Annotated in this window: 876 protein-coding genes, 30 tRNA genes, 3 rRNA genes, 11 pseudogenes, 1 CRISPR repeat array and 1 riboswitch (1 of these 922 only partly in view); of the genes and pseudogenes, 429 read left to right on the top strand and 491 right to left on the bottom strand. The window is 34.3% G+C overall.

Annotated elements, in window-relative coordinates:
• From dapF to fliY, 28 genes are all read left to right on the top strand, one after another.
• A protein-coding gene (dapF, locus tag JYK00_RS04560) for a diaminopimelate epimerase (RefSeq protein WP_207567501.1) crosses the window boundary here: on the top strand, positions 1–653 show its 3' portion. Its footprint begins 76 nt before the window's first position; 653 of the gene's 729 nt are visible here — the last part of the coding sequence; its start codon lies off the left edge, out of view; its stop codon occupies positions 651–653.
• A complete protein-coding gene (dapA, locus tag JYK00_RS04555) occupies positions 646–1,530 on the top strand; it encodes a 4-hydroxy-tetrahydrodipicolinate synthase (protein ID WP_207567500.1) in 885 nt (294 codons plus the stop codon). The genes dapF and dapA overlap by 8 nt, the downstream gene beginning before the upstream one ends.
• The gene (locus JYK00_RS04550; RefSeq protein ID WP_207567499.1) at positions 1,527–2,174 is read left to right on the top strand and encodes a 4-hydroxy-tetrahydrodipicolinate reductase; all 648 of its coding nucleotides are present in this window, start codon (positions 1,527–1,529) and stop codon (positions 2,172–2,174) included. Before dapA ends, JYK00_RS04550 begins: the two co-directional genes overlap by 4 nt.
• A 3-nt stretch (positions 2,175–2,177) precedes the next feature.
• A complete protein-coding gene (dapD, locus tag JYK00_RS04545) occupies positions 2,178–2,882 on the top strand; it encodes a 2,3,4,5-tetrahydropyridine-2,6-dicarboxylate N-acetyltransferase (protein ID WP_207567498.1) in 705 nt (234 codons plus the stop codon).
• Between the two features lie 4 nt (positions 2,883–2,886).
• A complete protein-coding gene (locus JYK00_RS04540; protein WP_207567497.1) occupies positions 2,887–4,089 on the top strand; it encodes an aspartate kinase in 1,203 nt (400 codons plus the stop codon).
• 4 nt (positions 4,090–4,093) lie between these two features.
• Positions 4,094–5,251: an aspartate aminotransferase family protein gene (locus JYK00_RS04535; RefSeq protein WP_228288210.1), complete on the top strand. Its 1,158-nt coding sequence runs from the start codon at positions 4,094–4,096 to the stop codon at positions 5,249–5,251.
• Positions 5,252–5,282: 31 nt separating this feature from the next.
• A complete protein-coding gene (locus JYK00_RS04530) occupies positions 5,283–6,419 on the top strand; it encodes a DegT/DnrJ/EryC1/StrS family aminotransferase (protein WP_207567495.1) in 1,137 nt (378 codons plus the stop codon).
• Positions 6,420–6,429: 10 nt separating this feature from the next.
• Positions 6,430–7,899 carry an apolipoprotein N-acyltransferase gene (lnt, locus tag JYK00_RS04525; protein ID WP_207567494.1) on the top strand — a complete coding sequence of 490 codons (1,470 nt, stop codon included), beginning with the start codon at positions 6,430–6,432 and terminating at the stop codon, positions 7,897–7,899.
• Between the two features lie 13 nt (positions 7,900–7,912).
• Entirely contained in the window at positions 7,913–9,202 is a 1,290-nt protein-coding gene (locus JYK00_RS04520; protein ID WP_207567493.1) for a nicotinate phosphoribosyltransferase, read from the top strand.
• Between the two features lie 160 nt (positions 9,203–9,362).
• Positions 9,363–10,676 (top strand): glycine cleavage system aminomethyltransferase GcvT, encoded by a 1,314-nt coding sequence (gene gcvT / locus JYK00_RS04515; protein WP_207567492.1) that lies wholly within the window; start codon positions 9,363–9,365, stop codon positions 10,674–10,676.
• 19 nt (positions 10,677–10,695) lie between these two features.
• Positions 10,696–12,015: an aminomethyl-transferring glycine dehydrogenase subunit GcvPA gene (gene gcvPA, locus JYK00_RS04510; protein WP_207567491.1), complete on the top strand. Its 1,320-nt coding sequence runs from the start codon at positions 10,696–10,698 to the stop codon at positions 12,013–12,015.
• 22 nt (positions 12,016–12,037) lie between these two features.
• Positions 12,038–13,486 (top strand): aminomethyl-transferring glycine dehydrogenase subunit GcvPB, encoded by a 1,449-nt coding sequence (gene gcvPB, locus JYK00_RS04505; protein WP_207567490.1) that lies wholly within the window; start codon positions 12,038–12,040, stop codon positions 13,484–13,486.
• 12 nt (positions 13,487–13,498) lie between these two features.
• Positions 13,499–14,569 carry an iron-containing alcohol dehydrogenase family protein gene (locus tag JYK00_RS04500; protein WP_207567629.1) on the top strand — a complete coding sequence of 357 codons (1,071 nt, stop codon included), beginning with the start codon at positions 13,499–13,501 and terminating at the stop codon, positions 14,567–14,569.
• 3 nt (positions 14,570–14,572) lie between these two features.
• Entirely contained in the window at positions 14,573–15,739 is a 1,167-nt protein-coding gene (locus JYK00_RS04495) for a class I SAM-dependent rRNA methyltransferase (protein ID WP_207567489.1), read from the top strand.
• A 19-nt stretch (positions 15,740–15,758) separates the two neighbouring features.
• On the top strand, positions 15,759–17,432 hold the full coding sequence (locus tag JYK00_RS04490; protein WP_207567488.1) for an outer membrane protein assembly factor BamB family protein: 1,674 nt from the start codon (positions 15,759–15,761) through the stop codon (positions 17,430–17,432).
• A 24-nt stretch (positions 17,433–17,456) separates the two neighbouring features.
• The gene (locus JYK00_RS04485; protein WP_207567487.1) at positions 17,457–18,686 is read left to right on the top strand and encodes a M20 family metallo-hydrolase; all 1,230 of its coding nucleotides are present in this window, start codon (positions 17,457–17,459) and stop codon (positions 18,684–18,686) included.
• A gap of 20 nt (positions 18,687–18,706) precedes the next feature.
• Positions 18,707–20,356: a urocanate hydratase gene (hutU, locus tag JYK00_RS04480; RefSeq protein ID WP_207567486.1), complete on the top strand. Its 1,650-nt coding sequence runs from the start codon at positions 18,707–18,709 to the stop codon at positions 20,354–20,356.
• A gap of 72 nt (positions 20,357–20,428) precedes the next feature.
• The gene (fusA, locus tag JYK00_RS04475) at positions 20,429–22,486 is read left to right on the top strand and encodes an elongation factor G (protein WP_207567485.1); all 2,058 of its coding nucleotides are present in this window, start codon (positions 20,429–20,431) and stop codon (positions 22,484–22,486) included.
• A gap of 123 nt (positions 22,487–22,609) precedes the next feature.
• Complete coding sequence (locus JYK00_RS04470) at positions 22,610–23,551, top strand: hypothetical protein (RefSeq protein ID WP_207567484.1); 942 nt, start codon at positions 22,610–22,612, stop codon at positions 23,549–23,551.
• Positions 23,548–25,992 carry a flagellar hook-length control protein FliK gene (locus JYK00_RS04465; RefSeq protein ID WP_207567483.1) on the top strand — a complete coding sequence of 815 codons (2,445 nt, stop codon included), beginning with the start codon at positions 23,548–23,550 and terminating at the stop codon, positions 25,990–25,992. Before JYK00_RS04470 ends, JYK00_RS04465 begins: the two co-directional genes overlap by 4 nt.
• Positions 25,967–26,632, top strand: a complete 666-nt coding sequence (locus tag JYK00_RS04460) for a flagellar hook assembly protein FlgD (RefSeq protein ID WP_207567482.1) — start codon at positions 25,967–25,969, stop codon at positions 26,630–26,632. Before JYK00_RS04465 ends, JYK00_RS04460 begins: the two co-directional genes overlap by 26 nt.
• A gap of 5 nt (positions 26,633–26,637) precedes the next feature.
• Positions 26,638–28,761, top strand: a complete 2,124-nt coding sequence (locus JYK00_RS04455; protein ID WP_207567481.1) for a flagellar hook-basal body complex protein — start codon at positions 26,638–26,640, stop codon at positions 28,759–28,761.
• A gap of 30 nt (positions 28,762–28,791) precedes the next feature.
• Positions 28,792–29,004, top strand: coding sequence for a flagellar FlbD family protein (locus tag JYK00_RS04450; RefSeq protein ID WP_207567628.1), 213 nt, complete (start codon positions 28,792–28,794; stop codon positions 29,002–29,004).
• Positions 29,004–29,792, top strand: a complete 789-nt coding sequence (locus tag JYK00_RS04445) for a motility protein A (protein ID WP_207567480.1) — start codon at positions 29,004–29,006, stop codon at positions 29,790–29,792. Before JYK00_RS04450 ends, JYK00_RS04445 begins: the two co-directional genes overlap by 1 nt.
• Complete coding sequence (locus JYK00_RS04440; protein WP_207567479.1) at positions 29,793–30,662, top strand: flagellar motor protein MotB; 870 nt, start codon at positions 29,793–29,795, stop codon at positions 30,660–30,662.
• A 25-nt stretch (positions 30,663–30,687) separates the two neighbouring features.
• The gene (locus JYK00_RS04435; RefSeq protein WP_207567478.1) at positions 30,688–31,212 is read left to right on the top strand and encodes a flagellar basal body-associated FliL family protein; all 525 of its coding nucleotides are present in this window, start codon (positions 30,688–30,690) and stop codon (positions 31,210–31,212) included.
• Positions 31,213–31,230: 18 nt separating this feature from the next.
• Entirely contained in the window at positions 31,231–32,220 is a 990-nt protein-coding gene (fliM, locus tag JYK00_RS04430) for a flagellar motor switch protein FliM (protein WP_207567477.1), read from the top strand.
• A 1-nt stretch (position 32,221) separates the two neighbouring features.
• Positions 32,222–33,313 (top strand): flagellar motor switch phosphatase FliY, encoded by a 1,092-nt coding sequence (gene fliY, locus JYK00_RS04425; protein ID WP_207567476.1) that lies wholly within the window; start codon positions 32,222–32,224, stop codon positions 33,311–33,313.
• Between the two features lie 7 nt (positions 33,314–33,320).
• Here fliY and JYK00_RS04420 read toward each other — a convergent pair whose 3' ends face one another.
• The 9 genes from JYK00_RS04420 to JYK00_RS04380 form a co-directional block, all read right to left on the bottom strand.
• Positions 33,321–34,355, bottom strand: coding sequence for an AAA family ATPase (locus JYK00_RS04420; RefSeq protein WP_207567475.1), 1,035 nt, complete (start codon positions 34,353–34,355; stop codon positions 33,321–33,323).
• Positions 34,303–34,845 carry an SMC-Scp complex subunit ScpB gene (gene scpB, locus JYK00_RS04415; RefSeq protein ID WP_207567474.1) on the bottom strand — a complete coding sequence of 181 codons (543 nt, stop codon included), beginning with the start codon at positions 34,843–34,845 and terminating at the stop codon, positions 34,303–34,305. The genes JYK00_RS04420 and scpB overlap by 53 nt, the downstream gene beginning before the upstream one ends.
• Positions 34,817–35,503 (bottom strand): segregation and condensation protein A, encoded by a 687-nt coding sequence (locus JYK00_RS04410; RefSeq protein ID WP_207567473.1) that lies wholly within the window; start codon positions 35,501–35,503, stop codon positions 34,817–34,819. Before JYK00_RS04410 ends, scpB begins: the two co-directional genes overlap by 29 nt.
• Positions 35,504–35,517: 14 nt before the next feature.
• Positions 35,518–36,123, bottom strand: a complete 606-nt coding sequence (locus JYK00_RS04405; protein ID WP_207567472.1) for a CBS domain-containing protein — start codon at positions 36,121–36,123, stop codon at positions 35,518–35,520.
• Positions 36,124–36,149: 26 nt separating this feature from the next.
• Positions 36,150–37,088 (bottom strand): hypothetical protein, encoded by a 939-nt coding sequence (locus tag JYK00_RS04400; protein WP_207567471.1) that lies wholly within the window; start codon positions 37,086–37,088, stop codon positions 36,150–36,152.
• 10 nt (positions 37,089–37,098) lie between these two features.
• Complete coding sequence (gene coaBC, locus JYK00_RS04395; protein WP_207567470.1) at positions 37,099–38,253, bottom strand: bifunctional phosphopantothenoylcysteine decarboxylase/phosphopantothenate--cysteine ligase CoaBC; 1,155 nt, start codon at positions 38,251–38,253, stop codon at positions 37,099–37,101.
• A gap of 16 nt (positions 38,254–38,269) precedes the next feature.
• On the bottom strand, positions 38,270–39,052 hold the full coding sequence (gene panB, locus JYK00_RS04390) for a 3-methyl-2-oxobutanoate hydroxymethyltransferase (protein WP_207567469.1): 783 nt from the start codon (positions 39,050–39,052) through the stop codon (positions 38,270–38,272).
• Positions 39,053–39,123: 71 nt separating this feature from the next.
• Positions 39,124–39,996 carry a methylenetetrahydrofolate reductase gene (locus JYK00_RS04385; protein ID WP_207567468.1) on the bottom strand — a complete coding sequence of 291 codons (873 nt, stop codon included), beginning with the start codon at positions 39,994–39,996 and terminating at the stop codon, positions 39,124–39,126.
• Positions 39,997–40,157: 161 nt separating this feature from the next.
• Positions 40,158–40,892, bottom strand: a complete 735-nt coding sequence (locus JYK00_RS04380) for an MBL fold metallo-hydrolase (protein WP_207567467.1) — start codon at positions 40,890–40,892, stop codon at positions 40,158–40,160.
• A 63-nt stretch (positions 40,893–40,955) separates the two neighbouring features.
• On the opposite strand from JYK00_RS04380, the gene JYK00_RS04375 reads away from it, so the two are divergent.
• On the top strand, positions 40,956–41,942 hold the full coding sequence (locus tag JYK00_RS04375; RefSeq protein WP_207567466.1) for a polysaccharide pyruvyl transferase family protein: 987 nt from the start codon (positions 40,956–40,958) through the stop codon (positions 41,940–41,942).
• On the opposite strand, the gene JYK00_RS04370 is transcribed toward JYK00_RS04375, so the two are convergent.
• The 7 genes from JYK00_RS04370 to JYK00_RS04340 are packed head-to-tail and all read right to left on the bottom strand — an operon-like array spanning position 41,939 to position 47,415.
• Entirely contained in the window at positions 41,939–42,712 is a 774-nt protein-coding gene (locus JYK00_RS04370; RefSeq protein WP_207567465.1) for an ABC transporter ATP-binding protein, read from the bottom strand. The two genes, JYK00_RS04375 and JYK00_RS04370, sit on opposite strands and share 4 nt — an antisense overlap.
• A 13-nt stretch (positions 42,713–42,725) precedes the next feature.
• Entirely contained in the window at positions 42,726–43,259 is a 534-nt protein-coding gene (locus JYK00_RS04365; RefSeq protein WP_207567464.1) for a transglycosylase SLT domain-containing protein, read from the bottom strand.
• 12 nt (positions 43,260–43,271) lie between these two features.
• On the bottom strand, positions 43,272–43,625 hold the full coding sequence (locus tag JYK00_RS04360; RefSeq protein WP_228288209.1) for a divergent PAP2 family protein: 354 nt from the start codon (positions 43,623–43,625) through the stop codon (positions 43,272–43,274).
• A 14-nt stretch (positions 43,626–43,639) separates the two neighbouring features.
• Positions 43,640–44,041 carry an ATP-binding protein gene (locus JYK00_RS04355; RefSeq protein ID WP_207567463.1) on the bottom strand — a complete coding sequence of 134 codons (402 nt, stop codon included), beginning with the start codon at positions 44,039–44,041 and terminating at the stop codon, positions 43,640–43,642.
• Between the two features lie 4 nt (positions 44,042–44,045).
• The gene (locus JYK00_RS04350) at positions 44,046–44,843 is read right to left on the bottom strand and encodes an epoxyqueuosine reductase QueH (RefSeq protein ID WP_207567462.1); all 798 of its coding nucleotides are present in this window, start codon (positions 44,841–44,843) and stop codon (positions 44,046–44,048) included.
• On the bottom strand, positions 44,843–45,292 hold the full coding sequence (dtd, locus tag JYK00_RS04345; RefSeq protein ID WP_207567461.1) for a D-aminoacyl-tRNA deacylase: 450 nt from the start codon (positions 45,290–45,292) through the stop codon (positions 44,843–44,845). Before dtd ends, JYK00_RS04350 begins: the two co-directional genes overlap by 1 nt.
• Positions 45,289–47,415 carry a RelA/SpoT family protein gene (locus tag JYK00_RS04340; protein ID WP_207567460.1) on the bottom strand — a complete coding sequence of 709 codons (2,127 nt, stop codon included), beginning with the start codon at positions 47,413–47,415 and terminating at the stop codon, positions 45,289–45,291. Before JYK00_RS04340 ends, dtd begins: the two co-directional genes overlap by 4 nt.
• A 526-nt stretch (positions 47,416–47,941) precedes the next feature.
• On the opposite strand from JYK00_RS04340, the gene JYK00_RS04335 reads away from it, so the two are divergent.
• Positions 47,942–48,018 (top strand) — tRNA-Pro (locus JYK00_RS04335).
• 30 nt (positions 48,019–48,048) lie between these two features.
• Here JYK00_RS04335 and JYK00_RS09815 read toward each other — a convergent pair.
• Positions 48,049–48,174, bottom strand: a complete 126-nt coding sequence (locus JYK00_RS09815; RefSeq protein WP_266097027.1) for a hypothetical protein — start codon at positions 48,172–48,174, stop codon at positions 48,049–48,051.
• Positions 48,175–48,254: 80 nt separating this feature from the next.
• Between JYK00_RS09815 and JYK00_RS04330 the strand changes: the two genes are divergently transcribed.
• The 4 genes from JYK00_RS04330 to JYK00_RS04315 are packed head-to-tail and all read left to right on the top strand — an operon-like array spanning position 48,255 to position 51,660.
• Positions 48,255–48,788 carry a helix-turn-helix domain-containing protein gene (locus JYK00_RS04330; protein ID WP_207567459.1) on the top strand — a complete coding sequence of 178 codons (534 nt, stop codon included), beginning with the start codon at positions 48,255–48,257 and terminating at the stop codon, positions 48,786–48,788.
• Positions 48,788–49,426: a hypothetical protein gene (locus tag JYK00_RS04325; protein WP_207567458.1), complete on the top strand. Its 639-nt coding sequence runs from the start codon at positions 48,788–48,790 to the stop codon at positions 49,424–49,426. The genes JYK00_RS04330 and JYK00_RS04325 overlap by 1 nt, the downstream gene beginning before the upstream one ends.
• Entirely contained in the window at positions 49,401–50,144 is a 744-nt protein-coding gene (locus JYK00_RS04320) for an ABC transporter ATP-binding protein (RefSeq protein WP_207567457.1), read from the top strand. Before JYK00_RS04325 ends, JYK00_RS04320 begins: the two co-directional genes overlap by 26 nt.
• 13 nt (positions 50,145–50,157) lie before the next feature.
• Positions 50,158–51,660 (top strand): hypothetical protein, encoded by a 1,503-nt coding sequence (locus JYK00_RS04315; protein ID WP_207567456.1) that lies wholly within the window; start codon positions 50,158–50,160, stop codon positions 51,658–51,660.
• 77 nt (positions 51,661–51,737) lie between these two features.
• On the opposite strand, the gene JYK00_RS04310 is transcribed toward JYK00_RS04315, so the two are convergent.
• The 6 genes from JYK00_RS04310 to JYK00_RS04285 are packed head-to-tail and all read right to left on the bottom strand — an operon-like array spanning position 51,738 to position 58,329.
• Positions 51,738–52,661: an SIS domain-containing protein gene (locus tag JYK00_RS04310; RefSeq protein WP_207567455.1), complete on the bottom strand. Its 924-nt coding sequence runs from the start codon at positions 52,659–52,661 to the stop codon at positions 51,738–51,740.
• Positions 52,658–53,842 (bottom strand): carbohydrate ABC transporter permease, encoded by a 1,185-nt coding sequence (locus JYK00_RS04305; RefSeq protein ID WP_207567454.1) that lies wholly within the window; start codon positions 53,840–53,842, stop codon positions 52,658–52,660. The genes JYK00_RS04310 and JYK00_RS04305 overlap by 4 nt, the downstream gene beginning before the upstream one ends.
• A complete protein-coding gene (locus tag JYK00_RS04300) occupies positions 53,839–54,726 on the bottom strand; it encodes a carbohydrate ABC transporter permease (RefSeq protein ID WP_207567453.1) in 888 nt (295 codons plus the stop codon). The genes JYK00_RS04305 and JYK00_RS04300 overlap by 4 nt, the downstream gene beginning before the upstream one ends.
• A gap of 33 nt (positions 54,727–54,759) precedes the next feature.
• Positions 54,760–55,968, bottom strand: coding sequence for an extracellular solute-binding protein (locus JYK00_RS04295; RefSeq protein ID WP_207567452.1), 1,209 nt, complete (start codon positions 55,966–55,968; stop codon positions 54,760–54,762).
• On the bottom strand, positions 55,965–57,308 hold the full coding sequence (locus JYK00_RS04290; protein ID WP_207567451.1) for a glycoside hydrolase family 3 N-terminal domain-containing protein: 1,344 nt from the start codon (positions 57,306–57,308) through the stop codon (positions 55,965–55,967). Before JYK00_RS04290 ends, JYK00_RS04295 begins: the two co-directional genes overlap by 4 nt.
• Positions 57,301–58,329, bottom strand: coding sequence for an ROK family transcriptional regulator (locus JYK00_RS04285; RefSeq protein ID WP_207567450.1), 1,029 nt, complete (start codon positions 58,327–58,329; stop codon positions 57,301–57,303). The genes JYK00_RS04290 and JYK00_RS04285 overlap by 8 nt, the downstream gene beginning before the upstream one ends.
• Positions 58,330–58,799: 470 nt before the next feature.
• On the opposite strand from JYK00_RS04285, the gene pdo reads away from it, so the two are divergent.
• The 7 genes from pdo (at position 58,800) to glgX (ending at position 64,829) form a co-directional block, all read left to right on the top strand.
• A complete protein-coding gene (gene pdo, locus JYK00_RS04280; protein ID WP_207567449.1) occupies positions 58,800–59,465 on the top strand; it encodes a protein disulfide oxidoreductase in 666 nt (221 codons plus the stop codon).
• A 15-nt stretch (positions 59,466–59,480) separates the two neighbouring features.
• Entirely contained in the window at positions 59,481–60,431 is a 951-nt protein-coding gene (gene trxB / locus JYK00_RS04275) for a thioredoxin-disulfide reductase (protein ID WP_207567448.1), read from the top strand.
• Positions 60,432–60,449: 18 nt separating this feature from the next.
• Entirely contained in the window at positions 60,450–60,692 is a 243-nt protein-coding gene (locus JYK00_RS04270; protein WP_207567447.1) for a glutaredoxin family protein, read from the top strand.
• 163 nt (positions 60,693–60,855) lie between these two features.
• A complete protein-coding gene (locus tag JYK00_RS04265; protein WP_207567446.1) occupies positions 60,856–61,533 on the top strand; it encodes a thioredoxin family protein in 678 nt (225 codons plus the stop codon).
• Positions 61,534–61,548: 15 nt separating this feature from the next.
• Positions 61,549–62,193, top strand: coding sequence for a cytochrome c biogenesis CcdA family protein (locus tag JYK00_RS04260; protein ID WP_207567445.1), 645 nt, complete (start codon positions 61,549–61,551; stop codon positions 62,191–62,193).
• 39 nt (positions 62,194–62,232) lie between these two features.
• The gene (locus JYK00_RS04255; RefSeq protein WP_207567444.1) at positions 62,233–62,658 is read left to right on the top strand and encodes an OsmC family protein; all 426 of its coding nucleotides are present in this window, start codon (positions 62,233–62,235) and stop codon (positions 62,656–62,658) included.
• 11 nt (positions 62,659–62,669) lie between these two features.
• Positions 62,670–64,829, top strand: coding sequence for a glycogen debranching protein GlgX (gene glgX, locus JYK00_RS04250; protein WP_207567443.1), 2,160 nt, complete (start codon positions 62,670–62,672; stop codon positions 64,827–64,829).
• 22 nt (positions 64,830–64,851) lie between these two features.
• On the opposite strand, the gene JYK00_RS04245 is transcribed toward glgX, so the two are convergent.
• Genes JYK00_RS04245 through JYK00_RS04235 form a run of 3 tightly spaced genes read right to left on the bottom strand, consistent with a single transcriptional unit; the run spans position 64,852 to position 68,000 of the window.
• Complete coding sequence (locus JYK00_RS04245) at positions 64,852–65,529, bottom strand: SDR family oxidoreductase (protein WP_207567442.1); 678 nt, start codon at positions 65,527–65,529, stop codon at positions 64,852–64,854.
• 4 nt (positions 65,530–65,533) lie between these two features.
• The gene (locus JYK00_RS04240) at positions 65,534–66,745 is read right to left on the bottom strand and encodes a cyclic nucleotide-binding domain-containing protein (RefSeq protein WP_207567441.1); all 1,212 of its coding nucleotides are present in this window, start codon (positions 66,743–66,745) and stop codon (positions 65,534–65,536) included.
• Between the two features lie 19 nt (positions 66,746–66,764).
• Positions 66,765–68,000: a L,D-transpeptidase family protein gene (locus JYK00_RS04235; RefSeq protein WP_228288208.1), complete on the bottom strand. Its 1,236-nt coding sequence runs from the start codon at positions 67,998–68,000 to the stop codon at positions 66,765–66,767.
• Positions 68,001–68,200: 200 nt separating this feature from the next.
• Here JYK00_RS04235 and JYK00_RS04230 point away from each other — a divergent pair, with 200 nt between their 5' ends.
• Positions 68,201–68,701: a chromate transporter gene (locus tag JYK00_RS04230; RefSeq protein WP_207567440.1), complete on the top strand. Its 501-nt coding sequence runs from the start codon at positions 68,201–68,203 to the stop codon at positions 68,699–68,701.
• On the opposite strand, the gene JYK00_RS04225 is transcribed toward JYK00_RS04230, so the two are convergent.
• Genes JYK00_RS04225 through ord form a run of 6 tightly spaced genes read right to left on the bottom strand, consistent with a single transcriptional unit; the run spans position 68,658 to position 74,274 of the window.
• Entirely contained in the window at positions 68,658–68,975 is a 318-nt protein-coding gene (locus JYK00_RS04225; protein WP_207567439.1) for a VanZ family protein, read from the bottom strand. The genes JYK00_RS04230 and JYK00_RS04225 overlap by 44 nt on opposite strands.
• Complete coding sequence (gene oraE / locus JYK00_RS04220; RefSeq protein WP_228288207.1) at positions 68,972–71,164, bottom strand: D-ornithine 4,5-aminomutase subunit OraE; 2,193 nt, start codon at positions 71,162–71,164, stop codon at positions 68,972–68,974. Before oraE ends, JYK00_RS04225 begins: the two co-directional genes overlap by 4 nt.
• Positions 71,148–71,528, bottom strand: coding sequence for an ornithine aminomutase subunit alpha (locus JYK00_RS04215; RefSeq protein WP_207567438.1), 381 nt, complete (start codon positions 71,526–71,528; stop codon positions 71,148–71,150). The genes oraE and JYK00_RS04215 overlap by 17 nt, the downstream gene beginning before the upstream one ends.
• Position 71,529: 1 nt before the next feature.
• On the bottom strand, positions 71,530–72,948 hold the full coding sequence (gene ortB, locus JYK00_RS04210) for a 2-amino-4-oxopentanoate thiolase subunit OrtB (protein WP_207567437.1): 1,419 nt from the start codon (positions 72,946–72,948) through the stop codon (positions 71,530–71,532).
• A complete protein-coding gene (gene ortA / locus JYK00_RS04205) occupies positions 72,941–73,249 on the bottom strand; it encodes a 2-amino-4-oxopentanoate thiolase subunit OrtA (protein ID WP_207567436.1) in 309 nt (102 codons plus the stop codon). Before ortA ends, ortB begins: the two co-directional genes overlap by 8 nt.
• A 17-nt stretch (positions 73,250–73,266) precedes the next feature.
• Positions 73,267–74,274 carry a 2,4-diaminopentanoate dehydrogenase gene (gene ord, locus JYK00_RS04200; protein ID WP_207567435.1) on the bottom strand — a complete coding sequence of 336 codons (1,008 nt, stop codon included), beginning with the start codon at positions 74,272–74,274 and terminating at the stop codon, positions 73,267–73,269.
• A gap of 488 nt (positions 74,275–74,762) precedes the next feature.
• Here ord and JYK00_RS04195 point away from each other — a divergent pair, with 488 nt between their 5' ends.
• Positions 74,763–75,806 carry a hypothetical protein gene (locus JYK00_RS04195; protein ID WP_207567434.1) on the top strand — a complete coding sequence of 348 codons (1,044 nt, stop codon included), beginning with the start codon at positions 74,763–74,765 and terminating at the stop codon, positions 75,804–75,806.
• Here the strand turns inward: JYK00_RS04195 and JYK00_RS04190 are convergent.
• From JYK00_RS04190 to JYK00_RS03980, 44 genes and pseudogenes are all read right to left on the bottom strand, one after another.
• Positions 75,801–76,730 carry an RluA family pseudouridine synthase gene (locus JYK00_RS04190; protein ID WP_207567433.1) on the bottom strand — a complete coding sequence of 310 codons (930 nt, stop codon included), beginning with the start codon at positions 76,728–76,730 and terminating at the stop codon, positions 75,801–75,803. The genes JYK00_RS04195 and JYK00_RS04190 overlap by 6 nt on opposite strands.
• A 25-nt stretch (positions 76,731–76,755) precedes the next feature.
• Positions 76,756–77,148: pseudogene (gene lspA / locus JYK00_RS09780) on the bottom strand (signal peptidase II); the annotation flags it as partial.
• Positions 77,149–77,163: 15 nt separating this feature from the next.
• Positions 77,164–78,012 (bottom strand): CheR family methyltransferase, encoded by an 849-nt coding sequence (locus JYK00_RS04185; RefSeq protein WP_407701727.1) that lies wholly within the window; start codon positions 78,010–78,012, stop codon positions 77,164–77,166.
• Entirely contained in the window at positions 77,957–78,682 is a 726-nt protein-coding gene (locus JYK00_RS04180) for a hypothetical protein (RefSeq protein ID WP_207567431.1), read from the bottom strand. Before JYK00_RS04180 ends, JYK00_RS04185 begins: the two co-directional genes overlap by 56 nt.
• Positions 78,679–79,437, bottom strand: coding sequence for a YebC/PmpR family DNA-binding transcriptional regulator (locus JYK00_RS04175; RefSeq protein ID WP_207567430.1), 759 nt, complete (start codon positions 79,435–79,437; stop codon positions 78,679–78,681). Before JYK00_RS04175 ends, JYK00_RS04180 begins: the two co-directional genes overlap by 4 nt.
• A gap of 46 nt (positions 79,438–79,483) precedes the next feature.
• Complete coding sequence (gene clpP, locus JYK00_RS04170; RefSeq protein WP_207567429.1) at positions 79,484–80,098, bottom strand: ATP-dependent Clp endopeptidase proteolytic subunit ClpP; 615 nt, start codon at positions 80,096–80,098, stop codon at positions 79,484–79,486.
• A complete protein-coding gene (locus JYK00_RS04165; RefSeq protein ID WP_207567428.1) occupies positions 80,082–81,398 on the bottom strand; it encodes a trigger factor in 1,317 nt (438 codons plus the stop codon). Before JYK00_RS04165 ends, clpP begins: the two co-directional genes overlap by 17 nt.
• A gap of 50 nt (positions 81,399–81,448) precedes the next feature.
• Positions 81,449–81,832 carry a 50S ribosomal protein L17 gene (rplQ, locus tag JYK00_RS04160; RefSeq protein ID WP_207567427.1) on the bottom strand — a complete coding sequence of 128 codons (384 nt, stop codon included), beginning with the start codon at positions 81,830–81,832 and terminating at the stop codon, positions 81,449–81,451.
• Entirely contained in the window at positions 81,833–82,816 is a 984-nt protein-coding gene (locus JYK00_RS04155) for a DNA-directed RNA polymerase subunit alpha (protein ID WP_207567426.1), read from the bottom strand.
• Between the two features lie 5 nt (positions 82,817–82,821).
• Positions 82,822–83,451 (bottom strand): 30S ribosomal protein S4, encoded by a 630-nt coding sequence (gene rpsD, locus JYK00_RS04150; protein WP_207567425.1) that lies wholly within the window; start codon positions 83,449–83,451, stop codon positions 82,822–82,824.
• Positions 83,452–83,464: 13 nt separating this feature from the next.
• Positions 83,465–83,857, bottom strand: a complete 393-nt coding sequence (gene rpsK, locus JYK00_RS04145; protein ID WP_207567424.1) for a 30S ribosomal protein S11 — start codon at positions 83,855–83,857, stop codon at positions 83,465–83,467.
• A 15-nt stretch (positions 83,858–83,872) separates the two neighbouring features.
• A complete protein-coding gene (rpsM, locus tag JYK00_RS04140; RefSeq protein WP_207567423.1) occupies positions 83,873–84,241 on the bottom strand; it encodes a 30S ribosomal protein S13 in 369 nt (122 codons plus the stop codon).
• A gap of 12 nt (positions 84,242–84,253) precedes the next feature.
• On the bottom strand, positions 84,254–84,370 hold the full coding sequence (gene rpmJ, locus JYK00_RS04135) for a 50S ribosomal protein L36 (protein ID WP_207567422.1): 117 nt from the start codon (positions 84,368–84,370) through the stop codon (positions 84,254–84,256).
• A gap of 22 nt (positions 84,371–84,392) precedes the next feature.
• Positions 84,393–84,623 carry a translation initiation factor IF-1 gene (gene infA / locus JYK00_RS04130; protein ID WP_207567421.1) on the bottom strand — a complete coding sequence of 77 codons (231 nt, stop codon included), beginning with the start codon at positions 84,621–84,623 and terminating at the stop codon, positions 84,393–84,395.
• 5 nt (positions 84,624–84,628) lie between these two features.
• On the bottom strand, positions 84,629–85,387 hold the full coding sequence (map, locus tag JYK00_RS04125) for a type I methionyl aminopeptidase (protein WP_207567420.1): 759 nt from the start codon (positions 85,385–85,387) through the stop codon (positions 84,629–84,631).
• A gap of 4 nt (positions 85,388–85,391) precedes the next feature.
• Positions 85,392–86,036 carry an adenylate kinase gene (locus JYK00_RS04120; protein WP_207567419.1) on the bottom strand — a complete coding sequence of 215 codons (645 nt, stop codon included), beginning with the start codon at positions 86,034–86,036 and terminating at the stop codon, positions 85,392–85,394.
• Between the two features lie 4 nt (positions 86,037–86,040).
• On the bottom strand, positions 86,041–87,327 hold the full coding sequence (gene secY / locus JYK00_RS04115; RefSeq protein ID WP_207567418.1) for a preprotein translocase subunit SecY: 1,287 nt from the start codon (positions 87,325–87,327) through the stop codon (positions 86,041–86,043).
• A gap of 2 nt (positions 87,328–87,329) precedes the next feature.
• Positions 87,330–87,773 carry a 50S ribosomal protein L15 gene (rplO, locus tag JYK00_RS04110; RefSeq protein ID WP_207567417.1) on the bottom strand — a complete coding sequence of 148 codons (444 nt, stop codon included), beginning with the start codon at positions 87,771–87,773 and terminating at the stop codon, positions 87,330–87,332.
• Positions 87,774–87,788: 15 nt separating this feature from the next.
• Positions 87,789–87,974: a 50S ribosomal protein L30 gene (rpmD, locus tag JYK00_RS04105; RefSeq protein ID WP_207567416.1), complete on the bottom strand. Its 186-nt coding sequence runs from the start codon at positions 87,972–87,974 to the stop codon at positions 87,789–87,791.
• Between the two features lie 3 nt (positions 87,975–87,977).
• Complete coding sequence (gene rpsE, locus JYK00_RS04100; protein ID WP_207567415.1) at positions 87,978–88,508, bottom strand: 30S ribosomal protein S5; 531 nt, start codon at positions 88,506–88,508, stop codon at positions 87,978–87,980.
• A 14-nt stretch (positions 88,509–88,522) separates the two neighbouring features.
• Complete coding sequence (rplR, locus tag JYK00_RS04095) at positions 88,523–88,891, bottom strand: 50S ribosomal protein L18 (RefSeq protein ID WP_207567414.1); 369 nt, start codon at positions 88,889–88,891, stop codon at positions 88,523–88,525.
• Positions 88,892–88,906: 15 nt separating this feature from the next.
• The gene (rplF, locus tag JYK00_RS04090) at positions 88,907–89,461 is read right to left on the bottom strand and encodes a 50S ribosomal protein L6 (protein WP_207567413.1); all 555 of its coding nucleotides are present in this window, start codon (positions 89,459–89,461) and stop codon (positions 88,907–88,909) included.
• Between the two features lie 13 nt (positions 89,462–89,474).
• Entirely contained in the window at positions 89,475–89,879 is a 405-nt protein-coding gene (gene rpsH / locus JYK00_RS04085; RefSeq protein WP_207567412.1) for a 30S ribosomal protein S8, read from the bottom strand.
• 15 nt (positions 89,880–89,894) lie between these two features.
• Positions 89,895–90,080, bottom strand: a complete 186-nt coding sequence (locus JYK00_RS04080) for a type Z 30S ribosomal protein S14 (protein WP_207567411.1) — start codon at positions 90,078–90,080, stop codon at positions 89,895–89,897.
• A gap of 17 nt (positions 90,081–90,097) precedes the next feature.
• On the bottom strand, positions 90,098–90,646 hold the full coding sequence (gene rplE / locus JYK00_RS04075; RefSeq protein ID WP_207567410.1) for a 50S ribosomal protein L5: 549 nt from the start codon (positions 90,644–90,646) through the stop codon (positions 90,098–90,100).
• Positions 90,647–90,659: 13 nt separating this feature from the next.
• Complete coding sequence (gene rplX / locus JYK00_RS04070) at positions 90,660–90,980, bottom strand: 50S ribosomal protein L24 (RefSeq protein WP_207567409.1); 321 nt, start codon at positions 90,978–90,980, stop codon at positions 90,660–90,662.
• A 13-nt stretch (positions 90,981–90,993) separates the two neighbouring features.
• Complete coding sequence (gene rplN / locus JYK00_RS04065; protein WP_207567408.1) at positions 90,994–91,362, bottom strand: 50S ribosomal protein L14; 369 nt, start codon at positions 91,360–91,362, stop codon at positions 90,994–90,996.
• A complete protein-coding gene (rpsQ, locus tag JYK00_RS04060) occupies positions 91,352–91,669 on the bottom strand; it encodes a 30S ribosomal protein S17 (RefSeq protein WP_207567407.1) in 318 nt (105 codons plus the stop codon). Before rpsQ ends, rplN begins: the two co-directional genes overlap by 11 nt.
• 5 nt (positions 91,670–91,674) lie before the next feature.
• A complete protein-coding gene (rpmC, locus tag JYK00_RS04055) occupies positions 91,675–91,875 on the bottom strand; it encodes a 50S ribosomal protein L29 (protein WP_207567406.1) in 201 nt (66 codons plus the stop codon).
• Positions 91,872–92,300: a 50S ribosomal protein L16 gene (rplP, locus tag JYK00_RS04050; protein WP_207567405.1), complete on the bottom strand. Its 429-nt coding sequence runs from the start codon at positions 92,298–92,300 to the stop codon at positions 91,872–91,874. The genes rpmC and rplP overlap by 4 nt, the downstream gene beginning before the upstream one ends.
• A gap of 22 nt (positions 92,301–92,322) precedes the next feature.
• The gene (rpsC, locus tag JYK00_RS04045) at positions 92,323–92,952 is read right to left on the bottom strand and encodes a 30S ribosomal protein S3 (protein WP_207567404.1); all 630 of its coding nucleotides are present in this window, start codon (positions 92,950–92,952) and stop codon (positions 92,323–92,325) included.
• Positions 92,953–92,972: 20 nt separating this feature from the next.
• Positions 92,973–93,422 (bottom strand): 50S ribosomal protein L22, encoded by a 450-nt coding sequence (rplV, locus tag JYK00_RS04040; protein WP_207567403.1) that lies wholly within the window; start codon positions 93,420–93,422, stop codon positions 92,973–92,975.
• 14 nt (positions 93,423–93,436) lie between these two features.
• Positions 93,437–93,724 (bottom strand): 30S ribosomal protein S19, encoded by a 288-nt coding sequence (gene rpsS, locus JYK00_RS04035; protein WP_073073383.1) that lies wholly within the window; start codon positions 93,722–93,724, stop codon positions 93,437–93,439.
• 19 nt (positions 93,725–93,743) lie between these two features.
• Positions 93,744–94,568, bottom strand: coding sequence for a 50S ribosomal protein L2 (gene rplB / locus JYK00_RS04030; RefSeq protein ID WP_207567624.1), 825 nt, complete (start codon positions 94,566–94,568; stop codon positions 93,744–93,746).
• Between the two features lie 15 nt (positions 94,569–94,583).
• On the bottom strand, positions 94,584–94,889 hold the full coding sequence (gene rplW / locus JYK00_RS04025; RefSeq protein WP_207567402.1) for a 50S ribosomal protein L23: 306 nt from the start codon (positions 94,887–94,889) through the stop codon (positions 94,584–94,586).
• Positions 94,889–95,554: a 50S ribosomal protein L4 gene (gene rplD, locus JYK00_RS04020; RefSeq protein WP_207567401.1), complete on the bottom strand. Its 666-nt coding sequence runs from the start codon at positions 95,552–95,554 to the stop codon at positions 94,889–94,891. The genes rplW and rplD overlap by 1 nt, the downstream gene beginning before the upstream one ends.
• Positions 95,555–95,592: 38 nt before the next feature.
• A complete protein-coding gene (gene rplC, locus JYK00_RS04015) occupies positions 95,593–96,210 on the bottom strand; it encodes a 50S ribosomal protein L3 (RefSeq protein WP_207567400.1) in 618 nt (205 codons plus the stop codon).
• Positions 96,211–96,232: 22 nt separating this feature from the next.
• On the bottom strand, positions 96,233–96,541 hold the full coding sequence (rpsJ, locus tag JYK00_RS04010; RefSeq protein WP_207567399.1) for a 30S ribosomal protein S10: 309 nt from the start codon (positions 96,539–96,541) through the stop codon (positions 96,233–96,235).
• Positions 96,542–96,604: 63 nt separating this feature from the next.
• Positions 96,605–97,807, bottom strand: coding sequence for an elongation factor Tu (gene tuf, locus JYK00_RS04005; RefSeq protein WP_207567398.1), 1,203 nt, complete (start codon positions 97,805–97,807; stop codon positions 96,605–96,607).
• 26 nt (positions 97,808–97,833) lie between these two features.
• Entirely contained in the window at positions 97,834–99,909 is a 2,076-nt protein-coding gene (fusA, locus tag JYK00_RS04000; RefSeq protein WP_207567397.1) for an elongation factor G, read from the bottom strand.
• A gap of 23 nt (positions 99,910–99,932) precedes the next feature.
• Entirely contained in the window at positions 99,933–100,400 is a 468-nt protein-coding gene (rpsG, locus tag JYK00_RS03995; protein ID WP_207567396.1) for a 30S ribosomal protein S7, read from the bottom strand.
• Positions 100,401–100,418: 18 nt separating this feature from the next.
• Positions 100,419–100,793, bottom strand: coding sequence for a 30S ribosomal protein S12 (gene rpsL, locus JYK00_RS03990; protein WP_207567395.1), 375 nt, complete (start codon positions 100,791–100,793; stop codon positions 100,419–100,421).
• Between the two features lie 197 nt (positions 100,794–100,990).
• Positions 100,991–101,065: transfer RNA gene (locus tag JYK00_RS03985), tRNA-Gln, on the bottom strand.
• A gap of 45 nt (positions 101,066–101,110) precedes the next feature.
• A tRNA-Val gene (locus JYK00_RS03980) sits at positions 101,111–101,185 on the bottom strand.
• 514 nt (positions 101,186–101,699) lie between these two features.
• On the opposite strand from JYK00_RS03980, the gene JYK00_RS03975 reads away from it, so the two are divergent.
• Genes JYK00_RS03975 through mnmG form a run of 5 tightly spaced genes read left to right on the top strand, consistent with a single transcriptional unit; the run spans position 101,700 to position 108,325 of the window.
• Entirely contained in the window at positions 101,700–102,578 is an 879-nt protein-coding gene (locus JYK00_RS03975; protein ID WP_207567394.1) for an RluA family pseudouridine synthase, read from the top strand.
• Between the two features lie 9 nt (positions 102,579–102,587).
• A complete protein-coding gene (locus JYK00_RS03970; RefSeq protein WP_207567393.1) occupies positions 102,588–103,802 on the top strand; it encodes a hypothetical protein in 1,215 nt (404 codons plus the stop codon).
• The gene (locus JYK00_RS03965; RefSeq protein WP_207567392.1) at positions 103,768–105,018 is read left to right on the top strand and encodes a DUF5693 family protein; all 1,251 of its coding nucleotides are present in this window, start codon (positions 103,768–103,770) and stop codon (positions 105,016–105,018) included. The genes JYK00_RS03970 and JYK00_RS03965 overlap by 35 nt, the downstream gene beginning before the upstream one ends.
• Entirely contained in the window at positions 105,015–106,427 is a 1,413-nt protein-coding gene (pyk, locus tag JYK00_RS03960) for a pyruvate kinase (RefSeq protein WP_207567391.1), read from the top strand. Before JYK00_RS03965 ends, pyk begins: the two co-directional genes overlap by 4 nt.
• A gap of 23 nt (positions 106,428–106,450) precedes the next feature.
• The gene (mnmG, locus tag JYK00_RS03955; RefSeq protein ID WP_207567623.1) at positions 106,451–108,325 is read left to right on the top strand and encodes a tRNA uridine-5-carboxymethylaminomethyl(34) synthesis enzyme MnmG; all 1,875 of its coding nucleotides are present in this window, start codon (positions 106,451–106,453) and stop codon (positions 108,323–108,325) included.
• 14 nt (positions 108,326–108,339) lie between these two features.
• On the opposite strand, the gene JYK00_RS03950 is transcribed toward mnmG, so the two are convergent.
• The 11 genes from JYK00_RS03950 to JYK00_RS03900 form a co-directional block, all read right to left on the bottom strand.
• On the bottom strand, positions 108,340–109,518 hold the full coding sequence (locus JYK00_RS03950) for an MFS transporter (protein ID WP_207567390.1): 1,179 nt from the start codon (positions 109,516–109,518) through the stop codon (positions 108,340–108,342).
• 282 nt (positions 109,519–109,800) lie between these two features.
• A CRISPR array of direct repeats spans positions 109,801–110,605; the repeat unit is 30 nt; unit sequence GTTTTCATTCCTTATAGGTAGAAGCTAAAC.
• A gap of 539 nt (positions 110,606–111,144) precedes the next feature.
• Positions 111,145–111,930: a flagellar basal-body rod protein FlgG gene (flgG, locus tag JYK00_RS03945; protein ID WP_207567389.1), complete on the bottom strand. Its 786-nt coding sequence runs from the start codon at positions 111,928–111,930 to the stop codon at positions 111,145–111,147.
• 20 nt (positions 111,931–111,950) lie between these two features.
• A complete protein-coding gene (flgF, locus tag JYK00_RS03940) occupies positions 111,951–112,694 on the bottom strand; it encodes a flagellar basal-body rod protein FlgF (protein WP_207567388.1) in 744 nt (247 codons plus the stop codon).
• Between the two features lie 9 nt (positions 112,695–112,703).
• Positions 112,704–113,714: a rod shape-determining protein gene (mreB, locus tag JYK00_RS03935; protein WP_207567387.1), complete on the bottom strand. Its 1,011-nt coding sequence runs from the start codon at positions 113,712–113,714 to the stop codon at positions 112,704–112,706.
• On the bottom strand, positions 113,701–114,576 hold the full coding sequence (locus JYK00_RS03930; protein WP_407701726.1) for a DMT family transporter: 876 nt from the start codon (positions 114,574–114,576) through the stop codon (positions 113,701–113,703). Before JYK00_RS03930 ends, mreB begins: the two co-directional genes overlap by 14 nt.
• On the bottom strand, positions 114,576–115,091 hold the full coding sequence (locus JYK00_RS03925; protein WP_207567385.1) for a TIGR00725 family protein: 516 nt from the start codon (positions 115,089–115,091) through the stop codon (positions 114,576–114,578). Before JYK00_RS03925 ends, JYK00_RS03930 begins: the two co-directional genes overlap by 1 nt.
• A gap of 52 nt (positions 115,092–115,143) precedes the next feature.
• Positions 115,144–117,876, bottom strand: a complete 2,733-nt coding sequence (ileS, locus tag JYK00_RS03920; RefSeq protein WP_207567384.1) for an isoleucine--tRNA ligase — start codon at positions 117,874–117,876, stop codon at positions 115,144–115,146.
• 123 nt (positions 117,877–117,999) lie between these two features.
• Positions 118,000–118,359 carry a response regulator gene (locus tag JYK00_RS03915; protein WP_207567383.1) on the bottom strand — a complete coding sequence of 120 codons (360 nt, stop codon included), beginning with the start codon at positions 118,357–118,359 and terminating at the stop codon, positions 118,000–118,002.
• Between the two features lie 56 nt (positions 118,360–118,415).
• A complete protein-coding gene (pulA, locus tag JYK00_RS03910) occupies positions 118,416–120,947 on the bottom strand; it encodes a type I pullulanase (protein ID WP_207567382.1) in 2,532 nt (843 codons plus the stop codon).
• A gap of 38 nt (positions 120,948–120,985) precedes the next feature.
• Positions 120,986–122,995 (bottom strand): alpha-amylase family glycosyl hydrolase, encoded by a 2,010-nt coding sequence (locus JYK00_RS03905; protein ID WP_207567381.1) that lies wholly within the window; start codon positions 122,993–122,995, stop codon positions 120,986–120,988.
• A gap of 295 nt (positions 122,996–123,290) precedes the next feature.
• A complete protein-coding gene (locus tag JYK00_RS03900; protein ID WP_228288206.1) occupies positions 123,291–123,644 on the bottom strand; it encodes a desulfoferrodoxin in 354 nt (117 codons plus the stop codon).
• A gap of 71 nt (positions 123,645–123,715) precedes the next feature.
• Here JYK00_RS03900 and istA (JYK00_RS03895) point away from each other — a divergent pair, with 71 nt between their 5' ends.
• Positions 123,716–124,930, top strand: a complete 1,215-nt coding sequence (gene istA / locus JYK00_RS03895) for an IS21 family transposase (protein WP_207566283.1) — start codon at positions 123,716–123,718, stop codon at positions 124,928–124,930.
• On the top strand, positions 124,927–125,688 hold the full coding sequence (gene istB, locus JYK00_RS03890; RefSeq protein WP_207566088.1) for an IS21-like element helper ATPase IstB: 762 nt from the start codon (positions 124,927–124,929) through the stop codon (positions 125,686–125,688). The genes istA (JYK00_RS03895) and istB (JYK00_RS03890) overlap by 4 nt, the downstream gene beginning before the upstream one ends.
• Before the next feature lie 32 nt (positions 125,689–125,720).
• On the opposite strand, the gene JYK00_RS03885 is transcribed toward istB (JYK00_RS03890), so the two are convergent.
• The 9 genes from JYK00_RS03885 to JYK00_RS03845 all read right to left on the bottom strand — a co-directional run bounded on the left by JYK00_RS03885 (position 125,721) and on the right by JYK00_RS03845 (position 131,882).
• Positions 125,721–125,810: a desulfoferrodoxin FeS4 iron-binding domain-containing protein gene (locus JYK00_RS03885; protein WP_207567379.1), complete on the bottom strand. Its 90-nt coding sequence runs from the start codon at positions 125,808–125,810 to the stop codon at positions 125,721–125,723.
• A 46-nt stretch (positions 125,811–125,856) separates the two neighbouring features.
• On the bottom strand, positions 125,857–126,372 hold the full coding sequence (locus JYK00_RS03880; protein WP_228288205.1) for a ferritin: 516 nt from the start codon (positions 126,370–126,372) through the stop codon (positions 125,857–125,859).
• A gap of 40 nt (positions 126,373–126,412) precedes the next feature.
• Positions 126,413–127,051, bottom strand: coding sequence for a peroxiredoxin (locus JYK00_RS03875; RefSeq protein ID WP_207567377.1), 639 nt, complete (start codon positions 127,049–127,051; stop codon positions 126,413–126,415).
• Between the two features lie 3 nt (positions 127,052–127,054).
• On the bottom strand, positions 127,055–127,462 hold the full coding sequence (locus JYK00_RS03870) for a Fur family transcriptional regulator (protein WP_207567376.1): 408 nt from the start codon (positions 127,460–127,462) through the stop codon (positions 127,055–127,057).
• A gap of 190 nt (positions 127,463–127,652) precedes the next feature.
• Positions 127,653–128,996, bottom strand: a complete 1,344-nt coding sequence (locus JYK00_RS03865) for an NCS2 family permease (protein WP_228288204.1) — start codon at positions 128,994–128,996, stop codon at positions 127,653–127,655.
• Positions 128,997–129,037: 41 nt separating this feature from the next.
• The gene (locus tag JYK00_RS03860) at positions 129,038–129,235 is read right to left on the bottom strand and encodes a hypothetical protein (protein WP_207567374.1); all 198 of its coding nucleotides are present in this window, start codon (positions 129,233–129,235) and stop codon (positions 129,038–129,040) included.
• A 1-nt stretch (position 129,236) separates the two neighbouring features.
• Complete coding sequence (locus tag JYK00_RS03855) at positions 129,237–130,373, bottom strand: DegT/DnrJ/EryC1/StrS family aminotransferase (protein WP_207567373.1); 1,137 nt, start codon at positions 130,371–130,373, stop codon at positions 129,237–129,239.
• Positions 130,373–131,014 (bottom strand): endonuclease III domain-containing protein, encoded by a 642-nt coding sequence (locus tag JYK00_RS03850; protein WP_207567372.1) that lies wholly within the window; start codon positions 131,012–131,014, stop codon positions 130,373–130,375. Before JYK00_RS03850 ends, JYK00_RS03855 begins: the two co-directional genes overlap by 1 nt.
• Entirely contained in the window at positions 131,004–131,882 is an 879-nt protein-coding gene (locus JYK00_RS03845; RefSeq protein ID WP_207567371.1) for a bifunctional riboflavin kinase/FAD synthetase, read from the bottom strand. The genes JYK00_RS03850 and JYK00_RS03845 overlap by 11 nt, the downstream gene beginning before the upstream one ends.
• Positions 131,883–131,951: 69 nt before the next feature.
• On the opposite strand from JYK00_RS03845, the gene JYK00_RS03840 reads away from it, so the two are divergent.
• From JYK00_RS03840 to JYK00_RS03810, 7 genes are all read left to right on the top strand, one after another.
• The gene (locus tag JYK00_RS03840) at positions 131,952–133,193 is read left to right on the top strand and encodes a TM0106 family RecB-like putative nuclease (RefSeq protein WP_207567370.1); all 1,242 of its coding nucleotides are present in this window, start codon (positions 131,952–131,954) and stop codon (positions 133,191–133,193) included.
• 484 nt (positions 133,194–133,677) lie between these two features.
• The gene (gene dnaB, locus JYK00_RS03835; protein WP_207567369.1) at positions 133,678–135,021 is read left to right on the top strand and encodes a replicative DNA helicase; all 1,344 of its coding nucleotides are present in this window, start codon (positions 133,678–133,680) and stop codon (positions 135,019–135,021) included.
• Positions 135,021–135,503 carry a pantetheine-phosphate adenylyltransferase gene (gene coaD, locus JYK00_RS03830; protein ID WP_207567368.1) on the top strand — a complete coding sequence of 161 codons (483 nt, stop codon included), beginning with the start codon at positions 135,021–135,023 and terminating at the stop codon, positions 135,501–135,503. Before dnaB ends, coaD begins: the two co-directional genes overlap by 1 nt.
• 137 nt (positions 135,504–135,640) lie before the next feature.
• Positions 135,641–137,056, top strand: coding sequence for an RtcB family protein (locus JYK00_RS03825; RefSeq protein ID WP_207567367.1), 1,416 nt, complete (start codon positions 135,641–135,643; stop codon positions 137,054–137,056).
• A gap of 9 nt (positions 137,057–137,065) precedes the next feature.
• A complete protein-coding gene (locus JYK00_RS03820) occupies positions 137,066–138,418 on the top strand; it encodes an MFS transporter (RefSeq protein WP_207567366.1) in 1,353 nt (450 codons plus the stop codon).
• Positions 138,419–138,828: 410 nt separating this feature from the next.
• Positions 138,829–139,254, top strand: a complete 426-nt coding sequence (locus JYK00_RS03815; protein WP_207567365.1) for a MarR family winged helix-turn-helix transcriptional regulator — start codon at positions 138,829–138,831, stop codon at positions 139,252–139,254.
• Complete coding sequence (locus JYK00_RS03810) at positions 139,251–140,258, top strand: NAD-dependent epimerase/dehydratase family protein (RefSeq protein ID WP_207567364.1); 1,008 nt, start codon at positions 139,251–139,253, stop codon at positions 140,256–140,258. The genes JYK00_RS03815 and JYK00_RS03810 overlap by 4 nt, the downstream gene beginning before the upstream one ends.
• A gap of 33 nt (positions 140,259–140,291) precedes the next feature.
• Here the strand turns inward: JYK00_RS03810 and JYK00_RS03805 are convergent, their stop codons facing one another.
• The 20 genes and pseudogenes from JYK00_RS03805 to JYK00_RS03715 all read right to left on the bottom strand — a co-directional run bounded on the left by JYK00_RS03805 (position 140,292) and on the right by JYK00_RS03715 (position 172,680).
• Positions 140,292–143,576, bottom strand: coding sequence for an O-antigen ligase family protein (locus JYK00_RS03805; protein ID WP_207567622.1), 3,285 nt, complete (start codon positions 143,574–143,576; stop codon positions 140,292–140,294).
• Between the two features lie 52 nt (positions 143,577–143,628).
• The gene (locus JYK00_RS03800; RefSeq protein ID WP_207567363.1) at positions 143,629–144,549 is read right to left on the bottom strand and encodes a glycosyltransferase family 4 protein; all 921 of its coding nucleotides are present in this window, start codon (positions 144,547–144,549) and stop codon (positions 143,629–143,631) included.
• A gap of 69 nt (positions 144,550–144,618) precedes the next feature.
• Positions 144,619–145,200 (bottom strand): hypothetical protein, encoded by a 582-nt coding sequence (locus JYK00_RS03795; RefSeq protein WP_207567362.1) that lies wholly within the window; start codon positions 145,198–145,200, stop codon positions 144,619–144,621.
• Positions 145,201–145,213: 13 nt separating this feature from the next.
• Positions 145,214–147,922 (bottom strand): hypothetical protein, encoded by a 2,709-nt coding sequence (locus JYK00_RS03790; RefSeq protein WP_207567361.1) that lies wholly within the window; start codon positions 147,920–147,922, stop codon positions 145,214–145,216.
• Between the two features lie 121 nt (positions 147,923–148,043).
• The gene (locus tag JYK00_RS03785; protein WP_207567360.1) at positions 148,044–149,576 is read right to left on the bottom strand and encodes a hypothetical protein; all 1,533 of its coding nucleotides are present in this window, start codon (positions 149,574–149,576) and stop codon (positions 148,044–148,046) included.
• Between the two features lie 151 nt (positions 149,577–149,727).
• Positions 149,728–152,493: pseudogene (locus tag JYK00_RS03780) on the bottom strand (glucodextranase DOMON-like domain-containing protein); the annotation flags it as partial.
• A 30-nt stretch (positions 152,494–152,523) separates the two neighbouring features.
• Positions 152,524–153,300 (bottom strand): annotated as a pseudogene (locus tag JYK00_RS09920) (glycoside hydrolase family 13); the annotation flags it as partial.
• A 143-nt stretch (positions 153,301–153,443) separates the two neighbouring features.
• Positions 153,444–156,047 carry a glycosyltransferase family 2 protein gene (locus JYK00_RS03775; RefSeq protein ID WP_207567358.1) on the bottom strand — a complete coding sequence of 868 codons (2,604 nt, stop codon included), beginning with the start codon at positions 156,045–156,047 and terminating at the stop codon, positions 153,444–153,446.
• A gap of 119 nt (positions 156,048–156,166) precedes the next feature.
• Positions 156,167–157,330 (bottom strand): flagellin N-terminal helical domain-containing protein, encoded by a 1,164-nt coding sequence (locus JYK00_RS03770; RefSeq protein ID WP_207567357.1) that lies wholly within the window; start codon positions 157,328–157,330, stop codon positions 156,167–156,169.
• Positions 157,331–157,376: 46 nt separating this feature from the next.
• Positions 157,377–158,543 (bottom strand): flagellin N-terminal helical domain-containing protein, encoded by a 1,167-nt coding sequence (locus JYK00_RS03765; RefSeq protein WP_207567356.1) that lies wholly within the window; start codon positions 158,541–158,543, stop codon positions 157,377–157,379.
• A gap of 307 nt (positions 158,544–158,850) precedes the next feature.
• Positions 158,851–159,543 (bottom strand): WbqC family protein, encoded by a 693-nt coding sequence (locus JYK00_RS03760; protein WP_207567355.1) that lies wholly within the window; start codon positions 159,541–159,543, stop codon positions 158,851–158,853.
• Between the two features lie 12 nt (positions 159,544–159,555).
• Positions 159,556–160,680 carry a dTDP-4-amino-4,6-dideoxygalactose transaminase gene (rffA, locus tag JYK00_RS03755; RefSeq protein ID WP_207567354.1) on the bottom strand — a complete coding sequence of 375 codons (1,125 nt, stop codon included), beginning with the start codon at positions 160,678–160,680 and terminating at the stop codon, positions 159,556–159,558.
• The gene (rfbB, locus tag JYK00_RS03750; RefSeq protein ID WP_207567353.1) at positions 160,667–161,725 is read right to left on the bottom strand and encodes a dTDP-glucose 4,6-dehydratase; all 1,059 of its coding nucleotides are present in this window, start codon (positions 161,723–161,725) and stop codon (positions 160,667–160,669) included. Before rfbB ends, rffA begins: the two co-directional genes overlap by 14 nt.
• Positions 161,726–161,739: 14 nt before the next feature.
• Positions 161,740–162,609, bottom strand: coding sequence for a glucose-1-phosphate thymidylyltransferase RfbA (rfbA, locus tag JYK00_RS03745; RefSeq protein WP_207567352.1), 870 nt, complete (start codon positions 162,607–162,609; stop codon positions 161,740–161,742).
• A 13-nt stretch (positions 162,610–162,622) separates the two neighbouring features.
• Positions 162,623–164,497: an asparagine synthase (glutamine-hydrolyzing) gene (gene asnB / locus JYK00_RS03740; protein ID WP_207567351.1), complete on the bottom strand. Its 1,875-nt coding sequence runs from the start codon at positions 164,495–164,497 to the stop codon at positions 162,623–162,625.
• An 8-nt stretch (positions 164,498–164,505) separates the two neighbouring features.
• Positions 164,506–165,504 carry a radical SAM/SPASM domain-containing protein gene (locus tag JYK00_RS03735; RefSeq protein WP_207567350.1) on the bottom strand — a complete coding sequence of 333 codons (999 nt, stop codon included), beginning with the start codon at positions 165,502–165,504 and terminating at the stop codon, positions 164,506–164,508.
• Positions 165,505–165,514: 10 nt separating this feature from the next.
• A complete protein-coding gene (locus JYK00_RS03730; RefSeq protein ID WP_207567349.1) occupies positions 165,515–166,450 on the bottom strand; it encodes a radical SAM/SPASM domain-containing protein in 936 nt (311 codons plus the stop codon).
• A gap of 6 nt (positions 166,451–166,456) precedes the next feature.
• Complete coding sequence (locus JYK00_RS03725) at positions 166,457–169,285, bottom strand: glycosyltransferase family 4 protein (RefSeq protein WP_207567348.1); 2,829 nt, start codon at positions 169,283–169,285, stop codon at positions 166,457–166,459.
• Between the two features lies 1 nt (position 169,286).
• The gene (locus JYK00_RS03720) at positions 169,287–171,875 is read right to left on the bottom strand and encodes a sulfatase-like hydrolase/transferase (protein WP_228288221.1); all 2,589 of its coding nucleotides are present in this window, start codon (positions 171,873–171,875) and stop codon (positions 169,287–169,289) included.
• A 49-nt stretch (positions 171,876–171,924) separates the two neighbouring features.
• Complete coding sequence (locus JYK00_RS03715; RefSeq protein ID WP_207567346.1) at positions 171,925–172,680, bottom strand: N-acetyltransferase; 756 nt, start codon at positions 172,678–172,680, stop codon at positions 171,925–171,927.
• A gap of 461 nt (positions 172,681–173,141) precedes the next feature.
• Between JYK00_RS03715 and JYK00_RS03710 the strand changes: the two genes are divergently transcribed.
• From JYK00_RS03710 to JYK00_RS03690, 5 genes are all read left to right on the top strand, one after another.
• Entirely contained in the window at positions 173,142–175,409 is a 2,268-nt protein-coding gene (locus tag JYK00_RS03710; RefSeq protein ID WP_207567345.1) for an AAA family ATPase, read from the top strand.
• A 144-nt stretch (positions 175,410–175,553) separates the two neighbouring features.
• A complete protein-coding gene (locus JYK00_RS03705; protein WP_207567344.1) occupies positions 175,554–176,489 on the top strand; it encodes a hypothetical protein in 936 nt (311 codons plus the stop codon).
• Between the two features lie 4 nt (positions 176,490–176,493).
• Entirely contained in the window at positions 176,494–176,853 is a 360-nt protein-coding gene (locus JYK00_RS03700; RefSeq protein ID WP_207567343.1) for a GntR family transcriptional regulator, read from the top strand.
• The gene (locus JYK00_RS03695) at positions 176,843–177,427 is read left to right on the top strand and encodes a hypothetical protein (protein ID WP_228288203.1); all 585 of its coding nucleotides are present in this window, start codon (positions 176,843–176,845) and stop codon (positions 177,425–177,427) included. Before JYK00_RS03700 ends, JYK00_RS03695 begins: the two co-directional genes overlap by 11 nt.
• A 1-nt stretch (position 177,428) precedes the next feature.
• On the top strand, positions 177,429–178,238 hold the full coding sequence (locus JYK00_RS03690) for an ABC transporter ATP-binding protein (RefSeq protein WP_207567342.1): 810 nt from the start codon (positions 177,429–177,431) through the stop codon (positions 178,236–178,238).
• Between the two features lie 29 nt (positions 178,239–178,267).
• Here the strand turns inward: JYK00_RS03690 and hisS are convergent, their stop codons facing one another.
• From hisS to JYK00_RS03670, 4 genes are read right to left on the bottom strand one after another with little or no spacing between them, the layout of a single operon-like run.
• Complete coding sequence (gene hisS, locus JYK00_RS03685; protein ID WP_207567341.1) at positions 178,268–179,524, bottom strand: histidine--tRNA ligase; 1,257 nt, start codon at positions 179,522–179,524, stop codon at positions 178,268–178,270.
• Positions 179,509–180,216, bottom strand: coding sequence for a tetratricopeptide repeat protein (locus tag JYK00_RS03680; protein WP_228288202.1), 708 nt, complete (start codon positions 180,214–180,216; stop codon positions 179,509–179,511). Before JYK00_RS03680 ends, hisS begins: the two co-directional genes overlap by 16 nt.
• The gene (locus JYK00_RS03675; protein ID WP_207567339.1) at positions 180,197–181,018 is read right to left on the bottom strand and encodes an HAD family hydrolase; all 822 of its coding nucleotides are present in this window, start codon (positions 181,016–181,018) and stop codon (positions 180,197–180,199) included. The genes JYK00_RS03680 and JYK00_RS03675 overlap by 20 nt, the downstream gene beginning before the upstream one ends.
• A 4-nt stretch (positions 181,019–181,022) precedes the next feature.
• Positions 181,023–182,102 carry a glucose-1-phosphate thymidylyltransferase gene (locus JYK00_RS03670; RefSeq protein ID WP_207567338.1) on the bottom strand — a complete coding sequence of 360 codons (1,080 nt, stop codon included), beginning with the start codon at positions 182,100–182,102 and terminating at the stop codon, positions 181,023–181,025.
• A gap of 698 nt (positions 182,103–182,800) precedes the next feature.
• On the opposite strand from JYK00_RS03670, the gene guaA reads away from it, so the two are divergent.
• Complete coding sequence (gene guaA, locus JYK00_RS03665) at positions 182,801–184,345, top strand: glutamine-hydrolyzing GMP synthase (protein WP_207567620.1); 1,545 nt, start codon at positions 182,801–182,803, stop codon at positions 184,343–184,345.
• Positions 184,346–184,349: 4 nt separating this feature from the next.
• On the opposite strand, the gene JYK00_RS03660 is transcribed toward guaA, so the two are convergent.
• A tRNA-Pro gene (locus JYK00_RS03660) sits at positions 184,350–184,426 on the bottom strand.
• Positions 184,427–184,498: 72 nt separating this feature from the next.
• Here JYK00_RS03660 and JYK00_RS03655 point away from each other — a divergent pair.
• Positions 184,499–185,167, top strand: coding sequence for an Mpv17/PMP22 family protein (locus JYK00_RS03655; protein WP_207567337.1), 669 nt, complete (start codon positions 184,499–184,501; stop codon positions 185,165–185,167).
• Between the two features lie 535 nt (positions 185,168–185,702).
• On the opposite strand, the gene JYK00_RS03650 is transcribed toward JYK00_RS03655, so the two are convergent.
• From JYK00_RS03650 to JYK00_RS03555, 20 genes are all read right to left on the bottom strand, one after another.
• A complete protein-coding gene (locus tag JYK00_RS03650; protein WP_207567335.1) occupies positions 185,703–186,047 on the bottom strand; it encodes an NADH-quinone oxidoreductase subunit K in 345 nt (114 codons plus the stop codon).
• Positions 186,048–186,081: 34 nt separating this feature from the next.
• Positions 186,082–186,753 carry a 2-phosphosulfolactate phosphatase gene (locus tag JYK00_RS03645; RefSeq protein ID WP_207567333.1) on the bottom strand — a complete coding sequence of 224 codons (672 nt, stop codon included), beginning with the start codon at positions 186,751–186,753 and terminating at the stop codon, positions 186,082–186,084.
• Positions 186,754–186,757: 4 nt separating this feature from the next.
• Entirely contained in the window at positions 186,758–188,095 is a 1,338-nt protein-coding gene (locus JYK00_RS03640; RefSeq protein WP_207567332.1) for a proton-conducting transporter transmembrane domain-containing protein, read from the bottom strand.
• Between the two features lie 11 nt (positions 188,096–188,106).
• Positions 188,107–189,294, bottom strand: coding sequence for a 6-phosphofructokinase (locus tag JYK00_RS03635; RefSeq protein WP_207567331.1), 1,188 nt, complete (start codon positions 189,292–189,294; stop codon positions 188,107–188,109).
• A gap of 11 nt (positions 189,295–189,305) precedes the next feature.
• The gene (locus JYK00_RS03630; protein WP_207567330.1) at positions 189,306–190,475 is read right to left on the bottom strand and encodes an iron-containing alcohol dehydrogenase; all 1,170 of its coding nucleotides are present in this window, start codon (positions 190,473–190,475) and stop codon (positions 189,306–189,308) included.
• An 85-nt stretch (positions 190,476–190,560) separates the two neighbouring features.
• A tRNA-Thr gene (locus JYK00_RS03625) sits at positions 190,561–190,637 on the bottom strand.
• Positions 190,638–190,667: 30 nt separating this feature from the next.
• Positions 190,668–191,003: a DUF1292 domain-containing protein gene (locus JYK00_RS03620; RefSeq protein WP_207567329.1), complete on the bottom strand. Its 336-nt coding sequence runs from the start codon at positions 191,001–191,003 to the stop codon at positions 190,668–190,670.
• A 365-nt stretch (positions 191,004–191,368) separates the two neighbouring features.
• A complete protein-coding gene (locus JYK00_RS03615) occupies positions 191,369–192,565 on the bottom strand; it encodes a hypothetical protein (RefSeq protein ID WP_207567328.1) in 1,197 nt (398 codons plus the stop codon).
• Between the two features lie 15 nt (positions 192,566–192,580).
• A complete protein-coding gene (locus JYK00_RS03610; RefSeq protein ID WP_207567327.1) occupies positions 192,581–195,070 on the bottom strand; it encodes a hypothetical protein in 2,490 nt (829 codons plus the stop codon).
• A gap of 17 nt (positions 195,071–195,087) precedes the next feature.
• Complete coding sequence (locus tag JYK00_RS03605) at positions 195,088–196,098, bottom strand: AI-2E family transporter (RefSeq protein ID WP_207567326.1); 1,011 nt, start codon at positions 196,096–196,098, stop codon at positions 195,088–195,090.
• Entirely contained in the window at positions 196,091–197,098 is a 1,008-nt protein-coding gene (locus tag JYK00_RS03600; protein WP_207567325.1) for an asparaginase, read from the bottom strand. The genes JYK00_RS03605 and JYK00_RS03600 overlap by 8 nt, the downstream gene beginning before the upstream one ends.
• A gap of 320 nt (positions 197,099–197,418) precedes the next feature.
• Positions 197,419–198,120: a rhomboid family intramembrane serine protease gene (locus tag JYK00_RS03595; RefSeq protein ID WP_207567324.1), complete on the bottom strand. Its 702-nt coding sequence runs from the start codon at positions 198,118–198,120 to the stop codon at positions 197,419–197,421.
• Between the two features lie 145 nt (positions 198,121–198,265).
• Entirely contained in the window at positions 198,266–199,018 is a 753-nt protein-coding gene (locus JYK00_RS03590; protein ID WP_207567323.1) for a YdcF family protein, read from the bottom strand.
• Entirely contained in the window at positions 199,005–199,454 is a 450-nt protein-coding gene (locus JYK00_RS03585; RefSeq protein WP_207567322.1) for a flagellar export protein FliJ, read from the bottom strand. Before JYK00_RS03585 ends, JYK00_RS03590 begins: the two co-directional genes overlap by 14 nt.
• 13 nt (positions 199,455–199,467) lie before the next feature.
• Positions 199,468–200,703, bottom strand: coding sequence for a PAS domain-containing protein (locus JYK00_RS03580; RefSeq protein ID WP_207567321.1), 1,236 nt, complete (start codon positions 200,701–200,703; stop codon positions 199,468–199,470).
• Positions 200,700–204,137 carry a chromosome segregation protein SMC gene (gene smc, locus JYK00_RS03575; RefSeq protein WP_407701725.1) on the bottom strand — a complete coding sequence of 1,146 codons (3,438 nt, stop codon included), beginning with the start codon at positions 204,135–204,137 and terminating at the stop codon, positions 200,700–200,702. The genes JYK00_RS03580 and smc overlap by 4 nt, the downstream gene beginning before the upstream one ends.
• A 77-nt stretch (positions 204,138–204,214) precedes the next feature.
• A complete protein-coding gene (gene murC / locus JYK00_RS03570; RefSeq protein ID WP_207567319.1) occupies positions 204,215–205,519 on the bottom strand; it encodes a UDP-N-acetylmuramate--L-alanine ligase in 1,305 nt (434 codons plus the stop codon).
• The gene (locus JYK00_RS03565; protein ID WP_207567318.1) at positions 205,516–206,550 is read right to left on the bottom strand and encodes a UDP-N-acetylglucosamine--N-acetylmuramyl-(pentapeptide) pyrophosphoryl-undecaprenol N-acetylglucosamine transferase; all 1,035 of its coding nucleotides are present in this window, start codon (positions 206,548–206,550) and stop codon (positions 205,516–205,518) included. Before JYK00_RS03565 ends, murC begins: the two co-directional genes overlap by 4 nt.
• A gap of 17 nt (positions 206,551–206,567) precedes the next feature.
• Positions 206,568–207,521, bottom strand: coding sequence for a 2-hydroxyacid dehydrogenase (locus JYK00_RS03560; protein WP_207567317.1), 954 nt, complete (start codon positions 207,519–207,521; stop codon positions 206,568–206,570).
• Between the two features lie 548 nt (positions 207,522–208,069).
• Positions 208,070–209,464, bottom strand: coding sequence for an ATP-binding protein (locus JYK00_RS03555; protein ID WP_207567316.1), 1,395 nt, complete (start codon positions 209,462–209,464; stop codon positions 208,070–208,072).
• Positions 209,465–210,094: 630 nt separating this feature from the next.
• Between JYK00_RS03555 and JYK00_RS03550 the strand changes: the two genes are divergently transcribed.
• Both JYK00_RS03550 and JYK00_RS03545 read left to right on the top strand, forming a co-directional pair.
• Complete coding sequence (locus JYK00_RS03550) at positions 210,095–210,832, top strand: SagB/ThcOx family dehydrogenase (protein ID WP_207567315.1); 738 nt, start codon at positions 210,095–210,097, stop codon at positions 210,830–210,832.
• A 12-nt stretch (positions 210,833–210,844) separates the two neighbouring features.
• Positions 210,845–211,444, top strand: a complete 600-nt coding sequence (locus JYK00_RS03545) for an HD domain-containing protein (protein WP_207567314.1) — start codon at positions 210,845–210,847, stop codon at positions 211,442–211,444.
• Here JYK00_RS03545 and lysA read toward each other — a convergent pair.
• Positions 211,418–212,578 (bottom strand): diaminopimelate decarboxylase, encoded by a 1,161-nt coding sequence (gene lysA, locus JYK00_RS03540; protein ID WP_207567313.1) that lies wholly within the window; start codon positions 212,576–212,578, stop codon positions 211,418–211,420. The two genes, JYK00_RS03545 and lysA, sit on opposite strands and share 27 nt — an antisense overlap.
• Positions 212,571–213,674, bottom strand: coding sequence for a M20 family metallopeptidase (locus tag JYK00_RS03535; protein WP_207567312.1), 1,104 nt, complete (start codon positions 213,672–213,674; stop codon positions 212,571–212,573). Before JYK00_RS03535 ends, lysA begins: the two co-directional genes overlap by 8 nt.
• A gap of 327 nt (positions 213,675–214,001) precedes the next feature.
• Here JYK00_RS03535 and pheS point away from each other — a divergent pair, with 327 nt between their 5' ends.
• The 27 genes from pheS (at position 214,002) to JYK00_RS03405 (ending at position 238,832) form a co-directional block, all read left to right on the top strand.
• A complete protein-coding gene (gene pheS / locus JYK00_RS03530) occupies positions 214,002–214,979 on the top strand; it encodes a phenylalanine--tRNA ligase subunit alpha (RefSeq protein ID WP_207567311.1) in 978 nt (325 codons plus the stop codon).
• Between the two features lie 9 nt (positions 214,980–214,988).
• Positions 214,989–215,915, top strand: coding sequence for a tRNA pseudouridine(55) synthase TruB (gene truB, locus JYK00_RS03525; RefSeq protein WP_207567310.1), 927 nt, complete (start codon positions 214,989–214,991; stop codon positions 215,913–215,915).
• 12 nt (positions 215,916–215,927) lie between these two features.
• On the top strand, positions 215,928–216,113 hold the full coding sequence (locus tag JYK00_RS09775) for a hypothetical protein (RefSeq protein WP_228288201.1): 186 nt from the start codon (positions 215,928–215,930) through the stop codon (positions 216,111–216,113).
• An 85-nt stretch (positions 216,114–216,198) separates the two neighbouring features.
• Positions 216,199–217,002, top strand: a complete 804-nt coding sequence (locus JYK00_RS03520; RefSeq protein ID WP_228288200.1) for a DUF933 domain-containing protein — start codon at positions 216,199–216,201, stop codon at positions 217,000–217,002.
• Between the two features lie 17 nt (positions 217,003–217,019).
• Positions 217,020–217,256: a DUF370 domain-containing protein gene (locus tag JYK00_RS03515; RefSeq protein ID WP_207567309.1), complete on the top strand. Its 237-nt coding sequence runs from the start codon at positions 217,020–217,022 to the stop codon at positions 217,254–217,256.
• Positions 217,247–218,440 (top strand): TIGR04013 family B12-binding domain/radical SAM domain-containing protein, encoded by a 1,194-nt coding sequence (locus JYK00_RS03510; RefSeq protein WP_207567308.1) that lies wholly within the window; start codon positions 217,247–217,249, stop codon positions 218,438–218,440. The genes JYK00_RS03515 and JYK00_RS03510 overlap by 10 nt, the downstream gene beginning before the upstream one ends.
• Positions 218,415–219,230: a carbon-nitrogen hydrolase family protein gene (locus JYK00_RS03505; RefSeq protein WP_207567307.1), complete on the top strand. Its 816-nt coding sequence runs from the start codon at positions 218,415–218,417 to the stop codon at positions 219,228–219,230. Before JYK00_RS03510 ends, JYK00_RS03505 begins: the two co-directional genes overlap by 26 nt.
• On the top strand, positions 219,227–219,967 hold the full coding sequence (locus JYK00_RS03500) for a ZIP family metal transporter (protein WP_207567306.1): 741 nt from the start codon (positions 219,227–219,229) through the stop codon (positions 219,965–219,967). Before JYK00_RS03505 ends, JYK00_RS03500 begins: the two co-directional genes overlap by 4 nt.
• A gap of 18 nt (positions 219,968–219,985) precedes the next feature.
• Positions 219,986–221,095: a Gfo/Idh/MocA family protein gene (locus tag JYK00_RS03495; protein WP_207567305.1), complete on the top strand. Its 1,110-nt coding sequence runs from the start codon at positions 219,986–219,988 to the stop codon at positions 221,093–221,095.
• A complete protein-coding gene (locus JYK00_RS03490; RefSeq protein ID WP_207567304.1) occupies positions 221,092–221,856 on the top strand; it encodes a TatD family hydrolase in 765 nt (254 codons plus the stop codon). The genes JYK00_RS03495 and JYK00_RS03490 overlap by 4 nt, the downstream gene beginning before the upstream one ends.
• Positions 221,853–222,425: a Holliday junction branch migration protein RuvA gene (gene ruvA / locus JYK00_RS03485; RefSeq protein ID WP_207567303.1), complete on the top strand. Its 573-nt coding sequence runs from the start codon at positions 221,853–221,855 to the stop codon at positions 222,423–222,425. The genes JYK00_RS03490 and ruvA overlap by 4 nt, the downstream gene beginning before the upstream one ends.
• Before the next feature lie 5 nt (positions 222,426–222,430).
• Positions 222,431–222,946 (top strand): hypothetical protein, encoded by a 516-nt coding sequence (locus JYK00_RS03480; RefSeq protein ID WP_207567302.1) that lies wholly within the window; start codon positions 222,431–222,433, stop codon positions 222,944–222,946.
• Positions 222,947–222,960: 14 nt separating this feature from the next.
• Positions 222,961–223,290 carry an iron-sulfur binding hydrogenase gene (locus JYK00_RS03475; RefSeq protein ID WP_207567301.1) on the top strand — a complete coding sequence of 110 codons (330 nt, stop codon included), beginning with the start codon at positions 222,961–222,963 and terminating at the stop codon, positions 223,288–223,290.
• Between the two features lie 4 nt (positions 223,291–223,294).
• The gene (locus tag JYK00_RS03470) at positions 223,295–223,999 is read left to right on the top strand and encodes a PHP domain-containing protein (RefSeq protein WP_228288199.1); all 705 of its coding nucleotides are present in this window, start codon (positions 223,295–223,297) and stop codon (positions 223,997–223,999) included.
• Entirely contained in the window at positions 223,987–224,541 is a 555-nt protein-coding gene (locus JYK00_RS03465; protein ID WP_207567300.1) for a sensor histidine kinase, read from the top strand. The genes JYK00_RS03470 and JYK00_RS03465 overlap by 13 nt, the downstream gene beginning before the upstream one ends.
• On the top strand, positions 224,538–226,814 hold the full coding sequence (locus JYK00_RS03460; RefSeq protein WP_207567299.1) for a BamA/OMP85 family outer membrane protein: 2,277 nt from the start codon (positions 224,538–224,540) through the stop codon (positions 226,812–226,814). The genes JYK00_RS03465 and JYK00_RS03460 overlap by 4 nt, the downstream gene beginning before the upstream one ends.
• 79 nt (positions 226,815–226,893) lie before the next feature.
• On the top strand, positions 226,894–228,027 hold the full coding sequence (locus tag JYK00_RS03455) for an alanyl-tRNA editing protein (protein ID WP_207567298.1): 1,134 nt from the start codon (positions 226,894–226,896) through the stop codon (positions 228,025–228,027).
• Positions 228,028–228,033: 6 nt separating this feature from the next.
• Positions 228,034–229,248, top strand: coding sequence for a hypothetical protein (locus JYK00_RS03450; RefSeq protein ID WP_207567297.1), 1,215 nt, complete (start codon positions 228,034–228,036; stop codon positions 229,246–229,248).
• A gap of 26 nt (positions 229,249–229,274) precedes the next feature.
• A complete protein-coding gene (gatA, locus tag JYK00_RS03445) occupies positions 229,275–230,696 on the top strand; it encodes an Asp-tRNA(Asn)/Glu-tRNA(Gln) amidotransferase subunit GatA (protein WP_207567296.1) in 1,422 nt (473 codons plus the stop codon).
• On the top strand, positions 230,693–232,123 hold the full coding sequence (gene gatB / locus JYK00_RS03440; RefSeq protein ID WP_207567295.1) for an Asp-tRNA(Asn)/Glu-tRNA(Gln) amidotransferase subunit GatB: 1,431 nt from the start codon (positions 230,693–230,695) through the stop codon (positions 232,121–232,123). Before gatA ends, gatB begins: the two co-directional genes overlap by 4 nt.
• 4 nt (positions 232,124–232,127) lie before the next feature.
• Positions 232,128–232,916 (top strand): hypothetical protein, encoded by a 789-nt coding sequence (locus JYK00_RS03435; protein WP_207567294.1) that lies wholly within the window; start codon positions 232,128–232,130, stop codon positions 232,914–232,916.
• Positions 232,885–234,012 (top strand): radical SAM family heme chaperone HemW, encoded by a 1,128-nt coding sequence (gene hemW / locus JYK00_RS03430; protein ID WP_207567293.1) that lies wholly within the window; start codon positions 232,885–232,887, stop codon positions 234,010–234,012. The genes JYK00_RS03435 and hemW overlap by 32 nt, the downstream gene beginning before the upstream one ends.
• Positions 234,002–235,075 (top strand): FtsW/RodA/SpoVE family cell cycle protein, encoded by a 1,074-nt coding sequence (locus JYK00_RS03425; protein ID WP_207567292.1) that lies wholly within the window; start codon positions 234,002–234,004, stop codon positions 235,073–235,075. Before hemW ends, JYK00_RS03425 begins: the two co-directional genes overlap by 11 nt.
• A gap of 43 nt (positions 235,076–235,118) precedes the next feature.
• Positions 235,119–235,343, top strand: coding sequence for a hypothetical protein (locus JYK00_RS03420; RefSeq protein ID WP_207567693.1), 225 nt, complete (start codon positions 235,119–235,121; stop codon positions 235,341–235,343).
• A gap of 93 nt (positions 235,344–235,436) precedes the next feature.
• Positions 235,437–236,354 (top strand): AAA family ATPase, encoded by a 918-nt coding sequence (locus JYK00_RS03415; protein ID WP_207567617.1) that lies wholly within the window; start codon positions 235,437–235,439, stop codon positions 236,352–236,354.
• Positions 236,355–236,356: 2 nt separating this feature from the next.
• Positions 236,357–237,571, top strand: coding sequence for a DUF58 domain-containing protein (locus JYK00_RS03410; RefSeq protein ID WP_207567291.1), 1,215 nt, complete (start codon positions 236,357–236,359; stop codon positions 237,569–237,571).
• Positions 237,561–238,832: a hypothetical protein gene (locus JYK00_RS03405; RefSeq protein WP_207567290.1), complete on the top strand. Its 1,272-nt coding sequence runs from the start codon at positions 237,561–237,563 to the stop codon at positions 238,830–238,832. The genes JYK00_RS03410 and JYK00_RS03405 overlap by 11 nt, the downstream gene beginning before the upstream one ends.
• Positions 238,833–239,158: 326 nt before the next feature.
• On the opposite strand, the gene JYK00_RS03400 is transcribed toward JYK00_RS03405, so the two are convergent.
• Entirely contained in the window at positions 239,159–239,713 is a 555-nt protein-coding gene (locus JYK00_RS03400) for a DUF7010 family protein (RefSeq protein ID WP_207567289.1), read from the bottom strand.
• Positions 239,714–239,926: 213 nt separating this feature from the next.
• Between JYK00_RS03400 and JYK00_RS03395 the strand changes: the two genes are divergently transcribed.
• The 3 genes from JYK00_RS03395 (at position 239,927) to JYK00_RS03385 (ending at position 243,210) form a co-directional block, all read left to right on the top strand.
• Positions 239,927–241,180 (top strand): hypothetical protein, encoded by a 1,254-nt coding sequence (locus JYK00_RS03395; protein ID WP_207567288.1) that lies wholly within the window; start codon positions 239,927–239,929, stop codon positions 241,178–241,180.
• A gap of 391 nt (positions 241,181–241,571) precedes the next feature.
• A complete protein-coding gene (locus JYK00_RS03390) occupies positions 241,572–242,444 on the top strand; it encodes a CPBP family intramembrane glutamic endopeptidase (protein WP_207567287.1) in 873 nt (290 codons plus the stop codon).
• 13 nt (positions 242,445–242,457) lie between these two features.
• Positions 242,458–243,210, top strand: a complete 753-nt coding sequence (locus JYK00_RS03385; protein ID WP_207567286.1) for an SAM-dependent methyltransferase — start codon at positions 242,458–242,460, stop codon at positions 243,208–243,210.
• Positions 243,211–243,544: 334 nt separating this feature from the next.
• Here the strand turns inward: JYK00_RS03385 and galE are convergent, their stop codons facing one another.
• The 17 genes and pseudogenes from galE to JYK00_RS03300 all read right to left on the bottom strand — a co-directional run bounded on the left by galE (position 243,545) and on the right by JYK00_RS03300 (position 261,938).
• Complete coding sequence (gene galE, locus JYK00_RS03380) at positions 243,545–244,537, bottom strand: UDP-glucose 4-epimerase GalE (protein WP_207567285.1); 993 nt, start codon at positions 244,535–244,537, stop codon at positions 243,545–243,547.
• Between the two features lie 86 nt (positions 244,538–244,623).
• A complete protein-coding gene (locus tag JYK00_RS03375) occupies positions 244,624–245,607 on the bottom strand; it encodes a hypothetical protein (protein ID WP_207567284.1) in 984 nt (327 codons plus the stop codon).
• A gap of 20 nt (positions 245,608–245,627) precedes the next feature.
• Complete coding sequence (locus JYK00_RS03370) at positions 245,628–246,440, bottom strand: formyltransferase family protein (RefSeq protein WP_207567283.1); 813 nt, start codon at positions 246,438–246,440, stop codon at positions 245,628–245,630.
• Positions 246,441–246,693: 253 nt separating this feature from the next.
• A complete protein-coding gene (locus JYK00_RS03365; protein ID WP_207567282.1) occupies positions 246,694–248,163 on the bottom strand; it encodes a lipopolysaccharide biosynthesis protein in 1,470 nt (489 codons plus the stop codon).
• A 15-nt stretch (positions 248,164–248,178) separates the two neighbouring features.
• Positions 248,179–249,360: a glycosyltransferase family 2 protein gene (locus JYK00_RS03360; protein ID WP_207567281.1), complete on the bottom strand. Its 1,182-nt coding sequence runs from the start codon at positions 249,358–249,360 to the stop codon at positions 248,179–248,181.
• Between the two features lie 28 nt (positions 249,361–249,388).
• Positions 249,389–250,555, bottom strand: a complete 1,167-nt coding sequence (locus JYK00_RS03355) for a glycosyltransferase family 4 protein (RefSeq protein WP_207567280.1) — start codon at positions 250,553–250,555, stop codon at positions 249,389–249,391.
• Positions 250,552–251,754 carry a glycosyltransferase gene (locus JYK00_RS03350; RefSeq protein WP_207567279.1) on the bottom strand — a complete coding sequence of 401 codons (1,203 nt, stop codon included), beginning with the start codon at positions 251,752–251,754 and terminating at the stop codon, positions 250,552–250,554. The genes JYK00_RS03355 and JYK00_RS03350 overlap by 4 nt, the downstream gene beginning before the upstream one ends.
• Before the next feature lie 135 nt (positions 251,755–251,889).
• Positions 251,890–252,203 (bottom strand): annotated as a pseudogene (locus tag JYK00_RS03345) (transposase); the annotation flags it as partial.
• 100 nt (positions 252,204–252,303) lie between these two features.
• The gene (locus JYK00_RS03340) at positions 252,304–252,978 is read right to left on the bottom strand and encodes a YjjG family noncanonical pyrimidine nucleotidase (RefSeq protein WP_207567278.1); all 675 of its coding nucleotides are present in this window, start codon (positions 252,976–252,978) and stop codon (positions 252,304–252,306) included.
• Positions 252,979–253,011: 33 nt separating this feature from the next.
• Positions 253,012–254,148 carry a flagellar biosynthesis protein FlhB gene (flhB, locus tag JYK00_RS03335; RefSeq protein WP_207567277.1) on the bottom strand — a complete coding sequence of 379 codons (1,137 nt, stop codon included), beginning with the start codon at positions 254,146–254,148 and terminating at the stop codon, positions 253,012–253,014.
• A complete protein-coding gene (fliR, locus tag JYK00_RS03330) occupies positions 254,079–254,798 on the bottom strand; it encodes a flagellar biosynthetic protein FliR (protein WP_228288198.1) in 720 nt (239 codons plus the stop codon). Before fliR ends, flhB begins: the two co-directional genes overlap by 70 nt.
• A gap of 55 nt (positions 254,799–254,853) precedes the next feature.
• The gene (locus JYK00_RS03325) at positions 254,854–257,148 is read right to left on the bottom strand and encodes a methyl-accepting chemotaxis protein (protein WP_207567275.1); all 2,295 of its coding nucleotides are present in this window, start codon (positions 257,146–257,148) and stop codon (positions 254,854–254,856) included.
• Between the two features lie 11 nt (positions 257,149–257,159).
• The gene (locus tag JYK00_RS03320; protein ID WP_207567274.1) at positions 257,160–257,981 is read right to left on the bottom strand and encodes a purine-nucleoside phosphorylase; all 822 of its coding nucleotides are present in this window, start codon (positions 257,979–257,981) and stop codon (positions 257,160–257,162) included.
• A gap of 333 nt (positions 257,982–258,314) precedes the next feature.
• On the bottom strand, positions 258,315–258,620 hold the full coding sequence (locus JYK00_RS03315; RefSeq protein ID WP_207567273.1) for a ferritin family protein: 306 nt from the start codon (positions 258,618–258,620) through the stop codon (positions 258,315–258,317).
• A gap of 349 nt (positions 258,621–258,969) precedes the next feature.
• On the bottom strand, positions 258,970–259,557 hold the full coding sequence (locus JYK00_RS03310; protein WP_207567272.1) for a phosphate propanoyltransferase: 588 nt from the start codon (positions 259,555–259,557) through the stop codon (positions 258,970–258,972).
• On the bottom strand, positions 259,554–260,654 hold the full coding sequence (locus JYK00_RS03305; protein ID WP_207567271.1) for a GTPase: 1,101 nt from the start codon (positions 260,652–260,654) through the stop codon (positions 259,554–259,556). The genes JYK00_RS03310 and JYK00_RS03305 overlap by 4 nt, the downstream gene beginning before the upstream one ends.
• Before the next feature lie 3 nt (positions 260,655–260,657).
• Positions 260,658–261,938 carry an ArsB/NhaD family transporter gene (locus tag JYK00_RS03300; protein ID WP_228288197.1) on the bottom strand — a complete coding sequence of 427 codons (1,281 nt, stop codon included), beginning with the start codon at positions 261,936–261,938 and terminating at the stop codon, positions 260,658–260,660.
• A 480-nt stretch (positions 261,939–262,418) separates the two neighbouring features.
• On the opposite strand from JYK00_RS03300, the gene JYK00_RS03295 reads away from it, so the two are divergent.
• From JYK00_RS03295 to fliQ, 11 genes are all read left to right on the top strand, one after another.
• Positions 262,419–264,062: a diguanylate cyclase domain-containing protein gene (locus JYK00_RS03295; protein WP_207567270.1), complete on the top strand. Its 1,644-nt coding sequence runs from the start codon at positions 262,419–262,421 to the stop codon at positions 264,060–264,062.
• On the top strand, positions 264,059–264,793 hold the full coding sequence (truA, locus tag JYK00_RS03290; protein WP_207567269.1) for a tRNA pseudouridine(38-40) synthase TruA: 735 nt from the start codon (positions 264,059–264,061) through the stop codon (positions 264,791–264,793). Before JYK00_RS03295 ends, truA begins: the two co-directional genes overlap by 4 nt.
• Before the next feature lie 98 nt (positions 264,794–264,891).
• A complete protein-coding gene (locus JYK00_RS03285) occupies positions 264,892–266,046 on the top strand; it encodes a hypothetical protein (RefSeq protein ID WP_207567268.1) in 1,155 nt (384 codons plus the stop codon).
• Entirely contained in the window at positions 266,043–266,861 is an 819-nt protein-coding gene (locus JYK00_RS03280; RefSeq protein WP_207567267.1) for a TlyA family RNA methyltransferase, read from the top strand. The genes JYK00_RS03285 and JYK00_RS03280 overlap by 4 nt, the downstream gene beginning before the upstream one ends.
• Positions 266,851–268,245 (top strand): hypothetical protein, encoded by a 1,395-nt coding sequence (locus JYK00_RS03275; protein ID WP_207567266.1) that lies wholly within the window; start codon positions 266,851–266,853, stop codon positions 268,243–268,245. Before JYK00_RS03280 ends, JYK00_RS03275 begins: the two co-directional genes overlap by 11 nt.
• A gap of 17 nt (positions 268,246–268,262) precedes the next feature.
• Positions 268,263–270,275: a chemotaxis protein CheA gene (locus JYK00_RS03270; protein WP_207567265.1), complete on the top strand. Its 2,013-nt coding sequence runs from the start codon at positions 268,263–268,265 to the stop codon at positions 270,273–270,275.
• Between the two features lie 10 nt (positions 270,276–270,285).
• A complete protein-coding gene (locus JYK00_RS03265) occupies positions 270,286–270,747 on the top strand; it encodes a chemotaxis protein CheW (protein ID WP_207567264.1) in 462 nt (153 codons plus the stop codon).
• A 1-nt stretch (position 270,748) separates the two neighbouring features.
• Complete coding sequence (gene cheY, locus JYK00_RS03260; protein WP_207567263.1) at positions 270,749–271,111, top strand: chemotaxis protein CheY; 363 nt, start codon at positions 270,749–270,751, stop codon at positions 271,109–271,111.
• A gap of 78 nt (positions 271,112–271,189) precedes the next feature.
• Complete coding sequence (locus JYK00_RS03255; protein ID WP_228288196.1) at positions 271,190–271,444, top strand: flagellar biosynthetic protein FliO; 255 nt, start codon at positions 271,190–271,192, stop codon at positions 271,442–271,444.
• On the top strand, positions 271,441–272,196 hold the full coding sequence (gene fliP, locus JYK00_RS03250) for a flagellar type III secretion system pore protein FliP (protein WP_207567261.1): 756 nt from the start codon (positions 271,441–271,443) through the stop codon (positions 272,194–272,196). The genes JYK00_RS03255 and fliP overlap by 4 nt, the downstream gene beginning before the upstream one ends.
• 2 nt (positions 272,197–272,198) lie before the next feature.
• A complete protein-coding gene (fliQ, locus tag JYK00_RS03245) occupies positions 272,199–272,465 on the top strand; it encodes a flagellar biosynthesis protein FliQ (RefSeq protein WP_207567260.1) in 267 nt (88 codons plus the stop codon).
• Here the strand turns inward: fliQ and tmk are convergent.
• The 15 genes from tmk to JYK00_RS03170 all read right to left on the bottom strand — a co-directional run bounded on the left by tmk (position 272,449) and on the right by JYK00_RS03170 (position 283,642).
• Positions 272,449–273,057 (bottom strand): dTMP kinase, encoded by a 609-nt coding sequence (tmk, locus tag JYK00_RS03240; protein WP_207567615.1) that lies wholly within the window; start codon positions 273,055–273,057, stop codon positions 272,449–272,451. The two genes, fliQ and tmk, sit on opposite strands and share 17 nt — an antisense overlap.
• 79 nt (positions 273,058–273,136) lie before the next feature.
• Positions 273,137–273,913, bottom strand: coding sequence for a 30S ribosomal protein S2 (rpsB, locus tag JYK00_RS03235; protein WP_207567259.1), 777 nt, complete (start codon positions 273,911–273,913; stop codon positions 273,137–273,139).
• Between the two features lie 118 nt (positions 273,914–274,031).
• On the bottom strand, positions 274,032–274,388 hold the full coding sequence (gene rplT, locus JYK00_RS03230; protein WP_207567258.1) for a 50S ribosomal protein L20: 357 nt from the start codon (positions 274,386–274,388) through the stop codon (positions 274,032–274,034).
• Positions 274,389–274,410: 22 nt separating this feature from the next.
• Positions 274,411–274,614 carry a 50S ribosomal protein L35 gene (rpmI, locus tag JYK00_RS03225; RefSeq protein WP_207567257.1) on the bottom strand — a complete coding sequence of 68 codons (204 nt, stop codon included), beginning with the start codon at positions 274,612–274,614 and terminating at the stop codon, positions 274,411–274,413.
• A 12-nt stretch (positions 274,615–274,626) separates the two neighbouring features.
• Positions 274,627–275,124: a translation initiation factor IF-3 gene (gene infC, locus JYK00_RS03220; RefSeq protein WP_323128251.1), complete on the bottom strand. Its 498-nt coding sequence runs from the start codon at positions 275,122–275,124 to the stop codon at positions 274,627–274,629.
• A gap of 162 nt (positions 275,125–275,286) precedes the next feature.
• Positions 275,287–275,362 (bottom strand) — tRNA-Lys (locus JYK00_RS03215).
• An 11-nt stretch (positions 275,363–275,373) separates the two neighbouring features.
• Positions 275,374–275,448, bottom strand: a tRNA-Arg gene (locus JYK00_RS03210).
• A gap of 4 nt (positions 275,449–275,452) precedes the next feature.
• Positions 275,453–275,527, bottom strand: a tRNA-Glu gene (locus JYK00_RS03205).
• A 196-nt stretch (positions 275,528–275,723) separates the two neighbouring features.
• On the bottom strand, positions 275,724–276,356 hold the full coding sequence (locus JYK00_RS03200) for a redox-sensing transcriptional repressor Rex (protein ID WP_207567256.1): 633 nt from the start codon (positions 276,354–276,356) through the stop codon (positions 275,724–275,726).
• Complete coding sequence (locus JYK00_RS03195; RefSeq protein ID WP_207567255.1) at positions 276,340–278,310, bottom strand: [FeFe] hydrogenase, group A; 1,971 nt, start codon at positions 278,308–278,310, stop codon at positions 276,340–276,342. Before JYK00_RS03195 ends, JYK00_RS03200 begins: the two co-directional genes overlap by 17 nt.
• Positions 278,311–278,325: 15 nt before the next feature.
• Positions 278,326–280,206 carry an NADH-quinone oxidoreductase subunit NuoF gene (locus JYK00_RS03190; RefSeq protein WP_207567254.1) on the bottom strand — a complete coding sequence of 627 codons (1,881 nt, stop codon included), beginning with the start codon at positions 280,204–280,206 and terminating at the stop codon, positions 278,326–278,328.
• 1 nt (position 280,207) lies between these two features.
• On the bottom strand, positions 280,208–280,681 hold the full coding sequence (nuoE, locus tag JYK00_RS03185; protein ID WP_207567253.1) for an NADH-quinone oxidoreductase subunit NuoE: 474 nt from the start codon (positions 280,679–280,681) through the stop codon (positions 280,208–280,210).
• A gap of 12 nt (positions 280,682–280,693) precedes the next feature.
• Positions 280,694–281,833 (bottom strand): SpoIIE family protein phosphatase, encoded by a 1,140-nt coding sequence (locus JYK00_RS03180; RefSeq protein ID WP_207567252.1) that lies wholly within the window; start codon positions 281,831–281,833, stop codon positions 280,694–280,696.
• A 2-nt stretch (positions 281,834–281,835) separates the two neighbouring features.
• A complete protein-coding gene (locus tag JYK00_RS03175) occupies positions 281,836–283,413 on the bottom strand; it encodes a [Fe-Fe] hydrogenase large subunit C-terminal domain-containing protein (RefSeq protein ID WP_207567251.1) in 1,578 nt (525 codons plus the stop codon).
• A 1-nt stretch (position 283,414) separates the two neighbouring features.
• A complete protein-coding gene (locus JYK00_RS03170; RefSeq protein WP_207567250.1) occupies positions 283,415–283,642 on the bottom strand; it encodes an NAD(P)H-dependent oxidoreductase subunit E in 228 nt (75 codons plus the stop codon).
• Between the two features lie 542 nt (positions 283,643–284,184).
• Between JYK00_RS03170 and JYK00_RS03165 the strand changes: the two genes are divergently transcribed.
• From JYK00_RS03165 to JYK00_RS03140, 6 genes are all read left to right on the top strand, one after another.
• Entirely contained in the window at positions 284,185–284,445 is a 261-nt protein-coding gene (locus tag JYK00_RS03165) for a hypothetical protein (RefSeq protein WP_207567249.1), read from the top strand.
• Complete coding sequence (locus JYK00_RS03160; RefSeq protein ID WP_207567248.1) at positions 284,378–284,995, top strand: nucleotidyl transferase AbiEii/AbiGii toxin family protein; 618 nt, start codon at positions 284,378–284,380, stop codon at positions 284,993–284,995. The genes JYK00_RS03165 and JYK00_RS03160 overlap by 68 nt, the downstream gene beginning before the upstream one ends.
• Before the next feature lie 354 nt (positions 284,996–285,349).
• The gene (locus tag JYK00_RS03155) at positions 285,350–285,850 is read left to right on the top strand and encodes a hypothetical protein (RefSeq protein ID WP_207567247.1); all 501 of its coding nucleotides are present in this window, start codon (positions 285,350–285,352) and stop codon (positions 285,848–285,850) included.
• Positions 285,851–286,026: 176 nt separating this feature from the next.
• The gene (locus JYK00_RS03150) at positions 286,027–286,467 is read left to right on the top strand and encodes a MarR family winged helix-turn-helix transcriptional regulator (protein WP_228288195.1); all 441 of its coding nucleotides are present in this window, start codon (positions 286,027–286,029) and stop codon (positions 286,465–286,467) included.
• Positions 286,451–288,175, top strand: coding sequence for an ABC transporter ATP-binding protein (locus JYK00_RS03145; protein ID WP_207567246.1), 1,725 nt, complete (start codon positions 286,451–286,453; stop codon positions 288,173–288,175). Before JYK00_RS03150 ends, JYK00_RS03145 begins: the two co-directional genes overlap by 17 nt.
• Positions 288,172–290,016 carry an ABC transporter ATP-binding protein gene (locus JYK00_RS03140; RefSeq protein ID WP_212715427.1) on the top strand — a complete coding sequence of 615 codons (1,845 nt, stop codon included), beginning with the start codon at positions 288,172–288,174 and terminating at the stop codon, positions 290,014–290,016. The genes JYK00_RS03145 and JYK00_RS03140 overlap by 4 nt, the downstream gene beginning before the upstream one ends.
• 77 nt (positions 290,017–290,093) lie before the next feature.
• Here the strand turns inward: JYK00_RS03140 and nagA are convergent, their stop codons facing one another.
• Positions 290,094–291,158 carry an N-acetylglucosamine-6-phosphate deacetylase gene (gene nagA, locus JYK00_RS03135; protein WP_207567245.1) on the bottom strand — a complete coding sequence of 355 codons (1,065 nt, stop codon included), beginning with the start codon at positions 291,156–291,158 and terminating at the stop codon, positions 290,094–290,096.
• A gap of 89 nt (positions 291,159–291,247) precedes the next feature.
• Here nagA and JYK00_RS03130 point away from each other — a divergent pair, with 89 nt between their 5' ends.
• On the top strand, positions 291,248–292,465 hold the full coding sequence (locus tag JYK00_RS03130) for a glycosyltransferase family 4 protein (RefSeq protein ID WP_207567244.1): 1,218 nt from the start codon (positions 291,248–291,250) through the stop codon (positions 292,463–292,465).
• Here the strand turns inward: JYK00_RS03130 and JYK00_RS03125 are convergent.
• Positions 292,452–293,549, bottom strand: a complete 1,098-nt coding sequence (locus tag JYK00_RS03125; protein WP_207567611.1) for a glycosyltransferase family protein — start codon at positions 293,547–293,549, stop codon at positions 292,452–292,454. The two genes, JYK00_RS03130 and JYK00_RS03125, sit on opposite strands and share 14 nt — an antisense overlap.
• A gap of 628 nt (positions 293,550–294,177) precedes the next feature.
• Here JYK00_RS03125 and JYK00_RS03120 point away from each other — a divergent pair.
• The gene (locus JYK00_RS03120; protein ID WP_207567243.1) at positions 294,178–295,320 is read left to right on the top strand and encodes an amidohydrolase; all 1,143 of its coding nucleotides are present in this window, start codon (positions 294,178–294,180) and stop codon (positions 295,318–295,320) included.
• 203 nt (positions 295,321–295,523) lie between these two features.
• Here the strand turns inward: JYK00_RS03120 and JYK00_RS03115 are convergent, their stop codons facing one another.
• Entirely contained in the window at positions 295,524–296,918 is a 1,395-nt protein-coding gene (locus tag JYK00_RS03115) for an ATP-binding protein (RefSeq protein ID WP_207567242.1), read from the bottom strand.
• A 602-nt stretch (positions 296,919–297,520) separates the two neighbouring features.
• Here JYK00_RS03115 and JYK00_RS03110 point away from each other — a divergent pair.
• Complete coding sequence (locus JYK00_RS03110) at positions 297,521–298,858, top strand: MATE family efflux transporter (RefSeq protein WP_207567241.1); 1,338 nt, start codon at positions 297,521–297,523, stop codon at positions 298,856–298,858.
• Positions 298,859–299,086: a GNAT family N-acetyltransferase gene (locus JYK00_RS09905; protein ID WP_207567610.1), complete on the top strand. Its 228-nt coding sequence runs from the start codon at positions 298,859–298,861 to the stop codon at positions 299,084–299,086.
• 331 nt (positions 299,087–299,417) lie between these two features.
• On the opposite strand, the gene JYK00_RS03100 is transcribed toward JYK00_RS09905, so the two are convergent.
• The 28 genes from JYK00_RS03100 to JYK00_RS02965 all read right to left on the bottom strand — a co-directional run bounded on the left by JYK00_RS03100 (position 299,418) and on the right by JYK00_RS02965 (position 326,203).
• Positions 299,418–300,359: a 5'-nucleotidase, lipoprotein e(P4) family gene (locus tag JYK00_RS03100; RefSeq protein ID WP_207567240.1), complete on the bottom strand. Its 942-nt coding sequence runs from the start codon at positions 300,357–300,359 to the stop codon at positions 299,418–299,420.
• Between the two features lie 941 nt (positions 300,360–301,300).
• Complete coding sequence (locus JYK00_RS03095) at positions 301,301–301,756, bottom strand: protein-export chaperone SecB (protein WP_207567239.1); 456 nt, start codon at positions 301,754–301,756, stop codon at positions 301,301–301,303.
• Complete coding sequence (locus JYK00_RS03090; RefSeq protein ID WP_207567238.1) at positions 301,753–302,139, bottom strand: helix-turn-helix domain-containing protein; 387 nt, start codon at positions 302,137–302,139, stop codon at positions 301,753–301,755. The genes JYK00_RS03095 and JYK00_RS03090 overlap by 4 nt, the downstream gene beginning before the upstream one ends.
• Positions 302,136–302,450: a hypothetical protein gene (locus JYK00_RS03085; RefSeq protein ID WP_207567237.1), complete on the bottom strand. Its 315-nt coding sequence runs from the start codon at positions 302,448–302,450 to the stop codon at positions 302,136–302,138. The genes JYK00_RS03090 and JYK00_RS03085 overlap by 4 nt, the downstream gene beginning before the upstream one ends.
• 600 nt (positions 302,451–303,050) lie before the next feature.
• Positions 303,051–303,281 carry a type II toxin-antitoxin system HicA family toxin gene (locus JYK00_RS03080; RefSeq protein ID WP_207567236.1) on the bottom strand — a complete coding sequence of 77 codons (231 nt, stop codon included), beginning with the start codon at positions 303,279–303,281 and terminating at the stop codon, positions 303,051–303,053.
• Position 303,282: 1 nt separating this feature from the next.
• The gene (locus JYK00_RS03075) at positions 303,283–303,510 is read right to left on the bottom strand and encodes a type II toxin-antitoxin system HicB family antitoxin (RefSeq protein WP_207567235.1); all 228 of its coding nucleotides are present in this window, start codon (positions 303,508–303,510) and stop codon (positions 303,283–303,285) included.
• Positions 303,511–303,951: 441 nt separating this feature from the next.
• The gene (locus tag JYK00_RS03070; protein WP_207567234.1) at positions 303,952–304,395 is read right to left on the bottom strand and encodes a hypothetical protein; all 444 of its coding nucleotides are present in this window, start codon (positions 304,393–304,395) and stop codon (positions 303,952–303,954) included.
• Positions 304,380–304,874, bottom strand: a complete 495-nt coding sequence (locus JYK00_RS03065; RefSeq protein WP_207567233.1) for a helix-turn-helix transcriptional regulator — start codon at positions 304,872–304,874, stop codon at positions 304,380–304,382. The genes JYK00_RS03070 and JYK00_RS03065 overlap by 16 nt, the downstream gene beginning before the upstream one ends.
• Positions 304,864–305,283, bottom strand: coding sequence for a type II toxin-antitoxin system RelE/ParE family toxin (locus tag JYK00_RS03060; protein ID WP_207567232.1), 420 nt, complete (start codon positions 305,281–305,283; stop codon positions 304,864–304,866). The genes JYK00_RS03065 and JYK00_RS03060 overlap by 11 nt, the downstream gene beginning before the upstream one ends.
• Before the next feature lie 743 nt (positions 305,284–306,026).
• Entirely contained in the window at positions 306,027–307,259 is a 1,233-nt protein-coding gene (locus JYK00_RS03055; protein WP_207567231.1) for an RES domain-containing protein, read from the bottom strand.
• A 183-nt stretch (positions 307,260–307,442) separates the two neighbouring features.
• A complete protein-coding gene (locus JYK00_RS03050) occupies positions 307,443–308,303 on the bottom strand; it encodes a DUF4209 domain-containing protein (RefSeq protein ID WP_207567230.1) in 861 nt (286 codons plus the stop codon).
• A gap of 1 nt (position 308,304) precedes the next feature.
• Positions 308,305–310,173, bottom strand: a complete 1,869-nt coding sequence (locus JYK00_RS03045; protein WP_207567229.1) for a UvrD-helicase domain-containing protein — start codon at positions 310,171–310,173, stop codon at positions 308,305–308,307.
• A gap of 4 nt (positions 310,174–310,177) precedes the next feature.
• Positions 310,178–312,055 carry an AAA family ATPase gene (locus tag JYK00_RS03040; RefSeq protein WP_207567228.1) on the bottom strand — a complete coding sequence of 626 codons (1,878 nt, stop codon included), beginning with the start codon at positions 312,053–312,055 and terminating at the stop codon, positions 310,178–310,180.
• A gap of 42 nt (positions 312,056–312,097) precedes the next feature.
• Positions 312,098–312,505, bottom strand: coding sequence for a hypothetical protein (locus JYK00_RS03035; RefSeq protein ID WP_207567227.1), 408 nt, complete (start codon positions 312,503–312,505; stop codon positions 312,098–312,100).
• 141 nt (positions 312,506–312,646) lie between these two features.
• Positions 312,647–313,702, bottom strand: a complete 1,056-nt coding sequence (locus JYK00_RS03030; protein ID WP_207567226.1) for an SIR2 family protein — start codon at positions 313,700–313,702, stop codon at positions 312,647–312,649.
• A 160-nt stretch (positions 313,703–313,862) separates the two neighbouring features.
• A complete protein-coding gene (locus JYK00_RS03025; RefSeq protein WP_207567225.1) occupies positions 313,863–314,345 on the bottom strand; it encodes an SIR2 family protein in 483 nt (160 codons plus the stop codon).
• 25 nt (positions 314,346–314,370) lie between these two features.
• Complete coding sequence (locus JYK00_RS03020; protein ID WP_207567224.1) at positions 314,371–316,152, bottom strand: ATP-binding protein; 1,782 nt, start codon at positions 316,150–316,152, stop codon at positions 314,371–314,373.
• 9 nt (positions 316,153–316,161) lie between these two features.
• Complete coding sequence (locus JYK00_RS03015; RefSeq protein WP_207567223.1) at positions 316,162–317,481, bottom strand: SIR2 family protein; 1,320 nt, start codon at positions 317,479–317,481, stop codon at positions 316,162–316,164.
• 377 nt (positions 317,482–317,858) lie between these two features.
• A complete protein-coding gene (locus tag JYK00_RS03010) occupies positions 317,859–318,737 on the bottom strand; it encodes a hypothetical protein (protein WP_207567222.1) in 879 nt (292 codons plus the stop codon).
• A 393-nt stretch (positions 318,738–319,130) separates the two neighbouring features.
• Positions 319,131–319,463, bottom strand: a complete 333-nt coding sequence (locus JYK00_RS03005; protein WP_207567221.1) for a sigma factor — start codon at positions 319,461–319,463, stop codon at positions 319,131–319,133.
• 286 nt (positions 319,464–319,749) lie between these two features.
• Positions 319,750–319,938 carry a hypothetical protein gene (locus JYK00_RS03000; protein ID WP_207567220.1) on the bottom strand — a complete coding sequence of 63 codons (189 nt, stop codon included), beginning with the start codon at positions 319,936–319,938 and terminating at the stop codon, positions 319,750–319,752.
• Positions 319,939–319,951: 13 nt separating this feature from the next.
• Positions 319,952–320,164, bottom strand: a complete 213-nt coding sequence (locus tag JYK00_RS02995; RefSeq protein ID WP_207567219.1) for a DUF2922 domain-containing protein — start codon at positions 320,162–320,164, stop codon at positions 319,952–319,954.
• Positions 320,165–320,497: 333 nt separating this feature from the next.
• Entirely contained in the window at positions 320,498–320,689 is a 192-nt protein-coding gene (locus JYK00_RS02990; RefSeq protein ID WP_207567218.1) for a DUF1659 domain-containing protein, read from the bottom strand.
• Between the two features lie 358 nt (positions 320,690–321,047).
• Positions 321,048–321,215, bottom strand: coding sequence for a hypothetical protein (locus JYK00_RS02985; RefSeq protein ID WP_207567217.1), 168 nt, complete (start codon positions 321,213–321,215; stop codon positions 321,048–321,050).
• Positions 321,216–321,317: 102 nt separating this feature from the next.
• Positions 321,318–322,688, bottom strand: a complete 1,371-nt coding sequence (locus tag JYK00_RS02980; RefSeq protein WP_207567216.1) for an MATE family efflux transporter — start codon at positions 322,686–322,688, stop codon at positions 321,318–321,320.
• A 178-nt stretch (positions 322,689–322,866) separates the two neighbouring features.
• A protein-coding gene (locus JYK00_RS02975) for an IS3 family transposase (RefSeq protein WP_207567215.1) occupies positions 322,867–324,002 on the bottom strand; the annotation gives its coding sequence in 2 pieces (ribosomal slippage) (positions 322,867–323,750 and positions 323,750–324,002; 1,137 coding nt in all).
• Between the two features lie 19 nt (positions 324,003–324,021).
• Positions 324,022–325,293, bottom strand: coding sequence for a protoporphyrinogen/coproporphyrinogen oxidase (locus JYK00_RS02970; protein WP_207567214.1), 1,272 nt, complete (start codon positions 325,291–325,293; stop codon positions 324,022–324,024).
• Position 325,294: 1 nt separating this feature from the next.
• Positions 325,295–326,203: a hypothetical protein gene (locus JYK00_RS02965; RefSeq protein ID WP_207567213.1), complete on the bottom strand. Its 909-nt coding sequence runs from the start codon at positions 326,201–326,203 to the stop codon at positions 325,295–325,297.
• 219 nt (positions 326,204–326,422) lie between these two features.
• On the opposite strand from JYK00_RS02965, the gene JYK00_RS02960 reads away from it, so the two are divergent.
• Complete coding sequence (locus tag JYK00_RS02960; protein WP_207567212.1) at positions 326,423–326,647, top strand: transposase; 225 nt, start codon at positions 326,423–326,425, stop codon at positions 326,645–326,647.
• A gap of 502 nt (positions 326,648–327,149) precedes the next feature.
• Here JYK00_RS02960 and JYK00_RS02955 read toward each other — a convergent pair.
• Complete coding sequence (locus JYK00_RS02955; RefSeq protein ID WP_207567211.1) at positions 327,150–328,211, bottom strand: GDP-L-fucose synthase family protein; 1,062 nt, start codon at positions 328,209–328,211, stop codon at positions 327,150–327,152.
• 176 nt (positions 328,212–328,387) lie between these two features.
• Between JYK00_RS02955 and JYK00_RS02950 the strand changes: the two genes are divergently transcribed.
• Positions 328,388–329,293 carry a transposase gene (locus JYK00_RS02950; protein ID WP_207567210.1) on the top strand — a complete coding sequence of 302 codons (906 nt, stop codon included), beginning with the start codon at positions 328,388–328,390 and terminating at the stop codon, positions 329,291–329,293.
• 2 nt (positions 329,294–329,295) lie between these two features.
• On the opposite strand, the gene JYK00_RS09865 is transcribed toward JYK00_RS02950, so the two are convergent.
• Positions 329,296–329,556 carry a GDP-mannose 4,6-dehydratase gene (locus JYK00_RS09865; RefSeq protein WP_228288218.1) on the bottom strand — a complete coding sequence of 87 codons (261 nt, stop codon included), beginning with the start codon at positions 329,554–329,556 and terminating at the stop codon, positions 329,296–329,298.
• 11 nt (positions 329,557–329,567) lie between these two features.
• Positions 329,568–330,203: pseudogene (locus tag JYK00_RS02940) on the bottom strand (transposase); the annotation flags it as partial.
• Positions 330,204–330,241: 38 nt separating this feature from the next.
• On the opposite strand from JYK00_RS02940, the gene JYK00_RS02935 reads away from it, so the two are divergent.
• On the top strand, positions 330,242–331,474 hold the full coding sequence (locus tag JYK00_RS02935; protein ID WP_228288140.1) for an IS256 family transposase: 1,233 nt from the start codon (positions 330,242–330,244) through the stop codon (positions 331,472–331,474).
• 30 nt (positions 331,475–331,504) lie between these two features.
• Positions 331,505–332,221, top strand: a pseudogene (locus JYK00_RS02930) (IS3 family transposase); the annotation flags it as partial.
• A 93-nt stretch (positions 332,222–332,314) separates the two neighbouring features.
• Here the strand turns inward: JYK00_RS02930 and JYK00_RS02925 are convergent.
• From JYK00_RS02925 to JYK00_RS02880, 11 genes and pseudogenes are all read right to left on the bottom strand, one after another.
• A complete protein-coding gene (locus JYK00_RS02925; protein WP_407701724.1) occupies positions 332,315–332,839 on the bottom strand; it encodes a sugar transferase in 525 nt (174 codons plus the stop codon).
• Positions 332,840–333,376: 537 nt separating this feature from the next.
• Positions 333,377–334,564 (bottom strand): HAD-IIIA family hydrolase, encoded by a 1,188-nt coding sequence (locus tag JYK00_RS02920; RefSeq protein WP_207567208.1) that lies wholly within the window; start codon positions 334,562–334,564, stop codon positions 333,377–333,379.
• Positions 334,561–335,151, bottom strand: a complete 591-nt coding sequence (gene gmhA, locus JYK00_RS02915; protein ID WP_207567207.1) for a D-sedoheptulose 7-phosphate isomerase — start codon at positions 335,149–335,151, stop codon at positions 334,561–334,563. Before gmhA ends, JYK00_RS02920 begins: the two co-directional genes overlap by 4 nt.
• A gap of 8 nt (positions 335,152–335,159) precedes the next feature.
• Positions 335,160–336,164, bottom strand: coding sequence for a GHMP family kinase ATP-binding protein (locus JYK00_RS02910; protein WP_207567206.1), 1,005 nt, complete (start codon positions 336,162–336,164; stop codon positions 335,160–335,162).
• Between the two features lie 157 nt (positions 336,165–336,321).
• Positions 336,322–336,447: a sugar transferase gene (locus tag JYK00_RS09900; RefSeq protein WP_407701723.1), complete on the bottom strand. Its 126-nt coding sequence runs from the start codon at positions 336,445–336,447 to the stop codon at positions 336,322–336,324.
• On the bottom strand, positions 336,402–336,587 hold the full coding sequence (locus JYK00_RS09895; protein ID WP_407701722.1) for a sugar transferase: 186 nt from the start codon (positions 336,585–336,587) through the stop codon (positions 336,402–336,404). The genes JYK00_RS09900 and JYK00_RS09895 overlap by 46 nt, the downstream gene beginning before the upstream one ends.
• A gap of 165 nt (positions 336,588–336,752) precedes the next feature.
• Positions 336,753–337,151, bottom strand: coding sequence for a sugar transferase (locus JYK00_RS02900; protein WP_207567205.1), 399 nt, complete (start codon positions 337,149–337,151; stop codon positions 336,753–336,755).
• Positions 337,148–337,969, bottom strand: coding sequence for a GDP-L-fucose synthase family protein (locus tag JYK00_RS02895; protein ID WP_207567204.1), 822 nt, complete (start codon positions 337,967–337,969; stop codon positions 337,148–337,150). Before JYK00_RS02895 ends, JYK00_RS02900 begins: the two co-directional genes overlap by 4 nt.
• A gap of 7 nt (positions 337,970–337,976) precedes the next feature.
• On the bottom strand, positions 337,977–339,140 hold the full coding sequence (gene gmd, locus JYK00_RS02890; RefSeq protein WP_207567203.1) for a GDP-mannose 4,6-dehydratase: 1,164 nt from the start codon (positions 339,138–339,140) through the stop codon (positions 337,977–337,979).
• Between the two features lie 278 nt (positions 339,141–339,418).
• Positions 339,419–339,946, bottom strand: a pseudogene (locus JYK00_RS02885) (integrase core domain-containing protein).
• 118 nt (positions 339,947–340,064) lie between these two features.
• Complete coding sequence (locus JYK00_RS02880) at positions 340,065–341,231, bottom strand: nucleotide sugar dehydrogenase (protein WP_207567202.1); 1,167 nt, start codon at positions 341,229–341,231, stop codon at positions 340,065–340,067.
• A 238-nt stretch (positions 341,232–341,469) separates the two neighbouring features.
• On the opposite strand from JYK00_RS02880, the gene JYK00_RS02875 reads away from it, so the two are divergent.
• A complete protein-coding gene (locus JYK00_RS02875; RefSeq protein ID WP_207567201.1) occupies positions 341,470–342,630 on the top strand; it encodes an IS110 family RNA-guided transposase in 1,161 nt (386 codons plus the stop codon).
• Between the two features lie 75 nt (positions 342,631–342,705).
• Here JYK00_RS02875 and JYK00_RS02870 read toward each other — a convergent pair whose 3' ends face one another.
• The 15 genes from JYK00_RS02870 to JYK00_RS02800 all read right to left on the bottom strand — a co-directional run bounded on the left by JYK00_RS02870 (position 342,706) and on the right by JYK00_RS02800 (position 357,221).
• Positions 342,706–343,908 carry a glycosyltransferase gene (locus tag JYK00_RS02870; protein ID WP_207567200.1) on the bottom strand — a complete coding sequence of 401 codons (1,203 nt, stop codon included), beginning with the start codon at positions 343,906–343,908 and terminating at the stop codon, positions 342,706–342,708.
• Between the two features lie 286 nt (positions 343,909–344,194).
• On the bottom strand, positions 344,195–345,562 hold the full coding sequence (locus JYK00_RS02865; protein ID WP_207567199.1) for an O-antigen polymerase: 1,368 nt from the start codon (positions 345,560–345,562) through the stop codon (positions 344,195–344,197).
• Between the two features lie 169 nt (positions 345,563–345,731).
• Positions 345,732–346,856: a glycosyltransferase family protein gene (locus JYK00_RS02860; protein WP_207567198.1), complete on the bottom strand. Its 1,125-nt coding sequence runs from the start codon at positions 346,854–346,856 to the stop codon at positions 345,732–345,734.
• Positions 346,857–346,880: 24 nt separating this feature from the next.
• Positions 346,881–348,014, bottom strand: a complete 1,134-nt coding sequence (locus tag JYK00_RS02855) for a glycosyltransferase family 4 protein (protein ID WP_207567197.1) — start codon at positions 348,012–348,014, stop codon at positions 346,881–346,883.
• A 16-nt stretch (positions 348,015–348,030) separates the two neighbouring features.
• Entirely contained in the window at positions 348,031–349,095 is a 1,065-nt protein-coding gene (locus JYK00_RS02850; RefSeq protein ID WP_207567196.1) for a GDP-L-fucose synthase family protein, read from the bottom strand.
• 7 nt (positions 349,096–349,102) lie between these two features.
• Positions 349,103–350,269 (bottom strand): GDP-mannose 4,6-dehydratase, encoded by a 1,167-nt coding sequence (gene gmd, locus JYK00_RS02845; RefSeq protein ID WP_207567195.1) that lies wholly within the window; start codon positions 350,267–350,269, stop codon positions 349,103–349,105.
• Positions 350,266–351,048, bottom strand: coding sequence for a glycosyltransferase family 2 protein (locus tag JYK00_RS02840; RefSeq protein ID WP_207567194.1), 783 nt, complete (start codon positions 351,046–351,048; stop codon positions 350,266–350,268). Before JYK00_RS02840 ends, gmd (JYK00_RS02845) begins: the two co-directional genes overlap by 4 nt.
• Positions 351,045–352,295 carry an exopolysaccharide biosynthesis polyprenyl glycosylphosphotransferase gene (locus JYK00_RS02835; protein ID WP_207567193.1) on the bottom strand — a complete coding sequence of 417 codons (1,251 nt, stop codon included), beginning with the start codon at positions 352,293–352,295 and terminating at the stop codon, positions 351,045–351,047. The genes JYK00_RS02840 and JYK00_RS02835 overlap by 4 nt, the downstream gene beginning before the upstream one ends.
• Positions 352,296–352,747: 452 nt before the next feature.
• Positions 352,748–352,960, bottom strand: coding sequence for a DUF2283 domain-containing protein (locus tag JYK00_RS02830; protein ID WP_207567192.1), 213 nt, complete (start codon positions 352,958–352,960; stop codon positions 352,748–352,750).
• Positions 352,957–353,196, bottom strand: coding sequence for a DUF4258 domain-containing protein (locus JYK00_RS02825; RefSeq protein WP_207567191.1), 240 nt, complete (start codon positions 353,194–353,196; stop codon positions 352,957–352,959). Before JYK00_RS02825 ends, JYK00_RS02830 begins: the two co-directional genes overlap by 4 nt.
• A 694-nt stretch (positions 353,197–353,890) precedes the next feature.
• On the bottom strand, positions 353,891–354,295 hold the full coding sequence (locus JYK00_RS02820; RefSeq protein ID WP_207567190.1) for a putative toxin-antitoxin system toxin component, PIN family: 405 nt from the start codon (positions 354,293–354,295) through the stop codon (positions 353,891–353,893).
• Positions 354,273–354,551, bottom strand: a complete 279-nt coding sequence (locus JYK00_RS02815; protein ID WP_228288194.1) for a hypothetical protein — start codon at positions 354,549–354,551, stop codon at positions 354,273–354,275. The genes JYK00_RS02820 and JYK00_RS02815 overlap by 23 nt, the downstream gene beginning before the upstream one ends.
• A 200-nt stretch (positions 354,552–354,751) precedes the next feature.
• Positions 354,752–355,096, bottom strand: a complete 345-nt coding sequence (locus JYK00_RS02810; RefSeq protein ID WP_207567189.1) for a DUF5615 family PIN-like protein — start codon at positions 355,094–355,096, stop codon at positions 354,752–354,754.
• The gene (locus JYK00_RS02805) at positions 355,093–355,320 is read right to left on the bottom strand and encodes a DUF433 domain-containing protein (RefSeq protein WP_207567188.1); all 228 of its coding nucleotides are present in this window, start codon (positions 355,318–355,320) and stop codon (positions 355,093–355,095) included. The genes JYK00_RS02810 and JYK00_RS02805 overlap by 4 nt, the downstream gene beginning before the upstream one ends.
• Positions 355,321–355,832: 512 nt before the next feature.
• Positions 355,833–357,221, bottom strand: coding sequence for an ATP-binding protein (locus JYK00_RS02800; protein ID WP_207567187.1), 1,389 nt, complete (start codon positions 357,219–357,221; stop codon positions 355,833–355,835).
• A gap of 661 nt (positions 357,222–357,882) precedes the next feature.
• Between JYK00_RS02800 and JYK00_RS02795 the strand changes: the two genes are divergently transcribed.
• Both JYK00_RS02795 and JYK00_RS09890 read left to right on the top strand, forming a co-directional pair.
• A complete protein-coding gene (locus JYK00_RS02795; RefSeq protein ID WP_207567186.1) occupies positions 357,883–358,116 on the top strand; it encodes a DUF2281 domain-containing protein in 234 nt (77 codons plus the stop codon).
• A 103-nt stretch (positions 358,117–358,219) separates the two neighbouring features.
• A complete protein-coding gene (locus JYK00_RS09890) occupies positions 358,220–358,468 on the top strand; it encodes a PIN domain-containing protein (RefSeq protein WP_207567605.1) in 249 nt (82 codons plus the stop codon).
• A 207-nt stretch (positions 358,469–358,675) separates the two neighbouring features.
• Here JYK00_RS09890 and JYK00_RS02785 read toward each other — a convergent pair whose 3' ends face one another.
• The 3 genes from JYK00_RS02785 to JYK00_RS02775 form a co-directional block, all read right to left on the bottom strand.
• Entirely contained in the window at positions 358,676–359,839 is a 1,164-nt protein-coding gene (locus tag JYK00_RS02785) for a P-loop NTPase fold protein (RefSeq protein ID WP_207567185.1), read from the bottom strand.
• Between the two features lie 701 nt (positions 359,840–360,540).
• Positions 360,541–361,890 (bottom strand): ATP-binding protein, encoded by a 1,350-nt coding sequence (locus JYK00_RS02780; RefSeq protein ID WP_207567184.1) that lies wholly within the window; start codon positions 361,888–361,890, stop codon positions 360,541–360,543.
• A 334-nt stretch (positions 361,891–362,224) separates the two neighbouring features.
• Positions 362,225–363,448 carry an ATP-binding protein gene (locus JYK00_RS02775; RefSeq protein WP_207567183.1) on the bottom strand — a complete coding sequence of 408 codons (1,224 nt, stop codon included), beginning with the start codon at positions 363,446–363,448 and terminating at the stop codon, positions 362,225–362,227.
• Positions 363,449–363,951: 503 nt separating this feature from the next.
• Between JYK00_RS02775 and JYK00_RS02770 the strand changes: the two genes are divergently transcribed.
• Positions 363,952–365,121, top strand: coding sequence for an ATP-binding protein (locus tag JYK00_RS02770; protein WP_207567182.1), 1,170 nt, complete (start codon positions 363,952–363,954; stop codon positions 365,119–365,121).
• Between the two features lie 322 nt (positions 365,122–365,443).
• Here the strand turns inward: JYK00_RS02770 and JYK00_RS02765 are convergent, their stop codons facing one another.
• Complete coding sequence (locus JYK00_RS02765; protein ID WP_207567181.1) at positions 365,444–366,700, bottom strand: ATP-binding protein; 1,257 nt, start codon at positions 366,698–366,700, stop codon at positions 365,444–365,446.
• A 474-nt stretch (positions 366,701–367,174) separates the two neighbouring features.
• Entirely contained in the window at positions 367,175–367,402 is a 228-nt protein-coding gene (locus JYK00_RS02760) for a GIY-YIG nuclease family protein (RefSeq protein WP_207567180.1), read from the bottom strand.
• Positions 367,403–367,473: 71 nt separating this feature from the next.
• Between JYK00_RS02760 and istA (JYK00_RS02755) the strand changes: the two genes are divergently transcribed.
• Positions 367,474–368,688, top strand: a complete 1,215-nt coding sequence (istA, locus tag JYK00_RS02755) for an IS21 family transposase (protein ID WP_207566283.1) — start codon at positions 367,474–367,476, stop codon at positions 368,686–368,688.
• The gene (istB, locus tag JYK00_RS02750) at positions 368,685–369,446 is read left to right on the top strand and encodes an IS21-like element helper ATPase IstB (RefSeq protein WP_207566088.1); all 762 of its coding nucleotides are present in this window, start codon (positions 368,685–368,687) and stop codon (positions 369,444–369,446) included. Before istA (JYK00_RS02755) ends, istB (JYK00_RS02750) begins: the two co-directional genes overlap by 4 nt.
• On the opposite strand, the gene JYK00_RS02745 is transcribed toward istB (JYK00_RS02750), so the two are convergent.
• Positions 369,436–369,597 (bottom strand): GIY-YIG nuclease family protein, encoded by a 162-nt coding sequence (locus JYK00_RS02745; RefSeq protein ID WP_207567179.1) that lies wholly within the window; start codon positions 369,595–369,597, stop codon positions 369,436–369,438. The two genes, istB (JYK00_RS02750) and JYK00_RS02745, sit on opposite strands and share 11 nt — an antisense overlap.
• 608 nt (positions 369,598–370,205) lie before the next feature.
• On the opposite strand from JYK00_RS02745, the gene JYK00_RS02740 reads away from it, so the two are divergent.
• Both JYK00_RS02740 and JYK00_RS02735 read left to right on the top strand, forming a co-directional pair.
• Positions 370,206–373,403, top strand: coding sequence for a UvrD-helicase domain-containing protein (locus JYK00_RS02740; protein WP_228288193.1), 3,198 nt, complete (start codon positions 370,206–370,208; stop codon positions 373,401–373,403).
• Positions 373,400–376,579: a PD-(D/E)XK nuclease family protein gene (locus JYK00_RS02735; RefSeq protein ID WP_207567177.1), complete on the top strand. Its 3,180-nt coding sequence runs from the start codon at positions 373,400–373,402 to the stop codon at positions 376,577–376,579. Before JYK00_RS02740 ends, JYK00_RS02735 begins: the two co-directional genes overlap by 4 nt.
• 357 nt (positions 376,580–376,936) lie before the next feature.
• On the opposite strand, the gene JYK00_RS02730 is transcribed toward JYK00_RS02735, so the two are convergent.
• From JYK00_RS02730 to JYK00_RS02715, 4 genes are all read right to left on the bottom strand, one after another.
• Positions 376,937–377,302: a NifB/NifX family molybdenum-iron cluster-binding protein gene (locus JYK00_RS02730; RefSeq protein WP_207567176.1), complete on the bottom strand. Its 366-nt coding sequence runs from the start codon at positions 377,300–377,302 to the stop codon at positions 376,937–376,939.
• Between the two features lie 74 nt (positions 377,303–377,376).
• Positions 377,377–377,649 (bottom strand): DUF5320 family protein, encoded by a 273-nt coding sequence (locus JYK00_RS02725; RefSeq protein WP_207567175.1) that lies wholly within the window; start codon positions 377,647–377,649, stop codon positions 377,377–377,379.
• Between the two features lies 1 nt (position 377,650).
• On the bottom strand, positions 377,651–377,881 hold the full coding sequence (locus JYK00_RS02720) for a DUF5320 domain-containing protein (RefSeq protein ID WP_207567174.1): 231 nt from the start codon (positions 377,879–377,881) through the stop codon (positions 377,651–377,653).
• On the bottom strand, positions 377,878–378,258 hold the full coding sequence (locus JYK00_RS02715) for a PadR family transcriptional regulator (protein ID WP_207567173.1): 381 nt from the start codon (positions 378,256–378,258) through the stop codon (positions 377,878–377,880). Before JYK00_RS02715 ends, JYK00_RS02720 begins: the two co-directional genes overlap by 4 nt.
• Positions 378,259–378,690: 432 nt before the next feature.
• Here JYK00_RS02715 and JYK00_RS02710 point away from each other — a divergent pair, with 432 nt between their 5' ends.
• The gene (locus JYK00_RS02710) at positions 378,691–380,055 is read left to right on the top strand and encodes an ATP-binding protein (protein ID WP_207567172.1); all 1,365 of its coding nucleotides are present in this window, start codon (positions 378,691–378,693) and stop codon (positions 380,053–380,055) included.
• A gap of 221 nt (positions 380,056–380,276) precedes the next feature.
• Here the strand turns inward: JYK00_RS02710 and trhA are convergent, their stop codons facing one another.
• A complete protein-coding gene (trhA, locus tag JYK00_RS02705; RefSeq protein WP_207567171.1) occupies positions 380,277–380,936 on the bottom strand; it encodes a PAQR family membrane homeostasis protein TrhA in 660 nt (219 codons plus the stop codon).
• A gap of 87 nt (positions 380,937–381,023) precedes the next feature.
• Between trhA and JYK00_RS02700 the strand changes: the two genes are divergently transcribed.
• From JYK00_RS02700 to JYK00_RS02690, 3 genes are all read left to right on the top strand, one after another.
• On the top strand, positions 381,024–382,769 hold the full coding sequence (locus JYK00_RS02700) for a M3 family oligoendopeptidase (RefSeq protein ID WP_207567170.1): 1,746 nt from the start codon (positions 381,024–381,026) through the stop codon (positions 382,767–382,769).
• Between the two features lie 423 nt (positions 382,770–383,192).
• Positions 383,193–385,361, top strand: coding sequence for a GumC family protein (locus JYK00_RS02695; RefSeq protein ID WP_207567169.1), 2,169 nt, complete (start codon positions 383,193–383,195; stop codon positions 385,359–385,361).
• Positions 385,362–385,398: 37 nt separating this feature from the next.
• Entirely contained in the window at positions 385,399–386,019 is a 621-nt protein-coding gene (locus JYK00_RS02690; protein WP_207567168.1) for a CpsB/CapC family capsule biosynthesis tyrosine phosphatase, read from the top strand.
• Between the two features lie 21 nt (positions 386,020–386,040).
• On the opposite strand, the gene JYK00_RS02685 is transcribed toward JYK00_RS02690, so the two are convergent.
• Positions 386,041–387,036 carry a mannose-1-phosphate guanylyltransferase gene (locus JYK00_RS02685; protein WP_207567167.1) on the bottom strand — a complete coding sequence of 332 codons (996 nt, stop codon included), beginning with the start codon at positions 387,034–387,036 and terminating at the stop codon, positions 386,041–386,043.
• 18 nt (positions 387,037–387,054) lie between these two features.
• A complete protein-coding gene (locus tag JYK00_RS02680; protein WP_207567166.1) occupies positions 387,055–390,093 on the bottom strand; it encodes an SLBB domain-containing protein in 3,039 nt (1,012 codons plus the stop codon).
• A 606-nt stretch (positions 390,094–390,699) separates the two neighbouring features.
• Between JYK00_RS02680 and JYK00_RS02675 the strand changes: the two genes are divergently transcribed.
• Positions 390,700–391,080: a CoA-binding protein gene (locus tag JYK00_RS02675; RefSeq protein WP_207567165.1), complete on the top strand. Its 381-nt coding sequence runs from the start codon at positions 390,700–390,702 to the stop codon at positions 391,078–391,080.
• A 48-nt stretch (positions 391,081–391,128) separates the two neighbouring features.
• Entirely contained in the window at positions 391,129–392,061 is a 933-nt protein-coding gene (locus JYK00_RS02670; RefSeq protein ID WP_207567164.1) for a CBS domain-containing protein, read from the top strand.
• On the opposite strand, the gene JYK00_RS02665 is transcribed toward JYK00_RS02670, so the two are convergent.
• The 10 genes from JYK00_RS02665 to JYK00_RS02620 form a co-directional block, all read right to left on the bottom strand.
• A complete protein-coding gene (locus JYK00_RS02665) occupies positions 392,058–393,290 on the bottom strand; it encodes an HD-GYP domain-containing protein (protein ID WP_207567163.1) in 1,233 nt (410 codons plus the stop codon). The two genes, JYK00_RS02670 and JYK00_RS02665, sit on opposite strands and share 4 nt — an antisense overlap.
• A complete protein-coding gene (locus tag JYK00_RS02660) occupies positions 393,287–394,273 on the bottom strand; it encodes a sensor domain-containing diguanylate cyclase (protein ID WP_228288192.1) in 987 nt (328 codons plus the stop codon). Before JYK00_RS02660 ends, JYK00_RS02665 begins: the two co-directional genes overlap by 4 nt.
• A gap of 1 nt (position 394,274) precedes the next feature.
• On the bottom strand, positions 394,275–395,828 hold the full coding sequence (locus JYK00_RS02655) for a radical SAM protein (protein WP_207567162.1): 1,554 nt from the start codon (positions 395,826–395,828) through the stop codon (positions 394,275–394,277).
• Positions 395,806–396,525, bottom strand: a complete 720-nt coding sequence (locus tag JYK00_RS02650; RefSeq protein WP_207567161.1) for a hypothetical protein — start codon at positions 396,523–396,525, stop codon at positions 395,806–395,808. The genes JYK00_RS02655 and JYK00_RS02650 overlap by 23 nt, the downstream gene beginning before the upstream one ends.
• 32 nt (positions 396,526–396,557) lie before the next feature.
• On the bottom strand, positions 396,558–396,863 hold the full coding sequence (locus JYK00_RS02645; protein WP_207567160.1) for a hypothetical protein: 306 nt from the start codon (positions 396,861–396,863) through the stop codon (positions 396,558–396,560).
• The gene (locus JYK00_RS02640; protein WP_207567603.1) at positions 396,860–397,435 is read right to left on the bottom strand and encodes an RNA polymerase sigma factor; all 576 of its coding nucleotides are present in this window, start codon (positions 397,433–397,435) and stop codon (positions 396,860–396,862) included. The genes JYK00_RS02645 and JYK00_RS02640 overlap by 4 nt, the downstream gene beginning before the upstream one ends.
• 31 nt (positions 397,436–397,466) lie before the next feature.
• Positions 397,467–398,180, bottom strand: a complete 714-nt coding sequence (locus tag JYK00_RS02635; protein WP_266097028.1) for a DUF72 domain-containing protein — start codon at positions 398,178–398,180, stop codon at positions 397,467–397,469.
• A gap of 51 nt (positions 398,181–398,231) precedes the next feature.
• A complete protein-coding gene (locus JYK00_RS02630) occupies positions 398,232–400,145 on the bottom strand; it encodes an ATP-dependent helicase (RefSeq protein WP_207567158.1) in 1,914 nt (637 codons plus the stop codon).
• 336 nt (positions 400,146–400,481) lie between these two features.
• Positions 400,482–400,631 carry a hypothetical protein gene (locus JYK00_RS02625; protein WP_207567157.1) on the bottom strand — a complete coding sequence of 50 codons (150 nt, stop codon included), beginning with the start codon at positions 400,629–400,631 and terminating at the stop codon, positions 400,482–400,484.
• 29 nt (positions 400,632–400,660) lie between these two features.
• Positions 400,661–401,104: an SRPBCC family protein gene (locus JYK00_RS02620; protein ID WP_207567156.1), complete on the bottom strand. Its 444-nt coding sequence runs from the start codon at positions 401,102–401,104 to the stop codon at positions 400,661–400,663.
• 774 nt (positions 401,105–401,878) lie between these two features.
• Between JYK00_RS02620 and JYK00_RS02615 the strand changes: the two genes are divergently transcribed.
• Positions 401,879–403,861, top strand: a complete 1,983-nt coding sequence (locus tag JYK00_RS02615; protein WP_207567155.1) for a methyl-accepting chemotaxis protein — start codon at positions 401,879–401,881, stop codon at positions 403,859–403,861.
• 143 nt (positions 403,862–404,004) lie between these two features.
• Positions 404,005–404,919, top strand: a complete 915-nt coding sequence (locus tag JYK00_RS02610) for an alpha/beta hydrolase family protein (protein WP_207567154.1) — start codon at positions 404,005–404,007, stop codon at positions 404,917–404,919.
• Between the two features lie 31 nt (positions 404,920–404,950).
• On the opposite strand, the gene JYK00_RS02605 is transcribed toward JYK00_RS02610, so the two are convergent.
• Positions 404,951–405,742: an FTR1 family iron permease gene (locus JYK00_RS02605; RefSeq protein ID WP_207567153.1), complete on the bottom strand. Its 792-nt coding sequence runs from the start codon at positions 405,740–405,742 to the stop codon at positions 404,951–404,953.
• Positions 405,743–405,968: 226 nt separating this feature from the next.
• On the opposite strand from JYK00_RS02605, the gene pgeF reads away from it, so the two are divergent.
• Positions 405,969–406,751 carry a peptidoglycan editing factor PgeF gene (gene pgeF, locus JYK00_RS02600; RefSeq protein ID WP_207567152.1) on the top strand — a complete coding sequence of 261 codons (783 nt, stop codon included), beginning with the start codon at positions 405,969–405,971 and terminating at the stop codon, positions 406,749–406,751.
• Between the two features lie 65 nt (positions 406,752–406,816).
• Here pgeF and tsf read toward each other — a convergent pair whose 3' ends face one another.
• From tsf to JYK00_RS02585, 3 genes are all read right to left on the bottom strand, one after another.
• Entirely contained in the window at positions 406,817–407,410 is a 594-nt protein-coding gene (gene tsf / locus JYK00_RS02595) for a translation elongation factor Ts (RefSeq protein ID WP_207567151.1), read from the bottom strand.
• Between the two features lie 95 nt (positions 407,411–407,505).
• Positions 407,506–408,225, bottom strand: coding sequence for a PHP domain-containing protein (locus tag JYK00_RS02590; RefSeq protein ID WP_207567150.1), 720 nt, complete (start codon positions 408,223–408,225; stop codon positions 407,506–407,508).
• Position 408,226: 1 nt separating this feature from the next.
• Complete coding sequence (locus tag JYK00_RS02585; protein WP_207567149.1) at positions 408,227–409,798, bottom strand: CTP synthase; 1,572 nt, start codon at positions 409,796–409,798, stop codon at positions 408,227–408,229.
• Positions 409,799–410,330: 532 nt separating this feature from the next.
• On the opposite strand from JYK00_RS02585, the gene JYK00_RS02580 reads away from it, so the two are divergent.
• The 9 genes from JYK00_RS02580 to JYK00_RS02540 all read left to right on the top strand — a co-directional run bounded on the left by JYK00_RS02580 (position 410,331) and on the right by JYK00_RS02540 (position 418,076).
• Positions 410,331–410,567 carry a ribbon-helix-helix domain-containing protein gene (locus tag JYK00_RS02580; protein WP_207567148.1) on the top strand — a complete coding sequence of 79 codons (237 nt, stop codon included), beginning with the start codon at positions 410,331–410,333 and terminating at the stop codon, positions 410,565–410,567.
• Positions 410,568–410,591: 24 nt separating this feature from the next.
• The gene (gene cysC, locus JYK00_RS02575) at positions 410,592–411,194 is read left to right on the top strand and encodes an adenylyl-sulfate kinase (RefSeq protein ID WP_207567147.1); all 603 of its coding nucleotides are present in this window, start codon (positions 410,592–410,594) and stop codon (positions 411,192–411,194) included.
• Position 411,195: 1 nt separating this feature from the next.
• Positions 411,196–412,005, top strand: a complete 810-nt coding sequence (locus JYK00_RS02570; protein WP_207567146.1) for a PHP domain-containing protein — start codon at positions 411,196–411,198, stop codon at positions 412,003–412,005.
• Positions 412,002–412,205 (top strand): hypothetical protein, encoded by a 204-nt coding sequence (locus tag JYK00_RS02565; protein ID WP_207567145.1) that lies wholly within the window; start codon positions 412,002–412,004, stop codon positions 412,203–412,205. Before JYK00_RS02570 ends, JYK00_RS02565 begins: the two co-directional genes overlap by 4 nt.
• 1 nt (position 412,206) lies before the next feature.
• On the top strand, positions 412,207–413,511 hold the full coding sequence (locus tag JYK00_RS02560; RefSeq protein WP_207567144.1) for an SLC13 family permease: 1,305 nt from the start codon (positions 412,207–412,209) through the stop codon (positions 413,509–413,511).
• Positions 413,508–413,936, top strand: a complete 429-nt coding sequence (locus tag JYK00_RS02555; protein WP_207567143.1) for a hypothetical protein — start codon at positions 413,508–413,510, stop codon at positions 413,934–413,936. Before JYK00_RS02560 ends, JYK00_RS02555 begins: the two co-directional genes overlap by 4 nt.
• Positions 413,937–413,940: 4 nt before the next feature.
• Positions 413,941–415,092, top strand: coding sequence for a sulfate adenylyltransferase (gene sat / locus JYK00_RS02550; RefSeq protein WP_207567142.1), 1,152 nt, complete (start codon positions 413,941–413,943; stop codon positions 415,090–415,092).
• Between the two features lie 140 nt (positions 415,093–415,232).
• Positions 415,233–416,558, top strand: a complete 1,326-nt coding sequence (locus JYK00_RS02545; RefSeq protein WP_207567141.1) for an alkaline phosphatase family protein — start codon at positions 415,233–415,235, stop codon at positions 416,556–416,558.
• Positions 416,559–416,576: 18 nt separating this feature from the next.
• Positions 416,577–418,076, top strand: coding sequence for a flippase (locus JYK00_RS02540; protein ID WP_207567140.1), 1,500 nt, complete (start codon positions 416,577–416,579; stop codon positions 418,074–418,076).
• Positions 418,077–418,366: 290 nt separating this feature from the next.
• Here JYK00_RS02540 and JYK00_RS02535 read toward each other — a convergent pair whose 3' ends face one another.
• The 4 genes from JYK00_RS02535 to JYK00_RS02520 all read right to left on the bottom strand — a co-directional run bounded on the left by JYK00_RS02535 (position 418,367) and on the right by JYK00_RS02520 (position 422,000).
• A complete protein-coding gene (locus tag JYK00_RS02535; RefSeq protein WP_207567139.1) occupies positions 418,367–419,104 on the bottom strand; it encodes a class I SAM-dependent methyltransferase in 738 nt (245 codons plus the stop codon).
• Positions 419,105–419,298: 194 nt separating this feature from the next.
• On the bottom strand, positions 419,299–420,519 hold the full coding sequence (locus JYK00_RS02530; protein WP_207567138.1) for a M48 family metallopeptidase: 1,221 nt from the start codon (positions 420,517–420,519) through the stop codon (positions 419,299–419,301).
• Between the two features lie 43 nt (positions 420,520–420,562).
• Complete coding sequence (locus JYK00_RS02525) at positions 420,563–421,216, bottom strand: metallophosphoesterase family protein (RefSeq protein ID WP_207567137.1); 654 nt, start codon at positions 421,214–421,216, stop codon at positions 420,563–420,565.
• A 313-nt stretch (positions 421,217–421,529) separates the two neighbouring features.
• Complete coding sequence (locus JYK00_RS02520) at positions 421,530–422,000, bottom strand: RNase H family protein (protein WP_207567136.1); 471 nt, start codon at positions 421,998–422,000, stop codon at positions 421,530–421,532.
• Positions 422,001–422,325: 325 nt separating this feature from the next.
• On the opposite strand from JYK00_RS02520, the gene JYK00_RS02515 reads away from it, so the two are divergent.
• Complete coding sequence (locus tag JYK00_RS02515; protein WP_207567135.1) at positions 422,326–422,832, top strand: flavin reductase family protein; 507 nt, start codon at positions 422,326–422,328, stop codon at positions 422,830–422,832.
• Positions 422,833–423,135: 303 nt separating this feature from the next.
• Here the strand turns inward: JYK00_RS02515 and JYK00_RS02510 are convergent, their stop codons facing one another.
• Positions 423,136–424,911 (bottom strand): ABC-F family ATP-binding cassette domain-containing protein, encoded by a 1,776-nt coding sequence (locus tag JYK00_RS02510; protein ID WP_207567134.1) that lies wholly within the window; start codon positions 424,909–424,911, stop codon positions 423,136–423,138.
• A gap of 127 nt (positions 424,912–425,038) precedes the next feature.
• Between JYK00_RS02510 and JYK00_RS02505 the strand changes: the two genes are divergently transcribed.
• From JYK00_RS02505 to JYK00_RS02435, 15 genes are read left to right on the top strand one after another with little or no spacing between them, the layout of a single operon-like run.
• On the top strand, positions 425,039–425,854 hold the full coding sequence (locus tag JYK00_RS02505; protein WP_407701719.1) for an Mrp/NBP35 family ATP-binding protein: 816 nt from the start codon (positions 425,039–425,041) through the stop codon (positions 425,852–425,854).
• Positions 425,855–426,316: a YaaR family protein gene (locus JYK00_RS02500; protein WP_207567133.1), complete on the top strand. Its 462-nt coding sequence runs from the start codon at positions 425,855–425,857 to the stop codon at positions 426,314–426,316. It begins immediately after the preceding gene.
• A 9-nt stretch (positions 426,317–426,325) separates the two neighbouring features.
• Positions 426,326–427,096 carry a 5'/3'-nucleotidase SurE gene (surE, locus tag JYK00_RS02495; protein ID WP_207567132.1) on the top strand — a complete coding sequence of 257 codons (771 nt, stop codon included), beginning with the start codon at positions 426,326–426,328 and terminating at the stop codon, positions 427,094–427,096.
• The gene (def, locus tag JYK00_RS02490; protein ID WP_407701721.1) at positions 427,071–427,571 is read left to right on the top strand and encodes a peptide deformylase; all 501 of its coding nucleotides are present in this window, start codon (positions 427,071–427,073) and stop codon (positions 427,569–427,571) included. Before surE ends, def begins: the two co-directional genes overlap by 26 nt.
• Positions 427,568–429,139, top strand: coding sequence for a DEAD/DEAH box helicase (locus tag JYK00_RS02485; RefSeq protein ID WP_207567130.1), 1,572 nt, complete (start codon positions 427,568–427,570; stop codon positions 429,137–429,139). The genes def and JYK00_RS02485 overlap by 4 nt, the downstream gene beginning before the upstream one ends.
• 11 nt (positions 429,140–429,150) lie before the next feature.
• Complete coding sequence (locus JYK00_RS02480) at positions 429,151–429,636, top strand: OmpH family outer membrane protein (protein ID WP_207567129.1); 486 nt, start codon at positions 429,151–429,153, stop codon at positions 429,634–429,636.
• A gap of 7 nt (positions 429,637–429,643) precedes the next feature.
• Complete coding sequence (gene lptB / locus JYK00_RS02475; RefSeq protein WP_207567128.1) at positions 429,644–430,351, top strand: LPS export ABC transporter ATP-binding protein; 708 nt, start codon at positions 429,644–429,646, stop codon at positions 430,349–430,351.
• Between the two features lies 1 nt (position 430,352).
• On the top strand, positions 430,353–431,102 hold the full coding sequence (locus tag JYK00_RS02470; RefSeq protein ID WP_207567127.1) for an SMP-30/gluconolactonase/LRE family protein: 750 nt from the start codon (positions 430,353–430,355) through the stop codon (positions 431,100–431,102).
• Positions 431,099–431,704, top strand: a complete 606-nt coding sequence (locus JYK00_RS02465; protein ID WP_207567126.1) for a TIGR03936 family radical SAM-associated protein — start codon at positions 431,099–431,101, stop codon at positions 431,702–431,704. Before JYK00_RS02470 ends, JYK00_RS02465 begins: the two co-directional genes overlap by 4 nt.
• Complete coding sequence (locus JYK00_RS02460) at positions 431,704–432,081, top strand: response regulator (protein ID WP_207567125.1); 378 nt, start codon at positions 431,704–431,706, stop codon at positions 432,079–432,081. The genes JYK00_RS02465 and JYK00_RS02460 overlap by 1 nt, the downstream gene beginning before the upstream one ends.
• Positions 432,065–433,438, top strand: a complete 1,374-nt coding sequence (locus tag JYK00_RS02455; RefSeq protein ID WP_207567124.1) for a GAF domain-containing SpoIIE family protein phosphatase — start codon at positions 432,065–432,067, stop codon at positions 433,436–433,438. Before JYK00_RS02460 ends, JYK00_RS02455 begins: the two co-directional genes overlap by 17 nt.
• Positions 433,439–433,466: 28 nt before the next feature.
• Positions 433,467–434,024, top strand: coding sequence for an elongation factor P (gene efp, locus JYK00_RS02450; protein ID WP_207567123.1), 558 nt, complete (start codon positions 433,467–433,469; stop codon positions 434,022–434,024).
• 13 nt (positions 434,025–434,037) lie between these two features.
• Complete coding sequence (locus JYK00_RS02445) at positions 434,038–434,400, top strand: Asp23/Gls24 family envelope stress response protein (protein WP_207567122.1); 363 nt, start codon at positions 434,038–434,040, stop codon at positions 434,398–434,400.
• Entirely contained in the window at positions 434,401–434,826 is a 426-nt protein-coding gene (gene nusB, locus JYK00_RS02440; RefSeq protein WP_207567121.1) for a transcription antitermination factor NusB, read from the top strand.
• A 3-nt stretch (positions 434,827–434,829) separates the two neighbouring features.
• Positions 434,830–435,369 (top strand): hypothetical protein, encoded by a 540-nt coding sequence (locus JYK00_RS02435; protein WP_207567120.1) that lies wholly within the window; start codon positions 434,830–434,832, stop codon positions 435,367–435,369.
• Between the two features lie 56 nt (positions 435,370–435,425).
• Here JYK00_RS02435 and hflC read toward each other — a convergent pair whose 3' ends face one another.
• The 9 genes from hflC to JYK00_RS02390 all read right to left on the bottom strand — a co-directional run bounded on the left by hflC (position 435,426) and on the right by JYK00_RS02390 (position 445,751).
• The gene (hflC, locus tag JYK00_RS02430) at positions 435,426–436,271 is read right to left on the bottom strand and encodes a protease modulator HflC (protein ID WP_207567119.1); all 846 of its coding nucleotides are present in this window, start codon (positions 436,269–436,271) and stop codon (positions 435,426–435,428) included.
• Positions 436,268–437,194 carry an FtsH protease activity modulator HflK gene (hflK, locus tag JYK00_RS02425; protein ID WP_207567601.1) on the bottom strand — a complete coding sequence of 309 codons (927 nt, stop codon included), beginning with the start codon at positions 437,192–437,194 and terminating at the stop codon, positions 436,268–436,270. The genes hflC and hflK overlap by 4 nt, the downstream gene beginning before the upstream one ends.
• 55 nt (positions 437,195–437,249) lie before the next feature.
• Positions 437,250–437,603: a class II SORL domain-containing protein gene (locus JYK00_RS02420; protein ID WP_207567118.1), complete on the bottom strand. Its 354-nt coding sequence runs from the start codon at positions 437,601–437,603 to the stop codon at positions 437,250–437,252.
• 12 nt (positions 437,604–437,615) lie between these two features.
• Positions 437,616–438,122, bottom strand: coding sequence for a rubrerythrin family protein (locus JYK00_RS02415; protein WP_207567117.1), 507 nt, complete (start codon positions 438,120–438,122; stop codon positions 437,616–437,618).
• 62 nt (positions 438,123–438,184) lie between these two features.
• Positions 438,185–440,200, bottom strand: coding sequence for a glycine--tRNA ligase subunit beta (gene glyS / locus JYK00_RS02410; protein ID WP_207567116.1), 2,016 nt, complete (start codon positions 440,198–440,200; stop codon positions 438,185–438,187).
• Positions 440,193–441,050 (bottom strand): glycine--tRNA ligase subunit alpha, encoded by an 858-nt coding sequence (locus JYK00_RS02405; RefSeq protein WP_207567115.1) that lies wholly within the window; start codon positions 441,048–441,050, stop codon positions 440,193–440,195. Before JYK00_RS02405 ends, glyS begins: the two co-directional genes overlap by 8 nt.
• Before the next feature lie 16 nt (positions 441,051–441,066).
• Entirely contained in the window at positions 441,067–441,540 is a 474-nt protein-coding gene (locus tag JYK00_RS02400) for a hypothetical protein (protein ID WP_228288190.1), read from the bottom strand.
• A gap of 166 nt (positions 441,541–441,706) precedes the next feature.
• On the bottom strand, positions 441,707–442,795 hold the full coding sequence (locus JYK00_RS02395) for an FtsW/RodA/SpoVE family cell cycle protein (RefSeq protein WP_207567113.1): 1,089 nt from the start codon (positions 442,793–442,795) through the stop codon (positions 441,707–441,709).
• A 586-nt stretch (positions 442,796–443,381) separates the two neighbouring features.
• Positions 443,382–445,751, bottom strand: coding sequence for an ATP-dependent Clp protease ATP-binding subunit (locus JYK00_RS02390; RefSeq protein WP_207567112.1), 2,370 nt, complete (start codon positions 445,749–445,751; stop codon positions 443,382–443,384).
• A gap of 393 nt (positions 445,752–446,144) precedes the next feature.
• On the opposite strand from JYK00_RS02390, the gene priA reads away from it, so the two are divergent.
• On the top strand, positions 446,145–448,391 hold the full coding sequence (gene priA, locus JYK00_RS02385) for a replication restart helicase PriA (protein ID WP_207567111.1): 2,247 nt from the start codon (positions 446,145–446,147) through the stop codon (positions 448,389–448,391).
• Here the strand turns inward: priA and JYK00_RS02380 are convergent.
• The 3 genes from JYK00_RS02380 to JYK00_RS02370 form a co-directional block, all read right to left on the bottom strand.
• Positions 448,375–448,836: a chemotaxis protein CheW gene (locus tag JYK00_RS02380; protein WP_207567110.1), complete on the bottom strand. Its 462-nt coding sequence runs from the start codon at positions 448,834–448,836 to the stop codon at positions 448,375–448,377. The two genes, priA and JYK00_RS02380, sit on opposite strands and share 17 nt — an antisense overlap.
• 218 nt (positions 448,837–449,054) lie before the next feature.
• A complete protein-coding gene (locus JYK00_RS02375; protein ID WP_207567109.1) occupies positions 449,055–449,411 on the bottom strand; it encodes a HepT-like ribonuclease domain-containing protein in 357 nt (118 codons plus the stop codon).
• Positions 449,404–449,727 (bottom strand): nucleotidyltransferase family protein, encoded by a 324-nt coding sequence (locus JYK00_RS02370; protein WP_207567108.1) that lies wholly within the window; start codon positions 449,725–449,727, stop codon positions 449,404–449,406. The genes JYK00_RS02375 and JYK00_RS02370 overlap by 8 nt, the downstream gene beginning before the upstream one ends.
• 647 nt (positions 449,728–450,374) lie before the next feature.
• On the opposite strand from JYK00_RS02370, the gene JYK00_RS02365 reads away from it, so the two are divergent.
• Entirely contained in the window at positions 450,375–450,872 is a 498-nt protein-coding gene (locus JYK00_RS02365) for a dihydrofolate reductase family protein (RefSeq protein ID WP_207567107.1), read from the top strand.
• A 13-nt stretch (positions 450,873–450,885) separates the two neighbouring features.
• Here JYK00_RS02365 and JYK00_RS02360 read toward each other — a convergent pair whose 3' ends face one another.
• A complete protein-coding gene (locus JYK00_RS02360) occupies positions 450,886–451,560 on the bottom strand; it encodes a M48 family metallopeptidase (protein WP_228288189.1) in 675 nt (224 codons plus the stop codon).
• A gap of 121 nt (positions 451,561–451,681) precedes the next feature.
• Here JYK00_RS02360 and JYK00_RS02355 point away from each other — a divergent pair, with 121 nt between their 5' ends.
• The 6 genes from JYK00_RS02355 to JYK00_RS02330 are packed head-to-tail and all read left to right on the top strand — an operon-like array spanning position 451,682 to position 454,521.
• Positions 451,682–452,056 carry a Rid family detoxifying hydrolase gene (locus tag JYK00_RS02355; protein WP_207567106.1) on the top strand — a complete coding sequence of 125 codons (375 nt, stop codon included), beginning with the start codon at positions 451,682–451,684 and terminating at the stop codon, positions 452,054–452,056.
• 3 nt (positions 452,057–452,059) lie between these two features.
• Positions 452,060–452,752, top strand: a complete 693-nt coding sequence (locus JYK00_RS02350; RefSeq protein WP_207567105.1) for an endonuclease III domain-containing protein — start codon at positions 452,060–452,062, stop codon at positions 452,750–452,752.
• Positions 452,730–453,269: an NUDIX domain-containing protein gene (locus JYK00_RS02345; protein ID WP_207567104.1), complete on the top strand. Its 540-nt coding sequence runs from the start codon at positions 452,730–452,732 to the stop codon at positions 453,267–453,269. Before JYK00_RS02350 ends, JYK00_RS02345 begins: the two co-directional genes overlap by 23 nt.
• Positions 453,269–453,868 carry a hypothetical protein gene (locus JYK00_RS02340; protein ID WP_207567103.1) on the top strand — a complete coding sequence of 200 codons (600 nt, stop codon included), beginning with the start codon at positions 453,269–453,271 and terminating at the stop codon, positions 453,866–453,868. The genes JYK00_RS02345 and JYK00_RS02340 overlap by 1 nt, the downstream gene beginning before the upstream one ends.
• Before the next feature lie 28 nt (positions 453,869–453,896).
• A complete protein-coding gene (gene fliS / locus JYK00_RS02335) occupies positions 453,897–454,307 on the top strand; it encodes a flagellar export chaperone FliS (protein ID WP_207567102.1) in 411 nt (136 codons plus the stop codon).
• Positions 454,308–454,320: 13 nt separating this feature from the next.
• On the top strand, positions 454,321–454,521 hold the full coding sequence (locus JYK00_RS02330) for a hypothetical protein (RefSeq protein WP_207567101.1): 201 nt from the start codon (positions 454,321–454,323) through the stop codon (positions 454,519–454,521).
• A gap of 71 nt (positions 454,522–454,592) precedes the next feature.
• Here JYK00_RS02330 and glyA read toward each other — a convergent pair whose 3' ends face one another.
• Complete coding sequence (glyA, locus tag JYK00_RS02325) at positions 454,593–455,870, bottom strand: serine hydroxymethyltransferase (protein ID WP_207567100.1); 1,278 nt, start codon at positions 455,868–455,870, stop codon at positions 454,593–454,595.
• 798 nt (positions 455,871–456,668) lie between these two features.
• Here glyA and JYK00_RS02320 point away from each other — a divergent pair.
• The 3 genes from JYK00_RS02320 (at position 456,669) to hup (ending at position 457,968) form a co-directional block, all read left to right on the top strand.
• Positions 456,669–457,067, top strand: coding sequence for a secondary thiamine-phosphate synthase enzyme YjbQ (locus JYK00_RS02320; RefSeq protein ID WP_207567099.1), 399 nt, complete (start codon positions 456,669–456,671; stop codon positions 457,065–457,067).
• Positions 457,068–457,080: 13 nt separating this feature from the next.
• Entirely contained in the window at positions 457,081–457,554 is a 474-nt protein-coding gene (locus JYK00_RS02315; RefSeq protein WP_207567098.1) for a shikimate kinase, read from the top strand.
• A 135-nt stretch (positions 457,555–457,689) separates the two neighbouring features.
• Positions 457,690–457,968 (top strand): DNA-binding protein HU, encoded by a 279-nt coding sequence (hup, locus tag JYK00_RS02310; RefSeq protein ID WP_207567097.1) that lies wholly within the window; start codon positions 457,690–457,692, stop codon positions 457,966–457,968.
• Positions 457,969–458,009: 41 nt separating this feature from the next.
• Here the strand turns inward: hup and JYK00_RS02305 are convergent, their stop codons facing one another.
• Entirely contained in the window at positions 458,010–459,734 is a 1,725-nt protein-coding gene (locus tag JYK00_RS02305) for a phospho-sugar mutase (protein ID WP_207567096.1), read from the bottom strand.
• Between the two features lie 4 nt (positions 459,735–459,738).
• Positions 459,739–460,179: a YbhB/YbcL family Raf kinase inhibitor-like protein gene (locus tag JYK00_RS02300; protein WP_207567095.1), complete on the bottom strand. Its 441-nt coding sequence runs from the start codon at positions 460,177–460,179 to the stop codon at positions 459,739–459,741.
• A gap of 185 nt (positions 460,180–460,364) precedes the next feature.
• Between JYK00_RS02300 and JYK00_RS02295 the strand changes: the two genes are divergently transcribed.
• From JYK00_RS02295 to rplA, 13 genes are all read left to right on the top strand, one after another.
• Positions 460,365–460,441, top strand: a tRNA-Cys gene (locus JYK00_RS02295).
• A gap of 11 nt (positions 460,442–460,452) precedes the next feature.
• Positions 460,453–460,528, top strand: a tRNA-Met gene (locus JYK00_RS02290).
• Positions 460,529–460,618: 90 nt separating this feature from the next.
• On the top strand, positions 460,619–460,975 hold the full coding sequence (gene rpsF / locus JYK00_RS02285) for a 30S ribosomal protein S6 (RefSeq protein WP_207567094.1): 357 nt from the start codon (positions 460,619–460,621) through the stop codon (positions 460,973–460,975).
• Positions 460,975–461,379: a single-stranded DNA-binding protein gene (locus JYK00_RS02280; RefSeq protein ID WP_207567093.1), complete on the top strand. Its 405-nt coding sequence runs from the start codon at positions 460,975–460,977 to the stop codon at positions 461,377–461,379. Before rpsF ends, JYK00_RS02280 begins: the two co-directional genes overlap by 1 nt.
• 26 nt (positions 461,380–461,405) lie before the next feature.
• Positions 461,406–461,630 carry a 30S ribosomal protein S18 gene (rpsR, locus tag JYK00_RS02275; RefSeq protein WP_207567092.1) on the top strand — a complete coding sequence of 75 codons (225 nt, stop codon included), beginning with the start codon at positions 461,406–461,408 and terminating at the stop codon, positions 461,628–461,630.
• A 40-nt stretch (positions 461,631–461,670) separates the two neighbouring features.
• A tRNA-Thr gene (locus JYK00_RS02270) sits at positions 461,671–461,746 on the top strand.
• Positions 461,747–461,756: 10 nt separating this feature from the next.
• A tRNA-Tyr gene (locus JYK00_RS02265) sits at positions 461,757–461,843 on the top strand.
• Between the two features lie 25 nt (positions 461,844–461,868).
• Positions 461,869–462,018 carry a 50S ribosomal protein L33 gene (rpmG, locus tag JYK00_RS02260; protein ID WP_207567091.1) on the top strand — a complete coding sequence of 50 codons (150 nt, stop codon included), beginning with the start codon at positions 461,869–461,871 and terminating at the stop codon, positions 462,016–462,018.
• A gap of 14 nt (positions 462,019–462,032) precedes the next feature.
• Positions 462,033–462,108, top strand: a tRNA-Trp gene (locus tag JYK00_RS02255).
• 28 nt (positions 462,109–462,136) lie between these two features.
• The gene (gene secE / locus JYK00_RS02250) at positions 462,137–462,325 is read left to right on the top strand and encodes a preprotein translocase subunit SecE (protein ID WP_207567090.1); all 189 of its coding nucleotides are present in this window, start codon (positions 462,137–462,139) and stop codon (positions 462,323–462,325) included.
• Between the two features lie 19 nt (positions 462,326–462,344).
• Entirely contained in the window at positions 462,345–463,412 is a 1,068-nt protein-coding gene (gene nusG / locus JYK00_RS02245; protein ID WP_207567089.1) for a transcription termination/antitermination protein NusG, read from the top strand.
• Between the two features lie 58 nt (positions 463,413–463,470).
• Positions 463,471–463,896, top strand: coding sequence for a 50S ribosomal protein L11 (rplK, locus tag JYK00_RS02240; RefSeq protein WP_207567088.1), 426 nt, complete (start codon positions 463,471–463,473; stop codon positions 463,894–463,896).
• 26 nt (positions 463,897–463,922) lie between these two features.
• A complete protein-coding gene (rplA, locus tag JYK00_RS02235) occupies positions 463,923–464,621 on the top strand; it encodes a 50S ribosomal protein L1 (protein WP_207567087.1) in 699 nt (232 codons plus the stop codon).
• 393 nt (positions 464,622–465,014) lie between these two features.
• Here the strand turns inward: rplA and JYK00_RS02230 are convergent.
• From JYK00_RS02230 to JYK00_RS02215, 4 genes are all read right to left on the bottom strand, one after another.
• A tRNA-Gly gene (locus tag JYK00_RS02230) sits at positions 465,015–465,089 on the bottom strand.
• A 10-nt stretch (positions 465,090–465,099) separates the two neighbouring features.
• Positions 465,100–465,186, bottom strand: a tRNA-Leu gene (locus JYK00_RS02225).
• Between the two features lie 5 nt (positions 465,187–465,191).
• Positions 465,192–465,267 (bottom strand) — tRNA-Lys (locus tag JYK00_RS02220).
• Between the two features lie 88 nt (positions 465,268–465,355).
• Positions 465,356–466,462, bottom strand: a complete 1,107-nt coding sequence (locus JYK00_RS02215; protein ID WP_207567086.1) for a sensor domain-containing diguanylate cyclase — start codon at positions 466,460–466,462, stop codon at positions 465,356–465,358.
• 316 nt (positions 466,463–466,778) lie between these two features.
• Between JYK00_RS02215 and JYK00_RS02210 the strand changes: the two genes are divergently transcribed.
• From JYK00_RS02210 to JYK00_RS09770, 14 genes are all read left to right on the top strand, one after another.
• A complete protein-coding gene (locus JYK00_RS02210; RefSeq protein ID WP_207567085.1) occupies positions 466,779–468,005 on the top strand; it encodes a molybdopterin molybdotransferase MoeA in 1,227 nt (408 codons plus the stop codon).
• Positions 468,006–468,059: 54 nt separating this feature from the next.
• The gene (locus tag JYK00_RS02205; protein ID WP_207567084.1) at positions 468,060–468,974 is read left to right on the top strand and encodes an extracellular solute-binding protein; all 915 of its coding nucleotides are present in this window, start codon (positions 468,060–468,062) and stop codon (positions 468,972–468,974) included.
• Positions 468,961–469,578, top strand: coding sequence for an ATP-binding cassette domain-containing protein (locus JYK00_RS02200; protein WP_207567083.1), 618 nt, complete (start codon positions 468,961–468,963; stop codon positions 469,576–469,578). The genes JYK00_RS02205 and JYK00_RS02200 overlap by 14 nt, the downstream gene beginning before the upstream one ends.
• Positions 469,560–470,336: an ABC transporter permease gene (locus tag JYK00_RS02195; protein WP_207567082.1), complete on the top strand. Its 777-nt coding sequence runs from the start codon at positions 469,560–469,562 to the stop codon at positions 470,334–470,336. The genes JYK00_RS02200 and JYK00_RS02195 overlap by 19 nt, the downstream gene beginning before the upstream one ends.
• Complete coding sequence (moaA, locus tag JYK00_RS02190; RefSeq protein WP_207567081.1) at positions 470,337–471,257, top strand: GTP 3',8-cyclase MoaA; 921 nt, start codon at positions 470,337–470,339, stop codon at positions 471,255–471,257.
• 1 nt (position 471,258) lies between these two features.
• Entirely contained in the window at positions 471,259–471,762 is a 504-nt protein-coding gene (gene moaC, locus JYK00_RS02185; RefSeq protein ID WP_207567080.1) for a cyclic pyranopterin monophosphate synthase MoaC, read from the top strand.
• Positions 471,737–472,225 carry a MogA/MoaB family molybdenum cofactor biosynthesis protein gene (locus JYK00_RS02180; protein ID WP_207567079.1) on the top strand — a complete coding sequence of 163 codons (489 nt, stop codon included), beginning with the start codon at positions 471,737–471,739 and terminating at the stop codon, positions 472,223–472,225. Before moaC ends, JYK00_RS02180 begins: the two co-directional genes overlap by 26 nt.
• A 20-nt stretch (positions 472,226–472,245) precedes the next feature.
• The gene (locus JYK00_RS02175) at positions 472,246–472,704 is read left to right on the top strand and encodes an MOSC domain-containing protein (RefSeq protein ID WP_207567078.1); all 459 of its coding nucleotides are present in this window, start codon (positions 472,246–472,248) and stop codon (positions 472,702–472,704) included.
• 565 nt (positions 472,705–473,269) lie between these two features.
• Positions 473,270–474,589 carry a type I glutamate--ammonia ligase gene (gene glnA, locus JYK00_RS02170; protein WP_207567077.1) on the top strand — a complete coding sequence of 440 codons (1,320 nt, stop codon included), beginning with the start codon at positions 473,270–473,272 and terminating at the stop codon, positions 474,587–474,589.
• Positions 474,590–475,020: 431 nt separating this feature from the next.
• Positions 475,021–476,319, top strand: a complete 1,299-nt coding sequence (locus JYK00_RS02165) for an HD-GYP domain-containing protein (RefSeq protein WP_207567076.1) — start codon at positions 475,021–475,023, stop codon at positions 476,317–476,319.
• Positions 476,316–476,813 carry a DUF5317 family protein gene (locus tag JYK00_RS02160; protein ID WP_207567075.1) on the top strand — a complete coding sequence of 166 codons (498 nt, stop codon included), beginning with the start codon at positions 476,316–476,318 and terminating at the stop codon, positions 476,811–476,813. The genes JYK00_RS02165 and JYK00_RS02160 overlap by 4 nt, the downstream gene beginning before the upstream one ends.
• 187 nt (positions 476,814–477,000) lie before the next feature.
• The gene (gene tsaB / locus JYK00_RS02155; protein ID WP_207567074.1) at positions 477,001–477,663 is read left to right on the top strand and encodes a tRNA (adenosine(37)-N6)-threonylcarbamoyltransferase complex dimerization subunit type 1 TsaB; all 663 of its coding nucleotides are present in this window, start codon (positions 477,001–477,003) and stop codon (positions 477,661–477,663) included.
• 13 nt (positions 477,664–477,676) lie between these two features.
• Positions 477,677–480,115, top strand: a complete 2,439-nt coding sequence (gene mutS / locus JYK00_RS02150) for a DNA mismatch repair protein MutS (RefSeq protein ID WP_207567599.1) — start codon at positions 477,677–477,679, stop codon at positions 480,113–480,115.
• Positions 480,112–481,851, top strand: coding sequence for an HD-GYP domain-containing protein (locus JYK00_RS09770; RefSeq protein WP_228288188.1), 1,740 nt, complete (start codon positions 480,112–480,114; stop codon positions 481,849–481,851). The genes mutS and JYK00_RS09770 overlap by 4 nt, the downstream gene beginning before the upstream one ends.
• Position 481,852: 1 nt before the next feature.
• Here JYK00_RS09770 and amrA read toward each other — a convergent pair whose 3' ends face one another.
• Genes amrA through JYK00_RS02130 form a run of 3 tightly spaced genes read right to left on the bottom strand, consistent with a single transcriptional unit; the run spans position 481,853 to position 483,511 of the window.
• Positions 481,853–482,374 carry an AmmeMemoRadiSam system protein A gene (gene amrA, locus JYK00_RS02140; protein ID WP_207567597.1) on the bottom strand — a complete coding sequence of 174 codons (522 nt, stop codon included), beginning with the start codon at positions 482,372–482,374 and terminating at the stop codon, positions 481,853–481,855.
• A 5-nt stretch (positions 482,375–482,379) separates the two neighbouring features.
• Positions 482,380–482,934, bottom strand: coding sequence for a DUF6115 domain-containing protein (locus tag JYK00_RS02135; RefSeq protein WP_207567073.1), 555 nt, complete (start codon positions 482,932–482,934; stop codon positions 482,380–482,382).
• Position 482,935: 1 nt separating this feature from the next.
• Positions 482,936–483,511, bottom strand: coding sequence for a DUF4897 domain-containing protein (locus JYK00_RS02130; protein ID WP_207567072.1), 576 nt, complete (start codon positions 483,509–483,511; stop codon positions 482,936–482,938).
• Positions 483,512–484,180: 669 nt separating this feature from the next.
• Between JYK00_RS02130 and JYK00_RS02125 the strand changes: the two genes are divergently transcribed.
• The 4 genes from JYK00_RS02125 to cysK all read left to right on the top strand — a co-directional run bounded on the left by JYK00_RS02125 (position 484,181) and on the right by cysK (position 488,730).
• Positions 484,181–486,676, top strand: coding sequence for a heavy metal translocating P-type ATPase (locus JYK00_RS02125; protein WP_228288187.1), 2,496 nt, complete (start codon positions 484,181–484,183; stop codon positions 486,674–486,676).
• 13 nt (positions 486,677–486,689) lie between these two features.
• On the top strand, positions 486,690–486,986 hold the full coding sequence (locus JYK00_RS02120) for a heavy-metal-associated domain-containing protein (RefSeq protein ID WP_207567071.1): 297 nt from the start codon (positions 486,690–486,692) through the stop codon (positions 486,984–486,986).
• A 287-nt stretch (positions 486,987–487,273) separates the two neighbouring features.
• Positions 487,274–487,855, top strand: a complete 582-nt coding sequence (gene epsC, locus JYK00_RS02115) for a serine O-acetyltransferase EpsC (RefSeq protein WP_207567070.1) — start codon at positions 487,274–487,276, stop codon at positions 487,853–487,855.
• 14 nt (positions 487,856–487,869) lie between these two features.
• Complete coding sequence (gene cysK / locus JYK00_RS02110) at positions 487,870–488,730, top strand: cysteine synthase A (protein WP_207567069.1); 861 nt, start codon at positions 487,870–487,872, stop codon at positions 488,728–488,730.
• 553 nt (positions 488,731–489,283) lie between these two features.
• Here cysK and JYK00_RS02105 read toward each other — a convergent pair.
• Both JYK00_RS02105 and JYK00_RS02100 read right to left on the bottom strand, forming a co-directional pair.
• Positions 489,284–489,619, bottom strand: a complete 336-nt coding sequence (locus tag JYK00_RS02105; RefSeq protein ID WP_207567068.1) for a HepT-like ribonuclease domain-containing protein — start codon at positions 489,617–489,619, stop codon at positions 489,284–489,286.
• On the bottom strand, positions 489,609–489,920 hold the full coding sequence (locus JYK00_RS02100) for a nucleotidyltransferase family protein (RefSeq protein ID WP_207567067.1): 312 nt from the start codon (positions 489,918–489,920) through the stop codon (positions 489,609–489,611). The genes JYK00_RS02105 and JYK00_RS02100 overlap by 11 nt, the downstream gene beginning before the upstream one ends.
• A 347-nt stretch (positions 489,921–490,267) precedes the next feature.
• Between JYK00_RS02100 and JYK00_RS02095 the strand changes: the two genes are divergently transcribed.
• The 5 genes from JYK00_RS02095 to JYK00_RS02075 all read left to right on the top strand — a co-directional run bounded on the left by JYK00_RS02095 (position 490,268) and on the right by JYK00_RS02075 (position 495,598).
• A complete protein-coding gene (locus JYK00_RS02095; protein WP_207567066.1) occupies positions 490,268–491,389 on the top strand; it encodes a D-alanine--D-alanine ligase family protein in 1,122 nt (373 codons plus the stop codon).
• Entirely contained in the window at positions 491,386–492,153 is a 768-nt protein-coding gene (locus JYK00_RS02090; RefSeq protein WP_207567065.1) for an alpha/beta fold hydrolase, read from the top strand. The genes JYK00_RS02095 and JYK00_RS02090 overlap by 4 nt, the downstream gene beginning before the upstream one ends.
• Positions 492,146–493,702 carry a Mur ligase family protein gene (locus JYK00_RS02085; RefSeq protein WP_207567064.1) on the top strand — a complete coding sequence of 519 codons (1,557 nt, stop codon included), beginning with the start codon at positions 492,146–492,148 and terminating at the stop codon, positions 493,700–493,702. The genes JYK00_RS02090 and JYK00_RS02085 overlap by 8 nt, the downstream gene beginning before the upstream one ends.
• A 187-nt stretch (positions 493,703–493,889) precedes the next feature.
• A complete protein-coding gene (locus JYK00_RS02080; protein ID WP_207567063.1) occupies positions 493,890–494,150 on the top strand; it encodes a (2Fe-2S) ferredoxin domain-containing protein in 261 nt (86 codons plus the stop codon).
• Positions 494,147–495,598: a monomeric [FeFe] hydrogenase gene (locus JYK00_RS02075; RefSeq protein ID WP_207567062.1), complete on the top strand. Its 1,452-nt coding sequence runs from the start codon at positions 494,147–494,149 to the stop codon at positions 495,596–495,598. The genes JYK00_RS02080 and JYK00_RS02075 overlap by 4 nt, the downstream gene beginning before the upstream one ends.
• Positions 495,599–495,675: 77 nt before the next feature.
• Here the strand turns inward: JYK00_RS02075 and JYK00_RS02070 are convergent, their stop codons facing one another.
• The gene (locus tag JYK00_RS02070) at positions 495,676–498,195 is read right to left on the bottom strand and encodes an adenosylcobalamin-dependent ribonucleoside-diphosphate reductase (RefSeq protein ID WP_207567061.1); all 2,520 of its coding nucleotides are present in this window, start codon (positions 498,193–498,195) and stop codon (positions 495,676–495,678) included.
• 561 nt (positions 498,196–498,756) lie between these two features.
• Between JYK00_RS02070 and JYK00_RS02065 the strand changes: the two genes are divergently transcribed.
• The 5 genes from JYK00_RS02065 to rrf all read left to right on the top strand — a co-directional run bounded on the left by JYK00_RS02065 (position 498,757) and on the right by rrf (position 503,681).
• Positions 498,757–500,332, top strand: a 16S ribosomal RNA gene (locus tag JYK00_RS02065).
• A gap of 44 nt (positions 500,333–500,376) precedes the next feature.
• Positions 500,377–500,453 (top strand) — tRNA-Ile (locus JYK00_RS02060).
• 5 nt (positions 500,454–500,458) lie between these two features.
• Positions 500,459–500,534 (top strand) — tRNA-Ala (locus JYK00_RS02055).
• A 38-nt stretch (positions 500,535–500,572) separates the two neighbouring features.
• Positions 500,573–503,524, top strand: a 23S ribosomal RNA gene (locus tag JYK00_RS02050).
• 40 nt (positions 503,525–503,564) lie between these two features.
• A 5S ribosomal RNA gene (gene rrf / locus JYK00_RS02045) occupies positions 503,565–503,681 on the top strand.
• Together the 16S, 23S and 5S rRNA genes with 2 tRNA genes alongside form the textbook arrangement of a ribosomal RNA operon.
• A 55-nt stretch (positions 503,682–503,736) precedes the next feature.
• Here the strand turns inward: rrf and JYK00_RS02040 are convergent.
• Together JYK00_RS02040 and JYK00_RS09885 are read right to left on the bottom strand one after the other, a co-directional pair.
• A pseudogene (locus JYK00_RS02040) lies at positions 503,737–504,171 on the bottom strand (ATP-binding cassette domain-containing protein); the annotation flags it as partial.
• Positions 504,170–504,295 carry an ATP-binding cassette domain-containing protein gene (locus tag JYK00_RS09885; protein WP_207567059.1) on the bottom strand — a complete coding sequence of 42 codons (126 nt, stop codon included), beginning with the start codon at positions 504,293–504,295 and terminating at the stop codon, positions 504,170–504,172. The gene JYK00_RS09885 and the pseudogene JYK00_RS02040, both read right to left, overlap by 2 nt.
• A 96-nt stretch (positions 504,296–504,391) precedes the next feature.
• Here JYK00_RS09885 and JYK00_RS02030 point away from each other — a divergent pair, with 96 nt between their 5' ends.
• Positions 504,392–504,640, top strand: a complete 249-nt coding sequence (locus JYK00_RS02030) for a hypothetical protein (protein WP_207567058.1) — start codon at positions 504,392–504,394, stop codon at positions 504,638–504,640.
• Between the two features lie 49 nt (positions 504,641–504,689).
• On the opposite strand, the gene JYK00_RS02025 is transcribed toward JYK00_RS02030, so the two are convergent.
• On the bottom strand, positions 504,690–504,968 hold the full coding sequence (locus JYK00_RS02025) for a hypothetical protein (protein ID WP_207567057.1): 279 nt from the start codon (positions 504,966–504,968) through the stop codon (positions 504,690–504,692).
• A 448-nt stretch (positions 504,969–505,416) separates the two neighbouring features.
• Between JYK00_RS02025 and JYK00_RS02020 the strand changes: the two genes are divergently transcribed.
• The 6 genes from JYK00_RS02020 to JYK00_RS01995 all read left to right on the top strand — a co-directional run bounded on the left by JYK00_RS02020 (position 505,417) and on the right by JYK00_RS01995 (position 512,094).
• Positions 505,417–506,547, top strand: a complete 1,131-nt coding sequence (locus JYK00_RS02020) for an ABC transporter substrate-binding protein (RefSeq protein ID WP_207567056.1) — start codon at positions 505,417–505,419, stop codon at positions 506,545–506,547.
• Between the two features lie 46 nt (positions 506,548–506,593).
• A complete protein-coding gene (locus JYK00_RS02015) occupies positions 506,594–507,457 on the top strand; it encodes a branched-chain amino acid ABC transporter permease (RefSeq protein WP_207567055.1) in 864 nt (287 codons plus the stop codon).
• Complete coding sequence (locus JYK00_RS02010; protein ID WP_207567054.1) at positions 507,454–508,308, top strand: branched-chain amino acid ABC transporter permease; 855 nt, start codon at positions 507,454–507,456, stop codon at positions 508,306–508,308. The genes JYK00_RS02015 and JYK00_RS02010 overlap by 4 nt, the downstream gene beginning before the upstream one ends.
• 1 nt (position 508,309) lies before the next feature.
• The gene (locus JYK00_RS02005) at positions 508,310–509,062 is read left to right on the top strand and encodes an ABC transporter ATP-binding protein (RefSeq protein ID WP_207567053.1); all 753 of its coding nucleotides are present in this window, start codon (positions 508,310–508,312) and stop codon (positions 509,060–509,062) included.
• Positions 509,055–509,774: an ABC transporter ATP-binding protein gene (locus JYK00_RS02000; RefSeq protein WP_207567052.1), complete on the top strand. Its 720-nt coding sequence runs from the start codon at positions 509,055–509,057 to the stop codon at positions 509,772–509,774. The genes JYK00_RS02005 and JYK00_RS02000 overlap by 8 nt, the downstream gene beginning before the upstream one ends.
• A 166-nt stretch (positions 509,775–509,940) precedes the next feature.
• Entirely contained in the window at positions 509,941–512,094 is a 2,154-nt protein-coding gene (locus JYK00_RS01995; protein ID WP_207567051.1) for a heavy metal translocating P-type ATPase, read from the top strand.
• 64 nt (positions 512,095–512,158) lie between these two features.
• On the opposite strand, the gene JYK00_RS01990 is transcribed toward JYK00_RS01995, so the two are convergent.
• Positions 512,159–512,830: a CPBP family intramembrane glutamic endopeptidase gene (locus tag JYK00_RS01990; RefSeq protein ID WP_207567050.1), complete on the bottom strand. Its 672-nt coding sequence runs from the start codon at positions 512,828–512,830 to the stop codon at positions 512,159–512,161.
• 148 nt (positions 512,831–512,978) lie between these two features.
• Between JYK00_RS01990 and JYK00_RS01985 the strand changes: the two genes are divergently transcribed.
• The 5 genes from JYK00_RS01985 (at position 512,979) to JYK00_RS01965 (ending at position 521,867) form a co-directional block, all read left to right on the top strand.
• On the top strand, positions 512,979–515,186 hold the full coding sequence (locus tag JYK00_RS01985) for an ATP-dependent Clp protease ATP-binding subunit (protein WP_207567049.1): 2,208 nt from the start codon (positions 512,979–512,981) through the stop codon (positions 515,184–515,186).
• Between the two features lie 108 nt (positions 515,187–515,294).
• Complete coding sequence (locus tag JYK00_RS01980; protein WP_207567048.1) at positions 515,295–516,470, top strand: sugar ABC transporter substrate-binding protein; 1,176 nt, start codon at positions 515,295–515,297, stop codon at positions 516,468–516,470.
• Between the two features lie 72 nt (positions 516,471–516,542).
• Positions 516,543–518,255, top strand: a complete 1,713-nt coding sequence (locus JYK00_RS01975) for an ABC transporter permease subunit (protein ID WP_207567047.1) — start codon at positions 516,543–516,545, stop codon at positions 518,253–518,255.
• Positions 518,255–520,678, top strand: a complete 2,424-nt coding sequence (locus tag JYK00_RS01970) for a sugar ABC transporter permease (protein ID WP_207567046.1) — start codon at positions 518,255–518,257, stop codon at positions 520,676–520,678. Before JYK00_RS01975 ends, JYK00_RS01970 begins: the two co-directional genes overlap by 1 nt.
• 46 nt (positions 520,679–520,724) lie before the next feature.
• Positions 520,725–521,867, top strand: coding sequence for an alkaline phosphatase family protein (locus JYK00_RS01965; RefSeq protein ID WP_207567045.1), 1,143 nt, complete (start codon positions 520,725–520,727; stop codon positions 521,865–521,867).
• 5 nt (positions 521,868–521,872) lie between these two features.
• On the opposite strand, the gene JYK00_RS01960 is transcribed toward JYK00_RS01965, so the two are convergent.
• The 6 genes from JYK00_RS01960 to JYK00_RS01935 form a co-directional block, all read right to left on the bottom strand.
• Positions 521,873–522,718 (bottom strand): MurR/RpiR family transcriptional regulator, encoded by an 846-nt coding sequence (locus tag JYK00_RS01960; RefSeq protein WP_207567044.1) that lies wholly within the window; start codon positions 522,716–522,718, stop codon positions 521,873–521,875.
• A complete protein-coding gene (locus tag JYK00_RS01955) occupies positions 522,706–523,926 on the bottom strand; it encodes a glycosyltransferase family 2 protein (protein WP_207567043.1) in 1,221 nt (406 codons plus the stop codon). The genes JYK00_RS01960 and JYK00_RS01955 overlap by 13 nt, the downstream gene beginning before the upstream one ends.
• Positions 523,927–523,940: 14 nt before the next feature.
• The gene (locus tag JYK00_RS01950) at positions 523,941–525,236 is read right to left on the bottom strand and encodes a carbohydrate ABC transporter permease (protein WP_207567042.1); all 1,296 of its coding nucleotides are present in this window, start codon (positions 525,234–525,236) and stop codon (positions 523,941–523,943) included.
• Positions 525,230–526,096, bottom strand: a complete 867-nt coding sequence (locus JYK00_RS01945; protein WP_207567041.1) for a carbohydrate ABC transporter permease — start codon at positions 526,094–526,096, stop codon at positions 525,230–525,232. Before JYK00_RS01945 ends, JYK00_RS01950 begins: the two co-directional genes overlap by 7 nt.
• Positions 526,097–526,159: 63 nt before the next feature.
• On the bottom strand, positions 526,160–527,458 hold the full coding sequence (locus JYK00_RS01940; RefSeq protein ID WP_207567040.1) for an ABC transporter substrate-binding protein: 1,299 nt from the start codon (positions 527,456–527,458) through the stop codon (positions 526,160–526,162).
• 158 nt (positions 527,459–527,616) lie between these two features.
• The gene (locus JYK00_RS01935; protein WP_207567039.1) at positions 527,617–528,393 is read right to left on the bottom strand and encodes an alpha/beta hydrolase; all 777 of its coding nucleotides are present in this window, start codon (positions 528,391–528,393) and stop codon (positions 527,617–527,619) included.
• Positions 528,394–528,858: 465 nt separating this feature from the next.
• Between JYK00_RS01935 and folP the strand changes: the two genes are divergently transcribed.
• The 8 genes from folP to JYK00_RS01895 all read left to right on the top strand — a co-directional run bounded on the left by folP (position 528,859) and on the right by JYK00_RS01895 (position 541,562).
• Positions 528,859–529,698, top strand: coding sequence for a dihydropteroate synthase (gene folP / locus JYK00_RS01930; RefSeq protein WP_207567038.1), 840 nt, complete (start codon positions 528,859–528,861; stop codon positions 529,696–529,698).
• Between the two features lie 18 nt (positions 529,699–529,716).
• A complete protein-coding gene (locus tag JYK00_RS01925; protein ID WP_207567037.1) occupies positions 529,717–530,436 on the top strand; it encodes a pseudouridine synthase in 720 nt (239 codons plus the stop codon).
• 94 nt (positions 530,437–530,530) lie between these two features.
• Complete coding sequence (gene glpX, locus JYK00_RS01920) at positions 530,531–531,541, top strand: class II fructose-bisphosphatase (protein ID WP_266097025.1); 1,011 nt, start codon at positions 530,531–530,533, stop codon at positions 531,539–531,541.
• Positions 531,542–531,588: 47 nt separating this feature from the next.
• Entirely contained in the window at positions 531,589–531,768 is a 180-nt protein-coding gene (locus tag JYK00_RS01915) for a helix-turn-helix domain-containing protein (protein WP_207567036.1), read from the top strand.
• 215 nt (positions 531,769–531,983) lie between these two features.
• Positions 531,984–532,526: a 50S ribosomal protein L10 gene (gene rplJ / locus JYK00_RS01910; RefSeq protein WP_207567594.1), complete on the top strand. Its 543-nt coding sequence runs from the start codon at positions 531,984–531,986 to the stop codon at positions 532,524–532,526.
• Between the two features lie 19 nt (positions 532,527–532,545).
• The gene (gene rplL, locus JYK00_RS01905) at positions 532,546–532,932 is read left to right on the top strand and encodes a 50S ribosomal protein L7/L12 (RefSeq protein ID WP_207567035.1); all 387 of its coding nucleotides are present in this window, start codon (positions 532,546–532,548) and stop codon (positions 532,930–532,932) included.
• Between the two features lie 135 nt (positions 532,933–533,067).
• Positions 533,068–536,583, top strand: a complete 3,516-nt coding sequence (rpoB, locus tag JYK00_RS01900; protein ID WP_207567034.1) for a DNA-directed RNA polymerase subunit beta — start codon at positions 533,068–533,070, stop codon at positions 536,581–536,583.
• A gap of 23 nt (positions 536,584–536,606) precedes the next feature.
• Positions 536,607–541,562, top strand: coding sequence for a DNA-directed RNA polymerase subunit beta' (locus JYK00_RS01895; protein ID WP_207567033.1), 4,956 nt, complete (start codon positions 536,607–536,609; stop codon positions 541,560–541,562).
• A 37-nt stretch (positions 541,563–541,599) separates the two neighbouring features.
• Here JYK00_RS01895 and pyrE read toward each other — a convergent pair whose 3' ends face one another.
• The 6 genes from pyrE to JYK00_RS01865 are packed head-to-tail and all read right to left on the bottom strand — an operon-like array spanning position 541,600 to position 547,307.
• On the bottom strand, positions 541,600–542,160 hold the full coding sequence (gene pyrE, locus JYK00_RS01890) for an orotate phosphoribosyltransferase (protein ID WP_207567032.1): 561 nt from the start codon (positions 542,158–542,160) through the stop codon (positions 541,600–541,602).
• 4 nt (positions 542,161–542,164) lie between these two features.
• Positions 542,165–542,929 carry an orotidine-5'-phosphate decarboxylase gene (pyrF, locus tag JYK00_RS01885; protein ID WP_207567031.1) on the bottom strand — a complete coding sequence of 255 codons (765 nt, stop codon included), beginning with the start codon at positions 542,927–542,929 and terminating at the stop codon, positions 542,165–542,167.
• Positions 542,919–543,821 (bottom strand): dihydroorotate dehydrogenase, encoded by a 903-nt coding sequence (locus JYK00_RS01880; protein WP_207567030.1) that lies wholly within the window; start codon positions 543,819–543,821, stop codon positions 542,919–542,921. The genes pyrF and JYK00_RS01880 overlap by 11 nt, the downstream gene beginning before the upstream one ends.
• Positions 543,815–544,516, bottom strand: coding sequence for an iron-sulfur cluster-binding protein (locus JYK00_RS01875; protein ID WP_207567029.1), 702 nt, complete (start codon positions 544,514–544,516; stop codon positions 543,815–543,817). Before JYK00_RS01875 ends, JYK00_RS01880 begins: the two co-directional genes overlap by 7 nt.
• A 1-nt stretch (position 544,517) precedes the next feature.
• Positions 544,518–545,705 carry a dihydroorotase gene (locus JYK00_RS01870; RefSeq protein WP_207567028.1) on the bottom strand — a complete coding sequence of 396 codons (1,188 nt, stop codon included), beginning with the start codon at positions 545,703–545,705 and terminating at the stop codon, positions 544,518–544,520.
• A 9-nt stretch (positions 545,706–545,714) separates the two neighbouring features.
• Positions 545,715–547,307, bottom strand: a complete 1,593-nt coding sequence (locus tag JYK00_RS01865; protein ID WP_228288186.1) for a bifunctional aspartate carbamoyltransferase catalytic subunit/aspartate carbamoyltransferase regulatory subunit — start codon at positions 547,305–547,307, stop codon at positions 545,715–545,717.
• A gap of 375 nt (positions 547,308–547,682) precedes the next feature.
• Between JYK00_RS01865 and purE the strand changes: the two genes are divergently transcribed.
• The 10 genes from purE to purD are packed head-to-tail and all read left to right on the top strand — an operon-like array spanning position 547,683 to position 557,578.
• Complete coding sequence (purE, locus tag JYK00_RS01860) at positions 547,683–548,093, top strand: 5-(carboxyamino)imidazole ribonucleotide mutase (RefSeq protein ID WP_207567026.1); 411 nt, start codon at positions 547,683–547,685, stop codon at positions 548,091–548,093.
• The gene (purC, locus tag JYK00_RS01855) at positions 548,090–548,797 is read left to right on the top strand and encodes a phosphoribosylaminoimidazolesuccinocarboxamide synthase (protein WP_207567025.1); all 708 of its coding nucleotides are present in this window, start codon (positions 548,090–548,092) and stop codon (positions 548,795–548,797) included. Before purE ends, purC begins: the two co-directional genes overlap by 4 nt.
• Positions 548,794–549,057 carry a phosphoribosylformylglycinamidine synthase subunit PurS gene (gene purS / locus JYK00_RS01850; protein WP_207567024.1) on the top strand — a complete coding sequence of 88 codons (264 nt, stop codon included), beginning with the start codon at positions 548,794–548,796 and terminating at the stop codon, positions 549,055–549,057. The genes purC and purS overlap by 4 nt, the downstream gene beginning before the upstream one ends.
• Positions 549,050–549,721: a phosphoribosylformylglycinamidine synthase subunit PurQ gene (gene purQ / locus JYK00_RS01845; protein ID WP_207567023.1), complete on the top strand. Its 672-nt coding sequence runs from the start codon at positions 549,050–549,052 to the stop codon at positions 549,719–549,721. The genes purS and purQ overlap by 8 nt, the downstream gene beginning before the upstream one ends.
• The gene (gene purL / locus JYK00_RS01840) at positions 549,705–551,867 is read left to right on the top strand and encodes a phosphoribosylformylglycinamidine synthase subunit PurL (protein WP_207567022.1); all 2,163 of its coding nucleotides are present in this window, start codon (positions 549,705–549,707) and stop codon (positions 551,865–551,867) included. Before purQ ends, purL begins: the two co-directional genes overlap by 17 nt.
• A gap of 2 nt (positions 551,868–551,869) precedes the next feature.
• Positions 551,870–553,249, top strand: coding sequence for an amidophosphoribosyltransferase (gene purF / locus JYK00_RS01835; protein ID WP_228288185.1), 1,380 nt, complete (start codon positions 551,870–551,872; stop codon positions 553,247–553,249).
• 4 nt (positions 553,250–553,253) lie between these two features.
• The gene (gene purM, locus JYK00_RS01830; RefSeq protein ID WP_207567021.1) at positions 553,254–554,222 is read left to right on the top strand and encodes a phosphoribosylformylglycinamidine cyclo-ligase; all 969 of its coding nucleotides are present in this window, start codon (positions 553,254–553,256) and stop codon (positions 554,220–554,222) included.
• Positions 554,223–554,240: 18 nt separating this feature from the next.
• On the top strand, positions 554,241–554,816 hold the full coding sequence (gene purN / locus JYK00_RS01825) for a phosphoribosylglycinamide formyltransferase (protein ID WP_228288184.1): 576 nt from the start codon (positions 554,241–554,243) through the stop codon (positions 554,814–554,816).
• On the top strand, positions 554,813–556,315 hold the full coding sequence (gene purH / locus JYK00_RS01820; protein ID WP_207567020.1) for a bifunctional phosphoribosylaminoimidazolecarboxamide formyltransferase/IMP cyclohydrolase: 1,503 nt from the start codon (positions 554,813–554,815) through the stop codon (positions 556,313–556,315). The genes purN and purH overlap by 4 nt, the downstream gene beginning before the upstream one ends.
• A gap of 12 nt (positions 556,316–556,327) precedes the next feature.
• Entirely contained in the window at positions 556,328–557,578 is a 1,251-nt protein-coding gene (gene purD, locus JYK00_RS01815) for a phosphoribosylamine--glycine ligase (RefSeq protein WP_207567019.1), read from the top strand.
• A gap of 6 nt (positions 557,579–557,584) precedes the next feature.
• On the opposite strand, the gene JYK00_RS01810 is transcribed toward purD, so the two are convergent.
• Genes JYK00_RS01810 through JYK00_RS01785 form a run of 6 tightly spaced genes read right to left on the bottom strand, consistent with a single transcriptional unit; the run spans position 557,585 to position 562,859 of the window.
• A complete protein-coding gene (locus tag JYK00_RS01810) occupies positions 557,585–558,187 on the bottom strand; it encodes an HAD family hydrolase (RefSeq protein ID WP_207567018.1) in 603 nt (200 codons plus the stop codon).
• 27 nt (positions 558,188–558,214) lie between these two features.
• Positions 558,215–559,207, bottom strand: coding sequence for a tRNA (adenosine(37)-N6)-threonylcarbamoyltransferase complex transferase subunit TsaD (tsaD, locus tag JYK00_RS01805; protein WP_207567591.1), 993 nt, complete (start codon positions 559,205–559,207; stop codon positions 558,215–558,217).
• Entirely contained in the window at positions 559,207–560,430 is a 1,224-nt protein-coding gene (gene clpX, locus JYK00_RS01800) for an ATP-dependent Clp protease ATP-binding subunit ClpX (protein WP_207567017.1), read from the bottom strand. Before clpX ends, tsaD begins: the two co-directional genes overlap by 1 nt.
• A gap of 54 nt (positions 560,431–560,484) precedes the next feature.
• Complete coding sequence (locus JYK00_RS01795; RefSeq protein ID WP_207567016.1) at positions 560,485–561,117, bottom strand: deoxynucleoside kinase; 633 nt, start codon at positions 561,115–561,117, stop codon at positions 560,485–560,487.
• Positions 561,105–561,710, bottom strand: a complete 606-nt coding sequence (locus tag JYK00_RS01790; RefSeq protein WP_207567015.1) for a deoxynucleoside kinase — start codon at positions 561,708–561,710, stop codon at positions 561,105–561,107. The genes JYK00_RS01795 and JYK00_RS01790 overlap by 13 nt, the downstream gene beginning before the upstream one ends.
• Before the next feature lie 48 nt (positions 561,711–561,758).
• Positions 561,759–562,859: an HD-GYP domain-containing protein gene (locus JYK00_RS01785; RefSeq protein WP_207567014.1), complete on the bottom strand. Its 1,101-nt coding sequence runs from the start codon at positions 562,857–562,859 to the stop codon at positions 561,759–561,761.
• Positions 562,860–563,129: 270 nt separating this feature from the next.
• Between JYK00_RS01785 and JYK00_RS01780 the strand changes: the two genes are divergently transcribed.
• The gene (locus JYK00_RS01780; RefSeq protein ID WP_207567013.1) at positions 563,130–564,680 is read left to right on the top strand and encodes an FGGY-family carbohydrate kinase; all 1,551 of its coding nucleotides are present in this window, start codon (positions 563,130–563,132) and stop codon (positions 564,678–564,680) included.
• Positions 564,681–564,689: 9 nt separating this feature from the next.
• On the opposite strand, the gene JYK00_RS01775 is transcribed toward JYK00_RS01780, so the two are convergent.
• Complete coding sequence (locus tag JYK00_RS01775; protein ID WP_207567012.1) at positions 564,690–565,607, bottom strand: alpha/beta hydrolase family protein; 918 nt, start codon at positions 565,605–565,607, stop codon at positions 564,690–564,692.
• Between the two features lie 760 nt (positions 565,608–566,367).
• Here JYK00_RS01775 and JYK00_RS01770 point away from each other — a divergent pair.
• The 20 genes from JYK00_RS01770 to JYK00_RS01675 all read left to right on the top strand — a co-directional run bounded on the left by JYK00_RS01770 (position 566,368) and on the right by JYK00_RS01675 (position 585,446).
• Positions 566,368–566,514, top strand: coding sequence for a hypothetical protein (locus JYK00_RS01770; protein WP_207567011.1), 147 nt, complete (start codon positions 566,368–566,370; stop codon positions 566,512–566,514).
• Complete coding sequence (locus tag JYK00_RS01765) at positions 566,483–567,208, top strand: ATP-binding cassette domain-containing protein (protein ID WP_207567010.1); 726 nt, start codon at positions 566,483–566,485, stop codon at positions 567,206–567,208. The genes JYK00_RS01770 and JYK00_RS01765 overlap by 32 nt, the downstream gene beginning before the upstream one ends.
• Before the next feature lie 5 nt (positions 567,209–567,213).
• Positions 567,214–568,167, top strand: coding sequence for a 1-phosphofructokinase family hexose kinase (locus JYK00_RS01760; protein WP_207567009.1), 954 nt, complete (start codon positions 567,214–567,216; stop codon positions 568,165–568,167).
• A 2-nt stretch (positions 568,168–568,169) separates the two neighbouring features.
• Positions 568,170–568,616 carry a CBS domain-containing protein gene (locus tag JYK00_RS01755; RefSeq protein WP_207567008.1) on the top strand — a complete coding sequence of 149 codons (447 nt, stop codon included), beginning with the start codon at positions 568,170–568,172 and terminating at the stop codon, positions 568,614–568,616.
• 5 nt (positions 568,617–568,621) lie between these two features.
• Positions 568,622–569,914 (top strand): tRNA (N(6)-L-threonylcarbamoyladenosine(37)-C(2))-methylthiotransferase MtaB, encoded by a 1,293-nt coding sequence (gene mtaB, locus JYK00_RS01750; protein ID WP_207567007.1) that lies wholly within the window; start codon positions 568,622–568,624, stop codon positions 569,912–569,914.
• Complete coding sequence (locus JYK00_RS01745; protein WP_207567006.1) at positions 569,886–570,653, top strand: aminotransferase class IV; 768 nt, start codon at positions 569,886–569,888, stop codon at positions 570,651–570,653. The genes mtaB and JYK00_RS01745 overlap by 29 nt, the downstream gene beginning before the upstream one ends.
• Entirely contained in the window at positions 570,637–570,936 is a 300-nt protein-coding gene (locus JYK00_RS01740) for a DUF721 domain-containing protein (protein WP_207567005.1), read from the top strand. Before JYK00_RS01745 ends, JYK00_RS01740 begins: the two co-directional genes overlap by 17 nt.
• Positions 570,937–572,820: a DNA topoisomerase (ATP-hydrolyzing) subunit B gene (gene gyrB / locus JYK00_RS01735; RefSeq protein ID WP_207567004.1), complete on the top strand. Its 1,884-nt coding sequence runs from the start codon at positions 570,937–570,939 to the stop codon at positions 572,818–572,820.
• A 5-nt stretch (positions 572,821–572,825) separates the two neighbouring features.
• Entirely contained in the window at positions 572,826–573,761 is a 936-nt protein-coding gene (gene flgA, locus JYK00_RS01730) for a flagellar basal body P-ring formation chaperone FlgA (protein WP_207567003.1), read from the top strand.
• Entirely contained in the window at positions 573,758–574,345 is a 588-nt protein-coding gene (locus tag JYK00_RS01725) for a flagellar basal body L-ring protein FlgH (protein WP_207567002.1), read from the top strand. The genes flgA and JYK00_RS01725 overlap by 4 nt, the downstream gene beginning before the upstream one ends.
• 11 nt (positions 574,346–574,356) lie before the next feature.
• Positions 574,357–575,346: a flagellar basal body P-ring protein FlgI gene (locus JYK00_RS01720; RefSeq protein WP_207567001.1), complete on the top strand. Its 990-nt coding sequence runs from the start codon at positions 574,357–574,359 to the stop codon at positions 575,344–575,346.
• A gap of 14 nt (positions 575,347–575,360) precedes the next feature.
• Complete coding sequence (locus JYK00_RS01715; RefSeq protein ID WP_207567000.1) at positions 575,361–575,693, top strand: rod-binding protein; 333 nt, start codon at positions 575,361–575,363, stop codon at positions 575,691–575,693.
• An 804-nt stretch (positions 575,694–576,497) separates the two neighbouring features.
• On the top strand, positions 576,498–578,372 hold the full coding sequence (locus tag JYK00_RS01710) for a ribonucleoside triphosphate reductase (RefSeq protein ID WP_207566999.1): 1,875 nt from the start codon (positions 576,498–576,500) through the stop codon (positions 578,370–578,372).
• Between the two features lie 5 nt (positions 578,373–578,377).
• The gene (locus JYK00_RS01705) at positions 578,378–579,025 is read left to right on the top strand and encodes an anaerobic ribonucleoside-triphosphate reductase activating protein (RefSeq protein WP_207566998.1); all 648 of its coding nucleotides are present in this window, start codon (positions 578,378–578,380) and stop codon (positions 579,023–579,025) included.
• A gap of 107 nt (positions 579,026–579,132) precedes the next feature.
• Positions 579,133–579,308: riboswitch (cobalamin riboswitch) on the top strand.
• Positions 579,309–579,361: 53 nt separating this feature from the next.
• Positions 579,362–580,381: an ATP-grasp domain-containing protein gene (locus JYK00_RS01700; protein ID WP_207566997.1), complete on the top strand. Its 1,020-nt coding sequence runs from the start codon at positions 579,362–579,364 to the stop codon at positions 580,379–580,381.
• The gene (locus JYK00_RS01695; protein ID WP_207566996.1) at positions 580,378–581,223 is read left to right on the top strand and encodes a succinate--CoA ligase subunit alpha; all 846 of its coding nucleotides are present in this window, start codon (positions 580,378–580,380) and stop codon (positions 581,221–581,223) included. Before JYK00_RS01700 ends, JYK00_RS01695 begins: the two co-directional genes overlap by 4 nt.
• Positions 581,224–581,225: 2 nt before the next feature.
• On the top strand, positions 581,226–582,368 hold the full coding sequence (locus tag JYK00_RS01690; RefSeq protein ID WP_228288183.1) for an aspartate-alanine antiporter-like transporter: 1,143 nt from the start codon (positions 581,226–581,228) through the stop codon (positions 582,366–582,368).
• A 171-nt stretch (positions 582,369–582,539) separates the two neighbouring features.
• Complete coding sequence (locus tag JYK00_RS01685) at positions 582,540–583,103, top strand: DUF998 domain-containing protein (protein ID WP_207566994.1); 564 nt, start codon at positions 582,540–582,542, stop codon at positions 583,101–583,103.
• A 47-nt stretch (positions 583,104–583,150) separates the two neighbouring features.
• Entirely contained in the window at positions 583,151–583,903 is a 753-nt protein-coding gene (locus JYK00_RS01680) for an ABC transporter ATP-binding protein (protein WP_207566993.1), read from the top strand.
• Between the two features lie 31 nt (positions 583,904–583,934).
• Positions 583,935–585,446: a hypothetical protein gene (locus JYK00_RS01675; protein ID WP_207566992.1), complete on the top strand. Its 1,512-nt coding sequence runs from the start codon at positions 583,935–583,937 to the stop codon at positions 585,444–585,446.
• A 136-nt stretch (positions 585,447–585,582) separates the two neighbouring features.
• Here the strand turns inward: JYK00_RS01675 and JYK00_RS01670 are convergent, their stop codons facing one another.
• From JYK00_RS01670 to JYK00_RS01630, 9 genes and pseudogenes are all read right to left on the bottom strand, one after another.
• Entirely contained in the window at positions 585,583–587,595 is a 2,013-nt protein-coding gene (locus tag JYK00_RS01670; protein ID WP_207566991.1) for an LVIVD repeat-containing protein, read from the bottom strand.
• A gap of 152 nt (positions 587,596–587,747) precedes the next feature.
• The gene (locus JYK00_RS01665; RefSeq protein ID WP_323128248.1) at positions 587,748–588,479 is read right to left on the bottom strand and encodes an amino acid ABC transporter ATP-binding protein; all 732 of its coding nucleotides are present in this window, start codon (positions 588,477–588,479) and stop codon (positions 587,748–587,750) included.
• Entirely contained in the window at positions 588,476–589,126 is a 651-nt protein-coding gene (locus tag JYK00_RS01660; RefSeq protein WP_207566990.1) for an amino acid ABC transporter permease, read from the bottom strand. The genes JYK00_RS01665 and JYK00_RS01660 overlap by 4 nt, the downstream gene beginning before the upstream one ends.
• 84 nt (positions 589,127–589,210) lie before the next feature.
• On the bottom strand, positions 589,211–589,963 hold the full coding sequence (locus JYK00_RS01655; RefSeq protein WP_207566989.1) for a basic amino acid ABC transporter substrate-binding protein: 753 nt from the start codon (positions 589,961–589,963) through the stop codon (positions 589,211–589,213).
• A 30-nt stretch (positions 589,964–589,993) separates the two neighbouring features.
• Complete coding sequence (locus JYK00_RS01650) at positions 589,994–590,791, bottom strand: hypothetical protein (protein WP_207566988.1); 798 nt, start codon at positions 590,789–590,791, stop codon at positions 589,994–589,996.
• Between the two features lie 401 nt (positions 590,792–591,192).
• Positions 591,193–593,001, bottom strand: coding sequence for a glutamine--fructose-6-phosphate transaminase (isomerizing) (gene glmS, locus JYK00_RS01645; RefSeq protein ID WP_207566987.1), 1,809 nt, complete (start codon positions 592,999–593,001; stop codon positions 591,193–591,195).
• Positions 592,989–593,971 (bottom strand): annotated as a pseudogene (plsX, locus tag JYK00_RS01640) (phosphate acyltransferase PlsX). Before plsX ends, glmS begins: the two are co-directional and overlap by 13 nt.
• A complete protein-coding gene (gene rpmF, locus JYK00_RS01635; RefSeq protein ID WP_207566985.1) occupies positions 593,968–594,150 on the bottom strand; it encodes a 50S ribosomal protein L32 in 183 nt (60 codons plus the stop codon). The pseudogene plsX and the gene rpmF overlap by 4 nt, the downstream one beginning before the upstream one ends.
• Before the next feature lie 3 nt (positions 594,151–594,153).
• Positions 594,154–594,720 carry a YceD family protein gene (locus JYK00_RS01630; protein ID WP_207566984.1) on the bottom strand — a complete coding sequence of 189 codons (567 nt, stop codon included), beginning with the start codon at positions 594,718–594,720 and terminating at the stop codon, positions 594,154–594,156.
• Positions 594,721–594,787: 67 nt separating this feature from the next.
• Here JYK00_RS01630 and JYK00_RS01625 point away from each other — a divergent pair, with 67 nt between their 5' ends.
• From JYK00_RS01625 to JYK00_RS01505, 26 genes are all read left to right on the top strand, one after another.
• Positions 594,788–595,774: a lytic transglycosylase domain-containing protein gene (locus JYK00_RS01625; protein ID WP_207567589.1), complete on the top strand. Its 987-nt coding sequence runs from the start codon at positions 594,788–594,790 to the stop codon at positions 595,772–595,774.
• Positions 595,775–595,787: 13 nt separating this feature from the next.
• Complete coding sequence (locus JYK00_RS09765; RefSeq protein ID WP_266097024.1) at positions 595,788–596,354, top strand: hypothetical protein; 567 nt, start codon at positions 595,788–595,790, stop codon at positions 596,352–596,354.
• Entirely contained in the window at positions 596,296–597,393 is a 1,098-nt protein-coding gene (locus tag JYK00_RS09760; RefSeq protein WP_266097023.1) for a flagellar M-ring protein FliF C-terminal domain-containing protein, read from the top strand. Before JYK00_RS09765 ends, JYK00_RS09760 begins: the two co-directional genes overlap by 59 nt.
• A gap of 5 nt (positions 597,394–597,398) precedes the next feature.
• Positions 597,399–598,406: a flagellar motor switch protein FliG gene (gene fliG / locus JYK00_RS01615; protein ID WP_207566983.1), complete on the top strand. Its 1,008-nt coding sequence runs from the start codon at positions 597,399–597,401 to the stop codon at positions 598,404–598,406.
• A 42-nt stretch (positions 598,407–598,448) separates the two neighbouring features.
• Positions 598,449–599,015 (top strand): 3'-5' exonuclease, encoded by a 567-nt coding sequence (locus tag JYK00_RS01610; RefSeq protein WP_207566982.1) that lies wholly within the window; start codon positions 598,449–598,451, stop codon positions 599,013–599,015.
• Positions 599,015–600,247, top strand: coding sequence for a PhoH family protein (locus tag JYK00_RS01605; RefSeq protein WP_207566981.1), 1,233 nt, complete (start codon positions 599,015–599,017; stop codon positions 600,245–600,247). The genes JYK00_RS01610 and JYK00_RS01605 overlap by 1 nt, the downstream gene beginning before the upstream one ends.
• A 13-nt stretch (positions 600,248–600,260) precedes the next feature.
• Positions 600,261–600,821, top strand: coding sequence for a hypothetical protein (locus JYK00_RS01600; protein WP_207566980.1), 561 nt, complete (start codon positions 600,261–600,263; stop codon positions 600,819–600,821).
• The gene (locus tag JYK00_RS01595; RefSeq protein WP_207566979.1) at positions 600,815–603,283 is read left to right on the top strand and encodes an ATP-binding protein; all 2,469 of its coding nucleotides are present in this window, start codon (positions 600,815–600,817) and stop codon (positions 603,281–603,283) included. The genes JYK00_RS01600 and JYK00_RS01595 overlap by 7 nt, the downstream gene beginning before the upstream one ends.
• 1 nt (position 603,284) lies before the next feature.
• Positions 603,285–603,992: a UMP kinase gene (gene pyrH / locus JYK00_RS01590; protein WP_207566978.1), complete on the top strand. Its 708-nt coding sequence runs from the start codon at positions 603,285–603,287 to the stop codon at positions 603,990–603,992.
• Positions 603,992–604,768, top strand: coding sequence for a GTPase (locus tag JYK00_RS01585; protein WP_207566977.1), 777 nt, complete (start codon positions 603,992–603,994; stop codon positions 604,766–604,768). Before pyrH ends, JYK00_RS01585 begins: the two co-directional genes overlap by 1 nt.
• Positions 604,753–605,217, top strand: coding sequence for a chemotaxis protein CheX (locus JYK00_RS01580; protein WP_207566976.1), 465 nt, complete (start codon positions 604,753–604,755; stop codon positions 605,215–605,217). Before JYK00_RS01585 ends, JYK00_RS01580 begins: the two co-directional genes overlap by 16 nt.
• A complete protein-coding gene (locus JYK00_RS01575) occupies positions 605,217–605,870 on the top strand; it encodes a 5'-methylthioadenosine/S-adenosylhomocysteine nucleosidase (RefSeq protein ID WP_207566975.1) in 654 nt (217 codons plus the stop codon). The genes JYK00_RS01580 and JYK00_RS01575 overlap by 1 nt, the downstream gene beginning before the upstream one ends.
• Before the next feature lie 33 nt (positions 605,871–605,903).
• Positions 605,904–606,263, top strand: a complete 360-nt coding sequence (queD, locus tag JYK00_RS01570) for a 6-carboxytetrahydropterin synthase QueD (protein WP_207567588.1) — start codon at positions 605,904–605,906, stop codon at positions 606,261–606,263.
• A 4-nt stretch (positions 606,264–606,267) separates the two neighbouring features.
• On the top strand, positions 606,268–607,431 hold the full coding sequence (locus JYK00_RS01565) for a MalY/PatB family protein (protein WP_207566974.1): 1,164 nt from the start codon (positions 606,268–606,270) through the stop codon (positions 607,429–607,431).
• 63 nt (positions 607,432–607,494) lie between these two features.
• A complete protein-coding gene (locus JYK00_RS01560) occupies positions 607,495–609,531 on the top strand; it encodes an HD-GYP domain-containing protein (protein WP_207566973.1) in 2,037 nt (678 codons plus the stop codon).
• 60 nt (positions 609,532–609,591) lie between these two features.
• Positions 609,592–610,689 carry an ATP-binding protein gene (locus JYK00_RS01555; RefSeq protein ID WP_207566972.1) on the top strand — a complete coding sequence of 366 codons (1,098 nt, stop codon included), beginning with the start codon at positions 609,592–609,594 and terminating at the stop codon, positions 610,687–610,689.
• A gap of 42 nt (positions 610,690–610,731) precedes the next feature.
• Entirely contained in the window at positions 610,732–612,213 is a 1,482-nt protein-coding gene (locus JYK00_RS01550; protein WP_207566971.1) for a site-2 protease family protein, read from the top strand.
• Positions 612,214–612,222: 9 nt separating this feature from the next.
• Positions 612,223–613,257 (top strand): flavodoxin-dependent (E)-4-hydroxy-3-methylbut-2-enyl-diphosphate synthase, encoded by a 1,035-nt coding sequence (gene ispG / locus JYK00_RS01545; RefSeq protein ID WP_207566970.1) that lies wholly within the window; start codon positions 612,223–612,225, stop codon positions 613,255–613,257.
• Positions 613,254–613,595, top strand: a complete 342-nt coding sequence (locus tag JYK00_RS01540; RefSeq protein ID WP_207566969.1) for a hypothetical protein — start codon at positions 613,254–613,256, stop codon at positions 613,593–613,595. Before ispG ends, JYK00_RS01540 begins: the two co-directional genes overlap by 4 nt.
• A gap of 100 nt (positions 613,596–613,695) precedes the next feature.
• The gene (locus JYK00_RS01535) at positions 613,696–614,955 is read left to right on the top strand and encodes an ABC transporter substrate-binding protein (protein WP_207566968.1); all 1,260 of its coding nucleotides are present in this window, start codon (positions 613,696–613,698) and stop codon (positions 614,953–614,955) included.
• 352 nt (positions 614,956–615,307) lie between these two features.
• On the top strand, positions 615,308–616,426 hold the full coding sequence (locus JYK00_RS01530; RefSeq protein WP_207566967.1) for an ABC transporter substrate-binding protein: 1,119 nt from the start codon (positions 615,308–615,310) through the stop codon (positions 616,424–616,426).
• 64 nt (positions 616,427–616,490) lie between these two features.
• Complete coding sequence (locus JYK00_RS01525) at positions 616,491–617,405, top strand: branched-chain amino acid ABC transporter permease (protein WP_207566966.1); 915 nt, start codon at positions 616,491–616,493, stop codon at positions 617,403–617,405.
• A gap of 13 nt (positions 617,406–617,418) precedes the next feature.
• A complete protein-coding gene (locus tag JYK00_RS01520; protein WP_207566965.1) occupies positions 617,419–618,489 on the top strand; it encodes a branched-chain amino acid ABC transporter permease in 1,071 nt (356 codons plus the stop codon).
• On the top strand, positions 618,486–619,343 hold the full coding sequence (locus JYK00_RS01515) for an ABC transporter ATP-binding protein (RefSeq protein WP_207566964.1): 858 nt from the start codon (positions 618,486–618,488) through the stop codon (positions 619,341–619,343). Before JYK00_RS01520 ends, JYK00_RS01515 begins: the two co-directional genes overlap by 4 nt.
• Positions 619,333–620,058 (top strand): ABC transporter ATP-binding protein, encoded by a 726-nt coding sequence (locus JYK00_RS01510; RefSeq protein ID WP_228288182.1) that lies wholly within the window; start codon positions 619,333–619,335, stop codon positions 620,056–620,058. The genes JYK00_RS01515 and JYK00_RS01510 overlap by 11 nt, the downstream gene beginning before the upstream one ends.
• A 414-nt stretch (positions 620,059–620,472) precedes the next feature.
• A tRNA-Ser gene (locus JYK00_RS01505) sits at positions 620,473–620,560 on the top strand.
• 45 nt (positions 620,561–620,605) lie between these two features.
• Here the strand turns inward: JYK00_RS01505 and JYK00_RS01500 are convergent.
• From JYK00_RS01500 to JYK00_RS01485, 4 genes are all read right to left on the bottom strand, one after another.
• Entirely contained in the window at positions 620,606–622,696 is a 2,091-nt protein-coding gene (locus tag JYK00_RS01500) for a flagellar assembly protein T N-terminal domain-containing protein (RefSeq protein ID WP_207566963.1), read from the bottom strand.
• A gap of 20 nt (positions 622,697–622,716) precedes the next feature.
• Positions 622,717–623,931, bottom strand: a complete 1,215-nt coding sequence (locus JYK00_RS01495) for a CsgG/HfaB family protein (RefSeq protein WP_207566962.1) — start codon at positions 623,929–623,931, stop codon at positions 622,717–622,719.
• A gap of 176 nt (positions 623,932–624,107) precedes the next feature.
• A complete protein-coding gene (locus JYK00_RS01490) occupies positions 624,108–624,932 on the bottom strand; it encodes an ABC transporter permease (protein ID WP_207566961.1) in 825 nt (274 codons plus the stop codon).
• Position 624,933: 1 nt separating this feature from the next.
• Complete coding sequence (locus JYK00_RS01485) at positions 624,934–625,722, bottom strand: ABC transporter ATP-binding protein (protein WP_207566960.1); 789 nt, start codon at positions 625,720–625,722, stop codon at positions 624,934–624,936.
• 372 nt (positions 625,723–626,094) lie between these two features.
• Here JYK00_RS01485 and nadX point away from each other — a divergent pair, with 372 nt between their 5' ends.
• From nadX to nadC, 3 genes are read left to right on the top strand one after another with little or no spacing between them, the layout of a single operon-like run.
• On the top strand, positions 626,095–626,859 hold the full coding sequence (gene nadX, locus JYK00_RS01480) for an aspartate dehydrogenase (protein WP_207566959.1): 765 nt from the start codon (positions 626,095–626,097) through the stop codon (positions 626,857–626,859).
• 3 nt (positions 626,860–626,862) lie between these two features.
• Entirely contained in the window at positions 626,863–627,798 is a 936-nt protein-coding gene (gene nadA / locus JYK00_RS01475) for a quinolinate synthase NadA (RefSeq protein WP_207566958.1), read from the top strand.
• A gap of 3 nt (positions 627,799–627,801) precedes the next feature.
• Positions 627,802–628,623, top strand: a complete 822-nt coding sequence (nadC, locus tag JYK00_RS01470) for a carboxylating nicotinate-nucleotide diphosphorylase (RefSeq protein ID WP_207566957.1) — start codon at positions 627,802–627,804, stop codon at positions 628,621–628,623.
• Positions 628,624–628,701: 78 nt separating this feature from the next.
• Here nadC and JYK00_RS01465 read toward each other — a convergent pair whose 3' ends face one another.
• Positions 628,702–629,253, bottom strand: a complete 552-nt coding sequence (locus JYK00_RS01465; protein ID WP_207566956.1) for a hypothetical protein — start codon at positions 629,251–629,253, stop codon at positions 628,702–628,704.
• Positions 629,254–629,726: 473 nt separating this feature from the next.
• On the opposite strand from JYK00_RS01465, the gene JYK00_RS01460 reads away from it, so the two are divergent.
• Positions 629,727–629,924, top strand: coding sequence for a cold shock domain-containing protein (locus tag JYK00_RS01460; protein ID WP_073072070.1), 198 nt, complete (start codon positions 629,727–629,729; stop codon positions 629,922–629,924).
• A 48-nt stretch (positions 629,925–629,972) separates the two neighbouring features.
• Here the strand turns inward: JYK00_RS01460 and JYK00_RS01455 are convergent, their stop codons facing one another.
• Positions 629,973–630,251, bottom strand: a complete 279-nt coding sequence (locus JYK00_RS01455) for an FmdB family zinc ribbon protein (RefSeq protein WP_207566955.1) — start codon at positions 630,249–630,251, stop codon at positions 629,973–629,975.
• Positions 630,252–630,807: 556 nt separating this feature from the next.
• Here JYK00_RS01455 and JYK00_RS01450 point away from each other — a divergent pair.
• Together JYK00_RS01450 and JYK00_RS01445 are read left to right on the top strand one after the other, a co-directional pair.
• A complete protein-coding gene (locus JYK00_RS01450; RefSeq protein WP_207566954.1) occupies positions 630,808–631,110 on the top strand; it encodes a nucleotidyltransferase family protein in 303 nt (100 codons plus the stop codon).
• Positions 631,103–631,468, top strand: coding sequence for a HepT-like ribonuclease domain-containing protein (locus tag JYK00_RS01445; protein ID WP_207566953.1), 366 nt, complete (start codon positions 631,103–631,105; stop codon positions 631,466–631,468). The genes JYK00_RS01450 and JYK00_RS01445 overlap by 8 nt, the downstream gene beginning before the upstream one ends.
• A 473-nt stretch (positions 631,469–631,941) precedes the next feature.
• Here the strand turns inward: JYK00_RS01445 and JYK00_RS01440 are convergent, their stop codons facing one another.
• Complete coding sequence (locus tag JYK00_RS01440; protein ID WP_207566952.1) at positions 631,942–633,042, bottom strand: chloride channel protein; 1,101 nt, start codon at positions 633,040–633,042, stop codon at positions 631,942–631,944.
• A gap of 546 nt (positions 633,043–633,588) precedes the next feature.
• Here JYK00_RS01440 and JYK00_RS01435 point away from each other — a divergent pair.
• The 18 genes from JYK00_RS01435 (at position 633,589) to ftcD (ending at position 649,766) form a co-directional block, all read left to right on the top strand.
• Positions 633,589–633,891, top strand: a complete 303-nt coding sequence (locus tag JYK00_RS01435; protein ID WP_207566951.1) for a nucleotidyltransferase family protein — start codon at positions 633,589–633,591, stop codon at positions 633,889–633,891.
• Entirely contained in the window at positions 633,891–634,244 is a 354-nt protein-coding gene (locus tag JYK00_RS01430; protein ID WP_207566950.1) for a HepT-like ribonuclease domain-containing protein, read from the top strand. Before JYK00_RS01435 ends, JYK00_RS01430 begins: the two co-directional genes overlap by 1 nt.
• Before the next feature lie 696 nt (positions 634,245–634,940).
• Positions 634,941–636,866, top strand: coding sequence for a methionine--tRNA ligase (metG, locus tag JYK00_RS01425; protein ID WP_207566949.1), 1,926 nt, complete (start codon positions 634,941–634,943; stop codon positions 636,864–636,866).
• A gap of 25 nt (positions 636,867–636,891) precedes the next feature.
• Complete coding sequence (gene gyrA, locus JYK00_RS01420) at positions 636,892–639,306, top strand: DNA gyrase subunit A (RefSeq protein WP_207566948.1); 2,415 nt, start codon at positions 636,892–636,894, stop codon at positions 639,304–639,306.
• Positions 639,306–639,686: an archease gene (locus JYK00_RS01415; RefSeq protein ID WP_207567586.1), complete on the top strand. Its 381-nt coding sequence runs from the start codon at positions 639,306–639,308 to the stop codon at positions 639,684–639,686. Before gyrA ends, JYK00_RS01415 begins: the two co-directional genes overlap by 1 nt.
• Positions 639,683–640,282: a transcriptional repressor LexA gene (gene lexA / locus JYK00_RS01410; RefSeq protein ID WP_207566947.1), complete on the top strand. Its 600-nt coding sequence runs from the start codon at positions 639,683–639,685 to the stop codon at positions 640,280–640,282. Before JYK00_RS01415 ends, lexA begins: the two co-directional genes overlap by 4 nt.
• Positions 640,283–640,291: 9 nt before the next feature.
• Positions 640,292–640,630, top strand: a complete 339-nt coding sequence (locus JYK00_RS01405) for an STAS domain-containing protein (protein ID WP_207566946.1) — start codon at positions 640,292–640,294, stop codon at positions 640,628–640,630.
• A 9-nt stretch (positions 640,631–640,639) separates the two neighbouring features.
• Positions 640,640–640,969, top strand: coding sequence for an STAS domain-containing protein (locus JYK00_RS01400; RefSeq protein ID WP_207566945.1), 330 nt, complete (start codon positions 640,640–640,642; stop codon positions 640,967–640,969).
• Entirely contained in the window at positions 640,966–641,406 is a 441-nt protein-coding gene (gene rpiB / locus JYK00_RS01395) for a ribose 5-phosphate isomerase B (protein ID WP_207566944.1), read from the top strand. The genes JYK00_RS01400 and rpiB overlap by 4 nt, the downstream gene beginning before the upstream one ends.
• Before the next feature lie 7 nt (positions 641,407–641,413).
• A complete protein-coding gene (locus tag JYK00_RS01390; protein ID WP_207566943.1) occupies positions 641,414–642,364 on the top strand; it encodes a histone deacetylase family protein in 951 nt (316 codons plus the stop codon).
• Between the two features lie 14 nt (positions 642,365–642,378).
• Positions 642,379–642,816: a GatB/YqeY domain-containing protein gene (locus tag JYK00_RS01385; RefSeq protein ID WP_207566942.1), complete on the top strand. Its 438-nt coding sequence runs from the start codon at positions 642,379–642,381 to the stop codon at positions 642,814–642,816.
• Positions 642,813–643,769 carry an elongator complex protein 3 gene (locus JYK00_RS01380; RefSeq protein WP_207566941.1) on the top strand — a complete coding sequence of 319 codons (957 nt, stop codon included), beginning with the start codon at positions 642,813–642,815 and terminating at the stop codon, positions 643,767–643,769. The genes JYK00_RS01385 and JYK00_RS01380 overlap by 4 nt, the downstream gene beginning before the upstream one ends.
• Positions 643,766–644,449 carry a translation initiation factor eIF-2B alpha/beta/delta subunit family protein gene (locus JYK00_RS01375; protein WP_228288181.1) on the top strand — a complete coding sequence of 228 codons (684 nt, stop codon included), beginning with the start codon at positions 643,766–643,768 and terminating at the stop codon, positions 644,447–644,449. The genes JYK00_RS01380 and JYK00_RS01375 overlap by 4 nt, the downstream gene beginning before the upstream one ends.
• A gap of 13 nt (positions 644,450–644,462) precedes the next feature.
• Positions 644,463–645,011 (top strand): hypothetical protein, encoded by a 549-nt coding sequence (locus tag JYK00_RS01370; RefSeq protein WP_207566940.1) that lies wholly within the window; start codon positions 644,463–644,465, stop codon positions 645,009–645,011.
• A 51-nt stretch (positions 645,012–645,062) separates the two neighbouring features.
• The gene (gltX, locus tag JYK00_RS01365) at positions 645,063–646,463 is read left to right on the top strand and encodes a glutamate--tRNA ligase (protein ID WP_207566939.1); all 1,401 of its coding nucleotides are present in this window, start codon (positions 645,063–645,065) and stop codon (positions 646,461–646,463) included.
• Between the two features lie 3 nt (positions 646,464–646,466).
• Positions 646,467–648,065, top strand: a complete 1,599-nt coding sequence (locus JYK00_RS01360) for a penicillin-binding transpeptidase domain-containing protein (RefSeq protein WP_207566938.1) — start codon at positions 646,467–646,469, stop codon at positions 648,063–648,065.
• 28 nt (positions 648,066–648,093) lie between these two features.
• The gene (locus JYK00_RS01355) at positions 648,094–648,846 is read left to right on the top strand and encodes an inositol monophosphatase family protein (protein WP_207566937.1); all 753 of its coding nucleotides are present in this window, start codon (positions 648,094–648,096) and stop codon (positions 648,844–648,846) included.
• A gap of 20 nt (positions 648,847–648,866) precedes the next feature.
• Positions 648,867–649,766 (top strand): glutamate formimidoyltransferase, encoded by a 900-nt coding sequence (ftcD, locus tag JYK00_RS01350; protein ID WP_207566936.1) that lies wholly within the window; start codon positions 648,867–648,869, stop codon positions 649,764–649,766.
• 267 nt (positions 649,767–650,033) lie between these two features.
• On the opposite strand, the gene JYK00_RS01345 is transcribed toward ftcD, so the two are convergent.
• Together JYK00_RS01345 and JYK00_RS01340 are read right to left on the bottom strand one after the other, a co-directional pair.
• Complete coding sequence (locus tag JYK00_RS01345; protein ID WP_207566935.1) at positions 650,034–650,393, bottom strand: HepT-like ribonuclease domain-containing protein; 360 nt, start codon at positions 650,391–650,393, stop codon at positions 650,034–650,036.
• Positions 650,390–650,680 carry a nucleotidyltransferase family protein gene (locus tag JYK00_RS01340; protein ID WP_207566934.1) on the bottom strand — a complete coding sequence of 97 codons (291 nt, stop codon included), beginning with the start codon at positions 650,678–650,680 and terminating at the stop codon, positions 650,390–650,392. The genes JYK00_RS01345 and JYK00_RS01340 overlap by 4 nt, the downstream gene beginning before the upstream one ends.
• Positions 650,681–651,436: 756 nt before the next feature.
• Here JYK00_RS01340 and JYK00_RS01335 point away from each other — a divergent pair.
• The 4 genes from JYK00_RS01335 to JYK00_RS01320 are packed head-to-tail and all read left to right on the top strand — an operon-like array spanning position 651,437 to position 655,611.
• Positions 651,437–652,687 carry an ABC transporter substrate-binding protein gene (locus JYK00_RS01335; protein ID WP_207566933.1) on the top strand — a complete coding sequence of 417 codons (1,251 nt, stop codon included), beginning with the start codon at positions 651,437–651,439 and terminating at the stop codon, positions 652,685–652,687.
• Positions 652,688–652,741: 54 nt separating this feature from the next.
• A complete protein-coding gene (locus JYK00_RS01330; RefSeq protein WP_207566932.1) occupies positions 652,742–653,659 on the top strand; it encodes a carbohydrate ABC transporter permease in 918 nt (305 codons plus the stop codon).
• Positions 653,659–654,474 (top strand): carbohydrate ABC transporter permease, encoded by an 816-nt coding sequence (locus JYK00_RS01325; RefSeq protein WP_207566931.1) that lies wholly within the window; start codon positions 653,659–653,661, stop codon positions 654,472–654,474. The genes JYK00_RS01330 and JYK00_RS01325 overlap by 1 nt, the downstream gene beginning before the upstream one ends.
• Positions 654,475–654,480: 6 nt before the next feature.
• Positions 654,481–655,611: an ROK family transcriptional regulator gene (locus JYK00_RS01320; RefSeq protein WP_207566930.1), complete on the top strand. Its 1,131-nt coding sequence runs from the start codon at positions 654,481–654,483 to the stop codon at positions 655,609–655,611.
• 29 nt (positions 655,612–655,640) lie between these two features.
• Here the strand turns inward: JYK00_RS01320 and JYK00_RS01315 are convergent, their stop codons facing one another.
• From JYK00_RS01315 to JYK00_RS01285, 7 genes are all read right to left on the bottom strand, one after another.
• Positions 655,641–656,525 (bottom strand): glycoside hydrolase family 130 protein, encoded by an 885-nt coding sequence (locus JYK00_RS01315; protein WP_207566929.1) that lies wholly within the window; start codon positions 656,523–656,525, stop codon positions 655,641–655,643.
• Between the two features lie 14 nt (positions 656,526–656,539).
• A complete protein-coding gene (locus JYK00_RS01310) occupies positions 656,540–657,364 on the bottom strand; it encodes a carbohydrate ABC transporter permease (RefSeq protein WP_207566928.1) in 825 nt (274 codons plus the stop codon).
• The gene (locus JYK00_RS01305) at positions 657,361–658,239 is read right to left on the bottom strand and encodes a carbohydrate ABC transporter permease (RefSeq protein ID WP_207566927.1); all 879 of its coding nucleotides are present in this window, start codon (positions 658,237–658,239) and stop codon (positions 657,361–657,363) included. The genes JYK00_RS01310 and JYK00_RS01305 overlap by 4 nt, the downstream gene beginning before the upstream one ends.
• 83 nt (positions 658,240–658,322) lie before the next feature.
• Entirely contained in the window at positions 658,323–659,576 is a 1,254-nt protein-coding gene (locus JYK00_RS01300; RefSeq protein ID WP_207566926.1) for an ABC transporter substrate-binding protein, read from the bottom strand.
• A gap of 21 nt (positions 659,577–659,597) precedes the next feature.
• Positions 659,598–660,572, bottom strand: coding sequence for a LacI family DNA-binding transcriptional regulator (locus JYK00_RS01295; protein WP_207566925.1), 975 nt, complete (start codon positions 660,570–660,572; stop codon positions 659,598–659,600).
• 385 nt (positions 660,573–660,957) lie between these two features.
• Entirely contained in the window at positions 660,958–662,202 is a 1,245-nt protein-coding gene (locus JYK00_RS01290) for an ATP-binding cassette domain-containing protein (protein WP_207566924.1), read from the bottom strand.
• 24 nt (positions 662,203–662,226) lie between these two features.
• Positions 662,227–662,457 carry a 6TM ABC transporter family protein gene (locus tag JYK00_RS01285; RefSeq protein WP_207566923.1) on the bottom strand — a complete coding sequence of 77 codons (231 nt, stop codon included), beginning with the start codon at positions 662,455–662,457 and terminating at the stop codon, positions 662,227–662,229.
• Between the two features lie 1,069 nt (positions 662,458–663,526).
• Here JYK00_RS01285 and JYK00_RS01280 point away from each other — a divergent pair.
• From JYK00_RS01280 to JYK00_RS01270, 3 genes are read left to right on the top strand one after another with little or no spacing between them, the layout of a single operon-like run.
• Positions 663,527–664,036 (top strand): hypothetical protein, encoded by a 510-nt coding sequence (locus tag JYK00_RS01280; protein WP_207566922.1) that lies wholly within the window; start codon positions 663,527–663,529, stop codon positions 664,034–664,036.
• On the top strand, positions 664,030–664,314 hold the full coding sequence (locus tag JYK00_RS01275) for a hypothetical protein (RefSeq protein WP_207566921.1): 285 nt from the start codon (positions 664,030–664,032) through the stop codon (positions 664,312–664,314). Before JYK00_RS01280 ends, JYK00_RS01275 begins: the two co-directional genes overlap by 7 nt.
• A gap of 36 nt (positions 664,315–664,350) precedes the next feature.
• Positions 664,351–665,256: a transposase gene (locus JYK00_RS01270; RefSeq protein WP_207566908.1), complete on the top strand. Its 906-nt coding sequence runs from the start codon at positions 664,351–664,353 to the stop codon at positions 665,254–665,256.
• Between the two features lie 404 nt (positions 665,257–665,660).
• On the opposite strand, the gene JYK00_RS01265 is transcribed toward JYK00_RS01270, so the two are convergent.
• A complete protein-coding gene (locus tag JYK00_RS01265) occupies positions 665,661–666,293 on the bottom strand; it encodes a queuosine precursor transporter (RefSeq protein ID WP_207566920.1) in 633 nt (210 codons plus the stop codon).
• A gap of 508 nt (positions 666,294–666,801) precedes the next feature.
• Between JYK00_RS01265 and flgM the strand changes: the two genes are divergently transcribed.
• The 10 genes from flgM to JYK00_RS01215 are packed head-to-tail and all read left to right on the top strand — an operon-like array spanning position 666,802 to position 678,566.
• A complete protein-coding gene (gene flgM / locus JYK00_RS01260; protein ID WP_207566919.1) occupies positions 666,802–667,059 on the top strand; it encodes a flagellar biosynthesis anti-sigma factor FlgM in 258 nt (85 codons plus the stop codon).
• 38 nt (positions 667,060–667,097) lie between these two features.
• Entirely contained in the window at positions 667,098–667,541 is a 444-nt protein-coding gene (locus tag JYK00_RS01255) for a hypothetical protein (protein ID WP_207566918.1), read from the top strand.
• A gap of 12 nt (positions 667,542–667,553) precedes the next feature.
• A complete protein-coding gene (gene flgK / locus JYK00_RS01250) occupies positions 667,554–670,097 on the top strand; it encodes a flagellar hook-associated protein FlgK (RefSeq protein ID WP_207566917.1) in 2,544 nt (847 codons plus the stop codon).
• An 18-nt stretch (positions 670,098–670,115) separates the two neighbouring features.
• A complete protein-coding gene (flgL, locus tag JYK00_RS01245; RefSeq protein WP_207566916.1) occupies positions 670,116–671,003 on the top strand; it encodes a flagellar hook-associated protein FlgL in 888 nt (295 codons plus the stop codon).
• The gene (locus tag JYK00_RS01240; protein ID WP_207566915.1) at positions 671,000–671,650 is read left to right on the top strand and encodes a tRNA1(Val) (adenine(37)-N6)-methyltransferase; all 651 of its coding nucleotides are present in this window, start codon (positions 671,000–671,002) and stop codon (positions 671,648–671,650) included. The genes flgL and JYK00_RS01240 overlap by 4 nt, the downstream gene beginning before the upstream one ends.
• 55 nt (positions 671,651–671,705) lie before the next feature.
• The gene (locus JYK00_RS01235) at positions 671,706–673,643 is read left to right on the top strand and encodes a CHASE2 domain-containing protein (RefSeq protein ID WP_207566914.1); all 1,938 of its coding nucleotides are present in this window, start codon (positions 671,706–671,708) and stop codon (positions 673,641–673,643) included.
• Positions 673,636–674,622, top strand: a complete 987-nt coding sequence (locus JYK00_RS01230; protein WP_207566913.1) for an HD-GYP domain-containing protein — start codon at positions 673,636–673,638, stop codon at positions 674,620–674,622. Before JYK00_RS01235 ends, JYK00_RS01230 begins: the two co-directional genes overlap by 8 nt.
• Positions 674,619–675,248, top strand: coding sequence for a DUF3307 domain-containing protein (locus JYK00_RS01225; RefSeq protein ID WP_207566912.1), 630 nt, complete (start codon positions 674,619–674,621; stop codon positions 675,246–675,248). The genes JYK00_RS01230 and JYK00_RS01225 overlap by 4 nt, the downstream gene beginning before the upstream one ends.
• Positions 675,245–677,341 (top strand): FecR family protein, encoded by a 2,097-nt coding sequence (locus tag JYK00_RS01220; protein WP_207566911.1) that lies wholly within the window; start codon positions 675,245–675,247, stop codon positions 677,339–677,341. The genes JYK00_RS01225 and JYK00_RS01220 overlap by 4 nt, the downstream gene beginning before the upstream one ends.
• Before the next feature lie 4 nt (positions 677,342–677,345).
• Positions 677,346–678,566 (top strand): HD-GYP domain-containing protein, encoded by a 1,221-nt coding sequence (locus JYK00_RS01215; RefSeq protein ID WP_207566910.1) that lies wholly within the window; start codon positions 677,346–677,348, stop codon positions 678,564–678,566.
• A 32-nt stretch (positions 678,567–678,598) separates the two neighbouring features.
• Here JYK00_RS01215 and JYK00_RS01210 read toward each other — a convergent pair.
• The 14 genes from JYK00_RS01210 to JYK00_RS01145 form a co-directional block, all read right to left on the bottom strand.
• A tRNA-Gln gene (locus tag JYK00_RS01210) sits at positions 678,599–678,672 on the bottom strand.
• Positions 678,673–678,823: 151 nt separating this feature from the next.
• The gene (locus JYK00_RS01205) at positions 678,824–679,720 is read right to left on the bottom strand and encodes a transposase (protein ID WP_207566909.1); all 897 of its coding nucleotides are present in this window, start codon (positions 679,718–679,720) and stop codon (positions 678,824–678,826) included.
• A gap of 158 nt (positions 679,721–679,878) precedes the next feature.
• Positions 679,879–680,784 carry a transposase gene (locus tag JYK00_RS01200; protein WP_207566908.1) on the bottom strand — a complete coding sequence of 302 codons (906 nt, stop codon included), beginning with the start codon at positions 680,782–680,784 and terminating at the stop codon, positions 679,879–679,881.
• Positions 680,785–681,526: 742 nt separating this feature from the next.
• The gene (locus JYK00_RS01195; protein WP_207566907.1) at positions 681,527–683,521 is read right to left on the bottom strand and encodes a methyl-accepting chemotaxis protein; all 1,995 of its coding nucleotides are present in this window, start codon (positions 683,519–683,521) and stop codon (positions 681,527–681,529) included.
• Between the two features lie 31 nt (positions 683,522–683,552).
• Positions 683,553–684,353 carry a mechanosensitive ion channel family protein gene (locus JYK00_RS01190; protein WP_207566906.1) on the bottom strand — a complete coding sequence of 267 codons (801 nt, stop codon included), beginning with the start codon at positions 684,351–684,353 and terminating at the stop codon, positions 683,553–683,555.
• A gap of 76 nt (positions 684,354–684,429) precedes the next feature.
• Positions 684,430–685,425: a tryptophan--tRNA ligase gene (trpS, locus tag JYK00_RS01185; protein WP_207566905.1), complete on the bottom strand. Its 996-nt coding sequence runs from the start codon at positions 685,423–685,425 to the stop codon at positions 684,430–684,432.
• A 24-nt stretch (positions 685,426–685,449) separates the two neighbouring features.
• Positions 685,450–687,825, bottom strand: coding sequence for a Lon protease family protein (locus JYK00_RS01180; RefSeq protein ID WP_207566904.1), 2,376 nt, complete (start codon positions 687,823–687,825; stop codon positions 685,450–685,452).
• Positions 687,806–688,633, bottom strand: a complete 828-nt coding sequence (ispE, locus tag JYK00_RS01175; RefSeq protein WP_207566903.1) for a 4-(cytidine 5'-diphospho)-2-C-methyl-D-erythritol kinase — start codon at positions 688,631–688,633, stop codon at positions 687,806–687,808. The genes JYK00_RS01180 and ispE overlap by 20 nt, the downstream gene beginning before the upstream one ends.
• On the bottom strand, positions 688,588–689,178 hold the full coding sequence (locus JYK00_RS01170) for an NUDIX hydrolase (protein ID WP_207566902.1): 591 nt from the start codon (positions 689,176–689,178) through the stop codon (positions 688,588–688,590). Before JYK00_RS01170 ends, ispE begins: the two co-directional genes overlap by 46 nt.
• A 5-nt stretch (positions 689,179–689,183) precedes the next feature.
• Positions 689,184–690,551, bottom strand: a complete 1,368-nt coding sequence (locus JYK00_RS01165) for a GlmL-related ornithine degradation protein (RefSeq protein ID WP_207566901.1) — start codon at positions 690,549–690,551, stop codon at positions 689,184–689,186.
• 502 nt (positions 690,552–691,053) lie between these two features.
• Positions 691,054–691,845 (bottom strand): hypothetical protein, encoded by a 792-nt coding sequence (locus JYK00_RS01160; protein ID WP_207566900.1) that lies wholly within the window; start codon positions 691,843–691,845, stop codon positions 691,054–691,056.
• Between the two features lie 77 nt (positions 691,846–691,922).
• Positions 691,923–693,179, bottom strand: a complete 1,257-nt coding sequence (locus JYK00_RS01155) for a glycerate kinase type-2 family protein (protein ID WP_207566899.1) — start codon at positions 693,177–693,179, stop codon at positions 691,923–691,925.
• Positions 693,180–693,197: 18 nt separating this feature from the next.
• Entirely contained in the window at positions 693,198–694,535 is a 1,338-nt protein-coding gene (locus JYK00_RS01150) for a GntP family permease (protein ID WP_207566898.1), read from the bottom strand.
• 658 nt (positions 694,536–695,193) lie between these two features.
• Complete coding sequence (locus JYK00_RS01145) at positions 695,194–695,382, bottom strand: hypothetical protein (RefSeq protein WP_207566897.1); 189 nt, start codon at positions 695,380–695,382, stop codon at positions 695,194–695,196.
• A 173-nt stretch (positions 695,383–695,555) separates the two neighbouring features.
• On the opposite strand from JYK00_RS01145, the gene JYK00_RS01140 reads away from it, so the two are divergent.
• Positions 695,556–696,182 carry a 4Fe-4S binding protein gene (locus JYK00_RS01140; RefSeq protein ID WP_207566896.1) on the top strand — a complete coding sequence of 209 codons (627 nt, stop codon included), beginning with the start codon at positions 695,556–695,558 and terminating at the stop codon, positions 696,180–696,182.
• A gap of 115 nt (positions 696,183–696,297) precedes the next feature.
• Here the strand turns inward: JYK00_RS01140 and JYK00_RS01135 are convergent, their stop codons facing one another.
• From JYK00_RS01135 to cmr1, 6 genes are read right to left on the bottom strand one after another with little or no spacing between them, the layout of a single operon-like run.
• Complete coding sequence (locus JYK00_RS01135; protein WP_207566895.1) at positions 696,298–697,143, bottom strand: hypothetical protein; 846 nt, start codon at positions 697,141–697,143, stop codon at positions 696,298–696,300.
• Positions 697,143–697,520 carry a hypothetical protein gene (locus JYK00_RS01130; protein ID WP_207566894.1) on the bottom strand — a complete coding sequence of 126 codons (378 nt, stop codon included), beginning with the start codon at positions 697,518–697,520 and terminating at the stop codon, positions 697,143–697,145. Before JYK00_RS01130 ends, JYK00_RS01135 begins: the two co-directional genes overlap by 1 nt.
• Positions 697,520–698,650: an RAMP superfamily CRISPR-associated protein gene (locus JYK00_RS01125; RefSeq protein ID WP_207566893.1), complete on the bottom strand. Its 1,131-nt coding sequence runs from the start codon at positions 698,648–698,650 to the stop codon at positions 697,520–697,522. Before JYK00_RS01125 ends, JYK00_RS01130 begins: the two co-directional genes overlap by 1 nt.
• A gap of 51 nt (positions 698,651–698,701) precedes the next feature.
• Positions 698,702–702,340, bottom strand: coding sequence for a CRISPR-associated protein Csx11 (locus JYK00_RS01120; protein WP_207566892.1), 3,639 nt, complete (start codon positions 702,338–702,340; stop codon positions 698,702–698,704).
• Positions 702,328–703,605 (bottom strand): RAMP superfamily CRISPR-associated protein, encoded by a 1,278-nt coding sequence (locus JYK00_RS01115; protein ID WP_207566891.1) that lies wholly within the window; start codon positions 703,603–703,605, stop codon positions 702,328–702,330. The genes JYK00_RS01120 and JYK00_RS01115 overlap by 13 nt, the downstream gene beginning before the upstream one ends.
• On the bottom strand, positions 703,602–704,660 hold the full coding sequence (gene cmr1 / locus JYK00_RS01110) for a type III-B CRISPR module RAMP protein Cmr1 (protein WP_207566890.1): 1,059 nt from the start codon (positions 704,658–704,660) through the stop codon (positions 703,602–703,604). Before cmr1 ends, JYK00_RS01115 begins: the two co-directional genes overlap by 4 nt.
• Before the next feature lie 139 nt (positions 704,661–704,799).
• Here cmr1 and JYK00_RS09810 point away from each other — a divergent pair, with 139 nt between their 5' ends.
• On the top strand, positions 704,800–704,925 hold the full coding sequence (locus tag JYK00_RS09810; protein WP_266097022.1) for a hypothetical protein: 126 nt from the start codon (positions 704,800–704,802) through the stop codon (positions 704,923–704,925).
• Between the two features lie 441 nt (positions 704,926–705,366).
• Here the strand turns inward: JYK00_RS09810 and JYK00_RS01105 are convergent.
• Positions 705,367–705,442 (bottom strand) — tRNA-Asn (locus JYK00_RS01105).
• A gap of 541 nt (positions 705,443–705,983) precedes the next feature.
• Here JYK00_RS01105 and JYK00_RS01100 point away from each other — a divergent pair.
• Positions 705,984–706,442, top strand: coding sequence for a peroxiredoxin (locus tag JYK00_RS01100; protein ID WP_207566889.1), 459 nt, complete (start codon positions 705,984–705,986; stop codon positions 706,440–706,442).
• 121 nt (positions 706,443–706,563) lie between these two features.
• Positions 706,564–707,358 (top strand): glucosaminidase domain-containing protein, encoded by a 795-nt coding sequence (locus tag JYK00_RS01095; protein ID WP_207566888.1) that lies wholly within the window; start codon positions 706,564–706,566, stop codon positions 707,356–707,358.
• 4 nt (positions 707,359–707,362) lie between these two features.
• Here the strand turns inward: JYK00_RS01095 and JYK00_RS01090 are convergent, their stop codons facing one another.
• The 16 genes from JYK00_RS01090 to JYK00_RS01015 form a co-directional block, all read right to left on the bottom strand.
• Positions 707,363–708,673, bottom strand: coding sequence for a nucleotide sugar dehydrogenase (locus JYK00_RS01090; protein ID WP_207566887.1), 1,311 nt, complete (start codon positions 708,671–708,673; stop codon positions 707,363–707,365).
• Between the two features lie 413 nt (positions 708,674–709,086).
• Positions 709,087–709,494 carry an rRNA maturation RNase YbeY gene (ybeY, locus tag JYK00_RS01085; RefSeq protein WP_207566886.1) on the bottom strand — a complete coding sequence of 136 codons (408 nt, stop codon included), beginning with the start codon at positions 709,492–709,494 and terminating at the stop codon, positions 709,087–709,089.
• The gene (locus JYK00_RS01080) at positions 709,475–710,860 is read right to left on the bottom strand and encodes an HDIG domain-containing metalloprotein (RefSeq protein WP_207566885.1); all 1,386 of its coding nucleotides are present in this window, start codon (positions 710,858–710,860) and stop codon (positions 709,475–709,477) included. Before JYK00_RS01080 ends, ybeY begins: the two co-directional genes overlap by 20 nt.
• On the bottom strand, positions 710,857–711,777 hold the full coding sequence (locus JYK00_RS01075; protein WP_207567584.1) for a PhoH family protein: 921 nt from the start codon (positions 711,775–711,777) through the stop codon (positions 710,857–710,859). The genes JYK00_RS01080 and JYK00_RS01075 overlap by 4 nt, the downstream gene beginning before the upstream one ends.
• Before the next feature lie 48 nt (positions 711,778–711,825).
• Entirely contained in the window at positions 711,826–712,557 is a 732-nt protein-coding gene (locus tag JYK00_RS01070; RefSeq protein WP_228288180.1) for a tetratricopeptide repeat protein, read from the bottom strand.
• A 17-nt stretch (positions 712,558–712,574) separates the two neighbouring features.
• Positions 712,575–713,465, bottom strand: coding sequence for a methylmalonyl Co-A mutase-associated GTPase MeaB (gene meaB, locus JYK00_RS01065; RefSeq protein WP_228288179.1), 891 nt, complete (start codon positions 713,463–713,465; stop codon positions 712,575–712,577).
• Entirely contained in the window at positions 713,462–713,866 is a 405-nt protein-coding gene (locus JYK00_RS01060) for a cobalamin B12-binding domain-containing protein (protein WP_207566884.1), read from the bottom strand. Before JYK00_RS01060 ends, meaB begins: the two co-directional genes overlap by 4 nt.
• 11 nt (positions 713,867–713,877) lie before the next feature.
• A complete protein-coding gene (locus JYK00_RS01055) occupies positions 713,878–714,300 on the bottom strand; it encodes a biotin/lipoyl-containing protein (RefSeq protein WP_207566883.1) in 423 nt (140 codons plus the stop codon).
• Positions 714,273–714,611, bottom strand: a complete 339-nt coding sequence (locus JYK00_RS01050) for an OadG family protein (protein ID WP_228288178.1) — start codon at positions 714,609–714,611, stop codon at positions 714,273–714,275. Before JYK00_RS01050 ends, JYK00_RS01055 begins: the two co-directional genes overlap by 28 nt.
• Before the next feature lie 25 nt (positions 714,612–714,636).
• Complete coding sequence (locus JYK00_RS01045) at positions 714,637–716,175, bottom strand: acyl-CoA carboxylase subunit beta (protein WP_207566882.1); 1,539 nt, start codon at positions 716,173–716,175, stop codon at positions 714,637–714,639.
• Positions 716,176–716,200: 25 nt separating this feature from the next.
• Complete coding sequence (gene mce, locus JYK00_RS01040) at positions 716,201–716,611, bottom strand: methylmalonyl-CoA epimerase (protein ID WP_207566881.1); 411 nt, start codon at positions 716,609–716,611, stop codon at positions 716,201–716,203.
• A gap of 64 nt (positions 716,612–716,675) precedes the next feature.
• Positions 716,676–716,993 carry a Crp/Fnr family transcriptional regulator gene (locus JYK00_RS01035; RefSeq protein WP_207566880.1) on the bottom strand — a complete coding sequence of 106 codons (318 nt, stop codon included), beginning with the start codon at positions 716,991–716,993 and terminating at the stop codon, positions 716,676–716,678.
• Positions 716,980–717,708: a cyclic nucleotide-binding domain-containing protein gene (locus JYK00_RS01030; protein ID WP_207566879.1), complete on the bottom strand. Its 729-nt coding sequence runs from the start codon at positions 717,706–717,708 to the stop codon at positions 716,980–716,982. Before JYK00_RS01030 ends, JYK00_RS01035 begins: the two co-directional genes overlap by 14 nt.
• 7 nt (positions 717,709–717,715) lie before the next feature.
• Positions 717,716–720,292 (bottom strand): preprotein translocase subunit SecA, encoded by a 2,577-nt coding sequence (gene secA, locus JYK00_RS01025; protein ID WP_207566878.1) that lies wholly within the window; start codon positions 720,290–720,292, stop codon positions 717,716–717,718.
• Between the two features lie 107 nt (positions 720,293–720,399).
• Positions 720,400–721,041, bottom strand: coding sequence for a septum site-determining protein MinC (gene minC, locus JYK00_RS01020; RefSeq protein ID WP_207566877.1), 642 nt, complete (start codon positions 721,039–721,041; stop codon positions 720,400–720,402).
• 14 nt (positions 721,042–721,055) lie between these two features.
• Positions 721,056–722,108 carry an HD domain-containing protein gene (locus JYK00_RS01015; RefSeq protein WP_207566876.1) on the bottom strand — a complete coding sequence of 351 codons (1,053 nt, stop codon included), beginning with the start codon at positions 722,106–722,108 and terminating at the stop codon, positions 721,056–721,058.
• 315 nt (positions 722,109–722,423) lie between these two features.
• Here JYK00_RS01015 and JYK00_RS01010 point away from each other — a divergent pair, with 315 nt between their 5' ends.
• Genes JYK00_RS01010 through fliE form a run of 4 tightly spaced genes read left to right on the top strand, consistent with a single transcriptional unit; the run spans position 722,424 to position 724,467 of the window.
• Entirely contained in the window at positions 722,424–723,272 is an 849-nt protein-coding gene (locus tag JYK00_RS01010) for a DMT family transporter (RefSeq protein ID WP_228288177.1), read from the top strand.
• A gap of 59 nt (positions 723,273–723,331) precedes the next feature.
• Positions 723,332–723,715, top strand: a complete 384-nt coding sequence (gene flgB, locus JYK00_RS01005; RefSeq protein WP_207566875.1) for a flagellar basal body rod protein FlgB — start codon at positions 723,332–723,334, stop codon at positions 723,713–723,715.
• A 42-nt stretch (positions 723,716–723,757) separates the two neighbouring features.
• Positions 723,758–724,171, top strand: a complete 414-nt coding sequence (flgC, locus tag JYK00_RS01000) for a flagellar basal body rod protein FlgC (protein ID WP_207566874.1) — start codon at positions 723,758–723,760, stop codon at positions 724,169–724,171.
• 5 nt (positions 724,172–724,176) lie between these two features.
• Positions 724,177–724,467 carry a flagellar hook-basal body complex protein FliE gene (gene fliE / locus JYK00_RS00995; RefSeq protein WP_207566873.1) on the top strand — a complete coding sequence of 97 codons (291 nt, stop codon included), beginning with the start codon at positions 724,177–724,179 and terminating at the stop codon, positions 724,465–724,467.
• A gap of 59 nt (positions 724,468–724,526) precedes the next feature.
• Here fliE and rny read toward each other — a convergent pair whose 3' ends face one another.
• The 21 genes from rny to JYK00_RS00890 form a co-directional block, all read right to left on the bottom strand.
• Complete coding sequence (rny, locus tag JYK00_RS00990; RefSeq protein WP_207566872.1) at positions 724,527–726,059, bottom strand: ribonuclease Y; 1,533 nt, start codon at positions 726,057–726,059, stop codon at positions 724,527–724,529.
• A gap of 2 nt (positions 726,060–726,061) precedes the next feature.
• Positions 726,062–726,451, bottom strand: a complete 390-nt coding sequence (locus JYK00_RS00985; protein ID WP_207566871.1) for a regulatory protein RecX — start codon at positions 726,449–726,451, stop codon at positions 726,062–726,064.
• Positions 726,429–727,490, bottom strand: coding sequence for a recombinase RecA (gene recA, locus JYK00_RS00980; RefSeq protein WP_207566870.1), 1,062 nt, complete (start codon positions 727,488–727,490; stop codon positions 726,429–726,431). Before recA ends, JYK00_RS00985 begins: the two co-directional genes overlap by 23 nt.
• Positions 727,480–728,052 (bottom strand): RNA 2',3'-cyclic phosphodiesterase, encoded by a 573-nt coding sequence (gene thpR / locus JYK00_RS00975; protein WP_207566869.1) that lies wholly within the window; start codon positions 728,050–728,052, stop codon positions 727,480–727,482. Before thpR ends, recA begins: the two co-directional genes overlap by 11 nt.
• A gap of 4 nt (positions 728,053–728,056) precedes the next feature.
• A complete protein-coding gene (gene pgsA, locus JYK00_RS00970) occupies positions 728,057–728,581 on the bottom strand; it encodes a CDP-diacylglycerol--glycerol-3-phosphate 3-phosphatidyltransferase (RefSeq protein WP_207566868.1) in 525 nt (174 codons plus the stop codon).
• 2 nt (positions 728,582–728,583) lie between these two features.
• Entirely contained in the window at positions 728,584–729,879 is a 1,296-nt protein-coding gene (gene rimO, locus JYK00_RS00965; protein WP_207566867.1) for a 30S ribosomal protein S12 methylthiotransferase RimO, read from the bottom strand.
• Between the two features lie 10 nt (positions 729,880–729,889).
• Entirely contained in the window at positions 729,890–730,429 is a 540-nt protein-coding gene (locus tag JYK00_RS00960) for a DUF4416 family protein (protein WP_207566866.1), read from the bottom strand.
• On the bottom strand, positions 730,417–730,974 hold the full coding sequence (locus JYK00_RS00955) for a hypothetical protein (protein ID WP_207566865.1): 558 nt from the start codon (positions 730,972–730,974) through the stop codon (positions 730,417–730,419). The genes JYK00_RS00960 and JYK00_RS00955 overlap by 13 nt, the downstream gene beginning before the upstream one ends.
• A 98-nt stretch (positions 730,975–731,072) precedes the next feature.
• Entirely contained in the window at positions 731,073–733,211 is a 2,139-nt protein-coding gene (locus tag JYK00_RS00950; protein WP_207566864.1) for an efflux RND transporter permease subunit, read from the bottom strand.
• Between the two features lie 3 nt (positions 733,212–733,214).
• Positions 733,215–734,159, bottom strand: a complete 945-nt coding sequence (holA, locus tag JYK00_RS00945; RefSeq protein WP_207566863.1) for a DNA polymerase III subunit delta — start codon at positions 734,157–734,159, stop codon at positions 733,215–733,217.
• 392 nt (positions 734,160–734,551) lie between these two features.
• Positions 734,552–735,121, bottom strand: a complete 570-nt coding sequence (gene pdxT / locus JYK00_RS00940) for a pyridoxal 5'-phosphate synthase glutaminase subunit PdxT (RefSeq protein WP_207566862.1) — start codon at positions 735,119–735,121, stop codon at positions 734,552–734,554.
• Position 735,122: 1 nt separating this feature from the next.
• The gene (pdxS, locus tag JYK00_RS00935; RefSeq protein ID WP_207566861.1) at positions 735,123–736,001 is read right to left on the bottom strand and encodes a pyridoxal 5'-phosphate synthase lyase subunit PdxS; all 879 of its coding nucleotides are present in this window, start codon (positions 735,999–736,001) and stop codon (positions 735,123–735,125) included.
• Between the two features lie 25 nt (positions 736,002–736,026).
• The gene (locus JYK00_RS00930) at positions 736,027–737,706 is read right to left on the bottom strand and encodes an acyl-CoA mutase large subunit family protein (protein ID WP_207566860.1); all 1,680 of its coding nucleotides are present in this window, start codon (positions 737,704–737,706) and stop codon (positions 736,027–736,029) included.
• 37 nt (positions 737,707–737,743) lie between these two features.
• A complete protein-coding gene (locus JYK00_RS00925; protein WP_207566859.1) occupies positions 737,744–738,382 on the bottom strand; it encodes a class II aldolase/adducin family protein in 639 nt (212 codons plus the stop codon).
• Positions 738,379–738,681 carry an RNA-binding protein gene (locus tag JYK00_RS00920; RefSeq protein WP_207566858.1) on the bottom strand — a complete coding sequence of 101 codons (303 nt, stop codon included), beginning with the start codon at positions 738,679–738,681 and terminating at the stop codon, positions 738,379–738,381. Before JYK00_RS00920 ends, JYK00_RS00925 begins: the two co-directional genes overlap by 4 nt.
• Positions 738,642–739,481: a 2-amino-4-hydroxy-6-hydroxymethyldihydropteridine diphosphokinase gene (gene folK / locus JYK00_RS00915; protein ID WP_207566857.1), complete on the bottom strand. Its 840-nt coding sequence runs from the start codon at positions 739,479–739,481 to the stop codon at positions 738,642–738,644. The genes JYK00_RS00920 and folK overlap by 40 nt, the downstream gene beginning before the upstream one ends.
• Positions 739,478–740,854, bottom strand: coding sequence for a pyruvate carboxylase subunit B (locus JYK00_RS00910; protein ID WP_207566856.1), 1,377 nt, complete (start codon positions 740,852–740,854; stop codon positions 739,478–739,480). The genes folK and JYK00_RS00910 overlap by 4 nt, the downstream gene beginning before the upstream one ends.
• 11 nt (positions 740,855–740,865) lie before the next feature.
• Positions 740,866–742,920: a translation initiation factor IF-2 gene (infB, locus tag JYK00_RS00905; RefSeq protein ID WP_207566855.1), complete on the bottom strand. Its 2,055-nt coding sequence runs from the start codon at positions 742,918–742,920 to the stop codon at positions 740,866–740,868.
• 45 nt (positions 742,921–742,965) lie between these two features.
• Positions 742,966–743,184 (bottom strand): DUF3783 domain-containing protein, encoded by a 219-nt coding sequence (locus JYK00_RS00900; RefSeq protein WP_207566854.1) that lies wholly within the window; start codon positions 743,182–743,184, stop codon positions 742,966–742,968.
• Between the two features lie 286 nt (positions 743,185–743,470).
• The gene (locus JYK00_RS00895; RefSeq protein ID WP_207566853.1) at positions 743,471–745,090 is read right to left on the bottom strand and encodes a methyl-accepting chemotaxis protein; all 1,620 of its coding nucleotides are present in this window, start codon (positions 745,088–745,090) and stop codon (positions 743,471–743,473) included.
• Positions 745,091–745,189: 99 nt separating this feature from the next.
• Entirely contained in the window at positions 745,190–746,506 is a 1,317-nt protein-coding gene (locus JYK00_RS00890) for an EAL domain-containing protein (RefSeq protein WP_207566852.1), read from the bottom strand.
• A gap of 780 nt (positions 746,507–747,286) precedes the next feature.
• Here JYK00_RS00890 and JYK00_RS00885 point away from each other — a divergent pair.
• Positions 747,287–748,564, top strand: a complete 1,278-nt coding sequence (locus tag JYK00_RS00885; RefSeq protein WP_207566851.1) for an HD domain-containing phosphohydrolase — start codon at positions 747,287–747,289, stop codon at positions 748,562–748,564.
• Between the two features lie 22 nt (positions 748,565–748,586).
• Here the strand turns inward: JYK00_RS00885 and JYK00_RS00880 are convergent, their stop codons facing one another.
• Together JYK00_RS00880 and JYK00_RS00875 are read right to left on the bottom strand one after the other, a co-directional pair.
• Complete coding sequence (locus JYK00_RS00880) at positions 748,587–749,426, bottom strand: methyl-accepting chemotaxis protein (protein ID WP_207566850.1); 840 nt, start codon at positions 749,424–749,426, stop codon at positions 748,587–748,589.
• A gap of 5 nt (positions 749,427–749,431) precedes the next feature.
• Positions 749,432–750,205, bottom strand: coding sequence for an oxygen-binding di-iron domain-containing protein (locus JYK00_RS00875; protein ID WP_207566849.1), 774 nt, complete (start codon positions 750,203–750,205; stop codon positions 749,432–749,434).
• A gap of 543 nt (positions 750,206–750,748) precedes the next feature.
• On the opposite strand from JYK00_RS00875, the gene JYK00_RS00870 reads away from it, so the two are divergent.
• The 12 genes from JYK00_RS00870 (at position 750,749) to nuoF (JYK00_RS00815) (ending at position 764,942) form a co-directional block, all read left to right on the top strand.
• Positions 750,749–751,513, top strand: a complete 765-nt coding sequence (locus tag JYK00_RS00870) for an SDR family NAD(P)-dependent oxidoreductase (protein WP_207566848.1) — start codon at positions 750,749–750,751, stop codon at positions 751,511–751,513.
• Between the two features lie 13 nt (positions 751,514–751,526).
• Positions 751,527–753,806: a CehA/McbA family metallohydrolase gene (locus JYK00_RS00865; RefSeq protein WP_207566847.1), complete on the top strand. Its 2,280-nt coding sequence runs from the start codon at positions 751,527–751,529 to the stop codon at positions 753,804–753,806.
• A gap of 83 nt (positions 753,807–753,889) precedes the next feature.
• Positions 753,890–756,352, top strand: coding sequence for an ATP-dependent Clp protease ATP-binding subunit (locus JYK00_RS00860; RefSeq protein WP_207566846.1), 2,463 nt, complete (start codon positions 753,890–753,892; stop codon positions 756,350–756,352).
• A complete protein-coding gene (gene radA / locus JYK00_RS00855) occupies positions 756,345–757,670 on the top strand; it encodes a DNA repair protein RadA (protein ID WP_207566845.1) in 1,326 nt (441 codons plus the stop codon). The genes JYK00_RS00860 and radA overlap by 8 nt, the downstream gene beginning before the upstream one ends.
• 381 nt (positions 757,671–758,051) lie before the next feature.
• Positions 758,052–758,918, top strand: a complete 867-nt coding sequence (locus JYK00_RS00850) for a DegV family protein (RefSeq protein ID WP_207566844.1) — start codon at positions 758,052–758,054, stop codon at positions 758,916–758,918.
• Between the two features lie 24 nt (positions 758,919–758,942).
• A complete protein-coding gene (locus JYK00_RS00845; protein WP_207566843.1) occupies positions 758,943–759,644 on the top strand; it encodes a queuosine precursor transporter in 702 nt (233 codons plus the stop codon).
• Between the two features lie 91 nt (positions 759,645–759,735).
• Positions 759,736–759,813, top strand: a tRNA-Asp gene (locus JYK00_RS00840).
• 291 nt (positions 759,814–760,104) lie between these two features.
• The gene (locus JYK00_RS00835) at positions 760,105–760,596 is read left to right on the top strand and encodes an NADH-quinone oxidoreductase subunit NuoE family protein (protein WP_207566842.1); all 492 of its coding nucleotides are present in this window, start codon (positions 760,105–760,107) and stop codon (positions 760,594–760,596) included.
• Positions 760,596–760,973: a (2Fe-2S) ferredoxin domain-containing protein gene (locus JYK00_RS00830; RefSeq protein ID WP_207566841.1), complete on the top strand. Its 378-nt coding sequence runs from the start codon at positions 760,596–760,598 to the stop codon at positions 760,971–760,973. Before JYK00_RS00835 ends, JYK00_RS00830 begins: the two co-directional genes overlap by 1 nt.
• A 16-nt stretch (positions 760,974–760,989) precedes the next feature.
• The gene (gene nuoF, locus JYK00_RS00825; protein WP_207566840.1) at positions 760,990–762,813 is read left to right on the top strand and encodes an NADH-quinone oxidoreductase subunit NuoF; all 1,824 of its coding nucleotides are present in this window, start codon (positions 760,990–760,992) and stop codon (positions 762,811–762,813) included.
• Between the two features lie 18 nt (positions 762,814–762,831).
• Positions 762,832–763,320, top strand: a complete 489-nt coding sequence (locus JYK00_RS00820) for an NADH-quinone oxidoreductase subunit NuoE family protein (protein WP_207566839.1) — start codon at positions 762,832–762,834, stop codon at positions 763,318–763,320.
• Positions 763,317–764,942, top strand: a complete 1,626-nt coding sequence (gene nuoF / locus JYK00_RS00815) for an NADH-quinone oxidoreductase subunit NuoF (RefSeq protein ID WP_207566838.1) — start codon at positions 763,317–763,319, stop codon at positions 764,940–764,942. The genes JYK00_RS00820 and nuoF (JYK00_RS00815) overlap by 4 nt, the downstream gene beginning before the upstream one ends.
• A gap of 163 nt (positions 764,943–765,105) precedes the next feature.
• On the opposite strand, the gene JYK00_RS00810 is transcribed toward nuoF (JYK00_RS00815), so the two are convergent.
• From JYK00_RS00810 to JYK00_RS00795, 4 genes are all read right to left on the bottom strand, one after another.
• Entirely contained in the window at positions 765,106–765,471 is a 366-nt protein-coding gene (locus JYK00_RS00810; RefSeq protein ID WP_207566837.1) for a S1 RNA-binding domain-containing protein, read from the bottom strand.
• A gap of 59 nt (positions 765,472–765,530) precedes the next feature.
• Entirely contained in the window at positions 765,531–765,743 is a 213-nt protein-coding gene (gene rpmE, locus JYK00_RS00805) for a 50S ribosomal protein L31 (protein ID WP_207566836.1), read from the bottom strand.
• A 146-nt stretch (positions 765,744–765,889) separates the two neighbouring features.
• Positions 765,890–766,450, bottom strand: a complete 561-nt coding sequence (locus JYK00_RS00800; RefSeq protein WP_207566835.1) for a TetR/AcrR family transcriptional regulator — start codon at positions 766,448–766,450, stop codon at positions 765,890–765,892.
• Positions 766,451–766,526: 76 nt separating this feature from the next.
• Positions 766,527–767,975: a radical SAM protein gene (locus JYK00_RS00795; RefSeq protein ID WP_207566834.1), complete on the bottom strand. Its 1,449-nt coding sequence runs from the start codon at positions 767,973–767,975 to the stop codon at positions 766,527–766,529.
• Positions 767,976–768,143: 168 nt separating this feature from the next.
• Here JYK00_RS00795 and JYK00_RS00790 point away from each other — a divergent pair, with 168 nt between their 5' ends.
• Both JYK00_RS00790 and JYK00_RS00785 read left to right on the top strand, forming a co-directional pair.
• Positions 768,144–768,413, top strand: a complete 270-nt coding sequence (locus tag JYK00_RS00790) for a type II toxin-antitoxin system Phd/YefM family antitoxin (RefSeq protein ID WP_207566833.1) — start codon at positions 768,144–768,146, stop codon at positions 768,411–768,413.
• A gap of 19 nt (positions 768,414–768,432) precedes the next feature.
• Positions 768,433–769,539: an ABC transporter ATP-binding protein gene (locus tag JYK00_RS00785; RefSeq protein WP_207566832.1), complete on the top strand. Its 1,107-nt coding sequence runs from the start codon at positions 768,433–768,435 to the stop codon at positions 769,537–769,539.
• A 44-nt stretch (positions 769,540–769,583) separates the two neighbouring features.
• Here the strand turns inward: JYK00_RS00785 and JYK00_RS00780 are convergent, their stop codons facing one another.
• From JYK00_RS00780 to JYK00_RS00760, 5 genes are read right to left on the bottom strand one after another with little or no spacing between them, the layout of a single operon-like run.
• Complete coding sequence (locus JYK00_RS00780) at positions 769,584–770,207, bottom strand: phosphatase PAP2 family protein (protein WP_207566831.1); 624 nt, start codon at positions 770,205–770,207, stop codon at positions 769,584–769,586.
• A 1-nt stretch (position 770,208) separates the two neighbouring features.
• Complete coding sequence (locus JYK00_RS00775) at positions 770,209–771,039, bottom strand: metal ABC transporter permease (protein ID WP_207566830.1); 831 nt, start codon at positions 771,037–771,039, stop codon at positions 770,209–770,211.
• Positions 771,036–771,767, bottom strand: coding sequence for a metal ABC transporter ATP-binding protein (locus tag JYK00_RS00770; RefSeq protein WP_207566829.1), 732 nt, complete (start codon positions 771,765–771,767; stop codon positions 771,036–771,038). Before JYK00_RS00770 ends, JYK00_RS00775 begins: the two co-directional genes overlap by 4 nt.
• On the bottom strand, positions 771,757–772,563 hold the full coding sequence (locus JYK00_RS00765; protein ID WP_207566828.1) for a metal ABC transporter substrate-binding protein: 807 nt from the start codon (positions 772,561–772,563) through the stop codon (positions 771,757–771,759). The genes JYK00_RS00770 and JYK00_RS00765 overlap by 11 nt, the downstream gene beginning before the upstream one ends.
• 5 nt (positions 772,564–772,568) lie before the next feature.
• Positions 772,569–772,943, bottom strand: a complete 375-nt coding sequence (locus JYK00_RS00760) for a Fur family transcriptional regulator (protein WP_228288176.1) — start codon at positions 772,941–772,943, stop codon at positions 772,569–772,571.
• Between the two features lie 256 nt (positions 772,944–773,199).
• Between JYK00_RS00760 and JYK00_RS00755 the strand changes: the two genes are divergently transcribed.
• The 7 genes from JYK00_RS00755 (at position 773,200) to JYK00_RS00725 (ending at position 780,167) form a co-directional block, all read left to right on the top strand.
• Positions 773,200–773,871, top strand: a complete 672-nt coding sequence (locus JYK00_RS00755) for a metal-dependent hydrolase (protein ID WP_207567578.1) — start codon at positions 773,200–773,202, stop codon at positions 773,869–773,871.
• Positions 773,872–773,882: 11 nt separating this feature from the next.
• Positions 773,883–775,145: an LbetaH domain-containing protein gene (locus tag JYK00_RS00750; protein ID WP_207566827.1), complete on the top strand. Its 1,263-nt coding sequence runs from the start codon at positions 773,883–773,885 to the stop codon at positions 775,143–775,145.
• Positions 775,146–775,158: 13 nt separating this feature from the next.
• On the top strand, positions 775,159–776,364 hold the full coding sequence (locus JYK00_RS00745; protein WP_207566826.1) for an adenylosuccinate synthase: 1,206 nt from the start codon (positions 775,159–775,161) through the stop codon (positions 776,362–776,364).
• Positions 776,365–776,386: 22 nt separating this feature from the next.
• Entirely contained in the window at positions 776,387–776,719 is a 333-nt protein-coding gene (locus tag JYK00_RS00740; RefSeq protein ID WP_207566825.1) for an HIT family protein, read from the top strand.
• Positions 776,720–776,797: 78 nt separating this feature from the next.
• Positions 776,798–778,342, top strand: a complete 1,545-nt coding sequence (locus JYK00_RS00735) for a tetratricopeptide repeat protein (RefSeq protein ID WP_228288175.1) — start codon at positions 776,798–776,800, stop codon at positions 778,340–778,342.
• 131 nt (positions 778,343–778,473) lie between these two features.
• Positions 778,474–778,704 carry an acyl carrier protein gene (gene acpP / locus JYK00_RS00730; protein WP_207566824.1) on the top strand — a complete coding sequence of 77 codons (231 nt, stop codon included), beginning with the start codon at positions 778,474–778,476 and terminating at the stop codon, positions 778,702–778,704.
• A gap of 221 nt (positions 778,705–778,925) precedes the next feature.
• Positions 778,926–780,167: a Glu/Leu/Phe/Val family dehydrogenase gene (locus tag JYK00_RS00725; protein WP_207566823.1), complete on the top strand. Its 1,242-nt coding sequence runs from the start codon at positions 778,926–778,928 to the stop codon at positions 780,165–780,167.
• 71 nt (positions 780,168–780,238) lie between these two features.
• Here the strand turns inward: JYK00_RS00725 and JYK00_RS00720 are convergent, their stop codons facing one another.
• From JYK00_RS00720 to JYK00_RS00675, 10 genes are all read right to left on the bottom strand, one after another.
• Positions 780,239–781,288, bottom strand: coding sequence for a galactokinase (locus tag JYK00_RS00720; RefSeq protein WP_207567576.1), 1,050 nt, complete (start codon positions 781,286–781,288; stop codon positions 780,239–780,241).
• 3 nt (positions 781,289–781,291) lie between these two features.
• Complete coding sequence (galT, locus tag JYK00_RS00715) at positions 781,292–782,254, bottom strand: galactose-1-phosphate uridylyltransferase (protein ID WP_207566822.1); 963 nt, start codon at positions 782,252–782,254, stop codon at positions 781,292–781,294.
• Positions 782,247–783,905, bottom strand: a complete 1,659-nt coding sequence (locus tag JYK00_RS00710) for a glycoside hydrolase family 36 protein (RefSeq protein WP_207566821.1) — start codon at positions 783,903–783,905, stop codon at positions 782,247–782,249. Before JYK00_RS00710 ends, galT begins: the two co-directional genes overlap by 8 nt.
• Before the next feature lie 285 nt (positions 783,906–784,190).
• Positions 784,191–785,678, bottom strand: coding sequence for a carboxypeptidase M32 (locus JYK00_RS00705; RefSeq protein ID WP_228288173.1), 1,488 nt, complete (start codon positions 785,676–785,678; stop codon positions 784,191–784,193).
• Between the two features lie 19 nt (positions 785,679–785,697).
• Complete coding sequence (locus tag JYK00_RS00700) at positions 785,698–786,540, bottom strand: GNAT family N-acetyltransferase (protein WP_207566820.1); 843 nt, start codon at positions 786,538–786,540, stop codon at positions 785,698–785,700.
• 23 nt (positions 786,541–786,563) lie between these two features.
• A complete protein-coding gene (locus JYK00_RS00695) occupies positions 786,564–786,884 on the bottom strand; it encodes a L7Ae/L30e/S12e/Gadd45 family ribosomal protein (protein WP_207566819.1) in 321 nt (106 codons plus the stop codon).
• Positions 786,877–787,668 carry a GTP cyclohydrolase FolE2 gene (gene folE2 / locus JYK00_RS00690; RefSeq protein WP_207567574.1) on the bottom strand — a complete coding sequence of 264 codons (792 nt, stop codon included), beginning with the start codon at positions 787,666–787,668 and terminating at the stop codon, positions 786,877–786,879. The genes JYK00_RS00695 and folE2 overlap by 8 nt, the downstream gene beginning before the upstream one ends.
• Before the next feature lie 15 nt (positions 787,669–787,683).
• On the bottom strand, positions 787,684–787,902 hold the full coding sequence (locus tag JYK00_RS00685) for a hypothetical protein (protein WP_207566818.1): 219 nt from the start codon (positions 787,900–787,902) through the stop codon (positions 787,684–787,686).
• A 9-nt stretch (positions 787,903–787,911) separates the two neighbouring features.
• The gene (locus JYK00_RS00680; protein ID WP_207566817.1) at positions 787,912–789,327 is read right to left on the bottom strand and encodes a glycosyltransferase; all 1,416 of its coding nucleotides are present in this window, start codon (positions 789,325–789,327) and stop codon (positions 787,912–787,914) included.
• Entirely contained in the window at positions 789,317–790,246 is a 930-nt protein-coding gene (locus JYK00_RS00675; RefSeq protein ID WP_207566816.1) for a carbohydrate kinase family protein, read from the bottom strand. Before JYK00_RS00675 ends, JYK00_RS00680 begins: the two co-directional genes overlap by 11 nt.
• 139 nt (positions 790,247–790,385) lie before the next feature.
• Between JYK00_RS00675 and dnaN the strand changes: the two genes are divergently transcribed.
• The 5 genes and pseudogenes from dnaN (at position 790,386) to JYK00_RS00650 (ending at position 794,274) form a co-directional block, all read left to right on the top strand.
• Positions 790,386–791,489 carry a DNA polymerase III subunit beta gene (gene dnaN, locus JYK00_RS00670; protein WP_207566815.1) on the top strand — a complete coding sequence of 368 codons (1,104 nt, stop codon included), beginning with the start codon at positions 790,386–790,388 and terminating at the stop codon, positions 791,487–791,489.
• Between the two features lie 22 nt (positions 791,490–791,511).
• Positions 791,512–791,925, top strand: coding sequence for a type II secretion system protein (locus JYK00_RS00665; RefSeq protein WP_207566814.1), 414 nt, complete (start codon positions 791,512–791,514; stop codon positions 791,923–791,925).
• A complete protein-coding gene (locus JYK00_RS00660) occupies positions 791,922–792,704 on the top strand; it encodes an ABC transporter ATP-binding protein (protein ID WP_207566813.1) in 783 nt (260 codons plus the stop codon). Before JYK00_RS00665 ends, JYK00_RS00660 begins: the two co-directional genes overlap by 4 nt.
• The gene (locus JYK00_RS00655; protein WP_207566812.1) at positions 792,688–793,230 is read left to right on the top strand and encodes a GNAT family N-acetyltransferase; all 543 of its coding nucleotides are present in this window, start codon (positions 792,688–792,690) and stop codon (positions 793,228–793,230) included. The genes JYK00_RS00660 and JYK00_RS00655 overlap by 17 nt, the downstream gene beginning before the upstream one ends.
• Before the next feature lie 130 nt (positions 793,231–793,360).
• Positions 793,361–794,274 (top strand): annotated as a pseudogene (locus tag JYK00_RS00650) (IS3 family transposase).
• Positions 794,275–794,596: 322 nt separating this feature from the next.
• Here JYK00_RS00650 and JYK00_RS00645 read toward each other — a convergent pair.
• The 5 genes from JYK00_RS00645 to JYK00_RS00625 all read right to left on the bottom strand — a co-directional run bounded on the left by JYK00_RS00645 (position 794,597) and on the right by JYK00_RS00625 (position 802,800).
• On the bottom strand, positions 794,597–796,648 hold the full coding sequence (locus JYK00_RS00645; RefSeq protein WP_207566811.1) for a hypothetical protein: 2,052 nt from the start codon (positions 796,646–796,648) through the stop codon (positions 794,597–794,599).
• A gap of 66 nt (positions 796,649–796,714) precedes the next feature.
• On the bottom strand, positions 796,715–798,775 hold the full coding sequence (locus JYK00_RS00640; RefSeq protein WP_207566810.1) for a hypothetical protein: 2,061 nt from the start codon (positions 798,773–798,775) through the stop codon (positions 796,715–796,717).
• A 529-nt stretch (positions 798,776–799,304) separates the two neighbouring features.
• Positions 799,305–800,198, bottom strand: a complete 894-nt coding sequence (locus tag JYK00_RS00635) for a hypothetical protein (protein ID WP_207566809.1) — start codon at positions 800,196–800,198, stop codon at positions 799,305–799,307.
• Positions 800,199–800,215: 17 nt separating this feature from the next.
• The gene (locus JYK00_RS00630; RefSeq protein WP_207566808.1) at positions 800,216–801,184 is read right to left on the bottom strand and encodes a hypothetical protein; all 969 of its coding nucleotides are present in this window, start codon (positions 801,182–801,184) and stop codon (positions 800,216–800,218) included.
• A 986-nt stretch (positions 801,185–802,170) separates the two neighbouring features.
• Positions 802,171–802,800 carry a hypothetical protein gene (locus tag JYK00_RS00625; protein ID WP_207566807.1) on the bottom strand — a complete coding sequence of 210 codons (630 nt, stop codon included), beginning with the start codon at positions 802,798–802,800 and terminating at the stop codon, positions 802,171–802,173.
• A gap of 122 nt (positions 802,801–802,922) precedes the next feature.
• Here JYK00_RS00625 and JYK00_RS00620 point away from each other — a divergent pair.
• Positions 802,923–803,012, top strand: a tRNA-Leu gene (locus JYK00_RS00620).
• Positions 803,013–803,054: 42 nt separating this feature from the next.
• A tRNA-Met gene (locus JYK00_RS00615) sits at positions 803,055–803,131 on the top strand.
• Positions 803,132–803,416: 285 nt separating this feature from the next.
• Here the strand turns inward: JYK00_RS00615 and JYK00_RS00610 are convergent.
• On the bottom strand, positions 803,417–803,626 hold the full coding sequence (locus JYK00_RS00610; protein ID WP_207566806.1) for an amidase domain-containing protein: 210 nt from the start codon (positions 803,624–803,626) through the stop codon (positions 803,417–803,419).
• 133 nt (positions 803,627–803,759) lie between these two features.
• Here JYK00_RS00610 and JYK00_RS00605 point away from each other — a divergent pair, with 133 nt between their 5' ends.
• From JYK00_RS00605 to JYK00_RS00585, 5 genes are all read left to right on the top strand, one after another.
• The gene (locus JYK00_RS00605) at positions 803,760–805,367 is read left to right on the top strand and encodes an alpha-amylase family glycosyl hydrolase (protein WP_207566805.1); all 1,608 of its coding nucleotides are present in this window, start codon (positions 803,760–803,762) and stop codon (positions 805,365–805,367) included.
• A 138-nt stretch (positions 805,368–805,505) separates the two neighbouring features.
• Entirely contained in the window at positions 805,506–806,264 is a 759-nt protein-coding gene (locus JYK00_RS00600) for a hypothetical protein (protein WP_207566804.1), read from the top strand.
• Positions 806,265–806,338: 74 nt separating this feature from the next.
• Complete coding sequence (locus JYK00_RS00595; RefSeq protein WP_207566803.1) at positions 806,339–807,028, top strand: hypothetical protein; 690 nt, start codon at positions 806,339–806,341, stop codon at positions 807,026–807,028.
• Between the two features lie 9 nt (positions 807,029–807,037).
• Complete coding sequence (locus JYK00_RS00590) at positions 807,038–808,249, top strand: hypothetical protein (RefSeq protein ID WP_207566802.1); 1,212 nt, start codon at positions 807,038–807,040, stop codon at positions 808,247–808,249.
• A gap of 16 nt (positions 808,250–808,265) precedes the next feature.
• Entirely contained in the window at positions 808,266–810,179 is a 1,914-nt protein-coding gene (locus JYK00_RS00585; protein ID WP_207566801.1) for a glycoside hydrolase family 13, read from the top strand.
• 37 nt (positions 810,180–810,216) lie between these two features.
• On the opposite strand, the gene JYK00_RS00580 is transcribed toward JYK00_RS00585, so the two are convergent.
• Positions 810,217–811,401 carry a DNA-processing protein DprA gene (locus JYK00_RS00580; RefSeq protein WP_207566800.1) on the bottom strand — a complete coding sequence of 395 codons (1,185 nt, stop codon included), beginning with the start codon at positions 811,399–811,401 and terminating at the stop codon, positions 810,217–810,219.
• Between the two features lie 729 nt (positions 811,402–812,130).
• Here JYK00_RS00580 and disA point away from each other — a divergent pair.
• Both disA and JYK00_RS00570 read left to right on the top strand, forming a co-directional pair.
• The gene (gene disA / locus JYK00_RS00575) at positions 812,131–813,201 is read left to right on the top strand and encodes a DNA integrity scanning diadenylate cyclase DisA (protein WP_207566799.1); all 1,071 of its coding nucleotides are present in this window, start codon (positions 812,131–812,133) and stop codon (positions 813,199–813,201) included.
• Between the two features lie 38 nt (positions 813,202–813,239).
• On the top strand, positions 813,240–813,728 hold the full coding sequence (locus JYK00_RS00570) for a ferritin (RefSeq protein WP_207566798.1): 489 nt from the start codon (positions 813,240–813,242) through the stop codon (positions 813,726–813,728).
• Between the two features lie 30 nt (positions 813,729–813,758).
• On the opposite strand, the gene mfd is transcribed toward JYK00_RS00570, so the two are convergent.
• The 4 genes from mfd to JYK00_RS00550 form a co-directional block, all read right to left on the bottom strand.
• Positions 813,759–816,503, bottom strand: a complete 2,745-nt coding sequence (gene mfd, locus JYK00_RS00565; protein ID WP_207566797.1) for a transcription-repair coupling factor — start codon at positions 816,501–816,503, stop codon at positions 813,759–813,761.
• Positions 816,504–816,507: 4 nt separating this feature from the next.
• On the bottom strand, positions 816,508–817,785 hold the full coding sequence (locus tag JYK00_RS00560; protein ID WP_207566796.1) for a nucleotidyltransferase: 1,278 nt from the start codon (positions 817,783–817,785) through the stop codon (positions 816,508–816,510).
• Positions 817,785–818,246 carry a hypothetical protein gene (locus tag JYK00_RS00555; protein WP_207566795.1) on the bottom strand — a complete coding sequence of 154 codons (462 nt, stop codon included), beginning with the start codon at positions 818,244–818,246 and terminating at the stop codon, positions 817,785–817,787. The genes JYK00_RS00560 and JYK00_RS00555 overlap by 1 nt, the downstream gene beginning before the upstream one ends.
• 75 nt (positions 818,247–818,321) lie before the next feature.
• Positions 818,322–818,396 (bottom strand) — tRNA-Val (locus JYK00_RS00550).
• Positions 818,397–818,786: 390 nt separating this feature from the next.
• Between JYK00_RS00550 and JYK00_RS00545 the strand changes: the two genes are divergently transcribed.
• Positions 818,787–819,695 (top strand): L-lactate dehydrogenase, encoded by a 909-nt coding sequence (locus JYK00_RS00545; RefSeq protein ID WP_207566794.1) that lies wholly within the window; start codon positions 818,787–818,789, stop codon positions 819,693–819,695.
• 34 nt (positions 819,696–819,729) lie between these two features.
• Positions 819,730–820,563: a hypothetical protein gene (locus JYK00_RS00540; RefSeq protein WP_207566793.1), complete on the top strand. Its 834-nt coding sequence runs from the start codon at positions 819,730–819,732 to the stop codon at positions 820,561–820,563.
• A 3-nt stretch (positions 820,564–820,566) separates the two neighbouring features.
• Here the strand turns inward: JYK00_RS00540 and JYK00_RS00535 are convergent, their stop codons facing one another.
• From JYK00_RS00535 to JYK00_RS00520, 4 genes are all read right to left on the bottom strand, one after another.
• On the bottom strand, positions 820,567–821,199 hold the full coding sequence (locus JYK00_RS00535; RefSeq protein WP_207566792.1) for a TetR/AcrR family transcriptional regulator: 633 nt from the start codon (positions 821,197–821,199) through the stop codon (positions 820,567–820,569).
• Positions 821,200–821,209: 10 nt separating this feature from the next.
• Positions 821,210–822,016, bottom strand: a complete 807-nt coding sequence (locus JYK00_RS00530) for an ABC transporter permease subunit (RefSeq protein WP_207566791.1) — start codon at positions 822,014–822,016, stop codon at positions 821,210–821,212.
• A 6-nt stretch (positions 822,017–822,022) separates the two neighbouring features.
• Positions 822,023–822,904, bottom strand: a complete 882-nt coding sequence (locus JYK00_RS00525; RefSeq protein ID WP_207566790.1) for an ABC transporter ATP-binding protein — start codon at positions 822,902–822,904, stop codon at positions 822,023–822,025.
• Positions 822,905–823,003: 99 nt separating this feature from the next.
• Positions 823,004–824,161, bottom strand: coding sequence for an MFS transporter (locus tag JYK00_RS00520; protein WP_207566789.1), 1,158 nt, complete (start codon positions 824,159–824,161; stop codon positions 823,004–823,006).
• Positions 824,162–824,341: 180 nt separating this feature from the next.
• On the opposite strand from JYK00_RS00520, the gene JYK00_RS00515 reads away from it, so the two are divergent.
• From JYK00_RS00515 to JYK00_RS00505, 3 genes are read left to right on the top strand one after another with little or no spacing between them, the layout of a single operon-like run.
• Positions 824,342–824,542, top strand: a complete 201-nt coding sequence (locus JYK00_RS00515; protein WP_207566788.1) for a helix-turn-helix transcriptional regulator — start codon at positions 824,342–824,344, stop codon at positions 824,540–824,542.
• A 1-nt stretch (position 824,543) separates the two neighbouring features.
• Complete coding sequence (locus tag JYK00_RS00510) at positions 824,544–825,182, top strand: hypothetical protein (protein ID WP_207566787.1); 639 nt, start codon at positions 824,544–824,546, stop codon at positions 825,180–825,182.
• Positions 825,179–825,643 (top strand): hypothetical protein, encoded by a 465-nt coding sequence (locus tag JYK00_RS00505; protein ID WP_207566786.1) that lies wholly within the window; start codon positions 825,179–825,181, stop codon positions 825,641–825,643. The genes JYK00_RS00510 and JYK00_RS00505 overlap by 4 nt, the downstream gene beginning before the upstream one ends.
• Before the next feature lie 59 nt (positions 825,644–825,702).
• Here the strand turns inward: JYK00_RS00505 and JYK00_RS00500 are convergent, their stop codons facing one another.
• The 14 genes from JYK00_RS00500 to JYK00_RS00435 are packed head-to-tail and all read right to left on the bottom strand — an operon-like array spanning position 825,703 to position 836,686.
• Positions 825,703–826,215 carry a ferritin-like domain-containing protein gene (locus tag JYK00_RS00500; protein ID WP_207566785.1) on the bottom strand — a complete coding sequence of 171 codons (513 nt, stop codon included), beginning with the start codon at positions 826,213–826,215 and terminating at the stop codon, positions 825,703–825,705.
• Between the two features lies 1 nt (position 826,216).
• The gene (locus tag JYK00_RS00495) at positions 826,217–828,076 is read right to left on the bottom strand and encodes an FAD-dependent oxidoreductase (RefSeq protein WP_207566784.1); all 1,860 of its coding nucleotides are present in this window, start codon (positions 828,074–828,076) and stop codon (positions 826,217–826,219) included.
• A gap of 13 nt (positions 828,077–828,089) precedes the next feature.
• Positions 828,090–829,193 carry an NADH-quinone oxidoreductase subunit D gene (locus tag JYK00_RS00490; RefSeq protein ID WP_207566783.1) on the bottom strand — a complete coding sequence of 368 codons (1,104 nt, stop codon included), beginning with the start codon at positions 829,191–829,193 and terminating at the stop codon, positions 828,090–828,092.
• A complete protein-coding gene (locus JYK00_RS00485; RefSeq protein WP_207566782.1) occupies positions 829,186–829,716 on the bottom strand; it encodes an NADH-quinone oxidoreductase subunit C in 531 nt (176 codons plus the stop codon). The genes JYK00_RS00490 and JYK00_RS00485 overlap by 8 nt, the downstream gene beginning before the upstream one ends.
• The gene (locus JYK00_RS00480) at positions 829,697–830,239 is read right to left on the bottom strand and encodes a NuoB/complex I 20 kDa subunit family protein (protein WP_207566781.1); all 543 of its coding nucleotides are present in this window, start codon (positions 830,237–830,239) and stop codon (positions 829,697–829,699) included. The genes JYK00_RS00485 and JYK00_RS00480 overlap by 20 nt, the downstream gene beginning before the upstream one ends.
• Positions 830,240–830,257: 18 nt before the next feature.
• Positions 830,258–831,139: a respiratory chain complex I subunit 1 family protein gene (locus tag JYK00_RS00475; protein ID WP_207566780.1), complete on the bottom strand. Its 882-nt coding sequence runs from the start codon at positions 831,137–831,139 to the stop codon at positions 830,258–830,260.
• A gap of 3 nt (positions 831,140–831,142) precedes the next feature.
• On the bottom strand, positions 831,143–832,987 hold the full coding sequence (locus JYK00_RS00470) for a proton-conducting transporter transmembrane domain-containing protein (protein ID WP_207566779.1): 1,845 nt from the start codon (positions 832,985–832,987) through the stop codon (positions 831,143–831,145).
• Entirely contained in the window at positions 832,988–834,340 is a 1,353-nt protein-coding gene (locus JYK00_RS00465; protein WP_207566778.1) for a complex I subunit 5 family protein, read from the bottom strand.
• On the bottom strand, positions 834,337–834,678 hold the full coding sequence (locus JYK00_RS00460) for a sodium:proton antiporter (protein WP_207566777.1): 342 nt from the start codon (positions 834,676–834,678) through the stop codon (positions 834,337–834,339). Before JYK00_RS00460 ends, JYK00_RS00465 begins: the two co-directional genes overlap by 4 nt.
• A gap of 2 nt (positions 834,679–834,680) precedes the next feature.
• Positions 834,681–835,400 (bottom strand): hydrogen gas-evolving membrane-bound hydrogenase subunit E, encoded by a 720-nt coding sequence (gene mbhE / locus JYK00_RS00455; protein WP_207566776.1) that lies wholly within the window; start codon positions 835,398–835,400, stop codon positions 834,681–834,683.
• A complete protein-coding gene (locus JYK00_RS00450; RefSeq protein ID WP_207566775.1) occupies positions 835,397–835,636 on the bottom strand; it encodes a Na(+)/H(+) antiporter subunit B in 240 nt (79 codons plus the stop codon). The genes mbhE and JYK00_RS00450 overlap by 4 nt, the downstream gene beginning before the upstream one ends.
• Positions 835,633–835,953, bottom strand: a complete 321-nt coding sequence (mnhG, locus tag JYK00_RS00445; protein WP_207566774.1) for a monovalent cation/H(+) antiporter subunit G — start codon at positions 835,951–835,953, stop codon at positions 835,633–835,635. Before mnhG ends, JYK00_RS00450 begins: the two co-directional genes overlap by 4 nt.
• Entirely contained in the window at positions 835,950–836,207 is a 258-nt protein-coding gene (locus JYK00_RS00440; protein ID WP_207566773.1) for a cation:proton antiporter, read from the bottom strand. Before JYK00_RS00440 ends, mnhG begins: the two co-directional genes overlap by 4 nt.
• Positions 836,204–836,686 (bottom strand): Na+/H+ antiporter subunit E, encoded by a 483-nt coding sequence (locus JYK00_RS00435; protein WP_207566772.1) that lies wholly within the window; start codon positions 836,684–836,686, stop codon positions 836,204–836,206. Before JYK00_RS00435 ends, JYK00_RS00440 begins: the two co-directional genes overlap by 4 nt.
• A gap of 346 nt (positions 836,687–837,032) precedes the next feature.
• Between JYK00_RS00435 and JYK00_RS00430 the strand changes: the two genes are divergently transcribed.
• A complete protein-coding gene (locus JYK00_RS00430) occupies positions 837,033–837,650 on the top strand; it encodes a redox-sensing transcriptional repressor Rex (protein WP_207566771.1) in 618 nt (205 codons plus the stop codon).
• A gap of 16 nt (positions 837,651–837,666) precedes the next feature.
• Complete coding sequence (locus tag JYK00_RS00425) at positions 837,667–838,308, top strand: lactate utilization protein (protein ID WP_207566770.1); 642 nt, start codon at positions 837,667–837,669, stop codon at positions 838,306–838,308.
• Between the two features lie 54 nt (positions 838,309–838,362).
• Here JYK00_RS00425 and JYK00_RS00420 read toward each other — a convergent pair whose 3' ends face one another.
• The 9 genes from JYK00_RS00420 to JYK00_RS00380 all read right to left on the bottom strand — a co-directional run bounded on the left by JYK00_RS00420 (position 838,363) and on the right by JYK00_RS00380 (position 846,215).
• Entirely contained in the window at positions 838,363–840,174 is a 1,812-nt protein-coding gene (locus JYK00_RS00420; protein ID WP_207566769.1) for a 5'-nucleotidase C-terminal domain-containing protein, read from the bottom strand.
• Positions 840,175–840,193: 19 nt separating this feature from the next.
• On the bottom strand, positions 840,194–840,745 hold the full coding sequence (locus JYK00_RS00415) for a thymidine kinase (RefSeq protein ID WP_207566768.1): 552 nt from the start codon (positions 840,743–840,745) through the stop codon (positions 840,194–840,196).
• Between the two features lie 218 nt (positions 840,746–840,963).
• Positions 840,964–841,197: a 4Fe-4S binding protein gene (locus JYK00_RS00410; protein WP_207566767.1), complete on the bottom strand. Its 234-nt coding sequence runs from the start codon at positions 841,195–841,197 to the stop codon at positions 840,964–840,966.
• A gap of 150 nt (positions 841,198–841,347) precedes the next feature.
• A complete protein-coding gene (locus tag JYK00_RS00405; RefSeq protein ID WP_207566766.1) occupies positions 841,348–841,692 on the bottom strand; it encodes a NifB/NifX family molybdenum-iron cluster-binding protein in 345 nt (114 codons plus the stop codon).
• Between the two features lie 3 nt (positions 841,693–841,695).
• Complete coding sequence (locus tag JYK00_RS00400; protein WP_207566765.1) at positions 841,696–842,574, bottom strand: ATP-binding protein; 879 nt, start codon at positions 842,572–842,574, stop codon at positions 841,696–841,698.
• Positions 842,571–843,419: an ATP-binding protein gene (locus JYK00_RS00395; RefSeq protein WP_207566764.1), complete on the bottom strand. Its 849-nt coding sequence runs from the start codon at positions 843,417–843,419 to the stop codon at positions 842,571–842,573. Before JYK00_RS00395 ends, JYK00_RS00400 begins: the two co-directional genes overlap by 4 nt.
• 153 nt (positions 843,420–843,572) lie before the next feature.
• A complete protein-coding gene (locus tag JYK00_RS00390) occupies positions 843,573–844,916 on the bottom strand; it encodes an FAD-dependent oxidoreductase (RefSeq protein WP_207566763.1) in 1,344 nt (447 codons plus the stop codon).
• Between the two features lie 211 nt (positions 844,917–845,127).
• Positions 845,128–845,475: a PadR family transcriptional regulator gene (locus JYK00_RS00385; protein WP_207566762.1), complete on the bottom strand. Its 348-nt coding sequence runs from the start codon at positions 845,473–845,475 to the stop codon at positions 845,128–845,130.
• Positions 845,472–846,215 (bottom strand): MBL fold metallo-hydrolase, encoded by a 744-nt coding sequence (locus JYK00_RS00380; RefSeq protein ID WP_207566761.1) that lies wholly within the window; start codon positions 846,213–846,215, stop codon positions 845,472–845,474. Before JYK00_RS00380 ends, JYK00_RS00385 begins: the two co-directional genes overlap by 4 nt.
• An 875-nt stretch (positions 846,216–847,090) precedes the next feature.
• Between JYK00_RS00380 and JYK00_RS00375 the strand changes: the two genes are divergently transcribed.
• The 11 genes from JYK00_RS00375 to JYK00_RS00325 all read left to right on the top strand — a co-directional run bounded on the left by JYK00_RS00375 (position 847,091) and on the right by JYK00_RS00325 (position 855,884).
• On the top strand, positions 847,091–847,699 hold the full coding sequence (locus JYK00_RS00375; RefSeq protein WP_207566760.1) for a CPBP family intramembrane glutamic endopeptidase: 609 nt from the start codon (positions 847,091–847,093) through the stop codon (positions 847,697–847,699).
• Positions 847,700–847,708: 9 nt separating this feature from the next.
• Positions 847,709–848,320, top strand: coding sequence for a NapC/NirT family cytochrome c (locus tag JYK00_RS00370; protein WP_207566759.1), 612 nt, complete (start codon positions 847,709–847,711; stop codon positions 848,318–848,320).
• Positions 848,317–849,489 (top strand): cytochrome c biogenesis protein ResB, encoded by a 1,173-nt coding sequence (locus JYK00_RS00365; RefSeq protein WP_207566758.1) that lies wholly within the window; start codon positions 848,317–848,319, stop codon positions 849,487–849,489. The genes JYK00_RS00370 and JYK00_RS00365 overlap by 4 nt, the downstream gene beginning before the upstream one ends.
• Positions 849,490–849,501: 12 nt before the next feature.
• Positions 849,502–850,293: a cytochrome c biogenesis protein CcsA gene (ccsA, locus tag JYK00_RS00360; RefSeq protein WP_207566757.1), complete on the top strand. Its 792-nt coding sequence runs from the start codon at positions 849,502–849,504 to the stop codon at positions 850,291–850,293.
• Between the two features lie 11 nt (positions 850,294–850,304).
• Entirely contained in the window at positions 850,305–851,153 is an 849-nt protein-coding gene (locus JYK00_RS00355; RefSeq protein WP_207566756.1) for an electron transfer flavoprotein subunit beta/FixA family protein, read from the top strand.
• Positions 851,150–852,160: an electron transfer flavoprotein subunit alpha/FixB family protein gene (locus JYK00_RS00350; protein ID WP_207566755.1), complete on the top strand. Its 1,011-nt coding sequence runs from the start codon at positions 851,150–851,152 to the stop codon at positions 852,158–852,160. Before JYK00_RS00355 ends, JYK00_RS00350 begins: the two co-directional genes overlap by 4 nt.
• Positions 852,157–853,479, top strand: a complete 1,323-nt coding sequence (locus JYK00_RS00345; protein WP_207566754.1) for an NAD(P)/FAD-dependent oxidoreductase — start codon at positions 852,157–852,159, stop codon at positions 853,477–853,479. Before JYK00_RS00350 ends, JYK00_RS00345 begins: the two co-directional genes overlap by 4 nt.
• Positions 853,476–853,751, top strand: coding sequence for a ferredoxin family protein (locus tag JYK00_RS00340; RefSeq protein WP_207566753.1), 276 nt, complete (start codon positions 853,476–853,478; stop codon positions 853,749–853,751). The genes JYK00_RS00345 and JYK00_RS00340 overlap by 4 nt, the downstream gene beginning before the upstream one ends.
• A gap of 9 nt (positions 853,752–853,760) precedes the next feature.
• Positions 853,761–854,093, top strand: coding sequence for a hypothetical protein (locus JYK00_RS00335; protein WP_228288172.1), 333 nt, complete (start codon positions 853,761–853,763; stop codon positions 854,091–854,093).
• 129 nt (positions 854,094–854,222) lie between these two features.
• Entirely contained in the window at positions 854,223–854,645 is a 423-nt protein-coding gene (locus JYK00_RS00330) for a hypothetical protein (RefSeq protein ID WP_207566752.1), read from the top strand.
• 114 nt (positions 854,646–854,759) lie between these two features.
• Positions 854,760–855,884 (top strand): HD-GYP domain-containing protein, encoded by a 1,125-nt coding sequence (locus JYK00_RS00325; protein WP_228288171.1) that lies wholly within the window; start codon positions 854,760–854,762, stop codon positions 855,882–855,884.
• 31 nt (positions 855,885–855,915) lie between these two features.
• Here JYK00_RS00325 and JYK00_RS00320 read toward each other — a convergent pair whose 3' ends face one another.
• From JYK00_RS00320 to JYK00_RS00295, 6 genes are all read right to left on the bottom strand, one after another.
• A complete protein-coding gene (locus tag JYK00_RS00320) occupies positions 855,916–856,173 on the bottom strand; it encodes an SHOCT domain-containing protein (RefSeq protein ID WP_207566751.1) in 258 nt (85 codons plus the stop codon).
• A gap of 94 nt (positions 856,174–856,267) precedes the next feature.
• Entirely contained in the window at positions 856,268–857,242 is a 975-nt protein-coding gene (locus JYK00_RS00315) for an ABC transporter ATP-binding protein (protein ID WP_207566750.1), read from the bottom strand.
• Positions 857,239–858,198, bottom strand: coding sequence for an ABC transporter ATP-binding protein (locus JYK00_RS00310; RefSeq protein WP_207566749.1), 960 nt, complete (start codon positions 858,196–858,198; stop codon positions 857,239–857,241). Before JYK00_RS00310 ends, JYK00_RS00315 begins: the two co-directional genes overlap by 4 nt.
• Before the next feature lie 4 nt (positions 858,199–858,202).
• A complete protein-coding gene (locus JYK00_RS00305; protein ID WP_207567571.1) occupies positions 858,203–859,060 on the bottom strand; it encodes an ABC transporter permease in 858 nt (285 codons plus the stop codon).
• 30 nt (positions 859,061–859,090) lie between these two features.
• Entirely contained in the window at positions 859,091–860,098 is a 1,008-nt protein-coding gene (locus JYK00_RS00300) for an ABC transporter permease (RefSeq protein WP_207566748.1), read from the bottom strand.
• A gap of 72 nt (positions 860,099–860,170) precedes the next feature.
• Positions 860,171–861,673, bottom strand: coding sequence for an ABC transporter substrate-binding protein (locus JYK00_RS00295; RefSeq protein WP_207566747.1), 1,503 nt, complete (start codon positions 861,671–861,673; stop codon positions 860,171–860,173).
• A 193-nt stretch (positions 861,674–861,866) separates the two neighbouring features.
• Here JYK00_RS00295 and rlmN point away from each other — a divergent pair, with 193 nt between their 5' ends.
• The 9 genes and pseudogenes from rlmN (at position 861,867) to JYK00_RS00250 (ending at position 870,720) form a co-directional block, all read left to right on the top strand.
• Entirely contained in the window at positions 861,867–862,898 is a 1,032-nt protein-coding gene (rlmN, locus tag JYK00_RS00290) for a 23S rRNA (adenine(2503)-C(2))-methyltransferase RlmN (protein ID WP_207566746.1), read from the top strand.
• A complete protein-coding gene (locus tag JYK00_RS00285; protein WP_207566745.1) occupies positions 862,895–863,380 on the top strand; it encodes a PASTA domain-containing protein in 486 nt (161 codons plus the stop codon). The genes rlmN and JYK00_RS00285 overlap by 4 nt, the downstream gene beginning before the upstream one ends.
• A 3-nt stretch (positions 863,381–863,383) precedes the next feature.
• A complete protein-coding gene (rsgA, locus tag JYK00_RS00280) occupies positions 863,384–864,256 on the top strand; it encodes a ribosome small subunit-dependent GTPase A (RefSeq protein WP_207566744.1) in 873 nt (290 codons plus the stop codon).
• Positions 864,257–865,925, top strand: a pseudogene (locus tag JYK00_RS00275) (YgiQ family radical SAM protein).
• Between the two features lie 23 nt (positions 865,926–865,948).
• Positions 865,949–867,262 (top strand): hemolysin family protein, encoded by a 1,314-nt coding sequence (locus JYK00_RS00270; RefSeq protein ID WP_207566743.1) that lies wholly within the window; start codon positions 865,949–865,951, stop codon positions 867,260–867,262.
• On the top strand, positions 867,231–867,620 hold the full coding sequence (locus tag JYK00_RS00265; RefSeq protein ID WP_207566742.1) for a cytidine deaminase: 390 nt from the start codon (positions 867,231–867,233) through the stop codon (positions 867,618–867,620). Before JYK00_RS00270 ends, JYK00_RS00265 begins: the two co-directional genes overlap by 32 nt.
• On the top strand, positions 867,617–869,134 hold the full coding sequence (locus JYK00_RS00260; RefSeq protein WP_207566741.1) for an AAA family ATPase: 1,518 nt from the start codon (positions 867,617–867,619) through the stop codon (positions 869,132–869,134). Before JYK00_RS00265 ends, JYK00_RS00260 begins: the two co-directional genes overlap by 4 nt.
• 14 nt (positions 869,135–869,148) lie before the next feature.
• Positions 869,149–869,730 (top strand): hypothetical protein, encoded by a 582-nt coding sequence (locus tag JYK00_RS00255; protein ID WP_207566740.1) that lies wholly within the window; start codon positions 869,149–869,151, stop codon positions 869,728–869,730.
• A 15-nt stretch (positions 869,731–869,745) separates the two neighbouring features.
• Entirely contained in the window at positions 869,746–870,720 is a 975-nt protein-coding gene (locus JYK00_RS00250; RefSeq protein ID WP_207566739.1) for a phospholipase C/P1 nuclease family protein, read from the top strand.
• Here JYK00_RS00250 and ligA read toward each other — a convergent pair.
• On the bottom strand, positions 870,717–872,708 hold the full coding sequence (gene ligA, locus JYK00_RS00245) for an NAD-dependent DNA ligase LigA (protein ID WP_207566738.1): 1,992 nt from the start codon (positions 872,706–872,708) through the stop codon (positions 870,717–870,719). The genes JYK00_RS00250 and ligA overlap by 4 nt on opposite strands.
• 676 nt (positions 872,709–873,384) lie before the next feature.
• On the opposite strand from ligA, the gene JYK00_RS00240 reads away from it, so the two are divergent.
• The 11 genes from JYK00_RS00240 (at position 873,385) to JYK00_RS00195 (ending at position 885,515) form a co-directional block, all read left to right on the top strand.
• On the top strand, positions 873,385–874,689 hold the full coding sequence (locus JYK00_RS00240) for a S41 family peptidase (protein WP_207566737.1): 1,305 nt from the start codon (positions 873,385–873,387) through the stop codon (positions 874,687–874,689).
• A 29-nt stretch (positions 874,690–874,718) separates the two neighbouring features.
• A complete protein-coding gene (locus tag JYK00_RS00235; RefSeq protein ID WP_207566736.1) occupies positions 874,719–874,892 on the top strand; it encodes a hypothetical protein in 174 nt (57 codons plus the stop codon).
• Between the two features lie 53 nt (positions 874,893–874,945).
• Positions 874,946–876,256: a S41 family peptidase gene (locus tag JYK00_RS00230; RefSeq protein WP_207566735.1), complete on the top strand. Its 1,311-nt coding sequence runs from the start codon at positions 874,946–874,948 to the stop codon at positions 876,254–876,256.
• A gap of 29 nt (positions 876,257–876,285) precedes the next feature.
• Positions 876,286–876,465, top strand: coding sequence for a hypothetical protein (locus JYK00_RS00225; protein ID WP_207566734.1), 180 nt, complete (start codon positions 876,286–876,288; stop codon positions 876,463–876,465).
• Between the two features lie 1,027 nt (positions 876,466–877,492).
• The gene (locus JYK00_RS00220; protein ID WP_207566733.1) at positions 877,493–878,821 is read left to right on the top strand and encodes a radical SAM/SPASM domain-containing protein; all 1,329 of its coding nucleotides are present in this window, start codon (positions 877,493–877,495) and stop codon (positions 878,819–878,821) included.
• The gene (locus JYK00_RS00215) at positions 878,818–880,167 is read left to right on the top strand and encodes a radical SAM/SPASM domain-containing protein (RefSeq protein WP_207566732.1); all 1,350 of its coding nucleotides are present in this window, start codon (positions 878,818–878,820) and stop codon (positions 880,165–880,167) included. Before JYK00_RS00220 ends, JYK00_RS00215 begins: the two co-directional genes overlap by 4 nt.
• An 830-nt stretch (positions 880,168–880,997) precedes the next feature.
• On the top strand, positions 880,998–881,501 hold the full coding sequence (locus JYK00_RS09755; RefSeq protein ID WP_228288169.1) for a hypothetical protein: 504 nt from the start codon (positions 880,998–881,000) through the stop codon (positions 881,499–881,501).
• On the top strand, positions 881,498–882,184 hold the full coding sequence (locus tag JYK00_RS09750; RefSeq protein WP_323128258.1) for a S41 family peptidase: 687 nt from the start codon (positions 881,498–881,500) through the stop codon (positions 882,182–882,184). The genes JYK00_RS09755 and JYK00_RS09750 overlap by 4 nt, the downstream gene beginning before the upstream one ends.
• Before the next feature lie 137 nt (positions 882,185–882,321).
• Positions 882,322–883,137: an ABC transporter permease gene (locus tag JYK00_RS00205; protein WP_207566731.1), complete on the top strand. Its 816-nt coding sequence runs from the start codon at positions 882,322–882,324 to the stop codon at positions 883,135–883,137.
• A 10-nt stretch (positions 883,138–883,147) separates the two neighbouring features.
• Positions 883,148–883,849 (top strand): ABC transporter ATP-binding protein, encoded by a 702-nt coding sequence (locus JYK00_RS00200; protein ID WP_207566730.1) that lies wholly within the window; start codon positions 883,148–883,150, stop codon positions 883,847–883,849.
• A 133-nt stretch (positions 883,850–883,982) separates the two neighbouring features.
• On the top strand, positions 883,983–885,515 hold the full coding sequence (locus JYK00_RS00195; RefSeq protein WP_207566729.1) for an ATP-binding protein: 1,533 nt from the start codon (positions 883,983–883,985) through the stop codon (positions 885,513–885,515).
• A gap of 218 nt (positions 885,516–885,733) precedes the next feature.
• On the opposite strand, the gene JYK00_RS00190 is transcribed toward JYK00_RS00195, so the two are convergent.
• Genes JYK00_RS00190 through JYK00_RS00160 form a run of 7 tightly spaced genes read right to left on the bottom strand, consistent with a single transcriptional unit; the run spans position 885,734 to position 893,292 of the window.
• Positions 885,734–886,462 (bottom strand): DUF72 domain-containing protein, encoded by a 729-nt coding sequence (locus JYK00_RS00190; protein WP_207566728.1) that lies wholly within the window; start codon positions 886,460–886,462, stop codon positions 885,734–885,736.
• 5 nt (positions 886,463–886,467) lie between these two features.
• Positions 886,468–887,421: a TIGR01212 family radical SAM protein gene (locus JYK00_RS00185; RefSeq protein ID WP_207567569.1), complete on the bottom strand. Its 954-nt coding sequence runs from the start codon at positions 887,419–887,421 to the stop codon at positions 886,468–886,470.
• Positions 887,379–888,620: an amidohydrolase gene (locus tag JYK00_RS00180; RefSeq protein WP_207566727.1), complete on the bottom strand. Its 1,242-nt coding sequence runs from the start codon at positions 888,618–888,620 to the stop codon at positions 887,379–887,381. The genes JYK00_RS00185 and JYK00_RS00180 overlap by 43 nt, the downstream gene beginning before the upstream one ends.
• The gene (gene rsfS / locus JYK00_RS00175; protein ID WP_228288236.1) at positions 888,617–888,955 is read right to left on the bottom strand and encodes a ribosome silencing factor; all 339 of its coding nucleotides are present in this window, start codon (positions 888,953–888,955) and stop codon (positions 888,617–888,619) included. The genes JYK00_RS00180 and rsfS overlap by 4 nt, the downstream gene beginning before the upstream one ends.
• Before the next feature lie 13 nt (positions 888,956–888,968).
• Positions 888,969–890,273, bottom strand: coding sequence for a bifunctional folylpolyglutamate synthase/dihydrofolate synthase (locus JYK00_RS00170; protein ID WP_207566726.1), 1,305 nt, complete (start codon positions 890,271–890,273; stop codon positions 888,969–888,971).
• Between the two features lie 15 nt (positions 890,274–890,288).
• Positions 890,289–892,883, bottom strand: coding sequence for a valine--tRNA ligase (locus JYK00_RS00165; RefSeq protein ID WP_207566725.1), 2,595 nt, complete (start codon positions 892,881–892,883; stop codon positions 890,289–890,291).
• Positions 892,870–893,292 carry a GGDEF domain-containing protein gene (locus tag JYK00_RS00160; protein ID WP_207566724.1) on the bottom strand — a complete coding sequence of 141 codons (423 nt, stop codon included), beginning with the start codon at positions 893,290–893,292 and terminating at the stop codon, positions 892,870–892,872. Before JYK00_RS00160 ends, JYK00_RS00165 begins: the two co-directional genes overlap by 14 nt.
• 195 nt (positions 893,293–893,487) lie before the next feature.
• Here JYK00_RS00160 and rsxC point away from each other — a divergent pair, with 195 nt between their 5' ends.
• From rsxC to rsxA, 5 genes are read left to right on the top strand one after another with little or no spacing between them, the layout of a single operon-like run.
• Positions 893,488–894,807, top strand: a complete 1,320-nt coding sequence (gene rsxC, locus JYK00_RS00155; protein WP_207567568.1) for an electron transport complex subunit RsxC — start codon at positions 893,488–893,490, stop codon at positions 894,805–894,807.
• The gene (locus tag JYK00_RS00150; RefSeq protein WP_207566723.1) at positions 894,804–895,769 is read left to right on the top strand and encodes an RnfABCDGE type electron transport complex subunit D; all 966 of its coding nucleotides are present in this window, start codon (positions 894,804–894,806) and stop codon (positions 895,767–895,769) included. The genes rsxC and JYK00_RS00150 overlap by 4 nt, the downstream gene beginning before the upstream one ends.
• A complete protein-coding gene (locus JYK00_RS00145) occupies positions 895,766–896,437 on the top strand; it encodes an RnfABCDGE type electron transport complex subunit G (RefSeq protein WP_207566722.1) in 672 nt (223 codons plus the stop codon). Before JYK00_RS00150 ends, JYK00_RS00145 begins: the two co-directional genes overlap by 4 nt.
• The gene (gene rsxE / locus JYK00_RS00140) at positions 896,437–897,048 is read left to right on the top strand and encodes an electron transport complex subunit RsxE (RefSeq protein ID WP_207566721.1); all 612 of its coding nucleotides are present in this window, start codon (positions 896,437–896,439) and stop codon (positions 897,046–897,048) included. The genes JYK00_RS00145 and rsxE overlap by 1 nt, the downstream gene beginning before the upstream one ends.
• On the top strand, positions 897,045–897,620 hold the full coding sequence (gene rsxA / locus JYK00_RS00135) for an electron transport complex subunit RsxA (protein ID WP_207566720.1): 576 nt from the start codon (positions 897,045–897,047) through the stop codon (positions 897,618–897,620). Before rsxE ends, rsxA begins: the two co-directional genes overlap by 4 nt.
• A 53-nt stretch (positions 897,621–897,673) precedes the next feature.
• On the opposite strand, the gene JYK00_RS00130 is transcribed toward rsxA, so the two are convergent.
• Together JYK00_RS00130 and JYK00_RS00125 are read right to left on the bottom strand one after the other, a co-directional pair.
• A complete protein-coding gene (locus tag JYK00_RS00130) occupies positions 897,674–898,738 on the bottom strand; it encodes a vWA domain-containing protein (protein WP_207566719.1) in 1,065 nt (354 codons plus the stop codon).
• Positions 898,739–898,765: 27 nt separating this feature from the next.
• Positions 898,766–899,242, bottom strand: a complete 477-nt coding sequence (locus JYK00_RS00125) for a hypothetical protein (protein WP_207566718.1) — start codon at positions 899,240–899,242, stop codon at positions 898,766–898,768.
• Positions 899,243–899,715: 473 nt separating this feature from the next.
• Here JYK00_RS00125 and thiI point away from each other — a divergent pair, with 473 nt between their 5' ends.
• Genes thiI through JYK00_RS00085 form a run of 8 tightly spaced genes read left to right on the top strand, consistent with a single transcriptional unit; the run spans position 899,716 to position 911,002 of the window.
• Positions 899,716–900,909 (top strand): tRNA uracil 4-sulfurtransferase ThiI, encoded by a 1,194-nt coding sequence (gene thiI / locus JYK00_RS00120; RefSeq protein WP_228288168.1) that lies wholly within the window; start codon positions 899,716–899,718, stop codon positions 900,907–900,909.
• A 4-nt stretch (positions 900,910–900,913) separates the two neighbouring features.
• Positions 900,914–901,678, top strand: coding sequence for a lysophospholipid acyltransferase family protein (locus JYK00_RS00115; RefSeq protein WP_228288167.1), 765 nt, complete (start codon positions 900,914–900,916; stop codon positions 901,676–901,678).
• Positions 901,659–902,192 carry a bifunctional nuclease family protein gene (locus JYK00_RS00110; protein WP_207566716.1) on the top strand — a complete coding sequence of 178 codons (534 nt, stop codon included), beginning with the start codon at positions 901,659–901,661 and terminating at the stop codon, positions 902,190–902,192. The genes JYK00_RS00115 and JYK00_RS00110 overlap by 20 nt, the downstream gene beginning before the upstream one ends.
• Positions 902,193–902,218: 26 nt before the next feature.
• The gene (locus JYK00_RS00105) at positions 902,219–904,606 is read left to right on the top strand and encodes a hypothetical protein (protein WP_207566715.1); all 2,388 of its coding nucleotides are present in this window, start codon (positions 902,219–902,221) and stop codon (positions 904,604–904,606) included.
• A gap of 17 nt (positions 904,607–904,623) precedes the next feature.
• Positions 904,624–905,241, top strand: coding sequence for a hypothetical protein (locus JYK00_RS00100; RefSeq protein WP_207566714.1), 618 nt, complete (start codon positions 904,624–904,626; stop codon positions 905,239–905,241).
• Between the two features lie 22 nt (positions 905,242–905,263).
• A complete protein-coding gene (locus tag JYK00_RS00095; protein ID WP_207566713.1) occupies positions 905,264–907,660 on the top strand; it encodes a fibronectin type III domain-containing protein in 2,397 nt (798 codons plus the stop codon).
• A 5-nt stretch (positions 907,661–907,665) separates the two neighbouring features.
• Positions 907,666–909,399 carry an ABC transporter ATP-binding protein gene (locus JYK00_RS00090; RefSeq protein WP_207566712.1) on the top strand — a complete coding sequence of 578 codons (1,734 nt, stop codon included), beginning with the start codon at positions 907,666–907,668 and terminating at the stop codon, positions 909,397–909,399.
• Between the two features lie 55 nt (positions 909,400–909,454).
• The gene (locus JYK00_RS00085; protein WP_207566711.1) at positions 909,455–911,002 is read left to right on the top strand and encodes a bifunctional UDP-sugar hydrolase/5'-nucleotidase; all 1,548 of its coding nucleotides are present in this window, start codon (positions 909,455–909,457) and stop codon (positions 911,000–911,002) included.
• 60 nt (positions 911,003–911,062) lie between these two features.
• Here the strand turns inward: JYK00_RS00085 and JYK00_RS00080 are convergent, their stop codons facing one another.
• From JYK00_RS00080 to JYK00_RS00020, 13 genes are all read right to left on the bottom strand, one after another.
• Positions 911,063–911,326 carry a stage V sporulation protein S gene (locus JYK00_RS00080; RefSeq protein WP_207566710.1) on the bottom strand — a complete coding sequence of 88 codons (264 nt, stop codon included), beginning with the start codon at positions 911,324–911,326 and terminating at the stop codon, positions 911,063–911,065.
• 77 nt (positions 911,327–911,403) lie between these two features.
• Positions 911,404–911,480: transfer RNA gene (locus JYK00_RS00075), tRNA-Arg, on the bottom strand.
• A gap of 16 nt (positions 911,481–911,496) precedes the next feature.
• Positions 911,497–911,572 (bottom strand) — tRNA-His (locus JYK00_RS00070).
• Between the two features lie 38 nt (positions 911,573–911,610).
• Positions 911,611–911,687: transfer RNA gene (locus tag JYK00_RS00065), tRNA-Arg, on the bottom strand.
• Positions 911,688–911,698: 11 nt separating this feature from the next.
• A tRNA-Gly gene (locus tag JYK00_RS00060) sits at positions 911,699–911,774 on the bottom strand.
• Positions 911,775–911,778: 4 nt separating this feature from the next.
• Positions 911,779–911,855: transfer RNA gene (locus JYK00_RS00055), tRNA-Pro, on the bottom strand.
• A 197-nt stretch (positions 911,856–912,052) separates the two neighbouring features.
• Complete coding sequence (locus JYK00_RS00050; protein WP_207566709.1) at positions 912,053–912,316, bottom strand: acylphosphatase; 264 nt, start codon at positions 912,314–912,316, stop codon at positions 912,053–912,055.
• Between the two features lie 63 nt (positions 912,317–912,379).
• A complete protein-coding gene (locus JYK00_RS00045; RefSeq protein WP_207567566.1) occupies positions 912,380–912,646 on the bottom strand; it encodes a hypothetical protein in 267 nt (88 codons plus the stop codon).
• A gap of 34 nt (positions 912,647–912,680) precedes the next feature.
• Positions 912,681–913,640, bottom strand: a complete 960-nt coding sequence (locus tag JYK00_RS00040) for an ABC transporter permease (protein ID WP_207566708.1) — start codon at positions 913,638–913,640, stop codon at positions 912,681–912,683.
• Positions 913,637–914,671 carry an ABC transporter permease gene (locus JYK00_RS00035; RefSeq protein WP_207566707.1) on the bottom strand — a complete coding sequence of 345 codons (1,035 nt, stop codon included), beginning with the start codon at positions 914,669–914,671 and terminating at the stop codon, positions 913,637–913,639. The genes JYK00_RS00040 and JYK00_RS00035 overlap by 4 nt, the downstream gene beginning before the upstream one ends.
• A gap of 1 nt (position 914,672) precedes the next feature.
• The gene (locus JYK00_RS00030) at positions 914,673–916,181 is read right to left on the bottom strand and encodes an ABC transporter ATP-binding protein (RefSeq protein ID WP_207567565.1); all 1,509 of its coding nucleotides are present in this window, start codon (positions 916,179–916,181) and stop codon (positions 914,673–914,675) included.
• Between the two features lie 120 nt (positions 916,182–916,301).
• Complete coding sequence (locus JYK00_RS00025) at positions 916,302–917,399, bottom strand: BMP family lipoprotein (protein ID WP_207566706.1); 1,098 nt, start codon at positions 917,397–917,399, stop codon at positions 916,302–916,304.
• Positions 917,400–917,428: 29 nt separating this feature from the next.
• Positions 917,429–919,252, bottom strand: a complete 1,824-nt coding sequence (locus JYK00_RS00020; protein ID WP_207566705.1) for a hypothetical protein — start codon at positions 919,250–919,252, stop codon at positions 917,429–917,431.
• A gap of 238 nt (positions 919,253–919,490) precedes the next feature.
• On the opposite strand from JYK00_RS00020, the gene pruA reads away from it, so the two are divergent.
• Positions 919,491–921,065, top strand: coding sequence for an L-glutamate gamma-semialdehyde dehydrogenase (gene pruA, locus JYK00_RS00015; RefSeq protein WP_207566704.1), 1,575 nt, complete (start codon positions 919,491–919,493; stop codon positions 921,063–921,065).
• Between the two features lie 38 nt (positions 921,066–921,103).
• Here the strand turns inward: pruA and JYK00_RS00010 are convergent, their stop codons facing one another.
• The gene (locus tag JYK00_RS00010; protein ID WP_207566703.1) at positions 921,104–921,286 is read right to left on the bottom strand and encodes a ferredoxin; all 183 of its coding nucleotides are present in this window, start codon (positions 921,284–921,286) and stop codon (positions 921,104–921,106) included.
• A 40-nt stretch (positions 921,287–921,326) separates the two neighbouring features.
• Entirely contained in the window at positions 921,327–922,646 is a 1,320-nt protein-coding gene (gene dnaA, locus JYK00_RS00005; RefSeq protein ID WP_207566702.1) for a chromosomal replication initiator protein DnaA, read from the bottom strand.
• Between the last annotated feature and the right edge of the window lie 100 nt (positions 922,647–922,746).

Here is a 922,746-nt window from a genome sequence, read left to right as displayed (position 1 = left end):
ATGAGAAAACAGATTTTGTAATAAAATATGTTAAAGATAGAGACGGTGTTATTTTTGTGGAATTAACTGAAAAAGGATTATTTATGGATTATTTTAACAGAGATGGTAAAAGAGCTGCCTTCTGTGGAAATGGAGCTCGAACTTTTTTAGCCTATGTTAAAAAAACTGATTATATCAAAAAAGACCTGGAAGAAATCTGTTTTGAAACGCACGCAGGAAAAATCACAGGAAAAATTACTCCCCGTGGTATTCAGATAAAGATGCCAGAAATAACAGAATTCAAACAAGAAAATGTGGATGGGATTTCCGGTTTTTCATTAAAAGTAGGAGTCCCGCATTTTGTTGTTTTTGTCAACAACGTGAATGAAGTGGACGTAAATGATCTGGGAAAAAGCATTAGAAAAAAACTCAACAGTAACGTAAACTTTGTTCAGATTTTGAAATCAGACCAGATTAGAATCAGAACATTTGAAAGAGGAGTGGAAAAAGAAACTCTCGCCTGCGGAACTGGCGCTACAGCAAGCGCGTATGTAACAAAACACCTGTACAAATGGAAATCCAACGAAATTGAAGTATTAACAAAAGGCGGGATACTTTACGTGGCTTTTTCCGGAAATTCTATTTTTTTAGAGGGAGGTGTAGAAAATGTTTAGAGGAATTGGAACGGCTATTGTAACACCTTTTAAAAATGGAGAACTTGACATGAAAAGCTATGAAAACCTTCTAAAATTTCAAATAGAAAATGGAATAAAAGCAATAATAGTTCTTGGAACAACAGGCGAAGCTCCAAATATAGAAATGTTTGAAAGAATCAAGCTCATAGAAAAAGCTATAGAAATATGTGAAGGAAAGGCTGATGTTATAGTCGGAGCTGGAACAAATAGTTTAAATCACACCATGGAACTTGTTAAAAATGCTGAAAAAATGGGAGTTAATGGATTACTAATAGTAACCCCGTATTATAATAAACCCACTCAAAGAGGTTTGTATGAATACTATAAATATATTTCCCAACACACAGATTTAGATATTATCGTTTACAACGTTCCAGGGAGAACGGGAGTTAACATACTTCCTGAAACAGTTTACCAGATAGCTTCAGAATGCAAAAATGTAAAAGCTTTAAAAGAAGCAAATTCAAACATCAATCAAATTAATGAAGATATTAAACTTTTAAAAGAAAATCTAGAAAATTTCAAAGTATATTCTGGAAACGATGATAGCGCATTTCAACTATTGTGTACAGGCGGCGATGGGGTTATTTCAGTAGCTTCAAACGTAATACCAGCCGCGATGGTAAAGATGTTCAATGAAATTAAAGAAGGAAATATTAAGAGAGCTTTAGAAATTCATATGAAATATTTACCGTTGTTTAAAAACTTATTTATAGAAACTAACCCTATTCCTGTAAAAGCAGCGTTGTCTTTAATGGGACTTATCGATAATGAATTACGATTACCTCTGGTTCCTGCTTCTGAAAATACTATTGATATCCTTAAAAAAACTCTTAAAGGATGTGACGTAATATGAATTTTGGAGTAGTTGGATATAAAGGAAGGATGGGAACTTTAATTGTTCAAACTTTCAAAGAACATAAACACAATCCTGTTCTGTTAGTCGATAAAGAAGTTTTATTAGAAAAAGATAGACCGGAAGTAATAGTAGATTTTTCCCAACCTGAGGCGCTGGAATTAACGTTATCATTGTGTGAAAAATATAACGTACCTCTTGTGCTTGGTACAACAGCTTTAGCAAAAAATCATTTTAAAACGCTGAAAGATTTTAGCAAAAAACAACCTGTAGTTCAATCTTACAATTTTTCTATAGGAATAAACTTAATAGCAAAAATTTTAGCTGAATTTTCAAAGAACTTTGAAGAATGGGATGTAGAACTTGTAGAAATCCATCATTCACAAAAGAAAGACAAACCTTCCGGGACAGCCATTTTACTTGAAAAAGCACTGAAAAGAGAAATCCAAAAACATTCTTTACGAATAGGAGGTATTCCTGGAGAACATCTTGTAATTTTTGCAAATGAAGGGGAAACAATAACTATTTCTCACAGAGCCATCTCAAGAAAAGCTTTCGCATTAGGTGCGTTAAAAGCGGCAGAATGGGTACTAACCAGAAAAAGTGGTTTTTATACATTTAGCGATGTATTGAAGGAGGAATAAATTATGAATACTGAAAAAATCATAAACTTAATAGCAACTTCAAAAAAAAGAACCCCTGTTCGAGTTTATCTTGTTGGAAAACTAAATGAGATCAATTTTGAAAATGTTGAGTTTTTTGGAAACGAAAAATTCGGAATAGTATTTGGTGAATACGACACAGTGAAGACCCTACTTGAAGAATTCAAAGATAAGATAGAGAAAAGTAGATTAGAAATAAATATGAGAAATTCAGCCATTCCTCTTGCAGATTTAACTAAATATAATGCCAGAATTGAACCCGGTGCAGTTATTCGAGATATGGTGGAAATAGGTGATGGGGCTGTCATTATGATGGGAGCAGTAATTAATATAGGGGCAGTAATTGGTTCTGGAACAATGATCGACATGAACGCAGTAATCGGCGGAAGAGCAATAATAGGTAGAAATTGCCATATAGGAGCAGGAGCTGTAATAGCAGGAGTAATTGAGCCTCCAAGTGCAACACCTGTTATTATCGAAGATGATGTATTAATTGGAGCAAACGCCGTAATATTAGAAGGTGTCAGAGTAGGAAAAGGTAGTGTTATTGCGGCGGGTGCCGTTGTTATTGACAATGTACCGGAATATAGTGTTGCAGCAGGTGTACCTGCAAAGATTATAAAAAAAGTTGATAGAAGAACCAAACAAAAAACTCAAATAGTAGAAAGTTTAAGAAATTTAAGAGGGTGATTTAGTGGCAATAGTCGTACAAAAATACGGAGGCTCATCTGTTGCCAATGAGGAAAGGATAAAAATTGTTGCTGAAAAAATAAGAAAAAGAATCGAAAAAGGTGATAAAGTAGTTGTTGTTGTATCTGCTATGGGAAAAACCACAGACAAGCTTATTAATATGGCAAAAAACATAAGTTCTAAACCCCATCCTCGTGAAATGGATATGCTTCTCACTACAGGAGAACAAATTTCTATAGCATTGCTCTCAATTACACTAAATGAAATGGACATCCCTGCAAAATCATTTACCGCTTATCAGCTCAATATTATCACTACTAAAGATCATACAAAAGCTCGAATAAAAGATATAGATTCAACAAAAATATTGAGCGAACTAAAAAAATATCCTGTCATTATCGTGGCAGGTTTTCAAGGAATTACAGAGGAAGGTGATTTAACAACACTTGGAAGAGGTGGGTCAGATACAAGTGCTGTCGCTATAGCTGCGAAACTGGGAATCAATTGCGAAATTTTCAGTGATGTTTCAGGAATTTATACGTGTGATCCAAAAATATTTCCGGATGCTCGCAAACTATCTTATATCACGTATGATGAAATGTTAGAACTCTCATCTCTTGGCGCAAAGGTATTACACTCAAGAGCAGTGGAAATTGCCAAAAAATATGACGTCCCATTATATTGTGCTTCATCTTTTACCGAAGAGGAGGGAACCTGGGTGGTAAATAGATTGCCTGAATGGCTTGAAGAACCTGTGGTAACAGGTGTGACAATCGAAGAAAATCAAATGAAAATAACACTTTACGAGCTTCCAGAAGAGAATCAGGTGATTTCCAATATATTCAAAAAATTAGCAGATTTCAACATAAATGTCGACATGATTTCTATGTTTTCTTATGGTGGTAAGTTCCATTTATCATTTACTGTACTTGAAGATCACAAAGAAATAATTGAAAATGCATTAAGAAATGTGCTGCCAAAAACAAAAATTTCTTTCGACGGAATATACGATAAACTTTCGATAGTCGGAGTAGGTATGAAATCAAGCCCGGGGGTAGCTGGCAAATTTTTCGGCATACTCGCTGAAAGTTCCATTAAACCTGTACTTGTCACTACTTCGGAAATAAAAATCTCAGTACTTGTTCCCAGCGATGTTTCAAAAAAACTCTTGAAAAAAATAGCGGAAACATTTGAACTTGGAGGCTGATATGGTGAGTTTTATTATAAATACATATAATCGACTGCCAATTAAAATAACTAAAGCAAAAGGTATATATATATACGATGATGAAGGTAGAAAATATATAGATACTTTTTCAGGAATAGGTGTTCTTGCTTTCGGACATGGAGACTCTTTTACTAAAAAAGCAATTAGAGAAAAAATGGAAAAATTTCTGCATGTCTCAAATTTTTTTCTCGATGAGGATGCCGAATTTGTTTCACAATTTCTTGTCCAGCAAACTCATTCACCCGGGAAAGTTTACTTTGGAAACTCTGGAGCAGAAGCCAATGAAGCTGCTCTAAAAGCCATTAAAAAAGTAAAAGAAGGAATAATTATCTCTTTTGAAGAAAACTTTCATGGACGAACCTTAGGCGCATTGTCTATAACTGGTTTTCCAGGTATTAGAAAACCTTTTGAACCACTTCTCAAAGACATTATGTTTCTCCCGTTCAATGATTCGGATTATCTGGAAAAATTTTTCAAAAACAACGGTGAAAAAGTTGCTGCTGTGTTTCTGGAAACCATCCACGGAAGCGGTGGAATAAAACTTATATCTGAGGAATTTTCAAATGTTCTAATGAACCTTAAGGAAAAATATAACTTTCTACTTATTACAGATGAAGTACAATCAGGTATTGGGAGAACAGGGAAATTTTACTCATTTCAACATTTCAATCTAAAACCAGATATAATTACTGTTTCAAAAGCATTAGGCGGAGGACTCCCACTTTCTGCAACTATATTTTTAGAAAATCTTTCTAACGTTTTCCGTCCGGGAGAGCACGGTTCCACTTTTGCTCCAAATCCATTGGCTCTTGCGGCAAGTAAAGTGATTCTGAATAGAATAACACCAGATCTTCTTAAAAAGGTTAGAGAAAATGGCGAATATTTAAAACATTCCCTCATAAAACTTATGAAAAAATATAATTCCATAGTAGATGTTAGGGGAAAAGGATTAATGGCTGCTTTTGAATTAAAGAACATTGATTCAAATAAACTTCTTTTCACCGCCTTGAATAATGGATTATTGATAAATGTTTTAAAAGAAAAAATTGTAAGATTATTACCCCCTTTGAATATTACAAAAGAAGAAATAGATGAAATAATAAGTAAGTTAGATGATACTCTAAATATGTTATACTTATAATTAGAAAAACTAACATATTCGGGGGTTTTATATGAAAGTTTCTCTTTCAGGAGCGGATATAATCAAAGAAGATATTGATGAAGTAATCAAAGTTTTAAAAAGTGGAAGACTTAGTCTTGGACCATATACTGAACTTTTCGAAAACTCAATATCCAATTATGTTGGAGCAAAGTATTCTGTAGCTGTAAGCAGTGGGACTTCTGCTCTCCACTTAATCCTTAGAGCACTTAATTTTCAAAAAGATGATGTGCTGTTAGTTCCTTCTTTTACATTTATCTCTTCTGCAAATGTAGCATTATACGAAAATGGACTACCTGTTTTCATTGATATTGAAGAAGATACTGGCAACATGGACCCAGATGCTTTAGAAAACTTTTTAGCTGATACTTTTTCTGGAAAAACAAACTACAACCCCAAAAAGGTAAAATTTCTAATGGCTGTCGATATATTTGGACATCCTTTAGATTGGGAACGCATAATATCAATTTCAGAAAAGTATGGATTAACAATAATAGAAGATTCCTGCGAAGCTCTTGGAAGTGAATATAAAGGTAAAAAATGTGGAACATTTGGAAAAGCAGGAGCGTTTGCTTTTTATCCAAATAAGCAAATCACTACAGGCGAAGGTGGCATTATAGTCACAAATGACAATACCATTGTAGAGTTATGCCATGCCATGAGAAATCAGGGAAGAAGCAAAAGTTCCACATGGCTTGAACATAAAATTCTTGGATATAATTATAGAATTGATGAACTTTCAGCTGCTCTGGGCTATTCTCAAATGAAAAGAATAGAAACTATAATAAAGAAAAGACAAAAAGCTGCTAAATACTATAGCAAAATTCTGAAGTATGTAGAAACCCCTACAGTGAAAGAATACACTACCAATATGTCATGGTTTGTCTACGTTGTAAAACTACCAGAAAATACAAATAGAAATTCAGTTATGTCATATATGGAAGAACATGGAATTCAGGTTCGAAATTATTTTGCACCAGTTCATTTACAACCACTGTACAAAAAAATGGGATGGAAAGAAGGGATGCTACCTGTTACAGAACAATTATCATTAAGAACGCTCGCAATACCATTTCACAGTAATATAAGTAAAGAAGAACAGGAATACGTAGCGTATCATTTAGCAAAAGCAATAGAAATTTTTGGTTAGGGGAGATTATATGTTGCTTGTTATTCTTTCTTCGCTGTTAACTTCTCTTTCAATGCCTGGATTCTTATGGGGAGGAATAATCTGGTTTTCACTGATTCCACTATTCAAAGCCATGGAAAACAAAAAGGTATGGGTAACTACTCTATACGCTTTTTTATACTTTTTTGTTCAAACATTTATAACATTATACTGGGTAATTCCTGTACTAACTAAAAATCTTCCAGAATTTTTCGGAAGATTCAGTAGCCAAACAGGCTTTTTTATATTCCTCCTTCTTTGTATATTAGAGGCTTCTCCTTTCTTATTTTTTGGTTTCATGTACGGCTTCTTTTACAAAAGATTTAGAAAAGGTACGCTTTCTGCTTTGTTTACCGCTTCAATTTATGTAATTTCCGAATACATTAGAAGTCTGGGAGATATTGGATTTACCGGTGGAAGGTTATCTGATGCGTTATTCAAAGATATTGGACTCTTACAATTATTACCATTTTTCGGAACACTCGGCCTGACATTTGTTATAGTGTTAGTAAATTATTTCCTCTACAGTTCTCTTAAATCAGGCAAAAAATTCGTTGTTTCTTTTTTTATTACTATTGGAGCAATATACATGATAAATAATGTTATTTCAAATCTACTCCCCACCGAAATGGGCAATATTCCCATTGTTGTTGTTCAAACAAATGTAGATCAAAACGTAAAATATAATATCAGTTCTGAAGAGACTCTTAAAGACATTCAAACTCTTATTTCAACTACACCAGAGTATCTTCATATATTTCCCGAAGCAGTTTTCCCGCAGGAAGATATTCGTCATTCAAAAATAGGTCTTGCTATAGAAAAACTAAGCTTAAACAAACCATTAATCCTGGGATTCCCATCTTTTAATGGTGCTTCATATAACAGTGCCTACTTATTTGAAAAAGGAAAAATCAAAAACCGATACGATAAAATAAAACTTTTTCCATTTGTCGAAACTCTCCCATATCCAAAAATATTTAAAAAATTCAAATTTTTAAAAGGTGTTTCCTATTTTTCTCCAGGAAAATCTTTTAAGCCATTTGCTCCTGATGGTTATCCAGAAATTGGAGTCCAGATATGTTTCGAAAGTTACTTTTCAGAAATATCGAGAAAATTGGTTAAGAATGGAGCAAAAGCTATTGTAACAATAACAAATGATGGCTGGTATGATTTTAACACTGCTTTATGGCAGCACTTTGCAAAGAGCGTATTTAGAGCCGTTGAGACAAGACGATATGTGGTACAGGTATCAAACAAAGGCATTAGCGGCGTCATAGATAAATATGGAAGAATAACAAGCATACTACCAATACGAGAAGAAAAATGGAAAATTCTTTACATAAGTTCTTCGAAAAATGAAACTATTTATACAAAATTTGGTGATTGGTTTATATTAGTAGCGGGTTTTTTCGCATTGGTCATACCAGTTTCCTTTAGAAAAAGAAAACCAACTTTTAAATAAAGGAGGGTCATTCATGACACGCCTTCACCCAAAAGTTTTCAAAGTACCGATTGATAGAATAAGAATGGGTTATTACTCTGATAAATATTTCACACGGTATGTGGAAATACTAAAAAAAGATAATCGCCATCCAAGAGTATATTATCAGTTTTTTCCACGACAAAATGCTACCATTTGTGGAATAGACGAAGCATTGGCAATACTTAAATACTGCACAGGTTATTATGAAAACGAAGAAAGAGCGAGTAGCCTTTTTGAGGAAATAATCAAAATAGACAAAGCTATGCAAAGCTTTTCCGTAGAAGGAAATATAAATGAAATAGTAAATCTTACGAGAAAAAAATGGGAAATTAGAATGGAACTCAACAAGCTGTGGAAAGATAAATGGAACGAAATTAAAGTTCATGCCGCTTACGATGGTCAGGAAATTTCAGAAGGAGAACCCATATTAACTATTGAAGGCGATCCCACCTATTTTGGATATCTTGAAACTGTTTTATTGGGAGTTATAGCCCGTGCCACAAGTACTGCAACAGCAGTAAAAAAAGTTGTTAAAGCAGCGCGAGGAAAACCTGTTTTGTTTTTTAGCGCACGATTTGATCACTATTGGGTCCAAGCAACAGATGGTTATGCCGCTTTAAAAGCAGGTGCATTCGGAGTTTCTACGGATGCTAACGCAGATTATTGGGGAATTGAATCAATGGGGACTATTCCTCACGCTCTGATAGCCGCTTACAACGGAAGTACAGAAGATGCATCTATAGCTTTTGATAATTATATGCCAGAACACGTAAATAGAATCTTTCTTGTAGATTGGGATAACGATGTTATCAATACCACTTTTCGAGTAATCAAAAAATTTTACGAATACCATATGAAAAAAGAGTTTATATTAGGAAAAACAGACCCATCGCCAATAATAGGAAATGGAAAAAATAAAATATGGGGCGTTAGATTCGACACATCCGGCAGCTTACGCGACAGATCAGTAATCCCAAAAGATGAAAGCTCTTTTGGAGTTTGTCCAGAACTTGTCTGGCGAGCAAGACAGGAATTTGATAAGGTTGGACTACATAATTTGAAAATTGTCGTGTCTGGAGGATTTGACGAGAAAAAAATAGAACTTTTTGAAAAATTGGAGGTACCTGTAGATGTTTACGGTGTTGGTTCGAAATTATTGAAAAGTAAAATAGATATCACAGCAGATATTGTAGAGGTTGATGGGAAACCATGTGCAAAAGTGGGAAGACAGAAAAAAGATGCTTCCCACTTAAAAGAAGTACCGGAAAAATACTGGATCTAAAAAAGCCCTCTGGGCTTTTTTTAATTTTAAGCAAAATAATGTAAAAAAAAGCTTGGTAATATACTCTGTAATTAGTCAACTGTACTGAAAAAAAATACCACTTTAGATATAAAATCAGTAGTGGTAAAATTTTTTTAGAAAAGTCCAGGAGGTTATTACATTGTGGATAAAATTAATTGAAATTGAAGGCGAATTACAGGCAAAATTAGTTGAAAATCTTTTAAAAAATCATGGGATACCGGCTGTTTCTAAAATTTTAGAGGGGCCATTACCCAAAGCCTATTTTGGAACATCTACATTTTACGGCATTTTTGTTTTAAAAGAAGATTTAAATGCCGCAAAAGAAATTTTAGAATATATTCCAGATAAGGAGGAATCTTATATGAAGCATACAGCTTTACACGATGAACATATTAAATTAGGTGCAAAAATGGTTGAATTTGCCGGGTATCATATGCCACTCCAGTACAAAGGAATAAAAGACGAAGTCATGAGCGTTCGAGAAAATGTTGGCATGTTTGATGTATCACATATGGGTGAATTTATAGCTACAGGTGAAGACGCCGTAAAATATGCGAATTACCTTGTTACAAACGACTTTGAAAACATAGACTATGGAGACATAATTTACACAGCCATGTGTAATGAAAATGGTGGATTTGTAGACGATTTACTGGTTTACAAAATTTCAAAAGACAAAGTTATGTTTGTTGTCAATGCTGCAAATATAGAAAAAGATTTTAACTGGATGAAAAAAGTTTCGGAAAAATTCAACGTTAATCTTGAAAACCACTCCGACAAATATAGTCTTATTGCCGTACAGGGTCCAAAGGCTCAGGAAGTCCTCCAGAAAATTGTAAATATAGACCTGGAAAGTATTAATTATTACAGCTTTAAAAATACCCTTATAGAAAACGCTGAATGCATTATTTCAAGAACTGGTTATACTGGAGAAGACGGTTTTGAAATCTACTCAACTGATTCAGACGGTATTGTAAAAATCTGGAATAAATTGTTAGATCTTGGAGTCTCCCCTGCAGGCTTAGGAGCAAGAGATGTGTTAAGACTTGAAGCCTCCCTTCTTCTTTACGGAAATGATATGGATGAAACAATATCGCCGCTTGAAGCTGGGATAAAGTGGGCTGTAGATTTTGAAAAAGACTTTATGGGGAAAGAAGCACTGTTAAAACAAAAAGAAGAGGGATTAAAAAGGCGCTTAAAAGGATTTGTGCTAACAGAAAAGGGAATTGCTCGACATGGATATAAAATTTTTAAAGACGGAGAAGAGATCGGTTATGTAACAAGCGGTACATTTTCTCCAACACTCAACAAAGCAATAGGTATGGGATTGATTAAGAGCGGCTTAAAAAAAGGAGAAATTATAGAGATAGAAATTAGAAATAAACTGGTAAAAGCTGAACTGGTCAAAATGCCTTTTTACAGAGGCAGTGTAAAAAGTCGAAAAAAATCTTAAAAAAAGGACGGTGATACCAATGCACAGATACATCCCACATACTGAAGAAGAAATAAAAGAAATGCTTGAGGAAATTGGAGTTGATTCAATAGAAAAACTTTACATAAATGTTCCAAAAACAATAAATGAATATAATCTTCCAGATGGAAAAGATGAATTTACGATTCGTAGAGAATTATTAAAGCTTAGTAAGGAAAACGTGACTTTTGAGCCTGAAAATGTATTTGCAGGTGCTGGAATTTATTATCATTATATACCCACTGTTGTAAATCATCTGGCTAATGATCAAAAATTTGTCACAGCTTATACTCCATATCAAGCTGAAGTTTCCCAGGGCACATTACAGGCGCTTTTTGAATACCAAACAATGATGTGTGAACTAACCGGGATGGAGGTAGCTAATTCTTCAATGTACGATGGAGCAACTGCGCTTGCAGAAGCCATATTAACGGCCGTAAGGGTGAACAGAAAAGAAAAAATACTTTTATCAAGAGCTATAAATCCTGAGTACAAACAGGTAAGTAAAACCTATTGTAGCTCACAAAACATAAAGATAGAAGAAATAGGCTGGGAAAAAAGTGGGCAAATCAATATTGAAACTCTAAAAGAAAAAATAGATCAAAACACATCGGCAGTAGTTGTCGGGTATCCAAACTTTTTCGGAATAATAGAAGATTTGCAAAAAATCAGAGAAGCTATTCCAGAAAAAGTTCTGCTTATTGTTGTGGCAGAACCTGTGGCTTTATCTATTCTTGAAGCTCCCGGCAACCTTGGAGCCGATATTGTAGTAGGGGAAGGGCAATCGCTTGGAATAACTCCAAACTTTGGAGGACCTGGTATCGGTTTCTTCACCACGCGTGAAAAATATGTAAGAAAAATGCCAGGAAGAATTATTGGAGAAACAAAAGATATCGATGGAAAAAAAGGTTATGTAATGATTCTTCAAACAAGAGAACAGCATATTCGAAGAGGAAAAGCTACTTCCAATATATGTTCAAACCATGCATTAATGGCACTTGTAAATGCTATTTACATGTCAATAATGGGGCCTGAAGGATTAAAAGAAGTAGCTATGAGATCTTATAACAGTGCACATTATCTTGCAAAAAAATTGGAAGAGAAAGGCTACAAACTGGTTTTCAGTGCTCCATTCTTTAACGAGTTTTTATTCCATGTAGATGAAAATTATGCAGAAAAATGGGAAAACATGATAAACAAAGGTATTTTAGGGCCACTTCCTGTAGAGAAAATTTTCCCTGATTTATCTAACATGGCACTTGGCTGCACCACAGAGGTTAATACAAAAGAATCTATAGAAAAGTTATTAACTCATCTTTAATATTTTATAGGAGGGAAGAAGCATGACAATATTTGAACTTTCAAAAGAACATAGAAAAGGGTATAAATTGCCACATTATAATATAGAAACTCAGGAAATTAATATTCCCGGGCACCTTTTGAGAAAAGAAAAACCAAAAATTCCAGAAGTTACAGAAATTGATGTAGTAAGACACTATACAAACCTTGCAACTAAAAATTACGCAGTAGATGTTGGATTTTATCCGCTTGGTTCATGCACAATGAAATATAATCCGAAAATCAACGAAGATGTCTCAAATTTCGAAGGTTTTACAATGATCCATCCCCACCAACCACAAGAAACAGTTCAAGGCGCGTTAAAACTTATGTTTGAATTAAAGGAAATGCTGTGCGAAATAACTGGAATGGATGAAATGACATTACAGCCTTCTGCTGGAGCACATGGAGAATTAACCGGAATTTTAATAACCCGCGCCTATCATTTGAGCAGAGGAGATCACAAACGAAAAAAAGCTATTGTTCCAGACAGTGCTCACGGAACAAATCCAGCTTCAGCAGCTATGGCAGGTTACGATGTAATTGAAATCAAATCCGGACCTGACGGGAGAATAGATTTAAAAGCTTTAGAAGAAGCTCTGGACGATGAAGTAGCGGTATTGATGCTAACAAATCCTAACACCCTTGGCCTTTTTGAAAAAGATATTTTAAAAATAGCTGAAATGGTACATAATGCTGGAGCACTACTATATTACGATGGAGCTAATTTAAACGCTCTGCTTGGAAGAACAAGACCTGGTGATATGGGGTTTGATATTGTTCACCTCAACCTGCACAAAACATTCAGTACCCCACATGGTATGGGGGGACCTGGCAGTGGACCTGTTGGAGTCAAAAAATTCCTCTCAGAATTTCTACCAGTTCCAATTCTTACAAAAGACTCCAAAAACAATTATAAGCTTGATTATTCAAGAAAAAATTCTATAGGAACAATGCGAAGTTACTATGGGAATTTCAATGTAATGGTACGTGCATACGCCTATATAAAAAGCATGGGGAAAGATGGTTTAAAGCAGGTTGGCGAAATGGCAGTTTTAAATGCAAACTATTTAAGAAAGAAAATAGAAAAAATTATGCCAATTGCATATCCTGATGTCTGTATGCACGAATTTGTGGCTACATGCGAACAATTGACTAAAGAAACTGGTGTAAAAGCATTAGACATTGCTAAACGACTTCTCGATTATGGATTCCATGCCCCAACTATGTATTTCCCTCTCATTGTCCATGAAGATTTTATGATAGAACCCACTGAAACGGAAAGCAAAGACACTCTCGATAAATTTGCTGAAGTTCTTGAAACAATATTCAAAGAAGCCCGTGAAAAATCAGAGTTAGTAAAAAATGCACCATATACTACGCCAGTTAAAAGATTAGATGATGTTACTGCTTCCAGAAAACCTATCTTTCGTTTTAAGTTTGGGGAGGGATAAAAATTGTATTACATGCCAACAAAATTCTATTTCGAAAATGCCATAGAAAAAGGAAAAGGTGAATTGGTAGCTCTCGGAACACGCTTTCTTATAATAACAGGGCAAAGTTCCAGAAAGAATGGAAGTTTAGAAGCCGTTATTAAAGTATTTAAAGATAATCAAAAATATTTTGAAATATTTGACCAAACAGAAGAAAACCCTTCTGAACAAATGGTTAAAAAAATAATAGAAACTTACGGAAAAAACTGGGACGTAGTCGTTGGATTAGGTGGCGGAAGTCCTATGGACGCAGCCAAAGCTGTTGCCGTGCTTTGCAAAAACGAAATAGAAATAGAGGATTTGTACAACCCCGAAAAATATTCCGCAGCCCTCCCAATAGTTTGTATTCCAACAACTTCTGGAACGGGAAGTGAAGTAACTCAATACTCTGTATTAACAGTAAATGGTCAAAAAAAAGGATTCAAACACGAAACTATATTCCCAAAATTATCTTTTATAGATCCAGTATACACTTTAACTATGCCAGAAGAATTAACTCTTTCTACGGGACTTGATGCTCTTTCTCACGCTATTGAATCTGCCGTCTCAAAACGCTCTAACCCTATGTCAGAACTCTATTCTTTCAAGGCCATAGAAATTATAAAAGATACATTACCTGAACTTTTAAAGGATCTATCAAATTACGAATTACGCAAAAAGATAATGTTCGCTTCAACTCTTGCAGGTATATCTATAAGCATCACAGGAACAACAATAGCTCATGCCCTTGGTTATTCAATAACAACCGAAAAAGGTATTCGCCATGGGTTAGCTACCGCTGTATTTTTGCCATTCGAACTCCAGCAGGCTAATACGCAAACTGCCAAAAAAATTCTTGAAATGTTCGATGGAAGTTTGTTAAACTATTTCAAAAATATAGGGGTGAAAATTAGCTTCCCTGTAAGTGATAAAGAATTAGAAACCTGGACTGAACGGGTATCAAAAGCTTCTCATGTAGCAATAACCCCAGGAAACTACAACAGGGAAAAGATATATGAAGCTTATTTATGGTTAATTGAAAAATCCGGATTATATGGAGGATAATAAATGAAAGTTTTCCTGAAAAAAAATATAAAACCAAGAATTAAAAATGGACATCCCTGGATATACGACAATGAAATTGAAAAAATAGAAGGTAATGTTGAAAATGGTTCCATAGTAAATGTGTTTAACCACGAAAAATATTTTATTGGTAAGGGATACTTAAATACAAATTCCAAAATAAGGGTTCGGTTATTAACAAGAAAAAATGAAAGTATAAACAAAGATTTTATAAAAAAAAGAATTTTAGCTGCAATAAAAAGAAGAAATACATCAGAAAAAACATTTAGAGTCGTTTTTTCTGAAGCAGATAATCTTCCTGGATTGATTGTAGACAAATTTGAAAGTTATATTGTGATAGACATTACAACCCTTGGCATGGAAAAACTTAAACCGTATATACTGGAAAGCTTAATAGAAATATTTAATCCTCTTGGTATTTATGAGAAATCAGAAAGCTCCTCACGTATTAAAGAAGGATTAGAAAAAATTTCAGAATGGGTTTATGGTAGAGGGCCAGAACTTATCCCATTTCAGATAAACGATATAAAGTTTTTGGCAGATACAAAAGGACAAAAAACAGGAGCTTTTCTGGATCAAAGGTATAACGCCATGATACTGGGGAATTTCAGTAAAAACAAAATCTGTTTAGATTGTTTTTCTTACACCGGAAACTTCGCGGTACATATGCTTCGGGCTGGAGCTAAAAATGTTATTCTAATTGATTATTCAAAACGTGCATTAGAAATTGCGGATGAGATTATGAAACTAAACAAATTTGAAAATTATGAACTTATCAACGCAAATGCCTTTGATTTTCTTAAAAACCTGGATAAAAGTTCAAAAATGTTCGATGTAATTTCTGTTGATCCGCCTTCTTTTGCAAAAAGTGCTTCAAATAAACTTTCTGCATTAAAAGGATACAAAGAAATAAATTTAAGAGCAATGAGGCTCCTTAAAGACGGAGGTATTCTTGCAACTTCTTCATGCACGCAGGTGGTATCTGAACAGGAGTTTATCTCAACAATAATCGCAGCTACCAACGATTCTGGTAAAATTGCAAGAACGTTATACAGGGGAGGTCAACCTTTCGATCACCCGATAGTTCTAAATATTTTTGAAACAAATTACTTGAAATTCTTTTTGTTAGAAATAGAAAAAATCAGGTATTAAAATAAGAGGAATAAGGTTGGTGAAAAATTTGAAAATCATCAAACTTGTCTTTTTGATTTTAACAGTAGCTTCAATAGGGTTTTCACAGGTTTTCCTGCTCACTCCAGAAGGCGTTTATAAATCGTTTGAAATGATTAAAACCGGAAACTTTAACGGAATGTTTATTTACGATAACTTCGTATATCTTTTAAAAAATGATGGTGTTGTAAACTTAACAACTGGAAAAGAACTGTATCTTGAGAATCCAGAATATATTGGAAGTGGGTTCATTCTTTCACAAAACAGACTTTATCGGCTAAAAGAAAATCAGCTGGATTTTATAAGAATTTTACCAGATGATTTAAAAGATGTTTTTGCCTTCAAAGATGTCATTTTTGGTATCCAGTTAGGAAATATCGTCGCATATGAAAATGGGAAAATTATATGGTCTATGTCTCCTGAAACTGGAAAAATAGAAAAAATAAGACTGAGTAAGAATTATATGGCCATATTCTCAAATATTGACACAACTATTTTTGATTTGTCTGACCCAAGGTATCCAAAGTATGTGCAAACGTTTAGAAAATCCGACGATTATGTCTTTAACGGCTCTCATGTTCTTTACCACCAAAAAAAGGTCTATTTTTACGATAGTGAAAAAAAGCTCATTTTTTCCACAACAGTGCCTGTTGACGGAAAACTTCTTACTGACGGTGAGAATGTTTATATTGGAAAAATTATAATTACAAAAGATTTTAACATAACAAATTATCCCTTTAAAGTGCTTGGTGCTGTTGTATTAAACGAAACTCATCTTGAAATCCCTGCATTCAATGAACTCTGGTCTTTCTCAATTGATTCAGATATTACTGGACGACCCGCTGTTTACAATGGAACTGTTTATTTTGCCACCACCAATGGAATTGTTTTTGCTGTTGAAAATGGAAAAGAACTGTGGAGGTATAGACTGCCTTTCATAGTAACAGGTCATGTAACAGTAGATGGGAATAACGTATATGTCGCATCATGGGATGATAATATATATTCCCTCAGTCTATCAGGAAAGTTACTATGGAAAACCAAACTTGATTCTGATGTGACTCTTGGTTTAGCATGGGATGGCATGATGTTATACGCTTTAAGTGACAATGGAACACTTTATGAGATAAAAGATGGAAAGGTATTAAAAATTCTTAAAACTGGTAAATGGCCTCTTGCAGGGCCTTTTATCTCTCTTTCCGGAAAAATTTACGTAATAGATGGAATGGGCTATTTGTGGATAAACGATAAAAAAGACCGCTTCGTAGGAAAGATAAAAAATGTGGCGTTTATTTCTGAAAACGCAATTATTCCCGAAGAAAACACTTTTGTGCTTCTTGATGATTTCGGCAACAAATTTTACATAATGAAAAATATTCTCTATAGAAACGACAAAAAAATTTTCGAAACAGATGAAGAACTCGTTGATTTTGTTCTGGGAAAGAAAAACATTTATATACTCACCGGTTCAGGAACCTTACTTATTCTTAATAAAAAAGAATACAAAATAATTAATAAAAAAACATTTCCTGAAACAAAATTTATAATACTTGAAGGTGGTACACTTTTCCTGATAGGAAAAAAAATAACAGCTGTTCTTGTCAATGATAATCCTTTAAACTCCTGGTCAAGTATTTACGGAAACTCCTGGAACTCTTCGGCAATTCTTTTTTAATTAGACAATCAAAGGAGGGAAAATATGGAACTTAAAAATTTAATCGCAAAAAAAGTGGAAAATTTATACGATGAAATAGTGGAATCTATGAAAACATTTATCTCGATAAATTCTGTAAATCCAAGAACTGATGGTCCCGGAGAAAAAGAGGTTGCCGAATGGCTGGAATCCCTTATAAGTAACTGGGGATTTGATGAAATTAAAAGATACGATGCCCCGGATAACGCTGTTGAATATGGATTTAGACCAAACATTGTAGCACTTTATAAAGGCACTGAAGCAAAACGAACTCTGTGGATAATAACTCATATGGATAAAGTGCCTGCAGGAGACCTTTCGTTGTGGGAAACAGACCCGTTTACACCAACTGTAAAGGATGGAAAAATTTTTGGACGTGGCGCTGAAGATAACGGAGCTTCTTTAATAGCCTCCTTATATGGAATAAAAACACTTATAGAACTTGGAATAAGGCCAAAGGACAATGTAGCGTTAGCCTTCGTTTCCGACGAAGAAACTGGTTCTGAATACGGTATAAAGCACCTTTTAAGGCAAAATATATTCTCCAAAGATGATATATTCATAGTTCCTGATGCTGGAGAATCTGATGGAAGTTTTATTGAAGTTGCTGAAAAGTCAATAATGTGGCTGAAAATCACAACTTATGGTATTCAAACGCACGCGTCACGCCCACAAAAAGGTATCAACGCCCATCGTTTAGGAATGAAATTTGCAATTGAGCTCGATGAATTCTTACATAAAAAATACGACGCCAAAAATGAACTATTTGATTATCCTTATAGTTCCTTTGAACCCACCAAAAAATTAAATAATGTAGATAACGTAAATACAATACCTGGTACAGATATTATTTATTTTGACTGCAGGGTACTTCCACACTATAATATAGCGGAAATATACGATGAGATAATGATAAAAGCGGAAGAATTCTCCAAAAACCACAATGTAAAGATTGAAATTTCAAAAGAACAGTTCGAACAGGCAGCACCCCCAACTCCAGAAAATTCTGAAATAGTTGAAAAATTATGTAAAGCTTTAAAAGATATTCGAGGCATAGAACCAAAAGTTGGAGGTATAGGCGGCGGAACCTGTGCAGCTATTGTAAGAAGGGCAGGATATCATGCCGCTGTGTGGGCTTCTATTGATGAAACAGCTCACCAGCCAAATGAGTATGTAAAAATAAATAATTTGATAGAAGATACAAAAATTTTCGCTTATGTTGGAGCTAATTTTTAAATTCAGAGGGAGGGATTGAAATGGGCAGAACAATAAAAGCCCCAAGGGGAACCAAATTAACCTGTAAAAGCTGGCAAACAGAAGCGCCTATGAGAATGATAATGAATAATCTGGATCCAGAAGTGGCCAGAGATCCGGCAAATTTAGTTGTTTACGGTGGAACAGGGAGAGCTGCTCGAAACTGGCAATGCTTTGATAAAATAATTGAAACTTTAAAAGAATTAGAAATGGACGAAACACTTCTCATTCAAAGTGGTAAACCTGTAGCTGTTTTTAAAACACACGAATGGGCTCCAAGAGTTTTAATAGCAAATTCCAACCTCGTTCCAAAATGGGCAAACTGGGAATATTTTAGAGAACTGGAATCTCGAGGATTAATCATGTACGGGCAAATGACAGCAGGAAGCTGGATATACATTGGAACTCAGGGAATTTTACAGGGAACCTACGAAACATTTTATGCTGTCGCAAAAAAATATTTCGGTGGTAGTTTAAAAGGAAAATGGGTTTTAACAGCCGGCTTAGGTGAAATGGGCGGAGCTCAACCACTGGCTGTAACTTTGAATGACGGGGTTGTTTTAGCAGTAGAAATAGACAAACGCATGATTGAGCGAAGGTTAAAAACAGGTTATTTAGATACGTGGACAGACAATTTAGACGAAGCGTTAAAAATGGTACAAGAACATGTCAAAAATGGAAAACCATTGTCTATTGGACTTTTAGCAAATGCAGCAGATGTTCACCCTGAACTTGTAAAAAGAGGAATAATTCCTGACATAGTAACTGACCAGACAGCCGCACATGATCCTTTAATAGGATACATACCAGGAGGTATGAGTTACGAGGATGCTATAAAGCTTAGAAAAGAAGATCCTGAAAGGTACCTTGAACTGGTATATGAAAGTGTTGCAAAACACATAGAAGCCATACTCGATATGCAAAAGCAGGGTGCAAAGGTATTTGAATACGGTAACAACATAAGAAGGCTTGCATACGATCATGGCGTAAAAAATGCTTTCGATATTCCTGGATACGTTCCAGAGTATATTAGAGACTTATTCTCAGAAGGGAAGGGACCATTTAGATGGGTTGCACTTTCAGGAAATCCAGAAGATATATACAAAACAGATAAAAAAGTATTAGAATTGTTCCCGTATGATGATCATTTGAGAAAATGGATAGAACTCGCTCAGAAAAAAGTAAAATGGCAAGGATTACCTGCAAGAATATGCTGGTTGGGTCAGGGAGAAAGAGCAGAGTTTGGACTTGCAATAAATGAAATGGTAAGAAAAGGCGAAATAGAAGCACCTATAGTAATTGGTAGAGACCATCACGATACAGGATCAGTCGCTAGCCCTTATCGAGAGACAGAAGCCATGAAGGATGGTAGCGACGCTATAGCAGATTGGCCAATACTAAACGCTCTTTTAAACACTGCAAGTGGTGCTACATGGGTTTCATTCCATCATGGTGGAGGAGTAGGAATAGGCTACTCGTTACACGCTGGTATGGTGATAGTCGCCGACGGAACTGAACTTGCTCAAAAGAAATTAGAAAGAGTATTAACAAACGATGTTGGTCTTGGCGTAGTAAGACATGCAGATGCTGGATACAAAATTGCTATTGAAACTGCAAAAAAACATAATCTCAATATCCCGATGCTTGAATAAACCTAACTTAATTAAACACAATGATTATGGTATAATAATGAACAGTGTAAATTAAAAAACGGAGGTGGGGCAATGTCTTCTGTTGAGAAGAAAAGAACGCTTGCACTAATTGGACACAACGGTTCTGGAAAGAGTGTCCTCCTTTCGGCTATGTTATATACAGCTGGAAAATTGGACAAAATCGGTAATAAAGAAGTAGATTATGATCCTATTGAAGGTGAAAAAGGTGCCAGTATATCTTCCCATATTGCAACGTTTGATTATAACAATGCAACATACACTGCCATTGATACGCCTGGTTTTAGTGACTTTGTAGGAGAAGTCATAAATGCGCTTTTTGTTTCTGAAAACATAATATCTGTGGTAAATGCAACGGCAGGTGTTGAAATTCAAACAGAACGCACCTGGCAGATTGCAAACAGTATGAAAAAACCAATAATGGTATTTATCAATCAGATGGACAAAGAAAGAGCAAACTTTGAAACTACTCTTGAAAGTTTAAAAGAAAAATTTGAAAGAAAGTTCGTCCCAATATTTTTCCCAATAGGCAGCGAAAACGAATTTAAAGGAATTGTAGATATATTCTCTGGAAAAGCCTATATATATGAAAATGGAAAAGCTAAGGAAACGGACATCCCGTCAGACATAGCAGATAAAGTAGAAGAATTAAAATCGTCAATGATTGAAGATATTGTATCATTAGACGAAGAACTGATGGAAAGGTATTTTGCAGATGAAGAAATAAGTGCCGAAGAACTTCTTAAAACACTTAAACTCGGTTATAAATCTGGAGAAATTGTCCCGGTATTCTGCGGTTCTGGAGAAAAAAACATAGGAGTTGACATCTTCCTGAAAACAGTTGCAATTCTTGGCGTAAGCCCTGCTGAAGGGTTCCCCTACAAAGCAGCCTTAGAATCTGGCGACGAAGTAGAAGTAGCACCTGTTGAAGAAGAACCAATAGTTGGTTATACTTTTAAAGCAATAGTTGACCCATTTGTAGGAAAATTGAGTTTCATAAAAATAATCAGCGGTAAACTCACTCCTGGAGATTCTCTAATAAACGTTAATAAAGGTACAACAGAAAAAATCGGACATATTTACTTTGCAAAACTGAAAGAGACAAATGAAGTTTCAGAAGCATCCTGCGGTGACATAATTGTTATTCCAAAGCTTAAAGAAAGTTCCGTAGGAGACACACTAACTCATAAAGATAGAAAGTTAAAAATAATTTCCCCGGCATTTCCTGAACCAATGATTTCAAAGAGTATTACTCCAAAATCCAAATCCGATATCGATAAAATAAGCAACGGACTGGCAAGGTTAGCAGATTCTGATCCAACATTTAAATGGGAATTTGATCCAGAAACTTCTGAAACTGTTATATCTGGAGTAGGAAGTATTCATTTAGAAGCAATGGTAGAAAAACTAAAAAGTATCTTTGGAGTAGACGTAGAAATTGGAAAACCAAAAATAGCTTACAGAGAAACAATAACAACAAAAGCCATAGGAGAACACAAACATAAAAAACAAACTGGTGGTCACGGACAATACGGGCATGTTAAGATTGAAATTGAACCAATAGAAAGAGGAAGCGGTTTTGAATTTGTAGATAAAATAGTTGGTGGAGTTATACCCAAGAACTTTATCCCATCTGTAGAAAAAGGTATACGCGAAGCCATGAAAAAAGGATCACTTGCTGGATATCCAGTGGTTGATGTTCGTGTAACACTTTTTGACGGTTCATACCATGAAGTAGATTCTTCAGATATCTCTTTCCAGATAGCCGCCATTCAGGCATTCAGAAAAGCTACAGAACAAGCACGTCCTGTAATACTTGAACCTATAATGGAAGTAGAAGTGTTTGCTCCAGATGAAAACGCCGGTGATATTATGGGAGAAATCAGCTCAAGACGCGGTAGACCTCTGGGAATGGAACCTGCTGGAAAAGGAACCACAAAGGTTATGGCAGAGGTTCCACTCGCAGAAATGCTTGATTTTTCAGGTAGACTCTCCTCCATAACAAGTGGTAGAGGATACTTTACTATGAAGTTTCTTAAATACGACATTGTACCACCAAATGTCCAGGAAAAAATTATACAGGAAAGAAAAAGAGAATTAGAACAAGAATAATAAAAAACACAATTATCCCAAAAGCGCTGCTGCACAGCAGCGCTTTTTTTATTTTTAAGGATTTTAAAACCCTGAAATAGAAAAATATCATAGGATAAATAGAAACATAAATGGAGGTATTTCATGGCAAAAAAACCTATAATAGGAAAAATTATTGCCTTTATAATAGTAATCCTTATATTCTTAAATCTGTTTTCTATTTCTTATTTTAATTTCGAAATAAAGAGGGTTTACAATAGCGATGCAAAAATTTTTCAGTACTGGAGGAGCTATGTCTCGTATATTTTCTCAAAGATTCCTCTTTTAAATAAGTTTATAAAGTACGAACCTCTTAAGGTGTTAAAACCACAGGATTATTTTTCAACTACTCTGTCTCAATATAAAGAAAATTTCCAGAAAATATTGGAAGAAGCCAGAAACACTCTAAATGAAGCTAAAATACAGGAAGAAAAAAATCAAAAAATGTATTCGCTTTTAAAAGCAATAGAAGATGAATGGAAAGACAAAAAGATTCAGGAAGAACTCCAAAAAGTTCAAAAATTAACACAACCCAACAAAATAGATTCTCTTGTAGAAGTTTTTTCCAATGGTGATGCTCAAAAACTCATTCCTTTAATGAACAGCAATGAAATAACGCCAGAAACTCTGGCAGTAGTATTTGATAAACTTTCCCCGGAATTACGCAGTGACATGCTTCAGGCACTGGCAAGTGTAAACCCAACAAAAGCAGCCCAAACTGCTAATCTAATGGGTAGTATCACTGAAATAAAAAAAGAACTTGACGACAAAATTTCTCAATTAGAAGAAAGGATACGCAATTTATACGAGCTTGAAAAATCTATTGTATCGCTCGAAGGCTTTGATAAAAGTATAAGATATTTTATCTCTAATCTAAGCGAAAATGAACTTATTGATTTAATATTTTTCTTTAAAGACAAACCATATATAGCTTACTATATAATATCTAAAACTTCTCCACAAACAGGTTCCAGGATTCTTCAAATTATAAAAGAAAAAGATGAAAAGTTATTTGCAGAAATAATAAGCAGGAGTGGTAACCAATGACAGATCTTTTGAAAACTATCGCATTAATAAAAAACCAGAAAAATTTGAATACTAATTCCAGTCAAACTCCTCAAAAGGCTGAGGAAAAGGTCCTTTTTTCTGATATTTTAAAAGACATTAAAAGTAAAGTAAACAAAGTAAAATTATCCCGGATTATCCAGCATTCTTTTAAAGATGAGAATAACATATCTGAATCCAATAAAAACATTACGGTAAAAGATTCTAAAAGTATTAAAAAAGTTATTGAAAGTACAATAAAATCACTAAATAAGGGAACTAAAGCGCCTCATGAAACTTTTCAAAAAGAGTCTGATGAAAATACTAACAAAAAAAGTTTTAATAGTAGTGAATCTACAAAAAAGAATGATGTTAAAAATAAAAACTTTGACGCAAAAACTATACTCCTGCCTTTAAAAGAAGTAAACATTTCTTCTAAAGTAAATCAAAATAACAAACAATTACCCGAGATACATAAAGAAAACAAAGAAATTGTTATTACAAAGAAACCTGAAGAAAGTAAAACTGATCAAACACTGAAATCGAAAAAAAATAATATAAATAGCAAAAAAAGCGCCGAGAAAAATATAACATCACATCTGGCTTTAAAAGAAATCGAAGAAACTGAAAATGCTCGCAGGCTATTTCATGGCAAAAAAGTAGAAAAAAGTAAAAATGATGTTGCAGAGAAAAATAAAGCACTTTATAGAAATACTCAAAAAAACAATCAAAAAAATGATAATTTTGGACAAATTAACAATTCTATCAAAAATAGCAAAAAAACTTTGAAAAATAATCAAAATAGATATCCAGTTTCTCTTAAAAAGAACAATGTGCAAAATAACACCCCACTGAAACAGTCAGTCCCAACATCTATGACAACCAGCAAAAACATCAGGCAAGAAACAAAAACAAACGAGTTTTCTATACCACATAATATAGATTCCATTCCAGAAAACATCATAAGAAAACTCAAAACTACATCTCATATGCCAGAAAACAAACAAAATAATCCTATAAATAATCTACCCCTTCTACCTAACAAAAAAGAAGATAAACCAAAATCAACAAAGGAAAACTATAAATCTCTATTTTCTAAAAAAACTGCAGGTTCACAACAGATTTCAAAACAAAATCCCTCAAAAAAACTCTCTAATGAAAAAAGAGCTCAAACACCAATCAAAGATGGATTTACACCCAAAAGTGCTATTTTGTTAGAAAAATCTTCCACGAAAAAAGAGCAAAACATTGCTTTAACACCAGACAATCTGGAAAAATTATCCGTTAAAAAAACGAAGATGAATAAATCAAGTGTTACAAATATCCCGGAAGTTTCTGAAGTGGTAAAATCCCTCGAAAATAATGTTTCTAAAATAGCATCTATTCCAGAAACATCTAAAAATATAGTTATTCTGAATAATGTGGTTATTCAAAATAAACCTTTGAAAAGCCAAAACATCGTTGAGGCTCTTAATGTTGGTGTTAATGAAAATAGTCCAAAAAGCACAGATAACAAAACCTCTTCAAAAATCTATAGCGTTAATTCCAGTTATACAATGGCAACGAATAATTACATAAAAAATGACTTAGAAGTAATTCAAAACACTTTAGAAATAACAAAAATTGTAAATACTTCCCAAAACTTGAATGTAACAATAAAAAGCAAATCATTTTCCAGTAAGGATGAAAAAGTCGTTAAGAATTATGCATTTGAAACACGAAAAGTAATAACGAAAATTAAGGAATTAACTAATATCATTAAAAAATTTAGGAGTTTTAAAGTAGAAACGCAGAAAAATAATAATGGAAAAGTTCAAATAACCTTTTCAACTGAAATAAAACGCTCAAATAAGACTTTTTCATATTTATCAAAAAATACTAATTCAATAAAGCCAAATATAAGCGATACTTTCAAAGCACTAACAGCTAAAAAAGCATATAAACCTATAGACAACCACCAACAAGAGATACCCAATTTTGATAAAACAATTAATTTTAACGAAACAGGAAAAAATTTTACTGATAAGCTTTCACAAATACTATTAACTCATGAAAGTAAAAACATTGAGAACATCTACAACAAAATTCAGGAAATGCTCAATCAACCAAAAATTATAGAAAAAGCTAATATAAATCTGGCTCCCCCAGAACTTGGAAACATTGAAATAGAGGTTGAAAAAGAAGGCAACGAAATTCTTATCAAATTTCTGGTAGAAAATAAAGAAGCAAAAGAGCTATTAGACAAAGGAAGTTATATTTTAAGAGAAAGACTCGGGAATTTAGGCTTTGAAATAAAAGACTTTGTTATTGAAACAAAGGAAGAACAGGAATGGTATGAAGAACAAAAAGAAAAACAAGAAGAACAAAGAAATAATCAACAAAATCAAAAACGTCAAAAACAAAGGTGGGTGATAGACGATGATGAACTGGATACAAATAAATAATATTTATCCAACTGGAAACAACCAGGATAGGAAAGTAACTAAAGATCTTGACAAAGAGGCATTCCTCCAGCTTCTTATAACACAACTTAAAAACCAGGATCCCCTGGAACCTTTGAAAGATAAAGAATTTATCGCTCAAATGACTCAGTTATCCACTCTTGAACAAATTACAAACATGAGTGAATCTGTTCAAAAGTTTGTAGAAGCCAGTACATATCTTTATCAGGCTCAAGCTGCATCGATGGTCGGGAAATATGCAGTTGTAAAATCTAATGTACTGGAACTTAAAAATGGTACAAGTGATACACAAATCTTCAAGCTGGAATCTCCTTCTCACGTAATACTAAAAATATACGATGAGTCAGGAAAAGTTGTTCGCGAAGAAGATCTGGGAAAACTTGATGCCGGCCTTCAATCTTTCGTGTGGGATGGAAGAAATAACGAAGGAGTAAGCCTTCCAGACGGAACCTATACTTTCTCTTTATACGCCGTCAATCCTGATGGAACCTTAGAAGAAGTATCTGCAATGGATGGTGGAAAAGTTGATGCAGTACAGTTTAGAGATGGGAAAATATTCGTTTCTATAAATGGAAACTTATATCCTATGTCATCAATAATAGAAATTTCCGAAGAGGGGTGAAATAAATGATAAGGTCTATCTACAGTGGTGTTACCGGTCTCCAGGGATTTCAACAGGCTATTGACGTTGTAGGGAACAACATTGCTAATGTTAACACCATAGGCTTTAAAGCTTCAAGGGTAACTTATGCAACTACATTCTCTCAAATCCTGGAACTCTCAAAAAGAGCTTCCTCTTTAACTGGAGGAACCAACCCAAAACAAATAGGATACGGTGTAAAAGTCGCATCTATAGACAAAATAATGTCTCAGGGAAGTTTCCAGAACACCGGAAAAAAGACTGATCTGGCAATCCAGGGAGATGGATTCTTTATATTAAGGGATGGTACAGGAAAAACTTATTTTACAAGAGCCGGAAATTTTGATCTTGACGTTAACGGAACAATTATACAACCAACTTCAGGTTTAAAACTTCAGGGATGGATCGCAGAACCTGATCCAGAATCGGGAAAGAGATTTGTCGACACAAACAAACCTATTTCCGATATCCAGATTTCCGCAGGTCTCTCAATGGCTGCTAAAAAAACAACTTTTATGAGCTTATCAAACAATTTAGACGCAAGAGTTGGTCCGGAAAAAACCGTTATTACTTTATCAGGTTATGCTGGTAAAAATGTCGACGTAAAAATTCTTTACGACAGAGATATAGGTGGACTTCAAGAACCTTTTAGTGATTACCAGATATACCGTGCTAAAATATATAATGGCTCAGACGATACTCCCGACGGTGAAATTTATATAAAATTCGATAAATTTGGAAACGTTGTTCAATCTGGTGCTATAAAACAAACTTTATCTGTCACAGCTTCAGCAGACGGTTCTGTTACATTAAACAACATTTTACAATCAGATGGAAACTACACCTTTATAATCAGAGACAGCAACGGGAAAATTTTAGATGTTCAAACCGAAAACGTCGTTTCAGGATCTACAACTGTTCAGTCCTCGGTTATACAGAATGGGAGCAGTTACACCATAGAAATTGCCACTGATACCGCTGACGTAGCAACCACTGGTTATGAGCTTGATACCCAATCATCTCTTACTCCTGTAAGTGATGGACAATTGGATTTTACATATAATGGTTCAACCACATCTTCTGATGTAAGAATATTTGTACGCGATTCCTCTGGAAAGGTTATAGGAAGTTATTTAATAGAAGGTGGACTTTCCAATGGAAGTTCATACAGTATTTATGATAGTAACATAACCACATCTGATACGTACTCAATAGAAATTTATGAAACAGACAAAGTGAATCAGCTTGTAGTATCTGGAAGCGGAGAGCCAAGATTTTACGAAGCTGATAATCCGACTAATTTTGTTGTCACAGATTTCAATTCTCCATTCTATACAACTTCTGTACAGGTTTACGACACACTTGGTAACGCATACACACTTTATATAGATTTTGTAAAACTATCGGCAAATTATTACGACGGTAATGATACTTACAAAAATGCATGGGCCTTTAGAATCAGAAACGCCACAGGTGAAGCCATAAAATACTTAACAAATTTTGACACAGGGCAGGAAATCTCTTCTGGTACTGCAGGAGTATTAACATTCGACGAAAGCGGAAGATTCACAGGCTTATTCTCTTTCAATCCAGATACAGGAAGAGTAAATAGGGGAGAAATAATAGACGCCATAAAGTTCAACGCAAGTGAAAATGGAGATGGTGAAGTCAAAATAAAACTGAGATTAAGTGATTTAACACAATTTGCCGCCATTTCCGATGCATATGTAAATGAACAAAATGGAAACGCTCAGGGTACACTTGAGTCATTCTCAATAGCGGAAAACGGAGATATTATAGGTACTTTCAGTAATGGATTAACAGACAAACTGGGGAAAGTAGCACTGGCAATCTTCAATAATCCAGCTGGTTTACTTGAAGCAGGAAATTCTCTTTACGTAGAAAGTGCTAACAGTGGTTCTATGATCATAAGACAACCTGCATCAGGTGGGGCTGGCTCTTTAGTCGCAGGTGCTCTTGAAATGTCAAATGTGGATCTTTCTGAAGAATTTACTAAATTAATAATTGCTCAGAGAGGATTTCAGGCTAACGCAAGAGTAGTTACAACTGCAGATCAGATTCTTCAAGAAGTTGTCAATTTGAGACGATAATTATAATGTAACATTTAGGAGTTGATAGCTATTATACTGTTAACTACTTTGAGTGGTTCAACATTTTATTTGAATGCAGATTTTATTGAAAAAGTTGAAGAGCTTCCTGATACAACTATCACACTCTATAATGGAAAAAAATATATTGTAAATGAATCTGCAGAAGAAGTAATTAAAAAAATAATAGAATATAAAAAGCAGATCTTAAATATTCCACCTTTGATTGAGGAAGGTGATGGATAATGGACATAGCTGTACTTGCAGGTGTGGGTCTGGCTTTGTTTATGGTACTTTTTGGCATAATCTCAGGAGGAGGGGATTTTGCTGCTTTTATAAATATACCTTCTCTTTTTATCGTCATAGGAGGTTCAATAGGTGCTACCATCGCAGCGAACCCAAAAGACATAGGATTTAAGATAGTCCAGATAAGTCTTGAAGCTCTTAAAGAGCCAAAAATAGATTACATTAATTTGTTAAGAACGCTTGTTTCGCTTTCTGAAAAAGCAAGAAGGGAAGGTCTTCTATCTCTGGAAGAAAATATAGAACAAATTGACGATCCATTCATGAAAAAAGCTATACAACTGGTTGTTGATGGAACAGAACCGGAACTTTTGAAATCTATGCTTCAAATAGAAATAGATGTTATGAATAGCGAGATGAGTCTAAAACGTGGCCTATTTGAATCATTAGGAGCATACGCACCGGCTTTTGGTATGATTGGAACGTTAATAGGGCTTATTCAAATGCTTAAAAGTCTTAATGATCCTAATTCACTTGGACCATCAATGGCCGTTGCTCTTATTACAACCATGTATGGTTCAATAATAGCTAACGCCGCGGCTCTTCCATTAGCTGAAAAAATAGGTAAAAGAATGATAAATCTTGAAATGGAAAAAACGATGATAGTTGAAGGAGTTCTCTCGATTCAGGCAGGAGAAAACCCAAGAATTCTTGAGGAAAAGCTAAAGGCATTTTTACCGGCAAATCTCAGAGAACAATATGAAGCAGCTACTCAGGAGGCTACTGCGTAAATGGCAAATAAAAAGTGTGAATGTCCAAAAGGTGCACCAGCCTGGATGACTACATATGGAGATATGGTGACGTTGCTACTTACATTTTTTGTGTTATTGTTTGCATTTTCAAGCATAAGTCCTGGAAAATTTCAACAGGTCGCTGTAGGGCTTGCAAGTGCTCTTTCTGGAAGTCCTCCAAGTGTATTAATGGGTGGACGAAGTTTACAGGAAGAACCTCTTATCTCACAAAGACCCGGTGTTTATGAGGAAATACTAAGAATCTCAGAAGAATATAAAGGCAAAGTGACAATCGAAGAACGTGATGAAGGGACTTTAATAATTATAAGCAATCTTGACATATTTGAATCTGGAAGTGCCAGATTAACTGCGGAAGCTAAAAAGCTTTTAGAAAAATTAGGAGCAGTGATAATAGAACATACCAATAACACACTTGAAATATTTGGATATGCTAATGAACTACCACTTCCTGAAAGTTCAATTTATCAATCAAATTGGCACCTTAGCTCTGCAAGAGCTGCAAGCGTGGTTCTTTTTTTCACTACAGAACTAAAACAAAAAAGATCTCTTGAAAGAATTGCAGATATTCAACTCGGAAGATTTGATCCAGATTATTATTATAACCCTGGTAGATTCATCCCTATAGGAAAAGGTGACGTTGAAATTCAAAAAGAAATCAAAGCGCTTCGCGCAGAATACGAATATAAACTGGAAAATATGAGAAAAGATCTGGTAGCAGGTAAAATAACAAGAGAGCAATGGAACACATTAGTAGCAAAACTAACAACAGAAACAGATAATAAAATAGTAAATCTTAGAAAAAAGTATAGAAGGATAGATATATTAATAAAAAGAGAAAAAGCCATGTGATTTTTAACTTTGAGGAGGTGCCAGAATGCCAGAAGAAGAAATTCAAGAACAAGCAGGGGAGCAAAAAAAGAAAAAGGGAATAATGGGATTATTAGGCCCTATTTTGATACCTCTTGTTGTCTCATTGGGAGTAAGTCTTGGCGTTATTATGTTTCTTGGAAACAATACTACAGTTTCTCAAGCTCAACAACAGGCTCAACAAACAGCTCCAGTTGAAATCAAAGCGGTTGTTATTAGACCTGGCACATATCAGACTTTCATGTTAAAAGGCGCCAAAGAGGTAGCTGTGATAGACTCCTTATCATTTAAAGTCGGAAGCGAACAATGTAGAGCAGCAGTTGCAGAAAAAAATGATGAAATTATGGATGCTCTTATGTTAATTTTCCTGAGTAAAGAAAGAACAGAACTAAATACACCTGCAGGAATTGAGTTAATAAAGAAACAAATAAAAAATGCAGTTAATGAAATAACAGGATTTGTTGGGGAAAAAGAGAAATATGGAGTAATAGATGTGTATCTTTACATAAAGGCTATTAGCTCTGTACAATAAGAAAAGAGGTGAACTCCCTTGTCTGATGTACTCAGTCAGGAAGAAATAGATCGATTGCTTCAAGCGGTAAGCGAAGGAGAAGTAAGTTTAGAAGAAGTAAAAAAGGAAGAAGAAGCAAAGAAAATAAGAACATATGATTTTCTAAGACCAAGAAAATTTTCAAAAGAACAGGAAAGAACATTGCAGATGATCCACGAAAACTTTTCTCGTGGATTGTCCACCTACCTTTCCGGTAGATTGAGAAGTTTTGTGGCAGTTAATCTTGTTGGAATAGATCAAATGACCTATGATGAATTTTTAAAGTCAATAAAAAATCCTTCGTATATTGTCATATTCTCTGCAAGGGAGTTCACAGGAAGTGCTATAATGGATATAGGACTTGAAATATTTTATGGAATGCTTGAAATTCTTCTTGGTGGTCCAGGTGCAAATGTTTCTGAAATTTCCAGACCTCCAACAGACACGGAAACAGCTATAATGAGAAAAGAAGTCGTTAATATATTAACTACTCTCTCTCAAGCATGGTCAAATGTTCACCCATTTGTTCCTGTAATAGAGGCTATTGAAACTAATCCTCAATTTGTTCAAATTGTTGCCTCAAATGAAATGGTTCTGGTAATTACTTTTTTCATAAACATAGGCAGAATAGAAGGATATATAAATCTTTGTTGGCCGTCATCACTTATAGAACCTTTTGCAGAAAAACTTACAACCCAAAGCTGGTTTAAAACCAAACAAACACTGGCTACAGAAGAAGATATTAAATCTCTTCGTGAAAATCTCGCAAGGACCATTGTAGAACTATCAGCGGTTATTGGAAAAACACAATTGAGCTTGTGGGAAATTTTGAATCTGGAAAAAGGCGATGTAATAAGATTAAACACACATAAAAACGAACCTTTCAAGATTACACTAAATGGGAAAACTAAGTTTAAAGGATTGCCAGGAACTTTTAAAGGAAGATACGCAGTAAAAATAACGGAAGTTATCAATGAGGAGGAGATATAAAATGGGTGGAGAAGAATTCCTTTCTCAAGAAGAACTTGATGCTTTGTTAAATCAAATAAATGACTCCCAGGAAAGCCAGGAGCTCACAGACATTGAAAAAGACATGTTCGGAGAAATAGGAAATATAATAATGGGAAGTGGCGCTACCGCTCTTTCCACGCTTCTTGGAAGAAAGGTAGAGATAACAGTCCCAACTGTCGATTTAAAAAAAGTTTCAGAATTAAAAAAAGAAATAAACGGCGTTAATGCTGTAGTATCAATAAATTTCCAGGGAGTTGTTGAGGGATTAAATGCACTGGTACTCCCCCAGAATGCAGTTGCACAAATCGCCGATATAATGATGGGAGGCACAGGGGAAATAGAATCTCCTGAAGTCAATGAATTAGCATTAAGCGCTGTTTCAGAGGCTATGAATCAAATGATGGGAGCAGCTTCTACTGCTCTTTCTGATATGGTAAATGCAAAAATAGATATAACTCCTCCCACAGTAGAATTAATAGATTTTAACTCCTCGGAAGTCAAATTTCCACCAGTAGCTCAGGATGATGAAATTGTAGCAAAAGTTAATTTTACATTGAAAATCGACGGTCTTCCACCAGCTGATTTTTTCCTGACCATGCCTCCAAAATTTGTTAAAAAACTGTACGACTTAATTTTCAAACCAGGCGAGCCTCAAGAAACTCAGGCTCAACAAGTCCAGGCTCCAGGACAACCTGCTGAACAAGCTATTGCCGCCAAAACTTCAAATGTGCAAAAACAAACTGTTTCAGTTTCTCCTGTTAAATTCCAAACTTTCGAATCTGAAGGAACTTCAAAGGCCGGAGTAGAAATTCCCGAGAGGCTTCAAGCACTTCTTGATATTCCTTTAAACGTTGTGGTAGAACTTGGAAAAACAAAATTAACGTTAAAACAGGTAATGGAACTCTCAATAGGTTCCTTAATAGAACTTGATAAACTCACAGGAGAACCTGTAGACATAATTGTAAATGGTAAATTAATCGCCCGTGGCGAAGTCGTGGTAATCGATGAAAACTTTGGAGTAAGAATTACTGAAATTGTAAGTCCACAGGAAAGATTCTATACTCTTGAATAAAAATCTATCAAGCATCATAGCTTATTTTTTCAAGTAGTTTATCACATAGTTCACCTTTTATCCCTGGTTCATTAGAAAGCTCGTTCAACAGTCTGACAAGACTGAAAAAGCTGTCTTTTGGAACCTGTCGCGAAAGTTTTAGTAAATTATGCGCTATTGTATCGACCTGAGCAAACATTTCCTTTCCTGTGCTTTCGTCAATAGAGGAAAAGAAATCAACAATCCTTATTATCATGGAATTTGTTATATGAATTTTGTTATTATTAGAAGGAATTTTTCCAGCCAATAATATTTCGCGTGCTGTTGGAACAGAGGAAAATGTATTATCATAAAATGTCTTTGCTACTTCAGGCCCAAGAATACCAGATGCTATGAAATAAGCGTATTTCTCTTTTTCCTCGTCGCTCATGTTTTTTAGCACTTTCCCAAGCTTAAACCAACTCCTTGGACTGGGTTTTATATTTGCCTTTAAAGATACCGGCGAAGATGTAGCAAGAAATTCGGGATTTCCTTTTATAAATTCTTTTATTTCTTCAGGAACATCATACTTGTCCGCCCACTTAAGCCACTCATCTACATGAGGCGATATCTCAAGTATAAAAAACCTCGAGAGAAATGCAGGATCAGTTATTAAATCAACCTGATCGTAATCTTCATCTGGAGGATTCATCGAAGCGATTATCCATACCCCATCCGGCAATACATGATTATGAATTCGTCTGTCAATAAGAAGCTGCATAATAGCATTTCTAATGCTCCTATGAGAACGATTTATTTCATCAAGGAAAATTATGCAATTATCATTTTCAGGCCACCAATCTGGAGCTAAAAAGATCGTTTTTCCTTCAGATCTGGAGGGAAGACCTATTAAATCTCCTGGTTCCATTTGCGATAATACAAGAATTATTAATTCTCTTCCAGATTCTTCCGCAATTTCACGTGCTATGTCAGTCTTACCAACACCGAAATGTCCAACCAATAATGGTACTTCACCGCTCTCCATTATTTTTTTGGAAAGATACTTTGCTTCCTGAACTGTCAAAAACAACACCTCCGATATCAGATAAAATATCATCTATCATTGTTTCATCTCTAAAAGTTTCAGTTAAAGAATAGATATAACTTCTCCCCTTTTTTCGCCTTTTAACAACACCATTTGATAACAACTGTTTTAGAATCGCGTAAGAATCCTTCCCACGAAAATTATCTAATTCTGATTTAGTCATCTTCTTATTGCTTGCTAACAATAAGACTATTTCCAGTTGAGACTCTGTAAGGCTGTGTAAAGAACGTCTCTTGACCACTTTACTTAATATTTTTGCATAATCTTTTTTTGCATAGAACCTTAGAAACCCGTCTATTATTTTGAGTTCAATCCCGTGAGCCTCGTCTTTATACTTCTCTTGAATGATTCTTATTACACGGTCTAATGTGTCAAAATCACAATCTACTAGCTGTCTCACTTTCTCCATTTCTATCCCACGTGATGCAAATATTATTGCTTCAACCATTGCTATTAGCTTTTTGTCCATTTTTCACCACTCGCTTTAAAATAAATTCTTCATCAAGCAAAGCATACCCCAGACGAATAAGTTCTAATACCGCTAAAAATCTAACTATAAGTTCATATTTACTTTGAGAAACTTTCAAAATACTATAAATATCATTGTCCAGCCAATTTTCAAGAATTTCATCCATCACATTTTCTACAAGAAGTTCTTCTCGTTTTATTTCATAAACTTTTTTCTTAATTTCTATTTCATGAACCACACTCGAAATGATTTTTTTTAAACGCTTCTCATTTATTTTAGGAAATATCACCTGAACATTTACCGGGAACCTTTTAATAGTTGATGGATCAACATTTTTAACTTTTTCAACGTACTCTTTAAGTTTAGCATATTGCTCCACCTGAGTATAGAATCGTTCTTTCTTTGCTTGAAGTTCAGGATCGACATTGCTTCTCGGTAACAAACTTCTGGATTTTAATTCCATCAAATATGATGCTGTAACAATAAATTCAGAAGCTATGGACAGATTCATCCGTTTCATTCTTTCTATATAGCTTAAAAATTCATCAGCAAGCTGGGAAATAGGTATTTCCCTTATACTAATTTGCTTTTTTTTAACAAGAAAAAGTATCAAATCGAGTGGCCCTTCAAATTTTTCAAATCTGAAAATTACTTCCAATTTTTAAAACCCCTTTAAAAGCCTTCCTCCTCGATTATAGAAAGATATTTTATTTCGTATATCTCCAGAAGGCTCGCGATGCTTTCCGGATCATCACTATCGACTTTTATGGAGATTTGACGTTTACTATTCTCATCTTTAAGAGTTAAAATTGAAAGTATATTTACCTGGTTATTTGCCAGAACATCTATTATTCTCTTTAACTCTCCAGGCCTATCAGCAAGTTCAAGAATTATTCTTATCCCGGGCTCATCCATAGCGGAAAGTTCTGTAAATGCTTCCAAAATCTCCTGGACTCCAAGAACTCCTATTACTTCTGCGTTGTTGTTTACTACAGGCAATATTTGATCTCGATTTTCTATCATCATTAATGCGGCTTCTTCTACATTTGAATCTTCAACAACGTAAAAATCCGGAAAAGTTATATAATCGTCTATTTTTTCATCCATATTTGCTTCCCAGATACTACTTTTGTATAATACTCCGTCGAATTTTTCTTCCTCATCCAACGCAATACAATAATCGCAGGCATACTCTCTCATCGTATGAAGAGCATCTCCAACAGATGCACCCTTCTTAATAGTTGGAAAATGTGTAACAACCCATTTCTTTACATTCATAACACAACCTCCTTCTTCCTACAGCACTAAAATTTGTAGAACCATACCTCACCAAAATCAGCACATACAACTACTATTCCATTGGATATTTTAAAAACTGAGATTGGATATTTTCCAGTATCATAATATAACACTTTTTGACCATCGTACAACATTAATTTATTGTCTGATGCAGATAAAGCAACCAGGTATTTTTCACTTACTAAACCTAAAGTAGGTTGATACTTCAACTCTATTTCTTTATATATTTTATCACTTTTTAAAAAATATATTTTCCTGGTATATAACGATCCGACAACTAAATAGGAATCCCACATTGTTGCAAAAGAGAGATACGATGAAATCTTGTTTATCTTCCCGCCCTCCAGATTCAGGATTTTACCGCCCCTTGTATCAACCAAATAAGAATTAACAACTATAGAAGGTGTAATTAAGTCATAATTGAAAAACTTTCTATCCAGCTCAAAATCTTTCGTTTTGTCCCATAAAATTAATCCTATGGGCTTTCCTTTGTAAAAATAAAAGTAAGTGGGACTGTCTATAAAATTATAGGAATAAATAATATTCAAGTTAAAATCAAATCCAAAGATATTACCTTTAATATCGAGTATATAAACATAATTGCCTACTCTCTCACTAAATATTGGCTTTGCTTTTAATTCATAATTCTTTATTAGACTCATATTCTTCACATTGTAAAGAAGTAACTGTTTTCCCACCCCATCAATAACCATAAGAAACTCTTTATAAATATATGAAATTACAGGATAAATTCCCACATTTGATTTTACTTTATAAATTTCTCTACTTTCAAGATCAACTATAACAACTTTTCTTTCAAGTGAACTTGTTAAAACTAAATAATTATCCCATACTGTATTGCGGAAAGTATACGCCGTTCCCGTGTAGATCACTTTTTCAACTGAGACAGAAAAAGCGGAAAAAGAAATAAACAAAAAAAACATTATGCTAACTCTAATAGATAAACTCAAATATCTTTTCCGCAACTTCTTCTTTACTCCCTTCTACTTCAACAACTTGATTACGAGTAATTATAAAAGCATGACTATTGTCACTTCCCATAACTTTCGTTGCATTATTTGCTATTATCATGTCAACTTTTTTCTCTTCAAGTTTTTTTCGAGCATTTTCCACAATGTTTTCTGTTTCTGCTGCAAATCCAACAATTAATTGATGACTTTTTCTTCTGCCTATTTCTTTGAGAATATCTTTTGTTCTAACAAGTTCTAATACCATATCTCCCTGCTTTTTTATCTTATGTTTTCTTACTTCTTTTGGTTTGTAATCAGCTACTGCAGCTACCATAATAACAATATCTGTTTTCTCGAATCTCATTATCGTTTCATTAAACATCTCTTCTGCACTAACAACCTCTATAAACTCATCGACAAGGTACGGTTTTTTTAAAGAAGTTGGGCCAGAAATCAATGTTACATTTCCTCCCAACCTCTTAGCAACAGTAGCTATCGCGTATCCCATCTTTCCACTTGAATGATTTGAAATAAACCTTACAGGATCTATACTTTCCACAGTTGGACCTGCTGTAATCAGTACTTTTTTATCTTTCAATTTTTTTTTCGAAGTTAAAAACTTTACAACCTCCAATATTTTTTCATTTTCAGGATACCTTCCTTTTCCTATTTCACCACATGCTAAATGACCTACCTCCGGCTCTACTACATACCATCCTATCTTTCTAAGCTTTTCTAAATTTTCCTGAACAATGTTGTTTTCATACATTCTTGTATTCATGGTTGGTACAATAACCTTAGGAGTCTTATCTGGAACAGCAATTGCTATTGTTGATAAAAGATCGTCTGCTATTCCATTTGCTATTTTACCAATTATATTCGCTGTTGCAGGTGCAACGACAAACACACTTGCTTTTCTTGATAGCTCTGTATGAGTTATCCATCCAGAATCTACATCAAAAGTATCTGTATACACATTACAATTCCCAACCGCTGAAAAAACAGCCGGTGCTATTAAATTTTTTGCATTTTTAGTCATAATAACATTTGTTTCATAACCTTCTTTCCTGAATTTGCTAACAAGATCCACCGCTTTATAAATGGCTATGCCACTTGAAACTCCCAACAAAACATGCATGCTCTCTTCCTCCAGATTAAAATTTGTGCTCTTCAGCGGGAAAAGTTCTGTTTTTTACTTCATCTTTAAACTGTGACACCGCCTTTAGCATTTCCTCATACGCGTTCATATATCTTTTTGCAAACTTTGGTTTAAAATCAGGATTTAATCCAACAATATCGTGAAAAACTAGAACCTGTCCATCACAATAACGACCTGAGCCAATGCCTATTGTTGGAATAGAAATAGTTTCCGTTACCTCTTTTGCAACATTTTCAATTACCATCTCCAGAACTATACTGAATACACCAGTTTCTTCCAGAATAGATGCATCTTCCAGTAATCTTTCTTTTTCTTCTGTTGCTTTACCCCGAACCTTATAACCTCCTACAACATTTAGAGATTGAGGAGTAAAACCAAGATGCCCCATAACAGGAATACCTATGGATATCAATTTCCCTATAAGTTCAGAAAATTCACGCCCACCTTCCAGTTTAACTGCATTTGCACCTGCTTTCATAAATAACCCTGCATTTTTTATTCCTTCTTCTACGCTAACACCATAAGACAAAAAAGGCATATCCGCTACTATAAATGCGTTATCTGCCCCTCTTCTTACCGCTTTTACATGTATCAACATTTCTTCCATTGTAACTGGAATCGTACTATCATACCCCAAAACATTATTTCCAAGAGAATCACCTACAAGTATAATATCAATACCAGCATCCTGTAAAATACGGGCGGTAGGTGCATCATAAGCAGTAGCCATTACTATTTTTTCTTTACCTTTCATTTTAACTATTTTAGGTACATTCATAATAATCCCTCCATACCTTTACCAAACCAATTTATGTTTCCTTTCAAAGTCATTTTACCATAGCATATTAATTAAGAACAAAAATTCTTAATATATCGCGCAATTTTCTCAATTGTATCTAAATTTTTTGTTGTTGCTGTAATGTAATATCCTGACACTATCTCATAAGTAAGCTTTATAGTATTAAAAATAGCTTCTAAAGACAATTCATATAAAATGTTATCATCGTTTATATTTTTATAAAAAGAAGGGATAAAAATTCCTGGAACTGTCGAAAAATACATCATTCGCTCAACACTTTCAAGAACTATTAAAGAAAGTACAAGTTTGGTTGGCAAAAGAGTTTTTCTTGCAATATCCCAGAATCTTAAAAATATCTCTGGTTCCATGATAGGCTGTGATACAAAAAAGGAAGAGCCATTCTTTATTTTTTTATTCATTCTTTCTATTGTAACTTCCGCAGCTTTTTCATATAGACTAAACACGCCTCCAAAATAAAAATTTGCATTACCACATATTCTATTCCCAGCAAGATCTTTCCCCTCATTAAGCAATTTGACAAGCTTAAATAGTTCATAAATGCTGAGGTCATCCACACGAGTCGCAAATGGATAAGTACCAAAAGAGGGGTCATCTCCAGAAAGTATTAAAATATTATTAACCCCAAGCATATGAGCGGCAAGGAGGTCTCCTTCGATTCTTATAATATTCCTTGTAGTTCGTGTAAAATGCATTAAAATATCAATATTATTTTCACATAAAACATGGGCTGGAGCAATTGGAGAGATTTTCACTTTCCCCATAGGAAGATCTGTTATAGCTATAACATCTACTCCTCTATTAATTGCCATCTCACAAAATCTGATATATTTTTTTACAGTGACTGATCGAGGTGGTATGGTTTCTAAAATAAGAAGTTTATGTTTTTCAAACTTTTCTTTCATCTTCTCGCTCACAATCCACAAAAATCTATAACATCTTTCTACAAGTACTTCCCTGAATTTTTCATTATTTAATCCATTTCTCCAATCCTATTCGTCAAAATAAAAATACTTTTCACCTGTTTTTATTATAACATTTATTGATGGTATATTTCATTGAAAATTTAAAAAAAGTTTTCTAATCCCCACTCCAGAAGTTCTGGATGTGTTCTCATGCTGAAATTTTGATCATTTTCCAGGGAGGAAGGTAGCAACTCTCCACGAATAAGCTGTCTGAGCTTTAATATATACTCTTTCATTTTTATCACTTCATCATCTTTAGCAATCAACCCGTGACCAGGTACTATATACTTAGCTTTTGGAATTTTTTCCAGTGTTTTCAACCACAAGTCTATATTGCTATCAAACACTATCTCAGCATGAATTCCAGAAACAATGGTATCTCCTGCAACAACTACATTTTCCGATGGAATAAAAACGTAAGAAGAATCCGGTGTATGGCCAGGACCATGATATATGTAAATCTTTATTCCATCTTCATATGTCCAGTCTTCTTCAAACACAACGTCCGGGAATTTTACCTCAAAATTTTTCATTCCAATATTTTCCAGATAAGAATCATCCATCTTTTCCATAGCTTCTTTTGTTAATTTGTGCGCAACTATAGGACACTCAAAAACATGATTCCCAAATGTGTGATCAGGATGATAATGTGTGTTTATAACTAACTCTATCCTTTTCCCACTAATCTCTTTTGCAAAATCTTTTATTTTTTTTGCCTTTTCAGGAAAAAGAGTAGTATCTATTAAAATACATCCAGATTTTCCTATAACCAGCGTGCTGTTTGAAGCTATTTCATTTTCAATAACATACACATGTTCAGAAATATTTCTTATCATATCTTTTCCCCCAATGTGTTATACTTTACATTGTAATATTTCTCCAGAAGGGGTGACAAATCCTTGAAGAATTTACTCTTAATAGGATATTATGGCTTTGGTAATCTCGGAGACGAAATGATGGTAAGTACAATAAAAGATTTTTTGTTATCTCAGGGTTTTAATGTGAATATACCAGTACCTAAAGAAAAAATATTGAATCAAAAGCAATTCAATCGTTTTAATATATTAAAACTTTTCGAAAATATTTTGAAAGCTGACGCTATAATCTGCGGCGGTGGAGGTGTGCTCCAGGATAAGACCAGTTTTAAAAGCTTTTTTTACTACTATAGCATTTTTGAGTTTTCACTTCTAATGAGGAAACCAGTAATATTTTTTGGAAACAGTTTTGGACCTGTGAGAAAAAAACTCAGTATGTTACTATTAAAAAGACTCTTAAAACAAAAAAAACTTTATATTTTTGCCAGGGATCCAGTTTCTTCTAAATATGCTTCACAGCATAATTCACATACCTTTTTAGCAACAGATCCAGCCATAAGATTTTTATCAAAGTTAGATATTACTCCTTCAAAAAGAACTGATACGGCTGTTATCATTCCCAGAAAATTTAGAAGCTATATTCCCGTTCTTCTTAATTTAAAACACCTGGGATTTAAAAATATAATATTCTTACCATTTGCTCCGGAAGATGAAATTCTTGCGAAAAGGCTGGCCAATTTTTCCATAAAAGGACTAAATATGTCTTTCTCAAAGCCCGAAGAAGCTATAGAAAAAATTACAAAAGCCTCAGTTATAATCAGTGAAAGGTTTCATGGTTCACTAACCGCGGCATATTTTGATATTCCATTTATTTCTGTGAAGGATGAGAAATTTAGAAGATTCATTACACCATATTTGCCTGTTTATCCTGGATTTGCTTTTGATATTTTAGATGCTGCGAAAAAAATAGAACTCGTTCTAAATGAATCATTTTCCTTAAAAGGGAGCCTTTTAGAAGCCTGCGAAGGAATGTATACAAAGTTCGGCGAGCTTTTACATAACCTGGTTTAATAAAGAACCACTGGATAGTTATTTTTCGGATGATAAATAACTTCTACCTTAGAATTATAGAGCAATTTAAAATTCTCTGAAGTGATAACCTTATGCGGGACACCCTCTAAACAAAGTTTGCCATCCTTTAACCCATAGATGTAATCACAATACTTTGCAGCAATATTGATATTATGAAAAGCTGCAAGAACACTTTTTCCAGAATCTGTAAGTTTTTTTAATATTTCTGCTATGTGAATCGCTTGAGATATATCAAGATGGGCAGTAAGCTCATCGACTATAATTATAGGCGACCCTTGATATAGTGCTCTGGCAATTAAAACTCTTCTTTGCTCCCCACCGCTAAGAGTCGAAAAATACCGCTCTTTGAAATCTGACAATTCCACAAGCCCAAGAGCTTCTTCCAGTTTATTCTTATTTTCATAGCCTGAAAAAAAACTTCTTTTTCTATGAAGTCCTCCCATCTCTACTATTTCCCTGACTTTAAATTCAAAAGCTGGAGAAAATTCCTGCCTTACAAAAGAAATGTAACTTGCTAACTTTCTACGTGATATATGGCTGATATCATTTCCAAAAACTTCTATTGTTCCATCGTCACATTTTAATATCCTTGAAATAAGCTTTAAAATTGTGGATTTTCCCGCTCCATTAGGACCGATTATTCCCACAAAACTTCCCTTTTTAACAGAAATATTAATATTTTTTACTGAAAATGTCCCATATGAAAAATTCAAATTTTTTGTTTTTAAAACAACTGATGACAAGCTCATTATTCATACTCCCTTATCCACCTGTTTCGAAAGTAGAAGCCAACTTCAACATACTGCTGTATTTTTCAAGAATTCTTTTTGCATAAATCTCTTTATAAATCCCTCCATTATAATTCTCAACAGCTTTTGTAATACTTCCATATTTTTCGTACAAATATTTTAAATAATAAGTTCCTATTTTTATGTTCAACTTAAAATCCCACATGATTCTTATCCAACCCTCTTCTGGTTCCTTTATTCCATACTTTTTAGCAACAAAAGCAGCTGTTTGGGGTTTTATCTGCATCATTCCAAGCTCTCCGTACAAACCTATAACATTTCTAAATTCACTTTCAACAACTATTACTGATATTATCAATAAGGGATCTAAACCTGTATTCTTTGAAGCCTCAAGTACAGCTTCTTCAATTTTGTATAACATATCTTCATCTGTCTCAAGACCGTGAGCACTTCTATATTCTTTTACCATGTCTCTAAACCATTGACCAGGTAATGCGAAATTTACCGTAACCATAACTATTACTAACAACAACGTCAAATAGCGCATTGTAAAACCTCCTCAATTTGATTTAACAGGTAACAAATAAGCTACAAGCATTCCCAGAGCAAATCCAACAACAGCCTCCATCAATGTATGGCCACTATTTGGATCCACTTTTCTTCTCAAACCAACAGCATCAGCTGCCACAACAGATAAAAGAATTCCTGCTACAGCTGTAATAGGAGAATCAAAACCTGTAACTCTTCCCGTAGCCCACGCAAGCGCTGAAACTGTTGCTACATGAGCACTCGGCATTCCACCATATCTTCCAAAAACTCTCAAATCCCTGTATATAACAACTTTTATCATTTGAGCAAAAAAGAATGCCAGAGCAGCAGCAATCAAGGGCATATTTTTCAGCAATGCTAACAAAAGCTACACCTCTCTTATTTAAAACTTTTTCTCAAATATAAAAGATTGCCTTTATCAACTTCGCGAAATTCCATAACATCAAAAATCTTTTTTATAATATAAACTCCCAATCCTCCTGGTCGCACATCTTCAAGATTCCTTGATCTAACTTTTGTAGGATCAACTTTAGGACCAAAATCTCTGAGAAGAACCTCAAACACACCTGAAACTTCCCATCTACAAGTCATAACTATATAGTTCGGCTCAAATTTGTAAGTATGTTCAATTATATTGGCTATTGCTTCGTTAACTGCAAGTTCTGTGTCAAAAACATCTTGCTCACTAATTCCCTTAAAACTCAAAAAATTATGAATAACACTCCGTGCGATTCTTATATTCTCACTTTTTCCAACAAATGACAGAGTTATAGTTTCCATACCTTCACCTTTCTTTTATTACGACTTTTGTTTTAAATTTACTAAACTTATTCCAGCCCTTCTTCAGATTTAACTTTCTGCTTAATTTACTATCTACAATTACCACTCGTGGGCGAATTAAGGCTATAATCTCAGAATATTTCTCTAAAAATTCCATGTAAAACTTTTCATCTAAATAAAACTCCTCTGGATCTAATTCAATTCCATTGATTCCATAATTTTTCAACTTTTCTCTTCGCCTATTTTGAGAAGTTTCTTTTAATTTAATGGCCTCATTTAATGAATAACTACATCCACAATATTTCTGCCTGTAAATATGATTTTCACGAACATAACTTAAGGCCAAATTATATTCTCTGCCTTTTCTAAAAGTCGTCGATATATATTTTGTCCCCTGTTTCTCTTCTACTATTTTACCAATTTTATTTATTTTTTCCAACACCTTTCGAGGAGACGCTGTAAGAGTCGTGGCAAAAGATTCTTCAGATATTTTTTGAGCCACCTCTGCGGTTTTCACAAGTCTATAATATATACAAAGTTCACATCGCCTGCTGTTCTCTCCAAGATGTTCATAACCTCTAACCCAGTCAAAAAAAACATCAGGTTCATAATCACTTTCAACAATTTCTAAATTCCATTGAGTTGCTAATTTTTCCACCTCTTTATATCTTTTTACATATTCGTTTTCTGGATGAATATTTGGATTATAAAAAAATAACTTAACATCTTTTAAACTGTTACTTGCTTTTAAACGAAAAAAAGCAGGCACAAGATCTGGCGCACAACAAACGTGCAAAAGCATTAAAACACCTTCTTAGAATCAAGTAATAATGTTACCGGGCCATCGTTTATAAGAGAAACTTGCATATATTCACCAAATACCCCTGTTTCAACTTTTAATCCCATTTTCCTGATCTTATCGATAAACATTTCATACATCTTCTTAGCATAATCTGGAGGCGCCGAGTTTGAATAAGATGGTCTTCTACCACGCCTACAATCTCCGTACAACGTAAACTGTGAAACTATTAACATTTCTCCTCCAACGTCTTTTAGAGAAAGATTCATTTTGCCTTCAGAATCATCAAAAATACGTAAATTAACTATTTTTTCAGCAAGGTAATTCATATCAGAATCTGTGTCATCTTTTCCTACACCTAAAAGTACAACCAATCCTTTATTGATACTTCCAACTACCTTTCCATCGATTTCTACAGAAGCCTTCTTAACTCTCTGGATAACAGCTCTCATGTTCTTCTCACCTTCACAACCCCTGCCTTTTTTTCTATTTCTCTAATCAAACTGGTAAGTTCATTTAAAGATTTTACCATAATTGTAAAACGTACGTATACTGTATCCCATTTCTCAAGCTCAAACACTTTAACGCTGTTTACAGATATACCCTTTGAAATAAATATTGACATAAGTTCAGGAAGTCTTTCATTCTTATCCACTTCAACTTCTATTGTAGTGCTAAAATATCCTGATTCTCCTGAAACCCAATCAGCCTTAAAAACTCTATCCTCGGTAATGTTTCTGATATTTTTACATCCTAGCCTGTGAATCGTAATTCCCCGCCTGCTCGCAACACCAACTATTTCATCACCGGGCACAGGCATACAACATTTCGCAACATGAACATCTATAGTCTTCACACCATCTATTGCAACAGGATTTCGCTGCTTCTTTCTTTTTCTGCTCGATATTCTTTTCCTTTGCTCTTCCTTTTTCTCTATTAGACTTAAAAGGTCATTAAAAGTAAAAATACCTTCTCCTATTCTTATAAAAAACTCTTCACGGGTCAGGTTATGCGATTCCATAAATTTTAAAAGTTTCTCATTTTCCAATAACGCTTCTATTGAAATCCCCAACCTTTTAGCTATTCTTCTTATAACGTCTTTCCCTTCTTCTACCAATCTCTCTTTTTCCTTTTCTCTAAAAAATCGTCTTATTTTAGCCTTTGTTCTTGAGCTCTTTGCATATTTCAACCAATCCAGGCTCGGACCTTTACTGGTTTTGTTTACTAATATTTCAACAACATCACCGTTTTTCAGTTTATAATCTATTGAAACTATCTTCCCATTGACTTTTGCGCCTGCATAATGATGCCCTACTTCCGTGTGAATCGCATAGGCAAAATCTATCACTGTAGAACCAACCGGCATATGAATAATTTCACCTTTGGGTGTTAATACAAAGACTTCCTCAAGCTGCAACTCTTTTTTTAAATCACTAAGACTCGTACTCCCGTAAACCAGTTCCCTTCTCCAATCAAGAAGCTGCAAAAGCCACTTTTGTTTAACGTCAATACTTTTTTCTTTATAAATCCAGTGAGCAATTAGACCATATTCAGCTTCTCTATGCATTTCGTGATCGCGAATCTGCACCTCTAACGGTTCTCCATATTGTGTTACCACTGTGGTATGAATGGATTTGTAACCATTAGATTTTGGCGCTGCAATATAATCTTTAAACCTTCCAGGAAGTGGTACCCACATATTGTGAACCACACCTACTGCTGTATAACACGAACTTATATCCCTGACAATAGCCCTAATTCCAATTAAGTCGTAAATTTCATCGAATCTTTTTTTTCTTTCCACCATTTTTCTCCAGATACTGTAGTAATGTTTATAACGACCTTCTACTTCAGCAATAATATTGTGTTCTTTTAATGCGAGTTTTAACTGATTTACATATTCTTTAGTACGTTCTTCTCTTTCTTTCTTTTTTTCAGAAACTAACTCTTTAATCTCATAATATTCTTTTGGATGTAAAACTTTAAAAGAAAGGTCTTCTAATTCCCACTTTATAATGTGAATTCCTAATTTATGTGCTATAGGGGCGTACACTTCCAGCGTTTCTAAAGCCTTATATTTCCTTTTCTCTTCGTCTTCAACGAATCCAAGAGTTCTCATATTATGCAATCTATCAGCAAGTTTTACAAATATAACCCTAACATCTTCTGCCATGGCAAATAGCATCTTTTGAATAGTTTCACTCTTCTTTTTTTGATCAGAAAATCCTACAGGGGCATTGATCTTGCTTACTTTTGTTACACCATCAACAATCATGGCAACTGTATCGCCAAATTCCTTACGTATCACATCAAAAGTTACTTTTCCTTCGCTATCTTCTACAGAATCATGAAGCAGACCCGCTATCAAAGATATTACATCGAGCTTTAAAGTAGCAAGTATTTTTGTAACTTCCATAGGATGAGTTATAAAAGGCTCTCCAGATTTACGATAAAACCCCTCATGGGCATACTCTGCAAGATTTAAAGCCTTTTTTAATAAAACTCTTTCTTTTTCAGAAAAACTCTTCGCTGAAATCTTTTCCAATTCATCTATATACTGCTCTGTAATAATCATATTTCCACTTCCTAAAAATAAAATAATTTTGTTTATTATTTTACCACAAAATTTTTAAACCTTAAATTCTGCTAAAATTCTCACAAAGTATGAGGAACTTTTGAAAAGAAAGAATGAAAAACAATAAAATCGACAATCCAACGTTTAATGACAACATCTTTTCCTGTCATTCCAGGCGAATGTGAGGGAGATGTCATCCTGAGGAGCACAACGACAAAGGATCTTTTTTACTAACTCTCGCCAACCTCGCTAATCATAAGATTCCTCACCCTTCGGGTTCGGAATGACACAGGTGAAATCCAACCACGCTGTTTTTTGTCATCCTGAGGAGCATAGCAACGAAGGATCTTTTCCTTTATTGTCATCCCGAACGAATGTGAGGGGGATGTCATCCCGAGGAATGTAATGACGAGGGATCTTATTTTACTAATCCTCGCTAATCTTGCCAACACTCGCCAACTCTCGCCAATCTCTTCTACAAATCCTTGATTTCACACTTTCAATATGATAAAATATTTTGTGCTCTCTGGGCGTAGTTCAGTTGGCTAGAACGCCAGAATCGGGATCTGGAGGTCGTGGGTTCAAGTCCCACCGCCCAGACCATTCTTGTAAACCACTATTCCAGAATATTATTTATAAAACAGGATAATATACGATAAATGGCAGGTTTAATCCTGCCATTTTGTTTATTTGATCACTTACCTTCAAAAATGCAAATGATTCCTTATTAACTTTTTCTGTCAACATATTTCCTTCCATTTTGAAACCATCTTTTAAAGACTTGACAGAATTTTCAATTAGGATATAATTTCAATGAAATTGAAAAAAGGAGAGAAAAAATGAATGAACTTCTTAAGATAATAGCATCGCCTCAATTGTTTGAAGTTTTGTATTTTTTGAAAAACAATCCAAACCAAAATCCAAGTACAATAGCCAGAAAACTTGGATTTCACACTTTTACTGTACAAAGATATCTTGAAGTATTAGAAAAGTTTGGAATAGTATCTTCTAAAATTGAAAAAAAGATAGGCCGACCATCCAAGAAATATACTTACGTCGGCGGAACAATAACGATAGATATAAACGACATTTTAAAAATCTTCGAATTAAAATCCAAAAAATTCAGAATGAAAACGGAAGATTTAAAGTATAGCTATAACTTAAAAAAGGAGATTATAAACGGAGTAATTTACAGGGGAAAAAAAATAGAATTTTCAGAATCAGAAGGAAAGATTCTGTTTTTAATACCCCCTTCTGATAGCAGTGGTATTTCAGCAAAAGAAATTTTCGAAAGAATAAAAATGAGCGAATTTGACATTCTGTGCATAATTAAAAAACTTATAGATCTTGATTTGATAGAGGTGATCGATTAATGTTAGTTGAAATTTTCGTTTTTTTAATAATTTTTTTGACAATAAGATATTTAACATTAAAATTTCTGGGCTACACCGGAAAAAGTACCTTATTAAGAAACGATGATTTTTGGTCGGTTGCGTTAATTTTACTGATAATAGTATTATCAATTCTTTCAAAAAATATCTATATTTATTACGGAGTAATTTCCATTGGCCTGTTTTTCAACTTTTTGAACTATCTGGATTACAAAATAACGCTCAAAATGTTTTGTTTGAATATTTTAATTTTTTCCATTATGTATTTTCCAGAGTACATATGGATTTCTGGAATTTTAGTGGTGTATAAAATCTGGTTAATGAAAAAAATTCCAATATATAACTGGGTTTATATTACGCAATTCTCAGAAAAAGTTGCAGAAAGCTGCGAAAAAGGAAATTATACAAAAAAACCTATAGTCATTTTAGCAAAATTCAATAAAAATGCCATAGTACACGGAAAGGGAATAATTATAAATATCAAAAACGATAAAGCAATATTCAGAATATCGAAAAAAACCCACAAAATACTTGGTGAACCAAACTTAAATGAATTCTGCCAGAAAATTTCCGAACACATCAGGAGGTGGTTAAATGATAAAAGCGGAAAATCTAACTAAAATGTTTGGAGATTTTACAGCCGTAAGCAAAATAAACCTCTTTATCCCCAGAGGACAAATCTTTGGTTTTCTTGGACCAAACGGCGCAGGGAAAACCACAACTATCAGGATGCTAACAGGTTCTTTAAAACCCACAAGCGGAAAGATAGAGATTCTGGGATTAGATATGAGGAAAAATGAACTCGAAATAAAACGAAGGATAGGTGTTGTCCCGGATGAGCCAAAAATATATGATCATTTAAAAGGTTTTGAATACTTAGAATTTATAATGGACATTTACAGGGTAAATAACGATGAAGTAAAAAAAAGAATAAAAGAACTTTCAAATGCTTTTGGAGTAGACTATCTTGATAAACAGGTCTCAGATATGTCTCACGGTATGAAACAAAAACTAATGCTCATTAGTGTTTTAATGAGAAAGCCGGAAGTTATATTTTTAGACGAACCTACTGTTGGCTTAGACGCAAGAAGTGCCAGAATACTAAAAGAATTATTAAAAAAATATGCAAATCAAGGTATAACAATCTTTCTAACAACCCATATCCTTGAAATTGCCGAAAAAATGTGCGATGTGATAGCAATAATTGACAGGGGTGAAATAATAGCCCAAGGAGATATAGAAACGTTAAAGAAAGGAAAAGATAAATCTCTTGAAGATTTATTCCTGGAATTGACAGCTCAGGAAGAAAATATAAAAAACGCCGTAGATATACTTTAAATGAGGTGAAAATATGAAAAATTTCTGGATACTTTTAAAATATTTATCAAATCCGCACATTGTTCAAAATACCAGAAAAACAAGACGCAGAATGAAATCAAATTCTCTTAATCGTATTATAAGTTATATTTTTGGAGCAATACCAATGGGCATTTTCGTATACATTTTCTCAAAGAAAATCTTTGAAAACCTCTATGCGGTAGATCCTGTAACAGTTAAACTTTTATTCCTTTTCTGGATAACACTGCTCTCTCTTTTTTTTATAGCAGGATTTGTAGGTCTTGCTATGTACTCGCTTTCACGAAACGATGAAATAGAATTACTACTAACTATGCCGATTTCAAGAAGCGTATTAACTGCCTACCAGATATTCATGGCTACTGTTTCTCAAATATTCATCCTGATATTTTTCATATTTATCACTATTTCATACGCGATTGTTATAGGGGAAAATATATTTTTCTCAATTTTTAAAATTATTCTTCATATAACCTTTCTTATTGTTTTTTCATCCATTTTAGGTGTGTTGTTTGGTGGAAAAACCACAAAATCTTTCACGAAAAGGTTTTATATGATCATGATGCTGTTATCTGTATTCTTCTATTTTTCGATAATATCTTTAACCAACGTTTCTACATCAAACCTTCAAAACATAACCAAATTTTTTATTTTCTCTACAAAAGAATATAATTTATTAGCCTGGAGTTTTATTTCAAGAAAAACATTTTTGTTCGCTTTTCTTTCGACAATTGTCTTAAGCGTAGTGTTTGTTTTAATCTCCAATAAAACAGCGTTCGAACCAGTTCAACGAAAGCAAAAAAATAAATATTTAATAAAAGGCTCAGGCTCTATCCTGAAAGCCATAATAAAAAAAGATCTGAAAGCCGCTGCAAGATATGAAAGATTTTTATATTTTGTACTTTATCCATTAGGATTTAGCATTTTCATGATGTTTATGACAGAAAATACTTTTGCCCCTATAATGTATACAATACCCATTTTTACATTCTACATTGCTCTTGAAACAGGAATATTAACTATTTCTGAATTTTCAAAAATAGATCTTGTTTCAATTTATCCTGTTCGTTTTTCAGCATTCATGTTTCCAAAAATATTCATAACTACATCATTGAATTTTTTAATCCTTTTTGCTGTTTCTGTTGTATCAGTATTTTTGTATACTATCAAACCTATCATGTTTACCTCACTTTTGTTCTCTATATTTCTATTCTGCATGAGTGCTATCCTGGGAGCATATTTCGCAATTCGTTCGCCAAACATAAAATCCAACAATATGAATAGAATCTTCAGTATTCCAGCCACATTCCTAATCGAAGGAATTACGATGGGTCTCGCAATTGGAAGTGTTTTACCATTAAGTTTGCTTGCAAATGGTTTTGAAAAATACAAACCACTCCTGATATTAATAATGATTGGTTCAATCATTACAACTATAATTATTTCGTGGATATTTATGAGAAAACTAAAACAATTAATAATCAAAAAAGTTAGTTAATGTAATATAAAACCATAAAACACGGCTTTGAAAAGCCGTGTTTTTCATTAGAAATTAATAATCAAAAAAGTTCTGTTTTAAATTTTTACACTCTTGGTCAGATTATCTGGAACATCCGGATTAAAGCCCTCACAAATGGCTTTTCTATATGATAAGATCTGTGAAAATATCACTTTTAAAGGAGTTTCAAGTCCATAATTATATTTGAGATCTAAATCCCCATTTTCTCCTAAAAATATTACTTTTGTATACCTTTCCAGATCTTTTTTCAATTGATATTCAAACGATGTGTCTTTTGAATTAATTACTACAAGCGAATTTTCACTTATATTTGATATAGGCCCGTGTCTGTACTCAAGTGGCTCATGAAATTCGACAAACTGTTTCGCCATCTCCTGCATTTTCAAAGCCCCTTCTTTAGATATCCCGTATTCTTCATCAAAACCAAGAAAAATAAAATGGTTAAATTTTTTTAAATCCATATTTTCTAATAATATTTCCGTTTCGTATATGAGTCTTTTACTTTTCTCATGAAGATATCCATCAACATCATGCATCTTTATCAAAAAGTATAAAATAGCTACGAACGAACCTGTCATCACTATACTGTTTTCGTAAAGAAATTCAAAAACAAAAGTCTGCGCGCACACTTTTTCAAGCGAGGTATTTTTTTCACATGTTATTCCTATTGTATATATTCCTTTTTCTTTAAATTTCTCCGCTGCTTTAATAGTTTCTGTTGATTCACCTGTTCTGGAAATAAAAATAGCAACATCACATTTAGGAACATAATCAAAAGCAATAACTTTCCCACCAGTAATAACTTCAGAATCTATACCAAAATTTTCCAGAACTTTTGATGCAGTAAAAGAAAGATTGTAAGAGGAACCACATCCCACAAAAAAGTACTTTTTGGACGGCAAAAAACCAAAAGAATACTTTTCCATCTCTTTTAAAATTTCAGGAATACGTTTAATTTCAGAGTATGTATAACTCTTCATCCTTTTAAAGCCCCCTTCGTAATTCCAGATATAATATGCTTTTGGAACACCAGAAATACTATTATTACAGGTATTCCTATTATGGAAGAAGCGGCCATTAGTCTTGGCCAGTCTACCTGATTTAATTTTTGATAAAGCGCAAGTCCCACCTGAACTGTTCTCATCTCACGCGAATTTGTCATTACAAGCGGATAAAAAAGATCGTTCCACACCGCAATAAAAGTGTTTATTCCCATAACTGCGAGCGCTGGTTTCGTAAGTGGAAACACTATTTTAAACAATATCTGGAATGTATTAGCTCCATCTACATATGCGGCTTGTTCAAGCTCAACTGGCAATTGCTCTATGTATTGCTTCAGCAAAAAAATGCTAAATGGTGTTACAAGCAAAGGAACAGTTAGCGCAAAATACGTATCTATCCATCCAATTTTTTTCATAAGAATAAATATAGGAATAATTGTAATCTGAGGTGGAATCATCATAGTCATAAGTACTATTGAAAATAAAATATTTTTACCAAAAAATTCTCTCCTCGCAAACGCATATGCAACCATTGTCGAGAAAATCATATTCCCTAAAACCACAACACTTGAGACAAGAAAACTATTAAATATATACCTTCCAAACATATCTTCTTTTAATACGCTTATAAAATTTAAAAAAGCTGGAAATTTATAAACAAGTTTTACATCATCAAGGTAATGTTTCCCATCAAAACGAAAGATAATTTTAGATACATATTTTAAATTGATATACTTCATTTCGTTGTATTTTATCCTATATTTTCTCCACTCATCATTACCGGAAAAAGTTTTTACTGTACTTTTTCCAAAGGCGTCCAGTATTTCTACGGAAAAAGAACCCTTACCTTTAACCCAGAACTCTACATACTTTGCAACTCTCATGTCAAGTTTATCCGCCAATAATGTTACATCTCTTTCTACAAGTATAGACTTTGTTGACTCAGGCGACTCTTTAACAATAGAAATTTTCCCGCCGGACTTTACTTTTCTCCTCAAATAAATCATGTACTTTGTTTCAAAATCATTTATATATCTTTCCTTTATTACTCTTGTTAAATTTCCACTTGGAATAACCGCTGTGTAAAACATAGCTATCATTGGAAAAAGTGAAACAAGTAAAAGTGCAAACATAATAGTTAGAAACAATACTTTTTTCATATATTTTCACTCCTAAGAAGTTTCCCTTGAACTATAGTTACCGTTAATATTATGAAAACAAGTATATATGCTATGGCAGAGGCGTAGCCCATATCAAAGTTTCTAAATCCTACTATGTAAAGATAATGAACAATCGTTTGTGTAGAATTCATAGGTCCTCCACCTGTCATTGTAAAAATCTCTGAAAAGATCTGAAAAGATCTTATTGTATTTAAAGCTATAACAAAATACAATGTTGGTTTTAAAAGTGGAAGTGTTATTTTAAAAAAGGTCTTTATTTTATTTGCTCCATCGATCGATGCGGCTTCATATAATTGCTGAGGAATACTTTGAAGCCCCGCCAAAAATAGTATGGTATAATATCCTATGGCCGCCCAGATATCCATTATCATAATGGATAAAAGCGCTGTTTTTGTGTGAGCTAACCAGCTTGTGGAAAGTGCATTTCCCCCAAAGAATTCTATCATTTTGTTAAAAAAACCATCGGCACTATAAAGATACATCCACATTGTTGCAATAACCACCATTGATACAACAGATGGTAAGAAAAAACCAGCTTTAAACAAATCTTTTAACGGCAAGAATTTACTATTAATTAATACAGCAAGCAATAAGGAAAAAACTGTTGTAAACGGAATTGTACCTATTACAAATATTGTTGTATTTTTAAGCGATATCAAAAAAACTTCATCATTAAATGCTTTTATATAATTTTTCAATCCTACAAAGTTATATTCCGGACTCAATGCCGAATAATCTGTAAAACTCATAAAAAATGAGTATAATATAGGAAAAATTCCAAAAACAACAAAAAGTATCAAAAAAGGAGATAGAAGGAGAAAAGTTTCAAATCCGTAACGCGTTTTTCTTTTCAATCTGATCACCCCTATCCCCCTGCTGAACGCAGGGGGAATTTTTTATTCTTCATCTAATACTTTCTGAATTTTTCTGTTGTATTCAAACAAAATAGAATCAATATCTTCATTTTGAAGTATTATTTTCTCTATAGCTTCTGTAAGTAACGCCTGAACTTTTGGCCACGCCGGGATTGAAGGAACGGGTTTTGCATAGGCATTTTGCTCATAAAAGACTTTATGCATTGGATGATCTTCAAACCACGGATCTTTTCCTGCATCAACATGTGAGGGGAAAATTGCAGGCCAGATCATTGCAACTTCCATTGCAACATCCGGTCTTATAAGGAATTCTACGAGTTTTTGTGCTTCTTTTTTATGCTTTGAGTGTTTCATGATAGCCAGAACTTCTGCACCAGCAAACGATGCATGAGTCCCAAACCAGGCTGCGGGTTTCGGAATAAAAACAACATTAAACGGTGTTTCTGGATAATTAGTTTCTAAATAATCAATATCCCATGCCCCGCTCACATACATTCCAATCTTTCCCTCACCAAACGCTTTAGCAAGGTCAGCCTGCTTAGTTTTTAACGAATATTCAGAAAGAGCTTTATAAAATTCTGCTGTTTGCCTAACTCTCCAGGACGTTAAAAAAGCTCTTGCACCATCTTCTGAAATTATATCTCCACCAGTTCCCCACACAGCTGGTAAAAACCACTGCTGCCATGGACTATAGCTTTCTCCTGCTGGCATTCCAAAGCCGTAAATCTCATTTCCAAGCGCATCAATTTTCTTCGCTGCTACATATAATTCCTCCCATGTCTCAGGTGGATTCTCCGGATCAAGCCCCGCTTTTTCAAAAAGCTCTAAATTGTAAAAAAGGGCTCTTGTTCCAAGAAGCCACGGAACTGACCAGTAACTACCCTTGTAATATACTGTGTTCCAACCGATATAATTATCTCCATAGTTTTTATAAAAAACATCCATGCTTTCCAGTGCTTTCCTTTCTGCAAAATTGGCAACCCATGTGTTTCCAAGTTCCACTACATCAAGAGATTCTCCACCGGCTATTGCAGTAACTATCTTATCAAATCCATTTGCCCAGGAAAGTTGCACATATTCAACTTCAATATCAGGATTTTCTTTCTCGAATTTTTCAAGGACTTTCCTTGCATGCTCATCATTCATCATAAATCCCCAGAACGTGAGTTTTGTCTTTGAAAAACTAACAAGTGCGATCAAAACTAACAAAATCACAACAAACTTTTTCATAATGATCCCTCCCCTTTTAAAAGTTGTAATACATGATAAATTGAAATGAGTTTAGAAGAATATGGAATTATGTATTCATTTTCGACATCGAAAAACTTACGTAAAAAGATGTATATTACTCTTTTAGCCTTTACTTTTTTTATTTGGTCAACTACAAAATAGACAACTGTGTCTTGAAAATTCATCTTTTCCATCTCTTTCTCTCTATAAACCTTTGATTCTGGAAATTCTTCACGAATAATGTTTTCTAAATGTTTTAGATCTTTTTCTGAAGTATCTGCAAGACTCAGGTTTTTTGGCTGTGGAATTAAGAAAGCAGGAGTTTCAACAGGAGCACTCAGGTTATGCTCAATAGCATCTCTTGCAGCAAATGACAAGAATCTGGTAGGATAATCTTTTGTTACATACTTTTCTTTAATTTTTTCAACTTTTTTTACTTTCTCTTTCAACAATTCAACATCAAGTTCTCCATTTTCAACCATTGTCTTGAAAGTTTCAAAAAAGTGATAATGATTTTCTATATCTCCTATTAATACAATATCTCCTCCTGCTTCAAAAAATTTCTTAATAACTTCTTTTTCTGAATAACTTTTATACAACGCCTTCATTTCAAATGCATCAGAAATTACTAATCCTTTGTAGTTAAACTTTTTTCTTAAAATATCCGTCAAAAACTTTTTTGAAAGAGTTGCTATTACATCATCTACCTTAGGATATAAAACATGTGCAGTCATTATAAAATCAACATCTTCGGCTAATGATTTAAATATTTCTATATCGTCATCATTTTCTTCAAAATCATTCACAACTGGCAAAGTAAAGTGAGAATCTTCTTTAGCTTTTCCATGTCCTGGAAAATGTTTCAGTGTCGCCGCTATTTTATTTTTAGATAAACCAAGTAAAAATTCTTTAGCTTGTTTTTCAACCACTTTGTAATTAAAAGAAAATGCTCTATATCCTGTTACATGGCTGGAATATGTATAAGCAACGTCTACTACTGGTGCAAATACCATATTAAACCCATGTGCTTTAAACATATAACCAAGATACTCCCCAAAGCTACGAACATTCCCAGTCTTCCCCAATGCAAGATTTCCAGGAGAAGGAAATATATTAGGTACAGTTTCAAGCTGTCCTCCCTCATGGTCTGATGTAATAAAAAGCCGATACCCTTTATCATGTAAAGAATAAATTCTTTCCATGTTTACCTGCATCTTATAAATATCTTCCATGTTTTTAGGATATAGAATTACCCCCGCTGGATTAATTTTTTCAACTATTTGCTTATTAAACTCTTTTTGAAATCCTATAAAAAAAAGGTTACCAAATTCTCTATTCATCATTTACCACCTTTCTATAAAAATATTCCAGCCATTTATCCTCAGAAAAAATAGCATTTAAAACTTTAATAGCAGCTCCTTCAGCATTTACAAATTCTTTCATATCTTCTATCAATATTTCCATATTCCTTTCTTCTATCATATATATTTCGTTTTCTAAAAGAGTCCTTAGCATTTCTACCTGCGGAATATAGGCTATATTTCCACCTATTACAACTATCTCTGGATCAAAAACACTTGAAATTATCCCCATTTTTTTAGAAATTTCTTTAAAAAAGCTTTTCACATCAACTTTCATTCTCAAAAAATCCTCAAACAATATTTTCTTATTAAAAATACATTTATTTATTTTGTATTCTCCAGCAAAATTGTTGCTTCCATAATATGGTTTCCCATCAATTACAATTCCTACACCAAATCCTACTGGCTCATTCACATAATAAGGTATAGAAAACTGGAAATAAATAATATTCCTTTTATTCAGAGAATGACGTATAGCTCCACATAAAGAATCTTTCTCGACAAATATTGGTATTTCAGTTTTCATTACCTTTTCTACACTGAAATTTTTCAACTTTAACGCTTCCGAAAAAATGACAATGTTATTTTCAACAATACCTGGAACCGAAATCCCAATCCCAATAACTTCTGGATGTTTTTGAATTATTCTATCTACCTCTTCTATAATATTTTCTTGAGATACTCTCACATTTATTCTTTCTTTAAAAACTATTTCTGAAAAAAGATTTGTTTTTACATATTCAATCCCATCCTGTTCAATTGAAATCCCAAGAATATTTGCAAAATCTTTGTTGAAAGAATATACAATAGTCTTCCTTCCACCAAGGGCCGAAGGAGAAAGTTCATCTACTTTTACCAAAACATTTTTCCGTCTTAACTTAGAAATATTTCTTGAAACTGTCGATTTTTCTAAATTTAGAGAATCTGACAAATGTTTAGCAGTGATTGTTTTATTCCTCCAGGCAAAACTCATTACCCTCTTCAAAGATTCTGTTATCATTTTTTCCCTCCATGATAGTTGGTTGTTTCAATCAACTAACCAGATTATAACAAATTAAAGCTACGGCTTGTAAAGTTTTATTTTCAGCGTTTTTTGGACTCACAACGAAATTAAATTTATTTTCCTTCTATTTACTTTCCATATCGTATATTTATTAAACGTTTCAATACAAATGCAACTGAATACTAAATAATATTTACATAATTCTACCAAAAACTTACTATCTTTAACCTTATACCTTTCAATAAAATTCCTATACCATTACGTGATAGAGGTTCAAAAGTTTCAAAGCTATTTAAAAAATAACAAAAATATCAACGCTGACTATTTAATTATCCCTCTCTGTAATTTCTACTAAATTTGTCTGAATTGTAACATTAAGTTTAGACTAATTAGTAAAGAAATGGTGTATAATTTAGCTGTGGTTAAAAACCATAATAATAAAAAACAATTTTTACGGAGGTGTTTTTATGGCGCTTTTATCAGAAAAAGATAGGAAGTATCTTATGGAAGCATTTGAAAAAGAATTGCAGAACAAAGTCAAACTTATTTATTTTGGTGATTCCAAAGACAATTGTGAGTATTGTGAACTTGAAGAACAAATTCTTGATGAAATTTCTGAGTTATCCGGCAAAATCATTGTTGAAAAGTACAATATAAATTCAAACAAAGAGATCGCCGAAAAATATAAAATTGAAATGATTCCCGCTCTTGTTTTAACGCTTGAAGATGGAGAAGACAAAGGCATAAGATTTTACGGCATTCCATCAGGTCACGAATTTGGAACACTGGTACAGGACATTATTACATTCGGGAAAGGTGCTTCTCCTGAACTTTCACCCGCTACTATTGAAAAGTTAAAAGCGATTGATAAACCTGTTAAAATAAGTGTATTTGTAACTCCAACATGTCCTTATTGTCCAAAAGCTGTATTAACAGCACACAATTTTGCTCTTGTAAATCCCCTCATAACAGCTGAAATGATTGAAGCAAATGAATATTTTGATCTAAGTAATGAATTTGGAGTTTCTTCTGTTCCTCATATAGTCATAAACAGAAATCCAGATACATATTTTATAGGAGCTTACCCTGAGCAGCAATACCTTGAAGAAGTACTCAAGGCGATCAGTTTGTAAAAGGGGGTGAATCGTATGGTTCACTTCGATTTAGGGAATATTTCCACTGGTCCAAAAGAATATTATGACATATTAATAGTTGGTGGAGGTCCTGCAGGATTAACTGCTGCTATTTATGCAGGCCGTGCTGGGTTAAGCGCCGCTGTGTTTGAGAAAGCTCTTGAAGGTGGCGCAGTAACACAGACACATGTTGTTGAAAATTGGCCTGGTTTTATTAGAATAGAAGGTTCCGAACTTGGAGAAAAATTTGCTGAACACGCAAGAGAATTTGGGGCTGACATTATAACAGCAGAAGTTGTAAAGATTACTTACGATGAAGAATACAAATACATTCAACTTGACAACGGAACCATGGTAAAAGGTAAAGTTTTAATTTTTGCAACAGGTGCTAAGCCAAGAGAATTGGGAGTCCCTGGTGAGCAAAAATTCAAAGGTAGAGGAGTTACATATTGCGCTGCGTGTGATGGATATTTATTTTCAGGAAAAGATGTAATAGTAGTCGGTGGTGGAGACAGCGCCTGCGATGAAGCACATTTTCTTGCAAAAATGGTGAAAAGCATAACTATAGTTCAAAATCTTCCTTATCTGACAGCGGCAAAAGTTCTACAGGAAAGATTATTATCAAATAAAAATGTCAGGGTAATATACAACTCAGTAATAAAAGAAATAAGAGGTAACGAAAAAGTGGAAGAAGTAATCATTATCAACAACGACACAAAAGAAGAAAGTGTTATCAAAACTGAAGGTGTGTTCATTTATGTAGGTCTGGTACCAAAAAGTGAGTTGATAAAGGAACTTGTGGAAACTGACAATTACGGTTACATAAAGACAGACGAAAATATGGAAACTAACATACCTGGAATATATGCAGTTGGAGACGTTCGAATAAAAAATCTAAGACAAATTGTCACCGCCGCAGCGGATGGTGCAATTGCTGTTGAACATGCTGCAAAGAAATATTTTTAACAAACTGGAGGTGACAAAATGCAACATTTAAAAATTATTTTGTACACTACTCCCACGTGTCCATATTGCAAAAAAGCAAAAAAATATTTTAAACAACTTGGATTAAAGTTCAAAGAAATTGATGTCTCTAAGGATCAAAGAGGAGCAGAAAGAATGTATAAAAAGTCAGGTCAGCTTGGCGTTCCAGTAATCGAAATAGGGAATCAGGTAGTTGTTGGGTTTGATAAATCAAAAATTGATAGAATTCTTGGGATTAATTAAACAAAAGGCAGGTGGTTCCTGCCTTTTGTTCCAAAATACTGGGGGGATAAAATGATAAAACAGTTTTTAAAAAATCTACAAAAAGGTTGTCCTGTTATCCGATTAATAGAGAGGTTCAAAATGAAAAAACTTAAACTGAAAATTTTAAAAAGAGAGTGATATTGTGAAAAAAAGAATATTAACTCTTATATTTTCACTTTTATCACTCATTTCTTTTTCCTACAACTACACTTTGCATGATTTAGCAATAGCAAATAAAGTCTCCCAGATTGAAAAAAAACCACTTTTGATATATTTTGCTTCTCCAGAGTGTATATATTGCAAAAAGTTTGAGTCTGAGGTGTTGTCTAATAAAGTATTTCAGACTATTTTACGGGGAAGCTATGTCTTTGTAAAAATAACACCTGACAATAACATTACAGAATTCTTTGGAAAAGAATACACAAATCGAGAACTTTTTGCACTTTTTGGTGTAAGAGGCACTCCAACTTTTGTGTTCTGGAATAATAATCAAGTAATAACGAGTGTCCCTGGATACATGCCAGAGGATATTTTTATAAAAGCTCTACGTTATATACTTAGATTTATATACAGTAACATAAAAATTAGTTTTGAAGAATATTCAAAAGCAGCTGATGAATTCTACGGAATACCAAAAATTATAACAGTCTCAAAAGATGAAGCTGACTTTATATTGAAAAATGATAAAAATGCTGTATTTATTTCTACACTTTCTGAAAAAGACGATAAGTTTGCCCTGTATATAACTGAAGATAACCAGATCGCAAACAAATTAATTAAATCTGGAGTCATTAGAGTTTTGCTAATTAATAACAAATAACCAGGGTGTGAAAAATTGATACAACTATACAAAGATGTTAGTTTCTGGACAGCTTTAGTTCATGGGTTTATCGCTTTTTTTAGTCCATGTATTATTCCATTAATTCCCGCTTTTCTTGGGATTCTATTTACAGCCGAAAGAAAAATACTTAAAATTTTTGGCTTTTTTATAGGTTTCTCACTTCTTTTCGCTATTATCGGCATTTTTTCGGGTCAATTAGGTTTCATATTAGGTAGTTATAGTAATATAATCAACTATGTACTTGGCGGATTAATTATTCTAATGGGAATACTTTATTTATTAAAGTTACAACTAATTAGACAAGTGCAAATTGATATATGGAAATTCAAAGGCGGCGGATTTATAACAGGAATAATATTTGGTGGTTCAATTGCAATTATCTGGATCCCGTGTAGTAGCCCTGTATTGGGTTCTATACTTTCAATTGCAGCAAGCGGAAATGCTATCAAAGGAGGTTTTCTCTTATTTGTATATTCAATTGGTATATCTATTCCTTTTCTAACCATAGGAACATCCATTTCAAAAATATTAACATATAAGTTTGGAAAACCAATCTGGGAAAATTTACTAAGAATTTTAGGGGCTTTTTTCATAATATTCTCAGGAATATTAATTTTCTTTGGAAAAATAGGAGTATAATATAGAAAGGAGGGCATCCGGAAAATCCGGAGTGAAATTATGGCAAAAGCAAATTTAAAATGGTATGGTGGTATGCTGTTTTACTCTAAAACAACGTCAGGTCATGACATTGTTATCGACTCAAGTGAAAACGTTGGAGGAAAAGATGCGGGTTTAAGACCAAAGGAGCTTATTCTTTACTCTCTTATGGGGTGTACAGGGATGGACATAATATCCCTTTTAAAAAAGATGAGAGTTATTGATCAGCTTGAAAATTTCCATCTCGAAGTAGACTATGAAACGGCAAGTGAGCATCCAAAAGTCTACACGAAAATTCACTTAAAATATATATTTAAATTCAACGGGGAACCTCCAAAAGACAAAGTAGAAAAAGCTGTTGGACTTTCTCAGGAGAAATATTGCGCAGTTTCCGCAATGCTTCAAAAAGCCATACCTTCATTTACCCATGAAATCATCTACGAATAAGGTGAAACCATATGGCTGATTATCCCCTTCAATACAATAATCCTGGTTCTGAGGTCATTTTAAAAACAAAACGAGGTTATCCAAGAGTTGGCGCGACCCCGGATGATACCGGGGTTAATTTTGCTTTGTTTTCAAGAAATGCAAAAAGAGTTATTCTGGAATTGTACCAAAATTATTACGATGACACACCATCTCACAGGTTTGAGCTTGACCCTGTTTACAATAAAACAGGAGATATATGGCACATTTATATATACGGTGTAAAACATGGTCAATATTATGGATGGCGAGTGGATGGGGATTATGACCCTGAAAACGGCAAACGCTTTAATGCAAACAAATTATTGGTAGATCCGTATGCCAAAGCTGTTTCGAGCTCTTTTGACTGGGACGAGAGTTCTGTTTACGGTTATGATAAAAATTCTCCACTACTTGATTTATCTTTCTCTAAAGAAAATTCTGCCAAAAGTCCTACAAAATCAATTGTAATAGATGATTCAAAATACGACTGGGGAAATGATAAGCAACTTCACATCCCCTGGGAAGAAACAATAATCTATGAAATGCACGTAAGGCTTTTTACAATAAGTCCTACATCAAAGGTACGTTTCCCTGGAACTTTTATGGGAATATTGGAAAAGCTGGATCACCTCAAAGAACTTGGAATAACAACTATAGAGTTAATGCCTATATTTGAATTTAACGTGAACGCCAACACCAAAATAAATCCAAAAACAGGGGAAAAGCTAAAAGATATATGGGGCTATAATCCTTTATGTTTCTTCGCTGTAACAGGTAACTATTCAGTCGGTTTAAAACTCGGAGAACAGGTTTTTCTGTTTAAAGATTTCGTAAAAGAATTGCACAAAAATGGATTCGAGGTTATATTAGATGTTGTTTACAACCATACAGGAGAAGGTAACGAATTGGGACCCACTTTATCATTCAGGGGCATTGACAATGAGATCTACTACATGCTCAATCCAAACAATAAAAGATATTACTTAAACTACTCAGGTTGTGGAAATACCCTGAATTGTAACCACCCTGTTGTAAAGGAAATGATAATCGACAGTTTAAGATATTGGGCAACGGAAATGCATGTTGATGGATTTAGATTTGATCTTGCCGCCATCCTTGGAAGAACACCTGAAGGCAAATGGATAGGAGATTTATCCCTTTTAAAGGACATTTCAGAAGATCCCATTCTACACAACTTAAAATTAATAGCAGAAGGCTGGGACGCAGCTGGTGGATACTTTCTCGGTGAATTCCCTGAAGGCTGGGCTGAATGGAATGGGCAATATAGAGACGTTGTTAGAAAATTTGTTAGAGGTGATGAAGGCATTGTAACAGATCTTGCAACCAGAATCACTGGAAGCCAGGATTTATATGGAAGACGCATGCCCCATGCAAGTATTAATTTCATTACTTGCCATGATGGATTTACATTGAGAGATTTAGTATCGTACAACTTTAAACATAATGAAGAAAATGGAGAGAACAACCAAGATGGCACTGACGAAAATTTCAGCTTTAACTATGGCGTCGAAGGAGATACTGATGATCCAGAAATAATAAAAATAAGAAAACAGCAAATCAAAAACTTCGTTACAATATTAATGGTGTCTCACGGCACACCTATGATTCTTATGGGAGACGAAATGTTTCGCACACAAAAAGGAAACAACAATGCCTATTGTATAGATAACGAAACTACATGGGTGGATTGGAGCTTAAAGGAAAAACATTACGACATATTCAGATTTTTTAAAAAGATGATCGAGTTCAGAAAAAAACATCACTCCCTTAGAAGAAAACATTTCTTCACAGGCTTAGACCTTTCAGGGGATGGTATTCCAGACATAACCTGGCATGGTGTAAAACCGTTTCAGCCAGACTGGAGCTATTCTTCTCACTCAATTGCCTTTATGATAAGTGGTACAGACTTTTTATGCAAAGACGTTCCACCAGACAATGACATATACGTTATACTCAATCAATGGCGAGAACCTTTAAAATTTATTCTACCATTTATACACGAAAAAACCTGGTACAGGGTCGTCGACACTTCTAAAGACTCTCCTTATGATTTTCTTGATGAACCTGAGCAGGTAGGTTATGTTTACATAGCACAGCCACGAAGTTCTGTAATTCTTATAAGTAAATAACCAGTATATAAACGCTTATATCTTACCATTCTAATTCTTTGCCATTATACTCAAAAAATTTTCCTGTATCATTCATTGTAAGATTTTCTATAACATTAATTATTCCTTTGGCCGACTCCTCCGGAGTAAGTGGTGCTTCCATTCCACCCATATCTGTTTTTACCCACCCTGGATGAATTGAAATAACTACTATGTTATCCTTAACAAGGTATTGTGAAAGAAGTTTAGTGACCATATTAAGTGCAGCTTTTGATAAAGAATAACTATAACTAACACCACCAGTTGCATGGTTTATTGAACCTAAAATGGAGTCTATATTCACAATTTTAGCTTTCGTATATATCTTTCCTCTCCTATAAAGTTCCTGGATCAAAAATAAAGCTCCAAGGGTATTAACTTTAAAAGAGTAGATAAAATTTTCATATGGTAAATTCGGAAATTTATCTCTAAGAAGGATTCCAGCATTGTTTATAATAACGTTAATCTTATACTCTAAACGCTCAGAAAAATTTGCTATTGAATCACTATCTGAAACATCCAATTTTTTTACAACTAGTTTCTTCCCCTCTTCCATCAATAAATTCAAACTTTCGGCCCTCACATTTCTTATAGCTGCAATAACCCTATAACCTTTTTTCAACACTTCTCTTGTTAAAGCTAATCCTATCCCCCTATTAGCACCAGTAATAAGCCAATTCATAAACTCACCTTCCAACAACCCCATCTAATTTCACATTATATCCGTATTTTTTTACAATTTCTATAACATCTTCAATATTTGCTTCAGCTATATTAGAAATATCATGTATGGTTAGTCCGGCATTTTCTATTGCTTCTGATAAATGCTGCAGAACTTTTTCTATTCTTACCGTTTTTCCAATTGTAGCTCTTATTTTCAGTAATCTGTACGTTTTTTCTATTCTCTCAAGTTGCCCTTTACATAATCTCAATCCAAAATTAGGATTTTTCTTAATCTGGTTCTGTAATGTTTCTTTATCAAAAGGAATCAAATCAACGGGAGTTACCGCATAAAGTGTGGCCATTCTTTTACCCGTTTCAAATACAGCACTCTCTCCACAAAATTCCCCCGGCTTTACAAGCGAAAGAAAAATTTCTCTATCACCTGAAAATTTAACAGCTTTCACATAACCATTCACAACTAAAAATCCCTGCTTTGCCACGTCTCCTTCCAAAACCAGGATGGTTTTCGCTGGTAAATGCAGTCCTATTTTTGCAAATATATCCAGAATAAAATTCTCTTTTCCTCCTCTTATAAATTTCAACAAATAATGATAAGAAAGATTATTTTTATATTTTTCAAGGGGAAGTTTTCTAACAAGAAGCTCCATCCTGTCAGGAGAGAGCATTATACTTGCAAGAGTTTGCCATATTAAAAATTCTTTCTTTAAATCATCAGGCATCGATATTCCAAGACATTTCGAAGAAATACTAAGTGCTGATTTATAATCTTCCTCAAAAAATTTTTTCTTCATAAACAAATAGTCAGAAAATAATTTATCATTCAGGAAATAAGCGCCTGGATGTTTTCTCAAAAAAGTTCTCATTACATCTTCTCGTGTTTCACTTACTTCAAAATTTCCAGTAAGTTCTGAATCAATAATCAAAAGTCTATTGCTAATAGATCTAAGCATCAATAGAATAGTTTCTGAAATATTCTCAATATCGAGAATTTCGCAGGGCTCTATTAAAGAAATTACACTATCTTCACTAACCTTTACATCTTCACACGCACTTTTATTCAGAAGGGACCATTCACCAAACGTTGCATAATCAAAGGCTTCTTCGCTTTGCCATAATTTTACTGAAACACTTCCTTCTAAAAGTATGAATATTTCTTCTGGTTTTTCCCCCACCCTGTAAAGATATTTTCCCGCAGGAAAAGTTTCTACCCTCATAAAATTCATCCCTCTTTTTTCAATTTGCAAACTTATCCTTCAAAGAAGTTCTAAAAGCTATAAATTCTGGCAATTTTTCAAGTTCTTGTGGAAAATCCTCATAATTTTTTATTACTATCACAGGACTTCCCAGATCCACAAACGCATCCAATGCTTCTACATCTTTATTATTCATCCTTACACAACCGTGTGAAATCCTGCGGCCTATTTCCCATGGTTTTGAAGTTCCATGAATGCCGTAAGTTGGATCAGAAAACTGCAAATACCTGGTACCAAGTCCGTTTATAGGTGAACTTGGTGGGATATACTCTCCATACCAATACAAAGCTGGATCTATTCTTTTATCGTAAATCCAATAATTTCCTGGAGGCATCGCATCACTTCTTCCGATAGCAACAGGAAACACCTTTACAAGTTTGCCAGCATAGTAAACTGCCAGTCTGGAAGTTGAAAGGTTGACAACCACCGTTGTTAGACCTTCTGTAAATTGAACAATACCTATTTTTATTTTCATTCCAGGATAAATTTTATCTGGATCTTCAAGGTTATTTATTATCTGTAAATCAGCTGTTCTTACTCCATATTTAGTTGCTATTTCCCATAAATTCTCCCCGCGTTGCACTTTGTGAATTCCTTTTATTTGCACAACATAAGGAGTTGAATCTCCGCGCAGATATGTTGTATACCCTGCCAGTGTAAATAATTTATATTCTACTCTCTTTACTCTATTATTTGGAAGTTTAAAGAAAATCCGCAGTATATTAATCCCTTCTCCTCTTTTCTTATCTGTAAATAATATCTTAACCCCATCAGCCTCAAAATGCATAAGCTCTAAATCGTCAACATACGCTTTAAAAATATTCAGATTACTTTCCACAGAAACTGTCATAGAAAGATCATCTGGATTGGTCAAAACTTTTATTTTTATACCCGATTTAAAATCATTAAGGTATAATATAGGTTTAGAAACACTCCCAAAAATAATATTACCGTTAACATTTGTACCGTAAACTATTGGTATCAACCAATCAGAATTCATGTTTGGAATAGAATATAAATTATCCTTTTTGTGTTTTGCTATTTGAAAACCTGTAGGGCCATAAACATAAACTCTGGGTAGTGTTTTAGTTTCATAGTAAGGTATTACCTCCAGTGTAACTCCTGTAGAAGTTACACTTTCAATTGTTATTTTATGCGCAGAAAATGCAATTATAACACTTATTGCTATTAGCATTATAATCAGAATCCTTTTCAATATATCTACCCTCCTCGTAACTTAAAAAAATGAACCATGCTAAAATATTTACACTTTCACAATAAGGTCTATATTTTTATTATAACATCTTATGTTAAAATAATAATTGTTATCTTATAACTAAAAACATATGCTTATAACCTTGAAAATTATCCCTGATTATATCTGATTTTAGAAATTTTTATAAGGAGAGAAAAAAGTTGTTAGAGTTATTTTTAACCTTTGCAGGAATTGGGTTTCTCGCTTTTGGTGGAGGATGGTCTGTTTTAGGAATCATTCAGGATACAGTCATTCAAAAAGGATGGTTAACCAGAGTTGAATTTAAAGAAATTATCTCTGTTGCCCAAATGACACCAGGTCCTGTACTGCTAAATACAGCTACCTATGTAGGTCTTAAAATTCACGGTATTGTTGGGGCTTTATTAACCACAAGTGCCGTACTAATCTCTCCAATAATTTTTACTTCGTTGCTCTTTGTATTTAGAAATCAAATAATAAAAAATAAAAGATTAATCTCAGCTCTAAAATACGGTGTTACTTTTCTTATAATGGTAACTTTACAATCTTTGTTACTTAAAATAGATAGTACTATTTCTTTAGTAATCGCCTTTATCTCTTTTATGTTCTTTATCAAAACTAAAATGGATCCCATATACATTATTTTGTTGTCCGGAATAGTGGGAATAATCGCTCTGCAATAAGTATTCCATACGCCATTCCAAGAAAACTAAAAAGAAAATCCCAGATGCTTGATACTCTTCCAAAATACGGTTGTACTATTTCTAAAAGTCCTGGTATAACACCAAAAAGCCAGGAGTATTTGCTAAATCCAAGAAAGCCAAAAAAACCTATTGGAATATACGCTAATATATGATAAGTTTTGTCCTGGTTAGGATAGCTGTCCATTTGTAACGGAATAAAAGAGGCTATTGCCACAACCATGGCAATAGCCACAAATATTATTCTATAAATCATTTGTCTTTTTCTTTTAACTTTTTCACTATAAATGATGCTACATGCACCCCTTTCGTACCTCTTCCAAATCCTGCGTCCATACCACTTTCAATTGCTAAGTCATTGACTATTTGAGTCCCACCTGCTATCAAAAGTATTTTATCACGAATACCTTTTTCAATGGCTAATTCATGCAATCGCTTCATATTTTTTACATGAACATCATTATGTGTAATGATCATAGAAGCAAGTATAGCTTTTGCTCCTGTTTCAATTGCTGCGTCTATCATTTTCTCAGGTGGAACACTTGTTCCAAGATAAGTGTACTTTATGCCGTATTTTTCTATACCACCATGTTTTATATCAAGAATTTCTCTCAATCCAACTGAATGTTCATCATTTCCAACTGTACCAGCAACAACATGTATAGGATTGTTTTTCACAAATTCAAAAATTTCCTCTTCAGGAAGCGTTTCAGGTTTTTCAGGAAGTTCAAGTTTATCAATTTCTATTTCAAACGGAACTCTGGCCTTTATTTCTAAATAAGTTCCTTCTGATGGATGTAAAACAGTTTTACTTATTACAGCAGGTTCTTCTAAACCTAAACGCTCACATAATGTTATTGCTGCAGCTTCTGCCAGCTCTTCAGGTAGTGCAAATGTCATATCTAATTGAATCCACCCGTCGGCGAACCATTCAACTTCTGGTTTTATAACGTTTCTATTTTTCATGTCTCGGACTTTCTCAAGTCTCAAGTTTACATTATCTGTTTCATCAAGTTCATCAATAAATTGAATTTTTTCTGGATTATGCAGAGTACATCCACCTATTAAATCACATGGCTTTTCAACTTTTTCCGGTAAATTGTTATATCCAAAATGTTCACATACAGGTGCCATATAATCAGACTCTCGCGGTACCACAGTCCCGGCAGCTATTTCTCCATCCTTTTTCCTGGCAATTCCATCTCCAATTCGTTCCGGGTAATAACCATTGTCAACAAACATTCCCGCTTCTAAAGCCTCAAAGTAACCTCCCATATCTATTATTTCCTCTAACATCAAGATAGCTCTCATTTTAAGTTCTCTTACTCGCTCTCTTATTTTTTGTTCATCTATTTTTATATACTCTTTCATTCCATCAAGAGCTATAAGAGTATGCTTGGCTGTTTCAACACCACGAATTGAGTTTACATGCCATGGTACATTTCTTCCTTCGTCAGGTGTTATTGTAGATTGTAAGTCAGCAGAAGTAAGTCTTGAAATAAGTGTATTAAGCACGTGAATTCTTGTAGCATCAAAAAGATCAGATTCAATGTATCTTGTATTCATCTGGGCCCTAAACTTAAATCCGTCAAACAATTCTCGTAAAGCAACAGCATACGGCAAGTTATATCTAAATTCAGGCATCGGTGCAACAACCGGTGGAACTGTAGAGAGGGCTATATACTCTTTCTTCATTCCTGCTTTAAGAGAGTACATACAGTTTATAGCGTGCTGCACCAGAAGTTCCGGCATCACAGTCCAGGCAAGTTTTGCGGAAGCGTTCGCGTTATGCGCTCCATCAATCTGCAACATATTCGCCCACGCCATTATTTTTTTAGCAACAGCTGCATCAACAAAAGACCTTATGGGATTTATACCTCTGTAAAGCACGTTATACTGTGGGTCCTGGTGCGCTCCATTTACACCTTCTTCGGCAAATAAAACCGCTATTTCTGGACCTGCTACTCCGGATACGTAACTGTGGAAATTGATAGGTCGTCCAACCTCGTCTTCTATTAAATCTAACGCCTTCCTTGTAGCACGAAGTTGTTTCCTTGTAATTGGTATTCCTCCAACACCTTCTGGTGTTCCTTCTATAAGACCATCATAATGGGATTGACCAAGAGTTCTTATAACCATTATATGATCTGCCCCGTGCCACGCCGCCATTCTCATTCTTCTAATATCATCTTCAAACCTTCCTGAAGCAATTTCTGAAGTTATGACAACTTCAGGTTGCGGATCTATATTTCCAAAATAATGTGCAGCGGGAAGTGGCACACTATTTTTTAAATCTTCACTAACCTGATAATACTCATAATCTCCTATCTTTGTGCCTTCTTTCAATCTTTTTCTCCACGTCCATCCTCTTCTTCTTGGACGGTATTTATCCAGATCCTTTAATATTTCATCTATATCAATTGGTTTATCAGGCTTTAGCATCATTTTTCACCCCTTTGAAAATCCTGTCTACATCTTCCCAGTATTTTCCAGCAATTAGTTCTCTACCTGCGGTTAACACATCTAAGTTTTTTTCTCTGGCTATTCTCCATACTATATGACCTGCTCCTTTTCCCAGCAAACCTTTTTGAAAGATCATATCAACAAGTTTTGTTGATTCCATACTGTTAAATCCCATTCTTAAAAGCACTGATCTTTCTACAGATGGTGAAGTATGAGTTCTGGCAAGTTCGATCAATGGATCAACCACTTTTTCTACAAGGTGCCAGAAATATTCGTTTAATTCTTTATCTGACATCTTTTGAAGATGTTTACTTCTAACCTCAAAATCATCTTTACGTGGTTTCAAATCATTCACCTCCAAGTATTTCTTCTATGAAATTATTAATTTTCTCGGGAGTTGTATTTGTATCTTCCGCCATAAATTCTATTTCCTCTTTTGTAAAGTCTTTTTTTCCATATCTCTTTATAACCTCTTTTACATAACTTTTTCTTATATTATCCATATTAAGTTCTATATATGCGATTTGCGACGGATGTTGAGGTATCACTATTCTTTTCCCAGGTAAATCTTCTGCTACAGGATCTCCTCTCTTTATCTCCATCCCCATTTTTCTGGCAAATGTAAGTTGAGCAGATGGGAGTTTTCCAGCACCAGTATACTCTGTTTCATTTACAACAATAACTTTATCTTCTTCCATCTCGAGCGCTAATGCAAAAGCAGCAGCTAAAGATGTGTTACCAGCAGGTCCCCTTTGAATTCCTTCAAGCTGAGCTAACATCTCAGTTATGTAAAATACCTCTCCCTGTGTAACCAGAAGATATCTATCCATATATCTTAAAGCTCTTGCAGCATTTTTGGGAACATCCGATCTATCCGGAAAGGTAACAAAAGGTATTCCAAAACCAGTGTGTCCCGTTGTAAAATATTTCCTATTAAAATCTTTATCACTTGCCATATGAAGCCCTCGCAAATTAACACTTGCAGCTATCACCTGAGTATCAACTGCGCCAGCCTTTTTTAGACCACGGGCTGTTCCTGTTAATATTCCACCACCAGCGTGGGTAATAACAACAGCATCAGGATATCTTCCTGTTATTTCCTTTGCTTGAACTGCTATCTCATAACCCAGTGTTTCTACACCTGCAATTGCATATGGTGTATAAAGCGACGCATTAAAATACCCTGTTTCTTCAAGCAATACGAGCGTATAATAAAAAAGTTCTGGCCCAACTGTAAGCTGAACAACTTCTGCTCCATAAGCCTCACATGCTCTTGCCTTTTCAAGAATTTCTGGTTGACCTATCCATTTGCTATCATAACATTCCTGGACTATTATACATTTTAGGCCCCTTTTAGCAGCTTGTGATGCTACAGCAGCCCCATAGTTTCCACTTGTGGCTGCAATAACACCTTTATATCCAAGTTTTTGCGCGTGATAAATGCTCACAGAAGCTCTTCTATCTTTATAGCTTCCAGATGGATTTGTGGCTTCATCCTTTACAAATATTCGGGCCCCTTTACCTTTAGGAGCTATTTTCTTTATAAGTTTATTTATTTGCTTAAGCTCGACAAGTGGTGTATTCCCCACACCTGTTTCTTTCTGAATCTCTTTTACTGTTTCTATATCGTATCCCACTTCGTCCATCATTTTGTTATAATCAAATGCTATCTCGCTGCTTATAAATTTTTTATAATCTATCCCGACAGCTTTTTTCATTATTTCATTCTTTCTCGACATTACTGCATCATAAGATACATCACGCATTGTTATCACCTTCTAAAATCTTTCTAAGTTCCAATCCAACATTAATGAGTTCTGGTACTGGTTCACCAAAATTATGCTCATACACAGGATTAATTGAAACCAGAGTTCCTTTCACTATCCTGCCTGTTAATGTTCTTATCTCAACTATATCACCTTCTATTGCACTTTCATTTAACAAAAAACCTTTAACTCTCATTTCAAAAGGAACCTTTTTAGTATCATCTGGAAGTGGCGCTGTTCGCTCTTCTGGTTTTAAAATGGTCTTCTGTATTTGCACCCAATCACCTTTTCTGGCTTTCATGTAAATCACCTCTGTACTTACTTTATTGAAAGAATTGAACGCGGAACAGGTAAATCAGCCATACATTTTAGTCCTGATTGTGCTCCTATCACAATTGGAATCATATTTGTTGCTATTGCTATTGTAGCTTTACCACCTGGTATCTCCGGCTTTATCGCCAGTTTAATATCTGGATCACCGTAAATCTCTATATAATCTCCTGTTTCAACTCCTTCAAGGTGTGGATGAATTTGCTGTGGATGCTGCATTTCTATAACAACATCATTCCCTATATAAGCCTTTGCCGAATGATTACACCCCGCTACCATTCCAGGTTTTACTTCTACCACTGGCGTTTCTCTATGAACTTTTGAAATAATTGGTTTTCTTTCTTCTTCCACTCTATCTATATTCCATCCCAGCGCCCGGGCAATCATCATAATACTTTGTGGAAAACCTATGTGTCCCACTATTTTTCCACTTTTCAATCCTTCTTCAAACTCTTCAGGTGTGGTACCTACTCCTTGTGTTTCCATTACCGTTTTACCAAAAGGAGATAGGTCGTTGATTCTTCTTGCAACAATTTTATCAACCTTGTTACACACCCCTGTTAAAGAAATTATCAATGTATCAAGAACAAAACCAGGATTTACACCAGTTCCAAGTACAGTAACACCGTATCTTCGTGCGAGACTATCAATGTAAAGTGATTCTTCGGTGTGAGAATCGAATGGATAAGCCATTTCTTCTGCTATTGTTATAACGTTTGCGTGAGATTTTATAGAATATTCTATTTGAGGGAGTACTTCTTTCACAAAAGAAGATGTTGCAATCACAACAAGATCAGGATTGGTTTTTTCTATAACATCTGGCGTTTCACTTATTGTCACTCCGCAATTACCTGTTCCCAGAATTTCTCCTATGTCTTTCCCGGAAAGTGCAGGATTATTATCAATTGCTCCAACAAGTTTCATATAACCACTTTCCACTATGTTTTTCGCAATGCCTTTTCCCATAGCTCCAAGACCCCAACTCACTATTCTCATTTTATTCTTCCTCCTTTGATTAAAATTTAGAATATCCCATCTTTTATGTTATCATGTTCATCGAAACTTTTCCAACCTATTTAAATTCAATTAATTTTACGTAAAAAAGACAAATTAAAATAAACCATATTATACTCCTTTATACATAACTATGCGTAAGTATAATCATACATACACCTATTTATTCAAAAAATAGGTGAAACGCTAACCTCAACAATCTCGCCAGCACTCGCTAACTCTCGCCAAATTAAGATTCCTCACCTCCTACGCTCCTCGGAATGACAACCTTTTTTGTCATCCTGAGCGTAGCGAAGGATCTTGCTTTTTACCAACCTTGCTAACTCTCGCTAACCTCGCCAATCTCGCCAATCTTGCTAACCTCGCCAACACTCGCCAACCTCGCTAATTTGTATCCACTCTACATCTATATATCTATAATATGTTATAATCTCAACGAACCTGAAAACGTGTAGATATATGGTGGGATTATGAAAATAACAATTCATACTGAAATATTAAGAGAGGCTATAAATCACATAGACAAAATATGTGGAAGCATTGAACCTTCTGTAAGATACGTGGGATTTTCATATAATAGAGGTTATCTTACACTTTATGGAACAGATGGTTGCCTTTCTGTAAGAATCCCTGTTGGAAAAATTAATCCTACTACACTTTCTTTTAACGCTTCATTAGACATTTTAAAAGCATTTCTGCAGGATCTTTCCGGAGAAATTTCTCTTTACTCGGATGGAAATTATATCGTTTTAAAAGCTCGAAGCGAAAGTATAAAATTAAAGGTTGATACCTTTAAATTTACTTCGTTTGAAGACAGAGCAGAACATCTTGGAAGTATTCACACAGGCTCTTTTGTAAATGATTTAGATTTTGTATCTGCTCATCTTGAAGAAGGAAGTATGATAGACATATTTTTTCACGACTTCCTCAAAATGGCCGCAGAACACAACTCTATAATATGTTATACTCGCCGAGAAATGTTAAAATTCTCAAGAACCTTAGCCTGGAGCGTTCCCTACTTCTCAGTGCGTCACATTGTAAAATCATTCAAAAAATTACCTCAAAAAGAATTACATTTTGGTATGGGAATTAATCATCTTGTATTTAAATCAAAATATACGTATAACCTGTGTGGAGAAAACATTTCTGAAAACTTTACCAGATTAGATCTACTTGAAAATGAAATAAAAAATGCTTTTTTTATAGCTTCATCAAATTTAAAAATGTTAAGGCATTTTCTAAGAAGATCAATGATACTTGGAAAATATACACACGTCAAAATAGCAGGCAAAAATGATAAATTGATATTTTATTCATCAAAAAATGGTCTGGAATATAAAGGAATAATAAAAACAGCTGTGAAAAAAACTTTTTATACTGAAGTGCCCGCATATTTTTTCAGGAGTGTTTTGAATAGAATTGGAGGCGAAAATATTAAAATTGCCCTGGGAGATAAATTTTTAATAGTTACCACCAGTCAACATAAAAGATATATATTTTTGCCTTTACTATGATTCTTCTAATTTCGAAAGCGTTCTCAATACATTTTTAAAATCTTCTGGCAGTGGAGCTGTAAAAATAACTTTTTCCTTGGTGGAAGGATGATAAAACGATAATCTTAAAGCGTGTAACATTTGACGCCTTACATTGTATATTTCATCTTTTTTTCCTTTTCCGTATAATTCATCTCCAAGCAAAGGATTTCCCATATATTTCATATGAACCCTTATTTGATGAGTTCTTCCTGTCTTGGGATAAGCAAAAACAAGGGAGGCTATATTTGAAAATCTTCTGATTACTTTAAAATAAGTAACGGCTGGTTTTCCCCATTCAAGTGCTGCCATTTTTGTTCTAAGAACCGGATTTCTCGCAAGAGAAACCTCTATAGCTCCATAGTCTTTTTTAACATTCCCATGAACAACAGCAGCGTATACTTTTTCAGTAACTCTATCCTTGAACTGCTGGGAAAGACTCTGGTGAGCTTTATCGTTTTTTGCAACAACAATTACTCCGCTCGTGTCTTTATCAAGTCTGTGTACAATTCCTGGTCTGAGTTCTCCTCCTATTCCCTGTAAATCCTTACAATGAAACAATATCGCGTTAACTAAGGTTCCTGTAGTTACTGAAGGAGTAGGATGAGTTATTATTCCGGGAGCTTTGTTGATTACTATTATATCTTTATCCTCGTATATTATCGATAATGGTATATTCTCAGGAAGAATTTCCACCTTCTCCGGTTTTTCTGGAAGATTCAAGGTAATTATATCCCCAATCTTCACCCTGTAACTCGGTTTCTTCTTCCTGCCATTCACTGTTACTTCTCCATTTTTTATCGCCTTTTGAATAAATGTTCTTGAAATCCAGTCCGGCGATTTCTCCTGGACGTACCTGTCGAGTCTCCAGCTTTCTTCCCTTGATGTTACTATTAAGTTCAACATCTCCCCTCCATAAAACCGTGAAAGAAATCCCTATTCCTCCAAGAAGAATAAAAAAATCCGCAAGATTGTATATGGTAGGCCAATAAGGCATAGTTATAAAATCCACAACATATCCAAAACGTATTCTATCAACTATATTACCCAGCGAACCGCCCACAATAAAACCTATAAACATATTTGAAGTAAAAGAAAGTTTCTTAAACAACGGTACAATTGACACCAGGATAGTTACAATTAACGTTAAATATATCACTATCTCCCTTGCATTTGCCAGAAGCCCAAAAGCTATTCCTTTGTTTGTGGCATAAGTTAAATAAAAAAAACCAAAAAAAATCTTCTCTGGTTTAAAACGCCAAAATTCTGTTGCCAGATATTTTGTTATTTGATCTAAGACAAAAGATATTGTAACCCAAAACAAAAAACCACCTCTTCCTTACAACTTCTGGTAAATAAAAGGCGACACAACAGTAAGTCCTATCTGTTTGTAATTAAAAATTCTCTCTGTGCTACCTACAAACAATAACCCTCCCGAACGTAAAGACTCTGCAAATTTTTTATACAAAATCTCTTTTGCATGAAGTTCAAAATATATAACCACATTTCTACATATTATTATGTCAAAATCTTTCTCAAATGGATCCTGCAAAAGATTATGTTGTTTAAATTTCACCCTTGCCTTAACAGAAGGTTTAACCATAAATTTTCCAGAATCAAGTAATTCGAAATATTTATTTATATAAGATTGCGGTGTACTTACCAGTGATCTTTCCTCATATTTTCCAAGTCTTGCCTTATTTAAAACGCCTATATCAAGATCAGTAGCCAATACTTTTGCTCCTATGGGGGCTTTAAGTTCCTCTAAAAGTATAGCAAGAGAATACGGCTCCTCTCCAGAAGAACAACCAGCACTCCACGCTTTAAACTTATTTTTTCTTTCAGATAACAATTTGGGAAGAAATCGATCCCTTAATTCCCACCATTTTTCCGGGTTTCTAAAAAATTCTGTAACATTTATTGTCAACCTATCAAAAAATTCCTCTTTCTTCTTATTATCTTTTAAAAGTAATTCGTAATATTCCTTATACGATGATAGACTATATTTTCTAATTAACATCTCTATTCTTCTCTTGACCCGGTGTGGCTTATAACCAGTTAAATCCAGTCCAAAACTTTCTTTCACTTTCTTAATAAACCACTCGAATTCTTCAACTGGAAACTCTTTAATTTCACCAAATTGAGAACCCAAGTTTGAAAATTGCCTTTTTTTTCTGAACTCTTCCAAAGACATATAATTCACCCCATTTCAATACCGTTTCAAAAAACTCATTTGTTAAAAATAAATAATTTTCACCTGAATTTACAACAAAGCCAAATACTCCTCTTGAGGGAACTAAATACAATCCAATAGTCTCAGTTTCCACATGAAAAGCTACTTCAAAACCATATTCATCAAAATAAAAAATAATACTATCATATCCTGCTCCATAAACTGTAGCTGTTGAATTTTCTTCGTAAAAAAAGAACATTTTGTTATATTTCATGCTTACATTAAAAAAGTCATTTCCCAAAAGCAAACTAAAATATGGAGATGAAAAATATTGAAACTCATTATAAAAACCAGTAAAACCCCACTGCAAATTTAATCCTTTCTCGTAAGGATTTACAAAAGTAGAAAATGGTATATTTTTATGAAAGTACCCATATTGTACCATGTACAAATCTGAGTCCAAAGAAAAATATAATTCTGGGTTCTCAGGGTATAATAGAATAATGCCCTGTCTCCACTCTACTTCTATTTCATAAAGGAGCAGGGCATCAACTTTCCAGAAAGAAACGTTTTGACGTATACTGAATCCATAATTTTGACCAAATGGCGAAACCCAGAATAAAAATGTGTTGGAAAAAGACAAAATTACTATTAATAACGTTAGAAAAAGAAATATCCTTCTCATCCTTCAAGTTTAGCCATTATTTCCTCCATTTCTGCATCATCTATATCAAAATTAGCGTAAACTTCCTGAACATCATCATTGTCTTCCAGAATACTTATAAGCTTCAAAACTTTTTCAGCATCCGAACCTGTTATATGTACAGTATTTTTGGGAATAAATGTTATCTTGGCTTCACCTTCATAACCATTCTGGGCAAGTGTTTCTTTAACACTTGTTAAAGTATCAGGGGTGGTTAATACCTGTACAGGATCATCTTCTATAATGTCTTCCGCTCCTGCATCAATAGCAAGCATAGCAAACTCTTCAAAATCGGCTATTTTCTCCTTTGGTATTTCTATTACACCTTTTCTATCGAAAAGCCATGCAACTGACCCACTTTCCGCAAGCGATCCACCATGCTTACTTAAAAGATGTCTTAATTCCTGAGCAGTTCTATTTTTGTTATCTGTCATTGCATAAATATAAAGTGCAACTCCAGCTGGTGCATAAGCTTCGTATATTATTTCCTGGTAATCTACGCCTTCTAATTCCCCTGTTCCTTTTTTTATGGATTTTTCAATAGTATCTTTTGGCATATTAGCAGCTCTTGCTCTTTCAATTACAGCCCTTAACCTCGGGTTACTTTCAGGATCTCCTCCGCCTTCTCTTGCTGCAACTATTATTTCTCTTATTAACTTGGTAAATATTTTAGATCTTTTAGCATCCTGGGCCGCTTTTCTGTGTTTAATATTAGCCCATTTGTTATGTCCAGACATCCTTCTATACCTCCTTTAAAAACTTTACACCTCTAATTATAACATATTACCTTTTTTCGCCAGGTACTATAACTTTATCTACTATTCCATATTCTCTGGCTTCCTCTGCTGTCATAAAGAAGTCACGATCCGTGTCTTTTTCTATTTTTTCGATAGGCTGCCCTGTGTGATAGCTTAATATCTCATTTATTCTATTTTTTATTCTGAGCAATTCTTTGGCAAGTATTTCAACATCTTTTGCTGGACCTTCAGCTCCACCGAGTGGTTGATGAATCATTATTCTACTGTTGGGAAGTGCAAATCTCTTACCTTTTGCACCACCTGCAAGTAAAACAGCACCCATTGAAGCAGCCTGACCAATACATATAGTTGCAATATCACATTTTACATATTGCATTGTATCATAAACAGCGAGCCCCGCACTTACAGATCCTCCTGGAGAGTTTATATACAACTGAATATCTTTATCGGGATCTTCCGCTTCTAAAAACAATAGTTGTGCAACAACCAGATTAGCAACGTGATCATCTATTGCGCTTCCCAGAAATATTATTCTATCTTTTAAAAGTCTTGAATATATATCATAAGCTCTCTCATAACGACCTGTACTTTCCACAACCATAGGAACATATTGGTCTAAAAACTCACTGTTCTTTTTCATTTTCCTCACCTTCTTTGTTATCCTTATCCACGTCTACTACCTCTTTTTCAACTTTTTCTGCTATTACATCGAGGATTTTATCGACAAATATTGTATTTTCAACTTCTTTTCTAATATCAGCTCTTTCTTTCACCAGCACTTTTGCTCTCTCAACACTTATCCCCCAATAAGGAGCTAATATTTCCGCATAACTATCCAATTCTTCATCTGTAACCTCTTTTTTTATTTCATTTTCTTTTGCTATTTTGTCAAGTGCAAGCTCTTTTTTCAAATCATGCAAATAGTATTCTTTTAATTCTTTCAAAGCTTCTTCTTCGTTATTATATTTCTTGACAAAGTTTTCAAAGCTGTTTTCTTCCTTCATATTTGCAACTATTAATCTCACTGCATAGTCTATTGTCTTTTCAGAAATATCAAGCTCTGTAGCATCAGGTAGCAGCGAAAGAATCTGTTCTCTAATGGACTGTTTGGTTTCTGATTCGTAAATTTGCTCTCCTTCTTCTCTTAATTTATTTTTTAAAGCTTCCACTGTTTCAAGATGCATTTCAGAAAGAGTCGTTTTTACAAACTCGTCAGTAATTTCTGGAAGATTGCGATTGTATATTTCTAAAATTTCTATTTTATAATGGTAACTCAATTTTTTCCCTTCTTCAGAAACATCGAATTCTCTATCAAATTCTACAATATCGCCTTTTTTATGTCCCACAACATTCGTTACTATTGGACGTTCATCATCTTTATACAAAACATATTCGTCTTCCTTTTCTTTGATAAGCTCTTTCCCCGTGTCGTTAGATAAGATAGTAACTTTTACTTTTACAAGATCTTCATAATCAGCTTCTCCATCTTTGGGTTCTAATATTGCGTTTTCTTCCTGGAATGTTTTAAGTCTAAACTCCACGTAATTATCAAGTACCTGTTCCTTGTTTGTAACTTTCACTTTTATTTTCTCATAATCTATTGTAATTTCTGGTTTTTTGTGTAAATAAACTACAATCTTTGCTTCATCAGCGTTTACTGTACTTTCAGCTATTTCTGGAACGAGAAGTAAATTCTCCCCTTTAACTGAATTGTATATATTATCTATAAGTTTTTCAAAAACGAATATTTCATAAAACGACTTCCCAAATCTTGTTTTAAAAACTGATTTAGGAACTCTTCCTCTTCTAAATCCTTCTATAGTATATTTTTGATTTAATTCATTTGTAACTCTTCTCTCGGCTATTTCTATTTCCTGCTTGCTAAAAACATATTCTTTCGTCACAACATTTTTATCTATGCCTAACTCCTTAATATCCATCTGTGCACCTCCTTGAGATTAAAAAAGGGGGATACCCCCCTTACAATTTATTATTCCTCTTCGACAAGTTTTATCAGGGACATTTCTGCTCCATCGCCTCTTCTTGGACCTACCTTATAAATCGCAGTATATCCTCCCGGTCTTTCTAAAAATTTCGGAGCTATCTCATCCACCAATTTATTAACTAGTCTTCTATCTCCAATGGCCTTGAATATCTCTCTTCTTAAAGCAACGCTTACTTCTTTTTTATCAGCCTTTTTCGCTTTTATCGCTTTTGTCATAAGTTTTTCAAAAAATGACTGAACTGCTTTAGCTTTTGCTGTAGTTGTAAGAATACTCCCATGCTTAATTATTTCTCTTGCAAGATTTCTCAAAGTAGCTCTCCTGTGACTTCCGTATCTACCTATTCTGTGTTTTTTTACACGATGCCTCATTTATTTGTCCCCCTTTCCAAATGTGAGACCAAATTTTTCCATAAGTTTTTCTTTTACTTCATCAAGGGACTTTGATCCAAAATTCTTAATTTTCAAAAGCTCTTCTTCTCCTCTTTCAAGTAAATCACCTATTGTTTCTATTCTGTCTCGTTTCAAACAATTCAAAGCCCTTACTGAAAGATCAAGTTCTTCAATTTTCCTCTGCAAAACATCATTTTCAAAAACTACTTCTTCTGTATCTTCTTTTGAAACCTCTAAAGAAATAGGAACTTCTTCAATATCTCCCAGACTTTCTTCTACAACACTGAAATGGTCTATTATTATTCTTACCGCTTGTTTCATTGCCTCAATAGGTCTTATACTTTTCTTGGTCCATACCTCAAGAATAAGTTTGTCATAGTCTGTTTTCTTTCCAACACGAACATTTTCCATTCTCCAGTTAACTTTCAAAACAGGATTATAAACTCCATCTAATACTATCCAGCCAATTTCGGGACGTTCAACCCTTTCAGCTGCAGGGACAAACCCCTTTCCAACTGTTGCGTATATCTCTATTTCAATGTCAGCATCTTCATTAAGAGTAGCTATATGAAGATTGGGATTTGTTATTGTAACCCCCGCAGGAACTTCTATATCTTTTGCAAGTATTTCTCCTGCTCCAGCTTTTTGAATCTTCATTTTAACAGGTTCTTCAACGTATGTTTCCATTCTCAATTGCACTTTTTTCAGATTGAGCAATATTTCGATTATATCTTCCTTTACACCTTCTAATGTATCAAATTCATGATACTTCTCTGGTCGAACAAATCTCACATCTGTTATTGCAAGAGATGGTATTGAAGAAAGTAACACTCTTCTTAAAGTATTACCTATCGTTGTAGCGTATCCCTTCTCAAGAGGAGACAGTATAAACTTCGCATAGTAATGCTCTTCCCCTTCTGACATCTCTTCGAGTTTCATTTTTTTTGGCATAACAAATTCCATATACATCACCTCGAGTACAATTCGATAATTGCCTGTACATCAACTGGCAAGTCGATAACTTCTTCCAATTTTGGATGTCTTTCATAAACCCCTTTATAATTCTCATAATCAGCAGAAAGCCATGGCATTCTATTTTTATCTTTATTAAGCTCAATGGCCTGTTTAACTGGTTCTATATTTCTACTCGCTTCTTTAACTTCTATGACGTCTCCGGGTCTTACCTGGTAAGAAGGTATGCTCACCTTTTTACCGTTAACAAGCACATGACCGTGGTTAACTAATTGTCGAGCAGTATTTCTATTAACTGCAAAGCCAAGTCTATAAACTACATTATCGAGTCTTCTTTCCACTTGAAGTACAAGATTTTCACGTGTATCCCCTGATTGCCTTGCAGCTTTTTCATAATATCTTCTAAATTGTTTTTCCAGCACACCGTATATTCTCTTCATTGTTTGTTTTGCCCTGAGCTGAATTCCATACTGAGTTAACTTGTTTCTTGCTCTTCCATGATCTCCTGGAGCGTAAGGCCTTTTATCAAAAGCACATTTATCAGTAAAACATCGTTCGCCTTTCAGGTACAACTTCATTCCTTCGCGTCTGCAAAGTTTACATTGTGGACCTGTATATCTTGCCATTTATTTCCCTCCTTTAAACTCTCTTCTTTTTTGGCCTGCAACCATTAAATGGTATAGGTGTTACATCCTTTATTATCCCTATTTCAAGACCGGCTGCCTGGAAAGTTCTTATAGCTGCTTCTCTTCCAGAACCTGGTCCTTTAACAAGAATATCTACTTTTTTTATACCGAGTCTTACCGCTTCCTTTGCAACTTTATCTGCTGCAAGTTGAGCTGCATAAGGTGTACCTTTTCTTGTACCTTCAAATCCTGCTGTTCCTCCGCTACCCCAGATAATCACTTTTCCATCTGGATCTGTTAACGTCACTATTGTGTTATTATAAGTGGACTTTATGTGAATAACTCCGTGATCTATAGCTATTTTCTTTTTTCTTTTTGATGCACTTCTGCGAGTTTTCCTGGCCATTTAATTTTTCCCTCCTTACTTTTTCTTTTTAATTCTACTTGGTCTTGGGCCTTTTCTTGTTCTTGCATTTGATTTTGTTTTCTGTCCTCTTACAGGAAGCCCTAATTTGTGCCTTAATCCCCTGTAACAACCTATATCCATAAGCCTCTTAATGTTTCTCATTACTTCTGATCGAAGTTCACCTTCTACCTTATAGTTTTGTTGTATAAAACTTGCTATTCTGCTTATTTCATCTTCATTTAATTCTCTTACACGTTTATTTGGATCTATATTTGCATTTTCGCAAATTTGCTTTGCCCTTGTTTTGCCTATTCCATAAATATATGTAAGAGCTATTTCTACTTTTTTATCATTAGGAATTTCTACACCAACGATACGAGCCATTTATCTCCCTCCTTAACCTTGCTTCTGATTATGCTTGGGATTAACCTTGCAAATAACATATACTTTACCTTTTCGCTTTATTATCTTACAGTGCTCGCATCTTTTCTTTACAGAGGATTGAACCTTCATGTATAACACTCTCCTTTCAATATTATTTCTCTACTTTCTTACGATATATAATTCTTCCTTTAGTTAAATCATAAATGGTAAGTTCAACAACCACTTTGTCTCCTGGAACCAATCTTATGAAATTTTTTCGCATTTTACCGCTTATATGAGCTAAAATTTTGTATCCGTTTTCAAGTTCTACTCTAAACATAGCGTTAGGTAAAGCTTCTACAATCGTTCCTTCCATTTTAATAATATCATCCCTATTTGACAACCGTATCACCCCTTAAAACGGGTTAAAACTTCTGCGCCATCCTCGGTTACGAGAACAGTATGTTCAAAATGTGCCGCTCTTTTACCATCTCTGGTTACCACAGTCCAACCATCATCCAGGATAACTACGTGCCAGCCGCCTTCTGTAACCATTGGTTCTATTGCAAACGTCATTCCAGGTTTTATTATGGGACCCGTACCTTTTTTTCCATAATTAGGTATTTGCGGATCTTCGTGTAATTTACTTCCAACTCCATGCCCAACAAAATCTCTAACAACATTAAATCCATTTGACTCAACAAAAGATTGTATTTCATGTGAAATGTCCCCTAATCTTATTCCACCACGGATTCTGGAAATAACTCTTTCAAGAGATTTTTTTGTTACTTCTACTAATTTCATACCTATCTGATCTGTTGTTCCACCTACTACATAAGTAAAAGCCCCGTCACCATAATAACCATCATAAATCGCTCCAACATCAAGAGAAACAATATCGCCATTTTTAAATACCTTTTTCTTCAATGGAAATCCATGAATAACTTCATCATTTACAGAGACAGTAGTAATATACGGATACCCGGAGTATCCCTTAAAAGCTGGTTTACATCTATATTCTTTAAGAATCTTATCAGCAACTATTTCAAGATCCCAGGCAGACGCTCCTTCAACTACGTATTTCTCTGCTTCTTCAAGTATAGCTGCCACTGCCTGGCATGCCACTTTCATTTTCTCAATTTGATCTTTGCTCTTTAGAAAAATCATTGCTTCACCTTCTGATAATATTTAATACTTCTTTTATTACCACTTCAACACCTTCAGCACCATTTATTGTAAAAAGTTTGTTTTGATTACGATAAAATTCAATTACAGGGGCTGTGTTCTCCATATAAATTTTATATCGTCTTCTTACTACATCTTCTTTATCGTCATCTCTCTGATAAAGTTTTCCCCCGCATTCATCACAAAAATCTTTTCGTTTTGGAGGTAATGTTATTAAATTATATATTTTTCCACATTTAGAACATATTCTTCTATTGCTGATTCTTTCTACTACTACATTTTCACTAACTTCAAAATACATGGCATATTCAATTGATTTATTCAAACTCTTTAATATTTCATCAAGTGCTTTCGCCTGCGCTAACGTTCGTGGAAAACCATCCAGAATAAACCCTTTTCTGCAATCTGCTTTTGAAAGCCTGTCCTTTACTATCGCATTTGTTAAATCATCAGGGACCAATTCACCCTTATTTACTATTTCTTCTACCTTTTTCCCCAGTTCACTCCCGGAAGATATTGCCTCTCTAAACATATCTCCTGTGGATATATGAGGGATTCCGAGAAGTTCTACTAACTTTTTAGCGTAGGTCCCTTTTCCTGCTCCTGGAGGCCCGAGAAACACTATATTCATAGCCTCATCTCCTTCCAGGAAGTTTGCCTTTTTTAACAAATCCTTCGTAATTTCTCATTATAAGGTGTGCTTCCATCTGTTGTGCCACATCAAGGGCCACACCAACAGCTATCAACGCACTTGTTCCACCAAGCCAGATATTTACTCCTGTAACTCCCTGTATAACGTAAGGTATTAAAGATATTGTCACAAGGAATAAAGCCCCAACAAAAGTTATCCTGTTGAGTACTCTTGTAATATATTGCTCAGTTGGTTTTCCAGGCCTTATACCAGGAATATATCCACCATAACTTTTTATATTACTGGCAATATCTTTTGGATCAAATACAACCACACTGTAAAAGTATGTAAAGAAGAAGATTAAAATAGCGTATATTGTTATTATAAGGGGACTCGACATTCCAAATAAAGATTTAGCAGTATCTGAATTTGTAAATTGAGCTATACCTACAGGAATGGAAACTATAGCCCAGGCAAAAATTATAGGAATAACACCACTGTGATTAACCTTTATAGGAATATGAGTAGATGTCCCGCCATAGATTCTTCTGCCGACCATTCTTGAAGCGTATTGAATCGTTATCCTTCTTTCTGCCTGTTGAACATAAATAATTCCTACAACCATTAAAATCATAACACCTATAAGGAATAGCCACTCAAATATATTTAATCCTCCAAGAACTGCACGTCTAAAATAGCTCGGATACCTTGCAACAATACCCGCAAATATTAAAACACTTATACCATTTCCTATTCCTTTTTCAGTAATTCTATCGCCTATCCACAAAAGAAACATTGTTCCAGAAAGCAAAGAAACTGTTGACACAAAAGTAAAGGTCCAGAGTGGAACTGTCAAAACATTTTGAAAACCTCTTCCAAGACTAAATGAGACGACAAAAGACTGAAGAGCGCCTAATATCACTGTAAGGTTTCGTGTATAACGCTGAAATTTTTTACGACCCTCTTCTCCTTCTTTCAACATTTCTTTTAAACTTGGTATAACCGATGAAAGCAACTGAAGAATTATTGCAGCATTGATGTAAGGAGTAACACTCATTGAAAATATTGAAAATCTTCTAAATGCTCCCCCAGTAAAAACATCGTAAAAACTAAGAAGTCCACTTGCCGCTCCACTTCCAAGTTGAGTAAAGGCGGCCCCCCACGCCTTCAGATTAATACCGGGTACCGGTATATAAATCCCCAAACGAAATACTATAAGCATCAATAACGTAAATACTATACGATCTCTCAGTTCAGGAATCTTTAAAGCATTTTTCAACGCTTTCCACATTTTTATATCACCTCAACTTTTCCGCCAACAGCCTCTATCTTCCTCCTAGCGCTGGAACTGAAAGCATGAGCAATTACTGTAAGAGGTTTTGTTATCTCACCATTACCAAGAATTTTAACACCATCATTTAATTTTTTCACAACACCCAATTCTATAAGCTTCTCTGGTGTTACTTCCTCACCTGATTCAAATAACTTTTCAAGTTGCTCAACATTTACTATTGTATATACTTTTTTATTGAAATTCTTAAATCCATACTTTGGTAATCTCCTGTGAAGAGGTGTTTGTCCTCCTTCAAACCAAATTCTAACCTTGCCTGCCCCTCGAGATTTCTGACCCTTGTGTCCTTTTCCAGACGTTTTTCCTTTTCCAGAAGCTATGCCACGCCCCACACGTATTCGTTTTTTCACTGAACCTGGAGTAGGCTTAAGATCCTCTATTCTCATAACAAATTACCTCCTTTACTCATCTATTTCCTCAACTTTAACGAGGTGTCTTACTTTTCTAATCATACCTCTGATTTGAGGAACATCATCTTTTATAACTGTTGAATTTAGCTTTCTAAGTCCCAATCTCTTTACTGTGTCTTTTTGATCATATTTATAACCTATTGGACTTTTTATCAATGTTATTTTTAATTTCTTCATTCCTTAACCCTCCTTCTTCACACCATAAATTACTTCCTGGGGTGTTATATCTCTAAGCTGAGCTACTTTCTCCACTGAAAGGAGGTTCTTCAACCCATTAACCGTTGCCTGAGCAAGGACTACTGGATTTGTTGAACCACTGGTCTTTGTAAGTATATTATGAATACCAGCAAGTTCCACAACCGCACGTACAGTTCCATTTGATATTATACCAGTACCTGGTGCTGCAGGTTTTAAAAGAACTTTTGCTGCATCCTGACGCCCTAAAATTTCATGAGGTATCGTACCATTATATATTGGTACCTCAAAAACATTTCTCCTTGCGTTAGACAACGCCTTTCTTATCGCATCAGGTACTTCACGCGCTTTTCCAACACCGACACCAACTTTTCCATTTCTATTTCCAACAACTGCCAATACTCTAAAAGAAAGATTTTTTCCACCTTTTGTAACTTTCGTTGTTCTTCTTATTTCAACTATTCGTTCTTCAAATTCTTCGCCACTCTGTCTTATTTTCTGTGCAATGTCTACCATCCAATGCACCTCCCTCAAAATTCCAGGCCAGCTTCTCTGGCGCCATCTGCAAGTTCCTTCACTCTTCCATGGTAACGATAGCCGCCTCTGTCAAATACTACCTTTTTTATTCCCTTTTCCAGGGCTCGCTTCCCTATTAGCTTTCCAACTTCTCTTGCAGCTTCTTTATTCCAGGTCTTCTGCAATTGTTCGCGTAATTCTTTATCAAGAGTTGAAGCAGCTACAAGTGTATGTCCTTTTTCATCATTTATAATCTGAGCATATATGTGTTTTTCACTTTTATAAACACACAATCTTGGCCTTTCTTCTGTTCCATAAATCTTTTTCCTGATACTAAGATGTCTCTTTTTCCTTCTCCAATTCCTGTTTTCTTTTTTTATCATCTCAGTGTACCCCCTTTATGCTTTCTTTCCTTCTTTCATCCTTACAACCTCTCCAACATATCTGATACCTTTTCCTGAGTAGATATTTGGTTTTCTCCAATTTCTAATATTTGCCGCCACCTGGCCTACCCTTTGTTTATCTATTCCACTTACTATTATTTTATTAGGACTTGGTACTTCTACCTTTACATCTTTTGGTATATCCATTTCTACAGGGTGCGCATAACCAAGATTCATAACAAGTTTATTTCCCTGTAATTGTGCTCTATAACCGATCCCTACTATCTCAAGCTCTTTTTTGAAGCCCTGAGTTACGCCTATAACCATATTGTTTATAAGTCTCCAATATGTTCCCGTAAACATTTTCATTTTTTTCAAATCTGAACGTCTTTTCATCGCCGCTACATTAGGCTTCACATTCATTTCATTCTCACCAATTTCAACAGTAACATAAGGTAAAAATTCAAGCGATAACTCTCCTTTTGGTCCCTTTACAGTAATTACATTTCCCTCGATTTTTACTTCAACCCCGTTTGGGATTGTAATAGGTTTATTTGCAATTCGAGACATTAAGTACACCTCCTTACCAGATATAGGCTATTACTTCTCCACCAACGCCAAGTTGTCTCGCTTCTTTGTCTGTTACAACACCTTTGGAAGTTGTAATAATAGCTATTCCAAGACCATTCTTTACCTTTGGAAGTTTATCTTTTCCAACATATATTCTTCTTCCAGGTTTAGAAACACGTACAATACCATGAATAATTCGCTCTCTATTTCTTCTTGTACCTTTATATTTCATCTGTATCCTTAATATACCTTGCTTTCCATCTTCTATATATGTATAACCCTTTATAAAACCTTCTCTTTTCAAAATCTCAGCTATTTCTTTCTTCAAATTAGATGCTGGTATGTCTATTTGTTCTTTGAACGCAACGTTTGCATTTCTTATTCGAGTGAGCATGTCAGCTATTGGATCGCTCCACATTGTATTCCCCTCCTTTTACCATGTTGCCTTCCTAACACCCGGGAGTTTTCCCTCATTGGCCATTTTTCTAAAACAAACTCTACATATTCCAAATTCTCTGTACACAGAATGCGCTCTTCCACAAATCTTACATCTTGTGTATACACGGGTTTTATATTTCTTTGGTTTTTTCCACCTTTCCACAAGACCTTTTCTAGCCATATCGTAACCTCCTTAAATTATCTTCTAAAAGGAAATCCAAAAAGTTCTAACAATTTTCTTGCTTCTTCATCGGTCTTTGCTGTAGTAACAATTACTATGTCCATCCCTTGAACTCTTTTAACCTGATCTGGAGAAATTTCCGGGAAAACCAGTTGCTCTGTTAAGCCAAAAGAGTAATTCCCTTTTCCATCAAATGCGTTTGGGTTCAAACCTCTAAAGTCTCTTACTTTTGGAAGAACAAGATTAATGAGCTTATAAAGGAAGTTGTACATATTAACACCACGAAGAGTAACCTTTAATCCTATTGGCATACCCTTTCGAATCTTAAAGTTAGAAATACTTTTTTTAGCTTTAGTCACCACAGGTTTTTGACCGGCAATTAATGTTAATTCTTTGGCATGTACATCTATAACATCTTTATTTCTGGAACCTTCTCCTATTCCCATATTTATAACTATTTTTTCAATTTTTGGTACCTGGTGAATGTTTTTATATCCAAACTCTTTCATCATAGCAGGAACAATTTCATTTTTGTACATTTCTTTTAAAGGTACATATACTGGCATACTCTATTCCTCCTTACTTATCTATGACTTCTCCACATTTCTTACAGTACCTAACCTTAGTTCCATCTTCAAGGAACTTAAATCCTACACGAGTAGGCTTTCCACAATCAGGACACACGAGTGCAACCTTCGAAACATATATTGGAGCTTCTTTTTCTATTATTCCACCCTGTCTAAGTTGCGGGTTTGGCCTCTGATGTCTTTTGACAACATTAACACCACGTACAATCACTTTATCTTCTTTTGGTATAACAGCAATAACTTCCCCTACTTTTCCTTTATCTTTACCTGATAAAACCTGTACTGTGTCACCTTTTTTTATTTTTCTCGCCACTGCACATCACCCCTTAAAATACTTCAGGCGCTAAGGAGACTATTTTCATAAAACCTTTTTCTCTAAGTTCCTTTGCAACAGGTCCAAATACACGTGTCCCCTTAGGCTCGTTGAATTTATCCAAAACAACAGCAGCATTATCGTCAAAACGAATATAAGTTCCATCTGGCCTTCTTATTTCTTTTCTCGTCCTCACTATAACTGCTTTAACGATATCTCCTTTTTTTATGTCACCATTTGGAACAGCGTCTCTTACACTGCAAACAACTATATCACCTACTGTACCCCATTTCCTTCTGGAACCACCTAAAACTCGAATTACTCTTAAAACTTTTGCACCAGAATTGTCCGCTGCTTTGAGGTAGCTCTCATTAATTATCATCACTACTACCTCCTTCCAACTGTTCAACTACTTCTTCGTCTTCCACTGGTGTCTTTTCAGCAAATTCAGATCTCTTGACTATTTTGACTACTCTCCATCTTTTCAACTTACTGAGTGGTCTTGATTCGATTATTTCAACTGTGTCGCCAATTTTACACTCGTTTTTTTCATCGTGTGCATAATATTTTTTCGTTCTTTTAATGTATTTCCCCACCCTCGGGTGTTTTACCAATGTGTTAACTGCAACTACAATGGTTTTATCCATTTTATCACTAACGACCTCTCCAACAAGTCTCTTTCTTGGCATGATTATTACCTCCTTACTCCCAGTTCTCGTTCCCTGAGAAGTGTTTTGATTCTTGCTATATCTTTCTTTGTTTTACTAAGCTGACTGTAATCAGTTAATTGTCCCAGGGCTTTCTGGAATCTGAGATTCATAAGTGTTCTTTTCTTTTCCTCTAAAAGATTCAAAAGTTCTTCCGTGGTTAAATTTCTAAGTTCGGCGGCCTTCATACAGCTTCACCACCTATCTCATTTCTTTTTACTATCTTTGTTCTTATGGGTAACTTTGTTGCAGCATATTCAAGAGCTTCAATTGCAAGCTCTTCGCTAACTCCGCCTATCTCAAATAATATCTTTCCAGGTTTTACTACTGCAACCCAGCCTTCAACATTTCCTTTTCCTTTACCGAGTTTACTCTCAGCCGGGTGTTTTGTATATGATTTATCTGGAAAAACCCTGATCCAAAGCTTTCCTGCTCTTTTAAGCGTTCTTGTGATAGCAATTCTGCAAGCTTCTATCTGTTGTGCTGTAATCCAATGAGACTCTAAAGCCTTTAAACCATAATCTCCAAACGCCACCAATGTTCCACCTTTTGCCTTTCCTTTCATTCTACCACGATGCTGTTTTCGATATTTTACCCTTCTTGGCATTAACATGTCGTACTACCTCCTTTTGACGTCAGATATCGGCGTCACCTTTATAAATCCAAACCTTTATGCCGATTGTACCGTATTTCGTTTCAGCTCTTGCTGTACCATACTCAATTATTGACCTAAGTGTTTGAAGAGGAAGTCTTCCTTTAAGATACCATTCTGTACGAGCTATTTCCGCACCGGCGAGCCTTCCAGCTACCATAACTTTTATTCCTTTTGCACCCTTCCTCATAGCATTTGAAATAGCCCTTTTCATAACAACTTTATAAGATGCACGTTTCTCAATTCTATTTGCTATATTTTCAGCTACTAATTGTGCGTCTGCCTCAGGACTTTTTATCTCTTCTATATTTAAAATAAATCTTCTGTTAAATCTTTTTTCTAATTCCTGGCGCAAGGAAGTAATTTCTGCTCCCTTTTTACCTATTATAATACCAGGTCTTGCTGTTTTTATTATAGCAACTACTCGTTCAGAATCAGGTCTCTCTATTACTATTTCACTTATTCCTGCCTGCGCATATTTATTCTTAATAACCTTTCTTATTTCTTCGTCTTCAAGAAGATATTCCGCATAGTTTTTCTCATTGAACCAGGTTGCCTGCCAATCAGCAGTTAAACCCAACCTAAATCCTCGCGGATGAACTTTTTGACCCACCTTACCACCTCACCTTTCCATCACTTTTCTTCTTTCTTTGCTTCTTTCTCAGCTTCTCTGTCTCTAACAATCACAGTGATATGAGACATTCTTTTTTGAATTATATCAGCACTACCTCTTCCGCGTGGCCATAACCTTTTCATACGCGGCCCATCATTTACGTAACATGTATACACATAAAGATTTTCTTCCGAAAGATTGTAATTATTTACTGCGTTTGCCACAGCTGATTTTAACACATTTTTGATAATACGTGCAGCCTTTTTCGGAGAAAATTCAAGAATTGTAAACGCTTCTGAAACATTTTTCCCTTTTATGGAATTAGCCACACTTCTTGCTTTTCTTGGAGAAATCCTGACAAAACGAGCTATTGCTTTTGCCTCATAAACAGGTAATGAAGCTAATTTTTCTTTTCTCTCTCTATGAAATTTTGAACGTTTCAAACCGTTACGTTTGATAAGAGCTTGCATTGTTTCCACCCTCCTCATTTTTTAACCTGACCCTTGCTTGCCGACTTATCTGCGTGTCCTCCAAATCTACGAGTGAATGAAAATTCACCAAGTCTATGCCCTACCATGTTTTCAGTTATATATACAGGTATATGTTTTATTCCATTATATACTGCAATGGTATGACCTACCATTTCCGGTATTATCATGCTTGCTCGACTCCAGGTCTTGATTATTTTCTTTTCACCTGATTCATTTAACTGCCTGATTTTCTTGAGAAGCTTGGGATCTACGTAAGGTCCCTTCTTAGTGGACCTGCCCATTGTTGCACCTCCTTGCTAATTAACCATTTCTTCTTCTTACAATAAGTCTATCTGATGCTTTCTTACCCCTTCTTGTCTTATAACCTTTGGCAAGTTGTCCCCAAGGACTCTGTGGGTGATGACCTTTTCCTCTTCCTTCTCCACCACCATGCGGGTGATCAACGGGGTTCATAGCAACACCACGAACATGTGGTTTTCTCCCTTTCCATCTTACTCTTCCTGCTTTACCATCCACTTCATTTTTGTGATCTTCATTACCAACTACTCCAACTGTCGCGTAACATCTTACACTAACCTTCCTTAATTCTCCAGATGGCATTCTGAGAAGTGCATAACCTCCTTCTTTTGCCATCAACTGACAAGAACTACCTGCAGATCTTGCTATCTGTCCACCTTTTCCAGGAATAAATTCAACATTGTGAACAATAGTACCAACTGGTATGTTTTCAAGTGGCAGAGCATTACCCGGTTTAATTTCTGCCTCAGGTCCGCTTACAATTGTATCGCCCACATTTAAACCTTGAGGTGCGAGAATGTATCTCTTCTCTCCATCTGCATAAACAAGTAAGGCAATCCTTGCTGTTCTGTTAGGATCATATTCAATGGCCACAACACGTGCCGGTATTCCTACTTTATCTCTTTTAAAATCTATAATTCTGTATCTTCTTTTGTGACCTCCACCTCTAAATCTAACAGTAACTCTTCCAAGATTGTTCCTTCCACCTGTTTTCTTCAAACTAACCAGAAGCGACTTTTCAGGTTTTGCTTTTGTAATCTCTGAAAAATCACTTATTATCATTTGACGTCTACCAGGGCTTGTTGGTTTAAATCTCTTAAGACCCATCATTATTCACCCCTTTTAGTGTTCTCCTTCAAGTTCTTTAATCGTATATCCTTCTCTGAGTTTAACAATCGCCTTTTTCCATGATCTTGTGTATCCTTCTCTTGCCATAGCGCCTCTTCGTATATCTCTTTTGGGTTTTGGTTTTACATTTATAACATTAACTTTTTCAACTTTAACATTGAATAATTTTTCTACAGCTTCTTTAATTTGAGATTTATTCGCATCCTTGTTTACTTCAAAAACATATTGCCTATTCTCACGAGCATAGTAAGCTTTTTCGCTTACTACAGGTCTTATTATTATATCCGCATAATTTTTCATTATCCGAGCACCTCCTCAATTTTCTGGACGGTACTCTGAACGAGAACCAATTTATCATGATTGAGTATATCATATACATTCAATCCATCTATATTTACTTTTTCGCTTCCTGGATTATCAGCAATGATTACCTTTACCCCAGGAATATTTCGTCCAGAAATTTTAACATTAACATATTCATTTTCTTTTTTCGGTAAAACAAACAATATTTTACTTTCTTCAAGTCCAAGAGCTCTTATTATTTCTTTTAAATCCTTAGTCTTTGCTCTTTCCATTTTCAATTCATCAAGAACCAAAAGATTCCCCTCTTTAAACCTTACAGACAAAGCTGATTTAAGTGCCAATTTTTTCATTTTCTTATTCATGCGTTTAAAGTAAACTTTTGGTTTTGGTCCATGTGCAACACCACCATGTCTCCAGTGTGGTGCTCTTATTGAGCCCTGTCTTGCTCTACCTGTATGTTTCTGAATCCATGGCTTTCTTCCACCACCAGACACTTCTCCGCGCGTTTTGGTAGATGCTGTACCCGCTCTCGCATTGGTAAGTTGCATATCCACATAACGCCACATTACATCTGTGTTTGGTTCAATATCAAAGATTTCATCCTTTAGTTCCATCGTTCCAACTTTTTCACCTTTGATGTTCAAAACATCAAGTACTGCCATCTTCTATGCCTCCCTTTCAACAATTTCGAGGCTTGCTCTTATCCTCTTTTTGCACTTCTTATGAGGACAAGGCCGCCCCTCGCTCCTGGAACTCCTCCTTTAACCGCTATCAAATTATTCTCAACATCTATTTTAACAATTTCAGAGTTTAAAATGGTTACACGTTCGTTACCATATTGTCCTGGCATCTTTTTTCCTTTGAATATTCTTGCTGGTTCTGTGTGTTGACCTACTGAACCAAGTTCCCTATGAAATTTTGCACCATGGGATTTTGGTCCGCCGCGAAATCCCCATCTTTTCATTGCTCCAGCAAATCCTCTACCTTTTGACCAACCGGTAATATCTATTTTATCGCCTTCTTCAAAAATGTCTACTTTTATTTCCTGACCTATTTCAAAGTCTTCTGGATTTTCCACACGAAATTCTCTTAATATTTTTAATGGTTTTACTCCTGCTTTCTTAAATACCCCTTCCATTGGCTTATTAACTTTTCTTGCCTCTTCAAAACCAAGTTGTATAGCATTGTATCCATCAGTTTCCACTGTTTTCTTCTGAACAACGTAACATGGACCTGCTTTTATTACAGTAACTGGAATGGCTTTATCGTCTTTAAATATACGTGTCATTCCAACTTTTTTTCCAATTATCATTTTCATTGTAAGCACCTCCAAGTTTAAATCACAGGTTGATTTCAACGTCAACTCCAGCTGGAAGATTTATTTTCATCAGTGCATCAATAGTTTTTGGGGTTGGTTCCATTATGTCAATCAATCTTTTGTGTACTCTTTTTTCAAATTGCTCACGAGAATCTTTGTGTTTCAAGGGCGATCTCAAAACTACATAAAGCGTTCTTTCTGTTGGAAGTGGCACAGGTCCAGAAACTTTAGCATTAGTTTGCTTAACAACTTCCACTATTTTTTTTGCTGATTCATCTAACAATTTATGATCGTAAGCCTTTAACCTAATTCTTATTTTTTGTCCAGGCATCTTGTTCCCTCCCTTTTTATTTCAGAAAGAAGGGGGGAGTTTCCCCCTTCTATAGCATATTCATTACTCAACAATTGCTGTGACAACTCCTGCACCTACTGTTCTTCCACCTTCACGAATAGCAAATCTCATACCTTCTTCTATAGCAACAGGGTAGATGAGTTTAATTGTCATTTCAACATTGTCACCTGGCATGACCATTTCAACACCTGCAGGGAATTCTATAAGTTCTCCTGTAACATCTGCTGTTCTAATGTAGAATTGTGGTTTGTATCCTTTTTGGAATGGTGTGTGTCTTCCGCCTTCCTCTTTCTTTAGAACGTAAACCTGTGCTTTAAATGTTGTATGAGGAGTAATGGAACCAGGTTTAGCAAGAACCTGTCCTCTTTCTACTTCATCCTTGTCAACACCTCTTAAAAGACATCCTACATTGTCACCGGCAATACCTTCATCGAGTATTTTTCTGAACATTTCAACGCTGGTAACAACTGTTTTACTTACTTCATAGCTCATACCAATTATTTCTACTTCATCACCGGGCTTAATAACTCCACGTTCAATTCTTCCAGTAACAACTGTACCTCTTCCCGTAATGGAGAAAACGTCTTCTACTGGCATAAGGAATGGTTTGTCAACTTCTCTTTGTGGTTCCGGGAAGTAAGAATCCATTGCATCGAGAAGTTCTTTAACAGAATTATAAGCTGCATCGTTAGGATCATTTGGAGCTTCAACAGCTTTAAGAGCAGAACCTCTAATAACTGGCAAATCGTCACCAGGGAATTCATATTTGCTCAAAAGTTCTCTTACTTCCATTTCAACAAGGTCAATAAGTTCTTCATCATCAACCATATCTGTTTTGTTAATGTAAACAATCATTGCAGGAACATTAACCTGTCTTGCGAGAAGAACGTGTTCTCTTGTTTGTGGCATTGGTCCATCAGTAGCTGCAACAACAAGAATAGCACCATCCATTTGAGCTGCACCGGTAATCATGTTCTTGATGTAGTCAGCGTGGCCTGGACAGTCGATATGTGCATAATGTCTGTTATCAGTTTCATATTCAATGTGTGCAATGTTAATGGTAATACCTCTTGCTTTTTCTTCAGGAGCCTTATCGATCTGTTCGTATGGTGTATAATCGGCTCTTCCAAACAAAGACAAATACTTTGTAATAGCTGCAGTAAGTGTTGTCTTACCATGGTCAATGTGTCCTATAGTACCTACATTAAGATGGGGTTTACTTCTCACAAACTTTTCTTTTGCCATACTTCACCCTCCCTCGCACTTTGTGGTTATTTGTTTAAAATTTTTTCGGCTACTTTTTCAGGAACCTTTGCATAATGGGAAAGAACCATAGTATAATTCGCTCTTCCCTGACTTGCCGATCTCAAATCAGTAGCGTATCCAAACATCTCTGATAATGGAACAAAAGCTTTTACAACCCTCAAATGACCTCTTGTCTCTAAAGAATCAATATGTGCTCTTCTGGAATTTAAATCAGCTATAATATTTCCCATATACTCTTCTGGTGTTGTCACTTCCACTTTCATAATCGGTTCAAGTAAAACAGGTCTGGCTTTTGCCATAGCTTCTTTGAAAGCCAAACTCGCAGCTATTTTGAAAGCCATCTCTGAAGAATCAACTTCATGATAAGACCCATCTAAAAGAATAGCTTTTATGCCAACCATTGGATAACCAGCTAAATAACCTGTCTGGGCAGCTTCTTTTACTCCTTCCATTATTGCTGAAATGTATTCTTTTGGAATAACTCCACCAACTGTCTTATCCTCAAATTCAAATGTCTTTGTAAGTTCCAATGGCTCAAATCTCATAACTACGTGTCCATACTGGCCTCTTCCTCCAGTTTGTCTTATATATTTTCCTTCAGCTTCTGCAGAAGTTTCTATCGTCTCACGATAAGCAACCTGAGGCTTTCCTACTCTAACATTTGTATTGAATTCCCTTTTTAATCTATCAACTATTATCTCAAGATGGAGTTCTCCCATTCCAGCAATAATTGTTTCACCTGTTTCTCTATCCACATATGCTCTAAAGGATGGGTCCTCATCACTTAAAAGTGTAAGTGCTCTTGAAAGTTTTGCTTCATCATTTTTTGTAGCTGGTTCTATTGCAATAGATATAACAGGTTCAGGAAATTCCATCTTTTCAAGTATAACAGGTCTTTTTTCATCACATAACGTATCTCCTGTTTTGGTATCTTTTAATCCAATTGCAGCTACAATATCGCCCGCTCTTACATATTCAACATCCTCACGTTTATCCGCATGCATGAAAATTAAGCGTGAAATTCTCTCTTTTTTCCCTTTTGTTGAATTATACACATAACTTCCTTTTTCAAGTCTTCCACTGTAAACACGGAAAAATGTCAACTTTCCAACAAATGGATCCGCCTGAATCTTAAAAGCCAGAGCCGTAAATGGTTCCTTTTCATCAGGTTTAATAACTATCTCTTCTCCCTTTTCATCCCAACCTTTGATTGGTGGCACATCTAATGGAGACGGCAAATAATCAATAACCGCATCAAGTAGAGGCTGGATACCCTGGTTCATCTTAGCGGACCCACACAACACAGGTGTGGCAGTACCTGAAATTGTAGCTTTCCGCAACGCACTTTTTATTTGTTCTTCTGAAATATCTTCACCTTCAAGATACAACATCATAATATCATCATCTATTTCAGCTATTTTTTCAAGCATATCTTCACGTGCTTCTTCGGCTTTTGCTAAATATTTTTCCGGGATTTCCTCGTAAGCCATCTCTGAACCATCTTCGCTAATCCACCTAATAGCCTTCATTTTTATTAAATCTATAACACCTTCAAATGTGTCTTCTGCACCCATGGGTATTTGAATGGGAATTGGATTAGCCTTCAACCTCTCAACCATTGAATTAACTGACATTTCAAAATCTGCGCCTATCTTATCCATCTTATTCATAAACGCTATTCTGGGAACATTGTACTTGTCAGCCTGTCGCCAGACTGTTTCAGATTGCGGTTCTACTCCAGCAGCTGCGTCGAATACTGCTATCGCACCATCAAGAACCCTTAAGGCTCGCTCAACTTCTATAGTAAAATCAACGTGTCCAGGAGTATCTATTATGTTAATCCTGTTCCCTTTCCACATACACGTAGTGGCCGCAGATACTATGGTTATACCACGTTCTTTTTCCTGGACCATCCAGTCCATCGTGGCTGTACCTTCATCCACACTACCGATTACGTGCTTTCTGCCCGTATAATACAAAATCCTTTCGGTAGTTGTGGTTTTTCCAGCATCAATATGAGCCATTATACCTATATTTCTTAACTTCTTCAAGTCAACATAAACAGCTCGAACTTCCTGCATACTTTCCTCCTCAAACCTATAATTTACCACTTAAAGTGAGCAAAGGCTCTGTTGGCTTCTGCCATTCTATGTACATCTTCACGTTTTTTAATAGCGGTACCTGTGTTATTAAACGCATTAACAAGTTCTTCTCCTAATTTTTCAGCCATTGGCTTTCCTTTCCTTGATCTTGCGGCTTCAACAATCCATCTTAAAGCAAGAGAAGTTTTTCTCGGCTCCTGAACTTCAATTGGAACCTGATAAGTTGCTCCTCCAACCCTTCTTGGTCTAACTTCTACAATAGGTCTTACATTATCAACTGCTTGATGCAAAGCTTCCAGAGGATTTTTCTTTGTTTTTTCTCCGAGTATTTCCATGGCTTTATATACTATTTTTTGTGCTATTGATTTTTTCCCATCCCACATAACTCTATTTATAAGCTTTGAAACTAATACATCATTGTAAATTGGATCGGGTGGGACTTTTCTAATTTCCGCTCTTCTTCTCCTCATTTATATTTCCCTCCCAAATTATTTCTTTGGTCTTTTTGTACCATATTTACTTCTGGATTGTTTTCTTCCCTCAACACCAGCTGTATCCAATGCTCCACGAATAATTTTGTATCTTATACCAGGCAGATCTTTAACCCTTCCGCCTCTTACAAGAACTACTGAGTGTTCCTGTAAATTATGTCCAATACCAGGGATGTATGCAGTAACTTCTATTCCATTACTGAGTCTAACTCTTGCTATTTTCCTCAAAGCAGAGTTCGGTTTTTTAGGTGTCATAGTAGAAACCCTTACACAAACTCCTCTTTTTTGAGGATGCCCTTGCAAAGCAGGCGATTTCGATTTACTTTTTATAACTTTTCTACCATGCCTTACCAATTGGTTTATAGTAGGCATCTAAACCCTCCCTTCAAACTGCTCTTCACTTTTAAATTATTTTCAGCCACGCCGCAAAGAATAACATACCATTAACATTATAAACATTATAAAAAAATTTGTCTTGAAAAATACGTGAACTTTTTGTTTCGTCCACGCTTTCGTGCGTTTTAAACATTTTAAACCACAGGCAAAAAAAGAGGGCTTTATCAGCCCTCTGGCTGGGGCGGTAGGACTCGAACCTACACTGCTGGAGCCAAAGTCCAGTGTCCTGCCAGTTAGACGACGCCCCAACTTCCATGACAGGTAAAGATTTTAAAAGGGGCCATCGGCCCCTCTGGTGGGTGCGGCAGGGATTGAACCTGCGACCTCTTCCGCGTCAAGGAAGCGCTCTCCCACTGAGCTACGCACCCAAGCCGAAAATATTTTAACATATCTATTCAACTTGTCAAGGTTTATCGAAGGAAGGTCACTGTCAAGTAATTGGATATTATTTTTCGCCTTCTTCTTTCTCTTTCACTATTCCCACCAACACTCGCAAGATCCTTCGTCATCACGTTCTTCAGGACAGGCCTTGCCAATTCTTTTACCAACATAGCCAGCCTCGTTAATTATAAGATTCCTCACCCTTCGGGTTCGGAATGACATAGGTGGGTTAGATTCCTCATCGCATTCGCTCCTTGGAATGACATGGGTGGGTTAGATTCCTCGTCGTGTGCGTTCTCGGAATGACATGTATGAAGGTATTCTTTGTCACTACGTTCCCTGAAATGACTTTCTCTTTTTTTGTCATCCCGAGGAACGAAGTGACGAGGGATCTTATTTGCCAATCTCGCCTATTAATTTTAAAATATTACTCAAATTACCCTTTTAATTAATTTATAGGGTATAATATTCATGAAAGATTAAAAAAATGAGGAGGTTATCGTGAAAGTCACAGAAAAAAACTATTATTCACGTCTTGATAAATTTCTGAGAAAAACTCATGAAAACATACCATTAAATGCTATATATAAACTAATAAGAAAAGGTTTTGTCAAAGTAAATGGAAAAAGAGTTAAAACTCCGTCTTTTAAACTCGAAATAGGAGATGAAGTTGAAATATTTACCGATATATCAAAATACAATCGTAAAACAAATTACAAGCTAAGGCCTATCCCCATGGAACTCGACGTAATTTATGAAGATAGCAATCTGCTTATCATAAATAAAAAACCAGGAATTCCTATTCACCCTGGAAAAGGTGTGCATATAGCGACAATTATTGAAGGTTTGATGTATTATGGAAATCAAAATAATTTTGAACCATATTTAGTCCATAGATTAGACAAGCATACTTCTGGTGTGCTCATAGTAGCTAAAAATCCAGAAGCTGCTCGAAAAATGGGAAAGTTAATATCTAATCGTGAAGTAGAGAAAGAATATATCACATTAGTTGCTGGAAAAATTTCCAGAAGCGGTGAAATTAAATTATCTCTTGATAATTTAGAAGCAGTAACTTATTACAAACCTTTAAACTTATATGAAACAGAACTTGGCGTTTTCACAAAATTATGTGTCAAAATAAAAACTGGTCGAAAACATCAAATCCGGCGCCATTTTTCTTTAATAAATCATCCAGTCGTTGGCGATGATTTGTATGGAAAACGAAAATTAAACCATGAATTTAGAAGGTTATATGGATTAAAGCGCTATTTTCTTCATTGCAAGCGAATGGCTTTTTACTTTAACAACAAATTTATAAATATAAACACGGAAATCCCCGAAGATCTAAAAATCGTGCTAAAAAAACTGGAAAACAAATGAGGTGTTAAATTGAAATATCTAATCTTTCTATACATACTCATTTTCACTTTTTCTTTTGGAACAAACATATACTTTAATACATACAATCATACCGTATTTTTCAACGGTAAGATTTATTCTTTTCAAGGAAATGCCCAGCCATATCGTGGAAAAATTGTAAGATATTATAAAGGGATCAATATTCCCAATGTGAATCTTCCTGGTAATCTTCTTGTTTTAAAGGATGGACAAACCATAGGAACGAATGGAACAATTAAAATTCCTTCAGATTTATTTGAAACATTAAAGGACTGGTTTCTTACCAATAAAATAAATGACGTAATAATAGACAACTATCCAGTAGAAATATATTCTAACAAAATATATGTAAAAAACTTCATGTCAAAGGAAAAACTGTATGAATATTTAGAACTTTTTTTAAAAGAATTTGAACTTCCAGATCTTGAAATTTATTACGGAAAATACGATATAACTCCAGAAAAACCTTCCGTTAAAATATCCACATTCATATTTCCAGACGCTGGTTTTTACGCAGTAAGTGGTATGGACAAAGGACAATTAACTATTAAAACTTACATAAACGGAAACATTTCCGATCATATGGGGATTTTGCCATCAGGAACATATACTATTTTAGCAGTAGCCATGGACCAGCTCGGACTTGAAGCATCAAGCACTACAACTCTTTTCATTCCTGCCTCAACAATTACTTTTGTAGAAAAAACCGTGGAAATAGGAAATAATACAAAATTTGGAACAATAAATTTCATAGGAAAGAAAAATTTTTACGAAATAAGTACAATAAATTCTACTATAACAACTATCACATCAACTGACACTACACCACCTTCACTGAAAATTGTCACCAAAAGAATAACGGATAACTATTACTATATTAAAGTAATCACCTCAGATAAAACATCATTTAACACTATCGCTCTTTTAAACAGTATAAAAATAGAAAGTGGAATTCGAAAGCTCTCAACAGGTTTAAATGTTTTAATAGTGTATTCAGAGGATAGTTTTGGAAACTTTTCTTTTGCAAAAAAGGAAATACGCGCTTTGAAAAATTTGAAAAGTGCGTTCAAATTTTTTGGAGAAAAACGCTGGATCAACATAGGCGGCTTTTTATTTAAAACCCCATATATAAAATCATGGGTAAAGCCAGAAGTTAAGAGGTGGATTACTGATGAACATAAAAAAATTATACGAATTTCCCCATAAAATAACCCATCTGACTGTATTTGTTTTTACAATATTGTCGCTTTTTTTAATATTTTATAGAACACCATCTGATTTAAAAAACATGGAAACCTTAATAATATTCCAGAACGATGAAAGATTATTTTTTTACGATAATCATGAAAAATCTATACCTGAAAAAGCGCAATTCGTTGTTATAAAAGATCTCGAAAATGTAAACTTTAATGAGTTTATCAAAAAATTAGGCAATCGAAAACTTGGAATATTAGAGTTCAACATCTCGGAAAATCTGGCAAGGAAAATAGCAAAATTTATACCTAAAAACCAGATAATTTACGCACACTATATAAAACCAGAGGAACTTACAAACTATACAGAAAATAAATTGTTCAAAAGAATATGGCGAGCTGTGGTAGAAAGAAGTATAGATCTCATAATACTACCAGAAACGAAACTAACTGAAATCGCTCGAGAAAAAGCTTCCTCGTTTTTTAATATAAGTTCCCCGCATCCATATGAACAACCACTGTTTCCATACAAATTTTTTGGTATAATCCTTGGCATTTATGTACTTATATTCTTTCCATCAGCAGTTTTTGCCTTCATATTGTTTCCTCTTTCTTATACAATATACGTTTCAACAGTGAGTATAATTGGAACAGTTGTTCTTTTTTTCAGACTACAAAACAACTTCGAAAAATTTTTTGCTTATTTTTCACTTGGTATATTAACCAATCTATCACTGTATGAATTTTACTTTTTAAACAATATAGAACTCTATAGAGGGGTAAAATTATCAATTTCACTACTTCCAGCCATAATGCTATTAAAGTTTATATTGAAAAGAAAGCAGGAAATAAAAGGCGTTTTAAAAATAATAATTCCATTCTTCGCCGTTGCTGGAATTTATTATATAATAAGAAGTGGAAACAGCGACCTGGTACTAAACTTTGAACGAAACTTTCGAGAGTTTGTAGAAAATCTTTTCGTAATACGTCCAAGAACAAAAGAATTATTTTTGTATCCTTTCTTATTTGGAAGTCAATTAATATCAAAAGACAGCATATGGTTCGACATGTTTGAACTTTTAGGAACAATAGCTCTTGTATCTACATTTAACACTTTCTGCCATATTCGAGCCCCACTCTTTATAAATGGTTATAGGGAAATAATAACATTACTTATTGCCCTGTCAATATATGGAATCATATACTTTGGAAGGAGGGTAAAAACATGAGAAAAACTCGAATCGTAGCCACAATAGGACCAGCTACTGAATCAGAAGACATGTTGAAAAAACTTGTTGAACTTGGCGTAAATGTGTTTAGACTTAATTCTTCACATGATACTATAAACATACACCAAAAAAGAATTAGAAGAATGAAACAACTCAGAGAAGAAATGGGTGTGCCGTTTGCTATACTTTTAGACCTATCCGGACCAAAAATAAGAACAGGAATCCTCGAAACTGAATACGTTACTTTACAGGAAGGGAATAATCTAACACTCACTGTAGAAGATATCCCGGGGAATACAGAAAAAATTTATATTAACTATTCAAGATTACCTTTTGAAGTAAAAAAAGGCGATAAAATATTATTAAACGATGGAGCAATTGAACTTGAAGTTGTTGGAACAACAGATACCGAAATTGAAACAAAAATTCTAAGAGGTGGGAAAATAACTCATCACAGGGGAGTTAATTTACCTGGCATAGATATATCAATGCCTGCGCTTACAGAAAAAGACAAACAGTTTATAAAACTTGGTGTCGAAGAGGGTATAGATTATTTCGCTCTCTCATTTGTGAGAAAAGTATCTGATGTTCGTCTTGCAAAATCTTTAAGTAATGGTATACCTGTTATTGCAAAGATAGAAACAGCTCAAGCTCTTGATAATTTAGACTCAATTATCCAGGAAGCAGATGGTGTCATGGTTGCAAGAGGAGACCTTGGAGTTGAAATACCCCTTTCAAAAGTGCCCATAGCGCAAAAACAAATAATAGAAACAGCTAATAGATTTGCAAAACCAGTTATAACTGCAACACAGATGTTAGAAAGTATGATCAAAAACGAAACACCAACACGTGCTGAAATTTCAGATATCGCAAATGCCATTCTTGATGGAACAGACGCAGTTATGCTTTCTGCCGAAACATCTATTGGCAAAAATCCTTTAGAATCGGTAAAAGTAATGGATGAAGTGGCAAGAACAACAGAAAAATTCATGCACAGTTACGATTCGTTAGAATTAGAATGGATAAGGACATACTACATTTCAGAAAACATTTCCGATGCCATATCTCATGCCGTATATAATCTAACATACGATGTAAATGCAAAACTCATTATAACCGCAACAAGCACTGGTAACACTGCTATCAACGTGGCAAGACTGCGTCCAAAAGTCCCCATAATGGCGGCAACTCCAAATGAATCAACTTATTACAAACTAAGCCTCGTGTGGGGAATAATCCCTGTAATGATAAATCAAACCGCTTCTACAGATGAAATGATCTCTGAAGTATTGAAAAAAGCCAAAGAACTCAATCTTGCCTCAAAAGGTGATAAAGTTGTTATAACCGCTGGTATTCCGTGGGGAAGACCTGGAACAACCAACACTGTTCAAATTCAAGAAGTTTACTAATATTCAAATAGGGAGGTATAATTCTGTTTTTCAAAAGACCTGAAGATGATCAAACATTCGACGTAATAGTGGTAGGTGGCGGTCATGCTGGAATTGAAGCAGCACTTGCCACTGCAAAACTTGGTTTAAAAACATTGCTTTTAACTGGTAATCCTGATAATGTAGGCTGGGCTCCATGCAACCCTGCAGTAGGTGGACCGGCAAAAGGTATTGTTGTTAGAGAAATAGATGCTTTAGGCGGAGAAATGGCAAAAACCACAGATGATACAATGATTAATGTTAGAATGCTGAATACAGGGAAAGGTCCAGCTGTGCGTGCACTACGTGCTCAAATAGACAAATATGAATATTCACTTACAATGAAAAAGAAATTACAGCAACAGAAAAATCTTATCCTCCGATTTGGTATAGTCGAAAAATTACTTGTAAAAAACGGAAAAATTGAAGGAGTTGTAGATTCATTTGGAATAGATTATAAATCCAGAGTTGTCATTCTTACCACAGGAACATTTTTAAGAGGAAAGATATTTATAGGTAGAAGCACTATGGAAGCTGGAAGAATGGGAGACTTTCCATCAAAAGGATTAAGTCTTTCTTTAAAAGAACTTGGCTTCAAACTTGGAAGATTTAAAACAGGAACTCCTGCCAGGGTTTTAAAAAACAGCATTGATTTCTCAAAAATGACCAGACAGGATACAGATGACATTCCAAGAAATTTTTCATACTTTAGTGAACCTAAACTACTTTCAAAAAATTTCCCTTGCTGGTTAACTCACACAAATCCCTCAACACATAAAGTAATAAAAGATTACCTCATATATTCCCCATTATATGGGGAAATTAAACTCATCCAGAGCATTGGCCCAAGATATTGTCCTTCAATTGAAGATAAAATAATTAAATTTAATCGTGACAGTCATCAGGTATTTGTTGAACCTGAAGGTAAAAACAGTGAAGAATACTATTTAAACGGCCTATCTACAAGTTTACCTTATGCCGCGCAAATTCAAATGCTCAGAACAATCCCGGGTCTTGAAAATGTAGTTATTGTTCGGCCGGCATACGCCATTGAATATGATTACATAGATCCCACCCAGCTTTTCCCAACACTTGAATCCAAAATAATAGAAGGACTATACTTTGCAGGTCAAATTAATGGAACAAGTGGATACGAAGAAGCCGCAGGGCAGGGACTCATTGCGGGAATAAACGCTGCCATGAAAATTCTTGGAGGAAATCAACTTGTACTGAAACGAACGGAAAGTTACATAGGAATAATGATCGACGATCTTGTAACAAAAGGTGTTGACGAACCTTACAGACTTTTAACTTCAAGAGCTGAATATCGATTACTAATTCGCCATGACAACGCACACTTAAGACTTACAAAATATGGATACGAAGTTGGGCTAATACCAAAATGGTTCTATGAAAAAGTTATAAAACTGGAAAAAGATATAAATTACCAGCTTCAGCGATTGCAAAACGTTAAAATACCAGCTAGTGGTGAAATAAACAAAAAGCTTGAAGAACTTGGCACAACTCCTATAAAAGAAGGAACAAGACTCGCAAATTTACTAAAAAGACCTGAAATAAATTACAAAGACCTGTCCAGTTTTGATCCTGAACCAATTACGGATCGAGAGATCATAGAACAGTTAGAAATTTCGCTTAAATATGAAGGATATATAGAAAAAATGCTTGAAGATGTTAGAATTTTCGAAAAATATGAATCTGTCGATATATCCAGCATAAACTTTGATAAAGTCCCTAATTTATCAACAGAGGCACGAGAAAAACTTAAAAAAATTACCCCACGTTCTATTGGACAAGCCATGCGTATACCAGGAGTAACACCTTCTGATATAACAAATATAATAAGTTACATTAATAAATAATTGCAGGAATCAACTTAAATTTCTATTGATAATTTCCTTTTCTGTCTTTTTCTCAAATAATACAAACCTATAACACTTACCCATGACAAAACAGAAATAGTAATATAAGTAAATCTTACTCCAGCGTTATCCAGCAATTTTCCAAAAAATGGTGCAAAAATGGCAAAAGCTAAACTTCCTGCCAGACTCGCAATTGAAAGAACAGTGGCTCGAAATTTATCTTCTACTTCAAGATTTACATAAAACTTTAAGAATGGTGAAGCAGCACCTCTAAACATTTGTTGCAAAGAAAAGAATAAGATAGAAACTTTTGAAACCAAAATAACCGGCATGGTAAAAGACACGGCAAATAAAGTGCTTAAAACCAGTAAAACACGTCGTGGTCTTCTATCTTTATATTTTTTTACAAGAAACTTTGAAGAAAAAGAAGCAATTAAATTAAACCCGAAAAATATCGCCCCATAATAAAAAACATCGATATCAACAAACTCAAAATATGGTTGATACAACCAAAAACTCAACCCAAGAAACGTTCCACTGAACATAGCAAAACAAATTGCCCACAAAACTCTTTTTTTACTCCAGACAATATTAAAACTTTCCAGAATATGTTTAGAATATTTATGTTCACTTTTTTCCCTTTCAGGTTCCACAAAAAACAAAGATATAAAAGACGCAAATATTACAAATCCAAAACTAAACCACCATGGATAATATGGATTTATTTTATATAACATACTACTAAATATTGACCCCACTCCCAGAGAAAAAAACACTAAAGAATCGGTACCACCCTGAATTGTGTGAAATTCCTTCTCTTTCCCCATCTTTTTCAAACTTTCAAAAAGAAGGGCGCTATCGGCTCCTGAATAAAATGTAGCACCTATCCCAAACAATACTTCTGCTACTGCAAAAGTCCAGAAATTCCACCCAAAAATGTATAACAAAATACTTATAGCCGCAAATATTCCTGAAAAAAAGATAGAAATTTTTCTTGAAATTTTGTCTGCAATTGTCCCCGTGGGAATCTCAAAAACAATAACCGCTATTCTTGCAATCGTTTGCAGAGATAAAATTTGAAAGTAAGACAATCCTTTGTATAACATAAAAGGAACTAAAATAGGTCCAATAATAAGCAAATTTATAAATAGTTTAAAAAGTCGATAAACTCTAATATTAACAGAAATATCCATTTCCCTATCCCCTTTCTTTATAATAATTAAAATATATTGTATCATTTAATAAGAAATTGTCAAATTTTAATAAAATTATACAAACCTATTTTAATATTCTTTCTTTTATATGTTTCACTCTTTTTATCTGCCTCTTATCTTTGTTACTTTATTATTCCAAATCTCCACATTTTCATTTCCATCTAATTTATTATCAAGTCCAACAAAAAAGCGAGCTTCAAAGCTCGCTTGTTTAGTTTTCATTTCTCAATCGATATAAGGAAAAAATCGAAAAGTTGTATGGTTTTCATTCCTTATAGGTAGAAGCTAAACGGAGGTAACTCCCTTGGCAGGGGATGCAACGTGATAGTAGTTTTGTTTTCATTCCTTATAGGTAGAAGCTAAACGAGCACATCTATGTTTTCATTAAAGTTTTAGAAAAAAAAATTTAGTTTTCATTTCTTATAGGTAGAAGCTAAACGGAAAAGGAATGTATATGAGATTAATGTGTATGATCAAAAGTTTTCATTCCTTATAGGTAGAAGCTAAACCAAAAGGAGGGGATTTTATGGCAATTTTTAAGGGAGAAAAAAAGTTTTCATTCCTTATAGGTAGAAGCTAAACCTTTAAGAGATGATCCAGCTAAAAAAGTTAATAGATATGGTTTTCATTCCTTATAGGTAGAAGCTAAACGGTATGAAGCGGTCGTTGATTACGCAACAGGTAAGATTTTAGTTTTCATTCCTTATAGGTAGAAGCTAAACGAAGATTTAAGTATGAGATTAAATAGTGATTATATAAAAAGCGTTTTCATTCCTTATAGGTAGAAGCTAAACTTATCCAGAAAATAGTGAAGAATTAATAAGTAATTATCTGTTTTCATTCCTTATAGGTAGAAGCTAAACAGTTAACAGCACGTGCTGTCTGTATTGGCAGCACGTGCGTGTTTTCATTCCTTATAGGTAGAAGCTAAACCGACTTACCGATGAGGAATTCGAACTTTTGAAAACAGTTTTCATTCCTTATAGGTAGAAGCTAAACCCAAAATGATGTTTATCGCTGCAAAAACGCCATATTTGTTTTCATTCCTTATAGGTAGAAGCTAAACCCGTAAGAAATTATATAATATAAGGCTTTGCGAAAAGTTACATTCCGATTAGAAAGAAGTTAATTAAAAGTAAAGTCGTTTATTTATGCGCCTTTACGTGCGTTTTTTGTCCCGATAAAATTGGCTGTTTTTCACCATTTTTCACTCGTTTACTTAAACTTTACAATGTTAAGAAAGCGTGGTTGTTTATTCACGCTGGTTTAGATATAAAATGTTAACGGATGGTGAACGAGGGTGATATAGAGATATTTTGTTAATTTTATTATTTAAGATTCCTCGTCGCTGAACTCCTCGGAATGACATAAAAAAGAGTGTCATCCCGAGCATATGCGAGGGGGATGTCATCCTGAGGAGCGTTAGCGACGAAGGATCTTATTTTACCAACCTTGCTAACTCTTGCTAATCTCGCCAATTAAGATTCCTCACCCTTCGGGTTCGGAATGACATGGGCGGAGAGCAACCCTCGCTAACTTTTACATATGACCAAAAAAACAGGCCCCTATGGGGCCTGTTCTTACTCTATAACTTTAACGCTATAATTATCTCTTTAATCCACTGGCGGTTCTTAGCATTTCGTCCGCTGTTTGAATGGTTCTTGAATTAAGCTCGTATGCTCTCATGGCACTTATCATATCTACCATTTCTTTAACTATGTCTACGTTTGATTTTTCCACATATCCCTGAAGCAGTGAACCAAACCCATCCTGACCAGGTGTCCCCTCAATTGGCGCTCCACTTGCTGGAGTTTCCAGGAAAAGGTTATCTCCTATTGCTTTTAACCCGGATGGATTTACAAACCTGACAAGAGTTATAGTACCAATATTTTGAATGGTACCATCTTGAAGTTCGGCAGTAACTATTCCATCTGGTGATACGTTTATAGCAACAGCATTTTGAGGTATTACCATATTCGGTGAAAGCAAATGTCCATTACTTGTAATTATTCTTCCATTACCGTCTATTTTGAACTGGCCATCTCTTGTATACGCGATTCTTCCGTCTTGAAGTTGTATCTGAAAGAAACCGTCACCTGAGATCGCTAAATCCGTCGAGTTTCCTGTGTTTTCAAGATTTCCCTGTGTAAATACTCGAGTGGTCGCCGCAAGTCTTGTTCCATGGCCAACGTACAATCCTGTTGGATGAAGTGAATTTTGAGCAGTCGCTGCTCCTGCGTTTTTTGAATAATCGTATAATAGATCCTGAAATTCTGCTTTCACTTTTTTATAACCCGCAGTATCGACATTAGCTATATTATTTGAAAGAGTATCCAATTTAAATTGCTGTGCCCACATTCCCGTTGCCGCTGTATAAAGTCCGTTTATCATTCCAACACCTCCTTCATATTCTACCTGAGGGTTCCCACAGAATTAACCGATTTGTTGAGAAGTTCGTCGTGAACCACAATAGCTTTTGCAAGAACCTCATAATGTCTGGTTGCTTCTATCATTTTAACCATATTTTTTACTATGTCCACATTTGATTTTTCTACATATCCTGGCAAAATCCTAAATTGTTTTCTAATTGTTTTTGGGGAACCCGTGAAGAAGGTGTTCCCAAGCTTTTGTAGATTATCAAGTTCTACAATTGCTATTTTTACAATCCTGCCGTTATTAACAATAGTTCCATCATCTGCTATTTCAAAATCCCTATCGAGTTTTATTGGTTTTCCGTTAACGTCGAGCACATAATATCCCTCATTTGTGGTTAAATAACCTTCGTTGTTTAATATAAATTCCCCATTTCTTGTATAAAGCGTTTTATCTCCTTTTTTTACAACAAAAAAGCCTGAACCATCTATGGCCATATTTGTTGGAACGCCAGTATGCTCCAGAACTCCTTGCGAAAAGTTGGTTTTTACTTCATCAAGAACAAGGGCTTGTTCAAAACTACCTAACTTAATATACCGCATTTTTTTGTTTTCAGGTTCTGGTTTTAATGCGTATATTTCTTTATTCAGATAGGTTTTAAACGCCAGCCCATCAGATTTAAATCCAGTTGTGTTTGCATTGGATAAATTGTTTGAAAGAGTATCAAGTTTTGTTATATCCGCAAGCATCCCCATTGCCGCGAGGTACACTCCTCGATACATTTTATCACCTCAACGTTGATAAGTTATTGCCACCTCTTTTAATAATTCTTCATCATCGAGTAAAATTCCTGTACCTCGCGCAACACAGGTTAAAGGATCTTCTGCTATTCGGCACGGTACCCCTATTTCTTCGTATATGGCTTTATCAATGCCTCTTAGTAAAGCTCCTCCACCTGTTAATACTATACCTTTTTCCATAATATCAGCTGAAAGTTCTGGTGGTGTTTTTTCCAGCACGACTTTTATTCTCGCAATGAGATTGTCAATAATAGGTCTCAACATTTTATAAACACCTTGAGAGTTTATAACATCTGTTCTTGGTAATCCAGTCACAGCATCTCTTCCTTTAATAGTCATTTCGAAATCTTCAACCTCTTCATGAGCTTTTCCAATTCTAATCTTAACTTCTTCTGCTGTAGATTCTCCAATGACAAGTCCTAACAGCTTTCTTACACTTTTTATAATTATTTCATCCATCGCATTACCAGCAAGTTTTATAGAATCTCCTACAACAATTCCCCCAAGACTTATTACAGCTATATCTGTTGTCCCACCACCAATATCAATTACCATATTACCTTCTGGTTGAGTTACATCTATACCGGCACCAATCGCTGCTGCAAGTGGTTCAGAAACTACAAACACTTTTTTAGCGCCGGCATTAATTGCTGCATCAAAAACTGCCCTTTTTTCAACAGTCGTGGTTTTTGCAGGAATACCTATTACTATATCAGGTTTAAAGAAGAAACCTTTCGTAACTCGCCTTATAAAAAGTTTTAAAACTTCAGAAATTATTGTATAATCTGCTATTACCCCATCTTTCATTGGACGTACAGCAAGTATATTATCTTCCGGTGTTTTTCCAAGCATCTTTTTAGCTTCCTCACCAATAGCTATTATCTTATCAGTATTTTTCGAAATAGCAACAACAGAAGGCTCGTAAAGCACTATTCCTTTTCCTTTTTGATAAACTATAAAATTTGCTGTTCCCAGATCAATTCCAAGGTCATTCTTTCCCATATGTTTCGCTCCTTTCTTCATGCTTTTCAAATAGATAAAGACCTATCACTACTAAAAATGTCCCTAAAATTAACAACAATGTTGGAAGTCTTTTGAAAATTATAACCTCTGAAACCGCCGTAACAACAGGAATTATATAAACTGCATTAGTTGTTGTTCTATCACCAAGTGTCTCAATAGATTTGTTCCACAACACATATCCCAGAGCAGAACATAAAACTCCAAGATATAAAAGCCCAACAATACCTTTAAAGTTTACTACAATAGCCGGACTTATTGCAACTTCAAATAGAGAGAAAGGAATTAAAGTTACAACTCCCCAAAACGTGATTTCAAATATTGCCGCTATAGAAGAACTATCCTTTAACTTTACAATATGATGCGTATAAAACACCCATGAAAACGCTGCCAGAAAAGCCAGGGCATCTCCTATGGGATTAACCTTTAAATATATTCTACCATTAAGTATAACAACAAAAACTCCAATAAGAGCAATAAACGAACCTAAATAGTGAAAAATATTTGTTTTTTTCTTATAAACAAAGTGAGTAAACATCACATACCATATTGGTGCTGTGGAAACAATCATTGCAGCATTTGTTGGACTGGTGAATTTTAAAGCAATATTTTCCGCAGCAAAATATGCAGTAATTCCCCAAAAACCTGCTAAAATCTTGTGTATATTAAAAAGTTGTATTTTTCTTTTTCTGGGTACAACAAGTAACGTAACCAGAGCTACTAAAAATCTTACTAAAGCTGCGGTAAGTGGCGATATTGAACCTACAACTATCCTCGTAGCAATAAACGATAATCCCCAGAGTAATATAACTATTATTAATCCAAGATATCTTGCCACAGATATCACTCTCCGATAGTTTTTTCCAGTATTTTTAACATTTCTAAAATGCTGGTTGCTTTATATACAACCGCCAATTTTCTATTATCTAAATATTTCCCTTCTATAAGAACTTTCTGGATCCTATCTGTCCAGCCTCCTGTTCCTGACATTAAAATTACAGGTTTTCTATTAGAATACGCCCCCAATATTTCTATAGCTGTTCCTATTTCACCACCAATTGATACAACCACATCTACATTTTTAACAAGTATAAAAGAACGCATTTGAAAATCCAGGCCCGTTTGTATCTGATGTGTAACATACTTATTTCCATCCTCCTCAAAAGGAAGAATGCCCAGGCTCACACCGCCTACTTCTTTTACCCCTTTTGATACAAGTTCCATAACTCCGTCTCTTCCCCCGGTATAGACAATGTATTTTTTTCCTAATTCTTTTCCAATTTCTATACACAACTCTTTTAAAGAAAGGGAAAATAAATGCGGATTTCCAGAATATCCAATAACCGCTACTCTTTTCATTATTTCCTCCTTTCAAAAATGCGGGGATAATTCCCCGCATTTAATATTTTACTTATTTTCGCTCGCCTTTTAAGACTGATACACATCTTGGACAAATATTCGGAAATTCTTCACTCTGTCCTGTTTTCGGATGATATTTCCAGCATCGATTACATTTTTCGCCTTCGGCTTTAATAACTGACACGTTGACAAGTTCACCTTTCTGATCCCCTTTTCCAAATTCCACCTGAGAAACTATTAAAAATTCCCCAAGAATATCTTCATAATTTTCTAAAAGTTTTTGAACATCTTCGTTCAACGCTTCTATTATAACTTTAGCATCCAGCGAATGACCTATTACTCCTCTATTTCTTGCATTCTCAAGCGCTTTTAGCACATCATCTCTTATCATTAATAGAGCTTTAAAATCGCTTATTAATTCTTCGTCAATCCACTCTTCACGCACTTCTGGCCACTCTTCTATGTGGATTGTTTCGTATTTTTTGAATGGGCTCGCCTCATATGCTTCCTCACTTGTAAAAACAAGGATAGGTGCCAGCATTTTTATCAACGCTTCGAGAATGTAATACATAGCAGTTTGTGCTGATCTTCTATATATTGAATCTTTTGCCTCAACATAAAGTCTATCTTTTATAATGTCAAGATAAGTTGCACTTAATTCTACAGTACAATATTTATTAATAGCACTATAAACTTTTGAATATTCATATCTTTCATAGTAACCTGTTATTTGCTTAATAACCTGCATGAGCCTTCCAAGAGCCCATTTGTCTATGGACAAAAGTTTATCATATGGAACCAAATCTTCCTCTGAAAAGTCGCTAAGATTTCCCAATAAATATCTTAAGGTGTTTCTTATTTTTTTGTAAACTTCTACCTGCTGGTGAATTATATTTTTTCCTACTCTAATATTATCAAAAAAGTCAGTGCTTGCTATCCACAACCTCAGAATATCTGCACCATATTTATCCACTATTTCTCCTGGGTCCACAACGTTTCCCAGAGATTTACTCATTTTTCTTCCCTGCTCATCTTTTATAAACGCATGAGTAACAACAGCCTTGTATGGCGCTTCTCCGGTATATGCTACAGACATAAATATGGAACTCTGGAACCATCCCCTGTGCTGATCATCGCCCTCCAGATAAAGATCAGCAGGAAACTTTTCACCTTTTGAACGTACCACCGCTTCAAAAGAACAACCAGAATCTATCCATACATCTAATGTATCATATGTTTTTTCAAATTCATTTTTACCACATTTAGGACACTTCACACTTTCAGGTATTAATTCTTCCTCAGAAAGTTCAAACCACGCATCTGTTCCCTGGTTTTTAACTATTTCTATAAATTTATCTATAATTTCAGTATCCAGAAATACTTCTCCACAGGATTTACATTTTACAGCAGGAATTGGAGTTCCCCAGACTCTTTGCCTTGAAATAGTCCAATCTGGTCTTTCACTTACCATTGCTGTTATTCTATTTTCACCCCACTCTGGATGCCATTCCACTTTTTTTATTTCACTGAGTACTTTCTCTCTTAAATTATTGGCATCAACAGAAATAAACCATTGGGGAGTTGCTCTAAATATTACTGGATTTTTACATCTCCAGCAATGCGGATAGCTATGTTCTATTTTTGAGCTTTTTATCAAAGCTCCTGATTCTTTCAAATCTTCTATTATCACTTTATTTGCGTCCCATATTTTCATTCCTGCATATTTTCCAGCATCTTCTGTGAAAATTCCATCTTCATCTACCGGAGAAAGAACAGGAAGCCCGTACTTAATTCCTGTCAAATAATCTTCTGTACCATGACCAGGTGCAGTGTGAACACAACCTGTTCCATCCTCTAACGTTACATAGTCTGCAAGAACTACAACAGACTCTCGTTCAACAAACGGATGTTTTGCCCTTAACCCTTCCAGTTCTTTACCTTTTACCTTTTCTACCAGGATATATTCTATATCCGTCTCAGAAGCAAACTTCTGTACCAGACCCTCTGCTACAATCCATTTTTCATCGTTAACTTTTATTTTTACATAATCATAATCGGGATGAACAGCAATAGCAACATTCGCTGGAAGTGTCCACGGAGTAGTTGTCCATATCACTATGTAAGTACCTTCTTCGCCCAATACTTTGAATTTAACATATATGGACGGAGATGAATGATCATGATATTCTACTTCCGCTTCTGCAAGCGCTGTTCTACATGTTGGACACCAATAAACTGGTTTATTACCTCGATATACATTACCATTTTGAACAAGTGTCTTAAATATTTTCAATATATGTTCTTCATATTCTGGTAAAAGTGTTAAATATGGATTTTCCCAGTCGCCTCTAACTCCTAACCTTTTAAACTGTTCACGTTGAACATTTACAAAGTGTAAGGCAAATTCTCTACATTTATTCCTTATCTCCACAGGTGACATATCTTTAATCTTCTCGCCCATCTCTACACTAACTCTATGCTCAATGGGAAGTCCATGCGTATCCCATCCAGGTACGTATGGAGCTTTGAACCCTCTCATAGTTTTATAACGAATCACAATATCTTTCAAAACTTTATTCATGGCAGTTCCTATATGAATGTTTCCATTCGCATATGGAGGTCCGTCGTGTAACATAAACACCGGTCTACCCTCTCGAGCTTTTAAAGAAAGATTATAATCGTCTAATTCACGCCACTTTTTCAGAATCTCAGGCTCTTTTTTCACAAGATTTGCTCTCATCGAAAACGATGTAAACGGAAGATTTAAAGTTTCTTTATAGTCCATCAACTCACCTCCGAACTTCCCAGTTTATATTTAATATAATTATTGATAATAACTAATTGATAATAACTAATAATAAAAAAGGTGGCCCTCCCGCCACCTTATTATTGTGCGGGAGGGTATTGATTACATGTTAATTATCTTTGCTATAGTATCTTTAAGTTCTGTCAAATCTGAAGATTTTACTACATAAGCATCCGCTGCCCACGAGGCCAGGTCACTTCTATAATGCGAATAAGCCGTAAGAATTATTATCTTTACATCTTTCTTCATTTCTCGAAGTTTTCCAGCAAGTTCCAGCCCATTCATTCCTGGCATTTCTATATCCACTGTAACAAGCGCATAATCTTTTTCTCTAAATTTTTTCAACGCTTCTTCGCCGTTCGCCGCTTCATCTACATCGTAACCACTATCAACTAACTCTTCTGTGATTAGTAATCGCATATTATCTTCATCTTCAACAACAAGAATCTTTTTCTTGTCCATTGTTTCTCCCCCTTTCAAGAGAGGTAGAAAAACCCTTTTTCTAATTATATCACAAATTATTCATTCTTGTACAGAACATACGCTGAAATACCCTCAAGTGTTATTTTACCAGACACTTTCCTCAATACATTTGTTCCAGCTTCTTCACCATCTACTACTACATTCCAGATTCCTTCTGGTAAATCATATTCTACCATATTAAGATTACCATTATATATAACAAGAATTGTTTTCCAGCTGTCACCACCTGCGTTGTTATCTATCATAAATGAAACAACCCTTCTTTTTTTACTCCTTAATAATTTCACATGTTTCTTTATATCATCTGCCGTTCTTAACCTAAATGCAGGATGTGCCTTTCTAAGTGCTATAAGACCTTTATAGTAATTAAACACATCCATGTATTCATACTTTCTTTGATAATCAAGACCATTGATAGAAATTGGCGCATTATAAGAATTATCATTGAACTTTTTCGTTCTGGCAAAATCCTGACCCGCATGGATAAAAGGTATCCCCTGAGAAGTCAATATTATAGCACCTGCCAATTTCTGAGCGTTTCTTAACATTTCCTCTGTCCATTTATGTTTCGTATCACTTTGGGCTGCTAGATAATTTTTATCCCAGAGTGTATGATTGTCATGAGCCGCAACGTAATTTATTGTTTCCTCAGGATCAGAGGCAAAACTTTTATATCTGGAATCGTAATGTATACTACCAACCACACCTTTTTTAATAGCAGTTTCCTTTCCAATAGCTCCCATTAAAAATCCTCTTACCTTTGCATTAAACACTGAGCCTCTCATGGCATCTCTAAAATTATCATTAAACGCTGCTATATGAGTCCCTGCAACATCATTCTTTCCGAATCTTATAGGAGCGCCCCATCCACCCCATGGTTCACCATAAAGCAGAATAGTTGAATCAATGGAATGCACTGCCTTTTCAACTTCGAGCATTGTTTTTTTATCTATCAATCCCATTTGATCAAATCTAAATCCATCCACATGATATTCCTTAATCCAGTACAAAACGGTATCTACGATAAATTTTCTCATCATCGGTCTTTCTGAGGCAATAACGTTTCCACAACCACTTTCATTTAAATGAGCTCCTGTTTTATCAACTCTGTAAAAATAATATGGAACAGTTTGATCAAAAGGAGATAATTCGCCTACACCAAACGTATGAGGAAACACCATATCAAGTACTACCCTTATACCATTTTTATGAAGTGCCTGAACCATTTGCTTAACTTCCTTTATTCGCGTATATGGATTGAATGGATCAGTTGAATATCTCCCCTCTGGCACTGTAAAAAGATAAGGATCATAACCCCAGTTGTAACTCTTCTCAAAATCTTTACTTGCTTCATCACCTGTATAAAAATCAAACATTGGTAAAATATGCACATAATTAACTCCAAGTTCTACTAAATGCGAAAGCCCTGTTGAAACACCACCGGGGCCTTTTGTATTTTCTTCTGTAAGTCCAAGATAAGTCCCCCTATTTTTAACACCGGAATTTTCAAGACCCGTCATGTCTGCTATGTGTATTTCATAAACTATTGCGTCTTCGAGCGCTTCCATATACGGCCTTTTATCTTTACTCCAGTTAGCTGGATCAGTTTTACCAAGATCAACAACTGCACTTTTTGCCCCATTTTTATATACAGCTTTCGAATAATAATCAACTGTTTCTCTTATTTTCCCATAACTTTCAAATCTATACTTATAAAAGATTCCATCTAAATTTCCTTTTACCACAGCTTCCCATACACCTTTACCAATATAGTTCATATCAACGACTTTGTATGGCTTATCATCAGCGCCATTTTTATAAAGCAGCACTTTTGCAGTTTTTGAAACAGGAGACCAAACTCTGAATATAGTCTTTTCAGGAGTATAAATATAACCAAGTTCCCCATCATAATATAAACTATCAAGCACTTCCATCATGTAAACTGTGGCAGGTTTAAAACCATCTATATATAACACCACGTCTTTTCTAAAATCATCCTCTTCAAGAGGCTCTTTAAGGAATATTCTTATATAATTTGTTTTTGAAATATCAGTTGGATCAGCCTTTTCAATTTTCTCTACTTTTCTTTCAACACCATCAACAGTTACTTTTATTCCTGTAAAAGTTTTTGTATCAATTTGATTTGTCAAATAAGCCTCTATTATATTTTTTGCCCTTGCCTGGGCGAAAAACACTCTTGGACTTACATCTGGTTTGTTCGTATAAATTTCCTCAACGCCCTGCAAAATCCACACCTCCGCTTTACCGTCTTTTATATCTACAAACCTATCTTTGGCAACATCTTTTGCCTGCCACTCGTTAAGCCTTACTATTATTCCAACCTGCTGAAGATCCATGTCGAGTTTTACAACAGCTACCACTCCAAAATCATCTTTTTCAGTAAATTGATACGCTTTTCCTTCCATAGGCGTTGGTTTCATTGGCCATATCCACAAATTCCAGCCTTCATAATTATTATCAAATCTGTGATAATGGACCACTATAGTTGTTTCCGCAAAGCTGACAATCACCAATAATAACATCATTACCATTAAAAATTTTCTCATAAACCCAATCCCTCCTTGTTATATTTGTGTAATTTCCATCATATATTAATCCCAAGTAACAAAAATTCACCAGGATTAAGACTTAATAAAATATCGTTTGAAACTTCTATTTCTTTTTCTCCATACCTTGTCCAGAGCTTCAAATTTTTTATATGGATTGGTCTTTGAGCTGTTTTGTCAATATATATTTCAAAATCTCTTTTCCATGCAAGATCAAGATTCCCTACAATTATTATTCCTCTGTCTTCCAACCAATACGACATATTTGCCAGAAAACCATCCTGATAACTAAAATATACATACTTAAATTCTCCAGAATACAGAAAAGATTCATACCTTTTCCTGAGAGCCATAAGATTCGTCAGATAATTATAGAGCTCCTCATCATAATCGCCCCAGTGAAGAACATAGTGTTCAAAAAAAGCCAGTTTTCCGTAAAATTCATCATCAGGAGGTAGAACAGTTTTTCCCCATATTGTATTGTCTAATCCAAGATTCATTGGTTGGAGCTCTCCTATCTCCTGCCCGGAATTTATATACGGTATACCATTTGGGGAAAAATATAAAAGAAATGGCGCAAGAAACTTAAGTTTTTCACCATTTTCACGTGACTTAATTCTCGGTGTATCCGGTGTTTCACATGACGCCAAAAATGGCAACTTCAACTTTGGGCTTGTATCCTCCAACAACTTATAAAATTCTTCCCGGCGAGCAACAGCATACCAGCTATTACCGAGAATAGCGTGATAGCCTTCTTTCATTGCCTTTTCATCATTTTTCATTTCAAGTTCTTCTGCAATAAATGAAAAAGCCGGATCATAATCTTTAGCTCGTGAAATTATCATGTCCTGCAAATCGGAAGGCAAAGCATGCCCCATATCAATTCGCGCACCATCTATACCAAATCTTTTTTGATAACCTGGTATTATATCAGAAAGATACTCCCATAACTCCCTGTTTGGAACTTCTCCAGGAAATTTACTTGCTTTAATGACATCAAACAAAATATACGGTTTTTGATTTTTAGAAATGTATTTTCTTACATCTCTGGGATGATCAAGATACAACCTTAAAAAAGTAACGTCATCCCAGGTAGGTTGTGAATCGTTAATCCAGTCTGAAAATCCTGGAGGAGTTACTATTCCGAACTCTTTTATAATGTTAATCAGTATGTTTCCATTCATCTTTTTTACTCTTTCCCATTTTTCAGGATCAATTTTATCTGGTGAGTCAACAAACCTTTTGAGATGTGTTTTCACATCTTTATTATTGTAAATAACTGATAAATCGTCTTTATCCGGTATCTTAAAAGGAAGTTCTTCTATTCTTGGAGGTTTATAAAACGGTAAATCATCAACTTTGATCCAATAAAACCAGTCAGGATGTTCCCTGATAATATCAGAATCTCTGGCAGCAGTTCGTGGAATAAAATCCAGAACAATTCTTATACCCAGAACATGCGCAGCCTCAACAAGTGCTTTAAATTCATCCTCAACTGTAAATTCTTCAAGTAAAGAATCGTGATAACCCTCATCAAGCATCATTGGATTTTTCACAGCATAAGGAGAGCCTATACTTCCTTTTTTAAACAAATTACTGGGCTTGCTAATTGGAAGCATATATAAAGTATTAACACCTAATCTCTTTATATATGGAAGTAACGCTATCATCTTCAAAAAAGTCCCGGATTCTTTAAACCCGAGAATGTCACTTTCTTCAAAATTTCCAAAGCCTTTATGATTAAAAGCTGCAGTCATTCTCGGCAAAGTTCCATAAAACACTGCTTTTTTAATCCATTCCGGTGAAAATTCACCTCTAATCCTCGAAAGAGACATCGAATAATTAATTTCATCTTGTGAATTTTCTAAAATTAAACCTATCACCTTTGAAAAATAGGCATAAGGATCAACAAAATAAACTTTTTCTTTTTCCTCAAATATATCACCAAGTTTACTTTCAAATCCTCTAACCCATAACTTAGGAACTGCGTAATTTTTGTGCCCTGTTGTTCTACTTTTCAAATACTTATATATTTCTCTCAAAACCATATAAACACCTCCATGCGCATAGAAACGGTTCCAAAAATGTTTAAAAAAATTTTCTTTAAAGATTATATCACAATTTTCTCCATTGTAGATAGTAAAAATTATTGTCTCTGTCAGATAATTGTTAGCTCAGGTATTACTACATCTGTTTATTTTTACTCTTTTCCACTCAACTTTATATACATCTTCTTTATTTTCCTCTCATGACTCCTCTATCCAATTCATCTTACCCCATTAAAAAACATGGCTTCGACTGTACATCGAAGCCATGTATAGTATTTTATTAGAGTTCGCCCAATTATTTATTTACCCAAAGACCGTGAACGTTGCAATATTCTCTTGCGGATACTTTTTCTCCCCTTGGAACTTTAAATAGTGCTTCAGGCTTATCACCCGGGTTTAAATATTTTTTATATACCATTTCATCTACTATCAATTCAATCCACTCTATATAATGATTCTCTTCCATGGGATGTAAAGCATTTTCTCCAATTTTCACGTGATAACCTTCATCTATTTCTTGAATAAACGGCACATGTTTTTCTTCTGAAGTATCTGCTGTTTTTTCCTCTAACAACGTCATTGGCTGTCCACAACAAACAAGTGTCCCCTTCGCTTCATGAACTGTAAATGGTAAAATACAAATGGACAAAAAGAGGAAAATAAAAATGCACAAAAATGTACATAAATGGTATCCTTCCTTTGGGAGGAGGGATACCAAAGATGGAGAAAATCAAACAACATTTGCAAATGTTAAGGGGGATGAATTTGAAACCTAACTTTTCTGAACTAGCAAGGATATATGGGATAGATAGAAGAACTGTAAAGAAGTATTGGGAAGGTTATCAGGGAAAGCCTAAAACTAGAAACAAACCCAGTAAGCTGGATAAATATTTTGAAAAAATAGCGATGTTAATGTCAATTAAAGGAATTACAATTAGAGCGGCATATGAAAGATTGAGAGATGAAGAAGGAGATGTAATTGGAACATATTCGAACTTTAGGAAATATGTAAAAAGGAAGGGGTTGAGAGCTGAGAAGAATTCTAAAGGACATCCGAGGTTTGAAACTTTACCTGGTATTCAAGCTCAAGTGGATTGGAAAGAAAATATGAGATTACATTCAAAAAGTGGTGAAGAATTTGTAGTAAATGTATTTAATTACAAATTGGGATATTCAAGATACTGTTACTTTGAATACAGACAAAGCAAAACACAACAAGATATTTTTGAATGTTTAATCAACGCATTTAAAGCTACAGGTGGTGTTCCTCAAGAAATACTATTCGACAATATGAAATCTGTTGTAGATATTACCGAAAACGGTAGAAAAATAAACAACAAGATGAAAGCTTTTGCGAAAGATTTTGGGTTTAAAATTAAATTATGTAAGCCAAAGCACTCATATACCAAAGGGAAAGTAGAATCAGCAAATAAATTTTTAAATTGGTTATTAGCATATAATTACGCTTTTGAAAGTGAGGAAGAATTAAAGGATATAATCAGAAGGATAAATAAAAAAGTCAACACACGAATAAATCAAGCAACTAATGTTCCACCACTGTTGTTGTTTCAAAAAGAAAAGGAGTATTTATTCCCACTACCAAAAAGACATATCATTGAATCATATGTAGATTATTCTGTCAAAGTTAAAGTCCAAAAAGATTCATTGATATACTACAAAGGGAATAAATACTCCGTTCCACCAGAATACATAGGAAAAATAGTTAATTTAAAAATCAATGAGAACTACATCTATGTGTATTATATCACAGAGTTAATAGCAGTACACGAAATAACAGGTAAAAAAATTAATTATCTTAATAACCATTATATGGCATTAATGAGAAAGCATATAAAAAGCGGCGAAGAATTAAAAGAAGTATGTGAGAATAATTTAAAAAATCTGGATAAATTCTTGCAGGAGGGAAATGTATGAATGTTTATATAAAATTACAAAACAATCTGGAAGAATTGAATCTGGTAAATATGAAAAATAATCTGGATAAATATATAACCCTTATAAATAATGAAGAAAAAAGCATAGTAGAAGCATTATATGAATTAAGTGAATTAGAGTTAAAAGCAAAGAGAAAAAGAGCTATTGCTTCAATGGTAAAAGTTGCTAATTTTCCTTTTTTGAAAGGAATAGAAGATTTTGACTTTGATTTTCAACCTGGAATAAATAAACAACAAATCTTAGATTTAAAAAGCTTAAGATTTGTGGAAAATAATGAAAATATATTATTTGTAGGTACTCCAGGAGTTGGTAAAACGCATCTTGCTGTTTCATTGGGAATTGAATGTGCAAAACATAGATACTCAACATATTTTATACATTTTCAAGAATTAATAGCTCAATTGAAAAAGGCTTTAAAAGAAAATAGATTAGAAGTAAGACTAAAACATTTTGCAAAATACAAAGTATTAATAATAGATGAAATAGGATATTTACCAATAGATAAAGATGGTGCAAATATATTCTTCCAGTTAATCTCAAAAAGATATGAAAAACATTCAACGATAATAACAACCAATACACCGTTTTCAGAGTGGAGTGAAATATTTGGATCCCCTGTCCTGGCTCAAGCAATCCTGGATAGACTACTGCATCATTCCCACGTAATTTCAATTAAAGGTGAATCATATAGATTAAAGGAAAAACTCGAATTTTTCTCTAATTCTTCTAAGCAATAATACTTTTTTTGTCCATTATTATTTTCCCTTTTTTATGCATTTTTATCTTGACTTTTACAATGAACAACTTCTACAATATTCCCACAAACCTCACACCTGTAAATTTGTCCTCTCTTCGTCATAATTTATCCCTCCCCTTAAAACTATCCAAAAATCCCTTATGAAAATCTACGTATTATTATTTTGAGTTAATGGACTATAAACTCTTTGCCCTAATTCATTATCAAGCATGAATATTGCTTCTTTTCTATCACCAATCCATTCCAATTTGTTCAATATTTCATTAGCATTTTCTTCCTCTTCAACTTGTTCATCAATATACCACTGCAGGAAATTATACGTTGCTCTATCTTTAAGCTCTTCTGCAAGATCCACCAAATCATTTATACATTTAGTTATATGTTTTTCGTGTTCCAAAACCTGTTTGAAAACGTCAAGTGGCCCATCCCATTTTTCTGTTGGTTCTTTAATTGAAAACAATTTAACATTATCGCCACGGCTTAAAATATAATCAAAAATCTTCATCGCATGGTCCCTTTCTTCTTGAGCCTGAATTCTCATCCAGTTTGCAAATCCCTTTAACCCAATTTTTTCAAAATAAGCTGACATAGATAAATACAGATAAGCAGAATAAAATTCCTCATTAGTCTGTTTGTTCAAAGCCTCTATCATTCTTTCTTCCATCATCTCTTCCCCCTTTTTTCAAATTATTAGATATTACATTCTACCTTATCTTTTTATGACAGAACCACCAATCAAAACAATCATATTCTTTCAATCTCTTTTCCGCGTCTTCTGTGGTTGATGCCGGTGGAACTATCACTTCATCATTAACAAGTTCATTGTTCGGCCAATTCGCTGGTAACGCTACTCCGTTTTCATCTACTATCTGCAACCCTTTCACAATTCTTAAAATTTCATCCATATTTCTTCCAAGTTCTTGTGGGTAATAAAGAATTGTCCTGAGAATACCATCCGGATCGATTACAAATACAGCTCTAACAGTATTCGTTCCTTTGGCAGGATGAATCATTCCAAGCATTTCGGCGATTCGTCCTCGATCATCGGCAATAACAGGAAATTTGATTTCAATCCCCAACTTTTCTTTTATCCACTCAACCCATTTAATGTGAGAAAAAACCTGGTCAATACTCAATCCAACCAGTTCTGTGTTTACCTTTTTAAACTCATCATACCTTTTTTGAAACGCCACAAATTCTGTAGTACAGACAGGTGTAAAATCGGCAGGGTGGCTAAATAAAACAACCCATTTACCCTTAAAATCATCTGGGAATCTAAGGACTCCTTTAGTTGTTACAGCTTTAAATTCTGGTATCTTTTCCCCAATAAGTGGTAACGACATACTCTACTCACCTCCATTTAAACAATGTCTACATATTCCAACAATGTAATATTCAACCCTTTTCACCTTATGACCTTCAATTTCCTTAATGTTAAATAACGGTATTTCATCATGAAGATCATAAATTTTCTTACATCGTTCACAATAAAAATGATGATGTGGTTCTTCAACATAGTCATATCTAACAGATCCGGGGGTAACTATTTCAAGCAAAATACCTTCTTCTGATAAAAGATTTAAAGTGTTGTACACCGTAGCTCTGGAAATTCCCGGAACCTCTTTTTGTAGCAATCTGAAAATCTCCTCAGCCGACATGTGATTCTTATGTTTCATAACAAATTTTAAGATATGAATTCTCTGCAAAGTGGGTCTAACACCATGTTTTGTCAAAATACGCACCACTTTTTCCATATCAACACCTCTTTATACAATGTCTAAATTTATTATAAATCTAAATTTAGATTATGTCAAGATAATAGTCTTGATTAAAAAATAAAAAAGTGTTCCTTTTTACCCAAAATAAAAAAACATGGCTACGCTGGAATAACGTAGCCATGTTTTTAAAAGCCAATACTTATTAGTATCTGTTATATTATACCCATTATGCTCCTCTAAGATATATAAGATAAATTCCGAATAATATCGCAAGAACCCATGTAAACCAGTGAACTTCTTTGGCCTTTCCGCTGAATGTTTTTACAATAGGATATGTTATCAAACCAAGCGCAATACCATTTGCTATGGAATATGTTAATGGCATCATAATTAACGTTACGAAAGCTGGTATTGCATCGGTGATATCATCCCAATTGATAAGTCTTAACGTCTTAAGCATTAAAACGCCAACAAACACAAGAGCAGGTGCCGTTGCTGCACCTGGAACTGTTAATCCTAAAGGTGCAAAGAAAAGCATAAGAAGCATTAAAATTGCAACTGTAACCGCTGTTAATCCTGTTCTACCACCTTCTGCTATTCCCGTACTACTTTCTATATACGTTGTTACCGTAGAAGTTCCAAACAAAGCTCCTACCGTTGTTCCAACAGCATCTGACATGTAAGCCTTGTTAGCCCTTGGAAATTCTCCGTTTTTTATAAAACCAGCACTCTCTGCAAGGCCAGTCAATGTTCCCAATGTATCAAAAAAGTCTACAAAGAAGAATGTAAACACAACAATCCAGAAAGTTCCACTTAACAGATCAGACCATGTGAATTTTTCAAATAGTTTCAAAAAAGTGGGAGAAATATCAGGAACTTTTCCAACAATTCCCTGGTATTTCGTTACACCAAAAATTGGCAACGCTCCAATTGCTGTTGATAATAGAATGCCTATAAGTATTGAACCTGGTACTTTTAATGCAAATAATATGGAAATAATGAAAAATCCTAATATTGCCACAATAGCTGCTGGTTGAGTTAAATCACCAAGTGTTACAAACGTTGCTTTATCACTAACAACTATTCCTGCGGTTTTAAGCCCTATAAACGCAATGAAAAGACCTATACCAGCACTTGTAGCAAGTTTAATACTTGAAGGTACAGCTTTTACTACAAATCCTCGTACTCCAGTTAAAGTAAGTATAATGAAGATAATACCTTCCACAAAAACCGCAGCGAGTGCTATACGCCAGTCAATACCAAGTTTCAAACATACAGTAAATGCAAAGTATGCGTTTAACCCCATTCCAGGTGCAAGTGCAAATGGATAATTTGCCCATAGACCCATAATTAAAGTGGCTGTTGCTGCACCAAGAATAGTTGCAACCATAAAAGCTCCGAAAAATTGGGTGTAAAGATCGCTTCCAGGAGTTGCTCCAGGAATAACGTTAATCAATATGTTTGGATTTACAAATATGATGTAGGCCATCGTAAGGAAAGTAGTAATACCTGCAATGATCTCAGTACGTATGTTAGTCCCGCTTTCTTTTAGTTTAAAAAACTTCTCCACAAACATCCCTCCCCCTTAAGATGTATGAATTGTGAATTAAACTATTTTATTTTTATACGAGTTTTTCTGGTAAATTCCACCAATACACCCTCCACTATCATGTTATCAATATCCATGTGTTCAACAAGCTCCACTATCATTTCTTCTAATTCTTTTTTTTCACGGTTAAGCTCTTTTATTGTTTCTTTCACTTTAAGATACCTTTTTAAAAGTTCTTCCAATGTGTTTGTGCTTTCCATTTCATCCCTCCATTGCCTCTTTTATTTTTTCAACAATTGTTTCAATTTCGCTATACGTCAACTCAGGAAATATCGGTAGTGCAAGAGTTGTTTGCGATAATTTTTCAGAAACAGGCAAATCTCCTTTTTTGTATCCTAAATCTTTAAAACATTTTTGCAGATGAAGCGGTAATGGATAATATATACTGGTCCCTATACTATTGTTTTTTAGATGCTCTTTAACTTTTTCTCTAATTTTATTACTTTCAAATTCTATCACATATTGATGGAAAACGTGGTATCTGTAAGATTTTTCCAATATTTTCGGAAATTTAATTGGTAATTGGCGTTTTTCAAATTCTATCGCATATTTCTCCGCAATTTTTGCCCTTTTTTCCGTCCATAAATCAATGTATTTTAGCTTCACATTTAAAATGGCTGCCTGAATTTCATCGAGTCTTGAATTATAACCTATTTCATCATGTAAATATTTTTTCTTTGCACCGTGTACCCTTAGAGTTTTTGATTTTTCATATATTTCCACATTATTCGTAATGATCATTCCTCCATCACCATAAGCGCCAAGATTTTTCGTGGGAAAAAAGGACAATATGGCCGCGTCACCAACTGTACCACTTTTTTTAATTTCTCCATTTACCTCACCTTCTGATCCTATTGACTGTGCACAATCTTCAAGAACTTTTACACCATATTTTTCTTTGAGATAATTTAACCCTTCAAGATCAACCGTTTGACCAAAAAGATGGACAGGTATTATTCCAAATACAGTTTCATTTTTCAACACGTATTCCACCTGATTTAAATCAATATTATAGCTTTCAGGTTCTACATCTACAAAGACAGGTTTTCCACCATTTCTCACAATACTCGAAGCAGTAGCAAAAAAAGTGTATGGTGTGGTAATTACTTTATCACCTTTTTTTATTCCCATTGCCCTTAAAGCGATAACAAGTGCATCACTTCCATTACCAACACCAACTGCATAATTCACTTTCAAATAATCAGCTATACTTTCTTCAAGTTTCTTTACTTCAGGTCCAAGTATCACTCTTCCAGAAGCTAAGACTTTATCAACTGCAACTATTATCTCTTCTTTAATACTGGAATATTGCCTTGTTAAATCAAAAAGAGGTATCACTATCTTTTCCCTCCCTTTTCTGATTTATAATATTTACATTTTTCCTTAACAACACACAAATTACATTTTGGAGATATTGGTCTGCAGATTTTCTTTCCAAATTCTACCATTGATCCATTTAAAGGACCCCATAGCCTTTTTGGAAGAATTTTCATAAGTAAAGTTTCAGTTTCTTCTGGAGTCTTTGTACTTACCCAGCCAAGTCTGTTTGAAATTCTATGCACATGTGTATCTACGGCAAGCGCAGGAATTCCAAAGGATACGTACAAAACTATATTAGCAGTTTTCCTCCCAACACCGGGAAGGGAAATAAGTTCTTCAAGTGTATCTGGAACTTTACCTGAATACTTTTTCTTAATAATTTTAGATATTTCTACTATTCTTTTCGCTTTCTGCTTATAAAGGCCTGCTGGCTTTATAAGTTCATACAATTGTTGAGGAGATGTATTCGCTATTTTGTCTACACTATCATAAACAGAAAATAACTTTTCACTTGCAATCTCAGTGTTTTCATCTTTACTACGCTGACTGAGAACAGTTGTTATAAGTACTCTGTATGGATCAGTTATGCTATGATTACGTGGGAAAGATTTTATAATTTTTTCTGCAACTAAAACTATTTCCTGTTCTTTAATTTTCATTTCTTTCCTCCAGAAAAGCTATAATTTTTCGCGCTTTTTTTACATCTTTTCTTATCTGAGAGGTAAGTTCATTGATGTTCTCAAAATTTTCTTCTGACCTTAAAAACTGCAACAGCTCTATATGAATCTCTCTGCCGTACAAATTACCCTGAAAATCCAATATGTATACTTCATATTTTATATCTTCGGTTTGTTCCACAGTAGGTCGGTACCCGATATTCATCAAGCCGTAATATCTTTCAGGTATATAAACCCTGCATAAATAGACCCCTGGCTTTGGAGTAATCAGAGCTTTATCACGCTTAATATTTGCTGTGGGAAATCCCAATTTTCTTCCTATCTGTTTATCTTTGTAAACCTTTCCATGCATACTGTATGGCCTGCCTAAAAGTTCATTCGCTTTTCTTATTTGTCCTTCAAGTATCAGATTCCTTATTAAAGTACTGCTGATACGTTCACCGTTTGCCAATAAATTGTTTACTACTTTAAGCTCTATTCCAGACTTTTCGCATTGTTTTTTTAGATAATTTATGTCACCACGGGCATTTTTTCCAAATCTGAAATCTTCACCTACCACTATAGCTGCAGTATTTCTGGAAATCTCTTTAAAAAATTCATCTGCAGTTACGTCCTTTATATTCATAAGATCAAGCGTATAGACTGCACCGTACATTTCAAGGTGCATTAACCGTTCTTCTAAAGTTATCAAAAGTCCAGGAAAGCTTCCCACATAATATTCCATAGGGTAAATTATGGTATATATTTCAACTTTTGAATCATATTTTTCAGAAAGCTTCTTAACCTCTTCTAAAATTTTTATATGTCCCTTGTGCACTCCATCAAAGACTCCAACAGTAACAACTCTCATGATTGTGTCCCCTTCTGAAATATTCAAATATACGATATAATTATAACATGTCATTAGAGGTGGTTGCTTATGCTAATTAATGTTTCCAGTATAAAAACTATATTAACATGTCCAAGAAAATTCTGGATAGATAATCATCAAACAGGCACAAAAGACTGCGCTGAAGAAGATGTCACCAGAACAATTCTAAGATATGGTGGTTCAACAAAATCTGCAAAATTATGTACAGGTGTTTTTGGAATAAAATTGTGTTCATGCGGATTGGAACTTTTTTCAGACTCAAAAAACATAAAGCTAATTTCCCATCGCAGAGGAAAAAAACTTTACACTTATCATTATTACGAAGCTGCCCTTCATGGGTATATTTATAATACAGAAGCTAACTCAACTGGAAAGAAACTGAGAATTATCTTCAAAAGTCCCCACTACGAAATAGAATTATCATGGCAGCTTTATTTAGATAAAGCTTTAAATTTAATGAGCGAAATATCAAAAATGGACGAACCTTTTCCTGTGTTAAACCATGAATGTCGTTTTTGTATTTATGCAGAAGAATGTAAAGCAATTCTCGTAAAAAAAGGTGAACTCTCTGTACTAAGAGGATTAGGAAAAAACGCTATTGAAAAATTACATAGTAATGGTATTGAAAAACTTTCAGATATTATTGAGAGAAAAGGTCTTTTAAAAGAATTAGTGGGTGAAACCAGAGGAGAGAAAATTTACCTGCTGGCAAAAGCGTTTATGCAAGAAAAAATTTACCAGATTAAACCTATTCCAGACTTACCAGATGGTATTTTCTTAGATATTGAAAGTTATCCTCCAAAACAATTTCATTACCTGTTTGGTGTTCTTCTGAAAAATAAATACATTCCATTTATGGCAACTACTCCAGACAATGAGAAAAAAACATTCCTAAAACTCATCAAATTCCTCGAAAAAAATGAAGGACCGATATACCACTACCACACTTATGAACCAAATCAAATCAAATCACTCTTAAAAAAATTCAAAATGAATTCAAATATCACAAGAAGATTTGTTGATATATACGAAATAGTCTCGCAACATCTTGCAATTCCAACAATTTCATACTCATTAAAAAGCCTTGCAAAATATTTCGGTTTCCACTGGAGAACAGATCTTAATGGTATGAAAGTTGTTACAAAATTTGAAGAATTTTTGAAAACAAAAAACAAGAAAATTATAGAAGAAATTCTGACTTACAACGAAGACGATGTACGAGCCACAAAACTACTCTGGGAGGTTTTAAAATCAAAGAGGGAAAGGAGGATATCATCCAAAGAAGATTAGTAACGAAGAGGATGTTATCACAAGAAATGAGATGACAAATGAAATGTCATCCCGAGGAATGAAATGACGAGGGATCTTATTCCTTTACTAACTCTTGCAAGATTCTTCGTCGTTTCATTCCTCAGAATGACAGAGAAACAAGATTCCTCGTCGCGTGCGCTCCTCGGAATGACATAGGCGAGGCTAACCTCGCTAATCTCGCTAACCCTTGCTAAATGTAAGATTCCTCACCCTTCGGGTTCGGAATGACATGAATGGAAAGCCAACTTCGCTAAACGATAGACTGGCATGATAGGAAATAAGAAAAAAGTTTACCAAAAATTTTTAAATAGTACTATTGAGTTTTAACAATTGTTGTGTTATTTTCTTAATTGAGCAGCGACCCCCCTATCCCCCCTTGGAACATTAGTTTCCAAGTGAATAGCCCCAGCAGTAGCTGGGGCATTATTATTGTGCTATAATCTTTTTGAAGGAGGTTTAAGAAATGAAAACCCCACCTCATAGTATCGAAGCAGAACAGGCTGTAATAGGAAGTATTTTAATCGATCCAGAAGCAATAGAGTCTGTTATCTCTATTTTAAACTTTTCAGACTTTTATGATTCCAAAAATAGAGAAATATTTAAAGTAATAGAGGAGTTATATGATGAAAGTGCTCCAATAGATGTTATTACAATCTGTGATAGATTAAGAACAAAAGGGATTTTAGAACAAATAGGCGGAGAGATTTACGTAGCTCAGCTCGCTGATGAAGTACCTACTGCTGCTCATGTAGAAATGTACGCCCAGATAGTCAGAGATAAATCAATTTTACGAGCGCTTATAACAGCAGCCTCGCGTGTTGTTGAAGATGCACTATCAGACAATGAAGTTGACGAAATTCTTGATAACGCCGAAAGAGTAATCTTTGAGATAGCCGAGTCAAAGACCACAAAAACGTATCAGCCTATGAATGATATACTTCATGGAGTATTTGAAAATCTTGAAAAGTTACGAGCACACTCAAAATCTGCAGGTATGTCACTTATAACAGGTCTTCCCACCGGATATAAATTGTTAGATGAACTAACTTCTGGGTTTCACAAATCTGATCTTATCATTGTTGCAGCAAGGCCAAGTGTTGGAAAAACGGCGTTTGCTTTGAATATAGCAAGAAATATGGCTATAAAAGGCGATATCCCTGTCGGAATTTTTAGTCTTGAAATGAGCAAAGAACAGCTTGCACAAAGATTACTTGGCATGGAAGCGTTTATACAATTGCAAAAAATTAGAAAAGGTTTTCTGAGCGATGAAGAATGGCAAAGACTATTAACTGCTACAAGTAGGTTATATAAAGCAAATATAATAGTCGATGATGAGGCAAATCTTGACCCACGTTCTTTACGAGCCAAAGCAAGAAGAATGAAAAAAGAATACGGTGTACAGGCCATATTTGTAGATTATTTACAGCTCATGACAACAAGATCTTTTAGAGAAAACAGACAACAGGAAATTTCAGAAATTTCCAGATCCTTAAAACTTCTTGCAAGGGAATTAGATGTCTCTATAATCGCTCTGTCTCAACTTTCCAGAGCTGTTGAACAAAGAGAGGACAAACGCCCAAGACTCAGTGATCTCAGGGAATCAGGATCCATTGAACAGGATGCTGACATGGTTCTGTTTTTGTATAGAGAAGAGTATTATAAAAAAGAAAAAACCTCAGATCCTCACGAAACAGAAATAATCATAGGAAAGCAAAGGAATGGACCAATTGGTACTGTAAAGCTTTTATTTGATCCGCAATACACCGCTTTCTTTGACTTAGACATATCTCACGAGGTGATAGAATAATGAAAGCAATCTATCCAGGTTCTTTTGACCCTATTACTTATGGACATATTGATATAGTTGAACGAGCAGCAAGAATTTTTTCGGAAATATACGTGGTTGTTATGGAAAATAAAAGAAAAAAATACATGTTTTCACTCGAAGAAAGAATAGACATGATAGAAAACTGTACGAAACATATTCACAACGTCAGGATAGACTTTTTCAAAGGTCTTCTTATTGATTACGTAAAAGACAAAGAAATAGATGTTGTTATAAGAGGGTTAAGAGCCGTTACTGACTTTGAATACGAACTTCAAATGGCCATGGCAAACAAAGAAATGTGCCCTCATGCGGACACTATATTTCTTATGACAGATAAAAAGTTTTCTTTTATATCTTCAAGCCTTGTAAAGGAAGTCGCGTATTTTGGTGGAGATATTTCAAGGTGGGTTCCAGAATACGTCGAAAAAAAACTAATACAAAAAATTAATAATCTAAAATAAAGTCCTTACCTAAAAAAGAAAGCTTGCCTTTTAAACATCTTTGTTACTGATGTTAGAATCGTTTAATAGCTTAATATAAATTCCTTCGTAATTCATAGTATCTCTTCAATAAAATTTATTTTCTTTAAAATAAGGAGATGAATACTTTGAAGAAAATCTCCGATTATATATGGAAAATTCCAAAAAAAGAAAAAATGAAAGTTGATGCCTATATTTTTACAGACGAGGAAGGCCTAAAATTAAATAGTGAGGCACTTGAGCAAATTAAAAACGTTGCCTCGCTCCCCGGAATAGTTAAAGCTGCTTATGGGATGCCAGATATCCACTGGGGGTATGGTTTCCCAATAGGTGGAGTTGCAGCTTTCGACTCTGAAAATGGAATAATCAGTCCCGGGGGAGTTGGATTTGATATAAACTGCGGTGTTAGACTGCTCACCACTACAATAAAATTTGATGAAAACAAAAGCAGAATAAGACAACTTATAGAAAAAATATATAACTACGTTCCTGTAGGTGTGGGTTCAACAAGTTCAAAAAAATATAATAAAAAAGATTTCAAAAAAATAGTAGAACAGGGCGCAGTTGCTGTAATAGAAATGGGATTCGGTTTACAAGAAGACATAGAATACATAGAGGACAACGGAAAAATTATGCCCGCAAGTTTCCAGGATATATCTCCTAAAGCTTTTGAACGTGGCCGAGAAGAACTTGGAACGCTTGGTTCAGGCAACCATTTTTTAGAAATTCAGCTGGTTGAAAGGATATACAATCGCAAAATTGCAGGTCTTTTTGACCTTTTTGAAGGACAACTTGTCATAATGATTCATACAGGAAGTCGCGGATTTGGTCATCAAATCGCAACAGATTATATACAACTTATGCGCACACACTTAAAAAAACATAATGCAAACCTACCTGACAAGCAATTAATTAATGCTCCTTTCAAAAGCGAATTAGGCCAAAAATATTATTCTGCAATGAATTGCGCGGCAAACTATGCATTTGCAAACAGACAGATAATAACTCATTATATTAGAAAAGCTGTCCGCGAAATATTCAATATTGACATAAAAGTTTTTTATGATATAACACATAATATAGCAAAATTGGAAAGCCACAACATAAATGGAGTCGAAAAAAAAGTGATTGTCCATAGAAAGGGAGCTACGCGAGCCTTCGGACCTGGAAGACCTGAAATACCAAAAAAATATGTTGATGCTGGACAGCCAGTTATAATTCCAGGAGATATGGGAACAGCTTCTTACATTCTGGTTGGTACCAAAAAGGCTGAAGAATATGCTTTTTCTTCAACAGCCCATGGGGCTGGTAGAACCCTTGGAAGAAGACAGGCTATGAGAACTTTAGATCTGGCAAAAGTGCTAAAAAATTTAGAAAAGAAGAATATAATAATAATCAGTAAAAACAAAAAAACAATAATTCAAGAAGCACCTGATGCCTACAAAGACATTGACAAAATTGCAAGTATAGTTGATGAACTTGGGATTTCAAAGCGCGTAGCAAGACTAATCCCCCTGGCGGTGATAAAAGGATGATAAAAAAGGATGAAAAAAGCTGAAAAATTTATCATCTTAGAAGGTATTTTCTCCAACTTCTATTTTGTGCTCACTCAGGGCGTAGTTTTTACATCACTCGCTATCTATTTTGGGCTAAACGAAGTCTTATTAGGAATAACAAGCGCCTTTCCTATGATTTTTCAACTTTTTCAGCTCTTAACTCCCCCTATAATAGAAAAATTTAAATACAGGAAAAAACTTCTTCTGTTTTTCAATTCCTTTAAACTCTTGTGGTTTGTTATACTTTTAGAGTTATTTTTTGATATAAAATCAGTTTTTACTTTAATAATAGTTTTCGCTATCACACAGGCTTTTTCATCACTTGCTGGTAATACGTGGACTTCTTTGGTAACAGATTTAATAAAGCCAGAAATAAGAGGAAGATACTTTGGCATAAGAAGTGTTTTTGTTTCATTTTCAACACTGCTTTTATTCTACCTCTATTCAGCAATAATAGACAATGTTGCTGAGCCAAAAAATTATCTTTTAGTCATATTTACAACATTAATTGGAATAATATTAGGCTTAATAAGCCTTGTTCCTGTTGAAGATCCACCTGTCAAAGTGCTTGGAACATTTACGGAAATAAGGAAAATTTTTTCAGAAAGAAATTTTATCAAGCTCTCTTTAGCCAATATGTACTGGAATTTCGCCTTGCTTTTAGCTGCTCCATTTTTTTCATACCATCAACTTAAAAACCTTAAAATTCCTATGACTTATATAAGTTATGCAACAATTGCAATGACGCTTTTATCCATGGTGTTTTATTTTGTCTGGGGAAAAATAAGTGATAAATTTGGCCATAAAACAGTTTTAATCAGCGGAATATCTTTCGTAGCAATTTCACCAGCTGTATGGATTTTAATGAACGAAAATCACTGGCCTTTTGGACTCGCAATTGATGCCCTTATATCTGGAATAGGTTGGGCTGCTATAAACTTGACATTTTTAACACTTCCCATGGAAGTAGCCAAAAGTTCTTCTCCTATATATTTTGCTGTTTTCGCATCTTTTGGTGGAATTGGCGGATTGATAGGTTCCATATTCGGAGGATATCTGGCGTTCTACTTTAACAAACTCAACTTTTACATAAATGGTTACCACCTTTTCGGACTCCAGATATTCTTTTTGATAGAAAGTTTTCTTAGGCTCCTTGCTATTCCAATATTTGCCAGAATACGTACTCAAAAATACATTTCTCCTATAACATTTATGTTCAGTGCCCTTAACACAATCGCAAGACGTCCCACTCAAAGAATATACGAGCAGGCAAAATTATCAAGGCCAAGCTATATAAAGAAAATCGTCCCCGACAACAAACGTATTCAAAGATGGTGGTAGGAAAAACTCTTTCTCTAATCTCGCCAACACTCGCTAATCATAAGATTCCTCGTCACTGCGTTCCTCGGAATGACATAAGGTGGGGATGTCAACTTCGTTACTTTCATGTCATCCCCCCCTCCCTTCCTGTCATCCCGAGGAATGTAATGACGAGGGATCTTATTCTTTTACTTAACATTTGTTAATCAAGATTCCTCGTCGCTTTCGCTCCTCGGAATGACAAGGGAAGGGGGATTCCTCACTTTCCTGCTCCTCGGAATGACATGGGCAAGGGCCACCTCAGGTAATTATCTTTAAAATCCTTTAATATTTTCGTGTTTTCTTGCTTTTTCTAATTTCATTTGTTGAGAAAAATAGTTTATAATATAAATAGTTTAATAAATAAACTATTTTTAAAAGGGGAAACTAATATGGAAAAAAGTGAAGTTTTTAAAGTTATTTTTTCATTAGTTGTAAATTTTGTCAATTTAATACCAAAAGATAAAGAATTCGGTGAGATGACTACAAACGAATTTTACTTATTCTTATTTATAAATTTTCATAATCCTGTGACAATGAAAGAATGCTCCCAAAAACTCAGGCTTTCAAAAAGTACCATAACAGTTTTAATAGATAAACTTGAAAACAAGGGAATTATCCTAAGAGAACGTTCAAATACTGATAGAAGAAAAATTTATCTTGTACCGACTAAAAAAGGAAAAAGATTATTCTCCAGAATTTCAGGGTATTTCTCTTCAATAATAGATACTGTAACAGCAAAAATTCCTAAAGACAAAATAGAAATTATAAACAAAGGGTTTGAATATTTCATAAAAAGTCTGGAAGTGGAAAAATGATATTTATAACGGGGGGCTCAGGGCATTTAGGTAACGTTCTTATCAGAAAGTTACGCGCACTAGGCGAAAAAATAGTTACTTTAGTTCATCCCAATGATAAATGCACCAGTCTTGAAGAACTTGATGTTAAAATTTTAAAATGCGATATTAGAAACTGTGATAAACTGGATAGCATTATAAAAGAAAGTGATGTTGTAATACATCTTGCAGCTATTATTTCCATTCTTCCCTGGAGAAAAAAGTTAGTTTATTCAATAAATGTAAACGGTACAAAAAATATTCTAAAACTTGTTCAAAAACACAACAAAAAGCTTATTTATGTTAGTTCAGTTCACGCTTTCTCCGAACCAGAACCATATTCTATTATCGACGAATCAACAACAATTGATCCCAAACTCACTTCTGGAGTATATGGTAAATCAAAAGCAACAGCTGCACTGGAAGTTATGAACGCAGCAAAGTCGGGTGTTGATGTTGTGACGATTTGCCCAACAGGTATAATTGGACCTTTTGACTTCAAACCTTCAAATATGGGAATTTTCTTTCTAAATTATTTAAAAGGAAAACTAAAATACATAATAGATGGAAGTTTTGATTTTGTCGATGTCCGCGACGTAGCTACTGGAATTATTAGCTCCATTGAAAAAGGGAAAAAAGGTCAATTTTACATCCTGGGAAATAAAACAATCAGCCTTTTAGAATTAATAAAAACTCTGAATAAGATTTCCGGCTTAACTACTATACCAGAGATTGTTAGCACGAAAATCGCATATTTTTTCTCATATCTGGCAATATTCTACGGACTTTTAACAAATTCAAAACCGTTATTCACTCCTTACTCTATTCACACTCTGACCAGAAATTATATCTTTTCCCACAGCAAAGCTCAAAAGGAACTATCCTACAATCCAAGGCCTTTCGAGCTTACACTTTCCGATACATTAAAATGGTTTAAAGAATATTTTATTACAAAAAAATATACACTTCTTCATATAAACAGCTAAATTTATGCATTATAACTCAATCTTTGAAATGCATTACTTATTTGAGACTATTTTATCAAGATAGTTCAATATATCTTCTTTGTTGTTCAACGGTGTCCCATCTTCCATTACAATTTCACTCCAGTCTTTTATTACACCCTCCCACATATTATCTGTCATCTCTTGATATGTACTTTTTAAATTTTTTGCCATATAATTCAAATCGTTCAAAATAAGCTGATAATGTGCTACAAATCTCTTATAACGTTCATAAACATTGATATTAGGCGTTGGATATATAATGCTTTTTAATGCGTTCTTTATTTCCAGCAACGTACTTGTTGGAAATCCCATCTTTTGAAGCTCTTTTATAAACTGGTTCATTTTTTCAACCGCTATCGAAGACCATATTCCTGCTTTTCTTGTGTCATACCATTTTGTAAATTGCTCATTTACAAGTTTTTTCATATAATCTGTTTCTATTGCCAAAAAGTTATAATTAACAAAACTATTAAAAATATCCATTACAACCGTTTCGAATTTTTTTGTTACAAAATTAATTGCCGCCGATGGAGCCCCCGTTTCCTTCAAAATTTTTTCAAGGTTTTCTTCCAGCTTTGATTTTCTTTTTTCCACTTCTTTTCTTGCAAATGTTAAATACTTTTCTATATTCTTCTCAGCATTTTCATATGAGTTCTTATACATTTTTTTCAACTTTTGAAGAGCGTAAATTGTTTCCTGAAATTGTCCAGCTTTATAATACGCAAAAGCACTTGCATGCAAAAAGTCAAGTACGCCATCTGGGACACCCCATATTCCCTTTAAATTCATGTACTTTACCGCTTTTATCTCTTGAAGAGCTAACCAGTTAAGAAAATCTCTTACAACCAGGAGGGTTGGAGGCTGAAGCTTTACTGTCATCCCTGCAAAAAATCTGTATATATCTTCCCCGACACTTGCTTTTGCTAAATCAGGATTTTTCCAATCTGGAAATCTATTCCAGCCTCCGGGCATGTTATATATAGTTAACTTCGCATAGTCCACGTAGGAATCAAACGAGCTTACAGCTATTTTCTTTACATAATTTATAAGTTCCGTATTTGTTGATGGAATTATACTCAAAAGTTGCTTTGAAAAATTATGAAGTGTATGATATCTCATGGCAAGAGCCTTATACGTGTTTCTCTCATTAAAGGTTTTAAGGGACGTTTCGTATAAACCTATAGAATCAATTACCGCCTGCATTGAAGCAAAATCAAATTTTGAAATAATAGCTGGATTATTTTTTATGAAAGGAACAATTTTTTCCAGCCATTTATGCTTATACTCTGGAAAAATCACTTTTTGATAATCATCAAACTCCTGCCTGAAAATTTGTTCATAACGTTCTGGAAGAGCAACTTTTAACTCTGAAATTCTTGGATTTTGAGCAACAAGCGAAGCTAAATAAAAATAAGATTTTCCATAAGTGTGGTTCAAACTCACACTTTTTACAAGATTCTCTTTTGCAAGTTTATAATAGTTATCAGCTATACCCGGTAATTTCTTTCTTTGAGCCTCTATCTGATTAAGTTCGCTTAGTATTTTAGATCTTATCTTATTTATCTCAGAAAGTCTTTGGTTTTCTATATCCACATCGTTAAAGGATAGTCCCTTTCTCTGGTACTCCTGCCTTTTTAAGGTCTTCCAATTTTCGGGCTTTAAGTATTCAAATCGTCCAGATAAATTCTCCAATTCTTTTAGCTGGTTTCGAAGCTGGGTTATATATGAATTTGCCTTTGGAAGTTCTTCGAGAACTTTCACATAGGTAAGATATGCACTATTACCCTTTTTGAAATAAACTTCCGATATGAAATGATTCCACCTAAGGTATGTGGAAGAGTACGTTATTATAAGCAACAGCATTCCTATAATAATCCCAAAAATACCTTTGATTTCTTTATGACTTTTTCTTGTAAAATAAGGACCTATAGCGACACTTGCAAAAAAGGTAGCTGCAAGTGCATTAGGTAAAAGATGCCCTGGAAAACTGAAAAAACTCTGAATAGCAAAACCAACAATCGCTACAGATAAAGAAAGAAAGAGCAAAATCTCATCTCTATCTTTTAATTTTCCAGGAATACTGAAAAAATAATAAACCAACACTGTTAAAACCCCTAAAATAAGTAGTAAACCTGCTATACCAGTTTCTCCCAACACCTGAAAATAATCGTTATGAGCACGTTTAAAATTATTCCATCCATAGTAAAGCTCTGGGTGTTTTTCTAAATATTCCCCCATCTTTGATATGGAAAGCAATTGATATGTCCCGATTCCACTACCAAATATTTTGTGATCTTCCCAGAGTTCTAAAGAAGTAAACCATGATAGTTTTCTCTCATCTATACTTGATACCGATGCCATTGCACTAAAACGCGAGGTCATATTAACTTTTCCTTTTCCTGTAAAAACATTTGGAGTGTTGTACACAACAACGGCAATAACAACAAAAGTGAGTATAGTAACAAGTAGTATTTTTTCAAAATTTTCCACTTTTTTTGCCATTATTTCTTTTTCCGCTTTTAAGCTTTCAAAAGCACTATCCTTTTTCTTCCCTATTTTAACCCATACAAAATAGAACACAACGTAAAGGATACTCATAATTATAATAGCCAGATATTCAGACCTCGTCTGTGAAACTATAACAGCCACAACACCTACGATAAAAGCAAAAGCTGCAGTTATCTTTAACAAAACAATTTTCCATAACGAATTAATTTTTCCAAAACCAGGATCAAAACTTAAAATAAAGTAAAGCGCAACAGGCAGAAGCATGTCAATATAATTTGCTGTAAAAATCACATTTCCCACTGTGGCTTTTATTGAAGCCCTTTCAAATGGACTCCCAACTTTTCCAAGAAAAACATCGTATCCTGTGTAAAAATTTATAAGCGCATCAACACTAACAAATAATCCCGTTATTAAAAAAGTAAACAGTAATGAGTTGATTCTTCTTTTATCTTTGTACACAGTACTAAAATACACAGCAAGAACAGCGTTAAACAAAACATATAAGCCTATATCAAAAGACCGTCTGAAATAATATGGATTATCCCTTAGGACATTAAAACTTGAAATAATAGAAACAATAGCAAAACCTATCCACAAAACATGCGCAGGTGTTAAATATAAAGAGATTTTCTTTTCCTTGATCCACTTAAAAACTAACATTGTAAACAGAACAGATATTGCTAAAGTTAATATTGCATATTTTGGAACACTAAATTCATAGGTATATTTCTGACTCGTGAAAAGTGCCACAAGAACTATCGTAATGTGCATCAATATATCCTGGAACATCTGCAATTTGAACCCCTCCCTGAATTTTTCTTTTAAAATTATAACATTATAATTATTCATATTTTAACAACTTTAAATGAAGAACAAGAAATATGGTAATAACAAGGTAAAATAAAAACGCAGAAATCCTTAAAGAGCTGTTTATATAAAAAAGAAAACCTGTTAGCACGTAAGTACTGGAAATTATAAGCATAATGAAAAATGTTTTCCTTTTGTTTTTTAATCTTAAATACACTTTGTCATAAATATGAGCTCTATCCCCACTAAATGGCGACTTTCCATTCAATAATCTTCTAAAGAAACCAGCTGCAAGATCCAGAAAAAACGGAGTTAAGATAATCACAGCCGAAAGCAAAGAAACTGTCCCTGCTCTTGAAGATGATAGAAAAGCAGCTGAAAGAACACCACCTACTATATAGCTGCCCATATCCCCCATAAAAATCCTTGCAGGAGGGAAGTTGTACATTAAATAAGCTACCAACGCTCCTATTAAAGCCAGAAGTAATTGCTTATCATAATTACTCGTAACTATAAAGATCAAACCAGCACTTCCTATAACAGAAACGCCTGAACAAACTCCATCCATTCCATCCATCATATTTACCGCATTTATTATCACAGCTACAAAAAACGCACCGAGGAATAAATACAACGACACTCCTACATATTTATATGCTAATAGCCCACCAGCTATAAATTCAATGATTAATCTTATTTTAGGTGAAACACCCTTTAAATCATCATAAAGTCCTAAAAAAGCTAAAAGTGTTATGGAAGATTTAACAACAATATCAAAAGGACTTATAAGCATCAAAGCAAAATATATTCCCATACCACCAAGATATGGAACTCCCTTTTCATGTGTTTTTAAAATACCGTCTGGTTTATCCACTATACCATATTTTCTTGCTATTTTACCTGCTATTGGAATAGACACAACTGCTACTGCAAAACTCAAAACTATAAAAAGCACCGTCAAACCTCCCTGTTTCTCTGCAAAATTGATTATATCATAAAAAATGGGGCCAGAAGGCCCCAAAACTTAATATATTCTCACTATCTCTGGTTCATTCTTTACGTCTAATTTTACCGCAACACTTCCTATAGGCTTTTCTTCTTCTTTAAGCTTAGCTATACCTATTAAATAACCTCCAACTATTACATCATGTCCATTTGCCACATCTTTATATATTTTTCCAGATGTCATACCAAATCGATTCTTCAACCAGATATTTAAAGTATCTTTTGCTATGTTTCTGGCATAAAGTATAAGATTTCCATTGAGTTGTTTGTGCAATTCCACTTTATTACTCACATCTGGAATATAACTCAACGTAATTAAAACCCTTCCATCTACCATGGCTGCCTTATAGTTAAATATTTCTGTTTGTAAATCAACATTATTTATTACTTTTATCTCATCTTTTATGTAAACTCTTCCCGTCTTCTCATCCAGAAGCAATTTGCTGCCATTCAGTGTTCCTTCTATATAAATTTTATTACCCTCGGGATCAATTACAGAAACATCCGTATATTTTACAAAAGCTCGTTGAAAAATTCCACATCCAGAAAAAATAAACAAGAGTATTAAAAGAAAACTAACTGCTATTAGTTTAACCTTCATATTACTCACCTCCTTAGTTACCAGTATATTCCAAAGCCGTTGAAGGAGCAGTCCAGCCAAACATCATTAACATAACCGCAAGATCAAACGCGTCTATTTTTCCATCAGGGTCAGCTACACCCGGATCGTAATCGTCATCTGTTGGATACGGACCATTAAAAGTTGGAGCTCGGGGATATATATCATAAATTTCACTATAATTTGGAGAGCCTTCGCTTGTGCCGAGTGCCAGCATAAACGCATTGTAATCATTAACATCAACATCTCCGTCAAGATCAAAATCACCCACAATACTTAAGAATTTATTTGATATAAATCTTGTCTTGGTAATAATTTCAGTTGACACATTACTAATCGTCTTAAGCTGAACAAATCCAGATACATCAAAATATTGTGTATAACCTGTGTTGGTAAGAAAGTATATCTCTTTAGGTTCAGTAAAATCAAGTTCTGCAGTAATTGTCGCAACTCTTGTAGATCCAGAAATTGGATTTCCAGAATCCAATGTTATATCTATATTATCACTTGAAATATCTCTTAACACTTCTACTTCACTGAAATTTATGTTAGGATTTATTTCTATATTGACAATTGTAGAAAATTTTACTACACTGCTTGGAAATGTGATATTCAAATTAAACAAAACAGCATCTGTGGCAGCATCCAGAAGTATATAAGCTTTCGTTGATCTATACCCATAACGTGGGGTTACAAATGTCACTGTACCAGTTAAAGGCGTATAGTAAATTTCAATATACGCAGGTCCGGTTTTATTTAAAGTAATTTTATCTTCAGCGCCGTAAACTTCGCTTTTATATCCCTGAACCTCGTCTGGATCCCATTGATAAACAAACCATTTATACGGGAATAAGTCATCTCCTACAGATGTTGGTGGATTTGTCGCATCTATTTCAAAAGTTCCCGTTTCGTTTGGATCATTATACTTATAAAGTATATTTTTTAATTCCGTGGCATATCCATCGGGGGTTTTATATTTTATAAATACCGCATAAGTTGCATCAGTCCATACTTTAACAACTTTATCATTGTAACCAAAGGTTATTGTAGCTTCGTTACTCCCGTTTGGACCTTCAAGCCCCACAGTCGCGCTGTCAAAACTGTTGAAAGCGAAAGTCGCGTCAATTGTGGGGGCGCCTATACCATTTCCGACCTTATCAAAGACAAAGTTAGAGCTAAATAACAATGTCAGTGCAGTTGGACTTGAGAATTTCAGGAAAAGTTTATCAAGCCCTGCACGTCCAGAAGGAATAGCATCACTTCCATATGGATTTGTTTTGTATTCAATATATCCAGAAAGTGTTGTAGCATCACCCAGCGCAAGAACGGTAGCATCATAAAGCAGTCCATATTTTCCTGAGTCATTTGGATCATATATAGTCTTTGAAATTTCTCTACCATTAATTCCCTCATACGCTTTTATTGTTATATAACTATAAAATGTTATCGCTTCATCATCTATAAAACCCGTTCTATAAGCGTTCTGACCTGCCATCGCCCAATCTCCGTATGGTCCTCGAGCATCCACCCTGTAAGCGTATACATTTCCTTTGTTATCAACAAATGCGAATATGTATCTATCTTCACTTATGCCTGCCTCTGCGACAATGGCAGGTGCACTCTGAATTGGCACAGCAGCTTTTAAGTCTTTTTCCCAGACAGGTCCTGAAATTTCTTTTGTATCATAATCAAATGTGTATATTTGCGCCTTTCCTTCGGTTGAACCAACGGATACCAAAAGGACCAAAATATATGCCCTGTTTTCTGTTGATTTTTTGAATATAAGCGGTGTTGTAGAAAATCTCATATTTGAACCCACATTGTACGACGCATAATATGTTAAATCTCTATCAAAAACTTCTATATAACCACCATCATTAAAAACATACACATAACCATTACCATCTACCAATACTCCAGAGGTCGTAACAGAAGACTTTAAATCAACAGATTTCACTTCTCCAGCAGTTCCCGCAGGTGGTATTTTATACAACTTTCCATTAACACTTGCAACATATATATACTTTTCTGAATATGCCATCGGGGTAAAGAATTTATCTGATATAGCTATAGTTGATTTTGTACCAAAATTGTATGAGCCATCAAGGGCTACTCTGTAAAAAGTACCATTAGAATCGATAACAAAAATTGCATCTTTTGATGGAGATAGTATAACAGGAGCTTTCACAGAAACACCTGAATTAAGTGTTGTCGTTGATGGCAGAGAAAAGTTTGTCCCGTCAAACATATAATGGTATAACATTCCATTTGCATCAGCAAAATATATGTGATAGTTTCCACCTGTTTCAAAAACAACAGGCGCGCCATAAACTCCCGTTGTAAGATCAGTAGAAGCAGATGTGCTAAAACCTGTTCCATATCTAACCACAAGTTTGTTATCAGCATTACTTCCCCATTCCCATGAAACATAAAAGAGCGCACCGTTTACATACACAGGATATGACATAATATTCTTTAATTGAGGATTTGCTCCTATCTTTGTTGTTTTCCCAAGCTTGTTGATTATCCACAAATAACCCCCTTTTGTAACTGCATAGATATCTCCCGTATTTCTCATCACAATTCCAGCGCCACCATCTTCATTCAAATTTATGCTTTCCTGAACCCATAAATTAGTAATACTAACAGACGCGAATAAAAGAGCCCCGGAAATTAGAAACATCAACAATAGCACTTTTTTCATATCATCACCCCTTTCTTTAAACGTGTTAATCCTTCCACTTTACCTTCTATACGCATAATCATTTCTAAAAAGATTTTATTAATTTTGCTTACATACATCGCCCCCTTTCACATTTTTCCTGTTAAAATCCAACATTTAAGATATAATTTTGTGACTTTTCAAGCTCATTGTAACTTTTGTCCTTTACACCAGACACTGCTATGTTATAGTAACCTATCCCCAGAACACTTGAACCGGTAAATGTCGCTTCTTTTCCATCAGCGCTGTATTCGCTCAGTGCAAGTTCAATTACATCGTAATAATAATCAAAGTTATCTTCTCTTATGTAAAGCAATGGTGTTGAATCTTTCAAAATTCCCCCTTCGTCGTAAACTTTTACTGTGAATTTAGTTGGTCCAGGTACTACCCACACAGAGTCTCCCGAAAGAAGAGATTTCCCATTTGCCGATATATCCTTTATTTCCGGGGGATCGTTATCCACAACATTTATCCATCTTTCGTTTAACCCCGCTCTGCCATCAGTTGATTCTGCATAAATCGATATATAATGGGGCCCTTCTTTAATCGTCCATTCTGTAAAACGCTGAGGAGCACTTCCTTCGTACCGGGCTATTTCTGTACCATCTACAAAAAACACTATTTTGCTAAATTCTATACCCTCTTCCAGAGGAATCATTGAAATAATAGCAGTGTGTCCCGGTATAAGAATATCTTCCTGAGGACTGATCGCCACTTCAAAAGTTAATGTTGTGTCTCCAACAATTATCCTTTTTCCTATTACCGTTTCTCTGTCCAGCCAATCTTTTACCCTTGCTATTACAGAATGCTGCCCTGTTGAGAGCATACCCAGAGATATGGGAATTCCTGATATACTTTTAGTCCCGGATGTAAACGTTGCTTCAGCTACAATATTTCCATCTAACTCTACTCTATAGCTTTGCAAAGACACATCATCGTTCGCTCGAAGAGTCACTATAACATTTGTATTGGGAGGATACGAGAAGTTTGTTTGAAGTTGAACATCAGGCGCCATTGTATCGTAAGGATTCACATTAAACACAACTGTAGTAGCGTCCTGTTTGCCATACATATTATCGACCAGAAGAAATAATTCCTTTAGCTCTGGTGTATCAAACTTTCCAAGAGGTATGTATAAATTTCCAGGGGATGCTTCTATTGAAATAGCTTTCTCCCCAAAAGTTTTCACAGAAACTTTATTATTATCGCTTTTCACAGCTATGTGAAGAATCACTTCTTTAGTTGTATCTATTTCTTTGGGAAGTACATCCCAGGAGAGTATACTCGGTGTTGAATCATCTATAACGAGTATTGTCGCTGTTGCTTCGTAACTTTTTCCATCTGCAAGAGAAAAAGCTTTTGCTACAGCAACAAATTCACCAGTGTGTTCAGGTGTCCATATAACATTTGTTGGAATTTTAGAAAAACTTATCACCGTTCCATCAATTTCGAGTGTCCCGTTAGTTAAACCTATTAACGACTCACTTAGCACAGAAATTTTTGTAGTTTTTCCAATAGTTGCTACCTTTGGAACTGTGATATAAAGTTTTCCGTTTGAATACACTTGTTTTGATACACATGAAATCAAAAGAAAAGGAACGATTATCAACAAAATATAAAATTGAACTTTTTTCACAGGTTACACCTCCAGCATTAACGCGCTGTTTCATTCAATATATTTCTTTATATAACCTGAAAAATCCTGAGAATACCAGGGGAACTTAAAACAAAAAATGGGCGCAGTAAATGCGCCCATTTTTAATTTCGTGTTTTATACTCTTAATTTCTTATTTAATTTTAACAGGAAGAACTGTTGCATATTCCACACCTGATTTATACGAAGAAAGAATCTCTTTTTGATTGTACCCATCAGGTACAAGAATATCTACAACATATGGCGCCATATCTTTTGAATCTGATGGATAACCACCCAGACTCCATTGCCCGGGGTCTGGCGTTACTGGTCGATAATTATCTGGACCGTAACCATCCTGACTACCAACAAGTATGTATGCATAAATCCCATTCTGAATATCAAGATATTTCTTATATATTATTACATTTATCACTTTCTCCCCGGCATCAGCTTCTACTCTTACAGCGTCAGATATTTCATTATTATCGGCTGTTGCAAAAAATTGTCCATAACCTGGCCATCCAGCTGCTTTTATAAAATAATCCCAGGGATGCGTCTTATCAAACTTAACTCTTGCCCCTTCATTATATGTATCAGTTCTTCCACCAGGTTTTGTATCAAGATAAATATTTATAAGTTGATGCGAGAATCCCTTCGGTGCACCCCACGGATTTGTCATTTCTACAAATTTAATCTGAAATACAAATGCTTCATCATTTTCAAGAACCACTACATCCGTCATATCAAACAAACCTTTGAAAGGTTTAAATGCTTGATCTTTTGGATATACATAAGTACCCGGGCCATACTCATCACCTTCTGGATCTTTGAACCTTGCTATCACATCTCCTGAAACTGCTGCTGGAATCATAACATTTATTGGTCCAGAATTTGGTGCATAATCAGCATCCTTTTTGTTGACTGCTACCACAACTGCGAGATTAAACTCCTGACCTGATTTTACATTTATTACATCATAAGGAATTTCAAACTCCACTACATCGTTAACATCTCCTGCTATTTTTGCGCTTGAGAGAACCCATTTATCAGTTCCAGAAGCTTTGTAAAAACTGACTCTTTTTCGTTTTTCCCATGTTTTAAAATTAATAGTGAATCTATAACTCAGGGCAAATCCTAAAGGAGTATATCCATTAGCTGAGTACTGGGTTTTAGCGTTGAACTTTTTGGCCTGTGGACTGTCTGCATAAATCTCCACTTTAACATCTTTTCCAAGATAGTCTGTAGCTTTTTTGCCAAGTTTTATCGCAACATATACTCCTTTTTCACTTCTTCCAACATAAACTTTTTGCAATATGTTCTCATCTAATGAATCATCAAACAGGGCCCCTGTTTTTTCCGCTGCATCAAGGATTCCATCTATTTTATAACTTATCTTTTTTATAACTCCTTTTGAAGCAGAAGCGGGTTTCTTATTTGGTATAAACAAATAACTTGGAATATCAGATTCTTTATATCCAGCAAGTTCATACATTTTTACCAAGAGTTGTTTAAATTGTTGATCAAACAGTACTTCGTTATTACCAGCATCTTGATCCGCTCCATACCACCAGAACCAATCACTTCCTTCAGCAGCGTATAGGACATGCCTTGCGAGGCTATTTTTTAAAAGATCAGGAATCGCTTTTAAAAGAACTTCTCTCGCATCTTTTAATCTATCCCAGGCTTCATTTTCTTCTTTTTCACCAATCCATGTGTCAAGAGATCCACCAACCCACGAACCTTTTGCAAGAAGTGGTAACTCTTCTTTTACTCCATACTTCTCTATATACTGAGAAGGTGTAACAAGCTCAATTAAAGGATCATTTGAAAGTGTTTCGTAAAGAAGTCTTCTAAAATCATTTCCATTATTTGGATAATGCTCCCATGCATTTTCTCCGTCAAGTGCAACAGTTATTACAAGTTCTCCGGATTTATTAAGTTTCTGATACTCGTGAAGCGTACTAACAAAATCATTTACCGCATCTTCTGCTCTCATTTGCGAATACTTGAATCCTATTCTATCCGAAAGGTCAGTATCTCTAAAAAATACTATTAACTCACCACTTTGAGTTTTAACCTTGTACGGTTTCATAATGTTTTCAATATCTCCTATATCAATTCCAGATTTTTGGAGAATCTGCTTATCAGTAACAATCCATTTCACACCTTGAGAACTTATAAGTTCAGCTACATCCTGAGATACCGCCTGCTCCGAAGGCCACATACCAGCCGGTCTTTTCCCAAAAATGTCTTCAAAATACGACAGGCCTTCTGAAATTTGTCCAAGCGCATCATCTTTCCAACCCATATCCACAAGCAAGGGTAATATTGGATGATAAAAAGGACTTGTCGTAATTTCTATTTTTCCATCTTTCCAGAGTTTTTTATACTTTGCTATAATTTCTCCCAGGAGTTTTTTATGATATGATATAACATATTCAAGATCATCACGCGTATAATGCCTTTTACCAAGCATTTCCGATAATCTTTTATCTGCTTTTATATAATCAATATTTATCCAGTACAGGTTCCAGCAAACTTTCAAATCAAGAAAATCTTGCTCTGTAAAACTTTCACCTGAAACCTTTTTCTCCATAAGTTCTTTATATCGAGGATGTGCATTTACAAATTGAGGATTGATATCAAAAAAGTGATCAAGGATAAATTTTTTCTCCAATTTTGTAAGTTCACTCTCAGGTTTTAAAGATAATCTTTGATATTCATCTACTGCCCCTTTTAAATAGTCCTGTACCTGAAGAAGTAAACTCGGAACAAAATTAAATGTGACACTCCCTTTTGTTAAGTATTTGTCCACAAGATCAGCCATATATGGATAATCGTTTACCCCATGTGCTCTGACCCATGGCATCATGTAATTATCTGAACCTGGAATCTTGTAAAGAGGCTGATGATTGTGCCATATAAGTATAACTTTCAAAGGAGGATTCTCTGACGTTTCTGGTAATTTCTCAGAAGAATCCGCGGAAATAGTCCTGAGTCCTGCTTTCAACTCACCATTCTGCTTAAACACCTCAAAAACTCCGTTTTTACCTCCAAAACCATCATCGGTAAATGCGGGAGCATTTGGGTCAGTTATCCATTCAGAACCGTTTACAACAAATTTATATTGATATATTCCTGGATCAAGTTCAAGAACTGCTTCCCACCAGCCATCTCCTATATCGTAACACTCGTTGGCATCCATATTCCAATCGTTAAAAGAACCTGCGACAGTTACGTATTCAGCATCCGGTGCGTAAAATCTTATAACGACGTACCCTTCTTCATCTACATACAATTTACTTTTATCAAATTTTTCATTAATTTCATAGTTTGATTTATCCACCTTCTGCGCCTGTTCACCAACTACTAAAAGCTTCCCACCTTTTTCTACTAAGGTGAATATCCCATTTTTGCCACCAAAACCATCATCTGTATAACCTGGCGCTTCTGGATCTTCTTTCCAATTTGTTCCATTAATAACATATTTATATTGATAAGTACCTGGTTTCAGTTCCAGCTCTGCTCTCCAAACACCATCTACAAATTTCATCGCAAGTCCTTTAGGGTTCCAATTGTTAAAAGTTCCTGCAAGATATACTACACTTGCATTTGCAGCTTCTGGATCAGAAAATGTAAAAACAACCTTTCCATTTTCCACAAATACCGCTGAAAAGTAAGCAACTGATATCAAAAGCAACATTAAAACAAACAACTTTTTCATAAAAAACACCTCCTATTGGAATTATTTCCACAAATATTCTACCATTTTAACCGATGAATTTTTTATAACCAAAATGGAAAATTCCAAAGGAGGTGCAAATAAATTACTTATTCTGATAAACGTTTTAAGATATTGTACAATTTCTACCTTTCAAATATTATTCCTCTCAAATTTTTATTAAAAATTTTCAATTTCTTAATTTCATATCCAAATCTTTTTATTTCTTTCACCATCTGGTTTGTTGTTCTTAATATTCTAAATTCAGGATTATACCAGACAATATCTTCCCTATTATCCATTACAGGTACAAAAAACAATATAGCCCCCTTCTTAGCATTTTTAATAAGCCTTGAAAGTTCGTGTTCATAATGTACTTCTTTAAATACTAAGATATTTTTCGAATCTTTTTTTAAATCTACACCTATATCTTCAAAAATCCAGTCGTTTTCTATTTCTCCCACTAAGTTGATATCCGTCACGTCCATTTCTAAAATGAGTTCCAGAATATTTTCTATCTCAACATCATAAGGAGTTGTTTTATATGTTTTTTTAGCTCTTTCTTTATAAATATTAAGAGCTTCATCACTTGGATAAGGATATGAATAGTAAAACTTTTCACATTTTTTCCACATTCTTATAGGATTTATTACCCCTAACCCGGAGATTTTTTCTGAAATATTCCCAACCCAGACAATTCTGTCGTCTCTTTTCATAAATGAGTAAGTGACATTTGGATAAAACGCGTTATATTCATATTTTCCAAGAGATATGTCGCCTAATATAGAATTCTCTTCACAGGCTTTTATGTGTAATTCGAAGGCCTTCCTATACTCGTTTGGTTTTTTCTCATATATTTTAGAAAGTCTATAATAAAAGAATGGAAAGTCTTCTTTATTTTCAATTTTTTTAAGAAGTTTTTCTGCTATTTTTTCGTTATCACTACTGGTAGCAGATATATATTTTGCAAAATCGGTATTTGAAATAAAGTGCAGATATTTTAATTCCTCTTTCGGGTATATTTTTGTAATATCAAACAAAAACTCTTTCCTTTTTCCAAAGTATTTTTTCAACTCATCAAATGTACCCTCAATTTCAGAATCAAGTTTAGTTTTCAAATCATCAATAACAGGTTTTACAAATTCTGCTAATTCTGAACTTTCTTCTATGGCTTTTTTATAATAATTAATTGCGCCGTTGAAATTTCCAAGTTTTAAATATGTATCAGCAATTAACGCATTTGCTACTCCTTTTAACTCGCTACTTTCAAATTTTCTAACACTACTTAAAAACTTCAACAAATCCACAGGTTCTCCCTGGTAATATTCAAAATAAAAAAGAAGCGCCGGAATTCCATAATTTTTTATCACTTCTTCTGGTGAATTACCAAATGCATATTCGATAAGATAATCTTCTTCCTGCCTCTCCAGCTTTTTAACAACCAACTTTTCAAAATCACTTTTTGCAAACTTTGAAAGCAATTCCGGCGAAAGTGAAATCCCATTTTCTAAATATTTATATACAACATTCCATATATTTAAATGAACATTATGCTCGTACATGTAATTAAGTATCTTTTCAAAATCAGGTTTTATCCTTTTCAAAATCTCATCCTGGTCAACTTTTGTTATTTCAGTCAATAAAATTCTTGTTAATTTTTTTATGTCTTCTCCTGTTTCTTCTATATATTCAAAGATTTTTTCTAAATGGTATTTAAACTTTTCAAGCCTATTTTTATTTAAGTACCCTTTTGCCAGAACAGTATGAACCCCTGCTTTAAACTTAAATCCGGTAATTGTCCATTCAAATTTTTCTGGATGTTCCTCAGCAAATTTCACCTTTTTGAGAAAAGTCTCCCCGTATTCTATTTGGGCATCTATATCGTTCCTTTTTTCTGCCACTCCTATTAATCCATAATATGGATCCGGAAAATCTGGAGTTGCTTTTAAAGCCATTTTAAACAATCTTTCTGCCAGATTGTATAAACCTGCATTAAGACAATCAAAGCCAAACAAATACAAAAATTCTAATCCAATTCCAGGAATTTCCCTCAATTGTTCTATCGCATTTAATGTTTTCCATCCTACTTCAATTTTCCTGTGCTTGTATTTTGACAAAGTTTCTGTCTTATAAAGTTGAACCAGATAATATATTCTTTCTATTGCATCTATATCTTTGCTTTCTAAAAATTTGATTATAAGCTCTCGAGTTCGATTATACTTTTTCTCTCTTAACTCACGTGTCCATATATATCCATAATGGTATATTATAAAAGGGGCCTGAACAACTTTTCCTTTATGTTTAGCCTGATTATGTACAATATTTTCGTATTTTACCGTTCCATTTCGGAAGACTCTCGGTGTTGAGGCTACTTCTGTTTTTTTAAGATCCCAATCAAGGTAACTTAACGTGGGTAAATATACTGTATTTACATTTTCAGGCAAATTTTTAAGAAATTCTCTTATCCCTTTAAAATCAGCCTTTACCTCCTCATCTGCATCATAAATCAGCACCCACTCACATGTGGGGAATTTCAACGAATAATTACGCGCATCTGAAAAATTCCCGGTCCATTCATAAAAATACAACTTATCCGTATACTCTTTAACTATTTCAGGAGTTTTATCTGTAGAACCAGTATCAACGACTATTATTTCATCTACTATATCTTTGATACTTTCAAGTGCCCTTCTTATGTTATGTTCCTCATCTTTCACAATCATTGCAACAGATAGAAGACAGTTCCTCATGTTATCACCTCATGATTTTTTACTAAAGCTTTCTTATTATTATTTCTTTAAACAAAACATCAACTCCTAAAACAAAAGCGGGCTTAACGCCCGCCTTTTCATTAAAACCACCACAAAAATTATCTTAACAATTGAAGTACATTTTGAGGTTGAGCATTTGCCTGTGCAAGCATTCCCATACTGCTCTGCAGCAATATCTGTTGCTTGGTGAATTCCATCATCTCTTTCGCCATGTCCGCATCTCTTACACGGCTTTCTGCTGCTGTTAAGTTTTCTGATGCCACTCCAAGGTTTGCTATTGTGTGTTCCAATCTATTTTGAATAGCTCCCAACGATGCCCTTTGTGAACTTACTTTGTGTATCGCTGCGTCTATCACCATTATTGCCCTTTCAGCAGCATCCTGCGATGTCACGTCAAGTGAGGTTGTCGTTATTCCCAACGCTCCTGCACTCATGTCGTCTATCCCTGCCACCATGTTGTGCCCTTCGTTCGCTCCTATCTGGAAGATTAGTTGATTCGCTGTTGTGTTAATAGCCTCAACTCTGACAACACCACTGTCTACAATCTCACCACTTGGAAGTGCTCCACCAAAATCAGCAAAATTAACGTCAAATACAGAGGTATCCCATGTAATACTTATACCACCTATTGTTGCAGAACCTCCTGAATATGTCGTTGTAACACTATTTGTTCCTCCTGCGGTAATTAATGTCACCTTAACCTCAAGTGTTGTATCTGTATTAAATTGACCGACTTCTACAACGTATGTACCCTCAGTTACTGTAGTTGCAGCAGAAGAAGCGCTTACATTTATGTTTCCGCCAGTAACAACTTTTACATCTTCAGTTGATCTAAAGCTTTCAAGCTTACCATCAAGCAATTTCTTTGTGTTAAACTCTGTTGTTCTTGCTATCCTGTCTATTTCTTCCCTTAATTGATCAAGCTCTGCCTGTATCTGGTTCCTGTCTACATCTGTGTTTGTATCACTCGATGCTTGCACCGCAAGTTCCCTCATCCTCTGTAATATGGAGTGTACCTCTGTCAATGCTCCTTCTGCTGTCTGTATCAATGATATAGCATCCTGTGAGTTCTTTATCGCCATGTTTAAACCTTTAATCTGACCTCTCATCTTTTCACTGATTGCCAATCCTGCTGCGTCGTCTCCTGCCCTGTTTATCCTCAAACCTGAGGAAAGTCTTTCCAATGTCTTGCTCATCGCTGTGTTTGTAGCTCCTATGTTCCTCCATGCGTTCAACGCACTGATGTTGTGATTAATCCTCATATCATCACCTCCGTGTGTTATTTCTATGCGGCTTCCTTACCGCTTATTATCTTAATAATTGAAGTACATTTTGAGGTTGAGCATTTGCCTGTGCAAGCATTCCCATACTGCTCTGCAGCAATATCTGTTGCTTGGTGAATTCCATCATCTCTTTCGCCATGTCCGCATCTCTTACACGGCTTTCTGCTGCTGTTAAGTTTTCTGATGCCACTCCAAGGTTTGCTATTGTGTGTTCCAATCTATTTTGAATAGCTCCCAACGATGCCCTTTGTGAACTTACTTTGTGTATCGCTGCGTCTATCACCATTATTGCCCTTTCAGCAGCATCCTGCGATGTCACGTCAAGTGAGGTTGTCGTTATTCCCAACGCTCCTGCACTCATGTCGTCTATCCCTGCCACCATGTTGTGCCCTTCGTTCGCTCCTATCTGGAAGATTAGTTGATTCGCCGATGTGTTTATTGCTTCAATTCTTGCAACTGCTGCATCTACCACTTCATCCTGTGGCAATGCTCCACCAAAATCTGAAATATTCAAATTAGTCCAGGAGAATGTTATACTGGCTGTTGACCAGGAACTAGCACCATTGTTCGCAATAAGTGTCAGCTGAGTGACACCATTTGCATCTGCACGAGATATTTTTATATCAAGTTCACTGGTTTCTGCCCCGGTAAATTGCCCTATCTCGATAATATAACTTCCTTCTGCTGTAGTCGCATTCCCTGTACCTGAAATTTGCAAATTAATATTACCGCCAGTAACAACTTTTGCGTCAACGCTTGATCTAAAGCTTTCAAGCTTACCATCAAGCAATTTCTTTGTGTTAAACTCTGTTGTTCTTGCTATCCTGTCTATTTCTTCCCTTAATTGATCAAGCTCTGCCTGTATCTGGTTCCTGTCTACATCTGTGTTTGTATCACTCGATGCTTGCACCGCAAGTTCCCTCATCCTCTGTAATATGGAGTGTACCTCTGTCAATGCTCCTTCTGCTGTCTGTATCAATGATATAGCATCCTGTGAGTTCTTTATCGCCATGTTTAAACCTTTAATCTGACCTCTCATCTTTTCACTGATTGCCAATCCTGCTGCGTCGTCTCCTGCCCTGTTTATCCTCAAACCTGAGGAAAGTCTTTCCAATGTCTTGCTCATCGCTGTGTTTGTAGCTCCTATGTTCCTCCATGCGTTCAACGCACTGATGTTGTGATTAATCCTCATATCATCACCTCCGTGTGAAATATTTCATCCTTGAATCCAGAGCGCTCTGGTAATTCCGTATAAATTATCGGCATATTTAGAAGTTTTTTTAGCACAACAAATAAGTTATAAGCTTTACAAGAGAACTAATACTTTCTAAATTTAGACATAATCAACAGATCGTGATATTTCCCTTCTCTAAAAATCTCTTTTTTCAAAACTCCTCCCAATTCATATCCTCTTTTTTTATACATTTCCACAGCTTTTTCATTAAATGCTACCCCCCACTTTTAACTTTCTAATATTCAATTCTTCAAAAACAAATACATTATTCAAGAAATATATAATTCTTCGCATTTTTTCCACAATTAAATATTACATCAAGTACTGTAACTTCATGCAAAAAATTCCCATAAAGTTGTGGATAAACAGGATATTTATAATTCATAAATTCCACTTTTATTTCATTTTTTGCAAACAACTCTAAATCAAGATAATCTTTAGCGGCTGGTCCTGATAAATATTCTTTTCCTCCTAATGCTTTTATTATATTTATTAAACGTAAATTTTTGTCAGCATTTTGAATTTCAAGTTCAGACGCTTTAACAAATTCTGTCTTTTTTATCCCAAGTACTTCACATATAACTCTTGTAGTATAAATATTTAACTCTGAAAGATAAACCCATTGTTGTTTTACATAAAAATCCTCCAGCATCCACTTAAAGTCCTTAAAGTACGGCGCTTTTGAATAATTTGCTATAAACGAATTATAATGTTTCCTCTGCCAGTTAACTTTATCTGATACCATTACATCTTTAATCAACTGCTTTATACTATTATTTTTCACAGGTACCACTATTAGCTGCTTTCCATTGGGTGTTTTTATATAATTCCTATTCCGCCAATCGTGCTTGGTATATTGAACATTATCAAGAAATACGAAAATATCCACTCTATTTATCATATCAAAAACGCCTTTCCAGGGCAAATAATTAGGTTGAAGAATTGCTATCCTGCTCATAATCTCACTTTCTTATCTAAAAAATTTTTTTATCATAGTCACAATATAATTCAACTCAGATTCAGTAATAGTATTGTATAAAGGTAATCTTAAAATCCTGGAAGCTATACTTTCCGTCACTGGCAGGGAAACTTCTCCATAGTTTTTTCTATAATATGTAGATAGATGCAGTGGTATATAATGAAAGATAGCGTTAACTTTGTTCGATTTTAAGTAATTTCTAATCTTTTCACGCAATTTTTCCGTGGGAAACAGTACATAAAAAATATGATAATTTGTCTCAACATTTTCGGGGATTATGGGTAGTCTTAAAACACCTCTATTTTCTAAATCTTTTAGCTCTTCATAATAATATAACCAGGCACTTTTCCTCCTGTTTTGTATATGATCAATATTTTCAAACTGGGCCCACAAAATTGCTGCGTTTATCTCAGAAGGAATATAGCTTGAACCAATATCAACCCACGTGTATTTATCAACTTCTCCCCTGAAAAATTTTGATCTATCAGTTCCTTTCTCTCTAATTATTTCTGCCCTTTCTACAAACTTTTTATCATTTATAAGAAGGGCTCCGCCTTCACCCATTGTAAAATTTTTAGTTTCGTGGAAACTATATGTTCCAAAATGCCCAATAGTACCTAAAAATTTATCTTTATATTTTGCCCCAATTCCCTGAGCAGCATCTTCTATTACATATAAATTTTTTTCTTTTGCGATTTCCATAATAACATCCATTTCTGCTCCAACCCCAGCATAATGAACAGGAACAATTGCTTTAGTTCTGGAAGTTATTTTCTCTCTTATTAATTTTTCATCAATATTAAGAGTATCTTCTCTTATGTCTACAAATACTGGTCTTGCTCCTCGAATTACAAAGGCATTTGCTGTGGATACAAAAGTAAATGAAGGCATTATCACTTCATCACCAGGCCTTATATCAATTAAAAAAGCGCTCATTTCCAGAGCATGCGTACACGATGTGGTTAAAAATGCTTTCTTTGCTTTAAATCTTTCCTCTATGAACCTTTCACAATTTCTGGTATATTTCCCTCCACCAGCTATCTTCAAACTGTCATAAGCATCCTTTATATACTCTAATTCTTTCCCTACAAGGACCTGTTTGTTAGAAGGTATCATAGAACGCCCCCTTAAATCTCTTTGTCTTACTCATAACTTTTTTCATCCAATCCAGGTGATTTAAATACCATTCCACTGTCATCTCTATTCCTTTATCAAACATTATTTGCGGTTCCCAGCCAAGTTCTTTCTGTATTTTAGTAGGATCTATTCCATATCTTCTATCATGTCCTGGTCTATCTTTTACATGTCTTATCAACCGTTCATTTATCTTTTCATCTCCAGTTTTTTCTCTTAAGATTTCTATTATCTTTTTGACAATATATATGTTCTCTTTTTCATTATGCCCGCCTATGTTATATATTTCTCCCACTTTTCCTTTTTCAAAAACTACATCCACCGCTCGACAATGATCTTTTACAAAAATCCAATCCCTTATTTGTTTTCCATCTCCATAAACAGGTAGTTCTTTGTGACTTAAAGCGTTCCATATCATTAACGGTATCAGTTTTTCTGGGAATTGATACGGTCCATAATTATTTGAACATCTTGTTATATTTACTGGCATTTTGTATGTGTCATAATAGACTTTTACTATTAAATCAGCGCTTGCTTTACTTGCAGAATATGGACTGTGGGGATCAAGAGGTGTTTTTTCTGTAAAGTATCCCTTTGGTCCAAGTGAACCATATACTTCATCTGTTGATATTTGTAAGAATTTTTTTCCTCTTAGCCATTTTCCTTCCTTAAACCAGTGTTTTTTTGCTACATCAAGTAATGTCTGTGTACCAAGTACGTTTGTTTTCAAAAATATTTGTGGATCACTTATTGATCTATCCACATGACTCTCTGCCGCAAAATTTATCACTCCATCTACATCGTATTCCTCGAATACGCATTCAAGAAGTTCCTTGTTATTTATATCTCCTTTTATGAATTTGAATCTCTTCTTTTGTTCTTCAGTTAAATTCTCCAGATTGTCCAGATTACCTGCGTATGTAAGTTTATCCAGGCCTATTATTTTTCTATCCTTATACCTTTCAAGATAGTAATATACAAAATTACTTCCTATAAACCCAGCACAACCTGTAACAAGTATAGTCATGTTATCTCACCACTTCAAATTTCATACGCTATTTTTGACAAATATTTCCCATAATCTGTGTTTTTCATTTCATTTGCTAATTTTAAAAGCTGATTTTTACTGATATACCCCTGACGATATGCTATTTCTTCAATACATGCCACATACAAACCCTGCCTTTTTTGAATAGCTGAAATAAAATTACTTGCTTCAAGTAATCCTTCAGGTGTTCCAGTATCAAGCCAGGCTATACCACGGCCAAGAATTTTAACTTTCAATTTTCCAGCTTTTAAATATTCTTTATTCAAATCTGTTATTTCAAGCTCTCCCCTTTCAGAGGGCTTTAAATTCCGTGCAAATTCCACAACAGTTTGATCATAAAAATACAGGCCAGGAATTGCATAATTAGATTTTGGCTTTTCAGGTTTTTCTTCTATTGAAAGAACGTTCCCTCTATCATCAAATTCAACAACTCCAAACTGTTTCGGATTATTAACATAGTATCCAAAAATTACTGCTCCTTCATTCAGTTGTGAAGCATCTCGCAGTATTTGAACTAATCCCTGCCCATAAAATACATTGTCCCCAAGAATCAAACAAACTCTATTATCCTTAATAAAATTCTCACCTATTAAAAAAGCTTCTGCTATACCTTTTGGATATTCCTGAACAACATAAGATATTTCTATTCCAATGCGTGAACCATTCCCTAAAAGCTTTTCATATAACTCTATATGTTGTGGCGACGAAATTATAAGTATTTCCCTTATACCAATTAACATAAGCACAGAAAGTGGGTAATATATCATCGGTTTATCATATATGGGTAACAACTGTTTTGAAATTACCTTTGTCATTGGATAAAGTCTTGTGCCAAATCCCCCGGATAAAATTATTCCTTTCATATCCTATCACCCTCTAACCAAAATATACATCCCACCACACTTGAAACCCAATTAGTGTCCATATCTTTGAGGCAAGCACATAATCGTTTTCTTTTTTGCCATAATAATTATCCAGTATTCTTTCTACATAGCCCGGATTAAGCATCCCATGTTTTTTTAACTTTTCGGAATTTAAAAGTTCATAAACATAATCTTTCATATACAATTTTAGCCAATAATAATTTGGAAGTACAAATCCCTCTTTTTTTCTATTAGTAACTTCTTCCGGCAAAAATTCTTGAACAGCGTCCTTTAAAAACTTTTTCACCACACCTTTATTTATTTTCCAGGTTCCAGGTAATCTACTTACAAATTCTACCAAACGGTAATCTAAAAATGGACTTCTTACCTCTACAGAATGTGCCATAGACAAAAAATCCACAAAAGCTAACACCTGGTCGGGAAATATGGTTTTTAACTCATATTCAAGTATTCTATTTAATGGATCACCTGCCGTTAAATCGTTAAATTCTTTTTTTATTAATTCAAAAGTATTAAAATTACCATTATTTTCATAAAAACTTCTTTCCAAAAGTTCATTCTTTTTTTCAAAATCATCAAAAACAAATAAAACGTATCTCATTCTCATAAGATCTCCATTAGTTTTCTCAAATATTTCTCTAAGAAACTTCAGATTTTCATCAAAAGGTTTAAGTGTTTCAAGTTCTTCAACTGTAAGACTTTTTTTTCCTTTTAACTTTGCGTAATTTATTAAAGGTTGAGCCAACCGGTGTGTTAAATAACTTCCAAAAAGTTCATCGGCACCATCGCCAGAGAGAGCCACCTTAACATGCCTGGAAACAAGTTTATTAAGAAAATATGGAGATATCGTTCCAGCAAAAGGAGCATCAAAAGCTTTTATTACTTTAGAAAAATCATTAATCAACTCATTTGCATCCATAATATACTCATAATGATGTGTTCTAAAAATTTCCGAAACAAATTTTGAAAACTTGAGATCCTCAAATTTCCCGGATGGTGCATTTGAATATCCAAGTGCAAATGTTTTTAAAGAATCAAGATATCTTGAAGCTATCGATACAACACTACTTGAATCTACACCACCACTAAGATACGCTCCCACTTCCACATCGCTACTATTAAGTCTAATTTTAACTGCATCTATAAATAGTTCTCTAAATTCTTCCAGTGCTTCTTCATAACTTTTAAAATTATGCTCCTTAAAATTTAACTCCCAGTATTTATGAAGAGCCACTTTTTTAGTTCTAAAATCATATTCCAGAATAGAAGCCGGTCTTAAAGCAAATATGCTTTTGAAAGGAGTCATTGGAGAAGGCACATGTCTGAAACTTAAATAATGATATAAAGCCTCAAAATCTGGTTCTTTACGAACTTCTGGATGCTTCAATATAGATTTTATTTCGGAAGCAAAAATAATTTCTTCATTTATTAAACTATAATATAACGGTTTTTGTCCAAGCCTATCTCGAATAAGATACAACTTTTCTTTCTCCGAATCCCATAGTGCAATCGAAAACATGCCATTTAGTCTTTCAGGAAATTTTATTCCATATTCTTCGTATAAATGCACTATAACCTCTGAATCAGAGTGATCAGACACAAAACGATGCCCTTTTCTTATAAGCTCTTTTCGCAATTCTTTGTAATTATATATCTCTCCATTAAATACCGCATGAATTTTTCCTGTTTCATTTTTCACAGGTTGTTTCCCTGTTTCCAGATCAAGTATACTCAGTCTTCTAAAACCTAATTTTATTTTTTTATCAACAAAATAACCATTCTCATCTGGTCCCCTATGCTGTAGAACGCTCGTCATAGGTTCTATAGCATCATGTGGGTTCCGAGTATAACCGCATATCCCGCACACCTATCCATTCACCTCTGATCTTCAATTTTTTTCTTTCTATTTTCTTCAGCTATCTCAACCAATTTGTAAAAATTATATGTCCATGTTCTATATTTTCTGTCAGTACATGTTCTGCACAGTTCTATTTCGTTCATTCGACCTTCTAAATGAAGTTTTCTAAGTTTTTGAAATTCCTCGCCTTTCCATATCTCTTTTATACTTTTTTCATGCACGTTACCAAGATGTGTACTAAAAGCTATGTCATATCCGCACATACTCACATTACCATATGTATCTATATTTAGCCTTTCAAAAAGCCATGGACATGGTGCCTCATCTGGAAGATACGGTAGAGGATCCTGAGATTTTTCTGGATTCAAAAATCCCCAGGTTAAATATTTTCTCAGCTGAACATGATCAACTTTGTCTCTCCAAAATTTTTCTACCTCATCTATATCCACACCTTCTTGATTGATTGCACTAACAATAATCTTTGTAGAACTTTTCATCTCATTTCGCATTTTCACAAAATTTGCCACATTTTCCAGCAGAATTTCCCAGCTTAATCCTTTCCTTACACTCTCGTATGTCTTTTTATCTGCCGCATCCACACTGATTTCTATCATATCAACATTGGCTTTTAACAATCTATACGATTTTTCTTTATCAAGTAAAGATCCATTCGTTATGATTGATACCCTTGCACCTACTTTTTTTGCATACTCTGCAAGCTCAACCGCTTTCGGATGTATAAGTGGTTCTCCTCCACCTGTAAATCTTATGTATGCCCCGTATTCTCCACATTGATCTGCTATAATCTTAAAAGTATCTTCCCGAATATACAGTGCCTTTTCATATGAATTTCTTATCTCTGAATTTGTATAAGGACATGAAGGACACTTAGCATTACATACATAAGTTATACTCAAGACAACCATCATTGGAAATTCCTGCGCTTCTTTTCTTATACCATAACGATTTAAAGTGTGAACATAAAAATCAGTATACATTTTCTTTATTTTTTTCATACTATCACTCCTATGATATATATTCTGCGTAACCAGACTGCCAATCCTTACATTTTTTACACATTTCCGGAAGAATTTCCCACATTCCCTTCAGATGCACTTTCCTGAAATCTTTTAGCGCAGTGTTCCACACCTCTTTCAAACTTTTCTCGTTTATGTTTCCCATCTTTGTTTGACAATCAAGATCTATTGCACACAAACAAACAGACCCATCATGAGCTATATTCATAGTATTTAATCCCCAAAAACACGGGAGTCTTTTTTCAAATTCCTTCAAATTTTTCGCCTCTATTCTTCCTGCCCAGCTAACCTTGGGTCGAATTTTAACATTTACCCCTTTACCCCGCCAAAATTCTATAAATTTTTCTACCTCAGAAGAATTTTCTTCCATCTCAACAAATTGGACAAAAAGCCTTTGCCCGTCTCTTCCATAACGTTGTAAAGCTTTTTTATACAACAAAACTCCTTCCACAACACTATCGAAGTCCCCACCTACACGCAGCTTTTCATATGTCTCTTTATAATAAGCATCTATTCCTACATATAAAGCATCCAGACCAGCTTTCACAAGACGATCTGCCCAATTATTAAGAGGCAACAATACCCCATTACTATTCAACACAACATCTTTTAACCCTTTTTCCTTTGCATACTTAATCCTTTCATCAAGGTCTTTAAGAAGTAATCCTTCTCCAAAATATGTTATCCAAACCCTCGCATCTGGTCTCTCTTCGGCTATCTCATCTATTATTTTTTTGTACAATTCCCATTCCATAAATCCAGGTTTCCTGACCATATCTTTATGGGAACACATGGAACAACGTAAATTACAAAATGATACATTATCAATTAAAATGATACCTGGAAATTTCTCGTTAACTTCTCTTCTTATTCGTTCATCTACACGTTCTTTCACTGCCTCAAAATCGTATTTAAATCTTGACATTACTTATCACCTCCTGAAATTATTAATTATAAACTTTTCAAAATTGGTAATAAAGAACTCATAAGTCATTTTTTCTTTTGGAATTCTTCTACTATTTTGTAAACTATCTTTGAAACCTTTATCTGTTATTAGTTTATAAGCCATTTCGTAGAACTTATTTACATTATTTTCTCCCTCTCTGTATTCTGGAAAGTAATTTTCTGCATTTTCATAATAAATGATCGGAAGATACAAAGAACGACAATGTATATTTATCTTATTTTTACACCTGGAATAGAAACTTATAATTGGTAATCCAGCGTAATATGCTTCCTTAAAAGAAATACCACCTCCATTGGGAAATGAATTTATATAGTAATCAGCACTTTTTAAAAAACTTCTTCCATTTAAATCAGGTCCATGAAGTATTATTTTTTTATTTTTTAAATAAAAGTCTGGCACATATTTTCCCACACTTTTTTTATCAGGACCTATAAAAATAAATCGTAAATCTTTCTGGATATTTTCAAGTAATTCTAAAACTACTTTCCAGAATTCCTTGTTCATATATTTTATCGCCCGTCCTACTGAAATTACTACCTCGCTATTCCTCGGTAGTCCATAAAAACTTTTAACGTCACGAGAATTTTCTATAATTTCTCTATCAACAGCATTAATAAATTCAAATAATTTTGTCTTTTTCAAACCTCCATTTAACAAATGTTCTTTCTCTTTTTCTTCCAGCATTAAAAAATCTATTTTATCCAAAAAATACTTTTCTAAATCCTGCAACATCCACTGTCCAATTACAGGTACAATTTTTCTAATAGCAGGATACATAAACATCATCAACGGTATCAAATAAAATGACTGAATAATTACTACATCCATTTTTTCCTCTTTAATATATGTAAGTATTTCGTTTGCTCTTTGAATAAGATTTTTACTTGATGGGATGTAATACTTAATGTTATATTCTTGCAACATATTTTTAGCAATCCTGGAATTTTGAAAAAAGTTTTCAGGCAAAACACTTATAAAATGATATTCAAAGTGAAGATCTTTACTGGCTACCACTGCTTCGAATATATGCCTAAAAATTACCTGAAAATAATCCAAACCATTTAACAAAAAACCTACTTTAATTTTCGAATTTGCTTTTAATAAGTTGCTTTTTCTGTGACTTTTATCGCTGATGTTTTCAAATACTTTTTTTCCTTCTTTATGAAAATATTCTGGTATAACATCTGAAATGTATGAAAACCTATCGTAATTTCTCATATTTCTATACAAAGAATAAGAATAATATTCCATCTTAAAATCCACAGGGAAACGACTCTTTACAATAAAATCTTCCAGAAATTTTACATAGTCTTTTTCAGAAATCTGTGATAAATAATTTAGATGTTTATCAACTTCATCCAAATTGTTTAAGTCTGGTTCCTTTTTTATTTCTGAAATTTTCAAATTGACTGTTTTTTTCAACTTACTAATTAACTTCCTAACCTGAGTTATTTGATTATCCAGCAACCATCCTTTCTTCCGAACAAAATTTCTATAATATTCTGAATCATATTCCTTACTGGCTATTATTTTGCATGCCTTATCTATATCGTTAAATATCCAACGCTGTTCATAAAGTTCTTTCGCTCCATAAAAATTATGAATCACAGGTTTTATGCCACGTGCCATTGCTTCCATAATATTGTACGGATGACCTTCATGAATGCTTGTAGAAAGCAAATAATTTTTATCTTCCCACCATTCCTCCATATTATCAACCCATCCATAAAATATCACGTTATTTTCTAACCCCATTTCTTTCACCATATAATCTAAATAAAGATCAAGCACCAATTCTTGAAAATCACCGGCTATATGTAGTTTGTATCTTTTGTCTATGGCTATTAATTTTTTCATAATTTGGAGTGCTAGCTGTATGTTTTTCCTGCTATTAATATATGCTGCAAAAGCAATATTATACCCTTTATTTCTCTTTTTAAACGACACTGTACTTAAATCTATCCCATTATAAATTACTTCTATCTGTGTTTTCTTTCCAATTTCGGGATGATATTTTCTTATAACTTCTTTCATAGAATGAGACACCAATACCAGGGTAGATATGTTGTTCCATCTAATCATTTCAGGAAATTCTCTAAAAGCTTCATACCTATGTAATCTTACAATTGCAGGCTTCCCTTCAATTCCAGAATAATTGCTTCCAATAATTGCTACTTCATTTGCCCATTCAAACCACACTATATCTGCCCAATCTATTGCTCTATAGACTTCTTCATTCTCTGTAACTAAAAACTTCTTTACCCAGTATTCATCGCTTATGCCGTATATTATACCGTTTAAAAAATGTCCCAATCCTTTTTGGCATACAAATGCCACTCTCGTTTTCTTTTTGGACTCTTCTATCTTCTTTTTTAAGTAGCTCATTTTTTCTTTCACTTGAAAAACTAAATTTTCCGGAACATTTTCCAGGACTCTTTTAAGGTATTCTATAGCTTTTTCAAAATGTCCTTCAAAAATATATAAATCACATAGCATATCGTTAATTTCCCAATTATGAGGATCGAGACTAAGGTATTTTAGTGCTATGTCTTCCAACTTATCCCACTTTTTTATTTCGTGGTAAATATGGGCAAGATTAAAAAGTGCATCTAAATTTTTCGGTTCTATTTTAATTGCTTTTTTCAAAGCAGCTATTGCACGATTCTTTTCTCCCAGATTGTAATATGCCAGGGATAAAGCTACGTAATCACTTGCTGTCCTGGACTTTAACTTTGAAAATGCTTCGATTACTCTTTTAAAGTCTCCGTTTCTTAAATACCCAGTTATATCCATGCTAATTTCCTCTCCCTGATTTAAATTTTAAGATTTTTTTTATTTCTTTAATTTGTTTCTTTAACGAATACCTTTCAACAAAACTCCTGTATTCCGCGGAATTATAATCACCTGAGATTATAAATTGAACTGCCTCATCTATCGTATCGAAAAGTAAATTTTCAGGATATAACCTTTCTGCTCCATAAAAACTGTGAATTACCGGCTTTATACCCCTTGCCATTGCCTCTATTATGGCAAAGCCAAAACTTTCAAACACACTTGTAGAAAGTAGATAATTTTTATCTTTCCACCATTCTTCCATATCATCTATCCATCCATAAAATATCACATTTCTTTCTAATCTCATTCTCTTAACCATGTGCTTTAAATAAAGTTCGTAACGCCTTTCCTGAAAATCTCCAGCCACATGTATTTTGTAACGCTCATCAACTTCTGTTAATTTCTTAATTATTTGGATTATCATTTCAGGATTTTTTTTGTGATTTATATGAGCAACCCACGCTATATCATATCCTTTTTCTTTTTTTTCAAAAGAGACGTTATCCAGATCTATTCCATTATAAACAACTTCCCAATTAACTTTTTCTAAAATTCTCGGAAATGATCTTTCAAAAATTTCCTTAATATGAGGAGCTACAAAAATTATCTTATTAACATTGTTCCAGTTTATTTTCACAGGATACGTTGTAAATAACTCATAACTATGCAGTCTTACAAATACTGATTTGCCAACAATTTTTGGATAATTAGTACCGATGATAGCCACTTCATTTGCCCATTCAAACCATATTATATCTGCCCAATCTATCGCCGAATATATCTCTTTTGAATTATTAACTCTATATTTTTTCACCCAATATTCACTACTTAAACTTTTCACTATATCATCCAAAAAACTATCTAACCCCTTCGCGCATATAAATGCTAATTTCGGTTTATTCTCTACTTCCTTTTCTTTTGATTTTAAAAAATGTATTTTTTCACCTATCTCAGGTAATATTTCCTTTGGAGCAAAGTTCAAAGCTCTCTGAAGATATTCTATTGCTTTTTCAAAATGTCCTTCAAATGCATAAACATCGCACAACATATCGTTAATCTGCCAGTTGTTCGGATCAATTTCAAAATATCTTTTAGCAACATCGTATAATTTGCTCCATTTTCGCATTTCATGATAAATCTGCGAAAGGTTAAAAAGAGCATCGAGGTTGCCAGGATTAATGGTAAGAGCTCTTTTTAAAGCAGTAATAGCTTCATTCCTTTTTTTAAGATTGTAATATGCAAGAGATAAAATTACATAATCTTTATCGGTCTTTGGCGCAACCTTCTTAAAAAACTCTACTACTTTACCATAATTTTCTCCTTTCAACTCCGATAGTAAAAACCCTTCGCCCCTGTTACCTTCATTTTCCTTTTTGAATTCCTTCTTGTTTGAAAGCTTATTTCCAACTATAACTTTTAAACGATTTTTAAGTTCATTTTTAAGAATTTCTTTGACATAATTTTTTATTTTCTCTGGAACACTTTCGGGTTTGAGTTCATATGGATCTTTTTGTAAATCAAAAAACGTCTCTTTTGTATCAAGCATCATATATTTCCATTCTAAAGTTCTTACACAATAATTCCTTACACCTCTCATAGCTGGATCATGCCGTGGAGAGTTTTTCTGCCTGAAACTTTCTGCATAAATAAAATCTCTTTTTTTCTTTACAAAATTTAATCCCTGCCACTCTTTTGGTTTCTCAAAGCCCAGAGTATCTACTAATGTAACCGGTAAATCTATTAAAGAAATCAGATTATTTTTTACACTTTTAAACTGCTCTCTCAATTTTTCTATATTTGTCGCAATCATAAACGGAACGTGCAAAATTTCATCGTATAATTTTGGTAAATGGTCAATATTGCCATGTTCCATTAACTCTTCTCCATGGTCAGATGTTAGTATCAAAATATATTTTTCAGCATGCTTTCCAACAAAATCCATAATCTCAGATATTCCAACTTTCAAATGTTTTAACACTTCTGCCCTTAAATTCTTGTAATCTGATAATTCTCTGCTATCAAATTCTAATTTTTTACTCTTTTTTTGATACACCTTCAAGGCTATTCGCCTATATTCTTCACTCAAATATTTAAAATGATCCCATCTTCCATGTAAATCCATAAAATGTAACCACGAAAATATTTTCTCACTTTTTACTTCATCAATCCATTTAAAAAAGTCACTCAATATATCATTGTAAGATGGTATATATGTACTTAGACCTGTCATAGTGTTTTGCTTAAATCTATCTTTAAAAAAATCAAAACCAACATCATAACCATTAACATCAGAGCAGTACACATTGCCTCCATTATGTCCAAACGTTGCATATCCATTAGATTTTAATACCTCTGCAAGTTTTGGAACGGAAGGTCGATATACAGCAGGATAACACGAAGCAAAAATCCCCGGAAATACAAATGGAGTACTCGTTCCTGTTGCAAAAACATTTTTAAAATCTATAAACCCTCCATCATTTTCGAGCAAAAATATTTTATCATCGTATCTCATAGTATCTATTGTTATTAGCACTAACGCTTCTTTCACTTGTTTCAAATAAATACCTCCTCATTAGCCTTACTTTAATTCTTTGCAATTATCGTTTTTCGTAATAAATTTGATTTATTAAAAGCTGCTCTTCAGGGACATCTTTTAACACCCTGGCAGGAACGCCCGCCACTATTTTTTTAGCAGGAACATTTTTCGTAACAACTGCTCCCGCGGCAACAAGCGCATCTTCCTCGATGATTATTCCCGGTAAAATAGTCGCGTTTGCTCCTATTCTTGCACCTTTTTTTACTACGGGTCCACCAAAATACTTTTTTCTCTCTTCTGTTCTACCCAGATAATTATCGTTTGTAAACGTTACTTCAGGAGCTATAAAACAATAATCTTCAATCGTAGAAATAGCAGTTATATACGCTTCTGTTTCGATTTTTACATATTTTCCTATATTTGTCTTATTTTCAACAGTAACGCCCCTTCCTATTATAGTTTTTTCGCCTATTACCACATCTTCTCTTATACTTGCAAGGTCCCCTACAAATACGTAGTCTGATAAAACTGCCCCTTTATAAATCACACAATTTGCACCTATTGTCACATAGTTCCCTATTTTTAACGGCTCAAGCTCTCTTTTCTCTGTTGTGGCAGAGGTTAACGCTTTAAAAGGTTCTTTCCCAAGCACAGTATTATCTGAAATAATACAATTTTTCCCTATTACACTTCCTTCCCTGATAACCACATTATGTCCTATAACAACGTTATCTCCTATAAAAACGTTATCCTCTATAATAACATTGTGGCCAAATTTCACATTTTTTCCTATTGTTGCATTTTTTGAAATATACATTCTTTGCCTCCTCTCATTAACTTTTCTCTCATTTATATTATTTCATTCATTTATTATAAAATCCTATGTGTGTGTAAAAAATAGAAAAACTGGAATTACAAACATACACTAAAATTGCTAAATTAAGATCCTTCGCACTATGTATTCAGAATGACATGGTTGGGGGATAATTTTTGCAAGATCCTTCGCACTCCGTGCTCAGGACAAGCCTTGCTAACCTCGCCAAGCTCGCTAACACTCGCTAATTAAGATTCCTCGTCGCATGCGCTCCTCGGAATGACAGAGTGGAGGATTCTTCACCTTCTTGCTCCTCGGAATGACACAGATGGGAGGCTAACTTCGTTAATCCGCGTTAGATCTTTCGTACTTTGTGTTCGGGGCAAGCCTTGCTAACAGTATTATGAGAACTATGGTAAAATTTATATTTGAATCTTAGACTCATTAGTATTTGGGGGTTAATTATGCCTCAAAACCTTCAAAGAAAATTCGTATTTACAAAAGAGCAAAAATACATATTTGATGAACTAAAACAATTTACTTCTAATAATCTGAACTTTTTAATAATCCAGGGAAGTGCAGGTTCTGGAAAAACTTTTCTTATTTCAAACTATGTGAAATATCTTGAACAAATGGGAATTAAATTTGTATTACTAGCTCCAACGGGCAGAGCTGCCAGAATACTGAGCGAAAAAACAAACAACGAGGCTAAAACAATCCACAAAGAAATATATAATTTGTTGCATACAGACTTAATATTTGATGAATCAGAAACTCACAAAAAAGATGTTGAAATAAATGAAATTAAAACATATTTTGCATTAAAACTTTCATCAGACAGTAATACCATATTTATAATAGACGAAAGTTCTATGATACATGACAACAAAAATTCTGACATCTCTGACAACGATTTAATATTTGGAAGTGGAAAATTACTTTCTGATTTAGTCGAATATGTCAAAAATGGTGAAAGTAACAAAATAATATTTGTGGGTGATGAGTACCAGCTTCCGCCTGTTGGTTCTTCTCAATCACCCGCTCTTGACAAAGAATATATAGAAAAAAAGTTTAATTTAAAAGGTAAAAAACTATATCTTACAAAAGTAGTAAGACAAAAGGATGATAGTACTGTTTTAAAAAACGCTAACATTATCAAAAGCAGTATTGAAAATAATGAACTTAATCACTTAGAGCTTGTATATTCAAATGATTTTGTAAAAGTTGACAACCTAATTGAACATTTTGACATAAGTAATATACATTCAAATATCATTCTCTGCTCTAAAAACGAAAAAGCTTTAAGATACAATTATTTTATTAGAGAAAAAATGAATTTTTCAAATAAACTGGAAATCGGTGAAATATTATTAAACGTAAAAAATACGTATTACAATGACAAAGTCATTTTTAACGGCGAGTTTCTCAAAGTCGTGAAAATACTAAATTATGAAGTAATTCCTCAAATACCTATAAACAAAGAAAAATATATTAAATTAGAATTTTACGATGTTAAATTGAAAAATCTTTCGTCAAATGAATACCTTACTCGAAAAATATTGGCAAACTCCTTAGATTCAAAAACAACTGGCATAGAACCTAAGATAAAAAAAGCACTGTATACTCTTGTCATAAGTAAAATTCCAGAGAATAAAAGAAAATCAAAAGAGTACATATTAGAGGTATTAAGAAACGACCCTTACTATAATTCCTTACATGTTAAATATGGATATGCAATAACAACACATAAGGCGCAGGGTGGAGAATGGGAAAATGTATTTATAGATCCGGAATATTACAGTTCAACATTCAGTAAAGAATATTTCCAGTGGTTATATACTTCTATCACCCGCTCACGAAAAAAAATATTCATTACAGAACTTCCATTTGAAAAAAAGTTTTTCTCAAAGTTAAAATTAGAAAATAAAAACAATTTTTCTATAAAAGATAACATAAATATGTCCGTAGAATATGGCTCTAATAATCTACATTTTCCAGATCATTTTTTAAGAAACTTATTTGAAAGATTTAAACGATTTTTAGAACCGCATAATTTCAAGATATGTAAAGTTCAACATTTTAACTATCAGGAGGTTTATTTTATAAAAAAACTGAAAAATTATCTGAAAATTCAAATATTCTACAATAAACAATTTATACCAACATATCTAAAAATTTTAGAAGCAACAAACGAAATAATAGCAAAAGAATTTTTGAGTATATTTAATAAAAAATCGGAAAGTATCAACGCTTTTGAAGCTGAATCTTCCCACATTGAAAATGCAAAATGTGTGAAAATATACATTGATGGAAGTTATGAGAACAGGCTGAAAAAATTTGGCGCTGGAATTGTTGTGATAAGAAATCAAAATGTAGAAAAATACTGGAAAGTTTGCTCCAAAAGTGATTATTTAAAGCACAGAAATGTGGCAGGTGAAATTCTTGCGGCCCTATTAGCCTTTGAATACGCAAGGCAGGAAAAATTGAACTGTATAGAAATAAACTATGACTATACCGGGATAGAAAAGTGGGCATTGAGTTTATGGAGAGCAAAAACTAATTTAACAAAACTATATAAAAAGCAATATGAATACTACTCAAAATTTTTCAAAATAAAATTCACCAAAGTTAAAGCGCACTCTAATGACAAATTAAATGAGTTAGCTGATATTCTCGCAAAAAAAGCTATCCTTGAAAACAGCAGCCACATTAAATACGATATAAACATATAATCCTATGTACCGTCAATCTTTCCCAAAGTTTTTTCTAAATTAATATTTGTTAGAACTTTTGACTTTTATTTTCATTTTTTTCTTGACACATTTAAGTATTAGTGTTATAGTTGTGTAGAACACTATCACACCGGAGGTGATGTTATGAAAATACATAAAAAGTATCCGGTTTTATTTAAATTACTTATAGCCGGAACACTGGGAATTCTCGGGTGGTTTGCACCGTTTTGGCCACTTAAGATTATTCTTGGAATCTTTGGAACCATTTTTTTTGCATTAATTCTTCCAAAAGGTAAAATTGGATTTATCATATTAAGTTTTATAATTTTCATTCCTTCTCTTAGTATAACAAGTTTTTTAAATTCAAAATTTATCTTCACTTTTCCCTTTTTCAATTTTTACAGCTACAATAATTCAAACAATTCCAGGACAATAGAGCCTTCTGCCTCTATAGAAACTTCTAAAAGTGTGGAAATCCGTCTAAATGGTGGAGTTATTGTATACCTGGAAGAAGGTAATTCTATCAGATATCCTGCTCAATTAAATGCTCAAATATCAGAAACAAATACAAAATTCACAGGTGGTGAAAGAAATAAAACATATATTTTCTATATAGGTACGGATTATTTAAAATTCTTAAATGTTAACTCAACGGGAATTGTTATTTATGGTAAAAATACAACTATGTTAGAAAGACTTGATGTTAATGGAACAGGTATAAAAATAAACGGAGATATAAACTCGAGGGATTTTGATATAGATGGAACTGGTATTGTTTTAAACGGTAATTTCTCTGGAACTTATATGAACGTAGATGGAACTGGCATCTCAATAAATGGAAAGTACAACGTAGAAACCATAGATATCGACGGAACAGGTATAAAGTTAAATGTGACTATTAAAAATTCTTACGATATAGAAATTTCAGGTACCGCTGTCTCCGGGGTACTGGAATATGCTCCCTCAAATGATTCATTTAAAAGAAGCCTGAGCGTCCATGGAACCTCTGGAAGTATCACTATAAAAAATTCTAAAGGTATTGATATCAAGGTGAGGGGCCCAAAAGTGATCTTGAGGTGATATTATGTTAAAAAAAGTAGACAAACACAACGGAATTCCTGCATACATACAAATTATAAATATGATAAAGGCAGAAATCATTAAAGGTGAATTTCAACCTGGTTCTCAACTTCCGCCTGTGCGAAAACTTCAGGATGTATTTGATGTCAACATAAATACTGTACTTAAAGCGTTAGAGCGTTTAAAAAATGAAGGAATACTTGAAGCAGAACATGGAATTGGTTTTTTTGTTAGTAAAAAAATTCCAATATCTGTTGATGTAATGAAAAAGATTAAAGAATGTGTAAAAAAGCTAAAAGAAACACATATTGATCTTCAAACTATACTTGTACTTTTTGAGGAGGTGTGGAAAAATGAAAATTAGTTTGTCAAGAATGGAAATATATTATGAAAAAGAATTGAAAGAAAAACTTGGAAGCTGGTTTATCTTTCTTCTACTCCTTTTTATTCCAAATTACACAACCAGAATGTTTTTTACCTTTTTTCTCATAATAAATATGCTCCCCTCTGATGTAAAGCATAAAAAAGACAGACTGCTTTATTATCTCCCGTTTGCAAAAGGAGAAATATTCATATATTCTTTCCTCTTTCTGATATTTGCAGTGTCAGTCACGCATTTCATTTCATATTTATTTGTAACTAGTAGTTTTACAACTAATATGATAATCCTTCTCAAATCTATAAATTTCTCATCAGCCATCTTTGCAATATCAATGCTTTCAGTTTCTTTTGGCCTTGACAATGTAGGTATTCCTATTTTGTTCATAATAGCAGACTTAATAATTGGAGATCTTGGATCAACTCAAATCGGCCCAAGTTTTAATCCATATGCACTTATAAGCCCAACTCATCAGGGAAACATATTCTTATCTTTGTTGCTTTCCATACTACTTGTCTGGTTAGCCTACAAGTCTTACGTAAAAAGGAGCGTGAATTAATATGTTACGTATAGAATCTTTGAAAAAAAGTTTCAACGGAAAATTCGTGTTGACAGACGTAAATTTCACAATAAAAAGGGGAGAAATTCTCGCTCTTGTGGGACCAAATGGTGCAGGAAAAACAACAACTATCAACTGCATAACGGGAGTTTTTCCTAAGGATGGTGGAAAGATTTACTTTGAAGATGAAGAATTTACAGAAATACATAAAGAAAAGATTGCTGTTGTTCCTGAAGATAGGGTAGTTTTTCCAAAACTCAACGGAAAAGACTATTACAAATTATGGTCTACATTATACTCTTCATGGAATGAAAAAGTCTTTGAACGATTTATTGCAAAATATAATTTCAATCTGTCACAGCGAATTGAAACTTATTCCATAGGTATGAAAACACTTTTTTTAGTTGGATTAGCTGTTTCAAGCGGTGCAGAAATTTTACTTCTTGATGAGCCAACTCAACACCTTGATCCTACTATCAGAATCGAAATAATGAAAATTATCCGCGATTATGCAGAGACTGGAAAATCTGTTTTAGTTTCTTCGCACGAAATCTTTGAACTTGAAGAATATGCAGACAATATTGCAATAATAAAAGAAGGCAGAGTAATTTTCACAGACAGTATTGACCATGCAAAAGAGACGCACAAAATACTGTCTTCTGGAGAAGAACTAACAGATGGAACCATAATAGGCCTTGTCAAAAATGAACTTCTTGTAAAAACAGATATAGAAATAGGAAGATATCCAAAGCTAAGCGAAATCGTTATAGGATATCTTACTGGTAAACAAAGTTCTAATATTTTTGAATAAACTAATCCCCGCTGTATAGCGGGGATGTTTCAGTCTTGAAGCCATTCTTTAGCTGTACCTACAATGAAAGTTCTTTCTATTTCTACCTGATCACCTGTTTCAAGATTTCTCAATATCACAACATCTCTTTCCAGCTCATTTTCTCCTACAATAATGCAAAGCTTGCACTTCAATCGTGCCGCATGTTTAAGCTGTGCGCTCAGTCCTCTTTCCATTGTATTAAAGACCACTGAAATTTCATTTTTTCTCAATTCTTCCGCTATTTTTATCGCTTCAATCTTTGCTTCATGCCCAAGGTGTGCAATAAACACCTCATTGTTTCTCCATTCTTCCACAGGAACATTCTCTTTTTTTAACGCGATTATCAACCTTTCAATTCCCATAGCAAATCCTAATGATGGAGTTTTTGGCCCTCCTATTTCCTCAATCAATTTATCGTATCTTCCACCACCGCCTATAGCGCTTTGAGCTCCAAGTCTGCTATGATGAATTTCAAACACAATCCCATTATAATAGTCAAGTCCTCTCACAAGGTTAAAATTCTCTTCATACGCAACCTCAAGAGTTTCTAAAAGCTTTTTTGTTTCTTCGTAATGACTCTTACATTCCGTACAAAGATAATCTTTCATCTTTGGAGCGTTCTCTGCATAAGAAGAATCCACTTTACAGTCAAGCAACCTCAAAATGTTTGTCTCATAACGTCTTTTACAATCATCACAAACTTTATCAAGGATATTTGAATAATACTCTTTTAAAGCCTCTTTATATTTTGGCCTGCATTTTTCACATCCTATAGAATTAATAACTATTTTATAATCCACAAGCCCCAGTTTTCTCAAAAAATTATCAGCAAGCATTATAGCCTCTGCGTCTCCTAAAGGAGAAGAAGAACCTAAAAGCTCGATTCCAAACTGATGAAATTGCCTTTGCCTCCCGGATTGTGGTCTTTCATACCTAAACATAGGTCCTATGTAAAAAAGGCGTCTGGGTAACCCTGATGCTATCATTGAATTTTCCACAAATGCTCGAATAGTAGGTGCGGTTCCTTCAGGTCTTAATGTTAGACTCCTTCCACCTTTATCTTCAAATGTGTACATTTCCTTTTGTACAATATCTGTTTCCTCTCCCACACTTCTAACAAACAATTCTGTTCGCTCAAAAATAGGTGTTCTAATTTCTTCATAGCCATAAATTCTTGAAACCTCTCTTGCCGTGTTTTCTATGAAATACCAATATTTTATCTCTTCACCGTAAATATCCTCTGTTCCTTTTATTTTTCTGTACACCTTTTTTCCACCTCCAGAATTCTTTTAGTAGCTTCCTCTCTTCCCTCTATGTTTATGTATTTCCAGTTTTTTTCACCTTCAACTTCTAAAGCTTTTTTATACATTTCTAAAGCTTTCTCATACTTTCCTAACTTTTCATAGTATTTTCCAAGTTCAACATATGTGTACACATGCTTTGGATTTAAACTTAAGGCTTTTTTTAAATGATATCCCGCTTTATTAAGGTCCCCAAAAGGTGTCTCAAGATTCAACACACCGTATAAAAGGTGTGTAAGATACTGGTTATCTCCATATTCCACCGCTTTTTCAGCATGATAAAAAATTTTATTTGCATACACAAGCGCAAGAAAAACGTTTCTTTGTACATAATGAGATAAAACCATCGCCACTACATAATGGGTTTTCCAATAAGAAGGTGCTTTCTCCAGGAGATATTTTGCATATTCATGTGCTAATTTTTGATATTTCTTCACGTTTCCATTTCCCCATACGTAAATTTCAGTGTAAGCGAATGCTATCTCACACTGAAAATCAAGAGATACACTTTTAAAATCAAGAGATTCGAGTATCTCCAGAACTTTTTTCTGATCCCTCTCTCCAACGGCCATTTTTAAATCATTTAGTGAATATCCAAAAGCAGTCATAGAAATAAAGAGCCAGAGTAAAAATAGATTAAAATAAAACTTCTTCAATTGCGTAACCAACTCCTCCATTGTTGTTGGAAAGAGTTATAAATTTTCCATACTTTTTAACTTCCTCAGGAGCATTTTCCATAACTACGGGAAACCCCACTCTTTTCAACAATCCTATATCGTTAAAATTATCACCAAAAAACATACACTCATCTGGTGCTATTTTAAAATATTTTAATAAAAATTCAAAAGCAGCCTCTTTTGATGCTCCTCTACCAAAAAATTCAAAAAATGCCCAGCCATCCACAACGTTATTCTTTACACTACTAAACTCATTACCATACTTTTGATGAACTTCCTTAATCACCTGATTAATGTCTTTTTCATTTCCCATGAGTACAACTTCTGCAACTGTGTCTCCAGTGATATAATCCATGACATCTTTCACGAAATTTAACCTCCAATGGTTCTGCTCAAGATATTTTTTGTATCCTCCTTCATGTTTTATATCCATATACATATCTTTCTCTTCCAGAAAATCTGAAAACAAAATATAATCCAGATTTAATCTTCTGGCTTTAGTAATAATTTCCCGCGCTATTTGAGATGGAAGAGGCGACTCATAAAGTATTTTGTTTTCAAAAGGCATATAAATAAATGCACCATTCTGGAGTATTACGGGAACATCCAATCCAAGTTCATCAATATACGGTTTTGCTGAAAAATAATTTCTCCCTGTTGCGATACTTACATGGATTCCTTTTTTCATTGCTTCCCTAAGTGCGAAAATGTTTCTTTCAGGAACATGTTTTTCATCGTTTAGTAAAGTCCCATCAAGGTCAACAAGAATTAACTTAATCACAAAATCACCTCACAATTTCGATTTTTCCCATGTCACCTATAACAAATCTTATTGCCTTTGGTTTTTGTAAATTCTCAACTATTTCGACATTTTTTCCAACAAGTGAAGAATCAACTGGATACGGTATGTTTAAAAGTTTCACCTGATCCATTATTATACTATTTTGTAATTCACAACTTTCAATAACAACATTATCCCCTATGGAAGTGTATGGACCTATATACGAATCTTTTATAATACAGTTTTCACCAATAACTACAGGACCACGTATAATTGCATTTACAACTTTAGAATTTGCACCCAGACTAACTCTTCCCTGAATAACAGAAGAGTCATCAACTTCCCCTTCTATAGAGAGAGTCATATGATTATCATCAAGAATTTTCCTGTTAGCCTCCAGAAGATCTTCTGGTTTTCCCGTGTCCTTCCACCATCCATAAATCACATGTCCTTTTACCCTTCTCCCTTTTTCTATAAGATATCCTATAGCATCTGTTATTTCAAGTTCACCACGCCAGGAAGGTTTTATATTCTCTATTCCTTCAAAAATAGATTTTCTAAATAAATATAATCCTATAATTGCAAGATTAGAAGGAGGGGTTTTCGGCTTTTCAACGACTTTCACAATTTTCCCGTCTTTTATAATTGCGATTCCAAACCTTGAAGGATCTTTAACAGGAGACAACAAAATAGAAGCCTGTATATCCTTATCTCCTTTAAACTCTTCTATAAACGGTTCTATATTATCCAGTATAAGATTGTCACCCAGATACATTAAAAAATCTTCCTCACCTATAAAATCTTTAGCTACCCAGACAGCGTGAGCAAGCCCTTTAGGTTCTTTTTGAAGAATATATTCTATTTTCAAACCATATTTTGAACCATCTTCTATTACCTCTTTAAAACTATTTATGTTCTCCGGATTTACAATCAATCCTACTTCGTTTATTCCCGCCTTCTTTATTTTCTCAAGGCTATAATAAATTACCGGTTTGTTTGCTATAGGTATAAGATGCTTCGCAGTGGTAAAAGTTAAAGGTCTTAACCTTGTACCTTTTCCTGCACATAAGATAATAGCTTTCACTATATCACCCCTTACTAAAATTAAACTTTTTTACAAAGCTAATTATAACATGCTGTATTTTCACATGAAAAAATCTTTTTTATTCAAAAAATAAAATTAAAATCCTACATTGTCATTTTCCAGGCCAAATTTGAAAAATCCGTATATAATTAAATAATTCCATTATCTATTTCCATTAAATCATCATTTCCTCTTCTTTTGCTAACCGCCAACCATCGCAAGATCCTTCGTCGTTTCAATCCTGGCGTTTTACTCCTCAGGAAAAGCCTGCCAACCTCGCTAACCTCGCCAACTCTTGCTAAATACAAGATTCCTCACCCTTCGGGTTCGGAATGACATAAATGCGGGAACAACTCTCGCTAATTCTTGCAAGATTTTTCGCACTCCGTGCTCAGGACAGGCCTTGTTAACCCTCGCCAATTATAAGATTCCTCGCCTTCTACGCTCCTCGGAATGACACAGAGGAGGAACTGAACGAACGTAAGGGGAATGTCATCCTGAGGAACGAAGTGACGAAGGATCTTATTCTTTTTACCAACCTCGCTAATCTTGCTAATCTCGCTAACCCTCGCCAATACTCGTAAGAACTTTTGTGCCTTGTAATAAAGTCAAGCCTTGTCAGATAAAACAACAATTGTTATAATAGTGTAAAATTTCAAGCCTTTTTAAATGACAGGAGGTGCATCACATTGAATAGCCTGGAAACAATCGTTATCCTGGACTATGGTTCACAATATACTCAGCTTATAGTAAGACGCGTTAGAGAGATTGGATATTATGCAGAATTATTACCATGGGATGCTTCAAAAGAAGAACTGAATAACCTAAATCCGAAAGCTATTATTCTATCCGGCGGTCCATATAGTGTTTATTCAGATAAAGCCCCCACCATACCCGAACACATTTTTAAATTAAACGTTCCAATTTTAGGGATTTGTTATGGACTCCAGGCAATTGTACATTATTTTGGGGGAATAGTAGAAAAATCTCGAAAAAGAGAATTTGGACATTCCATCTTAAAAATCTCCAGAAACGATCCTATTTTCCAGAATTTACCCGATTCTTTTAACGTCTGGATGAGTCACTCTGATAGAGTAGAAAAATTGCCTGAAAATTTTGTGGAAATTGCTACAAGTGAAAACTCTCCGTTCGCGGTTATTAAAAATATAGAAGGAAATATCTACGGCGTCCAATTTCACCCGGAAGTATCCCACACAGAATATGGTAAAGAAATTCTTAAGAACTTTATAGCAAATGTAGCAGGTATGGAACAAAACTGGAAAATGGAAAATTTCGTATCAAAAAAAATCGAGGAAATAAAAAACCTGGTAAAAAATGATAAAGTACTTCTTGGATTGTCTGGAGGAGTTGATTCCTCTGTAGTGGCATTACTTCTTTACAAAGCTATTGGTAAAAACTTAATACCAGTCTTTGTAAATACAGGCCTTCTAAGAAAAAATGAAGAAACTGAAGTAATTTATAATTTCAAAAAAATTGGAATAGACATTGTAAATGTCGATGCTAAAGAACAATTTCTTACTGCTTTAAAAGGAATAGAGGATCCAGAAGAAAAACGAAAAAAAATAGGCCATTTATTTATAGATGTTTTTTATAACACTGCAATGGACCTGCTTAAAAAGCACGGAAACATCAAATATCTTGCACAGGGTACTCTTTATCCTGACATCATAGAAAGCAAAGTTAGCGAAAGAAAAACCGCCGTTAAAATTAAAACACACCATAATGTTGGAGGACTTCCGGAAAAACTTCCTTTCAAGATTATAGAACCTCTTAGATATCTTTTCAAAGACGAAGTAAGAAAAATAGGTGAAATACTCGGGCTTCCAGAAGAAATTTTAAATCGTCATCCATTTCCAGGCCCGGGACTTGCTGTAAGAATCATTGGAGAAGTAACACCTGAGTCGGTAAAAATACTTCAGGAAGCAGATCACATTTTTATGGAAGAGCTAAAAAGAAACAATTTGTACGACAAGGTCTGGCAGGCTTTTGCTGTATTACTTCCAATTAAAACTGTAGGTGTTATGGGAGACTATAGAACATATGAAAACGTTGTAGCCCTTCGTTCGGTTAACAGCGAAGATGGTATGACAGCAGACTGGTCAAAACTCCCATATGAATTTCTAAACCATGTGGCGAAAAGAATTGTGAACGAAGTAGAAGGTGTAAATCGAGTAGTCTATGATATAACCACTAAACCTCCTGCAACAATAGAGTGGGAATAAAAAATGGTCGGGGTGACTGGACTTGAACCAGCGACCTCTTGCGCCCCATGCAAGCGCGCTAGCCAACTGCGCTACACCCCGACTTCACCAATAAATTATATTATATAGCTAAAACTGTGTCAAGAATAAAAAAATATACAGTGAGGTGAAGTTATGAAAAAAGGAGACTTTTTAGTAATAGGATTTTTTATAGCACTCATATCTTTGTTCAATTACAAACCATTTCACGAAACTTTTTTATTCTACAGTAGAACTCACCCATACTTTATGGGATTTATAAAAGTTTCAATACTCGCAACCATAGGCGAATTAATTTCACTGAGAATTCAAAAAGGAAAATATACACTTCCTGCTGGATTATCATATAAATTTATCATATGGGGATTTCTGGGAATAACTTTTGTGGCAGTTTTTGAAATATTTTCCACAGGGACATATTCTTTAATGGAAAAAAAACTGCTTCCATCATCATCCGTTGTAACAATAAACAATATTTTACGTTCATTTTTTACCAGCACACTTATGAATCTTATTTTTGCACCTACATTCATGGCCTTTCATAGAATTACTGACACGTTTATCGAACTTGGCAATGGAAAAATTAAAAATATTTTTTCGTTAAAGCTTTCATACGTTATAAGTAAAATCAACTGGCAGGAATTTGTAAATTTCATAATCCTTAAAACAATTCCTTTATTCTGGATACCCGCCCATACAATAACATTTTTATTACCAGTTGAATATAGAGTACTAATGGCCGCAATATTATCAATAGTTTTAGGAATACTTCTGTCATTTAGAAAGAAACTTAAAACTAATTAATTTGAAGTTATACGTATCTTGCTAACTTTCTCAATTCTTGCCAACCTTACACGACAAAAGAAACGTTATTCTGGAAAACATTAATGATGAAAAGAATGTTGTCCTGAGGAACAAGGTGACATAAAAGTTCCCATCCCGAGGAATGAAATGACGAGGGGGATGTCATCCTGAGGAGCGCAGCGACGAAGGATCTTATTCTTTCCTAACTCTCGCCAATTATAAGATTCCTCACCCTTCGGGTTCGGAATGACAGGGATGGGTTGGATTCCTCGCCTTCTACGTTCCTCGGAATGAGACAGAAGGGGATTTCTCGCTTTCTTCCTCGTCAGAATGATATGTATGGAGGGTATTCCCCGTCACTATACTCCCTGGAATGACTTTCTTTTTTTGTCATCCCGAGGAATAAAATGACGAGGGATCTTTCTTTTTTGTCATCCTGAGCGCAGCGAAGGATCTTATTCTTTTTCCCAACTCTCGCAAGATCCTTCGTCGTTTCACTCCTCAGGACAGGCCTTGCCAATTCTCGCCAATCTCGCTAATCCCTCATTTTTTCAATTTTCGAAAGATCTGTTTTCCTTTTTGTCTCCACAATAATCATGCTAAGAGCAAGAAGGAGTGATAAAGTAGCAAAGCCTATTACAATCGAGGTAATTATAACAGCCTGAGGAAAAGGATCCGCATAATTCTGGATGCCTTTTCTAATGATAGGATAGTTATCACCATATCTTGAAGAAATAATGATGAAAAGCATCACGACACCTGTGTTCATTATATCAAGAGCTATTATTTTGGAAAGGATGTGTTTTCGAAACAATAATCCATATATAGAAAAAATTACAATAGTTATCGGCGCAGCAAATTCTAAAAATTCCAGCAACATTCCAACCTCCAATTACACTACATGAAATTTAAAGCTAACGTTTAATAAACACATCTTCTCTCAAAACCGGTAATACACTATAAATATCCACCTGAGAGCAAAAAGCGACATCTTTTTCATATCCCAATCCAATCAATCTTCTGGCGTGAGTTCCACGAAATTTTATTTCCTTTCTCCTTCCAAAAAATTCCAGAGCAACAAGAGCACTATCGTGAAAATCTCTCCTTCCTATACGATTCAATTTTTCTAAAATAGCTCCCGCAAGTAAAGTATCTTCATAAGAAACCTCTCTTTTGTTTCCTGCACACCATAAGATTATATTTTCTACATTACGTATATATTCAACGATCTCTGTCAAATTCAAAAACGCACCAGCAATAATATTTTTAGAATACTTCATGGCTTTTTTTATAAGCCGCGTTCCATTACTGGTTGTAAGTACTATTTTACTTCCTGCCACATCAAAATATTCTAAAGGGGAATTCCCCTTATCAAAACTTTGTAGCTTTACTGCTGATCTTTCCCCACCAATTATGTACCCTTCTTTTTTCATCTTCACAGCTTCTCTAATCGATGAAACCGGTTTGATAAGTAATGCTCCATTCGCAAGCGCTGTTACTATTACAGAAGTCGCTCTTAAAACATCCAGTACAACTATTACATCAGAACTAAAACCTTTTTCTGGCCCAAATAAAACTGAGATCATTTTATCATCCCTTTAAAAAATATTGCAGTAGTCCAAAAAAACCCACACTAAAAACAGACAACGTAAGAACCATTTCAGTTGAAAACGAAATATGAAAATTTACCCTTGAAAAAAGAATTTCCCCTAAAAAAAGCCCTAAAACAATCGTCCATACGTTTCCAAAGGAGGAGTAATAAAATACCCCCAAGAAAAGTGGTATAATACCTGAAAAAAATAAAACCATTTTCTGAAAATCAACTTTATCACTTACTTTCAAATTTACTGGCAAAATTTTTCCAATATAAAGACTGGTTAAAAAAGAAACAATTAGTGACCACATGGGAAGATTTTTAAAAAGCATTTCTTTGACGCCACCACCTAAGGTCAGGGGCATTCCTGATATTGATAAACCAGAAATAAGAATTGGTATGAAAACCAGAAGTTCAACTTTTTCACTTTTTCCCGGATTCTTTGGGACATATTTTGAACTTAAAAAAAGTGTAGACTTTGCAATAGCATGGACAAAGACAAAAAACGGGGTGTATTCTAAAAAAAATAACATTAATCCCACTTGAGAAACTGAACTATAAGCAAGTACTTTCTTATAATCATTTACAATAAGAGCCATTATCACCCCAAAAACGAAAGTTAATACGCCTATTAATCGAACGTCAGCTGAATCGCTTAACCTTACAAGAGCGTAGATTGACGCATAAGAATAAATTCCTGCCAGCAACGCAGAAATTTCAGACTCAGTTTCCGAGTAAACATCTGGAAGCCATAATCCAAAGAGAAACAAACCTGATTTTATAAACAAGGCTCCCTGTATAAGGTATTTCGCAACTCCTGTCAAAACTACCATTTCTATGTCAAACGTACCGCCTTTATAATATGAAATGCCAACACCTATAAGGTACAAATTCATTGCAAAAGTGCTTACAAAAATATATTTTAATCCAATTAATTTATGAACGAACTTTTGGCCTGAAAGAATCAATAAAACTATTAACAACGTTATTGTCTCAAGGAGTACATAGATATTAAAAAGGTCATATGAGACAAAGAGGAAATTTAACACTACATGGGTAAGGGAAATAAAGAAATTTTTGTGGTAATTTGACGCTTCATAATTTTTTAAAAGCATTAAACTCACTATAAAGGTAACCATAACATTTGTTAATATAAAATAAAAGGAAACATTATCGTTTACAATATGTATGCCCCCATACCCTATCAGATAGCCATCAAACTTAAAAAAAAGACCAGAAATAGAAAATATAGTGATAAGCAAAGGGAGATATTTTACTTTTTTCAATATATAGAAAATAAAAGAAATAGAAAGACTAATTAAATTAATTAACACAAACAAAACTTCTATAGTTCTTCAACCTCCCTAAAAATGGTGTACACAGGCAATCCATTTCTGAACGTTGGAAATATTTCACCTTCTACCAGTGGTTTGACATACTCGAAAAATTTTTCAGTAACACTAAATTCGTTATGAAATTCATCTGGAAGATATTTTGTTTGATCAGCCACTTTGTTAAGTCCTACTGTTTCGTATTCTACTTTATATGGTTCGTTACTTTTTCTTTCTATTGTAACCATCACTCCTGATACACCTGAAACAGCTAATTTAACAGCTGTTCTTCCAACCATCTCAGCTTCTTCCACATCTGTTTTGCTCGCAATGTGCCTACCGCTTCTTTGGAGATAATCTGGGATTGCAACATGTGTTTTTAAGGAAAGTTCTGAGCGTATCATTCCAGCTATCGTAAACCCAACTCCACCAAGCTGTCTATTACCAAAGCTATCAGTAAAACCCATATCTGAAACAAAAAAACCGTCTGGATATCTTATCCCTTCGGAAACAGCTATGGAACAATATCCTTTACGCCTGATTGTCTCATCAACCTTATTCAAAAACTTTTCTTTGTCAAATGGTACTTCAGGAAGTAAAATAATATCTGCTCCAATTCCATTAAGCCATCCAAGACCAGCTGCTGCTGCTAACCATCCTGCATGTCTTCCCATTATCTCCATCACAAATACTCTGGTTGAATCTACATACATACTTCTTAAATCAAGTGTTGCTTCCATAACTGCTGTCGCAATATATTTAGCAGCTGAACCATAACCTGGACAATGATCTGTGTACGGCAAATCGTTATCTATGGTTTTTGGAACGCCAATAACCTTTAATGGAAATCCCCGTTTCTTTGCTTCTTCATGAAGTTTCCAGGCAGTATTCATAGAATCATTACCACCATTATAAAAGAAGTATTCTATTTCATATTTCTCGAAAATTTCAAAAAGCCTACTTATATCTTCCTGAGATTTCAACTTCTTTCTACATGATCCAAAAGCAGCGGATGGTGTGGTTTTCAACCCCTCAAGTTCCCTGTCTGTAACGTTTAAAATCTTCTCTCTTAAAACTCCTGAAATTCCATGAATTCCCACAAATATCTCCAGACCAGCTTTCTTGGCCTCATCAAGCACTCCATAAGCAGATGCATTAATTACACTTGTAACTCCTCCAGATTGAGCGTACAAAACCTTCATGAAATGCCCTCCTATTCATACGCTATTTCATAAATTTTTCTTATATCCTCCTTTTCAAGTTTCACTAGCTCACCAAAAGGAGCGTGTTTACACGCTATTTCTGTTAGATTGTCTATATCAGAGTAATCAAAATTAAGTTCTTTCAACGTAATAGGAGCCCCTATTTTCTTATACCAGTTTCTTAAAGAACGAATCGCCTTTTTTGCGACTTCCTCTGTGTTATCATCTTTTATTCCAAATATATTCTCTCCGAATTTTGCAAACTTTTCTACATTCTTTGTAAAAACATATTCCATCCATGCTGGAAAAACCACAGCAAGGCCGGCACCATGCGCGACTTCTGGGTTCAGCGCACTTATAGCATGCTCAAGTTCATGCGAGGCCCAATCGCCACCTTTATGTCCAAGTCCTGAAATGCCATTAAGTGCAAGAGTTGTAGAAAGCGCAAAGTTAGCTCGAGCTTCATAATCTTTTGGATTTTCAAGAAGCTTTTCAGTGGTTTCAATCAAAGTTAATATTATACCTTCATCTATTCTATCTGTAAGTTCTGTATTCTCAGCTCCATCAAAATAGTATTCCATAACATGGCTAATTGCATCAACTGCACCGTTAACTATCTGATGCTCCGGCAAACTAAATTGTACTTCTGGATCAACTATAGAAACCTTAGGATATACAACGATTGAACCAAATGCAAATTTTTCTGTGGTTCTCTCATTAGTTAGTACAGTATTCCCATTCATTTCGGTGCCAGTCGCAGAAAGCGTAAGTACAGTGTATAGAGGCAAAGCCTTTTTGGGTCTAACTTTTTCCAGATAAAAGTCCCAGACATTTCCTTCATAATAATATCCCGCAGCCACTGCCTTAGCACTATCTATGACACTTCCTCCACCAACTGCAAGTATGGCCTCTACAGATTCTTTTTTAGCAACCTCTATTGCTTCTTCAACTTTTGAAAGAACAGGATTAGGCCTAACACCCCAGACTTCCACTTTTTCTATATCGTTTTCTATAAGTGATCTTACAACCCTTTCATAAACCCCGTTTTTCTTTATAGAACCACCGCCTGCTAGAAATAACACTTTCTTTATTTTTCCCTTTTTCAAATATTCACCTATCTTATCAATAGTATTTTTTCCAAAAACAAGCTTTGTAGGATTATAAAACACAAAATTTCTCATGAAACCACCCCCAATCAAGTTTTCATCAATATTATAGCACAAAAGGGCCTTATCTAAGGCCCTTTTCAATACTTTTGATTTAATCTGGAGCAGGCGGTGGGACTCGAACCCACACCCTCCTCCTTACCAAGGAGGCGCTCCACCTCTTGCAGCTACGCCTGCTAACCAGCTATTATTGTAGCAAATGAATTTTTAATTGTCAACATTTTCAGAGTCATCTTCGACAATTTCTTCTGATGTCATATCTTCCCAGATCTTAATAACTTCATTAAACTCATTTTCATCTTCAATAGAATCAAGATAAACATTACCTTCTTCATCTGTCGCCTTTTTAAAAAGATACAAATCTCCGAAATCCTTAATCTCTTCATTCTCTACAAAAATTTCTTCACATACCCAATAATTTTGCGTTTCCTTCTCAAGCTCAGCAAGAAGAACAAAATGATGCTCGTTGCCAGCTTCATCAAAGAGAGTAAACGCTTCAAGATGCTCTTCCTCATGATGATGTTCATGTTCGTGATCGTGCATAATCTCTCAACACTCCTTCTAATTAAAAATTCTCAAACATAGTATATCATACATATCTCCAATTGTATATATCTAAAAAATATTAGTCTCTGTCAGGTAATGAAACACCATTTTATTTTTCATTCCCTTTTACCAACCTCGCTAATTCCCGCAAGATCCTTTGCACTCCGTGCTCAGGACAGGTCTTGTCAATCTCGCCATTTTCTTATCATTCCAGGCAAAGCGAGTCTTATTTTTTTTACTAATTCTCGCTAATCTCGCCAATCTTGCTAATCCTGCCAGCTCAAGATTTCTCGTCACTGCGTTCCTCGAAATGACAAGGTTGGGGGCTAATTCTTGCCAATCTTGCCAACTCTCGCCAATTTTTATATCCCCATGCCAAAATTTACCTTTATTCCATACCCTGGACGTGTACCAGGTCCTGGCACAAGATCATCTGCTATCATGGTTCCTGAAATATCAAGGAACATGAAATGCATATCGAGCATTGCACCTATTGTATGAATATATCCTGGCAAAATATTTCCCACTTCAAGAGAATAATATGCTTTTAACAATGCCAGGTCAAGCATCACAAACGATTTAACATTCCATATTCCATCTATTCTATATCTTCCAAGGAATCCTACTTTAAATCCCGAACCAAAGATTAAATAGGACGTAATTTCAGGTTGCCTTTCGACTACTAAAGAAGTTGCAGTTTTTACAAAATCAGTTATAAGTGTATTTGCAGTGGAAGAAGTTGTTATATCAGTTCCATTACCTGTATAAGTAAAATTTACATATGCATTTACCTCAGCGTTATAATCTATTTCTGGAACTTTTAAAGGAAAATTCTTGAGAGCTATTCCGAAATTTTTACCAGCATATCCTATATTCAAACCTAATCCAAGAGATTTTTTACTTGCTGTAGAAAGTGCTTTAACGCTAAGACCATATTGATCCAGCAAAATCGCTGAATAAATACTTATATTTGCATCCAGTAATAATTGAGCCTCAGCAGGAGATGCTGATGAAGTATACATAAAATCTAAAAGAGTATTCTCTTTATCTACATAAAGTATTGGTAAATAAAGAACGGGGCCTATGAAAAAATCCCCAAAGTGAATATTTATGCCAAGATCAAGGTATGCTTCTGAAAATAAAAAATTAGAATCTGTGGCAGCATAAGTTTTAGAAATATTGATGTTGTCTTTTATAAAGCTTGTAACTTCATCTGGCAAAGCAAAAAGTAAATCAGTATTTAAAGTTAAATAAGAAGAAACTCCCAGTTTCCAGATTTTAAATACACTGTACAATCCCGCATCTGCTCGAAAAGCTACTTTCACCTGTCTTACTTCATTTAAATCTACTACTCCTTCATTAAGAAGCGCATTCAAACCTTCCAGGGAAAAAAGTTTTTGGTTCATCGTAAAATCTCCATACCCACTCATTCCCATTAACCAGAAATCCTTAAAGACAATCCCTGGATTTCCAAATACTCCAAATGGTGAGTATGGAAGAGCAAAAACACTTAAATAAACTAATATCAAAATCACGCTTATTATTATTTTTCTAACCATGTTAACACCTCCTCTTTAAAATGTTACCTGCGTAGCTACAGTAAGATCCACTGATATATACGGTGCTACGTCTATGCACCCATCCGCATTTAAACTCACTTTTTCACCAGCTGGTAAAATTATCGAATAATATGTATTATCACTTGCCAGTGAATTTATTTGTTCCTTATTTAAATTCAAAGCAGGAGTTGCAGTACCAATATTAAAGTTTATACCACCTATGTTGAATACAGTTTTCAATCCAGTGGTATTTTTCCAGTATGCAAACGTTAAAGTGGCAGAATCTATAATTTCCGCCAGCCCTTTCAAATCCAAAAGATCCACATAACCATCTGCAACAACAGTATTTACATTAGGGGTTCCTTCGAATGCAAATATAAGACTGGTATCAACACCAAATTCAGAATCTTTACTTAAAATCCCCTGTGAAGTTTCTATTGAAATTGAGAGGGTTAATAACGCACCATCCTTTAACACTTGTTTTATAATTTCTGAAATATCCGTAGAACCACCTATAGAAATAGATACAGGCGTTCCGCTTATATCAAGTGTAATGGTAGCTTCAATAGTAGTATTTGTAGATTTAAATGTCACAGGTGCACTAAACGCCAGATCCATATTTTTCAAAAATTCTAAATCCTGCCCAAGATTTGAAAAGTCAAATAATGTGATAGGATCACCAAATGTATATTTTTGACCTTTCAGGTCTACTTTATCCACTTCGAAAATAGGCATGGTTATCGTAACATCCACTCCATAATCTTTTCCTTTCTCTATATTTGAAAGAACCAGATCCCCAGAAGCTTCTATTGAAAAATCTATACTGTTTAATGTAGAAAAATCTATAGTTTTAACATCATTTGTTATAGAAGATTCTCCTGTTCCACTAATAACAATTGTCTTATCTTCCAGAATATTAGAGGTGGCACTTATTGTTAAATTCGATATCCCTGTAGCAACATAAGACACATTTATCACAATTGTCGCATCCAGTGAATTGACAAATTGAGCTAAATCAGAAACATCAATATTCACATTTTGAGCAGCACTTGCAAGAAGTGTTGGTGATACAACTACTTTCTCAATAGCAAAATCATTGGAAAGATGACCGGTGTAATCTATTTTGGAAACACCATTATCTACAGATGCAGATATCTGATTTAAAGTCAACGTCGCTGGCAATTCTATACCCGCAGCGTCAATTGAAAGAACGTTTCCAGAAATCTGGACATTTCTTGTAATTGTGCCATCAGTAAGCGTTCCTGTTGCTTCATTTATCGTTATTCCCAGAAATTCCACATTAAAAGTTCCGGTACCTATTTTTGTCATATCAACGTTATCCGGTAAAGGAATAAAAAGAGCCGTGTCAACAGGATAGTTTTTAATACTCTCAATATTGATGTCGGGTACTATCTCATAAGTTATAGGAGTTTTTAAATCTATATCGACAGGTGTCCCTTTTAACGTAATAGTTCCAGTTACATCTAATCCATTACTTACTGTTATTATTTTACTTGAATCAAACACAACAGGATCTCCAGATGCTACTGTCGCTCCACCTGATGTAACCTCAATGTTTTTTACAACTTTGAGATTGGTAGCATCAACTGTAAAATTAGTGACAAATATTCCAGACAGTGTTATTTGCCAGTTTTCCGGGCTTATATCTATATGAGTGTCCGGGATGTTTATAGTAACAGGATACTTGTCCATATCTATACCTTTTGCTTCATCTATTACCACATTTTTCAAAGTTATTGACACTCTCACAGTACCTGCTCCAGCTCCGGTAATCGTGGCGTTAATACCAACCATATCACCATCGTAAAAATACATGTCATTTATCTCTCCAGGTTTAATTGAAGGAACCGTTCCAAGCACAAGTTCTATCTCAGAAACATCGACATTCCCATCTACCACCGAAGTACTTATTTCAAGTATTGCGCTAACCACATGAATCCAGGTAAAATCAAAGCTAAGAGTTCCAAGATCAATATATACAGAGGTCCCTGCAACCACAGGAACATCGACAGAATTTACTATTTCTATGTCCCCAATATTTGCTGATTTAGCTGCTATGTCCCCACTAATCGGACTAAATCCTGGTAAAGAAATACTTCCATTTAATGTTGTAATATTCGAAAATATTTCATCAGTATTAATTTGAAAACTCAAGGTCTGAGAAAAACCATTTATAGAATTTTTTATCTGGTTTTCTATATCACCAAGTAAACTTACCGGGGATATTACAACCGAAGTTCCGTAAGACAGAGTTAAAGGATTTCTATTAACAACCTGAAAGCCACTTTGCTGCGCATCTTCTATCATTGGATTAACAAGATTTTCCATAGAAATTTTCATTGTAGTTATTGGGAATTCTATATGTTTTGTGTATTTAACTCCAACTTTTGAAGGAAGTTTCCCGGGAATTTTTAAACCACAGGACCAGAATACAGCAAGAATCAAAACAATCACAACCATAAACAGAAACTTTCGAATTTTCATATATATCACCTCCTGATTTATCTTTCAAATTCTGGCTTAACAAATTCTTCCCAGAAAGCAGCCACAAAAATTAACAACGGAACAGCGAAAAACGCCCCAACAAGCCCGAAAATTTGATTAACAACAATTATTGAGACAATCATCAAAACTGGATTCACATTAAGATGTAACTTCATAACATTAACAAATATTATGAACAATCCAAGGTGTATCATAACCACAAAAACATTCATCAGGATAAAACCTTTCAACCCCAGAGTTAAAGAAAATAAAAACACAGGAATATATTCAAAAAACACTCCAACTATTGGTATCAAATTTGTCACTCCAGCCCAGAAAGAAAGAATTATAGCACTATCTGGAAAATATACAGAGGAAACAAGATAAAAGGCCAGAGCTGTTATTACTGCGTTTATGACTATTACATCTACAAAACTTGACAAAGCTAAATAAAGTTTTTCCATAAAGTCGGATAATATTTTGCGAGTCCTTCTGGGAAATAGGTTGGGCAACGATTTTTTAAGCCAACCAGAGTACAGAAGAATATAAATGGTAAGAATAATGGTATAGAACATGGTAGTAAAAAATGTCGGGGTTCCTTTAGCAACTGTATCCAGAACAAAATTCATAAGCTCATTAAGCTTTGGTTTCACCCATGCCATCACGCTGTTTACACTTTCCAAAAGCTCAGGATTGTTACTAAAATATTCTGCCCATGCCTGACTATCAAATACCTTATTTAAAGTGGTAACAAAGTTTCCTATTTGCTTTGTTGCCGCTGGAACTGTTAATATTATACCATAAACTATTATAAAAAAATATATTAGAATGGCTATTATAATTGAAATCTTTCCCTTTATCTTGAAAAAATTCAGAAATTTAGCAATTAAAGACACTATTAAAGTAGATATTAGTGTGAAAATGAAAACATTTAAAATAGTATCAAATAAAAGAAAAAGAACAAACATTAACACCGCATAACCTGCTACATAAACAGCAGCAAGTTTTCGGTTACTTAGTCTAACCATGCTCTATAGTCCTCCTCTTAATCGTTCTTTCAAAATATGTTCTAATCTCCTCTATATCAGTTGTTTTTCCCATTACAATCATAAGTTTTATTTTCGCTTTCTGGCCAATAGGATGTTCACTCATTATAGCCCCCATTTTCCTCAAATCAGCTCCTCCACCTTTATATGCATATACTGGATAGACTCTTCCTTTAAAACATCTCGAAGTAATAACTACAGGAATCCCCATTTTTATAACCTCCCCAACAGCATCAGCTACATCTGGCGGAACATTTCCTCGTCCAAAGCCTTCAAGTACTATTCCCCGATATCCCATTTGCGCTGCTGCTTTTAAAACTGAGCCATTATCACCTGTAAACGTTTTTATAAGCGCAACCTTTTCCTCTATTTTATCTGTTAGTATTCTTTCTCTTGTAAGAGATTTTCTGTTAAAAATCACTACATCCTCATCGACAATACCAAGCGGGCCATATCCTGGAGAGTCAAAAGTTGCTACGTTACTTGTGTATGTTTTGGTAACTTCTCTTGCAGCGTGTATTTCATCATTAAGGCAGACCATTACACCCATCCCATACGCTTGCGGTGACAGAACTGTTCTAACCGAAGAAAGAACATTCCTTGGCCCATCTGTGCCAAGTTCACCTATGTTTCTCATAGCCGCTGTACATACCACAGGTTTCTCACTCTTCAACGTAAGATCAAGAAAGTAAGAAGTTTCTTCAAGAGTGTCTGTTCCATGAGTTACCACAACTCCTGCAACTTCTTCATCTTCTAAAATTTCATCCACCAATTTTGAAAGGCGCCACATGTCAGCCGGGGTCATATGAGGACTGGGTATATTTGCAAACTCATACAATTCTATTTTATCAAGTCCTGGTATATCTCTTAATTCCGGGATTTCACTTATGAGAATGTTACCTTTATCGTATGGAACAACTCCTTCTCGCTCTTTCACCATGGCAATAGTTCCACCTGTTGTTACAATAACCACTTTTCCCATTCCTATTCCTCCCTCACTAAAATAACAGTCCCATAGATTCTTCAATTCTTTTCATTTCAAACTCATCTAACAAACTTTATATTTTTTATCTTACTAACTCTCGCCAACCTCGCCAACACTCGCTAATCATAAGATTCCTCGTCACTGCGTTCCTCGGAATGACAAGGTTGGGGGCTAATTCTTGCAAGATCCTTCGCACTCCGTGCTCAGGACAAGCCTTGCTAACCTCACTGTCTTTTTGTCATCCTGAGGAGCGCCAGCGTCGAAGGATCTTCTTTTTCACTAACCTCGCTAATCTTGCCAACTCTCGCCAATCCTGGTCACCAATAGTATCTTTTTCTAACCATTCTGCCTATTACCATTCCGTAAATAAATCCCCCAACATGTGCCCAATAAGCCACACCGCTTCCTGTTATATTGGAAAAAGTTCCATTAAGAACCTGAAATAGAAACCAGAAAAATAAATACACAATCGCAGGAATTTCAATTAAAAAAGGTATAAACCATATCACAAGCGTCACAATCTTTGAATAATAAAACTGAACAAAATAAGCCCCCATAACAGCAGACACTGCCCCAGAAGCACCTATCATTGGATAAGGAGAATAAAGATTAAAAAGTGTGTAAAAAAACATCGCAAAAATTCCACCGGAAAGATAAAAAAGAAAATATTTAAAATGTCCCATACGATCCTCTATATTATCTCCAAAAATCCATAAAAACCACATATTACCTATTATATGTGACCATCCACCATGAATAAACATATGTGAAATTAGCGGCACAAGGGATCCAGAAGTAATGGAAGGTTCAATAGCTCTCCAATAGGCCATTAATTTTAAAGAAGGTGCTATCTTCCACGTATATCTGAGAGGTATTACACCGTAATTATAAAAAAACAGATCAAGTTGATATCCCCTGAGAGATAATTCATACAAAAAAACGAGAACATTTACCACTATTATAGCGTAAGTTATATACGGTTTCTTTCTACTTGGGATTGTATCATACAACGGAAACATTCTTTAACCTCCCAGATAGCAAAAAATTATGGATTACCTTTAATCCTTATCATGAGTATATACCATATTTTTGAAAGAATATAAACGCACACAAGAAAAACCGCAAGAACAAACCACATAACAAAACCTTTTCTTTTTCTCAATTTCATCCTCCCACTATTCCCAAGGAATATGCAACAAGTCCGATCCATTCATGAGTTATAAGTGAAAATGAATAAAAAGCCTGAGAACTTGGAAGAAAATCCAGATAATTTCCCCTAAAATCTATGGGAAAATCACAAACAACTGGTAATAATCTTTTATCTTTTAACGCTTTTGAAAATTGCATTAAACTTCTTTTCATGTGCAAAAAAGAAGTCACTAAATATATTGTATCAAAATTTTTAAGGTAATCTTCGGAAAATTTCGCATTTTCAAAAGTGTTACGTGCCTTGTCCTCAACTATTATCTTATCGGCTGGTACTCCAAACTTTATTAACTGTTCTTTCATAACATGACTTTCTGGTATACCTTTACTTATAACACCACCTGTAACCAAAATCGGAGCGTTGGTTTCCCGATAAATTTCATACCCTTTCACTATTCTTTTTAAGGTATGCGCTCCTACTTCTATTTCATTATCGTAAGAGATAATCCCTCCCCCTAAAATAACTATAATTGAACCTTCCAAAGAATCATATTGTCGATATTCTTTATAATCAACATAATCGATTTTTAGTGTTTTCGAAACTAAATAAACAAAAAACGATGTAGATGTCAAATAAAAAAGAACTACCAATAAAAGAAAAAAGCGCCGAATTCGGCGTTTTTTTATGTTTATTAAATATAAAGTTAGAAACAACAAGATTATAAGTCCAGGAAATTGAAAAAACGCCCCCAAAGCTTTATATATAACCATTTGTTCCTTCCCCTCTTTCTCTAAAAAATTTCTTTTCAGCTATTTCATCTATAATTCTTATTTCTTTACGATTTAATTCAGTAACATATTCCATTGTTTTTCTTTCTTTCAATTTTTCCAGACTTAATCTTTGCTTCCTTTTTTCTAAATACTCATCAAGTATTTCCTGCTCTTTTTTTTCCATTTCATAAAACTTATTCCACAGACTATTCAAATAATTTTCCCCCTGAGAAATTATGGCAATTTTAAACTGTAACTCCTGCCCTGTTGTTTCAGCAGAAGATATTTCTTCTTTTATTTTATAAATGTATTGTTGGGTCTTCTCTATATTTTCAAAAATTGCACTTTTTTCCTGCCTTATTCTGAAAAGTTCATTTTTCAAAAGTTCTTCCTCTTTTGATGCCAGATCAAGTAACTTTTGGAGTCTAAAACGCATATCATCTTTCCCTTCAACTACCTTTTTTCAAAAAAGTGGTTAACAAATCTACGTAATACCCAAGTAATTTTTTGCTTTCTTCTGAGAAATGTATTCCATTAAAATTATCAATGGAAATATTGCCAATAATCTGGTTATCCAGATGAAATACTCCTATAAGAGGAATAAAACTTTCACTAAACATTCCATAGTTCCCAAGTATCTCCGAGAGTTCGCTCTTTTTAACAAACTCATAAGCTCTTTCAATTTCAAAAACTTTGTATCCTTCTTCTATCATTTCCGTTATTTTCTGCCCATAGGCCGTTTTCTCAGCGGCAAACTTCAGCTGTGTTGCTCCGGGATATCCAATCTCAGCTATGCAATCATAAGTGTTTTCAGAATACAACCATACACTCCCCTTTTCAGCTTCTGGAATAATTTCAACTATTTTTTCAAGTGCTTTTTGCATGAAATCCTGCAAACTTCCTTTGTTGTTCCATTCTACAACTGTTTCTACCATTTTTTCAAGTGCTCTATAATAGTTTTGTTTCTTTGATTCTATTTCTATTTTCTGCAACGCTACCTCTATCTTTGGAACCAGAATAGGCGCCAGTTGATTCATTATTTTTAATCTCAAAGGACTACTTTTAAAAACTATTTTGTAATTTTCTATTGGAACTACAAGCCATTTTTCACCATCTACTGAAAATTCTTTAATACCTTCTTTTGACTTTGCCCTTTCACATACTTTTTCTGGAAGATAAGTTTTTAAAACATCTTCGCCTTTTATCAAAGCCCATGGCCCAATATTTGTTGTTTCATAAACTTTATCAAAAAAATATTCGATAAGTATATCCTTATCTTCTGGAACTTCTTCAAAAGCCTCATTCAACAAAGTTGAGAGTTTAACATTAGTTTTTAACAATATCTCTCCAATATGCTTATCGGTAATGTCAAAGGCCACGCCTGCAACTCCATACGTTCCATCACCAAGCCTTATAGGAATTTTTATTACCCTATAATGTTTTGACCCAATGTCTGTTTCGTAAGTAAAAGGTTTTTTACTTCGCACAATACTTTTGTCCTGTTTTTCATATTCTCCGTCTCCAAATATTTCAGAAATAGTTTTTCCTATAACTTTCCTGTCATCAAGCCCAAACACTTTCTTCCACTCTTTGTTAACCCACACCAATCTAAATTTGTTATCTTTTATAAAAGCAGGTGCTGGTAACCTTTCGAAAAATTGTTGAAGAAAGAATAGATGCCTCATACTACCTCCTCCATTCTCACAGGAACTATGGTAGATACACCGTCCACCATGGTAACTCCATGAAGAACATCCGCCGCTTCCATAACTATTTTATTATGCGTTACAATTATAAATTGCGCTCTTGAATTTTCAAGAAGTCTTCTAAATTTTTCAGCATTGTACTCATCTAATGGAGCGTCAACCTCATCCAGGACATAAAACGCACTTGGCTGAGCTTCAAGAAGAGCCATTAATAACGCAAGCCCTACCAACGCTTTTTCTCCACCGGATAAAAGCTGCAGTTTTTGTGCTCGTCGACCGGCTTTTGTAATAACTATTTCCACTCCTGAATCCAGAACATTGGCTTCATCAGTTAAGCGCATAATTCCTGTCCCGCCGTAAAACAACTGCTCTACATATCTTTTAAACGCACCATTTACAACATTAAAAGTTCCCATAAAAACTTTTCGGGCTTCCTCATCTGTTTTTTCTATAAGATCTATAAGTTTTTTTCGGGCACTTTCAAGATCTTCTTTCTGCAAATACAAATCATTATACTCTTTCTCAACTCTTTTATATTCTTCTTCAGCTTCTAAATCAACAGAACCTAAATACTTTATTTTGTTTTCCAGTTCTTCTATTTGCGTTTTTAACTCATCAAGTTCATTTTCCTTAACTATTATCTCATTTCTGAATTCTTCTGGAATACCGCTTATTTTTATTTCTTTTTCCTGAATTTTCAAATCTATTTTATGTAATTTTTCTCTAACCTTCTCTACTTTGTTTCTTAGCTCTTCCATTTTTTCTTCCAACTTTTTTACTTCCTGAAATTTTTGTTCTTTTCCACTTTTTCTATATTTCATACTTTCAAACAATTCTTCAGTTTCACGTTTTAAAGCCTCTATTTCTTTTTCATTCTCCTGAAGAATTTGTTTTAAATTTTCCATTTCAGATTCTACATTACCTTTTTCACGCAAAAGTTCTCCCAATTCAGTTTCAATTTCTTTATACCTAAGATGAATTCTTTTTATTTCAGAGTCATACTGAATCCGCCGCTCCATTAGATTTGTTAAATCCATTTTAACATCTGTTATCCGTGAGTTTAGCTCGTCCAACTTTTCCTTTTCTTCAAGAATTTCCTTACTATAATCATCCAGCATAGATTTTAAACTATTGATTTTTCCCATATACTCTTTTATACTCTTTTCAATTATATCATACCTTGCATTTATTCCCTCAAACTTTTGAGTATATTCTACTTTTAACTTCTCAAGAGATTCAACTTCTTTTAATATTTCATCACGAGTTTTTACCAATTCCTGTAGCATTCTTTTGCTGGAAGCACTCTGACTATTTAAATTTATCAATTCTTTACTCACAACTTCTGAATAGTTCCTTAATTCTTCTATTTCTTTCTTAATGTTTTCAAAAGTTTCCTGTAATTTTTCCTCTTTATTTAATAGACGATTCAATTCCTCTTCCAGTTTTTGTATTTTTTGCTTCCTCGAAAGCAAGGAATAGTTACTGGAACTCTTCCCACCGGTCATTGAACCTTTAACACTTACTATTTCTCCATCAAGAGTAGCTATCCTTCCCCAAATTTTCCTTTCCTTCTTTACAAAAATAGCAGTATCAATATCTTTGACAACAATATCACCACCAAAAAGATAACCTGGAAGCTTTTCAAGTCCCTTTTTATCTCTGTTAATCTTTATAAGTTCTCTGGCCATACCTATAACGCCTTGAGTATCCTTTGTAAAGTCAAAATGTTGATTCTGCCCGGGTTCCTCTATCAAGTCGAGAGGAATAAGTGTTAATCGTCCTATTTTTGTTCTTTTTGCAAATTCTATTATTTTTTTGGCATGTTCTGCTGTATCGACAACTATATGCTGAAGAACTCCTCCTAACAATGCTTCAATTGCCTCTGTATACTGTGGCTCTACTTCGATAATATTTGCTACAACATCTACTATTCCTTCAAATTTTTCCTTATTTTCGAAAACTTTTTTTACAGCGTGTGAAAATCCCTGATAATCATCTATTTGCTTTTGCAAAATCTGGACTTCTGAACTAATTTCTCTCTTCCTATGAAACAACTCTTCCAATTCTTCTTTTATATTTTCTCGTTCACTGGTTAATTTTTCCATATTATTTTTTATTTCGTTCAGTTCATCTAATAATTTCTTTGCGCTTTCATCAAATTTTGAAACGCTTTTTGAAAGTTCTTCTATCTCATCTTCAAGGTCCTCTAAACGTGTTTTTTTAGAAATAAATTGTTCAGTTATCATCTTTAATCTTTTTTCCAGATCCACCTGGAGATCTGCCAGATGTTGTTTTTCTGTTTGAATCTTATGCAACTGTTTTTCATAGCCATCGTATTCCTGTTTCTTCTTTAACAATTCCATCTCTCTTTGAGAATAATTTGACATTAAAGCTTCTCTCTTTTCTTCAAGCTCCAAAAGTACTTTTTCCTTTTCTTCTATTTCTTTGTTCAAAGATTTTTCTATCATCAAAACTTCTTCTTCACGTGTTTTAAGACGCCTGGTCTCCTCTTTAAAACTGTCTATTTTTGTTACAATCTCCACATAATTGCTCTCGTACCTGTTTAATTTTTGAGTAAAAGTTTCCCTTAATTCTAAAAGTTGCATCTGTCTTTTTTTGTGATCTTCAAGAAGCCCCGTAAAACTTTCCATTTCTTTATCTATTTCATTAAATTCTTCCCGAAGTACAGACCATTTACTTTCAATACCTGCTAACTCTTTTAAAGTTGCTTTCAGGTTCCCTTTAAGCTCTTCTCTTTGCTCGCTAAGACTATCCAACAGCCGCTTTTCGTGAGTATAAACTCCACTAAAATATCGGGCCTTTACCTGGCTAAGTTTTTCACTATATTCTTTATATCTTTCAGCTTTTTTAGCTTTTAAATATAAAGACTTTTTGTTTTTTTCAACCTCAAAGAGTATATCCTTTATTCTCTCAAGATTTGCTTCTGTAGCTGCAAGCCTTGTTAAAGCTTCTTTTTTTCTGTCACGATACACAGCCGTCCCCGCTGCTTCTTCAATTAATTTTCTCAAGTCTTCTGCACTGGAAGTAACTATCTTATCTATCTGTCCCTGACTTATAATTGAATACATTCCCTTTTCTGTACTATTTATGAAATTTTTTATATCTTTTAATCGTACCTGATCACCGTTCAGAAAATAACCACTTTTACCATTTCTCGTAATTTCTCTGGCAATTCTTACTATTTCACCGTTCAAAGAAAATGTAAGTTCAACAAACGCATTTTGTGATGGCCTTGTTTTTTCACTACCGGAAAATATTACATCACTTCTTTCTTCAGCCCGTAATTCTTTCATTGATTGTTCGCCAAAAACCCATCGTAGGGCATCCACAATGTTCGACTTTCCCGAACCGTTTGGTCCAACAATAACAGATATTCTTGGCGATATAGGAATTCTTGTAGGGTGTGCAAAAGATTTAAAACCTTTCAGATAAATTTCTTGAAGTTTTAAGCTCAGCGCAATCCCCCCTGCTACTTATTAACAGTTTCTTTCAATTTATTTCTAAATCTATTCGAAACCTCAACTATATCTCCTGCTCCAACAAAAAGATATACAGCAGGTTTCGGTTCTATAAGTTCTAAAATTTCATCCTTTTCAGAAACAAAATGGGAATTGGAAATTAATTTAGCAATATTTTCAGCGCTTATCCCATCTTCCTTTTCGAAAGCCCCGTATACTTCTGTAACATAAACCTCATCTGCCACTGAAAGCACCTCTGCAAAAGCTTTCCAATCTCTTTTTAATCGAGTATACCTGTGGGGCTGAAATACTACAACTATTCGTCGATTTTTATACACCGCTCTGACAGTGTTTAAAAGATTTTTAACCTCAATAGGTGTGTGTGAGTAATCATCAATAACTGTAATTTTGCCATCATCAAAAGAAATTTCAAACCTTCTATCAGGTAGTCTATAATCCTCAAACAGGTACAATACATCTTCCATGGAATATCCTAATTTATACAAAAGTGCAATAACTGCCAAAGCGTTAACAGCATTATGCGTTCCAGGCACCGATAAAAGAAACTTTTTTTCTCCCTGAGGAGTTGAAATATTTACTTTTTGCTTATTCCCATCCGGATTGATTGATATAACTTTGAAAACTCCTCTGTTAATTCCAAAACTGATATCTCCCTTTATTATTTCCTCGTCTGCATTGGTCACACATATTTCAGAGTTTTTCCTGGCCTCTTCAAATGAAGACAAATAATGTTTATAACTTTTATAATTTTCTATATGATCTCCTCTGATATTTGTGATTATTAAATACTCAGATTTATATTTTTCAAACCCTGGTTGACTTTCATCAAGTTCAAATACGCATTTTTGCCCTCCTTTGCGATAATTACCATGTTCCAGCTCTGAATGCACTGAACCAAGAAAAACCGTAGGGTCTTCTTCTAATTTTATTAATGCATGTGCTAACATAGAAGTTGTTGTTGTCTTACCATCAGTACCGGTAACACCAAACTTTGTATATTTTTTAATTATCCTCACATGATGTTCCATTCGCGAAATTATATCTATTTTCCTTTTCCGAGCTTCAAATAATTCAGGATTTTCTTCAGAAATTGCAGGAGTAACAACTACCAGATCTGCATCCCAGACGTTTTTCTCATTATGCGAATTATATACAACTATACCTTTGCTTTTTAAATATTGTACCCTTTCAGAATTGTATAAATCAGTACCTGTTACGTAATTCCCTGTAAAATGTTCATGTAAAGCCTGAGCGCTCATGCCAATTCCGCCAATTCCCAGAAAATGAACTTTCACACTCTTTTCACCTCTCTTATAATTTCACGAGCTATAACTTCTGCTGGATTTATCTTCCTTTTTACATTTCTTTTATTCAAATTCACACATTCTCTTACCTTTTCCAATATCTTTTCAAAAGAGAACTCTGATTCTTTCACAACAATTCCCAATCCTTCTTTTTCTATCTGTCTGGCATTTTCAAGTTGATGAGATTCTGTAGAACCTTCCCATGGAATGATTACTGAAGGAAGATCAAAATACAACAGCTCACTTATAGTAGTTGCACCACCTCGGGCAATAACGCAAGACGCTACGTTATAATAATCTACCATATTATCAATATAATTCAAAACCTTTAAATTGCCATTCTTACACGGGACTTTCTTACCCCCGGAAGATAAAATTATGTATGAATTTTTCAGTTCCTTTGCCAGTTTGCATGCCACTTCATTTAAAAATTCACTCCCACCACTACCACCTATTATTAAAATCACAGGTTTATCATAACTCAACTTCTTACCCATTGAAGAAATTCTTATAGGATTTCCCGTAACCATTAATTTATCTCTTAGCTTTTTCGGAAAATAGTCTCTGGAGTCTTTAAAAGATAAAAATATCTTTGAGGCGTATTTTGACAACTTCAAATTGCTTAATCCGGGAACAACATTTTGCTCCTGGACAAACAAAGGTATTTTTAGTTTATGAGCCGCTATTCCCACAGGATAACTAACATAACCTCCAGTAACTATTACAAAATCAGGTTTGTAACCCCTGAGAACTTTTAAAACCTTTTGTTTACTCTTTAAAATCTTAAATAACCTTGCGACATTTTCATAAGTCGTCAACGGCCTCTTTAATCCCTGTACATCCAGAGATTCCAGGCTGTATTCAGGATGAATTTTCGGGATAATTCTTTCTTCAAGTTTCCCTTTCACTGAAAAATACAACACTTCAACATCAACAAATTTTTCTAAATGCTCCAGAATGGAAATAGCAGGATACAGGTGCCCGCCAGTAACACCTCCAGCAACTGCAACTCTAAGTTTCAAAAATTACACCTCGCCCTTTACCAAACAAGATTTTCAGGTTTCTGCCCATTTAAAGCAGCTATGATATTCTCTGCAACCATTACAGACATTTTTTCACGCGTTTCGTATGTAGCAGATCCAATATGAGGAAGCAAAACCACATTATCCAATTTTTCAAGACCTGGGGTTAACAAAGGTTCATTTTCATAAACATCAAACCCCGCACCTGCTATTCTTTCAGCCTTCAGCATTTCATAAAGAGCCTGCTCATCAACAACAGGACCCCTTGCTGTATTTACAATTATTGCTGTTGGTTTTAAAAGTTCTAACTTCTCCCTGCTAAGCAAGTGATGCGTCTCTCTGGTAAGTGGGACATTTATAGAAACAATATCTGCTTCTTTTAAAAGCGTTTCTAAATCGGTATATCTTGCATTATAAATATTTTCCACTTCCTCTGGTAATCTTCTCCGATTATGATATATTATTTTCATGCCAAAACCAAGTGCCCTTCTGGCAACCGCCTGACCTATTCTTCCCATTCCTATTATTCCGAGCACTTTTCCATGTATTTCATAACCTAAAAATAATTGTGGTTTCCATCCAGCAAACTTTCCTTCCCTTACAAACTTATCCGCGGGTATTATTTTTCTTGCCACACTCAAAATAAGAGCCCACGCTATATCTGCGGTTGCTTCTGTTAAAACTCCCGGTGTGTTTGTTACATATATTCCTTTTGCTTTTGCATACTCAACATCTATATTATTGTAACCAACAGCGTAATTAGCTATTATTTTCAGATTCTTTCCCGCATCGATAAATTCTCTGTCCACAGGATCTCTAAGCTGGGTAATTACTGCATCTGCATCTGCGACACGTCTCATCATTTCTTCCTTTGTTAAAAAATCAGGGCCATTATGAACATCCAGATCATATTTTTCTTCAAGCATTTTAATACCCGCTTCTGGTATTCTATAGGTCACAAAAATTTTCATATCTCCCTTCCTCCTTTTAATATAAAAATTACCTTTCTTTGTTAAATTATAACACTTTCACAAAAATCATCGAGAATTCATTTAAAAAAAATCTCTGCCTTCTGCTTTTTGTCATCCCGAGGAATGAAATGACGAGGAGGATGTCATCCTGAGGAGCACCAGCGACGAAGGATCTTATTCTTTTTACCAACTTCGCCAATCTCGCTAATCTTGCCAACCTTGCCAACTCTCGCTAATTAAGATTCCTCACCCTTCGGGTTCGGAATGACATAGGTGGTGGATTCCTCGTCGCATCTGCTCCTTGGAATGACACAAAGGAGAAATTCCTAACTTTTCCTTTTTCGTCATCCCGAGGAACGAAGTGACGAGGAATCTTTCTTACCAATTCTCGCCAATCTCGCCAACTTCGCAAGATCCTTTGCACTCCATGCTCAGGACAAGCCTTGCTAACCTCGCCAGTTATAAGATTCCTCGCCTTCTACGCTCCTCGAAATGACATTTTTTTGTCATCCTGAGCGTAGCGAAGGATCTTGTTTTTTACCAACCTGCTAACTCTCACCAACTTCGCCAACACTCGCCAATTCTTGCCAACCCTTCTCTTTACTAAATTCAATAAAATGAATTTTTTCATCTATTTCAAAAAGGCTCTTTTCAAACCCTCTTTTTGAAACCAAAATAAAATAATCCACATCCAATTGTAGCTTTTCTATTTTACTCTTCAGATTATAGAAATCTTTCACATTCATTTTTTTATTTCGCCATTTTATTTCAGCAGCATACAGCTTCCCTTTTTTATCTCTACCCAACATATCTATTTCAACATCTCTTTTCCAATAATTTCCCGCCTCAAGCAGTTCAAAACGTTTTTTAAGGTAATTTATACTCTGCTTTTCAAATTCAAACGAAACATATTGGGACAAATCTTTTTCTATCAATTTCAAGACACCTTTATACTCATTTAAATCTATACTTTCTTTGTAAGGGAAGATATATCTATACCAGAACCTAAACATCTGGTCTTCAATGACATATAAAAAATTTTTTGTTCTATGTGGATTTTTTAGAAGTGCAGGAGTAATTCTTTTAACCAATTTTAAGGTAATAAGTGATTTTAAATACGGTTGTAGTTTTCGTGAATCATTTTCTCCTATAAATGATGTGATTTCATTTAATTTGTTTTTCCCACTTGCAAGGGCTTCAAGTATAGACTGATAAACCGCAGGTTCTCTTAACTCTTGATACAAAATGAAATAAGGTTCTTCTTTCAACGGCGCACCGATTTTTAAAAACAAATTTTCAATATTTGCATACAAGTTTATATTTCCATCCCATAGAGTTAAATAATAAGGTATGCCTCCTATTATTGAATAAGTTTCAATCAATTGGTGAAAATCATATTCCGGTATAAAGAGCTTTAAATGTTCAAATGGGATAGGATTTAATTTTAAATTCCCAGTTTTTCTTCCATATAATGGATTTTTATAACTTAATATCCCTTCCATAAAACTTATACTTGAACCGCAAAGAATAAGTTTGAACTTAGAATCATCGAACTCATCTATTAAAACCTGCAAAACCGAGATTATTTCATCGTTTTTTTCTGCAAGATATTGAAATTCATCGAGAATAATAACTATACTTTCTTTTCTGGAAAAATTAAATAAAATTCTAAATGCATCCTCCCAGTTTTCAAACTTTATATTCCCTAAATTAAAAAAATCACCAACACTTCTGGAAAAATTATTTAACTGTTCAGCTTTTGATATCTTCCTGGCAGTGTAAAACAAAGTTTTTTTATTCTTTGAAACTTCTTTTAACAAGGCACTTTTTCCAACACGTCTTCTACCATACAATATGAAAACTTCCTTTTTGTGAGAGTTAAGTATTTTATTAAGAAGTTCTTTTTCTTCGAATCTATTTACAAAAATAATACCACCACCCATCTGGTATAATTATACTAATCACAATTATACTAATCCTGTTTAGTATAATTATATCATAAAAACAACCAACCTTAGTATAACAAAAAGATACCGTACTAAGGTGCGATAGCGACAAAGGACCTTATTCTTTTTACCAATCTCGCTAACTCTCGCCAACACCCGCTAATCTCGCTAAATACAAGATTCCTCACCCTTCGGGTTCGGAATGACAACCTTTTCCTGTCATCCCGAGGAACGAAGTGACAAGGGATCTTTTTTACCAACCCTCGCTAATCTTGCCAACTTCGCAAGATCCTTTGCACTCCGTGCTTAGGACAAGCCTTGCTAATCTCGCCAGTTATAAGATTCCTCGTCGCGTGCGCTCCTCGGAATGACATTTTTTGTCATCCTGAGCGTAGCGAAGGATCTTGTTTTTTACCAACCTTGCTAACTCTCGCCAACCTCGCCAACACTCGCTAACTATAAGATTCCTCACCTTTCGGGTTCGGAATGACAATCCCTTTCTTTGTCATCCCGAGGAATGTAATGACGAGGGATCTTATTTTTTGTTACCAACCTCGCTAACTCTCGCTTTTATCATGATAATATGCTAAAATTTTTGTATGCGAACAAAAAAAAGGGGGGACTTTTATGAAGACAAGAGACTTTTTAAAATCAAACTGGAAAATTCTTAAAACCGTAACAACTGATCAGAGAAAAGGAATACCACATCCTCCAATTGAAAAACCTTATCCAGAAAACTCGAAATTAATTGATTTACCAGAACCTGAAACATTAAAATTCGGAAATGTTCCTTTGAAAAATATTATTGAAAAGAGAAGAAGCAGAAGAAAATTTATTAAAACCCCATTAAATCTTGAAGAGCTTTCCTATCTTCTCTGGTTAACTCAAGGTGTAAAAGAAATAATAAGAAACGGAATCGCTACTTTTAGAAACGTCCCTTCTGCTGGTGCGCGTCACCCGTTTGAAACATATCTTGTAGTATTCAATATTGAAAACCTCAACAAGGGAATTTACAGATATATTCCTCTAAAACACAAGCTAATTCTTCTAAAAGAAGGTGATTTTTCAAACAATGTAATTGAAGCGACCCTCAATCAAAAGTTTGTTGGAGAATCTGCTGTTGTATTTGTATGGACGGCAATACCATATAGAACTGAATGGCGATATGCCCAGGAATCCTACAAAGCAATTGCTCTTGATGCAGGGCATGTTTGTCAGAACCTGTATTTAGCAGCAGAATCCATTAATAGCGGCACATGTGCTATAGGCGCATACGATCAGGAGCTCATGGATAAATTAATCGGAGTAGATGGAAATGAAGAATTTGTAATATATCTTGCACCTGTAGGAAAAATAAATGAATAATGGGTGAGAAGAATGGTATATCTAAAAGAAAAATGGAACATCATCAAAGAATTTGTAGAAAAGGAATTGGGAAAAAACGGTGAACATGGATTGGATCACATTTTAAGGGTTGTTCAATACTGCAAATATATCGGAAAAAGCGAAGGAGCTAATCTTGATATTCTTATTCCTGCAGCTTATCTTCACGACATTGCTCGTCCCATGGAAATTGAAACCCCATTAATAGATCACGCAGAAGAAGGAGCCAAAATTGCCGAAAAATTCCTCGAAAGTATAAATTATCCTTATATAGAAAATATTACTTACGCTATAAAAGTCCATCGCTATCGTAAAAATCTGACTCCAGAAACTCTTGAAGCGAAAATTTTACAGGACGCTGACAGGATAGATGCACTTGGTGCGATAGGAATCTACAGGGTAATATCTCATTCTGCAAAAACTAATCATAGTCTTGAACATATTTTGAAACATTTTGAAGAAAAAATTCTGAATCTTTACTCCAGACTATACACAAAAACAGCAAAACTAATAGCTTACGACAAACATAAGATGATAGTCAAATATGTTGAATTTTTAAAAGAAGAACTAAAATTTGTAGAGGTCAACTATTGACTCTCTTTTTCTTATTAATTCATAACTGCCATCTTTTTTCACTAAAATTTCAGCGGGACGTAGTGTTCCATTGTAATTGTTTGCCATAGAATAACCGTATGCCCCCACGTTGTAAACAACAAATATGTCACCTGGTGCTGGTCTTGGTAGAGTAATCTCTTTAACTATAAAATCACCTGTTTCACACAAAGGGCCAACAACATCTGCTATTATCTTTTTCGTACTTTTAGATACTACATTTTCCACTTTGTGAAATGCTCCGTATAATGAAGGCCTTATAAGATGATTCATCCCTGTATCAACAACAATAAAATTTTTATACTCTGTTTCTTTAATACGAACAACTTTTGTTAAAAGAACACCAGCAGGTGCGAAAATAAACCTTCCCACTTCGTTTAAAACCAATTCAAAATTCTGAAGCAATGGTATTATTACTTTTCGGTACTTTTCTAAATCCAATTCTTTTTCTTCCTCTTTATAACGTACTCCCCATCCACCACCTATGTTAATTTTTTTTATTTCATATTTTTTTGCAAGATTGATTGTTTTTTCTATCGCTTCTTTAAATGGCGCAACCTCCAATATTTGCGAACCTATATGTATGTGAAAGCCAGATATTTTTCCTCTGTATTTACTTAAAAGTGCTTCTGCCTGTTGAAACGACATACCAAATTTGTGTATTTTCAAACCAGTGGAAATATAAGGATGTGTTTTCGGATCAACATCTGGATTGACGCGCAAAAAAAGTTCCATATTCGTCTCTGAATTTTTCCAGAGCTCTTCAAATTCTTCTACTGAATCCACATTCACGTATCCTATGTGTTGTTCTTCCATATATTTTTGTTGTTCTTTTGTTTTACCGTTTCCATTCCATATAATCTTTTCTGGAGAAATTCCCGCAAGTTTACACGCATATAACTCTCCCTCTCCCAGTACATCTGCTCCAAAACCAATATTTGAAAGTATAGAAAGAAGATGTGGGTTGTTATTCGCCTTAACCGCAACAGTTGGCAAAAACTTAACCCCTTCGAATGTCTTTAAAACTCTCAAAGCCCTTTCCTCAAGTACAGATTCAAAATAAACATAAACTGGTGTACCATATTCATTAGCTATTTCTTTTAAGAGCTCATTCATTCTCCATCAGCTCCTTCAAAAAGTTGTACATAAGTTCAGCAAGAGGTTTTATCACATCATCCTCCGGTAAAAATTCCGGGTTATGCAAACCTTTTCTCTCTCCTTTTGAAACTCCTGCCCAAAACAATAATGATGGATATTTTAAGGAAAAATATCCAAAATCCTCTCCTGTGAATTTCATATTACATTCTACAAAATGAAAATTATTTCTTTTACACACGCTTTTTAACTTATTTAATAAAGACTCATCGACAACTACCTGTGGATAAACACTTCCCCTGGAAATAGAAAAGTCTCCGGAATATTTTTTTGAAATTTGTGACGCTATTTTTGAAATCTCAGATATAACCTCTTCAGTTATATTCAAAGAAGGACTTCTAATACTCCCCATTATAACTGTTTCTCTGGCAACTATATTTCTAACATCGCCACCTGAAATTTTGCCAAATCCAACAAGAACATCCTCCTGAAAATTTTTGTTGTAATGAACACTCAAAAATTCTGAGGCCATTCTCAGAGAATCAATACCCTCGCTGTAAAAAGCAATATGTGCTGGTTTACCTACAAATGTGATATCAATTTCTGTTGCAGAAGCAAACAACGTACCAGCGCGCGATGCTATTGTGCCGAATTCGTACTCATCTGTAACGTGCAAGGCTACAGCATATTTTACAGGTAATTCATCAAGCTCTTCAAGAACATACTTTGCTCCTCCACCTGTTTCTTCTGCAGGTTGAAAAACAAATACAAAATTCTCATCTATATTGGAATTAATAATCTTTTTAATAAGCTCATACTCAACTGCCATATGAACATCATGTCCACAGGCATGCATATTACCATTTTTAGATGCAAACTTCCAATTGGTTTTTTCCACAATAGGAAGCCCATCCATATCCGCCCTGTAGAGAATAAACGGACCAGTTGGCTTATTCTTATAAATAGCCATAACCCCTGTCTCGGCTATTTTATACACTGTCAATTTTTCACATTGCATCTCTTTAAGTGCGTTAATCAAAATCCTTTGAGTTTCATATTCATGAAAAGCTATTTCTGGCGTTTGATGTAATAAATGCCTGAGCTCTATAGAATCCATATTAATTACCTCCCTACAACAAATCTGTAACTTCACTAACCTTATTAACCCTCGCAGGATCTTTCGCACTTCGTGCTCAGAACAAGCCTTGCCAACCTCACTAATTTATAAGATTCTTCGCGCTACGCGCTCAGAATGACAGAAATAATGAGGCCAACCCTCGCTGTTCTTTGTCATCCTGAGGAGTGGGAAGGCGAAGGATCTTTCCCTTACTGTCATTCCGAACGCATGTGAGGAATCTTTTTCTCAAACTCTCGCTAATCTTAATAATAACACATCTATGTTATAATTAAAATTAGTTTTTAAGAAACCTCTGGAGGTGTTTATATGGATGAAATCACAAAAATAGTCCAACAGGCTCTTGAAGAAATTCAAAACTGTGAAAACTCCTCGGAACTTAATAGTGTCAGGGTAAAATATCTTGGAAAAAAAGGAATAGTTACCTCTCTTATGAAAAAACTTAAAGAGCTGGCTCCTGAAGAACGGCCAATCTTTGGTGCTGCCGTAAATAAAGCAAAAAATGAGTTACTGAAAAAAATAAATGAAAAATTAGACGAATTATCTCAAAGGGAAAAAGAAAAGAAATATGCAGCCATGGCAGTAGATGTAACTTTACCCGGGGCCCGAAAAGATATTGGACATTTTCATATTCTAACTCAAATTCAAAAAGAACTGGAAGATATCTTCATTTCCATGGGATTTTCGGTGGTAGAAGGGCCAGAAGTTGAAGATACATGGCATAACTTTGACGCGCTTAACACTCCAGAGTGGCATCCAGCCCGGGATGTTCAGGATTCTTTTTATTTCACGGATAAAATTTTACTCCGTACCCATACTTCACCTGTCCAGATTAGAACTATGCTCAACACGCAACCTCCTATAGCTATAATATCTCCGGGGCGTGTTTATAGAAGAGATTATGATGCCACACATCTCCCCATGTTCACACAAATGGAGGGACTATTTGTAGATAAAAATGTAACAGTAAAGCATCTGAAATATTGTCTCGAAGAAATGGTTACAAGAGTTTTTGGAAAAGATGCAAAAATAAGGCTTAAACCAAGTTTTTTCCCGTTTACTGAACCGAGTTTCGAAGTAGATGTATGGTTTGGAAACGACTGGCTGGAAATTTTAGGAGCTGGCATGGTAGATCCGAATGTGTTCAAAAGCGTGGGATACGATCCGGAAATATGGTCTGGTTTTGCATTTGGTCTTGGATTGGAAAGAATAGCCATGGTAAAGTATGGAATAAAAGACATTAGAGACTTTATTAGAAATGATGTAAAATTCTTAGAAAACTATTAAGGTGATGCTGTGAGAGGCATATTGAATGTTTATAAGCCAAAAGGTGTGACATCTCATGATGTAGTTGATGAAATAAGGAGAAAATTATCAATAAAACGCGTGGGTCACGCAGGTACACTTGACCCTTTTGCCGAAGGAGTTTTAATCATAGGGGTAGGAGATGCTACTCGAATACTCGAGTACTTAAAAGTTCTGGAAAAAAAATACTATGTAAAAGCTATTCTTGGTGTTATTACAGAAACATTTGACATTACCGGTGAAGTAGTAGAAAATAAAAATTGCGATATAACATCACAGGAACTTAAAGATGCTATTCTGTCATTTAAGGGAAAATATTTGCAGGTTCCCCCGGCATATTCTGCAAAAAAATACAAAGGGAAAAAATTGTATCAGTTTGCCAGGCAAGGGAATATAATTTCGCTTCCACCAAAAGAAGTTGAAATCTTTGATATATCGAATATCAAAATTGAGTTACCTTATTTTTCATTTAAAGTAACTACCTCACCTGGAACGTACATAAGAAGTCTCTGTATGGATATAGGGTACAAAGTCGGGTGTGGAGCAACAAGTGTTGAACTTGTAAGATTAGCTGTTGGCGAATATGAAATTCAAAATTCAATAAATCCTTATGAAAATGATTCTCAAAGGATTAAAAAAGCTCTTATTCCAATAGAAGAAGCGATAACTCTACCAAAGGTTGAGGTTTATGGAGAATACGTTGAAAATATATTTAACGGCGTTCAACCACGTCTGGAGTTCATCAAAGAAATAATCTCGCCATTTCGAAAAGGTGAAGATGTTGCTATATACTGGCAGGGGAAAATAATAGCTATAGCAACAGCGGAAAGAAATTCAAAATTTTTCAAAACGCTTTACAACCAGGAACGTTTTGGAGAAAGAGTCTTTACTTTAAAAAAGGTTTTCAAAAATCTGTAAGGAGGAGAAAATTTGAAAGTTGGAATCATTGGACTTCCCATGGTTGGAAAAACAACAGTTTTTTCATTGCTAACAGGATTACAGGTAGATCCATATTCTCCTGCACACCAAAAAGGTGTAGCAAAAGTTTATGATAAAAGGGTAAAAGTGTTATCGGAGATGTATCAACCAAAAAAAGACTATCTACGCAACACTTGAGTTTTATGACACCCCATCTTTAAACCCTGACGACCAAAAAAGTCGCTCTCAGGTTTTTAACGTTGTTCAAAATGCAGAAGCATTGTTGCTGGTCCTGAGGGCATTTGAAAATGAAAGCGTTCCATACCCTGAAAAAGGAGATACTCCCTTTTCACAATTAAAACTAACTCTGGATGAATTTATATTCAGAGATCTTGAAGTTGTTACAAACCGGATAGAAAAACTTGAAAATGCTAAAAGAAAATTGGATAACAAAGAAGAAAATGAATTAAAAATTCTAAAAATAATGAGGGAAATATTAGAAAATGAAAAATTCCTTTCCCAGCATAGAGAAGAATTTTCTGAAGATCAAATAAAACTTGTCTCAAGTTTTTCCCTGGTAACACTCAAACCCATAGTGGTAGCTGTGAATTTAGACGAAAATCAGTTTACAAATGATAATTACCCATCAAAAGATGATGTATTGAAACTCTGTAAAAACTATAACTTCGCTTATCTGCAGCTTTGTGGGCAATTAGAAAAAGAGATAAGCGAACTTCCCGAAGAGGAACGCTTAGAATTTTTAAAAGAACTTGGTATAGAAGAAACAGGAATCGAACGTTTATCCAAAACTATGTATAATCAGCTTGGATTAATATCATTTTTCACTGTTGGAAAAGATGAAGTAAGAGCGTGGACTTTGAGAAAGGGAAGTTCAGCAGTTGATGCAGCAGGAGTAATTCATACAGATTTAGCCCGTGGATTTATAAAAGCAGAAATAATGAAATATGAAGATCTGGTAAAATTTGGAAGTGAAAAAGAAGTAAAAGAAAAGGGACTCATGAAACTCGTTGGAAAAGATTATATCGTACAGGATGGTGATATAATTACTGTGCGATTCAACGTATAATACGAGGAGGTAAAAACATGAAACAGGTTGTAAAAATCAACAATAATGTATTTGTACCAAGAAACAGAATAATAGCGGTACTCCCTGTTTCTTCCGCTGTAGCAAGAAAAATAAGAGGCATGAACAAACTGGGAGGCACTATAGTTAATATGACTTATGGAAAAGAGGCAAAAAGTATTTTAATTATGGATAGCGGGCATGTTTTTGTACTAGCAGAAACACTTGAAGAGGTTGACGAGGCGCTGTGGAAATAAAGCGAATTGTTTTCCGTTCCACACAAACAAATAGATACAGTATTACCGCCCTTGTTGCATCTATTTACAACAACAAATCTGATATAGAGCTTATTGAAGTTCGAGCTCTGGAAGATGTCCTGAACATAGATTCCAGAAATACTGTTGTACTTTATTCTTTTATGAGTTTTGATTGGCCCTACGTAAAAAAAGAAGCAAAAATTTTAAAAGAAAAGGGATACACACTTATAGCCGGCGGACCACATGTAACAGCTCTTCCTGAACAGGTATTAAATGCAGGTTTTGACTTCGTGTTTATCGGGGATGGGGAAGAAAATATATTAAAATTTTTACATAAAGAGTATCCTGAAAATAATATTTACGACGGTGTAAAAAACAGAATCATCCTTGACAGATATCCACCTTTTTGTCCGGAAAAAAATCTTTATATGCCTATTGAAATATCAAGAGGATGTCCTTTTGATTGCGGATATTGTCAAACACCCAGACTCGCGGGTAAAGTTGTAAGACATAGATCTGTTGAGCAAATAATCGAATATACAAAAATAGGAGTTAAAAATGGCAGAAAAATTGCAAGATTTATCTCTCCCAATTCTTTTGGTTATGGAAGTAAAAATGGTGTTACCCCACAACCTCATATAGTTGACGAACTCTTATACAATCTTAAAAAAGTTGGAGTAGAAGAAATTTATTTTGGAACATTTCCTTCTGATGTAAGACCTGAAAGCATCAATAAAGAAATTTTAAAAGTTATAAAGAAATATGTCAATAATAAATACATAGTAATAGGCGCTCAAAGTGGAAGTGATAGAGTCCTCAAACTTATCAGAAGGGGACATTCAACGGAACAAATTGAGTATGCCCTTGAACTATTAAAAAGATACGATTTTATTCCAAGAGTAGACTTTATTTTTGGATTTCCATTTGAAACACACGAAGATATACAAAAGACTTTTGAATTTATTAAAAAAATCGTTGAAAAGTATAAAGCTAAAGTTCATGCACATACTTTTATGCCACTACCTGGTACTCCACTTTCAAACATTGGTCCAGGCATATTAAAAAAAGAACATTACAAATTTTTGGGATATTTAACTTCGCAGGGATATTTAGATGGCTACTGGATGAAGCAGGAAGAACTTTCAAGGAGGGTAGCCAGTGTTAATAACATCAGCTCAGTTTGAACCAGTTCCTGGAAAATTTAAAGAAAACTTTGAAAAACATATAGAATTTATAGAAAAAGCGGGAAGCATAGGTGCTGATATAATACTTTTTCCCGAACTCTCTTTAAGTGGATATACTTACAACCCCGAAATCCTTGAGAACTCAATAGATTTTTTCAAAAAAATAAAAGAAGATCTTTTAAAACTTTCTCGAAAATACAATATAGCTATAATAGGCGGAATCCCAAGAAAAATACAGGGTAAGCTCAGAAACTCTGTTTTTGTTTTCAGGAAAAAGAAAGAAATTTTATTTTACGACAAAACCCACCTTTTTCGTAAAGAAAAGGAAGTCTTTGAATCAGGAGAACACTTCCTGCTATTCAGATTCTCAGGAGTAAATTTTGGAATTTTTATATGCTATGAAGTTGGATTTCCTGAAATTGCAAGAATACTCGCTTTAAATGGCGCAGAAGTATTTCTGGTTCCTTTTGCCTTTGGAAAAGAACGTGCACACATTTATGATATAGCCACGCGCTCTCGAGCTCTTGAAAACGGAGCTTTTTTAGTAACCTCATCAACAGCCGGAAAAGGGATAATGGATTATATTGGAAAATCAAGACTCATCAACCCAAGGGGAGACATAGTTGTCGAAGCAGTTCAAAAAGAAGAGTTAATAGCCTCAGAAATCGATGTTCAACAGCTGCATCATTACCGTTTTATAGAATCTGGTGATTCTCACGCTTATTTTTTGAATAGAAGAGAAGAATTATACCAGACAACGAAAGTTATGAAAAAGGGGAAATTGTTATGAATAATTTCTGGTTTGGAGTGTTTTTAAGTTCAGCTGCGGGGCTTGCTACTTCTCTGGGTGCAATACCTTTTTTAATCTTTAAAAAACACATAAACGAAAAATTCATTGATGCTTTGCTGGGAATGGCGGCGGGCATTATGCTCGCAGCCAGTGCTTTTAGTCTTATAGCACCTGCAATAGAAATGGGCGGATTAATAAGATTTCTAATAGGTTTTTTTCTGGGAGCTGTTCTCGTCGATCTAATGGACAAATACTCGCCACATGAGCATTTTCTAAAAGGCCATGAGGGAATGGATATAAAAAGATTAAGCAAGATATGGTTATTTGTAATAGCTATTACCATTCATAACCTTCCAGAAGGTATGGCTGTAGGTGTAAGTGCCTTTTCTGATCAGGCTTATAACATAGCATTTGCAATAGGTGCTCAAAACATTCCTGAAGGGGCAGCGGTGGCAGCCGCGCTGATAAACACCGGATATAAACCTATGACTGCTTTTCTTATATCATTTTTAACAGGTGTCGTGGAAATATTAGGTGGAATTCTGGGAGCAGGTATAGTTTCAATAAGCCAGGCTATACTCCCATACATGATGGCATTTGCTGGAGGAGCTATGATTTTCATTATAAGTGATGAAGTGATACCAGAAACGCATCTGAGAGGAAATGAACGTCTGTCAACTTATTTCCTCGTCATAGGTTTTTTTATAATGTCAGCTCTCGATGTAATTTTAGGATAACAATGAAGGAGGAATGATATGCAAAAACTCAGACTTGCACTTATAGGATGTGGGAGAATTGGTACAAAGAAACATATCGAAGCACTTATAAAAAATCACGATATTATTGAAACTGTAGCCGTTTGCGATATAATAAAGGACAAAGCTGAAAATTGCGCGAATATTTTCGAAAAAAGCACAGGAAGAAAGCCAGAAGTAGTTACGGACTATAAAAAAATTCTTTTAAGAGAAGATATTGATGCAGTAGCAATAGCAACCGAAAGCGGTTTTCACTATGAAATTTCAATGGAAAGTCTAATCTCAAATAAGCATGTTCTCGTTGAAAAACCCATGGCACTATCCACACTTCATATGGAAGAAATGATAACAACTGCTAAAAGTAAAAATCTAAAACTCGCCGTATGTTTTCAAAACAGATTTAATCCTCCCATTCAGGAATTAAGAAAAAAAATAGATTCTAACGCATTTGGAAAAATAAATTACGGAGTTGCAACCATTAGGTGGAATAGAAACGAAAACTATTACAAACAAGCCCCCTGGCGTGGCACATGGAACCAGGATGGCGGAGCATTAATGAATCAGTGTACACATAATATCGACCTTCTTCAATGGATGCTTGGAGGAGAAATAGATGAAATTTATGGCCACATAGAAAATTTTATTCATCCTCAAATAGAAACTGAAGATTTTGGAGTAGCCATAATAAAATTTAAAAACGGTACAGTTGGTATACTGGAGGGCACGACATCTATTTTCCCAAAAAATCTTCATGAAAAATTATCAATTTTCGGGGAAAAAGGAACTGTAATTATTGGAGGACTTGCTGTTAATCGCATAGAAACCTGGAAATTCGAAAACGAAGCAGATCATCCTTTTATGAATCTGCCTGACCCGGATACAGTTTATGGTTACGGGCACGTTCCTTTATACAAAGATTTTTACGAAGCAATAGAAAAAGATAGAAAACCATATATATCCGGTGAAGACGGGAAAAAAGCTGTTGAAATAGTGCTGGCCATCTACAAATCTGCTATTGAAAGAAAACCAGTAAAATTCCCTGTTTCTTTTTCAACTTACGATATGCAAAAATTTTTTGAAATGAAAAATATTCAGGGAGTGAGCAGATGAGACTCGTAGACACTCATGCACATATTCATATGCCGCATTTTGACAATGATCGTGAGACCATTATTCAAAAATTTGAAAATGATAATATGGAATTTATCATAAACGTTGGAACTGATCTTGATGATAGCCGGATCTGTGTGGAACTTGCGAATAAATATAAAAAAATATTTGCCTCTGTTGGAGTCCACCCACATGACAGTAAAGATACAGATAATGAATATCTAAATCGCTTAAAAAAGCTTGCTGTTATGCCAAAAGTTGTTGCCATAGGAGAAATAGGATTAGATTATTACCGTAACTTTTCCCCAAAAGAAATCCAGCAAAAAGTATTTGCAGAGCAACTCTTACTTGCAAAAGAGTTGAACCTTCCAATAATAGTGCATATCAGGGAAGCTTTTGAGGATGCCTATAATATCCTGGAAACTATTGGCATCCCGGAAAAGGGGGGCGTTGTACATTCTTTTAGTGGAAATACCAGCTGGGCTATAAAGTTCCTTAAACTCGGACTTTTGATAGGAATAAGTGGACCTGTAACTTACAGGAGAAACCACTCTCTTCGAGAAACAGTCCAAAAAATAGGAGAAAACAATATACTTCCAGAAACAGATTGCCCATATTTACCCCCACAGCCTGTTCGTGGGAAACGAAATGAACCAGTCTATGTAAAATACATTTTCAACCAGATAAATGATATAATAGGTAGAGATGTTTCTGAAATCCTCATTCAAAATGCCGTTGAATTATTCGGGGTGAATATATGATTTATGCAGTAAAAGGGTTGCTGTACTCCGTTTTAGACGGTAAGGCTTATGTTGATGTAGGAAATTTTATTCTCGAAATAGTTGTTGGAAACACAGTAGAACTATCTGGTTTAACAGGAAGTGAAATCAAGTTTTATACAAAACTTATAATATCAGAAGATAATATAACACTTTATGGATTTGGGGAGGAAAAAAAATTAAGACTTTTTGAAAAACTCATAAGCGTTTCAAAATTAGGTCCAAAAACTGCTTTGAAAATCTTATCAACAAATAACGTAGAAGAAATAGTTGCAAAAATAATAAATGAAGACGCAAAGGGATTATCACAACTTCCAGGAATCGGAAAGAAGACTGCAGAACGTATTATAATGGAGCTCAAAGATAATTTAGCTGAATTTAACGTTTCTTTTAGTGAAAAAGACAAAAAAATGCAGGAGGCAATTGAAGCACTTACTACACTTGGTTTTTCTCCTAATCAATCTCGGAAGGCTGTAAATAGTGTAGCAGAAACGAACGACTCCTTAGATGAAATTATTAAAAAAGCGTTAAAACATTTAACCAGGAGTTGAGCACCATGGTTGAAGGCATTTCAGCCATCTCTAACCCCACTCTTGGTTACAAACTTGATCCAGGAGAACCCGGACTTTCCAACAGCGCTCCTGCAAGCAGGAGTGTTTTAAGGGTACTTACACAGGAATTAAGTAATTATTATGCATTTCAAAGAGAAGCATTGAGACAGGGCGGTTTCATTATATCTGGTGGAATATCTCTCGATTTCAGAAAAAGGGGATCTTTTCTTGCAGCTGTCGCGGGAAAAACAAAAGTCTGGATGTACATACCTAAATCAAATCCATGGGAAAAGCCAGAAGATACTAAAACAAACGACGAAGGCTCACAGGATGTAAGTAAAACAGATATTTCTGAAAAAATCAGAGAGTTACGTTTGAAATTGCAAACTACAAAAGATCCTGTTGAGATAGAAAAAATCGAAAGAGAAATACTCCTCCTTGAAATGGCCATGAACGCGTTGATGCTTGGAATGAATTTACCAAAATTTTTAATAGGCACACTATTTGATCAAATAGCATGAAAGGACGTGATACTGTGAATTTAAAAGATATTGTAGCATCACTTGATGCAGAAATTGTTTTTTTAAGTAATGATTGTGAAATAATTCACGCATACACCGGGGATTTATTGAGCCTTGTTATGAAAAATGCAAAAAACGATTCCATATGGATCACTGTGCAAAACCACGTCAATATAATAGCCGTCGCCTCTTTAGTTGGAATCAGAGCTATTATACTCTGTGATGATCTTAACTTCCCTTCTGAAACTGTGGAAAAGGCAAAAAGTGAAGGAATTTCTCTAATAAAATCCAGGGATAATGCCTTTGTAGTTTCAGGAAAAATATATCAGCTGGGCATAAGGTAATATAATGCAATACAAGTGCGATTTACATGTTCACAGTTGTTTATCACCATGTGCCGATATAAGTATGGTGCCCTCTGAGCTTGCCAAACTTTCAGCAGAAATCACCGCTATTACTGATCATAATTCAGGTGGAAATGTCGAAGCCTTTTCAAAAAAATTCTCCGCCGAAAGAAAACTTATAGTACCTGGTATTGAAATACAAACAATAGAAGACGTCCATATTCTGGGATATTTCCCTGATATAAACCAGCTAAAAAAAGTTACAGAAATAGTGTACCAGAATCTTCCAGAAATTAATTATGACCCCGAAAAATTTGGTTACCAGATATATACAGATGAAAATGATAAATTTACTGCCCTTGAGAACCTTCCCCTTGGTTTTCCAATTTCTCTCTCCCTTGAAAGTGTTATAGAAATTATCTTAAAACATCATGGAGTTCCTGTTTATGCACATATAAACAGAAAATTTGGTGTAATGTATCAACTTGGTTTAATTCCAGACCATCCTGTAAACATTGCAGAAGCTACAACAATAGAAGAGCTTGGCTTTATAAGAAAAAAAGGCCTCATTGCATTATCATCTTCTGATGCACATTTTCTTAACCAGTTAAACACGAGGTATAGTATAATAGAATGTGAAAAGTTATCTTTAAACTCTTTTTTTAACGCTTTAGTCAGGGGAAAGGTGAAAACTATATGGGACTTATAACACTCTCTGACCATGTACATGACATAGTCGAAAATTCCATAAAAGCGGGAGCTACCAATATAAAACTTATAATAAATGAAACCAGAGATAAATTCGAATTTTGTGTAGAAGATAATGGACCAGGTATCCCTGAAGAAATCTTAACCAGGATATTCGATCCATTTTATACTACAAGGTCTAAAAAAATAAGAAAGGTCGGTCTGGGGCTTCCTTTTTTAAAACAGGCAACGGAAATGACCGGTGGCTTTGTGAATTTAACAAGTAAAAAAGGTGTGGGAACAACAATAAAGGCTCTATTTTTTAAATCACACATAGATTGTCAACCTGTGGGAAATTTAGTGGATACTATCTTTGCACTTTTACTGAATCAAGAAATAAATTGGTACATCAAAAGATGTTTTGAAAACGATTGTTATGAAATTGACTCCAGTACAATAGAAAAACACCTTGGAAAAATAAACACCCCTTCAAAAATGAAATTATTAGGAGATTTTTTAAAAGAATTAGAAAAAATGCTAAAAGATGGGGAGGATAACATATGAAAAAATTATTTCTAATCATTGGATTCATTTTAACACTTTCTCTTTATGTTCAGGGTGAAGTATTGAACTCCGTAACTTTTGAAGGTCTTAAAACTGTTCCAAAGGCAGAGTTAGAAAGTTATTATGAAGATTACATAAACCTTGATATTAACGACTATGCTATCGAAGATATCGTATCAAAAGTAAGGGCAACTGGCTATTTTTCCTCAGTTGAGTATACAAAAATAGCTTCTGGAAATAATATTGACCTGGTAATAAAAGTTTCGGAAAATTCCCCTATAGAAAGTATAAATTTAAACATAAACGGCGCAGGACTTATTGACAGAGAAACAATTGAAGCTTCCATTACCCTTGAAGAAAACAAGGCGTTTAGTTTTGTTCAATTCAAAAAAAGTATTGAAAACATAAGTGAACTTTATAAAGAACAGGGATATATTGTTAGTAACGTATTTTCAAAAAACAAAGACGAATCATTTGTATACATCAGTGGTAAAATTAACGGAAAAAACATAACTTTTAGCGTAACAGAATACGCACTGTATGATGTGGAATTTTCTGGAAATATAAAAGGTTTAGAAGAAGAATTTCAAAAAATCAATAATGAAATAAAAGTAAAAAGGTATAAAAATTATCTTTCTAAAGGACCAATATTACGCTTCTTTGATGACGAAAAATCCTACTACCCAAAAGCCTCAGATTTGCAAACGATTTTTCAACAACTCAGCAACTATGTGTATTTTTCCCCATACACAAATATACAATTTCTAACCGTTGACAGTGAAAAACCTGCAAAAATTTTAAAAATACTGGTTGTACAAAACACCATTGTAAGAAGCCCTACATACGTTGAAAAGATAGAAATTACAGGAAACAGCATTTATACCTTCGACGATATAAGTTCAACTCCGTCTGCAACATATACAAATGCTCAACTGTTAAAAATTTTACAAAAAGTAAAAGATAAATACAATAAAGGCACCTATTTTGTTAACCTTTCCGCTGATGTCAGGGAAAATGTGTTTCTAATCAACGTTGTGGAAATGAAATTTGGCAAAGTAACTGTTTCAGGAAACACAAGAACAAAACTATACACTTTTGATGACCTGATAAAAATAAAATCGGGCGATTTTGCAAACAAAAAGGCACTGCAGGAAACATATATTGAAATTTACAAATTACAATACTTTGATAATATAGACTTTGATATAACTCCAGAAGGTACAAACACATTAAATACAACACTTATACTAACCGAAAAAGAGAAAAAATTCAATTTTCTTGGCGGAGGTACATGGGGACCTGTTGAGGGAAAACCGTGGTACGAAGGATTCGCAGCTCAAGTACAGATAAGCGCTATTAATCCTGTAGGCTTTGGACAAACTATAAGTTCTTCTATAAACCTTGGAGTTAATTCAAAAAATATAAGTCTTGAATACGGAATAAGAAAACCAAACAATTTACCACTGAAACTCTCTGGTAAAATTTCCTATAATCTTTCCTCAACAACAGATTCAACAACGGTGTACATTCTATCAGAGGACTCCACAAAAACAACCGAAACATCAACAAATCTTACAAAAATTTCAGGGAGTATTTCCCTTAGCACTTTAAAAATTAACAATAATACTTTTTCATTTGGTGCTGGTGTTTCTTTAAAGAATTACGAAACTACCGTTTCAACAACAACGTCAGGTTCTACAGAAACATTAACAAACACCACAACTTCAAAATATACAAGCGCATATGCAATTTTTGGGTATGCGTATGAAAACCTCGACGATCTTATAATACCCACAAAAGGATTTTATTTCTCCTCACTTGTCCAAAAATACTTTAGAATAGATGGAGATGCTCCCGTTGCATGGAAATTACAGGAAGATGTAAGCCTCCACGTTCCAATAAAAGATACCAATTTCAGTTTAGCGGGAAGAATTTATGGAGCACAAATCTTTCAGGATTCTGGTGAAAATCTTGTTAATTATCTATCCGGACTAAATGGAATAAGAGGATTGGAACTCTCTGGAAAAATGGTTGCATTAGCAAGTTTTGAAATACGTTATGTTGATAAAGAATCTCAAACACCTTATTACATAGCAGCCTTTGCCGATACAGGTACAGCTGGAGAGTCTTATTTGACTGCCCCATGGAAATGGACCGGAGGAATAGAACTTGGCTTGCAGGTTCCAATGTTTGGCCTCATACGTGTAGGTGAAGCATATTTATTTGAACAAAATAAATGGAACTTTTTCTTCTTAATGGGAAAAACATTCTAATTATTCAATCAGAATGCTTTTGATTTTCTTTTTTAACAGGGGTTTGTGATAAAATCGTGTAGAGAAAGGGGTTGACTATTTGGAAAGTTATGTAAACATACTAAAAGTAGAAAAAAAGAACAACTCATTTCTGGCATTTTCAAAAGACTCTGTTTTTTATCCCGATGGGAAAGGTGGACAGCTTGGAGACAGGGGCATGATTGGCCCTGCAAAAGTCTTAAAAGTTTTTCAAAAGGAAGATTTCTATGTTTGTGAAATTGACAAACCAATTGCCCCGGGAAAACATCAGGTTGTAATAGATATTAGAAGGCAAAAATTCATCGCTCAGCATCATACTGGACAACATATATTATCTGCTTCATTAATAGAAATAGCAGACATTCCTACTGTGAGTTTTCACATGGGTGAAGATTACTCTACAATAGATTTAGACATTCCTTTTATTGTAGATTCCGTTTTAAAAGAGGTTGAAGATAAAAGCAACGAACTAATTCAGGCATGTATTCCAGTAGAGATTCTTACATTAAATAAAGAAGATGCAAACAAACTTCCTTTAAGAAAGAGAATAAGTGAAAAGGTAAAAGAACCCATAAGAATTGTAAAAATTGACAACTTTGATTATTCCCCCTGCGGAGGTTATCATGTAAAAAATACAGGAGAAATAGGATTGATAAAAATCCTTAAAACTGAAAAGGTCAAAGGAAATTTAACAAGGTTATATTTTGTGGCAGGCAACAAAGCACTTGAATATTTTTACGAATATAACAGGATACTCAGGAAACTCTCACAGACCTTAACTTCATCAATATCGGAACTTATCCCAAGAACAGAAAAATTATTATCTGATGTAAAAACACTTTCAGCAAAAATAGATGCCCTTTCTGAAGAAATTGCAAAAACAATTGCTAAAGATCTCGCACCTTATTCCAGTGAGAACATCTTTTTTTGTGAAACAAATGAAACCGTAGCACGTTTCATCCCAAAACATTTCGGAAAAAAAGATTCTTTACTTATAATCTTTGATGGAAACAAATATCATTTTACATCAACAAACACTAAAATGTTTAAATGTGGAAAGATCATCAGAAACATTGTGGAAAATTTTGGTGGAAAAGGTGGAGGGAACGATTTCAAAGGCACTTATATTTTTTCAAAAACCATTCACGCAAATCATTTAATCGATTTTATTAAAGAACATACTATCCGGAGGTGAACTATTATGTTAAAAAAAATCATTCTTGGAATATTAATAATTTCTACCCTCATTTTCTCAAACGCTCTTGACTTTCTTCCACAAAACTATGAATTTGTTTTTTACACACCAGACATAGAGAAGCTCTACAATGCCTTTAAATCAACCAACGCAGGTGATGTGCTTGCAAACCAGCTTGGTTTAGAAAGTATGATAATAAGCATGATTCAACAACAACTCATGGCTCAAAATTATTCGTTAGACGATATTGACATTTTTAAAGAATTACTTATCGCCGGTAATAAAGACAACATCGTTTTTGTCATTGGTCCATCAAAAAATCCAGACAAAATAAAAGAAATATACGAAAATTTCACTGGGAACAGTTATCCAGAAGAAATCAATGTGATAAATGGATACTTTGTTTTTGGAAATAATTATGGAGGGGGAACTCCACCGGCAAACTTTACTGACTACCTCTCAAAAGGCTATCTGGGAGTAACCTATGTAAATATTGAAAGTGATCCTTATAAATTTAATGGTTCTGGATATATAACCTCCAATGCCGCTGAAAAAACTCTTATTTTCCATCAGGAAATAACACCGCTAAATGATGAATCAGCATCGCTTGTGGAAGAAATAAATGCCTCAAAAGGCAAAAATATAATCGCCGATCCAAATGTCGGTGGTGATTTCTTGATCTTTATAAATAGAAAACTTCCAGAGTTTCTTTACTCCCTCATAGATAGTGTAAGCATTGCTACAAAAGATGAACTTAACATAAAATCCATAGAGGAATTTGACGGAACTGCGTATCTATCCGCTGATTTTAGCCAGATAATTATAAATTCATTAAGCAATGAATTTGAAGGCCCTTACGACGTCTATGGAGTAATGTATTACCAGAACCCATCATGGGATTTATTAAGCGATGAAATATCTGATTTTGTAACCATAAATGGTGAAAAATATGGTATTATCGCAACTGAGCAGGGAACACCTATAGCCTACATAAGAATGGACAACGAAAAAATTGTATTTTACGGAAAGAATCCCGGCGAATATATTACGCCTGACAAAACATTCTTAAGTGAAAATTACGATCCAAAATATATAACAGGTCTATTCTGGAATTTATCACCTACGATATTTAATCTTTTAGGCGTTGAAACAGATTCCTACATAAAGTTCACAACTTACATAGAGGACAAAAAAATAGTTCAACATTCCGTAATGAAATAATTCAACCTTTTCTGGAGGTGTTTTAGTTGGCAAGCAGCAATGAATATAGAAAACTTTCTATAAAAGATGCTCTAAAAGCAAAAAAATCCTTTGTAAAAGATGCTATTGAAACTATCAACGAGCTGGATAAAAACATAAAGGCGTTTATAACTGTAAACGAAAACGCTCAGGACGTTCCAGGAAACTTTTCTGGAATTCCATTGGCTATCAAAGATAACATTGTAGTAAAAGAGATGAAAACCACCTGTGGTTCAAAAATACTTGAAACATTTGTTTCTCCTTATGATGCAACTGTTGTTGAAAAACTCAAAAAAGCAGGTTTTTCAATTGTTGGAAAAACAAATCTGGACGAATTTGCAATGGGTACAAGTACAGAATATTCCGCTTTTTATACAACCAGAAATCCCTGGGATTTAGATCGTGTAGCTGGGGGGAGCAGCGGGGGGTCTGCGGCCGCTGTTGCCAGCGGAGAAGTGGTGGCAGCACTGGGTAGCGATACAGGAGGTTCTATCAGGCAACCGGCCGCATTTTGCGGCGTAGTGGGATTTAAACCCACATACGGACTGGTTTCAAGATATGGATTGATTGCTTTTGCTTCATCGCTTGATCAAATCGGTCCTATAACAAAAACTGTAGAGGACGCTGCTCTTTTAACACAAATAATTTCCGGAAAGGACCCGCGTGATGCTACAACTGTTGAAAAACAAATAGACTTTTCAAAATACATTGGCAAAAATTTTAAAAACATTTGCGTTGCATACCCGGAAGAGGTTTTTGCCGAAGGAATAGATAATGAAATTGCCAGAAAATTTGAAGAATTTATCAAATTTCTGGAATCTCTTGAAATCTCTGTTAAAAAGATCAATTTTCCCGAGTTAAAATATGCTGTAGCAACATACTATATAATTGCCCCCGCAGAGGTAAGCTCAAACCTTTCAAGATTTGATGGCATACGATATGGCTTAAGAGAAGAAAAGGAAGGATTGTTAGAGACTTATCTGGAAACCAGAAAAAACGGATTTGGACCAGAGGTTATTAGAAGAATAATGATAGGAACATTTACACTCAGCGCAGCTTATTATGATGCATACTTTGAACGTGCACAAAAAGTTAGACGTAAAATTTCCAGTAAAATAAATGAAATTTTATCGAATTACGATTTTCTGATAACTCCTACCTCACCTATTACAGCTTTTAAAATTGGCGAAATAAAAGACCCTCTCGTTTACTATATGATGGATATTTTCACTATTCCAGCAAATCTCGCAGGTTTGCCAGCAATAAGTATTCCGTTCGGTTTTTCTAATAATCTGCCAGTTGGAATGCAGATTATTGGAAAGCGCTTTGATGATGCGAAAGTTCTTGGATTTGCTGATTTTATTGAGCAGACATCTCCTTACAATACAAACGGAAGATTTCCTACACCGTTAGAGGAGGAAGAAAAATGAGCTACAAACCTGTTATAGGACTTGAAATACACGTACAATTAAACACTAAAACTAAAGCTTTTTGTTCCTGTTCTTCCAATGTTTTTGAATTAGAACCAAACACAGCTATATGTCCTGTCTGTACAGGTCAACCAGGCGCTCTTCCAGTACCCTCTCTTGAAATGTTTGAATATGGAGTGCTTCTTGCAACGGCACTCAACTGTGATATTCACGAATATTCAAGATTTGATAGAAAAAATTATTTTTACCCGGATCTTCCAAAAGGTTACCAGATTACCCAATTTTTCTACCCGCTTGCCACAAATGGATACATGGAAATTAATGGAAAAAGAATACGAATAAGAAGAATCCATCTTGAAGAAGATGCTGGAAAATTATTGCATTCATCTGAAACAATAACCGAAGCTTCACATTCACTTGTTGATATGAATAGATGCGGTATTCCACTTGCAGAAATAGTTACCGAACCAGACATTGAATCTCCTCAGGAAGCAAGGGAATTTCTTGAAAAGCTGCGACAGCTTCTAAGATATATTGGTGTAAGTACCGGTGATATGGAAAAAGGCGCTCTTCGCTGTGATGCCAATATATCTGTAGTTAACACAAAAAACAAGAACCAGAGTAACAAAGTGGAAGTCAAAAATATGAACTCCTTTAAATTCGTAGAAAAAGCTTTAGAATACGAATACGACAGGATAGTAAAATTAATGGAAAAAGGAGAGGAAGTTCCTCGAGAAACGCGCGGCTGGGATTTATCCAGAAAAATCACTATTTCTATGAGAAGCAAAGAAGAAGCAAATGACTATAGATATTTCCCAGAACCAGACATTCCACCAGTTATACTCTCAGAGGAGTTCATTATGCAAGTCAAAGAAAAACTACCGGAACTTCCTGCTGAGAAATTACAGCGTTTTAAGACACAGTATTCTCTGGGAGATTATGAAGCAACCATTTTGACATCATCTCGTCAGCTCGCTGATTACTACGAAAACTGTGTAAAACAAACTCAGGATAGTAGGGAAACTGCAAACTGGATTATAACAGAACTTTTAAGATACATAACTCCCGAAGATGACTTTGGCTCTTTGAAAATTAAACCAGAACATTTCGCAGACTTATTTGCGTTAATAAAAAAAGGGGAAATCTCCAGAAACATAGCTAAAAATGTGTTTGAGCAGGTCATAAAAACTGGAGAAGCTCCTTCAAAAATAGTAGAAAATCAAGGCCTAAAAATGGTTAGTGATGAAACTCTTATAAAAACAATTTTAGAAAAAATGATAGCTGAAAATCCTGATAAAGTGGAAGCGTACAAAAATGGCAAAACTGGTCTTCTGGGATTCTTTGTAGGTGGAGTTATGAAAGAAACAAAGGGAAAAGCTGATCCAAAAGTTGTAAATAAAATTGCAAAAAAATTACTCGAGGGCTGAGAACATGAAGATTAAGATGCTAATAATTATAATTACCACTTTGATAGTAACCGTAGTATTGGGTGGTTCTTTTAGATTCTTTGATAACACAGTTATGTTATATCATGCCCCATTTGGCATGATTTTTAATGAAGATAGTTACTTTGGAATAGGTATAGGATACTCTACCAGCAAGTTTAGTTATACAGAAGCTCAAATAGGATTCTTGAAAATAAAAAAAATCTCTGAAAAATTTTTCCTTGATACAGCTATATTCGTTGGAAACATCTTTGGTGGATACGTCTCCATCGCTTATGAAAACATAAATCTTCCCATTTCTTCTCAGAATATAGAGGTATTTGTTTCAAACAATTTTTCCTTTTTTTCCAGATCTTCAAGAACTTTTTATACAATAGGTCCTCTGGTTTTAAACACTGAAAGCTTTTCTTTCAGGAAAGATCAGACCTTTTCTTACTCATTTTCCAGATATTTCCTCAAATATGGAACATATTCAGGCTACTACATAAGCATAAACAACTCTCACATGATTGGGTATTTATATCCATTAGATCGTTCTCTTGAAGAAGGGGTACTCATAGGAATTGGAACCAGAGATTTTTCCCAATTACTGATCAATGGTGGTATTAGAAAATTTTTCAAACTAAACGAGTTTAGAGGATTCTCTTATATTTATTCATATTATGATAACAGCAACAATTCTTTTAATTTCTTCGGAGGCATCAAATTTCTTGCTCCTTTGAAAGGGGATCTAATAATAGATAATGGCAAAGTCTCTTTCAGAATTAGTTGGTGATAAAAAAAAGATATCTTTATATATCCACGTTCCATTCTGTAAGCAAAAATGCTTATATTGTGATTTTGTAAGTTACACTTACGGAAGTGTAGAGAATTACTTTGAAGCATTAGTTCATGAATTGATGCTTTACAATAATGTTCTTAAGCGCGGTATAAAAACACTGTATTTTGGAGGAGGAACACCAAGCTTTGTAAATGAGCATTATATAGAAAAAATAGTCAAACACCTCAGCCAATATCTTTTCCTTGAAGAATTCACAATAGAAGTGAACCCTGATTCGTTCGATAAAGAAAAAGCAAAAATCTACAAAGAAATTGGTGTCAATAGAATTAGTCTTGGACTGCAATCACTCGATGACATTGTTTTAAAAAAAGCCGGAAGGATACATACCGCAGATCAGGCAATTAAAGCTTACGAGCTTGCAAATCAGTATTACGAAGTAGTTAACGTGGATTTTATCCTCGGCCTCCCTGGAGAAAGCTGGAGTAGCATAGAAAGAACCGTGGAATTTGTAGAAAAATATAAACCCGAGCATTTATCAATTTATATATTAGAACTGCACGAAAATACTCCATTAGTAAAAACATACAAAAAATTGAAAAATGAAACTTATGACTATCACGACGCTCTTCTGGAATTTTTAGAATCTGTGGGGTACGAACGATACGAAATATCAAACTTCTCTTTAAACAAAAACTATTGCAAACATAATCTGGTTTACTGGGCAAACCTTGATTACATTGGGGTTGGTCTATCTGCTGGAGGTCATGTCGAAAGAATTAGATATAACAATGTTTCAAGCTTTCAAAAATACTATGAGAAAATTAGAAAAAATGAAAAGCCTGTAGAATACTTCTCAAAAAATAATTCCGAAAAAGAAACTCTCGAAAGTATTTTTATGATGCTTAGAACAAAGTGGGGAATTGACAGAAGTTTATTACCGGATCTTCCAAAGTTAGAAACATTGTTAAAGTTTTTATCATCGCAATTTGAATTTTTCGATGGAAATAAACTTTCAAAAAACGGCATGGATCAATCAAATGCTTTTTTTGGTGAGCTTTTGAAGCTCTGGGAGGAATTCTATGAGGCATAATATGACAATTATGTTATTCACAATTTTGATATTATTCTCTATAGGTTCTATCGCATTATACAGTTTAAGTTTTGCCAGAGAATATTATTTATCCATGAACTCAAATGTTTTTACAAAATATATTACTTACATTATTTTAGGAACTTTTGCTTTACTCATCTTTATTTACTTTACCCCCAAAAATCTTGAAAAATATTACATGTTATTTTACATTTTATCCGTAGTTCTTTTGATTTTCCCGTTATTTTTTCGACCGATTAACGGCGCAAGAAGGTGGATAATATTTGGAGAAAGCACTTTTCAATCTTCAGAACTTTCAAAAATTTTCCTGCTCCTTTTTTACGCAACTTATATTAAAAAAAATTCCCAGAAAATGTCTTCGTTTTCTCATGGCCTGATAATACCTTTGCTTTTATTAATACCTCATATTTCCTTGCTAATCGCTGAACCTGATTTAAGTACATCTGTTCTTATATTTCTTACTATATTATCTCTTCTTTACTTTGGTGGAGCAAAATTACTTGGGATCTTAAGCATCCTTGGTTCTATGGGAGGTCTTGCAATATTTTCTATAAAATACGGTTTCCTTCACTCGTACCAATTATCCAGACTAAAAAATTTCTTAGAAGGACAGATTTCATGGCAACTTCAAACTGCGTTAAATGCTATTAAAAGTGGTGGAATAATTGGATCAGGACCAGCACTTGGTACACTTTACATTAAAGTTCCTGCTGCTGAATCTGATTTTATTCTGGCAATTGTTGGTGAGACACTCGGATACATTGGCATATTTGTGTTAATCTCAAGCTATATAGTTCTTGCCTTCTCACTCATCAGAGTTTCAGGGGAAATAAAGAACGATATCCTTCGATACTTTACATGGGGGTATGCAACATTAATGTTATTTCATGTGGTCTTTAACGTAGGAGTTGTAAGCGGCGTTTTTCCTGTAACGGGAATACCTCTGCCATTTGTAAGTTCTGGTGGAAGTGCTCTTTTGTCTTTTTTAAGCGGACTTGGTATAATTATCTCAGGAATACTAAATTATCAACAAGAAATTTAACATTAAACCCATTTTTGACGTTAAAAGAATGGGAGGTGATAATTTGAGAGTAAACGGTATAAATAACATGAATTATTATCCAATAAGACAAACATCAGCTGCTACACCTGCTAACCAGTCCCCACAGAGCAATCAAACAGTAATGAGTAAAGAACAGATGGCCCAATTATTGAGCTTCATGACTTATCAGCAAAACAAAATGAATTTAAAGCTTGTACGTATAGCAGGTGAACTATTTGCTGGAAAAAGTATTGACCAAATAGTTTGAGTTTCTACAAAAGTTTACAAAGTAATTGCGGGGACCATCCCCGCAATTACTTTAAAAAATAATAAAATTAATATTAGGAGGACTAATATGAGCATTTTCAATAAAATAAAAGAGAATATAGAAAAAGTCATCAAAGGAAAGGAAGAAAAAATAAAAATATTACTAACTGCGCTACTTGCACAAGGGCACGTTCTCATTGAAGACGTTCCAGGTGTTGGAAAAACCATGCTTGCTAAAGCTATAGCTAAAACATTTGATTTAAAATTCAAAAGGATTCAATTTACTCCTGACTTACTTCCAACAGATTTAACAGGCCTTTATATTTATAATAAAAATTCCGACAATTTTACTTTCAAACCAGGTCCAATATTTACTGATGTGCTGCTTGCAGATGAAATAAATAGAGCCACCCCCAGAACTCAATCAGCTTTACTTGAAGCTATGGAAGAAAAACAGGTTACCATAGATGGTAAATCACATAAACTCTCAAATCTCTTTTTCACAATAGCCACACAAAATCCTATAGAGTCTGAAGGAACATTTCCTCTTCCAGAGGCACAACTCGATCGCTTTATAATAAAACTGTCTATGGGATACCCGGATTTTAACAACGAAATAGAAATGTTAAAGTCTCAGGAACAAACACACCCTATAGAGCAACTAAAACCCATCATCAATTCCGAAGAGCTTAACCTACATATAAAAAATACAAAGTTAATTACAATCAGCGATTCTATTTTTAAATATATTGTTAGAATAACAGAAGCAACACGAAATCATCCATCAGTTGAAATAGGCGCAAGCCCAAGAGCTTCTATTGCCTTAATGAAAATGGCACGCGCTTTTGCTTATCTGGATTCACGAGATTTTGTACTTCCCGATGATGTAAAAACAGTAGCACCCTTTGTATTAACTCATAGGCTCATATTAACTATTGAAGCAAAAATAAAAAGAGAAAAGAAAAGTGATATTATAGAAGAAATTCTTGATACAGTAAAGGTTGTTGAGTAAAATTGGAGATAAAAAATGAAAAACTCTTACTCATCAGTATAGTAATTCTTATTATAAATTTTTTCTTCATAAACAGCTATATTTTAGCTGTGGATATTTTGATCCTGATAGAATGGTTTTATTTTTTAAGCACGATAAACGCTTTCAAAAAAATAAAGTTAACACTTTCTTTTAAAAAATCCCGTACCCTTATAAATCAACCCGTTGAAATTATCATAAAATTTGAAAACACATCAAAAAAAGTTTACGCAGATCTCTCCATTCCAGAAATTGGAAAAAACATTCCTCAAATTGAAATAAACAGGGACCTAACAGAAATAAAAATAATTCATTCTTATCACACTCGAGGAAAAAAGATCATAAAATACGCTTTTTTGAGTGTAAAACATCCTTTTTTCAAAATATTAAAAAAATATGAATTCAACGCCCAGATTCTTGTTTTTCCTGATTTAGAATATTCCATCTTTAACAAAGAACTACTTCGCGAACTGATTCCAAATAAACTTAGCAAAATAAAACTTTTAGAGGATCCATCTTACATCACTGGTATAAGAGAATACAGAAATGATCCTCTAAATAAAATCCACTGGAAATTATCAGCAAAACACAGAAACCTACTTGTGAAAAATTACGATTATACATCACAGGGACGCCTTTATATCACTTTACTTTTAAATCTTCACACTGAAATTTTCTCAAGAAACGCCTGGAAACCAATACTTTCAAAATATGTCGAAGATACAATTCGGGGAACAGCAGGAATAATAAAACATACACTTGACAACAAAATCCCCGTAAAACTCCTTATAGACTCGAAAAATGGTATTCTAAAATCTTCATCAGGAGACTGGGTTGACCATTTTGAATTACTCGCACAATCGTATGGTTCAATCAAAACATTCCACGAAAAAATTTATACCATTACAGAAAAAGAAATACAATTTAACGATACATTCTTATTAATAACAATGTATCTAACATTAAAAGATCTCCCACATTTAATGAAAATACGACAAAAGTGCTCTAAAGTACTTGTCTTTGTCATGCCTTTTGGATATCGTCAGAGAAACTCCAAAAAGTTTAAATCTTACTTAAGTATTCCAACCGACATTATGGAAATAGAAAAGCAAATGGCTATTTTACGAGAAAATCATATATATGTACAGGTGTGGGAAGAAAATCTCGCATTCCAGGAGGGAATAGAACTTGTTCCTTAAAATAATAAATTCATTAATAATCATACTATTTTCATTGTCTTTCTGGAAAGTTAATTTAACAACAATTATAATAACATCTCTATTGATACTCTTACTCTTTTATAAAAAAAGAACATTTCCTTACATCATTATTGTTGGAATCACCTCCGTATTATTTAAAAATCCCATTCCAGCGTTATTATCTTTTGGATATGCAATTTTAAAAGATAAAAAACTTGATTTTCTTATTCTCATATCATATTTAATTGCTATTTCATTTTTTCCAGATGACTCGAATATAATATACGCATTAATAATTATTCTGATTTATTCACTTAAAGAAAAAAAACTTGCATATCTTTTTGTAATCATTGCTCTAATTACACCCATCTCTCTAAAGCCATATGAATCTATTAAAAATACTCATCCAGTATCTACCAGGCAAGAAGTAAATTTTGAATCCTCAACACAATCTTTGCAAAATCAGGCCATAAATTCAGAACCAAAAAATTTTCAACAAAATCAGCAAACTACCCAGAAAACAGACTTAGAAATCAAAACAGGTAACTCGGACATTATCTTCTACATATTCACATTAATTAGTGGAGTTGTAACACTATTAGTGCTTTTCAAAGGAATAGTAAAACCTTCAAAAAGTGTATTATTATATATATTTCTCATAACTTCTTTTATATCGATCCTGTTTTTAATATACATTCCTAAAATATCCAAAAATTTACCTTATCAGCAAAATCATCAACAGGAACTTACAGAAAGTAATTCCTTAACTGACAATCCATTCCCTCCCGAACATAAATCAAATCAAACTTATGATTCAAATACTCGCTCCCTTTATATAAACCTTACATGGGTATTCAAAATAATCATACCCGCGTTATTTGCAATAATCGCTATTTACACAGGGGTCAAATTATTATATTATTCAGATATAGAAAAAGAAATTGTCCAAAAAAATGCAGAAGAAAAAATGAAAGTCTGGCAAAGTAAAGATTCTCTTGAGGAATTACTGCAACTTAAAGGAGTGGAGCTTGTCAGAAGAGCTTATATTTACCTGCGGGCAAAAGTATTTAAAAATTTTCAGCACCTTACTCCAATAGAACTTGCAAGAGTCATTCAAACTCCTGACCTTGACTATATAACCAGGTTATTTATAAACCTCGAATATGCCAGGAAAGCAATAAAAATAAATTCAGAAGAGTTCAAAAATAAACTTTTAGCCATTGTAAATCAAAAATCTATATCTTCTCGTTCCCCGGAATGATTTAAAAATGAATCTTCCATCCCGAGTAAACGTGAGGGAAATGTCATCCTGGGCGTAGCGAAGGATTTTACTCTTTACCAATTCCGCCAACACTCGCTAACTTCGCCGTTTTTTGTCATTCCGAACGTATGTGAGGGGGATGTCATCCCGAGGAATGTAATGACGAGGGATCTTATTTCACCAATCTCGCCACCTCGCAAGATCCTTCGTCGTTTCACTCCTCAGGACAGGCCTTGCCAACTCTCGCTAATTATAAGATTCCTCGTCGCGTGCGCTCCTCGGAATGACACAGGCAGGGACTAATCTCGCCAACCTCACCGATTTTGTTAACTCTTACTAATTCTTTCCTTTCTCATATAATCCTTATACAAAAGTACTACAAGTATAACCAGAAAAGATATCATAAACAGGGGAATAATCCACAAAGTTTCAACATCTGTTCTAAGTCCAATAAGCAAAATTGACACCGACATAAAAATTGACATTATCATATAAACCTTAGTATTGTAATACCAACCGTAAGGAAAAAGATGCGCACTTGTTATTATTCCAAGAAAAATAATCATTTCTTCAGGTCTTCTTATCATCGCCCAAACTACTATTGGATAATACACAAGCTGGGCTATATTCAAATAAAATCCTAAAATAGAGAGAGGATTACTATCAACTTTCCACTGCGCTTTGAAAAGTTTGGAAAAAGCCATAGCAAGAGGAAATAACAACGCCGTTGACCATAAAATTAAAGAATTTTTCGTCTCAAGTGTAAATTTTGAAACCAATATCATAAGCATAACAGCCCACACCACAACAGCTGATGACAAAAACGCCACACCGTTTTTACATTTTACGGATAATTCTTCTTTAAGCTCTTTCAAATTCATACAACAGCCCCCTTCTGAGTATTTGTTATATATTTCACTACCCGCAATAAATATTACGTAAATTTTAACATGATCTTATTTTACTGTCAATCGATGAATCTTGTTGGAATGTTCCATAGTAAACTAACACTATATGCTTAGGTGTTGATATAATATCATTATTAAATTTTGTTGTATGTCTAAATATATTAAATACACTAAGGAGGTTGTTTCATGAATTTGAAAAACAAAAAGAGTATCATTAAAACACTTAAAACTGTATATGAAAAAATAAATAGTGGCAAACTCTCTCAATACTGGGAAAATTTTTCTCCACTTCCAATAGCTTTTTATAACGATTCTCACGTATACATCATAGGACTTGATAAACCACCTGAAAATTTTGAAGAAGAACAGGGTGTGTTCGTAGGACCATGGAATGAACGTTTTGTTGGTAATACCGCTATCAATTATAACGGAAAGTATATAGGTATCTGGGATTTATCAACCGTTGAAGAATTTGAAACATTTGCTTTTTTTTATTCAAAAATAGTCCATGAGATTTTCCATGGTTTTCAATTTTTAAACAATGATAAAAGATTCGCCAATGAATTCCTTGCCTTTCAATATCCATACACACCAGAAAACATTTCTTTAAGAATCCTTGAGAGAAAATATCTTCTAAAGGCCGTTTTTGAAAATAATAAGAAATTAAAAATGGAAAATCTGCAAAAATTTGTTATTTACAGAGAAAAAAGACGGGAACTAATAGGCAGTTTCTTAGACTATGAACTCGGATTAGAGAGCATGGAAGGAACAGCTATGTATGTAGAATACAGGGGGTTACTCGACGAAAGTAATTTACCAAAAGATTTCATAATCGCATTATTTGGCCAAAATTTAGCAAAAGTTAAAGATTTAAGCAATTTTAGAGCAAGTTGTTATTCTTCTGGTATGTATATTTCCCTGATTCTTGATTACATAACACCAGATTGGAAAACAAATTACACTACTTCACAAAAATACCTTTATAATTTTCTTCTTGACAACATAAACTTTCCAATTAAACATAAAGATTTACATGTAGATGAACAAACAAAAGAGTTAGCACAAAGACTTATAGAAAAGTATCGAAATTCTATTAATAAAGCTTTTGAAACTTTTGAAAAAAATAGTGGCCATAAAATCATTTTAGAAGGAAATTTCAACCTGGCAGGATTCGACCCTATGAACATTATAAAACAAGGCAACAAACTTTTGCATAAAAACTTTTTAAAAGTCAAGTTGAAAGGAAAAGAACTATTTATAAAAGGACCTGTTATGTCTGAACTGGAAAATGAAATCTGGCAATACAAAAAAATTATTTTCTTTTCAAACAAGAAGCCAGAAATAACAAGCGAAAAAAATATCATGATCGAGGAGCTTGGTAACATTCAAGGAAATCTAATTAAAACCAAAAATGAAGTCATTATAAAACTAAATACTTGAGACATATACATAACCCTGTCCTCTTACGTAAAATGATATTTAAAAAAATCTTCCTTTATTATCATTCTGAACAAATGTGAGGAGGATGTCATCTTGAGAAGCGGGAAGGCAAAGGATCTTATTTTACTAACTCTCGCATGATCTTTCCTCGTTTCACTCCTCAGGACAGGCCTTGCCAACCTCGCTAATTCTCGCTAATTAAAAGATTCCTCACCCTTCGGGTTCGGAATGACATGAGTGGGGTAAGATTCCTCGTCGCGTGCGCTCCTCGGAATGACACCCTTTTTCGTGTCATCCCGAGGAATGTAATGACAAGGGATCTTATTTCACTAACCTTGCCAACTCTCGCCAAATATATGTTATAATCATAAAAAATCATAAGGAGTATTCTATGTTAAATTCTCTGCAAAAATCAAATAAAGTAACTATTAAAATTTATGAAAATTCAAATCCCTGGATATTCTTCATCCTTACGCTGAGCATTTCGTGGTTTTTCTGGATGTGGATTATATTATCAGGCTGGAACGTCTGGAAAGTTCCGGGAATAATATTTGGAGCTTTAGGATTATTTGGTCCAACATTTGCAGAAATTTTTCTTATTTCTAAAAGTAACAATAAAGAACGCTGGAAAGACTACTGGCACCGCGTGTTCTCTTTCAAACAGATTGGAAAAAAATGGTTTTTGATAATTATAATAATCTTCCCTTTAATACATGCCATTATTACTCTGGCAAGTCTCATCACAGGAACACACCTGCCTTCATTTGAAACTGCTAAAAATTTAATATCAAATCCCTGGAAAATTCTGCCGTTCGCCATATTTGTTTTGCTTTTTGGGCCAATCCCTGAAGAACTGGGCTGGCGCGGTTATGCTTTAGATGGATTGCAAACAAAATACAATGCACTTGTCTCGAGCTTTATTTTAGGAACTGTGTGGTCTTTCTGGCATATCCCGCTCTTTTTTATAAAAGGCACCTTCCAGTATGAACAGCTAAAATTCGGTACATTAGATTTCTGGTTATACATACTCGGACCAATTATTATTTCTATTCTCTTTACATGGATTTACAATAATACCAACCGTAGTACATTGTCCGCTATACTTTTCCACTTTACTATTAACTTTACAGGCGAACTTATCCCATTAACCGAACGTGGAAGAATTTATAGTCTTATATTAATAACATTACTATCAATAGTAATAGTTATCACTATGGATCCAAAAACATTGGCAGAAAAAGCGATCAAAATCAGTGAAATATGAAGGAGGATTTAAGATGGCAAAAAATTTAACAAATATTCTATACAATGAGAAATTCCCTTTGTCCAATAAATATAATCCTGAATGGATTCTTGAAAATTCAATGGGCCCCAATGTTTTATGGTTAACTGAATGGCTTTGCAAAAAAATAGATCTAAAACCCAACATGAGAGTTCTTGATCTGGGAAGTGGAAAAGCAATCTCAAGCATATTTCTTGCTAAAGAGTTTGGAGTAAAAGTATGGTCATACGACCTCTGGATTAACCCCACGGACAACTGGAAAAGAATTATAGAAGAAGGTGTTAAAGATATGGTATTCCCAATCCAGGGCGATGCAAGAAACATGCCTTTTGCTGAGAACTTTTTTGATGCAATTATCTGCATTGATTCGTACATCTATTTTGGAACAGACGATTTGTACTTAAATTATTTACAAAAATTTCTTTCTCCAGGAGGAATTATTGGAATAGTTGTCCCGGGGTTAATGAAAGATTTTGAGAATGGCATACCAGAACATTTAAAAAATTTCTGGGGACAGGATTGCTGGAGCTGGCATACAGTTGACTGGTGGAAAAAGTTATGGGATAGAACTGGCTTAGTAGAAATAAAAGTAGCCGACACAATGCCAGACGGATGTAATTTGTATGTTCAATGGAAAGAGGCCCAGGACTTCACGGGCAAAAATCCGTGGCCTGAAGATACAGCTATTTTAAAAAAAGATGCAGGAGAATATGTGGGATTCATCAGGCTCGTTGCAAAAAAACTTTAAAAAATTAATTTTTAATTTCTCACCTTATTAAAAATATTCTCATTTTTTACCAGCTCCACTAATTACAAGATTCCTCGTCACTGCGTTTCTCGAAATAACAATCCTTTTCCCTGTCATTCCGAGCAAAGCGAGGAATCTTGTTTTTTTTCCCAAATCTCGCATGATCCTTCCTCGTTTCACTCCTCAGGACAGGCCTTGCCAACCTCGCTAACTCTCGCTAATTATAAGATTCCTCACCCTTCGGGTTCGGAATGACAAAAAAAGGAGGTCATCCCGAGGAATGTAATGACAAGGGATCTTATTTCACTAACCTTGCCAACTCTCGCCAACCTCGCTAACCTCGCCAATATTGCCAACTTTCGCCAATCCTGCTATGCCATTTCCAGGCAGTTAATATTATCTCATCCAGAGAATATTTTGTTTTCCATCCAAGTATTTCTTTTGCTTTTGTACTGTCTGCTACTAAGTACGCAGGATCTCCCGGTCTTCTATCTGCTTCGACTACTCTAAAATCTTTTTTTGTAACTTTTTTAACTGTCTCTATAACTTCACGAACAGAATATCCTTCACCACTCCCCAGATTAAAATAATTCGTCTCTCCGCCATCAAGTAAATACTCCAAGCCTCTTACATGAGCCTCTGCTAAGTCATTTACATGAACAAAATCTCTTATACACGTCCCATCTTTTGTATTATAATCTGTTCCAAATATTTTTATACTATCTCTTTTGCCAAGAGCTGCATCTAAAATTAACGGAATCAAATGTGTTTCTGGTTGGTGTGCCTCACCTATCTCTCCATCTGGATCAGCCCCTGCTGCATTAAAATACCTAAAACAAATGCTATTTAAACCGTACGCTTTATCATAATCCTCAAGAATATGCTCTACCATTAATTTACTTTTTCCATACGGATTTATTGGCATTTTTCTGTCATCTTCTTTTATTGGAATCTTTTCAGGAATTCCATAAACGGCTGCAGTGGATGAAAAGATAAATTTGTTTACATTATTTTGCCTCATAGCTTCTAACAATTTTAATGTATTTCCCACATTATTTTCATAATACTTCTGGGGATCAACAACTGATTCAGCTACTTCTATAAAAGCACAGAAATGCATAACAGCATCAATTTTATAATGTTTAAATATATTATCCAGAAGTCTTACATCCCCTATATCTCCTGGTATAAATTCTCCCCACTTTGCAAATTCCCTATAACCACGAGAAAGATTATCATAAACAACAACTTCGTAACCTTTTTTATAAAGTATTTTACACACATGCGAACCTATATACCCCGCCCCACCTGCAACTAATATGGCCACATTTGTTCCTCCCTTCAATATTTCTTTCAATTTTATCCTTTAGACAACTCTCGCCAAGCTCTCGCTAACCTCGCTACTAACCCCTTTCATTTAAATCGTTTTAAAGCAGCTCCTAACATATCCCCCGCAGAATTTTTACCAGAATCATACAACTCCTGATATATCTTTAAATACCTATTTGAATTAAATTGTTTCAAATCATAACTTAACTTTTTGTCCAATACTATAGAATTGTAAAACTGCGCAAGACATTCATACGCCATATAAAACTCCTGAAATTTTTTTATCTCGGTTTGAGCCGGTTCTTCATGATTGGAAATAAACTTTTTTATTATAGGAAGACCAAAATCTATCAATATATGCGTACCAACTTCGTGACTTACAAAATCAATAAGCCATCCTAAATCTGTAGCATAATAAAAGACATTCCTATCATAACCAAGAGAATTTGCATTTGGTCCTCCTTCTATTGAAGAAACAAGAACTATCTGATACTTATCGAATTTAAAATTAAGTTTTGTTATATTTTCCCAGCGCTCTATAAGATTCAGCATTTCAAGTTCTCGATTTATAATTTCTGCTTTCTCTTGAAGTTTTTTACTTTCATCTGGCCAAACCAATGACTCATATGCGGAAAAATTTTTTACATAAATTAATCCCATTTTTTCTATAAACTTTGCCTTGTTCTTTATTTTCTCAAACCATATGGAATCAATTTCAGGAAACCAATATTTTCTCTTTTCTATATGAACTTCATACTCTTTCAAAAAATCATTTTTACTATCTTCTCTCAAACCTCTAACTAACAATTTGAAATACTTTTCTAATTTTTCCTTAGAATCCAGATTAAGGTATGCCGGAAAAAAGATTAACGGATCAACAAGTTCGGAAGCAGCTCCATTTTGAAAAGTCAAAAATTCTCTGTTTTCTTTAAGAAATTTTAAGTCTTCTGAATCTATAGTGCTAACATACTTTTTAGTATAATCGTTTTGAAAATTCACACCGGATACTGTTAGAACATGAAATATATAGTTTACACCTTTTTCTACTGTTGCAACTACCCTTTTCAAAAACACCACCCTTTCTAACGCTATTCTACGCTGTATCTCTCTAACTTTATATACAATTTGTTTCTATATTTTATATAAATCACATCTCCTTCTTTAATTAAATTTTCTTTCTTTCCTTCAAAAATAACAAATGAAAGCTTTTTAATCCTAAAGATTTTACCTTTGTATTCCAAAATTGCTCCATTATACGTTTCTTGAGAACGCACTTTATTGTAAATAACTGACGGAGAGTCGGTAGATAAATCTATATAAAAATCCTCTTTTTTTACTCTTCTATAATACTTTCCTCCACTTATCTTTTTTGATTCTTTTTTCCCGGATAAAAACAAGCTTAGATCCGATAACAAATCTTTTATATGTTCCATCAAACTCAAATATAAATCTTTTGTGTTCATCCAATAATAATATGGCACCTTAATCTGAGATATTATTTCTCCCTCATCTATTTTCTCACTAATTTTGTGCAATGTTATTCCCACAATTCTTTCATTGAGTACTGTTTGCCAGTATAGGGGATTCCTTCCCCTATAGTCCGGTAAATAGCTTGGATGAATGTTGTATATTTCTTTTTCCTGATTTATTTTGTCCACCGGTATAATAATTCCAAAATTTCCCATAATAAAAATATTTATTTTCAACTTATTTATAATTTTCACAACGTCTTCTTTAGAACTGACAAAAAATATAGGCAATGCTCTTGCCAATGAATAAGTAAAAATTTTTTTATTCCTCATTTTACTTTCACTGATTATCCCTTTTAAAGAAAAACCTTCATGACAATAAATATAATCTGCGATAATATCGTCATTTCCTATGTATATTACGTCTATCATGGAACTCCTCCTGAAAACTTTTACAAGCGCACTAACAACAAAAAAATCACATTTTATTTAATTGACTTACAAAATCATTATATCACAAAAGATTTATAACAATAGTATTATAAAGGGTTTAAACACAGAAAGTAATAATATACTTATAATGCTTCCCATGAGAGTTAAACAAAAAAAGAGTAGCGTGTTAAAATAAGGACATGAATGTAGAATAAAGGTTATTTTTACAGCAATTTCTTGACACAACTGAGCTTTATAATTTGTTTGATTTATTTGGGAAGTTTATTTTTTTCCTATTGAAAACACGTTTCAAGTAATATACTACTATGGATTTTAATTCCTCTGCAAGAAAAAAAGACTCAGTTCTATATATTACAATGACTACAACTAACGATATACTAGAAACTATGTAAGGAACAAATGAATGAGATATGAAAGTGTGCAGAAAAGAACTTATAATAAATAAAACTAAACCTACAAACATTTTCGTAAAGTTATAATTTACATTATACAAATTCGTAGACACAATTGCCTCTATTGTAAAAACAATAATAAAAGAAGTTCCTGTTGAAATTGCAGCGCCCTTTGCCCCAAGAATAGGAATTAAAATGTAATTTCCCAATATGTTGTATACAGCTGCAATACCATCACTTATTATAAACCAATAAGTTTTTTTATAAAAATCAATTCCTCGAGCCACAATTGAAGCTAAAGTGAGCATTAAAGGAGATAAAAGTAAGAAAGGGGCAATTTGAGCAGCTGGCCTGTAAGTCTTTGCAAGCAGTAAAAATACCACATCCTTAAATGTTAAAAGCAAGAATAAAAGTGCTAACATCGTAAAAACCATAAAATTGAAAATTCTTAAAAAAAATCCCTTGTCTTCTGGATTTTCTTCATATCTTTTATATGCAATTGGATACCAAATTGTGGAAAAACCAGAAACGATAATAGTCGACACAGAAATCAGCTTAAATGCAGCAGAATAAAGACCAACAGTCTTAAAATCTGAAAAAATCCTCAACATAAATCTATCAGTCCAATTAACTAAAAACCACACAATTCCTGAGAAAATAAAAGGGTAACTATATTTTAAAGACTCCATTATCAACGTTTTATTGATCTTAATTGGAAACCAAACACTTATAGAAGTATAAATTCCTATTAATATTGTTAACAGTTTTGATGCTATTGTAGCGTATAGAATTGAATAGACGTCACGCGATACCAAAAACGAGTAAGACACTATAACAAAAACTTGTATTAAACTCTGCAGAATTTGAAGAACAGAGTATGTTAATCCTTTCATCTGCATTCTCAAAGTTATAAAAGTATATTGCTCAAAAATGGACAATAGAGCTGTAACTATAAATATTATATCAATCTTTATATCATAAAAATTCACTAAAAAGACAGACAAATCCTCTTTAAATAAAAACAATATTATTATTGACGATACCGCAAAAATCATCAAAGGAACTATCAAACTGCTCCAAAGCAAAGTATTTTTATCTATGCCTTTTCTTGGATAAAAACGCATATAAGCCATGTGACTGCCAAGCATAACTACTGTAAGGAAAATAGAATTCGCTGCTAAAAACAGACTGCTTCTTCCAAAGATAGAAGGTTCAATAAGCCATGTTATTATAGGGGTTGTGAAAAAACTTATTAAAGCTCTTATCCATATACCTATGGAGAATTTTAGATAACTTGAAAGTACACTCATAATGTAAATCACCGTTTAATACACGATTATCTCTGGATAAATTGCAAGAAATTTCAAAATAATTTTAAGCTTTTTTAAATTGTGACTTCGCGTTGCCACTGTAAAGTATCCTTTTTTTCCACTGTCCAAAAGTAATTTATATATTTGAGGTATGGAGTTAGACTTCAATCTTTTGTAAAAGATTTTTGCATCTTTCCCCAAAAACAAAGGATTATCTATTTTATCAACATTAATTATCTCATTAGAATAAATCTTATAAAAGTTCAATATAGATTCATAGAACTCTTGTGTAATGCTATCACATTTACACATTTTCACGATTTTGCTCAAATAACCATATATTTGATTTTTATACTTACTACTAGTTGGAAAAATTTTCGCAGACGAAAATTTGAAAGGATTGTAATGCAACTTAAATTTACTTAATGCCCTGTATATGAAACGTTCAAAGTTGTACCCCATTATTCTTGGTTTAAAAAATCGTGATAGTTGTACTATTGTCCTTAGAGTCCCATTTATAGCTACGAACTTTCCTATATCGGAATGTATGTAATTTTCTTCAAAAACTCTATACATATACCATGGTTCATTGATATGATATATTTTTCCGGCTTCAACCTGAGTCTGCTTAAATACTATCCAGTATGGCATATTCCATACTATGTAGTTATTCACAACATTCTTAAAAAAGAAATTCTTTGAAACGAAAAAAACATCAGACAAAATGTTTGATGCGTAAACTAAATATTTCTGAAAAGCTATTTTTGACTGTTGCTCTGTAAAAGCTCCTATAGTTTTGATGTGTCCAGTTTGATTCCCTTTTGCATCAATCTTTATCAAATCAGCATTAATACCGTCTGCTTTTTTCTCCTCCAATATTTGAATATTTCTAATAAACGCTTTGCTATCTGTTAACCTATCATCTGAATGTATCAATGTCACATAATTCCCTTGTACATATCTAGAACCATTCAGTAAGGCATTCAACTGACCTTTATTCTCCTGAACAATATAAATTATTCTGGGATCATTTAGGAGATTATTCTTTACTATTTTATCTGTATCATCTGTGGAACCATCATTAATAATAATCAATTGAACATCTACTTTTTCCTGTGAAAGAACGTCGTTAACTACTTGTAAAATATATTTACCATCGTTGTAAGTTGGCATTAGTACTGACACCTTTGGCTTCATAAATTATCTCCTTTCTATTTTGTAAAAACTAAATTCTGAAAATTTTTTTATAGACCTCTAAAAACTTCTCAGCATGCTCCTCTGGTGAATGATGACTAATAACATATCCCCTTGCATTTCTTCTTATCTCTTCTAGTTCATGGTAATGATTTATCACATACTCAATTTTCTCAGCAATAGCTTCAGGCGATTTTTGAGGAATCAGAAAACCGTTAATCCCATCTTTTATTACTTCTTTCATTCCTCCTATGTTTGTGCATATAACAATTTTCCCAGTAGACATTCCTTCGAGCATAGATAGAGATGTTGCTTCTTCAACATCATTTGATGTTATAGATGGAATTAAAACAATATCAGAAGCTTTGTAATATTTCACTATTTCATTATGAGAAAGCCTTGTAATTATCACGTTTGAAAATTTTGAGAGACGTGATCTAAGTTCATTTTCTAAAAGTCCTCTACCAGAAAAAATGAAAAACAACTGCTTTCCAACGAGTGAAGCATTAATTATCTTTACAGCCTCAGCAGCATATTGAACACCGTTTTTTGGAACAAATCTCCGCGGAATTAAGACAATATATTTATCGGTTTCAAGTCCCAAATATCGTCTTAAACGCTTTTTTTCACTTTCATTAACAGGGGAAAAATTATCGATATCTACAGCGTTATAAATAACGGTTATTTTTTTCTTATCAACCCCTAATTCTTTGACAAGATAATTTTTTATCCTTGTATCTACAGCTATAATATGTTTTGCTTTTTCAACACCTATCTTTTCGTATTTTACAGCAAAATTGAATATTTTTTCTTTGGTGTTTTCTGAAAAGTTTGAATAATCCAGTAACTCCCTTGGAAAATATCCATGTATAGTTAAAACAATTTTCCTGTGATTTATTGCAGAAGCCGAAAGTGTATCGTGGGGATTCACAATATCAAAATTAGAGTAATCCTGTTTTTTGTAAAAGTCTCTAATAATTTCTATTGAAGATATTATTCTTTCTCTTTTACTGTAAACAGCTAAAGCACTTTTAAATATCATAAGTAGCTTTCGCTTTAAAGATGACATTTGATAATATTTTGTCTCTACATTTACTCCAAGCTTCCTGAGAGATTTTTCGAGGAGTAATAAATGTACATGTTTACCTCCAATGTTATTGATATACGGATTATCTGCCGACGCCATAAGAATTATCATTCAATCCCTCCAACAACTTCCTCGTATACTTCAACTTCTTTCTCAACGATTTTTTTCCAAGTAAACTCTTTTGCCCTTTTAATTATGTCTCCTTTATTATACCCATTTCTTAGAACTTCCACTACTTTATTTGCAAACCTTTTTTCAAAATTATCTCCTTCTTTAACAACATATTTTTCAAATCCTATCGCTTCAGGTATTCCACCATTGTTACTTCCTACAACCGCTGTGCCACATGCTTGTGCTTCTATCACAACTGCTCCAAAACCTTCATTACGACTAGGAAGTATCATTACATCCATTGCATTCATCCATTTTGATACTTCTTTTTGAGGAACTTTTCCTGTAAATATAATATCTAAATCTTTTGTTTGTTTTTCAAGCCGATTTCTTAATTTACCATCTCCTACTAATATAAACATAGCATTTCCTATTTCTTTTGATATGTTATGAAATATATTAGGGAATTTATCAGCTCTTTTAATTTTTGTAAGATTACCTACAAATCCGACATATTTACAACCATCTTTGTATATTCCAAGTTCTCTTCTAATCTTTTCTTTATCCATTGGATAAAACATATTTGGATCATAACCGTTAGGGATAACTACTGCATTTTTCCCAGAATATCCATAAGATTTTGCTTTTTCAAGAAGTGCATTAGAGACAAAGATTACTTTTGATGCATTTTCCATTACACTTATATAATCTTTTTTTCTTTTTATCATAAGTATGTTTACATCGCTCCCATGAGCTGTTATTAAATAAGGCACTTTCAGATTTTCAGAAATCTTTTGTGCAATAATTCCTGCAGGTACATTATACATTCCATGGGCATGGATTAAATCATAGTTAGTATCCACTAAGTTTCCAAGAATTTTTAGTGAAGCAATATATATGTGCTTTTTATAATAATTTTTTAAAATTTTCTGCATAATCGCATTCACTAAAGAGCGGGTAATGTTAACGTACTTGTAAGTTATACCTTCATAAGCAAATTCTTCATTACAAGATAAAAATTCCTTTTTTAAAATCTTTCTTAAGGTTTTAAGAAGCTTTGAATCGCAATATATTGGAGTCATGATTACATCAAAATTACTAATTATATTCGAAATTATCTTAAGTCTTTTATGTACAAATATTCCTCTAACAAAGTTTTCAATTATCGGTGATAAATTTGTGATATATAAAACTTTCATATTATCACACTCCTGAACGGCAAATTACTTTTAGTTCTAAACAAAGTTCTTTTTTATTATGTAGTTATGTAATGCTACCTAAAAAACTAGACAAAAAATCAAGCGATTTTGTATAGACTTACGAATTCTTCGAATTCCTCCTTCAAGGAACAATACTACTATTTCCCGCCTCCTGGATATACTACTGTTTTTTTTAATGTCTCAATGACGATAGTCTGTTTTCCAATTACTTTTTCAAGTTCTTCAATTTTTTCTTCAAGTTGCTTTACTTTAGATTTTTTCCCATTTTCTAAACCCTCTTTGGCACCTTCTAAAAACCTATCTCGCCATTTGTAATATTGAGCTTGAGAAATACCATGTTCTCTACAGATTTGTGAAACATTCTTTTCTCGACGAAGTCCTTCCAGAATTATTGCCATCTTTTCTTCAGTTGAAAATTTCTTTGCTATTGACTGCACCCTCTTATCTTTATTCTAACATTCTACTCTTTTTTTGTTCAACTTTCATGGGGAGCAGTGTAAAATTTCATGCTAACCGTTTTTCTAAAATCTACACCAAAAAAGCAATCAGCTCTTCAAAATTTGAAAATTTCTTTACTTTATGATCATATTCTTTATCTGGATCAAATAATATAAAATCTACTCCAGCATTTTGAGCACCTACCAGATCTGTTTCCGGGTTATCACCTATGTATACTGATTTGTTTAACGGAACTCCCGAAAGTTTCGCCGCACAATAGAAAATTTCTGGAGCTGGTTTTGGTTTTCCAGCCTTTTCAGATGTCAAAACAAATTCAAAAAATCTATCAAGTCTTGCTATTTTTGATCTCTTTTTTTGCACCTTTTCCACGCCATTTGTAATAACAGCCATGCGTTGTTTATTCTTTATCAACTTTTCAAGGAAGTTTTCTGCGCCTTCCACAAAAAAAGCTGTTTCAGATAGTTGATCAATGTAATATTCCGCTACTTGAGCGTAATCTTTAAGTGTTTTTCCTATTGTTTCGAAAAATTCCCTGAATCTTTCCACTACTATAACTTCTTTGGGATAATTTTTTTCAGAAAAAAGTTTCCACCATTTTTTATTTATTTCCCTGTAAATTTCTGTGTATTCTTCCCTGTAAGGAATTTTTACATACTCCATAGTTTTAATCAGAGCAAACCTTTCTGATTTATTAAAATCAAGAATAGTATTGTCAAGATCAAAATATACCATTTCATATTTCATGCAATTTCCTCCTCAAGTTCATGTATTTTAAATTCACGTAGTTTCTTTCAAACTATATACATAAGCAAGAACTTCCGCAACTGCTCGATAAAGCTTTTTAGGTATCTCTTCTCCTACTTCCACAGAAAAATAAAGTTCTCTTGCCAGCTTTGGATTTCTCATAATTGGAACCCTGTTTTCCCGTGCTATTTGCTTAATTCTTTCTGCCAGCTTATCAGCCCCTTTGGCAACAACTACAGGAGCGCTCATTTCTTCATTATCATACTTTATTGCGACTGCAAAGTGAGTCGGATTTGTTACAACCACTGTTGCTTCTGGTACTTCCTGCATCATTCTATGCATAGCATATTGCATCATTATCTGGCGCTGACGTTTCTTAATTTCAGGATTTCCCTCAACTTCTTTAAACTCTTCCTTAACTTCTTGTTTTGTCATCCTGATGTTTTTCTCATACTCATACCTCGAGAAAAAATAATCTGCGAAAGCTATGGCAAGCAATGCTATACCACACTTTGTAAGCATTTCAAATGTTATATTCCATATAAGCAATGCTCCTTCATCTACAGACATATTGGGTGTTAAAAGTAAATCATTCCATCTACTTTTAACTACGAGATATCCCACATATCCAACAATGATAAGCTTGAATATAGATTTTAACAACTCAAACAAAGATCTCATGGAAAACATTCGTTTTAATCCACTTATAGGATTTATTTTTGAAAGATCAAATTTCAACGCTTTGAAAGTAAACAAAAATCTGGTCTGCAAAAAACCTGTAAAAACACCTACTGCAAGGATCATTGCTACAAACAGAACAACATTAATCGCTAATTTCTGAAAAGCTATCCACGTATATATCCCAAGATCACTAATATTTATTGTATCGTATGAGGGAAGTTGTGCAAAAAATACAAACGCTTCTTTTAACGAATATATCATTCCTTTTCCAACAAACCACATTGCCATTATTCCTGCAAGTAACGCAAGTCCAGATGTAAATTCTCGCGAGACAGGAACCTGACCTTCTTCTCTGGCCTTCTGACGCTTTCTTGGCGTAGCCTTTTCTGTTTTATCAGGATCAGCAAATAACTGAATATTTATTTTGAAAGCAATTGCATAATCACTCTTTCCAGTACATTCGAGAGTTTCCCTGCAGTTTCCGCCCATATTGGTATCAACCCTAAGAATATTATAAAAACAAGAACTGCTTTTATAGGTATCCCTACCATAAAAACATTCATTTGTGGAACCAGACGAGAGAGTAATCCAAGGAGCATATTAACAACAAACATGTACCCTATTACAGGAATACTTATTTTTAATGCAACAACAAACATATCAACAAAGCCAGATATCAGAAAATTAGTAAAAGAAAAATCAAGTTCTGGAAGAAACAAGGGAAATTTCTCTATCGAATCAAGTATACCACTATAAACTATAAGATGACCATTTAACGATATAAATACAAAAAGAGCCAACAAATAAACAAGTTGGCCAAGTATTGGAGTTTCTTCCATAGTTGGATCCATAGCAGTAGCAAGTCCAAATCCCGATTCTATTCCTATCAATTCTCCTGCTATTGAAAATGCACCCAATATAAAAAATGCAAACATTCCTATAGCTAAACCAATAAGGAAGTTATTTAAAACAGAAAGGACTACAAGAATAATGGGAGTATCAAGCGGAATAGCTTTAGTTTGCGGTAGTGCAATATATGATAAAAATAAAACCAAAGCCGCCCGCACTTCCACAGGAATAAGTCTCCCGGAAAGTAAGGGCGTAACGAGAAACATACCACTTAGCCGACTTATTAACATACCCCAATTTAAAAATTGTGTTTCAACAAAAGTCACAATATCCATAGTATTAATATTACACTATTTTAAACCATTTAGCAATGTCGCTTAACTCTTTTGAAATTCTTTCTATATCTGTGACTACTTTCTTTAAACTCTCAGAGAATTTCTGAAGATTTTTAAATTCACTTTCCACGCTTCCCATTTCGGAAACAAGACCTTCTACTGTTTCAGTAGCGTTTTCAGATGCTTCTATCATATCTTCAAAGGCACTTCGTGTTTTCTCAAGTGTTTGAGAGACCACCTTTGTTTCGCGTCCCACATTTTGTACATTATCTATTATACTTTCAAAATTTGAAATAAAAACCTTCTTGGCATTCGATAACTTCTCAAAATTTCTTTGTGAATTACTGTAAACCTCTTTTAATTCTTCAAGATTTGTCGTATACTCTACCATATCCTCAACAAGATTTTTTGAGACATTGTTAATCTCAACAGATAATTTCATAACTTCATCAGCAACAACGGCAAACCCTTTGCCAGCCTCTCCAGCCCTTGCCGCCTCAATAGCCGCATTTAAAGCTAACAAATTTGTCTGACTTGCAATACTCTGGATTTTTGCCATTTCTTCTTTCATATCCTTAAATCTTTCAATGGTTTCCCTGACATACTCGCTAAATCTTTCAAATATTTCAAGAGAGTTACTTATGCTTTCGCTCATCTCTTCTATAAGTTTAGAATTGTTCAAAACAGAACTTTCAGTTTCCCGAATGTTTTCAATCAAACTCTCAAGATTCTTCGTCACTTCTTCCGTAGCATATTCGGCATTTCTGGTACTATCCTTTACCTGATTAAAATTATTTACAAGCTCAGAAGCCCTATTTCTAAATTTTGAAAGAGTCATTGAAAAGTCATCTGAAACCTCCACTAAAAGCTCACTTAAAGACGTCAAATCGTTAACTTCCCCGTCAAGATTTTTCGAATCTTCTAATAACCTCTTTGCAAATTCTTCAAATTTCTTCGAAAGAATCTTTATAGAATCTATCATCACCTGAAACTCACCAGAAGCTTTTATGTTTTCTGTATCCACAAAAACACCTTCCGAAAGCTTTTCTATTATTGTTTTGGAAAATTCTATTTGTGAACTCAAATTACGGGTAAAGATAATAACAGCAATAATAGCAACGGCCAATATAATTCCCGTAACCATGATATTGATCCTTACAAGTTGAGAACTGTCAAGGCTCAACTCAATAGCGACTTTGGGACTCTCAAATGAAGGAAGTTGCAAAGGCTTCGGCTCTGGAATATTCACACTGACATTAACTTTTTCAAATGGAACAGCAACTTCCACAATTCCTATTCTTTCGCCTGAATATACAAAATCATCTCTTTGAATAAGGTAATCTTTACCCAGAATCCTTACAATATTATTTTTCAACTTTTCCAGAGAACGTCCTACCACCCTTTTTCCAGAGTTATCAACTTTTGTAGTGACAACTGATAAATTATTGGAGTATATGGTAATTTCAGCATTAGATATAGATTTAACATAATCCAAGAACTTATTATCAATCTTGTCAACCATTATTACAAAGCCATTTACCGTATTCCCAAGCTGAGGATGCATCACAGCAATAGCAGAAATTAAGAAAAAACTATCTTTTGCTGGAAAAATAAAAGAAACAGGATACACTGATGTACCTGATATCATTTTAGAAAGTTCATTGGAAAGCTTTTCAAGATAAGGAGGCTTTTTATAAAATTTCGCATTAGCGCCAGAGCCAGTAGATTTAGCATATTCTATAACATATTTCCCATTTGATAGTTTGACATTAGGTTTGCTTTTTATTTTTGGAGGTTTTGTATCGACAATCCATAATCCCGCGTAATCTAAATTCAATTTTTCTACATAAGGAAACATCAAAGACTTTCTCTCGGTAAGAGACAAATTTCTTTCATTTGCAGCATTTACATTCTCGTCCGCTGCTGCAGCTACCTGTGCAACATTTATAACCAAATTTGCTCTTTGTTTTATAAGATTAATCACTGTTTCATGTGTAGATTTCGCCTGCTTTAAAATGGCCTTGTAATACACCTCATCAAAAGTTTGTTGTAATTTTTTTTCCTGTTCTTTAATCAACATTTTTACCTCATCTGAAAAGGTCTCTGCCTGTTTTTCCAGATTGGTTTTAAAACTTGCTATATAGCTATCGTAAGTATTTTTTACATAATCTACCTTGCTCTGTATTCCCTTTTGCATAGAAAAAAGCTGTGTATCCACTATTTTCAGGTTTATATATGTTATAAACAGTAGTGGAATCGTTACCAAAATTATTGCCAGAACAAATAGTTTAGTTCGAAAGGACATATAATCCCCCCTTATAATTCCCTGACAAACTCAGAAATTATTTGAGCTATTAATTTTCCTGTTTTCTCTGCTACTTCGAGCACTTCCTCTGCAGTCAATGGTTTAAGGTCGTCATGAACCGCCTTATCAGTAATTGCGGAAATTCCCAGAACCTTTATTCCTCCATGATTTGCCACAATTACTTCAGGTACTGTGGACATACCAACGGCATCTGCTCCCATCCATCTTAACATCTTTAACTCAGCGGGAGTTTCAAAATTTGGTCCTGAAACTGCAACATAAACTCCTTCATAGAAAGATATTCCTAACTTTTTAGCAACATTTATAGCTTTTTGTCTCAACTCTTTGTCATACGCATTAGACATATCTGGAAATCTTGGACCCCATTCCTCTACATTTGGTCCTATCAATGGATTGTTTCCCATCATATTTATATGATCAGTTATAAACATAGGCCTTCCTATCTCAAAATCAGGATTCATACCACCCGCAGCATTTGTGACAATAAGTATTTCCACTCCTAAAAGCTGCATAACTCTTACTGGAAAAGCAACATCTTTCATATCATAACCTTCATAATAATGAAATCTCCCATTCATAAGCATTACGTCTTTCCCGTTAAATTCTCCAAAAATTAATTCTCCTCTATGACCAGGAGCAGTGGATACTGGAAATTCAGGAATCTCTTTATAAGGAATAACAATCGGATTTTCCACTTCCTCTGCTATTCCATGCAATCCCGAACCTAAAACAATAGCTATTTTAGGAAGCTTAGTTAATCTGCTTTTTATGTATTCTGCCGCAGTTTCTACTCTTTTTACATAATTTTCCATCTCTCTCTAACCTCCTCTTTTTATTAATAAAAATATAATTTTTCACATGACACAGCTGGGAAGTTAACCACCGCCCACGACAAGATTCCTCGTCGCTTACGCTCCTCGTTTCTTTTGTCATTCCAAATGTATGTGATAAATCTGTTTGTTACTAACTCTCGCTAATCTTGCTAATCTCGCCAACTCTCGCTAATTATAAGATTCCTCACCCTTCGGGTTCGGAATGACATAAGCGGTGGATTCCTCGTCGCATGCTCTCCTCGAAATGACATAAAAGGAGAATATCCTCCCAAACGCATGCAAGGGATCCTTTTACCAACCTCGCCAATCTCGCTAATCTTGCAACTTCTTTATCTCTTCTTCTACTTCTTGGGCACCCTCTTCATAAAACTTTTCTTCTTCAGGGTCAAGTTCTTTCAAAAGCCTTAAAAATTCTCCAGCATGAACCTTTTCTTCATTTGCTATATCATAAAGAACTTCACGAGCTAACTCATTGTCTATTGATTCTGCAAGTTGCGTATACATCTGAACAGCTTCATATTCTGCTGCTATCATGAAACGAATTGCCCTGATTAATTCTTCCTTTGAAAGCTTTTTGTTTTCTTTTAACCCGGAAAAAGGGTTTGAAAATTCTGGCATATTTTCACCTCCTGATTTCACACACTGATTATTTTATCATAAACAACAAATAAAGAACAACTGTTCTTTACATAAGGTCTCTGTCAAGTAATTGTATACTATTTTTTGTCTTTTCCATTCTTTTTCTCCAACTCTCGTAAGCTCCTTCGCACTTCGTGCTCAGGACAGGCCTTGCCAATCTTGCCAACCTCGCCAACTCTCGCTAATCTCGCTAACCTCGCTAAATAAAAGATTCCTCACCCTTCGGGTTCGGAATGACATGGGTGGAAGGTCAACCTCGCCAATGCCGCTTTTACTAAAAAAAATGTGACTCTTGCCAGGCAAGAGTCACATCCTTACAATAATTTTATTACTCTTCAAGAATGTAAACTAAATCTCCCGTTTTTAAAAGTGCTGCATTTGCTTCATCGGTATCTACATGAAATTCGAGCGCATACTTTTTACTAACTCTTACAAGAACATCATCAAAGACTAATCTTCTTCCTGCTTTTTCAACTACAACTTTAACAATTTGTTTGTCTTCTACTCCATAATTTTTCGCATCATCTGGATGCATGTGAATATGTCTCTTCGCAATAATAACACCTTTTTCTTTTATAACACTTCCTTTTGGACCAACAATAACAATTCCAGGAGTTCCTTCAAGGTCTCCGGAATCTCTTACAGGTGGCATAACTCCAAGTTTAAAAGCATCTGTTAACGAAATTTCTACCTGCGTCTCTTTTCTTTCTGGTCCTAATACTCTAACCTTTTCAATAGCACCTTTTGGACCAACAATAACAACAGTCTCCTGGCAAGCAAATTGACCAGGTTGTCCTAAATCCTTGATGGGTGTGAGCTTATAATCTTTACCAAATAAAGTTTCAACATCTTCCCGTGAAAGATGCACGTGTCTGTTACTAACTCCAGCAATTATACCTGGTTCCTTCTTTTTCACCTGTTTTTTCCTCCTTTCCTTTTTGGATTTATTAATTTATCTCTAATATGAATCGAAATATTTTCCGGTACCTTAACAATCATTGTAAAAGGACCTCTTTTTACATTTATCCAGGCAAGCCCCGAGATTACAAGCTCTTTTTCCTCATCTAAATTTATTCTTTGTTCTTTCCAGCGCATGCCATCTAAATTGGTTTTCTTACATGGCGGTACTAAAACTTCCCCGTTTCTTTCCAATATTAGTTTGTTGGTTTTTTCACTTTTTGTCAAATGGAATTTCACCCCCGCAGGCGCAAAAATCTGGAATATTGGAAGTTTTTCTGTATTATATTCGACTCTCAAGCAACAATAGGCACTAACAAGTATTGATTGCGACGCATTTATTTTATAGGTTTTCCTTGATAACTCTCGTGTTGCAAGAATTTTTGCCTGGCATTCAGGAGATAGCATATCAAGTACCCGATCATTTGTTATGATACCTGGAGTATCATAAAAATATGTTCTGGATCCCTTTATCTTTCTTTTTACTATTCCAAGAGTTGTACCTGGAAACGGTGAAATAGTAGGTGAATCTTCACAAAAGCGAGAAATCAACGAAGATTTTCCCACATTTGCTACCCCTAATACAACTATATCATCGTTCAAAGAAACAAGAAATTTTTCAAGTTTTCTCAATCCAAAACCGTTTTTGCTGCTCGTTAAGAATATTTTATCGTTTGAAACATTTAGCCTTTTCTTCAACCAATTTTGCACCTCACCGGCACATACACTCTTTGGAAGTAAATCAAACTTTGTCACGGCGTAAAATACGTTTTTGTGTGAAATTTTTTCCATAATTTCTTCTCTGTAAGTTCCTTCAAAATCAGAAATATCTATTATATAAAGAAAGTTCTGGAATTTCTTCAAAACAGTACTTAACTGCTCCATAAAAAAATTTTCATTTACAGGGGTTATTAACTTTCCGTAATGTTTTATCTTATAGCATCGCTGGCACAATATCTCTTCTTCCAAAGCTTTCTCCATTATCTCTAAAGGTACATAGCCAGGCCTTTCTGGATTAACATGTTGAAGTTCCACACCACAACCTTTACATTTCACAATTTAGCCTCCTCGTGTAACGACCAACAGAGAATAAACAAACCCTAATAGAGAAGTTATCAAATATGGTTTCCATGCCCACTTCATATACTCTCCAAAGCTGAAATCTCTTCCAATTTGTTTAGATAAAAGGTTCATTCCCACAATATTTTGAACTGCCCCCAACGGCGTCAGATTTGTTGCTAAATTGGCACTCACTCCATATACCCACCAGAGTTTACTGCTGAATCCTGAATTTACAAGTAATCTGATCATCGGTGCTATTATGAGAGTACCTGGAACGGCACTTAACCATGGAATCGCAAAAGATACAAACCAGAAAATAACAAAACTGTACAAAATTTTACTATGCCCAAATGTAGTGAAAATATTCGCAAGTGATTGGGTTACTCCAACCTCTTCAAGGGCGTATGATAAAATATAAAGTCCCGCGTAAAAGAATAAAGTATCCCAATCAATCTCATGAGAAATATCTGCAAAATCCTTTTTGTGGTATAACATAATAACTATCGCTCCTAAAAGCGCGATAAACGATAATTCAACATTTAAGATGCTATGTAAAGCGAAAAATATTATTACACCTACAAAAACTGTAACGGAAAATTTCATGGATTTTCTATCTATAATAGCACTTCTTTCATCCACTGTAGAAAGTTGTTCAAGCTTCTTCAAAACATTCTCATCAACTTTCATATACCTTTTAAAAAGGATTATTACAACGACAAAAGATATAATACTTATCAATCCCATATTTACTATAAAATCGTTAAAACTTAACCCACTAACAGAGCCCAAAACTAAATTTAAAGGACTCCCAATCAAAGTGGACATACCACCTATATTATCTATAACTATTGTAAGCATAAGAAATGGAATAGGGTTTAATCCAAGCGTATCTGTTATAAGAAATATCATAGGTGCTATGAGGATAATTGTGACAAGATTATCTAAAAAAGCAGAAGCAATTGCCACTAGAACCATAAGTCCCGTTATTGTCCAGAAAAAGTGTTTCCCTCCTATTTTCACTATTTTTATAGCCAAAAATTGAAATACACCTGTTTTTCTTAAAAACTCCACTATTATCATCATCCCCGCAAGTAAACCCAATGTATTCAAGTCAACAACTTTGCTTATATTATAAGGTTCAAGACCTTCCACCAATTTCAAAACAGCTACCAATAAAGACAATCCAAATATTATAGGTGCTTTGTGCTTTTTCCCAAATATAATAAAGTAATAAGCAATACCAACTATTACAATTGCTAAAATCTTCTCTATTGCCACAAATTTCACCTCCTCGATAATTATACAACCATAAAAAAGTATCCGTAGTTAAATTAAATATAAAATTATGTGTTAACTTGATTTCATCAGTGACGTGAGCTGTTACAAATCAGTGTCATTCACTGTTTAATGATTTGCCTCCCTAACCTCGCCAACCTCGCCAACCTTGCTAACCTCGCTAATTATAAGATTCCTCACCCTTCGGGTTCGGAATGACATGGGCGGTGGATTCCTCGTCGCTTTCGCTCCTCGGAATGACACAGAGGAGGAATTCCTTGCTTTCTCGCTCCTTAGAATAATATTCTCCTTCTTTTGTCATTCCGAACGAATGTGAGGGGATGTCATCCTGAGGAGCACCAGCGACGAAGGATCTTATTTCGCCAACCTCGCCAAATTTTGTTACAATTAAACCTGTGAATTTTGTAATAAAAATGGTAAAATATTTATCAGTCTAACATCTTAAATGAGGGGAGATTTTATTTGAAGAAAAAAGATTTTTTTGTTTCCTTATTCTTATATACTTTAGGTTTTTTCATTATCTTTAGTTCAGGTCGTTTTATATTTTCAACAAACTGGCTTTTTTTAATATTACTGGGAATAGGAACGTATCTCTTCCACAGAATGGAATTAAAACTCGGAAAATATTCGTTCGCAAGCGACATATTAATTACCATACCTTTCCTGCTTTTTGTTTCACCTGAAACAGCTACTTTGTTTTCGGCTGCTTTCTGGTTCATATTTTCGAAAAGAAATCGCTTTATTCGAAGCGCCTTCTCTTTCTTTCTTTACAGCGTAGGAACTTTTTTCTATTATTTAATACCTGTTGATTATTTACGAATTCCAGCGTTTGCAATAACTTTTTTAATAGCTAATATCTTACTTGATTCTCTATATTTCGGAAAAGAGTTCTTCCTAAACCTTGTGAATCCACTTTTTTATAGTTCTATACTAATAATTCTTTCGTCGTTGATTATCTCAAATATTTACCTTTTTTCAGAAATAACCTTTCCTTACATTCTAATGGTGTTTTTCACGTATTCCTTTTTGCTTTTTTTAATTATAAGTTTTGTAAAAAACTATAACTTAGTTTTACTTGAAAGAATAGAAAGCTATAAACTGCGAAGTATAAACAATAACCTTTACAAAATACCTGATTTAGTTTACAGAACAAATGATACAGAATTTGATGAGAATATTGAAAAACTTTTAAAACTTTTCTGTGAAATATCTGGTTTTGAAAGAGCTTTACTTAGTGTATTTGACAAATCAGCTGAACGTGTGATAAGAGTTTCTCAACATGGACTTACAGTAGAGGAATGGAATTTTGTAAAAAGTGGTAATCCAGAATTATCCACTATAAAACGTTTTTTTCAGGAAAGATTTCGAAAAGAGGGAGTTTACTTTATCCCTGAAGGTTCTTTGAGTCTTGAAAATTTTTCATATTATGTGTTTGCTAAATATCCAACATTTGATATTGAAAACAGCTGGAAAAGAGGGGACATTTTACTGGTTCCCATCTATACAGAATTAGGTGAAATGGTAGGTTATATTAGTTACGATAAACCATCAAGTGGGTTGCGACCTACAGAGCACGAGCTAAAACTCCTCGGTTTTCTTTCGTGGTTCATGTATGAACTTCTCAAAAAAACGCCGTATTCTCGTTACTGGCTCACAAGCCAGAATTCGTATCTAAAAAAATTATCTTATCCTGAATTTGTAAGACTTGCCGAAAATATTATAAGAGAAACAAAAGACATAGTTGTAGCTATTATAGATATTGATCAGCTGGATAAATTTAATTTTACAAATGGCCCAGAATACGGCGAAGTGATTGTAAACTCTCTGGAAAATTATTTAAAAGACAAATTTGGAAAGTTTTCTATATCATACAAAATAGGAGGCGGTCAGTTTATCTCCGTGTTCTTCAATGTAAACAAGCTTAAAGTAATAATGTATTTTTCAAGAATGCTTGAAGAAATTCATGAAATTTATCCCGAACTTTCATTAAGTATAGGTATTTCAACATCAGAAAAATATAAAGATTTAAACAGGCTTTTAAAAGACGCCAAGAAGGCACTGCATGTGGCCAAAAAAGCTGGTGGTGGGAGGATTATGTCTCTATGAAAAGATTCGCCATAGAATTCGCATACGATGGAACAAACTTTTTTGGTTATCAGGGACAACCCAGCGTACGAACTGTACAGGGAGAACTTGAAAATGCTCTGGAACGCATTTTCAAAGTGAGAATATACACACAAGCTGCTGGTAGAACAGACGCAGGAGTTCATGCAGTTGGGCAGGTCGCTGCGTTTAACTGTCCAATTGAAAGACTCACCCCCGTTGATATAAAAAATGCACTCAACGCAAACCTACCAGCTGATATTTATATTAAAAGAGCCTGGGAAGTTTCCAAAGATTTTAACCCAAGATTTGCAGCCAAAAAGAGAATCTATCACTATTACATAAGCACAAAAAATAAAAACATCTTTCTGAGAAATTATATGTGGCATTTTCCATACAAATTAAATATTCAAAAAATGCGAGAAGGTGCGATTTTTCTGGAGGGCGAGCACGATTTTTCATCATTCCAGAAGGGAGATGATAAAAAAAATCCCATTAGAACTATCTTCAAAGTAAGAATTTTGGAACCCAAAAATGGAGTTATACTAATAAGAGTAGAGGGAATTTCATATTTAAGACGCATGGTAAGAAACATTGTTGGAACCCTTATAAAAGTTGGATTGGAACACTGGAGTCCCGAAAAAGTTAAGGAGGTGCTGGAGGCACGTTCAAGGGAAAAAGCCGCAGGCACTGCGCCGCCGCATGGGTTATACTTATACAAAGTGTTATTTTAGCATCAATTGCAAATTTTGTTACAATAGAAGCAAGTGGTGTACTATTTTATTTAGGACCTGAACTAACTTCAGAAGCCAGTTCAGTAATAAAGGCGTGGATGAAACAGCCTGTTCTAACTCTTCTTTACGAGGGCCCTGAAGAATACAAACAATCCATTGAAAATTTCTTTTTTGAAAGAGGCTATCTATTAGGTGTTGGCACACCTGTTTATGTGTATATTGCACACGATAAAAACCTATACGCCTGGAAAGTAACTTATCAAGAAAAAGCCATAGACAATTTTTCTAATCTGTCTTCAAATATTTCTTTACTTTTTGATGAGTTAAAGAATATTTTTGAGAAAAAAACAACGCCAGAGTATTCTATTATTTATGATCCAATTACAAATAGTATAAATATTCAAAAAGGAAAAAACAAACCTTATATAGTAGAACATAAGCGTAATGTTTATCCCCTTATTATAAATGGTCAAACAAAAAATCTTAGAGAAGGCTTTGTAACTGTTGAAGGTATGACAGTTTATTTAGGAAAACCCATGGAAATAACATATTCGGAGAATTTCTTTAAAGATATATATGGAATATTCGGAAAGTATAAGTTTGATGGTACTAAAGTTTTTGAAGATCACTTAAATAGTTATTTTACTTATCCTGAGACTCCTTACTACATAGACAGTGAAAAGGTAATATCCATGCACTATAAATATGAAAAAGGAAAATTACAACAAAACCAGATACCGATAATCGATGTATATAAAAACTATGTTTTTTATTCAGATGGAACGTTAGAAAACATTGACAAACTGTGGCAATACAAATTTCATTACACCCCGGTTGATTGGTTTTTTTCCGAAAACCTTTTGTTGGTTAGTTTTATAAATAATAATGTCATTCTGTTTGATTTATCACGCAGAAGAATACTTTTTGAGAAGTTTTTTAAAGATGTCTGGGGAGTAGGACTTACTAAAGATTCCATTTTTATAGCCTCAGATAATAGTCTAATAGAGCTGGACATTAAAAAATTTAGAACAAAAAACACTTACGAGATAATCAAGGGACAGGATTTTGTAATATACAACGACTTAAAATTTGTGTATGGAAATGTTTTAAAACCAAGATATAAAGGAATATACAAAATAAAAGACACGTACTATTACATGGATAAAAAAATCAAAGATTATATATTATCGTACATCTGGAATGGCAATTTCTATATAGTTACTAAAGAAGGAACATGGAGGTTCAACAAATGAAAGAAAAAGATAAAGAAAGACTGGATATCCTTTTATTTGAAAGAGGTCTGGCGGAAAGTAGAGAAAAAGCAAAAAGGTTAATAATGGGTGGTAAAGTTATAGTCGATAATCAGCTCGTTGATAAACCAGGAAAGTTAGTTTCAAGAAATTCTAACATTAGATTGAAGTCTCAGGAAAAATACGTAAGCAGAGGAGGATATAAATTAGAAGGTGCGTGGAAGGTTTTTAAATTTGACATAAAAGGAAAAACTGTTTGCGATATTGGTGCCTCTACAGGCGGATTTACAGACTTTTTACTTCAAAAAGGCGCAAAGAAAATTTTTTGTATCGATGTTGGATATGGGCAACTTCACTGGAAAATCAGAAACGATCCCAGAGTGGTTGTGCTTGAAAGAACAAATGCAAGATATATTACCTCTAAACATTTAGGAGAAAAAGTAGATCTGGTAGTTTGTGATGTTTCATTTATTTCTATTAAAAAAATTCTCCCTGTAATAAAGAATATATTAAAAGACAACGGAACAGCTGTAATATTAATTAAACCTCAATTTGAGGCGGGAAAAGAAAACGTAGGAAAGGGAGGAATAGTTAAATCAAAAAATGTCCAAAAAAAGGTAATTAATGATATAATAAATAAATCAAAAGAAGAAGGTTTATGCCCTATAGATTTAACCTTTTCACCAATAAAGGGAAGCGAAGGAAATATTGAGTTTTTTCTAAAACTAAATTTAACACCTTTATGTAACACTCGTATAGAAAATATGGTAGACTATATAGTAGAAACCGCATGGGAGGTACTTGGCGTTGAAAAATAAAGTGGCACTCTTTTTGATAATTTTATTTTCATCAATTGTCATTGGAAATATACTAAATTTTATACCGTATAATTATGACCTTTTTCTTCATTTCAAGAATAATGGCAGATGGTATAACAAATTGAAAGATGTACCTTTTTTTGAATTTGTTTTAAAAGAAGAAGGGTTATCTTTTGAAAACTATTTTCTTAGCTCCGCTGAAAGAATTGAAAAAGAATATGGTTATGAAAAAGAAGTGTTATTGACATCTATAGCAAGTGACATTGTCTTTGCCGCAAAAGGCGTAACATTAACTCTTGATGAAATGGTATCTTTCGACATAAATTATTATCTTGATATATTAAAAGTGTTAACTCGAGATTCTATTGTTGTTTTTGAAACAGATAAAGGTGTGTTGTTCATAAATTATCTTGCAAGACTTCTTGGACTTGAGATAAAACAAGAACAGGAAGTTTACATATTAAGTGAAAGTTTATATTCAAAAGTTGTTGAAAATTACGTTGTAATAGCAGGAAGCAAGCAGGCATTAGATTATTGTATAAACGTTTACAAAACTCCTGAACTTCAAATGAAAGAAAAAATTTCTAACATAATTAATAATGTAGAGCAAGGTGATTACTGGATAACAGGTTATTCCAAAGGAGATGCAATAAAAATCGAAATGGGATTATCAAAAGAAAATGATGAAAAAACGGAATACGTTATTTTAACCGGAACTGTGGAAAATTCTGTTTTTAAGTTGAACATTTCTCAAAAAATGGAAACGGAAAGACCTCCAACGAAAACAGAAGATCTAATGGAAACAATACCAGTTTTAGGAAATTATTTTGCCGGTATTAGCGTTAAAGAAAGCATGGACGTTGTTCAAATATTCAGCGATTGGGTTTCAGGATATGGAGACGAGTTGTATAAATTTTATGATATTGCAAATACTGTACTTAAAAACGCAACTTCGACTTTTTACATAGTTGGAGATTTGAGTGAATCAACAGAAGTTTCCGTAGCTTTTCTTTTTAAACTATCAGACGGGTTAGATAACATTGACAGTGTCATTAAAAAGTACGCGGGCTATTATGATGACAAAACAGGGCAGTGGATTATTCCAATTTCTGAAAACTCAAATCTATACTTTTACAAATTCGAGAAATTTTTTGTTGTTAGTAACATATCTAAAGAAATTTACGCTAAGAAAAGCTCTAATAAACGATTGATGAATATTCCAGCATACAATTATCTTGATAAAAAAAGGAACTATTTATTAAAAGTCTTCATAGATATAGGCGATATTGTAAAAAAATTCCTGGGAATAAATCTCAACTCGAAACTTATATTCTGGCAAGAACGAGACGGATACTTTGTAAATTACTATATTGAAGTAATGTAAACCCTGGAGGTGATTATATGAGTCAATTTGACGAATATTTAAGTGTATTTATTGATGAAGGTCGCGAATATGTTCAACAGTTAAATGATGCACTTCTTGATTTAGAGAAAAATCCAGAAGATATGGAATATGTTAACATAGCATTTAGAGCCCTTCATACATTAAAAGGCATGGCTGGAACAATGGGATTTGAGAAAATGGCAAAGCTGTGCCATAGAATGGAAAATTTCCTGGATGCTGTTCGCTCAGGAAAAGTAAAGATAGATTCAGATAAATTTGACTATCTTTTCTCAGGATTAGACTTTATTGAAAAAATGATCGCAAATATTGCCGAAAGCGGATCAGAGGATATTGAAGAAGATATCAGTACATTAGTAGAATCTTTTGAAAAAATGGCTTCAGGTGAAACTCTGGAAGAAATTCCTGAAGCTACCAGCGAAAAAGAAAATAATGGCGAGAAAAAAGCTGGAGAAATAATTTACGAAACAGATGACGTCTTAATTCATGTAGTATCTGAGGCGCGCAAAAAAGGTTTTGAACTATATTATATAAAAGTTATGCTGGAAGAGGGCACCCAGTTAAAATCTGCAAGAATGTACATGGTTTTTCACTCAATAGAAGAGCTCGGTGGAGAAATTATTAAAAGTATCCCAAGTGTTGAGGATATAGAAAGTGAAAAATTCGACAGAGAAGTTGAACTTTACGTAATAGCAAAAGTAGAACCATCAAAATTACAGGAAAAGCTTGTTTCTATCTCTGAAATAGAAAAAGTAATAGTAAAACCCGTAGAAATTAAACGAAAACAAACTAACGAATCCCAGAGCAAAACCAATGAAAATAACAAGGAAGTAAAAAATGGTGCAAAAGCTAAAGAAAAAGTTAAAGTAACCCAGACTGTAAGGGTAGACATAGAAAAACTTGATACCCTTATGAATTTAATGGGAGAACTTGTAATCGCCAGAAGTAGAATTATTGATATTCTAAAAAAATACAACATAAAAGAAGTTGACGAGTCACTTGCTCAACTCAGCAGAATTACTCTTGATCTTCAAAATATTGTTATGAAAGTAAGGATGGTACCAATAGCATACGTCTTCAACCGTTTTCCACGTATGGTCAGAGACATTTCAAAAAATCTTGGAAAAGAAATAAACTTTATCTTACAGGGTGAGGAAACAGAGCTTGACAGGACCTTCGTAGAAGAAATAGGCGATCCTCTCGTTCATCTTATAAGAAATGCTATAGATCACGGTATAGAGACAAAAGAAGAACGTATAGCCAAAGGGAAACCACCAGTTGGAACTCTTAAATTATCTGCACGCCATGAAGGAAATAATGTGATTATAGAAGTAGAGGACGACGGTCGTGGATTGGACAGAGAAAAAATACTTAGAAAAGCTATAGAAAGAGGTCTGGTGGATGAGTCAAAAGCACTCTCTCTATCAGATGAAAAAATATACGAATTCCTATTTATGCCTGGATTTTCAACAAAAGAAGAAGTAAGTGAACTATCTGGTCGTGGTGTTGGGATGGATGTTGTCAGAAACACCATAGAATCTTTGAATGGAAACGTCTCAATAGAATCAAAAAAAGATGTAGGAACAAAAGTTATTATCAAACTTCCTCTTACCCTTGCAATTATTCAGGCATTACTTGTAAAAGTCAATAAATATATTTACGCTGTACCAATTTCTGTAATAGACAGTACGTTAATAATTACACCAGACGAGATACAGATGGTTCAAAATAAAGAAGTAATAGTCAGACGTGGTGAAGTAATTCCTATTATAAGGTTATGGGAAGCGTTGAACATTGAACACGAACACAATTTAGAAGAAATGAACGTGGTTGTTATAAAAACCAGTAATCGAAAATATGGGATAGCTGTTGATACATTAATAGGTCAGGAGGACATAGTTATAAAATCCCTTGGAAAACTCTTTACTGATGTAAAAGAATTTAGTGGTGGTGCCACCCTTGGTGATGGAAGTATCGCTCTCATACTTGACACCGCCAATATAGTTGAGTGAGGTGATATAAATGAGTGAAGAAGTTGTAAGAGACTTTGAAGTTTTAAGTTTCAATTTATGTAATCAAGAAATGTCCTTCGACGTTGATTTCGTTGAAATAGTAATAGATAGAGAGGAAATAACACCGGTACCTAAAGCAAAAGAAGTGATAGAAGGGGTTATTAACCTTAGAGGACGAATAATACCTGTTGTTAATCTTCCAAAAATACTCGGTGGAATTTGTAACGATACATCGACCGAGGAATATAAAAAAATAATAATCACAAAAATATCTGATGTGGAAATTGGTTTTCTTGTAGAGCAGGTAAAAGGTGTTTTGAGAACTTCTACAGAAGAAATAGACAAAGCATTTGGGAAAATGGATACCTATGGAAAAAAAGCTAAAGGACTGATTAAAAAAGGTCAGAGACTTGTGGTATATTTAGACTTAGAAGAAATACTAAATGAAATAATAGGTATAGAGGAGGTATAGTATGGGAAAGAAAATATTAGTTGTTGATGATACCGCTTTCATGAGAATGATGTTGAAAGACATAATTACAAAGGCAGGTCATGAAGTTGTTGGAGAAGCAACCAACGGAAAAGAAGCAGTTGAAAAATACAAAGAACTAAAACCAGACATAGTTACCATGGATATAACAATGCCTGAAATGAACGGAATCGATGCTATAAAAGAAATTAAAAAGATAGACCCTGATGCAACTATCATTGTATGTAGTGCTATGGGTCAACAGGCTATGGTTATAGAAGCTATTCAGGCGGGGGCCAAAGACTTTATAGTTAAACCATTCCAGAACTCAAGAGTAGTTGAAGCTATTCAAAAAGTTTCAAAATAGGAGGGGAAATTCATAAGCTCTTTAGTTGGCTTTGTAGTAGCAGTTACTATTTTTTTAATAGTAATGTCGGTAACATACTTGATAGTAAAAAGAAAATTCCCCCAGACTTCTGGGGGTCGTTTTGTTTCTATAATTGAACGTAAATACATAACTAAAAACAGCTGCGTTGCTGTTGTTCGAATAGGCGATGATTACTATGCTTTATTAATAACAGAAAATGGTGGAAACATTATCAAAAAATTTGATACCGTTGAATCCGGTGAATTAGAAGAGGTTCATAGTTTTCGGTCCGAATTTTTTAAAAAACTCACCAAAAAAGGTGAGAAAAAATGAAAAAATGGTTGACAATATCGCTCTTAATATTATCCGTAATAATATTTTCCCAAAACGAAATACCCCTTCCTGGAATAAGTTTACAGGTATCTCCACCCCAACAACCTCGAGATTTAGTTAACACATTAGAACTACTAATTTTACTAACTGTTTTAGCCCTTGCTCCAAGTATTCTCATATTATTCACATCATTCACCCGGATTATCATAGTGTTCTCCTTTTTAAGAAATGCTCTTGGTACACGTCAAACTCCACCAAATCAGATATTGATAGGACTTGCACTATTTTTAACTTTTTTTATAATGCAACCTGTCTGGAATGATATCTACTCCAATGCCTTAACTCCATACATGGAAGGAAAAATAACCTATGAGGAGCTATTTTCAAGGTCAATGGATCGTTTACGAATATTTATGATCACAGAACTTCAGATACATCACAACGAAGATAATGTATATATGCTCGCCGAAGAAGTTGGGCAGAAAATAAATTCAATAGATGAAACACCAAACTCTATATTAATCCCGGCTTTTGTCATTGGTGAACTTGAAATAGGTTTCAAAATGGGAATATTACTTTACGTTCCATTCATAGTTATGGACATGGTCGTTGCAAGTATATTACTATCATTGGGAATGATTATGATACCGCCTGTACTTGTCTCACTGCCATTTAAAATTTTATTGTTCGTACTTGTTAACGGCTGGGATATGGTTGTGGGAAGTCTTATTAAAAGTTTCGGAGGTGGTTAATTTTGACTATAGAAGTTTTTATTGACGTAATGAAAATGGCTATTCAAACATTACTTACTGTGATAATTCCACCTTTGCTTATAAGTCTTTTAGTGGGACTATTAATAAGTATATTCCAGGCTGCCACGCAAATAAACGAGCAAACTCTAACATTTGCCCCGCGTATTATTGTACTATTTCTGACATTATTATTTTTAGGCGGGTGGATGCTTGAAAAAATTATTGACCTTGCCAGGAATATTCTTGAAAAGTTTATGGGGATGGTTTAAAACTTTTATAAAGATTTACAATCTCATTGTGAATCTCTTCAATAGACTTTGTACCATCTAATATATAAAAATTTTCCCTTTTATTAGCCATGCTAAGATAAGCTTCCCTCACTACTCTTAGATAATTTTCCCCTTCTCTTTCTATCCTATCTTTACTCTTGCTTTCAATCCTTCTTAACGCCTCTTTTACGGGAATATCTATATAAAAAACTATGTCTGGAAATATATTATCTGTAGCAAAAGCATTCAACTTTTCTACAACAACCTCCCCTAAATTTCTTCCTGCGCCCTGATAAGCTATGCTGGAATCTGCAAATCTGTCTGCAAGAACATAATAACCTTTTTCAAGAGAAGGCTTTATAATTTCCTCTATCAATTGAGCCCTTGAAGCCAAAAACAACAAAAGCTCACTTCTTGAATTAATACGCATTTCTTTATCTAAAAGTATTCGTCGAACCTTTTCACCAAGTATTGTTCCGCCAGGCTCCCTTACCTTTATACATTCAAAGCCCGATTTTACTAAATAATCGTAAAACAAATCTAATTGCGTGCTTTTTCCACAACCGTCTATTCCTTCAAATGCTATAAACACTTTTATCGCTCCTTTTATATTTAAATCAATAAAAATCAATAAAGCCCCCTTTAGGGGGCTTTAAACTAACCACATCTTATTACATTTCTTCCCCTTCTTCAACATCTTCTATCTCAAACAGTTCCTCTTCTCCCTCTTTCTTTTCCTCTTCACCTTCAACTTCTCCATATGCTAATCCTTCTCTTCCTTCAAGATAAGCATCAGCTATTTTTGAAGTTATCAAATGAATTGCGCGGATAGCATCATCATTTCCCGGAATAATGTAATCAATTTCGTCTGGATCACAATTTGTATCAACTATTGATACTGTTGGTATTTTCAAAAGATTTGCTTCATAAATTGCATTCCTTTCTTTTCTTGGATCAACTATATAAATAACATCTGGTATCCTATCCATGTTCTTTAATCCACCAAGATTTTTTCTCAATTTTTCAAGGATCCTCTTTAACCTGCTTTGCTCCTTTTTCGATAGGTTGTCAAACCCACCATTTGCTTCCATTTCTTCAAGCTCAATAAGCTTATCGATTCTCTGTCTAATAGTTTTAAAATTAGTTAAAAGTCCACCAAGCCATCTGTGGTTAACATAAAAAGCTCCACATCTTTCTGCTTCCTGCTTTATCACCTGTTGGGCCTGTTTCTTCGTTCCCACAAAAAGAATTGTTCCACCCTCGGCTGCTTTTTCCTTTATAAAATCATATGCTTCGTCTAAAAGTTTAAGAGTTTTTTGCAAGTCAATAATATAAATACCTTTTCTGGAACCAAAAATATAGGGTTTCATCTTTGGATTCCATCTTTGAGTTCTATGACCAAAATGTACTCCCGCTTCCAAAAGTTGTTTCATAGTTACCACTGGCACTCTCTAACACCTCCCATTTGGTTTCGAACCTCCACTCCTTTCAGCTCCAGACCGACCTACTCAAAACCCCGTTTCCTGTAGGCACCGAGGCCTGGAATCCAGGAGTGTGAGTTCTGGTTTACTTGCCAATAGCCTCTTTCGCTAAATTAACATACTCTTTGAATGCCTCAGGATCATTCACAGCAATTTCAGCAAGCATCTTCCTGTTAATTGCCACACCTGCCAGTTTTAAACCGTGAATAAGCTCGTTATATTTTAAACCTTCATTTCTTGCAGCGATATTTATTCTTGTAATCCACAACTTTCTGAAATTTCTTTTTTTCAATTTTCTTCCAACATAAGCGTGTCTTTTTGCTTTTACATACGCCTGTTTTGCGAGTCTGTACCTTCTGCTTAACGCTCCTCTATAACCTTTTGCAGCTTTCAAAAATTTCTTCCTCTTTTTCCTGGCATGAACTGCATTCTTTACTCTCATTTCTGATTCCTCCTTTCAGCTCTTATCTTTTCCCTAACATTCTTAAAACTCTTTCTTTGTCACTGGAAGCAACCTCTGTTTCCAATCGAAGTGCCCTTAAAGTTGAACGTCTTTTCTTTCCTGTCTTGTGCCATGCATAAGCATGCCTTCTCATAATTTTCCCATTTTTCGTAATTTTAAATCTTTTTGCTGCAGTTTTGTGGGTCTTCATCTTGTTTTTGGCCATCGTTTTCCCTCCTTAACTTTTAGGTTTTAGCATCATCCACATATCTCGTCCTTCAAGTTTGGGTGGTTTTTCTACACTTGCAATATCTTGAAGATCATTTATAACACGTTTCAATATTTCCTCTCCTTTGTCTGCAAAAGCCAGTTCCCTTCCCCTGAACATTATAACCACACGAACTTTGTTTCCACTTTCCAGAAATCGCTTTATATGCTTTACCTTTGTCTGATAATCATGCTCATCAATTTTTATTCTAAATTTCATCTGCTTTACTTCTATAATCTTCTGGTTTTTCTTGGCTTTTTTCTCACGTTTGGCAAGTTCATATTTATACTTTCCATAATCCATCATCTTCGCAACAGGTGGTTTCGCATTTGGAGCAACCAATATCAAATCTAATTTCTTAGAGTACGCCAGCTCCAGAGCTTCATCCGTTGGCATTATACCAATCTGCTTTCCATTAGAATCAACCACACGAACCTCCGGGGCTCTAATTTCCTCATTCTTAACTATCCTATCGATATCTTTCGCCTCCCAACAAAAATTTTAGGCGAGCAAGCGCCCGCCTATATTATACTTTCAACAAACAATTGTTCACTTAATTCCACCAACCCTTTCGCCTCTCTGGCTCAGGGTGGGAAGCCGGGCGCTTCCTCTTCTCAATTTATAAAACCCTGGTGGGCCGTGTGGGACTCGAACCCACAGCCCCCTGATTAAGAGTCAGGTGCTCTACCTGTTGAGCTAACGGCCCAGTTTTACTTGTGGTGCCCCAGGGAGGAGTCGAACCTCCATTTGCGGATTAGGAATCCGCCGTTCTATCCGTTGAACTACTGGGGCATACTGGCAGCCCCACGGGGAATCGAACCCCGACCTTCGGACTGAGAATCCGATGGACTAGCCGTTATCCTATGGGGCCACAAATGATAAAATACCATAGTAAATGATACCATAAAATTACGCTATGTCAATAGAGAACAATGCTGAATCAAATTTTTAAATACAAATTTAATTAGAAATTGTAAAACGTTTTCAAAAATAATCTTTCCAGAAATACAACTGACCCCCCGAAAATTCGGGGGATGAAAATGGGATGGTGGCCATACTGGGAATTTTTACTTTTTATCCAAAATGTGCTTTATTGTAAGAATTCCCGAACTAATGTCCTGATTCTCAACAATAACTGTTTCCGGTACATCAATAGGGACTGGCGCAAAGTTCCATATAGCTTTGATTCCTACGCCAACGAGCAAATTCGCGGCTTCCTGTGCGCTTTCTTCTGGAACACAAATAACTCCTATTTTGACTTTAAATCTCTTGACAACCCTTTCAATAGCCGATAAAGGGAGAACTGCGAGTTCTCCCACAAAACTTCCTATCTTTTTGGGGTCATTGTCAAATATCGCAACAACCTTAACGCCTAACTTTTCAAATCCAGAATATTTTGCAAGAGCACTTCCAAGGTTTCCTGCCCCGATTATTATAATGTTCTCTAATACTTCTTTACCAAACAAAAGACCAAGTTCTTTTATAAGAGAAGGCACGTGATAACCAACTTTTGGCTTTCCAGTGATATTGACATAAGTAAAATCCTTTCTCACCTGCTCTGGTTTAATATTAAATTTTTCTGCAAGCTCCTCAGAGGAAATGTATTCTGCCTCTAACTGTAAAAAATATGTATAGTATCTTTTGAGACGTTCCAAAGTTGGCTTCGGCACGTGGATAAAGCTCTTATTTGTTTTTGACATTCTCTTCTAACACCTCTTTTATTTTTTGGATATTTGCCTCGCTTATTATTCTATCATTGACCACCACATTTGGTGCTTTTCCACAATTTTCTACACAGAATGTGCCCTTTATTTCAATATTCTTTGCCCATTTTTCTTTGTTAGTCAAGTCAATTAACTCTGAAAGAATTTCATATGAACCTTTAGAGTAACAAGAAGTTCCCAAACAAATTTTTACTGTAGTTTTTTCAGACTCATCAATCGGCAGAGGTAAAATCTCAATGTCACCGTTATTAATTCTTTTTCTGTTTTTATATATCGTATGCAATGTTTCATGCGCTTCATGACTTAAAGGATGCTTTAAATATTTCTCATATAAGGATAACATGTGGTAATTTTCCGTCGGTGAAATTAAACCGTCTATTCCCACAACTTCTTTTAATATTTCAGCACGTTTCATTCTAACCTCTTTATTGTTTGGATACGGTTGGCCTCCACCACCAACACAACCAAAGTCACACGCCATAACTTCTACTATATCTACATCTAATTCTCCATTTTTAATTTTTCCTATAACTTTTTTTACATTTCCTAATCCAAATACAATCAGTCCTCTTACAGTGTTACCATCTTTCATTTTTGCTATTGTAAGATTTATACCCTTTTCCATCACATTGGTTTGTACATCCTGGATACCGAGTTCATCTTCAAGCACTCTAAGCACACTTGCAAAAACCCCACCAGTTTTTCCAAAGCTTAATCCCGCTTGTGAAGAAAGACCATATGGTCTATCGAAAGGAAGCGGGGAGACATTTTTCAAATCAAAGCCACTTGACCTTATAATTTCAGATAATTCCCTTGTAGTTATAACAATATCAACTTCTCCTTCCAATTCTTCTCTCTCTGCTTCAAATTTTTTCGCTGTACAGGGCATAATAGATACAAGGCAAATATCTTCAGGCGCTACTCCTATCTCTTTCGCATAATGCTTTTTGATTATACTTCCAAGAACTTGTTGAGGAGATTTTACGGTAGAAAGATTATCTAAAAATTCCGGGTAGTGGTGCTCAGCAAATTTTACCCATCCAGGACAACAGGAGGTAAATTGAGGCAATTTTTCGCCCTTTTCTAACCTTTGTTTAAATTCATATGCCTCTTCATATGCAACCAAATCAGCTGCAAAAGAAACATCAAATACCTTTTTAAAACCAATAGATTTTAAAAAATTAACTATTCTTCCTGCAACAACAAGATCATTTTCCAAACCTAACTCTTCCTGTATTGATGCTCTAACTGCCGGTGCCATCATTGCAATCATATATTTCCCTTCTTTCATTGCCTTGTACACTTTTTCTATGTCGTTTCTAAATGTAAGCGCACCAGTTGGACAGTGAGTCACACACTGACCGCAAAGCACACAGTTTGTATTTACAAGCTTTTCACCAAATGCTGGCATTACTTGAGCTTCAAATCCTCTAAATGCAAAATCTATTGCGCCTATAGATTGAACTTCTTCACAAACTCTTACACAATCTCCACAGAGAATACATTTTGAATTATCCCTTATTATAACCGAAGAATAATCAATTATATTTGACTTATCTATATTATCAAACCTAACCTTCCTGATTCCAAACTCCTCTGCATACCTTTGAAGTTTACAATTCCCACTTCTATCACATGTAGTGCAGTCTCTATTATGTGATGCAAGTAAAAGTTCCAGGATTCCTCTTCGCATTTCATATATTTCAGGTGTATGTGTTTTCACGTTCATTCCTTCATAAGGTTTAATCGAACAAGAAGTTGTTATCTGTCCATCCACTTCAACAAGACACATCCTACAGGCTCCATAAATGGAAGTTTCAGAAAGATAACACAAATTTGGTATTTCTATTCCTATTTCCTTTAATGCTTCCAGAAGGTTTCTTGCATTCTCATTAATAATGGTTTCTTTACCATTTACAATTATTTTCACTTCAATCGCCTCCTGTTATACCAATTCTATTGCATTAAACTTACACTTTTCAAAACAAATTCCACATTTAACACATTCCCCCTGGTCAATAACGTATGGCTTACCCCTTTCACCGCTTATCGCATTTTGTGGACATGCCCTTGCACACAAGCTACAGCTCTTACATAGTTCAGGATTTATAACGTACTTTCTCAAAGCAGTACACGTTCCCCCTGGACATTTACCGTTAATGTGTTCTATATATTCATCTCTAAAGTGCTTTAAAGTACTTAAAATCGGATTTGGGGCAGTTTTTCCAAGGCCACAAAGAGAAGCAGTCTTTATTATATTTGCTAAGTATTCTAAATTTTCCAGATCTTCTTCTGTGGCTTTACCTTGTGTAAACTTTTCTAATATCTGGTACGATTGCATGGTACCCTCTCTACATGGAACACATTTCCCACATGATTCCCTTTTTGTAAAATCCAGGAAAAAGCGCGCAACTTCGACCATACAACTATTCTCAGTTATAGCAACTATACCTCCGGAACCTACCATGGCATCAACGGATTTCAACGTGTCGTAATCAAGAGGCAAATCGAAGTATTTTTCTGGTAAACAAGCCCCTGAAGGTCCCCCAATTTGTATTGCCTTTAATTTCCTACCATCAGCTGTACCACCACATATATTTTCAAGAACATATCTTATAGTTGTTCCAAATGGAATTTCTATTATACCCGTAAGTTTAAGTGGCCCCGTTACAGAAAACATTTTCGTTCCAGGCGATTTTTCCACACCGTTTTGTCTGTATTTTTCAACACCATCCCTTATTATCTTTGGAACATTTGCATACGTTTCAACATTATTTATCAAAGTTGGATATCCCCATAAACCTTTCTGCGCCGGGAAAGGAGGCCTTGGTCGCGGAACTCCTCTTCTTCCTTCTATCGAAGCAAGAAGTGCAGTTTCTTCACCACATACAAAAGCACCTGCACCTTCTTTCACCTCTAAATCAAACGAAAAGCCCGTTCCTAAAATATTTTCGCCTAAAAGTCCGTAAGCTTTGGCATCTTCTATTGCTTTATTAAACATCTCAACTGCAATGGGATATTCTGCACGAATGTAGGCGTAGCCCTTTTGAGCACCAACTGTGTATGCGGCAATTATCATACCTTCAAGCACAGAATGAGGATCCCTTTCAAGCAAAGTTCTATTCATAAATGCTCCTGGGTCACCTTCATCAGCGTTACAAACGACAAATTTCTTATCTCCTCTGGAATTATAAGTAAATTCCCATTTTAAACCTGTTGGAAAACCACCTCCGCCTCTTCCACGAAGGCCTGAAGCCTTTATTGTCTCAATTACATCTTCTCTTTTCATTGAAAATAAAACTTTTAAAAGTGACTTATATCCTCCCCGTCCCATGTAATCTTCTATTTTTTCACATTCACTTGTTCCAATTCCTTCCATTACATAGAACGTCTGATTTTTAAAAAAGGTAGCATCTTCAAGCCTCATAACTTTCTTTCCTGTTACAGGATCAGTTAATAAAAGTCTTTCTATTACTTCCCCTTTCTTAATGGTTTTTTCCACAATTTCTTCTACATCATCCAATGTAACATGGTGATACGTAATACCTTCTGGTGTTATTTTCACAAGTGGTCCGAGCGAACAAAGTCCGCAGCAACCAGTTTTCTTAACCAATGAATGGTCTGTATCGTCATCAACAGTTTCAACTTCTACATTTAATCCTTTTTCCTTAATCATTTCTATAAACTTTTTGTATACTTTTCTTGAACCATTTGCTGTACAACCTGTTCCCACACACACATATATCTTTTGCTCCTTTAATCTTTCTTCTCTTAATTTTTGCTGTTTTTCAATATAGTCAAATGCTTCACTTATTGTTTTAAACATATTATCTCTCATCTCCTTCTTTAAGATTTCTCAATATTTCTTTCGTCTTCTCAGGGGTTAACTTCCCGTACACCTCTCCGTTTATAACCATTGCTGGTGCAAGGGCACACGCTCCCAGACAACCCACTTTATCCAAACTAAATTTCAAATCCTGTGTTACCTCTCCAGGTTTTATTTCCAATTCTTCTTCAATTGCCTTTACAAGACTCATAGAACCTTCCATATGGCAAGCTGTACCGTCACATATGAGTACTGTGTATTCACCTTTTGGTTTCAAAGAAAACTGAGCATAGAAGGTTGCAACTCCAAATATCTTCGCAGGAGGTATATCAAGTGAAACCGCTATATAGTTAACTACTTCCTTGGGAATATATCTGTATTCTTTCTGAACATCAAGTAGTATCTTAATGAGATTCTTCCTTTCATAATCATGCTTTTTCAAAATCTCTTCAACTTTATCAAACGTTCTTTCCACTAAAGTCACCTCCTAAAAATACTCAATATTAATAATTTTTTCCTTTTTTTCAAGTATTTTGGCAATATCATGAATAAGCCTGAATTTCAACGAAATATCATGAGCAAAAAGAGGGTTTTGATGAGCTGGATTAATTGCTCGTCCAACAAGAAAATTTATTATGTCTGCCCATTCAAGCAGGTTAATTAATTTCTTTGCACCAAGTCCCAGCTCTTGTATTTGATTTTCATAAAACCTGAACACCTGAGTAAGCGTAATAATTCCTTCTGTAACAAGTTCAACTCCATCCATATAACCTACAGGAGGTGAATTTTTAGAAATATTCCTTATATCTATGTCTATCTTCTTTCCTGTTATTTTCTCAACAATTTTTCCGGTTGTACCACCGCATATTACCTTTTTCCCCCGCGAATTTAAAAGCTTATTAACTACCAATTCATCGTTTTTTTCATCCTCAGGTGGTCCCACCATTATCGTCAGAATCCTTTTTTCCCTTATCTTTAATCCTGCAATTAACGCGTCATCACCCTTGGTGTTTTTATCCAATTTTTTTGCAATATTGATCATATGATTTACTATATTCTTATGCTCTATTTTGTTTTTTAAAAGGTTGGAAAGTTCAAACTTTATGTTTTTTTCTCCAAATCCAAAAGGAAAGTTCTCCGTTCCCATACCCGCCTGGGAAATGCCATCAGTCATTAAAAAGATTGAATCTCCCACATCAATTTCAATTTCACTGACATAAAGCTTTTTATTATTTACTTTTCTTTCTATTTTCTTTAATGGAATCAAATTCTCATTTTTAAAATAAAAAATTAAAGGAAATTCATATTCAAAAATAGTACATCTTTTACTTTTATAATCCACAAGGCAGGTTGCAAGAGTAGAATAGCTAATTTTTCTAACTTTACAAGTTGGCAGTGTTGTCAAAATTGATTCAAAAACTTCTTCTATTGGAACATTGTTAAAAACCATAGTACTTGCCATCGTTGATGTTAGTGTAGACAATATATTTGCCTTTACCCCGCTTCCAAGTCCATCTGAAACACTCACAACACACTTTTCTTCGTTTTTTCTTATCTTAATCGAATCGCCACATACCCATTCGCCTTTTTTACTTTTGGAAGCGTAATGCACCTCGCAAGTAATCATTTCTAATCCTCCATAAATTTCTTAAATTCCATAAAATGTGATTTTGTTTCAGCAATAGATTCACCCAAAAGCCCCGATATTTCCTGCGCAAGAAGCATCTGTTTATTTAAAACCTCTTCAATCTTCTCGATAGTTTGTCTTTTTAACTTTCTTATCTTTTCCTCCTGTTCCAGTTGCTTAGTTATATCAGTCAAAATAAACACTTCACCGCTATCTTCTGGTAAAAGAAATCTTTTTGTTATAAATTTATATACCTTTCCCTGTATTTCAATCCCTTTAAGTTCGTTATCTTTTAGCTCTTTAATAATCTCCCATACTTTTTTATTCGACAAACTCATAAACCTTAATCTTGCAACTTTGTTTTTGTATGTAATTTGATTATTTTGCGAAATAACAATTAAATTCGGAGTTTCCTCCACAACCATATTACTCACGCTTGATACCTTTTCTATAAGATAAGTTATGCACATTTCCTTCTCAGCTTTCCCTGCTAAAACAGCTACAGCTTTTTCCCTGCAGGTGTCGTAACCACACGCGCTACAATTTAATTCCTTTGATCTATCAGTCTTTCCCATGGAAAAAAGGACTTTTTCTATTTCTTCATCCGAATAATTTTGCTTAATCTGTTTATTTTCAAATTCCCTATGCAAATCTATCTCTAATTCAAGTTCCTTGACACTTTTTGGAAGTTTTTTAATGCTATTTATCAACTTTACTTTCTTTTCGAGTATGCTAATATCTTTTCTTGTAGCTGGTCCTTCAATACACCCTCCCACACACGCGGACATTTCTACAAAATACTTGCTATCAAAACCCTGGAACTTATCAAGAAATTTTTTTATATTATCAATTCCCTCTATTGATATATAGCTTTCAAAGTTTTCTGAAACAGTTTTAATTATTCCACCAGAAACAGGATAATACCTCGCATAATGTGGATAAGGTTCATCGGGAAACCCTTCACAATCTAACACTTCTTCCTCTAAAAATTCTTCAAGCTCTTCAAATGTCAAAACAAGATCAAAGTGTTTTTCCAATTCCCTTTTTTTTGCTATACAGGGACCTATAAATACTTTTGGAATATCTCCAAATAATTTCTCAAAAAGTATTGAATGAGCAACCGCGGGAGAAACCACCGGCGCTAAAAACTGCCTTTTTTCTGGATAATATTTTTCAAAAAGTTCAACTACAACAGGGCATGATGTTGTAATAACAGGATGAGGCATTTTTGCATATTCATCAGACACATATTCAGCGCCAAGAGATGTTTCGCTTACAATAGCACCGCTCTTTTTTAAAAATCCTATAACTTTGAAAGGTTCATCAAAATGAGAGAAAAAAGATGGAGCAATTGAAACCACAAACTTGCCTCCAAAAAACTTTGAAAGTTCAGAAACATCCCTCACATAGCTTTTTGCATTCTGAGGACAAATCTCAATACATTTTCCACATAATATACATTCATCATCAATAACCGTTGATGTGTTATCAGAAAACGAAATTGATTTGACTGGACAATTTCTAAGACATTTATAACAATATTTACAATTCGCTTCGTTTGAGAAAATATATTTTTCCATCCTACTCCCCTTCTTTTATGAATTTTTTCACAATGTTCTTAACATTCTCAGGGGTTACATTTGAAAACAGCTTCCCATCAATTTCTATGTTTATTCCTCTTTCGCACTTCCCAAAACAAAGCGAGCCTAAAAGCTTTAAATCTTTAATACCCAACTCTTTAACTTTTTCTACTACCTGGTAAGAACCTTTTAAATGACACGAACTTCCCATACATATCCTGATAACCACACTCTCACCTATCGTGAAATAATTAACGTTATTTTTTTCACAATTATTTTAACGCGAAATTTTCGGGTTGTCAATATTAATAAAGCCCTGGATCTCTATCAAGAAATCGGAATGACAACATCTTTCCCTGTCATCCCGAGGAATGTAATGACGAGGGATCTTTTCCTTATTGTCATCCCGAACGAATGTGAGGGAGATGTCATCCTGAGGAACGAAGTGACGAAGTTTTTTTCCTTACTGTCATTCCGAGCGAAGCGAGGAATCTTGTTTTACCAACCTCGCCAATCTCGCTAATCTCTCAAGATCCTTCGCACTTTGTGCTCAGGACAGGTCTTGCCAACACTCGCCAATTAAGATTCCTCACCCTTCGGGTTCGGAATGACAAAAAAAAGAGGTCATCCTGAGGAACGAAGTGACGAAGGATCTTTTCCTTATTGTCATTCCGAGCGAAGCGAGGAATCTTGTTTTTTACCAACCTCGCTAACCTCGCTAATATGCCAACTCTCGCTGAATTATGATATAATCATTGTGAGGTGATGAATATGAATTACAAATGGGATGGATGTAGTGGAGAAGAAACTATAATCAGAAAAATGCTATTAGGTGATATAGATGAAATCAGAATACTTTTAAGAGATATAGGTAAAAAAAAATTAAAAGAAATATTCCTGAGAAATAATCATAGATTTTATAAAGAGAACAAGACATTCTGGCAGTTGATTCTGGAGGTTACTGATGAAGAATTTAAAAGAAAAGCAAAGGAAAACTTTAGAAATACTTCTATCCTTAGACATTTTATCTGACTTTTATCTTGCCGGTGGTACATCGTTGCTCATAAAATATGATCACAGACCTTCCGAAGATTTTGATTTTTTTCTCTTTCCTGAAAAAAGTTTCAAATTGGATATTTATGAAAAAAGCTTACAAAAATATCATCTTGAAAACTTCAAAATTATTTATAAAGATAACGGAACTTTGCTGTTTACTTTGAATGGTGTAAAAGTTTCTTTATTTCATTATCCTTATTCTCTTTTAGAAAAGCCAGGAAAGATTGATGGAGTTTTTATAGCCAGTGATAAAGATATAGCTTGCATGAAAGCCAGTGCTATAAGCAGTAAAGGTTTAAAGAAAGACTTTTTTGATTTATGGATCTTGATTCAAATTCATAACTGGGAACTAAAAGATTTAATAAATATGCTCAAAACAAAATATAAAGAATACAATACTTCTATTTTTGTTAAGTCTTTAACATATTTTGAGGATGCCGAGAAAAATAAAGACTTTCAAATAATCGAAACAAATTGGGATAAGATTAAAAAATTTTTTAGAGACTTTGTAAAGAGCCTTTATTAACATCTAATCGGTCCACGAAAAAAGCTTTCCTATTTTTAGATGCAAAAGCACCAATCTAACCAGCTCTCGCTTGCCCAACCAATCTCGTTAAATACAAGATTCCTCACCCTTCGGGTTCGGAATGACATGGGTGGAAGGTCAACCTCACCAACCTTCGCTAATCTTGCTAATCTCGCCAACTCTCGCTACTTTTTCTGTCATCCCAAGGAACGAAGTGACGAAGGATTTTTTCTTTATTGTCATTCCGAGCAAAGCGAGGAATCTTTTTTTACCAACCTCGCCAATCTTGCCAACTCTCGTCAATTTTGCTTTTTAAATATAAATTTGATATACTAATACTCAGGAGGTGAGAGTATGAAAAGATTTGTAGGTATAGTTATTTTATTATTGGCGTCTATCTCTGTGTTCCCTTTTTTTATAGGCACAGAGGTTCTAACAATGCCTGATCTCCCATTTTACGAATACCCTATGCCAGTAGCTGAGATTTTTGGACGTGTTGATTTTGGAATGATATATTTCATGCTCCCTGTAGGCAGTATTAACGAGGATGGTTCTGTATTCATAGTACAGAACATCGATATGGAATATTTAAAAAGATTCCTTGGAGCAGGAATAGCCTTAAAACCAAAGTTTTCAGAAAATCTTTACATGAGAATAGCAACTGATGCTCCTATCGTTGAATGGATAAGAACTCAGCAATTTGATCGTATAGACCTGAAAATAGGAATCGGGTTAAAACTTGGAATATTAAACGCAGAAGCTGGTGTAGTAGGAAGACTCAAAAAATTACCAGACAACACCATAGGTATGAAAATGGGTGATTTATACTTCGCAGCGCTGGGATTGAGTTTTTAGTTTTAGGTATAGCTAAGATAATCTCTCAAAATTCGACAACAAATTATACTGCAATTAAGGTAAAATAAGGTTTTAAACTTTGCCCCATATCCGGGGCAATTTTTATTGACAAAAAAATAATTTGATGTAAAATTGTTTTACGTCAAACTATTTTAAAGGGAGGTTCGATAGATAATATGAATTTTTCTCAAATATTTGTTTTGCTCACAGAACTTGAGAAAATTAAATTTCAGATTCTGCGAAATGAGATGAAAAATTACGGCGTTCATCCTGGACAGATTCCTTTATTGTTTATTGTTAATAAAAACCCTGGAATTTCCCAGACTGAAATATCTGAAAAAATACATGTTAACCCTTCAACAGTTGCTATTATGATACGAAGAATGGAAAAACATGGATTAATTCAGAGAAAAAGGTCCGAAAAGGACAGGAGAGAATTTCAAGTGTTTTTGACTGAAAAATCAAAAGAGCTAATTACAAAGATTTATGAAAAAATGAAGGACTTTGAGGAAGTAAGTTTAAAGAATTTTTCGAAAGAGGAGATAGAAAACTTTGAAGCACTGTTGAAAAAGATGATCATTAACCTGGAGGCGATAAAAAATGATGAAAATTTTTAAGTATTTAAAAAAGTATACTTTTTTGATAATTATTGCCATCACATTTGTCGTGTTTCAAGGACTTACTAATCTATATCTTCCAGATTTAATGTCTGATATAGTGAATTCGGGAGTTGTTCGTGGCAATGTTGATTATATAGTAAATGTTGGACTGAAAATGCTACTCGTCACATTATTAAATGTCGCTGCCGCTATTATTTCAACTTATTTTGCTGCAAAAGTCGCTATGTTACTTGGCAAAGATTTAAGAAGCATGGTTTTTACGAGAGTAATGAATTTCTCACTTCATGAGATAGATAAATTCGGGACATCAACCCTTATTACCAGAAACACAAACGATATAACACAGATTCAAACAGTGATATTTATGATTTTAAGATTAGTGTCTTTGGCGCCTGTAATATCCATTGGCGGTACAATAATGGCAGTTTCTAAAAGTCCCAAACTTTCAACGGTTTTGCTTGTGGCTATACCGGTAATGAGCTTGGCAGTGTATTTAATTGCGAAATATACTATGCCGCTATTTAGATCCATGCAGAAAAAGCTGGACACTTTAAACAGAATTTTAAGAGAGAATCTTACAGGTGTGAGAGTTATTAGAGCATTTGCCAAAACGAAATACGAGAAAAAACGGTTTGAGAATGCAAATGAAGATTTAACTCAAACAGCATTGAAAGTTAATAGGATTTTTGCTCTTGTTTTCCCACTAATTATGTTAATTATGAATTTTACAATAATCTTTTTGATATGGTACGGGGCAGTCGAGGTAGATAAAAGTGCTTTACAAGTGGGAGATATAATGGCTGTTATGCAATATGTTCTTCAAATAATGTTTTCGTTTATCATGATTTCTATGATCTTTATATTCTTACCCAGAGCATCAGCATCAGCTGAAAGGGTTTATGAGGTAATCAACTCTAAAACAAGTATTAAAGACCCCGAAAAGCCAATGAAGCCGTTAGGAAATGGAAAAATAGAATTTAAAAACGTTACTTTTTATTATGAACAAGCAAAAGAACCAGCTTTAAAAGATATTTCTTTTGAATCAAAGCCTGGAGAATTTATAGGGATAATTGGAAGTTCTGGTTCGGGAAAAAGTACACTTGCTAATTTACTGTTAAGGTTTTACGACGTTACTGATGGGGAAATATTGATTGATGGAGTTGATATAAGAAAATTATCTCAAAAAGAACTTCGAGAAATGATTTCGTTAGTCCCTTCAAGGCCTGTGATTTTTTCTGGAACAATTGAAGAAAATGTAAGAATTGGAAAAAAAGATGCCACGGAAGAGGAGATTGTAGAAGCTTTGAAAATAGCTCAAGCCTGGGAGTTTGTTTCGAAGTTACCAGAGGGAATAAAGACTCATGTTTCTCAAGGAGGAACCAATTTATCCGGAGGACAGAAGCAAAGACTTGCAATAGCAAGAGGAATTATTGGAAGGAAAAATATTTATATCTTCGACGATAGCTTTTCTGCCCTCGATTTCAAAACAGATTCCAAAGTTAGAATGGCGTTGAGAGAGAAATTAAAAAATTCAACAGTTTTTGTTATTTCGTTGCGAGCGGCAACAATTATGAATTCTGACAAAATAATAGTTTTAGATAAGGGTCAAATTGTTGGATTGGGAACTCATAAACAGTTAATGAAAACCTCAGAAGTGTATAGAGAAATTGTTTTTTCACAGCTATCGAAGGAGGAGATAGCGTGAATGGAAATAAATCAACAAAAAGACTGCATGGACCTCGTGGACCCCTTGGTGGTGTCGTGGAAAAACCTAAAAATTTCAGAAAATCCTTTATAAGACTAATGAAATATTTAAAACCATATATTATTCCTTTACTTATTGTTTTTGCACTTGCAATCACTGGAACTATTTTAAATATCAAAGCACCAAAGATTTTAGGACAGGCTATAACCAAGATTTTTCAAGGATTTCTTGCAAAAAAAATATTTCCTAAGGCCAAAATAGACTTAGATGGTGTATTAAGTATCCTGATTAAAGTTAGTATCTTGTACGGGCTGTATTCTTTGTTCATGTACATACAGCGATATATAATGGCGGGTATTTCTCAGAAAGTTGTAAAAAAATTAAGAACGGATATAATGGAAAAGTTAAATAAATTACCTTTAAAATTCTATGACTCTAAAACACATGGTGAAATTTTAAGTAGAGTTACAAATGATGTTGATTTAATCAGTAATACTTTAAACCAGAGTTTAACTCAGTTTGTTACTTCAATAGTTAGTATTGTCGGAGTTACGATAATGATGCTTACTATAAGTCCTCTTCTAACGTTAGTAACACTGGTGATCTTACCCTTGAGTGCTGGAATCATTGGATTCATAATAAAAAAATCCCAGAAGTATTTTAAAATGCAACAAAAATCAATAGGTGATGTAAACGGGCATGTGGAAGAAATGTTTGGAGGGCTTGTAGTTGTTAAAGCATATAATAAAGAAGAAGAAAGCATAAAAGCATTTGAGAAGTATAATGAAGAGTTATATAACGCGGCGTGGAGAGCCCAGTTTGTCTCAGGAATCACCATGCCTTTGATGAGATTTGTAAGTAATTTAGGTTATGTAATAGTTGCTGTTGTTGGCGGAATTATGGTAACCAGGAGAACCATTGCACTTGGAGATGTTCAGGCATTTATACAATATTCAAATCAGTTTTCTCAACCAATCGCTCAAATCGGAAGTATTTTAAATATGATTCAGTCTACTGTTGCTGCGGCGGAAAGGGTTTTTGAAATTCTGGATGAAGAGGAAGAAATCCCTGATTCCAGGGACGCTGTAGAATTAAAAGAAGTAAGAGGAGATGTAAGTTTTGAACACGTTTACTTTAGTTACAGCCCTGATAAAAAATTGATGGAAGATTTGAATATAGATGTAAAAAGCGGACAAACAATCGCGATAGTTGGTCCAACAGGCGCAGGTAAAACAACCCTTGTGAATCTGTTGATGCGTTTTTATGAAATTCAAGGTGGAAGAATTACTATTGATGGAATTGATATTAGAAAAATTAAAAGAGATAACTTACGTAAAACTTTTGGAATGGTCCTACAAGATACATGGCTGTTCAATGGAACAGTTAAAGAAAATATAGCATACGGCAAAGAAGGCGCAACTGACGAAGAAATCATTGAAGCGGCCAAAAAAGCGCACGCACATCACTTTATTATGGCACTACCTGGAGGTTACGATGCGGTAATTAATGAAGAGGCTTCAAATATTTCTCAAGGTGAAAAGCAGTTAATTACCATTGCAAGAGCTTTTGTTGCAGATCCAGACATATTAATTTTAGATGAAGCAACAAGTAATGTTGATACCTTAACGGAAAAACTTATTCAAAAAGCTATGAAAAAGTTAATGCACAGCAGAACGAATTTCGTTATAGCTCACAGATTATCTACTATTGTTGATGCTGATTTGATTTTGGTAATGAATGAAGGTCAAATTATTGAAAAAGGAACCCATAAAGAGTTAATGGAGAAAAACGGTTTTTATGCTGATCTTTATAAAAGCCAATTTCTGGGGGCATTTGTTTAGATAATTATTTAACCCGGCTCCTATGTTGTACATGGGCCGGGTTATCTTAATTTTGTTGGATTTTTTATTGAGTGATTTTATAACACAGTGTCAACTATTTCCAGATTTTCATTGAGAAGTACAAACCTTGCTAAAAAACCTTCTTTTATCCTTCCGGCATTTTTTATTCCAAGATTTACTAATGCGTTGTAAGAGCTAACTTTTGAAAGCTCTTTGAGACTGCATTTTGTATATTTATAAAAATTTCTCACACCGTCTAAAAATCGCAAAACACTTCCAGCAAGTGTCCCTGTTTTAAGCTTTGCCATTCCATCTTTTACAGTTACTTCAAGTCCACCTAAATTATATTTACCATTGTTTAATCCTGTTGCCACAATACTATCTGTTACAAGAATTATATTTTCAGCTCCTTTGATTTTATAAACAAACTTCACAAAATCCGGGGATGTGTGGATTCCATCACATATCATTTCAACTTTGAAATCAAAAAACAGGCCAGCACCAGTTCCTCCTAACTCTCTATGATGTATACCCCTTAAAGCATTGGGAAAATGGGTTATTCTATCAATTCCCATTTCAAACGCTAACTTCATTTCGGAAAATGTAGCATTCGAATGCCCTATGGAAATTTTTATATTGTATTTCTTTGCAAATTTGACCAACTCTCTAAATCCTGAAATCTCAGGCGCTGCGGTTATGATTTTCACATAATCTTTGACTAAATCCGGCAAATTATGGTTAAATCCACAAATATATTCAGGATTTTGCGCGCCGGCTTTCTCTTTATTAATAAAAGGACCTTCAAGATGTAAACCTGCAAGTGACGGACAATTTGCTTTTGAAAAATTTTTTATAACTTTCTCAAGCATTTTAAAGTCTGAAGAAACAGTCGTTGGAAAAAGATACGTTACACCATCTTCTAAAGCAAAATCTGCCCACCTTTCAAAATCTGCTGGTAAAGCTGACATAGCATCTATTCCCTTAAGACCATGTGTATGCGTATCTGCAAAACCAGGCATCAGTATATATTTCCACGTACAACTCCTTTTTTTCACATTTGTAATCAATCCATTTTCGCATTCAACACTTCCCGTAAATTCGCCATCTACTGGATCAACAATAAGAACATTTTCAAAAAGCATTTTTCCCAGCTCCTTACTATTTTCAATATCCCTGTTATAATAATACTATAAAAATACACCATATTTTCAGAACATCTGGAGGTCAAAAGATGAACATAGCTATCTTAAATCATTACGCCAGCACACCAGATCAAAGCAGCGGAGAAATAAGACATTTTGAACTTGCAAAAAGATTTGCAAAAGATGGAAACCAAATACACATTTACATAGGAGATTATTCCCATCTTGTTGGTGATTATTGGCATAACATAAAAGGAATGTTATTTGAAGAAGAAAGCGTTAAATTCAAGGTGATAAAAACAAGAAAATATACAAAAAATTCTCTGAAAAGATTTTTATCTTCGTACGATTACTACAAAAACGGAAAAAAAATTATAACCAATGAAAAGTACGACGTTATAATCGCCTCTTCTCCTCATCCATTTACCTGGAGTCTTGCTTATTACTACAGCAAAAAATTAAAAACACCCTTTTACATTGAAATAAGAGATGTCTGGCCAGATGATCTTGTTTCACTTGGAAGTTTGTCTTACTCTCACCCTATTGCAAAAGTTTTTGATTACATGTGCAAAAAATATTATCCAGAAGCAGCAGGGATAATTTCATTAATTCCTGACTTATCTTTCCATTTTAAAAGGTTAAATACTAAAGTAAAAAATTACATATACATTCCAAATGGCATTGATACAAAATTTTTTGAAAAAATTATAAAATGTCAATCAGTCGACAAAATTATACAAAACATCCCAAAAAACACAATAAAGATAGCCTTTATTGGTTCTATGGTTGAACACAACGGTGTCAAAGAAACAATTGAATTGATAATTAATGTAGCACCGGAACTTTCTAAAAATTTCTCTTTTATTTTTGTTGGCCCTGGGCAAGAAGATTACATAAATTCTCTAAAATCCTTGGCAAAAAATTCGAGAAATATATTTTTCTTTGAACCTATCCCAAAAAAGTGTGTCCCACACCTTATGCAAAATGTAGATGTCTTACTTTTTACATTATCTGAAAATCAAATGAATTCTCCAGCTATAAGTTCTTTTAAATTACTGGATTATATGGCATCAGGAAAACCTATTTTGAGTGTTGACATTGAAGGACTATTATTTAAAAAAACAAACGGAGCCATATTTTTTAAAAATGGTAATCAAAAAAGCTTTGAAAAGGCTCTTAGCAAGCTACTAAAAACAAATCTAAACGAAATTGGAAAAAGAAACAAAGAATTCATTCAAAAGAAAAGAAATTGGGATAGATTGTATAATGAATTATCTAATTTCATTAGAAATACTATAAATCAATGACAAACTCCACAAAGCGACTTTCCTTTTTTTCATCCCATACAAAGTAACTTTTGTATCTATTAATATTTTCAATGAGTTTTTGATAATTTTCATACCCATCCAATATTTTTTGAACACTACCATCAACATCCCCAGGATCAATTACTATTCCCAATCCTTTTTCTTCAACATCTTTTACCATAGAAACAAAACTTTTTTTAACAATAACAGGAGTTCCAGCAGCTATAGAATCAAAATATTTATGCGGTAGAGCAAACAAATCGTTTTTATAACGCTCATTTTCTATAGTTTTATAAGAAATAAGAGAAAACATACACTTTGAAAGCTCGTCCATCATTTCTTCATAAGGCAAGAAACTTGTGTATTTATGGGGAACATCTGAGAAACTTATATCATCCATTCCTATGATTTTAAAACTAAAGCCATGATTGATAAGTTTTTTAATAATTTCCTTTTCCTGCGTAATATCTCTTTTCACTTTACCAACAAAACATATTTCCTTTCTTTTATATTCGGATTTAACCTTTATATCTGCATAATTTGGAACTATCAAATAATTCTTTTTCAAAGAAAGTGTATTATAAATATCTTCCATTGCCTCTTTTGAAACAAAAACATGACCGTCAGAGTAAAATAATTGCTTTTTGAAAATTCTCCACAGGATACTCTCTTTCACTATCTTCACAAAACCCCTAAGCTCTGCCAAAAAATTTTGCGGATGGTATTCATGAATGTCATATATAACCTTCTTACCCCGTTTTTTTGCTATTTTAAAAGGCTCAACAGGCATACTTGCAAGAAAATGATGCATATACAGAATATCATATTCATAGAAACTTATCATTCTGAGTATTTGCTTATCCAATGTCCTTCTGTTAACCAACTTTTTTAAAGGATTAGCTTTTACATCTTCTTCGGAATAAACAGGTACATATTGAATATTTCCTTCGCTTTTGCTCTTCTCAAAGAAATTATCCGTCCAATATTGATAGATCACCTTTGCTTTTTTAGATAACGCCTTAACAGTTCGAAAAACCCTTTTATCACCTTTTGGATGCATGTAACCTATAACCAATATGGTAATCATTTTGTTATCCCCCTAAAGTATGTAAAATTATCTAAAAGCTTCCATTTTATTTTAACACGTAACAATTTTTTATTGAAAAACAATAAAAAATCATCATATCGAAACTTCTATTAACTCTCACTAATTTTGCTAATCCTCATTAAATTCAAAATTCCTCACCCTTCAGGTTCAGAATGGCAACCCTTTTCCTGTCGAAAGTGACGAGGAATCTTTCCCTTTTGTCATTCCGAGCGAAGCGAGGAATCTTGTTTTTTTACTAATCCTCGCTAATCTTGCCAAACTCGCTAAATTCAAGATTCCTCACCCTTCGGGTTCGGAATGACATGAGTGGGGTAAGACTCCTCGCCTTCTCGCTCCTCGGAATGACACCCCTTTTCCTGTCATCCCGAGGAATATTCCTCTCTTGTCATCCCGAGGAACGAAGTGACGAGGGATCTTATTCCTATTCCAAACACACGCGAGAAAGCTGTCATCCTGAGGAGCGCCAGCGACGAAGGATCTTATTTTACTAACCCTCGCTAACCTCGCCAACTCTCGCCAATCTTGCCACCATTACTAATATTGGTTAGTTTAACGAATTATATGTTATAATAAAATTATCACAAAGTGTTGGGAGGGTGAGAAAATGGTACTTTTAAAAGGTGGACATATATTTCCAATAACAAAAAAAGCGTTTATTGGTGATATTCTTATTGAAAACGGAAAAATAAAAAAAATAGGTGAAAATATTGACGATTCAAACGCTGAAGTAGTGGACGTAAAAGGAAAATTTATTTTTCCAGGCTTTGTGGATGCACACTCTCATATAGGCCTTTTTGAAGAAGGTGTTGGAGAATTTTATTACCAGGATGGAAATGAATACACTGATCCTGTAACAGCTCATGTGAGAGCTATCGACGCTTTCTATCCAGGAGATTCAGCTATTAAAAGAGCTCTTTCTGGTGGTGTTACAACTGTTATGGTAGTTCCAGGAAGCGCTAATCCTATAGGTGGGCAGGGAGCCATCTTAAAATTCAAATCAAATATTGTAGATGAAATGATACTAAAAGAACCCGCGGGTTTGAAAATGGCTTTTGGAGAAAATCCCAAACGCGTTTATGGACAAAAAGGTAAACTCCCTTCCACGAGATTAGGTGTAGCCGCGGTAATAAGAGAGTATTTCTCAAAGGTTAAAGATTATATGAGAAGACGTGAGGCAGATCCTGACAAAACACCTATAGATTTTTCATTAGAAATAGGTGTTAAAGTTTTAAAGAAAGAAATCCCAGCTCGCTGTCACGCTCACAGAGCAGACGATATAGTAACGGCTATAAGAATAGCAGAAGAATTTGGTTTTGAACTTGTTATAGAACACGCAACAGAAGCCTACAAAATAGCTGATTTTATTAAACAAAAGAATATTCCTGTTGTTCTTGGCCCATTGTTTGGGTTTAGAACCAAGCTGGAACTTGTTGATCTAACTTTTGAAGCCATAAAGATTATAAACGAGAAAGGTATACTTGCATCACTCATGTGTGATCACCCCGTAATTCACCTTGAACATACCAATATTCAAGCAGCTACCGCTTTAAGATATGGTGCAAATGAAGAAGACCTTTTGAAAATGATTACCATAAACGCAGCTAAAATACTCAAAATAGACGATAAAGTAGGCTCACTGGAAGAAGGAAAAGACGCAGACATAGTCATATGGAACACCCATCCATTTGACTTTAAAGCAAAAGCAGAAAAAGTCTACATTGAAGGCGAATTAGTTTACGAATCATAAGCTTATATCGTATAAAAATCAAAAGCCGGTGTAAATCACCGGCTTTTTTCTAACCTCGCCAATCCTTGCCAACATCGCTAAATCCAAGATTCCTCACCCTTCGGATTCAGAATGACATGAGTGGAGGTAAGATTCCTCATCACTAACGCTCCTCGGAATGACATGGGTGGAGAGCTAACTCTCGCCAATTAATTTCTCTATTTTCAAGAAAAATCAATTAAGTCGTTTAAACTAAATAGTAATATATTCTTACTGGCTTTTGCAAAATTAACAACCTCATCTGTAAAACCATTTTTTGAAAAATATACATAAAACTTGTTTTTAAAATCAAACAAAGCACTTTTAGCAATTAATTTCTCTATAACAGACATATCAACAATCCCATCTTTCCACTTACATTCTCCAAAAATAATACTTTCCTTATCATAAGCAACTATATCTATCTCTTCTTCCTGTTTCTTTATAGGATTATTCCCCCACCATTTTCCTATTTTTTCAAAAACAAATGGCAATTTCTCCTTTCCATTTATTCTTTTTAAATATTCAAATGCTATATTCTCAAACACAAGTCCTAAATAATCATTTATAAATGGTTTAATCTTTTTTTCCAACACATTATCTATTAATCTTTGTTCAATTAATTCTCTGTTTTTAAAGATAAATCTATACCAAAATCTAAAGAAATTATCTTTGATTTTGAAAACACTGCTTCTTCCAGTTTTCCCTATTGGTTCTGGTTTAACTTTTTCAACTATTTTTAAATTAATCAGCACTGTTATATATTTCGAAACTTTGGCATTATCAACCCTTATTTTGGTAGCAATTTCGTTCAATTTCGTTCTTCCCGTCGCAATTGCCTCTAAAATAGAATTGTATACCATTGGTTCTCTTAATTCTTCACGCAACAAAAATCTCGGTTCTTCATATAAATAAGACGATTTACTTAAAATTCTCTGTTTTACGTTTTCAAATACATCTAATTTTCCGTTAAAACTTACCAGATATTGAGGTGTTCCTCCTAAAATTCCATAAGTAATAACTTGTTCTTCCAAATTATATTCTGGGAAAAAGCTTCGACTATCAAAAAAATCAAATGGAGCAATTTCAAACTGTGCTGTTCTTCTCCCATACAATGGACTTTCATGACCCAATACCTCTTTTTCCATAAAACTTACATATGAACCACAAACAATCAAAAACAACTTAGTATTTTTCAAATGGTGATCTATCAATTTTTGCAAAATAGATGGTATACTTTTATTGGAATTTACAAGATATTGAAATTCATCAATTACTACTACCAATCTTTCTTTTTTTGACCTTTCACCCAAAAAATAAAACGCCTCTTCCCATGATTGAAAACCTCTCAAGCCATTTAAATGAAAATACGAAAAAACTTCTTTTGAAAATTTCTCCAAAGCTATACTGTCTACAGATTCATCAGCTACAAAAAAAATACAGGGTTTTTCTTTGCAAAATTCTAAAAGCAAAGTAGTTTTTCCAACTCGTCTTCGACCGTACACAACAACAAATTGAAATTCATTATCTTTATACAACTTATTCAAACTTTCCAGTTCATTTTCCCTACCTACAAACATATTATCACCTCATATATACTCATTAATAGCTAACTTATAAGTAAGTAACTCGTAAGTTAGTAATATTATACCACAAAATAAAACCTCAAACAAAACAGAAAAAAGCTTTTTGTAAACTCGCTAAATACAAGATTCCTCACCCTTCGGGTTCGGAATGACATGAGTGGGGGTAAGATTCCTCACCCTTCGGATTCGGAATGACATAAAAAGAGAGTGTCATCCCGAGCGTATGCGAGGGATCTTATTCTTTATTCTTCATTTTTTGTCATTCCGAGCGAATGTGAGGAGGATGTCATCCTGAGGAGCGCCAGCGACGAAGGATCTTATTCCTTATTGTCATTCCGAACGAACGTGAGGAATCTTGTTTTTTTACCAACTCTCGCTAACCTCGCCAATCTTGTTAATTATAAGATTCTTCGCCCTACGGGCTCAGAATGACAAAAAAGAATGTCATCCCGAGGAATATTTCTCTCCTGTCATCCCGAGGAACAAAGTGACGAGGGATCTTTTTTACTAACTCTCGCTAATCTTTGTGGTATCCTATTTTTTATGATAAAATTAGTTTCAAATGCGAACTGTTTGAAGTTATGGAGGTAATTATTGTGGGAATATATCGAAAAATCTTTAAAATAGCATTACCCATAGCTTTTCAGCAATTTCTTTTTACAAGTGTAAACTTTGTTGACACGGTCATGATAGGAAAATTAGGAGAAATTCCTATTGCCGCTGTTGGACTTTCAAACCAGTTTTTCTTTTTGTATAATCTTGTTTTGTTCGGACTTGTATCTGGAGGTGCAATATTTTTTGCCCAATTCTGGGGAAAGAAAGATGAAGATGGTTTAGCAAGAGCATCTGCACTTACCGTTATTTCTGCTCTTGGATTTTCTTTCGTATTCTTTGGATTGAGTTTTTTTGCTCCACAATTTGTAATGAGGTTTTATTCACCTGATCCAGAAGTTATATCATCTGGCATCAGTTATTTAAAAATAGTAGCGTTTTCCTATCCTGTGTTTGCAATAACCATGGTTTTCTCTTTTGCTCTTCGAAGTGTGGAAAAGGCGATTATTCCTATGTACACGTCTATTGTTGAGCTATCTGCAAACGTCTTTTTCAATTACGTACTCATATTTGGAAAACTCGGATTTCCAAGATTAGAAGTGATTGGAGCTGCGTGGGGAACACTTATAGCAAGAATTATAGGCCTTACTTCACTCCTGATAATTATTGAAATAAGAAGATTACCAGGACGATTCAACATATCGCACGTAAGGAAAATAAACAAAAATTTCATAAAACGATATTTTCATTACACACTTCCTACAGTTGGGAACGAATTTGCATGGTCTTTTGGAATGACAATGTACTCTGTTGTGTACGCGCACATGAGCACTCAGGTTATAGCTGCAAGAAATATCATGGGAACAATCGAAGGTTTTGCATTTTCATTCACCTTTTCAGTAGCTTCCGCCGCATCAGTCATAGTCGGTAACATTCTCGGGGCATCTCAATACGAAAAAGCATATGAAATATCCAAAAAAATTTTGAAACTTGCAGAACTTGTAGCGGTAATTGCCGGAACAATTACAGTTATCGTTACCTTATATGCTGTTAACCTTTTCGACGTATCAAACGATATCAAAAACCTGGTTAGAATTACTATGACAATATCAATGGGATTCATTCCCATTAAAGTTTTTAACGGTGTAAATATCGTAGGATTCCTCAGAGCTGGTGGTGATACAAGATTCTCATTCGCTCTTGAAGCTTCCACTTTGTGGCTTTTAGGAGTTCCACTTGCCGTTCTTTCAGGTCTGGTATTAAAATTGAATTTCCCGCTGGTGTATTTATTTACAATGTCAGACGAATTAACAAAAGCAGCAATATTACTCTGGAGATATAAAAGTAAAAAGTGGATAAAAAATGTAGTAGAAGGTATATAAATCAACCCCCACGCGCTATCTGCTTTAATTGATGAAATAATAATCTCAAAACCTTATAGAAATAGAGGAATAGGTAAAAAATTAATAGAGGCAGTTATTAAAGAATGTAAAAAAATAGGATGCTGCGAAATAGAAGTAAGCACAGAAAAGTCAAACATCAATGCCAAAAATTTTTATAAAAGTTTAGGATTTGCCGAAAAAGGTGTACTATTTGAAATAGATTTGTAAGACATAAAAGTTGGGAAGATTCTCCTTATTTTGTCATCCCCCCCTTTCCTGTCATCCCGAGGAACACAGTGACAAGGGATCTTTCTTCTCTGTCATCCTGAGGAGCGCCAGCGACGAAGGATCTTATTTTACCAACCTCGCTAATCTCGCCAACACTCGCCAAAATAAGATTCCTCACCCTATGGGCTCAGAATGACATAAATGGGGAGAAACCTCGCCAACCTCGCTAATACAAGATTCTTCGTTGTTTCACTCCTCAAAATGACAAAAAAAGAGAGGGATTTTATCCCTCTCTTTATCTGGTATATCACTAATTATAGTATTTATCATTTTATTCTTCTTTTTCCCATCTTATCAGATGCTCTTTCCTAACCTTATTCTTTTCTTCAGGACTTAAGCCCCAATTTCCATTGTAAACTGCTCCTTCCCAATCGCCATAAATTGGATTTGGCAGCACAATGAACTTTGTTCCCCATTTTTCTTTCATTTGCTCAACAAGCGCATTTCTTTCGTCTACTCCTTTGTGTCTAAAAACTGATGTAAAGTCATTTAAATTGTCTCCCATCAAAAGAACAATTTTATAATCTTTTGCAACAAGTTGTCTTCTTGGCTCTTTATCAGAAGTTGTAGTTCTTAACAAAACATGTTTTTCATCGGCAAATGGGAATCCAAACTTTTTCAAATTATCAATAGTCGCTTGTTTTACCTTCTCTTTTCTGTTAGAAATATAGAATACCTCTCCACCTTTTTCTGCAACATATTTGAGAAATTCTACTGCTCCTGGTAATGGTTTTGCTTCCCGTGCTTCGCACCATTCTGTCCATCCATAAGGATATGCGTATTCTGTTCCTATGTGTCCAGCATCGTATGGACTATTGTTTAATACTGTTTCATCAATATCAACGATTACAGCACGCGTTTTCGTTTCATCTGGATAGTTCTTAAGATCTGCATCAAAGAGCATCTTCGCAAAATTGAAGGCCTGATACGCCAACGCTCTCATTTCACCAGAAGTTTGATACCAGAGAGTAGCCATTACAAGCTGCTCATTCAGATCTTTTTGAGTGTATGCTGGTTTAAGTCTGAGCTTTTGACCAACAACAATCAAATCAGGATTTTCAATATTGTTATATTTAACAAGTTCTTCAACACTAAGGCCCGTTTCATTTGCTATCTTACTTAAAGTATCCCCAGCCTTTACAACATAAAAGTCAGCTGCAAAAATCGCAATAGAAACAAACAATACCGCAAACACAACTAACAACTTTTTCATACTTAACCCCTCCCTGTTTAAATCTGGCAACTTAATTATACTACTAAAAATTGACAAAATTGTTAAAAACTTAGGAGCATGCTTTCCCAAATCTTACCTCACTAACCTCGCCAACACTCGCCAAAATAAGATTCTTCACCCTATGGGCTCAGAATGACATAAATGGGGAGAAACCTCGCTAATCTCGCTAATACAAGATCCTTCGTCGTTTCACTCCTCAGGACAGGCCTTGCTAACCTTGCTGTTTTTTGTCATTCCGAACGAACGTGAGGAATCTTGTTTTTTTACTAACCTCGCCAACTCTCGCTAATCTCGCCAATTTCTCACATCTGTCGAAGGCTGTCGAAATTTGTCGAGCTTGTCGACGGTGTCGAGGTTATAAACTTAAGGATCTTACTCCCTGTCATTCCGAGCAAAGCGAGGAATCTTATTTTTTTTACTAATCTCGCCAATCTCGCTAATTATAAGATTCCTCACCCTTCGGGTTCGGAATGACATGAGTGGGGGTAAGATTCCTCGTCACATGCGCTCCTCGGAATGACACGGAGGGGGAAATTCCTCGCCTTCTCGCTCTCAGGAATGATCCCTTTTTCTTGTCATCCCGAGGAATGTAATGACGAGGGATCTTATTCCTTGCCGTTCCGAACGCACGTGAGGAATCTATTCCTTATTCTTCATTTTTTGTCATTCCGTGCGAATGTGAGGGGGATGTCATCCTGAGAAGTGCCAGCGACGAAGGATCTTATTTTACCAACACTCGCTAACCTCGCCAACCTCGCTAACCTCGCCAATATTGTTATTTTAAGATTCTTCGTCGTTTCACTCCTCAGAATGACAAAGAAAAGAAAGATTCTTCGCCCTACGGGCTCAGAATGACAAAAAAGGGGAATGTCATCCCGAGGAATGTAATGACGAGGGATCTTATTTCTTTACTGACCTCGCTAATCTCCCTTTTTAATATTCCCTTCTTTGAAACGTTTTTCATACGTTTTCAAAAGATTTATTAATGGCAACACAATAGGTTTGTTCCCTGTCTGCGAAGTAAAAGAAATAATCACACTTCTTGAAATCATTATCAAGTTTGCAAATCCACTTGTGGAGCAAAGCTTCAAAAATTCCTCTTCATTTATTTCCGTAGAAGCGCTAAAAAGTCCAGATATTGAACACTTTACTTTTACAGGAACAGTTCTACCGCTTTTCCCTTTTATCTGTATATCTAAATCTAATCGACTTAAATATTTATTACTCTTATCTTCTAATACAGGTTTTCCAATTTTAGTATTAATCAATACTTCATAATTAATGTTTTTAATTTCTTTAAATGATGCGTTGATATATTCAAACTTTGTAATCCTGTAATCCAAAAATTCAAGAATACTTTTTTGAGCTTTCATCATGATACTCTTTCCCACACTTTTTCTATGGAATCTACATAATATCTTTCAAAGTTACTTTCTTTGTCATTAATCACAATATTATATTTCTCATATCCCTTGCTCTTATCGGTTATCTCAATTTCCGCATCTAAAGCTTTCAACACTTTGAAAAGAAACTTAAGAGTTGGATTAGAACTGAAGTTCTCGAACCTTGAAATCGCACTTTGTTTTGTTCCAAGTTTTTTTGCCAATTCTTTTTGTGAAATTCTTTTTTCTACTCTTAACTTCACTATCTGAGAAACTATCTTTATAAGAAAATTTTCATATTCTTCATCTTCATCAAAGGCTCTCAATTCAAATTTGTCTAATTCATCATTTTCAATTAACTCTTTTAATTTTCTCATTTCCAACCAACCTCCTTTATTAATCTTTCTAATTTGTTTTGTGCAGCTTTTAATCTTTTGGGTTCTTTTTCAGTCTTATACTCTGCATCAAGAATCATTATCCTTTCATTATCTGGAAATATTGTAAAATAAACTCTAAACACACCTTCTTTACTCTGCTTTGGTATACGTAATTCATAAAAATTGTCTCCTAATCTTACAATCGTCTTATTTTTATGACTCAAGCACTGCTCTTCTTCTAAAATTGTGTATACAATGTCTGCACCTATTTTGTCCAGTTGAAAAAGTTTGGCTTTTAATTTTCTATACATATTCTTATTTATTTTTTTCTATCAGCGTTTTCAATCTTCTTGTAGCAGAGGATTCATCATCTGGAAAGTATCTTATATACCCCATAACTCCTCCTTATTATATAACATATGTGTTATATTCAAAATATTCAAATTATTATAATTAAACATAATTAAAACCAATTATTACATTATAATATGCGGTTTCTTTCAAAACGATACATTTAACATTTTGATGCTACAAAAACCATCTTTTCTCAAAAAAATCGTCTCACCAAAAAAACATATAATTTCGTTATCAAAATTCATCAATCCAAGCGTAATATTATAGTTACATAACAGATGGATTATATCATACTCAATTACAAAAACGAAAACCACAGGGTTTCCTGTGGCTTTTGTTTGTTTTAATTTTTTTCTTTTCTTTAAGCTTACTAACATTCGCTTTCTTGTCATCTTGAGGAACGTCAGTGACGAAGGAGCTTTTCCTTATTGTCATTCCGAGTAAAGCTAAGGGAATGTCATCCCGAGGAACAAAGTGACGAGGGATCTTATTTTTTTGTCATTCCGAGCAAAGCGAGGAATCTTGTTTTTAATGACATACAGGCAGCGATAGGAATGCTACTTACTAAGTAATTTCAAAAATTCTTTTTCAGTTAATCCCATGTCTCGTATTATGCTTTTCAACAGCTTGGGATGTAAAATCTTTCCGGAGTGAAATGGAACCGTTACACGCTTTCCTTCTGAATTCTTGTAAATTCGGTGACTACCACTTGAACGTACAAGTATAAACCCATGACTTTCAAGAATTGGGATTATTTCTCTTGCTGTTAGTCGTGGTAGCCTGGGCATATCATACCTCAACTACTGTCAAAGAAACACTCTCTGCTCTCGGGATTTCTTCACCGCTTGCCAATCTATCTTCAATGTGCAAAGTTATAGCATCTTTTATGCTCTCAACTGCTTCTTCATAAGTATTTCCCTGAGTATAGCATCCCTGAAGTTCAGGGCAGTATGCAAAATATCCATTCTCATCTTTCTCAATCACAACGGTAAATTTATACTTTGTATGTTTCTCCATACTCTCACCTCAGAATCATTATATCACATACCTATCTGCTGAGTGTAATTTCTAACTTTTTGTCTCTGTCAAAAAGATGGATGTCTCTTTAAACTTGATCCCTCACATCCTTTGCTCCCAGGAATGACAACCCTTTCTCCTGTCATCCTGAAGAGCAGGAAGACGAAGGATCTTTTCCCTATTGTCATTCCGAACGAACGTGAGGGGGATGTCATCCTGAGGAGCGCCAGCGACGAAGGATCTTATTTTACCAATCTCGCTAATCTTACTAACCTCGCTAACTCTCGCTAAATACAAGATTCCTCGTCGCATACGCTCCTCGGAATGACACACGCGGGGACTAACCTCGCCAATCTTGCTAACCTCGCTAATCTCGCCAATCTCGCCAATCTCGCTAATTATAAGATTCCTCACCCTTCGGGTTCGGAATGAAACAACTATCTATTTCAAAAAAGGTAAAATGATTGGTCTAATTCCTACTCGTGCAAGATTTGTATAAAAAATTTCCCTGATAAATGGCCATGTTATTTTTACAAGTTGCTTACCAATGAAAAATTCTTTAAGAGCATTGTCCGAAAAAATTTCATCTATCGAATCTTTACTAATCTGAAGATTCACAACCAGGTCTATTTCATCTTTAAATATTATCTTTTCTTTTTCAGATATAACTATCTCATACCCCATAATCGCTCTACCTTTTGCAACATCTATTTCTGTATTATCTTTTTTAACACTTACTCTAACATCAAAATTTCCTGGTGTAGGTTTATGCATATCATCATAAAAAGTGTACCGATCAGATTTAACCCAGATATCTTCCAATTCAAGACCTTTCAAAAATTCAGAATACTTTTTTAACTGCTCCTTAGTTAACTTAGCAGGCATAATTCATCCTCCAATTCAGGTATCTTCTCATCAATGTATCCTTCTATTTCAGGTTGTGAAACTTTTTCACTTAATTCATAACTTCTTATGCGCTCCAGAAGCATCTTAAGTGATACTTCTATTATTTGTTCTTTGGGTTTATTATATCTTTTCAATAATGTCTCTAAAACCTTTTTTGATTCATCCGTCAGTTTTATAACATCATTCCCTTTAGCAGTTATAAATAAGTCTCCTCCAAGTGCAGAGACAATTTTAAACATCATTTTATAACTTAAATTTTGCTTTCCTCTTTCTATTCTGGAAATATTAGTCCTTGAAGTGCCTAAAATATTTGCTAAATCTTCTTGACTTAAGTTTTTTTTATATCTCATTTCAATTATTTCATGAATGAAGTTAATTAAAGGTTTCCTTTCATTATAAAGTCTTTTTAGTTCCTCATTTTTCTCAAAAAGTATCTTTTTCACTTCTTCATGTCTCATTTCTTTCTCTCCTCCTTATAAATCGTTTCAATCGTTTTTCGGCGTCGTTTATCTCTTTTTGTTGCTCATTTTTTCCTTTTTTAAAATGCCCTGATAATAGCACAATGATTTTATGTTGTTTTACAACCCCGAAATAAATACGAATCACTTTTCTAAGCTTTTTGGATCTTGCACGATACTCATAAAGACGCCCGCTGGAAGATTCTAATTTTTTGATTATCTCTTGCTCAAACATTTCTGATGGAATACCTTTTCCCTCGTCAATTTTATCGGCAAAATTAGTTAAAAAATCAATTACGATAGCTTTATCATTTTCTGCAATAGTTTCTAAAAACTCCAGAACATAATTTTTTCCGTTGTCTTCATCAAAATAATATAGTTTATAACTTTTCCAATAAAACTGTCCCATCTTCTTACCACCTTATTGTATCATATATGATACACCGGAGTCAAATTTTAAATGGATTGATTATATCCAGATATAATAAGGGGATCTTATTTTTTGTCATTCCGAACGCATGTGAGGAATCTTGTTTTTTTGTTATCACTTTTTTGTCATTCTGAACGCGCAAGCATGAAGAATCTTATTATCCTTTCGAAAAACATGTCATCCTGAGAAATGCAGCAACCAAAGTTCTTGTTCCTTTACCAACCTCGCTAACTCTCGCCAATTTCGCTAATCTTGCTAATTTAAGATTCCTCGTCGCTGCGCTCCTCGGAATGACAAAAAGAACAAGGTTCTTTGCACTCCGTGCTCAGAATGACTAAAAAAGAATGTCATCCCGAGGAACGAAGTGACGAGGGATCTTATTTTTTTGTCATCCCGAACGCATGTGAGGGGGGTGTCATCCTGAGGAGCAGGAAGGCGAAGGATCTTTTCCCTATTGTCATTCCGAACGAATGTGAGGAATCTTATTTTTTTACTAACCTCGCCAATCTCGCCAACACTCGCCAATTATAAGATTCCTCGTCGCATGTGCTCCTCGGAATGACATGGAAGGAGTATTCTTTGCCGTTTCGCTCCTTGGAATGACTCTTTTCTTTTCCTGTAATTCCGAGGAATGTAATTACGGAACGTTATTTTTTACTAACCTTTTTGTTTGGTTTTGCTTCAGTTTTCTTAATTAAATCCACCATGAAGTATTTACTTCCTTATTTTTCACTAACAACCTGGACAAGTTCATAATCATGACTAATACTTTTTATTACGCAATTGTATAAATATTTCAAACACAAATAATTTTCAAAACACTCTATTTCACTATTTTTAGGTCCAAAAAATAAAACATAATTATAATGACCTCTGTTTAAAGAACTTTCATATTTTATTCCCTTATAACCAAGTTTTCTAATATATTCAGATAATACCTGTGTTGGTACATATTCTATGTCTGTATTATCATCTGGTTTCATTGGTTTGCTAATTTCTTCAGAAAATTTGTATACAAAGTAGTTCATAAGCATTCTTGTGTCGTGATCATAATTTTCACAAAATATGCTTTTTATAGGATTTCCAGTTAAATCTAATATTTCTATATTCCTTTTTAATTCAAATTCACCAACAATAACTTTGTCTAAAAATTGCGGATTAATTTCTTTGATACAGGTTTCTTCATCCCCAGATAAATACATATAAGATATACCAGTAGGACTAAATCTATTGTTTTTAGTTTTCTCTACTGGTGCTGGACCAATATCATCTGGCTTTTTCAAACTTTCTAAAGAATCATTATAAATCCTAGCTCTGAACAACCTTTCACCTTTTAAAAGATTAATACGTAGCTTACTAAATATAATTTTAAGTTTTTCCAATAACTTTTCTCTCTTTTTATCTTTATCCATATCAAAAAACCTATATCTATACTTAGTAACTTTCTTAAACTCATCCCACGAATTATATAGTTTTTTCTTTTTATCTTTTGCTTTGTCTGAATAATATAACTCATCTTTTAACATCCAGTTTGGAGTTTCAATATCAGAATACAAGTCATTGTCTCCCCTGATCATTTCACGAAAATTTGGTTTAATAGAATCCATTAACCTTTGTAAAAACTCTTTTGCTTTAGGTTCACTTAATTCATCTGAAAATATACTTTCGTCATAATACAAAATATCAAATATCGATTTTCCTGAATCTTTACCTGTAACAGGATCTGCATATCTTTTTTCCTCTGGATGCCAGAACGCTTCATTTTCAACTATATCATATGCTTTCCTAAAACCATATATAATAAACTCAGCAACTAACTCAAAATCAGCAACAGAAACTTCAGATCTGCCACATACATCGCAAGTTCCTTCAAAACCTTTTTCTTTTACAAACTTTTTAATATATTCATCTTTAAAACATTCTGCACAACAATACTTGCTTTTTTTTAAATTCATCTTTTCACCTCTAAACTTAAATATAATCTGTAGTTAGTATCTAAAAATTAAATTTAAGGCTTAGCACTTTTCTTCTTTTGAAATTCTAATAGATTAGAAAATACACGTCAATTAAAAGAAATTTTTATATTTTAGACATTCAACTCGTTGTTTCTAAAACTTTTTTAGCAAAGAAAAGTACGATTATTCTCTAAGCAACGCAAGACATATTAAAACATGAAACACTCTATCAGCAACCACTTGATTAAAACTTTGTAAATCACTTATACCATGACACACATCATTGCGAATATTCCAACCTCTGACATCAGTAAATAAAGCCTTTAGATATAAACACATATCTTCACTCAATACAGCTATTATTTTCTCATCGCTCAATAAACCATATAATGTTTTATAATTAAATCCATTAAAACGATTTTGAGTTAAAATAGGTACTCCTATTATTTGGGCTAAATTTCTAACTAATGCCTCAATTTGCGGAACTAAAATGTGTATAGCAACTAAATAATCATTATTTAAATATGTTCCTATTCCCCTAATAAAAAACTCTTTTCTTTCATCTTCAAAAATTGGAGAATTATAAAGATATTCCACAACAGTTTCAGTATTCAAATTAAATTTATTCTTTAAAGTAATTACCGTTTCATGTAAGAGAAAAGAGTTAATTTGCATATTCTGCGGAATTTGAAATATTGAATGTCCATCAATATCCTCTCGTATAGGATCTACAGTTGCAATAATTCGTCCTTTATGATCTATAATTTCTCGAGGAATTAAAAAAGAAAGTGGATATTTTTTTAATATATCTTTTAACAATTCCAATGTTTCATCTTTCCTGGGGATAAAATACATGGCAATTTTCTCCAAAGCAGCTTCTAATTCTCCTTCAACTACTTTATCGATAGCTTTTTTAAATTTTTCTGAAGAAATCTTAATTGATATTTCTATTTCTGAAAGTTCTGATAATATTTCCTGGTTTAATTCTTTGATTTTAATTAAGACTTTCTTTGCTTCATTCTTTAAATAGTAAAATAGTTCCAACCTACAGTTCTATTATTTCACAATTATCAATTTTCTCTTTATAATTTTCAATAGTATTCTTATGTACAGCAATACAAAGTAATTTTTTAGGCCGACTTATACCTACATAAACTACTCTTAATGTTTTTTCTAAAATATCTTTACTACTACTACTTTTTTTATTATTGAACAAGTACTCTAATATCCTTTCGATGTCAGTTTTTTTCTTAAAAAAAGTTTCTAAATACAGTGTAGCAGTATGTGTCTCACCTTTTACACCGTGAACTGTATCAATAAACACTTTTATGTCATCCCTGGTATATTTATTTTCATTTTTCTTTACAGACATCAATTTTTTCATGTGCTCTTTAAGTATCTCTCTAAAATTCTTAACTTCTAAAATACCAAGTTGCTTAAAAAGTCCTCTATTGATAAAGTTATAAATCTCTTCAACTATATTCTCGGTAGTATCCTTGTATCTAAAATACCAATTTATACAATTTTTTCTTAATTGAGTATAAAAATCATTATAGTTTTCTTCTAGAAAATATATTACGTTTTTTTTGCTAATATCATTGAAAATATTACTATTGTCTTTTAAAAAATCCATAATGCTATTTATTATGGCATCAAATAAGTTTACAACTTTGTTACTTTTCATAGAAGCATATGTGCTTTTTTCAAATTCAGAATAATATGATCTTATTGTTAACCCTTTATCATTATCAGTACTTTTCCTCCAACCAATTGCTTTAAAAATTTTCCCTTCGCTTTCCAAGTCATACGTTTTTATTAAATCGACAAATTTATCAAGGACTTTATCAATACTGTTATCATCAAAAATAATAATGTGTGGTTTAAAAGAATCAATTTTATCATTTCCTGTTATTTCAAACCCGCTTTTTGTTTTTAAATTATTTACAAAAAATGCTATATTTTTACCGAATCTTTTACTTGATGATATATACATTGGCTTTTCTTTTACTTTCCATTCTATACCTCCACTGTCATCCTCATCATTAAAAATAGCTTGATTTGGATCTCCAAATCTTTGGATCGTAACTTTCGTATCATCAAAAATTCTATTTAAAATATCTATTTGATACTTTCTGGTATCTTGCATTTCATCAATAAAAACGTATTTAAATCTATTTAAGAAATAATCTTTTAAGATTGGAAATTTATCTATGTATGCATTTGCAAAAGAATAAGCTAATTCGTATTTTAAAATTCCATTTTCTTTTATTAGTTTTTTCCACAAAAGCTCTTTTGTTTGCTCATATGTGGGGGTTTCCTTACCTGGATTTCTCTTTTTAAAAATTTTTAATTCTATATTTCCGTCTCCTTTTACTTTAATTTTTACTTTTACTAATGCTTTTATTTTTTCATTCCATTTACTTCCAAATCTTTTTTCTAAACTCACATGCAAACTCTTATATTCTTTTGAATTAAAAAGTTTTTCTATTGCTTTTTTATACATCATGTCATCTATAGCTCTTAAATTCTTTTTAAACATATACTTATACATAGGTATTGCTAAAAATTTATCCACAAACTTTTGAATAGTTCCAAAAAAATTAGGATAATCAAATAATATTTTACTTTTCTCTCCTAGTTTATTTTTAATTTCGTTAATAGCAACATTTGTATGAGTCAGTACGCAAATACCTTTTCTATCAGGAAGTGGTATTCTATTTAATAGTATTATTAATTTTGCCAACAAAACTGTTGTTTTACCACTTCCAGGTGCAGCTACTATATCAATAGATCTATCAAAACATTTTATTATTTTCTTTTCTTCCTTTCCAAAATATCCACCCTGTGGAAACAGTATTTTTTCAACATTATCTATTTCTTCATCACTAACAATTATAATTTCCCTATTAGTCATACATCTATTCACCCTCAGTTTCTGTAACAAAATTTATAGCATCAACAATGTACTTTATATAAGGATCTTTTCTAATAATTTCCTCAACTTCATTTATATTTTCTAATAAATCCCTTGCAAGATATTGAGCTACAACTGCTTTTGAAGCCTGTGATTTTAGAAAAGGTTCATAAATTTTACAAGCAATTTTCTCATCGTTATATCTTTTCTTTCTCCATTCTTCGATCTCTTTTCTAGCTTCACCTAAAAACTTTTCGAATTCTCCTTCAAAATTATCGTTATTTTTTATCTTTTTAGCAATTTTTACAGCCGCATATAATCTATCTTTTATTCCACTTAATCCTAAATCATATTCAAGTGTCCAATTATTTGTAAACGTTTTTATTATTCCACTTTCATCATATTTCTCCTTCTTTTTCTGTCTAGCTTCTTCCCTTTGTTTATTTATATCTATTTCATTTCCGCCTTCATTGTCTATTCCACTTCCTTTTAACTCGTAATAACATTCAGGCTTTACATCAAGGTCTGTTATAATTGCAACTTTTACTCCTATGCCTCCTCCTTCTTTTCTTAAAAATATTTTTGAGTATCTTAAAAAAGCAAGATTACCAACGTTAACAATAGAAACTCCATACTTATCCAATGGTTTATTTATTATCTCTGCAATAGCGGGAACTAAAAGATTTTCAGCAATTCCTTCAACCATTATAACCCCTTTAGCAAAAAATAAATTTGCTTTTGTTGCATCAAGAAATCTTTCAAGAAATTCATAATCTCCCTTTCCAAGTTTTGTATAATTACTTCCCATGGGATAACACTGATTATTGGAACATATGATCAATCTTTCAAGATTAACAACTGAGGCCAAAGTTATACTATGTGTCGTTAAAATATACTGACTTTTTTCATTGCTTTGCTGTTGCAAATACTTTATAAGTCTTAATTGTGCCTGTGGATGTAAATGGGCTTCAATTTCCTCTATTAAAATAATCTTTGAAACTTCACTCTTTCTGGATAGTAATAATTCCATTGCTATATATAATTGATTTAAAGAACCCAATCCTGTTTTACTTTCCTCAAGACTCAATCCCAATTTAGACAATATAGAATATAAATCTCCTCCTGAGATATTAACTTTAGCTTTATAATTCTTGTTTTTATAATCTATTCCCATAAAACTTTCCAGAGTATCGTTGATAAATTCCGTAACTTCTTTTGCTCCTTTTTCTCCTTTTTCTATATTAAATTCCTTATTTTCTTCTAAAATCTCTGCTTCAAAGTAGTCTTCTATGAGTCGATTAGTTTTGTCCATATATCTTTCTAAAACATGCTTTTTTTCGTCATTCTTAAAAAACAAATCATAGCTCTTCAATATTTGATAAAATCTGGATCTATATCCAGGTGTCAATTCATTTTCTGCATCTCTTAATGGTTTAAGATATGTTGTTCTTAATAAATCTCTAGCTTCAAAACTAATATCAAGATACTCTTCACCAGCAGTAATTTTTGCTGTAATTTTATTATCTTTCATTTTTGCTATAAGTCTAACTTTTAATTGTGGAGCATTATCTTCATCAAAGGTAATCCATTCTAAAAATTTTCCACCTTCATCTTCTGTTAGGTCTTTAAATATGCATTCTATTTTGAACTCTTTTTTTATCGAATCTTTATAAAAATCTCTTTCATCAATCCAAACTCTTTCATAACTTTGTGTTCCTAAAACCAATTTTATTGCATCAATTATTGTAGTTTTACCACTATCATTTTCCCCAACAATCAGGTTTAGGCCTTTTTTAAAATCTATAGACACTTTTGGAGGTCCATCTAATTTTGCATAACCAAACTTTCTAAAGTTCCATATGTTCAACTTAGCTAAATACATAAAATCAGCTCCTTGTTTATCAAAAAGTTTTATCATATTTTTTCATTTTGCTGTTTTTTTGTACTTGATAGAAACTCTAATTTTAAATTGATTTAAACATTTTTTATAATATTTCTTCCCCTTTGGAGAACCCTCGTATCCTTGACACAATTCTAACGTTTCCAACTCTGTTAATTTTTCTTTGACCATATCACGTAATATTTTTCCTATTGAAAATCCTCCGTTATAACAAAGCGGATTACTACAATCAATATACTCTCCAGGGAAGTTTTGCTTTGTATAAGTGTGTTTATAATTCCACTTATTAATTTTTCGACCTGATTCTTCAACACTTATCACTATATCTTCTATTTCTGGGAATGCTTCTTCAAAACTTACTTTTTTACCAAATACATGCTTACTTTCTCTGAAAACATCAGAAGCTTTTAATCTTTTTCTATGATTTGACATTTTTTCACCTCTAATTTTGTAGAAGTATATCCGTTACTTATTGCCATTCCAACACAAATTCTCAATTTTTATTCAAACTTTCCTCTTTTTGTTCATTTGTATTTCACCCTCTATACTAATGAACACTCTAATCTTTAAAAACTAATTCATTTTTCTCTCAATTTCTTTTATCAAATCCTCAAGATTTTCAAAACTTTGAGGATTTATAAAAATTGGCGTTTTGTTCTCCCAATGTTTTTGAATTTTATGTATATTTTCTTTATCAATTATTATTAGGTTTCTTTCTCTAATTTCATTGTTCTTTATAAACAATTCTTTTATTATTTTTTCAATATGTGGATCATTTTTTAAAGACTGTCCCCATATTATTAAATTTTTTGCTTTTGTTAATTCTCTTTCAAAAGATTTAAAATACACACTCAAAACTGAAAAATTCTTTATCTGTTTTTCCTTTAAACCCGGAGCATTAAAAATTAAAATCGGAGAAAGCATATCCTTATTCTTTCTGTAAAAATACCAACCCTCTTTTTTTATTTTTATAAAATCTCCCTGATATGAAAAAAATTTATATGAACCGTGTAAATGCAAAAGTTTAGACTCATTCTCATCTCTAAAATAATTATTAAAATCAAAAGCATTATAGTAATAATCACCATAACCAAACATATCACGCAATTTTATTTTATTTTCACTTATTTCATCTTTGTCATATGCAAATATTATTTCAGCAATACCATCGTAATTGGTTGTATAAATAGAAATTTTATTCTCTTCAATAAATTTATAGAAGTTATATTCGGTATGATTATGATAAAAATTCGCAATTTGTTTGTATATACCACTCTCTTCAATTTCAACAAACTTTTCAACAATATTTAAAAGTTTATCGTTAATCTTGTTAAAAAATTCAGTTTTGATTTTTTCCAAACATTTTTCTAAATTCTTGTTATTTATAAGTGGCAAGAGTCCTAATAAACTTATAGATTTATGGATAATATCTATGATGTTTTCATCGGATAAACTTTCGTATTCATCCATATTTTTTATTTCCGAAAAAAATTGTGCAAATTCTTCCCAAAGATTTATAATTTTATTAATTTCATTTTTTAAATTTTTATCCTCTATAAAATCTCGTATACTGTAATTAAATCCATTTCCAAGTAAGAATACATTTTCAATTTTCCCATTTTTTTCCATTATTAACTCCTCCATAAGAATATAGTTATTGCATCTAATTTTCTCCTGTTCACAAATAAAATACAAGGATCAAGCCTTTCTCTTTACTTTAATACTTGCTCTTTATTCTCCAAAGCGTGTCTCTCAGAAGTTTCATTATTTCTCTTTTGAAGAATAAGAATCAACAATTTGCTATATTACTTTTAATATTTTGTAAAAAGTTTTTCCATTTTGAATATTTTAAAGCATAAGGAAAATCCTGGTCCTTTTTCAATACTTGATATTGTAACTTTTTATAGCTACCTTCCAAAGCTTTTTCAATAAGACTATCGTAATTTGTAGTAATTATATGTGCTGGTTTTACTTCAAACAATAACTCATGTAACTTGCCAGGATTTACATGTTCTGGAAATAGCTCAATAAGAATATTATTTAATTCCTTTCGTCCATATTTATCTTCAAAAATTTGAGCAATACGTAAATAATCCTTATTTTTGTTAAAATCAATATTCAATCCTTCTTTAAGTTTATCGATTAACATTTCCCAATCAGGGAAAACTTCAGGAAGGTTTGAATAATATCTTGAAATTTCCAATCCAACAAAAATAACAAGGTTATTATCTTTGTTTTCTACATATAATTGTTCAAGGATATAGTTTGACAATGTTTCCCCCTCAGACTTTTTAATTTTACATGGGAACATCAGAATCTGGTTTAACTCTTGGTTCATGAATTTTCATAGGCAATATAAGTGGTATATTTACACTACTTATAATAGCCTCCCCTTCATTTAAATAAGGAAGCAGTCCCATAATCGTCCCACTTTTTTCAAGTACATTCTTTACCCTTTCTATATCATTTGAATTAGTCAAATTATGAATTATAAAAGTCCCAAATTGGCTCAACACCCCTTCTGGTATATCACCTGGTCGCTGAGTAATGATACATAAAAATACTCCTTTCTTTCTTGATTCTTTTGCAAGTATCTCAAAAGAGTTTAATCTGTACTTTCTCATTTCGTTTTCTTTCTCTTTTTTTAAAAAATTATGTGCTTCATCAACAAAAACAAAAACACTACCATCTTTTATCCCATTCTTCCTTGCAAGTTCCAAAATTTTTCTACCAATAAGTTCTACAACAAGCTCTTTCATGTTAAACTCTGTAATAACCTCTTCAAGATTTATAACCAGTACTTTTTTTTCTTGGTTTACAACAAAATTTTCAATATATTTCAAAACATCTCTTGCTTCTGCACTTTCTCCTACAAATAATTTTTCAAATATCTCTTGATTAGTAATGTTATTCAATCTCAGAATCATTGGTAAACATTGTCCATATGTTTTTTCGTCGTAATCTCCAAATAAATTATTATTTTGCTTATTTGTTTCCCATATGCACTCTTCTTTTATTTGGTGAGAAAGAAGAAAAATATTAACGCAATTTAAGTTATTCTCAGAAACCTCTTTATTAAATTTTAATAATAACGTTTCATAGTCTTCTCTATTTTTTCCCTTCTTTTTTAAAAGTCCTTTTTTATCTTCGCCTATAAAACTGTTAATAATCCTAATAATTTCTTCAGAAATACCATATTGTTCTGAATTATCTTTTGCAGCATTTGCTATCTTTACCAATTTTAAACTCCTTACTGCTTCGTTTAACTTTGGTAGTTGTATTCCTTCGGATGGAGTCAGCATCAGATATAAGTCTTCTAATTGCATCTTGTGATAATCAATTATTGAATCTATTCCTAATCTAAATATATCGGCATCATAATCTTTTTTTATTTCTTCAGAATCAAAAGCATTAGTATATTCACCTGTAGGATCTATCAATATGATTTTTTTGTTCTCAGCAATCAATAAATCTATCAATTTTGCAGCAGTCCAACTTTTCCCACTACCCGTTGTTCCAACGATTGCACAATGTCTTGAAAAAATTTGTTTTGTGGTTAATTTAATGTTCACATCTTTTTTTCCTAAAACATTTCCTAAACAAAATTTTATTTTTTCTTTTTCTGATATCCTTGTATTTTCCTCATTTAAATTTTCCAAAAAAGATTTAACAACATCCCCTTTCGCAAGAAAAACCCTCGCACCTATATTTGGAAAATCTGTTGAGATTCTTTTTAGTTTTTTTGTCAAGTAATCAAAAGCCATTAAAAGAGAGATTTTTATTCTGGGATTAAGTGCTGTTTCTTTGTTGAGTTCAAAACTTGTACTAGTAATTTCTTTTCTTTCTTTTTCCAAAAATTCAATTTCAAAAATTTGTCCAAGAAACCCATAGTTATCTCCTTCTATTAAAACATACGAATTTAAAAGACCCCCATGATAATCTTCCCCATTATAATGATAACGTGTAAGCTGATAATAATGAGGAGTATTTAAAAGAGCATAATTTTGTGTCACTTTTGAAATATAACCCAAAAGTAATCCTTCATCAAATATTTCTGTATGAGCTTTTAAATGTCCCATAACCCCACCTCAAAATTCGTTTTCCCTTTCATAATTACCGTATAATAAGTCTACAAATTCGGAAAAACTTTTTTCAACCAACAAAATTCTGGATAGTATTGTTTCATTAAAATTCTGGATAAATTTATATTCAACCCGTAATTCGTCAAGTTTTTTATTGTAATTTTCAGGTTCCTTGGAACTTTCCACCTCGCCACTTTTCGAGCTTTCATTTTGACCTTCCCCAAAAATACTTATATCAACCATCACCATTTTTAAACTATTATTCAGTTTTAAAGCATTAATTATCGCATTGTTAATATGTTCATCACCAAAACTAAAACCAATAACAATCAAAACTGTATTCTTTTTCTTTAATTCTGAAATAAATCTTGAATACAACTCAAAATGTGGAGATGAAAATGTTTGTTCAAATTTTGTAGTAGCTGGATATATCATAACAAATTGTACTTCTTCTCCATCCACACCTGATTGTATTTTTCCATTCTTAACGACTTTGAATCTCAATTTTTTAATTTTTTTGTCCTTATCTCTAACCCAATCAATTGAACCATGTAATTTATAAAGATGAATTACTTTATCAGCAAGAATAGGTTCAGCTAATTTTCTAACATTATCTCTTACTACAAAATCATAGTCAAAATAAGAATCATCAAAATATCTAGGTTCTGCATAACTAAATCCATCAATCAATATTATTTTCTCGTCTGAGGCAGCCTGTTCAAACAAGGTATCATAATTTGTGGTAAAAATTTTTAATCGTTCATTTTTCTTACTTCTCAAACTTAAAATTTTACTTAAAAACTCTCCATGCTTAAAATAATTCCTATGGTATTCTAACTCACATTCTTCCTTTATCTTTTGCCTTACTTGCTTGATGAAATTTTTAAGTTTTTCAACAACTTGTTCATTTCCTAATGCCTCATTAACCTTAATATATTCATCTGCTAAACTCAGTTTCTCTTCTAATCTATAGCAACTTACGCACTCCTTATTTTCCTCATCATACTTTCCTGGACAATCTTTTGGAAAAAATATTTTTTCAAGATTACAATTATCTAATTTTTTCTTACCAATTTGACAAACTGTACTAATATACAATTCTTTCATGGTTTTGCCGCTTTTAACATCGCTTAATCTTTTGGCGTATTTTTTAGAAATTATTGAACAACCAGCACCAGCTAAAATTACTAAATTATCTTCTGTTTTAAATATAAATTCGTTCAATTTATTAGAACTATCCTCTTCATTCTTCAAAGAAATAAACTCTTTTTTGGCTTGATTATAATAGAAAATACTTTCAGTTGATTTTAAGGTATCAAAACCCACTATTTCCATCTCCTTTGGCTTTGGATCAATATCTGCTAATTTAAAATATTCTGTAATTGGATATCTATAAATAGCTATAAATTTCTACGTCATCTTCCAAAACAGTAGCTCTGCTTCGTAACCTTCGCCTGTCCCAAAATATGGGATTCCAAACATTTAGAAAAATCTTATCTTGCGTAATTATCTTTAACATATTTTTGAATCCAATATTCCCTATCACTTGAATGGTATCTATAAACTTTTTCACATTTTTCACATTTTATGATTGCTCCCATCTTTATCACCTACGTTTTATGAATTTATTTTTCAAAGTTTGATTATGCATAATACGGGAACATGTAAGATTTTGCTTGTTAAGGAGACAATGAAGCCAATACTCAAAACAACTTTCTCTGTCCAAAAATTCTTGGTTTTCTTTTAAAGAAAAAACTTTCAATTGGAATTCTTTCATAATACGTTCTTTTAGGAAAAAAAGAAATATCAAAATTTTTGTTATATGCTTTTCTATCAGAAATCTGTTGGATAATGTTCTTCAATTTTAAAACCATTTTATTTCTAGCTTCTAACTTTTTAGAGCTTGCTTCTTCATAATCAAAAGCAAAAGAAACTACACCTAATATCAAGTCAATAAATTCTATTAAATACGAATATTTTTTATAAACCTTTTCTTCCGTTGGATCAGAATTAACAAATGCTATTTCCATATCCTCTATTAGTAAAGTTTTATCTTCTTTAAAAGCTTTCTTTAGTTGATTTTTAAAATACGGTTGTTCGGTTTCAAGTACTCCTTCTGCATCATGGAACACTTTTCGTATCTCATATCTTTGAACCTTATTTTTAAAGAAATGACTCCATGAACTTTTTATTATTGTTCTAAAAAAACGACTGTAAGAATTATAATATTTATCCATCTCTTTGTTTGCTCCAAAACGATAAGGATCTAATTTCTGACTATCTATTCCTAAAATATTTATAAGAAACGGCGTCTCAGAATGAGAAGAGAAACTATCACAAAGAAAATCTAACCATTTCATAGCTACTTTGTATCTTCCTCCATTAACTTTTATTTCTTTATATTTCATTTCTTTAATTTTTTCATCATTCTGAGTATTCATTAAAAAATCTATTATTTCATCTTCAAAACGTTCTTTTACAATCAACATTCCTATATAATTCCATTTATTTTTTACTTTCTTTTTTTCATCAACAAATATTTTTACAAAAACATTTGAATTTTCACTCAAATCAAAAAGCAAAGAAATCACTCCTTTTTAAATACACATTTTATAAAATTGGCCTAATCAAAAACTTGGACCTTTATCATAAAAATTCATCAATCTAAGCGTAATACTATAGTCACATAACAAACAAATTATATCACATTCAATTACAAAAAAACAAAAAAAAACCACAGGGTTTCCTGTGGCGTTTGTTTGTTTAATTATTCTTCTTTTCTTTAACTTTTCGCAAATCTTGCCAATTATAAGATTCCTCACCCTTTGGGTTCGGAATGACATGAAGAAAGGGCCAACCTCGCTAACTCTCGCTAAATACAAGATTCCTCGTCGCATGCGCTCCTCGGAATGACAAAAAGGACAAGATTCCTCACCCTTGGGGTTCGGAATGACATGTGTGGAAGGCCAACCTCGCTAAACAACATATTCCCCCTGTATTTCTCTGAAAGCGTCTTTATTTTCATCATCGCCTGAAACATATTCCATCTTCAAAGGCGTAAAAGGAGCATTTCCACAATATGGTGGTTTTCTATTATACTTAACAATTGATATCAACTTATTTCTTACAAAAGCCAATGCAAACTTTCTTTCATCCCCTCTTCCATCAAACTTCCTTATTGCATGAAGCAGAATATACCATATTGTTTGCTTTAAATCTTCATACGATTCACATTTATAACCATACCTTTTATAATACCTTCCCGCAATCATTTCAACATCTCTTTTATAATCATCATATACACTCATTCAATAACCCCCCAGCAAAATAATTTAAAAACAACAAAACACACCTAATATACATTAGTATACCATACAAACCTAAAAAAACAGGAGGGAAACTCCCCCCTGTTTCATAAAAAGACACAATACACCCTTTTTTCATAACACCTTCTAACCTTGCTAATTAAAAGATTCCTCACCCTTCAGGTTCGGAATGACAAAGGTAGAAAAGGTCATCCCGAGGAATATCCCTCTCCTGTCATCCCGAGGAACGAAGTGACGAGGGATCTTGTTTTTCGCCAATCTTGCCAGCTTAATACATCACCCTTGCGAGATAATCTATCGCAGGGGATAAAAACGCATAAATCATTTCTCTTGGTAAATTTATATTCAATTCATCAAAAATCTCATCAACCAATTCTATTACCTCTTTCTTCTTATTCTCCCCATCCCCCGGTCTTTCCACAAGCTCCATAAAAAGTTTAACTATATCCCACAGCATACTATTCACCTACTCACTGAATCAAATCGATAACAACATTTGTATTTGTTTCAACAATACGTGCTTCATCAAAAACATACCCTGCTGGAACAAGCCCATTGTCTATCAAAGCCTGTGCATCCTGTTCTAACTCAGTTGTGTTTATATTTTCCACAGGATCAGGAAGATTAACCCTTAACGTTGTCCCTTCAGTTGTATTCCTGTAAACCAAACTAAGCCTCTTCATCCATATCCCTCCTTAAATTTTTCATTATCAATCAATACGCACTAACCCTCGCCAACACTCGCTAACTCTCGCCAACCTCGCCAATTACAAGATTCCTCACCCTTCGGGTTCGGAATGACAAAGGTAGAAAAGGTCATCCCGAGGAATATCCCTCTCCTGTCATCCCGAGGAATGTAATGACGAGGGATCTTTTTCCTTATTGTCATCCCGAACGCATGTGAGGGATCTTATTTTTTGTCATTCCAAGCAAAGCGGTGGGGATGTCATCCTGAGGAGCGTCAGCGACGAAGGATCTTATTCCTTTACTAACTCTCGCCAACCTCGCTAATTTTGCTAAATCACCTGCTCATAACTTACCAATTGAACACTATCTAAACTATAATTTGTATACTTTTCAAGTATCTGCACAATCGCATTTGCTTTTGCAACATCAACAACATCTTCAACACTTAACGTTTGTCTTTTAAAAACAGGTTCTCCATTTTCATCCACACCAGTAAGCCACTTAATAGCAACCTTTTTCATCTTCATCCCTCCAAAAAAATTTTTTCTGCACGCTGCCGGCTGCGTACATATAAATATATCTACGTAACATTCACGTTTTAACCATAATGTATACATATGTATAGATATTGTTACACAGAAAACTATTCCAGGGAAGCTAAAAACACAGGAAGCATCTACAAAACGGCAGGAAAACACCGAAGCAACACATCTGTAACAAAATAAAACCAAATAAAACATAAATGAAACATAACAAGGATTTTGTTTTTTTGTTATCACTTTTTTGTTATTCTGAACGCGCAAGCGTGAAGAATCTTATTATCCTTTAAAACATGTCATCCTGAGGAACGAAGTGACGAAGGATCTTATTCCTTAATTTTTAATAAAAGGATATAGGGGTTGGAAACACTATTTCCTGAGCACATTTTAATGCATACGAATCAGTCATTCCTGAAATATAATCCACTACTATTTGTAATGAAGAAGTTCCTTCATTCTTATATAATTTTTCCCTGCGTTTCAAATAATTCCTAAATCTTATATTCAAAGGTATTAACTCACTATTATATTTCTCAAAATTCCATATAATTTTGCTATTTTTTATTAAAATGTTTACAATCTTTGATTTATTACTATTATTTTATTATGACTACTCTCTTGAGATTAAAATTCTAAATAGCTTGACAAATTCCTTTTTAAAGAAAATCATAGTAAGTATAAAAGTCCATATGCCTAAAAAAACAAATCCATATAACAATGGAAGCTTTATTGTACTAAATAGAAAACCACTTACAAATAATAAGATATAAAATATTTCTCTCCAATTAGTTTCCAATCCTTCAAAATCTTTTGAAGAATAAAAAAACCAAATATAAAAAGCTAACGTTGTTGCTATTGCAATTGTAAAATTTGATTTATTTAAAATAACTGCTAAAACATTTAAAACAAACGATACTACAGCCATTTTTATAACCGTATAAAAATATTTTCGTTCTTGCTTATTGGCTTTATAAAGATTAATATAGAGAGCATTTATAACTGCTATTGCCGGTAATCCCGCAAACAAAACTGATATAACTAATAGTGAGTAAGTGTATTTTTTCAACCACATATTTATAATAAAGGAAAATGCATAATATCCCAAAGAAGAAAATGAACTAATAATTATTAAATATTTTTTTATTTCCTTAACAATTCCGGGAGTATAGCCTCTTGAAAAAGCAGGATACAAAGATATCGCCACAGATGATATTAACAAATTTATTATATTCATCATTGAAATCGCAAAAGAATAATAAGCAAAATCTTTTGTAGTTAGTAAAAACTTTACAAACCATCTATCCATTGAATAAAATAACATTGCAAATAAGTTTCCAAGCATTATGAATAGTCCAGTTTTAAAAATAGGTATAACATCTACCTCTTCTTTTTTTCTTGTCCACAAAAGTTTTCTAAATTCAATATCAAAAATAATAAATATTATGTAACTTATTATTAAATTGACAAAAATAAAAAGCAAATAACTATCTTTTTTTATGAAAAAAATTATTATAAGATTCGACAAACACAAAAGAATTGAATATAATATCCCAATTTTGGAATAAGAATCTAATTCACCTGTAGCTTGAAATATAAATCTAAAGAAAATTCGAAAATTATTTGGAATTATTGCAATTGACAATGTGATAATAATTACATTTTTACTTAAAATCCCAAAAATCAAAACAAAAACTGAAATTAATATTTGGAATTTTAATAAAAAAACATACTCAAAACTTATTTGTTTTTTATTAATTTTACTAATAGATTCTCCACCATATTTTATATAAATTCCATCTAAAAATCCAAAACTCAAGATGCCTAAATATCCTATATATAATCCATAAGTTTTAAACAAAGCATAATTGTCAATATTTAAAAATGCAGGAATCAAAAAACCGTTAATCATACCAGTAATAAGATTAAAAAAATTTATAATTAAAACTATCAATATATTTTTTTTAATTCTTTCATAATTCACTTAACCACCTGCTTTGTAGCACATTTTTTCAATAATATAACTAATCTTCAAAATTCAGTTCTATAAGGGATTCAAAATCCCATTGTTCTTTCAACATGTTGACTTATTCTTTGAAAAAATTTTTCTTGTTTTTTTGTAGATAAATTATATAATGCACCCCGAAAAATTGGACAAAAAATCAAGCAGATTTGTATAGACTTACGAATTCTTCGAATTCCTCCTTTGAATCTTTGTATCCTAAAGCACTGTGAGGATATTCTTCGTTATAGAACTTTTCAAATGACCTGGTTTTCTCACAGAGTTCTTCGTAATTTGGATTATCTAATACCCATGCTACTTCTTCTTTGTACGTCCTAAAATACCTTTCCGTATTGGCATTACCTTTTGGATTGTTGTAGCTTGTAAATATCTGTTTTATCCCCAGTACAGTACATTCTTTCAGAAATTTCGTACTTGTTGGTTGACTTCCATTGTCACTTACTAGTATTATTCCTTTACCTCTTACTCCTTCTGGATATCCCTTATTTATAGCTTTGTCTAACGCTTTTAACCTTTTAGTTGTTCTACACCTAAGACTTATTTCACTTCCAAGGAGTTCTCTTGTATACCAATCGATCACTGCTATGTAATACGCCCATCCTCCATCTCTTGTGTATACCTTTGTCATGTCTATCCCTAACACTTCCCTTGGCCTTGTTGGCTTTATCTTTTTTTGTTTGGTTCTACAAGCTTTTTTGTGTTTAACTTTGAAAAGTAATCCATTTTCTTTCATTATTCTATATACCTTCTTTTGGTTGAGCTTGTTTCCATTTTTTCTTAACATCGCCCAGATTCTGCGGTATCCCCAGTATGGATGTTCTTTTTTGAGCTTGTTTATTTCTTTAAGTATTTTTTCATCATCTTCTTTTCGTCTGCTCTTTCTTTGGCTGTATCCCTTTGGTTTGTAATAATATGTACTTCTATTGATTTTCAAATACCTTAAAGCTTCTGATACATTAAATCCTTTTTCAAGAAGAAGTGTTACTATTTCCCGCCTCCTGGATATACTACTGTTTTTTTTAATGTCTCAATGACGATGGTCTGTTTTCCAATTACTTTTTCAAGTTCTTCAATTTTTTCTTCAAGCTGTTTTACTTTAGATTTTTTGCCATTTTCTAAACCCTCTTTGGCACCTTCTAAAAACCTATCTCGCCATTTGTAATACTGAGCTTGAGAAATACCATGTTCTCTACAGATTTGTGAAACACTCTTTTCTCGTCTAAGTCCTTCCAAAATTATTGCCATCTTTTCTTCTGTTGAGAGTTTCTTTGCCATTGACTGCACCCCCTTATCTTTATTCTAACATTCTACTTTTTTTTTGTTCAACTTTCATGGGGAGCAGTATATTTCTATTTATCCTTTCAACTAATTCCATGGCTTTTTCTATACAAACATCCATATTGTAATATTCCCATTCCCCAAACCGACCTATAGAAAAAATACCTATTTTTTGGAAATACTCTTTAATCATTTCCTTACTTTTTTTATAGTTGTGATCAAAAACCACATAAGCGTGATCAGAAACATGATAATCAAGAGGTTCTAACAAATAATCAAATTTTCTGCCTTCTGATACCATTTCTTCGTAGCTACGTTCACCAATGCTCTCTGTAATTGTATAGTTTTGCATAGGTTGAAAAAAATTTCCTATATGTATATGTCTATGAAAAATAGTATCAGGTGCTGGATAGTAAGTCCAAGTGAATTTTATGGGTTTTGTTTTCCATAAAACAGTTGTAACTTTGTTATATTTAAGTTTCCTAGCATAATCTTTAATTTTAACAGGAACATTTTTTACAATAAATGGAAGCATATTTAATGGTACTGTGCTAATAACTATATCATATTCATATTGATTGTTAACAATCCATTTATTATTTCTTTTTTCAATAGAAAAAACTTCAAAATTATTAATCACTTTCAAATCTTTCGCTAAAGCTTCAATAAAGGTATTTTGACTATTCGTATTTGGGTAATAAAATACATTGTGTGGCATAATGTCACGTTTTACTCCAATTAAAGATTCAAAAAAATCTCTCTTATTAGGAATAGGCAACTTATCTTTAACCCATAAATAATCCATTTTTTCTGGAGCCATATTCCATATTTTTCTATTATACGGTATAAAATATTCGTGGGCTAACGTTTTTCCAAATTTTTGTTCAAACCATTCCGCTAAATTCTGAGGATTTTGAAACTTTGCTTCAAAAAAATCCTTAGTAATATTAAAAGCAAGATCTTTATCGAAGGTCGCAATTTCTTTAACAGAAAACTCAATAGGATATGATATATAATGACCTCTAAAATATATTTTAGAAATTCTTTTAACTATGTGCCAGTTTTCTTTCGGTAAAACTTTATTAAAAATAAAATCTAAAACTTTTTGATTCTTAGAATTTAAGCAATGCCCTCCAACTAAATGATAAGCAACTCCATTTACATCTTTTACATATGCAATTCCTCCAATATGATTTTTTTTCTCATAGATTGTAACATCATGATCATTAGATAAAAGTTTCCCTACACTTAATCCTGTTATTCCAGCTCCTATAATACAAATTTTCATTTCACTCACCTCTTAAAATTCTTTTTAAATAACTCTTAAATTTCTTTGGAATAATAGCTGATAAAGCACTCCAAATTTCATACAAAAGAATATCGCAACAAAATTTTAAGTAATGACTAAATTTGTTCCTAGTAATTTTAAACTTTAAATGACAATATGTTAAGTTAAAATATTTTCTACTAATCTTATGTTCATTTAAAAATCTATTAAAAATTGCTGAATTACGTTTGTGGCTGTTGCTTAAAAATTGTTGTGATTCTTGAGTAAGTTTTCTATCATTTTCAATCTTATAAACTCTAGCTTCTTCAAAAATATTTATCATATTACATTTATGGTTTAACTCATTCAAAGATATTAAAAAATGTTCGAATATTCCATAATCATAAAACTTATAGTTAGAGATTGATTCAACAACTAATTCATTAGTTAAAAATACATTGTCAAAATAAATCAAATCAAATCCTTTTGATAGTTTCACTTTTTTATTGGTCTTTTTATGAAAATCTTCAATTGAAGGAAATATTACATGTGGGTGAGAAGTACCCAAAAGATTTTTCTTGTAATTTTTTATAATAGTTTCAAAAAAATTATTAGTAAATATAATATCGGCAGTACTCCAAAGTATTATAAAATTTTCTTCATTAGCTAAAGCATATTTTATTCCATTCATAAGGACTTGGCTCAAAGAATATTTGTAATGACCTGCTTTGTCATGAAAGAAAGCTGACTTAAACATATATTTTTCGACTTCCTGTTGAACTTTTTTCTCTCCAAAAAGAGTTACAACAAGTTCAAAATTTTTATAATTTTGATTTTCAATACTTCTTAAAAATTGCCGTTGTATTTCATCATTTTCGGTTCCATTGAAATCTCTAAAAGTAGTACACAAAAATATTTTTATATTACTCATTGTTCACCTCCTCGTGTATAATGTAGTAGAGAAATTTGCAAATCAATCCAACTCTGAGTTATCATATAACTAAAGTAATTCAGTTCCCCCCTGCACGTAAGTGCTTGGCTAAGTCTGACTAACTTTGGTATGAAGGTTGAATTGTTACTCGGTGAATAAGCTTTGAGCTCCTACATAGCGCGAGACTCTTTTGCCTTCATACCCAGAGTTGGATTTTATTTGAAAGGTAATAAGTATTTACGTTATTATCTCTACCAGGCAGCTTCAAGTGCTATTAGATTCGATCCTGTGCTTAGAGATTACTACAAATCCAAACGAAATGAAGGTAAAGCTCACAAAGCTGCTGTTGTACTTACTACAAGAAAACTTGTAAGAAGTATTTACTATATGCTTAAAAACAACGTCCCTTACAAACCTTTTGAAACAACCCATGTGTCAAACTAATCTTTCAATGACCTTTTGTGCCTTTTGTTACAATTTTGCCTTTTTCTCTTTTTGCTCTTGACTTATTACCGGTGACTAACCTAAATAAAAACTATATTCACCCCTTTAATAATCCTATATTATCTTCTTAGAAACTTCTTAATTATTTTAACCCTATAATAATTATTCAACATTTTTATCTTAAAAATAATTTAAAAATCTTATAATATAGGTTATTTTTTAACCACAATTAAAATGCTCTCACCTTTTTTAGTAAATTCTTAATTTACTGCTTTTTTTAATTATATTTTCTTTCATATTTTTGAATAGAGTAAATATAACCTGTTTCTAGTGTTAGATAATATTAGTATTTCCATAAATTTCTTATTTACCAAAAAATTGAAATCTCATTTCATTTAAATATTTAAAAATCTCTGACAAATCCCTTGTGCTTATCACATTTTAACATTTCAATACATTTTTTAACATACGAATCCCCCCATATATAAATACTTAAGTTTTTTTACCCATTCATATATTTTTTTATGCCAGATTTTAATTCTATTTTATATCTCCACCCCAGTTTATTCAACCTTGTTACATCCAATAACTTCCTTGGTGTACCATCGGGTTTACTTGTATCCCATTTTATTTTTCCTTTGTATCCCACTATTTCTTTTATCATTTCTACCAAATCTTTTATCTTTACATCTTCTCCTGTTCCTATGTTTACAAAGTAGTCTGGTGATATTTTTTTCATTTTTTCTGCTTCAACTTCATTCATTAAATATATACAAGCATCAGCTAGATCATCCACATACATAAATTCTCTATATACTTCTCCTGTCCCCCATACTGTTATTGATTCTTTAGTTATTCCTACTTTTTCTAATACCTTTTCTATTGTCTTTGGATCTTCTTTATTTATTTCTTTATCAAGTCCAAATCCTATTGGATACTTTTCTACATCTTTTATTATATCTTCATATCTTTCTTCCATCAATAATTTTCCTAAATGAAATTTTCTCAAAAGTGCGGGCAATACATGAGATGTTTCAAGATTAAAATTATCATTAGGTCCATAAAGGTTTGTTGGCATTACGCTTATAAAGTTTGTGCCGTATTGCTCGTTAAAATACCTTACCATTTTTATTGCAGAGATTTTTGCTATCGCATAGGGTTCATTTGTTGGTTCAAGTTCTCCTGTAAGTAGATATTCTTCTTTCATTGGTTGTGGTGCATATTTTGGATATATACATGATGAACCAAGATTTAGAAGTTTTTTTACACCGTATCTATACGATGCTTCTATTACATTTCCAGCTATCATTATGTTTTGGTATATAAATTCTGCTTTGTATGTGTTATTTGCAAGTATTCCTCCAACCTTTGCCGCTGCTAAAAATACATATTCTGGCCTTTCTTTTTCAAAAAATTCTCTTGTTGCTTTTTGGTCTGTAAGGTCAAGTTCTTTATGTGTTTTTGTTATTATATTTGTATATCCAAGCTCTTTTAATTTTCTAACAATAGCTGAACCAACAAGCCCTCTGTGCCCCGCTACGTATATCTTTGAATCTTTTTCCATTTTATGATCACCCTTCTTTTATTATTTCATTTCTGTGTTTTTCTTTTATTGCAAGCATCAAGTCATATTTTACCATTTTTTGTATTAATTCGTCAAAGGTTACTTGGGTCTGTTTCAAAAATAGGAAGGAAAAGGTATAGAAAAAAAGCAAGGGAGATGTTATAATCTCCCTTGCTATGAGAAGAAAAAACATAAAGAAGATATTCAAACTTATCCAAAAATTCTACAAAAATATTTTACCACAACTTCCCCAAAAATCTACCAATAGGGGGAGGCCTAGGAAATATTCAGATGTATTAATACTTTCATTAGCAGTTCTTAAAGAACTGTTGGGACTTTCATTCAGAGAGACATTAGAAATAGGTACAATTTACTTTAACAAAGTTCCATCACTCAGGGACTTTCATTACAGGGTTCTTCAATTAGAAGAGATTATAAAACATCTTATAAACTTCATACACGACACACTCCAGTGTGAGATAGAGAGTATTATAGTAGACGGTACAGGAATAGGGTTTAAGAAACATACTACCTTGAACTGGATGAGAGGCACATATGTACGACAGATAAAGAACCACGTTAGATGTGAAGTAGTGTTAACAAAAGGAAAATACAAACTTTTTCAGTATGTGGAAGTGGGAAAAGCTTATTCAAGTGAAATAAAACTTCTAAAAAAACTATTGAAAAAGATAGAACTCAAGGGAAAGAAATTCATAGCAGACAAGCTGTACGATGTTAAATGGTTGAGGGAGTATCTGAAAAAAAGAGGAATAAAAGAGGTAATAAAAATAAGAAAAGGAGCAATAGGCAGGAAAGAAGTAGATTATGAAGAATACAAAGAAAGGAACGAAATAGAAGGACTATTTGGAAACATAAAAACAAAGCTTGGGGGATATGTATACGCCTACAGAGATGACATGGCAAGGATACAGGCACTAATAAAGTTTTTATTGTACAACCTGTATGTGGCATATATTTTTCTTTTTACAAAGCTATGTATTGATATTACAAATTTCATAGGAAATCATATAAAAATATACAAATTTTATATAATTCCATGTAAAATTAGAAAAAACGCATAAATTCACATGAAATTCATAAAAAAATTGTATATTTCAAGTTCATTTTTCTTATTCTTATACGATTTTTGAAACAGGGCCAAGGTTACTTCTGGTTTCCAGCCAAGTTTTTCCCTTGCTTTGCTTGCATCTCCTAAGAGTATATCTACTTCTGTGGGTCTGAAGTATTTTGGATCTACTTCTACTACTGTTTTTCCTTTTTTTAGGTGCTGAAGATTTAGTTTAAAGTTTTCTAAATCCGGGTGGTGTAATGCTCCCCGAAAAATTGGACAAAAAATTAAGCAATTTTGTATAGACTTACGAATTCTTCGAATTCCTCCTTTGAATCTTTGTATCCTAAAGCACTGTGAGGATATTCTTCGTTATAGAACTTTTCAAATGACCTGGTTTTCTCACAGAGTTCTTCGTAATTTGGATTATCTAATACCCATGCTACTTCTTCTTTGTACGTCCTAAAATACCTTTCCGTATTGGCATTACCTTTTGGATTGTTGTAGCTTGTAAATATCTGTTTTATCCCCAGTACAGTACATTCTTTCAGAAATTTCGTACTTGTTGGTTGACTTCCATTGTCACTTACTAGTATTATTCCTTTACCTCTTACTCCTTCTGGATATCCCTTATTTATAGCTTTGTCTAACGCTTTTAACCTTTTAGTTGTTCTACACCTAAGACTTATTTCACTTCCAAGGAGTTCTCTTGTATACCAATCGATCACTGCTATGTAATACGCCCATCCTCCATCTCTTGTGTATACCTTTGTCATGTCTATCCCTAACACTTCCCTTGGCCTTGTTGGCTTTATCTTTTTTTGTTTGGTTCTACAAGCTTTTTTGTGTTTAACTTTGAAAAGTAATCCATTTTCTTTCATTATTCTATATACCTTCTTTTGGTTGAGCTTGTTTCCATTTTTGGGAGTATAATAAAAAATGTGTCTAGGGGGTGAAAGGGATGGGAATTGATAAAGAGATGTACGAGAAAGCCAAGGAGTATGCAATAAACAAAATGATAGAAAAGTACTGTAAAAATAGTGACGAACAGACAAAAATAGCGCTCAAAGAGTTCTGTGAAGCGTTTCTTGAATCATTCATGCTGGGTGAAAGGGATATCTTTCTTCAGAATCATGTGCAAGACAAAGGCAACGGATTTTACACACGGACAGTTAATTCTGCGGGGATATCGTACAGTCTCAACATTCCACGAACAAGAAGCGGGCAATTCAGGTCTTCTATTCTTCCAGAACGCTGGAAACGGAACACAACTGAATACACACAATTTGTCATGGCATTAGTTTTGAATGGTTATTCTCCCACACAAATCATGGATGTACTTGAAACACTAAAACTTCCGTACACAAAGGAAGAACTGACAAAGATTCGGGAACAACTTATGGAGAGGTTAAAGGATTTCAAGACGAGACAACTTCCAACATCAGCATTTGCATTGGTGGTGGATGCATACAGATGTCAGGTAAAGAAAGATGGAAGGGTAAGAGATGCGAGTGTATATATTGTACTTGGAATAGACATGGAAGGAAAAAAAGATATATACGGATTTTACGTTCACTTTGGTCCTGAAAATAAATTCGACTGGATGCGTGTGTTTGATGATTTGGTGAGCAGGGGATTGAAAAGGGTAATGGTGTTGGTGAGTGACAACTTTCCAGGTATGAATGACGCGGTGAAACTTGCATATCCAGAAGCTGATCATCAGCTGTGCTGGGTACATCTGAAAAGAAACGTGAACAAGCATATGAACAAAGAAGATGCCAAACAGTTTAAAAAAGAACTGAAACAAATAAAGGTTCAACCCGATTACGACACAGGGCTTGAACAGCTTAAAAAGCTGTGTGAAAGCTACAAAGAAAAATACCCGATCTTCATGAAAAAACTGTTGAATGATGCAGAAAAGTATGTGGTGTTTTTGAAATATCCCGATGAGGTGAGAAGTTACATATACACAACAAACGCAGCGGAAAGTTTCAACAGTATGTTGGAAAAAGAAAGACACAGGAAAGGAGAATACTTCCAATCGGTGGAGGTGTTAGAATTGAATGTGTTTTTAATACGGGAGAGATTAAAAGAAAAAAATTGGAAAAATTCTATACCCAAAATCAAAGGTGTGGAGTACGAGCTTTTGCAACTTTTCAATCTCAGGTACGCTAACCAGACACAATTTTTTTGACTAGTCTCCCATTTACACAAAGACAAGGAACTTAAAGAAAATATTAAAGAGATATATCTCAAATACAATGGCATTTACGGATATCGTCGTATAACAATTGTACTAAAGAGAGAAGGAAAGAATGTAAACCACAAAAAAGTATACAGACTAATGAAAGAAATGAGACTTTGTGCAAAGATACGAAAGAAAAGTTATTTGAGTAAAGCAACAAAGGGAGCGTTGCACATAGAGGAAAACATACTTAGAAGAAACTTTAGAAGCAAAAGTCCATGGGAAAAGTTTGTAAGCGATATAACAGAAATTAAAACAAAAGATGGGAAATTGTATTTGATGGTGATTCAAGACCTATACAACAACGAGATAGTAGAATATGGGATTAGCGAAAGTAATAACATAGAGTTAGTAAACAAAGTGATTGGTAAATGGTTAAAAAGTGGAAGATACAAAAAAGGTAGCATATTTCACACAGACAGAGGATTTCAATTTACACATATATTGACAGCAAAGAAATTAAAAAAATATGGCATAATCCAAAGCATGTCGAGAAAAGGAATACCGCAAGACAATGGACCAGTAGAAAGCTTCTTTAGTCATTTTAAAGAAGAATTGGTAAAAATATATGCGAAAAAGACAAAAGAAGAATATAAGAAATTGATATCAGAGTACATAAGATTTTACAATGAAGAGAGATATCAAAGGAGATTAAAAAACATGGCTCCGGTGGAGTACCGAAGCCATGCTGTTTGAAAAATTAATTAATTGCTTTTTTTATTTGTCCCACTTCCGGGGGTAAGTCCACATTATAGGTGACTGTTATTATACTTACTTTTAAAGTTTTATTCACTTCGCTCCCCTCTTCCAGAATACAGCTTCTATTGTTTGAAGTATTATTTTTAAATCCAGAAGGATGTTTCTGTTTTTTACATACCATAGATCATAGCTTAATTTCTTTTTTATCTCTTCTGTATTGGATGCGTATTTATACATTATTTGTGCCCAGCCGGTAAGACTTGGTTTTACATGGTGTCTTTGTGAATAAAATGCTATTTCTTTTTCAAATTGTCTGGCAAAGGGTATTTGCTCTGGCCTTGGTCCAACGATGCTCATATCACCTTTTAAGATGTTTATAAATTGCAATGATTCGTCTATTCTAAGCGGTCTGATTATCCTGCCAATTTTTAATATTCTATCCTGTTCTTGATCTGCAAATTTTGCTTTATCTTTTTTTTGTTTTTTCATGCTTCGAAATTTTATAAGTGTAAAGTGTTTGTTGTTTTTCCCAACCCTCAACTGCTTAAAAACAATTGGTCTTCCATCTTCTAAGTATATTGCAATTGCTGTTATTAGCATGAAAGGTGAAAATATTTTATTAATGATTCAAACGGTTCATGAAAAACATACAAAACTCTAGTATTGTATTTGTCTTTCAGTATTCTTGCTAGTTTATGATTAATTGTAGAAGGATTATAAAATAATATCACATCGCATCTTGGAATTGAAGTAAAATTAAACCATTGAATATCAAAATTGTTTATTTCATTATTTGAAACAATATTCTTATATTTTTTGTCTAAAAGCAAAATAACGTTACCCCCCATTATAACCAAATAGGTTTGAATAAGCAATCATATGAGACAAATGAGCAGGTGAAAAATGCAAAGATGCTATACATATATTCATTTTGTGCCTCCTTTTCAATTCTTTATTAAAATTTTAATATTTAAAATTTTAAAAATTTAAACAACTCTATCAGATGATTATTATTGTTTTTTAACTTTTACAGTCATTTATATTATGCATCATTTTTTGATATCCAAATAATAGATATTTGCAAATATCTTATTATTTTTTAAAGCCTCTATCAATCAATTTCTTATGTAGTTTGTTAATTTCTTATCCTCATTATGAATTATTAATAATATAACTTTTCAAACCAAAAAGCTTTATCTTGTCAACTTTTGCATTATCTCCTATCATAATCGAATTTTTCAAATCTATTCTAAAATCTTCAGTTGCTTTCAATATCATACCTGGGTTCGGTTTTCTTAACAAGGAAATTTTTCTATATTCATTAATTATTCCTTCAGGATGATATGGACAATAATAATAAGCATTAATTTTAACACCTAATTTATTCAAATATTCTATTATATACTCTGTAGTCATAATTGAATCTTTTTCAGTAAATTTTCCCTTTGCTACACCAGCTTGATTTGTAACGATTATAATTAACTTTCCCTCATTCTCGGCTTTTTTCATCAATTCAATAGCTTCTTTCTTGAAAACCAAATTAGTTCCATATATATAACCATCATCTTCAATAATGGTACCATCTCTATCAATAAACAAAGCTGGCTTTCTTTCTTCTCTTAATATCTCCGGTATTAACTTTTGAGCATTTCGATAATCCTTAGGAATACCTATATCAACAAATTCCCCCCCCATAGGTAATCCATAAAGTTTTCTATCCTTTACCAAAAAAGGAAATATGGCATTCTCTAATGAAACATTTTTACCTTTATAATCATTATAATATTTTTTTAAGGCTTTTTTCCTGAAATAATATATACCCCCATTAATATAACCATCTATATAATTTTCTGGTAATTTCCCTTTCTCTATAAATTTAACTACTTTATAATCGTCATTTATTTCTACAAATCCATATCTTGAAACATTATTCGAATATTTAAGAACAATCAAAGATTCAACATTTCTAAAATACAAGAAATCCAACAAGATCTCATATTGAATATCAAAAAATGTATCTCCATTAATTAAAATAAATTCATCATCTAATTTTTCCCATGCATTAAATATTGCTCCGGCAGTTCCTAAAAGTTTCTCTTCTCTAACATAATCTATTTTTACTCCAAATTTTTTTCCATTATGAAAGTAATTCTTAATTACTTCGCTTTTGTAACCTGTCAAAAAAAGAAACCTTTTAAACCCGTTTTCTTTTAACAAAGATACCAAATATTCCAAAAAAGGTTTCCCGCAAATGGGAGCCATGGGTTTTGGAATATCTTTTACAGCACTTCTAAGTCTTGTACCAAGTCCTCCCGTAAGGATAACAATCTGAGAAATCATTTAATCACCTCATTAAAGATGGCACTTTCTACAATCCCACATATTATATGACCTATAGTTATATGTGATTCTTGGATTCTGGGAGTGTCTTCAGAAGGAACGTTTATTAGAACATCAGCATAATCCTTCATTTTACCACCATTTTTCCCCGTAAAAGCAATAACATTCATTCCTATATTTTTTGCATATTTAAAAGCTTCAATTACATTTTTCGAGTTTCCACTAGTGCTTATTCCTACAATTACATCCCCTTTTTCGCTTATACCTTGAAGCTGTCTTACGAATACTTTTTCATAACCAAAATCATTTCCAATAGCTGTTAAAACAGAGGTATTAACAGTTAAAGAAAATGCAGGTAACGGAGGCCTGTTAAAATAAAATTTCCCCATCAATTCTGCGGCTAAATGTTGAGCATCTGCTGCACTACCACCATTTCCACAAAATATTACTTTCTTGCCATTTTTAAGCGCTCTTACTATTAACTCTGCAGAATTTTCGATTTTTTTAATTAATTCTTTATCTGATAATATTTTACTTTTCACTTCAATACTTTCTTTTAGTTTTTTTACTACTAAATTACTACCCATAGATATCACTACCTTTCAACCTTCCAAGTTACTAATCCTAAATCTTCAAACGAATAATTTATAATTTGAACTCCTTCATTTTTTAAAGCATTAATAACATCATATTTTCTGTCAATATCTGTAAAGAAAAACATAAAACCTCCTCCACCAGCTCCAGATATCTTTCCACCTAACGCTCCAGCTTTTTTAGCAGCATCATATATCTCATCAATTTTTTCATTTGTTATTCCTTCAGCCATTTTCTTTTTATATTCCCAAGCTTTATCTAACAATAATCCAAACTTTCCAAGCTTTCCAACAACCAAAGCATTTTTCATTTCAACAGCCAATTTTTTTATCTCATGCATTGCTTTAATCGATTCATTTTTTCTTTTTTTTACATTAGAAATTTGCTTTTCTAAAATTTTTGATGAATTATGACTTCCCCCGATATATGCAACTACTAAGCTATGATTCAATTCGTGAACAATTTTCTCCCTAAGTTTTAGAGGATTAACAATTGTTTTAGAATCATAAAATTCCATAAAATTAAATCCACCAAATGCAGCCGCATACTGATCCTGTCTTCCTCCTTTTATTCCTAATTCTATTCTTTCAATATGGAACGCAAGCTCTGCTACATCATAAGGAGTCAAGGGTAAATTTAACCATTCTTTAAAAGCTCCTATAAGTGCTACACAAACTGCAGAAGAAGAACCCAACCCTGAACCTGGGGGTGCATCATTTTGAATTTTTATTTCAAATCCAGTTGGAACTTCATAATGTTTTTTTACATAATTTATTACGCCTTTTATTAAATCCAACTGTCCATCATATGCTAAAAAAGCATCAATATCATATTTTAACGTTTTTTCATAATCTATACTTTTTATAACCACTTCTTTAGAATTTAAAGATCTTAGAGTTACTGTTGCATATCTGTTGATTGTTGCATTTATAACATATCCCCCATATAAATCACAATAGGGTGATACATCTGTACCACCTCCGCCAAAACTAATTCTTAAAGGCACTCGTGAACGAACAAACACTTTATTCACCTCTTTCTAGATTTTCAAAAGCTTTGTATTTAATCCAAAATCCAAGTATATAATATCAAGAAAAGATTATCAAAATGTTTCTTGATCTACACACTATTTTTCAAGATTTATTATAAAAATCAATTTTTAATCACAGCGCCCCTCTCTTAAACAACATAACTTCTAGCGTTTGAACTATAACTTTTAAATCAATAAATACACTTTTGTTTTTTACATACCAAAGATCACACTCAAGCTTTTTAGCAGTTTCATCAATATTTGAAGTGTATTTAACATAATTTGTGCCCAACCAGTAATCCCGGGTTTTGTAAGATGTCTGTATTTATAACCAATAATATATTTTTCAAACTCTTCAACAAACTTTTCTTGCTTTGGTCTCGGCCTTACTACACTAATATCACCTTTAATGACGTTATAAAACTATGGAAGTTTATCAAACTTTGGCTTTCTAATTACATCACTAATTCCGTTTTGCTCTTGAGGAGCAAATATGTTTTATTTTTTCACGTTTCGAAACTTATTAATAATTATAGGTTACCGTTATTATAGAAATTAATAGTTTCACTTCGCTCCCCTCTTCCAGAACACAGCTTCTATTGTTTGAAGTATTATTTTTAAATCCAGAAGGATGTTTCTGTTTTTTACATACCATAGATCATAGCTTAATTTCTTTTTTATCTCTTCTGTATTGGATGCGTATTTATACATTATTTGTGCCCAGCCGGTAAGGCCTGGTTTTACATGGTGCCTTTGTGAATAAAATGCTATTTCTTTTTCAAATTGTCTGGCAAAGGGTATTTGCTCTGGCCTTGGTCCAACGATGCTCATATCACCTTTTAAGATGTTTATAAATTGCAATGATTCGTCTATTCTAAGCGGTCTGATTATCCTACCAATTTTTAATATTCTATCCTGCTCTTGATCTGCAAATTTTGCTTTATCTTTTTTTTGTTTTTTCATGCTTCAACTTCATTCATTAAATATATACAAGCATCAGCTAGATCATCCACATACATAAATTCTCTATATACTTCTCCTGTCCCCCATACTGTTATTGATTCTTTAGTTATTCCTACTTTTTCTAATACCTTTTCTATTGTCTTTGGATCTTCTTTATTTATTTCTTTATCAAGTCCAAATCCTATTGGATACTTTTCTACATCTTTTATTATATCTTCATATCTTTCTTCCATCAATAATTTTCCTAAATGAAATTTTCTCAAAAGTGCGGGCAATACATGAGATGTTTCAAGATTAAAATTATCATTAGGTCCATAAAGGTTTGTTGGCATTACGCTTATAAAGTTTGTGCCGTATTGCTCGTTAAAATACCTTACCATTTTTATTGCAGAGATTTTTGCTATCGCATAGGGTTCATTTGTTGGTTCAAGTTCTCCTGTAAGTAGATATTCTTCTTTCATTGGTTGTGGTGCATATTTTGGATATATACATGATGAACCAAGATTTAGAAGTTTTTTTACACCGTATCTATACGATGCTTCTATTACATTTCCAGCTATCATTATGTTTTGGTATATAAATTCTGCTTTGTATGTGTTATTTGCAAGTATTCCTCCAACCTTTGCCGCTGCTAAAAATACATATTCTGGCCTTTCTTTTTCAAAAAATTCTCTTGTTGCTTTTTGGTCTGTAAGGTCAAGTTCTTTATGTGTTTTTGTTATTATATTTGTATATCCAAGCTCTTTTAATTTTCTAACAATAGCTGAACCAACAAGCCCTCTGTGCCCCGCTACGTATATCTTTGAATCTTTTTCCATTTTATGATCACCCTTCTTTTATTATTTCATTTCTGTGTTTTTCTTTTATTGCAAGCATCAAGTCATATTTTACCATTTTTTGTATTAATTCGTCAAAGGTTACTTCTGGTTTCCAGCCAAGTTTTTCCCTTGCTTTGCTTGCATCTCCTAAGAGTATATCTACTTCTGTGGGTCTGAAGTATTTTGGATCTACTTCTACTACTGTTTTTCCTTTTTTTAGGTGCTGAAGATTCAATTTAAAGTTTTCTAAATCCGGGTGGCTTTGTTTTACTTTTTCTACAAAGTCTATTAATTTGTCTTTTTCTATGTTTTTAATTATTCCTTTTTCATTTATATCTTTTCCTTCCCATTCAAGTTTTATTCCCAGGTTTTCAAATGTTTTTTCGCAGAATTCTCTTACAGAATGTGTTTCACCTGTTGCAAGGATATAATCATCTGGCTCTTGCTGCTGAAGCATAAGCCACATTCCTTTTACATAATCTTTTGCATATCCCCAATCTCTTTTTGCATTTAGATTTCCAAGGTATAATTTTTCTTGTGTTCCCAATAAGATCCTTGTCGCTGCTCGTGTTATTTTTCTTGTTACAAATGTTTCGCCTCTTCTTTCTGATTCATGGTTGAATAATATTCCATTACAGGTAAACATATTGTACGCTTCTCTGTAGTTTATTGTTATCCAATATGCGTATAATTTTGCAGCTGCGTATGGACTTCGTGGATAGAATGGTGTTGTTTCTTTTTGGGGGATTTCCTGCACCTTTCCAAAGAGCTCACTTGTAGATGCCTGGTAGAATTTTACTTTCTTTTCTAAGCCGAGAAGCCTTATTGCTTCAAGTAGTCTTAACGTTCCCAATGCATCTGAGTTTGCTGTGTATTCTGGTATTTCAAATGATACTTTTACATGACTTTGCGCAGCAAGGTTGTATATTTCATCTGGTTGGATTTGTTGAATAAAGTTTACAAGCATTGTTGAATCTGTCATGTCTCCGTAATGCAAGAATAATCTTGCCCCCTCTTCATGTGGATCTTTATATAAATGGTCTATTCTTCTTGTGTTAAATGTTGATGATCTTCTAATCAATCCGTGTACTTCATATCCTTTTTCTAAAAGTAGTTCCGCTAAATATGAGCCGTCCTGGCCTGTGATACCAGTGATTAGGGCTTTTTTCATAATTATTTCCTCCCCGATATACAATTTGATTCTGTTAACCAAAAGTATTCATATATTACATTTAAAAAAGGAAACCATTCCCTCCAACATATTCCAGCAGAGAAGGTTATTTGAAATGTTCCGATTGCTCAAAAACCATGGAAATCAGAAAAATACGTCGCTCTTTTGTTGTCTTCAAACGCAGTTATTGTCACTCTTTTTCCAGGGTCATTCTCTATCTTCCTCATCGCGTTCCTTTTTCTGTTCAATATAATGCACCCAAAAAACTGGACAAAAAATCAAGCAATTTTGTATAGACTTACGAATTCTTCGAATTCCTCCTTTGAATCTTTGTATCCTAAAGCACTATGGGGATATTCTTCGTTATAGAACTTTTCAAACGCCCTGGTTTTCTCACAGAGTTCTTCGTAACTTGGATTATCTAATACCCATGCTACTTCTTTTTTGTACATTCTAAAATACCTTTCCGTATTAGCATTACCTTTTGGATTGTTGTAGTCTATATAATATTACCCATCCTCCATCTTTTGTGTATGCCTTTGTCATGTCTATACCTAACACTTCCCCTGGCCTTGTTGGCTTTATCTTTTTTTGTATGGTTCTACAAGCTTTTTTGTGCTTAACTTTGAAAAGTAATCCATTTTCTTTCACCTGTTCTATATACCTTCTTTTGGTTGAGCTTGTTTCCTGTAATACTAAGCCTGTAAAATACCATGTTCTCTACAGATTTGAGAAACACTCTTTTCACGTCTAAGTCCTTCCAGAATTATTGCCATCTTTTCTTCAGTTGAAAGTTTCTTTGCCATATATCTTGCCCCCTTTGTCTTTATTCTAACATTCTACTCTTTTTTTGTTCAACTTTCATGGGGAGCAGTATATTCTATTTTACAGGATACAGAGTCTTTTTTGCTTTTACAGTGCTGATTAATCCCTCTCAAACAAATCTCTTGTGTAGACTTTTTCTTTTACATCTTCAATCTCTTTAAACATTCTATTCGCAAGTATAATATCCACACTTTCTTTAAATACATTTATATCTTTTTCAACCTTCAAACCCATAAATGTATCTTCTTTTAACACGGGTTCATATATTATTATTTCTACACCCTTTTGTTTTAGCAATTTTATCACATCTAATATAGCAGAGTGTCTGAAGTTATCTGAATCTTTTTTCATAATTAATCTATATACACCTATAACTTTTGGATTTTTCTTTATTACCATATCTGCTATGTGCTTTTTTCTTATTTGATTTGCTTCTACGATTGCTTTTATCAATGTATGCGGAACGTCTTTATAACTTGCAAGTAATTGTTTGGTGTCTTTTGGTAAACAATAACCCCCATATCCAAATGAAGGATTATTATAATAATTTCCTATCCTTGGATCAAGGCATACTCCTTCAATTATTTGCTTTGTATCAAGACCTTTAATTTCTGCGAATGTGTCAAGTTCATTAAAGAATGCCACTCTCATTGCAAGAAACGTATTTGCAAATAATTTTATTGCTTCAGCTTCTGTTGAATTTGTAAAAAGCACAGGAACGTCTTTTTTTATAGCACCTTCAACGAGTATATCAGCAAATTTCTTAGCTCTTTCAGACTTTTCACCAACTATTATACGGGAAGGATACAAATTATCATATAAAGCTTTACCCTCGCGTAAAAATTCGGGAGAAAAAATTATATTATCTGTTTTAAATTTCTTCTTTGCCTCTTCTGTAAATCCAACTGGTATTGTGGATTTGATTATAATAACAGCAGCTGGATTTATTTTTAATACATCTTCTATAACTTTTTCAACTGATGAAGTATCAAAATATTTTCTATTATGATCATAGTCTGTTGGTGTTGCAATAATCACGTAATCCGCCTCTTTATATGCTTCGTTTTTATCTAAAGTTGCCTTTAGATTTAACTTTTTATTTGCAAAGAAATTTTCAATTTCCTTGTCTTTTATTGGACTTATTCTTTTATTTATCATTTCTACTTTTTCTGGAATTATATCTAATATAACAACTTCATGATTTTGGGAAATCATTGTTGCAAGTGATAATCCCACATATCCTGCCCCTGTTACTGTTATTTTCATTATGTCACCCCTCGTGTATAATGTAGTAGAGAAATTTGCAAATCAATCCAACTCTGAGTTATCATATAACTAAAGTAATTCAGTCCCTCCTTGCACGTAAGTGCCTGGTTTAGTCTGACTAACTTTGGTATGAAGGTTGAATTGTTACTCGGTGAATGAGCTTTGAGCTCCTACATAGTGCGAGAGTCTTTTGCCTTCATACCCAGAGTTGGATTTTATTTGAAAGGATGTGTTTTTTATGTCTTTTGTTGGTATTGATATTTCCAAAGACTTTTTTTCTTTCTTTTTTGATAACTCCTTAAAAGGCATCCTTCCAAACTCTATCGATGGTTATGAATCTCTTGTTTCTTTATTTCCCGATAAGTCTACTTCTTTTGTCCTTGAATCTACTGGTGTTTATTCTAAGAATCTTTTTGGTTTTCTTTTCTCTCATGGTTTTAAGAATCTTTTTTATGTCTCTCCATTTGATGTTTCCAAAACCAGAAAGATTCTTAATCTTCCTAAAACCGACAAACTGGATGCTATCCTTATTCAAAAAGTTGCTCTAAAGTTTCCTGAAAAACTCGTTCCTTTTCTTCCAAATGAGTCTTTTTTTATTTCTCTTAAAGAACTTACCAGGTTTAGATTTTATCTTTCTTCTCAGCTTGTTAAAGAAAAAACTTATCTTGCTAATCTTATTTCTTCTTATTTCCCCGGTCTTTCTTCTAATCTTAATTTGTCCAATACTTTACTCAATATCTTATCCGATTATTCTGCTGAGGATATTGTTAATATGTCCATTGATGAATTGTTCGATATTGTCTCTTCTCTTTCCAAAAAAAGACTTAATATTGACTTTACTAAAAAACTTAAAAGTATTATCTCTAAGGTTTATCGCTCTACTTTAAATGATTTTAATACCGCTAATTTTACTATTTCTCTAACCTTTGACAGAGTTAAACTCTTAAAAAGTCAGATTAAATCCATTGATAAACAGCTTAAGTTTTATTTTGATAGACTCAATACTACTCTCCATACTATCCCAGGTATATCTGTTGTCCTTGCTGTTTCTATTATTTCAGAGATAGTTGATATTAATCGCTTTAAATCCCATTCTAAGTTAGCCTCATACGCTGGCCTTCGCTGGGATTTAAACGATTCTGGTAAAGTGGTTAATAACCACAAGTCACTCTCTAAGAAAGGTAATAAGTATTTACGTTATTATCTCTACCAGGCAGCTTCAAGTGCTATTAGATTCGATCCTGTGCTTAGAGATTACTACAAATCCAAACGAAATGAAGGTAAAGCTCACAAAGCTGCTGTTGTACTTACTGCTAGAAAACTTGTAAGAAGTATCTACTATATGCTTAAAAACAACGTCCCTTACAAACCTTTTGAAACAACCCATGTGTCAAACTAATCTTTCAATGACCTTTTGTACCTTTTGTTACAATTTTGCTTTTTTCTCTTTTTGCTCTTGACTTATTACCGGTGACTAATAAGATATTTTTTCAAAGTGCTCATAATTTTCATCGATAAATTTGTCATTCATAAAATATTTGTGAATAAATTTTGGAGAAGAATCATAGTAATACTCTATACTCTCTTTTGCAACATTTTCATACGAAAGGAGTTTACTCATTTTCATCGAAGCTTTTTTCATCTTATTTAGAAATTCTTTGTTTTCAATTAATAATTTGATTTTTTCGTATATTTCTTTAACTGAGTTGCTGTATAAATACAAACCATTTCCATCTATAAAATGAGCTGTTGTGCCATAATACCGTAATATAAGTGGTGTTTCAGTGGCTATTGCGTCTTCTATTAATGTTGTATGTTGTGTATTCCATATAGCAATATCAGCTAACTTTAAAACTTCCAAAGTTTTTTTTCTATCAAGCCATCCTAAATATTTAACATTTTTTGTTTTTACCATCTTTTTCTCAAAGTCTTTGTCAAATATTTTCCCAAATATTATTAACTTAACATTTTCACCTTCTATAATTTTAAAAGCATCAAGTATCTTATCCATTCTTTTTCTTTTAGTAATTTTGCCCCCTGTAACAATAATTAGATCATTTTTATCAAAACCATATTTTTTCCTTAACTCAAACATATTTTCCTTAGGAACATTTTTTGTATCAGCTCCAATGGGCAAAAACCTAATCTTATCTATTGGTGCAGATAAATATTTTATTGGGAACAAACATCTCAATGGAGTTACACCGAAAATTAGATCTATATGTTTATAACATTTTTTTAATAAAATTTTCCAAAACAATAATAATTTCCAAGTGACACTTCCGTGCGAGATGTTAATATCTGCATGATTATCAACCGCTAAAAAAACTCCCGGATGTGCTTTCTTATATTTAACTACAGTAAAAATTGATAGAGAAGTCAATCCATGATGGAAAATATAATCAGGTTTTTCTTTTTCAATGGTTTTGTATAGTCCATGAAGAAAAACATATCTTTTTTTAAATTTTCCTTTTACAGGAAGTCGGATTATTTTAACACCATTTTCATAATATTCTTTCACACCTACTATTCTTTTTTCAGGTGGTACAAACGCTGACATTCTATCTGAAGTTATATGGACCACTTCATGCCCCAATAATTTTTGGTAATAAGGCAAAATATTCTCTTGATAGCCATATCCATCATTATAAAATCGTGATATATGTAATATTTTCATACAGTATTTTCCTCCTAATTAAAATTCAATTTGATAATCAAATGTTCATTTGCAAACTCTGTCGTTACTCTTTTAAGCTTTCTCACTTTAAACGTTGCAAGTTTCTTTCTTCCCTTACCCTAAGTGTTCCTGTTGTTCAAAAACTATGGAAATCAGAAAAATTTATTACATTTCCATTGTCTTCAGGTGCAGACATTGCGATACTTCTTAAAGAATCCATTAATCTCCCTCATATCATTTTGTCTTATTTCTTTTCAGTATTCCAAGTTAGAAAGCATCTAACATCTCAGTCCGATTTTTCATAGGATAGTAGTATAAGTTTTTTTGTGAATAGTTTTTGCAGTTTAATAATTAAAAATGGTATAGAAATAGTAGCAAGACTATAACCTACAAAATAAGCTAAGCACGAAATAAAATCTCCTCTAAATAAGAATAATACATAAAAATCTATAAACAGGGAATATAAAATCAAATAGTTATTATTAGTTTTTTTCAAATATGAAGATGTTTTTGAAAGGAAATTTAAAAACATAGCATACAAAAATAATCCAAAGATGGATAAATCAAAAAAGGCTTCTGAATAAACAGGATTAGAAATTTGTCTTTGAAATCCACCATAATTACTAATTATATAATCTCCAATGATTCCACCTGTTCCTTCTCCTTTTTTCTTATAAATACTTCTAGGGACAAAAAATAATAAACTTGTTAATGTCTGTTTTCCCCATTTATAACCAAATTTGTCAATATATTCAAATGTAAATTGAGCATTTATCCAAGAATCGTAATCCAATGATGTGATGTTCCTTTCAAAGTTTGTAAGATAGTTTAAAGTTATATCAAAAAACCTTGATGGTTCTTCAACTATTTTTGCGAAGTTGAAATATAAATGAGTAAATACTTTGACTGTGGGGTAGAGAAAAAGTAGTGATAAAAATAAAAAAATAAAAAAATATATCAAAGTTTTTTTGGTAATCACGAAATTTTTCTTCAATAAAATAAAGTAGAAAAACCACGATAAATAAATACTACCTAACACCCCTCTTTTTTCATTAAAAGGATTTTTAAAAATAAAAGCAATGGCGAAAGTTAACAAAAAAAACAAAATAGTTTTCAAAGAATTATTTTTGAATTTCAATTTTGAAAATGCTATTAAAAATGGAATAATTCCTACAAAGAAGAGAAATTTTTTTATGATAAGTTGAATAGCCCTAACGTTATTGTCAGGAACTAATGCAATATTTCCTTCTGCTATTATCAAAACATCTATTAAGTAATTTCTCATAAAGTAAATCAAAAACATAGAAATAAGGATAAAATAAGGAAGAAGTTTATTTAAATTCACATTTGTTGTTGTAAATCGAAGATAATTAACAATTTTATTAGCAATTATAGATGCGAGGTTATATTTTTTGCTTTTATCAATAAACATATAAACTATAAGAAATAAGGTCGACATTAATACATTTATAAACGCATATTTGTATATGAAAATAAGATTGTTAGGAAATTTTTTATAGTAAATTTGAAAAATTGGAGCAATATACAGATAGACCATATAATATGTAAATAAACAAAGATTAAATAGAGAACCTTTCTTCAAAACATGATAGTTGAAAAAGAGAATTAAAACAATATAAAGTTGTAAGAACATTAAAAACATTCCAAAATAATTCTCTATGATTAAGAGCAAAGGCAGAAAACAGAAAAAAAATGTTATTATAATCACTAAATTTATACTTAAACCTACTTTATAAAGCTTTATTATATCACTTCCCTTTGTTTAATGAAATTTAAATTTCTACTTTTCAATACAATTCAATTTAATTCAATTTAATTTTTTCTAACTCGTTTTTAACATCAAGGTAGAAATTATTGTAACTATAACCTTGTGCATATTCACTATTTTTTTTGAATATTTTTATTAATTCATCAGAAGTTAACCTTTTTGTTTTTTCAATTACTTCCTTAATCCCGTCAACTGAAAGATCTTTGATGAGGTAGCCATAATCCTCAATTTCATCAAAAGCTGCATATTTACTTACTAAAGGAATCATACCTAATCTCATCATATTCAAAACACTTCCTGGAACTCCTCCTTCACTTGCTGATGGTAAAATAATAAAAGATGTCTCTAAAGATATTTCATATAACTTTTTTGAGTGAATTTTCAGTGAACCGTGAAAATAAATATTACTTGTATAAAAAAGTTCCTTTTCAAAGATTTTTTGAAAATCGGGCTCTACTGGACCAACAACATGTAATTTATATTCATCATTTTTTGAAAAATAATCTAAAACTAAATCCAATCCCTTTAAAATTGCTCCCTTCCCACCAAACCACAAAAAAACTTTATCATTGAATTTTTCTTTTTTTAACTTCTCATTATATTTTAAAAAATCAAATGTTCCTTGTCTAACCAACCTTATTTTACTTCTCAAATTACTTGGATACGTTTCTATTGTATATTTTGAACCTATTTGAAAAATGTAATCTGCTATTTCTGCCGAATTATGTTCTGGAACCATTCTAACATATTTTAAATTAGCTTTCTTTTTTTTATTCACTTCATCTGTTCTTGAAATTATCATTTTATTTTGATGTTTATAATATGCACCAGTTGCAAAATATATCTTTATTGAATCGGGATAGTAATTAGACAATCTCAAAAAATTTGGTTCTATTCCAAAAACTATTTTTACTTGTTCTTTGTCAAGATTAATTTTAAGATTAGTTTTATTATATTGTATTCCATAATAATTAAAATTAAATCTTTTAAAACATTCAAATAAAACCAATGCTCCATATCGATTCTGGTGTGCTAACATGTATCTTTTTATTTTTTTTAAATAAAAAGGTAAAGTCAAATATGAAACTAAAACCCATGGATAATTTTTTTTATAAATTTTTTTATAGGTTCCAAAAGCGTTAGAAATAATACTCTTCAAATCTTTCACTCCTTTGAATTAATGCTACATGGTTATTAATCTAAATAAATCAAGATACCTTCTTGTAACTGTTGTTAATTCATATTCGCTGAAGTGTTGTTTTAACTTTAAATTCGTATTTTTCACAACTAAAATCTGATCAATCCATTGTTCAACACTATAAGGATCATCAACATAATATGCTTTCCCTTGAGTTACCTCATACAACGATGCTTTTTTTGTAGTAATAGTAGGAACACCTAACTCTATGGCTTCCACCGGAGGCGCTCCAAACCCTTCAAAAATACTCGGAAATAAAAATATAAATGAATTTTTATATAGAGAATTTCTTTCCATATTACTTATGTATCCTGTGAAGATTATATTTTCTTTTAAATCTAAATTTTTAATCAATTTATTTAATTCCTTTTTTCCTTTTGTACTTATTCCACTTATTAATAATTTCTGAGGTAAATATTTATATTTATTTTTAATTTCTTTCATAATGTATAGTAATACTTTCGTATTTTTATGAGGTAATAATGAAGAAATAGTGTAAAAATATTTCTTTGATTCAATACTGTATCTTTTAGATAATACCTCAAAATCTTCAAATTCATCTAAATTTGAAATAGGAATATATATAACTTCTATTTTTTTCTGGTCTTTACTTTTTAAATTAAATTTGCTAATTAAATCGTTTTTTACGAAATTTGAAATTGTCACTATTTTATCGGATGTGTACAAAGCGTTAAGCCAAGAAATTTTCATCCACATAACATATTTGTTAGAAAAATACTCAGGATAATGCAAAGCTTGCAAATCGTGTATTACTGTAACATATTTAATTTTTTTGGATGTTAAAAAAGGTTTGCTATATACAGGAATAAACATAACATCTATTTTTTTACTTTTTGCATATCGATCTAAATTAAAATTTTCCCAAACAATTCTATTTAGCACCTTTTCATTATTTATATTACAAGTAACCTCATAAAACTTTTCATTATTAAAATATTTTGCGAATGTATACTTATTGTTTTTTGACAAAAATAAATAAAATTTAAATTCATCATCAGAATATTTCAAAAAACCATCTAATAAATTTCTAATATAAGATTCAGTTCCACCGACTTTACCAGGTCTAAGCCATAACAAATCTATACCCACCCTAATCATTTCGTACACCTCTACTCTAAATGTTATTTACTAACATTTTTATTCCCATTTCCAAAGATATTTTATATCTCCACCCCAGTTTATTCAACCTTGTTACATCCAATAACTTCCTTGGTGTACCATCGGGTTTACTTGTATCCCATTTTATTTTTCCTTTGTATCCCACTATTTCTTTTATCATTTCTACCAAATCTTTTATCTTTACATCTTCTCCTGTTCCTATGTTTACAAAGTAGTCTGGTGATATTTTTTTCATTTTTTCTGCTTCAACTTCATTCATTAAATATATACAAGCATCAGCTAGATCATCCACATACATAAATTCTCTATATACTTCTCCTGTCCCCCATACTGTTATTGATTCTTTAGTTATTCCTACTTTTTCTAATACCTTTTCTATTGTCTTTGGATCTTCTTTATTTATTTCTTTATCAAGTCCAAATCCTATTGGATACTTTTCTACATCTTTTATTATATCTTCATATCTTTCTTCCATCAATAATTTTCCTAAATGAAATTTTCTCAAAAGTGCGGGCAATACATGAGATGTTTCAAGATTAAAATTATCATTAGGTCCATAAAGGTTTGTTGGCATTACGCTTATAAAGTTTGTGCCGTATTGCTCGTTAAAATACCTTACCATTTTTATTGCAGAGATTTTTGCTATCGCATAGGGTTCATTTGTTGGTTCAAGTTCTCCTGTAAGTAGATATTCTTCTTTCATTGGTTGTGGTGCATATTTTGGATATATACATGATGAACCAAGATTTAGAAGTTTTTTTACACCGTATCTATACGATGCTTCTATTACATTTCCAGCTATCATTATGTTTTGGTATATAAATTCTGCTTTGTATGTGTTATTTGCAAGTATTCCTCCAACCTTTGCCGCTGCTAAAAATACATATTCTGGCCTTTCTTTTTCAAAAAATTCTCTTGTTGCTTTTTGGTCTGTAAGGTCAAGTTCTTTATGTGTTTTTGTTATTATATTTGTATATCCAAGCTCTTTTAATTTTCTAACAATAGCTGAACCAACAAGCCCTCTGTGCCCCGCTACGTATATCTTTGAATCTTTTTCCATTTTATGATCACCCTTCTTTTATTATTTCATTTCTGTGTTTTTCTTTTATTGCAAGCATCAAGTCATATTTTACCATTTTTTGTATTAATTCGTCAAAGGTTACTTCTGGTTTCCAGCCAAGTTTTTCCCTTGCTTTGCTTGCATCTCCTAAGAGTATATCTACTTCTGTGGGTCTGAAGTATTTTGGATCTACTTCTACTACTGTTTTTCCTTTTTTTAGGTGCTGAAGATTCAATTTAAAGTTTTCTAAATCCGGGTGGCTTTGTTTTACTTTTTCTACAAAGTCTATTAATTTGTCTTTTTCTATGTTTTTAATTATTCCTTTTTCATTTATATCTTTTCCTTCCCATTCAAGTTTTATTCCCAGGTTTTCAAATGTTTTTTCGCAGAATTCTCTTACAGAATGTGTTTCACCTGTTGCAAGGATATAATCATCTGGCTCTTGCTGCTGAAGCATAAGCCACATTCCTTTTACATAATCTTTTGCATATCCCCAATCTCTTTTTGCATTTAGATTTCCAAGGTATAATTTTTCTTGTGTTCCCAATAAGATCCTTGTCGCTGCTCGTGTTATTTTTCTTGTTACAAATGTTTCGCCTCTTCTTTCTGATTCATGGTTGAATAATATTCCATTACAGGTAAACATATTGTACGCTTCTCTGTAGTTTATTGTTATCCAATATGCGTATAATTTTGCAGCTGCGTATGGACTTCGTGGATAGAATGGTGTTGTTTCTTTTTGGGGGATTTCCTGCACCTTTCCAAAGAGCTCACTTGTAGATGCCTGGTAGAATTTTACTTTCTTTTCTAAGCCGAGAAGCCTTATTGCTTCAAGTAGTCTTAACGTTCCCAATGCATCTGAGTTTGCTGTGTATTCTGGTATTTCAAATGATACTTTTACATGACTTTGCGCAGCAAGGTTGTATATTTCATCTGGTTGGATTTGTTGAATAAAGTTTACAAGCATTGTTGAATCTGTCATGTCTCCGTAATGCAAGAATAATCTTGCCCCCTCTTCATGTGGATCTTTATATAAATGGTCTATTCTTCTTGTGTTAAATGTTGATGATCTTCTAATCAATCCGTGTACTTCATATCCTTTTTCTAAAAGTAGTTCCGCTAAATATGAGCCGTCCTGGCCTGTGATACCGGTAATTAGGGCTTTTTTCTTCAACTCTTTAAACCTCCTATCATTTGTGCAACTCGTTTAAAAAGTCTCATTACTAAAAAAAAACTAAAAGGAATTTTCACAAAATTATTTCTCTTCAAGGTATCAAAAATTTCTTTATTACCTTTTAGCATATTCTTGAAGCTTTTAGTGCTTGTTCCACCCCATCTCATGGCAACAATTACTCTATTTATATGTTGAATGTTAACATCACTTCTCATAACAATTCTAAGCATAAAATCGTAATCAGACGCTATTTTATATTTCGTATCAAACTTGCCAACTTTATTTAGTACGGTTTTTCTTACGAACAAAGCAGGGTGTGGTATTTGCCATCCCGTTGCTATTTTATTTTTCCTAAATTCGCCACTTTTCCAGTATCTAATAATCTTTTTAATATTTTTTCTTGAAACGTAGATCACATTTCCATAAGCTACATCTAACTTGCTGTTAATGAAAGTTGAAACAACATCAGAAATTACGTATTTATCTACGTAAAAATCGTCAGAATTCAAAAAAGCAATTATATCACCTGTTGCTAAATCTATGCCTTTGTTCATTGCATCATATATACCGTCGTCCTTCTCACTTATGTATTTTGTTATAACTCCTCGTCTATAATACTGTTGTATAATGTCCTGAGTGCCGTCTTTCGAATCACCATCTACAATTATATACTCTATATTTTCATAAGTTTGAGCTCTTACACTTTCAATAGCATCAACTAAAAACTCTGCAGCATTATAGGTGACTGTTATTATACTTACTTTTAAAGTTTTATTCACTTCGCTCCCCTCTTCCAGAACACAGCTTCTATTGTTTGAAGTATTATTTTTAAATCCAGGAGGATGTTTCTGTTTTTTACATACCATAGGTCATAGCTTAATTTCTTTTTTATCTCTTCTGTATTGGATGCGTATTTATACATTATTTGTGCCCAGCCGGTAAGGCCTGGTTTTACATGGTGCCTTTGTGAATAAAATGCTATTTCTTTTTCAAATTGTCTGGCAAAGGGTATTTGCTCTGGTCTTGGTCCAACGATGCTCATATCACCTTTTAAGATGTTTATAAATTGTAATGATTCGTCTATTCTAAGCGGTCTGATTATCCTGCCAATTTTTAATATTCTATCCTGTTCTTGATCTGCAAATTTTGCTTTATCTTTTTTTTGTTTTTTCATGCTTCGAAATTTTATAAGTGTAAAGTGTTTATTGTTTTTCCCAACCCTCAACTGCTTAAAAACAACTGGTCTTCCATCTTCTATTAATATTGCAATTGCTGTTATTAGCATGAAAGGAGAAAATATTATTAAGCCTATTATTGATACAAAGAAGTCAAGTATTCTTTTTGCTGGTGATTCTTTTGTATTTTGAAATGCTATTTCATAGTATTCTTTGAATTTTAATGCAACTTTTATTGGTATTCTTTTTAACGTGTGTTCAACAAGGTTTGGGAGATATTCTATTTCAAATTTTTCTTTTAGTTCGTTTATTTCTGCTTCCACATGTTTTTCAAGTTCCTGGTCAGCAACAAGGAGCGCGTCGTATTGGTTAATTTTTTGTGTTAATAATGCTGGCGTTGGGTTTAGAAATTCTGCAAATTTAAGTTTTCCCTGTGATTTTTCTTCGATTTCTTTTAGTATGTCTTTTAGTTCTTCTTTTTTTCCTATTACAAGGTATTTCTTCTGGGGTATGTTTTTCATTAAAATAGAAAACTCTATTTTATGTAATACAGGGATTACTATAATCAGGATAAAAGCGTTGTATATGAAAAACCAGCGGTTTAATACGCTTTCAAATATTGGATAGAAAACCAAGATTCCAATGAAGCCTATTATGATTCCTGCAAAGGTTCTTATTAGTTGTTCGTTGTATTCTTTTAGATAATCTGGATCGTATACTCTGAAAGCGTATATTCCCAACCATATTATAAACGAAAGAAAGGCTCCTGTAAATATGGTAGAGGTTATGAAATGATTTAAAAGGAATATCAAGAAAATATCAATGAAGGAGATTATTTTTATGATTTTCATGCTCATCCTCCAGGTGAAAATTAATTCTATTTTACATATATTATAACATATGTTGGCGAGAGTTAGCAAGGTTGGCGAGGGTTGGTGAGGGTTGGTGAGGGTTGGGGAAAAGATTAAGATTCCTCACGTACGTTCGGAATGACAATAAGGAAAAAGATCCTTCGTCGCTGGCGCTCCTCAGGATGACAAAAAAGAAAGATCCCTCGTCACTTCGTTCCTCGGGATGACAAGAGAAGAAAATTCCTCGGGATGACAAACAAAAGAAGAATATTCCTCAGGATGACAGGAGAGGAATAGTCCTCGGGATGACAGGAAAGAAGGACGGGATGACAATAAAAAAGTGGGATTTTGGGATGACCGGGAAAAGAAGATATGTTCATAATAACAAGAAATAATGTTTGAAATGCTAAGATAGATATTTAAAACAATCAATAGGTGAGCGGCAGATCTATTTATGTTTCTACCAATACTTTTGGAAGTGCTCTAATAAATATTTCATCTATGTCTACTTTGTCAGAAGCGTGAAGTATTTCTATTGCTACTATATTTCCCTGAGCGTCATAATCTACTATTATGTTTTCATTTATTTCATCCGAATCTACTATTTTATTTTCGTTAAGTCTTATATAAAGAGCATCAACTTCTTTTGAATACCTGATTTTCATTCTTTTTTACCTCCTTTCCAGTATTTTGTTACCCTGGAAGTATAATACACCGTAATTATTAAGTTATTTTCGGTGATAACTCTCATAAGTTTGTTTCCTATAAGTTTATGGTAAATGGTCCTTCCATACTTTCCCGTCACTATTTCATCGGGATTCTTTAATATCTCTTCAACTAATTTTTTGGATATTCCTCTGCTTTTGAGATTTTCAAGAGCATGCTCGGTCCACTTTAACACTAAATTTCACCTCGAGTGAATTATACCATATTTAGCGAGGTTGGCGAGGTTAGTAAAAGAATAAGATTCCTCGCTTCGCTCGGAATGACAATAAGGAAAAAGATCCCTCACATTCGTTCGGGATGACACTCTCTCTTTATGTCATTCCGAGGAGTGTTAGCGACGAGGAATCTTGTAATTGGCGAGGGTTGGCAAGATTGGCGAGGTTAGTAAAAAAAATAAGATTCCTCACATTCGTTCGGAATGACAATAAGGAATAAGATCCCTCGTCACTTCGTTCCTCGGGATGACACTCTCTCTTTATGTCATTCCGAGGAGTGTTAGCGACGAGGAATCTTGTAATTGGCGAGGGTTGGCAAGATTAGCGAGATTGGCGAGGTTAGTAAAAGAATAAGATTCCTCGCTTCGCTCGGAATGACAATAGGGAAAAAGATCCCTCGTCACTTTGTTCCTCGGGATGACAAGAGAAGAATATTCCTCAGGATGACCTTTTTTTCCTTTGTCATTCCGAACCCGAAGGGTGAGGAATCTTACCCTTTCTGTCATTCCGAGGAGCGTAGAAGGCGAGGAATCTTGTATTTGGCAAAAGTTGGCAAGGCCTGTCCTGAGGAGTGAAACGACGAAGGATCTTGCGAAAGTTGGTAAAAAGTGATACTCTTTCGTTTCACGAATGAACGGTCTTGCAAGAGTTTACTCAAATTTTCTTATAAATTTTGATAAATTCATCAGGTGTGAATATTTTAATATTTTTGAGGCTCTTGAAGTGTTTTGTGTTTCCGGTTATTATTGGGATATTCAGATAATATGCCACTTCAATAAAAGGAAGATCCCCGGAGTCTGTTAATTTAATTGGGAGTGAAGGTGGTGATACAAGTATAGATACAGACTTTAGGTAAGAAATAAAGTCATTAATGAGATCTTTTGGAAAAGAAAATTTGTCCCTTAGAAGAACTTCGTTGTATTCGCTAATTATTCTACTATCGGCACAAATTGTAAATTCCCCCGAGAGAATTAAATTTAAAATTTTCGCGGGAGTACTATTGGGTTTTATTAAACCTGAAACAATTACGTTAGTATCAACGACTACTTTTGTTTTCATTTCTAACTTCCTTTACTACCTGGTTGATTTCTTCGTCAGAAATTTTATCTAATCTTTTTTGCTTCGAAATAAGGCGAATTTTTTCAACAGCAATCATTGCTTTTGCTTGTTTTAATGCAAGTAGAGTATTTTCTGGATCACCATCAATGCGGGTAACCACAGCAACAGGTTTTCCATTTACAGTTATAATAGTTTCCTCATCTTTCCACAAGATCGCAGGGTTAGATCGTAATTCTTTACTATTTACATAACGCACAATATCGCCCCCTAAATATCCTACTATATATCATACCATATAATAGCATGCTTGGCAAGGCCTGTCCTGAGAAACGTTAGTGCCAAAGAATTTCGCAAGATTAGCAAGAGATTCTCCCTCTGTGTCATTCCAAACCCGAAGGGTGAGGAATCTTATGATTAGCGAGGTTGGCGAGGTTAGTAAAAGAATAAGGGACTTATTTAATACATTTTTCTGATCTTATATCCTTTTTCAGTAATAACTATGAATTTATTTGTCAATTCTTTTTGTTCTTTAAGTACTTTTTTTAGAAGTTCTTGAGACTTTAGTATATCATTTACCCTTAAAAGAATAATACCTGGTATTTTTTCTCCAAATCGAAATACTAATTCTCCAAAGTCTTTGTCTGAAGTTACAAGTATTGCCAGATGTTCTGCTGTTAGTTTCATGACCTCATCGTCTGTTGCGCCTTTGCAAATGTTTCTGATACTTTCAACGTTATATCCAAGGTTTTTAAGGAAGGTTTCTATGCTTTTTGGAATGTTTTCATCTGTTATGAATTTCAAATAAAAACCTCCTCGCCTTCGAGGACTTTTTCAGCGTATAGTACTGCTGCTCTTATATCAGCTTTTTCCAGACCGTATTCGTTGCAGATTTTTTCGAATTCCCAGCCATTTGCTATATGTTTTAATATTAATTCAACTGGTATTCTTGTTCCTTTTATAATCGGTTTTCCTCCAAGTACGTCTCTCCTTGTTTCTATTCTTTCAAGTAGTTTTTCTTTCGACATTAAAACACCTCCAGGCATATAAATCTTCTATTTCCCTCATATTATAGCATAAGGTCAGTAAGAGTGTGTCCCATGTTATTTCACCACCCTTTTTTGTCATTCTAAGCGCAAGGGGCGAAGAATCCCCCTCCTGTGTCATTCCGAGGAGCGTAGAAGGCGAGGAATCTTGTATTTGGCAAAAGTTGGCAAGATTGGCGAGGTTAGTAAAAAAAACAAGATTCCTCACTTCGTTCGGAATGACAAAAAATGAAGAATAAGGAATAAGATTCCTCACTTCGTTCGGAATGACAATAAGGAATAAGATCCCTCGTCACTTCGTTCCTCAGGATGACAAAAGAGGAATATTCCTCGGGATGACAAGAGAAGAATATTCCTCAGGATGACATCCTTTTTTTTGTCATTCTGAGCACTGAGTGCGAAGAATCTTAATTGACGAGGTTGGCATCCCCGAAATGTGTCATTCCGAGGAGCGGATGCGACGAGGAATCTTGTATTTAGCGAGATTAGCGAGGTTAGATAAGTAATAGAAATGTTTCAATAGGGATGGCTATGATGTTTTCTGCTCTGAATGTTGTGTTTTTAGTTACTAAAATGCCTTTTCCAAATACTTTTTTCATTGTAAAAAAGTCTGAGGGAGAGATTTTGGTTTGATATTTAATTTCTATTGGTATAACTTTTCCATTTTGTTTTATAAGAAAATCTATTTCTTTGCCTTTTTGAGAATACCAGAAATATGGTCCTGAATAGAGAACCAGGCCGCTGGAAAAGTCTTTTGAGAATTTCAATAAATGGGTAAAAACAATTTGTTCAATTTGTGTTGGAACTTGTATTTGATGACCTGTTATATGTTCAATGACTCTGGTGATTATTGCGTCAACCGGGTATATTTTCTTTTGCTTTTTTGGTTTTATTGAATTTTTTGAAAAGTCATAGAAGAATAGTGTGCCAATGAGGAAGTTCATGCCGAGTAATTGTATATAATCTTCTATAGTATTTTTGGAGTTGATTCCTTCGATACTATTTGCAAGTGAATTCCACGAGAATCTCTGACCTATTAATTTTGGGATTTCAAATAGTAATTGGTTCATTATAAATCTTGATCTTTTAAATCTTTCTATATCTCCGTATAAATAGTCGCTGTATGTTTTTAATGTTTCTATTGTTATTAATCCGTTCTCAAGGTAATCGTTAATAACTTTGGGGAAGCCTCCTGAATTTAGATATGCGGTAAATTCATTTTTATACATTGAAAGTTGAAGTACTATTTTTCTTAGGTCTTTTTCACTGGCAGAAAATAAATCTTTAAATTGGTATTGTATATTTACTTTGTGTCTTTGCTCTACAAATTCTCTGAATGTTACAGGAAGATAGATAATGTCAAAGCCCGCCTGTCTTCTTCCGGGAAGTCTTTCTATTGAATTTTTTAAATCATAAGAGGAGGAACCTGTTAAAACAACGAAAGCGTTTTTTAGAAGCCCCGTGTCATAAAGATGTTTTATAGCAAATTGCCAGCTTTTAACACTTGAAATTTCGTCAAAAAAAATGTAAGTTTTATTATCTGCTGTTTTACCAAAGCTTTCAGCAAAATCAAAATAATCAAGTGCTAATCTTAATAGTCCTTCGGCATCTTTTACCATATCAAGTGAGGCATAAAAAATGTTTATGGGATTTTTCCCGGAGTCTATAAGCTTCTTTATTAACAATTTTAAAATAGTTGTTTTGCCTATTTGCCTGGGGCCTCTAAGCACGTAAATTCCTTCTTTGAATTTTTCAAGTTTTTCCATGAATGCGGGGACGTGTTTAAAACTGCTTTTTACAAAACTTTTTATATGCATATCAAAGTGTATTGAATTTTTATCTTTCCACCATGGATTTTGCCGTTGAATAAATGAAAAATCCACAATAACACCTCCGAAAATTCACTGACAGTGTTTATTATAACATATTTGTCATGATGGTGACTAAATAAGGCCCAATTTAGTCAACAAGATTCCTCGCGTACGTTCGGAATGACAATAAGGAATAAGATCCCTCGTCACTTCGTTCCTCGGGATGACAAAAGAGGAATATTCCTCGGGATGACATCCTTTTTTTGTCATTCTGAGCACGGAGTGCGAAGAATCTTAATTGACGAGGTTGGCATCCCCGAAATGTGTCATTCCGAGGAGTGTTAGCGACGAGGAATCTTGTTTCTCTGTCATTCTGAGGAGTGAAACGACGAAGAATCTTATAATTGGCGAGAGTTAGCGAGAGTTGGCGAGGTTAGTAAAAAATAAGATTCCTCACGTACGTTCGGAATGACAATAAGGAATAAGATTCCTCGCTTCGCTCGGAATGACAATAGGGAAAAGATCCTTCGTCGCTACGCTCCTCAGGATGACAAAAAAGGAGAAAGGGGATGGCAAGAGAGGAATATTCCTCAGGATGACAAAAGAGGAATATTTCTCGGGATGACATCCCTCTTCTTGATGGTGTTTCTCAGGATGACTATGAGGATGGTATTATGGTACAATATTTTTGAGGAAAATAGTAAAAGAGCCATATTTAAAGGTGGTGAAGTTAATGGATTTAATAGAAAAGATAAATCGGCTTTCTACAATGGAAAGAAAAGAAGTAGAAGATTTTGTTGACTTTCTTCTTGCAAAAGAAAGAAAACGAAAGAATTCACTTAAAAAAATCAGAGGCATAATCGCAGGTAAAATCAGTGATTTTAACGCGGTTGAACTTCAACATAAAGTGCTGGAATGGGGGACAGGTGGTGAAAGGATATCTCCTGGACACAAACATTCTAATTGAATATATGACAAATGGAACACATGCTGAAGATATAGAGAAATTTTTAAAAGAGATTCCCTGCGAAAAATTGTTTATAAGTTTGTTCACGATTTATTCTATTTGAATAATTTTCAGTCGTTATAATCTTGAAAGGGAATTTCGTGTTTTTATCGATGTTATAAAAGAATTTAATATTGTTGAAGTTGGCCTGGATGACCTTCCAAAGCTTTTTGAGATTTCAAAACATTATAATCTTGATTTCGATGATTCTTACCAATATTATCTGGCAAAAAGCTTAGAACTTAAAATTGTCAGTTACGATGCTGATTTTGATAAGACTACACTGGGAAGAATCATGCCAGGTAAAAGTTAGCGAGAGTTAGCGAGATTGGCGAGGTTAGTAAAAAAAATAAGATTCCTCGCTTCGCTCGGAATGACAATAGGGAAAAGATCCTTCGCCTTCACACTCCTCAGGATGATATCCCCATCACATTCGTTCGGGATGACAGGGAATGTAGTTGGCAGAGATTGGTTGTGACATATGTGACAATTGTCTACAACGTGTGACAGTTGTGACTGTTTAGTTAGATATGATATAAAGTATCTTACCGGAAACTTTTAATTTTCCGTTTCTTTCGAGTATTAATCCATTTTCTTTTAATCGATTTATATAGGTGTATGCTGTTTGTCTTTTTATCCCCTCTTTTTCTAATTTTTTTACCAGCTCGTTCCTGCTCCCGCTGTATTTTGCTATTACATTTAGTACTTTTTCCTGAATTTCGGTTAAATCCAGTGAGCTTTCAAAATATTTTTTAGTAATTTTTTTAAGAGTTTCGGTAGCAGATTTGCCCGTTATTCTTTCCAGGTCAAGATTATCCAGAACAATTTGTTGAGAGATCCATAGAGCGTCTCTTGGATTACCATCGCTGTATTTTGCTATTTCATATAACGTATCGCTGTCGAAAAAATCGGGGTATTTTTCTAATCTTTTCATAATCATTTCTTGAATTTGCCTGTCGCTCAAAGGTTCTAAAAAGAGAACGTCTTTTAAAATGTTTTCTAAATTTCCAGATTCGTTCCATCTTAGTCTATCTTTTGTATATTCCCGGTATATTGCAAATGGAAGAGATAATATTACTACCAGGTTGTTTTTGTCGAATATACTTTTGAGTGAATCCAGAATCATTAGTACTTCTTCTTTTTTTTCTTTGTCAAGTTCGTCTATAATCAGTACTATTCTTTTATACTTTTTAAGTAATAGATTAAGGATGCTGTCTAACAAATCGTAAGCTTGATAGATATTAAACTTTTTTATACGAGTTGTGCTTTTAGAAAAATTTCCGCTGACAATAACGCCGCCACCTGCTCCCACAGAATTGGTTATATTTCTTTCTTCGATAACAAATTCTATTGATTCTTTAGCGATTTTCGAGAGCTCTGGTTTTTCGTATTTTTCTACCTCTTTGGCAAGTTTATATAACATATCACCGATTATTACTTCTTTGTTTTCTTTTTCCGTAAGTTTCAGGTAAATTCTTTTTCCTTCACCGGGATCAAGAAAGTTTAATAATGTTGTTTTTCCAACACCAGTTTCACCACATACACCATATACACCTAAAGGCTGAAAAGAGCATATTGTATTGAGAAAATTTATTTCTTCTTTTCTATCAACAAGTAAATTTCTGGATGATAAAGGGGCGTCAAAAAGAGCCTGGAGAATTTCTTTTATTTTACTCTTTTTCACAGTTTCACCACCTGTGATAGATTTGATGTTCGATTTTATTATACCACGTTGTGTGACTTGTGTGACAATTGTCTATACTGTGTGACAGCTGTGACATGTGCTTCATTTGGAAGGTTGGCCCCTTCCTACGTCATTCCGAGGAGCGCATGCGACGAGGAATCTTGTTTCTCTGTCATTCTGAGGAGTGAAACGACGAAGAATCTTATAATTGGCGGAGTTAGCAAGATTGGCGAGGTTAGCGAGGTTAGTAAAAAAAATAAGATTCCTCACATGCGTTCGGAATGACAATAAGGAATAAGATCCCTCGTCACTTCGTTCCTCGGGATGACAAAAAAGGAGAAAGGGGATGACAAAAGAGGAATATTCCTCGGGATGACATCCTTTTTTTGTCATTCTGAGCACGGAGTGCGAAGAATCTTAATTGACGAGATTGGCATCCCCGAAATGTGTCATTCCGAGGAGCGTTAGCGACGAGGAATCTTGTTTCTCTGTCATTCTGAGGAGTGAAACGACGAAGAATCTTATAATTGGCGAGAGTTAGCAAGATTGGCGAGGGTTGGGGAAAAGATTAAGATTCCTCACGTTCGTTCGGAATGACAATAAGGAATAAGATCCCTCACATTCGTTCGGGATGACACTCTCTTTTTATGTCATTCCGAGGAGCGTAGAAGGCGAGGAATCTTGTATTTAGCGAGGGTTGATTAGTGAATTATATTGTCTAATGTTATAAGTTTTACATCATCACTTTCTTTTAATCCTTCAAATCCGTTTTTTGAGAATAGGTAGTAGATGATTTTTACCGGTTCATATTCGAGGTCTTTTAGAAGGTAAGGTATTTTTCTTTTTAAACTGTTCAAAATCTTTCCATCTATTTTCTTGTTTGTCCATTTGCATTCTCCAACATATAAGGTATTATCTTTAACACCAACAATGTCTATCTCATTTCCAGCTCCCCACCATCTTCCAGCTTTTTCAATACCAGTATGTTTTTCAAAATATTGTTTTGAAATTTTTTCAAAGGTAAAAGAAACATGCTGTGAAAGGGTTGTTTTTATTTTTTCAAGAAGTTTGCTGCCAAGGCCTCGATATATCATTTCCTGGTGGGGATAAATGTAGCGGAAATAAAATCTCAGGTATTCATCATTAATGTAATAAAACGCTTTTTTCTTAGCTTTTTTTAATGAAAATGGTTGTTCTTTTTTTATAAGCTCAAGTTCAAGGAGCCTTGAAAGGTAGGTACCTATGCTTTTATATTCCATGCCACTTTCGTTTGCTATTTCATTTGGGGTTGTTTTTCCGTTTGCTATGGCGGTTAATATGGAAAAGTAATTTGATGGGTCTTTTTTAAACTCTTCAAGAGTCAGGAATTTCCCCTCTTCTACAAGAAATTCTCCCGGAGTTAATATTTTTTCTTTTAAAGCATCAAAAAAGTTGGTGTATTTTGAAAATTCAAGAAGATACAGGGGGACACCGTCTGTAACGCTGTAAGCAAGAACATAATCTTGCTTCGAATCGAAATTAAAAAATTTCACAGAATCTTCAAAATTCATTGGTAATATTTTGTATTGGCCTGTTCTGCGACCGTATATTGGGCTGTTTTGTGAAAGTGCTATTTTTTCTATCATTCCACTGTATGAACCACACAGAATAAACTTTACGTCTTTTTTTGAAAAATTTTTGTCCCACCATCTTTGAAATATGGATAGAAAAGAATCGTCTTTATATGGAATATATTGAAATTCATCAATAACAACGGTATTGATTTTTCTGGTGTTGATTGCCATGTCTAAAAAGGAAAAGAATTCTTCCCATGAGTTAATTTTCAAACTTTCAGGAAGATTTATAAGTTCTTTTATTTCGTTCAAGAATCTGTTCATTAGTGGAACGCTCCCTGAAAGATCAGCGGTGAAGAAAAGACCGTTTTTAATCACATGTTCAAGAAGGAAAGTTTTACCAACGCGTCTTCTACCATAAATTATTAACAATTCAGACCTTTTGCTGGAAAGTTTTCTTCTGAGAAAATTTTTTTCTTTATCCCTATTAATAAACATGTTATCACCTCAAATGAATTATATCATAATTTACTAAAGATATATTTACTAAATTTATCTTTAGAAAAAGTAAGATTGGCGAGGTTAGTAAAAGAAGATCCTTCGCCTTCACACTCCTCAGGATGACATCCCCCTCACGTACGTTCGGAATGACAATAAGGAATAAGATCCCTCGTCACTTCGTTCCTCGGGATGACAAAAGAAAAATATTCCTCGGGATGACACTCTCTTTTTACGTCATTCTGAAAAGCAAAAAAGCGAGGAATCCCCCGCCAGTGTCATTCCGAGGAGCGTACGCGACGAGGAATCTTATAATTAGCGAGGTTAGCGAGGGTTAGTACAAGAATCCTATAAGGTAGAGTGGTATTATATTACCAAAACCTATTTCAATATTATCTCGAAGTATGTATGCGTTTTCCAGATTAGATATCTGTTTTTTTCCTTTGCTTTTTCCACCTATTTCAAAAATATATTCTTTTTTATTATCTTCTACCAGGAAATCACCCGATGGTGGAATATATAATTTTTTACTTTCTAATTGTGATACAAAGAAGGATTCTCTTATGTTGCCAGGTTTCGGGTTTCTGATCCATCTTTCTTTCATGATGGCATAGTAGAAATTTGGGGAAAGGAAAAATATTTTGGCATTTTTTATTGAACGTAGTGACGCTCTTTTTGTTCGAATGATTCTTAAAATATCTGCTTTTTGAAGAAGTTCAAACAGTTCGTAAACTGTTTCTTTTGATACTCCCAATTCTTTAGTAATTGAAGAAACACTGAAAGTTGGTATATTAGAATCTGCAATAAAAGCAATTAATTTTTTCAATGGTAATATTGTTTCGCTTTTTAAAATTTTAAGGGAGGGGATATCTTCGTATATTACCTTATCAAGGATGTTTCGAGTTAGTGAGTGATAGTCTTCTTCTTTAAGTCCAATAAAGAAAGGGAAACAGCCAAAGCGAAGGAAGTTTTTAAAATGTAATAGTATGTTTTTTACTTTTTTGGTTAATTTACTGGCAAAATAAACATGATTATTTAATAGATCTTCCAGTGTTATTTTTTCAAACTTTTCTTCTGTTATTATTTCTAAGTATTCTCTGAAAGAAAGGGGGTGTAAATTATAAACCAGAGTTCTTCTTGAAAGATCTCCTTTCTGGGTGGATATTTCAAGTTTAGAACTACCTAAAATTATCAATTTTTTATCAGGATAAGCATCGCAGATAGCTTTTATTTGCAGAGACCAGTCGGGGTATTTATGAACTTCGTCAATAATTAAAGATTCGCCTCCATACTTAAAATATTCCATTGCTATATCATATAAGCCTTCCCGAAGAACAAGAGGATTATCTGCAGAAATGTACAGCATCTTATCCGGACGATTAATATTTTCTATATAGTATTGGAGTACCATGGTGGTTTTTCCTGTTCCACGGGCTCCCATTATTGTGATTACATTATAATCCCAATTGATTTTTTTATATAAATATCTTTTGAATTTTAGTGGTACTTTTTTAGCTATATTTGTTTGAATGCCAACAAGCTCAGGTATGATATCCATGTTTTCCACTCCTTTCTTGTTCCATTTATATTTTACCATTTTTTGACTACTGTATTGTTCTTTTTCTTTATAAAATGACTGTTACAGTAGCCAAATTAACAGGAGTTGGCGAGGCTAGTAAAAAAAACAAGATCCCTCACATTCGTTCGGGATGACAATAAGGAATAAGATCCCTCGTGACTTCGTTCCTCGGGATGACAAAAGAAGAATATTCCTCGGGATGACACTCTTTTTTTATGTCATTCTGAGAAGCAGAAAAGCGAGGAATCCCCCACCAGTGTCATTCCGAGGAGCGTAGAAGGCGAGGAATCTTGTATTTAGTGAGTGTTGGCAAGATTGGCGAGGGTTAGTAGAAAAAAGTTTTATAGTTTTGATACGAAACGAATATTGTCTAAAATCGTTTTAATATAAAACTATATTTGGGTTTATTTTTGTTATTCGTTTTGTGTTAAAACTAATATATGGTATAATCGTTTTAAATCGAAACGAAGGGTGGGTTATTAATGGATGTGATTGAGATAATTGAAAGATTAGAAACAAGGAAGGAAAGGATGGTAAGTGCCCTTCCAGAAAGGAAAAGATTGTATTTTGAAAAGTTAGAAAGAATGGATAGTGAAAGAGGAATCCTGTTATATGGTCCAAGAGGTGTTGGAAAAACGACGTATTTGCTATTTAGTGCAAAAAGATATAATTTTTTCTATGTTTCAGGTGATGATCCGCTGCTTTCCCAGATTTCACTATATAATCTTGGAGAGAGGGTTTTTCTGGAAGGATTTAGTGGATTGATAATTGATGAAGTGCATTTCTTGAATAATTGGAGTATCCAGGTAAAATCTTTGTATGATTCTTTTCCAGACAAGAAAATCTGGATAAGTGATAGTAGTAGCATTATTTTGAGAAAGGGAATTGCTGATCTTTCAAGAAGATTTATAAAGGTTAGAATGCCTTTGTTATCGTTTAGGGAATATATTTATCTTGCAACTGGAAAAAAGATAGACAAGATAAACTCTCCTTTTGCTTTTGATAGAGAATATATAATTTCTTTGGCAAAAGACATAGAAGTTTTAAAACTATTTAAAGAGTACTCTTCGTCTGGTACGCGGCCGTTTTTTTTAGAAGGGAATTTTTCTGAAAAGATGAAAAATGTACTGGAAAAGACGTTGTATAATGATATTCCATATTTTTTGGAGTCAGTTAGAGATAATCACCTTCGGTTAATGAACGCAATTATTAGTTATTTGCTTTATTCAAAAATTCCCACTATTAATATTGATTCAATGTGTAAGGAATGGGGTGTTGGAAAGCCAAAACTATATGAGCTTATGCGTGTTATGGAAGAATCAGAATTGATCAATATTGTTCATAAGGAAAGAGATTTTAAAGTAAACTCAAAAGGAGATAAGATTTTTCTTTCAGATCCATCATATTATTACATATACGAAGGGGAAATAGGAAACTTTAGAGAAGCGTTTGTTGTTTTTGCGTTAAGAGAAAAAGGCAAAGTATATTCGATGAAAAATGAAAAAGACGGAGATTTTATTTTTGACGGCATGAAAATTGAAGTTGGAGGAAAAAGTAAAAAGCAAAAGAATTCTGAGTTTGTTATAAGGGATGATCTGGATTTGCCTATTAGAAATAAAATACCATTGTGGGTACTTGGACTTTTGTGGTGAGGCATTTAGTTAGCGAGGTTGGCGAGAGTTGGGAAAAAACAAGATTCCTCACGTACGTTCGGAATGACAATAAGGAATAAGATCCCTCGTCACTTCGTTCCTCGGGATGACAAAAGAGGAATATTCCTCGGGATGACACTCTTTTTTTATGTCATTCTGAGAAGCAGAAAAGCGAGGAATCCCCCACCAGTGTCATTCCGAGGAGCGTAGAAGGCGAGGAATCTTGTATTTAGTGAGTGTTGGCAAGATTATCGAGTTTGATGACAGTGAGAATAGTAATGTGATAAGGAGCTGCGTATGTATTAATGTGCAGGTATAATTATTAAAAATAATTAGAAATGATTTGCTTAATTTCATAAAAAGGAATTATCTTGATTTTTGTTTTGTGTAACACATTTTCGTGTTTGGATGTTAGGTTTATAACTATTGCTTCTTGCGGTTGATATTTCTGGATAAAACTTCTCATTGCTCTTGTAATTTCAAATTTTTTAAGTTTCTTATATTCTACTTCCACAGGAAGGAGATTTAAGCCTTTTCTTAAAATGAAATCTACCTCTGCTTTGTCTTTTGTTCGCCAATAGTGAATAGAAAAGTCATATTGTTTTGATAAATTATACAATTCAAGATATACAAAATTTTGAAATAGAAAACTATAGTCTCTTACATTTCCAAATTCTCCTGAAGCGTAATTTTTTAGACCCAGATCTTTGAAATAGCAAATTGGTGATTTGGTTAGTTCTTTTGATTTGTTTGTAAAAAAAGGCCGTATTGTATCGATAATGTATGTTTTTTGAAGATACCACAGATATTCTTTTAATGTTTTTGTAGATATACCGGCTTCTGATGAAAGATCTGAAAAGTTGAGTATTTTTCCTGTTAAGTGGGATAATATTCTTACTAATAGATTAAATTCACTGGTTTTGGCAATTCTTAAAAAGCTTGTTATGTCTTTTTCAATGTAACTTTGAAAAATTTCCTTTATTATCTCATTTTTTTCTTTCAGGCTTGTTTCAAGTATAACTCGAGGATAACCACCAAAATTCATGTACTCTTCTATGAAAGATAAAGTTTTATTTTTTTCTAAATCGAAAAAGTTATTCAATTTGTTTTCGTATTTGTAATTTGTTTTGTAATTTACGAATTCTTCAAAAGTTACAGTTGGGAGTTCAAATATTCTTTTTCTTCCTGCGAGCGATTCGTGAATTTTTTCTTTAAGTTCAATGCTTCCAGAACCTGATACAATGAATTTATACGATAAGTTCATATCATATATTCCTTTTAAAAATGAACCTGCGTTTTCTTTTCTTTGAATTTCATCGATAAATACATAACCTTTAGAATTTCCTATTTCTAACTCGATTTTTTTCAATAGATCTGCCTGGGATTTAAAATATTTCATATCTTCTTCTATGTCAAGATTTAAGAATAATGTTTTTTCTCCTTTTGATATAAGTTCTTTTTCAATAATTTTCATCAATGTGGTTTTTCCACTTTGTCTTGGACCGGTAATAATGGTGATTTCAGGTTTATTTAAATGGTTTTTGATTTTTTCAAGTACGTTTCTTTTTATAAGGTTCATGTTTTCACCTCATGTGAAGAATACTTTATTTAAATTATAACACGAAAATTTGGGAAATATACTTCCTTTTTAGTACGAGTTTTTTGGAAGCACATTTTGCTATTAGACCGATGATTTGGCGAGGTTGGCGAGGTTGACCTTCCACCCATGTCATTCCGAACCCGAAGTGTGAGGAATCTTACCCTTTCTGTCATTCCGAGGAGCGCATGCGACGAGGAATCTTGATTTAGCGAGGTTGGCGAGATTGGCAAGATCAGTAAAAAATAAGATTCCTCGCTTCGCTCGGAATGACAGTAAAGAATAAGATCCTTCGTCGCTACGCTCCTCAGGATGACAAAAAAGAAAGATCCCTCGTCACTTCGTTCCTCGGGATGACAAAAGAAGAATATTCCTCGGGATGACAGAAAAGGAGTCTTCAGGATGACGTTCCCCTTTTTTGTCATTCTGAGCCCGTAGGGCGAAGAATCTTGTAAATTATAATCTGTAACTTAAATCTTTCCATTCAGGATTCATAGACTCAACCAGCTTATTTTTCTTTTCCCTTCTCCAACCTTTTATTTCTTTTTCTCGCTCAATGCATAATTTTATGTCTTCATACATTTCAAAATAAACTAACTTATCCACATTGTATTTTTTTGTGAAACCTTCTACAAGCTTTTCTTTGTGTTCAGAAACTGTAAATGGTAAAATACAAATGGACAAAAAGAGGAAAATAAAAATGCACAAAAATGTACATAAATGGTATCCTTCCTTTGGGAGGAGGGATACCAAAGATGGAGAAAATCAAACAACATTTGCAAATGTTAAGGGGGATGAATTTGAAACCTAACTTTTCTGAACTAGCAAGGATATATGGGATAGATAGAAGAACTGTAAAGAAGTATTGGGAAGGTTATCAGGGAAAGCCTAAAACTAGAAACAAACCCAGTAAGCTGGATAAATATTTTGAAAAAATAGCGATGTTAATGTCAATTAAAGGAATTACAATTAGAGCGGCATATGAAAGATTGAGAGATGAAGAAGGAGATGTAATTGGAACATATTCGAACTTTAGGAAATATGTAAAAAGGAAGGGGTTGAGAGCTGAGAAGAATTCTAAAGGACATCCGAGGTTTGAAACTTTACCTGGTATTCAAGCTCAAGTGGATTGGAAAGAAAATATGAGATTACATTCAAAAAGTGGTGAAGAATTTGTAGTAAATGTATTTAATTACAAATTGGGATATTCAAGATACTGTTACTTTGAATACAGACAAAGCAAAACACAACAAGATATTTTTGAATGTTTAATCAACGCATTTAAAGCTACAGGTGGTGTTCCTCAAGAAATACTATTCGACAATATGAAATCTGTTGTAGATATTACCGAAAACGGTAGAAAAATAAACAACAAGATGAAAGCTTTTGCGAAAGATTTTGGGTTTAAAATTAAATTATGTAAGCCAAAGCACTCATATACCAAAGGGAAAGTAGAATCAGCAAATAAATTTTTAAATTGGTTATTAGCATATAATTACGCTTTTGAAAGTGAGGAAGAATTAAAGGATATAATCAGAAGGATAAATAAAAAAGTCAACACACGAATAAATCAAGCAACTAATGTTCCACCACTGTTGTTGTTTCAAAAAGAAAAGGAGTATTTATTCCCACTACCAAAAAGACATATCATTGAATCATATGTAGATTATTCTGTCAAAGTTAAAGTCCAAAAAGATTCATTGATATACTACAAAGGGAATAAATACTCCGTTCCACCAGAATACATAGGAAAAATAGTTAATTTAAAAATCAATGAGAACTACATCTATGTGTATTATATCACAGAGTTAATAGCAGTACACGAAATAACAGGTAAAAAAATTAATTATCTTAATAACCATTATATGGCATTAATGAGAAAGCATATAAAAAGCGGCGAAGAATTAAAAGAAGTATGTGAGAATAATTTAAAAAATCTGGATAAATTCTTGCAGGAGGGAAATGTATGAATGTTTATATAAAATTACAAAACAATCTGGAAGAATTGAATCTGGTAAATATGAAAAATAATCTGGATAAATATATAACCCTTATAAATAATGAAGAAAAAAGCATAGTAGAAGCATTATATGAATTAAGTGAATTAGAGTTAAAAGCAAAGAGAAAAAGAGCTATTGCTTCAATGGTAAAAGTTGCTAATTTTCCTTTTTTGAAAGGAATAGAAGATTTTGACTTTGATTTTCAACCTGGAATAAATAAACAACAAATCTTAGATTTAAAAAGCTTAAGATTTGTGGAAAATAATGAAAATATATTATTTGTAGGTACTCCAGGAGTTGGTAAAACGCATCTTGCTGTTTCATTGGGAATTGAATGTGCAAAACATAGATACTCAACATATTTTATACATTTTCAAGAATTAATAGCTCAATTGAAAAAGGCTTTAAAAGAAAATAGATTAGAAGTAAGACTAAAACATTTTGCAAAATACAAAGTATTAATAATAGATGAAATAGGATATTTACCAATAGATAAAGATGGTGCAAATATATTCTTCCAGTTAATCTCAAAAAGATATGAAAAACATTCAACGATAATAACAACCAATACACCGTTTTCAGAGTGGAGTGAAATATTTGGATCCCCTGTCCTGGCTCAAGCAATCCTGGATAGACTACTGCATCATTCCCACGTAATTTCAATTAAAGGTGAATCATATAGATTAAAGGAAAAACTCGAATTTTTCTCTAATTCTTCTAAGCAATAATACTTTTTTTGTCCATTATTATTTTCCCTTTTTTATGCATTTTTATCTTGACTTTTACAGAAACTCTTCTTTGAAGATTATTTGTTATTCCTATATACATAACTTTGTTATTCCAATTTGTAAGAATGTAAAGAAAATATTTTTTATCCATAGTTTCATTCTAACATATCAAAACCTTCATTTTGAAATATAGTTACTTAAAAATATAGTTGATAAAAAACAAGATCCCTCACATTCGTTCGGGATGACACTCTTTTTTTATGTCATTCCGAGGAGCGTCGGCGACGAGGAATCTTATAATTAGCAAGGTTGGCGAGATTGGCGAGGTTGGTAAAAAAATAAGATTCCTCGCTTCGCTCGGAATGACCGTAAAGAATAAGATCCTTCGTCGCTACGCTCCTCAGGATGGCAAAAAAGAAAGATCCCTCGTCACTTCGTTCCTCGGGATGACAGAAAAAGTAGCGAGGGTTGGCAAGATTAGCAAGATTGGTAAAAGATAAGATTCCTCGCTTTGCTCGGAATGACAATAGAAACAAGATCCCTCACATTCGTTCGGAATGACACTCTTTTTTTATGTCATTCCGAGGAGCGGATGCGACGAGGAATCTTGATTGACTTTCAAAAGGAGACGATCCCTCACATCCGTTCGGGATGACAGGAAAAAGGGGAGAGGATGACAAAAAATAGCGAGAGTTGGCGGTGGATGGGAAAAGATAGTATAATTATGTTGACTTTTTAATATGTTTTTGAGGTGAGATGGTGGAAGGACAGGATGTATTGTCTATTATACGAAAAAATCCCAATATGAATTATTTTATTTCAGCTTCTGCAGGCACTGGTAAAACTTACACTATTACTCAGTATTATATTTCTATACTGGAATTTTACGAGAAAAAGAATTATCCAGAAATAGTTGATGAGATAGTTGCGGTTACTTTTACCAGGAAAGCAGCAGGGGAAATGAAGGAGAGAATAACAAAAAGTATTAAAGAAAAAATAGACAAAAGATCCGGCAATGTCAAGTACTGGAGAAATGTTCAAACAGCGATGTCCCGGGCCATTATTTCTACTATAGATAGTTTTTGTCAGAGAATATTAAGGGAAGAAAATTTAAAAGTGGGAATAGATCCCAATTTTACGATAATAAGCGATGTAAAAGCCGCTAAGTTGATAGACAAGGCTGTTTATTTGACACTAAAGTATACTTTTGAAATTTATGACAATGGAAATGTGGAAGTAACAACAAGACTATCTTCTTATCGAAGACAAAAAGTAAAAGAACTTCTCGATGAACTTTTGCTCTATAAAAATGGTATTAAAGTGTTGTTTGAACGAATGAAAAGTGTTGGAATAATAGAAGAATTACTCCGGGAAACACTTGTCAACTGGAGAACCGAAATTAAAATGGCCACAATAAGCAGCGCTATTGAAGACATAGCAAAAGACGCTTCTGAAGCTTTAAAGGCTTTTAGAATAATGGTTTTAATAGCAAAAGAAATATACGAGGGAAATACCATAGATAATTTCGAGTTTGACTTTAAAGCTATTCTTGAAAAGACCATAGAAATTTTCGACGATGATGAAATTAACGAAAAATACAAAAATCGCTATAAATACATTATAGTTGACGAATTTCAGGACACAAATTATTTGCAAAAGGAGCTTTTTGATAAATTACACAGCGATAATAATTATATATTTTACGTTGGAGATAGAAAACAGTCGATTTACAGGTTCCGTGGAGCTGATGTTTCTGTTTTTATAAGAACACAGCAGGAATTTGAACAGAAAGAAAAAGAAGGTAAAAATTACAAAGTTCTCGCTTTAAAAGATAATTACAGATCCCATCCCGAATTAGTTTCGTTTTTCAACACAATTTCCCGCGAAACTCTTTTCAATAAAAATATTATTACATCGGAAAATAATGATGATGTATTTTTTTATGAAGTATTTAAAACTATCGAACCTTCTTTATACGAAAAACTGTGGTTTAGTGAAAAATTGGACAATTCAAATGCAAAATTAATCTGCGAAAAAGACAAAATCCCGGGTATTTTTCAGGAAAAAGGTAGCAGAATAAAATATATACTAATAAACCAGGAGAAGCTAAATAAAGAAAAGAGGATAAAAGCTGAAGCAGAAGCTGCTGCTTTTGTTATAAATTCTCTGGTTGGAAAAGAATTGAAAATGAAAAAAAGATCAGGAGAAAAAATTGAATACGAAGTTACAACAATAAAATATGGAGATTTTGCAATTTTACGTTCAAGAATAGCAAACGTGGAAGAAGTTTATCAAGAAGTATTTAGAAATCACGGGATTCCTCTTTACATTGTGGGCGGAAAAAATTTTTACAACAGACTTGAAATAAAAGCTGTGTTAAGCGCGTTATACGCCGTTCAAAATCCGAATAATAATTTCTATTTTACACAGTTTTTCTTTTCTCCATTAGTAATGGGGGATTTTAAATCTTACGATAAAATTGTGTCTTCAAAAAAAGATAAAAAAGATTATTTATTTCAGGTTGCCAAACAAATAAGTGGTGAATTAAATGAAAATATCCAGAAGGCTTTAAAAATACTGGAAAAATATGCAGAATTAAAATATTATATACGTCCAACAGAGGTGTTGAAAGGACTTATTAAGGATTTGAATTATTTTGAAAAACTTACATATTTCAAGGATTACAAAAATGCGATTTTAAACGTGAAAAAACTTCTTTTAGAAGCATCGAATTTTGATCAAATAGCGTCTTCTTTTTCAGAGCTTGTTAGACTTATAAAGCGTTTAAATGAAAGTGTAGAAGCGGAAGCTTCTCTTGAAGATGAAACATCCGACAGTGTAAAATTAATGTCCATCCATGCTTCAAAGGGTTTGGAGTTTAAAATAGTCCTGTTAGGTGATTTGTTTAGCGAAAAACGCAGGTCAACGAATAAGGAAAATCTGCAATTTACCCATCCAGATAGTAGTGGAAAAAGATATTATGTACTCAAAAAATTCATAAACGAATTTAAAGATGATTTTCCAGCAGAAAAGCAAGAAAAGTTTCAGGAAGCGCTTAAGGAATTTTACATAAACGATGTTTATGACGCCACTGAAGCAAGGCGAAAGCTGTATGTAGCTATAACCAGAGCTTCTGAAATGTTCATCCCTATATTGTTTGCAAAAGATCCAGGAGAACCACCAAAGTCTTATTTCGCTAATATTAAAGAATTATCCAGTTATGGTGTTATAAATGTAAATCCAGAAGATATCAAGATCAATTCTGAAAATATTCCTGCTGAAACTATATTTTCTGAAAAAATTCCCCCTGAAAATCTAAGCGATTTTAGAAAAAAAGCTTACAGAATGTACATATCACCAACAAGTATTTACAATTTTCTTCCTTTTAAAGAAATCAAAGAAAAAGAGTTATCAACGGAATTTCTGGAAGAACCTGACTATATGTTAAATTTCCAGAAGTTGTTTTTAGAAGAAACATTTGAAGGCAGTGATATCCACAAAAAACTGGCATCTGTTAATAAACTTTCACAGCTTAAATATCTTGAAGAAATAGGCATACTAAAAATTAAACTTTCAGAAAATCAAATCCTGGCAAAACTTTTTGAAACAAGTGAGGAAATTTTCTCTGAGTGGAGACTTGTAAAACATGTAAATTACGAAGGCAAAGATTATATGTTGTTTGGAATACCGGATAAAGTTTTTAAAATTAACGGCGATTTCATTGTCGTCGATTTTAAGCATTCCGAGTTTCCTGGAAAAGGAAAAGCAAAGCAACTTCAAAAATATGATTTCCAGTTAAAATTCTATATGTATCTTTTAAAAGATTTCGGGAAGGTAAAAGAAGGATACATAATTAGTACAAGAACAGGTGAAACAATAAAAATAATGCCCCCAGAAGATAGTTTTGAAAATACAATATTTGAATTATTGAAACTTTCAGAGAAGGTGGAACAGTGAAAAAAGCTATAGTAATAGAGCTGAGCAAGAATCATTTTGATGAAATAGCCAGTAGAATCACCGATATTTACATACCCAAGCCTTTTTCTTCTCTTTTTATAGGCCCAACAGGCTTTTATGTAAGACAAATAGCTGATAAAATAGCGCGGAAAATCAATAAAACATTAAACAGAGATGCCTTCAGGGTTATAAATCAATATGTTACTGAAACACTGGTAAGAAATAATTTCGATGCAATAGTACTTGATCGAGAATTTTTTAAAGTTTTTATTGCAGGTGAAATAGAAGAACTTATAAAAAGATACGAAAAAAAACGCGATGATTATTATGACTTTTTAAAAGTCGTCTCCCGTTCAAGTGGAGTGATAGACTACATCCTTGAAATATTTGAAAAGGCCTGGGAATTAAAAAATTCCACCGAGGATAATTTATCATACCAATACCAGGAAATTCAGGAGATCCTATTACAGGAAAACTTTCTCTCCCGCCTTGTTAACGAGCTTCTTGATGAAATAAATGATATTTTTAAAAGCAGCACAAAACTTTACGACCCAATAACTGTTTATAAATGGTATATTGAAAATGCACACTATGTTGAAAAAAAGAAAGAAAACTTAATTATAAGTGGCTTTTTTGATTTAACTCCTTTATTGAAAGACGTGTTAAAAAAGATGTTTGAACTAAGTGAAAATGTTTATTTTTATGTATGGGATAAAGTTGAAGATCGCGCTTTTGAGGAAATTGACAAAATATATTCTTTTTTAGAAGAAAATGGTTTTGAATTTGAAAATGTTAAAACTCGCTCAAAAAGGAAGTTAATAGACATAGTTAAAGGTATAAAGGTATATTATTACAAAGATCCAACTGCAGAAATCAAACTTATCTCTGGAGAAATTAAAAAACTTCTAATAGAAGAAAAAGCAGCACCTGGCGATATTGCCGTAATTGCTCCCACATCTCAAATTATGCTGCAGATTGCCGAAGAATTCAAAGAGATGCTTGTTCCCTATCGTTTAGCTGGAATTATAAAGCTTTCAGACAGTAAAATTGTCAAAATGCTTCTACAGCCTTTGAAAACAATTTACGGAGGATATGATACAGAAGATTTGCTTGCAATAATTGAATCCCCCTTTATAAAAGATAGAGTTATTACAATGGATCAAATTGAAAAACTGTTTAAGGAATTTGGATTTTACGCTCTTGACCTTAAACCATCTGATTACAAAAATTGGACTAAAATAAATGAATATTACATCAAACCTATTAACAGGAAGATAGAAGAACTTTCTAAAGTAATAGATGATGATACGTACGAGGATCGTCAAAAGAAAATAGAAGAATACACACATTTCAGGTATATTGTTGAAAAAACATTTAAAATGCTTTTTGATATACAAAACAATTTGAAAAAAAAGGATTTCATTACGTGGTTTAAAAAATTTATCAAAAATCAGGTTTCACAGCTTGAACTTTTCAAAAATAGCGTCTACAAAGAATATTTAAAAGAAGACAGTCTTGTAAAAGAGCTTAACGCCCTTGGAAAATTTGTTGAAGTGATTGAGAAAGTTGAAAACAATACAGGGCAACTTTTTAAAAATCAAAGGGTAAAATGGGAAACAATGTATAAAATACTGACTAATATTGTAAATATCGAAACTTTCAAAACTACCAACAGATATTCAAATGCGGTTGAGATTTTAGATATTCAAACAGCAAGGTTTGTTAAAAAGAAATACAAGTTTTTTATCCATTTTACAGATGGTTATTATCCCTCGCTCAATGTTAATCCATTAATCCTACAGGCAACAAAAGATCCAAAGCAAATCAAAAAATTCAATGAAACATTAGAACGCAGAAATATTATTTTATCCTTTTCCTTTGCAGAAAATATTATCGTTTCCGCTCCACTTTCAACATTGACAGGTGAGCCTTTGCTAATTTCTCAATATATAAAAGAATTTTTTAAGAAAGAAGGAGAATTTTATCAATTAAATGGTATATTACCCGATGCACAAAATATCTATTCTTTGCAGGATAAAGAAATATTCGAACACTTAATAAAAAATCACTCCCGACGTCTCACAACAAATATTTCAAACTGGATTGGTAATTTTGATGAAAATACCCTGCTCAGTCACAGTAAAATTTCAGATTTTGTAGATTGCCCTTTCTTATTCTATTTAAAAGTAATTGCTAATGTTAAACCGCTTTTTGAAGAAAAGTATTATCTTTACAAAGGAATTTTATATCATAGAGTTCTTGAAAAACTATTTAGAGAAAATACTTTTACGCATGAAACAGAAATAAATGAGAATAAAATAAGAAAAATTGTTGAAAAAGAATATGAAGAAATATTTATTGACGAAATGAGCAGGTATTCCATTCCAAAGAACCTTTTAATTGAAGAATTTACAGATAACCTATATAGCTTTTTAAAAGAGCATTTATCTGAAAAAGGTTACGTGCAAATAGCAGGAAAATATAGCCTCCACAAAAAGAAAACTTTAAAAACAGAAGCAAAATATAGAAAAAGCATAGCATTAAACAAAAAACAGTATAACTTTGAAGTAAGAATAGATAGAATAGATGAGATAGGAGAAAATTTTATGATTTTCGAAGGAAAAAATGCAAAAGAAATAAGCAAGGCGCTTACCAAATCAAATAAAAAGGCGTACGCATTAATAGATTACAAGAATTCTTTAAGCAGGATAATAGCAGAGCAACTTTTAATATATGATCTTGTTGTAAGAAAAGGTGGTTTTTCGAATGAAAATAGTTATGACTCGTTTCTGATATTTTTCGGTATTGAAAGAAAAAATAACAAAAAAAGCTTTTTCATAAAACATCAGGTAACTGAAACTGAGAATGGAACAATAGAAGAGTTAATAATACCAGGAGCAGGTAAATCTAAAAGCTATTTTGTTCTACCGTATAAGTTCTTTCTGAACTGGCTTGAATTTGTTATTGAAAATATTTCTTCAGGATACTTTGTTCCAATTGCTGTTGAAAAAAAATTAAATAGATTTCTAACATACGCTGCCAGAATAAGTGAAAAAAATCTTGCAGAGAGCGGTGAAAATAAAGAAAAGAAGTGCATAAATTATCATCAAAGTTGTTACTTCGCAGATATATGTAATAGCTTTGAAATATATGAAAATGTACGTCTTTTAAAATAAAAAAAAGGAAGAACACATGTGAGGGGGATGTCATCCTGAGGAGTGGGAAGGCGAAGGATCTTATTTTACCAACCTCGCTAACTCTCGCTAAATATAAGATTCCTCACCCTTCGGGTTCGGAATGACATGGGCGATGGATTCCTCGTCGCGTGCGCTCCTCGGAATGGCACGGAGGGGGAATTCCTCGCCTCCCCGCTCCCAGGAATGGCGTTCTCCTTTTTTATCATCCCGAGGAATATTCCTCTCTTGTCATCCCGAGGAACGAAGTGACGAGGGATCTTATTCCTATTGTCATTCCGAGTAAAGCGAGGAATCTTGTTTTTTTACTAACCTCGCCAACCTCGTTAATTTCGCCAATCAATGACTATGAAATTTTTCTTTTACTCTATAATCAGTGTCTTTCAATATACCTTTTAAATAGGAATTGATCACTTCTTCCACTGTTCCACTTGCTCCTCTTATAACATTTATTTCAAAGCGTTTCAAAAATTCTACAGCGCGTGCTCCAATTCCCCTTACTATTAAAACTGAAACTTTTTTACTGGAAATATATTCCGGTATGGCTCCAGGTTCATGTTCCTCATAAGGATTTCGCTCTACTAATATTTCTTTTACACTTCCATTCTCTATTTCAACAAAAGCAAAAAATGGAGCATGACCAAAATGTTCAGAAATTCTCGAATCTTTACCTTTATTTTCAACAACAGGTATCGCGATAATCATTTTTTTCGCTCCTTTCTTAATATCTTTCTTGCTACTAAAAACCCACACACCAAATTAGTGTGTGGGTAAAATTATCACCATCTACCGCGTCTGTTAAATCCTCCAAATCCTCTGCTCCAGCCAAAAAATCCTCTACCAAATCCATAACCTCTATTCCAACCAAAAAACCTTCCTCTGCCAAATCCTCTACCGAATCCTCCACCAAATCCATAACCTCTGCCAACACCGTATCCCGGAGCATGTAGATTAAACAATCTTAAACTCCTTTTTGGCGCTGCACCGCAATAACCTCTACCCCAGCCTATTGGACCAGTTCCCAATGGGCCTGTACCATCAAATCCTGGCATATCACTCACCTCCTTCTTGAAGGTATCTATTTAACATGTTTAATCTTTCTTCAACGAAATCCAGTTCACTTTTCAGATAATCTCGGTAATCCAAAAGCATATCCCTCTCATTTTCAATAAAATATTTTTCCTCTTCCGGTGTTGGAGCATAACCATAAGCTCTACCATACCCTGCTCCCCAGTTTCTACCAAATCCGAAACATCTACCAAAGCCTCTCCCGTAACCTCTCATTTTTCCGCCTCCTTATTTTTACTTAACCTTTCATATTCTTCCAAAAATTTGCTAAATAGTTTTGAAAGTTCTTTTATCTCTTTTGCCATTTCTTTTAAAAACATCTCCCCTATTGATGTTATTCTATAAACTTTTCTTATTGGACCTTCTCCTTCTTGAAGAGAATAAGTTATAAAGCCATTCATTTCCATTTTTCTTAACATACGATATATAACTCCTGGATCATGTTGAAATCTGTAAAAGTTGAGTTCGTTAAGCCGCTGGATGATTTCGTAACCATGACCTGGTTTTTCTTTTAAAAGAAGCAAAAGCATTGCTGCTAAAACCCCACCCTGACCAAATCCTCTTCTTCCTCCTCTTCCAAAACCTCCCGGCATTTTTTTACCTCCTATCTATATTCGCATTCCTTCAATACTAATTATATATCACTATTGATAAAATGTCAATAGTGGCAAAAGATAATAGCGAGATTGGCGAGAGTTGGCGAGGGTTAGCGAGGTTAGTAAAAAAACAAGATTCCTCGCTTCGCTCGGAATGACAATAGGAATAAGATCCCTCGTCACTTCGTTCCTCGGGATGACTTTCTTTTTTTGTCATTCCGAACCCGAAGGGTGAGGAATCTTGTAATTAGCAAGATTGGCAAGATTAGCGAGGTTAGTAAAATAAGATCCTTCGCTGCACTCAGGATGACAAAAAAGAAAAGAGCCTTCGTCACTGGTACTTTTCAGATTGACAAATTATAATATGTTTGCTAACATTATTATGGATAACATTATGTTATACATCATATATAATCAGGGGGAGATATTATGAAGTTTTACAATCGAAAAAAAGAATTAAGTTTTTTGAATGAAATCAAATCAAGAAAGAATGAAAATATTTTTGTTGTTATCTACGGTCGAAGAAGAATAGGAAAAACTACTTTGGTAAGAAAGGCTTTCGAAAACGAAGAAAATGTTTTCTATTATTTCGTAGAGGTTTTGAACCAGAATAATTTGCTTGAAAAAATAAGTCTATCTTTTTCAAAAGCTGTTTTTAAAGATTGGTATGACTTGTTTATGGAACTCTTTGAAAAGTTTGAATATGTTATATTTGATGAATTTCAAAATTTTTATAAAGTGTCTCCTTCTATTCTTTATTCGCTTCAAAAAGCATGGGACGAAATAAAATTTAGAAATTATAATACCAAATTAATTGTTTTAGGTTCGTATGTGGGACTTATGAAAAAGATATTTTACGACAGCAAGATGCCACTTTTTGGCAGGAAAGATTATTTAATGAATCTTCAGGAGTTTTCATTGAACGAGTCAATAAAGATGCTGATAGAGTTTGGTTATTCATCCGAAGAAGCATTTGAAATTTATTCAATAGTTGGAGGGATTCCAAATTATCTTTTATTTTTTAAGGAAAAAAAATCTTTAGATAATCTCATTTTTGAACTGTTTTTGAAAGATTATGCGCCACTGAAAAACGAAGGAGAAAATATTTTGGCGCTGGAATTTGGTAGCGAGCATAGAAGTTATTTTTCAATATTGGAAGCACTTGCAGGGGCACCAAAAAGTATTTCTGAAATTTCTGATATTTCAAAGGTTGAAAAAACATCTTTACCACGTTTTTTAAAAGAGCTCAAAGAAGAGTATGGAATTGTAAAGGGTGAAGAACCCCTATTGTCTCAGAAAAAAAGAATGAAAAAATACAAAATAAATGACTTCTTTTTTGATTTCTATTTTACCTTTATTAGAAAAAATTTATCTACAATAGAATTTACTCCCGAAAAAGCATTTGAAATTGTCTGGAAAGCACTTCCACAGTATTTTGGATTGAAATTTGAACAAATTTGTACAAAATTTCTAATGGAAAAATCAGAATTTTTAGGATTTATACCAGAAAGAATTGGAAAAACATGGGGGAAAATACCTGGGGAGAAAAATAAATCTTTTGATATTGACCTTGTTGCATATGACATGGAAAATATAGTGTTTGGTGAATGTAAATGGACAAATAAAAAAGTAGGTATAGAAGAATATAATAAACTTGTAGTAAGAAGTAGTTATGTAAAAAGTGGAAATAGAAAAAAGAGATACATAATTTTTTCAAAATCCGGTTTTAAAAAAGAGTTATTTAAAATTAAAGACCTGCTTTTATTAACCCCAGAGAATATGGTGAAACAATAATATTGGCAAATTAGCAAGTGTTGGCGAGATTGGCAAGAGTTAGCGAGATTAGCGAGAGTTAGCGAGGTTAGTAAAAAAACAAGATTCCTCGCTTCACTCGGAATGACAATAGGAATAAGATCCCTCGTCACTTCGTTCCTCGGGATGACACTCTTTTTTTGTCATTCCGAACCCGAAGGGTGAGGAATCTTGATTTAGCGAGTGTTGGTATAGCAGTTTTTTCAAACGTAAAAAAACACAGCAAAAAAATGCGAAATGCTACCGAGTAACACAATAACATGCCATATTGCATGGTGATATGGTATTTTTCTCCATATGTAAAATATTGTTCCAATTGTATAGAAAATTCCACCAATAACAAGCCAATAAACTCCTTTTTCTGGCAAATTAGAAACAAGCGGTTTCATAGCAAAAACAACCAGCCATCCCATTAAAATGTAAAGCAATGTGGAAGTTATACGCAATTGTTTAACAAAAAAGACTTTAAATACTATACCTAAAATTGCCAGTGTCCAGACAATTCCAAATAGAATCCATCCAATAGTTCCTCTCAAAGTTACCAGGGTAAAAGGTGTATATGTTCCAGCAATTAATATGAAGATACTGGCATGGTCAAATATTTCGAAAATATTTTTAACTTTTTTGTGCGTTATTGAATGGTACAGCGTGGAAAAAAGATAAAGAACAAACAATGAAAAACCGTATATTGAAGTGCTAACAATTTTCCAGACATTTCCTTCAATACTTGAAAACACCACTAAAAGAACTATAGCTACCAGGCTTAAAAGAGCACCTATTCCATGTGTTATGGCATTAACTATTTCCTCTTTTGGTGAATATTTTTCTTCGTTTTTTAAATCAAATTTTCTTAATTTAAACACGTTTTACACCCCTTTAAATGCAAGTTTAAATATGATATGATTTAATTATAGCATTAAAATTGCATTAATAGTAGGGGGGATAAAATCATGAAATGGGATCTTGGTGTTTTTTACAAAAATGCGAAGGACCCAGAAATATTGGAAGAGTTAAAAAGGAATCTCGAAAATATGAGAGAACTTGCTGAAAAGTATGAAAACAGATTAAACGAACGGATCCTTGCAGAAGAGTTCGAAAATTTCCTGAGAAATCAAGAAAAGATTTTAGAAAGAACCTTAAAAGTTGTACAATTTGCAGGACTGTATTTTTCTGAAAATACTCAAAATCCTGAAGCACAAAAGCTTTTAAACATATCGCATCAATACTTTTCTCAAATGGAAGAAGTAATGGCATCGTTGAAAAGTGCTGTTGCAAAACTTTCCGATGAAAAATTAACAAAGTTATCTGAAGAAATTCCACAATATTCTTATTTTTTCGAAAAAATTAAAGACGAGAAAAAACATATTCTGTCAAAAGATGCTGAACAAATTTTAGCAGCTACAAGTATATCAAGAAGAGACGCTTTAGCTGAACTGTATGAGAAAATAGTTTCATCTTATACATTTGAAATAGAGATAGATGGAGAAAAAAAGGTTCTAAACGATAGTCAAATGAGAGCTCTTAGAAAATCCCCAGATGGAAAGCTCAGAAAAGAAGCTATGAGACTGTTATTTAAAAAATATGAAGAGGATAAAATTCCTCTGAATGGTCTTTATAATATCGTTGTAAAAGACTATGACACAGAAGCTCGACTTAGAAAATTTCCTAAACCAATTTCAATGAGAAACCTCGCCAATAGCGTAACAGATGAAAGTGTAAATAAACTAATTGAAGTAACCACTGAAAATACTGAAATTGTTCACAAATATTACAAATGGAAAGCAAAAAAGATGGAAGAAAAATTAACTTTAGCAGATATTTATGCTCCAATAACTAATGATGTTAAAAAATATAGCTTTGATGATGCAAAAGAAATAGTGATAGAGGCTTATTATGAGTTTAACGAGCAGGCTGGAAAAATTATTAAAAGCTTTTTTGATGAAAATAGAATTCATTCTGACATAGTTCACGGTAAAGCTGGTGGTGCTTTTTGTTCTTATTACACCCCCAAAATTAAACCTTTTATACTTATGAATTTTAATGGAAATATAAGTGATGTAATGACACTTGCACATGAACTTGGTCATGGATTACATGGAACACTTTCTGCGAAACAAACATTGTTGAATTATCATACTCCATTAACTATGGCAGAGCTCGCCTCAGTTTTCGGTGAATTTTTAGTATTCGACAAACTTAAATCACAATTGACCGGTAAAGAAAAAATTTCTCTTATTGCTTCAACAATAGAAGAAACATTTGCCACAATGTTCCGACAAAATATGTTTGCACGCTTTGAAATTCAAGCCCATGAAAATATTTCAAAAAACGGTTTTGCAACGTGGGAAGAACTTTCCGAATTTTATAAAAAAGAGTTGAAAGTTATGTTCGGAAATAGTGTCGAAATACCACCTGAATACCATTTTGAATGGGCCACTATTCCACATTTATATCATACACCCTTTTATGTTTATGCATATAATTTTGCAAATTGTATTGCAATAGCAATTTACCAGAAGTATCTTGAAGAGGGAAAAAGGTTCGTTCCAAAGTATATTGAACTTTTGGAAAGTGGTGGAAAAGACAAACCAGAAAGACTTCTTAAAAAAGTCGGAATAGACCTTGGCAACGAAAATTTCTGGCAGAAAGCTTTTGATTATTTAAAATCGATGGTAGATGAGATTAGCGAGGGTTAGCGAGAGTTGGCTCTTCCCCATGTCATTCCGAGGAGCGCATGCGACGAGGAATCTTGTAACTGGCGAGGTTGGCAAGATTGACGAGGTTGGTAAAAAATAAGATCCCTCGTCATTACATTCCTCGGGATGACCTTTTCTTTCTTTGTCATTCCGAACCCGAAGGGTGAGGAATCTTATAATTAGCGAGGTTGGCGAGGATTAGTAAAAAAATAAGATTCCTCGCTCCGCTCGGAATGACAGGAGAAAGGATTGTCATTCCGAGGAGCGCATGCGACGAGGAATCTTATAACTGGCGAGGTTGGCGAGGCTTGGTAAGATTGATGAAAAGAAAAAACGCTGTTTCACAAAGCTTGATTACAAGCCTTTTTTCTGGTAAAATTACTATGATTTTCTTAACTTAAAAAACGAGATGGGGGTATAAAAGTGGAACCAGAAATTTATGAAAATGAACTTACTCTGGAAGATATATTTCATATATTTAGAAAGCGTTTCTGGTGGATGTTTCTAACATTTGCAGCTACTGTTAGTCTTACTATATTATACTTATTTTTGGCCACTCCTATTTATGAAGCGGAAGTTACATTAAAAATTGAGTCTTCTCAAGGAAGTTCTATAGGTGGATTATTTTCAGCTCAATTACCTTATGGTGGAAGTTCTGAAATTTCAACGGAAATTGAGCTTATAAAAAGTCGAACAAACCTGGAAAAAATAGTAAAAGATTTAAATTTATTGGAATATTTTAAAAATACCCTAAAGGATCCAAAAGATGTTGAAAACTTAGATGTCCATTCGATAATAAAAATACTTGACGAAATGATAGATGTTTCTCCTGTAAAAGACACAAATATTGTAAGAATCTCTGTCCAGAGTGATGATCCAGTACTGGCAAAGAATATAGCTAATAAACTTGCAGAAGCTTACAATGAGCTTTTAAGAACGTTATCGAAAAATGAGTTTACTATTAGACGAAAATTCATTGAAGAACAAATTCCTAAGGTAGAAAAAGAACTAAAAGATGCAGAAGAACGAATAAGAAAATTTAAAGAGGATAACAGAGTTTTTCTTCTTGATGAGGAAGCAAAATATATTCTCCAATTTTTACTTGAATATGATGGGCAGATAAATTCTTATAATCTTCAAATTCAGGAAAATAGCGCAAAGATAAACGCACTTAACGAGCTGTTAAAAAAGGTGGATATGAAAATCATTTCTTCAGAAACTATTTCATCAAATCCTATAGTAGAACAATTAAAATCAAAATTGGTTGAGTACAAAGTTGAGTTATCGGGACTTCTTCACAGTTATTCGGAAACTGATCCAAAAGTGCTTGAAATAAAAGAAAAAATAGCTGAAACTGAAAAATTGTTAAAAGAACAGGTAGCTCAAGTTGTATCTTCCCAGATAAAAACTCTGAATCCAACATACCAGGATTTATACATGCAACTCATAACTACACAATCTCAACAGGAAGTTTTAAATGCTACTATACTCTCTTTAAAAAAACTCAGGGATAGTTACCAGGAAAAATTATCAAGGCTCCCTCTTTTAGAGCAAAAGTTGTTAGAATTATCAAGAGATTTAAAGGTTAAAGAAAATCTTTATACACTACTGCTGGAAAAACTTGAAGAGACCCGTATAGCAGAAGCCGGGGTTATAGGAACTGCAAAACTTATAGATAAAGCAATAGTTCCCAAAGAACCTATTAAACCAAACAAAAAACTTACCGCTGCTATAGGCGGTGTTCTTGGAATTTTTCTCGGAATTCTCATGGCTTTTATTGTAGAGTATCTTGATAAAAGTGTTAGAGATGAAGATGAAATTAAAAGAATTTCAAGAAATCAAACTATCCTTGGAAGGATTCCAACATTTGAAATAAAAAGTGACCTTAAAACTCCTGAATTAGTTGTTTTAAATTCTCCTATCTCACCTGCTGCAGAATCTATAAAATTAACTTCCACAAATATATCATTCTCAGAAACCCCTCCACCAAATGTAATATCGATCACAAGTTCTGGTCCTGGAGAAGGAAAAACATTAAACGCTGTAAACCTTGCTATATCGTACGCTCAGAATGGCTTTAAAACATTATTAATGGACATGGATATGAGAAGACCACGTATGGAAAAGGCGTTAGGTCTTGAAAGATTTAACATAGGAGTTGTCAACTATATTTTAAAAGATATTCCACTTGAAAGAATTAAACAAAAATACATTGAAAATCTTGATGTTATACCGGTTGGTCCATTACCTCCAAACCCAACTGCACTGCTTACTTCTAATAAATTTGTAGAAATGATGAATATATTAAAAGATGAATATGATAAAATAATAGTTGATCTACCACCAATACTTGCAGCAGCAGACGCTTTGATAGTAACAAGACATACTGATGGACTTGTCCTGGTCGTTAGAGCTGGTAAAACTCTTAAACATTCTTTAAAGATTGCTCTTGAAAATATCTTAACTTCAGGGAGTAAGCTATTGGGAATTATCATTAACGACATAAATGAAAAGAATTCAGGAAACTATTATTATTACTATTATTATCATGACGGAGAGAAAAAAAGAAAAAGAAGGAAAAAAGAACAATAACAATAGTGTAAAATAAAATCAGAAAGGAGGGATATATTTGTTCGATATTCATAATCATCTCTTACCGGGGGTAGATGACGGGGTTAAAAATTTCGATGAAAGTATAAAGTTTTTAGAGACTTTTAAGAAAAATGGTATAACTACTGTTTTCTTTACCCCGCATCTTAATCATCCGTCAGTAAAAACCAACGTAGCAAAGATTAAAGAGAATTATGAAAAGATAAAAATCCATTGTGAAGAATTTGGAATTAAAAGTTTTTTGGGAAGCGAGATATATTTGACTCCAGATGTAAAAGAATTTATACCAATAAAGGATTATTTTTTACTCGTTGAACTACCTACTGATATTTACCCTGTCTACTTACTTGATAAACTTTTTGATCTTCAACTGGAAGGTTATGAAATAATACTCGCTCACGTGGAAAGATATAAATGGCTTGAAGGAAATGGTTTATTAGTGGACAGATTAAAGCATATGAATGTTTATTTCCAGGTTAATTTAGAAGCACTTAACGGAAGCAATTATTTTTTAAAAAGAGATTTAGTTGATTTTATAGCCACAGACTTTCATGGGGAAAAAAGATCTTCTATTGATTTTTCACTTTTTAGAAAATATAATGATATTATAGAAAAGGGTAAAAGCATATTAAAATTATAAAAGACTATAATCAACTTCATTTTAAATTTCCTTCATCTTTTTCACCGCTTCCCTTATTTTCTGTACACCTTCATCTGTAGATACCAATATTCCATGCTCAGATTCCACAACAACAATATTTTTCATTCCTATGACAACAACAGGCTTTGTTGATTTTACAAATACATTTTCACAATCCAACGCCACTACAGAATCACTACTTTTAACTTTTAACTCCTTCAAAGATAACCAGTTTCCAACGTCTGACCAGACAAAATTTGAAGGAATAGTGTATATTCTGTCAGCTTTTTCCATCAAAGCATAATCGATACTGATAGAAGGCACCCTCTTATATATTTCCTCAATATTTTTATTACCTTCAAAAGGTTCAATAACTTCTGGTGAATGTTTTTTCATCTGATCAATAAAATATTTCTTTTTCCACATAAACATTCCACTATTCCAGAAATAATTTCCTTTTTCAAGGTATTTTTTCGCTGTTTCAAAGTCAGGTTTTTCTTTGAATTTTCTAACTGGTACCACGTTAGATTTTTCATTTTTCACATATTTACTTTCTACTTCAATGTATCCATAACCTGTTTCCGGTCTTGTGGGAAATATTCCAAATGTAACTATTCCCTCATTTTTTTCCAGAAAAACAGATGCTCTATCAACCTTTTCCCAGAACGTTTCAACATCTGGAATGTAATGATCAGCTGGAACAATAAATATTATTTCATTATCATCTTCTACACACAAAGTACCAAGCACGCATGCAGGTGCTGTATTTTTCTTCTCAGGTTCTCCCAGGATATTTCCTGACGGTATTTCCGGTAACTCTTCTTTTGTTTTGTTAATATATCTGGCATTTGTTACAACATAAATATCCTTCGGTTTTAATCTGTAAGCAAGCCTTTCAAATGTCTCTCGAATCAAACTCTTTTTCCCAAACAACTTTAAAAATTGCTTGGGAAGTGAATCTGTTGAAAGTGGCCAGAATCTTTCACCAACCCCACCAGCAAGAATTATAGCTTTCATATCATTCCTCCTGAATTATTACTTGAACAATCCACTAATATTGTTGTAGAGATTTATTAAAGCAGTTATCGTTGGAACCCACTCTAACGCCGTTTTAAATGGATCATTTGGTACAAATATAACATCACCTGTTTCAACAATTGGATTGTCCTTCACAACTTTACCTGAAAGAGCACCAGAAAGATTTATTTTTATAGGTGTACCCTGAGGTCCTCCTCTGTAAAGGTATATACTGGAAGGTATGGCTTTCGTTGTAAATGCACCAGCTTTGAGAATAGCTTCTAAAACAGTTGTTCCTTCGTTAATTTCAACAAGCCCTGGTCTGTTTACTTCACCAAGTACGTACGCATAATTCTGTGGAATGTTCAATACAGTAATAACATCGCCAGGTTTTACAACTATCCCAAGAGTTTTTGAAAAGTCTGTCACATCTATTTCCTGAACATTTCCTGAACTTCTAATCATAACTTTTTTATACGATTTGTTAACATTTATCCTTGTAAGAACATCATATAACGTGGTTTCTTTCCTATCAAGGTATATTGATTGTGGTTTACCAGAGGCGTCTATAACGTAAACATAATTCTTATAATCTTTATTAAATACAACTACGCTTCCTCTTTCAAGTTGTATGTTTTTCCTCTCATCCCATGTATAAATCGTTTCTGTACTACCGTTTAATATCATTATTTCTTTACTAATTCCTTCTGGAATACCTCCTATTTTCCCAATAAGTGTTTTCATATCAAATGTTTCTCCATAATTAAAACGTACTACACGATTCTGAATACCTTCCCCAAAAACGTAAACATAATTTGGCTCACGCTGAGTAACGTAAACAAAGTCGTTATCCTGAAGGTCAAAATTAATTTCGCCTTTGTAAACTTTTTCAGCATCAAATTCATATGTTTTATCTTTTCTAAATACGTACACTTTTTCAGAAGTGTAATAACTTGTTTTATCTAATATAAGTCCTCCCAATTTTCCAAACAAATTCTTAAGATCAGCCGTTTCGTAATAATCAAATTTGACATTACCCGTGTTTTTAACATAGCCCATAACCGTTACATTTATTGGGCGCTTTAACGAAATATTTAATACGCTACCGTTTTCTATGTCTACATCTGTGTCATATGGTATTACTTTACCGTTAAGCGTTATTTTTTCTATTTTCCTGTAATCATTAATTCCGGATTTTGCAAGTATTCGCTGGAGAGATATAGGCTCGTCATACTCAAACCTTATGTATTTTGCCACGTCACCTGTGAGATAAACTGCTCTTGTTACCGCTGATTTTATAATCACAGTGTCATTTTTCATAAGTGTTTCATTCACTTTTCCTGAAATCAGATCCTGTATACCATATTTCTTTGTACTTCCTTTTCTCACAAGTAAAACACTTTCAATTAATTCCGGTTTAGAAATACCAAGACTTTTTATAAGATATCCAAGAGTTCTTGGATCCTTATAGCTTATTTTTATCTTTCCATTTTTTGCTGGTCCAATTACTGTAACACTGAAAGGTTCGTAAAGTATTTGAACAATGTCCGCCTTTGAAAGTAAATAATCCTTATTTCCGTAAAGTACCTCTTTTACAGGAATTCTTACATTGTTATTTATAAGCGCTATTCCCTCATTTTCAATTTCCTCATCTGGAAGGCCCACTTTTGAAAGCAAAATTTTTAAACTATGTTTCTCATCTGGCTCAAATATTATTTTCCCTTTTCTATTTGAAAATCCCTGAATATAAACATAAAATTCTGGATATTTTTTTATTTCAACAGTATCTCCATCCAATAGCTGATAATCTACTTCATCAAATTTTGAAAGGTCTACAGTTATATCAGTTGAATCTCTTATTATTTTTATACTTTTTATCCATTTCATTTGCTCCGTTGATATACCACCAATTTTCGAAATAAGTGTTTTAAACGTACGTGGCTCCTTTGGTAAAAATTCAATAATCCCTTTTGCTATGTCCCCTGTCACATAAACTCTAAACTTCTGATAAGATACAACTTCTACAATTGCACCACGTTTAAGTGGAACAGTATTATCCTCAAAAAGAATGGTGTTTGAATATATCTTTTCCTGCCCGTTTTGCGTAACTTTTATATCTTTTACCCATTCTTCCATATTTTTTTGAATTCCACCAGCTTTTGCCAGTAATAACTTAAGAGTTATAGGTTCATCTGATGAAAAAGTTTTATACCCAGGGTTGTTAACCAGACCTATTATATAGGCATATTTTTCACGCCTTTTAGGAATATAGAGCCTTGCCCCTGGCTTTAAATTGTAATCCTCTTCGCCGCTTATAACTTTTTCTAAATTTATAGAAAGCATTTTGTTGTTAATAAACAATTTTGCATTTTCAAGTTCGGCAATTTCTTTATCAAGTGGTCCAATATAACTTAAAAGAACGCTCAGCGTCAAACCTTCCTGGTAATTTGCAGTGTATGTATAAACACCGTTAACCTGTATATTTTTATCAACAGTCATAGGCGGAAGAAATATTATATCATTTTCTTTTAACTCTACGTCTTTTGAAAAATCCCCCTGATAGAAAAACGGCCAGAGATTTAATTTTGTTATGTTTCCATTACGGTTTATAACAACATTTCCAAAATCAATAGCATCGAAGAGATCTACATTAGATTCAGAATCACCAGAATTAGATGGACCTACACCAAGCTGAGCAAGTAATTTTGTAAGAGTTATTCCAGGAGTTTGAGAAATATCAGCAACTTTGTTAATAGCTCCTTGAATATAAACATACATTGGAGCGTATTGTTCTACCCACACATTTATAAAAGCATCCCTCACAATTTTTTGTGCATATGGTTCAAGGAGTTTTGCAACTTCTTCTGGAGTTTTACCTTCAACATATATATTACCCGCAAATGGATATGGGATGGTACCATCAAGCGAGACTTTTACAGTCCTGCTAAGCTGCGGCTGATTAAAAACCTCTATTGAAATAACATCGCCAACCCTCAGTTTGTAAGCAAACACAAAAAAAGATAACATTATCAATATAAAAAGAAAAAATCTTCTCATGTAAACTACCTCCTAAAGTCCTATTTCTCTTTAATTAACCATTTAATTAACCATCCAAGATTATACCATAAATTGGCAAGGTTAGCGAGTGTTAGCGAGAGATTCTCCCCCTGTGTCATTCCGAACCCAAAGGGTGAGGAATCTTGTGTTTGGTGAGGGTTGACGAGATTGGCGAGGTTAGCAAGATTAGCGAGATTGGCGAGAGTTAGAAAAAACAAGATCCTTCGTCGCTGACGTTCCTCAGGATGACATCCCCCTCGTCATTACATTCCTCGGGATGACATCCCCCTCGTTTTGCTCGGAATAACAATAAGGAATAAGATCCTTCGCCTTCACGCTTTTCAGAATGACAAAAAGGAAAATCAGAATGACTGAGAAATGGGTTGTCATTCCGAAGAACAAGAAAGCGAGGAATTCCCCCACCAGTGTCATTCCGAGGAGCGTGAAGGCGAGGAATCTTATAATTAGCAAGAGTTAGCGAGTATTGGCGAGAGTTAGTAAAAGAAAATAAAAACAAAAAAGATGTAGACCTTACCAAATGTTACAGAAATAATTACCAGAAAATGATATAATTTATGTGTTTATGGAAATAAGGAGGTGCTGGATGTGGATTTAAAAAAGATTAAAAAAATAGCAATTGTTGGTGCCACAATAAACAGAGAAAAATTTGGAAATATTGTTTTGAGAGATTTATTAAAGAAAGGATTTGAAGTTATTCCTGTTACTCCAAAATACGATGAAGTAGAAGGATTAAAAGTTATTAAGACAATTGAGAATTTACCAAAAGATACTGATCTATTGGTTTTTATTGTGCCACCTCATATAGGACTTGAAAATACAAAATTAGCGATTAAGTCTGGATTTAAAAGATTATGGTATCAACCAGGGGCATTTTCTGAAGAAATTGAAAAATTTTTGAAAGATTATGAGATAGAATATATTGCAGGAAAATGTATAATGGTGGAAACAGGAGGGGTTAGTGTTTAATAACTAAAGTGAAATAAAATCTACTTTTGTATACATAGGGAGGAATTTATGGACGTTTTAGAAAAAGTTCAAAAGATATTTGCACACATGAAAGTGTCAGAATTTATGAACCAGGATGTGATTTATGTACTTCCAAACAGATCAATAGCACAGGTCAGAGAAATTTTAAGACTCAAAAGAATTTCCGGGCTACCTGTTGTTAATGGCGATAAAAAAGTTATTGGAATTATCAGTATTGAAGATATCATAAAGTGTATAGAGGCTCGAAGGCTAAATGAAAAAGTCGAAGATCATATGAGTAGACGGGTCATTACAATAGATGTCAACGAAACGTTAAGTGATGTTATGAAATATTTTGAGAAATATGGATACGGCCGCTTTCCGGTAATAGATTCCAATGGAAAGTTAGTTGGAATTATAACAAAAAATGATATTTTAAAAGCTGTTGCGTTAAAGTTAGGTTTGTTATATTTGCACGATGAAAGACGCAGAGAAGCACTTGAAAAAGATTTTGATAAATCTTTAATAACCGGGCAAAATATCGACAAATCTGGAGCAAATTTCTATTTTCTTATTGATTATTACGATGTAAATTCAATAGGAATTGGCGCAGCTCAACTAAAGAAGTTCCTGAAGAACAACAATATAGATGAACAATTAATAAGAAGAATAGCAATTAGTGTATACGAAGCTGAAGCTAATGTTGTAATTCATAGCGGAAGTACTGGTGAAATCTTTTGCTTTCTCAAAGACGATTCAATTGTTGTCCGGGTTGAAGACAAAGGAAGAGGAATTGAGAATTTAGAACTTGCTATGAAAGAAGGCTATTCAACTGCTCCTGATCATGTTCGAGAGCTTGGTTTTGGTGCAGGAATGGGATTACCTAATATAAAAAGATATTCAGATAAAATGGTGGTTCTCTCGGAAAGAGGTAAAGGTGTAATCCTTGAAATGATTTTTTTCAAAAAATCAAATAGCTAATGAATAAGTCCCTGAACAAATAAATTAATATTCTTTTGAAATTCTGTTACATATTCGAGCGAGCTAAAATCTTCTTTTGTTTTTAATGTTTCATTTAATATTTCTACACTTTCTTTAGATAACAACCCTTTCTCAGAGGCTTTAACAACCATTTCAAACGCCTTTTCCATGGTAAATGCTTCTCGATAAGGTCTTTCTTCAAGGAAGGCAGAAAAATAATCTGCTGTTTGCATAATCTCATCTTCCAATGTCATTTCTTCTTTTGTAAGTTTCCACGGATACCCTTTGCCATTAAGCCTTTCTTGATGACGAACTGCTGGCCAAAACCAGGGGTGCTGTGAATAATCTAAAAGTATAAGATAACTATAATACACATGTTTTTTCATAATTTCCATTTCTTCACGTGTAAGTTTTCCTTTTTTTTCAAGAATTCCAATAGGTGTGGTAATTTTTCCTATATCATGAAAAAGTCCAGCTATAAAAAAATTTTTTTCATCTAATTTTGCTATTTCAGCCATTCGTGAAGCAACTTTTGCAACACGCCAGGAATGCTCCTTTGTAAAACGGCTTTTGGCATCAACTATAAACGATGCGATTACTCCTATTTCAATTAGTTGCTCATTATTTAACCCTCCAGATTCTTCGGAAATGATTAGTTCATTTCTCACTATTCCTTTTCTTATATCTTCAAGCGTCCAGAGAATATACTCCCTTTTTATAAGATCTATTGCTATGTCAAATATATTTTTAAAAAATCGATTTTGAATAGAGACAAGCGGATAAAAAATATCTTCAAATCCTACTTCCTTATTTATAAAATGATATTTCGATATCTCTTCAGAAATAGAAATAATATTGGCATATACATCTTCTTCTAAATTTTCATTTAAAAACTTTGGGAGTGCATGATGTTTTAAAACTATGTCTGCAATATCTGAAAAAATATTCGATTGCCCAAAAATAAAACTCCCAACGACAGTGTGAATCCTTACCATTTCATTAAGGCTTGGTACATCGTGATGTATAAGAAAACTTGTATTTATGTCATCTAACACCACACTCTGATGTGGAGCGAGCACACCAATATCATGAAGATATCCTGTTTTAAATGCAAATGAACTGTCAAGTCCTAATTCTTTAGCAATTTCCGACGCCAGAAACGCTACCTGTAATGAATGAACACCTAAATTTGGAACTAACTTTAAAAGTTTATACAAGATACTTATCATTTTATTTCACCTTTGTCCTCGTACATCCTTAAATCAGCAACATGCAAAATTTCCCATAAATCCTCTCCGTCATCTGGATAAATCGCATAACCACAGGAAATATTCAAAAAAATTTCAAGACCCTCAATATTTATTTTATACCCTGAAACTGCTTTTTTTACTCTATTTATAAGATCTCTTATTACATTTTCATTTACCGTCTTTGTAACAATAACAAACTCATCTCCACCATAACGAACAATTTCATCAGATGATTTTAAAACATTACGTATTCTTCTTGCAATAATTTTTAAAACTTCATCACCTATTCGATGACCATACGTATCATTTATTTGCTTAAACTTGTTCAAATCACAGAATACAAATGTCAGTTTTTCATTTTCCTGGTTGCACAAAGACTCAAGATATTGTCTGTTTCTCAACCCTGTGAGTGGATCTTTACTTGAATCTTCAATTATTTCACGAAGCACATGAAAATCTATGCTGTACTTTCGAAAGTTTTTTACAAAACTTTCCAGAAATAATCTTTCTTTCAATTTCAACTTTTTATATCTAAAAAAATCAAAATTTAAAACACCAAAAAGCTGATTATTAATGTAGAGTGGTACACCTGTCCACGCTCTTATTTTTTTATAAGGAAACCATATTCTTTCCCTTTCCAGATTTTTAACATGAATGAGTTCTCCTTTTCTTATAACTTTCATGTACATCGGATTTTCCAGCCGTTTTAATTTTTCATTTATTTCCTCTACTTCAAATCTTTCATACACGTGCGATAAGGCTATAAAACTTGGTTCATTACTTTCATCACGCGCTATTACAGACCATCCATCATACTGGAAATGTGGTCGTATTTTTTTCATAAGTTCGTGGAAAAATTTTTCTATATTTCCATTTTCATGCTTTATGACCTTTATCGAAGATTCTAAAAGAATATTCGAAGTAAGTAAATCAATATGTTCTTTTAAATAATTTAAGAACAAATTACCCCCCCAACAATGTATTGACTAAACTTTCTGGAGCTTTTGCCTTAATCGTTTCTGCTGTTTTTCTTCCAATACCTGGAATAGCCATTAACTCGTCCATTGTTGCTTCTGAAATTTTTATATCCGCCCTTATTCCTGTCAGCGATCTTGGACCATACCCCACCACCAAAATGTCGCGTTTTTTATCTAAATGCGCTGGTATCCCCACAAGGATAGGATACGTTCCAAGTGGTCTTGCAAATGTCAATTTTCCCTCGTGATATTCAGGTATTACATTCTTTATTCTTGTTCCAATTGGAAACACTCTTTTAATCATTTCAATATCTATTTTGTTTCTAATTAAATATTTGTAATGCTTGAAAAGTCTGTGATCAAACTTTATTTTTTTTCTTTTTGAATAAAACCATAACGGTGTTTCAGGAACCACTATCACCTGTCTGAGATTTATTCTCCTGATTAAAATGTTATCACAAAGATAGTTATTCAACTTTTCATATAATATTTCATAAGAACGCTTTTTTTCTCCTGGTAATCCAAATATAAAATTTAATCCTGGCAAAAGTTTTGGAATCCCATTTCTGGTTCTAACTTTACCAATTTCATTTACAATTTTTATAGCAAAATCTATTTCCTCTACTGTACCATCTATATTGTTTCTTTTTCTTACATATGGATCAAAAGACTCAACACCAAATGATAATACATCACCTTCAGTATTATATTTAACAATGGTTTCAAGTGCATTTACTATCTCAGGATAATTTCTTGCTATAAAAGCAGGATTGGCGTTATCTGTATGCAAAACCTCTAACTGTGGTGCAACATTTCTTATACTATTATACAACTCGTATATTAAGTTATTGTTAACTTTACCAGAATTTTTTTCCATACCATAAGCCAATATGTTCGCGCTTCGTCCCAATCTAAAAGCTTTTACACCAGCTTTGTACAATGCTTCTATTTCGTCTACTATATCTTTTAGAGGTCTTGAAGAAAAACCTTTGTGTAATATTGGTTCACTACAGAAAGTACAGTAGTTTTTTCTTTCACATCCAAGTGAAACTTCTATCTCGCAGATAATATCAGGAAAACGAGGATGGTATTTTACAATTCTTGCACCTTCTACTGCGACAGTTCTTTTAATTTCGTAATTATTTGTTTCAAATGCATATTCAATAAAATCTTCAACAAATTCATCTGCTCCAATGTTTTTTAAAACTTCTCTGCTGTTTTGTAATACAGCTCCTGTAAGTATTCTGAATGGTTTTTTATTTTTTGAAAATATTTTCTCTATCTCTTTTAACGTGATGGGTGTGCCTCCAATGTATCTTCCTGGAACAGTTACTCCACTGATAATAACCAATACATCATATTCATTAAAACTATCCCATTGCTCTTTTTTTCTCACCTCATCTATTGTAGTGTATCTAACATCAAAATCTTTTAAAAATAAAGTTCCCGCTATATAGCGGGGATAGGTACTTACATATGGTGGAACTCCAAGTACAGCAGGCTCATCTACATATCCATCAATTATTATCGCCGAGCGCATTTTCTATTTCCTTCCATGTTTTTCCAGAAGCTTTCTTGATTGTTAAATAGTATTCATCTATTTTGTAATCTCCAGATTTATCAGAAATTTCTAAAATAGCTTCTTCTCCTTCTTTATCAACAGCTTTCACTATTAATTTGTTATTTATGTAACTTACCGAAAACCACAGAAAAACATTAAAAATTTTATACATTCTTTCAGGTATATAACTTTTTTCAATTAATACGTACCTCTCCAATATTTCATCAAATGTAAACACGCTGGGGACATAGGTATATTGCATTTCAGTGGAAACATCTTTAAATTTTCTTATGATTTTGTAGATTTTCCCATTAAGAGTTTGCACTTTAATTGAAAATGCATTTTCTACAATTGTTATTTCCCCATCCATGTTTAGACCTAATTTATGCTCTGAAGCGTATTTTTTAAATATGTCTTCAAGATCTTTAATTGGAGGACATTTCAATAGTTTATTGGTAGTACCTATATAGTAATTATTTCCAAGTTTTACCCAGGTTATCTTTTTGGGACCTTTTACAATTACTATTTTGTCACCATCTTTGTAATAAATTTCTTCGTATCTGAATGTCTGAAAATTTTTACCGTATTCTAATATAAATCTAAAAGCATGATAGGTTTCCGGGAAAATAATGCTCACAAAAATTATAATGTACACTATTCCAAGAGTTTTTTTCATAAGTGGTTCACCTCAATCTGTCTCGACTCAATCTAAAACCCATCACTTACAAGGCTTATATTATATATAGGCTCAAATTTTTTAGGAATCTGTTGTTCTATATTGCTGGAAGAATATAATACTTCTGAATTTTTGTTTTTCAAAGAAATTAAATCAACAAGCATAAATGTCGCTGCAGTTGTAACAAGAAGTGCTATAACAAAAGTTTTAAAAAAGTTGTTTTTTCTTTTTCGAGATATCTCTTTTATAATCTTATCTTCCAATAATGTACCTGGCTTGTAGCAAGTTCGACTGTTAATCGCTTTTAACACCTTAAAATACAACTCTTCATCTTTCATAACAATCCTGCCTCCTTGATCGCTTTCTTCAGATGAGCTCTTGCGTTATGCAATCTGCTTTTTACAGTACCTTCTGGAATATTCAAAATGTTGGCTATTTCAGAATAAGACAGCTCGTCTATATCTCTAAGTTTTATTAATATACGTTCCTGCTCTGGAAGTTTTTCGAGTATTTCAAGTATTTTTTCGTACAAAATTTCCAATTCCACTTCTCTCTGGACATCTTTATTAAAATCTTCGATTTGTATCTCTTTATTCTCATCACCTGAACTTTCAACGCTGAAAGTCTTTTCGTTTTTCTTTTTATATTTTTCATACAAAGAATTGCACACATTTATTGTAATTCGGTATATCCACGTTGATAGGCTCGAGTGGCCTTTGAATTTTTTTATTCCCTTGTATATTCTTAACATCACTTCTTGAATTACATCGTCCACATCATCTGTATTAAAATAGGTTCTTGCAAGTGAACCAATTTTAGGGGCGTATTCTCTGTAAAGTTTTCTATATGCCCATTCTTTACCACTTTTTAGCGCTTCAATAAATTCTGTATAACTTGTCCTGTCATTTATTTGACTATGTTGGGCTTTCTTATGTTCTTTTCTATTCAAAAAAGCCAATTTTTTCACCACCAGATAAATTCCTGAAAAGTAAAGCGTTTTTTAAAGCGTTCCCTCTGTAACAGTTATTAAAGTAAACAAAGATATCTCCGTGAAAGGTTTTAATTTTTTTTAGTATAAGTTCTAATTCTTCTTTTGTATAAAAATAATCATAACGCTTTTTCGCATTTTCTTCAAACCATTTCATGTTTTTTCCGTGGAGGCGAACATAAAGGATCTTGTTCGCTTTTATTTCGAAAGGATACATTCCAGGTATTTTTGGAAGATCCACTGTGACTATTTCAGTATCTTCTAAATTGTTTTTCCACATGCTCCATGAATTGTGCCTGAATTCAACAAAAAGTTTCGGAATTTTATCAGCCAAAAGCATTAAAAATCTTACATTTTCTTTTGTAAGTTTAAACGAAAATGGAAATTGGGCCAAGTATCCGACAATTCGACGCTCTTCTAAAAGTATTTTGGTAGCTTCGAGAAATTTTTCAACATGCTCTATATTTTTTTCGTGAGTTATTCCCCCAAACAACTTTACAGCAAATACAAAATTTTGAGGTGTTTTACGAGCAAAATTTACAATTGAACGGTAAGATGGCATCCTGTAAAAAGTGTAGTTGAGTTCAACTGTTGGAAATCCATATTTCAAACAATAAAAGCTTAGCATCTCTGAATTTTTTATATCCCGAGGATAAACTTCCCCTATCCAATCGCCAAACGAAAAACCACTTGTTCCAACGAATATTTTTCCCAGAAATTATCGCCTCACTTTGTATTCAATGTGTTCAACAAGATGAAATGGAATTTTGTCGATGAAACTTTTCCCGCACCTTAAAATGTAGTCGTTTCCATATAAAATTCTTGATGATCCTCCAGCGCTGTAAATTATATACAGATAATCTTTTGCGCGGGTAATAGCTACGTAAAATAAACGTTCTTCCTCATCGATATTCCCATCTCTAAGTGACATTATGTGGGGAAAATCTCCGGGATTTACACTTATTATGAAAACAACTTTCCACTCCAGACCTTTTGCCTGGTGCACCGTGGTTAGAGTAACTTTTTCGTCGTATTCGAGTTGTTCAAGGTTACTATTTGTTATTTCAAATGACTCGCTTACAAGTACATCCGTGAGAAATTCTTCGGTACTTCTGTAAAAGCTTGCCATTTCAATTAGTCTTTCCAGATCCTCTTTTCTTTCTCTATAGTTATCATAGGTATACTCGAGGTGTTCGTTGTAGAATATTTCATAAAATTTCTTTATTCGATCACCTGGATTTTCCAGTTTTAGAGAATCCTGGTATATTTTTTTCAATTTTGAAAAGTCATCGCTTTTTTCTTTGATTTGTGTGAGTGTCTGGTAAGGTGTTTCTGAGCCTATAATTTTGTTGCTTATTCTATTGGCTTTTATTTTTCCTATTCCGTTTAGTAACTTTAATACTCTGAGCCAGGAAACTTTTTCTTTAGGATTGACAGTAGTTTTTAGAAATGCAAGTACATCTTTGACGTGTGCTGTTTCTGTAAAACGTAGTCCTGAGAATATCCTAAATGGAATACCAAGTTTTGAAAGAGCCAGTTGAAGTTCTAAGGAGTGGGAGTGAGCTCTGTAGAGTACAGCGATTTCGTTTAAGTTAATCCCTTCAGTATGGAAATTCAAGATTTCATTTGCAACAAAATCTGCTTCGTCGTAATGGTCAAAAACTTCAACTAAGAATGGTTTTATACCTGTTTTTCTGATTGCTTTGAGTTTTTTTGGAACAGATTTTGCCGGGAGCATTTCGTTTATGAAATTAACCAGTTCCTGTGAGCTTCTGTAATTGGTTTGAATTTTGAAAATTCTGGCATTTTTTTGAAATTCAACAACGTTTTCAAATCGTGCACCTCTAAAGGAGTAAATACTTTGTGCATCATCACCAACTACCATGAGATTGCCGTGAGTTTCAGATAAAAGCTCTGCTATTTTGTATTGGACAATGTTAGTGTCCTGAAATTCGTCAACTAAAATCCATTTCAGTTTTGTAGATTCTCGCTTTCGGATATACGAGTCTGTTGAAAGGATATGCAGAGTGTTTATTAAAAGGTCATCGTAATCAAGTGCATTTTGTTCGTTTTTTTCTGCAGAGTATTTTATTAGTATCTGTTCTATGATGTGTTCGGCTTCTAAAAATTTTGGGTTGAGTTTTGCGATTGATTCTCGGAGCGAGCATAAGGTGTTGTTCATGTAAGAATTTATTGTCAGGAGTTGTTTGGCTGATGGAATGTGTTTTCGTTCAGATTTGGGAACAATTTCACTTCTTGCGCTTTCCATAATGTCTTTTGCGTCTTCACTGTCAAGAATGGTGAAGTTTGGATTTATGTTGATTGTTTTTCCATATTTTCTCAGGAATATGTTGCATATGTGGTGAAATGTACCGGCAGTTATTCCGTCTAAGGTTGAGTGTGAAACATTTTTTGCGCGTTGGATCATTTCACGCGCAGCCGCTTTTGTAAAGGTTACAAGCATTATTTCGTGAGGTTTTATTCCGCTTCTTATGAGATATGCTATTTTGTACGTAATTACACGTGTTTTGCCGCTTCCCGGGCCTGCGATTACAAGAACCTTTCCAGTGGAGTTTATTACCGCCTCTTGTTGTTCGGAGTCAAGAAGGTCTAAGAATTTTTCCGGTGTCAAATTTTCACCCTTTCCTCTTTGCGCTGGATATATTATACCGCAATCTTTTTATCTTATATAGTAATAATAATATATATGCCGTTTCTACTGGTTAGTTATGTTATCACTCTATTTTTATAAGATTTTATAAGTTCTTATATGATAGCCATTTATAAAGTTTCACTCGAAATTTTCAAAATTTACCAAAGTAGTGGTAAGTTTAAAAATTGCTATTGGTAATTTGTAGTAAAAAGCTTTTTTATTTTTTCTTCTGGTGGTTAGTTGTTAGCATAAGCTGTTGTTATCAGGAGTTTTACATCTAAAAATAAATTTTGAATTAACTGTTCCGGTAAAAAGTTAAGATAAATTTTCTAACCGCTGGTAAGTAAGTATATATCTTGTTGTACTAACTATCCATTTTCCATATATAGTATGTAATTCTTTCCAGTTTGTTTTTAAGATGTTTATAAATAACGATATTTTGTGGATGTAACTTACCATCACCATTATATAGTGTAAATCCGAAAGTGAATTAATTAGATTAATATTATTTTCTTTTCAAGGTATACCTTTGCAAGGAGAAGCATTTGCCCCCAGCCATAGGCACATCCATATCTTATTTGAAGTTCATCGATGGTTTTTACCAATGTGTGGTCTACAATGGTTACCCATGTTTCTTCATTTTCGTTTTCCTGAAATTTTATCTCAACTCGTGAGCGAAATCCATCTTCATATTCATACCACCAGAACTCCCAGAGTCTGTGAGGAATTAGTGCGATGGTTAAGCCGTTGTCAGTTACTTCTTCGCCGTTTGTTATTCGTTTCCATCGAAAATGAATTTTTCCGCCATTTTTTAGTTCCATTTTCATTCCATCAGTAAACCATGGGTCCCATCCATTTTCATTCACAAAAAGTTTCCACACTCTTTCTACGGGAGCGTTGAAATGTTCTGTAAATTCCATGGGAGGAATTTCAAGCATTTTTTCACCTGCTTTTTATTTTTTTTTGTTTTATAATCGATTAAAATGATAACACATAATTGGCGAGAGTTAGCGAGATTAGCAAGGTTGGCGAGGGATAGTAAAAAGAATAAGATCCTTCGTCACTTCGTTCCTCAGGATGACATCCCCCTCACATACGTTCGGAATGACAAAAAAACAGCGAGGTTGGTAAAAAAAATAAGATCCCTCGCGTGCGTTCGGGATGACACACTCTTTTTATGTCATTCCGAGGAGCGTGAAGGCGAGGAATCCCTCTCCTGTGTCATTCCGAGGAGCGAATGCGACGAGGAATCTTGTTAGCAAGGTTGGCGAGATTAGCGAGATTGGTGATATAAGATCCCTCGTCATTTCATTCCTCGGGATGACAGTAAGGAAAAGATCCTTCGTCGCTGCGCTCCTCAGGATGACTCCCTTTTTTGTCATTCCGAACCCGAAGGGTGAGGAATCTTGTATTTGGCAAGTGTTAGCGAGGTTAGCGAGAGTTAGCGAGGTTGGGAAAAAGAATAGAATAAGATCCTTCGCTACGCTCAGGATGACATCCCCCTCGTTATTTTATTCCTCGGGATGACAATAAAGAATAAGATTTTTTTATCTGGAAGATACTTTATAATGATAAGATAACAAAACACAAAAAATGATGGTATAATTTGCGTATAAAGAAAATAACCTGGAAAGCTGTGAAATATTAGAGGATGTTATTTTTTTAACTTGTGGTATAATCGTTTAAACGGAAAAATTTTTGGAGGTGACAGCATGAAACTCCAAGCTAAGTTGATACTTTCTCTGGTATTAGTTGGCATATTAGCGACGTTTATAAGTGTTTTTACAGCATCTTTTATAGCATTTAAACATTTAAAAGGTGCTGCAGGAGAAATAAATAGCCTGGTTCTTGATTCCATTAGTAAAGATATAGAGGTAACTATTTCGGAAAAAATAGATCCATTGTATAAATATGGAACAGGAGGTTCACTATCGCCATATTTAATGAATGTTACCTCAGAGCTTGGAAGAAAGCAACTTGGATGGGGAGTAAGAAACGCAGAGTCTGCTATGAAAAAGGTAGGTTATGTGGGTGTTTATCTTATTCTTAAAGATGGATCTGTGTTTAGCTCAAAAGGAGAGATAGAAGCAGAAGTTCCACACAGTGTAAATGATGTTTTAGAAGGTGTGAAAGAATATACTCTCGAGGTTCCATTTGTGTTTAATGGAGAAAATACCATAGCGATAATAACTCCTGTAAAAGACTTTGCAGGAAATATTGTAGCAGCACTTGTTGGTTTTTATCCTCAAACGCTTTTACAGGACGCGATAAAAGGTTTAAAAATAGGAGAAAATGGATATATAGTGATCCTCCACAAAACTTTAGTGGTGGCACACCCGGATGAAAGTTATGTGAATAAGTTGGATATAGCAAAAGAAAAAGGTCTGGAAAGTGTTGCAGAAGCCCTGAAAAAGAGCAAAGGAAATGTTGAATATACGTTCAATGGTGAAAAGGAATTTGCAAGTTTTGTAGAAGTAGATGATTTGCCTATAAAAATAATGGCGATAATACCGTACGGTGAAGTGATAGGAAAAGCTGTGATGATAATAAACACAGGGATATTGGTGGGAGTGTTAATAGCGATTGGTGCAGGTGTGTTAGCCTATTTTGTCTCAAAGTCTATAGCAAAACCGATAATAGAGATAAGCAATATAGCCAGAAAAGTTGCAGAGAATGATTTAACAGTTGAACTCAAAGAGAAAAAGGGAAAAGATGAGATAACGCAGTTAAATAACGCGTTTAAAATGCTAATAGATAGTTTTAAAAGAACAGTAGGAGAAGTAATGAAATTAGGAGCGCAGGTTTCATCTGTATCGCAATTGATGGATGAGCTTGTAGAGGAATCAAACAAAGCATCGGCAGAAGCAGCTGAAACAGTAAGAACGGCTACAATGCAAATTCAGGATGTTGCAGCAGCTACTGAAGAGGCTAACAGCGGAATGGAAGAAATAGCAAGTGGCGCGCAGAATATAGCAAATTACTCTGAGAATTTAGCTGGTGGCGCGGAAGATATGAAAGGAAGAGCTGAAGAATCTTCCAAGAAAATGGAAGAGCTTCGGGAAGTTATAAGATTAATAAGCAAAACTATGGGAGAATCGCTGGAATCTGTAAAGGAAATGGAAAAATCATCAAACCAGATAGGAGAAATAGTGGAGACTATTACAAATATTGCAGAACAAACAAACCTTTTGGCGCTAAACGCAGCTATAGAGGCCGCGAGAGCCGGAGAAGCCGGTAGAGGATTCGCTGTAGTCGCGGATGAAATTCGAAAATTAGCAGAGGAAAGTAGAGGAGCTACTCAAAAGATAGCTGAAATTCTCGAAGGCATAAGAGGTCAGGCAAAAGTGGTGGCAAAAACTACAGAAGATGTAAATGAAAAGGTGGAAAAATCCGTTGATTCTGTTGATGAAGTGTCAAAGTCTATGGGACAGCTTCTTAATAAAATAGAAGAAATTTCAGTAATGACAAATGACCTTGCTGCTACTGCTGAAGAACAAAGTGGCGCTGCAGAAGAAGTGAGTGCAGCGATAGACAGAGTAACGGGTAATGTGGTAGAAGTTGAAGAGAAAATAAAAGAAATGGCAAGTCAGGTGGAAAAACAGGCTACTCAAATAGGAGATGTAAAGAAATATTCTGATGAATTAACAGATGCTGTGGAAGAGTTGAACAATTATCTGAGGTCATTTAAGATGTAAAATAATTCTTTTTGTGAATAATTCTTGTTTCTTAAACGTTCGGGTGGGTACATCCCGAACGTTTTTTATTTGCTTAAAAATGTAATATATTATAGTATCTTTCGTGATAAAATATACATAGACCCCCCAAAGGAGGGATAGCGGTGATTTTTGTAAAAGATTACGATGTGACTCCAAAAATTATTGAAAGAACAAATTCAAAAGTGGTGCTTTTTTCGAATTATCCGTGTGATTATAAAGAGTCAGAAAGGCTTTTTCTCTACATATATGAACCTGAGAAATGGAATGGAAAAACGCTTCTTTTTGTTCATGGACTTGGCACGAGAAATTTGAAGTATTTAAAGTGGTTTCCGAAAGAATTTGCTAAATTGGGTTACGTTGCTGCGCTTATGATTTTACCGTATCATTTTGAAAGAACACCAGCTGGTTACAAAAGTGGTCAGTTATTCCTTTCAACAACGGATAATTTTACCCTCAGAGCACGCTTCGAGCATGCAGTAGTTGATACACTTACTTCTTTAAATTATTTAAAAAGCGTTTTTGGGGGCAAATTATATTTGATGGGGTTTAGTTTTGGAGGTATGGTTTCAACAATTGCATCTGCTTTTGATAAAGAAATAAAAGGGTTATCTTTATGCGTTACAGGAGGGAATTTTTATCATATTACATGGAAAAGTTTTATAACGAGAGTTTTAAGAGTTCAGTATGAAAAAAATAAAGAATGTAATCCGCAGAAATGTGCGGATTACCACGATGAGAAATTCTGGAAGTTTATTTCAAAATTAAAAAAACCAGATATAGAAAAAGATACAGCCCCCATAGCCTGTTATGAATATGATCCAATTGTATTTGCAAAATTTGTAAAAGTACCAACAATAATGTTTCGAGCAATTTTTGACGTTTTTATACCAAAAGATGCAACGCTGGAACTTTATGAGAAATTAAACGCAACACATAAAGAAATTTATAAGCTTTTCAGTGGACACCTATCTTCATACATATTTAGAAAACGCATTTTAAGACTTACGGATAATTTTTTCAAAGAGCATAATTTATAGTTCTTAATTCTGTAGTATTGAGTTATAACAATTATTTTTTGGTTTTTAAGTTCATCATTAAAGCGGGAATTAGGTACGTCCAGTATACGATAATTTCTATTAAAGATGGGTTTCCATTGTATCCGAAAAGTCCTTTCAATATTCCACCAAGGAAACCTTTTTCGTTAATAAATCCGTTTATATCGTAAACATGTTCTACGAAAACAGGTATAAATCCCGCTTCTTGAAGCTCATGAACACCGTATGCAATAAGGCCAGCTGCGAAAAATATTAAAAGGGTGTTTGTGAATGTAAAAAAAGTTTTTAAGTTCATTTTCAAAACGCCTTTGAAAAGTAAGTAAGCAAGAACAATAGCAGTTATAATTCCAAGACTTGAAGGAAATAGCGCACCGGTTTCAGAACTTACCATAGCAGATTCTAAAAAGACAACAGTTTCTATACCTTCTCTTAATACTGCAACTGATATAAGTAAAATAAGTTGGAGACCGAGGGTTTTTGAAAATTTTATATCTTCCAGTTTTTGTTTTAATTCTTCTTCGATATTTTTGTTTTTGTTTATCCACAGTATGACAGTAGTTAATAGAAAAGCTCCAAATAGAGTGATGATACCTTCATAAATTTCTTTGTTTCTTTCTTCAAACCCGCTTCCTATTACTTGGAAAAGGAAGGCTCCTAAAATACTTCCAATTATTCCCAGTAAAACACCTATCCAGACGTTTTTACGAAGGTTTAATAGGGAAACTTTATGCAAATATCCAAGGACTATACCAACAATAAGTGCTGCTTCTAAAGTTTCGCGAAATGTTATAAGAAATGCTGACATGATAAAACCTCCTTTGAATTATATACATCTGATATTGAGACTCAATTGCAATAATAATTATAACAGTTTTTTTCTTTTTTTCAAGTGTGATTGTGATAATTTATACAAAGTATGCAGGTATATAGATTAGAAATAAGTACTATTAGGAAAATTTTGAGAAATTTTTCATAATTTTTAATGCTATGATAGAATTTTTAGTAGATAAAAAAGGAATGGGAGGAAGATTTTGAATAAATTCAGAGTTAACCAGCTAAGAGGTATTCGTTATCTTACAATTCCATTGTTTGAACAATTTAGAAATTTGAGACACTTTATAACGATACGTGCAGATGCAAACAAAGAAACATTAGATTTCAATATAAATTCACCAGAAAATTTCGAAAGTGTTATCAGAAGCTATATAAAAGTTTCTGAGGCTTTAGATATTGACTTATCACGGTTGGTAGTTGCAAAGCAAATTCATGGGGATAGAGTAGTGTTTGTGGATGAAAGAGATCTGTCATTAGATTTTTGGAGACGAAAGTTAGAAAACACAGATGCAATGATAACGAATAAGAAGAATATAATTTTGCTAACCTTGTTTGCAGATTGCGTTCCAATAATGGTATATGATCCTGTAAAACACGCTATTGGATTGGCGCATTCTGGATGGAAAGGAACATTGCTTGAAATTGGTGTGAAAACTATAAAAAGTATGGAAAAATATTTTGGATCAAAGCCAGAGAATTTGTGTGTGGTTCTTGGACCTTCAATTGGTCCGGAAAGTTTTGAGGTTGGCATTGATGTAGCAAGAAAATTTCGCACTAAATTTGGAGAAGAAGTTGTGAAAAATAAAGGGAAAAGAATTTTCGTTGATTTATGGAAATCTATTGAATTATCGTTATCTAAAATAGGAGTTAAGAATATAGAGATAACAGGTATAGATACTTATTCTGCAACATCCCTTTTCTTTTCGTATAGAAAAGAAAAAACAAATAAAAGATTTGCTGTTTTTATGGAGTTACTTTAATTTTATTGAAAACAACAAAAAAGCTCCACCAGATTGTAGGTGGAGCTTTTTTGCAAAGAAAATTATTACTCACCAACAGTGTACTTAATAAACCTTGAAACTCTGATATTTTCACCTATCTTTGCAATTGCTTCTTTAATAAGCTCTTCCACAGTTTTTTCTTCGTCAAAAGCAAATTTTTGTTCGTATAAACAATTTTCTTCAAAGAATTTGTTTAACTTACCTTCAATGATTTTTTCAATAACGTGTTCTGGTTTTCCAGAATCTTTAAGTTGATCTTTGTAGATTTCTTTTTCCTTTTCTATAACTTCTTGAGGAACATCTTCGCGTCTTACCCATCTTGGGGACATAGCTGCTATATGCATTGCGATTTTGCTGCCAAGTTCCTGGAATTCATCTGTTCTTGCAACGAAGTCTGTTTCACAGTTGAGCTCAACAAGAACACCGATTTTTTTATTGAAATGCACGTATGAAGCAATTATACCGTCGCCTGTTGCACGAGAAGCTTTTTTTGCAGCTTTTGCGATACCTTTTTTCCTTAAAATTTCAATGGCCTTTTCCATATCACCATTTGCTTCTTCAAGAGCTTTTTTACAATCGAGCATGCCAGCTCCTGTTCTATCTCTTAATTCTTTAACCTGTTTAGCGTTAATAGCCATCTTTTTTCCTTCCTCCTTTTTTAATTTTTCAAATTGTATCTTAATTTTACATAATTTTCTTTAAGATCTTTTCAACTCTGAGTTTCAATTCGACTTTAAATATCTATTTTTATCATATTCCATTCAGAGTTCAATGTACTAACATATTTAAAGCCTATTTCTTTTAACAAATCAAGAGCGGATTTTACGTTTCTTCCTATGTTTTCGATCTTATGCGCATCTGAACCAATTGTTATAAATTCTCCTCCTGAATTTTTGTATATTTTTAATATATCTATGGACGGATTTGGCTCTCCATATTTTAACATACTTTCTGTATTAACTTCAATACCCTTTCCATTTAAAATAATTTCTTTAAATATGTCTTCTATTAAAGGGAACAATTTTTTTGAAAATGCTTCATAATTTTCATGATATCTTCTTGGAAAGTCGAGGTGACCTAAAACGTGGTAGCTATCGAATTTTTTGATTATAGAAAAAAGGTTTTCAAGGTACTTTTTGTATTCTTTCTGGTTTACAGGTGTATCGAAATTATGGTATGACAGTATAACAAAATCAAATTGCTTTAAGTCGATATCTATTTCTTTTTTTCCATCCCAGCCAAATTCCACTCCCACGGGAAGGCAATGTTTTTCCATAGTTTTTCTATATTCGTTAACGTCAAATTTCGTATCATGAAGGCTATTTGATAATTCGTAGTGATCAGTTATTATTATACTCTCAATACCGCGGCTGCGTGCCGTTTTTATAATTTGCTCAACAGAAGCTTTTGAATCTGGTGAAAAATTACTGTGAATGTGATAATCCATGAGCATATTATTTTCCTCCTGCTACTTTAACGAACCAGTTAAAAATGGGATGAGGGTTTCCAACTCTTGTTTTGTATTCGGGATGGTATTGTATTCCAACAAAGAACGGATGGTTTTCCAGTTCTATCGCTTCTACAAAATCTGATTTAGCTGAGATTATAAGTTTGTTTCCAGGTTCTCCAGGTTTTTTAAATAGATTTTTGAATTTTTCAGAGTCAACTTCATATCTATGACGGTGTCTTTCGTAGACGAGATTTTTACCATTGTAAATTCTTTCAAGTAATGTGTTTTTTTCTATTAGCGTTTTTTGAGCGCCAAGGCGCATTGTTCCTCCAAGATGCAATATCTTTTTTTGTTCTTCCATCATGTTCACTATGGGGTGAGGGGTTTCCGGGTCAAATTCTGTAGAGTTTGCTTTTGTTAAACCACCTACATTTCTTGCAAACTCTATAACCATAAGTTGCATTCCAAGACATATTCCAAGAATAGGTTTTTTGTTTTCCCTTGCATATTTTATAGCTTTTATTTTCCCTTCGATTCCTCGTCGACCAAATCCTCCCGGGATAATTAAAGCGTCAAACTGTTCAAGATAATATTTTATTTGCTCATCTGCCATTTCTTCAAGTTCCTGAGCATCTATTACCACAGGTTTTTGAACGCCGGAAAGATATATAGATTCTATTATGCTTTTGTATGCATCATCTGTTCCGAGATATTTACCAACAATTCCGATTTTCAGTGGCTGGAATGATTTTGGATAATTCCAGGAAAACTTGTCGATGATTTTTAATCCAAGTTTTTCTCCTACTAAGTTATGAATACCAAGGGAATGAAGGACATTTGGAACCTCGTAAACGTTTGGAACGTCTGGCAAGTTTATAACCATGTTTCTTGACACTCCACTAAAGAGTGCAACTTTGTAAAGACTATTCGCATCTATTGGAGTTTCAGTCCTGACAACTACAGTATCTGGATGAATCCCTATTCTTCTTAACAGCTGTACTGATTGTTGAGTGGGTTTTGTCTTAAATTCATTGGTTGTCCTTAAATAAGGGACGTAAGTTACGTGAACAAACAAGAAATTTTCTCTTCCCACTTCAAAAGCTAATTCTCGGACAGCTTCCAGGAAAACTTCTCCCTCTATATCACCTACTGTGCCACCTATTTCAATAACAAGAACTTCTCCCTTCATGGAGGTTATACGCTCTTTAATTTCTGAAGTAACATGTGGAACAATTTGGACGGTGGAGCCTAAATACTTGCCTTCGCGTTCGCGCTGGATAACGGAAGAATATATCTGGCCAGCAGTTATGTTGTTGCGACGTGAGACGTTAATTCCAAGAAATCTTTCATAATGTCCAAGGTCAAGATCAGCTTCATACCCATCTTCGGTGACAAAAACTTCACCGTGTTGATTTGGGTTCATTGTGCCTGCATCTACGTTTAAATATGGGTCTATTTTTAAAATGTTTACATCTATTCCACTGTCTTTTAAAAGGCGCGCTAAAGAGGCTGAAAAGATTCCTTTACCAATTCCGCTTAACACACCACCTGTTACCACTACAAATTTTTGAGGCATTTTTCTCCCTCCCAAGGATTACTAAGGATATTTTACTATCTCTATTTATAATTCATGTTGCTTTAAAGTTAAATAAATAATAAGTTCGTTATTATTGGCGAGATTGGCGAGGTTAGCAAGATTAGCAAGAGTTAGCGAGAGTTAGTAAAAAAATAAGATCCCTCGTCATTACATTCCTCGGGATGACATCCCCTTCGTCGCTGACGCTTCTCAGGATGACTTCCTTTTTTGTCATTCCGAGGAGCGGGAAGGCGAGAAATCCACCTCCTTTGTCATTCCGAGGAGCGTATGCGACGAGGAATCTTATAATTAGCGAGGTTGGCGAGAGTTAGCGAGATTGGCGAGGCCTGTCCTGAGGAGGGAAACGACGAAGGATCTTGCGAGAATTAGTAAAAAAATAAAAAGCAAAAGAGTTGGGGCTCATTGCCTGGCAAAAATGGAGGGATTTTTAAATTACCTGTACGTGAAATTATGGTATAATGTACTACGATAAGAGTCTTATAAGAGTACAATAAGAGTGCAGGTGATTGATTTGAGAGAAAAGGTTACTATCAAAATTCCAAAACTTTTGTATGAAAGAATAAAAAAAATAATTGAAGACACGAGCTACGGTAGTGTTACTGAGTTCATTGTAGATGTACTACGAGATTTAGTAACGCTTGATGTAGAGCAGCATGAAAAAACAGATGAACTTGGTTTTGAAAAACTCACAAAAGAAGAAATAATAGCTTTGAAAAAAAGATTAAAAGATCTTGGGTATTTTGATTAGAAATCAAGGAGGTGTGTTTTAAAGGTGGAACCAAAATCCAAACATATTTACTGGCATGAAGGAAAGGTATCTAAAGAAGAAAGGGAAAAGCTTTTAAAACAAAAGGGAGTTTTACTCTGGTTTACAGGGCTTTCCGGTTCTGGAAAATCTACTATTGCTCGAGAAGTTGAGTGGAGACTTCATGATATGGGAAAGCTGGCATATGTTTTAGATGGCGATAATATAAGACATGGGCTTAACAGTGATCTTGGCTTTTCTCCTGAAGATAGAAAGGAAAATATTCGAAGAATAGGAGAAGTTGCAAAATTATTCGTTGATGCTGGAGTTATTACAATGACTGCTTTTATTTCTCCATATAAAGTTGATAGGGAAAGAGCGCGGAAGCTATTAAAAGATGGAGAGTTTATTGAAATATTTGTAAAATGCCCAATAGAGGTTCTTATTGAAAGAGACCCAAAAGGGTTGTATAAAAAGGCACTTTCTGGAGAAATAAAAGAATTTACAGGAATCAGCGCACCTTATGAGGAACCTGAAAATCCTGAAATATTGATAGAAACAGATAAAGAAAGTCTGGAAGAGTCAGTGGAAAAAGTGATGAATTATCTTAAAGAAAAGGGGATAATATAGCGTGTTTGTAGATATGCATGTGCATACTACAGTCTCAGATGGGACATACTCTCCTGAAGAAATCGTTGAACTTGCTCTGGAGAAACAGATCGAGTTTTTGTCTATAACAGATCATGACACTATTGACGGTGTAAAAAATGTAAATGTAAGAAATTTAAAGTTTGTTCCCGGTGTAGAAATAAGCGCGGAATTTCCAGGGACACTTCATATTCTTGGCTATAATGTTGATCCAGATAATGAACAATTGAACAGGGTATTAAGACAGCTTCAACAATATAGGTCAAAAAGAAACGAATTAATGGTGGAGAAGATGAACAAATATGGTTTTGATATAACAATGGATGAACTGAGGGAGATAGCAGGGGAAGATCTTATAGGGAGGCCTCACTTTGCTCAGCTTTTTTTAAAAAAAGGTTATGTAACATCTTACCAGGAAGCGTTTGACAAATATCTAAAAAAAGGTGCGTTGTTTTACATAGATAAAAAGCGATTGAATCCAGACAAAGCAATAGAGCTAATTGTACAGGCTGGTGGGGTAGCTGTACTTGCTCATCCGTATCAAACTCACCTTGATGATGAGGAACTGGAAAATTTATTAAAAAAGCTAATTTCTTATGGTCTTAGAGGCATTGAGGTGTATTATTCAGAGCATTCACAAAAACAGATTGAGCAATATAAAAATCTTGCAAAGAGATTTGATCTTTTAATAACAGCAGGAAGTGATTTTCATGGCAACAATAAAGATATACAACTTGGAATGGAAGTACCTTTGGAAGATATCAATCCATTTTTTGAGGAGGTGGGTATATGAAACAGGTGAACATTCCTGACGAACTTTACAAAAAAATAGAAGAGAATCTTGAGGAATTTGGCTTTAATAGTGTCGATGAATACGTAGTTTTTGTTCTTGAAGAAGTATTGAAAAGCGATGAACAGGAAGAACAGGTTTTCAGCGAAGAAGAGGAAGAAATAATAAAAAAGAGGCTGAGGGACTTAGGGTATTTAGATTAATATGAAACGAAAGATAATATTTGGAATTTCTCTGATCGTTTTTTTACTTCCCTATTTCCTATCACCTCCAGCTGGTTTGACTATTCAGGGCTTTAAAGCCCTGAGTGTTTTTGCTATCAGTCTCTTCTGGTGGATAACAAATGTTGTCCCTTTGATGATAACAAGTCTTTTTGCCATTGTTGCTTTTCCATTAATGGGCCTTGCAAGTTCTAAAGAAGTTTATAGTTATTTTGGCAATACTGCTGTATTTTTTCTTATTGGGTCATTTATACTGGCGTCGGCTTTTAAACGCTCAGGACTGAGCAAAAAGATAGCTTTTTCAATGATAAAACTTTCGAAAAGTTCTAAAGCTCTGGTATTATTTGTTCAGTATACAGCTATGTTTCTTTCCTTTCTTATGTCCGGCCATGCGGTTGTGGCAATATTGATACCTATCGTTCTGGAGGTAAGAAGCAGTGAAAAACTTCTAAAACCGCTTATTTTTTCTGTAATGTGGGGAGCAATAATTGGGAGTAATGCGACGTTACTTGGAGGGGCAAGAGGGCCTCTTGCTATTGCTCTTTTACAGGCGTGGAACGGACAAAGTATTTCATTTTCAAAATGGAGTATCGCTTCTTTGCCAATTGTTGTTACAACCTCCATAGCATCAAGTATTTTACTTTTTAAAATAACACCTTATGAAAAGTTGGAAATTCACGTGGAAGAAATCTCTACTACAAAACGACAAATTCAGGTTGGAATGATTATGGCAGCTTCGATATTTTTTTGGTTTTCATATGGCGAAAAATTTGGGATAGCTAATATATCACTTGCTGCGGTTATAATTTTGTTTATGTTGAAGCTAATTAAATGGAAAGAAGTGGAAGAGGATGTGAATTGGGGAATTATATTAATGTATGGTGGGGCTATAGTGCTGGGAAAGATGCTCCAGCAAACAGGAGTTGCTTCATGGTTTGTAGAGTATATAAAAAATATGCCGGGAGGTTTATTTCTTGTACTTCTCAGCATAAGTGCTTTGGTATTGACAGAAACGATGAGCAATTCAGCGGTTGTTGTAATGCTTATGCAGATAGCACTTCCTGCCGCTACTCGTATGGGTATAGACCCACGTCTTGCAACACTTGCTGTTACGATTCCCGCAGGATTTGCATTCATGCTGCCAATGAGTTCGCCATCGGTGGCAATAGCGCTTTCAACGGGGCGGATAGACTTACGCGATACCATAAAATATGGGATTTTATTGGAAGTAGTTGCTGTAGTTTCTATAATACTTTTTGGCACAGTAGTCTGGAAGGTGATAATATGACGCTTCTTGTTCCAATAGATTTCAAAGAAAACAAAAAAGTGCTTTTAAAGGTAGCTAAAAAGGAAAGCGAAGTTTTTTTACTTGAGATAATAGATGAGCAAATAGTGGAACTTGCTGCAGAAATTGCTGTGGAAAAAGGATGGCTTGGGGATAAAACAATAGAGGAAATAGCAAATTTTTTAAAAAAGCAATATGAACAAATGGCGGATAAATTTGTAAATGATGCGGAAAAATTTTTGAAAGAAAAAGGGATAAATGTTAGATCAAAAAAAGTAAAAGGCAAATTTATAAATGTGCTTGATGATATCAAAGGAGATAAATACATTTTTGTTTACAAAAGAGGTTACAATCCTTACTGGCAAATATTAAAGCCGGTTATATACACCTGGTGTAAAGATAAAAAATGCGAAATAAAAGGAGGGTAAAGAAATGATAGAACCACATGGAGGAAAACTTGTAAACAGAATAGCAACAGGAGAAAAGCGCGAAGAACTTCTGAAAAGAGTCAAAGAAATGAAAAAGTTGCAGGTATCCTACTGGGACGTATCTGAACTTGAGAATATTGCCACAGGTCTTTTTAGTCCTCTTGAAGGATTTATGACAAAAGCAGATTATGATAACGTTCTTGAAAATATGCGTCTAAGCAATGGAATAGTATGGTCTATACCTATTGTGCTTTCGGTAGATAAAGATATAGCAAATCAATTTAAAGAAGGAGAAGATATAGCAATATATTACGAGGGAGAAATATATGCTGTACTTCACCTCGAAGAGAGGTTTGAAAGAAGAAAGAAAGAAGAAGCAAAAAAGGTTTATAAAACAGATGAAGATGCACATCCAGGTGTTGCGTTTTTATACAGCCAGGGAGATGTAGCACTTGGAGGAAAGATAACACTTCTCAACAGGATAAAACATGAAAAGTTTAATGAATACAGATATGATCCAGTGCAAACCAGAAAAATTTTTGAAGAAAAAGGCTGGAAAACAATTGTTGCATTTCAGACACGAAATCCCATTCACAGAGCTCACGAATATCTTCAGAAAACAGCACTTGAAATGGTAGATGGATTGTTTATTAACCCTCTTGTTGGAAAAACAAAAAAAGGAGATATTCCTGCGGAAGTGAGAATGCATTCATATGAAGTAATCCTTGAGCATTATTACCCAAAAAGCAGGGTATTTTTGGGAGTTTTCCCTGTTAACATGAGGTATGCAGGTCCAAGAGAAGCGATATTTCATGCAATATGCAGGAAAAATTATGGATGTACCCACTTTATTGTTGGAAGAGATCATGCAGGTGTTGGTAATTATTATGGAACGTATGAAGCTCAGGAAATATTTGATCAATTTAAACCAGAAGAGATAGGAATAGTACCGTTGAAATTTGAACACGCTTTTTATTGTAAAAAATGCGGTAATATGGCAACGAGTAAAACCTGTCCACACGATAAAGAAAATCATGTATTCCTGAGCGGTACAAAGGTAAGAGAAATGTTATCAAATGGTGAAATGCCCCCTGCAGAGTTTACAAGACCGGAAGTGGCAAGGCTTCTTATGGAATTTTATCAGGGGGAGAAGTGAGAAAATAGCGAGTGTTGGCGAGAGTTAGTAAAAAATAAGATCCTTCGCCTTCCCGCTTCTCAGGATGACATCCCCCTCACATTTGTTCGGAATGACAAAAAGGATTATTGAAAAATTGGTGTGAAAAGGAGGCTTTGAACATGTCAAAAAAAGTAGCTGTTATAGGACTGGATTGTGCTGATCCCGTATTAATGTTTGAAGAATTCTGGGATGAGCTTTACAATATACAAAAAATAGCAAAAAGTTACGGACCTTTAAGATCAACGATTCCTCCAATAACTGTACCTGCCTGGATGTCAATGGTTACGTCAAAAGATCCAGGGGAACTTGGAATATATGGTTTCAGGAATCGCAAAGATTACTCGTACGATTCTGTTACATTTGCAAATTCGAGGATGATAAAAGATGAAACAATCTGGGATACCCTTTCAAAGAAAGGTTATAAAAGTATAGTATTAAGTGTTCCACTTACATACCCTCCAAAAAAGCTTAACGGAAATCTCGTAACAAGTTTTCTTACACCGGGTACCGATGTGGATTTTACTTATCCAAAAGAATTGAAAAAAGAAATAAAAAATTGGGTTGGGGAATATATGTTTGATGTTGAAAATTTTAGAACTAACGACAAGGATAGACTTTTAAAAGATATATACAAGATGACAGAAAAACGATTTGAGGTAGCAAAGCATCTTGTAACAGAAAAAGAATGGGATTTCTTTATGATGGTTGAGATAGGTGTGGATAGAATGCATCATGCATTTTGGGCACATCATGATAGCACCCACTTTAAACATGATCCAGATAGCCCATACAAAAGTGCTATAAGAGATTATTATAAATATATTGACAAAAAAATAGGGGAATTAGTGTCACTCTTCCCCGATGACACTGTTATAATAATTACTTCAGATCACGGGATTCAAAAAATGGATGGAGGAATAGCAATTAATGATTGGCTCATTGAAAAAGGCTATCTTGTCCTTAAAGAAAGGCCTGAGAAACCAACCAGAATAGGGAAACTTATATCTGATGGAATGATAGATTGGTCTAAGACAAAAGCCTGGGGAATGGGAGGATATTACGGTAGGTTGTTTATTAACGTTGAAGGAAGAGAACCAAATGGTATAGTAAAGAAAGAGGAATATGAAAGTTTTAGAGATCAGCTGATAAAAGAACTGGAAAATATCACAGATGAACAGGGGAATAATATAGGAACCAGAGTGTTTAAGCCTGAAGAAGTTTATAAAGAAGTAAGAAACATTGCCCCTGATTTGATAATATATTTTGGTAATTTAAAGTGGCGTTCAATGGGAACAGTTGGAAATGAAAGTATCTGGCTTCATGAGAATGATACAGGGCCAGATGATGCCAATCACGCAGTAGATGGGATTGTAATTTCTTCAGAAGGTGATGTGCCAGGAGAAATATATGATATAAGAAACTTTGTGTTAAATTATTTTTTGTAAAATTCGGAGGTGCAGTGTTTGACCGAAAAATACAATAGGTATGTAAAGACTGTTACAAAACAAGCGGGATTAGTGTTTAGTAGTAGAGTTTTAGGCTTTATTTTTGGTTTTGCCCTGCAAACACTGTTTGCGAGGCTTCTTGGTGCTGACAAATATGGGCTATATTCTCTTGGTCTTACAGTTGCAAATGTTGGAGTAATGGTGGCCGTTTTTGGTATGGGCTCAGGTCAGACCAGGTTTCTTGGGGAATACCTTGGAAAAAATAATATTTCAAATGCGAAAGGTGTAATATTTGCGTCTTTTCAAATTACAGGTATATTGTCCATAATACTTTCAATTGCTCTGGTTATATTTAGAAGATTTGTAGCAATCAATATATTTCACGATGAAAGACTTATATCTATTTTGCCGTGGTTTTCTGTAATCTTATTGTTTTATTCTTTTTTAAATCTTTTTTCAGGCACTTTTCAAGGGTTAAAAAGACCTTCTGTCTTTTTCTTTTATAAAGAAGTTGTTGAAAGGATAATAAGAATAGGTTTTTTCCTGATATTTTACTTTTTAGGGTATAAACTTGCAGGTGCTATAGCTTCAACTGTAATTTCAACGATAGTAATATTGGTTCTTTTATTTCTGAGTTTTAAAAAATACGCACCATTTTTGTTTAATCGTGAAATAAAGCCTCGTGTTGAAAGAAAGAAACTTTTGAAATATTCTTCAAACATGTTATTTGTAAGTTTTACGTATTTTCTTATGGGTCAGGTGAATAAATTAATTCTGGGAATGTATTTAAATTCAAAAAGCGTTGGATTATATACTGTGTCTGATACTGTCGCTCAATTAACCGTATTTTTCCTTATGGCTTTTAATTCGATATTTTCCTCTATGATTTCTGAGCTTTATCATACAGGAGATAAGAAAACACTTTCGAAATTATATTCTGATATAACAAGATGGATTATATCTTTAACGCTTCCCATAACTATCTGGATAATAATATATTCTGAGAGTATTCTGAAGATATTTGGAAAAGAATTTTCAGGAGCAAAATATGTGCTCATATTTCTTGCGCTTGGTCAGTTTGTAAATGCTGCGGTAGGTTCCAATGGGTTAATGCTTTCAATGACAAAATATCAGCGATACGAGATGATAAACGGTGTTTTTATTGCGAGTTTGAACATAGGATTGAATATATGGCTGGTTCCAAAGTATGGAATAATAGGTTCTGCGATAGGTGGAATGGTTGCAATTTCGACAGTTAATATAGTTAAGTCAATAGAAGTTTATATTGCACTTAAAATGCTGCCCTACAACTTGAAATATATAAAACCAGCGATTGCTGGGTTTATAACAACGTTTGTTGTGCTTATATTGAGATATTTTATAACGAGTTTAGTAGGGACGCTATTGGTTCCTGGTATAGCTTTTGTAACAATGCTTGGAGTTTTAACGTTGCTTGGCTTATATCCCGAGGATAAAGAGATAGTGAAAACTGTACTGAAAAAGTTTTTTTCAAAATAAACGTTGAAATAGCGAGATTGGCATCCCCTCCTGTGTCATTCCGAGGAGCGGAAGCGACGAGGAATCTTACCCCACTCATGTCATTCCGAACCCGAAGGGTGAAGAATTTTGTATTTGGCAAGGGTTAGGGGAAACAAGATCCCTCGCATACGCTCGGGATGACAAAAAACAGCGAGGTTGGTATCCCCGAAATGTGTCATTCCGAGGAGCGTAGCGACGAGGAATCTTGTAATTGGCGAGGTTAGTAGAAAAACAATTTAAACGTGCAATTTGAATCATAAAATGTATTGTTATTGTTTCTCAGCTATTATTATGATTCTTGGAGAAGTGGCTGTGAATTTTTCTTTTTCCCAGTTTCCATAAACTTCCAGTAATTTAAAACCTGCGCTTAAAAGTAACTCATTTATTTCAGTTAGATTGTAAATTCGTATTTCATATGTAAATTCTCGTTTTTGATTATCCCGGATTATTAATCGTCTCACCTTTAATCGGCCATTTAAAGGATTAAATTTTGGAAAGTCTATCATTAAGTCATTATCTACTTCAAGAACAGATTCTTTAAAAAGAGTTGCTCTTGAGTCTCTGTTTGGTATATCAAAAAGAAGTTTTCCGCCGTGTTTAAGAGTTCGATGGACGTTTTTCAAGATAGTTTTATTTTCTTCATCGCTAAAATATCCAAAGGAAGTGAAAAGAAGAAGTGCTATATCAAAATCTTCCTTAAAGTTGAGATTTCTCATATCTTTTTTAAGGAAAGAGACATTTGTTTTTTGTCTTTTTGCTTCTTTTCTGGCAATGGCTAAAAAATCTTCCATTATATCAACTCCTGTTACGTCAAAGCCCCTTTTTGAAAGTTCAATAGAATGTCTCCCATGTCCGCATGCTATGTCTATAATTTTTTGTGAAGGTTTTGGGGCTAATAAAGAAATAATATTGTCAACTTCTTTTTTGGTGCGTTCTTCTGTGAGAAATTTGGAATAAAAATGCATATAATCGTCAACCTTGAAAACGTCTGATATGTTGAATCCCATGGTGTCCCTCCTAACTTTTACATTCGGAAGTTTCTTTACTTTCTTGCTTTTTGAAATTGCTAACCTCACTAACTCTCGCTAACCCTCGCCAATTACAAGATTCCTCACCCTTCGGGTTCGGAATGACATGAGTGGGGGTAAGATTCCTCGCCTTCACGCTCCTCGGAATGACATGGGAGGGGATGCCCCTCTCACTAATCTTGCCTGAGTTTTTTTAATCGTTCTTCTGGAGAAGGATGACTATAGTACCAGATTTTATAAATTGGCAAGGGTGTTACGTTAAGCAGATTTTCTTTTACAAGTCTTTTTAGAGCAGAAATTAAGTGTTCTGGAGTACCAAGCAGCTTAGCTGAAAAGCTATCTGCATCGTATTCAAACTTTCTTTGGAAATAGTTGATTATAGGAGTTGCAAAGTATAAAATAGATGCTATAAAAAGAAACGCGTATGTGAATGTAGCGTACACACTGTTTACACCGAATATGTTGTTGTTTTGCAAAAAATTGTAGACTAAATTTGTGAGATAAAACATGAAAGTATAAAAAATTGAAAAGGAAATTAACAGTTTGGGTATATGTTTTTTGACATTGTGACCTAATTCATGAGCTATTACTGCAAGAATTTCTTCAGGTGAATAATTCAGGATAGTATCGAACAGTACTAATCGTCGCGATTTTCCTATTCCTGTCAGATAAGCGTCTTGTTTTCTGGTTCTTTTTGATGCGTCCATAATGAATATTTTTGAAACTTTAAAATTTGCTTTTTCCAATAGTTTGTTTATCTTTTTTCTCAGATTTTCATCATCAAGCGGTGTGAATTTATTAAAAAGTGGAGCAAAAAATATGGGATATGCCCACGAAATAAATAATTGAAACGCTATGAAAGCCAGAGAAACTTTCCACCACCAGTTCTGTTCCAGGTTTAAGAACCAGATTAGCAAGGAAATAAGAGGAGCGAAGAAAATAATTGTAATAATAATATTTCTAATTATATCTAAAACAAAAGTTTTTCCGCTCATTGTATTGAAGCCGTATTTATTTTCTATAACAAATATTGAATACGCTTTTATTGGAAGAGTTATTAAGGAATGAATTATCCAGTATATACCAAAAAACAATAAAGATTGAAGAATTAGAGAATCTGTGAGATTTGAAACGAATTTTTCAAAATAAGGAAATCCCCATATTATAAACCATAGGTTGATGAAAAGATTAATGTATATTTTTATTATTTTTACTCTGGTTGTATCTTTAAGATATTTTTTAGATTTTTCAAAATCTTCAGGAGAAATTTTGTCAGACAGTATATCTGGAATTTTAGAAACTTTTGTTGAATAGAATACATTCCACACATTCAATACGGAGTCCCATAGATATTCTAAAATTATGACAAATAAAAATAAATAATAAAAAGACATGCAAAAGCACCTCCAACAAGTAGTATTTGTTTTCTTAAAAAGTTTATAATTCGTAAGTTTCTACGTTTAAATTTTCATCTATTTCAATAATATAAAATTTGAGAAAAGTTTCAAAAGCGCAGTTTATAAATGTTACATCGTTTATTTTAATGTCTCCGAAAGATTCGTGGATGTGACCGAAGCAGTGTACAAGCGGGTTTTCTTTGAACACAAAATCCCTGATAGCTTTGCTGCCAAAGTTTCTCCGCCGTGCCTCATCGAGTATCTTAAATGGTGGGGCGTGTGTGATAAATATGAAGGGCTTTTTGACGGTCAATTTTTGAAGTTGTTCTTCAATAAGGTCATCTGAGAGCTCCCTCCAGGTATTAAATGGAGTTAAAGGGACTTTGTCATAAGATATAATAGAAATACCATTTTCAATCTCGAGGGGGTCATTCAAAAGTCTTTTTCCTTCATAATGAATTTTATCATCGTTACCTAAAATGAAATAACCATTTATTTCTTCTGCTAATGGTAGAAAAATATTGTAAAACCATTCCTGCTGAACTTCCTTTAAAGACTTATCTTCGTCAACAAATTTTGGAAGAAGGTCTCCACAAAATATAAAATAGTCAAAACAATTTTTAATAGCTCTTAACTTTTTTACAGCAAGCTCAGAGCCGTGAATATCTGATGTTAAAAGTATTTTTATCTTCATTTTTTAATCCCCCCACCTTTTACTTTAGATATGTTAATAATTATAACAAAACAATTGGAATAAGCAAAGGATTGGCGAGGGATAGTAAAAAGACAAGATTCCTCACATACGTTCGGAATGACAATAAGGAATAAGATCCCTCGTCACTTTGTTCCTCGGGATGACAGGGAAAGAGGTTGTCATTCCGAACCCGAAGGGTGAGGAATCTTGTATTTAGCGAGGTTGGTAAAAAAGATCCTTCGTCGCTAGCGCTCCTCAGGATGACATCCCCCTCGTCATTGCATTCCTCGGGATGACATCCCCATCGCTTTGCTTATTTATTACTATTTTTTACCAAATTGTCGTTTTTCATCAATTTTGGAATGATGTTTTTTTCAATATACTCTTGCATATGCTCCCGGGATAATTTATCAACAAGATTGTTATACTTATCATCTTTATGAGCCGTTACTTTTTTGAATGATATGTTTGTGTCTTCTCGCATTTTTGATAGAGTTTTTATATAAGCGTTTATGATAGGATTTTTTGTTCTCCTGTATTTTGAAGCAAACATAGGGAGTTCGTTATAGTCATGGTAAATTACGACATTCTTTATATTATTTTTTGCGCAATATTTTAATGCCTCGATTGTTCCTATTATTTCAGAAATAACTGAGTTCCCTTTTTTTAAATATCTGGCTCCTTTTTTGATTTTTAATATGTTCTCTTCATCATCTACCAGGCAAAAAGCGTAACTTGCTACTTTAAATAAATCAGAATAAGAGCCATCAACATATAACTTCATAAAATCCCCCCATTCTTATTTCGATGTTTATGTATATTTAATTAACCTGAGTTTTCTTTATGTATAAAATATTATAACAAAGAATTAGCCTCTTTTTTAAATAAACTATGAAAAAATTAAAACTATACATTGTAGATTTTTAAAGATTACAGGAAGATAAAGAGTTACATTTATATATACGAAAAGTACAAAATGGTTTTGACAAAATTTTTGGGACTTGAGAGAAAGTAAGTGAAAAATGCTTTGGTTTTAAAGTTACTAAAATGATAAAATATAATGTTAAGTCACTAACACAAATATAGTTATATAAGGAGGGGGAATGTATATGAATGAAAAAGCGCTTTATAAAATTTTTTATGGAATGTATATAGTATCTTCTTTTGATGGAGAAAAATTAAATGGACAAATTGCAAACACTGTTTTTCAGCTGACAGCAGAGCCACCTTTGCTTGGCGTAAGTATTAATAAAGAGAATCTCACGCACATGCTTATAGAAAAAAGTGGAATTTTTACTGTTTCAGTTTTAGCTAAAGAAGCTCCCATGAAATTCATAGGGTTATTTGGGTTTAGATCAGGTCGTGATATAGATAAATTTAAAGAAGTTAGTTATAAAATTGGTTTAACGGGCGCTCCAATAGTGCTTGATAATACCGTAGCTTACATGGAAGCTAAAGTAGTTAATAAAGTTGATTGTGGAACACACACGATTTTTATAGGTGAAGTAACAGAAGCCGATATTTTGGCTGATAAAGATCCAATGACTTATGCTTATTACAGAGAAGTGAAAAACGGGAAATCCCCAAAAACTGCTCCTACGTATATGAAAGATTAGCAAGATTAGCAAGGTTAGCGAGGTTAGTAAAAAAAATAAGATTCCTCACGTACGTTCGGAATGACAATAAGGAATAAGATCCCTCGTTACTTCGTTCCTCGGGATGACATCCTTTTTTTGTCATTCTGAGAATCAGAAAAGCGAGGAATCACCCACCAGTGTCATTCCGAGGAGCGTACGCGACGAGGAATCTTGTAATTGGCGAGATTAGCGAGATTAGTAAAAAACAAGATTCCTTCTGATGTCGTTCCGAGGAGCACATGCAACGAAGAATCTTAATTTGATAGTAGTCGATGATATCAACTATGATGATAGTGTAATGTTTTCATATAAATTTTGAAGGGATTTAAGTTTCTCTTCTAAAGTTTCTATAGTTTCTAATATTTCAAGTATTTTTAATTCCAGGGTTTCTTTTTCCCGGGTCAATTCCATTGCTTTCTGGTAATTTGACCCTACAGTGTCTAATAATTTTATCGTTTTCGAGAGTTTTTGAGAAAGTTCTTCTTCTTCTTTTTTTAATTTTTCAATTGTTTGCATAGTTTTTTTTATCTGGTTTTTTACTTTTTTCCTTTCCTCAAAATTGTTTTCTTTGTTTTTTGTAGGATTTTTGGTTTTTAAATTAGTGTAGGATGTATCATAATTTTCTAAGTTTTTAAGTTCGACGAGTTTTTTGTCTTTTATAGCGAAAAATCTATTGCATACGTTTTTGATAAGTTCCTCATCGTGAGAAACTAACATTATGGAACCCTTATATTCTTTTAAGGCTTTTTCTAAAATTTCAACAGTTTCAAGATCCATGTGATTAGTTGGCTCATCAAGTATAAGAAGATTAGGCTTTTTTAGAAGAATTTTTGCAAGCGCGAGTATTTGTTTTTCTCCACCACTTAATTCATTCACCATTTTAAAGACGTCTTCTCCACGAAAACCAAAGCGTCCAATGTAAGCTCTTACAGTGTGCTCTGGTTCCATAGGCATTTCATCGGAAATTTCTTCAAAAACAGTGTTTCTGTTATTTAAGTTTTCAACAAACTGATCTAAAAACGCGAAGGTAACATTATGGCCAAAAGAAACCTTTCCCCTGTCTGTTATTTTTCCAATAATGAGTTTAAGAATAGTGGTTTTTCCGCTTCCATTTGGCCCAAGAATGGCAACTTTGTCTTTTTCATACATTGTAAAAGAGACATCATTTATAATATTTTTAAATCCTAATTTACTGGCTTCTAAGATAATGTATCCTGTAGGTTCAGGTTGGGGAATCTTTACTTTTTTTGATGATTTTTCGTCAGTTAAAAGTGTTATGTTTTCAAGTTCATCCAGCATTTTTTGAAGTCTTTTTTCTTTGCTTTTTGCCTGTTTGAGAGATTTTTCTCGTCCCCACCTTCTGTATCTTTCAATTATAGTTTTTAAACGCTCAATTTCCCGGGTCCTGTTTTTCAATTCTCTTTCTTGATGTTCTAACAATCTTTTTCGTTCTTCTAAGTATTTATCAAACGGCATACGAAAGTCCCAGATCTTTTCGTTATTTATTTCCAGAAATCTTGTGCAGGTATCTCTCAAAAAGCTTCTATCATGAGAAATTATAATGTAACCTCCATTAAAATTTGAAAGAAGTTTTTTTAAATAATGAATCCCCGCTATGTCAAGAAAATTTGTTGGTTCATCTAAGAGGATGAAATCAGGGGTTTCTAAAAAAAGTCTTCCAAGATGCAATCGTGTCTTTTCTCCCCCACTGAATGACTCTATGCTTCTGTTCCAATCATGCTCTTCAAACCCGAGCCCCTTTAAAATGCTTCTTACCATTCTTTCTTTTTCGGGGGTGTCTGCTTTTTTCATATAATATTCGTAAGGAGTATCGGCGTCAAATGTTCTGAATTGATCAAGATAGACTATGTTTCCAGAGGTAGAAATTTGCCCCTCATAATCTTCAAAAAGCTGGCCAATGGCTTTTAGTAAGGTAGTCTTCCCTGAACCATTTTTTCCTATTAATCCCACTCTATCTTTGTCCTGAATAGTCAGATTAACATTTTTAAACAGCAATTTTCCAGGAAAATTTATTGTTAGGTTTACTATGGATATCATCTTTATGCACCCCTTAAGGTTTTTAACGTAACAGATTATACCATAACGCAACATCTCATGTTAACTTAGGCTGTACTATATCTATGATATAATGTTAATAAAGAATGTTCTTTTTGGAGGTGTAAAAATGGCGAATCCACAATTTAATTTGCAAAACGATTTAAACAAAGTTAAGGAAAAGATGGGAAAAATAAAACATAAAATAGCAGTGTTGAGTGGTAAAGGAGGAGTCGGTAAGACAACTGTTGCGGTGAATCTTGCAACAGCTCTTGCAGAAAGCGGATATAAAGTAGGGTTACTTGACCTTGACATGCACGGCCCGAATATTGTTAGAATGCTTGGAAGTAAAAATCCAACAGTAGATGGAGAAGAAATTGTTCCAGCAGAAGTCTTGCATAACTTGAAGGCATTGTCTATAGGTATGCTTGTCGAAGAGGGCAAGGCAGTTATATGGAGAGGTCCTTTGAAACATTCAGCAATTAAGCAATTTTTGGGAGATACAAAATGGGGGGAGCTTGACTATCTTGTTTTTGATTTACCACCTGGAACGGGAGACGAAGCTTTGAGTTTATTTCAAATGATAGGGAAACTTGATGGGGTGGTTATGGTTACGACACCTCAAAAAATATCGCTGGATGATGTAAGAAGGGCTGTTTCTTTTGTCCAGACAATGGGACAGAAGCTTATAGGAATAGTAGAAAATATGTCATACGTAAAATGTTCTAAATGCGACGAAATAATAGAAGTTTTTGGTAGTGGAGGCGGAGAAATTTTAGCTAAAGAGTATAATGTTCCGTTACTCGGTAAAGTACCACTTGATCCCAAGGCTGCAAAGTATGCAGACGAAGGAAAACCGATAACTCTTTATTTAAGGGAAACAGAAATAGAACAGGTATTTAGAGACATAGCTGAGCAGGTTGCAAAAATAGTAGAGGTGAAATAATTGAGGATAGAACCACCAGGTGATCCCAAGATAAAAAGTGGTGCTATTAAAAAGAAAAAAACGTCAAAGAAAAAGAAGGTATCTTTTGAGGGAGAAGTAAAAGGATTTTTTGATGTTTTAATGGATGTAGAGGAAGAGGTAATAAACAAAGAAATAGAGCGAGTTGTTCAGGAAATACTGGACGCTGGAAATGATTTTGTGAGATCACCAACGCCTGATTCTTTAAAGAAATATAAGGAGAAAATAAAGGAGTTTTTAAAATTAATAGAGAAAAAGCTGTATAAATTGGGTGGAAAGATGGACTATTCTACGAATAGTCCACGTCTTCATATAATTGTAGAAAAAGTTGATCAGAAATTGAAAGATTTAGCAGATAAATTAATGACAGCGGAATCTGGTACAATAAATTTTGCTGCAAGAGTGGAAGAAATCAACGGATTAATCCTTGATTTGTATAAATGAGGTGGAAATGTGAAAATTTTGGTTACAAATGATGACGGAGTAACCGCTCAGGGAATATTATGTCTTGCAAGATATCTTAGCAGGGAACATACTGTGACAGTGGTTGCGCCTGAAACTGAGCAGAGCGCTGTAGGTCATGCTATTACCATAAGGTTTCCGTTGTGGCTTAGAAAGCTTGATATAAATGAGCCTTTTGAAATATATGCAGTTTCAGGAACTCCGGCAGATTGTGTGAAAATGGGGATGGATGTTGTGCTTGGCTCTCCTCCTGATCTGGTGGTGAGTGGTGTAAACAGAGGAAAAAATCTGGGTACAGATGTGATTTATTCGGGAACAGTGAGCGGTGCGTTAGAAGGTGCTATAGCGGGGATTCCTTCTATAGCTATTTCAAGTTCTGATTTTAAAAACCCGATGTACGAGACCGCAGCAAAGTTTTTGTTGAAATTTTTGAAAGAATTCGATGTAAAGACTATTCCAAGATTTACCGCGCTAAACATTAATGTTCCATCAGTTTCATATGAGGAGTTAAAGGGCTGGAGGCTCACCAGACAGAGCAAAAGAATGTATGAAGATTACTTTGAAAAGCGTGTGGATCCTGTGGGAAGAGATTATTACTGGATGATGGGGAATGTGATAGAAAATGATCCTGATCCATTAGCAGATTACAAAGCGTTGAAGGAAGGCTATGTTTCTGTAACCCCCATAAGCGTTTTCATGACAAATGAGAAATATTTAAAGTATCTGGAGGAAGTATATCATGAAAGTAAGACTTCTCGGTGATCCTATTCTTAGAAAAAAGGCAAAGCCGGTAACAAATTTTGAGCAAATAAAAGAAATAAAAGAAGAGATGTTAAAAATAATGTATCTGGAGGACGGAGTTGGGTTGGCGGCGCCCCAGATAGGGTTATCTCTGCGCTTTTTTTTGATGGATTATGGAGAGGGGCCAAAAGTAATAGTAAATCCTCAAATTTTTGAACATTCTGAAGATACAGAGGAAGGAGAGGAAGGTTGTCTTAGCGTACCTGGAATTTTTGCCGATGTGAGAAGATATAAGTGGGTAAAGTTAAGATATCAAGATGAAAATGGAAGCTACCATGAGGAGTTGTTTGAAGGTTATGCGGCGCGTATAATACAACATGAGACGGACCATCTCGATGGAATTTTATTTATAGATAGATTACCATCTGATGTGAAAAAACAACTTGCTCTTGAGCTTCGAAAAATTATGCGAAAAAGACTGGAGGAGACGAAGTGAATTTTGAAGAGTTTAATTTGAGTGACAGTGTGTTGAGTGCAATTTACAAAAAAGGTTTTGAGAAACCAACCTATGTTCAGGAGAAAGTGATACCCTTAATGCTTTCGAAAAAAGGAAATATAATAGCCCAATCGAAAACGGGTACAGGGAAGACTGCTTCATTTGGCATACCACTAATCGAACTTTTGAAACCAAAAAAGTATGTTCAGGCTTTAATATTAACTCCAACAAGAGAACTGAGTCTTCAAGTAGCGGAGGAGATTAGTAGCTTGAAGGGAAAGAAGCGATTGAAAATTTTTCCAGTATATGGCGGTCAGTCAATAAATTATCAGATTCAGCATTTAAAGCGCGGAGTTGATGTAGTTGTAGGAACACCTGGTAGAATTCTTGATCATATCAATAGAAAAACTCTGGATATTTCAAAAGTTGAATATTTTGTTCTTGATGAGGCTGATGAGATGCTGAATATGGGGTTTATAGACGATGTTGAAAGGATAATGGAGAACGCTTCAGATGATAAAAAGATACTTTTGTTTTCTGCAACAATGCCTTCAAGGATAATTTCACTTGCAAAAAAATATATGGGAACATATGAATTTGTGAAGGCGACTGATAACCAGCTTACGGTAAATCTTACGGAACAAATATATATAGAAGTTTATGAAAGTGAAAAATTTGAGGTTCTTTGCAGGGTAATAGATGCAACTGAAGAATTTTATGGTCTGGTGTTCTGTAGAACAAAGTTAGAAGTTGATGAAGTGTCAAACAGGTTGATAGAAAGGGGCTATGATGCAGAAGCTCTTCATGGAGATTTTTCCCAGTATCAACGAGAGAGAGTTTTAAAAAAATTTAGAACACGTAAAGTGAATATACTCATTGCAACGGATGTAGCAGCAAGGGGAATAGATATAGGTGGGCTTTCTCATGTGATTAATTATTCTATTCCGTTAAATCCAGAGTATTATGTTCATCGAATAGGAAGAACAGGAAGAGCGGGAAAGGAAGGGGTTGCTATAACTTTTGTTACACCAAAGGAGTACAGAGAATTATTCAGAATAAAGAAATTTTCCAACGCCAGAATAAAAAAAGGAGAAATACCAACGATAGAAGAAGTTTTGTCGGCGAAGTTAAATAAAATCAAAAAGTTTATTTCTAATCGTAATGAAGTGAAAGATAACAAAGTGTACAAAAAACTAACAAAAGAATTATTAAGTGAGTATTCAACAGAAGAAGTGGTAGAGGGCTTATTAAAATATATTTTAAGAGGTTCTATTTCTGAAATTTTTCAGGATTTATCTCAAAACAGGAAATTTAGCGAGAAAGTACGATTATTCATCGCTCGAGGAAAAAATAGCGGGATGGATAAAGCAAAATTAGTCAGGTTTATTTCTGAAAGAGCGGGGATAAATGATAAAATAATTCGTGATGTCCAGCTTTACGACAAATTTTCTTTTATAACAGTTCCGTATAGAGAAGCTGAAATTATACTGGAAGCTTTTAAAGTTAGAGGGCGTCGTTCGATTGTTTCAAAAGCAAGAGAGAAATCAAAAAGCAAATTTATAAATTAGGAGGTGCTCTCATGAAAAAATGGATTCCATTGATTATTGCGTTATCTCTATTAGCTTCTGTTATTGTAATTTCTGCCGGGGATACGACACAAGGTCCAAAACTTGCATACATTGACTCATCCAAGGTTATTCAATCTTATGATAAGTGGCTTGAAGTGCAGTCAAAATATCAGGAAGATGTTCAGTTTTATACTAAAAAGTTGAATGAACTCGCAAATGAAATAAAAGAATTGAAAGCAAAAGGTGCTTCTCAGGATATTATTAATTCTAAGATGCAAGAATATGCTCAAAAGCAACAGCAGTACAACAAAATGTTAAATGATGAGTATCAAAAGAAATTTGCGGAAATAGAACAGGAAATACTCTCCAAAATAGCAGAGTATGCGGAAATAATGGGATATGATTTTGTGTTTAATAGTAAATCAATGGCATATGGAAGTACCAAATACGATATCACAGCTCAATTTATTGAATATTTAAAAACAATAGGTCAGTAAGGTTTTTATGAAACTTTATTGTGAAAAAATAGTAAAGAAATTTGGTAGAAAGAAAGTTTTGAAAGGTGCAAGTTTAAATGTTCAAAATGGGGAAGTAGTTGGGTTGCTGGGTCCTAATGGCTCAGGAAAAACTACTCTTTTCAATATTATTCTTGGGGTTGTTGTGCCAAACTCGGGGAAAGTTTATCTTGGGGATAAAGATATAACAAAAGTTCCTATTCATAAACGTTCGTTAATGGGGATAACCTATCTTCAGCAGGAAACATCTGTTTTTAGAGAATTAAAGGTGGATGAGAATTTAAAGCTGGTATTGGAATTTCATTCTCAGAAAAATAGGATAAATGGAAGAACGAATAAACTTCTTGAAGAGTTTGGAATAGCGCTTTTAAAAAATCAAAAGGCGTCTGATTTATCTGGCGGAGAAAAAAGGCGTTTGGAGCTTGCACGTATGATGACTCTCTCGCCACGTTTTCTTTTACTTGACGAACCATTTGTTGGTATAGACCCAAAAACAGTTAAAGAAATACAGGGGATGATATTAAATTTAAAAGAACGTGGCCTTGGAATAATTGTAACTGATCATAGCGTTGAAGCTTTGATACCGGTTGTGGATAGGTTGTATGTAATACACAAGGGGGAAATAATTTCAGAGGGAGAACCGGAGAAGGTGCTGAAAGATGAGGTGGTGAAAGAAGTATACCTGGGGGGAGAATGAAATGAAAATAGTTATGAGCATTCTTTTTTCAATATTTGGTTTGTTTGTTCCTGAAAGTATATGGGTAACTCAGGAGGGATATTATATCTCTCAAATGGGAAAATTGTACACAGCTGATGGAAGTGTATTGTACCAGTCAAGAATGGGGAACTATGTTATAGAAAATCTGGTGGATCCTCGAGGAATTTATGTAGAAAACGAGACACTGTGGATAGCAGACAAAGATAGATTAATAGAATATAGTTTGAAAAGCCACACTTATAAGATATACACGCCAGTAACAGGTAGTGCAAAGTATTTAAATGACGTGGTGAAGTATAATGGTGAAATGTATGTATCAGATACATATGGGGACACAATTTATATTTTAAGGGAAAATGAATTGTATCCGGTGCTGAGTATAGCTTATCCAAATGGCCTGAGTACAGATGGAGAATATCTATATATCGTTTCTTTTACAGATCCAGCAAGTTTATTTGTTAGTGATGGAAATAAAGTGGTGAAAAAAATGGTTTTGAAAGGAATATCATATGGAGATGGATTGGCTTACGATAGGAAAAACGATCTTTTTTTTGTAAGTGGATATGAATCTGGGAATATTGGAGTGTTTACCAGGGATGGACGTTTTTTATACGAATTTTCTGGACTTGGAAAGCCTGCTGATTTGTTTTTTGACGAAAAAAATGAGATACTTTACGTACCAGATATGGAAAATGGGAAACTTACTGCTTTGAAGGTGGAAATAAAGTGAGTAGAATATTTATAATGAGATTTAAGAAGCTGGGATTATTCAGATATGTTTCGGCTCTGGACACCATTCGTAGTATAGAAAGAGCTTTGCGGCGTTCTGGGTTAAAAATGGAATTTACTCAGGGATTTCATCCCATGCCAAAAATTTCTTACGTTGATCCTGTTCCCACAGGTATTGTGGATAAGGCTCTGTATTTAAAAGTTTTTTTTGAAGAAGATTACGATACTAATTTTGTATTAGAAAAAATCAGGAAAGTATGCCTGAGAGAAATTTGCGTATTTGAAATTTTTGATAAAAATTATGATTTTAATGAAATAGATGGTTATAGTTACAAAGTTATAATAAAAAAGCCCTTTAGTTATGATCCTGATTATGTTGTAGAAAAGAAAACAAAGAGAGGTATGAGATACTTTACATTAAAGGAAACATTGGAAAATCTTCGAATAGTTGGTTTAAAGGATTATGTTGTGTTAAACTATTATCTTAGGAAGAAGAATTTGTTTAATCCACATAGTATTTCCGAGAGTGTTTATATAGCGATGAGGGAAGAAGCACTTATTGGCGAAAAAAGGTTTTCTGAAGTTTTGAGAGGGGTGTCTTAATGAAAGCCAGAATTCTCGTTATCGATGATTCAGAAGTATTACGGAAGATAACTACTTTTAACCTGAGAAAAGCAGGATTTGAAGTTTTTGAAGCAGTCGATGGAATAGATGGGTTAGAAAAAATGCGAGATGTAAAGCCAGATTTAATAATCCTTGATATAATGATGCCGCGTCTTGATGGATTTGGAGTGCTTAAACAAAAACAAAAAGAGGAGGATTTGAAAGAAATCCCTGTAATAATTTTAACAGCTAAAGGTGGGGCTGAAGATGAAAGAATTGCAAAATCACTTGGAGCTTCTATTGTGATGACAAAGCCCTTCAGTCCAACTTTACTTATAGAAGAAGTAAGAAGGTTGATAGATGATGCAGGAGCTTAAGAAAATTTACAAAATGTTATGTGAAATTTCAAAAAGTAAAGAGCAAGAAGCAGCTACGAAAGAAGAGCTCTTAAAGCTCATTGAAGAGGAAATAGTCAGGATAAAAGAAGAGCACATAGCGTATAAACAGGAAATAGAGACTTCAACCCTGCTTATTGAAAGTCAACTTGAGGAAATTTCAAGGACTTATGAAGAGATTTCCACGCTTTTTGAAGTAAGTAAAATTGTTTCGAGTAATTTAAATGTACTTGATATGCTGAATCCCATCCTGCGTACTTTGAAAAAAGCGATAAAGTTTAAGTGTGGAGTAATTTATATATCTTATGAAAAAGCTTTTGAGAAAATAGGAAATTGTGAAAATGTGACAGAAGATTATCTTGTTGAACTGTACAATGAAAATCCGTTAAACGTTGTATACTACGATGAAAGTGAAATTTACTCAGAAAGTTTTTTGCTTGTTCCTATATCAGGTGGGGAAGAGAAAAAATGGGGATTTATTGCGTTAATTGGAAAGGAAACGGGAGGAATTCTGACAGCCGGGGATAGAAAAATAATCGAATCTACTGCGCAGCAAATAGCAAGCAGTATTGAAAGATATTTTTCCATGAAAGAAGAGATTGAAAGGCAAAGGTTTAATCAACAACTCGATATTGCGAGAAATATACAGATTAACTTTTTCCCAAAAAAGTTTCCGCATAACAAAAAGTATGAGAGTTACGGCGAAAGTATTCCTGCGGTTCACGTTGGAGGAGATTATTTTGATGTATTTGAAACTGAAAAAGGAGAGCTATTTGGCATCCTTGCAGACGTGTCAGGAAAAGGACTGCCCGCCGCTCTTATAATGTCTTCTCTTCGAAGCGCTTTTAAATCTCTGGTTCAAAGCTCATCTGCGTGTTTAAAAGACATATTTTTCAGATTGAATAATACAATGTTTGAAGACATAGGAGAGGATAGATTTGTTACTACTGTGGCGTTTAAATTAAACGGAGAAGGAGTTTTAGAAGTAATTAACGCAGGCCACGACCCATTATATATTGTGGACGATAGTGGAATGGAGAAGGTATGTTCTTCCGGTACACCGCTTGGAATGTTTGAAAATGTGATGTATGAGGTAGAAACTGTAAAGTTGACACAGGAATCTCTTATATTTGCATATACCGATGGAATAGTGGAGGCAAGAAATATTTCAGGAGAAGAGTACGGCTTTGAAAGGCTTGAAAGGATTTTAAAACGAAGTATTTATCTGAACGCAAAATCAGTTGTTGATGTGGTGGAAAAAGATGTATTTTCCTTTTCTCAGGGGGCTCCGCAACATGATGATATTACATTGCTTGCAGTGAAATATAAAATAGTCTAATTGTCTAAGAAAACAGGGAGGTGTTTTTGTGATAGATGTTGGTTCGCTGAGCAAAGGAATGTATATTGTTTACGGAGGAGAAATTTATCGAATAGTTGATGTGAATAAACATTTCAGGGCACGAGGTTCAGGATTAATACGAACAAAATTGAAAAATGTTTCAACAGGATTAATAAGAGAAGTAAATTTTAATAGTGGTGAAAAGGTCGAAGAGGCGCAAATAACCTTTAGAAAAGCTGAATATCTTTACAATGATGGCTCATCTTATTATTTTATGGATAACGAAACATTTGAGCAGTACGGAATACCAGAGGATGAAATAGGTGATGATAAATATTATCTTGTTGAGAATACAGAAATAGATTTAATAATGCACGATGGGAAACCTATAGGCATTCAGCTTCCAACGAGCGTGGTTTTAGAAGTTACTGAGACTGAACCAGGATTTAAAGGTGATACAGTTTCGGGCGGAGGAAAACCTGCTATACTCGAAACAGGCTTAAAGATAACAGTCCCCTTTTTTGTAGAAGTGGGAGACAAAGTTAGAGTGGATACAAGAACAGGGGATTATATTGAAAGAGCCTAAGGAGGTGGCAATTATGGAATTTGAACAGGGGAGTATAAATATTAGTGATGATGTTTTAAAAGAAATAGCATTCAGAAGTTTTCTTGAAGTACTGGAAATTACTCCCGATGATAAGGAATCTAAAAGGTTAAAGAAAAGTGTAGAAATTGAAAGAACGCCTGAAGATGGTGTGATTGTTTATGTAAAAACAAGCGCTCCTTACGGGAAAAGTATAGTGGAGTTTGGAAGAAAAATTATGAAGAACATTAGCGAAAACATTCAAAGGATGACAGAGTTACAAGTTGTAGCTGTTAATGTTACAATAACAGATGTTACAGAGACATTTGAAGAATTAAATAAAGAAGCCGAAGAAACAGAAGGTGAGGAGGGGCAGTAATTGGCAACAAGACGCCGTAAGATGCGTGAATACATATTTAAGACATTGTTCCAGTGGGATTTTCGAGGAGATGATTTAGAAGAAATAGCAAAAGAAGAGCTTTTGTATATAAGAGATAAAAAACTTAGAATACAGGCTTTTGAATATGTTAAAGAAATGAAAAAAGTGATCGGTGAAATAGATAAAATAATAGGTAAATATCTTGAAAATTGGTCTTTGGAAAGGCTTTCTGCAGTGGATAGGAATATTTTAAGACTGGGGACTTATGAATTGCTTTATGTGAAAGATGTTCCCATTGAGGTTACACTTGATGAGATGATAGAACTTGGAAAGACGTTTGGAACAGAAAATAGCGGTAAATTTGTAAACGGTGTTCTGGATAAAATTGCCAAGGGGGAAGCACCAAAAGAAAAGTTTGAACTTTAAGTTTTGAGTAGATTTTGGGGGGATAGGGGGGAAAATATATCTTTTGTAGAACTTATTATTTGCATAGTTATCTTTGCAGAAATAATTTTTGGAGCATATATGTTATTAGACGCGACAATGAGTTTCTATAGTTATATAAAGGCAGATTACAACGATTTTTTAAAAACATTTCACATAGTAAATTATATAAGATACGATTATTATAACAGAGGAGTATCAGAAATTTCTGTTTTAAATAGTAAGAAAATATCGTTTCAGGAGATTTTGAATAAAACTTTTGAGGTTAAGAGGGTTACGTATCAGGCGATTACTTTTTATGATACAAAAGAAAAGAAAGAAAAAACAATATTAAAGCGAATGGTATCAAAGGATTACAGTAACAAAGGTGTTAATTACTTTGACCCGATTACTGGAAAAATCACCTTTTCCAAAGATGGCTCTTCGTGTGTAATAAAAACTTCCATTGGAGAGTTTTCTTTTCCTGTAAATATTCCCAGCCGTGAAATAATACTTGGTATTTCCGTGAAACCTATCGAAAATTAAGAGTAATTTGAATGATCAAAATAAATATAAAAAGCCCCGCTAAGGGGCTTTTTAAACTATTTACTGAAATATTTCAGAATTTCCATGTCTCCCAGAATAACGGTCCCGTTTTTGAAAATGTCGTTATATGAACTTAAACTACGCCAGAATTCGAAAAATTCAGGATCCTGTTGATATGCTTCAGCGTATATTCTTGTGGAACTTGCCTCTCCTATACCTTTCAGCTGTTCAGCTTTGCTTTGAGCTTCAGCAAGAATCACTGTTGCTTTTTTATCAGCCTCTGCTCTGATTTTTTGAGCTTCTTTTTGACCTTCAGCGCGAATTTGAGCTGCTATACTGTACCTTTCCGCTTTCATTCTTTCGTACACTGCTCTGATGTTTTCATTTGGAAGATCAGCGTGTTTTACTCTAACGTCAACGACTTCTATTCCAAAATCTTTTAAATCTTCGCGCGAGAGTTTTGTAACTTCACGTAAAAATTCTTCACGCCTGTCAGAGATAATTTCGTCAAAGGTATGCTTTGCAAAAACATTTCTTATGTGTGAGTAGACTATATCGTCTATTCTGGATTCAGCGAGCGCTTTGGTTCTCATAGTTTCAATAAATTTCTGAGGATTTGCTATTTTCCAGAGCGCGTATGTGTCTATAATGAGAGTCTTTTTGTCTTCTGTAATTATTTTTTCAGGTTCTATATCGTATAGCAGTATTCGCTTTTCAAATTTTTTTACATTGTCAATAAAAGGAGTTTTGAAATGAATGCCAGCCTCTGAATAAGTATTTATGATTTCTCCAAATCTTAAAACTACCGCCTGCTCCGTCTGGTCAATGATAAAAATAGAGAGAGATAAAATGATCAACGCTATTACAATTATTACAATTGTTGTTATTAATTTACCACTCATTGTGAACCACCACCAATAAATTGGTTTAAGTCTATTAGTTTTAATGTTCCAGATTTATCCAGTATAAATACTTTTTTTATGTCTGACAATACTTCTTGAATTTTTTCGATTTTCAACCTTGTTTTTGTTATTTCAGGAGCTAATCTGTATTCTTTTAAAACACTTAAAAATCTCCGGGTTTCTCCTTCTGCTTCCAGGACTTTTTGTTTGGCATAAGCTTCTGCTTCTCTTAATATTTGTTCAGCCTGTCCTTCCGCCTTTGGAACTATATCGTTTGCGTATTTTAAAGCTTCGTTTACGAACCTTTCTTTGTCCTGCTTGGCGTTATTTACATCATCAAAAGCGGCCACCACATCATCAGGAGGAGCAACTTCCTGCAAATACACATTCGTTATTGATATACCTGCATCATAAGAATCCAGTATTTCCTGGAGAACCTGCGCAGTTTCCTGGGCGATTTTGTCTCTTTCTATTGTTAAAACATCATCGATTTTTCTCACGGCAACTCTTTCGCGAAGTACCGATTCAGCGGTGAATCTTACAATGTCTTTTCCGCTGATGATATTAAATGCAAACTTTACAGGGTCTTTGACTTTATATTGTACAGCAGCTTCTACACTAATTATATTACCGTCTCCAGTAAGCATAAGAGCTTCAGAAGGTACGGACCTATAAGTTACTTTTCCGTAAGTAGTAACTGTTCTGAAACCAATTTCTTCTTTTCTTACACTCTGGATATCAACTATTACCCGGGATTGTATGGGGTATGGCAAATGAAAGTGGATACCTGGTCCTGTTGTGTATGAGTACTTTCCAAAAGTTTTTATAAGTGCAACTTCAGATGGGCCAACCTGATATACACCTGTACTTAGAAATATAACAACAATGATAGCAATAACTATCAAAACAATAAACTTGCGAATCAAAATATCACCTCCAAAAAAATAAGGCGCCAGGTGGCGCCGATCATCTGGCAAATTATTCTACGGAAATTTCTAAGTCATTTTCCCAGAGTCCATGAATGTTGCAGTAAGATAATGCTATTAATCTGCAGCTTTTTTCAAGTTTAATTTTTGTTTTTACAAACGGTTCAGAAAGTTCAGGAACGAACTCAAATCTTCCAATGTGCTGTATGAAATTTGCGCCTTCAGGTATTGCGTAAAGGTCTATCCAGGCAATATGATGTTCTATAGTATTTGGATGAGGTATTTCTTTTCCCACAGAAACTTCTACTTCAAACCATTCATTGGCTTTAACCTTTTCAGGAGCGACTATGACGGGAACATGTTTTTCACCCTTAAAATCACCTGATTTGATAAAATTTCCCAGCATTTTGTCATCCCCTTAAAATTCCACGAACTTTTCCTTTGGAGCATTACATACGGGGCATGTTTCTGGTATTTCATCTTCAGCAGTGTAACCGCATATAGAACAAATATAGATTTTTTCCGCAGAATAATCTTCACCTTTTTCAACAAGTTCTTTGGCTTTTTTGTACATTTCAGCGTGAATTTTCTCGGCTTCCATAGCAAAATGGGTTGTTCTTACAGCGTCTTTTTCATCCTGGAATTCTGCTGCATTTTTATAAACAGGGTACATTTCTTCGACTTCAAATGTTTCCCCGTCAATACATTGTTGCACATTCTCGGCCATTTCCTCGGATAATTTTGCAAGCGCTTTGAAATGATTTCTTGCGTGGACAAATTCGGCATATGCGATAGCTTTAAATAAATTTGCTAATTTTTTTAGTCCTTTTTTTTCAGCTTCTTCTGCAAAGATGGAGTATTTCATATGAGCCATTGATTCACCTGCAAAAGCGGCTTCTAAAAATTGTTTTGTCATATCTCTCATTTTATCACCCTCCCCCTTTAAACGTTAGCTATACATTTGTCGACATTATATATTATACCACGCTATTGTAATTTTTTTTCAATTTTTGTTAAATCACCTACTGACATAAAAAGTTTATCCAGGTTTTTCAGAAATCCCAATCTATTCATTCTCAAATCGTCCTGTTTTGTCATCACAAATACATTGTCAAAATAATTATCTATGAATGGTCTTAATTCAATAAGCCTTTGTAGAGCTTCTCTATAATTGAGTTCTTCAATGGCGCCTAAAACTTTTGGTTTTACTTCAATGTATTTGTTAAATAACTCTTTTTCGGCTTTTTCAAGAAATTTATCCCCGTCAAAATCATAAGAATCGTACTTTTGAGATATGTTGTGCACTCTTTCAAATCCGACGAGAAGATGCTGGAAATCTTCTCGAGAAGAGATCTCATTCAACGCTTCAGCGATTAATTTACCGTGAAGTGGTTTTTTCCAGAATTTTCGTACAGCTCTTGCTATATCATATCTTGTTGAAGCGTGGTAGAGTTCATAGCGGGTAATTAGAAATTCTATTAAAGATTCTGGAATCTCCTTTCCTAAAAGGTTTGCGATTTCGCCAATAATATTTTCTAAATTGATATCCCAGTTAAACTTTGTAATTATTCTGAAGACAGTGTCCACTTTTTTTCTGAGGCCAAAAGGATCTTTTGAACCAGATGGAATATTACCAACTATGAAGCTCCCGACTACAGTATCGAGCCTATCTGCTATAGCTACTATAGCACCGGTTATTGTTTCTGGATAATCTGTGTAATGTTCTTCAATACCAATGGCAACAGATGGATCTTCTTTATCTTTTAAAGCATAAATTCTTCCCATAACGCCCTGAAGTTCTGGAAATTCGTAAACAACGTTTGAAGCAATATCGGCTTTGCAAAGCTCTGCTGTTCTTATTACTCTTTTTTTGGTGGAGAAATCAAGCTTTATTTCTTCGCATATGTGCGAGGAAATAGTTTTAATTCGATTTACTTTGTCCATGAGAGTTCCAAGATCTTTCTGAAATACTATTTGTGTTAGTTTTTGTGCAAAAGTTTCAAGAGGCAATTTCATATCTTTTTCGTAATAATATTTTGCATCTTCAAGCCTTGCATTTATTACTTTTTCATAACCGTTTTTAACAATGTTCAGGTTTCCAGATGGAGAATCTGAAAAAGAAACAAATGAATTTGTGATTTTTTCACGCCTATACACGGTGAACGATCTCTGATGGTGTTTTATAGTTACTGTAATGAGTTCCTCTGGAAGGTCAAGATATTGTTTTGAAAAATTGCCGGAGATTATAGTCGGATACTCTGTTAAATAAACAATTTCTTCTATTAGTTCTTCATCTTTTTCAATTTTGAGGTTGTGTTCATTTTCGAAAGAGTCTATCTGAGATAAAACAAAATCTTTTCTTTCTTTTATAAAAGGAATAACTTTTAGTTCTTTCATTTTATTTATGTAATCATTTACAGAATTTATTTTAACAGGGGCTTCTTTAACGAATCTATGTCCGTATGAAATATCTGATGATTTAATGTCAAATATTTCAATATTAAGAGGTGTGCCGTTGTAAAGAGATAGTATCCAGTGAGGAATTCTTACAAAAGAATATTTACCATTTCCCCATTTCATGGGTTTTCTGAAATTCATTTTCATAATTATTTCGGGAAGTCTATTGCTAATTATTTCCATAGCTGTTTTTCCAGGAACTTTTTTTCTTATGTATACATAATTGTTTTTTATTTCAATATCATCTAAACTAACACCGTTGGATTTTAAAAATCCTTCAAGAGCTTTTGTGGGAACGTTATTTTCATCGTAGGCTACTTTTAACGAGGGTCCACGTTTTTCGATAATTTTATCCTCTTGCTTTTCCTGAAGTCCGATTATGAAAAATCCAAATCTTCTTGGGGCGGCGAAAGTTTCGAATTTATCATATGATAAGGCTTCCTCTTCAAGAAGTTTTTGAATCTTTTCTTTAAGCTGGGATACTATATTTTCGAATTCTGTTGAAGGTAATTCTTCAACACCTATTTCAAAGAGGTATTCAGCCATTTTGTTCACCTGCCTCTTTTTTAACAAATTTTTTAGCACATCTTGTAGCCATTGAACGTATGTCTTTTATATAACTCTGCCTTTGAGTTACGCTTATGGCATTTCGCGCATCTAAAAGATTAAAAATATGAGAGCATTTAACAAGGTGTTCGTATGCCGGGAAAATGAGTTCATGGTTTATTAATTCTTCAAATTCTTCTCTATAGATGTCATATAGTTGAAAAAGTTTCTTTGTATCAGCTTTTTCAAAATTGTAAATTGAGAACTGTCTTTCATTTTCCAGGAACAATTCGCCGTATTTTACATCCTGGTTCCACATTACTTCAAAAACGTTATCAACTCCCTGTAGATACATTGCTATTCTTTCGAGTCCATAAGTTATTTCTAAAGGTATTTCTTTTAAAGATATTCCACCAACTTGCTGAAAGTAGGTGAACTGAGTAATTTCCATTCCATCCAGCCAGACTTCCCAGCCAATTCCCCAGGCGCCCAGAGTAGGGGATTCCCAGTTATCTTCAACAAATCTTATATCGTGTTCTCCGGGATTTATTCCAAGTACTTCCAATGATTCTAAGTAAAGTTTTTGAGAGTCTTCTGGATGAGGCTTTATTATTACCTGGTACTGGAGAAAACGCTGCATTCTATTGGGATTTTCCCCGTATCTTCCATCTGTTGGACGTCTACTTGGTTGGACAAAAGCCACTTTCCACGGTCTTTTTCTCAACGTTCCAAAAAATGTTGATACGTGAAACGTTCCAGCGCCCATTTCCATGTCATATGGAAGGTCAATAAAACACCCTTTTGAAGACCAGAATTCGTCTAACTTTTTTATGAGATCTTGTAGGTACATATTTTTCCTCCTTTCGCTATTTACCGGGGACATAGAGATTGAATTTTTTCCTTATATTTGTAATTTTGTACTCGTTTATAAAAACTACTTTTGTTGGATGATATTTCACACCCACCCCAAAAACCAGCATGTAAACTTTGCCTGGTTTGCCAACAACTATATCTGAATCAGCAGATATTTTAATGTCGTAATCTGTTTTAATGCGGGGTTCTTTAAAATAATAAAACTTGTATTTGGACAGTCCAGGTTTTATTTCCCGTGAGAAATAAGTAGTGTCTCCTTTTTTGATAGTTACCCAGCTTGGCTCATCTCCTATAACAAATAGCATAAAATACCCGGTATCAGGTGTATCTTCCAGGTTGCTTAGAACATATTCAAGATCTACTCCGAGATTTCTTAAGTAATTTGTAGAAAGAATGTATTTATCTATAAGAGAATTTGGTCCAAGTTTAACTTTTAAATCTTTTAGATCAGTTTCGAAGCTGTTCAATGTTTTTTCCACGTAGGATTTCAATGCGTTGTATTTATTCAAAATGTCACGGTACCTTATAAAATTGCCAATCGATAAAACTACCGTGACAATGAAAATTGTTATCAGAGAGAAAAGAATAAAAATTGGAAGCAAATCCAGGTTTTTTCGCCGCTTTGTCACCAATTTACGTTCGCCTCCTTTTTAATTTGTCGGAGAGGGCCTGGGCTTTTAGCAAAAATCCTATCATAACTCCAAATATAAAAGTAGATGATCCCCCGTAACTAAAAAAAGGCAACGGAATTCCAGTTACAGGGGTGATTCCAATGTTCATTCCTATATTTTCAAATATGTGAAACATAAATGTAGCAGATATTCCTACAGATACAAATTTCCAGAAAGCATTTTTATAATATGTCTGATATAACAACACCCGAAATATTATTATTCCAAAAGCTATTATTATCAAAATAGTTCCAAGAAAGCCAAATTGTTCAGCAAAAGCAGAGAAAACAAAGTCTGTTTCTATTTTTGGCACAAACATGCCGTTGACAGATGGTGAAACAAGAAATCCACGGCCAAAAATACCGCCAGAGCCCACAGCATTTTGTGCCATTATCACATTGTATGCCGCTCCCTGTGCATAATGTTCTGGATTTATGAACGATAGAATTCGTGCTTTTTGATAATCTTCAAGGAAAAAAGAATATATAATAGGAGCTGAACCCGCACCAATTCCTACTATAGAAAGGGGATAAATGATTTTGATTTTGGAAAATAGAACCATTATGAACCAGACAAATAAATGTAAGATTGACATTCCAAGATCTGGCTCCTTAATAATTAATGCTATTGGTATTAAAGTGAGTACTAAAGAAATAAAGAATTCTTTTGTTTTAGCATTTGTTAATAGATAAGCCAGTATTAAAATTAATGCCAATTTTGACAATTCAGACGGTTGAAAAGAAATAAGATAAAATTTAAACCATCTTTTTGCTCCTCCAATATAACTTCCCCACAACAAAACAGCTGTTAAAGAAAAAATAGATAATATATAAAGAGGGATTATTATCTTTTTTATAAAATTTTCTTTTAAAAAATAAACAACAAACATTCCAAGAATCGCGAGCACGTTCCAGATTAGTTGTTTTATAAAAATTGAAAAATGTTCAGAAGCTCTTGCGATGCTCCACAAATTTAAAAGTCCCAGGGCCATTATTAATATAGTGGGGAGAAATATAAAAAAATCAAAAAAATTATTTTCTTTGACTTTCATTCTGTGTTATGCACCGCCCTCAAATGTAAAATTTGTTTTTCAGGTGTATTATATCATATATTTATATTGGCGAGTGTTAGCTTCCCCACTCATGTCATTCCGAGGGGCAAAAAGGCGAGGAATCGCCCGTCCATGTCATTCCGAACCCGAAGGGTGAGGACTCACCCCTCAATGTCATTCCGAGGAGCGTATGCGACGAGGAATCTTGTATTTAGCGAGATTGGCGGGATTAGCGAGAGTTAGCGAGGTTGGTAAAATAAGATCCCTCGTCACTTCGTTCCTCGGGATGACATTCTCCTCACGTTCGTTCGAAATGACAATAAGGAATAAGATCCCTCGCATACGCTCGGGATGACAGGAGAGGAATATTCCTCGGGATGACCTTTTCTTCCTTTGTCATTCCGAACCCGAAGGGTGAGGACTCAACCTTCCATGTCATTCCGAGGAGCGTATGCGACGAGGAATCTTATATTTAGCGAGAGTTAGCGAGATTAGCGAGATTGGCGAGGGTTGGTGGAAAGGGAATAAAAAACAAAAAGCGGGCTATTTTTCAACAAGCCCGCTTTGAGGAAAAATCTTTTTTTGATTAATTTACCGGTAGTGCTTTAAGTTTTGCGATTGTTATTTTTCCTTCGTTTTCGTCCACCTGTATTACTTCGTTTTCTTTTAACTCTCCAGCTATTATCATTTTGGATAAAGGAGTTTCCAGTTCTCTTTCTATCAATCTTCTTAATGGTCTTGCGCCAAATGCTGGATCGTATCCTTTTTTTGCTAACAGTTCTTTTGCTTTATTGCTAAGCTGGATTTTTATATTTTTATCTTCGAGACGTTTTTCGAGTTGTTTGACAAGTTTTTCGACGATTTGTTTCATATGTTCATTTGTGAGCGGTTTGAATATTACCACATGATCTATTCTATTTATAAATTCCGGTCTAAAGTAATGTTTTAATTCTTCTCTTACGGATTCTTCGATTTTTTCGAACGATAATCCTGCTTCAAGTTTTCTTAATATCTTATCACTTGCAAGGTTACTTGTCATAATGATAATAGTGTTTCTGAAATCAACGGTATTTCCTTTTCCATCTGTTAATCTTCCATCGTCAAAGACCTGGAGTAATACGTTGAATATTTCGGGATGTGCTTTTTCCACTTCATCAAGTAGTATTACACTGTATGGTTTTCTTCTTACCTGTTCTGTTAACTGCCCTCCTTCGTCGTATCCAACATATCCTGGAGGAGCGCCTATTAGTCTTGCAACTGAGTGCTTTTCCATATATTCACTCATATCTATGCGTATTAAAGAATTTTCTGAACCAAATAAAAGTTCTGCTATAGTTTTTGCGAGTTCTGTTTTTCCTACACCACTTGGTCCAAGGAATAAAAATGTTCCAATTGGTCTGTTGGGATCTTTAATACCTGCACGAGCTTTTCTTATAGCATCTGCGACTACTTTTACTGCTTCTTCCTGATCAACCATTCTACGATGAACAAGTTGTTCAAAATTTAGCAATTTTTCTTTTTCTGACTCCATCATCTTAGTTGCAGGAATTCCAGTCCAGGATTCTACAACCTTTGCCACGGTGTCCGCTGTTACTGTATCACTACCGTATTTTTTTTCTAATTCCTCGTACTGTTTTTGAAGAGTAAACATTTGCTGTTTCATTTCAGCTGCTTCCTTATATTGAGAGTTTATTGTGAGTTCATCTATTTTTTCGCCGAGAGCATTTATTTTTTCTTTTAGTTCAGAAAGCCTGGGATCAGTGTTTTTAAGTCGGATTTTAGCGGCGGCTTCATCGATAAGGTCAATTGCTTTGTCTGGCAAAAATCTATCCTGAATGTATTTAGAAGAAAGTTTTGCAGCAGCTTCAAGCGCTTCATCAGATATTTTAATATTGTGATGACTTTCGTAGGTTTCTTTTAAACCTTTTAAAATTTCTATAGTTTCTTCAACACTTGGCTCTTTTACCATAACAGGCTGAAATCTTCTTGCAAGAGCTTTGTCTTTTTCTATATGTTTTCTATACTCATCTAATGTGGTGGCTCCTATACAATGCAATTCTCCACGTGCTAAAGCTGGTTTTAACATATTAGAAGCGTCCATCGCTCCTTCTGCAGCTCCTGCGCCTACAATTGTGTGTAGTTCGTCTATGAAAAGAATTACATTGTCTTTCATTTTCCTTATTTCATCTATGACTTTTTTTAATCTTTCTTCGAATTCTCCTCTGTATTTACTTCCTGCTAACATTTTTCCAAGATCAAGCATAAGTACTTTTTTGTTTTTCAATGCATCTGGAACATTTCCCGATATTATTTTTTGAGCCAGCCCTTCAACTATAGCAGTTTTTCCGACACCTGGATCGCCAACTAAGACGGGGTTGTTTTTTGTTTTTCTTACTAATATTTCAATTACCCTTTGTAACTCTTCGTTTCTGCCTATGACAGGGGATAATTTTCCTTCTTTCGCTAATTTTGTTAGATCTACGGTATATTTATTGAGAATGTTTTCTTCGCTGTTTAATTCCCCACTTTCGACAAGTTCTTTTACTGCTTTTAAAAGATTTTCATATGTTATTCCAGCCTTTCCAAGAACACTTGCAGCTTGTAATGTTCCATCTTTTAAGAGGGCCAATACAAAATGAATAGGGGAAACTTTGTTGTTTCCTAATAATTTAGCCTCTTTTCGGGCTAAATCCAGAACACGAGACAATTCATTTGAAATATAAACCTGGGATCCAGAACCATAGTAAACGCCATATTGCGATTCGATTAACTCCTCCAGACTATTGAGAATTTCTTCAGTATTTACATTTAGTTGTTGAAAAATTTTTGATACATCTTCTTCCTGCATTACTTCGTATAACACGTGTTCAGGTTTGAGCAAATTCTGCCTTTTGTGAGTTAATTGTTCAGCTGCTTGCTGAAGAATGTCGTTCATCCTTTCATCTAAAAACCTCATTTTTTCACCTCCGGATATTATTTTTTTATTTATCACTCATATATTTAGACTGCTAAAATTATTTACAGTTCAGTGTCGTTTGTATCTAAAATATTACTAAGAGTATAAATTTTTATCAAGGATCTTGTTTTTACCAACCTCGCTAACTCTTGCTAATTACAAGATTCCTCACCCTTCGGGTTCGGAATGACAAAGGAAGAAAAGATCATCCCGAACACATGTGAGGGGGATCTTATTTTACCAGCCTCGCTAATCTCGCTAACACTCGCTAACCCTCGCCAACTTCTCCAACTCTCGCCAACTTATTTTTTTAACAAAAGAATGTTAAAATTTAAGGTGATTATTTAGAGATAAATAAAAGCAAAAAAATCAAGAAAATGTGAGGTGGCGTTTTTGGTTTATAAGGTAGCTGTTTCAAATTTGAATTTAAATAAAACGTTTTTGTATTCATCGCAGATAAAACTGGAAATAGGTGAGCGTGTTCTGATAGATTTTAACGGAAATAGAAGAGTTGGGTATATTGTTCAGGAGAGCAATGAAAAAGGCGCAGTTAAATCTATCATTGAAAGAATAGATGGAAAGAGTTTTCTGGAAAAATGGCGTGTGAAGATTCTTTTAGGGGTTTCAAATTTCTTTGGTGCGCCTGTTGGAAAACTTTTTGATCTATGTTTTCCCAAAGGTTTAGATGATTATTTCGTAACTTATGTAAAGTCCCGGAGTCCTTTTCTTGGCTTTGATAACCTGTCGGTAGAGAGCTTTATTAGCAAATATGGAAAAAATAAGCTTAATGAATTTATAAAACAGGGAATAGTTGAAATAGTAAAAGATTTTACGGTTCGTACTCCACGTCCTAAAAAGGAACTTTTTGTAAAACTTATTTCCAATCTGGAAGAACTGGCATATAAACGTTTAACAAAAAAACAACTCATGGTTGTTAATTATCTTCTTTCTACCAAAGTAGTATCCTATGAAGAATTGAAGGCTGAACTGAATATTAATTTAGACGTAGTTTATCAATTGAAAAGAAAAGGAATTGTTGAAATTTTCGAAGAAAGAATAGAGCAGTTTGAGAAAATACAGCTCACAAACTTACAAAAAGAAGTAGTAAATGAAATAATAAATAATCCGGGGATGCATTTATTAATGGGAGTAACTGGAAGCGGGAAAACAGAAGTTTATATAGAGGTTATGAAACATTATTTGAAAATGGGTAAAGTTCTTTATTTAGTCCCTGAAACATCTTTGATAGAACAGACTTCCATTAGAATAAAGACCAAAATTCCTGATGCCAAACTTGGAGTTTACCACAGCTATCTTACTAAAGCTAAAAGAGTAGAAACCTGGATAAAAGCAGTAAAGGGAGATCTGGATATTTTACTTGGTACAAGGAGTGCTGTTTTTGTTCCTTTGAAAGATATTTCTCTGGTAATAGTGGATGAATTTCACGATGAAAGTTATTACCAGGACTCAAATATTACTTATGATACTATTAAGATTCTTGAAGAGTTTCCAGTTCCCGTAATTTTTGGAAGTGCAACACCTCGCATAGAACATTATTATAAAGCGAAAAAGGGGATATACTATTTTCATAGATTAACAGAGAGGTTTGGTACTACTCTTCCAACAGTAGAAATAATCAATATGAAAATCGAAGACAAAGTTTCGCCATATCTTTCGAAAAAAGTATTAGATGAGATCGCAGAAGTTGTAAAAAAGAACGAAGAAGTAATGGTATTCGTCAGAAGAAAAGGTTTTTCACGAATAGTGTGTCAGAATTGTGGATATTTTGTAAAATGCCCTAATTGTGAAACTTCATTGACCTACTATAAATCAAAAGGCATCTTAAAATGTCACATTTGTGGTTATGAACAATCTACAATCTCAGCGTGCCCTTCGTGTGGTTCTATTATGCTACTTGAAAAAGGTACCGGTACGGAAAGAATGGAGAAAGAGTTAGTCAAACATTTTCCAGGTAGACAGATAGCAAGAGCTGATACTGATCTCATATTCAAACCAAAACTTTTTGAAAAATTACTAAAGAAACTGATCTTGGGAGAAATTGATATTCTTGTTGGTACGAAAATGATAACTAAAGGATTGGACATTCCCAAAGTATCTTTAACTGTTGTTGCAGACATAGATGCAATTGCCACAATACCGGATTATAATTCAGAGCTCAGAGCGTTTCAACTCCTGGTTCAGGTTACAGGACGTTCAGGAAGAAAAGCCCCTGGAAAGGCTGTGATTCAAACCTATTATCCAGAAAGTGATATACTGAAATATGCGATTAACCAGGATGTGGAGTCTTTTTATGAAATTGAAATAAAAAAAAGGAGAGCACTAAACTACCCTCCATTTTCAAACATAGTCCATATAATAACTTCTTCGCAAAATCAGGCTCTTGGTTATGAAACGGCAAAAAAGATAGTTGAAGAATTAAAAAAATCGTACAACGATCCCATTATTGGACCAACGGAATATCTTATACCAAAGATAAGAAATAATTATTTATATCATTTTATAGTTAAAACTTCCAATCCTCAAAAAGTTATCAATAATATAGAACAGTTAAAAAACAAATACCCAACTAAACTTTTTCTAAGGGTAAATCCCCCATCAATTCTTACTTATTTACATTGACAAGTTGTTCCAGAGCAATTTTTTCGCTCTTCAATAAAATCTTTTCAACATCAAGAACAAGTACCATCCTATTTTCAAGTTTGGCGATTCCTAAAAGATATTCAGAAGATGTATTTCCATATTCGGGAGCCTGTTCAATTTGCTCTTCTGTCAAGGTTATGACTTCTTTTACGTCATCTACAAGAAAGCCCAATTTCTTTTCGTCTGAAAAACGAATAACTATTATCTTTGTTTTTTCCTTGTCTTCAAAATCAGGCAGGGAAAACTTTTTTCTGAGATTTATAACAGGGACGACTTCTCCCATGAGATTTATTATTCCTTCTACAAAGTCTGCTGCGTTAGGAAGTTTTGTTGTTTTTTCATATTCTTTTACACGATCAACTTTCATTATATCTACTGCAAATTCTTCAGATTCAAGCATGAACGTAAGAACTTTTAGTTCCATAGGATCACCTCCTGTTAATTCTATACAACCTGTAGTAATTATTTTACCATATTATACTCAAGTATTTTTAGTTTATGTAAAATTGGCGAGATTGGCGAGTGTGCTCCTTTCCTATGTCATTCCGAACCCGAAGGGTGAGGAATCTTGATTTAACGAGTGTTAGCGAGGTTGGCATTTTCAAAACATGTCATTCCGAGGGGCGCATGCGAGGAGGAATCTTATTTTCCTATTTCTTCTAACTCTTTTAAAATTTTAAAAATTTTTCTTTTTAGTAAAGGAATCTCATTTTGAACTACAACCCAGACTATTTCCAGCTTTATACCAAAGTAAAAGTGGATTAGTTTATCTCGCATTCCGGCAATTTTTTTCCAGTCTATTTCTGTGTATTTGTTTTTTAATTTAGTTGAAACATTTTTTGCAGCTTCTCCGATTATTTCTATATTTCTTATAACAGCATCCTGTTTTTCATAGTTTTTTTGAAAATAGTCGTAGTTCAAATTGTTAACATATCTTTCAATTCTCCTACACGCTTCAAGTATATCGAGTAAGAATTCTCTGTCGCCTCTTTTAGACATATATAATACTCCTCTTTATTTCTTCTTTTATATAAGGAATTCTTATGGTTTCAACACCATCTTTTGTTATTATGTCAACTTTTCTACCAATGATAGATTCAAGATATTCGGATAGTTCATAATACTTATCGAAAGTTATTTTATTAATATCGAATTCAATATAAATGTCAACATCACTTTCCAATTTTTCTTCACCTCTGACAAAAGAACCGTAAACACCTATCTTTTTAACAGCAAATTTCTGTATAAGTTCTTGTTTATGTTCTCTAAGAATATTGAGTATCGTTGTAAGATTTGTGTTTTTTACAACGCTCATTTTTTCTACCTCCGAAAAAAACATAACGCTTCACTTTTTAGGAAGCACAATTACAATATGCGGTCTTAATAACTTACATTTTTATTATAACATTTTATTGGCGAGAGTTAGCAAGGCCTGTCCTGAGGAGTGAAACGACGAAGGATCTTGCGAGATTGGCTCCCCCACTCATGTCATTCCGAGGAGCAGGAGCGAGGAGGAATCCACCGCCCATGTCATTCCGAACCCGAAGGGTGAGGAATCTTAATTTAGCGAGGGTTAGCGAAAGTTAGCGAGGTTGGTGAGATTAGTAAAGGAATAAGATCCTTCGTCACTTCGTTCCTCAGGATGACAAAAAAGGAGAACATCATTCCAAGAAGTATAAAAACGACGAATCCCCCTTTCATGTCATTCCGAGGAGCGCATGCGACGAGGAATCTTATAATCGGCGAGAGTTGGTAGCGAGAAACAAAAAATAAGATTCCTCACATGCGTTCGGAATGACATAAAACAGCGAGGTTGGTGAGTGTTGATAAGGCCTGTCCTGAGCACGGAGTGCGAAGGATCTTGCGAGAATTAGTATCAAAAATATTTATCACCTGATTTATATATGTAGGGTGTAAATGGTATAATGAATTATACTGATGCTATAAGGCAGGTGGGATGGGATGAAACTTTTCGTTGTATTGGTTATGGATATATTTGGTGGGATAGCCAGAGTAGAGAACGATCCAATAGATTGGAGTTCTAAAGAAGATAAAGAACATTTTAAGGAGATAACAATGGAAGCTGGTACTATTATAATGGGAAGAAAGACTTTTGAAAGCATAGGAAGGCCTCTTCCTGGAAGATTAAATGTGGTTTTGACAACTAAAAATTACGAAGATTATGATAATGTGATTTTTTTGAAAGGCTCACCGGAGGATATTATTCAACAATTGGAAGAAAGGGAAATAAGAACAGCAGCAATTATAGGAGGAGCGAAGGTAGTAAAAGAGTTCTTTCCATATGTGGATACGATATACATTACTATAGAACCGCTGATTTTAGAAAATTCTTTAAAACTGGATTTACCTATTACCAGGAAGCTAAAATTGGAATCCATAGCTGTTTTAAATGAAAGAGGGGCATTGCTTTTGAAATATCAGGTGAAGAAAGACAAATAAGCTGTACTTTGTTTTACAAAGTTAGCATGTATTTATGCTCTTTTAACCATAAATGATATTTTTTATAGTCAGGCATTAGCTGTTCAACTTTTTTCCAGAAATTTTTTGAGTGATTTTTTTCTATGAGATGGACAAGTTCATGAATAATTACATAGTCTATTACAGCTATTGGAGCCATAATAAGATACCATGAGAAGTTTAGATTTCCTTTTGAAGAGCAAGAGCCCCACCGTTTCTTTGCATTTGTGATGTTTATTTTGTTGTACTTGAAATTGTGTTTTTGAGAATAGTATTCCACCCTTTCTGGAATTAATTTTTTTGCCTGGTATTTATACCATGCACTGAAAATGTTTTTCGCATCTGTTAAAACGTTTTGTGAGAGAAGAAAGGCATTGTCAAATTTTAAAGGAACGTTTTGGCCGGTTACGATTTTTAATGGATAAAATTTTCCAAGGTATAAAAATTTTTCTCCTTCCACAAATTGTTTAGGAGCAGGTATAGCTGTTTTAACTTCTTCTATTTTCTTTTCTATCCATTTTTTATGTCTGGAAATTATATGAAAAATTTCACAGTTTTTCATTTTGCGAGGGGCTCTAACAATTAGAGTAGCTCTTTCGGTGATTTGCAAAGCTACACTTTTTCTGTTTGTTCTTATGATTTTTTCGATTTTTATATTTTCTATATTCATGTAAACCTCCACATAAGGATTTGTGAGTTTTAAAATATTATAACAAAAGATATATATGATTTTGTAGGTAATGCTATAATATGAATGAATGCGAATAATCTAAAATGGGAGGGAATATTATATGCAGATGCTTTCACCAAAGAGTGCACCAAAGGCTATTGGACCGTATTCTATAGCAGTGAAAAGCAATGGGTTTATATTTATATCCGGACAACTTCCAGTCGATATTGAAACAGGAGAATTAATCAAAGGGGATATAAAAAAGGCTACTTCAGTGATACTTAAAAACGTAAAAAACATTCTTGAAGAGGTGGGAAGTTCTCTTGAAAAAGTTGTAAAAGTTAATGTATATATGAAAGATATTTCTAAATTTTCTGAATTCAATGAAATTTACGGAAAATTTTTTGAGTCTCACAAACCTGCAAGAGCTGTGGTACAGGTTTCTGGTCTTCCAAAAGATTCAGATATTGAGATAGAGTTTATAGCGGAGGAATAGGATGTGGAAGGCCTTGAAAATTTATACTATATTCTTAAGGATATATATGGAGAACTGGGGAAATGGTGGCCAGGAAGTTCTGAGGAGATATTTGTTACAGCGATTCTAACTCAAAATACAAATTGGAAGAATGTTGAAAAGGCATTAGAAAATATTTATCAGATGATAACTGCCGATGGAAGTTTGCTGAAAAAACTAAATAGTTTAAACGAAGAAAAAATAGCAGAACTTATTAAACCAGCAGGTTTTTATAATTTAAAAGCGATGCGTTTGAAGAACCTGCTTTCATATTTATCTCGATATGATTTTAATATTGAAATATTAAAGAAAAAACGGAATGTTTATGTTATTAGAGAAGAATTGTTAAATATAAATGGTATAGGAAAAGAAACAGCCGATTCTATAATTCTTTATGCGCTTGAAAAACCTATTTTTGTGATTGATAGTTATACCAGACGTCTTGTAAATAGAATGTATGATAAGAATTATAAAAAATATGATGAACTTCAAAATATGTTTCTTTCAAAATACCCGGCGGATGTCAAACTTTACCAGGAACTTCACGGTCTTATTGTTGAGCATTCAAAAAAATTTTGCAGAAAAAATCCTCGCTGTAAAGAATGTCCTGTGAAGGATTGTTATTTTCGTGTGCGGTGTATAGGAGGTCAAGAAAATGGTAGAAAAGTCGATAAATAGTGAGGAGATATTTAAAGGTGTGCTTTTACATGTGAAAAGAGATGAGGTTTTGCTTGAAAATGGCGTGAAAAGTGTTCGAGAGTATGTTCTTCATCCAGGAGCAGTGGCGGTTGTACCTGTTACAGAGGATAACAGAATAGTATTTGTGAAGCAATATCGTTACCCCATAAAACAGGTATTGTTAGAGATTCCTGCCGGCAAATTTGACTCTCCTGAAGAAAACCCCTTAGATTGTGCAAAAAGAGAATTGAAAGAAGAGACAGGATTTACCGCATCTAATTATACCTATATGGGATACATTTATACCACCCCGGGTTTCTCAAATGAGATTATTCATCTTTATCTGGCTACGGGACTTACAAAAGGAAATATGAAAACAGATGAGGATGAAATTATAGAGATTGAAATTAAGGATTTTGAAGAAGCTGTGCAGAAATGTATAACTGGTGAAATTACAGACGCAAAGACTATAATAGGAGTAATGAAGGCTTATCACATGTTGAGGAGTGAAAAATGATGGTTAAACTTATTGTCAATGGAAATTTGCAGGAATTTGATGCGAGCGCATATAAAAATTTTGGGGAATTATTGGATGCTGTATCAAAAGAACAGTCTGGAAAAGTATTAAAAGAGCTTTCAATAAATGGCAAAATGATACCAATTAGTCGTGTAGATGAATTGCGAGGAGCGGTTATAGATGAAAATATAGAAATTGAAATGAATTTCGCTTCTCTGCAGGAGTTTTTTGTTTCCACACTTTCCGACGTCGTTGATTATATAGATAATATTCTTTCTTTGCTGGATGAAGTTTCAAAAGAAGTCATGCTCGGAAATAGAGAAGGATTTGATAACATAAATAACCTCGCCGAAGGAATCTCTGCTATGGAAAATCTGAGAACAAATGCTATAAAATTAACGGGACTGACTCCCGCAGATTTTGAGAATAATATAGAAGAAGTGGAAGTTATGAATATACTAAGTGAATTTGTTAAAGCTCTTGAGACTAAGGATTTGATAGAACTTTCCGATTTACTTCAGAATAAGATTCCAATAGTTTTGAAATATTACAGAGGATATTTTAAAAACGTTTTAAATTCTATTGAAATGAATAATTGAGAAGTGTGTTTGAAGGGAAGGTGAAAAGATGGATTATACAGAACAAATGGTAAGAACTGCAAGCCCTGCAAAACTTATAGAACTTCTTTACGTTAGAGCTATAGAGTTATTAGAGCAGGCTGGTAAATCTATCGATGAGAGGAATTTTGTTGAAGCAAATGAAGCTATTACAAAGTGTCAGGATATAATTACAGAATTAAATCTTTCTCTTGATATGCAAAAAGGTGGAGAGATAGCCCAGAACTTACGTGCGCTTTACAATTATATGTTCAGAGTGCTTGTTGATGCCAATGTGAAAAAAGATAAAAAATTACTGGAAGAGGTGCGCTCACTTGTATCAGAGCTTTTGGAAGTGTGGCGTGAAGCTATGAAAAAGATAGGAAACACAGCTAACCAGCTTCCTGATCCAAATAGGCCAAGACTCAATGTGAGTTTGTAAAGGAGTAGGCTTTATGAAAATAGTATCAAATATTTTTTTCATATCAGCTGTAGTATTGTTAATTGGCGCCATCATATTTTTTGAAGTGGGTTTGCGATCTATGAGAAAACGTAATTTAAAAAAGCAAATAGCAAGTAATAAACTGGGATGGAGATTGTTATTTCTTACAGGAGTTTCCTTTGCACTGTCTGCGTTGTTTGCCTATTTTGCGTAAATAGAAATATGGAGAATATAGGGAATATAAAGAAAATGGCTCCTGAAATCCAGGAGCCATTTTGATAATTATTAACTCAGGGTTATTTTTCCCTCATACAACGGGAATTTTTTACAGAGATTCAGGACTTGAGCGGAAACTTTTTCTATGACTGATTCGTCGACATTTCCTTCCTCGTCTTTTACATTTTTAAGAACAGTTACGATCAATTCTGCAATTTCCTCCATTTCTGCTTCTTTCATTCCTCTTGTAGTAAGAGCGGGAGTTCCGAGTCTTATTCCACTTGCTATGAATGGAGAACGTGTTTCATTTGGAATAGTATTTTTGTTTACTGTAATGTGGCATTTTCCAAGAGCAATTTCAGCAGCCTTTCCTGTAACATTTATAGGAGTTAAATCAACAAGCATTAAGTGTGTATCTGTACCACCAGATACTATTCTTAGTCCGCGCTTTTCAAGTTCTTTTGCAAGTGTTTTAGCGTTTTTAACCACCTGCTTTTGATACTCTTTAAATTCTTCTGTGAGAGCTTCCTTGAAACAAACAGCTTTGGCGGCTATTACATGCATGAGTGGTCCGCCTTGAATTCCAGGGAATATACTTTTATTAATGGCTTTGTATAAGTCTTTATCGTTTGTAAGAATCATACCGCCTCTTGGACCTCTTAGAGTTTTATGAGTTGTACTTGTAACTATGTGGGCATATTCTGCAGGATTAGGATAGATTCCAGCAGCCACGAGCCCTGCAAAATGGGCCATGTCAACAACAAGATAGGCGCCTACTTCGTCTGCTATTTCTCTGAACTTTTTAAAATCAATTATTCGAGAATAAGCACTTCCACCTGCAACTATTATTTTTGGTTTGTGAGTTAAGGCAATATCACGTACCTGGTCATAATTAATCACTTCTGTTTCAGGATCAACACCATATGGAACGACTTTATAAATTCTTCCTGAAAAATTGACTTCTGCACCATGGGTGAGATGTCCTCCGTGGCTAAGTGACATTCCCATAAGTGTGGCACCTGTTTCGGCTATGGCGAAATAGGCCCCCATATTTGCCTGTGAACCTGAATGTGGTTGTACATTTGCGTATTTTACGTTGAAAAGTTGTTTAGCTCTATCTCTTGCTAATTTTTCGGCAACGTCCACCCATTCACAGCCACCGTAATATCTTCTTCCTGGATATCCTTCTGCGTATTTGTTGGTAAGTAAACTTCCCATGGCTTCTATTACCGCTAAAGATGCGAAATTTTCTGAGGCGATAAGTTCTAAACCGTATTCCTGTCTTTCCCATTCTTTCAGGATAACTTCGTATATTTCAGGATCTGTGTTTTTTACATGTTTCCACATTTTTTATGCCCTCCTTTCAAGGTTGTATAAGCTAACATCAATTTTAACATTTATACTTTAATCAAAAAAGTGTTTTGTGAACATGATTATATTAACGTGGAGTAGATATCCGAAAAATATTTGAACTTTTCTTAACGATTCGAGTTTTTGCGTGAAATTATACTTAGTTGGCAAGGTTGGCGAGATTGGCGAGTGTTAGTAAAAAAACAAGATTCCTCACATGCGTTCGGAATGACAATAAGGAAAAGATCCCTCGTCACTTCGTTCCTCGGGATGACATTCTTTTTTTGTCATTCTGAGCACGGAGTGCGAAGAATCTTGTAATTAGCAAGGCCTGTCCTGAGGAGTGAAACGACGAAGGATCTCGCGAGAGTTGGCGAGGTTAGCCTCCTCTTCATGTCATTCCGAACCCGAAGGGTGAGGTATCCCCCACTCTGTCATTCCGAATCCGAAGGGTGAGGAATCTTGATTTAGCGAGGATTGGCTCTCCACTCATGTCATTCCGAGGAGCGGGAGCGACGAGGAATCTTATAACCGGCGAGAGTTAGCGAGAGTTGGCAAGATTAGCGAGGTTGGTAAAAGATCAAGATTCCTCGCTCTGCTCGGAATGACAATGGAAAAGATCCTTCGTCTTCACGCTCCTCGGGATGACATCCTCCTCACGTTCGTTCGGAATGACAATAGGGAATAAGATCCCTTAATTAGTAACGTAATAATTCTGCTTAATTGTGTTATAATTCTATAAAAAAGGTAAGAAATTTATGCTTCACATAGGTTTTATGATTTAGGGGGGATTTTGTGGTTTACACTTTGGAAGTTAATACCACTGCCAGAAACCAGTTTGTTGATATAACAGCTGATATAGAACGTTTAATAAGAGAAGCGGGAATTAATTCAGGAATATGTATAATTTTTGTTCCACATACCACCGCAGGTATAACTATTAATGAAAATGCAGATCCTTCAGTAAAGAGAGATTTAGAAAACACTTTAAAAAAGATTGTACCTCCAAACTGGGGTTATACGCATCTTGAGGGAAATTCCGACTCTCATGTAAAATCTTCGCTAATAGGTCCAAGTATAAGTTTAATAGTAGAAAACGGACAATTACTGCTTGGAACGTGGCAGGGGATCTATTTTTGTGAGTTTGATGGACCAAGGCGAAGAAAAGTATATGTAAAAATATTAAAGGGATAATGGGGGGATAAAATTGCCGTTGTATGTTACAGGACTTCCAGGCTCTGGAAAGTCGGCTGTGGGAGAGATTTTAAAAGGAGATTTTGGCTATGATGTAATAGATTTTGATGATCTTATTTCAGTGGAACTTCAAAAAGGATTCAACAGAGTTCTTAGAGATAACGGTTTTGTGGAACTTCAGCACGTTGAGGGACGTTTATTAAAGCGATTCAAAAAGTTTGACAAAAAGATAGTTGTTTGTCTGGGTGTTGTTTCCAACATAAGTCTGTTTGAAGGAAAAATAGTATATATAAAAATTTCCAAAGATAAATTTATTCAGAGAATAAAAAAGGTATCTCAAAAAATAAAAGATATGGAAAAGATATACGAAAATGTTCACAAAGTATTTTCTCAACACGCTGATCTGGTAATTTCTTCTGAAAATAAGACAAAATTCGAAATAGCAAGGATTATCGACGATTTTTATCGACGAGAGTTTAATAAGTAAAAAAATCTTCAAATATTTCTTTGTTTCATTATAAATCACTCAAAACGTTTATATATGCGCTTCTTGCAATACTTGGTTAAAAAATGCTATATTATAAGCGTATTTGATATCACTTTTTAAAAGGGAGGGAAAGATATGAGTAAAAAGGAACTTGTTAATGCAGTGGCTGAAAAGGTAACGGGGTTAAAGAAGAAAGATATTAAAGTAGTTGTAGATGCTGTTTTTGAAGCTATTTCTGAGGCACTTGCTAAGGGGGAGAAAGTTCAGCTTGTAGATTTTGGTACATTTGAAGTAAGAAAAGCAGCTGCAAGAACTGGTGTAAATCCAAGAACAAGAGAGAAAATTAAAATTCCTGCAAGAAAGGTTCCAAAGTTTAAACCAGGTAAGGCATTGAAGGAAAAAGTAAACAAATAATTAATTGAAAGAAAAAAGCGTGCCTTTTAAGGCACGCTTTTTTATTCTCCTATAGTTTTTTTAAAGGCTTTTTCTATTTCGCTTAATTTTCTTGTAGAATTTTCTCTGCTGTGGTCGAAAGAGTAGATGTATACTTTCAACTTTGGTTCTGTACCAGAAGGTCTTACCGCATACCAGGAACCATCTTCAAGGAAGAACCTCAATACGTTTGAAGCTGGTATATGCTTTTGATTTACTTTTCCTATTTCATTTCCGTTAGCATTGTAAATTATGCCTGTTAAATAATCTATGTATTTTGTTAGTTTGAGGCCAGAAATTTCTTTTGGGAAATTTTCTCTGTAAATTTTCATGATGTTTTTAATCTTTTCCATACCTTCTAATCCTTCATAAATAAGAGAGAAATTATTTTCAAGATAATAACCATATTTTTCGTATAAGTCATTTAAAACATCTATAAGTGTTTTTCCCTGTTTTTTGTAAAAAGCAGCTGCCTCAGCTAAAATCATGGAGGAAATTACACCATCTTTATCGCGCACAAAATTACCAGTGACAAATCCAATACTTTCTTCATAACCAAATTCAAATTGATGGCCTTCTTTTTCTAATCTATTTTCAAGTCCACAGATGTTTTTGAACCCTGTGAGAGTTTCAAAAGTTTCTACTCCAAATTCTTTTGCAATCTGTTTTCCAAGTTCTCCGGTAACTATTGATTTTATAATTATGCTTTTATCAGAGAGTAAACCTCGTTTTTTTCTTTCGCTGAGCAGATAGTTGATTAAGATTGCACCAGTTTGGTTTCCGTTTAGGCTTATATATTCGTTATTGTGTTTTACCATTACGGCCAATCTGTCACAATCTGGATCTGTTGCAAGGATTATATCTGCATCGACGTTTTTAGCAAGTTCGAGGGATAATTTAAATGCCTTAATGTCTTCAGGGTTTGGATATCCTACAGTTTTGAAATCAGGATCAGGTAATTCCTGCTCCTTTACTACAAATACATTTTTAAATCCACGTTCTTTCAAGATGTGACGAACGGGGATATTTCCCGTGCCGTTAAGAGGTGTGTAGACAATTTTAATTTCTTTATCTATGTTGTCATTGTTGAGTGATAGATTTAAAACTTTTTCGTAATAGGCGCTATCGATTTCTTTGCCTACTATCTTGATTAGACCCTCTTTAATGGCTTCATCAAAATTTTTTCTTTTGATTAAGCCAAAGTTTTTAATCTTTTTTATGTTTTCCTGAATGGGAGTTGCTATATCATCAAGGATTTGAGAGCCTTCTTCCCAGTAAACCTTGTAGCCATTATATTCAGGCGGGTTGTGGCTTGCAGTGATTACAATTCCAGCTGTAGCTTTAAGATATCTTACTGCAAACGAAAGTTCAGGTGTTGGGCGTATATCTTCAAATAGATAAACTTTTATGTTGTTGCCTGCGAGTACTTCTGCTGCTGTTCTGGCAAATTCCTTTGAATAATGCCTGACATCAAAAGCGATTACCACACCTCTACTTGCATAATTTTCGCCTTTGCTATTTATAAGTTCGGCTAACCCTTGAGTGGCTTTTGATACAGTGTAGATATTCATCCGATTTGTTCCTGCTCCTATTTTTCCTCTCAACCCTGCTGTGCCAAATTCAAGTTCTTTGTAGAATCGCTCCTTAATCTCTTCTTCGTTGTTTTTGATAACTTTTAATTCGTTTTTTGTGTTTTCATCAATAGCAGGATCATTTAACCAGCTTTTATATTTTTCTAAAAAATTCACCTGATCACCTCCTATAAATGCCCACAATTTTAGCACTATCAATTATATGTCCGTTCATAGCTTTTTCAAGTTCTTTTTTTCCAGAAGATGCTGGAATTTTTAGAACAGTGTTTAAAGCATAAATTTTAAAATGATAATGGTGAACTCCATGTCCTCTGGGGGGACACGGTCCGTTGTAAGCGTTGTTTCCAAAATCGTTTTTTCCCTGTATTCCTCCAAGAAAGTTTTCCGGTATTTTGATAGCATCAGTATTTGGTGTTATATTCCAAACTACCCAGTGAACAAATGTTCCAAAAGGAGCATCTGGATCATCGACAATTATGGCTAATGATTTAGTATTAGATGGAATATCCTCAATTTTTAACTCGGGATTTACGTCAACTCCTTCGCAGGTGTATCGTTTTGGGATTTTATCCCCGTTTTTAAAAATAGTCTGAACAGTCATTTTATCATCCCCTCAAAGTTACGTTTATACAGAAAGATTATACCAGAAAGTTAGAAATAAATAATGCAGGTCCATTCCAGAATTAAATAGAAGTTTCTTAATTTTACTATAAAATGAAAATAATAAGAACTTTTATATTTTATTATTGACACTTAAATAGCTTTGTGCTAAAATTGCAATCGCGAGGCGACGTAGCCAAGTGGTCTAAGGCGGGGGTCTGCAAAATCCCTATTCGTGGGTTCAAATCCCACCGTCGCCTCCAAAAGGTTAAGTGGGCTCGTAGCTCAGTTGGCAGAGCGTCCGGCTCATAACCGGATGGTCGGGGGTTCGATTCCTCCCGAGCCCACCAAGAAGGGAGCGAATGCTCCCTTTTATTCTGAATTATCCCGTTCCACTGAAAAGCAGTGGGACCGGAAAAGTCCGAGGGAGGAGGTGTGTTATGAGGATCTATGAAACCATGTTTATAGTAAAACCAGATTTACCGGAAGAAGAAAGAGAAAACATAGCCAATGGTGTGGTAGACTTTTTAACAAACAAGTTGGGTGTTCAGGTGGATAAGCTGGAAAGGTTAGGTGTGAAAAAGACCGCATACCCATTGAAGAAATATACAGAGGCAGATTACTCGGTTGTATATTTTAGAGGAGAAGAAGTAGATTTGACGGAATTTGAAACATATTTTAGAGTAAGACCTGAATTCTTGAGATGGCAGACGTTTAGAAGAGAGGATCTTGAGAAGAAGGAGAAAAAACAGCTTAAGAAAGAAGAAGATAATCAACCTGTTGAGAAGGTGGAATAATGAATTATAATAAGGTCGTCCTTGTAGGGCGACTGACGAGGGATCCAGAGGTTCGTCAAACGTTGAATGGTACTTTGGTGGCAACGTTTACTTTAGCCGTAAGCAGGCCGAATCGTTCCGGATTTGAAGGTAACGATAATACAGATTTTATAAGAATAGTGACTTTTAGCAAATTGGCAGAATTTGTTCAAAGTTATTTAACAAAAGGTCGCTTAATATTGGTTGAGGGGAAGTTAAGAATTAATAGATGGCAGGGAAATGATGGTCAATATAGAACTACTCCTGAGATATGGGCTGATCAGGTAGTATTTATGGATAAAAAGAATGCAGCAGTTGAAGATACAGAAATGGTGGAATATGACGAACTTTTTGAGGATACTGAGAATGATGAACCACCATTTTGATCTTTGAAAAAGGAGGGAAATAATAAATGGCATACAGAAGAAGGAAAAAGGTAAGAGTTTGTAAACTTTGCCAATCTAAAGTTGATTATGTTGATTATAAAGATGTTAAGTTACTTAGAGAGTTTTTAACCGAGAAGGGAAAAATTATTCCAAGACGTATCACTGGAAATTGCGCAAAACATCAAAGAATGGTGAAGATTGCTATAAAAAGAGCAAGGCAAATGGCATTACTTCCATATGTAAAGTATTGACACGTTCTTTGACATAGGTTATAATAATTATCGCGTGCGAGCCAGCGTAGCTCAATTGGTAGAGCGATTGATTTGTAATCAATAGGTTGAGGGTTCGAGTCCCTCCGCTGGCTCCAAAGTAGAGGTGGTGAGGTGCCCGAGTGGCCAAAGGGGGCGGACTGTAAATCCGCTGGCAGAATGCCTTCGAAGGTTCGAATCCTTCCCTCACCACCAGATTTTTTTATCGGGAGGGAAAAACGTGAGAATACAGGTTGCTCTTAAATGTGGTGAATGTGGAACAAAAAATTATTATACGACTCGCGAAAAAAATAAAAAGCAAAAATTGCAGCTTAGAAAATACTGTCCTAAATGCAATAAACATACTCAGCACGTAGAGACAAAGGCATAATAATCTTTTTTTGCAGGGGCGTAGCTCAACTGGTAGAGCACCGGTCTCCAAAATCGGGTGTTGCGGGTTCAAGTCCTGCCGCCCCTGCCAGAATTTTTTTATTATGGGGGAGATTTAAATGGAAAAATTGAGGAAGTTTTTTAGAGAAGTAAGGGCAGAAGTTAAGAAGACTCACTGGCCAAATCGAAAAGAGCTCTGGGGAGCCACAGGAGTTGTTTTGTTGATCCTGGCATTTACGGGAGTTTATTTCTTTGTACTGGATCTTATCTTCTCAGGAACACTTGGAGCGATTTTGAAGCTTTTCTAATTCTTTTTGAGGTGGTAAAATGAGAAAAAGATGGTATATTTTGCAAACACTGGCCGGATATGAGGCCGCCGCTAAAGAAAACCTTGAGGCAAAGGTTAAAGCTCAAGGTGTGGAACATTTGATTAGCAGAGTTCTTTTGCCGGAAGAGACCATAATAGATGCCTCTTCGAAATCTATTGAGAGGCATATAGTTTCGTCTAATGCAAAATTATATGTGGTAAATGGAAAAGAGGTTAAAAAAGGAGAGCTGTTAGCGGAAGAACCAGCAGTAAGAGTTAGAAGAGACGGAAAAATAGTTGAAGTTAGAAATGCAAAGAAAATAGTTATTGAAACAGCTGATAAAAAATTTACTAAAACATATGTAATTCCCCAGAAAAGTAAACCGATTACAGGTTTAAAAATTGGTGGCTATGTAAGGCAGGGGATGCCCCTTACAGAAGATGAAGAAATAATATGCGAACTTGATGGAAAAATAGTTTACACAGAAAGAATGAAAAGAGTTGTGGTAAAAAACAAAATAGGCGAGGAAGATGTTTACGCTCTTCCATATGAAACAGTTAACACAGAATTGGTAAAAAAAGGAACCAATGTAAAGGTTGGACAGGTTCTTGCAGAGCCAAAAAAAGTTCTTTCAAAAAGTTCTGGACGTGTTGAAGTGATAGATTTTCCTGCAAAGAAAGAAATACGGATTTTAAAAGTAAAAAGCCGAAAGTTATTTCCAGGATATATTTTTGTGGAAATGATTATGAATGACGAGTTATGGCATTTTGTGCGAACAGTTCCTGGAATAATAGACTTTGTGTCTTCTGGTGGAAGGCCCCTTCCTATTAAAGATAGCGAAGCTCAGGTTGTTTTAAGGTTATCTGGAGAAGAAGAATATGAAGCCAAGAAACCGAAACAATTGAAAGTGGAATTTGATTTTGAAGTAGGAGATGTTGTAAAGATTGTTTCAGGACCATTTGAAGGATTCGTTGGTAATGTAAAGGAGATCAACCCAGAACACAGTGAACTGAAAGTTATGGTTACAATATTTGGTAGGGAAACACCTGTAACGGTTCATACATCCGAAGTGGAAAGAATAGATTAATCTTGTAAATACGTGGGAGGGAGCATCCCTATAACCACAAAAAGGAGGTAGAGTATACATGGCAAAGAAGGTAGTTGCAGAGGTCAGGTTGCAACTGGAAGCCGGAAAGGCTACGCCAGCGCCACCAGTAGGTCCAGCATTAGGTCAGCGTGGCGTAAATTTGATGGAATTTTGTAAAAAGTTTAACGCGGCAACTGCGGATAAAGCAGGAATGCTTATTCCAGTTATAGTAACTGTTTATGAAGACAGATCTTTCACTTTTGTGACCAAGACACCACCAGCTTCATTTTTGCTAAAAAGAGCTGCAAAAGTTAATTCTGGTTCACAGGAGCCAAAGAGAAAAATAGTTGGTAAAGTGACACGAGATCAGTTAAAAGAAATAGCGGAAATAAAAAAAGAAGATTTAAATGCAAATGATATTGAAGCGGCTATAAAGATAATTGAAGGAACTGCAAAAAGTATGGGTTTAGAGGTAGTAGATTAATAATACTTTAGGAAGGAGGAGGCAGAATGCCGAAGCACTCCAGAAGGTATAATGAGGTAAGAAAATTGGTGGATAGAACAAAATTTTATAATTTAGATGAAGCAATTGAACTTGCAAAAAAGGTAGCAACTGCTAAGTTTGATGAAACTGTGGAACTTCATATTAAAACCAATATAGATTATAGAAAATCAGAACAGCAAATTAGAAGTACAGTATCTCTTCCACACGGAACAGGAAAGCAGATACGCGTTTTGGTTTTCGCAAAAGGTGAAAAAGCCGAAGAAGCCAAGGCAGCGGGGGCAGATTACGTTGGAGCAGAAGATATGGTTGAAAAAATTCAAAAAGAAAACTTTCTCGATTTTGATGTAGCAATAGCAACGCCGGACATGATGAGAGTAATAGGAAGACTTGGTAAAATACTTGGACCTCGAGGGTTAATGCCTAATCCAAAAGCGGGAACTGTTACTGAAAATGTTGGGGAAGCTGTTAAAGAGTTCAAAAAGGGTAGAATGGAAGTACGAACAGACAAAACTGGAAACTTGCACTTGCCAGTAGGAAAAGTATCTTTTGATGATGGAAAGTTGAAAGAAAATATAAAATCAGCTTACGAGCAAATATTGGCGTTAAAACCTGCCGGAGTAAAGGGAAACTTTATAAAAAAAGTTGTATTATCTTCAACAATGGGACCAGGTATAAAAATTGATCCTGCTACTATAACAGAATAAAAAAATTAATGATCAAAAAACAGCCTTGCTTTTATTGGCAAGGCTGTTTTTTTAGAAATTGGTGAGGCCTGTCTCATCGCCCATGTCATTCTAAGGAGCAAGAAGGCGAGGAATCCACCGTCCATGTCATTCCGAATCCGAAGGGTGAGGAATCTTATAATTGGCGAGAGTTGGCGAGAGTTAGTAAAAAAACAAGATTCCTCACATACGTTTGGAATGACAATAAGGAAAAGATCCTTCGTCACTTCGTCCCTCAGGATGACATCCTCCTTACATATGTTCGTAATGACATGGAAAGAGGTTATCATTCTGGAGAACAAAGAAAGGAATTTGTAAAAAAAAAGAGGCTTTAAAAGCCTCTTTTAGATTCATCGTTTCGATATTAATATGTTTTGGAGCGGGCGACGGGATTTGAACCCGCGACCTCCTGCTTGGCAAGCAGGCGCTCTACCACTGAGCTACACCCGCATTTTTCCCTTGGTGCGAGAGGTGGGACTTGAACCCACACGGACTTAAGTCCACTGGATTCTAAGTCCAGCGCGTCTGCCAATTCCGCCACTCTCGCTCCTCTGGTGACCCGGGCGGGATTCGAACCCGCGGCCCCCTGATTAAAAGTCAGGTGCTCTACCTGCTGAGCTACCAGGTCATCCAGGCTTTCAAGAGCCGATAAAAATAATAACATATCAAAAGTCCTGTGTCAAGCATTTTATTGCGAATTGAAAGTAAATAATACATTAACGTTGTCTTTTATCCATATACATTTTTTTATCAGCTAAATCAATTAATTCTTTTATAGAAGTAGTCTTGCTATTTAAGACATATCCAATGGCAGCGGAAACTCTAAATGAGCTCATATCTATTGTTATAGGAATTTCTATGATTTTTTTTATCCTTGTGACAATGCTTTTTATTATTTCTTCATCATCTATATCTTTTAGTATAACAACAAATTCATCTCCGCCGTATCTAAAGATTAAATCTTCCTTTTTAATAACCCTTTTAAGTCTTTCAGCAATTATTTTTAACGTTTTATCACCTAATTCATGACCATATTTATCGTTTATCTTTTTAAAATCATTTAAATCAATAAATAAAACAGCTGATTGGCCAGCTATGTTTTTAAAATTTTCAAGAGCCCTTCTGTTTAATGTTTCAGTTAATATGTCAAGATTTGCATCCAGAATCAATTGTTTTATATGAAGCACGTGGGTTACTATATTTGAAAGTTCTGTCGCAAGAACTTCCGCTAAAGACAAATGGAAACTGTTCAATCTTTTCCTGTGAGACCAGTCGATGTTTAAAATACCCATTACAGAGTTTTTGAATACTATTGGAATTCCAATCCAGGTTGATATTTTAGCTGAAAGCTTTTCAGAATCAACCCATCTGGAAAATTTGTGAACATTCTGGAGCGCGTATATTTTTTTGGTATCCAATATTTTTTTTAGGTTATCTGGTTTCTTTTCATTTAATTCCCTGGCAAGTTTTTCTAACTCAAATTTGTCGTATTTTTTACACCATACATAAAAGCTCCATTCCTTATTTTCCGGGGTTAGCAAAAACGACCAGCCGCTTGCTTTATAAACGGAAGATATTTTTTCAAAGATCTTTTTTAATATTTCTTCCTCCGGGTAATTTTCGTTGAGTAATTTGAAAACCATTCTCAAAAGTCTTATGCTTATCCCATTTCTAAGCACATTTTTTGAGTTAGGAGGAAGAAATATTTTTGATTTTTCTTCAAAACGCGCAATGTATATCAGGGATCTTCCGTGAAATACGGTCATCAAAATAAAGATGAAAACAAAACTTGTTAATAAACTTGTAAGTATAATAGTAAGCATTTGAAGAACCCCACTTGTATTTTGATGGTTTATTTCAAAAAAACTTTTAAAGGTTACATGAGAACCGTAGTAGTAACAATAATTATAACACTTTTGTAGAGGAATTAATGTTTGGTATATGATATACTCTTATACCGTGCAAAAAACACCGTGTTTGTGTTTGTTTTATGATTTTTACAGATAAAGGTTCTTTATTTTTAATAAACTTTGATAATTGAACTTCTTCTATGGTTTTTATTATATTTTAACATAGACTATAATTTTAACAAATACTGTAACTTTTTAATGATAGAATTTGTTGGTGAGGTGATTTTTTGTGGGAAAGTTTATGAATTTTGCCAGGCGTGAGGAAATTTATGAAAAGTATATAAACTTGTTTAAACCAGAAAAAAATTTCGAAATTCCAGTTGATTCTGCTATGGGATACGTAAGTTTTGAAAAAATTTTTGTGAGAGAAAATTTACCCGGTTTTGATAAATCCACAGTGGATGGATATGCGCTTATAGCTGAAGATACTTCCGGAGCATCTCGGGAATTTCCTAAAACGTTTAAGATAACTGGTAAAGTAGAAATGGGAAAGGGCTATGAAAATGTTGTAAGAAGCAAAGAAGCTGTGTGGGTACCTACGGGAGGTGTTATTCCTTCAGGAGCAAATGCTGTAGTAATGGTTGAGGATACAATGGTTGAAGGGGAATTCCTGAAAGTTTTTAAACAATTACATCCGTGGGAAAATGTTATAAAAAAGGATTCAGGAATGAGAAAGGGAGAGGTTTTGGTAAATCGTGGAGAGAGAATAACTTTTGGAAAAATAGATGCGTTACTTGCAAATGGGATAACAAAAATAATGGTTTATAAAAAACCATCGGTTGGGATAATTTCTACGGGCAGTGAGGTTGTTGAGCCTGATGCTCAAAAAAGTTTTTTTGAAGTCAGAGATGGCAACACTTATACACTAAAGGCTTATCTTAAACATCTTGGATACGAAGTAGAAAGAGTGGCACATGTTAAAGATGAATATGAAAAGTTCCTGAGAATAGTAAAGGAAGCGCTGGAAAAATACGATGTAGTTGTTACTTCAGGGGGGAGCTCTGTTGGCAAAAAAGATTTTACCAGGGAAGTTTTCTCAGAAGTTGGAGAAGTATATTTTCATGGAGCGTGGATAAAACCAGGTAAACCGACTGTTTTTGCAAAAGTTGGTGAAAAAGCGCTTATAGGACTTCCAGGTAAACCTGTATCTTTTATGGTCAGTGCCTATCTTTTTTTGCTGCCGCTTTTAAAAAGATTAGAAGGAGATACAATGTGGAAGCCAAAGGTATGTGCATACGTTGTTTCTGAGGATAGTTTAAAAGCTGCCCATGGACGTGAGACATTTATCCCAGTAAAAATATTCGACAATTTTGAGAATAAAATACTATACGCAAAACCTTTTCCTGATGAATCTGGATTGGTAAAACCATTGTTAAATGCCGATGGGATTATAAGGATTCCTTTGGAAAAAGAAAAAGTTGAGAAGGGTGAAGTTTGTGAGTTTTATATGTTTTAAAATAGAACTTTGTTGTCAGTATTAATATGAAAATTTGAGAGGAAGTGGTGTAAGATGAGACGAATATTAATAATAATTATGTTTGTGTTATTTTCATTGTATGTTTTTTCAGACATTCTCATATTTTATGCATCTTCTCTTACACCACCTTTGAAAGAAATAGCAAAAAAATACGAAGAAAAATATGGAGAAAAAGTTTTGCTGGAACCATCTGCGAGTATAGTAGTTGCTCGTAAAATAACGGAGCTTGGTAGAAGAGCAGATATAGCTCTATTTGCAGACAAAAATTTGTTTTTTAAAATGGTTTATCCAGAATTAACTGACTGGCAAATAGTTTTTGCTTCAAATTCTATAGTTCTGGCTTATACAAAAAATTCCAGGTATAGTGAAAAAATAAATTCTTCGAATTTTTTTGAGATTTTGCTTGGTGATAAAGATGTCCGATTCGGGTATCCTGATCCCAGAATTGCTCCTCTTGGTTACAGAACACATTTTCTTTTTCAATTGGCTGAGAGATATTATAATGTTCCCGGACTGTATGAGAAATTTAAAGAGGCAAAGAATATATATCTCTCGAGAAAATCCATAGATTCGTTATCACTTCTTGAAGTTGGAGAGCTTGATTATGTTTTTGAGTACCGGTCAGTTGCAAAAGTACATAATTTAAAATATGTGGAGTTTCCTGAAGAGATAAATTTAAGCTCACCAGAATTTGAAGATAGTTATGAAAAAACTGTTATAAGCATTAATAATAAAGTTATAATGGGTTCTACTATAGCGTACACTGTCTGGATACCTAAAAGTTCAAAAAACAAGGAAGGGGCAATAAGATTTCTTGGATTTTTTTTGAGCGAGGGACTTAAAATACTTGAAAAAGATGGCTTTATCCTTATTAAACCTTATATTGAAGGTAATGAAGAGAAAGTTCCAGAAAAAATAAAGGCGATGATAGAAAATGCTGGAAGTTAAGGATTTGTATGTAAAACTACCTGAGTTTGAACTTTACGTTGAAAAGTTTGTGGTTCATCCCGGTGAAGAGGTTTACATAGTTGGTAAAACGGGTTCCGGGAAGACAACGTTTTTTGAAACGCTGGTAGGTTTTCACAAACCTGTGAGCGGTAAAATTTTTTTATATGGCAATGATATTACACACATTCCGCCTGAAAAAAGAGGTATTGGTATGGTGTATCAGCATTTGCATTTGTTCCCACACATGAATGTAAAAGAAAATATTTTCTTTGCATCTATGGATAAAGATTTTACACTGTATTTGATAAAGCGGCTCGAGTTAGAGAATTTTCTTGAAAGAGATGTAAAAACACTTTCAGGAGGAGAAAAGCAAAGAGTTGCTATTGCAAGATGCCTGGCCACAAAACCAAAATTGCTTTTACTTGACGAGCCTTTTTCCCACATTGATTCTATCAGTGAAAAGCGTATAAAAGCTGTGATAAATGAATATATGAAACTTGAAAATATACCGGTTGTTCATGTGACTCACAAGCTAAATAATATTACCGGTAAACGTCTCTATGATATGAGAGAGGGGAAGCTGGAATGTTCAAATGTTGCGTGATATTATTTTCAGTTATTTTAATTATAATTGTTGTTTTTCCAATATTAAACATTTTTCTGAATCTGGATTTTGGAAATTTTTTTGATACATTATTGGGAGAAGAATTTTTGAAAGCGGTTTTGGTTACGTTTTCTGCTTCTGTAATTTCCGTTGGGATGATTTTAATTCTTGGGATTCCTTTTTCATATATGATTGCGAGGTATGATTTTCCATTTAAGACATTAATAGAAGCACTTGTGGATCTTCCACAGTCTATTCCAAATACAGCGGCGGGGATCGCACTTCTTCTCGCTCTTGGTCGTACCTCTGCTACTGGAAGGTTTTTAGAAAACATGGGATTAAAATTCTCAGCGTCATTTTTGGGAGTAACTGTGGCTATTTTTTATGTTAGTTTCAGTATTTTTGTTAGTACTGTAAAAGAGGGTTTCAGAGAATTAGATATCAGATATGAGAAAGTTGCACGTTCCTTAGGGAAAGGAGAGTTTGAAACGTTTTTTAAAGTATCAATTCCCATGGTAAAAAAGGAAATAATAGCAGGTACTGTACAAATGTGGGCCCGGGGGATATCGACGTTTGGGGCTGTGGCTATAATAGCTTATAATCCGAAAACTTTATCTGTGCTTGCTTATGACAAATTTTTAACGGAAGGTGTAAAAGAATCTCTCAGCGTTGTGGCAGGTATATTTTTAGTTTTTGGTAGTGTGTTTTTATTGTTGAGAACACTTGAAAATCGGTGGAAATCTGAGGAGATGAGATAGTTGAGGGATCAATATAATAGAGAGATACGCTATGCAAGAATTTCAATAACCAATAGATGTAATTACAGATGTACATATTGTTATCTTGATAATGTGAGAAAAGAAGAAATGACTTTAAACGAATATGAAAAATTATTTGAAGCTTTAAAAAGCATTGGAATAAGAAAAGTTAGAATAACTGGTGGAGAACCAACTGTGAGAAAAGATGTAATAGATATTGTAAAGCTCGCAAGTAGTAACTTTAAGGAAGTTAACATGACTACCAACGGGCATTTTGTCAAAGAATTAGCTTCCAGGTTAAAAAAGGCGGGATTAAGTGGGTTAAATATCAGCCTTGATACTCTTAATGAAAGATTATTTGAAAGAATAACGGGAGTAGATGGTTTGAAAAATGTTCTGGAAGGAATTGAGGAAGCGTTGATAGTGGGACTAAAAGTGAAACTGAATACAGTTTTGACTGTTGATACAAAAAACGAAATTTTCGAATTGATAAATTTTGCAGAAAGACTGGGAGTTCCTATCAGATTTATTGAGCTTATGCCTTTTGGTAATTTCACGGAGGATTTAAGGATTAAGGAAGAAGAAATTTTCAAGTTGCTGGAAACCCGCTATGGGAAATTGCACCCTACAAAGTTAAAACCTGGCGAAGGTCCCGCTAAGTATTATAAAATAGGAAAAACTTATGTAGGCTTTATCTCGGCTTTCAGTCGAGACATATGTAGCACCTGTAATAAAATACGCATAAGTTTTGACGGCAAGCTAATACCATGCCTGGGTAAAAACATAAAGTATGATATAAGGAATTTGTTACATAATAAAGAAAAGCTTGAGGAAAAAATACGCAAAGCTATATTTTTCAAACCAAAACACCACAACTTTGAGGAATTGAAAACAAAAGGTTTGAATGAAATGGGGGGATAGAATGGAGTTTTCCCATATAGATAAAGATGGAAAGGCAAAAATGGTTAATGTTGGTGGCAAAGCAGATACAAAGCGAACAGCAGTTGCATATGGTAAGGTAACAATGAGAAAGGAAACGTTAAATGCCATTATAAATGATGAAATACCAAAGGGTGATGTTTTTACGGTAGCAAAAGTAGCAGGTATTATGGCAGCTAAAAACACTTCCAGTATTATTCCTATGTGTCATAACATATTTTTAACAGGTGTTGATATTAATTTTGAATCAAAAATAGAAAAAGAAAAAGGTATTGTGGAGATTTTTGCCAGGGTTAATACAATTGGTAAAACAGGTGCTGAAATGGAAGCACTGACAGCTGTTAGTGTGGCGGCACTTACGCTTTACGATATGTGCAAATCAGTGGATAAAATGATTACTATTGAAAATATTTATTTAATGGAAAAATTCGGGGGGAAAAGTGGACATTGGAGGAGAGAAGATGAGAGTTTACATAATAACTCTTAGTGATAAAGGTTATGAAGGAAATAGAAGAGATAAGAGCGGAGAAAGATTGAAAGAGCTTTGCAGTAACCATGGCTGGGAAATAGTTGGCTATAGAATACTTCCAGATGATAAAGTGATGATAGAACAAACATTGATGAAAATAACGGATGATAATCTCGCAGATATAATATTTACAACAGGTGGAACAGGAGTTTCCCCAAGAGATGTAACTCCTGAGGCTACTTTAGCGGTTATAGAAAAAAGGCTTCATGGTATAGAAATTGCTATGATGGTGGAAAGCCTTAAAAAAACCCCCCGGGCGATTATATCACGTGCAGTTGCAGGTATAAGAAAAGAGACAGTAATTATTAATTTTCCAGGAAGTGTGAAAGCAGTGGAAGAAAACTTTAAGGCAATAGAACAGGCAATAGAACATCTTGTTGAAAAGTTACAGGGAAATGATGAAGATTGTGGCAGAAGATAAGTAAAGGGAGGAGTTTTTCAGTGAAAAAGATTATAGGTAAAATTGTATCCTTGAATATATCAGAGAAAAGGGGAACTATAAAAAAGCCAGTTGAGCAGGTAGAGTTGATAGAAAATTTTGGAATTAGAGGAGATGCCCATGCGGGAAATTGGTTGCGACAGGTTTCCATGCTTGCTGTAGAGAGTATAGAAAAAATGAGAAAAAAAGGGATAGATATAGAATACGGCGAATTTGCAGAAAATATAACAATAGAAGCTGAGAAGATATATAAGTGGAAATTAGGAGCAAAGATAAAAATAAAAGAAGCTGTGCTTGAAGTCACTCAGATTGGAAAACAATGCCATGATTTTTGCGATATAAAAAAACGTGTAGGAACATGTGTTATGCCTCTTGAAGGGGTGTTTTTAAAAGTTATTAAAGGTGGGATTATAAGCGTGGGAGATGTGGTGGAGATAATTAGCGAGGTTAACGAAAGTTAGTGAGTGATTGGCGAGAGTTAGCGGGTGTTAGCGAGAGTGGCTCCCCACTCATGTCATTCCGAGAAGCGTATGCAACGAGAAATCCATCGTCCATGTCATTCCGAACCCGAAGGGTGAGGAATCTTAATTTAGCGAGAGTTAGCGAGTGTTGGTAAAAAAACAAGATCCTTCGTCGCTGTGCTCCTCAGGATGACAAAAAAACAATGAGGGATAGCATCTACGAAATGTGTCATTCCGAGGAGCGTATGCGACGAGGAATCTTGTAACTGGCAGATTGGCGAGAGTTAGCGAATGTTTTAGCAAGGTTTGTCCTGAGCACGAAGTGCGAAGGATCTTGCGAAGTTAGTAAAAGAAAAGGTCATATTCCTCCAATTTTTTGCTTCGTTCAAAATTATAATAATGGAAATTAGTGAGTATTACTTTTTTACGTTGACATGGCTAAAAAGTGTGATATTATTTAGATATAATATATGAGTTGTAGTTAATGTAATTTTTTGTTGTTTTGCTTTTATTTTTGACTAATTGCTCGTAAAATCTACAGATATTAATTGAAAGGGGGGATTTTATGGAGATTGAAAGAATTTTTGAAATTGTTGAGGAGGAAAACATAAGATTTATACGCCTGCAGTTTACAGACATTAACGGTAGTTTGAAAAATGTAGAAATCCCTGTGAATGATTTAAAGCGTGCATTTGAAAAAGGAATTATGTTTGATGGCTCGTCTATTGAAGGGTTTGTAAGGATTAATGAATCTGATATGTACCTCCGCCCGGATCCCTCTACTTTCGCTATCCTTCCCTGGACTCTTGAAGGTCAAAAAAGTGCAAGACTTATATGTGATATATACAGGCCTAATGGAGAACCTTTTGAGGGTGATCCCCGGTATAGGTTGAAGCTTGTTATGGAAGAAGCTTCCGGACTTGGATTTGTTCCACATGCAGGACCTGAAGTAGAGTTCTTTTTGTTGCCAAAAAAGAATGGAAAAGTAAGTTATGAGTTTTTAGATGAAGGTGGTTATTTTGATCTTCTGCCAGTAGACATTGCCGAGCATCTTAGAAGTGAAGTTGCTGTTATGATCGAGGAAATGGGGATTGACGTTGAAGCTACTCATCATGAAGTTGCTCCTTCTCAACACGAGGTCGACTTCAGATACGCAGATGCATTAAATTCTGCAGACGCTGTGCAAACAGTTAAATTGGTTATAAAAACTCTTGCTATAAAAAATAATTTACATGCAACTTTTATGCCAAAACCATTTTTTGGAGTTAATGGAAGTGGAATGCACGTTCATTTGAGCCTGCTTTCTAAGGATGGAAGTTCCAATGGATTTTATGATGAAAAAACCGGTGATATCTCTGAAAATATGAGATACTTTGTAGGTGGTGTATTAAAACATGCCAGAGCAATAACTGCCGTAACCAATCCAACAGTGAATAGTTATAAAAGACTTGTACCAGGATATGAGGCACCAGTAAATGTAGCCTGGTCTCTTGGAAATCGTTCTGCATTGATAAGAGTTCCTATGGCACGTGGTATGGGAACAAGGTTAGAGTATAGAGCTCCAGATCCATCGTGTAATCCATATTTAGCTTTTGCTGTTTTAGTAGCCGCAGGATTGGATGGAGTAAAAAATAAAATACAACCTCCAGAACCTGTTGAAAAGAATATATACAGTATGAATGAAGAAGAGAGAGAAGGATTAGGAATAACTACTCTACCAAAGACTCTCGAAGAAGCTCTAATAGAAGCAGAAAAGGATCCATTGATTAAAGAGGTGCTGGGAGATCATATATACGAAAAATTCATGGAGCTTAAGTGGAAAGAATGGAAAAGCTATTCAATATATGTGACAGAATGGGAAAGAAAAAAGTATGAAAATGTGTAATTAAGGTTAGATTTAATAAAATCCGCGGGAAAAAATCCGCGGATTTTATTTTAGGAAATGTCAGGATGTATATATAATAATTATACACAAAAGAATAAAAAAATTGGAACGTTCCATAAAAGTCTTGACGATTTATGAAAGTTTATTAAAATCAATTAATGTAGATGAATATTGTCTAAATGTTGTGTTGACAATTCTAAAACAAAGGAGGGGGAATTATGAAAAAAATCTGGAGAAAGGTAGTAGTTGTGGTTTTGATGACACTTCCATTGGTTATAGCAGCTGTGGGAAATCTTGAATTGTGGCCAATTAAGAAAGGATGATTGAAATCGGTTATTAAGTCTCAGCTTAAAAAATTTAAGTGGCTTTATGTTATAATTTATTGTAGAAATATAGAAATTAAATACGAGCATTCATAGGTGGTGTAATAATTGAAACAGTTTTCAAAGGTTTTAAAAGAATTTAGAAGCGAAAAAACTTATTCATTACTTTTGTGGACCATTTATATGGTCCTTTTTGTTTTGTATAGCCGTAAATATGGCATGGATCTTTTTGATAAGAATTTTTTAATTTTTTTGAGCTTTTTTGTGTTTTTTGAGTTGTTATCTGTTAGAATTCAATCGTTTATTGTTAAATCGGGCTTTAAAGGTGCAGAATTATATGTAACCACGGGTATGATTATTAATATAATTGCTGGAACTGCGCTTATGCCGCATCAGGCAATGCTTATCCCTTTTCTGGGTTTTTTGGTTTTAAGATTTAAGGTTCTTTTTAGTTCTGACTACTGGAATTTTTTGTTTAATGTTTCCCAGATAGGGTTAACTGCGTTTTTAAGTTCTCTGTTGTCTCATAAAATTTTTTCAGTAACACCTTCAAATAATCCGATTTATTTATCGTTTCTTTTATCGTTAGTGGCTTTTGTCTATTTTCTGGTGAATTTAAGTTTTATAGTACTCTTTTTATTGTCTATGTATGGTGAACTCAGTCGGGAAACGTTGACGTTTTTGTTTGGCGGAAGCAGGGTTTTCAACCTTCTGTCCAATTCTCTGAATACTTTCATAATTTTTCTCCTTTATAAAACTGTGGGGATTGTTGCGATTCCTCTTTCCCTTATTACCATTATTAGTATTCAGGTGGGGAATTATTATGCAGCAAGATATAGAGAGGCTAAGTTTGATTTGTTGATAGCTTTAACAAAAAGTCTGGAGGAAAAGGATCCATACACAGCAGGACATGGAGAAAGAGTAGCCGATTTGGTAGATAAACTGGCTACAAAGTGTGGTTTTTCAAAAAAGTATATTGATTGGTTGAAAAAAGCGTCACTTTTACATGATGTTGGAAAAATTGGTATACCAGATAATGTGTTAATTAAAACAGGGAAGTTGTCCAAGGAAGAATATGAAATAATGAAGGAGCATTCCAGAAAAGGGTATGAAATTCTTAAGGAGGTAAATGAATTTAAAAATACGGTAGCTGTGTGGGTTAAACACCATCACGAAAGATGGGATGGAGAAGGATATCCAGATGGTTTAAAAGGTGATGAAATACCACTTGAATCAAGAATGATTACATTAGCGGATGTTTTTGACGCACTAACAAGTGATAGACCGTACAGGGCGGCTTTAACAAAAGAACAAGCAATAGAATTTCTGAAAGAAAATTCAGGAGTAATTTTTGATCCTTCTTTAGTTGAATTGTTTTTAGAACTTCACGGGGAGGGGAAAGTGTGATTATTTATGTGTTTGTGGCAGCTTTAATAGTTTCTCTAATTACGAAACGAATAAAATACGTAGTCGAAAGAACTTATAGGTATATATACCTGTTTCCTATTCCATTTATTCTTCAATTACTTCCCTACTTTCGAGGGGTATTAATGCCCTTATCATTTGCCATGTTAATAACTCTTTTAATTCTGAATAAACATATTCCAGGATTTAAATTTATGGCAATAGGTACCCTTTTAAATTCTTTTGTAATGATGATTTTTGGATGGAAGATGCCCGCATTAAAGTCATTGGTGGAACAGATGGGATTAAGAGTAGGGGTACGCCACACAGTGGTGGATAAGTTTGATATAAAGCTTTTATTGGGAGATTGGATTCCTGTTTATCTTCCATGGAATGAAAGTTTCATTATTAGTATAGGGGATATATTTGTTTACGTTGGGATATTTATGTTTATGCTGGGGATTTCCAGTATGGAAAAAACTTCTGAAAAAATATAAAGTAGTCGTTATTAATGAAAAACCAGGATATTTTTCTATTTTAGTCGGAATCTCATGATGGATTTTCCTGCCATGTTTTTGCATTCCTTATATTTTCAAAGAATCCTTTAAGTTTCTTGTGGTAAAATAAAAACAAAGGAGTTTTAATGATTTGAAGGGAGGTAAGTGCTTTTAGCACGAATTATTTATGAATATTTTGGCGTTGGATACTTCGACTAAGCGAATATCTATAGCATACAAAAATGAAACAAATGTAGTTTCTGTAACATTTGAGGGAAAGGATAAACATGGGAGAAATATAGGAATTTTAGCAAAATATTTAAAGGAAATAGGTGTTAATTTTTCAACGCTTGATGTTATAGGAGTTGGAATAGGTCCAGGAAGTTTAACGGGGTTGAGGGTTGGAATATCTTTAGCGTTGGGATTGGCTGTGGAAAAGAAAATAGTTAGTGTACCTTCTACAAAATTGATAGCCGCAAATTTAATGTATTGTTCTAAAAATATAGTTGTTGCAAGGAAAGCACGGCAGGGGTATTTGTATGGGGCAGTTTACGATGAAAACCTTGATGAGATAATATCACCATTTATCGAAACTATAGAAGGATTTAAACGAAAAGTGAGTTTCTTGAAAGATGCTATTGTGGTTGGAGATGGCGCAGACCTTCTTTTTGAATATGAAAAGGCAGAGGAATTTCTTTCATTTCCTGACCCGTTGAGGATGTTAAACATCGTAGAAGATGAAATAAAAAATCAAAATTTTGTTGAAAAGCTGAACCCACTTTACTTGCAAAAATCTATTGCTGAGTTGAATTTTGAAAAAAGGAAGGGTGGCAGGGTTGAAAAAACCTAATAAGTTAACACCTATGATGAAACAGTATATGGATATTAAAAGAAATTATTCAGATGCAATACTTTTGTTTCGTTTAGGAGATTTTTATGAAGCATTTTTTGAAGATGCTAAAATAATTTCTAAAGTTTTGAATATAGTTCTTACCAGAAGACAGGATGCTCCAATGGCAGGGATACCTCATCATGCACTTGATAATTATTTGAAAAAGCTAATAGATAGTGGTTATAAAGTAGCAATTTGTGAGCAGATGGAAGATCCTTCACAGGCTAAAGGAATAGTACGACGGGAAGTAACACGCGTAATAACACCAGGTACACTTATAGAAGATGAGATGCTTTCCCAGGATAATAATTATCTTATGACAGTTGACAATGCAGAAGAAACATTTCAAACGGTGCTTGTGGATGTGTCAACTGGTGAGGTTTTAATAAAAACGTTTGAGAAAATAGAAGATTTAATTGACTTTGTAAAAGTTTCATCTGTATCTCAAATTTTAAGTAAACCAGAAATCGCTGAATTTATAAAAGATAAGCTTCCAAAAATATTCATTGAAAAATTGGACGACTGGTATTTTGAAGATGCAAAAGAAAAAATAAAAGAAACCTATGATGTGATTTCACTTGAACATATGGAGCTTGGAGAAGCAGTGAAAGTACTTGGTGCAACTTTAAAATATCTGGAATACACTCTAATGTCGTCGATAAAACTTTCTATGCCAAAGTTTTTAACCGAAAATAAGTGGATGATCCTTGATTCCAGAACAGTTGAAAATCTTTCACTTGTTCCTGGAGAACGCGGAAAGAATTTATACGATATATTGAATAAAACTAAAACTTCAATGGGTGCAAGAACACTAAAAAAGTGGATTTTACAACCTCTTAAAGATTTGGAAGAAATCCACTTAAGACAAAAGGCTGTTGAGGCTTTTTATGCTGACAGAATTCTTATGAATGAGGTGAGAGAATATTTAAATGGCGTTTTTGACCTTGAAAGGATTGCCACCAGACTTTCTTATAGAAAAGCTACTCCAAAAGATCTTGTTTCTTTAAAAAATACGCTCGAAATTATTCCTGAGATTATTTCTGCCTTAAAAACAAATGAAGTATTAGAGCCCATTTCCGATGAACTTAACGATTTTCCAGAATTGAGGGAGTTAATAGATAAAGCTATAAAGGATGAACCATCAGCTGCACCAGGTGATGGAAATGTAATAAAAGAAGGGTATTCTATGGAACTTGATGAGTATAGAAGTCTTTTGCTTCATTCGAAGGAAAAAATGGAGGAATTTGCGCGCCGGGAAAGAGAAAGAACCGGAATTCAAAAATTGAAGGTTGGCTACAACCAGGTTTTTGGATATTATATAGAAGTTCCAAAAGGGCAGGTGAATTTTGTTCCTGATTATTACACGCGAAGACAAACACTTGTTAATTCTGAACGTTATATAACACCTGAGCTCAAAGAATTTGAAGATAAAATTCTTTCTGCAAAAGAAAAGATCGAAGTAATTGAGAAAAAATTATTTGAAGAGTTATGTGAGAAGGTATCAGAATACTTAGATAATATAAAAAGGGTAGCAAAAATCTTATCTGAAATAGATGTATTAAGTACTTTTGCTTATGATGCACACGTTTATGGGTATGTAAAACCTGAATTTTCAAAAGATAAATTAGTGATAAAAAACGGCAGACACGCTGTTGTAGAAAGATTTTTATCAGAATTTGTTCCCAATGATACGTATATGGATAGAAATATTCGAATGTATATAATTACCGGGCCAAACATGAGTGGGAAAAGTACTTATATAAGACAGGTCGGATTAATCGCTGTTATGGCTCAGATGGGATCGTATGTCCCTGCGGAATACGCAACCCTTCCTGTTTTTGATCGGATTTTCACGAGAATGGGGGCAAGGGACGATATATCAACAGGTAAAAGTACATTTCTTGTGGAAATGAGTGAAGTTGCGTTAATTCTTTCAAAAGCAACAGAAAACAGTCTGGTTCTTCTTGATGAAGTTGGTCGCGGAACAAGTACGTTTGATGGAATAAGTATAGCATGGGCCATGAGCGAATATATATACAGCGATTTAAAATGTAAAACTATGTTTGCTACTCATTTTACTGAACTTACTGAACTGGCAGACGTATATAATGGGATAAGAAATTTAACTATAGAGGTTGAAGAAACCAGAAGTGGTGTTGTTTTTGTTCATAAAGTTGTTGAAGGAGTGGCTGACAAAAGTTATGGAGTTGAAGTAGCTGCTATAGCAGGTGTTCCGGAGGGAGTTGTAGAGCGAGCCAGAGAGATACTTGATATTATTGTGGAAAAAAGTGATCTGGAAAAGAAAATACGAATAGTTAAAGAAGGACAATTAAAAAAGATAAAGAGAAAAAGAAAAATTCCTGAGGGGCAAATTAAACTGTTTGAAATGAGAGGAGGGAATTTTGATTGAAGCTTGAAAGATTATTATGGAGAAAAATGCTATATGTGGTTATGTCTGGAATGTTAGTGCTTTTTATTGTAGCGATTGTGTTTAGTTTGCAAGCGTATAACGTGGTCAATAGAGAATTTGAGAAAAACGCAATAAACATTGTTCAATCAACGTTAAATACCCTTCAGAGGTCTCTGGGAGATATAGAAGCCAGATTTTATGAGCAACTTCAAGAAACAATGGAAAAAATACAGGCGAATAAGGAAAATGCTGATAATATAATAAGTAGATTTTTTGCATTTGAAAGCGAACGCTATAAAAGAGTTTTATTTAATTTTATTCCTTATAGTAAATTAGATAAATATATTCAGAAAAAACTTGAGAAAAGCGTTGATTATTTCATACTCAGGAAATTTGAGAGTGGTGTATTTATGAAAACAGTTTATATTCGTGTGGATGATAGAGTTTATATTTCTACGTTTTCCCAGGGAATGCAGAAAATAGCTTTGTTATTTAAGGACCTTTCGAATATAAAAAGTAAGGCGCGTTTTGTAAAAACAATAACAGTTTGTACTCATGAGTTAAAGCCCATAATACCGGGGTTGGGAGAAGTTGGCTCTAAAGATAAAGAGTATCTCATTAAAGCATTTGGGAGCAAGGAGCCGATAACAGTTAAAAATGGAAAAATTTATTCTATATATCATTCCTGGGGATACGAAACAGATATAGAAAAATTTGAGCCTGTAGGTATAATCATAAAATTAGATGTTTCTCCTTTATACTCATTTGCTTATCTGGGAATAGGTAGTTTTTTCGGTGTTCTGGGACTGGTTATATTTATAATGTTGAGGAATTCCAGGAAAGTTGCAAAAGAAGTATCTAAACCTTTCGAGCAACTTATAAAAAATATGAGGGATTTCAGAAAAACAAAAGAGTTTCAATTGGACAGAGATTTTGCAACGTGTGGTATAGAAGAAGTAAATAATTTATTGAAAGAATATAAAGAAATGGCTGAAGAAATTTCGGCATCCTTTCAGGAAATTCGTGCAATGAATGAAGATCTTGAAGAAAGTTATAGAGAGCTTGAAAAGTTAAATAACGAATTAGAGGATTCTTATTTAGAATTTAGTACTCAGCTTGCTACAATAGCAGAAGGTTATGATGAAAATACAGGCAATCATATAGAGCGAGTTGGAATTTTATCGGCTTTTATTGCGAAAAAACTCGGATTAAGTGAAGAAATGGTCTACAAAATAAGGTATTATGCACCACTTCATGATATAGGAAAGTTAATGATTCCAAAGGAAATTCTGTTAAAACCTGGGAAGTTAACTGAAGAGGAATTTGAAGAAATGAAAAAGCACACAATTTATGGTGCGGCTTTGATTGGGAACAAAGAGCGTTTTAAAATAGCAAGAAACATAGCACTTTATCATCATGAAAAGTGTGACGGTTCGGGCTATCCTTACGGATTAAAATGTGAAGAAATACCAATTGAGGCGGCCATTGTAACTCTTGTAGATGTTTACGATGCTTTACGTTCTGAAAGACCTTATAAATCAGCTTTTTCGCATGAAAAAGCTTTGAAAATATTGACAGAAGGCGACGAGAGAACAAAACCGGAGCATTTCAACCCCAAAGTTCTGGAAATTTTTATAAAGTATGAAAAAGAAGTGGAAGAAATATGGAACAATGTTTCAACAAATATTCCTTCGGTGTTGTTGCAGCGCTTGAAAGAAATAGAGAGAAATGGTTAGGTTATTCGTATCTTTCCACAGTGAATTTATATAAGGTATAGTTTTCGTCAAAAATACCAGCTTTTAATTTGGCTATTCGAATTTGCTCTTCTACTGTGTTTACACCTTCAATATCTGGCAATAAAAGCCCACGTTGCCAGCCTTTTGCAACGATAATACCAAATTTTTTTGGATCGAGTTCGTCAATTTGTTTTACCGGTTCAATTTCACTAAGAACATCAACATTGACTTTTATTGTGCCAAGTTCATCTTCTGTAACAGGTGGAAAACGCGGATCTCTTGTAGCAGATGCTATAGCATTGTTTCTAATTTCAAGAGCTAAGTTTTCTTGAGTGGCCTCATATGTACCAATACATCCTCGAAGGGCGCCGTTAAAAGTGTGAAGAGTTACAAAACAACCAGCCTTTTTTTCAAAAAGCTCTTTCGGTAACCTGTCTGGATCAGGGTCTAAAATTTTTTTGGTCTTTATGTAAGTTTCAATGACTTCAATTGCCCATCTTACATAAGGGTGTTCACCTCTCATCTTTTTCACCCCTTTGACCTACTCATAAGATCAATAATTAACCGAACTTCACCTATTCCCATGTTAAACTTTTTAGCAATATCCACTTCGGAAACTCCATTATAAAACATTTCAATTATTTGCTCTTCAATACTTTTTTCTTTTTTCGTTTCTGACGCTGGTTTTTCTGAAGCTTTTCTTTCAAATTCGTTTGTAAGATCAGCTTTAACTGCCTGGGTATCTTTTTGGGGTTCCTGAGAAATATCACCAAACTGCCGATTTTTAAAGTTTATTTCTTCCTTTAACTTTTCTATTTCCACTGATTGGAGCATGAGTTTTGAATACATATCGTTTAATTTCTCAGTTACTTTGTTTACTTCTTCTAATTTTGCGTCCAGCAATTCAATTTTTGAATCAACAAAAATTCTTACCTTTCCCATAAGGTCTAATAATCTTTCTTCTTCCTTTTTTAGCTCTTGTGAACCACTTTTCTTATAAAAAGATTCCAGTATATATATTCCCCAGGAAAAAGACAAAGCGCCTATGGTGCCGAAAAGCACCAACCATTCGAGCACACCCATCCTATTCAGCTCTCCTGTACCTTATAGTTGGAAATCTATTCAGGGCGGTTCCTTTCCAGGTAATCTTATTTTTCATGATTGAAGTTGGAGTGGGATCTATTAAAACAACAGTAGCATTTTCTGGCAGGTAAATTGCGAATTCAGAATTTTCAGCAGCGTTCAATTTAAGTGCGCCCATACCAAGTTCAAAAAAAGTACCTTTTTTTGTGACAAGATTGTTTATATATGCCACTTCTTCAATCTCTAAAATACCTGCTCGCTCATTTATGCTATTTTTGTAATCAATAACTTTTAAGGTTTTACCTATTTCTTTTGATATTTTGTTGAAATAATCTATAAAAGTATTTGAAGCGGCTAACTGATAATTTGAAATATAACTTTTCATACTTTTTTCATCTTTAAATAAAAGATTGGCTGTGGTTGTTAAAGTTGCGTTTTCAGAATAGTCTGTTTCAATTTTTGTAAAATAAGAAACAACCTGGAAAGAAGGCTTTCTGTTAAAAATTGAAATAACATCGATTATCAAAAATACAATAACAAATATCATTAGAATATAAAACAACGTTTTATTTTGCAAAGTGACTCCTCCTTTCTGAAATATTATAGCATAAAAATGTTTTTAACAATTAACATATACATTATTAGCGAGAGTTAGCGAGGATTGTAAAATAAGATCCCTCGTCATTTCATTCCTCGGGATGACAAAAAAGAGTAGCTCATTCCAAGGAGCGTAGTGACGAAGAATCCCCCACCTGTGTCATTCCGAGGAGCGGGAGCGAGGAGGAATCCACCGCCCATGTCATTCCGAACCTGAAGGGTGAGGAATCTTGATTTAACGAGTGTTAGCAAGGTTGGTGAGATTAGCAAGAGTTAGCGAGGTTGGCGAGATTGGCGAGGTTAGTAAAAAAACAAGATCCCTCACATTCGTTCGGGATGACACTCTCTTTTTATGTCATTCCGGGGAGCGAGAAGGCGAGAAATCTTACCCTCACTTATGTCATTCCGAACCCGAAGGGTGAGGAATCTTGTATTTAGCGAGGTTAGCAAGGCCTGTCCTGAAGAGTGAAACGACGAAGGATCTTGCGAGAGTTGGAACAGAATCGTCCTCTTAAATAGATATTATTTATCAGGAAATGTTATCAATTAATTTACACAGTCAAAAACAATTGTTAATTGTTAATTAACACATGGGGGTTATAATAGAAGTGTATCCCCCCATATGGGGGATAGGAAAGGAGGAGAGTGTATGCCAGAAAAGGAAATTTTAGCTGAAAAAAAAGAACAAAATACGGTAGAAAAAGAAATGAGTGTTATTGGAATGACGTGTGCATCATGTGCGCGCACCATTGAAAAAAGAGTTGCGAAACTGGAAGGAGTGGAAAAGGTTAATGTAAACTTTGCTACAGAAAAGCTTTTTTTAAAATTTGATCCGGAAAAAGTTAAAGTGGAAGATATTAAGAAAGTGGTAAAAGATGCAGGGTATGATCTGGAGTTTGAAAAATCGGCCAAGACGGTTACCATACCAATTTCAGGAATGACATGTGCTTCATGTGCGGCGAGGATAACAAAAGAGATTCAAAAACTTGAAGGTATAGAAAAAGTGGATGTGAATTTTGCCACGGAAAAAGCGCTGGTAACTTATGATCCTTCCAAAGTAAGGGTTTCAGCTATTAAAAAGGCCATAGAAAATGCAGGATATAAACCTCTTGAGATTGATGCGAAAGATCAATATGATGTAGAAAAAGAGAGAAGACAAAGAGAAATGCGAATTCTCTGGAGAAAATTTGTGGTTTCGGCCATATTCTCTGTACCGTTACTTTATATAGCTATGGGACACATTCTGGGTGTGGATTTACCAACTTTTATAAATCCAGAAATACATCCATTTAATTTTGCATTAATCCAGCTTTTGCTTACTATTCCTATAGCAATTGCAGGATACAAATTTTATACTGTAGGTTTTAAAAATCTCATAAAACGTAGTCCAAATATGGATTCTCTAATAGCTATAGGTACAGCGGCAGCGATTTTGTATGGATTGTATGGAACAGTGGCAATTTATTTTGGTAAGACAGAATATACAAACGATTTGTACTTTGAAACAGCAGGTGTTATCATAACGCTTATTTTACTTGGAAAATATCTTGAAAGTGTCACCAAAGGGAAAACCTCAGAAGCTATTAAAAAACTTATGGGATTGCAACCTAAAACAGCGTTAATTTTGCAGGATGGAGAAGAGATAGAAATCCCCGTTGATGAAGTTGAAGTTGGAGATTTGATTATAGTAAAACCAGGTGAAAAAATCCCTGTTGATGGAGTTATTATAGAGGGACGGACTTCTGTAGATGAGTCAATGTTAACAGGAGAGAGTATCCCTGTAGAAAAAAATGTTGGTGATAAGGTAATAGGAGGTTCAATAAACAAGAATGGAACCATAGTATTTAAAGCTACAAAAGTGGGTAAAGATACAGCACTTGCTCAAATAATAAAATTAGTGGAGGAAGCTCAAACCTCTAAAGCTCCTATAGCGAAATTAGCAGATGTGATTTCAGGATATTTCGTACCAACAGTAATAGTAATTGCGATAGTAGCTGCTATATTATGGTACATTACAGGTGCAAGTCCAGTATTTGCGTTAACAATATTTATCTCAGTTCTGGTTATAGCATGTCCATGTGCTCTTGGTCTGGCAACTCCTACTGCGATAATGGTAGGAACAGGTAAGGGAGCAGAGTACGGTGTCTTAATAAAGGGTGGCGAGCCGTTGGAAATGACTCATAAAATAAAAACGATAGTCTTTGATAAAACAGGTACAATTACTGAAGGTAAGCCTAAGGTTACAGATATATTCACAAAGGGTAATTATTCTAAAGATGAGCTATTAAGCATCGCAGCTTCAGCTGAAAAGGGTTCAGAACACCCACTTGGAGAAGCTATTGTAAAAGCCGCTGAAGAGAAGAATCTGGAATTGAAAAAGATAGATAAGTTTATGGCGATTCCAGGGCACGGTATAGAAGTAACCATAGAAGATATGGATATCTATCTGGGAAATTTAAAATTGATGAAAGATAAAAATATAGAAATAACATTGGTTGATGAAGCTAATAAGCTTGCTAACGAAGGTAAAACTCCTATGTATATAGCAATTAACGGAAAACTCGAAGGAATTATAGCTGTTGCTGATACTGTAAAACCATCAAGTGCAAGCGCAATAAGAAAGCTTCACAAAATGGGTATAAAGGTTGCGATGATTACAGGAGATAATAGAAGAACAGCGGAAGCTATAGCAAGACAGGTTGGTATAGATATAGTTTTAGCTGAGGTTTTACCACAGGACAAAGCAAACGAAGTTAAGAAATTACAGGAAAATGGAGAAGTTGTAGCCATGGTAGGTGATGGTATAAACGATGCTCCGGCTCTTGCACAGGCAGACGTGGGAATCGCTATAGGATCCGGTACAGATGTGGCTATTGAATCAGCAGATATAGTGCTCATGAAGAGTGATTTAGAAGATGTTGTTACAGCGATACAGTTGAGTAAGGCTACAATAAGAAATATTAAAGAGAACTTGTTCTGGGCTTTTGCATACAACACTGCCGGTATACCAATAGCTGCTGGGTTACTGTACATTTTTGGAGGACCATTATTGAATCCAATGATAGCGGCTGCAGCTATGGCATTTAGTTCGGTATCTGTGTTAATGAATGCATTAAGGCTAAAAACATTTAAACCATCAAAATGAGGGAGGTTATATTATGAAAAAGGTAGTAACTATTGAAGGGATGACATGTGAACACTGTATAATGCACGTAAAGGAAGAGTTAATGAAATTGCCAGGTGTTAAGCTTCTTGAAGTAGAAGTAGGTAAAGCGATTATAGAAGGTGAAGGTATAGAAAACAGTATGATTGAAAAAGCAGTGGAAGAAGCAGGTTATGAGGTAAAAGAAATAAAAGAAATGGAAATGGAAGGTCATGGACACTCAGGACATCATGGAGAACATTCCAAGCACGAGAAACACAAGAAACATAGCGGCGGTGGTTGCTGTCATTAATCTTTTCGGCGGGGACTTTTCCCTCGCCTTTTTTGTTGATGTGTGAGAGTAAAACTCTGGACAAAAATATAAAAATTTTCTTGGTTCACATAAATCAGGCCCATTGTTTTGTTTTAAGTTTAAGAAGCCGAATTTTTTCGGCTTCTTTTTTATTTAAATTTTATTCTAAGTAGAGATGTTTTTTATGTGTTACAATAAATTTACTTTATTTTTTGTTGCCAAAGCAAGTAAAGCGTGTTATATTTAGTTAGGATAACCTAATCACATAAAGAGGTGATTTTTATGGGGTGCGAAGTTTCCTGAGAGAATTGAGAAATTTAAAAAAGATAAGAGAAGAAGATATAAAGGAGTATTTAAAAAAAGACCCTTCTCTTGAATCAAAATGGCAGCTTTTCTTTCACGGAGGTTTTCAGGCTCTTCAATTGTACAGAATTTCCCACCTATTTTACAGGCATGACTTAAAATTTATTTCCTATTTCTTTTATTATTTATCCCGGATATTTTATTCTGTTGATATACACCCTGGGGCTATTATAGAACCTGGTGTGGTTATTGATCATGGAATAGGAACTGTTATTGGTTCTACTGTTACCATAGGAAAAGGAACATTAATCTATCATGGTGTCACACTTGGCTCGAGAAATATTCAAAAGGGTAAAAGACATCCAGATATTGGGAGGAATGTTTTAATAGGCTGTGGAGCGTCTGTTCTTGGACCAATTAAAATAGGCGATAATGTTCAAATAGGTGCAAATTCAGTGGTATTAAGCAGTGTACCTTCCAATGTTAAAGTTGCTGGAATACCAGCAAAAATTGTTGGGTGGACAAATGTACAGGAAATACCAGAATATATAGAATGGATAGTTTAAGGAGGGTTACTTTTATGATAGGAAATACACCGACAGTTTACGTGGAAAAGTTAGGGATATACGCAAAACTTGAAAGAAACAATCCTGGAGGAAGTGTGAAAGATAGGCCGGCGTATTTTATGCTAAGGGCCGCTATGAGAGATAATTTACTTTCTTCGAAGATTATTGTAGAGCCAACCAGTGGAAATACTGGAATAGCACTTGCATGGATAGGAAAAAGATACGGGCTTCGGGTGATATTAACAATGCCTGAAACAATGACAAAAGAAAGAATAGAACTTATGAAATCTTTTGGTGCAGAAGTAGTTTTAACTTCCGGAGATAAGGGAATGAAAGGAGCTATAGAGAAAGCAAAAGAAATAGTTCAAGAATTAAATGCTTTTATGCCAAACCAATTTGAAAATTTTAATAATGTATTGAGTCATGAATTTACAACAGGTCCGGAATTGTTAGCGCAGATGGCGTTTGATATTGATGCGTTTGTTGCTGGTGTTGGAACTGGTGGTACGATAAGCGGTGTGGGGCATGTTTTGAAAAAATTTTTCGGTGAGAAAGTTAAAATAGTAGCTGTTGAACCTTCAAATTCTCCTGTTTTATCAGGGGGTAAACCAGGGAAACATAAAATTCAGGGAATTGGCGCAGGATTTATCCCCAAGATATTGGATATCAGTGTTATAGATGAGGTAGTTCAAGTTTCAGATGAAGAAGCTATTCAAATGATGGAATATTTATCAAAAAAAGCAGGATTTTCTGTTGGAATTTCTTCAGCTGCAAACGCAGTTGCTGCTGTGAAAATAAAAGAAAAGTATAATCTTGAAAGAGTTGTTACAATGTTTCCAGATGATAGTTTAAAATATCTTTCAATTATGTCCTGAAAAAACGGTGTGATATGATACTGCTAAGATTTTTGTATTAAAGATTACGCATGATGGGGGATTCTTATTGTCCCCCTATCTTATTATATAAAAAACAATAAGTTGTTATACATTGCTAACCTCGCTAACACTCGCCAACTCTCGCTGTTCTTTGTCGTCCTGAGCGCAGCAAAGGATCTTATTCCTTATTGTCATTCCGAACGCATGTGAGGAATCTTGTTTTTTCACCAAACTCCCAAAATCCTTCGTTGTTTCACTCCTTAGGATAGACTTTGCTAACTCTTGCCAAATAAAAGATTCCTCACCCTTCGGGTTCGGAATGACAAAAAAGGAAGTCATCCCACAATCCCTCTTTATTGTCATCCTGAGGAGCGTCAGCGACGAAGGATCTTATCCTTTCGAAAGTCAATCAAGATTCCTTGTCGCGTGTGCTCCTCGGAATGACACATTTCGGGGATACCAATCTTGCTAACCTCGCCAATCTCGCTAATTACAAGATTCTTCGTCACGTTACTCCTTGGAATGAGGAAAAATTAAACTTTTGCTGTTCTTTTTAAAAATCTTTTATAATTTTTTCTATCTTAGATTTTAAATTTGGAATGTCTTCAACAGCAGTTTTCCACACAGCTTCTAAATCAGTTTTAAAATACCCGTGGATCAAAACATCTCTCATACCAGCCATTTTTCTCCAAGGAATTTCTGGATACTTTTCCCTGAATTTATATGAGAGGTTTTTAGTTGCTTCACCTACGACTTCTATTTCCCTGATAACAGCTGACCACATCATACGATTTTTAACGAATTCATTGTACGTTTTTCCGCGTACAAAATTAAGAATAGCATCCATTGAATCAAGAATATGTTTAAGATACACTACGTCATCTTTCATTGTATACCACCACCATTGAGTTCAAAACCTTTTCTTTGATGTAATCATCCAGACCATCGAAAGTAATCAAATCTACTTTTTCTCCTATATTATCCTCTATTTCGAGTTTTATGCCTGCAATTTCAAGAAGACTTGGTTTCTTGGAAAATTCTACAAGAATATCTATGTCACTATCGTTTTTCCAATCATTTCTAACTCGAGAACCAAATATTGCTATTTTTTTTGCACCATTTTTCTTTAAAATTTCCATTATTTTTTCAAGTTTTTGCTTTTCTATATGAACCTTACTAACAGAAGTCATTGTCTCACCTCAAAAAATTTCATTAGCAAGATATTAGCCAACAACACTGATAATTTAGACTTTCTTACTAACATGTGTAATTCAGTTAGATTATATCACATAAAATACTTACAAGATTCCTCGTCGCATACGCTCCTCGGAATGACATGAATGGGAGGCTAATCTCGCCAACCTCGCTAAATAAAAGATTCCTCACCTTCGGGTTCGGAATGACACCCCTTTTCCTGTCATCCCGAGGAATGAAATGACGAGGGATCTTATTTTGCAATCCTCGCTAATTTTCCTTCTTCATTTCCAGATTTTTATTTGGTATAATTACATTGAATTTTTTATAGTGGAGGTAGTTTATGAAAAAAAATATTGCGGTGATTTTTGGCTCTCGTTCTGTAGAGCATGAAATATCTATTATAACAGCTCATCAGGTTTTATCTGCGATTGATAGAGAAAAGTACAATGTTATTCCTATTTATATTTCTAAAGATGGTCAATGGTATACGGGAAAATGTCTTGAAAAAATAGATAATTTTAAAGATACGTTAAAACTTGAAAAAAAGGCAACACCTATAAAAGCGTTGAATGGCCTGAATGGAAAACTTATTGTAAAAACACCTTTGAAAAAATTTTTAATAGATGTATGTATACTTGCAACTCATGGTACATATGGAGAAGATGGTTCTTTACAAGGTTTGTGTGAGGTCTTTAATGTTCCGTATACCGGTTCTGGAATTCTGGGTTCTACAGTGGGGATGGATAAAGTCATTTCAAAGATTGTATTGCGTAGCAACAATATACCTGTTGTTGATTTTTTACATATTACAGATCATGAGTGGAGAAAAAATAAGGATGAATTTGTAAAAAAATGTGAAGAAGAGTTAGGTTTTCCGTTGTATATAAAGCCCGCGTTGCTTGGTTCAAGTATAGGGATAAATAAAGCAAAGACCCGGGAAGAACTTTTTGAAGCAATTGAAACAGCATTGCTTTTCGGGCACAAAGTTATTGTAGAAAAAGCGGTGGAAAATGCTCGAGAAATAAACTGTGCGGTTATGGGATATAGAGAACCTATAGTTTCAGTATTTGAGGAGATTTTGAGAAAAAGAGATTTTTTCGATTACAATGAAAAATATCTTTCAAAAGGAAAAGATGGAAAATTTTCTAATCATAAAATCCCGGCTAATTTGAATAAAAAATTAGAACAAATGTTAAAGAATGTAGCTATAAGCACTTTTAAGGTGCTGGAGTGCTATGGAAATATAAGAATAGATTTTTTAGTAAAGAATGAAGAAGTTTACGTCAGTGAGGTTAATACCATTCCTGGAGCGTTTGCATATTACCTATGGCAGGCTTCTGGATTGACATTTTCTCAGGTCATAGATAACATGATTTCTATAGCTGAAAGTGTACACAAAGACAAAAACAGGAAAGTATTTTCTGTAGAAACGAATGTACTTTCCTTGAGGGTGGGAAAGTGATTATAAATTTTTCGGATGTTTCTATAAATTATGAAGAAATAGGGGAAGGAGAAAAGATAGTTTTTTTGCACGGATGGGGAGGAGATTTAAAGTCTTTTCTACCAGTTGCGCGGCAATTACCATATAAATCGTACTTGATTGACCTCCCGGGATTTGGTCAGAGCTTACCTCCGAAAATTCCATGGAGTACAAAAGAATATGCAAGGGCTATTATAAATTTTGTTGAAGCGTTGGGACTGAGTAAAGTGACTTTAGTCGGTCATTCTTTTGGGGGAAAAATAGCATTAGAGGTAGCGTTTGAGAAACCGGATTGGCTAAGTAGTTTGATTCTGGTTTCAAGTGCTGGATTGCGGTTGAAGAAAAATATAAGCAAACAGGTGCGAGAAAAAACATACAAAACTTTAAAAAATATATTATATATTTTTCCTGAAAATTATAGAAGAAGGCTTCTTGAAAAATTAAGACGGCTTTTTGGATCGCAGGATTATAAAAATGCTTCAGGCGTTATGAGAAAAATTTTAGTAAAGTCTGTGAACGATGATTTAAGTGGAAATCTTGGCTTAATAGATATTCCCACGCTTCTTCTCTGGGGGGAAAATGATACAGTAGTTCCGCCAGAAATAGGCAGTGAATTTAATAACAAAATCAAAAATTCTAAATTGGTACTCCTTAAAAATGCTGGACATTTTCCGCATTTAGAAAATATGGTAAGCTTTCTTGAGGAATTGAAAGTTTTTTTAAGTGAGGTATATAACCATGTTTAGATTTATTTTTTTGTTTTTGATTGGTTTCAGTTTTGTTTTGCGTTCTCTTTATTCTCTTCATATGCTTCAGCTTGAAGAATATTCTGGAAAAAAATTTATAAAATGGGCTATTGCGAATGTGAACAGATATTTGTCAAATGTTTTTTTGGTTATTGGAATGATTTTATTCTTTTTTGATTCTCTAATTTTTATTGCTATCTCCGCAGTGATTATTGCTATATACATTGATTTTAGAAAATTCTTTTTTAGAAAACAAAAAAAACCTCTTGTGTATACAAAACGTTTGAAAAGGTTACTGGTAGTATCTTACGTATTGTTTGGTGTACTTTTTTCAAGAGTGGTAGTTTTAAACAGTTTACTTTTAGAGTTGCCTTTTTTGGGAGTTGTTATTTTTAACTCGTTTTATTTCTGGATAATAAACGCTTTAATGCTTCCACTGGAAACAGCAATAAATAACTATTATTTGAAGGATGGTATGAGAAAGTTTAAAAGTTTAAGGCCTGTAACAGTTGCTGTTACAGGAAGTTATGGAAAAACGAGCACAAAGTATTTTATTAACCACCTTTTGGGCGAACATTATAGTACTCTTATGACACCTGAAAGTTACAACACTTCCATGGGAATAACCAGAACAATCCGTGAGAAACTGGATAAAAATCATGAAATATTTGTTGTAGAATTTGCTGAAAATGAAAAAGGAGGGTATAAGAGATTATTAAAGCTTGTAAAACCAGATATTTCTGTTATAACTTCTATAGGTATTCAGCATTTTGAGGAATTTGGAAGCATGGAAAACATTTTGAAAAATTTTGCAGAGTATGCACAATTAAAAGACTCTGGAAAAGTGTTGATAGTCAACGCAGACGATGAGAACATAATGAAGGTAGTCAAAGATATGAAAAGTAAAAAGGTAATATCAGTAGGAATAGAAAACGTTGAAGCACAATATAGAGCGGAGAATATAGATATCTATAAAAATGGTTCAAAATTCACTTTAAAAACAACAACAGGACTTTCAATGGAAGTTGAGACACCTGTCTATGGTCTGGAAAACATCAGAAACATTCTTTTAGCAATTGCAACGGCGTTTGAGTTGAAAGTTCCTGTGGATGAGGTTTTAGAAAGATTAAAGACTTTAACCTTGCCAGATCACAGGCTTCAAATTATAAGGGATGATACGGTAACCGTTATTGATGATACGTTTAATTCGAATCCGAAAGGTTCAAGAATGGCTCTTGATTATTTAAAGCTCTATAATGATAGAAGAAAAATAATAGTGACTCCTGGGTATGTGGAGCTTGGAGAGAAAGAAGATGAGGAGCATGTTAAATTAGGTAAAGAAATAGCAAAAGTAGCAGATTATGTGTTTTTGGTGGGAGAAGGTAGAACGAAAAAAATTTATGAAGGGTTAATTTTAGAAGGTTTTTCCAGAGATAAGATAAAAGTGGTAAGAAATTTAGAAGAAGTTTCTAATATTTTAAAAACATTTGTTAAACCAGGCGATGTCATACTTTTTGAAAATGATTTACCTGACACTTATGAAAGTTAACCTCTGATTATTCCCTTCCAGGCCCTGCAAACCATTTCAATCACCGATTTTTTGCAATCCGGCTAAAAAGATTAAATCCTGACTTAATTATACTTTAAGTTTTGTTGGATTGTTATATTTGAACAAAAAAGAGATATAATTGAGTTGATTGGAAAAGCGAAAGATAAACTGTGAAGGAGTGGGAGGTATGAAAAAATTAAAAATAGAAATTTGTGTAGGAAGTTGTTGCCATATGTTAGGTGCTCAGGAACTTGTAGAAACGACGAAAAATTTTCCAGAATGGCTTAAAGAAAAAATTGTTGTAGAGTTGTTTCCGTGTTTTGGCGTGTGTTGTGAAGACAAAGAATCACCCATTGTAAGAATAGAAGGCAAATATTATGAAAAAGTAACTCCTGAAGTTCTGAGAAATGTGATTGTAGGGTTACTCGAAAGAGGTGAAGAAAATTGAGAAAATTAGTTTTAAATAATATTATGAAAATAAGAAGAAAATTATATCTGGAACTTGTAAGGAGCTATAAAAATGGTAAATTGAAAGAGGTTTTACCGAGATTACCTAAAATGATAATACCTGATAATGATCATTTTTCTGATAAAATTAGAAAATTTTATGAAAGGGAAATTGTAAAGGAAAAAATAAAGTTTGCTCTTGGATTAGATTACTCTAAGGTGAAAGATATGGAATTGTACGAAATCCTTCCCTTTCTGGAAGATATAATACGTGGAGAGTCTGAGTTATTAGAAAAGGAAAAATTTGTGGAAGTTATAAGAGAAGTGTGCAGTGAATGTCCAGGAGGAAAATATTATGTTACTGATCTTTGTAGAAACTGTGTAGCTCACTCGTGTGTGAATGTGTGTCCTAAAAATGCAATATCCATAGTTAACAATAGGGCAAATATAGATTATGGTAAATGTATAAATTGTGGGCTTTGCGCCGCTGCCTGTCCATATTATGCTATTATAAAGCTTGAACGTCCCTGTGAATCTGTTTGTTTTTCTAAAGCAATTCTGTTTTCGGAAGAGGGGCACATGGAAATAGTAAAAGAGAGATGTTATCTGTGTGGAGCATGCTATGTAGCCTGTCCATTTGGTGCTATAGAAACTCCTTCGCAAATTATGCAGGTGGTTCATAAACTTCTAAACAAAGAAAAACTAATAGCAATATATGCACCATCTGCGATTACACAATTTGGAAGTAAAGTATCTCTTCAACAATTTAGAAAAGCACTGAAAAACCTGGGCTTTTCTTTTGTTTTTGAAGTTGCTGTGGGAGCGGATATGGTAGCTGAAGCTGAAGCAGAACATTTTCTCAACACAAAACAACTTATGCTAACGTCATGTTGTCCTGCATTTGTTTATTTTGTAGAGAAAAAATTCCCTGATTTTCTGGAAAATGTTTCCCCTATTTCTTCTCCCATGGTTGCTTTGGCCCAAAAGTTGAGAAAAGAGTTTCCCGATTACAAAATAGTTTTTATAGGGCCATGCATAGCCAAAAAGAAAGAGGCAGAAGATAATAATATTCCCGATTATGTCCTGACTTTCGAAGAGACAGTTGCCATTTTCGCTGCTTTTGGTATAGAGCCTATGCTTCTGGAGGAAGAGAATCTTGAAGAAGCCACTCCATACGCATGGAAATTTGCCGCAAGCGGTGGTGTGGCCGGGGCAGTTGAGTATTATATAAAAAAGTTATCAAAGGAAAGATTAAAGCAAGATCTAAATTTGTTTTCTGCGAGCGGTATAGAAGAGTGTATTAAAGGTTTTAAAGAGATGAAATCAGGAAAATTAACAATCGACATATTTGAAGGAATGGCATGTGACGGAGGCTGTATAGCAGGTCCCTGTATTCTTGTGGATCCCAGAATTTCTTTGAGCAAATTAAAAAAGGTCTTTTTTACTTAAGTACTGATTAATATTAATAAAAAGCAAGGCTCCCATATATGCCTGGGAGCCTTTTTCTAATTTAATAAGATTAACGCTTAACTGCATTTACTCCAACCGCATTTTTTACAGCTCATACAACCTTCCTGTTTAATAATAGTGTTTTTTGATAAACACGAAGGACAGTAAACATTTCCGTCGGCGTCAATGTAATATCCTTCATTCCATTCTAAATTATTTGCCATTACAAACTTTTCCACCTCTTCGGCACTTTTTGCAATACCATCAATTGTGAAAGTCTCGCTGTCTTCTATTTTTGATTCTCCCCAGAGTTCTACGAAATCCTTGATGGCCTTTTGTATTTCTAAAGCAAGGCCGTTGGAGTAAGTTCCTTTTACTTTTTTCAATTGTTCAAGAATTTCTTCTGCAGAGACACCTGCTCTTAGAGCTATTGAAGATAAACGACCTATTGCTTCTGCTAATTCTGTGCCATTTGAAAGAAAAATTTCAACGGCTTCGCCGTTATCATCGAAGGATACAGTTATATATGTTGTTCCGTTTTCTGTCTTGTACTTTCTTGTCACACTTCTTAATGTGTTTTTTCTTGGACGCGGCCTTAATTTGTGCTTTTCATCAAGGAGAAAGAACTGAACTTTTGGTGCATCTTTTGTTTTTACATGCTTTGCAGATGTAAGTACCTGGGTTTGTAAAGAACCATCTCTATATATAGTGAGACCCCTTACATTAAGTTTGAAAGCTTCAAGATAGATGTTTAACACATCTTCTTCTGTAGATGATGATGGCATGTTTATAGTTTTTGATATATTGTTATCTGTGTATCGTTGAAACGCATCTTGCATCAGAAGATGATCCATTGGTGAAATATCCATAGCGGTTACAAACACTCGTTTTATTTCATCGGGAATTATATCTATGCCTTGTAAAGAACCCTTTTCTATTAACTGATTTTTTATCTTATTTAACAACTCAATTCCTAACCTTTTTTCGAGTATTTTGTTTACATAGAATAACGCTTCTTTACTGCCATCATGTTTGTTCATATATCTAATGTATGCCAATAAAAAGTTTGGTTCAAGGCCGCTACTTGTATCTGCAATATTTGAAATGGAGCCTGTGGGGGCTATAGTTAAAACAGCTACATTTCTTTTTCCGTTTTTAGACTCTTTCATAATATTTTTGATTTCGTCATCATATTTACTCATTCCCATAGCAAATGGAATAAATTCGTCTTCTCTATAATATCGACTCTTTTCAAATAATGGAAAACTTCCCTTATCACGACCGAGTTTATTTGATTCGTCATGAGCATGAAGAGCAATAAATCCCATAAGATCAGCGGCGATTTTTCTACCGGTTTCCGAATCATAAGGAACGTTTAATTTGTAAAGTAAATCAGCGAATCCCATAATTCCAAGACCGAGTCGCCTGCTTTCTCTCACTGCCCTGGTGATTTTCTCAAGCGGAAATACACTTACATCAATTACATTATCTAAAAATCGTATGGCTAATCTTACAGTTTTTTCCAGAGCTTCCCAGTCATAGTTTCCATGTTCATCAGCAAATTTTGCAACATCGATTGAGCCAAGATTACATGCTTCGTAAGGTGCAAGCCCTATCTCTCCGCATGGATTTGTGGATATGATCTCTTTTTCAGGATATAAGGCATAGTATTTGTTCATCTCGTGCAAAAATGCAAATCCAGGATCACCGGTTTTCCAGGCGTTTTTGGTTATCTTCTCCATTAACTTTCGAACTTTTATTTTTCTGATGATTTCAAACTTTGGATGTTTTAATTCGATCTCACCGTCTTCTTCATACAGTTTCAAAAATATCTCTTTTTCAAATGGTATACCTACAGAAATGTTGAAAAACTTTAGTATTTTTTCTCCGTCGTTGTTTTCTTTTGCCGTAATGAACTCCTCAATGTCAGGATGGTTTATGTTAAGAATTCCCATAAGTGCTCCTCTTCTTCTGTATCCCTGTTCCACCACAGCTATAGCGGAGTTAAAAACGTGCATAAAAGATATAGGTCCCGATGCCTGCCCATGAGTTCCGGCCACAAAACTTCCTTTTGGACGTAATTTTGAAAAGTTACTACCAATTCCTCCACCTGCTTTAGTTATCAAGGCATATTCTTTAACAGCTTCAAAAATCCCATCGATACTATCCTCCACGGGTACAACAAAACATGCGGACAACATGTGCAAATGATTTCGTGTGTTATAAATTTCCCAGTAGTCGTTTAAGCTCATATTTTCTAACGGTTTCCAGAGCAATTCTTTTTTTACACCCATTCCAGCGTTAAATAAAGTCGGACTATTTGGAATAAAGATACGTGATTTGAGAAGTTCGTAAAATGACACTTCCCATTCTTTAATTCTGTCGAGCTTTTCTGCATCTGAAAGGTTTAACATTGCTGGATCATTCACTAATTCGGCTGTGGATATTACCCGAGCTACTCTCCGACAAACATCTGCCCATGTGTTTTCAAGGTATGTTCCGTCTAAATCTTTTACGAAATACCTTTCAGAAAGAATTTTGTAGGCGTTTTTTGAAGGCTCAACATTTTTCCACGTCTGAACCACTTCACTGTACAATTTTTATACCCCCTCTCCTTCCATCTATCTACAAACCAATGAGATATTATACCATATATTGTGTTGTGTTTATACATAAATACCATATATAGTTTGTTAAATATGCTAAAATGTTAGAATTTACATCTATAAATATCAAAAAACTCCTGGACATGTGGTGTTGTTTACGTTATCGTTGCTTACAATATTCATGTTGTTTACCATTTGTATCTTTACATGTCACATTTTATGCTGTACAATGATAATCGCTGTGCGAGCGAAAGGGTCTTGAAAAAGAAAAAAGAATAAAACCGGATGCAAAGATATAAATCAAAAAACGTCCAGGTGAAGCAGTAAACCATGTAACAAATCAGAAGCAAAAGTTAACGCATCCGTAACTTGACTCTGAAGGGCAAACGTGGTAAATTAAATATCGCGCCACGAAGGGTCAACAAAAAGAGTGAAGCAGAAGAGAAGAAGCGGAATCGATGAAGGTCAGGTAAAATGAAATCCGGGTCATTGAAATGTGGATAGCAGTCCCAAAAAAACGAGAAATCAATCAGGATGAGAATCCTTCATGTATTCATGGAGGGTTTGATCCTGGCTCAGGGTGAACGCTGGCGGCGTGCCTAACACATGCAAGTCGAGCGAAGCTGCCTCGACTGATCCCTTCGGGGTGACGTTGAGGTAGACTGAGCGGCGGACGGGTGCGTAACACGTAGGTAACCTGCCCCTCAGAGGGGGATAACTGGGGGAAACCCCAGCTAATACCCCATACGTTCCGGGAGTTTCGGCTTCCGGAAGAAAGGAGCGTTTGCTCCGCTGAGGGAGGGGCCTGCGGCCCATCAGGTAGTTGGTGAGGTAACGGCTCACCAAGCCTACGACGGGTAGCCGGTCTGAGAGGATGGCCGGCCACAAGGGCACTGAGACACGGGCCCTACTCCTACGGGAGGCAGCAGTGGGGAATTTTGGACAATGGGCGAAAGCCTGATCCAGCGACGCCGCGTGCGGGATGAAGCCCTTCGGGGTGTAAACCGCTGTGGTGGGAGACGAATAAGTCAGGGAGGAAATGCCCTGACGATGACGGTATCCCACTAGAAAGCCCCGGCTAACTACGTGCCAGCAGCCGCGGTAATACGTAGGGGGCAAGCGTTACCCGGATTCACTGGGCGTAAAGGGGGCGTAGGCGGCCGTGTAAGTCCGGTGTGAAATGCCACGGCTCAACCGTGGAACTGCGCTGGAAACTACACGGCTTGAGGACGGTAGAGGGAGACGGAACTGCTGGTGTAGGGGTGAAATCCGTAGATATCAGCAGGAACGCCGGTGGGGAAGCCGGTCTCCTGGGCCGTTCCTGACGCTGAGGCCCGAAAGCTAGGGGAGCAAACCGGATTAGATACCCGGGTAGTCCTAGCCGTAAACGATGCCCACTAGGTGTGGGGGAGTAATTCCTCCGTGCTGTAGCTAACGCGTTAAGTGGGCCGCCTGGGGAGTATGCCCGCAAGGGTGAAACTCAAAGGAATTGACGGGACCCCGCACAAGCGGTGGAGCGTGTGGTTTAATTGGACGCTAAGCCAAGAACCTTACCAGGGCTTGACATGCTGGTGGTACCAACCCGAAAGGGAAGGGACCCGCTCCTTTTGGAGCGGGAGCCAGCACAGGTGGTGCACGGTCGTCGTCAGCTCGTGCCGTGAGGTGTTGGGTTAAGTCCCGCAACGAGCGCAACCCCTGCCCTTAGTTGCCAGCGGTTCGGCCGGGCACTCTAAGGGGACCGCCGGCGACGAGCCGGAGGAAGGAGGGGATGACGTCAGATACTCGTGCCCCTTATGCCCTGGGCGACACACGCGCTACAATGGGTAGGACAGCGGGTTGCGACCCCGCGAGGGGAAGCTAATCCCTTAAACCTACCCTCAGTTCGGATTGCAGGCTGAAACCCGCCTGCATGAAGCCGGAATCGCTAGTAATCGCGGATCAGCCACGCCGCGGTGAATACGTTCCCGGGGTTTGTACACACCGCCCGTCACGCCACCCGAGTTGGCAACGCCCGAAGATGGGTATCCCAACCCGAAAGGGAGGGAACCTATTGAGGGCGAGGCTGGCGAGGGGGGCGAAGTCGTAACAAGGTAGGTGTACCGGAAGGTGCGCCTGGATCACCTCCTTTCTAAGGAGTTTCCAGGGACTGCTATCCATATTCCAGTGGCTCGGGGGCTCGTAGCTCAGCAGGTGAGAGCGCACGCCTGATAAGCGTGAGGTCGGAGGTTCGATTCCTCCCGAGCCCACCATGGGCGGGGACGTAGCTCAGCTGGGAGAGCGCCTGCTTTGCAAGCAGGAAGCCAGGGGTTCGAATCCCCTCGTCTCCACCAATGGGGAGGGTCATTGAAAATTGCATAGGGAATATAGAGGTGAAGGTACTAAGGGCACGCAGTGGATGCCTAGGCGGCAGGAGGCGATGAAGGGCGTGGCAAGCTGCGATAAGCCCGGGGGAGCTGCACGCAAGCGTTGATCCCGGGATTCCCGAATGGGGCAACCTGGGTAGCTGTAAAGCTACTCGCCTCAATGGCGCGATACCGGGGGAAGTGAAACATCTCAGTACCCCGAGGAAAAGAAATCAAACGAGATTCCCTGAGTAGAGGCGATCGAAAGGGGAAGAGCCTAAACCGGCGTGCTTGCACGTCGGGGTCGTGGGACATGGCCGGGCGTATGCCGGGAAGTTACAAATCTTCTCTCTAGCCGAATGGTCTGGGAAGGCCAGCCATAGAGGGTGATAGCCCCGTAGGCGAAAGGGAGAAGACTTCCTGGGCCATGAATCCCGAGTACCACGGGACACGTGGAATCCCGTGGGAATCAGGGGGGACCACCCTCCAAGGCTAAATACTACCTGCCGACCGATAGCGCACCCAGTACCGTGAGGGAAAGGTGAAAAGCACCCCGGAAGGGGAGTGAAAGAGACCTGAAACTGCGTGCCTACAAGAAGTCGGAGCTCTCTCTTGAGGGTGACGGCGTGCCTTTTGATTAATGAGCCTGGGAGTTGTCGTATCTGGCGAGGTTAAGCCGGGAGAGGCGAAGCCGTAGCGAAAGCGAGTCCGAATAGGGCGTTTAGTCAGATGCGGCAGACCCGAAGCCGGGTGAGCTACCCATGGCCAGGGTGAAGGTGGGGTAACACCCACTGGAGGCCCGAACCGGTGGATAGTAAAACATCCTCGGATGAGCTGTGGGTAGGAGTGAAAAGCTAACCGAACCCGGTGATAGCTGGTTCTCCCCGAAATGCATTGAGGTGCAGCCTCGAGCGGTCTGTGTTGGGGGTAGAGCACTGATAGGGCTAGGGGGGTTACCTCCAACCCCTGTCAAACTCCGAATCCCAACACACAAAGCTCGGGAGTGAGCCCGTGGGGGATAAGCTCCACGGACGAGAGGGAAACAACCCAGACCGCCGGCTAAGGGCCCGGAGAGATGGCTAAGTGTGGAAGGATGTTGTGTGTCTTAGACAACCGGGATGTTGGCTTAGAAGCAGCCATCATTTAAAGAGTGCGTAACAGCTCACCGGTCGAGACGCACAGCGCCGAAAATGTACCGGGGCTGAAGCCATCCCCCGAAGCCGCGGATCAGTCTTTGACTGGTGGTAGGGGAGCGTTCCGCTGTAGGGTGAAGGTGGACTCGCGAGAGCCACTGGACGAGGCGGAAGTGAGAATCCAGGCATGAGTACACGAGAGGAGAGTGAGAATCTCTCCCCCCGAAAGCCTAAGGTTACCTGGGGAAGGGTCGTCCGCCCAGGGTTAGTCGGGACCTAAGGGAAACCCGAAAGGGGTACCCGATGGAAAACCGGTTAATATTCCGGTACCACCTGTATACCTATAGTATGCGGGGTGACGCAGGAGGGTAGGCGCCGGGGTCAAGTGGCATGGCCCTCCAAGCGGTTAGGGCGATGATGGGTGTAGGCAAATCCGCACCCGGAGTCTGAGCCGTGAAGGGGAGGACCTTTTGGTCCAACGGCGCTGACCCCACACTGCCAAGAAAAACCTCGCTTACTGGTATGCAGGTGCCCGTTCCGCAAACCGACACAGGTAGGCGGGCTGAGAAAGCTAAGGGGAGCGGGTTAACCCTTGCCAAGGAACTCGGCAAATTGACCCCGTAACTTCGGGAGAAGGGGTACCGCGTGTAGGCTGAACCCAGGGGAAAGGGCAACCTGGAAACTGGGGGAGGCCGAGGCGGTCGCAGTGACAAGGCCCTGGCGACTGTTTACCAAAAACACAGGTCTCTGCAAACTCGTAAGAGGAAGTATAGGGACTGACGCCTGCCCAGTGCCGGAAGGTTAAGGGGAGGGGTGAGAGCCCCGAACCGAAGCCCCGGTAAACGGCGGCCGTAACTATAACGGTCCTAAGGTAGCGAAATTCCTTGTCGGGTAAGTTCCGACCTGCATGAATGGCGTAACGACTGGGGCACTGTCTCGGCAGGGGACCCGGTGAAATTTCAATCTGGGTGAAGATGCCCAGTACCCGCAGCTAGACGGAAAGACCCCGTGGAGCTTTACTACAGCCTGGTATTGGGTCTTGGTGCATCGTGTACAGGATAGGTGGGAGGCTGCGAACCCGGCTCGCCAGGGTCGGGGGAGCCGTCGGTGGGATACCACCCTCGGTGTACCGAGATTCTAACCTGCGTCTGTGAAGAGCAGGCGAGGGACAGTGCCAGGTGGGTAGTTTGACTGGGGCGGTCGCCTCCTAAAAAGTAACGGAGGCGCGCAAAGCTCGGCTCAGGTGGGTTGGAAATCCACCGTTGAGTGCAAGGGCATAAGCCGGGCTGACTGCGAGACCGACGGGTCGAGCAGAGGGGAAACCCGGTCCTAGTGACCCGGCGACTCCGTGTGGAAGGGTCGTCGATCAACGGACAAAAGTTACCCCGGGGATAACAGGCTAGTCTTGCCCGAGAGTTCACATCGACGGCAAGGATCGGCACCTCGATGTCGGCTCATCCCATCCTGGGGCTGAAGCAGGTCCCAAGGGTTAGGCTGTTCGCCTATTAAAGGGGTACGTGAGCTGGGTTCAGACCGTCGTGAGACAGGTCGGTCCCTATCTGCTGCGGGCGCAGGAGGTTTGAGGAGGGTCGCCCATTGTACGAGAGGACCTGGGTGAGGGAGCCTCTGGTGTACCAGCTGTCCTGCCAAGGGCATACGCTGGGTAGCTACGCTCCTAAGCGATAACCGCTGAAAGCATCTAAGCGGGAAGCGCGCTCCAAGATAAGACCTCCCATCCCGTTAAGGGAGTAAGGCCGGTTCGAGAAGAGGACCTTGATAGGCTGGTGGTGGAAGCACCGCAAGGTGTGGAGCCAACCGGTACTAATCGGCCGAGGCCTTCACCTCTAATATTCCCTATGCAATTTCCAGTGATTCTCCAGCTTTCCCGGGTGCCGATACCAGAGCGGGAACCACCCGGTCCCATCCCGAACCCGGCCGTTAAGCCGCTCTGGGCCGATGGTAGTAAGGGGTCCGCCCCTTGCGAGAGTAGGTAGTGCCCGGGATTATTTTTGTCTATTTGACAAAAAGGACTCCATTTACGGAGTCCTTTTTTGTTGTTAGATTTTTATTATTTCATCACTAAAGTCTAAGACAATTGGATCATGTGAAAATATTAATATAGTCTTATCTTTGAAGTTTTTGTTGATGTTTTCTATTATTATCTTTGCTGTGGAATTATCAAGAAATGCTGTTGGTTCATCCATAATAATTATTGGTGTATCTTTTAATATTCCTCTTAATATTCCCAATCTTTTTCTTTCTCCCCCGGAGAGTTTAGAAAGTTTGCAAGAAGATATATTTCTTGAAAAAAGTTTCCTGACAAATTCTTCTATTCCCAATTTTTTTGCTGTTTCAAAAATTTTTTCTTTATCTATCTTTTCATTGGCCATTTTAAGATTCTCAATGAATCCATTACTAAAAAATTTCGGTTCCTGTTCAACAACACTTATTAATCCCATTAATTCGTCAAGTGGCATTTCTTTTAGTTCTTTACCAAAATATGTATATTTCTCCTTTAGAAGGTTTGTATAGTTTAAGTATTATGTTCAATAAGGTGCTTTTTCCTCTTCCGCTCTTTCCCATTATCGAAATTATTTTATTTTTTGGAATTTTCAAGTTTAGTCCTTCAAAGATTTTGTTTTCACCTATTTCAATGTGAAGGTTTTCTATCTCAATTGAGTAGGATAATTCGGTGGTTTATGGACCTTTTTAATGCTTTCTATTTTCCATTCTTCTGGCCAATTTAAAATTTCACGAACTCTTTTAAGTGACACAAGAGAAGGTTCAATTTGTGATGCAAAATTTGACATGAAATTCACGAAAGTGACCAACCAGCTTATGTATTGTGTGAAGGCGATTAATGTACCTACTGTGACTGTTCCACGAAATATTAGCCAGCCTCCAATAAAAAGTATACCAATTTCAGCAGCCAGGGTTATTGCATATGTGAATTCTCCTTGAAATTTCAGGTTTAATATATAGAATGAAAATTCCCTATCAAAATAATGTTTTAATGCATTTGAAAATCGTTAAAACGAATGGCATATCCCTTGGTATAAAGTAATAGAACCTGTGTTATCTCAATTACAAGAAAAAGTGCAATAAACTTTACGAATAGTTCCACATTACCAGTTGTTAATGAATCTATTACCTTTTTAAAAAAGAATGGAAGAACAGCACTTATGAAGAAGAAAGCTAATTGCAACGCAAAAGAAATATTCCACAAGAAACGATATGTGAATACGTACTTTTTCCAGAACCACATAATTTCGTGGAATTTTTCTTTCATTTGTTTTCATTCCAATTTTAATTTGTAAATTCATAAATAGCTCATTAAGTGTAATTAAAAAGTTATAAAATAAATTTAATGTCAAATTAGATTAGATATTTATTGGAATATGTGAAAAAAGCAACATTCAAATTTACATTTTTACTTTATCAAATGTTTTTATATCTTTCAAATATTGAAAAATTTTCATTATTTGCTTTTTTTAAGAAGGAAATATTGTTAATTTTTTCTAATTTTCATAATAATGTAATAATTTGCAAAACAATTATAAAAGTATTTATGGTTAGTAAAAAGTCAGGATTTCTCATGTTTTTTTGGAATAACAGAAGAGAAGATTTTCAGATTTTTTGTTTTATTTTTATTTGTTAATGTTTTGTTGTCAAGTTAGCTATTGAATTACGTAGATATGATATAATTAACATGATTTTAAATAGGGGAGGTGCTGCTCATGCGAAGAGTTGTTGTTTTTCTTATGTTGATTGCAGTAATATTTGCATTTTCTGCCATTAAAATTGGAATTTATGTTCCTTTAACAGGTTTTGCTGCAGCTGATGGTGAGAGTGCTCTTCATGGTGCTATGCTTGCTGTAGATTATATTAACAACCATGGTGGAGTATTAGGCGAAAAAGTAGAGCTTGTTTATTATGATGATGGTGCAAAAGCTGATCAGAGTGTTAGTATAGCCTATAAATTAATTCAGAAAGATAAAGTAGTGGTTGCCATTAGTGGATCATATAGTGGTGCTACAAAAGCTGCTGCCGGGATATACCAGCAGTTGGGAATTCCTATGATATCAGCTTATGCAGTTCATCCTCAAATAACGAAAACAGGTGATTTTATATTCAGAGTTGGAACACTGGCTACTGTGCAGGGAAGAGCAGGAGCGTATCTTGCTGTTAAAAAATTAGGTGCTAAAAAGATTGCGGTATTAACTATAGACAATGATTTTGGAGTTTCTTTATCAAATGCTTTCAAAGAAGAAGCGGAGAAGTTAGGCGCGAAAATAATTTTTGAAGCAAAATATCCTCTGGGCGAGACTGATTTTAAACCGATTCTTTTGAAATTAAGAAAGAATTTACCAGATACAATATATGCAACGGCGTATTTTAGTGAGGCCGCGCGTCTGGTTACGCAAGCAAGGCAGTTAGGAATATTTGTACCAATTATAGGTCAGGAAGGGTATGATTCACCACAATTTCCAAAGCTCACTGAGCAAAAAGCAGCTAATGGTGTAGTTATTACTACAGACCTTGACCGTGATAGTGAAAAGGAAATAGTAAAATGGTTTATATCTAAATATTATGAGGAATACAAGATAGACGCTGATATGGTTGCAGCTTCTGCTTTTGATGCGGTAATGATAGCTGCAGAGGCTATCAAATTAGCCGGAAGTACAGATCCAGTAAAAATAAAAGAGGCTTTGAAGAGTATTAAAAGTTTTGAAAATTCTGTGACAGGTTTTAAAGGATTTGCTGAAAATAGAGAAGCTATACGTACAGTAACCTGTCAGATTTATCTCGGTAATAGATTCCATAGATTCTGGGAGATTTCTGATCCTGAAATTGTAATGCCAAAATAAGTTTTTAAGGCGGGCGCTATTCCCGCCTTTTTTAGGGGGGATCCTTTTGTTTTTGCAGAATTTTTTAAATTCTCTTATTCTTGGGAGTATATATGTTTTGATAGCTATTGGGTTGACTATTATTTACGGCGTTCTCAAGATTTTACATATTGCCCACGCGGGGGTTTACGCACTTGGTGCTTTACTTTTTCTGTATTTTTACAACATCGGGATGAGTTTTGCTTTTTCTATTGTTTTGTCATTAATAATTTCCGGGTTTAGTGGAGCGTTTATATATAAGTTTCTTTATAAAAGAGTTCTTAAAGAAAGTAGAATAGTTCCATTGATAATCAGTATAGGACTTTTTGTTGCATTACAGGATTTTTTTCGACTTGTCTGGGGGCCTTATAAAAGGTCTATAGATGTTTTTTTACCTATTCCCGATATAATTACTGAGAATGTTTATTTGAGTCAGCGTCAATTGTTTGTATTGATTTTAACGGGTGTTACTCTATTAGGGCTTTATCTTTTAGTTGTGAAAACAAGATTTGGTAAAGCGTTAAGAGCATGTGCTGATGACATTATGCTTACTGAAAGTTTTGGTATAAACACTGAAAAAGTGATTTTTTACGGCTTTTTTCTCGGTTCTGTATTAGCTGCTTTAGGGGGAATTCTTGTTGGGTTGTATGAAAATAGTGTATATCCGACTATGGGGGAAATCCCTTCATATAAGGCTTTTGTTGTTATAGTTCTTGGAGGTTTTGGAAGTATTAGAGGAGCTATTATAGCAGGATTTTTACTGGCTATTGTTGAGACATTTATAGTATATTATTTTGGCTTTTTACTTCCAAGAGATGCTATTGCTTTTTTAGCCATGATAGCAATTTTGATGTTTAAACCCGAAGGATTATTTGGGAGGGCAGGTAAATGAGTATAGATTATTTAATGACATTAGTCGTATACAGTTCCGTCAATATAATATTGGCTTCCAGCTTGAATGTTTTAGTTGGATTTGCAGGGCAGGTATCCCTGGGTCATGCGGCTTTTTTTGGGATAGGGGCTTATACTTCGGCCATATTTACTGTTAAGTTTGGCTGGAGTTACTGGTGGGCTCTTCCTATGGCTGTGTTGTTAGGAGGGATAATAGGTTTTTTGTTAGGACTTCCAGCTTTGAGAGTGAAAGAAGATTTTCTCGTACTTGCAACTATAGGAATTAATTTTGTTGTTGTTGCCATATTTAATTATATACCTTTTTTCGGAGGGCCGTACGGTATTGTAGGACTTCCAAGGCCTGGCTTTGGGAATTACAGATTCAATACGTTTACGTATGCTTTTTATTCGTTTATTGTTTGTGTTGCAGTTTTAATTTTTATTCGTTATATTTCAAAAGTATATGTAAAAATGGGGTTTGATGCATTGCGAGAAAATGAATCAGCTGCAGAGTCAATAGGAGTAAGTACTGCGCGATATAAAATTTATGCTTTTTCTATAGCAGGCGCTCTGGCAGGACTTGCAGGTAATTTATGGGCGCATTATATGGGGGTTATTTTTCCAGATAATTTTTCTTTTGGCGTTTCCATAGGGATAATTACTATGGTAGTTATAGGTGGAATAGGAACCATAATAGGTCCTGTTATAGGAGCAATAATTATAACACTTCTCCCTGAAATGTTAAGAGTCATAGAGAATTTTAGGATGCTTGTGTATGGAATCATTATAATTTTGACAATGATGTATTTACCAGATGGCCTTGTAAGTTTGTTTAAAAAGAGGAGTGTATAATATGAAAGTTCTTGAAATAAAAAATATAGTAAAAAGGTTTGGTGGATTAGTTGCTTTAAATGCCGTGAGTTTTTCTATAAAGAAAGGAGAAATTCATGCGCTTATAGGACCAAATGGCGCCGGGAAAACAACGTTATTTAATATAATAAATGGTTTTTTAAAGCCTGATAATGGAGAAATTATTTATAAAGGACGTAACATTGTTGGATTTCGACCAAACAGGATAGCAAAACTTGGTATAGGAAGAACTTTTCAGATTGTAAGGGTTTTTGGGCATTTAACGGCGCTTGAAAATGTATTGGCAGGATTTGGTATAAATGTTTATGATAATTTCAGAGCATTTTTTGAAAAACCAGTAAATGAAAATTACATAAAAAAAGCGAGAGAGTTGCTGGATATGTGTGACCTGTCTGAGTATTACAAAGTAAAAGCCAGTTTGCTTCCGCTGGGACTACAGCGTAAGCTGGAAATCGCCAGAGCTCTTGCTTTAAATCCAGAAATCCTTCTGCTTGATGAGCCGGCATCCGGGTTAAATGATCTGGAAACAGAGGAGCTGTCAAACATGATAAAGATGTTAAATAAAAAGGGAATTACTATACTGTTTGTAGAACATAACACTCATTTTACTGTAAAAACAGCACATTGGATAACAGTACTTGATTATGGTGTGAAGATAGCTGAAGGAATTCCTGAGGAGGTAGTTAAAGACGAAAGAGTTATAGAAGCTTATCTGGGGAGTGGTTCTATTGGATAACAGGAACATAATTTTAGAGGTTAAAGGCATTACAATTAAGTATGATAATATTTTAGCAGTTGATAAGGCATCGTTATATGTAAAAAATAATGAGATAGTGGCACTTATAGGAGCAAACGGTGCAGGAAAATCTTCAATACTTAACTCAATTATGGGCTTTATTAAACCTGAAGAAGGAAAAATTGTATTTGGCAGTAAAGACATTACAATATTTCCCGCATGGAAAAGAGCTAAATTGGGATTGGGCATTGTCCCTGAAGGCGGGAGAATTTTTTCTAATTTAACAGTTTTTGAAAATTTTGAAATAGCGGGTATTCATTATTCAAAGAAAAGTTTTGAGGAAAAATTAAGATTTATCTTTGAAATTTTTCCGCGACTTGAGGAGCGAAAAAAACAATTAGCTTCAACTCTTTCAGGGGGAGAAAAGCAAATGCTGGCAATAGGTAGATTGTTGATGTTCTCTCCAAAATTGTTACTTCTTGATGAGATATCTTTAGGACTTATGCCAAAATTGGTTGACGAAATATTTGAAGTTGTTCAAAAACTTAAAAAACTGGGTTTTACAATATTATTATCTGAACAAAATACAAAAAAAGCGCTTCAGGTATCTGATAGGGCGTACGTGGTTCAAAACGGCAAAATAGTTTTAAGTGGTTTCAGTAAAGAGTTAATTAACAACGAAAAAGTCCGAAGAGCATACTTAGGTTTATAGATGATGGGTGTTATATTAAAGTTTATTTAATAAAAATCAAACAGCTGTTAACACGGATAGGTCTTATAGTATAATATTTATTGTGAATAGTATAGGTGAGAGTTTTTGATAAAATTTAATGGAATCTGGTATAATAAAAACTCACAAAGAAAGGGAGGTGATTAAAGTGAGTGAAAAGAAAGATATGAACCATTCTAAAAACGCTCATGATATGAACAGTCATTCTCATCATTCAGAATCTGAACATCAGGCTTACGAGAAACACGAACATACAGAACACACAGAGCATATGAAACATACAGAGCATAAGGAGCATGAGCATATGGAGCATAAACACGAGGGACATGAGCACATGAATCATGGGCATGGGGATCATCATGAACACATGGTGAAAGATTTTAGAAAACGTTTCTGGATTTCTCTTATATTTACAGGTCCTGTTTTACTTTTGTCACCGCTAATACAAAGTTTGCTGGGAATTTCTGAGGCTTTAAGCTTTCCGGGGGATTTATACGTTCTTTTAGGTTTGTCAACGTTTATCTATTTTTACGGTGGTTATCCATTTTTGAAAGGTTTTTACGATGAAATGAGGACCAGAAGGCCTGGTATGATGACGCTTATTGCTATGGCAATAAGCACAGCGTATTTGTATAGTCTTATGGTGGTTCTTGGCTTAGAGGGGAAGGTATTTTTCTGGGAACTTGCAACCTTAATAGATATTATGTTACTTGGACACTGGGTTGAAATGAAATCTATTATGGGAGCATCCAGGGCCCTTGAAAAGCTTGCAGAATTGATGCCTTCTGAGGCTCATAAAGTGATGCCAGATGGAAAAATCGTGGATGTTTCTTTGAAAGAATTGGTGCCAGGGGATATAGTTCTTGTAAGACCTGGTGAAAAAATACCGGCTGATGGAAAAGTAATCGAAGGAGAAACTTCAGTAAATGAATCCATGTTAACAGGTGAAAGTAAGCCTGTTTATAAAAAAACAGGTAATATAGTAATAGGTGGTTCCATTAATGGAGAGGGTTCAATAAAAGTAAAAGTTGAAAAAACTGGAGAAGATTCATTCTTATCTCAGGTGATAAATTTAGTTAAGGAAGCGCAGGAGAGCAAGTCAAAGACTCAGGATTTGGCAAACAAAGCAGCGGTCTGGCTTACAATAATAGCTCTTTCAGCTGGAGCGATAACTTTCTTTGTGTGGGTGTTTTTATTGGGAAAAGATGTGGCTTTCGCATTGGAAAGAACAGTTACTGTTATGGTTATAGCATGTCCTCATGCTCTTGGACTGGCCATACCACTGGTAGTTGCTGTTTCAACAGCACTTTCCGCAAAGAATGGGTTGCTTATACGTGATAGAACAGCTTTTGAAAAAGCAAGAAACCTTCAAGCTATAATTTTTGATAAAACTGGGACTCTAACTGAAGGAAAGTTTGGTGTTACTAATATAGTGCCACTTTCGGAAGATTTTTCCAAAGAAGATGTTCTCAAATACGCAGCCGCTATTGAAATGCATTCAGAACATCCTATAGCAAAAGCTATTGCAGCAGCTTCTAAGGAACATATGAAGGTAGAAGAATTTAAAGCAATTCCCGGAAAAGGAGCGGAAGGAAAAATAGATGGAAAACACGTTATGGTAGTTAGCCCAGGCTTTTTAAGAGAGAACGGTATAAAGGTGAATAATGAGGAAGTATCCAGAATGCTTTCTGAAGGAAAAACGGTTGTTTATGTGTTAGTAGAAAAAGAAGTTAAAGGAGCCATAGGATTAGCAGATATCATACGTTCAGAATCAAAAGAAGCTATAGCGAAATTGAAAGAAATGGGCATAAAATGTATGATGCTTACAGGTGATAACAAACAGGTTGCTGAATGGGTTTCAAGAGAAGTGGGGCTTGACGAGTATTTTGCTGAGGTACTGCCACATGAAAAATCCCAGAAAGTTAAAGAGATTCAGGCTCGCGGTCTTGCAGTGGCAATGGTTGGTGATGGAGTTAACGATGCACCGGCCCTTGTTCAGGCAGATGTAGGAATTGCTATTGGTGCAGGAACGGATGTTGCAGTGGAATCGGCAGACATTGTTCTTGTAAGGAGCGATCCAAGAGATGTTGTGGCGATCATTGCACTTGCAAAGGCAACATACAAGAAAATGGTTCAGAATCTTGCGTGGGCAACTGGTTACAATACGTTTGCTATACCTCTTGCTGCTGGAGTTTTATACAGTGTAGGAATTCTTCTTAGTCCAGCGATGGGAGCAGTTCTTATGTCCTTGAGCACCGTTATAGTTGCGATTAATGCAACGTTGTTAAAATATGAAAAATGACAAGTTTTTTTGAAGGTAAGCACGGAGTGATGTGTAACTCCTCACTCCGTGCTTATTTTTTGGATTAACGTGATTTTGCTTTATCTAAAGCTGTTATATTAAACCCGTCGATTAAATTATGAATTATTATGGGATAAATTAGACTTCTGGAGATTTGAAAACTGTATCCAAGGATTAAAGCCGCAACAAAGCGTACAGGTATCATACTCAGAAAAACTTTTAAACTTTCCGCTTTGTTTACAGTATTTAAGTAATGAATAAAAGTAAATATTATACTGGCTAAAATGGTAGAAAAGTTAAATATAAACAGGTTGCCGTGAATTATTGTACTTAAATTACCCTGAAGAAAACCTCTGTATAATGTCTCTTCAACAGGTCCAACTAATATCCCCATGTAAATAATTTTCCACTTTGAATCAGGGAGAAGGTAGCTTATTTCTTTGAATGTTTCTTTAGCTGTTTTTGACGTAAAGAAAGCCGATATTACAGCTGCTGGTAGCCCTATGAGGAAAATGCTTATAAGTCCCTCTTTAAGATTTCCTATTGTGAATCCTGCATCTTTTAAAGAAAGATTTGAAAATTTTATGAATATAAACGTGAGTAGAATGTTAATAGGTGCTAATATAGTGTGTAATTTGAAAATATCAAATTTTATTTTTTTAATAAATTGATTTGCGATTTTTTGAATTATGTACCAGTGCAATAATAAGATTATTATGATTCCTATTAATTTCATGGAGCTACCTCCTTATGTTTTGTCAAAGTGAGATGTATGATTTTGTTAAAACAAAAAAATTTTAACACATGTCGAAGAAAGCAGTTCAAATATGTTAAAATATTGGTGAAAAAAACTTGTTACAATAAGATTCTCAGGAGGGGTTTTTGTGTTTGATATGAACGAGTATACCGAAAATGGTCAAAGAATTTTGATGGCAGTTACTGATATATTATCAAGATACAAACAAAATCAGTTATCCTCCGAACATCTGTTATTAGCTATTCTTGAGGATGAAAAAAATGCTGCAAAGGATATTTTATCGTATTTGAAAATAGATATAGGGGAACTAAAAAAAGAAATTGAAACGTTTATTTCGCGGTATGGAGTGAAAGCATCTGCACCATCGGGACAGATTTTTATTACTCCCGAGGCAAGGCATGTTCTTGAGGAAGCCAAGAAAGAAGCAAAAAGAATGGGAGATGAGAAAGTTGGAAGTGATCACTTACTACTTGCGATGACTTTACTTCCAGAGAGTATGACTTACCGAATTCTTTCTCGTTACGGTGTTACTCAGGATAAAGTATATCAGGCTATAAGAGAACTCAGGACTTCCGGGGCACTGTCAGAGGATGAAAATGTAGATATACTGGTACGATTTACTGAGGATCTGACAGAACTGGCAAAACGTGGAAAACTTTTGCCGGTTGTTGGAAGAGACAAAGAAATATTTAGAATTATGGAAATATTGGGAAGAAAATTAAAAAATAATCCAGTAGTGATAGGAGATCCCGGTGTTGGAAAAACAGCAATTGTTGAAGGGTTAGCGCAAAGAATAGTGAAAGAAGAAGTTCCTGATTTTTTGAAAAATAAAAAGATATTAAAACTTGATATTGCAAGAGTTGTTGCCGGGACAAAATTTCGCGGAGAATTTGAAGAAAGATTGAAGAAGATAGTTGACGTAGTAAAAAAGAAACCGGATGTAATACTTTTTATTGATGAAATACATACAGTAGTTGGAGCGGGAGCTTCTGAAGGTTCTGTGGATGCTGCAAATATTTTAAAACCTGAACTTGCCCGGGGGGACTTAAGATGTATAGGCGCTACAACAGTTGAAGAGTATAGAAAATATATAGAAAGAGATAAAGCTCTTGAAAGAAGATTTCAACCTGTAATAGTTGAAGAACCAACAATTGATGAAACAATAAAAATATTACATGGTTTAAAATCGCTTTTCGAGGAATTTCACGGTGTAAAAATTGAAGATAAATCTCTGGAAGTAGCGGCCAGATTTTCAGCAAGGTATATTACAGAGAGATTCTTACCGGATAAAGCTGTTGATCTTGTGGATGAGTCTGCTTCAAGAATAAAAATTCTTGGAAGAGAAGTAGTAACACCTGAAGATGTTGCAAAAACAGTTGAGATGTGGACAGGAATTCCCATTGGCAAAATAATGGGCGCAGAAAAAGAAAAATTAAAAAATCTTGAGAAGTTGATTCATGAGAAGTTTATTGATCAGGAAGAAGCTGTAAGGGTGGTAGCAAGTGCTATTCGAATGTCGCGAACAGGTATCAAGAATACCAAGAGACCTGCAGGTGTTTTTTTGTTTATAGGTCCTACAGGTGTGGGAAAAACAGAGCTGGCTAAAAGATTAGCAGATATTCTCTTTGGTTCTGAAAATAGCCTTATAAGAATAGATATGTCAGAGTATATGGAGAAACATTCTGTTTCCAGGTTAATAGGTGCACCTCCAGGATATGTTGGTTATGAAGAAGGTGGGCAGCTCACAGAATCCGTAAGGAGGAGACCTTACAGTGTGGTTTTGCTCGATGAAATTGAGAAAGCAAATTCCGAAATTTTTAATGTGTTATTACAGGTATTCGAGGATGGTAGACTTACTGATGGTAAAGGTAATACTGTTGATTTTAGAAATACCATTATAATAATGACAAGTAATCTTGGAAGTGAATCTATCATAGAGACCATTGAAAAAGGAAACGAGGAGGAACTTGCAATTGTTGCAGAAAGAGCTATAAAATCAAAACTAAAGCCAGAATTTTTGAACAGGTTAGATGCAATAGTAATATTCAAAACTTTAAAAGAAGAACATATAGTTAAAATTGTTGATATTTATGAGAAGGAACTTAACGATAAACTTGGAGATCAAGGTATAACAGTGGTTCTTGACGATAGTGCAAAACTTTATCTTGCAAAACATGGTTATATTGCTTCAATGGGAGCAAGGCCATTACGAAGGTTGTTCGAAAATACAATAGAATTTACAGTTTCAAATTTGATAATCAACGATGAACTTAAAGAAGGAAATGTGGTAAAATTTACTGCTAACGAAAATGGAATTTCGTATGAGATAGGTTAATTTGGAAACTGTTCCAGTAATGTTGTAAAAAATATACTTTTTTGGTGTAAAATAACTATCGTGGCAGATTACATGTGTAGCATCACATTTTATGAAGGAGGGATAGATATGAGGAAGTGGCTTGTTGTTATTACAGCTATTTTGATGATGTTAAGTGTGTTTGCAGTAAAACTCACCATATGGACTTCTGAAGCGCAAGTTGATATCCTTACAAAATTAGCAGATGAATTTAAGGCAAGTTATGGTATTGACGTAGAGGTTGTTCAGGTGAATTTTGGCGACATAAAGTCCAAATTTCTTACAGCGGCTCCTGCCGGTGAAGGCGCAGATATAATTGTTGGTGCTCATGACTGGGTTGGGGAGCTTGTAGCAAATGGATTACTTGAACCAATTCCAATTTTGCCAGATAAAGACAAGTATTTACCAGTGCCATTGAAAGCATTTACGTTTAACGGTAAACTTTATGGAGTACCATATGCGATTGATGGTCCAGCTCTTATTTACAACAAGGATTATGTGGAAGAACCACCAAAGACATTTGATGAACTTATTGATCTTGCAAAGCAAATTAATGAGGAATATGAAGGAGAAGTTCGTGGTTTTGTTTATGACTACAAGAATTTCTATTTCAGCAGTTATGCATTCTTTGGATATGGCGGATATGTGTTTGGAGAAAAAGGCGGAAAAGTCAATGTAAAAGATATTGGACTTGCAAATGAGGGAGCAGTTAAAGGATTAAATCTTATAAAGAGACTTGTAGATGAGGGATTACTTGAGTCTGGAGATAATTACAATGTGATGGACGGGCTTTTCAAGGACGGTCAAGCAGCCATGATTATAAATGGACCATGGGCAGTTCCTGGATGGCGTGAAGCAGGCGTTGATTTCGCCGTTGCTCCAATTCCACAACTTGAACCTGGAGTTGATCCAAAGCCATTTATTACCGCACAGGGATTTATGATTAACGCGAAAAGTCCTAACAAACTTTATGCTATAGAATTTTTGACCAAATTTATTGCTACAAAAGATGTAATGTTCAGAATTTACCAGGCAGATCCAAGAATTCCTTCTCGAAGTGATGTTCTTGCGCTGGTTGATGACAAAGTTACAAAAGATTTTGCTGACTTCCTTGGTACATATGGATTACCAATGCCAAACGTTCCAGAAATGGCTGGTGTTTGGGGAGCCATGGGAGACGCACTTGCAAAGGCCCTTGACCAGGGAATTCCTGTTGAACAGGCACTTAAAGAAGCTGTTGATACAATTCTTGCAGGGATTAAATAAAATTTTATTAATTTTGTATAGCGGGGGGCATTTTACCCCCCGCTTTTCATAACTGACCTGGGAGGAGATGAGATGAAACATTTCTGGAAGATAATTGGCTGGCTTTGTCTGGGATTGTTTAATATTTTCTCAGTCTGGGGAGCTTTTTTCCTGTTTGGGAAAGGATTCTACGAGCTTTCTGTAACGTTTTTTGTGCTAATTGTGTTAATAGATTATTTTATACTTAATAAAAAATCATATCCTTACAGATATATGATACCGGCGGTAATATTGCTTTTTATTCTGGTTCTTTATCCGATAACTTTTACTATAAAAACGGCATTTACAAATTATGGTACAGGTCACATAATGACCCGACAGGAGGTAATTGATAGATTACTAACTGATCCTGTGTATACGTACGTTCCTGAAAATGCTAAAGAGTACAGATATGAGATATTTATCAGGTATGATGGAATAAAACCAACGAATGATTACAAAGTATTGCTAACCTCTCAAAATGGAGAAAAATATATTATGGGTGAGATAAAAGTAGTAAGAATGCAGGCGGGAAAAATGCTTTTGGGAGAGGCTCAAATGGTGCCTCTTGATAGAGCGGGGTTAAATATTATAAAAGAAGACGGAAATATCATAGCTATTGTTGAAGATGGAAAAACTTATCGTTATTTTTATTCCCCTTATGATCCAGAAACGCGGGTTAATGAAATATTTTTTAAGTCGCAAGTTGGATTCCCTGTGCTAAGTAAAGTAGAAATTGTAGATCCAGAGAACAATAGACTATCTCTGAGATTTTCAGAGGATGGGAGCTTAAGGTTAAGGACTGTTCGACATCTTTACAGATTATCATTGGCAGAGGTTCAAGAAAAAGGAAAAACAGTTGTTAAAACAGTTCTTTTTAATGATAAAACTAACAAACCTTTAATAGAAGAAAATGGAACTTTTTATGATTTAGATGAGAACGGGGAAAAAGTGGCTATAATGGGCTATATATCTTACATTGGTGGAAAAAATTTCTCAAGAATATTTATGGATCCCACTGTTTCGGGACCGTTTACCAAGATATTTTTGTGGAATTTTACTTATGCAGCTTTAAGCGTGCTCTTTACATTTGTAATAGGACTATCCTTTGCACTTGTCCTTAATAATAGAACACTTACTGGAAAAGCAGTTTATAGAACTTTACTTATAATTCCCTGGGCAATTCCTGCATTCATATCTGTGCTGATATGGAAAAATGGTTTTTTCAATGAGACCTATGGAATTATAAATAGATTTATCATAACGAATGTATTTAAAGGTAATCCCTTGCAATGGATGACCAATCCTTTCTGGGCCAAGGTGGCAGTTTTGGTAGTGAACACGTGGCTGGGGTTTCCGTATATGATGACAGTATCATTGGGGGCTTTACAGAGCATACCAGATGAGCTTTATGAAGCTGCATCAATTGACGGAGCGAGTAAATCGCAAAGATTCTGGAAAATAACTTTTCCTCTTTTAATGACAACAATTGCGCCTCTTCTGGTTGGAAGTTTTGCTTTTAATTTTAATAATTTTGTGAATATATACCTTTTAACTTCTGGAGGACCGGCTATTCCAAATACAAGTACACCAGCAGGTGCGACTGATATTCTTATATCGTATACGTATAAACTTGCATTTGAAGCGGGAAGAGGACAGGATTTTGGGTTTGCAAGCGCGATTTCTATTCTTATATTTTTCATAGTAGCTGGTATAAGTTTTGTAAACTTTAAAATTTCTGGTTCTTTTGAAGAGGTGAATAGATAATGGTGATAAGAGGCAAGAATTGGTTAACTCACATAATATTAATATTGCTTATTGTAGCCATTTTATTTCCTGTTGTCTGGGTTATATCAACTTCTTTGAGAAGAGATAACGCGGCGTTTTCAACAAAACTTTTTTCATCTCGAATGAGTGTTCAAAATTACAAAGATTTGCTATTTCCAGAGAAGAATATTCCGCGCCTTTTGTCTGATATTGAAGCTGTTACAACAAATGCTATGCCTTATACAAACAGGGATATTGAATTTCTTCTTTCAAAATTCGACAAAGATATACAGTTGCTAAAAGGATATGTATTAGAGACTCAACAATTAATTGAATCATCTGATAGGGAATATGAAAAAATAAAAGAGTTCATAGAAAATAACAACAAATTGATAATTGAGAAGATAAAAAGCGAAGCGGAAAATATAAAAAGAAACATTCAAGTACCTGAAACTTCGGAAGAAAAATTATATCTCGCTGTATTGTACCTTTTAGATAGTAAAAAATTGAAAGAGACAAAGTTGAGTTTAATAAAAAGAATATCATCAGACACATTGGAAAAATATAAGTCAAAATGGGAAGAAAAAATTAAAAAAGACAAAATTAAGTTAGATGCTTTGAACACGAGAGTGAAAGAGCTGGAAATAGAAATTAGTAAAGTTAGAAAAGAAATGGAAAGTTATCAGAGAGAATATTTAAATTTGATGACGATAATTCGTGAATCAATTTTACCTCAGTTTCAAAATTATTATACAACTCTGCAAATAGCTCTCGAAACCCTTGAAAGCGGGGAAAATTCAAAAGTGGGAGCAGCGGTTTTTGAATCTGATGAAATGGAAAATTTTGAAAAGTTATACAGGTATATTCTTGAAATTTCGAATTATGAAGTGGAGGACTTTTCCGAATATAATTCATTGATAACAAATCTGGTAAAGGTTTTTGAAAAAATCAATAACCTGTGGAAAGAGTATCCTTATAAGTCTACAAGCGCTTATGCTGATTTTATTTCTTTGATTAAAATGTTTAATTTAAAAGCCACTAAACAAATAAAAGAGAGTGTAAATGTTATAAAAGGCTTAAAAAAAGCTGTTGACGAATATCAGAATTTTTCAAAATCTTACGAAGCACTGAATGAAGAACTGAGTTCTGTGAAATTAGAATATGAAAAAGTTTCGTTAGAGTTTAATGAAAAGATATCGTCTCTCAATGAAGGATTTCTTTACATTTACGGAATTTTGTTGAGTGAAAATGTTAATAAATTTATTGCAAAGGTTGAAAATTATAAACTTCCAAAGGATATAACAAAGCTTTATTTTGCGTTGAAAAGCTTGAGATCATCGGCAAATGCATACTTTGTATATTTGTCAGATGCTGATTTAAAGAAAATTATAAGAGCAAGTTTGAGTAAATTAGAATGGATAAACTCGTATAGAGATTTCAATTCTAAGTACAAACGTTTTTCAAAAGATATGAAAGATTTTCTGGAAGATTTTTCAAGGTATGTGAATAGCATAGAAGCTACTGGTCCACGTGCGATTAAATCTGCTAAAGGTGGTATAAAACTAAGAATAGCGGCGCTTTCACAACTTTTCCCGAAAGTTCAAAGCGATTATCCATCTAAGATTGGTTCAACTCTTGGCCTTTCTTCAAAAGAAGCGGCGAACCTTGTGGATCAGTTCCCGCTTAATGAATTAGATAAGAGATTTAAAACTATAGATGCAAAACTTTTTAGAATTGACCAGATATGGAAGCAAAAAACGAAACACTATCTTGTTAGATGGATATTTAACAGTGTTGTTGTTGCGGGAGTAGTTGCCGTTGTTACTACTCTTGTAAACGCGCTGGCAGCATATCCATTTAGCAGAATGAGATTTAAGGGTAGAAGGTACGGTATAATGTCGCTTTTGCTTATTCAAATGTTTCCTGCGATAATGTATATGGTAGCTCTCTATGGTTTTTTGAGTTTTGTTGGAAGGTACTTAAGCTGGATGGGGCTAAATACACTGGGCGGTTTGATGTTCATTTATCTCGGTAATATAGCATTTAATATGTATTTGATAAAGGGATTTTATGATACTATACCAAGTTCTTTAGAAGAGGCAGCCATGATAGATGGGGCAACAAGGTGGCAAACATTCTGGAGAATAGTGCTACCATTAGCATCACCTATACTTGCTGTTGTAGTTATATTAACTTTTATGGGAACGTTTAATGAGTTTGTCCTGGCAAGAATCATACTCCAGGATGTTGAAAAATATACATACGCGGTTGGATTATGGACATTCTCAACAGGACCGTACGAAACTGAATGGGGTCTTTTCTCTGCAGCGGCGCTGATAGGAATGGCACCAATGGTGATTCTCTTCCTCTCCATGCAAAAATATCTTGTCGGAGGATTAACAAAGGGTTCTGTTAAAGGATAATTAAAGGGCCGCCTGTTGCGGCCTTTTTTAAAAGGGGGAAATTTTAGTGTTAAAACCTGATTATGATCTGAGTATTGTAAGTTTTGTGAACACCGTGATAAAGTTTTTAGGAGCTACACCGTTTTATGAAAGCAGGAAAATGCAGGAATTAATAGGAGATAGCCTTTCAAATATTAAAAAGGTTATAATTGTAATTATTGATAGTCTTGGATATGAGAAACTTTCGAAAATAAATAATGTATTGCAATTTGAAAGAGTTGAGAAAATTTTTAGTGTTTTTCCAACTACCACTGTGACTGCTGTTACAAGTTTGGTGACAGGATTAACCCCACAGGAGCACGGTTTAATGGGTTATATACAGTTTTTAAGAGAAATAGGAATGTTATTGAATATGATTGACTTTTCGTATCCTGGTATGTCAACATATAGTTTTGAAAGTATCGTCAAAAAAAATCTGAAAAGACTTCCAAATGTGTTTCAGCTATTAAAGAAAGAAGGTAAATATGCGGGGATTTTGACAAGTGCAAATATAGCTAATTCAGGCCTTTCTTTTTTAACACAGAAAGATGCCAGTGTTATGACGTATTATACCGTTGGTGACCTGCTTTCTGGAATTTCAAAAATTTTGAGAAAGGAGTTCAAAGGAATAGTTTTTGTGTATTACGGTCTTTTGGACGGACTTGGGCACAAAAAGGGTCCAGATAGTGAAAGTTACGAGAAAGAGTCCGAGTATATATTACGTGAGATAAAGAGAATTGTCGAAGAATTCAAGGATAAACATACGAGAGTGTTTATAACAGCTGATCACGGAATGGTGCAGACGCCGAGGGATAAAAATTCTTATCTTGGCTCTGAGTTGAGAAGATTTTTGCGTATGCCACCTACAGGGGAAATGCGGATGATGTATTTCTATACGAAATATAAAAGAGAGAAAGAGTTAATAGATTATTTGCAGGGCAACTATAAGGGGCGTTTTGAGCTTTTCAATTCAAAGGAAATGTTAAGCGATGGATATTTTGGTTATGGAAAACTTCATCCGGAAGTTTTAAACAGAATAGGTGATATTGTTCTGGTGTGTAAAGAAAATTATTCATTTACTTATCTTTACACAGGTGGAGAAGATAAACTTAAAGGGATGCATGGTTCTTTAACTGAAAAAGAATTACATGTTCCCCTTATAGTGCTTTGACATCTTTAAATTTTCTCATTTTTGTTGGTGTATCTTTTCGCTTGAAGGGTTTTGTCAGCTTTTCTTAAAATTTCTCTGGCACTTTTTTTAATTGAAAGCGCTTTATCAAAGATTATGTGTAATATAGTCATCTGGCACACGTGAGGCGAAAGAAAAGGGATACCTGTTTCATGGCCACTTGGTGGTATATATATAGTTGTATCCACGACTTCTGTGATTCTTGATTTATATCCACCCGTGATTGCTACAGTGTATGCACCAGATGATTTTGAAATCTGCATGGATTTTACAGTGTCTCTTATGTTTCCACTTGAGGATATTCCAAACACTACATCGTTTTTTCCAAAGCTAACAGCGCTTATAATCTGCATATGTGGATCTGTATAAAAACTTGCTGGAAAACCTGCCCTTGTAAATAATACTGCTCCATATTCTGCAATTACTCCGCTTGAACCCACACCAAAAAATATTATCCTTTTTGATTTAACAACTTTCTTAACAACAGCTTCTATACTTTCTTCATCAAGCATTTTGTTTAAATTTGAAAGTGTGGAAATTAGTTTTGTTATTAATTCGTTGGAACTTTCAAAAAATATATCTGACTCTGGAGCAGCGAGCTCCCGAGCCAGAGAAATCTTTAAATCCTGAAAACCTTTGAATCCAAGTTTTCTACATAATCTTGAGATAGTAGCTTCCCCTACTCCAGCAAGTACAGCAAGTTCACTTATGGAATGATGTATCGTATCATCAGGGTATTTAATTATGTATTTTGCTATTTTTTGTTCAGCAGGTTTTAATTGTGATAAAGTTGCCCGGAGTTTGTCCAGAATTCCAAGCTTTAAATTTTCCATATTTTTGTCAATTCACCTTTCCTTTCGATAAACTTTTCGAGGAGTTTTTCGATTTCTTTTTCCGCTTCTTTTTGGTTCATGTGAGTAGTTTTTATCACAAAGTCAGCGGTTTTTCCAAAATATATTGGAACGAGGATTTTAATAATTTTATCACGTAAATCAGGTTTTCTGTAGGCGTTGGAAAGTTCGAAAATTACAGAAATCCATGTATCTTCGTCTACTCTACCAGATGAAGAAGCTATTTCAAATATTTTCTCGGAAATTTCGTAAGAGAAAATACTTTCAATTTCTTCTTTGTTGTTAGTAATACCTTTTTTGCAGCTGTTTATTAAATTGTCAATATCAACATTTATAGGTTCGGGAGTTATTTCTAAAAATTCGCCATATATAGGAGAATTTTTCAGTGAACTTGTTTTTGACCAGTTATTTTTATAAGTTTCCATTAACGAAAATAATGTACCTACAACTTCTTTGAACATTTTTCCAAGCTGTTTTCCTGGATCTTTCACGTCGTGAATTTTTGCTCCAAGAGAAGCCTGATAAACAGGTAGCTTTGATTCATTTATAGCGGTTGTAGTCATCCAGATATCTATGCCAAATCTTGAGATATCCGATTCCCATATTTGCGGATCTTTATTTGTATATATTTCGATCATTTCTCTTCCTACTCCAAAATCACCACCGATTGGTTGCCTGACTTTTTGTCCGTACAAAGTACTTGTTAATGGGTAACAGATAGAGTTTGTTATAGTTCCATCGTATTTGTGCCTTATATAATATGGAGTTACGTAAGAGGTTTTGCCAGAAAGAATAGGATTTATGAGTCTCTCAATCCAGAAAGGTTGAACGCTTCTTAAATCTGAATCCAGAAAAACTACAGCTTTTGCACCAGCCTCGGCTGCTATTTCTAAGATGCTTCTCATTGCTGTACCTTTTCCAGAAATTCCCTCATAAACAAAACTATATAGGTCTACATTACCAGTATTACTTTTCAGAAACGTTTCCCGGGTTTCATCACTGGATCCTCCATCGGAGTTGATTATACAGGCTTTGTAGCCCGGGAAAAATTCTGTAAGGCCTTTTGCGGCAGTTTCTGTGACGTAGCGAATTGTTTCAGCGTTGTTGTAGCTTGGAATTCCTACAATTAAATCATAGGGGGCTTTTTCTAAAATAATTTCCAGTAATTCTTGAGGTACTGTGTAAGTCATAGTAGTTCCTCCTTTCATTCTTTTACTCCCCCTGCTGTAAATCCAGCGGTTAGATATTTTTCCATAAGACCAAATATCAATATAATAGGTACCGCAGACACAAGAGAAGCCGCCATCAACCTCCCCCACACAGAGTGAGCAGACTGACTAAATGCGTTTAACCCAAGAGGCAACGTGAAAAGTTCTTTATAAGATTTTAAATTTAGAAAAGCGGATGCAAAAAGATATTCGTTCCAGCCTATCATGAAAGCGTATATGTATACGGTAACTATTGCAGGAGCAGACAATGGGAGAACTATCCTGAAAATTGTCTCGAATCTTCCACATCCGTCTATTATAGCAGCTTCTTCTATTGAATATGGGATTGTTCTGAAATAATTTCCAAGCATGTATAAAGATACTGGTAAAGTCTGGATAACATAAACTACAATTAAATAAACACTTGCTCCAAATGGTGTTGAAAGTATGCCGAGTTTGACGGCCATCTGGTAAAGAGGAACCATTATAACAGTGCCACCAAATAAATATACAATCAGTACAGAGCGCTGTAAAACACCTCTTCCTCTAAATTTTAACCTTGAAATGGCATATCCACCAAGAATGGCAAAAAACAGGCTTAATAAAGCAGCGATTCCTGCAAACATTAGCGAATTTCGTAAATACTTTAAAAACGGAAATTCAGTAGCTTTTTCTACTAATATTCTTTCTTTTTGCTGCTCTAATTCTTTTATTTGAACATGGATTTTATCTAACTGTGAATTTATAAATTCGTCTGTAAAAGCAGAATTTACAAAATCTCTAAGATTTAAAAACATTTGCATATCACTTTCACTTAGTATTATAGCTGCATTTTCTTCTATTGTTTTTGCTTCTGGAGTATCTTTTTTCATAGCATTCAATACAAACTCTTCTCTATTTTCAAGTGCAAGACCTGCAAAATCGATTACCAATTCAATGATGTTTTTTAACTCCTTTTCTTTTTGAGGATATACTTCATTTTTTAAATAAGCTACGTATGCCTCTTTTGAACCTGATATTTTTTTTAGTCGGGCTATTTTATCATCTATAGACTTTACATTTCTTTCAAGAATTTCTTTTCCGAAAACTTCTTCCTCAGTGCTTTGAATTAACCCAAAAATTTCTGCGTAATTTCTCAGGGTTAGATTTTTAAAACTGGTTTTGTAAGGGTCATAATCTGCGTGAAGTGAAACTAAAACCATAAAATAAAATGGTATGAGGATTAAAAAGGCTATAATAATTATTCCAGAGTAGAATAAGAAGGTTTTTAATGGAGATTTTTTCTTTACCATTTTAGCACCTTCTTTACGTAGAAGATGATGAGAGTTACCATAACCACCATTAATATAGTTGCAATAGCAGCTGCTATACCAAATTCTGGAGAAGTGGTTCCTATGACTCTTTCGTATATGTATATAGGTAATGTCCCGGCGCTTTTACTCATAAGGTAAACTTCGTCGAATTTGTAAAAATTCCATATACCCCTTAAAAGTCCCACTGCTGCCATAACAAAGTATAACTCTGGAAATGTTATATTTTTAAACCTTTGCCAGGAATTAGCTCCATCTATTTCAGCTGCTTCGTAAAGTTCAGAAGGTATTGATTGTAGTTTGGAGAGGATCATAAGGTACACAAACGGAAAATTTCTCCAGATGTTAAAAACTGAGACAACTACAAAAGCGTTGTTTACGTTGTTCAAAAGATCAAGTTCAGAGGAAATCCATCCAAGTTTTCTGCCAAAGAAATCTATAAATGGTCCAAGACTTGGATCAAAAATATAATGCCACGAAGAAACAATAGAAATTAACGGTGTTATATAAGGCAAAAGAATTATTGTTCTCATTAAACTTCTTCCTTTAAATTCTTTATTCATCATAAGAGCTACAATGAGTCCAAAAAATAAGCTCCCGATTACTGTCAGCAATGTAAACGCTATAGTTATTCCAAAAGATTTCCAGAAGTCTGAGTCAGCAAGTATTTTCTTATAATTCTCAAGTCCAACAAATTTCATAGAGGTGATTCCTACATCAAAAAAAGATATGTATATATTGTACAGGACAGGGTATAAAATAAGAAGCATTAATAAAAGTACAGTTGGTATTACAAGTTTCCAGGCAAACCTCTCTTCTTTTTGACTGATCGTTAGCTTCAAAGGTTTCACCCCTTTTGATTATATAAAAGCAAAAAAGCCGGGGGAAATCCCCCAGCGTAAAATTTATTTTCCTGTAACTTTTTTCATTTCAGATTCCCAGTAATTTAAGATTTCTTCTGGAGTTTCGTTGTTGTCGAACATTCTTACAATTCCTTTTCCTATTATGAAAGCTCCGGATATTTTACCCATTTCCGGGAAAACCTTTCCATTAACATAGCCAAATTTTTCAACATTTGATAAACCATCTATAATTTCCATTATCTTTTCTTTTCCATATCTTTCGTAAATACCTTTTGGATCTTTTAAAAATTCAGGGCTTTCTACCATTTCTTTTGTTGTTGGAAGCATTCCACCGGGAGCCATATGAAGGAATTTCACATAATTTTCTGGATCAAACATGAAATTTAAAAATTTCCATGCTCCAAGCTTATTTTTTGTTTCTTTGATTATTGCAAGGGAAACTACCTGACCAAATGATGATTTTCGAGAATGTGTCATGTAGGGAGCAAACCCTGTGTTTTCAACTAATTTTGGATCAAATTTTGATACAAATTTTGTTTGAACTTCTGCGAGAGCTAAATCATCCATAATGTATGTGGAGTAGAAAAACATGGCTGTTTTTCCCTGCAAATATAATTCTCTTGCTTGCTTCCAGTATGTGTGACCAGGCGCGGAATATTTTCCAAGTTCTTTGTAGAAAGAAAGAGCTTCTTTCATTTGTGGAGAATTCACTATTATGTTTCCATTCTCATCGAAAATTCTCGCTCCATTTGACAAAGCAAAAATTGTGAAAACTTGTTCTGCGTAAGAATCTGCATTTTTAGCAAGAACTATTCCGTAAATACCTTTATCAGGATTATGGAAGTATTTTGCGGCTTTTAAAATAGCGTCCCATGTTACAGGTGGTTCCAGACCTGCTTTTTCAAACCAATCTTTTCTGTACCAGATACCCTGTACCCATCCATGGAAAGGAACTGCATAAAAACTTTCTCCATCAGGTGTTCTAACAAATCTTGCAGCCCCTTCATAAAAAGTAGCTGCTGAATTGATAAATCTTGTTGGAAGAATTGTATCAAGAAGTCCATCTGCTCCCAGACTTAATACTGTTTCTGCGCCGGCTTCAATTATATCGGGAAGAGTACCAGCGGCTTTTGCAGCAGCGAGTTTTGAGAACATTTCGTTTTCTTCAACTGCTACAACATCAACGTTGATTCCTGTTTCAATCTCAAATGTTTCAACAAGTTGATTAATAATCTTTTGCCTGTTTTCTTCAACCTGAGTGTGCCAGAATACTAATTTCCCCTGACCTAACACTACAGTGAATACTAATATCAATGAAATTATGAAGAAAAACTTTTTCATAAAACCCACCTCCGAAGGAAATAATTTTCACAACGCGATTAAATAATAACAAAACCATAAGTCAAAATAAAAGGTTTGTGACGAGTGATTATAAGCTTTTAAAAAGGATTAAACGTAATTAGCTGGATAATACTTCAAAAAGGGGAGTAAAATTCAGATCAATTTTTGAACCATTTAATCAACTCTAAAGCTACTTTTTCTTTTTCTATATCGTTTGTCATTACGTGGCCACTTTTTTTGAAAACGATTATTTTACGTTTTTCAGAGGAAACGTTGTGATAAATATAATGTGCAGCTTTCAAAGGAACTGTTTTATCATTTTCTGATGCAAGTATTAAGATATCAGATGATACTTTTTTGAGATTTTTTCGGGCAATTTTCATAAGTTTGTATAACTGTTTTCCCTGTGGAGGCCAATTATAGCTCCAATATTCTTTTGAGAGATACTCTAATTCTGGATTATCATATTTTTGTTGTGGCTGTTTTTTTGGTAACTGTTTGAGGAAAACTGAAAGTATAGGTGTTAATTTTATTCTCCAATCATTTATTATAATTGCCCCGGCTATAGTTGCAATTTTTGGAGGATGAAATATACTCGCAAGTATTAATGTAAGAAGTCCCCCCATAGAAAGTCCGGCCACATAAACTTTTTTGTATATTCCAGACAGGTCAAGATACGTATCGATTACTTTTCTGAGCCAATCTCTCCATGTGCTCCTTAAAAAATCTTCGGAAGAAGTGCCGTGACCTGGGAGGCGTGGGACAGATACGGTAAACCCTGCAGCGTTTAGTTGATGTGCAACATAGGCCATGTCTAAAGGAATTCCTGTAAACCCATGAATTAGTAATATGGCTTCTTCTGATGTTCCTTTAAGAAAAATAGGTTGTGACACAGTAGTTGCTTTAATGTTTTCAGGTAATGTTAAAAGATTCATAGATGTTTCCTCCCTGCCATTTATCGAGGTTAATTATAATTATAGCATAGTGGTATAATTGTTGGCGAGGTTGGCTTCCCCTCTCATGTCATTCCGAACCCGAAGGGTGAGGAATCTTGATTAGCGAGATTGGCGAGAGTTAGCGAGGTTGGCGAGAGTTGGTGAAAAAGATCCCTCGCATACGTTCGGGATGACAATGGAAAAGATCCTTCGTCGCTGGCGCTCCTCAGGATGACAAAAAAGGGGAAAGTCATACCTGGGAGCGAGAAGGCGCGGAATTCCCCCTTTGTGTCATTCCGAGGAACGTATGTGACGAGGAATCTTAAAATTGGCGAGGTTGGCGAGGTTAGCGAGGGTTAGCAAGATTAGCGAGGCCTGTCCTGAGGAACGAAGTGATGAAGGATCTTGCGGGAGTTGATAATTATGAAAGATTTATTAATAAATTAGACGGGGAGGAGATGTTTTATGTTATTTGAATACACAACTCCGAGAAATAAGGTTATAAAATTTGATCATACGTATGTTATGGGAATAGTAAATGTGACACCTGATTCCTTTTATCCTGGAAGTAGAGTGGATAAAGATAAATTACTTTCTACGGTGAAAGAAATGATAAATAATGGGGCAGAGATTATAGACGTTGGTGGTGAAAGTACGAGACCTGGTTCTGAAAGGGTATCACTTGATGAGGAATTGAATCGGGTGTTGCCTGCAATTGAGGCTATTAGAGAAAATTTTGATGTGCTTATTTCAATTGACACATACAAATCTGTTGTGGCAGAAGAAAGTTTAAAAATAGGAGTTGATATAGTCAATGACATTAGTGCAATGAAATTTGATGAGAATATGGTGAATGTTGTAAAAAAATACAATTGTCCGGTAATACTAATGCATATGAAAGGGACCCCCAGGAATATGCAGGAAAATCCATATTATCATGATACGGTACAGGAAATATACGATTATTTAAAAGAAAGAGTTGAATTTGCAAAATCTAATGGTATTTCTCAGATCATTGTGGACCCTGGTATAGGTTTCGGAAAAAGACTGATTGACAACTTATTGATAATTAAACACCTTTCAAAATTTAAAGAAATAGGTTACCCCGTTCTTTTAGGTGCCAGTCGTAAGTCAATGATAGGAATGATATTGGATTTACCTGTTGAGGAAAGATTGGAAGGGACTTTGGCAATAACTGCAGCAGGAGTGATTAATGGGGCAGACATTATTAGAGTCCACGATGTGAAAGAAAATGTTAGAGTTGTTAAAGTAATAGAAGCTATTATTAATGCTACCCAGGGATGAAAAGTGAGGAGATAGTAAATGCGTCTTGATAGGTTTTTATCCAATGCAGGAATTGGTTCAAGAAAAGAGGTAAAGAAGTTGATAAAGTGTGGAAGAATAAAGGTGAATAATAAAATTATAAGACATCCTGCTTATTATGTAAATGAAGAAGAAACAGTTTTTCTGGATGATGAAAGGGTAATACCTTACCATAATGTGTATATTGTTATGAATAAACCTGAAGGTTTTACGTGTAGCAAGTCAGAGTATGAACCAAACATATTTGAATTTTTGATACATCCATATTTAGATAAGCTGCATATTGCAGGAAGGCTGGATAAGGATGTAGAAGGTTTAATAATTATAACTAATGATGGACAATTTACTCATAAAGTAATTTCACCAAAATCTAAAGTGGAAAAAGAATATCACGTGGAAGTAGAAGGAATTTTGACGGACAAAATGATTAATAAAGTGGAAAAAGGAATAGTGTTGAAAAATGGAATGGTTTTTGCACCTGCAAAAATAAAGCAGTTGTCTGATGGAATGGTATCTCTTGTTATTACAGAAGGTAAATATCATGAAGTTAAATATATAATTGCGGCGATAGGACTTGTTTTAAAAAGAATGAGAAGAGTTAGAATAGGAAATTTGAGATTAGATGAATTTAATTTAAAAAAAGGGCAATGGAAAGAAATTCCCAGAAAAAAAGCGCTAAAAGCTTTAGAAGGATACGATAAATCAGTTTATAGCGAGTAATCGATTTTAAATCGATTTTATCGGAATTTACAATTAGTTTACATAAATGATATAATTTTTACGTTAATATACTTTTTTGAATGGGGGGATTTTTGTGGAAAAGATAGAAAAGGAAATAACCCTTGAACTGGTCAGAGTGACAGAAGCAGCTTCATTGATGGCAAGTAAGTTTTTGGGTAGAGGAGACAAGGAAGCAGTGGATAAAATAGCGAGTGACTCCATGCGAGGAATGCTCGACTATATAGACATGCAGGGAGTAGTTATTATAGGAGAAGGTGAGAAAGACAAAGCGCCCATGCTGTACAAAGGGGAACAGGTGGGAAACTGGGAAGATGGAACCCCGGAATTAGATATAGCAGTTGATCCTGTGGATGGAACAAGGCTTGTAGCGTATGGATTGCCAAATGCGATAAGCGTTATTGCAGCAACAGATAGAGGAAGTATTGAATACCTTCCAACGTTTTATTCCTATAAACTTGCCGTTGGTCCAGAACTTGCTGGAAAGTTAGATATTAATGCCTCAATTAGAGAAAACTTGAGAGTAGCTGCTGCTATATTGAATATAGATATCTCTGAACTTACGGTAGTTATTTTAAATAGAGATAGGCATAGGGAAATTATAAACGAAGTACGAAAGGTGGGAGCAAGAATAAAGTTAATAAGCGATGGAGATATTGCAGCGGCTATTGCTACGGCACTTCCAGATAGCTACGTTGATATTTATATAGGTATAGGAGGTTCTCCTGAAGCGATTTTAGCCGCGGCTGCTTTAAAGTCTCTTGGCGGTGAAATTCAAATAAAATTATGGCCAATTGATGAAAATGAAAGAAATCTTCTCGCAGAAAAGGGTTATGATGCAAGTAAAGTTTATAAGACAGACGATCTTATAAAAAGTGAAAATGTAATTTTTGCAGCTACAGGGATAACAGATGGAGATTTGTTAAGAGGGGTGAAATATTCTAAAAATAAGGCAATAACAGAATCAATAGTGATGAGGTCAAGATCAAAGACTTTAAGGAAGATAATATCTTATCATGATTTAAGATATAAGACTATACCCCTGAAATCCGAGGGTGAAATACGATTTTTAAACGGCCACATCTAATTAATTCATTTGATAATACATTCAATGAAAATGAAGGAGGGTTTAATATGGAAAAGGTTGAACTTGTCTTGAAAGTTTTATCAGATTCTGATAAACCGTTAAGACCTGGCGAAATAGCAGAAAAAGCGGGAATAGATAAGAAAGAAGTGAGTGAATTGATAAAACAGTTGAAAAAGGAAGGAAAAATAGAGTCTCCTAAAAGATGTTATTATGCCATAAAAAAATAGCTGGTGTTTCAAGTAAAACATTTTTTTATTAACAAATAATTTACTTTTTGATTACTTGTCATGTGGGAACATATGTGTTAAAATTTAGTCGCTGCCTGAGACGGCAGGTTTAAGAAGTGCGAGAGCCGCCTGCCCGAGGCACAAAAGGGATGTTATTCCCTTTTGCGTTTGCCTCGGTGAAGCCGAGGTTATTTTTTTTAGGAGGTGATGTGGCGTTGCTGACAAGAGCTCAAAAAGAAAAACTTGTTAAGGAATTTGCGGAAACTTTCAAAAATTCTTCCCTTATAATGTTTACAGACTATAAAGGGTTAAATGTTCAGCAAATAACGGAATTAAGAAGAAAACTCAGGGAAAAACTTGAGAGTGGAGCAAGGTATAGGGTAGTAAAAAACAGTGTGATAAGGTTCGCATTAAAAGAAGCGGGTTGGGATATTGAAGAGATTTCCCACGTGTTTGAAGGACCAACAGCTGTTTTATATGTTGAAGAAGGAGATCCAATAGAAGCTATAAAAATCGTTTACGACTTTTCAAAGAAAATGAAAGGAGTACCATCTTTCAAAGGTTTGTACCTTGATGGAAAGTATTACGGTCCAGAAGAAGTAGAAGAACTTTCCAAACTTCCATCCAAGGAACAGCTTCTTGCCATGGTTGTTGGAGGCGTTCAGGGACCAATTAGAGGTTTCGTCAATGTTCTTGCAGGCACTCTTAGGGGCTTATTATATGCTCTTAATGCTATTAAGGATAAAAAGTCTGAATAATTTTTAGGAGGTGTTAAGGATGTCATTAGAAGAAATTGTTAGCGCAATTGAAAATCTTACAGTTGCAGAACTTGCAGAACTTGTGAAAATGCTGGAAGACAAATTTGGTGTTAGCGCATCAGCTCCAGTAATGGCTATGCCCGTCGCAGGTGCAGCAGCTGGAGGAGCTGCCCAGGCAGAAGAGAAAACAGAGTTTGATGTTGTTCTCAAGAGCTTTGGTGCAAAGAAAATAAACGTTATTAAGATTGTCAGAGAAATTACAGGTCTTGGACTCAAAGAAGCAAAAGATCTTGTAGAAAAAGCTGGAACACCAGATGCTGTAATTAAGGAAGGAGTAAAGAAAGAAGAAGCAGAAGAGATCAAGAAAAAGATTGAAGAAGCTGGCGGAGAAGTAGAACTTAAATAATAGTAACATAAGTTTCTGATAGGAAAATATTTTGTATCAACCCCGTGCCAAATGTGACGCGCGGGGTTTTTTGTGATTTAATATATAATTGGCGTATTATTTACCCTCCTAAATTTTTCTAACTGAGGTGATAGGATGAAAGAACTTAAAGCTGGTAAAAGGACCCGTTTATCATTTGGTAGGGTCCATGAACCTATCCCTGTCCCAAACCTCGTGGAAATTCAGACCCGCTCTTATTCTGAATTTCTCGAGAAAGGGATTCTTCAGGTACTCAAGAAGTTTTCCCCTATAACGTCTTCAAAGACTGATACGAGAAAAGAAAAAGGATTTAGTTTAGAGTTTGTGTCGGTACGCGTTGGAGAACCTCAGAATACTGTTCAAGAGTGTAAGGAGAGATTGCTGACTTACACTGTTCCCGTTTATACAACTGTGAGAATAACTGACAACAGTACCAATGAAATGCTGGAAGAGGAAGCATTTCTTGGTTACATACCTTACATGACGTCCAAGGCAACATTCATCATAAATGGTGCTGAAAGAGTGGTTGTGAATCAGTTAGTTAGAAGCCCCGGCGTATACTTTGTAGAAGAACCGACAAAAAACCCTGGAGCAAAACCTATTTATGTAGCTCACTTTTTGCCTGTAAGAGGTGCGTGGTTTGAAATCCTGTTAAATCTTAACGATGAAACTTTTTATGCAAGAATTGATAGAAAAAGAAGGATAAACCTATTTTTGTTTTTGAAAGCTCTTGGATATACAGAAGATGTGGAGCTTCTTTCGTTATTCCCTGATTGGGTTGATGTTGAAGATGAATATTCTTTGACTCATGCGGAAGGGTTAGTGGTGCTCGAGGATGTGAAAGATAAATCTGGTGAATTAATAGCAAAAAAGGGAGATGTTCTCACCACAGGTTTGATTGAGAAACTTTCCGAATCAACTGTGGAAAGGATAAAAGTTTCCCACAGATATGCACATAACACTCTTGAAAAATTAAAACACACTTATGGAGAAGTTGATGAAAATAGAGCTTATATTGAGGTTTTTAGAAAATTAAGACCTGGAGAACTTCCAAGGATAAATGCCGCGAAATTATTCCTGAATAATCTTTATTTCAACGAGGAAAGATTTGAACTCTCAGAAGTTGGTCGTTTCAAGATGAATAATAGACTTGAAGAAGCTTACAGAAAATACCTTGTGGAAGTGGAAGGTAAAGACCCGGAAGAAGTAAAAGATATGAAATATAATGAATCAGGTAATGTTTTAACCAAGATGGATATAGTGCTTGCCGCACGAAATCTTCTTGAAATATATAAACATCCCGGGACGATGGATACAAAAGACCATCTTGGAAATAAGAGAGTTAGAACTGTTGGAGAGCTTATAAGAATAGAGTTTGAACGGGCGTTTTCCAAAGCGGTGTTTATAATTCAGGAAAAATTGGCTACTTACACATCGCTGGATAAGATTTCTGTTCAAAGCTTGATAAATGTTAGATCCATAATAGCTACTATAAATTCTTTCTTTGCTACAAATCCATTATCGCAGTTTATGGATCAAACTAATCCTCTGGCGGAACTCACTCACAAAAGAAGGCTTACAGCTGTCGGGCCTGGAGGATTGAAAAGGGAAAGGGCGAGATTTGAAGTACGTGACGTACACCATTCACATTACGGAAGAATGTGTCCTATTGAGACGCCGGAAGGTGCCAATATAGGACTTATAACTTCTCTATCTGTTTACGCTACTATAGATAAATATGGATTTTTAGTTACGCCTTATATTAAAGTTGTAAAAGGACACGTGACCGATGAAATAGTTTATTTAACGGCTGATGAGGAAGAAAATTATAAAATTGCTCCTTCGACTACACCAGTTGATGAAAACGGTATGATAATTCCGGAAAGTGTTACTGTAAGATATGAGGAAAAGGTGCTTTATGTTAACAGAGAAGATGTACAATTTCTTGATGTGGCACCTAACCAAATAGTAAGTGTTTCGACATCGCTGATACCATTTTTAGAACACGACGATGCTAATAGGGCATTGATGGGTTCTAACATGCAAAGACAGGGCGTACCATTAATAGAAACGGAAGCTCCAAGAGTAGGTACAGGTATGGAATGGCATGCGGCAAAATATTCTGGAAGTATTGTTCTGGCAGAGCATGATGGAATAGTTAAGAAAGTTGATGCGGAGAAAATAATTATCCATAGATTGGATGAAAATGGTAAGGAAATGTACGATTCTATGGGAAATCCTGTTTTTGATACTTACAGGCTCCTTAAATTCATCAGGACAAACCAGGATACGTGTATAAATCAAAGGCCTATAGTTAATGCTGGAGATTTTGTAAAAAAAGGTGATCCAATAGCAGATGGACCGGCCACAGATATGGGAGAATTAGCCCTGGGGAAAAACGTACTTGTTGCGTTTGTTCCATGGGAAGGATACAATTTTGAAGATGCTATACTTGTTAGTGAAGAGCTCCTTGAAAAGGAAACTTATACATCAATTCATATAGAAGTTTATGAAACAACAGCTCGAGATACAAGATTAGGGCCGGAAGAGATTACACCGGACATTCCAAATGTCAGCAAAGAAAAATTAAGAAATCTGGATGAAGAAGGAATAATAAGGATAGGAGCTTATGTTGGACCGCAGGATATACTTGTTGGAAAGGTTACTCCAAAAAGTGAAAGTGATACGACTCCTGAAGAAAAAATAATCCGTTCTGTGTTTGGAGAGAAAGGAAAAGAAGTAAAAGATTCTTCTTTAAGAGTACCGCACGGTGTAGAAGGTCGTGTAATAGCCGTTCACGTTTTTGATAAAGAAAAAGATGGAGACCTTGGCCCTGGTGTGAATAAACTTATAAGAGTGTATGTGGCTATCAGAAAACCTTTAGAAGTAGGAGATAAATTAGCGGGAAGACACGGAAACAAAGGTGTGGTTTCTAAGATTCTTCCAAAAGAAGATATGCCTTTCTTGCCAGATGGTACACCAGTTCAAATAGTGTTAAGTCCGCTGGGTGTTCCTTCACGTATGAATGTAGGGCAGATTCTTGAAACAAGTCTTGGATGGCTTGCTGTCCTTACCAATAGATGGTTTGCAACGCCAGTATTTGATGGAGCAAAAGAAAAAGATATATTACCAGAACTTTATAAGGTTAGAAAAAGTCTGGGCCTTGAAATGGGAGACAATAAAAAGAATCCTACAGGTAAAGTCATGCTGAGAGATGGCAGAACGGGGAAAGAGTTTGATTCTCCTATACTTGTAGGTTATATGTATGTGATGAAGCTTATCCATATAGCAAGGGATAAAATACATGCGCGTTCTACTGGTCCTTATTCTCTTATTCACCAGCAGCCTCTTGGTGGTAAGGCGCAGTTTGGTGGACAGAGATTCGGGGAAATGGAAGTTTGGGCTTTAGAAGCATATGGCGCGGCACATACACTCAACGAAATGTTAACAGTAAAAAGTGATGATATAAAAGGTAGAAATGATGTTTACAAAGCGATTTTAAAAGGAAAAAATATTCCTGAACCAGGATTGCCGGAAAGCTTTAAAGTGTTGGTCAGGGAACTTAGGGGTCTTGCCCTTGATGTTCGCGTATATGACGAACACGGCAAGGAAATTGACATAGAGAAATTATAATGTCCCCTTAAGGAGGGAAAAAGATGGGTTCAACTTTTAAGAGGAAAATTGCACAGGTAACTGTTGGTGTGGCTTCTCCAGAAGTTATTAGAAGCTGGTCAAGTGGAGAAGTGAAGAAACCAGAGACAATAAATTATAGAACTTTTAAACCTGAAAAAGATGGATTATTCTGTGAGAGAATCTTTGGACCGACAAAAGATTACGAATGTGCTTGTGGAAAATATAAAGGAAAGAAATACGAAGGAACAGTTTGTGAAAGATGTGGTGTGAGAGTTGAGTCAAAAGAAGCCCGAAGAAAGAGGATGGGGCATATAGACCTTGTAGCTCCTGTGGTTCATATATGGTATTTAAAGAGCAGCCCCAGCATATTGTCTTCTCTTCTTTCAGTACCGGCAAAGGAATTAGAAAACGTGGTTTATTATGGCGGAAAAAGAATTATTGAAAAGGTGCTTATAGTAACCGATCCAAAAAATACAGATTTTATAAAAGGTTCGCTTCTTTATCAAACAGAATACGAAATATATTCTCAGAAACTTGATTTTGAAGTTATGCCTGGTGTGATAATAAAGTCACCAAGATCACCGGTTGTTACAGATATAGATGGGGAAGTAAGAATTAGAAAAGAGAAAACTCATACAGATAGAGAGATAACATGGGTCGATGTAAGAAATATTTCCAGATCTCCTCATAGAGTTTATACAGGAATGGTTTTAAATGTGAAAAATGGCGATAAAATAGAACAGGGTGAAGAGTTGGTCTCTGAAATGAAAATAGAACCAATTTATTCTCCTTTTGATGGAACAGTGGAAATTGATGAAATTTCTGAGACTATTACAATAAAGCCACTTACAACAAGCAAAGAAATGCCACTGACATTTTCACTGCCATACGGTGTAAAGCCAACAGTCTCTGATGGTAGTAAAGTGAAAAAAGGTGATCAGTTAACCACCGGTACAATATTACCGGCAGTCATTGCCTCTGTTTCTGGAATTGTTAGCTTTGGAAAAGAGCTCAACGTTCGTCCGCGAGAAGATGGGAAGTATGAAGTGCTTGCTACAGGAAATGTATACATAGAGAATGTTGTTGAGGGAAAGAGCTATCCATTGTTTGAAGGTTCACTTGTTTATGTAGAGGATGGTCAGGAAGTTTCAAAAGGAGATATAATAGCTGATAGATTCCTTTTTGAAGATGAATATCTGACACTTGAAGAATATAAAATTTTTGAAGATCACTATCCTGCAATGTTTACCGCTGAAACAGAAGTGGAAAATGATAGACCAATAGTTGTTATTACTAAGATAGATGATGATGTTTCTCTGGAAACTGGTTTGAGCATAGGCGATATCATAACAGATGACCAATATGGAGCTTACAGGGTACTTTACGGGGAAAAAATAGAAGCTGAGTCTGGAGCAGCTGCGGTGAAGAAACTTTTACAGAATATTGATCTTGAGAAACTAAAAGTTGAAATAGAAAGTGAGTTAAAAAAGATTTCAAAAAGTAGTGGAAGGGCAAAGAAACTTCTTAGAAGATTAAAAATAGTCAAAGATTTGATAAAAAGTGGAGCACAACCCGAATGGATGGTACTCGAGGCTATCCCTGTTGTTCCACCTGACATAAGGCCAATGATTCAGGTAGAGGGTGGAAGATTTGCAACAACGGATCTTAATGACCTTTACAGAAGGGTTATCAACAGAAACAACAGATTGAAAAAATTGTATGAAATGAATTCTCCAGAAATAATTGTTAAAAACGAAAAGAGAATGCTTCAAGAAGCAGTGGACAGTCTTTTATATAACGGCAGAATGGGTAAAGCTGTTACAGATAGAAATGGCAGACCTTTAAAATCGTTAACTGATCTTGTAAAAGGGAAAAAAGGAAGATTTAGAAGAAATCTTCTTGGAAAACGTGTTGATTATTCCGGGCGAGCTGTTATTGTCGTTGGGCCACACCTTAAAATTCACGAATGTGGGTTACCGAAAAAGATGGCTATGGAATTGTTCAAACCATTTGTGCTTGCAGAGCTTATAAATCGTGATGAAGAGTCGAGTAAAACGGCAAGAAAAATGAAAAAGGCAATAATAGAAAAAGAACTTCCTCAGGCATGGGAAGTACTTGAAGAGGTAATAAAAGGACATCCAGTATTATTAAATAGGGCCCCAACGTTACACAGAATGTCTATACAGGCATTTGAACCAAAACTTATAGAAGGAAATGCTATACAACTTCACCCTCTTGTATGTCCTCCGTTCAACGCAGACTTCGATGGGGACCAGATGGCAGTGCACGTACCTCTTTCTGCAGCAGCACAGGCAGAAGCGAAGTTTCTTATGCTTTCTCGTTACAATATAATATCACCTGCTCATGGTAAACCAATTTCAATGCCTGGAAAGGATATTGTGGCAGGAGTATATTACCTGACAATGGTAGATAAAGATTACGAAACAGTGAATCCAGAAGATATTAAATGGAAATTTTCATCTATAGATGAGGCTGAGCTTGCATACGAATTTGGATATATAAAATTGCATGACCCTATACTTGTGAAAGTGGACGATAAAGTTGTTAAAACAACTTATGGAAGGTTAATATTTGCCAATATTGTTCCTGAAAAATTTAGAGATTACAATAAGACATATGGCAAAGGTGCTATAAAAGAACTTGTTTATAAAACTTTCAAAACATATGGAGTTGACAGAACAGCGGATCTTCTTGATGACATAAAAGATCTCGGATTTCACTACGCTACTGTTTCTGGATTGACTGTAAGTATAACAGATTTCTATATATCGCCTGAAAGAGAAAATATTATAAAAAACGCGCGCGAGAGGATAAAAAAGGTTGAGGCTCTTTATGAACAGGGTTTTTTGAGCGATGAAGAAAGATACAGAGAAACGATAAAAATATGGGCTAAGGCTACGGAAGAAGTTCAGGATGCGACTTTTGAGTATCTTGGAAAAGATCCGTTTAACCCAATCTTTATAATGGTAGATTCTGGAGCAAGAGGAAACAAGGACCAATTAAAACAGCTTGCTGGTATGAGAGGATTAATGGCGGATCCATCGGGAAGAACAATTGAAATTCCTATTATTTCTAACTTTAGAGATGGATTATCTGTTCTTGAATTCTTTATCAGCACCCACGGAGCTCGAAAGGGTTCAGCTGATACTGCATTAAGAACAAGCTCAGCGGGATACTTGACAAGGAGATTGGTTGATGTTGCGCAAAGTGTTGTTATTACTACAACAGATTGTGGAACATACGACGGCGTTAGAGCAACGATACTTAAAAGTAGTGATGGTTTAAGAGTAGAAAAGCTTGAGGAATTTCTGTTTGGAAGAGTTTTGGCAAAAGAGGTATACGATCCTGAAACTAACGAAGTTCTTGAAAATCCAAAGACAGGTCGCAAATATACGCGTGATACAATGCTTGACGATGATGATGCCAGGTTCCTTGGCAATTATGCAAAAAGAATACCTGTAGTAAAAAGTTATGAAATAGATTTACAACAGCCAATGATTCCAGAGAATTATGCAGAAATAGTAGAAGGATTTGTTTCAAAAGATGGAGTAAGTTATGAACAGGGTTCAGAATTAAACTGGGAAGTTATCAAGGCGGCAAAAGAAGCAGGAATCAAGGCGTTGAAAATAAAAGAATATCCTGTGGTTGGTAAAGTATCTGTTGAGGTTGTTTTGTCACCAAAAGATATGAGACAATTAGTTATAGAAGATGAATTAATAGATTCCACTACGGCTAAAATACTGGAAGAAAACAACGTAGAATCTGTTGAAGTGCGACCAGATATAATTGTGAGATCAGTCCTCACTTGTGAAGCTGAGCATGGTGTGTGTGCAAAGTGTTATGGAATGGATCTTTCCAATCACAAGATTATTAGCGTTGGTGAATCTGTAGGTATTGTTGCTGCACAGTCTATAGGAGAACCTGGAACGCAGCTTACCATGAGAACTTTCCATACTGGAGGTATAGCTACTGCAGCAGACATTACGCAGGGTCTCCCACGTGCAGAAGAATTGTTCGAGGCCAGGAAAAAGCTCAAAGAGCCAGAAGGAGTTTTCTCAGCAGTTAAAGGTTTTATAAAGGATATAGTTGAAGATGAAACAGGTCGCAAAAAGGTTTACGTTGAAGATGAAGCGGGAGACATTCACGAGTATGAGATACCGACCAAAGTTAAAGTCAGTGTGAAGAAAGGGCAAAAAGTACTGCCTGGTCAATCGCTGACAACAGGTGCTATAAGACCAAGAAAAAGTCTTGATACTCTTAGTGTAGATGCAACTGCTTTGTACCTTCTTAAAGAAATTAAAAAGGTGTATGTTGAACAGGGTGTTGATATTCATGATAAACATTTTGAAATAATAATTAGACAGATGCTTGACAAAGTTGAAATAACAGACCCTGGAGACACAGATTTCTTACCAGGTGATCTTGTAAGATTGCAAACAGTGGTAAGAATAAATAAGGAAATACTTACTGAAAATGCACATGTAGAAAATAATAAAAAGCGTGTTGTTGGTAAAGTGCTTGCAAAGCCTCTTATAGGCGAAGATGAGAATGGAGAAATAGTAGAAATTGCACCAGAAGGTGTGGAAGTAACCGAAGAAATAGTGGAAAAAGCGGTGTCGCTGGGAATAAAAGATTTAATAGTAAAAGATGGAGAAGAGGAAAAAACGATTTATCAGATACTGCCAAAAGAACCTATCAAATACAGAAGAAGACTTCTTAGAATTACAAAAGCATCATTAGAACATGTAGGCTGGTTGAGTGCTGCGAGCTTCCAGCAAACGCCGCAGGTATTGACTGAGGCAGCTATTGAAGGAGCAATTGACGATTTGCTTGGCCTTAAAGAAAACGTCATAGTAGGTCAGCTCATTCCAGCAGGAACAGGGTTAGATATGTTTGCCAATGTTCAAATAGAAGAAACACCAAGAATGGCAAAAGAAGAAAAAGAAAAAATGGCGTAAATTAAACATGGTCCCCGATGCCCGGGGACCATGTTTTTTATTTCCTGCTTCCAGGTTTCACAATGTCAAGGCCTTTTTTACATAATGGACAGTCGGTTGGTTCATACGTTTCTACGTTTATTTTAATCAGTGATTTTATGCTCAAATTTTCTATGTGGTTTTCTTTACTTCTATTTACTATACATCCTATACTTATTATCTTCGGGCTGTATTTTTTTATAGCGTTTATTACTTCCTTTGTGGATTTTCCAGTTGTAATGACATCTTCAACTATTATAACCTTTTTTCCTTCTTCTATTTGAAAGTTTCGCCGCAATTCCATTTTTCCATTTTCATTTCGTTCTGTAAAGATAAAAGGAACATTAAAACTTCTTGCTACCTCGTATCCAATTATTATTCCCCCTAAGGCAGGAGAAATTACATAGTCTGGCTTTTCGGGAAACAATTCTGCTAAGCGTTTTCCAAAGGCTTCTGCATATTCTGGGTATTTTAACGCCTGCGCACATTGAATGTATGTATTTGAGTGTAAGCCAGATGATAATAGGAAGTGCCCTTTTAATACAGCGTTGGTTTTTTTCAGAATTTCTAATACATCCATTTTTTCACTCCTTTGATTGATAATATTTATTGATAATATTGTTGAATTCGATTGTTTTTTGTCTTGGATTTTCATCAAAAATAATTGCTCTTGAAACGTTTATAAGGATATTTTTGTAGTTATTCAGGCTATCAAATAGTTCTTTTATATTGCCGCCCTGTGCACCTATTCCAGGAATTAAAAAGAGCATATTGTTAGAATTTTTTACAATTTCTGAAATATATTCGGTATTTGTAGCACCAACGACTATACCTACTTTGTCTTTGTAGACTTTGTTCAGTTCATTCATTTTTCGGGTGATTTTTAAATAAAGTTTATCTGGAATTTCAAAATCCCTGGCTCCTGTGTTTGATGTGAGAGCCAGTGCAAATACATGAGCGTTTTCATATTCCAGGTAAGGTTCTATAGTATCTATTCCCATTAAAGGATTAATTGTTATTGAATCTACTGCAAGGTGTTCAAAATAATAATAAGCGTAAGCTTTTGCTGTATTTCCTATATCACCTCGCTTGGCGTCGAGTATTACTGGAAGTTCTGTGTATTTTCTAATATAACTTATTGTTTCTTCCAGAATTTCCAGGCCTTTTGGTCCCATTTTTTCGTAAAATGCTATGTTGATTTTATAGCCACAGATGAGATCATGAGTGTTTGAAATAATCTTTTTGTTAAAGTCAAGGACATTTTCTGTTATTCTCTCAAAATCACTATCAAGACCAACCAATAGTATAGAATTATTCTTCTGTCTTGTTTTGAGATATTTATCTATCATAGAATCCCTCCAATGCGCATCCAATTGTTTTTTCATAACTATCATTTTTAAAGTAATTTTCAAGGTCATGTGCGATTTTTATAGGTATTTCAGGGTCAGCCATGACTCCTGAACCAATTGCTATCAGGTTGGCTCCAATCATTATAAATTCAAGTGCATCTTTGTAATCAAATATTCCGCCCATTCCTATAATTGGAAGATGCTTGAATTTTCTTTTTATATTGAAAATAGCGGCCAGTGCAATAGGTTTAATAGCTGGACCGCTGAAACCTCCTATTCCCCTTTTTAAAATAAGTCTTTTTTTCTTTATATCAACTTTCAACCCCTTCGAGGAATTTATTAATGAAACACCATCGACGCCTGCATCTATTGCTCTTTTTACAATTTTTTCAAGAAACAGATTGCTTCCCAGCTTTATAAATATAGGTTTTTTGGAAATCTTTTTTGCTTCTTTTACAAGTTCATAAATAGCATCACTATCATGCTCCAGATTTGTATTGTGTTTTGAAACATTTGGACAGGATAAGTTCAGCTCAAAAAATACAGCTTTTGAATCGTTTAGTCTTTCTATTAACGATAGATATTCGCTCTTAGTATCGCCACCTATACTCAGAATGATGTTTGTGTTTAGCGATTCTAAAAATGGCAGGTCTTCTTTTATGAATTTATCTATTCCAGGGTTTTGAAGACCTATTGAGTTTATAATCCCGGCTTTCACATTTACAATTCTTGGAGGAGGATTTCCTGGTCTTTCTTTTAATGTGACTGTTTTTGCGGTAAAACCACCTAACCTGTTCAAGTCTATATAATTTGATAGTTCTTTTCCGTTCCCTCCTGGACCTGAGGCGATAATAACAGGATTTTTAAACGTAAATCCTAATATATTTACCATTCTAATTCCACCTCACTCAGGTTGAAAATGGGCCCATCTTTGCAAATCATTTTTATGCCACTTTTAGTTTTTACCGGACATCCTTTACACATACCTATTCCACATCCCATTCTTTCTTCAAGAGAACCGTAAATTAGATAATCTTTGAATTTCTTTTTGGCCGCTTTTATAAAATTCGTACTTCCGCAAATTAATATAGCATCGTCTTTATTTATGAATTTTTCTACCTTTTTAAGAGGAGACATTCCTTCTACTTTATCGATATGAAGATTGTCATTTGTCAGTATTTGTTTTATTTCAGGGGTTACAAATCCATAGATTTCTTTTTTTACAAGTTCTGGATATATATTTTTGAAATGTATTAGCGGCGCTGAGCCGCAATCTCCACCGATTAATATGTACTGTCTATTTCTATCGATTTTTTCTATGAAAGGTGTTCCAAGAGGTCCACGAATCTCGATATGATCTCCTGGTTTTAGTTTTTTCATTTCAGATGTCATTTCTCCAACCACTGCTATTAAAAATACCATCTTTTTACCTTTTTGATCCATAGGTGAAAATGGTTTAGGGAACACAAAACCTTTGATATTTATCATTACAAATTGTCCCGGTTCGATTTTTAAAATATGTTCCGTTTCAACTTCCATGATTATATAATTTTCCGTTGTCTGAATTTTGGTTACTAAACTTTTCACACTATTTCCTCCCATCGTATTTTATTTCCCCGTTTACTATTGTTAAGATAACTTTGCCATGCAATTGTTTGTAAGGTAGATTTTTTCCTTTCGAAAATATTTTTCCATCCCATGTTTTATTTGTATCTACCAGTACAATATCTGCATAGTACCCCTCTTTGATATCTCCTATATTGTTTAAGTTAAATATTTTTGCAGGTTGATAGGTGACTTTTTCAATTAGTTTTTCAAGGTCTATATTGTATTTTTTGGAAATACTACAGAGTGCAGGAAAGAAGACATCTAGTCCGGAAATTCCATTTGGGGCATTTTCGTATTCTAAATTTTTTTCTTCAAAAGAATGAGGAGCATGATCACTTACTATGATGTCTATGTGCTCAAGATTTTCAATTAGCTTTTTTTGGGTTTGTATATCGGGAAGGGGAGGATTAATTTTTTTAAGGGGATCTTTTTCCCGGTTTGTCAGCAGCAGGTGATGAAATGTTACTTCACATGTTATGTTTATATTTTCTGATTTTGCGTATTTTATTAAATCAATGGTATTCGATGTGGAAATGTGTGCAATGTGAACTCGCGCTCCAGTATATTTTGAAAGTTCAACATCTCTTGCCACCATCAAAGATTCAAACAAATCGGTGTTTTTAAACCTGGTATCTTCACAGTGATTAATTATTATCCCATTGAATTTTTTAAGAATAGTTAATGATTCAAACATTATTTTGGCGTCGTATATTGGATTTCCGTCGTCTGAAAAAAATTTATAACCATTTTTTATTAACAATTTGATGTTGTTCAACTCTTTTCCTGCTCTATTTTTTGTAAGGGATGGTATGATAATTGGTCTGGCGAGGTTGTAAGCCTGTGCTCTGGTTTTTATATTGTTTGCAATTTTTAAATTATCAATTGATGGATTTGTATTTGGCATAATTCCAAGTGTTGTAACTCCACCGTGGACTGCTGCCATTAATCCTGTTTTTAGCGTTTCTTTGTATTCGTAGCCAGGTTCCCTTAGATGAGCGTGCATATCTATAATTCCAGGAATAGTTATAAGATTTGAAGCATCTATAACAATGTCAGCTTCAGGAATATTGGTTGTTATTTTTCTTATTAGATGATCTTCTATAAGAATATTGAAATAACCATTGGTTGAGTGCGAAATTACTTTTGAATTTTTGATTAACATCTTCATGTTTTTCACCTAAATATTCCATATTTCTTCAAACGTATGCGGAGTTTCGCAATATTCACATACGAGGAATCCATTTTCATCCTTCACAAATGAACCCTGTACATTTTCACCATGTACAGGATTTGTAATACAATTTTCATTCTTACATTTCAGTTCTGCAAATCCGTAAATTCTTGGAGGAAGTGTTATTCTGTATTTTTCCACAACACGTGAATCTTTAATGATATTCACAGTTGTGTTCGGTGAGATAGCAGAGAGTTTCTTAATTTCCTTTTTTGTGAGGTATTTATCTGGAAGGCTAATATAGCCTTTTAAGTCTCCGTTTTCTGAGCGGAATATCCCATCGGTGCTGTCCACATAATAAAGTTTTAGTATTTTTCTTATTTTTACTATGGTGGAATAGATTTCTTCTACATTTTTGCCTTTTGCAATATGGTCAATGACTGTTCCATTTTCAATGGGTTTAATTCCTCTTTTGCCATCTTTTTGAACACCCTTTGTTCCGTTAAGTATCGGAGCTTTTATTATAAAGTCCTCCTCTTTACCTGGAATATTTTCTCTGGAGTTTGTACTTTTATATTTTAAAGCTCCACCGAACATTGAAAGAAGTATTATTCTTGTCCAATACCCATTTATTGCCTGTTTTTCCCAGCCATTTAAAGAAAGAGAATCAAGAAAATGCGGAATGGTTGGGTGTATTTTGTGTCTGGGAAGAGGGTGATAGAATTTCGTTTCTGGTGGGAGGAGAGGAAGGAAATCTTTCTGGAAGGTAACGGCCTTTCTTAAAATAAACTCCTTTTCTAAAATATCCTCTCCCATCCGCTCTAATTGAAGCCTTGTAAAATACCAGATCTTTGAAACGTCATTTTGCTTTAAATACTCAGAAATAGATGAGAAAATTCTAACTTCAAAGCCATTTTTTTTCATTTTCTCAACATAATGGGTGGGCATAGCAATTTCTGGAGGGGCAATTAAATCTACTTTTACGTTTTTAAAAATTTTCAGTCCATTAACCTTTGAATGTACAGTTCTTCCATGAAGTAGGTCACCAATAAGGGCTATATGAATAAAGCTATTATCAAAATTGTTTTGTTCTAAGAAAGTATATTCATCGAGCAATTCCTGGGTAGGATGTTCATGTTTTCCATCTCCCGCGTTTATAAATGAAGGAGCAGGAAGGCCATTTCTATGAGCAAATTGAGAAACAGATTCTTTAAGTAATTTACATGTACCTTCGAGTTTTGACCGTACTACGAAAATAGAATAATCATTGTAACCTGTGAGCATATTGAATGTGTCTACATAGCTTTCTTTTTTGTTGAAGGAGGAGTGAGTGGAATCGAATATTGTAACGCGGGCATTTCTGTGAAATTTGGAGGCATTTATGAATGATTCTTTTGTTCTTGTGCTTGGTTCTATGAAGACAATGTAAATTCCTACGTTCTTTTTTATCATAAATTCGGATAGATCTTCTTTGTTCTTCCACTTTTGCTTTAGCCTTCTTGTTTGATGATAGAGAAACAGTTGTTCATCCACGCTTAAATCACTTATTACTGTGAGAGACCTGCTTAGAAAACTGTCTTTTTCAGCCAGATTTTCCAAAATCATCACCCCCCGAAGATTTATTCTTGAATATAATACAACTTTTCTTCTGGAAATGGCAATTAACATCAGGTAACGAAAGTAATAAAAAAAGGAAAATACTAAAAGAATAAAAAAAATCAATATGAATTTATAAAAGATTGTAAACATTTCTTTTTATTTAGAATTTAGTTACATCTAAACTTTTTGTATAAACGTGAGTCAACCTGTTTTTTTCAAATTTGCCAGGAAAAATTCTATATGTTATGATTTAGGCGTGAAATAGTATGCAAAAACACATAATAATAAGATTTTTATTAATATACACGGTTATTTGCGCGAAATTGTTATATATGCCGTGTAAATTACTTTTTTGAAAACAAGAGGAGGTGCGGTATGGCAAAAGTATTAATTATTGCTGGAAGTAAATCGGATGAAAATTTTGTTAAACAGGCTCTTGATTTATTTGATGAATGGGGAATAGAATATGAGTTCAGGATTTTTAGTGCCCATAGAAATCTGGAGGAGTTAATAGAATTTTTGAAGAATTTAGAGTCTGATTTTAAAGTTATAATTGCGGTTGCAGGCCTTGCAGCGGCTTTACCTGGTGTAGTGGCTTCCATGACTTCCCTTCCGGTGATCGGTGTTCCAAATAACGTTGGACCGCTTAATGGAATAGATGCTTTGCTTTCTATTGTACAAATGCCCAAAGGGGTACCTGTGGGTACTATGGGTATAGGTAATCATGGGATGAGAAACGCGGCTTATTTTGCAAAAAGAATTCTTGATCTGGAGGTGAGCAAATGAGCTTCCATGGTTTAAAGATGTTGTACGAAGGAAAGGCGAAAAAGATATTTGAAAAATCGAAAGATGAGGTAGTAATTTATTTTAAAGATGACGTTACAGCTTTTAATGGAGAAAAAAAGGATTCTATTTCAGGAAAAGGGAAGATTAATAAAAAGATAAGTGTATTCTTTTTCAAGATTCTTGAGGAAAAAGGTGTTCCAACACAGTTTATAAAAGACCTTGATGAAACATCTTTTGTTGCAAGAAAACTGGATATAATACCTCTTGAGGTTATCGTCAGAAATTATACAGCAGGTAGTTTTTGTAAACGATACGGGGTAAAAAAAGGAATAAAGTTAAAAGAGCCTATTGTGGAGTTTTCTTTGAAAGATGATGAACTTGGAGATCCAATGATTTGCAAAAACGTGATTCTTTCTCTTGAACTGGTTGATGGAGATATTCTGGAGAAAATTGAGCATTATGCCCGGAAGATCAATGAAATTCTTACCAGATTACTTTCACAGAGTAATATTATTTTAGTTGATTTTAAACTCGAATTTGGAGTAAAAGATGGAAATATATATTTAGCAGATGAAATATCGCCAGATACATGTAGATTCTGGGATAAAAACACAATGGAATCTCTTGACAAAGACGTTTACAGAGAAGAAACGGGAGATTTAGTTGAACGATATTCAGAATTTTTAAGGAGGATAGGCTTATGAGGTCTTTCCTTTTTGAAGCTTTAATTACATTAAAAGATGGTATTCTGGATCCTCAGGGAATAGCAACACAAAAAGTTCTGAAAAGATTGAATTATTCTGTGTATAATGTGCGATTTGGTAAATTGGTTACTTTTGAAGTCAGCGCTGAAGATCTGGAAACTGCCAAAAAAGTAGCTAAAGAGATAACATATAGAGTTTTAATAAACCCCGTTTTAGAAAATTATGAATTAAAATTGGTGAGGGAGTCGGAAAATGGTTAAAGCAGGAATAATAGTGTTTCCAGGGACTAATTGTGATAGAGATGCTGAATTTGCACTGAAAATGGCTGGATTTGAAACAGAGTATGTATGGCATGATTTTAAAAGCGTAGAAAATTATGATTTGATATTTATTCCAGGTGGATTTTCATACGGAGATTATTTAAGAGCGGGAGCTCTTGCAAGATTTTCTCCTGTGATGGGTGAAATAGAGAAATTTGTATTAAAAGAAAAAGGATTGGTGATAGGAGTTTGTAATGGATTTCAGATTTTGACAGAAGCTGGAATATTACCCGGGGCTCTTTCACGGAACAATTCTTTAAAGTTTATATGTAAAGATGTGGTAATCAGAGTAGTTAATAAGAATACACCATTTAGCAAATTTATATCTAAAGAAGAGCTTGTTATACCTATTGCACACGCTGAAGGAAATTATTATATTAGCGATTATAAAAGGTTAAAACAAAATAATCAGATAGCCTTTGAATATATCGATAACCCCAACGGTTCAATTGGAAACATAGCAGGGATATACAACGAAAAATTCAACGTTCTTGGTATGATGCCTCACCCTGAAAGAAATTCTGTAAAACTTTTAGGAAACGGCGATGGGCTGGAAATTTTACTTTCTATCAGGAGGTTCCTGGAAAATGAACGAGATGAATAAAATGAATAAGTTGTATTCGGAGCTTGGTTTAAAAGATTTTGAATATGAAAAGATAAAAGAAGATCTGGGGAGAGAGCCAGATGCTCTTGAAATATACATGTATTCAGCTCAGTGGTCAGAACACTGTGGATATAAACATTCGAAAGAATTGTTAAAACGATTGCCAAGGAATATTGAGAATGAAAATGCAGGCTATGTGAGTATAGGTGATCATGCAATAGTGTTTAAGGTGGAAAGTCACAATCATCCAAGCGCAGTTGAACCATATCAAGGAGCTGCAACTGGTATAGGAGGTATAGTTAGAGATATTTTGGCAATGGGCGCAAGGCCCATTGCTCTACTTGATTCATTAAGATTTGGGAAAGATGAAAGGTCAAAAAATATTTTTGAAGGAGTAGTAGCAGGCATAAGTGGTTATGGGAATTCTATAGGAGTTCCTACAGTTGCGGGGGAGACTTATTTTGACGAGAGCTATAACACTAATCCGCTGGTAAATGTAATGTGCGTTGGAATTTCAAGGATATCGGATCTGGCTTCTTCGAAAGCGACTTCACATGATAAATTATACGTTTATGTTGGTTCAAAAACAGGTAGGGATGGTATTCATGGGGCTTCATTTGCGTCAAAAGAATTAACCGGGGAAGATGAGAGATCATCAGTTCAGGTAGGGGACCCCTTTTCAGAAAAAAACCTCATAGAAGCTACACTGGAAATTTTGAAGTTAGATGGTGTTTTAGCCTGTCAGGATATGGGAGCAGCCGGGATTTTAAGTTCTTCCTCAGAAATGGCATTTAAAGGAAATCTTGGATGTGAATTATATATGGAGAAAGTTCCTTTAAGGGAAAAAGATATGGAACCCTGGGAGATATTACTTTCAGAATCTCAGGAACGTATGCTGTTTTTGGTTGAACCTGGTACTGAGGAAAGTGTGGAAAAAATTGCGAAAAAATATTTCCTTAGCTTTGCGGTAATTGGAAAAACCATCAAAGGGAACAATATAAAGGTTATGAAAAATGGAGAGGTCCTAACTGAATTGCCAATATCTTCTCTGGTTGATGCCCCCTCTATGTATAGAAAAACCAAGCAACCAGAATATATAACAATTATCAGAAATAAAAAGTTTGAAATAGATCTTAAACCAGAGGAAGCCTTGTTCAAAGTGCTTGGTAACTTAAATATAGTAAAAAAATCCTGGATATATGAGCAATACGATTATAAAGTTGGAACAAATACTATTATTTCTCCAGGAAATGGCGATGGAGCTTTAATATGGATTAAAGGGACTAACAAAGCTATAGGGGTTACAATTGATGGAAATCATTTATATACGTACCTGGATCCATACGAAGGAAGCAAAAACGTAGTATTTGAAGCTGCAAGGAATCTAATTTCTATTGGTGCAAAGCCGTTAGGTGCCACAGATAACATGAATTTTGGTAATCCTGAGGATGATGTAGTGATGTGGCAATTTGAACAGAGCATAGAAGGCATATCAGAAGCTTGCAGAGCGTTAAAAATACCAATAACTGGAGGAAATGTGAGTTTTTATAATGAATCTGAAAATAGTTCTATCTTTCCAACTCCTGTTATAGGAATGGTTGGGGAAGCTGATATTAATAGCATTATGGATATGAAGTTTAAAAATCCTGCGGATAAAGTGTATTTAGTGGGTAAAGTGAATATTGATAAAGACAAAATAGGGGGAAGTATATATCAAAGGATTTTGAAAGGATTTATAGGAGGAAGAATTGATACTGTAAATATAAAATTTGAATTAAAACTTCAAAATATCATTTTGAAATTGATAAAAATGAAACTGGTAAATTCTGTACACGATGTTTCTAAAGGCGGAATAGCGATAGCTGTTCTTGAATCAGCGTTGAATGGAGAGAAAGGCTTTAAGGGAATACTTGGACAAAGTCTTGAAGAATTATTTGGTGAAAATCAATCAAGATTTATTGTGTCTGTGTCCCCTGAAAAGGTAGAGCTTTTTGAGTCAACGTTGAAAAGTTCTAAAGTTCCGTTTAAATTGTTAGGTGAGGTAATGCCCCCGGATTATGGCATTGAACTTGGTTTTGGACGTCTTGATTTCAACGATTTATACACTTTGTATACAAAAACTATTGAAAAGTACATGGAGGAATAGTTATGATTATGGAATCATGCGGCATTTTCGGTGCGTTAATGTTAAACGGTGAAAATGCTGTGCCCTATGTAATAGAAGGATTAATAGCACTACAGCATAGGGGGCAGGAATCGGCTGGTATAGCGTATGTAGAAAAAGAAGAATTAAAAGTGTATAAAAAGATGGGAATGGTTACCGAGGTTTTTGGCAACGGAGTGATGAAAAAGTTCAAAAGTTTCAATGCTATTGGTCACGTAAGATATTCAACAAGAGGCAGATCAGATATTCAAAATTCTCAACCTTTCCATGTAAGATTTCGAAATGAGCATTTTGCTATAGCACATAATGGACAGATAGAAAACGCGGAAGATTTGAGAAACTATTTTGAAAAAACTGGAACTATTTTTCTAACGGAAACAGACACAGAGATTATACTACACATGTTAATTAAGAAATTGAATAAAAGAATTTCAAAATGGACTCTTGAAGATATTGCGCAGATTATTTTTGAAAACATTTTTCCTTCGTATTCCTTGTTGATTTTGTTTAAAGATAGGATGATTGCAGTAAGGGATAAGAAAGGGTATAGACCTCTTTTTTATTATGTTTCAAAAGAAGGTTATTTTGTTTCATCAGAAGATAGCGCTTTTAATTTCTTGAATGCTGCTTCTGAAAAAGTCTATGAAATAAATCCAGGAGAAGCGATAGAATTTTCTGTGCATGGTGTAAAAAAATATAGGGTACCAGACACCGAGAAAATGTTTTGCTTTTTTGAGCATATTTATTTTGCACGGCCGGATTCAAACATTTTTGGAAAAAACGTCCATTTTGTAAGAAAGAAGTTAGGAGAATTATGCGCCAGAGAAAATCCAGTTGATGCTGACATAGTAGTTCCTGTTCTTGACAGCGGTTTTTCAGCAGCTATTGGTTATTCAAAAGAAAGCAAAATTCCTATAGAAATGGGACTTATGAGAAATAGATATGTTGGAAGAACATTTATATCTCCTGATCAAAGAGAAAGGGAAATAGGTGTTAAAAGAAAACTTCCTCCAATTCCTGAGGTGATAAAAGGAAAAAAGATAGTATTAGTTGACGATTCAATTGTGCGTGGGACTACAATGAAAAAGATAGTTAAAATGCTCAAAGATTCTGGAGCAAAAGAGGTTCATGTTAGAATAGCCAGCCCAAAAGTTATAAACACATGCCGCTGGGGAGTTGATATCCCTGATAAACGTGAATTAATAGCAGCAAACTTTTCTCTTGATGAGATGGTTAAAGAGATAGAAGCGGATTCTATTGGCTATGTATCATTAAAGAGTATTAAAAGTTTTTTGATGTCAGAATATGACAATTATTGTTTTAATTGTTTTATTGAAAATATAAAGAGAGTTAATACGAGGTGAGAAAATGGAATATGTAAATTACGAAGATAGTGGGGTTAATATAAATGAAGCAAATAAAATGGTTGAGTCTATAAAAGACAAATTGAAAGAAAATGCTGGAATGTATGGGGCTGTTTTTCCCATAAAAAATATTGTAGGCGAATACAAAGAGCCTGTGCTTGTGATGAGTACAGATGGAGTAGGAACAAAAATGATACTTCTTGAAAAGAAGAAAAGGTGGGATATTGCAGCGCAGGATCTGGCAGCGATGGTATTGAATGATATTGTTTGTGTTGGTGCAAAGCCTTTGTTTTTTCTCGATTACTATGCAACAGGAAAATTGAATAGTGAAGATGGTTCTGAATTTTTAAATAATCTGGTGAAAGTGCTGGAAAGCGTAAATTGTAAGTTAATAGGTGGTGAAACAGCTGAATTGCCAGGCCTGTTAATAAATGGTAGAGTTGACGTTGCTGGTTTTGGAGTTGGGGTTGTCGAAAAAGAAGAAATGCTTGGGAAACACAAAGTTTGTGAGGGAGATATCATAATTGGCTTGAAGTCAAATGGTATTCATTCAAATGGGTTTTCTCTTGTTAGAAAGTTGCTGGAGATGGGGAAATTAAAATTTACAGAAGATCTCATAGCTCCTACAAAGTTAGTGGTAAATCAAACCCTTGCAGTTTCTAAATATATAAAGTCAGCAGCGCATATCACAGGTGGTGGGATAGTTGAAAATGTACCAAGAGTAATACCAGATGGGTTAACAGCTAACATAAAATTTACCTGGGAGATACCAGAAGTTTTTAAGGAGATTTTAAATACTGGTGTTCTATTAAAAGAAGCATTCAGAGTTTTTAATATGGGAATAGGAATGGTTTATATCCTTGATGAACGTAATTTTGATACAGTAAGGGATATTCTTAAAACATTTGGAGAAGATGTAATTTTACTTGGAAAAGTAACTTTGGGCAATGAAAAAATCAAAATTAGTTTTTAGTTAAAAGAGGTTGAAATTGTGAAAAAGAAAAAAATGGTTATTCTGGCTTCGGGAAATGGAAGTAACTTTGAAGCGATTGTTAAGGCGCTCGGTGAAAAGTACATTATAAAACTAATTTGTGATAGCAAAAATGCATATGTTTTAAAAAGAGCAGAAAAATTAAAAATAGCATACAGGTTAATAGATTATAAGAGGTATAGAACCAGAGAAGAATTTGATAAAGCAATTTTTAAGGAATTAAAAAATGAAACACCTGATTTAATAGTCCTGGCAGGTTATAAGAAAATTTTACCTTCTTACATAGTAGACTATTTTAGAAACAAAATTATTAATATTCATCCATCATTACTTCCAGCCTTTAAAGGCTTAAACGCTATAAAGCAGGCTTTTGAGTATGGGGTCAAATATACGGGAGTTACAGTGCATTATGTAAATGAAGAATTAGACGCAGGTGAGATTATTGCTCAGGAAGTTGTGAAAATAGAAAATGAAGACACACTTGAAACGCTGGAAATAAAGATACATAAATTGGAGCATAAATTATTTCCCAAAATAATAGATGAAATTTTACAATCGCAGGAGGGAGATAAATGAAAAGAGCATTAATAAGTGTGTTTGATAAATCAAATGTAGAATTTCTGGCAGCTGCACTGGTAGAAAATGATTTCGAAATAATCTCTACTGGCAATACGGCCAAGTATTTACTGAAAAAAGGAATTAACGTGATAGATATTGAAAAGATAACAAATTTTCCAGAAATTCTTGATGGAAGGGTAAAAACATTGCATCCAAAGGTTCATGGAGGAATTTTAGCAAGGGATACGATGGAAGATAAAGAAATATTGGAGAAGTTAAACATTAAAAAGATAGATCTTGTTTACGTAAATCTTTATCCATTTGAAGAAAAATTAAAAGAAGGTTTGAAAATAAAAGATCTGATCGAATATATTGATATTGGTGGCCCGACTTTGATAAGAGCAGCAGCGAAAAATTTTGAAAACACAATTGTTCTTGTGGATCCAGGCGATATTAAACTTGTTATGGAAAAAATCAAAAAAGGTTTTATTGATTATGAAACACGGTTGTATTTAGCGGCCAAGGCGTTCAACTTAACTGCGTATTATGATTCTTTAATTTCAAACTATTTTAACAGGTTGTCCAAAAATTATTTTCCAGAGTATTTTACACCCTCTTTAAAGAGAAAAAAAGAATTAAGGTACGGGGAAAATCCCCATCAAAGGGCTGTTTTCTACGAAAATTCTTTTGAAGAAGGTTTTTTTAATACATTTGAACAGTTAAATGGTAAGGAGTTATCTTATAACAATTTTAAAGATATCGATGTTGCGTGGAAGATCGTAAATGAATTTGATGATGAAATGGTGTGCTGTGCTGTAAAACATCAAACCCCGTGTGGTGTAGCAATTGGAACAAATAATCTGGAAGCTTTTAAAAAGGCGTATGAATGTGATCCAGTGTCAATATTTGGGGGAATAGTTGCGTTTAACCATAAGGTTACTGCGCAAACAGCAAGTGAAATGAAAAAGATCTTCCTGGAAGTGATCATCGCTCCTGATTTTGAAGACGAAGCTCTGGAAATACTGTCAAAAAAGAAGAATTTGAGGATCATAAAAGCTAGCAAAAAGCCAGAGGATAAGCTGGAATTTTCGACTGTAGATGGAGGGGTTCTTGTACAGGAAAGGGATGTTGAATTGTTTGAAAATTTAAAACTGGTTACCGGTGAAAAGGTCAGTGATTCCCTGATGGAAGAGTTAATATTTGCTTTCAAGGTAGTCAAGCATGCAAAGTCAAATGCAATTGTGGTGTCGAAGGATAAAGCGGCAAAAGGAATAGGTTCAGGTCAACCAAATAGGATATGGGCGGCAATCGATGCTCTTGATAGAGCAAAAGATGGGGTAGTACTTGCTTCAGATGCTTTCTTTCCATTTGACGATGTTGTAAGAAAAGCGGGCGAATATAAAATAAAGGCCATAATACAACCAGGTGGTTCTATCAGGGATAATGATTCAATAAAGGCAGCAGAAGAGCTTGGAATCGCAATGGTATTTACGGGCATGAGGCATTTTAAACATTAGGGGTGGTAAAACATGAAAGTTATGGTAATTGGCAGCGGTGGGAGAGAGCATGCTTTAGCGTGGAAGCTTGCTCAAAGCAAAAGAATAAAGAAAATATATTGTGTTCCAGGAAATGGAGGAACTGCTCTGGAGCAAAAATGCGAAAATGTTAACATATCGGATGTAAAGGATATAGCTTTATTTGCAAAGGAAAACAATGTAAAACTGACAGTTGTTGGTCCGGAAGATTATTTAGTGAATGGCATCGTTGATGAATTTAAAAAATATGATTTGAAAATAATAGGCCCGGATAAAAAAGCGGCCTCTCTTGAGGGAAGTAAAGTTTTTGCTAAAAACTTTGCAAAAAAATATGGGGTTCAAACAGCGAATTATGAGGTGTTTGATAACTATACAAAAGCTCTGGACTATTTGAAGAATGTAAAATTTCCTGTTGTAATTAAAGCAGATGGACTGGCTGCCGGGAAAGGAGTTACAATTGTCAACGATTTTTCTGAAGCTCAAGAAGCTGTAACAAATTTAATGGAAAAAGGTATATTTTCAGGCGCTGGAAAAAGAATAGTTGTAGAACAATTTTTGAAAGGTTTTGAAATGTCTGTGTTCATACTTCTGGATGGTAAAAGCTATAGAATTTTTCAGACAGCTAAAGATCATAAAAAGGCTTTAGAAGGTGAAAAAGGCGCAAATACTGGAGGAATGGGAGCTATTTCACCACATCCTGAGTTTAAAGGAGAATTGAAAAGGAAAATACAAAGGAAGATCATTGAGCCAACTATTGAAGGTATAATAAAAGAGAAATTGGAGTACACAGGTATATTGTTTATAGGATTAATGATAAAGGAAGATGAGCCTTATTTGCTGGAGTATAATGTAAGATTTGGTGATCCAGAAACTCAGGCTATACTGCCACTTCTTGAAACAGATTTACTGGAAGTGTTTGAACATGTTGAAAACAGAGAGCTGGAGAACCTCAAGTTAAAATGGAAGAACGCAGTTTCGTGCTGTGTTGTTGCAGCTTCTAAAGGTTATCCATTTAATTATGAAAAAGGATTTGAGATAAAAGTTAATGCAACGTCAGATATTTCCACGATATTTTTTGCGGGAGTGAAGTACAAAAATGGTAAGTTGTTAACCAATGGTGGAAGAGTGCTTGCTGTTGTAGAACTTGGCAAAGATATTTTAGAGGCCAGATACAGGGTCTATAATTCAATAAAAAGAGTTCATTTTAAAAATATCTATTATAGAAAAGATATTGGAAAGGTTTGAATTTTTCTATATTATCATCATATTTTTTAATTGCTTTTTAAGTTCTAAAGGATTTTCAAGATGAATGGTTGAAAAACCTAATTCGCGAGCGGTGTTTATATTTTCAATTTTATCGTCTATGAATAGAGACGTAGATGGGGTTATATTGTACTTTTCAATCAGGATCTGGTAAATCTTTTTTTCGGGTTTAACCGTTTTATGATGACTCGAGATAACCATTCCATCAAAATAATTAAAAAAGTCGTATTTCTTGTATATTGCTTCAAAGCTATTTTTACTGAAATTCGATAGTATAAAAAGCCTGTAACCTTTTTCTTTTAGTTTAGGGATAAGTTTTATGTTATCTTCAATTGGTGTGAGAAATTCTGTGACTTTTGATTTTAGATGTTCTATATAAAATTTCAAATCCGGGAACCTTTTGAGATGTAAATTCCAGAGTTCCTCTTCTGATAGAAGTCCCTTGTCCATTAAGTTCCACTCAGTGGCATTGAATATTGCCTTATTGAGTTTTTCTGCTAAATCTTCTCCGAATTTCTCTTTCATATATTTGTATGGGTACCAGTTTATCAGGACTCTTCCAAGGTCGAAAATTACCGTGTCTATGGTCATTAATTATCACTCCTCAAATTCTCTGTATCATATTGTGAGATTTGGTACAGCTTCAAGACTGATGTCGTCAAATTGTTTTTTGGATAGTTTGTAATAACCTGCCATTGCAATCATTGCCGCATTGTCTGTACAGTATTGAAGAGGAGGTATTAAAATATTGTAATTGTAAGCATTAGCAAGTTTGTTAGCTTCTTCTCTAAGTCTTTTATTTGCCGCCACACCCCCGGCAAGCACAATGGTTCTTATGCCGCTGTTTCTTGCGGCTTTAAAGGTTTTTTTCAGCAAAATTTCAACGACGGCTTCCTGAAATGATGCAGCTATGTCTTCTACAGGGATGCTTTCATTTTGAAATTCTTTTGTTTTGTACAGTACAGAAGTCTTTAGCCCTGAAAAACTAAAGTTATAATCATTGCTGTTAAGCAATGGCCTTGGGAACTTGAATCTATCTTTTTTGCCGGTTAATGCTGCTTTTTCTATTTCTGGGCCTCCGGGATAACCTAATCCAAGGATTCTTGCTACTTTGTCAAAAGCTTCTCCTGCGGCATCATCAACTGTTTTCCCCAGTACTTCTATGTTTTCATAGTCTGATACTTTCAGTATTTCTGTATGTCCCCCTGATACCATTAACACAATGAAAGGAGGTTTTAAATCGGGGTAAACTATATAATTTGCAAAAATATGACCAATTATATGATTTACACCTACAAACGGTATGTTAAGGCTTAGTGATAATCCTTTTGCAAATGACAATCCAACAAGAAGGGCCCCTATAAGTCCGGGGCCGTAAGTTACGGCAATTCCATTTAATTCATTGAGTTTAATGTTAGCTTTTGACAATGCTTCTTTAAAAACTATAGGTAAATTTGTAAGGTGATGCCTTGCTGCTATTTCTGGAACAACTCCTCCAAATTTTTTATGTATCTCTATTTGTGAAGCCACGACATTGCTTAAAATCTTCCCATCTTTTAGAACTGCTACAGAAGTTTCATCGCACGATGTTTCTATCCCAAGCACAAGCATCAAGCTGACTCCTTCATAACGAGTTCAGGCTTTTTGTGTTTTATTATACATTCTTCTGTTACTATAACCTTTTCTATGTTTTTCAAGTCTGGGAGTTCAAACATTATATCTATCATTGTTTCTTCGAAAACGCTTTTTAGTGCTCTTGCACCGGTTCCGCGCTCTAAGGCCTTTTTTGCTATCGCATAGAGTGCTTCCTGGGTCACTTCTAATTCTATGTTGTCTATTTCAAACAGCTTTTTATATTGTTTGAGAATAGCATTTTTTGGCTCTGTTAATATACGAACCATTTCATCTTCGCTGAGATCTGCAAGCGCTCCAATAACAGGGAATCTTCCAACAAACTCCGGTATAAGGCCATATTGTACTAAATCATCTGGTGTAACATGAGATAAAATTTCTCCGAGTTTAAGCTCCTTTTTACTTTTTACAGGTGCATTGAACCCAAGCGCGCTGCTCTGTATTCTTCTCTTTATAATTTCTTCTAAGCCGTCGAACGCTCCACCAACTATGAAAAGTATGTTAGAAGTGTCTATTTTTATAAATTCCTGATATGGATGTTTTCTTCCTCCCTGTGGGGGAACATTAGCAATCGTTCCTTCTACAATTTTCAATAGAGCTTGTTGAACCCCTTCGCCTGAAACATCACGGGTAATAGATGGATTAGGAGATTTTCTTGCAATTTTATCGATTTCGTCTATATATATTATTCCATACTGTGCTCTTTCTACATCGAAGTTTGTCACTTCTAAAAGTCTTAAAATGACATTTTCTACGTCTTCGCCCACATACCCTGCTTCTGTAAGAGGTGTTGCATCTGCTATAGCAAAAGGAACATCGAGGATCTTTGCAAGTGTCCTTGCAATGAGTGTTTTACCACTTCCCGTTGGGCCTATTAGAATAACGTTAGATTTCTCAACTTCCACATCATCAAAATTTATCCCTGAAAATACTCGTTTATAGTGGTTGTAAACTCCTACAGACAGTATTTTTTTGACCCTTTCCTGGCCAATAACGTATTTATCCAGTTCTGCTTTGATTTCCGAAGGCTTTGGAAGTTTTTTAATTTTTCCCTGAAATGGTTTAACTTTTCGATCGCTTTCAAGAATGTCATGAAATATTTCCACACAATCGTTGCATATATAAACGTTACCGGGTCCTGCTATGAGTTTTTCAACTCTCTCAGCTGCTCTTCCACAAAAAGAACAAAATTTCTGAGCCATTTTGTTGCCTCCTAAATTTTACTTACTATTTTTCAACATTATTTTAACATGATATCACATTGTATATGTTTCCTCTATGTTTAACATTCTTTTCACATCATTAACTATATATTCGAAATGGTCGGGCTTTTCTACAAAATCATATTTATCGCCGTCTATGATATAAATGGGGGACTCTTTGTAATTTTTGATCCATGTTTTGTATAATTTATCAAGTTGTTCCCAGTATTCTCTTGGAACATTCATTTCCATTTCTCTTCCACGCTTTCTTATTCTTTCTATTATGGTATCCACGCTTGCATCAATGTATATTAAGAGATCTGGTTTTTTTAAAAATTCAAGCATTGTATAGAATATTTGGCGATAAGTTTTATATTCTCTTTCTTCCATTTTTCCTGTGATATATAGATTTTTTGCAAAAATTTCTGCATCTTCATATATAGAGCGATCAAGAACAGAGTTTTCTCCACTTTCTATTATCTGTTTTATACTATTGAATCTGTGGAATAGAAAAAACGTTTGAAGATGGTAAGCCCATTTTTTCTGGTCCTTATAAAAGTCTTCAAGAAAGGGGTTGTCATTTACAGATTCATAGTACGGTTTGAAACCGAGAATGTTTGCGAGCATAGTTGTTAAAGTTGATTTTCCCGCGCCAACGTTTCCAGCCAATACTATCATTTTACCCATTTTTTTACCCCCATTTTTTCTTTTATTTTGATTAGTAATTTCTCAACTTCTTCTGGATTAAAGACGTTAAAATTGTCTCCATCGATGTGTATATAATCGCTACTTTTCAACAAAGAAAAGTACTCTTTGTATTTTTTGTCTACGAGTGTAAGATATTCAATATCTATTTGATTTTCAAAACTTCTGTTTCTTTTTTTTATCCGTTCCACTATTGTTGGTACACTGGTATCTATATAAATGAGTATATCGGCTTTTGGTATGTTATCTGTAAGTATATTGTAAATTTTGAAGAACTTTTCTTTTTCAGTTTCATTTTTAATTGTGATTGAAGCAAATATTTTATTTTTCAGCATGTCATAGTCAGAAATAATGAGCCCATTTTTACACTTAGAGGATAAATATTGTTTATATCGCGCAACCAGGAAAAACATTTCCGTTTGAAATCCCACGTCAAGTCCTCTGTATAAAAGTGGAAGATAAGGGTTATTTTCGAACTCTTCTAATATTAATTCGTCCGCTTTTAACGTTTCAAAAAGAACCTGGGCAAGTGTTGTTTTTCCAGAACCTATATTTCCTTCTATGTTTATTCTCAAGATTTCCCCTCCTTTTTGAGAAAAGGATACCAGGAAAGAATAAAAAATTCAACCTTTAAAAATGGTGGGGAAAAGCTGAATGGCTGCCTTTACAATGGAAGGATCAAATTGTGTGCCAGCTTTTTCATTTAGTTCATTTAGTGCAGCTTCCATGGTGAAAGCAGCTCTATAGGGTCTTTGAGACGTCATGGCATCAAAACTATCAGCTACTGCGAGAATTCTCGATTCCAATGGGATATCTTCGCCTTTTAGCTTGTCGGGATATCCCTTTCCATCCCATCGCTCATGGTGATGCTTGACAATGAAGGCTATATCTTCTAATCCATTTACACTTTTAATTAATTCATAACTTTTTTTCGCATGACTTTTTACGCTAATATACTCATTTACGGCAAGTGGAGCTTTTTTGTTGAGCACGTGCTGGGGGATAACCAACTTTCCGGTGTCATGTAGTAATCCAGCCCAGTATATTCTTCTTACGGTCTGTTTGTCAAGTTTCAAAAATTTGGCAAGTTCTGCTCCATAAAAACCGACTCTTTCCAGGTGTGTTTTGGTATAATTATCAAAGTATCCGAGAGCTTTAAGCAGTATTGAAATTATTTTCTGGTGGAAAATTCGTTCGTATTTATTGTACCTTCTTAAGATGTAAAAAGGGGCTATTATTTTTTCCAGGTTCTCAAGATCACGCAAAGACTGTTCGAAAAAAGTTTCAAAGGAAAAAAAGAAAAAGCCCATGTTATCTTTTTTAAGTTTTATAGGATAGACAATTATCTCTTTGTTTGGTAGTTTTTCGAAAAAAGGGACAGCCGCTTCAAATTCTGAATTTTTCAACCAGTTTATAAGGTCAAATTTCTGTACAACTTTTTCTGGAATTTCTGGGACTTTTGGAGAATACCATGTCTGAAAGCTTTCTTTTTCTACAAGAATTAAAATGCTTTCTGTTTCTATATCTATAGGGGTTAAAAATGCTCCTGCGTATATTATATACGGAACATTGTTTTCCAGGAATCTTAAAACATCAACTATGAATTTTTCTTCCGGTGTTTCAAGAATGGAAATGTTACCAAGAAGGTCAACAAACGACTGAAATTTTGCAAGAGATGCTTCCAATGCATCATATACATTGTATATATCTTCTTTTTTAAACATCTTTTCCTCCTTTGTAAATAGCAGGAAATGAGCGAAATTTGTAAAGTGTTAAGGTTATTAACATTCAATAAAATAATAAATTTGTTTTTGACAAAAGTTTTACTCTTTTGGTAATTTTTATTATAACATAACTGTGACAAAAATTACAAATCTTTTTTTAAAAACATAGTATGTTTAAAATTTGGAAGGGAAGTTTTACGAATCAGAAACATCAGGATAATAGATAAAACAAAAGTAATCAAAATAATATAAATAGGGAGGTATTTTTTAATGGGAGTTGCGCTTGTTATTGATTGTGGAACGCAAAGTTTAAGAGCTCTTCTTTTTGATAAAAAAGGAAAACTTTTGGATAAAGAAAAGGTTGAGTTTGAGCCGTATTTTTCATTAAAACCAGGCTGGGCGGAACAGAATGTGAATGTCTATTGGGAGGCACTCTGCAAGGCGACTAAGACATTAAAATATCGAAATCAAAAGCTTTTTGAAAAACTTTTAGGAGTTAGTGTTACTACTCAGAGAGATACAGTAGTTGTAGTTGATGAAGCTGGAAAACCGTTAAGACCGGCAATATTGTGGCTTGATCAGAGAAAAGCAAAGAATGTTGTCTCTTTAAAATTTAAAGATAAATTATTGTTTTCAGTGGTTAGGATGAAGGAAACAGTGGAAAGGATTTATAAAAAGACTCGAGCAAACTGGTTGAAAGAGAATGAACCGGAAATCTGGCGGAAAGTGCATAAATATTTACTTTTGTCAGGATATCTAATTTATAAATTAACAGGTGAATATGTAGATTCTAAAGCGTCGCAGATAGGGCATATACCTTTTGACTATAAAAAGCAGAATTGGCCGGAAAATGATAAAAGTTTTAGATGGAGAGTTTTTGGGGTTAAACGAGAAATGTTACCGAAACTTGCTGAGCCATGCACCGAAATTGGGCAAATAGGGAGAAAAATTTCTGAAGAGACGGGGATTCCTGAGGGAACTCCTGTTATTTTATCAGGTTCTGATAAAGGATGTGAAACTCTGGGTACAGGATGTGTGGATGAAAAGTGTGCAAGTTTAAGTTTTGGAACAACAGCCACAGTACAGACAACAAGCGCCCGTTATTTCGAACCAATTTTGTTCATGCCACCATATCCAGCTGTTTATCCAGGATATTATAATCCTGAGATAGAGATATTTAGAGGGTATTGGTTAATAAGCTGGTTTAAGAAAGAGTTTGGATTCATAGAAATTGAAAAAAGTAAAAAAGTTGGAATACCAGCAGAAGTACTTTTAGATCACCTGCTTGACGAGGTTCCAGCAGGATCTCACGGATTAATACTTCATCCCATGTGGACGCCAGGGCTTGATATGCCCAATGCCAGGGGAGCTATTATAGGATTTAGTGATGTACATACGCGTGCTCACATTTATAGAGCTATTATTGAGGGAATAAATTACGCTTTAAGAGACGGGCTGGAACGAATAGAAAAGAAAGGAAAAGTTAAAGTTAAAAGATTGACAGTGTCTGGAGGAGGATCGCAGAGCGATAAAATTTGTCAGATAACGGCAAATATGTTTAATTTACCAGTTTGTAAAGTGCAAACTCATGAAACTTCAGGATTAGGTGCGGCGATTTGTGTTTTTACTGGAAGAAAATATTACGCTTCAATTGAGGAAGCGGTAAAGGAAATGGTCAGGTACGTAAAAGTTTATGAACCAAATCCTGAAGAAGTTCGTGTGTACGAGAGGCTTTATTATGAAGTATATAAGAAAGTATATTCTTCTCTCAAGAGAATATACGTAAAAATAAAGGAAGTGACTCAGTGTGAAGGTGATTAAAAGGGGGATTTAATTGCTATTTAATAAGAATTTTATAGTTTCTTTTGCGATGAACTTTTTAAAAAGATACGAGGTTTTATGCCCTGCTGGTAGTGTTATCCTTTTAGCGTTAGATAAGGCTTTGTAAAGATTGTTCGAGCTATTGTACGGGATTATTTTGTCGAAAATACCGGAGAATAAAAGAACTTTTTGATTTATAAACTTTGCAAAAGAAATAGGATCATAATGGAAGCATTTTACAGGATAGGCGAAAATGTCGTCTATGGTTTTAAAGTTTTTAATCACAGTTAGTGCATTTCCACGAAGCTTAACACAATGATTTTCAGAGTGGCAGCCCATTTCGTTGCCCTGTGTCTGGTATTCTTCTCTGATTTTTTGTGTATGGGGGGAATACCAGTTAATCCAGCGCCAATCACCACCTGTGAAAGCGAGGATTCCTTTTTTTAAACGTTTATCCACAGAGAGAGCCAGTGTGGAAATCATTCCTCCAAAAGAAAATCCCATTATGTTTATTGGTAAATCAGACTTTGTTTGAATATAGTCTATAGTTTTTCTGACGTCTATAACAGCTTGATGGAATCTTCTTCTGCATTGCTCAGGTGATGCAGAAAGAAATAGTTCTCCACCTTGCCAATCTTCGGGAGCTCTTGCAAGATGATAAGGAAGTATTAAAAAGTATGTGTTTATTCCAGAATTTCTAAAATATTTTGCAAACCATGTAAGATATGGAATGTGTCCGTTTCCTATTCCGTGAAGAAAGATTAAATTTGAAGAAGCATTGGGATTTTCATATTCATAGATAACTATTTTTTGAGAATGTGGAATATCGGATTTGTATGGTGCATCAAGTATTACCAAATTAAAGTCATTTCCTCTTTTTATGGTAACACCTGTTGGCAGGTTTTGATCATATTCAAATGGTAACAAAATTTATCACCTCCAATTTTTATTATAATAGAATATTTTTATCTGGATGTAAAGTCAAGATTAGCGAGGTTGCCCCCCTACCCATGTCATTCCGAACCCGAAGGATGAGGAATCTTAATCTGGCGAGAGTTGGGAAAAAATAAGATTCCTCACGTACGTTCGGAATGACAATAAGGAAAAGATCCCTCGTCACTTTGTTCCTCGGGATGACAAAAAAGAGTAGCTCATTCCAAGGAGAGTAGTGACGAAGAATACCCTCTCCTGTGTCATTTCGAGAAGCAAAAAGGCGAGAAATTCCCCCTTCTGTGTCATTCCGAGGAGCGCACGCGACGAGGAATCTTGACTTAGCAAGGTTAGCGAGATTAGCGAGAGTTAGCGAATGTTGGGGAAAAAATAAGCTCCTTTGCCTTCCTGCTCCTCAGGATGACATCCCCCTCGTCACTTCGTTCCTCGGGATGACAAAGAACAACGAGGTTAGTGAGAGTTGACAAGGTTGATTCACGGGAAGCTGGAAAATATGAAATGATTGAAACTTTTAAAGGGTTATTTTTATATTTTTTCACCGCAGAGAATGAAATGATTTATTATCAAAGTTTATTTATTTATCGGACAGGTGGCATAAATCTGGAGCGAGGTCAACGAGAAAAATTGTTTTAATTGTAACTTTCTTTTTTGAACTGTAAATATTCCTAAAACTGTACTTAAAGTCAATTGGATAAAATTAACTATGAAGTGTCTATGGAAAGAGAGGTGGCAAGATTTGAAGAAAAAGATAAAAATACTTTCTCAGATAGATCTTATAAAACTATCCTCTTCTGGAAACACAGATGCAAAGAAAGAGCTTGAAAATAGGCTAAAGAATATGGTGGAAGATAATGGGAAAACAAAAGGAAAAAAGAATTCTTGAAGTAACTAATTTAACGGGATATGCTAATAAAATAAAACTGTTTAGTGATATCAGTTTTTATCTGGGAGTGGGTGAATCGCTAGTCTTATATGGGCCACGTGGTTCAGGAAAGTCCGCGCTTTTGAGAACATTTGTTCGTTTAAATGAAGAGGTTTATGATAATGTAAGATATGAAGGAAATGTTTTTCTGGATGGAAATGACCTTTTTGCCATAAATATAAAAGATCTCAGAAATCTGGTTTTTTATGTGGACACTAATTTTTTAGAGGCTCTTGATTATTTGAGGTTCGACGAATTGTTATCTCTGGGGCTTGGCGAAAGTGTTGATTTTGAAATAGAAGAGAACGCAGAGACATTGGATGACTTTGGGATTTTGAAAGCTCTAAGAAATGGAGAAAAAACGAGATTATCTGAGTTTTATATATTAGAGAAAATAGAGCTTTTGCTTTATTTAGCCTACCTGAAAAATTCCTTCCTTGTAATATTTGACTGTATTTTTGATCATCTTGATGACGAACATCTTCAGCATATTTCTCGAACTGTTAAGAAAAAACTACTTTCAGAGAATCGTTCTTTGATTATAGCAACCCGCTTCTTAAAAAGATTTATGCCTCTTTCCGATTTGTTTATTTTTATGAAAAATGGTAAAATTAAATACAAAGGAGAGCCGAAAGATTTTGCCAATGTGAGGTGATAAACTTGTCTGTTTTAACAGTATGTTTGAACCCTGCACTTGACAGGGAGTTTTATATTAATGATTTTTCAATAGACAAACTTCATAGATTGACACCGGAAATGTCAGAAATGACCCCTGGTGGAAAAGCCGTGAATGTAGCAGTGGATCTTTCTTATTATGGTATAAATTCTGTTGTGATGGGCTTTATAGGTGGTTATGTTGGAAATGTAGTATTATCAGAGCTGAGGAAAAAAAGTGAACTTATAACAACAAATTTTGTACATATTGAGGCAGAAACAAGAGAAAATATAGCAATAATTGATGAAAAGAATCATGCACTTACTGAAATAAATTCTTCGGGACCATGGGTTCCTCTTGAGGACTTACAGCATTTTATAAAGAGATATGAGTTAATAGCAGCAAATGCCGAAGTAATTGTAATTTCAGGTAGTGTTCCCCTTGGGATACCAAATAGTGTATACGGTGAATTAACAAAAATTGCTCAGAAACTTGGAAAAAAAGTTTTCTGGGAAGCAAGAGATCCCATTATAATGGAATCTACAAAAATAAGCGTTCCATATATTTTGAAGCCGGATATGAGAAATAAAAAAGTACTCTTAGGAAAAGAATTAGTAAGTCAAAAAGATTATATTGAGGCAGGAAAAGAGTTAGTAAGCATGGGTGTAAAAATGGCGGTAATTTCTTATGAAATAGAGTACGATATAATAGTAACTTCTGATGGAGTCTGGATAATTTCTCCTACTGTAGAGGTTGAACATTCCCATTTGCTCGGAACAGGTGATACCTACATGGCGGCAATGGTTTACAAGTTTTTGAAAGGAGAAAGTCTTCTTGAAATGGCGAAATTTGGCTATGCAGCGGCGCTGGCGAAAACAAAATATAAGGCAAAAGAGACTCCTCCATTTAAAGATATAGAAGAAGCGTTTGAACACTTCAAGATTGAGAGGGTGGAGTAGGTATGAAGGTCAGAGACTTTATGATTCGTGATATAACAGCAGTGCTACAGGATGAAAATGTTGGAAGAGTTTTGAAAATATTATCAAGGCAGGAAATTACAGGTATTCCTGTGGTAGATGAGGATTTAAGAGTAGTTGGATTTATAAGTGAGAATGATATTATTCGTGCTGCATTGCCAAGTTATTTTGCATTATTGCAAACTGCTTCTTTTATACCGGATTTGAACCAGTTTGTGAAAAACTTAAAAAAGCTTTCTTACAAGCCTGTGGCAGACATTATGAGTAAGCCAGCTATTTCTGTAAAAGAAAGCACTCCGTTATTGCACGCTGCGGATCTGATGATAAGACATACTTTGAAAGTTTTGCCGGTAATTGACGAGTCTGAAAGGTTGATAGGAGTAATCACCAGGATGAAAATTTTAGAAGCAGTTACGAAAGGAGATATGTAAATATAATGAGGGTTAGCATTTTGACATATGGTTGCAAACTCAACCAATATGAAACAGAATTAATGACGGAAAGGCTTGAGAATATAGGTTTTGTTGTTATGACGGAAGAGGTGGAATCAGATGTTTTTATTTTAAACAGTTGTGTGGTGACAAATGAAGCTACAAGAAAAATTCGTCAGGAGATTAGAAAATTGAAAAGGAAATATCCTGAATCGAAAATAATAGTGGCCGGTTGTTATTCTCAGTTATCTGCAGATGAGATTTTGAAAGAAGGTGTAGATTTAGTTGTAGGTAATGGAGAAAAAAGAAAAATAGATGAGTATATTGGTAGAACAGGAGTTTATGTTGATAAGGCGTATTGGAAAGATGGAAATGGAATAGAAGAAGAGACAATATACGCGGCAATTAGTGATAGAACAAGGGCTTTTGTTAAAGTCGAAGATGGATGCAACAATGTATGCACGTATTGTGCTATAAGGCTCGCGCGTGGTGTGAAAGTAAGGAGTAAGCCTGTAGAATTTGTAGTTACAGAAGTTCGGCGTTTAATAAAGAGAAATTATAAGGAAATAGTTATAACCGGATTAAATCTTGGTAAATACGGGCTGGAGCGTGGGTATAATTTACTGGATCTCCTTGAGGAATTGGTAAAAATTGAAGGTGATTTTCGAATAAGATTGAGTTCCATAAATCCTGAAGATATAACAGATAAGCTAATAGATTTTATAATAAACGAGATTAAGATATGCAACCATCTTCATATACCACTTCAAAGTGCAAGCGATAGAATTCTGGAGAAAATGAACAGGAATTACAGGCAGAGAAATTATATAGAAATAGTAAATAAGCTTCGAAAAAAAGATCCTATTTTTTCGATTACAACAGACATAATGGTGGGATTTCCCGGGGAGACAGAGAAGGATTTTTATGAAACCTTAAAAGTAGTGGAAGATTTGAGGTTTTCAAAAGTCCATGCCTTCAGATATTCCCCGAAAAAGGGAACCCTTGCAAGTACTTTTACAGATCAAATACCTGGAAATATTAAAAAAGAGCGCTTGATTAAACTCGAACAATTAAGCAAAAAAATGGCAAAAGAGTATAGAAAAAATCTTGTTGGCGCAAAGTTGAAAGTACTTGTTGAAGGAGCAAAGAATGGTATATATAGAGGGTATGATGAGTATTATGTGTTACACGAAATACCTAAGGGGAGTTTTGGGAATTTTGAGGATGTAATAGTGTTTTCTGTAACCGAAGAAGGAGTGGTGTCTAAAAGTGTCAGAAAACAGGTCTCAAATAGATGAGATTTTAAATGGATTGATAAACGGGATAGGTATATACGAGACTGTTAGATTGTACAATGGAAAGCCATTTGCCATTGAGGAACATTACAAAAGGTTGCTGAGTTCTCTTTCTTATGTAACTGATGAGAAATTGTCGGTTGAGGATTTTGAAAGATTTGTGTTTTCAAATGATGAAGGTGATGTTCGAGTAAAAATAATATGCGTTGTTTCCGATAGATTGCGCTGTTTTTCTAAAGAAGAAAGAATAGAAAGTGATGAAGAATTTTTTAACAAGGAAATAGTCATTGATATTTCTAATATAAGACATGCTGATCCATTGAGTATTCCACCGAATTTTAAATCACTTGGTAGACCTGATCTTTACCTCGCGCGGTTGAATAAAGGAAATTTTTACGATGTAATTCTACTTGGTAATAAAGGTCAGGTGTGTGAAGGTAGTTTTTCCAATATTTTTATAATAAAAAACAAAAAAATTATAACTCCTTCACTGGAGTCTGGTATACTCAACGGTATAACGCGAAAACATGTTCTTAAAATGTTAAGAGAATCTGGATATGAGGTTATAGAGAAGTATGTCGAGTTAAAGGAGATTATTTATGCCGATGAAGTGTTTTTAACTCACACGAGCAGAGGGATTGTACCTGTTAACAGCTTAGGAAATAAGGTAAATTTTTCTGTAGAGATGTCGAAGTATTTAACGAAAATGTTTGAGGAGTATGTAAATGCAAAGATTCAGTGAAGTTTTGAAGGAATTATCAAAGAGAAATAATTTTTTTAGAACAGTGTACATAGGTACTGTTGCAAAGAGCGAACTTTCCAGGATAATAGGCATACCTTTTTCAGAGCATTGTTTTTCTACAAAATTTTCAAAAGGTGTTCTTTATATACATTGTGATGACCAGATATATGTTACAGAAATGGTCTTTTTTAGAGAAAAGATAAAGGAAGAGTTAAACAAAAAAATAGGATTTAAAGCTATTGAAAAAATTGTTGTTAGAAGAGGCTATAAAGGAGGTTTTTGAATGGAATACAGTGCAAAGCAAATAAAGGTTTTAAAGGGATTGGAACCCGTGAGACAGCGCCCGGGGATGTATATAGGTTCTACAGGTAAAGCGGGACTTCATCATCTTATTTACGAAATAGTGGATAACAGTATTGATGAGGCGCTGCAGGGATATTGTGACAGTATAAAAATAACCATTTTTAAGGATGGGAGTGTTGAGATAGAAGATAACGGGAGAGGAATTCCTGTTGACATACATCCTGAAACAAAAAGAAGTGCACTTGAAGTTGTTATGACAACCCTGCATGCAGGAGGGAAGTTTACAAAAGATTCTTACAAAGTGAGTGGAGGTCTTCATGGGGTAGGTGCCTCAGTTGTTAACGCACTCTCAGAATGGCTTGAAGTGGAAGTTCATAGGGATGGAAAAATTTACTATCAAAAATACGAAAGAGGAGTGCCGTTGTTCGATGTGAAAATTCTTGGTGAAACTGAAAAACGTGGAACAATTGTAAGATTTAAGCCTGATGCTACTATTTTTTCAACAACAGAGTTTGACTCAGATACAATAATGATAAGGCTTCGCGATCTTGCTTTTTTAAATCCAAATGTGACCATCTTTTTTAAGGATGAACGTGACGGAACAGAGAAAACATATCATTTTACAGGTGGGCTTAAAGAATTTATAAGTTATGTAAATAAAAATGCAAGGACTCTTCACGAACCTGTTCATATTGTTGGAGAGTATAAATCTACGAAAGTGGAATTGGTTTTCCAGTATACAACATCTGATAATGAAAGAATTCTTTCATTTGTTAATAATATTCGTACAGTAGAAGGTGGAACTCATGTTACAGGATTTAAGAGCGCATTTACCAGATTAATAAATGAGCTTGGAAAAAAGATAGGTATGATAAAGAACTTCACTATCAGAGGAGAAGATATAAGAGAAGGAATGGCAGCAATAATCAGTGTTTTGATGATAGGAACTCCGGAATTTGAAGGGCAAACAAAATCGAAGTTAGGAAACGAAGAAGTTCAGGAGGCAGTTGCAAAAGTTATAAGGGAAAAACTTCTGGAATTTTTTGAAGTAAACGAGACAACACTGAAAATAATCTTACAAAAAGCACTTGAAGCAAGAAAAGCACGTGAAGCGGCAAAACATGCTCGAGAAATGGTAAAAAGAAAGAGCGTTTTTGGCAGTTCTTCTCTGCCTGGAAAACTGGCGGACTGTATCACAAAAAAGCTTGAAGAATCTGAATTGTTTATTGTTGAGGGAGATTCGGCGGGAGGATCTGCAAAGCAGGCGCGCGATAGGAATTTTCAAGCAATTCTACCTTTGCGAGGTAAAATACTTAACGTGGAAAAAAGCAGCTGGCTTAAACTCTTAAAAAATGAGCAGATTCGGGATATTATCACAGCTCTTGGAACGGGAATAGGCGATGACTTTGATGTAAAAAAATTACGTTATGGGAAGATAATAATTATGACTGACGCTGATGTTGACGGGGCTCATATAAGAACACTGCTACTTACACTTTTCTACAGGTATATGAAAGAACTTATAGATCACGAAAGAATTTATATAGCTCAACCACCTCTGTATAAAGTCTCTGTTGGAAGAACAATATATTATGTCTACAGCGATGAAGAGCTGGAAGAGTTAAAAGAAGAAATTGGGGACAAAAAATACGATATTCAAAGATATAAAGGTCTTGGAGAAATGAATCCCGAGCAGCTCTGGGAAACAACAATGGATCCGCAAAAAAGAAAGCTTTTAAAGGTAACGATAGAAGATGCAGAAGAGGCTGATGAACTGTTTGAAATGTTAATGGGAAATGATACAGAAAGCAGAAGAGAATTTATAATAAGACACGCATTACAGGTGAAGGAGATCGATGTTTAGTAAAAATGAAAAAGTTTTTTCTCTTTTTGGCTTTTTTGGGGCAAGCAATAGTTTTAGGTGCTTACATTGAATTTTTACCATTTGCTACGGTTACTACAAATGTTGTAACCGTATATGATGTGAGTGCTACTTATGTTACATTCGATGCTACAACACTGAGAAATATTATTCTGGCATATATTCCTGAAAACGGAAAAATCGACATAAGTGTAAAGTATATTTTGCAGCGATTATCGAGAGTTACTTCCGATATTGAAGCCACACCTACAGAAGGTTTTATAAGTGTTTCTTATTCGCCTGTAGTGGTTAGTGAAAGCACCTCCTCTACGCTTACCGTTGAAAAAGCCTACAAAATGGCAAAAAATTTGGTTTTATCGTCTTTGCCGGAAGGAGCTTACGCTACAATTACAAGTTCTTATGGTACTATTGTTGAGCATGACAATTATTCAATAAAACTTTTGGGAGGTGCGGTCGGGAATTTTCTTGTAAGATTTTCTTTGAAAAAATCTGGAAGAACAGTGGGATATTATAATATAAATCTTAAGGCAGAACTTTTCAGGAAAATCCCTGTAGCTGCAAGAAATATAAACTATGGAGAGCAGGTAACTGACAAAGACATAATAAGAAAGTCTGTTAACATTTTGTCGTTACACGGTACACCAGTAAATGTTTCCGAACTTCCAATGATAGCCCGAAAATCATTTAAAGAAGGCGAAGCTATATTAAAAGAATATCTGGATAAAATACCCGATGTGGTTACTGGACAGTTGTTAATAGGTATTGTAGAACTACCAGGGGTTAAGGTAACAGCGCTTTTGAGAGCTATGGAAGATGGAAATATTGGTGATGTAATAAAAGCAAGAAACGTGGATACAGGGAAATTGGTTTATGGAATAATTGTAAAAGGGCCTCTTCTCAGGGTTTTGGAGGTGTTAAAATGAGGAAAATTTTTATGATAGTTTTTATGTTAAGTTTGAGTATTTTACTGGCAAATTCTATATATAATCCTTCAGGGAAGTTTGGGCATATTATAGCATCTCCCAGAGCGTCAAAAGTGGGTGATGCTATTAACGTATTAGTTTATGAAACTCCCAGGTTTTCCACAAGCTCTGAAGTAGACTCTTTTAAAAATGTAATTCTCAATGCAATTAATAATGGAACAAAACTTTTAGGTACAGACCTTTCAGGTTTTATTCCAATTAAAGATAGCGACAGGGTAAAAACATCAAATAAAAGTCAGACAAGCGTGATAGTTGAAATAACAGCAATTGTTAAACAGGTGGACGAATATGGGAATCTATATATTGAGGGAAGAAAAAACATAAAAGTCGGGAATGAATTAAGAGAAATAGTGATAACCGGATGGGTTAGTCCCATGGTAATTTCGGCAAAAAATACAGTTGATTCATCAGATATAATGAATGCTCAAATCTGGGAAAATGGGAAAATAGTTTTTCAGGATGATCCAAACGAGGGAAGCTGGCTTGGCCTTATATTAGCAAGTATAGCTGAGCTTTTTAGATAAGGAGGAAAGCCATGAAGAGAACAGCAATTATAGGATTATTATTGATTGTTTTTCTTGCTTTTTCTACAGTTGTGAGAATAAAAGATATAGCAAAGTTCAGAGGGGCTCGTGATAATCAGCTTTTTGGTGTGGGAATAGTTGTAGGCTTGAATGGAACAGGTGATGGCGGAACATTAAATTCTCCTTTGCTTGCTAACATGTTTAAGAATTTTGGTATACCAATAACAGAAGCAGATATAAAATCAAACAACACGGCGCTGGTTATGGTGACAGCAGATATCCCCGCTTTTTATAAAGAAGGAATGAGACTTGATGTTATTGTTGCTTCTATTGGAAATGCTAAAAGTCTGGAAAACGGTGTACTTGTTCAAACTCCCTTGTACGGTGCTGATGGCAATGTATATGCAGTTGCTCAGGGTCCTGTTTCTGTTGGAGGTAGCGACGTTAAGTCGAGTATAAATCTTCAAAAACGCTTTAAGGTAACTGGATACATTCCAGGTGGGGCGTTGATTGAACGTGAAATTCCTTCTAATATAGTTGATGATAATAGTATAACCATTTTACTGATGAATCCAGATGTAACCACTTCTGCGAGGGTAGCGCTTGCTATTAATGAAAAATTTCAGTCGCGACTTGCGAAAGCAGTTGATCCATCTTCTATAAAAGTTTTGATACCAGATGCTTTTTCAGATGATTTAATTACTTTTCTTTCTATAATTGAAGAGATAGAGGTTGTGCCTGACCAACCTGCAAAAGTGGTAATAAACGAAAGAACGGGGACGGTTATATTTGGAGGCAATGTCAAAATAGCTGATTTTACATTAAGCTACGGTAATTTTGTGATAAGTATAGAAAATGGAAAGATAGATGAAAAACAGGCTACAATTTCAAATTTGATAGCGGCGTTAAAAGCGCTGGGAGCAACCCCTCAGGATATAATAGGAATAATTCAGGAGTTATACAAAGCGGGAGTAATATTTGCAGAAGTTAAAATAATGTGATCAGGGGGAATAATATGAAGGTTTTTAATAATTTCAACTTCAAAAATGCTCCAATTAGCCAGAATAGTAATGATAAGTTAAAAAAAGTTTCCGAGGAATTTGTTGCTCAATTTTTCTTCCAGGTATTTAGAAAAATGTATGACACAATTCCAAAATCACGCTTAATACCGGAAAGCTTTGGGGAAAAATGGTTTAGAGAAAATCTACTATACGAATATTCTAAAAAAGCAGCAGGCAGTGATTTGAAAATCCTTACTGATGAAGTTTATAAATCCCTCGGTGGAAAAATGTACAGCAAAAACACAGTATTAAGAAATGTTGGAAAGTATAAAGTTGAGTCAAAGTAATGTGGGTAGCAAGAGTTAGTGTTTCCTTTCTACCATTTCGAGGAACGCAGTAATGAAGAATCTTAATCTGGCGAGAGTTGGTAAAATAAGATCTCTCGTCACTTCGTTCCTTGGGATGACAGGAAAAGGGGTGTCATTCCGAACATAAAGGGCGAGGAATCTTGTATTTAGCAAGATTAGCAAGGCCTGTCCTGAGCACAAAGTGCGAAGGATCTTGCGAGATTAGCGAGGTTAGCTTTCACCCATGTCATTCCGAGGAGCGTAGCGACGAGGAATCTACCGTTCATGTCATTCCGAACCCGAAGGGTGAGGAATCTTATAATTAGTGAGATTGGCAAAATTAGCAAGATTGGTAAGAAAAAACAAGATTCCTCACATACGTTCGGAAAAGCATTCTGTTTTTATGTCATTCCGAGGAGTGCATACGACGAGGAATCTTGATTTACCGAGTATTGACGAGAGTTAGTAAAAAACAAGGTTCCCCGTTTCACTCGGAATGACAATAAGAAATAATCTCCCTCATCATTGTATTCCTCAAAATGACATCTCCTTCAGCACTTTGTTCCTCAGAATATCGAGTGGATTCGCCACCTTTTAAGGTCTTCCCAGGTTGTATATTCATGTGGTTTTTAAACATGTTAATATGAAAAAGTCCTTTAAAAAAAATTAACATTTGTCAGTATCTCTATTAAATATTTGATTTTGCAAAACTTCTATTTAATAAATTAAAATACTATATATTGTGTATAACTATACAATATGATACAATATGTTGTGGTAATTCTGAAAAGAGGGGGGAAGAAAATGCGTTTAGTTTATGATTATATTAATGATAATGATTGGAAAGTAAGAGAAAATTCAAATATGCAGTACTCTTTGCAGGGATTAAACAATCATATTTATCAGGAGGTAATAAAAAGATTCTGGCTGGAAGAAATTTACGACAGGTACAATAAAAAAATTAAAGAATATTACATAAAGGGTTTTATACATATCCATGATCTGGGGGTTTTGGCTTCATATTGTGTTGGCTGGGACCTTGAGGAGTTATTGAGAAAAGGATTTAACGGAGTTTCCGGGAAAGTTGCATCAGGCCCTGCTAAACATTTTAGAACTGCTCTGGGTCAGATTGTTAATTTTTTATACACGTTGCAGGGGGAAACTGCTGGTGCCGTTGCGTTTTCAAATTTTGATACATTACTTGCCCCTTTTATAAGGTATGATAATCTTAATTATTATGAAGTAAAACAGGCATTGCAGGAGTTTATTTTTAATATGAATGTTCCAACAAGGGTAGGTTTTCAATCTCCCTTCAGTAACATTACAATGGATTTAACGGTTCCTTCGACTCACAGAAATAAACATGTAATTATTGGCGGGGAGGAGCAAAAGGAAACGTATTCTGAGTTTCAAAAAGAAATGGACATTTTAAATAAAGCATTTGTGGAAATTATGCTTGAGGGTGATTATAATGGAAGACCTTTCTCATTTCCTATACCAACTTATAATATTACAAGAAATTTTAAATGGGATAGTGAAGTTGCGAATATGATCATCCTTATGACAATGAAATATGGAACACCATATTTTGCAAATTATATTAATTCTGATATGAAACCGGAGGATGCGAGGTCAATGTGCTGTCGTTTAAAGCTTGATAACAGGCAGGTGCTGGAGCATTTAAAGGAACTTTCGTATGGTTTTACAACGGAAAATAACGGTGAAGATGGCAATATAGTAATAAAAAGACGAGGAAGCTTGTTTGCTTCGAATCCTTTAACGGGTTCAATAGGTGTTGTTACTATTAATATTCCAAGGATAATGTTTCTTTCAAAGGGAAATGTAAATAGATTTTATAGTATATTGGACGAAGTAATGAATGTTGCAAAAGAAGCTCTGGAAATTAAAAGGATTTACATTGAAAATTGGACTAAAAAAGGGTTATATCCGTATACAAAAGTGTATCTGGATAGCGTTTATAGGTTAACAGGACAGTACTGGGCTAATCATTTCTCTACAATAGGACTTGTTGGGATGCATGAGGGTCTTGTTAATTTTGGGATCCAGGAAGGTATAGTGTCGATGAATGGGAAAAAGTTTGCTCAGGAAATTATGGATTATATGTTGGCTAAGTTAGATGAGTTCAGTAGGGAAACGGGAAATTTGTACAATTTAGAAGCATCACCTGCGGAGGGAGCAAGTTATAGACTTGCGAAATTGGATAAAAAAGAATTTGGTAGCTTAATAAAACATGCGGGAACAGACGAAAAGCCATATTATACAAATTCAGTACATCCTCCTGTGAATTATTTTGAAGATCCTTTTGATTTACTGGAGCATCAAGAAGGGTTGCAAAACAGATGGACTGGAGGGACAGTTGTACATATTTATGTTGGGGAAAAAATTACCGATCCAGAAACTTTAAAAGAATTTATCCAGTATAGTTTTGAGAATTATTCCTTACCTTATATGAGTATAACACCTACATTTTCAATTTGCCTTGAGCATGGCTATATAACCGGTGAGTATTTTAAGTGTCCATACTGTGGAAAAGAAACAGAAGTTTATTCAAGAGTTGTTGGATATTATAGACCGGTACAGAATTGGAATGATGGGAAACAGCAGGAATACTATGAAAGAATACAGTTTAAATTTGATAATGCGACTTTAAAAAGGTGAATTATATGATTCTGGCCGGTATTAGAACTTTCAGTTTTGTAGATTATCCTAGAAGAATATCTTCCGTTGTTTATACAGGCGGCTGTAATTTTAGATGTCAATGGTGTCATAATTGGAAAATAGCATATGCAAATGAATATAAAGTAATCTCTGAAGATGAGATGTTGGACAGGTTAAAATTTTTAAGGGCAAGAATAAGTGCAGTATGTATTACTGGTGGTGAGCCAACAATACATAATGATTTAATAGAGTTTGTAAAACAGGTAAAAGACATGGAATATATGATAAAAATCGATACAAATGGTACGAACCCGGATATGATTTATAAATTAATTGAACAAAATCTGATAGATTATGTGGCAGTAGACATTAAAGCTAAGCCTGAAAATTATAGCAGGTTGGTAAATGTGTATGGCCGTTACTGGGAAAGTATATCAGAAACGATAAAAATTTTGAGAACATCTAACATAGAATATGAATTTAGGATGACATATGTTCCAGGTCTTTCATCACAGGATGACATAGATTTTTTTGAAGAGTTTTTAGTTGAAGGTGAAAGGGCATATATTACTGTTGCAAACTCTACGGAAATATTCAAAATAAAAAGTAGAAGAAGTAAAAGGATGAAAATAAAAAGATTGATTTTTAGATAATGTTTATCCCGGAATATTTCACAATAGAATAATTTAGCATGGGTATAATTTTTCGAAAAGTTCTGTTAGAATAATGTATAAGTTATGGAGAGTCATAAGAAAAATTAAATACCTCCGGAATTAAAGGTGAGTAATCTTAAAAGGGAAGCCGGTGAAAATCCGGCGCGGCCCCGCCACCGTAACTGGGGACGAAACCAACAGGAGGCCACTGGGGAAACCCGGGAAGGCGTTGGGAGTAGGATGATCCAGAAGCCGGGAGACCTGCCTTTAATTCCAGGGAAGTCCCATTTTCGAGGGTGAAATGGGATGATTTTATATTTTTTAAGGAGGTGGATTATGAAAGTTCATGAGTTCGTTGGAAAAGGGATTTTGAAGGATTATGGAATTAAGGTTCCAGATTCATACCTTATTCAGAGAGAAAAAGAGGTGAAAATTCAGTTTTTACCAGCTGTTTTAAAATCTCAAGTTTTAGTTGGTGGGCGAATGAAGGCTGGAGGAGTGCTTTTTGCAAGAACAGAAGAAGAATTTTTTAAACATGTAAATACGCTATTGAACAAAAAAATAAAGGGAGAAAAACCTTACGGTGTTCTTGTTGAAGAAAGGGTAGCTGTGAGAAAAGAGTATTACATTTCTCTGGTCTTGGATAGAGAAGAAAGAGATGTGATTATTCTATTTTCTGAAAACGGAGGTATAGATATAGAAAAAAACAAGGAAAATGTAATTAAAACTGACTTTGAAACTTTCGGAAATATTATTCCAGATAAGATACAAACAGTTCTTCTAAAATTGGGGGAATTATTCAAAGAAAAAGATCTTACATTACTGGAAATAAATCCGTTGGCTGAAAATGATAAAGGTGAAATATATGCCCTTGATGTTGTGATGCATCTGGATGATAATGCGATATTTAGACAAAAATGGGCAGAAGAGTTTGTGATGAATAAATATCCATTTCATTTTGTAAGATTAAGTGGTAATATTGGAATAATAGGTTGTGGAGCGGGAATCGTTATGGCGACAATGGATGCTATAAAGCTGGCCGGTGGAGAACCAGCAGACTTTCTGGATCTCGGTGGCGGAGCAGAAAAAGACATAACCATTGAAGCGTTGAATCTATTGAAAAGTTGTGGAATAAAAAAAATAGTGCTGAACATATTTGGAGGAATCACCCGATGTGATGAAATAGCATCTGGAATAGTTAAGTTTAAAAAAGAAAATCCGGAAGTTCAACTTTACGCAAGATTGACGGGAACAAATGAGCATGAGGCAAAGAGAATATTGAGAAGAAATCATATAGGTTATTATGAGGATATGTATTCTATGATTCTGGAAGCGGTAAAGGGGGGAGACAGATGATTAATGGAAAAGAAAAAGTCTGTGTGCAGGGGATAACTGGAAAATATGGAAGATTACATACAGAAAAAATGTTAAAATATGGAACAAATATATTATGCGGCGTTTCTAAAAACAAAAAAGTTGATAATGTGTGTGGAGTGGAAGTGTTAAACAGTATGGAGGAAGCGATTGTAAAATATGATATAGATACTTCAGTTGTATTCGTGCCAGCCTTGTATGCAAAAGAAGCAGTATTTGAGGCTATAGATGCTGGCGTAAAGAAGATAGTTATAATCACAGAACATATTCCGCAACATGATATGCTTGATATATATAAAAAAGCACGAGATAATAATGTAAGAATAATAGGACCAAATTGTCCGGGGATTATTTTGCCAGGAGTTTCAAAAGTTGGAATAATGCCTGAAAATGCTTTTAAACCAGGGGATATTGCGGTAATATCAAGGAGTGGGACATTAATGTACGAAATATCAAATTATTTGTCTTTGTATTCTACGGGAATAAAAATAGGAATAGGGTTGGGAGGAGATCCTATTATAGGTACATCTTTTTCAGAAGCTTTAGATTATATAATGGAAGAAAGTATAAAAAAGGTAGTTATAATAAGCGAAGTTGGAGGTCTGGATGAAATAAAGGGAATTGAGTATATATTAAATAAGGGTTATGATGGAGAAATAAGGGTGTTTTTTGCAGGAAGGACTGCTCCACATGGAAAAAGAATGGGGCATGCAGGTGCTATAGTTGAAGGGTATAGAGGAAGTATAGAATACAAAGAGAAAAGTTTGAAAACTTTAGGTGTAAAAGTGGCAAAGAAAATACCGGAACTTGCATGGGAGGGATAAATTTGATAGTTGACAATCCCTTTTTCTTATTGTTTTTGTCAATGCTAACAGGGATTTTATTGGGAAAAATACGCGTTGGAAATTTTAAACTTGGAAATTCTGGAGCGCTGTTTAGCGGTTTAATAATAGGATGGTATATAATTACCAGAATTAATGATCAAGAGGTTGTTGACAGCTTAAACAGTACCTTTCATACTTTTTTTATTTTTTCGTTGATATTGTTTATATCTTCGGTGGGATTAATAGCCTCAAAAAATATAAAAGAAATTGTAAAAAGGTTTGGAGTTAAATTTATGATGATAGCGTTTTTCATAACATTTTTCGGATTTATTGGTACATATTTTTTATCAACGTTTTATGAGAATAAGTACAATTTTATAGGTATCTATTCTGGAGCACTTACCAGTTCTCCGGGGCTGGCGACTGCTATAGAAAGCGCCCCGGAATTTCAAACAAGTATTACCTACGGCTATTCTATAGGATACATACCGGGAGTTTTAGCTGTGATTTTTGCTATGTACTTTATTCCTGTTATCTTTAAAATAGACATAAAAAAAGAAAAAGAAAATTTACTTGCAAAATCGGTTTTTTATAAGGATGATAACACTGGTTTTGATTTTATATCGTATATGTTTGTTATTATTACAGGAATATTGGTTGGGAAAATAAATATAGGTGCTGGAATCAATTTTAATCTTGGAATAACAGGAGGGGTATTGTTATCATCTTTAATTTTAGGGGCTGCTGGTAAGCTCTGGATCTTTGATTTTAGAATGAATTACAGAGTTTTAAAAATATTTCAGGAATTTGGCTTATTAATGTTTTTAGCTTCGGTGGGATTAAAATCAGGGTACAGGACATTTACCACTTTAAATTTTAGCACGTTTATGTTGATGTTGTTTTCACTGATAATAGCTTTTGCTTCTATTTTTGTTGGTTATTTAATAGGGAGATACATATTTAAAATGAACTGGATAATATTATCAGGGGCAGTTTGTGGTGGAATGACAAGTACACCAGGATTGGGCGCCGCCATTGATGCGAATGATTCCGAAGAAGTAGTAGCTGGATATGGAGCAACGTATCCTTTTGCTTTGCTTGGAATGGTGGTATTTAATAAGGTCTTTTTGATTCTGTTAAGCTAATTGTTTGTGTAAAATTTGTTAATATTGAAAAATAAGTTGGGTGGACTTTCAAAATAAGGTTTACAGTTTCTATATTCTGATTTAAAATCTATATATAAGAAAATGTAAAGGCTGAAGAATAATTTATTTACATAACTTGAAAATTTTGAAAAATCAATATGGAGGTTAATTATGAAATCTCTGAAATTCCTGGGATTATTAAGCATAACTATGTTTTTTGTGGGGGTTTTCATATCCGTTTATTTCAATGAATGGTTCAATTTGTCACAGTATACTTTCAGCAAACTTGGAAATAGTTATTTAGCGACTTATCCCTGGATTTTTTCTTTTTTTGTGATTGTTGGTGGCGTATTTATGACGTTTTATGGATTAGTATTAATCAGAAAATCTATAGAAAAATTGAGAATAATAGGTGGCGCTTATGTACTTTTAAGCGGTATTTTTATGATACTTGTTGGGGTATTTCCAGACGGAACGAAACCACACGATTTTGTAGCTCTTATGACGTTCTTAATATTTTATGCTGGAATGATGGTTTATGGTTTCAAATCGTCTGATAAGGTATTTCAGGTTTCGTCTGTTGCAATTTTTATAACAATTATTATTGTTCTTGTCTATAACCCTTTTCCATCAACGGGATATCTGGAAATTTTTGGATTACTTTTGGTGGTGATTGACCTTATTTTAGAGTTTTTTGAAGGAAAGCTGGATAGATTATTTAAAAGTTTTTTATAGTCATTTTTTAGAATTATCAGGTTTTAGAACTCCAGGGAGGTGGATGAATGGTTAAAGCAGTGGACCTTACAAAAGAATTTGGCGGGGTAAGGGCGGTAGATGGTATAAATATTGATATTCCAGAGGGACAAATATTTGGATTTCTTGGACCAAATGGTGCGGGGAAAACTACTACTATTCGTATGCTCACAGGAACTTTAAAACCAACCAGAGGCAAAATAGAAATTCTTGGAATGGATATGAAAAAACATGAAATAGATATTAAACGCAGAATAGGTGTTGTGCCAGATGAGCCAAAGATATATACCCACTTGAAAGGTTTTGAATTTTTAGAATTCATAATGGACATTTTTGAAGTGAATAATTCTGATACAAAAAAAAGAATAGATGAGTTGTGCGCAGCTTTTAGCGTAGATTATCTCGATAAGTTTGTTTCAGATATGTCTCATGGCATGAAGCAGAAGTTAATGCTTGTCAGTGTTTTAATGCGAAAACCTGAGGTAATATTTTTGGATGAACCAACAGTGGGATTGGATGCACGGAGCGCGAAAATATTAAAAGATTTATTAAAAAAATATTCCACTCAAGGGGTAACAATTTTTCTTACCACACATATACTTGAGATAGCGGAGAAAATGTGCGATGTGATAGCAATAATCGATAAAGGTAAAATAATCGCTCAGGGTACTATGGATGAATTAAGAAAACTCACTGGTAGTGATGATAAGACACTTGAAGAGCTTTTCATAGAACTTACTGCCCAGGAAGAAGATATTAAAAGTATAGTGGATACTCTTTAATTCAATATTTATAGCATTTAGAGGTGAAAATATGAGAGAATTTTTGATACTTTTAAGATATGGAATTTTTGTTGAAAACAATATGTACGGCGGGGGAAAGGTTAAAAAGGCCAGAAAAATAAAAAGGGCAAAATTTAAAAGTAACCTTTTCTGGAGTTTTCTTGGGGCCATGAGCTTTGGTGTGATAGTATTTTTCTTTATGAAGAATACATTTAATCAAATGGTTTCTGTAAATCCTGCGCTTCCTGAGATTATGATATCTTTCTGGATGACTCTTCTTTCGTTGTTTTTCATAGTTGGTTTTGTAGGGATAGCCATGTACTCTTTTGCAAGGAACGATGAAATAGAATTATTATTAACTCTCCCTATAAGACGAAGGATACTCACTGCGTACCAGTTATTTGTTTCTACAATATCGCAAGCGTTAGTGTTATCAATTTACATTTTTATTTATCTGGCATATGCTGTTGTGGTTAAAGAAGCTATATTACTGGCATTTTTAAAGTTAATTGTTCACGTGGCTTTTCTGATTTCCATTTCTTCAGTTATAGCTATTCTTTTAGGAGGAAAAGCTTCAAAAGGATTATCACGAAAGATTTCTCTGTTGGTTTCCCTTTCAATGATTTTTATATATTTCATAATAGTCGGGGCACAGGACGTTGATATAAGTAAATATGAAAATATAATCAAATTCATTCAGTTTTCACAATCTTCCTATAACGTATTTGCCTGGAGCTTTTTAGGAGGAGTTAAAATTTTATATTCAGCTTTGCTTTCGATAGTGTTTGGCTTTCTGTTTTTTGTAATGGCTGAAAAAATGAGCTTTGAACCTGTTCAGAGGAGGAGTGCAAAGAAGAAGCATGCAATAAAAGGAAGTGGCTCTTCAATACTGGCAATTTACAAAAAGGATTTTAAGGCGGTTTTAAGATACGAGCAGTTTCTTTTCTTTATACTGTATCCTGCGGGTTTTGGTGTATTTATGGGATTAATGAATCAAAATCCATTTGTAATGTTATTTACAGTCATTCCTATAACCACATTTTATGTTGCAATGGAGTCGGGAATACTTGCTTCGCGTGAATTTCTTTGTATGGATACAGCCAGAACTTTTCCTGTTCACTTTAAGAACATGATGTTCCCTAAAATCATAATACCTGCTTTGATAAACTTTCTTATAATTCTTGTGGTTTTTGGATTTATACTGTTTAAAGTGGAATTTAGTTACATGTACCTATTATTAATTGTTGTTCCGTTTATTTTGTTTGGCATGAGCGCGATTATAGGATCATATTTTGTGGCAAAAAATCCACCCAAGATAGAAAATATTGGAAAGATTTTTGGTGTGGGAGCAACTTTTGCCATCGAAGGGATAACCATGGGAATAGCGTTTGGATGTATTTTTCCACTCATTTATATTATAGAATCTTCGAAATTGTCTTTGATGGGATTAACAATTGCCTGGATTTCTTTTGTGGGTTCAGTAGCACTTGCTATATGGGTTTCTTATTATTTTTATAAGAAATTGAAAAAGTGTTTTTATTAGATACTGAAAAGACATCAAATTTTGTTCTTTCATTGTTATAAGAAACACCCCCTCAGATAAATTTTTATCATTTGAGGGGGTGTTTTTTCATAAAAGTCTTAAGTTTAATAAGTCTAAAGAGTACTACACAAAGTGTTTAAAAGCCAGGTGCTCCAGATACTCCATAGAGATTCAACCAGGGCATATCCAGAACAAGAGATGGTGACTTTACGTTGGATACATCTAATATAACAAGACCATTACTATCATCGGCAATGTATACATACTTTTCAGATACATAGAGACTTTTTGCTTCTCCGTCTGTATCAAAACGGCTAACTTTCACAGGCTTTTTGGGATTGGATACATCCAGTATCACAAGTCCTGCACGCCCACTTGCAATGTATGCATACTTTCCAAGTATACGGACCTTTTTTGCGCCTCCATAATCATTCCAGTATCCGATTTTTACCGGATTTGCTGGATTGGACACATCTATTATTACAAGGCCATTGTCATCATCGGCAACATATGCACGCCTTTTTTCGTCGACATAGACTCCATATGACCATCCATAAGTATCATATTTTCCAATCTGGAAGGGATACGAAGGGTTAGACACATCTACTATTACAAGGCCATTATCGAAATTGGCAATATATGCGTATTTTTCATCTACATAGACCCCTAAAGCATCATATCCTGTTCTTACTTCCCCTACTTTCACCGGATTTGCTGGATTAGACACATCTATTATTACAAGGCCATTATCATCGGCAGCAACATATGCATATTTTCCGACCACGTAAACGTCCCATGCATAATCGTCAGTGCGAAAATGTCCTACTTTTTTCGGCATTTTTGGATTGGACACATCTGTTATTACAAGGCCCTCGTAACCATCAGCGATATATGCATATTTTCCAGATATGTAAACTCTTCGTGCATTCCCTTTCGTATCAAAACGACTAACTTTCACAGGTTTTTTTGGATTGGATACGTCCAGTACTAAAAGGCCGTCTAATCCATCAGCAACGTATGCGTAGTTTTTAGATATATATACATCTTTTGCACTGTAACCATTTTTTAAGGAACCGATTTTTGCGGGATTTTCAGGATTAGATATATCAACGACCAAAAGATCATCTATCTTATCAACAATGTATGCAAAATTTCCGGATATATATAAATCCAATGGTTTGCTTGATGTAACACCTTTCCTGCCCTTTAAACTACTAACTTTCACTGGATTTGCTGGATCAGACACATCAACTATTACAAAATTTTCTTTTTCATCAATAACATATGCGAAATTCCCGGTTCCCAGAACTTTTAGTGCAGTTCCGGTATCAATTATGCCAACTTTTATTGGTTTTTCTATATTAGACACATCTATTATTTCAAGACCTTTGGAGCCATTTGCAACATATGCATATTTTCCAGACACATAGATTTGACGCAAGCTGCTTCCCAGGTACTTGCCGAGTTGCCCAACTTCCACTGGATTTGCTGGATCAGAAATGTTAAATATTATAAGGCCCTTGCGGGGATTAATAACATACGCATAGTTTCCAGATACGTAAACTCCATATCCCCCATCGCGAATATCCATTTGCCCAATTTCTACTGGTTTTTCTTTATTAGACACATCTACTATTACAAGTCCCTTGTTTTTATCAGCGATGTATACATAATTTCCGGATACATAAAATCCTCTGGTGTATTTATATTCAATATCAAATTGTCCAGCCTTCTCGGGATTTTTCGGGTTAGAGACATCTATTATAATAAAATTTCCTTTATTGTTGGTAACATACGCATAATTTCCTGATAATTGGATTTTTTTAGCCTCTATATCAATGTTCAGATGCTTCGCAATTTTTGGAAATTTCGGATTGCTAATATCTATGACAAATATTCCTTCCTCCCCGCCAGCGACTACAATGATATCATTTAGCGACAAATTCGTTACAGTATCAGTTGTTTCCTGAGTATTTACAGTTTTTTCAACGCTGGAGTTTGCTTTAGTGTTCGGATTTTCTGAGGGGTTTGTGTCTGCCTTAGTAGATGCTTTTACTTTGGCGTTTCCTGTGGCGTACAGTAGAGCGGCAAAAAGTGCAAGAGCTAGAAATAAAAATAGAAAAACTTTTTTTCGAGATAAGTTACTCACAATAAGACCTCCTTTAAAATATCAAAATGATAAGGTAAAATACAACACCACTCCTACTATTCTACCATGGAGCGGCACTTTTTGTAAACAACCACTTTTTCTAACATTATGATTGTTAGATTCAGCTTTATTTTAATTTTTTGACTTCAAATTTAAAGAATATGGCGCAGGAATTCTCTGGTTCTTTGGTGCTGAGGATTATTCATTATTTTTTCAGGCGTTCCTTCTTCTACAACCACACCTTTATCGATAAAAATGATTCTATCAGCAACTTCTCTGGCAAAGCCCATCTCGTGGGTTACGACAATCATAGTCATACCTGAGCGCGCTAAGTCTTTCATTACTTCTAATACTTCTCCAACGAGTTCTGGATCAAGAGCAGATGTTGGTTCATCAAATAACATCAGAACAGGTTCCATCATAAGTGCGCGCGCAATTGCTACTCGTTGTTTTTGCCCTCCTGAAAGACTTTCGGGGTAGGAGTTTATCTTTTCAAGAAGCCCAACTCTTTTCAGAAGTTCTTTTGCTTTTTCGATAACCGTTTCTTGAGATAATTTTTTAACTTTTATAGGAGCAAGAGTCAGGTTTTCGAGAACAGACATGTGTGGGAAAAGGTTGAAGTGCTGGAAAACCATACCTATTTTTGTTCGAATTTTATTTAAATTGGTGTTATGCCTGTCTATTACTTCTCCCAGGAAAATAATTTTTCCATCTTCATATTCTTCTAAATGGTTTATACATCTAAGCAAGGTACTTTTTCCGCCGCCACTTGGTCCGATTATGACAATTGTTTCTCCGCGGTCTACTGAGAGGTTTATTCCTTTTAATACTTTTAGATGGCCGAAACTTTTTTGCAAGTTCTCTATTTTTAAAATTTCACTCACGCTACCGCCATCCTTTTTTCTACATATCTTGTGATTCTGGAAATTATAAACGTAAGAATGAAGTATATCAGGGCTACTCCAAAGTAAATAGAAAAAGTCTGGAACGTTCGTGTGATAACAAATTGCCCTCTTCTCATTAATTCTGTAACACCTATTACAGAAGCGAGTGAACTATCTTTTGTCAGTGTAATAAATTCATTTCCAAGGGCGGGTAGTATGTTTTTAAATGCCTGAGGCAGAATTATATATCTCATTGTTTGCCAGTGGGTTAATCCAAGCGAGCGAGCCGCCTCATATTGTCCCCGAGAAATAGATTGGATGCCAGCTCGCACAATTTCTGCTATGTAGGCGCCACTGTTCAATCCCAGAGCTGTTATTGCAGCTGGGTATGCGTCTAATTGTATGCCAAGTTGTGGGAGTCCAAAATAAACAATAGAAATTTGTACTAAAAGAGGCGTTCCTCTTAAAAATTCAACGTACGCAGTACATGGAATGTTTATTATTTTGAGTTTCGATAGTCTTCCCATTCCTACAAAGGTTCCTATAATTAAACCTATTAACACGGAAAAAAACGTTAATCTTAATGTATCCCAGGCTCCAAGGAGTAAAAAAGGAAAGTTTTCTACAACTGTTGTTATTCCTCCCATTTGATTTTCACCCTCTTTGAAAAAATAAGTATTTAAAAGAAAGACAGCACGTAAGTTTTACGTGCTGTCTTTAAATAAAAATAATCATTGTTGAGCTTTTTCAAACCATTTTTCTACAAGTAAATCATAAGGACTTTTGAACATTTCTGAAATCACGTTGTTTACAAAATTCAAAAGCTCAGAATTTCCTTTTTTAACTGCTATTCCGTATTTTTCACCGGTATCAATTACAGCTGAAACGACAAATTTTGGGAATTTTTTTACATAAGCCCGGGCCACAGCTTCGTCTAAAACAACAGCATCAACTCGTTTGTTTTGAAGTTCGAGGAAAGCGTCAGTAAATTTCTGGAATCTGACGACTTTTATTTCTGAAATTTCTGAAACGACTATGTCTCCAGTAGTGCCAAGTTGAACTGCTACTTTCCTTCCTTTTAAATCTTCTAATTTTACTGGCCTGAATTTCTCACCTTCTCTGACGACTATAGACTGATTTGCGTTGAAATATGGGACGGAAAAATCTACGACTTTAGCACGTTTTTCGGTAATTGTCATCCCGGCTATTATAAGATCGATTTTATTTTGCATTAAGGCGGGTATCAGGGAGTCAAATGGTAAATTCACAATTTCAAGCTTTACGCCAAGTTTGTCCGCTATACGTTGTGCAATGTCAATATCGAAACCTACTATATTGTTATTTTCATCGACATATTCAAATGGAGGAAAAGTTGGTTCTGTACCAACTAATAGCTTACCTTTTGCCTTTATTTCTGTAATTGTGGCGGAAAATACCATGGAAAAAATGATGACAGACAGTATTACCACTATCATTTTTTTCATACCCTATCCCTCCCCTGGATTTATTGTTCACTAAAAATTTAAAACCACACTGAGCTCAAATTGCTCAGGCTCGAATTGTTCGTTCAAACTTACAAAGGCCCATCCTTGCAGTATTCCAAGATCTAAACCTGCTCCGGCTTTGTAAGGAATTTCAAAATTGGAATAAACTCCATAAAATGACAGAGTTTTTCCAAAAATAACCTTCACAGAGTACAGGAGTTCTTGTTGCTCTAAGAATAGTTTTAAATCTTTAAATGTTACGTCTATACCAAACTTTTGATATCTCTCAGAGTAAAGATTTATGCGGAGTGCTGCGTTGAGAGGATCAAAGTCAGGGTTCATGTTTATTTCCCCGTTAATAATCGTAAAGAAATTGTGAGGAATGTATGAGATGTCAACTCTATTGTAGCTTCTGTAAGTTTCTTTTTGACCTGCTATTCCAAAAGCTATCGATGGAATGCCTACAAGATATATATTATCAGTTCCAAGTACAAATGGAGCAGCAACAGCTGCGTACAACGGACCAAATGTTAAAGCCATGGCACCCTCAAAATCTAAAAATTCCGGGGAATCAATAGTGGTAGATGAAAAAGTTGTAAAAGCGTGAATTCCAATTGTTATTAGTGGAAAGTCAATTCGAACAGTTCCGTCAATGCCAATAACTTCCTTCTCCAGATAAAGATCGTTGTAATAGGTTCCACTTACTTTTAGAAAATAATCTCGGGCAATAATATCAGAAGGTTGTTCTATAAGACTGCTGTTTATTGTAAAGGAAAATCCTAAGGAACCAACAAGTAATATCAAAATAAACAGCAGATGCTTTCTCATAATATATCTCCTCCCTCCTAAAAAGGTTTTGATTAAATTTAACTTCTTATGTTGAGAACGGCATTTCTTTAAATATGATTATAACATATTTTTAATATCTTTTACAAAATAGTCTTCTCCTATATTGTCAGCGAGGTTGGCCTTCCATTCATGTCATTCCGAACCCAAAGGGTGAGGAATCTTATGATTAGCGAGGTTGGCGAGAGTTAGCAAGGTTGGTAAAAAGAAAGATCCTTCGCTACGCTCAGGATGACAAAAAAGGTTGACATTCCGAGGAGCGTAGAAGGTGAGGGCTCCAACCCACCCCTGTCATTCCGAACCCGAAGGGTGAGGAATCTTATATTTAGCGAGGGTTAGCGAGATTAGCGAAAAAAGAGCCACGAAATTTCGTGGCTCTTTGATTATTCTACAGTCACACTTTTTGCAAGATTGCGAGGCTTATCTGGATCGTATCCTTTCATGTCAGCAACAAAATAAGCGAATATTTGAATAATGGGAGCAATAACCAGCGGGTACATATCTTCCGGGCTTTCTGGCACAAAAATAACATCATCAGCTATCGATGAAATTTCTTTGTTTCCTTCAGTTGTTATTGCAATAATTCTTGCCTTTCTTGCTTTTGATTCCTCTATATTACTTTTCATTTTTTCATAAAGCGAATCTTTTGGAGCTATTGCAAAAACGGGAAAAGTTGGGTCAAGAAGAGCGATAGGTCCATGTTTTAATTCGCCAGCTGGATATGCTGTTGCATTTATATAACTAATTTCCTTTAATTTCAACGCTCCTTCCAGAGCAGTTGGGTAATTTATTCCACGTCCTATGTACATAAAGTGGTTAAAGTTTTTATAATATGAAATAAGTTCTTTTAAATCTATTGTTTCAAACATTTTTCTGAAAATATCCGGGGAATTTTTCAAAAAGTTCAGGTCTTTTTCTAAATTTTCAGACCATACGTTTCTTTTCTTCAAAATACTCATTCCAAGTAAATATAATACAACTAACTGATTTATATATGTTTTTGTAGCAGCTACCCCTATTTCCGGGCCTGCATTCATGTAGATTGTAGCGTCGCTTTCCCGGGTAATTGTGGAACCAACAACGTTGGTTATTGCTATTACTTTTGCACCTTTTCTCTTTACAACTCTAACAGATTCTAATGTATCAGCGGTCTCTCCTGATTGAGAAATTGCTATAACTGCGGTATTATCGTCAATATAAACGTTTCTATACCTGAATTCTGAAGCAACGTCCACTTCTACATCTATGTTTATATGTTTTTCAAGGAAATATTTGAATACTAAAGCAGCATGATAACTTGTTCCACAGGCGACTACTTTAATTTTGTTAATAGTTTCCAGATTAAATTCTTCAATTTCTTTCAAAAATGGTCCCTCAAGTTTTATTCTCCCTACAAGCGCGCTTTCAATTGCTTCAGGTTCTTCGTATATTTCTTTTATCATAAAATGTTTATATCCACCTTTTTCTGCAGACGACTCGTCCCAGGTAATATGAATAGTTTTCCTTAATACTATATTTCCATTGACGTCTGTTATTCTAATATCATTTCCTTTCAAAATTGCAATATCACCATCTTCAAGGAATACAACATCCTTTGTGTATTTTATTATTGGGGTTATATCAGAGGCTAAAATTGTTTTGTCATTAGCCTTTCCAACAACAAGAGGGCTTCCTTTTCTTGCCGCTATGAGTGTTTCAGGATGTGCTTTGTGCATAACAGCAATAGCGTATGCACCTTTTAATTTTTTAACACTTTTGAGTACGGCAGAGTACAGATCTCCTTCATAATTTTCTTCAATAAGATGCGCAATAACTTCAGTGTCTGTATCTGATTTGATAGTGTGACCGTTTTTTATTAATATTTCACGAAGCTCAGCGTAGTTTTCTATTATTCCGTTATGAACAATGGCTATATTACCTGTACAATCAGAGTGGGGATGAGCATTTATGTCATTTGGCGCACCATGGGTTGCCCACCTTGTGTGGGCTATGCCGATGTTTGAGAACAGGTCAGGTTCAACTATTTTTCTAAGATTGCTTATTCTTCCTATAGATTTCTTTATGTTTACTTTTTCCGTGGATAAGAAAGCAACACCTGCAGAATCATAACCTCTGTATTCAAGTTTTTGAAGATCATCTATCAATTCTCCAACAGTAAACTCAGTCCCCACTATCCCTACTATTCCGCACATTTTCCAGCGCCTCCTTTATTTTTTCTGGCAGGCGATTTTTAACTCCGTTTTTTGCAACTTTTAAAGCGTTATATATTGCTATTCTGTCAGAATTTCCGTGAGCTTTTACTACCACTCCGTTAACTCCTATGAAAAACGTTCCTCCATACATTCTTGGATCTATCTTCTTTTTCAAATTCCTGAAGGTTTTGTACATAAGCAGCGCACCAATAGCTCCAAGTATATTTTTTTTGGCTTCAGATTTTATCATATTTGAAATTAATTTTGCAACACCTTCCATGGTTTTCATAGCTACATTTCCAGCAAAGCCATCGGAGACAATGACATCAACTACACCTTTATTTATGTCATTTCCCTCTATATTTCCTAAAAATTGCTCTTTAAAAATATTTTCTAAAAGGGTAAAAGCTCCTTTTTCGCGCTGGGTACCCTTATTTTGCTCGGTTCCCACATTCAATAATCCAACTGTGGGGTTTTCAATTCCCATAACTTTTGCATATTCAACAGCCATTATTCCAAATTGAGCAATGACTGAGGATTTAACATCAATATTGGCTCCTGCATCGGCAAGAATTGAAAAACCTTTCTCTGTTGGAATTGGTACTGCGAGCGTTGGACGTTCTATTCCTTTTATTCTTCCAACTACAAAAGTTGCGCACGAGAGAAGAGCACCTGTATTTCCAGCACTTACAACGCCATCCGCTTCTTTGTCTTTAACAAGCCTGCAACTTGTATACATTGTACTCTTTTTTCTTCGAAGTGCTTCCGTTGGTTTTACATCCATGGGGAGGTAATCTTCTGTTCTAACAACAGAACAATTTTCTGGAATTTCAATATCTTTAAACGCTTCGTCTATTCCAACCAGAATTAATTTTGTGTCTTTGTTGTTTCTGGCAAACGTTACAGCGCCAGCTAATATTTCAGCTGGCGCCTTGTCTCCTCCCATAACATCTACTGCTAATTTTATCATTTTGCTAATTCAAACACCTGTTTCTTTCCATAGTATCCACAGCTCAAACATACCCTGTGAGGAAGCTTGGGAGCGCCACAGTTTGGACAAACAGAAACTGGTACTGAAAAGGCTCTGTAAATTTTTGCTCTTTTATGATGTGTTCTGCTGCGAGATCTTTTTTGTTTTGGAACAGCCATAATTTATCCCTCCTCTTTTTCATTTTTATTCAACATATCTTTTAATTTTTCTAATTTTGAAAAAGCGGACTTGTTTATCGTATAGCTTTCGTTTTTTTCGCACTTGTGATCGGGGTTTTTGTTTAAGTTCACTCCACAATATGGGCAGAGCCCTCTGCAAGTCTCTTTACAGTAAAACACATCTGGCGCTGCAACAATTAGCGCTTCGATTATTCGTTCTTCGAGATCTATAGTATCACCTTTGTAGTATATCACATTTTTTAGATCTTCTATTTCGGAATTTTTAAAATTTGGTTCATTTTTTAAGTCATAAACAGCTTCTATTGTACCGTTAAGTTCCATTACAGACATTTCAAGGCATCTATCACATGGTCTTTCAACTTTTCCTCGAACGTACCCGCCAACTACTATAGTGTTATTGGTATAAACTAAAGAAACTTTAACGGAAAAAATGCCATTAATTACTTTGTAAGTCCCTGTGTGAAGCTCTATTACATCTTTTTCATAGTTTCCTTCTATTTTGAGTTTTTTGTTTGCTATGACATCTTTGACATTTATAATCCACTTCAAGATTAACACCTCTTTTAATTTTGTGGTATTATATAACTGAGTTAGATTAAGGGGGTGAGATAATTTGATGATCAGGTTGACTTTTATTTTGATACTAATTTGGTCTACCCTTTTTGCTTTTGCATTTGTACACGATCCAGTATTATACCTTACATCTTCAAGACTAAACGTGCAATTTCAATTTTACACCAACGGGGTACAATTTTCCATATATAATCCTATAGTTTACAGAATCGTATCATTTAATACATTTACGAAAAACATGCGGTATCCCAGTATAGTAAAAGGGTTAGCCTATCTTGAATCAGGCTTTAATATTCATGCTTTGTCAGGTGTTGGAGCTATGGGAATTGCTCAGTTTAAAGATATTGCGGCAAAAGATTATGGGGTGTCAAACGCCTGGAATCCATCGCAAGCTTTAAATGGGGCGGACAGAATGCTGAGATTTCTTGTGAAAGAGTACGGAAGTCTTGAAAAAGCACTTGCTATTTATAATGTTGGAGCTTCAAATTATAAAGAAAGTGCGAGCATGCGTAAGGCGGGGAAAAATTATGCACAAAAAGTATTTTCTCTGGCAAATAAAATAAGTAACAATTCATCTTTATATGATAGATATGTGCTGTATATTTCTGGAGGATATTTTGTTACTGAAGATTCGACACTTATAACAGCTGGTGTTGGGGGAATGTGGAGTATTTTAGGTACAACTGATTTTGATGTGTTTTCCGATTTTGAATTTTCAAAAGATGCTACAGGAGTTAATATTTCAGAAGTAACAATTGGTGCCGACGCTTTTGTGAGGTTAAGCCATTTTAACTCATTAGTATTTGGTTATAGATTGGGTTATAATAATTCAGTGGTGAAATCAGGGCCGGTACTTGGATATTTTCATACAAAGCCTGTGGGGTATAATTTTGGATTAAAATACGATTTCTCTGAGGGATTTGACATTTCAGCTTTTTCCATTATTGTTGGTTATGGGGCAAAAAGTTGGCGTTTAGGTGCAGGATATGATAGTTTACGAAAAAATATATTTTTTGAATTGAGATTTTGAGGTGATAAATTTTATGGATTGGTTTCGAAAATTTTTGGATAGTTTTCAGAAAATTCCTGAATTCTGGAAGAAAGCAAATCCTGTCCAGAAGATACTTATAATGGCAGTGACGTTTTCTGTTGTAATTGCAATTATAATAACTATAATATTGAATGCCCCAAAGTATGTTTTACTTATTACAGCCAACAATGAATCTGATGCGGGAGCCATAATTCAGCAACTTGAATCATTGAATATTCCATATCGTGTTGAAGCCGGAAATCGTATACTTATTCCCTCTTCGTATAATGTTTACGAGGTTCGAATGAAGATAGCGACAACCGGGGCGTTGGGCGGAACTTCGTCAGGTTTTGAAATTCTTGAGCAAACAAGCTTTGGCGCGACGAGTTTTGATAAGCAGGTGAAATATCAAATAGCGCTTCAAGGAGAGTTAGAAAGGACTATATCTACTATAAACGGTGTAAAGTATGCTCGTGTTCATCTGACGTTACCTAAAGTATACTTATTATGTTCGCGGGGATATGGCGGAACCCCGGGCCTCGGTACAGCTTGTTTTAGAACCAGGTGTAACACTTTCTAAAGAACAAATAAAAGGTATAATTTATCTTTTGACAGGTGCGGTTGAAGGATTAAAACCGGAAAATGTGAAGGTGATTGACAACTACGGTAGAGCATTAAGTGATCTTGTTAATTTAAGTGGAAGTCTTTATGCGGCAGGAACGAAAATAGAACTTAAAATGCAGCTTGAAAATTATTACAGATCAAAAATCAAACCTGCGCTTGAAAATGTTTTTGGTATAGATAGGGTAGAAGTTATTACGGATGTGAGATTAAATTGGGAGAAAACAGAAAAAACCATAACAACTTACAGTTCTCCAAGAGGCGGACTATTGAGAAGTCAGGAAAAAGAAACTGAAAAAACTGTAAATAAGCCTGCAAATGGAGGGCCAGTAGGAACAGAATCTAATGTGCCAACAACATTGTATCAATCTGTGGAAAGTAGTGAATCAACGGTTTATGAGAAGACCCATGAGATTTCAAATTATGAGCTAAATCAGATAGTTGAAAATATAGTAAATAATTCGGAAGGAGAAATAGAAGATATTTCCGTATCTGTTATAATTGATTCTTCGTCCACAGTGTTGAATTCCATGAATAAGGAAGAGGTAAAAAAAGTGGTGTCTGATATTGTGCAAAAAAGCATTCTGGCAAATTCCAGGGATGCTACACTTGCTTATTCGCTTGCATTTATACCCTTTAGCAGGGAATTGGAAGAACAGATAAATATGGAGCTGGAGAAGCAGCGATTGCAACAAAGCTTCATATATAAAATGATTCTAATATTGATAGCTACCGTTCTGATATTCTTTGGATCTTATGGAACAATTGTCCAGATACGAAAAGTTAAAGCTCGAAAACTCATAGAAGAAAGGTATAAAACCCTTGAGGAAGAGGTTAAAAGAAAGATTGAAGAAACAAGTAAAGAAGAAGCTGAGGAATTACTATCTGAAGCGCAAAAAGTTATTGAGGAACTTAAAGCATATGCCAGAAAAATTGCTGAAAAATCTCCAGAAGAGGCAGCGGCTGTTATCAGAATATGGCTTTCTGAAAGAGGGTGAATTTTATGCCTGAAAAGGGAATAGCAGGTAAAAGAAAAGCTGCAATTTTATTGGTTTTGATGGGGCCAGAAACCGCGGCTAATGTTCTGAAAAATTTAGATGATACAGAAGTGGAACAACTAACCATAGAAATAGCAAATCTTGGGAAAGTGAGTGATGAAGAAAGAGAAGCGGTTCTTCAGGAGTTTCAAAATCTTACCAAAGCAAGAGAATTACTTTTGTCCGGTGGTATTGATTATGCTAAAGAGATGTTGATAAAAGCTTTTGGTCCAGAAAGAGCTATGAAGATAATTGAAAGACTTGTTTCGAACCTCCAGGTGAAACCTTTTGAATTTATGAGACTTGCGGATCCAGTTCAGATAGTTAATTTCCTTCAATCTGAGCATCCTCAAACGATAGCTCTCGTACTGAGCTTTTTAGATCCCCCTATTGCGGCGCAAGTTTTATCTTCGCTGCCTGAAAATGTACAGACAGAGGTTGTTAAAAGAATAGCGTTGCTTGAAAGGGCATCGCCGGATGTTGTAAAAGAAATAGAGAAAAATCTTGAAAAGAAATTCTCCGGTCTGGGTGTTCAAACAATGAGTCAGGTTGGAGGAATTGACACAGCTGCTGAAATTATTAATAACATAGATAGAGCAACAGAAAGAGCCATTATGGAAAAGCTTGGATATGAATCTCCAGAACTTGCAGAGGAAATCAGGCGCAGGCTATTTGTATTTGAGGATCTTCTCAAACTTGATGATAGATCTGTACAGCTGGTGTTAAGAGAAGTTGATACACGTGATCTTGCTATAGCTTTAAAAGGCGCTTCAGAAGAACTTAAAGAAAAAATATTTAACAACATGTCAAAGAGGGCTGCACAATTACTCAAAGACGAACTTGAATTTATGGGGCCAGTGCGGGTAAAAGATGTGGAAGAGGCCCAGCAAAAAATAATAAATGTTGTAAGGCGTCTGGAAGAAGCGGGAGAGATAGTTATAGCCAGAGGTGGCGGAGAAGAATTAATTGTTTAAATTTTAGTTGGCCGAACTAAGTAATAAAATGGAGGTTTTCTTTTGTTTGACGAAACAGTTTTTTGTGTTATGGATACCGAAACTACAGGATTAAACCCATTTTATGGTGATAGAATAATAGAAGTTGCAATAGTTCCAGTTTATAAGGGAAAAATAGTTGAAGAGTGGATTTACCACTCTCTTATAAACCCGAAAATAAGAATACCTGCACTTGTTGAGAAAATTCATAAAATTTCGAATAGTGAGATAGCGAACGCTCCCGGACTCGAAAACATGGTGAATAGCATTCGCGCTTATTCCAAAGGTACAGTTTTTGTTATGCATAATGCAAATTTCGATCTATCGTTTGTTGACTTCGCAACAAAGGAAATAGGAGAATTTCCTATTTCTTTTCGATACATTGATACCCTGGAAATTTGCCAGGTTTTGTATGGCAGAAAAAGATCTCTGGAAAGCTTAATAAGGGAATTTAAGATAGGTGAAAATGTTCCACATAGAGCTCTTGAGGATGCTATTTTGACGGCTAAGGTTTTTATAAAATTGGTAGAGAAGATAGGTTATAGACATATTTCAGAATTTATTCGGAAATGGCAGGGGAGGGGGTATTAATGGTAAAGAACTTTATACTGGATACAAATGTTTTGATTCATGATCCATTGTCAATTTACTCATTCCAGGATAACAATGTTTTAATACCATTGCCAGTACTCGAAGAACTTGACAAACTTAAAAGAAATCCAGGTAATGTTGGAAAGTCTGCCAGAGACGTTATACGTGAACTTGATAAACTCCGCGAAAAGGGGAAACTTTCTGAAGGAGTAAAGCTGGACAGTGGAGGGACATTGAAAGTAATAACTCTTTCAAGAGAGGTTAAAGAGCACGTTGATTTTTTGTTTGAAAAGTATGTTGATAACTGGATATTGGTTTACACACTTCATGTAAAAAACAGTTCAAAAATTCCGACATTTTTAGTTTCCAAAGATATAAATTTGAGGGTGAAAGCCGATTCTCTTGGAATACCAACTCAGGATTATTTAAGTGATAGGTCAGAGCTTGAAACTTTAAACCCGGGATATTTTGAAACTGCCAATATAGAAAAATGTGATAGGGCATCTCTTTACCCAAATTTATATATTGATGATAGGCGGCGATATTACAGATTTGATGGGGAAAATTTTATAGAGTTGCATAAGAAGATTGAAGCGTGGGGAATAAAACCGCGAAATCGTGAGCAATTCTTTGCTATGGATGCTCTTTTAAACGATAATATAAAACTGGTATCTCTTATAGGAATTGCAGGGACGGGAAAAACTTTTATTACTCTGGCATGTGCTCTTCAGAAGGCGGTTACTGAGCAAAAATATGAAAAAATAATAGTTGCTCGACCTCTTGTAGCTATGGGGGGGAAAGAAATAGGTTACCTTCCCGGAAGTTATGAGGAAAAAATGCGTCCGTGGATGGCGCCTATTTATGATAATCTTGAGTATCTTTTCAGAATAGCCAACATGAATATGAAAGAATTTATGAAGAAAGGGATACTTGAAATAGAAGCTTTAACATATATAAGAGGACGCTCTATACCAAACCAATTAATTATAATAGATGAGGCGCAGAATCTAACCCCGCATGAAGTAAAAACAATACTTACAAGAGCGGGGGAAAATACCAAGGTAGTACTTCTGGGAGATGTTTATCAGATAGATACCCCATATTTAGATAAAAACAGTAATGGACTTATTTACGCTGCTACAAAATTTTTGAACAGTTCATTGGCTGCGCATATTGTTCTTATAAAAGGGGAGCGTTCTACTCTTGCAACAGAGGCGGCAAATTTATTGTGAGGAGGTCGTTAAAATGGAAGTTATTGTAGGAAATCTTGAACTTTTCAGTATTCCCTCCGGGATAGCTAATCTATGGAATATTATATATCAAGCTAAAATTGAGCTTTTGTCAGCTATATCACAGGAATATCCAGATTCACACTTTAAATTCTTCAATATTTTTGGAGAATATGGACTTGAAGATAAAGTTTATGAGGTTTTATCTCTTCATTTTAAAAGCTTTGAAATAATAAATGGTGAAGATTTAGAACTAAACTCTTCACCAATAAATAATATTCCAAAGATATTAGTTGATGGGGAAGAAAGAATAGTAGATGTACCAACGGTTGGTATACATTATATTGATGGGATAGAAAAAATTCCTTCCAGAGAACACGATACAGAGATATTGGTTATTAACGCTATTATAAATCAGAAAAGTTATGAAGAACTTTCGAAAGATTATATTGTGGTTTCTCTCGTTGAAAAATTTGAAACAAAGAATTTGTTTGAAGATACTTTATTAAAAAACATAGATGATGATATTCTTAAATTCCTGGTTTTAAAGGTTTTAAGGGGTGAGAACATATGTTGATTAAACGTTTAAAAATAGATGGATTTGGTAAACTAAAAAGAAGGGATTATAAGTTTAAGCCGGGAATGAATGTTATTTATGGGCCAAACGAATCTGGAAAAACGACGCTGGCGTATTTTATACTTAATGCCCTTTCTCGCCCTGGCGAAGAACTTAGAAAGTATGAACCATGGGATTATGAAAATTTTGGCGGGGAAATATTTACTGATACGGGAAATTATAAAGTGGACTTTTTTAACGGAGAATTCAACGAAATTGTGGAAAGGGATCTTTTTGAAACAGTGGCTTTTATAATGGAAGGAGAAAAGTTAACAACTACTAAGGAAAAAGATGCGTTTGTTATATCTTATATGAAGAAGAAAATGCAGAAAAACGAGTGGGGTTTAAGATTGTCCAATGCTATTGAAGCAGTGGACAAATATTCATTGAAGATACAGGAATGTATTGATAAAACTTTTGAGGAAATAAATAAACTGAATGAAGAAATATCCAGTATTAAAGAACAGGTAAAAGAATACAATGCTTTGTTTAAAGAAAAGAAAAATTTAGCAGAACAGGTTAAAGCAGCAAAGGAATTGTTGAAAAAGAAAAAAGAAGAACTTGAAATACTGAAAGAAGATTATCTAAGAGGTTTGAGGAAAGAATTAGGAGAATTAAAAATAAGAAAGGAATCTTTGCATAAGCGTTTTCAAAATTACGAATGGATCGGGGAGCTTGACAAAGAAAAAATCCTTCAGGCCAGAGAATTTTTTGAGCATGTAAAAGTGGCAGAAAGGAATATTGAAGGGTTGTCTGGACAGGTAGAAGAACTGGAAAAAAATTTGAAAGAAATAGAAGAATCTTTACAGAGTAAGTTAAAACAGCTCAATGTAGAAGATGAAAATGAACTTGACAATGTTTATTTGAGAATAAAAAATATTTCACTTTTGAAAAAGATGTATGATGAAAAAAAAGAAAGAGTGGAAAAGGCTTTCGGGGACAATCCCCTATGGAAATTGTTTTACGAGGATGAAAGTGTTGTTGAAAAATTAGAACAGGAAGCGTATGAGTACAAAAAACAGCAGGAAGTTGTTCAGGAAAAATTAGAGCAGGCGAGAAAGAAAATGATAAGCACAGAAGAAACTGTGAGATTACATAGAGATTTTAGTATATCGCTATTTTTGGCTGCGATTGTGACTTTGATTCTGGGATTCTTTTTTAAAGATTTAAATTTGTGGATGTTTGCTGGAACAGTTTTTCTTGGAATTCTTGGAATAGTAGAAACTATTTTCTGGAGAAGAAAGGAGTTAGAAAGAGAGACTATAACAAATGAAGTTGAAAGTTTGACAAGGGCAAGGGTGTCCAAACCAGAATATTTAAAATTTCTGAAAAAATACAATCTTAACGATTTAAAAGAACTACGAGAGAAATTCTATGAGTATTTACAATGGAAAGCGCAGAGCGCAGAACAGAAAAAGTTGAGTGATGATTTAAAAGAACTGGAATCTGAAATAATTAAGGAACTCAAAAACTTCAGTGTGGGTTCAGCTGCTCAGATGATAGATTCAAGTGTTGACTATCTGAATAGACTTTATTCTGAAGCACAAAAATTGTTGCTTTCAAAAGCTTCCCTGGAAAGGGAACTGAATAATATTAAGGATAAAATATTGAAGCAGAGAAAAGATAAAGAAGTTATGCAAGAGCGGTTAAATAAAATTCTGCAGGAGGTAAAACTATCTTACGACGATTTGAGAAATTATGAAGAAATTTATGAAGAATATTTGCAAATTCGCGATGAACTTGCAAAGATAGAAAGCAAAATGTCTATTCTTGAAAACCAGATAGAAAATCACATATATTCAGATGAAATTAACGAAAAGATAGTGGAAATATCTGAAATTGAACATCAGATAGTAGAAAATGAAAAACATTATTCTGCTATCTCGAACAATTTAGATAATACGCAGGTGGATTTTGATAGATTACTTTCTCTTTTGAAACAACGTGATGAACTCCAGCAAAAGTTGGCCTTTTTGAAAGTTGTTCCTTCTAATCTGTCGGGTGCAAAAAGGATATTTGAGGAAAAATTGTATGAATATGTGGAAAATTATGGAAAGAAGTTTAAGGAAGAATTTTCAAGAATTATTTCCACGGTAATTGAGAGATCTCTTCCAATTGTTATAGAAAATAATCTTTCAGTAAAACTTACAATCAATGGTGACACCGCAGAACCTGATGAAATTCTCAGTAGTGCCACTTTTGATCAAATGTTATTTGCATATAAAATAGCTCTTTATCATTCTATTTCTGAGTATAACCTTCCTTTGATAATAGACAACGCTTTCATAAGATACGATGATAAAAGATTGGAAAATACTATTAAAATTCTCAAAAAAGAGGCGAGTAAAAGACAGGTACTGTTACTTACAAGTGATAAGCGAATCCTGAATTATTTTGATGACATAATATTGCTGGAGGGATAATATGTACAAACGGGTGCTTTTAAAATTAAGTGGAGAAGTTCTCAGTGGAGAAGGAGAAAAGGGATTTAACTATGAGAGGGTAAAATATTTAATAGAAGAGTTAAAAAGTATACTGGAATATGGAACTAACGTAGGTATCGTTATAGGAGCAGGGAATTTGTTTAGAGGTCGTGAGATGGAAGAACTTTCTCCGACAATAGCTGATCAAATAGGTATGTTAGGAACGGTTATTAATGCTCTTTATTTAAAAGATATTTTTGAGAAAGAAAATGTAAAAACAGTGGTTGTTTCTCAGGTTTCCACACTACCTTCTATAAGGCCAATTCATTACGATGATATAAATCTTTATTTTGACGCGGGATACGTTGTTATTTTTGCTGGTGGAACGAGTAATCCTTTTTTTACCACGGATACAGCGGCGGCTTTGAGAGCGGTGGAAATGAAAGCGGAAATATTAATTAAAGGAACAAAGGTTTCGGGAATCTATGATAAAGATCCTAAAATATATAACGATGCGGTTTTATATGAGAAATTAACCTACGATGAAGCCATAGATAAAAATTTGAAAATAATGGACACAGAAGCTTTTTCTATTTGCAGAAGGTATTCCATGAAAATTCTGGTGATGAACTTCTTTAAAAAGAGGAATCTTCTTTATGCAATAAGAGGCGAAAATGTTGGGACGCTTGTTGTCCCGAGTGAGTTATAATGTGGTATCCGGGGCATATTGAAAAGGCCAAAAGGAAGATAAAAGAATTTGTAAAGGCAGTGGATACTGTACTTATAATTCTTGATGCAAGAGCTCCATTAGCTACAACTGCTTTTGAGATGGGAATATTTAAAAATAAGCAGTTGATATTTGTGTTAAACAAAGCAGATATAGCAAATGATAATTACACTAAAATATGGAAAAAGAAGATAGCTCATACTAACCCTGTTGTGGTTTTTCACAAAAAAATGTCGTCGAAGCAATTGAAAGATTTTGTGATTAAAAATTCAAAAAGTAAATACGGTGAAATTCGATTACTGGTTGCTGGCGTTCCAAATGTTGGCAAATCTACTATAATTAATAAGTTTTCTGAGAAAAAGAACGTGAAAACAGGAGCTATTCCAGGTATAACTCGTGGCATTCAATGGATAAACCTTGGAAGAATAAAATTATTAGATACTCCAGGCATATTATATTCTAAGTTATTTAATAAAGATATAGCAGCAAAGTTGCTTTTAATAGGTTCTATACCTTTTGAAAGTGTAAGTGATTATGAAATAGTCAAAAAAGCGTTTGAAATATTTAAAGTCGAAGCAAAAGTAGAGGAAACGTATGAAGAATTCATTGAAAAGTTTGGTGCTTCTCGTGGTTTTTTAGGCAAAGGAGGAGTATGTGATATAGAACGTTCTCAATCAACATTTTTCAAGCTTGTCTCTGAAGGAAAAATGGGAAAATTTACATACGATAAGGAGGTAAATCTATGGATGCAAAAATAATTAATTCTTTAATTAACTCTGTACATTCCACATTTAAAACAGTGCTTAAAGTAGAGCCTGAAATAATGAAACCAGAACTTGATAGGGAAATAGAGCCGAAATATCCAATAGTGACTGTTATAGGTTTTAACGGGGCAATAGAAGGAAATTTGATATACTCCTTTAGCGAAACAACAGCTATAAAAGTTGTCTCAACTATGATGGGAATGCCGTACGAAACCCTTGATGAATTAGCACTTAGTGCATTGGGAGAGCTTGGGAATATGACAAGCGGTTCTATAGCGATGAATCTTGAAAAAAACGGATATAATGTTGATATTACACCTCCAACGGTGATTACAGGAAAAGAAATAAAAGTTACCGCAGAAGGAGTGATTTTAAAACTACCACTGAATATTTTTGAAAAAGGTGATTTTGAAATCCATATGGTTTTAAGAGGTGGTAAATAGTGATTGTTCTTACAAGTGTGTTGAAGGAGGAAATTATAGGAGCTTTTAGAGAGCTTTTACCCGTTCTTGAAAACGGAGAAATTATAAAAAGGCCTTATACAAGGGGAATAATTGGTAGTAATGAAATAGTATTGGTCTATGGACTTATTGGAAAAGTAGAGGCAGCAATGCTGGCACAGGCAATAATAGATAAATTTAACCCCCGCTATTTCATTCATTGCGGAGCTGCTGGGGCTTTGAATCCGGAGCGAAAGATAGGGGACATTGTTTGTGGAAACTTGTATATAGAGCATGATGTTTATGCTCGCCAGGGTGCAAAATGTGAGATCTATGGTTCTCAAATTTTAACAGAAAAAATAGTGGATGTATATGATAAAGTCATTATAGGAACAATAGCCAGTGGAGATGTATTTGTAGAATCTGAAGATGAAAAAGCGAAAATATATGAGGTTACAAAAGCAGAGGTTGTAGATATGGATAGTAGTGCCATGGCGAAAGTATGTTATGAAAATGGAGTAGATTTTTGTGCTTTAAAAATAGTGGTTGATACAAGTGAAAAAGAAACAAGAAAAGAGTATAGATTAAACTTTAAAAAACTTGCACCATTTCCTTCAGCGATAGTCGCTGAAATGTTGGAGAAGCATTTGCTATAACCTGGAATGTATATTATTCAGGAGGAAAGAATGATGTTTTATGTTTCAAAAGAATTTTTATTTGATGCAGCTCACAATCTGATTAGTTATAAGGGGAAATGTGAAAAACTTCACGGGCACACATATAAGCTTGTTGTGACAGTTTGTGGAGAAAGAGATGATGAAGGTATACTGCTGGATTTTTTGATTTTGAAAAAAGTTGTTAAGGAGAAAGTTTTAAATATTCTTGATCATTCTTACATTAATGAAATTATTCCTCAACCAAGCGCCGAAAATATCGCAGAGTGGATATGGAAACAATTAGAAGAAGATTTGAAAGGGAAAAATTATAGACTTTACGAGGTAAAAGTTTATGAGACTCCAACCTCTTATGTAACTTACAGGAAGGATTGAGAAAGTGTTCAATTTTGATCGTATACCAGATAGAAGCGGGACAAATTCATTTAAATGGGATTGGAAGTGGAGAGGAAAATCTTCAGAAATCCTTCCTATGTGGGTAGCTGATATGGATTTTGAGGCCCCTCCTGAAGTTATAGCGGCTATAATGGATAGAGCGAAACATGGAGTATATGGCTATACATTTTATCCACAGAGTTATTTTGAATCTATTATAAACTGGTTTGACTCTATGCACGATTATAAAATAAAAAGAGAATGGATATTGACAATACCTGGTGTGGTACCTGGTATTTCTTTTGCAATACAGGCGTTTACATTGCCTGGCGATGGGATTATAGTACAACCTCCTGTTTACAGTCCATTTTATAAAGTGATTAGTGAACTTGGGCGAAAAATAATATTGAATCCTTTAAAGGAAAGAAATGGTTATTATGAAATGGACTTTGAAAATCTTTTAAATATTATAGACGATAGAACTAAAATGCTTATTTTGTGTAGCCCACATAATCCAGTTGGAAGAGTATGGAGAAAAGAAGAACTTTTAGAACTTGGAAAAATTTGTTTGAAACATAACATTTTGGTAGTTTCAGATGAAATCCACTGCGATATTGTATATTCTCCGCACAAGCATACTGTATTTTCTTCTCTTTCAAAGGAAATTTCCGACATATCCTTGGTTTTAACAGCTCCAAGCAAAACCTTTAATATAGCTGGTCTTCAAATGGGAAATGCTATAATACCGAATTTTGAGCTACGAAAACGTTATAAAGCTCTTCTAAAATCACACCATCTTGTTATGTCAAATTTGTTTGGGATAGTTGCTACTGAGGTGGCGTATAAATACGGGAAACAGTGGCTGGAAGAACTGCTGGTTTATCTCAAAGGTAATGTAGATTTTGTGCAGGCATTTTTACAAAAAAATATCCCAGAAGTCAGGCTGACTATTCCTGAAGGGACATTTCTGTTGTGGCTTGATTTTAGGCAGTTTAGAGAGGATATTAATAAAATGCTTTTAAGCAATAATTTATGGCTCAGTGATGGGAACGAATTTGGTTTTGGAGGGAAGGGATTTCAAAGAATGAATATAGCTACATCACGTGATATAATAAAAAAAGCGATGAATATTATAAAATCTACCGTTGAAAGTGTGAAAAAAGTTTAATTTTTGGAACTTGAAACAAATCAGTTTAAATCAGCTTGTTGGGTATTTCTGGGGATGATATTCATGAGGTTAGCAACCTGGGTGCAAAAAAAGATTTTAAGAAAGATTTTTATTTTGTATGTAATAGTGATAATAGGTGCAGTTGTGGGCTTTACTTTTTTTACTTTTTATGTGTCTTTAAAAAATTTAAAAGAGAAAGTTTATATTGCTGAAAATTGGTTGAATGAAGTTTTTAGCGAGTTTGTAAATGATATTAGTTTGTTTTCAGAGCTTTATTCGCATATGCCTTTTCCAGAGCAATATTTTGGAAAAATGATGGAAAATTTTACATGGGTTGACGATATTTATACATTCAGCGATGGTTATAAAAAAATAGAAAGTCATATTAGACCACTTGAAAAAGCGTTTACTTTGAGTAGCACACAGGTTGCTCTTTTGAAAGATAATAAAACGTTGGAGGTTGTAAAAAATAAGAAGCTTTTTGTAATAATTCCGCGAACAAAATCAATGGATAATACTGAAATATTTCATGAAGCACTCATTTTTGAAATTAGTCCAGAAAGATTTGTTTCAAAATTAACACAAATGATTCAGGCAAAAAATTTAGGAATATCACTGACAAAACCTGCAAAAGTATTCACAATAAGTTATCCAGGAAGATTTCATGGGTATACTTTTTATGTATCAACTAACTTTCTTAAAGATTACATAGGAGTATACATATACATTTTTCCCATTTCATTTGCTGTTTTTGTTGTATTTTATATATATTTTTCAAGGGTATATTTAAGAAAGCAATTTAAAGAGAATATAGAGAAACCTGTTAATAGTATTATGCGAGCTATAAATATTTTCGAAGAAAGACGTGATGTTGTTGAAGAAGATATTTCAGGACTTGATGAATTTTCCATAATATATTCCGAGCTTTATAATATGATGGTTTCAATTTCGGCAGGTGAACAGGAACTTGAAATGTCTCTGGATGAAATAAATTCTTTAAGAGAAAAGCTTGAGGATATTAATAACAAATTGATAGACATCTATCAAGTTTTAAGAAGCAGCGATCCCAATTTAAGAATAGAGGAGTTTTCACAAAATATTCTTGAAAAACTTGTCGATCAAATACCTGGCGCTGATGCGGGGAGTATAATTTTAAAGTTTGAGGATGGATATCATTTTACAGCGTTGGTTGGCTTTTCAGAAAATCTAAAATCTGTTGTTATAGAAAATCCAGAGCATATTGCTGCAATGAATTTAGATGGGCATGTTGGACAAAAAGAGTTTTTGGAGTTTCATAACAGGCTTCCAGAAAACGTAAAGCAAAAATTGAATATTTCTGGAACTTCAAAAATACGTTCTTCTTATTTTGTTCCAATATATGTATTGTCGGAAAAAGTGGGAGCTATATGTTTTGATTCTTTTAATAATGATACAATTGATATACCTCCGTACATAGTAGAAATTTTCAGTAGAGTGGTTGGGGGTTTTTTGTATCTTAAATCGCTTGCTGATATGAGAGAAAGTTGCCTGGAAAGTATTATTCTAACTTTTGCAGAAATGGCAGAGATGAAAGAACCTTATATGAAAGGACATTCTAAAAGAGTTGGAACAATAGCCAGATATATTGCTAAAGAAATGGGATTTGAAAAGTCAAAGTGCGACATTATCTGGCGTGCTGCAATTTTGCACGATATAGGAAAGATGGGGATTAATGAAGTCATTTTAAATAAAAAGGAACCTCTTAGCAAGAATGAATTAAAAAACATAAGAAAACATCCAGTGTATGGATATAAGTTATTGGAAAATATAAAACCTCTAATTGAAGAAGCAAAAATATTGCTTTATCATCACGAAAGATGGGATGGGAAAGGATACCCAGAAAGATTGAGAGAAGAAGAAATCCCTGTTGAGAGTAGGATAATATCAATAGCAGAAAGTTTTGATGTTATGGTTATTGACAAGCCTTATAAAAAGGCTTTATCGATTAATGAAGCTAAAGAGATATTTCAAAATGAAAAAGGTCAGTGGGATCCGGAAATAGTTAAAGTTTTTCTTAAAATAATAGATAAAGTGTATGAAGATGTTTATAAAAACGAATAAGTTAAGGGAATCAATCGTATATCTATTTTAATTAAATTCTGAAAGTTTGGAGTGATGCTTTTGGATTTTAGAAACTTGTTTTTTGAGGAATTAAGGAGAAAATTAAATGAAGCAAATGTAAAAATTGAAAAATATGTTAAAACAGAAGACGGGGAACACTTAAAAGATCTTCAGAGGATATTTCATACAATAAAAGGTGCCTCGGGTCTTGTAGGGTTTGAGAATTTTCAGGAATTTATGCACAGATTAGAGACGTTTTTTAAAGAACAATATGAAAAAAAGAAAAAGGTGACAAAAGAATATTTTGAAAGGTTATTGTATGTTATGAACGAAATTTCCAGAAAAAACGAGGATTTATCTGAAGACGAAAGTTCAGAACTTTACAAGATATTGTTAGGAGAATTGCCGTTGAAAAGCGTCCCGAAGTTTCTGGATGAACCCAGAAGAAATACTGAACATTGTGAAGAGATATTGAGATTAATTTTTAAAATAGAAAACACTATCAAAAATGGAGATAGTATGAAGGCTTTGAGCGAATTGAATGTATTGAAAAAAAGGGTGCAGGAGTCCATAGAAAAGATTAAGTATATTAATTTAAAGGATATGTTGAAAGGATTTGAAAAATGGGTATTTCAAGAGAGTATGTCTCAGGGGAAGAAAGTAAAATTGAAAATAGACTGCGGCAATGTGAAAATAAAAAGAGAAGATGCATCGAGATTGAGGGATATACTGGTTCATCTTGTGAAAAATGCTATAACGCATGGTATAGAACTTCCAGAAGAAAGGATAAAAAAAGGAAAATCACCAGAAGGAGAGATTACAATTCGTTCTTATTTGAAAGGTAACTACATTTATCTTGAAGTGATAGATGATGGTGCGGGAGTGGATGTAGAGAAAATAGAGAAAAAAATAGAAGAAGAAAAATTAGAAAACATGGATTGGAAAAGGGCTATTTTTATGCCGGGATTTTCTACAAGGGAAAAAGTTGATTTTGCTGCAGGGAGAGGGATAGGTCTTGATGCGGTAAGGACCTTTGCCTTACAAAAAAGTGGTGATGTAACGGTTGAGTCCGAAAAAGATAAGGGCAGTAAGTTTTTAGTTTTCTTCAAAACAGCAGAAAGAGACCAAACTTTTGAAAAAGTGAGTGATACAATGTAAGGATTCACATAGTTAATATAAAACAGACTGAAAAACAAGGAGGTGTTAGGTATTCTTAATTTTGTAGCTTTTATAATAGTTTTCATGGTAGTTGTAATAGTGCATGAGTTGGGACACTTTATTTTTGCAAAGCTTTTTTCTGTAAAAGTTCTTGAATTTGCGATAGGGTTTGGAAGTGCTATCTGGAAGAAAAAAATAAAAGGAACGCTTTTAAGAATAAATATAGTACCTTTTGGAGGTTATGTGAGGCTTAAGGGAGAAGATATTACAGAAGAGGGAGAAGATTCTCTGTATAGTAAACCCGCATGGCAAAGGTTGTTGATAGCATTTGCGGGGCCGCTTTTTTCCATATTAACTGCGTATGTTTTATTTATACCAATAGTAATAAATTGGGGAGTTCCTGCGGTAACTATAGATAAAATTGTTGAAGATTCCCCGGCAGAAAGAGCGGGACTTAAGAGAGGCGATGTCATTCTTGAGATTAATGGAAAAAAAGTATTTGATACAGTTGAAGTGAGTAATGTTATTTCTAAAGGGGAGACTGTAGTATTTACGATCTTGAGAAACGATGAAAAATTGAAACTAACAATTACACCGCAATTAACTCCTCCAGAATACTTCATAGTTGTCGATGATGTTAGAGGAAAAGTAGAGAAAGAAATTGTAAAAGTTAATAACTTTGATATTGATAAATACAATTTTGAAATAGGCGAATATATTACTATGAAAGATATTTCTGGCAATAAGTTATCTGGTGTGGTGAAGGCTTTCCAGTATACTCCTGAAAGATATACAGTCGGCTTTTATTATGCCGGGTTGTCACCGGAAATAGCAAAAGACGTGGAACCTTTTCAAAAAGGAGATATTCTTGTAAAAGTTGATAATATTTTAGTGAAAGATTATCTGTCACTTATAAATCTGGTAAGTGCTCTTAACCTGAAAGATAACCAGTTTGAAATACATATGTGGGGAAAAAAAATAAAAAATGTGGTTAAACCTCTTTCCGACACACTGGAAATAACCATTTTACGAAATGGTAGAGAGATTAATCTTAGTATGAAAAAAGAAGTGTTTGCTCAAAAAATTTCTACACCAGGCTTTTTCAAGACAGAGAATTATGTTTTAAAACCTAAAAATATAGTAGAATCTGTAATTCTTGCTGTTCAAAGATGTAATTCTGCAGCTTTATATATATGGAAAACATTACCCGGGATATTTTTCGGGAAAAACACTAAAGAAGTTGCCGGACCTATTGGGATAGCAGTACTTGTTGGTGAAGCTGCAAAAGCTGGCTGGGAGGTTATTTTAACAGTTGTAGCTCTTATAACTTTAAATCTGGGAATTTTCAATCTCTTTCCACTCCCTGCGCTTGACGGTGGCAGAATAATTTTTTCCTTGATAGAAATAATAACCAGGAAAAAAGTAAACAGAAAACTTGAGGCACTTATCCATACAATTGGATTTTTTGTGCTCATAGGGATAGCGTTTTATTTTATAGTACTTGATGTTTCAAGATTCTTTTAAGGAGGTACAATGAGAAAAGAGATAAAAATAGGTAGCATTAAAATAGGAGGAAATAATCCTGTAGTTATTCAATCTATGACAAATACTAATACAGAGAATATATCTGCGACATTAAAACAGATAAATGAATTAACAAATGCTGGCTGTGAAATTGTAAGGGTTTCTGTACCAACTATTAATGCGGCCAAATCATTGAAAAGTATAGTAAGAAATGTAAGAGTTCCAATAGTTGCAGATATTCATTTTGATTACAAAATAGCAATAGAAAGTATAAAAAATGGAGCGAATAAAATTCGAATAAACCCTGGAAATATAGGTGGTGAAGAAAAGGTAGTTGAAGTAATAAAAGCTGCTAAAGATTACGGAGTTCCTATCCGTGTTGGAGCAAATTCAGGTTCTATACCAAAAGATCTTCACAACCTTCCAAAAGTTGAGGCGTTGTGTGAGGCAGCTTTGAGAGAAGTAAGGCTTCTTGAAAAGCACGGTTTTGAGAATATTGTTGTATCTGTTAAAAGTTCTGATGTATATGAAACTATTGAGGCGTATGAACGCATATTCAAACTTATTCAGTATCCATTACATGTTGGGGTTACAGAAGCTGGAACTTATGATTGGGCCGTTGTAAAGTCGTCCATTGTTTTGGGGTATTTATTGATGAAGGGGATAGGTGACACTATAAGAGTTTCTGTTGCCGGAGATCCTATCGAAGAGGTTATTATAGCAAAAAGAATTTTGATTTCGCTTGGTTTAAAGGAAGGAATACAGGTTATAGCTTGCCCTACCTGCTCTCGGAGTGAATTTGATGTGGAATTTGTTGCTAAAGAAATTGAGAAAGGGATAAATATGGAGAGGAATTTGAAGATAGCTGTACTTGGTTGTGTTGTTAATGGAATAGGTGAGGGGAAAGACGCTGATATAGGTGTTGCTGGAATAAAAGATGGCGCTGTGATATTTTATCATGGGAAAATATTCAAGCAAGTAAAAATCGAGAATATTATAGGAGAAATAAAGAAACTATTACTAAATCTGGAGGATGAGAGTTGAATTATTCAAGTGCAATAGTAGCAATGGTAGTGCTGGCAATAGCAATTTCAACTGTTTATCCTACTATTTATATACAGTCAAAATTATATCAACAGGAAAAGGTAAAAGAACTTGTACAGCTGTACTCGGAAGACATTTTCTGGAATAAATTATATGGGAATGCGATAAACCTTCCTGAAAGCATGACTATAATTGATGTAAAAGATTCTACCAAGACATTTTACATTTCAGAAAATGGTGTGATAACAGCTTATGAAAGAAATGTAATGAAAATCACTTTGAAATATCTCGATAAAGAGTTTCAAGTGGAAATAATATACAATAACAGGACATATTAAGGTATTAATGTATGTAAAAATTGGCAGGGATTATGATACAATAATATGATACAGTAAAAATTGTGTCTTTATTCCATTAAATTTAAAGGAGGGTCAAGCTATGAAAAAACTTCTTGTGATTTTGATGCTTTTAGGTGTTATTCTTTCATTTGCTCAGACAAAAGTTATTTTCTGGCATGCTATGGGTGGAAGGCATGGTAAAACTCTTGAACAGATAGTAAATTCATTTAACGAAACACATCCTGATATTTATGTGGAAGCAATTTATGTGGGGAACTATGGTGCTCTCAGCCAGAAGCTTCTTGCAGGCGCACAGGCTGGAGAACTTCCAACAATTTCTCAGGCGTATTCAAACTGGACTGCCAAATTGATTCAAAGTGGTGTCGTTCAATCTCTTAATGAATTTTTGAATGATCCCAAGATAGGTCTTACAAAAGAGGAATGGGAAGATATCTTTAAACCACTTCGAGAAAATGGTATGTGGGGAGACACTGTATATGCTATACCATTTAACAAGAGTCTTTACATGCTTTACTACAACAGTGACCTGTTAACACTTTATGGAGTGGATGTACCAAAGTCTATTAACGAGCTTTATTATGCAGCTAAAATGCTCACAGAAGATATAGACGGGGATGGAAAGGTAGATCAATATGGTTTTGGTATTAGAACAACTGTTGACTTTTTCCAGATTCTTCTATCTTTGAGAGGCGGTTCTATACTGAAAAAAGTTGATGGAAGATGGGTTTCTAATATAGACAGCAAGGAAACAAGAGAAGTACTTTCCTTTGTTAAAAAGATGATAGATGATGGCATAATGTACTATCAGGGAGGATATTTAAACAATCCTTTTGGTATGCAAAAAATAGCAATGTATATTGGAACTATCGCAGGAAGACCATATGTTGCATCTTCTGTAAAAGGTAAATTTAATTGGTCCTGGGCACCAGTACCTGTCTGGAAAACACGAAAAGTTCCATTTGCTGGGACAGATATAATAATGTTCAAGTCAGCTACAGAAGAGGAAAAGAAAGCCGCATGGGAATTCATGAAATACCTTATCTCACCTGAGGTTACAGCTTTCTGGTCCATTAATACAGGTTACATACCTGTCAGAAAGAGTGCCCTTGAAACAAACATATGGAAAGAAAATGTAAAGTCAGATCCCCTTGCCGAAATTCCATTGCAACAAATTGATAATGCAGTATTTGACCCACAAATTGGAGTCTGGTATGAGATTAGAACAACAGTTGGAAATATGTTCTCAGACTTTGTAAACGGAAAAGTTGATATGGAAACAGCAATTAAAACAGCTGATGATCAAATAAAAAGGTATCTTGAAGAGGAATATGGGAAGTAATAGGTATTAAACAAGTAAATAATCTAAATACTTCAAACGGCCACTTGATCAAGTGGCCGTTTTTTTTGTGGAGAAGATTTTGACTGATTTTATGAGATTTTTGTGTCAGCATGGTATTGTGCAACGAATAATTAAAACAAGAAACTTAATATTAACAAATAATTACTCAAGGTTAAAAATTTCATTGAATAGTTACTATATGTATCAGAATAGAAATTATTTTTATAGTATTTAATTGTGATTATTAATGATTAGCAATGGTAATTATTATTTTTCTTTTAAAAACTGCTTGACATGATAGGTTTCAATGTTGTAAAATATGTGTAACTACTATTCGGGAAGGAGGGGTAATATGAAAAAGGTTGTTGTGGCGCTGCTCGTGTTAATTATTTCTTTACTGACTTTTGGGGTTATTAAGATAGGTGTTGTGCTTCCTATGACTGGTGGTATATCAGCGTTTGGGGAACTTGTATGGGAAGGTGTTCAATTAGCTCACGAAGAAATGCCCAAGGTGCTCGGAGAGGATGTAACACTTGTTCTGGTTGATAACAGAAGTGAAAAAATAGAAGCTGCCAATGCAGTTTCAAGGGCTATTGATAAAGAAGGGGTTGTAGCAATAATTGGACAGGTTGCAAGTTCCCATTCTCTTGCTGGTGGACAAATAGCGGAAACGAAAGGTGTACCAATGCTTTCGCCATCTTCTACCAATCCACTTGTTACCCAGGGCAAAAAATTTGTTTCAAGGGTCTGTTTTATAGATCCATTCCAGGGAGGAGCCCTCGCTGTTTTTGCTTCTGATCTTCTTGGAGTAAAAAAGGTGGCAGTTTTTGTTGATATTGAACAGGATTATAGTGTAGGCCTTACGAACTTCTTTATAGACAGATTTAAAAAATCTGGTGGACAGGTTAAGAAAATATATTACAAAACTGGAGATCAGGAATTTAGTGCGCAAATCACGCAAGCGCTGGCTTTTGGCGCAGATGCAATTCTCGTGACAGGATATTATCCAGAAATTGCCCTTGTAGCACAACAGGCAAAAATGCTTGGATTTACAGGATATTTCCTTGCAGGCGATGGTGCTGATGCGCCAGAACTTGTGCAAATTGGCGGAGAAGCCGTTGAAGGATTGTTCTTTACCACACATTTCCATCCAGATGCAAACGTTACTGAAAGATCCAAACGGTTTGTAAATGAGTTTGTAAGAAAATATAAAAAGAAACCATCTGCACTTGCTGCACTTGGATACGATGCTTACATGATCTTAATGGAGGCTATAAGCAGGGTAGGAAAAGCTGATCCAAAGCTTATCGCTGAGGCTGTAAGAAGCATAAAGAATTTTGAAGGTGCTACTGGTATTATTACAATCGATGAGAATGGTAATGCGTTAAAATCTGTTATTGTTGATGTTGTAAAAAATGGTGAATTTGCATTCCAGACTGTTATTCAACCTGATCAAATTCTTGGAAAATAATGTTGTTGTGTAATGTTTTCCCGTGGCGAAAGCCACGGGAATTTCTGATTCTGGAGGTGAGCTGATGCAATTAAATGCTATTCTTGTTACTCAAAATGTGTTTAACGGGATTATGGTTGGCGGATTATACGCACTTATTGCCGTTGGATATACGATGGTGTATGGAATATTGAGATTAATAAATTTTGCTCACGGCGATATTATGATGATGGGAATTTATTTTGCATTTTATGGTGTTATATTGATGAGAATGCCTACTATTTTAGGGATTGTTTTTGCGATATTGGCTACAGCATTGCTGGGTTTTGTAGTTGATAGAGTTGCTTATAAACCGTTGAGAAATGCTCCACGAATTTCAGCACTGATAACGGCTATAGGGATGTCTTTTTTTCTGGAAAGCTTTGCAGTAGTGGTTTTTGGTGCAAATTATAAATCATTTTTGCAGGTTCTTGGCAAGAATAAAGCTTTTGTTTTTAAAACATTCAAATTAGGCGGTGTAATTATTCCTCAAATAACTTTTGTTGTTATAGGAATTACAATTGTTGCCTTGCTAATTTTGTTTTATATAGTTTACAGGACAAAAATTGGTATGGCTATGAGGGCCATATCTGCAGATATACCTACAACTTCTTTGATGGGAATAAATGTTGATCTTGTTATAGGTTTTACTTTTGCCTTGGGTTCAGCATTTGCAGCTATAGCGGGTATAATGTGGGCTATGAGATATCCAAATTTCTATCCATACACAGGGTTTATGCCAGGACTTAAAGCTTTTATTGCCGCTGTGTTTGGCGGTATAGGTTCTTTACAGGGGGCTGTTTTAGGAGGTTTCTTGCTTGGAATAATTGAAGTTATGCTTATTACATTTTTCCCATCGTTAATGCAATATAGAGACGCATTTGCATTTTTGATTCTTATTATAATTTTGCTTATAAAACCTTCTGGACTTTTGGGTAAAAAGTCGATAGAAAAGGTATAAGGTGGTGATTGCAATGGATAGAACAAACAGGCTTTCAAATAAAACTGTTACAATACTGACAGTATTTTCCATTATAGGTATGGCAATATTACTCTGGGTGGCTCGGGAAACTCTTGATACTTATAGACTTAGGGTTTTAGATCTCATGGCAATTTATGCGATTATGGCTGTTAGTTTAAATTTAATAAATGGAATTACAGGAATTTTATCGCTCGGGCACGCAGGATTTATACTTATTGGGGCATATACATCATCTCTTTTAACTCTAACCCCTGCTCAAAAAGTGAGTTCTTTTATAATTCAGCCGGTAAATCCTTTTATTCAGAACCTTCATGCAAACTTTTTTGTTGCAACTATTGCGGGAGGGATTCTGGCTGCGGTTGCTGCTTTTATAATAGGATGGCCTGTTCTTAGATTATCAGGTGATTATCTTGCGATTGCATCGCTTGGATTTGCTGAAGTTATAAGAATTGTAGCTTTGAATGCGCAAAGTGTGACAAATGGTGCGCTTGGATTGAAAGGTATTCCAGCTTATACAAACACATGGTGGGCATGGGGATGGCTCCTGGTAACAGTGATTTTTATGGTGAGTCTTGTTAAAAGCTCGTATGGTCGTGCGCTGCTTGCAATAAGAGAGGATAGAATAGCTGCAGAGTCTATGGGTATAAATGTTTTTAAACATGAATTAATGAGTTTCGTTATAGGTGCTTTTTTTGCAGGAATAGCAGGAGCCTTATATGCTCACTGGCTTACAACCATAGATCCAAGAATTACCACTCTTGGACCAATTCTAACATTTTATATCTTAATAATGATAGTTCTTGGAGGGCTTGGAAGTATTTCAGGTTCCGTTGTTGGAGGAATATTGTTTGCCCTTCTTATGGAATGGCTGAGAAATCTTGAAGATCCATTCTCCATATTCGGTTTTGATTTTCCAAATGGAATAAAGGGAATGCGGTTGCTCGTTATTTCTGCAATATTCATTTCCACAATGATTTTCTGGAACAGGGGAATTTTTGGTAGAAGCGAACTTACATGGAATGGTATTTACAGCTTTTTCAAAAAGCGAGGTGGTAAGAAATGACAACAGTGTCTGAAAAAAAATTACCTATTTTAAATATTGATCATGTCACTATGGCATTTGGTGGACTCATAGCGGTTAACGATTTTGACAATAGATTATTTCCCGGGGAGCTTGTAGGATTAATAGGACCAAACGGTGCGGGGAAAACTACAGTTTTTAATGTTATTACAGGTATATATTATCCGACAAAAGGACGTATAATTTTTGATGGAATTGATATTACCCTTCTAAAACCTTATCAAATCACGCATATTGGCATTGCAAGAACATTTCAAAATATTCGGTTATTTTCTGACCTCAGTGTTCTGGACAATGTTTTAATAGCTCAACATCATACTCTTGACAATTATGATGTAGACAAAGTATTAAAAAAACATAACAAAAAGCCAAGAATAAAAGGGAGACTCTGGTTCTGGCGTTCAGTAACAAAAGTAGGTTATTTTAAGAAAGAGAATGAAATGAGAGAAAGGGCGTATTCCTTGCTGGAAAAGGTGGGATTAATTGACCTCGCTGAAGAGAAAGCGAGCGCTCTTCCATATGGACAGCAAAGAAGGCTTGAAATAGCTCGTGCCCTTGCTACTGAACCAAAATTATTGCTTCTTGATGAGCCAGCTGCGGGGATGAATCCAAAAGAATCTGAAGAACTTATGGAATTTATAAGGTATATCAGGGATAAGTTTAATTTAACAATTTTACTAATAGAGCACGATATGAAAGTGGTTATGGGGATTTGTGAGAGAATAATAGTTATGGATTATGGAAAGATAATAGCAGAGGGTAATCCTATGGAGATTAGACACAATAAAAAAGTCATAGAAGCCTACCTTGGTAAGGAGTGGGAATATGCGGAATGAAAATAATCTTATGTTAGAAATAAAGGATCTTCACGTGTATTATGGAGCGATTCATGCGGTAAAAGGGATAAATGTAAAAGTACCTAAAGGGAAAATAATAACCCTTGTAGGAGCAAATGGTGCAGGGAAAACTACAACACTTTCCTGCGTCGCTGGTCTTGTAAAGTCAAAAAGAGGGCACGTGATTTACAAAGGTAAGGATATTACAAATCTTTCCCCACATGTTATAAATATGCAAAAAATAGCTCTGGTGCCAGAAGGGAGGAGAATTTTTCCAAACCTTACTGTTTATGAAAACCTGATGATGGGAGCTTATAAAAGAAAAGATAAAGAAGGAATAAAAGAAGATTTAGAGTGGATTTTTTCGCTTTTTCCAAGGTTAAAGGAGCGGACAAATCAGCTTGGGGGAACATTATCAGGTGGAGAGCAACAGATGCTTGCTATTAGCAGGGCTTTGATGTCACGTCCAGAACTTATTATGATGGATGAGCCATCTCTTGGACTTGCTCCTGTGCTGGTGGAGGAAGTTTTTGATGTTATAAAGAAAATTAATGCTGAAGGTACTACGGTGCTTTTAGTTGAACAAAATGCCGTGGGGGCTCTTTCCATATCCGATTTTGGTTATGTACTTGAAACAGGCAACATTGTTCTTGAAGGAACAGGAAAAGAATTGCTGGAAAATGAAGATGTAAAGAAGGCATATCTTGGAATCTAAAGAGGGCAAATGCCCTCTTTTTTTAACAGCATAAAATCTCGCAAACTTCGTTAAATTAACATTCTTTGTACTACACGCTCAGAATGACAAAAAGGAAGAGACCAACTCTCGCTAATCTCGCAAGATCTTTCGCGCTTTGTGGTCAGGACAAGCCTCGCTAACTCTCGCTAATCTTGCTAATCTCGCCAACCTCGCTAATTACAAGATTCCTCACCCTTCGGGTTCGGAATGACAGGAGCGGGGGGAATCCTCGTCGCATGTGCTCCTCGGAATGACCTGAAAATAGAGTGTCATTCCGAACGAATGTGAGGGGGATCTTATTCTTTTCTAACTCTTGCCAACCTCGCTAATATCGCCAAATTAAAAATTCAGATATTGAATTAAATTTTAAGTTATGCTATTATTAAACTAAAGGGAGGCGTGTCCGAATTGGCTAAGGAGCCGGTCTCGAAAACCGGTGGGCCTCTGGCCCTTGTGGGTTCGAGTCCCACCGCCTCCGCCAGGAATACAGGATATTAGAAAAGGGAAGGTGCTTACCTTCCCTTTTTTATTTTGTTACCTCGAATATTAATTGTTGTTCCTTATGAGCTTTTAATGTTATTTTTAAATTAGGGAAACTTTTTATAATAGATACTATTTCATTTAAACTGATGGATGTTTCAATTTTGAATGTCCCTTTTTCAGTTTCTTTTAACATAAGCTGGACTTTATCAAAATGTCTGGAAAGATAATCTTTTAGCACCAGTATATACACAGGGCGTTCTACGTAAAATATCAGGGTATATTCCTTTATAAAAGATGCTTTTTCAGAAGAGGGAGAAGTTTTAAGGAGTTGAGCTATTGATTTGATAAAATCTATGTATTTTTGGCTATTTATTATCTTTGAAATAGCAGATTCTTTGGTCGCACCAGAATTAACTTCTTCGAAATTTTCACTTTTTATTATTTCTCCAGTTCGTGTGTCGATTATCTGAACGTTTGTAAACAAACGCATGGACCACAATTGATAACTTTCCACGTAAGTTTCACCGTAATGAACTTTCACGTTTATAATATATTTTGCAGCTGTAAGAAGTGCTAATTTTGCCAGAGTTTCTGGATCATAGTTTTCAGACTTTTGTTGTTCTAATATCTTTCTGGAATATTCTTTCGAAACAAGTTTTATGTTATTCTCAATAAGAATGTTCTCCATAGAAGAACTTATATATTCATAGTTGTCACCTGTTACCATTAGCAAAGCATATCCTGGGGGTTGATTCTCGATTACTTTATTAATTGCCGAGGAAAAAAGAGATTTATTGAAATTCACATTTAATATTATGTAGTAAAGTGTTTCTTTTCTCTTTTCACTGACTATTTCATAATTTATTACTCCCATTAATGCGTTTATTATTGTTTCATCTACCGGAATATTTAACAACATATTTTCATTTCCAGAAAAAACTATTCCCGCTCCTTTTTTAATAGCCTGAACTATTGCAGATTTTATAGCGTTTTCCCTCGCAGAGGCCAGGTCTTCATTTTCAATGGTAGCTACACCCTGAGAAGAAATTCTTATAATGTCTTTTGAAACTTCAGCAGAAATTCCAGGTCCTTCACGTGTTCCTGGTGCCCATGTGGCCTGTATAACTCCACCAAGACTAATAGTAACTTTTACGTTTGTATCATTTACAAGGCCACTGATTATACTCTTTCCATTTGTGAAGGTTACTAACTCCGGGAATTTTGCCCCATTTGCTTTTACAACAAAATTGAAGTTTCCTGATATACGAGGATTTAACGAAGCTTCCAGAACAATTCTCTGGCCTAAACTTACTTTTGAAGGGCCGGAAATGTTAAGGCTATAATTTTTTACATATTTTCTTGCCTTTTCCCTGTATTTTTTAATAATCTCGTCTGGTATATCAATAGACGTTTCATGAATACGATCAAGTATTTCAAGGGCTTTTAAACTACTTTTCTCATCTACAATATTCAGCTTATCTAAATTTTTAAGTTCCTGTTGTATGATGTTCCATTCATTTTTAATTTTTGCAACTATGTATGTAAGTTCAGAGAACATTTTTGGTGGAAGAATATTTTTATTATCGCTTAAAAGTTTCTCATAGCGATTTATTATGTTATAAGCTGAATAAATCATTTTTGTTCTAAGCAGTGCTTCGCCAGTTTTTATGGCAAGATATGTGTTAAAAATATTGAGCGCGATATCTTTGTCTAACAGGGCAAGAACTTTTACATAGTAATTATTTTTTTCAAAGCGCTTTTCTATAAGGTTAAAATCTACGTTTAGAAGTTCGATATTTACTTTTGTTTTTACAATATTTTCATAATTAGTTATAGCAGTTTCTTTTAACTTTTCATTACTAATCACCTGAGTTAACTCTTCTTTTAGTGTGGATTCAGCCTGAAGTTCGACATATATTTGCTCAGACAGCCTTTGAAGAGCAACTTTTTGCGCAATATTTTCTGCTTTGCCTTCATTTTCAGAAACTCCTTCACCAATTGCTCCTAAATATCCAGGAGGTATAGTAATTTGCGTTGCTTTTTTAGAATCTGATGATGATTGGAAAAACACGTCACATGAAAAAAGCAACATTATTAGTATAAAGATTGAAATTATAAAAAGAACTTTTTTCATAACCACTCACCCCTATCCTTTTAAAAAGAAAAAGCATATCCAGCTGTTATTTGCATAAAACTTGTTTGATCTATTCCAAAAATATAGGTTAGAATATATTGAGTAAATGAATCAGGAAACGTCATAGTATATAAGACTTCAGCAAAAAGTTTACTCTTTGGTTCAAAGTCGTATGAAATATGAACACCACCTGCAAGTCCGAAAGTTGGAAGGAAAGGTTCTGTCGATGTTTCACTCATATCATATAAGGAGAGCAGATGAACGCCTCCCACAACGCTTGTTTCGATTCTTCCCAATTTTAAAAGACTTTGCTTGATACCAGCAGTAATTTGCATTGGTATATAGTTTGTGAAATTGGCCATTATTATTCCTGTGTTCAAGTAAATTTTTTGTGAAGTGCTCCAACCAACCATATTTAATGAAACTTTTCCAGAGTATAGGCCTATTCCTATACTTGCTATATAAGGTGAAACTGGGTATTCTGTCGCAGGATCATACTCCTGTGGCATCGCTCCATACATGAATTTTCCCATTACTGCGTTGGTCCTTTTGTTATATCCGAGTATTTCTATAAAACCAACGTTCCCATCTTCAGTTTCTACTTTGAATATAAATCCTTTTTTAATAATTTTTGGATCAATACCTCCAAGATACACCTTTCCATTTTCTACTTTAATTACATAAGCTTCAAGTTTGAAAAATTCTCTCAAAGTTAACCATATATCATCAGCCAATATGGTTATGACGGCGTTTATGGCCTGTTCGTAAGTTTCTTCTCCAAAGAAGGTACTTTTTTCAAAACTTTTCGCGGCTAACAATTCCCCATTCTTTAAATCGTATAGTTTAAGTGATAATCTTGCGCTTCCAAGATAACCGTAACTGCTTTCGCTGTACTGTGCTGATAAACTTGTAAGTGTAAGGAGAATGGCGTATCTTGCTCCAGCTAATTTACTGGCTTGTAATGCATTTTCTGTTATGCCAAGATCACCTAAATTTCTTTCTTTGATTATCGTTTCAATGTCATTTCTCGAAAACACTTTAAAGCGTTGAAGCTCAAGAGCTTTTTCTTCAAGAATTGAGATAAGATGGTCTGCATCACTTATATTCCACCCGCCACTTACTTTAGCCGGCAGTATCACTATTCCAATTTTTTCTGAAATTGATATACCCCTTCCAGCACTAAAAATTGTTGTAAGGCTTAACAACAATATTAAAAGAAGAAATAATCTTTTCATAAGTGTCACCTCCTTGATGAAAGTATTATAGCACTTTTTATATGGGATAAACAAATTAAACTTCAAATTTATTTTTATATCACAAGATGAATGAAATTGCTTGAAATTACGTTATTAGGGTTATGTGTGTTAAATAAAAAAGGCAGCCAGATCCATGCGGCTACCTTTTTTCTGAATTATCCGTTTCTTTTTAAAAGTCCTTTTCTTTTAGCGTATGCTTCAACCTTTGAAAAAATTAAGATACCCAATGGTAAAAGAATCAATCCCATCCATGCAAGCGCTGAAAGCTGAGGTAATAACTCTTTGACTTCTTGGCCTTTTAAAATTGCCTGTCTCATTCCCTTTAAAGCATAAGTTGCAGGGGAAAAACGCCCGATTTTCTGCATCCAGGTCGGCAGAACATCTATCTCATAATACACTCCTGAAAACATAAGAAGTAAAGATTGGAAAATGTGCACCACATGAACGCCTTTCTCAGGTGAAATCAACGGTAATACAGCTGCCACGATTCCAAGTCCTATGAAAGAAAGGCTCGCGGTTACAAGAACTATACCAGCTGATGCGATGTTTGCATTTGACAGATCAAGGTCAAAGAACCATGAAACTACAAATAATATTAACCCGCTTCTCAAAATTCCATACAAGATACTAAATATACACACACTTAAAAGATGAGTAACCCGTGAAACCGGGGCCATAAATGTATATTCAATTGTTTCTTCCCATCTTTCCCACGCGACTGTTTCCGCTACTATTGCGAAGATTATGGAAAGATACCCCCACAGAATAGAACCTAAAAGCATGTATAATATTAGATAATCAATATTTACTTTTTGTCCGCCGAAACTTTCAATGCCTTTACCAATAAATCCCATGGTCACTGAGTTAGCTATTGTATATACAAAAAAGACAAGTTCCCATTTCCAATATCTTTTTATAAGGTTGAAATTTCTTTCTATAAAAGCCCAGCAAGCTCTTAGTTCTTTTATGACAAGTTCCATATTAGCTCACCTCCTGAAATTCCTCTTCAAAAGTCTCACCGGTGTAAAACATGAAAACATCTTCAAGTGTAACGTTTTTAGAATGTGGGTTTACAGAACGTTTTAACTCTTCAGGAGTTCCTATAACAATTATTTTTCCCTTGTGGATAATTGCAACTCTATCACAGAGTTTTTCAGCTTCTAACATATCATGTGTTGTTAAAAGAATAGTAGTTCCTTCTTTTCTTGCGTTTACTATAAGTTCTTGAACTTCTTTTTTTGCTCTTGGATCCAGACCTGTTGTAGGCTCATCCAAAAGCAACAATTTTGGAGATGTTAAAAACGCCCTGGCAATTGCCACTTTCTGCTGCATTCCCCTGGAAAAGTCTTCCAGAGGTTCATTTAATCTATTATGAGGTAGATTTACTTTTTGGCTTAGTTCTAATACTTTTTTAAATGCCCTTTTTCTACTTAACCCATATAATCCAGCTGCAAATAAAAGATTTTCTTTTGCAGAGAGCTTTTTAAAAAAACTTGCTTCTACTGATACGCGATTTATTATATTTCTAATTTTAAAGGCATCTTTAATTACATCGTATCCAAATACTTTTATAGTTCCCTCATCCGGAATTAATAATGTTGAAATCATTCTAATAAGCGTGGATTTTCCAGAACCGTTTGGACCTAATATTCCAAATATCTCTTTTTCGTAAACTTCGAAACTAATGCTGTCAACTGCTCTAATGAGTTCTTTTCTTTTCTTTCCCTTATTAAAATATTTACTGACTTTGTAAACTTCTAATGCTTTCATGTTAATACCCCCTCTGTTCTCAAAGTTTCATTCTGGCTAAAAAAAAAGCCGTGGCGCTTCGCCACGGCTTGCATTTTTTACGATTAAATCACAGATTGTTCGCAAACCTAACCTCCGGCGAAGCAGAGCAATAGCGTAAAGATATTCCACTTACCTGTGTTCTAAACCCAAATCTAAACATCTGCCTCGCCTCCTTTTCAAAAAAATTTTTCGGAAATTCTTGGAAATCATTATAACATGGCAACGCACACAGATAATTAAGAAATAGTTAATTTTTTGTTACTTAATTTATTCCGCGCCTTGTCCTGTTCGATTGACTGTATTTTACATTTGCTGTATAATAGTGTAAAGATTAAAAAGCGGAGGGAGATTATGCGAATATTTTTTCTGGGAGCGGGAAATTCTGCGAGTATCATTTTAGAAGAACTTCGTGGAATAATAGAGAAGGCATATTTTTATGATAAAAATCTTAACCAGATTAAAAAACTGCAGGAAAGATTTGACGCTGTTTATATTGAATACAAAGAGATAGAAGAATTAAGACAACTCAATGTTGATTATGTTGTAGAAGTTGCCTCAATAGAGGCGTTATGTGAATATGGTATAGAAATCTTAAAATCGGATAAAAACTTAATAGTGTTGAGTACAGGAGCTTTTGCAGATGAAAATTTCAGAATTTCTTTCATGAATGAATTGAAAAGTTCAAATAGTAAAGTTTACATAGCCACTGGAGCTATAGGAGGGCTTGATTTAATTGAGGCTATATATGATAAGGTATATAACATTACGTTGATAACAAAAAAAAGACCTGAAAGTTTAGGGTTGAATGTAAAGGATGAAACAGTAGTATTTGATGGAAGCTCCACAGAAGCTATTAAAGTTTTCCCCAGAAACGTTAATGTTGCTGTTACGTTATCATTAGCGGTAAGAGATTTTAATAAAGTGCAAGTGAAAATAGTGGCAGATCCATTGATAGAAAGAAACAAACATATAATCAAAATAGAATCAAAAGTTGGTAATTACAAACTCGAATTTGAAAACTATCCATCGGAAAATCCAAAAACAAGCTATTTAGCTCCTTTATCTATTGTTCGAATTATAAAAAGACAAAACATTAAATTTAAAATAGGGGGTTAAAAAATGAGACAACCAGACAACTATAAACGTTTAATAGAAGAGATTTTAACCTTAAAAAATGATAAAAACTACATGATTTTAGCTCATAATTATATAATACCAGAATTACAGGATATCTCGGATTTTACAGGGGATTCTTTACAGATTGCTAAGTGGGCCACGAAAATAAACAACGATAATATCCTGTTTTTGGGAGTGGATTTTATGGCTGAAACTTTAAAAATCTTAAATCCCGAAAAAAATATAATAGTACCGACGAAAAATTCAACCTGTCCAATGGCAAATTCATTAACACCAGAAATAATCAAAGAATATAAAGATAAATATCCAGATGCTCCCGTGGTATTGTACGTTAATAGTACAGCCGAATGCAAAGCGTTAGCAGATTATACATGCACTTCCTCAAACGCCGTTGAAATAGTTAATAAAATTGATTCTGATACCATATTATTTGGGCCTGACAAAAATCTGGGTAGGTTTGTAGCTGAAAAAACAGGAAAAAAGGTAGTGGTTATACCAGGAGAGACAGGTTATTGTTATGTACACAACAGATTTTCAGTAGAAGATGTAAAAAAAGCAAGAGAGAAATACCCAGATGCGAAGATAATGATTCATCCAGAGGCACCTGAAGAGATTCGCTCATTGTGTGACTATACGGGAAGTACAGGTCAAATGATGAAATTTCCAGAATTTGAAGAAGCAGATGAATATGTGGTTGGTACTGAGATTGGAATGATTCATAAACTTTCAAAAACTTTTAAAGATAAAAAGTTTTATCCACTAAAAGAAGATGCTATATGCAACAATATGAAGAAAAATTATTTGAAAAACGTTTACTTTTCGTTGTTAAACGAGGAACATAAAATAACACTTCCAGATTGGCTTATAGAAAAAGCAAAAATTCCAATACTAAATATGTTTAAGCTAATGGAGGTATAAAATGTGTTTGAATATGAAATACGCCTTGTAAAAAACTGGATTGAAAAGGATAGTTCATTTTTTGATATAGCATCGTACGGATTAAAAGATAGAAAAGCTTCTGGTGAGATAATTTTAAAACAAAGCAATGTAATAATTTCCGGAATAGAATTTATAAAAACGTTGTTGGATGAGTATCAGATAGAGTATGAATTTTTTGTTCATGATGGAGAACTTGTAAATAAGAATACTATAGGAATAATTTCAGGTAATGCTTACAATATATTGATTGTAGAAAGAACTATGCTTAATATATTCTCTTTAATGACTGCCATAGCAACAAAGACATACAATTTAGTTAGTAGAATTCGTGGGACAACAAAGCTTGCGGCTACAAGAAAAGTTTTTCCAGGAATAGGTAATCTGGAAAAGTTGGCTGTAATGCATGGAGGAGGAGACACTCATAGGTTTTCTCTTTCAGATTGTATAATGATAAAAGACAATCATATAAAACTATACGGCGGTGTTAAAGAAGCTATAGACGAAGTTAAGAAATACGGGTCATTCACAAAAAAAATAGAGGTAGAAATTGAAAAAGAAGAAGATGCGTTTATTGCAGCAAAATATGGAGCAGACATTGTGATGCTTGATAATTTTTCTCCTGAAAAGGCGAAATCTTTAGCATGGAAATTAAAACAAAGTTTTTCGGACTTAATTATAGAGGTTTCAGGTGGGATTAATGAGAATAATTATCTTGAGTATGTAGATGATAATATCGATGTAATTTCTATGGGGAAATTGACAACAGAAATCAGTTATATAGATTTTTCCCTTGAAATAAAATAAAAACACTGGCAAGTTTTATAAAAAGCCCGGTTTAAAAAACCGGGCTTTGCAAAATAATTAATAAATTAGATCTTAAGACTACCAACCTCTATGCATCATAAATGGAGGATGGTTATACATAAAGTACGGTCCATATGGTTCAGGGTGACATGGTGGGAAATCGTATAAATTGTTATTATAGTTTTTGTAATAGTAAAATCTTTCCATCCATTCTCTTACAAAACCTCGAATGACTTTTATGGGTATTCTGACAGTTATATTGTCTATTGTTGCTCCAAATGCGACTTTGATAGTTTCGTCATTTATAGTTATTTCTCTTATGTTCAGTTCTACTGATAATCCCGGTTTAAAGTCGAAAAATTTCCATATAGGTCTTACTATAACTTCAACATCTCCTTCTTTGGTTTCAACAGTTAGCGTTACTCTTCTTAAAGTTCCTGGTTCTATTAAGATATTTTTTATAGTGCCAACAACTGTTGCTTCATCACTTATTTTAATATTTTTTAGAGGAATATTTTGAAATTTTTGAGGAGTTTGAGGAGTATAACTTCCCATCATCTGACCATCTGCGAAAATGATTCCTGTGAAAAAAGTGAGTAAAAATACAAAAATCAAAGATGCTTTCTTCATGGTTTCACCTCCCTGTTTTTGATTTACACATAGATTATATGGAGATTAACTTAGAGTTTGCTTAGAATTTTTAAATGACTACAAAGTCTTTTGTCTTTCAGAGGAACGAAATGACGAAGGATCTTTCCCTTTTGTCATTCCGAACGAACGTGAGGGAGATGTCATCCTGAGAAGCGTCAGCGACGAAGGATCTTATTTTTTCCCAACCTCGCCAACTCTCGCTAACTCTCGCTAATCTTGCTAAATACAAGATTCCTCACCCTTCAGGTTCGGAATGACATGGGCGGTGGATTCCTTGCCTTCTGCGCTCCTCGGAATGACATAAATGTGGGGACCAACCTTGATAACCTCGCCGTTTCAAAAAAGTTTAGAGATCAATTTAAATAAATATTTGACAAAAATTCGGTATGGGTGTATACTGAATGTAACCCCGCATTGGGGATGGAAATTGATTTACGAGGAGGCGTTTTTACATGAAAGGTACAGTTAAGTGGTTTGATGCAAAGAAAGGTTATGGTTTTATTACCAAGGAGGACGGAGAAGACATATTTGTTCACTGGAGTGCTATTCAGACTGATGGTTTTAAAACATTAAAAGAAGGTCAAGAGGTAGAGTTTGATGTCCAGGAAGGCCAAAAAGGTCCACAAGCAGCAAATGTAAAACCTCTCTAATTCAAACCAGGAAATAATTAAGCCCCCCTAAAAAGGGGGGCTTTTATATTATTTAGAGTTTGCTGTAACGGAAGATTTACTTTCTTTAGAAGAATCTTTGCTACTGCTATTATTACTTGATGAATTTTTTCCACCGTTACCTATACCTGTATTTTTACTATCTGTTATGTAAAATCCACTGCCTTTAAAAACGATACCTACACGTCCTATAGCTTTTGTCATTTTACTTCCACATTCATCACAAATAATTTCAGGTGTTTCATTCATGCTATGAAGTTCTCTTTTTTCCAGGCCGCAATTTTCACAGATATATCTGTACATTGGCATGCTTTCACCTCCCGGTCCAGGTTATTTTTAACAATACTTCATGAATATTATACAGACTAATAGATTGTATATCAAGTGCTTTTAAGTTTTAGCAAGATTGGTAAGGTTGGCGAAAGTTGGCGAGGTTAGTAAAAAAAGATCCTTCGTCGCTGGCGCTCCTCAGGATGACAAAAAAGGAGAAAGTCGTTTCTGAGAGCGGGAAGGCGATGAATTCCCCCCTCTCTGTCATTCCGAGAAGCACATGTGTCAAGAAATCCCCCGCTCCCTGTCGTTCCGAGGAGCGTAGCGACGAGGAATTTTAATACCTTTTGAAAAGAGAATAAGATTCATTACATGCTTTGGAATGGCAAAAGAAAATTTGAAAAAAATGCAATACATTTGATATACTCTTTATATAAAGAAGCTTAAAAAGCCAGATTTTTTGGCATATTTAGTATAAATGATGTAAAAACCTGGGTTACTAAATGCAAATTAAAGATTATTGAGATGGTTTGGATTAAAAAATAAAAAATATATGAGTCCGTTGTTTAGTCCCCAGTGTTAAGGAGGCAGAAATATGAAAAAAGAAATGGTTATAAAATTAATAAAGGAAAATATGGATGAGATCAGGAAGTTTGGAGTAAAGAGAATAGGGATTTTTGGATCTGTTGTGAGAAATGAAGCTAATGAGAAAAGTGATATAGATTTTGTAGTTGAGTTTGAAAAAGATAGAGGAGGAATGAAAGATTTTATAGGTCTTATAGAGTATCTTGAAAATCTATTTGATAGAGAGATAGACGTCATAACACCTTCAGGTATTGAAGACATAAGAATTAAACCTGTAAAGGAAAGAATAAAGCGTGAGGTGGAGTATGTATAAAAGAGGAGACAGGGAATTTGTGTTGGATATGTTTTTATCATGTCAAAAGATTTTTCAGTATACAAAGGATTTATCTTTTGAAGATTTTAAGAAAGATAGTAAAACTATTGATGCTGTGGTAAGAAATATTGAAATATTAGGCGAAGCAGTTAAAAATATATCAAAGGAATTTAGGAATAAATATCCATATATAGGTTGGAGCATGATAGCAAAAGCAAGAGATAAAATGATTCATTTTTATTTTGGTATAGATACGTATATTTTATGGAAGATTATTAAAAAAGATATTTTTGAACTTTTCGAAAAACTGAAAAACATTATTGAAAAAGAAGGCTGGAAAGACCAGATTGAATATTAGCAGTAGCCAGTATGTTGTCTGAACTTATTTTAAATTTTTAGGTTACCTTTTTTGCTATTCCTGAGGAATCTTTTATTTGGCGAGAGTTAGCAAGGCTTGTCCTGAGCACGGAGTGCGAAGGATCTTGCGAGGTTGGTAAAATAAGATCCTTCGTCGCTGGCGCTCCTCAGGATGACAAAAAAGGAGAAAGTCGTTCCTGAGAGCGGGAAGGTGATGAATTCCCTCTCTCTGTCATTCCGAGAAGCACATATGTCAAGGAATCCCCCGCCCCCTGTCGTTCCAAGGAGCGTAGTGACGAGGAATCCCCTGCTCCTGTCATTCCGAGGAGCACACGCGACGAGGAATCCCCCGCTCCTGTCATTCCGAGGAGCACACGCGACGAGGAATCCCCCGCTCCTGTCATTCCGAGGAGCACACGCGACGAGGAATCTTTATAAGAAAATTCAAAAGTTTTTCAAAGTAAGCTATAGTTGCTATTCAAGTCTGAATCTTTTATAAATCATATAGGATACAGAAGACCCTATAACTGCCGGAATCAAAGCTTTATATCCACAGAGTTCAATCGGGAAAATAACAGCGGCAATTGGGATGTTTAACATGGAAGAAAGCATAGAAGATATACCAAGAACAGCGCCAATTTGATGTGGAAGACCAAAATTTGAGGCTATATGTCCAAGGTTTATTCCCACCGTTGTTAAAGGTGTAAAATATCCACTACTTCCCATGGATTCTATTGTGAACACTGTGGCTAAAATTTTGCCAAAAATAAAATTTATAGGATTTTCTCCAAGGATAACACGAAGTCCTAAAACTTTCGCACCAAATATAATTCCAACAGTCGAAACTAAAAGGCCAGAAAAGAAAGTCTTTTTGTACATAGTCAAATTTTCTGTGTATTTTCTATAAATCCATTTTAAAAAGTATATGCCTGTAGCTATTCCTCCAAAGATTATGGCTATCAAGAAAGATATAATAACATATTTTGTGTTAATGGAAGGAAGATCATTTATATTTACAATGCTTAAAAAGATGGGTTTATATCCTAAGGCTTTGTAATTGTAATAGCTTATGGCTGAAGCCAGCACAGCGGGCATTAGATCTTCATACGAAACCTCGTCCTTTCTAAGATATTCCACAGAAAGAAGAGCCGCTGTAAGCGGTGTACCCAGATAATATGTAAGCATTCCAGATGCAAAAGCTATTGAAAGAATTCGTTCTCTTTTCATATATACGCTTTCTGAAATACCTCTTCCTAAATAAAGAGTAGGAGATACAAGTCCTCCACTTCCTCCAAAACCTAAAGTAACAATTGTGGAAACGTATTTAAGGATAGTATCTGTTAAAGAAATTCGTGTGTTTTCATTGGCATACGCGTTAACTCCTGTACCAAGAATGATAGGAGACTTTTTTGCCAATAATCCAACTATACAAAAACCAAGTACAGGAGTAAAGATTATAAACTCTCCCAGAAAATTGTTTATAAAACGAATAAGACTCACCATCGAGCCTTCTATAAATGGAGATATAATCCCAGATGCTATACCAGCTATTATTGTAAATACAACTTCTCTCATACAAAAAATTATATCAAAAACATCGAGTTTTAATACTCTTTTTTTGTCGTTTCAACGATTTCCTTATTCTTTGTCGTTCCAAAGAGTGTATCGACGAAGAATCCTCCACCCCTGTCATTCCAATAAGAGCGCAGTGACAAGGAATCCCCCGCCTCCTGTCATTCCGAGGAGCGTAGCGACGAGGAATCTACCGCTCCTGTCATTCCGAACCCGAAGGGTGAGGAATCTTATATTTAGCGAGGTTAGCAAGGCCTGTCCTGAGCACGGAGTGCGAAGGATCTTGCGAGAGTTGGCGAGGTTGGGGAAAAAAATAAGATCCTTCGTCGCTGGCGCTCCTCAGGATGACACCTTTCTCTTTTGTCATTCCGAGGAGCGTAGAAGGCGAGGAATCTTAATACCTTTCGAAGAGAAATAGAATTCCTTAAATGCGTTTGGAATGGCAAAAGAGAATTTGAAAAAAGAGCGATGTATTTGATATACTCTTTATAAAAGAAAAGTTTGAAATAATGTCCTATGAATGGGTTAAAATAATAAAGGGTGAGAATAATGAAGGAGAATGTAAAGTCTTTAGAAGAAATTATACAGATTCTTATCCAGCACAGAGAATATCTTGAGGAAAAGTATAGAATAAAAAGCTTGAAAATCTTTGGTTCATATGCAGAAGGAAAGCAAACAGAAAAAAGTGATATAGATTTAATTGTAGATTTTTATGAAGTGCCAACACTTATTGAATTTGTGAGAATTGAGGAAGAACTAAGTAAGATACTGGGCGTGAAAGTGGACCTTCTTACAGAAAAAAGTATAAGTCCTTTTATAAAACCTTATATAAAAGAGGTCGAGGTTATATAATGAAAAAAGCAAAGCCGTATCTTGAACATATATTACAGGAATGCGAGTTTTTAATAGAAAATTCTAATGGACTTGAGTATGCTGATTTTATCAGTAACCCTGTTATGATTCGGGCTTTTATCAGAAGTCTGGAGATTATAGGAGAAGCTGTAAAGAACTTACCGCAAAGTTTTAAAGAAAAATATCCATATATTCCCTGGAGAGAAATAGCGGGTATGAGAGATAAACTAATTCATGAGTATTTTGGCGTAAATTATGAAATTGTCTGGAAAACAGTAAAAAAAGATATTTCGAACCTTAAAATTCAAATAAATAAAATATTAGAAAAACTGGGTTATAATGACCAGTTCTAATAATTCCTGATACATGATAAATGTTGTGTGGTATACCAATTAGGAAGGTAAAAAGATGGGCTCTTTGTATAAGATCCTTCGCTACGCTCAGGATGACACCTTTCCTTTTTGTCATTCCGAGGAGCGTAGAAGAGAGGAATCCCCCACCCCTGTCATTCCGAACCCGAAGGGTGAGGAATCTTTTATTTAGCGAGGTTGGCGAGATTGGCGAGATTAGCGAGAGTTAGCGAGGTTGGTAAAAAGAATAAGATCCTTCGTCACTTCGTTCCTCGGGATGACATCCCCTTCGTCACTTCGTTTCTCAGGATGACAAAAAAGGAGAAAGTCGTTCCTGAGAGCGGGAATGCGATGAATTCCCCTCTCTGTCATTCCGAGGAGCACATGTGTCAAGGAATCCCCCGTTTCCTGTCATTCCGAGGAGCGTATGCGACGAGGAATCTTGATTTTAGCAAGGGTTGGGAAAAGATAAGATTCCTCACGTGCGTTCGGAATGACAAAAGGATAAGATCCCTCGTCATTACATTCCTCAGGATGACATCCCTCTCGCTTTGCTCGAGATGACATTCCTTTCATTTTATTTCTTTTTGTGTTGTTCTTACGATTTTAACGTAATCATGCATATTTGATAAAGAATATGGAGAGGTATTGTGATATAATTAAAAAAGAAATAAATAAAAATTATCTGGAGGTGATGAAGTGAAAAAATTTTATATCACTACTCCTATTTATTATGTAAATTCTGAACCTCACATTGGAAGCGCTTATACAACAATAATAGGGGATATAATTGCGCGTTACAAAAGATTACTGGGTTACGAAGTTTTTTATTTAACTGGTACTGATGAGCATGGGCAAAAGATTCTTCAGGCAGCCCGGTCAAGTGGTAAGACACCACAGGAATTGTGTGATGAGCTTTCTGGAAAGTTTAAACAGCTCTGGAAGGATTTAAAAATAACAAATGATTTTTTTATAAGAACCACTGATGAAAAGCATATGAAAACTGTTCAACTTTTTGTGAAAAAAATGAAGGAAAATGGAGATATTTATAAAGGAGCTTATAAAGGATGGTATTGTATTCCGTGTGAAACTTACTGGAACGAAGATGAAATTGAAAAGTCTGAGGAAGGAAAGCATTTATGTCCATCCTGTGGAAGGCCTTTAAATTTTGTTGAAGAGGAAAATTATTTCTTTAAACTGTCAAAATACACAGAACCGCTTTTAAAGCATTTTAAAGAGAATCCAGACTTTGTTGAGCCTGAATTTAGAAAAAACGAAATGTTAAAAATTCTGGAGGGTGGATTAAAGGATCTCTCAATCACAAGAACGACTTTTAAATGGGGAGTTCAAATGCCCGATGACCCCGAACATGTTATATATGTCTGGGTTGATGCTTTGATAAATTATATTTCTGCTATTGGATACGGTGAAAATGAGGAAAAGTTTAAAAAGTGGTGGCCTGCGGATGTTCATTTGATTGGAAAGGAAATTAATAGGTTTCATAGTTTAATCTGGCCTGCGATGCTAATGTCTGTTGGGTTGCCTCTTCCAAAGAAGATTTTTGCTCATGGTTGGTTGACAGTGAATGGCCAGAAGATCAGTAAATCGCTTGGAAATGCTATTGATCCCAGGGAATTTGTAAAAAAATATGGTAACGATGTTGTAAGGTATTATCTTGCTCGGGACATAGTATTTGGAAAAGATGGAGATTTTTCCGAAGAGAATCTTGTACAAAGGTTAAATTCTGATCTTGCAGATGATTATGGAAATTTATTGCACAGAACTATTGCTATGGTAAAGAAACATTTTGATTCAAAGATACCAGATCCTGAGGATGAAACTGATTCGGATGTAAGGTTAAGAACATATTATTCAGAATTGTATGAAAGTTATATAAACTCCATGGATAATTATAAGCTTACAACTGCTCTGGAAGAGATCTGGAAGTTTATTGCGGAAACAAATCGCTATTTTGATGAAAATAAGCCATGGGTACTTGCAAAGGAAGGAAATAAAAAGCGTCTTGCCACTGTTCTTTACAATACTTTAGAAGCTGTGCTAAAAATAGCAGTTCTTCTGTCGCCATTTATGCCTGATTCTTCCAGTGAAGTGCTCAGAAGGTTAAATGTAACTGCTTCTTTTGATGAAGTTTTTTCTGAAAAATGGGGATTTCTTTCAGCTGGTTCTTCTGTGATTCACGGGAAACCGTTGTTTACCAAAATAGATATGAGGGCTTTCAAAAAAATAGCTGATGGGGTGAAAAAGATGGAAAAGAAATTAGAGAGCGAAAATGTTGTTGATTTGATAAGTATAAATGATTTTGCAAAAGTGGAACTTCGAGTTGCTCAGGTATTGGAAGCGGAAAAAATTCAAAAGTCTGAGAAACTTCTTAGATTAATAATTGATTTAGGAGAACTTGGCAAAAGACAGATAGTTGCAGGGATAGCAAAGTTTTATGCACCAGATCAGCTTGTAGGGAAAAAGATTATTGTCGTTGCAAATCTTAAACCTGCAAAACTTATGGGAGTTGAATCAAATGGTATGTTGCTTGCTGCAAAACGTGAAAACAAATTAGTTCTTTTAACTGTGGATCAGGATATAGAACCTGGCGCCAAAATTTCGTGATTATTTCATAATTGGAGGGAAATAAATGGAAATTTATAGATCTATAGAAGAAGAGTTGAAAGAGTCGTATCTTAGTTATTCAATGAGCGTTATTATAGGAAGGGCTATACCAGACGTACGCGACGGACTTAAACCGGTGCAAAGGCGAATTCTCTATAGTATGTACGAACTGGGTGTTACTCATAATAAACCTTTTAAGAAATCGGCTCGTATTGTGGGAGAAGTAATGGGTAAGTATCACCCACATGGAGATGCCGCTATATACGATACTCTCGTAAGACTTGCTCAGGATTGGTCAATGAGATACAAACTTGTTGAAGGACAGGGAAATTTTGGATCAGTTGATAGAGATCCTCCTGCTGCGATGAGGTATACAGAAGCCAGGCTTGATAGAATAGCTGAAGAAATGCTCGAAGATATAGACAAAGAAACAGTTAACATGCTCGATAATTTTGATGGTTCGTTAAAAGAACCTGAAGTTTTGCCTTCTAAGTTTCCAAACCTTTTAGCAAACGGTGCATCGGGTATCGCTGTTGGAATGACAACTAATATTCCTCCACATAATATAAGTGAGTTGGTTAGTGGATTTATTGCTTTGATTAAAAATCCTGAAATGAGTGTGGAGGAATTAATGAATCACGTTCCAGGGCCTGATTTTCCAACCGGTGGAGAAATTATAGGAAAAGCTGGAATAAGAGAAATGTATTTAACAGGGAAAGGAAGTTTCACCTTAAGGGGTAAAGTTAGTATAGAAGAATCTAAAAAGAAAAAGAGCATAGTAATAACTGAGATACCATACTCTGTGAGTAAATCTGATTTAATCAAAAAAATTGTGGAATATGCCGAAAGGTCTAATCTTCCAATAAAAGATATAAGAGATGAATCAGATAAAGAAGGGTTACGAATTGTTATAGAGGTTGCTCCAAATGTGAACGAGGAAATTATAATTAACAATCTTTACAAACATACGCAGCTTCAAACACAGTTCCATGCGCAATTGCTTGTCATTGACAAAGATAAAAGACCCATTTTAATGAATCTAAAAGAAATAATGTGGGCTTTTGTGCAGCACAGATTTGAAATTGTAAGGAGAAGAGCCCAGTTCTTCTATAAACAATACTCAAAAAGAGCTCACATTCTTGAAGGATTGATAAAGGCTTCTCGCTCGATTGATACTATTATTTCTGTTATAAGAAATAGTGCAGACCAGAATACAGCTATTTCTGAGCTTATCGATATGTTTGATTTTACCAAAGAGCAGGCAAAAGCTGTTGTTGATTTGCGTTTAGGTAAGTTGACAAAACTTGAACTTTCAAACCTTATTAAAGAGTATGAAGACATGATAAAGAAGATGCAAATAGAAAAGGAATTAATAGAAAGTGATACTAAAGTTTATGAAAAAATAATCGATGAATTAACAGATATAAAAGAAAAATATGGTGATGGAAGGAAGAGCATTATTCTCTCAAAAGAAGAAGTGTCCACAGAATTTGATATATTGCAACTTCTTCCAGATAAAGAAGTGGTGATTTCTTTAACCAAAAAAGGATACCTGAAAATGATGGATTTAAAAGAATTCAGGACTCAACGACGTGGAGGAAAAGGTATAACAGGTTCTTCTTTGATGCAGGATGATGCAATAATGGAAGTTATATACACGCATTTGCACGGGAAAACTTTATTCTTTACGTCTTCTGGAAAAGTTTTTGTGTTGAACAATTACGAAATTGAACAAAACTCTCGTACAAGTAAGGGGAAACAGGTTGCAAGGTATTTGAATATAGATGCAAATGAAAAGATTCTTACAATGCTTTCAGTTGACAATTTTGACGGTGAATTATTCTTTGTAACAAAGCTTGGTAAAGTTAAAAGAACAAAGCTTGCAGAGTTTAAGAATATAAACTCTCGTGGAATGAGAGCAATCAATTTTGAAGACGGTGATTCTTTAGTTTCAGTGTTAAGAATAGAAAACAATAATCAAACAGTATTTATTGCCACGAAAAATGGAATGTGTATAAGATTCAGTATTTCAGAAGTTAGGACAATGGGAAGAAGTGCGATAGGAGTCATAGGGATTCGCCTTTCAAAGGATGATGAAGTTGTGAGTTCTACTTTGTTAACAGATGAAAATAAGTACATATTGACTGTGACAAACCGGGGATATGGAAAAATGACAGAGATTTCTCATTATCGTGTGCAAAAGCGAGCAGGTACCGGGATAAGGAATATTTCAAGTCCGGAAAAAGCAGGAAATGTGGTGGGAGTATCCTGTGTAAGTGGAAAGGAAGAAATGATGATTTTTACAAAACATGGCATGAGTATAAAGATAAATATTAATAGTATAAGTGTTTTAGGACGTGTGACAAAAGGTGTAAAACTGGTTAACCTTTCAAAAGAAGATGAAATAGCAGATTTTGCTATAATAAGAGGGGAAGAGTGATGTATAAAGAAATAGAACATACCGCAGATGTTGCTTTTGAAATTATGAATGAATCATTCCTTGGAGTGTTGAAAGACATTCTGGATATTATTGTTGATTTTTATAAGCCTGAATATTTGAATTGCTCATATTATAAAAGGCAGATCTATGAAATTTCTGAAGATGAAGATGGAATATTTGATATAGTTAATGACTGGATCGCGGCTATAGATTTAGGATACTTTCCTAAAGAAGTAGATTTTGAGAATGGGAATTATGTCACTTTGTTTTGCTCATATACGGGGTTACTTGGTGAAAAGTTCAAGGCTCTAACGTATCATTCATTGAGACTTGAAAAAGATCAAAGCATGTACAGAACAAAGGTGGTGTTTGATGTATGAGGGAGTTGACTGAGCGTCAAAAAAAGGTGCTTGATTTTATTACAAATTATATTCAACAAAGGGGATATTCACCTTCTATAAGAGATATAGCAAGGCATTTTAAAATAACGCCAAGGGGTGCTCAACTGCATCTTATAGCCCTGGAAAAGAAAGGTTATATTACAAGAAACGGTAATAAATCGCGAACAATATCGCTTGTAAAGAGGCCTGAAAGTATTAGTGTCCCTGTAAAAGGGCAGATATCGGCAGGCCAGGGAATAGAAATGTTTGAGATAGTTGATGAGGAGATAGAAATTCCCATTAGAATGCTTCAGGGATATGGAGATTATTTTGCGCTGAAAGTAACAGGAGACAGCATGGTTGATGCTCATATAATAGATGGTGATTATGTTATTATAAAAAGACAGTATAAAGTGGCAAATGGGCAGATTGCAGCAGCGGTTATTGGAGATAAAGTGACTTTAAAGAGATTTTATTTAAAAGAGGACAGAGTAGAGCTTGTGCCGGAAAACGAAAATATGGGGACTATTATCTGTTCTCCAGGAGAAGTGAAAATTATTGGAAAACTTGTAGGAATCATAAGATTTTATAAGTGAGGTGATGAAATGTTTGATATTAAATTAGTAAACGATGTTCCCGTAGTAAAAATCAAAGGAGAAATTGACGTTTCAAATGCACCTCAAATGAAAGCTTACATTCACGAAAATACCATTAAAAAAGGATATAAAAATTGCGTCCTTGATTTGACAGATATGGAATATATTGACAGTTCAGGACTTGGGATATTGGTTGGGCTACTCAAAACTTTTAAGATAAATGGAGGAGAGGTCGTACTTGCGAATTTGAATTCTAATATATTGCATTTGTTAAGGATGACAAATCTTGATAGGGTTCTGAATATTAAAAATTCAGTGTCAGAGGCTATTAAGTTTTTAAACAGCTGAGGTGATTTTATGTATACTTTAAGTGAAATCGATGGAGTTTCCATAATAAAATTAAAAGGGGAACTTTCATTTAGTAATGCAAGTTCATTAAGGGCGTGGGTCAACGATGCTCTTATTTCAAAAGGCAAGACAAAAATTATTTTCGACTTTACAGGAGTTTCAAGAGTGGATAGTTTTGCTCTTGGCATTTTTTTAAGTATTTACAAAAACACAGATGGAAATATAGCCATTTTTGGAGTAAATGATATGGTATTGAGGATAATTTCGCTGACTTCACTGGATAGAATTATAAAGATATATCCTACTCTAAGCAAGGCTCTGGAGGTGTTTAAAGAATGAAATTAGCAATAGGTTCTGATCACGCGGGATACGAGCTTAAAGAAAAGCTAAAAGAATATTTAACTCAAAAGAATATAGAAATTGAAGATGTGGGGCCATATAGCACAGAAAGTGTAGATTATCCTGATTTTGCTTTAAAAGTTGCTGAACTTGTTAAAAAAGGCGAGGTAGATTATGGAATTTTAATATGTGGAACCGGGATAGGAATGTCAATTGCGGCAAATAAGGTTTCTGGAATACGCGCAGCATTATGTGTTATACCTGAAATGGGTTCTCTTGCAAGAAAGCATAATAATGCCAATGTTTTGGTTTTGCCTGGTAGATTAATAGGTTATGAATTGGCAACGTGGATTGTTAGTGAGTTTTTGAACACTTCCTTTGAAGGTGGACGTCATGAGCGGCGTGTAAACAAAATAAAAATGTTAGAGGAGAAATAGCCGTATTATGAAAGTAATTAGTGTTTTGAATAAGAGTTATAGACCAACCCTTGAAATAGATAATGGAAAAATTGTTGATAACCCTGAAGTTCCAGAGAGACTGGAACTAATAGAAAGTTTTGTAGACCAAAATTTTGAAAAACTTACGTTTAAAAAATTTCCAGAGTTTTATGTTTATCAAGTTCATCCTGAATGGTATGTGAAACACATAAAAAAACTTTCTGAAAAAGTGAGAGATAATGAATACATTCCGGAATTTTTTCTTAAAGATAGAATATTAGATTCTGGAACTCCAATAAAAAACAACACTTACTTTGCTGCTCTTGAAGCTGTGAACGCATCTCTGACTGGAGCAAATGCTTTGATAAATGGTGAAAAATATGTGTATGTTTTAACAAGACCTCCTGGCCATCATGCGACAGTAGATTTTGCGTGTGGTTATTGTTATTTTAATAACGCGGCTATAGCTGCTCAATACCTTCTAAATCTTTCAAAAACAAAGATTTGTATCTTTGATATAGATTTTCACCACGGAAATGGGACGCAGGAAATATTTTATGAAAATCCTGACGTGTTGTATATATCCATTCACGGTGATCCTGAGTATTACTTTCCATGGGTTTCCGGGTTTAAAAATGAGGTAGGAAATGGGAAAGGAAAGGGAAGCAATTATAATTTCCCGCTACCGGGAAAAGTCGAGTGGAATGAGTACAAAGAATGTTTTGAACACGCTTTAGAAATAATAACTTTAAATAATATAGAGTTCCTTATAGTATCTCTTGGATTTGATACTCACAAAGAAGATCCTGTGGGAGATTTTAATTTAGATGACGGTAGTTACAGAAAAATGGGGAATATGCTTAAAAGTTTGAATATTCCTATACTTTTTATACAGGAAGGTGGATATAATCCTGATTCAAATTATAGAGCTGCAAAAGAGCTTTTTTACAAATTTTAAGGAGGTAAAAAAACATGTTAAAAGAAAAAATTATGAGTGATTTAAAAGATGCTATGAAAAAGCGAGATGAAATAAAAGTAAGAGTTTTAAGACTTCTAAATACTGCTATAAAAAACTTTGAGGTTGAAAAAATGAAAGAAGCAGGTGATGAAGACATAAGTCAGTTAGTATTGAAAGAAATAAAAAAGCGCCAGGAATCAATACAGGCATACAAAAAAGCAGGAAGAGATGATTTAGCCATGGAAGAAGAAAATGAGTTAAAGATATTGCAAGAATATGCGCCTAAAATGATGACTGAAGAGGAAATAAGAAACTTTGTAAAACAAGTTATAGAAAAGCTGCAGGCTACTCAGAAAGATTTTGGTAAAGTGATGAAAGAAACAATGAAAGCGTTAAAAGGAAAAGCCGAAGGTTCCGTTGTAAGTAAAATAGTAAAGGAGCTTCTTTCGTGATATTACCAATATTTCTTCCAAATGCTGGTTGTAAGCATAAATGTATTTTTTGCGATCAATTTACAATGACAGGCGAAAAGATGCCAGACTTAAAAAAAATAGAGGCGCTATTAAAAAGTAATAATAATGTTTCTGAAGTTGCTTTTTATGGGGGGACCTTCACGGGTCTCCCTTTTAGGTTACAGGAAAAGTTTTTTCAAACTGTTAAAGATTTTTTTCCGGATGCCTTGCTGAGGATTTCTACAAGACCAGATGAAATATCAGAAGAAATTGTTCGTATATTAAAAAATTATAAGGTAAATGTTGTTGAGCTTGGAATACAAAGTATGTACGACGATGTTTTAAGTGCATCAGGAAGAGGCCATACTGTAGAAGATAATATAAGAGCAATTAAACAGCTTCTGGAATCAAATATTCAGGTATCAGCACATTTAATGATAGGACTTCCTGAAGATAGTTTTTACAAATCATACATGTCAATGCTTTTACTTATAAAAAACGGTGTTAAGATTTTTAGAATACATCCGACTCTGGTTTTTAAAAACACAGAATTGGAAAAGATGTTCATCGATGGAAATTATGAGCCACTTTCGTTAGAAGAAGCACTTTATACAACTTCTGAAATGTTTTTACTTTCAGTTTCTGAAAAGGTAAAAATAATTAGATTGGGATATTATGTTCCAGAGTCTCAGAAGAAGTCGATAATTGCCGGTCCATATCATCCATCTTTTGGAGATATGGTAAAAGCAGATGCAATAAAAAAAATAATAACACGATTAAATATTAAAAATGTATTTTTCGAAAAAAGGTACGAGAGCTGGTTTAATTCGTATGGGAACAAACAACTGCCACTTAAAAGTCGTAAAATAATATCCAGAGGCATTTTTTTTGAAAATCTGTCGTTTGAAGAAGCTGCTAAGCTCGCTCTTGAAAAGGGAGTTGAAAAAATATGAACAAGTTTCAGGTGTTTGCTGAATTTTCCCGGCTTAACCAGGAAGGTTCATTTGATATAGCACAATGGATTTTAAACAAAATAGAAAATTGTTCCTTTGAAAAAGCAAAAGAAATTGTAAAAGATCTGCAGCATCTCAAGCCAGAAATGGGAATTATTAGCTGGATATATTCTCTGTTAGAAAAAGAAGTTGATATAACGCATATAAAAAAAGAACTGGAAGCTTCATTGAAAAACACCATAAAAAACGCCCTTGAGATATTAAATTTTGAAGCTACTATTACCACAATAAGTAATAGTTATACACTATTTGAGTTTTTTAAAAACATAGAAAAAAAGCTGAGAATATATATACTCAAATCTGAACCAGGTGGTGAAGGGGTTGTCTTTGCTGAAAAGATAAGAGCAAGTACTTTACACGAAGTTATGTTAGTAAATGATAGTGAAATGCATATAGTAGTGGAAAAAAGCGATTATATATTGATAGGTGCAGATAGTGTTCTTGAAAATGGAAATATTATTAATAAAGTAGGTTCAAAATTATTAGCTATTGTTGCTAACTATTATAAAAAGCCGTTTTTTGTACTTGCCGATAGAACAAAATTTTTTGAAGCTAAGCCAAAAAATAGCATATTTGAAATAGTTCCAAACGGTTTAATAACAGGTATAATAACTTCTTAATAGAGGAGATAACATGAATTTTTTTAGCTGGTTCAGAAAACCTAAAAAAAAGAGCGAGAGGTATATTTTGGGAATATTAATAGTGACAAACCCTATGGAAAAACTGGAAGATACTATTATTTCCGTGTTTAAAAGGGAAAAAGTTAATGGTGCGGTTATTTTTTTATCAAAGACGAATTTTCCAGATTATCATAGAATAAAGAAAATAAGAAAAAAGTTACGAAAAACTTTAGATGATGTGGTCATATTTATAGACAAAACACCAATTTTTATTTCTCAAAACTTTTCTATTGTGGATAAGCTCGATGTAAGACAACTTCGCAAAAAACAAAAGAGTGTAAAAATACTTTTTACAAATGAACCTTACATGGCATGGCAAATTTCACAGTTGTTTCCTTATTATGGAATATCTTACGATAAGGGTTTGTTAACTGTTACTGCACCAATTCCTATAACCAGAGATTTTTCAGGATTTATTCTAAAAAAAACTGTTAATACTCCTTTTTTGGCACGTGTCAGTCTGGATTTTAATATTATTTACGAAGTTCACAATTTACGTTAAGCAGCATGTTATAATTTAAAACGAAGTCAATCGTTGAAAGGAGGATAAGTGTTGGTTAGAGTTAGGTTTGCGCCGAGTCCTACAGGGTATTTGCATGTTGGTGGAGCAAGAACTGCTCTCTTTAACTGGTTGTATGCAAAGAAAATGAAAGGTAAGTTCATATTAAGAATAGAAGATACTGATATTACTCGTTCAACTAAAGAATCAGAAAAATTAATTATGGACGCTTTAAAATGGCTGGGACTCAATTGGGACGAGGGGCCAGATTTGGGAGGACCTTATGGACCATATAGACAAAGTAAAAGAAAAGAGATATATCAAAAATATGCAAAAAAATTAATAGAGATGGGAAAGGCGTATTATGAGATATACGAACCAGGTAACACAGAGAAGCCAATTAAAAGAACAGAACAGTTCCCGGCAGAAGAAATTAAGAATGGATATTCGGTAGTTATAAAGTTTAGAGTTCCACCTGGAACAACATCTTTTCGAGACCTTTTAAAAGGTGAGATGGTGTTCGAAAATAGGTATTATGATGACTTTATTATTATTAAATCCAATGGGTATCCCACATACAATTTTGCTGTGGTTATAGACGATTATTTAATGGAAATAACTCATGTATTTAGAGGAGAAGATCATCTTTCAAATACTCCAAAACAAATAATGATTTATGATGCTTTTGGCTGGAAAATTCCTGAATTTATGCACATTCCTTTGATTCTTGGACAGGATCGTTCTCCGTTGAGCAAAAGACATGGTGCAACATCAGTTGATCATTTTAGAAAAGAAGGGACTTTAAGAGATGCTCTTTTGAATTATCTTGCTATTCTGGGATGGTCTACGGAAGAAGAAATATTTAAAGTTGCACAAAAAGTAGAAGAATTCTATCCCGAAAAAATTTCTAATAAAGGAGTTATATTTGATTACAAAAAACTGGAATGGTTGAGCGGTCAACATTTGCGAAAAAAGGACGTAGAAGAAGTTTTTAAGGAATTTGTTGAATACCTTTTGTTTATTAATGAAGATATGAATCTGGCGAGTGACGAGTATTCAAGAAATGTAATATCAATTTGTAGAGAAAAAGTTAATACATATAAACAACTTTTAGATATTTCTCGTCCGTTTTTCTGTGATGATTATGATTATGAAGAAGCTTACGTCGAAAAATTTCTAAATAAAGAATTCTCAAAAAAAGTGTTGACTACCGCTTATGAATATTTTTCACAACTTGAAGATTATTCCATAGAAAACGTAGAGAAAGTTTTACGTTCTATTGCAAAGGAGCTTGAGCTTGGAACAAAAAAAGTTTTTCAAACTATCAGGGGAGCAGTTACAGGAAAACTTGTTACTCCTGGATTATTTGAAACTATACATGTTTTAGGAAAAGAGAAAACACTTAAAAGAATTAAAAGAACTGTACATTTTATGGAAACTCTGGCTGAGGGATGATAAATGAGGATAAAGATTATTATTGTAATATTTGCTTCAATGTTTTTAGCCCTTGTTGCTGTTTTGTTTAAAATTCAGGTTTTAAATTATGATAAACACAGGGCTTTTATTGATTCACTTCAACAGCATACTAAAATAATTACTGGACTTAGGGGAACCATTTACGATAGAAATGGAGAAAAACTGGCATGGAGTAAGTACATACCTTACTTATATTACAGAGAAAATTTTTCCTTTGATGAAATAAAAAAGGTTTTGGGACAGGAAAAATTTAGAAATTTAGTAACCAGCGGGAAGGTTGCTTTAGAGCCACAGGAAGTTTTTGAATTGGAGAAACTTGGATATGAAATTTCTTATCAGGAAGAACGTTATTATAGTGGAATAGCATTTCATGTGGTGGGATATACGTCGATTGATGTAAAAGGACTTTCAGGTATTGAAAAGATATATGAAGAAAAATTGAAAGGAAAATATGGTACAGAGTTAATATTAACCACACCTTCTGGAAAAATACGTCAGAGAATTTTAAAGGTTCCTCCTGAAAATGGCGAGAGTATAACTTTAACTATAGATGCAAAGCTTCAAAGATATATAGAAAAAAATCTGGAAATCGTTAATAATCCTGGGGCAGTTATTGTTGAAAATGTGAAAACTGGTGAAATTCTGGCAATGGCGTCCTATCCCTCAATTAAAGAGTATCCAACTAATATGGATTTGTACGAGTGGAAGAAGATAATATATGATAGCAGGTATCCTTTGTTAAATAGAGCTGTAGCTGGACTGTACTCTCCCGGGTCTGCCATAAAGCCACTTATAGCTATAACATATTTGCTTGAAGAAAGTACACCTGCAACTTTAAATTGTACGGGAACTTTTAATTACGTAGGATCTTCCGGCAAAGTCCTTGGAACATATAAAGATTGGCTCCTGTCCGGTCACGGCGAAACAGATCTGATAAAAGCTATAAGAGTTTCGTGTAACGTATATTTTTACAATACGGCGTTGAAACTTGGGATAAATAAAATTGAAAGTGTGGCTAAAATTTTCAACATAGCTGGAAAGACTGGTATAGAAATAAACGAAAAACAGGGAATATTTCCTGATCCTGCCTGGAAAATGAAGAAGTACAATCAACCATGGTATCCCGGGGATACGATAATTACCGGGATAGGGCAGGGATATATTCTATTAACACCTTTGGAACTTCTGAATTTTTATGTGTCAATAGCAAACAACGGAATTATGCCACGTCCACATTTAATAAAAGGATCAAAGCCAGACTATAAGACTATAAATTTGCCTCAGAGAATATGGAAAACTATCAAGGAAGGATTAATTGAGGTAACAAGTGTTGGAGGGCCATTGTCTGAACGCGGGACTGCGTATGAAAGTTTTAAAGATTTTCCCATACCAATAGCAGGAAAAACTGGAACGGCTGAGGTTGGTGGTGGGAAGCCACCACATTCCTGGTTTGTAGGATTTGCTCCCGTTGACAATCCAGAGTATGCGGTTATTGTACTTTTTGAAAATGGTGGAAGTGGTTCGGAAAAAGCTGCGCCGTTTGCAAGAAAAATATTTGATTACTTGCTCCTTCAAAAGTAAAAACTGTTAATAAAGGAGTTGAGAAAAAATGGATAGACTTGAAATAACAATAAAAACCGTGCGAAAAATCGGATATTATTTAATGCAGTTCTGGGGTAATGTTTTATCAGTTGATGAAAAGACAAGCTTTTATGATCTTGTGACAGAGCATGATAAAAAGGCACAAGACATGATGATAAAAGCTATAAAGGACAGGTATGAAAGTGATTCAATAATAGCGGAGGAAGGAATTAATGAGTATGGAAAAAGGCTGTGGATTATAGATCCAATAGATGGAACAATAAATTTTATTCATGGACTACCTTTTTTCGCCATTTCAGTTGCATATCTTGAAAATGAAGAGCCATTATTTGGGGTAGTTCATCTTCCTGTGTTTTCTGAGACATTTATTGCTATTAAAAATGAAGGGGCCTATTTAAATAATATAAAGTTAAAAATATTACCAAAAAAATCTTTAAGCCAGACTGTTGGAAGCAGCGGGTATTCTCCGGAATTTACCGGGAGACTTATTTCTAAATTTGAAAACAAGGTCAGGCGAATAAGAATACTGGGAAGCGCTGCAATATCAGCATCCTATGTGGGCGCCGGGAAATTTGATTTTTTCATTGCACGAAAAACAAATCCGTGGGATATTGCCGCAGCTACACTTATAGTAAAAGAAGCAGGGGGAGAAGTTGTTAATTTTGATGGTGAAACACCTAATATACTCGAAAGAGGTGACTTTGTGTTTACAAATCCTGGTATTCTTGATGATGTTTTAAAGATCGTGAAAAATCTTTAAAGAAAAAGGAGGGAGAGATTATGAAGCTTATAGAAAGTGTTCCTAATTTCAGTGAAGGTCGCAGAGAAGAAGTTGTAAGGGAGATAGTGGATGAAGCATCAAAATACAGTAATATAAAAGTGCTTGATTGGTCAATGGATTATGACCACAATAGATCTGTGGTTACACTTGTTGGAGAACCAGAACCGTTAATTAATGCTTTGTTTGATATGACGAAAAAAGCCTCTGAATTAATAGATTTACGTGACCATAATGGTGAACATCCAAGGATGGGTGCAACTGATGTGATCCCTCTTATTCCTGTTATGAATACAAAGATGGATGAGTGTGTGGAATTATCAAAAATATTGGGAAAACGTATAGCTGAAGAACTCAAAATTCCAGTGTATCTTTACGAAAAATCTGCGACAAAGCCTGAGAGGGAAAATCTTTCAAACATAAGAAAAGGTCAATTTGAAGGCTTTTTTGAAAAAATAAAAAATCCAGATTGGGTGCCGGATTTTGGACCAGCAGAAGTTCATCCCACAGCTGGTGTGACAGCGGTAGGTGCCAGAGAATACTTAATAGCATTTAATGTAAACCTTGGGACAGATAGACTGGAAGTCGCCGAAAAAATAGCCAGAGCAGTGAGACATATAAGCGGTGGATTTAGGTATGTTAAAGCGCTGGGCATAGAGTTAAAAGATAAAGGAATTGTTCAGGTAACTATGAACCTTACAAACTACAAAAAGAGTCCTATATTTAGAGTTTTTGAAGTTATTAAAAGGGAAGCCCAAAGATATGGTGTTCCTGTGTTAAATTCCGAGATAGTGGGAATGGTACCTTTGAAAGCTATTGTTCAAACAATGGCATGGTATTTACAACTTGACGATTTTAAAGAAGACAGAGTTATTGAAAAGAAAATCCTGGATACTTTCTGATTATTGTAAATGAAAGTTTAAAATAGATTACAGATTAAGTTACGCTCCCGTGTTTAACCATCGGGAGCGTTTTTTTATAATTGGCAAGAGTTAGCAAGATTAGCGAGATTGGCTCTTCCCTATGTCATTCCGAGGAGCGCAGCGACGAGGAATCTTATAACTGGCGAGGTTGGCGAGTGTTAGCGAGGTTAGTGTGGTTGGCAAGACCTGTCCTGAGCACAGAGTGCGGGGGATCTTGCAAGAGTTAGTAAAAGAATAAGTTTTTTGTCATTTTGAATGTTCTTCTTTTAGTAATAAATCGTATATTTTAGCGAGTTTTGATTTTAAAAGAGGAAGGTCTTTTTTTATTATTTCCCATATAATTTCGTAATCTACGCCATGATAAAAATGTATTATTTTATCTCTGGTTTTTGCCATAGCTGGCCAGGGAATTTCTTTGAATCTATTTCTAATTGACTCAGGTAATTGCTTTGTCGCCTCACCGATTATTTCAAGTTTTCTAATTACCGCACTTGAAGTCTTATCGTCTGTTGTAAAATCTTTAAAATTCATGTTGCCTACGAATTCTTCAATTTTTGTTATGGAATCTATTATATCTTTTATGTAAAGTGAGGCTTTTCTTTTCATATTTCAATGACCTCCTTCAAAATATCGTTCCTGATTTCTTTTCTTAAAAGTTTTTTTCTTACAAGGTCAACTTTACATCCGAGAAGTTTTTCAAGTTCATCCCAGAGCTCGAAAAATTTCAAGCCTATAGGTTTTTCGATTTCAATCAGTATATCTATATCACTCTCTTCACTCTGCTCGCCTCTTACAAAAGAGCCGAAGATACCAAGGATAATCACTCCGTATTTTTCTCTTATATCTTCTCTGTGCTTTTCAAGAACATCTTTGATTTCTTTAAGGTTTTTCATTAAAAAACCTCCTTTATGTGTCTATATCTTTTTTATATGCAATGATACATTCTTTTAGCATGTCAATCATTATCATAGTAATTCCAAGATGTTGATTGTTGTAACATTTAGCTTTTAACAATTTGCAGTGTTATTATAACATTTTTGGCAAAATATGGAGAGTTTTGGTAAGAGAGATAATAAAGAAGCAAGAGTTGGTCTCCTCCTTTTTGTCATTCTGTAAAAGACAAGATCCTTCGTCGCTTCGCTCCTCAGGATGACATTCCCCTCGTCACTTCGTTCCTCGGGATGACAGGGAAAGAGGTTGTCATTCCGAACCCAAAGGGTGAGGAATCTTGTATTTAGCGAGAGTTGGCAAGATTGGCGAGGTTAGCGAGGTTGGTAAAAAACAAGATCCTTCGCCACGCTCAGGATGACAAAAAAAGAAAATGTCATTCCGAGGAGCGCAGCGACGAGGGATCTTATAAATGGCGAGGTTAGCGAGAGTTAGCGAGAGTTAGCGAGGTTAGTGTGGTTGGCAAGACCTGCCTTGAGCACGAAGTGCGAAGGATCTTGCAAGTGTTAGTGGAAACAAAAAATAATTTTTACAATTTACAACCTCAGAAATGAGGCGAACATGGAAGATTTTTTAATTTTTTGCATTATTTTTATTGATATTGCTTTCTAATTGTCTTTGGTTTTTTATATCTATTTATGTTATTTTCTTTCTGAAAAAAAATAACTGTCGTTCCATATTTTAAATAGGGAGGTGTAAGTATGAAACGGTTTATCATTGTTCTGGGTATTATGTTTATTGCCTTTGGAATGGTCTTTGCTGCAGAAAATGCTCTTGAGATATTTAGCTGGTGGACAGGCGGTGGTGAAGAAGAAGGTTTGATGGCATTGTTTAAACTCTTCAACCAGTATTATCCAGATGTAAAGATTATTAATGCGGCAGTTGCAGGTGGAGCTGGAACAAACGCAAAAGCAGTGCTTAAAACAAGAATGCTAGGGGGAAATCCTCCTGATTCATTCCAGGTTCACGCGGGTATGGAACTAACAGATACTTATGTTATTCCAGGATTAATGGAGCCAATCACAGATTTGTTAAAAGAAGTAGGTGCTTACGATAAGTTTCCAAAGGCCCTCATTGATATCGTAAGCTACAAAGGTGAAGTGTATTCTGTTCCAGTAAATGTTCACAGGGCAAATGTTGTGTTTTACAACAAAGAAATAGCTAAGAAAATAGGCATGACAAAAGAGCCAACAACATGGACTGAATTTTTGATGTACCTTGATAAGGCTCAAAAGATGGGATATGTAGGAATAGCCTTGGGAGATAAAAATAAATGGACATCACTTCATCTGTTTGAAAGCATAATGCTTGCAGAATTAGGTCCTGAAAAATACAACAAGCTCTGGAAAGGTGAAGCTTCATTTAACGATCCAGCTATAAAACGTGCGTTATCTATTATGAAAGATATTTTGAAATATGTAAACGCGGATCATTCTGCTTTGACATGGCAGGATGCAACGAGAATGGTTTTTGAAGGTAAAGCATTTTCCAATATGATGGGTGATTGGGCTGAAGGATATCTTAAAACACTTGGCTGGAAACCTGGAAAAGAGTTCGGATGGTTTGCACTTCCAGGAACACAAAATGCATTTATGCTTGTTTCCGATACATTTGGTCTTCCGAAAAATGCTCCTCACAGAGAAAATGCTATTAAATGGTTAAAATTCCTCGCTACAGTTGAAGCTCAGGATACATTTAATCCTATTAAAGGTTCAATTCCTGCAAGAGTTGATGCTGACAAAAGCAAATATGATGTTTACCTCCAATGGTCTATGAAAGATTTCTCAACAAAGGCGATTTCTCCTTCCATAATCCATGGTTCAGCTGCTCCTGAAGCCTTTGCTACAGCATTAATGGATGCAATAAACAAGTTTGTTACCGAGCAAGATGTTAATAAAACATTTAAGGAAATTCTCTGGATAGCAGAGGATAATGATTATCTTATAGACTAAAATCCTGGGTAAAGAGGGGCGGATTTCCGCCCCTTTTGTAAGGAGGGAAAAAGCTTGAAAAAGAAAAACGTTATAATTGGCATTTTTGTGATTTTACCTTCTATAATAGCAATAGCAATTTTTGTATATGGGTTTATTTCGTGGACAGTTAGAGTTTCTTTTTCAAATTGGAATAGTTTTTCGAAGTTGCTAAGAGGTGTGTATAAATTTGTCGGCTTCAGAAATTACGAGCGGTTATTTCAAGACACCAGATTTCAAACTGATCTGTGGAATACTTTATTTTTTACAATTTTCTTTTTATTTGGTGCTATTAGTTTAGGGATTTTGATGGCTATTCTTATTGACAAAGGTCTTAAAGGTTCAAAGTTTTTTCAAAATATCTTTTTATTTCCCATGGCTATTTCTTTTGTTGTTACAGGTACAGTTTGGAGCTGGATTTTTGCCCCTGGTACGTTACCAGCAAATCCACAGGGATTAAATTTACTTTTTCAAAAATTAGGACTCGATAACTTTATGTGGGGCTGGTATACAAGCACTTATTCTCTGGGAAAGTTTAACGTTGCGCTTATCGCTGTTATAATTGCTGCAGTTTGGCAGCTTGCAGGTTATACTATGGCAATGTATCTTGCAGGGTTACGAGGAATTCCAAATGACATAATAGAAGCTGCTAAAGTTGATGGAGCAAGCGAATGGAAGATATTCTGGAAGATTAAAATGCCTTTATTGAAACCTATTACTTTAAGCGCGCTTATAATATTAGGTCACATTTCTCTGAAGATATTTGATCTTGTATTTGCCATGACAGGAAGTGGACCGAACTTTGTAACAGATGTTCCGGCCATATACATGTTTGAATTAACATTTAGAAGTAACAGATACGCTATGGGTTCTGCAATTGCGATAATAATGCTTTTGTTTGTAGCTATTGTTATTATTCCTTATCTGGTTTCAAGCATGAGAGGTGAGAAATAATGAAAATTAGAGAATTTTTTACTTACTTTCTCCTGGCTGTAATTGCACTTTTTATACTGATACCAATTTATGTTCTGCTTGCTACTACGTTTAAGCCTTTAGAGGAAATAGGAATTTCTGACATGTGGAAGCTACCTGCTAATTGGTCCTTTAGTGGTTTTATAAAGGCTTTTCAGAAACTCGGCCCAAATTTAAAGAATAGTTTTTATTTAACTATTCCAGCGACAATAATATCAGCTTTTCTTGGTTCAATAAATGGGTATGTTTTTTCAAAAGTGAGATTTAAATATGCTAATTTAATTTTTACATTGATATTATTCGGTATGTTTATACCTTATCAGAGTGTCCTTTTTCCACTTATCAGGTTTCTTCAAAGTATAAAACTTTACGGAACGATTCCTGGTTTGATACTCGTCCATGTAGTTTATGGGATACCAATAACTACACTTATATTTAGAAATTATTATAGTGAGGTACCAGATGAACTTGTGGAGGCTGCGTACATGGATGGTGCAGGCTTTTTTAAGACTTACTCTAAAGTATTGTTTCCAATTTCCATTCCCGCATTTGTTGTTGTGATAATATGGCAGTTTACAAATATCTGGAATGAGTTTTTATTCGCAGTTACAGTAACAAGTAGTCCTGACAAGCAGCCAGTGACAGTAGCTTTAGTAAATCTTGCTGGAAGTCAGGTGGTAGAGTGGAATGTTCAAATGGCTGGAGCGTTGATTACTGCACTGCCTACTCTCGTTGTTTATGTGTTACTTGGAAAATACTTTATAAGAGGCCTGTTAGCAGGTTCGGTGAAAGGATGAAAGAATATGAAAAGATTGCATCATGGAAGCTTAAGAGAAAACAACAGATTGTTAGTTTTGAAAACTATTTTTGAAGCGGGTGAAGTTTCAAGAACAGAGATTTCACAGATAACAAATCTGTCTCCTACTACTGTTTCACGTATGGTGAAAGAGCTGATGGAAAGAGGTTTTGTGGTTGAGAGTAAAAAAGAGGCTTCTTCTTTAGGTCGAAGCAGGATTCTTTTGGCGCCAAATAGCAAAGCCTATAAAGTTTTACTTTTTGATGTGGGTGTTACATTTACCACTTACGCTATTGGTAAATTTGATAAATCTATAAAAATTTTAAGTAGATTCAAAACGCCAGATACTCCTGATTTATTTTTTAAAAAAGTTCATAAAATTTTGGAAACACTTCCAGAAATTGATGCTATCTCCATGTCTTTTCCAGGGATGGTAAATATGAACACGTTTGAAATTTCTTATGTTCCGTATTTAGACTGGCGAAAAGTTTCAATAAAAAAATTCCTCCGCACAGATACTCCTATTTTGATGGATAACGAGGCTAATCTGGCAGTATTTGGAGAAATACATGCAAATTCGGATATGAAAACCACTTTATCTGCTGTTTATGTTGTGATTAGAGAAGGTGTAGGAACAGGCTTGTATTTAAATGGAAAAGTTTACAGGGGACCAAGCTTTACCGCTGGAGAGGCGGGACATACCACGATCGAATTTTCTGAGAGTGAAAAGTGTAGATGCGGCAACAGAGGCTGCTGGGAAAATTATGCTTCAATTTATTGGCCTGTGCGAAAATTTGGACCTGATAAACTTGCCGGGGATACGATACTGGAAAAATTTCATACTCTTATTGAAAAACCAGAAGCAAAAAAGCTTATAAATGATTACATAAAAAATATTTCGGTAGGAATAGCAAATATTGTGAATATTTTAAATCCGGAAGTTGTTATTCTGGGAGGAGAAGCACTAAATTTTGACGATGAAACAATTAAACGCATTACCAAAGAGGTTAAACAGCGAGCCCTTTTTGAAGCAACAGAAAGTTTAAAGATTGTGCGTTCTACGTTTAAAGGTAATCCGTATTTATATGGGGCATTGCTTCTTGCAATTGAGAAAAATCTGTTTCATATAACAACCTGAACAGAAGAGGCGTAAAGCCTCTTCTGCGATTAACTTTTAGCCCACTTTTCTACTTCCTCTACATCTATTGTAGCAAGAGCTATATAATTATCTGCTCCTCCATAATAAACGTAGTATTTATCTTTGTATCGTACCATTGCATCTGAAAATACAACGTTAGGTACCCCTCCAAAAATTTCCCATTCTTCTTCTGGTTCCAGAATCGGTTCTTCTGAACGTTTTATTACCTTTGTAGGATCATTTAAATCAAGAAGTATAAAACCAAGCCTGTATATAGAACGTGCTGCCTTTTCTACTCCGTGGTATAGCAAAAGCCATCCATGTTCTGTTTTTATTGGCGGAGCTCCTGCGCCAATCTTTAAATTGTCCCATGAGTCTTTTCGAGGCTTTGCTATTGAGACATAGTTATCCCAATGTATTAAATCATCTGAAAAAGCAAGCCATATATCGGGTTCTATTCTGTGTATTAAAACATATTTTCCATTTATCTTTTCTGGAAACAATGCCGCGTCTTTGTTAGGACTTTCTGGTAAAATGGTGCCAAATCTTTCGTAAGTTATAAAATTTTTGGTACGTGCCATTGCAACTTTAATACCTGTTGGTGAATATGCAGTGTAGTTAATATAATAGTAGCCTTCAAGATACGTGATTCTTGGATCCTCTACTCCATAAAGTTCTGCCTGCGTTGACGGTGTAAATACAGGTTTTTCAAAGCGATTCCAGTTAACTCCATCGACACTCACAGCATAACCTAATCTTGAAACCATGTCTTCGCCCTGAGCTCTGTAAAGCATATGAAATAATTCTCCATCGTAAGCAACCGCAGGATTAAATACAAACCTGCTTTCCCATAAATGATTTGGGTTAGGACCAAATAAAGGATTTTTAGGGTGGCGTTGTAATTTAAGTTCCATTTCAAATACCTCCTTTACTTTAGTGATAAAGAAATTCCCTGCAAGAAATATTTCCTGAACATGAGGAATATCAACACCATGGGAATTGTTTGAATGACGGAACCCGCAAGAATTGGACCTACATAACTGCTGTATTCATGGTTGAAACTTGCCAGGAGTACAGAAAGAGGCATTTTTTCATAATCTTTCATTACTATCAACGGCCACATAAAGTTGTCCCATGTCCCTATAAAAGTGAATAGCCCTACTATGGAGGCCGTTGATCGTACAAGCGGGAACATTACTCTTGTTACAATCCAGAATGTATTGGCACCATCTATTTTTGCGGCTTCTATATAATCAGATGGTATCGATTTATAAGCCTGCGTGAACATAAATGTACCCCATGCGCTTACTATTGCAGGTAAAATAATAGCAGAATATGTATTCAAAAGCCTGAGATTTCTAATTAATACAAACAACGGTACTATAAACATAAATCCAGGGAATAGCATCTGAAACAGTATGAAATTAAATATAGTTTTTCTTCCTTTATAGTCTAATTTTGCTAATACGTAACCAAAAAACGCGGAAGTCAGAACCACTGAAAAGGTTACGGTAAAAGAAATGTATATACTATTTCCAAGGGCTCTTAAAAACGGTCTTTGCATTTTTCCGGCCATTACAAATATAAATTTATAGTGATCTAAAGTAAAACGGGTAGGCCAGAATTGTGTATATATTTCACTTGAAGGCTTGAAAGAAGAAAACAAAAGCCAGAAATAGGGATATATCCAGATAATAGCCCCTAAAAACAGGAAAAAATATATAATAAAATCTCCTATTTTTTTCTTTTTCATACTATATTCACCTCTTTTTCCACCAACCATCTAACTAACATGACACAGCCGTAACTTAACAGACCTGTTATAACAGCTAAGGATGCAGCATAAGATGGATTCATTCTTTGAAATGCTGTCGTATAAATATGCATCATAAATGTCAGTGTTCTTCTCATTGGTCCGCCACCAGTTATCATATACGGTTCGGTAAAAATTCCAAAAGTTAAATTCACAGCAAATACCAGAACAGTGGTTAAAGCTGGATTAATAAGAGGTAGCGTTATTTTCCAGAATTTTGTCCAGTTTGTAGCACCATCAAGATCAGCAGCTTCGTAAAGTGATTTTGGAATAGCATTGAGGCCGGCAAATAATATTAATCCATAATATCCAACAAATTTCCAGGTAACCATTATGGCAATTGATAATAAAGCAAGTTGTGGGTCACTGAACCAGGGAATAGTTTTTCCTATCCATTTGTATAAAAAATTATTGAGTGGACCACTTTCAGAAAACAGATTCGAAAAGAGTATTGAATATGCAACACCAGAAGAAACATTGGCTATTAAGAAACTTAAGGCGAAAAAGGTTCTAAACAGTCGTACTCTCGACAAAGCCAGAGCAAAAAGAAAGGAAAATATTAAAACCATGGGAATAAAATATATCATAAAATTTACTGTATTTAAGAATATTCTCCAGAAAATGGGATCAGAAAAAAGCCTGACAAAATTTCCAAAACCAACAGGTTTCGGTGTACCAAAAAATCTCCATCGCGTAAAAGATAAAATAACCAGCCAGACAAAAGGGTATCCCCAGAATATAGCGGCATATATTAAATATGTTGCTGAAAATCCCCATCCGATTATTCCTTCTCGCTTTTTTAACCTGGAAGCCATTGTATAACACCTCATTATTATTTAAATTTTTTAAGAATTAAAAAGAGGCCCCAAAGGTATAGGGGCCACTTATTTATTTAATATCAATAAAGAATTTTGTTTATTTCTTTTACAGTTTTTTCAACAGCTTTTTCTGGTGTTGATTTTAAATAAGAAAGTGGTTCAATAAGGTATGTTGTCATAATTTCTTGAACATCTATGGTCATAGTTGTTAAAGCGGGTGGAACGGCGTTACCCACTTCTTTCGCATAGGCTGCAAAGTATGGATCCTCATCTATGAATTTTTTGAACAGTGGATTAGTTCCAAGGTCTTCACGTGCTGGAGGCATCTTCGTTATTTCTATCCATCTTACATCATTTTTTACATTTGAGAATACCCATTTAACAAATTCAAACGCTTCTTTTTTGTATTTTGTGCTTCTGAAAATTACAAGACCTTTTGTATCGGCGAAAGTTTTTACTACATTTCCTTTGTAGTTATCTGGAACTGGAGGAGGAGTAATCCACAGGTTTTTATAAACTTCTGGATATGTGTTTTTAGCCCAGTTGATAGACCATGGTCCCATGAGACTTCCAATAGCTTTTCCATTAGCAAGAGCAAATACTTTTCCCCAATCGATCGTTGTCCATTTGTTTTTGAACATAGTATATATGAAATCAGCAACAGCTAATCCAGCTTCATTGTTGAAAGTTGCTTTACTTCCTTCAATGTATGGTTTACCATTACCTGCAGCGTAGTAATATGTTATGTAATCGAACCATCTGTCCCACCAGTTGCGTCCTTTGGTTACTACAAGGGCGTATTTTTCTGGTGGATTGGCATATTTTTTTGCAAGTTCATAAATCTCAGAATATGTTTTGGGAGGTTTGTCATAACCAAGTGATTTTAGAATATCAGCTCTCCACCACATTAAGATAGGATTAGAATAGATTGGTATAACGTAATAATGTCCGTTGAATTTCCAGCCTTCTATGATATTTCTCATTTTTCTTGCTTCAGCCAGTTCGAAAAATTCGCCGCCAAATGCCACATCAAGTGGCAAAATAGCGTTTTGTTCAGCAAGTTGTGCCGCAAATCCACTGAATATGTTTGTACAAATATCTGGAGCGTTTCCAGCGGCTATAGAAGTTAATATAGCCTCTTCTGAACTTCCAGCTGCTGGAATAGTTTTCCATTCAATTTGAATATCTGGATGAGTTGCATTCCATTCTTCAACAATAGGTTTCCAGAATTCTTCCTGTAAAGGATTTGGAGCAGTCCAGAAAACCAATTTCTTTACAGCGAATACATTTAAAATCAGTACTGATAACAGAAAAATAACTAATAGTTTCTTCATGTAACACACCTCCCGATAGTTTTAAATGGAACTTTTCCTTTTAACGAATTTGGTGAAAAGAGAAATAACAATGGGGTGGGGATCTTGTTTAACAATAAGCTCATATATCCGCTTTGCAGCAAGTGAGCCCATTTCATCTTTAAAAACTTTAACTGTGGTTAAAGGAGGGTCAAACTTTTCTGCACTTATAATGTCATCAAATCCAATAACAGATACATCTTGAGGAATGTTTAATCCGCGTTTTTTTAATTCTCGTATGACTCGCATAGCTGTTATATCATTTGATGCAAAAATAGCATCTGGTACACCATAGTTTCTTAGAATAATTCCTATCACGTCGTTCATATTGTCGTTCACATCATCATATTCGAAATATCTTGGAAACAGACCTGCTTCGGTCATTGCCATGGTGTATCCCTCGTATCTACTTCTAAAACCATAAGAGTTTAGTGGTCCGTGAACATGAACAATTTTTTTAAACCCTTTTTCAATTAAATAATTAACAGCGTAATATGCTCCATCATATCCATTACTTACTATGCAGTCAACTTTTTGGCCAGGAATATAGTGATCAAGAAGTAAAAAAGGTTTTTTCATATCTTTGTACATCTTAATCGTTTCTATTGTAGTATCTCCACCGAGTAATATGTACGCATCATGCTCTTCAGGTGCATCTAAATTTGTTTTGTAAAAGGAGAGGCCGTAGGTTGTGCCGGTCTCAATTAAAGCGGTTAAAATTACCGAGTAAAACTCAGGAGTAAAGCTCTCTCTTTCCATTTTTTGCAGTCTTTTACTTTCACAGATCCCCACCCTGAACACCTGCTTATGTCTTGCCAGAGAGGCCGCAGACAATTTTGGCTTGTAATTAAGTTTTTTAATTGCGCTCCAGACTTTCATCTTTGTTCGTTCAGATACGTATCCAGAATTATTAAGTACACGTGAAACAGTAGCTATTGAAACATTTGCTTCTTTTGCAACATCTTCAATTGTAGGCACAATCCCACTCCTTGTGAAAACGCTTACAGATTTCTTTTAAATTAATGCTACTATATAATATTTTCAAAAACCAAACATTATTTTAAAAGACTAAGAAGAATTATGCGTAATTAAATAATAATAATCAAGAAATTTTTCAATTTGCTTAATATTTTATTTATTAAGAGAACAGGTTGATTGTTAAAAACCACAGGAATAATGAAAGCGCTTACAAACCTGTCAATGCAAACAGTAGTGTCTTTTATTTCTTTTTGAATTTACAATTAAAAAGAAAACAAAGAAAGGGGGATAGTAAAAAACAGTTCCCCCTGAAAAATATATGAATTTCTGAAGAATATTTTTACCAGTTTTTTCTTAGCGTTTTCTTAAATCAGTTTGTTCCATTTTACAACTTAATTTTTTTGTCAAACAAACTATGAAGTTCTTTCTCCCCATGAAGTACCATTATTAACGTTTTAGAAGTTAATTTTTCAAATATCAACTTTATTATCTTTTCTTTACTTTGTTCATCTATATTTGCAAGTGGTACATCAAATATATACACATCTGCATTGTTTTCAAGAGCAATACCGATGGCTACTCTCTGTTTTTCACCCGCTGAAAGACTGGAAGGTAGTTTTTCTTTTAAGTTCTCTAAACCAAGTCTTTTAATTAATTCTTCATCTTTTATAAGTTCATTTATGGGGATTTCTGGAAGTTCAATTGGCATGGTTATTGATACAACATTTTTTGGTCTTAATATTTTTCCACTATCTGGTGATAAATATCCAGATAATATGTTTAAAAGAGTTGTTTTTCCAGTTCCATTTTCTCCGAAGATTAATACTTTACTTCTTGGGGTTATTTCTAAATTATCTATATTAATTACTTTGTTTCCGTTGAAAGAGAGTTTAACGTCTTTTAAAGCAACTTTATTATCCAGAGTAAAATATTCTTTTTGTTTGGTGTTTAACAAACCTTTTATTCTTTCAAGTATCTGAGAATATCTGTGAAGCTCTGGAATGGCCTGAACAATTCCAAAAAGAGATGAAACTGCTCTCCAGAACGTGTTTATTATTGCTACAAATCCACCAAAGCTCAATTTTCCAATCAAAACAAAATATCCAGATACTATAAGTGAAAGAGTATCCGCTGTATTTCGAATAACATCACCTAACATTTGACTGGATTTAACAGCTTTGAAGCTTTCAAAGCTGCTGTCTAAATACTCTTCTAAAGTTTTTCTATGTTTTAAGATCGCAAGGTCAAATATCCGATTGAAAGTTCTCATAACTTTGAAAGCTTTAAGTGCACTTGTAAGAAAACTTGTATAAATTCCTTCTTTTTCTCTTTCAAGCGAGGTTTTTTTTCTGACCTTTTGACTTATAATATTTGAAAAATACATTAAAGGTGGAATAATGATAAATAGTACTAAAGAAGCTCTCCAGGAAATAAAAAACATAGCAAGCAATAAAGCTACTTCTGATACAATCATTGAAACTATGTTTATCGTCATTCTAATCATTGGGACAACACTTTCATTAACATCTTTGTGAATAGAATTTATGAAATATCCTGCCCCTTTTCTGGTAAATTCTTTTAAGTCGTGATTAAAAGTCTTTTTTAAAAGTTCAGATTCAAGATTTAACACAACTTTGTTCTCGTATCTTTTTTTTCAGAGGCTGTTTATGTAAAACAAAAATACAAAAATCAGTCCGAGTCCAAGGTAAACTATGCTTAAAAATACAAATCTCTGAAAGTTTAATTTCAATACAGCCTCATCAAATAACCACTTTACTATTAGTGGTTGAATTAATCCTTCAAAAAAACTTAAAATACTTGAAAAGATGAGGAGTAAGACAAACTCAAATCTCTTTGTTTTTAAAAGTTCCCAGCATAATTTCATAAAAAATGCCTCCTTTTTTTAATCTTCATAGTCGGCTGTATGAAAAATTTTGCATTACTTTAAAAAAATTATTTTTGGTTGTATGTCTTTTATTTTTACAGCCAATTATGCGAAATATATATTACAATATCATTATAAAAATATGTTTATATGATGTCAAACAAAATCTATCACGTTTATTGGTCTTTATCTTTCTTTATCTTTCTTTATCTTTCTTGGCGCACGTTATGTGCTGCCGTGAATAATTATATAAAGGTTATAACGTGCATTTTTAAATATAAATATTAATTAACAATCATATATAGTAAATATTAATATTAAGATAGCACTGCTTTTTGTTTTATATAATTTACAAAAATATTATAATAATTTTTTAACTATAAAAAGATTATATCCAAAAGATAGCGAGGAAAATAGAGGTAATCTTCATAAAATTCTGGAAGACAGATAGTCATATCAAGATGCCAATCTAAAATTGCAAGTTTTACTCCTCTAAAGTCTTTCTTTTTTAATTGTTGTTATTTTTATTTTTACAGAATTCAAGGCTTTTTCTTTTGTGTTTTTTACACTACCGAAATTTTAATGATATTAATATTTGAAATATTATAAATTAAAAACATCATTATTATATAAACATTATTTTTGATGTTAGTATACTTTTTGAATCGGATTAACTGACTGATATTTTGATGTTGCTTTTATTAATCGTTTTGAATATTAGCGATGTCGCTTGTATGTGAGTTTTATTGATATAAAAAATGTTATAAAAAATGTTAATGAATTCTGGAAAATATAATAAAAAATTGTTTTTTTGAAATACAAAAAATTTTCTGAATAATTTCTATTAAAAAAGAAAAAAAACGGTGAAATGACGGTTTCTGAAAATTGCTCGAACATATAATTGAATTATACAATATTATTTGAATTACACAATATATTTTGTATAACAATATTTCTTAACATTTTTGATGTTTTTTTGCAAATACAACTCTGAAAGTGAGGATAAAAATTTATGAATAATGTTTTGAAAAACGTGTCTGTATTGTTTTGGGATTAAAACCTCAGATTTATGTGTGAAAGTACAGATTTCACAGAGCTTAAATCATGTTATGTTGTTGACTTACCTGAGTACAACGTATATTTACCTGTACAACTTGGAGAACATAAAATTATAAAGCTCAGGGAAAAGTTCGTATGTGATCCGTTCACCAAGTTAAAACAGAAGGTGAAGATCCTTAGTTTCCAAATAACGGATGAAGGGGAGAGAAACATATTTAAAACTTTTTATGTTTCGTCAATGAACACAGAAGTAGGAGTAAAAATCAAATTTAACATTAAACTTGTACCAGAAACTTTTCGCTCCTTTGTTATGGTGCTGAAAGGAAAAGACGATGATGAGGTATTGATAAGGGTGTTTGGTTTGATTGAAAAAAGCGGAGAGATGGTGTTTTATTTGAAATTTGATGGTGAGAGGATAAGAGGAGAGAAATATCTGGAACTCTATAGTTGTGGGGAAAAAGTATGGTCCGAAAGTATTGAAATCATAAAAAATACGTATGGAGGTGTTAGGGTATGGTGAGAGCGTATGCGCTAACAGCGAACGATGGAACTGGGAGAATACACGATGGATATTACAACAAAGAAATTGCAGGAAAAATAGATGAGATTAATACAAAATCCTGGCAGGCTGATAGGAAAGTGGTGCAAAGTTCGTTATTTCAAATTGGACTAGCTGGTATCATAGCCGTAGCAGGAGGTTCTCCTTCTACACTGGCAGGTAAATTTATAGTGGGAGTTGGTAGTGGAGCAGCAAGTATTACTAGGGTCTGTTTCAAAAATAGGAAGGAAAAGGTATAGAAAAAAAGCAAGGGAGATGTTATAATCTCCCTTGCTATGAGAAGAAGAAACATAAAGAAGATATTCAAACTTATCCAAAAATTCTACAAAAATATTTTACCACAACTTCCCCAAAAATCTACCAATAGGGGGAGGCCTAGGAAATATTCAGATGTATTAATACTTTCATTAGCAGTTCTTAAAGAACTGTTGGGACTTTCATTCAGAGAGACATTAGAAATAGGTACAATGTACTTTAACAAAGTTCCATCACTCAGGGACTTTCATTACAGGGTTCTTCAATTAGAAGAGATTATAAAACATCTTATAAACTTCATACACGACACACTCCAGTGTGAGATAGAGAGTATTATAGTAGACGGTACAGGAATAGGGTTTAAGAAACATACTACCTTGAACTGGATGAGAGGCACATATGTAAGACAGATAAAGAACCACGTTAGATGTGAAGTAGTGTTAACAAAAGGAAAATACAAACTTTTTCAGTATGTGGAAGTGGGAAAAGCTTATTCAAGTGAAATAAAACTTCTAAAAAAACTATTGAAAAAGATAGAACTCAAGGGAAAGAAATTCATAGCAGACAAGTTGTACGATGTTAAATGGTTGAGGGAGTATCTGAAAAAAAGAGGAATAAAAGAGGTAATAAAAATAAGAAAAAGAGCAATAGGCAGGAAAGAAGTAGATTATGAAGAATACAAAGAAAGGAACGAAATAGAAGGACTATTTGGAAACATAAAAACAAAGCTTGGGGGATATGTATACGCCTACAGAGAGGACATGGCAAGGATACAGGCACTAATAAAGTTTTTATTGTACAACCTGTATGTGGCATATATTTTTCTTTTTACAAAGCTATGTATTGATATTACAAATTTTATAGAAATTCATATAAAAATATACAAATTTTATATAATTCCATGTAAAATTAGAAAAAACGCATAAATTCACATGAAATTCATAAAAAAATTGTATATTTCAAGTTCATTTTTCTTATTCTTATACGATTTTTGAAACAGACCCTAGTAATTTCTTGACAGAACCTTTTATTCCTCGGAATGCTAAAAAGAAAAACGTTATCCTGGGTGAAGTGAAAGATATGTCACCCTAAAGATTGAAATAAGAAAGAGAATGTCATCCTGACGTGCATTAGCGACGAAAGATCTTAAGATTCTTCGTCGCACAGCTCCTCAGAATGACAATAATCGATTTGTCATGCTTCACACCTCAGAACGACAGAATGAAAAAATGGATATTTTTCTTCAAATGACATAAGAGCGTTCCATGCTGTTTCTTTTGTATCTAAGGATTTTATTCAGGAAATAGCGTAAAAAGAAATAATTAGTTCCTTATTGTTCTAATACTAAATCTCTTTTCAACCTTTTTACACTTAACGATATAATGGGGCTGTTAAGTGCTGAGAAGATTAGCTTTATTATATATTGTGAAAGTATCATATTTACTACTTCTTTCCATTCATATACCCCATAAAAAGAGACCAGTACAAAAATAAGTGAATCAACGAACTGTGTTAAGAACATAGAGATTATGTTTCTGAAATAAATGTTTTCTGTTCTGAAAACTGTTTTTGAGAAACTAAATGCCCATAAATTTACAATTTGGGCAAAATAATATGCCAGAAAACTTGCAAGGATAATACGTGGGGTTGCGTTGAAAACAGTTAAATAAGCATCATTATTTTCAAATATAGGTGATGGAGGATATAAAATCGTTATATAAGAAACGATAGCAAGTATTAATGAAGCAAGAAATCCTGTGTAAATAACTTTTTTTGCGATTCTTTCACCAAAAATTTCAAAAATGATAGTTGAAAGTGCAAAACTTAATGGATAAATTAAAACAGATAGTGTAATTACAAAAGGTCCTATGTTTATTAGCTTTCCTGCGATAATATTAGAAACAACAATAACTGATACAAAAAGTCCTGAAAGGGTTATGAGTTTTTCACTTGCCTTGTTCAACTGGTTGACCTCCTTCCTTTATTTTGCGCCAGAGATTAATTATAGCGGTTTGTAACATTTTTTCAAGGAAAATTATGTATACTTTTTGATGATAAAATGTTAAACATCATGTTTGTAACAGATTAACCAGAAACGGATGTAATTCTTGATGTAGTAAATATATCAGAAGGATTTCTCCTCTCTATTTTTGTCGAAATGATAAAGAAAGGGTGTCATTCCGATCATATATGAAGGGGATGTTATCCCAAGGAATAAAGTAACGAGGAGGATGTCATCCTGAGGAACGAAGTGACGAAGGATCTTATTCTTTTTACCAACCTCGCTAACTCTCGCTAACCTCGCCAGTTATAAGATTCCTCGCCTTCTCGCTCCTCGGAATGACATGGGTGGAAGGCCAACTCTCGCCAACCTCGCTATGATATTAGAGAGAGACCAGCTCTTGCATTTACGAAAGATTTCCTAATTTGTTATCTATTATTTCCGATAATATACATGGGAGGTGGCTTTGATGGAAATAAAAGGTATAAATGGATTTGGACAAATTCAAGGAATTAAACGCCTTAATGCAGAAAAAATAAAAAAGGGAAAGAATGATTCTGTAGAATTCAATGAATCTAAAAGAATTGTTCAGCTTTTAAAGGCTGCAAAAGAATTTCCTGAAATTAGAACAGAGTTGGTACAAAAGTTAAAAGAGGCTATTGAAAGTGGTACTTTTGAAATTAATCCAGAGAAAATAGCAGAGGCTATCGTGAGGGAGTACAAATAAAAATATTTTAGTTTACATTACATATAGAGGGTGAAAACATGGGAATAGGAGAGGTTCTGGATAAACAGGTTAAGGCAGTTGATAATATCATCGAATCTTTTAAAGGAGCACAGAGAGCGCTTATTGAAAGAGAAATTGATAAGCTTTCTTTCTACGTTGTAAAGGTAGAAGAAGCATCTCTGGAATTTGAAAAATTGGAAGAAGAAATTATAGAGCGTGCTAAGAAACATGGTTTTAATTCTGTAAAGGAATTTATTGAAAGTGAAAAAGACGAAGAAGCGTTTTTAAAATTGAGTCACCTTATTGAAAAATTGAACGCGTTAACTATTACAATGGAAAGTTTTAAGGAAATGCTTGATTTTGAAAATCGCTATTTCGAGTTTCTAAAAATGGCGTACAGGGGATGGGAGGGCACAAAAACTAACTATTCAAAAAGTGGCTATTCTGCAAAAAATTCTTCTGTTCTAAATAAAACTACCTGAGGAAGTGATAGTGTGCCAGATATTAATCTATATGGAGCTTTAAACACGGGATTATTAGGTATATATACAAGTAAACTTGCAATGAACGTAGTGGCGCATAATATTGCTAATGCCAATACTCCAGGTTTTTCGCGCCAGGCTCCAATAATTAAGACAATGCCTCCTATTCCAGTGTCAACGCTTACTCAACCATCTCTTCCACTTCAAATAGGAACAGGCTCACAGGTTAAAGATATAAAAAGAATTCGTGATGAATTTCTTGATATTCAATATCGACAGGTAAACAATAAATATAATTACTGGGACGCAGTAACTTCAAATCTTCATTTCGTTGAACAACTTTTTGCCGAACCTGGAGATTCTGGGTTGAGATATCTTTTTGATTCTTTGTGGTCTGGAATGGAAGAAATTATAACAGATCCAACCAACAGTGCAGCAAAAAGAGAACTTGTAAGTCGTGCAGAAGAATTTGTTCAAAACATAAAAGATTTGTACAACCGACTTGAACAATTAAGAGAGGACCTTGACAATGAAATAGAGCAAAGAGTTAAGCAAATAAATGCAATGCTGGAAAGATTATCTGATATAAACTCAAAAGTAAGGTTGTCAGTGGCACTGAGGACTACCCCAAATGACTTATTGGATGAAAGAGACAGAATTCTTGATGAGATTTCGAAACTTGCAGATATTTCTTACACAAAAGATGCGTCCGGGCAAATTAATTTAAGGATAGGTGATCAGATAGTTTTAACTGGCAGCGATGTAAACAAACTTAGGGTCCTCGATAGACCTTATGGAAAAGGATTTAAAGAAATATTTGTAGGAAATTCAAAAGTAGATATTTACAATGGAAGACTAAGAGCCATCTTAGACTTAAGAGACAAAACTATTGTTAAGTATATGAACCGTCTTGATGAATTTGCACTTTATTTATCAGATAAGTTTAATTTAATCCACCGTGATGGGTTCAATTCAGACGGAAGTGTTACCGGCCTTAGATTTTTCACAGAACCAGAAGCAGATGACATAAACAACGCTGTTCTATTTAGATTAGCGGGCTCAAAACGTGTAGAATCAGGACCAATAAATAATATAGTTGGAATGAGCAATAGAGCAAAAGTAGCAGATATTTCAACAAAAACATTTATTGATGAAGGCTCCATAGTCTTTTTTGATGGAAACAGTCAGACTATAGCCATAAATGTTAACGCTGGAGATACCGTGCAGGACTTTATCAATTATGTGTCCGCAGATCCAGGTGCGTGGTTTTCATATAGCATTGAGACACATGGAAACGGGGAGTACCTTCTAAAAATGACAAGTAGTGATAACCTTAGAAATACGTTGGCACTTGACTTTAACGGAAACATGTTTGAAACAATGGGATTTGATACAAAAGATGTAGACATTTTTGTGATAAATGCTAACGATTTTAATCCCCAAACTGGAACGTACACTATTGGTATAAATGGAAACACTATAAATGTTAATGTAACAGACAGTTACACGATAAATGACCTTGCAAATGACATAAACACCAATTTTGGCTCTGATGTAAATGCTTTTGTTCATGGCGGAAAATTATTGATTATTCCCACATCAAAAAACAATTTTAATTACAAAGAAATTTCTTTTCAAGATTCTGATGGATTATTTACCCAGGTAAACTTACACACAGAAACATATAAAGCTCTGGATACAAATAAAGAAACTTTAGAAAATATTCTTGGACGTTCCGATACATTTAAAATTACCATAGGTGCAACTGAAATAGAAATAGACCCCACCCAACTTACATTGAAAGATCTTGTCAAACAATTAAACGACGTAGGAACGGGTATCCTCTTTGATTTAACACCACACAACAAGCTTGTAATCAGGGGAACAGAATCAATGAATTTCAAAATAGGCAAAGTGATAAAGGGACCTGAAGCGTTCTTTGCAGCAATGGGGTTCATTGATCCGGATAGCGACCCAACAAATGATTGGGACGATGGATATGTGTTTCTTGACCCTTTCCAATCTCCTGAAGAACAAAGAGAAAAATATGCAAAAGCTGACACCTTATTCGTAGATGAAATTTTACCTAATGAACCTTATAGATTTGTAGAAAAATTTTCTGTGAACTCAACAGTAAAAGCTAATCCTGAAACAGTTGCTGTAGATTTTGGAAAGGTAGAGCCAAACACCACATGGGATGCTAAAGTCTTTTCTCCAACAGGCCAGGCAAATACAACTATTATGGAAATTTTATCTCAAATGCGCAATGATAAAATTCTTGGAAGTGGAAAAGAAAGTTTTGCGGAATTTTTAGGAGGAATAGTAGCCGAGATGGGCGTTGAAGGTGAAACAGCGACTAAAATGAAAGATAATACAGATATTCTAATGAAAGAAATAAACGGTGAGCGCGAAAGAGTTAAAGGTGTATCTCTTGACGAAGAAATGGCTAATATGATTAAATTTCAGCACGCGTTCAACGCCTCAGCAAGAGTAATGACTGCGGTGGATGAAATGATAGGAAGAGTTATTGATAGACTAGGAGTTGTGGGAAGATAGTTGGGAGGTAGATAGATTATGAGAATCACCAATGGAATGATAAATGAACGTACATTGTTTAATATTCAGCATAGTCTGTACAGAATAGGAAAGCTTCATGATAAGTTGTCTTCCGGAAAAGAGGTTCAATATCCAAGCGATGATGCTGTTGTTGCAACAAGAGCCTCAAACATCTCAAGTAGAATGAGAGAACTAAAACAGTACAAAAGGAATGTAGAACACGTTCAAAGCTTTGTAAATATATATGATACTACACTCCAGGAACTTTCATCTGTGTATCAAAGAATTCGCGAACTAATTGTAAGAGGTGCTAACGGGACAAATGATGTGGCAGAGCGGGAAAGTATTGCTCAAGAACTTGAAAAATTAAAAGAACATCTTGAAGAAATTGCAAACACAAAACTTGGTGACGAGTACATTTTCGGTGGTGCAAGATCAGATTTGCAACCTGTAAAAGAAGGTGAAATTCAAACACCAATTTCTGCAGATGTAAAAAGAAAAGTAAATGTAATGGGATATAAATTAGAATATGGTTTAACAGTACACGATGTGTTTAAATTAAAGACAGGAAAAAGTGCATTTACTGTATTAGATGATGCTATAAAAGCTTTAAGGGAAGGGAACGAACAAAAGCTGTCAAACATCACGTTAAAGGAAGTTATAACTCTGGAAAACTCAGTAATGGAACATTTTGCACGAGTAGGTGCAACATCGAGAACCCTGGAATTAGTTAATAAAAGAATCACCGATGTTAATACATTTTTAACTGAATACCTTTCAAAAGAACAGGATGCGGACTTGACAAAGGTTCTTACTGATCTATCTATGGAACAATCTGTACTTCAAGCTGCTTTGAAATCAGCTGCTCAGGTTTTACAAAAAACGCTGGTGGATTTTGTTAGATGATAAAGCTACCACCTTTTGATAAAAATTTAGGACGCAATATAAAAGTTATAGACTTTCCTGGACATAAACCGACACATGCGTCGGTTCTTTTGTTATGGTATTCAAAACCAACAAGTGATGTAAAAAATGTAGTAGAACTTGGAAGTGGCACAGGATTTGTAACATTTGGATTGAAAATATTGTACAACTTAAAAGTTACAGGGATAGAAAAAGAAAAAGAACTTGTTGAAGCAGCAAATGCAGGAATAAAAATGAACAGACTAAACAATATCAATTTTTTAAATGAAGACGTTAAAAATATTAAAAAAAGAATGTTGCCAGAACAATTTGATATGGTGATTTTTAATCCCCCATATCATTTAGGTCCAGCAAGCAACAATTATTTAAGAAAAACTGCCAGAACAGCTAATAAAGAAACTCTCAAAAACTTTGTGGAAACGGCAAGTTATCTTTTAAGAAACAGAGGAACATTTGTCACCATAATCGCTCCATACCGTTTGCCTGATTATTTTCAAACACTTCAAAAGTTTAAACTCATCCCTCAACAAATGTGTATTGCTTATGGCAAGAAAGCAGAACTCGTCTTAATCCGGGGAAGAAAAAATGGGGGAGCACACCTTGAAATAGACCAACCTGTTTTTCTGTGAAATGCAGTATATGGTATAATTTGATAAAAGAAATTTATTAAGAAGGTGCAAAACCTTGAAATCGAAAATAATTTATATTCTCTCTATTGCCTTAATAGCAGGGTATATATTGGTGTATTTTTTACAACTTCCATGGATTGAGTTTTTTGAATTAAAAATCATGGATTTAATGTATAGAATGAGGGGAAATATCGAAATTAACGCTGACGTTTTAATAGTTGGAATTGATGAGTACTCGCTAACATCGTTAGAAGCAGAAGGAGATGTATGGCCCTGGTCCAGATATCATTATGGAAAAGTCGTAAAAAAGCTATTTGAAGCAGGGGCAAAAGCTGTTGTCTTTGATGTTTCCTTTACCGAAAATGATGAAGTAAATCCAAAGTATGACACATATTTTGCAAGTATTCTGTTAAGATATAAAAATGTTATACTTGGAACATATCTTATAAATGACAAAGAAACATATGAAAGGTATAACGAAAAAATTAAAGAGAAACTCTTAAACAATACTTCTTATTTAAATTATACATACAAAATGAAAAATTTCAGAAATTTGCGGCTAATAACACCAATTAGTATATATAAAGTAAGACCACCGATATCCAAATTATCCGCAGTTGTTCCTTCTGCTACATATGAAATAGGTGAAATAGATATAGATGGTGTCGTTAGAAGCCTGCCACTTTTTATAAAAGAAGTATGGGCTCAGGAAGTTGGACTAACATCTGGATTTTTACCCCATATGGATGTAATGGCTGCCGCTTTATATTTTGGAAAAAATTTAGAAAGTTTAACTGTAGATTTCAAAACTAAAACGGTTGATTTAGATAAAAGAAAAATTAGATTTGATTCAAATGGATTATTTAGATTATTTTATTATGGAGATAGAGTTTTTAAAGAGATTCCTTTCTACGACGTTGAGACTGGAAACTTCCCAAATGAAATCTTTAAAAATAAAATCGTTTTGATTGGATACACTGCAACTGCCAAAGGTCTGTACGATTTGAGAATAACTCCCTTTTCAAACAATACACCAGGAGTCTATATACACGCCACAGCTATTCAAAACATGATCAGCGGAGATACCCTCATAAGAGCTCCCATGTGGATAAGAATAATAATTTTAATTGGTTCGTTAATTTTAGTTGATATATTTCTCATGAAAAAGAAAATTAGATGGAACATCCTGGCTTTTTTAATAGTACCTGCTATTTTACTTCTGGGATACTATCTTTTTTTGAATCAATATTATATGGACGTTTTTTATTCCATTTTTTCTTCTGTAACATTGAGTACTGTAGGATTAAGTATGAATCTTTTACGCGAAAGTAGAGAAAAAAAGAAAATGAAAGAATATTTGTACAGATATGTACCTGACACTGTAGCAGATTATCTTGTGAAAAAAGGAAAATTAGAACTTGGCGGAGAAAATCGAGAAATAGTGGTACTGTTTTCAGATGTGAAGGGATTCACATCCCTATCAGAAAAAAAGTCTGCTGAAGAAGTTGTAAAAATCCTGAATGGATACTTAACACGTATGAGTGAGGTTATAAGAAATAAATACGGCGGAACTATCGACAAGTTTGTAGGTGATGCTATTATGGCTATATTCGGTGCACCTGTTTCGTATGAAAATGATATTGAAAGGGCCTTAAAATGTGCTCTTGATATGAGAAAGGAACTTAACCGCTTCAATGAAGAAATGGGAATCAACCTTGATAGTGGCATTGGAATACATTTTGGTCCAGCAGTTGTAGGAAACATAGGAGCACCGTTTAGAATGGACTATACATCCATAGGAGATACAATAAATACCTGTTCCCGGATGGAACATCTCACAAGGGAGCTGGATGCTGACATAATAGTTTCAGATGTTATAGTAAAAAACACTAAAAATTTTGAATTTAAATATCTTGGTGAATTTTCCGTTAAAGGAAAAAGTAAACCTTTAAAACTTTATGAGTTGAAAGGAGTTAAAAAAAATAATGTTTAAGATACTAAATCATATATTTGACCAGGGTTACAGTATTACCATAAATGGTTCTGGAAAAGCTGGAAATTCTCTTATTTTAGAACTAAAAGATGAAAAGTTTCATATAAAAATTTATGATCAGATTCCGCCAGGTTATGTCGTTAACCTTCTTGCTTCAGAATTGGGAGTTTTTGATCCAGAATTTGCTTTAGAAAGTGTTACTACCATAGTAAATGTTGAAAACCTTGAAGAGTTTTTACACAATGCTCAAAAATGCTGGCAAAAATATGGCATTTTTAATGTAGAATATGAAGAGAAGGAAGATAACTTTGAAATAAAAGATAATTGCATGAACTTTCCTATAAAAAGTAGTTCATCTGGAGTACTGGGAAAATTGAAAATTTATGGTAATTTAAATACAAAATTTGTTTTAAATTTTCTAACAATTTCTGATACTATAGTCTCTATTCTGGAAGGATTAATAATAAGGCATAGAATATCAGAACTTTTAAAAAGTACTATGTCTGCTCTTGCAGAAGCCCTTGGAAGAAGAGTTGAAATTGAAAATGAAAAGAGAAAATTTATTGAAAACAATATCATAAAATTAGGCGAAAAATTTGGTTTTGATAAAGAATTAATGAGACTATGTGCTCAGGTATACGATATAGGTAAAATAGGAGTACCCGATAAAGTTTTCAAAAAGCAAACACTAACAGAAGAGGAACAAAAACTTGTTGAAAAACATGTAGACTTTGGATATGAAATATTAAACAAAATAGAAGGAATTCCTGGTGAGATTTTAGATGCTGTATTATTTCATCATGAGCGAATAGACGGAAGCGGACCTAAAAAGGTTAAAAAAGTTCCGCTAATAGCCCAGATAGTAGGACTTGTTGATGAATTGGCTAATTATCCTGAAAAAGATTTGAAAAAAGAAATCGAAAAATTAAAAGGAAAATTTTCTGACACCATATTAGAGGAGATGAAAAAATCGTTATGAGCAAATTTATTCACCTTTTTCTCGGGCATCTTGTAGGAGATTACGTTTTTCAGAATAGCTGGATAGCAAGAGGCAAATCAAAAAGATTAAATGTTTTGATAATTCATATAGGAATAATATTTCTAAGCCAACTCGTTGTAATATTAGGATTGGATTTCAATAGAAAAACTTTAATAGCTGTGTCTTTGGTTGCACTCATGCATCTTTTCATTGATTTATTTAAGTTTTATTTTAGACGTAAAAAATTCTCCAGGACAACATACTATTATATTTTCGATCAGAGTTTACATGTTCTAAGCTTATTAATAGTACTTCCCGTATTTAAACAAAGTAACTTTTTCATTCCAGACAAAATTGCAGCGGTTATTTCCGTTGCTATATTTAACGCGTATCTTCTTGGTATATTTACCCACTTCCTGAACGGGGGAGGTATTTATAAAAGAGATTTGTATGGGTATTTCTTCAGAGCCATTGCCCCGTTGTTTTACGTATTTGGTGGTTTATCTTATGGAATATATATAATAGTGTCAGGTGTGTTAGCTATTTACACATTTAAAAAACATCAGGTTTTATCCTGGACTTTGTCAGCAATTTTCACAGTAATATTACTGGAGGTGATGTTATGAAAAAGAGCATGGTATTTTTCCTCATGCTATTGAGCTTTACAGTTTTTGCCGGGTTATCAGTAATTCCTGATGCAACGCAGGTGTACATTGGTTCTGAAGTCAACATTAAAATAACTCTTTCTGATGATTCTGGAAATCCGATTGCTGGAAACGTAAACGTAGACTTCAACGTCGGTGGATTTGAAAATCCAGAGATTATATTCGAGGGGATAAACGTTGATGGTGAAGCAAATGTAAAATATCTGGCACCATTGGTTGAAGGTTCAGAGACAATTAGTTTTTCATACGCAGAAGAAATCTTCAAAGTTACACTGTACTTTGTAAAACCACAGGAAGAAGAACTTGAAACAGCAACGGCTAAAATTAAAGATTTTTCAGGAACTGTAGCATTTAAAAAAGCAAACTCAGATATATGGGAAGCTCTTACCATGGATACAATACTTTCAGAAGGCGATGAACTATTAACCATGCAAAATTCTTACGTGGAGATACAATTTCCAGATGGCAGTATATCAAAAATCCTTGAAAATTCACAGGTCTTATTTAAAGAACTCAAATTTGCTAATGGAAAAGTTGCAATCTCTATAGAACTCAAAAAAGGCGATACATACAACGTAGTCGAAAAATTTCTCGTCTCTGGATCAAAGTTCGAAATTAAAACGGGAAGTGTCACAGCAGGTGTTAGAGGTACAAGATTTGCCGTGGTTAACCGGGAAGGAGAGGCAAAAATAATGACATATGAAGGAAAAGTTTTTGCTTACTTTGCAGATGGAAAAATTCTACCAGTTCCCGCTGGATATAGCATAGGACCTGTTTTCGCTCCACCAGCGCCTGTGGAAGTTCCTGAAGAAAAATTCATAAAAACAAAACCTGAAGTAGAAAAACCACCTGTTGAAGAACCTGAAAAGAAACCTGAAGAAATCCCTGAAAAAGTTACTCAACCTCAGGCTCCAGCACAACCAGTTGCAGCAATACCACCTATGTCCATAGGACCTGTAAACAAGGATGGTCAAAACTATTTTGTATACTCAATTGCTCCTGAATTTAACATTGGACCGGTAAGTCTTGGTATAGGATTCACGGCGTATGCTACAGAAGTTGGTGGAGAATTATACTTTGGTCAACCATCCAGCACACCAAGTACTAACATAATAAACGCTTTCACGTTAAACTCAATAGGACTAAATATAGGACCTATGGCATTTAGATATGGCAACATGGCACCAATGTCTCTGGGAATGGGCTTTACAATGAGAGATTATTACAAACCTACTGCCAGGGCATTTGATCTTCAGTTAAGCTTAGGAGAAATTAACTTTTATGTACATGTGCCATACGAATTAACAAAAATCTATCCATTAGAGTTTGTACAATCAGATAGTGTATATTTTGGAGAAGTAGTATTGAATTTTGCTCTTCCTTTAATTGGAGAAACAGAGCTTGGACTTGGAGTAGTCTACGACATGGAAGCAAGCAATGTTTACACATTAAATTCTGCAACCCCTGTAGAACTTGCCGCTATTCTCTCGCTCAGGAAACCTGTTTTTGGTGATTTTAGACTCGGAGTTGAGGTTTCTGTAGAAACGGGAGAAGAGTTAACAACATTTGGAGGATTCGCAGGTTTATATGGAAAGTTATGGGTTGCCAACGTAACCGCTGGTGTTTACTATACAATGGATGGCTTTGTTCCATACATATTCAACAGAAATTACAGCACAAATAAGCTTAACAACACATTACAGGGAATGGACAATCCTGGAGGAGCAGGCTACTTAGTAGGATTTGACTTTGAAACGTCATACGCAGCTGGAAGATTTTACTTGAGCGGATTACTTTCTTCCGAATCCAGTCCAACACTTGAAGGTGAAGCAAGAGCAATTGTACCTCAAATAGGTGCATTCAGTGGTTTGTTTATTACAGCATATTATTACGATGAAACACCATTTGGAGAATTTTTAAGTCCGGATACCATATGTACTGTAAAAATAACCTACCCACTTCTTGGGGAGAACCTGACAGGCGGAATAATTTTTGAGTGGACTGGAACTGAATGGCAAAAAGGTGTAATAATTGGCGCCGACATCTGGAGGTGAATTTTTGTACGCTCCTTTCTGGATAGAAGGATATGAACATTCTCAAAAGTTAGTTGGAAGAGCGTCTGAATATGTAGTAAATATAGAAGATGTAAAATTTTACCTTCTATTTCCAGATGTAAATATCAATATTTTAAACATTGTACTTCCAGAAGCAAAAAAAGAACATCTAAAAGTTTTAACACCAAAAGAAAAAGTTCCTTTTGTTGCTGCGCAATTAAACAGCAAAATAAGGCTGTCGAGTTTGCTGAAAGCTATACAATCAAACATTTGCTCATTGGTTAAAGCAGAAGCAGCCTCCATTTTATTATTCAAAGAAGATCATCTGGAATTTATGGTTACTGTGGGAGAAGCGAGTGGAAAAATAGAAAGTATACCTGTGCCAATGGAATCTATTGCAGGCACAATATTTCTTGAAGGAAAAGTCATGATTTTCAATGATTTAGAGTCAGAAAAGAAACATTTCAAAGGTGTAGACAAAGCAGCAAAGTTTATCACAAAAAATATAGTAGGTGCTCCTATATGGGCTGGAGAAAAAAAGGTAGGTGTAATCGAGGTCCTCAATAAGGATATGGGTTTTAGCAAAGAAGATGCTGAAGTTATAGAAATCTTTGCAGGATTAATTGGAAAAAAACTCCTTAGCACCTGGGAGTACGAAAGAATGAGCAGATTATTTAAAAACATAATTTTAGCAATAACTACGGCAATAGATAAACGTGATAAATATACTCATGATCATTCAAAAAACGTTGCAGACTATTCTTTGAAAATTGGTCAGGTTTTAGGTTTATCTGAGAATGATCTGGAAAAACTTGAAATCTCAGCTATATTACATGATGTGGGGAAAATTGGAGTTCCCGATGATATTTTACTCAAATCCGGGAAGCTAACTAAAGAAGAGTTTAAAGTCATACAGTCACATACAACTATTGGAGCAGAAATTATCTCAAAAATTAAGTACACCACAAAAGAGATAATATCAGGTGCCCTGGAACACCATGAAAAATTAGATGGTTCAGGTTATCCTAACGGAAAGAGCAACGGCGAAATATCTTTATACGGAAGAATAATAGGAGTTGCTGATATATACGACGCACTTGCAACAAAAAGACCATATAAAGAGCCATGGCCTAAAGAAAAAATTTTAAAAATCTTATTCGAAGACTCAGAAAAAGGAAAGTTAGACAAAAAAGTTGTATCTGCCCTGAAAAAAGCGCTTAAATAAAAAGAGGCCCTCCAAGGGCCTCTTTATTATCCTGGCTGGGAGGGGTGGATTCGAACCACCACTGGCGGATCCAGAGTCCGCAGTCCTGCCATTAGACGACCTCCCATAGTGTCCGTATCGTATTTTATCACAACTAAATAGAAAAATCAAGAGAATTGGGGCCCTGTTTCAAAAATCGTATAAGAATAAGAAAAATGAACTTGAAATATACAATTTTTTTATGAATTTCATGTGAATTTATGTAATTTTATCTAATTTTATCTAATTTTACATGGAATTATATAAAATTTGTATATTTTTATATGATTTTCTATGAAATTTGTAATATCATTCCACAACTGTGTAAAAAGAAAAATATATGCCACATACAGGTTGTACAATAAAAACTTTATTAGTGCCTGTATCCTTGCCATGTCCTCTCTGTAGGCGTATACATATCCCCCAAGCTTTGTTTTTATGTTTCCAAATAGTCCTTCTATTTCGTTCCTTTCTTTGTATTCTTCATAATCTACTTCTTTCCTGCCTATTGCTCTTTTTCTTATTTTTATTACCTCTTTTATTCCTCTTTTTTTCAGATACTCCCTCAACCATTTAACATCGTACAACTTGTCTGCTATGAATTTCTTTCCCTTGAGTTCTATCTTTTTCAATAGTTTTTTTAGAAGTTTTATTTCACTTGAATAAGCTTTTCCCACTTCCACATACTGAAAAAGTTTGTATTTTCCTTTTGTTAACACTACTTCACATCTAACGTGGTTCTTTATCTGTCTTACATATGTGCCTCTCATCCAGTTCAAGGTAGTATGTTTCTTAAACCCTATTCCTGTACCGTCTACTATAATACTCTCTATCTCACACTGGAGTGTGTCGTGTATGAAGTTTATAAGATGTTTTATAATCTCTTCTAATTGAAGAACCCTGTAATGAAAGTCCCTGAGTGATGGAACTTTGTTAAAGTACATTGTACCTATTTCTAATGTCTCTCTGAATGAAAGTCCCAACAGTTCTTTAAGAACTGCTAATGAAAGTATTAATACATCTGAATATTTCCTAGGCCTCCCCCTATTGGTAGATTTTTGGGGAAGTTGTGGTAAAATATTTTTGTAGAATTTTTGGATAAGTTTGAATATCTTCTTTATGTTTCTTCTTCTCATAGCAAGGGAGATTATAACATCTCCCTTGCTTTTTTTCTATACCTTTCCTTCCTATTTTTGAAACAGACCCAGAGAATTGGGGCCCTGTTTCAAAAATCGTATAAGAATAAGAAAAATGAACTTGAAATATACAATTTTTTTATGAATTTCATGTGAATTTATGCGTTTTTTCTAATTTTACATGGAATTATATAAAATTTGTATATTTTTATATGAATTTCTATAAAATTTGTAATATCAATACATAGCTTTGTAAAAAGAAAAATATATGCCACATACAGGTTGTACAATAAAAACTTTATTAGTGCCTGTATCCTTGCCATGTCCTCTCTGTAGGCGTATACATATCCCCCAAGCTTTGTTTTTATGTTTCCAAATAGTCCTTCTATTTCGTTCCTTTCTTTGTATTCTTCATAATCTACTTCTTTCCTGCCTATTGCTCTTTTTCTTATTTTTATTACCTCTTTTATTCCTCTTTTTTTCAGATACTCCCTCAACCATTTAACATCGTACAACTTGTCTGCTATGAATTTCTTTCCCTTGAGTTCTATCTTTTTCAATAGTTTTTTTAGAAGTTTTATTTCACTTGAATAAGCTTTTCCCACTTCCACATACTGAAAAAGTTTGTATTTTCCTTTTGTTAACACTACTTCACATCTAACGTGGTTCTTTATCTGTCTTACATATGTGCCTCTCATCCAGTTCAAGGTAGTATGTTTCTTAAACCCTATTCCTGTACCGTCTACTATAATACTCTCTATCTCACACTGGAGTGTGTCGTGTATGAAGTTTATAAGATGTTTTATAATCTCTTCTAACTGAAGAACCCTGTAATGAAAGTCCCTGAGTGATGGAACTTTGTTAAAGTACATTGTACCTATTTCTAATGTCTCTCTGAATGAAAGTCCCAACAGTTCTTTAAGAACTGCTAATGAAAGTATTAATACATCTGAATATTTCCTAGGCCTCCCCCTATTGGTAGATTTTTGGGGAAGTTGTGGTAAAATATTTTTGTAGAATTTTTGGATAAGTTTGAATATCTTCTTTATGTTTCTTCTTCTCATAGCAAGGGAGATTATAACATCTCCCTTGCTTTTTTTCTATACCTTTTCCTTCCTATTTTTGAAACAGACCCAGAGAATTGGGCTCTGTTTCAAAAATTGAATAAAAATAAGCTTGAAATACGTAAATTCATGTGAATTTATGTAATTTTATCTAATTTTATCTAATTTTATCTAATTTTACATGGAATTATATAAAATTTGTATATTTTTATATGAATTTCTATAAAATTCGTAATATCAATACATAGCTTTGTAAAAAGAAAAATATATGCCACATACAGGTTGTACAATAAAAACTTTATTAGTGCCAATTTAAATAGCCTGACTCCTATAGAGTATAGAAGCCGGGTTAAATAAGTCTTTTTTTATTTGTTTCACTTTCGGGGGGCAGTCCATTTTTTGTTTTTTGGGATGACATGAAAAAGGTGTCATTGAGGAATCTTGTATTTAGCGAAGGTTGGCGAGATTGGTAAAAGAATAAGATTCCTCACATTCGTTCGGAATGACAAAAAACAGTGAGAGTTAGCGAGGTTGGTAAAAAACAAGATCCTTCGCTACGCTCAGGATGACAAAAAAAGAAAATGTCATTCCGAGGAGCGTGAAGGCGATGAATCTTATAATCGGCAAGGTTTGTCTTGATGAACATAGTGATAAAGGATCTTGCGAGGGTTAATTTTTGATAAATAAAACCAACCGTTTGGCAAAAGCCAAACGGTTGGTTAAAACAGAGATAGATTTGCTATTATATTTTGAACTTGTTTACTCTTTCATACAATTTGTTAGCTACTTCAGAGAGTTCTTCTCCTGCGTTGCTTACTTGTTTTGCTATTTCTTCCTGTTGTTTTACTCCTGAAACTACTACTCCCATTTTATCGGAAATGTTCATAATATTTTTGCTTGCAACATCCATTGCGCTTGCCATTTCTTCTGCTGCGGCGCTTTGTTCCTGGGCAACTGCTGCAAGATTTTCAATTAATTCAGATATGTTGGTTATTTCCCCAAGAATTCCTCTTAAATTTTTCGCTATGCCTCTTGTTTCCTGACTTGCTTCATTGACGATGTCAACCATACTATCGGTTTCTTTTCTTACTGATTCTGCACCTTCTTGAATGCTTTTTAATATGTTTGTTATATTTTCAGTAGCAGTTTTACTTTCTTCTGCTAATTTCCTAATTTCATCTGCTACAACGGCAAAGCCTCTTCCAGCTTCTCCAGCTCTTGCCGCTTCAATCGCGGCATTTAACGCTAAAAGATTCGTTTGCTCTGCTATGCTTGAAATTGTTTCAACTATTTCCCCTATATTTTTGGCGTTGGATGACAGTTCTTCCACTTTGTTTGCCATGGTGGTTGAACGTTCTTTCATGTTTTCAATTGTTTTTACTATGGTATCAATAGCTTTTTCACTCTCCTGCGCGGCACTTGCAACCTGAGAAGCTTTATCTGTTAGATTTTGAGAGGTTTTAGATACATTCTGTGCACTTGCGGCCACTTCTTCAACGCCACTTGAAGTTTGTTCAATGGCGGATGAAGTGTTTTGAACTTCATAATTTATTTCTTCTATGTTGCTAACAAATGCTTTAACCTCTTCAACCTGTTTTTCAGCCACATTGTTCAGACTTTCAGAAGTGTTTTTCAGCCTATCCATTCCGCTTCCCACTTCACCTATAAGTTCTGAAAGATTTTCAACAGCGTTGTTTAAAGCTTTTGCCATTTTTCCCAGCTCATCTTTTGAGTTCCAGTCAACTCTTGTTGTTAAATCACCTTTTCCAAGATTTTCAACAGCTATCATAACTTTCTTTATAGGTTTTACAATACCAGAGCTCAAAGATGTTCCAAAGAGAAATGCCAGGATTATAACAGCTAATGAAACGCTGAGCAGTACTATCATAATTTTTGTAGCCCTTTCATTTACCGCCGCTTTTGTGGCTACTGAAACAAAAATCCAGTTATTGCTGAGTTTTGAAAAAGCGGCAATTCTTGTTTTGCCATCATCAAGTTTATAAGAAATTGTTCCTATTTTGCTGCTGCTATTTGAGATTTTTTTAAACCAGTCAGCTTCGGCTACGCTTTTTCCTATTTTTTCTGTATCAACGTGTAACAATGTCACTCCATTTTCTGAAAGAAGATAGCTATAACCCTCGTCTCCGAATTTAGCTGAAAGTAATGTATTTGCAAGATCAGCTGCGTTAAAATCTATTGCAACAACTCCAACAACTTTCCCGTTCGAAGTCACCGTTTTTGCAACTGTCATCACTATATTTTCAGACGCAGCATCGATATATGGTTCTGTAATTATCACCTTTCCCTTATTTTCCATGGCTTTTTTATACCATGGTCTTATTCTTGGATCATATCCTTCGGGAAGATCAACTTTTGGGTATATATAAAATCTACCATCTTCTAAACCAATGTATACATACAGAGCTTCTTTGTACTGCTCTTTTGCGTTCTGGAAAGTTTTTAACATCCATACATCTTCTCCATACTTATTTTCAAATACACCAACTACATTGGCATCTGTGGATAGAAATTTTACAAGGTGAGTGTATCCCATTAAAAAGCTTTCAAAACCCTGTGTTCCACTTTCTACAATAGATACAAGAGCCTGTTCACCTAAATCTCTACCTATCTTAAATGAGTTGTATATTGAAATGTATGAGACTATTGACAAAGGTATAACAGAGGCAACAAGAACCAGCAACCATAGTTTTGCTCTTACACTTAAGTTTTTGAACATTTTTTCACCTCCTCATAAGATACGGAATTTTTTAAAGATATTTTTCATTTTTTATGTGAAGATCTATTTGTGTGTACGGTATTTCTATGTTTTCTTTATCGAAGAGATTTTTTATTCGAAAGGCAAGAGAGTTAACAGCATCAAAATAATTGGCTCTTTCCACCCAGAAATAAACAGTAAAATCTATTGAGCTTGAACCAAACCTTTTGAAAGCCACGAAATTACTAACTGTATTGTTTTTTACAACAAGAGGTTCTTCATCAAGAGCTTGTTGGAGAATTTTTACTACTTTTTCAAGATTACAATCATAAGAGACACCTATTTCCATAGTAATTCGTCTTATTGGACCTGGCCAGAACTTTGTTACTATTCCGTTCCAGACAGCTCTATTGGGAACGTAAATAAGTTTTCCATCGAATGTTTTTATTAACGAATGATTCATTTTTATTTCCTGAACAGAACCTACTATACCATTTACATCTACAACTTCTCCTTCAAACAATTTTCGCGTTGTAATAACAAGTATTCCCGAAACAAAATTCGCTAAAGGCTCTTGAAGAGCAAGCCCAACGACAATACTTGATATTCCAAGTCCGGTTATGTAAGGGAGAAGGTCTACGTTCCATATACTCAGGAGTGCAAAAATGGCAAAAACTGCTATGATAATACCTATGAAAAATTGAACAGTTTTTGGTGCTCTTAAATCTTTTCCAAAAGTTTCTAAAGTTTTTTTGAGAACTTTTAATATGTATTTGTATATAAAAAGAGAAATAATGATTGTTATAAAACTCCAGAAAATTTTATCCCAGTTATTTAAAAGCCACTCCCCCATGGTTTGCCCCCAATTAACCATCCTATTTAATTTGTATTTATATTTTATCACAAAACGATGCGATATTTCAGTTATTTTATTTTAAATATTTTGTATAATCTAATTTCATTGCATTTCTCACTAATTCCATAGTTTTTTGTGCTTCTTCTTTTGCACGTTTATTTCCCTCGCAAATAACATCTTTTACGTACTCATTGGTTAACTTATCGTATCGTTCCCAGATTGGTTCAAGAGTTGATAACATATTTTTTAGTAGGAGTTTTTTACAGTCAACACAACCAATAGAGGCTGTTGTACAACCATTTTTTACCCATTGGGCATCTTCTTTTGTTATTCCAAAAGCCTTATGATAATCCCAGACAGGGCATTTTTCAGGTGTTCCAGGGTCAGTGCGCCTTTTTCTTGCTGGATCAGTTATCATTGGCATTATCTTTTTTCTCAGTTCTTCTTTAGTGGCAATTAACGGCACTATGTTTCCATAACTTTTGCTCATTTTTCTTCCGTCGACCCCTAACAATTTTGTGATTTTTGATAGTATTGGTTCTGGTTCAGGAAACACATTTTCATATAAATAATTGAATTTTCTGGCAATTTCTCGGGTCAGTTCTATATGATATACCTGATCTTCTCCAACTGGTACCCCGTCAGCTCTGTAAATTAAAATATCTGCAGCTTGTAATATAGGATAAATCAAAAAACCCGCATTTGATAAATCTTTATCACTCAGTTGTTGCTTTAATTCTTTGTACGTGGGAACTCTCTCAAGGCGAGACACGGACACGAACATGGAGAAAAGCAAAGTAAGTTCGGCGTGCTCTTTTATTTCTGATTGTATAAAAATTATGGATTTTTCGGGGTTAATTCCAGCTGCGATATAGCTTTTTGCAATTTCAAAAGAATTTTTTGTTATCTCTTCTGTATCGTTATAGTGCGTGGTAAGTGCATGCCAATCTGCAATAAAATAAAAACATTCGTTGCCCTCTTCCTGAAGCTTTATCCAGGAATTTAATGCACCAAAAAGGTGTCCTATATGAAGTTTTCCTGTAGGTCGCATGCCGCTTAGTATTCGCAAATTAATCCCTCCCAAATACTTTTACTATTTTTTCCCTTTTTTCTTTTTTCCTTTTGAAGTGTCTTTTCCTTCAAGCTTTTCATACACTTTTCTTAGTTCTTTGGTGACATAATAATTCACACTGCCTCTTGGATATGTACCTCTGGATGACAATTTTCCCGCGGGGAGCTCAGTTAGAATTTCAAGTGCTTCATCAACAGTTTTTACTGCCCAAATATTAAATTTGCCAAGTTTTATATCTTTTAAAATTTCATCATTTAATACGAGGTTTTTTACGTTAGCTTCAGGTATTATAACGCCATGCTCACCGTTTAATCCACGATATTTACATAGTCTATAAAATCCTTCAACTTTTTCATTTACCCCACCTATTGGCTGAACAATTCCATGCTGATTTATAGAACCTGTTATAGCTATTGATTGTTTTATAGGGATTTTTGATATAGCAGAAATAATGGCTATTGTTTCGGCAAGAGAAGCACTGTCTCCTTCTACAACAGCATAAACCTGTTCAAAACTTATTGAGACTCCAAGAGAAAATGGGATTTCATTGGCATATTTACTTCCTAAATAGCCTATTAAAGTCATTACTGCTTTACTGTGAATATTTCCACTTAAATCTGATTCCCTTTGAATGTCTATTATACCAATGTTACCTACATATGATTTTGCTGTAATTTTTACAGGCAGGCCGAAAGAATAATCTCCAAGATGTGTCACAGTAAGACCGTTTACCTGTCCAACTTCTCTGCCATCTGTTTCTATCATTATTTCATATTTTCTCAAGGATTTGTCGTATTTTTCTCTTATAAGACTTACCCGATTTTCATAAGCCTCTAAAGCATTGTCTACATCTTTTTTACTGACGATTTTTGCGTTTCTTAGGGTAGCTTTATAATCTGCTTCCACCATTAGGTTAACTATCTCCCCCATTTTCATCGATAATTTTTCTCTGCTTCCTGAAAGACGCATAGAATACCAGATTATTCTCTGAAGGGCTTTATTAGAAAAGGGTTTGAGCTGGTTATTTTTGATGACGCTGGATATAAAGGAATAGTACTCTTTTACGTTTTTTTGAGTAACATCTATTTCCCAATCAAACTCTACTTTTACTTTAAATAATTTTTTAAAGTCTTCGTCATACTCGTACAATAGATAATATATCTCTGGGGTTCCAACCATTATTATTTTTAATTTTGCATCAACTGGTTCGGGTTTTAAAGATACTGTAGGGTTAAAACCGTATGCCATGTCTACGTTTTCAATCAGGATTTTTTCAGTTAAAAGTGTTTTTTTCAATTTATCCCAAACATAAGGGTATTTCAAAATTTCTTCCGCGTTTATTATTAAATATCCACCATTTGCTTTATGTATAGCACCGCCGCGAATCATAGTAAAATCTGTGTATAAAACACCTAATTTTGAAATATATTCTATTTTTCCAAAAAGATTTGGATAGGTCGGATTTTTTTCAAATATTACAGGAGCTCCTTGAACTTCAGAATTATCTACCAAAAGGTTAATATTCAACATATGCTTTATATATTCTTTTCCTTCTTCAGAGCCTTTTATCTTTTCTATATTATTTATAAAATGATCTTTGAGTTTTTCCAGATAATCAACTAGTTTTGGATAATTTTTATACTTGACTTTTAATTTTTCAAAAACCTCTTCGATTGCAAAAAGAGAAGCGTATTTATCCAGATCTTTCAGTTTTTCAGAGTAATTTGAATCTACCTTTCTAAGTTTGTGAAGTGTCCCTGAGATTAAATGATCAACCTTTTTTGCCTCTTCTTCATAATATTGCTTTTTTTCATCGGGAAGTTCCTCATATTGCTCTTTTGAAATAGGTTTTCCATCCAGTGCTGGCATGTAGATAAAGCCAGTTGGTGTTAATTTTACTATAAAACCTAATTTGAGAGCTTTTTCCTGTAAATCTTTTAAGATTTTTTCTCTTACTTCTCTGTATTCATCTTCAAGTTCTTTTTTCCTGTGCTCATATTCATCACTTTCAAAAACGCTTTTTAGCCTTACAAAAATTTCTTCGGAAATTTTTGACATTTCACGCTTTAGTTCTTTCCCATATCCAGCGGGTAATTCTATTGCTTTAGCAGAGTAAGGATTGTCGAGATCAACAACATATATTAAATCTTCCTGCTTTTTTTTATTTTTGGCAAAACTTTTTACTAATTCAAGTACAAATGACTTTCTTCCAGTTCCAGATGGCCCGACAACAAAGATATTGTAGCCTTTAGAATCTATTGAAAGTCCAAAGTTTATAGCATCCCAGGCCTTTTTTTGTCCTATAAAAGATTCGCAAGGAGTTATTTGATCAGATGTTTTTGTTTTTGGAAATGTGTTATTGGGTAATATTAATTCTTCATATTTCAGAAGTTTCATATTCTACCCCTCTCTTAACAAACTCATAATCCCCTTGAGTTAGACTTATTCCAAAAACAGCGCTTCCTGAGCCTGTTAAAGCTGCAGCAATACAATTACGCTTGAGTTTTTTTAAGTTTCCATCTATTTCTTCATAGACAGGTAAAAGTACATGCTCAAAAATGTTATATGTACATTTACTTATTTGTGAAAGATTTCTGTAAAAATAAGCTTCGTAGAGTTCATAAACTTCGCAGGTGCTTTTTTTGAAATGTTTTTCTTTCAACGTGGCGTACGCGTCTCTGGTGGAAATTCCTTCTTTGGCTACAAGAAGCCTTACCTTATAACCGCTTAGCGGTTTTAATTTTTCTATAATATGTCCCTTGCCTTTTACTATCGCGGTACCTCCATATAAGAAAAATGGGACATCGCTTCCTACAATAGCAGCAACCTTTAACAGTTGATGCTCCGGGATTTTCATTGTGTCTCCAAGAAATCTTAAAAGTGCAGCCGCATCTGCACTTCCTCCACCCAGACCGGCTTTTATAGGGATTCGTTTCTCAAGAATAATTTTTACTCCAAAATCTGGAGTTCCAAGCTGGTTTGCAAAAATATTCCAGGTTCTGTACAATATGTTATTTTCGATGTGCTCATTTGTTTCAATTTCTATTCCTTTATCTTTTTTCTCTATATAAAGAGTGTCATATAGGGAGATATTTTGAAATAGAGAAATTATATCGTGATAGCCGTCTTTTCTTCTTCCTATAACATCTAAATAAAGGTTTATTTTTGCATATGCCCTAAGTGTTTTACTACCGCTTTGCTCCATCCTTCCATCTCCTTGTTATAAATTTCCGGAGCTTCTGAAAAGATTTCAATAAATTTATCTTTCTCAACAAGTCCATAATATTCTATTTCTGCCTCGTAGCACACTCCAACGTGAACTCTGCTCACAGCGTTATCTGTTATATTTATAACTCCTATATAATTCATGTTTAAGACTTTTACGTTGACTTCTTCTGCTATCTCTCGCTGCATTCCTTTTTTGAATGCATCTATGGGATTTAAAGAGTCATCTGTATTTATGTGTCCTCCTACACCTATAGTAATTTTACCGTGAAGCCTTTTTTCACCTTGAGCGCTTGTTCGTTTGAATAAGAGATATTTATTGTTCTCTTTGAGTAAAATGTAAGGTATAACCTGTCTTATTGTTTCATCAAATTCTGCTTTTTCTCTGTCAATAAAAAAACCCGCTTCTTTTATCAATTTTAAAATTTCTACCTCTTCTACCTCAACAAGTCCAATTTTTCCGTTACAAAGTTTGATTACATCATCTGTTGGAACTACTAAAACTTTCTCATTTTCGTATGCCATAATGTCTATCCTCCTATTTTTTCTATATCCATTTTCAAAAGTTTAATTGCAGTTTCTGAATCGATTTCAGAAGCTATAACGCCTATTCCAGCGAATATATAATATTTATCTCTAAAGATTTCTACTTTATATTGAGGCAACAATTCCATAGGGTGCATTCTGGATAAATTGTTGATAGTATTCATTATTTGTTTGGCATATTTTGAGCGACTGAGAAAACCTCCTGTTCCAAACAAATATTTTACAGCAGTTAGGTCTTTACCTTCAGCTACTAATTTTCTTCCGAAAGGAGTATAAAGATGTTTTTTCTTTCCAACGTGTCTTCTGAGACCTTGCTGGAAGCAGTATAATGCAAGTTTTGAAATAAAGTATTCATCTCTTTCTGTTTTCGGGTAAGGTGAAATTCTGTTTACAAGGTTATCGTAATCTTCGAACTCTTTTTTTAGATTAGCCTCTCCAATTAGATCAATAACATTATGAGCGTTTACAAACAATCCAAGATCTCCTTCAACTGTTCGTTTAGCAACAGGTTCAGGAGAAATCATTATTTCTTGAATTTCATTACTGCCTTCAGTTACAGAATCAACATCTGTTGTGGCTCCTCCAATATCTATTGTTACAACATCACCAAACATTTTGTTAAGAAGTTCTGTGGTTTTCATAACGGCTCCTGGGGTGGGTAAAAGATTGTAATCAACAATTTCATAAATTTTTTCCATTCCAGGGGCGCGTGTTATATGCTCTGCAAAAACATTTTTAACAATGTTTCTTGTTGGTTCCACATTTAGCTCATCTATTTTGGGATACACATTTTCTGTAATAAAAACCTTTTTTCCCGCGCTGTTTAAAATATATTCAACGTGTTCGGCGGCTGCTACATTTCCAGCGTATATTATTGGAATATCGAGAGGAAGTGAAGCAAGAAGCTTTGCGTTATGAATGACTGTGTCTTTTTCTCCATAATCAACTCCTCCAGCTAAAAGAATTAATTTTGGGTTGATCTTTTTGATTTTTTCAAGATGAAACTCATCCATCTTTCCCGCTGTTACATACTTTATAACAGCACCAGCGCCAAGAGCGGCTTCTCTTGCAGCGCGAACAGTCATATCATAAACAAGTCCGTGCACAGTCATTTTTAAACCACCAGCTGCACTGCTTGTTGCAGCAAATTTTTCCCAATCAAGATTTTCAACACCAAGCTTTTTTTTCAAGCTTTTTATAGCATTTTCTATTCCTATTGTTACATCTCCCTGGTCTACAGTTGTCCAGTGCTCGCTTTGAGCAAGTATCTCTGGATTATCTCCGATTCCAGAAAAAGCGGTAACAACTGTCGTGGTTGAACCAATTTCAGCGAATATCAGATCTACTTTCACAAAATCCCTCCATCTTTTAATAAAAATCACTATTTAAATTTTATCACAAATATTAGTAAAAATGGCAGGACCTGTCCTGAGGAGTGAAACGATGAAAGAACTTGCAAAGGTGGCGAGAGTTAGCGAGAGTTAGAAAAATAAGATCCCTCGTCATTACATTCCTCGGGATGACATCCCCTTCGTCGCTTTCGCTCCTCAGGATGACATCCCCCTCGTTACTTCGTTCCTCGGGATGACATATTCTTCGCTGCGCTCAGGATGACAAAAGAAGGCAAATGTCATTCTAAGGAGCAAGAAAGCGAGAAATCAACCATCTATGTCATTCCGAGGAGCGTATGCGACGAGGAATCTTATAATTAGCGAGGCTAGCGAGGTTAGCAAGAGTTGGCGAGATTGGCAAAAAATATCCTCCGCTACGCTCAGTATGACATCTTACCTCTTTGTCATTCCGAGGAACGTAGTGACGAGGAATCTTAATTTGGTGATGTTAGCGAAAGTTAGTTTAAATAATGGAAGCAGTTTTTTTCAATCTAATCATCAATATTATAGAGACAAAAGATATAAGTGCTCTAAAAATCAGCAATATAAGAAAAACATTTTCAATATTTGGTTTAAACAATGCTGCTATGATCCACCACAATGGATTTTCATTTAAAAGGTAAGCAATTAGTATTCCTATACTATTTTTTCTTTTATGGTAAACTATTGTGAAGAGCAAACCAAAAAATACAATATCGAACAAATCAAACTTGCCAGATAAAAGGGGAGCGTTGTACAAGCCACTCCACAAAATTACGATCAGTGTTAATTTGAGTTTTAATGGAAAACTATTCATAAGTTCATAAGGGAACGCTTGCCAGAAGGAAAACGAAATAATTCCTGTTAAAGTCCATAAAATTATGGCAAAAAACAACGATTGGAACGACACATCTTCCATGTTAATCCAGGAAGGTTTTGCGGCAACTAACATGGCATTTATCCCTGCAACTTTTACCCCAATAAGCCAGGATAAAAGAATTGGTATTGAAAAAGCTTCCGCTAATAAAAAACTTGAAAACGTATTCTTCTTTCTAATTCCAAGCGTTGCAAAAAAAGTTTTATCATTTTTGTTTATCTTAATTATTGTGTATATAACGGCAAACATCATAAGCAATACTACTGAATTTAAAAGCAGTGTTCCAGAAATTGTTTTTGGTTTGAAAAATTTGTGAAAAGCGGGAACTGCAACATAGGAAATTGTGTATACCAGTATATAAAAAAATACCAAACTGTTTAGAAGTTTTTTATCTGACATTATTTCCTCCCTGCACCTGACATTTTAAACACAAAAGAGGAGCGTAATGCCCCTCTTTCAATAATACAGAAAATATTCTAATCACTGATTAATACCACAATTATATCATTTACATTTGTGCCGGTTGGACCGGTAATCAACAAATCTCCAGACGATTTTAATGCATTATATGAATCGTTATTTTCTAAATATTTTACAGGATTTACACCAGAATTTTTCATTCGCTGAACTGAGTCGCCATCAATGATTCCACCGGCAGCATCTGTTGGTCCATCTGTCCCATCTGTTCCAACCGATGCCAGAACGACATTTTTCATTCCGGCTATGTCCAGCGCAGCTGCCAGTGCAAGCTCTTGATTTCTTCCACCAACACCATTTCCTCTGACCTGCACAGTTGTTTCTCCTCCGAAAATTAGTGCTGCTGGAACACCAACTGGTCTGTTATTTTTAATAACTTCTTTCGCAATTGACATTATAAATTTTGCTGCTTCTCTTGCCTCACCTTGCAAAGTTGTGGTGAATATCATAGGATTATAGCCAAGCTCTATGGCTTTTGAAGCAGCTGCCTGGCACACTTTTTCTACATTTCCTATTATTGTATGTGTTGCATTATTTACACTTTTTGGTGTTTCTCTTAGAATAACTTGTTTTATGTTTTCATCTATGTTTATCTTATACTTTTTTAAAATTAACAGTGCGTCCTCAGAAGTTGTTGAGTCTGGATAAGCCGGGCCAGAGGCTATCATGTCAAGCCTGTCACCAAGAACATCAGATAGCACCAGAACTTTAAGCTTTGCAGGCGCTACATGTTCTGCAAATCTTCCGCCTTTTACCTGAGAGAGATGTTTTCGTACAGTGTTAAGTTCGTATATATTGGCACCTGATTTCATGAGTTTATCCGTTATTTTCATTATGTTTTCAAGAGTTACTCCTTCAGCTGGTTTTTCAAAGAGCGCTGAACCGCCACCTGATACAAGGAACAAAACAGTATCATTTTCACTTAAATTTGAAACCATTTTTAATACTTCATCAGTTGCTTTTATCGTATTTTCATCTGGTAAAGGATGGCCAGCTTCATATATAATGAATTTTTCAATATTACCCTCACTATGACCGTATTTTGTTATGACAATACCTTTTTTGATACACTTTCCAAGAACATCGGCGGTGGCTTTTGCCATCCTCCATGAAGCCTTTCCTATAGCCACAACGTAAACGTTGTTCAATTGTAAATTATTCAATTCTTCTTTTACCGCTACATCTGGCAAAACTTTTTCGATGGAATATTTTATTATTTCTGATATTTCCTGCCTCATCTTTTGTGATTTTGTCATATAAATAACCTCCTGATTTTATACAACGGCAAAACTTATTATCCACACAATTACCGCTGCAGCAAGACCTTCAAAAAGGGTTCCCAGGGTCTGCAACCTGTATCCAAGTTTAATGTCCATTCTGGAGAATTGAGTTACCACCCAGAAGTAACTATCATTTGCATGGGACACAACCATGGAACCAGCACCAATTGCTACAACTACCAATGCTTTTATCGCTGTGCTTGTAAATCCAAGCGGTTCCATAAGTGGAGCCATAAGCGATGCTGTTGTTATTATTGCAACAGTTGAAGACCCCTGGGCGGTTTTTATTCCCGCCGCTATTATAAAAGGAAGCCATATTCCAAGATTTGCCTGCGCAAGTGTATCACCAATAACCTGTGCTATACCGGAATTTTGAAGAACCTTACCAAAAGCGCCACCTGCTGCTGTTATAAGTATTATTATAGCAGAATTAATAAGACCTTCACCAACCCAACCGCTTGTTGAAAGCATTTCTTTTTTCAGCTTTTTTGGAAGGGTAAAGGCGATTAACACACCTATAAGCAGAGCAGTTATTGGATGTCCAATAAAGCCTATAATAGATCTGAAAAGGCCGTCGCCAAAAGGTCTTCCAGGAAGATCAGAAATAGATTTAAAAAGAATAAGAATTATTGGAAGAACTATAGGAGTAAAAGCTTTGAAGGAAGAAGGTGCATCTTCCATTTTCTTTTTTATATCAGCTTCGGATAGTTCTGGATCTGGATCTATTTTTATTTTCTTACCAGAATTTACAGCAAACAGCCATCCAACAATAAGTGCAGGAATGGATACAAGCAAGCCAAACAGGATAACGACTCCAAGATCTGCTCCAAGGATTCCAGCAGCGGCAATCGGACCAGGTGTAGGAGGTACCATTGTATGTGTTGCGTATAATCCTAAGCTAAGAGCTATAGCGCTTGCTGCAAGTGAAATCCCTGCACGTTTTGAAAGAGCCTTATTAAGTGGACTTAATATAACAAATCCTGAATCACAAAAAACAGGTATTGATACAATATAACCTATAATTCCCATGGCAAGTGGTACGTTCTTTTTGCCTGTAATTTTAAGAACACTTTCCGCCATGGTGTATGCCCCTCCAGATTTTTCGAGAAAGGTGCCTATGATTGTTCCTGCAACAATCACAATACCAATTGCTCCAAGTGTGCCACCAAACCCCTGCTTAATCGAATTTATAATATCCACTGGTTTCATGCCTGCAAGAAGTCCAAACGCAAACGCAGCAAACAATAATGACAGGAATGGATGAAGACGCCATTTAACGGTAGAAACAACAATGAAAAATACTGACAACAGTAACAAAATAACCAGCCACATCCCCGCAGCACCTCCCCAATATGTTTTTGCTTCACATGGTTAGTTACCATGTGATTGTTTATAACCTGATTTATTAAAAGTCCATTTAAATTTTAACACAATTATTAGTAAAAATGGCAGGGCCTGTCCTGAGCACGAAGTGCGAAGGATCTTGCGAGATTGGCGAGGTTAGCAAGATTAGCGAGAGTTGGCAAGATTAGCAAGATTGGCGAGGTTAGCGAGGTTAGCGAGAGTTGGTAAAAAACAGGATTCCTCACGTTCGTTCGGAATGACAATAAGGAATAAGATCCTTCGTCACTCCGTTCCTCAGGATGACATCCCCTTCGCTATGCTCAGGATGACAAAAAAAAGAAAATATCATTCCAAGGAACGCAGTGATGAGGAATTTCCCCACACCTGTCATTCCGAGGAACGAAGTGACGAGGAATCTTAATATTAGCAAGATTAACGAGGTTGGACTCTTCCTTTCTGTCATTCTGAGCGTTTAGCGTGAGGAATCTTGATTTAACGAAGTTGGCAAGGTTAGCACGTGTTAGTAAAATAAGATCCTTCGTCGCTGACGCTCCTCAGGATGACATGAAAGAGGTGTCATTTCGAGGAACGAAGTGACGAGGAATCTTAAAATTAACGAGGCTGGAGATAATTGTACTAAAACTTTCTAAATTTCCTTGTTTTCTATTTGCATCATTTTTTCTAATTTTATTACCCGTGATTCGAGCTGGTTGACTTTCTCTTCTAACTCTTTGTTAGTCAATTTCCCCCGCAATTTTTTAGCAACCATTTCAGGAAGATCAAGAACTTCAACCAAAAAGATTGCTGCAATAAAACCACCTATTATTCCCCACATAATTTATTACCCCCTTTTGAAATCTCATTTAAAACACAGTATAACATTAAAACATTTATTGGTCAATTGGAGCTTTTTAAAGAATAGTAATAAATGTGACAGACAGAAATATTTTAGTGTGATAAACTTGCAGGGATAAAAAATCAGAAATTTGTGGAAAGGGGGAACCGAATATGAAATTAACAAAGTTTTTAAGAACAGTTACTGAGATCCTGGCATTTTTGCTGTTTTTATTTTTATTTTTCAATGGAAAGCTCCAATCATGGATATTGATTTTTGGAGGATTGGCAATTTTATCGTTGTTTTTTGGAAGATTTTATTGTGGATGGATTTGTCCCATTCAAACAGTTTTTAGACCAGTTGGATGGATTTATAAGAAACTAAGAATAAAAAGATTTTCTACTCCGAAGTTTATGAAACATCCAGTGGTTCGTTACATAATCCTTTTGTTCTTTATTGGCTTACTCATTGCTATAAGAGTATTAAAAATAAAGATACCTTTACTTCTATTTATCCTGATAGGAGCTTTTATAATCACGTTATTTTTTAAAGAAGAATTCTGGCATAAAGTTCTTTGCCCTTACGGTGCAATTTTATCAATTGTTTCTCAACCGGCGATGTTTGGACTTGAGATTGAAGAAAGTGAATGTATAGGTTGTGGACTCTGTCAGAAGGTATGCAATGCAAATGCAATAAAAAGCCTGAACAATAAAAAGCGAAGAATTATAAATAACGAATGTTTATTATGTTTTGAATGTAAAAATGTTTGCCCTGTAAAAGTTATTTCTTATAAACATTAACTACTATAAACAACAATTAAATAACCAAATCACAAAAACTGTGAGTTATAATGAGTAAAAAACGTCCAGCAGCTGGACGTTTTTATTTTGAATTGTTTTGTTTGAAATAAAAAATTTAGATATTTTTTAAAATTTTACTACCAGGTACTGCATAATAGCCTGCATGCACAATTTTACCTTCGATGTTTTGTCTGTTGTTATCATAAAAGTCTTTTTCTATAATAATTTCAATTTTACCTTCAATCTTTACATCGGTATTGTCAATACAGAAGAAATTTAATAGTGTTATATTTTCGCTTGGAAAATCTGCATTATTTATTTTTCCTTTTTTTATTTCAGAAATAATATTGAAATCTTCTTCCATGCTTTTATATGTCTCTGTGATCTTAGTTATTTTCATCAAACCAAATCCATATCTGACATCTCCACCTACATATATTTCCATTCCTTCTATTTCTTTTTTGATATTTTCCTCTAACTTTATTAAACCAACCCATTTTAAGTTGCTATTTTTATAACCCAATTGTGTTAGTTTTTTGTAAAGTTCGGTGCTTTCAAGTTCCTTTTTGTGTCTTGGAAGAATATACTCTATTTCGTGTAGCGACTCATCCTTAGCTGACTTTGTTTCTGGTAGCACAGCTGTGGAGACAAAAGTGTCCGCAAATAAGAGTTTAAACTCCCGTTCTGGCAAATCTCCCAGATAAAATTCACCACCTGAAAAACGTGGTTTTAAAAAAGATTGATTATCAAAAGCTGGATAAAAACAGGTTATTTCTTCAAATAAATTTTTATTCTTTTCAAACGGTAGTTTTTTATTTATACAATAAGCTTTTGCAAGTGCTCCCCACACAGTCTGACCTGGTATAAAGATTCTGGTTTCTCCTAAAACTCCATAAACAGCCTTTCCCAGATGTATTGGCTGTATTTGATTTATAACCAATTTATACCATTTTTTACTCATTACTCATCACCATCTTCTAAAGCTTTTGCATGGTATCTAACCAGAATAAGAGTTTTTTCTAAGATTTCTTTAAAAAACAATAGATCCTTTAGACTTTTTGAAAGTTCTCTGAAGTATTTCTCATATTCTTCATTTTTATTCTTCCCATTTTCATCTTTAAGATTAACGGAAGTATATTTCATAAGTTCCCTGACCTCTTCTATGAAAACTTTCTCTATTCCCTTAGATTTACAATATACCCAGTAAGCATATACTCCGTTATTAGTAAGCACTCCCAGAGCTTTATCAATTTCATTTTTATATTTCTTTTTGTCTTCTTTTATCTTTTCAACGATTTTCCAAGCTACTTCATTAATTTTATACTCAAGGTTTTCCATTAAGAATCACCACCTTTGCTATCCCCTTCAGTTTCACTATCATCATTACTATCGCTTAATTCAATCTTGATTCTTCCAAAGCCTCTTGTAGTCATTCCTCCAATTCCTAAGGTTTCAAAGAAATGCTTTGAATCTTTTAACGCTTCTTCTATATCTTCTTTAGCTGGTAAATCTTTTAATTTATCGTTAATCCCATTGAACTGGGATTTATCAAATATTCTAATATTTCCATACAGCACCGTACCTCTTGGGATAGCTTCTGATGTGAAAAGCGCTCCTTCTTTTGCTGCTCCTGTAATAGGATCTATCGATACAGATGTACGCACTTCAAGGTTTGAATTTATTATTTGTGAAATTAAGTTTTCAGGAACAACAATAATGTCTTCATCTTGAAAAACGCTTTTGGATTGATCTTCGGATTGAACCAAGGAACCAAAATTTTTATTTAATAACTCACAGTCAATATTATGCTCTCTTTCTATTTCTAAATAAAGCCATCCTAAGTTGATATGCTGATTATCGACTCCATTTGCCAAAACTTTTTCTTTACCTGGACTATCTGTTTGTATACCCAGCTCTTTTAGTTTTGAAGCGGTGGTAATCCATTTAACCCCATACATTGTATGTACCGGAAACAGAAAAATGTTTAAGTCTGAAAAGAATAAAAGTCCCTGCCAGCTCAAATCCTTTTTAGAAAATCCAAAGCTTTTGCATACAATACAGTGACCACAATGGGCTTTTTGTTCAAATTGACTGTCATCGAAATTCAATTGTGGTTTATCGTCCTGCCCTGCACATTTTATTCCTATATACCTATTTCCTTCAAATAAAACCCATTTTTTCTTCTGAGAAAATATTTCTTCTATATCTTTATCTTTTCTTTTGCGCTTGCTTATCCTATATTCTTCTTTCAAAAATTCATGTAATTTTAAAGCCACATAATACCTCCAGACACCAGCCAGACTGGATCCTGGAATCTTGGGAATACGTGTTATGGGTTCTCTTACGATTGTGTTATCTACTCTGCCTATTGTATAACCACCTGTTCCTATGTACACGGGGTCCATAGTCAAAGCGAAAATTTTTAGTTCCTTTACCAAATTGTTCTTAACTTTTTGATTTTCTGACATGTTTATCACCTCGTTTAAAAAATTATTGTTTACATGCATAATAGATTTAAATTACTCTTTCAATGCTCTATGCCAAAAATCATACATATCTAAAAATAACAGCATTTTTTCTTTTACTTTTTCTGGAGAAAGTCTTTTGAGTGCTTCTGCAAAAGCATCTGAGTTTTCACATTCATCTAACTCAAATATATCGCATAACTCTTTTAGTATCTCTTTATTTGTGTTCTTGTTAAGCTCAAGTATGTTTACAAGGCCTGAAATTAACAATTTCACGATTGACTCTTTATTTTGTTCATTCCAGTCATCTAAGTATTTATATATATTGCTCACCATTGTATTGAACCTGTTTTTTGCATTTTTAAAGATTTCTCTAAATTTTAAAAATTTTTCCCAATCTGATGTATCATAAGGTCGATTTGACTTAATTGGTAAAATTCTTTTGCCTTTATAATACTCTATATCATTTCTTCTGGCATTTGAATCTAAAAATTCAAAGTCAAACGTGTTAGGAATTATGCTAACTTTACTATTATTCTTGAATTTGTCTAATGTGCTGAGCCATTTTTTCCATTTATCATCTGGTTTTATATAAAACTCGTAGTCTTTATTGTTTGAGTTGCTCCAGTAAAGAGAATAATAGTTTTCTGTGCTGTTGGCTTTTTCTTCTGAATTTGCAAAAGATAATTTTTTCTTTTGTTTAATGCAAAATTTTGAAACCGCAATCTCTTTATAAAGCTCATCTATGTTTGACGTATCTCTTCTGATTTTACGTAAAGCTTTCACGCCTATATAAAGTGGGCTTTTATAGTTTTGTACTATAACACCAACATGAAGCGGTAGCTTTCCATAAACATATTTAAATCTTTTACTATACTCTTCTTCAACTTTTTCCAATAATTTAGGAACGTATTCTGCTGGAATTGCAAACTGCCACGACACAGGTGTTGGGTCTATGATTGAAAAATATGGTTTATAGCTATAAACACTTTCTATATCAATCTCGCTTATTTTGTAATTTTTATCTGGATTGTCATATTGCTTAAATTTAAGTGAATTGCTATCTTGCTCTGGTTTAAACTCAATATTCTCCTTAACTTTTTCAGGACTTTTGAGAATCCCGGCTAATTCTTCTTGATTTTCCTGCGCATTTTTCAATAATTTTTTTACTTTTGTATTACCGAATTCATTTAAAAAGTCTCTTACGGAACTGATTAAATATAGTTTAACCCTGTCGTTCTTTGAGTCGTTCACAGGCTCAGCCCAGAACAAAATATTTTTGCATTCTAATTCTTCTCCTGTTTGTTTTATGTTACCTTTATCAATTTTTCCTTTCAGTACCAGACCTTTTCTCTCCCAAACTGGAATCTCGAGTAAGTTTATTATATTCTTTTCAATATCTTCCATAAACTCCAGTGTACTCTCCCAGATTCTTCTCAATCTTGCAGGTGAAGGGTTTTTTCGAAGAAGGAGCTGTAATATTGTTGTTGCCAGTAAATCTATATCTTCGTCTGTCAATTTATCCCATTCTATCTTTTTAGTGCTCCAGTCTATTTTTTTGCATAATGATTTGCTTTTAATAAACTCTTCCCATTTTGTACCTATAATCGAGTCAAAAAATATTTGTCTGATAAAATCATTAAAAGAATTTTTGTAATGTCCCTTTATGCTGTCTTCTGAGTATGTCTTAAGGAATCCTATAAACTCCAGCGCAGAAAAATAATCATGTAAGAGTTTTTGTATATTACTTTTTAAAGTTTTAATTTTTTCATCTTTTGCCCAATCTACCGTTTTTTTGATTACATGACCGCCACCTAAATTAATATCATCTTGAAGATTTCTTAATTTTTTCTTATTCTTATTATAATCCTTAGCAAAGAGCAGTTTATTATTTTTATCTTTAGTCAGAAAAACTGATATTTCATTATCTCTGAATTTTGTAAATGTTTTATTGATTTCTTCTAAATAACTTTCAAGCGACATCAAACATCCATACTCGCTTGAGTTTATATTTTTCAAATTTTTAATAAGAATTACAATGTTGTGTGATATAAAGTTTTTGCCTGAAATAATCTTTATAAATTCAATACAATTCTTTTTTATATCATTGTAAAGTTTGCTATCAATTTTATTAGTCAACAAACTATTCAATAAATTTCCATTCAGCCAGTCCTCTGTTTCAAATTTCAAAGTAACCAGAGCAATTCTGTTGTTTTTGTCTTTTATTTGATCAAGCCATATGGTTTCATTGTTTTTTGAACCATTTTTTAAGTTTTCCTTCCATTCTTTAACCCTTTTACTATACGTTCTTTCATAACAGGTTTCACACACTGTCGGTTTTATATTTCTTTTTTTGTCAACTTCATAAATCAACCTCTGCTGGCATACAGGACAGATGTTTATCGCATCACCTTTATTATTATCATTATTATCAGGACTGTTTGCGAAATTTATATTAAATTTAATTGTTTCAGGTTTCAAAAAATTCTCTTTTGCTTTCTGAATTAAATACCCTAAATTCATTAATCCTCTGGAGGCTTTTGTTAAAATTATTGCCGGGTAAAATTCATCATCTGTTTTTTCTTTAAAAATATTCAAAATTTTACACTTAATTTCATCTAAGTCAGAATGTAACTTTGCAAGATCTCCTTTATCTTTTCCCAAACTTTCTCCAACTATAAAATATATCCCTGTTTCATCTCTATAGATCTCATTTCCTATTGGGTATTCATATTCTAAGAGTTTTTTTATTTCATCGTCTATTTCTTTCGCTGTTTGCCTGTACCACTGAATATGCGCGGGTTTATAGCCTTTTTCAGCTAAACCAAGTTTGTCATACTGTATTCCTAATATTCTCCACTTTATCTCTGAGGGCTTTTTAAAATAATTGTGATTTTCAATATTTTTATTTTTCAGTGTTTCATCTAACACCAATTGAGCTAAAACAGCTTTAAACATAGATGCTGTCATATAAGCCTGATCCCATAGAGAAACATCATTAACCGGGAAACGACTGTCGCTGAGCAGTTCAGAATACCACGTTTTTATTTCTTTAAACACGAATTTTCTTATCTCTATCCAATCTGGTTCATTGAAATAATTTTTCTTTTTTAAAAAATCATAGAACTTCTGGTAAAAACATCCCCTTCTTTTATCATAATCTTTTTCATTCAGTTCTCTTTTAAAACTCCCAAAGGCATTTGACAACCATAAGGGTGGGGTCATCTGTACTTTAGGAGCCCCTTTATCTATACCAGAGTTTATGTTTTCACAACCTCCAAAAAATATTCTTTTCATGAATTCAGTATTCGAACTATTGCCTTTAAAAAATTCCACCCAATTTATACTTCCATTTTCATTGTCAATCTTGAAAGGAAATTTAACTTCCTGATTTTCTATAAAATCTTTTAAACCATATTTTTCTAATTCCCATTCAAAAGGAAGTTTTTTGTTCTTATCCTTATTTTTATCATTATCTTTTTCTTTTTCATAATATTTTTTGTAACTTCCAAAAGGTTTATAGCCAAAAATATCTTCAAAAGCACTTTCATGAACTTGAAAATAACGTTGTTCATCTTTTTCTCTCCAAAAACCAATGTGTGTCTTACCTAAATTAAAGAGCAAAGTGCCAATCTCTGCTTTTAATATTTCATCCTTATATTTTTCTAAATTTTTCAAATTCAACTCTGGCATTCTTTCCACCCCTCTGGAACATTTTCTATTTTCAGATCGGCATTTACACAGTATATTTTTTGTTTCAACTCAAAACTTCCCCAGCCAAGTTTTGTTTTAGCACCTATACCGTTTGTTGCAAGTTTTTCAACAGCTTCACATAAATGTTTTAAGTCTTTACATACCTCTTTTTCTATTTCTTCATTTTTTTTCAAAACTGCATCATAAGGTACGTAGATAATTTGTAAAATACCTTTTGTGCCTTCTGGTACTATTTCATAGTGAATAGGATTTTTACCTGCTCTTTTTATTCTGTCATGCGGATTTATGATTTCTAATGAGAGCCTGTCAAAGTAAATAGGATAAAATATAGCTCTTCCTTTATGAGTTTGAAATTCTATTGGCAGATTCTGTGATTTTTCAAGCTTCTCGGAAATTTTATCTTTTAAAAATTCTTCAAAGAGTTCTTTATCGCTTTTTGCTTTATTTATTGTCTCTATATCTTTTTTATCAACATCTAACCCTAATTCAAATAGTATGAATTCAACGATCTTCTTTTTAAATTCTTCAAATTTCTTACCTTTCTTTAGATAATTTTCAATACATTTAATGCTCTCAGAGCCTGTGCCAAATATTCTCAAAAAACTCTCTATCATTATTTTCCGATTGCCTGAATTTTCTTCGCTTTCAGATGGATTTTTAAATGCGTTTGCCATACTCCCTTTCAATCCCGAACCTCGGAGTATTGGAATTTTAAAATTAGTTTCTTTTAATATGGGATTCTGGATGATATAAAATTCATCATCGTCTTTAGAAAAATATGGCGCAGTTAATTCTATTTTCACCCAGATTATAAATGAGTATTTAGGAAGGCTACTTGAATATTTTTTTATTTCTGATGATTCTAAGATCCCGGAGATTTTTTTGAGCTTATTTATTGTTTTATTATCAATTTGGAGGTATTTATCTTCTTTTATAATTTTATCTTTCAGCCAACTTAGAGGAAAATCTTTAAATGTATTATTAGCTTTGTTCTTTTTTAAGTATTTAAACAAATCTACATTAAATTTTCCACCATTCACATCTTTGTCAAAGTCATGTTTCAAAAAAGGGAAATCCTTGCACAAATTATCGAATTTGTCTTTATCTATATCTTGCCCGCTTAGATATCCTTTTATTTTTTCTTCGCTTTTATATTTGAAAAAATACTTACAATATGCAATATATTCATTTAAATCTTTAACTTTCTCAGGATTAATTTCTATCAAAGATTCAAAATGTTTCATTTTGTCTCCTCCTGTAAATTTAGCAATCCGGCGATAGATAGAAATCCACCGTGATATTGCCCATTTTCTTCATAGATGTAAGGAAGTATTTTTGAGCCTTGCGGAAGATAATCTTCTCTTCCTGTTTTTCCAAAAACTTTATGTCTAAATTCTTTGTCATTTCTAAAAATTCCCCTCTTTTTAGATTTAATTTTTAATAGTTCCTTTATTACACTTTTAAAATCATTTTTTGAAAATTGATTCTCCAATATATATAATGATGTTTTTTTAGTAATTAAATTGTCAAAATTAGGACTATTGGTTATTAAATTAATGAACTTTTTGTCTTTTAACATATTATGCAAATTACTAAATTTAAACTCATATTCTCCAGAAATCTCTCTTTCGTACCATTGTCCTTTATTTTTAAATTCTACTTTTTCTATTTTTAATCTTCCATATCCAATGTTCCATTTTCCACCCCAGTATCCATATTTATCCATAAAGTTTAGTAGTGGGTAAAATATCTCATTTAAAATACTTTCATTCACTAAAAATTTAACTCTAAATTGTCCATAGAAATACGGGTTATTAAAATAAAATACTGACCATCCATTGTTGCTTCTATTTGGACATTCTTGATTTTCCTTTATATTATTTGTGCCATTTTTGTTAATACATATCTTTTTAGGGATGTTTAGCTTATTTCCAAAACAATAATTACCGATAGGTTCAATATGTTTAATTTTTATTAAACTTTCCCAATTTGTCGTCCCAAATATTATCGAAGGTAATGGAATGTTTTGGTTTAACAATCCCTTTATCTTGTCTTTGAAAGAATTTCCATTGCTACTTAGATATCCTTTGAATTTTTTACTATCAACTTCTCTTTCAAACCTACCAAGTTTAGTATCAAAATCCTCTCCACTTACAACACCGGAAAAATAGCAAATAACTTCAAACCAGAATCTTAAACTCCCTATCAAAGCAGCTGGTTTTATTTCGTCACATTTCCCCCACGCGTTTCCCGTCCAGAGCGGAGTTATTGTTCTGAATTTCACGGTTATTTCCTGCATTACATCACCATCTCCTTCTTATATCAGTTAAGTTTCAATTCCTCATAGGTGACGTGGCAGAACTCCATTTTAGAAAAAGGCGATAATGCCCATTTATAAGAACTTGATTCATTAATAAAAATAGAAAGGAGGTGAAAACGTGCTAAACCAAAGAATATTTAATGTATTTAAATTCTTCATAGATGCTGTGAAAAAGCTTTTTGTAATACATATAAAAATATCTTTTATACATATTTCAATTTATTTTAAGCACGATAAGAGATAACGTTTTCCAAAAATAAAAGAAATAAATGAAGAATTGTTTCAATTCTTTATAGGAACGGTTTAAATGTTAAAAAAGCCATATGATTAGTTACATTTTTTATCTTTTTATTACCTTTCAAGGTGCCTTTTTTAATTATACATCAGTTACTTTTCAAAACAATTAATTATTTGTTACTCAGAGATAACGCGATCTGATTTTTCTATCAAACACCATATGTTTTTATGTTTATCTCACATTGATGGATTTTTTAAGCCAAATTTCTTTTTCGCTTATTTTACATTTTTGAAAAATTTATCGAAAGAAATTTGTATAACTTTGAGCTATTTTTGATATGATTATTTTTTTAATATTAGGAGAAAATATAGTATGGAGAGAATATAATGGAGGAATTTATAATGTATCATAAAAAAACGTCCAGCATAGCTGGACGTTTCTTGCATCTGGCTCCGGCGGAGGGACTCGAACCCCCAACCTAGTGGTTAACAGCCACCCGCTCTGCCGATTGAGCTACGCCGGAACTTTTCCACATCGCCATATATTATATCATATTTCCTGAATTTTGTCAATTATCTTTTTCAATCAACTGTTTTCTTTCGATATTATGTTATCACAAATTTTTAAGTTGTCAATTGGTGAAAAAATAAGATCCTTCGCCTTCCTGCTCCTCAGGATGACAAAGAACAGCGAGGATTGGCGAGTGTTGGCAAGATTAGCGAGAGTTAGAAAAAGTTATTAAAATAAGATCCTTTGTCACTTCGTTCCTCAGGATGACGAAAAAGAAAGATCCCTCGTCATTGCATTTCTCGGGATGACAAAGAATAGCGAGTGTTAGCGAGATCGGCAAGATTTGTTCCCCCATTTATGTCATTCCGAACCCGAAGGGTTAGGAATCTTATAATTAGCAAAATTAGTAAGGCCTGTCTTGAGGAGTGAAATGGTGAAATATCTTGCAAGGTTTGTAGAAGTAATGTAAGTTTTGTTTAAAGTGATGAAAAAAGGTTATTTTAATTTTTAAGTTTAATTAAGTTATAATATATTATACACGAGGAGGTGATATGATGTTGAGGATAGGGGATACTGCCCCAGATTTTGAGCTTTACAATACAAAGCTTGAGAAAGTGAAGTTATCAAATTTTAGGGGGAAAAAGGTAGTTTTGATATTCTACCCTGGAGCTTTTACAAATGTTTGTGAAAAAGAGCTTTGTACTTTCAGGGATATACTTGCTAAAATGAATAATCTAAATGCAATTGTTTTGGGAATTAGCGCAGATTCACCATTTGCCAATAAGGCATTTGCCGAAAAGAACAGGATAGAGTTTGATTTACTTTCCGACTTTTGTGGAGTAGTGTCCAAAAAATATGGGGGAGTTCATGAAAATTTTGCAGGAATTCCATATTACACTGCTTCAAAAAGAGCGGTGTTTGTAATTGATGAAGGTGGAAAAATAATGTATTCCTGGGTTACCGAAAATCCTGCCATAGAACCCCATTATGATGAAATAAAAGCACTTTTGTAACTTTTGTTGTGAAAAACTTAAATATGTAGTCACTGTTTTTATACATATTGCTGATATACTTATTTAGGGAAACCTAAAAAAGTTTTGTGTTGGGGAAATTATGATATTCTGGAGGGAAAAGATGAAAAAGCTTTTGTTATTTAGTACTTTTTTATTGGTGGCGTTTTTTATAGTAGATATTTATTTTGTGGGAAGTTCTTTTATAATTTCAACTGATGTTTTGAAAGCTCAGATTATTCCAGATGTTGTGGAAGTTGAATTTGAATCATGGAAGGATTTAAAAAACTACTTTGATGAAATAGGTTATTATTCTTATAAGAACCCACCAAATATTATAGTTAAAAGGCTTCCTGAGGATTTGTCTGCTGCTCCAATCGCTGTTAGAAAAGAAATATTTGTAAAGGTAATGGTTCCCATAATAAGAAAGGTCAATTCTGAAATTTTGCAGGAACGTCAAAATTTGTTTTTGGCTCTGGAAAAAGGACAGAGTGATTATATAAACTACCTTATGAAAAAATATAAGGCAAAGAATGTGAAAGATTTGCTTTTGAAAGTGGATGTAATTCCCGAAGATTTAGCGTTAGCTCAAGCAGCGCTTGAGTCAGCGTGGGGAACAAGCCGTTTTGCTATTGAGGCAAATAATATTTTTGGTGAATGGACTTTTACCCCGGGTACTGGATTGGTACCTAAGGAGAGGCCTGAAAATGCAACTTATGAAATAAGAATTTTTCCTGACCTGATTTCGTCTATGGAAAGTTATGCTATGAACTTAAATAGTTTGCCTTATTATGAAACCTTTAGATTAATCCGTGCTGGAAAGAAGAAAGGCCATCCGGCAGATGGCCTTGTAAAATATTCTGAGCTTGGAACAGAATATGTAGAACTTGTAAAATTGATTATAAACAATTTGCCGTGAAGTGTTAGAGGAGTATTATTTTTTCGCGAGTTTTAACGTTTTTTAGAACATTTTTTGTATCAAAAATAAATGGGACATGATTTAATATTTTTTCATAGTCTACTCCTATTGTGTGGGCAGTGGTTATGACAACTCCGTCTATTTTTTTCAGGAAACTTTCCGTTAATTTTGAACTTTTGTAGTGTTTTCCGTTGTGAGAAAATTCGGAAACAAATGGATCAAAATAATATATTTCAGCTTTTTTCTTTTCAAGAATTTCTATAACTTTCAACGCTGGACTTTCTCTAAGATCATCTATATTACCCTTGTATGCCACACCCAATATAAGTATTTTTGAGCCGTTTATGGGCTTTTTGAAATCGTTTAGGATGTCAGAAAGTCTTTGAACAACATAATAGGGCATGTCATCGGAAATTTCGCCGGCTATTTCTACGAGCATCATGTGAAGGTCAAATTCTCTTGCTTTGTACGCTAAGTAAAAAGGATCTATTGGAATACAATGTCCTCCAATTCCAGGCCCCGGGTAAAAGGGCATAAATCCAAATGGTTTTGTGGAGGCAGCATCTATTACTTCCCATATGCTAACTCCCATTTTTTCCGCAACTTTTGTCATTTCCTGAACTAACGCTATGTTAACAAGCCTGAAAGTATTTTCCAGTATCTTTGACATTTCAGCAGCCCTTGGAGAAGACACAGGAAAAACAGGTGCATCTATTACATTTTCGTACAAAGCTCTTGCATGCTTTGTACATTCAGGAGTAACTCCTCCAACAACTTTTGGAGTGTTCCTTGTTTTGTATCTAACATTTCCTGGATCGACTCTTTCTGGACTGAAGGCAAGATAAAAGTCTTTTCCCACTTTCAAATTACTTTCAGAAAGGATGGGAAGCACAACCTCTTCAGTTGTACCTGGATAGGTTGTACTTTCAAGTATTATAAGCTGCTGTGAACGCAGTCTTTTGGAGATGTCTCTGGAAGTTTTTATTATATAAGAAAGATCAGGTTGTTTAAATTTATCAAGAGGTGTAGGAACACAAATACTTATTACATCGCAGTTTTTTAATTCATCAAAATCGGTTGTAGCAGTAAGTAATCCTTTTTCTACAAATTCTTTTAATTCGTTATCATTTACATCACCAATATAGTTTTTTCCCTGGTTTATCATATCAACTCGTTTTTGCTGAATATCAAAACCTATAACTTTGTACCCGGCTCTTGCCTTTTCAACAGCAAGAGGAAGTCCAACATATCCTAATCCCATAACGCCAATAACCGCCGATTTACTTAATATTTTTTCGTATAGCTTTTTGCCCATACTCTCACCTCTTTTATCGTTCATTCACTGAATGAATTATACCACATAAAAAATAATATTTCAACAATCAAAGAAAATCAGCAGAAATAGCAGATTGGCGAGTTTGGCGAGATTAGCGAGATTTGTTCCACTATTTATGTCATTCCGAACCCGAAGGGTGAGGAATCTTAATAATTAGCGAGTGTTGGCAAGGCCTTTCCTGAGCACGAAGTGCGAAGGTTCTTGCAAGAGTTAGTAAAAGAGTAAGATTCCTTACATGCGTTCGGAATGACAGGGATTAAGATCCTTCGTCGCTGACGCTCCTCAGGATGACATCCCCCTCGTCATTACATTCCTCAGGATGACAAAAAGAATGTTATTTCAAAGAGAGCATGCAAAGAAAAATTTTCAATTGGTAAAAGATAGAGGGAATCTTATAATAAACTTTCAAATTTTTTTAGATATTCACTTTGCTTTTGGAACATTTCCTTTTCTTTTGATGTATCATATTCATGATCGTATCCTGAGATATGAAGGGCAGCGTGGATTAATACTGTAAGAAGTTCTTTTTTAAAGCTATTGTTGTAAGTAACGGAATTTTCTTTAATTACATCTGTGCATATGTAAACTTCGGCGTAGACATCTTCTTCGCCGTATACAAAGGTGAGTACGTCTGTGGGGGATTGTATGTCTCTGTATTGTTTGTTTAGTTGAGCTATTGTATTTTTATCAACAGTTATAAGGTTAACGTTTACATCTTTTCCCAATTCTTCTTTCAATACATTTTCCATAGCTTTTAAAAGAGCGCTTTCTATATTTTCTTTACTCTCCAGGTATATCATTTATTTGCACCACCTTTTGAACCTGTTCTTTTGGATATTCAATACGTGTTCTTGTAATGTTGACTATCACTTTTATGAATTCTTCGATAATGATTTCTAAATCTTTTAGTGTTAAACCAGACTCATCAAGTTGACGTTCATTATATATTCCCGAGACTATGTTTTCTACCATTTCTTTTATTTTTTGATAATTTGCACTTTTCAAACTTTTTATTGCTGCTTCCACACTATCGGCGAGCATTATTATGCCAGCTTCTTTAAATTGAGGTTTGGGTCCTGGATATCTGAAGGCATCTTCTGAAACTTTGAAGTCTATTTTCTGCGCTTTGTAATAAAAATATTTTTGAACTCTGTTGCCATGATGTTGAGGAATAATAAATTCTATTCTCAAAGGCAATCTATATTTTCGTACTAATTCAATACCGGACTTTATATGATCTTCAAGTATTATGTGACTTAGATAAGGGCTTATATTATCATGTGGGTTCTCATCACCTGACGGAATATTTTCTGTGAAAAAGTAAGGCCTTTTCATTTTTCCAATATCGTGAAAATAGGAGGCAACACGCACAAATGTTGAATTTGCCCCGATACTTTCAGCGGCGGCCTCTGCTAAGTTTGCAACCATTATACTGTGATAATAAGTTCCAGGAGCCTGTATAGAAAGTTGCTTGAGGAGTGGATGATTAATATTGCCAAGTTCTGAGAGTCCTATGTTGGAATATATTCTTGTAGAGTATTCAATGTATGGAAGAAAACCGAATATGAAGACTGTGGAAACAAAAGGATTTATCAATGCGGCAATATAATCAATATAGTTTATGTAGTAGAACCGTATGTTTAATTGTACTATAAGGGTAACCAATCCCAGGATGCCTGTAAAGAAAGCGGAACGAGCTATTTCTATCCTTCTGTTTATATTTCGAACAATATAGTTCATAAGTAAAATTTGTGGGACCAGATATATAAAAAGATATGGATCGTGCCTGTGAATAGAAAATAAAAGTGCCTGAATGACTCCTGCTGTTATTCCCACTTCGTATGACATAAGTAGTGTTAATAGAAGTGGTGAGATTAAAAATGGTGAAAGTGTGAACCCAAACTTGTCTATCACAGGATATGTGATTATAATTCCGAAAAGAAAAAGGATGTGAAATGTATACCTAAAAACTTTTGCAAGGTGAAAGTGATATACCGATTTAAAAACTATTCCAACAATGACGTACCATATAAATATTAAAATTAAATATTCATTTATAAAAGAGTCTATTCTGAAATCATACAAATTAAGAAGCAAAACGGCAATTAAGGAAACAATTATTCCTTCATAATCGAATTTTTTTAGAAGTTCGTTTATTTTTTTCACTCTTGATCTTTACTCCTTTTTTCATAATTTTCGTATGCTCTTATAATTTTCTTTACCAGCGGATGTCGTACTACATCTGCATCTGTTAAATAAACAAATTTTATCCCTTCAATACCCTGCAGGATTTTTTGAGACATTACGAGCCCGGAATTTTCTTTGATATCAATTTGCGTAATATCACCTGTTACAACAGCTTTGGAATTAAAACCAAGTCTTGTCAGGAACATTTTCATCTGCTCGTAAGTTGTATTTTGGGCTTCATCAAGGATTATAAACGCATTATTTAAAGTCCTTCCTCTCATATACGCAAGCGGTGCGATTTCTATTATGTTACGTTCTCTGTATGAAATGAATTTTTCCATGGGAATCATATCCATGAGAGCATCGTATAGAGGTCGTAGGTATGGATCAACTTTTTCTGCAAGATCTCCTGGGAGAAATCCAAGTTTTTCACCTGCTTCTACTGCTGGTCGTGTGAGTATTATTCTGTTAACTTTACCTGTTCTAAGATAATCTACTGCCATAGCAGATGCCAGATAAGTTTTTCCTGTGCCAGCAGGACCTATTGCAAATACTACATCATTGTTTTCTATGGCTTCTATGTATTTTTTTTGTCCCTGAGTTTTAGGTTTTATTCTGCCTCTTGCAATAGTTTTGGTTACTACGTTGCTTAAAACAGGTTCATTGCTTTCAGGTTCTTTTTCTTCTATTAAATATTCAAATTCACTCCAATCTAAAAGATGACCATCCAATGTTATGCTTATCATTTCTTTTATAATACTTTCCACAGTTTCCACAGTGTTTTCGTTATCGCCTCTTATGATAATATTATTTTCACTTATTGTTATATCTACGCCAAATCGTTTTTTTAAGTATCTTGCTCTATTGTCATACTGTCCGAAAATTTCTACGATCATCAAATCCCGGGGAATTTTTATTTTTTTTATAACAGCCACTCAAACACCTCATTTCAATTCTTTTAAAATCTTCTCTGCTTCCGCTTTTGCTTCTTCGTGTTTTGCAACAAAGGCTGGATGTGGTGGACTATTTAAAACAGTTTCAAGTTCAATTTTTGCAAGGTCATATTTTTTCCATTTATTGTACAATATTCCAAGTTCCAGATGAATATTTGGATAATTTGGTAAAATTTCTAACGCTTGTTTTAAATATTTTTCTGATTTTTTGTAGCTGTTCAACGGCCATGGTACGTCTCGGTATCTCATTCCCATGGCAATTAGTGCAAGACCTTTATAAAAATTATCGTTTAAAAGTTTTATTGCTTTTTCTATGTAGTCATCAAAATCTCCCAGCATGAAGAGACTCTGGACAATTCCTTTATACTGGGCAAGTCTTCCTATAGTTGCGCCTGCAACGTAATATGCTCTACCGTTACTTTTGTCAAGTTCTATAGCCTCTTTTGCAATATCAAGTGCTTTTTGAAAAGTTTCTTCCTTTTTTGAATCATCTACTCCCCAGAGTCCGTATTCCATATAAGCTTCAGCAAGAATTGTTAGCAAATAGCTATCTTTTTTTGAACTGATTTGACTTTCAATTTCTGATATTACTTTTTCCATAAGTTGGACATTTTGTTGAGAACGAGCTTTAAAAAATTCTTTTTCTACTTTTGTTAAATCAAAAGCCAGAATCGTTGCACCCAAGATAACTGTTAAAAGAATTATAAAAAACCTTTGAATCATATTTTCCCCCTCCCCATTCAACTCTCAAACTCTTTGCACAATTTCTCTATAACATTTTTAATTATACTACTTGTGTTTGTAAAATCATATTTTTGAGATTCTATAGTCTCTCGTACCTTTCTTAATATAATTGTTTCAACGTGCTTTTTATTTCGGCGTAATGTTCTTTTTTGAAGTTCTCCACTTTTTTCGAAATTTTTTAAAAGCTCTATGATGGAAGATGTTACATCTTCTATTCCAATCCCCGTGGTGGCTACTGTGGTATAAATGGGTTTTTGTGAGTTTGAAAAAGATAGTAAAGCTTCAAGTTGAGTTTTTAGTACATTTGCACCATCTTGGTCTGCTTTATTAATAACGTAGATATCTGCTATTTCCATTATTCCGGCTTTCATAAGTTGAATTTCATCACCACTTCCTGGAGAAAGCACTAAAACAACTATGTCTGCTGCATAGACTATTTCTATTTCGCTCTGGCCTGCTCCAACAGTTTCTATAAGTATGTAATCGAATCCGAAAGAATCCATAATTTTTATTACATCGAAAATGCTTTCGTTCAATCCGCCAATATTTCCGCGGCTTGCCATGCTTCTGATGAAAACATCTGAATCGAGAAAATGGCGCTTCATTCTTATTCTATCACCAAGAAAAGCCCCACCTGTGAAGGGGCTGGATGGATCTACAGCTATTACTCCTATTTTTTTACCTTTATTTCTTAAGTTTGAAGTTATTCCACTAACAATTGTACTTTTTCCTGCTCCGGGACTTCCGGTAAAACCAATAATTTTCGCGTTTTTTGAAGGCAGGTTATCGCAAAATCTATCGTCCGGGTTTTCTTCGACGTATGTTATGAGCTTTGCAAGTGCTTTTATATCGCCATTTAACATTTTTTTTACCAAATTATCTTTCAAAATTCGACCCCCGCGAATAAATTTTTTATACTTTCTACTATTGTAGATAGTGGTGTGCCAGGTCCAAACACAGCCTTTATTCCCATTTTTTTAAGTTCTTCAGCATCATCTGATGGAATTATCCCTCCAACAAAGACGGGGATTTCTAACATATCTTTTTCTTTTAAAAGTTCAAGCATTTTTTTACAAATGCTCATATGCGCGCCGGATAATATTGAGAGTCCTATTACATCCACATCTTCCTGCATTGCGGTGGTTACTATTTGTTCAGGGGTTTGCCTTAAGCCTGTGTAGATTACTTCCATACCAGCGTCTCTTAATGCTTTGGCAACAACTTTAGCTCCTCGATCGTGGCCATCAAGCCCGGGTTTTGCTATTAATACTCTTATTTTCTTTTCCATGTTATCACTCCTTAATCAAGTTCTATGAGAACCTGACCTGTATCGACGTTATCTCCCTCTTTGACAAGAACACTTTTAACTTTTCCGCTTGCATCTGCAAGTATATCGTTTTCCATTTTCATCGCTTCAAGTATAATAACCTTGTCGCCAGAATTTACATTTTGGCCTGGTGTTACAAGAACTTTTACAATTAATCCTGACATAGGTGATTTAATGGTTTTTACACTACCAGTTGTTTTTTCCGAAACAGATGGTGTTTGAGTTTTTTCTTTAACTTCCTGCTTTTCTATAGGTTGTGATTCTACAGTTTTTTCCACTTTGGGAGTAACTTCCTGAACCTGTTTAGGAACGGGACCTTCGGAAGTTTTTCCCATTTCTTCGACTTCTACTAAATATTCTTTTCCATTTACTCGTACCTTGAACTTTCGGACCATTTTTTAACACCTCTCCACCCAGTTTTTTTCCAGTATTCCCATATGCGATTTTTATTTTCTTTTACAGGTTTTACAGAACGAATTTTAATATTTTCACCCAGCATACAATATACAGCAGCAAAAACTGCAGCTATTTCAGCTTCTTCATCAAATTTTTTCAAACCTTTCTCCCTTGAAGGGATACTTCCAGGAAGTTTCATAGCAGCTTTTTTTGAGAAATAACCAAAAAGCCAGAAAACAAAATATAGTATAAAAAATACCATGAATACAGTTACAATACCTATTGTAGTAATTATCGCTTCCTGTTGCAATTAGCTCACCTCTAACTTTTAGAAATTATAAAGGAATGTTTCCATGTTTCTTCTTTGGACGTGGTTCAACTTTTGTTTTTCCAAACTCAAGTGCCTGGGCGATCCATTTTCGAGTATCTCTTGGATCGATTACAGCGTCTACGTATCCTCTTGATGCTGCAACATACGGGTTGGCAAACATTTCTCTGTATTCGTTGATTTTTTGAATTCTCACTTCTTCAGGATTTTCTGAATTTGCAATTTCCTTTCTGAAGATTATATTAGCTGCACCTTCTGGACCCATGACAGCGATTTCTGCGGTAGGCCAGGCTGCAACAAAATCTGCGCCAAGGTGCTTACTTCCCATCGCTATGTAAGCTCCACCGTAGGCTTTTCTTAAAATTATTGTGATCAATGGAACGGTGGCTTCACTGTATGCATATAGAAGCTTTGCGCCATGTCTTATGATTCCACCGTGTTCCTGTTTTGTGCCTGGAAGGTATCCAGGGGTATCCACCAGTGTTACTATTGGGATATTAAAGGCGTCAAGAAATCTTATGAATCTTGCAGCTTTATCGGAGGAATCAATATCCAGCACGCCTGCCAGAACGTTGGGTTGATTTGCTATTATTCCAACGCTATGTCCGTTGATTCTTCCAAATCCCGTTACCATACTTTTTGCAAAATGGGCGTGTACTTCTAAAAATTCTCCATTATCAACTATTCTTTTTATAACTTCTCTAACATCGTACGCTTTTTTAGAATCTGCTGAAACTATATTTAATATACTTTCGTCCATTTCAAGTGAATCCGAATAAGTGTACGGAGCATCTTCCGCATTGTTCTGTGGAATATAAGATAGGAGTTCTTTTATAAGATTTATCGCATCTTCATCGCTATTTGCTATAAAATGTGCATTTCCACTTTTACTATTATGAACAAATGCTCCGCCTAATTCTTCTTTTGATATTTCTTCTCCTGTGACTGCTTTTATGACATTTGGTCCTGTTATAAACATCTGCGAAACTTTATCAACCATAATTACAAAATCAGTAATGGCAGGTGAATATACTGCTCCGCCAGCACAGGGGCCGGATATTAATGTTATTTGCGGTATAACACCTGATGCTAAAGTATTTCTATAGAATATTTCTCCATAACCGTAAAGCGAATCCACACCTTCCTGGATCCTGGCGCCCCCGGAATCGTTTATTCCAACAAGAGGTATACCTAATTTAAGGGCAAGATCCATAACTTTTATAATTTTTTTCGCATGCATTTCCCCAAGGGAGCCACCCATTACTGTAAAATCCTGCGAGAATGCTGCAACTGGTCTACCATTAACTTTACCTATACCTGTTACAACTCCATCTGCAGGAAGTTCTTTTTTATCCAGGCCAAAATATGTATTTCTATGCTTTACAAATTTATCTATTTCCACAAAAATTCCGTTGTCAAATAATAATTGTAATCTTTCGCGGGCGGTTAATTTTCCTGCTTTGTGTTGTTTTTCAATGAGCGCCTCGCCTCCGCCTTTTTCTATTTTTTCTTCCATTTCTTTGAGTTTTTTTATCAATTCTTCCATTTTAGAACCTCCTTTTTTGTAATTGCTACTCATGTTCACCTTCAACTAATTCTAAAAGAACACCGCCTGTTGTTTTAGGGTGCAAAAACAGCACACGAGTTCCCCCTGCACCAGTTTTAGGTTCACTTGATAGGGGTTTAAATCCCTTTTCCAGTGCAAGGCTAACAGATTCTTCTATTCCTTCCACGTTAACAGCTATATGATGAATCCCTTCTCCTTTTTTTTCAAGAAAACCTGAAATTTCAGAGTTTTCTGACATAGGCTCAAGGAGTTCAAATCTTGTCTCTCCTATTTTTACAAAATAGACTTTTATTCCTCTTTCTGGAAGTTCCTCAACATGTGTTACTTTAAGTCCCAGAAAATCTCTGTATAATTTTAGTCGTTCTTCTGCGTTTTTTACCACTATTCCTATATGATCAACTTTTTTGGTTATCACTTTTTCACCTCCATCAACGATTGTAACATCACATTGTATAGCAGGCAAATGTTTTTAAGCGCAACTAAATCCATCCTAACAATTTCATAGTTCGTTTAGTATAATATTTTAACGCTTTTTTCTCCACATCGGTTCCCGCGTAAAGTTCTTTAAATTCTTCAGGTGAAAATTGGTTTAATTTCACATCAGTTCTTGCAATAGCGTTCTCCTGGTAGTTTTCTCCAACCAGTGATTCTATTCCAAAAACGTTTCCTTCTTCTAAGATCTCTTCATGGTCTCCATATTTTACAACTACTTCCCCTTTTTTTATGAGATAAACGTGAGTGGCTTCAGTATTTTCTTCTATTATTTTTTCACCGGCTTTTATATCAAGACTTTTCATTTAGCATCACCTCTAAAATTTTGCTTAATTTTGCATAGTTCATCCAGATTATATTTCCTTCTTCTCTATATACAAGGGTTAAAAGATTTATTGCATCCATACAATGTTCTAAATCTTTTGGGTAAAAAACTAATAGTTTTTTGCACAATAGTTTCGTAAGGTATCTATCGCCCACTGTTGCATAAACTTTTTTTGCGATGTCTAAAAGTAGAGGAGCACCGTACCTGGACTCCGGAAATTTTTCTACAAAACGTTTAACATAATTTGCTTTTGTTAAGATTTTCGTTTCGTCGAGCGTTTCTATTAAAGTAAGCGCAGTTTCTTCGTCATCAGGTATTTCGCCGACACTTAAACTGAGTAAAGATTCTACATGATCTATTAGATCATCAACTGTTTCAAAATCAAGATCCAGATCTCCAAGAGTTTCTACGCTTGTTACTGATGCTTCTTTAAAAGCTTTGCGTAAATTTACAAGACGTTTTAATATTTTGTCAAATTCGGTTTTTAGATCCACTTCGATTAGTTCCACTTCATCTATAGCTGCTATATCACCATTCAAAGGGATTTCCAGTAGATATTCTGGTAAAGCGACGTAATCCCCGGGTTCTAAAGTTACGTTTCCAGAGGCTCTCATTTCCCTGACAGAACCTTTTGTAATTTTATACAGTCTTTTTGGCACCTCATTTATCGTGAATATTATTCCCTGAACTTTCATGTTCTCATCACCTTTTTACTTTTAATCTTTTGACATTTTTCTTTTTTTCACCCATTCGACGTTCCTTTCTATTAATCAAGCTAAATTCTTCGTGAACAACACTGACTTTTTCGAGATCTTTTTTCGACTCTTTTTCCGCCTTGTCATCGAGTTTCCTCAAGTTTGTAAGGTACAATATAGTTTGCTCATAGATTCTTGCCATCATTTCGTCAAACATTCTGAAGGTTTCGCGTTTGAATTCAACTATAGGATCTTTTTGACCGTAAGCTCGAAGACTAACTGCTTCTTTTACATGATCTACTTCTTCTAAATATTGCCGCCAGTTTTCATCTATTATTCGCACTGCTATAAAGCGCGCTACTTTTTCGAAGTCTTCTCCAAATTCCTGCCTTTTTGAATTAAATTTCTTTTTTAGCTCTTCTTTCAGATAATCTGAAAGCTCCTTAGTTATATCTGGGAATTTTCCATTGATATTTATCATTTTTAATGAATTTTTTATAGCTTCTACATCACAGACTCCATTCTGGCAAAATTCTGAAACTCTTCTTTCGACGAAATCTTCGATAGCCTCGCCCACATGTTCATCTAACCCGCCGGAAAGAATGTATTCTCTATAACCATAAACGGCTTTTCTCTGGGCATCCAGTACAGTATCCATCTGTAACAGATTTTTTCTTATACCAAAGTTAATACTTTCAACTTTCTTTTGTACCTGTTCTATTAATCGTGTAAGCATTGGATGATATATTGGCTCTCCCTTTTCTATTTTTACCATATCCATTATTCTGGCAATTTTTTCTCCTCCAAATATTCTTACAATATCATCTTCTACAGAAAGAAAGAATATTGATTCTCCCGGGTCTCCCTGTCGGCCTGCACGTCCTCTAAGTTGATTGTCTATTCTCCTGCTTTCATGTCTTTCTGTGCCAATTATTAGTAATCCTCCTAATTCTTTAACGCCTGGACCAAGCTTTATGTCTGTACCACGACCCGCCATGTTTGTTGCTATAGTTACTGCTCCCTTCTGGCCAGCTTTTGCTATTATTTGAGCTTCTTTTTCGTGATATTTTGCGTTTAGTACTTCGTGAGGAATTTTTTCTTTTCGCAACAATTTGCTGAGAAGTTCACTTTTTTCTATGGAAGTTGTACCAACCAGAACAGGTTGTCCTTTCTCGTAGCGTTTTTTGATTTCTTTTACAATAGCCTCATATTTTTCGTGCTGGGTTCTATATATTAAGTCATCCCTATCTATACGAATCATTGGTTTGTGTGTGGGGATAACTATTACTTCCATACCATATATCTGGATGAACTCTTCTTCCTCCGTTTTTGCTGTTCCTGTCATACCTGCAAGTTTTTCATACATTCTAAAATAATTCTGGTATGTTATTGTGGCATAGGTTATAGATTCTTCTTTTATTGGTACGCCTTCTTTTGCTTCTATTGCCTGATGTAATCCTCCGCTGTATCTTCTTCCAGGCAGGAGTCTTCCTGTAAATTCGTCTACTATTATCACTTCGCCGTTGTGTATAATATAATCAACATCTTTTTTAAATAAATGGTGAGCTTTCAAAGCATTTAAAAGAAAATACATTTTGTTTACGTGTTCTGGATCATATAGGTTATCTATCTTTAAAAGCTTTTCAACGTGTTCTATTCCTTCGTCTGTTAGTATTACCGTTTTTTTCTTTTCATCCACTTTGAAGTGCTTATCTTTTGTTAGTTTTTTTGCAAGCTGATCAAATCGTCTGTAATCAGAAGCTCTATTCTTAGCAGGGCCACTTATGATAAGTGGTGTTCGCGCTTCATCAATCAAAATACTGTCCACTTCGTCAACTATCGCATAAAAGTGGCTTCTCTGTACCTTTTCCTCTAAGTCTATGACCAGATTGTCCCTTAAATAATCAAAACCAAACTCTGTGTTGGTGCCGTAAGTTATATCGCATAAATAGGCTTCTTTTCTGGATATTTCTTTTAGCTCAATCTCAAAGGCTTCAACAGCTTTTTTTACTTTTTTCTCATCGGGCAGAAATTCATCTTTAAAGTCTTCTGGCCATACACACCAGTTTTCTTTTATAGCTTTATGGGCTAATTCCGGGTTTTTCCATATTACTTCATAAGATTTGTTTTGAGTATTTATAACACTTACCCTTAAACCAAGGGAGAGATAAATAGGCCCCATCCATTGTGCGTCTCTTCTGGCAAGATAGTCATTTACAGTTACAAGATGAACGCCTTTTCCCAGCAAAGCATTGAGAACTATTGGCATGGTAGCTGCCAGCGTTTTACCTTCTCCTGTTTTCATTTCGGCAACTTTGCCTTCGTTTAGAACCATACCACCTATTAATTGTACATCAAATGGCCTCATACCTACAGTTCTTCGTGCTATTTCTCTTACTATTGCGAACACTTCTGGCAGATATTCATCAATTTTTTTCTCAGTAATTTTACTCTTTATGCTGGAAAGTTTTTCTATCAGAGCTTTTGTGGGTTTTTCTTTTACTTTGAGATCTAATTGGTTTATTATATTTACTCTTTTCCTGTACTTTTTTAGCTTCCATTCGTTTTTGTCAAATAATTTCACTAATTGGACCTCCTTTTGGTAGTCTCTTCGCTTTTTAATTAATTTTAACACAATAATTGTAAAAAAGCTCACCTTGATGGTGAGCCTGCGAAAGGTTGAAATTTATTTTAGCTCCATATTTGATTTAAATTATCGTATTTTTCAATTTGTATCTTTCCACCTTTTACAAAAACAACAACTGGTTCTGTGAATTTTTTTGATATATTTTGTCTGATTTCTCCTATTTGAATGTAAGGACTTTGAAGTAACAGAGCAAGTACAAGAGCTGAAGCTCCTTCGTTGGTTCCTGCACGTATGATGCCCTTACATTCACCGAAAACAACTACGCTCCCACCTGCTATAATTTCAGCACCAGAATGAACGTTTCCAACTATTATTACATCCCCTGAATGTATTACATTCTGTCCAGAACGTACGTTTTTTCTTACAATTTTTGTACCAGACTTTGTGTTTCCCTGAAGGACCATGTCAACCTTTTTTCTTATGACGATCTCTTTGTTTTTTTCCTCCATATCTGTTAGAATATGTGAGACCTTTATGCCGAGACTGTCTATAACCTCTATTATTTTTGGTATATCTCCTATATGATTTTCGTAATTTTCAACCATAAGCATAATTCTATCTCCTGGTTGAAAGAAATCTTCCGTTTGTTTGAATCTTTTTCTAATTCCTTCTAAGACATTTTTTAAGTCTTTATAATCATTTATGCACAAAATAATCCCTTCACGACTCATTTTAAAGTCTATCATTATTATTCACCCCTTTATAAAACCAGAGATTCTATTTCGTCTATCCAGTCGGAAATATCCAGAGGGGACAATCGTTTTATATACGACTTAAAATTAAAAAATGACCTTTTAAAAATAGCGGTGCGATTTCCCGAGGATATTTCTGCAGCACATTCTAAAAGTGCAGCTATATAATCTGCTACTCGAACGATCCTGCCGCTTTCTTTTTCAAAAGGGTTAACAGCGTGTTCTACATAATTTTTAAGGATGACAATATCTGGATTATTTTCAATCCAATCTATGAACATTTCTTTTTCCACCAGGGCAACCAATCTGTCTAATTCCGGGGTCTTTTTCTTGGTGGGGGTTATTACATCCCCGGTAAAGGCTTCCGGTAAATCATGTAGTAACGCTTTTATTATTACTTCTTTTCGTAAGTTTTTATCAAGTTTCATGAGGGTAGCTATCAAATAAGATATAGTAACTACTACGAAAGAATGTCCCGCAACTGTTGAACGTATGTTTCTATGTATTCTATTCCAGCGAATCATGGAAATTAAGTTCAATAACACAGAAAATATTATTCTGGAAATTCTGGAAAAAAGATCAGAATTTTCTAAGTTTAGAGAACTTAGTTTTTCAGAGAGTTCTAATATAGGCTTTTCATAATCAAACAACTTTCCGTTGATTTTAGCCTCATTAAGACTTATGGTTATATCGGCATATTTGTCAATAGTAGTTGGAATTGCGTCGGTAATTTTTTCGATGAACGTTTTATCCACAACCTTGTAGAGATCTTGAAAAGCTTTTTTTCTAACAATTTTCCATACGTCTGGAGAAAATCGTTCTACTCGTTCTTTCAATTCCAACGAAATGTCAGATAAGACTAATTTAGGTAATACCCTTGATAACCGCCATTTTAGGGAATTCTCCACATCATTTTCCGTTATTTCATTTAAAACAAACGATAGAAATATTGTAGAAAAAGCATTGTCTGCTTCTGAAAATTTGATAACTGAAGGTCTATTATTCCATCTTTGAATGGTAAAAAGGTTATTTAACATAAATAAAAATTTTCCGTATCCCAATGAAATCCCTCCCGGAACTTTATTTTAATTTTAACATAAGAAAGTGTTTATCGTGAAATAAATAGACGATGTTATTTACATTATGGCAAAAAATATTGTTGCCCTGAGGAACGGGAAGGCGAAGGATCTTTTTCCTTTTTTTGTCATCCCGAGGAACGAAGTGACGAGGGATCTTATTCTTTTCTAACTCTCGCTAACCCTCGCTAATCTTGCTAATCTTGCCAACTCTCGCCAATCTATTTATAGTTATGATATAATTTTAACAGGATTTTGCTGTGAATAATGTTGTAAGTAGCAGTAGAATTTGTCCTGGAGGTGGAGTATATAAACAATAAAAAGTTTGTGGCGATTTTGAATCTGGTAGCTGTTACTTTAATATGGGGATTAACGTTTCCAGTTCAAAAACTTGTACTTCCACAAATATCGCCGTTTGTATATAATGCCATTAGATTCTGGATTGCTGCTATTATTTCTTTATTTGTATTCGGGAAAGGTAACAAATATGGAATATTACTTGGGGTGGTACTTGGAATAGCTTATGCGACACAAACGTGGGGATTGAGTTTAACAACTTCTTCAAAGAGTGGCTTTATTACTGCTTTTTATATAGTTTTAATTCCGATTTTTTCATATTTTATTGAAAAAGAAAGGGTTACAAAGTTGCAGGTGATTGGTTTTGCAATAGCAATAATTGGTGAGTATTTCCTTTCTGGTGGGATAGATAATTTTAATTTTGGAGATTTTCTTACTTTCATTTGTGCGGTTTTTTATGCTTTGCACGTTGTGCTTATTACAAAGTTTTCGAAAGTTGTTCCCGAGAAAACTTTATTAACATCTCAATTTTTTACTGTTGCAGTTTTAAATAGTATTCTTGGGATAACCGCGCCATGGATTATAAATCTGGAAATTCTTGGTGTTGCATTATTTACAGCAGTTTTTGCAACTATTTATGCACTTATTGCTCAGACAAAGTATCAAAAAGTTGTGAGCAGTAACACTTCTGCTTTAATTTTTGTTGGAGAGCCAATTTTTGCCACAGTATTTTCTATGCTTATTCTTTCAGAGAAACTGTCCAGGGGGCAAATTTTCGGTATTGTTTTAACTTCAATTGCCATACTGTTATCTATTATTCAGATAAAAACTAAAAGATATGATATAATTTGACATGGTTTTTAGGATAAAGCCTTCGAGATGTAGAAATATTCTTTCGGAGGAGGGGAAAAATGTTCAACTCGAATTTTGTTACGCTTAAAGCAGCAATGGATGTGGCATTGGCAAGACAGGAGATACATTCACAGAATATAGCTAATGCAGAGACTCCTAATTATAAAAGGAAATATATAGAATTTGAAGAATATTTTCGTGAATCTACTATGAAGTTAACACTTAAAAGAACTTCAGAAAGGCATTTGCCTCTTGCGAATAAGAAAGTAGTTCCAAAAATAAAAGTACAAAAAGATACAACTCTTACAAATGATAAAAATAATGTGGATGTAGATATTGAAATGGTAGAAATGGTTAAAAATGCATTAAAATATCAGACATTATCAAGATTGATGACTTCCAACATCGATAGATACAACGCTGTTGTTCGAGGTGTAAGATAATAAGAAAAAAGGGATTTTATAAGTAAAAGGAGAGTGTTTTGAATGAACGAGTTTAACATAATGACAATTTCAGCTACGGGGATGTCCGCTCAAAGATTAAGAATTGATATAATATCGAATAATATTGCAAATTCAGAAACAACAAGAACAGAAAATGGAGAACCATATAGAAGGAAAGTTCCAGTGTTTCAAGAATTACTGAGAACTGTCAAAGGGAAAGTCGAAAATGGAGGAGTTATAGTTAAGGAGATATATGAAGACAGGTCTCCGTTTAGAATAGTATATGATCCCACTCATCCAGACGCGGATGAAAATGGGTATGTGAAGCTTCCAAATGTGAATGTCGTTCGAGAAATGGTGGATATGATAAACGCTCAAAGAGCGTATGAAGCAAATGTTACAGCATTTAATACTACAAAGGCTATGATAACCAGTGCGCTGCAAATTGGGAGGTGATTTTTATGATAGATAAGATAAATGGGGTAGGAAATTATAATAATTTAAAACCAAATATAACAAAAAATTCCAAAGCACCTGATTTTACCAGAGTTTTGAATGATGCTCTTAAAAATGTGAATGAGCAGCAAAAAAAGGCTGAAAAAATGGCTGATGATTTTGCAACAGGAAAAATAAGTAATATTCATGAAGTAATAATTGAAGCGGAAAAAGCCTCTATTTCTTTAAGACTTACTGTTGAAGTGAGAAACAGAATTGTGGACGCATATAGGGAAATTATGAGGATGCAGTTTTAATTTAATTGGGTAATGAAAATAAATCCCGCACAGATGGTGCGGGATTTTTACTTATTTACTTACTTGGCATATGCAACACTTCGTTTTTCTCTAATTACAACTACTTTCAAAACGCCAGGGTATTGAAGTTCTTCCTCTATTTTCATTGCAATATCATGTGACAACTTTTCTGCAAGAGTGTCATCAACTTTATCAGGTTGAACTATTACTCTTACTTCTCTACCAGCCTGTATTGCATACGCATTTTCAACGTATTTAAAGCTTTTCGCTATTTCTTCTAATTTTATTAATCTCTTTATGTAGTTTTCAACGTCTTCACGTCTTGCTCCCGGTCTTGCAGCTGAAAGAGCATCTGCTGCTGCAACTATAACTGCTTCAGGGCTCATTGGTTCTTCTTCACCATGATGTGCCATTACCATGTTAATAACATCTCTTGTTTCACCGTATCTTTTCAAGATTTCAGCGCCAATAACGGTATGTGAACCTTCAACTTCATGGTCAAGAGCCTTACCTATATCATGTAATAGTGCTCCTCTTTTTGCCTTTTCTACGTTTAATCCGAGTTCGGAGGCAATTAGTCCAGCTATTAAAGCTACTTCAATCGAGTGAGAAAGGACGTTCTGACCGTAACTTGTCCTGAATTTTAACCGTCCAAGAAGTTTTATAATTTCAGGGTGTAATCCTCCGACACCTGTTACAAAGGTTGCTTCCTGTCCCGCTTCTTTGATAAGTTTTTCAACTTCTGATTTAGATTTTTCATACATTTCTTCTATTCTTGTTGGATGAATTCTTCCATCGGCTACAAGCTTTTCAACAGTTCTTCTTGCAATTTCGCGCCTTAGAGGATTAAAACAGCTAACTGTTACCATTTCCGGAGTATCATCTATTATGAGATCTACTCCTGTTACTTTTTCAAATGCTCTAATATTTCTTCCTTCTCTTCCTATGAGTCGTCCTTTCATGTCGTCATTTGGTAGCATTATAGTACTAACGGTAATTTCGCCCGCATATTCCGGGGCATATCGTTGAATAGCATCGGCTATAACCTTTTTTGCATACTTTTCTGCATCTTCTTCGTATCTCATTTTTATTTGAGAATAAACTTTGGCAATTTCATGTTCGTACCGTTCTCTTGCTTCTTGAAGAACCATTTCTCTTGCCTGTTCCTGAGTTATACCAGCAAGCTTTTGAAATTTTTCCTCAAGAACACGTTCTTTTTCAGCTATTTCTTTCTGTCTTGTTTCCAATTCTACTCTGAGATTTTCTATGTAATTTTCCTTTTTATCAAGGAGTTCTTCTCTTTTTGCGAGCATTTCTTCTCTTTTTAATAGTCTTTCTTCATTATGTCTTAATTCCTCTTCGCGAATCCTTCTTTCTTTTTCCCATTCTTCTCTTAGTTTGTGTAGTTCTTCGCGGGATTCTATTACTGCTCTTTTCTTAATTTCATTAGCTTCTTTTTCAGCTTCTTTAATTATGTGTTCTGCATCTTTTCTTGAGATGAGCAACTCATGTTCTATTTTTCTCCTGGCAATAACATATCCGAATAATAAGCCAATAACAACCCCTAAAGCAGTTAGTATATATGTTAACATAATTATTCACCTCCAAATCCTTTTCTATATAGTAATTCTCTGGCTTTTTTTGGTTCTAAACCTTTTGTAAGTTCTCTTTTAATTTCCTCAATATCAACTTCTTCCAGTATTTTTGAGATAGTATCTTCTATAATATATTCATCTACGCCAAGTTTGCGTAATTCCCACTTTATTTTGAATGGGCCGTGTTTTTTTAGTGTGAGTGCGTCATATGCAAAAAGATACGCAAATTTCTCATCATCTAAATATCCTTTTTCTTTGAGAAAAGCTATGGTTTGTTCTATCTCTTCCCTGGAATAACCCTTCTGTTTCAATCTTGTCTTGATTTCATTTTCAGATCTTGCCCTAAATTTTAAAAGTCTTAAAGCGTCATTTATTGGATTTCTTTTCATTTTTTTCAACTTCAATTATCTTTTTCTCCATATTAATTCCATGTTTTTCTTTTATTCTTTCTTCTATTTCATCAATTAGTTCCGGGTGATTTGTTAGGTATTCTATAGAATTATTTTTTCCCTGACCTAAGGAGTGCTCGGTTCCCTTTGAATCTTTGTAAGAGAACCAGCTGCCTCTTCTTTGAATGAATCCTTCATCAATTGCCAGATTAAACAATTCATATTCTCTTACGATTCCTTTTCCATATATAACATCAACTATAGCTTCTTTGAAAGGAGGAGCAACTTTATTTTTAACAAATTTGACTTTGACTTCGTTCCCTATGTGAGTCTGACCCTCTGTAATTTTTCCAATAGTCCTTACTTCTAATCTCATGGTGGAATAGAACTTTAAAGCTACACCACCTGTCGTTGTTTCGGGATTTCCGTACATTACTCCTATTTTCATCCTTGTTTGATTTATGAAAATTATAACTGCCTTCGACTTATTTATGTTTCCAGCCAATTTTCTTAAAGCCTGGGACATTAACCTCGCCTGAAGACCTACCTGCATATCCCCCATGGCACCTTCAATTTCAGCCCTTGGTACAAGAGCAGCGACTGAATCTACGACTACAAGGTCAACGGCATTACTTCTAACAAGTTCATCCACTATTTCAAGAGCCTGTTCTCCATAATCTGGTTGAGCAATCAACAGGTTTGATGTATCCACACCTAAATTTTTTGCATAAGTTGGATCAAGGGCGTGCTCGGCATCTATGAATGCTGCGACTCCACCGTTTTTTTGAGCTGAAGCAATAGCGTGGAGAGCTATTGTAGTTTTACCACTGGATTCTGGACCGTATATTTCTATTATTCGACCTCTTGGGTATCCGCCTACCCCTGAAGCTACATCAATAGCCACAGATCCACTTGGTATTACGTCTACTTTCTGGATACTTGCACCTTCACCTAAGAGCATTATAGAACCTTTACCATAAGTTTTTTCGATTTTACTTATGGCCTTTTTCAAAACTTCAAACTTTTTATTATCGCTCATTCTTCATCAAACCTCCTTCAAATTTCGACCTGTAAATCCAATTGTAAATGGGGCCTCTTGGTGTTAACGTAGAAGAGTATATTGTGAAGCTGTCTACTGCTACTAAGATTTTTGGCACTGTTATTCCTTTTAGTAAGTTTTCCCATTTTTCTGGACTCTCTTTGACTCTTCCCAGAGTTATATGAGGTACAAAATTTCCCTGGTCATCAAATGGAATTTTTAATTTTTTCAACTCAGATCTCATCTCTAAATACAACGTCTGAAGTGCTTTACTGGGCACCACTTTCAAAAAAACTACCCGTGGCCGATTGCGGAACCTAAAGTAACCAAACCCGGAAATTTCGATGGAAAATGAAGGGAAACCTGCCAATCGTTTGTTAAGATGTTCAGCCATGTTATCAATTAAAGACTCCCTGACATCCCCCAGAAAGAACAATGTAAGATGCATGTTTTCTGGTTTTACCCATGAGGCTTTGAATCCCATTCGCATGAGTTTAGATATAGTATCATTAGCAGTTTGCTTTACATCATTGTTTATATCCAAAGCTATAAAAGTACGCATTTACTCACCCCTTTAATACACTTCTGTTTTGATACACATAAATAAAACCAGATAAAATGGTAAAAAATACTACAACATATTCTAAAATAGTGTTTAGCATGTAAAAGTCTCCCAGATTTCCCATTTGTAGGAATATCCCTATCACCAGTGCCATTTGAAAAACTGTTTTGATTTTACCAAAATAATTTGCTGCAATGACTTTCCCTGTGGTTGAAGCTGTCATTCTTACAGCGCTAACAATAGTATCTCTAAATACAATGGTAACAACTATCCATCCTGGCAGGAAAGATTTTTCCACCATAATAATCATAACACTTGTAATCAAAATCTTATCACTCATTTGGTCAAACACTTTTCCAAAAGTGGTCACCTGGTTGAGTTTTCGAGCAAAATAACCATCTGCGTAATCGCTCAATGCTGCTATTAAAAAAAGAATAAAAGCAGTTTGATATTTTTCAAAGATCATGAAGGTTACAATAATACCGGTTAGAAATATACGGCCCCACGTTATAGTATTTGGTACATTCAATATTAACCCTCCTCTACTAACTCTCCTTCCAGGTCATAGACATCTGCTGCGTTGATTTTTACTGTACAAAAACCTTCCCTGTAATTTCCTTTTACAAAAATATTTCCATCAATTTCAGGTGCATCCATATATGAACGGCCAAGAAGTACTCCATCATTTTCTTCATCAAAGAGGACTTTTATTTTTCTTCCTAAGTATTTTTGGTTTTTTTCAAAAGATATTCTGGCCTGAGCTTCCATGAGTATGTCAAGCCTTTCCTGGGCAATTTCGCGGCTTACTTTTTTGTCCAGCGTATAAGATGATGCCTCTTCTTCATCTGAGTAAATAAAAGTTCCAAGTCTGTCAAATTCCATCTCATTTACAAATTCCAGAAGTTTTTCAAAATCTTCATCTGTTTCTCCTGGAAAACCTACAATTATACTTGTTCTTACGATGGCCTGTGGATATATATTTCTTATTTTGTTGATAAGTTTTTTCAGATCCTCTGACTTTTTTGTTCTATTCATCATGGTTAATATTTGATCACTTCCGTGTTGAACAGGAACATCAAAATATTTTAAAACTTTTGAGAACTGAAAAGCATCTATAATTTCATCTGTAATATGGTCAGGATGCATATACATAACTCTTATCCAGAAATCTCCTTTTATATCGTTTAAAGTTTTTAATAATTCAGGCAGCGCCTGCTTTCCGTAAATGTCTACCCCATAGCCTGTAGTATCCTGAGCGACGAGAATTATTTCCTTTTTTCCACGTTTTACTAATATTTCCACTTCTTTTTTTATATCTTCAATATTTCTGCTTTTAAAAGGGCCTTTAAAGTATGGAATGGTACAAAATGAGCATGCTCTATCACAACCATCCGCTATTTTTACATAGGCATATTGAAAACTTTCATCTACTCTATCTTCAAAGTGATAAATAGGTTCAGGTGTGGTAGATATTAATTTTTTTTCCTTTCCTATTTTTTCAGCTATTGTTTTTGGAGGTAAAATTCCATACCATCCATCTACTTCGGGGATTTCTTTTTCAAGCTCTTTGCTATATCTCTGCACCAGGCATCCTGTGACAAATACTTTATAATTTTTATCTTTCTTTTTTCGTTCAACATTTAATAAAATTTCTTCTATGGATTCTTTTTTTGCCTCAAGTATAAAGCCACATGTATCAATGATTACTGCGTTTGCTTTATTAATATTATCAACTAATTCGTATCCTAATTTTTTTAGATATCCCTTTAAATTTGAACAGTCGGCTTCATTTTTAGGACAACCGAGCATTTCTATGTAAATTTTCACGTTCTTTCCCTCACTTTATAAATTTTTTCCTTTTTGTAAGATATAGCTTTCTTATCTTTTCCAGCTCTCTTTTATATTCATCTTCTTTATAATTTGGATAGGTAAAATCATAATCTTTCCATTTTCCATTTACATACATTAATGTTGTTTCAGCGTAAATTCCTTTTCCTATGTAAATTCTATGGGGCCACATTTTAGTAGTAGCCAGGACAAATTGCATGTGGTGAACATACCCGGGATCTATATTAAATCGACGGTTTCCATTCACGGCGAACTCCTGCTCTATTTTGTTGGTTTCTAATTTGATATCAGCCAGCTGATAGGGATGTATCAATCTTTCAAAACTTACCAGTATTCCTTTCACTCCATCGCCCATTTCTTTGTTGTAGTATAAGGTGTATTTTTCAAAATCTAAAATTTCTGATTTATAATCAATAGGTCCAAAAATTTTCACAAGTCTACTTTCAATTTCAGAAAACCAGTATTCAACCTGTGAAGAGAAGAAAAACATTACAAGATTTACCAGATCTGTATGTCTTACTTTACCCATCTAACCACCACCATGTACTTTTTCATAAGAATCTTTTTTGAAGAACCATCTGTTGTTTTTAATATAGCTGGACCTTCTACTAAATATTCTCCTATTCCTAAATTTATTGTGTTTTCATAGTATTTTCCATCTACTATAACTCGTTCATTTAAAGGTGTCAAAGTGACCAATCCCGTTTTCAAAATATTGCTGAACATCAAATAGGAATAAATAAGTATGAGAATTGCAAAAAACAATAACAAATAGAAGAATATTCTAATTCCTATCCTATGATTTGTTCGAAACTTTTTGTGAGTTTCCTCTTCTAAAGCTGTCTCTTCAGTTAGTCCCTGCTCGTAAAGTTCTAATAAATCCTCTTTTATCTGGAAGTATTCTTCCAGTTTTTTCAAATGGTGTTTTATATAAATTCCCGGGCCACTAAAGTCTCCTCTTAAATATCTTTCAAGAGTAAATTTATCTATGCCAGTTTTTATAGAAATCTGTAACAAACTATCTTTGGATGTTTCCATCCTTTCTTTGAGAATATTTGATATTTTGCTCCACATTTTATCTATCTCCTAACATCTAATTATACTACAAAATAATTCTTTTTTAAGAGAAACAAAGTATATGTTTATATATCAGGATAAATGTAATTTGAAAACTATTTTGAAACTTTTGCTTCTTTTTTTCTGTCGACATATCTTAAAAGTGTTGGAAGAAGTGTTAAGCTCATAAATGAACTTGAGAGCATTGACACCCAGATGATCTCTACAAGATATGTGTGAATGATAAATGGCGAAAGAATCATTACCGTGAATCCTATTGAAAGTCCAAGAGCATTGGCTAAAATAGGTTTTGAGGTGTGCATAAAAGAAATTTCTATTGCTTTTTTTATAGAAAGACCTTTATTTTTGTTATATTCGTAATTTTCTATGAAATGTATTGCATAATCTATTCCAACTCCTATGACAATACTTCCCATAGTTGCGGTTATTATACTCAATTTTATGCCGGTGTATCCCATAAAACCGAATAAAGTAATTAGCGTTAAAGATATAGGAATAATCGAGATAAATGCTTTTTTTAAATCTTTTACTCTAAGTAGAACTATTAGAAAGACCATTCCAACAGCGAACATGAGAGATTTGACCTGTTGAGGTACTATTTTTTCATTCATTTCTTTCATTATAAGTGGAGCTCCTGTGAGTTTGAATGGTTCAGAAATTTTACTTTCAATTTTATTAAGACTGTTCCTGGAAATTTTCGTTGGAAAAACTATTAATCTACCGGCTTTTTCTTTTCTGTTTAGAAAATTTTTGTATGTATCCGGCATTAATTTCATAAGCAGTAACACCTGTCCAAGATTTGAGGGATATCCTTTTTTGTTGAATATTTTTTCATTTACTCTACTCATAACGTCGTAGAAGGATATTACTTTTTTGATTTCAGGGAGCTTTAAAAGTTCATTTTCCAGTTTCAGAACCTGATTTGCAAATATTGGCGTAACTGGATCAACTTTTGACTTAAAGAAAATGAATATAGGAGTTGCAGTGCCAAATATTTCCTGAACTGTGTTGATATTTTTTCTGACATCTGTGTATTTTTTGTAAATGTCTGTCATATAAAAGTCAGAATTTATAAAGAAAATACCAGGTAAAAACAGCAATACCAATAGAAGAGAAATTAAAACTGCTTTTTTACCCATTAAATGTACGAAGAACGTTGAAATTTTACTTTCTTTATTTTTATCATCTGAGATTTTTGTTGTGTTAATCAAAATAGGTGGTAATACAAGCCATGTTGCTATTCCAGCAAGAGCAATTCCCACACTACCATAAAGCCCCATTTCTGCTATAGCATCAGAATTTATAAGTGTTAAAGATAAGAAACCTGCAACAGTTGTAATGGTTGTTAAAATTAAAGCAACTCCGGTACTTCTCAGTGCTTCTACTAAAGCATCTCTATTATTTTTTGTTTTTCTTTCGTCCATGAAATGAGAGACAAAATGTAAGCCGTCTGCGCTTCCCATAACTATGGTGAATATAGGTACTAAGACTGTAAGTATAGATACTTCTCCTTTTAACCAGCCCAGAAATCCTAATGTCCACAGAGCACCAATTCCCGCAGGAACAATTGATAGAAATGTTGCCCACATACTTCCTAATCGCCATTTAAAAACCAAAAATATGGTAATAACTGCTATTGGAGGGAGAGTAAGCACTATCCATAGTAAATAATTCGATATTTTTTCTTCAAGATACGTGGTTCCTCCAAAATAATGGGGTATATTATTTAATAATTTAGAAATTCTTTTAACAGTGCCACGCTTATCTGGCATTATGTAAAATTGTACATAAAACTTTCCATTTTTTTTGATTATGTTATCCATATTCATCTTTTTTATAAAATCTATTGCGACTTTTGCTGTTTTTTCATCAATTTGTGTGGTATCTATTTGAGTAAGACCAAAAGGAATTTTGTCGGGAACAGGCGAAATAACACTTGCCACTCCATCGATGTTTTCAAGTTTTTTCTGGATATCTTTTATTTTCCTTAGCCCGTTGATTGTTAATGGATCAGTTTTCATTTCTATAATCACACTCATTTGATCGCTTGATGAGAAATATTTTTCAATATCATTGAGTGTGGAAACATATTTAGAATCTCTTTCCATAAACACCTTAAAATCTGGATTTAACCGTAACTTTAATAATCCAAAAAACGCGAGAATGTTGAAAATCATTATGAGAGCAATAAAAAGTTTTCTTTTGCGTTCGACAACTGACACAAATTTTTCCATTTGTTATTCCTCCTCTGAGAAATTTTTGACAAAATCTATTAATTCGACTTCAGAAATTGCTCCTGTTTTTAGCAAGCGTTCCATCTTATAAAGTGAAATAATTGTTTCTCTTATCTTTTTGTAATCGTAAATTTTTAAATGATTTATAGGGGAAATCTTTTGTGTTTTAAACTTGAAGCCCAGAAATCTTGCGACTCTGGAAGGTTGTATCTTAAGATTTCTGGAAATGGAAGTTATTTCTTTCCATGAATATTTATCTTTCAGTTCCACATTTGAAATTATATGTAAAAGGTCAATAAAATGTCTTGCAAGCGCAGCGGTAACAACTAATGGTTCGTATTCATTCAATATACTTTTTATATATCTGTATATTTCATTATTTTTTTCAGTCAGTGCAAAACAAAATTCATCTAATCTTGTAGAAGCAAGTTTATGAACCAATTTTTCCACATCATCTACAGTTATTTTCTTGTTTATTATTGATAACTTTTCAATTTCGTTATGAAGAGACAATTCGTTTGGCCCAATATATTCCCAGAGGATTTTTGGTACGTTTTCATCGTAATTCAAATTCTTGTTTTTCATAAAAGATTCTATATATAAGATCCACTTTTCTATTTCCCATGGTTTTGGTAAATTAAAACTTTTGCATTCAAAGTTTTTTAGACAATTTGAACTTTGAAGAAATATGTATACATATTCCGGTACATTGTTTAATAACTCAAGTAACAATTTTTTATCACCGGACTTCCAATTATCGTAGTCGACTATATCAATTAACCATCGCTTTGAAAATAGTCCAACGTTTTTTATGCTGTTTTCTATTATTTTCAGTTTATCTGTATCATCTGAGTATATTTTTATATATTTTGAATCTGCACTTTTATACGAATCTATAAGTAACTTTTTTTGATAGAGAGAATCTCCGGATAAAACAATAATTGGCATCTATTCCACTCCCTATTAGATTTATTAAAAATGAAACATCTAAGTGATATTCTAACATATTTTGTCTTATTTTTCATGACCCCTACTCATGTTATTCCAAGGAGTGTAAAAGCGAATAATCTATCTCCCGTATCATTCCAAGGAGCGTAAAGGCGAGAAATCCACCTCCCATGTCATTCCGAGGAGTGAAGCGACGAGGAATCTTGATTTAGCAAGAGTTAGCGAGGTTGATAAAAAAATAAGATTCCTCGCTTCGCTCGGAATGACAATAGAAACAAGATTCCTCGTCATTGCATTCCTCGGGATGAGAGAAAATCAGCGAGGTTAATTTATAATAAAAAAAACTGTGCCTGGTTAAAACCAGGCACAGTTTTGATGTCTTTAATTTGGTGTTATTGTTGTTTTACCATGTTTAAAAAGTATTCGTGAACTCTTGTATCATTTGTTAATTCTGGATGGAATGAGGCAACAAGAATATTGTCCTGTTTGAGTAATACGGGAGAATTTTCAAAAGTTGCAAGAATTTCTATATTTTCGTCGTATGAAACAACTTTTGGTGCACGGATAAATATTGCCCGAAATTTTGAGTTAAACCCTTTGATTTCTATATCAGTTTCAAAACTTTCTACCTGTCGTCCGTAAGCGTTGCGTTCAATTTTAATATTTATTGCTTTTAAAGAATCCTGTTTAAAATTGGTAACTTCGTTTGATAGCAGGATCATACCTGCACAAGTACCAAAAACAGGGAACCCAGTTTCTATTTTGGCCTTTAAAGCATCGTAAAGGTTTACCATTTTCATTATTCTAATCATAGTAGTTGATTCGCCACCTGGTATGATTAACCCATCAACTTTATCAAGTTCTTCCGGGGTTCTAACTACCATTGTCTTTATTCCCATTTTTTCGAGCATCGTTTTGTGTTCTCTAAAATCTCCCTGTATTCCCGAAACTCCTATTACCACTTCACCAGCCCCTTTCCTGCATATGCACCTCAAGCTGTTCTATTTCGAGACCTTCCATGGGCTGGCCTATGTCTTCTGAAATTTTAAGTAGCATTTCTGGATCGTTCCAGTATGTTACTGCCATAACTATTGCTTTTGCCATTTTTGCAGGATCTTTGGATTTAAATATTCCACTGCCAACAAAAACACCGTCTGCCCCTAACATCATCATTAATGCAGCATCAGCTGGTGTAGCTACACCTCCTGCAGCGAAATTAACAACGGGAAGTCTTCCAAGTTTCTTAACCTCTGCAACTAAGTTTACAGGGGCGCCTATTTCTTTTGAATAAGTAACTAATTCTTCATCTGGCATGTTCTGGACTTTTCTAATTTCGTCCATGACTGTTCGCATGTGCTTAACTGCTTCTATAACGTTTCCAGTTCCCGCTTCACCTTTGGTTCTTATCATTGCGGCGCCTTCTGCTATTCTTCTTAAAGCTTCTCCAAGATTCCTTGCACCACACACAAATGGTACTTTGAAGTCCCATTTGTTTATGTGATATTTATCATCAGCAGGAGTTAATACTTCAGATTCGTCTATGAAATCTACTCCAAGTGTTTCCAGGATCCTTGCTTCAGCTATATGTCCGATTCTTACTTTAGCCATAACAGGTATTGAAACAGCATCCATTATTTCTTTAATTTTGCTTATGCTTGCCATACGTGCAACTCCACCAGCTTTTCTTATGTCAGCTGGTACACGTTCAAGGGCCATAACTGCTACGGCACCAGCTTCTTCTGCTATTTTTGCCTGTTCAGCTGTTGTTACGTCCATAATGACTCCACCTTTGAACATTTCAGCAAATCCTTCTTTTACAAGCCATGTTCCTCTTTCAGACATGTCAAACACCTCCCTGTTTAACCTTTTAAATTATTACTGTTTCAGTGTACTCTCCAAAGACTTCGCGTAATGCGTTGCTGATTTCACCTACTGTAGCGTAAGCTTTAACCGCTTCTATAATGTAAGGCATTAAGTTTTCGTTGGTCCCTGCAACCTCTTTTACTTTTTGAAGAGTCTTCTTCACTTTTTCGTTATCACGTTTTTCTCGAAGTTTTTTCAGTTTTTGTTTTTGTTTTTCTTCAAGCTCAGGGTCAACTTTTAAAACCTTTTTTTGGTCTATTGTTTCTTCTATCTGGAATTTGTTAACTCCAACTATTACTTCTTCACCATTTTCAACGGCGAGCTGGGCTTTATATGCACTTTCGTGGATTTCTTTTTGAATATAACCCATTTCTATAGCTTTTACCATACCGCCCATTTCATCGATTTTTTGTATGTATTCTTTTGCCCTTCTTTCAATTTCGTTTGTCATAGACTCTATGGCGAAAGAACCTGCAAGTGGATCAACTGTATTTGCTACACCTGATTCATACGCTATTATTTGCTGAGTTCTTAAAGCTATCATAACTGATTCTTCTGTTGGGAGCCCGAGGGCTTCGTCGTAACTGTTGGTGTGTAATGATTGAGTTCCTCCTAAAACAGCGGCAAGCGCTTGAATTGTTACTCTTATGATATTATTAAGTGGTTGCTGAGCTGTTAAAGTGGAACCGCCTGTTTGTGTGTGGAATCTTAATCTCATAGCTGATTCTTCGGTTACGTTGAATCTTTCTTTCATTATACGTGCCCACAACCTTCGAGCGGCTCTAAATTTCGCTATTTCTTCAAGGAAATTATTGTGAGCTGCAAAGAAAAAGGATAGACGTTTTCCAAAAACGTTTGGGTCAAGTCCAGCTTTTATTGCTGTTTCTACATAAGCAATGGCGTCTGCCAGCGTGAATGCCACTTCCTGGACAGCAGTTGATCCAGCTTCTCTAATATGATATCCGCTAATACTTATAGGATTCCATTTAGGCATATTTTTCGAACAATATTCAAATATGTTTGTTATTATTCTCATTGATGGCTGAGGTGGAAAAATGTATGTACCTCTTGCTATATATTCTTTTAATATGTCGTTTTGAATGGTTCCGCTAAGTTTTTCCTGGGGGACTCCCTGTTTTTCTGCAACTGCGATATACATTGCAAGTAATATAGCAGCGGTGCTATTAATGGTCATTGATGTGCTTACTTTATCAAGAGGAATTCCATCAAACAAAACTTCCATATCTTTTAAAGAATCTATCGCTACACCAACTTTTCCCACTTCTCCTTCTGCTATAGGATCATCGGAATCGTATCCTATCTGTGTAGGGAGATCAAAAGCTACAGATAAACCCATTTGTCCCTGAGAAAGCAAATATTTGTATCTTTTATTCGACTCTTCGGCGGTTCCAAAACCTGCGTATTGTCTCATTGTCCAGAATCTTCCACGGTACATTGTGGGCTGAACTCCCCGCGTGAAAGGATACATTCCTGGAAATCCGAGGTCTTTTTCATAATCCATATCAGAAAGATCGAGGGGAGAGTATAATCTTTTTATTTCATATTCAGAAGTTGATTTAAAAAGTTTCTTTCTTTCAGGATATTTTTGAGTCAGTTTTTCAACCTTTTTTTCATATTTCTCTTCAAGTTGCTTTATTTTCTCTAAACTTTCTTTTTCAAACACAGTATTACCCCCTCAGACTTTTTGATTTACAACTAAATTATCTTACATCGCGGTTAATTTGTCTATAAGCAGATAGATACTTATTCCTGAGAATAATGGCATCTTTCTCGTTAATAAGGTTAATTTTATCCATTTTTATAGAGTATAGAAATATTTCAGCTGTTTTTTCACAAACCAGGCTTGCTGTTAAAGCCTCCCTGAGGTCAGAACCTACTGTTATAAGTCCATGGTTTCTTAAAATGACTGCGTGATTGTCTTTTAGGGCTTTTACCACATTTTCCCCCAGTTCTTTGGTGCCAGGAAGTGCGTAATCAGATACGTATATTTTTGGACCTAAAATCATTACAGCGTCTTCAACAAGAGGAGGAATATATTCTGCGACTATTGATACGACAGTCGAAAACACAGGGTGTGTGTGGACAACTGCGTTAACATCTTCTCTATGCCTGTAGATTTCCAGATGTGCTGGTAATTCAGAAGAAGGTTTAACACCTTCTATGATTTTTCCATCCATTGTAACAACACATATATCTTTTTCTTTGAGGGTATCGTACGGAATGCCAGAAGGTGTTATATAGATTTTATCTCCATTTTTTATCGATATGTTACCCCAGCTACCTTTTACAAGGTTATTCTCCATAATAAATTTTGCCGCGTATAATATCTCTTTTTTCATCCCTGACCTTTAAACCTCCCACCTTCATTTTTTAATCCATAAACACTACCATAGCCTTTAAGCGCCTGTTTGCCACGTTCTAAATTTTTTACATTGTCTTTCAAAGATTTTAATTTCTGGGATATGATTTTCTCCCGCTCCCTATCTTTTTCATATATTTTTTTTGCCATTTCTTCAGGAATTCCAGCTTTTATAATTTCAAACCGGCGTTCAAGTAAAACGTTAAGTTTTTGAAAGTCTTCCTGGTCAATACATTCATCTATTTGCTTTTCAATACTTTCAAGTTCTTTAAGGTCCAATTTTTTACCTCCTGATCTTTTTTATCTAAGTTTTCATAATAATCTTTTATTGAAATATTTGTCACCGGATGCTTATATGATGGTGCTATTTCATTCATAGGGACTATAAAAAAGTTTCTATTTTCAAAGTCATAATGTGGAATTGTTAGATTATCCAGTTCAACTACCAGATTTCCGTAAAATAAGATATCTATATCTATATTTCTTGGTCCCCATTTTATTTCACGTTTTCTTCCCATCTTTTTTTCAATGCTTAAAACAGTTTTTAGCAACTGCATTGGGGATAAATGAGTTTCAACTTCAACTACAATATTAAAGAAGTTGTCCTGTTGAGTAAATCCATAAGGTTTTGTTTCGTAAATGTTTGAAACAGTTAATATTGTTATTCCTGCATCTTTTAGTAATTCGAGTGCTTTTGTAAGATTTTCTTCTTTATTCCCAATGTTACTTCCAAGTGCTAAAAAAATTTTTCCTTCAAGTTTTTCCAGAATAACAGTGGAAAATGCGTAATCATCGTGGGATAAACTAACATGACAAAAGTTGAAACCTTCAAAATCTTTGTGCAAAACTAAATATGGTTTCCCTTCTGAATTGTTTAAAAAAGAAATATCTTTGAATGAGTGAGAACCTATGCCTTTGCCAAGAGCTTTAAAAAAAGATTCTTTTAGTGAAAAACGCCCGGCTATATATTGGGCGTTGTTTTTTCTGGCTATTTTTTCTTTCTCTGTAAGTACTCTTTTCCCTATTCTAAAATTCACTCTTGAAATCCTGGTTATATCAGTACCAATCCCTGTTATCAAATGGGGTAGCCTCCTTCAAACTCTTCGGCGATTTCCATGTCAATAAGAAGCTTTTCTTCATAACGCTCTTTTAAAAATTTCTTTCCTGTTTCACCGAGTATAACGTATATTAAAAGGTCTTCATCTGAGCTGGCAAGCAGTCCTATTGATTTTTTCGCATTTTCAAGTTCAGGTTCTATTAAATCAGCTGGTCTTACATCTATTGGTTTTTCGTCTCCTAAAATCTTTTTTTGAAGTTCTGGATCAATTGGCGCAGGTGATTTTCCGTACATTCCTTTCACATAATTTTTAACTTCATTTGTGATTTTGCTGTACCTTTCACCTGTTAGAACATTTAAAACAGCTTGGACTCCTACTATCTGACTTGTTGGTGTTACAAGCGGTGGATACCCTAAGTCTTTTCTTACAACAGGAATTTCCCTAAGAACATCCGGTAATTTGTGTAAAAGTTTTTGCTCTGTTAGTTGTTTAACAAGATTAGAATACATCCCCCCTGGAACCTGAGAAACTAATATTCTGTGATCTATACTTGTCATATTCACATCAAATTCAGAATATTTTTTTCTTACAGTTTTAAAATGCTCTACAAGAAACTCTACTTTTTTCCAGTCTATTTCTGAGATTTTCCTGTACTCTTTAGCAGAATAGTAAAAAGATTCAAACGCAGGTTGAGATGTTCCCATTGCAAATGGGGATAAAGCTGTGTCAAAATAGTCTGCACCAGCTTCTAACGCTGCAAGATAGGATAAGTTTCCAAGACCTGCGGTACAGTGGGTATGAACTTCTACTGGAACATTGAACTTATCTTTTAAGGCTTTAACAAGTTTATAACTCATTTTTGGAGTAAGTAGCCCCGCCATGTCTTTAATACATAAAGAGTGCACTCCTCTATCTATCAGTTCTTCCGCATATTTCATATAATATTCTACTGTATGTACAGGACTTATTGTGTAAGATATTGCTCCCTGAACGTGTGCCTTGTGTTTTAGTGCAACTTCAATGCTTTTTTCGAGGTTTCTTATGTCATTGAGTGCATCGAAAATTCTTATTTTATCCACACCATTTTCAATAGCTTTCTGTACAAAAAGTTCCACTGTATCATCTGCATAATGTCTATATCCAACAAGATTTTGTCCTCGAAGCAACATCTGAGTATGAGTATTTTTTAAGTTTTCTTTTATAATTCTTATCCTTTCCCACGGATCTTCGTTCAAAAACCTGACACAAACGTCAAACGTTGCACCTCCCCATACTTCCATTGCAGAAAAAGACATTTCATCCATTGCAGGGAGTGCGGGAAGCATATCAGATATCCTCATTCTGGTTGCTATTAACGATTGATGTCCGTCTCTTAGCGTTGTGTCAACAAACATTCTTACCACCCTCATTTATTTTCTGATTCTTCTTTTTCGTATGTTAATTTTCTGCTGACCTTTTTTACTACAGCAAATTCTAATTCGTCACCTTCTTTTATATCATCGAACTTTTCAAGTTTTATTCCACATTCTTGTGGTGCATCTACCCTTTTTACATCCTGTTGATAATGCTTTAATGATTCTATCTTGCCTTCAAAAACCAGTGCTCCATTTCTGTAGACTCTTACAATCCCAGAGCGTTCCACAAACCCTTCATACATCTGTACACCGGCGATGGAGCCCACCTTTTTGATTTTGAATACTTTCTTTACTTCTCCACGGCCTGTTATTTCTTCAACCTCTTCTGGTTCGAGCATTCCTTCAAGAGCCGCTTTTAAATCATCTATCAATTTGTATATTATTGTGTAAGTTTTTATTTGAATTCCCTCCGCTTCTGCCATTTTTCGGGCTTGAGTGTCAGACTTTACTCTAAATCCAAGAATTATTGCATCAGATGCGGAAGCAAGCATAACATCACTTGTGGAAATGGCTCCCACTGCCGAGTGAATAATATTAATTTTTACTTCTTCAGTTTGTAGTTTGTTTATTGCGCCTGAAAGTGCTTTTACTGAACCCAGGGTATCTGCTTTAACTATAAGTTTTAATTCTTTTTTCTCGGATTCTTCCATCATTTTCAATATTTCTTCAAGTTTCATATGACGTTTTTTACGTAACTCTCTTTGTTCAATTTCTCTGATTTTCTCTGTAATTTCTCGGGCTTTGTTTAAACTTTCAACAGAATAAATCACACTATGCGAATCGGGTAGTTCTTCAAATCCGACTATCATAACAGGAGTTGCTGGGCCAGCTTCTTTAATCCTTTTTCCTTTATCATTTACAAGAGCTTTCACTTTTCCGAGCACCTTTCCAGCTATTATATAATCGCCTACATGAAGAATACCGTCTTTAATTATGGCATTTGCTACAGGTCCGTAACCTCTATCGAGTTTTGTTTCTATTGTGATAGCTCTCACAGGTCCATCAGGAATAGCCTTTATTTCCTGCATTTCGGCGACAAGAAGAATCATTTCCAGCAATGTATCAACATTTTCACCTTTTTTTGCTGAAATGGGAACAGTTATTGTGTCTCCACCCCAGTCTTCTGGAATTAAAGATAGCTTACTTACCAATGCTTGCTTTGTTAATTCAACATTTGCATTTGGTTTATCTATTTTATTTATGGCAACTATTATAGGAACGTTGGCAGACTTTGCGTGATTGTATGCTTCTATGGTTTGGGGCATAACGCCATCGTCCGCTGCTACTACCAGAACAACTATATCAGTTGCCTGAGCACCTCTTGCACGCATTTCCGTAAATACCTCATGACCAGGCGTGTCTATAAAGGTTATTTTTTTTCCGTTAATTTCAACCTGGTATGCACCAATACTCTGCGTTATTCCTCCTTCTTCCTTTTCCACCACGCGTGTTCGTCTTATGTAGTCAAGTAATGTAGTTTTTCCGTGGTCAACATGTCCCATAATAGTAACTATCGGTGGCCTTAAAACTAAATTCTGCGAATCTTTATGCTTTGTTTCAAAATATTTTTCTATCTCTGCAAGTGGATTTTCTATTGCTTCTTCTTCTGTTTCTTCTATATCAAAGGATATTTTAATTTCATATATTTTTGCTATTTTTTTCGCAAGTTGAAGGTTTAGCGATTGACCGGGTTTTAATATTTCCCCTTTCATGAAGAAATCTTGAATAATTCTGTTTTGCGGGACATTTATCTTTTGTGCAAATTTATCTAATTTCAAATCATCTTCTGTGATTTTGACAGTTGGTTTCTTCTTTTCTACCTTTTCTTTTTCTGGTTCTTTTTTTGATTTTGTTTTTTTCGTTTCTATTTCTTCATAAGTTTCGTAATCTTCGCTATACATTTCAAGAAGTATATTTACGGTCTCTTCATCAATGTAACTCATGTGACTTTTCACTTCTATGCCTAATTCTGCAAGTTCTTGCATTAATTCTTTCGTATCCATTTCAAGTTGTCTTGCAAGTTCATATACTCTTAATCGTGCCAATTGAATCACCTCCTGCGTACCTAAAAGATTATAACATAACATATTTTATCTATTTTTATTCTTATGTTTTAGTTTTTTCATTGTTTCGTGTTCTTTATCTATTTCATTTATAAGATCTTCAAGTTTCCAGGTGATATTTATAGGTGTGGTAGTTGCAAAAATTAATTCTTTTTCTGGAAAATTTTCGCGCATTAACTTTAATATTTTTAATACCTCATCTCTGGAAAAACCATGCATTATAATGTATCGCTTCTCTTTTTCCATTTTTACCACACTCCTCTATTTCACTGTTCGAATAAATTGTAACACACTTTCGAAAATTTGTTTAGAAAGCCGTGATGGAATTTGGCGAGATTGGCAAGATTAGCGAGGCTGGTAAAAAAAAATAAGATTCCTCGCTTCGCTCGGAATGACAATAAGGAAAAAAATCCCTTGCCTTCCTGCCTCTCAGGAAGACATCCCTTTTGTTGCTTTTGTTCCTCAAAGTGATATGGAAAAAAGCGCGTACCGACCCGGGTACGCGCTGTAAAAACCTGAATAGAGAAAAGTACTATATCTGGAAATGCTCTATTCTTTCATGAAGACTTCTCATATTTTCGGAAATTGTTTGTATGGATGCTACAAGTTCTTCTGTGGCACTATTTATTTCCTGGAGGGAAGCATTTGCATTCTGAGAAGACTTAGCAGCGATATTAAGTAGGTTATTTAGTCTATCAATAGCAGAGGTCATTTCCTCGAGACCTGCGCTTTGCTCCTGAGCACTTGCCGCAACTGTTTCTACACCATTTTGAATAATTGCAATCGCTTCTTTTATCCTATTAAACACTTTTTCAACATTTTCCACGGCTCCTAATGTTTTATTTATTGCATTAGCAGTTTTATCCACAGAATCAGATGAACTTGAAACCCCTTCTTTTATTGAGTTTAGAATTTCAACAATCTGTCCTGTGGCGTTTTTACTTTCTTCGGCAAGCTTTCTTATTTCCTCAGCGACAACTGCAAATCCTTTTCCTGCCTCACCAGCTCGCGCTGCTTCTATAGCGGCGTTTAAGGCTAAAAGATTAGTTTGCTCAGAAAGACTGTTAATAACATTTACTATGGTATTTATATTTTCGGTAAATTGCAAAAGTGAGTTAAGCATTTCTTTAGTGTGTTCACTTGATGCTTTAGACTCTTTTGCTAAGTCTATAACTTCGAGAACTTCATCTGTGCTTTTGTTGGTAAGCTCAAGAACTATATTTGTTTTTTCGAGGATTTCCTGGGCTGCTTTGGCATTCGTGTCTGCAGTTGAAGAGAACTCTTCAACAGTCGCAGTAATTTCCTGAAGTGTCGCTGAATTATCCTCAGCTTCTTTGCTTAACACGTTCACAGACTCGACGATGGTTGAGAGATTTGCAGATAGCTGTTCTGAAACAGCCGAGATCTCCTGAGTGCTGGAATTTATTTCCATTGAGGCATTGTTTATAGCTATAATAGTATCCTGTAGAATTTTTCGAAGCTTTTCTACAGATTTTGCCGCTTTGCCTATTTCATCTCTACTTTTAATTTGCTCTATCTCTATGTTTAACTTTCCATGGCTAAGATTTTCGACTAAAACAGCAAGTTTTTTAAGAGGCCGTGTAAAACTTAAAGTGGTTAAGTAACCTATCAATATTGTTATACTAATTGTGGTAAAAAATATAAAGTAAATACTTTTTTTCATCTTTTGAGTTACTTTCTGGTGATTGGTTTCAAGATTTATAGTTATTCTTTTTAACAATTTAATGATTTCATTATTATAGGAAAATATTTTATCAAGTGTTGATTGTTTAACATTACTTATTTTCAAAGATCTGGTTTCAAGTATTAGCTTTGAGATTATTGCGTTTAGCTTTTTCATACTGGCGAGGTTTTCGCCATCTAAAAATTTTTCGGTAGATTTTAATTTATCAGCTATGTTTTGGAACATGTTAACAGAGTTTTGTAAGACTTTTTTGTCTCGAGCGGAAAGTCCTTTAAAGAGCTTTGTAGTAGCATCTGCTAATTCATCTTTATATGTATTTAATAAGCTGGTGCTTTTGGCAATTTGTTCAACGTTTTTGATATTTAATAATGACAATATCTCGCTTAGAGTAAATCCAATTAACATTATACAAACTATGACTGTAAGTTTTGCAGCAATGCTTTTCATGGATATCACACTCCTTTGTCTCAATTTTTTAGTCTTATAATAATATAGGTTATATTCTGGAGACTCAATAGGTTTGGGAAATATCGAGAGTTTCAATTTTTAATTAGTAATTTGTTTTCCAAATTTTTCGGTCATGAACTTGATATCAACAGGTTTAGAAGATGGTTTTGCAAAATAAAATCCCTGGTAATATCTATAACCCATATCCAATAATAGTTTTAACTGATCTTCTGTTTCTATTCCCTCTATTATTACGGCTTTATTAGAGTTTTGCATGATTGGTAATAATTCGCGCAGGAAAAAAGTATTTGGTCTGGAAAATTCTATTGCTCTGGAAAGACTTCTATCTATTTTTACTATACTTACATTTTCAGATAATATAATCTTAAAAGTTGCACCGCCTGCTCCAAAATCATCCAATGCAACCATGTAACCTTCAGAATTAAGAAATTCTATAGCGTTGAAAAAAGCTGAAAAATCTTCTATAAATGTACTTTCAGATATTTCACAAATTACCTGGTCGCCTGATATTCCATTGTTTTTGAAGTCTTTTACAACTCTATCTGCAAAAAGAAGAGCTGATGGTCCAAGATTTATACTGAGTTTGGCTTTTTTATTTTCTTTAAGTATGGTTTTAAAATTGTAAAGGTGTATTTTTCTGGTTAAATTATCTAATTCAAACTCTAAATCGTTTAAAGATGCAATTTTAAATAAAAGTGATGGATTTCTTAGTTTTGATTCTTCTGGCCCTCTTACAAGTGCTTCGTAAGCATATATCTTTTTGTCCTTGATATCAACTATTGGTTGAAAATGACTTTCTAATTTGTTTCTGTTTAATATTTCAAAAAATTCCATTGTCAGTTTGTTTAATTTTAACTTTTTTCTAACTTCTGCATTTTTTATTGCTATTTTTAGGGCATTAATTACACTTTCGTCATTGGGGGAATTAACAACTGCGTACCCTACCGAGAAGCCAAAGAAATCTTCAAAAGGATTTCGAAAAGCTTTAAAATGTTGCTTTATTTGACCAAGATAATCGTCGCTCAAAAAGAAAGAGATTATTTTTTCTTCAAAGAGTTCTATTTGCCTTTCTATGCTTTTTTCATTGGAAATATCGTGTTGAAGGACAACTATGGAAATAAAGTCTAAGGAATCTGTGACTGTGGTAACAATGGGATAGAAATAGTTTGATAACTCTTTTTGAAATCTCTCTTTAATTTTGTAAGGATCAAGGGAATGAAGAAGATAATCTATCCACGTTTCATTGCGAAGAAAGCTTTTTATAACGAGCGCTAATATTGTTGATTTTTTAAAAATTGTGTTTATGACTTTAAGTTTTTCGATATTATCCTTATTGAATAGAACATTTGTTATATTTCTTAACGCTTGCTTTTCTTCTTTGTTCCATTTCCACATGTGATACTTCTCCTCGTTTTGATATATCTTTGATAATTTTTTGTATTTTATAATTTAGCATTTTTTTTTTTTTTTTTTTTTTTTTTTTTTTTTTTTTTTTTTTTTTTTTTTTTTTTTTTTTTTTTTTTTTTTTTTTTTTTTGTTTTTTTTTTTTTTTTTTTTTTTTTTTTTTTTTTTTTTGTTTTTTTTTTTTCAATTTTTTTTTTTTTTTTTTAAACTTTTTTTTTTTTTTTTTTTTTTTTTTTTTTTTTTTTTTTTTTTTTTTTTTTTTTTTTTTTTTTTTTTTTTTTTTTTTTTTTTTTTTTTTTTTTTTTTTTTTTTTTGTAAACGTTGTGTTAACTTACCCTGTGTTTTTATTTTTGCAATTTTATCTTCAGGTGATTAGAAGATGATTATAACTTCTAAGGGCTTTAATTGTACTACATATTTTTTTAAGGTTCAAGATTTTTATATCACGATTTCTTTAACTTATTTTTTGAGATGTTTATTTCTTTATAATAATGGCGTTGTAATATATAAAAAATGGATTCTCGTTTTTAATTATTTTTCGTTTTTTCATTAACTCTTATCAACTTTTGCTAATTATAAAATTCCTCACCCTACGGGTTCGAAATGACATAAATGGGGGAACAAATCTTGCCAATCTCGCTAACCACGTCAACTCTTGCTAACCTCGCTAATATTGTATTTACGGAAGTCTTTTAGAGAAAAACATAAAGTCAATTTAGAATCGTGTTATAATGTAAATTGATATTTTATTAATAATTGAGGTGATCATTTGTGTTTTTTGATTTGAAGAATTTTATACTCCTTTATAATGAAATAGGTTACAATGAATACAAAGATTTTATTTTACATTCATTTCATGTTGCAAAATTCTCCGCGCTGATTGCAAAGGAATTAGGTTTTCAAAATTACGGTGACATTTATGTAATAGGGTTGCTTCATGATGCAGGATTTCTTACAATTAATGAGCTGTTGAACGTTATAAATCAATTGAAGAAATATAATAATCTTTCAAGGGTGGATAATCTGGAAGAAATAGGATTTCATTCAACACTTTCTTGTTATCTTTTGAAAAATACAGGATTATTCGATGAATCCTTAGCTGAAAGTGTGAAATACCATCACAGTGAGTATTCAGATAATGGATTAGAAAGGATAGTAGGGAGTATTTTAAAATTAGCTGACACTATTTCCTGGTTTTTCTTTCAAATTAAAAGTTTTGAAGATTATGCGGCTATTATTCCAGATATATGGAAAAGACTTGAAAATGAAAAAATACCAGACAATCTTAAAAATACCGCTATAAGTTTGCTTAAAGATTATAAGATAATAGATAAGCTAATTGATAACAAGCCTCATATGGAAATGTTCGGAAATTTTAACAAAAATTTATCCGCAAATGATTGTGTAAATTTGTCGAAAATAATAGCTTTTATTCAAGAAATAAGAAGTCCAACAACGAAAGATCATGTTTTTCTTGTTTCGAAAGTTTCGCAAAAGCTGGGAGAATATATACTTGGAAAAGCTGATGGTACTTTACTTAAGGTAAGTGGATATTTACATGATCTTGGGAAACTGAAAACTCCTTTGAAAATTTTGCATAAAAGGGGTACATTAACAGAGGTGGAACGCATTTTGATTCAAAAGCATGTGTTTGATACCATAGATATGCTTTTGAATTCAGGCATGGACAATTTAGCCTTTCTGGCAGGATCACATCATGAGAAACTTGATGGTTCAGGATATCCATTTGGGCTTGACGAAGAAGAACTCGATATTTACAAGCGTATAATAGTTATTGCAGATTATTATTCTGCACTTATTGAGCCAAGACCTTATAGGGAACCTTTGCATTACAAAAAAGCCCTGTCTATTTTAAAAGAAGAAATAGACAGGGGCAAACTTGATAAAAAGATTTATAATGAACTTAAAAATATTGCAGAAAGCGATTCGACTTTGCAACAGGCGCGTCATGAAGATGCTTTAGAAGACATTTTTGGTTCAAGTTTAAGTGAAATCAATTCAGTTGCAGAAAAATTTTTGATAAATTAGTATTTTAAAGCGTTCGCAAATTTTACAATTCTATGTTTTTAAGAGACTGCTGGGCAGTTATTATAGCAGAAATTACTGCAGAAACAGTGTCGAATTTTTTGGATGTTTCACCCAAAATTTTCGTGGCTTCCGATATAAGAGTTACCTCGTTTTCTAATTCGTCTTTTGCTACGGAAAGTGTTTCCTGAGTTTCCGATAAAATTTTTACATTCTCTGCCATATAATTCATAGCCTTTTCTAAGGCACTTTGAACAACTACAAATAGTTCCATTACATCTTCTATAGCTTTCAAAGCTTCTCTTACAGATTCTGCTATTTGATTAACTTTTTCTGAGATAGTATTTGAAGTTTCACGTGACTCATCGGCAAGTTTTTGAATCTCTGAAGCAACCACAGCAAAACCTTTTCCGTATTCACCTGCTCGTGCTGCTTCAATTGAAGCATTTAAAGCTAATAAATTAGTTTGTTTGGCAATTCTCTGGATAGCACCCACAAGTTTTGTAATCTCTGAAAACTGTTTCAATGCATCCGAAGTTTTTTCTACAGTTTCTGAAAAGTCCTGACTGATACTGCTAATGCTCGAACCAGTTTTTGAAAGTTCTTCATTTATTTGAGCGTTTAAGCTTTGGGCACCTTCTATGTTTTTTACCAATCTATCACTGTTATGTGTAAATCTATTCATTATTTCATTAAGACTTATGCTAAGCTCTTTAAAATCTGAGCTTACCTGACTGACTTTACTTTTTATATTTTCAATCCTTGAAATCAATACTTCATCTAATTGTTCCATAAATGAGGTTAAAAGATTTTGAGCAAAAAACGCTGATGTTATTTTACCAAGGGTTTCTCTATCTATACTCATTACTCTCAACTCCCGTAAATTTCTCCGAGTATATCAATACCACATTTTAAATTTTTGAGCCATTCTAAGAAATTATTAGCTGCTATGCCTTTCATAACTGCTCCATGTTGAGGTGCAATCATGTCAATTGGTCTCTTTGAAACTATTTCAACCCATTTTTTACAAACAATGTTTGATACCATATACCTTTTATGAAATCCTTCCATGTATTTTAAATGCTCTTTAAAGTCGTCTTCTATTATTTGTTTTCTTTTTCCTTTTGGAAAAACTGCTGCGCCTATGTCACCGCTGAAAAGGATTCTGGATGTAGGATCGTATACACTGAAGTTTCCAGGAGAATGCATAAAATGAGCCGGGATTATTTCGAACGTTGCTCCAGAGTTCCCGCTTATCTTTTGCTCGTGCCCTTTTAATCCTATTATTCTTTTTAAGTCAAAGACTCCAAAATGCGGTAAAAATCTTATCCACAGCTCAGAAATATATATCTTTGCATTTTTGGCAATGGTGAGCCACATAGAAATTCCCGATGTAACATCTGGATCCTGGTGTGTGTAAAATATCAGTTCTATGTCTTTGGGAGAAATAACTTCTGAAACATTGGCAAGTACCCTGGGGAAAACATGTGCACCGCCGGGATCTAATAAGATTCCCTTTCCTTTATTAACTATCAAATATTGGTTGGTTTGAACAATACCTTCTTCTTCTTTTTCTTCCCAACCAAGTAAATAAAACTTGTATTCACCTTTTTCAAAAAGTGTTATTGTACTAACCTGTGACATTTTTAATATACCTCCTTAATTTTGGTTAACTATCATAACATTATAACACATATTAACTATGTCCCTGTGTTAAAATTGTTACGTTAGAGTTAGCGAGGTTAGCGAGTGTTGGCGAGGGTTATTAAAAAAAACAAGATTTCTCGCTTTGCTCGGAATAACAGAGAAAGAGGTTTTCATTTCGAAGAACAAGAAAGCGAGGAATTTTCTCTACTGCGTCATTCCGAGGAGCGTATGCGACGAGGGATCTTATAACTGGCAAGGTTGGCGAGGTTAGCGAGATTAGCGAGAGTTAGTAAAAAATAAGATTCCTCGCGTACGTTCGGAATGACAAAGAGGGAAAAATCCTTCGTCACTATGCTCCTCTGGATGACAAAGAAGGAAATTGGTGATGACAAGAAAAAAGGTGTCATTCCGAACCTGAGGGGTGAGGAATCTTATAATTAGCTATGTTAGTAAAACCTGTTCCAAGAAGTGGAACGTTGAAGGAGCTTACAGGGTTAGTGAAAGAAAGTGAAAAGAAAAAAATCAGGTGGGAGGGAAAGTATGCCAAAATTGAAAGATTTTTCGTGGGCACTTGTTACAGGTGCTTCTTCTGGTATAGGCGAGGAGTTTGCTTTTCAACTTGCTCAAAAAAAGATTAATCTGATTATACATGGAAGAAATGTTGAACGTTTGGAAAAAATAAAAGAAGAATTAAGTGCTCGTGGTATAATGGTAAGATATTTTTCAGCGGATTTTTCTTCAAAAGGAGGTGTTGAGAGTTTAATTGATTTTGTGGAAAGAGAAAATATAGATGTAGATCTTTTGATAAATAATGCGGGTTTTGGTCATTACGGTGAGTTTTTATCTCATGATATTTTATTTTACAAAAAAATGATTGAAACAAACATTGTTGCATTAACAGAATTAACTTACTATTTTGCAAGTAAATTTGTTGAGAAAAGGAGAGGCGGTATTATAAACGTTGCATCTGTTGCAGGATATTTACCTCTTCCACGGTTCTCTGTTTATGCTGCCACGAAAGCTTTTGTTTACAATTTTTCAATGGCACTATGGGCAGAGTTAAGTAAATACAACGTGCACGTTTTGTGTCTTTCTCCTGGAACAACGAAAACAAGGTTTTTCGAAAGAATCAATAAAACAAATGTAAATGGGATGCCTGTGGAAAAGGTTGTTAGAACAGCTCTTGAAGCTTTTGAAAAAGATAAACCTTCTGTTATTCCAGGTTTTTTAAATAAACTTTTTGTGTTTACCGAAAGTCTAATTCCTAAGAAACACCTTACAAAATTAGTACAAAAATATTTCTGAGAGGGGGATAAAAATGGTTAAAAAGCTTTTTATTATTTTTATAGCGGTAATTTCTGTAGTTAGTTTTGCAGGTATTTATTATGGCAATTTACATGCACATACTACGTATTCTGATGGGAGCAAAACACCTGAATATGCATACAATTATGCAAAAAACTTTGTTGATGTTCAGGCAATAACCGACCATGCTTATTACTTTACACAATTGATAGATGGTAAGACAAAACCTTATCTTACTAAACTTGCTGCTGCCAGTGCTACTGTTCCCGGGGAATTCGTTGCCTTACAGGGGTTTGAATGGACATCGGGAATTGGGCATATAAATGTCTATGAGTCTACAAAATGGCTAAGTAGAGCCCAGGACGATTCATTAGAGGGTTTTTATTCATGGCTTGCTAAAAACAGGAAATTAGCTCAATTCAATCATCCTATTAAAACGTTTGGAAATTTTAGAGATTTTGAATATTTTCCAGAAGCTGATAAATATGTGAATCTTATCGAAGTTGGAAATGGAAATTGGGCTCTGGGAGATGTAATATCTCCAGAGATGTTTAAAAACTATATTCTTGCGTTGAATAATGGCTGGCATCTTGGAGCTACAGTTGGTCAGGATAATCACAAGCCAAATTGGGGAAGTGCAAACGATAGTAGGGTGGGTATAATAGCAGACACGTTAAGTTATGATGATATAATGAATGCATTATGGAATCGGCACACGTTTGGTACAGAAGACAAAAATGTAAAAATAGATTTTTCTTATAAACATTACATAATGGGTGATATAGTTTATAACCCACCTAAAAAGGTAGTTTTAAGTTTCAATTACGAAGATGAGAATGATCCTATGAGTTATTTTGCTTTAATTTCTCAAAGTGGTACAGTAGTTGAGGATTATCCTGATGTTAGTAATTATGCAACACGCATAGAAGTTGAACTCCCAGACGGTTACGAGTGGTTTTTTGTATATGTCAGGCAAAATGATTCTCAGGAAATAATAACTGCTCCCATATGGTTTCAAAATGAAAGTTCTGTGTATGTAAACAATATACGTATTAACCAGCAGAAGCTATTTGTTGGGGATGATGCAGGAATATTTTTTGATGTATATAATGTAACAGATAAGCCTGTAAAAATAAATTTAGAAGTAGTTGATAATGAAACAATTATTTCAAATAAAACTTTATCATTTGGTCCATACGAAGTAAAAAAATCTTCTGTAAAACTTTATAATTTAAGTCAGGGAATGCATAAAATAAAATTCACTATTAACGGGGTTTCTGTACAATCAATAGTTTTACTTGTTAATGAAAAAGTAGGTAAAACTGTTATGATAGATACTTTGCATGAGAATGATTATATTGATGAGTTAAAGCAATTAGCGCCTCTTATGGAAAAGAGCGGATACAATGTTATTTACCCTAAGAAAATGCTTACAAAACTTTCTAAAGTGGATATACTTATTATACCCACTCCAAAAAAAGATGGATTTGATTTTGCAAAGGATTTATTACCCCCAGAACTTAATGCTTTGAATAGCTTCAAAGGCGAAATTATTTTAATTCCCGGGAGCGATGAGGTGTACAAAAAACTATACCTTGAAAAGATAAAAGGAAATGTGAATGTTATGGATTTCGCAGAATTACCAGAATATTTTAATCTGCCAGAGGTTAAAAAGACAGACACTGTGATAATAGACGTTGGGCATTTTAACGATTATACCCAAGATAAATTGACAAAACTTGAAAACTATTTGAAGAGTAAAGGATTAAAAGTGGTTTATGTTCAAAAGCTGGAAAATTTAAAAGCAGATGTTTTAATAATTTCTAATGGTAAGGATTTTTCTGAAGTAGAAATTCAAAATATTGTAAAATTTGTGCAAAACGGCGGAAAACTTATAATTAGTGGTAAAAGTGATTTCAGAAATGGAGGAAATACTAAGGATTTAAATGAGATTTTGTCCGCTTTAAAGGCTCCATTTAAATTCAATGATGACCAGGTGATAGATGCCACAAACAATTACGGAGCGCCTTACAAAGTATTAGCAAATGATGTAAGGTTTTACAGTCCGTGTTCAATAATAGTAAGTGGTGACGCCCAGATTTTAATAGAGTCATTTACAGCGAAATCTGAAGATAAGGATGGTAATGGCGATGCTGTGCCAGTTTCACGTATTATTCTGGCTGCAAAATCAAATATAGGTAATGGAGTTGTTATAGCACTTGGAAAAGCTGTGTTTTCAGATTATGACTTTGATTATAACAAAGAATTTATTGCAAATATTTTCGATTATTAATAATTCAGGTTGATAAATACTCTTTTATAAGATATAATAGAATTGCAGGTTTTTTGTTTGCGGACAGAAAGGGTGGTGGTAATATGTTTGATAAATTTTCTGAAAGGTCCGCACAGGTTTTTGTAACTGCTCAAGAAGAAGCAAAAGAATTGGGACATTCTTATGTTGGAACAGAACATATTCTTCTGGCTATATTAAAGCTTAAAGACAATAATATTCAACCTGTACTTGAGAAACATGGCATCACTTATTCCAGAATAAGAAGTGAGATCATTTCTATAGTAGGTATGGGTATGCGTGGGTTTATAATGTCACCCCAGATGACACCACGTGCAAAAAGAGTGACTGAGCTTGCTTATGAAGAAGCGAAAGTTTTGGGTGAAGATAAAATAGATCCAGAGCATTTGCTACTTGGGATATTGCGTGAAGGCGAAGGAATTGCTGTACATATTTTGAAAAAAATAGGAGTTGACATTTCTCAATTGAGGAAGGAGTTATCAGGAACCATGGCGGAAGAAGAAAATTATAACAGTTATAATAGTCCAGAAAGTGCTATTAGTACTCCTACACGGCAACTGGATGGTTTTGGAGTTAATTTAACGGAACTGGCATTCAGAGGAGAACTTGATCCCGTGATCGGGAGAGAAGCTGAAATAGAACGTGTAATGCAAATTCTTGTAAGGCGAAAGAAGAATAATCCAGTGCTTATTGGAGATCCTGGTGTTGGAAAATCTGCCATTGTTGAAGGCCTTGCGCAGCGTATAGTTGCAGGAGAGGTACCTGAGCCTTTAAAGGGAAAAATTATTTTTTCATTAGATGTGGCTTCTCTGGTGGCTGGTACAAAATATAGAGGTGAATTTGAAAAAAGGATGAAGAAATTGCTCCAGATACTGAAAAAAGAGAAAAATATAATATTATTTATAGACGAAATTCACATGATTGTTGGTGCCGGTTCTGCTGAGGGCGCAGTGGATGCCGCAAATATTTTGAAGCCGTCGCTTGCAAGGGGAGAGGTAAAATGTATAGGTTCAACTACTCCTGATGAATACAGGCAGTACATAGAAAAAGATGCGGCTCTTGAAAGACGGTTTCAAAAAATATATGTCCAGGAACCATCTCCAGATATGACACTCAATATATTGAAAGGTCTTAAACACAAATACGAGTCTCATCACAGGGTAAAGTATACGGAAGAAGCGCTGGAAGCTGCAGTTTACCTTTCACAAAGATATATAACAGATCATTTCTTACCTGACAAAGCTATAGATGTCATAGACGAGGCGGGTGCACGTGCGAGATTAAAAGCCTTTGTGATGCCATCTGATCTTCAGCTTTTTAAGATGGAAATAGAAAACGTAAAAATTGAAAAAGAGTTAGCAGCAGCAAGCCAGGATTATGAGAAGGCAGCTATGCTTAAAGAAAAAGAAAGTGAACTTAAGAGAAAGTTTAATGAACAATACAATGAATGGAGACATGCTGTAGAACGAAGTGTTATAGTGGTGGATGTTCCTGAAATAGAGGAAGTTGTTTCAAATTGGACAGGAATTCCTCTTAAAAAGCTTGAAGAGGGAGAAAGTGAAAAACTTCTAAATTTAGAAAATGCTCTCCACGAACGGATAGTGGGGCAGGAAGAAGCGGTTAATGCTGTAGCGAAGGCTATTCGCAGGGCAAGAAGTGGTTTAAAAGATCCAAAACGGCCGGTAGGAGTTTTTCTTTTCCTTGGGCCTACTGGTGTGGGTAAAACGGAACTTGCCAAAACACTCGCAGAGTATCTTTTCGGTGATGAAAAAGCGCTTGTCAGATTTGACATGAGTGAATATATGGAGAAATTTTCAGTTTCTCGATTGATTGGAGCACCTCCAGGATATGTTGGATACGAAGAGGGAGGAACATTAACTGAAAAAATCAGAAGAAGACCATTTTCTGTTATTTTATTTGATGAGATAGAAAAGGCACATCCAGATGTTTTTAATTTGTTACTTCAAATAATGGATGATGGTAGACTTACCGATTCCCAGGGGCATGTTGTTGATTTCAGAAATTCTATAATAATAATGACAAGTAATATTGGCGGAACCCAGATAGTTAGCGGGAAGAAAACTCTTGGTTTTGTGGAACAGGCAGATAAAAACATAGAATTTAAGGAAATGAAGGAAAAAGTTTTAAACGAAGTTAAAAAAACATTCAGACCAGAATTTTTAAACAGGATAGATGAGGTAGTAGTATTCCATAAACTTACTGAAAAGCATATAGAGGAGATAATAGAAATTCTTTTGAAAGACATAAGAAAACGTCTTGAAGAAAAGGGAATAGGTCTTGAGCTTACAAAAAAAGCTAAAGGCTTTTTAGTACAGGAAGGATATGATCCCGCATTTGGAGCGAGGCCACTTAAAAGAACAATCCAGCGTTACATAGAAGATGCCTTATCTGAAGAATTGTTGCGTGGAAAATTCAAAGAAGGTGACATAATAGTTTGTAACTATTCCAACGGAAAAATTACGTTCAAAAGAAAAAAAAGTGACAGGGTTAAGGTGAAAAATGAGTAAAACAAAAATTATTTATGTTTGTGATAATTGCGGGTATGAATCTCCCAAATGGTTTGGTAAGTGCCCTGTATGTAATGAATGGAACACTGCAAAAGAGCTAAAGTTATCCAATATAAATAAAGCGGGAGAGGAAAGCTCCCGCTTCTTCTTGTTAGAGGAAATATCAGAGGTCGAGATGTTTGAACGATTGATAACCAGATACTCCGAGATAAACAATCTTTTTGGTGGGGGTGTAGTCCCTGGTCAGGTAATATTGTTAGGCGGCGAGCCTGGTGTTGGTAAAAGTACTCTTGCCCTTCAATTGTGTTACGAGCTTTCCAGGTATGGAAAAGTGGCGTACATTACCGGGGAAGAAAGTGCTATGCAAATAGCCCTTCGTGCGAAAAGACTTAAAATTGAGAACAGTGGGATATATCTTTCCACGGAGAATAACATAGAATCTGTCCTGACAAATCTGAGGAAACAAGAGCTCACCTTTGTCGTTTTTGACTCTATTCAGACTCTTTATTCTAACAAAGTTGATTCTGCTTCAGGTGGTGTTTTACAGGTCAGAACAGTTGTAGATGAGGTTCGAAAATTTTCCAAGGATACCGGTATCGCTTCACTTTTAATAGCACATGTAACAAAAGGTGGAAATATAGCCGGTCCTAAATTGGTGGAGCATATAGTGGATACTGTGATTTATTTTGAAGGGGAAAAAAGCACTGATTTAAGGGTATTGAGAGTGTTGAAAAACAGATTTGGACCAAGTGGAGAAATAGCAATATTTTCAATGAGTGAAAGCGGCTTAAAAGAATTAAAAGAGAGAATTTTTATAGAAGAAAGTCCCATGCCAGGAAATACTATAACTTCTTTGTACGAAGGTTCAAGACCTTTTCTTGTTCAAATTCAAAGTTTAGTCTCGCGTGATAAAATAGCCACCGCTCGAAGAATTAGTCATGGAATAGATGTTAGAAAAATTATAATAATGTCGGCTGTTATTTCAAAGCATTTGAATTTGCCTGTTGAATCTCATGACGTGTATGCAAATGTTTCAGGTGGTTTGAAAATAACTGATTCAGCGTGTGATCTGGCAATAGCTGCATCTATTTTGTCTTCTTTTTTAAACAAATATATAGGCAAATTTGTTATAATAGGTGAAGTTGGACTTGATGGAAGTATAAGAAATGTGCATAACATAAAGAAAAGAATAGAAAACGCCATAAGATCTGGCTATGATAAGTTTATTATTCCAAAAAAGGCAAATGTTCCAGGTTCGGAGAGCGTTATCAAATTAGGAAATTTAAAAGAATTGCTCAATTATATGATTGATTTATAATATTGGTGAAATTAGCGAGGTTAGCGGGATTGGCGAGAGTTGGCGAGGTTGGTGAAAAGGAACAAGATTCCTCACGTTCGTTCGGAATGACAATAAGGAAAAAGATCCCTCGTCTGCGCTCGGGATGACAAAGAAGGAGAATAGGGATGACAGGAAAAAGGGTGTCATTCCGAACCCGAAGGGTGAGGAATCTTATTATTAGCGAGGTTGGCAAGATTAGCGAGGTTAGCGAGAGTTAGCGAGAGTTGGCGAGGCTGGCGAGGCCTGTCCTGAGGAGTGAAACGACGAAGGATTTTGCGAGATTGGTATAGTTTACAGAAGATGTTATGGAAAATTAATTAAAATAGAATAAAAACATAACAGAATGGGAGGGAATTTATTATGGCAAAAACAAAAATAATAGTTGACAGTACCTCAGATATTCCACCCTCATGGCTCGAGAAATACGATATTGATATGGTAGCTCTTCATGTTAATTGGCCTGATGGGACAAGCGAACCAGATGATACAAGAAAATCAGAAGAGTTGAAAGATTTCTATCAAAAGCTGTCTCTTGCAGAGAAACTTCCAAAAACTTCACAACCTTCTATAAAGCAGTTTCAGGATGTGTATATGAAGGCTTTAAATGATGGTTATGATAGCATCTTGGTTTTAACGATTTCTTCGAAAATGTCTGGAACGGTTAATTCTGCAAAATTAGCAGCCAGCGAGTTTGATATACCAATTGAAGTGGTGGATACAAAGATGGCCTCTTCAGTAGTGGCTCTAATGGCCAAATATGCCAGAGAATTATCGAATGAGGGTCTAAGTGTGAAAGAAATAGCAGAAAAAGTTATGGAAAAACGATTTGGAGGAGGATTTCACGCTATATTTTTTGTTTCGGATTTTAACTTTCTGGTAAAAGGCGGAAGGGTGAACAGATTTACAGGATTTGTTGGAAGCTTACTTAAAATAAGGGTGGGAATTTATATTAATAATGAAGGAGAAATGATACCATTTGAGAAGGCAAGAGGAGCAAAAAAAGCTTATGCTATGATACTTAACAAAATGGAGGAAGAGGGCATAAAAATTGGTCAGGATATAGGATTAATAGGTGTGCATTGTGACAACATGGAAGATATAAAAGAAATGGTAAAACTTCTTGAAGAAAGGTATAACGTAAAGTATATAGATTATGCTAATACAGGAAAAGTAATATCCACTCATGTTGGAATTGGAATGGCGGGGTTTGGAATAGAAGTGTTGTAAACACAGGAAAAAGGAGGTAGTTGTGTGAGCAACGAGTTTCTCTGGGTTGTTTTAATGGTTGTGAACTTTGTGGGAATTCTTATTTTTTACAGATATGCGGGCAAAACCGGCTTGTATGTCTGGACGGCCATTGCTACGATTACTGCAAATATCCAGGTTGTAAAAACTGTTCAGCTTTTTGGGTTTGTAGCGACACTTGGTAACATTGTATATGGTACTACTTTCCTTGTGACCGATATTCTTTCAGAGAACTATGGAAAAAAGGAAGCTCGAAAGGCTGTATACATTGGCTTTGGAAGTCTTATTAGTATGACCGTTATTATGCAAATAGCAATTTTATTTAAGCCAGATGCCTCAGATTTTGCACAGCCAGCTTTAAAAACCATATTTTCTATAATGCCAAGAATTGCCATAGCGTCATTGACTGCCTATTGGCTTTCTCAGCTTCATGATATCTGGGCATATCATCTATGGAAAAATAAATTTCCTCAAACGAAATTTTTGTGGATGAGGAATAATTTTTCAACAATGGTCTCCCAATTTATAGATAGTCTGGTTTTCTGTTTCATTGCTTTCTGGAAGGTATACCCTCAAAATATATTCTGGAGTATTTTCTGGACAACATATATATTTAAATGGATTGTTGCAGCAGCGGATACACCATTTCTATATTTTGCAAAAAAGCTTCACGATAGCGGAAAGATCAATGAGCTGGTAGTTGAGTAAATCATTTTACACAAAATTAACGTTGCTTACCCCTTGACACGAAGCTATCTTTATGGCACAATATATAACGGTTTGAGTGAGATGTTGAGTCGGGGACGTGGTGAAGCCTGGTTATCATGCCGGTCTGTCACACCGGTGGCCGCGGGTTCAAATCCCGTCGTCCCCGCCAGAATCAGGAAAGGACCCGAAAGGGTCCTTTTTTGTTTTTTTATAAATTTTGTTTTTCAGGAAATTATAATTTAGAACTATAGTTTGAATTTGTTGTGAATAATTTCATTTTCATTACTTAGGTGTAATTTTCCAAAAAATGCTATATCCAACCTCTTCGTAAAATAAAAGGAAATGAGCGTTGAATATTTCAAAAATTGTTTTCAAAGAAATAACAATCTATAAGTGAAAAATAGTACTAACTGTGTTATAATACCATTGGAATGGTATAAATGTCTGGGAGGTGGCCATATTGGCGGTTTGTGAAAAGCACACGGGACTATACAAGCAACTTGATGAATACATAGAAAGTGTAAAAGATAAAAAAGGTATGTTAATTAATGTGCTTCATAGAGCACAGGAGCTTTTTGGCTGGCTTCCTCAGGAAGTACAGGACCATATCGCCAAAAAATTGAATATACCAGTCTCTACAGTTTATGGAGTTGTGACATTTTATAACTTTTTCTCAACCAAACCAAAAGGTAAACATCAAATTAAAGTATGTCTTGGTACGGCATGCTATGTAAAGGGTGCTGACCGTGTTATGGAGAGATTCCTCAATGAGCTTGGTGTGGAAGAAAGCGAAGTTACACAAAATGGATTATTTTCTGTCCATGGAGTCAGATGTCTTGGCGCATGTAGTATGGCTCCCGTTGTATTGATTGGCGAAAAAGATTTTTATGGAAAAGTTACTCCTGACATGGTACCTGAAATTTTGAAGAAATATAATAAGGAGGGGGAATAATGGGTAAAATAAAAAGTTTGGAAGAACTTATGAAAATTAAGGAGGAAGCTTTAAAAAATGTCAAAATGAGGGAAGCGGGTAAAAGAGGAAAAATAGTTGTGGCCATGGGAACTTGTGGAATCGCAGCAGGTGCGAAAGATACACTCAAAGCCGTTGTAGAAACACTTGATGAATTAAATATAGATGATATAGCTGTGGTTCAGTCAGGGTGTATGGGGCTTTGTGAGGTTGAACCAACCATTGAGGTTGCTCTTGAAGGAGAGGAGCCAATTATTTATGGACGCGTTACTCCTGAAAATGCAAAAAGAATTATAAAATCACACATCGTTGATGGAGAATTAGTAAGTGACTTAATAGTAAAAAGAGGAGAAGTTTAAAGGAGGTTGAAAAATAATGCCCCTTACTACTAATACTATTTTAATTTGTGCAGGAGGCGCCTGTGTTTCTGCCGGGGAAGAAAGTGTGAAAGATGCCCTTGAAAGAAAATTAAAAGAATATAATCTTCAGGATATAGTTAAAATTGTTGAAACGGGATGTATGGGAGCATGTAGTTTGGGACCAATTATGGTTATCTATCCTGAGGGAGTTTATTATCAAAAGTTAACACCAGAGGTTGCTGAAAAAATTGTAGAAGAACATATTTTAAAGGGTCGAATTGTAAAGTCGCATCTTTACAAAGGTGAAAAGGGGGAAGTGATACCTCAACCACAGGAAGAGGTTGCTTTCTTTTCGAGGCAGGTAAAAATAGCTACGAGAAATGTTGGCGTTATTAATCCATTAGATATAGATGAGTATATAGCAAGGGACGGATACTTTGCACTTCATAAAGCTCTTAAAGAAATGACACCAGAAGAAGTTATTCAAGTAATAAAAGACAGTGGATTAAGAGGAAGAGGTGGTGCTGGATTTCCAACGGGCCTTAAGTGGGAATTCGCAAGAAAATCGCCAGGTGATAAGAAATATATGATTTGTAATGCCGATGAAGGAGATCCAGGTGCGTTTATGGATAGATCAATTCTTGAAGGAGATCCTCATTCAATTATCGAAGCTATGACTATAGCTGGTTATGCAATTGGTGCACAAAAAGGATTTGTTTATGTTAGAGCCGAATATCCAATAGCAATAGAGCGTTTAACAGAAGCTTTGAAACAGGCAAGGGAATACGGATTTTTGGGAGAAAATATTCTGGGAACAGATTTTTCATTTGATATAGAAATTAGAATAGGAGCAGGAGCATTTGTATGTGGTGAAGAAACTGCTCTTATGCATTCTATAGAGGGTAAAAGAGGACAGCCACGAGTTAAGCCACCATTTCCTGCCCAGAAAGGACTCTGGGGAAATCCGAGTAACATAAACAACGTGGAAACACTTTCGTGTGTTCCACCAATAATTTTTCACGGTCCTCAATGGTTTAAACAATGGGGAACGGAAAAGTCTCCTGGAACAAAGGTCTTTGCATTAGCAGGCAAGGTCAAAAACACCGGTCTTGTTGAAGTTCCCATGGGAATCACACTTAGAGAGTTGATTTATGAAATAGGTGGAGGTTCCCCAACAGGTAAAAAAATTAAGGCTGTGCAAACAGGTGGTCCAAGTGGAGGAGTTATTCCTGCTGAGTATTTTGACACCCCTGTTGATTTTGAATCACTGACGAGTTTAGGTGCGATTATTGGTTCTGGTGGAATGATAGTTCTTGATGAAGATGATTGTATGGTAGATGTTGCAAAATTTTTCCTGGAATTTACGGTAGATGAATCGTGTGGTAAATGTACACCCTGTAGAGAAGGTACAAAGAAAATGTATGAAATATTAGACAAAATAACAAATGGTGAAGGAACTGAAGAAGATCTTGAAACTCTGGAACAACTTGCATACATAATAAAAGACTCATCACTTTGTGGTCTTGGACAAACTGCTCCAAATCCGGTTTTATCTACATTGAAATATTACAGGGAAGAATACCTTGCACATGTGAGAGAAGGTAAGTGTCCAGCTAAAAAGTGTAAGGAATTAATAAGTTATGTTATAGATCCAGAAAAATGTGTGGGATGTACAGCTTGTGCAAGAGTTTGTCCTGTAAGTTGTATTTCTGGTGAGGTTAGAAAGGTGCATACCATTGATCAGGAAGCCTGTATAAGATGTGGTAGCTGTATAGAAGTATGTAGATTTGGAGCTATTAGTAAGGTAACTCCAGCAGTGAGTGTGGAAGTTGAAGAATGAAAGGGGGCCAGCTGCAGTATGCTTACAAAGGAAGATGTAAAGAAAATAGTTAATGAAGCAAAAACTGAGGCACTTGAGGAACAGGATTTATTAATATATACTTTGCATAAGATTCAGGACCATTACAATGAGAATTACATTCCTCCTGAAGTAGCTGAATGGGTAGGAGAAGAATTGAATGTAACACCAGCCAAAGTTTATGAGGTACTTACATTTTACACTATGTTTTCAACAAAGCCACGTGGAAAATATGTGATCAGGGTATGTACAAGTCTTCCGTGCCATGTTGCTGGTGGAAGAGAAATAATTAATGCTCTTAAAGATGAATTGAAAATTGATTGGAATCAAACGACGAAAGATGGTTTATTTACTCTTGAAGAAACGGGTTGTTTGGGACTCTGTGGAGTTGCTCCTGTAATAATGATAAATAAAGATTTTTATGGAGATCTTACCCCCGAAAAAGTTAGAGAAATCATAAGAGAGCTTAGAAGGGGGGATTCAGAATGAAGCCAACAACTGTCCTTGTTTCTGTTGATAGTAATAGTATTCTTATCGGTGCAAAACACTTTGCGAATGTTTTAAAAGATTTGACAAGAGAGCATAATTTAGGCAGTATAGTTGATGTTCTTGAAACTGGTTCTATGGGTAATTATAATGGAGTTATTATTGCTATTCTTCCAGATGATGTTTATTATCTTGTTAAAACTGAAGAAGAGGTAAGAAGAATATTTGAAGAACATATATTAAAGGGAAGAAAGGTACATAGTCTTGCGATAGATAAAGAGAAAATTCCAAATGCGTATATTTCAGAAAAGAAAGAAGAAACTAAAATAGTAACAAGAAATATTGGGGAAATTGATCCTAAGAACATAGAAGAGTATATAGCAAGAGATGGTTATTTCGCACTTGCTAAAGCACTTAAGATGAAACCAGAGGAAATAATAGAAGAAATAAAAGAAAGTGGCTTGAGAGGACGAGGTGGAGCAGGTTTTCCAACAGGTTTGAAATGGGAATTTACGGCAAAGTCAGAAGCATCTCAAAAATATGTTGTTTGTAATGCAGATGAGGGAGAACCTGGAACTTATAAAGATAGGTTGATAATGGAAGGTGATCCTCATTCTGTTGTTGAAGCAATGATTATAGCGGGGTACGCCATAGGAGCTACCAAAGGATACATTTATATAAGAGGAGAGTATTATGGATCAGTTGAAAATATTAGAAAAGCGATAAGCGATGCCTATGAATATGGATTTTTAGGTGACAATATCCTTGGAAGTGGATTTTCGTTTGATCTTTCAATTCGTTTAGGGGCAGGAGCATACGTTTGTGGAGAAGAAACAGCACTTCTTGAATCTATAGAAGGGCATGCAGGACGTCCCAGACTTAAACCTCCATACCCACCTCAGAGTGGTCTTTTTGGGAAGCCAACAGTAATAAATAATGTTGAAACTCTGGCAAATGTTCCACAAATAATTCTCAATGGTGCTAAATGGTTTAAATCATTTGGCACGGAAAGTTCACCTGGCACGAAAGTTTTCTGTTTTGCGGGTAATATTGCAAAAAGAGGAATAGTAGAACTTCCTATGGGTGTTACTGTGAAAGAACTTGTTTATAATTATGGCGGTGGCATTGCTGGTGGAAGAAAATTAAAAATGATTCAGACTGGAGGTCTTGCTGGAACGTTTATAAAACCAGAACAGGCAGATACTCCACTTGACTATGACTCTTATAAAAATTATGGTGTGAGTCTTGGCTCAGGAGTAATTTTAGGAATTGATGATCGTTCATGTGTTGTTGATATAGCATTGAACGTTATGAGATTTTTCAGGCACGAATCCTGCGGGAAATGTACAGCCTGTCGTGAAGGTACTCGAGCAGCTGTAACTATTCTTGAAAAAATGAGCAGATTTGAAGCAACATTAAAAGATTTAGATTTATTAAAAAATATAGCAAAATTAGCTGCTGATGCCTCTTTCTGTGGACTTGGACAAAGTTTTCCAATACCATTACTTTCTTTAATTGAAAATTTTGAAGAGGAATTTATAGCACATATAGAAGAGCATCGTTGCGCGGCAGGTTTGTGTAAGAAAGTGGAGAAAAAAAAGAAAAAAAGTACAAAGGTATTTTAAAAATTTATTGAGATAAAAAATATCCCCCCCAAAAGATGAATCGAAAAATAGTGGGGGGATTTTTTGTTTCAAAATGAAAAAACCAAGGTTCCAGCAAAACGCTGGAACCTTGGTTAGTCGAACTATTACTTTTTAATTTCGATAAATCTTTTTATTATTTTTGTTATCTTCGCTTCTTTCCTCTTTTTTTATCAAGTCTTTTTCTATATTCTGACATTTTTCTATCACTATCTCTCATAAATTTTGCAAGTTTCTTTTCAAAATCGGAGTTTGATTTTTTTTGTTCTCCCTTTCCCTCCTCTTGTGAATTTTCCTTTAATGAAAGCTCCCATTTTCCATCCCTGGTTTTTCCAAGAATTTTTCCCTCGATTTCCTGTCCTATAGAAAGGTGATCTTCGACTTTCTTAACATAAGTAGGTGCAATTTTTGAAATATGAATAAATGCTTTTTCTCCATCCTCGAGTTCTACGTTTGCTCCGAATTTTAGTATTTCCACTACTTTACCTTTAACAACTTGCCCAACTTCCATATACACTAAACCTCCCTGAATTTTTAAAAATATGCGGGAGCACAATGCTCCCTGCGTAATTACTGCTCAAGGTTATATTTCTTTCTGAACTTTTCAATCCTTCCTTCAGTATCTACAATAAGTCCAGCGCCACCGCTACCCTTATAGAATGGATGACAGCTCGAACATACATCAATTCTAATATTTTCTCTTGAACTGTAAAACTTGTGTTCCGCACCACAGGCGCATTTTACAGTGATAAGTTTAACTTCTGGGTGTATACCCTTTTTCAATTTCATCACCTCACGTTTTTCTTCTTTTTATCATTGTTATTATACCATACGCAATAAATATGTAAACGTTACATTTGTGAAACAACAGAGTTTGAAGATCCTTGATTTTTAAATAGCAAAGGTTACTTTCAATTGCATTGATCACTCTACGATGTATCTTTAAGTAATACTTTAAGTAGCATTTCTTCAACGGTCTTTAAAAGACTTTTTCTTGGCATTGAATCTACGCTTGCTATCATTTCAGTTGCAGCTTTTGGATCAATTTCTTCTCTAATATAAGCCTGTTTTTTCCCTTCTCTTATGAGCGTCTCTATTTTGTCGAGGAATTGAACATATCTCATTTTTGCGGTTTGCCAGTTTTCTTCATCAAAAACTTTTGTTTTTTCTTTTCTTATAAGTTCTGAGATTGCTTTTTTACTTGTTATAAAATCTATATATTTTTTTAGAAAGTTTTTTATTTTTCTGGAATATATATTTTCGTTTTCAGTTTCGGAAAACAATTCTTTTTCTAAACTATCTATGGATGTAACCCACACTTCTTCGAATAAAATTTCTTTACTGGGAAAATAATAGTATATCAAAGATTTTCGCACACCAGCAATCTGTGCTATCTCGTCCATACTAACCGCATCATATCCTTTTTGAGAAAAAGCGACACGAGCTGCCTCAAGGATTGTTTCTCGCGTTTTCGTTGATTTCTTTCTCACAAATCAACACCACCGAATTTTTTTGTTTATGGTGATACCGAAACCAGCCGATGTATGCTGGTTTCGGATGTTATGTTTAAACATTTAATTTTTTATCCACTTTTAAAGCTTCTTCTTTATTTGCATATCTCTTCATACGTGTTTCGTAATTGTATATACCTCTGTTAACAGGATATCTTTCAACATATCCGTGCTCGTACCAGAGTTTGTCTGCATACTGTTTCCACTCTTCAGCTAATTTGTCAAGTTCTGGAGCAAGTTCATTGATAACTCTTTCGGAACCTTCATGCTGTGGAATAGCATCAAAATGTTTCACCATAGCTCTGAACATTTTTGGATTATCTATAATTGGGCACGGTCTGAAGAGATTGTTTGAGAATGGTATAGCCTTTTTGTATGCTTCAAAGAAAGGAGATTTAAATATTTCCAGCAGGCTCTTTTCTCTGATACTATCTTTTGCAAACTGCTGGAATACGCATGGTTCAACGTAACCTTTGGCGTTCACATGGAAGTATTTAGCTCCTGAAGATAAACAACCGTGCGTTAAGAAACCATGATTCCAGAAATCTGCGACAAAAGCAAATCGTCCGCTAAGTCTCATTTCTTCTGTTTTGAAGAATCTTTCATATCTTTGTTGCGGTGTAGGTACGAGATCCATGGTTGGATTCATACCAACTGGCATGAATTGATAAATCCAGACATATCCAACACCCTGTTCTTCAAGGAAGTTCCAGAAGTCATCATTCATTATAGTATCATGATTCACTTTTGTAGCTGTAACACTCGCCCCAAAAGGCACACCATATTTTCTTAATCTTTCCCAGGCGTTTAATATTGCTTTAAAGACACCTTTTCCTCTTCTCCAATCGGTGGTTTCTTCAAATCCTTCTACAGATATTGAAATAGTGGCATTTCCAAGTTCTGCTAATCTTTTAGCTTTTTCTTCTGTAATAAGGATTCCATTGGAGTAAATCATGAAATAATGTTGATCAAATTCCTCCAGGATGTCAAAAAGGTATGGCCAATAGAATGGTTCTCCGCCTGTTATAACCCAGAAAAATAGTCCAAGTTCTTCTCCCTGTTTTAAAATGCTTCTAACTTCTTCTTTGGAAAGTTCGTATTTTCTACCGTAAAGTCCTGCATAACAACCAACACATTCAATATTACAGGCATATGTAGGACTTATAACTCCGAGTTTTGGAAGAACAACTTTTTCTTTTTCCATGATTTTTTGCCTCAAAGGTTCACCGATTGCAAATTCATTAACAATTAAATTATTAATTATTTTCTCAGTACATTTTGGGTTGGATTTCTGAAAGATTTCAATCCATTTTTTTATCATGGGATGTTCCTCATCTGCCATTAATCCAAGTTTCTTTAACCCGCTTTTTGCAGGTTCTTTGCTTAAAGCACCAACAGTATAAAGAAGCTTTGCAAATGATTTTGTATCTGCTTTTCTGATAAAACCATTTATCATTTTGCCAGCTTGTCTGTAAATCATGCCTTTAATACCACCAACTGCCATGAGAGACACCTCCTACGCTTTCATAATATTTACTGACCATTCAGTCAAATTTTACATCTGAAATGTTAATTAAACGTTTCATCCTGGTAACAATACAAATGTAATGTCATTTTGATTAAAAAAATGACTATAATTATAGTCAAGAGAGAAATTGCGCAGGTGAAAATTATGAGGCAAGAGCAAATATTTTTAAGTTTGGCAGAAACAAAGGCAAAGTTTTCTAAAATAGTTGAACAGGCAGAAGGAAATGATATTGTAGTAACAAAAAATGGGAAACCTGTGGTAGTGATAATGGATTATAAAAAATATCAAAAAATTCTAAATTTTCTGGATCAGATATGGGATTTGTATCTTCTGGAAATAGGAGATCCATCTAAATTTGGGGAAATTTCAGTGAAAGATATTTTTGAAAGTATAGATAATATTTCTGAAGAATAAACTGGGAGGTGAATTTCTAATGGCTCAGGTACATCTTGAACATGTATGGAAAATATACGATGGAAAGGTTGAAGCTGTTAAGGACGCTACTTTTACCATTGAAGATAAGGAATTCGTAGTGCTTCTTGGTCCTTCAGGTTGTGGAAAAACGACAACTTTAAGGATGATTGCTGGTCTTGAGGAAATAACACGTGGAACTTTAAAAATCGACGGAAAGGTGGTTAATGATGTAGAACCTAAGGATAGAGATATTGCCATGGTTTTTCAGAATTATGCTCTTTATCCTCACATGACAGTGTTTGATAATATGGCTTTTGGTTTGAAGCTTAGAAAAGTTCCAAAAGATGAAATTAATAGAAGAGTTAGAGAAGCTGCCAAAATTTTGGGAATAGAACAACTACTTGATAGAAAGCCAAGACAACTTTCAGGTGGTCAGAGGCAAAGGGTTGCAGTTGGTAGGGCTATTGTGAGAGATCCAAAAGTGTTTTTATTCGATGAACCTCTATCAAACCTTGATGCAAAATTAAGGGTTCAAATGAGATCAGAATTAAAAAAACTTCATCATAGACTCGAAGCAACTATTGTATACGTTACACACGACCAGATTGAAGCTATGACGATGGCCGATAAAATCATAGTTATGAAAGATGGAGTTATTCAGCAAATAGGTACTCCAAATGAAATTTACAATCATCCGGCGAATATATTTGTTGCAGGATTTATAGGTAGTCCTGCTATGAATTTTGTGGAATCAACGATTATTAAAGACAACGGAGGACTTTGGATTAAATCAAAGGGATTAAAACTTAAAATTCCTGCCAAGTTTGAGGAAAAACTTACAGATTACATTGATAAAGAGGTTATTTTTGGTATAAGGCCGGAAAATATTTATGATAAAATGTTTGCAATAGCACCAAAAGAAGGAGAAAATACGGCCACTGCGAAAGTTGACGTTGTGGAACCTCTTGGAAGTGAGACAATACTCCATCTTATGGTTGGTGAAGATAAAATAATTGCAGTGGTTGATCCAAAAACAGAAGCAAAAGAAGAGCAAACAATGGATATAGTATTTGATATGAACACAATGCATATTTTTGATAAAGAAACAGAAAAGTCTATTCTTTAATAATGCAGTGACTGGCAATGTTTGTTTAATGAAAGTGCGCCTTATTAAGGCGCACTTTTAGTTTTAAAAAATGTTTTTCCAATATTGTATCCCAGTATAGCTCCAGCAATTACATCAGAAGTCCAGTGATAATCTCCCAGAACTCGAGAGATTGAAAATATGGCCGGAATTACCAGCCAGATGTTACCGTATTTTTCGGCTATTGGTGTGAATATTGCCCATGCGAGAGAGCTATGGCCTGAAGGAAAAGAATGATACGAATTTTCAAAGTTAAACGGTCTGAAGTGGAAACTTCCTTTGTTTTCGTATGGTCGTGCTCTTCCCGTTAAAAATTTAAGTAGTTGTGTAACTCCTCCGGTAAATAACGTGCTTTCTATAATTGTAAATGATAGGTATGGATCATCTAAATATGTAATTAGTGCAGTGATACCAGAGAGCATCAAAAAGTCTTTTGTGTCCATGTTGTTTATGAAATTAACTATGAAAAAGTTAGTTTCTGATGGTAAGTTATTCCTGATGGGTTCATCAACCAAAGTAAATGGTATGAACAATGCATAATCCTCTGTTATGGTTATTGACGAAATATCGTTTTTAATTTCTTCTATACTAAATGAAAAAAGAATAGAGAAGATAAAGAAAATAAAGAAAACTATTAGGATTTGTTTCATACTAATCCTTTTCCTCCTTGCTTATACGTTGTTTGAAAAAGACTGTTAATAGAAACAGTACAAAATAATTTAGAACTATAGATGGTCCTGGAGGAATGTCAAAATAGTACGCGAAAGCCATTCCAGAAATTGACATTAAAACACTAAAGATTACCGAAGCAATTATAGCATTTTTATATGAATTTCCAAGTTTTTTCGAAATTAATCCAGGGATTACAATAAGCGCACTAATAAGTATAATTCCTGTTATTTTAACAGAACTAACAACTATTATAGAAATAAGTATGAGTAATAAGATTCTTATCATTTTTGTATTAACTCCATAGAATTCTGCCATATTTTCGTCTGAAAGAAAGTACAAAATTTCGTATCTGAAATAGAATATTACAAATAAGGTAATTGTAGTTACTATGAGTAGAAACCAGATGTCGGTTATTTCAATAAATAGTATGTTTCCAAATAGGTATCCCATCACATCTTGAGTGTATTTTGTGCTTAAAGAAAGTATAATTACCCCTATAGACATAAAAACCGGTAATAACATTCCTATTGCACTATTTTCTGCGATTTTAGTTTTATTTGTTAAATATCCTATAATGAATGAAAATAATACGGCACTTGCTATTGCTGCCCATCTATAATCGTATCCTAATAATACTCCGAGCGCCAGACCTGCAAAAGCCGCATGAGCTGTTCCGTCACCTATAAATTCCATTTTTTTATAAACAACTATTGGAGAAATTAGTGCAGCTAAAAAACCTACCAATAGACTTGCCAGTATTGAATATCTGAAGAATTCATATGTGATTAGATCTTCAAAAAGATTTGTCATAATTTATGCTCCCTTTCATAATGATTTTTTCCTCTTATCCATAAATCAAAATCGGGGAATAATTCTTTAAGTTCCTCTGGGGAAATTTTTTCTGAGGGGCCATGGCAATGAAGCGTCTTATTTAGGCACATAACTGTTGTGCACTTTTCAAATACCATTCCAATATCATGTGAAATCATGATTATTGTTATATTGTGTTCCTTTCTAATTTCGTCGATAAGTGTGTAAAATTGTGCTTTACCCATTTGATCAACGCCTGCTTCCGGTTCATCAAGTATTAAAATATCAGGCTCGGAAAGCAGAGCGCGTGCAAGTGAAAGTCTTTGGAGTTCTCCACCGGACATACTGCTTACCAGCTGATTAATGTGTGAATCAAGTCCTACTCTTTTCATTAATTCAGTAGCTTTTTTATACGAAAAACTTAATTTTCTTTTGTATTTTCTATAAGCGCCCATTTGAACTAATTCTATTGCCAGTATGGGAACTTCTCTGTTGATAGTTTGAATCTGGGGAAGGTAACCTATCGTGCCATTAACTTCTACATGTCCTTTGAAATTCTTTATCTGGCCAATAATTATTTTTGCAAGCGTAGATTTACCAGCACCATTTGGGCCAATAAGTCCAACAAATTCTCCTTTGTTTATGATGAAACTTACGTTTTTTAATATTTCAACGCCGTTTACTTTGTATGAAAGATTATCAGCTTTAATAACTATATTATTTTGCATAAGAAAACGCCTCTTTTATTATTTTAAGGTTGTTTAAGAATATATCGACATAATTCTTTGCATTGTTTCCAAGAGGGTCAAGAATGTAATATTTTTTTTGAAGTTCCTTGGATATTATTTTCAAAGAACGTGTGTTCTGCTGAGCTTCACCAAAAATAGCCACTAAATTTTCTCCCTTTTTTAAAATTTCTATTATGTTTTTTATTGAAACTTCTTTACCATGTCCAGATTCTAAAGGAATACTTCTTATTCCAAACTCATTGAAAAAGTAGTAAAAACTTGGATGTTCTACAAGTACTTTGCTATCCTGAAATTTTCCAAGGAACTCGTATAACTCTTTTATAATAGCGTCAAGGTTATTTATTATAGATTTTGCCCTGTTTAGATAATAAACTTTATTTTCAGGATCTATATCGATTAATTTTTTGGTTATTCCAGGTATTATATAGTATTTGGCAAAAAAAGGATTGAGCCATATATGAGGATTGTTGTCTATTATAAACATTTCTGGAATAAATTTTGAAACATAGAATACCTTATTATTATTTTTTATATAAGGTTCAAGCTCTAATCCATTTGCTATTATCAGGTCAGATGAGTTCATCTTTTTTACATCGCTGATTTTTGGAGAATACAAATGAGGATTTGCACCAGGTTTTATTAACAAAAATATTTCCATTTTGTTCCCGGCTAAATCTTTTAAAAGTAAGTAATATGGATTTATTGTAGCTGTGATTGTGTATCCCAGAATAATCATTGAGAAAGTTATAAAAAATATTACTAAAGTTTTTTTCACGAGAACTACCTCCTTTCAGAACAATTTTTGCAAAGTCCTTTAAAGTAAAATATATGATCAAAGATTTCAAACATAAAGTTTTTTTTCACTTTGTTTTCTAACTCTTGAGCCATACACAAATCAAAAGTTTCAATTTTTCCGCATTTTAAGCAGTATAAAAAATGACGATGCTCGTTATTTGAATAATAGTATTTTGGAGTATTTCCAAAAGAAATAGATTTAACAAATTCAGCCTTCTCTAAGTAATTTAAAGCCCTGTAGATTGTTGAAAAATTTGGTTTATGTTCTACTAACCTGTAAATATCTTCAGCGTTTAGAGGTTTATCGCTTTTTTGTATTATCTTTAATACTTCTTTCCTCCATTTAGTCATTCTTTTCATACACACTTCACCCTTGTCGATAAATAATTTGCAAATAATTTGCATATTTAATTTTAATGAAAAAATATCTTAAAGTCAAGTCCTCCCTGTTCTTCCATCTATTACAAACTTTGTAAGATTCTTCGCACTTCATGCTCAGGACAGTCCTTGCCAATTTTCCCAATCTCGCTAACCTCGCCAACCTCGCCAATCTTATATGACTCATGGTATAATTTTAATGGTATACCTGTTCAATCTATTGGGGAGGTGAAAAATGATGAAATTGACGTTTTTGGGTCATGCGACGTTTTTGATAACAGGTAAAAAAAATATCATAATTGATCCGTTTATAACAGGAAATCCTTCATTCCCACAAAATTTTAAGCTGCCAGATCTTGACTATATTCTTGTGTCTCATGGCCATGGAGATCATATAGGAGATGCTGTGGAATTGGCAGACAAACATAACGCTACTGTTATTTCAAATTTTGAGATATGTTTGTATTTACAAAAAAAAGGGGTCAAAAAAGTTCACCCTATGCATATAGGAGGTAAGGCCACTTTTGATTTTGGTACTTTAAAATTAACACCTGCTCTTCACGGTTCTGGAATAATCGATGGGGAAGATATTGTTTACGGAGGAACCCCCTCTGGATTTATCATTGATGTTGGGAAAAGATTTTATCATGCTGGCGATACCGGTCTTACAAAGGATATGGAATTAATTAACAATATTGATATAGCTTTACTTCCAATAGGAGGCAATTTTGTTATGGATGTGGAAGATGCATTGAAAGCTCTTGAAATGATAAAACCAGGGATGGTAATTCCTATGCATTACAACACATGGGATGTTATAAAAGCTGATGATAGGCTTTTCAAAGAAGAATCTGAAAAGCGTGGAATAAAATGTACAATTTTAAAACCTGGAGAGTATATTGAGGTTTGAAGGAGGCTTTCATGAAAAGGATACTTTTCTCGTTTTTTGTATTGGTATTTACAATAGGTTATTCTCTCAATATTCCACGTTATATAGGGCCAGAGGATGTTGAATTTGATTTTGAAGGATTAGTTGCGTTTTTTGATGGAACAATTATTACAGATAATACAATTAGTGGTCTTGATTATTTAGATGGTGCACATACACTAAGACTTGTTGGAGAATATCAGGAGTTTATTTTTAGAGTAATTGTAGATACAAAACCTCCTACGATTACAGAATTTGTTATTCGTGATCCAGATAGTGTTTTTTTTAAAAGACCTGCTATGTTATTATCGATAGACAGTCGTGAGAATCCTATAATCGGAGAAATATCCGGAAATTTTACTCGCGGTGATCGTTTTCCAACTGTTGTATTTTCTAAAGATGATGCAGGAAATCTTGGAGGATTTTCTTATATAAGGCCAAGTGTGAGCAAAGTGACTCCTCTTGAGTCCAAAACACCTATTGGAGGAATTAATGGAAAATACATTTTGTTAACATCGAAATCTCCGTATAAAATTATAGGTAAAGTTATAATTCCCGAAGATTCTGTTTTATTCATAGAACCAGGGGTAGAAATTAAAGCTATTTCTGGAGCGTCCTTTATAACAAAGGGTAATTTGAATATTCCAGAAGGAGTAGTATTTTCTGGAAATATCGATATTGATGTTCAGGCGAAGGGAACTCTCTATATAAGTAAAAAAGAGTTCTCTGGAAAAATTACCAGTAACGTGGGAAGGCTCATATTTTTAGAAAACACTAACGTAGGCGAAGTAAAATTAAACAAAACCAATGTGGTGATAGTAAAGGATTCGGTGATAGATGATCTTGAGATAAAATACTCCTCATTTGTGGTAATCCAGGATTCTACTGTAACAAATTTGAGCATCAGAAGTACGAGGAATGTTTTAATTCAAGCAAGTTATTTGAAAAGGATAACTGTAGAAACATTTTCCAATGTTTTAGGCTATGACTTACTTATAGGACAGGCGAACATGTATGACTTTTCGAAAGTTAGTTTTATAAGGTCAAATATTGATTTTTTGCATCTATCAAAAGCTTGCAATCTTTCAACTAAAAGCGCAACAATAAATAATCTTACTCTTTCAGATTATTCTACTGCAAAGCTTTATGATTCAAATGTTGGAACGCTTAAAATGGTTCATTCTGAGATTCGTAAAAGATTTTCTAAAATAGTTAATCTTCAGAAGGATAAAAACTCGAATATAGAGGATTATTGAGAGGAGGTTGAACTTGAAAACAGCTATTGTTGGATTGCAATGGGGTGATGAAGGGAAAGGGAAAATAGTCACCTACTTTTCAAAATTTTACGATTATGTTGTTAGATACAGCGGAGGAAGTAATGCTGGACATACAGTTGAGTATGATGACAATACAAAGTTTGTACACCATCTTTTTCCTTCTATACATAAAGATTTCAACACGAAAGCTATAATATCAGGTGGCGTTGTTGTCGATATTGGTGTATTGTTAGACGAGATACGCAATCTTTCGAATGTTACTTCTATAAAAGATAAACTGTTAATTTCTGAATTGTGCCATATTGTACTTCCTGTTCATAAAAAACTTGATGAGAAGCTTGAGAAGCTTAAAAAAGGAAATGCCATAGGTACAACAAAGCGTGGAATAGGCCCAGCTTATGCAGACAGAGTTGGTAGAATTGGGGTAAGACTGAAGGATTTTAAAGATAAATCACTTTTAATGGAAAGGTTGAACTTTATTTCGAAGCTTTATAAAGAACTTTATAACATAGAGTGGACGGAATTTCAGGATTTAATTAACAGTTATGAAGAAATAGCAGATTATGTAAAACCACATTTAAAAATAATAGAGTTAATAAAAAATTCAAAAGTGTTGTTTGAAGGAACTCAAGGAATACTTCTAGATGTCGATGCTGGAACTTACCCTTACGTTACAAGTACAAATTGTAATCTTACAAATATTCCAAATTCTGTGGGATTTCCGTTGTCGTTGGAAAAACGTATAGGAGTTTTTAAAGCTTACCTTACGAGAGTGGGAAATGGTCCTTTTCCAACTGAAGTTTTTGAGAAAGAGTTGGAGGATTTAAGAAAAAGAGGGCATGAATTTGGAGCGACAACAGGAAGACCGAGACGTTGTGGGTGGCTTGATCTTGTACTTCTAAAATATGCGGTGAATGTTTCGGGGTGTAATGAATTAATAATGACGAAAGCAGATATATTGAATGGTCTGGAGAAAATCCCGGTGTGTGTTGCATATAAAAATGGAACGAAGGTCATAGATGAACTTGAAACACTTGATTTGGAGAATGTTACACCTGTTTACGAGTATCTTCCTGGATGGCAGTCGCTTGAGGATAGTAATTTTGTAAACTTTGTAAGATTTGTGGAAAAACATGTTGGAATTAATATAACTCATATTTCCACTGGTCCAAAAGTGGATCAAATAATCAAAACATAATTAAGTTATGGAGGGAGAAAATATGGATTGCGTATTTTGCAAAATAATTGAACGTAAACTTCCTTCGGAAAGAGTTTATGAAGATGAAGATTTTATTGTAATAAAAGATATACGGCCCGTAGCACCAACGCATTTATTACTTATATACAAAAAGCATGTCCCAACGATCCACGAGCTTTCTGAGGATGATGCAAGGAGATTCTGGAAAGTTTTTGACATTATTAAGAAAATAACAAAGAACGAAAATATGGATTACTACAGAATAGTTGCAAATAATGGTGCACAGGCAGGACAGGAAATTCCTCATATACATTTTCATATAATTTCTGGAAGAAAACTCGGGAAAATTGGATGAGATCTGGGAGGAGAAAGTATTAAGGCTATTGTTTATTTACCTATAAAACCTGAAATTGCAAAATCACAAAATTTACCATTGAAACTTCCAGTATTAGTGGAAGATCTTCCGCTTATTACTGAAATGGATAAAATACCTCTCAACGTAATAATTCGAGGGTTAGAAGCCCAGTATTCTGTGAGTAAGTCAGAGTACTGGGCTTCGTATTTAGTATATTTTTATTACGAAGAATTCAAAAAGTATTTGAATGAAGAAAAGTTTGAGAAGGCGAGAGTTACTCTGGAAAAAGCAAAGGGAGTTTTGTATGATTATCGTTATCATTTTTACTATGGATTATTATTTTCAAAATTGGGAGATTATGAAAACGCAGAAGTTGAGTTAAAAAGGTCAATATCTATGAATGAAACTTTTTCACTGGGTTATTATGAGCTCGGGAACATTCTATATTTAAAAAAGGATTACGATGAAGCTGTTCAATCTTATCTTAAAGCTTTTGAATTAAATAAAGATTTTGCTCTTCCGCTTCTTAAATTAGGTGACACCTATTTTGAAAGTGGGCAGCTAACTGATGCAGAAATAGCATATAAGTCTGCTCTTAAAGTTGAAAAATTGCCGGAGATATACCTGCGCTTGGGAGTTTTATATAATGAAAAAAATCAGTTTAATAAGGCTGAAAAAATGTTTAGAGAAGGCCTTTCAATAGAATACAAACCAGAAATAGCATATAATCTATCTTATACGCTTTCAAAGTTAGGAAAACATTTTCAGGCAATGCAAATCTTGAAAGAATTAGTTAAAAATTTTCCAGCGCCAGAAGTTTTTAATGAACTTGGTATAATTCAGAAAAATCTTGGTTTGTACGAAGAGGCTATAGAAAGTCTCAAAAATGCTGGTGAGCAATTCGAAGAAAATTATATAAAAGCCAGACTTTTTATCGAAGGAATTACAGATAAATTATTGATGGATTTAAAAAAGTTTGATTCAGAATATGCACATTTTCTGGAAAACGCTGTTAAAAGCAAAGAGAGTATTGAGGATAAACTTACAAGAATAGAATATCCTTTTAAGGATGAAATTTCCTTGATTTTCAATATAACAGATGATATGGGAGAGATAAATATAGAGGAGTTTATGAACATTCTTGGGATAAAAAGAGTTGGAGATAAAAGAAAAGAATACATAACTTATTTGCCATATGTATTGTCTGGTATTTACATATCAGGAGGAGATCCTATACTTATCGAAAAAAATGCTACAAAGACTTCTGTAGCACTGTATGGAGACACAGAAGGATTGCTTTTAGCAAAAGCATTAACAATGACATACATCGGCTTTTTGTTTACAAGCGAACCCTTAGATAGCATTATACAAAAAATTCTTGAACAAGTAAGCTTTATACATTATCCGTTTTACCAGGAGGTAATAAAATATCTGGAGGAAAATAGAACTTCTATGGAGGATTTTATTGATACTTTTTCAGAACCATCAACTACTTATGAGTTTATTAAATATTTCCTGGAAATCCTTAGTTATGAGCCTATTGTTGACGATATTTCTCCTATTTCATCTCTTACCTTTGGAAAAATACTGCTCTTTCTCTTGAAAGTAAACGCAAAGACATGACGCGCCTAAAACCTTGAATTTTACATGCATAACGGCATATATCTAAATTAAACGCATTTAACTTTCTTGCTTGACACTAACTGTTTATTGTGGTATTATTTACCTTGAACTTTTTCAAGGAGGTGCGTATTATGTCAGTTGAGCAAAAAATTAAGGAAATTATAGCCGAGCAGTTAGGTATTGACGTTTCAGAAGTAACTGATGAGAAGAGTTTAACAGATGATCTTGGGGCTGATTCTCTGGATATGGTGGATCTTGTTATGGCATTTGAGGACGAGTTCAATATTAAGGTAGAGGATGAGGATCTGTCAAAAATTAAAACTGTTAAGGATGTGTTGGAACTTATTTCAGCACGGGTGTGAGCTTCATATATATTTTGCTTAAAAGGCGCAGATTATCTGCGCCTTTTTTATTTGTTCAAATAAAAAATAATAATCACCAATTATTCAATACAACTGTTTAAATATAATTACAATTGCTTAGAGCTAATTATTTTAAAATAATTGCATATAGACAATCTTTTTATAATTTCTCAAATTTAGTATATTTAAGATGCCAAATTTCAACCAGGGGGGGATAGTGAATGGCAATGAATCCTTTTGAAAATTATCTCAAACAACTTGAAGGAGCTATTGAGTATGTAGATGCACCAGAAGGGGCTTTTGAGATTCTTAGAAAACCTATGAGAATCATTGAAGTTTCCATTCCTGTGCGAATGGATGATGGGTCAATAAAGGTGTTTACCGGTTGGCGTTCCCAGCACAATTTTGCACCTGGACCTACAAAAGGAGGCATAAGGTATCATCCGGATGTAACAAAAGACGAGGTTATGGCATTATCTGCCTGGATGTCAATAAAAAATGCTGTGGTTGGTATACCATATGGCGGAGGAAAGGGAGGTATTAAAGTTAACCCCAAGGAACTTTCGCAAGGGGAATTAGAAAGATTGTCAAGAGGTTATATAGATGCAATTTATAAATACATTGGTCCTGATCAGGACATTCCCGCGCCTGATGTGTACACAAATTCACAAATTATGTCCTGGATGATGGACGAATACAGTAAACTTGTAGGTTCTTACCAACCGGGAGTTATTACGGGAAAATTAAAAGTTGTAGGTGGTTCTCAGGGAAGGGGAACTGCCACTGCGCGGGGAGGTTTTTTTGTTTTAAGAGAAGCACTGAAAGTTAGGGGGGAAGATTTTAAAGGATTAACTGCTGCAGTTCAGGGGTTTGGAAATGCGGGTTCATTTGCCGCACGATTTTTAAGTGAGGTTGGTGTTAAAGTTGTAGCTGTATCAGATTCAAGAGGAGGAATTTATACAGAACACGGATTATCATACGGTGCTGTATTGGAGCACAAAAATAAAACAGGAAGTGTTATTAATTTCAATGGTACAAAAAATATTACCAATGAAGAATTACTTGAATTAGATGTAGATATACTTGTTCCAGCTGCTATTGAGAATGTGATAACCGAAAATAATGCTGAGAATATAAAAGCAAGATATATTCTTGAACTTGCCAATGGTCCTGTGACACCAGAAGCAGACAATATACTCTTCAAAAAGGGAATATTTGTTATACCTGATGTTCTTGCAAATGCTGGAGGAGTTACTGTTTCTTATTTTGAGTGGATTCAAAATAGAATGGGATATTATTGGTCTGAGAGAGAAGTTCATCAAAAGTTAGATGAGATAATGACAAGAGCGTTCCATAAAGTCTATGAAACAATGAAGGAAAAGGGCATAGATAGCAGGAAAGCTGTGTATGTAGTGGCAGTGGAAAGACTCATGGAAGCAATGAAGGCTCGAGGCTGGATTTAATTAATAAATTTTCGGGTAACAAATTTAAGGGAGCATTGTCAAAATGCTCCCTGTTTTGTAATGTTGTAATATTATTTACCGACAATTTCAACGCCGTTTGAACTTGTTATATTGAGTAGTGAAATTTTGTAAGGATATCTTGTTTCATAAACCGTTTTTAGTTTGCTAAATATTTTCGGGAAATTCTCACCTGCTAATACAAGTACGCTGCCTCCAAATCCTCCACCAATTATTCTTGCACCGGGTATTTTTTCCTGTTTTAAATATTCCACTATAAAGTCTATTTCCTCGCATGAAACTTCATAAAGTTCTTTTAGACTTTTGTGAGAATCATATAAATATTTTCCTATTTCAAGAGATTTTCCTGCTTTTAAAGCATTTATTGTTTTTAAAACTCTATCGTTTTCTTCTAATACATGTTGAACTCTTTTTTTATAGATTCCCTGCAACTTTTTAAGGTCATTAAATGTTATTTCTCTGAAATTTGCTTTTTTCAATATTTTCAGCGCTGTTTCACATTCTTCTCTTCTGCGATTATATTCGGAATTGCTGAGCTTGTGTTTAATTCCCGAGTTTATTATGTAAAATCTATATGGATTAATTTGAAGAGGTATGTATTTATAATTTTTGATCTGGGTATCTATAAATAACGCGTGGTCTTTTTTTGAAAGAGCCACAGTATATTGATCCATTATTCCACATTTTGTCCCAACAAATTCATTTTCAGCCCTATAAGCAATAAGTGCTATTTCTTTTTTTGTTAGATTTAAAGAAAATAGTTTTGAAATAGCATACGCAGTTGCTACTTCCAGAGCCGCAGAACTTGAAAGCCCTGCGCCTGCAGGTAGATCTGAAGATATAACAAATTCAACAAAATCAATTTTATACGTTTCAGATATGATGTTTAAAATACCAATTATATAATCTGCCCAGGTATTTGTGCGTGTTAATTTTTTGGTTTCAACTGTGGGTTCCATGTTTTTGGAAATAAATCTATACAAATTACTCGCCTTTACTTCAACATTTACGTACTTATTAATTGCAAATGGTAATACAAATCCTCCATTATAGTCTGTATGTTCTCCTATTATATTTACTCGTCCAGGGGCTCTAACTTTGATCATTTATTTCACCTCAACTTTAATATTCCTGAGTTCTTGTGCAGCTTCTTCTGGAATTTTGGGATTTATGAATGTCCACGTTCCAGTTTCAACACTTGCCATCCATTTAATTTTGTTTTTATCCCTTTTGGGCGGATTAAATTCTACATGAAAATGGAAGATCCGGGAAAAATCTTTTGTATTTACAGGGCTCTGGAAAAACATCATCATGTATGGAAAGGGTATGTTAAATAACCTATCATACTTCATAGTAATTATTTTCAAGGCTTTTGCTAAATCTTTTTTTTCCTGGCCAGAAAGGTACAGGAAGGAATCAACATGTCTTTTAGGATAAATATGTACTTCATATGGAAAGCGAGCATAAAATGGTACGATTGTTATCATTGTTTCATTTTCATACACTATTCTCTCTTTTTTTGATAATTCCTCTTCCAGGATTTTACATATTACGCACTTTTTGTGTTCTTCGTAACCTTTTTCAAAAGCATCTAATTTTCTGGAAATTCTGATTGGTATAAAAGGAAACGCGTAAAGTTGACCATGAGGATGTTCAAGTGATGCACCAACTTCCTGGCCTCTATTTTCAAATATAAAAATATATTTTACAAAGTTATATTGCATCAAGTCGCGAGTTCGATCTACCCACATTTCTATGAGTTTTTCTATTTGAAGTAAAGGCATTTCTGAAAGTGATGATTGGTGATTCGATGTATAAACAATTACCTCACAATTCCCTTTTGCAGGTTTCCTTTTTAAAATGGGAGATTCGGAAACTACGTTAGGTGGATTTAATTGTAATGAAGGATACTTATTGTCAAAAGATACAAGATCATAAGTACCAGGAAATTCTACCCCTCCTGGGCAAATAGGGCATTCAGTCGTTTTTGGCCTGGTAGGTCTTTTTTGAGTAAAAGCAGAAACAATAATCCATTCGTCAGTTAAAGGATTATACCTCAATTCAAGCATCTTTATCATCACCTTTTTGCTGATAATAATTGAATTTTCTTCCATCACCCTTTGTTTTTACTTGCTTTAAGAGTTTTATAGATTTTTCATCAACTGATAACTCTGATCTTTCTTTTTTAAGGTTAATTCTCAATTTAACATTTCCAATACCTGTGCCTTCTGCAAATATTTCATAAACTTCTTCCATTAATCCTTTAACAAACGCCCGGCCTCCTCTAAGCTTTAATGCGCTATCTAATAGATATCTTTCTATGGACAATGATAAATCGTCGCTTTGAATAATCATGTTGTTAAGCATACCAGAAACAAAAGCGTACGCTTTCTTTTCCCATAGATTTAATTCTGTATCTATATTTCTTAAGAGGAGACAATCTGGATCATTCCACCACCACTTACCATTCATATAATATCTTGTAATAGTGTTTCTAAGAGCATAGAAAGCGTTGGGAATAAAGGCGCCAGGGGTTTCCGGATTGTAATAAGGTGCAGTGTCTGGCCCTATCCTCATTCCATCTACCAACCCTACAGATGGAAGTAAAGGAGCGCCACATCCAAGAATAAAAGAATCTTCAACAACCTCTCTAATAAACTTGAGTCCTAAGCGATAAGCTTCTATTGGGGAAATGTTCAGGTGCCTTTTTCCAGGAATTGCTCCTGCAAAGAGAAAGTCTATTTTAAAGTATTCAAATCCTGCATCTTTTAGTCTTTTAAATATGTTTTTAAGCCACTTTGCTGCTTCTTCATTTGTTATATCAAGAGCGTATATATTTTTATTCCAGTTTCTATAAGCGAGTAATGGGCTATCATTTTCGTCTTTCACAAGCCAATCTTTATGGTTTTTAGCTAACAAAGATGTTTCAGAAACACTAAAAGGAGCGATCCAGATTCCCGGGATAAATCCATGCTTTCTAATGGTTTTTGCCATTTCTTCCAGCGGAGGGAATTTTTCGTTAGGCTGCCAGTCACCTATGTCTATTTCCCAGGAATCATCTATCTGAAAGACTTCATAAAGATATTCCTTTGCAAGTCCAAGATTTTTAAGGATATCTTCCCAAGTTAATTTTGAAAAGTACTGATACCAGCTTGACCAGCCAACAGGATTTCTTTTTGTTATTTGAAGATTGTTTTTCAGTTTCACATATTCTGCGTATACAGGTAAAAGATCATCTAAATTGCCATGGAGAATTATTAACGGTTCTAAAGGTATGAAATCTTCATAGGTTGCTTCAAAATAATCAAGATATCCAACAACTTCATGACCATCGAATAGAAAAAACGGATGTGCATATTTAGAACTTAAAAAGCCAACTACAAGTTTTTTTTCTCCGTAAAAGTAGTCACTGACAACGTTTTGTTCAAAAAGATGAGGGTTTGGATTAAATCCATAACCAAAGTTTTCTAAAATTTTTTCTGGAATTTTAAGTTTTTCACCTCTTTTCATTTTTTTTGCAGGTCCCCAGGATTGCCAGTTGTTTATGAAAAAAATTTCAGGCATTTCTGTGCGAAATATTTCAACTCTTTTAGGCTTTCCCTTTATCTCACCGCTTATAATGTAACCTTCCGGTATTTTTTTTACTTTTAATCTAATCACAAAATTTTCTGCTTCAAAAGTAATTTTTCCATCTTCAAAAGAATGTCCAAGAATTTTCATTTAATTTTCTCTCCTTTTGAAAAAGTACTTTTCGCTCTTTTTTAATTATATCATTTTGTGAATTTTAGAGATAATAATTGGCGAGATTGGCGAGAGTTAGCGAGATTAGTAAAATAAGATCCTTTGTCACTTCGTTCCTCAGGATGACATCCTCCTCACATTTGTTTGGAATGACACACTATTTTCATGTCATTCCGAGAAGCGAGAAGGCGAGGAATCTTATCCTTATAATTTTTACAAAAATAGCCCGCAACGCGGGCTATTTAATGATTAAGCCAACGTTCTTTATAGATTGTATATCATTGTGAATTTTTTAGTTATATAATTTGCGTAATATTCAGGATTTAAATCTTCACCTGTAACATTTTTAAGAAGTTCGAGAGGTTCATAGATTTTCCCTTTTGAATGAATTTTCTCGCGCAACCAGTTTAAAATGCTTTTAAAATCTCCCTGTAGTATCCTTTCGTCGAAATCGGAAATGTCTTTTGTCATAGTATGATAAAACTGTGCTGCGTATAGATTTCCCAACATATATGAAGGGAAGTAACCAAATGAACCGTGAGACCAATGAACGTCCTGTAGTACCCCATCGCTTTCTTTTTCAGGTATAACACCTATGTATTCTTTCATTTTTTCATTCCAGATAACGGGTAAATCTTTTACGGATATTTTATTGTTTATTAAAGCCTCTTCAATTTCGAATCTTAGCATTATATGAAGATTATATGTAACTTCATCAGCTTCGGTGCGAATGAACGAACGTTCAACTTTATTAATAGCTTTCCAGAATTTTTCTACGGGAACATTTTCAAATTCGGAGAAAATTTCGCAGAATGTTGGATATACAAATTTCCAGAAATTTAAGCTTCTACCAACAATATTTTCCCAGAACCTGGATTGGCTTTCGTGGATGGCCATTGATGCGCCTTCGCCAATTGGTAACTCTCTAAAATCTTCAGGAATACCCTGTTCGTAAAGTGCGTGGCCACATTCGTGTATGGTACTAAATATAGAGTTTTTCAAATCAGATCTGGAATATCTTGTTGTAATTCTCACATCAAATGCGCCAATTGTTATTGTAAAAGGATGTGCAGATACGTCTAACCTCCCAGCATTTTTATCGTAGTTTAAGAAATCAAGAATTTTTTCTGAAAACTTTTTTTGCTTTTCAATTGAAAAATCACCAGTTAAAATTTTATCGTCAGGTTTTGTTCCGTTTTCAATTTTGTCGAGAAAATTTACAAGGAATGGTTTTACATAAGATATAATCTTTTTTAATTGAGATGTTTTCAATCCAGGTTCGTATTGGTCAAGAAGTGTATCATATTTATTTTCTTTGTACCCCAGGCAATCAACTATTTTTCCTGTTAGTTCAACGATTTTTTCAAGATGTGGTTGAAAAATCGCGAAGTTGTTCTCGTTTTTTGCGATTTCCCAGAAATGCTGTGCTTTTGAAGTGGTTATTTGAAATTCTTTAAAAAGTTCAGGGGGAATTTTTTTTGCTTTTTCGTATTCTTTTTTCGCCACTCTAATGACAGCTTTATCTATGTCGCTTGATGCTTCACTTTCAGCTTTTTCAATTAAAAGGCCAGTTTTGTCTGAGGTGAAAAGTTTAAAAGCATGTCCGGCTATTTCCCCTATGATTTCTGCGCGTTTTTGAGCAGCTTTTGGTGGCATATATGTTTCAAAATCCCAGCTTAGGAGAGATACGGCGCTTTCAAATTTTGAAATTGTTTTCAGATGATTTTTTAGATTTTGCAGGTTTTTTCCCATATTTTTCCCTCCAGAGTTGTTATTGTAGTTGTTTTAACATTTCACATTGTGTTAAAACTACTTTAAATCCATTATTTAAAAGAGAATTATACAGTGGATCGTTCTCAGGGACAGCAGTTACAGAAATTAAATTACAGTTTGTACTCTTTTTCAAATATTGCACTGAAACCTTAACCATATCGTCCCAATTTTCTTTTGTCCCAATATCAACTATAAAAACGTTGCCTTCACTATTTTTGCCCCATACAAGGTATCCGTTAATTTTATTAGTGGTCAATCTAACAAAGTTATAACGTCCGTTGGATAATAATAATGTTATAGGTTCTCGTTGCCAGTTTGGTTTTCTACCGGAAAACTCCAATTCTAATGCCTGGGAATAGACGTATCTTGGTTCTACTTTGAAATAGTTGTAATCGAGTTTTTCTTCGAGAACTGGTTGGAGTACCATAAGGTGTAGATTTCGTGTTATTCTGAAACCATTTTTTTCGTAAAATCGAAAGGCCCGTTTGTCTTCCTTAATAACTTCAAGTGATAGATTTTTTATTCCGCGCCATTTCAGATGATTTATTGTATGGGCGAGAATATGAACAGCAAGTCCTGTTCCCCGTTCTTTCTCAACTACACCCATTGCATCTATTCTCCCGCGTTCTCTTCTTATGCTATTTACTATGAAACCTACGGGAGTGTCTTTTTTAAGAAAGACAAAACTGTCTTTTAAAGAGATAGAATTTTCTCTGGCATCCATCTGGAAAGATATTACATTCCAATTTACTGGTACTGTATAATCCTGGAATATCCTGTTTACAAGGTTAACAAAATCAACTATTGGAAATTCATTTAATGTTAAGATTTTTTCTTCCACGCTATCCCCCCTTTCTCTTACTGCTATTGGTTTTTTTCACGAAAAATGTTTATAATACTTGCAACCATATTTTCATCTTTTATTCCTAAGACTGCTATGTTAAGCATTCCCGTAGCTTGTGATAATCTTTCTTTTGTTGAAAGTTCAATGATTGGAACGTTGGAAATCTCGCATCTTATTTTTATATCTTTTTTAACCCTTTCACCGGCGTCGCTGGCTATTATTATCACTTTCCTTTTTAACCGCTTGTTTTTTATATAGTCCCTGATATTGTCTTTCCCGTAAACAAGCTTTTTTGCTTTTGAGGCAAAACCAAGAAGGCTTAAAATTTTTGCTTCATTCATAATGCTCCCCCTCCAGATATTTTGAATCTACACATGCGTATGCGTTATGAGCGTGAATTGATTCATAACTTTCCACTTCTATTCTAAACCACTTTATTCTTTCATCGCTTGAAAGTTTTAAAGCAATATCTCTGGCTACATCTTCGACGAATTTTGGGTTGTTGTAAGCGGTTTCGGTGATGTACTTTTCATCAGGTCTTTTTAATAAAGTAAATAACGGTACGCTTGCAGAACTTTCGCCAATTTCTATGAGATCTTCGAACCATATCAATTCTGAACTTTCTATTTCTATTTTGATTTTTGCACGTTGGTTGTGTGCATTGTACTCACTTATTTCTTTAGAACAGGGACATAACGTTTGAATAGGAATTTCAACGGAGATGAAAAAGTTACAGTTTGACTTTTCAGCAATACCTGTGAATTTACATACGTATTCCATGTAACTTTCAATTTTTGTGACAGGGGCAGCTTTTTTTAGAAAGTATGGAAATTCAATCTCGAGTTTTGCCCTCTCAGCGTTTAAAGAACTCTTTAAATCTTCCAAAATCTTTTCCACAATTTTAGGTTCCAGTTTTAAATGATATTTGTTTAAAACTTCTAAAAATCTACTCATGTGTGTTCCTCGAAAATGTTTTGGAAGATCCACAAACATATTTATTGTTCCAATTGTGTGTTGTTTTCCATTCTTTTTATCCAGGACAGTAATTGGATATCTTAGCTTTTTAATTCCCACATGTTTAAGGTTGATATTTCTTGAATCAGGTTCGTTTTGTACATCGCGCAACACACTACTTGCCTCCTATTTCCTGTTATTATTATTTAAAAGGTATTCGAGTTCTTTAATGTTGTTTTCTTTAACAAATGATTCAAAATTTGCGTTTTTATTTATATACATTTCATAAGCTTTAACAAGAACCTGGTATTGTTGTATCTGTTTTTTGGCTGCTGTCATATTGTAGAAGGTTATAAGGAAAAGAAAAGCGAAAATGGTTAAAAGCACAAGATAGAATTTTTTCATAATTTTATATCACCTCAGCTGATTTGCGAAAAAGTCTGGAATAAATGGCGTTTCAGATTCTCCGTGAATATGTTTTTCAATAGCTCTAAGATACTCTTCTGCTGTAATTTCCCACGTATACTTTTCAGAAACTCTTTTTAATCCCAATTTTTTGTATGTATCATAATTATCTAAAACGTTAAACAGTCCTTTTGAAATATCATGTGGATCATCGGGATTTATAAGCGCTCCATATGTTCCCCCATCCAATATTTCCGCGGGTCCTCCAAATCTGGTTGCGACAACTGGTAAGCCGCAGGCCATAGCTTCTATGATGGCTAATCCAAAGGGTTCATAAAGCGCAGTTAGAGCGAATATTGAATTTTGTCGTGTGGAAATCCTGTAAAGTGCGGCAAGTTCTTTTTGCGTTTTAATATTTAAAAACAATATCTGATCAAGAAAATTGTTTTTCTTTGCAAGTGTTGTTATTTCTTCAAGAATGTGTTTCTCTTCAGAGTCAACATTAATGTTTGTTATTAATGAAAAAACATCATCTATTCCACGTGTTACTATTACAATGTTGAATTTTTCTCTGAGTTTTTCAGATTCAGCAAAGGCTCTGATTAAAGCTACGTGATACTTTTTTCTATCCAACCTGCTTGACAAAATAACAAAAGGGTTGTTTCTTTTTTCAGCTGGTAATTTTGTTATTTTTGTATTTAAATATTCTTCAATTTTTTTATCTTCAGGTAATGGAGTTGTGTGAAATATACTGGTGTTAACTCCCGGGGGAATAATTTCAAACTTTTTTTCATGTTTTGTTGTGGTTTTTTTATAGGCTTTGTGCATATATTGCTCTATTTTTTCCTGGAAGGTACTCGTTACAATAAAAGACGCATATTGCATAGCTATATTTTCTGCGAGGATTCTCAGGGAAAATCTGAATTTTTTTTCTGCCTCGTCTTTGTCCATATTTAATCTGTCTCTTTTTTGTGCACCAAGCGAATGAGCAGTGAAAGAATATTTTATTCCTGTTTTAGTAAGAAACATTGTTCCGGAAATTCCGCCGTCTCCATAATGTGTGGTGACAAAATCCGGGAATGCCTTTTCTTGAGTGTAGAGTTTTATAATGCCTTTTACGTATTCTCCCAGATGATCCCATAAAAGTTCTTTATTCAGAAATTTTTTTCCTCCAAAAGGAATTCTCACAATTCTTACGTTTTCAGTTTCCGGATAGTAATCGAAATCACCTGAAAACTCAGGCCATTCTGGATCTATAATTTTTCTGGTAATAATATCGACTTTTATGTTGTGTTTTGCAATAGCTTTAGCTAATTCTTTTACATAAACAAGTTGTCCACCAAAATCTGGATGTTCGGTTAAATGACTATCTTTTGGATCAAAGTTTCCCTGTGGATTGAAAAAGGCTATTTTGTTAAGTTTCACAATACACACTCCTCATTTTTGAAATGTAATAATCAATTGATTGTAGTTTTACGTCAGAACCAACGTTTTCAAGGACATGTGCCGCTATAACACTTCCAAGCTTTGAAGAATCAAATATATTCCAGCCATTCAATAATCCGTAATAAATCCCACTCCAGAAAGCATCACCTGCACCTGTAGCATCAACAACTTTCGTTGCGGCTGACGGAATATGCCTCAATGTTTTCCCGTCGGAGACAAGAGCACCATCTTTACCAAGAGTAAGAATAACATACTTTAGGCCCAATGAGTGTAAAATTTCTATATATCTTTCATCTGGCATGGGCCCAAAAATTTCTTTCATATCATCCAGTGATGGTTTTGTAACAAATGATTTTTTAAAAATCTCGATTATTGGTTCTAAATCGATTTTTTTATCGCAGAACAGCTTTTTTCGGCAGTTTGGATCAAACCCTATTTTTATACTGGTTTCAGAAGCTTTTCTTAAAATTTTTAGAATAGTATCACAGGATTCTTTTTTTGTGAGTGGCCAACAGCTTACGTGGATCCAGGAGATATTTTCGAATAGCTTTTCATCTGGAATTTGAAGATTTGTGTCTGCCCCACGTATTGGTAAGAAGTCTGGTGTTTGACTTGTTTTAGAAACAAATACTACGGTAGTTGGTAAAACTTCATCAATCTGGATGTAAGAAGCATTGACATTGTTTTCTCTAAGTTTTTTTAGAATAAACCTGCCAAATTGGTCGTTGCCAATTCGTGAAACTAAATATGCGTTTATACCAAGTTGAATAAGATTTCTGGTTATATTTGCTGGAGAGCCACCAACATTTTTTGTGAATGTTGAAGCGTTTATAAGATTATCCACGGAATCTTTTGAGATAAAGTCAATCAGTAATTCTCCAAATAAAGCTATACTCATAAAAAACCTCCTGGAAAATCAAATTGCTTTGAACTTTTATTAACTCTTCCCAGTAATATTTTAGCACACAAAATATATTTAGCTTGAAATGTGTTAAAATATATACATAAGAAGTAAAAACATTAAGGAGGGGGATTTGATGTTAAAATTTATTGTTAAAAGATCTGATTTTGCAAAAAAATTATCTATAGCAGCCCAGGCGGTTGGGGCTAAAACAATAGATCCTATACTTCAATGCTTGTTATTTAAACCGGAAAATGGTGGGATAAATATGTATTCAACAGATATGCAAACTTTTGTAATAGCACGTGTTGAAACTGGTGAATACGAAGGTAATGATATGTTTGCTGTTGATGCGAAACTTTTAGAAGAAATTGTGAAAAATGTGGATGAAGAAGAAATTCTTTTGAATTATGATGGCGGGAAACTGCGTGTAAAGAGTGGAAAAAGTGCGTTTAGTTTAACCACTTATGCAAGCCCGGAGAAATTCCCGCCGATAGATATCGAAGAAAGTGGAGTTAATTTTGAAATAGAAACAAGTATTTTGCATGAAATGATCGATAGAGTTATTTTTTGTGCATCAACAGAAACAGCAATGCGTGCTTTGAACGGAGTGTACTGGGAAATAAAAAATGGTTATTTGAGGCTGGTTGCAAGTGATGGTTATAGACTTGCACTCTCAGAGCAAAAAATAGATATAAACGCGGAGCTGGACTTTATAATCTCTTTAAAAAGTATGAAAGAACTTGAAGGGTTGGTTTCAGGAGCTTCTGAACCAGTTTTAAAAATATCATGTGATCATAAGAAAGTTTCAGTTAAAGCAGGAGATATAACCACTATTATGAGGGTAGTAGAAGAATCTTTCCCAGATTATAAACGCGTTTTGCCACAGGCGTTTAAAACAAGGATAACATTTAATAAAAATGAATTCCTGGAAGCATTGAAGCGTACAATGATAATTTCAAAGCGAGGTAACGATAAAGTACAACTTGAAATGATAGACAACATACTTAAACTTTCCAGTATTAGCTCAGAATATGGGGAGGTAAGTGAAGAAGTTTTAATAGAAAAAGAAGGAGAAGATATGACAATCAATTTTAATCCAAGGTTCTTAAATGAAGCTGTGAAAAAGGTTGACGAAGAAGAGGTTGTTTTTAACTTTGTAGATGACCTCAGTCCTATGCAGATTAACTCAAGAGATATGGGAGGATATATGTTTATTGTTCTGCCTGTTAGGGCTTGATGTGAGATAGGAGGATATTATTATGAAAAAAGGGTTTACTTTGATAGAGTTGCTGATAGTTCTTGCTATAATCTCCGCCCTTTTAGCGGTTGCGACACCGACAGCTATGAATGCTGTGAAGAAAGCGAAAGCTACACAGGTAGCAGCGAATCTTAGAAACCTTTCGGTAGCAATTAATGAAGCCGCTTTACTTTATGCAGATACTCTGGATGCCTCTGGCAATATAGTAGAACAGCTTTATGATTTAAATTTCATAGATGTTGACCTGTCAAAAAGAGGATACGAGATAGTTGTTGTAAATGATGCGGGAAATGAGTATTATGAGATACGTTATAAGAATCAGGATGTGGAGATTACTTATGTAAAGAATATACTTCCAGATGTCAAGGAAGACTCAGGAGGGAATTATATTTATTTGAGGGTGCCGAGAATATGATTGTTTTGAAAGAGGTAGGGAAAAAATATAAAAATAACTGGGCATTAAAAAATGTTAATTTAAAAGTTAATAGCGGGGAAGTTCTGGGCATAATCGGAAAAAATGGTTGTGGAAAAACCACATTATTAAAAATTATTGCCGGTTTATTGAAGCCATCAACTGGAGTAATCAAAGGAATTACAGATGGAATATCGTACATACCTGAAAAACCTGTACTTATTCCTGAACTTTCGTTAATGGACAATATGAGATATTTTGCAAGTTTAAGAAATTCGAAAAAGGAAAGAATTTATGAAGAGCTGGAATATTTTCAGCTAACAGAACATCTTTCTAAAAGACCCACAGAACTTTCTAAAGGATTGCAACAAAGATTGTCTATGGCTATAGCATTGCTTTCAGAGCCAGATGTGTTACTTATGGATGAGCCTACGAGCGGCCTTGATGCAGAGTCAAAAAATCTTATAATGGAGAAAATAAAAAAATTAAAAAGAGAAAAGAAAACGATTTTTTATGTTACACATGATGATGAGGAAGTTGAAGCAATTTGTACCTCTATTTTGATACTTGAAAATGGGACGGTATATTTTCATGGATCAGTTGAAGAATTCTGGAAAGAGTACGAAAGATATGTTTTTGCCACTGTTAAATTGGATAACGTTAATATAACTCGTAAAGTTTCGTTAGAGGAATTGAAAGAAATTGGAGACGTAATTCATGTGCGCAGTGTTGGTATAAGAGAATTTTTAGCCGGGAGGGAAGGGGATGAGATTAGAAGGTAAAAAAATAGTTTTAAGGCCACTTGAGATCGAAGATGCTAAAAGAATTGTTGATATAATAAATGATGAAGAGGTGCGTGAGTATTTGTTTATTACGTTTCCTATAAGTAGATTTTCTGAAGAAGACTGGATAAGGAAGAATGCTTTAAGTCAGCAAAATATAACCTTTGCTATAGATGTAGAAGATATCCTCGTAGGCGTTACCGGGCTCATGAACATAAATTGGGTGCATAGATCAGCAGAATTTGGAATAGGAATATTTGATAAAAGGTATTGGAACAAAGGGTTTGGAACGGAAGCAACGAAATTGATGTTAAAATATACTTTTGAATATCTAAATTTAAATAGACTTTGTTTGAGAGTATTTGATAACAACAAAAGGGCAATAAGAGTGTATGAAAAATGTGGGTTTATACACGAGGGAAGAGAAAGGCAGGCAAGGTATTTTAAAGGGAAATATTGGGATATTTTAAGGATGAGTATACTTGCTGAAGAGTATTGGAGAACAAAAGAAAATCAAAATGGTTAGAAATCATTATTTTTGATATGGCCCTGTTTCAAAAATCGCATAAGAAAGAGAAAAATGATATACTGCTCCCCATGAAAGTTGAACAAAAAAAGAGTAGAATGTTAGAATAAAGACAAAGGGGGCGGGATATATGGCAAAGAAACTTTCAACAGAAGAAAAGATGGCAATAATTCTTGAAGGACTTCGTCGTGAAAAGAGTGTTTCACAAATCTGTAGAGAACATGGTATTTCTCAAGCTCAATATTACAAATGGCGAGATAAGTTTTTAGAAGGAGCCAAAGAAGGATTGGAAAACGGGAAAAAATCTAAAGTAAAACAGCTTGAAGAAAAAATCGAAGAACTTGAAAAAGTAATTGGAAAACAAACCATCGTCATTGAGACATTAAAAAAAACAGTAGTATATCCAGGAGGCGGGAAATAGTAACACTTCTTCTTGAAGAAGGATTTAATGTATCAGAAGCTTTAAGGTATTTGAAAATCAATAGAAGTACATATTATTACAAACCAAAGGGATACAGCCAAAGAAAGAGCAGACGAAAAGAAGAAGATGAAAAAATACTTAAAGAAATAAACAAGCTCAAAAAAGAACATCCATACTGGGGATATCGACGAATTTGGGCGATGTTAAGAAAAAATGGGAACAAGCTCAACCAAAAGAAGGTATATAGAATAATGAAAGAAAATGGATTACTTTACAAAGTTAAACACAAAAAAGCTTGTAGAACCAAACAAAAAAAGATAAAGCCAACAAGACCAAGGGAAGTATTAGGAATAGACATGACGAAGGTATACACAAGAGATGGAGGATGGGAGTATTATATAGACTACAACAATCCAAAAGGTAATGCCAATATGGAAAAGTATTTTAGAACATACAAAGAAGAAGTAGCATGGGTATTAGATAATCCAGGTTACGAAGAACTCTGTGAAAAAACCAGGGCGTTTGAAAAGTTCTATAACGAAGAATATCCTCACAGCGTAATAGGATACAAAAGTCCAAAGGAGGAATTCGAAGAAAGTATGAGTCTATACAAATCTGCTTGATTTTTTGTCCAATTTTTCGGGGAGTATTACAATATAAATTATCCGCTTTTTTGTGCGTGAAATATCAAGACTGTACGTTATATTCGCAGAATTAACTGCGCTTGCGTAAAAACTGTTACTTTTGTTCTCCACGCAATGCTAAAAAAAACGACATTACCTCCACATCCTTCAAATACTGTTTTTATTACACCCTTCATTTTTTGTAAAATTTCTTGCATATGATGTATATGTAATATCTTTTTTTACCCAGTCTTGTATTGTATTACATTACATATTTTAAACTTGTTTTTCTTCCATAATATTTTTGAAACAGGGCCTGGTTTCACTTGATTTCCAAAATATTGCTTTCTACAATTCTGCTCCATTGGTTTGCAATGATTTTTACATATTTATCCGTTTCTTTTATTCCAAGTTCGTCGAAGGATTTCTCGAAAATTTGATTTTTCATGGATGCGTAGTCTTCATATGCAAAGTAAGTTAATCTCATCTTATCAGGGCTCTTACCTGTATAGATATCAAATGACACTATTCCTCTATCGTAAGGTTTATGAAACTGGATCTTCCATTTCAAAATACCACTTTCTGCTTCTAATATTTTTACTTCTGAAAGTTTTGGATAGTCAACTCCTTTTTCATCCAAAATCTTTCCATAAGATTTTATATAGCTATAAAAATTTGTGTATACAAGAACAGAATCTTCTTGTTTTAATCTCAAAAAAATTCTCTCATCGTCTGTTCTTGTTAAGTCAACCTGAAAATTCACACTGGTTCCATCTTGCCGTTTTACAGTTAAATTACCGTTTTCCAAACTCCATTCATTAATTTCATTTGGGCTTAATCTTGACCATAAAATCCATTCCCAGCTATTAAATACATATAATTCTCCATCTGGTTGGAAAACAAGCACTGCAGGTTTTTGCGAATCATCCATGAAAGAATGGTTGTACCATATTCCAACAATATTCGCATCATTGATTGGAACACTCCAATCGAGATTGTTACCGTACTCGAAAGGAAATGTAAGATATTTTATTCTCATTCTAAATGGAAAGTCGTTGTTTCCTATATCAACAAAATCACTCCGGAATAATTTAAAAAAGTAAGTTCTTAAAACGCGCATTTTTCCATCAAAATCTACATGAATAGTCTTGTTATCTTCTGAATAATTTTTTAGCGATTTTATCAAGTAAACTTCACCTGCTCTTATGTCTTCCCAAGTATATATAGGTATATACGAATCTTTTTTGCGAATCATATTAACAAGATCTAGATCCACCTGCTCGACACTTTCTTTGTCTTTAACTCTGTACCACTTTCCGTAAAAAGATTTTGCCACACCATCTGAGTACGCAACAAGCTTTGTTACAGGAAATATCATACCTTTCAGATTATCAGCGTAGTTGAAAAAAAACCAGTTAAATTTCAATGTTATGTCTCTTTTCTCTGTTAGATCCTTTAATGTAATTTTGTATTCACCAGATTCGAAAAAAGACACTTCTTCTCCAAGGTATGATGGATTGAAATAAAAATAATAGGAATAGTCGTCTATTTTCCCACTGTTAGTTGAATTTATTTTTTTTCCATTTGGCAGTACGAGAGTTGCACAAGGAGATGTAGTATATAGATCTGTTTTTAGCTCATGATTTTTGTAGTTTATCCAGAATAAAACAACAGAGGCAACCTGTTTATCAAAAGGATTGTTTGGATTCTCATAATAATCAAGATCATCAATGTTGAAATCATAAGAGGTTCTTTCCATCCAATAAATCCCTTCCTCATCATCGAAAACGCTATTTCTGTTTACATCAGGATTCAAAAAATTTTTAAGCGTCACATCGTATCCAGCAAATTGTTTCAATTCTTCTACATTTATGTTTCCAAGGAGCTTTGCAAAATCTTCCAATGGTATAACTGAACTCAAAATCTCTCCAGAAGCAACAAGTGTTCCAAGATTTATAACAGAAGTTGCACTTTTTGTAATTGGAAAAGATGTAAGATTGCCGGACTTGTCTGCTATTATTCCAATTGGGAGGATACCCTCAGATGTTTTCTCAAATATACCCATAATATAAATGTGTCCTTTCTCAAGTGTGAACTCAAAATCAGTGGAATCTATGGTTTTGTGCCTTATCATTCTATCTCCTGAAAGGTTCACGTACACGAAATAATACTTCCCATTGAGCTCCGTTCTTTGCAAAGTAACCACATTAGACAAATCCATTTTGACAATGATTTTACCATCAAATATGGTCTCATTTTCAACACTATTTTCACCATCTTCTTCTTTTTCGAATTGTGGGGTACTACAGGATATGAGCAACCAGATAATAAACACAATACTCACGAAAAATATTATAGTTTTTCGCCCCTTCATTTTCCCACCCCTTTGTGTTTTATTTTTAACTAAATTCAAGCGGAAGTTATTACTTATTTCCTATATTCAGGGATAACACTGGCGTTTCAATAACTTCATCTCTGGTGTCAAAGAGCATGAACTTATAATAGTAGTTTCCGTCTGAATCTGGTAAACCTTGGACAAATCTACTTCTACAAAATTGCTCTTTAAGTTTGTTTCTATAGAATATGAATTTTTATTTCTCACGTTTTCTTTACTTCCCACAAAAATTACTATTTTTTTTACGAATTTTTCCCACAAATTTCTTTCGAAAATTTTCCATGAGAGTTTTATAACTTTATTCGACTCGTAAGAAATCTGTATATCATCCGGAAGAGGAAGATATGGATTATAACGAGAATAAATTAAATAACCTTCAGAGTTTGGGGATATCTTTTTTAGATAACTGTCTCTGGACAACTGAAGTTCTATGTAAGTTCTTTTAAGATTTACAAGTCCGTAATATTCTATACCATCGATTGATATTTTTATCTTGCCCGGAGCGTTTATAGTATAAATACCTATCTCTCTTTTACTATTGGGGGCTAGTTCAGAAAACGTGTAGATTGTGCCATTTTCAAAGACAAATGCTTTTCTATCCCCAGGATAGCTCAAGTTATACCATATGCCATTTATTAATTTTTCATCGTCTGGCAAATATGCAAGTAAGTTTTCATTGTAATCATGTGGAAATTTTTCTATATTGTATGGAATACTCACTGAAACGTTTAAATTTCCAATTAACCAAACTGACCAATTACATCTGTACCCCAGAACCCACACATCTTTATCCACTTTTATAAAATCTTCACCATCATCTGTTATGTCTCCGCTGTTGATGAGAACTTTAGCAGGAACAACCCCCCATGGTCTTTCATTAGGTGAATTAAGTTTGTGGAATCCCTTATTTGTGTTAATGTAAAAATAAACTCCAGGCTCTTTAATTACGAGTTTTAGGAAATCCTTTGTAGGCTTATGTCTTGATTTAACGTTATCATATGCCCACCATTCCCATTTTACTTTATCCACTCTTCCATTGCTATAAGCATATTGTTCTGCGTGAACGAGTGGTAAAGCAGAAAGATCTTTTGGATTCAAAAAAAACAAATACTGAAAATAGAAATACCTTGTTTTTCCAGTGGTGTCCACGGCTTCCAGAACGTAATCACCTTCTACACTTTCGTAGGGATTATATAAAAAGTACCATTGGAAGAATGAATAATCACTTCCGGCTTTTACCAGGCGACCAAAAATTTCTTTCTTTCCATCTTTTTTCAGTACATACAGCGTTGCTGGGGGAGTTTCATTTCGAAGAGAATTTTCATCAAAGTTACTTTCATCGTAAACCTTAAAATCTATGTTAGTATACTTCACGTTAAAAACTATTGAAGCCGACTCCACGTGTATCAACTCTTCTAAATCTTTTCTGAAAACTTCCTGATAATATTGCTTTTCAAAAAACAAGTATCCTGTTCCAACCCACCATCCGATAAAGTTAGTTTGATTGCTGTCGATTACCCCGTCATGATCGATATCAACATTTGCCAACTGTTTAAGAAACTTGCTGTAACCCTTAATAAACAATAGTGTATTTTTATCATATCCAATATTTGTTAAGTCAACTAAGTCTTTCTCGGGAACTAACTTTCCATTGTTATATTTAAGCTTACCAAGATTTATCACTTCATTTGCAGTATCCCCTATAGGAACCGAATTGAAATCTTCTCCGATTCCGATTATTCCCAGCGTTTCAATATAACCTTCTTTTTGTTTTGCAGCCAGTGCAAGCATATAAATATCATTTTTGTCGACAATAAAAGATACTTTCGATGGAGCTTCAATTTCTATAACGCCGTTTCTGTCGGATCTTACTGCTCTCCAAAACAGATAATATTTTTTTTTGTTAGATCTCATAGTTTTGATGACGTTGCTTAAATCCATCTTGATAAAACTTTTTCCTTCTGGAACATATACTTTGTTGTGTTTATCTGAAACGGTGGAATTTTTGTCAGATGTGCTGGGAAGTTTGGTGGTACCACAGGAATTTGATATTAGCAATGACACCATTAATACAACAATCCAAAAAATTTTGCAGGCTTTTCTCATGTTATCCCCCCGTCCTACTTTTTTCACCTATTGTTATTCCAAATATGCCTGTTGTGTATATAGAAGTTACTTGTTATTACTGTTATAAACAGTTCTTTCGTCTTTCGTTTTTCAACTCTTTAGTACTAATAGTTTGCATTCTTTGTGAGAAAATGATTAACCTTTTTATCTAATTCTTTTACTTTCTTTTAATGTTAAATGTTACTTTGCTATGAATTGCTCCATCTTGCTTTTTTATCTTTGGAGTGCAGTATAGATTTTATCTAGTACTTTATTCATTTGCTAACTTTTGCAACGAGAATGTTGTCTTACTATTATCCCTAAGATATGTCAATTTATTATCATAGTATTCCAGTTGATAGTGATATAAAGATGTTATATAAATTCTGTTGAACCTGAATCCAAAAAACGGTTTTGAATTTCAAACGCACATCTAAGCAAATCAATTGATTAACCTTTAATGTATAATACGTTTTACTACATTTTTGTTTTCTATTTTTTATACATTTTTATCTTGACTTATACATTTTTAAAAGACAATCATAAAATCTACATGAAGATCTTCCGGAACTTTAATAAGTTTTGTGTACGACTTGTTGCTCCAGATAAGTCTTAAAGTATACGAACCTTCTGTGAGATTTTCGAACACAACTTCTGTTGATTCAGTACCAGAGAGTTTACCCAAATAAACTTTTTTCTCTATGCCCATGCCACTTAATATGAGATATGTGTCTTTTGGTATTATATTGAACACCTGAGAAATGGGGGTAGTCACAGCGACAATAAGAGTATACTTTTTTGAGGTTTTTTCTTCTTTCTTCTGATGAGAAGATGGTGGGTTCTTTTTTCTCGGCTTTTCCTTTTCTTCTAAATATTCTATCAGTTTTTTCTTTATTTTTTTTGGTTTCTTGGTATCTATTGAGGTAAAAGCAGTTGGATAATCCTGTGTGAAGCAGTTTATAGCATAGGTGTAGTTTCTTGACGATTTCTCTGTGTTCATGATTAAATTAACCAAATGTTCAGTGTTAAATATAAGCTTGAAATTACTTGTTAAATAAAATTCTGTTCTTTTCGCGAATAACATATTGATTTTTTTATAGTAAAGTGTGTGAACCAGAGTAAAAAAGTTATTAGACGAGAGATAAAACTTACTTAACTTTATATCTTTAATATCAGGCTTTACATAAGTTATTGGTAAATTTCCGTATATTTCCGAACCTTCAACGAAAAGTGAGGTCAAAGATGCTTTAAAAGTATCAAGCATCGGAAAATTCAAAAACAAGTCCCCTGCGATAAGTACGGGTGCAGATACAACAAAAGTTTCCCCTATGTATTTTTCTGTCTCTTCACCTTTACCAAACAATAAAGTATTAAAGAGTAAGGGTATTAGGAACAACAAAAAAATTTCTTTTATTCTTTTCATACTCCCTACCTTCTTTTTTACTTTTTATAAACTATAACTATCGCTATTGCAAGATGAATGGGATAAGTTTCTGCATCGAATTCATAATTTGACCAATATTGACAAACAAGAGTGTACGTGTGAGGTTTTAATGGATCAAAAGAAATCGTCATGCGTTTTAAACGCCATTCGTCAAGCTTTTTTAACAAAATTCTTTCATCTTTGCCTTCTCGGTAGTAAATATAAAAAGGTATTTGTTTTGACATGAATGTGTAATTTTCCAAGGACTTTGAATTCTCTGAGACATTATCCTCAATCATTTTTAGTACATTGTTTCCGTCCAAATTCAAAAACATTCTTTGATAAAGCCTATCATATCTGTATACTCCATAATATCCAAATGTATAAGAATAAGAATACACTACTGATTTTTCGTTTACCGCTATGTGCATTGTTGTTTTTTCTTCGTACCATTTTCTATCACCTGGTAATGTGGTTACAGGTTTTGTCCTTGTCAAAGCTACCAAAAACGAGTTTGCTTCTGGATGCTGAAAGTCGGCAAATTTTATGTCGCTCAAAAGTGATACGTAGTCGTACCCAAGATCTGTTAAAATGTTTTCCATGACATTCAAAATGGAAAAAGTTTTTACATGTCTCTTCTCGAAATTTACATACCTGAAGTCTATTATCGCAGCTGGTGGAGTATCTTTGTGAAGAAATATTACCAGGTATCCTTTCACATCCGCATAGATGTAAACTTTCGTTTCATTTAATATACCTACGCTTTTCCAGCCAAGAATATGGTTGTCGCTGACTTCTAATATCTGTTCAACGTGCTTGCCAACTATTTCAAAGTCCGGTACTTCTTTTAGCTCTATCCATATTGCAAATCCTGCATAGTCATAAGGAAAGGCGAGCTTTTCTTTTGGAAGTGAAAGAATTCCCTGGGAAAACAGAGATATTGATAAAGTAAAAACAATCGATACAATCAAGAGTATCCTCATCATTTTCCCAACCTCCCGAAAACAGTGTGAATTAACTTAAATACTGAACACCTGACAAATTTAACCGTATTATGATAAAAATGTAGATTAAAGGGATGCAGTTGTTTAACATATTGTTGTAGCAAATATATCATCATTGTACAACAATTGTTATCATTTGTTAATAATTACAACTTAATATTATAACACTTTTAGGGTTACTTTATGAAATTACGGTTCTGTTTCAAAAATATTATGGAAGAAAAACAAGTTTAAAATATGTAATGTAATACAATACAAGACTGGGTAAAAAAAGATATTACATATACATCATATGCAAGAAATTTTACAAAAAATGAAGGGTGTAATAAAAACAGTATTTGAAGGATGTGGAGGTAATGTCGTTTTTTTTAGCATTGCGTGGAGAACAAAAGTAACAGTTTTTACGCAAGCGCAGTTAATTCTGCGAATATAACGTACAGTCTTGATATTTCACGCACAAAAAAGCGGATAATTTATATTATCTGTTCTATCTGAACGATGAGAACAGAATACAACCGAACACACACAATTTGTTATGGCATTAGTTTTAAATGGATATTCCTCTACACAAATCATGGATGTACTTGAAATATTAAAGTTTCTGCACACAAAGGAAAAACTAACAAGTATAAAAAAAACAATACGGTTTAAGATGGAACAAAAACAAATAAAGATACAGTCTATTTACGGAACAGGATTTTAACAGTTCGGGAAACAAGCTAAAGTTGCAAAAAATATCAGGGATTCATGAAAAACTTTTGGATTATGTAAAAAAAGTATGTAGCATTTCTGAAATATTTGAATGAAATGAGGAGTTATATACAACAAATGTTGTGAAGAGTATAAATAGCATGCTAAAAAATGAAAGATACAGAAAAAGACAATATTTTCAACTTATTGAAATGCTGAAGTTGAAAATGTTTTTGATACAGGAATTGTTAAAAAATGAAAAAATCTTATACCAAAAGTCAAAGGTATGTAATACGAAATTTTACGGTTTTTTTAATCTCAGGTATGTTAACAAGACACAATTTTTTTGACAAGCCTCGCTTGTCTGCTATGAATTTCTTTCTCTTGAGTTCTATCTTTTTCAATAGTTTTTTTAGAAGTTTTATTTCACTTGAATAAGCTTTTCCCACTTCCACATACTGAAAAAGTTTGTATTTTCCTTTTGTTAACACTACTTCACATCTAACGTGGTTCTTTATCTGTCGTACATATGTGCCTCTCATCCAGTTCAAGGTAGTATGTTTTGTAAACCCTATTCCTGTACCGTCTACTATAATACTCTCTATCTCACACTGAAGTGTGTTGTGTATGAAGTTTATAAGATGTTTTATAATCTCTTCTAACTGAAGAACTCTGTAATGAAAGTCCCTGAGTGATGGAACTTTGTTAAAGTAAATTGTACCTATTTCTAATGTCTCTCTGAATGAAAGTCCCAACAGTTCTTTAAGAACTGCTAATGAAAGTATTAATACATCTGAATATTTCCTAGGCCTCCCCCTATTGGTAGATTTTTGGGGAAGTTGTGGTAAAATATTTTTGTAGAATTTTTGGATAAGTTTGAATATCTTCTTTATGTTTCTTCTTCTCATAGCAAGGGAGATTATAACATCTCCCTTGCTTTTTTTCTATACCTTTCCTTCCTATTTTTGAAACAGACCCGCCTTTTGATATTGACCAGACAAAGAGTTTATGATAAAATCGTTTATGGTACGCCGGGGTGGCGGAATTGGGAGACGCAGCGGACTTAAAATCCGCTGGGGGTTACACCCCCGTGTCGGTTCGAGTCCGATCCCCGGCACCACTTGAAAAAGAATAGAGATGTGATATAATATATATTAGACGTTGCGGGGTGGAGCAGTCTGGTAGCTCGTTGGGCTCATAACCCAAAGGCCGCAGGTTCAAATCCTGCCCCCGCTACCAGAAGTGGCGGAGTAGTATATAAAAACTACTCCGCTTTTTATTTTGATTTCACTATTTTTCTCATAAGTTCATATCTTTTCCTGTCCTGAAAATTTGCAACAAAAACACTTTCATTTGAATGATGATTAAAAACAAAAAGCGGCTGGATGAACCAGCGATTTGGCTGTCATATCTCCTATTATAGGTAACGAATAAAAGCTAACAGAGGAATGATAATTTTTGGTGGTTTTCCGTATTTAGGGTGTCGCATAGGAAGTTCGTGGGCAATCCGAAGTGATACTTTATTTATTTGTTTGTTTGTTTTCCATCTACATTATCAACGGCATCCCATATCCATACTCCTTGTTCATCTTTTTTTACAAACAATGCTACATGGTCTATTACTCCATCATTTTCTAAATCGTAAAATATCAGATCACCAGGTTCAAGTTCTTGGAACGTTGTTTCTTTCGTATTATACTTAAACAAAACGTCTGCTGAGACATCAAAGGTCATTTTTTTAATTAAGGTCATTTTTTTAATTTAGGTAATTATTTATGGAACACTTTCCATAAAAGAGATAAAATGGGATTGAAAAGAGTTAAAATATAAAAACGATATTTTTTTAAAATAACAGGTGGGGATTTGTATGTCGAAGACAAAATATCTTTTTTATTTCATAATATTCTTTTTTTTATTTTTACTGCCAGGTTGTGTTTTGAATTTTGCATTTGAAAGTAATACTTCAAATGTTATTTATGAAATTTTCGTGCGTTCTTTTTATGATTCTAATGGGGATGGTATAGGCGACTTTTCAGGAATTGCAAGGAAAGTTGATTATCTTGTGGAACTTGGAATTGATGCAGTGTGGTTGATGCCTTTTAATGAAGCAATTTCTTATCATGGTTATGATGTGGTGGATTATTATACAGTTGAAAAAGATTATGGAACAATGGAAGATTTTGAAAAAATGATCGGAATTTTACATGAAAACGGAATAAAGATCATAATGGATTTAGTAATAAATCATACATCTGATAAACATCCCTGGTTTTTAGATGCTATAGAAAATTTAGATTCTTCTCCGTACTGGAATTGGTATTTTATGAGCCTTGAAGATCATTCCGGGAAAGCCAATTGGCATTACAAGTTTAACAGCAAAGGGCAAAAGGTATGGTATTTTGGTTTATTTGGACCTTCGATGCCCGATTTAAATCATGATAACCCCTATTTGAGAAACGAGATTAAAAAGATAGTTAAATTCTGGTTGAATAAAGGAATTGATGGATTTAGATTGGATGCTGCCAAGCATATTTACGGATGGACCTGGGATGATGGAATAGAGCAGAGTGCAGAATATTGGAAATGGTTCAGGAATTACGTTTTTTCCATAAAAAAAGATGCAGGTTTAGTTGGTGAAGTTTTTTCAGGGGATGCTCTACAGCTTGAAAAATTTCCAATCCCTGTGTTTAATTTTGTTTTTAGAAATATGGTTGTTTCCAATTATGAGGGTGCGGATAGTTTATTGAAAATGAGTTTAAGCTGGACAAATGGAAGAAATAATGTACCTTTCCTTGGAAATCATGACTTAAATAGGATATTAAGCGTATTCCAGGAGTATTATAAAGATTTTGATAAACCAGATGATTCTTTGAAACAATCTGCATTGTGGCATACACTCCTTTTGACAATAAGTGGAACTCCGGTTTTATATTACGGCGATGAACTTGGCACACCAGGTTTCAAATGGTTTGGCCCTGTGTATGATGAACCATTACGAGAACCTTTTCAATGGTATGCGTCTGGCACAGGCAAAGGTCAAACAAAGTGGACAAAGTGGCTGTATTCTGATAAAAAAATTTCATTTGGAAATGCAAATGTAGATGGCTGTATTTATGATGATCCATATGATGGAGTTTCTGTTGAGGAGCAAGAAAGTGAAACTTATAGTATGTTGAATTATATAAAAACTTTAATCAATTTGCGAAAAAGGTATAAGGCTTTTTCAATAGGTGATATGGAAATAATAGCTGATAAGAAAAATTTGATCGTATATAGGAGAATTTTTGAAAATGAAAAATTTCTGGTTGTTATAAATCCTTCCAGTACAAGTGCTGAATATTTTGAATTTCCAGTAGGTTCATCCCTCGTTTTTAAAGCAACCTTGCAGAATTTCACCTGGGAAGAATTACGTGAAGAAATTAGTGGAATCAAACTGGTTAATCCACGAGAAGTTATAATCATACGTTTGAAATGAAGAGTGAATTGGAACGTTCCATAATGGATTTAAAAATAATTTATTTGTTTTTGATAAAATTGCTAAGTGGAAGTAATTCCAATAGGTTTGTAATTAATTAAAATTAATTTTTCATTACTGAGGAGGGAGGTAGGTATTATGAAAAAAGGTTTACTTATTACTTTTGCGCTTTTAGCTCTTGTTTTTGTTCTTTTTGGATGTTTTAATGTTGTACCACCAGTAACACCGGGTATAGCTTTTGAGGTGCTTTTACCAGATACAACTGAAGCTACGCAAATATTTGTTGTTGGTAGTATGAATGGATGGAATAAGGCAAATCCATGGATAACTCTTAACGTTGTGGAAAAAGATGGGAAAAAGTATGCAGTTGGAGAAGTTCCGGTAGGCTCAGATATTCTTCCCGCTGCATCGGTCACAGGTGGGGCAGAATTTGAATACAAATATTTAGCGGGAAAAGATTGGGCTTATGTTGAAAAACAAGCAGATGGTTCGAATGATATTGCCAATCGTTTTATGTATGTGGACGAATTTTCAAAGATATTTATAAAGGATGCTGTATTGAACTGGGCTGGAGCAGCACCTACAGCACCTGCAACTTCAGCAATAACAGTAAAGTTTGTTGCATACGTTCCTTCAACTACGCCAGATGGTTCTATAGTACAGTTGGCTGGAAGTATGAACGGATGGAATGGGGAAGATATGACAAAAGAAGGAGATGTGTGGACTATAACAAAGCAACTGGAAGCAAATACTTATTATGAATTTAAACTCAGATTGGGGAGCGACTGGAGCTATCCTGAAGGAAATAAAGATGGAGGATACAGAGGAAACAGAGGATTGATTTTGAGTAATGATGCTACAGTTACTATAAAAGTGTTGTCCTGGGAAAATATGTGAGAAGTTTTTTGGTTTTATAAACAGGGGGACCATAATGGTCCCCTTGTTGTTGGAATTTTCTGGAGGTGATAGTTTTGAAACGGTTTTGGTTGATCTTTGTCTTATTGCCTGTATTAATTGTGTTATTTGCCGGTTGTATGAATATTTTAAATCTTACTCTTCCAGAGGGAATTTATCTTGCGGGAGACTGGAATAATTGGACTCCTACCGAGAATGATAAAATGACCTATAAAGATAATTATTATACTTTTGAACTTCCTGTAGCCTCATTAACATTTGAGCCTGGATCTTCGGGAAACATAGGGTGGTATAAACTTATTTACAAAGATTCTTCAGGTTCAAAAATATCGTCTGGAATTCCAATCTGGAAAGAAAATCTTGGAACAGCGACAAAAGTTACAATCTATGCAAGTCCTATTCTTATGAGAGATGGACTTGCAATAGGTGTTGGTGATACAGAAAAAGCATCAGGAACGTGGTATATTGCAGGGGATTTTAATGATTGGGCTCATGAAGCAATGACATTTCAGGCTGGGAAATTTGTTTACACGGTGGAATATTACATTTCAGAAAGTAAAGACCCTATAAAGTATAAAATAGCAAGAGGTACAAACTGGTTACCATATGAAGAACAGTTTGACGGGAAAAATTATAATGCAAGAGAAAAACAGGATGGAGTATTTTTACCAACTGTTTCTGGTACAGTAACCCTTGTATTTGAATATGATCCAGAGTTTAGTATTTTAACCGTTAAAAGCGAGTGAGGTGGTAATGTGAAAAAGTTTTTGCTTTTTTCGATTTTTTTGGTCTCTTTAACTGTTATGGCATCGTTTTCGCCGAGCTTTTCGTTGAAAGTTACTTTTACACTGGATTATACCAATGATTATCCGGTGATTACACCTGTTTATTATTGGACGAATGAATTCTGGATTAGTGGAAACATATTCGAAAAAGATTATGATCTATCTTTTTCTTTAAAAGACAACCAAATAAATTCTGCAAAAATAGCAATAAGTCAGTACGACTCAAAAATAACAATTTTTAAAAACCAAAAGGAGGGTTCAACTGGTGATTGGTTGTCTTTATATATTATAGATTATCCTTATGTAGATTCTGGACAGGATGGAGTGTATTTTAATTATTCGGGTTTAAATGTTGTTCTTTTTAATACGCTGGATTTACGTTATTTGCAGTTTAGAGGTTCATCTTTTAGCACTTTTTTTGGTAAAAGAGGAAGTCTCTGGGACTTTTATCTGGACTATTATTTAAAATTTTCAAATTTTAATGTTATTGGCGAAGTGGTTCAGACAGGGATTTTAAGCGATTTTTCAAATCTTTCTATTGAAAAAATGGTATTTCTTGGAGGCATTGTGGAGAAAAATTGGAATAGTGGAATAAAATATGTGTTTTTTGGGAATAATGTTGAAATGCCATATTCCCCTACAAGTTTTGAAAGTTCTCATAACCTTGATATATGGTCAAAGATGGGAAATTTTACTGTAGCTTTGAAACCACATTTTGATATAGACACAATTGTGGATGATTTTATAAAAAGAACAGAAATATTTGTTGATTTTTCTAATGACAGCATTTTTATAAATTTGTTTAAAAAGGGAATAGAATTTGACGACATTGCGAATCCAACTACATGGGGCGAATTTTCAGTAACTTTTGGAACCAATTATTCTCTTTTTGGGTTTAATGGCAAACTTTCATATACTTTTGGAAACCCTGCACATAACACTGTAAGAACAATAGGAGATGTGTATTATTTAGAGCTTTCAAAGTCAATAGGAAATATTACATTATTTACAAAGTTTCAACGTATAGTGGGTTATTATGAAACAAGAAATACGTTTTATGGAGAGTTGAAGTTTACAGGATTTTCCAGTGGAGAGTTGATAGTTAAAGTGGGGAATGACGATTTTTATAATGTCAATAATTTCAAGAAGGTAGTAAATATTGAGTTTAATACCTGGTGGTAATAGGAGGTGCTTGTGAATGAGAAAAATTATAGTGCTTTTTTCTTTATTATTTGTGCTTTTAATAAATGGTTTTTCGGCAGTTACCTATGAAAATGGATTTGTTGTATTTACGTTTCAATCTGACGGTGATGTGGTATATCTTGCAGGGAATTTTAATAATTGGAACTCCAGTGCACTTCCCATGGAAAAAATTAATGGAATCTGGACTGTAAAGTTACAATTGGAGCCGGGAACTTACCAGTACAAGTACGTTATTAATGGAACTGATTGGAAAGAAGATCCTAAAGCTCCTTCTTACGTAGATGATGGTTTTGGTGGGAAGAACGGTGCATTTATTTTAACAGAAGATGGGAAAATACTACCAGTTGAAAACGGTGTTATAGATGAATCGTCACAGAAAAAGGCGACATATGAAGTTAACAAAAATCGGGAAGACACAATATTTGTCGATGAGGAAGGGTTTGTAGTTCTTCGATACTACAACCCTGAGGCGGAATATGTAACTATAGCCGGGGATTTCAATGGTTGGGATTCTGAAGCGGCAGAGCTTTATGATATGGGAGATGGCTGGTGGGAAGCTATTCTTGAACTTGAACCGGGTATTTATGAGTATAAATTCGTTGTAAACGGGGAAGAATGGATTACAGATCCAAATGCCTTTGCATTTGTTGATGACGGATTCGGTGGGAAAAACGGAGTATTTGAAGTTGTAGAACAAGATGGAAAACTTTATGTAACTGTGCCGGGAACTTCAGGAAAAGAAGAAAAGAAAAAAGAATTGTCATTAAGCCCTGGACTTAACGTAGTTGATGGCAAAGTGTATTTTGTAGTAAAAAAGGAAGGGGTAGAAGCAGCGTATCTTGCCGGAAGTTTTAACAGCTGGAACCCAACTGATATTAAAATGAGTCTTGAAAATGGATATTGGGTAGCCTCTTTGAATTTATCGCCTGGAACATACGAGTATAAATACGTGTTCATTGTCGCGGGAAATCAGGTCTGGCAGGAAGATCCGAACGCCCCAGGATATAAACCAGACGGTTTTGGTGGCAAAAATGGGGTTTTTAAGCTGGTTAACGAGGATGGAAAACTTTCTATAGAAGAAGTTCAGGAAACATCTGGGGGGTTGCCTGTAAAAGGTGAATACACATTCGAGCATAGCTTTAAATATGACTCAAACAAAATTCTTACAGGTTCTTCTGTTTCACACGCGTTATATCTTGAATTTGTTCCTAACGAGGAAGTGGATGTAAGCATTAAATATAGTGGAGCGAATATAAATTACGGTATAGTGGATTTTAAAGGGCAAATGTATGAGTTTCTGGCACATTATAACAAGTCTGTAGATTTGCCGATGGATGGTTCAAAGTCTGGAATAATTTTAAAAGTACCTTTATCAGATTTCAATATTTACGTTGGTGCTGGCTATTCTTCAGCTTATTTACCGTATTTTGTCGGTTTTGGGTACAAAAATTTTGCAGTTTATTATGCGGATAAGTATTTCGATGTATTGAGTAAAAGTATTGTTGGTAAAATAGACTTTGAAATAGGAATTGATTTACAGACTGTCTTTGGTTATCACATTGATTCTGGAAAATACTATGCAAGCATTCAGGCTTCATCAACTAATTGGTCAATAAATTCATCTTATAATGGGGAAGATATGGAATTGAATTTTACATATAGTGGTGTGAGTCTTCACACAGAATATAATTTGCAATACCTGACATATGTTTTTGGTGGAGAGTTAGTTATTGGTGATTATTATGGGGTTGGTGTTGAATATTCAAAAACAACGCTGCTTGATAAAGTGGCATTTTATGGAAAATATTATGGAGACGATGTGGAATTTACCCTGAAAACTCGAATTGAAAATATTTCAGATATTCAAAACAATCTCTATTTTGATATTATAGGAACAGTGCGATTTTAATAAAAAGGGCACCTTGTGTGCCCTTTACTTATGAAAATTATTTTTTTATCTGTAATATTTGAGCTTGTTGAAATAATTTAATGTCTTCTGCATTTTCATTTAAAAAGTATTGATATTTTCCTTTCGACTTTACACGAGTTATTGAAGGGATTTTTTTCAAGATATTGGAAAGTTTTTGAGGGGTTATTGAATAGTTATATTTTTTAAGATTTTCTGCTATTTCAAACGCGTAAAGTTGTCTGTTTGCATTCTTAAGTATTTCAACGATAACATTTTCAATGGACTCTAACTCTGTTGATTCTTTGTCTTTTCTCCTGGAAAGTAATTCTTCTGAAACTTCTACAATGTTTCCTGTGATGTCTACCGCGGGAACTCCGGCTTTTATTAATTCTAAATTTTCATTATTTTCATCTGGTCCTGGTAATCTAACGTATATTTGATATTCGTTGTTCATTAAAATATTTAAAATACTTTCTTTTATCCCATCGTTTTTTGCAGAGTCTACTATGTAAGTTTTTTCTGCAAGGGAATGTATATATTCATTTCGTTTCACTATATCATAAACATTGTTTGCTGAATGTTTTTTAGAGAAGGCGCTTAAAATCAAAACTTTTCCTTCTTTATATTTTTTAAGATATTCTATTGGAAAGGTAAAAAAGGTAATTTCTTGATGAGGAATTACAACAACGCTTCCACCTAACTCAAGAGCACTTTCAAAGGCAAAATTATCCATAATTCCTGAGAATCCTAATACTATTGAATAGCCATTTTTTACATATTTTTTTACAATATTCCAGGTAAATTCCATGGATTCTTTACTTGCTTTTTTACTGCTCAGAATTGCCACTGCTTTTTTATTAAGTAAATCTGGATTTCCGCTGTAATATAAAATGGGAGGAAGATTTTCAAACTTTATTTTTTGCTTGAAGTTTTCGGGATAGTGTGTATCAACAACACTTAGTAAAAAAATTTCTCTGCTGTTAAATTCTTTAATTTCGATTGTAGAATCGTGAATTAGTTTTTGGGCTAATACTATTTGTTCAAAATCATTTTCACTAAAGGAGAGTTTTTCACATATGTTTTTTAATTCATGATTTTTCAGGGTTAATATCTGACTTATGCTGATTCCATTACCGAAAGCAAAGAGAATAATTTTATTAATTTTTTCATTGGTTAGTTTAGTCCGGGTTAAGGCAAATATCGCTGCAGTTTCTTTTTTCATACTTATTTCAACTCCTGCATAATATGATTTTTTCATATATTTTTAAAGGAAGTAAAGGAATTTGAAATTTGTTTTATATCTTCTTAATTATATCACTATAAAGTGAATTTTTGCAACAAATTTTTAAGAATGTATTTCAGAAGTTGGCGAGGTTAGCCCCCGCCCATGTCATTCCGAGGAGCGGGCAGGTGAGGAATCTTATAATTAGCAAGGTTGGCGAGTGTTAGCGAGATTGGCGAGAGTTAGTAAAAAAATAAGATCCTTCGTCACTTCGTTCCTCAGGATGACTTCCTTTTTTGTCATTCCGAATCCGAAGGGTGAGGAATCTTGAATTTAGCGAATGTTGGCGAGGTTGGCGAAAAAGAATAAGATTCCTTGCTTCGCTCGGAATGACAGGGATAAAAATCCTTCGCCTTCCCCTCCTCAGGATGACGTCCCCTTTGTCATTGCATTCCTCAGGATGCATCCCTTTTTGTCATTCCGAACCCGAAGGGTGAGGAATCTTAATTTAGCGAGGTTGGCAAGGTTTGTCCTGAGCACGGAGTGCGAAGGATCTTGCGAGGTTAGCGAGAGTTAGTATTTCTTTTTTGTCATTCCGAGGAGCGGGCAGGTGAGGAATCTTATAATGGTGAGAGTTGGGGTGGTTAGTAAAAAAGTTATAAAAAAGTGGATTTTTCGTGATATAATGTTAATGGAACTATTAATATAAATTAAAGGGGAAATGTGGCTATGATACCTCAAGAATTGATTTCAAAAATAAAGTTGCTTGCACCAGGAACGAAATTAAGAAAAGCTGTTGATGATATTGTACTTGCTAACTTTGGGGCGCTGATAGTATTTATTTCTGAGGAAAAAATGAAAGAATACTCCGACATAATTCAGGCAGGTTTTACACTTGATATGCAGTTTTCTCCGGAAAAACTTTATGAACTTGCAAAAATGGATGGAGCCATAATAATTAGCGATGATATTTCCAGAATACTTGGAGCGAATGTTCATCTTGTACCAGATCCAGGAATCCCAACCAGTGAAACGGGAACCCGTCATAGAACGGCTGAAAGATTCGCAAAGCAAACTGGGCAGCTGGTAATAGCGGTTTCTAAACGGCGAAATGTCATAACTCTTTACTATAAGAACTACAAATATATAATCAACGATATAAATTTCCTGATAACCAGAGTGAACCAGGCGTTGAATACTCTTGAAAAATATCGCCAGAATTTTGACAAGATGTTAATACAACTGGACATTCTTGAAATAGAAAACCGTGTAAATCTTGTGGATGTTGTTGATATTCTAAACAAAGGTATAGAGATCCTGAAAATCCAGGATGAGATAGAACCATATGTTATTGAACTTGGTGTTGAAGGAAGGCTCGCATCAATGCAACTTTCTGAAATAATAGTGGATATTGAAGATATATTAACTAATCTTGTTTTAGATTATGCAGCGGAAGAGTTTGAGGATGACAAAAGTGCTGATCGTATTATTGAAACTCTTAAAAATTATAAAGAAAGGCGCCCGATTTCAACAGCAAGATTACTTGGCTATGAAGATATAGCCAATATAAATCAGTTGAATGATTACCATGTTCAATCAAGAGGATATAGGGTATTAAGAAGCATAGCCAAAATACCTATGACCATTTCTCACAACGTGGTTAAGGCTTTTGGTAATATCTTTTCAATAAGTAACGCCGATTTTTCTGCGCTTAAAGAAGTAGAAGGAATAGGTGAAAAAAGAGCTGCAGCAATTATAGATAGTATAAATTCCATGAAATCGAGGGTTACCCAGAAGTAGTGTGATTATTAAATTTCAAACGAAAGGAGGTAGTTAAAATGCTTAACGAGAGAATTGAAAAAGCGCTTAACGAGCAAATTAAAAAAGAGTTAGCTTCATCTTATCTTTACCTTTCTATGGCTGCGTATTTTGATAGTGAAAATCTCTCTGGTTTTGCGCATTGGATGAAATTACAGGCAAAAGAAGAATTAAATCATGCGATGAAACTTTATAATTATGTTTATGAAAGAGGGGGCAAAGTTGAACTTCCAGCTCTGGAAAAACCTAAGAGTGAGTGGGCTTCTCCTCTTGCGGCTTTCGAAGATGCGTATAAGCATGAAAGGTTCATTACTGATTCAATAAACAAATTGTATGAATTATCTCTGGAAGAAAAAGATTATGCAACAGCGAGTATGTTAAAGTGGTTTATAGATGAACAGGTAGAAGAAGAAGCAAATGCAGAAAATATAGTAATAAAACTTAAAAAACTTTCGGGAATTCCACACGGTCTTTATATGCTCGACAAAGAGCTCGGTATGCGAGAATAAAAAATGATGATTTAAAAAGGGCGACTTGTTTCAGTCGCCCTTTTTGTTGTAAAGTTCAAATAAAAATTTAAGGAAGTCTTCTTCGTTGCAATATATAATATATTCTTCAGTTTTTTCATTGTATATATAAGGTAAATTAGGTTCAATTTTGGTTTTTGTTTTCAAAATAATAGCACCTTCTTTTATATTAATTTTTTCTATGTTAACTTTTGAAGCAAGAATTCTCATCCTGGTATATTTTAGCAGGTTTTCTACACTTTGAGGGAGTTCTCCAAAACGATCTTTAAGCTCTTTAGCAAGGTCGTTAATCTCTTCTATAGTTGCTGCAGATGCGATTCTTCTGTAAAGATGCATTCTTTCAACGGGGTCATAAACATAGTTATCAGGAATAACAATACTTCCTTGCATTCCTTCAAGTTCTGTATCTATTTTACTTTTTATAACTCCTCTTCTTTCATTTAACACTTCTTCAAGAATTTCAAAGTAATAATGAAAACCAATGTCGTTTATGAAACCGTGTTGTTCTAAACCGAGAATATTTCCTATACCACGTATTTCCATATCTCTTAACGCAATTTGAAAGCCACTGCCCGGCCCCATAATTTCTTTAATAGCTTTAAGACGCTCAAATGCAACCTGTGAAAGTCTTGGAGAAGGATAAAAGAAATAAGCGAAAGCCCTTTTATTGCTTCTGCCAACTCTTCCCCTTAATTGATACAGCTGAGACAATCCGTATCTATGAGCATCATCTACTATAATCGTATTTGCGTTTGGGATGTCTATTCCATTTTCTATTATAGATGTGCACACAAGAACATCAATTTTTCCGTTATAAAAATTTTCTACGGTTTTCTCCATAGTTCTTTTTGACATTTGTCCGTGTGCAATTCCTATTGAAACTTCCGGCACGATTTTAGAAAGATTTGTGGCAACGCTATCTATATCGTAAACTCTGTTATGAACATAAAGTATTTGCCCTCCTCTATTATGTTCCCTTAATATCGCCTGTCTTACAATTCTTTCATCAAAATTACTTATAAAAACTTGTATTTTTTTCCTTCCAAAAGGTGGAGTTTTTATAACCGACATGTCTTTCAGACCACTCAGTGCCATGTGTAAGGTCCGTGGAATGGGAGTAGCGCTCATTGACAGTACGTTTACGTTTATTCTTGCCTTTTTTAGCGTTTCTTTTTGTTCTACGCCAAATTTTTGTTCCTCATCAATAATAATAAGTCCTAAATCGGCGAATTTCATACTTTTTATTATCCCGTGGGTTCCTATTACAACATCAACTAATCCTCTTTCAGTATCTGTTAATACTTTTTTTCTCTGTTTTGGAGTAAGGGAACTGTCAAATAGTTCAACCCGTAATCCAAACTGACTGAATCTTTTTTTGAAATTTTCATAATGTTGTCTTGCAAGTACAGTTGTGGGCACAAGCATGACCACCTGTTTTCCGCCAATTGTTACCCTGAAAGCGGCTCTCATAGCGACTTCTGTTTTCCCATATCCAGCATCACCTGCTAATAACCTATCCATATTTTTTTCAGAAGATATGTCTTCAAGTACTTCTTCTATAGCTTTTAATTGATCTTCTGTTTCTATATGAGGGAATGTTTTTGCAAATTCTTCTTCAAGTTCAGGATCACCCAGGATTGATAATCCTTTCGTTTTATTTCTTAGCGCGTTAAGCCTTAACAGCTCCTTTACAGTTTTTTCAATCTCTTTTCTTGCTTTTCTAACCCGTTTTTTCCACGTGCTTTTCCTTAGTTTATCTAAAGTAACACTTTCTTTAGTGCCTATATATTTTTGAACCAGATCCAATCTTTCAACTGGCACATATAGAGTGGAATCTTTAAAACTTAAAATTAAATACTCTCGTTCAATATTATTTTTTGAAACTTTTCTTGTCCCGTTGAATTTTGCAATCCCATAATGTTTATGGACAACAATATCTCCAATTTTGAACTCCTCTTCAGATATAACAGGTACAGCGATTTGTTCCTCCCTTTTTGCTTTACTAACTTTTTTTGGAGCTTTTTCTGGTAATTTAAAAGAACCATCAATATGTTTCAGAATATAATGGTATTCAATGCCAGAATTGTTTACGTATTCACGTTTTAACTCCGGCGAAACAATTAGTTCCCTTATTTCTCTCTCTTTTTTTACATATTCTTTTATGACATCTTCTTTATTTGTTATAAGTAGTTTTATATCGTAATCTAATATTGTACCCCGATACTTTTTACCAATCATTGTTTCATGAACAGGTTCTCCAACGTACTCTTTTGCAGGAAGCAACAAAGCCTGTTCAAGTTTTCCCACGCTTTTCTGAGTAAAGGGATCAAATTTTCTGATTTCTTCTATTTCTTCTCCAAACAATTCAAATCTTGTTGGGACTTCATCAGGGCCTATAAAATCAATTATAGAACCCCTGATTGAAAACTGCCCGCCTTCCCTTACATTAAACACACGCTCATATCCTAAAAATGTAAAAAGTTTCTCTGGATTTTTAATATTATCCCCTGGTTTAAAGAAATATATATGTTTTTTAAACTCTTCAGGAGGCATGATATAGCGAGTTAATGCATGAAGGGTTGCTATACCTTTTAGTTTCTTTTGCAGTGCAAGGTATAAAGAATAAATTCTGTGTGATCTCACATACCATGAATTTTCCATCTCTTCGAAGGGGAAAATATCATGTGAAGGAATGTGATAATAATTTTCGAGCTGGCAGTCTTTTTCAGAAGGGACAATTATGATTGTGTTTTCCATTATTTCAACCTTCTATTATAGGTTTCCTGAAATCCATACCACTTTTACGTTGATCTTCTGATTTATAAAAGTAAGTATATATGTCACTTGACAATATGTCAAGTTCAAGCTGTCTGGTGTAAAGTTCAGGGACTATATCCCAATTTCGTTTATTTTTTTCCATATCATTTCGGACCTTTTGTAAAACCTTTTCTTTTAGTGATACTGTAGTGATTATTGGTATAAAGGTCCGTTTTTTTATTTTTGAAAGCAACACCTGTCCTTTTTTTGTAAAGCCAAGGACTCTGAGGTATTGAGGGCCATATTTATTTGAAAGCTCTGCAAATTCTTTTTCAATGTTAAGCATGGTCATCAAAATTAATCTTCTTATGCGTGAGTATGTAAATCTTTTTGCTTTTATACTTTCGATTAGACTTTGTAATGTCCCGCACTCTCTTGAGTATTTAAAGAACCTTAAATCCAACCCTTCGTTAAAGCCGTATATTTTTTCAAAATCTTCTCTTCTCATTTTTCTAAACAATGGTATAACAAAACAGGTAAGGTCTTCCAGAAACACAGGTCCACGTCCATTTGCTATTTCATTTTCTAAAATTTTTAAATTCTTTTCTGGAAGCGTCTGAGATATATCTTTCTTTTCTTTTATTAACCTTCTAATGGCTGTAGCTGATGAGAATTTTCCTTTAAAGGCTGGATCGTTGTAATTTGATCCGATTCTTTTTATAACGTGGTATTTAATTTTGCTTTTATATTTGAATATGGCTCTAATATATTCTATTCCAAGTATATCATTTGATTTTTCCAGTTTTTTGATTTCATCGCTGGAACTGGTTAGGAAATTTTTTAAGGCATATTTTCGCGCATTTGGATACGATAGTCCTTTTTTTAGTTCTTTTTTTAACAACTGTCCAAAACCTTCAGGTTGATTATGAAGAAGGAGTGCTACTTTCTCTAAGAAATTAATATCAGCACTTTCACTTCCAAAAACAATGTCTGTGACGGTGTTTGTTTTGTGTAGCACACCTATAGCACCGTAGGCAAATCCTCCCGCATCCTGTATAGCATAAATTGTTGGAAGTTCAAAGACTATATCAATTCCATGTTTTAGTGCCATTCTTGCACGTGCAAATTTGTTAATTATAGCAGGCTCACCGCGTTGACAAAAATTTCCGCTCATTACTGCAATAGTATAGTCTGGATCTATTAACTCTTTTGCTTTCTGCAAATGATATAAATGGCCATTATGCATGGGATTATATTCAACAATTATTCCTAAAACTTTCATTACTTCTCTCCACCCTTGATTTCATACCATAAAAATGTTGCGTTTATCATCTCTAATAGAAAGTTGTACAAAAACAACGCCCCAACAATATACATTGTCTCTATTCTGTTGCCAAGTTCTCCAAAAAGCTCCAATCCAAGCCAGGTTGGCCCCCTTACAGCCATCTCATACAGTTGTATTCCAAGAGAAATAGAGCTGAATATAAAAGATATCAATATCCACATAAGATAATATTCAGAATGTGTGCGAGAAATAGAATAAATTCCTATCATAATTCCTGATAAAGTTAGTGAAACAGCGGTAAATAAAAAAGTCATAGAAAAATTCATTGTTATTCCTAATAAATCTTCTATGGCAGAAGAAAAGTAAAAAAGAGATACGTATATTGATAAAGTAATTAAACCAAAAACAGTTGTGATTATTCCAAATATGAACATAAGATAAATAGTGGAATTTTTCATTATAATGCCCCCTGACGATTTTTTATGCCTAACCTTTATTTTAACATAAAAAAACAGGGCTGTTTTAGCCCTGTCTGGTGGGTGCGGCAGGGATCGAACCTGCGACCTCTTCCTCGTGAGGGAAGCGCTCTCCCACTGAGCTACGCACCCATAACCACACATAATCATATCACAAAATACGTTTCAAATCAAGGGGAATCGACTAATTAGCGAATGTTGGCGAGGTTAGCGAGATTAGTAAAATAAGATCCTTCGTCACTTCATTCCTCAGGATGACATCCCTCTTGTCATTGCATTCCTCATGATGCCCCCTTTTTTGTCATTCCGAACCCGAAGGGTGAGGAATCTTGAATTTAGCGAGGTTGACCTTCCACCTGTGTCATTCCGAGGAGCAGGCAGGCGAGGAATCTTATAACTGGCGAGATTGGCGAGAGTTGGCGAGGTTAGCGAAGTTGGCAAGATTGGTGAGAGTAGGTTTGGAAAAAAAGACTAATTAGTGTATACTAATTATGTAAAGCAAATTTAAGTGGAGGTGGAATAATGAAAATATCCATATTTGGAGCAGGTCGTGTTGGAACAAGTGTAGCTTTTTCCATATTACACAAGGCTGTAGCGGATGAAATTGTTATAGTTGATATAAATTTAGAAAAGGCTGAAGGAGAAGCCCTTGACTTGTATCATGGTACGCCGTTTTTCAAAAGATGTGATGTAAAAGCGGGAACATCGAGGGATATTAAAAATAGTGATATAGTGATAATAACAGCAGGAGCTGCGCAAAAACCTGGAGAAACAAGATTAGATTTGACGGTCAGAAATGCAAAGATTATGAAGGATATAGCTTCGCAGATTAAAGAATACGCTCCTGATTCGTTAATAATAAATATCACAAATCCCGTTGATGTTTTAACTTATCTTTTGTGGAAAGAAACAGGCTTTGAAAGTGGTAGAGTAATCGGGACCGGTACAATACTTGATACAGCAAGATTTAGATCCCTTGTTGCCAGAAATTGCGACGTATCACCTACCAGTGTTCATGCATATATAATTGGTGAGCATGGAGATTCTGAATTTGTTGTGTGGAGCAACGCGATGATAGGAGGGGTTCAACTTTCAAAGTTTTGTTCTTTTTGTGAAAAGGAAAGTTGTACATCTCTTGAAATTTTGTTTGAAGAAACAAAAAATGCAGCATATAAAATCATTCAGAAAAAGGGAGCAACTAATTACGCAATTGGTGCTGTAACCAGTACATTGGTTGAAAGCATTGTGAAAGATGAAAAACGGGTGTGGACGCCTTCTGTACTTATCGATGATATTTATATAGGATATCCCGCTGTTATAGGAAGAGATGGTGTAAAGAGGATAGTAAAAATAGATTTAGATGAAGAAGAGCAAGGATTATTTGAGCGTTCAAAAAATATTGTCAGAGAATTTGTTTCAAAAATAATATAGTAGTATAATATTAATTATGAAAGGGGTGATGAAAATGAAGAGAGTGATTTTAAGTATCATTTTTGTTGTTTTAACGGTAATGGTGTATGGAATAAAAACAGATATAATTCCTCCACATCCAGAGGGGTTTTTTATTCAGATTAATAGTTTAGGATACTCATTTGGTGAAGCAGAGATTTCAACAATACCATTGGGATGGCCTTTGGGGCTTTATAATGCAACATTCAGGTTGTTTATGGGAAATACCAATGTTATTAACCTGTACGGAATAGTATTTGATCCAGGTCTTATGTCAACTTATGCGGGCGAACCACGATACGGTTGGTTACTGCCATTCAACATAGGTGGGTATCTTCATACAAATATGAATCTTGGCAGGTTAAGTTTAAAATTACATGGAGAAGTTAATGATACAGGTATTTACGTTGCACCTGAACTTTTCTCTGCCAATTATTTTGTTATTCATGGGATCTGGCTAAAAGGCTTTGGAAGTGTAGGTTTTTATGTAAGAGATAATGTTGAGGTATTTGGTGGAGCAGAATCTGGTATTTTATTCAATATATACGTTCAACCGGAATCAACAAGTACGGACTTTCAAACTTATATCGACCAGTTGAGAAATGAGAGTTTATATTCAATGGGCAGGGTTGGATTAAGATGGTATTACGACAATTATTCGGCTGTTGAAATTGGTTATAGGTATAAATTCAAAGAAAGTCCTTTGATGTATCTGCAAGGTTTTACCCCTACTGACTGGATATATAATTTGTTTGGCTTTTTAAACTGGACGTCAGAAGGTGCTGCGACAGATATAAAGATTCCTTTTATAACAACAGACTATTATTTAACGTTTTCCGCGAGGTTTTAATAACTATGAATTATCAGGAGGCGTGGTTTTTAACACGCCTCTTTTTATTATTTCAAGGTATAATTCCCATTCTTTTAATATTTCATCTTTGTTTTTAATAAAGTCATTACTTTTTTTGAAATACTGTTTGGTGTAAGCATCGCCTAAGGCTTGTATCATGAAAATTATCAGTTGAAATAGTTTTTCTTTTGGGAGGTTGTCCTGCAAAGAGAGTTTAGAGAATCTGTGGTACAAATCAGGGATAATTTCCTGAAAAATTTCTGATGATATTTCTTGAATTTTTTGAGAGATTTTTTCAGGAAGTTCCAGGCTTGTTAGTAAAAACTTTGAAAGTATAGGTTTTTTGTAAAGTAATTCTAATTTTTTCAATCCCCACTTGTTTAAAAATTCAAAAAAATCGTAGCTGGATTTTTCCTTTGAAAATTTTTCGTATTCATTTTTTAATTCTTTTATTGCATATTTATACGTTTCAATATAGAGGTTTTCTTTATTTTTGAAATATTTGAAAATCAATCCTTTAGAAACTTTTGCATCTTTTGCAATTACATTAGTAGAAGCCAGTTCATACCCTTTTTTTGCAAATTCTTTTATTGATACGTCTAATATATTTTTAATTTTTTCACTTTTTCCACTCACAGAATTCCTCCTAAAGATAAATATCTTTTTTTCTGAAGATAACATATGAAATAGAGATTAAAATTGAGCATTCTACTATATACAAAAGTAATAATGAAAAATTTAATGAGGTCGTTTTTACTATTTTAGTTGGATCAAAATATGAGTATGGAGTGAAAAATGTTAAGAAATTTAATTTTTCTGTTAGTTTTCCAAGGACTGAGATAGAATACAAAGTAAAAGTTATACCAAGTGCAATGGCGTCTGCCCTTTGCAATTTTCGTTCAATAGTTGATATTAGAAAACTTATCAACCCTATTATAAGGTGTATAAGAAGCGGGGCCAGAGAAAGAAGCCAGAAAAGCTTAAAATCAAAAATTTCGGAAGTATTGAATATGTTGAAGAATATTAAATTTGCAATTATTATAAGACCATCGAATGTTATAATACTTAGAATCAATGTTAAGATTTTTGCTGTAATAATTTTTTCTCTTGTGACAGGTTTTGAAAGAAGAAATTCAGCAGTTTTTTCACTTTCTTCTTTAACAACAATACCTGCCCCAATTTTTGCTCCAAAAACACTGCCTATTAATATAATAATAAATTGTCCCTGGAGAGCGTAATAATGCAAAATATTGGTTATGTCAAGATTTTCCATACCAAACATTTTTAGAAAGAATTTAGGAAGAAATTTTAGTTTTGCCGCAAGAAAACTTCCTTCTTCAGAAGTCATCGATGGAAAAAATGAAGAGTACATTAATTGTAATAATACGAATGCTATTGTCCATAAAATGATGGAAGTTTTAATCTTTTTAAATTCCCATTTTAACATATTCATAATTAGTTACTCTCCTTTCGTATAGTATTTCATAAAAATTTCTTCAAGAGAGGGGTCGTTTATAGAAACATCTTTAACATCTTTTTTGGATAAAAAATTTATGAGATGGTTTATATTTCCAGAATAAATAAAAGAAACACTGTTATTTTCACGCTTTATGTTACTTACTCCAGAAAGGGATGTTATGTCAACATCTCCAGATAGTTTTACCTTTTTGTACTGTCTGGTTGTTAAATCGTCTATATTTTCCACACTGACAATCTGTCCATCTCTTATAACTGCTACTTTGAAGCATAGTTTTTGGACTTCAGAAAGTATATGTGAAGAAAAAAATACGGTAACACCATCTTTATTTTCTTCTTTTATTAAGTCGAAGAAGATATTTTGTATAAGTGGATCTAAACCGTTTGTGGGTTCGTCGTAGATTAATAGCTTTGGTTTGTGTATGAGGGATTGTATTATTGCAACTTTTTTCTTATTTCCAAGGGAGAGTTCATCGATTTTTTGCTCTAAATTTAGTGAAAATCTTTCTGCAAGCTCAATCATGCGTTTTTTAAACTGTAGTTTCGAACCTTTATAGAATGTCATTGAGTATTCAAGAAGCTCCTTAACTCTGACATTTCCATAATAGTTAACCTCTCCTGGAATATAACCTATCGTCTTTTTAATTTCAGAAGAGTCTTTGAAGCAATCTTTTCCAAATATAGTTGCTTTTCCTGAATCCGGGTACAAAAAATTTAATAAAAGTCTTATAGTTGTGGACTTTCCGGCACCGTTTGGCCCAATAAACCCAAAAATCTCTCCTTCTTCCACTGAAAAACTTAAGTTTTCTACCCCACGATTTTTCCCATAATATTTTGTAAGTTTCTTTACTTCAATAACTTTCACTGTTTTCATCTCCCTGATAGATGTTGGTGACCATGCGGTTACCTAAAATTGTAGCATAATACATTTTTAAAGTCAAATTTTATGATCAGAAAAACGAAATTAATTACTATAAAGTTTTTTGTCTCTTCCATTTATGTGTTTGTAAAATTGTAGAGTTACTAAGGCATTTGCAAGGTAGAATATGGAACTTATGAGGAAAATTACCCAGTAACCATTCAATGTACGAGTAATATTTGCAAATAGTATAGCGGCTACACCTCGCATAGCGTTGTTAACAAAGTTATTTAATCCAGAAGTGGAAGCCAGAATATTTGAGGGAAGGAAGGAAAGTATAAGTGTACTGAATATAGGATTTACCATATTCATTATTGTAAATCTTGCTATATAAATTGATGTGAAAGAAACGGGTTCTCTTATAAACGCCATTAAGAGGATTAAAATCGGAACGGAAAAATGAGAAATCAAAAGTAATTTTGCAGCCCCGAATTTTTTCCCGAGTTTATGAGAAAATGTTGCACCAAGACTTGTTCCAAATTGAGCCAGTGCAAGTACAAATCCTATAAGTGTGGCGCTCATGGAAAAGAGGTCATAGAATATAACATTCCCAAAATGAATAAACAATCCTGCGCCAAATCCTACGCTCATTGTTGAGAACAAATAATATGCGAAAACTTTCTTTTGATAACCAGTCAATTTTATTTTTATATTGCTTCTACGGGTATTTTCTTTAAGGGACCAGATGGGAACCAATGCAAAAATTCGTAATAACATAGCAAGAATCATAATACTTTTAAATCCGAATAAATCTCCCAGCATTCCTCCCAGGGCGTTACCTATTACTCCAGTAAACATTACTGTTCCGAAATTAAGGCCAAAAAATTTCGCACGATTACCATAGTGAGTATAATCAACAAGAAACACATTCGATAGGATTCTCGAGGTAACATTAAAGCCACCGTAAAGAAATGAAGTTATATACAGAGATAAAAATGAGGTGGGGAAAAGTCGCCAGATACCAAAGATAACAATAAAAATCTGGGTGAAAAGTATTACTTTTTTTCTTCCAAATTTATCTGCTAAAAAACCTATTAAAAGCCCAAGAATGGCTCCACCCCAGAGATTATACGACATTATTGTTCCAACAATTTCATTATTATATCCAAGATTTTTTAAATACAGGTTGAAAAGCACCTGGTAAATATTTCTTGTTAAGCCATTTATAAGGGTATAAAGTGTTATCATCAAAGGAGCACTCAATTTTCACACTCCCATCACGCAACATAATGGTTCGTTTAACGAAATATATTATATCATATATTTAGAAAAATTGGCAAAACCTGTTCTAAAAAACGTTAGTGAGAGAAAATTTTGAAAATTGTGTCAACTATACTTGACATTATGTCAAATATGTTTTACAATTATTTCGGAGGGGAGAAAATGAGAAATAAAATTCGGGTTTTTCGTGCAATGAAAAATATTACCCAGGAAGAGCTTGCTAAAAAAGTCGGAGTCTCAAGACAAACTATTAATTATATTGAAAAAGGAAAGTACACACCTTCTGTACTACTTGCTTTAAAAATAGCACGAGTTTTTGGGTGTAAAGTTGAAGAGTTATTTATTCTGGAGGAGGGTGATTAACATGGTGACGAATAAATTTCTATCTGTTTTTGAAATAGTTTTGATTGTAGGAGTTACCATAGTTATTTCATTAAACAGGTGGTTTTCTATTCTTTATTTTGTTCCTATATTTATAGAGGTATACAAAGATATGTTTTCAAAACGTACAGACGAGTTTGAAAGATTATTGAAGTATAAGACATCGAATATTACTTTATATGTTATGATAATGATTTCCGCATTATTTTTATTATTTAGCCTGAAAGCTACCAACGATATTTTCTATTTTTATATTTTGTTTCCTTTACTTTTAAAAAATTTGCTGTATATAGGATATATTTATCAGAGAAATAAAGTAATAAAAGTTACAGGGTATACATTGTTTGCCATTCTATCTGCGTTTACACTGTTATCTCATGGTTTTACGTTGGAAGGGCTAATGGAATTTATCTTTCTGCCTTTATTACTATTAATTTCTACATGGATTGCACTACGATTTAGATGGATCGGGAGTATATTGTTTTCTGGATGGTTTTTAGTTCTTAGCTTTTTTATTTTTAGAAATGAGTTTAATGTTGTAAAGATACTTGTTTATTCTCTGTTGGGAACACCGCTGTTGTTTCTTGGAATACAATCTTTTAGAAAGGAGGGGGAGTTATGAAAAACTTTCGACTTTTTGTCGTTGTAGTAATATTAGTATTATGTAGTGTGATTTTTGCAAATAATATCAGTTATTCTGTAGGCGTCGTAATAACGGGTACTTTTTTTCCATATGTTGAAATAGCTTATGATATCGATAATGTTCGAATCGGGATTTCACTTGGCATGTTTATGGTGAAAGATTCGGAAACAGGAGATAATGATTTCTTAGTTTCACCTGAGGTGAGTCTTTCCACGAATCTGTTTGAAAATATTTTCGCCGGTATAAATTTTCGTTCGATAGTGGTTTTTCCTCATCAAGAAAGGCAATTATATTTGATAGGAGGAGAAATAGGTTATTCCATCCCTTTGGATGGTGGAAAAATTAACTTTTCAGTATCTGGAGACATGTCGTTACCTGTAAGCGCTGCAAGTAAAACTGTTTGGCCTATTCCTTTTTTCGAGCTTGCTTACGAGTTTTAGATACATAACTCCAAAAAAGGGGAGAGGCTTACCCTCTCCCCAATGTATACAATGTTATTTTACCTTTCAAATGGATAAAAACCAAGATCCAAACTCTTTCTGGTGTATATTTCTTTTATAAGATTTTCAATAAGATTTGCATGTCCTTCTTCCCAGTTTCTTAGATGAATTAATATTTCTCTTAGTTCAAGCTGATTTATCTTTTCGGCGCTTTCAGCTGCTTTGTTGTAATATGAAACAAAATCTTTTTCTATTAGAAAAGCCATTCTGAGTATTGAAAGGTCTTTAATATCGTCTTCATAAGGTACATTGTCAAGTTTTTGACTTTTAAATCTATTCAGGAAAAAGTTTTCGTCTGTGTTTTCGAAAATATTTGTGGGAAGTTTTTCTGAACTTTCAAAAGTTTTTAGAAGCTTTCTTATGTATTCTGTGTGTTCTTTTTCCATTTCCTGTAAGTAGGAAAATACATCTTTTATTAATTTGCTTTTTAACTCTTCTTTTTTACTTCTGTAGAATTTGTAGCCTTCTATTTCAAAAAATTCAGCGAGCTTTAATATATCTTTTACGGACATATTATCCCTCCTTTTTTTGTGAGAGGTATTCATCTATTCCTCTTGCTGCCCAATATCCGTCTGCTACTCCATGAATAATATCTGGTCCATTTACAATATCGCCACCAGCAAATAACCATTTTATCGAAGTTTGCCGATACTCGTTTGTTAACAGTCTTCCCCGGATAAACTCTATTTTATTTTTAATATCTTCAGGTAAATAGGAATAGTCTGGTGCCTGACCAATTGCTTCTACTACCATTTCTCCATTTAAAAATGTTTTTTCGTTTTCATTGAATTGTGGACTGAATTTACCATTTTCATCGAATACCTGCACACATTTTTTTAATTCTACACCAATAACTTTGTCATTTTCGACCTTAACTTTAATAGGACCCCAACCGGGATAGAATTTTACTCCTTCTTCAAGACCCTCCTCTATTTCTTCCATATCCGCAGGCATTTCTTCGTAATTTCTTTCCAGCGATGTTACTTTAACATCAACTTTTCCGTATTCCTGCATCTGAAGTCTTGCAATTGATCTTGCAACGTCCATTGCGACATTTCCACCACCTATTACAACAAGACTCTTAGGGACTTTTGGTTTTGCGCCTCCGTTTCTTAAATAATCTCTAATTTCTCTTAATAATGGAAGTGCCTGAACAACATCTGGATGTTCTGTTCCAGGAATACCTGTACTTCTTCCTAAACTGAATCCTGTGGAAACAAAGACCGCATCGTACTTTTCTTTAAGCTCTTCAAATTTTATGTCTTTCCCCACAGCCACCCCAACGAAAATTTTTACACCGAGCGCCTGGATAAAAGCGATGTCTTTGTCGAGAATTTCATCTGGCAATCTGTAGGATGGAATACCATAACGCATTACTCCACCTGGTTTTCCGAGAGACTCGTAAACATCTACCTCATAGCCCATTGTTGCAAGAAAATATGCGGCAGATAATCCTGCTGGACCTGAGCCCACTATAGCGACTTTTTTATTTTTAGGAGATGGTTTGATATCGAGGATTTTTCCGTAATCTTCTTCTGGAATATTATCTACGATATATCTTTTTAACCATCTTATAGCAATTGCTTCTCCTCTGTTGTTCAGAGAACAGGCTTCTTCACATTTGTGAGTACAAACTCTTCCACAAACTCCGGAAAATGGATTTGCTCCGAAATAATTCTCTGACTCCTTACCTTTCATTAGCCACCTTAGCGCTTCGTTCAGATCATCCTTCCATATAGACTTTATATATTCAGGTATTTGCATATGTTCTGGACATCTGTCTGTACAAATGGCACACTCAACACATCTTGCAGCTTCATGCATGGCCTGTTCTTTGCTGTATCCTTTTACGTATTCTATAAACGATTTAACTCTTTCACTGCCCTGAAGCATTTCCATTTCTACTCTTTCAAGTTCTAATAAATCAGAATTTTCATCTCGAGTCCACCCTATAGGTACATTTTCTATACCGTGAATACCTTTTTCTGTTGGGATGAATATAAAATCTTCAGGATCTTTGGAAATGTGTACATATTCACGGGTCATTTTCAAAGAGCCTGTGGTACAAATATCAACACACATGGCGCAGAAAGAACAACGCCCATAATCGATTACAGGTCTCTGCGGTTTTTCTCCATACTTTTGTGGTATTTCACGGATCTCTTCCATTTTTATAGCATCAGTTGGACAGATTTTTGCGCATGTTCCACACCCTATACATTTTTCCCAATCGTTTATGTGAAATCCTCTATATCGTTCAGCTGCTTCTCTTTTTACATAAGGAACTTTTATAGTGACAGGTTTTTTAAACAAAAATTTCCACGCTTTTATGGGAGCGAAAAAATCTTTTTCAGCGGTTGTATTCTTTTTCATTAGAGTCACCTCCTCATCTATCTACTTCTGGGGAGCAAATTCCCATTGTATCAAGCCATATAGGTACATCTTCTATTCGAGTTCCTGGAAGATACTTTTCTATACCATAGAGTGTTTGTGGATATGAAGCTCCTCTGATAGTCACTCTATATGGTTTTTCGCCACCATCTGATACTATAAAGTATCCATATTCGCCCCGCGTAGCTTCAACGTGCACGTATACCTGCCCTTTTGGCACGCGAAATCTTAAAGCGTTACCTTCGCTTATAGGAACATTTACCTTGCCTTCTGGCATTTTTTCAAGTGCTTGCTTGATAATTTTTATGCTTTGAGGTATTTCAAGGAATTTTAATCTAAGCCGTGAATACGCATCACCCTCAGTAGCAACAGGAACTTCAAATTCAACTTTGTCATAGAATAGGTATGGATCTATTTTTCTTATATCATAAGGTACTCCTGTAGCTCTTATTCCTATTCCAGTTACTCCCATTTCAAGTGCAGTGTTTCTATCTAAAAGAGCAATCCCTTTTAACCTTGTATGAACTATTCTGTTTTTAAAGATGATGTTATCGTAATCGTCCAATCTTGATTCTATATATTCAAGTGTCTTAAGAATCATGTCCTGAATTTTTGGAGGCATATCTTTTCTAACTCCGCCAGGGACTATGTACATGTGATATATCCTGGCACCTGTTAAACTTTCAAAAATATCAAGAATTTTGTCTCTGTCAGCGACTCCCCAGAAAGGTCCTGTATAAAGTCCAAGGGGGCCACCAATTCCTGCAAAACTCATAAAATGATTGGCTATTCTTGCAAGTTCAAGTATAATCATTCTTATCCATTGCGCTCTTTCAGGTACCTCAACACCTGCTAATTTTTCAATTCCCATAGCATAACACATTTCGTTAATATCAGGCTCAGGAACACATATTCTTGGGACAAGTGCAAGATTTTGATACCATAATCTTCTCTCCATAAGCTTTTCAAAACCTCTGTGGAGGAAGCCTGGTACTGGTTTTGCACGAACCACAGTGTCACCTTCTACATACATATGCACACTGAAATTCCCATGCATTCCTGGATGATTTGGGCCAAAAAAGAATTTTACTTCACCCATTTATATCACCTCTTATTATCTTAGCTTCATGAATAATATCTTTCTGATACTCCCTTTCCGGGAATTTTTTCTTTGAATATTCAAGTGGATCAAAATCTTTCCTTAGCGGTGGTATATCGTCCCAATTTTCAAGAAATAAAGGTTTCATATCGTTGTTTCCGGCAAACTTAATCCCAAAAAACTCGTGAAGTTCTCTTTCATAAAATCTTGCAACAGGCCACATATGCATCACTGTAACAAATTCAGCTTTCTCTCTATCAATTTTTGTAGATACTATAAATTTTCCACCGTCATTCCACGAATATAAGATGTATATTAATTCAAATTCGTTTTTTTCCATCCAGTCTACGGCAGTTAGTAAAGAAAGGTGAAAGTACCCTTCACCTTTTAAAATAGATAAAACTGGAAGAGTATTTTCAGATTCAACTTCTATTTTTGCTTCTCGTTCATCTATTTCAATAATTTTCACGTTTTTTATTGCATTTTTCACCTTTTCCAGAGCGTTATTCATGGAACTCGTCATGTATGTCCACCTCCCCAAGTGAACGCAATTGATTTTTCTTGTACCATTCATAATTTTCTTTGTATCGTTTCCAGCCGTTTGCTTCGCCTTTTCTTATCATTTCCATTAATGTGTTGAATGCTTCGATAACCGCTTCAGGGCGTGGCATACATCCGGCAATGTAAAGATCAACTGGAATATAATAGTCTAACCTGTTTATAGTGGCGTAAGAGTCAAAATATATTCCACCGTTCAGTGTGCAGGAGCCAAAACCAATTACGTATTTTGGGTCAGGCATCTGTTCGTAAGTTTTAATAACTCTTCTTAAGGTTTTTGTACTTAAATAACCTGTTATTAGGAACAGATCTGCCTGTCGTGGTGTAGCCATAGGTCCCATTCCAAATCGTTCCATATCAAATCTTGAAGTCATTGACGGTGGAAGTTCGATTGCGCCACAACCTGTACAATAATGTAACATCCACATTGATCTACTTCTAAGCTGATCGGCTATTTTTTCCCATATGTTTCTTTCAGATGCAGACATGTTTTCACCTCCACGTTGTTAAAATACAAGGCCCAGAAGTACAAATAATACCTGAACAAATGCAAGGCCTAAAGGAACTGTCCAGTAGAATTTAACAACCTGTTCTATTCTGAATCTCGGCAGAACAGCGGAAATCATTGTTGCCAGAATCCAGACGATAGCAAATTTTAAAAGAAATGTGAAATAGTTACTCTGACCGAGGAATATATCAACGAATAATGCAACTTCTACAAATATAGAGAAGGTATGCATGAGCATTAAAAGTCCCATATATTTCGCAGAGAGCTCAACCATTGGTCCCGAGGCTATTTCAGATGGGGCAATTGGAGTATCAAAAGGTTTCTTGCCCAGCATTCCAAGCAAAGAAATAAACGCTACCAGCGTACCTATAGGCATTTTTACAAGATTCCAGGTATCTCCCTGAGCAGTCATCAATCCACTTACAGATGATGTTTTGTAGTAATACATAACTCCAGAAATTACCACAAGATATGGAATCTCATATCCCAGCATTTGAGTAAGTGCTCTTGCAACTCCAACACTTGCGTTTGGATTTCCAGAACCAACCATTCCCATAGCCATACCAAGGGCACCTACGGCGAATAAATAGGTAATAACGAATATATTGTCCAGCCCGGGAAAAGCAACAAGATTACCAATAGGGATAAATGCAAGGGTAGCTATTGTTCCGCCAAGGGCCATTAAAATTCCAAAATCAAAAATCCATCCGTGAGAAATTCCATGTTTTGAAAGTGCTTTAAAAACGTCTATAAAATTCTGATACCATGGTGGACCATATCTTCTTTGAATCCTTGCGATAACTTTTCTAGCTATACCTTCAAATGTTAATCCGAAAAAAAAGCCAGTTGCCAGGACGGCAATAACTTTAAGTACAGTCATCATTTACCACCTCACCCAGAAAAGTATGAGGATTACAACGGAAACCCAGAATACATAAGCGCCGGGGCTTGTTTTATACACCCATGCATTTACAAACTCTCCAACATTTTTAAAGAAATTTGCAAGCATTCCATACAATTTTTCAAACGATGGATGTTTATCGTAAAGTCTTTCAATGAATCTATAAAATCCTGTCGCATAATGATATAAATCGTAATTGTGTAAAAATTCTGCGCCAGTGTACTGATCGGTTAACTCTACTTTTTTCCCTTTTGGGAATATCACAAATAATATAAACGCAATAATAAATCCTGTTGTGAACATTGTAAAAACAGTCAATGTATCCCACTGACCAAGAGGTGTTTTAATAATAGTGGCGGTGTGTTCTATAGGAGTTATCCCAAGTTCTGTTTCAATAGCAGAAATCTTATCAAGGATAGGACCTGGGATGATTCCTGCAAATAATGTTAAAAAAACAAGCAATATCATCGGAATAAGCATTACCACTGGAACTTCCTTTACATCATAATGTTTTTTCTTTAGTTGCCCAAGAAATACACCTGCAAGTGGTCTGAAAACGTAAAGGAACGAACCTACACTTCCTATAAATGCTATGGCTGCAGTTACAAACATTCCTTTTCTAACAAGAACATTGAAAATCATCCATTTTGAAATGAATCCGCTTGTTGGTGGTATACCAGCAAGCGAAATAATTCCAACAAGGTATGTTACAAAAGTTAAAGGCATTCTCCAGATTAGTCCGCCCATTTCATCAATTTTCGATGTATTTGTTCTGTATATAACAGCTGCAAAGGAAAGGAAAATCATAGCGGAGGCGATTGCGTGGTTAAAAACGTGGAAAAGTCCTCCGGAAAATCCAATGGTATCTATTGTTGCAATTCCCACTAAAATATAACCACCATTGGCTATGGACGAATATGCCATCAGCATTTTCATATCATTTTGTCTTATAGCCATAAACGTTCCAAGTATTATGGAAATATTGCCAAGAATTATTAGCAAATAATTGATTGAAGGAACAGAACTATATATTGGTCTGAACAATTGCAAACTTGGGATTACCGCAAGGGCAAATACTATAATATAAGCTCCCAATTTCTCTAATTGACCAGACATAACCGCACTAAATGTGTCAGGGGCTTTTCCGAGGGTTGTTCGAAGCCATGTATGCAGTGGGAATATACCACTTTTTGCTATTCCAGCGGCTACTATAAAGGAAATTATCAGCCATTTGTATGTAACAGATGATTCGTTGATCAGATGATATGCGATTTTGTCGAATGTTAAGGTGCCATATTTATTCCAGAGAGATAAAGCGGCGTAAAGATATAAGTAACTTCCTGTTGAACTGATAGCCAGATAAGTAATGGCAGCTTTTTTTGCATCTTCTCTGCCCATAGGAACAATTAAAAGTGATCCAAGGACAGCCATTTCCCAGAAAATGTATAATGTAAGCATATCTTTTGCGAAAAAAACTCCAAGAGAACCAGCGCTTGTAAATAGATAAAAAGCGTTGAATGCAGCTGAGAAATTAACTTTTTTGTTTATCCAGGTTATGTTAAAAAATGCTACCATAGAAAGCACAATAAAACTTATTATTGCGAAATATTTTCCAAGTTCTGTAACAATTAATGTGTTTTCAAGCCCTGGAGTTATTGAAAATAGTTTAATTTGTATTCCCGTTTTTAAATTGCTGACAATGTAAAGCGAGTATGAGATTAATGCAAAGTTAAAAATTGTTCCTATTTTTTTGTTGATTCTGGTTAGAAAGTAAGAGATGATGGTACTAAAAAGTAGAGTAATTATTAAGGTAGTTAAAGATATCATTTACATCCCTCCCAACACACTGGATACATAATTGGCTGTATTTACAATTGAATCTGCGATACTTCGAGCAATATTGATATATATCTCCGGGAACAATCCAATATAAATCAGCGCAAGTGCCAGAATTAAAGTAATAAGTTTTACATTCCATGGAATAGTGACGTTACTGACGTCGTTGTTATGCCAGAGATTTATATTCCATCTAATAATGTAAACTGCTTCTATAACACCTGCAAAAAGAAAGATTGCCGGAAATAAATAATCTCCGGAAGAAAAAGAAGAAAACAGTATCATCATTTTGCTTCTAAATCCAGCAAATAGCGGGAAGCCTATAAGTGAAAAAGATGCGATACTGAATGCGATTCCTGATGTTTTATTTCTGGAAAAACCTTTTGCGGTATACGCTGCTATCAAGAAAAGTACAATTTTTGCTGTTGCATCATTTAATGCATGGAAATATGTCGCAACTAATGAATCAAAACTATTAATACTCAGAGCTGTGAGCATAATGCCGGTTTGTGCTATGGAGGAATATGCAAGAGCTCTTAGTAACTTTTTTTCTCTAAAGGCAGCAAGCTCTCCAAAAACGATTGTTAATAAACCAAGTATGTATAATATCCCCATAAATTTACCGTGTAACATTGTAATAAAAATTCGCCCTATCATATATATAAAGGTAAATGTTACACCTGTTCCAAGAATAGTTGGTGTTAATGCAGAACCAGAGGAGTAAACATCAGGTACCCAGCCGGAAAGTGGGAATAATTTTGCTTCTACACCCAATCCGATTAGCAGAAGAAGTGACACCGCTGGCAGGAAATTTTCTTTCAAATTTACTGAAATATCGGCTATATTTAGAGAACCGGTGCCGAGATACGCAAAGATTGCCCCAAGCAGGTAAAATCCACCAGCCAGACTACCTAATATTAGATACTTGTAAGCCCCATAAAAATTCTGTTTGTTTGAACCAAGTATATACGCAGCGGCAGCAGTAATTTCAAGAAACACGAATGAATTGAAAATATCTCCTGTTAATATAAGACCGCTGGTTGAAGTAAGGAGTAATAGTAACACTGTTCCAAAACCTTTATCTATGATTTGTGGTAATAATGATATTATTAAAAATATTGTGTTCAACACTATGAGTGAAAAATAACTGGCTCCATCGAGTATTAAGGTAATTCCAAAAGGAGCTTTCCAGCCTCCCATGTTACTGATGATTACAGGATTAAGTGATGTCAGGATTATTAAATTGATTATAGTTACAGGTAAAAGCAAATATTTTCCCAGACCTTTAAAAGGCACAGTAAGAAAAGCTGCTATTAGTGGGATACTTATAAGTAATGCAATCATTCTTTCGCCTCCTTTGCGGCGATTTCTTCTATATCCAGGGTTCCATATTTTTCATATGTTTTCACAAGTAAAGAAGCACCAAGTGCCAGTGTTCCTACTCCTATTACAATTGCTGTTAATACAAGAGCCTGAGGTAGTGGATCAACAAAATTTGCGGTGGGAGAGAAAGCAGAATAAATTGGAGCTTCTTTTCCTCTGATGTACCCGGTAGCTATTATGAATAGATTTATTCCTGTATCAATAATTGTTAAAGATACCAGGTATTTAAATAAATTTTTTTGTGAAAGAATACCATATATCCCTATTCCTATTAGTATCATAGAAAAGTAATATACCATTTTCATCCCTCCCTGTGCAGATCAGCAATAAGTCCTGATAACTCGGCTCCGACTTTAAAGCCAATTATTGTGTAAACTATAGGTACTATTCCTGAACTGAAAAGATTTCCCAGGGTTCCCGTTGGGAGGAAATTTATTAAGAATATCCCTGCTATAGCAATTCCAGTAAGCCCAATTATTATATAAAGACTTCCTGCGATGCTTTCAACAAACTTAGAAGTTTTTGAAAGGTCAAATTCTTCATTGGAGAGGTAAAGGAGTAAAATACCTGCTGCAATTATCGTTCCTCCTGGAAAACCACCACCCGGGGTGAGATGCCCATGGATAAATACATAAGAACCAAAGAGAAATATTATCGGGAGTAAAATACCCACAGAAACTCTCAATATGAAATTGGGTTTTTGGTTATATTTATACCTTTTTTTGCCGTGAATAATAAGGCCTATACCAAAAGCGGAAGTAAACAGTACAGTAACTTCTCCTAAGGTGTCGAAAGATCTATAATTAACAACAATAGATGTCACTACGTTAGCTGAACCGTCTTCAAGATTTGTGGATTCTTTGAACTTTACATTATCTGGTGAATCGGTTACCTTTTTGCCTATGAAAGCCTGTGAAACTCTGGAAAGTTGAGCGTTTCCGTAATCTGGTAATATAGATATGATGTTAATAAAGAATAATACTATTCCTAAAGCAATAAGTGCTGATAAAAATCTTCTCATTTTTCATCACCACCTATTCTTTTCAGTGCAAGAACTAAAACTGCGGTTGTCAAACCAGCTCCCACTGCTGCCTCTGTTATAGCTACATCCGGAGCTTTCATAGTTACAAATAGAAAAACTGATAATAGGCTCATTATAGAGAGCAGTATAAATGAATCGATAACTTTTTTTGCTTCAATAGCGAATATTCCTGCAATAACCATTAAAATACCAATGAAAATATTTACTATTGTCATTGGGTATCACCACCTTGATACTCGTCAGTTTTAGTTTTTTCACATGGTTTTACTCCTTTTAAATATGCTGCTCGCGCGAGCACAGAACTTCCAACAGGATTTGTAAGGGCAATAAATGCGATTATTATCAGCGCTTTTCCTAAGAAGCCTGGTTCTACTAATCCCACACCAAAAATAACAGAAAATGATCCAAGAGTTGTGGCTTTTGTTCCAGCCTGGAGCCTGTTATAAACATCAGGCATTCTCAGCATACCGAGACCTCCCAGAAAATAAAAGAAAGAGCCAATTCCAATTAAAATATAGCCCAATACACTCATTTTTTCCCCTCCAGATAGCGTGCAATCACTACAGTTTCCACAAAAGATAAAAGCCCATATACCAGAGCAATATCTAAGTACAATCCATTTCTAAAAACAAGCGCGAGAAAAACAATACTTCCAGTGAGCATGATATTTAATGTGTCAAGCGCCGCAACACGATCAGCACTTGAAGGTCCAATGAGGATTCTCAGAAATGAAAATAAAACGCCAAATCCTACCAGACCAAAGTATATATAATTAATCAGAGTCATTCGTATACCCCCTTCAATATGCGTTCAAACTTTCCGGCAATAAGTTCTTTTTTTTCATCTGGATCAGTTGTCTTGACATCAATCCAGTGAATGTATAAACTGTCTTTTTCCACATCAAGTGTTAATGTTCCAGGAGTTAATGTTATAGAATTGGCCAGTGCAAGCTTGGAGATATCTTTATGCAGGTTTGTTTTTATTCGTACAAATCCGGGATTGATGGGCAAAGAAGGAGATAATACTCTTCTTGCAACGTCTATATTTGCTCTGATCATCTCCAGTATGAATACCGGCAGGTAAATGAAGACGAATTTTATGATCCTTGAAATAAATTTTCCGTCAAATTTTATGGAGTAATATCGTTTCAAAATTCCTGCAATTACAAGTGACACAGCAAAACCAACTAATAGCTCAGCAAGATCAAATGAACCAGTTAGTAAGATCCAAGTGAAAAATATCACAATAAACGCTGAAAAATACATAATCTCCCTCCTTTAAAGGAATTGTGGATTAAAAATATCAAGAGTAAACTTATCGGTATTAACGCAGCAATATTATAGCATATCTTATTTGTTTTACAAATTACGATTTTGTTTCGAGAGGCGCGAAAATATTTCATGAGAAAGGTAAAATTGAATTATTTTTGTAAAAATAAAAATTCAAATCACTATTTTTATGATTAATACCTTTAAGAAAACTTATTTACTGTGCGAAATTTTTTATAAATTGAATGGTAAAAGTTGACAAAAATTGTTGTATAATATTTGTGAACAACATCACAATAAACAAAGGGAAGGGAGGAGAGTACGCGAAAGCGTACCGGAAGATATGGACAAAATTCCAAGACCGGTTATCAGAAGGTTAGGGCTTTATTATCGTTGTCTATCTAAATTGTACGAAGAAGGGGTGGATTATGTAGCATCTAGAGATATAGCTGAAAGGTTGGGTATCAAATCAAGTCAAGTTAGAAAAGATTTGTCGTATTTTGGGGAATTTGGAAAACGTGGAGTTGGGTATAATGTGGCTATGCTTATGGAAAAACTCGAGAGTATTATAGGGGTTGATAAGTATTGGAACGTTATTGTTATAGGTGCAGGTAACATAGGAAGTGCACTGGTAAATTATGAAGGATTGAAAAAAGAAAAATTTAATATAATAGGAATTTTCGATGCTGATCGGGCTAAAGTTGGAAGAAAAATAGGTAATTTAATAGTCAGGCATATTTCTGAACTAAAAGAATTTGTTAAAAAGAATATTGTAGAGATAGCTGTAATAGCTGTTCCAGAAACAGCTGCTCAGTATGTTGTTGAACAACTTGAGCAACTTGGGATAAAAGGTGTGGTAAACTTTGCACCTATTAAATTGAGAACTCATTTGTTGGTTGAGGAAGTGGACATTACTCTTACATTTAAATCCCTTGTGTTTCAAGTGGAACGTAAAATTTAAATCGAGGTGAGAAGGTATGAGAAAAGAGCTGTTTCAATGGAAATATCAAGCTCTTGCGAGTAGAGTGGCAGATAGCTTATCCAAAAAAGGTCATGAGGTGTTTATTGTACAAAGCGCCAGGGAAGCTCTGAAAAAAGTAGACGAAATAATTCCTGAAGGTGCAAGTGTAGCTGTTGGTGGTTCGTTAACCATCGGGGAAAGCGGGATATTAGAACATTTAAGGAGCGGTAAATACAAGTTTATAGATAGGTATGCAGCAAAAACCAGAGAAGAAAAAGAGAAACTTGAAAAAGAGGCGTTTTTTGCAGATTATTATCTTTGTAGTGCCAATGCAATAACAGAAGATGGGGAAATTGCTCTTTTAGATGGTAACGGTAATAGGGTTGCTGCAGTAATTTACGGACCTAAAAATGTCATATTAGTTGTTAGTGTCAATAAAATAGTAAGAAATTTGCCCGAAGCAAGAGAAAGAATACGTTATATTTCACCAATGAACTCTAAAAGACTTAACTTGAGTACTCCATGTGTTCAAACGGGAATGTGTATTGATTGCGCGTCTTATCAGCGAATTTGTAACTATTACGTTATAATAGAATCTGGCCATCGCTCGCCAGGGAGAATAAAAATTATTCTGATTCTTGAAGAATTGGGCTTGTAAAGTTAAGTGAACGAGGAAAAACAAAAGGGAGCGTTAACGCTCCCTTTTACTTAATTAAAATCCAATTGCCTCTTTTATTGGTGGAATTGTATCGATATAGTTTTTGAAATAAACAAGCCTCATACCGGTTTTTATTATGTCTGGATTTTTAATTTTATTCCATCTTGCAAGGTCTTTAATTGACACACCCAATTTTTGGGCAATTTCTCCAAGAGTTTCACCGGAGCTTACTGTATAGTAAAATTCAACAACAGTTTCCCAGTTGTTGTCAACAGTTGCTTTAACAGTTTTTCTTGACATAATGTAATCTGCCATGAGTTCAGATACTTCCATCATAACTTCTCTAACAACTGGTTTACCTTTAAACATGGTGTAACCACCGCCACCGCCGGCTCTATAGTTGTTGAGAACTATTTCATATTCCGCGTTTAAATCTATAGGTTTACCATCTATCATCAAATCAACTATTCTATTTCCCGAAGGTCTATTAAGAACTATTTTATAGGAAATTCCTTCCCACATGTCATAATTGTAATGTCTTGGTTTTGGATCAACCCAGGATTTATTTACTTTTGCGTAGTAATTTTCGTAAACAAAATAGTCTGCACTTTTTTCAAGAGCCGCTTTAATATCAGAACCTTTAACCTTAATAACTTTAAGGGTGTTTGGATAAATGTAAACAGCGTTAATATCTCTTAAAGTAATTGGACCGTCTTTCCATCCCTTTATGCTATTATTGAAAAGAGCAGTGGATGAAATCTTTGCTTTACTATAATACATTTGTACTTTGTTGACAAATTCTATAAGAGGATTGTCCTGCAGTCTTGCAAACAAGGGATCTTCTATCCAGAAATTGCCTTTTGCAAAACCAACAGGCTGATCCAGCCATACCTGAACTTTATCTTCGTAATCCTGGGCCATAGCAAGAATTTCTTTATCAGCTTCTACTCCTTTCACAGAGAGCTGTTCAACATTACTATCAGTTACAATCCATTTTCCATCTTTTTTCTCGAGTTTCAGCACAATCTTTCCAAGGTATTTCCCCCATTTGGATGGCATTGAAACTGGAACACCATTTATTTTCACAGCTATAGTCCTATGTTGATGTCCAAGTAAAAGGGCATCTATTCCAGGAACTTCCTGGAGTAGTTGATAAGCTTCATTTTCTCCTGTCAATTCTTCTGTAGGCTGACCGGTTTTCGGATCTCTTTCCAATCCCCCATGATATACAACAACGACAACGTCAACTTTTTCTTCGTTTCTTAATTTTGGTACGTATTTTTTTGCAACTTCCACAGGGTCTAAGAACTCAAGCTCTGCGATATTTTTTGGATCTTCCCAATTGGGTACAAACTTTGTTATAAGTCCTAAAATTCCAACTTTTATACCATTGTCAAGTGTAACGATATGGTAAGGTTTAAAATAAGGTTCCTGAGTTCCTTTTTTAACAATATTGGCACTTAAAACAGGAAATTGAGCTTCAGAGATAGCCTTTTTTAACACTTTCATTCCGTAATTAAATTCGTGGTTTCCAAGAGCCATTGCTGAATATCCAATTTTGTTCATTACCAACATCATGGGATCTACAGGTTTGTTGTCGATTCTTGCGTGGTAATATTCAAGGGGAGTGCCCTGAATCAAATCTCCTGAATCAAGAATAATAACATTTGAATACTGTTCTTTAATTTGCTTTACAATAGTTGCAATTTTACCAATTCCCACATCGTAAGGTTTGTTTGTAGCGTAGTTAATAGGGAATATATTCCCGTGCAAATCGGAAGTATGAAGCAATACTAATTCAATTGATTGAGCCAGAGAGATAGAAATAATAAAAATCAACAGAATAACACTGAGAACCCTTTTCATTTTTACACCTCCCAATAAATTATGTAGATTTAAGTTGTTTCAAACAGTCTCGGCAAATTGCGATGTATTTATCTTTACCTCCAACATCAATCTCCCCGCCGTCTGGAACGATTTTGTAAGAATAAGTTGCCCTATGTTCTCCGCATTTTTCGCAAACTGCTTTCTTTTTTATAACAACATCTGCTATTGCTAAGAGTCGAGCTGTAGTTTCAAATGGTTTTTCAAGATAAGACATATCAAGACCAGCGCAGTAAACATCTATTCCTTGAAAAGCAAGTTTTTTAGCAATTTCAACCAACTCTGTATCAAGAAATTGTACCTCATCAATGAAAATTGCATCAAATTCTGGTGTTATTTTTTTCATTATTTCTGAAGCTCTTGCTATTATTTCAGCTTTTACGCTAAAACCAGTATGAGTCGAAACAATGTCATGACCATATCGATTGTCAACAGCAGGTTTGAAAACCAGTGTTTTTTTCTTTCCAATATTATAGATTTCAACAAACGATAAAAGTTCTGTCGTTTTTCCAGAATACATGGGTCCGGTTATTACTGTAATTTTTCCAGTCACTAAAAAAACCCCCTTTTTATAGCGTGGTGCATGTTATATTTTATCATAAATGTGGAAAAGATTTTAAATTTGGCAAGGTCGGCAAGATTGGCGAGAGTTAGCGAGAGTTGGCTCCCTTCTGTGTCATTCCGAACCCGAAGGGTGAGGAATCTTATTTTGGCGAGGTTAGCGAGAGTTAGCAAGATTAGCAAGGTTAGTGAAGTGCCTTCTTTTGAGAATCATTTCTTAAACTGTTGTCTTATTCCTCTGCCAATACCCCTGAGTAAAGGGTTTTCATAGTTAGGGCGAATAGCATTTTGCGGACATTTTCTCATACATATCCCACATCTTGTACAAATATTATTATTAATAAATGGATAGCCATCTTCTTCAAAGTATATTGCATTTTCGACAGAACAAACATTTACACAAATCTGGCATTTTATACAATTTTCTTTTTTAATCCATGGCATAGTATTACCTCCGCGATTTTTCATTTGAAAATGTTTTTATAAGTTCAATTTCATTGAATCCGTATGCCACATAAATTTTAGAATAGCTAAAATACTATTGGCTGATTTTTGTTCTTTTGATGTTCTTGTAATAATTAACTTTATTTAGTCTTAGTTTGTCGGATTTTCTATTTTTTCAAGGGTACCGTCTTTGAGTTTTTGAATAGCATTTTTTATAGTATCTTTTTTTGATAAGTAAACTTCTATATTTGCTGCTTTGAGAACTTCGAGTGCGTTTTTTCCGACATTTTGAGTTATTAATATTTTAACTCCCTTGTTTGTAAGCAATTGGGAAACTTTTGAGCCTTTACCATGAGCCTCTGAGGAATCATTTTCAATAACTTCGATAATTTCTTCTCTATCAATATCATAGATAATAATGTACTCAGCTCTTGCGTATCTATCGTTTATCATGGAATCAAGAGTTTTACCCTCAGATGGAATCGCTATTTTCATAATTTACACCTCCTTTTTAATGACTTTTAATAGTTTTTTATAAATCTCTATTATTGCTCTTGCCGCTTTACTATTTTCATACGTAACAACGGGTCTGGTTTCAAGAATTGCTTTTTCTACTGTTTCATCAAAAGGAATTTTTCCAAGTATTTCGATTTTTTCATCTTTACAAAAGTCTTCAATTTTACCGGTTATTTCTTCGTTAATATCGTATTTATTTATCACTATTGCAAAATTTCTCTTGAAATGGTTAACAGTATCAATAATTCTTTTTAAATCGTGTATTCCTGAAGAAGTAGGTTCAGTAACAATAATTACAAAATAAGTAGCTGCAATTGACGATGTAGCTGGACATCCAACGCCTGGTGCTCCATCGATCAATATTATTTCTTTTTTTAAATTTTTCCCCTTTTCAATTGAAAGTTTTCTAACTTCAGCAACAAGTCCACCAGATGTTTCTTCACCGGGATTAAGATTTGCATGTATAATATTTTTGTTTTCAGAAACTGAATAATAAAATTCACCCGATAATGATTCAACTAATTTGATAGCCCTTTGAGGACAGGAAATGACACATGCATTACAACCTTCACAGGCATATTGATCAACTTTATAGATATTGCTAACAGTTATAATAGCCTCAAATCTACACACTTTTTTACATATTCCACATCCATCACACTTTTCAGGAACAATTATTGCTTTTTTACCTCCATAATATTCATGTTTTTCAATCACTTTTGAATTGAACATAAGATTTAGATTAGCCGCATCAACATCGCAATCGGCTAAAATTGAATTTTCAAATAGGATTCCAAGAGAAGAACTCAGGGTGGTTTTGCCTGTTCCGCCTTTTCCACTGACTATTGCTATTTGTTTCATTTAATCAACTCCTTTATGGTTTCATAAACCGAAAGGAATTTTTCCTGGAATTCTGGTAAAAACTCTGAGAATAAATTTCCTTCAGAATAGATTCTTGCAATTTGCTTTTTAAAAGGTATCTTCATTAAAATAGGTATTTTTTCTTTTTTTGCAAAGTTATCTATGATGTTTGTTCTGAAATTGTCTCTGTTGATAATAATTCCAGAAGGGATTTTCATATCTTTAATAAGTTCTACAGCTAAAGATAAATCATGTAGACCAAAAGTGGTTGGTTCGGTGACGAGAATTGCGAAATCAACATTTCTCAGCGTTTCTACGACAGGACAGGAAGTCCCTGGTTGAGAATCAATAATAACGACTTCAACTTTATTGTCGATATGTTTTTTGAGTTGTCTGATGATCTTTACCCCTGAAGGTTCACCGATCTTTAAGATTCCCATTCCAAATTTAAGGTTTTTATTTATGGTACCAATCATTACTTTACCTATATTTTTTGGTCTTTCAGTGATCGCGTTAACAGGACAAACCATTTCACATACACCGCATCCGTGGCATAAATTTTCAAATACAAGAGTTCCAGAGTTGAAGACTGAGATGGCACCAAATTGACAGTTGTTTGAACATTTTCCACATTTTATACATATTTCATTGTTAACTAATGGAAGTAGGAGTTCTACATTTTCTTCATAATCAAATGATACGTTGAAGAAGATATGGTCATTTGGTTCTTCAACATCAGCATCAAGTAATTGAACAGAAATTGTTTTAGATAGAACCCAGGCGAAATTTGTTGAAACAGTAGTTTTGCCTGTGCCTCCTTTTCCGCTTAAAATCGCTATCTTCACGTACAAACCTCCTATATGTAATTTACATATATCTGTTTTTATTATATTCTACAATTGAAAGACTGTCAAATTAAATTAGTTTTTATTCTTTAAAAATAAGCCCGCTTACAAGATTATAAAAGCGGGCTTGTTTGAAACTTTACTATTTGAATCCTATTTTGATATAAAAACGTTTTGTGCAGCTTTAATTAATGGATAAGCAGTTGGTGCTGAAGTGAGGAGAGGATGAGTTCCAATTTGAGAGATAAATAATTCTGTTATACTAACGTTATTCTGAATCGCCATTCCGACAACGTTAATAAGTTCTCCAACAGTATCTCCTCCAACAATTTCACCGCCTATTATTACGTCTGATTCTTTTGAAACAATTAATTTAACTATTTGTTTATTTGCGTTGGGAAGTGAACCGGGATGCTTATCAATTCCTTCGAAATAACCTGTTTTAACATCAAAATTATTTTTTTGCGCTTCTTCTTCGGTCAAACCAGCAGAGGCAAAGACTTTACCTCCTATTTTAGTTGAGAATATTGCAATTGTTCCCAGAAAGCTCCTAACAGTTGAGAGTCTATATAAATTTGTTCCAGCGATTCTCGCCTCAGAAGTTGCAGTTGAAGCCAGCATTATTGGAACGCTTTTTCGTGTAATGAAATCAACCTTCTGGGCACAATCTCCGATTGCAAAAATATCTGGATCATTTGTTCTCATATAACTATCTACTCTTATTGCATTGTATTTATTTAATTCTAATCCCGCACTTTTTGCTAATTCTGAGTTGGGTTGATATCCGGTAGCAAAGATTACTGCATCAGTTGATAAAATTTTGCCGTTTTCTAATACTATACCATCGACTTTTTTGTTCCCAGTTATTTCTAACACTTTTGTATTTGTTAGAACTTTTATACCTAATTTTTCAAGTTCTTTCTGAGCTAAGCTGGCTATATTACTATCAAAAGCTTTTCCTAAAATATGGGGTAATATTTCAATTATGGTGATTTCTTTACCTATATGAGCTAATTGTTCGGAAACTTCAACACCTATAAAACCAGCTCCTATTACTACTATTTTGTTTAGATTTTTAAGTTTTTCAAGCATATTATCTAAATATTCTTTATTTTTTGGAACAGTAAATACATTTTCCAGATCGTTACCTTTTATGTCTGGAACATAAGGTTTTGAACCAGTTGCCAATATTAACTTCTCGTACCGAAATTCCTTTTCAGATTTTGTGAAGATTATTTTGTTTTTCCTGTCAATTTTTGTTACTTCATCTTGTAGAAAGTCAATACCAGCTTTTTTAATAGGTTCTAATGGTATTATATTTTTTTCGGTTGTTCCTAAAAAACCAAACACATATGGTATACCACACGGAACCAGCGCATCCTTTTCTTTTCTAATCATTAAAAAACTTTTGTCAGGATAACAGCATTTTCCAGTCGTGGCTGCAACAATGCCAGCAGCACTTCCGCCAATAATAACTACATCATATATATTATTCATTTTAATCCCTCCCTTCAAGTTCTTGGCTAAATAAGAATTTCACAATTGCCAATAATCAATTTTTATTTTTATTATTGCTTTGAACCCTATTCTCAGAAAACATAGATATTTTTTTTCACAAATTAATGAATTAAAAGAGAATTATATTCAATTGGCATATATCTTCAATTTAATTATAGTATTTTTACATATAGTTGTCAAGAAAAAATCCTCATTCAAATTTCGAGACTTTTGAAACGAATTCTTCTATGATTTTTTTAACTTTTAATAATTCTTTCTTGCTGTTTTTCAATTGTTCAATACCTTTTGGGGTGATAGAATAAACTTTTTTAGATGGCCCTCGGGCATTTGAATCCCATTGTGAAGTGATGTATTTTTCATCTTCAAGTCTCGATAAAATTCTATATAAATTTCCCATTTGACCTAATCCTGTAAGTTCTATTCCATATCTGGAAAGTTTGTTTGCAATTTCATAACCATGAAGAGGAGTTTCTGCTATAATCAATAAAATAAATGGTTCAATAAACGTTTTTCTATATCTTCCTGACCCTCTTCTCATATTAACCTCCATTCATCACCAGCTTTTAATTCTATACATTTTTCATTTAATTCCTCTTTTAAAAGTTTAATTACATCACTTCCTGTGCAATGCAGTGGAAAAATTTCGAGATTGTAACTTTTAAAAAGAGCTATTATCTTTTTTATTCTTTTGCTTGAAGCACCTGACAAATGAAATCCACCAACCACAGCTTTTATTTTATAATTTTTCATGGTATATTTCAAAATATTTTCAATACCTTTGTGAGCACAGCCAGTAAAAAGAACATTATTAATAATCAAGTTTATTTCATCGTCAAATAGATCCTGTTTCCCGTTTACATTAAATTTTTTGTTGATTATTTCTTTATCGGTTGGAATAGAGTTTATGATATGAATATTGTCAATAACTGTATCCTTGTCAGTATAAACCACCTTAAAAGGAATTTTATTCCAATCGTAAGGAATTCCCGCGAATTTTTTAGCACTAAATTTTGGAATTAACGCTTTTTTGTGGATGAAGACAGTGGCATTTGTTTTATTCTGGAGGTGAAATAATCCTCCTACGTGATCATAATGACCATGAGAAATAAAAATTTTCTCAATTTTTTGAAAGTCAACGTGCAATTTCTCGCCATTTTTTATAAAAATGTCTGTTTGGCCTGTATCAAATAGAATTGTATCATTAATTAGAATTGAAAGGCCATGTTCATAAAAGAAATTTTTTCTTGAGGAATCATTGCACAAAATTTTAATTTTCAAGTTTCTATACTCCTAACGGTGATCTTTGTTGAGAAATGACACTATTCGAGGTTCAACGAAATTATACCATATTTTTTCAGGCTCTGGGCGAATAAGATTTAGTATGACTTTGCTTGGTAATAAGGTACAAATTTGGCGAGGTTAGCAAAATTAGCAAGGTTAGCGAGAGTTAGCGAGAGTTGGCTCCCTCCTGTGTCATTCCGAACCCGAAGGGTGAGGAATCTTATAATTAGCGGGGTTGGCGAGGTTAGCGAGAGTTGGATCCCTTCTGTGTCATTCCGAGCCCGAAAGGTGAGGAATCTTATAATTGGCGAGAGTTGGTGAGGTTGGTAAAAGAATAAGATCCTTCGTCACTTCGTTCCTCAGGATGACAAAAAACAGTAAGGATTGGCATCCCTGAAATATGTCATTCCGAGGAGCGTGGAGGCGAGGAATCTCGTGATATATAATTTTTGTTTCTGTTTTGGAAATTATTTAAATAAAATTTTACATCTATTTGTTTTTTTAGATTAATTTGTGGTATAATTTTTAGCGCCCTACTGTCGGGAGGGGGATTGTGAAATTTATAAAATATTTAACAGCAATAATGCCTTTCTCTTTTGTCGCCTCCATTGTTTCAGCAACAGTCGGTTTTTAAGTCTTTTCCCCAGGAGATTTTGCTTTGTACATGATTAATAGTTAACATTCTAATTTATGCGTGAGTTAATATTATAAATACCTAACTTTTCGAGCACAAAAATGGTGTCGATAGTGATTGTTCTCCTGAATCAGGTTGATAAATCCATTGAATTTTTAAGGTCAGAGAAAATCAGAGAATGTCATTATTGAAATCTTTTTTGCTACATGTATTGTATCAAAATTGTTGAGGTGATAATGTGCATAAGAAAATTCGTATCCCTGGATTCCTATCGTTATTAATTCTGGCGTATATACTCTGGTACAACGTGTTTAAATTTTCAGATTTCCTTTATGTTATGTTGATTTCTTCATTTGTGTTAGCAGTGCTTGGAGTGATTTTTGGTGCGGACATAGGGTTGAAAGTTAACAAATTAGAAGCGGTTTTGATTATTCTGGAGACTGCGCTAATGTACTTTCTTTTCTGGATACTTAGATTTATAGCTAATTTTTTCGAACCGTTGCGTGAAGGTATAGAGGATATTTATAGACTAATGGATAGATATGACTTTGTGCTTTTGATAATAGTACTTATGTTGATTGGAATTTTTGAAGAAATTTTTTGGCGAGGTTTTGTAACAAAAGCGTTAGTTGATAGTATAGACAATCCTGTTATTGCTTTAACAATTTCTTCTGCGATATATTCGTTGATTTACTTATATACTATGAATATAGTCTTAGTTATTTCTGCGTTTATAATAGGTTTAATTTTTTCTGTGACCTATTTTATTACAGGGAAAGTGACAACAACTATGTATATTCATATGCTTTGGACACCACTTATCTTTGCTATATTACCTTTAAACTGAGGTGGGATCGTGAAAGTTGTTGTTGACTTTTTTAAATTGCTTTTTGAGGTTGTAGTAGCTGGTTTCAATTTAATATTGTTGTTTTTTGATTTTGTGAGAAGACATGTCCATCTTTCTGAAAAGATTGCGATTATCTTGTTAGGTGTATTTATTTTGGGTGGAATAGGATTGGTTATTGCAATAGAGGCAACTTCAACTAATAGTTTTTGTTTGACCTGCCATCCATACTTTGAAAAGGAGTTTTATGAAACCAGTCATGGAGAGGCTGGAGTTGATTGTGCAGATTGCCATATTCCCTCCGATATTGCTGGGTTTACAAGGGCAAAGTTAGGAGGATTAAGAGAGGCGTGGATCTATTTTACTCAGGACCATCCTGAAAACAGAGAAGATTGGTATAACAATTATAAAGAGCACTGGGAAAAGATAGCCTATGAAAAAAATTTGACGGAAGAAACATGTCTGGAATGTCATGGGGAAAGTGAAGAAATACCATATATGGAAGTAGAGGCTTATGGTATAAATATACATCAACAACTAAAAGTGAAAGAAAAGGGTCTTTCTTGCTTTGATTGTCACTATAATTTTGTTCATGGAGTGCTGGAATGGGAGGATAAAAAATGAAAAAGGTTATAGAGCTTTTTAAATCATTAAAATTTGCTTTAGTGTTAATGATATCAATTTCAATCTTTGCCGCTTTAGGGACATTTATCCCACAATATCATGTATCAGAGTATTATATTTCAAAATATGGTATTACAGGATATATCATTTTATTTTTGCAGCTTGATCATTATAGTAATTCTATAATTTTTGGATTTCTTTTAACGCTTTTTTTCCTGAATACCCTGGTATGTACTTTTGTTCGAATTGTAAAAGTTTACCCTTCGTTGTTTAGAAAAAGGTTTAAAAGTGATAGTGTTGAAGAATTTGAAGGAAGTATGAAGGAATTAAAAATCAAGCTAAAAGAACAGGGGTTTAAAGCAAAGATTAAAGGAAATGAAATGTATGGAAGTAAAGCACTTCTGGGAAAGATAGGTCCAGATATAATCCATGTTGGTATTTTAATCGCTATTGTTAGTGGTTTAGTTATAGGTCTTACAACTAAAATGGAGAAATTTTATTTGAGTCCTGGTGATGAGTTTAACGTTGATGGAAAAGTGTTGGAATTAGCAGATTTTAAATTCTATACTTACGAAAATGGAATGCCAAAAGATTGGATCTCAATAGTAAGATATGATGGTAAAACTTATAGTATAGAGGTTAATAAACCTATGAATATTCAAAAAGGGAAATTATATCAATGGTCTCATAAGGTTGATTGGAATGTTAAGTTGAGATTTGAAGGGTTGGATTATGTTTATGAGGGACCAGATGATAGTAGTTTTAAAGCGGGAAATTATAGGATAAAAATAAGTAGATTTATCCCACACTTGAGAGTTTCCAATGGAAAAGTTTATAACATGAGTAATGAACCGGTAAATCCTGCTATTTTAGTTGAATATTACAATTTACTTGGAGTAAGAATTGGCAGACAGTGGGTTTTCGAAAACTTTGATTATCCCACTGATCCGAAAGACTTTCCGGTAAAAGCGTATTTGGCTGGATATAAAAAATATGAACAAACAGGTCTTTTGTATGTTAAATCACAGGGAGATTTACTAATGTTTATAGCGTTAATATTCATAGGAATAGGGTCCATGCTTTCAATAAGAAGAGATTATAATAAAGTTTATGCGGTGAGAGACAAGGACAAAATAAGAGTTTACTTTTATCAAAAAGAAAAATTGTAAGGGGGAGTTTTTGTGAAAGATACTATATTTTATTCTCTGGCTTTTGGACTGTATCTGGTTGCTTTGCTTATGGAAATAATTTCTTTGTTTTTAAAAAAGGAGAAAATTCATGCTTTGGCAATGTACACGCTTCTTTTGGCCGGTATTTTAGAAACACCGGGTTTGATTTTGCGGGGAATTCAAATGAAATTTATACCAATCACATCAACTTTTGAAGCTGTCACTTTTATTGCCTGGGTTGGAGCTTTTGTGGTTTTTTATTTTTATAAGAAATACAAAATAGATTCTCAGACGGCTTTCATATCAATCGCTGTGTTAACAACTTTCTTTGCCATATCTTCTTCTCCATTGGTTTCATCAGAAATTAACCCCCCGATACCTGCACTTCAAAGTTACTGGCTTGTTTTGCATGTTTCTTTTGCTTTTATAGGGGAAGTATTTTTCGTAGTATCTTTTGCCACAGCGTTGATATATTTATGGTCTAAAAAAGAGAAGGTCAAAAAGAAAATGGACGAGTTAACATACAAAAGCATACTCATAGGTTTTCCATTTTTTACGCTGGGAGCTTTAATTTTTGGAGCTATATGGGCTAAGTATGCGTGGGGAAGATTTTGGTCGTGGGATCCGAAAGAAACCTGGAGTCTGATCACCTGGCTTTTCTATGCCGGTTATTTGCATTCAAGATATCTTTTGAAATGGAAGGGTAAACGAAGCAGTATTATAGCTATAATTGCGTTTATGCTAATGATTTTTACATTTTTCGGAGTAAATTACATACTTTCTGGGCTACATAGTTATTCTTAGGAGGGAAAATCATGAATGTATTAGTTTGTATTAAACAAATTCCAGATACCACAAATGTTAGGATTGACAGAAAAACGAACAATCTTATTAGGGAAGGTGTTCCTGCTGTTATAAATCCAGATGATTTACACGCTCTGGAGTTAGCAGCTCATTTGAAAGAAGAAATGGGAGCTAAAACATGTGTTTTAACAATGGGACCACCTCAAGCTATCAACGCGTTAAAAGATGCGTTAATGTTTGGGATTGATGAAGCTTACTTACTTAGCGATAGAACATTTGCTGGAGCTGATACCTTAGCCACAACTTATGCTCTAAACCTGGGAATAAACAAAATCGAAGAAGATTTTGGAAGGTTTGACATCATTTTAACTGGAAAGCAGGCAGCTGATGGTGATACCGGGCAAGTAGGCCCGGGAATAGCTACAAGACGCGGTTATTCGCTGGGGGCTTACATTGAAAAAATAGAAAAAGTAACCGATGAGTATGTTATTGCTGTTAGGAGGATAGATCGAGGATATGAGAAAATCAGGATTAAATTACCGGCAGTGTTGACTATAACTCATGAATTTGCAAAACCAAGGTATGGATCACTTCCGGATTTAATTAGAGCGATTAAGTATGAGCCAAAGGTTTTGAATGCAAAAGATATAGGAGCTGATCCAAAGCTTTGTGGATTTTTTGGTTCCCCTACGCGTGTTGTAAGAACTAATGTCCCACCTGCAAGAAAAGGTGGTGATATTATTTCTAAAAATGATGAACCAAAAAAGGCAGCGGAAAGGTTACTTTTGGAATTAAAAAAATTCTCAGCAATTAGACTTGTAGAAATTTTTAATACTATTTTGGAGAGTGATGAAAAATGAAACACTCGAATATATTCGTTTTCATAGAAACTGTTAATCAAAAAGCAAAACCTGTCTCCTGGGAACTTATGGCAAAAGCCAGAGAACTTTCTGAAAAACTGGAAGGTAGCGAAGTCTGGGGAGTTCTCCTTGGGAATGAGTTAGATGAAGTTTGTAAAGAGGCTATAGCAAGGGGTGCTGACAAGGTATTGTATGTGAAAAATTCTGAACTAAACGAGTATATAAATTATAAATACCAGAAGGTATTGGTTGATATGGTTAAAAAATATAAACCAGAGATATTTTTGATAGGAGCTACGTTAGAAGGCAGAGAATTAGCAGGGATGATTGCAACAGAGTTAAAAACGGGACTTACAGCAGACTGTACCGGGTTGGACATTATCCCGGAGAAAGAACTTTTAGCTATGACAAGGCCGACATTTGGTGGTAATTTAATGGCTACTATTTTTTGCCCTGAGCATGTTCCGCAGATGGCCACTGTAAGACCTGGGGTTATGAAAGAATTGCCACCAGATTTTAAAAGGGCCGGGGAAATTATAGTTGAAGAATATCAAATGCCTGAAGTGGAAAAATTAATAGAAGTTCTGGAATCAATACCTGTAAAAAGTGGTTCGAATTTACAATATGCTCCTGTAGTTATATCAGGAGGGAATGGTGTAGGAGGGCCTGAGGGATTTAAAATGCTGAGAAAACTTGCAGATTTACTTGGAGGTGAAGTTGGAGCATCAAGAGCAGCGGTGAAAAAAGGGTGGGTACCTTATGAATATCAAGTCGGGCAAACAGGAAAAACAATAAGGCCAGTATTATACATAGCCTGTGGAATCTCTGGAGCAATCCAGCACATAGTGGGGATTAAAGAATCTGATATTATTGTAGCAATTAATAAAGATGAGAATGCACCGATATTTGAGGTTGCAGATATGGGAATTGTAGGAGATTTACACAAAGTTGTTCCAGCTTTAATTGAAATAATTGAGAATAAATTAAAGAGCGGGGCGAGAAAATGATAAGATTTGACGTTGTGGTGATTGGTGCAGGACCAGCGGGGTTGTCAGCCGCGTACAAATTGGCAAGTTCTGGAATAAAAGTTGCAGTTGTTGAAAAAGGTGAGTATCCTGGTTCGAAAAATGTAATGGGAGGAGTTTTATACTTATCTCCGCTTAAGAAGTTAATATCTGAAACAATAGTTGATGAGATGCTACAGGCTAATGTTGTAGAAAGAAACGTGATAGAACAAAACATGTGGTTTTTAAGTGATGATGGTGTGATAAAAGCGGGTCACAGAAATGAGAAGTGGAAAACCTCTCCAAATGCTTTTACGGTATTAAGAGCAAAATTTGATAACTGGTTTGCAAAAAAAGTTGAAAAAACCGGGGCTTTGATAATATCAAAAACTAAGGTGGAAGACTTTATCTGGGAGAACGACGAAATAATAGGTGTTAAAACTTCAAGACCTAAAGGGGAAATCTATTGTAAAGCTGTGGTTATTGCTGAAGGGGTAAATCCAATATTAACTCTCAAAGCTGGATTAAGGAAACGTGATATTACACCGAAAATGGCGGCAATTGCTGTGAAAGAAATAATTCCTATGTCAACAGAAAGAATCAATGACATTTTTGGTGTTGGTAATGAAAATGAAGGTGCAACAATAGAAATAATTGGTAGCTGGTCAAAGGGTATGATGGGAATAGGATTTTTATATTCAAATAAAGACTCCATATCATTAGGAGCAGGAGTTTTAATAGAAGATTTGAAGCAGAATAATAAATTTACACCTTATGAACTTTTGCAAAATTTAAAAGAACACCCGGCAATTAGTGAATTATTAGGTGAAAATAAAAATTCCGCAAACGAATATATGGCTCATTTAATTCCTGAGGGTGGTTATTATTCCATGCCAAGGCTTTATGATAATAGAATTTTGGTAGTAGGTGATGCTGGTATGATGGTAAATTCTATCCATAGAGAAGGTTCCAACCATGCTATAACTTCAGGAATGCTTGCAGGAGAAACACTTGTAGATGCGTTTGAAAAAGGTGATTTTTCACGAAAGTTTCTAAAGAAGTATTATTTAAAGCTACGTGACTCTTTCATAATTAAAGATTTGAAGAAATATAAAGATTTAACTTCAATAATGGAGAAAAATCACCAGTTTTTTGAAATTTATCCTTCACTACTTAATGATGCAGCGTATAGGTTTTTGAATGTGGATGGAACACCCAAATGGGAAATGCAAAAGGAAATATTTGAAATGTTTAGAAAGAGAAGAGGATTAATAGGTATGACAATTGATGCGCTTAAAATGTGGAAAGGTGTGAGAGGATGAGGATAGAGGATAAGTTATTTCTAAATAGATATAGGACTGATGAAGAAAATCCTCATTTGAAAATTATAAATATGGAGATATGTAAAAAATGTAAAAATAGACCGTGTATTAATTGTTGTCCGGCAGGTGTTTATGAATGGGATGGCGAAAGTATGGAAGTAAAATTCGAAGGTTGTTTGGAATGTGGTACATGTAGAATAGTTTGTCCATATCAGAATATAGAATGGAAATACCCAAAAGGGAATTATGGTATTTTGTATAAATTCGGGTGAGGTGAGATTATGAATAAAATTGACAGGAAACTTATTCCATTTGTGGAAACAGAGGGAACAATTTTGTGTTCTCACTGTAATAAAAGTTACGAAATTCCAAAAGTTCAGAAACTACATACGATTCTTGTTACAGATTGTCCGTATTGCGGAAGGCAAAATATAAATCTTATTACAAACAGTATAAACTATATAGACGAAATTCTTGAAAAAATAAAGAAATTTGAGAAAGATTTAAAAGAATTAAAGAAATCCCTTGAAATAGAAATGCAGGAATCAGGATGTATAGATAATTATCCAGAAGCCTTTTTTGAAAAGAGCAAAGGCAAGATAAAAATTGTATAAAAGGGCAATTAAACCTTGAAATATATGTTGGGATAGTCATTCATACTTGCCAGTGATCAATTTCCAGGAGACTTCAAAGGAGCATCCTGGCAGTTTTTTTAAATTATTATTGGAAAGGAGGTGTGTAAGATGAGAAAAAGGATAGGGCTTATTATTCTTTTAAGTGTTGTGCTTGCATTATTTATACCTGTGTTTGTTCAGGCAGGAGAGGATGAAAATTTTGAAGAAGAAATTCTTCATTTAGACGAGAGGGGATGTACCAGTTGTCATAAAGTAGTCGAAAGAGATGGTAAAGTGTTTGACTATACGTTGTATGCGGAGGTGCAGCGGATTGAGGATCACCCGGCTATAAAAAAGGAAAAAGTAGAAGAAGAAGGAGTGCTTTATTGTCTGGTGTGTCACGAAGATATGGGAGAGAAATCCTTTAAAAAGATTATTCATCCAATTCATTACTTCAGCGAGCATTTTGAAGGTAATTGTTTTAGCTGTCACGATATTTCAGAAAAAGGAGAATTTGTATTATTTGATGAAGTCCAGGCAGGTAAAGAATAGCATTAAAGCCCCCGAAAGGGGGCTTTAATAATTAAAAATGAAAAATGTAAGTGTTGCAAACATTTGTGAAAGTGTTATAATTTAGTTGAAAAGCATCGGGAGGTAATAAAATTAATGTTGATTATAGTTTTAACAGTGGTTACGTATTCAGTTTTTGCAACGTATCTGGCAGTAAAATTTTTTATTAAAGCAAAGACAGTTAATTTGTTTGATGATAAAATATCTCTTCTTAAAGATATGACTTCCTACCTGAGATATCTTCCTGCCAGAAATGAAGTAGCCTATTTTAGAAAACTTTTAGATGTTTCTCTGGAAATAGTCCCCTCTGCAAAAAAAGGAATTATTCTTATAAACAAGGCCGGTAAATTAAAACCTGTTGTGTCTAAGGAACTTGAATTTGATGAAATTAAAGATGTGATCGAATTAAATAAGAGTGATAGCTTTCGGGAAAGTCGAATGTTTTCAAAAGATGATTTAGGACAATTTTTAACGATTAATATAGGATTTACTGAAAATGAAAGAGGCAAGATTATTCTTTATTCACCAAAAGGAACATTTTCAAATAGAGATATAGAGGTTATGAGTATTTTTTCAAATCTTGCGGCGTCTTATATAGCGTTGAGGGAATATTTAATATCCCAGGGAAAATTTCAAAAGGATTTGTTGCTTTCAATGATAAAAATTCTTGAATATTATGATAAACATACTAAGGGTCACTCTGTGAGGGTTGCAGAGTTATCCGCAAATATAGCAGAGAAAATGGGGTTAAGCGATCAGGATATAAAAGATGCATATTGGGCAGGGCTGGTTCACGACATAGGAAAAATAGCAATACCTATAAACATTCTTAATAAAGAAGGCAGGTTAACTCAAGAAGAGTATGAAATAGTAAAAAAACATCCGATTTATGGGTTTGATTTTCTAACAACGTCATCAAATTTAAGAAAGATTGCAGAGTATGTCTATCACCACCACGAAAGATGGGATGGCAAAGGTTATCCTGCGGGACTGGAGAAAAAGATGATACCCCTAATATCTAGAATTATTGCTGTAGCAGATTCCTGGGATGCAATGACAAGCCCGAGATCATATAGAAATCCACTTCCATATAATATAGCATTGCAGGAATTAGTTTATAATATGGGCAAGCAGTTTGATCCAGCTGTGGTTAAAGCTTTTTTGAATGTTTTAGAAGAAGAAAAAGAGTTGTTTATAACAAATCAAGAACTCACGAGTTAGAATTGGAAAGAAATTGATAATTGTGAATTAGTTAATTTTTCAACAATTTTTTCATCTTCACAAATTCTTCTTCAGATATTTCTCCTCTGGCAAACCTTGATTTTAAAATTTTAAGGGCGTTATCTGAGTTACTGAAAGAAGTTTTACTAAACAGCTTGACTATAATAAGTATAGTTCCTACTATTACAACTATCCACAGCAATGCCCACAGGAGTCCAAACCACCATGTACCGTTACCAAATCCCCATGACCAGAGTCCGCATCCAGCTCCAGGCCAGTGCCACCACATAAATTCACCTCCTTCAAATATACCCCCTTATACAGGGGGCATCATAAATCATTATATCATTCTCTACAAGTTTTGTCAAAATTTAGTTGTTGAATTATTTGTATAAATGACAGGCAACTAATCGTTCGTTTACTTTCTTTAATTTTGGTTCCTCTTTTTTGCATATATCCATTACAAAAGGACACCTTGGGTGGAATCTACAGCCAGGAGGTGGGTTGATAGGATTTGGTACCTCTCCTCTGGGGATTAACTTTTCTTTTTTCTTTTTTGGATCTGGTTCAGGAACAGCGGAAATAAGGGCTTTGGTGTACGGATGAAGAGAATTTTCGTATATATCCTTGAAATTACCTATTTCTACGATTTTACCTAAATACATCACTCCAATACGGTTACATATGTATTTTGTAGTTGCAAGGTCATGTGTAATAAATAAAAAGGTGAGATTGAACTCTTTCTTTAAATCTATGAGAAGTTTTAAAAGCTGAGAACGCACTGATACGTCAAGCATGGCTATAGCTTCATCCGCAACGATGAATTTAGGGTTTAAAATTAGCGCCCTTGCTATTACTATCCTTTGTCGTTGACCGCCTGAGAGTTCGTGAGGATATCTATTGTAAAATTGTTCTGCTGGAGAAAGATTTACTCTTTCAAGCATTTCATAAACCATTTTTTTTCGCTCAAGACGTGTATTTCCAATGTTGTGTATTTCCAGGCCGTGTTTAATAGCTTCACCAACTTTCATGTAAGGATTCAAGGCGGCGAGGGGATCCTGAAAGATTATCTGGATGTTCTTTCTGAATTTTCGTAATTTTTCTTTTGAAAATTTTGTGATATCCTCACCTTCAAATAATATCTGACCGTCTGTAGGTTCTATCAGGCGAAGGATTAATCTTCCAGTTGTAGTTTTTCCACTACCAGATTCTCCCACAAGCCCAAAAGTTTCTCCCTTAAAAATGTTAAAACTTATACCATCAACTGCTTTTACATACCTTTGAGGTATTCTTAGCAAAACTTCTCCGATTGTTCTTTTTACAGGAAAATGTTTTTTCAAATTCCTGATTTCTATCATTTTTTCACCTCGCTGTATAGCCAGCATTTTACATGTGTATTGTCTACAGCAAATGTTTTTGGCTCCTGAGTCTCACATATTTCCATTTTGTATGGACATCGTGGTGCAAATCTGCAACCTCTGGGCGGTTTCAATAAGTCTGGAGGGGAACCTGGAATATAATTTAATTCAAGATCATCTATGTTGGTGTTTGGAATACTCTTCAGCAAAAGTTTTGTGTACGGATGTTTTGGTTCATAATAAATTTTTTCGTTTATTGCTTCTTCAACTATTTGACCAGCGTACATTACACAAATTTTATCAGCCATTTCAGCTACTACTCCAAGGTCGTGGGTTATCAATATCATTGACATTTCGTATTCCTGGCGTAATTCATTTAATAATTCCATAATTTGTGCCTGGACTATTACATCAAGCGATGTTGTTGGCTCATCAGCAATAACAAGAATTGGATTTAATACAAGGGCTAATGCTATCATGACTCTTTGGCGCATTCCACCACTAAATTGAAAGGAATATTCCTGCATTCTTTCTGGTTCAATACCAACTTTTTCTAAAACTTTTGCAGTTCTTTCCCTTGCTTCTTCTTCAGTTATTTCTGGTTCATGAGTTTTAAGTGTTTCATAGAATAATTTTTCTATTCGCATTATAGGGTTTAACGATGTCATAGGATCTTGAAAAATCATTCCAATCTTTTTTCCCCGGATTTCTCTCATTTTGTTTTCCGAAAAAGATATCAATTCCTCTCCTTCTATTTTCATACTTCCTCCATAAAATGTTTTTGGAGGAAGAATTTTAAGCAACCCCTGACCAAGCGTTGATTTTCCACAACCGGATTCTCCAACAAGCCCTACAGTTTCACCTTTTTTAACAGTTAGACTTATTCTGTCTACTGCTTTTACAAATCCTTTTTTGGTTCTGTAATAAATTTTCAGATCTTTTGCTTCAAAAATCATATTTTCACCTTCTCTCCCTAATCGTAGGATTCAGCAGTTCGTTTAAGCCTTCACTAAACATGGAAAAACCAAGAACAACAGTTATAATGGCAAGTCCAGGATATAGTAATCCCCACCAGGCTCTACTGAGAACAAATCTTTGACCGTTACTAAGGTCAAATCCCCAATCAGGTGTTGGAGGTGCTATTCCAAGTCCTAAGAAAGATAGTCCTGCTTCCGTCATAATAGCGTCTGCGAGGTTCATGGAAAGTACCACTACTATAGAAGGTAAAACATTTGGGAAAATATATTTTAATAAAATCTCGCGATTTTTTGCGCCCAGAGCTCTTGCGGCTTCAACATAAAGTTCACTTTTTACAGATGACACCTGGTTCCTGATGACTCTGAAATATGTTGGTGTGTAAACAACGGCTATTGATATAGAAATGTTAACGATTCCTGGCCCCAGGACCGCTGCTATTGCTATAGCAAGGATAAGTCCAGGAAAAGAATATATTGCATCCATTATTAATGTTAAAACTCTATCTAACCATCCGCCAATGTATCCAGAAATTAGTCCAAGTGGGACGCCTATACCTGCGGCGATTGCTACTGCAAGAAAAGCAATCATTAAGGCGATTCTCGCACCATAAATTACTCTACTCAAAACATCTCTTCCGAGATTGTCTGTACCAAATATAAACTGATCATTTGGGGCGCTTAAAGATCTTCCCACTCGTTGTATGGGATTGTAAGGGGCAATTTGCGGTGCAAATATTGCAAGAATTATGTAAAAGATTAATATTGTTGCACCGACAAACGTGAGCCATCCGGTACCTGTTTTGAACAGGTCACTTAGAAATTCACCTAATCTTTCACTCATAAATTTTTTTCGCACAGAATCACCCCTCTTTTAATATCTGACTCTTGGGTCCACAAGAGCATTTACAATGTCAATTATGATACTTATAATAACAACGAATAAGGCAAAGAATACGATTGTACCCTGTATTGCAGGGAAATCTCTGTATTTTATTTTTAGTACAAGATAACTACCAACCCCGGGCCACGAAAAAGTTGTTTCTGTCAGAATAGCCCCTGCTAAAAGAAGAGCAAACTGCATTCCCATTATTGTAAAAATTGGAACAAATGCGTTTCTAACAGCATGGCCATAAAGTATTACTCGTGATTTTAATCCACGAGCACGTGCTGCTTTTATAAAATCTTTTGAAAGAGTTAACACAGTATTGTTTCTTACCATACGTAAAAATATACTTGATATTACAAGTCCAAGTGTTATACCTGGAAGTAATAAATGTTCAAGAACATCTATAAATCCTTCCCAATTTCCGGTAATTAATGTGTCGAAAAGATACAAGCCTGTTTTGACGTCTATACTAACCCGCGGGGAAATTCTTCCCCCTACAGGTAACCACCTTAGATAAATGCCAAAAAGAAGCTGGAGCATTAGTCCTAACCAGAAAACCGGGACGGCATATATGAATATGGAATATACCCTTGCGCTAATATCTATGGGTCCGTCTTTCCTCCATGCAGCTTCCGCTCCCCAGAAAATACCTATTAGCAATGCAACTATAAATGAAAAGATGGTTAATTCTAAGGTTGCAGGGAATCTGTCCTTGATTTCATTCCAGACAGGTCTATTTGTAAGAGTCGAAGTTCCAAGATCTCCTTTAATTACGTTACCAAGATAATCAAAAAATTGTACTATAACAGGTTTATCCAGGCCAAGCTCATGTCTTTTGGCTTCTATCACTTCAACAGGAGCTTTCCCACCTAAAATTGCAAGTACTGGATCACCTGGAATTATACGAAGAATAAAAAAGATCATGACAAGAAGAACTAATATCATAGGAAGGGCCAGTATTATTCGGGTTATAATATAGCTTTTCAGGGACACATTATCTCCTCCTCTTTTAAAAAATCCCGCCCGCATTAACGGGCGGGACTTTATTAATAACCAGGTGAAATGTTATTTCTTTTCAAGAATGTAATATCTGAATATTTGAGTTGGTTCAAGAACGATTCCTTTGATATAATCCCATGCCTCACAGTCGGCGATTCCCTGCCATAGTGGTATGTAAGGAACATCTGAAGCGTGGAAATTTTGAACCTGTTTGTAAATCATTTCCCTTGAGAACTGATTCGTTGCTGCACGACCGGCTATCATTAGATTTTCAACAGTCTTATTTTCATAGAAACTTCCAAGTGATTTTGCACCATTTACACTCAGGAACGGCCATAAATAGTCATCTGGATCAAGATAATCAGGATACCAACCAAGCAGGAAGAGTCCCATTGTACCATTCAAGAAATATTCAACATATGTTGACCATTCTGCGTATTTAATGTTAACTTTTATCATGCCTGTTTCTTCTAAAGCTTCTTTCAGTACTTGAGCTACGTCTGCCTCAGTTGTTCCATAGTGCGATGGAGTGTACCATAAATCTATGACAAGAGGATTTGCTTTGCTGTAACCAGCTAATTTGAGAACTTCTTTTGCAGCGGCGATATCCCTTTCGGGGAAGACGTTTACATGACTCCACATTCCAGCTGGTACCATGGAATAAAGAGGTTTTGTAAGTCCTACAAAGATATCTTCCGTTATTGTTTTTCTATTAACGGCAAGGGCTATCGCCTGTCTTACAAGAGGATCATTGAACGGTTTTTGCTGCACATTAACGACAAGATATCTTATCTGAGGGCTTGGGCCAAGATAAACTTTTATTCCTGGAACGTTTTGCAAATCTAAAATATCTCTTGGATCAAGATGTCTGTAAGCGACATCAATTTCACCTGTTTCAAGAGCCAATCTAAGTTGCTGGGAATTTTCATAAAATTGGATAATAATCTTTTTGGTTTTTGGTTTTGGGCCAAAATATCTTGGATTTTCCTCAAGTACAATTCTGACGTCTCTGATCCATTCAGTAATTTTGTAGGGACCAGATGCTGAAGGAGCGAAGTCATAAAATGCATTTTCTGGAACAACTTTTGGATTCACGGGAAATGCCACAGTGTATCCAAGAACGGAAACAAACGCAGAGAATTTGTACTTTAAAGTTACTTTAAAAGTGAACTTATCAACTACTTCTGTCTTTTTTACAACGTCTGTAAGTAAAAATGCAGGATCTCCATTTAATTTCATAACTCTGTCAAAAGAAAATTTAAAAACATTTGCATCAATTTGTGTGCCATCTTCAAAGTAAGCGTCTTTTCGAATGTGGAATGTGTAAATCAGTCCATCCTCTGATACTTCCCATTTTTCAAAAAGCCATGGTTTGATATTTGCGGTTCCAATTTCATAATCTACCGGTCCTGCTAAAACATTTTGCAAAATATTACTCGAGAAGTAGTCGTAACAGTTGGCTGGATCAAGAGTCCTGATTTTGTCAGTTGTTCCTATTACAATAGCACTGCTTGCAGCGTAAGATATCACAACAAGCAAAAATAACCAGATAATAACAAATTTTTTCACAGCAACCCCTCCTTTTCCGGTTTGGTAACATTATTTTACCATAAAGTAACTCTTATATGCAATACTTAATATTAGTAACAACTATTTAGTAGAAATGCGTGTGTATAAAACGAGTGTTTTGTTTTTGTAAAGGAAATTATAACGAATAAAATTGTGTTAAAATAATTTTAGAGTAATCAAGGAGGTATGGTTTATGAAAAAAAATTTGCTAAATTTTTCATACGAGGAACTTGTAGAAGAGTTCTCAATAATGAAATTAGAAAAATATCGTGTTGATCAGGTGTTAGATTGGGTTTATAAGAAAAAAGTATTTGATTTTGACAAAATGACGAATCTTTCGAAAGAGCACAGAAAAAAGTTAGCTGAGCATTTTGTTATAGAGATTCCAGAACTTGTTGAGATGCAAATTTCAAGAATTGATAAAACTACAAAATTTTTATGGAGATTAAGTGATGGAAACACTATAGAATCTGTGGCTCTTTTTCATTCGGGAAGAGTTACTGCGTGTATATCTACTCAGGTAGGTTGTCCTGTAAAATGCTCTTTTTGTGCTACTGGACAGAGTGGATATGTTAGAAATCTTACAGCAGGAGAAATTGTAGCCCAGATTTTAGCGATAGAGTTTCATAGAAAGGTAAATGTTGGGAATGTGGTTTATATGGGAATGGGCGAACCTCTTTTGAATTTTGATGCAACTTTAAAAAGCTTAAAAATGTTGAATCATAGAAAGATGTCAGGTATAGGTATTCGAAGAATCACCGTTTCAACAGTTGGTATACCCGAAAAGATTGTGGAATTGGCAAAGTCAGGTTTGGATTTTAAATTAGCGGTATCTTTGCATGCGCCTACAGATTTCAAGCGAGATAAAATTGTACCTCTTAATAAGAAGTATAGTGTGGAAGAAATAATTTATGCGTTGAAAAAGTATCAGGAAATTACTGGTAATAGGGTTACAATAGAATATATTTTGATAAAGGAATTTAATGATTATCTGGACGACGCTGAGAAACTTTCGCAGCTTTTGAAGGGAATGTCTGTTTTTGTAAATCTTATACCGGTAAATCCAGTAAATCCAGAATTTCATCGTCCAAGTAAATGGGTGTTAGAAAGGTTTAAAAGTGTGCTTGAAAGATATAATATTGAAGCTGAGATCAGGCAAGAAAAAGGGACAGATATAAGCGCTGCCTGTGGACAATTGAGAAGGAGAATGTTGAAGAAAAGATGATAAGAATTGTTTTTTTATTTCTTGTTGGGGTTATGTTTGGGATACTGGCGTTTTTGGGTATTATATATCTTGGTGAAAAGACCGGTGATGTTTTTGTGCCGGATGTTATAGGGTTAAATATCGCTGAAGCCAAAAATAAGCTGGAAATGTATGGTTTTGTAGCGGAAATTGTTGGAAATGGAAAAGTGGTAAACACTGATCCTGGAGCAGGAGAAGTCGTGAAAAGGGGAAGAAAGATAAGAGTGTTTGGGAGTAGCCTTATAGAGAGACAATTCAAATTGCCAGATTTTTATGGTACAAATGCCCATACAGTTGTAGAAATCCTTAAATCATGGGGATTGAATGTTGAAATTGTAAAAATTAAATATCCTGGTCCAGATGGTCGTGTTCTTGCTACATATCCAGAAAAAGGTTCGGTGGTTAAAACAGGCGATAGTATTAAGCTTTTAATAGATGATGGCGACATTGACTCCGGGAGGTAAGATATGAGAAAAAAAGGAGTTGTGGTAAAGTTTCTTTCAAATATGGCACAGGTTCAGGATTATGAAACAGCAGAAATCTTTTTATGTAAACTAAGAGGGAAATTTAAGGAGCAGAAAATAAGACCAATTGTAGGAGATATCGTTGAATACAGAGTTGTGCATGGTAAAGATGGGGTTATCGAAAACATTATAAATAGACGCAATGAATTAAAAAGACCAAGGATTGCCAATGTGGATCAGGTTATAGTGGTAGTTACATTAAAAAAGCCCCAGACACCATTGAAGATTATTGATAGATATTTAGTTCTTGTGGAAAACGCCAAATTACCGCTGGTTATCGTTTTAAACAAGACGGATCTTTTAAGCGATGAAGAAATTGAATTTTTTGAATCGATATATTCCAGAATATATAAAGTATTGAAAACGAGTGCTCTCAAAGGAGACGGCTTGGACGAATTGAAAATGGTGCTAAAAGGGAAAATTTCTACAATGGCTGGAATGTCCGGGGTTGGCAAAAGTAGTCTTTTGAATGCGATAAGTCCGGGTTTGTCATTAAAGGTTAATGAGATTTCGGAAAAGTTAGAACGTGGAAAACACACAACGACAGTCATAGAATTGTTACATCTGGAATTTGGGGGATGGATAGCAGATACTCCAGGATTTGCCAGTCTCGATATTTCTGGTATAAATCCGGAAGATTTGAAAAAGCTTTTTCCTGAATTTCTTGCATATGATTCTCAATGCATGTTTGGAGATTGTGAGCATATTAACGAACCAAATTGTGCTATAAAACTTGCTGTGGAAAAAGGGACAATAACTGAAACAAGATATCAAAGTTATGTAGAGATGTTTAAAGAGCTCACGGAGGGAAAATGATTGTTTTTACCAACGACGCTTGAAGAAGTGAGAAAATTAGGCTGGAAAGGTTTAGATATTATTCTTGTAACAGGGGATGCATATGTAGATCATCCGGCTTTTGGTGTAGCGTTAATAGGACATTTTTTGGTTTCAAATGGTTATAAAGTAGGAGTAATTGCTCAACCTGATTGGAAATCTGAAAAGGATATAACAAGACTTGGCCGTCCGAGACTTTTTTTTGGAGTAACAGGTGGCAATGTTGATTCAATGGTGGCAAATTACACTGCTTCTGGTAAAAAAAGAAGAAGTGATGATTACACACCTGGTGGTATTGGGGGAAAGAGGCCTGATAGGGCTGTTATAGTTTATTCAAATCTTATTAGAAAATTTTTTAAAGGTGTTCCGATAATAATCGGAGGAATAGAAGCAAGTTTAAGAAGATTTGCTCACTATGATTGGTGGTCTAATAAGGTTAGAAAATCTATTTTACTTGATTCAAAAGCTGACTTGTTGATATATGGAATGGGAGAACTAAGTATACTGGAAGTGGCTAAAACTCTTGAAAAGTATGGAGCTGTTGAAAAATGTAGAGATATTCCAGGAGTAATGTGGTGGACTTCTTCAAAGCCCGATGGAGTAGAACTTCCTTCATTTGAAGAAGTTGCTGATGATAAAAACAAATATATTGAAATGTTTGTAAAGCAAAGTTTGTTTACAGATCCATTCAAAAATACAAAAAATTTTCCAGAAACATGATACAAGATATGTTGTACAAAATCCTCCTCAAACTCCAATTCCTCAAGATGTTTTAGACAGGCTTTATTTATTACCTTACGAACGTGAAGTTCATCCTTATTATAGCTTGCAGGGTAAAGTAAAAGCAATAGAAACTGTTAGATTTTCTGTAACAGCTGTTCGTGGCTGTTACGGTATGTGTTCATTTTGTGCTTTGACTCAACATCAAACCACGCATGTAGTATCAAGAAGTATTGAGTCAATAATTGAGGAAATCAAAATCATATCAAAACATAGAAAATTCAAGGGTACAATTTTTGATGTTGGTGGTCCAACGGCAAATATGTATGGGTCGACCTGTAAGGTGAGAAATACATATGGGCAATGTTCAAAATTCTGTTTACATCCTGGTGTTTGCAAAGGTGTAGAAGCGCATCACGAAAAATATCTCAAGCTTCTTTATGAGATAAGGAAATTACCATATGTAAAAAACGTGTTTATAGCGTCCGGCATAAGGCATGATATGATCGTTGAAGATAAAAAGTATGGGGAGCTTTTTGTAAAAGAGTTACCAAAATTTACACCAGGACAGTTGAAGTTAGCACCTGAACATTCGGATCCTAAGGTCCTTAGAATAATGAGGAAACCGTCTATAAATAAATTTTTAGAATTTAAGAGAAAATTTGAGAAAGTTGCAAATAGAAAGTATGTTGTGGCTTATTTCATAGTTGGACACCCTGGAGAAGGCTGGAAAGAGAATAATCATCTCAGAAAATTTATTAGAAAAGAGTTAGGGTATAAACCTCAACAGATTCAAATATTTACTCCAACCCCAGGAACTTTAAGTACTACCATGTTTTATACCGGGATTGACCCTTTTACAAAAGAAAAAGTATACGTTGAAAAATCTGTTAAAGTTCGTAATCAAATGAAGAGGAATGTTATGGTATAATCTAAAGTGGAGGTGGTATTTTAATGGATGATCCTTCGAGTTATTTATGGAACATCCTTTTTCTGGCGATATTGTTATATTTTTCGGCTCTTTTTTCAGCATCTGAAACAGCGTTAACTTCAGTAAGTAAGATAAAACTCAGGGAATCTTTGAGACGTGGAAATAAAAAGGAAGAGGAATCAGAAATACACCTCTTTAACAAGTTTCTAACAGTTATTCTTATAATGAACAATCTGGTTAACATTCTCGCTTCATCTATCGCAACCCTTTTGTTTGTCTCACTATTTAAGAGTGTTATTCCCGAGGGATTATCTGCTCTTGTATCTACACTTACTCTGACCTTTTTTATATTGGTTTTCGGAGAGATTACTCCTAAAATATACGCAAGACAAAATCACGAAAAGATTTTTAATCGAATGCTTCCAGTATTGTTATTTTTATCCAGGATTTTTTCACCAATTATAAGATTTTTAGTAGCTTTTTCAAATGTGGTAATTGGTTTAACTGGCGGTAAAGCTGTTAGCGAAACTCCTTTCATAACCACTGATGACATATTGATGTATGTGGAAGCTGGTAGAGAAGAAGGAACTATAAAACATGAAGAGAGTTTTATGCTTAAAAGAACTATTGAGATGGAAGTTTCTCAGGTTAAGGAAATAATGATTCCAAGAATAGATATTGTAGCAGTTGATGAATCTTCCACACTCGAAGAGATAATGGAACTTATAAAAGAAGAAGAATATTCAAGGATTCCCGTGTATAAAGATACTATTGATAACATAGTTGGTATATGTTATGCAAAGGATGTGTTGGTATTCGTAAGTGAACGAGGGACTGAAATAAAGCAGAAAGTAAAAGTGAAGGACCTTATGAGAGAACCACTTTTTGTACCGGAAACCATGAAAATATCGGATTTGTTGAAAATTTTTAAAGAGCAGAAAATTCACATGGCAATTGTTGTTGATGAATACGGAGGAACTGCGGGTCTCGTTACACTGGAGGATATTCTTGAAGAAATATTCGGTGAAATAATGGACGAATATGATCAAAACGAAGTGATTGGAATAAAGAAAATGGAAGATGGTTCTTATGTGGTTGATGCAACTGTTCCAATAAATGACCTTGAAAGAGAGCTGAACATTACATTTCCAGAGAGTGATTACGAAACACTTGCCGGGTATCTGTTAGAACTGTTACAAAGAATTCCAAGGGTAGGAGAAACTGTAAGAATAAATGGGTTTATTTTTAAAATAGTAGCAGCTTCAAAAAACAGGATAGAAAAAGTCCTTATTAAGGTGGTGAGCGATGTTGAACAAGCTGATACAGATGGCGATTGAAGCTCAGAAAAACGCATACGCGCCATATTCTAATTTTAAAGTGGGGGCAGTGTTATTGGCCAGATCCGGGAAGGTTTATACTGGCAGTAACATTGAGAATGCCTCTTATGGATTGTCTTGCTGTGCAGAGAGAATAGCTATTTTTAAAGCAGTGTCTGAAGGAGAAAAAGAATTTGATACATTGGTCATAGTAGGCAATACAGACGAGCCTATATCTCCTTGTGGAGCGTGTAGACAGGTGATGGCTGAATTTGGTGATTTCAAAGTTGTTATGGCAAACAATACTGGTAAAGTCAAGGAGACAAGAGTGAAAGAACTGTTGCCATATGCTTTTGAGAAGGAGCACCTTGGAAAATGAAAACAGCTGAAATATTTTCCTTGCATCTTCATGATTATTTATATTTTAAAGATGTAGATGTGTATTTTTCATCAGGGTTAAACGTTTTTACTGGAGAAACAGGTGCAGGGAAAAGTTTACTGCTGGATGTCATAGGTATATTACTTGGATATGGAAATACTAAAATAGATAATTACAGCGCTGAGATTGTAATACATCTCCCTGAAAGCTATCCAGATTATGAAATTGTTGAAGGGGAAAATGTGTTTTCTGTGCTGAGGAAAAATGGAAGGACTACGTTTAAAATTAACGGAAAAGTTTTTCCAAAAAATATTGTGTCAAAAGTTTTGGGGAATCACATATCTATTCACAGACAGAATTCTCACATCAAATTTTTAGAACCAAATTTTTTGCTGGGAGTACTTGATCAAATAGGTGATAACAAAACGCTTTTAAGGGATTTTAGAAAAAGATACGAGGAGTACAAAAAGATTCAGGAAATTTTAAACTCTGAAAACTTAGAAATTCTTGAAAAACGTAAAGAAGACCTTGAATATCAGATAAACGAGATAGAAGCGGTTAAACCCGACCTTCAGGAAGAATATGAATTAAACGAAAAATATCAGTCGGCATTAAATTTTCAGCAGCTTCTTGCCAATTTTAACGAAGCTTTGGAAACAGGGCAAAAAATTAATGAATACCTGTGGAATTTGAAAAAGATACTTCCAGAAAAATACACATCTTTTTTGGATACAGCACTTGATGTTGTTGTTACTCTGAATCTTGAAATTGAAAAAGAGTTAAGCGATATAGAAGAACTTGATATTACTCAAATAGAAGAAAGAATATGGGCTTATAATAACCTGAAAAGGAAATATGGCCCTACTCTTGAAGATGTTCTGGAAAACTATTCAAATATGAAAAAAGAATATGAGAATATAATGGAAAGAATCGAAGTACTTAGAAATTCAGAAAGTAAGTTAATGTCACTCGAGAAAGAATTAAAAGATCTTGGAAAAAAACTTACTGAAAAAAGAAAAAAAGCTTCCGAAAAGATCTTGAAAAAGTTCAGGAACCATTTGAAGGATTTGAGTATGACAGCAAAGGTTGATTTTATTTTCAAAAGTATAGAAATGACTGGCCATGGATTTGATAAAGTAGAATTAGTTGGACAAACAGTTAAATCACAAAAAATGCAACCCCTCAGGTCTATTGCTTCCGGTGGGGAACTTTCAAGAATCATGCTTGCACTGGAGCTATCAATCGCATCAGGAGGAGTTTTAATATTTGACGAAGTGGATACAGGTATTGGAGGAGAAACAGGGAATAAACTTGCGGAAAAATTAAAAGAAGTCTCTGAAAATTATCAGGTTATTGTTGTAACACATTTGCCTCAAGTAGCAGTTAGAGCGAACAAACATTTTGCGGTGATAAGAAATGAAGATTCGGGTGAAATTAAAGAACTTGACGAAAAAGAAAGAAAAACAGAGATAAAAAGAATGCTCGGTTCTGAGGATGTTCTTAACCACATTTAAAGGGAGAATTTATTATGAAAAAAAGAATCTGGAAAAATGTGGTAATTTTTATGTTTATCTTAACAGGTTTCTTTTTAATAGCGTGTGAAAATAAAAGCGATTATGTGCTTATAGGCAAAGAGAAATTGTATCTTCGCGCTGAAGATGAAATAATTAGCATAAACGTTTCATATTTACCGGTGCTTAGTGATATGGATACGATATATTATTTTGAGGGAATAGCTCAGACTGGTGGTGTTAATGTAGAGCATGCTTTGCTAAAAGCAAGGGTTGATGCAGCAAGGAAAATAATCGATTTTCTGGGAATTGATATTTCTACAAAAAGCGGGGAAGTAATAGCAGATTATGGTTCTGAAAGCGATATAGGAATTGAACTTGCGGCTATATTAAACCATACGCTGGAATATATTGTATGGAGAAGACCAAGGGGAACTTTTTATGAAATTCATACTATTTTAGTGCTCATGCCGAAGATCAAAAAATTTATACCTATTGCCGAGGATGAGTTTAGCAGAAAATTGTGGAAATTTTCTGGGGAATATAACATTGATTTTGAGAAAATACTGGAGAACTCATATAACCGGGATAGTGATTAAGAAAGGTGTTTTTTTATGATTAAATATTTTTTTGTTTTGTGTACTTTAACATTTCTTTCGCTTGCATTTGCATGGAGTGGTCACGAAGCGCTTACTTATTTAATTGTTCAGGATTTACCAATAAAGAATAGAATGGTAAAAATAACGGACTATTCCTATGAAGAAAATAGAATTTACAATCAAGACTATCTTGTGGTTAAGGACGTAAGTGGGGAGAGAGCTTTTTTTGACCCTTTAGGTGATGGAAAATTTCCTCCTGATCCCTCTCCAATAGATGGATTTATGCTTCCTGTATGGCAGATACTTACAATCTATTCTCCCGAACCTGACAATGGCATGGACGAAGGATTGCAGCTTGATTTTCTTCAGGGATTGATCGGTAACAGCCAGGGTGTCAGGCATATGAAGTATAATCTGGGATTTATAAATGCTTTTCAGGGAGATACATCTTTTATATATTTTGTGGAAATGTCTCGACAGGCTTTTAAGCAAGGAGATAGATACTGGGGTTATCGTTTCCTTGCAAGGGCGCTCCATTATGCAGAAGATCTATCCCAACCTTATCATAATGCTCCTGGGGAAACAGGTGAGGTTTTATGGGGTATTGTTGATGGAAACACCAGGAAAATTCTGAAGAATTTACATTTTCTTTATGATAATTATCTGGTTTATTTGATTTATTATTCAGACGATGCTGCAAGAGAAACTATACTCGGATCTAAGCCTGCATTTTTGGGAGATGAAAGACAGGTGATAAATAGTATAATGAATTTTGCCCGCTCAAAATTTGAAGTGGTTCATTTCGAGTTGAAAAAAGCATTTGGTGATTTGTTGAAAACAAATGTTGAAATGAAAGAAATTTCACAGATAGATAATAAAGGTGAACTATATATATTAAAAGGAGAAACGTTGAGTATTTTGTCTTACACAGCATCTGTTATAAAAGGATTTCTTCTTCATTTTCTAAAAGAGGTTGGTGAAATTAACTAGGTTTTCATAATTTTCATAAATTCTTCTTCGGTAAGTATTTTAACGCCAAGTTGTTTGGCTTTTTGATATTTTGAACCAGGTTTTTCACCTACAACTAAATAAGTTGTTTTTGATGATACAGATTCAGAGACCTTTCCACCAAGACTTTCAATAAGTTCTTTAATCTGGTTTCTCGTATAATTTTTCAGCGTTCCTGTAATAACAAAGGTCATACCAGAAAATTTTTCATTTTTAGTTTTAGCTATATTTTTCATTTCTACTCCTGCATTTTTCAATTTTTCAATGATTTCTCTGGTTTTTTCATTTCTAAAATAATCTACGATACTTTTAGCCAGTTCCGGACCTATTCCATCAATACTGGTAAGTTCTTCATATGAAGCATTTGAAAGTTTGTCAATATTTTCGAACTTTTCAGCGAGAATCTTAGCTGTTTTTTCGCCAACTAAAGGAATTCCTAAGCCTACGATTACTTTATGCAAGGGAGTTTTTTTAGCTTTTTCAATTTGTTTTAAAACGTTTGCAATTGTTTTTTGCCCAACCCCGCTTAGTTGTGCAAGGTCAAATGGTGTTAAGTAAAATATATCAGAGACATCATTTATCAATTTTGCATCAACGATCTTTTCTGCCATTTTTTCGCCAATCCCGGAAATATCAAACGCGGATCTTGAAACAAATATTTCAAGATGCCGTTTAAGCTTTTGCGGACAATGTGGATTCATACATCTTAAAGCAACTTCATTTTCTGTGAGTTTTCCCACATTACCTCCGCACACGGGACAGGATGTTGGTGGAATTACTTCTTTTTCTGAGCCAGTTCGTAATTCTTTGATTACACTTACAACTTGTGGTATTATTCCACCAGCTTTTTCAACAAAGACATGGTCTCCTACTTTTATGTCTTTTTCTTTTATATAATCAAAGTTGTGAAGGGAAGCTCTTTTTACTATAGTTCCTTCCAGAGTTACTGGTTCAAGTTCGGCAACAGGTGTGATAACTCCAGTGCGCCCAACCTGGTAGGTTATTGAAATAATTCGTGTTCTGGCTTGAATTGCCGGAAATTTAAATGCAATAGCCCACTTTGGAGATTTTGCGGTTGTTCCCAGACTATTTTGTTCTGCAAAGTTGTTTACTTTTACAACAACACCATCAACCCAATATCCCAGAGAATGTCGTTTTTCTGTCCATTCTTTCCAGAAGTTAATAACATCGTTGATAGTTTTGCATAGTTTTGAATGCGGATTAACTTTTAGTCCAATTTGTTTTAAAAAATTTAGTGCTTCCCATTGTGAATCTAAATTATAGTATTCTGGATGAACAATATAATATATAAAAGAATCAAGGTTTCGATTTGCTACTACTGAGGAATCCAGCTGTCTTAAAGTTCCTGCAGCGGCATTTCTTGGATTTGCAAAAGGGGGAAGTCCCTCATCTTCACGTTGCTTGTTATATCGAACAAATTCTGAGACTGGCATATAAATTTCTCCTCGTACTTCAATTGTAAGAGGTTTAAACAATCTAAGAGGAATTGACTTTATTTTCTTAACATTTTCTGTTATATCATCACCTTCTGTACCATTCCCTCTGCTTATTGCCTGCACAAGACTTCCATTTTCATATCTAAGAGCGATAGAAACTCCGTCTATCTTTAACTCACAGACGTATTCAACTTCCTTTTTTAGAAGCTTTTTTATTCTGTTATCAAAATTTACTACTTCCTCTGCGGTGTAGGTGTTGTCGAGACTTAACATAGGTATGGAGTGTGTCACTGTTTTGAATCCATCTATAACTCTTCCCCCAACTTTTTGAGTGGGAGAATCTGGGGAAGAAAATTCTGGATATTTTTTTTCTAATTTTATCAACTTTTTCATAAGTTTATCATATTCCTCATCACTTATTATTGGGTCAGCCAATACATAGTATCTATAATTATGATATTCGATTTCTTTTCTTAACTTTTCTATTTCTTCTCTTATTTTTTGTTTCTCCATAAAATCACCTCGGTAGTTTTGTTTTACTTCTAAGAAAATTATACAACATTTGACAAAATTGACGAAAGTTGGCTCCCATCACCTATGTCATTCCGAACCCGAAGGGTGAGGAATCTTGAATTTAGCGAGGTTAGCAAGGTTTGTCCTGAGCACGGAGCGCGAAAGATCTTGCGAGAGTTAGCGATATCAGTATTTTTGCCAGTATTGTTATCTATGCTAAAACATACAAAAAATCATATTAAGAAAAATTCAATCTTTAAGAACAAACAATGATCAAATAATATTGTATAGCAAAATTCTGCTTCAAAATTAGTATCCGAGTGGTTTCTGTCAAAAAAATGTAACCATTAATGAACACAAAAGCAAATATATAATATTTTTCAAAAAAGAAAGATAATTATTTATAATCCAGATAAATAAAGTTTGTAGATATTTTAAAAATATTTTAAAATTCAGTCGTATAAGAAAAATAAAAAAAGTGAGTGAAAAAAGTTAAGTATTTTATTTTACAAGTGAAATTTTACACATAGCCGGTGAAATAGCTTTGAAATTATTTTAAAAATGTTTGTGTATTAAATGATGGGAGAGGGGGAATAACAGAATCCTCTATTATTTTATACTCATATCTTCCTGAAAAGTTGAAAGAAACTTTAATAGTAAAAAGGAGAAGAAGCACATGAAAAAGAAAATACTTGTATTTTTCTTAACATTTCTATCGATACTTACGTTTTCTCAAAAGTTATTCTCAGCAGAAGAGCTCCAAACAGACTTTGATGTTTTCATAAACTATATCTTAAAGGCGGGAATTGATCCTTTTAAATTTGTTTCAGAAGAAACATTCTACTCAAAAGTAGATGAAATAAAAACCAAACTCAACAAACCTATGACAAAAGGGGAGTTTTTTAAAACCATAGCACCTATGATACATCTTTTTAGTGATGTACATTATGGTATAGTTTTCAACATAACCACAGACACACTGGTAATGCCATTTGAACCTGTTGTGGTGGGAAATAGATTGTTTGTTAAAAATTCACTGGTTGAAGATTTAAATAATAATTCAGAGGTTTTAGAAATCGATGGTAGAAAAGTTCAGGATATGATAGAAGAATTTAGAAAGTATATTCCAAGAATTATTTCGAAAAGGATAGATTTAGTATTAGGGCATATGGTTTTATTGTTGCCAGAAATTGAAGGAAAAGATACTTTTGATCTATTAATTAAAAATGGAAATATCGAAAAGCAGATACAAATAAGTGCTTTTACAAAAGTTGGAATAATAAACAAGATAAAAAAATTAAATTTAAAAATAGACAAACCTATTTCATTTGAAAGGAAAGGAAAAATAGGAATACTAAACATAAAGTCATTTTCGTTTAAATACGAGCGGCTTGAATATTACAAAGATTTTTTAAAAGAGGTGTTTAAAAATAGCAAAGATATGACAGACTTAATAATTGATTTGCGAAAAAACCCCGGGGGATATCTGGAAAATATTTATGAACTTTTTAAATATCTTACAGATAAAAAGTTAGTAACATGGGGAATTGAATACGTATATACTAACTTACCTGGAAATAAGGAAATAAAAAGAATCAGAAAAAATCATGATTTAAAGATAGAGATAATACCAGTGAAAGATAATTTTAAAGGTAAGGTATGGCTTCTGGTAGACGACACTATGGCTTCGATAGCAGTAGTTGCCACTTATTTATTTCAAAAGTTTGAACTTGGAAAAATAATAGGAGAAAAACCAAAGGAACCAGTAAATACACTTTCTGTACGTTTTAGTACTAACTATATTCTTCCCAATACAGAACTCTCATTACTGATTCCAAATGGAAAATATTATTTTGAAGAGGAACCAAAAATAGTAATAGATTATGAAAGAAAAATGACGGAAAAGGAAGAAATTGATTATCTGCTTGGAGAGAGAGACGTAGTGTTAGATTATGCTTTTGAGATCATAAGTAAAAGTTAGTAAAAAACAAACAGAAAGGGGGGAGAATGATGAAAATAAAAGTATTAAATCCCATAATTTCACCAGAAGAACTAGAATCAACAAGTGGCTGTGAAATGATCGCTCAATTGTGTGATGGAGGAAGTTGTGATGGTTTATGTGCTATGGTATGTTTTGCTTTTGATTTTCCTTTTGTATGCCCTCAAGATATTCCAGATATTTAGTTTAACCTTTAAAGTTCAAGATTGACATTAATAAAAGGAAGGTGAAACAACATATGAAAAAGAAGATAATTATACTTTTCTTAATGTTTTTATCTGTATTGACAATTTCCCAGGAATTATTTCAACCGGAAGAACTCCAGAAAGACTTTGATGTTTTCATAAACTATATCTTAAAGGCGGGAATTGATCCTTTTAAATTTGTTTCAGAAGAAACATTCTACTCAAAAGTAGATGAAATAAAAACCAAGCTCAACAAACCTATGACAAAAGGGGAGTTTTTTAAAACCATAGCACCTATGATACATCTTTTTAGTGATGTGCATTATGGTATAGTTTTCAACATAACCACAGACACACTGGTAATGCCATTTGAACCTGTTGTGGTAGGAAATAGATTGTTTGTTAAAAATTCACTGGTGAAAGAATTAGAAAACAAAGCAGAGATTTTGAAAATAGAAGGTAAAGATGTAAAAGAAATAATTAACGAACTGAAGCAATACTTACCAAAAGTTCGTTCGGATGTGATTCATGCTCAGGTATCTTTTTTATTTTCGTATTTTCCAGAGATAGAAGATAAAAATACATTTGAATTATTGCTAAAAATTAACGGCACAAAAAAATCAGTAGAAATAAATGCTATTAAATATGGGGAAAAACTAAAACAAACAAAACAACTATACCCGGATGAATGGGAAAAAAGGAAGTTTTCATTTGAAAGAAAAGGAAGCATTGGGATATTGAAAATAAGGACGTTTTCATATAGTTATAGGTCATCAGGGTATTACAAAGAGTTTTTAGAAAAAACATTCAAAGAGAATAAAGATATGTCAGATTTAATAATCGATTTGAGAGGAAATAGTGGGGGACCTTTATACAATGTTTGGGAACTTTTTAAATATTTAACATTTCACCCTTTGAAGGTACACTTAGTTGGTTACAACTGCAAAAATATACCACTAACCGACGGAAGGATAAAAAGAACTTTGGAAAAATACGAATTAAACCCCAAAATAATACCAGCAAAAGATAATTTCAAAGGAAAAATATGGCTTCTTATAAATAATAGAATAGCTTCTGGAGCTGTTATAACAACTTATTTGTTTAAAAAATTTAGTTTTGGAAAAATAATAGGAGAAAAAACTACAGAACCTGTAAACTCGCTTGGGGCATCATTAGGTAAATATATCCTTCCAAATACAAAAATATTAGTATCTATATCAGGTGGGTACTACTGGATTGAAGATAACCCGGAAATAGAAATAGATTATGGAAAAAATCTAACAGAAGAGGAAAAAATTGATTATCTGCTTGGAGAGGGAGATGTAATGTTAGACTATGCTTTTGAGATCATAAGTAAAAATTAGTGAAAAACAAACAGAAAGGGTGGAGAATGATGGAGATAAAAGTATTAAACCCTGTAATACCTCCAGATGAACCATCTCCAACTGGTGGTTGTGATATTGCTGCACAATTGTGTGATGGGGGAAGTGGACCATGTGGACCAGTTCCTCCAATATGGTGTGTTTTTGATTTACCTATTGATTGTACTCTGGACAATCCAAACGCTTCTTAATCAAAAAAGGGGTGAAAGGGTGGAATTTTTAAACGAACCAATTGTGAAAGAAAAAGTGTATCTTTCATTCTGTGATGGAGAAAAAGGACTATGCACAGGTGATGTAAAAAACTGTGATAGCTGCGTAAATGAAAGTGAGTGTAATGCTCTGTGTAGCGAAAACCATAAAAAAAGGCACTGGTGGGAATGGCTATTTCCATGGCTTTGTGAAGAGGGTAATTAGTGAGGTTGGCGAGATTGGCGAGGTTAGCGAGGGTTAGCGAGGTTGGGGAAAATAAGATCCCTCGTCATTTCATTCCTCGGGATGACATCCCCTTCGTCGCTGCGCTCCTCAGGATGACAAAAAACAGCGAGGGTTAGCGAGAGTTAGCAAGCGTTGGCGAGGTTGGCATTCTCAAAACATGTCATTCCAAGGGGGAAGACGGCGAGGAATCCGTCGCACCTGTCATTCCGAACCCGAAGGGTGAGGAATCTTATAATTAGCAAGGCTTGTCCTGATGAGTGAAACGATAAAGGGGCTTACGAGGTTAGCGAGAGTTGGTAAAAGATAAGAAGCATTGTCATTTACATTCTTTGCAATGTCTTGTCGGGGATGACGTTTCCTTCACATATGTTTGGAACGAAAAAAGAGAAGCAAAATAGAATGATGTTTTGAAGTGCCTGGATTAGATAATACATGAATATAATTATTTTAATCTCAAAAATTTTATTAATATTACTTAAAAGTAATCGAACTATACAACAGAACTTATAAGATGTTATCCTGACACGTTTTAAACTAATTTTTTTGTTGTTATTTTGGATAAGGTACATTTAAAATTTAAAAACGAAATACAAATTATAATTATAGAAATAAATAGGTTATAAATTCGTAATCATGCAAAAAGAAAAGAATGAACATTATAATTGCTGTTAAAAAAAAAAGAAACATAACAGAATTTTTTGATGTTTGCAAAATTAACTGTTAGGTTTATATAATGTATATAATTATGTTGAGTTACTAATTACAACAATAAGGGAGGTAAAGATGATAGAATACAAAGAATCAAAATACAATGTGTGGTTTGAAGAAGGTGAAAAGGTTGTATTTGTGAATTATTTAACACGCGCAATTGCGACTGTAAACAAAGACCGGGCAAAAATGATAAAAGAGATACTGGAAAATCCAAATAAAAATTGGAATGGCGAATATAAAAAGTTAAAAGAAGATTTAATCTATGGAGGATACCTTGTTAATAAGTATTTCGATGAGCTTCAACATCTAAAAATGATGAATTATATTTCAAGATATGATACAAGTTCTCCAATATTTACTATAATGCCGACACTTCAATGTAATTTTGATTGTGTCTATTGCTATGAATCAAAAGAAGGTCCATCTATGAGATATGAAATAGCAGAAAGGATAGTAGATTATTTGTGTGAAATTGCCAGGAAAAAGAGAAAAATAAGTATAGGCTGGTTTGGGGGAGAACCATTAATAAGTTTTGAAATCATAAGATATATAAACGAAAGAGTGGCAAAAGTATGTGAAGAATATAATTCTGAATTTCATTCTTCGATGTCTACAAATGGATTTTTACTTTCAGAGGATAAAGCCAGATATTTTGATGAGCTTAAAATAAGAAATGTTCAGATTACACTTGATGGTCCGCCAGAGTACCACAATAAGTACAGACCATTAAAAGGTGGAGCAGAAACATTTGATAAGATATACAACAACATGAAAAAATTATTGGAAGTAACAGAGACAACACAGATCTCTTTAAGGGTAAATGTGGGAGTTGAAAATTATGATCATATTCCACAGCTTCTTGATATGTTTGACGAGTTTCCGAAAGAAAGGATGAGAATTTATTTCAGGTGGATATTCCAGGGGGGAGAAGATAAAAATGGGTTTTATAAAAAATTGCATGAATTTAAGGGATTAAATTCTTTCAAGAAGATTTCTAAATTTTACGTTAAAGCTGCCGAAAAAGGATTTAAAGTATTTTTTCCTATACTTACGCAAAGCAGATATTGTGAATATGATAGCGTAGCAGCGACTGTGATAGGACCTGAAGGAGAAGTATATCCATGTACTGTTGCAGTAATGAAAGGCTCTGAGTTTGGAAAAGTGACAGAAAATGGGATAGAGTATGAAAAAGAAAAATACCTGTACTGGTATAAACCGGATGCTTTTGAAGATGAAGAATGTAAAAGTTGTAAAATTCTTCCTATTTGTATGGGCGGGTGCAGAAATGCAAAGATGGGTGGAAATAAGGGATGTCCTGAAGAAAAAAGAGATATGGAACATTTTGCAAAGGTCTGGTATTTTACAAAGAAGTTGGAAAAAAGCTGTGGGGTGGAAAAATGAAACTTTCAAAATATAATTTATTGATAGAAAAAGAAGATTACATAATCCTTTTTAATGTGCTTTCATATGCAATGCTTTACGTTGAACCTTCAAAAAAAGATAAAATAAAAAAGATGTTTGATAGACAAAAGGTTGATTCAGGCGATTTTGATGAAAGCGAAATAAAAACTTTAAAAAAAGGATTTTTTATTTTGGAAAATGATTTTGATGAAATTGAATATCTGAAATTTAGATTCAATGCATACAAATATAGTGATAGATATCTGAGATATACAGTAGTTATGACTGAAAAATGTAATTTTAATTGTATATATTGCTACCAGCAACAACTCCAGACAGTTATAGAAAACTCTCCTTTAGATTTAAAAGAGAAGCAATTAAAATTATTGATAGATGAAACAAAAAGAAGGTTTGAAAAGCAACGCCCAAATGTTTTAAGTGTTACTTTTTATGGTGGTGAACCATTGCTTACATTGAAAAACTTATTATTTTTAAGTGAAAATTTCAAGAAACTCTGCGAAAAATATTCCGTTGAGTATAAGCCGTTTATAGTGACAAACGGATATTTACTTACCTCAGAAATCGCGGATAGGTTACTAAATGTTGGTATAAACAGAGTTATTATAACCATAGATGGTACTGAAGAAATTCATGACAGATATAGAAAACTACTCGACGGAAAACCAACATTTTCAAAATTAATTGATAATATAGAGAAAATTCACAAAAAGATGTTTGTTCAAATAAGAATAAACATTTCAAAAGAAAGTATAAATTCAGTAAAAAAACTTATAAAGCTAATCGGGGAAAAAGGTTTAATGATAGAATTTGACTTTCAGATGGTAGAAATAGCCAGAGAAATCCCCATCCAGTTTAACGATACCCCATTAACATTAAAAGAATTTGCAAAATTAGAAGTGGAATTGTATAAAGAAATTTTAAAATATATACCTCAGTATCCATTTAATCCATTCAGACATTTAAAAATAGCAAGATGCGATGCGTTGTGCCAGAACAGTTTCGTAATTGATACCGATGGAAGTATACACAAATGCTGGGGAGAAGTTGGTAATCCAATAACTGTAGTTGGGCAATTGTCAGAAGAAGGAATAGAGCTGAATCAGAAATATGCAAAGTGGCTAACATATGAACCGTACACAGATGAAGAATGTAAAAATTGTATAGTGTTTCCTGTTTGTATGGGGGGATGCACTTTCAATGCTGTTGTAGTGGACAAACTACATGGTTCACCTATCAAAAAACCATATAGATGTATACCATTAAAATACAACTTAAAAGAAATGGTAGAACTTACCTCAGAGAAGTTAAAAACTGTCAGAGTTTAAACAAAAAGGGGTGAAAGGGTGGAATTTTTAAACGAACCAATTGTGAAAGAAAAAGTGTATCTTTCATTCTGTGATGGAGAAAAAGGACTATGCACAGGTGATGTAAAAAACTGTGATAGCTGCGTAAATGAAAGTGAGTGTAATGCTCTGTGTAGCGAAAACCATAAAAAAAGGCACTGGTGGGAATGGCTATTTCCATGGCTTTGTGAAGAGGGTAATTAGCGAGGTTGGCGAGATTGGCGAGGTTAGCGAGGGTTAGCGAGGTTGGGGAAAATAAGATCCCTCGTCATTTCATTCCTCGGGATGACATCCCCTTCGTCGCTGCGCTCCTCAGGATGACAAAAAACAGCGAGGGTTAGCGAGAGTTAGCAAGCGTTGGCGAGGTTGGCATTCTCAAAACATGTCATTCCAAGGGGGAAGACGGCGAGGAATCCGCCGCACCTGTTATTCCGAACCCGAAGGGTGAGGAATCTTATATTTAGCGGTGTTGGCGAGATTGGCGAGAGTTGGTGAGATTAGCAAGGTTAGGGAAAGGAATAAGATCCTTCGTCACCGTGTTCTTCAGGATGACATCCCAAGGAGGAAAAGAACGGCTTTGCTGGTGTTTTACCCAGGATGACATATTCTTTATTGTCATTCTGTGGAACAAAGCGACGAAGAATCTTGTAATTAGTAATGTTGGTAAGGTAAGTATTTTTTCTCATTCCGAGCGTATAATGCAAAGTATTAAAAGGGGAGAATTCTATGAAAAAGCATAAAAAAGTGCTGCTATTTGTATTTTTTTAACAAGTATTATTTTCTCATCCATAACATTTGCAGGTAAAGTTGAAGTGGCAAAGTTGCAAAGAGATTTTGATTTCTTAATTACTCTCCTAAAAGAGGCATATATCGATCCATATGGATTGGTTAAAAAACCAGAGTTTACAGAGATTGTTGAGGAGATAAGAAAAGAACTTGACAAACCTATGGATAAATTAGAGTTTTTCAAAACAGTTGCACCACTTTTCCATTATTTAAATGATTACCACTGTAGTATAGCATTTCCTTTTTCATATAATAATTTAGTTTTTCCTTTTTCACCCTATGTTATAGATGGTGATATCTATGTTGTTTTCTCTTTAGTTGATAATATACCGGTAAAAGCAAAGATTTTAAAAATAGACGGTATTCCTTCAAAAGAAATTATAAAAGAATTTGAACAATACACTTATATAAGAGAAAATACAGAGCTCAAAGAACGCTTTTTGACCAGATATCTTATTTCAATACCAACTTTCTGGAACAAAAAAAGTGTAAAAATAGAATTTGAATATAACAATTTAAGAAAAAAATAAAGGTAGATGCTATAACAAAAAGAGAAGCTTTAAAGAAAGTTCAAGAAGATAAAAGAATCTCAAGAACACTTTATGAATTTGAAAGAAGAGGAAATATAGGGATATTAAGGATATATAGTTTTAAACTTAGAGGATATCTGTTTAATGATTTCAGAGAATTTTTAAAAGAAATTTTTGAAAAAAACAAGGATATAACAGACCTAATAATAGATATAAGAGGAAATCCCGGAGGAACATTGGATAGTGTATCAGAAGTACTGGGACATTTAGTGAAAGAAAAGCTTTATGTGAAATACAAAGAACGTATAAAAAATTCTAAATACAATATAAAGGCTTTAGAAATGGCAGGGATTCGTTATGATGAAAGTACAAAAGGGAAAATTATTCAAATAAGTAGATCTTTGATAGTAAGTCCAATACCTCCTGCTTTTGAAGGAAAAGTATGGGTGCTTGTAGATAGTAGTATAGCATCTGCGGCGTTAGTTTTCACAGCTATTGTTCAAAACAATAAATTTGGAAAGGTAATAGGTGAAAAGCCTGTTTACTCAATAAATACTACCCGTGGTGGTATTATGCACTATTTACCAGCAGTAAAACTTTATGCTTATATTCCTGGTTCATATATGTATTTTCCAGAATATTATGAAATAACACCAGATTATGAAATCACAATGACAACATAAGAAAAGTTGGAATGGATAGCTGGTATTTCTGATCCAATGCTTGAAAAGGCAATAGAGTTTATTGATAATAAATAAAATTTCAATTGTTTGTTGAATTGATATTTTTCAACAGAGATTTAAATAGAGGAGGATAAAAGTTGATAAAGTTTTTCCTGAAGCTGTTTAGCTTTATAAAGCGAGACATAATTATCTGGTTTTCGTATAGAACACAGTTTATATTGGGCTTTTTAAGTGGTTTTGTGGGAATAATCCAGTTTGGTCTTATAGGTAAATTTATAGCTGGTGGAAATTATTTCCCTTTGATAGAAAAATACGGCGGGGATATTCTCGCATATTTTATTACAGGTTCTGTATTTATGTCTTATACAAATCTTGCTTTATCTACTTTTAAAACTTCAATTCAGAGAGAGCAAAATATGGGTACACTTGAGTATTTTTTGCTTTCTGAAACTCCATTCTGGCAGCTTTTCATTTTTAATTTTTTGAGCAAATTTTTATTTACAACAATAAATATAATAATTATGTTCTTTGCACTTGTGTGGTTTTTTTCTGTAGAAATAAACCCCAATATATTTTCAGCGCTTTTGGTGTTGATAGTAGTAATGCTTCCACTTTCCGGGATAGGATTACTTTCAGCTGCAATGATACTTATAACAAAAAGGGGCGATCCGATAGGCTGGATATATTTCACTCTATCAGGACTTTTCTCTGGCATATACTATCCCATAGAAATTATGCCTTTCCCTTTGAGGGGAGTATCGTATCTTCTTCCTACAACATATGGTATGGACCTTTTAAGAAAGACATTGCTAAAAGGATACGATATTATCAAAATAAAAGAAGGTTTGTTAATTATACTAACAATGGGACTAATCATTGCTCCATTAGGAATATGGTTGTTTAATACAAATTTCAACAAAGCAAGAAAAGATGGAACACTTACCTGGTATTGAGGTGGATAGTGTGCTTGTAATAAGGCAAATAAGAAAGAAGTACAAAAATGGAATAGAAGCATTAAAAGGAATAGATATAAAAATAAAAAGAGGCGAAAAGATAGCACTATTTGGTGAAAACGGTGCTGGAAAAACAACTTTATTAAAAATAATAGCGACATTTTTGATACCAGATGATGGAAAGGTTACATTAGATGGAATTGATTTATTCAAGAATCAAAAGTATGCTAAAAAAATGATAAGTATATCAACAGGCATAGAAAGAAGTTTTTACTATAGGCTGACTGTAAAACAAAACCTGGAATTTTTTGGAATACTCAATGGCTTGCTTGGAAAAGATTTGAGGCTGACTGTAGAAAAAGTGATTACGGAAACTGGATTAACAGAATATAAAAACATAAAATATATGGAATTATCAAAAGGATTGAAAAGAAGGCTGGATATAGCAAGGGCATTGATGAAAGAAGCAGAAGTATACATATTTGACGAACCAACAAGTGGTGTGGATATAAAAACAAGAAATGAAATACACAATCTTGTTGAAAAACTTGTTCAAAGAAAAAAAATAATTCTTTTTGCAACACACGAAATAGAAGAATTAAAAAAAATGGATAGAATAATAATTCTAAAAAGAGGCGAAAAGCTCGGAGAATTAAATGTTAAAGAATATACTCACCTGGAAATGGAAAATACACTTTTGAGTTATATCTAAGCAAAGTGTCAACGTGTTTTTTTCTCCAGGTGTATATAGGGTGGCATCATGAATAGCAAAAGATGAACAAATAAAGTAAGATTATTTTTTTCGTGATATAATAATTTATAAATAGTTACCTGGAGATGAGAACGTGAAGAAGTTGCCGATAGGTGTTCAAAATTTTGAAGAGTTGATAATGGAAGACTATGTTTATGTAGACAAGACAATGTATATATACAACCTGATTCAAAATGGCAAATTTTATTTTTTATCCCGTCCAAGGAGATTTGGAAAAAGTCTAACTATATCAACACTTTATTGCTTGTTTGAAGGAAAGAAAGAATTGTTTAGAAATACTTATATATATAACAAATGGAGTTTTAAGCAATTTCCAGTAATAAAAATAAGTATGCTGGATGTAATAAGTGATAGTGAAGAAGAATTAAAAGAAGGGATATTAAATATAGTGATGAATGAAGCAACAAAACATAATATAGATATAAAGTCTAAGCATTATAAATATGCATTTGACGAATTGATAGTGAAATTATCGAAAAAAGGTAAAGTAGTGATTCTTATAGATGAGTATGAAAAGCCTATACTTGACAACATAAACAATAAAGAAAAAGCAGAAAGATATAGGGAGATCCTAAGAAATTTTTATGTAACTATAAAATCAAAAGATGAATATATAAAATTTGTATTTATAACAGGAATAACGAAATTTACAAAAACAGGTGTATTTTCTGCTTTAAATAATTTAAACGATGTATCGTTAAACAAGAAATATGCGCAGATGCTAGGATATACCCAGGAAGAGTTAGAGTATTATTTCAAAGAACATATATATGAAACAGCCAGAGAACTGGGAATAAGTAAAGATGAGCTTTTGGAAAATATAAAGTCATATTATAATGGCTTTTCATTTGACGGCAAGCAATTTGTATATAATCCGTTTTCTGTTCTAAAGTTTTTTGACGAAAGAAAATTTCAAAACTATTGGTTCGAAAGTGGTTCTCCATCATTTTTGTATGAATATATAAAAGAAAAGGAGATAACGTATGAGGAACTGGTAAAATATCCTGTGAGTGAATTGGACTTTTCTTCCCGAGAAATAGAAGCTGCAAGCGCGAACATATTTTTTACCCAGGCTGGATATTTAACATTTAAAAGAACTAAAAAAATTGGATTAAAAGAAAAATATATATTGGACTATCCAAATCTTGAAGTAAAAAACAGTTTTTCAAAAATTATATTAGAAGCAAATTACCATTTAAAAAATGTAGAATTAATGGAAAATATAATATATGAGAAAATATGCAAAAATGATATAAAAGGAATAATTGAAGAAATAAAAAAAATAATTAGTTCGATACCATATAATTTGCATAAAAGAGAAGAAAGTTATTATCATTCGTTAATATACACGATAATGGCAGCTTCAGGTTTAGACGTAGTGGCAGAAGAATTAACAAATCTGGGAAGAAGTGATCTTGTTGTAAAATATGCAAATAAAGTATATATATTTGAGATAAAAATAGATAAAAATTCAAATGAAGCATTAGAGCAAATAAAAACAAAAAAATATTATGAAAAATATTCTGGAAGAGAGATTTACCTTATTGGTATTAACATTTCATCTGAATTAAGAAATATTGTGGAGTATAAAATAGAAAAGATATAAAAATAGTTGCGTGGGATGTTTGGTTTACCAATTCTTTCCTGCTTTCGTCAATTTCGCTAAATTAAGATTCCTCACCCTTCGGGTTCGGAATGACATGGGTGGTGGATTCCTCGCCGTCTTCCCCCTTGGAATGACATGTTTTGAGAATGCCAACCTCGCTAACTCTCGCTAACCATCGCTGTTTTCTGTCATCCTGAGGAAGGAAGTGACGAAGAATCTTACACTGAATAGAAGTTACTCTTTTTCAGAATTTCTATTAACATTTTTGCATCTTTTAAAGCGTAACCATTAAAATCGTTGTTGAAATAGATATAAGTTTTGCAATTAAACTCTCGAATTTTTCTTGCAAAGTCTTTTAAAAGTGTTTCACCGTATTCTGATGCGTATAATTTTGCGGGACCGTGGAGCCTTACATAGACAAAATCAGTAGTTTTTATCCATAATCCTTTATATCTTGAAGAATCGGTAATACAAAAACTTACATTGTTTTCTTTTAATAGATTGAATATGTTATCAGTAAACCAGGAAGGATGTCTAAATTCAATAGTGTGTTTTACATGTTTTGGAAGAAGGCCAATAAACTCATTTAAAAGTAACTCGTCTGCTTTTAAAGATGGGGGTAATTGCCATAATATAACTTTTAACTTTTCATTTAGAAAGTTAACTCTTTTAATGAATTTTTCTAAATGGCCTGAAATGTTTTTTAATTTTTGCTTGTGAGTAATAAATCGTGGACCCTTTATTGAAAAAGAAAAACTTTTTGGTGTTTTTCTGTACCAGCTTTTAACTATATTTTCAAAGGGAAGTCTATAAAATGTTGCGTTAACTTCCACTGTATTAAAATGGTTAGAATAGTACTTCAACCATTCACTTTTTTCGAGATTTTCCGGGTAAAAAATATTTTTCCAGTGCTCATAACTCCACCCTGATGTTCCAATATAAAGCATATAAATCACTGCTTTTTGAACTTTTCAGTTTTGGGAGTATACCAGCTTAGAAATCTTTTTCCCTGATATGTATTTTTTTCCTCAAGAGCTTTTTCTATCAAGTTTATAATCTGGATCTTCGGTTTATTCCAGTTTCCAAATATTGTGCCTTCTTTTGGTGGATCAGCAACTAATCTATGTATTACAATTTCTGGAGATAAATATTCTAAAAATCTAACAGTCCTTTCTATGTAATCTTCAAGTGTACCTATTTTGATTTTCTCTTTTTTATACATTTTTCCCAGGATTGTGTTTTCTACTATATAAAGAGAATGGATTTTTACTCCATCAACACCAAGGACAGATAAGATTTTTGCAGTTTCAATGACATCTAACATATTATCCTCTGGAAGATTCAGAATTACATGAGAAACAAGTTCAAAATCTCTGTTTTTAATTTTCATGGCAGCATTTATGTATTCAGCGAGTGTATGACCTCTGTTCATTTTCACTAATGTGTGATAATTGGCAGTTTGCAGACCCATTTCTATTGAAACTTCAATTTTATTTCTAAGCTGCTCAAGCAAATCAAGTATCTCGTCTGATACACAGTCAGGGCGTGTTGAAATGGAAATTTGAACGATATCCTTGTCTATAGCTTGATAATAAATCTCTTTGAGTACTTCTGGTGATGCGTATGTATTTGAATAATTCTGAAAATATGCTATGAATTTTTTGATTCCTCTTTTGAAATATCTTTCTTTCATTTCCGCAATTTGAGATTTAATATCAATACCTTTTATAGTAGTAAACCCACTTCCTGTTTCATCACAAAATAAACATCCAGGTTTTCCATCCTCACGATTTGGACAGGAAAACCCTGCATTTATTGGGAGTCTGTAAACTTTTTCACCGTACTTTTTTTTTAGTTCTACACTTAATTTTCTGTACCTATAACCTTCCTGTAAAAAGTCGTAAATTTTTTATAAACCTCCTCTGCGTTTACAGTTGGAAACTTACCATTTATGTATAAAAATTTTCCTTTTACCATAGTTGCATAAACTTTTGGTGTGGAATGAATTATGTGATTGATTACATTTTCTTTTGGATAAAAAGAAGGAGTGTTTAAATCCAGAACGACCAGATCAGCGTCTGCTCCCACCTTTATTTTTCCTCCAGTCAGTCCAAGAGCATTGTATCCATTTGTTGTTAGCATATTTAAAACATCTGTCACTTTCATATTTTCAGGATTATCCTTTTTCTGAAGCAGTGAGGCAAGTCTTGCCTCAAATAGTACATTCAAGCTATTATTGCTTGCTGCACCATCGGTACCGAACGTTATTTTCAGACCTTTTTCAAACATCTTTTGAATAGGAGCTATACCATTGCCAAGTTTCAAATTACTGGAAGGATTATGGGAAATATAGGTGTTAGTATTTGCAAGCAGATTTATATCGTTGTCATCAAGGTGCACGCAGTGTACGGCTAAAAAGTGGATATCAGCTAACCCTGCTTTTAGAAGTTGGTTTATAGAAAATTTTTCTTTTTCCCAGGAATTTTCCATCAAGTGCATTGTGACAACCATATTTTCCTTTTTTGCAATATCGCAAACTTTTTTTAGATATTCAATGGAGCAGGTGTATGGAGCGTGTGGACCCAGGCCTACGTAAATCCTTTCATTGTATCCATGCCATTTTTCATAAAGCTTTAAATTTTCAGCAAGTCTTCCACCATCATCTCCATTATCATCTACAAGGCCTCTGGTTAAAAGTGCTTTCATACCAAAATCTGCAACAGCTTTGGCGGTTTCTTCTTCGTACATATACATATCACAAAATGCAACTATACCATTTGCTGCCATCTCCATTTGAGATAGGAGCGTTGCCCAATATATTATTTCAGATGTGAGTTTACTCTCAAGCGGAATGATATTTTTAAAAAGCCAGTCATCGAACGATTTATCCTCAACAATGCCTCTAAATATGACCATTGCTGCGTGTGTATGCGTGTTTATAAATCCAGGCAATATTAGTTTGTCATTTAAATCGTAAAGTTCTTCATATTTGCTGGCAATAAGGTTATTTCCTATTTCTTTTATTTTTCCGTTCTCTATCCTCAGATCTAACTTTTCAAGGGTATTTTCATCGCTTTTAAAAACCAGACCATTTTTTAATATCATTTCTCAAGCACCCTTATCCTTTCAGCGTCTATCCATAGCCCTTCAAGATCATAAAATTCCCTGGCATCTTGCGTGAAAATATGGATTACTATGTCTGCCGCATCAATTAAAAGCCAATCGTACTCATCGCCTTTGTCCCAATATATAACTTCTTTTCCTATCTCTTCAAGTAATTCCAGTATAGATTCTCTTAAACTTTTCATATGAATATTACTATTAGCAGTCATTATTACAAAATAGTCTGTGGGAATGTTTGTACGGGACATATCAAGCACAATGGGATCTATTGCCTCTTTTTCAACAAGTTTTGCCCATATTTTTTCGATAATTTCTATAGTTTTCAACCAATCACCTCCGCATAACATCCCATTCTTTATCAACAAATCCTTTCTCAAGATAACTTCTTATATATCCCACTAAATAGAAGGAACCAACAATTATTTTTAAATCGCCTTCCATGGTTTTTAGCCTCTCGAAAGCGTTTATTGGATCTTCTATGTAAGATACTTTGTCATGTAATTGACGGGCTATTTCATAAGTTTCGTAAGAGTTCACCGCTCTATGGGAAGGTGGTTTTGTTATTATAATTTTATCAAATGCCGGACATAGGGTAGACAAAACAGAATTTTTATCTTTGTCGTCGAGTATTCCAATAATAGCAGTTTTCGTTTTGTCTGGAAAATAAAGTGAGAGATTTTCAACAAACTTTTCTGCAGCCTGTGGATTGTGTGAACCATCAAAAAGAAACCCTTTATACATTTCAAATCGTCCTGGTAAAAAAGCATTTTTAAAAGCGCGGGTTACAGCATCTTTGTCAAGTTTCCCATGGAAAATCTCAAACACTTTCAAAGCTATAGAAGCATTTATTGGCTGATGAGTACCATTCATTTTCACTGGAATATTTTTGATAGTTGTATCTCCGAAATAGTCGAAAGTGTTCATATTGAATTTGTAATCTTTTACTTCAAAATCAAAGTCTTTTTTGTATTCAAATATCGGGGCCTGTCTTTTTTGAGCTTCATGGTGTACAATATCTCTTGCAACAGGTGGGAGATTTCCCAGTACCACAGGAACTTTTTCTTTTATTATTCCTGCTTTTTCAAAAGCAATCTTTGCTATAGTGTTTCCCAGTATTTTAGTGTGCTCCAGTGAAACTGTAACTATTACTGAAACTTTTGGAATTATAACATTTGTAGCATCGTATCGCCCTCCCAAACCTACTTCTATGGAAGCAGCATCGACGTCCTCATCAGCGCAAATTTGGAATGAAAGTGCTGTGGTAAATTCAAAAAAACTGGGGGCATATTCTTCGCCTTTTTTATCCATTTCCTCGCAAGAAGTTTTAACTTTAAGAAAACTTTCCAGAAACCTATCTTTTGAAATGTATCCACCATTTAACGGGAACCTTTCAAAAATAGTCGATAAGTGGGGAGAAATATATCCCCCCACTTTGTATCCATGTTCTTTCATTAAATAATGTACGAAGGTTGTTACACTGCCTTTTCCATTAGACCCTGTTATATGAACGCTTTTAAATTTTTTTTCCGGGTGTCCGAGTTTTTCGACAAGTTCTTCTATTCTATACAACCCGAGTTTTATTTTGCCATACGGACGTTGCCGGTATAAATATTCGAGAGCATCTATGAAATCCATGTAAATCCCTCTTTTTTATCTGAGATTCTCTATGATTTCACTTATTTTAGTAATTTGATTTTCTATATTTTGAAGTTTTTCCCGGGCTTCTTCTATGATTTCCTCAGGGGCACCGTTCAAGAATTTTTGATTAGAGAGTTTTTTTCTAAACTTTTCAGCATCCTGTTCCAGTTTTTTTACTTTTTTGCTCAACCTTTCTATCTCAGATTGGATATTTATTAATTCGCCTAACTTTACGTAAACTTCCATTTTTTCATCTACATAAGCGCTGGCACTTTGGGCTGGTTTTTCTGCAGAGTACTCGATTTTTGAAACATTTCCCAAATGATGCAAATACGCTTCTTCTTCCTTACTAATTTCTCCCTTAATTGTTATTTCAACTTTTGTAGTCTGTGGTATGTTCATTTCAGCTCGAACATTTCGGATTCCTTTAATTATTTTCATTAATGTGTCAAATTTTCTTTCACTCACTTCATCTATGAAATTTTCATTGTATTCAGGCCAGCTGACTGTCATTACCGATTCACCCTTAACAGGTAATTTCTGCCATAATTCTTCGGTTATAAATGGCATGAATGGGTGCAATAATCTTAAACTTGTATCGAGTACTTTTACCAGCACTGTTTGCACAAGATTTTTTTCTTCACTTCTAAGTCTCTTCTTCACAGATTCTATATACCAGTCACACAATTCATCCCAGAAGAAATTATATATTTCACGAGAAGCTATGTTAAATTCATAAGATTCAAGTGCTTCTGTTACTCTTTTAATCGCTTTTTGGGTTCTTGAAAGTATCCACTTATCGGATAGTTTTAAGTTTTCTAAAGGTACTTCTTCGTAATCTTCAAGGTTCATAAGTACAAATCTTGTAGCATTCCAGATCTTGTTGGCAAATTTTTTGTAAACTTCAAAGTATTTTACATCAAGATTGATGTCTCTTCCCTGAGCTGCAAGTATGGCAAGTGTAAATCTCATTGGATCAGCACCGTATTTTTCTATAACTTCTACAGGGTCTATTCCATTTCCAAGGGACTTACTCATTTTTCGTCCATATTTATCCCGAACCAGCTGATGAATATAGACATCACTAAATGGCTTTTCATCCATGAATTCATAGCCCATCATTATCATTCTTGCGACCCAGAAGAATATAATATCAAAACCTGTAACCAGCACATTTGTGGGATAAAATCTTTTCAAATCTTCAGTTATTTCAGGCCATCCAAGAGTACTTATTGGCCATAATGCCGAAGAGAACCATGTATCAAGGACATCTTCATCTTGCTTTATATTTGTACTTCCGCACTTTTCACATTTTTCCACATTTTCTTCCACATTTATGTGTCCACAATCCTGACAGTACCACACAGGAATTCTATGTCCCCACCATAATTGTCTGCTTATACACCAATCTCTTATTTCGTACATCCAGTTTAGATATACTTTTTTCCAGCGTTCTGGATAAAACTTTATTTCATCATTTTCAACTGCTTTTATTGCTTTTTCTGCAAGGGGTTTCATACTAACGAACCATTGATCCATTAACATTGGTTCAATTACTGTGTTGCATCTATAACAATGGCCTACTGAGTGTTTTATGTTTTCTATCTTTACCAGATAACCTTCTTTTTCAAGGTCTTCCACTATCATTTCTCGAGCTTTATATCTATCAAGTCCTATGTATTTCCCACCATTTTCGTTGATTGTCATGTCTTCGTTAAATATGTTTACATATTCCAGATTATGTCTCTGGCCTATCAAATAATCATTGGGATCATGTGCCGGAGTCACTTTAAGGGCACCTGTACCAAATTTTGGATCTACGTGAACATCGCCTATTATTTTTAATTTTCTTCCTATTAACGGTAGTATTACTGTTTTACCAATATACGCTCTGTATCGTTCATCTGATGGATGAACCGCTACAGCAGTATCACCGAGCATTGTTTCGGGGCGTGTCGTTGCAATTATTATTTCTCCATTTTCTCCTTCAAATGGGTATTTTATGTAATAAAGTTTTCCGTCATGTTCTGAATACTCCACTTCTTCATCGGAAAGTACTGTTTTACACCGCGGACACCAATTGACTATATATTTTCCTTTATAAATCAGTCCTTTTTTGTAAAGTGATACAAATACTTTTCTCACAGCTTTTGAAAGTCCCTCGTCCAGAGTAAATCTTTCTCTACTCCAGTCAACGGAAGCTCCTATTAACATTATCTGATCTTTTATTGTTTTTCTGTAGGTGTTAGCCCAATCCCAGACGATCTCAACAAACTTTTCTCTGCCAAGATCTTCTCTGTGTTGCCCTTTGGCTGCAAGGAATTTTTCCACTGCTGTCTGTGTGGCTATTCCCGCATGATCTTCTCCAGGAATCCACAAAACAGAGTATCCCTGCATTCTTTTAAATCTTATGAGGATGTCCTGCAGAGTGATGTTTAAGGCATGTCCAAGGTGTAGCTTGCTGGTTATGTTTGGAGGCGGAATGACTATGGTATAAGTGTCTTCACCTTCTTTTGGAGAAAAGTAACCTTTTTCAAGCCAGAAACTGTACCATTTCGTTTCTATGTTTTTCGGGTCATATCTTATTCCTATTTCATTGAGACTCATCTGGTGCACCTCCTAACTTTTCTATTTTTATGTCAGTATTTATTTTTATCTGTTTGTTGCCAAATGATACCAATAAATAATCTAAAGATTCTTTTATTCTTGTGGCAATTTGCTCTGCCACATTTTTATTTACCCCATGTAATAATATCCAGAACTCGTTTTCGCTAACCCTGCAAACAAAATCTTTGGGAAGCCTTACACTGTGTTTTATAACAGAAGCTGCTCTTGCTATAACAAAATTGCTTTCGTTTACCTTTTCCGCCGGAAAATTAAGCACTATTTTTATAATGAAAAATTCTTCCCTGGAATCTTTGATTACATTCAGAATTTCTTTTGCAAATTCCCCGTTTGGTAACCTTGTAACGTCATCTATCCAGCTTCCGTTTAATAATTTAAGTAAATATTCCATAAAATCTCCTCCAGACCGATTTTTTTAAATTATAACATACATATAGATACATAAAAATGGCAAAGATATTGTTAATTTAAAGGCTGTCTATTAATGTTACAGTGTCTAAAAGAAGTATACCACGTTTATTGCATTTTTGGAGTATATGCTATAATTTTAGCAGTTTATGTGATATTGAAAGGAGGTGTGGTATTCTTGAAACTTGCTACTTTCAAGGGTGGAGTGCATCCACCGTATAGAAAGGAGTTGTCTAAAACTTCTGCTATAAAAGTTGCACCGTTGCCTGAAAAAGTAGTGATTTTTATGCAACAACACGCGGGGGCACCGGCAAAAGTGGTAGTAGAAGTTGGTCAGAAAGTAAAAACTGGTCAGGTTATTGGAGAACCAAATGGATTTATATCCGGATATGTTCATTCACCTGTAACGGGTACAGTAACAGATGTTAAAAAGGTATCAAATGTAATATATGGAGTTGCTGTAGAGGCTGTAACAATAGAAAGAACAGGTGAAGATGAGTGGGAACTCTTGCCACACGGAGATCCAGAGAAATTTTCTAAAGAGGAACTGCTTGATATCATAAAACAGGCTGGTATAGTTGGACTTGGTGGCGCTATGTTTCCCACGCATGTAAAACTTAACCCTCCTAAAGACAAGAAAATTGACACATTAATAATCAACGGCGCTGAGTGTGAACCTTATCTTACCATTGATCACAGAGTGATGTTGGAAAAAGCAGAAGATATTTTTGCAGGTATAGAAATTGTTAAGAAAATCCTTGAAGTGGAAAAGGTTTATATAGGAATAGAGGATAACAAGCTTGATGCTATAGAACACCTTAAAAAGATCTGGAGTGGAAAAGTGGAAGTTGTGCCTCTTAAAACAAAGTATCCACAGGGGGCTGAAAAGCAGTTAATTTATGCCATAACAAATAGAAAAGTTCCACGTGGTGGATTACCAATGGACGTTGGAGTTGTTGTGCAAAATGTCAGCACAATGATTGCTATTAAAGAAGCAGTAGTGGATGGTAAACCATTAATTGAAAGAGGTTTGACGTTGACAGGTGAAGCTATCAACACTCCAGGAAATTGGTGGGTTCGCATTGGGACTCCTATTTCGTGGTTAATTGATAATCTTGCCGGAGGTTTTAAAGAAAATATTGAAAATGTAAAAGTGTTGATGGGTGGGCCAATGATGGGAATACCTATCAATAACTTAGATACTCCAATAGTAAAAGGCAACAACGGAATTACTACACTCATTCCAAAAAAAGAGAAGAGTACTTTTTGTATCAGGTGTTCTTATTGTGTAACAGTATGTCCAATGGGATTACAACCCTACCTTCTGGACCTTCTGTCAAAGAAAAGAAAATTTGACGATGCTGTGGAGATAGGTCTTCTTGATTGTATTGAATGTGGATCCTGCTCTTATATCTGTCCTGCTAAGATAGAACATGTAAAATCTATTAAACTTGCCAAGAAAGTATACAGAGCCCTGAGAGGGGGTAGGAAAAAATGAAGCTGGTTACAGGAGCATCGCCACATTTAAGAAATGATGACACCACAACAAAGGTTATGCTGGATGTAATTATTGCTTTAATACCTGCCTTAATTGGCGCATGGTACTTTTTTGGTTTTTATGCGTTTTTCTTGAGTATTCTCGGTGCTGTTGCCGGAGAGTTAATTGAGCTTTTCATAATGAGGGGTTTGAGGAAAGATAAAACTTTTACACCAAATGGCAGTGCCGCAATTACTGGATTATTACTTGTGATGAACCTGAGTCCTGATGTTCCCTGGTGGATAATGATTATAGGTCTTGTCTTTGCTCTTGGCGTGGCGAAACATGCGTTTGGCGGACTTGGAATGAATATATTTAATCCAGCACTTGCCGGTAGGGCCTTTCTTCTGATTTCTTTTCCTGTTTACATGACTACATGGTATTCACCAACACTTAGTTTTTCAAAATGGATTGACACTCAGACAACAGCTACACCTCTTGCTTTGTTAAAAGAAGGTGGAATTTCAAATGTGAATGTCAGTTATTTTGACCTTTTTATTGGGAACAGAGCAGGTTCAATAGGGGAAACAAGTGTGTTGCTTCTTTTAATCGGCTTCATTTATCTGGTGGTTAGAAAGCGAATTAAGTTGATGATTCCTTTAACCTATATAGGTACGGTATTTCTCATGTCAAGTCTTTTCTATTTGATAAATCCTGAAAAATTTGGCTCACCTATTTTACATATTTTAGCGGGAGGATTAATCCTCGGTGCTCTGTTCATGGCAACTGATATGGTAACCAGTCCTATGACTCCAAAAGGTCAGGCTATATTTGGAGTTGGTTGTGGTGTGATGACTCTTATGATCAGGTATTTCGCAGGTTATCCTGAAGGCGTTTCTTTATCTATATTATTGATGAATTCTTTTGTACCTCTTATTGACAGGTACACTCAACCTCGCATATTTGGTGAGGTGAAACCATGAAGAACATTATAAAAACAGGTGTAACATTAATGTTATTTACATTAGTTGCAGGTGTGATTCTTGGTTTAATTTACAACCTTGCAAAACCAGCAATAGATCAGGCTGAGCTCAACAATACGTTAAAAGCCCTGGAATTTGTTTTAACACACGATGGGAAATTGCTGATAGATAAAAATATCCTGGTAAAGCAGGCCACAGAGAAGGCTAAGGAACCTGAGAAGGTTTTGTATACCTACGAGGGTGGTACAGTTATCTCTCCAGTGTTCAAGTTTGAAACTTCACAGGGAACTGTTTACGTATTAAAAGGTTATGGGATTGGATATGGTGGAAAAGTAATAACAGTTGCCTCGTTCTACAAAAACGGTGACAGGATAGATCTTCACGCAATAAAGGTTATTGAATATTCTCAAGAAACTCCTGGACTTGGTGCGAAGATTTCCGAAAACGAGTCTCAGGAAAGGTTTTACCCAATGCCTTATGAAGGTCTAAAAAATGGTGTTTTGGTAGACAAAGACGCTCGAAAAAGTTTTTTAAAACCAGAAGAAGCTAAAAAACTTGGAATAGTAAAAATAAGTGATGTAATGACAGGAGCTACTATTACTCCACGAGCGGTCGCAAGTACACTTACAGCTATGTTCAAGTACCTCTCTTCAGGGGGTGTAAAATAATGAGTAGATCGTGGAAGGAATTTTCAAAGGGTTTTGTGGCTGAAAATCCCACTTTTGTTCAGGCGCTGGGCATGTGTCCAACTCTTGCTACCACTACAAGTGCTATAAATGGTCTTGGTATGGGACTTGCCACTACTGCTGTGCTTGTTATGTCAAACCTTGTTATTTCAATATTAAGAAAGGCTGTGCCGGAAAAAATAAGAATTCCTATTTTCATAACCATTATTGCCTCTTTTGTTACAATAGTGGATCTTGTTATGCACGCTTACACATACGATTTGTGGAAAACTCTGGGATTGTTTATACCATTAATTGTTGTTAACTGTGTGATAATGGGGAGAGCAGAGGCATTTGCTTCAAAAAACAATGTCTGGTATTCGTTGCTTGATGGTCTGGGAATGGGACTTGGATTTACTGCAAGTTTAACTTTTCTTGGAAGCATTAGAGAACTTTTTGGAAATGGTTCGTTATTTGATATAACCCTCTGGGGAAAGGCTTTTAATGTATTTTTAATGATTCTTCCCCCGGGAGCGTACCTGACTCTTGGACTTCTTGCAGCGCTCTTTGCCTATATTGGAATGAAAAGAAAAGAAAGGGGGAAGGCTAAATGAACGTGTTTTTAATTCTCCTTTCTACAATGCTTGTGAATAACTATGTTTTCATGAGGTTTCTTGGGATTTGTCCATTTTTGGGTGTTTCCAAAAAAATGGACACGGCAATTGGAATGGGGCTTGCTGCCACTTTTGTTCTGGTGATGTCTTCAACGATTGCATGGTTTGTGGATCTTCTTTTAACAGCTTTAGGTCTTGGGTTCTTGCGTACAATTGCTTTCATATTGGTTATTGCCTCTTTTGTTCAATTTGTAGAGTTGTTTATGAAAAAGAACAATCCAAATCTTTACGAAGAACTTGGAATATTTCTACCGTTGATAACTACAAACTGTATAATCCTTGGTGTTGCAATAATAAATAGTATGAATACTTACACATTACTTGAAACAATTTTTAACGCGTTGGGTGCTGGGCTTGGATTTTTACTTGCGCTGATAATATTTAGTGCTATTCGAGAAAAACTTGAATTATATGATTTACCAAAATCGTTTGAAGGATTACCTATTGCCTTGATCACTGCTTCTCTTCTTTCACTTGCATTTATGGGATTCCAGGGTATGATTAAAATGTAAGAAAAAAGGAGCCTGAGCGGCTCCTTTTGTTTTTTTAAACTTTCCTGGAATTATTAGTAGTTTACATTTTCAAGTTTTGCATAACCTTTTTGTAAATCCTGTTCTATGAATACTTCTATAGTATGGGTTGCAGCTGGAGAGTCACTTTCAAATGCCACTATCCAGCTTGATGCGATATATTCGGCGATTCCAAGTGCAGTAAGATCAACATTACCGATGCTATCTGTGTATTGTAAAATTCCACCTGTTTCTACAACGATTTCCCTTGGATCATCCGGTGCACTGAAATCTGTGTTTGTGTCGGAATAAGGCCATTTTGGAACAAAAGCTCCATGTACTGTTCCATAACCTCTTATTGTATCTATTACATCTTCTTTGTCATACAGGTCTTCACCATAAGCATCCCCTGGATCAGGTTCAGATGCATAATGTGCAGTTGCGTCTGTGATCAATATCAGGATTCTTTGAGCTCCTGTACGCCATGAAGCATTCTCCCATGCATACATAAGAGCGGCGTATGGATTTTCTGGCCAATCCCCACCTCCATCTGCATAAAGTTTATCAGCGAAAGTTTTAGCTGTATCAGGATCTGTTAAATCCTGCCATACTCTGCTCACACCATCTATATAAATGTCCCTTGCAGGTGCTGCATCATCAAATGGTATTATACCAACTCTTGCATCAAGTCCTTCTCCCTTTATAGAATCTATAAATGCTATTATACTTGCCTTTACCCCTTCAATTGCATTATACATACTTCCAGTGGTATCTATTACAATTATTATATCCACAGCACTTCTTCTCTCTGATTCTTTAAAAAGAACGAAGCCTTGCGCTTTATTATCTTCAAAGAGCAGAATATCATCTTCTGTAAGCTCGGTAAGTTCTGGAACACTTATTCTTATTCTAATATAATCTGGCACTGCCAGGGGTACAAGAAATGGCATTTTATCTGTAGATAGATATATTTCAAGTCCTGCAAAATTTGCAGGATCTGGTTTTACAACCCCTGTAGGATCAGGCGGTATAATTTTCGGAAGTGTAGGAATATTTGTACAACTGAAAAGCAGGAAAACTACAATTGCAATTGATGAAGTCAAAACAATTAACTTTTTCATAAACATCCCTCCCTTCTTTACAAAAGTTTAAAAGCTTAAACCCAAACCAGCGGTTACTGCATATATTCCTGTACTCATAAAATCAAGAGTCATTGTTGTTAATACTTCCAGGGTAAACGCTATACCACTTCCTATTTTTACACCCGCTTTTACATGAAAAACTTCGTCTGAATAAAGTCCCAGTCCTCCTTCTTCTAAATCAAGTAAAAGTATCGGAGCTGCACCTGCATATATTTTCAAGTCTCTGAGTGGAATAACGAGAAGGAGATACGGGTCAAATTCAACAAGAGTTATGTCTTCAAATTCTATTTCTTCTAACTCCTCAAACGATATTGGATAGTAGACATCCAGGGAAAGTCCTATCAAACTTGCAGTAGTCCCAAATTGAACTCCTATGTAGGTTCTCTGCCTTCCACCAATTTCGGTGCCAGCCAACACTCCTAAATCTACAGCGAACATCAGTGTAGTGACTATCAATAAAATTAACAATAATAGCTTTTTCATAACTTCACCTCCCTTCCAGTGTGCTAAGATTATATCATAAATTTGAAAAATTAGATTAATTTTTTTGGATTTTTATTATTTATTATTTTCATAGTTTTAAATGAGTTAGATATAAAGACTTATTTTACCAACCTCGCCAACACCGCTATTTTTTGTCATTCCGAACGCATGTGAGGAATCTTATTTTTTACTAACTCTCGCTAATCTCGCTAATTACAAGGTTCCTCACCCTTCGGGTTCGGAATGACATGGGGGTGGATTCCTCGCCTTCTATGCTCCTCGGAATGACAATCCTTTCCTGTCATCCCGAGGAACGAAGTGACGAGAGGGATGTTATCCTGAGGAGCGCGAAGGCGATGGATCTTATTTTCACCAACACTCGCCCTTATATGTGTTCATTTTAGATCTGAAAAATGTGGTAAAATATTATAAGTAAATGGATTGTAAGAATTATTTTGATGGGAGGTAGGGATGTGGAGAAAGTTATACTTGTTAGATATTCAGAGATTGGACTGAAAGGAAAAAATCGGAGTTTTTTTGAGAAGAGGCTTATTGACAATATAATAAAGATAGCAGAAGCACCAAGAGTGAATAAACGTTATGGAAGGTTGGTTATCCGCCTTGAAAATAAAAATGAAAATGATATTCTTCCAAAGTTAAATTATGTTTTTGGAATTCAGAACGTCAGTGTAGCATATTCCGTTCCCCATGATTTTGAACAGATTAAAGAAATTTCGCTGGAGTTAGCAAGAGAAATGTTCGAAAATGGTGCCAGAACTTTTAAAGTTGAAACAAAAAAATCTTTTAAAAAATTCCCAATGGGCAGCTATAAGATTAGTGCCGAAGTTGGTTCATATATATTAAAAAATATTCCCGGGATTTCGGTGGATGTGCATAATCCTGAGTTTAAAATTGGGATTGAAATAAAGGAAGTGGAAACATTTATATTCAGTAATAAGATATCGATGTCAGGAGGATTACCTGTTGGAGTTGCCGGTAAAGGATTATTGCTTTTAAGTGGCGGAATAGATAGTCCTGTAGCCGGGTGGTATATGTTAAAGCGGGGCGTTGATGTGAATAGCATTACTTTTTTAAGTCCTCCTTACACTTCCGAAAAATCTGTAAGAAAAATATTAGATCTTGCCCAAAAACTCTCAATGTACAGCCCGGATATTTTTAAATGCTGGATAGTTCCTTTTACAGAGGTTCAAACATATATAAAAAACAATGCGCCAGATGAATATTCTCTTATTTTACAGCGACGAAGTATGATGAGAATAGCAAATAAATTAGCAAGAAAAATTAAGGCGAAAGCGTTAATAACAGGAGAAAATCTTGGCCAGGTTGCGAGTCAAACTCTTACTAATTTACACAGCATTGAAGATGCATCAAAATTACCAGTTTTAAGACCATTAATTGGTTTTGACAAAATTGAAATTATTGATAAAGCAAAGGAAATAGGTACTTATGATATTTCTATCCTCCCATACATTGATAGCTGTGTTGCGTTTGCTCCAAAAAGACCGGCAACAAAGTCTTCGTTAAAGGAGATTGAAAAAATCGAACAAAGCCTTTTAGAATTAGAGGAACTGGAAAGTATTGTTTATGAAAAAATAGAAAAATATACATTTATACATGGAATGCTTCAGAACAAAAGCGAGGGATAGTATTATGGGAACGAAAATAAAAAATTTTATAATGACTTTGTATTTTCTAATAGGTGCGGTAATCTATATTTTTATATACGGAGCAATTGTTCTGGTTGTAGGTTTTATAATCAGGTTATTCAGTAAAAAAGCAGCTAAAAGGTTTGTCATTAATCAGGTTGTAATTTTTGGGAGAATGGCGTTTAAGTTATTAGGAATTAAAGTTTACAAATTTGGAGACATTCCTCCTGTAGATGAGAATTTTCTTGTTGTAGCTAATCACCAGAGCGCACTGGATATTCCGATGATTTTGGGTTTTTGCGCACCTGTTGCTTTCATAGCAAAGAAAGAATTAGGGAAACTCCCTGGAATAAACTGGTATCTAAAATATCTGGGAAGTGTGTTAATAGACAGAGGGAATATCCGACAAACTGCGGTTGCTTTAAAAGAAGTGGTAAAAAAAATGAAGAGTGGTACTCATTTTGTTATTTTTCCAGAAGGAACACGTTCCAGAGATGGAAAAATGCTTCCTTTTAAACCAAGAAGTCTTGAACTTGCTTTTAGAAATGGGATAAAAGTGTTACCTGTTTCAATATGGGGAAATCACAAAATATTAAAAAAGAAAAGTCTGGTTGTTCATAGAACTCCGGCAGGTATAAAGATTCATGATTTAGTAGACCCCAAAGAATTTCAAAATGAGGAAGAATTTAGACTCTATGTGGAAAATGTTATAAAAAATGGGGTCAAGGAAATCGAGAGGAGGTTAGATAATGAAGAAAGCAAAGGTTAAAGCTTTGGTATTAGACAAACTCAATAATGCCCCTGTTGTACTTCTTGAAATTGAGGGGACGAGAAAAATACTTCCTATCTGGATAGGAGCGTGCGAAGCAAGTATAATTGCTATGATACTTGAACAAACAGAGTTTGCTCGACCACTCTCACATGATCTTATGTTGAATATAATTGAAACTCTGGAAGCTGTGCCGGAAAAAGTTATAATAAATAAAATAGAAGATAACACTTTTTACGCAAAGCTAATATTAAAAGATTTAACCATACCACCTGAGGAACATGCAAGTAGCTTTCTGGAATTTGATGCAAGACCATCTGACTGTATTATAATTGCATTGAAATCCAATATACCAATTTATGTAGCTTCTGAGATTGTTAACACTCAAACTATAGAACTTGAAGAATCGCATAGTAGTGACAAAGAAGACGAAGCGTTTAAAAGATTTGTTGAAAACCTTGATATAAATGAGTTTAGAAAAAGATTAAAGAAAGATTCCGAACAAGGTGAATAAAAAGAAAATACCAGTGAGGTGTCAAAATGCCTGAAGATAAGAAAGAAGAAACAACGCAGGAAAAAAAGAAAAAGATTAAAATTAGATTGGATTTTCTTAAATCATTAACAAAAATTGATTATGTTGGTGCATTTAAAAGTTTATGGAAAAGAAAATTACTTCTTATGTTTATAGTGGGATTAGTGGCACTTATAGTTTCTATTGCTTTGCTTATTTCAATTTTTACCAGGCCAAAAACAGTAGAAATTAAATCAGAGCAGGGAACAACGGTAGTTAAAAATCTCTATATTCAAATTCCTCAAGGGGCTTTTCCCTACAAAAAAGAATTTAACCTTATTCCTATAACTTCCCAGGATAATCCAGACCTTTTTGCAAGTTCTCCTTTTGTGGATACTATTTATGATGTTGTACCAACGGATGGAAAAAACGATATGGCTTATATACCTATACGTTATAGGTATTATTTTCCACAGGAATTTTATCAGGGAATTGAGTATAACAACATTGCTCTGGCATACATTCCAGAGAATAGTAACGTGTATAGAATATTCCCGGGTTCATATATAGGTCTGGATGATAAGGGATATTACGCAGAGGCTCAATCGTTCCATAGTTCTAAAATAGGAGTTGTTGTGCTTTCACCTAAAAAACAGGAGCTTGGAATCAAAGTACTTGCAGAGCAGGTATCGGAAAAACCTGTGGTGTTAATTGTCCCCGGGACAGATAAAAATTTTTCTGGTTACTTTAAATCTGAAATTAATCCGGATGTAAATTTGTGGTCTGTTATTTTCCCTGATAGAACCATTATGCTGTACAATTATCCGCTTTATCAGACGCGTTCAAAAATGTATCAGGATATGGCTAACGATTTTTTCAAAAGGACTGGTTTAAAGAGTTACATTGAATTTGAGGCAGAAAGATTAATAACTGAGTTGAAAAGATTTAAAAATTTTAAGTTCGATATTGTGGCACAAGATGTTGGTGGTTTAATAGTTTATTATGCTCTGGCACTACACCCTGAAATTCAAAACGTGAGGAAAGTAGCATACGTTTCTGTTCCTTTTTCAGGCACTAATATAGTTAATCCGGTTTACTTTTCCTCGCTTTTGTATGGAAAAAATCCAGAAGCTCTTTCCGCTGTTTATAATATTCAAAAAGATATAATTACTGCAATACAGAACCACATATTTACATTCATTGAAACTGTGAATACATATTGGAGTGATCTCATTCCCGGATCAGAATTTTTGAAAAAAATCAGTCAGTTAAATCCTCCTTCAGTAGAAAGTATTGCTTTTATGGGGACAAAACCTCCGCTCTCCATAGACGTTTCGGGTTCTTCGCTGGAAAAGTTTTATCCTGAACTTGCCAGAGGAAAAGGTGATGGTATAGTAGTAAATTCGTCTGCAAAAATAGGAAATATGCAGCTTGTTCCAATAAAAGGTTCTGTATATTCCTATTATTCAACCACAGAATTTGTTAATAAACTAAAAGAATTTTTCGCATACAAAACAACGTTGGTACCAGAATATAAAGATGATACTTATAGAGAATATATTTCAAAGACGGAAAAAGAACGTGAAGTTTATCTTTCCCGTTTAAGACCATATAGATTTGACGGAGCAAAAATTGGCAATTCTGTTGTTTTAACCCCTGATAAAACATTAGAATATCCTGGTAAGCAAATAGCTATTTTCAAATCCGTAATATATACAGCAGATAAAGATGGGTTATATGGAAATGGCACAAAATTACTTGATGGTCCTATAAATAATTTAAAGGCGTCATTTGGAGGAGTGTCATTTAGAACAACTGATAAAATCTATTTTTATAGTCCGGCTGTAAAAAAAGTCTACGATGTGGTATACGCAGGCGACTTTCTTGCAACAACAGAGGGGGTCTACACTGCTATATTTTCTGGAAACACAGTAAGTTTCTGGGATCCAAAAAATAATAAGATAAAAGAATTACGTGGGCAATATGGAAAGTTTAAGGTTGATAAAAACTATTTAATAATGTTTACTAACAAACAGATATTTATTCCAAAGCTTAATTTAACTCTTTCAGTACCGGAAACTGAAGGGAAAAGTCTTGATATAACTGACGTTATTGTCGTACGAAACGAAGTTTTTGCAATCACGAGAAATTATGGGCTTATTTTCTTTGATATTGGAACCGGGAACGGGATTTATATAGGAGAAGGCTGGATAGGAAATAAAGGAATTCATCAAATTGGAAATTATATCTTCACAATTGGTGAAAACTTTGTGACTATTGTCGACCTTGCGGAAAGAAGGGTGTTGAGAATTATAGAAAAAGTAGATGCGCAGGTTTTCAGTTCAGGTTCTGATACAGACTACCTTTATCTTGTAACAGACAGAGGAATTATAAGATATAAAATACTAAAAGATTAAAAAATGGAGGGATATAAATGTTGCATCTTTTTCTCGGGCATTTTGTTGCAGATCATGGCTTTACAAACAATAGTAAAATAAGAAATCTTCAGAATTTAAAACTCTTCCAGCATATGATCTGGTCAATTTTTGCAATTCTTGCTTTCACATTTGACACGCTGTTAAAAAGCTCCTTTACTATAACAGTTTTGGTAATTTTTATAGTCATACACCTGGTAATGGACTACGTTCGTGTAAAAGTTAAAAATAAGTTCTATTTGCATATTATAGAACTAACAGGGATTTTTACAGCTTTAATCTTTAATTTTTTGGTATCGAAATATTTTGAATTTTCTTATCTTTCAAAAGAATTTGTTTATTATCTGTTGGGAATGGCTGTTGTGTCAACGGCTGTATCTTATTTTTTTAGAAATTTTTACCCGGGAGATGAAGATTTTGAAGACCTTGAAGGTATTTCAGAAAGACTTGCGTTTTTTGTATTTTTTCTGGCTGGAAAGCCAGGACTGGCATTCCTTTCACTTGGGATAGGATTTTTATATAGAATCTGGAAAATAAAAAAATTCAGTCATGTGTGGTGGATAAGCCCCCTTTCAAGCATTATTATCACTGTATTGTGGAAACCACTTATTTTTTAATCCCTGACGGGAGGTGTTTAAATTGACTTTTTCTAAAAAAAGAAATTTAATATACTTAGTTTTTGTATTGATAACCTTTTTATCCGTTATTTTTGTTATGAAACTAACTGAAAAAACACCTCCCAGAGTTTATTTACTTTTCCCTGAAAATAATTCGTTTCTTTCGAAAAGAATGATAGAGTTTTCGTGGAACGTTGAGTCCAAAAAATCTGAAAATGTTATCTCAAAATTACTTTTTGGCGAGGCTACCCCAAATTCTATTGTTTACTCTGGAACAAATACTGTATATGAATTAAAAGGCTTAGAACCATCAAAAACATATTACTGGAAGGTAATGATAACCGATGGAAAGTCATCAAAAGAATCAGAAATTTACAAATTCACTGTAATAAACAGCCCTCCAAAAATAATTTCACAGGCAACGCCAGTAAATGAGGAAATATTGAATGAAAGAAAAGTAACTCTTGGCTGGAAAGCTGTAGATCCTGATGGCGATCAACTTTTTTTTGATTTATTTTTTGGTACTGAAACCAATCCTCAACTTTACGCGAAATCTCTCGATAAGAATAGAATTACAATAAAACTTCCAAAACCTGGAAATTATTATTGGAAAGTAATTGCCAGGGATAAGTATGGAGGAATTTCAGAGAGTCCTATCTGGAGTTTTGAAGTTGAAAATCATCCTCCTGCAAAACCTTCGGTTACCGTGATGAAAAAAGAAAACAATCTTATTATTTCCTGGAAAAAAGTAAAAGATTTAGATGGTGATCCTGTAAAATATGATCTTACGTTGTACAAAGACCAAACCAAAATTATGATTTTAAAAGATTTAAAAACAAATAGCTACACTTTAGAAAACGCATCACCTGGAGCTCTATATGGTGTAAAGTTAATTGCGAAAGATCCTTATGGGGCAAAAAATGAAAGTGATACTATTACCATTAAAATGCCAGATTTGAATCAACCACCTGAAGTTAGCCTTATATTTCCAGGGAATAGATCAATTAGTATGCCTGAGAAGGTTGTTTTGAAATGGTCCGGTGTAGATCCTGATAGTGAAGATATAAGTTATGATATTTACATCGGGAAATCTATTGATAAAATGAAACTAATTTCAAAGAACTACAAAAATAACATTTACGAACTTAGAAATTTAGAACCTTTTACAGTTTATTACTGGAAAATTGTTGCAAAGGATAATTCTGGAAACTCATCTGAGAGCAGTATAAATTCATTTTCAACAGGTCCTTATGTGAACATAAAAGTTATTTACGGACAAAAATTTTCTGATGTTGTAAATGATATGTATCTTCTGGAAGACGAAACGTTTCTGATATTAGGTACTTCTGAACAATTGAAAAAAAACAAAGTTGATGATGACTTGATTCTTTTGAAAACTGAAGGATTCCAGATTAGCTGGGTGAAAACTTTTATGCGGGATAGGAATCAGGAAGGTGTAAAAGTACTTTCTAATAAAGATTATATTTATATACTTGGAAACGATGAAATAAATAATGGTGATATGTTCGTTAAAAAGCTTGATAGAAGCGGCAATGAACTATGGACAAAATATTATGGAGGCAATGAAAAAGATACAGCTGTTGATATGATAAAAATCAGGGATGGTTTTATTGTATTGGGGAGTAGCTGGTCGGCAGATTTTATTAAAGGAGAACGCTCTGGATGGAACGATATTTTTATTATGAAAATAGATTTTGAAGGAGATGTTCAATGGATTAAAAGTTATGGCGGTAGTTCTCTTGATAATGCGGTTAAGATTCTGGATTTAAAAGATAGGTACGTAATAGTAGCTAATACAAGGTCTTCTGATTATCTTGTTCCAAAAAACTATGGAAAATTCGATGTGTGGATATTTTCTATTTCGAAAGATGGAAAATTGCTCTGGAGTAGAATTTTTGGAGGGAAAGATATAGATAAAGCTTCTGCAGCCATTGAATACAATCAGAATATAATAGTTGCGATGAAAACTTATTCCAGTGATAATGATATTGCAAAGAACTATGGAGGAAGTGATATTCTTTTAATTGAGCTCGACAAAGATGGAACTCTGGTAAAGAAATTAACAGTTGGTGGAAACGGAAATGATGTGTGTAATGAACTTCTTGCACTGGATGATGGTATAATATTAATTGGTTCCACTACATCAACCTCTGGCATTTTCTACAAAGATTTTTACAATAAAAAAGGTTTAAAAGATTATTTCGTTATGAAAATCACTAATGATAAACTCATCTGGAGTAGAGTATCTGGTGGTTTCGATAATGATACAGCTATTGTTGGAAAATTAGCCGGGAACAAATTGTATTTTACTGGTTACACATATTCAAGAGATGGAGATTTTAATTCAAATTCTGGAGAGAGTGATATATTCATGGGATACATCCTGCTTGAGAGGTGAAGGAATTGATAAAGGATTTTTTGAAAAGGCGTTGGCCTTTTTATTTAGCTGGAATAATAATGCTTATAATTGTAGATACCCTCCAGCTTCTTATCCCCAGATTTATATCAAAGGCTGTAGATACTCTCAACACAAGTACTCCTGACATTTCATTGATAGCCATTTTGTCGTGGTCTATAGTTGGCGTGGCTTTGGGTATGTTCCTTTCAAGGTTTTTTTGGAGATTTTTTATTATAGGAAGCTCACGAAAGTTTGTTTATGAAGCGAGAAATTATCTTTACAAGAAAATATTATCCCTGGATATGAGTTTTTTTGATAAAAATAGAAGTGGCGATTTAATGGCACATTTTACCAACGATATGAATAACGTTGAGCGGATGCTTGGACCCGGTATAGTTTTGATGGTAGATGCGCTCTTTATGTCCTCTATAACATTATTTTTTATGGCTACCACTGTTGGATGGCGCTTGACATTCATAGCTTTAATTCCTCTTCCATTTATAATAGTAATTTCAGCAAGCTTTGGAAAATTTATTTTTACGCGTTCCAAAACTGTTCAGGATACATTTTCTGATATGAGTGGGTTTATTGAAGAATCAATCGATGGTATTCGTATTGTAAAAACGTTTTCAATACTGCCGAAATTTGAAAAAATATTTTCAACTAAAGCTAATAACAATTTTAAGGCTAATATTTCTTTAATAAAATTGTGGGGAGTCATGTGGCCTTCTATTCATTTTATAAGCTCTCTTGCTTATTTTCTTGCCATAGTTTATGGAGGGCCAATGGTAATAAAGGGAACCGTTTCACTTGGTGCTTTCATTGCTTTTAATAGTTACATAGGTATGATTGTGTGGCCGTTAACTGCTTATGGGTGGGTAATAAACATGATACAACGAGGCCGCGCATCATATGCAAGAATTAGAAAGATATTAGAAACTCCTCCACTGGTTACTGAACCAGAAGAACCTGTAGAGATTAAAAGTATCGATTCTATTAAAATTGAAAATTTGAACTTTTCCTATCCTTTTACTGAAAGGCTTGTGCTCAAAGATGTCTCAATGGAAATAAAATCCGGTCAGCTTGTTGGCATTGTCGGCACGGTTGGAAGTGGAAAATCTACATTGGTAAAAATTATAAGTAAATTCTATCCTGTAGGCAAAGGTCATCTTTTTATAAATGGCATTGATATAAATTACATTCCATCTGATATAGTGAGAACAAAAATTTCTTATGTTCCACAAGAAACCTTTCTTTTTTCAACCAGTGTTGAAGAAAACATAGCTTTTGGTATGGAAGATTACAATGAAGAGTTAGTTGAAGCATACGCGTCGCTTTCAGCTGTTGATAAGGATATAAAACAATTTCCAGAAGGGTACAAAACAGTCGTTGGAGAAAGAGGAGTGTCACTTTCAGGTGGTCAGAAACAACGTGTGACAATAGCGCGGGCTTTAATGAGGAATGCGGATGTTTATATATTTGACGATTGTCTTTCAGCTGTTGATCCAGAAACAGAGGAAAAAATCATTTCCAGTCTGAGAAACACCATGAAAGATAAAACAATGATAATCATAACTCACAGGTTAAAAGTTTTACGCAATGCAAATATAATATACGTACTTGATGAAGGGAAAATTGTAGAAAAAGGTTCTCACGAGGAACTCCTATCAAAGGGTGGATTATATGCTCAAATGTATCGCAAACAAATGATCGAAGAGGAATTAGAAGAAACAAATTAATGTGTTCTGCTGTAAAGTCTTTATTTTATTATCTCATAATGGGGAGGTGTTTATTGTGAAAAAGGTTAAACTTTTAACTCTGGTTTTGTTGGTTATAGCTTTAACATTGTTTGGCACAAAAGTAACGATTTTTCATGTTAATGACACACATGGTCATGCATGGCCGTTTAGTGAATGGCGCAACCCTGGTATTGGTGGATATGCGGTAATAGCATCAATTATCGATGAAGAAAGAGCTTCAAACCCAAATGTCCTTTTCCTTCACGCTGGTGACTTAAATACAGGTGTTCCAGAATCTGACCTTCTCAACGCTTTTCCTGATATTTTCGCGTTTAACAGAATAGGACTTACAGCAATGGTTGTTGGTAACCACGAGTTTGATAAGCCACGTGAGGTACTCAACTATCAAATGAATATAGCAAAATTTCCATTTTTGTCAGCAAATATATACAAAAATGGAAAACCTTTCTTTACACCTTATATTATCAAAAATGTTGGAGGAGTTAAAGTCGCAATATTCGGCCTTACAACTGAAGAAACTGCTATTCTAGAACCACTTTACAGTGGAGATTTAGAATTTAAAAACGCAATTGAAGTTGCGAAAAAACTTGTTCCAGAATTGAAAAAGGAAGCAGATATCGTTGTTGCTCTTACTCATCTTGGGATGGGAATGGAACATTCTGGAAACTATACAACATCAGAGCAACTTGCAAAAGCTGTAAATGGGATCGATATTATAGTAGATGGTCATAGCCACACAAATTTAAAAGAGGCAAAAGTTGTAAACGGAACAATTATCGTACAGTCATGGGAATGGGGCAAAAAATTAGGGAAACTCGAGCTTGAAGTAGAAAATGGAAAAATTAACAACTGGTCATGGGAAGCTATTCCTGTGAATTTAAAGAACTATAAAGGTAAAGATGAAAATGGTAAATCCATTTACGAATACGTAGGCAAACCATATCCTGAAGCTGTATATGTTAAAACTCCACTTGATGTATTCAAAAAGATAGGTTCTGAAAAGCTCGATACTGTAATTGGAGAGACAAAGATTCTTCTTGATGGCGAACGCGCTCATGTACGTTCTGGAGATACCAACCTCGCACACATTATAGCAGATGCGATGATATGGAAAACAGGTGCAGATATTGCCTTCCAGAATGGAGGAGGTATTAGAGCATCAATACAGCCTGGAAAAATAACTATAAGAAATATACTTACAGTTCTTCCGTTTGGAAATACTGTGTATGTAATGAAACTCAAAGGATCAGAAATTATGAAAGTTCTTGAATATGCTGCTACAATTCCTGAAGGAAAAGGAGCTTTTCTACAGGTAGGAGGACTTACATGGAAAAGTGAAAATGGAAAAGTAACAGAAGTTTATGTAAACGGTCAACCACTGAACCTGGACAAAGTTTACGTAGTTGCTACAAATAATTATATGGCCGGTGGTGGAGATGGTTATTCTATGTTGAAAGCAAACAAATCTTCAGGTTATGATACAGGCTTTGTACTGGCAGATGTGGTTGTTGAATATATTCAAAAAGGACTTAAAGGATTAATAAAGGATTATGATGATAGTCCTCGATATGAGCGAAAATAATTGAAACAATAAAAAAAATTAAACCCCCGATGATCTCCATCGGGGGTTTTTTCTATTCTATTACTCACGTGGAAAAACGATAAATTTCAGCGCAGTTCTTGATTCATTTTCAATACTTACATCTGTAAACGCAGGTACGCATACAAGGTCAATTCCGCTTGGTGCCAGATAACCTCTCGCAATAGCAATAGCTTTAACTGCCTGGTTAACAGCACCGGCCCCTATTGCTTGAACCTCTGCCTTTCCTTTTTCTCTAATAACACCCGCAAGAGCCCCTGCAACTTTGTTTGGATTAGAGTTTGATGCAACCTTGAGTACTTCCATGGAAGATACCTCCTTTTCCCTTGTGATGAGAATAAGTTTGCTACAGCACAGTTTTGAATCTTCAAAATAGTAACAACTGGCGCGCCCGGCAGGACTTGAACCCGCAACCATCGGATCCGAAGTCCGACGCTCTATCCTGTTGAGCTACGGGCGCGTTTTTATAAAACAAATGGGGTGGCTAGTGGGATTTGAACCCACGACCACCTGATCCACAGTCAGGCGCTCTACCAACTGAGCTATAGCCACCACAAATAAAAAATATTTATATATTTCAAACTCCACTCTGGCGCGCCCGGCGGGAGTCGAACCCACAACCCTCGGATTAGAAGTCCGATGCTCTATCCTATTGAGCTACGGGCGCTTACCATTTCCTGGAGCGGGCGACGGGACTCGAACCCGCAACCCCCGGCTTGGAAGGCCGGTGCTCTACCAATTGAGCTACACCCGCCTGCTGGTCGGGGTGACTGGACTTGAACCAGCGACCTCCTGTTCCCAAGACAGGCGCGCTAGCCGACTGCGCTACACCCCGTCAACCAAAGCCGTGAATTATTATAGCACACGACTAAAAGAGTGTCAATAACCCGAAAACTAAAGAATCAAAAATTCACTTACATTTCAAAAAATATCAAAGTACCACGCAATATGACACTTTATTTTAAAAAATAACCTTGCAGCATGCAAATTAGATTTACTCTAACCAGATCAGAAAATAACAGGCAGTTATATTTAATATGTTATTTTAAATCCCGTATCAGTGTATTGTGTGTCTTCTATTTGAACGTTATCAACTCTTGCTGTTATAGGACCTTTTGAAATCTCTTTAATAAAACCACTCAAGTTTTCTTTGTCTCCACATGCAACAATTTCCACAGAACCATCTGGAAGATTTCTAACATATCCATTTATTTTTAAGCTTTTTGCTATATTATACGTCCAGTATCTAAAACCTACCCCTTGAACTATCCCGTAAACTAAAATTCGTTTGCACATATTATCCACCTTAGAGTTGTGTTAATTAAAAACCTCCCCTGTGAAAAGGGGAGGTAATATGTGTTAAAAATGAAGTCTCATAAAATCTGCTTTTACTCCGGATACTTCATTAAGTTTTTTGCAAAGCTCCTCATGCTTTTTCTCATCATCTACAAGTTCCAGAATAATAAGTCCTGAGTTTGAACAGTAGTTTGGAACACCTTCATGGAGCCCCAATCGTGTTTTGATGTAACATCCATACTCTGTTAAAAGCTCCTGAACTTTTGTTGCAGACACCTCACGATTGTCAATAAGAATGGCCATGACTGTTCTCACAGTGATATCTTTCATATCTCCCATGATCCCCCCTCCTTAAGTAAGCCTTTTATGCTTCTTTTTCATAAGGTATACCATCTGCTTTAGGCGGTCTTGATCTACCAACAAATCCCGCCACAACTATTATAGTCAGTATAAAAGGTATCATATCAAACAATGGCTTAACAGTAGCTGGAACGTGTATCAAGGAACTGCTTTGAAGTTGATTTGCAAATGCACTTGAGGCTCCAAACAGAATACTTACGAGCATTGCGCCTACAGGGTTCCATTTTCCAAGAATCATTGCAGCAAGTGCAATAAAACCTCTACCGCCTGTCATAAGTTCTCTGAAATGACCCACTTCACCTATACTAAGATATGCACCTGCTATTCCAGCAAAGACTCCACTCATTAACACCCCAAAGTATCTTATGCCATACACATTAACTCCCAGAGTATCTGCGGCTTCTGGATTTTCACCCACAGATCTCATTCTAAGTCCAAGTTTTGTCTTATAAATTAACCACCATGAAAAAACCACGCTTGCAAAAGCAATATATACCATTGGGCTCAATTCTCCTATAATTTTTCCAATGAAAGGGACCTTTGCTACACCCGGAATTTTAATTTCCTCTATTTTTCCAACAAAGTCTGTTTGTCCAGGTTTTCCAAATATTGGTTCCATCAAGAAGCCTGTAACACCCTGAGCAATGAGGATTATCGCAGTACCTAAAACCACCTGATCGCCTGCCCATTTTATACTTCCCCATGCGTGTAACCATGCCAATGCAACTCCTGATACAATGGCCATAAATACTCCGATCCACACATTTCCAGTTAACCATGTAAAAACTACAGAAGTAAATGCACCTATGAGCATTATTCCTTCAAGAGCGATATTTACTACTCCTGTTATTTCACTGTACACCCCTCCAAGAGCGGCGAATATTAACGGTGTTGATGCTGTTAAAGTTATTTTATAAAATAGGGGGTTTATAAAAACCAGAAAGATTGCTTCCAGAATTCTCATGCGTTCACCCTCTTTCTGATCATAATAGTACGTACAATTCTATCAGCGGCTACCAGGAAGATTACTATACCTTGAACGATCATTACCATGTGTTTTGGGACGCCTATAAATTGCATTTCATTACTTCCAGTTCTAAGGGCACCTATAAGAAGTGCTGCGAATATTATTCCTATTGGGTTGTTTTGACCTATCAATGCGATACTTATTCCATCAAATCCTTTACCTCCTGAAAGTTCTCCAAGGAATCTATGATGAACTCCCATTAGCTCCATTGCTCCTGCAAGTCCAGCCAGTGCACCACTTACAGCCATAGCAAGGACTACATTTTTTCCAACACTTATTCCACCGTACTCAGCAGCGTATGGATTGAATCCTACTCCTTTTATTTCATAACCAGTAACTGTTTTGTTTAAAAGTATATACATGAATATCGCTGCAACAATAGCTATAATTATTCCACTACTCATTTCTATAGCCCCTACTTTCATTAAAATCGGAAGTTGAGCAGAATCAGCTATTTCAGGACTTTTTGGTGTTCCAGAACCAACTGCAAGAGGTCCTGTAACCATGTAAGAAGCAAAATATGTTGCTATCCAGTTTAGCATTATTGTGGTAACAACTTCATGAGCACCTGTCTTTGCTTTAAGATACCCTGCAATTGCAGCGTATGCAGCACCTACACTCATTGCAATAAGCATTGTAAGTGGTATTGCAACAACCGGGGGTAATGAGCCAAAGTTTCCTGCAAACGCAGCGGCAATTAAAGCACCCATAACCATTTGACCTTCCGCACCAATGTTAAACACTCCTGCTCTGAAACCAAAACCTACCGCCAGTCCTGTCAAAATCAAAGGAGTGGTTTTTATAACAGTATCGGCTATTGCCTGCTTTGAACTAAAAGCTCCTCTCAAAAGGGCTGCGTAAGCTTCAAAAGGACTTTTACCGATAAGCACAATAATGACAGCAGAGAATAACAAAGCAATAATTACTGAAACAACAGGTACAAGAATCGACCATATCTTTTTGTTCATCTTATCCCCTCCGAACCTCTTCTAATCTATGTCCAGTCATCATCAAACCAACTTCTTCGATGGTTGTTTCTTCGGGTTTTACTTCTCCCATTATTTCTCCTTCATACATAACCAGAATTCTATCACTTAACGAGAAAATCTCCTCCAATTCCATTGAAATTAATAATACTCCAACATCCTGTGCTCTTAATCTCAAAATTTGCTTATGGATAAATTCTATAGCTCCTACATCCAGCCCTCTTGTAGGTTGTGCAACCACTATAAATTTAGGATTCATTTTTATCTCTCTACCAACTACCAGTTTTTGCTGATTTCCTCCGGAAAAGTTTCCACCTAAATGTTCGATTATCCTTGGCCTAACATCAAATTCTTCCATTAAAGCTTTTGTGTATTCAAACATTGCTTTGTGATTTAAAAATGTTCCATTGGAAAATGGTCGATTGTAATGTTGACCTAAAATGACATTATAGTAAGCTTCGAACTCTTTTATAAGTCCGTGCTTTAACCTATCTTCAGGAATATGTGCCATACCAAATTGCCTTAATTCCTTTACTGTAGCACCTGTCACATCTTCTCCATTAAAGATTATCTGCCCACTTTCAACTTTTCTAAGACCCGTTATGGCTTCCACAAGCTCTGTTTGACCATTACCGGCTACACCTGCTATACCTACTATTTCTCCTTTTCTTACAGCGAACGATATTCCTTTAACGGCTTCTAAATTTCTGTTGTCTCTAACCCTTAAATCTCTAATTTCAAATATAATATCTTTGGCTTTGTGTGGTTCTTTTTCAACCCTTAAAACAACGTCACGTCCAACCATATGACGTGCTATTTCTTTTGGATTAGTTTTGGAAGTTTCTAATTCTCCTGTAACTTTACCAAGTCTCATAACGGTTATTCTATCGCTTATTTCCATCACCTCATGCAATTTATGTGATATAAATAGAATTGTTTTACCATCAGCTTTGAGCTTTCTCATGATTTCAAAGAGTTCCTCAACTTCTTGCGGTGTTAAAACAGCCGTAGGCTCATCCAGAATTATTATATTTGCGCCTCTGTAAAGAGTTTTTATGATTTCTACACGTTGCTGCATTCCAACGGGTATATCCTCTATCTTTGCATCAACATCCACTAAGAGTCCATATTTTTCAGAAAGTTCTTTCACTTCATTTCTCGCTTTTTTCAGGTCAAAGTTTAATCCTTTTGTAGGTTCAGAGCCGAGAACTACGTTTTCAGCAACAGTTAATGTATCTACAAGCATAAAATGCTGGTGGACCATTCCTATTCCTTCACGTATTGCGTCTCTTGGACCTCGAATTTTCACTTTTTTTCCGTTTATGAAGATGTCTCCGGCGTCTGGGTGGTAAAGACCATATAATTGGTTCATAAGGGTACTTTTACCTGCTCCGTTTTCACCAACTATAGCGTGGATATCTCCTTTTTTCACTTTCAAAGTCACATGATCATTTGCTAAAACGCCAGGAAAGCGTTTGACTATGCCAACCATTTCCACCGCATACACAGTTTATTCTCCTCCTTTCCACGTTCCTCTTTGTCACTCAACTAAAGATTTCTCCTCAGTTGAATGACAAAGCAGAACGGGGGCAAATTGCCCCCTTAATATTTTTTAGAATGGGAATACTATATTTGGAACTCTGAAAGATTTAAGTGCTTCTTCTGTATTAGGAACTACAAGAATTCCCTGTTTGATTAAGTAAACAAGGTATTCAAGTTCTGCAACTGTTCTGTTGGAAATGAGCCCTTTTGTATATTTCATTGGACTGAGTCTGACACCGTTTTCTGCAAGACCGAGCGTATGAATACCTGGTGTCCATTCACCATTGTAGGCCCATATTACACCGTAATAAGATGCTGTGTCTACACCTTTCATGGCACTTGCGAGAACTACGCCAGGTGCCATGTAATCCTGATCAACATCAACGCCCATGGCAAAAAATCCGCCATTTTCAAATGCATATTCAATAATTTTTGCCATGTCTTCGCTTCCAACCAGAGATACCATCTTTTCTTTGGCTGCTTCTATAACACCGTTACCAACAGCTCCACTTGCATGGAATATAACGTCGGCTCCTTCTGCAAATTGAGCAAGAGCAAGGTCTTTACCTTTCTTTGGATCGCTGAAGCTGTTAGCGTACCCTTTGAGGATTGTGACATTTGTACCATGAAGTTCGTTGTAAACTTTTACACCAGCTTCAAAACCGTATCTAAACCTTTCCACTGGTGGAATTGGAATACCACCGATAAATCCTACTTTTCCAGTTCTTGTAGTGGCTGCAGCAACGTAACCAACCAGGAATGCTGATTCCTGTTCCTTAAAGAGGAATGATATGACATTTGGTGGAACTACATCTGTAGGTGGGGCAATGTCAATTCCAGCAAAATAAACATCCGGGAACTGTTGTGCAACTTCAAAGAGTGCGTCTGTCATCATGAATCCAACTGCATAAACTATTCCTCCATCAGGCTCTTTTTGAATTTCCTGTGCCGCTTTTGTAAGGTTTGAAATATAATCTGCCTGTTCGTAGGATTGTATAACTTTTGTTTCTATCCCTAATTCCTCTGCTGCTCTCTTTATACCAGCCCATGTACCATCATTGAAAGATTTGTCCCCAAGACCACCTGTATCAGTCACCATGATAGCTTTGAAAGCAAAAACAGAAACCATGAGTAAAGCCAATATCGCAAAAACAAACAGCTTTTTCATAAAAGCTCCCTCCTTTTCCAAAGTAATGTTTACACTCCCTTACGGGAAGGCTTTAAAATTCTAACTATTGTTAATACAACTACAGGAATTAATACGATTGGAATTGCAAAAGAGTAATTAACTTTCAATATTGGAACTCCATATTGTACCAAGAAATCCAGCGGGTTTATTAGCATTAAAATTCCTGAAATAATTGATGCCACGTACCATAAAACATCTTGTTTGAAGTTAACCGCGCTTAAAAACATAGCAATTGAAAGCGTCAAAAACGTAATTATTCCCCACTTTTCTTTTATGAAAGTAGCCGGAGCGCTTTTTGAGTCTTCAACATTTTTAATTGTTTCTTCAATTTTTGAAAGCGTGGGTTGAATTTCAGGGTAATATAATTTCTTTCCAAGTTCTTTCAAATAATCTGCTTCAAATTTTTCATCCACTATTCTTGATAATTTTTTTGAAAAACTTTTTAATGCTTTTTCTGAAGATTTATATTGCTTGTATCTTATTCCTTCCTCTATCTGATAATTTTCCAGCTCATCTTCTATGTTTTTTACATCAAATATTCTTTTTTCAAAACTAACAACGTTCATGTAATTTTCATCTTTTATTTTACCATCTAAAGCTTTGGTTCTTATTTTAAGTCTCTGAACAATATCTTCGGTTTCTCCTATGCTCGAGTTAACAATGGAAGTTAAGTTCTTTATAATATTGGAAAATTTTGAATATTGATCTTTAACAACATCTCCAAACAAAGTATCATAATAAACAGAATTATCGAAACCAGAGTTATTAGCCATAACAAGTTCTTTAATGAAAAAGGTTGGGACAAATAGAGAAATAAGAAGCAGTATTGCCATACTGAATTGCAGGTACCTGCGATTTTTAAAGAAAATATATATTGAGCTCAAAAAGGCAAAAAATGAAATTAGCCCATATAGTGCAGCGTTGCCTGTTGACAGAGAGTCGAATGCTATAAACAGATAAATTATTTCAGATATAGAAATTAACGTTAGTATCAATTCCCAGTTCTTTTTCATATAAAAGATTATCGCAAGTAATCCTCCATATACAAACCATCGTATCCACCAGAAATTTGCTGCTTTTGGGGTGATTTCCGCTATTTTTTCCGAATAATCATTTTTTAACCCCGCAATAACTTTTATTATATTTCTTTGCATTAATCCACCGTAACGTCCTATGCTTTTACCAATAATTTCTGGCTTTTTCTTTGAAAGGAGTTCAACATAACTGGAAAAAGCTTTTATAAGTTCTTCTGAACTTGTTAAGTATTTTATTTCATAATCATAGCCACCTTTATATCTTGGTTTGTAGTTAAATTCAAAATTATAATGTGGAGCATCGATGTCATAAGGAAGTTCAATATCTGCGCCAAGATGAGCAGCTAATAAATCTGTAAAATAACTTCTTGCTGCGAAAATCACTTTATTTTGATATGAATTAAAAAATTGATTAAAGTTTGGAGAGGCTTTTATAAAACTTGGTCCAAATTTTTTTCTTTCAAGGATTGCTTCCAGATAGGCAAAGAAAGCGGCTCTTGCAAATTGTTCTTCTTCGCTTGTTCCCTTAAATTTTCTGTAAATAACATTCAAATAATCTCCCACTTTTTTCGTGACGTCTGTTTTTTCAACGCTTCCAACTAATCTTATCTTGTAAAATCGATACAATGGTAACTCTCTTTCGATAATTGGTCTGATATCGTTAACGAAAGGTTCATCGAGTTTCTTTGAATAGGCTTCAAGGTAATTTAAGTAAATCGATTCGGCTTTTTGTAAATCAAGCCCAAAAATGGTTGTAACAAAAATTACCATAATGATAACACTGACAAAATGTTTCATTTAAGAAGCACCTCCGTTGTTTTTTGCTTTGTTTATTCAATCGTATTAGAAATTTTATCATAAGTTTTGAAAATTTATCACCTTGAATTATAGCACAATTTTACCTGAAAATTTGCGTTTTTTGTATTAATAGGAGTTAATGAATTGTTTTTCATTTATGACTGCAAAGTTATATAATATTTAACGGTTACTTCAACTTATTTAACTTACACTTTACCAATAAGGAGGGGGAAACTTTATGGAGGCAACAAACTTTATGATCCTAAAACCATTTGAAAATCTGAAAATTGCAGATTTTTCCAATTCTGAAACTGAATTTATGATGAAAAAAGCCCTGGAAAAAGTTGCTGTAGAATTTGGAAAGGAGTATGACATAGTTATTGGAGGGAAGGCATACAAAAGCGATAAAAAGATTAAATCGATCAACCCAAGCAAAACAGATGAAATTGTAGGATACACAAATTCAGCAACAGAAGAATTAGCTGAGTTAGCTGTGGAAAAGGCCTGGGAAGCATTTAAGACTTGGAGTAAAACACCTGCTTACAAAAGAGCTGAATTTTTGCTTAAGACGGCTGATATCCTTAGAAAAAAGAGATTTGAATTTGGTGCAACAATGATATATGAAGTTGGAAAAAACTGGGTGGAAGCAGATGCGGATTTTGCGGAAGCTGTCGATTTTCTGGAGTTTTATGCCCGTGAAATGCTCAGATACGCCTCTGAACAACCTTTAGTTCGCATACCAACAGAAAAAAATGAGTTAAGATATATACCTCTTGGAGTGGGAGCTATAATACCACCATGGAATTTTCCTCTTGCCATTCTTGTTGGAATGACCAGTGCCGCAATAGTCACCGGGAATACAGTTGTTTTGAAACCAGCAAGTGATAGCACTGTTATTGCAGCGAAATTTTTTGAAGCTTTGCAAGAAGCTGGACTACCCGATGGAGTTGTGAACTTTTTACCTGGAAGCGGTGCGCTTGCCGGAGAATATCTGGTAAAGCATCCTAAAATAAGGTTTATAAGTTTTACCGGTTCGAAAGACGTAGGGCTTAGAATAAATGAACTTGCTGCCAGGCCTCAACCAGGACAAATCTGGATCAAAAGAACCATCCTTGAAATGGGTGGGAAAGACGCGATAATTGTTGATGAAACAGCTGATCTTGATTCTGCTGCTGAGGGAATTGTGACAAGTGCGTTTGGATTTCAAGGGCAAAAATGTAGCGCCGGTAGTAGAGCCATTATAGTAAAAGATGTTTATGACAAATTAGTAGAGAAAGTTATAGAAAAAGCTGAAAAAATAAAAATGGGCGATGTGAGGTTCAGAGAAAACTGGTTAGGACCAGTCATTAATCATGGAGCTTTTGAAAAAATCAAGGCTTATATAGAGATTGGGAAAAATGAAGGCAACTTAATTTTTGGGGGTAATACAAGAGAAGAATTAGGAGGATTTTTCATAGAACCTACTATCTTTAAAGATGTGGATGGAAATGCAAGAATTGCTCAGGAAGAAATATTTGGTCCTGTTTTAGCTATTATAAAGGCTAACGATTTTGAAGAAGCGCTTCATATAGCAAATTCTACAGAATATGGACTAACAGGAGCTTTATATTCAAAGTCAAGAGATAGGATAGAAAAGGCAAAAGAGGAATTTCATGTGGGAAACCTTTATTTTAACAGAAAATGTACTGGTGCCCTGGTTGGAGTCCATCCATTTGGGGGCTTCAATATGTCAGGAACAGACAGTAAAGCGGGTGGAAGAGACTATCTTGGACTTTTCCTTCAAGCAAAAGCTATTTCGGAAAAAATTCTTTAAAAAAAGGTCGGCAGGCTGCCGACCTTTTATTTTTAAAATTATTCTTCAATAATAATTGCTGCTGTTGGACAACTATCTGCGGCGTCTTTTGCACAATCAAGATCTGTTTCTGGTTGAAGCACTTTTGCTTTCATGTTGTCATCCAATTTGAAAACATCTGGACAAAGGTTTTCACAAACACCGCAGCCAATACATGTTGCTTCATCAACTCTTACTTTCACCCTATTCACCTCCTGATATCATGATTCGTAATTCATTATATCACAGAGTCCCACCTTCTGCAAAACCTTTTATACTTTTATTAAGCCTTTTGAGATAACTTTTTATAGCTAAATTACCTTGTTTTAAAGACTCCTCTATTTGTCTTATATTCTGAACAACAGAAGAGTGGGTTTTGTTGAAAAGGCGGCCAATTTCCCGGGTTGACATACCTAAGTATTTATGAGCGTAATACATCCCTATTTTTCTTGCAAAAGATATGTTTTTCAATCGTTTTTTTGAAAGTATATCTTCTTTATTACAATCAAACATTTCTGAGACGATCTCAAGGAGTTTGTCGTTGTCTGTATTTTTAGAGCTTACTGACGGGAGCAAAGAACGAGCTATTTCCATATTAAGTTCACCAAAAAGGTTCTTATATGCGATTAGTTTTAGTATTGCTCCCTGAAGGAGTCTGGGACTATCAAATATGTCAACCACGTAGAGTAATATTTCGTCATTTATTTCTCCACCTTTAACCTCCATAATTTTTCTTGCTATTTTTATTAATGCGTCTTTAGAAGGTTTTTCTATTTTCACAACTATTCCCATTTGGAAGCGCGAGACCATTCTCGAATGAAAATCTTTCAATTCTTGAGGTGGACGATCAGAACATATTATTATTTGTTTTCCTGCTTCATGAACGGCATTAAAAGTATGGAAAAGTTCTATTTGTGCTCCAGGTTTTCCTATAAGAAACTGTATATCGTCTATTATCAATATATCGGCCTTTTTTCTATATTTCTCTCTAAACTCTTCAGTATTTCCTGCTTTTATAGCTGTTATCATTTCATTCATAAATTCTTCGCTTGTTAAATACGCTACTTTCATGTCGGGATCTGTTTCAAGAACATAATTTGCTAATGCCTGGGCAAGATGTGTTTTGCCTAATCCTACGTCGCTGTAAAGAAATATAGGATTATAAAATCCAGGTTTTTTACTGGCTTCCAAAAACACGTTGTAAGCGAATCTGTTGAAATCGCCGACTACCATGTTTTCAAAAGTGTATTTATTGTTAAGTGGTGTTAGTAAAAGTGGTCTTTTACGTATAAGAGCTCCTTCATCTTTAAAGCTATTCTGGTGCGATGTGTTAACTTCGGCATAAACTATTTCAAATGTTGAGTTTTTACCCAGTATTTCCCGAACAACCTTGGATATCACCTTTCCAAACTCTTTTTCAAGGTGATCTTTTACAAAGATATTTCCTACTTCGAACACAACATGGTTGCCGTCTATTTTTTTTACAGAAAAATCAGAAAACCAGTGTTCCCAACGCTGTCTGCTAATTTTTTCACGCAGGGCTTTTATTATCGCATCTTTCATAGGATTACACCTCATGTGGGTTTTTTCTCTACTGGGAGGGTGCAAAAGATATTATCTCATACCCTAATGTAAAAAATCAAGAAACAATTGTGTCAAAGTT

Origin of the sequence: Thermosipho ferrireducens, from assembly GCF_017358165.1 — a bacterium.
Classification (GTDB): domain Bacteria; phylum Thermotogota; class Thermotogae; order Thermotogales; family Fervidobacteriaceae; genus Thermosipho_B; species Thermosipho_B ferrireducens.
This window is presented reverse-complemented; position numbering and strand designations above follow the sequence as displayed.

Bases quoted from the DNA above. Each gene is read 5' to 3' on its own strand.
- mbhE (WP_207566776.1), bottom strand. From the start codon at position 835,400: ATGAGAAGATTTTTATCAGCACTTATTGCTTTAGGAATAGTATTATTC.
- JYK00_RS03285 (WP_207567268.1), top strand. From the start codon at position 264,892: ATGAAACAGCCTGTTCTAACTCTTCTTTACGAGGGCCCTGAAGAATAC.
- JYK00_RS02030 (WP_207567058.1), top strand. From the start codon at position 504,392: ATGCTTTCTATTTTCCATTCTTCTGGCCAATTTAAAATTTCACGAACT.
- rplD (WP_207567401.1), bottom strand. From the start codon at position 95,554: ATGGCAGTACTTGATGTTTTGAACATCAAAGGTGAAAAAGTTGGAACG.
- JYK00_RS00530 (WP_207566791.1), bottom strand. From the start codon at position 822,016: ATGAATATGTTAAAATGGGAATTTAAAAAGATTAAAACTTCCATCATT.
- JYK00_RS03155 (WP_207567247.1), top strand. From the start codon at position 285,350: ATGAAAAGATTTGTAGGTATAGTTATTTTATTATTGGCGTCTATCTCT.
- JYK00_RS01580 (WP_207566976.1), top strand. From the start codon at position 604,753: ATGGATGCAAAAATAATTAATTCTTTAATTAACTCTGTACATTCCACA.
- rpmJ (WP_207567422.1), bottom strand. From the start codon at position 84,370: ATGAAGGTTCAATCCTCTGTAAAGAAAAGATGCGAGCACTGTAAGATA.
- JYK00_RS03870 (WP_207567376.1), bottom strand. From the start codon at position 127,462: ATGGAAAAAGTGGTGCGTATTTTGACAAAACATGGTGTTAGACCCACT.
- glyA (WP_207567100.1), bottom strand. From the start codon at position 455,870: ATGTGGAAACATGTAAAAAACACAGATCCTGAAATATACGAAGTTATC.
- rplQ (WP_207567427.1), bottom strand. From the start codon at position 81,832: ATGAGGCATCGTGTAAAAAAACACAGAATAGGTAGATACGGAAGTCAC.
- JYK00_RS00465 (WP_207566778.1), bottom strand. From the start codon at position 834,340: ATGATTGCATTACTTATAAGTATCCCACTAATAGCAGCTTTTCTTACT.
- JYK00_RS02005 (WP_207567053.1), top strand. From the start codon at position 508,310: ATGAAAGTTCTTGAAATAAAAAATATAGTAAAAAGGTTTGGTGGATTA.
- rffA (WP_207567354.1), bottom strand. From the start codon at position 160,680: ATGATACCTTCTAACAAACAGGTCCTTGTAGGGAAAGAATTAGAGTAT.
- JYK00_RS02370 (WP_207567108.1), bottom strand. From the start codon at position 449,727: ATGAGCGTTGTAAAAAACACAAATCTTACAACGATACTCAATATTCTT.
- rplV (WP_207567403.1), bottom strand. From the start codon at position 93,422: ATGCAAGCTCTTATCAAACGTAACGGTTTGAAACGTTCAAAATTTCAT.
- JYK00_RS01960 (WP_207567044.1), bottom strand. From the start codon at position 522,718: ATGGAAAATTTAAAGCTTGGAATTCTGGACAAACTCCGGGCAACTTTA.
- JYK00_RS00780 (WP_207566831.1), bottom strand. From the start codon at position 770,207: ATGAAACAAATCCTAATAGTTTTCTTTATTTTCTTTATCTTCTCTATT.
- rsxA (WP_207566720.1), top strand. From the start codon at position 897,045: ATGAACGTGTTTTTAATTCTCCTTTCTACAATGCTTGTGAATAACTAT.
- JYK00_RS02565 (WP_207567145.1), top strand. From the start codon at position 412,002: ATGAAACAGGTGAACATTCCTGACGAACTTTACAAAAAAATAGAAGAG.
- JYK00_RS00285 (WP_207566745.1), top strand. From the start codon at position 862,895: ATGATAAGAATTGTTTTTTTATTTCTTGTTGGGGTTATGTTTGGGATA.
- JYK00_RS00110 (WP_207566716.1), top strand. From the start codon at position 901,659: ATGAAGAAAGCAAAGGTTAAAGCTTTGGTATTAGACAAACTCAATAAT.
- JYK00_RS01680 (WP_207566993.1), top strand. From the start codon at position 583,151: ATGGTTAAAGCAGTGGACCTTACAAAAGAATTTGGCGGGGTAAGGGCG.
- JYK00_RS01440 (WP_207566952.1), bottom strand. From the start codon at position 633,042: ATGAGAGAAGTTGTATTTACAATAATAGCTGGTATAGCATCTGGGATT.
- JYK00_RS00705 (WP_228288173.1), bottom strand. From the start codon at position 785,678: ATGGGAAAAAACCTGCAAAATCTAAAAAATCATCTGAAAACAATTTCA.
- JYK00_RS00400 (WP_207566765.1), bottom strand. From the start codon at position 842,574: ATGAAACAAATAGCAATAGTCAGTGGAAAAGGCGGAACAGGCAAAACC.
- JYK00_RS00510 (WP_207566787.1), top strand. From the start codon at position 824,544: ATGGTGACGAATAAATTTCTATCTGTTTTTGAAATAGTTTTGATTGTA.
- JYK00_RS03355 (WP_207567280.1), bottom strand. From the start codon at position 250,555: ATGATAATTCTTATGGCGTCGGCAGATAATCCGTATATCAATAACATT.
- JYK00_RS02445 (WP_207567122.1), top strand. From the start codon at position 434,038: ATGGAATTTGAACAGGGGAGTATAAATATTAGTGATGATGTTTTAAAA.
- JYK00_RS03000 (WP_207567220.1), bottom strand. From the start codon at position 319,938: ATGCTGTGGGATATAGTTAAACTTTTTATGGAGCTTGTGGAAAGACCG.
- JYK00_RS00385 (WP_207566762.1), bottom strand. From the start codon at position 845,475: ATGAGAAGAGGGTCAGGAAGATATAGAAAAACGTTTATTGAACCATTT.
- JYK00_RS01140 (WP_207566896.1), top strand. From the start codon at position 695,556: ATGAAATTAACAAAGTTTTTAAGAACAGTTACTGAGATCCTGGCATTT.
- rplO (WP_207567417.1), bottom strand. From the start codon at position 87,773: ATGAGAATAGAGGATCTTAAGCCTACTCCAGGTTCAGTGAAAAAACGA.
- JYK00_RS04190 (WP_207567433.1), bottom strand. From the start codon at position 76,730: ATGTTGAACTTAATAGTAACATCAAGGGAAGAAAGCTGGAGACTCGAC.
- JYK00_RS00330 (WP_207566752.1), top strand. From the start codon at position 854,223: ATGAGAAAAAGGATAGGGCTTATTATTCTTTTAAGTGTTGTGCTTGCA.
- JYK00_RS00860 (WP_207566846.1), top strand. From the start codon at position 753,890: ATGTTTGATAAATTTTCTGAAAGGTCCGCACAGGTTTTTGTAACTGCT.
- JYK00_RS00950 (WP_207566864.1), bottom strand. From the start codon at position 733,211: ATGGAAAAATTTGTGTCAGTTGTCGAACGCAAAAGAAAACTTTTTATT.
- JYK00_RS01375 (WP_228288181.1), top strand. From the start codon at position 643,766: ATGAACAAGTTTCAGGTGTTTGCTGAATTTTCCCGGCTTAACCAGGAA.
- JYK00_RS04155 (WP_207567426.1), bottom strand. From the start codon at position 82,816: ATGGAATTTGTTATGCCAAAAAAAATGAAACTCGAAGAGATGTCAGAA.
- ortB (WP_207567437.1), bottom strand. From the start codon at position 72,948: ATGCGTGATGTATCTTATGATGCAGTAATGTCGAGAAAGAATGAAATA.
- JYK00_RS01170 (WP_207566902.1), bottom strand. From the start codon at position 689,178: ATGGCATACGAAAATGAGAAAGTTTTAGTAGTTCCAACAGATGATGTA.
- JYK00_RS00480 (WP_207566781.1), bottom strand. From the start codon at position 830,239: ATGTCTGCATCTGAAAGAAACATATGGGAAAAAATAGCCGATCAGCTT.
- JYK00_RS03925 (WP_207567385.1), bottom strand. From the start codon at position 115,091: ATGAAAAGAGTAGCGGTTATTGGATATTCTGGAAATCCGCATTTATTT.
- JYK00_RS00315 (WP_207566750.1), bottom strand. From the start codon at position 857,242: ATGATAGAAATCAGGAATTTGAAAAAACATTTTCCTGTAAAAAGAACA.
- pdo (WP_207567449.1), top strand. From the start codon at position 58,800: ATGGCGCTTTTATCAGAAAAAGATAGGAAGTATCTTATGGAAGCATTT.
- hutU (WP_207567486.1), top strand. From the start codon at position 18,707: ATGGGCAGAACAATAAAAGCCCCAAGGGGAACCAAATTAACCTGTAAA.
- JYK00_RS03580 (WP_207567321.1), bottom strand. From the start codon at position 200,703: ATGAGGCATCTATTCTTTCTTCAACAATTTTTCGAAAGGTTACCAGCA.
- JYK00_RS01455 (WP_207566955.1), bottom strand. From the start codon at position 630,251: ATGCCAATGTACAGATATATCTGTGAAAATTGCGGCCTGGAAAAAAGA.
- JYK00_RS02530 (WP_207567138.1), bottom strand. From the start codon at position 420,519: ATGTCTTTTTATTATTTATTTTTATTTGTCATAATTTTAGAATATCTA.
- JYK00_RS02365 (WP_207567107.1), top strand. From the start codon at position 450,375: ATGAAACTTTTCGTTGTATTGGTTATGGATATATTTGGTGGGATAGCC.
- JYK00_RS03690 (WP_207567342.1), top strand. From the start codon at position 177,429: ATGTTACGTATAGAATCTTTGAAAAAAAGTTTCAACGGAAAATTCGTG.
- JYK00_RS04340 (WP_207567460.1), bottom strand. From the start codon at position 47,415: ATGATTATTACAGAGCAGTATATAGATGAATTGGAAAAGATTTCAGCG.
- JYK00_RS03080 (WP_207567236.1), bottom strand. From the start codon at position 303,281: ATGCCCAGGCTACCACGACTAACAGCAAGAGAAATAATCCCAATTCTT.
- JYK00_RS00235 (WP_207566736.1), top strand. From the start codon at position 874,719: ATGAAAATAAAAGTATTAAATCCCATAATTTCACCAGAAGAACTAGAA.
- JYK00_RS01195 (WP_207566907.1), bottom strand. From the start codon at position 683,521: ATGTTCAAAAACTTAAGTGTAAGAGCAAAACTATGGTTGCTGGTTCTT.
- JYK00_RS02655 (WP_207567162.1), bottom strand. From the start codon at position 395,828: ATGCGCTCGGCGATAATAATTGATGGATATGTAGATGAGCCTGCTGTA.
- JYK00_RS03130 (WP_207567244.1), top strand. From the start codon at position 291,248: ATGAACATAGCTATCTTAAATCATTACGCCAGCACACCAGATCAAAGC.
- JYK00_RS00270 (WP_207566743.1), top strand. From the start codon at position 865,949: ATGGATGATCCTTCGAGTTATTTATGGAACATCCTTTTTCTGGCGATA.
- JYK00_RS01320 (WP_207566930.1), top strand. From the start codon at position 654,481: ATGAAAAGATTGCATCATGGAAGCTTAAGAGAAAACAACAGATTGTTA.
- JYK00_RS03040 (WP_207567228.1), bottom strand. From the start codon at position 312,055: ATGTATTTAGCTAAGTTGAACATATGGAACTTTAGAAAGTTTGGTTAT.
- coaD (WP_207567368.1), top strand. From the start codon at position 135,021: ATGAAAGCAATCTATCCAGGTTCTTTTGACCCTATTACTTATGGACAT.
- JYK00_RS01795 (WP_207567016.1), bottom strand. From the start codon at position 561,117: ATGGGTAAAATGATAGTATTGGCTGGAAACGTTGGCGCGGGAAAATCA.
- rpsR (WP_207567092.1), top strand. From the start codon at position 461,406: ATGGCATACAGAAGAAGGAAAAAGGTAAGAGTTTGTAAACTTTGCCAA.
- JYK00_RS00425 (WP_207566770.1), top strand. From the start codon at position 837,667: ATGAGAAAAGAGCTGTTTCAATGGAAATATCAAGCTCTTGCGAGTAGA.
- JYK00_RS02590 (WP_207567150.1), bottom strand. From the start codon at position 408,225: ATGCTCATGGATTATCACATTCACAGTAATTTTTCACCAGATTCAAAA.
- JYK00_RS03790 (WP_207567361.1), bottom strand. From the start codon at position 147,922: ATGAAAAAAGTGCTATTGTTGATGTTTCTAATTTCCGGGGCTCTTTTA.
- JYK00_RS02120 (WP_207567071.1), top strand. From the start codon at position 486,690: ATGAAAAAGGTAGTAACTATTGAAGGGATGACATGTGAACACTGTATA.
- cysK (WP_207567069.1), top strand. From the start codon at position 487,870: ATGATAGGAAATACACCGACAGTTTACGTGGAAAAGTTAGGGATATAC.
- rplL (WP_207567035.1), top strand. From the start codon at position 532,546: ATGTCATTAGAAGAAATTGTTAGCGCAATTGAAAATCTTACAGTTGCA.
- flgG (WP_207567389.1), bottom strand. From the start codon at position 111,930: ATGATAAACGGACTTTATACAGCGGCAACGGGAATGTGGGCACAGCAA.
- JYK00_RS01465 (WP_207566956.1), bottom strand. From the start codon at position 629,253: ATGAAGAAAGCATCTTTGATTTTTGTATTTTTACTCACTTTTTTCACA.
- JYK00_RS04175 (WP_207567430.1), bottom strand. From the start codon at position 79,437: ATGTCTGGACATAACAAATGGGCTAATATTAAACACAGAAAAGCGGCC.
- JYK00_RS03725 (WP_207567348.1), bottom strand. From the start codon at position 169,285: ATGGATATAACTGGGTATTTAAGAAACGGAGACTTTAAAAGAGTAATC.
- JYK00_RS09765 (WP_266097024.1), top strand. From the start codon at position 595,788: ATGGATTGGTTTCGAAAATTTTTGGATAGTTTTCAGAAAATTCCTGAA.
- JYK00_RS03845 (WP_207567371.1), bottom strand. From the start codon at position 131,882: ATGAGAGTTGTTACTGTTGGAGTCTTTGATGGAGTGCACAAGGGACAT.
- JYK00_RS02560 (WP_207567144.1), top strand. From the start codon at position 412,207: ATGAAACGAAAGATAATATTTGGAATTTCTCTGATCGTTTTTTTACTT.
- JYK00_RS01810 (WP_207567018.1), bottom strand. From the start codon at position 558,187: ATGACCATAGACACGGTAATTTTCGACCTTGGAAGAGTCCTGATAAAC.
- JYK00_RS03545 (WP_207567314.1), top strand. From the start codon at position 210,845: ATGGTATATCTAAAAGAAAAATGGAACATCATCAAAGAATTTGTAGAA.
- JYK00_RS04295 (WP_207567452.1), bottom strand. From the start codon at position 55,968: ATGAAAAAGTTTGTTGTGATTTTGTTAGTTTTGATCGCACTTGTTAGT.
- queD (WP_207567588.1), top strand. From the start codon at position 605,904: ATGTTTTATGTTTCAAAAGAATTTTTATTTGATGCAGCTCACAATCTG.
- JYK00_RS02955 (WP_207567211.1), bottom strand. From the start codon at position 328,211: ATGGAAAAAGATTCAAAGATATACGTAGCGGGGCACAGAGGGCTTGTT.
- JYK00_RS09760 (WP_266097023.1), top strand. From the start codon at position 596,296: ATGGCGGAACCCCGGGCCTCGGTACAGCTTGTTTTAGAACCAGGTGTA.
- JYK00_RS00145 (WP_207566722.1), top strand. From the start codon at position 895,766: ATGAAGAACATTATAAAAACAGGTGTAACATTAATGTTATTTACATTA.
- JYK00_RS01940 (WP_207567040.1), bottom strand. From the start codon at position 527,458: ATGAAAAAGTTTTTCTTCATAATTTCATTGATATTAGTATTCACTGTA.
- JYK00_RS02215 (WP_207567086.1), bottom strand. From the start codon at position 466,462: ATGCTTACTATTATACTTACAAGTTTATTAACAAGTTTTGTTTTCATC.
- JYK00_RS02895 (WP_207567204.1), bottom strand. From the start codon at position 337,969: ATGGAAAAAGATTCAAAGATATACGTAGCGGGGCACAGAGGGCTTGTT.
- JYK00_RS00125 (WP_207566718.1), bottom strand. From the start codon at position 899,242: ATGAAAAAGCTATTATTGTTAATTTTATTGATAGTCACTACACTGATG.
- JYK00_RS00230 (WP_207566735.1), top strand. From the start codon at position 874,946: ATGAAAAAGAAGATAATTATACTTTTCTTAATGTTTTTATCTGTATTG.
- JYK00_RS00335 (WP_228288172.1), top strand. From the start codon at position 853,761: ATGAATAAAATTGACAGGAAACTTATTCCATTTGTGGAAACAGAGGGA.
- JYK00_RS01710 (WP_207566999.1), top strand. From the start codon at position 576,498: ATGCGTTTAGTTTATGATTATATTAATGATAATGATTGGAAAGTAAGA.
- ispG (WP_207566970.1), top strand. From the start codon at position 612,223: ATGAGAAAAGAGATAAAAATAGGTAGCATTAAAATAGGAGGAAATAAT.
- JYK00_RS00025 (WP_207566706.1), bottom strand. From the start codon at position 917,399: ATGAAAAAGCTGTTTGTTTTTGCGATATTGGCTTTACTCATGGTTTCT.
- JYK00_RS03480 (WP_207567302.1), top strand. From the start codon at position 222,431: ATGGTTGAAGGCATTTCAGCCATCTCTAACCCCACTCTTGGTTACAAA.
- JYK00_RS01030 (WP_207566879.1), bottom strand. From the start codon at position 717,708: ATGAAAGTTCAGGGAATAATATTCACGATAAATGAGGTGCCAAAAAGA.
- fusA (WP_207567397.1), bottom strand. From the start codon at position 99,909: ATGCAGGAAGTTCGAGCTGTTTATGTTGACTTGAAGAAGTTAAGAAAT.
- JYK00_RS03360 (WP_207567281.1), bottom strand. From the start codon at position 249,360: ATGAAGCCAAAGGTGTCAGTACTAATGCCAACTTACAACGATGGTAAA.
- JYK00_RS03385 (WP_207567286.1), top strand. From the start codon at position 242,458: ATGGCAAAAAATTTAACAAATATTCTATACAATGAGAAATTCCCTTTG.
- JYK00_RS00810 (WP_207566837.1), bottom strand. From the start codon at position 765,471: ATGGAAGTTGGGCAAGTTGTTAAAGGTAAAGTAGTGGAAATACTAAAA.
- lysA (WP_207567313.1), bottom strand. From the start codon at position 212,578: ATGAATGAGCTCTTAAAAGAAATAGCTAATGAATATGGTACACCAGTT.
- JYK00_RS02205 (WP_207567084.1), top strand. From the start codon at position 468,060: ATGAGACGAATATTAATAATAATTATGTTTGTGTTATTTTCATTGTAT.
- JYK00_RS02380 (WP_207567110.1), bottom strand. From the start codon at position 448,836: ATGGAACTAAAAGTTCTTACGTTCATGCTTGAATCTGAAGAATTTGCA.
- JYK00_RS01035 (WP_207566880.1), bottom strand. From the start codon at position 716,993: ATGAAAAGTCTTGATATAAAAGCCGGTGAAAAAATAATAGAAGAAAAT.
- rpsL (WP_207567395.1), bottom strand. From the start codon at position 100,793: ATGCCTACTATAAACCAATTGGTAAGGCATGGTAGAAAAGTTATAAAA.
- JYK00_RS01785 (WP_207567014.1), bottom strand. From the start codon at position 562,859: ATGTTTAAAAAAGAAGATATATACAATGTATATGATGCATTGGAAGCA.
- oraE (WP_228288207.1), bottom strand. From the start codon at position 71,164: ATGATGCTAAAGCCTGATAAACCAATTGATATAGATGAAATATTAAAG.
- fliS (WP_207567102.1), top strand. From the start codon at position 453,897: ATGGATTATACAGAACAAATGGTAAGAACTGCAAGCCCTGCAAAACTT.
- JYK00_RS03950 (WP_207567390.1), bottom strand. From the start codon at position 109,518: ATGGATATTTCTGTTAATATTAGAGTTTATCGACTTTTTAAACTATTT.
- JYK00_RS01090 (WP_207566887.1), bottom strand. From the start codon at position 708,673: ATGGGCAAAAAGCTATACGAAAAAATATTAAGTAAATCGGCGGTTATT.
- secY (WP_207567418.1), bottom strand. From the start codon at position 87,327: ATGTGGAAAGCGTTGAAAAATGCTTTAAAGATTCCTGAACTGAGAGAT.
- JYK00_RS00030 (WP_207567565.1), bottom strand. From the start codon at position 916,181: ATGGTTGGCATAGTCAAACGCTTTCCTGGCGTTTTAGCAAATGATCAT.
- JYK00_RS01055 (WP_207566883.1), bottom strand. From the start codon at position 714,300: ATGGTCCGAAAGTTCAAGGTACGAGTAAATGGAAAAGAATATTTAGTA.
- JYK00_RS04400 (WP_207567471.1), bottom strand. From the start codon at position 37,088: ATGTTTTTTTTGTTTATTTCTTTTTCCGCTTTTTCTGTCTCAGTTGAA.
- JYK00_RS01225 (WP_207566912.1), top strand. From the start codon at position 674,619: ATGAGCAAATTTATTCACCTTTTTCTCGGGCATCTTGTAGGAGATTAC.
- rpmI (WP_207567257.1), bottom strand. From the start codon at position 274,614: ATGGCCAAAAACAAGATGAAGACCCACAAAACTGCAGCAAAAAGATTT.
- JYK00_RS02300 (WP_207567095.1), bottom strand. From the start codon at position 460,179: ATGACTGTTCAGACTATTTTTAAAAACGGGGATAAAATCCCAAAACGA.
- JYK00_RS00850 (WP_207566844.1), top strand. From the start codon at position 758,052: ATGGCAAAAACAAAAATAATAGTTGACAGTACCTCAGATATTCCACCC.
- JYK00_RS04495 (WP_207567489.1), top strand. From the start codon at position 14,573: ATGAAAGTTTTCCTGAAAAAAAATATAAAACCAAGAATTAAAAATGGA.
- JYK00_RS00775 (WP_207566830.1), bottom strand. From the start codon at position 771,039: ATGACAAATCTTTTTGAAGATCTAATCACATATGAATTCTTCAGATAT.
- JYK00_RS04180 (WP_207567431.1), bottom strand. From the start codon at position 78,682: ATGAGAAGGATATTTCTTTTTCTAACGTTATTAATAGTAATTTTGTCT.
- pyrE (WP_207567032.1), bottom strand. From the start codon at position 542,160: ATGGATGTATTAGAAATTCTGAAAAAAACCAACGCTGTATTAAAAGGG.
- gmd (WP_207567203.1), bottom strand. From the start codon at position 339,140: ATGAAAAAAGCCCTAATCACTGGTATCACAGGCCAGGACGGCTCATAT.
- rfbA (WP_207567352.1), bottom strand. From the start codon at position 162,609: ATGAAAGGAATAATTTTATCCGGGGGATTTGGCACAAGACTTTATCCA.
- JYK00_RS00740 (WP_207566825.1), top strand. From the start codon at position 776,387: ATGGATTGCGTATTTTGCAAAATAATTGAACGTAAACTTCCTTCGGAA.
- JYK00_RS00450 (WP_207566775.1), bottom strand. From the start codon at position 835,636: ATGACAATAGTAAATATTTTCATTGGTATTTTAATGGTTATTGCAGGA.
- radA (WP_207566845.1), top strand. From the start codon at position 756,345: ATGAGTAAAACAAAAATTATTTATGTTTGTGATAATTGCGGGTATGAA.
- cheY (WP_207567263.1), top strand. From the start codon at position 270,749: ATGGGAAAGAAAATATTAGTTGTTGATGATACCGCTTTCATGAGAATG.
- JYK00_RS00485 (WP_207566782.1), bottom strand. From the start codon at position 829,716: ATGACGAGTTCCATGAATAACGCTCTGGAAAAGGTGAAAAATGCAATA.
- recA (WP_207566870.1), bottom strand. From the start codon at position 727,490: ATGAGCGATAATAAAAAGTTTGAAGTTTTGAAAAAGGCCATAAGTAAA.
- JYK00_RS04380 (WP_207567467.1), bottom strand. From the start codon at position 40,892: ATGATAAGAAATATTTCTGAACATGTGTATGTTATTGAAAATGAAATA.
- JYK00_RS01325 (WP_207566931.1), top strand. From the start codon at position 653,659: ATGAAAATTAGAGAATTTTTTACTTACTTTCTCCTGGCTGTAATTGCA.
- ispE (WP_207566903.1), bottom strand. From the start codon at position 688,633: ATGGAGCAAAGCGGTAGTAAAACACTTAGGGCATATGCAAAAATAAAC.
- JYK00_RS00910 (WP_207566856.1), bottom strand. From the start codon at position 740,854: ATGTTTGTTGACACAACGCTAAGAGACGGACATCAATCGTTAATAGCA.
- JYK00_RS01740 (WP_207567005.1), top strand. From the start codon at position 570,637: ATGCAAAGATTCAGTGAAGTTTTGAAGGAATTATCAAAGAGAAATAAT.
- JYK00_RS03190 (WP_207567254.1), bottom strand. From the start codon at position 280,206: ATGTTTAAAACAATAAGTGAAGCATTTGACTATATTGAAAAACAGCAA.
- purL (WP_207567022.1), top strand. From the start codon at position 549,705: ATGAACGAGATGAATAAAATGAATAAGTTGTATTCGGAGCTTGGTTTA.
- JYK00_RS03045 (WP_207567229.1), bottom strand. From the start codon at position 310,173: ATGACTAATAGGGAAATTATAATTGTTAGTGATGAAGAAATAGATAAT.
- mnhG (WP_207566774.1), bottom strand. From the start codon at position 835,953: ATGAGTGTATTGGGCTATATTTTAATTGGAATTGGCTCTTTCTTTTAT.
- flgA (WP_207567003.1), top strand. From the start codon at position 572,826: ATGAAAAAGTTTTTTCTCTTTTTGGCTTTTTTGGGGCAAGCAATAGTT.
- JYK00_RS01520 (WP_207566965.1), top strand. From the start codon at position 617,419: ATGGATAGAACAAACAGGCTTTCAAATAAAACTGTTACAATACTGACA.
- JYK00_RS01045 (WP_207566882.1), bottom strand. From the start codon at position 716,175: ATGGAAGAATTGATAAAAAAACTCAAAGAAATGGAAGAAAAAATAGAA.
- rplC (WP_207567400.1), bottom strand. From the start codon at position 96,210: ATGAAAATGATAATTGGAAAAAAAGTTGGAATGACACGTATATTTAAA.
- glnA (WP_207567077.1), top strand. From the start codon at position 473,270: ATGGAGATTGAAAGAATTTTTGAAATTGTTGAGGAGGAAAACATAAGA.
- JYK00_RS01435 (WP_207566951.1), top strand. From the start codon at position 633,589: ATGAAGGAGAATGTAAAGTCTTTAGAAGAAATTATACAGATTCTTATC.
- JYK00_RS00320 (WP_207566751.1), bottom strand. From the start codon at position 856,173: ATGTGGTGGCACTGGCCTGGAGCTGGATGCGGACTCTGGTCATGGGGA.
- nagA (WP_207567245.1), bottom strand. From the start codon at position 291,158: ATGCTTTTTGAAAATGTTCTTATTGTTGATCCAGTAGATGGCGAATTT.
- rpsM (WP_207567423.1), bottom strand. From the start codon at position 84,241: ATGGCTCGTATCGTTGGTGTAGAAATTCCTAATGATAAAAAAGTAGAA.
- JYK00_RS01935 (WP_207567039.1), bottom strand. From the start codon at position 528,393: ATGAATCTTTTAACATTACCTGAAAACATTAAAGCAACTACTGTGTCA.
- purE (WP_207567026.1), top strand. From the start codon at position 547,683: ATGGCAAAAGTATTAATTATTGCTGGAAGTAAATCGGATGAAAATTTT.
- JYK00_RS03180 (WP_207567252.1), bottom strand. From the start codon at position 281,833: ATGATTACTTGCGAGGTGCATTACGCTTCCAAAAGTAAAAAAGGCGAA.
- JYK00_RS02680 (WP_207567166.1), bottom strand. From the start codon at position 390,093: ATGAGAAGATTTTTTCTTTTTATATTGATAATGTTATCTTTTTTTGTG.
- JYK00_RS02105 (WP_207567068.1), bottom strand. From the start codon at position 489,619: ATGAAAGATGACGTAGTGTATCTTAAACATATTCTTGATTCAATGGAT.
- JYK00_RS04310 (WP_207567455.1), bottom strand. From the start codon at position 52,661: ATGAAGAGTTATACATACTCTGAAATTAAACGTATTCCTGAAATTTTA.
- JYK00_RS00570 (WP_207566798.1), top strand. From the start codon at position 813,240: ATGCTTAACGAGAGAATTGAAAAAGCGCTTAACGAGCAAATTAAAAAA.
- purS (WP_207567024.1), top strand. From the start codon at position 548,794: ATGAGGTCTTTCCTTTTTGAAGCTTTAATTACATTAAAAGATGGTATT.
- JYK00_RS03370 (WP_207567283.1), bottom strand. From the start codon at position 246,440: ATGATAGACGTAATATACATAGGAAATGACGATATTATCGCAGATTAT.
- JYK00_RS02765 (WP_207567181.1), bottom strand. From the start codon at position 366,700: ATGAACCTTATAAAAAGAAACGTACTTGAAAAAATCAAAAACCATTTA.
- JYK00_RS02470 (WP_207567127.1), top strand. From the start codon at position 430,353: ATGAAAATAGTTATGAGCATTCTTTTTTCAATATTTGGTTTGTTTGTT.
- JYK00_RS02770 (WP_207567182.1), top strand. From the start codon at position 363,952: ATGGATGTGATTGAGATAATTGAAAGATTAGAAACAAGGAAGGAAAGG.
- JYK00_RS01495 (WP_207566962.1), bottom strand. From the start codon at position 623,931: ATGAAAAGATTATTTCTTCTTTTAATATTGTTGTTAAGCCTTACAACA.
- JYK00_RS01345 (WP_207566935.1), bottom strand. From the start codon at position 650,393: ATGAAAAGAAAAGCCTCACTTTACATAAAAGATATAATAGATTCCATA.
- JYK00_RS02360 (WP_228288189.1), bottom strand. From the start codon at position 451,560: ATGAATATAGAAAATATAAAAATCGAAAAAATCATAAGAACAAACAGA.
- JYK00_RS00355 (WP_207566756.1), top strand. From the start codon at position 850,305: ATGAATGTATTAGTTTGTATTAAACAAATTCCAGATACCACAAATGTT.
- flgC (WP_207566874.1), top strand. From the start codon at position 723,758: ATGAACGAGTTTAACATAATGACAATTTCAGCTACGGGGATGTCCGCT.
- mtaB (WP_207567007.1), top strand. From the start codon at position 568,622: ATGAGGGTTAGCATTTTGACATATGGTTGCAAACTCAACCAATATGAA.
- JYK00_RS03775 (WP_207567358.1), bottom strand. From the start codon at position 156,047: ATGAGGAACTGTCTTCTATCTGTTGCAATGATTGTGAAAGATGAGGAA.
- flgM (WP_207566919.1), top strand. From the start codon at position 666,802: ATGGAAATAAAAGGTATAAATGGATTTGGACAAATTCAAGGAATTAAA.
- JYK00_RS03615 (WP_207567328.1), bottom strand. From the start codon at position 192,565: ATGGTTAGAAAAATAATAATAAGCGTGATTTTGATATTAGTTTATTTA.
- JYK00_RS03875 (WP_207567377.1), bottom strand. From the start codon at position 127,051: ATGTCGTTACCACTTATTGGGGAAAAGATACCAGAATTTAAAGCTGTA.
- JYK00_RS00545 (WP_207566794.1), top strand. From the start codon at position 818,787: ATGAAAATATCCATATTTGGAGCAGGTCGTGTTGGAACAAGTGTAGCT.
- ortA (WP_207567436.1), bottom strand. From the start codon at position 73,249: ATGAAAGCCAGAAAAGGTGATTGGGTGCAAATACAGAAGACCATTTTA.
- JYK00_RS01870 (WP_207567028.1), bottom strand. From the start codon at position 545,705: ATGAAGATGTTAATCAAAAATTCAAAAGTAATTTCGCACTCAACCAAT.
- galT (WP_207566822.1), bottom strand. From the start codon at position 782,254: ATGCTTGAATTGAGGTATAATCCTTTAACTGACGAATGGATTATTGTT.
- JYK00_RS01715 (WP_207567000.1), top strand. From the start codon at position 575,361: ATGAAGGTTTTTAATAATTTCAACTTCAAAAATGCTCCAATTAGCCAG.
- JYK00_RS02880 (WP_207567202.1), bottom strand. From the start codon at position 341,231: ATGAAAATAACAGTAACAGGGGCAGGATATGTGGGATTATCACTTGCA.
- JYK00_RS01685 (WP_207566994.1), top strand. From the start codon at position 582,540: ATGAAATCTCTGAAATTCCTGGGATTATTAAGCATAACTATGTTTTTT.
- JYK00_RS01950 (WP_207567042.1), bottom strand. From the start codon at position 525,236: ATGGTAAAGAAAAAATCTCCATTAAAAACCTTCTTATTCTACTCTGGA.
- JYK00_RS02340 (WP_207567103.1), top strand. From the start codon at position 453,269: ATGGTTAAACTTATTGTCAATGGAAATTTGCAGGAATTTGATGCGAGC.
- JYK00_RS03535 (WP_207567312.1), bottom strand. From the start codon at position 213,674: ATGGATTCTATAGAGCTCAGGCATTTATTACATCAAACGCCAGAAATA.
- JYK00_RS02555 (WP_207567143.1), top strand. From the start codon at position 413,508: ATGACGCTTCTTGTTCCAATAGATTTCAAAGAAAACAAAAAAGTGCTT.
- JYK00_RS03095 (WP_207567239.1), bottom strand. From the start codon at position 301,756: ATGATGAAAGCTCAAAAAAGTATTCTTGAATTTTTGGATTACAGGATT.
- JYK00_RS03065 (WP_207567233.1), bottom strand. From the start codon at position 304,874: ATGAGACATGAAGAAGTGAAAAAGATACTTTTTGAGAAAAATGAGGAA.
- purQ (WP_207567023.1), top strand. From the start codon at position 549,050: ATGGTTAAAGCAGGAATAATAGTGTTTCCAGGGACTAATTGTGATAGA.
- JYK00_RS02870 (WP_207567200.1), bottom strand. From the start codon at position 343,908: ATGAAAATATTACATATATCACGATTTTATAATGATGGATATGGCTAT.
- JYK00_RS00165 (WP_207566725.1), bottom strand. From the start codon at position 892,883: ATGAGTCTCAATGAAATAGGAATAAGATATGACCCGAAAAACATAGAA.
- pruA (WP_207566704.1), top strand. From the start codon at position 919,491: ATGGAGGCAACAAACTTTATGATCCTAAAACCATTTGAAAATCTGAAA.
- JYK00_RS00180 (WP_207566727.1), bottom strand. From the start codon at position 888,620: ATGATATTAAAAAATGGTCTGGTTTTTAAAAGCGATGAAAATACCCTT.
- JYK00_RS04440 (WP_207567479.1), top strand. From the start codon at position 29,793: ATGGCAAATAAAAAGTGTGAATGTCCAAAAGGTGCACCAGCCTGGATG.
- JYK00_RS00540 (WP_207566793.1), top strand. From the start codon at position 819,730: ATGAAGAGAGTGATTTTAAGTATCATTTTTGTTGTTTTAACGGTAATG.
- JYK00_RS00305 (WP_207567571.1), bottom strand. From the start codon at position 859,060: ATGAGTGAAAGATTAGGTGAATTTCTAAGTGACCTGTTCAAAACAGGT.
- rny (WP_207566872.1), bottom strand. From the start codon at position 726,059: ATGTTAACATATATACTAACTGCTTTAGGGGTTGTTATTGGCTTATTA.
- JYK00_RS00555 (WP_207566795.1), bottom strand. From the start codon at position 818,246: ATGAAAAATTCCACTATTTATCTTATGTTCATATTTGGAATAATCACA.
- fliY (WP_207567476.1), top strand. From the start codon at position 32,222: ATGGGTGGAGAAGAATTCCTTTCTCAAGAAGAACTTGATGCTTTGTTA.
- clpX (WP_207567017.1), bottom strand. From the start codon at position 560,430: ATGGCTCAGAAATTTTGTTCTTTTTGTGGAAGAGCAGCTGAGAGAGTT.
- JYK00_RS02525 (WP_207567137.1), bottom strand. From the start codon at position 421,216: ATGAAGATAAAAATACTTTTAACATCAGATATTCACGGCTCTGAGCTT.
- JYK00_RS03395 (WP_207567288.1), top strand. From the start codon at position 239,927: ATGAATTTGAAAAACAAAAAGAGTATCATTAAAACACTTAAAACTGTA.
- JYK00_RS02965 (WP_207567213.1), bottom strand. From the start codon at position 326,203: ATGAGTAATATAAAAATATTTTTGTGTACTACTTTTAGAGATTTCAAT.
- JYK00_RS03710 (WP_207567345.1), top strand. From the start codon at position 173,142: ATGCCTCAAAACCTTCAAAGAAAATTCGTATTTACAAAAGAGCAAAAA.
- fliP (WP_207567261.1), top strand. From the start codon at position 271,441: ATGAAAAAATGGTTGACAATATCGCTCTTAATATTATCCGTAATAATA.
- JYK00_RS01460 (WP_073072070.1), top strand. From the start codon at position 629,727: ATGAAAGGTACAGTTAAGTGGTTTGATGCAAAGAAAGGTTATGGTTTT.
- cmr1 (WP_207566890.1), bottom strand. From the start codon at position 704,660: ATGCAGGAAATAACCGTGAAATTCAGAACAATAACTCCGCTCTGGACG.
- JYK00_RS01755 (WP_207567008.1), top strand. From the start codon at position 568,170: ATGAAGGTCAGAGACTTTATGATTCGTGATATAACAGCAGTGCTACAG.
- nadX (WP_207566959.1), top strand. From the start codon at position 626,095: ATGCGAATATTTTTTCTGGGAGCGGGAAATTCTGCGAGTATCATTTTA.
- tsaD (WP_207567591.1), bottom strand. From the start codon at position 559,207: ATGCTTGTGCTTGGGATAGAAACATCGTGCGATGAAACTTCTGTAGCA.
- JYK00_RS01600 (WP_207566980.1), top strand. From the start codon at position 600,261: ATGGAAGTTATTGTAGGAAATCTTGAACTTTTCAGTATTCCCTCCGGG.
- purD (WP_207567019.1), top strand. From the start codon at position 556,328: ATGAAAGTTATGGTAATTGGCAGCGGTGGGAGAGAGCATGCTTTAGCG.
- JYK00_RS00760 (WP_228288176.1), bottom strand. From the start codon at position 772,943: ATGAAAAGAATGACTAAATGGAGGAAAGAAGTATTAAAGATAATACAA.
- JYK00_RS00785 (WP_207566832.1), top strand. From the start codon at position 768,433: ATGGCTCAGGTACATCTTGAACATGTATGGAAAATATACGATGGAAAG.
- JYK00_RS03880 (WP_228288205.1), bottom strand. From the start codon at position 126,372: ATGGAAGAAAGAATGATAGAGGCTTTGAACAAACAGACTAATGAGGAA.
- ileS (WP_207567384.1), bottom strand. From the start codon at position 117,876: ATGGACTATAAAGAAACTTTAAATCTTCCGTTTACATCGTTTTCGATG.
- JYK00_RS00080 (WP_207566710.1), bottom strand. From the start codon at position 911,326: ATGGAAGTACTCAAGGTTGCATCAAACTCTAATCCAAACAAAGTTGCA.
- JYK00_RS02505 (WP_407701719.1), top strand. From the start codon at position 425,039: ATGGCGAATCCACAATTTAATTTGCAAAACGATTTAAACAAAGTTAAG.
- JYK00_RS01155 (WP_207566899.1), bottom strand. From the start codon at position 693,179: ATGACAAAATCACAAAAGATGAGGCAGGAAATATCAGAAATAATAAAA.
- JYK00_RS03760 (WP_207567355.1), bottom strand. From the start codon at position 159,543: ATGAGCAGGATAGCAATTCTTCAACCTAATTATTTGCCCTGGAAAGGC.
- JYK00_RS00325 (WP_228288171.1), top strand. From the start codon at position 854,760: ATGTTGATTATAGTTTTAACAGTGGTTACGTATTCAGTTTTTGCAACG.
- JYK00_RS00880 (WP_207566850.1), bottom strand. From the start codon at position 749,426: ATGAGTATAGATAGAGAAACCCTTGGTAAAATAACATCAGCGTTTTTT.
- JYK00_RS01130 (WP_207566894.1), bottom strand. From the start codon at position 697,520: ATGGAAAACCTTGAGTATAAAATTAATGAAGTAGCTTGGAAAATCGTT.
- JYK00_RS01530 (WP_207566967.1), top strand. From the start codon at position 615,308: ATGAAAAAGGTTGTTGTGGCGCTGCTCGTGTTAATTATTTCTTTACTG.
- disA (WP_207566799.1), top strand. From the start codon at position 812,131: ATGATACCTCAAGAATTGATTTCAAAAATAAAGTTGCTTGCACCAGGA.
- JYK00_RS01075 (WP_207567584.1), bottom strand. From the start codon at position 711,777: ATGATCGTAGAAATTTTCGGACAGTATGACAATAGAGCAAGATACTTA.
- JYK00_RS02100 (WP_207567067.1), bottom strand. From the start codon at position 489,920: ATGACTTCTGTTAGTAAGGTTCATATAGAAAAGCAAAAACTTGAAAAA.
- ligA (WP_207566738.1), bottom strand. From the start codon at position 872,708: ATGGAGAAACAAAAAATAAGAGAAGAAATAGAAAAGTTAAGAAAAGAA.
- JYK00_RS02700 (WP_207567170.1), top strand. From the start codon at position 381,024: ATGAAATGGGATCTTGGTGTTTTTTACAAAAATGCGAAGGACCCAGAA.
- JYK00_RS00820 (WP_207566839.1), top strand. From the start codon at position 762,832: ATGCTTACAAAGGAAGATGTAAAGAAAATAGTTAATGAAGCAAAAACT.
- JYK00_RS02625 (WP_207567157.1), bottom strand. From the start codon at position 400,631: ATGGTGATGGTAAGTTACATCCACAAAATATCGTTATTTATAAACATC.
- JYK00_RS00660 (WP_207566813.1), top strand. From the start codon at position 791,922: ATGATTGTTTTGAAAGAGGTAGGGAAAAAATATAAAAATAACTGGGCA.
- JYK00_RS00490 (WP_207566783.1), bottom strand. From the start codon at position 829,193: ATGGGTGAAGTAAAATTCTTTTTTGGCCCAAATCATCCAGGAATGCAT.
- JYK00_RS01430 (WP_207566950.1), top strand. From the start codon at position 633,891: ATGAAAAAAGCAAAGCCGTATCTTGAACATATATTACAGGAATGCGAG.
- JYK00_RS02865 (WP_207567199.1), bottom strand. From the start codon at position 345,562: ATGTTCTTACAACTTTATATTGTTTTAATTCTCTTTTTCAACTATCAT.
- tuf (WP_207567398.1), bottom strand. From the start codon at position 97,807: ATGGCAAAAGAAAAGTTTGTGAGAAGTAAACCCCATCTTAATGTAGGT.
- ord (WP_207567435.1), bottom strand. From the start codon at position 74,274: ATGAGAATAGTGAGTTGGGGTCTTGGAGCTATGGGAAAAGGCATTGCG.
- JYK00_RS00870 (WP_207566848.1), top strand. From the start codon at position 750,749: ATGCCAAAATTGAAAGATTTTTCGTGGGCACTTGTTACAGGTGCTTCT.
- JYK00_RS03270 (WP_207567265.1), top strand. From the start codon at position 268,263: ATGAGTCAATTTGACGAATATTTAAGTGTATTTATTGATGAAGGTCGC.
- tsaB (WP_207567074.1), top strand. From the start codon at position 477,001: ATGAATATTTTGGCGTTGGATACTTCGACTAAGCGAATATCTATAGCA.
- JYK00_RS03495 (WP_207567305.1), top strand. From the start codon at position 219,986: ATGCAAAAACTCAGACTTGCACTTATAGGATGTGGGAGAATTGGTACA.
- rpoB (WP_207567034.1), top strand. From the start codon at position 533,068: ATGAAAGAACTTAAAGCTGGTAAAAGGACCCGTTTATCATTTGGTAGG.
- JYK00_RS03630 (WP_207567330.1), bottom strand. From the start codon at position 190,475: ATGAGAAATTTTGTGTTTTATAATCCTACAAAGCTTGTTTTTGGAAAA.
- JYK00_RS03765 (WP_207567356.1), bottom strand. From the start codon at position 158,543: ATGAGGATTAATCACAACATCAGTGCGTTGAACGCATGGAGGAACATA.
- JYK00_RS00675 (WP_207566816.1), bottom strand. From the start codon at position 790,246: ATGAGTATAGCTTTATTTGGAGAATTACTGATTGACTTTATCTCAAAA.
- JYK00_RS01915 (WP_207567036.1), top strand. From the start codon at position 531,589: ATGGAAAAGGTTGAACTTGTCTTGAAAGTTTTATCAGATTCTGATAAA.
- JYK00_RS04350 (WP_207567462.1), bottom strand. From the start codon at position 44,843: ATGCTTTTGCACGTTTGTTGTGCGCCAGATCTTGTGCCTGCTTTTTTT.
- JYK00_RS04405 (WP_207567472.1), bottom strand. From the start codon at position 36,123: ATGAATGTAAAGAAATGGGTTGTTACACATTTTCCAACTATTAAGAAG.
- JYK00_RS01335 (WP_207566933.1), top strand. From the start codon at position 651,437: ATGAAACGGTTTATCATTGTTCTGGGTATTATGTTTATTGCCTTTGGA.
- JYK00_RS03730 (WP_207567349.1), bottom strand. From the start codon at position 166,450: ATGTCAAGATTTAAATACGATTTTGAGGCAGTGAAAGAACGTGTAGAT.
- JYK00_RS03425 (WP_207567292.1), top strand. From the start codon at position 234,002: ATGAGGCATAATATGACAATTATGTTATTCACAATTTTGATATTATTC.
- ruvA (WP_207567303.1), top strand. From the start codon at position 221,853: ATGATTTATGCAGTAAAAGGGTTGCTGTACTCCGTTTTAGACGGTAAG.
- JYK00_RS02830 (WP_207567192.1), bottom strand. From the start codon at position 352,960: ATGAAAATCAGGTATTCAAAAGAAGTTGATGCTCTTTATATAAGACTT.
- pulA (WP_207567382.1), bottom strand. From the start codon at position 120,947: ATGAGAAAATTTTTAATGGTAATGATGTTATTATTGGTGATTGTCAGC.
- JYK00_RS01390 (WP_207566943.1), top strand. From the start codon at position 641,414: ATGAAAGTAATTAGTGTTTTGAATAAGAGTTATAGACCAACCCTTGAA.
- JYK00_RS01525 (WP_207566966.1), top strand. From the start codon at position 616,491: ATGCAATTAAATGCTATTCTTGTTACTCAAAATGTGTTTAACGGGATT.
- JYK00_RS04315 (WP_207567456.1), top strand. From the start codon at position 50,158: ATGAAAAATTTCTGGATACTTTTAAAATATTTATCAAATCCGCACATT.
- gatB (WP_207567295.1), top strand. From the start codon at position 230,693: ATGAGCTACAAACCTGTTATAGGACTTGAAATACACGTACAATTAAAC.
- JYK00_RS00190 (WP_207566728.1), bottom strand. From the start codon at position 886,462: ATGCTTTATATTGGAACATCAGGGTGGAGTTATGAGCACTGGAAAAAT.
- JYK00_RS03320 (WP_207567274.1), bottom strand. From the start codon at position 257,981: ATGGAAAATTATGTAAAAAGAGTAGAAACTGCGGCAGAATACATAAAA.
- JYK00_RS02780 (WP_207567184.1), bottom strand. From the start codon at position 361,890: ATGTTTATTAATAGGGATAAAGAAAAAAATTTTCTCAGAAGAAAACTT.
- JYK00_RS01535 (WP_207566968.1), top strand. From the start codon at position 613,696: ATGAAAAAACTTCTTGTGATTTTGATGCTTTTAGGTGTTATTCTTTCA.
- JYK00_RS04080 (WP_207567411.1), bottom strand. From the start codon at position 90,080: ATGGCTAGAAAAGGTCTTGTGGAAAGGTGGAAAAAACCAAAGAAATAT.
- JYK00_RS02900 (WP_207567205.1), bottom strand. From the start codon at position 337,151: ATGAAAAAACAAAAAAAAGATAAAGCAAAATTTGCAGATCAAGAGCAG.
- JYK00_RS04290 (WP_207567451.1), bottom strand. From the start codon at position 57,308: ATGAATAGAGAATTTGGTAACCTTTTTTTTATAGGATTTCAAAAAGAG.
- acpP (WP_207566824.1), top strand. From the start codon at position 778,474: ATGTCAGTTGAGCAAAAAATTAAGGAAATTATAGCCGAGCAGTTAGGT.
- JYK00_RS02605 (WP_207567153.1), bottom strand. From the start codon at position 405,742: ATGTCAGCATTTCTTATAACATTTCGCGAAACTTTAGAAGCAGCACTT.
- moaC (WP_207567080.1), top strand. From the start codon at position 471,259: ATGGAGTTTTCCCATATAGATAAAGATGGAAAGGCAAAAATGGTTAAT.
- JYK00_RS03005 (WP_207567221.1), bottom strand. From the start codon at position 319,463: ATGAGTGTATATGATGATTATAAAAGAGATGTTGAAATGATTGCGGGA.
- JYK00_RS01415 (WP_207567586.1), top strand. From the start codon at position 639,306: ATGTATAAAGAAATAGAACATACCGCAGATGTTGCTTTTGAAATTATG.
- rplF (WP_207567413.1), bottom strand. From the start codon at position 89,461: ATGTCTCGAATTGCAAATAAACCTATTACAATCCCAAACGGGGTTGAA.
- lnt (WP_207567494.1), top strand. From the start codon at position 6,430: ATGTTGCTTGTTATTCTTTCTTCGCTGTTAACTTCTCTTTCAATGCCT.
- JYK00_RS02685 (WP_207567167.1), bottom strand. From the start codon at position 387,036: ATGAAAGCTATAATTCTTGCTGGTGGGGTTGGTGAAAGATTCTGGCCA.
- JYK00_RS00405 (WP_207566766.1), bottom strand. From the start codon at position 841,692: ATGAAAATAGCGATTCCATCTGAGGGTAAAACTCTTGATTCCATGATA.
- JYK00_RS00365 (WP_207566758.1), top strand. From the start codon at position 848,317: ATGAAAAAGGTTATAGAGCTTTTTAAATCATTAAAATTTGCTTTAGTG.
- mfd (WP_207566797.1), bottom strand. From the start codon at position 816,503: ATGGAAAACACAATCATAATTGTCCCTTCTGAAAAAGACTGCCAGCTC.
- nusG (WP_207567089.1), top strand. From the start codon at position 462,345: ATGAGAAAAAGATGGTATATTTTGCAAACACTGGCCGGATATGAGGCC.
- JYK00_RS00895 (WP_207566853.1), bottom strand. From the start codon at position 745,090: ATGAAAAGCATTGCTGCAAAACTTACAGTCATAGTTTGTATAATGTTA.
- JYK00_RS04460 (WP_207567482.1), top strand. From the start codon at position 25,967: ATGATGAACTGGATACAAATAAATAATATTTATCCAACTGGAAACAAC.
- JYK00_RS00955 (WP_207566865.1), bottom strand. From the start codon at position 730,974: ATGTGGAGCAAAATATCAAATATTCTCAAAGAAAGGATGGAAACATCC.
- JYK00_RS03825 (WP_207567367.1), top strand. From the start codon at position 135,641: ATGAATACTTTGAAGAAAATCTCCGATTATATATGGAAAATTCCAAAA.
- JYK00_RS01385 (WP_207566942.1), top strand. From the start codon at position 642,379: ATGTTAAAAGAAAAAATTATGAGTGATTTAAAAGATGCTATGAAAAAG.
- JYK00_RS01300 (WP_207566926.1), bottom strand. From the start codon at position 659,576: ATGAAGAAACTATTAGTTATTTTTCTGTTATCAGTACTGATTTTAAAT.
- pheS (WP_207567311.1), top strand. From the start codon at position 214,002: ATGGATGAAATCACAAAAATAGTCCAACAGGCTCTTGAAGAAATTCAA.
- JYK00_RS00755 (WP_207567578.1), top strand. From the start codon at position 773,200: ATGAAATTGACGTTTTTGGGTCATGCGACGTTTTTGATAACAGGTAAA.
- JYK00_RS00340 (WP_207566753.1), top strand. From the start codon at position 853,476: ATGAGGATAGAGGATAAGTTATTTCTAAATAGATATAGGACTGATGAA.
- JYK00_RS02995 (WP_207567219.1), bottom strand. From the start codon at position 320,164: ATGAAGAGGCTTAGTTTGGTTTACAGGAATACAACTGAAGGGACAACG.
- pyk (WP_207567391.1), top strand. From the start codon at position 105,015: ATGAGAAAAACTCGAATCGTAGCCACAATAGGACCAGCTACTGAATCA.
- JYK00_RS01700 (WP_207566997.1), top strand. From the start codon at position 579,362: ATGAAAGTTCATGAGTTCGTTGGAAAAGGGATTTTGAAGGATTATGGA.
- JYK00_RS00830 (WP_207566841.1), top strand. From the start codon at position 760,596: ATGGGTAAAATAAAAAGTTTGGAAGAACTTATGAAAATTAAGGAGGAA.
- JYK00_RS00130 (WP_207566719.1), bottom strand. From the start codon at position 898,738: ATGAAAAAGTTAATTGTTTTGACTTCATCAATTGCAATTGTAGTTTTC.
- rpsK (WP_207567424.1), bottom strand. From the start codon at position 83,857: ATGGCCAGGAAAACTCGCAGAAGTGCATCAAAAAGAAAAAAGAAAATA.
- JYK00_RS02535 (WP_207567139.1), bottom strand. From the start codon at position 419,104: ATGGGATTCAACATATCAGACGTTTTCAAGGTTGACGATTATATGCAT.
- istA (WP_207566283.1), top strand. From the start codon at position 367,474: ATGGAGAAAATCAAACAACATTTGCAAATGTTAAGGGGGATGAATTTG.
- JYK00_RS02510 (WP_207567134.1), bottom strand. From the start codon at position 424,911: ATGATATCCATAGTAAACCTAACAATAAATTTTCCTGGAAAATTGCTG.
- dtd (WP_207567461.1), bottom strand. From the start codon at position 45,292: ATGAGAGCTGTTATCCAGAGAGTTAAGAAGGCTTCTGTAGAAATCGAT.
- dnaA (WP_207566702.1), bottom strand. From the start codon at position 922,646: ATGAAAGATGCGATAATAAAAGCCCTGCGTGAAAAAATTAGCAGACAG.
- JYK00_RS01160 (WP_207566900.1), bottom strand. From the start codon at position 691,845: ATGTCAGATAAAAAACTTCTAAACAGTTTGGTATTTTTTTATATACTG.
- JYK00_RS01145 (WP_207566897.1), bottom strand. From the start codon at position 695,382: ATGTGGGGAATAATAGGTGGTTTTATTGCAGCAATCTTTTTGGTTGAA.
- JYK00_RS03035 (WP_207567227.1), bottom strand. From the start codon at position 312,505: ATGTCAAATCATAGAAAAAGATTAAAAGCTTCTGATGTTTTCAGAGAA.
- JYK00_RS03620 (WP_207567329.1), bottom strand. From the start codon at position 191,003: ATGCACGATCACGAACATGAACATCATCATGAGGAAGAGCATCTTGAA.
- JYK00_RS00655 (WP_207566812.1), top strand. From the start codon at position 792,688: ATGAGATTAGAAGGTAAAAAAATAGTTTTAAGGCCACTTGAGATCGAA.
- JYK00_RS00865 (WP_207566847.1), top strand. From the start codon at position 751,527: ATGGTTAAAAAGCTTTTTATTATTTTTATAGCGGTAATTTCTGTAGTT.
- JYK00_RS03815 (WP_207567365.1), top strand. From the start codon at position 138,829: ATGGAAAAAAGTGAAGTTTTTAAAGTTATTTTTTCATTAGTTGTAAAT.
- nuoF (WP_207566840.1), top strand. From the start codon at position 760,990: ATGCCCCTTACTACTAATACTATTTTAATTTGTGCAGGAGGCGCCTGT.
- JYK00_RS02855 (WP_207567197.1), bottom strand. From the start codon at position 348,014: ATGATTAGGGTGGGTATAGATTTGTTATGGCTTAGACCTGGTAAAGTC.
- JYK00_RS03490 (WP_207567304.1), top strand. From the start codon at position 221,092: ATGAGACTCGTAGACACTCATGCACATATTCATATGCCGCATTTTGAC.
- JYK00_RS03700 (WP_207567343.1), top strand. From the start codon at position 176,494: ATGTTAAAAAAAGTAGACAAACACAACGGAATTCCTGCATACATACAA.
- JYK00_RS04520 (WP_207567493.1), top strand. From the start codon at position 7,913: ATGACACGCCTTCACCCAAAAGTTTTCAAAGTACCGATTGATAGAATA.
- rlmN (WP_207566746.1), top strand. From the start codon at position 861,867: ATGAAAAAAAATTTGCTAAATTTTTCATACGAGGAACTTGTAGAAGAG.
- JYK00_RS03150 (WP_228288195.1), top strand. From the start codon at position 286,027: ATGAATTTTTCTCAAATATTTGTTTTGCTCACAGAACTTGAGAAAATT.
- JYK00_RS00435 (WP_207566772.1), bottom strand. From the start codon at position 836,686: ATGTATTTTTCAGCGTTTATTGTGATATTTTTCACTTGGATCTTACTA.
- JYK00_RS00255 (WP_207566740.1), top strand. From the start codon at position 869,149: ATGAAAAAAAGAATCTGGAAAAATGTGGTAATTTTTATGTTTATCTTA.
- JYK00_RS03390 (WP_207567287.1), top strand. From the start codon at position 241,572: ATGTTAAATTCTCTGCAAAAATCAAATAAAGTAACTATTAAAATTTAT.
- JYK00_RS03850 (WP_207567372.1), bottom strand. From the start codon at position 131,014: ATGAAAATTAAAGAACAGGAAATAGTTTTAGTTGCAGAAAAAATTATA.
- JYK00_RS00390 (WP_207566763.1), bottom strand. From the start codon at position 844,916: ATGAATAATATATATGATGTAGTTATTATTGGCGGAAGTGCTGCTGGC.
- hemW (WP_207567293.1), top strand. From the start codon at position 232,885: ATGGCAAAGTCTCTTTCAGAATTAGTTGGTGATAAAAAAAAGATATCT.
- JYK00_RS01605 (WP_207566981.1), top strand. From the start codon at position 599,015: ATGGTAAAGAACTTTATACTGGATACAAATGTTTTGATTCATGATCCA.
- JYK00_RS00050 (WP_207566709.1), bottom strand. From the start codon at position 912,316: ATGTGCAAACGAATTTTAGTTTACGGGATAGTTCAAGGGGTAGGTTTT.
- JYK00_RS01445 (WP_207566953.1), top strand. From the start codon at position 631,103: ATGTATAAAAGAGGAGACAGGGAATTTGTGTTGGATATGTTTTTATCA.
- JYK00_RS01490 (WP_207566961.1), bottom strand. From the start codon at position 624,932: ATGGAACTTGTCATAAAAGAACTAAGAGCTTGCTGGGCTTTTATAGAA.
- JYK00_RS04285 (WP_207567450.1), bottom strand. From the start codon at position 58,329: ATGATAACAGAATCTTTGAAGAGGGTAATGAGTTTTGCCTGGAGGAAT.
- JYK00_RS01485 (WP_207566960.1), bottom strand. From the start codon at position 625,722: ATGAAAGCATTAGAAGTTTACAAAGTCAGTAAATATTTTAATAAGGGA.
- JYK00_RS02020 (WP_207567056.1), top strand. From the start codon at position 505,417: ATGCGAAGAGTTGTTGTTTTTCTTATGTTGATTGCAGTAATATTTGCA.
- JYK00_RS03650 (WP_207567335.1), bottom strand. From the start codon at position 186,047: ATGTTGCTGGAATTTTTAGAATTTGCTGCGCCGATAACTATTGTAATT.
- JYK00_RS04500 (WP_207567629.1), top strand. From the start codon at position 13,499: ATGCCAACAAAATTCTATTTCGAAAATGCCATAGAAAAAGGAAAAGGT.
- fusA (WP_207567485.1), top strand. From the start codon at position 20,429: ATGTCTTCTGTTGAGAAGAAAAGAACGCTTGCACTAATTGGACACAAC.
- JYK00_RS04255 (WP_207567444.1), top strand. From the start codon at position 62,233: ATGGCAAAAGCAAATTTAAAATGGTATGGTGGTATGCTGTTTTACTCT.
- JYK00_RS02460 (WP_207567125.1), top strand. From the start codon at position 431,704: ATGAAAGCCAGAATTCTCGTTATCGATGATTCAGAAGTATTACGGAAG.
- JYK00_RS02730 (WP_207567176.1), bottom strand. From the start codon at position 377,302: ATGATTATCGCGATACCTGTTGTTGAAAATAAAGGTAAAGATTCGAGA.
- hflC (WP_207567119.1), bottom strand. From the start codon at position 436,271: ATGAGTGGTAAATTAATAACAACAATTGTAATAATTGTAATAGCGTTG.
- JYK00_RS00020 (WP_207566705.1), bottom strand. From the start codon at position 919,252: ATGAAACATTTTGTCAGTGTTATCATTATGGTAATTTTTGTTACAACC.
- JYK00_RS03860 (WP_207567374.1), bottom strand. From the start codon at position 129,235: ATGGAAAGCACAAACACATTGGAAGAACTTTTAAAAAGGTATCTTAAA.
- fliG (WP_207566983.1), top strand. From the start codon at position 597,399: ATGCCTGAAAAGGGAATAGCAGGTAAAAGAAAAGCTGCAATTTTATTG.
- mreB (WP_207567387.1), bottom strand. From the start codon at position 113,714: ATGGGAAAGAATGACCTTGGAATTGATCTGGGAACAGCAAATTTTATA.
- dapA (WP_207567500.1), top strand. From the start codon at position 646: ATGTTTAGAGGAATTGGAACGGCTATTGTAACACCTTTTAAAAATGGA.
- JYK00_RS01990 (WP_207567050.1), bottom strand. From the start codon at position 512,830: ATGAAATTAATAGGAATCATAATAATCTTATTATTGCACTGGTACATA.
- JYK00_RS02085 (WP_207567064.1), top strand. From the start codon at position 492,146: ATGTTTAGATTTATTTTTTTGTTTTTGATTGGTTTCAGTTTTGTTTTG.
- JYK00_RS02805 (WP_207567188.1), bottom strand. From the start codon at position 355,320: ATGTCGAAAGAAAAACTACTTGAAAGAATAGAAACAAGGAGAGACGTA.
- JYK00_RS01980 (WP_207567048.1), top strand. From the start codon at position 515,295: ATGAGGAAGTGGCTTGTTGTTATTACAGCTATTTTGATGATGTTAAGT.
- JYK00_RS02195 (WP_207567082.1), top strand. From the start codon at position 469,560: ATGTTCAAATGTTGCGTGATATTATTTTCAGTTATTTTAATTATAATT.
- JYK00_RS02795 (WP_207567186.1), top strand. From the start codon at position 357,883: ATGGATTTAATAGAAAAGATAAATCGGCTTTCTACAATGGAAAGAAAA.
- JYK00_RS00750 (WP_207566827.1), top strand. From the start codon at position 773,883: ATGAAAAGGATACTTTTCTCGTTTTTTGTATTGGTATTTACAATAGGT.
- JYK00_RS01100 (WP_207566889.1), top strand. From the start codon at position 705,984: ATGTTGAGGATAGGGGATACTGCCCCAGATTTTGAGCTTTACAATACA.
- JYK00_RS01725 (WP_207567002.1), top strand. From the start codon at position 573,758: ATGAGGAAAATTTTTATGATAGTTTTTATGTTAAGTTTGAGTATTTTA.
- JYK00_RS00265 (WP_207566742.1), top strand. From the start codon at position 867,231: ATGTTGAACAAGCTGATACAGATGGCGATTGAAGCTCAGAAAAACGCA.
- JYK00_RS02095 (WP_207567066.1), top strand. From the start codon at position 490,268: ATGAAAAAAAATATTGCGGTGATTTTTGGCTCTCGTTCTGTAGAGCAT.
- JYK00_RS02715 (WP_207567173.1), bottom strand. From the start codon at position 378,258: ATGCCGGGAGGTTTTGGAAGAGGAGGAAGAAGAGGATTTGGTCAGGGT.
- JYK00_RS04530 (WP_207567495.1), top strand. From the start codon at position 5,283: ATGAAAGTTTCTCTTTCAGGAGCGGATATAATCAAAGAAGATATTGAT.
- rplA (WP_207567087.1), top strand. From the start codon at position 463,923: ATGCCGAAGCACTCCAGAAGGTATAATGAGGTAAGAAAATTGGTGGAT.
- JYK00_RS03120 (WP_207567243.1), top strand. From the start codon at position 294,178: ATGGTACTTTTAAAAGGTGGACATATATTTCCAATAACAAAAAAAGCG.
- JYK00_RS04120 (WP_207567419.1), bottom strand. From the start codon at position 86,036: ATGAATATAGTGTTTCTCGGGCCTCCAGGAGCAGGAAAAGGGACCTAC.
- JYK00_RS00685 (WP_207566818.1), bottom strand. From the start codon at position 787,902: ATGAAAAAATTCTATCTTGTGCTTTTAACCATTTTCGCTTTTCTTTTC.
- JYK00_RS02920 (WP_207567208.1), bottom strand. From the start codon at position 334,564: ATGATTTCTCAGATTGTTATCCTTACGGGAGGACTTGGTACAAGACTT.
- JYK00_RS02010 (WP_207567054.1), top strand. From the start codon at position 507,454: ATGAGTATAGATTATTTAATGACATTAGTCGTATACAGTTCCGTCAAT.
- JYK00_RS03075 (WP_207567235.1), bottom strand. From the start codon at position 303,510: ATGGAGAAACATACAAAGTATAAATTTACCGTTGTGATTGAGAAAGAT.
- coaBC (WP_207567470.1), bottom strand. From the start codon at position 38,253: ATGCATGTTTTGTTGGGAGTTTCAAGTGGCATAGCCATTTATAAAGCG.
- JYK00_RS03515 (WP_207567309.1), top strand. From the start codon at position 217,020: ATGAAACAGGTTGTAAAAATCAACAATAATGTATTTGTACCAAGAAAC.
- JYK00_RS02745 (WP_207567179.1), bottom strand. From the start codon at position 369,597: ATGGATAAAAAATATTTTCTTTACATTCTTACAAATTGGAATAACAAA.
- JYK00_RS03500 (WP_207567306.1), top strand. From the start codon at position 219,227: ATGAATAATTTCTGGTTTGGAGTGTTTTTAAGTTCAGCTGCGGGGCTT.
- gcvPA (WP_207567491.1), top strand. From the start codon at position 10,696: ATGCACAGATACATCCCACATACTGAAGAAGAAATAAAAGAAATGCTT.
- JYK00_RS01925 (WP_207567037.1), top strand. From the start codon at position 529,717: ATGCGTCTTGATAGGTTTTTATCCAATGCAGGAATTGGTTCAAGAAAA.
- JYK00_RS03060 (WP_207567232.1), bottom strand. From the start codon at position 305,283: ATGGGACAGTTTTATTGGAAAAGTTATAAACTATATTATTTTGATGAA.
- JYK00_RS01655 (WP_207566989.1), bottom strand. From the start codon at position 589,963: ATGAAAAAAATGATAGTGGTAATACTGTCTGTCATCATTTTTTCCATG.
- JYK00_RS01230 (WP_207566913.1), top strand. From the start codon at position 673,636: ATGTTTAAGATACTAAATCATATATTTGACCAGGGTTACAGTATTACC.
- JYK00_RS00790 (WP_207566833.1), top strand. From the start codon at position 768,144: ATGAGGCAAGAGCAAATATTTTTAAGTTTGGCAGAAACAAAGGCAAAG.
- istB (WP_207566088.1), top strand. From the start codon at position 124,927: ATGAATGTTTATATAAAATTACAAAACAATCTGGAAGAATTGAATCTG.
- JYK00_RS00045 (WP_207567566.1), bottom strand. From the start codon at position 912,646: ATGAAAGATATCACTGTGAGAACAGTCATGGCCATTCTTATTGACAAT.
- JYK00_RS02455 (WP_207567124.1), top strand. From the start codon at position 432,065: ATGATGCAGGAGCTTAAGAAAATTTACAAAATGTTATGTGAAATTTCA.
- rpsF (WP_207567094.1), top strand. From the start codon at position 460,619: ATGAGGATCTATGAAACCATGTTTATAGTAAAACCAGATTTACCGGAA.
- JYK00_RS00770 (WP_207566829.1), bottom strand. From the start codon at position 771,767: ATGCAAAATAATATAGTTATTAAAGCTGATAATCTTTCATACAAAGTA.
- JYK00_RS01125 (WP_207566893.1), bottom strand. From the start codon at position 698,650: ATGTCAGAAAATCAAAAAGTTAAGAACAATTTGGTAAAGGAACTAAAA.
- JYK00_RS00635 (WP_207566809.1), bottom strand. From the start codon at position 800,198: ATGAAAAGAATAAAAGAAATTTTTTTGTTGTTCCTAATACCCTTACTC.
- JYK00_RS03810 (WP_207567364.1), top strand. From the start codon at position 139,251: ATGATATTTATAACGGGGGGCTCAGGGCATTTAGGTAACGTTCTTATC.
- JYK00_RS02345 (WP_207567104.1), top strand. From the start codon at position 452,730: ATGGTAGAAAAGTCGATAAATAGTGAGGAGATATTTAAAGGTGTGCTT.
- tsf (WP_207567151.1), bottom strand. From the start codon at position 407,410: ATGGCTATTAACGCTAAACAGGTTAAAGAATTAAGAGATAGAACAGGA.
- JYK00_RS03735 (WP_207567350.1), bottom strand. From the start codon at position 165,504: ATGAAAAAAATAAAGAAAATGTATACTGATTTTTATGTTCACACTTTA.
- JYK00_RS00345 (WP_207566754.1), top strand. From the start codon at position 852,157: ATGATAAGATTTGACGTTGTGGTGATTGGTGCAGGACCAGCGGGGTTG.
- purH (WP_207567020.1), top strand. From the start codon at position 554,813: ATGAAAAGAGCATTAATAAGTGTGTTTGATAAATCAAATGTAGAATTT.
- JYK00_RS02135 (WP_207567073.1), bottom strand. From the start codon at position 482,934: ATGGGTGTGCTCGAATGGTTGGTGCTTTTCGGCACCATAGGCGCTTTG.
- JYK00_RS02970 (WP_207567214.1), bottom strand. From the start codon at position 325,293: ATGAAAATTTGTATTATAGGAGCTGGAATAACAGGATTAAGTGTAGGG.
- JYK00_RS02645 (WP_207567160.1), bottom strand. From the start codon at position 396,863: ATGAAAGATGAAGAGTTGTATTTTAAGGTGTTAAAAGCGATTAACAGT.
- glyS (WP_207567116.1), bottom strand. From the start codon at position 440,200: ATGGCTGAATACCTCTTTGAAATAGGTGTTGAAGAATTACCTTCAACA.
- JYK00_RS01240 (WP_207566915.1), top strand. From the start codon at position 671,000: ATGATAAAGCTACCACCTTTTGATAAAAATTTAGGACGCAATATAAAA.
- JYK00_RS03365 (WP_207567282.1), bottom strand. From the start codon at position 248,163: ATGAGTGTACTTTCAAGTTATCTAAAATTCTCCATAGGTATATGGATA.
- JYK00_RS03550 (WP_207567315.1), top strand. From the start codon at position 210,095: ATGAAGACAAGAGACTTTTTAAAATCAAACTGGAAAATTCTTAAAACC.
- JYK00_RS01310 (WP_207566928.1), bottom strand. From the start codon at position 657,364: ATGAAAAAGAAAAAAATAGGAGATTTTATTATATATTTTTTCCTGTTT.
- JYK00_RS02720 (WP_207567174.1), bottom strand. From the start codon at position 377,881: ATGAGAGGTTACGGGAGAGGCTTTGGTAGATGTTTCGGATTTGGTAGA.
- JYK00_RS00430 (WP_207566771.1), top strand. From the start codon at position 837,033: ATGGACAAAATTCCAAGACCGGTTATCAGAAGGTTAGGGCTTTATTAT.
- JYK00_RS09815 (WP_266097027.1), bottom strand. From the start codon at position 48,174: ATGGAAGGAAATATGTTGACAGAAAAAGTTAATAAGGAATCATTTGCA.
- JYK00_RS04330 (WP_207567459.1), top strand. From the start codon at position 48,255: ATGAATGAACTTCTTAAGATAATAGCATCGCCTCAATTGTTTGAAGTT.
- JYK00_RS01120 (WP_207566892.1), bottom strand. From the start codon at position 702,340: ATGCCAGAGTTGAATTTGAAAAATTTAGAAAAATATAAGGATGAAATA.
- JYK00_RS04240 (WP_207567441.1), bottom strand. From the start codon at position 66,745: ATGAGGGTAGAAACTTTTCCTGCGGGAAAATATCTTTACAGGGTGGGG.
- ybeY (WP_207566886.1), bottom strand. From the start codon at position 709,494: ATGATATACCTGGAGAGTAAAGAAAATATAGAAAGCGCTCTTTTAAAA.
- JYK00_RS03340 (WP_207567278.1), bottom strand. From the start codon at position 252,978: ATGAAATATGAAATGGTATATTTTGATCTTGACAATACTATTCTTGAT.
- gyrA (WP_207566948.1), top strand. From the start codon at position 636,892: ATGGAAATTTATAGATCTATAGAAGAAGAGTTGAAAGAGTCGTATCTT.
- JYK00_RS02520 (WP_207567136.1), bottom strand. From the start codon at position 422,000: ATGAAGTTATATGTTGATGGCTCTTATTCTGATTTATTTAAAGTAGCA.
- JYK00_RS04245 (WP_207567442.1), bottom strand. From the start codon at position 65,529: ATGAATTGGCTTATTACTGGTGCTAATAGGGGGATAGGATTAGCTTTA.
- JYK00_RS02665 (WP_207567163.1), bottom strand. From the start codon at position 393,290: ATGATAAGTATCTTGTATAAACTTTTAAAGTTAGTTCCAAATTTAGGT.
- JYK00_RS03915 (WP_207567383.1), bottom strand. From the start codon at position 118,359: ATGGACAAGAAAAAGATTCTTGTTGTTGAAGATGAAGATAATATGCGA.
- JYK00_RS03595 (WP_207567324.1), bottom strand. From the start codon at position 198,120: ATGTTTCCGTTGTATGATACAATCCCAAGTAGAAAGAAACCGTATATA.
- JYK00_RS00310 (WP_207566749.1), bottom strand. From the start codon at position 858,198: ATGATTTTTGAAGCAAAAGATCTGAAAATTTATTACAGAACCAAAAAA.
- flhB (WP_207567277.1), bottom strand. From the start codon at position 254,148: ATGGGCGGAAACTGCAGGGAAACTCTCGAATGTACTGGAAAGAGTGAT.
- JYK00_RS00605 (WP_207566805.1), top strand. From the start codon at position 803,760: ATGTCGAAGACAAAATATCTTTTTTATTTCATAATATTCTTTTTTTTA.
- rpsE (WP_207567415.1), bottom strand. From the start codon at position 88,508: ATGGTAGACATTGCACAGAAAATAAGACAGAGTGGCGAAGAATTTGAA.
- JYK00_RS03820 (WP_207567366.1), top strand. From the start codon at position 137,066: ATGAAAAAAGCTGAAAAATTTATCATCTTAGAAGGTATTTTCTCCAAC.
- JYK00_RS00150 (WP_207566723.1), top strand. From the start codon at position 894,804: ATGAAGCTGGTTACAGGAGCATCGCCACATTTAAGAAATGATGACACC.
- JYK00_RS00240 (WP_207566737.1), top strand. From the start codon at position 873,385: ATGAAAAAGAAAATACTTGTATTTTTCTTAACATTTCTATCGATACTT.
- JYK00_RS00645 (WP_207566811.1), bottom strand. From the start codon at position 796,648: ATGAAGGGGCGAAAAACTATAATATTTTTCGTGAGTATTGTGTTTATT.
- pyrH (WP_207566978.1), top strand. From the start codon at position 603,285: ATGTACAAACGGGTGCTTTTAAAATTAAGTGGAGAAGTTCTCAGTGGA.
- JYK00_RS03200 (WP_207567256.1), bottom strand. From the start codon at position 276,356: ATGTCAAAAACAAATAAGAGCTTTATCCACGTGCCGAAGCCAACTTTG.
- JYK00_RS04470 (WP_207567484.1), top strand. From the start codon at position 22,610: ATGGCAAAAAAACCTATAATAGGAAAAATTATTGCCTTTATAATAGTA.
- JYK00_RS01695 (WP_207566996.1), top strand. From the start codon at position 580,378: ATGATTAATGGAAAAGAAAAAGTCTGTGTGCAGGGGATAACTGGAAAA.
- JYK00_RS01585 (WP_207566977.1), top strand. From the start codon at position 603,992: ATGTGGTATCCGGGGCATATTGAAAAGGCCAAAAGGAAGATAAAAGAA.
- JYK00_RS00695 (WP_207566819.1), bottom strand. From the start codon at position 786,884: ATGAATGAAGCAAAAATTTTAAGCCTTCTTGGTTTTGCCTCAAAAGCA.
- JYK00_RS02875 (WP_207567201.1), top strand. From the start codon at position 341,470: ATGTCTTTTGTTGGTATTGATATTTCCAAAGACTTTTTTTCTTTCTTT.
- rplW (WP_207567402.1), bottom strand. From the start codon at position 94,889: ATGAAAAATTATGCGGATATAATAATAAGACCTGTAGTAAGCGAAAAA.
- JYK00_RS03460 (WP_207567299.1), top strand. From the start codon at position 224,538: ATGAAAAAATTATTTCTAATCATTGGATTCATTTTAACACTTTCTCTT.
- JYK00_RS03840 (WP_207567370.1), top strand. From the start codon at position 131,952: ATGCTAATTAATGTTTCCAGTATAAAAACTATATTAACATGTCCAAGA.
- JYK00_RS00625 (WP_207566807.1), bottom strand. From the start codon at position 802,800: ATGAGAAGAAGAAACATAAAGAAGATATTCAAACTTATCCAAAAATTC.
- gyrB (WP_207567004.1), top strand. From the start codon at position 570,937: ATGGAATACAGTGCAAAGCAAATAAAGGTTTTAAAGGGATTGGAACCC.
- JYK00_RS03175 (WP_207567251.1), bottom strand. From the start codon at position 283,413: ATGGAAAAATATATTTTCTCAAACGAAGCGAATTGTAAATATTGTTAT.
- nuoF (WP_207566838.1), top strand. From the start codon at position 763,317: ATGAAGCCAACAACTGTCCTTGTTTCTGTTGATAGTAATAGTATTCTT.
- JYK00_RS03610 (WP_207567327.1), bottom strand. From the start codon at position 195,070: ATGAAAATTCGAAAGTTTCTGTTTATGGTTGTGATTGTTTTGATTCTT.
- JYK00_RS01405 (WP_207566946.1), top strand. From the start codon at position 640,292: ATGTTTGATATTAAATTAGTAAACGATGTTCCCGTAGTAAAAATCAAA.
- amrA (WP_207567597.1), bottom strand. From the start codon at position 482,374: ATGAGAGGTGAACACCCTTATGTAAGATGGGCAATTGAAGTCATTGAA.
- JYK00_RS03280 (WP_207567267.1), top strand. From the start codon at position 266,043: ATGAAAGAAAAAGATAAAGAAAGACTGGATATCCTTTTATTTGAAAGA.
- mutS (WP_207567599.1), top strand. From the start codon at position 477,677: ATGATGAAACAGTATATGGATATTAAAAGAAATTATTCAGATGCAATA.
- JYK00_RS03655 (WP_207567337.1), top strand. From the start codon at position 184,499: ATGAAAAAAGGAGACTTTTTAGTAATAGGATTTTTTATAGCACTCATA.
- JYK00_RS00440 (WP_207566773.1), bottom strand. From the start codon at position 836,207: ATGACTCTGATTAATTATATATACTTTGGTCTGGTAGGATTTGGCGTT.
- JYK00_RS03560 (WP_207567317.1), bottom strand. From the start codon at position 207,521: ATGAAAATTTTTGTGACCTATAGAATACCAGAAGCGGGTATTAAAATG.
- JYK00_RS00460 (WP_207566777.1), bottom strand. From the start codon at position 834,678: ATGGTATATTACTTTTCTATGATACTAATAGGAATAGGGATATATGGT.
- JYK00_RS03555 (WP_207567316.1), bottom strand. From the start codon at position 209,464: ATGGGTGGTGGTATTATTTTTGTAAATAGATTCGAAGAAAAAGAACTT.
- JYK00_RS00515 (WP_207566788.1), top strand. From the start codon at position 824,342: ATGAGAAATAAAATTCGGGTTTTTCGTGCAATGAAAAATATTACCCAG.
- JYK00_RS00350 (WP_207566755.1), top strand. From the start codon at position 851,150: ATGAAACACTCGAATATATTCGTTTTCATAGAAACTGTTAATCAAAAA.
- JYK00_RS01765 (WP_207567010.1), top strand. From the start codon at position 566,483: ATGGGAAAACAAAAGGAAAAAAGAATTCTTGAAGTAACTAATTTAACG.
- JYK00_RS00890 (WP_207566852.1), bottom strand. From the start codon at position 746,506: ATGTGGAAATGGAACAAAGAAGAAAAGCAAGCGTTAAGAAATATAACA.
- JYK00_RS03100 (WP_207567240.1), bottom strand. From the start codon at position 300,359: ATGAAAAAGTTGTTAGTTGTGTTTGCGGTATTGTTTGTTTCTATTGCG.
- JYK00_RS01780 (WP_207567013.1), top strand. From the start codon at position 563,130: ATGGGAGTTGCGCTTGTTATTGATTGTGGAACGCAAAGTTTAAGAGCT.
- JYK00_RS00420 (WP_207566769.1), bottom strand. From the start codon at position 840,174: ATGAAAAGGGTTCTCAGTGTTATTCTGTTGATTTTTATTATTTCTATC.
- ftcD (WP_207566936.1), top strand. From the start codon at position 648,867: ATGAAGCTTATAGAAAGTGTTCCTAATTTCAGTGAAGGTCGCAGAGAA.
- JYK00_RS03020 (WP_207567224.1), bottom strand. From the start codon at position 316,152: ATGGGACATTTAAAAGCTCATACAGAAATATTTGATGAAGGATTACTT.
- JYK00_RS00580 (WP_207566800.1), bottom strand. From the start codon at position 811,401: ATGAAAAAAGAAACTGCAGCGATATTTGCCTTAACCCGGACTAAACTA.
- JYK00_RS04370 (WP_207567465.1), bottom strand. From the start codon at position 42,712: ATGAGCTTGTCATCAGTTGTTTTAAAAACAAAAAATTTGAATTTTTCA.
- JYK00_RS00035 (WP_207566707.1), bottom strand. From the start codon at position 914,671: ATGAACAAAAAGATATGGTCGATTCTTGTACCTGTTGTTTCAGTAATT.
- lexA (WP_207566947.1), top strand. From the start codon at position 639,683: ATGAGGGAGTTGACTGAGCGTCAAAAAAAGGTGCTTGATTTTATTACA.
- rpsD (WP_207567425.1), bottom strand. From the start codon at position 83,451: ATGGCAAGATATACAGGTCCACAATGTAAACTTTGCAGACGCGAAGGA.
- JYK00_RS02390 (WP_207567112.1), bottom strand. From the start codon at position 445,751: ATGAGGTTTTTAGATGAAAGGATGAACGACATTCTTCAGCAAGCAGCT.
- JYK00_RS02180 (WP_207567079.1), top strand. From the start codon at position 471,737: ATGAGAGTTTACATAATAACTCTTAGTGATAAAGGTTATGAAGGAAAT.
- rpmD (WP_207567416.1), bottom strand. From the start codon at position 87,974: ATGAAGAAATTAAAAATAACATTGATAAAAAGTCCAATAGGTTATAAA.
- JYK00_RS02650 (WP_207567161.1), bottom strand. From the start codon at position 396,525: ATGAAAAAAACTCTTGGAATAGTGTACATTATAATTTTTGTGAGCATT.
- JYK00_RS00260 (WP_207566741.1), top strand. From the start codon at position 867,617: ATGAAAACAGCTGAAATATTTTCCTTGCATCTTCATGATTATTTATAT.
- JYK00_RS01340 (WP_207566934.1), bottom strand. From the start codon at position 650,680: ATGAAAAACCTTAAAGAAATCAAAGATGTTCTTGAAAAGCACAGAGAA.
- rplB (WP_207567624.1), bottom strand. From the start codon at position 94,568: ATGGGTCTTAAGAGATTTAAACCAACAAGCCCTGGTAGACGTCAAATG.
- JYK00_RS04195 (WP_207567434.1), top strand. From the start codon at position 74,763: ATGAAAATAACAATTCATACTGAAATATTAAGAGAGGCTATAAATCAC.
- JYK00_RS00100 (WP_207566714.1), top strand. From the start codon at position 904,624: ATGTTGCATCTTTTTCTCGGGCATTTTGTTGCAGATCATGGCTTTACA.
- JYK00_RS04550 (WP_207567499.1), top strand. From the start codon at position 1,527: ATGAATTTTGGAGTAGTTGGATATAAAGGAAGGATGGGAACTTTAATT.
- JYK00_RS00225 (WP_207566734.1), top strand. From the start codon at position 876,286: ATGGAGATAAAAGTATTAAACCCTGTAATACCTCCAGATGAACCATCT.
- rpsS (WP_073073383.1), bottom strand. From the start codon at position 93,724: ATGGGCAGGTCCACTAAGAAGGGACCTTACGTAGATCCCAAGCTTCTC.
- JYK00_RS01280 (WP_207566922.1), top strand. From the start codon at position 663,527: ATGTGTGAAAGTACAGATTTCACAGAGCTTAAATCATGTTATGTTGTT.
- JYK00_RS00640 (WP_207566810.1), bottom strand. From the start codon at position 798,775: ATGAGAAAAGCCTGCAAAATTTTTTGGATTGTTGTATTAATGGTGTCA.
- JYK00_RS00495 (WP_207566784.1), bottom strand. From the start codon at position 828,076: ATGAAAAAGAATACAACCGCTGAAAAAGATTTTTTCGCTCCCATAAAA.
- lptB (WP_207567128.1), top strand. From the start codon at position 429,644: ATGAAACTTTATTGTGAAAAAATAGTAAAGAAATTTGGTAGAAAGAAA.
- JYK00_RS03905 (WP_207567381.1), bottom strand. From the start codon at position 122,995: ATGGTTTTGAGAGAAATATATAAGTATTTGAAAAGTAGAACAACAGGG.
- JYK00_RS03400 (WP_207567289.1), bottom strand. From the start codon at position 239,713: ATGAATTTGAAAGAGCTTAAAGAAGAATTATCCGTAAAATGTAAAAAC.
- JYK00_RS03635 (WP_207567331.1), bottom strand. From the start codon at position 189,294: ATGAAGGTTTTGTACGCTCAATCTGGAGGAGTTACAAGTGTAATTAAT.
- JYK00_RS01315 (WP_207566929.1), bottom strand. From the start codon at position 656,525: ATGGAACTTAAATTACAACGCCACCCTAAAAATCCTTTATTTGGTCCT.
- JYK00_RS02710 (WP_207567172.1), top strand. From the start codon at position 378,691: ATGAAGTTTTACAATCGAAAAAAAGAATTAAGTTTTTTGAATGAAATC.
- JYK00_RS01255 (WP_207566918.1), top strand. From the start codon at position 667,098: ATGGGAATAGGAGAGGTTCTGGATAAACAGGTTAAGGCAGTTGATAAT.
- JYK00_RS00710 (WP_207566821.1), bottom strand. From the start codon at position 783,905: ATGAAAATTCTTGGACATTCTTTTGAAGATGGAAAAATTACTTTTGAA.
- JYK00_RS01975 (WP_207567047.1), top strand. From the start codon at position 516,543: ATGAAACATTTCTGGAAGATAATTGGCTGGCTTTGTCTGGGATTGTTT.
- JYK00_RS01450 (WP_207566954.1), top strand. From the start codon at position 630,808: ATGAAAAAAGAAATGGTTATAAAATTAATAAAGGAAAATATGGATGAG.
- rpsJ (WP_207567399.1), bottom strand. From the start codon at position 96,541: ATGCCTGGACAAAAAATAAGAATTAGGTTAAAGGCTTACGATCATAAA.
- JYK00_RS00960 (WP_207566866.1), bottom strand. From the start codon at position 730,429: ATGGGTAAAGTAAGACATACAGATCTGGTAAATCTTGTAATGTTTTTC.
- rsgA (WP_207566744.1), top strand. From the start codon at position 863,384: ATGAGAAAAAAAGGAGTTGTGGTAAAGTTTCTTTCAAATATGGCACAG.
- gmhA (WP_207567207.1), bottom strand. From the start codon at position 335,151: ATGGGTAGTAATTTAGTAGTAAAAAAACTAAAAGAAAGTATTGAAGTG.
- JYK00_RS00505 (WP_207566786.1), top strand. From the start codon at position 825,179: ATGAAAAACTTTCGACTTTTTGTCGTTGTAGTAATATTAGTATTATGT.
- JYK00_RS04365 (WP_207567464.1), bottom strand. From the start codon at position 43,259: ATGCGCTATTTGACGTTGTTGTTAGTAATAGTTATGGTTACGGTAAAT.
- rplK (WP_207567088.1), top strand. From the start codon at position 463,471: ATGGCAAAGAAGGTAGTTGCAGAGGTCAGGTTGCAACTGGAAGCCGGA.
- JYK00_RS01560 (WP_207566973.1), top strand. From the start codon at position 607,495: ATGAGGTTAGCAACCTGGGTGCAAAAAAAGATTTTAAGAAAGATTTTT.
- JYK00_RS04305 (WP_207567454.1), bottom strand. From the start codon at position 53,842: ATGAAAAAAGTATTGTTTCTAACTATTATGTTTGCACTTTTACTTGTT.
- JYK00_RS01060 (WP_207566884.1), bottom strand. From the start codon at position 713,866: ATGGAAAAGAAAATAAGAGTATTAATAGCAAAACCCGGGCTTGATGGC.
- glgX (WP_207567443.1), top strand. From the start codon at position 62,670: ATGGCTGATTATCCCCTTCAATACAATAATCCTGGTTCTGAGGTCATT.
- JYK00_RS01115 (WP_207566891.1), bottom strand. From the start codon at position 703,605: ATGAAACATTTTGAATCTTTGATAGAAATTAATCCTGAGAAAGTTAAA.
- JYK00_RS01150 (WP_207566898.1), bottom strand. From the start codon at position 694,535: ATGTGGCTGGTTATTTTGTTACTGTTGTCAGTATTTTTCATTGTTGTT.
- dapD (WP_207567498.1), top strand. From the start codon at position 2,178: ATGAATACTGAAAAAATCATAAACTTAATAGCAACTTCAAAAAAAAGA.
- pdxS (WP_207566861.1), bottom strand. From the start codon at position 736,001: ATGTCTGAAAGAGGAACATGGCTTGTAAAAGAAGGATTTGCTGAAATG.
- JYK00_RS02615 (WP_207567155.1), top strand. From the start codon at position 401,879: ATGAAACTCCAAGCTAAGTTGATACTTTCTCTGGTATTAGTTGGCATA.
- JYK00_RS03435 (WP_207567294.1), top strand. From the start codon at position 232,128: ATGAAGATTAAGATGCTAATAATTATAATTACCACTTTGATAGTAACC.
- rplP (WP_207567405.1), bottom strand. From the start codon at position 92,300: ATGTTAATGCCAAGAAGGGTAAAATATCGAAAACAGCATCGTGGTAGA.
- JYK00_RS02545 (WP_207567141.1), top strand. From the start codon at position 415,233: ATGTCAAAAAAAGTAGCTGTTATAGGACTGGATTGTGCTGATCCCGTA.
- truA (WP_207567269.1), top strand. From the start codon at position 264,059: ATGAAAAGATTCGCCATAGAATTCGCATACGATGGAACAAACTTTTTT.
- JYK00_RS04455 (WP_207567481.1), top strand. From the start codon at position 26,638: ATGATAAGGTCTATCTACAGTGGTGTTACCGGTCTCCAGGGATTTCAA.
- JYK00_RS02820 (WP_207567190.1), bottom strand. From the start codon at position 354,295: ATGAAAACAAAAGTAGTCGTTGATACTAACGTAATTGTTTCAGGTTTA.
- JYK00_RS01880 (WP_207567030.1), bottom strand. From the start codon at position 543,821: ATGGTAAATATATTAGGATTTACGTTTAAAAATCCTGTTATTATCGCC.
- JYK00_RS00585 (WP_207566801.1), top strand. From the start codon at position 808,266: ATGAGAAAAATTATAGTGCTTTTTTCTTTATTATTTGTGCTTTTAATA.
- JYK00_RS01955 (WP_207567043.1), bottom strand. From the start codon at position 523,926: ATGACTTACACAGTACCTCAAGAATTACTGGAAATTATTTTAGAAAAA.
- JYK00_RS00925 (WP_207566859.1), bottom strand. From the start codon at position 738,382: ATGAAAAAAGAGATATTATACGCGGCAAAATTTATTATGGAGAATAAC.
- JYK00_RS01660 (WP_207566990.1), bottom strand. From the start codon at position 589,126: ATGGGAGGAATAACAACAGTTGTAGAAAACTTTCCTTTTTTACTCCTT.
- JYK00_RS03055 (WP_207567231.1), bottom strand. From the start codon at position 307,259: ATGAATTTAAAAAAAAGCAAGTATTGTTGTGCAGAATGTTTTAAAGAT.
- JYK00_RS01650 (WP_207566988.1), bottom strand. From the start codon at position 590,791: ATGAGAAAGCATCTGCTGTTTATTTTGATATTACTTGTTGGTTCCTTA.
- JYK00_RS00115 (WP_228288167.1), top strand. From the start codon at position 900,914: ATGGGAACGAAAATAAAAAATTTTATAATGACTTTGTATTTTCTAATA.
- purC (WP_207567025.1), top strand. From the start codon at position 548,090: ATGAGCTTCCATGGTTTAAAGATGTTGTACGAAGGAAAGGCGAAAAAG.
- JYK00_RS03085 (WP_207567237.1), bottom strand. From the start codon at position 302,450: ATGTATAGAAAATTAAAAGCCAAACTTTTTCAACTGGACAAAATAGGT.
- JYK00_RS00610 (WP_207566806.1), bottom strand. From the start codon at position 803,626: ATGACCTTTGATGTCTCAGCAGACGTTTTGTTTAAGTATAATACGAAA.
- JYK00_RS03115 (WP_207567242.1), bottom strand. From the start codon at position 296,918: ATGTTTGTAGGTAGGGAAAATGAACTGGAAAGTTTGAATAAGTTGTAT.
- rsxE (WP_207566721.1), top strand. From the start codon at position 896,437: ATGAGTAGATCGTGGAAGGAATTTTCAAAGGGTTTTGTGGCTGAAAAT.
- JYK00_RS04325 (WP_207567458.1), top strand. From the start codon at position 48,788: ATGTTAGTTGAAATTTTCGTTTTTTTAATAATTTTTTTGACAATAAGA.
- JYK00_RS03350 (WP_207567279.1), bottom strand. From the start codon at position 251,754: ATGAAAGTTTTATATATCACAAATTTATCACCGATAATTGAAAACTTT.
- JYK00_RS00900 (WP_207566854.1), bottom strand. From the start codon at position 743,184: ATGGAAAAAGAGAAGCGATACATTATAATGCATGGTTTTTCCAGAGAT.
- JYK00_RS00250 (WP_207566739.1), top strand. From the start codon at position 869,746: ATGATTAAATATTTTTTTGTTTTGTGTACTTTAACATTTCTTTCGCTT.
- JYK00_RS01360 (WP_207566938.1), top strand. From the start codon at position 646,467: ATGAGGATAAAGATTATTATTGTAATATTTGCTTCAATGTTTTTAGCC.
- JYK00_RS01720 (WP_207567001.1), top strand. From the start codon at position 574,357: ATGAAGAGAACAGCAATTATAGGATTATTATTGATTGTTTTTCTTGCT.
- rpiB (WP_207566944.1), top strand. From the start codon at position 640,966: ATGAAATTAGCAATAGGTTCTGATCACGCGGGATACGAGCTTAAAGAA.
- JYK00_RS02990 (WP_207567218.1), bottom strand. From the start codon at position 320,689: ATGAAAAAGGTTGCTATTAAGTGGCTTACTGGTGTGGATGAAAATGGA.
- JYK00_RS01970 (WP_207567046.1), top strand. From the start codon at position 518,255: ATGGTGATAAGAGGCAAGAATTGGTTAACTCACATAATATTAATATTG.
- JYK00_RS02420 (WP_207567118.1), bottom strand. From the start codon at position 437,603: ATGCTGGGAAATTTTATCAAATCAGGTGATTTTAAGGGTGAAAAACAT.
- hup (WP_207567097.1), top strand. From the start codon at position 457,690: ATGAGTAAAAAGGAACTTGTTAATGCAGTGGCTGAAAAGGTAACGGGG.
- flgF (WP_207567388.1), bottom strand. From the start codon at position 112,694: ATGTATCGAGGAGTGTACCTCGCGGCAATGGGGATGCTTGCGGATATA.
- thpR (WP_207566869.1), bottom strand. From the start codon at position 728,052: ATGCGTACTTTTATAGCTTTGGATATAAACAATGATGTAAAGCAAACT.
- JYK00_RS00040 (WP_207566708.1), bottom strand. From the start codon at position 913,640: ATGAGAATTCTGGAAGCAATCTTTCTGGTTTTTATAAACCCCCTATTT.
- JYK00_RS00630 (WP_207566808.1), bottom strand. From the start codon at position 801,184: ATGATGAGGATACTCTTGATTGTATCGATTGTTTTTACTTTATCAATA.
- gcvPB (WP_207567490.1), top strand. From the start codon at position 12,038: ATGACAATATTTGAACTTTCAAAAGAACATAGAAAAGGGTATAAATTG.
- JYK00_RS00600 (WP_207566804.1), top strand. From the start codon at position 805,506: ATGAAAAAAGGTTTACTTATTACTTTTGCGCTTTTAGCTCTTGTTTTT.
- JYK00_RS01705 (WP_207566998.1), top strand. From the start codon at position 578,378: ATGATTCTGGCCGGTATTAGAACTTTCAGTTTTGTAGATTATCCTAGA.
- JYK00_RS04435 (WP_207567478.1), top strand. From the start codon at position 30,688: ATGCCAGAAGAAGAAATTCAAGAACAAGCAGGGGAGCAAAAAAAGAAA.
- JYK00_RS04270 (WP_207567447.1), top strand. From the start codon at position 60,450: ATGCAACATTTAAAAATTATTTTGTACACTACTCCCACGTGTCCATAT.
- pyrF (WP_207567031.1), bottom strand. From the start codon at position 542,929: ATGATAGATAAATATCTCAAAACAAGACAGAAGAATAATTCTATACTA.
- scpB (WP_207567474.1), bottom strand. From the start codon at position 34,845: ATGGACAAAAAGCTAATAGCAATGGTTGAAGCAATAATATTTGCATCA.
- JYK00_RS01595 (WP_207566979.1), top strand. From the start codon at position 600,815: ATGTTGATTAAACGTTTAAAAATAGATGGATTTGGTAAACTAAAAAGA.
- JYK00_RS00220 (WP_207566733.1), top strand. From the start codon at position 877,493: ATGATAGAATACAAAGAATCAAAATACAATGTGTGGTTTGAAGAAGGT.
- JYK00_RS02950 (WP_207567210.1), top strand. From the start codon at position 328,388: ATGAGAAGAAAAAACATAAAGAAGATATTCAAACTTATCCAAAAATTC.
- JYK00_RS04355 (WP_207567463.1), bottom strand. From the start codon at position 44,041: ATGGAAACTATAACTCTGTCATTTGTTGGAAAAAGTGAGAATATAAGA.
- JYK00_RS00500 (WP_207566785.1), bottom strand. From the start codon at position 826,215: ATGTCCGTAAAAGATATATTAAAGCTCGCTGAATTTTTTGAAATAGAA.
- JYK00_RS01190 (WP_207566906.1), bottom strand. From the start codon at position 684,353: ATGGGGGAGTGGCTTTTAAATAACTGGGATAAAATTTTCTGGAGTTTT.
- JYK00_RS03450 (WP_207567297.1), top strand. From the start codon at position 228,034: ATGTTAAAAAAAATCATTCTTGGAATATTAATAATTTCTACCCTCATT.
- JYK00_RS00985 (WP_207566871.1), bottom strand. From the start codon at position 726,451: ATGAAAAGAAATCCAATAAATGACGCTTTAAGACTTTTAAAATTTAGG.
- JYK00_RS02585 (WP_207567149.1), bottom strand. From the start codon at position 409,798: ATGCCTCAAAAATTTGTAGTGGTAACAGGTGGTGTGTTAAGCGGAATT.
- JYK00_RS01510 (WP_228288182.1), top strand. From the start codon at position 619,333: ATGCGGAATGAAAATAATCTTATGTTAGAAATAAAGGATCTTCACGTG.
- purM (WP_207567021.1), top strand. From the start codon at position 553,254: ATGGAATATGTAAATTACGAAGATAGTGGGGTTAATATAAATGAAGCA.
- fliR (WP_228288198.1), bottom strand. From the start codon at position 254,798: ATGTTAATAAGTCGGCTAAGTGGTATGTTTCTCGTTACGCCCTTACTT.
- JYK00_RS03605 (WP_207567326.1), bottom strand. From the start codon at position 196,098: ATGGTTAGACTAAGTAACCGAAAACTTGCTGCTGTTTATGTAGCAGGT.
- rpsQ (WP_207567407.1), bottom strand. From the start codon at position 91,669: ATGCCAAGAAAGAGACTTGTTGGAGAGGTCGTTAGTGATAAAATGGAT.
- JYK00_RS03090 (WP_207567238.1), bottom strand. From the start codon at position 302,139: ATGAGAAAATTAAAAGAGTTAATTGAAAATGATGAATTAGACAAATTT.
- rpsH (WP_207567412.1), bottom strand. From the start codon at position 89,879: ATGTGGAGCGATCCAATAGCTGACATGCTCACTCGAATAAGAAATGCA.
- JYK00_RS02080 (WP_207567063.1), top strand. From the start codon at position 493,890: ATGAAAAAATTAAAAATAGAAATTTGTGTAGGAAGTTGTTGCCATATG.
- JYK00_RS02620 (WP_207567156.1), bottom strand. From the start codon at position 401,104: ATGCTTGAAATTCCTCCCATGGAATTTACAGAACATTTCAACGCTCCC.
- purF (WP_228288185.1), top strand. From the start codon at position 551,870: ATGATTATGGAATCATGCGGCATTTTCGGTGCGTTAATGTTAAACGGT.
- JYK00_RS02515 (WP_207567135.1), top strand. From the start codon at position 422,326: ATGAATGAAAAAGCGCTTTATAAAATTTTTTATGGAATGTATATAGTA.
- JYK00_RS03265 (WP_207567264.1), top strand. From the start codon at position 270,286: ATGAGTGAAGAAGTTGTAAGAGACTTTGAAGTTTTAAGTTTCAATTTA.
- JYK00_RS02405 (WP_207567115.1), bottom strand. From the start codon at position 441,050: ATGTACCTACAAGATCTCATAAAAAAGTTAGACGAATTCTGGTCTTCA.
- JYK00_RS02725 (WP_207567175.1), bottom strand. From the start codon at position 377,649: ATGCCAGGATTTGATGGTACAGGCCCATTGGGAACTGGTCCAATAGGC.
- JYK00_RS04165 (WP_207567428.1), bottom strand. From the start codon at position 81,398: ATGGATATTAAGGAGTTAGGCATAGATAAAAATGTTGTGACGAAAGAA.
- JYK00_RS02395 (WP_207567113.1), bottom strand. From the start codon at position 442,795: ATGAAAGTCAAAGAAAATAATTTTTTTGATTTTTTTATATTTCTCCCC.
- JYK00_RS02670 (WP_207567164.1), top strand. From the start codon at position 391,129: ATGGACGTTTTAGAAAAAGTTCAAAAGATATTTGCACACATGAAAGTG.
- JYK00_RS03325 (WP_207567275.1), bottom strand. From the start codon at position 257,148: ATGTCCTTTCGAACTAAACTATTTGTTCTGGCAATAATTTTGGTAACG.
- JYK00_RS01675 (WP_207566992.1), top strand. From the start codon at position 583,935: ATGAGAGAATTTTTGATACTTTTAAGATATGGAATTTTTGTTGAAAAC.
- JYK00_RS03805 (WP_207567622.1), bottom strand. From the start codon at position 143,576: ATGTTCCAGGATATATTGATGCACATTACGATAGTTCTTGTGGCACTT.
- JYK00_RS02850 (WP_207567196.1), bottom strand. From the start codon at position 349,095: ATGGAAAAAGATTCAAAGATATACGTAGCGGGGCACAGAGGGCTTGTT.
- minC (WP_207566877.1), bottom strand. From the start codon at position 721,041: ATGATAGACTTTAAAATGAGTCGTGAAGGGATTATTTTGTGCATAAAT.
- nadA (WP_207566958.1), top strand. From the start codon at position 626,863: ATGAGACAACCAGACAACTATAAACGTTTAATAGAAGAGATTTTAACC.
- JYK00_RS03885 (WP_207567379.1), bottom strand. From the start codon at position 125,810: ATGACGAAGAGAGGACAAATTTACAGGTGTGAGGTTTGTGGGAATATT.
- JYK00_RS01625 (WP_207567589.1), top strand. From the start codon at position 594,788: ATGATCAGGTTGACTTTTATTTTGATACTAATTTGGTCTACCCTTTTT.
- JYK00_RS01285 (WP_207566923.1), bottom strand. From the start codon at position 662,457: ATGAAATTATGCTGGGAACTTTTAAAAACAAAGAGATTTGAGTTTGTC.
- rplN (WP_207567408.1), bottom strand. From the start codon at position 91,362: ATGATAATTAATGAGAGCTACCTCAAAGCAGCGGACAATTCTGGTGCA.
- JYK00_RS03160 (WP_207567248.1), top strand. From the start codon at position 284,378: ATGAAGAATTTAAAAGAAAAGCAAAGGAAAACTTTAGAAATACTTCTA.
- JYK00_RS00105 (WP_207566715.1), top strand. From the start codon at position 902,219: ATGCCTGAAGATAAGAAAGAAGAAACAACGCAGGAAAAAAAGAAAAAG.
- glmS (WP_207566987.1), bottom strand. From the start codon at position 593,001: ATGTGCGGAATAGTAGGGATAGTGGGGACTGAGTTTACTGTTGGAGAA.
- JYK00_RS03645 (WP_207567333.1), bottom strand. From the start codon at position 186,753: ATGATCTCAGTTTTATTTGGGCCAGAAAAAGGTTTTAGTTCTGATGTA.
- JYK00_RS01305 (WP_207566927.1), bottom strand. From the start codon at position 658,239: ATGGCTTCCAGGTTAAAAAAGCGAGAAGGAATAATCGGATGGGGATTT.
- rpsG (WP_207567396.1), bottom strand. From the start codon at position 100,400: ATGAGGAGAAGAAGAGCGGAAATTAGAAAAGTCCCACCCGATCCAATT.
- JYK00_RS00665 (WP_207566814.1), top strand. From the start codon at position 791,512: ATGAAAAAAGGGTTTACTTTGATAGAGTTGCTGATAGTTCTTGCTATA.
- JYK00_RS02935 (WP_228288140.1), top strand. From the start codon at position 330,242: ATGGGAATTGATAAAGAGATGTACGAGAAAGCCAAGGAGTATGCAATA.
- JYK00_RS01070 (WP_228288180.1), bottom strand. From the start codon at position 712,557: ATGATTCAAAGGTTTTTTATAATTCTTTTAACAGTTATCTTGGGTGCA.
- JYK00_RS02835 (WP_207567193.1), bottom strand. From the start codon at position 352,295: ATGAAAATCATAAAAATAATCTCCTTCATTGATATTTTCTTGATATTC.
- JYK00_RS03165 (WP_207567249.1), top strand. From the start codon at position 284,185: ATGAATTACAAATGGGATGGATGTAGTGGAGAAGAAACTATAATCAGA.
- map (WP_207567420.1), bottom strand. From the start codon at position 85,387: ATGATTTTTCTAAAGAGCAAAGATCAAATTGAGAAAATGAAAGTGGCA.
- JYK00_RS03770 (WP_207567357.1), bottom strand. From the start codon at position 157,330: ATGAGGATTAATCACAACATCAGTGCGTTGAACGCATGGAGGAACATA.
- JYK00_RS03705 (WP_207567344.1), top strand. From the start codon at position 175,554: ATGAAAATACATAAAAAGTATCCGGTTTTATTTAAATTACTTATAGCC.
- dnaN (WP_207566815.1), top strand. From the start codon at position 790,386: ATGTTAAAATTTATTGTTAAAAGATCTGATTTTGCAAAAAAATTATCT.
- JYK00_RS03470 (WP_228288199.1), top strand. From the start codon at position 223,295: ATGCAATACAAGTGCGATTTACATGTTCACAGTTGTTTATCACCATGT.
- JYK00_RS00795 (WP_207566834.1), bottom strand. From the start codon at position 767,975: ATGGCAGTTGGTGGTATTAAAGGCATGATTTACAGACAAGCTGGCAAA.
- rpmC (WP_207567406.1), bottom strand. From the start codon at position 91,875: ATGAAGGCCGCCGAACTTAGAAATTTAACCACGGAAGAACTTTTGAAT.
- JYK00_RS01220 (WP_207566911.1), top strand. From the start codon at position 675,245: ATGAAAAAGAGCATGGTATTTTTCCTCATGCTATTGAGCTTTACAGTT.
- fliE (WP_207566873.1), top strand. From the start codon at position 724,177: ATGATAGATAAGATAAATGGGGTAGGAAATTATAATAATTTAAAACCA.
- JYK00_RS02330 (WP_207567101.1), top strand. From the start codon at position 454,321: ATGAAAATAGTATCAAATATTTTTTTCATATCAGCTGTAGTATTGTTA.
- JYK00_RS02375 (WP_207567109.1), bottom strand. From the start codon at position 449,411: ATGTCTAAAAGAGGCGACAGAGAATTCTTACTCGATATACTTGAAGCG.
- rfbB (WP_207567353.1), bottom strand. From the start codon at position 161,725: ATGACTATACTTGTTACAGGTTGTGCTGGGTTTATAGGAAGTAATTTT.
- JYK00_RS01200 (WP_207566908.1), bottom strand. From the start codon at position 680,784: ATGAGAAGAAGAAACATAAAGAAGATATTCAAACTTATCCAAAAATTC.
- JYK00_RS01275 (WP_207566921.1), top strand. From the start codon at position 664,030: ATGGTGAGAGCGTATGCGCTAACAGCGAACGATGGAACTGGGAGAATA.
- JYK00_RS03695 (WP_228288203.1), top strand. From the start codon at position 176,843: ATGAAAATTAGTTTGTCAAGAATGGAAATATATTATGAAAAAGAATTG.
- JYK00_RS02480 (WP_207567129.1), top strand. From the start codon at position 429,151: ATGAAAAAATGGATTCCATTGATTATTGCGTTATCTCTATTAGCTTCT.
- JYK00_RS01515 (WP_207566964.1), top strand. From the start codon at position 618,486: ATGACAACAGTGTCTGAAAAAAAATTACCTATTTTAAATATTGATCAT.
- flgB (WP_207566875.1), top strand. From the start codon at position 723,332: ATGTTCAACTCGAATTTTGTTACGCTTAAAGCAGCAATGGATGTGGCA.
- JYK00_RS02200 (WP_207567083.1), top strand. From the start codon at position 468,961: ATGCTGGAAGTTAAGGATTTGTATGTAAAACTACCTGAGTTTGAACTT.
- JYK00_RS03600 (WP_207567325.1), bottom strand. From the start codon at position 197,098: ATGGGAAAAGTGGTTATTGTAACAACAGGTGGAACTATTGCCATGGTG.
- holA (WP_207566863.1), bottom strand. From the start codon at position 734,159: ATGCCAATTATTGTTTTATCCGGAGATTCTCTCTATCAAAAAAAGTTA.
- JYK00_RS01400 (WP_207566945.1), top strand. From the start codon at position 640,640: ATGTATACTTTAAGTGAAATCGATGGAGTTTCCATAATAAAATTAAAA.
- JYK00_RS00475 (WP_207566780.1), bottom strand. From the start codon at position 831,139: ATGACTGTACTTAAAGTTATTGCCGTCCTGGCAACTGGCTTTTTTTTC.
- JYK00_RS01205 (WP_207566909.1), bottom strand. From the start codon at position 679,720: ATGAGAAGAAGAAACATAAAGAAGATATTCAAACTTATCCAAAAATTC.
- JYK00_RS02125 (WP_228288187.1), top strand. From the start codon at position 484,181: ATGCCAGAAAAGGAAATTTTAGCTGAAAAAAAAGAACAAAATACGGTA.
- JYK00_RS01135 (WP_207566895.1), bottom strand. From the start codon at position 697,143: ATGAGTAAAAAATGGTATAAATTGGTTATAAATCAAATACAGCCAATA.
- JYK00_RS04445 (WP_207567480.1), top strand. From the start codon at position 29,004: ATGGACATAGCTGTACTTGCAGGTGTGGGTCTGGCTTTGTTTATGGTA.
- JYK00_RS03795 (WP_207567362.1), bottom strand. From the start codon at position 145,200: ATGAAGGTTAAACTAATAGCAGTTAGTTTTCTTTTAATACTCTTGTTT.
- JYK00_RS00725 (WP_207566823.1), top strand. From the start codon at position 778,926: ATGGCAATGAATCCTTTTGAAAATTATCTCAAACAACTTGAAGGAGCT.
- trxB (WP_207567448.1), top strand. From the start codon at position 59,481: ATGGTTCACTTCGATTTAGGGAATATTTCCACTGGTCCAAAAGAATAT.
- JYK00_RS03465 (WP_207567300.1), top strand. From the start codon at position 223,987: ATGGGACTTATAACACTCTCTGACCATGTACATGACATAGTCGAAAAT.
- JYK00_RS01355 (WP_207566937.1), top strand. From the start codon at position 648,094: ATGGATAGACTTGAAATAACAATAAAAACCGTGCGAAAAATCGGATAT.
- secE (WP_207567090.1), top strand. From the start codon at position 462,137: ATGGAAAAATTGAGGAAGTTTTTTAGAGAAGTAAGGGCAGAAGTTAAG.
- JYK00_RS00470 (WP_207566779.1), bottom strand. From the start codon at position 832,987: ATGATATCTTTAACTACCTTAATAATTACTCTACTTTTTAGTACCATC.
- dnaB (WP_207567369.1), top strand. From the start codon at position 133,678: ATGAAAACCCCACCTCATAGTATCGAAGCAGAACAGGCTGTAATAGGA.
- sat (WP_207567142.1), top strand. From the start codon at position 413,941: ATGATAGAACCACATGGAGGAAAACTTGTAAACAGAATAGCAACAGGA.
- JYK00_RS00875 (WP_207566849.1), bottom strand. From the start codon at position 750,205: ATGTCACAGGTTAGTACAATAACACTTTTTGAAAAAGGTGAATACAAG.
- JYK00_RS01270 (WP_207566908.1), top strand. From the start codon at position 664,351: ATGAGAAGAAGAAACATAAAGAAGATATTCAAACTTATCCAAAAATTC.
- JYK00_RS04320 (WP_207567457.1), top strand. From the start codon at position 49,401: ATGATAAAAGCGGAAAATCTAACTAAAATGTTTGGAGATTTTACAGCC.
- JYK00_RS03590 (WP_207567323.1), bottom strand. From the start codon at position 199,018: ATGGTTATATATAAAGCTTTGGGGGCGTTTTTTCAATTTCCTGGACTT.
- JYK00_RS02415 (WP_207567117.1), bottom strand. From the start codon at position 438,122: ATGAGAGATATGACAAAACAATTTTTAGAAGCCGCTTTTGCAGGTGAA.
- JYK00_RS00560 (WP_207566796.1), bottom strand. From the start codon at position 817,785: ATGAAAGTTTTAGGAATAATTGTTGAATATAATCCCATGCATAATGGC.
- JYK00_RS02280 (WP_207567093.1), top strand. From the start codon at position 460,975: ATGAATTATAATAAGGTCGTCCTTGTAGGGCGACTGACGAGGGATCCA.
- rplT (WP_207567258.1), bottom strand. From the start codon at position 274,388: ATGAGAGTAAAGAATGCAGTTCATGCCAGGAAAAAGAGGAAGAAATTT.
- JYK00_RS01370 (WP_207566940.1), top strand. From the start codon at position 644,463: ATGAATTTTTTTAGCTGGTTCAGAAAACCTAAAAAAAAGAGCGAGAGG.
- JYK00_RS01180 (WP_207566904.1), bottom strand. From the start codon at position 687,825: ATGAAACTTCTGAAATATGAAGAATTAATATTACCCAATAACACATTT.
- rplE (WP_207567410.1), bottom strand. From the start codon at position 90,646: ATGCCAGTATATGTACCTTTAAAAGAAATGTACAAAAATGAAATTGTT.
- JYK00_RS00215 (WP_207566732.1), top strand. From the start codon at position 878,818: ATGAAACTTTCAAAATATAATTTATTGATAGAAAAAGAAGATTACATA.
- JYK00_RS03965 (WP_207567392.1), top strand. From the start codon at position 103,768: ATGAACATAAAAAAATTATACGAATTTCCCCATAAAATAACCCATCTG.
- istB (WP_207566088.1), top strand. From the start codon at position 368,685: ATGAATGTTTATATAAAATTACAAAACAATCTGGAAGAATTGAATCTG.
- flgL (WP_207566916.1), top strand. From the start codon at position 670,116: ATGAGAATCACCAATGGAATGATAAATGAACGTACATTGTTTAATATT.
- JYK00_RS04225 (WP_207567439.1), bottom strand. From the start codon at position 68,975: ATGATTTATAGAATAATATTTGTGGCTATTGCCATGGTTGTGGCAATA.
- JYK00_RS04485 (WP_207567487.1), top strand. From the start codon at position 17,457: ATGGAACTTAAAAATTTAATCGCAAAAAAAGTGGAAAATTTATACGAT.
- JYK00_RS03030 (WP_207567226.1), bottom strand. From the start codon at position 313,702: ATGGAAAAAAATGGGAAAATTGAAAATGTATTCTTACTTGGAAATGGA.
- JYK00_RS03145 (WP_207567246.1), top strand. From the start codon at position 286,451: ATGATGAAAATTTTTAAGTATTTAAAAAAGTATACTTTTTTGATAATT.
- JYK00_RS00170 (WP_207566726.1), bottom strand. From the start codon at position 890,273: ATGGATTTCATAGATGCTCTCGAATATTTATACCGGCAACGTCCGTAT.
- JYK00_RS04465 (WP_207567483.1), top strand. From the start codon at position 23,548: ATGACAGATCTTTTGAAAACTATCGCATTAATAAAAAACCAGAAAAAT.
- JYK00_RS03315 (WP_207567273.1), bottom strand. From the start codon at position 258,620: ATGCCAGAATTTTCAAACCCTTTTTCCGGGTTAAAAGAAAACAAAAAG.
- JYK00_RS04385 (WP_207567468.1), bottom strand. From the start codon at position 39,996: ATGAAAGAAAAGTTTGAAAAACATAAACTTCTTATTTTAGAAACCATA.
- rpmF (WP_207566985.1), bottom strand. From the start codon at position 594,150: ATGGCTGTTCCAAAACAAAAAAGATCTCGCAGCAGAACACATCATAAA.
- JYK00_RS00160 (WP_207566724.1), bottom strand. From the start codon at position 893,292: ATGGAATATTTACTTAAATTATTAAACGGAAGCTGGATAGATGACGTT.
- JYK00_RS01895 (WP_207567033.1), top strand. From the start codon at position 536,607: ATGGGTTCAACTTTTAAGAGGAAAATTGCACAGGTAACTGTTGGTGTG.
- JYK00_RS02775 (WP_207567183.1), bottom strand. From the start codon at position 363,448: ATGGATATCATACCTGAGCTTGTTGGCATTCAAACAAATATAGCTAAA.
- folP (WP_207567038.1), top strand. From the start codon at position 528,859: ATGTTATTTGAATACACAACTCCGAGAAATAAGGTTATAAAATTTGAT.
- JYK00_RS03585 (WP_207567322.1), bottom strand. From the start codon at position 199,454: ATGCGTTTTAGACTCCAAAAGTTACTTGATCTGGCATCAAAAGAGGAA.
- panB (WP_207567469.1), bottom strand. From the start codon at position 39,052: ATGAATGTACCTAAAATAGTTAAAATGAAAGGTAAAGAAAAAATAGTA.
- JYK00_RS01095 (WP_207566888.1), top strand. From the start codon at position 706,564: ATGAAAAAGCTTTTGTTATTTAGTACTTTTTTATTGGTGGCGTTTTTT.
- JYK00_RS02355 (WP_207567106.1), top strand. From the start codon at position 451,682: ATGCAGATGCTTTCACCAAAGAGTGCACCAAAGGCTATTGGACCGTAT.
- JYK00_RS01500 (WP_207566963.1), bottom strand. From the start codon at position 622,696: ATGAAAAAAGTTCTTTTTATAATTTCAATCTTTATACTAATAATGTTG.
- JYK00_RS00410 (WP_207566767.1), bottom strand. From the start codon at position 841,197: ATGCCATGGATTAAAAAAGAAAATTGTATAAAATGCCAGATTTGTGTA.
- JYK00_RS03715 (WP_207567346.1), bottom strand. From the start codon at position 172,680: ATGTATATTTCAAAAAATGCAACAATAGGAAAAAATGTGAAATTTGGC.
- JYK00_RS03070 (WP_207567234.1), bottom strand. From the start codon at position 304,395: ATGCCTGCTAAGTTAACTAAGGAGCAGTTAAAAAAGTATTCTGAATTT.
- clpP (WP_207567429.1), bottom strand. From the start codon at position 80,098: ATGAAAAAGAACAGTGAGTTTTTAGACCAATATGTTCCTATGGTTGTG.
- istA (WP_207566283.1), top strand. From the start codon at position 123,716: ATGGAGAAAATCAAACAACATTTGCAAATGTTAAGGGGGATGAATTTG.
- rplR (WP_207567414.1), bottom strand. From the start codon at position 88,891: ATGATAAAAAAAGAAAACAGGAATTGGAGAAGGAAAAAGAGACATCTT.
- JYK00_RS02025 (WP_207567057.1), bottom strand. From the start codon at position 504,968: ATGAAAGAAAAATTCCACGAAATTATGTGGTTCTGGAAAAAGTACGTA.